Origin of the sequence: Lysinibacillus sp. FSL W7-1291 (assembly GCF_038593415.1) — a bacterium.
In the GTDB taxonomy this organism is placed as follows: Bacteria; Bacillota; Bacilli; order Bacillales_A; family Planococcaceae; genus Lysinibacillus; species Lysinibacillus fusiformis_D.
In genome coordinates, this window is sequence record NZ_CP151994.1 from 519041 (window position 1) to 1441786 (window position 922746).

At 37.5% G+C, this 922746-nt stretch carries 877 protein-coding genes, 5 pseudogenes, 5 riboswitches and 2 other annotated features (2 of these 889 only partly in view); of the genes and pseudogenes, 713 read left to right on the forward strand and 169 right to left on the reverse strand.

The window, feature by feature from the left end; all coding sequences use genetic code 11:
* Positions 1 to 852: the 3' end of a collagen binding domain-containing protein gene (locus NST76_RS02445; protein WP_342544579.1), read on the forward strand. 4338 nt of this gene lie to the left of the window's left edge; 852 of the gene's 5190 nt are visible here — the last part of the coding sequence; the start codon falls outside the window, past its left edge; the stop codon is at positions 850 to 852.
* A 52-nt stretch (positions 853 to 904) separates the two neighbouring features.
* On the opposite strand, the gene NST76_RS02450 is transcribed toward NST76_RS02445, so the two are convergent.
* Both NST76_RS02450 and NST76_RS02455 read right to left on the reverse strand, forming a co-directional pair.
* Positions 905 to 1561, reverse strand: coding sequence for a class A sortase (locus tag NST76_RS02450; RefSeq protein ID WP_342504145.1), 657 nt, complete (start codon positions 1559 to 1561; stop codon positions 905 to 907).
* A 91-nt stretch (positions 1562 to 1652) separates the two neighbouring features.
* Complete coding sequence (locus NST76_RS02455; protein WP_004231516.1) at positions 1653 to 1838, reverse strand: 2-hydroxymuconate tautomerase; 186 nt, start codon at positions 1836 to 1838, stop codon at positions 1653 to 1655.
* Positions 1839 to 2002: 164 nt separating this feature from the next.
* On the opposite strand from NST76_RS02455, the gene NST76_RS02460 reads away from it, so the two are divergent.
* Entirely contained in the window at positions 2003 to 2521 is a 519-nt protein-coding gene (locus NST76_RS02460) for a YwhD family protein (protein ID WP_036121521.1), read from the forward strand.
* A gap of 343 nt (positions 2522 to 2864) precedes the next feature.
* On the opposite strand, the gene NST76_RS02465 is transcribed toward NST76_RS02460, so the two are convergent.
* Positions 2865 to 4937, reverse strand: a complete 2073-nt coding sequence (locus NST76_RS02465; RefSeq protein WP_271912331.1) for a transglycosylase domain-containing protein — start codon at positions 4935 to 4937, stop codon at positions 2865 to 2867.
* A gap of 318 nt (positions 4938 to 5255) precedes the next feature.
* Here NST76_RS02465 and speB point away from each other — a divergent pair, with 318 nt between their 5' ends.
* The 21 genes from speB to NST76_RS02570 all read left to right on the forward strand — a co-directional run bounded on the left by speB (position 5256) and on the right by NST76_RS02570 (position 32031).
* Positions 5256 to 6128: an agmatinase gene (speB, locus tag NST76_RS02470; RefSeq protein WP_342544580.1), complete on the forward strand. Its 873-nt coding sequence runs from the start codon at positions 5256 to 5258 to the stop codon at positions 6126 to 6128.
* Positions 6129 to 6375: 247 nt separating this feature from the next.
* Positions 6376 to 6651, forward strand: a complete 276-nt coding sequence (locus tag NST76_RS02475; protein ID WP_271912332.1) for a hypothetical protein — start codon at positions 6376 to 6378, stop codon at positions 6649 to 6651.
* A 24-nt stretch (positions 6652 to 6675) separates the two neighbouring features.
* Complete coding sequence (yidC, locus tag NST76_RS02480; protein WP_089933031.1) at positions 6676 to 7308, forward strand: membrane protein insertase YidC; 633 nt, start codon at positions 6676 to 6678, stop codon at positions 7306 to 7308.
* 159 nt (positions 7309 to 7467) lie between these two features.
* Positions 7468 to 7899 (forward strand): DUF1934 domain-containing protein, encoded by a 432-nt coding sequence (locus tag NST76_RS02485; RefSeq protein ID WP_342535322.1) that lies wholly within the window; start codon positions 7468 to 7470, stop codon positions 7897 to 7899.
* Entirely contained in the window at positions 7899 to 9566 is a 1668-nt protein-coding gene (gene argS / locus NST76_RS02490) for an arginine--tRNA ligase (RefSeq protein ID WP_089933028.1), read from the forward strand. Before NST76_RS02485 ends, argS begins: the two co-directional genes overlap by 1 nt.
* Before the next feature lie 248 nt (positions 9567 to 9814).
* Positions 9815 to 10204, forward strand: coding sequence for a MerR family transcriptional regulator (locus tag NST76_RS02495; RefSeq protein ID WP_036121497.1), 390 nt, complete (start codon positions 9815 to 9817; stop codon positions 10202 to 10204).
* Positions 10197 to 11699 carry a long-chain-fatty-acid--CoA ligase gene (locus tag NST76_RS02500; RefSeq protein ID WP_036121494.1) on the forward strand — a complete coding sequence of 501 codons (1503 nt, stop codon included), beginning with the start codon at positions 10197 to 10199 and terminating at the stop codon, positions 11697 to 11699. The genes NST76_RS02495 and NST76_RS02500 overlap by 8 nt, the downstream gene beginning before the upstream one ends.
* A gap of 1 nt (position 11700) precedes the next feature.
* On the forward strand, positions 11701 to 13368 hold the full coding sequence (locus NST76_RS02505) for an acyl-CoA dehydrogenase family protein (RefSeq protein ID WP_249645818.1): 1668 nt from the start codon (positions 11701 to 11703) through the stop codon (positions 13366 to 13368).
* Positions 13369 to 13425: 57 nt separating this feature from the next.
* A riboswitch (cobalamin riboswitch) is annotated at positions 13426 to 13608 on the forward strand.
* 144 nt (positions 13609 to 13752) lie between these two features.
* Positions 13753 to 14724, forward strand: coding sequence for an ABC transporter substrate-binding protein (locus NST76_RS02510; protein ID WP_089933021.1), 972 nt, complete (start codon positions 13753 to 13755; stop codon positions 14722 to 14724).
* Positions 14721 to 15722 (forward strand): iron ABC transporter permease, encoded by a 1002-nt coding sequence (locus NST76_RS02515; protein WP_058844294.1) that lies wholly within the window; start codon positions 14721 to 14723, stop codon positions 15720 to 15722. The genes NST76_RS02510 and NST76_RS02515 overlap by 4 nt, the downstream gene beginning before the upstream one ends.
* Positions 15719 to 17179 (forward strand): adenosylcobinamide amidohydrolase, encoded by a 1461-nt coding sequence (locus NST76_RS02520; RefSeq protein WP_089933018.1) that lies wholly within the window; start codon positions 15719 to 15721, stop codon positions 17177 to 17179. The genes NST76_RS02515 and NST76_RS02520 overlap by 4 nt, the downstream gene beginning before the upstream one ends.
* 12 nt (positions 17180 to 17191) lie before the next feature.
* Complete coding sequence (locus NST76_RS02525; protein ID WP_036121468.1) at positions 17192 to 17755, forward strand: cob(I)yrinic acid a,c-diamide adenosyltransferase; 564 nt, start codon at positions 17192 to 17194, stop codon at positions 17753 to 17755.
* Positions 17756 to 18025: 270 nt separating this feature from the next.
* Positions 18026 to 20260 (forward strand): heterodisulfide reductase-related iron-sulfur binding cluster, encoded by a 2235-nt coding sequence (locus NST76_RS02530; RefSeq protein ID WP_342544581.1) that lies wholly within the window; start codon positions 18026 to 18028, stop codon positions 20258 to 20260.
* Between the two features lie 199 nt (positions 20261 to 20459).
* The gene (locus NST76_RS02535; RefSeq protein ID WP_342544583.1) at positions 20460 to 21665 is read left to right on the forward strand and encodes an acetyl-CoA C-acetyltransferase; all 1206 of its coding nucleotides are present in this window, start codon (positions 20460 to 20462) and stop codon (positions 21663 to 21665) included.
* A complete protein-coding gene (locus NST76_RS02540; RefSeq protein WP_036121460.1) occupies positions 21665 to 22516 on the forward strand; it encodes a 3-hydroxybutyryl-CoA dehydrogenase in 852 nt (283 codons plus the stop codon). Before NST76_RS02535 ends, NST76_RS02540 begins: the two co-directional genes overlap by 1 nt.
* 58 nt (positions 22517 to 22574) lie before the next feature.
* On the forward strand, positions 22575 to 23711 hold the full coding sequence (locus tag NST76_RS02545; protein WP_058844291.1) for an acyl-CoA dehydrogenase: 1137 nt from the start codon (positions 22575 to 22577) through the stop codon (positions 23709 to 23711).
* 167 nt (positions 23712 to 23878) lie between these two features.
* Positions 23879 to 25015, forward strand: coding sequence for an acyl-CoA dehydrogenase (locus NST76_RS02550; protein ID WP_036121450.1), 1137 nt, complete (start codon positions 23879 to 23881; stop codon positions 25013 to 25015).
* A gap of 3 nt (positions 25016 to 25018) precedes the next feature.
* A complete protein-coding gene (locus tag NST76_RS02555; protein ID WP_036121448.1) occupies positions 25019 to 25651 on the forward strand; it encodes a TetR/AcrR family transcriptional regulator in 633 nt (210 codons plus the stop codon).
* Between the two features lie 93 nt (positions 25652 to 25744).
* Positions 25745 to 28993: a fused isobutyryl-CoA mutase/GTPase IcmF gene (gene icmF, locus NST76_RS02560; RefSeq protein WP_271912339.1), complete on the forward strand. Its 3249-nt coding sequence runs from the start codon at positions 25745 to 25747 to the stop codon at positions 28991 to 28993.
* A gap of 461 nt (positions 28994 to 29454) precedes the next feature.
* Complete coding sequence (rpoE, locus tag NST76_RS02565) at positions 29455 to 29997, forward strand: DNA-directed RNA polymerase subunit delta (protein WP_058844289.1); 543 nt, start codon at positions 29455 to 29457, stop codon at positions 29995 to 29997.
* Positions 29998 to 30438: 441 nt separating this feature from the next.
* The gene (locus NST76_RS02570) at positions 30439 to 32031 is read left to right on the forward strand and encodes a CTP synthase (protein ID WP_036121444.1); all 1593 of its coding nucleotides are present in this window, start codon (positions 30439 to 30441) and stop codon (positions 32029 to 32031) included.
* Positions 32032 to 32082: 51 nt separating this feature from the next.
* On the opposite strand, the gene NST76_RS02575 is transcribed toward NST76_RS02570, so the two are convergent.
* Positions 32083 to 32613 (reverse strand): DUF2529 family protein, encoded by a 531-nt coding sequence (locus tag NST76_RS02575; protein WP_058844288.1) that lies wholly within the window; start codon positions 32611 to 32613, stop codon positions 32083 to 32085.
* 155 nt (positions 32614 to 32768) lie between these two features.
* Here NST76_RS02575 and NST76_RS02580 point away from each other — a divergent pair, with 155 nt between their 5' ends.
* The 50 genes from NST76_RS02580 (at position 32769) to NST76_RS02825 (ending at position 81183) form a co-directional block, all read left to right on the forward strand.
* The gene (locus tag NST76_RS02580; protein ID WP_036121440.1) at positions 32769 to 33128 is read left to right on the forward strand and encodes a response regulator; all 360 of its coding nucleotides are present in this window, start codon (positions 32769 to 32771) and stop codon (positions 33126 to 33128) included.
* Between the two features lie 679 nt (positions 33129 to 33807).
* Entirely contained in the window at positions 33808 to 34662 is an 855-nt protein-coding gene (locus NST76_RS02585; protein WP_036121426.1) for a class II fructose-bisphosphate aldolase, read from the forward strand.
* 150 nt (positions 34663 to 34812) lie between these two features.
* On the forward strand, positions 34813 to 35463 hold the full coding sequence (gene fsa, locus NST76_RS02590; RefSeq protein ID WP_036121423.1) for a fructose-6-phosphate aldolase: 651 nt from the start codon (positions 34813 to 34815) through the stop codon (positions 35461 to 35463).
* A gap of 63 nt (positions 35464 to 35526) precedes the next feature.
* Positions 35527 to 36813: a UDP-N-acetylglucosamine 1-carboxyvinyltransferase gene (locus NST76_RS02595; RefSeq protein ID WP_036121421.1), complete on the forward strand. Its 1287-nt coding sequence runs from the start codon at positions 35527 to 35529 to the stop codon at positions 36811 to 36813.
* A gap of 94 nt (positions 36814 to 36907) precedes the next feature.
* Positions 36908 to 37864 carry a class II fructose-bisphosphatase gene (glpX, locus tag NST76_RS02600; RefSeq protein ID WP_036121428.1) on the forward strand — a complete coding sequence of 319 codons (957 nt, stop codon included), beginning with the start codon at positions 36908 to 36910 and terminating at the stop codon, positions 37862 to 37864.
* Positions 37865 to 38090: 226 nt separating this feature from the next.
* Entirely contained in the window at positions 38091 to 39374 is a 1284-nt protein-coding gene (gene rho / locus NST76_RS02605) for a transcription termination factor Rho (RefSeq protein WP_036121419.1), read from the forward strand.
* A 371-nt stretch (positions 39375 to 39745) separates the two neighbouring features.
* Positions 39746 to 41029 (forward strand): hypothetical protein, encoded by a 1284-nt coding sequence (locus NST76_RS02610; RefSeq protein WP_139149516.1) that lies wholly within the window; start codon positions 39746 to 39748, stop codon positions 41027 to 41029.
* 14 nt (positions 41030 to 41043) lie between these two features.
* Entirely contained in the window at positions 41044 to 41856 is an 813-nt protein-coding gene (locus NST76_RS02615; RefSeq protein ID WP_058843791.1) for a zinc ribbon domain-containing protein, read from the forward strand.
* A 348-nt stretch (positions 41857 to 42204) separates the two neighbouring features.
* On the forward strand, positions 42205 to 44106 hold the full coding sequence (locus tag NST76_RS02620) for a helix-turn-helix domain-containing protein (protein ID WP_058843792.1): 1902 nt from the start codon (positions 42205 to 42207) through the stop codon (positions 44104 to 44106).
* An 87-nt stretch (positions 44107 to 44193) separates the two neighbouring features.
* Positions 44194 to 45918 (forward strand): ABC transporter ATP-binding protein, encoded by a 1725-nt coding sequence (locus NST76_RS02625; protein WP_036123690.1) that lies wholly within the window; start codon positions 44194 to 44196, stop codon positions 45916 to 45918.
* A gap of 38 nt (positions 45919 to 45956) precedes the next feature.
* Positions 45957 to 46751: an ABC transporter ATP-binding protein gene (locus NST76_RS02630; RefSeq protein WP_036123689.1), complete on the forward strand. Its 795-nt coding sequence runs from the start codon at positions 45957 to 45959 to the stop codon at positions 46749 to 46751.
* 33 nt (positions 46752 to 46784) lie between these two features.
* On the forward strand, positions 46785 to 47837 hold the full coding sequence (locus NST76_RS02635; protein ID WP_036123687.1) for an iron ABC transporter permease: 1053 nt from the start codon (positions 46785 to 46787) through the stop codon (positions 47835 to 47837).
* Complete coding sequence (locus NST76_RS02640; RefSeq protein ID WP_036123683.1) at positions 47834 to 48868, forward strand: iron ABC transporter permease; 1035 nt, start codon at positions 47834 to 47836, stop codon at positions 48866 to 48868. Before NST76_RS02635 ends, NST76_RS02640 begins: the two co-directional genes overlap by 4 nt.
* A gap of 122 nt (positions 48869 to 48990) precedes the next feature.
* A complete protein-coding gene (locus NST76_RS02645; protein WP_036123680.1) occupies positions 48991 to 50040 on the forward strand; it encodes an NAD(P)/FAD-dependent oxidoreductase in 1050 nt (349 codons plus the stop codon).
* Positions 50041 to 50239: 199 nt separating this feature from the next.
* On the forward strand, positions 50240 to 50443 hold the full coding sequence (rpmE, locus tag NST76_RS02650) for a 50S ribosomal protein L31 (protein ID WP_004269457.1): 204 nt from the start codon (positions 50240 to 50242) through the stop codon (positions 50441 to 50443).
* A gap of 116 nt (positions 50444 to 50559) precedes the next feature.
* Positions 50560 to 51132: a thymidine kinase gene (locus NST76_RS02655; RefSeq protein WP_036123677.1), complete on the forward strand. Its 573-nt coding sequence runs from the start codon at positions 50560 to 50562 to the stop codon at positions 51130 to 51132.
* 152 nt (positions 51133 to 51284) lie between these two features.
* Positions 51285 to 52361, forward strand: coding sequence for a peptide chain release factor 1 (gene prfA, locus NST76_RS02660; RefSeq protein ID WP_036123674.1), 1077 nt, complete (start codon positions 51285 to 51287; stop codon positions 52359 to 52361).
* The gene (prmC, locus tag NST76_RS02665) at positions 52348 to 53208 is read left to right on the forward strand and encodes a peptide chain release factor N(5)-glutamine methyltransferase (RefSeq protein ID WP_271912348.1); all 861 of its coding nucleotides are present in this window, start codon (positions 52348 to 52350) and stop codon (positions 53206 to 53208) included. The genes prfA and prmC overlap by 14 nt, the downstream gene beginning before the upstream one ends.
* Before the next feature lie 44 nt (positions 53209 to 53252).
* On the forward strand, positions 53253 to 53843 hold the full coding sequence (locus tag NST76_RS02670) for a stage II sporulation protein R (protein ID WP_271912349.1): 591 nt from the start codon (positions 53253 to 53255) through the stop codon (positions 53841 to 53843).
* Positions 53844 to 53944: 101 nt separating this feature from the next.
* On the forward strand, positions 53945 to 54979 hold the full coding sequence (locus tag NST76_RS02675) for an L-threonylcarbamoyladenylate synthase (protein WP_036123693.1): 1035 nt from the start codon (positions 53945 to 53947) through the stop codon (positions 54977 to 54979).
* A gap of 172 nt (positions 54980 to 55151) precedes the next feature.
* Entirely contained in the window at positions 55152 to 55649 is a 498-nt protein-coding gene (locus NST76_RS02680; RefSeq protein WP_036123667.1) for a manganese efflux pump, read from the forward strand.
* A gap of 22 nt (positions 55650 to 55671) precedes the next feature.
* Positions 55672 to 56112, forward strand: a complete 441-nt coding sequence (locus NST76_RS02685) for a low molecular weight protein arginine phosphatase (protein WP_089933002.1) — start codon at positions 55672 to 55674, stop codon at positions 56110 to 56112.
* Positions 56113 to 56120: 8 nt separating this feature from the next.
* Positions 56121 to 57404, forward strand: a complete 1284-nt coding sequence (locus tag NST76_RS02690; protein WP_058843798.1) for a HAMP domain-containing methyl-accepting chemotaxis protein — start codon at positions 56121 to 56123, stop codon at positions 57402 to 57404.
* A 357-nt stretch (positions 57405 to 57761) separates the two neighbouring features.
* Complete coding sequence (rpiB, locus tag NST76_RS02695; RefSeq protein WP_036123645.1) at positions 57762 to 58199, forward strand: ribose 5-phosphate isomerase B; 438 nt, start codon at positions 57762 to 57764, stop codon at positions 58197 to 58199.
* Between the two features lie 86 nt (positions 58200 to 58285).
* Positions 58286 to 58828 (forward strand): TIGR01440 family protein, encoded by a 543-nt coding sequence (locus NST76_RS02700; RefSeq protein WP_101966466.1) that lies wholly within the window; start codon positions 58286 to 58288, stop codon positions 58826 to 58828.
* A gap of 58 nt (positions 58829 to 58886) precedes the next feature.
* Positions 58887 to 60128: a serine hydroxymethyltransferase gene (gene glyA / locus NST76_RS02705; RefSeq protein WP_036123640.1), complete on the forward strand. Its 1242-nt coding sequence runs from the start codon at positions 58887 to 58889 to the stop codon at positions 60126 to 60128.
* Between the two features lie 284 nt (positions 60129 to 60412).
* A complete protein-coding gene (locus NST76_RS02710; RefSeq protein ID WP_058843802.1) occupies positions 60413 to 62572 on the forward strand; it encodes an EAL domain-containing protein in 2160 nt (719 codons plus the stop codon).
* A gap of 124 nt (positions 62573 to 62696) precedes the next feature.
* Positions 62697 to 63326, forward strand: a complete 630-nt coding sequence (upp, locus tag NST76_RS02715; RefSeq protein ID WP_004269470.1) for a uracil phosphoribosyltransferase — start codon at positions 62697 to 62699, stop codon at positions 63324 to 63326.
* A 147-nt stretch (positions 63327 to 63473) separates the two neighbouring features.
* Complete coding sequence (gene wecB, locus NST76_RS02720) at positions 63474 to 64595, forward strand: UDP-N-acetylglucosamine 2-epimerase (non-hydrolyzing) (RefSeq protein WP_036123633.1); 1122 nt, start codon at positions 63474 to 63476, stop codon at positions 64593 to 64595.
* A gap of 536 nt (positions 64596 to 65131) precedes the next feature.
* Positions 65132 to 65503, forward strand: coding sequence for an ATP synthase subunit I (locus NST76_RS02725; RefSeq protein ID WP_036123631.1), 372 nt, complete (start codon positions 65132 to 65134; stop codon positions 65501 to 65503).
* A 36-nt stretch (positions 65504 to 65539) separates the two neighbouring features.
* The gene (gene atpB / locus NST76_RS02730; protein ID WP_058843803.1) at positions 65540 to 66250 is read left to right on the forward strand and encodes a F0F1 ATP synthase subunit A; all 711 of its coding nucleotides are present in this window, start codon (positions 65540 to 65542) and stop codon (positions 66248 to 66250) included.
* Positions 66251 to 66315: 65 nt separating this feature from the next.
* Positions 66316 to 66540, forward strand: a complete 225-nt coding sequence (gene atpE / locus NST76_RS02735) for a F0F1 ATP synthase subunit C (RefSeq protein ID WP_004269474.1) — start codon at positions 66316 to 66318, stop codon at positions 66538 to 66540.
* 173 nt (positions 66541 to 66713) lie between these two features.
* Entirely contained in the window at positions 66714 to 67238 is a 525-nt protein-coding gene (gene atpF / locus NST76_RS02740) for a F0F1 ATP synthase subunit B (RefSeq protein WP_089932992.1), read from the forward strand.
* Positions 67235 to 67771, forward strand: a complete 537-nt coding sequence (locus tag NST76_RS02745) for a F0F1 ATP synthase subunit delta (protein WP_036123623.1) — start codon at positions 67235 to 67237, stop codon at positions 67769 to 67771. The genes atpF and NST76_RS02745 overlap by 4 nt, the downstream gene beginning before the upstream one ends.
* Positions 67772 to 67799: 28 nt before the next feature.
* Positions 67800 to 69308, forward strand: a complete 1509-nt coding sequence (gene atpA, locus NST76_RS02750) for a F0F1 ATP synthase subunit alpha (protein ID WP_036123620.1) — start codon at positions 67800 to 67802, stop codon at positions 69306 to 69308.
* A 47-nt stretch (positions 69309 to 69355) separates the two neighbouring features.
* Positions 69356 to 70213, forward strand: coding sequence for an ATP synthase F1 subunit gamma (atpG, locus tag NST76_RS02755; RefSeq protein ID WP_036123615.1), 858 nt, complete (start codon positions 69356 to 69358; stop codon positions 70211 to 70213).
* 49 nt (positions 70214 to 70262) lie between these two features.
* Positions 70263 to 71678 carry a F0F1 ATP synthase subunit beta gene (gene atpD, locus NST76_RS02760; RefSeq protein WP_089932989.1) on the forward strand — a complete coding sequence of 472 codons (1416 nt, stop codon included), beginning with the start codon at positions 70263 to 70265 and terminating at the stop codon, positions 71676 to 71678.
* 24 nt (positions 71679 to 71702) lie between these two features.
* A complete protein-coding gene (locus NST76_RS02765; RefSeq protein ID WP_036123609.1) occupies positions 71703 to 72110 on the forward strand; it encodes a F0F1 ATP synthase subunit epsilon in 408 nt (135 codons plus the stop codon).
* A gap of 69 nt (positions 72111 to 72179) precedes the next feature.
* Positions 72180 to 72419 carry a DUF1146 family protein gene (locus tag NST76_RS02770; protein ID WP_036123606.1) on the forward strand — a complete coding sequence of 80 codons (240 nt, stop codon included), beginning with the start codon at positions 72180 to 72182 and terminating at the stop codon, positions 72417 to 72419.
* Between the two features lie 484 nt (positions 72420 to 72903).
* Complete coding sequence (gene murA, locus NST76_RS02775; RefSeq protein ID WP_036123602.1) at positions 72904 to 74223, forward strand: UDP-N-acetylglucosamine 1-carboxyvinyltransferase; 1320 nt, start codon at positions 72904 to 72906, stop codon at positions 74221 to 74223.
* 118 nt (positions 74224 to 74341) lie between these two features.
* Entirely contained in the window at positions 74342 to 75244 is a 903-nt protein-coding gene (gene spoIID / locus NST76_RS02780; RefSeq protein ID WP_342544590.1) for a stage II sporulation protein D, read from the forward strand.
* Between the two features lie 37 nt (positions 75245 to 75281).
* The gene (locus NST76_RS02785) at positions 75282 to 75959 is read left to right on the forward strand and encodes a M23 family metallopeptidase (RefSeq protein WP_036123599.1); all 678 of its coding nucleotides are present in this window, start codon (positions 75282 to 75284) and stop codon (positions 75957 to 75959) included.
* Positions 75960 to 76115: 156 nt separating this feature from the next.
* Positions 76116 to 76376: a sporulation transcriptional regulator SpoIIID gene (locus tag NST76_RS02790; protein ID WP_025114760.1), complete on the forward strand. Its 261-nt coding sequence runs from the start codon at positions 76116 to 76118 to the stop codon at positions 76374 to 76376.
* 209 nt (positions 76377 to 76585) lie between these two features.
* Entirely contained in the window at positions 76586 to 77581 is a 996-nt protein-coding gene (locus tag NST76_RS02795; RefSeq protein WP_036123595.1) for a rod shape-determining protein, read from the forward strand.
* A 21-nt stretch (positions 77582 to 77602) separates the two neighbouring features.
* Positions 77603 to 78436: a flagellar hook-basal body protein gene (locus NST76_RS02800; RefSeq protein WP_058843804.1), complete on the forward strand. Its 834-nt coding sequence runs from the start codon at positions 77603 to 77605 to the stop codon at positions 78434 to 78436.
* A gap of 25 nt (positions 78437 to 78461) precedes the next feature.
* A complete protein-coding gene (locus NST76_RS02805) occupies positions 78462 to 79301 on the forward strand; it encodes a flagellar hook-basal body protein (RefSeq protein WP_101966465.1) in 840 nt (279 codons plus the stop codon).
* Positions 79302 to 79348: 47 nt separating this feature from the next.
* Complete coding sequence (locus NST76_RS02810; protein WP_036124463.1) at positions 79349 to 79633, forward strand: DNA-directed RNA polymerase subunit beta; 285 nt, start codon at positions 79349 to 79351, stop codon at positions 79631 to 79633.
* Positions 79634 to 79688: 55 nt separating this feature from the next.
* Positions 79689 to 80132, forward strand: a complete 444-nt coding sequence (fabZ, locus tag NST76_RS02815) for a 3-hydroxyacyl-ACP dehydratase FabZ (protein WP_036124465.1) — start codon at positions 79689 to 79691, stop codon at positions 80130 to 80132.
* Positions 80133 to 80279: 147 nt separating this feature from the next.
* Entirely contained in the window at positions 80280 to 80663 is a 384-nt protein-coding gene (locus tag NST76_RS02820; protein WP_036124467.1) for a hypothetical protein, read from the forward strand.
* Positions 80664 to 80772: 109 nt separating this feature from the next.
* On the forward strand, positions 80773 to 81183 hold the full coding sequence (locus NST76_RS02825) for a hypothetical protein (RefSeq protein ID WP_036124468.1): 411 nt from the start codon (positions 80773 to 80775) through the stop codon (positions 81181 to 81183).
* A 361-nt stretch (positions 81184 to 81544) separates the two neighbouring features.
* Here NST76_RS02825 and NST76_RS02830 read toward each other — a convergent pair whose 3' ends face one another.
* Both NST76_RS02830 and NST76_RS02835 read right to left on the reverse strand, forming a co-directional pair.
* The gene (locus NST76_RS02830) at positions 81545 to 82510 is read right to left on the reverse strand and encodes an NERD domain-containing protein (protein ID WP_342544593.1); all 966 of its coding nucleotides are present in this window, start codon (positions 82508 to 82510) and stop codon (positions 81545 to 81547) included.
* Positions 82511 to 82590: 80 nt separating this feature from the next.
* Positions 82591 to 83016 (reverse strand): YwpF family protein, encoded by a 426-nt coding sequence (locus NST76_RS02835; protein WP_036124472.1) that lies wholly within the window; start codon positions 83014 to 83016, stop codon positions 82591 to 82593.
* 297 nt (positions 83017 to 83313) lie between these two features.
* Between NST76_RS02835 and ssb the strand changes: the two genes are divergently transcribed.
* On the forward strand, positions 83314 to 83712 hold the full coding sequence (ssb, locus tag NST76_RS02840; RefSeq protein ID WP_342544595.1) for a single-stranded DNA-binding protein: 399 nt from the start codon (positions 83314 to 83316) through the stop codon (positions 83710 to 83712).
* Between the two features lie 248 nt (positions 83713 to 83960).
* Here ssb and NST76_RS02845 read toward each other — a convergent pair whose 3' ends face one another.
* On the reverse strand, positions 83961 to 86723 hold the full coding sequence (locus NST76_RS02845) for a DEAD/DEAH box helicase (RefSeq protein ID WP_342544596.1): 2763 nt from the start codon (positions 86721 to 86723) through the stop codon (positions 83961 to 83963).
* The gene (locus NST76_RS02850) at positions 86720 to 88294 is read right to left on the reverse strand and encodes a hypothetical protein (protein ID WP_036124323.1); all 1575 of its coding nucleotides are present in this window, start codon (positions 88292 to 88294) and stop codon (positions 86720 to 86722) included. Before NST76_RS02850 ends, NST76_RS02845 begins: the two co-directional genes overlap by 4 nt.
* A gap of 205 nt (positions 88295 to 88499) precedes the next feature.
* Between NST76_RS02850 and NST76_RS02855 the strand changes: the two genes are divergently transcribed.
* Positions 88500 to 88976: a transcriptional regulator gene (locus tag NST76_RS02855; protein WP_036124322.1), complete on the forward strand. Its 477-nt coding sequence runs from the start codon at positions 88500 to 88502 to the stop codon at positions 88974 to 88976.
* Between the two features lie 364 nt (positions 88977 to 89340).
* Positions 89341 to 90171 carry a flagellin gene (locus NST76_RS02860; RefSeq protein WP_036124319.1) on the forward strand — a complete coding sequence of 277 codons (831 nt, stop codon included), beginning with the start codon at positions 89341 to 89343 and terminating at the stop codon, positions 90169 to 90171.
* A 40-nt stretch (positions 90172 to 90211) separates the two neighbouring features.
* On the opposite strand, the gene csaB is transcribed toward NST76_RS02860, so the two are convergent.
* The 5 genes from csaB to NST76_RS02885 all read right to left on the reverse strand — a co-directional run bounded on the left by csaB (position 90212) and on the right by NST76_RS02885 (position 97733).
* On the reverse strand, positions 90212 to 91291 hold the full coding sequence (csaB, locus tag NST76_RS02865) for a polysaccharide pyruvyl transferase CsaB (RefSeq protein ID WP_342544598.1): 1080 nt from the start codon (positions 91289 to 91291) through the stop codon (positions 90212 to 90214).
* On the reverse strand, positions 91291 to 93204 hold the full coding sequence (locus NST76_RS02870) for a DUF5693 family protein (protein WP_089932974.1): 1914 nt from the start codon (positions 93202 to 93204) through the stop codon (positions 91291 to 91293). Before NST76_RS02870 ends, csaB begins: the two co-directional genes overlap by 1 nt.
* A gap of 20 nt (positions 93205 to 93224) precedes the next feature.
* Positions 93225 to 94781, reverse strand: a complete 1557-nt coding sequence (locus tag NST76_RS02875; RefSeq protein WP_101966460.1) for a polysaccharide biosynthesis protein — start codon at positions 94779 to 94781, stop codon at positions 93225 to 93227.
* The gene (locus NST76_RS02880; protein ID WP_231745119.1) at positions 94778 to 95518 is read right to left on the reverse strand and encodes a WecB/TagA/CpsF family glycosyltransferase; all 741 of its coding nucleotides are present in this window, start codon (positions 95516 to 95518) and stop codon (positions 94778 to 94780) included. Before NST76_RS02880 ends, NST76_RS02875 begins: the two co-directional genes overlap by 4 nt.
* Positions 95519 to 95882: 364 nt before the next feature.
* Positions 95883 to 97733: an S-layer homology domain-containing protein gene (locus NST76_RS02885; RefSeq protein WP_342544601.1), complete on the reverse strand. Its 1851-nt coding sequence runs from the start codon at positions 97731 to 97733 to the stop codon at positions 95883 to 95885.
* 629 nt (positions 97734 to 98362) lie between these two features.
* Here NST76_RS02885 and NST76_RS02890 point away from each other — a divergent pair.
* From NST76_RS02890 to NST76_RS02910, 5 genes are all read left to right on the forward strand, one after another.
* Positions 98363 to 101890 (forward strand): S-layer homology domain-containing protein, encoded by a 3528-nt coding sequence (locus NST76_RS02890; protein WP_342544602.1) that lies wholly within the window; start codon positions 98363 to 98365, stop codon positions 101888 to 101890.
* Between the two features lie 452 nt (positions 101891 to 102342).
* The gene (locus NST76_RS02895; RefSeq protein WP_342544603.1) at positions 102343 to 102906 is read left to right on the forward strand and encodes a helix-turn-helix domain-containing protein; all 564 of its coding nucleotides are present in this window, start codon (positions 102343 to 102345) and stop codon (positions 102904 to 102906) included.
* Positions 102792 to 103733: an IS3 family transposase gene (locus NST76_RS02900; RefSeq protein WP_342545234.1), complete on the forward strand. Its 942-nt coding sequence runs from the start codon at positions 102792 to 102794 to the stop codon at positions 103731 to 103733. The genes NST76_RS02895 and NST76_RS02900 overlap by 115 nt, the downstream gene beginning before the upstream one ends.
* A gap of 514 nt (positions 103734 to 104247) precedes the next feature.
* Positions 104248 to 106140 (forward strand): stalk domain-containing protein, encoded by a 1893-nt coding sequence (locus tag NST76_RS02905; protein ID WP_058845003.1) that lies wholly within the window; start codon positions 104248 to 104250, stop codon positions 106138 to 106140.
* A gap of 60 nt (positions 106141 to 106200) precedes the next feature.
* Positions 106201 to 108702, forward strand: a complete 2502-nt coding sequence (locus NST76_RS02910; protein ID WP_342545235.1) for an S-layer homology domain-containing protein — start codon at positions 106201 to 106203, stop codon at positions 108700 to 108702.
* 744 nt (positions 108703 to 109446) lie between these two features.
* Here NST76_RS02910 and NST76_RS02915 read toward each other — a convergent pair.
* Positions 109447 to 110706 (reverse strand): HlyD family secretion protein, encoded by a 1260-nt coding sequence (locus NST76_RS02915; protein WP_342544606.1) that lies wholly within the window; start codon positions 110704 to 110706, stop codon positions 109447 to 109449.
* Entirely contained in the window at positions 110703 to 111380 is a 678-nt protein-coding gene (locus tag NST76_RS02920) for a hypothetical protein (RefSeq protein WP_342544608.1), read from the reverse strand. Before NST76_RS02920 ends, NST76_RS02915 begins: the two co-directional genes overlap by 4 nt.
* 594 nt (positions 111381 to 111974) lie before the next feature.
* On the opposite strand from NST76_RS02920, the gene NST76_RS02925 reads away from it, so the two are divergent.
* The 4 genes from NST76_RS02925 to NST76_RS02940 all read left to right on the forward strand — a co-directional run bounded on the left by NST76_RS02925 (position 111975) and on the right by NST76_RS02940 (position 120526).
* Complete coding sequence (locus NST76_RS02925) at positions 111975 to 115985, forward strand: cell wall-binding protein (protein ID WP_342545237.1); 4011 nt, start codon at positions 111975 to 111977, stop codon at positions 115983 to 115985.
* A gap of 193 nt (positions 115986 to 116178) precedes the next feature.
* Positions 116179 to 117246 carry an S-layer homology domain-containing protein gene (locus tag NST76_RS02930; RefSeq protein ID WP_342544609.1) on the forward strand — a complete coding sequence of 356 codons (1068 nt, stop codon included), beginning with the start codon at positions 116179 to 116181 and terminating at the stop codon, positions 117244 to 117246.
* Positions 117247 to 117467: 221 nt separating this feature from the next.
* The gene (locus NST76_RS02935; protein ID WP_036124282.1) at positions 117468 to 118379 is read left to right on the forward strand and encodes a C40 family peptidase; all 912 of its coding nucleotides are present in this window, start codon (positions 117468 to 117470) and stop codon (positions 118377 to 118379) included.
* 233 nt (positions 118380 to 118612) lie between these two features.
* A complete protein-coding gene (locus NST76_RS02940; protein WP_342544610.1) occupies positions 118613 to 120526 on the forward strand; it encodes an N-acetylmuramoyl-L-alanine amidase in 1914 nt (637 codons plus the stop codon).
* Positions 120527 to 120662: 136 nt separating this feature from the next.
* Here NST76_RS02940 and NST76_RS02945 read toward each other — a convergent pair whose 3' ends face one another.
* Positions 120663 to 122636 (reverse strand): S-layer homology domain-containing protein, encoded by a 1974-nt coding sequence (locus tag NST76_RS02945; protein ID WP_271912385.1) that lies wholly within the window; start codon positions 122634 to 122636, stop codon positions 120663 to 120665.
* Positions 122637 to 122899: 263 nt separating this feature from the next.
* A complete protein-coding gene (gene pruA / locus NST76_RS02950; RefSeq protein ID WP_036119871.1) occupies positions 122900 to 124444 on the reverse strand; it encodes an L-glutamate gamma-semialdehyde dehydrogenase in 1545 nt (514 codons plus the stop codon).
* Positions 124445 to 124624: 180 nt separating this feature from the next.
* Here pruA and NST76_RS02955 point away from each other — a divergent pair, with 180 nt between their 5' ends.
* Positions 124625 to 125962: a helix-turn-helix domain-containing protein gene (locus NST76_RS02955; protein WP_036121141.1), complete on the forward strand. Its 1338-nt coding sequence runs from the start codon at positions 124625 to 124627 to the stop codon at positions 125960 to 125962.
* A 137-nt stretch (positions 125963 to 126099) separates the two neighbouring features.
* Here NST76_RS02955 and NST76_RS02960 read toward each other — a convergent pair whose 3' ends face one another.
* Complete coding sequence (locus NST76_RS02960; protein WP_058843863.1) at positions 126100 to 127074, reverse strand: proline dehydrogenase family protein; 975 nt, start codon at positions 127072 to 127074, stop codon at positions 126100 to 126102.
* Between the two features lie 543 nt (positions 127075 to 127617).
* Between NST76_RS02960 and NST76_RS02965 the strand changes: the two genes are divergently transcribed.
* Complete coding sequence (locus NST76_RS02965; protein WP_342504118.1) at positions 127618 to 128217, forward strand: helix-turn-helix domain-containing protein; 600 nt, start codon at positions 127618 to 127620, stop codon at positions 128215 to 128217.
* Between the two features lie 45 nt (positions 128218 to 128262).
* Here the strand turns inward: NST76_RS02965 and NST76_RS02970 are convergent, their stop codons facing one another.
* Together NST76_RS02970 and brnQ are read right to left on the reverse strand one after the other, a co-directional pair.
* Positions 128263 to 129630, reverse strand: a complete 1368-nt coding sequence (locus NST76_RS02970; protein ID WP_340812561.1) for a S41 family peptidase — start codon at positions 129628 to 129630, stop codon at positions 128263 to 128265.
* A gap of 189 nt (positions 129631 to 129819) precedes the next feature.
* Complete coding sequence (gene brnQ / locus NST76_RS02975; protein WP_340812562.1) at positions 129820 to 131151, reverse strand: branched-chain amino acid transport system II carrier protein; 1332 nt, start codon at positions 131149 to 131151, stop codon at positions 129820 to 129822.
* 250 nt (positions 131152 to 131401) lie between these two features.
* Here brnQ and NST76_RS02980 point away from each other — a divergent pair, with 250 nt between their 5' ends.
* A complete protein-coding gene (locus NST76_RS02980; RefSeq protein WP_036121127.1) occupies positions 131402 to 132295 on the forward strand; it encodes a C40 family peptidase in 894 nt (297 codons plus the stop codon).
* A gap of 87 nt (positions 132296 to 132382) precedes the next feature.
* Here NST76_RS02980 and NST76_RS02985 read toward each other — a convergent pair whose 3' ends face one another.
* Positions 132383 to 133279 (reverse strand): accessory Sec system S-layer assembly protein, encoded by an 897-nt coding sequence (locus tag NST76_RS02985; protein ID WP_036121124.1) that lies wholly within the window; start codon positions 133277 to 133279, stop codon positions 132383 to 132385.
* Positions 133279 to 135642, reverse strand: coding sequence for an accessory Sec system translocase SecA2 (secA2, locus tag NST76_RS02990; protein WP_036121120.1), 2364 nt, complete (start codon positions 135640 to 135642; stop codon positions 133279 to 133281). The genes NST76_RS02985 and secA2 overlap by 1 nt, the downstream gene beginning before the upstream one ends.
* A gap of 225 nt (positions 135643 to 135867) precedes the next feature.
* Here secA2 and NST76_RS02995 point away from each other — a divergent pair, with 225 nt between their 5' ends.
* Positions 135868 to 136935 carry an MraY family glycosyltransferase gene (locus tag NST76_RS02995; protein WP_036121117.1) on the forward strand — a complete coding sequence of 356 codons (1068 nt, stop codon included), beginning with the start codon at positions 135868 to 135870 and terminating at the stop codon, positions 136933 to 136935.
* Between the two features lie 296 nt (positions 136936 to 137231).
* A pseudogene (locus tag NST76_RS03000) lies at positions 137232 to 137543 on the forward strand (transposase); the annotation flags it as partial.
* A 184-nt stretch (positions 137544 to 137727) separates the two neighbouring features.
* Here the strand turns inward: NST76_RS03000 and NST76_RS03005 are convergent.
* Complete coding sequence (locus NST76_RS03005) at positions 137728 to 138783, reverse strand: LCP family protein (RefSeq protein WP_058843858.1); 1056 nt, start codon at positions 138781 to 138783, stop codon at positions 137728 to 137730.
* A gap of 148 nt (positions 138784 to 138931) precedes the next feature.
* The gene (locus NST76_RS03010) at positions 138932 to 139567 is read right to left on the reverse strand and encodes a YigZ family protein (protein ID WP_036121111.1); all 636 of its coding nucleotides are present in this window, start codon (positions 139565 to 139567) and stop codon (positions 138932 to 138934) included.
* A 165-nt stretch (positions 139568 to 139732) separates the two neighbouring features.
* On the opposite strand from NST76_RS03010, the gene NST76_RS03015 reads away from it, so the two are divergent.
* The 41 genes from NST76_RS03015 (at position 139733) to prfB (ending at position 178682) form a co-directional block, all read left to right on the forward strand.
* A complete protein-coding gene (locus NST76_RS03015) occupies positions 139733 to 140881 on the forward strand; it encodes a sensor histidine kinase (protein WP_036121108.1) in 1149 nt (382 codons plus the stop codon).
* 34 nt (positions 140882 to 140915) lie between these two features.
* Positions 140916 to 141590, forward strand: coding sequence for a response regulator transcription factor (locus NST76_RS03020; RefSeq protein WP_036121104.1), 675 nt, complete (start codon positions 140916 to 140918; stop codon positions 141588 to 141590).
* A gap of 294 nt (positions 141591 to 141884) precedes the next feature.
* Positions 141885 to 142436 carry a DUF3225 domain-containing protein gene (locus NST76_RS03025; RefSeq protein ID WP_036121101.1) on the forward strand — a complete coding sequence of 184 codons (552 nt, stop codon included), beginning with the start codon at positions 141885 to 141887 and terminating at the stop codon, positions 142434 to 142436.
* Between the two features lie 227 nt (positions 142437 to 142663).
* The gene (locus tag NST76_RS03030; RefSeq protein ID WP_058843856.1) at positions 142664 to 143506 is read left to right on the forward strand and encodes a DegV family protein; all 843 of its coding nucleotides are present in this window, start codon (positions 142664 to 142666) and stop codon (positions 143504 to 143506) included.
* A 62-nt stretch (positions 143507 to 143568) separates the two neighbouring features.
* Entirely contained in the window at positions 143569 to 144936 is a 1368-nt protein-coding gene (locus tag NST76_RS03035; protein ID WP_271912389.1) for a DEAD/DEAH box helicase, read from the forward strand.
* Entirely contained in the window at positions 144933 to 145523 is a 591-nt protein-coding gene (locus NST76_RS03040) for a ComF family protein (protein ID WP_271912390.1), read from the forward strand. The genes NST76_RS03035 and NST76_RS03040 overlap by 4 nt, the downstream gene beginning before the upstream one ends.
* A gap of 79 nt (positions 145524 to 145602) precedes the next feature.
* Positions 145603 to 146016, forward strand: a complete 414-nt coding sequence (locus NST76_RS03045; RefSeq protein ID WP_271912391.1) for a TIGR03826 family flagellar region protein — start codon at positions 145603 to 145605, stop codon at positions 146014 to 146016.
* A 121-nt stretch (positions 146017 to 146137) separates the two neighbouring features.
* On the forward strand, positions 146138 to 146398 hold the full coding sequence (gene flgM / locus NST76_RS03050; protein ID WP_036121087.1) for a flagellar biosynthesis anti-sigma factor FlgM: 261 nt from the start codon (positions 146138 to 146140) through the stop codon (positions 146396 to 146398).
* 27 nt (positions 146399 to 146425) lie between these two features.
* Positions 146426 to 146926, forward strand: a complete 501-nt coding sequence (locus tag NST76_RS03055; protein WP_058843853.1) for a flagellar protein FlgN — start codon at positions 146426 to 146428, stop codon at positions 146924 to 146926.
* A gap of 14 nt (positions 146927 to 146940) precedes the next feature.
* On the forward strand, positions 146941 to 148533 hold the full coding sequence (gene flgK / locus NST76_RS03060) for a flagellar hook-associated protein FlgK (protein ID WP_330493572.1): 1593 nt from the start codon (positions 146941 to 146943) through the stop codon (positions 148531 to 148533).
* Positions 148534 to 148594: 61 nt separating this feature from the next.
* Positions 148595 to 149497, forward strand: coding sequence for a flagellar hook-associated protein FlgL (gene flgL, locus NST76_RS03065; protein ID WP_089934776.1), 903 nt, complete (start codon positions 148595 to 148597; stop codon positions 149495 to 149497).
* Positions 149498 to 149557: 60 nt separating this feature from the next.
* Entirely contained in the window at positions 149558 to 150121 is a 564-nt protein-coding gene (locus NST76_RS03070) for a DUF6470 family protein (protein WP_036121075.1), read from the forward strand.
* Between the two features lie 14 nt (positions 150122 to 150135).
* Positions 150136 to 150579, forward strand: a complete 444-nt coding sequence (gene fliW / locus NST76_RS03075) for a flagellar assembly protein FliW (RefSeq protein WP_271912394.1) — start codon at positions 150136 to 150138, stop codon at positions 150577 to 150579.
* A complete protein-coding gene (csrA, locus tag NST76_RS03080; protein WP_089934782.1) occupies positions 150579 to 150797 on the forward strand; it encodes a carbon storage regulator CsrA in 219 nt (72 codons plus the stop codon). The genes fliW and csrA overlap by 1 nt, the downstream gene beginning before the upstream one ends.
* A 187-nt stretch (positions 150798 to 150984) precedes the next feature.
* Positions 150985 to 151794: a flagellin gene (locus NST76_RS03085; RefSeq protein ID WP_342504113.1), complete on the forward strand. Its 810-nt coding sequence runs from the start codon at positions 150985 to 150987 to the stop codon at positions 151792 to 151794.
* A gap of 194 nt (positions 151795 to 151988) precedes the next feature.
* Positions 151989 to 153674: a 6-hydroxymethylpterin diphosphokinase MptE-like protein gene (locus NST76_RS03090; RefSeq protein WP_342544613.1), complete on the forward strand. Its 1686-nt coding sequence runs from the start codon at positions 151989 to 151991 to the stop codon at positions 153672 to 153674.
* A gap of 1 nt (position 153675) precedes the next feature.
* Positions 153676 to 153999 (forward strand): hypothetical protein, encoded by a 324-nt coding sequence (locus tag NST76_RS03095; protein WP_089934787.1) that lies wholly within the window; start codon positions 153676 to 153678, stop codon positions 153997 to 153999.
* Between the two features lie 258 nt (positions 154000 to 154257).
* Entirely contained in the window at positions 154258 to 155235 is a 978-nt protein-coding gene (gene pseB / locus NST76_RS03100; RefSeq protein WP_271912397.1) for a UDP-N-acetylglucosamine 4,6-dehydratase (inverting), read from the forward strand.
* A complete protein-coding gene (locus tag NST76_RS03105) occupies positions 155235 to 156305 on the forward strand; it encodes an FkbM family methyltransferase (protein WP_340809943.1) in 1071 nt (356 codons plus the stop codon). The genes pseB and NST76_RS03105 overlap by 1 nt, the downstream gene beginning before the upstream one ends.
* A gap of 17 nt (positions 156306 to 156322) precedes the next feature.
* On the forward strand, positions 156323 to 156886 hold the full coding sequence (pseH, locus tag NST76_RS03110; RefSeq protein ID WP_271912399.1) for a UDP-4-amino-4,6-dideoxy-N-acetyl-beta-L-altrosamine N-acetyltransferase: 564 nt from the start codon (positions 156323 to 156325) through the stop codon (positions 156884 to 156886).
* Positions 156879 to 157118 carry an acyl carrier protein gene (locus tag NST76_RS03115; RefSeq protein ID WP_271912400.1) on the forward strand — a complete coding sequence of 80 codons (240 nt, stop codon included), beginning with the start codon at positions 156879 to 156881 and terminating at the stop codon, positions 157116 to 157118. Before pseH ends, NST76_RS03115 begins: the two co-directional genes overlap by 8 nt.
* A 17-nt stretch (positions 157119 to 157135) precedes the next feature.
* Entirely contained in the window at positions 157136 to 157891 is a 756-nt protein-coding gene (locus NST76_RS03120; RefSeq protein ID WP_089934796.1) for an SDR family oxidoreductase, read from the forward strand.
* Positions 157884 to 158714 (forward strand): transketolase, encoded by an 831-nt coding sequence (locus NST76_RS03125; protein WP_089934797.1) that lies wholly within the window; start codon positions 157884 to 157886, stop codon positions 158712 to 158714. The genes NST76_RS03120 and NST76_RS03125 overlap by 8 nt, the downstream gene beginning before the upstream one ends.
* A complete protein-coding gene (locus NST76_RS03130) occupies positions 158707 to 159678 on the forward strand; it encodes a transketolase C-terminal domain-containing protein (RefSeq protein WP_089934798.1) in 972 nt (323 codons plus the stop codon). Before NST76_RS03125 ends, NST76_RS03130 begins: the two co-directional genes overlap by 8 nt.
* 58 nt (positions 159679 to 159736) lie before the next feature.
* A complete protein-coding gene (locus tag NST76_RS03135; RefSeq protein WP_089934803.1) occupies positions 159737 to 161071 on the forward strand; it encodes an AMP-binding protein in 1335 nt (444 codons plus the stop codon).
* On the forward strand, positions 161068 to 162129 hold the full coding sequence (locus NST76_RS03140) for an acyl-protein synthetase (protein WP_089934807.1): 1062 nt from the start codon (positions 161068 to 161070) through the stop codon (positions 162127 to 162129). Before NST76_RS03135 ends, NST76_RS03140 begins: the two co-directional genes overlap by 4 nt.
* Positions 162126 to 163298 (forward strand): acyl-CoA reductase, encoded by a 1173-nt coding sequence (locus NST76_RS03145; RefSeq protein WP_342544616.1) that lies wholly within the window; start codon positions 162126 to 162128, stop codon positions 163296 to 163298. Before NST76_RS03140 ends, NST76_RS03145 begins: the two co-directional genes overlap by 4 nt.
* A 15-nt stretch (positions 163299 to 163313) precedes the next feature.
* Positions 163314 to 164036: a glycosyltransferase family protein gene (locus tag NST76_RS03150; RefSeq protein WP_101966440.1), complete on the forward strand. Its 723-nt coding sequence runs from the start codon at positions 163314 to 163316 to the stop codon at positions 164034 to 164036.
* Positions 164036 to 164995 (forward strand): UDP-2,4-diacetamido-2,4,6-trideoxy-beta-L-altropyranose hydrolase, encoded by a 960-nt coding sequence (gene pseG, locus NST76_RS03155; protein ID WP_089934813.1) that lies wholly within the window; start codon positions 164036 to 164038, stop codon positions 164993 to 164995. Before NST76_RS03150 ends, pseG begins: the two co-directional genes overlap by 1 nt.
* The gene (pseI, locus tag NST76_RS03160) at positions 164992 to 166038 is read left to right on the forward strand and encodes a pseudaminic acid synthase (RefSeq protein ID WP_271912403.1); all 1047 of its coding nucleotides are present in this window, start codon (positions 164992 to 164994) and stop codon (positions 166036 to 166038) included. Before pseG ends, pseI begins: the two co-directional genes overlap by 4 nt.
* On the forward strand, positions 166035 to 167165 hold the full coding sequence (gene pseC / locus NST76_RS03165; protein ID WP_271912405.1) for a UDP-4-amino-4,6-dideoxy-N-acetyl-beta-L-altrosamine transaminase: 1131 nt from the start codon (positions 166035 to 166037) through the stop codon (positions 167163 to 167165). The genes pseI and pseC overlap by 4 nt, the downstream gene beginning before the upstream one ends.
* A gap of 194 nt (positions 167166 to 167359) precedes the next feature.
* Entirely contained in the window at positions 167360 to 168580 is a 1221-nt protein-coding gene (gene fliB, locus NST76_RS03170) for a flagellin lysine-N-methylase (RefSeq protein ID WP_271912407.1), read from the forward strand.
* Between the two features lie 200 nt (positions 168581 to 168780).
* Entirely contained in the window at positions 168781 to 169170 is a 390-nt protein-coding gene (flaG, locus tag NST76_RS03175; RefSeq protein WP_089934818.1) for a flagellar protein FlaG, read from the forward strand.
* A gap of 21 nt (positions 169171 to 169191) precedes the next feature.
* Positions 169192 to 171684: a flagellar filament capping protein FliD gene (gene fliD / locus NST76_RS03180; protein ID WP_271912410.1), complete on the forward strand. Its 2493-nt coding sequence runs from the start codon at positions 169192 to 169194 to the stop codon at positions 171682 to 171684.
* Positions 171685 to 171711: 27 nt separating this feature from the next.
* Positions 171712 to 172071: a flagellar protein FliT gene (locus NST76_RS03185; RefSeq protein WP_271912412.1), complete on the forward strand. Its 360-nt coding sequence runs from the start codon at positions 171712 to 171714 to the stop codon at positions 172069 to 172071.
* A gap of 208 nt (positions 172072 to 172279) precedes the next feature.
* Entirely contained in the window at positions 172280 to 172690 is a 411-nt protein-coding gene (gene fliS / locus NST76_RS03190; RefSeq protein ID WP_141904756.1) for a flagellar export chaperone FliS, read from the forward strand.
* A 195-nt stretch (positions 172691 to 172885) separates the two neighbouring features.
* The gene (locus NST76_RS03195) at positions 172886 to 173266 is read left to right on the forward strand and encodes a PilZ domain-containing protein (protein WP_342544618.1); all 381 of its coding nucleotides are present in this window, start codon (positions 172886 to 172888) and stop codon (positions 173264 to 173266) included.
* Between the two features lie 99 nt (positions 173267 to 173365).
* Positions 173366 to 173917, forward strand: coding sequence for a ribosome-associated translation inhibitor RaiA (raiA, locus tag NST76_RS03200; RefSeq protein ID WP_036121000.1), 552 nt, complete (start codon positions 173366 to 173368; stop codon positions 173915 to 173917).
* Between the two features lie 142 nt (positions 173918 to 174059).
* Positions 174060 to 176570 carry a preprotein translocase subunit SecA gene (gene secA, locus NST76_RS03205; RefSeq protein ID WP_036120997.1) on the forward strand — a complete coding sequence of 837 codons (2511 nt, stop codon included), beginning with the start codon at positions 174060 to 174062 and terminating at the stop codon, positions 176568 to 176570.
* 343 nt (positions 176571 to 176913) lie between these two features.
* Positions 176914 to 177456 (forward strand): competence protein ComK, encoded by a 543-nt coding sequence (locus NST76_RS03210; RefSeq protein ID WP_036120994.1) that lies wholly within the window; start codon positions 176914 to 176916, stop codon positions 177454 to 177456.
* Positions 177457 to 177580: 124 nt separating this feature from the next.
* A protein-coding gene (prfB, locus tag NST76_RS03215) for a peptide chain release factor 2 (protein WP_101966489.1) occupies positions 177581 to 178682 on the forward strand; the annotation gives its coding sequence in 2 pieces (ribosomal slippage) (positions 177581 to 177652 and positions 177654 to 178682; 1101 coding nt in all).
* 41 nt (positions 178683 to 178723) lie between these two features.
* Here the strand turns inward: prfB and NST76_RS03220 are convergent.
* Entirely contained in the window at positions 178724 to 179233 is a 510-nt protein-coding gene (locus NST76_RS03220) for a competence protein ComK (protein ID WP_036120991.1), read from the reverse strand.
* Between the two features lie 226 nt (positions 179234 to 179459).
* Here NST76_RS03220 and NST76_RS03225 point away from each other — a divergent pair, with 226 nt between their 5' ends.
* From NST76_RS03225 to NST76_RS03280, 12 genes are all read left to right on the forward strand, one after another.
* Complete coding sequence (locus NST76_RS03225; RefSeq protein WP_036120988.1) at positions 179460 to 179708, forward strand: IDEAL domain-containing protein; 249 nt, start codon at positions 179460 to 179462, stop codon at positions 179706 to 179708.
* Between the two features lie 460 nt (positions 179709 to 180168).
* Positions 180169 to 182148, forward strand: coding sequence for an excinuclease ABC subunit UvrB (gene uvrB / locus NST76_RS03230; protein WP_342544620.1), 1980 nt, complete (start codon positions 180169 to 180171; stop codon positions 182146 to 182148).
* A 7-nt stretch (positions 182149 to 182155) separates the two neighbouring features.
* Positions 182156 to 185023: an excinuclease ABC subunit UvrA gene (gene uvrA, locus NST76_RS03235; protein WP_101966437.1), complete on the forward strand. Its 2868-nt coding sequence runs from the start codon at positions 182156 to 182158 to the stop codon at positions 185021 to 185023.
* Positions 185024 to 185111: 88 nt separating this feature from the next.
* The gene (locus NST76_RS03240) at positions 185112 to 186302 is read left to right on the forward strand and encodes a DUF4097 family beta strand repeat-containing protein (protein ID WP_036120976.1); all 1191 of its coding nucleotides are present in this window, start codon (positions 185112 to 185114) and stop codon (positions 186300 to 186302) included.
* A gap of 242 nt (positions 186303 to 186544) precedes the next feature.
* Positions 186545 to 187231, forward strand: coding sequence for a cell division ATP-binding protein FtsE (ftsE, locus tag NST76_RS03245; RefSeq protein ID WP_036120973.1), 687 nt, complete (start codon positions 186545 to 186547; stop codon positions 187229 to 187231).
* A complete protein-coding gene (ftsX, locus tag NST76_RS03250; RefSeq protein WP_036120971.1) occupies positions 187221 to 188105 on the forward strand; it encodes a permease-like cell division protein FtsX in 885 nt (294 codons plus the stop codon). The genes ftsE and ftsX overlap by 11 nt, the downstream gene beginning before the upstream one ends.
* Positions 188106 to 188159: 54 nt before the next feature.
* A complete protein-coding gene (locus tag NST76_RS03255) occupies positions 188160 to 189467 on the forward strand; it encodes a M23 family metallopeptidase (RefSeq protein WP_249646027.1) in 1308 nt (435 codons plus the stop codon).
* 260 nt (positions 189468 to 189727) lie between these two features.
* Positions 189728 to 190360 carry a hypothetical protein gene (locus tag NST76_RS03260; RefSeq protein WP_036128484.1) on the forward strand — a complete coding sequence of 211 codons (633 nt, stop codon included), beginning with the start codon at positions 189728 to 189730 and terminating at the stop codon, positions 190358 to 190360.
* Positions 190357 to 190944 (forward strand): redoxin domain-containing protein, encoded by a 588-nt coding sequence (locus NST76_RS03265; protein WP_036128486.1) that lies wholly within the window; start codon positions 190357 to 190359, stop codon positions 190942 to 190944. Before NST76_RS03260 ends, NST76_RS03265 begins: the two co-directional genes overlap by 4 nt.
* A 323-nt stretch (positions 190945 to 191267) precedes the next feature.
* Positions 191268 to 192710, forward strand: a complete 1443-nt coding sequence (locus NST76_RS03270; protein ID WP_089934825.1) for a S41 family peptidase — start codon at positions 191268 to 191270, stop codon at positions 192708 to 192710.
* Between the two features lie 122 nt (positions 192711 to 192832).
* Positions 192833 to 194014, forward strand: a complete 1182-nt coding sequence (locus NST76_RS03275; RefSeq protein WP_036120958.1) for a PDZ domain-containing protein — start codon at positions 192833 to 192835, stop codon at positions 194012 to 194014.
* Positions 194014 to 194235, forward strand: coding sequence for a DUF2198 family protein (locus tag NST76_RS03280; RefSeq protein WP_036120955.1), 222 nt, complete (start codon positions 194014 to 194016; stop codon positions 194233 to 194235). Before NST76_RS03275 ends, NST76_RS03280 begins: the two co-directional genes overlap by 1 nt.
* Positions 194236 to 194268: 33 nt before the next feature.
* Here the strand turns inward: NST76_RS03280 and NST76_RS03285 are convergent, their stop codons facing one another.
* Both NST76_RS03285 and NST76_RS03290 read right to left on the reverse strand, forming a co-directional pair.
* On the reverse strand, positions 194269 to 194595 hold the full coding sequence (locus tag NST76_RS03285; RefSeq protein ID WP_036120943.1) for an AzlD domain-containing protein: 327 nt from the start codon (positions 194593 to 194595) through the stop codon (positions 194269 to 194271).
* Positions 194592 to 195326: an AzlC family ABC transporter permease gene (locus NST76_RS03290; RefSeq protein WP_051891627.1), complete on the reverse strand. Its 735-nt coding sequence runs from the start codon at positions 195324 to 195326 to the stop codon at positions 194592 to 194594. The genes NST76_RS03285 and NST76_RS03290 overlap by 4 nt, the downstream gene beginning before the upstream one ends.
* A gap of 123 nt (positions 195327 to 195449) precedes the next feature.
* Here NST76_RS03290 and NST76_RS03295 point away from each other — a divergent pair, with 123 nt between their 5' ends.
* From NST76_RS03295 to NST76_RS03330, 8 genes are all read left to right on the forward strand, one after another.
* A complete protein-coding gene (locus NST76_RS03295; RefSeq protein ID WP_036120940.1) occupies positions 195450 to 196001 on the forward strand; it encodes an XRE family transcriptional regulator in 552 nt (183 codons plus the stop codon).
* 11 nt (positions 196002 to 196012) lie between these two features.
* Positions 196013 to 196651 carry a TVP38/TMEM64 family protein gene (locus NST76_RS03300; RefSeq protein WP_170829911.1) on the forward strand — a complete coding sequence of 213 codons (639 nt, stop codon included), beginning with the start codon at positions 196013 to 196015 and terminating at the stop codon, positions 196649 to 196651.
* A 236-nt stretch (positions 196652 to 196887) separates the two neighbouring features.
* The gene (gene addB / locus NST76_RS03305) at positions 196888 to 200397 is read left to right on the forward strand and encodes a helicase-exonuclease AddAB subunit AddB (RefSeq protein ID WP_342544624.1); all 3510 of its coding nucleotides are present in this window, start codon (positions 196888 to 196890) and stop codon (positions 200395 to 200397) included.
* Between the two features lies 1 nt (position 200398).
* Positions 200399 to 204118, forward strand: coding sequence for a helicase-exonuclease AddAB subunit AddA (gene addA, locus NST76_RS03310; protein ID WP_342544626.1), 3720 nt, complete (start codon positions 200399 to 200401; stop codon positions 204116 to 204118).
* Positions 204119 to 204197: 79 nt separating this feature from the next.
* Positions 204198 to 205364: a DUF418 domain-containing protein gene (locus tag NST76_RS03315; protein WP_058843815.1), complete on the forward strand. Its 1167-nt coding sequence runs from the start codon at positions 204198 to 204200 to the stop codon at positions 205362 to 205364.
* 124 nt (positions 205365 to 205488) lie between these two features.
* Positions 205489 to 206391, forward strand: a complete 903-nt coding sequence (locus tag NST76_RS03320; protein ID WP_342544627.1) for a fumarylacetoacetate hydrolase family protein — start codon at positions 205489 to 205491, stop codon at positions 206389 to 206391.
* 180 nt (positions 206392 to 206571) lie between these two features.
* Complete coding sequence (locus tag NST76_RS03325) at positions 206572 to 206937, forward strand: YisL family protein (protein WP_036120921.1); 366 nt, start codon at positions 206572 to 206574, stop codon at positions 206935 to 206937.
* A gap of 132 nt (positions 206938 to 207069) precedes the next feature.
* On the forward strand, positions 207070 to 208599 hold the full coding sequence (locus NST76_RS03330; protein ID WP_230593788.1) for an alpha-amylase family glycosyl hydrolase: 1530 nt from the start codon (positions 207070 to 207072) through the stop codon (positions 208597 to 208599).
* Between the two features lie 44 nt (positions 208600 to 208643).
* On the opposite strand, the gene NST76_RS03335 is transcribed toward NST76_RS03330, so the two are convergent.
* Both NST76_RS03335 and NST76_RS03340 read right to left on the reverse strand, forming a co-directional pair.
* Entirely contained in the window at positions 208644 to 209501 is an 858-nt protein-coding gene (locus NST76_RS03335; RefSeq protein WP_036120917.1) for a DegV family protein, read from the reverse strand.
* Positions 209502 to 209644: 143 nt separating this feature from the next.
* The gene (locus tag NST76_RS03340; protein ID WP_036120914.1) at positions 209645 to 210454 is read right to left on the reverse strand and encodes a Cof-type HAD-IIB family hydrolase; all 810 of its coding nucleotides are present in this window, start codon (positions 210452 to 210454) and stop codon (positions 209645 to 209647) included.
* A 121-nt stretch (positions 210455 to 210575) separates the two neighbouring features.
* Here NST76_RS03340 and NST76_RS03345 point away from each other — a divergent pair, with 121 nt between their 5' ends.
* Positions 210576 to 211340, forward strand: a complete 765-nt coding sequence (locus NST76_RS03345) for a prolyl oligopeptidase family serine peptidase (protein WP_058843813.1) — start codon at positions 210576 to 210578, stop codon at positions 211338 to 211340.
* 53 nt (positions 211341 to 211393) lie between these two features.
* On the forward strand, positions 211394 to 211702 hold the full coding sequence (locus NST76_RS03350; RefSeq protein WP_036120908.1) for a metal-sulfur cluster assembly factor: 309 nt from the start codon (positions 211394 to 211396) through the stop codon (positions 211700 to 211702).
* A gap of 625 nt (positions 211703 to 212327) precedes the next feature.
* Here NST76_RS03350 and NST76_RS03355 read toward each other — a convergent pair.
* The gene (locus NST76_RS03355; protein ID WP_036126671.1) at positions 212328 to 213014 is read right to left on the reverse strand and encodes a Crp/Fnr family transcriptional regulator; all 687 of its coding nucleotides are present in this window, start codon (positions 213012 to 213014) and stop codon (positions 212328 to 212330) included.
* A 269-nt stretch (positions 213015 to 213283) separates the two neighbouring features.
* Here NST76_RS03355 and NST76_RS03360 point away from each other — a divergent pair, with 269 nt between their 5' ends.
* The gene (locus NST76_RS03360; RefSeq protein WP_271912423.1) at positions 213284 to 215410 is read left to right on the forward strand and encodes an AAA family ATPase; all 2127 of its coding nucleotides are present in this window, start codon (positions 213284 to 213286) and stop codon (positions 215408 to 215410) included.
* 49 nt (positions 215411 to 215459) lie between these two features.
* Here NST76_RS03360 and NST76_RS03365 read toward each other — a convergent pair whose 3' ends face one another.
* The gene (locus tag NST76_RS03365) at positions 215460 to 215654 is read right to left on the reverse strand and encodes a YjzD family protein (RefSeq protein ID WP_004227469.1); all 195 of its coding nucleotides are present in this window, start codon (positions 215652 to 215654) and stop codon (positions 215460 to 215462) included.
* Between the two features lie 577 nt (positions 215655 to 216231).
* Here NST76_RS03365 and NST76_RS03370 point away from each other — a divergent pair.
* The 3 genes from NST76_RS03370 to NST76_RS03380 all read left to right on the forward strand — a co-directional run bounded on the left by NST76_RS03370 (position 216232) and on the right by NST76_RS03380 (position 218769).
* Positions 216232 to 217170, forward strand: a complete 939-nt coding sequence (locus NST76_RS03370; RefSeq protein WP_089934871.1) for a beta-ketoacyl-ACP synthase III — start codon at positions 216232 to 216234, stop codon at positions 217168 to 217170.
* 30 nt (positions 217171 to 217200) lie between these two features.
* Positions 217201 to 218442 (forward strand): beta-ketoacyl-ACP synthase II, encoded by a 1242-nt coding sequence (gene fabF / locus NST76_RS03375; protein ID WP_340812596.1) that lies wholly within the window; start codon positions 217201 to 217203, stop codon positions 218440 to 218442.
* 105 nt (positions 218443 to 218547) lie between these two features.
* Positions 218548 to 218769 carry a hypothetical protein gene (locus tag NST76_RS03380; protein ID WP_036126664.1) on the forward strand — a complete coding sequence of 74 codons (222 nt, stop codon included), beginning with the start codon at positions 218548 to 218550 and terminating at the stop codon, positions 218767 to 218769.
* 1 nt (position 218770) lies between these two features.
* Here NST76_RS03380 and trpS read toward each other — a convergent pair whose 3' ends face one another.
* Entirely contained in the window at positions 218771 to 219760 is a 990-nt protein-coding gene (trpS, locus tag NST76_RS03385; RefSeq protein ID WP_036126679.1) for a tryptophan--tRNA ligase, read from the reverse strand.
* A 115-nt stretch (positions 219761 to 219875) separates the two neighbouring features.
* Positions 219876 to 220098 (reverse strand) — a binding site (T-box leader).
* A 490-nt stretch (positions 220099 to 220588) separates the two neighbouring features.
* On the opposite strand from trpS, the gene spxA reads away from it, so the two are divergent.
* The 4 genes from spxA to pepF all read left to right on the forward strand — a co-directional run bounded on the left by spxA (position 220589) and on the right by pepF (position 225335).
* Positions 220589 to 220984, forward strand: coding sequence for a transcriptional regulator SpxA (gene spxA / locus NST76_RS03390; RefSeq protein WP_025116803.1), 396 nt, complete (start codon positions 220589 to 220591; stop codon positions 220982 to 220984).
* A gap of 434 nt (positions 220985 to 221418) precedes the next feature.
* Positions 221419 to 222087 (forward strand): adaptor protein MecA, encoded by a 669-nt coding sequence (mecA, locus tag NST76_RS03395; RefSeq protein WP_036126663.1) that lies wholly within the window; start codon positions 221419 to 221421, stop codon positions 222085 to 222087.
* Positions 222088 to 222344: 257 nt separating this feature from the next.
* Positions 222345 to 223466, forward strand: coding sequence for a competence protein CoiA family protein (locus NST76_RS03400; protein ID WP_342544630.1), 1122 nt, complete (start codon positions 222345 to 222347; stop codon positions 223464 to 223466).
* Positions 223467 to 223517: 51 nt separating this feature from the next.
* Positions 223518 to 225335 (forward strand): oligoendopeptidase F, encoded by a 1818-nt coding sequence (gene pepF, locus NST76_RS03405; protein ID WP_342535343.1) that lies wholly within the window; start codon positions 223518 to 223520, stop codon positions 225333 to 225335.
* Positions 225336 to 226190: 855 nt separating this feature from the next.
* Here pepF and NST76_RS03410 read toward each other — a convergent pair.
* The 4 genes from NST76_RS03410 to NST76_RS03425 all read right to left on the reverse strand — a co-directional run bounded on the left by NST76_RS03410 (position 226191) and on the right by NST76_RS03425 (position 229258).
* Positions 226191 to 227003: a DsbA family protein gene (locus tag NST76_RS03410; protein WP_036126658.1), complete on the reverse strand. Its 813-nt coding sequence runs from the start codon at positions 227001 to 227003 to the stop codon at positions 226191 to 226193.
* A complete protein-coding gene (locus NST76_RS03415; RefSeq protein WP_004227447.1) occupies positions 226996 to 227403 on the reverse strand; it encodes a hemoglobin in 408 nt (135 codons plus the stop codon). The genes NST76_RS03410 and NST76_RS03415 overlap by 8 nt, the downstream gene beginning before the upstream one ends.
* Positions 227404 to 227859: 456 nt before the next feature.
* Entirely contained in the window at positions 227860 to 228642 is a 783-nt protein-coding gene (locus NST76_RS03420) for a lytic transglycosylase domain-containing protein (protein WP_036126656.1), read from the reverse strand.
* A gap of 28 nt (positions 228643 to 228670) precedes the next feature.
* Positions 228671 to 229258 carry a CYTH domain-containing protein gene (locus NST76_RS03425; protein WP_036126653.1) on the reverse strand — a complete coding sequence of 196 codons (588 nt, stop codon included), beginning with the start codon at positions 229256 to 229258 and terminating at the stop codon, positions 228671 to 228673.
* A gap of 126 nt (positions 229259 to 229384) precedes the next feature.
* On the opposite strand from NST76_RS03425, the gene NST76_RS03430 reads away from it, so the two are divergent.
* From NST76_RS03430 to NST76_RS03455, 6 genes are all read left to right on the forward strand, one after another.
* A complete protein-coding gene (locus NST76_RS03430; RefSeq protein WP_036126652.1) occupies positions 229385 to 229768 on the forward strand; it encodes a hypothetical protein in 384 nt (127 codons plus the stop codon).
* Between the two features lie 56 nt (positions 229769 to 229824).
* Entirely contained in the window at positions 229825 to 230496 is a 672-nt protein-coding gene (locus NST76_RS03435; RefSeq protein WP_036126650.1) for a GTP pyrophosphokinase family protein, read from the forward strand.
* Complete coding sequence (locus NST76_RS03440) at positions 230493 to 231287, forward strand: NAD kinase (protein WP_036126648.1); 795 nt, start codon at positions 230493 to 230495, stop codon at positions 231285 to 231287. The genes NST76_RS03435 and NST76_RS03440 overlap by 4 nt, the downstream gene beginning before the upstream one ends.
* Position 231288: 1 nt before the next feature.
* On the forward strand, positions 231289 to 232185 hold the full coding sequence (locus NST76_RS03445) for an RluA family pseudouridine synthase (RefSeq protein ID WP_036126675.1): 897 nt from the start codon (positions 231289 to 231291) through the stop codon (positions 232183 to 232185).
* Positions 232186 to 232482: 297 nt separating this feature from the next.
* Positions 232483 to 233859 (forward strand): magnesium transporter, encoded by a 1377-nt coding sequence (gene mgtE / locus NST76_RS03450; RefSeq protein ID WP_036126643.1) that lies wholly within the window; start codon positions 232483 to 232485, stop codon positions 233857 to 233859.
* A 53-nt stretch (positions 233860 to 233912) separates the two neighbouring features.
* Complete coding sequence (locus tag NST76_RS03455; protein ID WP_230593938.1) at positions 233913 to 234314, forward strand: hypothetical protein; 402 nt, start codon at positions 233913 to 233915, stop codon at positions 234312 to 234314.
* 65 nt (positions 234315 to 234379) lie between these two features.
* Here NST76_RS03455 and NST76_RS03460 read toward each other — a convergent pair whose 3' ends face one another.
* Positions 234380 to 234904, reverse strand: coding sequence for a CotY/CotZ family spore coat protein (locus NST76_RS03460; RefSeq protein ID WP_008174263.1), 525 nt, complete (start codon positions 234902 to 234904; stop codon positions 234380 to 234382).
* 135 nt (positions 234905 to 235039) lie between these two features.
* On the opposite strand from NST76_RS03460, the gene NST76_RS03465 reads away from it, so the two are divergent.
* The 6 genes from NST76_RS03465 to NST76_RS03490 all read left to right on the forward strand — a co-directional run bounded on the left by NST76_RS03465 (position 235040) and on the right by NST76_RS03490 (position 237880).
* Positions 235040 to 235444, forward strand: coding sequence for a YhcN/YlaJ family sporulation lipoprotein (locus NST76_RS03465; RefSeq protein WP_230593937.1), 405 nt, complete (start codon positions 235040 to 235042; stop codon positions 235442 to 235444).
* Positions 235445 to 235900, forward strand: a complete 456-nt coding sequence (spoVAC, locus tag NST76_RS03470; RefSeq protein WP_036126638.1) for a stage V sporulation protein AC — start codon at positions 235445 to 235447, stop codon at positions 235898 to 235900.
* Complete coding sequence (locus tag NST76_RS03475) at positions 235894 to 236889, forward strand: stage V sporulation protein AD (protein ID WP_036126636.1); 996 nt, start codon at positions 235894 to 235896, stop codon at positions 236887 to 236889. Before spoVAC ends, NST76_RS03475 begins: the two co-directional genes overlap by 7 nt.
* 16 nt (positions 236890 to 236905) lie before the next feature.
* Positions 236906 to 237265: a stage V sporulation protein AE gene (gene spoVAE, locus NST76_RS03480; RefSeq protein ID WP_170829916.1), complete on the forward strand. Its 360-nt coding sequence runs from the start codon at positions 236906 to 236908 to the stop codon at positions 237263 to 237265.
* Positions 237266 to 237330: 65 nt separating this feature from the next.
* Complete coding sequence (locus NST76_RS03485; RefSeq protein ID WP_080717135.1) at positions 237331 to 237504, forward strand: YjcZ family sporulation protein; 174 nt, start codon at positions 237331 to 237333, stop codon at positions 237502 to 237504.
* Positions 237505 to 237631: 127 nt separating this feature from the next.
* Positions 237632 to 237880, forward strand: coding sequence for a stage VI sporulation protein F (locus NST76_RS03490; protein ID WP_036126630.1), 249 nt, complete (start codon positions 237632 to 237634; stop codon positions 237878 to 237880).
* 126 nt (positions 237881 to 238006) lie between these two features.
* Here the strand turns inward: NST76_RS03490 and NST76_RS03495 are convergent, their stop codons facing one another.
* The 3 genes from NST76_RS03495 to NST76_RS03505 all read right to left on the reverse strand — a co-directional run bounded on the left by NST76_RS03495 (position 238007) and on the right by NST76_RS03505 (position 239757).
* Positions 238007 to 238435 (reverse strand): GNAT family N-acetyltransferase, encoded by a 429-nt coding sequence (locus NST76_RS03495; RefSeq protein ID WP_058844599.1) that lies wholly within the window; start codon positions 238433 to 238435, stop codon positions 238007 to 238009.
* Between the two features lie 3 nt (positions 238436 to 238438).
* Positions 238439 to 238954, reverse strand: a complete 516-nt coding sequence (locus NST76_RS03500; RefSeq protein WP_036126625.1) for a YjcG family protein — start codon at positions 238952 to 238954, stop codon at positions 238439 to 238441.
* A gap of 83 nt (positions 238955 to 239037) precedes the next feature.
* Positions 239038 to 239757 carry an alpha/beta hydrolase-fold protein gene (locus NST76_RS03505; protein ID WP_058844600.1) on the reverse strand — a complete coding sequence of 240 codons (720 nt, stop codon included), beginning with the start codon at positions 239755 to 239757 and terminating at the stop codon, positions 239038 to 239040.
* Between the two features lie 113 nt (positions 239758 to 239870).
* On the opposite strand from NST76_RS03505, the gene NST76_RS03510 reads away from it, so the two are divergent.
* A complete protein-coding gene (locus NST76_RS03510) occupies positions 239871 to 240452 on the forward strand; it encodes a phosphatidylglycerophosphatase A (protein ID WP_036126573.1) in 582 nt (193 codons plus the stop codon).
* Between the two features lie 632 nt (positions 240453 to 241084).
* On the opposite strand, the gene NST76_RS03515 is transcribed toward NST76_RS03510, so the two are convergent.
* The 3 genes from NST76_RS03515 to NST76_RS03525 are packed head-to-tail and all read right to left on the reverse strand — an operon-like array spanning position 241085 to position 245849.
* The gene (locus NST76_RS03515) at positions 241085 to 242896 is read right to left on the reverse strand and encodes an ABC transporter substrate-binding protein (protein WP_036126570.1); all 1812 of its coding nucleotides are present in this window, start codon (positions 242894 to 242896) and stop codon (positions 241085 to 241087) included.
* 12 nt (positions 242897 to 242908) lie between these two features.
* Complete coding sequence (locus tag NST76_RS03520) at positions 242909 to 244405, reverse strand: ABC transporter permease (RefSeq protein WP_342544633.1); 1497 nt, start codon at positions 244403 to 244405, stop codon at positions 242909 to 242911.
* A gap of 13 nt (positions 244406 to 244418) precedes the next feature.
* Entirely contained in the window at positions 244419 to 245849 is a 1431-nt protein-coding gene (locus tag NST76_RS03525; RefSeq protein ID WP_342535345.1) for an ABC transporter permease, read from the reverse strand.
* 121 nt (positions 245850 to 245970) lie between these two features.
* On the opposite strand from NST76_RS03525, the gene NST76_RS03530 reads away from it, so the two are divergent.
* The 14 genes and pseudogenes from NST76_RS03530 (at position 245971) to NST76_RS03595 (ending at position 261869) form a co-directional block, all read left to right on the forward strand.
* Positions 245971 to 247710 (forward strand): ABC transporter ATP-binding protein, encoded by a 1740-nt coding sequence (locus NST76_RS03530; protein ID WP_342504101.1) that lies wholly within the window; start codon positions 245971 to 245973, stop codon positions 247708 to 247710.
* 133 nt (positions 247711 to 247843) lie between these two features.
* Complete coding sequence (locus tag NST76_RS03535) at positions 247844 to 248464, forward strand: thermonuclease family protein (RefSeq protein ID WP_340809962.1); 621 nt, start codon at positions 247844 to 247846, stop codon at positions 248462 to 248464.
* Between the two features lie 720 nt (positions 248465 to 249184).
* A pseudogene (locus tag NST76_RS03540) lies at positions 249185 to 249433 on the forward strand (ATP-binding cassette domain-containing protein); the annotation flags it as partial.
* Between the two features lie 1051 nt (positions 249434 to 250484).
* The gene (locus tag NST76_RS03545) at positions 250485 to 251636 is read left to right on the forward strand and encodes a Gfo/Idh/MocA family oxidoreductase (RefSeq protein WP_271912430.1); all 1152 of its coding nucleotides are present in this window, start codon (positions 250485 to 250487) and stop codon (positions 251634 to 251636) included.
* Between the two features lie 18 nt (positions 251637 to 251654).
* Complete coding sequence (locus tag NST76_RS03550) at positions 251655 to 252647, forward strand: ABC transporter permease subunit (RefSeq protein ID WP_342535346.1); 993 nt, start codon at positions 251655 to 251657, stop codon at positions 252645 to 252647.
* A 13-nt stretch (positions 252648 to 252660) separates the two neighbouring features.
* Positions 252661 to 253539, forward strand: a complete 879-nt coding sequence (locus NST76_RS03555; protein WP_036126512.1) for a carbohydrate ABC transporter permease — start codon at positions 252661 to 252663, stop codon at positions 253537 to 253539.
* A 19-nt stretch (positions 253540 to 253558) separates the two neighbouring features.
* The gene (locus NST76_RS03560; RefSeq protein ID WP_082673726.1) at positions 253559 to 255175 is read left to right on the forward strand and encodes an extracellular solute-binding protein; all 1617 of its coding nucleotides are present in this window, start codon (positions 253559 to 253561) and stop codon (positions 255173 to 255175) included.
* 197 nt (positions 255176 to 255372) lie between these two features.
* Positions 255373 to 256044, forward strand: coding sequence for a DUF624 domain-containing protein (locus NST76_RS03565; RefSeq protein WP_058844173.1), 672 nt, complete (start codon positions 255373 to 255375; stop codon positions 256042 to 256044).
* Positions 256041 to 257219 (forward strand): N-acetylglucosamine-6-phosphate deacetylase, encoded by a 1179-nt coding sequence (gene nagA / locus NST76_RS03570; RefSeq protein WP_089931848.1) that lies wholly within the window; start codon positions 256041 to 256043, stop codon positions 257217 to 257219. Before NST76_RS03565 ends, nagA begins: the two co-directional genes overlap by 4 nt.
* Positions 257220 to 257288: 69 nt before the next feature.
* Positions 257289 to 258020: a GntR family transcriptional regulator gene (locus tag NST76_RS03575; RefSeq protein WP_058844171.1), complete on the forward strand. Its 732-nt coding sequence runs from the start codon at positions 257289 to 257291 to the stop codon at positions 258018 to 258020.
* Between the two features lie 69 nt (positions 258021 to 258089).
* Positions 258090 to 258932: a class II fructose-bisphosphate aldolase gene (locus NST76_RS03580; RefSeq protein WP_342544635.1), complete on the forward strand. Its 843-nt coding sequence runs from the start codon at positions 258090 to 258092 to the stop codon at positions 258930 to 258932.
* Complete coding sequence (pfkB, locus tag NST76_RS03585) at positions 258929 to 259867, forward strand: 1-phosphofructokinase (protein WP_271912436.1); 939 nt, start codon at positions 258929 to 258931, stop codon at positions 259865 to 259867. The genes NST76_RS03580 and pfkB overlap by 4 nt, the downstream gene beginning before the upstream one ends.
* Before the next feature lie 10 nt (positions 259868 to 259877).
* Complete coding sequence (locus NST76_RS03590; protein WP_230593934.1) at positions 259878 to 260894, forward strand: SIS domain-containing protein; 1017 nt, start codon at positions 259878 to 259880, stop codon at positions 260892 to 260894.
* Positions 260895 to 260993: 99 nt separating this feature from the next.
* Positions 260994 to 261869 (forward strand): ROK family protein, encoded by an 876-nt coding sequence (locus NST76_RS03595; protein WP_089931850.1) that lies wholly within the window; start codon positions 260994 to 260996, stop codon positions 261867 to 261869.
* Positions 261870 to 262356: 487 nt separating this feature from the next.
* Here NST76_RS03595 and ugpC read toward each other — a convergent pair whose 3' ends face one another.
* The 3 genes from ugpC to NST76_RS03610 form a co-directional block, all read right to left on the reverse strand.
* Positions 262357 to 263454, reverse strand: coding sequence for a sn-glycerol-3-phosphate ABC transporter ATP-binding protein UgpC (gene ugpC / locus NST76_RS03600; protein ID WP_089931852.1), 1098 nt, complete (start codon positions 263452 to 263454; stop codon positions 262357 to 262359).
* 82 nt (positions 263455 to 263536) lie between these two features.
* Positions 263537 to 264442, reverse strand: coding sequence for a helix-turn-helix domain-containing protein (locus NST76_RS03605; protein ID WP_036126495.1), 906 nt, complete (start codon positions 264440 to 264442; stop codon positions 263537 to 263539).
* Positions 264443 to 264745: 303 nt separating this feature from the next.
* Positions 264746 to 265621 carry a glycine betaine ABC transporter substrate-binding protein gene (locus NST76_RS03610; RefSeq protein ID WP_342544636.1) on the reverse strand — a complete coding sequence of 292 codons (876 nt, stop codon included), beginning with the start codon at positions 265619 to 265621 and terminating at the stop codon, positions 264746 to 264748.
* A 226-nt stretch (positions 265622 to 265847) separates the two neighbouring features.
* On the opposite strand from NST76_RS03610, the gene NST76_RS03615 reads away from it, so the two are divergent.
* The 16 genes from NST76_RS03615 to ssuE all read left to right on the forward strand — a co-directional run bounded on the left by NST76_RS03615 (position 265848) and on the right by ssuE (position 283109).
* Positions 265848 to 266420, forward strand: a complete 573-nt coding sequence (locus NST76_RS03615) for a manganese efflux pump (RefSeq protein WP_036126492.1) — start codon at positions 265848 to 265850, stop codon at positions 266418 to 266420.
* A 410-nt stretch (positions 266421 to 266830) separates the two neighbouring features.
* Positions 266831 to 267304, forward strand: a complete 474-nt coding sequence (gene tnpA / locus NST76_RS03620; protein WP_036129052.1) for an IS200/IS605 family transposase — start codon at positions 266831 to 266833, stop codon at positions 267302 to 267304.
* 314 nt (positions 267305 to 267618) lie between these two features.
* Positions 267619 to 268230, forward strand: coding sequence for a heme uptake protein IsdC (gene isdC / locus NST76_RS03625; protein WP_342535351.1), 612 nt, complete (start codon positions 267619 to 267621; stop codon positions 268228 to 268230).
* Complete coding sequence (locus tag NST76_RS03630; protein ID WP_271912440.1) at positions 268231 to 269655, forward strand: NEAT domain-containing protein; 1425 nt, start codon at positions 268231 to 268233, stop codon at positions 269653 to 269655. It abuts the gene before it with no gap.
* Positions 269656 to 269737: 82 nt separating this feature from the next.
* Positions 269738 to 271030 carry an NEAT domain-containing protein gene (locus NST76_RS03635; protein WP_342544638.1) on the forward strand — a complete coding sequence of 431 codons (1293 nt, stop codon included), beginning with the start codon at positions 269738 to 269740 and terminating at the stop codon, positions 271028 to 271030.
* Positions 271031 to 271045: 15 nt separating this feature from the next.
* A complete protein-coding gene (gene isdE / locus NST76_RS03640) occupies positions 271046 to 271954 on the forward strand; it encodes a heme ABC transporter substrate-binding protein IsdE (protein ID WP_340809973.1) in 909 nt (302 codons plus the stop codon).
* A 95-nt stretch (positions 271955 to 272049) separates the two neighbouring features.
* The gene (locus tag NST76_RS03645) at positions 272050 to 273015 is read left to right on the forward strand and encodes an iron ABC transporter permease (RefSeq protein ID WP_036126481.1); all 966 of its coding nucleotides are present in this window, start codon (positions 272050 to 272052) and stop codon (positions 273013 to 273015) included.
* Positions 273016 to 273021: 6 nt separating this feature from the next.
* Positions 273022 to 273792, forward strand: coding sequence for an ABC transporter ATP-binding protein (locus NST76_RS03650; protein WP_058844162.1), 771 nt, complete (start codon positions 273022 to 273024; stop codon positions 273790 to 273792).
* A 12-nt stretch (positions 273793 to 273804) separates the two neighbouring features.
* Positions 273805 to 274587 (forward strand): class B sortase, encoded by a 783-nt coding sequence (gene srtB / locus NST76_RS03655; protein WP_036126477.1) that lies wholly within the window; start codon positions 273805 to 273807, stop codon positions 274585 to 274587.
* A 411-nt stretch (positions 274588 to 274998) separates the two neighbouring features.
* Entirely contained in the window at positions 274999 to 275526 is a 528-nt protein-coding gene (locus NST76_RS03660; RefSeq protein ID WP_036126475.1) for a YceI family protein, read from the forward strand.
* 185 nt (positions 275527 to 275711) lie between these two features.
* A complete protein-coding gene (locus NST76_RS03665) occupies positions 275712 to 276653 on the forward strand; it encodes an NAD-dependent epimerase/dehydratase family protein (protein WP_036126473.1) in 942 nt (313 codons plus the stop codon).
* Positions 276654 to 276758: 105 nt separating this feature from the next.
* The gene (locus NST76_RS03670; protein WP_058844161.1) at positions 276759 to 278036 is read left to right on the forward strand and encodes an ATP-binding protein; all 1278 of its coding nucleotides are present in this window, start codon (positions 276759 to 276761) and stop codon (positions 278034 to 278036) included.
* Complete coding sequence (locus NST76_RS03675) at positions 278033 to 278608, forward strand: RloB family protein (protein WP_036126467.1); 576 nt, start codon at positions 278033 to 278035, stop codon at positions 278606 to 278608. Before NST76_RS03670 ends, NST76_RS03675 begins: the two co-directional genes overlap by 4 nt.
* A 127-nt stretch (positions 278609 to 278735) precedes the next feature.
* The gene (locus tag NST76_RS03680) at positions 278736 to 280817 is read left to right on the forward strand and encodes a catalase (protein ID WP_186436191.1); all 2082 of its coding nucleotides are present in this window, start codon (positions 278736 to 278738) and stop codon (positions 280815 to 280817) included.
* Between the two features lie 252 nt (positions 280818 to 281069).
* On the forward strand, positions 281070 to 282410 hold the full coding sequence (gene lpdA, locus NST76_RS03685) for a dihydrolipoyl dehydrogenase (RefSeq protein WP_342544639.1): 1341 nt from the start codon (positions 281070 to 281072) through the stop codon (positions 282408 to 282410).
* Positions 282411 to 282575: 165 nt separating this feature from the next.
* Entirely contained in the window at positions 282576 to 283109 is a 534-nt protein-coding gene (gene ssuE, locus NST76_RS03690; protein ID WP_036125935.1) for an NADPH-dependent FMN reductase, read from the forward strand.
* A gap of 44 nt (positions 283110 to 283153) precedes the next feature.
* On the opposite strand, the gene NST76_RS03695 is transcribed toward ssuE, so the two are convergent.
* Complete coding sequence (locus tag NST76_RS03695) at positions 283154 to 283309, reverse strand: hypothetical protein (protein ID WP_186436192.1); 156 nt, start codon at positions 283307 to 283309, stop codon at positions 283154 to 283156.
* A 209-nt stretch (positions 283310 to 283518) separates the two neighbouring features.
* Here NST76_RS03695 and NST76_RS03700 point away from each other — a divergent pair, with 209 nt between their 5' ends.
* From NST76_RS03700 to NST76_RS03730, 7 genes are all read left to right on the forward strand, one after another.
* Positions 283519 to 284907, forward strand: a complete 1389-nt coding sequence (locus NST76_RS03700) for an aldehyde dehydrogenase (RefSeq protein ID WP_058845184.1) — start codon at positions 283519 to 283521, stop codon at positions 284905 to 284907.
* Positions 284908 to 285210: 303 nt separating this feature from the next.
* Positions 285211 to 286677, forward strand: a complete 1467-nt coding sequence (locus tag NST76_RS03705) for a UDP-N-acetylmuramoyl-L-alanyl-D-glutamate--2,6-diaminopimelate ligase (protein ID WP_036125930.1) — start codon at positions 285211 to 285213, stop codon at positions 286675 to 286677.
* Positions 286678 to 286811: 134 nt separating this feature from the next.
* On the forward strand, positions 286812 to 288389 hold the full coding sequence (locus tag NST76_RS03710) for a peptide chain release factor 3 (protein ID WP_058845183.1): 1578 nt from the start codon (positions 286812 to 286814) through the stop codon (positions 288387 to 288389).
* 181 nt (positions 288390 to 288570) lie between these two features.
* Positions 288571 to 291624, forward strand: coding sequence for an efflux RND transporter permease subunit (locus NST76_RS03715; protein ID WP_342544641.1), 3054 nt, complete (start codon positions 288571 to 288573; stop codon positions 291622 to 291624).
* Between the two features lie 20 nt (positions 291625 to 291644).
* A complete protein-coding gene (locus NST76_RS03720) occupies positions 291645 to 292730 on the forward strand; it encodes an SDR family oxidoreductase (RefSeq protein ID WP_058845181.1) in 1086 nt (361 codons plus the stop codon).
* A gap of 319 nt (positions 292731 to 293049) precedes the next feature.
* Positions 293050 to 293811 (forward strand): TerC family protein, encoded by a 762-nt coding sequence (locus NST76_RS03725; RefSeq protein ID WP_058845180.1) that lies wholly within the window; start codon positions 293050 to 293052, stop codon positions 293809 to 293811.
* Between the two features lie 108 nt (positions 293812 to 293919).
* Complete coding sequence (locus NST76_RS03730) at positions 293920 to 295275, forward strand: potassium transporter TrkG (RefSeq protein ID WP_036125865.1); 1356 nt, start codon at positions 293920 to 293922, stop codon at positions 295273 to 295275.
* Between the two features lie 980 nt (positions 295276 to 296255).
* On the opposite strand, the gene NST76_RS03735 is transcribed toward NST76_RS03730, so the two are convergent.
* On the reverse strand, positions 296256 to 297995 hold the full coding sequence (locus tag NST76_RS03735) for a radical SAM protein (RefSeq protein WP_036125863.1): 1740 nt from the start codon (positions 297993 to 297995) through the stop codon (positions 296256 to 296258).
* A gap of 310 nt (positions 297996 to 298305) precedes the next feature.
* Between NST76_RS03735 and NST76_RS03740 the strand changes: the two genes are divergently transcribed.
* Positions 298306 to 299673 (forward strand): ATP-binding protein, encoded by a 1368-nt coding sequence (locus tag NST76_RS03740; RefSeq protein WP_244504793.1) that lies wholly within the window; start codon positions 298306 to 298308, stop codon positions 299671 to 299673.
* Between the two features lie 120 nt (positions 299674 to 299793).
* A complete protein-coding gene (locus NST76_RS03745) occupies positions 299794 to 300240 on the forward strand; it encodes a MarR family transcriptional regulator (protein ID WP_036125858.1) in 447 nt (148 codons plus the stop codon).
* A gap of 85 nt (positions 300241 to 300325) precedes the next feature.
* On the opposite strand, the gene NST76_RS03750 is transcribed toward NST76_RS03745, so the two are convergent.
* The 3 genes from NST76_RS03750 to NST76_RS03760 form a co-directional block, all read right to left on the reverse strand.
* On the reverse strand, positions 300326 to 301015 hold the full coding sequence (locus NST76_RS03750) for a hypothetical protein (RefSeq protein ID WP_058845178.1): 690 nt from the start codon (positions 301013 to 301015) through the stop codon (positions 300326 to 300328).
* A gap of 61 nt (positions 301016 to 301076) precedes the next feature.
* Complete coding sequence (locus NST76_RS03755; RefSeq protein ID WP_036125844.1) at positions 301077 to 301694, reverse strand: CPBP family intramembrane glutamic endopeptidase; 618 nt, start codon at positions 301692 to 301694, stop codon at positions 301077 to 301079.
* A 79-nt stretch (positions 301695 to 301773) separates the two neighbouring features.
* Complete coding sequence (locus NST76_RS03760; RefSeq protein ID WP_004224583.1) at positions 301774 to 301962, reverse strand: DUF2187 family protein; 189 nt, start codon at positions 301960 to 301962, stop codon at positions 301774 to 301776.
* 123 nt (positions 301963 to 302085) lie between these two features.
* Here NST76_RS03760 and NST76_RS03765 point away from each other — a divergent pair, with 123 nt between their 5' ends.
* The 3 genes from NST76_RS03765 (at position 302086) to NST76_RS03775 (ending at position 303712) form a co-directional block, all read left to right on the forward strand.
* Positions 302086 to 302274, forward strand: a complete 189-nt coding sequence (locus NST76_RS03765) for a hypothetical protein (protein ID WP_036125841.1) — start codon at positions 302086 to 302088, stop codon at positions 302272 to 302274.
* A gap of 94 nt (positions 302275 to 302368) precedes the next feature.
* Positions 302369 to 302545 (forward strand): aspartyl-phosphate phosphatase Spo0E family protein, encoded by a 177-nt coding sequence (locus NST76_RS03770; RefSeq protein ID WP_080717115.1) that lies wholly within the window; start codon positions 302369 to 302371, stop codon positions 302543 to 302545.
* 300 nt (positions 302546 to 302845) lie between these two features.
* Positions 302846 to 303712 (forward strand): NAD(P)-dependent oxidoreductase, encoded by an 867-nt coding sequence (locus NST76_RS03775; protein ID WP_342544643.1) that lies wholly within the window; start codon positions 302846 to 302848, stop codon positions 303710 to 303712.
* A 60-nt stretch (positions 303713 to 303772) separates the two neighbouring features.
* Here NST76_RS03775 and NST76_RS03780 read toward each other — a convergent pair whose 3' ends face one another.
* Positions 303773 to 304165 carry a DoxX family protein gene (locus NST76_RS03780; RefSeq protein WP_036125836.1) on the reverse strand — a complete coding sequence of 131 codons (393 nt, stop codon included), beginning with the start codon at positions 304163 to 304165 and terminating at the stop codon, positions 303773 to 303775.
* 155 nt (positions 304166 to 304320) lie between these two features.
* Here NST76_RS03780 and NST76_RS03785 point away from each other — a divergent pair, with 155 nt between their 5' ends.
* The 6 genes from NST76_RS03785 (at position 304321) to NST76_RS03810 (ending at position 313475) form a co-directional block, all read left to right on the forward strand.
* Positions 304321 to 304641, forward strand: coding sequence for a helix-turn-helix domain-containing protein (locus NST76_RS03785; RefSeq protein ID WP_036125834.1), 321 nt, complete (start codon positions 304321 to 304323; stop codon positions 304639 to 304641).
* Positions 304642 to 305294: 653 nt separating this feature from the next.
* Positions 305295 to 306617: an MFS transporter gene (locus NST76_RS03790; protein ID WP_058843413.1), complete on the forward strand. Its 1323-nt coding sequence runs from the start codon at positions 305295 to 305297 to the stop codon at positions 306615 to 306617.
* 65 nt (positions 306618 to 306682) lie between these two features.
* Entirely contained in the window at positions 306683 to 307585 is a 903-nt protein-coding gene (locus NST76_RS03795) for a chemotaxis protein (protein ID WP_036125743.1), read from the forward strand.
* Between the two features lie 153 nt (positions 307586 to 307738).
* A complete protein-coding gene (locus NST76_RS03800) occupies positions 307739 to 309286 on the forward strand; it encodes a Ppx/GppA family phosphatase (protein WP_342544645.1) in 1548 nt (515 codons plus the stop codon).
* Positions 309283 to 311439, forward strand: a complete 2157-nt coding sequence (locus NST76_RS03805; protein ID WP_141904829.1) for an RNA degradosome polyphosphate kinase — start codon at positions 309283 to 309285, stop codon at positions 311437 to 311439. The genes NST76_RS03800 and NST76_RS03805 overlap by 4 nt, the downstream gene beginning before the upstream one ends.
* 29 nt (positions 311440 to 311468) lie before the next feature.
* Positions 311469 to 313475, forward strand: a complete 2007-nt coding sequence (locus NST76_RS03810) for a bifunctional diguanylate cyclase/phosphodiesterase (protein WP_342544647.1) — start codon at positions 311469 to 311471, stop codon at positions 313473 to 313475.
* 48 nt (positions 313476 to 313523) lie between these two features.
* Here NST76_RS03810 and NST76_RS03815 read toward each other — a convergent pair whose 3' ends face one another.
* Entirely contained in the window at positions 313524 to 314135 is a 612-nt protein-coding gene (locus tag NST76_RS03815; protein ID WP_342544648.1) for a TetR/AcrR family transcriptional regulator, read from the reverse strand.
* A gap of 236 nt (positions 314136 to 314371) precedes the next feature.
* On the opposite strand from NST76_RS03815, the gene NST76_RS03820 reads away from it, so the two are divergent.
* From NST76_RS03820 to NST76_RS03895, 16 genes are all read left to right on the forward strand, one after another.
* Positions 314372 to 315265 carry an NAD(P)-dependent oxidoreductase gene (locus NST76_RS03820; RefSeq protein WP_058843416.1) on the forward strand — a complete coding sequence of 298 codons (894 nt, stop codon included), beginning with the start codon at positions 314372 to 314374 and terminating at the stop codon, positions 315263 to 315265.
* 16 nt (positions 315266 to 315281) lie between these two features.
* Positions 315282 to 316802 (forward strand): CoA-acylating methylmalonate-semialdehyde dehydrogenase, encoded by a 1521-nt coding sequence (locus NST76_RS03825; RefSeq protein WP_340812609.1) that lies wholly within the window; start codon positions 315282 to 315284, stop codon positions 316800 to 316802.
* Positions 316803 to 316864: 62 nt separating this feature from the next.
* Positions 316865 to 317626 (forward strand): 3-hydroxybutyrate dehydrogenase, encoded by a 762-nt coding sequence (locus NST76_RS03830; RefSeq protein ID WP_342544650.1) that lies wholly within the window; start codon positions 316865 to 316867, stop codon positions 317624 to 317626.
* A 16-nt stretch (positions 317627 to 317642) separates the two neighbouring features.
* A complete protein-coding gene (locus NST76_RS03835) occupies positions 317643 to 318827 on the forward strand; it encodes an iron-containing alcohol dehydrogenase (protein WP_342544651.1) in 1185 nt (394 codons plus the stop codon).
* Between the two features lie 154 nt (positions 318828 to 318981).
* Positions 318982 to 319749: a 2,4-dienoyl-CoA reductase gene (fadH, locus tag NST76_RS03840; RefSeq protein WP_058843419.1), complete on the forward strand. Its 768-nt coding sequence runs from the start codon at positions 318982 to 318984 to the stop codon at positions 319747 to 319749.
* Positions 319750 to 319812: 63 nt separating this feature from the next.
* Positions 319813 to 320052 (forward strand): hypothetical protein, encoded by a 240-nt coding sequence (locus NST76_RS03845; RefSeq protein ID WP_036125717.1) that lies wholly within the window; start codon positions 319813 to 319815, stop codon positions 320050 to 320052.
* A gap of 197 nt (positions 320053 to 320249) precedes the next feature.
* Positions 320250 to 320690, forward strand: coding sequence for a cyclic-di-AMP-binding protein CbpB (cbpB, locus tag NST76_RS03850; protein ID WP_036125716.1), 441 nt, complete (start codon positions 320250 to 320252; stop codon positions 320688 to 320690).
* A 68-nt stretch (positions 320691 to 320758) separates the two neighbouring features.
* Positions 320759 to 321646 (forward strand): LysR family transcriptional regulator, encoded by an 888-nt coding sequence (locus tag NST76_RS03855; protein WP_036125714.1) that lies wholly within the window; start codon positions 320759 to 320761, stop codon positions 321644 to 321646.
* A 173-nt stretch (positions 321647 to 321819) separates the two neighbouring features.
* Complete coding sequence (locus NST76_RS03860; protein WP_036125712.1) at positions 321820 to 324210, forward strand: hypothetical protein; 2391 nt, start codon at positions 321820 to 321822, stop codon at positions 324208 to 324210.
* Positions 324210 to 325145, forward strand: a complete 936-nt coding sequence (locus tag NST76_RS03865; RefSeq protein ID WP_036125709.1) for an ABC transporter ATP-binding protein — start codon at positions 324210 to 324212, stop codon at positions 325143 to 325145. Before NST76_RS03860 ends, NST76_RS03865 begins: the two co-directional genes overlap by 1 nt.
* Positions 325142 to 325987 (forward strand): ABC transporter permease, encoded by an 846-nt coding sequence (locus NST76_RS03870; RefSeq protein ID WP_036125707.1) that lies wholly within the window; start codon positions 325142 to 325144, stop codon positions 325985 to 325987. Before NST76_RS03865 ends, NST76_RS03870 begins: the two co-directional genes overlap by 4 nt.
* Positions 325988 to 325999: 12 nt before the next feature.
* Positions 326000 to 327385, forward strand: coding sequence for a hypothetical protein (locus NST76_RS03875; protein WP_342544652.1), 1386 nt, complete (start codon positions 326000 to 326002; stop codon positions 327383 to 327385).
* A gap of 11 nt (positions 327386 to 327396) precedes the next feature.
* Positions 327397 to 328392, forward strand: a complete 996-nt coding sequence (locus tag NST76_RS03880; RefSeq protein WP_036125553.1) for a MoxR family ATPase — start codon at positions 327397 to 327399, stop codon at positions 328390 to 328392.
* On the forward strand, positions 328389 to 329264 hold the full coding sequence (locus NST76_RS03885; RefSeq protein ID WP_342535359.1) for a DUF58 domain-containing protein: 876 nt from the start codon (positions 328389 to 328391) through the stop codon (positions 329262 to 329264). The genes NST76_RS03880 and NST76_RS03885 overlap by 4 nt, the downstream gene beginning before the upstream one ends.
* An 11-nt stretch (positions 329265 to 329275) precedes the next feature.
* Positions 329276 to 331021 carry a BatA and WFA domain-containing protein gene (locus NST76_RS03890; protein WP_340809988.1) on the forward strand — a complete coding sequence of 582 codons (1746 nt, stop codon included), beginning with the start codon at positions 329276 to 329278 and terminating at the stop codon, positions 331019 to 331021.
* A complete protein-coding gene (locus NST76_RS03895; RefSeq protein WP_342535360.1) occupies positions 331005 to 333602 on the forward strand; it encodes a VWA domain-containing protein in 2598 nt (865 codons plus the stop codon). Before NST76_RS03890 ends, NST76_RS03895 begins: the two co-directional genes overlap by 17 nt.
* A 244-nt stretch (positions 333603 to 333846) precedes the next feature.
* Here NST76_RS03895 and thiW read toward each other — a convergent pair whose 3' ends face one another.
* The 7 genes from thiW to NST76_RS03930 form a co-directional block, all read right to left on the reverse strand.
* Complete coding sequence (gene thiW / locus NST76_RS03900) at positions 333847 to 334347, reverse strand: energy coupling factor transporter S component ThiW (RefSeq protein WP_036125547.1); 501 nt, start codon at positions 334345 to 334347, stop codon at positions 333847 to 333849.
* 91 nt (positions 334348 to 334438) lie between these two features.
* Positions 334439 to 334546: riboswitch (TPP riboswitch) on the reverse strand.
* A gap of 66 nt (positions 334547 to 334612) precedes the next feature.
* A complete protein-coding gene (locus NST76_RS03905; RefSeq protein WP_036125545.1) occupies positions 334613 to 335809 on the reverse strand; it encodes a tetracycline resistance MFS efflux pump in 1197 nt (398 codons plus the stop codon).
* Between the two features lie 228 nt (positions 335810 to 336037).
* Complete coding sequence (locus NST76_RS03910) at positions 336038 to 337111, reverse strand: ABC transporter substrate-binding protein (protein ID WP_101966414.1); 1074 nt, start codon at positions 337109 to 337111, stop codon at positions 336038 to 336040.
* On the reverse strand, positions 337108 to 337905 hold the full coding sequence (locus NST76_RS03915) for an ABC transporter permease (protein WP_036125540.1): 798 nt from the start codon (positions 337903 to 337905) through the stop codon (positions 337108 to 337110). The genes NST76_RS03910 and NST76_RS03915 overlap by 4 nt, the downstream gene beginning before the upstream one ends.
* Positions 337902 to 338711, reverse strand: a complete 810-nt coding sequence (locus NST76_RS03920) for an ABC transporter permease (protein ID WP_058843427.1) — start codon at positions 338709 to 338711, stop codon at positions 337902 to 337904. Before NST76_RS03920 ends, NST76_RS03915 begins: the two co-directional genes overlap by 4 nt.
* On the reverse strand, positions 338701 to 339807 hold the full coding sequence (locus NST76_RS03925) for an ABC transporter ATP-binding protein (RefSeq protein WP_036125536.1): 1107 nt from the start codon (positions 339805 to 339807) through the stop codon (positions 338701 to 338703). The genes NST76_RS03920 and NST76_RS03925 overlap by 11 nt, the downstream gene beginning before the upstream one ends.
* Before the next feature lie 17 nt (positions 339808 to 339824).
* On the reverse strand, positions 339825 to 340367 hold the full coding sequence (locus tag NST76_RS03930) for an XRE family transcriptional regulator (RefSeq protein WP_036125534.1): 543 nt from the start codon (positions 340365 to 340367) through the stop codon (positions 339825 to 339827).
* 406 nt (positions 340368 to 340773) lie between these two features.
* On the opposite strand from NST76_RS03930, the gene NST76_RS03935 reads away from it, so the two are divergent.
* The 7 genes from NST76_RS03935 (at position 340774) to NST76_RS03965 (ending at position 345507) form a co-directional block, all read left to right on the forward strand.
* A complete protein-coding gene (locus NST76_RS03935) occupies positions 340774 to 341316 on the forward strand; it encodes a peroxiredoxin (protein WP_342544653.1) in 543 nt (180 codons plus the stop codon).
* 148 nt (positions 341317 to 341464) lie between these two features.
* The gene (locus NST76_RS03940) at positions 341465 to 341920 is read left to right on the forward strand and encodes a TlpA disulfide reductase family protein (protein ID WP_036125531.1); all 456 of its coding nucleotides are present in this window, start codon (positions 341465 to 341467) and stop codon (positions 341918 to 341920) included.
* 141 nt (positions 341921 to 342061) lie between these two features.
* Positions 342062 to 342724: a TrkA family potassium uptake protein gene (locus NST76_RS03945; protein ID WP_004224679.1), complete on the forward strand. Its 663-nt coding sequence runs from the start codon at positions 342062 to 342064 to the stop codon at positions 342722 to 342724.
* A gap of 6 nt (positions 342725 to 342730) precedes the next feature.
* Complete coding sequence (locus NST76_RS03950) at positions 342731 to 343210, forward strand: hypothetical protein (protein WP_340809997.1); 480 nt, start codon at positions 342731 to 342733, stop codon at positions 343208 to 343210.
* A gap of 131 nt (positions 343211 to 343341) precedes the next feature.
* On the forward strand, positions 343342 to 343845 hold the full coding sequence (locus tag NST76_RS03955; RefSeq protein WP_340809998.1) for a GNAT family N-acetyltransferase: 504 nt from the start codon (positions 343342 to 343344) through the stop codon (positions 343843 to 343845).
* A gap of 162 nt (positions 343846 to 344007) precedes the next feature.
* Positions 344008 to 344502 (forward strand): GNAT family N-acetyltransferase, encoded by a 495-nt coding sequence (locus NST76_RS03960; RefSeq protein ID WP_058843512.1) that lies wholly within the window; start codon positions 344008 to 344010, stop codon positions 344500 to 344502.
* A gap of 24 nt (positions 344503 to 344526) precedes the next feature.
* Positions 344527 to 345507 carry a S66 peptidase family protein gene (locus NST76_RS03965; protein ID WP_330493434.1) on the forward strand — a complete coding sequence of 327 codons (981 nt, stop codon included), beginning with the start codon at positions 344527 to 344529 and terminating at the stop codon, positions 345505 to 345507.
* A gap of 36 nt (positions 345508 to 345543) precedes the next feature.
* Here the strand turns inward: NST76_RS03965 and NST76_RS03970 are convergent.
* The 3 genes and pseudogenes from NST76_RS03970 to NST76_RS03980 form a co-directional block, all read right to left on the reverse strand.
* Positions 345544 to 346082, reverse strand: a pseudogene (locus tag NST76_RS03970) (GNAT family protein).
* Between the two features lie 119 nt (positions 346083 to 346201).
* A complete protein-coding gene (locus NST76_RS03975; RefSeq protein WP_036125515.1) occupies positions 346202 to 346405 on the reverse strand; it encodes a hypothetical protein in 204 nt (67 codons plus the stop codon).
* A gap of 75 nt (positions 346406 to 346480) precedes the next feature.
* The gene (locus NST76_RS03980; RefSeq protein WP_342544654.1) at positions 346481 to 347704 is read right to left on the reverse strand and encodes an MFS transporter; all 1224 of its coding nucleotides are present in this window, start codon (positions 347702 to 347704) and stop codon (positions 346481 to 346483) included.
* Between the two features lie 592 nt (positions 347705 to 348296).
* Here NST76_RS03980 and NST76_RS03985 point away from each other — a divergent pair.
* Positions 348297 to 349865 (forward strand): family 10 glycosylhydrolase, encoded by a 1569-nt coding sequence (locus tag NST76_RS03985; protein WP_036125511.1) that lies wholly within the window; start codon positions 348297 to 348299, stop codon positions 349863 to 349865.
* Between the two features lie 61 nt (positions 349866 to 349926).
* Here NST76_RS03985 and NST76_RS03990 read toward each other — a convergent pair whose 3' ends face one another.
* Complete coding sequence (locus tag NST76_RS03990; protein WP_058843430.1) at positions 349927 to 353016, reverse strand: efflux RND transporter permease subunit; 3090 nt, start codon at positions 353014 to 353016, stop codon at positions 349927 to 349929.
* Positions 353017 to 353115: 99 nt separating this feature from the next.
* Here NST76_RS03990 and NST76_RS03995 point away from each other — a divergent pair, with 99 nt between their 5' ends.
* Positions 353116 to 353949 (forward strand): TetR/AcrR family transcriptional regulator, encoded by an 834-nt coding sequence (locus NST76_RS03995; RefSeq protein WP_036125506.1) that lies wholly within the window; start codon positions 353116 to 353118, stop codon positions 353947 to 353949.
* A 48-nt stretch (positions 353950 to 353997) separates the two neighbouring features.
* Here the strand turns inward: NST76_RS03995 and NST76_RS04000 are convergent, their stop codons facing one another.
* The 3 genes from NST76_RS04000 to NST76_RS04010 all read right to left on the reverse strand — a co-directional run bounded on the left by NST76_RS04000 (position 353998) and on the right by NST76_RS04010 (position 356954).
* Positions 353998 to 354774, reverse strand: a complete 777-nt coding sequence (locus tag NST76_RS04000) for a protein kinase (RefSeq protein ID WP_342544656.1) — start codon at positions 354772 to 354774, stop codon at positions 353998 to 354000.
* A gap of 297 nt (positions 354775 to 355071) precedes the next feature.
* Positions 355072 to 356739: a ribonuclease J gene (locus NST76_RS04005; RefSeq protein ID WP_036125500.1), complete on the reverse strand. Its 1668-nt coding sequence runs from the start codon at positions 356737 to 356739 to the stop codon at positions 355072 to 355074.
* Between the two features lie 5 nt (positions 356740 to 356744).
* The gene (locus NST76_RS04010) at positions 356745 to 356954 is read right to left on the reverse strand and encodes a DNA-directed RNA polymerase subunit epsilon (protein ID WP_012293082.1); all 210 of its coding nucleotides are present in this window, start codon (positions 356952 to 356954) and stop codon (positions 356745 to 356747) included.
* Between the two features lie 446 nt (positions 356955 to 357400).
* Between NST76_RS04010 and NST76_RS04015 the strand changes: the two genes are divergently transcribed.
* The gene (locus NST76_RS04015; RefSeq protein ID WP_058843513.1) at positions 357401 to 358171 is read left to right on the forward strand and encodes a Cof-type HAD-IIB family hydrolase; all 771 of its coding nucleotides are present in this window, start codon (positions 357401 to 357403) and stop codon (positions 358169 to 358171) included.
* A 42-nt stretch (positions 358172 to 358213) separates the two neighbouring features.
* On the opposite strand, the gene NST76_RS04020 is transcribed toward NST76_RS04015, so the two are convergent.
* The gene (locus tag NST76_RS04020; protein WP_342535362.1) at positions 358214 to 358987 is read right to left on the reverse strand and encodes a DeoR/GlpR family DNA-binding transcription regulator; all 774 of its coding nucleotides are present in this window, start codon (positions 358985 to 358987) and stop codon (positions 358214 to 358216) included.
* A 145-nt stretch (positions 358988 to 359132) separates the two neighbouring features.
* On the opposite strand from NST76_RS04020, the gene NST76_RS04025 reads away from it, so the two are divergent.
* Genes NST76_RS04025 through phnX form a run of 5 tightly spaced genes read left to right on the forward strand, consistent with a single transcriptional unit; the run spans position 359133 to position 364390 of the window.
* Positions 359133 to 359885 (forward strand): ABC transporter ATP-binding protein, encoded by a 753-nt coding sequence (locus NST76_RS04025; protein ID WP_058843433.1) that lies wholly within the window; start codon positions 359133 to 359135, stop codon positions 359883 to 359885.
* Positions 359878 to 361509: an ABC transporter permease subunit gene (locus NST76_RS04030; protein ID WP_342544658.1), complete on the forward strand. Its 1632-nt coding sequence runs from the start codon at positions 359878 to 359880 to the stop codon at positions 361507 to 361509. Before NST76_RS04025 ends, NST76_RS04030 begins: the two co-directional genes overlap by 8 nt.
* A complete protein-coding gene (locus NST76_RS04035; RefSeq protein ID WP_089931911.1) occupies positions 361506 to 362492 on the forward strand; it encodes an extracellular solute-binding protein in 987 nt (328 codons plus the stop codon). Before NST76_RS04030 ends, NST76_RS04035 begins: the two co-directional genes overlap by 4 nt.
* A gap of 13 nt (positions 362493 to 362505) precedes the next feature.
* Complete coding sequence (locus tag NST76_RS04040) at positions 362506 to 363606, forward strand: 2-aminoethylphosphonate--pyruvate transaminase (protein ID WP_058843436.1); 1101 nt, start codon at positions 362506 to 362508, stop codon at positions 363604 to 363606.
* The gene (gene phnX / locus NST76_RS04045; RefSeq protein ID WP_036125486.1) at positions 363596 to 364390 is read left to right on the forward strand and encodes a phosphonoacetaldehyde hydrolase; all 795 of its coding nucleotides are present in this window, start codon (positions 363596 to 363598) and stop codon (positions 364388 to 364390) included. Before NST76_RS04040 ends, phnX begins: the two co-directional genes overlap by 11 nt.
* Before the next feature lie 45 nt (positions 364391 to 364435).
* On the opposite strand, the gene def (NST76_RS04050) is transcribed toward phnX, so the two are convergent.
* Positions 364436 to 364993 (reverse strand): peptide deformylase, encoded by a 558-nt coding sequence (gene def / locus NST76_RS04050; protein ID WP_036125484.1) that lies wholly within the window; start codon positions 364991 to 364993, stop codon positions 364436 to 364438.
* Between the two features lie 394 nt (positions 364994 to 365387).
* Here def (NST76_RS04050) and pdhA point away from each other — a divergent pair, with 394 nt between their 5' ends.
* The 15 genes from pdhA (at position 365388) to NST76_RS04125 (ending at position 380067) form a co-directional block, all read left to right on the forward strand.
* Positions 365388 to 366503: a pyruvate dehydrogenase (acetyl-transferring) E1 component subunit alpha gene (gene pdhA, locus NST76_RS04055; RefSeq protein ID WP_058843438.1), complete on the forward strand. Its 1116-nt coding sequence runs from the start codon at positions 365388 to 365390 to the stop codon at positions 366501 to 366503.
* 3 nt (positions 366504 to 366506) lie between these two features.
* A complete protein-coding gene (locus NST76_RS04060; protein ID WP_036125477.1) occupies positions 366507 to 367484 on the forward strand; it encodes an alpha-ketoacid dehydrogenase subunit beta in 978 nt (325 codons plus the stop codon).
* A gap of 47 nt (positions 367485 to 367531) precedes the next feature.
* The gene (locus NST76_RS04065) at positions 367532 to 368869 is read left to right on the forward strand and encodes a dihydrolipoamide acetyltransferase family protein (RefSeq protein WP_089931913.1); all 1338 of its coding nucleotides are present in this window, start codon (positions 367532 to 367534) and stop codon (positions 368867 to 368869) included.
* Between the two features lie 4 nt (positions 368870 to 368873).
* Positions 368874 to 370289, forward strand: coding sequence for a dihydrolipoyl dehydrogenase (gene lpdA / locus NST76_RS04070; RefSeq protein WP_036125472.1), 1416 nt, complete (start codon positions 368874 to 368876; stop codon positions 370287 to 370289).
* A 221-nt stretch (positions 370290 to 370510) separates the two neighbouring features.
* The gene (locus tag NST76_RS04075) at positions 370511 to 371398 is read left to right on the forward strand and encodes a LysR family transcriptional regulator (RefSeq protein ID WP_051891703.1); all 888 of its coding nucleotides are present in this window, start codon (positions 370511 to 370513) and stop codon (positions 371396 to 371398) included.
* Between the two features lie 405 nt (positions 371399 to 371803).
* A complete protein-coding gene (locus NST76_RS04080) occupies positions 371804 to 372430 on the forward strand; it encodes a hypothetical protein (protein WP_089931916.1) in 627 nt (208 codons plus the stop codon).
* On the forward strand, positions 372430 to 373038 hold the full coding sequence (locus tag NST76_RS04085; RefSeq protein ID WP_058843442.1) for a hypothetical protein: 609 nt from the start codon (positions 372430 to 372432) through the stop codon (positions 373036 to 373038). Before NST76_RS04080 ends, NST76_RS04085 begins: the two co-directional genes overlap by 1 nt.
* Positions 373039 to 373236: 198 nt before the next feature.
* A complete protein-coding gene (locus NST76_RS04090; RefSeq protein WP_340810006.1) occupies positions 373237 to 373869 on the forward strand; it encodes a hypothetical protein in 633 nt (210 codons plus the stop codon).
* On the forward strand, positions 373866 to 374468 hold the full coding sequence (locus NST76_RS04095; protein WP_036125464.1) for a hypothetical protein: 603 nt from the start codon (positions 373866 to 373868) through the stop codon (positions 374466 to 374468). The genes NST76_RS04090 and NST76_RS04095 overlap by 4 nt, the downstream gene beginning before the upstream one ends.
* Positions 374465 to 375613 carry an ABC transporter substrate-binding protein gene (locus tag NST76_RS04100; RefSeq protein WP_058843443.1) on the forward strand — a complete coding sequence of 383 codons (1149 nt, stop codon included), beginning with the start codon at positions 374465 to 374467 and terminating at the stop codon, positions 375611 to 375613. Before NST76_RS04095 ends, NST76_RS04100 begins: the two co-directional genes overlap by 4 nt.
* Positions 375614 to 375627: 14 nt before the next feature.
* On the forward strand, positions 375628 to 376629 hold the full coding sequence (locus NST76_RS04105) for an iron ABC transporter permease (RefSeq protein ID WP_036125460.1): 1002 nt from the start codon (positions 375628 to 375630) through the stop codon (positions 376627 to 376629).
* Complete coding sequence (locus NST76_RS04110; RefSeq protein ID WP_330493438.1) at positions 376626 to 377438, forward strand: ABC transporter ATP-binding protein; 813 nt, start codon at positions 376626 to 376628, stop codon at positions 377436 to 377438. The genes NST76_RS04105 and NST76_RS04110 overlap by 4 nt, the downstream gene beginning before the upstream one ends.
* A gap of 535 nt (positions 377439 to 377973) precedes the next feature.
* Positions 377974 to 378756, forward strand: coding sequence for an SDR family oxidoreductase (locus NST76_RS04115; protein ID WP_058843445.1), 783 nt, complete (start codon positions 377974 to 377976; stop codon positions 378754 to 378756).
* Positions 378757 to 378950: 194 nt separating this feature from the next.
* Positions 378951 to 379397 carry a CidA/LrgA family protein gene (locus NST76_RS04120; protein ID WP_338652803.1) on the forward strand — a complete coding sequence of 149 codons (447 nt, stop codon included), beginning with the start codon at positions 378951 to 378953 and terminating at the stop codon, positions 379395 to 379397.
* A complete protein-coding gene (locus NST76_RS04125) occupies positions 379390 to 380067 on the forward strand; it encodes an LrgB family protein (protein WP_342544660.1) in 678 nt (225 codons plus the stop codon). The genes NST76_RS04120 and NST76_RS04125 overlap by 8 nt, the downstream gene beginning before the upstream one ends.
* A gap of 59 nt (positions 380068 to 380126) precedes the next feature.
* Here NST76_RS04125 and NST76_RS04130 read toward each other — a convergent pair whose 3' ends face one another.
* Both NST76_RS04130 and NST76_RS04135 read right to left on the reverse strand, forming a co-directional pair.
* Entirely contained in the window at positions 380127 to 380723 is a 597-nt protein-coding gene (locus NST76_RS04130) for a class I SAM-dependent methyltransferase (RefSeq protein WP_342544661.1), read from the reverse strand.
* A gap of 286 nt (positions 380724 to 381009) precedes the next feature.
* Positions 381010 to 382479 (reverse strand): aminotransferase class I/II-fold pyridoxal phosphate-dependent enzyme, encoded by a 1470-nt coding sequence (locus NST76_RS04135; RefSeq protein WP_058843449.1) that lies wholly within the window; start codon positions 382477 to 382479, stop codon positions 381010 to 381012.
* A gap of 143 nt (positions 382480 to 382622) precedes the next feature.
* On the opposite strand from NST76_RS04135, the gene NST76_RS04140 reads away from it, so the two are divergent.
* Positions 382623 to 383582, forward strand: a complete 960-nt coding sequence (locus NST76_RS04140) for a nitronate monooxygenase family protein (RefSeq protein ID WP_058843450.1) — start codon at positions 382623 to 382625, stop codon at positions 383580 to 383582.
* A 20-nt stretch (positions 383583 to 383602) separates the two neighbouring features.
* Positions 383603 to 383890, forward strand: coding sequence for a UPF0223 family protein (locus NST76_RS04145; RefSeq protein WP_036125382.1), 288 nt, complete (start codon positions 383603 to 383605; stop codon positions 383888 to 383890).
* A gap of 111 nt (positions 383891 to 384001) precedes the next feature.
* Here NST76_RS04145 and NST76_RS04150 read toward each other — a convergent pair whose 3' ends face one another.
* Positions 384002 to 384628, reverse strand: coding sequence for a DUF1054 domain-containing protein (locus NST76_RS04150; protein ID WP_058843451.1), 627 nt, complete (start codon positions 384626 to 384628; stop codon positions 384002 to 384004).
* Between the two features lie 127 nt (positions 384629 to 384755).
* Between NST76_RS04150 and NST76_RS04155 the strand changes: the two genes are divergently transcribed.
* Together NST76_RS04155 and NST76_RS04160 are read left to right on the forward strand one after the other, a co-directional pair.
* The gene (locus tag NST76_RS04155; RefSeq protein ID WP_036125378.1) at positions 384756 to 384953 is read left to right on the forward strand and encodes a hypothetical protein; all 198 of its coding nucleotides are present in this window, start codon (positions 384756 to 384758) and stop codon (positions 384951 to 384953) included.
* A gap of 209 nt (positions 384954 to 385162) precedes the next feature.
* Positions 385163 to 385957, forward strand: a complete 795-nt coding sequence (locus tag NST76_RS04160) for an inositol monophosphatase family protein (RefSeq protein ID WP_036125376.1) — start codon at positions 385163 to 385165, stop codon at positions 385955 to 385957.
* Positions 385958 to 386064: 107 nt separating this feature from the next.
* On the opposite strand, the gene NST76_RS04165 is transcribed toward NST76_RS04160, so the two are convergent.
* Positions 386065 to 386250, reverse strand: a complete 186-nt coding sequence (locus tag NST76_RS04165; RefSeq protein ID WP_036125374.1) for a DUF5325 family protein — start codon at positions 386248 to 386250, stop codon at positions 386065 to 386067.
* A 138-nt stretch (positions 386251 to 386388) separates the two neighbouring features.
* On the opposite strand from NST76_RS04165, the gene typA reads away from it, so the two are divergent.
* From typA to NST76_RS04190, 5 genes are all read left to right on the forward strand, one after another.
* Positions 386389 to 388233, forward strand: a complete 1845-nt coding sequence (typA, locus tag NST76_RS04170; protein WP_036125372.1) for a translational GTPase TypA — start codon at positions 386389 to 386391, stop codon at positions 388231 to 388233.
* A 30-nt stretch (positions 388234 to 388263) separates the two neighbouring features.
* Complete coding sequence (locus NST76_RS04175) at positions 388264 to 388662, forward strand: YlaH-like family protein (RefSeq protein WP_036125369.1); 399 nt, start codon at positions 388264 to 388266, stop codon at positions 388660 to 388662.
* Between the two features lie 238 nt (positions 388663 to 388900).
* Entirely contained in the window at positions 388901 to 389893 is a 993-nt protein-coding gene (locus NST76_RS04180; protein ID WP_058843452.1) for an ABC transporter substrate-binding protein, read from the forward strand.
* 1 nt (position 389894) lies between these two features.
* The gene (locus tag NST76_RS04185; protein WP_036125365.1) at positions 389895 to 390662 is read left to right on the forward strand and encodes an ABC transporter ATP-binding protein; all 768 of its coding nucleotides are present in this window, start codon (positions 389895 to 389897) and stop codon (positions 390660 to 390662) included.
* The gene (locus NST76_RS04190) at positions 390655 to 391449 is read left to right on the forward strand and encodes an ABC transporter permease (RefSeq protein ID WP_036125362.1); all 795 of its coding nucleotides are present in this window, start codon (positions 390655 to 390657) and stop codon (positions 391447 to 391449) included. The genes NST76_RS04185 and NST76_RS04190 overlap by 8 nt, the downstream gene beginning before the upstream one ends.
* A gap of 91 nt (positions 391450 to 391540) precedes the next feature.
* Here the strand turns inward: NST76_RS04190 and NST76_RS04195 are convergent.
* The 3 genes and pseudogenes from NST76_RS04195 to NST76_RS04205 form a co-directional block, all read right to left on the reverse strand.
* Positions 391541 to 391747: pseudogene (locus tag NST76_RS04195) on the reverse strand (IS5/IS1182 family transposase); the annotation flags it as partial.
* A 482-nt stretch (positions 391748 to 392229) separates the two neighbouring features.
* Positions 392230 to 392433 (reverse strand): YlaI family protein, encoded by a 204-nt coding sequence (locus tag NST76_RS04200; RefSeq protein WP_036125360.1) that lies wholly within the window; start codon positions 392431 to 392433, stop codon positions 392230 to 392232.
* Between the two features lie 11 nt (positions 392434 to 392444).
* Positions 392445 to 392945 (reverse strand): hypothetical protein, encoded by a 501-nt coding sequence (locus NST76_RS04205; RefSeq protein WP_036125357.1) that lies wholly within the window; start codon positions 392943 to 392945, stop codon positions 392445 to 392447.
* 182 nt (positions 392946 to 393127) lie between these two features.
* On the opposite strand from NST76_RS04205, the gene NST76_RS04210 reads away from it, so the two are divergent.
* From NST76_RS04210 to NST76_RS04230, 5 genes are all read left to right on the forward strand, one after another.
* Positions 393128 to 393409: a YlaN family protein gene (locus NST76_RS04210; RefSeq protein WP_036125355.1), complete on the forward strand. Its 282-nt coding sequence runs from the start codon at positions 393128 to 393130 to the stop codon at positions 393407 to 393409.
* 60 nt (positions 393410 to 393469) lie between these two features.
* Positions 393470 to 394651 carry an FtsW/RodA/SpoVE family cell cycle protein gene (locus NST76_RS04215; protein WP_101966399.1) on the forward strand — a complete coding sequence of 394 codons (1182 nt, stop codon included), beginning with the start codon at positions 393470 to 393472 and terminating at the stop codon, positions 394649 to 394651.
* A 12-nt stretch (positions 394652 to 394663) separates the two neighbouring features.
* Positions 394664 to 398098 carry a pyruvate carboxylase gene (gene pyc / locus NST76_RS04220; RefSeq protein WP_101966398.1) on the forward strand — a complete coding sequence of 1145 codons (3435 nt, stop codon included), beginning with the start codon at positions 394664 to 394666 and terminating at the stop codon, positions 398096 to 398098.
* A gap of 131 nt (positions 398099 to 398229) precedes the next feature.
* On the forward strand, positions 398230 to 398850 hold the full coding sequence (locus NST76_RS04225; RefSeq protein ID WP_036125348.1) for a TetR/AcrR family transcriptional regulator: 621 nt from the start codon (positions 398230 to 398232) through the stop codon (positions 398848 to 398850).
* A complete protein-coding gene (locus NST76_RS04230) occupies positions 398843 to 399031 on the forward strand; it encodes a hypothetical protein (protein WP_036125343.1) in 189 nt (62 codons plus the stop codon). The genes NST76_RS04225 and NST76_RS04230 overlap by 8 nt, the downstream gene beginning before the upstream one ends.
* Before the next feature lie 54 nt (positions 399032 to 399085).
* Here NST76_RS04230 and NST76_RS04235 read toward each other — a convergent pair whose 3' ends face one another.
* Positions 399086 to 400009: a heme A synthase gene (locus tag NST76_RS04235; protein ID WP_058843455.1), complete on the reverse strand. Its 924-nt coding sequence runs from the start codon at positions 400007 to 400009 to the stop codon at positions 399086 to 399088.
* A 336-nt stretch (positions 400010 to 400345) separates the two neighbouring features.
* Here NST76_RS04235 and cyoE point away from each other — a divergent pair, with 336 nt between their 5' ends.
* The 7 genes from cyoE to NST76_RS04270 all read left to right on the forward strand — a co-directional run bounded on the left by cyoE (position 400346) and on the right by NST76_RS04270 (position 406952).
* Positions 400346 to 401263, forward strand: coding sequence for a heme o synthase (gene cyoE / locus NST76_RS04240; protein WP_036125331.1), 918 nt, complete (start codon positions 400346 to 400348; stop codon positions 401261 to 401263).
* A gap of 99 nt (positions 401264 to 401362) precedes the next feature.
* The gene (coxB, locus tag NST76_RS04245; RefSeq protein ID WP_036125330.1) at positions 401363 to 402451 is read left to right on the forward strand and encodes a cytochrome c oxidase subunit II; all 1089 of its coding nucleotides are present in this window, start codon (positions 401363 to 401365) and stop codon (positions 402449 to 402451) included.
* Positions 402452 to 402491: 40 nt separating this feature from the next.
* On the forward strand, positions 402492 to 404375 hold the full coding sequence (gene ctaD / locus NST76_RS04250) for a cytochrome c oxidase subunit I (protein ID WP_036125328.1): 1884 nt from the start codon (positions 402492 to 402494) through the stop codon (positions 404373 to 404375).
* On the forward strand, positions 404375 to 405001 hold the full coding sequence (locus tag NST76_RS04255) for a cytochrome c oxidase subunit 3 (RefSeq protein ID WP_036125326.1): 627 nt from the start codon (positions 404375 to 404377) through the stop codon (positions 404999 to 405001). Before ctaD ends, NST76_RS04255 begins: the two co-directional genes overlap by 1 nt.
* Positions 405001 to 405345: a cytochrome C oxidase subunit IV family protein gene (locus NST76_RS04260; protein WP_036125323.1), complete on the forward strand. Its 345-nt coding sequence runs from the start codon at positions 405001 to 405003 to the stop codon at positions 405343 to 405345. The genes NST76_RS04255 and NST76_RS04260 overlap by 1 nt, the downstream gene beginning before the upstream one ends.
* A gap of 181 nt (positions 405346 to 405526) precedes the next feature.
* Positions 405527 to 406450 (forward strand): cytochrome c oxidase assembly factor CtaG, encoded by a 924-nt coding sequence (gene ctaG / locus NST76_RS04265; RefSeq protein ID WP_036125321.1) that lies wholly within the window; start codon positions 405527 to 405529, stop codon positions 406448 to 406450.
* 40 nt (positions 406451 to 406490) lie between these two features.
* Positions 406491 to 406952 (forward strand): DUF420 domain-containing protein, encoded by a 462-nt coding sequence (locus NST76_RS04270; protein WP_036125319.1) that lies wholly within the window; start codon positions 406491 to 406493, stop codon positions 406950 to 406952.
* A gap of 18 nt (positions 406953 to 406970) precedes the next feature.
* On the opposite strand, the gene ytvI is transcribed toward NST76_RS04270, so the two are convergent.
* Together ytvI and NST76_RS04280 are read right to left on the reverse strand one after the other, a co-directional pair.
* Positions 406971 to 408029: a sporulation integral membrane protein YtvI gene (ytvI, locus tag NST76_RS04275; RefSeq protein WP_080717108.1), complete on the reverse strand. Its 1059-nt coding sequence runs from the start codon at positions 408027 to 408029 to the stop codon at positions 406971 to 406973.
* 147 nt (positions 408030 to 408176) lie between these two features.
* On the reverse strand, positions 408177 to 408578 hold the full coding sequence (locus NST76_RS04280; RefSeq protein ID WP_051891699.1) for a YugN family protein: 402 nt from the start codon (positions 408576 to 408578) through the stop codon (positions 408177 to 408179).
* A 147-nt stretch (positions 408579 to 408725) separates the two neighbouring features.
* Here NST76_RS04280 and NST76_RS04285 point away from each other — a divergent pair, with 147 nt between their 5' ends.
* Both NST76_RS04285 and NST76_RS04290 read left to right on the forward strand, forming a co-directional pair.
* Positions 408726 to 409913, forward strand: coding sequence for a CAP-associated domain-containing protein (locus NST76_RS04285; RefSeq protein WP_036125317.1), 1188 nt, complete (start codon positions 408726 to 408728; stop codon positions 409911 to 409913).
* A 150-nt stretch (positions 409914 to 410063) separates the two neighbouring features.
* Complete coding sequence (locus NST76_RS04290; RefSeq protein ID WP_036125315.1) at positions 410064 to 411536, forward strand: UDP-N-acetylmuramoyl-L-alanyl-D-glutamate--2,6-diaminopimelate ligase; 1473 nt, start codon at positions 410064 to 410066, stop codon at positions 411534 to 411536.
* Here NST76_RS04290 and NST76_RS04295 read toward each other — a convergent pair.
* Complete coding sequence (locus tag NST76_RS04295) at positions 411517 to 412014, reverse strand: PaaI family thioesterase (protein ID WP_340812628.1); 498 nt, start codon at positions 412012 to 412014, stop codon at positions 411517 to 411519. The genes NST76_RS04290 and NST76_RS04295 overlap by 20 nt on opposite strands.
* Before the next feature lie 90 nt (positions 412015 to 412104).
* Between NST76_RS04295 and NST76_RS04300 the strand changes: the two genes are divergently transcribed.
* Positions 412105 to 412551: a YlbF family regulator gene (locus NST76_RS04300; protein WP_036125306.1), complete on the forward strand. Its 447-nt coding sequence runs from the start codon at positions 412105 to 412107 to the stop codon at positions 412549 to 412551.
* A 521-nt stretch (positions 412552 to 413072) separates the two neighbouring features.
* Here NST76_RS04300 and NST76_RS04305 read toward each other — a convergent pair.
* Positions 413073 to 413987 (reverse strand): glycerophosphodiester phosphodiesterase, encoded by a 915-nt coding sequence (locus NST76_RS04305; RefSeq protein WP_340810022.1) that lies wholly within the window; start codon positions 413985 to 413987, stop codon positions 413073 to 413075.
* 327 nt (positions 413988 to 414314) lie between these two features.
* Here NST76_RS04305 and NST76_RS04310 point away from each other — a divergent pair, with 327 nt between their 5' ends.
* The gene (locus tag NST76_RS04310; RefSeq protein WP_036125303.1) at positions 414315 to 414587 is read left to right on the forward strand and encodes a YlbG family protein; all 273 of its coding nucleotides are present in this window, start codon (positions 414315 to 414317) and stop codon (positions 414585 to 414587) included.
* A gap of 2 nt (positions 414588 to 414589) precedes the next feature.
* Here NST76_RS04310 and NST76_RS04315 read toward each other — a convergent pair whose 3' ends face one another.
* Positions 414590 to 414979, reverse strand: a complete 390-nt coding sequence (locus NST76_RS04315; protein ID WP_036125301.1) for a hypothetical protein — start codon at positions 414977 to 414979, stop codon at positions 414590 to 414592.
* Positions 414980 to 415035: 56 nt separating this feature from the next.
* Here NST76_RS04315 and NST76_RS04320 point away from each other — a divergent pair, with 56 nt between their 5' ends.
* The 3 genes from NST76_RS04320 (at position 415036) to coaD (ending at position 417589) form a co-directional block, all read left to right on the forward strand.
* Positions 415036 to 416457, forward strand: coding sequence for a hypothetical protein (locus NST76_RS04320; RefSeq protein ID WP_036125299.1), 1422 nt, complete (start codon positions 415036 to 415038; stop codon positions 416455 to 416457).
* Positions 416458 to 416529: 72 nt separating this feature from the next.
* Entirely contained in the window at positions 416530 to 417096 is a 567-nt protein-coding gene (gene rsmD, locus NST76_RS04325; RefSeq protein WP_058843462.1) for a 16S rRNA (guanine(966)-N(2))-methyltransferase RsmD, read from the forward strand.
* 1 nt (position 417097) lies between these two features.
* Positions 417098 to 417589: a pantetheine-phosphate adenylyltransferase gene (gene coaD, locus NST76_RS04330; protein ID WP_036125293.1), complete on the forward strand. Its 492-nt coding sequence runs from the start codon at positions 417098 to 417100 to the stop codon at positions 417587 to 417589.
* Between the two features lie 57 nt (positions 417590 to 417646).
* On the opposite strand, the gene NST76_RS04335 is transcribed toward coaD, so the two are convergent.
* Positions 417647 to 418546 (reverse strand): hypothetical protein, encoded by a 900-nt coding sequence (locus NST76_RS04335; RefSeq protein WP_230593889.1) that lies wholly within the window; start codon positions 418544 to 418546, stop codon positions 417647 to 417649.
* 118 nt (positions 418547 to 418664) lie between these two features.
* Here NST76_RS04335 and NST76_RS04340 point away from each other — a divergent pair, with 118 nt between their 5' ends.
* Positions 418665 to 419711 carry a SepM family pheromone-processing serine protease gene (locus NST76_RS04340; protein WP_036125288.1) on the forward strand — a complete coding sequence of 349 codons (1047 nt, stop codon included), beginning with the start codon at positions 418665 to 418667 and terminating at the stop codon, positions 419709 to 419711.
* Between the two features lie 51 nt (positions 419712 to 419762).
* Here the strand turns inward: NST76_RS04340 and NST76_RS04345 are convergent, their stop codons facing one another.
* A complete protein-coding gene (locus tag NST76_RS04345; RefSeq protein ID WP_342544667.1) occupies positions 419763 to 420974 on the reverse strand; it encodes a nucleotidyltransferase in 1212 nt (403 codons plus the stop codon).
* Positions 420975 to 421141: 167 nt separating this feature from the next.
* Between NST76_RS04345 and NST76_RS04350 the strand changes: the two genes are divergently transcribed.
* The 31 genes from NST76_RS04350 to ileS all read left to right on the forward strand — a co-directional run bounded on the left by NST76_RS04350 (position 421142) and on the right by ileS (position 451370).
* Positions 421142 to 421675, forward strand: coding sequence for a YceD family protein (locus NST76_RS04350; RefSeq protein WP_036125282.1), 534 nt, complete (start codon positions 421142 to 421144; stop codon positions 421673 to 421675).
* 24 nt (positions 421676 to 421699) lie between these two features.
* Positions 421700 to 421873: a 50S ribosomal protein L32 gene (gene rpmF, locus NST76_RS04355; RefSeq protein ID WP_010858320.1), complete on the forward strand. Its 174-nt coding sequence runs from the start codon at positions 421700 to 421702 to the stop codon at positions 421871 to 421873.
* Between the two features lie 163 nt (positions 421874 to 422036).
* On the forward strand, positions 422037 to 422804 hold the full coding sequence (locus tag NST76_RS04360) for an enoyl-CoA hydratase/isomerase family protein (RefSeq protein WP_058843463.1): 768 nt from the start codon (positions 422037 to 422039) through the stop codon (positions 422802 to 422804).
* A gap of 110 nt (positions 422805 to 422914) precedes the next feature.
* Complete coding sequence (locus NST76_RS04365; protein WP_036125273.1) at positions 422915 to 423292, forward strand: transcriptional regulator; 378 nt, start codon at positions 422915 to 422917, stop codon at positions 423290 to 423292.
* Positions 423293 to 423504: 212 nt separating this feature from the next.
* Complete coding sequence (locus tag NST76_RS04370; protein WP_340812630.1) at positions 423505 to 424407, forward strand: 2-dehydropantoate 2-reductase; 903 nt, start codon at positions 423505 to 423507, stop codon at positions 424405 to 424407.
* The gene (locus NST76_RS04375; protein WP_036125267.1) at positions 424404 to 424799 is read left to right on the forward strand and encodes a DUF3397 domain-containing protein; all 396 of its coding nucleotides are present in this window, start codon (positions 424404 to 424406) and stop codon (positions 424797 to 424799) included. The genes NST76_RS04370 and NST76_RS04375 overlap by 4 nt, the downstream gene beginning before the upstream one ends.
* A gap of 271 nt (positions 424800 to 425070) precedes the next feature.
* Positions 425071 to 426687 carry a bacillithiol biosynthesis cysteine-adding enzyme BshC gene (bshC, locus tag NST76_RS04380; protein WP_342544669.1) on the forward strand — a complete coding sequence of 539 codons (1617 nt, stop codon included), beginning with the start codon at positions 425071 to 425073 and terminating at the stop codon, positions 426685 to 426687.
* Positions 426688 to 426940: 253 nt separating this feature from the next.
* Entirely contained in the window at positions 426941 to 427372 is a 432-nt protein-coding gene (gene mraZ, locus NST76_RS04385) for a division/cell wall cluster transcriptional repressor MraZ (protein WP_036125263.1), read from the forward strand.
* Between the two features lie 61 nt (positions 427373 to 427433).
* Complete coding sequence (gene rsmH / locus NST76_RS04390) at positions 427434 to 428384, forward strand: 16S rRNA (cytosine(1402)-N(4))-methyltransferase RsmH (protein ID WP_036125261.1); 951 nt, start codon at positions 427434 to 427436, stop codon at positions 428382 to 428384.
* A complete protein-coding gene (locus tag NST76_RS04395) occupies positions 428385 to 428756 on the forward strand; it encodes a cell division protein (protein WP_036125259.1) in 372 nt (123 codons plus the stop codon).
* Entirely contained in the window at positions 428753 to 430975 is a 2223-nt protein-coding gene (locus NST76_RS04400) for a penicillin-binding protein (protein WP_051891697.1), read from the forward strand. Before NST76_RS04395 ends, NST76_RS04400 begins: the two co-directional genes overlap by 4 nt.
* Before the next feature lie 57 nt (positions 430976 to 431032).
* A complete protein-coding gene (locus tag NST76_RS04405; protein ID WP_036125256.1) occupies positions 431033 to 432949 on the forward strand; it encodes a stage V sporulation protein D in 1917 nt (638 codons plus the stop codon).
* Between the two features lie 125 nt (positions 432950 to 433074).
* Positions 433075 to 434046 (forward strand): phospho-N-acetylmuramoyl-pentapeptide-transferase, encoded by a 972-nt coding sequence (mraY, locus tag NST76_RS04410; RefSeq protein ID WP_340812633.1) that lies wholly within the window; start codon positions 433075 to 433077, stop codon positions 434044 to 434046.
* Positions 434046 to 435395, forward strand: coding sequence for a UDP-N-acetylmuramoyl-L-alanine--D-glutamate ligase (gene murD, locus NST76_RS04415; RefSeq protein ID WP_036125250.1), 1350 nt, complete (start codon positions 434046 to 434048; stop codon positions 435393 to 435395). The genes mraY and murD overlap by 1 nt, the downstream gene beginning before the upstream one ends.
* A gap of 40 nt (positions 435396 to 435435) precedes the next feature.
* Positions 435436 to 436515: a putative lipid II flippase FtsW gene (gene ftsW / locus NST76_RS04420; RefSeq protein ID WP_089931941.1), complete on the forward strand. Its 1080-nt coding sequence runs from the start codon at positions 435436 to 435438 to the stop codon at positions 436513 to 436515.
* A 20-nt stretch (positions 436516 to 436535) separates the two neighbouring features.
* A complete protein-coding gene (locus tag NST76_RS04425) occupies positions 436536 to 437366 on the forward strand; it encodes a cell division protein FtsQ/DivIB (protein ID WP_036125245.1) in 831 nt (276 codons plus the stop codon).
* Positions 437347 to 438072 carry a DUF881 domain-containing protein gene (locus tag NST76_RS04430; protein ID WP_036125243.1) on the forward strand — a complete coding sequence of 242 codons (726 nt, stop codon included), beginning with the start codon at positions 437347 to 437349 and terminating at the stop codon, positions 438070 to 438072. Before NST76_RS04425 ends, NST76_RS04430 begins: the two co-directional genes overlap by 20 nt.
* Before the next feature lie 121 nt (positions 438073 to 438193).
* On the forward strand, positions 438194 to 438913 hold the full coding sequence (locus NST76_RS04435) for a DUF881 domain-containing protein (RefSeq protein WP_036125239.1): 720 nt from the start codon (positions 438194 to 438196) through the stop codon (positions 438911 to 438913).
* Between the two features lie 3 nt (positions 438914 to 438916).
* Complete coding sequence (locus NST76_RS04440; protein WP_036125237.1) at positions 438917 to 439288, forward strand: small basic family protein; 372 nt, start codon at positions 438917 to 438919, stop codon at positions 439286 to 439288.
* A 95-nt stretch (positions 439289 to 439383) separates the two neighbouring features.
* Complete coding sequence (ftsA, locus tag NST76_RS04445) at positions 439384 to 440667, forward strand: cell division protein FtsA (protein ID WP_036125235.1); 1284 nt, start codon at positions 439384 to 439386, stop codon at positions 440665 to 440667.
* A 53-nt stretch (positions 440668 to 440720) separates the two neighbouring features.
* Positions 440721 to 441878: a cell division protein FtsZ gene (gene ftsZ / locus NST76_RS04450; protein WP_058843469.1), complete on the forward strand. Its 1158-nt coding sequence runs from the start codon at positions 440721 to 440723 to the stop codon at positions 441876 to 441878.
* A 191-nt stretch (positions 441879 to 442069) separates the two neighbouring features.
* The gene (locus NST76_RS04455) at positions 442070 to 442903 is read left to right on the forward strand and encodes a sigma-E processing peptidase SpoIIGA (RefSeq protein WP_036125177.1); all 834 of its coding nucleotides are present in this window, start codon (positions 442070 to 442072) and stop codon (positions 442901 to 442903) included.
* Positions 442904 to 442916: 13 nt separating this feature from the next.
* Positions 442917 to 443624 carry an RNA polymerase sporulation sigma factor SigE gene (gene sigE, locus NST76_RS04460; RefSeq protein WP_009373518.1) on the forward strand — a complete coding sequence of 236 codons (708 nt, stop codon included), beginning with the start codon at positions 442917 to 442919 and terminating at the stop codon, positions 443622 to 443624.
* Positions 443625 to 443738: 114 nt separating this feature from the next.
* Positions 443739 to 444512, forward strand: coding sequence for an RNA polymerase sporulation sigma factor SigG (sigG, locus tag NST76_RS04465; protein WP_004227313.1), 774 nt, complete (start codon positions 443739 to 443741; stop codon positions 444510 to 444512).
* 128 nt (positions 444513 to 444640) lie between these two features.
* Positions 444641 to 444883: a YlmC/YmxH family sporulation protein gene (locus NST76_RS04470; protein WP_230593885.1), complete on the forward strand. Its 243-nt coding sequence runs from the start codon at positions 444641 to 444643 to the stop codon at positions 444881 to 444883.
* A 117-nt stretch (positions 444884 to 445000) separates the two neighbouring features.
* The gene (locus NST76_RS04475) at positions 445001 to 445705 is read left to right on the forward strand and encodes a YggS family pyridoxal phosphate-dependent enzyme (RefSeq protein ID WP_036125178.1); all 705 of its coding nucleotides are present in this window, start codon (positions 445001 to 445003) and stop codon (positions 445703 to 445705) included.
* Complete coding sequence (locus tag NST76_RS04480) at positions 445689 to 446186, forward strand: cell division protein SepF (protein WP_036125175.1); 498 nt, start codon at positions 445689 to 445691, stop codon at positions 446184 to 446186. Before NST76_RS04475 ends, NST76_RS04480 begins: the two co-directional genes overlap by 17 nt.
* A gap of 20 nt (positions 446187 to 446206) precedes the next feature.
* On the forward strand, positions 446207 to 446488 hold the full coding sequence (locus tag NST76_RS04485; protein WP_058843470.1) for a YggT family protein: 282 nt from the start codon (positions 446207 to 446209) through the stop codon (positions 446486 to 446488).
* Positions 446489 to 446761: 273 nt separating this feature from the next.
* Positions 446762 to 447550 (forward strand): RNA-binding protein, encoded by a 789-nt coding sequence (locus tag NST76_RS04490; protein WP_058843471.1) that lies wholly within the window; start codon positions 446762 to 446764, stop codon positions 447548 to 447550.
* 95 nt (positions 447551 to 447645) lie between these two features.
* Positions 447646 to 448170, forward strand: a complete 525-nt coding sequence (locus NST76_RS04495; protein ID WP_036125171.1) for a DivIVA domain-containing protein — start codon at positions 447646 to 447648, stop codon at positions 448168 to 448170.
* Positions 448171 to 448266: 96 nt separating this feature from the next.
* Positions 448267 to 448490: a binding site (T-box leader), on the forward strand.
* A gap of 111 nt (positions 448491 to 448601) precedes the next feature.
* Complete coding sequence (gene ileS, locus NST76_RS04500; RefSeq protein ID WP_036125168.1) at positions 448602 to 451370, forward strand: isoleucine--tRNA ligase; 2769 nt, start codon at positions 448602 to 448604, stop codon at positions 451368 to 451370.
* A 104-nt stretch (positions 451371 to 451474) separates the two neighbouring features.
* On the opposite strand, the gene NST76_RS04505 is transcribed toward ileS, so the two are convergent.
* Positions 451475 to 452671: an AraC family transcriptional regulator gene (locus tag NST76_RS04505; RefSeq protein ID WP_036125166.1), complete on the reverse strand. Its 1197-nt coding sequence runs from the start codon at positions 452669 to 452671 to the stop codon at positions 451475 to 451477.
* Positions 452672 to 452874: 203 nt separating this feature from the next.
* Here NST76_RS04505 and NST76_RS04510 point away from each other — a divergent pair, with 203 nt between their 5' ends.
* The 14 genes from NST76_RS04510 to pyrE all read left to right on the forward strand — a co-directional run bounded on the left by NST76_RS04510 (position 452875) and on the right by pyrE (position 468134).
* Complete coding sequence (locus NST76_RS04510; protein ID WP_036125161.1) at positions 452875 to 453210, forward strand: hypothetical protein; 336 nt, start codon at positions 452875 to 452877, stop codon at positions 453208 to 453210.
* 24 nt (positions 453211 to 453234) lie between these two features.
* Entirely contained in the window at positions 453235 to 454803 is a 1569-nt protein-coding gene (locus tag NST76_RS04515) for a cation acetate symporter (protein ID WP_342544671.1), read from the forward strand.
* Between the two features lie 167 nt (positions 454804 to 454970).
* On the forward strand, positions 454971 to 455450 hold the full coding sequence (gene lspA, locus NST76_RS04520) for a signal peptidase II (RefSeq protein WP_036125155.1): 480 nt from the start codon (positions 454971 to 454973) through the stop codon (positions 455448 to 455450).
* Complete coding sequence (locus tag NST76_RS04525; protein WP_036125153.1) at positions 455447 to 456358, forward strand: RluA family pseudouridine synthase; 912 nt, start codon at positions 455447 to 455449, stop codon at positions 456356 to 456358. The genes lspA and NST76_RS04525 overlap by 4 nt, the downstream gene beginning before the upstream one ends.
* A 240-nt stretch (positions 456359 to 456598) precedes the next feature.
* A complete protein-coding gene (pyrR, locus tag NST76_RS04530) occupies positions 456599 to 457144 on the forward strand; it encodes a bifunctional pyr operon transcriptional regulator/uracil phosphoribosyltransferase PyrR (RefSeq protein WP_089931954.1) in 546 nt (181 codons plus the stop codon).
* A gap of 17 nt (positions 457145 to 457161) precedes the next feature.
* Complete coding sequence (locus NST76_RS04535) at positions 457162 to 458472, forward strand: solute carrier family 23 protein (protein WP_342544672.1); 1311 nt, start codon at positions 457162 to 457164, stop codon at positions 458470 to 458472.
* Positions 458473 to 458666: 194 nt separating this feature from the next.
* Positions 458667 to 459545, forward strand: coding sequence for an aspartate carbamoyltransferase catalytic subunit (locus NST76_RS04540; protein WP_271913535.1), 879 nt, complete (start codon positions 458667 to 458669; stop codon positions 459543 to 459545).
* Position 459546: 1 nt separating this feature from the next.
* Positions 459547 to 460824 (forward strand): dihydroorotase, encoded by a 1278-nt coding sequence (locus NST76_RS04545; protein WP_340812635.1) that lies wholly within the window; start codon positions 459547 to 459549, stop codon positions 460822 to 460824.
* Entirely contained in the window at positions 460824 to 461924 is a 1101-nt protein-coding gene (gene carA, locus NST76_RS04550; protein WP_271912489.1) for a glutamine-hydrolyzing carbamoyl-phosphate synthase small subunit, read from the forward strand. Before NST76_RS04545 ends, carA begins: the two co-directional genes overlap by 1 nt.
* Positions 461917 to 465114, forward strand: a complete 3198-nt coding sequence (gene carB / locus NST76_RS04555; protein WP_342544674.1) for a carbamoyl-phosphate synthase large subunit — start codon at positions 461917 to 461919, stop codon at positions 465112 to 465114. Before carA ends, carB begins: the two co-directional genes overlap by 8 nt.
* A gap of 1 nt (position 465115) precedes the next feature.
* Positions 465116 to 465889, forward strand: coding sequence for a dihydroorotate dehydrogenase electron transfer subunit (locus NST76_RS04560; protein ID WP_036125045.1), 774 nt, complete (start codon positions 465116 to 465118; stop codon positions 465887 to 465889).
* Positions 465886 to 466797 carry a dihydroorotate dehydrogenase gene (locus NST76_RS04565; protein WP_036125043.1) on the forward strand — a complete coding sequence of 304 codons (912 nt, stop codon included), beginning with the start codon at positions 465886 to 465888 and terminating at the stop codon, positions 466795 to 466797. Before NST76_RS04560 ends, NST76_RS04565 begins: the two co-directional genes overlap by 4 nt.
* Positions 466797 to 467501 (forward strand): orotidine-5'-phosphate decarboxylase, encoded by a 705-nt coding sequence (gene pyrF, locus NST76_RS04570; RefSeq protein ID WP_342544676.1) that lies wholly within the window; start codon positions 466797 to 466799, stop codon positions 467499 to 467501. The genes NST76_RS04565 and pyrF overlap by 1 nt, the downstream gene beginning before the upstream one ends.
* A gap of 3 nt (positions 467502 to 467504) precedes the next feature.
* Positions 467505 to 468134, forward strand: a complete 630-nt coding sequence (gene pyrE, locus NST76_RS04575) for an orotate phosphoribosyltransferase (RefSeq protein ID WP_036125070.1) — start codon at positions 467505 to 467507, stop codon at positions 468132 to 468134.
* A 73-nt stretch (positions 468135 to 468207) separates the two neighbouring features.
* On the opposite strand, the gene NST76_RS04580 is transcribed toward pyrE, so the two are convergent.
* Entirely contained in the window at positions 468208 to 468996 is a 789-nt protein-coding gene (locus tag NST76_RS04580; protein WP_036125068.1) for an MBL fold metallo-hydrolase, read from the reverse strand.
* A 736-nt stretch (positions 468997 to 469732) separates the two neighbouring features.
* On the opposite strand from NST76_RS04580, the gene NST76_RS04585 reads away from it, so the two are divergent.
* The 5 genes from NST76_RS04585 to NST76_RS04605 are packed head-to-tail and all read left to right on the forward strand — an operon-like array spanning position 469733 to position 475421.
* Positions 469733 to 470746 (forward strand): ABC transporter ATP-binding protein, encoded by a 1014-nt coding sequence (locus NST76_RS04585; RefSeq protein ID WP_089931966.1) that lies wholly within the window; start codon positions 469733 to 469735, stop codon positions 470744 to 470746.
* The gene (locus tag NST76_RS04590; protein WP_089931969.1) at positions 470743 to 471678 is read left to right on the forward strand and encodes an ATP-binding cassette domain-containing protein; all 936 of its coding nucleotides are present in this window, start codon (positions 470743 to 470745) and stop codon (positions 471676 to 471678) included. The genes NST76_RS04585 and NST76_RS04590 overlap by 4 nt, the downstream gene beginning before the upstream one ends.
* A 1-nt stretch (position 471679) precedes the next feature.
* Positions 471680 to 472642 (forward strand): oligopeptide ABC transporter permease, encoded by a 963-nt coding sequence (gene opp4B, locus NST76_RS04595; protein WP_089931972.1) that lies wholly within the window; start codon positions 471680 to 471682, stop codon positions 472640 to 472642.
* Positions 472643 to 472677: 35 nt separating this feature from the next.
* Positions 472678 to 473577, forward strand: coding sequence for an ABC transporter permease (locus tag NST76_RS04600; RefSeq protein WP_036125031.1), 900 nt, complete (start codon positions 472678 to 472680; stop codon positions 473575 to 473577).
* A gap of 17 nt (positions 473578 to 473594) precedes the next feature.
* Positions 473595 to 475421: an oligopeptide ABC transporter substrate-binding protein gene (locus tag NST76_RS04605; protein WP_342544677.1), complete on the forward strand. Its 1827-nt coding sequence runs from the start codon at positions 473595 to 473597 to the stop codon at positions 475419 to 475421.
* A gap of 175 nt (positions 475422 to 475596) precedes the next feature.
* Here the strand turns inward: NST76_RS04605 and NST76_RS04610 are convergent, their stop codons facing one another.
* The 7 genes from NST76_RS04610 to NST76_RS04640 form a co-directional block, all read right to left on the reverse strand.
* Positions 475597 to 476523 (reverse strand): ATP-binding cassette domain-containing protein, encoded by a 927-nt coding sequence (locus tag NST76_RS04610; protein WP_036125026.1) that lies wholly within the window; start codon positions 476521 to 476523, stop codon positions 475597 to 475599.
* Entirely contained in the window at positions 476516 to 477571 is a 1056-nt protein-coding gene (locus NST76_RS04615; RefSeq protein ID WP_058843482.1) for an ABC transporter ATP-binding protein, read from the reverse strand. Before NST76_RS04615 ends, NST76_RS04610 begins: the two co-directional genes overlap by 8 nt.
* A 13-nt stretch (positions 477572 to 477584) precedes the next feature.
* Positions 477585 to 478505: an ABC transporter permease gene (locus NST76_RS04620; protein ID WP_036125023.1), complete on the reverse strand. Its 921-nt coding sequence runs from the start codon at positions 478503 to 478505 to the stop codon at positions 477585 to 477587.
* Positions 478505 to 479434: an ABC transporter permease gene (locus NST76_RS04625; RefSeq protein WP_036125020.1), complete on the reverse strand. Its 930-nt coding sequence runs from the start codon at positions 479432 to 479434 to the stop codon at positions 478505 to 478507. The genes NST76_RS04620 and NST76_RS04625 overlap by 1 nt, the downstream gene beginning before the upstream one ends.
* A 128-nt stretch (positions 479435 to 479562) precedes the next feature.
* The gene (locus NST76_RS04630) at positions 479563 to 481218 is read right to left on the reverse strand and encodes a peptide ABC transporter substrate-binding protein (protein ID WP_342544680.1); all 1656 of its coding nucleotides are present in this window, start codon (positions 481216 to 481218) and stop codon (positions 479563 to 479565) included.
* A 909-nt stretch (positions 481219 to 482127) separates the two neighbouring features.
* The gene (locus NST76_RS04635) at positions 482128 to 483813 is read right to left on the reverse strand and encodes a HAMP domain-containing methyl-accepting chemotaxis protein (RefSeq protein WP_342544681.1); all 1686 of its coding nucleotides are present in this window, start codon (positions 483811 to 483813) and stop codon (positions 482128 to 482130) included.
* A gap of 247 nt (positions 483814 to 484060) precedes the next feature.
* The gene (locus tag NST76_RS04640) at positions 484061 to 485755 is read right to left on the reverse strand and encodes an NFACT RNA binding domain-containing protein (protein ID WP_036125010.1); all 1695 of its coding nucleotides are present in this window, start codon (positions 485753 to 485755) and stop codon (positions 484061 to 484063) included.
* Positions 485756 to 486016: 261 nt separating this feature from the next.
* Here NST76_RS04640 and NST76_RS04645 point away from each other — a divergent pair, with 261 nt between their 5' ends.
* From NST76_RS04645 to spoVM, 15 genes are all read left to right on the forward strand, one after another.
* Entirely contained in the window at positions 486017 to 486892 is an 876-nt protein-coding gene (locus NST76_RS04645) for a YicC/YloC family endoribonuclease (protein ID WP_036125007.1), read from the forward strand.
* Positions 486893 to 486935: 43 nt separating this feature from the next.
* Positions 486936 to 487553: a guanylate kinase gene (gene gmk / locus NST76_RS04650; protein WP_036125005.1), complete on the forward strand. Its 618-nt coding sequence runs from the start codon at positions 486936 to 486938 to the stop codon at positions 487551 to 487553.
* 4 nt (positions 487554 to 487557) lie between these two features.
* Positions 487558 to 487785, forward strand: coding sequence for a DNA-directed RNA polymerase subunit omega (rpoZ, locus tag NST76_RS04655; RefSeq protein WP_036125003.1), 228 nt, complete (start codon positions 487558 to 487560; stop codon positions 487783 to 487785).
* 125 nt (positions 487786 to 487910) lie between these two features.
* Positions 487911 to 488915: a bifunctional phosphopantothenoylcysteine decarboxylase/phosphopantothenate--cysteine ligase CoaBC gene (coaBC, locus tag NST76_RS04660; RefSeq protein ID WP_271912496.1), complete on the forward strand. Its 1005-nt coding sequence runs from the start codon at positions 487911 to 487913 to the stop codon at positions 488913 to 488915.
* A complete protein-coding gene (gene priA / locus NST76_RS04665; RefSeq protein ID WP_036124935.1) occupies positions 488912 to 491323 on the forward strand; it encodes a primosomal protein N' in 2412 nt (803 codons plus the stop codon). The genes coaBC and priA overlap by 4 nt, the downstream gene beginning before the upstream one ends.
* 86 nt (positions 491324 to 491409) lie before the next feature.
* On the forward strand, positions 491410 to 491904 hold the full coding sequence (gene def / locus NST76_RS04670) for a peptide deformylase (RefSeq protein ID WP_036124934.1): 495 nt from the start codon (positions 491410 to 491412) through the stop codon (positions 491902 to 491904).
* Between the two features lies 1 nt (position 491905).
* Positions 491906 to 492847 (forward strand): methionyl-tRNA formyltransferase, encoded by a 942-nt coding sequence (gene fmt, locus NST76_RS04675; protein ID WP_036124932.1) that lies wholly within the window; start codon positions 491906 to 491908, stop codon positions 492845 to 492847.
* Positions 492844 to 494205, forward strand: coding sequence for a 16S rRNA (cytosine(967)-C(5))-methyltransferase RsmB (gene rsmB / locus NST76_RS04680; protein WP_036124929.1), 1362 nt, complete (start codon positions 492844 to 492846; stop codon positions 494203 to 494205). Before fmt ends, rsmB begins: the two co-directional genes overlap by 4 nt.
* A complete protein-coding gene (gene rlmN / locus NST76_RS04685; RefSeq protein ID WP_036124927.1) occupies positions 494205 to 495347 on the forward strand; it encodes a 23S rRNA (adenine(2503)-C(2))-methyltransferase RlmN in 1143 nt (380 codons plus the stop codon). The genes rsmB and rlmN overlap by 1 nt, the downstream gene beginning before the upstream one ends.
* Before the next feature lie 6 nt (positions 495348 to 495353).
* On the forward strand, positions 495354 to 496103 hold the full coding sequence (locus NST76_RS04690; protein WP_058843486.1) for a Stp1/IreP family PP2C-type Ser/Thr phosphatase: 750 nt from the start codon (positions 495354 to 495356) through the stop codon (positions 496101 to 496103).
* 2 nt (positions 496104 to 496105) lie between these two features.
* Positions 496106 to 498091, forward strand: coding sequence for a Stk1 family PASTA domain-containing Ser/Thr kinase (pknB, locus tag NST76_RS04695; protein ID WP_036124923.1), 1986 nt, complete (start codon positions 496106 to 496108; stop codon positions 498089 to 498091).
* 11 nt (positions 498092 to 498102) lie between these two features.
* Positions 498103 to 498987, forward strand: a complete 885-nt coding sequence (gene rsgA, locus NST76_RS04700; protein WP_036124921.1) for a ribosome small subunit-dependent GTPase A — start codon at positions 498103 to 498105, stop codon at positions 498985 to 498987.
* Positions 498988 to 498989: 2 nt separating this feature from the next.
* Positions 498990 to 499658, forward strand: a complete 669-nt coding sequence (rpe, locus tag NST76_RS04705; RefSeq protein WP_089931982.1) for a ribulose-phosphate 3-epimerase — start codon at positions 498990 to 498992, stop codon at positions 499656 to 499658.
* Positions 499655 to 500305 (forward strand): thiamine diphosphokinase, encoded by a 651-nt coding sequence (locus tag NST76_RS04710; RefSeq protein WP_089931984.1) that lies wholly within the window; start codon positions 499655 to 499657, stop codon positions 500303 to 500305. Before rpe ends, NST76_RS04710 begins: the two co-directional genes overlap by 4 nt.
* An 18-nt stretch (positions 500306 to 500323) precedes the next feature.
* Positions 500324 to 500425, forward strand: coding sequence for a stage V sporulation protein SpoVM (gene spoVM, locus NST76_RS04715; RefSeq protein ID WP_099805045.1), 102 nt, complete (start codon positions 500324 to 500326; stop codon positions 500423 to 500425).
* A 96-nt stretch (positions 500426 to 500521) separates the two neighbouring features.
* On the opposite strand, the gene rpmB is transcribed toward spoVM, so the two are convergent.
* Both rpmB and NST76_RS04725 read right to left on the reverse strand, forming a co-directional pair.
* The gene (gene rpmB, locus NST76_RS04720; RefSeq protein WP_004227417.1) at positions 500522 to 500710 is read right to left on the reverse strand and encodes a 50S ribosomal protein L28; all 189 of its coding nucleotides are present in this window, start codon (positions 500708 to 500710) and stop codon (positions 500522 to 500524) included.
* A gap of 185 nt (positions 500711 to 500895) precedes the next feature.
* On the reverse strand, positions 500896 to 501639 hold the full coding sequence (locus tag NST76_RS04725) for an IclR family transcriptional regulator (protein ID WP_058843516.1): 744 nt from the start codon (positions 501637 to 501639) through the stop codon (positions 500896 to 500898).
* Positions 501640 to 501906: 267 nt separating this feature from the next.
* On the opposite strand from NST76_RS04725, the gene NST76_RS04730 reads away from it, so the two are divergent.
* From NST76_RS04730 to NST76_RS05240, 103 genes are all read left to right on the forward strand, one after another.
* Positions 501907 to 502779, forward strand: a complete 873-nt coding sequence (locus tag NST76_RS04730) for an arginine deiminase family protein (protein ID WP_089931986.1) — start codon at positions 501907 to 501909, stop codon at positions 502777 to 502779.
* A gap of 14 nt (positions 502780 to 502793) precedes the next feature.
* Entirely contained in the window at positions 502794 to 503555 is a 762-nt protein-coding gene (locus NST76_RS04735; RefSeq protein ID WP_342544682.1) for an arginine deiminase family protein, read from the forward strand.
* A 101-nt stretch (positions 503556 to 503656) separates the two neighbouring features.
* Positions 503657 to 505078 (forward strand): amino acid permease, encoded by a 1422-nt coding sequence (locus tag NST76_RS04740; protein WP_342544683.1) that lies wholly within the window; start codon positions 503657 to 503659, stop codon positions 505076 to 505078.
* 38 nt (positions 505079 to 505116) lie between these two features.
* Positions 505117 to 506721: a M20/M25/M40 family metallo-hydrolase gene (locus tag NST76_RS04745; protein WP_036124820.1), complete on the forward strand. Its 1605-nt coding sequence runs from the start codon at positions 505117 to 505119 to the stop codon at positions 506719 to 506721.
* A gap of 171 nt (positions 506722 to 506892) precedes the next feature.
* A complete protein-coding gene (locus NST76_RS04750) occupies positions 506893 to 508098 on the forward strand; it encodes a diguanylate cyclase (protein WP_058843491.1) in 1206 nt (401 codons plus the stop codon).
* 108 nt (positions 508099 to 508206) lie between these two features.
* Positions 508207 to 508566, forward strand: a complete 360-nt coding sequence (locus NST76_RS04755) for an Asp23/Gls24 family envelope stress response protein (protein ID WP_004269431.1) — start codon at positions 508207 to 508209, stop codon at positions 508564 to 508566.
* An 18-nt stretch (positions 508567 to 508584) separates the two neighbouring features.
* The gene (locus NST76_RS04760) at positions 508585 to 510234 is read left to right on the forward strand and encodes a DAK2 domain-containing protein (protein WP_058843492.1); all 1650 of its coding nucleotides are present in this window, start codon (positions 508585 to 508587) and stop codon (positions 510232 to 510234) included.
* 351 nt (positions 510235 to 510585) lie between these two features.
* Entirely contained in the window at positions 510586 to 511248 is a 663-nt protein-coding gene (gene sdaAB / locus NST76_RS04765) for an L-serine ammonia-lyase, iron-sulfur-dependent subunit beta (RefSeq protein ID WP_036124814.1), read from the forward strand.
* Between the two features lie 14 nt (positions 511249 to 511262).
* Positions 511263 to 512171 carry an L-serine ammonia-lyase, iron-sulfur-dependent, subunit alpha gene (gene sdaAA / locus NST76_RS04770; protein ID WP_058843493.1) on the forward strand — a complete coding sequence of 303 codons (909 nt, stop codon included), beginning with the start codon at positions 511263 to 511265 and terminating at the stop codon, positions 512169 to 512171.
* 165 nt (positions 512172 to 512336) lie between these two features.
* On the forward strand, positions 512337 to 513488 hold the full coding sequence (locus NST76_RS04775; RefSeq protein WP_058843494.1) for an amidohydrolase: 1152 nt from the start codon (positions 512337 to 512339) through the stop codon (positions 513486 to 513488).
* A 143-nt stretch (positions 513489 to 513631) separates the two neighbouring features.
* A complete protein-coding gene (gene recG / locus NST76_RS04780) occupies positions 513632 to 515677 on the forward strand; it encodes an ATP-dependent DNA helicase RecG (RefSeq protein ID WP_036124807.1) in 2046 nt (681 codons plus the stop codon).
* Between the two features lie 131 nt (positions 515678 to 515808).
* Entirely contained in the window at positions 515809 to 516381 is a 573-nt protein-coding gene (gene fapR / locus NST76_RS04785; protein ID WP_036124838.1) for a transcription factor FapR, read from the forward strand.
* 2 nt (positions 516382 to 516383) lie between these two features.
* Complete coding sequence (gene plsX / locus NST76_RS04790; protein ID WP_058843495.1) at positions 516384 to 517376, forward strand: phosphate acyltransferase PlsX; 993 nt, start codon at positions 516384 to 516386, stop codon at positions 517374 to 517376.
* 18 nt (positions 517377 to 517394) lie between these two features.
* The gene (fabD, locus tag NST76_RS04795) at positions 517395 to 518348 is read left to right on the forward strand and encodes an ACP S-malonyltransferase (protein ID WP_058843496.1); all 954 of its coding nucleotides are present in this window, start codon (positions 517395 to 517397) and stop codon (positions 518346 to 518348) included.
* Positions 518341 to 519087: a 3-oxoacyl-[acyl-carrier-protein] reductase gene (fabG, locus tag NST76_RS04800; protein WP_058843497.1), complete on the forward strand. Its 747-nt coding sequence runs from the start codon at positions 518341 to 518343 to the stop codon at positions 519085 to 519087. The genes fabD and fabG overlap by 8 nt, the downstream gene beginning before the upstream one ends.
* A gap of 58 nt (positions 519088 to 519145) precedes the next feature.
* On the forward strand, positions 519146 to 519382 hold the full coding sequence (gene acpP / locus NST76_RS04805; protein WP_036124798.1) for an acyl carrier protein: 237 nt from the start codon (positions 519146 to 519148) through the stop codon (positions 519380 to 519382).
* A 441-nt stretch (positions 519383 to 519823) separates the two neighbouring features.
* On the forward strand, positions 519824 to 520588 hold the full coding sequence (gene rnc, locus NST76_RS04810) for a ribonuclease III (RefSeq protein WP_036124796.1): 765 nt from the start codon (positions 519824 to 519826) through the stop codon (positions 520586 to 520588).
* A 3-nt stretch (positions 520589 to 520591) separates the two neighbouring features.
* Positions 520592 to 524173: a chromosome segregation protein SMC gene (smc, locus tag NST76_RS04815; RefSeq protein ID WP_058843498.1), complete on the forward strand. Its 3582-nt coding sequence runs from the start codon at positions 520592 to 520594 to the stop codon at positions 524171 to 524173.
* Positions 524170 to 525462, forward strand: coding sequence for a signal recognition particle-docking protein FtsY (gene ftsY, locus NST76_RS04820; protein WP_036124791.1), 1293 nt, complete (start codon positions 524170 to 524172; stop codon positions 525460 to 525462). The genes smc and ftsY overlap by 4 nt, the downstream gene beginning before the upstream one ends.
* Positions 525463 to 525663: 201 nt before the next feature.
* A complete protein-coding gene (locus NST76_RS04825; RefSeq protein WP_036124788.1) occupies positions 525664 to 525999 on the forward strand; it encodes a putative DNA-binding protein in 336 nt (111 codons plus the stop codon).
* 12 nt (positions 526000 to 526011) lie between these two features.
* The gene (gene ffh, locus NST76_RS04830) at positions 526012 to 527370 is read left to right on the forward strand and encodes a signal recognition particle protein (protein ID WP_036124787.1); all 1359 of its coding nucleotides are present in this window, start codon (positions 526012 to 526014) and stop codon (positions 527368 to 527370) included.
* A 94-nt stretch (positions 527371 to 527464) separates the two neighbouring features.
* Complete coding sequence (gene rpsP / locus NST76_RS04835; protein WP_004269411.1) at positions 527465 to 527737, forward strand: 30S ribosomal protein S16; 273 nt, start codon at positions 527465 to 527467, stop codon at positions 527735 to 527737.
* A gap of 15 nt (positions 527738 to 527752) precedes the next feature.
* Positions 527753 to 527986 (forward strand): KH domain-containing protein, encoded by a 234-nt coding sequence (locus NST76_RS04840; RefSeq protein ID WP_004269410.1) that lies wholly within the window; start codon positions 527753 to 527755, stop codon positions 527984 to 527986.
* A 386-nt stretch (positions 527987 to 528372) separates the two neighbouring features.
* Complete coding sequence (gene rimM, locus NST76_RS04845; protein ID WP_036124784.1) at positions 528373 to 528888, forward strand: ribosome maturation factor RimM; 516 nt, start codon at positions 528373 to 528375, stop codon at positions 528886 to 528888.
* Positions 528888 to 529625: a tRNA (guanosine(37)-N1)-methyltransferase TrmD gene (trmD, locus tag NST76_RS04850; protein ID WP_036124836.1), complete on the forward strand. Its 738-nt coding sequence runs from the start codon at positions 528888 to 528890 to the stop codon at positions 529623 to 529625. Before rimM ends, trmD begins: the two co-directional genes overlap by 1 nt.
* Before the next feature lie 116 nt (positions 529626 to 529741).
* Positions 529742 to 530086, forward strand: a complete 345-nt coding sequence (gene rplS / locus NST76_RS04855; protein WP_036124783.1) for a 50S ribosomal protein L19 — start codon at positions 529742 to 529744, stop codon at positions 530084 to 530086.
* Between the two features lie 105 nt (positions 530087 to 530191).
* Complete coding sequence (lepB, locus tag NST76_RS04860) at positions 530192 to 530755, forward strand: signal peptidase I (protein ID WP_036124779.1); 564 nt, start codon at positions 530192 to 530194, stop codon at positions 530753 to 530755.
* A gap of 57 nt (positions 530756 to 530812) precedes the next feature.
* On the forward strand, positions 530813 to 531688 hold the full coding sequence (ylqF, locus tag NST76_RS04865) for a ribosome biogenesis GTPase YlqF (protein WP_036124777.1): 876 nt from the start codon (positions 530813 to 530815) through the stop codon (positions 531686 to 531688).
* Between the two features lie 165 nt (positions 531689 to 531853).
* Positions 531854 to 532615: a ribonuclease HII gene (locus NST76_RS04870; RefSeq protein WP_036124775.1), complete on the forward strand. Its 762-nt coding sequence runs from the start codon at positions 531854 to 531856 to the stop codon at positions 532613 to 532615.
* Positions 532616 to 532669: 54 nt separating this feature from the next.
* Positions 532670 to 534559 carry a hypothetical protein gene (locus NST76_RS04875; protein WP_036124772.1) on the forward strand — a complete coding sequence of 630 codons (1890 nt, stop codon included), beginning with the start codon at positions 532670 to 532672 and terminating at the stop codon, positions 534557 to 534559.
* Positions 534556 to 534858, forward strand: coding sequence for an EscU/YscU/HrcU family type III secretion system export apparatus switch protein (locus tag NST76_RS04880; protein ID WP_058843501.1), 303 nt, complete (start codon positions 534556 to 534558; stop codon positions 534856 to 534858). Before NST76_RS04875 ends, NST76_RS04880 begins: the two co-directional genes overlap by 4 nt.
* 161 nt (positions 534859 to 535019) lie before the next feature.
* Positions 535020 to 536180 carry an ADP-forming succinate--CoA ligase subunit beta gene (sucC, locus tag NST76_RS04885; RefSeq protein WP_036124767.1) on the forward strand — a complete coding sequence of 387 codons (1161 nt, stop codon included), beginning with the start codon at positions 535020 to 535022 and terminating at the stop codon, positions 536178 to 536180.
* Between the two features lie 19 nt (positions 536181 to 536199).
* The gene (gene sucD, locus NST76_RS04890) at positions 536200 to 537102 is read left to right on the forward strand and encodes a succinate--CoA ligase subunit alpha (RefSeq protein WP_054610302.1); all 903 of its coding nucleotides are present in this window, start codon (positions 536200 to 536202) and stop codon (positions 537100 to 537102) included.
* A gap of 193 nt (positions 537103 to 537295) precedes the next feature.
* Complete coding sequence (gene dprA / locus NST76_RS04895; RefSeq protein WP_036124762.1) at positions 537296 to 538192, forward strand: DNA-processing protein DprA; 897 nt, start codon at positions 537296 to 537298, stop codon at positions 538190 to 538192.
* 92 nt (positions 538193 to 538284) lie between these two features.
* Positions 538285 to 540363 (forward strand): type I DNA topoisomerase, encoded by a 2079-nt coding sequence (gene topA, locus NST76_RS04900; protein WP_036124760.1) that lies wholly within the window; start codon positions 538285 to 538287, stop codon positions 540361 to 540363.
* A gap of 19 nt (positions 540364 to 540382) precedes the next feature.
* Positions 540383 to 541696 (forward strand): FADH(2)-oxidizing methylenetetrahydrofolate--tRNA-(uracil(54)-C(5))-methyltransferase TrmFO, encoded by a 1314-nt coding sequence (trmFO, locus tag NST76_RS04905; RefSeq protein WP_058843502.1) that lies wholly within the window; start codon positions 540383 to 540385, stop codon positions 541694 to 541696.
* 287 nt (positions 541697 to 541983) lie between these two features.
* A complete protein-coding gene (gene xerC / locus NST76_RS04910) occupies positions 541984 to 542883 on the forward strand; it encodes a tyrosine recombinase XerC (RefSeq protein WP_036124756.1) in 900 nt (299 codons plus the stop codon).
* A gap of 21 nt (positions 542884 to 542904) precedes the next feature.
* Positions 542905 to 543450 (forward strand): ATP-dependent protease subunit HslV, encoded by a 546-nt coding sequence (gene hslV, locus NST76_RS04915; protein WP_036124754.1) that lies wholly within the window; start codon positions 542905 to 542907, stop codon positions 543448 to 543450.
* Entirely contained in the window at positions 543450 to 544850 is a 1401-nt protein-coding gene (gene hslU / locus NST76_RS04920) for an ATP-dependent protease ATPase subunit HslU (protein WP_036124752.1), read from the forward strand. Before hslV ends, hslU begins: the two co-directional genes overlap by 1 nt.
* Before the next feature lie 87 nt (positions 544851 to 544937).
* Positions 544938 to 545717 (forward strand): GTP-sensing pleiotropic transcriptional regulator CodY, encoded by a 780-nt coding sequence (codY, locus tag NST76_RS04925; protein WP_004229266.1) that lies wholly within the window; start codon positions 544938 to 544940, stop codon positions 545715 to 545717.
* Positions 545718 to 546309: 592 nt separating this feature from the next.
* Positions 546310 to 546702: a flagellar basal body rod protein FlgB gene (flgB, locus tag NST76_RS04930; RefSeq protein ID WP_036124750.1), complete on the forward strand. Its 393-nt coding sequence runs from the start codon at positions 546310 to 546312 to the stop codon at positions 546700 to 546702.
* A 3-nt stretch (positions 546703 to 546705) separates the two neighbouring features.
* A complete protein-coding gene (flgC, locus tag NST76_RS04935) occupies positions 546706 to 547167 on the forward strand; it encodes a flagellar basal body rod protein FlgC (protein WP_036124747.1) in 462 nt (153 codons plus the stop codon).
* A 23-nt stretch (positions 547168 to 547190) separates the two neighbouring features.
* Positions 547191 to 547496: a flagellar hook-basal body complex protein FliE gene (gene fliE, locus NST76_RS04940; RefSeq protein ID WP_036124744.1), complete on the forward strand. Its 306-nt coding sequence runs from the start codon at positions 547191 to 547193 to the stop codon at positions 547494 to 547496.
* 120 nt (positions 547497 to 547616) lie between these two features.
* A complete protein-coding gene (gene fliF / locus NST76_RS04945) occupies positions 547617 to 549209 on the forward strand; it encodes a flagellar basal-body MS-ring/collar protein FliF (RefSeq protein WP_036124742.1) in 1593 nt (530 codons plus the stop codon).
* Positions 549210 to 549224: 15 nt separating this feature from the next.
* Positions 549225 to 550238 (forward strand): flagellar motor switch protein FliG, encoded by a 1014-nt coding sequence (fliG, locus tag NST76_RS04950; protein ID WP_036124740.1) that lies wholly within the window; start codon positions 549225 to 549227, stop codon positions 550236 to 550238.
* Complete coding sequence (fliH, locus tag NST76_RS04955) at positions 550231 to 551019, forward strand: flagellar assembly protein FliH (RefSeq protein WP_342544687.1); 789 nt, start codon at positions 550231 to 550233, stop codon at positions 551017 to 551019. Before fliG ends, fliH begins: the two co-directional genes overlap by 8 nt.
* A 5-nt stretch (positions 551020 to 551024) precedes the next feature.
* Positions 551025 to 552350 (forward strand): flagellar protein export ATPase FliI, encoded by a 1326-nt coding sequence (gene fliI / locus NST76_RS04960; protein ID WP_036124834.1) that lies wholly within the window; start codon positions 551025 to 551027, stop codon positions 552348 to 552350.
* Positions 552351 to 552800, forward strand: coding sequence for a flagellar export protein FliJ (gene fliJ / locus NST76_RS04965; RefSeq protein WP_036124736.1), 450 nt, complete (start codon positions 552351 to 552353; stop codon positions 552798 to 552800).
* Positions 552801 to 552804: 4 nt separating this feature from the next.
* Entirely contained in the window at positions 552805 to 553413 is a 609-nt protein-coding gene (locus NST76_RS04970; protein ID WP_342544689.1) for a hypothetical protein, read from the forward strand.
* Positions 553414 to 553439: 26 nt separating this feature from the next.
* Entirely contained in the window at positions 553440 to 554705 is a 1266-nt protein-coding gene (locus tag NST76_RS04975; protein ID WP_340833812.1) for a flagellar hook-length control protein FliK, read from the forward strand.
* A gap of 2 nt (positions 554706 to 554707) precedes the next feature.
* On the forward strand, positions 554708 to 555397 hold the full coding sequence (gene flgD / locus NST76_RS04980) for a flagellar hook assembly protein FlgD (RefSeq protein WP_036124730.1): 690 nt from the start codon (positions 554708 to 554710) through the stop codon (positions 555395 to 555397).
* 15 nt (positions 555398 to 555412) lie between these two features.
* A complete protein-coding gene (locus NST76_RS04985) occupies positions 555413 to 555781 on the forward strand; it encodes a TIGR02530 family flagellar biosynthesis protein (protein ID WP_058843517.1) in 369 nt (122 codons plus the stop codon).
* Between the two features lie 86 nt (positions 555782 to 555867).
* Entirely contained in the window at positions 555868 to 556836 is a 969-nt protein-coding gene (flgG, locus tag NST76_RS04990; protein WP_036124729.1) for a flagellar basal body rod protein FlgG, read from the forward strand.
* Positions 556837 to 556937: 101 nt separating this feature from the next.
* A complete protein-coding gene (locus NST76_RS04995; RefSeq protein WP_036124831.1) occupies positions 556938 to 557159 on the forward strand; it encodes a flagellar FlbD family protein in 222 nt (73 codons plus the stop codon).
* Complete coding sequence (gene fliL / locus NST76_RS05000) at positions 557149 to 557577, forward strand: flagellar basal body-associated protein FliL (RefSeq protein WP_036124726.1); 429 nt, start codon at positions 557149 to 557151, stop codon at positions 557575 to 557577. Before NST76_RS04995 ends, fliL begins: the two co-directional genes overlap by 11 nt.
* 31 nt (positions 557578 to 557608) lie before the next feature.
* Entirely contained in the window at positions 557609 to 558604 is a 996-nt protein-coding gene (gene fliM / locus NST76_RS05005) for a flagellar motor switch protein FliM (protein ID WP_036124724.1), read from the forward strand.
* A complete protein-coding gene (gene fliY / locus NST76_RS05010; RefSeq protein WP_058843505.1) occupies positions 558597 to 559820 on the forward strand; it encodes a flagellar motor switch phosphatase FliY in 1224 nt (407 codons plus the stop codon). The genes fliM and fliY overlap by 8 nt, the downstream gene beginning before the upstream one ends.
* A gap of 21 nt (positions 559821 to 559841) precedes the next feature.
* On the forward strand, positions 559842 to 560204 hold the full coding sequence (locus NST76_RS05015; RefSeq protein WP_004269288.1) for a response regulator: 363 nt from the start codon (positions 559842 to 559844) through the stop codon (positions 560202 to 560204).
* Positions 560205 to 560214: 10 nt separating this feature from the next.
* On the forward strand, positions 560215 to 560889 hold the full coding sequence (locus NST76_RS05020) for a flagellar biosynthetic protein FliO (RefSeq protein WP_230593865.1): 675 nt from the start codon (positions 560215 to 560217) through the stop codon (positions 560887 to 560889).
* Positions 560886 to 561551, forward strand: a complete 666-nt coding sequence (fliP, locus tag NST76_RS05025; RefSeq protein ID WP_036124231.1) for a flagellar type III secretion system pore protein FliP — start codon at positions 560886 to 560888, stop codon at positions 561549 to 561551. The genes NST76_RS05020 and fliP overlap by 4 nt, the downstream gene beginning before the upstream one ends.
* Positions 561552 to 561564: 13 nt before the next feature.
* Positions 561565 to 561834 (forward strand): flagellar biosynthesis protein FliQ, encoded by a 270-nt coding sequence (fliQ, locus tag NST76_RS05030; RefSeq protein ID WP_036124229.1) that lies wholly within the window; start codon positions 561565 to 561567, stop codon positions 561832 to 561834.
* A gap of 4 nt (positions 561835 to 561838) precedes the next feature.
* The gene (fliR, locus tag NST76_RS05035) at positions 561839 to 562612 is read left to right on the forward strand and encodes a flagellar biosynthetic protein FliR (protein ID WP_342544692.1); all 774 of its coding nucleotides are present in this window, start codon (positions 561839 to 561841) and stop codon (positions 562610 to 562612) included.
* Between the two features lies 1 nt (position 562613).
* The gene (gene flhB / locus NST76_RS05040; RefSeq protein ID WP_036124225.1) at positions 562614 to 563702 is read left to right on the forward strand and encodes a flagellar biosynthesis protein FlhB; all 1089 of its coding nucleotides are present in this window, start codon (positions 562614 to 562616) and stop codon (positions 563700 to 563702) included.
* Between the two features lie 24 nt (positions 563703 to 563726).
* Positions 563727 to 565760, forward strand: a complete 2034-nt coding sequence (flhA, locus tag NST76_RS05045; RefSeq protein WP_036124222.1) for a flagellar biosynthesis protein FlhA — start codon at positions 563727 to 563729, stop codon at positions 565758 to 565760.
* A complete protein-coding gene (gene flhF, locus NST76_RS05050) occupies positions 565757 to 566947 on the forward strand; it encodes a flagellar biosynthesis protein FlhF (RefSeq protein ID WP_058843506.1) in 1191 nt (396 codons plus the stop codon). The genes flhA and flhF overlap by 4 nt, the downstream gene beginning before the upstream one ends.
* Complete coding sequence (locus NST76_RS05055; RefSeq protein ID WP_058843507.1) at positions 566944 to 567819, forward strand: MinD/ParA family protein; 876 nt, start codon at positions 566944 to 566946, stop codon at positions 567817 to 567819. Before flhF ends, NST76_RS05055 begins: the two co-directional genes overlap by 4 nt.
* Positions 567820 to 568974, forward strand: a complete 1155-nt coding sequence (locus NST76_RS05060) for a chemotaxis response regulator protein-glutamate methylesterase (protein WP_082673691.1) — start codon at positions 567820 to 567822, stop codon at positions 568972 to 568974. It abuts the gene before it with no gap.
* A gap of 15 nt (positions 568975 to 568989) precedes the next feature.
* The gene (locus NST76_RS05065; RefSeq protein WP_036124212.1) at positions 568990 to 571053 is read left to right on the forward strand and encodes a chemotaxis protein CheA; all 2064 of its coding nucleotides are present in this window, start codon (positions 568990 to 568992) and stop codon (positions 571051 to 571053) included.
* A 27-nt stretch (positions 571054 to 571080) separates the two neighbouring features.
* On the forward strand, positions 571081 to 571527 hold the full coding sequence (locus tag NST76_RS05070; protein ID WP_036124209.1) for a chemotaxis protein CheW: 447 nt from the start codon (positions 571081 to 571083) through the stop codon (positions 571525 to 571527).
* Positions 571528 to 571536: 9 nt separating this feature from the next.
* Entirely contained in the window at positions 571537 to 572169 is a 633-nt protein-coding gene (locus tag NST76_RS05075) for a chemotaxis protein CheC (protein WP_036124206.1), read from the forward strand.
* 2 nt (positions 572170 to 572171) lie between these two features.
* Positions 572172 to 572675 (forward strand): chemotaxis protein CheD, encoded by a 504-nt coding sequence (locus tag NST76_RS05080; RefSeq protein ID WP_036124234.1) that lies wholly within the window; start codon positions 572172 to 572174, stop codon positions 572673 to 572675.
* On the forward strand, positions 572675 to 573046 hold the full coding sequence (locus NST76_RS05085) for a hypothetical protein (protein WP_036124203.1): 372 nt from the start codon (positions 572675 to 572677) through the stop codon (positions 573044 to 573046). Before NST76_RS05080 ends, NST76_RS05085 begins: the two co-directional genes overlap by 1 nt.
* A gap of 686 nt (positions 573047 to 573732) precedes the next feature.
* Positions 573733 to 574503: a FliA/WhiG family RNA polymerase sigma factor gene (locus NST76_RS05090; protein WP_036124200.1), complete on the forward strand. Its 771-nt coding sequence runs from the start codon at positions 573733 to 573735 to the stop codon at positions 574501 to 574503.
* A 23-nt stretch (positions 574504 to 574526) separates the two neighbouring features.
* On the forward strand, positions 574527 to 574835 hold the full coding sequence (locus NST76_RS05095) for a hypothetical protein (RefSeq protein ID WP_036124197.1): 309 nt from the start codon (positions 574527 to 574529) through the stop codon (positions 574833 to 574835).
* 9 nt (positions 574836 to 574844) lie between these two features.
* On the forward strand, positions 574845 to 575429 hold the full coding sequence (locus tag NST76_RS05100) for a hypothetical protein (RefSeq protein WP_036124194.1): 585 nt from the start codon (positions 574845 to 574847) through the stop codon (positions 575427 to 575429).
* 156 nt (positions 575430 to 575585) lie between these two features.
* Positions 575586 to 576305: a 30S ribosomal protein S2 gene (rpsB, locus tag NST76_RS05105; RefSeq protein ID WP_004269262.1), complete on the forward strand. Its 720-nt coding sequence runs from the start codon at positions 575586 to 575588 to the stop codon at positions 576303 to 576305.
* Positions 576306 to 576404: 99 nt separating this feature from the next.
* Complete coding sequence (gene tsf, locus NST76_RS05110; RefSeq protein ID WP_036124190.1) at positions 576405 to 577292, forward strand: translation elongation factor Ts; 888 nt, start codon at positions 576405 to 576407, stop codon at positions 577290 to 577292.
* Between the two features lie 213 nt (positions 577293 to 577505).
* Positions 577506 to 578231, forward strand: coding sequence for a UMP kinase (gene pyrH, locus NST76_RS05115; RefSeq protein WP_342544694.1), 726 nt, complete (start codon positions 577506 to 577508; stop codon positions 578229 to 578231).
* The gene (gene frr, locus NST76_RS05120; RefSeq protein ID WP_036124184.1) at positions 578231 to 578788 is read left to right on the forward strand and encodes a ribosome recycling factor; all 558 of its coding nucleotides are present in this window, start codon (positions 578231 to 578233) and stop codon (positions 578786 to 578788) included. Before pyrH ends, frr begins: the two co-directional genes overlap by 1 nt.
* A 311-nt stretch (positions 578789 to 579099) precedes the next feature.
* Positions 579100 to 579894: an isoprenyl transferase gene (locus NST76_RS05125; RefSeq protein WP_036124181.1), complete on the forward strand. Its 795-nt coding sequence runs from the start codon at positions 579100 to 579102 to the stop codon at positions 579892 to 579894.
* On the forward strand, positions 579891 to 580691 hold the full coding sequence (locus NST76_RS05130; RefSeq protein ID WP_036124178.1) for a phosphatidate cytidylyltransferase: 801 nt from the start codon (positions 579891 to 579893) through the stop codon (positions 580689 to 580691). The genes NST76_RS05125 and NST76_RS05130 overlap by 4 nt, the downstream gene beginning before the upstream one ends.
* Before the next feature lie 63 nt (positions 580692 to 580754).
* Positions 580755 to 581900, forward strand: coding sequence for a 1-deoxy-D-xylulose-5-phosphate reductoisomerase (gene dxr, locus NST76_RS05135; RefSeq protein WP_058843508.1), 1146 nt, complete (start codon positions 580755 to 580757; stop codon positions 581898 to 581900).
* A 46-nt stretch (positions 581901 to 581946) separates the two neighbouring features.
* A complete protein-coding gene (rseP, locus tag NST76_RS05140) occupies positions 581947 to 583209 on the forward strand; it encodes an RIP metalloprotease RseP (RefSeq protein ID WP_141903475.1) in 1263 nt (420 codons plus the stop codon).
* 131 nt (positions 583210 to 583340) lie between these two features.
* Positions 583341 to 585047, forward strand: coding sequence for a proline--tRNA ligase (locus NST76_RS05145; RefSeq protein WP_058843510.1), 1707 nt, complete (start codon positions 583341 to 583343; stop codon positions 585045 to 585047).
* Positions 585048 to 585316: 269 nt separating this feature from the next.
* A complete protein-coding gene (locus tag NST76_RS05150) occupies positions 585317 to 589648 on the forward strand; it encodes a PolC-type DNA polymerase III (RefSeq protein WP_089932000.1) in 4332 nt (1443 codons plus the stop codon).
* A gap of 334 nt (positions 589649 to 589982) precedes the next feature.
* Complete coding sequence (rimP, locus tag NST76_RS05155) at positions 589983 to 590459, forward strand: ribosome maturation factor RimP (protein WP_036121405.1); 477 nt, start codon at positions 589983 to 589985, stop codon at positions 590457 to 590459.
* Positions 590460 to 590483: 24 nt separating this feature from the next.
* Positions 590484 to 591623: a transcription termination factor NusA gene (gene nusA, locus NST76_RS05160; protein WP_058843511.1), complete on the forward strand. Its 1140-nt coding sequence runs from the start codon at positions 590484 to 590486 to the stop codon at positions 591621 to 591623.
* A gap of 136 nt (positions 591624 to 591759) precedes the next feature.
* The gene (locus tag NST76_RS05165; RefSeq protein WP_036121399.1) at positions 591760 to 592038 is read left to right on the forward strand and encodes a YlxR family protein; all 279 of its coding nucleotides are present in this window, start codon (positions 591760 to 591762) and stop codon (positions 592036 to 592038) included.
* Complete coding sequence (locus NST76_RS05170) at positions 592035 to 592343, forward strand: YlxQ family RNA-binding protein (protein ID WP_036121397.1); 309 nt, start codon at positions 592035 to 592037, stop codon at positions 592341 to 592343. Before NST76_RS05165 ends, NST76_RS05170 begins: the two co-directional genes overlap by 4 nt.
* 14 nt (positions 592344 to 592357) lie before the next feature.
* Positions 592358 to 594649: a translation initiation factor IF-2 gene (gene infB, locus NST76_RS05175; RefSeq protein WP_089932001.1), complete on the forward strand. Its 2292-nt coding sequence runs from the start codon at positions 592358 to 592360 to the stop codon at positions 594647 to 594649.
* Complete coding sequence (locus NST76_RS05180) at positions 594649 to 594927, forward strand: DUF503 domain-containing protein (RefSeq protein WP_036121391.1); 279 nt, start codon at positions 594649 to 594651, stop codon at positions 594925 to 594927. The genes infB and NST76_RS05180 overlap by 1 nt, the downstream gene beginning before the upstream one ends.
* A gap of 78 nt (positions 594928 to 595005) precedes the next feature.
* Positions 595006 to 595347: a 30S ribosome-binding factor RbfA gene (gene rbfA / locus NST76_RS05185; RefSeq protein ID WP_036121387.1), complete on the forward strand. Its 342-nt coding sequence runs from the start codon at positions 595006 to 595008 to the stop codon at positions 595345 to 595347.
* A 111-nt stretch (positions 595348 to 595458) separates the two neighbouring features.
* The gene (truB, locus tag NST76_RS05190; RefSeq protein WP_036121383.1) at positions 595459 to 596370 is read left to right on the forward strand and encodes a tRNA pseudouridine(55) synthase TruB; all 912 of its coding nucleotides are present in this window, start codon (positions 595459 to 595461) and stop codon (positions 596368 to 596370) included.
* 12 nt (positions 596371 to 596382) lie between these two features.
* Positions 596383 to 597330 (forward strand): riboflavin biosynthesis protein RibF, encoded by a 948-nt coding sequence (gene ribF, locus NST76_RS05195; RefSeq protein ID WP_036121380.1) that lies wholly within the window; start codon positions 596383 to 596385, stop codon positions 597328 to 597330.
* A gap of 173 nt (positions 597331 to 597503) precedes the next feature.
* Positions 597504 to 597773 carry a 30S ribosomal protein S15 gene (gene rpsO / locus NST76_RS05200; RefSeq protein WP_036121378.1) on the forward strand — a complete coding sequence of 90 codons (270 nt, stop codon included), beginning with the start codon at positions 597504 to 597506 and terminating at the stop codon, positions 597771 to 597773.
* Between the two features lie 458 nt (positions 597774 to 598231).
* Complete coding sequence (locus NST76_RS05205; RefSeq protein ID WP_036121376.1) at positions 598232 to 598747, forward strand: DoxX family protein; 516 nt, start codon at positions 598232 to 598234, stop codon at positions 598745 to 598747.
* Positions 598748 to 599131: 384 nt separating this feature from the next.
* A complete protein-coding gene (gene pnp / locus NST76_RS05210; protein WP_342544697.1) occupies positions 599132 to 601246 on the forward strand; it encodes a polyribonucleotide nucleotidyltransferase in 2115 nt (704 codons plus the stop codon).
* 91 nt (positions 601247 to 601337) lie between these two features.
* The gene (locus tag NST76_RS05215; protein ID WP_141903482.1) at positions 601338 to 602561 is read left to right on the forward strand and encodes a pitrilysin family protein; all 1224 of its coding nucleotides are present in this window, start codon (positions 601338 to 601340) and stop codon (positions 602559 to 602561) included.
* Positions 602562 to 603084: 523 nt separating this feature from the next.
* Positions 603085 to 603270, forward strand: coding sequence for a hypothetical protein (locus NST76_RS05220; protein ID WP_197412998.1), 186 nt, complete (start codon positions 603085 to 603087; stop codon positions 603268 to 603270).
* A gap of 73 nt (positions 603271 to 603343) precedes the next feature.
* The gene (locus NST76_RS05225) at positions 603344 to 604339 is read left to right on the forward strand and encodes an ABC transporter substrate-binding protein (protein WP_089932005.1); all 996 of its coding nucleotides are present in this window, start codon (positions 603344 to 603346) and stop codon (positions 604337 to 604339) included.
* Positions 604340 to 604356: 17 nt separating this feature from the next.
* Complete coding sequence (locus NST76_RS05230; RefSeq protein WP_036121351.1) at positions 604357 to 605349, forward strand: iron ABC transporter permease; 993 nt, start codon at positions 604357 to 604359, stop codon at positions 605347 to 605349.
* On the forward strand, positions 605349 to 606131 hold the full coding sequence (locus tag NST76_RS05235; RefSeq protein ID WP_036121348.1) for an ABC transporter ATP-binding protein: 783 nt from the start codon (positions 605349 to 605351) through the stop codon (positions 606129 to 606131). Before NST76_RS05230 ends, NST76_RS05235 begins: the two co-directional genes overlap by 1 nt.
* Positions 606132 to 606142: 11 nt before the next feature.
* A complete protein-coding gene (locus NST76_RS05240; protein WP_036121345.1) occupies positions 606143 to 606637 on the forward strand; it encodes a pyridoxamine 5'-phosphate oxidase family protein in 495 nt (164 codons plus the stop codon).
* Between the two features lie 215 nt (positions 606638 to 606852).
* Here NST76_RS05240 and NST76_RS05245 read toward each other — a convergent pair whose 3' ends face one another.
* Entirely contained in the window at positions 606853 to 607365 is a 513-nt protein-coding gene (locus tag NST76_RS05245; RefSeq protein WP_342544698.1) for an ATP-binding cassette domain-containing protein, read from the reverse strand.
* Positions 607366 to 607506: 141 nt separating this feature from the next.
* Positions 607507 to 607870: pseudogene (locus NST76_RS05250) on the reverse strand (GntR family transcriptional regulator).
* 141 nt (positions 607871 to 608011) lie between these two features.
* On the opposite strand from NST76_RS05250, the gene NST76_RS05255 reads away from it, so the two are divergent.
* The 59 genes from NST76_RS05255 to NST76_RS05545 all read left to right on the forward strand — a co-directional run bounded on the left by NST76_RS05255 (position 608012) and on the right by NST76_RS05545 (position 672629).
* The gene (locus tag NST76_RS05255) at positions 608012 to 608275 is read left to right on the forward strand and encodes a sporulation protein, YlmC/YmxH family (RefSeq protein WP_036121342.1); all 264 of its coding nucleotides are present in this window, start codon (positions 608012 to 608014) and stop codon (positions 608273 to 608275) included.
* A 9-nt stretch (positions 608276 to 608284) separates the two neighbouring features.
* A complete protein-coding gene (locus tag NST76_RS05260) occupies positions 608285 to 609064 on the forward strand; it encodes an NAD(P)-dependent oxidoreductase (RefSeq protein ID WP_036121339.1) in 780 nt (259 codons plus the stop codon).
* Complete coding sequence (locus NST76_RS05265; protein WP_036121336.1) at positions 609058 to 609648, forward strand: dipicolinate synthase subunit B; 591 nt, start codon at positions 609058 to 609060, stop codon at positions 609646 to 609648. Before NST76_RS05260 ends, NST76_RS05265 begins: the two co-directional genes overlap by 7 nt.
* A gap of 82 nt (positions 609649 to 609730) precedes the next feature.
* Positions 609731 to 610768, forward strand: coding sequence for an aspartate-semialdehyde dehydrogenase (locus NST76_RS05270; protein ID WP_058843933.1), 1038 nt, complete (start codon positions 609731 to 609733; stop codon positions 610766 to 610768).
* Between the two features lie 13 nt (positions 610769 to 610781).
* A complete protein-coding gene (gene dapA / locus NST76_RS05275; protein WP_036121331.1) occupies positions 610782 to 611681 on the forward strand; it encodes a 4-hydroxy-tetrahydrodipicolinate synthase in 900 nt (299 codons plus the stop codon).
* A 266-nt stretch (positions 611682 to 611947) separates the two neighbouring features.
* Complete coding sequence (locus NST76_RS05280) at positions 611948 to 613615, forward strand: ribonuclease J (RefSeq protein WP_058843931.1); 1668 nt, start codon at positions 611948 to 611950, stop codon at positions 613613 to 613615.
* A gap of 153 nt (positions 613616 to 613768) precedes the next feature.
* On the forward strand, positions 613769 to 616057 hold the full coding sequence (locus NST76_RS05285) for a DNA translocase FtsK (protein ID WP_036121326.1): 2289 nt from the start codon (positions 613769 to 613771) through the stop codon (positions 616055 to 616057).
* A 200-nt stretch (positions 616058 to 616257) separates the two neighbouring features.
* Positions 616258 to 616986, forward strand: a complete 729-nt coding sequence (locus NST76_RS05290) for a GntR family transcriptional regulator (RefSeq protein ID WP_036121324.1) — start codon at positions 616258 to 616260, stop codon at positions 616984 to 616986.
* A 54-nt stretch (positions 616987 to 617040) separates the two neighbouring features.
* Positions 617041 to 618123, forward strand: coding sequence for a BMP family protein (locus NST76_RS05295; protein ID WP_058843929.1), 1083 nt, complete (start codon positions 617041 to 617043; stop codon positions 618121 to 618123).
* 357 nt (positions 618124 to 618480) lie between these two features.
* Positions 618481 to 620028 (forward strand): ABC transporter ATP-binding protein, encoded by a 1548-nt coding sequence (locus NST76_RS05300; protein ID WP_342544700.1) that lies wholly within the window; start codon positions 618481 to 618483, stop codon positions 620026 to 620028.
* The gene (locus NST76_RS05305; RefSeq protein ID WP_340810064.1) at positions 620028 to 621074 is read left to right on the forward strand and encodes an ABC transporter permease; all 1047 of its coding nucleotides are present in this window, start codon (positions 620028 to 620030) and stop codon (positions 621072 to 621074) included. The genes NST76_RS05300 and NST76_RS05305 overlap by 1 nt, the downstream gene beginning before the upstream one ends.
* Position 621075: 1 nt before the next feature.
* On the forward strand, positions 621076 to 622035 hold the full coding sequence (locus tag NST76_RS05310) for an ABC transporter permease (protein ID WP_036121312.1): 960 nt from the start codon (positions 621076 to 621078) through the stop codon (positions 622033 to 622035).
* 175 nt (positions 622036 to 622210) lie between these two features.
* A complete protein-coding gene (locus tag NST76_RS05315) occupies positions 622211 to 623482 on the forward strand; it encodes a pitrilysin family protein (protein ID WP_342544702.1) in 1272 nt (423 codons plus the stop codon).
* Complete coding sequence (locus tag NST76_RS05320; RefSeq protein ID WP_058843926.1) at positions 623479 to 624780, forward strand: pitrilysin family protein; 1302 nt, start codon at positions 623479 to 623481, stop codon at positions 624778 to 624780. The genes NST76_RS05315 and NST76_RS05320 overlap by 4 nt, the downstream gene beginning before the upstream one ends.
* Positions 624777 to 625505, forward strand: coding sequence for an SDR family oxidoreductase (locus NST76_RS05325; protein ID WP_036121304.1), 729 nt, complete (start codon positions 624777 to 624779; stop codon positions 625503 to 625505). The genes NST76_RS05320 and NST76_RS05325 overlap by 4 nt, the downstream gene beginning before the upstream one ends.
* 43 nt (positions 625506 to 625548) lie before the next feature.
* Complete coding sequence (locus NST76_RS05330; protein WP_004224939.1) at positions 625549 to 625806, forward strand: DUF3243 domain-containing protein; 258 nt, start codon at positions 625549 to 625551, stop codon at positions 625804 to 625806.
* Between the two features lie 217 nt (positions 625807 to 626023).
* Positions 626024 to 626809: a DUF3388 domain-containing protein gene (locus NST76_RS05335; protein WP_008178931.1), complete on the forward strand. Its 786-nt coding sequence runs from the start codon at positions 626024 to 626026 to the stop codon at positions 626807 to 626809.
* A gap of 16 nt (positions 626810 to 626825) precedes the next feature.
* Positions 626826 to 627755 carry a RodZ domain-containing protein gene (locus NST76_RS05340; protein WP_170829781.1) on the forward strand — a complete coding sequence of 310 codons (930 nt, stop codon included), beginning with the start codon at positions 626826 to 626828 and terminating at the stop codon, positions 627753 to 627755.
* Positions 627756 to 627802: 47 nt separating this feature from the next.
* Positions 627803 to 628381 carry a CDP-diacylglycerol--glycerol-3-phosphate 3-phosphatidyltransferase gene (gene pgsA, locus NST76_RS05345; RefSeq protein WP_036121302.1) on the forward strand — a complete coding sequence of 193 codons (579 nt, stop codon included), beginning with the start codon at positions 627803 to 627805 and terminating at the stop codon, positions 628379 to 628381.
* Positions 628382 to 628398: 17 nt separating this feature from the next.
* The gene (locus NST76_RS05350; RefSeq protein WP_058843925.1) at positions 628399 to 629658 is read left to right on the forward strand and encodes a competence/damage-inducible protein A; all 1260 of its coding nucleotides are present in this window, start codon (positions 628399 to 628401) and stop codon (positions 629656 to 629658) included.
* A gap of 158 nt (positions 629659 to 629816) precedes the next feature.
* A complete protein-coding gene (gene recA, locus NST76_RS05355) occupies positions 629817 to 630881 on the forward strand; it encodes a recombinase RecA (RefSeq protein WP_036121272.1) in 1065 nt (354 codons plus the stop codon).
* Between the two features lie 560 nt (positions 630882 to 631441).
* A complete protein-coding gene (gene rny / locus NST76_RS05360; protein WP_036121270.1) occupies positions 631442 to 633001 on the forward strand; it encodes a ribonuclease Y in 1560 nt (519 codons plus the stop codon).
* 131 nt (positions 633002 to 633132) lie between these two features.
* Positions 633133 to 633915: a CpsB/CapC family capsule biosynthesis tyrosine phosphatase gene (locus NST76_RS05365; RefSeq protein ID WP_249646035.1), complete on the forward strand. Its 783-nt coding sequence runs from the start codon at positions 633133 to 633135 to the stop codon at positions 633913 to 633915.
* A 20-nt stretch (positions 633916 to 633935) separates the two neighbouring features.
* Positions 633936 to 635093 carry an O-antigen ligase family protein gene (locus tag NST76_RS05370; RefSeq protein WP_101966486.1) on the forward strand — a complete coding sequence of 386 codons (1158 nt, stop codon included), beginning with the start codon at positions 633936 to 633938 and terminating at the stop codon, positions 635091 to 635093.
* A gap of 68 nt (positions 635094 to 635161) precedes the next feature.
* Positions 635162 to 635878 carry a Wzz/FepE/Etk N-terminal domain-containing protein gene (locus NST76_RS05375; protein WP_340810068.1) on the forward strand — a complete coding sequence of 239 codons (717 nt, stop codon included), beginning with the start codon at positions 635162 to 635164 and terminating at the stop codon, positions 635876 to 635878.
* Positions 635878 to 636576, forward strand: coding sequence for a CpsD/CapB family tyrosine-protein kinase (locus NST76_RS05380; protein ID WP_036121265.1), 699 nt, complete (start codon positions 635878 to 635880; stop codon positions 636574 to 636576). Before NST76_RS05375 ends, NST76_RS05380 begins: the two co-directional genes overlap by 1 nt.
* Before the next feature lie 15 nt (positions 636577 to 636591).
* Complete coding sequence (locus NST76_RS05385; RefSeq protein WP_342544703.1) at positions 636592 to 637671, forward strand: glycosyltransferase; 1080 nt, start codon at positions 636592 to 636594, stop codon at positions 637669 to 637671.
* Complete coding sequence (locus tag NST76_RS05390; RefSeq protein ID WP_230593791.1) at positions 637628 to 638827, forward strand: glycosyltransferase; 1200 nt, start codon at positions 637628 to 637630, stop codon at positions 638825 to 638827. The genes NST76_RS05385 and NST76_RS05390 overlap by 44 nt, the downstream gene beginning before the upstream one ends.
* A 19-nt stretch (positions 638828 to 638846) precedes the next feature.
* Positions 638847 to 640376 carry an oligosaccharide flippase family protein gene (locus NST76_RS05395; protein ID WP_089932019.1) on the forward strand — a complete coding sequence of 510 codons (1530 nt, stop codon included), beginning with the start codon at positions 638847 to 638849 and terminating at the stop codon, positions 640374 to 640376.
* Positions 640358 to 641368, forward strand: a complete 1011-nt coding sequence (locus NST76_RS05400) for a glycosyltransferase family 2 protein (RefSeq protein ID WP_342544704.1) — start codon at positions 640358 to 640360, stop codon at positions 641366 to 641368. Before NST76_RS05395 ends, NST76_RS05400 begins: the two co-directional genes overlap by 19 nt.
* Before the next feature lie 402 nt (positions 641369 to 641770).
* Positions 641771 to 642568 carry a TIGR00282 family metallophosphoesterase gene (locus NST76_RS05405; protein WP_342544705.1) on the forward strand — a complete coding sequence of 266 codons (798 nt, stop codon included), beginning with the start codon at positions 641771 to 641773 and terminating at the stop codon, positions 642566 to 642568.
* A gap of 178 nt (positions 642569 to 642746) precedes the next feature.
* Positions 642747 to 643013: a stage V sporulation protein S gene (locus NST76_RS05410; RefSeq protein ID WP_004224903.1), complete on the forward strand. Its 267-nt coding sequence runs from the start codon at positions 642747 to 642749 to the stop codon at positions 643011 to 643013.
* Positions 643014 to 643275: 262 nt separating this feature from the next.
* Positions 643276 to 645015 (forward strand): 2-oxoacid:acceptor oxidoreductase subunit alpha, encoded by a 1740-nt coding sequence (locus NST76_RS05415; protein WP_342544707.1) that lies wholly within the window; start codon positions 643276 to 643278, stop codon positions 645013 to 645015.
* A complete protein-coding gene (locus NST76_RS05420) occupies positions 645015 to 645881 on the forward strand; it encodes a 2-oxoacid:ferredoxin oxidoreductase subunit beta (RefSeq protein WP_058843921.1) in 867 nt (288 codons plus the stop codon). Before NST76_RS05415 ends, NST76_RS05420 begins: the two co-directional genes overlap by 1 nt.
* A gap of 171 nt (positions 645882 to 646052) precedes the next feature.
* Positions 646053 to 646760, forward strand: coding sequence for a lantibiotic protection ABC transporter ATP-binding protein (locus tag NST76_RS05425; protein ID WP_036121278.1), 708 nt, complete (start codon positions 646053 to 646055; stop codon positions 646758 to 646760).
* Position 646761: 1 nt separating this feature from the next.
* Entirely contained in the window at positions 646762 to 647490 is a 729-nt protein-coding gene (locus tag NST76_RS05430; RefSeq protein WP_036121245.1) for a lantibiotic immunity ABC transporter MutE/EpiE family permease subunit, read from the forward strand.
* Between the two features lie 3 nt (positions 647491 to 647493).
* On the forward strand, positions 647494 to 648249 hold the full coding sequence (locus NST76_RS05435; RefSeq protein WP_342544708.1) for a lantibiotic immunity ABC transporter MutG family permease subunit: 756 nt from the start codon (positions 647494 to 647496) through the stop codon (positions 648247 to 648249).
* A gap of 10 nt (positions 648250 to 648259) precedes the next feature.
* Positions 648260 to 648919: a response regulator transcription factor gene (locus NST76_RS05440; protein ID WP_342544710.1), complete on the forward strand. Its 660-nt coding sequence runs from the start codon at positions 648260 to 648262 to the stop codon at positions 648917 to 648919.
* A complete protein-coding gene (locus tag NST76_RS05445; protein WP_342544712.1) occupies positions 648910 to 650283 on the forward strand; it encodes a HAMP domain-containing sensor histidine kinase in 1374 nt (457 codons plus the stop codon). The genes NST76_RS05440 and NST76_RS05445 overlap by 10 nt, the downstream gene beginning before the upstream one ends.
* A gap of 199 nt (positions 650284 to 650482) precedes the next feature.
* Complete coding sequence (locus NST76_RS05450) at positions 650483 to 650860, forward strand: 2-oxoglutarate ferredoxin oxidoreductase subunit beta (RefSeq protein WP_230593789.1); 378 nt, start codon at positions 650483 to 650485, stop codon at positions 650858 to 650860.
* A gap of 241 nt (positions 650861 to 651101) precedes the next feature.
* Positions 651102 to 652190 (forward strand): extracellular solute-binding protein, encoded by a 1089-nt coding sequence (locus NST76_RS05455; protein ID WP_342544714.1) that lies wholly within the window; start codon positions 651102 to 651104, stop codon positions 652188 to 652190.
* A complete protein-coding gene (locus NST76_RS05460; protein ID WP_058843915.1) occupies positions 652180 to 653016 on the forward strand; it encodes an alkaline phosphatase family protein in 837 nt (278 codons plus the stop codon). The genes NST76_RS05455 and NST76_RS05460 overlap by 11 nt, the downstream gene beginning before the upstream one ends.
* Before the next feature lie 72 nt (positions 653017 to 653088).
* Positions 653089 to 653934 carry an ABC transporter permease subunit gene (locus NST76_RS05465; protein ID WP_170829782.1) on the forward strand — a complete coding sequence of 282 codons (846 nt, stop codon included), beginning with the start codon at positions 653089 to 653091 and terminating at the stop codon, positions 653932 to 653934.
* Entirely contained in the window at positions 653931 to 654716 is a 786-nt protein-coding gene (locus NST76_RS05470) for an ABC transporter permease subunit (protein ID WP_342544716.1), read from the forward strand. The genes NST76_RS05465 and NST76_RS05470 overlap by 4 nt, the downstream gene beginning before the upstream one ends.
* On the forward strand, positions 654713 to 655714 hold the full coding sequence (locus NST76_RS05475; RefSeq protein ID WP_271912541.1) for an ABC transporter ATP-binding protein: 1002 nt from the start codon (positions 654713 to 654715) through the stop codon (positions 655712 to 655714). The genes NST76_RS05470 and NST76_RS05475 overlap by 4 nt, the downstream gene beginning before the upstream one ends.
* Complete coding sequence (locus NST76_RS05480; RefSeq protein ID WP_036121221.1) at positions 655711 to 656493, forward strand: DeoR/GlpR family DNA-binding transcription regulator; 783 nt, start codon at positions 655711 to 655713, stop codon at positions 656491 to 656493. The genes NST76_RS05475 and NST76_RS05480 overlap by 4 nt, the downstream gene beginning before the upstream one ends.
* Positions 656493 to 657506, forward strand: coding sequence for a histidinol phosphate phosphatase domain-containing protein (locus NST76_RS05485; RefSeq protein WP_089932031.1), 1014 nt, complete (start codon positions 656493 to 656495; stop codon positions 657504 to 657506). Before NST76_RS05480 ends, NST76_RS05485 begins: the two co-directional genes overlap by 1 nt.
* A gap of 589 nt (positions 657507 to 658095) precedes the next feature.
* On the forward strand, positions 658096 to 659364 hold the full coding sequence (locus NST76_RS05490) for an ATP-grasp domain-containing protein (protein ID WP_036121207.1): 1269 nt from the start codon (positions 658096 to 658098) through the stop codon (positions 659362 to 659364).
* A 203-nt stretch (positions 659365 to 659567) separates the two neighbouring features.
* On the forward strand, positions 659568 to 661112 hold the full coding sequence (gene miaB, locus NST76_RS05495; RefSeq protein WP_036121204.1) for a tRNA (N6-isopentenyl adenosine(37)-C2)-methylthiotransferase MiaB: 1545 nt from the start codon (positions 659568 to 659570) through the stop codon (positions 661110 to 661112).
* Positions 661113 to 661550 (forward strand): RicAFT regulatory complex protein RicA family protein, encoded by a 438-nt coding sequence (locus NST76_RS05500; RefSeq protein ID WP_058844648.1) that lies wholly within the window; start codon positions 661113 to 661115, stop codon positions 661548 to 661550.
* A 135-nt stretch (positions 661551 to 661685) separates the two neighbouring features.
* Positions 661686 to 662333: an outer spore coat protein CotE gene (gene cotE, locus NST76_RS05505; RefSeq protein WP_170829783.1), complete on the forward strand. Its 648-nt coding sequence runs from the start codon at positions 661686 to 661688 to the stop codon at positions 662331 to 662333.
* Between the two features lie 128 nt (positions 662334 to 662461).
* Positions 662462 to 665032, forward strand: a complete 2571-nt coding sequence (gene mutS, locus NST76_RS05510) for a DNA mismatch repair protein MutS (protein WP_342544718.1) — start codon at positions 662462 to 662464, stop codon at positions 665030 to 665032.
* A gap of 19 nt (positions 665033 to 665051) precedes the next feature.
* A complete protein-coding gene (gene mutL / locus NST76_RS05515; RefSeq protein WP_101966384.1) occupies positions 665052 to 666914 on the forward strand; it encodes a DNA mismatch repair endonuclease MutL in 1863 nt (620 codons plus the stop codon).
* A 19-nt stretch (positions 666915 to 666933) separates the two neighbouring features.
* A complete protein-coding gene (gene glpK / locus NST76_RS05520) occupies positions 666934 to 668427 on the forward strand; it encodes a glycerol kinase GlpK (RefSeq protein ID WP_342544720.1) in 1494 nt (497 codons plus the stop codon).
* Between the two features lie 18 nt (positions 668428 to 668445).
* Positions 668446 to 670092 carry a glycerol-3-phosphate dehydrogenase/oxidase gene (locus NST76_RS05525; RefSeq protein ID WP_036124680.1) on the forward strand — a complete coding sequence of 549 codons (1647 nt, stop codon included), beginning with the start codon at positions 668446 to 668448 and terminating at the stop codon, positions 670090 to 670092.
* Positions 670093 to 670095: 3 nt separating this feature from the next.
* The gene (locus NST76_RS05530) at positions 670096 to 671013 is read left to right on the forward strand and encodes an alpha/beta hydrolase (protein ID WP_141903518.1); all 918 of its coding nucleotides are present in this window, start codon (positions 670096 to 670098) and stop codon (positions 671011 to 671013) included.
* On the forward strand, positions 671000 to 671902 hold the full coding sequence (gene miaA, locus NST76_RS05535) for a tRNA (adenosine(37)-N6)-dimethylallyltransferase MiaA (protein WP_036124676.1): 903 nt from the start codon (positions 671000 to 671002) through the stop codon (positions 671900 to 671902). Before NST76_RS05530 ends, miaA begins: the two co-directional genes overlap by 14 nt.
* Before the next feature lie 97 nt (positions 671903 to 671999).
* Positions 672000 to 672230, forward strand: a complete 231-nt coding sequence (gene hfq / locus NST76_RS05540) for an RNA chaperone Hfq (protein ID WP_036124674.1) — start codon at positions 672000 to 672002, stop codon at positions 672228 to 672230.
* A 96-nt stretch (positions 672231 to 672326) separates the two neighbouring features.
* The gene (locus tag NST76_RS05545; RefSeq protein WP_036124673.1) at positions 672327 to 672629 is read left to right on the forward strand and encodes a rhodanese-like domain-containing protein; all 303 of its coding nucleotides are present in this window, start codon (positions 672327 to 672329) and stop codon (positions 672627 to 672629) included.
* Positions 672630 to 673171: 542 nt separating this feature from the next.
* On the opposite strand, the gene NST76_RS05550 is transcribed toward NST76_RS05545, so the two are convergent.
* Positions 673172 to 673567, reverse strand: coding sequence for a hypothetical protein (locus NST76_RS05550; protein WP_036128186.1), 396 nt, complete (start codon positions 673565 to 673567; stop codon positions 673172 to 673174).
* A gap of 288 nt (positions 673568 to 673855) precedes the next feature.
* Here NST76_RS05550 and NST76_RS05555 point away from each other — a divergent pair, with 288 nt between their 5' ends.
* Complete coding sequence (locus NST76_RS05555) at positions 673856 to 674710, forward strand: DMT family transporter (RefSeq protein ID WP_342535396.1); 855 nt, start codon at positions 673856 to 673858, stop codon at positions 674708 to 674710.
* A 72-nt stretch (positions 674711 to 674782) separates the two neighbouring features.
* A riboswitch (cobalamin riboswitch) is annotated at positions 674783 to 674959 on the forward strand.
* Positions 674960 to 675052: 93 nt separating this feature from the next.
* Positions 675053 to 676108, forward strand: a complete 1056-nt coding sequence (gene cobT / locus NST76_RS05560; protein WP_101966382.1) for a nicotinate-nucleotide--dimethylbenzimidazole phosphoribosyltransferase — start codon at positions 675053 to 675055, stop codon at positions 676106 to 676108.
* Between the two features lie 74 nt (positions 676109 to 676182).
* On the opposite strand, the gene NST76_RS05565 is transcribed toward cobT, so the two are convergent.
* The gene (locus NST76_RS05565; protein ID WP_101966381.1) at positions 676183 to 676788 is read right to left on the reverse strand and encodes a trimeric intracellular cation channel family protein; all 606 of its coding nucleotides are present in this window, start codon (positions 676786 to 676788) and stop codon (positions 676183 to 676185) included.
* Positions 676789 to 677137: 349 nt separating this feature from the next.
* Between NST76_RS05565 and NST76_RS05570 the strand changes: the two genes are divergently transcribed.
* From NST76_RS05570 to glnA (NST76_RS05580), 3 genes are all read left to right on the forward strand, one after another.
* Positions 677138 to 678391, forward strand: coding sequence for a methionine gamma-lyase family protein (locus NST76_RS05570; protein WP_036128177.1), 1254 nt, complete (start codon positions 677138 to 677140; stop codon positions 678389 to 678391).
* Between the two features lie 154 nt (positions 678392 to 678545).
* The gene (locus NST76_RS05575; protein WP_036128174.1) at positions 678546 to 678920 is read left to right on the forward strand and encodes a MerR family transcriptional regulator; all 375 of its coding nucleotides are present in this window, start codon (positions 678546 to 678548) and stop codon (positions 678918 to 678920) included.
* A 55-nt stretch (positions 678921 to 678975) separates the two neighbouring features.
* Positions 678976 to 680310: a type I glutamate--ammonia ligase gene (gene glnA / locus NST76_RS05580; protein ID WP_036128172.1), complete on the forward strand. Its 1335-nt coding sequence runs from the start codon at positions 678976 to 678978 to the stop codon at positions 680308 to 680310.
* 107 nt (positions 680311 to 680417) lie between these two features.
* Here glnA (NST76_RS05580) and NST76_RS05585 read toward each other — a convergent pair whose 3' ends face one another.
* A complete protein-coding gene (locus tag NST76_RS05585; RefSeq protein ID WP_036128170.1) occupies positions 680418 to 680726 on the reverse strand; it encodes a CotD family spore coat protein in 309 nt (102 codons plus the stop codon).
* 467 nt (positions 680727 to 681193) lie between these two features.
* Here NST76_RS05585 and NST76_RS05590 point away from each other — a divergent pair, with 467 nt between their 5' ends.
* From NST76_RS05590 to NST76_RS05615, 6 genes are all read left to right on the forward strand, one after another.
* Positions 681194 to 682201, forward strand: coding sequence for an iron-siderophore ABC transporter substrate-binding protein (locus NST76_RS05590; RefSeq protein WP_342535397.1), 1008 nt, complete (start codon positions 681194 to 681196; stop codon positions 682199 to 682201).
* 133 nt (positions 682202 to 682334) lie between these two features.
* Positions 682335 to 683351: an iron ABC transporter permease gene (locus NST76_RS05595; RefSeq protein WP_036128167.1), complete on the forward strand. Its 1017-nt coding sequence runs from the start codon at positions 682335 to 682337 to the stop codon at positions 683349 to 683351.
* Positions 683344 to 684384, forward strand: a complete 1041-nt coding sequence (locus NST76_RS05600; protein WP_271912550.1) for an iron ABC transporter permease — start codon at positions 683344 to 683346, stop codon at positions 684382 to 684384. The genes NST76_RS05595 and NST76_RS05600 overlap by 8 nt, the downstream gene beginning before the upstream one ends.
* A 48-nt stretch (positions 684385 to 684432) precedes the next feature.
* Positions 684433 to 685278 (forward strand): ABC transporter ATP-binding protein, encoded by an 846-nt coding sequence (locus NST76_RS05605; RefSeq protein ID WP_058843946.1) that lies wholly within the window; start codon positions 684433 to 684435, stop codon positions 685276 to 685278.
* Positions 685256 to 686026, forward strand: a complete 771-nt coding sequence (locus NST76_RS05610; RefSeq protein WP_342544723.1) for an IucA/IucC family C-terminal-domain containing protein — start codon at positions 685256 to 685258, stop codon at positions 686024 to 686026. Before NST76_RS05605 ends, NST76_RS05610 begins: the two co-directional genes overlap by 23 nt.
* A 968-nt stretch (positions 686027 to 686994) precedes the next feature.
* Positions 686995 to 688350, forward strand: coding sequence for a YjiH family protein (locus tag NST76_RS05615; protein ID WP_101966378.1), 1356 nt, complete (start codon positions 686995 to 686997; stop codon positions 688348 to 688350).
* A 247-nt stretch (positions 688351 to 688597) separates the two neighbouring features.
* Here the strand turns inward: NST76_RS05615 and NST76_RS05620 are convergent, their stop codons facing one another.
* Positions 688598 to 689587: an acyltransferase family protein gene (locus tag NST76_RS05620; protein ID WP_342544724.1), complete on the reverse strand. Its 990-nt coding sequence runs from the start codon at positions 689585 to 689587 to the stop codon at positions 688598 to 688600.
* A 237-nt stretch (positions 689588 to 689824) separates the two neighbouring features.
* Between NST76_RS05620 and NST76_RS05625 the strand changes: the two genes are divergently transcribed.
* Together NST76_RS05625 and NST76_RS05630 are read left to right on the forward strand one after the other, a co-directional pair.
* Positions 689825 to 690076, forward strand: a complete 252-nt coding sequence (locus NST76_RS05625) for a phage holin (RefSeq protein ID WP_016991985.1) — start codon at positions 689825 to 689827, stop codon at positions 690074 to 690076.
* Positions 690077 to 690157: 81 nt separating this feature from the next.
* Complete coding sequence (locus NST76_RS05630; protein ID WP_101966376.1) at positions 690158 to 692239, forward strand: DUF2339 domain-containing protein; 2082 nt, start codon at positions 690158 to 690160, stop codon at positions 692237 to 692239.
* A 38-nt stretch (positions 692240 to 692277) separates the two neighbouring features.
* Here the strand turns inward: NST76_RS05630 and NST76_RS05635 are convergent, their stop codons facing one another.
* The 3 genes from NST76_RS05635 to NST76_RS05645 are packed head-to-tail and all read right to left on the reverse strand — an operon-like array spanning position 692278 to position 694697.
* Positions 692278 to 693819 (reverse strand): hypothetical protein, encoded by a 1542-nt coding sequence (locus NST76_RS05635; protein ID WP_330493474.1) that lies wholly within the window; start codon positions 693817 to 693819, stop codon positions 692278 to 692280.
* Complete coding sequence (locus NST76_RS05640) at positions 693788 to 694246, reverse strand: type II secretion system protein (protein WP_180957770.1); 459 nt, start codon at positions 694244 to 694246, stop codon at positions 693788 to 693790. The genes NST76_RS05635 and NST76_RS05640 overlap by 32 nt, the downstream gene beginning before the upstream one ends.
* A gap of 4 nt (positions 694247 to 694250) precedes the next feature.
* Positions 694251 to 694697, reverse strand: a complete 447-nt coding sequence (locus NST76_RS05645; protein ID WP_058843953.1) for a prepilin-type N-terminal cleavage/methylation domain-containing protein — start codon at positions 694695 to 694697, stop codon at positions 694251 to 694253.
* Between the two features lie 311 nt (positions 694698 to 695008).
* Here NST76_RS05645 and NST76_RS05650 point away from each other — a divergent pair, with 311 nt between their 5' ends.
* From NST76_RS05650 to NST76_RS05695, 10 genes are all read left to right on the forward strand, one after another.
* On the forward strand, positions 695009 to 696340 hold the full coding sequence (locus NST76_RS05650) for a G5 domain-containing protein (protein WP_036128109.1): 1332 nt from the start codon (positions 695009 to 695011) through the stop codon (positions 696338 to 696340).
* A 17-nt stretch (positions 696341 to 696357) separates the two neighbouring features.
* Complete coding sequence (locus NST76_RS05655) at positions 696358 to 698028, forward strand: ATPase, T2SS/T4P/T4SS family (RefSeq protein WP_244504801.1); 1671 nt, start codon at positions 696358 to 696360, stop codon at positions 698026 to 698028.
* Positions 698029 to 698039: 11 nt separating this feature from the next.
* Positions 698040 to 699086 (forward strand): type IV pilus twitching motility protein PilT, encoded by a 1047-nt coding sequence (locus tag NST76_RS05660; RefSeq protein ID WP_089932048.1) that lies wholly within the window; start codon positions 698040 to 698042, stop codon positions 699084 to 699086.
* On the forward strand, positions 699083 to 700288 hold the full coding sequence (locus NST76_RS05665; RefSeq protein ID WP_330493475.1) for a type II secretion system F family protein: 1206 nt from the start codon (positions 699083 to 699085) through the stop codon (positions 700286 to 700288). Before NST76_RS05660 ends, NST76_RS05665 begins: the two co-directional genes overlap by 4 nt.
* A gap of 87 nt (positions 700289 to 700375) precedes the next feature.
* Entirely contained in the window at positions 700376 to 700861 is a 486-nt protein-coding gene (locus tag NST76_RS05670) for a prepilin-type N-terminal cleavage/methylation domain-containing protein (protein ID WP_036128097.1), read from the forward strand.
* A 112-nt stretch (positions 700862 to 700973) separates the two neighbouring features.
* Positions 700974 to 701948 (forward strand): pilus assembly protein PilM, encoded by a 975-nt coding sequence (pilM, locus tag NST76_RS05675; protein ID WP_330493476.1) that lies wholly within the window; start codon positions 700974 to 700976, stop codon positions 701946 to 701948.
* Entirely contained in the window at positions 701948 to 702541 is a 594-nt protein-coding gene (locus NST76_RS05680; protein ID WP_036128090.1) for a PilN domain-containing protein, read from the forward strand. Before pilM ends, NST76_RS05680 begins: the two co-directional genes overlap by 1 nt.
* Positions 702538 to 703227: a hypothetical protein gene (locus NST76_RS05685; protein ID WP_089932054.1), complete on the forward strand. Its 690-nt coding sequence runs from the start codon at positions 702538 to 702540 to the stop codon at positions 703225 to 703227. The genes NST76_RS05680 and NST76_RS05685 overlap by 4 nt, the downstream gene beginning before the upstream one ends.
* A 67-nt stretch (positions 703228 to 703294) precedes the next feature.
* Positions 703295 to 704047 (forward strand): A24 family peptidase, encoded by a 753-nt coding sequence (locus NST76_RS05690; protein WP_036128085.1) that lies wholly within the window; start codon positions 703295 to 703297, stop codon positions 704045 to 704047.
* Between the two features lie 33 nt (positions 704048 to 704080).
* Positions 704081 to 704803 carry a gamma-glutamyl-gamma-aminobutyrate hydrolase family protein gene (locus NST76_RS05695; RefSeq protein WP_036128080.1) on the forward strand — a complete coding sequence of 241 codons (723 nt, stop codon included), beginning with the start codon at positions 704081 to 704083 and terminating at the stop codon, positions 704801 to 704803.
* Positions 704804 to 704913: 110 nt separating this feature from the next.
* Here the strand turns inward: NST76_RS05695 and lexA are convergent, their stop codons facing one another.
* Positions 704914 to 705531, reverse strand: a complete 618-nt coding sequence (gene lexA, locus NST76_RS05700; RefSeq protein ID WP_004232118.1) for a transcriptional repressor LexA — start codon at positions 705529 to 705531, stop codon at positions 704914 to 704916.
* Positions 705532 to 705697: 166 nt separating this feature from the next.
* On the opposite strand from lexA, the gene NST76_RS05705 reads away from it, so the two are divergent.
* Positions 705698 to 706012, forward strand: a complete 315-nt coding sequence (locus NST76_RS05705; protein WP_036128077.1) for a LysM peptidoglycan-binding domain-containing protein — start codon at positions 705698 to 705700, stop codon at positions 706010 to 706012.
* Positions 706009 to 706674 (forward strand): recombinase family protein, encoded by a 666-nt coding sequence (locus NST76_RS05710; RefSeq protein WP_036128073.1) that lies wholly within the window; start codon positions 706009 to 706011, stop codon positions 706672 to 706674. Before NST76_RS05705 ends, NST76_RS05710 begins: the two co-directional genes overlap by 4 nt.
* A 38-nt stretch (positions 706675 to 706712) precedes the next feature.
* On the opposite strand, the gene def (NST76_RS05715) is transcribed toward NST76_RS05710, so the two are convergent.
* The gene (gene def / locus NST76_RS05715; protein ID WP_271912563.1) at positions 706713 to 707288 is read right to left on the reverse strand and encodes a peptide deformylase; all 576 of its coding nucleotides are present in this window, start codon (positions 707286 to 707288) and stop codon (positions 706713 to 706715) included.
* 268 nt (positions 707289 to 707556) lie between these two features.
* Positions 707557 to 708078, reverse strand: coding sequence for a GNAT family protein (locus tag NST76_RS05720; protein ID WP_058843964.1), 522 nt, complete (start codon positions 708076 to 708078; stop codon positions 707557 to 707559).
* A gap of 186 nt (positions 708079 to 708264) precedes the next feature.
* Here NST76_RS05720 and NST76_RS05725 point away from each other — a divergent pair, with 186 nt between their 5' ends.
* The 3 genes from NST76_RS05725 to NST76_RS05735 all read left to right on the forward strand — a co-directional run bounded on the left by NST76_RS05725 (position 708265) and on the right by NST76_RS05735 (position 710870).
* Positions 708265 to 708498, forward strand: coding sequence for a DUF896 domain-containing protein (locus tag NST76_RS05725; protein WP_036128062.1), 234 nt, complete (start codon positions 708265 to 708267; stop codon positions 708496 to 708498).
* 124 nt (positions 708499 to 708622) lie between these two features.
* Entirely contained in the window at positions 708623 to 710617 is a 1995-nt protein-coding gene (tkt, locus tag NST76_RS05730) for a transketolase (RefSeq protein WP_058843965.1), read from the forward strand.
* 94 nt (positions 710618 to 710711) lie between these two features.
* Positions 710712 to 710870 carry a hypothetical protein gene (locus NST76_RS05735; protein ID WP_342544729.1) on the forward strand — a complete coding sequence of 53 codons (159 nt, stop codon included), beginning with the start codon at positions 710712 to 710714 and terminating at the stop codon, positions 710868 to 710870.
* A 39-nt stretch (positions 710871 to 710909) separates the two neighbouring features.
* Here the strand turns inward: NST76_RS05735 and NST76_RS05740 are convergent, their stop codons facing one another.
* The 5 genes from NST76_RS05740 to NST76_RS05760 form a co-directional block, all read right to left on the reverse strand.
* Positions 710910 to 711542, reverse strand: coding sequence for a response regulator transcription factor (locus NST76_RS05740; RefSeq protein WP_036128056.1), 633 nt, complete (start codon positions 711540 to 711542; stop codon positions 710910 to 710912).
* Complete coding sequence (locus tag NST76_RS05745; protein ID WP_036128054.1) at positions 711517 to 712557, reverse strand: sensor histidine kinase; 1041 nt, start codon at positions 712555 to 712557, stop codon at positions 711517 to 711519. The genes NST76_RS05740 and NST76_RS05745 overlap by 26 nt, the downstream gene beginning before the upstream one ends.
* Positions 712554 to 713237 (reverse strand): cell wall-active antibiotics response protein LiaF, encoded by a 684-nt coding sequence (gene liaF, locus NST76_RS05750; protein WP_342544733.1) that lies wholly within the window; start codon positions 713235 to 713237, stop codon positions 712554 to 712556. The genes NST76_RS05745 and liaF overlap by 4 nt, the downstream gene beginning before the upstream one ends.
* Positions 713238 to 713349: 112 nt before the next feature.
* Positions 713350 to 713988 (reverse strand): PspA/IM30 family protein, encoded by a 639-nt coding sequence (locus tag NST76_RS05755; RefSeq protein WP_036128047.1) that lies wholly within the window; start codon positions 713986 to 713988, stop codon positions 713350 to 713352.
* Positions 713989 to 714004: 16 nt separating this feature from the next.
* Positions 714005 to 714361 (reverse strand): hypothetical protein, encoded by a 357-nt coding sequence (locus NST76_RS05760; protein ID WP_036128044.1) that lies wholly within the window; start codon positions 714359 to 714361, stop codon positions 714005 to 714007.
* Between the two features lie 306 nt (positions 714362 to 714667).
* On the opposite strand from NST76_RS05760, the gene sirA reads away from it, so the two are divergent.
* The 5 genes from sirA to NST76_RS05785 all read left to right on the forward strand — a co-directional run bounded on the left by sirA (position 714668) and on the right by NST76_RS05785 (position 717893).
* Entirely contained in the window at positions 714668 to 715126 is a 459-nt protein-coding gene (sirA, locus tag NST76_RS05765) for a sporulation inhibitor of replication protein SirA (protein WP_170829784.1), read from the forward strand.
* Between the two features lie 98 nt (positions 715127 to 715224).
* Entirely contained in the window at positions 715225 to 715443 is a 219-nt protein-coding gene (locus NST76_RS05770) for a YneF family protein (RefSeq protein ID WP_004232154.1), read from the forward strand.
* A gap of 146 nt (positions 715444 to 715589) precedes the next feature.
* The gene (locus tag NST76_RS05775; protein WP_058843967.1) at positions 715590 to 716060 is read left to right on the forward strand and encodes an S-ribosylhomocysteine lyase; all 471 of its coding nucleotides are present in this window, start codon (positions 715590 to 715592) and stop codon (positions 716058 to 716060) included.
* A gap of 487 nt (positions 716061 to 716547) precedes the next feature.
* On the forward strand, positions 716548 to 717054 hold the full coding sequence (locus NST76_RS05780; RefSeq protein ID WP_180957841.1) for a helix-turn-helix domain-containing protein: 507 nt from the start codon (positions 716548 to 716550) through the stop codon (positions 717052 to 717054).
* Positions 717039 to 717893: an IS3 family transposase gene (locus NST76_RS05785; protein WP_145991300.1), complete on the forward strand. Its 855-nt coding sequence runs from the start codon at positions 717039 to 717041 to the stop codon at positions 717891 to 717893. Before NST76_RS05780 ends, NST76_RS05785 begins: the two co-directional genes overlap by 16 nt.
* Before the next feature lie 176 nt (positions 717894 to 718069).
* On the opposite strand, the gene NST76_RS05790 is transcribed toward NST76_RS05785, so the two are convergent.
* Positions 718070 to 719041: an alpha/beta hydrolase gene (locus NST76_RS05790; RefSeq protein WP_036127977.1), complete on the reverse strand. Its 972-nt coding sequence runs from the start codon at positions 719039 to 719041 to the stop codon at positions 718070 to 718072.
* 207 nt (positions 719042 to 719248) lie between these two features.
* Here NST76_RS05790 and NST76_RS05795 point away from each other — a divergent pair, with 207 nt between their 5' ends.
* From NST76_RS05795 to NST76_RS05805, 3 genes are all read left to right on the forward strand, one after another.
* Entirely contained in the window at positions 719249 to 720433 is a 1185-nt protein-coding gene (locus NST76_RS05795; protein WP_080717167.1) for an acetyl-CoA C-acetyltransferase, read from the forward strand.
* Between the two features lie 22 nt (positions 720434 to 720455).
* Positions 720456 to 720722, forward strand: a complete 267-nt coding sequence (locus NST76_RS05800) for a YqkE family protein (RefSeq protein ID WP_036127968.1) — start codon at positions 720456 to 720458, stop codon at positions 720720 to 720722.
* A gap of 179 nt (positions 720723 to 720901) precedes the next feature.
* A complete protein-coding gene (locus tag NST76_RS05805) occupies positions 720902 to 721408 on the forward strand; it encodes a GNAT family N-acetyltransferase (protein ID WP_058843266.1) in 507 nt (168 codons plus the stop codon).
* 421 nt (positions 721409 to 721829) lie between these two features.
* On the opposite strand, the gene NST76_RS05810 is transcribed toward NST76_RS05805, so the two are convergent.
* Both NST76_RS05810 and NST76_RS05815 read right to left on the reverse strand, forming a co-directional pair.
* Positions 721830 to 722309 carry a VanZ family protein gene (locus NST76_RS05810; protein ID WP_036127962.1) on the reverse strand — a complete coding sequence of 160 codons (480 nt, stop codon included), beginning with the start codon at positions 722307 to 722309 and terminating at the stop codon, positions 721830 to 721832.
* Positions 722306 to 723205 (reverse strand): aldo/keto reductase, encoded by a 900-nt coding sequence (locus NST76_RS05815; protein WP_036127959.1) that lies wholly within the window; start codon positions 723203 to 723205, stop codon positions 722306 to 722308. The genes NST76_RS05810 and NST76_RS05815 overlap by 4 nt, the downstream gene beginning before the upstream one ends.
* Before the next feature lie 76 nt (positions 723206 to 723281).
* Here NST76_RS05815 and NST76_RS05820 point away from each other — a divergent pair, with 76 nt between their 5' ends.
* The 12 genes from NST76_RS05820 to NST76_RS05875 all read left to right on the forward strand — a co-directional run bounded on the left by NST76_RS05820 (position 723282) and on the right by NST76_RS05875 (position 734122).
* Positions 723282 to 723839: an NUDIX hydrolase gene (locus tag NST76_RS05820; protein ID WP_058843269.1), complete on the forward strand. Its 558-nt coding sequence runs from the start codon at positions 723282 to 723284 to the stop codon at positions 723837 to 723839.
* 53 nt (positions 723840 to 723892) lie between these two features.
* Positions 723893 to 724405, forward strand: a complete 513-nt coding sequence (locus tag NST76_RS05825) for a hypothetical protein (protein WP_036127953.1) — start codon at positions 723893 to 723895, stop codon at positions 724403 to 724405.
* Positions 724406 to 724526: 121 nt separating this feature from the next.
* Positions 724527 to 724991 carry a Fur family transcriptional regulator gene (locus NST76_RS05830; protein WP_004232171.1) on the forward strand — a complete coding sequence of 155 codons (465 nt, stop codon included), beginning with the start codon at positions 724527 to 724529 and terminating at the stop codon, positions 724989 to 724991.
* 288 nt (positions 724992 to 725279) lie between these two features.
* Positions 725280 to 726182: a site-specific tyrosine recombinase XerD gene (xerD, locus tag NST76_RS05835; RefSeq protein ID WP_036127949.1), complete on the forward strand. Its 903-nt coding sequence runs from the start codon at positions 725280 to 725282 to the stop codon at positions 726180 to 726182.
* A gap of 100 nt (positions 726183 to 726282) precedes the next feature.
* On the forward strand, positions 726283 to 727464 hold the full coding sequence (gene deoB / locus NST76_RS05840) for a phosphopentomutase (RefSeq protein WP_271912586.1): 1182 nt from the start codon (positions 726283 to 726285) through the stop codon (positions 727462 to 727464).
* 13 nt (positions 727465 to 727477) lie between these two features.
* Positions 727478 to 728728 (forward strand): thymidine phosphorylase, encoded by a 1251-nt coding sequence (locus NST76_RS05845; protein ID WP_036127942.1) that lies wholly within the window; start codon positions 727478 to 727480, stop codon positions 728726 to 728728.
* Positions 728729 to 728968: 240 nt separating this feature from the next.
* The gene (gene spoIIAA, locus NST76_RS05850) at positions 728969 to 729322 is read left to right on the forward strand and encodes an anti-sigma F factor antagonist (RefSeq protein WP_036127938.1); all 354 of its coding nucleotides are present in this window, start codon (positions 728969 to 728971) and stop codon (positions 729320 to 729322) included.
* Entirely contained in the window at positions 729315 to 729755 is a 441-nt protein-coding gene (gene spoIIAB, locus NST76_RS05855) for an anti-sigma F factor (RefSeq protein WP_036127935.1), read from the forward strand. Before spoIIAA ends, spoIIAB begins: the two co-directional genes overlap by 8 nt.
* Before the next feature lie 10 nt (positions 729756 to 729765).
* Positions 729766 to 730557, forward strand: coding sequence for an RNA polymerase sporulation sigma factor SigF (gene sigF / locus NST76_RS05860; RefSeq protein ID WP_036127932.1), 792 nt, complete (start codon positions 729766 to 729768; stop codon positions 730555 to 730557).
* Positions 730558 to 730572: 15 nt separating this feature from the next.
* A complete protein-coding gene (locus tag NST76_RS05865; RefSeq protein WP_036127928.1) occupies positions 730573 to 732021 on the forward strand; it encodes a spore germination protein in 1449 nt (482 codons plus the stop codon).
* 210 nt (positions 732022 to 732231) lie between these two features.
* Positions 732232 to 733551, forward strand: a complete 1320-nt coding sequence (gene lysA, locus NST76_RS05870) for a diaminopimelate decarboxylase (RefSeq protein ID WP_036127923.1) — start codon at positions 732232 to 732234, stop codon at positions 733549 to 733551.
* Between the two features lie 199 nt (positions 733552 to 733750).
* Positions 733751 to 734122 (forward strand): GNAT family N-acetyltransferase, encoded by a 372-nt coding sequence (locus NST76_RS05875; protein WP_036127920.1) that lies wholly within the window; start codon positions 733751 to 733753, stop codon positions 734120 to 734122.
* Here NST76_RS05875 and NST76_RS05880 read toward each other — a convergent pair.
* Positions 734119 to 734625, reverse strand: a complete 507-nt coding sequence (locus NST76_RS05880; RefSeq protein WP_036127917.1) for a DUF309 domain-containing protein — start codon at positions 734623 to 734625, stop codon at positions 734119 to 734121. The genes NST76_RS05875 and NST76_RS05880 overlap by 4 nt on opposite strands.
* Before the next feature lie 55 nt (positions 734626 to 734680).
* Here NST76_RS05880 and NST76_RS05885 point away from each other — a divergent pair, with 55 nt between their 5' ends.
* The 15 genes from NST76_RS05885 to NST76_RS05955 all read left to right on the forward strand — a co-directional run bounded on the left by NST76_RS05885 (position 734681) and on the right by NST76_RS05955 (position 751150).
* The gene (locus NST76_RS05885; RefSeq protein ID WP_058843273.1) at positions 734681 to 735460 is read left to right on the forward strand and encodes a segregation/condensation protein A; all 780 of its coding nucleotides are present in this window, start codon (positions 734681 to 734683) and stop codon (positions 735458 to 735460) included.
* Positions 735432 to 736025: an SMC-Scp complex subunit ScpB gene (scpB, locus tag NST76_RS05890; protein WP_036127911.1), complete on the forward strand. Its 594-nt coding sequence runs from the start codon at positions 735432 to 735434 to the stop codon at positions 736023 to 736025. The genes NST76_RS05885 and scpB overlap by 29 nt, the downstream gene beginning before the upstream one ends.
* 77 nt (positions 736026 to 736102) lie before the next feature.
* Positions 736103 to 737173 (forward strand): serine hydrolase, encoded by a 1071-nt coding sequence (locus NST76_RS05895; protein ID WP_058843274.1) that lies wholly within the window; start codon positions 736103 to 736105, stop codon positions 737171 to 737173.
* Between the two features lie 546 nt (positions 737174 to 737719).
* Complete coding sequence (locus NST76_RS05900; protein WP_036127908.1) at positions 737720 to 738451, forward strand: pseudouridine synthase; 732 nt, start codon at positions 737720 to 737722, stop codon at positions 738449 to 738451.
* 334 nt (positions 738452 to 738785) lie between these two features.
* Positions 738786 to 739319 (forward strand): thiol-disulfide oxidoreductase ResA, encoded by a 534-nt coding sequence (gene resA / locus NST76_RS05905; RefSeq protein WP_036127905.1) that lies wholly within the window; start codon positions 738786 to 738788, stop codon positions 739317 to 739319.
* 13 nt (positions 739320 to 739332) lie between these two features.
* Positions 739333 to 741009, forward strand: coding sequence for a cytochrome c biogenesis protein ResB (locus tag NST76_RS05910; RefSeq protein ID WP_036127902.1), 1677 nt, complete (start codon positions 739333 to 739335; stop codon positions 741007 to 741009).
* A complete protein-coding gene (ccsB, locus tag NST76_RS05915; RefSeq protein WP_036127900.1) occupies positions 741006 to 742187 on the forward strand; it encodes a c-type cytochrome biogenesis protein CcsB in 1182 nt (393 codons plus the stop codon). Before NST76_RS05910 ends, ccsB begins: the two co-directional genes overlap by 4 nt.
* A gap of 115 nt (positions 742188 to 742302) precedes the next feature.
* Positions 742303 to 743019, forward strand: a complete 717-nt coding sequence (locus NST76_RS05920) for a response regulator transcription factor (RefSeq protein ID WP_004232215.1) — start codon at positions 742303 to 742305, stop codon at positions 743017 to 743019.
* Positions 743012 to 744787 (forward strand): ATP-binding protein, encoded by a 1776-nt coding sequence (locus NST76_RS05925; protein ID WP_058843275.1) that lies wholly within the window; start codon positions 743012 to 743014, stop codon positions 744785 to 744787. Before NST76_RS05920 ends, NST76_RS05925 begins: the two co-directional genes overlap by 8 nt.
* A 57-nt stretch (positions 744788 to 744844) precedes the next feature.
* The gene (gene sigX / locus NST76_RS05930; RefSeq protein WP_080717168.1) at positions 744845 to 745399 is read left to right on the forward strand and encodes an RNA polymerase sigma factor SigX; all 555 of its coding nucleotides are present in this window, start codon (positions 744845 to 744847) and stop codon (positions 745397 to 745399) included.
* Positions 745396 to 746676: a hypothetical protein gene (locus tag NST76_RS05935; protein ID WP_058843276.1), complete on the forward strand. Its 1281-nt coding sequence runs from the start codon at positions 745396 to 745398 to the stop codon at positions 746674 to 746676. Before sigX ends, NST76_RS05935 begins: the two co-directional genes overlap by 4 nt.
* 156 nt (positions 746677 to 746832) lie before the next feature.
* Positions 746833 to 747020, forward strand: a riboswitch (FMN riboswitch).
* 219 nt (positions 747021 to 747239) lie between these two features.
* Positions 747240 to 747827 carry an ECF transporter S component gene (locus tag NST76_RS05940; RefSeq protein WP_058843277.1) on the forward strand — a complete coding sequence of 196 codons (588 nt, stop codon included), beginning with the start codon at positions 747240 to 747242 and terminating at the stop codon, positions 747825 to 747827.
* 185 nt (positions 747828 to 748012) lie between these two features.
* Positions 748013 to 749359 carry a sodium-dependent transporter gene (locus NST76_RS05945; protein ID WP_340833830.1) on the forward strand — a complete coding sequence of 449 codons (1347 nt, stop codon included), beginning with the start codon at positions 748013 to 748015 and terminating at the stop codon, positions 749357 to 749359.
* Positions 749360 to 749548: 189 nt separating this feature from the next.
* Positions 749549 to 750883 carry a type I glutamate--ammonia ligase gene (gene glnA / locus NST76_RS05950; protein ID WP_141903558.1) on the forward strand — a complete coding sequence of 445 codons (1335 nt, stop codon included), beginning with the start codon at positions 749549 to 749551 and terminating at the stop codon, positions 750881 to 750883.
* Between the two features lie 81 nt (positions 750884 to 750964).
* Positions 750965 to 751150 carry a sporulation protein Cse60 gene (locus NST76_RS05955; RefSeq protein WP_036127831.1) on the forward strand — a complete coding sequence of 62 codons (186 nt, stop codon included), beginning with the start codon at positions 750965 to 750967 and terminating at the stop codon, positions 751148 to 751150.
* A gap of 44 nt (positions 751151 to 751194) precedes the next feature.
* Here the strand turns inward: NST76_RS05955 and NST76_RS05960 are convergent, their stop codons facing one another.
* Positions 751195 to 751581, reverse strand: coding sequence for an NUDIX hydrolase (locus NST76_RS05960; protein WP_230593962.1), 387 nt, complete (start codon positions 751579 to 751581; stop codon positions 751195 to 751197).
* A gap of 202 nt (positions 751582 to 751783) precedes the next feature.
* Between NST76_RS05960 and NST76_RS05965 the strand changes: the two genes are divergently transcribed.
* The 3 genes from NST76_RS05965 to NST76_RS05975 all read left to right on the forward strand — a co-directional run bounded on the left by NST76_RS05965 (position 751784) and on the right by NST76_RS05975 (position 754297).
* Entirely contained in the window at positions 751784 to 752647 is an 864-nt protein-coding gene (locus tag NST76_RS05965; RefSeq protein ID WP_036127825.1) for an AraC family transcriptional regulator, read from the forward strand.
* A gap of 157 nt (positions 752648 to 752804) precedes the next feature.
* Positions 752805 to 753308 carry a pyridoxamine 5'-phosphate oxidase family protein gene (locus NST76_RS05970; protein WP_342544739.1) on the forward strand — a complete coding sequence of 168 codons (504 nt, stop codon included), beginning with the start codon at positions 752805 to 752807 and terminating at the stop codon, positions 753306 to 753308.
* Between the two features lie 308 nt (positions 753309 to 753616).
* The gene (locus NST76_RS05975) at positions 753617 to 754297 is read left to right on the forward strand and encodes a GNAT family N-acetyltransferase (RefSeq protein ID WP_342545241.1); all 681 of its coding nucleotides are present in this window, start codon (positions 753617 to 753619) and stop codon (positions 754295 to 754297) included.
* Between the two features lie 36 nt (positions 754298 to 754333).
* Here NST76_RS05975 and NST76_RS05980 read toward each other — a convergent pair whose 3' ends face one another.
* Positions 754334 to 754597, reverse strand: a complete 264-nt coding sequence (locus NST76_RS05980) for a Parvovirus coat protein VP1-like protein (RefSeq protein WP_080717165.1) — start codon at positions 754595 to 754597, stop codon at positions 754334 to 754336.
* 180 nt (positions 754598 to 754777) lie between these two features.
* Here NST76_RS05980 and NST76_RS05985 point away from each other — a divergent pair, with 180 nt between their 5' ends.
* From NST76_RS05985 to NST76_RS05995, 3 genes are all read left to right on the forward strand, one after another.
* Positions 754778 to 755827, forward strand: a complete 1050-nt coding sequence (locus NST76_RS05985) for a DUF418 domain-containing protein (protein ID WP_089932082.1) — start codon at positions 754778 to 754780, stop codon at positions 755825 to 755827.
* Between the two features lie 134 nt (positions 755828 to 755961).
* Complete coding sequence (locus NST76_RS05990) at positions 755962 to 756591, forward strand: hypothetical protein (protein ID WP_089932084.1); 630 nt, start codon at positions 755962 to 755964, stop codon at positions 756589 to 756591.
* A gap of 23 nt (positions 756592 to 756614) precedes the next feature.
* A complete protein-coding gene (locus tag NST76_RS05995) occupies positions 756615 to 757868 on the forward strand; it encodes a glutathionylspermidine synthase family protein (protein ID WP_089932086.1) in 1254 nt (417 codons plus the stop codon).
* 181 nt (positions 757869 to 758049) lie between these two features.
* On the opposite strand, the gene NST76_RS06000 is transcribed toward NST76_RS05995, so the two are convergent.
* On the reverse strand, positions 758050 to 758523 hold the full coding sequence (locus tag NST76_RS06000; protein WP_036127760.1) for a YbaK/EbsC family protein: 474 nt from the start codon (positions 758521 to 758523) through the stop codon (positions 758050 to 758052).
* 241 nt (positions 758524 to 758764) lie between these two features.
* Between NST76_RS06000 and NST76_RS06005 the strand changes: the two genes are divergently transcribed.
* The 3 genes from NST76_RS06005 to NST76_RS06015 all read left to right on the forward strand — a co-directional run bounded on the left by NST76_RS06005 (position 758765) and on the right by NST76_RS06015 (position 760821).
* Positions 758765 to 759913 (forward strand): substrate-binding domain-containing protein, encoded by a 1149-nt coding sequence (locus tag NST76_RS06005; protein ID WP_271912614.1) that lies wholly within the window; start codon positions 758765 to 758767, stop codon positions 759911 to 759913.
* A gap of 31 nt (positions 759914 to 759944) precedes the next feature.
* A riboswitch (guanidine-I (ykkC/yxkD leader) is annotated at positions 759945 to 760041 on the forward strand.
* A gap of 124 nt (positions 760042 to 760165) precedes the next feature.
* The gene (locus tag NST76_RS06010; protein ID WP_036127755.1) at positions 760166 to 760507 is read left to right on the forward strand and encodes a multidrug efflux SMR transporter; all 342 of its coding nucleotides are present in this window, start codon (positions 760166 to 760168) and stop codon (positions 760505 to 760507) included.
* The gene (locus tag NST76_RS06015; RefSeq protein WP_036127751.1) at positions 760507 to 760821 is read left to right on the forward strand and encodes a multidrug efflux SMR transporter; all 315 of its coding nucleotides are present in this window, start codon (positions 760507 to 760509) and stop codon (positions 760819 to 760821) included. Before NST76_RS06010 ends, NST76_RS06015 begins: the two co-directional genes overlap by 1 nt.
* A gap of 46 nt (positions 760822 to 760867) precedes the next feature.
* On the opposite strand, the gene NST76_RS06020 is transcribed toward NST76_RS06015, so the two are convergent.
* From NST76_RS06020 to NST76_RS06035, 4 genes are all read right to left on the reverse strand, one after another.
* Positions 760868 to 761752, reverse strand: coding sequence for a glycine betaine ABC transporter substrate-binding protein (locus NST76_RS06020; protein ID WP_342544740.1), 885 nt, complete (start codon positions 761750 to 761752; stop codon positions 760868 to 760870).
* Between the two features lie 86 nt (positions 761753 to 761838).
* Positions 761839 to 762693: a proline/glycine betaine ABC transporter permease gene (locus NST76_RS06025; RefSeq protein ID WP_342544742.1), complete on the reverse strand. Its 855-nt coding sequence runs from the start codon at positions 762691 to 762693 to the stop codon at positions 761839 to 761841.
* Entirely contained in the window at positions 762686 to 763885 is a 1200-nt protein-coding gene (locus NST76_RS06030) for a glycine betaine/L-proline ABC transporter ATP-binding protein (RefSeq protein WP_036127743.1), read from the reverse strand. Before NST76_RS06030 ends, NST76_RS06025 begins: the two co-directional genes overlap by 8 nt.
* Before the next feature lie 158 nt (positions 763886 to 764043).
* Positions 764044 to 764679: a TrkA C-terminal domain-containing protein gene (locus NST76_RS06035; RefSeq protein WP_036127739.1), complete on the reverse strand. Its 636-nt coding sequence runs from the start codon at positions 764677 to 764679 to the stop codon at positions 764044 to 764046.
* Between the two features lie 269 nt (positions 764680 to 764948).
* Here NST76_RS06035 and NST76_RS06040 point away from each other — a divergent pair, with 269 nt between their 5' ends.
* The 4 genes from NST76_RS06040 to NST76_RS06055 are packed head-to-tail and all read left to right on the forward strand — an operon-like array spanning position 764949 to position 768470.
* Complete coding sequence (locus NST76_RS06040) at positions 764949 to 765680, forward strand: GTP cyclohydrolase II (RefSeq protein ID WP_089932088.1); 732 nt, start codon at positions 764949 to 764951, stop codon at positions 765678 to 765680.
* A gap of 15 nt (positions 765681 to 765695) precedes the next feature.
* The gene (ribD, locus tag NST76_RS06045; RefSeq protein ID WP_271913547.1) at positions 765696 to 766808 is read left to right on the forward strand and encodes a bifunctional diaminohydroxyphosphoribosylaminopyrimidine deaminase/5-amino-6-(5-phosphoribosylamino)uracil reductase RibD; all 1113 of its coding nucleotides are present in this window, start codon (positions 765696 to 765698) and stop codon (positions 766806 to 766808) included.
* Positions 766805 to 767890 (forward strand): FAD-dependent oxidoreductase, encoded by a 1086-nt coding sequence (locus NST76_RS06050; RefSeq protein WP_036127728.1) that lies wholly within the window; start codon positions 766805 to 766807, stop codon positions 767888 to 767890. The genes ribD and NST76_RS06050 overlap by 4 nt, the downstream gene beginning before the upstream one ends.
* 16 nt (positions 767891 to 767906) lie before the next feature.
* Positions 767907 to 768470, forward strand: a complete 564-nt coding sequence (locus NST76_RS06055) for a nucleotidase (protein ID WP_036127725.1) — start codon at positions 767907 to 767909, stop codon at positions 768468 to 768470.
* Between the two features lie 47 nt (positions 768471 to 768517).
* Here NST76_RS06055 and solA read toward each other — a convergent pair whose 3' ends face one another.
* The 4 genes from solA to NST76_RS06075 form a co-directional block, all read right to left on the reverse strand.
* Positions 768518 to 769633, reverse strand: a complete 1116-nt coding sequence (gene solA, locus NST76_RS06060) for an N-methyl-L-tryptophan oxidase (protein WP_036127723.1) — start codon at positions 769631 to 769633, stop codon at positions 768518 to 768520.
* A 128-nt stretch (positions 769634 to 769761) separates the two neighbouring features.
* The gene (locus NST76_RS06065) at positions 769762 to 771111 is read right to left on the reverse strand and encodes a solute carrier family 23 protein (RefSeq protein WP_036127721.1); all 1350 of its coding nucleotides are present in this window, start codon (positions 771109 to 771111) and stop codon (positions 769762 to 769764) included.
* A gap of 48 nt (positions 771112 to 771159) precedes the next feature.
* Positions 771160 to 772527: a guanine deaminase gene (gene guaD / locus NST76_RS06070; RefSeq protein ID WP_340810124.1), complete on the reverse strand. Its 1368-nt coding sequence runs from the start codon at positions 772525 to 772527 to the stop codon at positions 771160 to 771162.
* A 191-nt stretch (positions 772528 to 772718) separates the two neighbouring features.
* Positions 772719 to 773609: a LysR family transcriptional regulator gene (locus NST76_RS06075; RefSeq protein WP_036127713.1), complete on the reverse strand. Its 891-nt coding sequence runs from the start codon at positions 773607 to 773609 to the stop codon at positions 772719 to 772721.
* A 116-nt stretch (positions 773610 to 773725) separates the two neighbouring features.
* Between NST76_RS06075 and NST76_RS06080 the strand changes: the two genes are divergently transcribed.
* The 3 genes from NST76_RS06080 to NST76_RS06090 all read left to right on the forward strand — a co-directional run bounded on the left by NST76_RS06080 (position 773726) and on the right by NST76_RS06090 (position 776366).
* Positions 773726 to 774910 carry a YbfB/YjiJ family MFS transporter gene (locus NST76_RS06080; RefSeq protein WP_036127709.1) on the forward strand — a complete coding sequence of 395 codons (1185 nt, stop codon included), beginning with the start codon at positions 773726 to 773728 and terminating at the stop codon, positions 774908 to 774910.
* A gap of 185 nt (positions 774911 to 775095) precedes the next feature.
* Positions 775096 to 775836: a class I SAM-dependent methyltransferase gene (locus NST76_RS06085; RefSeq protein ID WP_036127705.1), complete on the forward strand. Its 741-nt coding sequence runs from the start codon at positions 775096 to 775098 to the stop codon at positions 775834 to 775836.
* A 14-nt stretch (positions 775837 to 775850) separates the two neighbouring features.
* Positions 775851 to 776366, forward strand: coding sequence for a DUF6886 family protein (locus tag NST76_RS06090; protein ID WP_036127702.1), 516 nt, complete (start codon positions 775851 to 775853; stop codon positions 776364 to 776366).
* A 515-nt stretch (positions 776367 to 776881) separates the two neighbouring features.
* On the opposite strand, the gene NST76_RS06095 is transcribed toward NST76_RS06090, so the two are convergent.
* The 5 genes from NST76_RS06095 to NST76_RS06115 form a co-directional block, all read right to left on the reverse strand.
* Positions 776882 to 777682 (reverse strand): ABC transporter ATP-binding protein, encoded by an 801-nt coding sequence (locus tag NST76_RS06095; protein ID WP_036127699.1) that lies wholly within the window; start codon positions 777680 to 777682, stop codon positions 776882 to 776884.
* Positions 777682 to 778713 carry an iron chelate uptake ABC transporter family permease subunit gene (locus NST76_RS06100; RefSeq protein ID WP_036127696.1) on the reverse strand — a complete coding sequence of 344 codons (1032 nt, stop codon included), beginning with the start codon at positions 778711 to 778713 and terminating at the stop codon, positions 777682 to 777684. Before NST76_RS06100 ends, NST76_RS06095 begins: the two co-directional genes overlap by 1 nt.
* On the reverse strand, positions 778710 to 779744 hold the full coding sequence (locus tag NST76_RS06105; protein ID WP_170829786.1) for an iron ABC transporter permease: 1035 nt from the start codon (positions 779742 to 779744) through the stop codon (positions 778710 to 778712). Before NST76_RS06105 ends, NST76_RS06100 begins: the two co-directional genes overlap by 4 nt.
* A gap of 1 nt (position 779745) precedes the next feature.
* A complete protein-coding gene (locus NST76_RS06110) occupies positions 779746 to 780807 on the reverse strand; it encodes an iron-siderophore ABC transporter substrate-binding protein (RefSeq protein ID WP_036127692.1) in 1062 nt (353 codons plus the stop codon).
* Positions 780808 to 781132: 325 nt separating this feature from the next.
* Positions 781133 to 781618 carry an 8-oxo-dGTP diphosphatase gene (locus tag NST76_RS06115; RefSeq protein ID WP_036127689.1) on the reverse strand — a complete coding sequence of 162 codons (486 nt, stop codon included), beginning with the start codon at positions 781616 to 781618 and terminating at the stop codon, positions 781133 to 781135.
* A gap of 129 nt (positions 781619 to 781747) precedes the next feature.
* Between NST76_RS06115 and NST76_RS06120 the strand changes: the two genes are divergently transcribed.
* Both NST76_RS06120 and NST76_RS06125 read left to right on the forward strand, forming a co-directional pair.
* Positions 781748 to 782194, forward strand: coding sequence for a DUF523 domain-containing protein (locus tag NST76_RS06120; RefSeq protein WP_036127686.1), 447 nt, complete (start codon positions 781748 to 781750; stop codon positions 782192 to 782194).
* Between the two features lie 69 nt (positions 782195 to 782263).
* The gene (locus tag NST76_RS06125) at positions 782264 to 782998 is read left to right on the forward strand and encodes a DUF4184 family protein (protein ID WP_036127684.1); all 735 of its coding nucleotides are present in this window, start codon (positions 782264 to 782266) and stop codon (positions 782996 to 782998) included.
* Positions 782999 to 783048: 50 nt separating this feature from the next.
* On the opposite strand, the gene NST76_RS06130 is transcribed toward NST76_RS06125, so the two are convergent.
* The 4 genes from NST76_RS06130 to NST76_RS06145 all read right to left on the reverse strand — a co-directional run bounded on the left by NST76_RS06130 (position 783049) and on the right by NST76_RS06145 (position 786496).
* Positions 783049 to 783756 carry a hypothetical protein gene (locus NST76_RS06130; protein WP_036127682.1) on the reverse strand — a complete coding sequence of 236 codons (708 nt, stop codon included), beginning with the start codon at positions 783754 to 783756 and terminating at the stop codon, positions 783049 to 783051.
* Positions 783749 to 784621 (reverse strand): ABC transporter ATP-binding protein, encoded by an 873-nt coding sequence (locus NST76_RS06135; protein ID WP_036127678.1) that lies wholly within the window; start codon positions 784619 to 784621, stop codon positions 783749 to 783751. Before NST76_RS06135 ends, NST76_RS06130 begins: the two co-directional genes overlap by 8 nt.
* Positions 784622 to 784754: 133 nt before the next feature.
* Positions 784755 to 785771 carry an ABC transporter permease gene (locus tag NST76_RS06140; protein ID WP_036127675.1) on the reverse strand — a complete coding sequence of 339 codons (1017 nt, stop codon included), beginning with the start codon at positions 785769 to 785771 and terminating at the stop codon, positions 784755 to 784757.
* Complete coding sequence (locus NST76_RS06145; RefSeq protein ID WP_036127672.1) at positions 785768 to 786496, reverse strand: ABC transporter ATP-binding protein; 729 nt, start codon at positions 786494 to 786496, stop codon at positions 785768 to 785770. Before NST76_RS06145 ends, NST76_RS06140 begins: the two co-directional genes overlap by 4 nt.
* A gap of 116 nt (positions 786497 to 786612) precedes the next feature.
* Between NST76_RS06145 and NST76_RS06150 the strand changes: the two genes are divergently transcribed.
* Positions 786613 to 787209, forward strand: a complete 597-nt coding sequence (locus NST76_RS06150) for a TetR/AcrR family transcriptional regulator C-terminal domain-containing protein (protein WP_036127669.1) — start codon at positions 786613 to 786615, stop codon at positions 787207 to 787209.
* Positions 787210 to 787658: 449 nt separating this feature from the next.
* Here the strand turns inward: NST76_RS06150 and NST76_RS06155 are convergent, their stop codons facing one another.
* The 3 genes from NST76_RS06155 to NST76_RS06165 all read right to left on the reverse strand — a co-directional run bounded on the left by NST76_RS06155 (position 787659) and on the right by NST76_RS06165 (position 789978).
* Positions 787659 to 788558: a hypothetical protein gene (locus tag NST76_RS06155; RefSeq protein ID WP_036127666.1), complete on the reverse strand. Its 900-nt coding sequence runs from the start codon at positions 788556 to 788558 to the stop codon at positions 787659 to 787661.
* A 472-nt stretch (positions 788559 to 789030) separates the two neighbouring features.
* A complete protein-coding gene (locus NST76_RS06160; RefSeq protein ID WP_036127663.1) occupies positions 789031 to 789531 on the reverse strand; it encodes an ImmA/IrrE family metallo-endopeptidase in 501 nt (166 codons plus the stop codon).
* Between the two features lie 90 nt (positions 789532 to 789621).
* The gene (locus NST76_RS06165) at positions 789622 to 789978 is read right to left on the reverse strand and encodes a helix-turn-helix transcriptional regulator (RefSeq protein ID WP_036127660.1); all 357 of its coding nucleotides are present in this window, start codon (positions 789976 to 789978) and stop codon (positions 789622 to 789624) included.
* Positions 789979 to 790133: 155 nt separating this feature from the next.
* On the opposite strand from NST76_RS06165, the gene NST76_RS06170 reads away from it, so the two are divergent.
* The 21 genes from NST76_RS06170 (at position 790134) to NST76_RS06270 (ending at position 806333) form a co-directional block, all read left to right on the forward strand.
* Positions 790134 to 790382 carry a helix-turn-helix transcriptional regulator gene (locus tag NST76_RS06170; protein WP_101966368.1) on the forward strand — a complete coding sequence of 83 codons (249 nt, stop codon included), beginning with the start codon at positions 790134 to 790136 and terminating at the stop codon, positions 790380 to 790382.
* Between the two features lie 23 nt (positions 790383 to 790405).
* Complete coding sequence (locus tag NST76_RS06175; RefSeq protein ID WP_036127657.1) at positions 790406 to 791170, forward strand: phage antirepressor; 765 nt, start codon at positions 790406 to 790408, stop codon at positions 791168 to 791170.
* A 249-nt stretch (positions 791171 to 791419) separates the two neighbouring features.
* Positions 791420 to 792454, forward strand: a complete 1035-nt coding sequence (locus NST76_RS06180; protein ID WP_340810135.1) for a DnaD domain protein — start codon at positions 791420 to 791422, stop codon at positions 792452 to 792454.
* 204 nt (positions 792455 to 792658) lie between these two features.
* On the forward strand, positions 792659 to 793078 hold the full coding sequence (locus tag NST76_RS06185; protein ID WP_231744966.1) for a hypothetical protein: 420 nt from the start codon (positions 792659 to 792661) through the stop codon (positions 793076 to 793078).
* Between the two features lie 725 nt (positions 793079 to 793803).
* Positions 793804 to 794262 carry a DUF6838 family protein gene (locus NST76_RS06190; protein WP_141905587.1) on the forward strand — a complete coding sequence of 153 codons (459 nt, stop codon included), beginning with the start codon at positions 793804 to 793806 and terminating at the stop codon, positions 794260 to 794262.
* Positions 794234 to 794455: a hypothetical protein gene (locus NST76_RS06195; protein WP_080717164.1), complete on the forward strand. Its 222-nt coding sequence runs from the start codon at positions 794234 to 794236 to the stop codon at positions 794453 to 794455. The genes NST76_RS06190 and NST76_RS06195 overlap by 29 nt, the downstream gene beginning before the upstream one ends.
* A 1-nt stretch (position 794456) precedes the next feature.
* Positions 794457 to 795779 (forward strand): phage tail sheath family protein, encoded by a 1323-nt coding sequence (locus tag NST76_RS06200; protein ID WP_036127649.1) that lies wholly within the window; start codon positions 794457 to 794459, stop codon positions 795777 to 795779.
* 15 nt (positions 795780 to 795794) lie between these two features.
* Entirely contained in the window at positions 795795 to 796310 is a 516-nt protein-coding gene (locus NST76_RS06205; RefSeq protein WP_080717163.1) for a phage tail tube protein, read from the forward strand.
* Between the two features lie 62 nt (positions 796311 to 796372).
* A complete protein-coding gene (locus tag NST76_RS06210) occupies positions 796373 to 796807 on the forward strand; it encodes a hypothetical protein (protein WP_036127646.1) in 435 nt (144 codons plus the stop codon).
* Between the two features lie 493 nt (positions 796808 to 797300).
* Positions 797301 to 799223 carry a phage tail tape measure protein gene (locus tag NST76_RS06215; RefSeq protein ID WP_342544745.1) on the forward strand — a complete coding sequence of 641 codons (1923 nt, stop codon included), beginning with the start codon at positions 797301 to 797303 and terminating at the stop codon, positions 799221 to 799223.
* Positions 799216 to 799899, forward strand: coding sequence for a LysM domain-containing protein (locus NST76_RS06220; protein WP_101966365.1), 684 nt, complete (start codon positions 799216 to 799218; stop codon positions 799897 to 799899). Before NST76_RS06215 ends, NST76_RS06220 begins: the two co-directional genes overlap by 8 nt.
* Positions 799892 to 800854: a hydrolase gene (locus tag NST76_RS06225; RefSeq protein WP_342544746.1), complete on the forward strand. Its 963-nt coding sequence runs from the start codon at positions 799892 to 799894 to the stop codon at positions 800852 to 800854. Before NST76_RS06220 ends, NST76_RS06225 begins: the two co-directional genes overlap by 8 nt.
* Position 800855: 1 nt before the next feature.
* The gene (locus tag NST76_RS06230) at positions 800856 to 801170 is read left to right on the forward strand and encodes a DUF2577 domain-containing protein (protein ID WP_036127387.1); all 315 of its coding nucleotides are present in this window, start codon (positions 800856 to 800858) and stop codon (positions 801168 to 801170) included.
* Positions 801170 to 801574 (forward strand): DUF2634 domain-containing protein, encoded by a 405-nt coding sequence (locus tag NST76_RS06235; protein ID WP_342544748.1) that lies wholly within the window; start codon positions 801170 to 801172, stop codon positions 801572 to 801574. The genes NST76_RS06230 and NST76_RS06235 overlap by 1 nt, the downstream gene beginning before the upstream one ends.
* Entirely contained in the window at positions 801574 to 802659 is a 1086-nt protein-coding gene (locus tag NST76_RS06240) for a baseplate J/gp47 family protein (protein WP_342544749.1), read from the forward strand. The genes NST76_RS06235 and NST76_RS06240 overlap by 1 nt, the downstream gene beginning before the upstream one ends.
* Positions 802652 to 803200, forward strand: coding sequence for a putative phage tail protein (locus tag NST76_RS06245; protein WP_036127374.1), 549 nt, complete (start codon positions 802652 to 802654; stop codon positions 803198 to 803200). The genes NST76_RS06240 and NST76_RS06245 overlap by 8 nt, the downstream gene beginning before the upstream one ends.
* The gene (locus tag NST76_RS06250; protein WP_342544751.1) at positions 803200 to 804597 is read left to right on the forward strand and encodes a hypothetical protein; all 1398 of its coding nucleotides are present in this window, start codon (positions 803200 to 803202) and stop codon (positions 804595 to 804597) included. Before NST76_RS06245 ends, NST76_RS06250 begins: the two co-directional genes overlap by 1 nt.
* A gap of 11 nt (positions 804598 to 804608) precedes the next feature.
* Positions 804609 to 804983 carry a hypothetical protein gene (locus tag NST76_RS06255; protein ID WP_036125443.1) on the forward strand — a complete coding sequence of 125 codons (375 nt, stop codon included), beginning with the start codon at positions 804609 to 804611 and terminating at the stop codon, positions 804981 to 804983.
* Between the two features lies 1 nt (position 804984).
* Positions 804985 to 805137 carry a hypothetical protein gene (locus NST76_RS06260; protein ID WP_155273203.1) on the forward strand — a complete coding sequence of 51 codons (153 nt, stop codon included), beginning with the start codon at positions 804985 to 804987 and terminating at the stop codon, positions 805135 to 805137.
* Between the two features lie 129 nt (positions 805138 to 805266).
* Complete coding sequence (locus NST76_RS06265; protein ID WP_058843309.1) at positions 805267 to 805674, forward strand: phage holin family protein; 408 nt, start codon at positions 805267 to 805269, stop codon at positions 805672 to 805674.
* Positions 805671 to 806333: a M15 family metallopeptidase gene (locus tag NST76_RS06270; protein WP_101966361.1), complete on the forward strand. Its 663-nt coding sequence runs from the start codon at positions 805671 to 805673 to the stop codon at positions 806331 to 806333. The genes NST76_RS06265 and NST76_RS06270 overlap by 4 nt, the downstream gene beginning before the upstream one ends.
* Before the next feature lie 316 nt (positions 806334 to 806649).
* Here the strand turns inward: NST76_RS06270 and NST76_RS06275 are convergent, their stop codons facing one another.
* Positions 806650 to 807207, reverse strand: a complete 558-nt coding sequence (locus NST76_RS06275; protein WP_036127293.1) for a hypothetical protein — start codon at positions 807205 to 807207, stop codon at positions 806650 to 806652.
* A gap of 296 nt (positions 807208 to 807503) precedes the next feature.
* Here NST76_RS06275 and NST76_RS06280 point away from each other — a divergent pair, with 296 nt between their 5' ends.
* From NST76_RS06280 to NST76_RS06295, 4 genes are read left to right on the forward strand one after another with little or no spacing between them, the layout of a single operon-like run.
* The gene (locus tag NST76_RS06280; protein WP_036127285.1) at positions 807504 to 808076 is read left to right on the forward strand and encodes an rRNA adenine N-6-methyltransferase family protein; all 573 of its coding nucleotides are present in this window, start codon (positions 807504 to 807506) and stop codon (positions 808074 to 808076) included.
* Entirely contained in the window at positions 808076 to 808663 is a 588-nt protein-coding gene (locus tag NST76_RS06285; protein WP_101966360.1) for a DedA family protein, read from the forward strand. Before NST76_RS06280 ends, NST76_RS06285 begins: the two co-directional genes overlap by 1 nt.
* Positions 808664 to 808716: 53 nt before the next feature.
* A complete protein-coding gene (locus NST76_RS06290; protein ID WP_101966359.1) occupies positions 808717 to 809418 on the forward strand; it encodes a response regulator transcription factor in 702 nt (233 codons plus the stop codon).
* The gene (locus NST76_RS06295; protein ID WP_330493536.1) at positions 809411 to 810919 is read left to right on the forward strand and encodes a HAMP domain-containing sensor histidine kinase; all 1509 of its coding nucleotides are present in this window, start codon (positions 809411 to 809413) and stop codon (positions 810917 to 810919) included. Before NST76_RS06290 ends, NST76_RS06295 begins: the two co-directional genes overlap by 8 nt.
* Here the strand turns inward: NST76_RS06295 and NST76_RS06300 are convergent.
* The gene (locus NST76_RS06300) at positions 810914 to 811231 is read right to left on the reverse strand and encodes a hypothetical protein (RefSeq protein ID WP_036127276.1); all 318 of its coding nucleotides are present in this window, start codon (positions 811229 to 811231) and stop codon (positions 810914 to 810916) included. The genes NST76_RS06295 and NST76_RS06300 overlap by 6 nt on opposite strands.
* A 219-nt stretch (positions 811232 to 811450) precedes the next feature.
* Complete coding sequence (locus NST76_RS06305; protein WP_058843311.1) at positions 811451 to 812344, reverse strand: LysR family transcriptional regulator; 894 nt, start codon at positions 812342 to 812344, stop codon at positions 811451 to 811453.
* A 100-nt stretch (positions 812345 to 812444) separates the two neighbouring features.
* Between NST76_RS06305 and NST76_RS06310 the strand changes: the two genes are divergently transcribed.
* Positions 812445 to 813626: a YbfB/YjiJ family MFS transporter gene (locus NST76_RS06310; RefSeq protein WP_342544755.1), complete on the forward strand. Its 1182-nt coding sequence runs from the start codon at positions 812445 to 812447 to the stop codon at positions 813624 to 813626.
* 42 nt (positions 813627 to 813668) lie between these two features.
* On the opposite strand, the gene NST76_RS06315 is transcribed toward NST76_RS06310, so the two are convergent.
* From NST76_RS06315 to NST76_RS06325, 3 genes are all read right to left on the reverse strand, one after another.
* Complete coding sequence (locus tag NST76_RS06315) at positions 813669 to 814529, reverse strand: YitT family protein (protein WP_036127272.1); 861 nt, start codon at positions 814527 to 814529, stop codon at positions 813669 to 813671.
* Positions 814530 to 814561: 32 nt separating this feature from the next.
* Positions 814562 to 815101 (reverse strand): helix-turn-helix domain-containing protein, encoded by a 540-nt coding sequence (locus tag NST76_RS06320; protein WP_036127271.1) that lies wholly within the window; start codon positions 815099 to 815101, stop codon positions 814562 to 814564.
* A 160-nt stretch (positions 815102 to 815261) separates the two neighbouring features.
* A complete protein-coding gene (locus NST76_RS06325; protein WP_139149502.1) occupies positions 815262 to 815459 on the reverse strand; it encodes a hypothetical protein in 198 nt (65 codons plus the stop codon).
* A 537-nt stretch (positions 815460 to 815996) separates the two neighbouring features.
* Between NST76_RS06325 and NST76_RS06330 the strand changes: the two genes are divergently transcribed.
* Positions 815997 to 816800 carry a geobacillin-26 family protein gene (locus tag NST76_RS06330; protein WP_089932117.1) on the forward strand — a complete coding sequence of 268 codons (804 nt, stop codon included), beginning with the start codon at positions 815997 to 815999 and terminating at the stop codon, positions 816798 to 816800.
* 247 nt (positions 816801 to 817047) lie between these two features.
* Here NST76_RS06330 and NST76_RS06335 read toward each other — a convergent pair whose 3' ends face one another.
* From NST76_RS06335 to NST76_RS06345, 3 genes are all read right to left on the reverse strand, one after another.
* On the reverse strand, positions 817048 to 817221 hold the full coding sequence (locus tag NST76_RS06335) for a hypothetical protein (RefSeq protein ID WP_342545317.1): 174 nt from the start codon (positions 817219 to 817221) through the stop codon (positions 817048 to 817050).
* Positions 817205 to 818626: a recombinase family protein gene (locus NST76_RS06340; protein ID WP_342544757.1), complete on the reverse strand. Its 1422-nt coding sequence runs from the start codon at positions 818624 to 818626 to the stop codon at positions 817205 to 817207. The genes NST76_RS06335 and NST76_RS06340 overlap by 17 nt, the downstream gene beginning before the upstream one ends.
* Before the next feature lie 84 nt (positions 818627 to 818710).
* Complete coding sequence (locus NST76_RS06345) at positions 818711 to 819325, reverse strand: XRE family transcriptional regulator (protein ID WP_342544758.1); 615 nt, start codon at positions 819323 to 819325, stop codon at positions 818711 to 818713.
* Between the two features lie 163 nt (positions 819326 to 819488).
* Here NST76_RS06345 and NST76_RS06350 point away from each other — a divergent pair, with 163 nt between their 5' ends.
* From NST76_RS06350 to NST76_RS06375, 6 genes are all read left to right on the forward strand, one after another.
* The gene (locus tag NST76_RS06350; protein ID WP_313871589.1) at positions 819489 to 819728 is read left to right on the forward strand and encodes a helix-turn-helix transcriptional regulator; all 240 of its coding nucleotides are present in this window, start codon (positions 819489 to 819491) and stop codon (positions 819726 to 819728) included.
* A gap of 197 nt (positions 819729 to 819925) precedes the next feature.
* Positions 819926 to 820075, forward strand: coding sequence for a hypothetical protein (locus tag NST76_RS06355; RefSeq protein ID WP_342544759.1), 150 nt, complete (start codon positions 819926 to 819928; stop codon positions 820073 to 820075).
* Between the two features lie 48 nt (positions 820076 to 820123).
* Entirely contained in the window at positions 820124 to 820261 is a 138-nt protein-coding gene (locus tag NST76_RS06360) for a hypothetical protein (protein ID WP_342544760.1), read from the forward strand.
* Positions 820258 to 820488, forward strand: coding sequence for a DUF6877 family protein (locus NST76_RS06365; protein WP_342544761.1), 231 nt, complete (start codon positions 820258 to 820260; stop codon positions 820486 to 820488). The genes NST76_RS06360 and NST76_RS06365 overlap by 4 nt, the downstream gene beginning before the upstream one ends.
* Before the next feature lie 6 nt (positions 820489 to 820494).
* Positions 820495 to 820761: a hypothetical protein gene (locus NST76_RS06370; protein WP_342544762.1), complete on the forward strand. Its 267-nt coding sequence runs from the start codon at positions 820495 to 820497 to the stop codon at positions 820759 to 820761.
* 5 nt (positions 820762 to 820766) lie between these two features.
* Positions 820767 to 820982: a hypothetical protein gene (locus NST76_RS06375; RefSeq protein ID WP_342544764.1), complete on the forward strand. Its 216-nt coding sequence runs from the start codon at positions 820767 to 820769 to the stop codon at positions 820980 to 820982.
* Here NST76_RS06375 and NST76_RS06380 read toward each other — a convergent pair.
* On the reverse strand, positions 820962 to 821171 hold the full coding sequence (locus NST76_RS06380; protein WP_342544766.1) for a hypothetical protein: 210 nt from the start codon (positions 821169 to 821171) through the stop codon (positions 820962 to 820964). The genes NST76_RS06375 and NST76_RS06380 overlap by 21 nt on opposite strands.
* 63 nt (positions 821172 to 821234) lie before the next feature.
* On the opposite strand from NST76_RS06380, the gene NST76_RS06385 reads away from it, so the two are divergent.
* From NST76_RS06385 to NST76_RS06420, 8 genes are all read left to right on the forward strand, one after another.
* On the forward strand, positions 821235 to 821492 hold the full coding sequence (locus tag NST76_RS06385; RefSeq protein ID WP_342544767.1) for an AbrB/MazE/SpoVT family DNA-binding domain-containing protein: 258 nt from the start codon (positions 821235 to 821237) through the stop codon (positions 821490 to 821492).
* 222 nt (positions 821493 to 821714) lie between these two features.
* Positions 821715 to 822011 carry a VRR-NUC domain-containing protein gene (locus NST76_RS06390; RefSeq protein ID WP_342544768.1) on the forward strand — a complete coding sequence of 99 codons (297 nt, stop codon included), beginning with the start codon at positions 821715 to 821717 and terminating at the stop codon, positions 822009 to 822011.
* Complete coding sequence (locus tag NST76_RS06395) at positions 821953 to 823215, forward strand: DEAD/DEAH box helicase (RefSeq protein ID WP_342544769.1); 1263 nt, start codon at positions 821953 to 821955, stop codon at positions 823213 to 823215. The genes NST76_RS06390 and NST76_RS06395 overlap by 59 nt, the downstream gene beginning before the upstream one ends.
* On the forward strand, positions 823216 to 824127 hold the full coding sequence (locus NST76_RS06400) for a YqaJ viral recombinase family protein (RefSeq protein ID WP_342544770.1): 912 nt from the start codon (positions 823216 to 823218) through the stop codon (positions 824125 to 824127).
* A 2-nt stretch (positions 824128 to 824129) separates the two neighbouring features.
* A complete protein-coding gene (locus tag NST76_RS06405; protein ID WP_342544771.1) occupies positions 824130 to 825131 on the forward strand; it encodes an AAA family ATPase in 1002 nt (333 codons plus the stop codon).
* The gene (locus tag NST76_RS06410; protein ID WP_342544772.1) at positions 825128 to 825925 is read left to right on the forward strand and encodes a zinc-finger-containing protein; all 798 of its coding nucleotides are present in this window, start codon (positions 825128 to 825130) and stop codon (positions 825923 to 825925) included. Before NST76_RS06405 ends, NST76_RS06410 begins: the two co-directional genes overlap by 4 nt.
* Position 825926: 1 nt before the next feature.
* Entirely contained in the window at positions 825927 to 827645 is a 1719-nt protein-coding gene (locus tag NST76_RS06415) for a DNA polymerase B (RefSeq protein WP_342544773.1), read from the forward strand.
* A gap of 14 nt (positions 827646 to 827659) precedes the next feature.
* Positions 827660 to 828091, forward strand: coding sequence for a hypothetical protein (locus tag NST76_RS06420; protein ID WP_342544774.1), 432 nt, complete (start codon positions 827660 to 827662; stop codon positions 828089 to 828091).
* A 46-nt stretch (positions 828092 to 828137) separates the two neighbouring features.
* On the opposite strand, the gene NST76_RS06425 is transcribed toward NST76_RS06420, so the two are convergent.
* Positions 828138 to 828977: a hypothetical protein gene (locus tag NST76_RS06425; protein WP_342544777.1), complete on the reverse strand. Its 840-nt coding sequence runs from the start codon at positions 828975 to 828977 to the stop codon at positions 828138 to 828140.
* An 83-nt stretch (positions 828978 to 829060) separates the two neighbouring features.
* Here NST76_RS06425 and NST76_RS06430 point away from each other — a divergent pair, with 83 nt between their 5' ends.
* From NST76_RS06430 to NST76_RS06555, 26 genes are all read left to right on the forward strand, one after another.
* On the forward strand, positions 829061 to 830962 hold the full coding sequence (locus NST76_RS06430; protein ID WP_342544779.1) for a phage/plasmid primase, P4 family: 1902 nt from the start codon (positions 829061 to 829063) through the stop codon (positions 830960 to 830962).
* 350 nt (positions 830963 to 831312) lie between these two features.
* Positions 831313 to 831711 carry a hypothetical protein gene (locus tag NST76_RS06435; RefSeq protein WP_342544780.1) on the forward strand — a complete coding sequence of 133 codons (399 nt, stop codon included), beginning with the start codon at positions 831313 to 831315 and terminating at the stop codon, positions 831709 to 831711.
* A 238-nt stretch (positions 831712 to 831949) separates the two neighbouring features.
* Entirely contained in the window at positions 831950 to 832762 is an 813-nt protein-coding gene (locus tag NST76_RS06440) for a hypothetical protein (protein WP_342544781.1), read from the forward strand.
* Positions 832763 to 832849: 87 nt separating this feature from the next.
* Positions 832850 to 833251, forward strand: a complete 402-nt coding sequence (locus NST76_RS06445; protein ID WP_342544783.1) for a hypothetical protein — start codon at positions 832850 to 832852, stop codon at positions 833249 to 833251.
* A gap of 81 nt (positions 833252 to 833332) precedes the next feature.
* Entirely contained in the window at positions 833333 to 833575 is a 243-nt protein-coding gene (locus NST76_RS06450) for a hypothetical protein (protein WP_342544784.1), read from the forward strand.
* A 1-nt stretch (position 833576) separates the two neighbouring features.
* A complete protein-coding gene (locus NST76_RS06455; RefSeq protein ID WP_342544785.1) occupies positions 833577 to 833894 on the forward strand; it encodes a hypothetical protein in 318 nt (105 codons plus the stop codon).
* Positions 833884 to 834264: an HNH endonuclease gene (locus NST76_RS06460; RefSeq protein WP_342544786.1), complete on the forward strand. Its 381-nt coding sequence runs from the start codon at positions 833884 to 833886 to the stop codon at positions 834262 to 834264. The genes NST76_RS06455 and NST76_RS06460 overlap by 11 nt, the downstream gene beginning before the upstream one ends.
* Positions 834265 to 834392: 128 nt before the next feature.
* Positions 834393 to 834911, forward strand: coding sequence for a phage terminase small subunit P27 family (locus tag NST76_RS06465; protein WP_342544787.1), 519 nt, complete (start codon positions 834393 to 834395; stop codon positions 834909 to 834911).
* Positions 834908 to 836611 carry a terminase TerL endonuclease subunit gene (locus NST76_RS06470; RefSeq protein WP_342544789.1) on the forward strand — a complete coding sequence of 568 codons (1704 nt, stop codon included), beginning with the start codon at positions 834908 to 834910 and terminating at the stop codon, positions 836609 to 836611. Before NST76_RS06465 ends, NST76_RS06470 begins: the two co-directional genes overlap by 4 nt.
* Before the next feature lie 51 nt (positions 836612 to 836662).
* Positions 836663 to 837853 (forward strand): phage portal protein, encoded by a 1191-nt coding sequence (locus NST76_RS06475; RefSeq protein WP_342545242.1) that lies wholly within the window; start codon positions 836663 to 836665, stop codon positions 837851 to 837853.
* A 25-nt stretch (positions 837854 to 837878) separates the two neighbouring features.
* Positions 837879 to 838592, forward strand: a complete 714-nt coding sequence (locus NST76_RS06480; RefSeq protein ID WP_342545243.1) for a head maturation protease, ClpP-related — start codon at positions 837879 to 837881, stop codon at positions 838590 to 838592.
* 69 nt (positions 838593 to 838661) lie between these two features.
* Positions 838662 to 839858, forward strand: a complete 1197-nt coding sequence (locus tag NST76_RS06485; RefSeq protein ID WP_342545245.1) for a phage major capsid protein — start codon at positions 838662 to 838664, stop codon at positions 839856 to 839858.
* A gap of 41 nt (positions 839859 to 839899) precedes the next feature.
* Complete coding sequence (locus NST76_RS06490; protein WP_342544790.1) at positions 839900 to 840133, forward strand: hypothetical protein; 234 nt, start codon at positions 839900 to 839902, stop codon at positions 840131 to 840133.
* On the forward strand, positions 840133 to 840465 hold the full coding sequence (locus tag NST76_RS06495; protein ID WP_342544791.1) for a head-tail connector protein: 333 nt from the start codon (positions 840133 to 840135) through the stop codon (positions 840463 to 840465). The genes NST76_RS06490 and NST76_RS06495 overlap by 1 nt, the downstream gene beginning before the upstream one ends.
* Positions 840443 to 840778, forward strand: coding sequence for a phage head closure protein (locus NST76_RS06500; protein WP_342544792.1), 336 nt, complete (start codon positions 840443 to 840445; stop codon positions 840776 to 840778). Before NST76_RS06495 ends, NST76_RS06500 begins: the two co-directional genes overlap by 23 nt.
* Positions 840779 to 841198 (forward strand): HK97-gp10 family putative phage morphogenesis protein, encoded by a 420-nt coding sequence (locus NST76_RS06505; protein WP_342544793.1) that lies wholly within the window; start codon positions 840779 to 840781, stop codon positions 841196 to 841198. It abuts the gene before it with no gap.
* On the forward strand, positions 841195 to 841539 hold the full coding sequence (locus tag NST76_RS06510; RefSeq protein WP_342544795.1) for a hypothetical protein: 345 nt from the start codon (positions 841195 to 841197) through the stop codon (positions 841537 to 841539). Before NST76_RS06505 ends, NST76_RS06510 begins: the two co-directional genes overlap by 4 nt.
* 19 nt (positions 841540 to 841558) lie before the next feature.
* Positions 841559 to 842143 (forward strand): major tail protein, encoded by a 585-nt coding sequence (locus tag NST76_RS06515; RefSeq protein WP_342544796.1) that lies wholly within the window; start codon positions 841559 to 841561, stop codon positions 842141 to 842143.
* A 78-nt stretch (positions 842144 to 842221) separates the two neighbouring features.
* On the forward strand, positions 842222 to 842530 hold the full coding sequence (locus NST76_RS06520; protein ID WP_342544798.1) for a hypothetical protein: 309 nt from the start codon (positions 842222 to 842224) through the stop codon (positions 842528 to 842530).
* A 204-nt stretch (positions 842531 to 842734) separates the two neighbouring features.
* On the forward strand, positions 842735 to 847438 hold the full coding sequence (locus tag NST76_RS06525; protein WP_342544800.1) for a phage tail tape measure protein: 4704 nt from the start codon (positions 842735 to 842737) through the stop codon (positions 847436 to 847438).
* A gap of 11 nt (positions 847439 to 847449) precedes the next feature.
* Positions 847450 to 848340 (forward strand): phage tail family protein, encoded by an 891-nt coding sequence (locus NST76_RS06530; protein ID WP_342544801.1) that lies wholly within the window; start codon positions 847450 to 847452, stop codon positions 848338 to 848340.
* Positions 848341 to 848342: 2 nt separating this feature from the next.
* Complete coding sequence (locus tag NST76_RS06535; protein ID WP_342544802.1) at positions 848343 to 849455, forward strand: siphovirus ReqiPepy6 Gp37-like family protein; 1113 nt, start codon at positions 848343 to 848345, stop codon at positions 849453 to 849455.
* On the forward strand, positions 849455 to 850978 hold the full coding sequence (locus tag NST76_RS06540; RefSeq protein ID WP_342544805.1) for a hypothetical protein: 1524 nt from the start codon (positions 849455 to 849457) through the stop codon (positions 850976 to 850978). Before NST76_RS06535 ends, NST76_RS06540 begins: the two co-directional genes overlap by 1 nt.
* Before the next feature lie 21 nt (positions 850979 to 850999).
* Positions 851000 to 851314 (forward strand): hypothetical protein, encoded by a 315-nt coding sequence (locus NST76_RS06545; RefSeq protein ID WP_342544806.1) that lies wholly within the window; start codon positions 851000 to 851002, stop codon positions 851312 to 851314.
* Positions 851315 to 851520: 206 nt separating this feature from the next.
* Positions 851521 to 851928: a phage holin family protein gene (locus NST76_RS06550; RefSeq protein WP_342544807.1), complete on the forward strand. Its 408-nt coding sequence runs from the start codon at positions 851521 to 851523 to the stop codon at positions 851926 to 851928.
* On the forward strand, positions 851925 to 852596 hold the full coding sequence (locus NST76_RS06555) for a M15 family metallopeptidase (protein WP_342544808.1): 672 nt from the start codon (positions 851925 to 851927) through the stop codon (positions 852594 to 852596). Before NST76_RS06550 ends, NST76_RS06555 begins: the two co-directional genes overlap by 4 nt.
* Before the next feature lie 38 nt (positions 852597 to 852634).
* Here the strand turns inward: NST76_RS06555 and NST76_RS06560 are convergent, their stop codons facing one another.
* Entirely contained in the window at positions 852635 to 853150 is a 516-nt protein-coding gene (locus NST76_RS06560) for a hypothetical protein (protein WP_249645839.1), read from the reverse strand.
* Between the two features lie 106 nt (positions 853151 to 853256).
* On the reverse strand, positions 853257 to 853460 hold the full coding sequence (locus NST76_RS06565) for a hypothetical protein (protein WP_249645838.1): 204 nt from the start codon (positions 853458 to 853460) through the stop codon (positions 853257 to 853259).
* 172 nt (positions 853461 to 853632) lie between these two features.
* Between NST76_RS06565 and NST76_RS06570 the strand changes: the two genes are divergently transcribed.
* A complete protein-coding gene (locus NST76_RS06570) occupies positions 853633 to 854898 on the forward strand; it encodes a UV damage repair protein UvrX (RefSeq protein ID WP_342544812.1) in 1266 nt (421 codons plus the stop codon).
* Between the two features lie 90 nt (positions 854899 to 854988).
* On the opposite strand, the gene NST76_RS06575 is transcribed toward NST76_RS06570, so the two are convergent.
* The 3 genes from NST76_RS06575 to NST76_RS06585 all read right to left on the reverse strand — a co-directional run bounded on the left by NST76_RS06575 (position 854989) and on the right by NST76_RS06585 (position 856021).
* A complete protein-coding gene (locus NST76_RS06575; protein ID WP_342544813.1) occupies positions 854989 to 855303 on the reverse strand; it encodes a hypothetical protein in 315 nt (104 codons plus the stop codon).
* Between the two features lie 24 nt (positions 855304 to 855327).
* Positions 855328 to 855735: a hypothetical protein gene (locus NST76_RS06580; protein WP_342544814.1), complete on the reverse strand. Its 408-nt coding sequence runs from the start codon at positions 855733 to 855735 to the stop codon at positions 855328 to 855330.
* 88 nt (positions 855736 to 855823) lie between these two features.
* Positions 855824 to 856021, reverse strand: coding sequence for a helix-turn-helix transcriptional regulator (locus tag NST76_RS06585; protein WP_340809465.1), 198 nt, complete (start codon positions 856019 to 856021; stop codon positions 855824 to 855826).
* Positions 856022 to 856189: 168 nt separating this feature from the next.
* Here NST76_RS06585 and NST76_RS06590 point away from each other — a divergent pair, with 168 nt between their 5' ends.
* From NST76_RS06590 to NST76_RS06600, 3 genes are all read left to right on the forward strand, one after another.
* The gene (locus tag NST76_RS06590) at positions 856190 to 856405 is read left to right on the forward strand and encodes a hypothetical protein (RefSeq protein WP_342544815.1); all 216 of its coding nucleotides are present in this window, start codon (positions 856190 to 856192) and stop codon (positions 856403 to 856405) included.
* Positions 856406 to 856438: 33 nt separating this feature from the next.
* Complete coding sequence (locus NST76_RS06595) at positions 856439 to 857323, forward strand: helix-turn-helix domain-containing protein (protein ID WP_342544816.1); 885 nt, start codon at positions 856439 to 856441, stop codon at positions 857321 to 857323.
* A 165-nt stretch (positions 857324 to 857488) separates the two neighbouring features.
* The gene (locus NST76_RS06600) at positions 857489 to 859165 is read left to right on the forward strand and encodes a cold shock domain-containing protein (protein WP_342442927.1); all 1677 of its coding nucleotides are present in this window, start codon (positions 857489 to 857491) and stop codon (positions 859163 to 859165) included.
* A gap of 274 nt (positions 859166 to 859439) precedes the next feature.
* Here the strand turns inward: NST76_RS06600 and NST76_RS06605 are convergent, their stop codons facing one another.
* A complete protein-coding gene (locus tag NST76_RS06605; RefSeq protein WP_342544818.1) occupies positions 859440 to 860717 on the reverse strand; it encodes a hypothetical protein in 1278 nt (425 codons plus the stop codon).
* A 501-nt stretch (positions 860718 to 861218) separates the two neighbouring features.
* On the opposite strand from NST76_RS06605, the gene NST76_RS06610 reads away from it, so the two are divergent.
* Positions 861219 to 861857, forward strand: a complete 639-nt coding sequence (locus NST76_RS06610; RefSeq protein WP_058843316.1) for a GntR family transcriptional regulator — start codon at positions 861219 to 861221, stop codon at positions 861855 to 861857.
* A 19-nt stretch (positions 861858 to 861876) separates the two neighbouring features.
* Positions 861877 to 862926 carry a 2,3-butanediol dehydrogenase gene (locus tag NST76_RS06615; RefSeq protein ID WP_036127229.1) on the forward strand — a complete coding sequence of 350 codons (1050 nt, stop codon included), beginning with the start codon at positions 861877 to 861879 and terminating at the stop codon, positions 862924 to 862926.
* A 250-nt stretch (positions 862927 to 863176) separates the two neighbouring features.
* Here NST76_RS06615 and yiaA read toward each other — a convergent pair whose 3' ends face one another.
* Together yiaA and NST76_RS06625 are read right to left on the reverse strand one after the other, a co-directional pair.
* Entirely contained in the window at positions 863177 to 863647 is a 471-nt protein-coding gene (gene yiaA, locus NST76_RS06620) for an inner membrane protein YiaA (protein WP_036127227.1), read from the reverse strand.
* 584 nt (positions 863648 to 864231) lie between these two features.
* Entirely contained in the window at positions 864232 to 865650 is a 1419-nt protein-coding gene (locus NST76_RS06625) for a PLP-dependent aminotransferase family protein (protein WP_342544821.1), read from the reverse strand.
* Between the two features lie 113 nt (positions 865651 to 865763).
* Between NST76_RS06625 and NST76_RS06630 the strand changes: the two genes are divergently transcribed.
* From NST76_RS06630 to NST76_RS06650, 5 genes are all read left to right on the forward strand, one after another.
* Positions 865764 to 866687: an EamA family transporter gene (locus tag NST76_RS06630; protein ID WP_342544822.1), complete on the forward strand. Its 924-nt coding sequence runs from the start codon at positions 865764 to 865766 to the stop codon at positions 866685 to 866687.
* A 76-nt stretch (positions 866688 to 866763) separates the two neighbouring features.
* A complete protein-coding gene (locus tag NST76_RS06635; RefSeq protein ID WP_342544824.1) occupies positions 866764 to 867417 on the forward strand; it encodes an MBL fold metallo-hydrolase in 654 nt (217 codons plus the stop codon).
* A 166-nt stretch (positions 867418 to 867583) separates the two neighbouring features.
* Positions 867584 to 867793 (forward strand): hypothetical protein, encoded by a 210-nt coding sequence (locus NST76_RS06640; RefSeq protein ID WP_058843320.1) that lies wholly within the window; start codon positions 867584 to 867586, stop codon positions 867791 to 867793.
* Positions 867794 to 868226: 433 nt separating this feature from the next.
* Positions 868227 to 869162 (forward strand): DMT family transporter, encoded by a 936-nt coding sequence (locus NST76_RS06645; RefSeq protein ID WP_271912657.1) that lies wholly within the window; start codon positions 868227 to 868229, stop codon positions 869160 to 869162.
* A gap of 292 nt (positions 869163 to 869454) precedes the next feature.
* Positions 869455 to 870396, forward strand: a complete 942-nt coding sequence (locus tag NST76_RS06650) for an alpha/beta hydrolase (protein ID WP_342544825.1) — start codon at positions 869455 to 869457, stop codon at positions 870394 to 870396.
* A 414-nt stretch (positions 870397 to 870810) separates the two neighbouring features.
* On the opposite strand, the gene NST76_RS06655 is transcribed toward NST76_RS06650, so the two are convergent.
* The gene (locus NST76_RS06655; RefSeq protein ID WP_058843323.1) at positions 870811 to 871431 is read right to left on the reverse strand and encodes a flavin reductase family protein; all 621 of its coding nucleotides are present in this window, start codon (positions 871429 to 871431) and stop codon (positions 870811 to 870813) included.
* 250 nt (positions 871432 to 871681) lie between these two features.
* On the opposite strand from NST76_RS06655, the gene NST76_RS06660 reads away from it, so the two are divergent.
* From NST76_RS06660 to NST76_RS06685, 6 genes are all read left to right on the forward strand, one after another.
* A complete protein-coding gene (locus tag NST76_RS06660; RefSeq protein WP_257982862.1) occupies positions 871682 to 872296 on the forward strand; it encodes a TetR/AcrR family transcriptional regulator in 615 nt (204 codons plus the stop codon).
* A 15-nt stretch (positions 872297 to 872311) separates the two neighbouring features.
* Positions 872312 to 873001, forward strand: coding sequence for an ABC transporter ATP-binding protein (locus NST76_RS06665; protein ID WP_058843325.1), 690 nt, complete (start codon positions 872312 to 872314; stop codon positions 872999 to 873001).
* On the forward strand, positions 872994 to 874724 hold the full coding sequence (locus NST76_RS06670) for an ABC transporter permease (RefSeq protein WP_340810165.1): 1731 nt from the start codon (positions 872994 to 872996) through the stop codon (positions 874722 to 874724). The genes NST76_RS06665 and NST76_RS06670 overlap by 8 nt, the downstream gene beginning before the upstream one ends.
* Positions 874725 to 875228: 504 nt before the next feature.
* Positions 875229 to 876827: a sensor histidine kinase gene (locus NST76_RS06675; RefSeq protein WP_036124914.1), complete on the forward strand. Its 1599-nt coding sequence runs from the start codon at positions 875229 to 875231 to the stop codon at positions 876825 to 876827.
* A gap of 13 nt (positions 876828 to 876840) precedes the next feature.
* Positions 876841 to 877515: a response regulator gene (locus NST76_RS06680; protein ID WP_058843327.1), complete on the forward strand. Its 675-nt coding sequence runs from the start codon at positions 876841 to 876843 to the stop codon at positions 877513 to 877515.
* A gap of 35 nt (positions 877516 to 877550) precedes the next feature.
* A complete protein-coding gene (locus tag NST76_RS06685; protein ID WP_036124911.1) occupies positions 877551 to 878525 on the forward strand; it encodes a tripartite tricarboxylate transporter substrate-binding protein in 975 nt (324 codons plus the stop codon).
* Positions 878526 to 878573: 48 nt separating this feature from the next.
* On the opposite strand, the gene NST76_RS06690 is transcribed toward NST76_RS06685, so the two are convergent.
* The 7 genes from NST76_RS06690 to NST76_RS06720 form a co-directional block, all read right to left on the reverse strand.
* Positions 878574 to 879362 (reverse strand): ABC transporter ATP-binding protein, encoded by a 789-nt coding sequence (locus NST76_RS06690; RefSeq protein WP_058843328.1) that lies wholly within the window; start codon positions 879360 to 879362, stop codon positions 878574 to 878576.
* 15 nt (positions 879363 to 879377) lie between these two features.
* The gene (locus NST76_RS06695) at positions 879378 to 880391 is read right to left on the reverse strand and encodes an iron ABC transporter permease (protein WP_058843329.1); all 1014 of its coding nucleotides are present in this window, start codon (positions 880389 to 880391) and stop codon (positions 879378 to 879380) included.
* Positions 880388 to 881392, reverse strand: coding sequence for an iron ABC transporter permease (locus NST76_RS06700; protein WP_058843330.1), 1005 nt, complete (start codon positions 881390 to 881392; stop codon positions 880388 to 880390). Before NST76_RS06700 ends, NST76_RS06695 begins: the two co-directional genes overlap by 4 nt.
* Before the next feature lie 87 nt (positions 881393 to 881479).
* Complete coding sequence (locus tag NST76_RS06705; RefSeq protein ID WP_058843331.1) at positions 881480 to 882457, reverse strand: Fe(3+) dicitrate ABC transporter substrate-binding protein; 978 nt, start codon at positions 882455 to 882457, stop codon at positions 881480 to 881482.
* A 377-nt stretch (positions 882458 to 882834) separates the two neighbouring features.
* Positions 882835 to 883962, reverse strand: a complete 1128-nt coding sequence (locus NST76_RS06710) for a Ger(x)C family spore germination protein (protein WP_058843332.1) — start codon at positions 883960 to 883962, stop codon at positions 882835 to 882837.
* A gap of 29 nt (positions 883963 to 883991) precedes the next feature.
* The gene (locus NST76_RS06715; RefSeq protein ID WP_089932134.1) at positions 883992 to 885392 is read right to left on the reverse strand and encodes a spore germination protein; all 1401 of its coding nucleotides are present in this window, start codon (positions 885390 to 885392) and stop codon (positions 883992 to 883994) included.
* Positions 885385 to 886449 (reverse strand): GerAB/ArcD/ProY family transporter, encoded by a 1065-nt coding sequence (locus tag NST76_RS06720; RefSeq protein WP_330493508.1) that lies wholly within the window; start codon positions 886447 to 886449, stop codon positions 885385 to 885387. Before NST76_RS06720 ends, NST76_RS06715 begins: the two co-directional genes overlap by 8 nt.
* A 376-nt stretch (positions 886450 to 886825) precedes the next feature.
* Here NST76_RS06720 and NST76_RS06725 point away from each other — a divergent pair, with 376 nt between their 5' ends.
* From NST76_RS06725 to NST76_RS06805, 17 genes are all read left to right on the forward strand, one after another.
* Entirely contained in the window at positions 886826 to 887515 is a 690-nt protein-coding gene (locus tag NST76_RS06725) for a response regulator transcription factor (protein WP_157492958.1), read from the forward strand.
* Positions 887516 to 887953: 438 nt separating this feature from the next.
* Positions 887954 to 889447, forward strand: coding sequence for a helix-turn-helix domain-containing protein (locus tag NST76_RS06730; RefSeq protein WP_058843336.1), 1494 nt, complete (start codon positions 887954 to 887956; stop codon positions 889445 to 889447).
* A 422-nt stretch (positions 889448 to 889869) separates the two neighbouring features.
* Complete coding sequence (locus NST76_RS06735) at positions 889870 to 891582, forward strand: methyl-accepting chemotaxis protein (protein WP_080717152.1); 1713 nt, start codon at positions 889870 to 889872, stop codon at positions 891580 to 891582.
* Between the two features lie 577 nt (positions 891583 to 892159).
* Positions 892160 to 892954 carry a nicotianamine synthase family protein gene (locus NST76_RS06740; RefSeq protein ID WP_231744971.1) on the forward strand — a complete coding sequence of 265 codons (795 nt, stop codon included), beginning with the start codon at positions 892160 to 892162 and terminating at the stop codon, positions 892952 to 892954.
* Positions 892955 to 892977: 23 nt separating this feature from the next.
* Positions 892978 to 894309, forward strand: coding sequence for an opine metallophore biosynthesis dehydrogenase (locus NST76_RS06745; RefSeq protein WP_342544829.1), 1332 nt, complete (start codon positions 892978 to 892980; stop codon positions 894307 to 894309).
* Positions 894310 to 894732: 423 nt separating this feature from the next.
* Complete coding sequence (locus tag NST76_RS06750) at positions 894733 to 895560, forward strand: AraC family transcriptional regulator (protein ID WP_036127185.1); 828 nt, start codon at positions 894733 to 894735, stop codon at positions 895558 to 895560.
* Between the two features lie 83 nt (positions 895561 to 895643).
* Positions 895644 to 896627 (forward strand): iron-siderophore ABC transporter substrate-binding protein, encoded by a 984-nt coding sequence (locus tag NST76_RS06755; protein WP_036127182.1) that lies wholly within the window; start codon positions 895644 to 895646, stop codon positions 896625 to 896627.
* 67 nt (positions 896628 to 896694) lie between these two features.
* Positions 896695 to 897033, forward strand: coding sequence for a cupin domain-containing protein (locus NST76_RS06760; RefSeq protein ID WP_036127180.1), 339 nt, complete (start codon positions 896695 to 896697; stop codon positions 897031 to 897033).
* 479 nt (positions 897034 to 897512) lie between these two features.
* Positions 897513 to 898019 (forward strand): tail fiber protein, encoded by a 507-nt coding sequence (locus NST76_RS06765; RefSeq protein WP_036127178.1) that lies wholly within the window; start codon positions 897513 to 897515, stop codon positions 898017 to 898019.
* 17 nt (positions 898020 to 898036) lie between these two features.
* Positions 898037 to 898537, forward strand: coding sequence for a tail fiber protein (locus NST76_RS06770; RefSeq protein ID WP_058843341.1), 501 nt, complete (start codon positions 898037 to 898039; stop codon positions 898535 to 898537).
* 21 nt (positions 898538 to 898558) lie between these two features.
* Positions 898559 to 899083, forward strand: coding sequence for a tail fiber protein (locus tag NST76_RS06775; RefSeq protein ID WP_058843342.1), 525 nt, complete (start codon positions 898559 to 898561; stop codon positions 899081 to 899083).
* Positions 899084 to 899134: 51 nt separating this feature from the next.
* Entirely contained in the window at positions 899135 to 903715 is a 4581-nt protein-coding gene (locus tag NST76_RS06780) for an S-layer homology domain-containing protein (RefSeq protein WP_342544832.1), read from the forward strand.
* A gap of 471 nt (positions 903716 to 904186) precedes the next feature.
* Positions 904187 to 904879, forward strand: a complete 693-nt coding sequence (isdC, locus tag NST76_RS06785) for a heme uptake protein IsdC (protein ID WP_082673684.1) — start codon at positions 904187 to 904189, stop codon at positions 904877 to 904879.
* Positions 904880 to 904951: 72 nt separating this feature from the next.
* Positions 904952 to 905875 carry a heme ABC transporter substrate-binding protein IsdE gene (gene isdE, locus NST76_RS06790; protein ID WP_330493514.1) on the forward strand — a complete coding sequence of 308 codons (924 nt, stop codon included), beginning with the start codon at positions 904952 to 904954 and terminating at the stop codon, positions 905873 to 905875.
* A gap of 21 nt (positions 905876 to 905896) precedes the next feature.
* On the forward strand, positions 905897 to 906865 hold the full coding sequence (locus tag NST76_RS06795) for an iron ABC transporter permease (protein WP_036127110.1): 969 nt from the start codon (positions 905897 to 905899) through the stop codon (positions 906863 to 906865).
* A gap of 15 nt (positions 906866 to 906880) precedes the next feature.
* Entirely contained in the window at positions 906881 to 907651 is a 771-nt protein-coding gene (locus NST76_RS06800) for an ABC transporter ATP-binding protein (RefSeq protein WP_058843346.1), read from the forward strand.
* 379 nt (positions 907652 to 908030) lie between these two features.
* Positions 908031 to 911135, forward strand: coding sequence for an NEAT domain-containing protein (locus tag NST76_RS06805; RefSeq protein ID WP_342544835.1), 3105 nt, complete (start codon positions 908031 to 908033; stop codon positions 911133 to 911135).
* A gap of 582 nt (positions 911136 to 911717) precedes the next feature.
* On the opposite strand, the gene NST76_RS06810 is transcribed toward NST76_RS06805, so the two are convergent.
* Positions 911718 to 912044 (reverse strand): antibiotic biosynthesis monooxygenase, encoded by a 327-nt coding sequence (locus tag NST76_RS06810; RefSeq protein WP_036127104.1) that lies wholly within the window; start codon positions 912042 to 912044, stop codon positions 911718 to 911720.
* 221 nt (positions 912045 to 912265) lie between these two features.
* On the opposite strand from NST76_RS06810, the gene NST76_RS06815 reads away from it, so the two are divergent.
* The 5 genes from NST76_RS06815 (at position 912266) to NST76_RS06835 (ending at position 919560) form a co-directional block, all read left to right on the forward strand.
* The gene (locus NST76_RS06815) at positions 912266 to 913237 is read left to right on the forward strand and encodes an ABC transporter substrate-binding protein (protein WP_340810181.1); all 972 of its coding nucleotides are present in this window, start codon (positions 912266 to 912268) and stop codon (positions 913235 to 913237) included.
* A 21-nt stretch (positions 913238 to 913258) separates the two neighbouring features.
* Positions 913259 to 914287, forward strand: coding sequence for an iron ABC transporter permease (locus tag NST76_RS06820; RefSeq protein ID WP_036127100.1), 1029 nt, complete (start codon positions 913259 to 913261; stop codon positions 914285 to 914287).
* Positions 914288 to 914291: 4 nt separating this feature from the next.
* The gene (locus NST76_RS06825) at positions 914292 to 915062 is read left to right on the forward strand and encodes an ABC transporter ATP-binding protein (protein WP_271913550.1); all 771 of its coding nucleotides are present in this window, start codon (positions 914292 to 914294) and stop codon (positions 915060 to 915062) included.
* A 118-nt stretch (positions 915063 to 915180) separates the two neighbouring features.
* Positions 915181 to 916089 carry a ferrochelatase gene (locus tag NST76_RS06830; RefSeq protein WP_271912685.1) on the forward strand — a complete coding sequence of 303 codons (909 nt, stop codon included), beginning with the start codon at positions 915181 to 915183 and terminating at the stop codon, positions 916087 to 916089.
* A gap of 984 nt (positions 916090 to 917073) precedes the next feature.
* The gene (locus NST76_RS06835; protein WP_342544836.1) at positions 917074 to 919560 is read left to right on the forward strand and encodes an S-layer homology domain-containing protein; all 2487 of its coding nucleotides are present in this window, start codon (positions 917074 to 917076) and stop codon (positions 919558 to 919560) included.
* Positions 919561 to 919635: 75 nt separating this feature from the next.
* Here NST76_RS06835 and NST76_RS06840 read toward each other — a convergent pair whose 3' ends face one another.
* Together NST76_RS06840 and NST76_RS06845 are read right to left on the reverse strand one after the other, a co-directional pair.
* Positions 919636 to 920763 (reverse strand): acyltransferase, encoded by a 1128-nt coding sequence (locus NST76_RS06840; protein WP_342544837.1) that lies wholly within the window; start codon positions 920761 to 920763, stop codon positions 919636 to 919638.
* Positions 920764 to 921072: 309 nt separating this feature from the next.
* The gene (locus tag NST76_RS06845; RefSeq protein ID WP_340812680.1) at positions 921073 to 922065 is read right to left on the reverse strand and encodes an acryloyl-CoA reductase; all 993 of its coding nucleotides are present in this window, start codon (positions 922063 to 922065) and stop codon (positions 921073 to 921075) included.
* 332 nt (positions 922066 to 922397) lie between these two features.
* Between NST76_RS06845 and NST76_RS06850 the strand changes: the two genes are divergently transcribed.
* On the forward strand, positions 922398 to 922746 hold the 5' portion of the coding sequence (locus NST76_RS06850) for a TetR/AcrR family transcriptional regulator (RefSeq protein WP_036127086.1). It continues 239 nt past the right edge of the window; only the first 349 of its 588 coding nucleotides appear in the window; its start codon is at positions 922398 to 922400; its stop codon lies off the right edge, out of view.

The following is a 922746-nucleotide window of genomic DNA, read 5'->3' on the forward strand; positions in this document are numbered from 1 at the left end:
AACTTCACATTAACAATCAACAATATGTATGGTCAGCCACGTGAAGGTGTGAAAGTTACGTTTACAGATGAAAATGGTAAAGCGGTAGAAGAGAATGGGTTAATAGAATTTGTTACAGATAGCAAAGGGCAAATTAAGATTAACCACTCATTGATCAAACCAGGTAAATATATAGTTAGGGAGAATGGTAATACCATTATTGGGACAGTTACAGTAGGTAATACATGTGAGGCTAAAATACAGCCGACACCACCTACAACAGATCCAGGACAACCAGTAGAGCCAAACAATCCAAACCCAGATCCAACTAAACCAGTAGATCCAACTAACCCAAATCCAGATCCAACTAAACCAGAAGATCCAAACAATCCAAACCCAGATCCAACTAAACCAGTAGATCCAAATAATCCAAATCCAGATCCAACTAAACCGGTAGATCCAAATAAGCCGAACACAGATTCAAATAAACCAGTGGATCCAAGTAAGCCAACGACAGATCCTAACAAACCAACGACCCCTGATAATGGTGGTACATCAGTACAAAATGTGATTGATCAAGGGAAGCAATTACCACCATATCATCCATCTAACGCTACAAAAGATACGTTAGATGCCTATAAAGATTTCCTTAATAGATATAGTAAGCTATCTAAAGACCAACAGGCAGAGGTAGCCCAAGCGATTGATATTAATCAAATCAAGGCAGACACAGCACGCTTAGAAGCGCTGCTAAGAGCACAAGGTAAATTACCACAAACAGATGGAGCAAATCAAACAGCTCTTGTCTTTGTTGGTTTACTACTTGTAGCTGGGGCAGTATGGTTTATGCGCCGCCGTGAAACAGAGGTATAATAAGAAAAAGCGTCATCCTTTTTAGGATGGCGCTTTTTGCGTATTGCTTGCATCAAAAGGTTCCTTTGGCATTTTCTAACGAGTAGCTTTGAACAAAATCTGCTTGTAATGCCAGTCGTTTAGAACCTTTTTCTGCACATGTAATCAATGTTAGTGTAGTTTGATTGGGAATATCGTCAATGATATAAACATCAGTTGCAGCAATGATTTTTTTCGTTGTTAATTTATACTCATAGACATCTTTCATATCCGTGATATAGATGATACCGCCAATTTGTGCTTGATAGAGTGGGCTGAATAAAATATCTTTTTCCTCAAAGTAGTGACCAGCCAATGCATAGTTCCCTTGACCGAGCTGTTGGTTGGGTTTCATCGTACCTGCTCCAATAGCAAGTACAGAATGGCCGACACCTTTTAAAATTGGTAGCTGCATATGTACACTTGGAACAGCAATACTGCCGATAACAGGCATATTACTAGCTTTTACTTGTGCTTGGAGTACCTCAGCGATAGATAATGATTGAACGGCTTCAAACTCAAAATCAGCTGCTGCTTTTTTGTTTTTTTCAATGTCTTTAACGCTGTAGTCAGTTGTATTTAATTGGTCACTCAAATGAGCGATAATAGCATGTTGAATCGGATTAATAAATATTAATAATAGGCCAAAAAGTAACACGCAAACGAGCAAGGTCAGTCTAAATTTATTCATTTTGTATAACACATCCTAGTTATTGAAATAACGGAACGATGATTGTCAGTTTAAAAATGGGTAGAGCTAAGATGCTCTACCCATCTTCATCTTATTTATCACTAAAACGAACGCCTGCAACCCCATAATGGTTTTTTGACATTTCTTCGATAAAAACTGTTACATTTTCTGCAGGTGCATTAACTGTACGCGAAACGGCCTCTGTTACTTCCTTTACAAGGGCGCGTTTTTGCTCCTCTGTACGACCTTCAAGCATTTTCACTGTTACGTATGGCATAATATTGCCTCCTTTATAGAATAATGTTGTATAGTTAGTTTATAAGAAAGTATAAACTTCTTACTTGCGTTGAGGCATAAGTGCGCGTTAGAAATAGTGTGTTATACGACAAAATATACGCGATATGCTTTCCTTTATAATAGCAGAATGGAGGATATTTAAGTATGGCAAATGAAGAAAAACCAAAACAAAAAATGGGTTTTACCATTATAAAAAACGATCCAACAGATGGACATAAAGGGTTTGGAATTGGTTCACTTTCATTAGAGAATGTATCGCCTGTTATGATTGATGTAGAAGAGGGGACAGCTACTGTTGAAATTGGTGCCATGCATGCACGAAGTGATGTTGAGCGAGGTATTAAATTTACGATGGACCGTGCTGATTCAGAAGGTGGGAAATCCTATTGGTTAGTGTGGGTGACGGTAGACCATAAAGAAGATGGACCCTATTATGCGGGTGTAACAGCTTGTGAAATGGTCGTTAACCGTGAAAAAAGACGTGGCTATAAAATTCTAGCTGACCATGTGAACAAAATGGATAAATCCATGAAGCGTCAGATTATTGTAGAGCATATGGATGCACCGTCTAAAAAAGTGTTGGCTACTTTCCTAGAGCAACTTAATCCAGATTTGTGGGGACGTAGTGATGAGCAACTGCGTCAAGACTTATTTGTCGAATAGACCAATAATGATTGAACAATCTGTGACATTTTGCGATCGCTTTCGATATTAGGTTGAAAGTGGGTTTGAAACAAAGTACACTTGAGGCAGAGCTTACATTTTAGTAAGCTAGGACACTTGGTATCGCGAATATGATGAGCGCTATGCGGCATTTGAATAACCCAAACCCAAGCCAAATGCCCCATGATGCTCATACTTCGCGTACCATAAAAAAAGAAAAGCTTTCTGTTCCCACGGACACGTCTCCGGGGAAGAGAAAGCTTTTCTTATTTATTCGTCTATTAGTTACTTTGTCGAGAGCCTTCATAACATAGAACGAGAGCTGTTCAAAAAGGTTTCCGCATTATTGTTTATTTTTATCATCACCTTTAAAAAGTGAGAATGGCAGCATGTTCCAAAATTCTCCCCATGTATCACTGTCGAGAATATCGAAGTTTGTACATTTTTCAGTTGGTACATCCTTAGCTTCTACATAAACAAGACGTTGTTTTGGACAAGCATCAGTAGCGAGTTTACCTGTTTCGATATCAATGACAACGCCCTCTACACCTTTAGGTTTTTTGAAATCCTCATTTTTCGTTCCTTTGTTGACGCTCTCCATAAAGTCAATCCAAATTTGCTTAGTGGCAGCAGTATCTTCCTTCGTTGTAAGGTTTTTACCCTGATCATAGCCGTTCCACACACCAGCAGTTAGACTTGGTGTAAAACCAATTAGCCATTGGTCACTATTGGTAGAACCTGATTTAGCCGCATAGGTGTGTGTCATGCGGGAACGAATACTAATGCCTGTAGCAGGAGAATAATCACTGAAAACCGGGTCAAAAATACCTGTCATCATCTCAGTTAAAATGTATGCATTTTCTTTTGAAATGGCCGTTTCCGCCTTGCTTGAAACATCTTTATTTTCATAAATAACGTCTCCATGAGCATTTTTTATGGACACAATGGTTGTTGGAATGGTTTGCTGTCCCTGAGATGCTAAAATATTATAAGCATTCGTCATCTCATATAATGTCGTTTCAATTGTACCGAGTGCGATAGATAAATTATCTTTAGCACCAATCCCTACACTAAAACGGTTTGCCATATCATGAAATTCCTTGAAGCCAATGTCCTCTAACGTTTTTACGGCGTAAATATTGTCTGAGATCGCAATCGCTTGAGCCATCGTCATATCATGATCTGCAAACTGACCATTGACATTTTTAGGTGCATAAGTGCCACGCCCATTATCATAGGTAAAGGTTGTTTCACCAACATCTAAAAATGTAAGCGGTGTGTAACCATTTTCTAGTGCCGCTGCATATAAAATCGGCTTGATAGTAGAGCCTGGTTGACGTTTAGCCTGTGTGACACGGTTAAATGAACTTACTGAATAGTCACGACCTCCAACTAATGCAGTGACAGCACCTGATTTCGATTCCATACTAACGAATGCTGTTTGAAGATCATTGGCAGGCATGTTTTTTACTACTGCTTCTTCAGCGGCTTTCTGGTGTTCCAGATTAAGCGTTGTTTGAATTGTCCAGCCACCTTCGCTAATATCGAGATTTTTTGACTTTAAAATTTCGCTAGCCTCTTGCCATGCCACATCAAGGAAATAAGGGGCGACAGATTTTGTGGCAACCCAGCTATCATTTTTTAAGACAAGCTGTTCATTTTCAGCTCGTGTTTTTTCTTCTTGTGTAATGGCACCTTGATCCGCCATTAGTTTTAAAATTACGTTTTGGCGATTCGTAGCCTTTTCTAAATTGGCAATAGGTGAATAGATACTTGGTCCCTTTGGTACGCCTGTTAGCATTGCAGCTTCCGCAAGTGTTAAATCAGCGGCAGATTTACCGAAGTAAAATCGACTGGCTGCTTCTACTCCATACATGCCGTGTCCATAGTATACCGTATTTAAATAGCCCTCTAATATTTCGTCCTTGTCATAAAAAACTTCTAATCTATAAGCATACAGGGCTTCATTTAATTTACGTGTCCAAGATTTTTCATGGGAAAGATAAAGATTACGTGCATATTGTTGCGTAATGGTACTAGCCCCTTGGACTTTTCCGCCCGCCTTAATATCCACTAAAATGGCACCAGCAATACGTGAATAATCAAAACCACCATGTTTATAAAAATCTTTATCCTCAACAGCAACTACTGCTTCTTTTAAATAAGGTGACATCTCATCAAGACCAACCCAATAACGTCGTTGATTTGTAAAGTGATCTCCAATTTGGTTCTCATTTTCATCTAAGAAGATGGAAGCTTTCGGTACGGTTAAAGGCGGTGCACCAGCCACTTGAACATAGATGCGTAGAGCGACAAATGCTACGACAATTGCAGATGCAAAGGCGACAAAAAGAGTAAGGGATTTCCGTGTGCGCTTTACACGCTTTTGCTTTCGATGATAGCTTTTTCGTTTCATCCGACTTCACCTCGTTTTCTTACAACTTCTAATTTTAGCTTTAGTATGTGTTTGAACACTCATCTTTAATCGAAATTCTAACTAAAAACTATTGCACTTTATTCAAAAACATCTATACTTTTTTTGTACTACTTGAAATGCGAGCATTCGACAGAAAAATCACACCTTGTAGATTTTAATCGAAATTTGCTAGATGTTCCAATAATGTATACGAGGACGAAAGGATACAGGTTTCATTACAATCCTGTAAGCCATAATAGAAGAAGTTGAAGAGAATTGATAATCAATACAATTTGTTAATGATACGGAGGGCAAGCAATGAGATTTGATGAAGCTTATTCAGGAAATGTTTTTATAAAAAGTCATCCTACCTATGAGGATGCACAAGCCGTTATTTATGGCATGCCAATGGACTGGACAGTAAGTTACCGTCCAGGATCACGTTTCGGTCCACAGCGTATCCGTGAGGTATCGATCGGTCTTGAAGAGTATAGCCCATATCTAGATCGCGAGCTTGAGGAAGTAAAGTACTTTGATGCTGGTGATATTCCACTACCTTTCGGGAATGCACAGCGCTCATTAGATGAAATCGAAAAATTTATTGAAACATTATTAGCAGATGGCAAGATTCCTGTCGGTATGGGTGGGGAGCATTTAGTGTCTTGGCCAGTTATGAAGGCTGTCTCTGCTAAATATGATGATCTTGCCATCATTCATTTTGATGCACATACCGATTTACGTGTGGAATATGAGGGAGAACCACTTTCTCACTCAACACCAATTCGTAAAATTGCGGAACATATTGGACCGAAAAATGTTTATTCTTTCGGCATTCGTTCAGGCATGAAAGAAGAATTTGAATGGGCAAAGGAAAACGGCATGCACATTTCAAAATTTGAAGTGCTTGAGCCGTTAAATGAGGTTTTACCAACATTAGCTGGGCGCAATGTGTATGTAACGATTGATATTGACGTTTTAGATCCAGCACACGCTCCAGGCACTGGTACAGTAGATTGTGGTGGTATTACATCAAAAGAATTACTAGCTTCCATCCACGCGATAGCAGCTAGTGGTGTAAATGTTGTAGGCTTTGATCTAGTAGAAGTCGCACCTATCTATGATTCATCAGAAATGACGGCAAACACAGCTTCTAAATTATTACGAGAAATGATTTTAGGCTGGGTAAAATAAGTAAGGCATTGAAAACAGATTGATTGGATGGGGTTAGCTATAGGCTTGCCCCATTTTGTATTTTCTATTGAAATGAAGAATAGCTATACGTCATAAATTTGAAACTTATTTTACGTAGTTGCGTAGATAAGTTAAGTAATAGTTTCTATTTTATAGAAGAGAGAAAAATTGATGAAACAACTGTCATCTATTGGTCAGTAGAATGTATGGTTCTTTAATTTAATTAGTGATAGGAAGGAGGAGTATTATGATTTGGTCACTTCTCATCAATGATTTATTCATTATTGTCAGTACAATGGAATACTTTTGGCTATTAGCTTCTTTGGTTTTAACTGTGCTAAGTGTTCATTTGCATCTGTATCTGGTTAATAAAATAACAGTTCAAGAAGTAAAGGACGAAGCGTTTGAAGTTGACTATAATATCACGAATACTTGGACTCCACCTATGCTAACGTGGTTTGTTCTATGTATTAGGACGTCGGAAAACAGTGAGGAAGAAAGTGTATCTCCTAGTTTCATGTAAACTTTTAAACTAGGAGGAATATTATTGTTAACCTTTTTAGCACAACCGATTATTTACTTTATTCATTTCATCCATTCATTTACAGGTAGCTATGCAGTGAGTGTCATTGGCATTACGATTGCAGTAAGATTAATTCTAATGCCGCTATTTATTCAATCTGCAAAACATCAAAAGCGCTCGAAAGAACTAATGTCAGCCATTAAGCCTGAACTAGATGCGCTTACCACTAAATATAAGAACAGTCAAAATGAATCTGAAAAAATAATAGTACAACAAAAAATGCAAGCATTAACGTCAGATTCATTGAAAAGTTCTTTATTAGGCTGTTTACCTATTATTGTTCAATTGCCTGTATTATTTTCACTGTATTACGCGATTAAGTTAGATACCGTCATCGCAAGTGAAAATTTCCTATGGATGAATTTAGGTACGATAGATATTGGCATTTCGATTATTGCTTGTTTGATTTATTTGATGCAAAGTGTTTTCTTCTTAGAGAAAAGCCAACCACTTAATATGAAGATTATGGTGTTCATTAATCCAATCATGATCCTCATTTTTAGTTTGTTCAATCCAGCGATTATCCCTATCTATTGGACAGTTAGTGCTATATTATTAATAGTTCAACAATTAATCATTAAAAAATGGTATAGATAAAATGAAACTTCTCTCTTTCGATTATGTAAAGAGAGGAGTTTTTATTTATTCTCCATCTATATTTGTGAGATGCTTTACATGACTTCTATCTTGAAAAAACAGGAGTATTCATCCTATAATAAAAAGGTTATAGTAAAAGACTAAAAGGGAGCGTCCATTATGGCGAACGAAATAAGATCGCAAGTGAACATTAAGCTCATTTCTACAATTCGTCCAAGTGATGGAGAGTCCGAAAGTTATGAAATGTGGCTCAAAGGGCAGCTACTTAAAAAAGCAGGAAGCTTATATTTGAAATATGATGAGGTGCAGGAGGATAAAACTATCCGCACAACAATGAAGTTAGGACATGAGAAAGCGCTAATTATGCGTGCTGGCTCGGTCAATATGCGCTTACCACTTAACATAATTGAGCAACAAAAAGGGCATTATGAGAGTGAGTTTGGTTCCATGCCACTCATTATTGACACGAAAAAAATGACCTTTACGAAACAGGCATTAAGCGGAGATTTCCATGTACAGTACGATTTACTAATGGGTGGGCAATCCGTTGGCAACTATACATTAGATATTACATTTACGGAGGTACAATGATGAACGCAGTAGAACAAGTACAACAGGCTATAAAAGCAGCAATAGCTCAGGCTGTTGAAAAGGCAGGCTTAGTTGAGGCTGGTACAGAATTATCGATTCACTTGGAATCACCAAAGGATAAAGCAAATGGGGACTATGCAACAAACATTGCAATGCAATTAACGAAATTAGCTAAAAAACCACCTCGTGCTATTGCGGAAGCTATTTTAGAAAATCTTGAAACAGCAGGTACAGATATTGAAAAGATCGACATTGCTGGTCCTGGCTTCATGAATATCACAGTACGTAAAGATTTCCTAACTGGGGTAATTACACAGGCTCTTGAACAAGGTACTGACTACGGCCGTTCAAATGCTGGTGCTGGGGAAAAGATTCAAGTGGAGTTTGTTTCAGCAAATCCTACAGGAGACCTTCATCTAGGACATGCACGTGGAGCTTCTGTTGGAGATTCATTATGTAATGTATTAGATCTGGCTGGTTACAGCGTCTCTCGTGAATATTATATTAATGATGCGGGCAATCAAATTAATAACCTAGCTTACTCATTAGAAGCACGCTATAAACAAGCACTAGGTATGGAAGCGGAGATGCCAGAAGACGGCTATCATGGGCAAGATATTATTGATATTGCGGGTAAATTAGCGGAGGAGCATGGTGAAACTATTTTAGCAAAATCAGAGGATGAACGTTTTGCATTCTTCCGTCAACACGGTTTAGCCTTAGAATTAGATAAATTAAAAACAGACTTAGCAAACTTCCGCGTGAACTTTGATGTCTGGTATTCTGAAACGTCTCTATATGAAAACGGTAAAATCGAAGTAGCGTTAGATAAATTAAAATCAAATGGTCATGTCTTTGAAGAAGATGGTGCTACTTGGTTCCGCTCTACAACATTTGGTGATGATAAAGACCGTGTGTTAATTAAAAATGATGGTTCGTTCACATACTTAACGCCAGATATTGCTTACCACGAAGACAAAATTGTCCGTGGTTTCGATAAATTAATCAATATTTGGGGAGCTGACCACCACGGTTATATTCCACGTATGAAAGCAGCTATTCAGGCCCTTGGCTATGATCGTGATACATTAGAAGTAGAAGTTATTCAAATGGTTCAGCTTTATAAAAACGGTGAAAAATTCAAAATGTCTAAACGGACAGGGAACGCGGTAACAATGCGTGAGCTTGTAGAAGAGGTTGGCCTTGATGCAGTACGATACTTCTTCGTGAAAACTGCAGGCGATTCTCATATGGACTTTGACCTTGATCTTGCTGTATCACAATCCAATGAAAACCCAGTGTACTATGCACAATATGCACATGCTCGTATTTCATCTATTTTACGCTCGGCAAATGAGCAAGGATTTGCTGCAGCAACAGATCATCTTAATCTGTTAACAGCAGAAAAAGAAATTGATTTACTGAAAAAGATTGGCGATTTCCCGAGAGTGGTAGCAGAAGCGGCGAAACACCGTACACCACACCGAATCGCTAACTATATTCAAGAGACAGCAGCAACATTCCATAGCTTCTACAATGCAGAAAAAGTATTGGATGCTTCCAACAAGGAGTTAACAGAGGCTCGTTTAGCATTAATTACAGCTGTACGCACAACAATTGCTAATGCACTACGTTTAATCGGCGTATCTGCACCAGAAAAAATGTAATACTTTTTAAGCCCCTAACATGACGAATGTTAGGGGTTTTTTAGTGGCTAGAAGGCCAAAAATGGGCGATAACATTCTAAAAGTGGTTGATAAAACAGTAAATGTGAAAGATAAAAAGGCACAAGGAACGGATAGCACTAAAAATTAGCTGTTTCAAACTTAATTTTTCTGTTAATTTCGAAAATTTTGTTGAAGTTTACGTCAACGTCAATGATATACTGTTGACAATAAGGAAAGGGGAGATGATTTTGAAGACGATTCAGGAGGTAGCAAAGGAATTCAATGTGTCTACTCGCACAATTCGTTATTATGAGGAACTTGGTCTTCTTCGTCCCGATCGCTCATCTACCAATCAACGAACCTTTTCAAAAAAAGAATTGGCGAAGCTCAAGCTTATTTTCAGAGGCAAGCGTTACGGGTTCTCACTGGAGGAAATCAAAGAGATGGTTTTACTTTTTGATTTTGATCGCTCAGGTATTCAGCAATTAGAGCGAACAGTAGAGTATGGAGAACAAAAAATTCAAGAGATTGAGAGTAAAATTGCTGAGCTGACGCAAATGAAACAGGAATTACAGCAAATGCAAGGCATGTTTAGTGAAAAATTAGCTACTTTAAAGGGAGAGATGCATGATGAATAGTTCCAGTTTGTTAGCACGAAATGCCCGTAAGTATCCAAAAAATGAAGCCATTATTTGTCATGGCAGAAGAGTGACCTATCGTGATTTAGATGAACAAGTAACACGTTTTAGTCATGCTTTGCTAGAGCAAGGAGTAAGTCAGGATGATAAGGTTTTAATCTTTATGCCGAACGTTTTAGAGTTTGTTGTAAGCTATTTTGCTATTCAGCGTATCGGGGCAATCGTTGTTCCAGTCAATGCGAAATTTACATTGCAGGAAGTAGAGTATGTGGCACAGCATGCCGAAGCGAAGGCGATTGTTGTTCATGAGGCGATTTTTGCCGCAGTGGAACAACTAGCTGCTGTACCATTAAAAATTAAAACCGGCCAAGAAAAAGCAGGTTGGCAGCATTACGAAACAATGCTTCAAAATGCGAGCACACAAACAATTGATTGCCAGCTACAAGAAGATGACCCTTCGACTATTTTGTATACATCTGGTACGACAGGAAAACCAAAGGGTGTGTTATTTAGCTACCGTAATATTTTAACAGTGGCACAAATGATTGCTGTTGAAATGGAAGTGAAACCTGAAAGCCGTATATTGCTCATGATGCCATTAACTCATTCAGCACCATTGCATTTATTTTTAATGGCGGGCGTATTTGTAGGGTCAACAAGCGTATTAACACCAACCTTTACACCAGACCTTTTTATCGATGCCATTGAGCAGGAAAAAACGACGCATTTCTTTGGAGCGCCTGTTGCTTATTTATTAACGGCTCAGATGCCGAGGCTACAAACGGCTGATTTGTCTTCCATGAAGTGGTGGGTATATGGTGGAGCACCATTATCTCAAAATGAGGTTCGCTTCATTCAACAGGCATTCCGAACAACTAATTTAACCTGTGTTTATGGATTAACAGAGGCGGGTCCGAGTGGCTCACTGTTATTTGGCAAGGAGCATGAAACGAAGGCTGGGAGTATTGGCCAACGGGCGCCACTTGGCACAGAGCTTCGTATTGTCAATGACAATGGAGAAGATGTAAATGTGGGCGAAGTAGGAGAAATTGTCTTATTTGGTGAGGGTAATATGCTTGGCTACTTCAAGGATGAAATAGCAACCAAGGCTGCTTACATTGATGGGTGGTTAAAAACAGGAGATCTGGCTCGGATGGATGAGGACGGCTTTATTTGGATTGTGGATCGCAAAAAAGATGTCATTATTTCAGGTGGTGTCAATATTTATCCGAAGGAAATTGAAGATTGCCTATTAAGCTTTGAAGGGATATTTGAAGTTGCTGTCATTGGTATACCACATCCGCAATGGGGGGAAACCGTGAAGGCTGTATATGCTACGAAACAAGACATAGATGAGGATGCATTGAAAGCTTATTTAGAGGAACGGCTTGCGAAGTATAAACTACCACGTATTTTCGAAAAAGTGGAAGCGCTACCACGCAATGCTTCAGGCAAAATTTTAAAACAATCCTTGAAAGGACAAGAGGTGAGATAGCATGAAGGTTTTACAGCAGGAAGAAATGCGTGCAACAAACTTTTTTACAGAGGAAGAAACGCTTCAAAAAGTGTTAGAAATGATGTTAGATAAAGAGTTTTTGTCTTATGCACACAGAGAACTGACAGATTTCGGTGAGTTATGTGCAGGTGATATTGACGTAAGGGCAAAACATACTGATCGGCAGGGAGAGCCCCGCCTTGAACGGTATAATGCTTATGGAGAAGAGGTATCAGAGGTTTGGGTGAATGACGGTTACAAAAAAACAATTGAAGAGACATATAATACGGGAATTGTTGGCTACGTGCACAAAGAAATTCCACAGTTAGGTCACAAAGGGAATTATGTCTATAGCTTTGCACAAGGTTATTTACTATCTCATGCAGAGCCCGGTTTTTATTGTCCCGTGACTTTGACGATGGCTACGGCTTATCTATTAGATCATTATGCTGATGAGGATGTAAAGCAGCGTTTCTTGCCACATGTTTGTGCAACAGGAGAGACGGAGCTATACGAAGGAGCAACATTTTTAACAGAACGTCAAGGAGGGTCAGACGTTGGGGCGAATGTTGTGGAGGCCAGAAAAGTAGGCAATGAGTACCGTCTCTATGGAGAAAAATACTTCGCATCCAATGCAGGTATGTGTGGCGTAGCAATGGTGTTGGCACGTTTAGAAGGCGCACAAGCAGGCTCTAAAGGGTTAACGTTATTTGCAGTTCCATGGAATAATGAAGATGGTACGGCTAATCATCTTCGTATTCGTCGATTGAAAGATAAATTAGGCGTTCGAGCAGTCCCATCGGGCGAGGTAGAGTTTGATGGTGCCCTTGCTTATATTGTAGGGGAACAAAATAAAGGGATTTATTACATGCTAGAAGCACTAAATCTTTCAAGAATTTGTAATGCAGTCGCATCGATTGGTATTATGCGTCGAGGCTTTTTAGAGGCAAAGCATTATGTGACCAATCGATATGCATTTGGCAAGCCCTTAACACAATACCCAATGATCCAGGATACATTAGGGAAGTTTGCTGCTAAGCTGCATGTGGAAGTAGCGACAGTATTTGATCTTATTCAATTATACGATAAAGTGACAAGTGGGCAGGGAACACAACAAGATCTCATTATGAATCGTTTATATATTGCCATTATGAAAAAGGAAACGGCAGAGCAAGCCGTTCATTATGCTAGTGAAGCGATTGAATTACATGGTGGTAATGGCTATATTGAAGACTTTGTAACACCACGCTTACTAAGGGATGCACAAGTATTGACGGTATGGGAGGGAACGGCAAATATTTTGGCTTTAGAACTTATTCGTTTAGTGGATAAATTCCATGCACATGAACTGTTTGTCCGTGAAATGGAGACAAGGCTAGAGAAGCTAGCGGATAGTCCACTAGTGCAAATTGTGGAAGAGCAGTTGGTAAATCTTGCGGCTACATTACAAATTTTTAGCGCTTTAGATGAAGCAACTAAAACTTTTGAAGCCAAAGATATAGCGAAAAAGATGGCCCATCTTTATGAAAGTGTTGTAGCGGTGGAATGGGCACTAAAATTTGGCGGGAAGTACGAAAAGCTAGCGGATATCTATTTAGAGCAAACGTGGTCATTGCGACAAATAGGTGCACAAATGAAAACCGTACAATATTTTTCTGAAATTGTATAATTGCCAAGGAGTCGTCTGGAATGGAGGCGACTTCTTTTATTTTCATGTATAATGAAATCAACTGAATATTATAAAGGTTCTTTACTTAAGTAAAGTGAAAAGGGAAGTCGGTGTAATTCCGATGCGGTCCCGCCACTGTAAGTGTGAGTTTTTTCAAATAATGCCACTGAAGATTTCGGGAAGGCTTGAAAAACGCAATAAGCACGAGCCAGGAGACCTGCCTTTATAGTATAGACATGACAGCCTACGAGGATAGGGTGGTGGATTTTGTATCAGTTTTTTGGTGCGATTTTGACCCCTCATCATTCGAAGGTGAGGGGTCTTATTTTGATGGAGAAAATATTTCTAACCAATTGACGCACGGATCAACAAAGGAGGATTCATATGAAGAAATTTTGGAAAATAGGATTATCAGCATTTTTAGCAGTAGGTTTGTTAGCAGCATGCGGGCAAGAAGCCAAAAATGACAAGCCAGTAGCTACGGAGCAGCAAACACAGCAAGAGACTCCACAGGTGGATGAAGCAACATTCCCAATGACCATAACAGATGCCATTGGCAAGGATGTTACACTTGAAGCACCGCCTGAAAAAATTGTTTCTCTTATTCCAAGTAACACAGAGATATTATTTGAACTTGGTTTAAATGATGAAATAGTTGGGGTGACAGACAATGATGATTATCCACCAGAAGTCGCTGAAAAGGATAAAGTTGGGGGCATGGAGTACAATATTGAAAAAATTATTGCCTTAAAGCCAGATATCGTGTTTTCGCATGAATCTAGCATGTCCCTTTCAGAAGCGGCGATTGAACAGCTTGAGTCAGCAGGTTTGAAAGTATTTGTTGTAAAAAATGCACAAGACTTTAATGAAACTTACACAACGATTGAGCTGCTTGGTCGTGCAACAGGGAAATTACCAGAGGCTGAAAAAATTATTGCTAATATGAAGGAAAAAGTGGAAGATGTTCTGACAAAAGTAAAGGATGTCGAACCCAAAAAAGTGCTAGTCGAAGCATCGGATGAACCTACTATTTATACGGCGGGTAATGGCACATTTATGAATGCTATGCTGGACATGATTCATGCAGAAAACGTAGCGGCAGATGCGAAGGATTGGTATGAAATTAGTTCAGAACAAATTATTGCGAAAAACCCAGATGTCATCGTTGTGACATATCATTATGTACCAGATATTTTAACAAAAATACCACAACGTGCTGGTTTCGATACTGTTAATGCCGTGAAAAATAAGGCAATCGTTCAAGTAGATGAAAGCACAACAAGTCGTCAAGGTCCCCGTTTAGGAGAAGGTCTTGAAGAATTAGCAAAAGCTATTTATCCAGAGGTATTTAAGTGAAAAAAATAGCACTAGCCTATGTACTAACATGTACGCTTCTTGTCATTAGTATCTGGTGTGGCGTAGCGATAGGCTCAGTTCATATTCCGTTAGAAGTTTTATGGAATCAAGCAGTTGATGAAACAGCTGCTAATATCTTTTGGAAAATCCGTCTGCCACGCGTGTTGTTAGCGGGACTAGTGGGAGCTTCTTTGGCCATTGCTGGAGCAGCTTTCCAAGGGTTGTTAAAAAACCCATTGGCAGATCCATATACATTAGGCGTCTCGTCGGGGGCATCTGTTGGTGCTGTTATTACGATCTTTTTTAGTATATCTATACCGGTCGTAGGCTTGTATGCCCTACCCACTTTTAGTATGATAGGCGCAATCATCACGATGGTAGTGGTCATGAGCTTCGCTAGAATGGTAGACCGTTCATTGAAGATGGAAACGTTAATTTTAACAGGTGTTATTTTTAGCTCATTTCTAGGTTCTCTCATTTCATTAATGATCGCTTTATCTGGAGAAGAGCTACGCCAAGTAATTGGCTGGTTACTAGGTTCTGTGTCAATGCGTGGATGGCCATATGTCCAAATGATCACGCCATTTGTTATTGTTGGTTCCATTATGCTTTGGACGCAAAGACGAGAGCTAAATGTTTTGTTATATGGTGAAGAGCGCGCGAAGCATTTAGGTGTCAATGTGAAACGTAGTAAGTATTTGATTTTAGCGGGTGGCTCCATGTTAACGGGAGCTGCTGTAGCGGTTTCTGGCACAATTGGCTTTGTAGGATTAGTTGTACCGCATATGACAAGGATGATTTGGGGTTCCGACCACCGCCATTTATTGCCATTATCGTTTTTCAATGGCGCAACTTTACTCATTGTTTGCGATTTAGTAGCACGAACAATTATTGTGCCAAGAGAGCTACCTATTGGTGTTATTACGGCGTTTATTGGTGCACCTGTTTTCTCCTATATTTTTTATAAGCAACGAAGAAGTAAGGGGGTACGGGCATGATTATTGTCGAACATCTATCGGGTGGTTATGAAGATGTACCAATCGTCAAGGACATTAGTTTTACTGTGGAAAAAGGGAAAATTCTAGGTATTCTAGGACCGAATGGTAGTGGGAAATCCACATTATTAAAGGTAATGAGTGGGATATTACCAGCTACTGCTGGAACAATCACAATTGATGGACAAAATATCCTTTCTTATAATGCCCGTGCTTTGGCGCAAAAGATGGCTGTACTACCACAGCTTCATGCAAATGCTTTCTCAAACAGTGTAAGGGAGGCCATTTCACTAGGGCGCTACCCCCATCAAACAGGTTTTTTCTCAAGTTGGTCTGAACAGGATGAACAGGCTGTTCAGCATGCCATGCTGCAAACAGGTGTGAAACGCTATGAGCACACCCCGTTAGAATTTTTATCGGGTGGTGAACAACAAAGAGTATTTGTTGCCCAGGCATTAGCGCAAACAGCAGAAATTCTACTGCTGGATGAGCCAACCAATCATCTAGACATTGCACATCAACGGCAAATCTTAGATATGGTCAGGAAGGAAGCTGTGGAGTGTGGTTTAACGGTTGTTATGGTACTACATGATATGAATTTAGCCTCTCTCTATTGTGATGAATTATTGCTTATGGAGGGTGGGCAAATGAGAGCACTTGGAGCACCGCATGAAGTATTGATTGCCTCCCAAATTGAAGAAGTTTATCAAGCACGAGTGGCTACATATGCCCATCCCGAAATACCAAAACCTCAAATTACAATGATGCCCGCAACAACTGGTTACCAGCAGCGAGCTGTCATCAAAAAAGAACATTTTATGATAACGGAACACTATATTCAACTTCAATCAGAGATTCCGTTAAAAACAGTGTCCTCTGCTGTTCATAACCCAGGTATTGGCTGGCATAATTGCTTATTAAATCGCTCTGTACCTGGCGATTATGTGATAAGTGATGTAAAAAGAGAAGTTAGTGAATTTTTGCAAAGAGAAAATTTTCCCCCTACAAGTACTGTTGTGATGCTGACAGCAGTGCCAACAGCTCTTGTCGCCATCAATGAATTTTCAGCGCCTTTTGGCAGTATGATAGTAGCTGTAACAGCTGGTGTGGGCAATGCGGTTGATGTATCACGTGTACACGAAAGACAGGATGATCCATATATTGGTACTATCAATACATGGATCATAATCAATGGCTGTTTATCGGAGGAGGCATTTTTCCAGGCACTGATGACAGCTACAGAGGCGAAAACAAAAGCTTTGCAATCAGAAGATATTCGTGACGAGCGTAGTGGAACTATTGCTACAGGAACTGCTACAGATAGTCTGTTAATTGCAGCAACTCAAAAAGGGGAAGAAATGCTGTATGGTGGCCCGATTACGGAAGTTGGTAAAATGATTGCCAAGGGTGTTTATGAAACAACAGTTCAGGCCATCAGAAATTATAAAAATCAGTTTTAGGAGATGAGAGAAATGAAGCTTTACACGAAAACAGGCGATACGGGGAAAACAAGTCTAATTGGCGGACGCGTTGATAAAGATAGCTTACGTGTTGAAACATACGGGGCGATTGATGAATTAAACTCTTTTATCGGGAAGGCAGTAAGTGAATTAGATCAAGCACTTTTTAAGGATATTTTAACAGATCTTGAAACAATTCAGCATGAACTATTCGATGCTGGTGGTGACCTTGCCAATGTGATGAAAGAACGCCACTATAAATTAACAGAGCAACCGATTGAAGTGCTGGAAGCTCGTATAGATGCTTTATCAGATGAGGCACCACCATTACAACGTTTTATTTTACCAGGTGGCGCACCAGCAGCTGCAACTTTACACATTGCTCGTACAGTTGCACGACGAGCAGAGCGTGAAATGGTGACACTTATGAAAGAAGTGGAGGACGTGCCGAAAGTTGTACAAAAATATTTAAATCGATTATCAGATTATTTATTTGCAGCCGCACGTGTTGTAAATGCTCGATTAAACGTAGCGGATATTGAATACATTCGCAGTGGCAATGTCTTCAAAAAATAAACTTGTTATGTGGATGTCGCAGCTTTTATTAATTAAATTTAAAAAAAGAAAAGTAAAAAAATGCTACTTTGAATAAATTTCAGGGTGGCTTTTTTTCTTGTAAAGTGTAAGAATATAAAATTATCAGAAATATTTCCGTTTTATGTTGACTGAATGCTCACTCATTTATTAGAATAGGAATATATTGATATAGTGACGCACATTTCTGTATGAACTAGCAAATTTGCCGCAAAGAGAGAAAATTACGACAAACTAAAGGGGGGACCAACCATGAGTCCATTATTAATTGCTAACATAGTCTTAACAGTCGTGGTTGTGCTTTATGCAGTAGGATTGTTCTTCTATCTGTTGAAAACACGCTATAAGTATGTGCAATTGGGGAAAAAGGTTGAGTTTGATGAAAGTGTTAAAGAGCGACTACGCTATATTATGGTCAATGTATTTGGTCAAAACAAGCTATTAAAGGATCCAAAGAGTGGATTAATTCACGTGATGTTTTTCTATGGATTTTTGATGGTTCAGTTAGGGGCCATTGATTTAATTTGGAAAGGACTAGCACCAGGATCACATCTGCCATTAGGTATTTTCTATGGTGTCTTTACATTCTTCCAAGAGCTTGTAGTTTTAATGATTTTAGTTGCGGTAGTGTGGGCATTTTACCGCCGCTATGTAGAAAAGCTAGTACGTCTAAAAAGAGGATGGAAAAACGGTCTTGTATTAATTTTCATTGGTGGCTTAATGGTCTCAACATTAATCGCTAATGGTATGGGATTAATCTGGCATGGTGAGGGGTTAACTTATACGGAGCCTGTTGCTTCAAGCATTGCTGCTATATTTGGCTTCCTACCTGCATCAGTAGCTGCTGGAGTGTTTTATGTTATGTGGTGGGCACATCTTTTAATTCTATTAACATTCCTTGTGTATGTACCACAATCTAAGCATTTCCATTTAATTGTTAGCCCACTGAATGTTTACATGAATCGTTTAGATCGTGTGGGTACATTAACGCCTATCGATTTTGAGGCATTAGAAGAAGCAGGAGAAAATGCTGAAAGTGAAGAGGATATGCCTTCAATTGGAGTTGGACGCATACAAGACTTCACACAAAAGCAAATGCTCGATCTGTATTCTTGTGTGGAATGTGGACGTTGTACCAATATGTGTCCTGCAACTGGAACAGGAAAAATGCTGTCTCCAATGGATTTAATCGTGAAATTGCGTGATCATTTAACATTTACTGGTGCTGTTGTAACAAAGCAAAAGCCTTGGGTTCCTTATCAATTTTTTGCCAATACCAAGGGTAATCAGCTTGCGATGGCTGCTGGTGCTGAAGGCGCAGTAATTGAAGATATTTACAGCCCATCTTTAATTGGCGATGTGATTACAGAAGAAGAAATTTGGGCTTGTACGACTTGTCGAAACTGTGAGGATCAATGTCCAGTAATGAATGAGCATGTTGATAAAATCATCGACCTACGTCGCTATCTAACAATGACGGAAGGAAAAGTTAATCCTGATGCACAACGTGCCATGACAAATATCGAACGACAAGGGAATCCTTGGGGCTTAAACCGTAAAGAAAAAGAGAATTGGCGTGATCTTGATCCAACAATCCATATTCCAACAGTAAAAGAGTTAAAAAAATCTGGCGAAGAAATGGAATATCTATTCTGGGTTGGTTCGATGGGGGCATTCGATAATCGCTCTCAAAAAATTGCTTTAGCTTTCTGTCGTCTATTAAACGAAGCTGGTGTGAAGTTTGCGATCTTAGGAAATAAAGAGAAAAACTCTGGGGACACACCTCGTCGTTTAGGAAATGAATTTTTATTCCAAGAATTAGCTACAGCAAATATTGATGAGTTTGAGAAAAATGATGTGAAGAAAATAGTGACAATCGACCCTCATGCTTACAATATCTTTAAAAATGAATACCAAGACTTTGGCTGGAATGGCGAAGTGTATCATCATACTGAAATACTAAATCAGTTGATTGAGGAAAATCGTCTGGCACTCAATTATGAAGTTCATGAAACAATTGTTTTCCACGATTCCTGTTACTTAGGCCGTTACAATGATGTTTATGATGCGCCGAGAGAAATTCTACGTGGTATCCCGGGTGTGAAGCTTGTGGAAATGGAACGAAATCGCGAAACTGCTATGTGCTGTGGTGCAGGTGGTGGCTTAATGTGGATGGAAGAGCATGTTGGTAATCGCATTAATGTAGCTCGTACAGAGCAAGCTCTTGCTACTAATGCATCCGTTATTTCATCTGGCTGTCCTTATTGCTTAACAATGCTGGAGGATGGTACAAAGGCAAAAGAAGTGGAAGACTCTATTGGCACATTCGATGTAGCAGAATTACTAGAGCGTTCAGTGTTCGGTGAAAAAGTGAAGGCTGTTGATCCTTCATCTGAGGAAGCTGAAGAAGAAACATTAGAAGCAGTGGTAGCATCCGTAGAAAATGTTCAACAGGACGAGAATACGGAATTGAACGCAGAAAAATGATCGCTATTGTAGAAATATTTTAGTTATCTGAAAAATATAAATTGCACAATAAAAAATTGTTTTGTAGAATAAGATTAAATGGAAATGGGAGTTGCAACTAACAAGCTCCCATTTTTCATCGATAGAAGTCGAGCGAGCGTTCAGTCAATGAAATGCTATACTACTTCATCGAGTACGTAAAACAAAAGGGGTGTTTTACTTGAATAGAGCTGTCATTTTAGCAGGAGCAAGAACTGCATTTGGTAAATTTGGAGGTTCATTATCAACATTACATGCAAGTGATCTAGGGGCAATTGCAATAAAAGGTGCGCTAGAGAAAGCAAATATTGCATCTGACGAAGTAGATGAGGTTATTTTGGGCTCTGTTTTACAAGGGGGACAGGGGCAAATACCTTCGAGGCAAGCTGCGATAAAAGCCAATTTACCAACAGCGGTAAAAACAGAAACAATCAATAAAGTTTGTGCATCAGGGATGCGTGCAGTGACATTAGCAGATCAATTGATTCGATTAGGGGACGAAGAAGTGATTATTGCTGGTGGAATGGAGTCTATGTCCAATGCTCCGTACTATCTGTTAAATGGTCGAAATGGCTTGCGTATGGGAGATTCCACAATGGTGGATGGCATGCTTTATGACGGTTTAACATGTGCTTTCGATAAAGCGAGACCGCATATGGGGAGCTATGGTAATGCAACAGCTAAGGAATTCTCGCTCAGTCGTGAGGAACAGGATGCTTGGTCTGTTCGCAGTCATGAGCGCGCACTAGAGGCAATTGAACAAGGTTACTTTGCTGAAGAAATCGTACAAGTGGAGATTCCACAACGTAAAGGACAACCACTGGTCGTCGATACAGATGAAGCACCAAGAGCAGGTACAACGTTGGAGGTACTAGCAAAACTGAAACCAGCCTTTGACAAGGATGGCACGATCACAGCAGGTAATGCACCTGGCGTTAACGATGGTGCATGTGCCCTCGTGGTTATGAGTGAGGAACGTGCCACACGTGAAGGAAGAGAGCCATTAGCAATAATTTTAGGTCATGAAGAGCTTGCCATTGAGCCAGAAAACTTCCCACAAACACCAGGTCTTGTTATTAATAAATTGCTGAAAAAGACCAATAAATCATTGGCAGATATTGATTTGATCGAAATCAATGAGGCCTTTGCAGCAGTCGCTTTGGTCAGCAAGCAGTTAGCTGATTTAGATGCTGAAAAGGTGAATGTTAATGGCGGTGCGGTTGCTTTAGGTCATCCTATTGGAGCATCTGGTGCACGTATTATTTTAACGCTTGCACAAGAATTGAAGCGTCGTGGTGGAGGCATCGGTATTGCTGCAATTTGTTCAGGTGGGGGTCAAGGTGATGCGATTATGATTGAAGTACCAAAAACAGGGGGACTGAACTAATGGGAATTCAAAAGGTAATGGTCATTGGTGCAGGGCAAATGGGCTCTGGCATTGCACAAGTTTGTGCACAAGCAGGCTATGATGTGAAATTGAATGATATCAAACAAGAGTTCTTCGAGCGTGGAATAGGAGTTATTACAAAAAATTTATCACGTGATGTAGAAAAGGGCCGTAAAACGGAGGATGACAAAGCGGCTGTTTTAGGTCGAATTAGTATGTCACTAGATTTACAGGATGCTAGTGATGTAGATATTATCATCGAGGCAGCTGTAGAGAATATGGACATTAAGCAATCCATCTTTAAGCAACTTGATGGCATTGCACCAGCACATGCCATTTTAGCTACGAATACATCTTCGTTGCCTATTACTGAAATTGCAGCGGTAACAAATCGACCAGAGCAAGTAATTGGTATGCATTTTATGAACCCAGTGCCAGTAATGAAGCTTGTTGAAATCATTAGAGGTTTAGCAACTACGGATGAAGTATACAAAGCTGTTGAAGCGATGACAGTCAAGTTAGCGAAAACACCAGTAGAAGTGAATGACTTCCCAGGATTTATTTCAAACCGTATTTTGCTACCAATGATTAATGAAGCAATTTATGCGCTTTATGAAGGTGTAGCTACGAAGGAAGCAATTGACGATGTGATGAAGCTAGGTATGAACCATCCGATGGGACCATTAACATTAGCAGACTTCATTGGCTTAGATACTTGCCTTTACATCATGGAAATTTTACATGAGGGTCTAGGAGATAGTAAATATCGCCCTTGTCCATTGCTTCGTAAATACGTTGCAGCTGGCTGGCTAGGAAAGAAATCAGGAAGAGGCTTTTACGTTTACGAATAATCCTATGGGGATGGGGTTATGTAGATGTTGCGGACAACTTAGAGGGGTGACATTATAGATGCAATTGCAATTTACAGATGAGCAAATGATGATGCGCGATATGGTTCGTCAATTTGCTCAGGAAAAAATTCAACCATGGGTAGGGCGGATGGAAGCAGGAGAATTTCCACGTGAGCTTCTACAACAAATGGGTGAACTTGGCTTAATGGGGATTACGACACCAGAAGACTTAGGTGGCTCTGGTATGGATTTTACATCGTATATTATTGCGATTAATGAATTGTCAAAAGTAAGCGCTGTAATGGGGGTTATTTTATCAGTGCATACTTCGGTTGGAACAAATCCGATCATTTACTTTGGAAATGAGGAACAAAAGAAGCGTTATGTACCAAAGCTTGCAGCCGGGGAATATTTAGGCGCATTTTGTTTAACAGAGCCAGGTGCAGGCTCTGACGCAGGTTCTCTACAGTCAAAGGCAGTACGAGATGGCGATGAATATGTGATTAACGGCTCTAAAGTTTTTATTACAAATGGCGGAGAGGCTGATGTATATATCGTATTCGCCTCAACCAACCCTGCTGAAAAAACACGAGGTATTTCAGCTTTTATTGTTGAAAAAGGAACACCAGGTTTAATCATTGGTAAAGATGAACAAAAGATGGGTTTACATGGCTCACGCACTGTTCAACTGACATTCGATAATTGCCGCATCCCAACCGACAACCTTTTAGGGGAAGAGGGTGAAGGCTTCAAAATTGCGATGGCGAATTTAGATGTAGGGCGAATCGGTATTGCAGCACAGGCATTGGGGATTGCTGAAGCAGCACTAGAGGCGGCTACTACTTATGCAAAAGAGCGTGAGCAATTCGGAAAACCGATTGCTGCTCAACAAGGAGTTGGCTTTACACTCGCTGATATGGCAACAGCTGTTGAATCGGCAAAACTATTAGTGTATCGTGCAGCAGATTTACGTGCAAAAGGTTTACCGTGTGGAGCAGAAGCTTCAATGGCCAAACTTTTCGCATCACGAACAGCTGTACAAACGTCAATAGAAGCGGTTCAAGTTTTTGGCGGCTACGGCTACACAGAGGACTATCCAGTAGAGCGATATTTCCGTGATGCAAAGGTCACGGAAATCTATGAAGGTACAAGTGAAATTCAAAAACTAGTTATTAGTAAACATTTACTGAAATAAAGCCTGATGATAGGCTATTCTCTTAGGGATGACTTATTAAAGTGGAGTAAAGAACTCATCAAGAATGGAAACTCGCTCCAATGCTCCAATATGATTGACAATCGCTGAACCCAGAACAACACACAGGTAACATAGAACAGAGTCTAATTAAAAAGGGGAAATGGACAATGAACTTTCAGTTAACAGAAGAGCATGAACAATTACGTGAAATGATTCGTGATTTTGCTATAAATGAAGTGGCACCAACAGCTGCTGAACGTGACGAGAATGAAGAATTTGACCGTGCAATTTTCGATAAAATGGCGGAGCTTGGGTTAACTGGTATTCCGTGGCCAGAGGAATATGGTGGAGCTGGGTTTGACTACCTTGCATATGTCATTGCTGTTGAAGAATTATCACGTGTCTGTGCCTCCACTGGGGTAACATTATCAGCACATACTTCACTGGCAGGATGGCCACTGTACAAGTTCGGTACAGAAGAACAAAAACAAAAATACCTTCGTCCAATGGCAGAAGGAAAACATATTGGTGCGTATGGTTTAACAGAACCAGGTTCAGGATCTGATGCGGGTGGCATGAAAACATATGCTAAACGTGATGGCGATGATTATATTTTAAATGGCTCAAAAATCTTTATTACAAACGGCGGAGTGGCAGATACATATATTGTGTTTGCAGTAACAGATCCAGAAGCTAAACACGGTACATCAGCATTTATCGTGGAAGCTGGATTTAAAGGTTTCTCTGTAGGGAAGAAAGAAAAGAAATTAGGAATTCGTTCATCTCCTACAACCGAAATCATTTTCGACAACTGCCGTGTTCCAAAAGAAAATCTGCTAGGAGCTGAAGGGGAAGGTTTTAAAATTGCTATGACGACACTAGATGGTGGACGTAATGGTATTGCTGCTCAAGCTGTAGGAATTGCACAAGGAGCGCTGGATGCAGCAGTTGACTATGCCAAAGAACGTGTGCAATTTGGTAAACCAATCTCTGCTAACCAAGGTGTATCTTTTAAATTAGCAGACATGGCAACTCAAATTGAAGCTTCTCGACTTCTTACATACCAAGCGGCTTGGTTAGAGTCTAATAACCTACCATATGGTAAGGCTTCTGCAATGGCGAAATTAATGGCTGGCGATACAGCAATGAGTGTAACGACAGAGGCGGTTCAAGTATTTGGTGGCTATGGTTATACAAAGGATTATCCAGTAGAGCGCTTTATGCGTGATGCGAAAATTACTCAAATTTACGAAGGTACGCAGGAGATTCAACGTCTTGTAATCTCGCGTATGCTAACGAAATAATTGATGACAGAAAAAGATAAAAGGCCCCAAGTACAGTCAACTGTAAAAGATGAAAATTTAATCGCCATTCGTCGTGAACAAATGATTCAAGGAGCTATTAAGCTATTTAAAGAAAAAGGCTTTCATCGTGCCACGACGAGAGAAATCGCAAAAGCTGCAGGCTTTAGTATTGGTACTTTATACGAGTACATCCGTACTAAAGAAGACGTTCTTTATCTTGTTTGTGATAGTATCTATCATCATGCAATGGAGCGGCTTTCAAGTTACGAGATTAAAGCTGGAACAATTGATGAGTTAAAAGAAATGATTCGAGAATATTTCGTGCAAATTGATAGCATGGTTGATGAGCTAACAATCATGTATCAAGAAACAAAATCATTGTCAAAAGAAGCACAACGCTATGTCTTTAGTAAAGAGTTTGAAATGGTTGCCACTTTTGAACGCTTGCTACAGCGCTGTGTGCAGTCTGGGGAACTAACAATGACAGACAAGCAAATCCATTTAGCAGCCAATAACTTAGTTGTCTCAGGACAAAGTTGGGCGTTCCGCAAATGGGCATTACATCGTCAACATTCAATTGATGAGTTCATCGACATGCAAATCACCTTGTTCATTTCAGGCATAAAGGGGTTCTAATATTTCGTAAGGGGTTTGTCGGCAATTGCATACATCGACATTGCAATTGTCGGCTTTTTTCAATTCATTAAGGGGAGAGAGTGGGGATTTCATATGACAAAGGTAGAAGTATATCGTCCAAAAAATCACGTACGTTTTGTGACAGCATCAAGTCTTTTTGATGGACATGATGCTTCGGTCAATATAATGCGACGCATATTACAATCGAGCGGTGTAGAAGTAATCCATTTAGGGCATAACCGTTCTGTCGAAGAAGTCGTGAATGCCGCGATTCAAGAAGATGCACAAGGTATTGCAGTTTCTTCTTATCAAGGCGGGCATATGGAATACTTTAAATATATGTATGATTTGCTGCGTGAAAAAGGGGCACCGCATATTAAAATTTATGGCGGTGGTGGTGGGGTTATTTTACCTCGTGAAATTAAAGAGCTTCATGCGTATGGCATTGCAGGCATTTTCTCACCAGAGGATGGCCGTGTTTTAGGGCTACAAGGGATGATTAATGAGCAAATTAAAGGAACGGACTTTCCAACTGCAACAGGCAACTATTTAGATAAATTAGAGGCTTTAACGACAGAAACGCCTGAAATTTTAGCCAATCTAATTACAGCAGCTGAGTCAAATGAGGATGAAGCTACGAAAGAGATGTTAATTGAGGCACGAAAGCGTTCAAAAGGTACACCTGTCATGGGGATTACAGGAACAGGTGGCGCAGGGAAATCTTCATTAACGGATGAGCTGATTCGCCGTTTCCTGAAAGAATTCCCAGATAAACGTGTAGCCATTCTTTCAGTCGATCCAACAAAGCAAAAAACAGGTGGAGCATTACTTGGCGATAGAATTCGCATGAACGCCATCTTCAATAACCGCGTTTATATGCGTAGTTTAGCAACACGAGGCTCTCGCACTGAATTATCTGCATCTATTGGTGATGTAATAGATGTAGTACGTGTAGCGGGCTATGATTTAATCATCGTCGAAACAAGTGGTATTGGTCAAGGTGATGCCGAAATCACAAGGTATACAGATCTTTCCATGTATGTTATGACAAGTGAATTTGGTGCACCTACACAGCTTGAGAAAATTGATATGATTGATTTTGCAGATGTCATTGCGATCAATAAGTTTGAGCGTAAAGGCTCGGAGGATGCGCTACGTCAAGTACAAAAACAATACCAACGATCTCGTGAGCTATGGGAAGAATCACTTGATAGTATGCCTGTTTATGGAACAATTGCTAGCCAGTTTAATGACAAAGGGACCAATGCATTATTCGCAGCTTTAGTTCATATTATTAACGAAAAAACAGGCTACAATTGGGAAACAAGCTATGAGCAATTTGCTAAGACGCAAAAGCAAGATGTCATTATTCCAAACGATCGTCGTTATTATTTACGTGAAATTACTGACACGGTTCGTGGCTATCATAAAAAATCAGAACAGCAGGTGGGATTTGCTCGCCGTCTGTTCCAATTAGAAGGTGCTATTACGGCAGTTAAGGAAAAAGCACCAGAGGATGCACTTATAGCATCGCTTTCTTCTTTAGCACAAGGTGTCAGAGATGAATTATCAGCAGAATCCAAGCGTATATTGGATAATTGGCAAACTTTAAAAGAAGCTTATGCTGGTGATGAGTTTGTGACGAAGGTTCGAGACAAAGAAATTCGCACTATTTTAAAAACAACAAGTCTTTCTGGTACAAAAATTCCTAAAGTAGCATTGCCGAAATTTGAGGACTACGGTGAAATATTACGCTGGGTGTACAAAGAGAATGTTCCTGGTGAGTTTCCTTATACAGCAGGTGTTTTCCAATTCAAACGTGAGGGAGAAGATCCGAAGCGTCAATTTGCTGGTGAAGGAACACCTGAACGTACAAATAAACGCTTCCACTATTTATCGAAGGATGACGATGCGAAACGTTTATCTACAGCCTTTGATTCTGTAACTCTCTATGGGGAAGATCCAGATTACCGTCCAGATATTTATGGTAAGGTCGGGGAATCGGGTGTATCGATCTGTACATTAGAGGATATGAAAAAGCTTTATGCAGGCTTTGATTTATGTGCACCGTCTACATCTGTATCTATGACCATTAATGGTCCAGCGCCTATTATTTTAGCGATGTTCATGAATACGGCGATCGATCAACAAGTTAAATTGCGCGAACAAGAGCTAGGACGGACTTTGACAGTAGAAGAGTTTACCGAGACACGTGAAAACACATTGCAGGTTGTACGTGGTACAGTACAAGCTGATATTTTAAAAGAAGATCAAGGACAGAACACATGTATTTTCTCGACAGAGTTTGCTTTACGTATGATGGGTGATATTCAGCAATACTTTATTGATCATAAGGTGCGTAACTACTATTCCGTTTCTATTTCGGGTTACCATATTGCAGAAGCTGGGGCAAATCCTATTTCCCAATTAGCTTTCACCTTAGCAAATGGCTTTACGTATGTAGAGTATTATTTAAGTCGTGGCATGAATATTAACGACTTTGCACCAAATCTATCGTTCTTCTTCTCGAATGGACTTGATCCAGAGTATACAGTAATTGGACGTGTTGCTCGTCGTATTTGGGCCATTGTAATGCGTGATAAATATGGTGCCAATGAACGTGCGCAAAAGCTAAAATATCATATTCAAACATCTGGTCGTAGTCTACATGCGCAAGAGATTGATTTTAATGATATTCGTACAACATTACAAGCATTGATGGCATTACAAGATAACTGTAACTCATTGCATACAAATGCCTATGATGAAGCTATTACAACACCTACAGAGGAATCTGTACGTCGTGCCATGGCTATCCAAATGATTATTACGAAAGAGCATGGCTTGGCAAAAAACGAAAATCCTCTGCAAGGTGCATTTGTTATAGAAGAATTGACAGATCTTGTAGAAGAAGCGGTCCTAGAGGAATTTGATCGTATTAATGATCGTGGTGGTGTTTTAGGTGCAATGGAAACGCAATATCAACGAGGTAAAATTCAAGAGGAGTCCATGTACTATGAAATGTTAAAGCATTCAGGGGAGCTACCAATCATTGGTGTCAATACGTACCTGAATCCAAATCCACCTTCAGACGCTGCTATCGATAATATGGAAATTGCTCGTGCATCCACAGAAGAGAAGGAAACGCAAATTCGCAATTTACAAGCATTCTGGAAGACGCATGAAGAAGAAAGTGAAGCTGCAATCGCACGTTTACAAGAAGTTGCTGTTAACAATGGTAATATTTTTGCTGAGCTTATGGAATCAGTAAAAGTAGCAAGCTTAGGACAAATTACAAAAGCTTTATATGAAGTTGGCGGACAATATCGTCGAAATATGTAATTGTAGACATTCAAAACTGCTTTTTTTCTAACATTTTTTTCTAATTTATGTAACAAGCTTCTCTAGTTTCTAGTGTCTAGTCTTAAGATTAGGCACTTCTTTTTATTTTCGTTATAATAGAAATGTAAAAAAAGGGGAGGCGCAGTAGGGATGAAATCATTTATTCACTACATAATTATATTAGCTTTAGTATTGGTAGCCATTTTCCTGTATAATAAGCAAATTGGCGCTATTCCTTTACTACTATTATCTGTTTATTTGTTTTATCTTGGAATAAAAAAAATGCGTAATATAAAAAACAGTAATTGAAGCTAGCAAAGGGGCTAAAACTTTGTATATAATGGGTATTATGCTTATGTATAGAAAGTACCTTTTGCGTGGCCTTTTTTGCTGCGCTTGGAAAATAAAGCACCATGTAATTTTAAAACGTCCATTGTGATGAGGGAAAGGAAGTGCACGAATTGAATTTTCGTGAAATGACAAAGGAACAATTAACGGAAGAATCGTTAATTAACTTAGCTTATGCAATTTTAAATGAAAAACGTGCCTCAGTGTCTTTTAATGATTTACTAAAATTAATTCAAGAGCTTGTGGGCTATAGTGATGCAGAAATGAAATCCCGTCTGTTACAATTTTATACAGATATTAATATTGATGGCCGCTTCTTATATAATCAAGAAGCAGGATGGGGCCTACGTGAATGGTTTAAAGTAGAGCAAATTGAAGAAGAAACAGCACCTTCTGTTAAGACTCAAAAGAAAAAATCTAAAGCTGCCTTTGATGATGAAGATCTTGATGAGGATGTAGATTTAGAAGAAGAAGATATCGACTTTGACGAAGACTTCGAAGAGTTTGTTGATGAAGAAGATATTGAAGAAGAGGACGAAGAAAAAGAAGAAATCGATTTTGACGATGAAGAAATCGAAGATATTGATGAAGAAATTGATGAAGACTTTATTGATGAAGAGGAAGAAGAGTTCGACGAAGAAGAGGAAGAAAACTAATACAGTACTCTTAGAATTTTCTTTCTATTAGGCATGGAGTAAAAAATCTTGACTTCTATCACGGTTCCGTTTAATCTTTTACTTGGGCTCCTTAAAAGAAGGAGAAAGACCGTGTATATAATACGCTCCCCCTGCAAACCTATGCAGGAGGAGCGTTTTTTTGTTTTTAACTATATTCAGTTCTCCCATACGTTCATCCAGAAATGAATATAAAAGTTTGGATTTATTCATGATGTATAGTAAACGGTGACTGGATAAATGTTAGAGTTTTAAGGTTTAAAGGAAAGTGGAAAAGAGATAGAACCGATTACAGCTTCGAATCGACTACATTTTTTGTAGACATTCTCGGCTTTTCTTTTTTTAGGGTATTAGAATATAAAGGATTCTGTTCCCCCCTAAGCGAGCTAGTAATTTTAGAACATCATAAGGAGGAATTTATTCATGACGAAGTATATTTTTGTAACAGGTGGGGTTGTATCATCACTTGGAAAAGGGATTGTTGCAGCATCTCTAGGTCGTTTATTAAAGAACCGTGGTTTAGAAGTTACGATTCAAAAGTTTGACCCATATATCAATATTGACCCAGGTACAATGAGCCCTTATCAACATGGTGAGGTTTTTGTAACAGATGATGGTGCTGAGGCTGATTTAGACTTAGGACATTATGAACGTTTCATTGACATTAACCTAGGGAAACATTCTACAGTAACTTCAGGTCGCGTTTACCAATCTGTATTACAGAAAGAACGTCGTGGTGATTATAATGGTGGAACAGTACAAGTAATTCCTCATATTACAAACGAAATTAAAGACCGTATCCAACGTGCTGGTCGTGAAACTAATGCAGACGTTGTTATTACAGAGGTTGGTGGGACAGTAGGGGATATTGAATCATTGCCATTCCTTGAAGCGATTCGCCAAATGAAAACAAATTTAGGTCATGACAATGTGATGTATATTCACTGTACACTTATACCTTATATTAAAGCAGCTGGTGAATTGAAAACAAAGCCTACTCAGCATTCTGTTAAAGAATTACGCTCTTTAGGTATCCAGCCAAATATTATCGTCGTACGTACAGAACAAGAAGTACCACAAGATATGAAAGAGAAATTAGCATTATTCTGTGATGTGCAACCACATGAAATTATTGAATCTCGTGATGCAGAGCATTTATATGAAGTGCCATTAAACCTGCATGCACAAGATATTGATGATATCGTTCTTGATCATTTTGGCATTGAAGCACCAGAGGCAGATATGGAAGAATGGCGCGAGCTGGTAGACAAAGTGAAGAACTTACCAAATAAAAGAAAAGTAGCATTAGTAGGGAAATATGTGGAACTACAAGATGCTTACATTTCAGTAGTTGAGGCATTAAAGCATGCGGGCTACGCATTTAACTCTGATATTGAAATTGACTGGATTAATGCAGAACATGTCAATGCAGATAACGTTGCTTCACTATTAAAAGGTGCAGATGCCATTTTAGTACCAGGCGGTTTTGGTGATCGTGGTGTTGAAGGGAAAATTTTAGCGACACAATATGCGCGTGAAAATGATGTACCGTTCCTTGGTATTTGCTTAGGTATGCAATTAGCAACAATAGAATTTGCTCGTAATGTCCTTGGTTTAAAAGGTGCACATTCTACAGAGCTTGATGCAAATACAGAGTACCCAATTATCGACTTCTTACCAGATCAAAATGATAGTGTAGATATTGGCGGTACATTACGTTTAGGATTATACCCATGTAAATTGAAAGATGGTTCAAAGGCAAGCAATGCATACGGTAAAGAGCTTGTTTATGAGCGTCACCGTCACCGCTATGAGTTTAACAATGAATATCGTGAGGCAATGGAAGCAGCAGGTCTTGTCTTCTCAGGTACAAGCCCTGATGGCAAATTGGTTGAAATTATTGAGCTACCAGGTAACAACTTCTTTGTAGCATGTCAATTCCACCCAGAGCTAGTTTCACGTCCAAATCGTCCACAACCATTGTTCCGTGATTTTATCGGAGCAACATTTAAATAATCAAAAAGAGTTGTCTCTCTATTAATGAGACAACTCTTTTTAAATGAATGTTTATAGTTCTTCTTCATCAATACCAAGCATTTCATCATAAGCAATTTTCACTGCTTCATATACAAAAAGTCCAGCAATTGCATGTGGTACAACGATTCTTTGCCCTAAATCATTAGGCAATAAACCACCTTTAACGCGTGTAGAAACATACGTATAGGCCAAATCTGCAAGAGGATTTTCCGTATTCGCTACTTCACTCGCAACAGCAGCGAAAGGAATAAACCGTTTATTTAAGTCTTGAGCTAAAGCCAGTGCCTCCTCATCGTGCGCACTGCGTGTAAAAATGCAAACACGATCAGCTTCAGTTAAGCTTGTACTCAAAGTCCAAGGAGCTAATTTGCTAAATGGTTCAACTGCTTGAGATGCATTGGATTCAATAACTTGCATTTCACCAAAGCAAGCGAAATACACATGACCTTCTCCAATGGCTGCTTGTGCAAGGAGTCTTGCTGTTTCCTCAATAGCCTCCTCTTCATTTTGTGTTATTCTTTGTAATAATCCACTTAATTGTGTTGTTAGAATTTTTGACATGTTCCCACCTCTAACCATATTATAGGGGCGGAAAAGGTAGAAAGCAAAAGCAGATAATTTATAATACTAGAAGGTATTAAGCTGAAAAAGGAGAATTATACATAATAAAGAAAGTTTTTGTGTAAGAATAAAACTAAAAAAGGGCGGAATGAAATGTGAAACGATTACTAATTGTCGATGATCAGCAGGGAATTCGTTTACTTTTAAATGAAGTGTTGAAAAAGGAAGGTTATCTTACATATTTAGCGGCTAATGGTTCAGAGGCATTAAAATATGCAGATGAGCAACAGATGGATTGTGTTTTACTGGATATGAAGATTCCAGGGATGGACGGTATTGAAATCTTGAAACGCTTAAAAGAAAAATTTCCGAAGTTACCTGTATTTATGATGACAGCATATGGCGAATTGGATGTAGTGCAAGAAGCTTTAGAATTAGGAGCTATTCGTTACTTTACAAAACCATTTGATATTTTTGAGGTGCGAGATGAAGTAAATAAGGCTTTACAGGTGTAAAAAACAGACAGTGGACACACGGTCTGTTTTTTATGTTTATTTTGAAAGAAGCGACAGGGTATTGCCTTCAATTTCAGTGTGTTGCACTATGCTGTCGTGTAGAAAATAAGAGCCTCTGCATTTCAGGTGCAAGCCTCTGTTGAGTTACACTCCACAACGGCAGACACTGTCGCTACGTTATACTGCGGCTATCGTGTAGAAAATAAGAGCCCCTGCATTTCAGGTGCAAGCCTTCGTTGAGTTGCACTCCACAACGGCAGACACTGTCGCTACGTTACACTGCGCTATCGTGTAGAAAATAAGAGCCCCTGCTTTTCAGGTGCAAGCCTCTGTTGCGTTGCCCTCCACAACGGCAGACACTGTCGCTACGTTACACTGCGCTATCGTGTAGAAAATAATAGCCCCTGCTTTTCAGGTTCAAGCGCCGCCGTTACGTTGCACTACACTTTGGCGACACTGCCGCTACGTTGCCCTCCGCTTTCGTGTAGAAAATAATAGCCCCTGCTTTTCAGGTGCAAGCCTTCGTTGAGTTGCACTCCACAACGGCAGACACTGCCGCTACGTTACACTGCGCTTTCGTGTAGAAAATAATAGCCCCTGCTTTTCAGGGGCTATTATTTTTGCTATGATTGAGGGGCATGTTTATGTAAAGAATAGTCCTATGAGGAGGATTTTTAGTATGGCATTAGTATCTATGAAAGAGATGTTAATTAAAGCAAAAGCAGAAGGTTATGCGGTTGGTCAATTCAACATTAATAACCTTGAATGGACTCAAGCAATTTTACAAGCAGCTGAAGAAGAAAAATCTCCAGTGATTCTTGGTGTTTCTGAAGGTGCAGGTAAATATATGGGCGGATTTATTTCCGTTGTTCATATGGTAAAAGGTTTAATGGAATCTTACGGTATTACAGTTCCTGTAGCGATTCATCTTGACCATGGTTCTAGCTTTGCAAAATGTAAAGAGGCAATTGATGCAGGCTTTACTTCAGTGATGATTGATGCATCACATCACTCATTTGAGGAAAATGTAAAAATTACTTCAGAAGTAGTAGAATACGCACATGCTAAAGGCGTTTCTGTGGAAGCAGAATTAGGAACAGTTGGTGGAGATGAAGATGGCGTAATCGGTGGTATTATTTATGCTAATCCAGAAGAATGCCGCAAAATGGTTGAACTGACAGACATCGATTGCTTAGCACCAGCACTTGGCTCTGTACATGGTCCTTACAAAGGAGAGCCAAACTTAGGCTTTAAAGAAATGGAAGAAATCTCTAAATTAGCGGATCTTCCACTTGTCTTACATGGTGGTACAGGTATCCCAACAAAGGATATTCAACGTTCCATTTCATTAGGTACAGCTAAAATCAACGTCAATACTGAAAATCAAATTGAAGCAACAAAAGTAATCCGTGAAATTCTAGACAACGACAAAGTTGTTTACGATCCACGTAAATTCCTTGGTCCAGCACGTGAAGCCATTAAGGCAACGGTTATTGGTAAAATTCGTGAATTTGGTAGTGCACAAAAAGCATAATTTTTGCATTTAATATGTTACAAAAGCATAGTTAAATACACATACTAAGAGAAGTGTTGATGCTTTCAATCGACCTTCTCTTGTTTTTGAAATAATGAAATTTTGGAAAATATTTAATAATATAAGAAAAATGATCAGGAGGAAATAAAAATGAAATTTTTCATTGATACAGCAAACTTTGAAGAGATTAAAGAGGCACATGCATGGGGTATTTTATCAGGGGTTACAACAAACCCATCATTAGTGGCTAAAGAAGAGAATGTTTCTTTCCATGATCGTCTTCGTGAAATAGCTGAGCTTGTTGATGGCTCTGTAAGCGGAGAAGTTATTGCACTTGATGCGGAAGGTATGATTAAAGAAGGTTTGGAATTAGCTGCGATTGCTCCAAACATAACAGTAAAGTTACCAATGACACCAGCTGGATTAGAGGCATGTCGTTTCTTTGCAAACAAAGGTATTAAAACAAACGTGACATTAATCTTTAGTGCGAACCAAGCATTAATGGCTGCGCGTGCAGGTGCTACATACGTATCACCATTTATCGGCCGTTTAGATGACATTGGTCAAAATGGTGTCGAGCTAATTGAAACAATAGCAGATATTTTTACCATTCATAATATCGATACGCAAATTATTGCTGCTTCTGTTCGTCATCCTCAGCATGTTACAGCAGCAGCATTAGCTGGCGCACATATTTCAACTACACCGTTTAAAGTATTAAAGCAACTTTTCAACCATCCATTAACGGAAAAAGGAATTGAAGGATTTTTAACGGATTGGAATACGAGAAAAGGCGAATAATAAGATTATAAAGTGAGCCAATTGCAAAAAATACTACTTTCCAATCATGAGGGAGAACGCAAAATGGATGTTTATAAAATTACTGGCGAAAATCGTCTACGAGGTACAATTAAAGTTAGTGGTGCAAAAAATAGTGCAGTCGCCTTAATTCCTGCATCAATTTTGGCGAACTCTCCAGTGACTATTGGGGGGATACCCGAAATTTCAGATGCTTGGACGTTAAAGGCTTTATTAGAGGAAATTGGTGGAGAAGTTTCATTTGAGGATGGCACAATGACAATTGATCCTACAGATATGATTGCATTGCCTTTACCAAATGGAAACGTGAAAAAGTTACGCGCTTCTTATTATTTAATGGGTGCTATGCTTGGACGTTTTAAGAAAGCAGTCATAGGGTTACCTGGAGGCTGCTTTTTAGGACCACGACCAATTGACCAACATATAAAAGGCTTTGAGGCATTGGGAGCTAAAATTACCAATGAACATGGAGCCATCTATTTACGTGCAGATGAATTGATTGGGGCAAAAATTTATTTAGATGTAGCAAGTGTTGGGGCAACGATTAATATTATGTTAGCAGCAGTGCTTGCAAAGGGACGGACTGTCATTGAAAATGCCGCAAAGGAGCCTGAAATCATCGATGTAGCGACACTTCTGACGAATATGGGGGCCAATATTAAAGGTGCAGGTACAAGTGTCATCCGTATTGAAGGTGTAGAAGAGCTACATGGTACCGAGCATACGATTATACCAGATCGCATTGAAGCATCTACATTTTTGATAATGGCTGCAGCAGTTGGTGATGGTATTACCATTGATAACGTTATTCCACTGCATTTAGAAGCGATTATCGCAAAGCTTCGTGAAATGGGTGTGAAAATCGAAATTGGTGAAGAAAGTATTTATGTACCAAAAACAGATCTCTCGACATTACAGGCAGTGGATGTCAAAACGCTGGTATACCCCGGATTCCCAACGGACATTCAGCAGCCACTTGCGGTGTTAATGTCACAGGCATTCGGTTCTTCTAAAGTAACAGATACTATTTATACAGCTCGATTTAAACATATTGATGAGCTTCGTCGTATGAATGCAGATGCTCGTGTAGAAGGAAATACAGCTATTATTAAAGGGCCGAGTAAATTACATGGCTCAACGGTAACAGCTACAGATCTTCGCGCGGGTGCAGCTTTAGTTTTAGCTGGTCTCTTAGCTGAAGGCGAAACAGAGGTTCAGGATATCTATCATATTGAACGTGGCTATAGCTCACTTATTGAGAAATTACGTGATTTAGGCGCTGATATTCGACGTGAAACAATCATGGCACGTGTAGCTGAGACAAAGGAATAATGAGAGCTAAAAGTTTTCAGCCAATTATGTTACAATAGAGGTAATTTGAATGTTTTGGCATAAAAAGATGCCGATAACGGGAGGCAAAGCAACAATGGAACGTAGTTTATCGATGGAAGTAGTACGAGTAACAGAAGCAGCAGCAATCGCATCCGGGAAATGGATGGGACGCGGTTTGAAAATTGAAGCAGATGATGCAGCAACAACAGCGATGCGCAAAATGTTCGATACAATTCCAATGCATGCTACAGTAGTAATTGGTGAAGGTGAAATGGATGAAGCACCAATGCTTTATATTGGTGAAGAACTTGGTTTACGAAATGGTGGTCCAAAAGTAGATATCGCAGTGGATCCTTTAGAAGGTACAAATATTGTGGCAAAAGGTACGAACGGTGCCATGACAGTACTTGCTATTGCAGATAAAGGCAATTTGTTAAATGCGCCAGACATGTACATGGAGAAAATTGCTGTAGGGCCAGAAGCGGCTGGAAAAGTGGATATAAATGCTTCTGTCACTTATAACTTATTACAAGTAGCAAAGGCTAAAAATAAAGATATTTCTGATGTAGTTGCTACTCTTTTAGATCGACCTCGCCATCAAGCAATTGTTGATGAAATTCGTGAAGCTGGCGCACGTATTAAGTTTATCCAAGATGGCGATGTTGGCGCAGCAATCAACACCGCTTTTGATGAAACGGGTATTGATATTATGTTTGGAACAGGTGGCGCTCCAGAGGGTGTTATTTCGGCAGTGGCCTTAAAATGCCTCGGTGGGGACTTCCAAGCAAAACTAGTACCAGAGGATGAAGAGCAATTAGAACGCTGCACAAAAATGGGTGTAGATGTTGAGAAAGTGCTTTATTTAGATGACCTAGTAAAAGGCGATGATGCTATTTTTGCAGCAACTGCTGTAACAGATTGCGAGCTTTTAAAGGGTGTTCAATATAAAGGTGCTTATGCCCTAACACACTCAGTAGTTATGCGAGCTAAATCCGGTACGGTTCGCTTTGTAGAAGGCCGTCACGCTCTTGAGAAAAAACCTAGATATTAATGATATTTTCTTCTAAAATATACCTAGTACATCTATTGTGCTAGGTACCTTCTTCTTAAATTAACCATCCCATATTTTAAGGCAATGTTTAGTTGTATGGTAGAAAGTGTATCAGTAGTTATTATTAAACTCAGGCTACCATATAAGCATTAACAGAGCCTATCGAAAACTTCAATGATAACCCCAATAATTGTATTATATTTTGAAAAAGACTGGAGTTGTGCATATGTCTACATTGACAATCGCTCAATTAGAAAACATGACGTTAAAAGAGCTTTACGCCCTCGCACGCCAATATAAAATTTCATATTATAGCAAGCTAACGAAAAAAGAATTAATATTTGCTATTTTGAAAACGCGTTCAGAGCAAGAGGGCTATTTCTTTATGGAAGGCGTATTAGAAATTGTTTCGCAAGAGGGCTTTGGCTTCCTACGACCAATAAACTACTCACCAAGTAAAGAAGATATTTATATTTCTGCATCTCAAATCCGTCGCTTTGACCTACGTAATGGGGACAAGGTGTCTGGGAAGGTGCGACCACCGAAGGAAAATGAACGCTATTACGGCCTTTTACAAGTAGATGCTGTCAATGGCGAAGATCCTGAAGTAGCAAAGGAACGTGTGCATTTCCCTGCATTAACACCTTTATATCCTGATCGACAAATTAAGCTTGAAACAACACAGCGCAATTTATCAACACGTATAATGGATTTAGTGGCTCCTGTAGGTTTTGGTCAGCGTGGTTTAATCGTTGCACCACCAAAGGCAGGGAAAACATCTTTATTAAAAGAAATTGCAAACGCTATTACAACCAATCATCCAGAAGCTGAATTAATTGTCTTGCTGATTGATGAACGTCCTGAGGAAGTGACAGATATTGAACGTTCTGTAAATGCAGATGTTGTCAGCTCAACATTTGATGAAGTACCAGAGAATCACGTGAAAGTGGCAGAAATTGTATTAGAACGTGCACGCCGTTTAGTTGAACATAAGCGTGATGTTATCATTTTAATGGACTCTATCACGCGTTTAGCACGTGCTTTTAACTTAGTCATTCCGCCAAGTGGACGTACACTTTCAGGTGGTATTGATCCTGCTGCTTTCCATAGACCAAAACGTTTCTTTGGTTCAGCTCGTAATATTGAAGAAGGCGGTAGCTTAACAATTTTAGCAACAGCTTTAGTCGATACAGGCTCTCGTATGGATGAAGTCATCTATGAAGAATTTAAAGGTACAGGTAACTTAGAGCTTCATCTGGACCGTCAGTTGGCGGAGCGCCGTATTTTCCCTGCGCTTGATATTCGCCGCTCAGGTACACGTAAAGAAGAGCTTCTTCTTGAGCCAGAACAGCTTGAAAAACTATGGGCGATCCGTAAAACATTTTCAGATGCGCCTGATTTTGCAGAGCGCTTCCTGAAAAAGCTGCGCACGACAAAATCAAATGAAGAATTTTTTGAGAAATTGAACGAAGATATGAAAAAAGCCACAAAAGGTAAGGGGCTACTTTAACTTAAAATTTAGTTAGCTCTTCATATTGCTGATTATAATCTTCAGAAAAGAATCACCATTAACTAAAATTAGTTGATGGTGATTTTTTGTAATATAAAAAGGAAAATATTGTATGATTGTATAATCATTTTCCTAATACTATTTTACTGATAAAGGGAGCTAGAAACTAAATGTATCAAAATAGAAACTATGAAATTTGAATTAAAAAACTACAATTTACCATAAATGTATTGTATAATTATGTTATTATACATAAGGAATGGTGATTTTTAATGAGATTTTGCATAAGTTGTGGTGAAAAAAATAGTGAAGAAGTATTGTATTGTACAAATTGTGGTAATAGTCTTAGCGATGTACAAGATAAAACATCTATGAAAATTGAACCAAAACTAAGTGCTCAAAAGAAGCATCGTAAAAAAATGACTAAAAAACAGAAATGGATATTTTCTATCTCAAGTGTCCTACTATTAGTTCTTGCTATTACACATTTCGTTTTAAGTAGCATTTATGAGCCAACTAAGCAGATTAGTGCGATGAATGATGCGTATAATAATCAAGATAAAGATGCTTTCTTTCAAGAGTTTGAAGTTAAAGAGGGCACTGTAGCAGATGCTCAAAATTTTTATGCGATTGTTAAAGAGTACGGTTGGACAAATTTGAGAAATCAACTTACATATGAAGTAGAACGTATTATGAATAATGAAAATCCAGATATTATATACAATGGGGGTGAATTTATTTCTGTACATAGTAAACCTATTTTATTTGGGTTGTATGACAGGGTTGAATTCATCATTATTCCGACTGAAGTGTTTATTTATGCACCTTTTAAAAATATGACTTTACAGTTTGGGGATAAGGAAATTGTCAGTAAGAGTGATGAGGAAAATGTAGGATTTGGTCACTATATTCCAGGAGAGTATGCTTGGTCTTATAGTTATGAAGGTGGTTATATACCTTTAGCAGACGAAGGAAAACTAATGCTTGAAGCACAAGCAGACAATATTGCACAAATTGATGTAGACTGGGGTTTCCAAACAGTATCTGTAGACTCCGATTTAGAGGATGCGATTTTATATGTAAATGGAAAATCGACTGAAAAAAAAGTAAGTGAATTAAGAGAGCTTTATCCTGCGAAACTAAATAGTAAAATAGAAGTTTATGCACAAAGTCAAGATAAGGATGGTAAAACGGTAAAGTCAGATGTATTGCCACTAGATAGTGATACTATTTATTTACCATTTGAACATATTCGAACGGAACAAAAATTAGCAGAACATGAAGATATCATAAGGGATATTTATAAAAATTTCCGCTCAGACTATTCCTCTGCTATTCGATACACAAATTTTGATTACATAGGTGATTATTTCAGAGAAGGAAGTAAAATAAAAAAAGATTATGCGAAATTTGTAACGGATCATGATAATATTCCTGGCTATAACTATGAATTTTTGTTAAATGAAATAATATCATTTAATACATTATCAGATAAACAATTTGAGTTACAGTCATATGAAACTTTTAATTATTCTTCAGATAAAGAAGGTTCTATTAACTATGAACGTAAAAAGAAATATATTTTCTCATTTGAAAATGGAAAATACTTTATTGATGAAATTGTGGATTTAGATACGAAAAAGACAAAATTATAGTGAGGTATGTGTAGATGAAAAATTGTTTAACATGTGGACATTCGCAGGAGGATGGAAAATTCTGTGGGAAATGCGGGACTCCACTAGAAAGCGCTGCTCTTGAACAAGCAGCAACAATAAATAATATGACGGATTATCAAAATCAGCCGCAGCCACAAGCCGGACAGGCTGCTCAGGAAACTTCGCACAGTAGTGATCAAATTGAATTATTAAAAAAACAATCTAAATTATACTTTAATCATTTTCTAGAACAATTAAAAAAACCATCTGCAGATTTTAATGTAGAAATAGCTTGGAAAAATAATCTTACTAGTATGATTATCTATGTTTTAATTACGGCTTTATCTGTATTTTTATTAATAAAAAGTTTCACTTCACGGACGTTTGGGCTTTTCGAAAGTTATGGACCTTCTATAATTCAAGTGATTCTATATGTGTCATTATTTCTAATTTTACTAATGGCGATAAACGTATTAGCCATATTCTTAACTTCAAAATTATTTTCTGAAAACCTCAGTTTTACAAATGTGATTAGTAAAATAGGAAGTTACTACGCTCTTCCTATTGCAGTTACGATTTTAAGTATTTTATTTGGCTTGTTGAAATCTTATACATATTCCATGATTATGTTATATATTGGATTTGTGTTAGCTATCGGGATCATACCTATTTTTGTTATGGTTAAATTATTGAGTAATACATCTAAAATTATTGATAATTTCTATAGTTTTATTTTTTATCTAGTTGTAACAGCTATCTTAACTTCAATTATCTTCTCTTTTATTATTGACTCAACAATAGGGGACTATTTAAGTTTTTTAATATAAGAAATTAATAGCTTCAAAGAAAATTATTGAAGAGAAGACAGTTCACAAATACGTATCCATATGGCACTAACACATGGACAAGTTATTTTATCAAAAAGAAGCAACCTTCTAGTATTGTTGTCTTGTTCTGCAACGAAGGACCCTCATTCATATTAGACGTTAAAATTTGGCGTCTGGATGATCCTTTGAATAAAAAGAGGCTTTAAAAACAATTGTTTGTTTAATACCTGCCAAGTTCGCGCTTGGCAGGTATTTTTGTATATGTTTTATTTTATAAATGTATATTGAAATTGATAATCATTATCAATATAATGAGGCTATAAAGTATGTTTATTGAAGGAGACGAAGATGAATTATGACGCTTATATGCTTCTTTGGCAAAATGCATTTATCCAGTTGAAGCAAATCGATTACATAAATAAATCAGATGTTCATGTGTCAAAGGTTTTAACATATAGCTCGTTTCTTATTGTCACAGGAGGTGGTGCACAGGTTGTCATTGATGATCAACCCTATCACGTGCAGCGCTTCAGTATTTTTCATATAGGAAAATCTCAATGCCTTCAGATTACAGCACAACAGAGTGTTAGCTACTTTCTCATTAGCTATAAGGGGGATGTCATGTACAAAGATGCTTTTATGCAACATTTGCACATGCATTATCAACCATTTCAAACACATTTTTCATGTGTACCCGCTAATCCGATCGTCATTCACAGTATCCTTCAAGATATGTACAGTAAATGGCAATCTGGTTCCATTCAGGAGCATTTATCTGTAAGGGCCTCCTTCTATGAGCTTGTCTATCATGTCTTTCGAGAATTAGCGGAAGGGCAAGGTAAACCACATGAGATGGATAAGGCAGAAGCTGCACGATTGTTTATTAAGCAACACATTCATCAACCACTATCTATACAGACATTAGCAGATATGCTTCAGATTAGTACACGGCATTTATTACGCATCTTTAAAGCGCGTTATGAAATAGGTCCACAAATTTATTTACAGCAATTGAGAATAGAGCAAGCTAAGCAGTATTTATTAACCAATCAATATGGCATTAAAGAAATTGCCATTTCTCTTGGTTTTGAAGATGAATATTATTTTAGTCGTGCTTTTAAAAAAGCAACAAATATGGCTCCAAGTAGCTTTAGGCTGAAATATACAGCTAGTATGTCCGAAATTGCCATTACAAATGAGAATCATTTTCAATACAATAATAATCAGCTCGCGCAAGCAAAACGATTTGAGAATGGAGAAAATGAAATCATGATGAGAAAGATGATTCAGCATATAAAGCTACCTTTTTTACTAAGCCTGATTGTTTTACTGGCAGCATGTAATGAAGATACGAGCCAATCTAAGGTTGACGAACAAACTTTGTCTGATACGGCAGTGACTAGAACCGTAACAGATGATAGTGGACGCGAAGTTGAAATTCCAGTGAAGGCAGAGAGAATCGTAACCGATTGGTATCTTGGGCAAATTTTAGCGTTAGATGTTGTACCAGTTGGAGGCGTAACGGCTAACCTTGATTATGCAGCTTTCTTAAAGCAACACTATAAGGATGGGGAAATTACGAATATTGGTACAGATGGTAAGGTATCATTAGAAAAAGTTTTAGAGTTAAAGCCAGACCTGATTATTACTTGGAATGTGGAAGATGTAGCGAAATATGAAAAAATTGCCCCGACAATTGTCTTCGCTGAAGATGCTCATCAATCAGCAATGGAGGAGATTGAGGCAATGGGAAATTACTTAGGAAGACAAGCAGAGGCTGAAAAATTTACAAAAGAATTTGAAGACCGTATAGCAAAAGCTAAGGAAAAAATCATGGATGTGATTCCAGAAGGATCCACATTTACTATTTATGAAATGTTTGAAAAAAATGCAACGATTGTAGGGCAATCAAGTGTATCAGGCGGTAGAGCACTCTATCAAATTTTGGGCATGAAACCTCAAGAAAAGGTGCAGGAGATTTTTGATACAAAGGAAGCAAGTAATGGACGTTATGAGATTTCCTATGAAGTAGTAGGTGATTATGTAGGTGACTATAACTTCATGATTAATTTCTTTAACAAAGATGGCCAGTTGCCAGCAACGTGGACAAATTTAGATGTCGTTAAAAATAATCAAGTATTAGAGCTTCCATCTGAATATTATTTTGCTTCTGATCCGCTTTCTGGCTTACACCAAGCTGAAGAATTAGCTGACAAAATAGTTGATTTTACGAAGGCTCAGCAACAATAACTGTGAAAACATGTGAGCTATCTGTATGTAGAATCAGATAGCTCATTTATTAGATACGAAAATGACATTACCATAGGAGGTTGCAACATGTTATTAAGGCGCTTTTTTTCATATTATAAACCCTATAAAGGTTTATTCATTTTAGATTTTAGCTGTGCGATATTAGTGGCACTAATCGAGCTGGCATTTCCACTTGTTTTAAATAAAGTAATTGATGATATTCTGCCAGATGGGGAATTAAAATGGATTCTTATGGCAAGTTTATTGCTGTTTGGTCTATATATTTTCAATTCTATTCTTCACTTTATCGTATCGTACTGGGGGCATATGCTAGGGATTAATATTGAAACAGATATGAGGAAGGAATCCTTTAGCCATGTGCAAAAACTATCTTTCCGATATTTTGATAACAATAAAACAGGGCATCTTGTTTCTCGATTAACGAACGATTTAATGGATATTGGTGAACTTGCTCACCATGGTCCAGAGGATATTTTTATTGCGGCAATGACGATTATTGGGACGTTTGGGGTTATGTACTATATTGATCCAACCTTTACAATTCTTATTTTCTTACTTGTACCGATCATTTTAATTTTAACGATTATTTTTGGGAAGTTAATGTCCAAAGCATTCCGTCAAATGTTCGGAGATATCGCAGATTTCAATGCGCGAGTTGAAAATAATGTAAGTGGTATTCGTGTGGTACAGGCTTTCACAAATGAAGATCATGAGATTAAACGCTTTAAAGTAAATAATGAACGATTCCGTATGACAAAGCTGTTCTCCTATAAAGTAATGGCTTGGAATGAGGCTATTTCAGGCATACTCACTAAAGTATTATCACTCTTTACTTTATTTGTAGGAGCGTATTTTGTTTTAAATGGACATATAACAAATGGAGATTTTATCGCATTTATTTTACTATCAGGTATTCTTTTAGGCCCAATTAACAAAATTAATATGTTTATAGAAAGCTATCCGAAAGGTATGGCAGGATTTAGACGCTATATCGAATTTTTAGAAACGGAACCTGAAATTGCGGATCGTCCAGAGGCAAAAATGGTTGATGAAATTAATGGCGAAATTACTTTCTCCGATGTATCGTTTGGCTATGCTGCCAATAACCGTGCCCTACATCATATTAATTTAAAAGTAAATCCTGGCGAAACCGTTGCCTTGGTAGGTCCATCTGGTGCAGGGAAATCAACAATCTGTAGTTTATTGCCACGTTTTTATGAAGTCAATGAAGGATCCATTAGTATTGATGGTATGGATATACGCGATTTTAAACTGCATTCCTTACGTTCGCATATTGGGATTGTCCAGCAGGATGTCTTTTTATTCGATGGTACCATTCGTGAAAATATTGCCTATGGTGATTTAAATGCCAGTGAAGAAGATATTTGGTATGCAGCACAACGAGCGCAACTGACGGATGTCATCAATGCTCTACCTGAAGGTATGGATACATTAATTGGTGAGCGTGGTGTGAAATTATCAGGTGGTCAAAAGCAAAGATTATCCATTGCCCGTATTTTCTTGAAAAACCCAAAAATCTTAATACTAGATGAAGCAACATCTGCATTGGATACAGAAACTGAACAAGCTATCCAACAGGCATTAAATGAACTTTCCATTGGACGTACTACATTAGTGATTGCTCACCGATTAGCAACAATTAAGGATGCAGACAGAATTGTCGTTGTGTCGAAAAAGGGCATCATTGAAGAAGGTACACACGAGCAATTAATGGAACGCCAAAATGCTTACTATGGCTTGTATACAGCTCAATTTGGTTTACAAATGTAAGAGTGGAACGCATTCTCAAAAATGAAAGGAAGTTAAAGATGTCAGTACTCGAAATAGATCATGTTGCGATTGGTTATTCTTCAGCGCTCATCGTCAACGATTTAAGTGTGGAGATTCCTAAAGGGCAAATCTCCACAATCATCGGCCCAAATGGTTGTGGCAAGTCTACTTTATTAAAGGCTGTTGCCCGTGTATTACGAACACAAAATGGAGCTGTCTATTTAGATGGCAAGGCGATACATCAATTAAAAACGAAAGATGTGGCCAAAAGAATGGCTATTTTACCTCAAACAGCAACAGCACCCGGAGGATTAACGGTTTTTGAATTGGTATCATATGGTCGCTTTCCTCACCAAGTTGGGTTTGGTTCCTTGCAAAAGGAAGACTACGAATATATCCACTGGGCGATTGATGTAACGGGGCTAAGAGAATTTAGTGATCGACCAATTGAAGCATTATCAGGTGGCCAGCGTCAGAGAGTATGGATTGCTATGGCATTGGCGCAAGGCACGGATATTTTAGTACTGGATGAACCAACAACTTATTTAGATTTAGCGCACCAGCTAGATATATTATTGCTACTGCAAAAACTAAATAAGGAAGAAGGACGAACAATTATCATGGTCTTGCATGATTTAAATCATGCGTCACGATTCTCCCACTTCATAATGGCTATGAGAGACGGCGATTTAATGGTGAACGGTAGTCCAAAAGAAGTGATGACAAAGGAAAATCTACAAAAAGTATTTAATATCGATGCAGAAATGGCTGTTTGTCCATATAGTAAAAATCCAATCTGCCTATCTTATCAGTTGTACGACATGAAGGAATAAAAGTTTAATTGAAAGTTATGAGGAGGAAGTAAAATGACTACGTCGACAGGAGTAGGAGAGCTCAACGATTTAGAGGAGCTACAGAAACGATCTCATCCGATCCGTGGAGTAGTGGCTTTAATCGTAGGAGTAATTGGATTAATATTTGCCATTGGCTTATCGATTTCTTTTGGAGCAGCAGATATTTCATTGGGTACTGTTTGGACAGCAGTTACCCATTTTTCACCAGAATTAACAACACATCAAATTATCCATGATATTCGCTTACCTCGAGTACTTGGAGCAGCATTAGTAGGTGCAAGCTTTGCAGTAGCGGGTGCTATTATGCAGGGGATGACACGTAACCCATTAGCAGACTCGGGGCTACTTGGTCTGAACTCTGGAGCGGCCTTTATGTTAGCATTGTGCTTTGCCTTCTTCCCTGGTCTGCCTTACATGTATTTAATTTTATGGTCCTTTGTAGGCGCAGGTCTTGGCGTAGCCATTGTTTATGGTATTGGCTCACTGTCAAAAGGTGGCTTAACACCGATGCGGCTAGTTCTAGCAGGTGCAGCTGTTAGTGCATTGCTTGGAGCGTTAGGAGAAGGGATTGCACTTTATTATCGTATTGGACAAGACCTAGCATTTTGGTATGCTGGCGGTGTTTCAGGTACAAAATGGAGTCATCTACAAATATTATCCCCATGGATCTTTATTGCGATGATAGGAGCGCTTATCCTATCACGTTCAATCACTGTACTGAGCTTAGGTGAGGAAATTGCAGTTGGACTTGGGCAACGTACAGCAGTTGTAAAAGTATGGGGAATGATCATTGTTTTAGTTTTAGCAGGTGCAGCCGTGTCTGTTGTCGGTGCGGTTGGTTTTGTAGGGTTAATTATCCCTCATTTAACGAGATACATAGTTGGACATGATTATCGCTGGATTATCTCTTGTTCTATAGTATATGGGGCATTGCTTGTTGTGTTAGCTGATTTAGTAGCACGTATTATCAATCCACCTTATGAAACACCGATTGGCGCACTAATTGCCTTTATCGGTGTACCATTCTTCCTTTATTTAGCACGTAAAGGAGGGAAAGAACTATGAGTAACAGCTATTTAACACCGAGTCAGCTTAAGGCGAAAAGAAAAAATTTCTCCATCCTTGTTACACTCATTGTGTTAATCATTATTACCTTTATTATTAGTATGAATACTGGCGTTATTAAACTGACGCCAATGGAAGTTCTGCGCACACTTTTTGGTCAAGGTGATGCACAACAGCAACTTATATTATTTGAGTTCAGACTTCCTAGAATTGTGATTGCTGTGTTAGTAGGTATGGGCTTAGCGGTTTCAGGCGCTATTTTACAGGGCATTTCCAAAAATGCTTTAGCGGATCCAGGAATCTTAGGGATTAATGCTGGGGCAGGACTTGCTGTCATGCTCTATGTATCATTTTTCCCAACTACGAAAGCAGCACCTGTTTATTTACTGCCAGTACTGGCTTTTGTAGGGGCAGGTTTGACAGCTGTTCTGATTTATTCACTTTCTTATAGACGACATGAAGGTATTACACCAATGCGTTTAATTTTAACAGGGGTAGCTGTAGCAGCAGGGATTAGCTCGGCTATGATTGTGCTAACACTACGCCTATCACCAGAAAATTATCAATTTGTAGCGACATGGCTAGCAGGTAGCATTTGGGGCTCGAATTGGCGATTTGTGCTGTCGCTGTTACCATGGTTAATTATCTTATTGCCTTTTGTTTATGCAAAATCACGGGTATTAAACGTACTAAATCTAGGCGAATTAACAGCTGTAGGGCTAGGTGCCTCTATTGAAAAAGAGCGCCGTTGGTTATTGGCTGCTGCTGTTGGTTTAGCTGGAGCTAGTGTTTCTGTAAGTGGAGGCATTGGTTTCGTGGGTCTTGTTGCACCACATTTAGCTCGACAACTTGTTGGCGCTAAACATCAGTTTTTACTGCCAACTGCAGCTCTGTTAGGAGGATTTTTAGTGTTGATGGCAGATACAATCGGTCGTTCTATATTAGAGCCTTCAGAAATTCCAGCGGGGATTGTGGTTGCTGTTTTAGGAGCACCTTATTTCTTATATTTATTGGCGCGATTGAAAGAGTAACTATAGTTTGTGGATGGTGTGTGAATAGTATGATCCTCGTCGGAAAGAATAGACAGGCAGTAGCTTAACACAACCTCAAAACTGTATGATCGAATCGAGACAGAAGGGGATGGAGAACGGAAATGTCAGAAGAACTATATGATGTAACGATTGTTGGTGGTGGTCCAGCTGGGCTTTATACTGCCTTTTATAGTGGGATGCGAGATTTAAAAACGAAAATTATTGAATACAGCTCACAGCTTGGCGGTCGTATGTTAATTTATCCTGAAAAAATGATTTGGGATGTCGGCGGAGTAACACCTATTTTAGGGGGACAGCTGATTAAACAACTTGTTGAGCAAGCTAAAACATTCGATCCTACAATTGTTTTAAATCAAAAGGTGGAAAAATTAGAAAAGCAACAGGATGGAACATTTATGTTGACATCTTCTACAGGTGAGAAGCATTTTTCGAAAACAGTTATTTTAGCAGTGGGGTATGGTGTTCTTTCTATGCAAAAGCTTGAAATAGAAGGAGCAGACCGATTTGAAGTAACAAATTTACATTATACAGTACAGGAACTAGAGATTTTCCGACACAAGCATGTGTTAATTTCAGGTGGTGGTAATTCTGCAGTTGATTGGGCAAATGAGCTAGAGCCAATTGCTGCAAGTGTTACAGTCGTTCATCGCCGAGATGATTTTGGCGGCCATGAAAAAAATGTCTTGCGCATGAAAGAATCCTCAGTTCGTGTAAAAACGCCATATGAGGTTGTTCAATTGCATGGTGACGGTGATTTAATTCAGTATGTGTCCATAGTCAATAAAGAGACAGGTGAAAGTGAACGAGTAGAGGTAGATGCTGTCATTGTCAACCATGGTTTGAAATGTGATTATGGTGCACTTGAAGAATGGGGATTAAACATCCAAGATGAAGTAGCGATTGTCAATGAGAAGCGTGAAACGAACATTGAAGGTGTCTATGGAGCGGGTGATTTTATTGATCATCCTAGTAAAGTAAGATTAATAGCAGGTGCATTTACGGATGGAATACTAGCATTAAATAGTGCCAAGCTATATTTGGAGCCAGATGCACCGAAAGTAGCCTATGTGTCATCACATAATATTCGCTTCAAAGAACGAAACGAGCAAATTGGGTTAGTAGACAATGATTATCGCGAAGTTCGTGGATAAGAAAGATGAAAGGTTCGTTTTTAATATTTTTTACTTGAAAATAATAAAATGACTATGCTATACTTCAAAAGTATGCAACGTGTACATATGTAGCTGACCCTTTCGACGCAAATTTTGTAGTCGACATATTCGGGCTATGTAAGGTACAGTTCGATAATACTCTGTTCCAGATGGTTCAGGGCGAGAGGAGAAAACGAATATGAAACAAGGAATTCATCCAGACTACAAAGAAGCAACAGTAACTTGCTCTTGTGGGAACACTTTCAAAACTGGTTCAGTAAAAGAAAACATCGTTGTCGAGTTCTGCAACGAATGTCACCCATTCTACACTGGCCGTCAAAAATTCGCGTCTGCTGATGGTCGCGTGGATCGTTTCAACAAAAAATACGGTCTTAAAAACTAATGTTAGTTTAATACCTGCCAAGCATGCGCTTGGCAGGTATTTTTTTCAGTAAATAATACACGTTGATGCAATACCTTTCAAAATCCACATTGACATAGAGAAAGGGAGAAGACAGAATGGCACAGCTATATTTTAAACATGGTGCAATGAATAGTGGAAAATCAATAGAAATTCTAAAAGTTGCCCATAATTATGAAGAACAACAAAAGCCTGTGATGATGTTTACTTCAGGTTTAGATACACGTGATGAGGTTGGCTTTGTTTCCAGTCGAGTAGGTTTACGCCAACAAGCCATCCCTGTTTATGAGGATACAAATATTTTTGAACTAGTGGAATCCAATACTGTCAAGCCATACTGTGTGCTTGTGGATGAAGTTCAATTTTTAAAAAAAGCACATGTTTTACAACTTGCTAACATTGTGGATAAATTGGACATCCCCGTGATGGGCTTTGGCTTAAAAAATGATTTTCAAAATGAGCTATTTGAAGGTAGCCAATACATGCTTACATATGCAGATAAAATTGAGGAAATGAAAACAATTTGCTGGTTCTGTCATAAAAAAGCAACAATGAATTTACGAGTAGATGAAAGTGGAAAGCCAGTCTACACAGGTGATCAAATTCAAATTGGTGGTAATGACTCGTATTATCCGGTTTGTCGAAAATGTCACGCACAGCCACCACTTTAAAGCCAATAGACAGGTGGATACGCTAAGAAAAAGTAGCATACATGCGAAATTTTTCTTATACTAAGTAGTGGAAATAAACATTGTAATTACTGAATAAAAGCTTCTTTGTCAAAAAGGAGCATACCTTAAAAAACTAAATAGAGGTGAAATCCATGTTTGATCGATTACAAGCAGTGGAGGATCGTTATGAAAGGCTAACAGAGCTTTTGAGCGATCCGGATATTGTGAATGATAGTAAGAAATTACGTGAATATTCTAAGGAACAATCAGATATCCAAGAAACAGTGGATACTTATCGTGAATATAAAAGTGTTAAAGAGCAGATAGTAGATACTCGTGAAATGTTAGATAGTGAAAAAGATCCTGATATGCATGAGATGGTAAAGGAAGAATTTAACCTATTAAAAGCACAGCAGGAAGAGCTAGAAGAACGTCTACGCATTTTATTAATTCCTAAAGATCCTAATGATAATAAAAACGTTATCATGGAAATTCGTGGAGCAGCTGGTGGTGACGAGGCCAATATTTTTGCGGGTGATTTATTCCGTATGTACTCTCGCTATGCGGAAACACAAGGCTGGAAAATTGATATTATGGAAGCTACACCAAACCCAATGGGCGGCTATAAAGAAGTAATCTTTATGATTAACGGACAAGGAGCCTATTCAAAATTCAAATTCGAAAATGGTGCACACCGCGTACAACGTGTCCCTGCTACCGAATCTCAAGGTCGTATTCATACATCGACGGCAACAGTTGCGTGTTTACCTGAAGTGGAGGAAGTAGATGTTGAAATCCATGAAAAGGATATTCGTGTAGATACATTTGCCTCTTCAGGTGCTGGTGGTCAATCTGTAAATACAACGATGTCTGCTGTTCGTATGACCCATTTACCAACAGGTGTTGTGGTTTCGATGCAGGATGAACGCTCACAAATTAAAAATCGTGAAAAAGCCATGAAAATTCTACGTGCTCGTGTTGCTGATATGTATATGCAAGAAGCACAAAAAGAAATTGATGCTACACGTAAATCTGCTGTAGGCTCAGGCGATCGCTCCGAGCGAATTCGCACATACAATTATCCACAAAACCGTGTAACAGATCACCGTATAGGTTTAACGATTCAAAAACTAGATCAAATCGTCGAAGGAAGACTAGGCGAGATTATCGATGCCCTTATTTTAGAAGAACAAGCATCGAAGTTAGAGCGATTAAATGATGACTTATAAAAATGTGATGGAGGCCCTAGAGTGGGCTTCTTCTTTTTTAGTGGATAATGGTCGTGAGCAAACAGCAGCACGTATCGTCATGCAACATGTACTTGGTACAAGTTATTCAGAAGTTATGTTGCACTTACAGGATGAATTAACAGCAGCACAGCAAGTGAAATTTAAAGCGCTCATAGAAGAACATGTCAATGGCCGCCCTGTACAATATTGTGTTGGAAGTGAAGAATTTTATGGCCGCTCCTTCCTAGTCGATGAATCTGTCTTAATTCCTCGGCCAGAAACAGAGGAGCTAGTACTTGGTACAATCAATCGCCTGCCTAAACTTTTTTCACAACAAACCCTGAAGTTGGCTGATATCGGTACAGGCAGTGGAGCTATTGCTATTTCGATGAAACTGGAATGTTCAGCGCTAACTGTTATAGCCACTGATTTATCACAGGATGCACTAGCGACGGCGCAAAAAAATGCTCAACGATTAGAGGCTGATATTGATTTTAGGTTGGGCGATTTAACAGCGCCACTTGCAGGAGAAAAATTGGATGTTGTCTTATCAAACCCACCGTATATTGCCTTTGATGAGGCACAGGAAATGTCGAATGTTGTACTAGAGCATGAGCCACATAGTGCACTATTTGCTGAGGAAGATGGTCTGATTTTGTATAGAAAATTAGCTGAGCAACTACCAGCCTACATGAATAAACCAGCATTGATTGGGTTAGAAATCGGTTATACACAAGGTGAGCAAGTAGCCAAATTCTTTCAAGATAGTTTTCCACATGCGACAGTTTCAATAGAAAAAGATATTAACGGTAAGCCTCGAATGATTTTTTGTGAGATTCATGTATAAAGTTTCTTAATCTTGCCAACAATGTTGAGCAAGGAGGGATTTATATGTTAAATGAATACAAGATTATTAGATTACCTAAACAAAATATCTTTCTAGCTTTTGCTAGACTAGTATTAATCGCGATTGCTTTACAATTATGTATTTTATATATTCCATCATTAGTAGGCTTTGCCAAGGAAGCTACCAATGATGAGCAAGAAAACGATTTTCGTATACGTGTTATTGCGAACAGTAATACGACACAAGATCAGCTAGAGAAAGAGCAGCTTGTCCAAGAATTAAAGCCATACTTTATGCAAGTAGCCACTGCTGGCAATGTAGGGAGTGAGCAAATTCTTTCGCTAAAACAACAAATTGAAACAGAATTGAGCGAAAATTATCCACAGATGGATACACAGATTGTCATTGGGGATAACTTATTTCCACCAAAAAGACAAGGTGCTATACTCTATCCACAAAATGTGTATCACTCGATTGTTGTGAAGATTGGTGATGCACGTGGGGATAACTGGTGGTGCAGTATCTTTCCATCTATTTGTGAGCCTGAAAAAGAAGAAGTAAAAGAAGAAGTAAAAGAAGAAAAAGAGCAAGTAACATTCTTTATATGGGAATGGATTAAAGGACTTTTTGAATGAATTGTGCACAAATTCAGACAACTTATACACATTTTTTCGTAAGTTATAAACATTATGTGGATAATTCAGTAAAAACCAATAATTGAAGGTAGGTTTTAATGATGGAAACCGTTTGCAAGGTTGTGGACAGTAATGTGAATAGTCAGATTAATTATACACAAGCTGTGGATATCTTAAATGCGGGAGAGGTAGTAGCATTTCCGACAGAAACGGTTTATGGCTTAGGAGCAGTGGCCACAAATGATTTGGCAGTGAAAAAGATATTTGAAGCAAAAGGCCGACCTTCAGATAATCCTTTAATTGTCCATGTGGGGACAAAAGAGGAAGTAGCCATTTATATCGATCAAATTTCTGAAGTAGCCAAACAGTGCATGGATTTCTTTTGGCCCGGCCCCTTAACGCTTGTAATGCCAGCAAAGCCAAATGTTTTAGCACAAAGTGTCACAGCTGGGTTATCAACAGTGGGCATTCGAATGCCGAATCATCCAGTAGCACTTGCATTGCTACAGCAGCTTCAAAAACCGCTTGCTGCACCAAGTGCCAATCGTAGCGGTAAACCAAGCCCTACAGAGGCAGTCCATGTATTAGATGATTTGGGAGGATACATACCTTATATTTTGGATGGAGGTTCTACAGGCATTGGGCTTGAATCTACTGTGTTAGATGTGACACATGAACCTCCAGTAATTTTACGTCCGGGTGGCATTACAAAGGAAATGCTTGAGGCGAAGATAGGTCCCGTTATTCAACCAACCAATATAGAGCAGAAGCTAGAAACAACGCCTAAAGCACCAGGCATGAAATATACACATTATGCTCCAAATGCTCCTGTGTATTTAATAGATTGTCATTATGAGAAAGTCAGCGAGGCTGTTCAGCGAATGCAGCGAGAAGGACATGTAGTAGCATTGCTTGCACCAGTGAATTTTGAAGATATCAAAGCTGATTTTTACTTCTCAATTGGTGAAGCTGGAAGTAAACAAGAAATGGGTGCGAACTTATACAATGCACTTAGAGCATGTGATAAAACCGCCGCTACCATTATATTAGCAACAACAACCTCAACAGAAGGTGTAGGAGCAGCTATCATGAATAGACTTGAAAAGGCCTCTGGAGGCAAATGGTATTCATTATAAATGAATATAGTTCAGGTACATTAGCGACAAAAGACATTGATATAAATCATGTCTTTTGTCCTTTTTGTTTATCATTACAAAATATAAAAGAAAAACTATTGTGGACAATTATGATAATAATGTATTTTCGAGCATAAAATGATAAAATATTAGGGAGAGAAGGAGTGCGTTCTTGCAGGGAATTCTTGCAGGTATACTAACGTCTGTTGATGTGATTGGTCTATATGTCTTACTGCCAAATGTTAGATATCGCTTATTTTTGTCATTATGGACAGCAGCATTGCATATGCTTTTCCCGTTGTTAGGCTTTGAGCTAGGAAGCTATTTAGTTCGATTTCTATTAGAATGGGGACAATGGATTTCAAGTATTTTATTATTTTGTATTGGTATGCATTTACTATTATTCTCTCATCGAGATGAAAAAGTAACAATATCACCTGTAATTTTGGCTGTGACTGCAAGCCTAGATACCTTTTCAGTTAGTGTTTCTTTTGGTATGCTTAACTTAGAAAAAACTATTTTTATCATGAGTGCAGGCTTGAGCGCTCTAATTTGCGCTTATGGTTCATTAGTCATTGCCCGTAGAAGCCAAGTATTTTTTGGCAATAAAATTCAAATAGCTGCTGGCGTTATATTTATTATCATGAGCATTCTAGCTATTCAACAATAAATGAAATTGGAGAGTGATAAGTGTGAAAATATTATTTGTTTGTACAGGCAATACTTGTCGCAGTCCGATGGCAGAAGTTATTTTAAAACATAAACAAATCAACAATGTAGAGGTGCGCTCAGCAGGTATTTATGCCATGCCAAATGCACAAATGTCAGCACATGCACAACTAGTGTTAAATGAAGCGCAAATGTCACATCAGCATTTTGCAACGCAATTATCAATGACAGAAATGGCATGGGCAGACTTAATTTTAACGATGACGACTGCTCACAAAGACGCCGTGATTTCAAATTATCCAGAAGCTGAACATAAAGTATTTACCTTGAAAGAATATACAAATGAGGGCAGTCTGGAAAATGTAGTAGATCCTTATGGTGGCAATAAAGCAATATATGAAGCAACATTTGCAGAATTAAAGGAATTAGTTGATCAATTAATACAAAAACTTGAAAAGAATTGAGGGGCCCTATGAAAAAACAATTTGGTTTACGGCTTAAATTGGTATTATTTGTTAGTGTACTTGCGCTTATCACCTACAGTGTCAGTTTTATATTCATTGAGTTTTTACAACCTACTTTCTTCCCAGACACGAATCGAATGGTTTTTGAGGTAATTACCTACGCATTAGGTATTATATGGTCAGGTATATTAGCGGCGTTGTTAAGCGTGATCTTAATCAAACCTTTACAGCAGCTCGAACATTCAGCAATCCTTGTAGCTGAGGGGAAAATTGGACAGGATGTGCAAATGCCTAAAACAAATGATGAAATTCGATCCGTTGCTGAGGCGTTCCAACAAATGGTGTTAAATCTGCGTCAAATGGTGGAAAGTATCGATCAAAACTTTCAGCAAACAAATCAATCAATTATTCAGCTATCTGATGAGGCGGGAGTGGCAACTAGAAAGGCAGAAGGAATTGCCTCTACTGTGAAGCATATATCTGCAGGAGCAGAAGCATCTGCAACAGCTGTACAAGACACTGCCGAAGCTATTGAAGATGTGCGAGCTCTTGCAACAGAAGTAAATAGTAGAGCAGAAGCATCAGCATCACAATCAAAAGAGATTCTACATAATTTATCGACAACAACAAAGGCCATCGAAATATTAGTGAATAGTATTCAGCAAATTGCTACAGGTAATAATGAGGCACTAAAAAGTATTCATGCACTTGAAGAAAATGCTGGCCAAGTAGAACGGATTATTAGCTTAGTCGGTGACATTGCGGCACAAACAAATTTACTGGCATTAAATGCCTCGATTGAAGCAGCACGAGCAGGAGAGCATGGAAAGGGCTTCGCAGTGGTAGCTGAGGAAGTTCGCGGTTTGGCTGATGAAAGTGCGAAAGCTGTCCAAGGTATTACAGCTTTAATTCAGTCCATGCAGCAAAATGTAGAGGTGGTTGTTAAACAAATGAATGAACAAGTAGCATTTGCGACGAAGGAAGCTGATCGCGTTTCTGAAACAACGACAGCCGTTGAAGGTATGGCTTCCAACGTACATGAAATGGCAACAGCAATTGTTGAAATTTCCTCGTTAATTGAACAGCAAATGCATAATATTGAAACGACAGCTCGCCAATCACAAGAAGTTGCAGCCATTGCTGAAGAAACGTCAGCAGGTGCACAGGAAGTTCGTAGCGCCGCTGAGGAGCAAGCTTATGCTATCGAGCAGGTAGAGCATTTGGCTCAAAGTTTGAAAAAGCAATCGGAAGCATTGCATAAGATGATTCAACAATTTGATAGACAAGCATAGTTCTAAAGGCTATACATAAATGCGACGTAAAATCGGATTTATGTATAGCCTTTTTTATTAGAGAGCGTCCATCTTAAGATCACACTCTGTCAAAGTATTTATGTCCATCGTAAGTGAAAAGCTAAAAAAACTTCAGAAGATGGAATATTACAACAAAGGACCTTTATCCGAACTTATTAACATGATATTCACATTATCCACAGAAAAACGGGTTTAAAAGTGAATATTTTTATGTTAATATACAATAAATGTTCGTCTTTCAGGAGAAATCAGCATAAAAAAACAAGAAAAATCATGTTATTCTTCAGAAAGAAGTGGTACACTAAGGGTGACTATAATTCGAAAAGAGGGAACCCAGTGAGAATAGCAATTTCTTCTGATCACGGAGGCAACAACTTACGTCGTGAGATTATGCAGCTATTAGATGAACTTCATATTAGCTACGAAGATTTTGGTCCACAATCTGCGGATTCAGTAGACTATCCTGATTATGCAAAACCTGTTTCTGAAGGTGTTGCTAATGGAGAATTTGATAAAGGTATTTTAATTTGTGGCACAGGAATTGGTATGTCCATTGCTGCTAATAAGGTGAAGGGCATTCGTTGTGCATTAGTGCATGATGTATTCAGTGCCAAGGCAACACGTTGCCATAATGACTCAAATATTATAGCCATGGGTGAACGTGTCATTGGTCCAGGCCTTGCACGTGAAATCGTCCAAACTTGGCTAGAAACAGAGTTTGAAGGTGGTCGTCATACACGCCGCATAGAAAAAATTGCTGAGCTAGAGCAATAATTGTTTCATGATTCCATATATGGCATTCGTCAAGGATGTCCTATATGGCATGATTTTAATGGATATAGATGAAGGAGCTGAGCTTAATGGTAGTAAAACAAATACGAACGCATTTGACTCAGTTACTCAGTGAGTTTGAAGAGCAGGTAACGTTACGACCTCATACAATTTTTGTTGTAGGGTGCTCTACATCTGAAGTGATTGGTCAGAAAATTGGCACAGCAGGGGCATTGGAAATAGCTGAAGCCATTTATGAGCCGTTACAAGAATTTGCATCGAAACATCAATTACATTTAGCATTCCAAGGCTGTGAGCATATTAACCGCGCTATTACTATGGAGGCATCGACGGCTGAACGATTTGGCTATGATGAAGTAGCAGTAGTTCCAGTACGTACAGCAGGTGGATCGATGTCTGCTTATGCCTATACACAATTTGCTAATCCAGTGGTTGTTGAAACAATACAGGCACATGCAGGTATTGATATTGGACAAACATTAATTGGTATGCATTTGAAAGCAGTAGCTGTTCCCGTTCGAACATCAGTGAAAATGGTGGGAGAAGCGATTGTTACGGTTGCAACAACACGTCCAAAGCTAATTGGCGGAGAACGTGCAATATATAAATAAGTACCCTTATTATAAGTGGTATAGATAATTAACGATACTTTAGGAGGCTTTTTCAAACATGGCATATGAAAAATTAGCAGTACAAGACAAAGCAGTATTAGACGGAATTCTTGCAGAAAAAAAACGTCAACAAGCAAATATTGAATTGATTGCATCTGAAAACTTTGTTTCCGAAGCGGTTATGGAAGCACAAGGATCAGTACTGACAAATAAATACGCTGAAGGCTATCCAGGTAAACGCTACTACGGTGGTTGTGAACATGTAGACGTAGTAGAAAATATTGCACGTGATCGCGTGAAAGAAATTTTTGGAGCAGAATATGCTAATGTACAACCACACTCTGGTGCACAAGCAAACATGGCTGTTTACCATACAATTTTAGAACCAGGTGACACAGTTCTTGGTATGAACCTTTCTCATGGTGGTCACTTAACACATGGATCTCCAGTAAACTTCTCTGGTATCCTATATAACTTTGTGGAATATGGTGTAACGAAAGAAAATCAAGTAATCGATTATGAAGATGTACGTCAAAAAGCATTAGAACATAAACCAAAACTGATCGTTGCTGGTGCTTCTGCCTACCCACGTGAAATTGACTTCTCTAAATTCCGTGAAATCGCAGACGAAGTGGGTGCATACTTCATGGTGGATATGGCACACATTGCTGGTCTTGTAGCTGCTGGTGAACATCAATCACCAGTGCCGTATGCTGATTTTGTTACATCAACAACGCATAAAACATTACGTGGACCACGTGGTGGTTTAATTCTTGCTTCAAAAGAATGGGAGCAAAAATTAAATAAATCTGTATTTCCAGGAATTCAAGGTGGTCCATTAATGCATGTCATTGCTGCAAAAGCTGTAGCATTTGGCGAAGTATTACAACCAGAATTTAAAGACTATGCAAAGCAAATTAAAGCGAATGCCAAAGCTTTAGCAGAAGTACTAATTGCTGAAGGTGTTGAAATCGTTTCTGGTGGTACAGATAACCACTTATTACTGTTAAATGTAAAATCACTTGGTTTAACAGGTAAAGTAGCAGAGCATGCACTAGATGAAGTAGGTATTACAACGAATAAAAACACAATTCCTTACGATACAGAATCGCCATTTGTTACTTCTGGTATTCGTATCGGTACGCCAGCTGTTACTTCTCGCGGCTTTAAAGAAGAGGATATGAAAGAAGTTGGAGCAATTATTGCTGCGGTTCTTAAAAATCCTGAAGATGAAGCAGTTAAAGCAGAAGCAAAAGATCGTGTAAAAGCATTAACAGATAGACACCCATTATACGCATAATAGAAATGAGAGGGCTGTGTTTAAAGTACATTTGTTACTTTAAATACAGCCTTTTATTTTGTGAATTTAGGACTAAACTATAAAAAACATATTTTTTCTGAAAAAATAGAATAATCATCTTGTTTTTGAATAAATTTACATAAAATAGATAAGTAGGGTTTTATTATAATAGTTTAAGGACAGATAATGTCCTAGAAAAGAAGTTTTTTTTCATAAAGGTGAAAATTTATTTGAATTTTATGTACAATGGAAATGGGATGAAGTGATAGAGATGGAGGGATTGGATGGTCACTAAATCATTAGACATAGAAAATGATGTTTTATTAAGTAGCATTCGTAAATTAGGGGATAATTCGAAAGAAAGCTACGTTATTTTTGATGCGACAAATCATCATGGCATACTAGCGTGTAATGATTCATTTTGTATGCTTACAAATGCTTCGCGTTCACAAATCCTAAATACTGATTATTTTTCATGGCTCTCTATAGATGAAAAAAAGACAACCATAAAAATGATAAAAGAAAAAATACATAACGGCATAATGGTCCAGGCAAAGCTCTATCATAATGGCATTAATAAATCGCCCTTTTGGGCAGAGATACAAGCATTACCATTTTGCAATGAGGCTAATCGTACGAAATATGTTTTAGTGCTTGTGAAGGATGTAACGTATTACCGTACTGAAGACTTCCTAATGAGATTAGAAAATGATATGTACAAGGCCATCGAGCGAGATAGCACTCTTGAACAAAAGATGAAAATTATTTGCCGTGGACTGGATGATTTTTTTACGCCGAATATTGCAAGTATGGTTCTAGTAAAAACAGAGTCCAATCAATTACAAGTTTTCACAGGTAATGATCCGGAGGAAAGTGTGCCAAGGTGCTGTGAAAACAATGCATTTTTTATTGAAGTAATGCAATCAGGAAATGCTAGGCTCGTGGAAAATTTAGATGAAGTAAATATCCCTGAGGAACATAAACAATATGCTACATTATCTGAAAAGCCGTATGGATGGTTTGTACCTATACGCAATCAACAACGGCAAGTGATAGGGTTATTTTCGATCTATTTTCAAAAAACACGAAGCGACCAAATGTCTTTTAAAAATATGCTTCAAAAAATGGGGTCACTTGTTGCGTTGGCTGTTACCTATGCTCGAACTCAAAAAAAAATTTGGGATTTAGCCTACACGGATATTACAACGGGTCTACCTAATCGTCATAGCTTTGTTAATTCGATTGAAAAAGAAGTGGAGCATGGTTTAAGCGGTTTTATCAAAATATTAAAACCAAGTGAATTTCATCAAGTGGTGGAACTTTACGGGCGTGAGGTTGGAGATGAGCTTTTAAGGCAACTCGCTAAAAGATTGGAGCAAGACAAGCCAGAAGATAATGAATATGTTGCTAGATTTACAAGCTCTAGTCTTATTATGTCTACGTTGGCACACAATGAAAATTTACAGGAGTATGATAAGCGGATAAAGGAAACAATTCGTCAGCCCTTTATTATAGGGGGAAAGCAAATCTATATCACGCTAAAAACAGGAATCGCTTCCTATAATAATGACACAAAAATCATTGATGCGATTCGCTTTGCTGATAATGCTCTTTCCTTTGCAATTGATAGACCAGGTACACATACTGAAATTTTTACAACAGAAAAAAATGATGTGCTTATACAGAAAATGACGGTTTTAAATCATTTATCACAAGCAATCAAAAATAAAGAAATTACAGTCCATTTACAGCCTAAGGTAGACTTACGTAATGGTGAAATACACAGTATTGAGGCACTGGCACGGTGGATTTCTCCAAAACTAGGCTTTGTGTCACCAGCCATCTTCATTCCAGTAGCTGAGAGTACCGGGAAGGTTCTGGAAATAGATGTTCTTGTTTTAGAGACTGTGCTTTCATGGCTTTCAGAACGTCAACGGCTAGGAAAGAAATTAGTGAAAATTGCAGTTAATATCTCACCTGATCATTTTTACTATACGCATTTCGTTCAGGATACACTGAAACTTGTTCAAAAATATAATATTGACCCTAGCTATATTATTTTAGAGGTGACTGAAAATATTGGTTTAGTAGACTTTCAATCTGCCTTTAAAATTATTCAAGAATTAAAAAGCTATGGTTTTAAAACATCAGTAGATGATTTTGGAACAGGTTTTTCATCATTAAGCTATCTACAACAGCTACCCTTCACTGAATTAAAGATTGATCGTAGCTTTATTAATGCGATTGAAGATGCGGCAACGCTTGCGATTGTACGCTCCATTATTCAGTTGGCATTAAACTTAGGGATGATTTCAGTTGCAGAGGGCATTGAAACGGAAGAGCAGGTAGAAATTTTACGTGCACTAGGCTGTACAGTAGGACAAGGCTATTTTTATTATAAGCCAATGCCCATTGAACAAGTAGATAAAATTCTTGATCAATAGCTTATTTTTGACAAATATAAAATAACAAAAGGAGTCGTCCTAAATTAATTTTTGAGGCGACTCCTTTTTTCTGTTATACTAGTTGAGATAAAAATGAAATCCGAACGGTGAGGAGAGAATCCCTTTGAGCAAAGTCTATGTATTTGATCATCCACTAATCCAACACAAATTAACTTATATTCGCGACAAGAACACAGGAACAAAAGAATTTCGTGAGCTAGTAGACGAAGTAGCAACACTTATGGCGTTTGAAATCACACGTGATATGCCAGTAGAAGAAATTGAAATTGAAACACCTGTAACAATTGCCAAAACAAAAGTACTTTCTGGTAAAAAGCTTGCGATTGTACCAATTCTACGTGCAGGTATCGGTATGGTAGATGGCGTATTAAAGCTTATCCCAGCGGCTAAAGTTGGTCATATTGGTCTTTATCGTGATCCTGAAACGTTAAAACCAGTTGAATATTATGCAAAACTTCCAGCAGATGTGGAAGAGCGTGATTTCATCATTGTAGATCCAATGCTTGCAACTGGTGGTTCAGCAGTGGAAGCCATCCACTCACTGAAAAAACGTGGAGCTAAAAACATTAAATTCATGTGCTTAATCGCTGCACCAGAGGGTGTAAAAGCTATTCAAGAAGAACATTCTGATGTAGATATTTATATTGCTGCACTCGATGAAAAATTAAACGATCATGGCTATATTGTACCTGGTTTAGGTGATGCCGGAGACCGTCTATTCGGTACAAAATAAAAATCAATACATGTAATTTCCTCATTTAGGAAACTAATAACTTGTGAAAGCGTCCTTCAAATTGAAGGGCGTTTCCTAGTATGTGTAGGCAAGTACGTCTATTGATGACCATTTCATACAATAACAAAAAGGACGGTGCAGATCGTTTTGATAAAAAAATGGAAAGTAATGACGATTTTTGGTACAAGACCAGAAGCAATTAAAATGGCTCCTCTCGTTTTGGAGTTACAAAAGTATCCTGAGCAAATAGAATCTATTGTAACCGTAACAGCACAGCATCGCCAAATGCTCGACCAAGTATTAGAGACATTTAACATAACACCAAACTATGATTTAAATATAATGAAGGATCGTCAAACATTAATTGATGTAACGACAAACGCATTACAAGGCTTAGATAAAGTAATGAAAGAAGCACAACCAGATATCGTTTTGGTACATGGTGATACAGCAACAACCTTCATTGCGAGCTTGGCGGCATTCTATAACCAAATTGCTATAGGGCATGTGGAAGCGGGCTTACGTACATGGAACAAGTATTCACCATATCCAGAGGAAATGAATCGTCAGCTAACAGGTGTGATGGCAGATTTACATTTTGCTCCAACGGAAGTATCTAAAAAGAACCTGCTAGATGAAAATAAAAATCCAGACACGATTTTTGTGACAGGAAATACAGCCATTGACGCATTAGCAACAACGGTCAGTGAGCACTACACACACCCTGTATTAGATAAGATTGGCGAAGATCGCATGATTTTATTAACGGCACATCGTCGTGAAAATCTGGGTGAACCAATGCGCCATATGTTCAAAGCGATTACGAGAATATTAACAGAGCATGAGGATGTTCAAGTTGTATATCCAGTGCATATGAATCCAGCTGTTAGAGAAATTGCGAATGAAATCTTAGGAGACAATGAACGTGTACATTTAATAGAGCCTCTTGAAGTGTTTGATTTCCATAATTTTGCGGCAAATTCATATATGATTTTAACGGACTCAGGTGGCGTACAAGAAGAAGCACCTTCATTAGGGAAACCAGTGCTTGTTCTAAGAGATACGACAGAACGTCCAGAAGGTATTGAAGCTGGCACATTAAAGCTAGCAGGAACGGAAGAAGAAACAATCTATGCCTTAGCAAAGGAATTACTAACAGATAAAAATGCGTACGAAGTAATGGCGAAAGCATCGAATCCATATGGAGATGGGCATGCATCGAAGCGTATTGTTGAGGCACTGCTAGAATTTTTACAAAGAACTAATTAATGTACTATATTTAATTCGGAAAAATAAGTCTAATGTACCTATTGAAATGGGTAAGCTAATTTACGAGCATAATCATGTCGTAAATTAGCTTTTTTTTCGTGTGAGAAGGTTGGGAACTTTTGAAACTATGAAATTTCATACACAAATTTGTCAACAATTTGACAAGAGTATATAGGCTGTGAAGTTTTTCTCCTTTACCAATTGACTTCAAATATCACCTATTGTATGCTTACAAAGGGTAAGAATGATAAGGGTTTCAGTTCATAAATAGGACGTTGAAACACTTGTTATATCAACTTTCTACTAAATTGACAGTTCAAAATAAAACTGTCGATTTGCAACGTTTTGTGCGTTTCGGTTTTTACCGAGTCGGTAAGGGGTGTAAGTTATTTTTGGGCATTTACACCTGTAATTGAAATGACTCTCCCATTACTATTCCGCTGTGAGTAGTGTCTTTCACTGCTCTTTTCTGATTTCACATAGTGGTCAGCAAACGTTTTCATTACTCGAAAAAATGATTCAGGAGATTATAACCAATGCTAGATTTGCATCACATTTTTGCTGTGCAGAAGAGGGCGTTATTTTTTTTGCTTGCACTCTGCGCATTAGGCTGGGGGTTTACTCCCTATCAAACTGTTTTTGCGGGCATCGCAATAGGTGCATTTTTTGGTACGTATAATTTTTGGATTCTAGTTCGCCGTATGGAGAAGTTTGACAGATCCATTAGTGAAGGGAAGAAGATAGGCTCACTTGGTACAGCGCTTCGCTTTGGATCAGGTGTTGCGGCAGTCGCAATAGCCATTTCGTTGCCAAACTATTTTCACTTAATTAGCACGGTTATAGGGCTAATGATTCCGTACGTTTTTCTCTTTGTCGAGAGAATTGTGTCACATGTAAGGAACCGCTAATGTGCTTTAAATTAGAAAGAGAGGTGAAAAATAACAATGAATCATGAAGCTCCGTTACTAGAAGTCGGTTTTTTAACATTTAATAAATCGACAGTTATGATGTTACTGGTTGCAGCAATTATCGTATTTTTAATTGCCTTTATTTCAACTAGAAGCCTAAAGTTAAAACCTACTGGTATGCAAAACTTTATGGAATGGATTATGGATTTCGTTAAGAATATTATTAAAAGCAACATGGACTGGAAAACTGGTGGTCGATTCCACGTTCTAGCCATTACGCTAATTATGTTTATCGCAGTATCTAACTTACTAGGTCTTCCATTCTCTATCGTCTATGATCATCAGCTATGGTGGAAATCACCAACAGCTGACCCTACAGTTACGATGACATTGGCAGCAATGATTTTAGTCTTAACGCAATACTATGGTGTTAAAATGAAGGGTACAGGTCATTATGTTGGTACATTCTTCAAACCAATGTCATTCATGTTCCCGCTGAAAATAGTAGAAGAATTTGCAAACACATTAACATTAGGTTTACGTCTTTACGGTAACATTTACGCGGGTGAGATTTTACTTGGCTTACTTGCAGGTTTAGCATCATCAGGTGCTGTGGGATTCATCGGGGCAATCGTTCCTATGATGGCATGGCAAGGTTTCTCAATTTTCATCGGCTTTATCCAAGCCTTTATCTTCACAATGTTAACAATGGTTTACATGGCTCATAAAGTGAGCGATGACCATTAATATAAAGCATATATCCTATGCTTGAATCACAAAAAAACAAACAATTCCAAGGAGGAAATTTTCAAATGACAGGTTCATTAGGTTTATTAGCAGCAGCAATCGCAATCGGTTTAGGTGCACTTGGTGCAGGTATTGGTAACGGTCTTATCGTATCAAAAACAGTAGAAGGTATCGCTCGTCAACCAGAAGCTCGTGGCGTTCTTCAAACTACAATGTTCATCGGGGTTGCATTAGTTGAAGCCCTACCGATCATCGCAGTAGTAGTAGCATTCATCGTAATGAACAAATAATTCAGTTGAACACTGAATTTTACTAGTGGCGAAGCAGGATTCACCAGATGAAACTTCGCCCTTCATTTTGGAACGGATAAAAGCTATGTGTAGATATAGCTTTTTAAAATAGGTAGTTTTTTTAATCATTAAATTATGTTGAAGTTAAAGCTCTTGAAGGGAGTGAAACAATCGTGTTTTTAGATTATCTTGTACTAGGTGCTGGCACTGGTGGAGGTTTTAACAATGGTGACATCATCTCAACATTGGTTATCTTCATAGTGTTAATGTTATTACTTAAGAAATTCGCTTGGGGTCCACTTATGGGCATCATGCAGCAACGTGAAGAATTAGTAGCGAGTGAAATCGAAGCAGCTGAAAAAGCGCGCAAAGAATCGCACCAATTTTTAGAAGAACAAAAGAGCCTTCTTAAAGAAGCTCGTACGGAAGCACAATCGATTGTTGAAGGCGCTAAGAAACAAGGCGAACTACAAAAAGAAGAAATTCTTACTGTAGCGCGCAATGAAGCAAACCGCTTAAAAGAATCGGCTTTACGTGAAATTGAGTCTGAAAAAGAAAAAGCTATTGCAGCAGTACGTGATGAAGTCGTTTCATTATCTGTACTTGCAGCATCTAAAGTCCTTAGCAAAGAGATTTCTGAGGCAGACAACCGTGCTCTAATTGAAGAGACGATTGCGAAGGCAGGCGAAGCTCGATGAGTAATTCAACTGTAGCAAAACGTTACGCTCAAGCGCTTTTTGAATTAGCGCAACAAAAAAACAATCTTACTGAAGTTGGAGCAGACTTAAACGAACTAACAAAAGTAATGAAAGAATCTCCTGATTTTTTAACGCTTTTAAGTGCGCCTAAGTTCTCCATCGAACGTAAAAAACAAATGGTAGCTGAAATCTTCACTGGTGCAACACCAGAAGTTTTACACACGGTTCAACTTCTAGTTGAGAAAAAACGTGTAAACGAGATTAAGCTAATTGCCAATGCATATGCTGAGCTTGCTGCACAAGCACAAGGTATGGCAGATGCAACAGTATTTTCAACACGTGCACTTTCTGCAGAAGAAAGCGCTAATATTTCGACAGCATTTGCGAAACTTGTTGGAAAACAATCATTAAACATTACAAACGAAATCGATCCAACTTTACTTGGTGGTATTCGTGTTCAAATCGGTAACCATATTTATGACAGCTCAGTAGTTAACAAACTAGAGCGTCTAAAACGTGAATTAATCGGTTAATAATTTAGAAATGTGAGAGGTGACATACATGGGCATCAAGGCTGAAGAAATCAGCAGTCTGATTAAACAACAGATTGAGAATTATGAATCTGAACTTAAAGTAAGCGAAGTTGGTACAGTTATCCGTATTGGTGACGGTATCGCTCTTGCTCATGGCCTCGACAACGCCATGGCTGGAGAGCTTTTAGAGTTCTCTAACGGTGTTATGGGTATGGCTCAAAACCTAGAAGAAGGTAACGTTGGTATCGTAATCTTAGGTCCATACACTGACATCAAAGAAGGCGATGAAGTTCGTCGTACAGGTCGTATCATGGAAGTACCAGTTGGTGAAGAACTGATTGGTCGTGTTGTAAACCCACTTGGTCAACCAGTGGATGGACAAGGTCCTATCAACGCTACAAAATCTCGTCCAATCGAAAGCCCAGCTTTCGGTGTAATGGCTCGTAAATCAGTACACGAACCACTACAAACGGGTATTAAAGCGATTGACGCATTAGTGCCAATCGGTCGTGGTCAACGTGAGTTAATCATCGGTGACCGTCAAGTAGGTAAAACATCTGTAGCAATCGATACAATCTTAAACCAAAACGGTGAAAACATGATTTGTATCTATGTTGCAATCGGTCAAAAAGAATCTACTGTACGTGGTGTTGTTGAGACTTTACGTAAACATGGTGCTTTAGATTATACAATCGTTGTAACTGCAGCAGCATCTCAACCTGCTCCATTATTATACTTAGCACCATTTGCTGGTGTTTCTATGGCAGAAGAATTCATGTTACAAGGTAAACACGTTTTAATCGTGTATGATGATCTTTCTAAACAAGCATCAGCTTACCGTGAACTTTCACTTCTTCTACGCCGTCCTCCAGGTCGTGAAGCATACCCTGGTGATGTATTCTACTTACACAGCCGCTTACTTGAACGTGCTGCGAAGTTAAATGAAACTTACAACTGTGGTTCTATCACAGCTCTTCCATTCGTAGAGACACAAGCTGGGGATATCTCTGCATACATCCCAACTAACGTAATCTCAATTACTGATGGTCAAATCTTCTTACAATCTGACTTATTCAACTCAGGTGTACGTCCAGCGATCAACGCAGGTCTTTCAGTATCACGTGTAGGTGGATCAGCTCAAATTAAAGCAATGAAAAAAGTTGCGGGTACACTACGTCTTGACTTAGCTGCATTCCGTGAGCTTGAATCATTTGCTCAATTCGGTTCAGATTTAGATAAAATTACACTTGCTAAACTTGAACGTGGTAAACGTACGGTTGAAGTGCTTAAACAAGACCTAAACAAACCACTTAAAGTTGAAAAACAAGTTGCTATCCTATATGCATTAACTAAAGGTCATTTAGATGATATCCCAGTACAAGATATCGTTCGTTTCGAAAACGAATTCTTAAGCTGGTTAGATTCAAACCACACTAACGTTCTAGATCATGTTCGTACTACAAAAGAGCTTGCTCCGGATGCGGATTATGAAGCAGCAATCAATGCATTCAAGAAAACATTCGCTAAATCAGAATAAGTTCTAGCTAGTCACTTGATTAAAAAACAAAAGGTGGTGAAATACCAGTGGTAAACTTACGCGAAATAAAAGGTCGTATTAATTCAACAAAGAGTACGAAACAAATTACGAAAGCGATGCAGATGGTTTCTTCTTCAAAGTTACGTCGTGCAGAGCAAAATGCTAAAGCTTACGTTCCTTATATGGAAAAAATCCAAGACGTAGTAGGCGCGATTGCAGCAGGTACAAAAGACAGTGGACACCCAATGTTAACTGCTCGTCCTGTAAAGAAAACAGCTTACTTAGTCATTGGTTCTGACCGTGGTCTAGCAGGTGCTTACAACTCAAGTATCCTACGTCAAGTACAACGTACAATTAACGAGCGTCATAAATCAAAAGACGAATACGTTATTTTAGCAGTAGGTCGTGTTGTTCGTGATTACTTTGTGAAACGTGATCATAATGTCATCAGCAGTGTTGTTGCTCTTCCTGACCAACCAACATTCGCTGATATTAAAGAAATCGCTCGTAATGCTGTTGGTATGTTCATTGACGGTACGTATGATGAGCTTTATATGTACTATAATCACTTTGTCAGCGCAATTGCTAACGAAGTGACAGAGAAAAAACTTCTTCCATTAACAGATATCGCACCTGTAAACAGTAAAGCTTCTTATGAATTCGAACCATCTGGCGAAGCAATTCTTGAAGTATTACTTCCACAATACGCGGAAAGCTTAGTTTATGGCGCATTATTGGATGGAAAAGCAAGTGAACATGCTTCTCGTATGACTGCTATGAAAAATGCAACTGATAATGCATCTGATCTTATTGCAGATCTTTCATTGCAATATAACCGTGCACGTCAAGCAGCGATTACACAAGAAATTACAGAAATCGTTGGTGGAGCTGCAGCCTTAGAATAGGCTCAGCTCACCAATGTCGTATAAGAATACGATAGGAGGGTACACAGTAATGAATAAAGGACATGTTATTCAAGTAATGGGTCCAGTTGTCGACGTAAAATTCGAAAACGGCCAATTACCAGCAATCTATAACTCATTAACAGTTAAGATTGAACGTCCTAATGAAGAACCAACAACTCTTGCATTAGAAGTTGCACTTCATTTAGGCGATGATTCTGTTCGTACAATTGCAATGTCATCTACTGATGGCTTACAACGTGGAGCAGAAGTAACAGACTTAGGAAAAGCTATCTCAGTACCAGTTGGTGAAGTGACACTAGGTCGTGTATTCAACGTACTTGGAGAAGTAATTGACTTAGGTGAAGAGATTCCAGCAGATGCTCGTCGTGATTCAATTCACCGCGAAGCTCCATCTTTCGATGAACTTTCAACTACAGTTGAAATTCTTGAAACAGGTATCAAAGTAGTAGACTTATTAGCACCTTATATTAAAGGTGGTAAGATCGGTCTATTCGGTGGTGCTGGTGTAGGTAAAACAGTATTAATCCAAGAATTAATTAATAACATCGCACAAGAGCACTCAGGTATCTCTGTATTTGCTGGTGTAGGTGAGCGTACTCGTGAAGGGAACGACTTATTCTTCGAGATGAGCGATTCAGGCGTTATCAAGCAAACAGCGATGGTATTCGGTCAAATGAACGAGCCTCCTGGTGCACGTATGCGTGTAGCTTTAACTGGTCTTACAATGGCGGAATACTTCCGTGATGAGCAAGGCGCTGACGTACTTTTATTCATCGACAATATCTTCCGTTTCACACAAGCAGGTTCAGAGGTTTCTGCCCTATTAGGTCGTATGCCTTCTGCGGTAGGTTACCAACCAACACTTGCAACTGAAATGGGTAAACTACAAGAACGTATCACATCTACGAACAAAGGATCTGTAACTTCTATCCAAGCGATTTATGTACCAGCCGATGACTATACTGACCCGGCTCCAGCTACAACTTTCGCCCACTTAGATGCAACTACTAACCTTGAGCGTAAATTATCAGAAATGGGTATCTACCCTGCGGTTGACCCATTAGCTTCGACTTCTCGTGCATTATCACCTGAAATCGTAGGCGCTGAGCACTACGCAATTGCTACTGGTGTACAACGTACAATCCAACGTTACCGTGAATTACAAGATATCATTGCAATCTTAGGTATGGATGAGTTATCTGATGAAGACAAACAAACAGTAGAACGTGCTCGTCGTATTCAATTCTTCTTATCACAAAACTTCCACGTAGCGGAACAATTCACTGGTCAAAAAGGTTCTTATGTACCTGTAAAAGAAACTGTTCGTTCATTCAAGGAAATCCTTGATGGCAAATGGGATCACCTTCCAGAAGATGCTTTCCGTCTAGTTGGTTCTATTGATGAAGTAGTTGAAAAAGCGAAAAGCATGGGCGTAGAGGTTTAATACTAGGGACGAGGAGGAAAAAATATGAAGACAGTTCAAGTCAATATTGTCACTCCCGACGGCCCAGTATACGATTCTGAAGTATCAATGGTAATCGCTAAAACAACTTCAGGAGAAATCGGTGTTCTTGCAGGCCATATTCCAATGGTTGCTCCACTTGCAATTGGTGCAGTGAAGCTGAAAAAAGAAAACGGTTCGACTGATATAGTTGCTGTAAGCGGTGGTTTCATTGAAGTTCGTCCAGAAAAGATCTCAATTTTAGCGCCTTCTGCTGAAATTGCTGAAAACATCGATGTTCAACGTGCTAAAGAAGCCGTTAAACGCGCTGAAGGACGTCTTCAAAGTAAACAAGACGACATTGATTTCAAACGTGCTGACCTAGCATTAAAACGTGCGTTGAATCGTATCAACGTTCATGAGGGTAATATCTAATTCATTTTTAACGGGCAGATATAGTATCTGCCCGTTTTTTAAGGTGAAGTAAATTGAAGGAGGGGTAGCATGGAACTGTATGAAGCGATAGGACAAGAAGCATTACTGGGCATTTTATCTCATCTGTTTTTTATTGCTATTACTTTTTACGCATTACAAGCTTTTATGGTGGAGAAACTATTTAAGAAGAATCGAGTATTTCAAATTCAACTTATTTATATTTTACTCAGTATTACGATAGGCTCAGCAGTATCTAATTTCTTTCTCCAAATATCTAGCTGGTCAGGCAAACTTCCCTATTTATTTTAAAGCACTCGTTGTTAAATACTATAAGATTTATGCACCTACATGCTTCAAAGGACTTTATAATACCATTTGTGTGGCCCTTTGAACTATGTATAAAAATCTTCCGTACCAGTTTTGCCTTGGCATCATTACAGCTTACGATGCGTCTGTTATTGGTAAGACGCACGCTAACAAAATATGTACATGATGCATTCATATAGTAAAGGGAATATTTTACTGAATGAAGATAAAATAGGTTTTTTGTGCATATATCTTTGGGTATGTATTGAAAGTGAACGGGTTATTGGTCATTCACAAAAAAAAAATGACAGCGTACAATAAATAAATAGCAAAATATCTAATAATGCCTTAAAATAGTGATTTGGACGCTTGAACGAGCGTTAGAAAAGTTGTACTATAGAGTTGTTTGTTTACTGATTATGACATTATACTTCTTTTTAAAATAAAAATTCGATAGGTTAATAGATTGAATTCGGAGGGACATAGGGTGGATAAAATAATAGTGACTGGCGGCCAAAAACTACAGGGAAAAGTACGTGTAGAGGGCGCAAAAAATGCAGTGTTACCAATCCTTGCGGCAGCTTTACTTGCTTCAAAAGGAGAAAATGTAATTAAAGAAGTCCCTAATTTAGCAGACGTCTTTACAATAAACGAAGTACTTAAAAGTTTAAACGCAGCAGTTACATATATACCTGAAGATAATGCCGTATATATAGATGCAACTAAAGAACTTTCAAGTGAAGCTCAATTTGAATTTGTTAGTAAAATGCGTGCATCTATTTTAGTGATGGGTTCTCTACTTGCTCGTAATGGATATGCTCGCGTGGCACTACCAGGAGGCTGTGCAATCGGTTCTCGTCCAATTGAGTTACACTTAAAGGGCTTCGAAGCTATGGGTGCAAAAATTTCATTTGGTCACGGATATGTAGAGGCAAAAACGGAAGGTCGTTTAAAAGGGGCTAATGTGTATTTAGATTTCCCTAGTGTTGGTGCTACTGAAAATATTATGACAGCCGCATCTTTAGCAGAAGGGACAACTGTAATTGAAAATGCTGCGAAGGAGCCCGAAATTGTCGATCTTGCAAACTTCATCAATAGCATGGGCGGTCGTGTAATTGGTGCTGGTACAAATACAATACGTATCGAAGGAGTCGATACATTATATGGAGTAGAGCACCATATTATTCCCGATCGTATTGAGGCTGGTACATTTATGGTGGCAGCAGCTATTACGAAGGGTGATGTAGTCATTGAAAATGCTGTTCCTGAGCATATGACAGCTTTAATAGCTAAGATGCGTGAAATGGGTGTAGAGATTACTGAACTGGATGAGGGAATCCGTGTACGTGCTCCTCATACATTAAAAGCTGTTGATATTAAAACAATGCCACATCCAGGCTTCCCAACAGATATGCAATCACAAATGATGGCATTAATGTTAACTGCGGAAGGTACGAGTATTATTACAGAAACGGTATTTGAAAATCGTTTTATGCATGTTGAGGAATTCCGTCGCATGAATGCTGGTGCTAAAATAGAAGGACGTTCTGTGTTTATCGAGGGGCCGGTTAATCTTCAGGGAGCTGAAGTAATGGCAACGGATTTACGAGCTGCGGCTGCCCTAATTTTAGCAGGTCTTGTATCTGAAGGAATAACACGTGTGACGAAGCTTCATCATTTAGACCGTGGTTATGTTGATTTCCATGGCAAGCTAGCATCGCTTGGTGCCAACATTGAACGTATTACTGAACTTACTGAAGAAGTAGTGACAGTTGAAGACACAATAATTGAATTACCTACAAACTAAATGGATTTCTCAACCCTTTGCTTTTGGAGCAGAGGGTTTTTTGTTTGCTCATAACTTTAAGAGATCTAGCATATTATTCCTTATGAAAAAATGGATGATTAGTATAGGTGTCATTTGTTTGATTGGAGTATTATACATGCTTCCTGTTATAGGGCTTAGTGAAAGACGAGAGGCTGTCAAACCTCCAACTAGTGATGAGAATGCCTGTGAAATATTTATAGAAGTGGAGGGACAAGAGGAAAAAATCCCTTTGGAAACGTATATTACAGGTGTTGTTGCAGCGGAAATGCCTGTTTCTTTTAAAAAGGAGGCATTGAAAGCCCAAGCGATTGCAGCACGCACATATGCACTGAAAACGACAAATTACGGTAAAACTGCAATTGCTCCAACTGTGGCAAGGCAAGTTTTTTATGATGAGGAGCAAAGAAAGGCGAATTGGGCTAGCAATTTCCTGGGAAATGAAAAGAAAATTGTCGAAGCAATCGATGAAACGAAAGGACAAGTTCTTCTTTATAATAAGGAACTAATTACAGCCATGTTTCACTCGACAAGCAATGGTAAAACAGAAAGTGCCTTTGGCTATAGTGGGAATGATATTCCATATTTGAAAAGTGTTGCAAGTATCTCAGATCAAGCATCACCGAAGTTTGAGGCTCAGCAAGAATGGACATTAGCACAATGGAATAAGTTGTGGCCTGTACAGTGGCAAGCTAGTGATTTTAATCGTATCCAGCTATTTTACAATGAGTCAGGGCGAGTAGAGCGTTTACAGTTAGGGAGCAATGTCTGGACTGGTAGAGAGGTTAGAACACTTCTTGGCATACCATCAACTGATTTTACAATTGTCTATGACGCGAAGACAAGAAAGGTCCATGTGACAACCCAAGGTTATGGTCATGGCGTGGGCATGAGTCAATATGGCGCTGAGGCAATGGCAAACGAAGGGAAAACGGCTGCCGAAATTTTACACTATTATTATCAAGATATTGAAATAAAAAAAATAGATGCATGTTTAAAATAACTTCTAGTTGTTCACACTGCAACTAGAGGTGATGAAAATGAGAGAGGATAAAAACAATAAAACTTCTCAAAACCAAAATCCAAATCAAAAGGAAAATGGTCAATTACAAAAGAAACCTTGGTTTTGGCCAGCAGTTTACACAGGTGGTGCACTAGTTCTAGCAGGATTGTTATTTGGTTACAATAGTCTCGTATCAAAAGTAGAAGAGGCTCCTTTACCAGATTTAGCGGAAGTTGATCCAGGTCCTGTAGTAGAAACAAATGCACGTACTGAAAACATGAAGTACCCATTCAAAGAAGAGAGTCTTAGTAAAGTACAAGTTTTACAAGAGTTCTACGAGTTAGAGGCAAATGAAGAGTCCCGTGAAAATGCACTAATGGTATTTAATCAAACATTTACAACGTCTTCTGGTATCTCTATCGCTATGAATGGTGAAGAATTTGAAGTACTAGCTGCTATGAGTGGTAAAGTACTAGAGGTAAAACTAGACGCATTTACAGGCAATAAGATTGTAATTGAGCATCCAAACGGTATGCAAACACATTATAGCTCTGTAAAGGATATCGCTGTTAAAGAAGGCGATGAGGTTACACAAGGTCAGGCATTAGGAAAAGCAACTGATAACGAGTGGAATCAAGCGGCTGGCGTCCACATGCATTTCGAAGTTCTTGAAGACGGAAAATATATTAATCCGAAAAAATTACTAGCTTTTTAATTCGAAAAGCTAGTAACGCATAAAAAGTCAGCATTTTATCAGGAAAATGCAAAAAATGTTCTGAATAGCTTTGTCCTTACATAAGGTGAAGAAATGCGCAAATGTGCATCTGATTGCCAAAGCATTTTGTGAAATTGTGTGGAAAGGACGAAGAAAGTGCATGAGCACATTCGGAAGCGCTGCATACGCCTCGGTGAATTACTGATTGAGACGCGTGAGACTGTGCGTGTCCTCGCGAAAATGACTGGTTATTCAAAAAGTACGGTGCACAAGGATTTAACAGAGCGATTACCAACAATTCATGAAGGATTAGCTGACCAAGTGAAAGAAATACTCGCCTACCATAAGGCCGTACGTCATATTCGTGGAGGAGAAGCAACGAAAAACAAGTGGAAAGAGAGAGCGAGTCAAGACTGATTCGTTCTTTTTTATTGTCTTGGAAATGTATTTATGACGAATTCTATGGAATAGTAATTCTATATTATAGCCGTTCATAACCTGAAAAGAAAACAGTCTCATTCACTAAATTTAGGTGAAATTACCAATAGAATATGATAAAATATTCTAGATAAAGAGATAAAATGAACGTTATGTAGTTGGAACTGGCGGGAAGGAGAAATTATAGAATGTTTTCGAAAGATATTGGCATTGACTTAGGAACTGCGAACGTATTAATCCACGTTAAAGGTAAAGGAATCGTCCTAAATGAACCATCTGTGGTGGCGATTGACAAAAAGACAAACAAAGTATTAGCGGTAGGGGAAGAAGCTCGCCAAATGGTAGGGAGAACGCCAGGTAATATTACAGCAATTCGCCCACTAAGAGATGGAGTCATTGCAGATTTTGATGTGACAGAGGCGATGTTAAGACATTTCATCAATAAATTAAATGTAAAAGGATTTTTGGCGAAGCCACGAATTTTAATTTGCTGTCCAACGAACATCACAAGTGTTGAGCAAAAAGCAATCCGTGAAGCCGCAGAAAAATCTGGCGGTAAAAAAGTATATTTAGAGGAAGAACCAAAAGTAGCTGCTATCGGTGCAGGCATGGATATCTTCCAACCAAGTGGTAATATGGTAGTCGATATAGGTGGCGGAACAACAGATATCGCAGTTCTATCAATGGGTGATATTGTAACAAGTGAATCCATTAAAGTAGCAGGAGATGTGTTTGATAACGACATTTTGCAATATATTAAAAAAGAATATAAATTGCTAATTGGTGAACGTACAGCAGAAGCAATCAAGATGACAATTGGTACAGTTTTCAAAGGTAGCCGCAACGATACAATGGATATTCGTGGTCGTGACATGGTAACAGGTTTACCACGTACTATTACAATTCATTCCGAGGAAATTGAACGAGCATTGCACGAGTCTGTAGCGATGATTGTCCAATCAGCAAAAAATGTCTTAGAAAAAACACCACCTGAGCTATCAGCCGATATCATTGACCGTGGCGTTATTATTACGGGTGGCGGTGCACTATTACATGGAATGGATCAGCTATTAATAGAAGAGTTAAAGGTACCTGTCTTCGTTGCAGAGAGACCTATGGATTGTGTAGCAATTGGTACGGGAATAATGCTAGAAAACATTGATCGTGTGCCAGCATCCTTATAAAAATAAAATGAGGTGATTTCTTTGTTTAAAGGGTTTTATACAGTTGCAACAGGTATGATCACGCAACAAAGAAGAACAGAATTACTAACAAATAATTTATCAAATGCGAATACACCAGGATTTAAAGCAGATCAATCAACTATTCGCTCATTTCCAGACATGCTAATGTCTAGTATTGGTAAAACAAATGCTCCCGCCAATCAACAAGCAGGCGCTGAATATATGAGTCAAGTAGGAGCTTTAAATACAGGAACATATTTACAAGAAACATTGCCAAATTACATACAAGGCCAAATCTATAGCACTGATTTTACAACAGATATGGCGCTAATTGATGGAAACTTACCACAAAACGAAGATGGGATTACGGGGTCAATTTTCTTCCGTCTAGAACATCCAGCTGGTGGTGAGGCCTATACACGTAATGGTAATTTCACATTAGATGGTCAAGGCTATTTAGTAAACGGGCAGGGTCTATACGTACTCAATGATGCAGGACAACGTATCCAGCTTCCAAACGATGATTTTCGCCTCGATGAAAATGGAGCCATTTTTGTAAACGATCAGCAAGTAGCACGAGTTGGCGTATCATATGCTGCTAATCCGAACATGCTACGTAAACAGGATAATGGTCTTATTCGTACAGAAAATGGTGAGAACTTACCAACAGCCTATGGTGCGAATGGCGTTTCCTTTACGCTACGTCAAAACTTTTTAGAAGGTTCAAACGTAGATTCTGGTCGCACAATGACAGATTTAATGACAGCCTACCGAGCATTCGAAGCAAATCAAAAAGTATTACAAGCTTATGATCGCAGCATGGAAAAGGCAGTGAATGAAATCGGGAAAATCTAACGGGCGAACAGGAGGCGTTTTATAAATGCTACGTACAATGATGACAGCAACGAACACGATGGGTCAATTACAAAATAAACTAGATACAATTAGTAATAATATTGCTAATAGTAGTACAACCGGTTATAAAACGAAGGAAGCATCCTTCAATGAACTACTTTATCAGCAATTTAACAATGATAAGCAGGACCGAGCTGAACGTCAAACACCAGTTGGTATTCGTTATGGATCTGGTGCCATGCTTGGACAAATTAAATCCAATGAAAAGCAAGGCTCATTACAAACAACGAATCGAGATTTAGACTTTGCTTTCACAAAAGCAAAACAATATTTCAATATTTTAATGCCAAATGGTGAAAATGGAACTGAAACAGTGTATACTCGACAAGGTGACTTTTATTTATCTCCGTTGAATAACGGAACAGTAATGCTCGTAACGGCAGAGGGTTATCCCGTAGCCAATGCAGCAGGACAAGCTATTACATTACCAGATACTGTTCAAAAGTTTGCCGTTCGAGATGGTGGTGTTTTAGAAGCATCTTATCCAAATGGTGATATCATTCGTACGGATTTAGCTGTAACAGAATTCCAAAAACCACAATTAATGGAACATATTTCTGGTTCTTATGTTGGTTTACCAGACAATCTAGCTGAACTTGGCTTTACACAAGCGGAAGTTTTGACAGAGCTTGTGGGTGCGAACCGTCAGCAAATTGGCATGCAAAGTGGTACACTAGAAATGTCCAATGTAAATCTCTCAAAGGAAATGACAGAACTAATACAAACTCAACGTTCTTATCAGTTCAATGCAAGGGCGGTTACATTAGCAGATCAAATGCTAGGACTAATTAACGGCATTCGATAAAAAGTCATCCAAAAACACATAGTTAGGAATGAAGAGGAGTACAATCTATGACAAACGATTCACGTCGACGTTCTGTGCCGACACAAGAAACCGATACGCAACCAGAAAAGAAAGAACGCCGCTCAAATGGAGAGCAACGCGAGGTTCGCTGGGTGCAAATCCGACTGATTCCGATTTGGTTACGCATTGTAATTGTTCTCGTCTTAGTCGTTGCTGCCGCAGCATTAGGCGCAATGTTTGGCTTCAGTGTGATTGGAGAAGGCAATGCTATGGATATTTTTAAAAGGGACACATGGCAGCATATATTTGATATTATGAACGGTAAAGAATAGCAATATTCTTTACCTTACTTTGTGTATACATACTTAATTTCGAGGGGGAAATTACATGTTAACAGCAGAACAAATTCAAGCAATTTTACCACATCGCTATCCTTTTTTATTCGTTGATCGCATTGTTGAATTAGATGAAGGTAAACGCGCAGTAGGTTTAAAAAATGTTTCGATCAATGAAGACTTCTTTAATGGACACTTCCCAGGCTATCCTGTAATGCCAGGTGTATTAATTGTAGAGGCATTAGCACAAGTGGGTGGAGTCGCTTTATTAAATGCAGAAGAATTCAAGGGACGTTTAGCCTTTTTAACAGGTGTGGATAATTGTCGTTTCAAGCGTCAAGTAGTTCCTGGCGACCAACTTAAATTGGAAGTAGAATTTGTTAAACTTCGTGGCGCAATGGGTAAAGGTCATGGTATAGCGACTGTAGATGGAGAACTTGTATGTGAAGCCGATATTCTATTTGCGATTGGACCTGAACAGCCTAAACAAGCCTAATTTGCATTTGTAGACCAAAAGATATAAAATAGATAAAGTCAAGTTAAAAGTTGATTAGTAGGTTCTTAAATTGCAGTGACGAAAAAGCGTTTGGGAATTGAAATAGATGTAATTTTTAGGTTTTACAAACGTAGGAGGATTATTAAGATGTATAAGGAATTGTCTTCAGGTATTAAAATTAGCATTACTCGTTCGATTTCGACATCTTTTGAAGCATACTTAGCAAGTATTGGTTGGGATGAAGAGCGTTTTTCTATGGAAGACTTCATTGCAAGCTGGCAGACTTATTTTCAGGAGAATGCCGCATGGATCGAAAAAATCCCTGCTGATATATTGTTGAGTGCACAGTTTCATGAAGAGATGGCACAAAAAATCGATGAGGTCATTGCTAAAATTTTAAATGAAGAACCAACAGCGCAGCAGATCGAAACAATCGAGGCATTGCAAAAAGAGCTAGGCACAAACTATAGCTATGACTGTAAAGCAGAAGCAGCATACATTGAACAAGTATTAAAAGAAAAACAAAAATAGTTTGTACAAATATCGGATAGTTCCCTCCTTTCCCGGGCAATCTATGTAGGATCACAAATACACACGATGTATTTGCTGACATAGTACCCAAGAAAGGAGGTTTTTTACTATGTGGAAAATGTCATTTTTAACCATTATTCTTGCAACTGTATTCCTTGGAGGATGTAACTGGGGAAATAATGCAGTCGAAGATCACCCTGTTCGAGACGTCGAAAATGACGTTCGTCGTGGTGTAGACAATGTGGAAGATGCATTAGACCCGAATAATCGTGACGATGCATACGATCGCAACGTAGATGGTACTAACCGAGGTACTGTTAACGAAAATACAACATTGCCTGAAGCGACAACACCTGGATCAAATGCCGATATCAACAGTACAAACGGCTATGACAACGTACCAAATGCTAATGGTGTAAACGGTGTTGAACGTAATGACAACGTAAACAATAATAATGATATTGTCGACGATAAAGTCAAAGACACTGAAAAGTACCGTGATGGTATGAACAACCGATAACATAAAAAAGAGTGTTTCCTAAATGGAAAACACTCTTTTTTGATAAAAAGCAGCGAATACTCGCGGAAGAAAGGTGAATACTCGCGGAAGAAAGGTGAATACTCGCGGAAGAAAGGTGAATACTCGCGGAAGAAAGGTGAATACTCGCGGAAGAAAGGTAAATACTCGCGGAAGAAAGGTAAATACTCGCGGAAGAAAGGTAAATACTCGCGGAAGAAAGGTAAATACTCGCGGAAGGAAGGTGAATACTCGCGGAAGAAAGAGTGAATACTCGCGGAAGGAGAGTGAATACTCGCGAAAGTGAAGTGTATGCCCATGAGCGTTGCAAATACTCTCGCCAGTGAAGCGAGCCAATCAACCCTCAAAAAAATCTCTTCATGTAATCCAATAAATTTTCAGGTAAATGGTAAACACGATTTTTATAGGTTCCGGTATAAGGGAACTGAAATTTCTGAAGCAATCGTGTAGCTGTATCGATAGAATCAATTTTGAAAAATTTACGTAACTGTTGATTAGTAATAGAATGGCTAACCAATAGTTGATAATCGAGCATGGCTTCTGCAAAAATTTCTATACTCTGATAATGACAAAATGAACATTTCCAAATGCCCCGATAGAAATACATATTATGTTGATAGGAACATTTAGGACAAAGCACACCATGCCGAAATCGTGATGGGGCAATCGAAGTTTGAATGTGAGGGATCGTTTGTTTGGAGAGAAGCCCTTGAACCAGTAGAGCTAATTGATCATCTGTTAGCATTTTTTGAGGATGCTTTTTAAAAAGTGACTGGAGATGTTGATGAAGACCTGACACATGAAAAATAGGGAGCACTTTAGAAGGATTAACGATGATCGCTGAAGGGTTTGCTATAACAACGGCACCTTCAATGGGGAGTGAGTAAGAAAGACTTTTAAGAAAACGCATATGACGCTCAGTTTGGGTAAACGCATTTGGAAATCCTTCTACTGTGCCATCTGCCTTTGTGCGTGTACATTGATGTGTGAGTTGATTAAATTCTAGTCGACCATGAATATTTTTAATTTCTAAAACGAAGATAAATTGAGGGCAAATAAAGAGTGTATCAAGCTGATGCATATGTTGAGCAGTGTTCTTGAGACACAAATTATGTAATACGAAAAAAGTATTTGGACATAGTAATTCATGCCATTCGCGGTCCACTTTTTGTTCACCGGCAAAACCTGCATCCAGTCGGCGATATTGTTCCTGATAATAGTGAAACTCAACATCATTCTTTAAAAGCCTCCTCATCACAGCCTCAAGCCATAATAATTTTAAAGGCTTCTCTCTAATAGCAATAACCAAATATAACGCTCCTTTTTAAATAGTATTGTACTGAAAAAAGGCAGCTTGTCCAATAAAAAAACGATGCAAAATTCGCATCGCTAATCATTTTTTAATTTTGGTCGCTGCTTCATATCTTTCGTAAAGCGCTCCAGTAAATCCTCTAGGGATACACCCTCAGCAAGTAGCTCGGAAAGCAATTGTTCAGCATATTTAGAGCGTTTAATTTTGAGTGTTCCTTTTAGTAGTACTGAAACATGATCACCAATTTCTTGAACTGTATGTACGATTACCTGAAAAGGAGCGGGTTCATTATCTGGAAATGAAATAACTGCACGGACATTGCAGACTGTAGCATTTACTAAGAGCTCATCAAAGGTTGAGCGATATTGTTTTTCCATAAACAATTCTAGTATCCAAGATTGATGGCTGTTCTCCTGATTAATAATAATGCCATCGACTAAAGGGAATGGTTGTACGCCATCTTTCGTGACAAGGTCAAAGGAAAGCATTTTAAATGTTTTCATTATGTATATTCCTCCTAAGTCTGTCATTCTTTTATTATAACACATGAAGTAGTGACTGTTTGTTATGTGCACCTGTGACGATATTTCAAAACCTGCGAAAATGCTGATTTCATGAAATAGCATTTGCCATTACAGTCCAAAGCATTCAGCTAGAAAATTAAAAAAAATTAGCAAATTAAAAATGCTAATTTACCCAATTTATGCTGCAAAAAAGAAGGAAATTTATAATATCGGATTTTGCTAATGCGGATATCCTTTTGTAAGATGAAAGCAATCCAACAGAAAGGTGGTGAACGAATGAATCAAGTCGGACTGGTCGGAAGGTTTACGAAAGATCCGGTGTTACGTTACTTATCTGGAAATCGTGTACAGACTCATTTTTCATTGGCCATTAACCGCAATTTTAAAAACAATCGTGGAGAAGTAGATGCAGACTTTATTTTCTGTACAGCTTGGGGAAGGCTGGCAGAACATATCGTCAAATATTGCGGTAAAGGCTCTTTAATCGGTGTAAATGGTCGTATTCAAACAAGATCATTTGTAAATGAAGAAAACACTAAGATTTTTATGACAGAGGTGGTCGTAGAAGATATACGATTTTATCATCTCAAACAAAGGAATAGTGACGAAACGGCTATTGTACCGCCACAGCCACCGAATGAACAGGAAGACTTAAAAGATTTTGTTTTACCATAGACAAGCTATTTACATACGGAGCAAGAGAAATATCGTTGTCTGATCCGCCATTCTCCTTATATTTCTTGCACCGTAGCAACAGAAAGGAATGATGTATACACATATTAAAAAGACATTGCTGAAGACCGCACAGCAATGGCTGTTTTGACACAACTAAATAAGAATGTTTGAAGTAAGTAGGGATAAGAAGTAACGAGGTTCCACTAAAAGAGCGCCAAGAACAATGTAGCTCTTGGCGCATCTAATTACTATATGTCCAATGTTATTAGATCACGAAGTTCTTGATCTTCTAACTCGGTCAACCACTGGCTTGATTGAATGAGTTCTTCGGATAATGCAGATTTCTGCACCAGCATTTTATCAATTTTTTCTTCAATTGTACCGATCGTTACAAATTTATGGACCTGCACAAATTGTGTCTGCCCAATGCGATAAGCACGATCAGTTGCTTGATTTTCGACAGCGGGGTTCCACCAGCGATCTGCATGTAAAACATGATTAGCAGCTGTTAAATTAAGACCTGTTCCACCTGCTTTTAAGGAAAGAATAAATATAGGGAAGTCTCCTGCCTGAAAAGCCTCTACTAAGCGGTCACGCTGCTGCTTAGGCATAGCACCAGTTAAAAACGGTGCATCCACATTGTATAGTTCACTTAAACAATGCTGTAGCAATTGCCCCATTCCGATATACTGTGTAAAGATAAGGCATTGTTCGCCATTGTCCACAATCTCTGCTGCCATTTGTACAATGCGCTCTAGCTTAGTCGAACGTGCAAGCATTGTTTCGGCATCCTCGAAAGATTCCTTTAAATATAAGGCAGGATGATTACATAGTTGCTTTAACTTACTAAGCATCTTTAAAACACGTCCCTTTTTTTGAAAACCTGTTAACTGCTCTAGCTGATCGAGTGTCTCTAAAATATATCCTTCATAGAGAGAAGCTTGCTCGGCTGTTAATGGACAGTATTCGTTCGATTCTAGCTTATCTGGTAAGTTAAGCTGTAAATGTGGATCACGCTTTGTACGACGCAATAAGAAAGGTTGAATTTTAGCTCGTAACTTCTGCTTATGTGATTCAGACTCGTCTCGTTCAATAGGCAAAATAAATTCTTCATTGAAGCGACCAAAGCTACCTAAATAACCCTTATGAATGAAATCAAAAATAGCCCATAGCTCAGATAAGCGGTTTTCTACAGGTGTTCCTGTAAGGGCAATATGATGGTCTCCTAACAATTTACGAATGGCTTTTGATTGTAAGGTCTGCATGTTTTTTATATTTTGAGCTTCATCGAGCACAACAGTTGCCCATTCTATATTCTGTAAAAATTCAGTATCCTGTGACACAGTACCATAGGTTGATAAAATAACATGTGGTTTTTCGGCAGTCACTAGCTCTTTAAAATCCTCATCCTTAGCTCGATTTGTCTGATAATGCGTATGCACAATCAGTGAAGGGGCAAATCGAGCGAGTTCTTTTTGCCAGTTACCGAGGACTGAGGTTGGACAAATAATAATGGTTGGCTTCGTATAATCAGCTGCTGTCTCATAAATATGAAGTAAATAGGTGATTAGTTGCACCGTTTTCCCAAGTCCCATATCATCGGCTAGACATGCACCAAAACCTTGTTCGCGCATAAAGATTAACCATTCAAAGCCCTCTTGTTGGTAAGGACGTAATTCGGTTTGTAAGGATAAAGGAATCGGTACTGCTGGCAAGCCCTTCTTCTCCAAAAGCTGCTCCATATATGATTTTAATGATTGTTGTATTTCCAGTGCGAAAATTGGATCATCTCTTAGCGCATCATCGGCATCTTCTTCGAGAGGAGCAGACAAGTCTTCGGGTAATTCTCTAAACAACAATTCTCGAACAGTCCAACTTTCATCTTCTGCCTGCTGCATTAGTTCACGCATTTCGTGCATCCAATTGGCATCGACTCGGAACCATTCCGTACCTATACGAATAAATTCACGTTTCTCATCCACCAGCTTTTTAAATTGCTCAGCTGAAATCGTTTGCCCATTCATAGAAAATTGCCATTTAAACGTTAAAATATCATCTAATCCTGCTACCTTCTTTGTGGAGACATTGTTAGTTGTTACACGTACACGTAATTTGGATTGTTTTAAATCTTTTAGCCATGCAGGGAGTACAACATCAAAACCAAGTGCCTGTAATCTGGCGAGATCCTCACGTAAAAAAGACCGTACTTCTGAGTCCTCCAATGTCACACGAATAAAGGTATCACTTCTGATATCGTCATTGGATAGAAGATTCACAATTTGTTGTTGCTGTTGTTCAATTTCAGTGGCGAACATTCGCCATTTCGTAGGAAGCGCCTCTTCAATTGGTAAGGATTGCTTACGAATAGCAGGAGTCCAGTAGTTTTTTGTCGTAGCCGTGCTGAGCACTGTTTCTAATAACCAGACATCGGCTTCATCTTCTGGCTCACTTAACCGTAAAGAAACTGAAACTGCACCGGCTTGACGAGCCTGATCCAATGGCCAGCCACCACGTAAGAAAAAGGGTAGAAGTTTTGGTAAATCAGCTAGTATTAGACCAACCTGTGAAAGCTTTTGCTGAACAGCTATTTCTAATAATGCTGTATCGACGTGAGCAATAGGAAAAGTTAGCGAAGAAAAATCTTCCGCAATGACAGCGTGTGACCAAAGTGAGGGCTCCTGCCAGTATTCCTGTAACGCCAGTACTTTTCCGAGCCATTCCTTACTTTCATCATTTGCACCAAGCCAATTAATAAAGGGATGTTGGAAGCTTGATGAAAAAATATCAAGTAATTCAGCAGTAGAAACCTCAATCGTGAAATCAGTCCGACTGGTTAATAAGCCATAGACATTTGCTTCATAGGTAAAGAATAATGAAGAAATTAATGTATCGGCGTCGATTGTCGTACCATTTGCAGTAAAACCCTGCAACGTAAAATATCCTTCCCGCGCTACATCAATACGAAGTTGTTGAGTTTGGGAAAAGGCGGAAGGAGCATTTATTGTCATCATACTAAGTTTCCTTTCTCAATTTCTTCTTGTAACGCACGTAATCGTTTATATTCTGCACGAATGGTTTGCATATATGTTTCAAAATAAGCTGTTTTGCCAGCTCGTTTTGCGGCACTACGCATACTTTTCCAAATACGCACAGCTTGCTTATAATTCATACGTGATTTTTGTGAAATTTCAGCCATTGCATAGACATGGTATAAAGGTAAAACAGTAGCTGGTTCAATCTGTAAGACGTCCTTTAATCCACACATTTCTAAATAGGATAGAGATGAAGGATTTAATTGATGGAGAGCAGCCCATTCACGGTAACGTCCTTTTTTAATTAAAAACGATGAAAATGGCTGAAGCCCATACACACCAAATGCACTGTATAACATTGCTTCCTCTTCCTCAGTAAGCTGTATGTCATCAAATAAAAGCTGAAATTGCCTTACGTACTGGGCTCTTTGAACGACTGGTACGACTTCCTGTAGGAAGGCTTCAGTCAAAGGTAATATAGCTCGTAAAATGACAGCTAATGAATAGGACTCACCAGCACGTTGAGCAAAAGTAGCCAGTTCAAATAAATCCTGCATTTGCGGTAAATCAATCTGTGCCAAATTTTCGAGCAGCAGATCCTCCTTTTGTAATAACACATAAAATAATAGCTTTAATGATTGCAAAGAAATTTCTTCCGAACGGTTTTCTAGATTATTTAAATAAGTTAATTCCTGCTCGCGTCGAGGCTTCTCATAAAAAAGCACTGCCCAAAGCAGCATATATAGACGAAGTCGATGGGCAAACAGCCCTTGTCGTTCTAATAAAAATTCCCTTACTAGCTCTTGAATGGCATCATAAAAAGGATCAGTCGCAAAAAGACGTGACCGATTCGTTAACTCAGTAAGAATGCTTTCAAAGGATTGCATGCTTTGATCGATAAAGTATTTCATATATGGAGAATCTAATGAATGCCCAGCTGTTGCATTTAAATGCCGCCATATAGTATTTAAAATAGCTAATTCCATATAGAGCTTATAAAGGGGCTGCCATTCACGTTCAAAGGGCATATGTCGGCGAAGACGCTCCAATGCATCTGTTCTTACAGCAGAAAGCCCATAGCCCTCTAATACTCGGCCAGATGGTAATAAGCGCTTCATTACTTCATCAACCATCATCGACCAGCTTTGTGGTCTACGTTCTTCTGCTAAGGTTTTTAGCTGGACCGATTTTTGAGCACGCCAAGTACTCGACCAATTTTGCACGGAGTCAAAGTATTGGTAGAGAGCGAGTAAAGCACCTACTTGATGTCGACACCATTTAGGTTGTGGACAGTTACAATGTAGCTCTTCCTTGTAAAAATCAATTTCAACAGAAGCGGGTCTGACATCCTGAACACTTGCATATAATATAGAACTTGTTCCATTAAAACGTTCAAAAACAATGGATTTATTTCTTACAGAAAAGACAGCACGACGCACTAGTTCTTCATCTTCCGTAGAGGAAGGATGTAGCCCTTGTTCAGCTTCTTTTAATTTAGTCAGCACAAATACTTGATGTTCTTTAGCTATTTGCGATATAGACAATGCCATAACCTCACTCCTTTCATCATGTATGGCTATGTTTAACATTGTTAATTGTAAGAATGAAAAAAAGACTGTCCTTCCATTATACGATTAAAATGCAGTAATGATAAGCTGAATGATCAGAAAGAAAAAAATGAATTCAAAGATAGTTAACAAGCCAATTGATTTGTGTTAAAATCTGAATAATCAGATAACTAAGGAGGGATGAAGGATGATGCAAGTTCAATACATGAAGCCGTTTTACACAAAAGTTACTGGAGACAAATTACGTCTCGTATTTGCTTATCAATATTTCTCTATTTTAAAAGAGAATGAGATTTTCCATTTCATTCCTATAGAAGGTAAAGAGATGATTATCAACATGAAGACACAGCAAATTGAAAATTTATCTGAGGTTTTTGTTTTCCAAAAAGGAAATCGTTTTATCAGATTACCACTTTATCAACTACTGCTTATTACGAATGTTCATGAGCATCTAGCACCAATACTTGAAAGCGCAACACCGAAGAAACAAATTCCACTTGTTTCATCTGTGACGGTTGGCGAAATCGATCAGCTTATCGCAGAACTAGAGGAGAAAAATTTTGATTATTTAATTGATCAAACATTATTGGAGAACGATAAAGAACTCTTTTTCGAACTGCTACAGCAAAAGAGCCATCAACTTGGAGGTTTAACAATTGAATAGATGGAATGCCCAGTAAGCACCTACTTTTCAGAAATGATAAGCAGGTGCTTTTACTAAAATTTGGCATGTACCTCCAGAAGGAGAAGAATTGTATTCCAGCACAAGCTACGATAGGAGAACACCTTCATTAAACGTCTGCTACTATTATATTGCCACAAAGCTGAATGAGCGACTTGCAAGTCAGCTAATCATCATCGCTCATAATGGCTATAGGTTCACTAAAAAATCTGGACACCACTAAGCTGAAAGGAGTCATGTACCTATAAATTGTTAATAATGCATAAAAAATTAGCAACGATTCCCATAATGGTGATTAATAGAATAGAGAATAGGCCGATATACATATTAAGAAGGTGGTGAAAGCATGCTTGGTAAGTGGTCAGCTACGGGGATGTCGATCCTGAATAATATGAATCGGCATCAAAGTGCGATGAGTAAAGCTATGCTACGCATTTCGTCGGGGTATCGAATCAATAGTGCAGCGGATGATCCAGCTGGATTGGCGATTTCTGAAAAAATGCGTTCTCAAATTCGGGGATTGAATATGGCGGCTAAAAATATACAGGACGGCATTTCTCTCGTGCAGACAGCAGAGGGGGCACTGAATGAGACACATGCGATGATTCAGCGCATGCGTGAATTAGCAGTGGAGGCAGCCAATGACACATTAACCGATGATGATCGTGAAAAATTAGAGCTGGAGTTCCAAGAATTAAAGAAGGAAATTCAGCGCCTCTCTACGGATACAGAATTTAATACGAAGACATTACTCAATGGAGATCATGAGACAAATAGCATTAAAATTCAAGCAGGGGCCAATGCAGGGCAGCATATAGAATTATTTATCAATGGTATGGGCTCTGAAGCACTTGGTTTGAAGGATGTGTCCATTGCTACTCGAGAGGATGCAGATAAAGCCATCTCTTCAATGGATGAGGCTTTAAAACGTGTATCTAATGAGCGTTCTCGTCTAGGAGCGTACCAAAACCGTTTGGAACATGCTTATAATGCTAATGTTAACACCGCAGAAAATTTACAAGCGGCAGAGTCTCGTATTCGAGATGCAGATATCGCTAAAGAGATGATGAATATGGTGAAGGCTCAAATTTTGATGCAGGCCAGTCAATATGTCTTAGCTATGCATATGCAGCAAGCACAGTCTGTTTTAAAATTATTAGAAATCGGAAAAAAATGATGAATTTCAATATTAATTGAAATTCATCATTTTTTCATGTTTATTGTGAAAAAACCTCAATGGCTAATTTCGCCGTTGCTGTTGCTTCATTTTGTAAGGGTATGATAGCCTGACGCATATTTTCTTGAACCGTCGTAAATGATTCAAGGATTGTGACGGCTTGTTCAAACAATGTCACACCGTTCCAATCATCTGCTTCGACATGACCAATAACTGGTTGACTGACAATGTCAGCAAACGCATCGATTTTTGGATCGTACGAGATGGCGATAAAAGGAGTCGCATAGATTGCAGAAAAAATGAGAGAATGTAGTCGCATCCCAATTAATAATTGAGATTGTCCAATTACTGCGATTTTCTCCTCTATGGATAAATCGGCTGGCGCAATCAAACTTTTCTCCTTCATTAGTGCAGCTACTTCCTGTGATGTTTTTAAATCATGCTCACCATGCATAGGTAAGAAGACAATTTGCTCACCTTGACGTACTAATTCGTCTAGGCTATGCGCAATTTTTTCTTTGTACGCTATGGCGGATGGCCAGTCACGCACACTTACAGAGATATAGCTATCTGCTGATAATGTGACACTTTCGAGCCATTCACTATGAAAGTCACTACCGTTAAGTCCCATAACGGGGTCTGGCACAAGCTTAGCCTCTTTTCGTACACCAATCTCTGTTAGAAGAGCTTGAGAGGCTTTATCTCGGACTGTAATTTGCTCTACCTTATTAAAGACAGAGCAAACAATGAATTTACTTAGAGAGTGATTAATCGGGCCCATGCCTTGGGCGTAAACAAATACTGGTTTTTTCAACCATTTTGCTATTTGGATAACGCCCGCATAGTAAGGAATGGTTTTCATTCCTGTTTGATCCTGCATAAGGCTACCGCCACCGCTGATAAGTCCATCTGCCCTTTTAAGCAATTGGCGTATTTCTTTCATTTTCCAACGATTCACGGCTTTGACACCGTATGTTTGCTCAGTAGCTGCTGGATTATTGGATAATACCGTGATTTCTATATCATGCTGCCACTTTTTTAGAGAGTGGATAATGGAGAGCAGGATGGCATCATCGCCAACATTATCAAATCCATAATAGCCAGATAAAACAACGTGCATTATGACCACCTCGCGATTGCCTTAGAAACCCAACGATAACCAATTTTGAAGATGAGGATAAACACTAATCCTACTACAAGGCCAAGAGATACGCTGTATAGTGTACGCAAGACAGAAACAGCTACTGGAATGTGTAGGTGGGTAAATGTATTGACGATGGATAGGAATCCGATAACACCTGGTACAAGTAGGATACTACCCCATTTGCGATTAATCCCCATTACATATAACGCTAAAATAAAGAATGGGAAACCAATTAAAAATTCCTTCGTCCTTGGTCGAACATACAATGTATTTTCGAGCCATTGTCTAAAGGCTAATTCCATATCACTGACAGAGCCAGAGTTACCTGTACGGCTAATGTAAAATAAACCGATACCTGCGACAACCACTAGTAATAGCACATGCCAATATTTTAGTTCTTTGTTTAACAATGTGACGGTATTCGATAAAGATTTTTTGATGTTTTGCTCAGCTAGTCGGTTGATCTCAATTACAGTAAATAATAATACACCCATAATTGGAATGAGATAAACAAGCTTAACCCCTTTAAATACGGCAAATCCTGTCATAAAGGCATTACCATTTAATAAGCCAATGACAATGATAATCCCAATAAGGCTAATGGCTACGGCCTTCACATATTGCACCAAGATTTTAGACATTTTCGTAGAGCCTTGCGCTGATTTGATGACTGCATAGGTTGGTGCAAGGACTGCAATAATTAGTGCAAATGCTTGTAAGAATAGAGTACTTTTTAGAATAAAGTACGCAATAGCTAGTAACGCCATAAAGCCAGCTGCCGCTATACGAAGAGGCACCCATTTTACTAACTCTGAAACGATAAAGATAAATAAAATACCTGCTAATAATACGGTTGCTGTGACCCATGCTGGAACGGCAACTTTATCAAATAGCTTTGGTTCACCTGGTTGGAAATGATCGGGCATTGTCTCATGAACACCATTTAAGTATTCAATCGTGTCTTCTATATTATCTTTGGCATTGCCTGTTGTTTTAATATGATAGAAGATGGAGCGAATATTACGCTCTTTGACAGCTCGTGTTGTACGGTCAATACTTGCATTTAACTTTAATTTTGTTTCTCTGTTGACATTGATACTATGCAAACGAATCATATGATAATCCGTCATTTGAGCGATTTTACTTTCGCCTTTGAGCGGGTTGCTTTCAATTGTGTAGAAGTAATAGCCAGCATCACTTAATTTTTCAACTAATTGATTGCCATCTTCTTGTCCAAATCCAATGGCTTCATCGCCTTGGCCAAGCAAACGACCAGCAGAAGCATCTTTTAACGCTAGTAATTGATTTACTATTTTTTCATTAGCTACTTCATTATCTGCATTTTCCACTTTAAAGATGTGGGCTAGTTCATGCTTACTAATCATATCAATCGCAGGCTGATCGTAGCCAATTGGTGTTTTTAAATCAAAATTGTGGTTAGAAGCAGGGAGGAAATAAAAAGCTTCTTCTCCTATTTGTACTTCCTCTGGTTCCATGCTTTCCATGATAAGCTTCTGATAGCTTTCATTTTCAGGCACTCGAATATAATAGCCACCCTTAGTGATATCAATAGCATCTTTATAAGGTGTAAATAATAATTGCGCTGCTAATTCGCTTTCTTTATAAACCGTAATTAAGTTTTGTTTTTCCATTTCCTTTAATGTTAAAGGCTCTAGACTTACCGTATTCAGTCCAGCATCCTTTAAGGAGGAAAGGATTTCATCCATTGTTAAATCGCTATTTTTTTCTGCGGTTTGTATTTCATGATAGGGAATGACAATTTCATAAGCATTATTCGATTGCTCTGCATTCCACCTCATCATCATACCTGTGGAGGAAACGATGAGTAAAAGAACAATGATTCCCCAAAGCCATTTCTGTTTCGACATAAGTGTCCTACCTCTCTTAATTATGAAAATCTTTTTCCGATAACAGGGATTTTCTTTAAATCTTGTTTATGGATTGCTTTCATCATCCATAGAAGAAGGAAATAAAGAGCTCCTCCCACTATGATTGCAACAGTTAGATAACCCATCGCCAACATTCGAGACCAATGTGTAAAATCAAGCCAAAGCGTTGGTAAACCAACGGCTGCCCCCATTACAATGGAAGACACAATCATTTTTACCGTATCTTTTCCAAGAACAGTGAAGCGAATCATACGATAAATAAAGACAGAATTCACAATAAATAACACTAAGTACACCAACAATGTTGCATATGCAGCACCATCTAAACCGAATTCTTGAATAAAGAAGATGTTCGCAAACACCTTAAGGACAACTCCACTCAAAATAATGATGGCTCCTGTTTTGGCAGCGTTCATGCCCTGTAAAATACCTGTTCCAAGTAATGTCAGGGATGTAAAGACCGAGCTAAGGTTAATGATGGCTAACATTAAGCTTCCCTCTAAGTCTTTGAAAAGAGCTAGATTTAAAGGCAAGGTTAAGGCTAGCAACCCGATAGCAGCTGGCCAAGAAATAAGATGTGTCATACGATGTGTTCGTTCAATAATACTGCGTGTTTCATTCAATTTACGTTCTGCTAGCTTCGTTGTAATCAGCGGCACAAGTGGTAAGATAATTGAAGAAGCGAAAACCGTTGTGATTTGAACTAATGTCAGTCCTCGACCATAAATCCCGTAAAGGAAGCTAATCTCACTTGCATCTGCTCCAGCATTTCTTAAGCCATATGTGACCGTGAAGGAGTCAACGAAATTAAAAAGTGCCATTGTTACAGAACCAATTGCAATGGGTATGGAGATTTTTAAAATGGTTTTACTGTATGTGGAAAAATCCTTACTAGAATATTTCTCCTTGCTCGTCACTTTTACCGAAGAACGGAAATATTTAAAGAGTAAATAGAAAAGTGATCCAAGTGCACCTAATACAGAACCTGCCATAATACCACCAGCTACGATATCATTGGAATAATCCATCGCAACTAAGAAATACGCAACAATTAAAATTAAAGCGACACGTACTAATTGCTCAATCACTTGTGAGATGGCAGTAGGTCGCATATCCCCAAAGCCTTGGAAAAATCCTCGATAGACAGCCATATAGGGAGCAACGAGTAGTGTTAGGGCTACAATGATTAATGCAATCTCCGTTGAAGGGCCACCAAGTGCATTCGCTATCTGCTCTGAAAAGCCGTAAATGATTGTAAAACTAATGACGCCAAAGGATAATGCAAGGATTCTTGCAGTCACATAAATTTTCTTAATTTTGGCAGTATCCATACTCGTCCTAGCTTCCGCAATCAGCTTAGAAATAGCGATAGGGATACCAGCAACGGATAAATACAGTGCCACCATATAGACAGGATAAACAAGACTAAAGATACCGAGTACTTCATCACCAGCAATATTTTGCAGCGGTATACGGAAAATACTACCGATTACTTTAGAAAGTAATGTTGCAATTGTTAAGATAAGTGTACTTTTGACAAAGGTTGACTGACTCATTTTGTTTTGCCCTGACCTTTAAGCTTTAATGCAAAAACCTTTAAAGCAAAGCGAGGGAGAACGAGCATTCTGCCAAAACGACTTGGCTGACGCAGCACTCGGTAGAGCCACTCCAAGTTTAACTTTTGCCAAATGACTGGAGCACGCTTTACAGTGCCAGCGATCACATCGAAGGAACCACCTACACCGATAAATACACCCTTTGAAAACTTATCCAGATTTTCTGTAATCCATTTTTCCTGTCTTGGTACACCTAATGCTACAAACACGAGATCAGGCTGTAATGTCGCGATTTCATTTGCAAAATCATTATTATTCCAGTCGAAGTAACCATCATGATAGCCAACGATATCAACATTTGGGTAGTTTTTATGAATATTCGCAACCGTCTTTTCGATTGTTTCTTTTTGTGCACCTAATAAATAAATTTTAAAACGCTTCTGCTGACCTACTTCCAGCAGTCGTACCATCGTATCATAGCCTGTTACACGCTCTGGCAGTGATTCACCAAGGATTTGTGCAGCTTTAACGACACCAATGCCATCCGCACAAATGTAGGTCGCCTGCTGTAAATAATTCATTACAGTGGCATTTTCGTTTGCCTGCATAACAACTTCTGGATTGGCTGTTACAACGAAAGTCTTTTCTTGCTGTTCAATACGATGAACGAGTAAATCAACAAACCCTTGCTGATTAATATGTAAAAAGGGTACGCCCATAATTGTTACATGCCTCATATAGTGTTCAAACCTTTCTGTAATTCCTTTTTCACTGCAATCTATCATACCATAAAAGCAATATTGACAGGAAATTTTCGTATAGGGGTTTAGTCGTTATGGAAGAGGGTATATCTCAGACAAGGGAATGAAAGCGGAAAGGGATGTCGATAGTCATAGTCGAGTAGCGCCTATTACTTAGCATGATCGATGAAACAGCTGAATAAGCATAAAATTGTACTAAATTTTAGGAGAATTTTTTCATAATCCTAACATATAATTTCGAGTTTCTTCTATTATATAGCGATCAAATAGTAGGACAAAAATGAACAATAAAAAGAGTGCGCAGCAATGTCGCACTCTTTTTTAGATGATCGCAATTGAATCATTTTTTTACAATATAATCACCATGCACCCAGCCAGTTTTGCCGTTGTAGATTACCTGATACCAAGCACCATTTTTTATGAACTCACCTTTGTCATCGACTTCACCAATAATAAAGCCATTCGGTTTCACTGTTCCTAAAATAGCGCTTGTAGTGGAAGGTTCACTTCTGACATTGAGCGTGATATTCATGTTAACAATCTGTAGACCATTTTCAAGCATGACATAATCATCAAATACCCAGCCTTCTTGTCCATTAACACTTACTTTGAACCAGCCACCATTTTCGCCAAGGACTTTAAAGGATGTATCCTTTGGTAAATTCGTAATGATTGAAGCATTATCAGTTGTAGTCGGGTACGTTCTCATATTGAGATTAATCGTAACCTTGCCTGTGGCTCCAGCTAACCCTAAATCCAACGCATATTGCTTCGTTGGGCTTGGTAATGATGGCGCGGAAGACTGACTTTGATAAGCAGGTACATCAAACACCAAATTAGTTGTTGTATGAGCACCAATTAATTCGTAGATGTCATAAATCTTTTTCGCTTGAATGACTGCCCACATCACATGCGTAGCATATTGGTGAACGGTTGGATTTTCAGGATTCCAACGCATTTTATATAGTGTGTCTTGCCCCTTGCTAATATACTGATCCTTTACAAATTGAGCACCACCAATAATAGCATCCTCAACAGTAAACCAACCATTTGCATAGGCACGCTCAGCCCCATATTTATTAGCATCTGCATCAATAGCACCAATACCATAAGCATTGTAAGTTTTCTTAATCGCTGTTAATTTTTCACGATTTTCTGCGGTCGCCATCATCGGTTTACCATTAGTATCTAAACCAACGTCGATACCTTTAATAAGTGATGAGCCACCATTGGCTGTTTCATGTAAGGCATGGGATACCAAATAAATGGCATTGACATTGTTATCGACACCCGCTTTTATAAAGGCATCAGCTGTATTCGCTAAGCTTCCTTTATTCGCAAGTACCTTATCATTCAGTTCCTTTGCACTAAGGTTATTCACCACAGTAGATAATTTTAAAAATTGATAATAAGATGGGCTATCCTGCATAAAGCTTTTTGGGTGCACATAGTATGACACTAGTGCCTCGCTAGCCGTGAAAATGCCTGCACCATCGACCTTTGGATTATTCTTCGCCTGATTACGTACCACCGTTGAGTAATCGTGTGAGTAGTTCGTCGTAGTGTATTGCTTACCACCTGTTTCAGGTGCTTCCAAATGGATTAAACGATAGAGCACAGTAGCTGCCTCGGCACGAGTTGTTTGGGCAAGAGGTGCAAATTGATTATTAGGCTTCCCGACAAGTAGTCCTGTCGTGACGACAGCTTGTACATCTGCATAGGCCCATTTGGCAATACGAGCATTATCACTAAACGTAATAGGGGAGGAAGTTGTGTTGATGTTTTGATAATGGAGAGCCCTTTTTAACATAGCCGCCATTTCCTGACGGTTAATATGATCATTTGGGTTGAACTTACCTTGCTCATCACCTTTGATCAGTCCGTGATAGCTTGCCTGTTCGATGACCCCGTAATACCAGTCGCCCTTCTTAACATCTGAGAAGGTTGCATTACTAGAAGCAGCTGGCAGATTAAGTGTTCTAACTAGAAATGCAGCAAACTCAGCACGAGTAACAGCATCATTCGGACGATAATTGCCGAATTCATCACCTTTCATTAAATCGTTGGTAATAAGATAGTTCATTTCATGGTAGGCCCAGTGCTTCGAAAGATCTTCTGCTGAAGCGGAAGTAGGTGCCAGATATAACATTCCGGCAAGCACGGCCCCGTAAAGAGGAAATTTACGTTTCATTTTTTTAGCTCCCTTCAATAGCTGATGATGTTCTATCAAACTATCAAAAGTGTAGCATAAAAATAGCCAATCTATCATTACAACATGAGGACAGATAGAGACTGCTTTTCATTAATATAGTAGAAACTCTTGAAAAGTCTGGATTTTACAGAAAAGTACAAACAGTATTACTGTAGCTTTACAATTATTACTAAATTATTACGGGAGTCTTTAATTTTTGACAATTTAGTAACCATTCTAGAAAACACTTGGTTATTAAGGAGAGTCAGGTATAATAGGTAACGGAACTATATGTTACCAATCCAAATAAGGGGATAAATAGATGGGAGATTTTAAGTTTCTATAAAATACCACACTAGGTATGGTAAAAAAATCTTCTATAACTAAATTTATGTCCCAGTGCTTGAATTATGGAAAAAAGAGTGTTATATTATTGTAGAAAGTGAATAAGCTTACTAGAATGGTATTCTACTACTCTTTTTCTAGTAACTTTACTAAGAAAATTTGCTTTAGTTTTGAATTATTCAGGAAAGCTATAATACATAAATTTAGGCAACTAATTATGGTGGTACTATAGTTTTCATTGGAATAATATCAATTTTTAGGAATATTAGGGAGGAATACAAATAATGGCAAAGCAAAACAAAGGCCGTAAGTTTTTCGCGGCATCTGCAACAGCTGCATTAGTTGCATCAGCAATCGTTCCTGTAGCATCTGCAGCACAATTAAATGATTTCGATAAAGTTTCAGGGTACGCTAAAGAGGCAGTTCAAGCTTTAGTTGACAGTGGTGTAATTCAAGGAGATGCTAACGGCAACTTCAACCCAACTAGCACAATCACTCGTGCACAAGCTGCAACAATCTTCGCAAATGCTCTAGAATTAGAAGCTGAAGGTTCTGTAGACTTCAAAGACGTAAAAGCTGACGCTTGGTACTACGATGCAATCGCTGCAACTGTAGAATACGGAATCTTTGAAGGTGTAAGCGCAACTGAATTTGCTCCTAACAAACAATTAACTCGTTCAGAAGCAGCTAAAATTCTTGTTGAAGCTTTCGAATTAGAAGGTGAAGCAGATCTAGGTCAATTCGCTGACGCTTCAACTGTTAAATCATGGGCTAAACCTTACCTTGAAATCGCAGTAGCAAACGGCGTTATCAAAGGTTCTGAAGCAAATGGTAAAACAAACTTAAACCCAAATGCTTCAATTACTCGCCAAGACTTCGCAGTTGTATTCTCACGTACACTTGATACTGTAGATGCAACTCCAAAAGTTGACAAAATCGAAGTAGTTGACGCTAAAACTTTAAACGTTACTTTAACTGATGGTACTAAAGAAACTGTTACTTTAGAAAAAGCTCTAGAGCCTAACAAAGAAACAGAAGTTACTTTCAAAATCAAAGACGTTGAGTACACAGCTAAAGTTACTTATGTTGTAACTACAGCTACTGCAGTTAAATCTGTATCTGCAACTAACCTTAAAGAAGTAGTAGTTGAATTCGACGGCACTGTTGATAAAGAAACTGCTGAAGATGCAGCTAACTACGCTTTAAAATCAGGTAAAACAATTAAATCTGTATCTTTAGCTGCTGATAATAAAACAGCTACTGTTACACTTACTGATAAACTTAACAACAACAAAGCTGATGCTATTAGCATTTCAAATGTAAAAGCTGGCGATAAAGAAATCAATGTGAAAAATGTTGAATTTACAGCAGTAGATAATAAAATTCCAGAAGTTACTGAAGTTAAATCTTTAGGAACAAAAGCTGTAAAAGTTACATTATCTGAGCCTGTTGAGAATTTAAGTTCTACAAACTTCACATTAGACGGAAAAGCGTACTTCGGAAATGTTGTTATGGGTGCTGGTAATAAAACAGTTATCTTAACACCTTACAGCACTTCTGCACTTTCTGTTGGCGATCATAAGCTTACTGTTTCTGGTGCAAAAGACTTTGCTGGTTTTGTTTCATTAAATTCAACACATGAATTTAAAGTTGTTGAAGATAAAGAAGCACCAACAGTAACTGAAGCTACTGCAACACTTGAAACTGTTACATTAACATTCTCAGAAGATATTGATATGGATACTGTAAAAGCTTCAAATGTTTATTGGAAATCTGGTGATTCTAAGAAAGAAGCATCTGAATTCGAACGTATTGCCGATAATAAATACAAATTCGTATTCAAAGGCGCAGATAAAACTCTTCCAACTGGAAAAGTAGATGTGTATGTAGAAGATGTTAAAGATTACTCTGATAACAAAATTGCTAAAGATACAAAAGTTACTGTAACTCCTGAAATCGATCAAACTCGTCCAGAAGTAAGAAAAGTAACTGCTCTTGATGAAAAAACTATCAAAGTTACATTCTCTAAAACTGTAGATCCAGAGACTGCAGTAAAATCAGGCAACTACACAATTAAAGACAAAGATGACAAAGTAGTTTCTGTTGATAAAGTAACTGTTGATTCAAAAGATTCTAAATCTGTAATTATTGACCTATACTCAAAAGTAAGTGTTGGTGAAAATACAATTACAGTTAAGAATGTTAAAGATGCTACAAAACTTAACAACACAATGCTAGATTATACTGGTAAATTCACAAGATCAGATAAAGAAGGTCCAGATTATGAAGCTGTAATCAATGCTGATGCAAAAGCTAAACGTGTTGTTTTAAAATTCGACAAAAAAATGGATGCAGCATCTTTAGCTGACTATTCAAACTACCTAGTAAAAATCAATGATACTTTACAAACATTATCAGAAGATGTTGCTACACTTTCAGTTTCAAACGATGCTACAGTAGTAACTATTACTTTTGCAGAGACAATTAAAGGTGACGATGTTGTATTTGCTTCTGGTAAACCAAATTCTGGATCTGGTAAAGTAAATGTAAATGAATTACAAGTTATGGGAGTAAAAGATACTTCTGGTAACTTGCATAAGAAATTTAATGGTTCAGCAAATAAAATTACTTTAACATCAGCATCAACGCCATTAACACTTGCTCAGATTGACACAGATTATTCTGCAGATTACAAAGCAGAATTAGTTGATAGAAAAACTGTAAAAGTTAAATTCTCTACAGTTATTAACTCAGCAGCTGCAAATGCATTTACTTCTGAATCACATAAAATTGATTCTATTCAAGTGAATGGTACTTCAACTGTTACAGTTAAATTCAAAGATGAAATTAACACAAACGCTTCTGGTTTAGATTTAAAAGTTAATTTATCTAAATTAGTTGATATTGCAGGAAATGAAAGTACAAATAATACTCCAATTGCAATTACAGCTGGTATTAACTTATTAGATTCTGTTGCACCAGTTGTTGTAGGAGAGCCTGTTGTTGATAAAGAAACAATCACTTTCACTTTCTCAGAAAACTTAACTAGTGGTTCTATTGGAGAAGTTTTAAGCACAGACTTTACTGTAACTCGTGTATCTGATAATAAAGATTTAGCAATTAAAGATTACAGTGTTGCTATTGAGAATAATAACCAAGTGGTTATTACACTTAGTGACAACCGTGAATTTGCAACTGCTTATAAAGTTACAGCAAAAAATGCTAAATTAATCACTGATAATAATGGTCCGAAGAAAAATGCAATTGCTGATTTCAGTAAAACAACAGCTACTAAAGTTGAAACTAAATCAACTATCGATGGTAACGCTGCTACTGAAGCACTTAAAGCATTAAACAAAGGTATTGATGAAGGTAACGCTACTTTAGTGCAATATACTGCAGTAGGAATTACAGGAGTTACAGCTTCTAACTTAGCGGCTGTTAATACAGCAGTTAAGGTTGGTAAAACAAAAGACTTAACAAAAGCTGAAATCCAAACAGCAGTTGATAATCATTTAGCAGCAGTTGTACTTGCTGATTTAAATACTGCTAAAGCGGCGGTTGAAGGTGCTACTTATACTACTCTAGTAGCTGCTGATACAAATGTTACAGCAGCAGCAAAAGTAAAAGCAGTAGTAGAGGCTTTACCAGCAGTTAGCTCTAAATCATTTACAGCTGAGGTAACAGAGGTTAACTTCACTGCAGCAACAGCTGGAACAACTGATGGTGAATATCAATTTACTGTTAAATTAACAGCAACTGATACTCAAAATGTAACTACATCAACTGTGACTGTAGTAATTCCACAATAATTTGCCTGAGATATCAGACTCTAAAACAGTTCATATGAATAACGTGCACTAGGTGCACAAACTGTTCTTACAATTAATTGCAATTTTAGAATGTGAAAGTGCTCTACATAGCTTCGGCTTTGTAGAGCTTTTCTTTTTCACCACAAACAAAGCTGGTTACAAACATATATTATTTCCTTGAATGAGCACTAAAACCCAATTTCGGTATTAGTGCTCGTTCAAGGAGTGAATTACATGGAAGAAAATCAAAGGAAAGTACCTATGACACGTATTCAGTTAGTTGTTATTGTACTTGAATGAAAAGGCTCTCAACTATTTGATGTAATATGAGTTCGCCAGAAGAATCCTTGATTTCCATTTGTTAGGTGATCTGAAAAATAAAAAAAGTAGCTAATTTGGTCCTGCACCCCTAAAGTTAGAGTCAAAAATCTAAACTTTAGGGGTGTTTTTATATGGCGAAATACAGCGAAGAATTCAAAATACATGTGGTTAATGAATACATGAAAGGCCCCTTAGGTTATAAATTATTAGCGAAAAAACATGACATACCAAATCATTCGCAAATAAAGCGGTGGGTACGTGCCTTCAAAGAATTTGGAGAAGTTGGATTACGTAGAAAAGTAACAAAACAGGCTTACTCTGTTCAATTCAAGCTCGATGTATTACACTTTATGAAACAAACAGGTGCTTCTTATCAAGATACAGCGATTGAATTTAACATGAATAATCCAGGGTTAATAGCGAACTGGAACAGTAAATTTTTGAAGGAAGGTATAGAAGGCCTGCAAGAAAAAGCGAAGGGACGGCCACTTATGTCTACTAATCCTAAAAATAAACCTGTCAAACAACCAAACACATTGTCTCGTGAAGAACAGCTAGAACGTGAAAATGAGCTTCTCCGATTAGAGATTGCGTACTTAAAAAAGTTAGACGCTTTCGAGGCGAATCCGGATGCCTTCCTCGAAAAGCACAAGCAGCGTTGGCATTCGAACTCAAAAAAGAAGGGTTCCGATTGAAAGATGTATTGAAAATCGTTGAGATCCCAGAAGCAACGTATCATTACCATATTCAACAGTTAAAAAATGAAGATCCCAATCAAGAATGGAAAACGTTGATTTTAGCGCTATTTGAGAAGCATGAAGGTAGATATGGTTATCGCCGAATCCATGCAGAATTAAAAGCGCAAGGATACGTCATCAATCACAAAAAAGTACAGCGAATCATGAAGGAATTGGGCTTAAAGTGTGTGAAATTCATTCGTAAATCTCGTTATAAATCGTACAAGGGCAAGGTGGGCAAAGTCGCAAATAATCGATTAAACCGCCGTTTCAATACGCCAAACACTTTACAAAAACTGGTGACAGACGTAACAGAATTCAAGTGTACCGAAGATGAAAAACTTTATTTAAGTCCAATTATGGATCTCTATAATGGCGAAATTATTGGGTTTAGTATGTCTAAACGCCCAACATTGGATTTCGTATTAGAATCGCTACATCAAGTTCTGCCAATTATTCAGAACCAAGCTACATATCGTGCAACAATTCATTCGGATCAAGGCTGGCATTATCAATATAATTCATGGGTGAAAACATTACGGCAAAACAAGGTTTTCCAAAGCATGTATCGCAAAGCGACATGTGCAGACAATGCGGCGATGGAAAACTTCTTTGGCATACTCAAACAAGAGATGTATTACGGTGAAGTATTAATCCCGTTTGAAGAATTGAAGGAAAAAATCGAACGATATATCGACTACTATAACAATGAACGTATTAAACAAAAATTGGCTGGCATGAGTCCAGTAAAATACCGAACTCTAGCCAGCCAATTAGCTGCATAATAAAAACTCTAACTTTAAGGGGTCACTACCTTTATCTTTGAATAGATTAGCTACTTTTATTTTTAACTTACATTTAAAGTGGATTGTTCTTTTTGGATAGCCTTAATAGACTCTGTTCTCCATACTTCATTTTCTATGGTGATTATCCAAAAGTTATGTAACTTTTTTTTATAAAACAAGTCTAATTAAGAAAATATAACTTTACTGGGAGTTCTAATAGTAATGAAGTTACTTATCAAATATTATGCACATATAATTTGATAAAAAGCTGACTTCATTACCTTTAAAATACAGTACGATGGGGGTTATACATAAGGATTTATCAAGTAGCAATGAGTTTGATAGAAAATGTTCATGGAGATTTGGAAATAGCCTTTTCTTTCTATGAAGCTTTTGAAGGAGAGGGGTTAGCACTCTAGTACCGAATTCAACTCTTTTCGATAAAAATCCCACATTTTAGGGTTTTTTCGTGTTAAGATGTTAAAGACTATGGAATGTGAAAAAGGAGATTAGCATGTTTAAGAAACTTAGGAATACATGTATTGTATCGGCAGTTGCTTTGGCTACCATTTTGCCTGGACAAGCATCTGCAACAGCTATTAGTAAAGATGGAATTCAGATAAAAAACAATGTTTCGATTACGATTAATGGAGAGACGATTAGTGTCAATGACCCTATCTTAAATAAATCGGATTTCTTATTATTACCGATGCGTGCATTATATGAAGCGATTGGTGCGAATGTGGAGTGGAATAAGGATACATTGACAGCGTCAGCTACTCGAAATGGTAAGCTTGTCGATTTAACGATTGACTCTATGAACGCATTAGTAGATGGGGAAGAGGTGGCGATGGATGTCGCACCGTTTATGTATAAGGACCGAACTTATATGCCATTACGCTTTGTCAGTGAAAACTTTGATGGCACTGTGAATTGGGACCCCGATACTCAAAGTGTAGATATTACGTTATCTGATGAAACACCAGAGCAACCTCAAGAAAACCCATATATTTTACATATTAATAATCATCGCATTGTGATGAAAGATCCAATTGTGATGAAGCAATCAAGATCCTACATCCCAGCGAATTATATATATGAATACCTTGATGATTCAACAGGCATGTGGCTACCAGATAACTCTTTTGAATTACAAATAGCTGGCATGAGCTTTGTTTTTAAGGATAACAGTAATCAAGTTTTAGTGAATAATGAAGTTGTCACTTTAGAAGAGGTTCCTTTTGTTCAAAAAGGGAAGATGTACGTTCCTATTACCTTTGTAGTGAATGCATTAGGCGGAAACTTGCGTTATATAAGTGAAAAACGAGAAATGTATTTATATGTCTATCATTATATGTATACAAGCTCTTTCCTTGAAAAATCATTTGGCTCAACAGCTTATCCAGAAGCCGTTCCTTCTGCTCGTTTAGAGGGAGATCGTGATTTATTTATTAGTGACAACCCAGAAACTTTAACACGTAAATTAGTTCCTAAATCTAATGCTACGCTTGCACAATACGATGTGAATGCAACAGCAGCAACGAATAAGCACCGTATCTTTGGTTGGCATTATAACACATTAGGGACAGATGTGAAGCTTGGAATTACGGTTCAAAATAAATCTACTACAGAGAGTATTAAGGTAACAGAATCGAAGGGCATTAACCAAAAAACTGGGAACAGCTGGGTAGGCCACGATATTGGTTTAACAATTGCTGATGCTGTTTTAAATAACAAGCTTCAAAGATCAACAAGTAAAGGTACTGTGATTGAACCAGGAGAAACAAAGGTTATTGAAACATACGATTTAGAATACGACTATATCATTGGTTTTTTACATGATCTAGATATCCAAGCGGCTAACGGTGGAAAGCCAGAGTATACAATTCGTACAGTGCTTACAAAGGATAATAGTGACTTAAGAACGATTCAATCAGAGCAGGTTGCTGTTGATGAATATGCTAAACATCCAAGGGGTGCTTGGCCAAGTGCTACAATTCTAGCAGAGCTACCAGCCTATACAGTAGATTCTCCAGAGGTAGGCTATAACATTTCTAACGGTCGTACAGACCATTTACAAACGGCTGAAAATTCCTTCTCCCAAATCAATGGAGCAGTAGGGAATCCAGGTCATTTTGGCATGAACTATAAGGTGTCGATTCCAGTGGTGAATTCATCTGGCACATCAAAAACGATTAAGATGAAATTAGCTGGTCGTGGTGGTTTATATAGTGGTGCTATTAAGGTCAATGGCAAAGTATATTTAGTGCCTTCTTTACGAGTAGGAACAGAATATGTTGAACTGCCAGAGTACACAATTGATGGTTCATCAGGAACAATTGAATTAGAACTAATGCATGCTGGTGGTGTCAATCTTCCAGTAGCTATCTATGTAGGAACAAAATAAAAAAGTCACTGGCACGGGTCATGTGACATGAGATCGTGCCATACTTTGAATATATTCGGAGTGAAGAAATTGGCAAGAAAACTAGTAACAATTATTGTAGCCCTATTTGTGCTTATACTAACAGTTAGCCCAATCGATGGACAAGCAGCTGGTTTAGGGAATAAAGTCAGTGAAGTTAAAACGGAGGTTTCACCACAGGTAACACATACACAGCAAAGCTATACTTCAGGTTCTATTCGTGAGTTTGTAAATGTTTTAGATGTAAATTTAAATAATACATATACAAAATTAGAAATCGGTATGCCCAATCCTATTAATTCATTAAAAACAACATCAGCGATGGCAAAGCAAAATACGTATGATGGACATCGTGTTGTGGGAGCTGTCAATGCTTCTTACTTTTTAGGTAATGGTATGCCCGCGAACTTGTTAGCGGAAAAAAATGAAATAGTGAACTATGGTATTTTAGGAGATACGTATGATAGCCCAACACAAAAACCAGTTGCGTTTGGTTTATCAAAATCAGGGAAAGCGATAGCAGATTATTATACAACAAATCTAACGTTCCAAGTGAATGGCAAAAGCTATCCTATTGATCTCATTAATAGTGAACGAGGAACGAATAAAACAGTTTTATATACACCTGAAAAAAGAACGACAGGTACGAATACATGGGGTGTAGAATTAGTGGTGACAAGTGCTAGCCAAGATACAAATGTCTTGCATTTTGGCGATCAGTTTTCAGGCACAGTTTCGCATGTAACAGCCTATGGGGCAGAAGGTAACTCATCTGTACCAGCGGATGGCTTTGTTATTTCTGTTCAAAATAAAGAGTTAGCTGCTGAATTAAGTACAATTACTTCAGGCACGAATGTGGATGTAAGCTTATCCATTGATCAAAAATGGATGGATGCTCAATTCATTTTAGCTGCTGGACCAATGCTAGTGCGAAACGGCAAAGTAGATATTTCGATGCCGACGAATTCTGGTTTTGCTTCAACACGTAGTCCACGTACAGCAGTTGCAGTGGATGCCACTGGTACGAAGGTTTCTCTTGTAACAATTGATGGTCGCATAAGCGGTCACAGTAATGGTGTTAATTTATCAGATTTAGCTTCTCATTTAATTTCAATGGGCGCTTCTTCGGCTATTAACTTAGATGGAGGCGGCTCTACAGCGATGGTCGTGCGTAATCCAGGTGGCTATTTCGCCAACCTAGTGAACAGACCATCAGAGGGCAGTGAGCGTCGTGTATCAGCCATTTTGCAGGTTGTGAATACAGCACCACCAGGACAAGCAAAATCGATTACATTAAGTAGTGTCAGTCAAGTAATGAAAGGTTCGTCTGTAGATATGCAGGTAGCAAGTGCCTATGATCAATACTTGAATCCGATGACGATCAACCCAGCCAATATGAAATGGACTGTGGAAGGAAATATCGGGAAAATGGATGGGGCAACCTTTACTGCTACACAAAAAGGTGAAGGGAAAATTATCGCAGAATATGAAGGAATCCGTACGTCTACACCTGTAAAAGTAATAGACTTAGCAGAAAAACCTATCGTACTAGATAGCTTCGATAATGCGTCAACTTGGACAACTGAAGTGGCAAAAGCCAATGCTTCATTAGCAAACTCTAAAGAGTATGCTAGACAGGGAACTGCTAGCTTACAATTAAACTATGATTTTACGACAGCAGGCACAGGCACAAAAGCGGCCTATATGGTTGCTAAGACACCAATTGCTATGACAGGTCAGCCTAAAAACATCGGTCTTTGGGTATTTGGTGATGGCGGTAAGCATTGGCTAAGAGGTGTAGTTGTTGATGGTTCTGGCGCTAAGCATACGATTGATTTCACAAGTCAGGGCGGTTTAGACTGGAATGGCTGGAAGTACGTTACGGCGAATATTCCGAGTGATTTAGCGCAGCCATTGAAATTTGAACGATTATATGTTGCTCAACCAACAGCGTCTCTTCAAAAGAAAGGGCAGCTATACTTCGATCAATTACAGGCTGTCTATAAAGATAATCATGAGGAATTAATTTATACAGATGTTGCAAAAGGACATTGGGCATTTTCTGAAATCCAAAGCCTAAACAATAAATCGCTTATTAAAGGGTATGCCAATGGAACATTTAAGCCAGAAGCATCGATTACTCGTGCAGAGGCAGCGACAATCATTGCTAGAGCTTTAAATCTAACAACGACGAAGGATTCAAGCTTTAAAGATGTGAGTAAAGGTCACTATGCTTACAGTGCCATTGCTGCCGTAGAGCAGGCTGGTATTATTAAAGGGCAAGAAGCAGGGAAGTTTAATCCAAATGGACAGCTTTCACGTGCAGAAATGGCTGCGATTTTAACAAGAGCGTATAAATTAACAGGTACAAGTAAGGTAAGCTTCACAGATGTTAAATCAACACATTGGGCATATAGCAATATCCAAGCACTTGTGGCGAATAATTTAACTGGAGGTTTCCCAGACAATACATTTAGACCAGATGCACAAATTACACGTGCTCAATTTGCAAGCTTCTTAAATAGATGCTTATCATTAAAATAATATTGATGAATGAGGCTGGGACAGAACTCATTTTATTGAGAAAAAGCAAAAAAATGAATGTTATTTTTGTGATTTATTAAAGTATATGTGTTCTAATAACGCAAAAAAATGTTAGACCAAACTTGTAAATGGTCTAACATTTTTTCTTTTGTCCCAGCCTCATTCCGTGTTGTTGAAAAAAGATAATGTCAAAGGAAAAAAAGCAACTTTGCAAGGTGAGGGGTTGATTTCCGTTCCGCCAGCGTCTCATCTGTGATGCTAAATCCCCTAGGAGTGACGCTGGCTCCACTCCAATCAACCATTTGGCAAAAGTGGATTTTATTTCTCTTTCATACGAGCCGTCACGATCAAAATCGCTCCTTATTTGTCTGATGAGAGAAAAGATAGCTCCTTATTTTCAACGTGAAGAAGTGGTGAGTGACAACACCCCTCCAGAAAGAGTAGTGAATACTTTCACTTTATTTGCCTTTGCTAAAAAGAAACATTTTTATGGATTGGAGTGGAAGGCTACTTGACTCCCGTGGGATAGCGAGACAGGTGAGCTTCTAAACGGAGCGGTAGCGGAGGAAGCGGCTCGGCGCTCGTCCACAGGAAAGCAAGTAGCCTGCAACGGAAATCCATTTCTACCTTTCAATTGACTGTTTTGTTTTTCAACACTATGGAATCCCCTGTAGCTACTACAGGGGATTCGTTCGTAGCAAAAAAATCCGCTTAGCTCATAAGAGAGCGAAGCGGATTTTTTATTTAGAATACAATGTATTTCACATATTGTTTCCAAGTTAAATCTTTAAAATGGCTCCATTGTATTTTCTCAACAGGCAATGTGCGGAAGGTATAGGCTGCAATATTACGTTTCTCATTAGAGAGCATTGGCGTGCCTTCCTCTACATAGTCCATAAAAATAGCGGATTTCGCTGTGTTAAATTGCACATTGATATCGATCAGCTGGATTTTGCCCTCCTGATTGATAATATAAAGCTTTTTATTTCCTTTTTTAGTCGTCGCTAGCCACGATTTATCGACTTTGTAAGAATCGAATGCTTCATTGACAATAATGGATGCCTTGCCTGTAGTTGAAAATGGGATGTCCTCTAATGGAGCATCTTGCTGTAACGTTACTTCATAATTTGTTGGCTGTGGTAAAGCTGCTGTTTTGGCTAGCTCATTTGCCCAAAATGTATGATCATCTGTAGCGATCATTTGTTTTTCTAAAACCACACCTGATAAGGCATCTTTAACATGTTTGACTTTAAAATCAACGGTTTGGCCTTCCTGTACCTTTTGCCATTCCTTTTCTGATAAATAGGCATACATTGCTTTTTCATTAGAATAGATTTCAAACGTTACTGTACCAGCTTCTTCTTTAATGGCAGATACGATACCGTCAATAGGGCTGACAATGCCTTGACGAGATTGAATTTGTGTAATTTGTGCTTCAATTAGCGCAATTTGACGATTTGTTTCGGCAATATGTCGATTTAACAGTGCAACGGCTGTCGATGCTGAATTTTGTTGAGCAAGCTCTAATTTTAGCGTAACAGATAGTTTATCATTGATTTGGTCCGTATTAATCGAGCTTTTCGGATTAGAGCCATCTCCATATTCATCCTCAATTTGGTCGAGTGCATCCTGTAAATCACTTAATTCTGTTTCATAGGCAGTACGTTCTGATTCAAGCTTTGTTATCTCTTCATCTACCTCATCAGTTTGATAGGTAGCAAGCAAATCATTCATCATCACTTCCTGACCACGCTTTACATTCACAGCCGATAAGGTAGTTGCATCAGCCGTAATGGTAAACGTTTCAGCAGGTGCTACAATCGTTTCTTTATTGACACGCTCAGTATTTGTGCCGATATAAGCTTTTTGAAACTCGTTGATAAAGTAGGATCGTGTGATGTTGCTATCATTCTTGAAGACTAAATAAGCATTTATACCGATTACTAGCATCGCCAACACAATGGTCATACTTGTCCATGGTCTTGCTTTGATAAATGCCATCATCCTAACCCCCTAGCAATCCATTCTTTTATTGGTAGCACACTAATCATCCCAACAAATAAGGCCATAAATAGTTGAACACCAATCAATTTGACTACTAATATTTTTCTACTAGCTGCTTCCTCCCATTTAGATAGGAATAGATACTGCACCATAATGATTAGAACGGTCGTTACTGTTAATTGGTTGATGCTAAATAAGACGAAATCTGTTTCAATCACCTGTAGGGCAGCTGGAGCTAATGAGAAGAACGAAAACATTGTTGTATAGCCTACTGCGTAGAAAACAGCAAAGAGAATTGCTTTTTCGATTAATAAGAAGGCAACAACATAAAGCTGGACTTTTTTAATCCAAGAGTAAGGAATGTCCGTTAATAGATGTAATAGATAGGTAACCCCATAGTAATGGAAGCAAAAATAGACGATTGCCCATAATACAGCACCGAGCATGGAAAGTACGCGTGCTACAAAATAATCATTTTGTTGATCCATTGCGAATAGGGTCGTTAAATTTTCCGTCCCCATTCCCCAATATTCGCGTACAGCATACAACAGGATAAATAAAATAAACACTGATAATACGCGTTTCTTATATCCGATGACCTCACCTTCCTCTACTATGTTTGTAAAGTAGGTAGGATTTTTTAAGCTATGCCAGAACTTATAATGGTAAAACATAAACAGCGTCCTTTCTTCCAAAATAGGATTTCAAAGTTGTAGTATACACCTTGTAAAAAGATTATGACATATGAAATTAGCTGTTTTTTTTCATTAATTTCGTAGAAAAAAACATATGCCGTCATTACATGTCGGTTGATGTAAACATCACATAAATCTATTGTATAGTATAATTGAAATAACTTCCTGTTTTTCTAGCTAGTAAATTTGAAAAATTATTTTTGATACTCATAATTTTGTAAATATACTAGAATGTCTTGAAAACATGATATTTATACCGATACTAAAGTAATGATTATCAATTACACTTTGCTGTAATTACGTCCGGATTTTTTCGAGCTTGCTCGAAACGTTTTTTTTCAAAATCTGTGACATCCGCCAGAGGTATTGGGGCTACATGATGCTGGTCACACACCTTCATTACTACAAGACGCACCACATTTAGACGGTGTTCCCTTATTTCGGTGGGCATTTAATTAATCGATGAAAAAAGTAAAACAAGAATTTAACTCTGTCTAGTGGAAGGGGATAAATTCTGAATCAAGATAATTGAAAATGAACATAATCATTTTCCCATACATAAAAGATGAAAGGGTGGTTCGATTGAATCGAAAATTGACAGCAGGGGTCATAACAAGTCTTTTACTTGCACCTACGGCTATAGCGAATGCACAGGAAAATGATGCGCAAACTCGTGTGACACCACAGACAGAGCAAGTTGGCTATGCCAACGTGGTAGCAGCTGCTACGACAAGAGAGCAGCTCATTGCAGAATTTGGTAAGTTATCTGAAATTTCTTCAGGTGATGAGATGGTGATTGCAGAAGGAAATCTCATTGTTGTACAAAATTCTGGAGATTTTAATGCTGATGAAAAAGCAATTATAAAAGCGAAGTATGAATATGTAGTAAAACATCGCGAGCTATTAACAAAGCTTAAAGGAATGGGCAATAAAGTTAATGGAATTTTGTATTCAAGTAAAACGTTTTTTGAAGAAGTTGAAGCTGTAAATGACGAATATGTTAAATTTTTAGGAGAAAAAGAACCAACAGATACAACATCCTATCTATATGTACAAGCTCAATTTAAACAGGCCGTTGATACAGCGCTTATAAATAACGCAAGTAGTATTGCTCCTACTATGCGTAACTCGGTGTTGCAATATGGTTATGATAAGGCAGCACGTGATGCGTATTTTGGCAAAAAAGGACTGGACGTTGGAAAACTATCAAAATTAGGTAAGGATGTAGAAGCTACTGAATTGATTGCTAGCGAGCTAGTGGATTTAGTTAATTTATTGGAGAGTTCTGCAAATTTTGAAGATATTTCGACTGCACTAAACAGTTTTACAACTGGATATAATACCTTAACTGCAGATCAAAAGAAGGTGGTTGAAGCTTATAATCCAAACGATGCTTCCGTAACGCCCTTCAAAAAATATAAGGACGCTCTAACGAGTCAGTCTGCTGTAGAAAAAGTTATTTTAAGTATTAATCAGCTGAAAGCAAAACAATCATCTGAATTCACATCAGCAACAAATTTCATTAGTGCGGTATCGTCTGTTGAAAAAGCATATAACAGCCTTGATACGGCATCAAAAAATTTGGTGACAAACGCTTCTATACTTGAAGAGTATAAAAAAGCGGCTGAAATTTCCAAGCGAATTTCAGCACTACGTGTATCAAGTGATGCTGCTTATCGTACAGAAGTAGCTTCAATTAAAGATATTTATGATAATCAATTAACCCTAGAAAAGGGATATATAAAGAATGCGGCTGATTTTGAAATAGCGGTCGCGAATATTGCTTCTGCACAACAGATTGAAGGACTCATCTTGGCAATTGCAGGTGCTTCAGATAAAGTACAAGCAATTAAAGATGCTCGAACTGCTTATGATGCTCCTCCAGCACCATCTGGAACAACAATCAATGCGGCAAATGTCAAAAAAATTGTTAATAATCTAGCAGAGTTAACGAAGTGGGAAAAGGTTTATAACGCGTCTTTAACTGTGGATAAATTAATCGATAGTATTGATCCAACAGCTTCTACTTTTGAAAGCAAGACATTAGCTGCACAGGCTGCTTTCGATAAGCTTGGAGAAAGTGAAAAGACGTTAGTTCAAGGCACAAATAAACTAACTCTGTTTTTCAAATATGCGGATGTATCGAAAAAAGTGAATGCACTGAATTCTTCTGTGTCTGACTACAACGCACAGCTTGAAACATTGAAAACTGCAGTTGCTGCTTTAGATGCTTCGGGCAGTGAATATGCAGCAGCGCTTGATAATATCAAAGATAAACTCAATGAAAAATTAACAGCTCTTACAAACGAAGCATCAGCAGTAACAGATGTTATGAGCAAGATAGACAGTTTAAATACATCATCTAATCTCGTACAGGATATGCTAGATGCTCGTTCAGCTTATAATGCTCTACCATCAGCAGCAAAAAGTCGTGTAACGAACATTAAAGTTTTAACAGATTTTGAAAAATCACATAAAGCTGTTGTGAATGTCATCTCACTCTTTGAAAAACTTGATCCATCTTCTAAAAGCTATATTTCCAAAGCGAAGTCAGCTTTTACTGCTTATGCAAAGCTAGATGACAATAATAAAGTATATGTAAAAAATTACAAGGATTTAAAAGATATAGTACCAGTTGTAGATGTCATTGTTCAAATTACTGCTTTAAATCCTTCTAAAAAAACGTATAAAGTGGATGTAACAAAAGCAACGGAGACATACGCAGCATTAGCAGATGCAACACTTCAAGGGAAGGTTGTCAATTATGCTGACCTAATAAAAGCACAGGGGTATATCGATACAGCCAAAAACTTTGATGCCCGTGTCGCAGCATTGGCGAATGAGAATCCTGACACATTTGTCAAAAAGGTAGCCGACCTAGCTGCAGAATATAAGACGATGGATAAAAATGTGAAAAAGCTGGTGGAAGAGTACAAAACGTTAAGTGCGTATGAAAAAAACAATAAGGCTGTAGTAAAGGTTATTCAAATGATTGATGCCTTAAATCCAACAAGTAAGGATTATACGAAAAAGGTACTTGCTGCTCGCAAAGCCTATAATGCACTTGATACAGTATCTCAAAAACGAGTGACGAACTATGATAATCTGACAGCAGTTGAGGATGTAGCTTCTTTGATTGGTCTTATTGCTTCATTAAAGCCAACGAGTAAAACATTCTATCAGGATATGAAAACAGCTCGTGAGCTTTATGATTCACTACCTGAAGCGAAACAACAAGCTATCATCAACTATGATGCTCTGGTGGCAGCAGAAAATGAACAGGGCTTAGCGCAGAGCGTGATTGAGCTTATTAATTTAACAGAAGAACAAGATGCAGACTATTTAACGAAGCTGATGAATGCACGAATAGCCTATGATAAGCTGTCATCGAATCAAAAGAAATTAGTGACAAATATTAAAGATTTAACAACACGTGAAAAAGCGGTTAAACCGATTTTAAGTGTGATGGTTCAAATTAATGAGCTAGATCCAGAAGCACAAAACTTTGTTAGTAAGTTTAACGCCGCACGTAAGGCCTATGACAAACTATCAAAGGATCAGAAGAAATATATTGATAATATTGATATACTCTTAAAATTTGAGCCCGTTTCCAATGTGATGGAATTGATTAGCAAACTAAAATCTTCTAATAGTACATTCCTTCAGGATACATCACGAGCCCGTTCATTGTACGATGCACTGCCTGCTGATTTGCAGCAATATGTGACAAACTATTATTTATTGCAAGCAGCTGAGTCTAGTATTTTAGGTGCTGGGAATGTAATGCAGATGATCAATGACTTACCATCTATTGATCCAAAGCAATATGTGAAACGTATTCAAGAGATTCGTGCGGCTTATAATGCTTTACCAAAGGATCAGCAGCGAGCTGTACAAAATTACAGAGTGCTACAAGATCAAGAGAAGCTAATTAAGCCTGTTATTAGTGTGGTAGAGGATATTGACCGACTATTAACAGCCAAAGATATGAACAGCCAGTATCAAAAGATTTTAAAAGCTTATGATAAGCTCAATGCCGATCAAAGACGCTATGTCTATAACGACCAGCTATTGCTGTCATTAGACAACGTGATAAAAGTTTATAATAGCATTGCTAACTTGAACCCGAAGGATAAGTTCTACTTTGGTATGATCGAAGCGGTGCGTAGAGAGTATGATAGCTTGAATACAATAGATAAACAGCGTATTTCCAACTACTCTATTTTATTAGAGGCAGAGAAAAGCATGGCTGATGTCAAGAAAGTGGTTGAGTTAATAGCGGGACTTTCACCAAGCTCGCCAACCTATATTGAAGATGTGGCTAATGCAGTTGCTGCTTATAAAGCGCTGGATTCAAAAGTACGAGGACAAGTCATCAATGAGGATGTATTAAAGCAGGCTGAAAAAGATGTGGCAGCTGTTTTGAAAGTTGTCCAAGCCATTGGCGGCATTGATCCAGAAAGCTCATCCTTCGAGAAAAAAGTATTAGCTGCTCAAAAAGATTATAGTAATTTATCGATTGAGCAACAGGGGTTAGTTTATAATTTCCGCATTTTAGAAGAATATCTAAAAATGATACAATAGTCTGACGAAAAAGGAGTTTCCCCAATGAAGATTGCGGGAAAACTCCTTTTATAACGAGAAAATAATGGATCTACTTATAAATTTCCAAAAAAGTGAAACTATATCAGATGAAATTCGTATCTTATAATGTGCTTACTTATTTTTATTGCATCATGGATACATATTCATTTGACAGAGTGAGGAGGTAGCCCTGTTGAAAAAAATACTTTGTATAGTGGTCCTTTCAATAGCTGCAACCATAGGAAGTTTAACTAATTCAAGTCAGGTAGAAGCTGCATCTGCAAAAGCTGTAGATGTGACTAGTTCATATTGGGCAAATGCTTCCATTCAACATATGCTCACTAAACAATATATGACTACATATAACGATCATACATTTAAGCCTGAGCAAGCTATTACGAGGGCTGAGGCTGCCGCTACCATTGCTCGTTCTCTCCAGGTAAATGTAGACATTGCGAATTCCGCAAAATTTAAGGATGTTCCTGCAACACATCCATATTACAAGGAAATTTGTCAGCTCGTTCAGCTAGGTGTTATTCAAAAAGGTGATGAATTTCATCCAGAAGAGCCTTTGAAGCGAATGCAGGTAGCGAAAATGCTAACACTTGCCTATCAGTTTAAGGTAGATAGCAAAAACAACAGCCAGTTTGCAGATATTGCTAGCACACATTGGGCAAAAGATTATATCGAATCCTTAGCAGATATAGGCATTGTTAGTGGAGTGGATACGAAACATTTTGCACCGGACCAATTCGTGACGCGTGCACAGTTTGCTGTTTTTGTTGAGCGCAGCATAAATTTTCAGCAAAAGATAAAGCAGCTGGAAGTAGCCTATGATTATTTAGCGAAGCAATATATCCCAACAAAAAACCTTTCTACAGAATGGTCTAAAAAGGTCATCGAATTAATTAATGTGGAAAGAAAAAAGAATAAGCTAGAAACGGTTGTCTATGATCCAGAGCTGACACAAATCGCGATTATCAAAGCACAGGACATGGTGAATCGCCATTATTTTGAACATGTTTCTCCATTTTATGGTGCACCTTGGGATTTAGCGACATTATTTGATTACGATTACACAAGCTTTGGCGAGAATATTGCCAGAAATATAAAAACACCTGAAATTGCTGTAAAGGCGTGGATGGCTTCCCCTAGTCATCGAGAGAATATTTTAAAAGAACATTATACAAATACAGGTGTTGCGATAGCACAGGACATCAAAGGAAATTACTATTGGGTTCAAATGTTCTCTAGTCAATAAGTTGTTGTGTAACAAAGAGTCTCTAATATTACAGGAATGTTACGAAAGATCCAAAATACGATAAAAAAATTTCCTTTTGAACGCTGGAAATACCACCAAACGTTGGTATTACAGCGTTTTTTTGCTGTCTAAAACCGTTACACAATTGAAAAATAACAATCGCTTTTTTTGTGATAGTCTATGTATAGGCAAAAAAGTTTTGAGAGGGGTATAACAAAAGTATGAATAAGAAATGGTTATTACCGATTTTTGCATCTTTTATGTTATTTTCAACAGCTCATATAAACACTGCTGAGGCAGCGACTAAAGCAGATGTAACTGATACAGCTTCTAAATACGTAGGTATTCCATATAAATACGGCGGTACAACAACAAGTGGTTTTGATTGCTCTGGCTTTACTTCTAAAGTATTTTCAGATTTAGGCATTCAATTAAATCGCACATCTGGCTCACAGTATCAACAAGGTACTGCAGTAGCGAAAAGCGATTTGCAAGTTGGCGATTTACTATTTTTCAATACAAGTGGTAGTGGTATTTCACATGTGGCTATATACATAGGTGACGGTAAAATGATCCACTCTCAAACTGGTCAAGGCGTAAGTTATTCAAGTGTGAATGATCCATATTATTGGAGTTCTCGTTATGTAGGTGCTAAACGCGTTGCGACATTTGATACACAACAGCAAGCAGAAGTTAAACAAGCAGCAATTGACTTTTCAGTATATGCTTCTCGCGCAGAGGTAGCTGTCCAAATTGCGAAAGCTTTGAACTTAGATACATCTGATACAAATGCTGGTTTTGTAGACGTAAAACCATCCAATGCCCATGCAGGTGCAATCGCAGCTGTGGCAAAACTAGGCATCTTTGAAGGCGATGCGAATGGTAAATTCAACCCGTCTTCGCCAATTACACGCGCACAAATTGCTAAAGTATTAGTGGTAGCATTTGGCCTTGAAAACAATGGTGGAAGTGTAGCATTTAGCGATGTACCTCAAAATAGCTGGGCTAATGGATATATTTCGACTTTAGCATCAAATGGTATTACAAATGGCGATGGAGAAGGTAGCTTCGGTTCAGATGAGTTACTTAAAATCGACCAACTAAAAGTATTTATCAAACGAATTCAACAATAAGTTCATAAAGTTAACACTTTAATTGTGTTATAGATTGCAAGAATTGATCTTTTGAATAGCGTATAATGGAAGAAGGGTTTGCAATCGCAGACTCTTCTATTTTTATGATAATTTTGTAGGAAAGGGTGTGACTTGGAAAATTAAATTTTAACAGTTCTATTGTCTGATGCATTATTTAGCTAATTTTGTTAAAATGGACACGTTAAGAGAACAAGAAGGGAGGAAATAAGACATTGAACATCAAAAAAATTAGTCTTATCTTGTGCGTCTTATTGATTTCGGCTTCTATGTTTACGATACATAGTGCAAGTGTCAGTGCAGCTACCAATTCAAATATAACATTTGAAGATGTCACTAAAACACACCCAGCCTATGAAGAAATCAATTATTTAGTAAGTTTAGGTGTTATTCAAGGATACTTTGTCAATGGTAAAAGAGTATTTGGCCCAAATAACAATGTAACAAGAGGACAAGCTGCTAAGATGGTTGTAGTTGCTTCAGGTAACAAACCATTAGTTGTTAATAAATCAAGCTTTTCAGATGTTACAGTAGGCACTGAAATGTCAGGTTACATAGAACGTGCTGTCCAATTAGGATTTTTCGACAAAAATATAAAAGGTGAATTCCTACCAAATAAGCCTCTAACTCGTGGAGAAATGAGTTATGTATTAACAAAGGCATTCAATTTAGATACTAGTGAGTATGAGGGAATTGACTCACCATTTACGGACGTAGCGATTACACATGAATATGTGAAATACATTAATACCATCTATTATAATGGTATTACGAACGGAACGGGTGATAAGTATTTACCAAATAGTACTGTAACACGTTCACAATTTTCTTTATTCGTTGCACGTGCAAAAAGTGAAAAATATCGCTTAGAATTACCTGTAAAAGGTGTACAAGTGCCAGATACATCACAAGTGATTGGCTTAGTAAAAGTTACTACAGAGGGGTTAAACATCCGTAAATCAAAGGATTCCTCTTCTAGTACTAACATCGTAGGTAAAGTCAATACAGGCGGTAAATTATCAGTATATGCAGTTGAAGGCAATTGGTTAAAGGTAACTTATAAAGGTGCATTTGCCTATGTTTTTAAGCAATACACTGAATTTTTAGATGCAGATGGCAATGAGCTAGGAGCAGTCGAAAAAGAAGTTACGACAAATGGTGCTGTAAACTTATATGTGAAGCCAACATCTTCCGCAAAAGTAATTTCATCAGTTAAAGCCAACGAAAAACTACCAGTTTACAAAACAATAGGTGGCTATTATTTAACACAAGTAAATGGTTTGCCAGGTTATATTGTAGCAAACAGTACTACGGATGCTACTGGAGAAGTAAAACCTAATCCGGATCCAACACCACCACCAGCTTCTGGAGATGTATTAGGTAAGGTAACGGTTGCTAACCTAAATGTGCGTAGTCAAGGTAACTCAACTTCGCCAGTGCTATTTAAGCTGAACAAGGGAGAGTATGTCCAAGTTAATAGCATTAATGGTTATTGGGCAGAAATCACCTATAATGGTCAAACAGGATATGTTCATAAATCCTATTTAAAACTATTAAATCAAACAGCTAAGCCTTTACAAAATCGTATTATCATCCTAGACCCAGGTCACGGTGGTAAAGATCCAGGTACTGTAAAAGGTTCTGTTTCTGAAAAAAGCATTACATTAAAAGTCAGCACACAAGTTAAGCAATTACTAGAGAATGCTGGTGCAAAAGTTTATATGACACGTACTGGTGATACGTATCCATCATTACAAGATCGTGTAGATTTTACACAAGCAAACTATGGTGAGATTTTCGTTAGTATCCATGTTAACTCTGCTGCCAATGCGTCAGCACAGGGTACTGAAACATATTATGCAATATCTACAGGAGATATGTATCAAGAGGACATCGATTTAGCTACATTTGTGAATAACCAAATTGTTAACAATTTAAATATGAAAAACCGTGGTGTGAAGCAAGAGCAATACTACGTCATTCGTAACATGGTGATTCCATCTATTTTAGTGGAGCTAGGATTCTTAACGAATACAGAGGATCACAATAAAATGACGAATGATCAATACGTTAAATTATTTGCAGAATCTATTTACAATGGTATTTTGCAATATTACAAGAAACAATAATAGTTGAAGAACGATTCCAAAGGGGTGCTATCTTTTGGGATCGTTTTTCTTACTTTATACATACCCGCATTCGAAAAATACAAACAAATCTATAAAAAAATGGCTGCCTCGTTCCTTAGGAGGCAGCCATTTACTATTATTTCACGGTATTGATGAATTTAATATAATCCTTACTAATATAGGCAGGTTCAGTGGGTAATTTATCTGAAACAACTTGATACCAACCATTTGCTCCTGTATCTGTGACAATGACGGGCATATTACTTTTGCTAAATGTGAACAATGGACTTTGACTTGTTGATGCGTCTGCACGAACATTTAGACCAGCTGTTGTAGTTAGGGCAATTTTATAAGGGTTATTTGCATCTTTAAAGCCTAAAGCCTTTTCTGCACGATAGTAGTGTCCAGCAATTTTAGCGCCCCAGAATGGATCTGAAGCGTATTTTACATTGAAACCGATAGCCTTAGAACCGACCACTGCACCATTCGTATAACGTCCTCCTGGTGTAATATAATTTGGCTGTAAGAACCTTTCAACAAGCTCATTAATGTTTGCACCAACACTATCAAACTTTTTGTTTAATGGGTTTGTGTCATAGACATATAAACCAAATAGATTGTTCAAGTTTTGCGCGTGATCACTCATACCATAAGCGCTCTCATGCTGTGCTAGAGATAAAATAAGCATAGCATTAATATGGGCATTTGCTTCTACTTCCTTTAACACAGAGCCTAAGCCAATTAATTTACTTTTTGTTGTTGCATCCTTATAAATGGTAGCACCTGAGCTTTCAACTTCCGCTAATTTTTGCAAAATATATTGATCTAGCTCTTCTGCTGTATATTGAGTTGTCGCACGAGCGGGTAGGAATTGATAGTAATTATAGCCTTCTCCTTTTGAAGAACCATTGGCATTTGTAAAATTAATGCCATCCCAGCTAAAGTATTTTTCGCCTTGCTTCATAAAGCTAGGAGCCTTACCGTACACGTAACTAGAGGAATACTTATTCGTTTTATAATCATATAGGGTATGCTTGATTTCACCATTTTCATTTGAATAGAAAGAACGTCCCTTCACTAATGCAGAAGGAATTAAGCTAACGTCAGCCTGTTTTAAATAGCCTACATGACCAGCTAAGCGTACTTTTACTTGTGTGGCATCACTGCCTAGATACTCCATTTCTGTATTACCAGCAACAGCGATTTGATCCTTAATTGTTTCAGAGTTCAGTGCAACGTAATTATTCGTTACAACATAACCCGAAGTCATTTTTATAATTTTATTATTTTGAGTAATCACTAACGAATTACTTGTCATCGCTTTTTCAGCTGCTTCAAAGGTAGGAAGGCTTTGCTTGTCTACTAGATTGCCATTTGAAATTTCTTTGATGATATATGCTGTAGTATTACCGTTATTCCCAGTATTTTCGTTGTTACCAGCGTTTCCATTATTATTGCCATTATTCTCTGAGTTTCCGTTGTTTTCGTTATTCTCAGTATCCATTTGATCGGCAAGAAGAATTAAACGTAGAATGAATGTTGAAGCTTCACCGATAGTGGCATTGTCTCTAGGTAAAAACATGCCATTAGAGCTTCCTTTAATCAGTCCTAATTGTGCACCAATGGCAATATCCTGACGGAAATCTTTAAAAATAGTGGCATTGTCTTTAAACGTAATAGAAGAAGTACCTTTTGGTATTTTTAAATAATCCACCGCTCTAATTAGCATAACTGCCATATGCTCTCTTGAAATGCGTGCGTCAGGCTTAAAAGAGCCATCCGTATACCCTGTGATAATTCCAGCAGTAGCGGCAAGCTTAATTTCATTTGCATATAAATAGGTGTCTGAGACATCTGTAAACGTCATGTCGCTTTTTGTACCTAAATCTAAAGCTTTTGCTATGTATGTGGCAAATTCACCGCGTGTAACCGTGTCATTTGGACGATAGCTGCCGTTTGCATCTTTAATCAATGCATCTTTAGAGATTAAATAACGCAAGCCACTTTCGTGCATATGGCCTGATAGCTCATCAGCATTGGCCGATTGTGGTTGCCAAATGACTACACTAATAAGCATCATAAGCAACATAAAAATTGATCGTTTTTTCATAGTTTTACCCTCCTAAACTGATATCATTTTAACAAAGTTATACAATCAAGTTAAGGGTCAAATGTTAGAAATATCATAAAATATGCCAACGAATTCTAGGAAATAAGTAGGCTTTTCGTTTTTGTAGAAAGATTTTGTATGGAATAAGGGAGGGGGAGTGAATCAAAATTCATATGAGTTTCTTCTATTATATAGTGGTTTTCTGTTTAGCCCAAAAAATAATGCCGCCCATTGTTTGGAATGGACGGCATTTTTGAAAAATATTAAAGCATTTCTGAAGTTGTTTTTGCTTGCATATGCAGTTGTAGGTAGTCTGGTCCACCTGCTTTTGAGTCTGTACCTGACATGTTGAAACCACCAAATGGTTGGTAGCCAACGATGGCACCTGTACAGCCACGGTTGAAGTAAAGGTTTCCTACATGGAATTCTTCACGTGCTTTTTCTAAGTTCACACGGTTTTTCGTGATGACTGCACCTGTTAAACCGTATTCTGTATCGTTCGCAATTTCAATAGCGTGATCGAAATCTTTTGCTTTTGCGATCGCTACCACTGGCCCGAAGATTTCTTCTTTCATAATACGTGCAGAAGGTTCTACGTCTGCGAACACAGTTGGCTGTACAAAGTAACCAACTGAATCATCTGCTGTACCACCAGCCACTAGACGACCTTCGCCTTTACCGATTTCGATGTATTCCGTAATTTTGTTGAATGCCGCTTGGTCAATAACTGTTGCCATGAAGTTGCTGAAATCTGTTGGATCTCCAACTGTTAAAGCATTTGTTAATTCTTCTACACGATTAACAACTTGCTCATATACATCTTCTACGATGACTGCACGAGAACAGGCTGAACATTTTTGACCTGAGAAGCCAAATGCTGATTTGACGATTGATTGTGCAGCTAATTCTAAGTCTGCTTCTTTATCAACTACGATTGTATCTTTACCGCCCATTTCAGCGATGACACGTTTAATCCAAATTTGACCATCATTTAATACAGAAGCACGTTGGTTGATACGTAAACCAACATCACGTGAACCTGTGAAGCTGATGAAGCGTGTTTTTGGATGATCGACTAAGTAGTCGCCTACTTCAGCACCAGAACCTGGTACGAAGTTCACGGCACCTGCTGGAAGACCTGCTTCTTCTAATACTTCGATAAATTTATACGCCACTACTGGTGTTGTAGAAGCTGGTTTTAATAAGACTGTGTTCCCTGTTACTAAAGCGGCCACTGTTGTACCAGCCATGATAGCAAATGGGAAGTTCCAAGGAGAAATAACGATACCGATTCCTAATGGAATATAGTCATAACGGTTGTATTCGCCTGGACGGCTTTCTACTGGTTGACCGCCTTTAATGCGTAGCATTTGGCGACCATAGTATTCCAAGAAGTCGATTGCTTCCGCTGTATCTGCATCTGCCTCTGCCCAAGGTTTCCCTGCTTCTTTTGTTAGTAATGCAGAGAATTCATGTTTACGACGACGAATAATAGCTGCTGCTTTGAACAAAACGTCAGCACGAATCGCAGGGTCAACTTTTTTCCATGTTTTGAATGTTTCATCCGCTGCTTGCATCGCTTTTTCAGCTAACTCTTTGCTTGCTTTTGACACACGGCCGATCACTTCTGTTTTCTTTGCAGGATTGTACGAAACAATTTTATCTTCTGTTGTAATGCGCTCGCCACCAATAATTAGTGGGTAGTCTTGACCTAAGTAACCTTCAACTTTATTTAAAGCCTCCACATAAGCATTGTAGTTTGCCTCTTGTGAAAAATCTGTGAATGGTTCGTGTTTGTATGGAATCATGTCAGTTTCCTCCCCATGGATAAGTGATGCCAAATGATTATGCACCTTTTAAGATTGTGATAATTATATAATGCAATATAATTTGGCATTTATCAACTCAAATCTTAAAATTTTTTCAATTTTTGCATCTGTTTTTCGTATTGGTGTTAGAATAAGCTTAATGGAATACAGGAGGACAAGATGGATAATAATGTACTACAAAGTATTTATAAATATGTCATTGAAAAAGGTGATATGGGAATTTGCGTCGTAGATACGGATGGCAAGTTGCTCATATATAATAAAAAAATGAGGGAATTAGAGGGTGTTAACGAAGATGAGTTTGAGGAAAGGCGAGCCTTAGAGATTATTGATTTTGAGATTGAAAAAAGTGATATTTATAAGGTCCTCAGCTCTGAAACACCCATTTACAATATCAAAAAAACGTATTGGAATAAAAAAAATCAAGAAGTGACCTATATAAGCAATATTTATCCGTTGCACTATGAAGGTGCTTTAGTGGGGGCTGTGGAATTTGCGCGAGATATTACACAGCTTGAATATATGATGTATCAGCCATTAAGAAGATATGGCGCACCATTGACATTTGATATTATCACCGCTGTATCACCAGTCATGAAGGATGTTATTGAAAAAGCAAAGATTGTAGCGCTAAGTAGAATGCCTGTTGTCTTAATAGGGGAATCAGGTACAGGCATTGATATGGTGGCTGAGGGAATTCATCATGATCTAAAGGTTCAAAATGATATGTTTATTGCTTTAATTTGCCGTCGAGACGAAAAAACGGTTTTAAAGCAATTTGAAAAATATATTATTGAAAAGGAAAAAATCACTTTTTTTGCAGAGCGTATCGAATATTTATCGCTTGAAGCACAGGAAAAGATTGTTGAGCTTTTTAATAATCACCCAAATCATCAGCATGTTCTAATCGCTAGTGTTGGCAAAGACCCAATTGATTTAATTCAAAAGCAAGAGCTATCTAAAAAGCTGTATCGACTTTTTTCTGGCATCACAATATATGTACCACCTTTACGAGAAAGAAAAGAGGATATCATGCCCTTTATCGATGACTATTTCAAACGGCATCGTGATAGCTTTGGCTCATCGATTCAAGGGCTTTCAGAGGAAGTGCGTGAAACCTTTTTAAAATATGATTGGCCAGGTAATCTAAAGGAATTGGAAGTTCTATTGGATGAAATTACGTCGTTGATTACCAATGAAATGATTGTGGAGTCACATATGTTGCCTGTCCATTTCAAATGGAAAATCCAAAGCTCATGTGAGGAAACGGAAAAAGAAGTATCTACGAGTGACTTGTTTGTAATTAAAAATCAGCAGGATATCCGACCGTTAGACGTCTACATGAAAGAGGTAGAGGAGTACTATATTTCGAAGGCGTTAGATTTTCATCAGGGGAATATTTCTAAAACTGCTGCGGCATTGGGGATTCGTCGTCAAAGCTTACAATATCGCGTTAAAAACTATAAGCTCAATAAAAAAAGCGAAAACATTGATTAACGATGTTTTCGCTTTTATTGTTGATTTGATGGATAGAATCACTAAATTGATGGATAGAGCTATCTAACTGATGGATAGACTCCCAAAAGTGACGGATAGAACTATCTAACTGATGGATAGCATCTAGCTTGTAATGATTATTTTCCTTTTTTTGAAAGGCGACCAAGAGCAAATGCCGCAGCTCCTAAGCCGATTGCCATATTTGTTTTTTTATTAAACACTTGTTTTGTCACAAGTGCCACATTTTGTGGGCGTTCTGCTAAACGGCGCATAAAGTAACCGTACCAATCGTTACCAAATGGTAGGTATGTGCAGAAGTTATAGCCTTCACGTGCAAGATCTAGCTGCATTTCTTTACGGAAACCATATAGCATTTGGAATTCGAATTTTTCATTTGGAATATTATGTTGTTTCACAAATTGTTTTACATGGTTAATAACATTATGGTCATGTGTAGCAATCGAAGTAAATTTACCATGTAATAAATGATACTCGATTAGTTTTAAATAGTTGCGATCAATATCACCTTTTGATTGATATGCTACATTTTCTGGCTCTTTGTAGGCACCTTTAACGATTCGTAATCGGAAGTTTTTGTATTTCTCAATATTTTCTTCTGACTCGAAGAAGTAAGCTTGAATAACTGTACCTACGTTATCAAACTCTTTGTGTAGTTCCTCTAATAATTCAAAAGAGCTGTGTAAGCGTTCGTAGTTTTCCATATCGAAATTTACGAAAATGTTATATTGATGTGCCAGAGCCACGATTTCTTTTAAGTTTTCGTAGCAAAATGCATAATCAATATCTAAACCTAATTGAGAAGGTTTAAGGGAGATGTGAGCATCAAGCTTTTCATCATGAATAGCTTGAACAACAGCTAAAATATTATTTTTTGCAGCTGTTGCTTCTGATTTTTCGTAGACGAATTCGCCTAGATTATCGACTGTACATGAAATATTAGCATTGTTTAATTCTCTAATCGATTGCACAACTTCAGGTAAGCTTGTTCCAGCAACTACACTTTGAGCACCCATTTTTAGACCATATTTTTGTGCAGCGCTATTTAATAATTTGTTTTCTGATAAGTAAATGAAAAAATCACGTAATACCATCATATGCCTCCAAAATTGAAAATTTTAAATTCTTGGCGATTATAACACTTTTTTTGAAAAGTAAAATGGCTAGATTTTTAGAAAAATTTTTTTGAAGAAGCGATAAGGGGAGAAAACTATTGTATTGATTGACTTTTGAAAGTGAAAAAAACAAATAAAAAAATTTTTTTCAATAAAAGGGACTTTTCAAAATAATAGTTTTGAATTATGTTGAAAGGTATGTGTATTACACAAAGCATGTAATTGTTAAGGGAATTTTCTGATATTTAATCAAGGTGCTCAATTGATTTTTGAGTCCTTTTGGTATTTTAATATAATGTTAAAAGTAATTATCTTTAGAAGAAATTCTAAGATAATTACTTTTTTATTTCCATTATAAATATCATATTAATAGTAGTTCATAGTAAAAAAAAAGTGGGTGTATTATAATAGAATGGTGTATAATCATGGATAAAATATGTACAATTTGTGAAGATATAGTTACTTTTGATTTGTAATACTGAAGGCAATATGACTACTTTAAACTAAGATAAGGTGGAAAGTATGGCAAGAGGCAGAAAATTTAATTCAAATGGAGAGCGAAGCAAACAAATCTTACTTGAAAAAGCGATAGAGCTATTTTCTGATAAAGGTTATTATCAGACAAAAATTAGTGACATTGTAAAGGCTGCCAATGTAACACAGCCTACTTTTTATCTGTATTTTAAAAGCAAGGATGCCCTTTATAATGATTTAAATATACAATTCCAAAGTGGATTTTTGGAAGCGCTGGAAAGTCAATCAACTGAAATTGTTGAAAACGGCTTAAAAGGATTTGTCACGCTGTTAGAGCAAAAGTTATTAAACTTGTTCGTTTATATTACGGAAAATCCCAAATTGACAAAAATCGGTTTTATCGAATCAGAGCAATCCCATATAGTGAAAAAACAACTGACACAGCAAATTATCCACCTAATTTATCTTCATGATTGCGACAAAGATTTGCAGATGTATAGTGTGGATATGAAAATAATGATAGACAGCTTAGTCGGATCAATGGAGCGACTCATCATAATTTATTTATTAGAGCAAAAAAGATTACCTGCTGATCTGGCAAATGATATTATACAATTATATTTTTGGAAAACAAAAAAAACGATATAAAAAATCCTCTCAACGATAAAATGTCTATCGATGAGAGGAATTTTTTTACTGGTTTATTTTTATATGCTGATAGTAGCCTTTTTGACCCTTGCTATTTGCATGAATAAGTAGCATATATTCTTGATCTGCTACTAAAGGTTTTGCTGGGGTAACGACAAGTGTTTGCCCTTCAACTTTAGCAGTTATAGATACTTCATTTGCCCCTAAAGCAACTAGTTGAACGTGATCTTTAGCAATTTGTGAAGAAAGAACTGCAGGGATTTTCACACTTACTTTTTCTTTTGTTGCATTACTCTTTGCAGTAGATAACTTTCTATATTTTGGATACTGTTCCTTTAGAGCATCAAAATGTGCTTGGAAAATAGGAGCTGATGTTGTTTGTATATTTGGCTTAACCCCTACTTCGTGAATAATCTGACTAGCAGGTCCTGTAAATTTACCGACTGTTAGCTTTAAATAACTTCCATCATGTAAGGTATAAAAGCCTTGCATAGCACCTTTTCCATAGGTTGTTTCACCATATAATATAGCCGCCTTTTGGTCTTTTAGTGAGGCGGAAAGCATTTCAGAAGCACTAGCACTATAGCGATTCACGAGAATACGAGTATTTTTTGGAAATTTTGTATTTTGGTGAACTGCTGGTATTGTGTAGGAGGCGTGTGCTTCCTCTAATAAATAGGCGATTTTAGCAGATGGGAATAATCCTGTCATTTCTTCCGCTGTTGTCACGTAACCCCCACCATTATTTTGTAAATCCAATATGAACGATGTTGCACCACGTTGTTTTAAGTCAATAAGCGCTTTTTTGACAAGCTGTGCGCCATCTTCAGAAAAGGAAGCCAACGAAATATAGCCAACATGCCCAAACAGTAATTCAGATTGTACATTTGGTAATGTGAATTTTTTTCGTGTAATAGTTTTAGTCGTTGTTGTTTCATTATTATGCTTGATTGTAACCTTCACTTGGGTCCCTTCATTACCGATTAAGAGGGAAGAGGTTTCTTGTGTAGAGCGACCAATAATAGATTCACCATTAACGGCAATGATGATATCTCCAGCCTTAATATCAGCTTCAAAGGCGCCGCTACCTTCAATTACTTGTAAAATATGAATCCCATCTTCGTGTTCTTCAATTATAACACCAATCCCAATTGTTGATAGGTTAATGCTATTCATATAATCCTCAAATTCTTGCTTTGTAAAATAAGTGGAATATGGATCAAGCATCTCCATGATTTCTGAGATGGACGTGGCTTTCTCTAAGTTTCCATCGATTGTTCCAACATAAGTATTTTTAATGATCTCCTTAATTTCCTTCATAAGCTGTTGATCATTACTTGCAGCATGAGTAGCCGTGAAAGGAATTAGAAAGAAGGCTAGAACAAATACAAACGACCACATTAATTTTTTCATTGGACACCTCTTTTCTAGAACTCGAAAAAGGAATGCACCATGCTCATTAGGTGTTTAATGGATGGATACATTTTACAATTGAGTATCTATTTTTTATTATACATGAGCTGTAGGAATTGTGGGGGGATTAAATAAGATAAAAGAATCTGCTTGTTATGAACAGCAAGCAGATTCCAATAAATTATTTTTTTATTTCGCTGAGGCGTTATTAGTTAGCTTATGAATCATAATGCCAATAAATGCGCCAACTATGGCTGGTAAAAGCCATCCTAAATTTTGCTCATACAGAGGCAATGCTTTTAGCATGTTTTCATACGGCGCGATTTCTACCTTCATTTCTTTTAAGCCACCGTAAAGGCTAACAAGGAAAGTTGGAATGAGCGCTAAAATATAAACAATTTGTCCACCTTTAAAGAAATGGTCCGCTAATGATAATACCATCAATACCATCGCCAGTGGATAAATGATTAACAGTACAGGTAAAGATGCACTAATAATTGTTGAAAGACCAACATTTGTAATAGCTGCACTAATAATAGTGAAGACAATCAAAAATGTCTTGTACGAGATTTTTGGGAAGAGCTTGTGGAAATATTGGGCATTAGCAGTTAATAAACCGACAGCCGTTGATATACAAGCTAGTAAAATAGTAGCAGACAAAATAATACTTCCAAGACTACCAAAAAGCACTTCCGCTGATTTTGCAATAATATCTCCGCCATTGGCAGAGGCACCAATTGCAGTAATACTTGTATTCCCGATATGACCGAGTGAGATATAAACAAAAGATAAACCTATAGCTGCAACCACACCAGCAAAAATCGTCGTATTAACTTGCTTTTTCTTATCTGTCATGCCCATATCACGTAAAGCTTGTAAAATAACGATACCGAAAACAAGTGCACTTAGAACATCCATTGTTAAGTACCCTTGTACAAAGCCTTCAGCAAAAGGAGAGCTAATATATTTTCCTGCTGCTTCCCCTGGTTCTCCCATTGGAGAGATAAAGCTTTTGACAGCGAGCAATAAAATAACTAGAAGCAGGGCAGGTGTTAAGATTTTTCCTACTCGATCGACAAGCTTCGAAGGGTTAATAGAGAGATAAAGAATTAGGGCGAAAAATAAAATAGATGTGATTAAAAGCGGCGCCCAATGCCCCTTCATCGCTTCAGGAAGGAACGGTGCAATCCCTATTTCATAGGACACAGATCCAGTTCGCGGTACAGCGAAGAACGGTCCAATGGCTAAATAAACAATGGATGTAAAGATTACGCCAAAAGCAGGGCTAACACGATTGGCAAGCAGCTGTAAATCGCCTCCTGCTTTGGCGACAGCAACGATAGCTAATAGTGGTAAACCGACACCTGTTATTAAGAAACCGATCATAGCAACTGTGATATTTTCACCTGCTTGTTGACCTAATAACGGTGGAAAAATAATATTCCCAGCACCCAAGAATAAGGCAAATAATAGCAATCCTACTGCTAAATTTCCTTTGATGAAATGCAAGATGTTTTTCATAAGTATAAAAACTCCTTTAAGATTGAAAAGATAAAACTTTCTAAAAATTTTAAATACAGAAGTGTATGTTATCATAGGAACAAGAATCTGGCAATGAATATATTATTGCAATATAGTCGGATTTTGTCGTATTCTATAGGATTACTAAAATGTTTGAAAAATAGTCAGTATTTCCGATTTTTCATGAAGCAGTTATCTAGTATGATAGACACACAAGGAAATATTCTAGCACGAACGGAGGCAATTTGGTATGCAAAAGACAAAAAAATGGAGAATTCTTGTTTTAAGTACTATCGCAACTTCATTTTTAGCACTACAAACAGCAGAAGCAGCAACTTACACCGTACAAAAAGGCGATACTTTATCCAAAATCGCGCAACATCATCAAGTTACGATTGAGGATATTATGAAGTGGAATAATCTATCGAAAGATACGATTTTTGTAGCTCAAAAGCTTGAAATTCAAAAGCAAACAACGAGTGAGGGGACAAAACCTTCAACCCCATCAACATCTGTCAAACCTACTGCTGGCTCTCATACAGTGGCGAAAGGTGACACATTATCAAAAATTGCAAAGCAATATAATGTGTCAATTAAAGATATACAGGAATGGAACAAGCTTGAGAAAGACATAATTTACATTGGACAAGTATTAAAGATTTCTTCAGGAGCCGTGAAACCCGGGGGCGAATCTATACATAATAATGTGACTTCAGATACGGGCACACCATCCAAAGTGACAGATAAAGATCCTACAGCAAATGGACAAGCTATTTATAAAAAAACAGTTGAAGTGGCAAATACATTGGTTGGGACACCCTACCTATACGGTGGTAATACGCCAGTGGGTCTTGACTGCAGTGGATTTATTTTCTATGCCTTTAATCAAGGCGGATTAAAAATAGGAAGAACAAGTAGTGAGGGGTATTTTAATGGCAACACAACACTTGTGGAAAACCCAGTACCAGGAGATCTAGTTTTCTTTGAAAATACATATAAAGAAGGTATTTCTCATATGGGCATTTATATTGGGGATAATAAATTCATCCACGCGGGCACAGATGGCGTAGAAATTTCAGATGTTACTTACACTTACTGGTCTTCTAAACTAGTAGCTTATAAACGTTTTGATAGTGTGAAATAAAAAAGGAGTGATTTTTGCTTACGCAGAAATCACTTTTTATATGACATAAACAAACCCCCTTCTTAACGAAAGAAGGGGGTTTTGATGTTATTGTGTAACACGCGCTGTCCAACGGGAGAGATCAGCATCATTTGCATCAACAAGCTCTGCTGGGAAAACAAATGTCCAAGGCTTAGTTGAGTTTGGTTGTACAGTTAAGATTGGGTCCATTTTAAATGAGCCTTTGGCAATTTGTTTGCCTGTTGCATCAATAATTTCTAATGGCAATTGTTCAAGATTAATTGCTTTATTGTGGCCATTGCGGATAAAGATCGATACATTTAAATTACCATTTTCAGCTAGCTTTGCCTGTAAACCTGTGAAGTTTACCTCTGTTTCGCCTAGCTCTGGTAATGTTTTAACGATTTTTTCAAGCTCCTCTTTTTGAGCTGCTGGTAATTGCTTTTCCCAAGATGGATCAAGCTCTAATTGGTGTCCGCGAAGGGAAACAAGGTTAAAGGCAATTTTCCAGCCTTCTTCAGGAACCTCATCAACTTTGATGGTAGACTTGTCAAATTCGAATACCCATGGACGAGCACTTTCTGCTGGAATTGTGCCAAGTGCTTTAAAATCGAATTTTTTAGATGCTACAAGCTCATCATTTTTATCCATAATGAATAGTTCGATTTCACCTAGCTCAATCGCTTGTGGTAAAGATGAACGGAAAAATGCACGTACTAACCATTTTCCACCACGACCTTCTTCAATACTAATAGAAGATAGAGATAATTGATTTGGTTTCAATGGTTCTAGCTCATTAGCAAGGAAGTTAAAGATATATTTTTGCTCCTGAGGTACGTCCCATTCTGGATGGAAAGAAAGCTTTGTTTCAACATCACGGTTTTCACCTTTATTTGTAGAAACAGTACCTAGCAAGTCTTTTGAGTCAATTGTGTTTTCTTGAACGATTTTGTCTGATTTTTTAAAGAATGAAAATAAGCCCATTATTGTTCCTCCTGCTGTGCTTCAATTGTTTTCATGAAGCTTGTAATTTCTATAATGATTGAACGACGTAGTTCTTGGAAATTTTTACCGAACAATTCCAGTCCTTCACGTTGGTAAATTCGCATCGGATCTTCTTGTTGATAATGACGTAAGCCTATTCCTTCTTTTAAATGCGCCATGGCTTCCAAATGTCTTACCCAGCCACTATCGATGTAGCTAAGCATAACTTGAGGGATAGCTTGAAGTATTTGCTCATTTTCAGAGAATTTTTCGATTTTATTAAGTAGTTCTAGTTCAGATGGTTCGATATCTGCTAGTATCTGTTTAATTCTTCCGACCTCACGATCGATTGTAACAGGCGTAATGAATAGTGAGTTTAATGTTTGCTCCATACGATCATAATCCCATTCGATAGAAGAAACATCTTCTGGTGCAGCATCACGAACAGCAAAATCAACTGTTTCACGTAGCATTTTTTTTAGCTCGCCCATTAAGTCTTCACCAGCTAAAATTTTGTCACGTAATCCATAAAGAACCGTGCGTTGATCATTAATAACATCATCTAGTTTTAAGTTGTATTCACGCATGCCGTATTGAGAACCTTCCACAATGCGCTGCGTACGATCTATAAGCTCCTGCACCTCTTTGTTTTGAATAATGCCATTTTCATCTGTGACCATTTTTGCAGAGAATTTTTCAACTTCTTCTTTTGCGTAACGACGGAACATATCATCTTCAATAGAGAGAATGAAGCGGCTTTCGCCTATGTCTCCTTGACGACCTGAACGACCACGTAACTGATTATCTACACGTCGACTTTCATGCTTTTCTGTACCCATTACATATAAACCACCAAGATCATGCACTTCTTCCCCTAGCACGATATCTGTACCACGACCAGCCATATTTGTTGCTACAGTAATACGACCTTTTTGACCTGCTTGTGAAATAAGCTCTACTTCTTGCTCTACGGTTTTTGCATTGAGTAATTGGAAAGTTAATTTTTCTTTTTTTAGATAATCAGCAACCGTTTCGGACTGTAAGATTGATGTTGTACCAATGAGAATTGGTTGACCTTTTTCATGACGTTTTTTAGTCTCAGCTGCAACATATTTATATTTTGCCTCTTGGGTGCTAAAAATAATATCAGGCTGATCGACACGTTGACGTGGACGGTTGGTTGGAATTTGCACAACTTCCATACCGTACACTTCTCGAATTTCCTTTTCCTGTGTTTTCGCTGTACCCGTCATCCCAGAAAGTCTCGGATACATACGGAAATAGTTTTGAATTGTAATTTGCGCCATTGATTTATTTTCATCCGTGATGGTAACGCCCTCTTTGGCTTCAATTGCTTGATGTAAGCCATCAGAGAGTGAGCGACCTTCTAAAATACGGCCAGTAAACATATCAACAAGCTCAATTTTGTCGTTTTTAACGATGTAATCTACATCACGTTTAAACATGACGTGTGCACGAACTGCTTGAATCACATAATGGAAAAGTGTTTGATGTTCTAAATCATACAGATTATCAATATTGAAGGCAGCCTCAACCTTTTCAATACCTTTGTCTGTTAAGGAAGTAGCTTTTGTTTCTTCATCAAAATCATAATCTTCCTCGACTTTGAAACGTTTGGCTAGCATGGCAGCAATTTGATGTAATTCGTTATTCGATGCCATTTTACCTGCGATAATGAGAGGTGTTTTGGCCTCATCAATCAGGACACTATCTACTTCATCAATAATGGCAAAGTGATATGGTCGTTGAACCTTATCTGCCAAGCTATGGGCCATATTATCACGTAAGTAATCGAAACCGAATTCAGTTCCAACACCGTATGTAATATCTGCGTTGTAAGCTAATTTTTTTTCATCTTGCTCCATCATCGGTACATTTAAACCAACAGTTAAGCCAAGGAACCGATGGATTTGACCAACTAACTCATAGTCTCGTTTTGCAAGGTAATCATTTACTGTGATAACGTGAACGCCTTTACCTTCTAATGCTCGTACATAAGAGGGAAGGGAAGCAACGAGTGTTTTACCTTCACCTGTAGGCATTTCAGCGATATTGCCTTCAGTCAATACAAGACCACCGATAAGCTGTACATCAAAATGACGCATACCTAATACACGCTTTGAGGCTTCGCGTACAACTGCAAAGGCGTCCGGGATGATTGATGTAATAGGCTCACCTTGTTCTAATTGATTTTTGAAAATAAAAGTCATTTCTCTTAATTCAGCATCTGACTTGTTAACATACGTTTCTTCAAGATTATTAATTTGATCTACTATTTTATAGTAGCGCTTTAATTGACGAGCACTAGTTTGCTCTTTGTTACTTTTGAAAATTGAGAACATGAAATATACGCTCCTTTAAAGTTGTCTACATGCTAGACACTTCATTATTTTATCAAATTTTGCGAATGGTGACTACAATTGACTGTATAGGAATCTATGAATGCTAAAATGTACAAAATATTTGTGAAATCGTGGAAAATGTTTAGAAAAAGTATATTTCAATGCTTGTTCATGCTATAATCAATTTGGATTTCAATGTAGATTATTTATTTGAGGAGGAGAGACATGCTTTACGTGTCTTTAATAGCAGCGTTCGTTGCATCCATTTTGTTAACTCCATTAGTGAAACGTTTAGCGTTTAGAATAGGTGCTGTTGATGCACCAAACTACCGAAAAGTACATGCTCGAATTATGCCAAGACTTGGCGGCTTAGCCATTTTCCTTGCGTTTATAATTGGTGTGACGATTTTATATTCATTTTTAATCCATACTAAACATGGTAGTCCCGAATCTTTGTTAGCAATCATTATAGGTGCTTGTATTATCGTTGCCACTGGTGTTATTGACGATATGCGTGAGATTTCTGCCAAGGCAAAGATGATTGGTCAGCTAGGTGCCGCACTAATTGTTGTTTTTGTAGGTGGAATTCAAATTGAAATGGTTAATTTACCATTCTTAGGTACATTAGACTTTGGTTTACTAAGTATCCCATTAACAATTATTTGGATTGTTGGGGTTACAAATGCTATTAATTTAATTGATGGCTTAGATGGCCTAGCTGCAGGTGTTTCTACAATTGCACTCATTACATTAGCAATCATGGCGTTTATTATGAGCAATATGTTTGTTTTAGCGCTAGCAGCCATTTTAGCTGTAGCTTCACTTGGTTTCTTATTTTATAATTTCCACCCAGCGAAAATTTTTATGGGTGATACAGGGGCATTGTTCCTCGGATTTATGATTTCCGTGTTGGCATTACTTGGTTTTAAAAATGTTGCATTCGTAGCTTTAATCATCCCAATTATTATTCTTGGTGTACCGATTTCTGATACATTCTTTGCGATTGTTCGTCGTGTACGCATGAAGAAGAAATGGTCTGACCCAGATAAATCTCACTTACACCATCGTTTACTGGATATGGGCTTTACACATCGTCAAACTGTATTAATTATTTATGGCATCGCGATGATGTTTGGATTAGCAGCGATCATCTTCTCTATGGCAAAATTATGGGGAGCTATTTTACTTGTAGCTGTTATTTTAACAGCCATTGAAATCTTTGTTGAGGTCATTGGGCTAGCAGGTAAAAACTATAGACCATTATTAAACTTTGTACGGATTTTCAGTAAATAAAACGAAAGCAATCATACATTTTGTATGATTGCTCAGACTGTAGATAAACTCAATTTTTTTGAGTTTATCTACAGTCTTTTTTTAATTAAAACCGTTGATTGATGCTAAGGGCGGGGGCGAGCTGCTTCCCTCGCTTTGTTATTGCCACTACTTCGCACCAATCAGCTTCTACATAAAATACTTCATCGTGAACGATTAGAGATGTTAACGATCGATTAATAAGTACCTAAGAAGCATTTAGTACGAAAATGAAAGAAATCGCAACGAATATGGCGTATTGCCAATATAACCATGCATCACAATGTACAGAAAATAACTCATTCAACACCATATTTGGGAATTATATTTAGAGGAAGCTGAACATTTACGACATTCCTATGACAGCAAACAAATTTATGCAAAGCGCAAAGAGACGATTGAATGTGTCTTTGCGGACGCGAAGCAAAAGCATGGATTGTGATGGAAAACCTTAAGAGATCTAAAAACATTGTTCATGCAGGTGAGGCTTACTTTTGCTGCCAAAGAAACTGGCTACTTGGATGTATAGCTTAAAAGAGCGCTTCTCAATGTCTTTCTTATTGATAAGCATAAATAGCAACTTTGAGTGAACTATTACTGACGGACATTACCATTAGAATGTATAGGAAATAGAAAGGGAGGAAAGCTAAAATAGGCTTGTTTAACTAGTTCATGACAGGGTAAATGAAAAGAGCAGTTTAATCTTTGGGGAAGTAATATAAAAAGCCCCTAGACAAGATGGCTTGTCTAGGGGCTTTGGAAAGTCATTACTGGTTATTCAATGGCTGAATTATCATCGCTTGCAGCACTGTCTGTTCCTGAAGTATTGCCACTTGTTAGGCTTGATGAACTTTCATTTCGTCCAAGATGGTTATTGAAGATTTCCTTCACTTCATCTACAGAATCCTGATTTAACTGATAATAATAAATACCAGTAGACATGTCATCTGTACCATCCAATGTTAAAGAGTCGATACGTGGAGCACCTTTTGATAAATAAGATATGAAGGATTTCATTTCAGTGAATGTCATATCTGTTTTCATGTTATCACCAAGGGCTTTAATGACATCATCATACTTTGTGATGGAACCAACAGAAGCAACTTTTTTGATAATAGCTGAAAGAATTTCTTGTTGACGTTTACCACGCTCAATATCACTATCTTGCTTACGTGTTCTTGCAAGGGCAAGAGCCTCACTACCGTTTAAATGCTGTAAGCCTGGCTGTAAATTGATTGTGAATTTATCAAATTCATCTAATTCGTGTAAAGCATAAGGTACCTCTGCTTCAATACCACCGAGTGCATCGACAACGTCAATGAAGGCATTGAAGTTCATACGCACATAATAGTCGATTGGAATGTCAAATAGTTGTTCTACTGTTTCGATAGTAGTAAGTGTTCCACCCATTGCATGAGCATGAGTAATTTTATCTTTATAACCGACCTTAGGAATATAAACGTAAGAATCACGAGGAATACTTAACATTTTAATTGTATGTGTTTTGTTATTTAACGTAGCTAAAATAAGTGCATCGGAACGTGAGTTTTCAGAACCCTGTCCACGATTATCACTATCATCAACCCCGACAAATAAAATAGATACATTATCATGTACTGGCTCTACTTTTTCTTCTCGCTGAGTAGAAACCTGTCGACCTTCTAATTCCTCGTATGCTGAGTTTGCAGCATGCTCTACCTGTTTTGTAAGGTAAACACCATAAGCCGTTACACAAATCACCAAGCTGGCAACTAATAGTAGTGTAACTTTTATAATTAAGGAAGCTTTAGAAGATCTTTTTTTGTACGGTTTAACAGATCTTTTTTTCATATTAGATATATTCTCCTCTAATTATTGGGAATAATAATGCGATAAAGCTAAATTTTATTCAATTACAATAAAGCAAACGAATGGTCAATAAAAATAGCCTAACAAAAAAATTATACTATGCATATTTAGTTTCGACAATTAAAACTATTTATTTGACAATAAATTCTATAAATTGAGCATCTTCGAATGTAATGGATGCTTGTCCATTTGTGATTTCTGTAATCCAATTTCGGAACTGCTCTTCTTCCTCTTTTAACACAGAAGTAATGATTTCGACACCCTCTAAATACCGTATTTCCTCTAAAGAGTAAGATGAACCTCTTATTTCATTTTCGACTTTCCCTAGCCATGTGTAATCAATGGCTACCTTCATGAAATGATGGAGTTTACGTTCAACTACTTGTGCAGCAATGAGACCCTCTGTTGTCGCTTTCCCGTAAGCACGAATGAGACCACCGCCACCGAGCTTAATACCTCCAAAATAGCGAGTAACTACGACGACCGTATCTTTTAAGCCTTGTTTTTTTAAGACCTCTAACATAGGGACGCCAGCCGTACCACTAGGTTCCCCGTCATCATTCGCTTTTTGAATATGATCATGCTCACCAATAATATAGGCTGAGCAGTTATGTGTTGCATTATGATGCATTTTTTTTATACGATCTATAAAGGAAATTGCATCCTCTTCCGTTTCTGCACGTTCTATATAAGTGAGAAAGCGGGATTTGGAAATAACAATTTCGCTTTCACCATATCCTTTTACTGTTAAATAGTTTTCTCTCATCCGTATCAATCTCCTTTTAATTAGAGTTCTATTCTATAATTTTCGTGTAGAAAAAGCATTAAATTTTAGCATGGTAATGCTATAATGGGTGTAGACTATGGAATATATGAAATTGGTCTATTAAAATAGTGAGTAATCATAAGACATTAGACTGGGGAGTATACTATGTTTTCAAATGATACCTTCGATTTAAAGTCGCTTGATGACATTTTCAATCGAATGTTAGATACAATCATGAGCTCAAAGGATGACATCTTTATTATAAGTGAACAAAGCCGAAGAAGCTTTGAAGATATGCAAAAAGAGCTGGAAATTGTTCGAAAACAAATATCAATTGTAATTGATGAAGGCGATGCTCTGGAAAAAAGTACGCAGCTTGCTAAGCAAAGACTTGTATTAGTAAGTAAAGCTTTTGATAATTATACCGAAGAACAAGTTAGAGAAGCATATGAAACTGCACATGATTTCCAGGTAAAGCTCTCCGTTATTAGAACGCAAGAAAAACAGCTACGCGATAAAAGAGATGATCTAGAGAGAAGATTAAGAGGATTACTCGATACGATTGAACGTGCTGATCATATTGTCAATCAGGTAAATGTCATTTTGAATTACTTAACTTCAGATTTAAAAAATGTTGGTTTAGCGCTTGAACAAGCAAAAATGAAGCAAGATTTTGGGATACGTATTATTGCAGCTCAAGAAGAAGAGCGTAAGCGTTTATCAAGAGAGATTCATGATGGACCTGCTCAAATGCTTGCAAATGTACTAATGCGCACTGATTTAATAGATAGAACGTATCGTGAAAAGGGTATTGAAAATGCATTGGCTGAAATTGCTGATTTAAAGAAAACGGTGCGAAATGCTTTATCTGAGGTGCGACGTATTATTTATGATCTACGACCAATGGCACTTGATGATTTGGGAATTGTTCCGACATTAAAGAAGTATTTATCGACAGTAACTGAATATAATCCAGGTGTTGAAGTTCATTTCCAATCGAGAAGTACAGAAAAACGTATACCTTCAAATTATGAGGTATCCATTTTCCGATTAGTGCAGGAATGCGTAACAAATGCCATGAAGCATGGAAAATGTAAAGACATTTGGGTAAAGCTTGAGTGGTTAAAAGAAGCTGTCAATATCGTTGTGAAAGATGATGGCATTGGCTTTGATCCACAAGTAGTGAAAGACCATTCCTTTGGGATTTTAGGAATGAAAGAACGTATTGAAATTTTAAATGGTACAATCACGATTACTAGTGAAATCAATCGAGGGACAACGGTTTTATTTAAAATACCGTTAGAAGTAGAGTGATGCAATGTTGCAGAAATTTAGGGGGTAAAGACAAATGACAAAGATTATAATTGTAGACGATCACCAGCTATTCCGCGAAGGAGTAAAACGCATTTTAGATTTTGAAGATACGTTTGATGTAGTAGCTGAAGGTGATGATGGTACTGACGTGGTTACGTTATATGCTGAAAACGAACCAGATGTTGTATTAATGGATATTAACATGCCAGGTAAAAATGGAGTAGAAGCAACGTCAGAGTTAATCAATGATTTTCCTGATGCGAAAGTGATTATGCTGTCGATCCATGATGATGAAACATATGTGACACATGCATTAAAATCAGGTGCTCTTGGCTATATGTTAAAAGAGATGGATGCTGATGAAATCGTTGAAGCGATCAAAGTCGTTGCTAATGGTGGATCTTATTTACATCCAAAAGTAACAAAAAACCTAGTAGCTGAGTTCAAACGCCTATCTGAACACGAAAATAAAGGGAACTTCCACCAAACAGAAATTCGTCGTCCATTCCATTTATTAACTAAACGTGAATGTGAAGTATTACAGCTATTAACAGATGGTCAATCAAACCGTACAATTGGTGAGACATTGTTTATCTCTGAAAAAACGGTTAAAAACCACGTTTCAAGTATTCTACAAAAAATGAATGTTAATGACCGTACACAAGCTGTTGTAACAGCCATTAAAAATGGTTGGGTGGAAGTACGATAAGTGCTAAAACTGTTTTTAAAGGCTACTTTCTATTGAAGTAGTTTTTAAAACAGTTTTTTATTGTTTTTTGGTAATTATTTATAAAGGTTTACGAAATCATGAAGAGGCTATTCACAATTTTGTAACATTGCTAAACGGGACTGTTTATACGTATAAACATGAAAACTAACAGAACGTGCAACATTTTACAAGCAAATGCGTCATAAGAAAGATGTAGCACCTAAATGTTGAAAAAGCACAACAAAATTCCTACTACAGCATTTATATGCTACAATATGCGCGGGAGGTTTTTTGATGTTAAAGAAAAGTTTTCTAGCAGTGTTAATCTTATTCGTATTAACTTTAACTGCATGTGGTAATAAAGAAGAGAAGATGAGTGACGAGGATCGAGAAAAAGTAATAGAAGATGGTACAGTAGGCTTTGAGATGATGGGTGGTAACGTGGAAAAAGCTGAAAATGTGCCAGCAGCAGATGAAAAGGCAATTTTAGCATCTTTCGATGAGTATATTGCTGCATTAAATGCTGAAGAAATCGAGCGTTATATGAAGACAATCTCGAAAAATCCAAAGGGTTTTAAATACGATGAAGAAAAAACATATGCAACAGAAGTATTCGATCAATTTGATATTAAGCGTGATGTAGAAAACGTAACGATTGCTAAATATGAACCAGAAGAGGCTCAGGTATTTGCCAACATGAAAATGCACTCTCTTCAGATTGAGACAAATGTTGAACACGAAAGTGCAGGACGTCAAGTAACAGTCTTTGTGAAGGAAGACGATGATTGGAAGGTTACAAGTGTCTTTTATATTGGTGATGACTCACAGTCTAGTACAGGCAACTAACAGGAGCTATCTTCATTCAATATAAGAATTGAGTGAAGATACGCCTACTATACATAGAAAATGAATGCGAAATGAATAACGAAAACGTGAATCTCACGTTCGTCATTCATTTTACATTCATTTCTTTTTGTTTTCATTCCGTATCCTGTGCGACAGCGAACAAACAACAACAATTGCACCAAGAAGAAATAGATTGTAAACTAAGAATCATAGGAGAGTGGACATGGATGAGGACGGCAATCGTAACAGATAGTACTGCATATCTTTCAGCTGAGGAACGTGCACGCTTAAACATTCACATGATACCTTTAAGTGTTAATATCTCAGGTGAACTATTTGCAGAAGAAGTAGACATCACAGCATCTGAGTTTTACGATAAGGTGCGTGGAGCAAAAGAATTCCCAAAAACAACACAGCCTCCAATCGGAGAATTTGTTGCTCTCTTTGACGAGCTAGCGAAGGATTATGACGAGGTTATTTCGATCCATTTATCAAGTGGTATTAGTGGAACATATCAAGGGGCAGTACAGGCAGGTGAAATGGTAGAAGGCATAAAAGTGCATGCCTTTGACAGTGAAATTTCCTGTGCGGTTCAGGGCTTTTATGTTTTAAAAGCTGCTGAAATGGCGAAAGAGGGCCATTCAGCGCAAGACATACTGGCGGCATTAGCGGACATGCAGCAGTATATCCGTGCTTACTTCATTGTAGACGACTTAGCTCATTTACAACGTGGTGGGCGTTTGTCTTCTGCGGCAGCCTTGATCGGCGGCTTATTACAAGTAAAGCCTGTTCTACATTTTGTAGACAAGGTGATTGTGCCTTTTGAAAAAATCCGAACACGTAAAAAAGCATTAAAACGTGTAGAGGAATTGCTAGCAGAGGATGCGAGAAAGTATGAAGCTATGGACGCTGTTGTCATACACGGCAATTGCCAAGCAGAAGCACAAGAATGGCTAGAGCAATTAGCAGAAGCGTACCCGAACGTAAGTTTTAAATTAAGCTATTTCGGCCCTGTCATTGGCACACATTTAGGTGAAGGATCGATGGGCTTAGGCTGGACAAAAAAATAAAATTTCTATGAGAAGGTCTCTACAGCAAAGTAGAGGCTTTTTTCTATGGAGGGAGAGAAATTATGAAATATAAAGGTTGGCTGTTACCACCAGCATTACGTGATTTCCATGAAGGTCGCATTTGGTTAAAAAATCATTCTCCATATTCATCAGCACATATTGATAACGCAATCGAGCGAAAATATTTTAATTTAATAGAAGGAATTCAAATGAAGCCAGTTATTCGTTGCAATCGCTGCCACAATACAAACCCGCAATTATTCACTCTATTTGATTGCTCAAAATGCCAGCAACAATGTTTATATTGTCGGCATTGTATCAAAATGGGGAGGGTGAGCAGCTGTACGAATTTGATGGTTTGGATTGGTCCTAAAGCCATTAAGACGTACAAGCATTTATTCAAATGGGCAGGGCAATTCACGGAACTTCAACAACAGGCTGCAAATGAAACTTTAGCAAGTGTGACAGCAAAGCGTTCGCATTTAATTCATGCAGTGTGTGGTGCTGGAAAAACCGAGCTGCTTTTTCCAACGGTTTATGATGCGCTAAAGCGAGGGCTACGTGTTTGTATTGCAACACCACGCACAGATGTAGTGTTGGAATTGACGCCACGCTTCCAGCAAGTATTCCCTGAAACTATTATTCATGCATTATACGGTGGTGTCTTACAACAACATGGCTATGCCCAGATGGTTATAGCAACGACCCATCAGCTTTACCGATTTGACAAGGCTTTTGATGTTATCATTGTCGATGAAGCAGATGCTTTTCCTTATACATTTGATGAAACCCTACAAAGAGCAGTAGGAAAGGCTAAAAAAGAACATGCTCCTATTGTATTTGTTACAGCAACCCCATCACCATCATTACTACATGCCTTTCAGCAAGAAAGCTACTCCTTTATTCCAAAACGCTATCACAATCATCCATTGCCAGTTCCTCAAGTGCGTGCTTTATGGGGCTATGATAAAAGCTTCCAGCGAGGTACAATCCCCAAAAGGTTAAAAAAATGGACAGAGGAACGTCTTAGCCAAAAGCAGCCATTTTTAATCTTCTTTCCAACAATCGCCTTAATGAATAGAGCAGAACCCCTTTTTCAGTTGCTAGATGAAAAGATAGTAGCTGTGCATGCAGCAGATTCGGAGCGAAAGGAAAAGGTGCTGAAGCTAAGAAATAAAGAAGTTCCAGGCTTATTAACTACAACTATATTAGAAAGAGGCATTACAATTAGCAATGTACAGGTGGCAGTAATCGGAGCAGAGTCATTGATTTTTACTGCCAGCGCTCTTATTCAAATTGCGGGTCGTGTTGGGCGGGATAGACAATTTCCTGCTGGTGAGGTCTTGTTCTTTCATCACGGCATCACAATAGAGATGGATGAGGCATGTGCAAAAATTGCTTTATATAATAGAAAAGGATTTCCCCAATGAATAAAATAGAATCGCATTGCTTAATTTGCTCGCAGCCGTTGACATCAACCATATCCTGGAAAATTCTGTTAACAAAGCAGTTTTCACCGACTATATGTGATAGGTGTGCTGCTCGCTTTGAACATTCACAGTCAGCTACAGCACTCTATCAGTATAATGACGCGATGAAAGATTACTTACATCAGTTTAAATTTCTTCAGGATGTAGCTCTTGCAAAAGTATTTCGACAGGAGCTTTATGCTCGATTTAGAAAAGAGAAAGCGATGATTCTACCAATTCCCATGCATCCCCTCAAGCAACAGGAGCGTACCTTCTCACACACAGAGGAACTATTAAAGGCAGCTTTTATTCCGTACATTCAGCTATTAGAAAAGACAACAACAGAGACACAAAGCTCCAAAAATAGAGAGCAGCGCATACATGTAGCACCTCTTTTTCGTGTAAAGGTAGGCTCACAAGTAGAGCATAAAGATTACCTTCTTTTTGACGATATTAAAACTACAGGAACAACCATTCAGCATGCCGCAGATGTGCTAATGCAGGCGGGTGCTAAAAATGTCCAATACTTCACATTAATTGAAGGATGAATTTTCCAACGTATTATGTATAATAGATGATGGGTATAGCATTCGTAGATAAGATTTCTTGAAAGAGGAGGAAAAGCAGATGGCTGAGGTTCGTAATTGTCCAAAGTGTAATGAATTTTTTAATTATACAGGGGTCCGAGAAGTATGTCATAAGTGTGCACAATCAGAGGAAGAGCTTTATCAAATCGTTTATCGCTTCCTTCGTAAACGTGAGAACCGTGCAGCAACAGTTGAGCGTATCGTAGAAGCAACTGGAGCAGAAGAGGAGCTATTGTATAAATGGGTTCGTAAAGGCCGCTTGCAGCCAGCCATGTTCCCTAACCTTGGTTATCCATGTGATAACTGTGGTCACCTGACAACCATAGGTAAGCTTTGTACAAAATGTCAAGATGAATTAAAGGCTGACTTACGTACATTTGAAGCAGCTAAGGAATTCCGCGACAGTGTAGAGCAACGCGATCGTGTAACCTATCACGCAGAGCGAAAACGCTAATAACGGGAAGTGTGTTAATTTTAAACAAAATTAGCACACTTTTTTATATGTGAAAACTTAACATTATGTGAGACAATCCGAAATAATAGGAAGATAAGATTTTTAGATGGGGGGTTTCAAAATGAAAATTACATCTTATGGAATTAATGCAGTAAACGCCTATAAAAACCAAGTACGTAACGTTAAATCAGATACAAACAAAGCATCTTTTGCTGATAAAATTGAGATTTCGAAAGCTGCTCAAGATATGAAAAGCGTATCAACATACAGTACAGAGCGAGCTGACCGCGTACAACAGCTGAAAAAAGACATTGATTCTGGTGAATACAAAGTAGATGCTCGCAAAGTAGCAGAGGATATGCTGAAATATTATCGTTTCTAGGGAACAGCAGAAAGGGTGTATAGCGATATGTCTGTAGAAGCGATTAATTCTACATTAACGATGCTAGAAAGAATGCATAAAAGTTTACTTGAACTAGCCTTGAAAAAAACAGAAATCATTAAAGCTGGTGATATCGAAGCTCTAGACCAATTGCTCAAGGATGAGCAGGCACACATAGCGGCCATCGATAAGCTCGAGCAACAGCGTCAGAAACAGGTAACGGACTACCTCGAAGCAAAGGGACTTGCTTCATCTGACAAAACGACTGTCGCAGATGTCATCGAGGCTGCTGACCAACAAGCTGACAAAGCAACCTTATCAGTAGTTCGCGATCGTTTACTGCAAATTATCACTGACCTACGAAAACAAAATGACTTAAATCAAAAACTTGTTTTCCAATCACTACAAATCGTCAACCTAACATTAGATGCTGTAAGACCTCGCACAGAGCAAATGAACTACTCTAGCAACGAGGTTCATGGCACAAATAACATAGCTAAAAAATCATATTTCGATTCACAAGCCTAAAAGGAGGAAGAAAAATGCGCTCAACATTTATGGGCCTAGAAGCAAGTAAACGCGGCCTCTTCGTACAACAAACAGCTTTATACACAACAGGACATAATATTTCCAATGCCAACACATTAGGTTACTCACGCCAACGAGTAAACATGCAGGCGACACCAGGTTTTCCAACAGCCGGCTTAAACCAACCAACTTATCCAGGACATCTTGGTACTGGGGTTGAAGCAAGTTCAATCCAACGTATTCGTAGTGAATTTATTGATCGCCAATATCGTCAAGAGACGAATAAGTTAGGTTATTGGGAATCTAGAACAAATGCCATTTCTCAAATGGAAGATGTTATGAATGAACCTTCGGAATTCGGTTTAGATAAAGCTTTCGAACAGTTTTGGAAGGGACTTGAAGATGTGGGGACGAAGCCTGCAGATGGTGCTTCACGTAAAGTAGCCATTAGTCGTGCGGAGCACTTAGCTGATTCTTTAAATTACCTTGATAAACAGTTAAAAATGATTCAGGGTAATCTTGGAAATGAACTTAATGTTTCGACAACTCAAATTAATACTATCCTTAAACAAATTGCTGCCGTTAATAAGCAAATTCAAGAGGTTGAACCTAGTGGGCATGTACCAAATGATTTATATGATGTGCGTGATACTCTAGTTGATAAACTAAATGAGTATATTCCAGTATCGATTGAACGTATTCCTTCTGGTGGTTTAGCATCAGAGGTTGCAGAAGGAAGCTTAAAAATTACTTTTAAAGGTAATGACGGTGTTATCAGAGATTTAGTAAACGGTAAAGATTTCGCTCAATTTACAGCGATGGGTACAAACGGCACGAAGGTGACTGGCGATGAAATTACAAATTCTTTCTCTGAACTACAATTAACAGGATTGGAATCTTTAGATGCGCATGAAGCGGGTGCTGTCACTAGTGCACAAACGGCAATTAAACAGCAAGACTTTGAAGCATCAAAAGGAAAATTACTTTCACTAATTAATTCGTATGGTTATCAAAGTGCGGGTGGCGATATTAAAGGATACTACACAGAAACTTTACAAAAATTAGATCAATTAGCCAATGCATTTATTAAAGAATTCAATGCGCAACATGCAAAAGGTTATACCCTTGAAGAAAAAGATGCGAATGGAAACATCATAAATCCTTCGAAACCAGGCGGCGTCTTCTTTGAAGGAACTGGTGCTGGTGGAATCAAGGTTAATGAAGATATCTTAAAAAATCCTAACCTTTTAGCAGCATCTTCTGACCCAACAGAAGAAGGAAATGGTAAGAATGCTTACGAACTTGCCAATATGCAACATAAATTATATGCAGATATAGATAATGCAAGCTTACAATCATTCTATCAAGCGATTGTTGGAAAAGTTGGTGTAGATGGTGAAGAGGCATTACGTATAGCTGCGACTTCTGAATCCCAACTTCTGATGGTATCTAATAGTCGCGATGCTGTAAGTGCGGTTTCTTTAGATGAAGAAATGACAAATATGATTACTTTCCAACAAGCGTATAATGCAAATGCACGTATGATTACGGTTGTCGATGAAACATTGGATAAAATTATTAACGGTATGGGCCGAGTTGGTTTATAACAATAGAATCAAGTAAATAATGACCAATTTATCAACCTACAAGAAGGAGGCTTTTTACAAAATGCGTGTAACACAATCAATGCTATCAAATAACATGCTACGAAATTTAAATAACAGCTATGGTAAAATGTCTAAGCTACAGGACCAAATAAATTCAGGTTCAAAAATTACTCGTCCATCCGATGATCCAGTTATTGCAGTAAAGGGTATGGGCTATCGTCGAGATTTAGCTAAGGTAGAGCAATACACTCGTAACACGATTACGGCAAGTAGCTGGTTGGATTCGACAGATGAATCTCTTAACCAGGTTGGTGAGCAAATGAAGCGAGTTCGTGAACTTGTTATTCAAGCTGCCACTGATTCAAATACATCAGAGGATCGTGACAAAATAAAAAAAGAAATTGACCAAATTCGCCAACAATTACAGGATGTAGGAAATACGAATATTGGTGGCAGTTACATATTTAGTGGAACTAGAACTAACGAGCCTTTATTTATTGGTGGAGTCATAAATCCGAATACTAATCAAGAAGGTGTAAAAATAGAAATTTATGATGGTATCCAGCTTTCTGTAAATACCCCAGGGAAAGATTTATTTAATAATATAGATGATATGATGGGGAAAATTTCGGATTTATTAGGCGACCCAACAAAAACAGGTGAAGAAATTGCTAGCATGCTTGGCGGGGTATCCTCAGCTACTACAAATGATGATATTACAGCCATGCATAATAAAGTTTTAGAAGCACAGGCAGATATCGGTGCACGGCAAAACCGTGTAGAAATGATGGAAAATCGACTAGGTATACGTGAGGTTAACGTCACAAAACAACTCAGGGATAATGAGTCTGTCGACTATGCAAAGGCCATTACTGAAATGGTGACACATGAATCTATTCATCAGGCTGCACTTTCAGTAGGTTCTAAAATCATTCAACAAACATTAGTGGATTTTATCCGTTAATATAATTTAGGCGTTTGGACACTTTGTTCAAACGCTTTTCTTGAAAGGAGAGCTAGTATTGTGAGGCTACCACAAATACAAATTCGTACAATCGATGCCAAAATTGATCTTCATATTGGTAAACCACAGCAGCATATTGAACAGCCAAAGGCGACACAGCGTATTGAACAACCAGCCGCTATTTTAGATATAAATACAACGAGAAGTGTTTTGAAAATTGACTCCTCACAGGCAAGAAGAGACATAGGAATGATTGGTCCTTTAGAATCAAGTGCAAATTACGCAGAAAAAGGAAAACAAGAGGCAATAAAAGGAATGGCACGCAGAGCACAAGAGGGACGTCAAATGATGGAGAACGCTGGAAAAGATCAAGGACGGGCAATAGTTCAAAATATAGCTAAACAAAACCACGGTCCACACCGTGTACAATTTAATGTCAAATTTGTACCATCCGTAGGATCAGTCAAAATTAATTACACACCAGGTACAACGGATGTCAATATTCAACGAAGAGAACCAGTAATTGACGCTAAAGTGAACAAACCTATACACGAATACACACCAGGAAAAGTAACTGGTACAATGATACAAAGACCAGATGTTGACATCGATGTCATCATTTAAAGGAGAGTTTATAAATGAAAATTGCTACTAAATTTTTAGGAGAAGTAGAAATTGGTGAACAAGATATCCTTACATTTGAGCATGGTTTACTAGGATTAGAAGAGGAGAAAAAATTTGTTTTGTTACCGATTGATGCAGACCTTCCACTTGCATTATTACAATCTGTTCAGAATAAAGAAATTGGTTTTGTCGTAGCCTACCCTTTTGCATTCAAACAAGATTATAGCTTTGATATTAGCGAAGAAGATCGTGAGCAATTACAAATTGAAAAGCAAGAAGATGTTCTTCCATATGCTATTGTAACATTAAAAGAAGCATTTCAAGACTCTACGATTAACTTGCTGGCACCTGTTATTTTAAATATAGAAAAAAAACGCGGTAAGCAAATCGTTCTTCAAGACAATAAAGCCTTTCCATTACGTTATCCAATGCTACCATTGGAAGGAAGTGCGAAATAATGCTAGTTCTTTCACGAAAAAAAGATGAGTCAATTATGATAGGTGATCAAGTTGAAATAAAAATATTGGCAGTTGAGGGTGACCAAATCAAACTGGGGATTGTTGCACCGAAAACGGTGAAAGTACATCGATCAGAAGTTTTTGAAGCAATCCAAGCGGAAAATAAAGAAGCCCTTTCTGTAACATCAAACTTTTTAGAGCAATTGAAGAAAAAATAATAAGAGATATATGTTTATTTTGAAATAATTACATAAAAAATAAAAAAACTTTCTAAAAAACTATTAAACATTTCCAACTAATTACGATATATAGTTTGTAAGGGGCAGGAAGTACATACATACTACCTAATCCGAAATTCCACACGGATGTGGAATAACACACTAAAAATTCAAGGAGGAATTCCAAATGAGAATTCAACACAACATTTCAGCTTTAAACACACACCGTAACCTTACTTTCAACAACACTCAAGCTTCTAAAAACCTTGAGAAACTATCTTCAGGTTACAAAGTAAACCGTGCGGGCGATGACGCTGCTGGTTTAGCAATCTCTGAAAAAATGCGCGGACAAATCCGTGGTCTTGATATGGCTACTAAAAACGCTCAAGACTCAATCTCTTTAATCCAAACTGCTGAGGGTGCTCTTAACGAAACTCACGCAATCCTACAACGTATGCGTGAATTAGCAGTACAATCTGCAAACGATACAAACGTAACTGCAGACCGTGGAGCGCTTGACAAAGAAGTTACAGCATTAAAATCAGAAATCGACCGTATCGCTAAAAACACAGAGTTCAATACTCAAAAATTATTAGATGGTACATTCTCTGGTAAAAAATTCCATATCGGTGCTAATGATGGCCAATCTATTACATTAAAAATCGGAACAATGGGTACAGCTGGTTTAAAAATTACTGGTAAAATTGATTCTCAAACAGCTGCTGACAAAGCAATTAAAAACTTCAACGAAGCTTTAGAATTAGTTTCTTCTCAACGTTCTGATTTAGGTGCTGTTCAAAACCGTTTAGAGCACACAATCAACAACTTAGGTGCTACATCTGAAAACTTAACAGCTGCTGAATCACGTATCCGTGATACAGACATGGCTAAAGAAATGATGGGCTTCACTAAGAACAACATCTTAATGCAAGCTGCTCAATCTATGTTAGCTCAAGCTAACCAACAACCACAAGGTGTACTTCAATTATTACAATAATTGATTAACTTTTAGCCTAAAATATTAAAAGCTTGAACGAAATTTCGTTCAAGCTTTTTTTAATAAAAAATTTAAAAATCCTTTTTTATACCGATATAATCAAAGAAGTAAGACACTTTTCTGTAAAACAAATATGATTTAATAACCCTTTTTTAAAAGAGAGCCTCACCAAGGTTAACCAAGGAGACGACTTTATGGAAGATTTAGATATAATTTATTTACAAACAAAAAATGATAAGCCAAATGCAAAAGTAAATGGGTATTTTTTACATAGTAATTACAATCCTGAAGCAGAAGCTGATAAATACATAGATAAGAACTATAAAGAAGGATATTTAAATATACTGTTTGGCTATGGACTAGGGTACATAGCTAATGCTATTGCAAAAAAGTATGGAAACACTGATATTTTAGTGTATGACCCTTTATTTAGTAGTTTAAATATTGAGGGTAAAGATAAAATTGAAGGCGTTTTTTCTGATTTACAGGACTTTTATATGCGTTCAGAAGATTATATAGCTGATTTTGATCGTAAAGTCAATATACTGCTCTCACCTAATTATGACAAAATTTTTGACAAGGAATATAAAGAATTTCTAGACTTTATTCGTCATATACAAATTGAAGATATTGTGAATGAAAATACAATAAGATTTTTTGGCGATTTATGGCAGGAAAATTACATTATGAATTTATATTATGTTCATAAAGATCAGAGTTTAAAGGAACTTTACAATAAATATGATTGCCCAGTAATTTTAGCTTCGGGAGGTCCTTCATTAACAAAACAGTTACCACTGTTAAAAAAATTGAAAGATAAATGTTTGATAATTAGTGCAGGATCTACCATCAACTCTCTACTGGCAGCAGAAATTACACCTGACTATGTAGTAACAATGGATGGAGGAGAAAGTAATTATTTACACTTTAAAAACATTAAAAATAATGCTTTCGATTTGATTTATGGTTTAGGGAATGCATGGAAAATAGAACGAGATTTTAAAGGAAACCGCTATAGTTTTTGTTTTTATGGAGAAGATAGTATACAAAAACGTATTAAAGAAGGGCTAGGTAAGGATTTACCAATGCTATCAACTGGTGGTACAGTTGCTATAACTGCATTAGAAATAGCAAGTAAAATTAGTACAGGACCAATCGCAATTATTGGACAAGATTTAGCTTATACGAACAATAAATCCCATGCAGAAAATAATAATCATTATAGTGAGTTAACTGATGAATTTTTCAAGAAAGACATGACTTTTGAAGTAGAAGGATACTACGGGGAACCTGTAAAAACGAATCACCAATTTAACAGTATGAGGAAGAGTATAGAAAAATTATATATAATGTTGCACAAACAACATAAAATTTATAATTGTACCGAAGGTGGCGTAAAAATTAACGGTATCCCACAATTAGATTTTGCAACATTTTGTGAAAACTATATGTATCAGACAAATAATATTTCAAAATTGGAACTTAAAAATGAAATAGATAATAGCGTTGTCAATTATAAGCAATTTATGAGTCAAGAAATAGAAGTCTATTTAAAAATAAAAAAATTACTAGTAGAAGCGATTCAACTGTTAAAAGAAGAAAAAAATAATACGGTATTTTCAGCTAGTACATTAAAAAAACTAGATAAAATCGATTCTAAATTGAAAGAATATTATCCACTAGTAATTATGGAAAGAATCATTGACCCGATTACTATGGATGTGATGAGAATGACTATAGATAATAAACATTTAGAGACAGTAGAAAAATTTAAACAAATTCATAAACAAAATATGTATCTTTATGAAAATATTTTAGAGGCAACAGAAAAATCTTTAAAATATACAAGAATAGCATTAGAAGAATTCGGGGGTTGTTAAAATGGACAAAATAGAGATTGTAGATGAATATTACAAATATATAGCTAAAATTCCAGCAGGGTTACAATATATTGCTGATAGTTTAAGATCTGGCAATGTTCCGACAGCTTTAAATGAAATATTGAATTTTTCAGAGGGAATTACTTGGATAAAACAAATGGAAGAAATACTAACGGATCAAGGGGTTAATACAAATTTAAATAAACAACAATTAGAAGAGTATTTAAACCTTATAAATGAAGGTTTAGAAAAACAAGATTTTGTCCTTGTAGCTGATATTTTTGAATATGAAATGTTGCCATATTTTGAACAAATTATAGCTTGAAATTAATATCAATTAAGAGATAGTTAAAATAAGAACACTTTTTGAATGTATATTCTAATTCAAAGAGTGTTTTTTCGTCTATCTATTAAAATGAACATTTGCTAAGGAGGAAATGTGTAGAGTAAAAAGGAAAAAGTGAAATATGTACAAATAAAAAGTGGATATTGCATTAAAAATTATATTTATTTTTCAAAAGTAGAAATACGTTAAAATTATCCGATATAATATTTATATGATACATAGTAAGGGGAAATACTAATGAGTGTTTTAAAAGATAAAGTGGTATTAGTAACAGGCGGTACAGGCTCTTTTGGTAAAAAATTCATCAGGAAAGCACTTACATTAGGTGTAAAAAAAATTATCGTTTTTAGTCGCGATGAGTTAAAGCAATATGAAATGAAGCAAGAGTTCCAAGATGAACGAATCCGATTCTTTATTGGTGATGTGCGGGATAAAGACCGATTATATCGTGCCTTTGATGGTGTGGATATTGTCATTCATGCAGCTGCTATGAAGCATGTTGATGCATGTGAATATAATCCTTTTGAGGCGGTAAAGACAAATATTCATGGAGCTCAAAATATTATTGAGGCAGCTATCGACCGTGGTGTAGAAAAGGTAATTGCGCTTTCAACGGATAAGGCATGTAGCCCTGTGAATTTATATGGTGCGACAAAATTAGCATCTGATAAATTATTCGTTGCTGCCAATGCTTATGTAGGAGAAAAGAAAACAAGATTTGCAGTTGTACGCTATGGCAATGTAGTAGGAAGTCGCGGTAGCGTAGTACCATTCTTTAAAAAGATTAAAGATACAGGTAAATTACCTATTACAGATGAGCGTATGACCCGTTTCTGGATTACCCTCGATCAAGGGGTACAATTCGTATTAGATAATTTGGAACGAATGTACGGTGGGGAAATCTTTGTGCCGAAAATTCCAAGTATGAAAGTTACAGATTTAGCAAAAGCGATTGCTCCTGAATGCGAAATGGAAGTTATTGGAATTCGCCCTGGTGAAAAACTTCATGAAGCAATGATTATGGAAGATGATGCTCGGCATACATTAGAGTTTGATACATATTATGTCATTCAACCTGAATTTTCTTGGTGGTATGCTGATAAGTTTGAAGGCGGTATTCCTCTACCAGACGGCTTTGCTTATACAAGTGATAATAATAAAGAATGGTTAAATGTTAAAGATCTAGTGAGAATGATAGGAGAAAAAGACATATAATGAATACTGAACCTCGGTATACAGTTGTTTATGGTATAGGTTACGCAGCAAAAGTTTTAATAAACTATTTGGATTGGTTTGAGAATATCCAAGTGGATTATGTCTTTGTAAGTCCAGGGCATAAGAAAGAACAGAAATATTGTTATCATAGTAAAAGTGGAAAAATGAGAAGTGTACCTATAGTTGAACTTAATGAAATAAGTTTACTAAAAGATAATGTTGATATTTATTTAACTGTAGTTTCCCATAATGAAGAAGTATTTAGTTCTCTTATGAAAACGGGTTATAAAAATATTGTAAATATACAGTCTATAGAGAACTATGAAGATCCATTTTTTGAAGAATATTTTAAAAAATTCAACATCGACCTTTCGAAAGAAATAATTGATTTTAATGGTATTCAAATATATAACCCTATACTATTTAATAGTGATTTAAAAGGTGCTTTTTTTGAAACAGTAGGGGATGAATTATCACCTAGCATTTTAAACGATTTTTCATTAGTAGTAGATGGTGTTTATGAGTTTGAAGATGTTCACCTCGAAGAAGGAGATTATATAATCGATGCCGGTGCAAATATAGGGTTATACTCTTGTTACGCAGCTAGTATGGGGTGCACAGTATATGCTTGTGAGCCAGGGAAAAAATCACTCGAGATATTAGAAAAGCAAAAAAAGATATATGACAATATTCAAATAATACCGTATGGTTTATCAGACCATCAAGGGTACATGGATTTATTTGAATCAGACACAGGAGTACTAGACTCTTTTTATATGAATCGTGGAAATGATCAAATAAGATCAGTTCCTATTGATACAATAGATAATTTGGTTGAAAAAAAGATGATTAAGAAAGTAGATTATATTAAGGCTGATATCGAAGGTGCAGAACGATATATGCTTATAGGGGCTCAAAAAACTTTAAAAGAAATGGAGCCAAAATTATCAATATGTACGTATCATTTCCCAGAAGATGCGCAAATTCTCGAAAAAATAATAAAAGATGCTAACCCAAAATATGTAGTTAAGCATAATTGGAGAAAACTATATGCGTATGTTCCAAAATGAATTAGTGGTGAATAATAATGAGTATGGAATTTAAATTATTAGATGAAGATAGTTTAGATTTAGTAATGAAATGGCGCACTAGTGAACACGTAACTAAATTTATGTATACGGATATCGAGCCTGATTTAAACAAGCAAAGAAAATGGTTTGAAAAGATAAACAAAGATTATACTCAATTAAATTGGGTTATCGTTTATAAAGATAGCCCTATAGGTTTAATTTCATTAAATAATATTGATTACATACATGAGAAAGCCAGTTCAGGCTTTTATATTGGTGAATTAGAATATTCTATTGTTTCAAGCCGTATCCTGCCTTATTTTCTAAATTTTTATTTCTTCGAAATGAAGTTTAACAAATTAGTAATTGAAGTTCTCTCTATAAATGAATCTATGTTGAAAATGGACTATCATTATGGATTTAGAAAAGTAGGTACGTTAACTCAGCATATAAAAAAAGATGGCGTATATTATGATGTAGAAGTTCTGGAAATCTTAAAAGATACGTGGATTAACAACTATCAAAAATATCATAAATTAAGGGCTCCATTCGAATTGAGAGGAAAAAATAGCAATGAATAATTTAAACAAGTATAACAATGTTTTTAAAGAGTGTTTTAATATTAACGAGGACCAATTAAATGAAACGTTAGTATATAACTCAATAGAAGAGTGGGATTCTGTAGGGCATATGGCAATGATTGCTGAATTAGAAGATGTGTTTGATATTATGCTTGAAACAGATGATGTGATTGAGTTTAGCTCATATACGATTGGTATAGAAATTTTAAAAAAATATGATGTTGAAGTATAAAGTAGGAGGTAGTTAGTATGCTTTTAAGCGGAAAAGTAGCGGTTATAACAGGATGTAATCGGGGAATTGGAAAAGCCATTACAACTGTATTTGCTAAACAGGGCGCTAATATAATTGCATGTGCTCGAAAAAGTACTGTGGAATTTGAAAGCTACTTAACTAATCTTCAAAACGAGACAGGTGTTCTAATAACACCTGTCTATTTTGATATTAGTAAGGAAGATGAAGTTAAATTAGCCATAAAAGAAATAAGAAATCTGTTCTCTACGATTGATATATTAGTTAATAATGCTGGGATAGCTGGGGATACAATTTATCAAATGACTACAATGGAAACACTTGAAGAAAAAATGAAAGTGAACTTTTATGGCCCTTTTTTATTGACTCAATATATTACGAAATTAATGAGAAAAAGTACAGCGGCATCTATTGTAAATATTACATCTATTGCAGCCGATGATAGTTACAAAGGGATGATTTCCTATACGGCAAGTAAGGCTGCATTTAACGCCTTTACTAAAACAATAGCGAATGAACTAGGTAATGTTAATATAAGGGTAAATGCTATTGCTCCAGGTTTTACAGAAACCGATATGGTATCAAATGCAATCACAAATAAAGAATTTTTGACACAACTACAAAGTCATTTAGCTTTAAAACGTTTAGCTAGACCTGAGGAAATTGCAAATAGTGTGTTATTTTTGGCATCTGATTTGTCATCCTATATTACTGGACAAATATTACGGGTAGATGGGGGACTTTTTAATGATTAATGCAAGCTTAGTAGAAAAATTAAAGAAACAAGCTAGTCATATGAGAATAAATGCTTTGAAATTAGCAAATGCTTCAGGGAATAATGCTGCTCACGTAGGCCCGGGCTTATCCATTATTGAAATTTTAGCTGTTTTGTACGGTCACACTATGAATATTAATAGTAAAAATTCTTTAGACGAAGGTAGAGACCGTTTTATTTTAAGTAAAGAACATGGGGTATTAGCTTACTATACTGCTTTATATGAGAATGGAATTATTACAGAGGAAGATTTAGCTAGTTTTATGAATACAGGTAGTGCCTTTTTAGGTCATCCAGTAATGAATCGTAAAAAAGGTATTGAATTTACAAGTGGTAGTTTAGGAATGGGCTTATCATTGGCTATCGGTGTTGCGATGGGATTAAAACGTAAGCAATTATCAAGTCATGTTTATGTATTATTAGGTGATGGTGAGAGTAACGAAGGGTCGATTTGGGAAGGGTTTTTATCTGCTCCACATTTTAAATTAGATAATTTAACAGTCATTATTGACCGGAATGGTATTCAGTTAGGTGGTAAAACGAACGATATTTTACCAATGAATCATTTGGAGAAAGTACTAGAAGAGATGGGCTGGGCTGTCTCCACTGTAGATGGGCATGATATTGAGGCATTAATAAGTGTATTTGATAGTGTTTCTCATAAACCTAGAGTAATAATAGCTAATACTATTAAAGGCAAAGGTGTTTCTTTTATGGAGCACAATATTGATTGGCATCATGCTGTGCTAACGGATAAATTATTTAACGAAGCGATAGAAGAGCAGGTGAAAGAAAATGAATAATACATTAAAAAATCATAAAATGTTAGCACGTTTAGGTCAACGAGGCACATTTGGAATGGTCATGTTAGAGAAGGCCAAAAAAAAGGAAGATTTATTGGTGATAACAGCAGATGTATCTATTCCAGCAGGCTTAGATCGTTATAGAAAGCAACATTCTGACAAATTTATTGATGTAGGAATTGCTGAACAAAATATGATTGGTATAGCCGCTGGTTTAGCCAGTGAAGGTTTTGATGTTTATACAACAACATATGCTCCATTCCATACGCTAAGATGTTTAGAACAAATTCGAATGGATATTGGTGAAATGAAACATCCAGTAAGAATGGTAGGATTATCTAGTGGTGTAGTATTAGGTATGATAGGTAATATGCATTGTAGTTTTGAAGATATAGCTGTTATTCGTGCTATCCCTAACATAGCAATTATTTCACCTGCAGATTCTTTTGAATTAGTAAAAGTATTAGAGGCTCTGGAAAGTTATCCCAATCCAGTATATCTTCGATTGACTAGTGGAGCGCCCTCTCCAATTATTTATAAAGAGGATTATAATTTTGAAATCGGAAAAACTATCTCAGTGAAAAATGGCGAAGATATCGCGATATTTGCTACGGGTTCCATTATAAGTGAGGCAATAAAAGCTGCAGAATTATTAGAATTAGAAGGCATTAATACTGAAGTAATTAATGTCCATACTATCAGACCTTTAGATAATGAAGGTATAAAAATGGTTATTAAAGATAAAAAGCTTCTTGTAAGTATGGAAGAGCATGTAATTGCTGGAGGGCTAGGTAGTGCCATATCCGAAGCAATAGCTATGGAGGTTAAAAAGCCTCCTCACTTAATGATAGGATTACCTAGTGATTATAGCAGAGCAGGAATATATGAAGAGATGCTAGACTATTACGGATTAACTGCTAATAAAGTTGCTAAAAGTATAAAGGAAACATTAAATAATATTTAATTATTTATTGGTGTGGTAGATGCTATCACACCTTTTCCTATAAAGAAGGAGCGAGCTTATGGAACTTTTTAATTTAGAGAGTAGTGATGTGGCGATTATTACAAATGAACAAACATATGCTTTTAGTGAAATTCCTAAAATTGAATTTCGTAGTACAAGCAAAGAGTTAATATTGATACTATGCCAAAACACAATAGATATTTTAGCTACTTATATTTCAGCTATGAATAGCAAGCATGCGGTTATGCTGATTAATGAAGGTATTAATCATGAATTACTAGCAAACATTATAAAAACATATCAGCCGAAATGGATTATTGGATTAAAGAGCCATGAAGGGTATGAAATAAATGAAAATCAATTAATAAGAACAAAAGAAATAGTAACCAATATTCATCCTGACCTTGCAATTTTATTAAGTACTTCAGGTACAACTGGTAGCCAAAAGTTTGTTCGTCTTTCCTATGACAATATTAGGGTAAATGCTGAATCTATTATAGAGTATCTAAAAATTAATCAAAATGAACGAGCAGTTATGAATCTACCACTTTCTTATTCATATGGCATGTCGATTGTGAATAGTCACCTTTTAGCAGGTGCTTCAATTTTATTGACTGATGAAAGCGTGATGGAGAAGTCATTTTGGGAACTTGTGAAAAAACATAAAGCAACTTCAATTGCAGGTGTTCCATTTACATATCAAATGTTACAGCGTATAGGCTTTACAAAAATGGAGTTACCTTATTTAAAGACAATGACACAAGCTGGGGGACGATTAAATGAAAAGCTTGTAAAGCATTTTGCAGAATATGCAAAAGAACAAAATAAGAGATTTTACATAATGTATGGTCAAACTGAAGCTGCACCACGTATTTCATATATTCCTTATGAAAAAGTATTAGAGAAGTCTAGCACAATTGGTATTGCTATTCCTGGTGGCAAACTTTCTATAGATGTAGAAACCGAGGAGTTAATTTATATGGGTGCTAATGTCATGATGGGGTACGCTGAGAATTTATCAGACTTAGCAAATGGCTATGAACTTAATGGGGTACTATATACTGGCGATACAGCAATCATTGATGAAGATGGATACTTTACAATTACAGGACGAATGAAGCGTTTTATTAAGTTATTTGGTTTGCGCATTAATTTAGATGATGTGGAGAAGAAACTTGAAGAAGAACTACAAATACCTTTAGCTTGTACTGGATCTGACGATAAATTAATTGTAGCTATTGAACAAGCTGATTATGTTGAAAAAGTAAAAGAAGCGATTGAACATTTATATAAGCTTCACAAAACGGCATTTAAAGTCAAGGTGATTGATGAAATTCCACGTTTTGTAAGTGGAAAAACCGATTATATGAAGCTAAAGGAGAGCTGTTTATGACGGTCCCTTATCATTTAGTACAGGCCGAGAAAGAAATTGAACTAGTAGTTAAATTAAATGAACTAACTAGATGGCACACTGAAAATTGTCATGAATATAAATCAATGCTAGAAAAAAGCAATGCATTACTAGAAGCAAGTTGTTTAGAAGAAGTACCATTTTTACCTGTGCAGTTGTTTAAGCTAATGAATTTAAAATCGGTTTCTCAAGAGAACGTTGTAAAAGTGCTAACATCAAGTGGGACAACGGGACAGCAAGTATCTAAAATTTACCTCGATAAAGAGACATCGATTGCACAGACAAAAGCACTTGTAGAAGTGATGAAACCTATTTTAGGTAATAGACGTTTGCCAATGATTCTGTTAGATACGAAATCTGTGCTAAAGGATCGAAAATCATTTAGTGCACGTGGAGCGGGAATTTTAGGGTTCTCTAATTTCGGTCGCAAACACTTTTATGCTTTAAATGATGATATGACATTGGATGTTGAAGGTTTACAAGCGTATTTAAAAGAATACGAAGGACAACGTATATTACTGTTTGGTTTTACATTTATGATATGGCAGTACGTTTATAAAGAAATAAGAGATAAAGGTTTAAATATTAATTTTGGTGATAGTGTACTTATTCACGGAGGTGGATGGAAAAAGCTTAAGGATGAGGCGGTTGATGCTTTGACTTTTAATCATCTTCTTAGTAAGCAATTAGGCATTCAAGAAGTACATAACTATTATGGCATGGTTGAACAGGTCGGTTCAATTTTTGTAGAGTGTAATGAAGGACATTTACATGCACCGAGCTATGCTGATGTGATTATTCGTAATCCGATTACGTTTAATGTTTTACCTGTAGGACAACAAGGTTTAATTCAGGTAGTGAGTGAATTACCAAAAAGTTATCCGGGTCATTCTTTATTGACAGAAGATTTAGGAACAATTCATGGTATTGATGATTGTCCATGTGGATGGAAAGGAAAGTATTTTAGTGTAGTTGGACGTATCCCGAAGGCAGAATTACGCGGTTGTAGTGATACTTTTCAAGGAGGTGTGCGTTTGTGAAAATATTTTGGCCAAAGAATGGGAATTTTGATAATGTACTATGCAACTTGAATAATCAAAAATTGAATCAACCTTTTGCTGAAGAAGTAATTGCTTTTACACAAAGTTTATCGAAGCGTTTTGTACGGATGCGATACATGCCTGAAGTTGTAGCACTTGGTTACTGGCTTCGAAAATCAAATATTAAGCAAATGCAAGCAGAGTTTGAAAAGGCTACTAAGGGAAAAGTAGTTCGTGGGCGAGGTACAGCTTTTCATATCGCTCCTTCAAATGTTGATACTATTTTCGTTTATTCATGGATGCTGTCACTTCTTGCAGGGAATCGCAATATCATTCGTATTTCAAGTAAAACGGAAATAAATGAGTTATTACAAGTGATTTTAGAAGAGTTACCTAATTATAAATCGTTAGCGGAACAAATAATAATTTGTACATATGGTCATGATGAGAGTGCAACAGAAATGCTCAGTCTAACATGTCATACACGTGTTATTTGGGGAGGGGATGAAACGGTAAAAGCCATTCGTAAAATTCCCCTTGCACCACTAGCAAATGAATTAGCATTTCCAGACAGATTCTCATTAGCCATATTAAACTCCGAAAAAGTTATGTTATTAGATGATGAGGCACTAGATGCATTACTTGAGCAATTTTATAACGATGTGTTTTGGTTTGACCAAATGGCATGTTCATCACCAAGACTTATCGTTTGGATAGGTGAGAAAATAGAATCTTTTTGGACGGCATTTGAACGTAAAATCCAGAAAAAGCAACATGAGTTATTAGCAGCAACGCAAGTATTGAAATATTCGACAAGTTTACAATTAGCCGCGGAAAATTATGTAGAAAAAGTAGTACCTATAACGAACTTTTCACGTATAAAGCTAAATGATGTGCCAAGAGGTGTACGTGAAAAGCATTGCGGTGGTGGCTTGTTTTATGAGTATGAAGTTGAAAACTTAATAGACTTAGAACAAATTATAATCGATAAAGATCAAACAATTGCATACTTTGGTTTTGAGAAACCTGAGTTAAAGGAATTAGTAGAATCAATTTCTACACGAGGGATAGATCGAATTGTCCCAATCGGGCAAGCGCTAAATTTTGATGGTGTTTGGGATGGACAAAGTTTCTTAACATCGTTTACGAGGGAAGTAATAATTTTATAAATGGAGAGTTTAACTATGAAAACAATTGTAATTATCCAAGCAAGAATGGGCTCCTCTCGTTTGCCAGGGAAAATTTTAAAACCGCTTGGAGATGTAGATGTTTTAAGGTACGATATCACGCGCTGTCGTGCTATCAAAGGTGTTAATGAAGTTATTGTTGCGACAAGTACTTTAAAACAGGATGATGCAATTGCAAATTGGTGTGAACAGCAACAAGTTGCATATTTCAGAGGTTCTGAGGGAGATGTATTAGATCGCTATGTTCAATGTGCAAAGCAATACAAACCTGATTATGTGATGCGTGTAACATCGGATTGTCCATTTGTTGACTATGAAATGGCAAGTGATATTGTAGAATTAATTCTAAAAGAACGTAAAGATATCGTGTTAATTGACGGGCAATTACCTCGAGGATTAGCGGTAGAACTTATTTCATATGAAGCACTTTTATATATTCATAAAGTAGGGCTAGAATCTCGACATCGTGAGCATGTTACTTATTACGCCTATGAATTTGCTGAAGAATTTGAATCAGTTACATATAAAGCGCCAGCAAATCGTATTGCGCCAGAACTACGCATTACGCTAGATACAATCGAAGACTATAAACTGATTTATGAGGTGGCAAAGCATTTCAACAACCCATTAATTTCAAGTAAAGATGTGATTCAATTTTTAAAAGATAATCCTGAAGTTGCAAAACTAAATGCTCATATCGAGCAAAAGCCGGTGATTTAATGAAAGTCATTATTCGTACAGATGCATCTATTGAAATCGGTAGTGGTCATGTTATGCGTTGTTTGACAGTTGCAAAAAATTTGCGTGTGAATGGATGTGAAGTAATCTTTTGGATGCAAGATTTACCTGGAAATCTAATTGATTACGTAATCAGTGAAGGTTTTGGAAATATTTTTGAAGCAGAGCAAGCAGACATATATATCATTGATCATTATGGGATTGATAAAGAGTGGGAGTGCAAAATACGTGTATTTACAAAAAAAATTGTGGTAATTGATGATTTAGCGAACCGTAAGCATGATTGCGAGTTGCTTCTGGACCCTAATGTATTGCCAAATTTTGAATCACGATATGACGATTTAGTGTCTGATGCATGTATAAAGCTATTAGGTCCAAAATATTTAATTATGCGTGATGAGTTTATTGATGCAAGACGGCTATTGCGCAAGAGGAATGAACAAATTGAAAATTTACTCATTTTTATGGGCGGTTCGGATCCAACGAATGAGACGATGAAAATTTTGGAGGCACTTGAAGAATTTCAGTTTAAACATATTGATGTAGTTGTTGGAAATGGTAATGTTTTTAAGGAACAAATTCGGGAGATTTGTGAAGAGCGTGGGTATGACTATCACTGTCAAATTAATTATATGGCAAAGTTAATGCAACAGGCTGATTTTGCTATTGGTGCGGGGGGAAGTACAACATGGGAACGTTGTTATGTTGGACTACCTTCATCGAGTACTATTGTAGCTAATAATCAGAAAGAAGGGACAGAATTTGTTGCAGAACTTGGCATAGTTATTAATCTGGGATGGCATAAAGACGTGACATCGGAAACTTATAAACAGTTATTAAAAAATTTACAGATTAAAGATTTAAGTGAAAAAGGGCTTATTCTAACTCAAAATGAGCAACCAAATGAGTGGGTTTATAAAATATTGGAGTTGATAAAATGATTAAAATAGGAAATAGAGAAATTGGTCGTCATACGAAGCCATTTATTATTGCAGAAATGTCAGGTAACCATAATCAATCATTGGAAAGAGCATTACATTTAGTAGAGCTAGCCGCAGAAGCAGGTGTTGACGCTCTGAAATTACAAACATATACACCTGATACAATTACATTAGACGTTCATACAGGTGAGTTTTTCATCCAAGAAGATGGAAATCTCTGGAGAGGTAATTCTTTATATAATTTATATAAAGAGGCTTATACACCTTGGGAATGGCATAAGGAGATTTTTGCAAAAGCACAAGAACTTGGTCTCCTTGCTTTTAGTTCTCCATTTGATGAGACAGCAGTGGATTTCTTGGAAACATTGAATGTACCAGCATATAAAATTGCCTCATTTGAAAATGTAGATATCCCATTAATTAAAAAAGTTGCGCGAACAGGAAAACCAATGATTATTTCCACAGGTATGGCGACTGCTGCTGAACTAGATGAAGCAGTTCGTGCTGCTCGCGAAGAAGGTAATAATCAAATCATATTACTGAAATGCACTAGTACATATCCTGCTACACCTGCTAATTCAAATTTAGTAACTATACCACATTTGAAAGAAATGTTTAGTACAGAAGTAGGTTTATCAGATCATACAATGGGGGTTGGTGTATCGGTTACTGCAGTGGCACTTGGAGCAACGGTAATTGAAAAGCATTTTACAACATCTCGGGCTGAAGGAGGGGTTGATTCTGCATTTTCAATGGAACCACATGAATTAAAAATGTTAGTGGAAGAAACGGAGCGTGCATGGCAAAGTTTAGGGAATGTGAGTTATGGACCAACAAATGCGGAGAAGGAATCAGCAAAATTCCGACGTTCTTTATATATAGGCTCAGATTTAAAAGCTGGTGATATTTTAACAGAACAAAATGTTCGCAACGTTCGACCAGGCCTTGGTTTGCCAACGAAGTACTATGATTTAGTGATTGGTAAATCGATTAAGCGTGATGTAAAAAAAGGAACTCCATTAAGTTGGGATTTATTACTATGATTGATTCACCTCGATTTATCTCATATGGCAGTCAAAGTATAGATGAAGATGATATTCAAGCAGTTATTGAAACATTGCGTTCACCAAACTTAACTCAAGGACCGAAAATTGCACAGTTTGAGCAAGCTGTGGCAGCTTATGTTGGTTCAAAATATGCAGTAGCATTCTGCAATGGAACAGCAGCTTTACATGGTGCTTGTTATGCTGCTGGAATTGATGAAGGGGATGAGGTCATTACGTCTCCTATTACCTTTGCTGCAAGTGCAAACTGTGTACGCTATGTTGGCGGAACAGTTGTTTTTGCGGACATCGATGAACGTACTTATAATATTAACCCTGAACAAATACGTTCTAAAATTACATCAAAAACAAAGGCAATTATTCCAGTGGATTTTACAGGACAACCTGTTGATATAGATGTCATTATGGATATCGCAAGGAAGCATGAACTCGTCGTAATTGAAGATGGTGCTCATTCATTTGGTGCTAGTTATAAAGGGCGAAAGGTTGGAACACAGGCGGATATGACAATGTTTAGTTTTCACCCTGTAAAGCCTGTGACAACAGCAGAAGGTGGCATAGTTGTTACAAATAACGAAAATTATTATAAAAAACTAGTAAAGTTCAGAAGTCATGGAATTGAGCCAACAGCTTATGCTGAAGAACAAGGTGACTGGTATTATGAAATGACAGAATTAGGTTATAATTTTCGTATGACAGATTTACAGGCAGCCCTTGGTGTTTCACAAATGAAGAAACTTGATTATTTTATTAAGCGGAGACAAGAAATTGCTGCAAAGTACAATGAAGCATTAGGAAATGTGACTGGAATTACAATACCGAAGCAACTAGAGGATACTGAATCTGGCTGGCATTTGTACATGATTCAATTAGATGAAGCAAATCGGAAACAAGTATTTAATGCTATGCGAGCTGCAAATATTGGTGTCCATGTTCATTACATACCTGTTTATTGGCATCCGTATTATCAAAAGCTTGGTTATGAGCAAGGACTATGCCCAGTAGCAGAGGAATGGTATAAAAAAGCGTTAACATTGCCTATACATCCTCGTTTAACTGATGAAGATATTAACTATATAGTGAGTATATTAAAAGAATACATTTGATGAGGAAGTATTCTTTTAATATGAAGTTTATCATTTATATTAACTGTAGTTGAATAGAGTGAGAACAATTAATAGAAGATACCACTATCTATTTTTAAAACTATCAATAAATTATTCAAAAAAGAAAAGTAAGCATATGTTCAGATTAAAAAAATAATGTATATTAATATTAAATTATAAAAAGGGTGTAGGAAATGAGACCTATTTTAGTTCCTGAATATATAGAAGATTTTAGTTGTATAGGTAGTGCTTGTGAAGATACTTGTTGTGCTGGTTGGAATATAACAGTTGAAAAGAAAACATATCAAGCGTATCGTAAAGTGCGTCAGCCGGAGATGGCAGAAAAACTATTAAAATATGTAAAACGAAATCGTAAAGGTCATGATGACTCTAATTATGCAAAGTTCATTTTAGATGATAATAAAAACTGTCATATGATGTTAGAGGACGGGTTATGTAGTATTCATAAAGAATTAGGAGAAGAGTTTTTATGTAATACTTGTGCTGTTTATCCTCGATTCCTTACAAGTGTAGGGAATGTAACAGAAAAAAGTTTAACATTGTCTTGCCCAGAGGCAGCACGAATTGTTCTATTACGTAAAGATGGAATCGGTTTTATAGAGACAGAAGAACCAAAAAATACGCGTGGACTAATAAATAAGGACCTAAAATTAGAAAAACACCCTCATTTTTGGGATTTGCGTATTTTTACAATTCAGCTTCTTCAAAGTCGCCAACAACCTATTGAGATTCGTTTAATTATTTTAGGGCTATTCATACAAAAAATTGAACAATTAAAACCGAATGAATTGGAACAAGAATTACAAATGATAATGCAAGATTATCTAAATCGTTTAGATAACGATGAATATATTAAATCGTTAGAAGATATTAAGGGTAATTTAAATTTTCAATTGAATTTAGCACGTGCATTAATTCGCCTTCGTATTACAAGTGGTATTGCTTCAGAAAAATATATCACTATTCTTCATCAATTAATAGAAGGCTTAGCTTTGGAAGAGGATGAAGAAAAAGAATTACGTGATATGGAAGCAACAGTATTGAAATACAAAGAATCCTATACTAATATATATGAACCATTTATTAAAGAAAATGAATATATGTTTGAAAATTACATGGTGAACTATGTATTTAAAAATCTATTTCCCTATGATTGTAAGACATTCTTTGAAAGTTATATGATGCTTGTTGTCAATTTTACGTTAATTAAGTTGCATCTAATTGGTATGGCCGCTAAACAACAACAATTAACACAAGAAATGTTTATTGAATGTGTACAACAGCTTGCGAAGGTGATTGAACATACCCCATCTTATTTGCTAGATGTTCGTGAGGGTATGATGAATTTAGGTTATACAACAATGGGGCATATGTTTGTCATGATTAGTAAGTAGAGCTACCGTAATTTTTTATAAATGCTTTTTATAATAGTTAAAGATTCAAAGAAGCCCCTTATTCAGGTAAATATCATCTGAATAAGGGGTTTTTTTGAGAAAGGTATCATCTAAAGTAGTTTGCTGTAAAAAGGTGAAACATTTCTAAAAACTTCCGATACTAGATATAAGAATACGAAATGTTTGGGAGGTTACATATTATGCGTATTGCAGCTCAAGGACAATCTACAGATGTGGGAACTGCAACGTCATCAACATCTTCTAAGAAAGCTATTATAGAAGAAACTACGATGACTACTATTAAATCTCAGTTAATAACGCAATCACAAGGAGAAAAAATACCAGTTGCTGAGGGTCAAGAGGTATCTAAAGAAAAGTTGCAAAATGTAGTAGATACTGTGAATGAATTTTTGCAAATCAATCATAATGCTTCTAAATTTGTGTTACATGACGGTTTAGATCGTTATTTTGTACAAGTTGTTGATACCCAAACAGAAGAAGTCGTAAAAGAGATCCCTCCAAAAAAACTTTTAGACGCATATTATGAGATGCAAAAGTTATTAGGGATGATTGTGGACGAAAAAATATAAGAATATTTAGGAGGAAATATAATGGTAAATAGAATCGGCGGTTTAGCTTCAGGAATGGATATAGATTCAATAGTAAAAAAATTAATGAATGCGGAAAGAGCACCTTTAAACAAGTTATATCAAAAGAAACAAACGTACGAGTGGCAACGTGACGCATATCGAAGTGTTAATACAAAGCTAAAAACATTTGATACTTATATATCAGATAATCTAGTACTAAAAAGTCTTATTTCTAAAACGGCAGCTAGTTCTAATTCTAACTTAGTATCTGCAACTGCAACAGGAAGTGCTTCAGGAACACTGTCAATCGAGGGTGTTTCCCAATTAGCTACAGCAGCTCGTAAAGTTGGTGATCAAGTTAATGCTGTAGGAACTACGAAAATGTCCGATTTAGGAGCAACAGGAACTATAGAATTTAAAGCCATTCAAACCAACGGTCAATTAGCGAGTGAGGCAACAAAGATTGAAATTACTTCTGATATGACAGTTGATCAATTTATTAGTAAAGTGAATTCTAGTAATGCAGGAATTAGTGCTGTATTTGAAAATGGTCGATTCTCCTTTACTGCCAAAAACACTGGTGATGTTAAAGGTGATGATGAAATCAAAGTTGTAGGTGGTTTAGATATTTTCAACAAGTTAGGGTTTGCTGATCCTAATAAAGTTCAAAATACAGAAGGAAAAAATGCTATTTTCACTGTGAATGGTATAGCAACAGAAAGAACAACAAATACGTTTACGATTTCGGGTTATAATGTAACGTTAAAAGATACATTCAACGGCCTCCAAACGATTGCAGATAAATATAAAGCTGCTGTGGAAGAATTAAAAAATGCTACTACTAATTTAGCAAATAAACAAGCAAATCTTACTACAAAACAAAATGCTTATGGTGCTAGTGATATTAATAGCTATACAGCTAACCATGAAACTGCTTATAAAAATGCTTTTGGTAATACTTTATCTTTGTCACAACAAGTGCAATATAACAAACTTGGAAATAATGCGTGGAGAAATTTATCAACTGATGAAATAAATTACATTAAAAACCAATCATCTGCACAAGGTATTAAAGATAATCTAGATGGAAGCTCTTTAAGTGATGAAAGCAAAGCGAAATTAAAGGATTTATCTAATGATGTGTTAGATGTTTTATTTTCAAACAAAGATCAGCTTACAGATTTTAAAGCTCAAGCAGAGTACGAAAAGTATGGTGCAAAATTAAAAGATTTTGATCAAAATGCCATCGATGCATTAAAACGTTTCTCATATGACAGTAATGATTCAATTGATAAAATTCATAAAGATATAGATGATAATCCTGAATTTACAAAAGAAGTAAAAGATGCGTTAAAATCTTTAAGTAAAGATGATTTAACTAATTTAATAGCAACAGATTCAGCAACTTTAAAAACTTATCAAGAAAAAGCTCAAGCTGAGGATTTAAAACAAAAGTATAATCAATTTGGAGATGCGTTAATTAAAGGTTTGCAAGATGGATCTAAAAAGGTTGAGGATTTAACAGAAAAACAAAAAGAGGTTTGGAATAGCTTATCCCCAGAAGAAAAAGGTCAATTCTATGATTTGGCGGATCAGAATATTAAACGTTCAGAGTATTTAACTGCCGATGCTGAAGAGAAAGCAGCTCAAACTCGTTTAACAGAAGCAACTAATACCGAAAAGGCAGCAACAGCAGATGCAAATGCGGCAGGTATTTTAAAGGATGATGGTAGTGGTGGTAAAATCGTTGACGAAGATAAAGTAAATGCTGCTCAAAAAGCACAAGCAGTCACAATGACTTCCACAACAGATGTTGATGACATCATGGCTAAAATTAAGGAGTTTATCACTACTTATAACGGTTTTATCAAAGATTTAAATGATCAAACAAAAGAAACTAAATATCGTGATTATACGCCATTGACTAGTGAGCAAAGAGAAGACATGTCAGAAAATGAGATTAAGCTTTGGGAAGAAAAAGCGAAGAGTGGGTTATTAAGAGGTGATACTCTTATTCGTGAAGGGCTTTCGGGTATGCGTTCTTTAGTATATCAATCAAATCCTGGTATTGATTCAAAATATAATACCCTTTTCAGTATTGGGATTACAACATCAAAAAACTATAATGATGGCGGTACATTAGAAATTGATGAAACAAAATTACGAAAAGTATTAGAAGAAGATCCTGATGCAGTTGAAAAACTCTTTAAAAATAGTGAAGGTAAAAAAGATGATGTAGTAGATGGAAAAACAGTCGATACACGAGGTTATTTAGAAAAACTACGTGAATCGATGAAAACTTTTGAAATTACTATTGAAAAAAAAGCTGGACGTTCTACGATGACAGACGCTCAATATGCAATCGGAAATAACCTAATGGATACAGAAAGTCGAATTAGTACTTGGAAGAGAAAACTAGAGGATATAGAATCTCGCTATTGGAAGCAATTCACAGCAATGGAGCAAGCAATAAATAAAGCAAATCAACAATCCAGCATGTTCATGCAAGGCTGAGGCTTCTAATTAAGGTAGGAGAATAATATGCATCAAACAGATCAACTATTGCAAGTGTCAGCCAATTTATTTAAGCATTTAGGTGACATTCCAAATGGTGAAGAGCGTGACGAATACATCAACACAATCAATAGCATGTTGGACAAGCGTGAAACGATTATTAAAGGCTTGAAACAAGAAGGTTTTCATTTCAATGAACAAAATCGTATTCATCGTACACTGTTGGAACTAGATAATGGTATTAAAAAAAGATTAGCAGCTGTTATGGATGCAGTTAAGCAAGATATGGCAAACCTACAAAAAACGAAAAAAAGTGAACAGCAATATTTCAACCCTTACTCCAATGTTCGTGTGATGGACGGGATGTATTACGATAAAAAGAATTGACATTTTATCTTCATTTAGTGTGGTGGAAGCCGCAAGCTGAATGAAGATAAAGCTCCGGCGGACGTCAAGAATTTTAAAAGGATGAATTATGATCACACAATTCAAAATCCCGACACAATTACGCTTGGGCGTTATTGATCAAATAGCTTTTCTTCGTAAAATGGTTTAAACTAGTAAATAAGTAACCTTTCAAAGGAGTTGTCCTTTATTGGCAGCAAATTTAACAGCACAAAATGCGTATAAACAAAATAGTGTGACTACAGCTTCTCCTGGCGAATTGACGTTAATGCTTTATAATGGATGTTTAAAATTCTTGCATAAGGCGAAACAAGCTATTCAAGAGAAAAATGTCCAAGAAAAAAATACAAATCTTATAAAGGCACAGGCGATCATTGCCGAGCTAATGTCTACACTCAATATGGATATTGAGATTTCGAAACAAATGCTACCTCTTTACGAATATATGAATCATCGTTTAGTAGAGGCAAACATTCAAAATGATGTAGCGATTATTGAAGAAGTAGAAGGATTGGTGACGGAATTCCGCGATACGTGGAAGGAAGTTATTCGCATTACTCGACAACAGCAATTTGGTCAGGGAAACAGCGGACAAATTTAGACAAAATTAGAGACCATCATCAAAAGATGGTCTCTTTTCTATATGACAGGAATAATAACTAGAAATTAACACTAAATAGTCATAAATTAGGCTATTTGACGGTAAAATATGTTACTTATTCCCTCTAGCTGTATGAAGGGCATCGTGTCATAATCAAAGCAATATAAATGTTTAACATAGTACTGGGGTGGGAATATGATTTTTAAGCGTCAAGAAGGTTTCCGATTTAAATTTGAGGAGCCTGTTCAAATAACTTTTGCTGTTTATGAAAATGGGAGAGTTAATCATGGGCAGACGGCTATGGCTGAATTGCTGGATATTAGTCCGCGTGGGTTGAAGATGTATACGGAAGTGGATTTAGGCGTGAATCCTCCACCATTGGATATCCATTTTGTGCTTGATACACAAGAGGTGCGGGCTTATGGTGAAGTTATTTGGAGCCGTCCGTTTGGTAGCGGCAAGCAATATGGCATTTATTTCAATGATCAGGCACGAGTAGAAGATTTGATTGTAGAAGAATTAAAGTTGCGACGTAAAAAGGAAGCGGCAGAAGCAAAAAAGCAAAGCAACCATTAATTTTATAAAAATTTTTTGTAAAAAAAAGAATTATTTTAGAGGAATTTCACACACTTGTGTAGAAATAGATAGTATAGCAGTTATAAAGGAGGAGTTTACATGTTAAACTTTAACATTCGTGGTGAAAATATTGAGGTAACTCCAGCTATTCGTGAGTATGTTGAGAATAAAATCGAAAAAGTTGAACGTTATTTTAACGAAGATGTTAACGCCAATGCTAACGTAAATTTAAAGGTTTATAATGACAAGCAAACAAAAGTGGAAGTCACAGTTCCGATGAAGAACTTAACTCTTCGTGCTGAAGAGCGTCATAATGACATGTATGCTGCGGTTGATCTAATCGTTGATAAATTAGAGCGTCAAATTCGTAAGCATAAAACAAAAGTAAACCGTAAATTCCGTGAGCGAGAAGGTGCAGGCCTTTATTTTGCTACTACACAAGCAGCCGCTGATGCTACTACAGAGGAAGAGGAATACTCAATTGTACGTACAAAGCAATTTGATTTAAAACCGATGGATCAAGAAGAGGCTGTTTTACAAATGAATATGTTAGGGCATGATTTCTATGTCTTTACAGATGCTGAATCTAATGGCACAAATATTGTGTATAAACGTAAAGACGGTAAATATGGCTTAATCGAAACAACTTAAAACTTCATGATGACAAAGGCTCTCGCGATGGCGAGAGTCTTTTTTGTATGACTTTCTTCTGCAAGTAGGGTGACTGTTTGCATGAAACTGTTACACAATGGTAAAATGGAAGTTGAATCTATATAGGAAGTGAAAAACATTCATGGCAAACCTATTAAATAAATTATTTGATTTCAATAAACGTGAGTTAAAAAAATTAGAAAAAATCGCTGACCAAGTAGAGGGATTTGCTTCTCAAATGGAACAGCTTTCAGATGAACAATTACAAGCAAAAACAGAAGAGTTTAAAAAGCGTTATGCTGATGGAGAGCATTTAGAGTCGATTCGTGCAGAGGCTTTTGCTGTTTGTCGCGAAGCATCTAAACGTGTTTTAGAGATGTATCCTTTCCGTGTTCAAATCATGGGGGCTGCTTCACTGGATGAAGGTAATATTTCAGAGATGAAAACAGGTGAAGGTAAAACATTAACAGCTACTATGGCGGTTTATTTAAACGCGATTACTGGTAAAGGTGTACATGTTGTAACAGTCAATGAATATTTGGCTAGTCGTGATGCTGCTGAGATGGGACAGCTGTATAATTTCTTAGGTCTTACAGTAGGTTTAAATTTAAATAGCCTGTCAAAAGAAGAGAAGCGTGCGGCATATGAAGCGGATATTACTTATAGTACAAACAATGAATTAGGATTTGACTATTTACGTGACAATATGGTGCTTTATAAAGAAGAGCGTGTTCAACGACCGCTTCATTATGCTGTAATCGATGAGGTGGACTCTATTTTAATTGATGAGGCTCGTACGCCATTAATTATTTCGGGTCAAGCTGGGAAATCAGCACAGTTGTACAAACAGTCTAATGCTTTTGTACGCATGTTAAGTGCAGATACAGATTACACATACGAAGAGTCGACAAAAGGTGTTACATTAACAGATGCAGGTGTAGAAAAGGCAGAAAAAGCATTTGGGATCGACAATTTGTTTGATTTAACACATGTACGCTTAAATCATGCCATTAACCAATCGTTAAAGGCACATGTGAGTATGCATAATGATGTTGACTATGTTGTCCAAGAGGGCGAAATTGTAATTGTTGACGGCTTTACGGGCCGTTTAATGAAGGGCCGTCGATATTCTGATGGACTTCACCAAGCAATTGAAGCCAAAGAGGGCGTTGACATTCAAAATGAATCAATGACAATGGCTACCATTACGTTCCAAAACTATTTCCGTATGTACCAAAAGCTTGCGGGTATGACAGGTACAGCGAAAACAGAGGAAGAAGAGTTCCGAAATATTTACAACATGAGCGTTATTGCGATTCCAACGAATAAACCAATAGCTCGTGATGACCGTCCAGATTTAATTTTTGCTTCGATGGAAGGAAAATATAAAGCGGTGGCGGCCGATATTGCTGAGCGTCATAAGGCAGGACAACCTGTGCTTGTTGGTACAGTTGCGATTGAAACATCTGAAATTATTTCGCAGTTACTTGATAAACATAAAATTCCTCATAATGTCTTGAATGCGAAAAACCATGAACGCGAGGCAGAAATTATTGCAAATGCCGGTACTAAGGGCGCAGTAACGATTGCGACAAACATGGCGGGTCGTGGTACAGATATTAAACCAGGTGAAGGTGTACTAGAAATTGGTGGTTTAGCGGTCATCGGGACAGAGCGACATGAATCACGTCGTATCGATAACCAGCTTCGTGGACGTTCTGGTCGTCAAGGGAATCCAGGGGTTACGCAGTTCTATCTATCCCTAGAAGATGATTTAATGCGTCGTTTTGGCTCTGATAATATGAAGTCGATGATGATGCGCTTAGGCATGGATGATTCTCAGCCATTGCAATCAAAAGTTGTGTCGAGAGCTGTAGAATCAGCGCAGAAACGTGTCGAAGGTAATAACTTTGATGCACGTAAACGTTTATTACAATATGACGATGTGCTACGTCAGCAACGTGAGATTATTTATAAAGAGCGTTATGATGTATTGGAAACAGAGAATATGCGTGTACTCGTAGAGTCTATGATTCAAGAGACAATCGATAATGTTGTTGGTCTGTATACTCAGGGTGAGCAGAAAGATTGGAACTTAAAAGCAATTGAAGATTTTGTAGCGGCTAATCTGTTAGAAGAGGGTCAGCTTAAAGTAGCAGATTTCCAAGGCAAGTCTGCTGAAGACATTAATCAGTTGGTTTCGGATGCTGTTCATGCTCGTTATGATGAAAAAGAGGCAGAACTGACACCAGAGCGTATGCGTGAGTTTGAAAAGGTAATTTTATTACGTTCTATTGATACGAAATGGATTGATCATATCGATGCGATGGACCAACTTCGTCAAGGTATCCATCTACGTGCATATGGACAAAATGATCCACTTCGAGAATATCAACAAGAAGGCTTTGCTATGTTTGAGGATATGGTTGCGTCTATTCGTGAGGATGTTGCGAAATATGCAATGAAGGCAGAAATTCGCAGTAATCTTGAGCGTGAAGAGGTGGCGAAGGGCCAAGCGGTTAATCCGAAGGAAGAAGGCGGCTCAGCTCCGAAAAAACAACCTGTGCGTAAGTCTGAAAATATTGGTCGTAATGATTTATGCCCATGTGGAAGCGGCAAGAAATTTAAAAACTGTCATGGTGCAGGTCAATAATATATTAGTGAAAAAAATCATTTTAACTACATGTTGAAATGGTTTTTTTCTTTTGACATTATACTGTTTTAGGAAGAAATTTAGGAATAAAAGTCAGAATTTATAGACAATTGAAAAATATGGGTATACAATAGCTGTAATATTAGGATTTTAGTTCAGGGAAGCTCCCGTTATTATCCTAAATAAGAAGGTGCTATGAAGACTTAGACCTAGAAAGGGAAGGGGTGCTATGCATGATAATAAAGCAATTTTACGAGTCACAAACATCTGGAATGTACGAATATTGGTATATCCCTTTTTATTTTAATTGAAAAAACATAAAGTGTATAAAGGAGGACTATAGGTGCATAAAAAAGATATTATGAATAGTGAAACGATGATGTATATGCCTGTGTATGATTCCTTTGGAAATTTATGTACGCGGGTAATTGAGAAAAATAATGAATATCTATCGAAATTAGCACCAACGAAGTTAATGGACTATAACCTTCGTTATTTTGGTTCGAGTTTAAGAGGGGCATTTGATGGCTCGAAAATGATTTTAGGAAAGCTTAATAAAAATCCAATTGTAGTGGATGAACGATGTAATATTTTATGGTTTCCAAGTAAGTCTCCTCTACAACCTGAATGTATCTGGTTCGCCGTTCATCATATTGATGAATATATCGCTGTGGATAAAAAGAGAGCAAAAATAACTTTTACGAATGGCAAAGAACTGGTAGTGGATGTCAGTGTTAAAGCGTTAGAATATCGTATTCAGAGAGCCTATTTATTAAAATATAGGTTAGAAAAACGAACAAAGCATTTGCTCGTTCAGTATGACCGTGTAAAGGTTTTTCAGCGTCTCGCTCTTAATATGCTAGAGGACGAGACACAGGATCATTGATTACTCCGAGAAAACAACTGCTAGATAGTATGTTTTCCTTTGTAAAAACGTTATAATGAAAAGATACGGAGCTTTGTGAGTGCAATGTTAGCTCCATTACTAACGTTCGGAGGATTTAACAATGATTGAATTAGCAGATGTACGCAATGTGTTAGACACTACAGCCAAAAAACTGGCGGACTTCAGGGGGTCTCTTTGACTTAGAAAACAAAGAGGCACGCATTCAGGAGCTAGATGAAATGATGCTAGAGCCTGGCTTTTGGGATGATCAGCAAGGGGCACAGGTGACCATCAATGAAGGCAATGGCTTAAAAGCAATCGTCAATGAATATAAAGATTTAGTGGAAACCCATGAAAATTTAGATATGACACTGGAGCTTTTACAGGAAGAGCCAGATGAAGAGTTACAGGAAGAACTAGGCAAAGAGCTAGCAGAATTCCAGCAAAAAATGGGGGATTTTGAGCTGCAATTGCTGTTAAGTGGTCCATATGATCAAAACAATGCCATTTTAGAGCTACACCCTGGTGCCGGTGGAACGGAATCTCAGGACTGGGGTTCTATGCTGTTACGTATGTATACAAGATGGGCGGAGAAACGTGGATTTAAAGTGGAGACTGTGGACTATCTTCCTGGTGATGAAGCAGGGATTAAATCGGTAACATTGTCGATTAAAGGTCACAATGCTTTCGGTTATTTACAGGCTGAAAAAGGCGTGCATCGTCTAGTGCGTATCTCACCATTCGATTCGTCAGGCCGTCGTCATACATCATTTGTTTCTTGTGATGTTATGCCAGAGTTCGACGAAAATATTGAAATCGACATTCGCACAGAGGATTTAAAAATTGATACGTATCGTGCTACAGGTGCGGGTGGTCAGCATATTAATACGACAGATTCAGCAGTTCGTATTACACATATTCCGACTGGTACTGTTGTACAGTGTCAAGCAGAGCGTTCACAGATTAAAAACCGTGAAAAAGCGATGACGATGCTAAAAGGGAAATTATATCAATTAGAGTTAGATAAGCAGCAAGCGCAACTAGATGAAATACGTGGTGAGCAAAAGGAAATCGGCTGGGGCTCACAAATTCGTTCGTATGTATTCCACCCATACTCTATGGTGAAGGATCACCGTACGAATGAAGAAACAGGTAATGTTGGTGCAGTGATGGACGGCGATTTAGATCCGTTTATTAATGCCTATTTACGCTCGAAAATTGGCTAATACACAAATCCCCCAAGAGGTGTCCTTGGGGGATTTTCTAGTTAAAAGGGAGGGTGATATGGCGCATCTTGGCTAAGCTGCTTGCGCTCGTTCATGTAATATTTATAGAGCATCGATGCATTCAAAAACTGTTTACTAATCGAGGCATATTGAATAGGTAGTTCAATTGTTTTACCATTTTTTAATGTGACAACACATCCCGTCTGACTTGGTGTAATATTGATAATCGCGTGAAGTCCAATCCATATATTATGAATGGAGTTCGGGGAGTAGGTTGGTAGAAAAATACAGGGATAGCCGTAGTCAAAGGCCACGACGATTGGTAGCTTGTGTTGATTGCCGAAGAAACGTTTAGCCGATAGTTTTGCAGCTTCATAGGTTGAACCTAATGAGATACAAGATTTTCGAAGCACATGCATCGGTTTACGCGTGACGATCAGTTCATTGTGCTTATCGATAACATGAGTGAAAACCTTGGAGTTGTGCTGAATAGGTTGAAGCAAGTAAGTGTTGAATGAAATTAAGTAGCTATTGACAAAATTGCTAGTCATATAGAGAGAGCCTCCTTTTTCTGTTGATAATGGTAGTGTAGAACAAAAGGGGAGTTTCAAAAAATAGACAAAGTAGCTGAAAACCCTTCAGAAAAGAATGAAATGCTTAGAGAATTCACTGCAAATGTCACGAGATTAATAGCTAATCCAAGTTATTTTCGATTCGTAAGCATTGCAATTTAATTTCAATTTTCATATAATTTAGAAAAGGATCGAGGTGAGATCGTTGGATAAATATTATTCGTACACAGATTTTCTAAAAGCCGTGGGTCAGTCGAAAAAAGTTGATGAGGCAGAGAAATTATTAAACGAGATTTATTTAGATTTATTTTTAAATCGTATCCAGCGTATGCATCGTCAAGAGCAGCTCATGGTTCTGATAGACAGAGTACTCGATGAAAAAGATGAAAACGCATTTTACCAATACGCAGCCGAACTACATTCCTTGCAGCAAACAGAGGATGAATCATACTAAACGAACCCGCTCTCCATGTCTAGTGGAGAGCGGGATTTTTTTGATTGAAGGAGGGCTGCTCGTTCAAAAAGTGAGAGTCTTCGCTTATAAAAGAGGGAGAGTTGCTCAGAAAGTAAGAACTCCTGCTCAGGAGTAAATCCGCTCTCAAAGCAAGAGCCCTGGCTCATAAAAGAATGCAACCCACGCCAAAAATCTGTTACCCCACTCACAAAAGCAGAAGCCCTCTACTGAAAATATTATGACTTCTACTCAAGAATCGAAATCTATTGAATAGATTAAGCTTGAAAACGTGTTGAAGCGGCTATTATGAGAGTAATAAGTATTCTTCGCTTCACGGTTATTCATTTAAATTTTAGGGATAAAAAATTTTTTACAAACATTCGTTCGTTAAATGTTCGAAATTTTAATATTGCTATGCTAAAATATATGTACAAATTGGAAGGAAAGGACGGGGACATGTGTGCAAACATTTGATTTACAAGCGCCATATCAGCCTAACGGGGATCAGCCACAGGCAATTGCGGAATTAGTGGAGGGTGTGAAAGCGGGCAAGCGTCATCAAACATTACTTGGTGCTACGGGAACAGGTAAAACGTTTACCATTTCTAATGTCATCCAGCAAATTAAAAAACCAACACTCATTATGGCACATAATAAAACACTAGCTGGCCAGTTATATAGTGAGTTTAAAGAGTTCTTCCCGAATAACGCTGTTGAATATTTTGTCAGCTACTATGATTACTACCAACCAGAAGCCTATGTACCGCAGACAGATACCTATATAGAAAAAGATTCCAGCATTAACGATGAAATTGATAAGCTGCGTCACTCTGCTACTTCTGCATTATTTGAGCGTGATGATGTCATCATTATTGCATCTGTGTCCTGTATTTATGGTTTAGGTTCTCCTGAAGAATATCGAGAAATGGTTGTATCAATTCGCACAGGTATGGAAATTGAACGTAATCAGCTACTGCGCAAACTTGTAGATGTTCAATACGAGCGTAATGATGTCAGTTTTACTCGGGGAACATTTCGGGTACGTGGAGATGTAGTGGAAATTTTCCCAGCCTCACGTGACGAGCATTGTATTCGAGTGGAGTTTTTCGGTGATGAAATCGATCGTATTCGAGAGGTGGATGCCTTAACTGGAGAAATTTTATCGGATCGAGAGCATGTTGCTATATTCCCGGCATCCCACTTCGTTACACGAGAAGAGAAAATGCGAAAAGCGATTGAAAACATTGAAAAAGAATTAGAGGAACGTCTTGCGTTGCTACGTGCAGAGGATAAATTACTGGAGGCACAGCGCCTAGAGCAACGGACACGTTATGATTTAGAAATGATGCGTGAAATGGGCTTTTGCTCAGGGATTGAAAACTATTCACGCCATTTAACATTGCGTGGAGCAGGTGCCACTCCATATACATTGCTAGATTACTTCCCAGATGACTTTTTGCTTGTAGTAGATGAAAGTCACGTAACACTTCCTCAGGTTCGTGGTATGTACAATGGTGACCAAGCTCGTAAAGGTGTACTCGTAGAACATGGTTTCCGTTTGCCATCAGCACTTGATAACCGTCCACTACGTTTTGAAGAATACGAAAGCCGAGTGCATCAGGCCATTTATGTATCAGCCACACCAGGCCCTTATGAGCTGGAGCATACGCCGGAAATGGTTGAGCAAATTATTCGACCTACTGGATTATTGGATCCGTTAATTGAAGTGCGACCTATTGAAGGGCAAATCGATAATTTAATTGATGAAATTCAAGATCGAATTGCTCAAAATGAACGGGTTTTAGTGACAACATTAACGAAGAAAATGTCAGAAGATTTAACGGCCTACTTGAAAGAAATGGGCTTAAAGGTCGAGTACCTACATTCCGAAATTAAAACGCTAGAACGTATTGAGATTATTCGTGAGCTACGTAAAGGAACGTACGATGTACTCATCGGTATTAATCTCTTGCGTGAAGGGCTTGATATTCCTGAGGTGTCACTTGTAGCGATTCTTGATGCTGATAAAGAAGGATTTTTACGTTCAGAACGTTCATTAATTCAAACGATTGGTCGTGCTGCACGTAATGCAAATGGTCATGTCATTATGTATGCGGACCATGTAACAGATTCGATGAAAAAGGCAATTGATGAAACACAACGTCGTCGTGCATTGCAAATGGCTTACAACGAGGAGCATGGCATAACGCCTCAAACCATTATCAAGAAAATCCCAGATGTAATTCGTGCGACACAAGTGGCAGAAGAAGAAGAATCCTATGTGACAAAGGCTACGAAAGGCAAAAAGCTGACAAAGGAGGAAAGAGAACAGCTTTTGGCTTCCTTAGAGGTCGAAATGAAGGAAGCAGCAAAAGCGCTTGATTTTGAACGTGCGGCTGAGTTGCGAGATACAATATTTGAATTGAAGGTAGAAGGGTGAATGACTTGTGAAAAATACTGAAATTGTCGTGCAAGGTGCACGTGCTCATAATTTAAAAAATATCAATGTCACAATTCCACGTGACCAATTAGTCGTATTAACAGGTTTATCAGGCTCAGGAAAATCTTCTCTAGCATTTGACACAATTTATGCGGAGGGCCAACGTCGTTATGTTGAGTCCCTTTCTGCCTATGCCCGTCAATTTTTAGGACAAATGGATAAGCCAGATGTCGATGCAATAGAAGGATTATCGCCTGCTATTTCCATTGACCAAAAAACAACGAGTCGTAATCCACGTTCTACGGTTGGTACGGTAACGGAAATCTATGATTACTTACGATTACTTTATGCACGCATTGGTAAACCGATCTGTCCAAATCATGGCATAGAAATCACTTCCCAAACGATTGAGCAGATGGTAGACCGTTTATTATCATATCCAGAAAGAACAAAAATGCAGCTTCTTGCGCCGATGGTTTCTGGACGCAAGGGAACCCATGTTAAACTGCTAGAGGATTTAAAAAAGCAAGGGTTTGTTCGTGTGCGAATTGATGGGGAATTACGGGATTTAGATGATGCGATTGATCTTGATAAAAATAAAAAGCACTCGATTGAAGTAGTAGTGGACCGTGTTGTTATGAAGGAAGGTATTGCCTCACGTTTGAGTGACTCCTTAGAAACAGCTTTACGTTTGGCTGATGGTCGTGTACTTGTTGATGTGATGGAGTATGAAGAATTATTATTTAGTGAACATCATGCTTGCCCGATATGTGGTTTTTCTATAGGCGAGCTAGAGCCTCGTATGTTTTCATTTAATAGCCCGTTTGGTGCTTGCACAAGCTGCGATGGCTTAGGCTCAACACAGGAAGTGGATTTAGATTTAGTCGTTCCAGATTGGGATCGTTCCTTGTTAGAGCATGCTATTGCTCCATGGGAACCGACTAGTTCACAGTACTATCCACAATTATTAAAAGCGGTGTGTGATCACTACGATATCCCAATGGACGTGCCTGTGAAGGATTTACCAAAGGAAAAGATGGATAAGGTTTTATATGGCTCAGGAAAAGACAAAATTCACTTCCATTATGAAAATGAGTTTGGCAATGTGCGAGACCAAATGATTGAATTTGAAGGTGTTGTGCGCAATGTGGAACGCCGTTTTAAAGAAACAACATCCGATTATGTTCGTGAGCAAATGGAAAAATATATGGCACAGCAGCCATGTCCGTCCTGTAAAGGTTATCGTTTAAAGCCTGAGACGTTAGCTGTGAAAGTAGCAGATAAGCATATTGGTGAAGTCACACAATATTCGATTCAGGAAGCGGACACATTTTTCAAAGAGTTGGATTTAACTGAAAAGGATATGCAAATTGCTCGACTGGTTTTACGAGAAATTGAAGAACGATTGGGCTTCCTTGTCAACGTAGGTTTAGATTATTTGACATTGAGTCGTGCAGCAGGGACATTATCAGGCGGAGAGGCGCAACGTATTCGGCTCGCTACACAAATCGGCTCACGTTTAACAGGAGTTCTCTATATTTTAGATGAGCCTTCTATTGGTTTGCATCAACGTGATAATGATCGTTTAATTAACACGCTGCAAAATATGCGTGATATCGGCAATACGTTAATTGTGGTAGAGCATGATGAAGATACGATGTTGGCAGCCGATTATCTTATTGATGTGGGACCTGGAGCAGGTGTTCATGGCGGTCAAATTGTGGCAGCAGGCACACCACAGGAAGTTATGAAGAATGAAAACTCTCTAACAGGGCAATATTTAAGTGGTAAAAAATTCATTCCATTACCAGTGGAAAGACGTCAACCAAATGGTCGTAAGCTGTCCATTAAAGGCGCTAAGGAAAATAATTTACGTAACGTCAAAGTGGATGTGCCACTGGGTTTATTTGTAGCGGTGACAGGTGTGTCAGGCTCTGGGAAATCGACACTGATAAATGAAATTTTATATAAATCATTGGCACAGAAGCTGAATCGTTCAAAGGTTAAGCCTGGAGAACATAAAGAAGTGACGGGCCTAGATGAGCTTGAAAAAGTAATCGATATTGACCAATCACCAATTGGTCGTACGCCTCGTTCAAACCCAGCAACGTATACAGGTGTCTTTGATGATATTCGTGATGTTTTTGCGGCAACAAATGAAGCAAAGGTACGAGGCTATAAAAAAGGTCGCTTTAGCTTTAATGTTAAAGGTGGACGCTGTGAAGCATGTCGAGGAGATGGCATTATTAAAATCGAAATGCACTTCCTTCCAGATGTTTATGTTCCATGTGAGGTATGTCATGGCAAACGTTATAATCGTGAAACACTTGAAGTGAAGTATAAAGATAAGAGTATTGCAGATATTCTTGATATGACGATTGAAAATGCAGTAGTGTTTTTCGAAAATATTCCTAAAATCCAGCGTAAACTACAAACAATTGTCGATGTGGGCTTGGGCTATATGAAATTGGGACAACCAGCTACCACTTTATCGGGTGGTGAGGCACAGCGCGTAAAGCTAGCCTCTGAGTTACACCGACGATCTACAGGGAAATCCTTCTATATTTTGGATGAGCCAACGACAGGTTTACATGCCGATGATATTGCTCGATTGCTAGTCGTGTTGCAGCGGCTTGTTGAAAATGGGGACTCTGTATTAGTCATTGAGCATAATTTAGACGTTATTAAAACCGCTGATTATATCATCGACTTAGGGCCAGAAGGTGGAGATAAAGGTGGCACTATCGTTGCAACAGGTACACCAGAAGAGGTAGTAAAAGTCGCTGGCTCTTACACAGGGAAATACTTAAAACCTATCCTGGAACGTGATCGTCTGCGAATGGATGCATTGCTAGTAGAAGCGTCTCAATCTTAACAGACCCAATTTATTCAATTTTGCAGTGAAACTTTTCATATGATGAATCGTATAAATAGTATAACGAACTGAGGGAGGCTATTTATTTATGCAAAATGAACGTCAACGAATTTTAGAACTTGTAGAAAAAGGAACGATTTCGGCACAAGAGGCGATTACATTACTAGAAGCATTAGAGCAACCTGGCAAGTCTACTCAAAATGTTATGGATGATGTGTCAAAAGAGGCGCAATCCTTTTCAACTGAAAAAGAAGAGTCACTATTTGAAGAAAAATCAAAAGATGGTGACAAGAAAAAAGATGATTTTATGAAATATTTCCAAGATGAAATGCAAGATTTTCGTAAGGATTTAACGCAAATCGGTTCTCTTTTTATGGATATGATGAATACCGCTGTTAAAAAGGTAAAGGAATTTGATGTAGCATCTCCATTTGGAGATAAAATTGAATTTACACATACAGAAGAAGTGGCAGCTGCTAACGTAGACAATGTTATTGTTGAATTGCCAAATGGTAATTTCTCATTGGAAGCCAGTGAAGGAGATACGATTCAGGTAGTTTGTAAGGTGAAAGCACCGCTGATGAATGAGAGCGAGGAAGAAACACGCAATCACTTTTTAGAGCAATTTGTTGTAAAAGAGGATGAGCGTTCACTTCGCATTTTAAGCCAATTAAAGCTTGTTCAAGTCAATGTAAAGGTGCAAGTACCTAAGGATAAACTTGAAAAATTATCTGTTCGTCTCATGAATGGTAGTGCGTCACTACAGGATATAGAATTTGAAGAATTAAAAGTTAAAACATTGAACGGAGCTATTAAAGGCACTAAGTTTAATTTTGGAAAAGCGGAAGTGGACTCTTCTAATGGTTCCATTGAATTAACGAATGTTCGTGGTAAGGATTTAGAGGCCGAAACATTGAATGGACGTGTCTATTTAGATGGTGCTTTGGATGAGGTAGAGGCGAAGTCTGTCAATGGACATGTAGTGGTAACAACTTGTTCCACAAATTCATCTAAAATAAAAGCTCAAACAGTTGCTGGAGCGGTGGAAATATATGTCCCACGTACCATTTCATTAAGTGGTAAAGTTGTGACGAATTTCGGGAAAGTAGATGTAGGCATTCAGGATGTTTCTAAAATGGAGTCACAGGACCAATTCCTATCCAAAGTAGTACGCTTTGATAAAGAAGTTGAAAGTGCAAATCGCTTATTTATCGAAGGCGAATCGAAAACTGGCGCCGTTTTAGTGCGCTACACAACAACGGACGAACAACAAATGTAACATGGGAAGCATTCAGGCGAAAGCTTGAATGCTTCTTGCGATTTCAAACAGTATTCGACTTGGTTTATCGTCGATTGCTGTTTTTATTTTTGTCATTTTTTTAATGATAATGGCAATGAAAGAACGAAATAGAAGGAACTGGCACGTATTGAAATGAAACTGTAATAAAAAAACAGAAATAGAGTGCTATAATAGTAAAAGAAATACCTCTTACATAGATGAGAGTTTTAGGTGGTTTAATCATGATAGAAATGAAAAATGTGACAAAGAAGTACCCAAACGGTGTAGTTGCGACAAATGGTATTTCCGTTAATATAAAGCAAGGCGAATTTGTGTATGTAGTTGGTCCAAGTGGAGCAGGTAAATCTACATTTATTAAATTGATGTATCGTGAAGAAAAGGCAACATCAGGGCAAATTATAGTCAATGGTATTGATTTAGCAACATTAAAAAATAAGAAGGTCCCTTTTTTGCGCCGTCAACTTGGCGTAGTTTTCCAGGATTTCAAATTACTACCTCGTTTGAATGTTTATGAGAATGTAGCATTTGCACTTGAAGTAATTGAGGAAAATCCAGATGAAATCCGACGTCGTGTGATGGAAGTATTAGAACTGGTGGGATTAAAGCATAAAGCAAGAATGTTCCCGAATGAGCTTTCAGGTGGGGAACAGCAACGAGTGTCGATTGCACGCTCAATCGTCAATGTTCCTAAAGTGGTGATTGCAGATGAACCAACAGGGAACCTCGATCCTGAAACATCGTGGGAAATCATGAATTTATTTGAGGAAATTAATGCTCGAGGGACAACCATTGTGATGGCGACCCATAACCGTGAAATTGTCAATACGATTCGTCGTCGTGTTATCGCAATTGAAGGCGGTTTAATTGTCCGTGATGAACACGGAGGTGAATACGGCTATGAAATTTAATACAGTAAAGCGCCACTTCCGGGAAAGTGTGAAATCACTTGGCCGAAATAGCTGGATGACCATTGCGTCTGTCAGTGCCGTAACAGTTACGCTTATACTAGTAGGCGTTTTTGCGCTTATTATGATGAATTTAAATAAAGTAGCGACTGATTTAGAAAACGATGTTGAGATTAAAGTTTTAATTGATGAGACAGCAGATGAAGCTGCAGAAAAAGCACTCGTCGAAAAAGTCAAAAAATTGCCTGGTGTGTCAGAGATGACCTATTCCACTAAGGAAGATGAGTTAACTAAGTTAGTAAAAGATTTTGGTGATGATTTTAAGCTATTTGAACAAAGCAACCCTTTACGTAATGTAATCTATGTAAAAGCTGCTGATCCCCAGCAAACAGCTAAAATTGCAAAAGCGATAGATAAATATGAGTATACGTATGACGTTATGTATGGCGAAGGAAAAGTTGAAAAACTATTTAACTTCTTAAATATTAGTCGTAATGTAGGCATCGTACTTATTTTAGGGTTATTATTCACGGCGATTTTCTTAATTTCGAATACAATTCGTATTACTATTATTGCTCGTAGAGATGAAATTGAAATTATGAAACTTGTAGGGGCTACGAATTCATTCGTACGTATCCCATTCCTATTGGAAGGTATGTGGCTCGGAATTTTAGGTTCGATTATTCCGATTGCGGTTGTCACAACCCTTTACCACAATGTATATAAAATTATTGCACCACGTTTACAAGGTGAGCTAATTCAATTACTTGATTTTTCTCCACTTGTGTATCAGGTGAGCGGTCTCCTGTTACTCATTGGCGTGCTTATCGGTGTTTGGGGAAGCTTTATGTCAGTGCGTAAGTTTTTAAAAATTTAGTCACAACGGATATTTGTGAAGAAGAAAAAGAATAGTCGAAGGGGAGTTCAATCGGTGAAAAGTAAGGCGAAAAAAACATTGAAAACACTTGCAGCAGCATCTGCTCTATTTCTTTTTATCCAAACTCCATCAGCATATGCAACAAGTTTATCGGATTTAAAAGAAGAAAAGAAACAAATCGAAACAAAGAAATATGATTTAAATTCATCCATTAGTAATAAGTCAAATGCCATCACGGCTAATCAAGAAAAGCAACAAAAAATCTTAGATCAAATTCAAGCATTGAACGCTGAAATCGACAAAACCAATAGTAATATTAAAAATGTTCAAGCAGATATTCATACAACAAATGAAGAAATAAAAAAATTAGAAGCTTCCATTAAAGAACTTCTGCATAAAATTGAAGAGCGAGATTTATTATTACAAGAACGTGCACGTGCGATTCAAGCTGGTGGCTCGGTAAGCTATTTAGATGTTTTGCTTGGATCTAATAGCTTTGTAGACTTCATTGATCGCTTCTCTGCAGTTAATGCACTATTAGAAGCGGATCGTCAAATTATTCAAGATCAAAAAGATGATAAACAACAGTTAGAAGAGCAAAAGCAAAGTGTAGAAGAAAAACGTCAAAAATTGGAAGGCAAGAAAGCTGAGCTTGAACAATTAAAGGCATCTTTAGATAGCCAAAAAGCTGAGAAAAATAAACTAGTTGACCAATTAGAAAAAGAGCAAGAAAAGCTCAAATCTGAAAAAGTATTACTTGAAAAAGAGTACTCAGAAGCATTAGAAGTAAGCCAAGAATTACAAGATCAAATCATTGCTGAGCAAAAACGTTTAGCTGAAATTGCTCGCCAACAAGAAGCAAAACGTAAAGCAGCTGCTGCGGCGGCAGCGGCTGCAGCAGCCAACAATGGTGGTGGTTCATCAGGTGGTACTGTGAACGCGCCTCAATCAAATGGTACTTGGATTAAACCAACAAACGGCCGTCTAACATCACCTTATGGCTGGCGTAATATTGGAGCAGGCCCTGAATTCCATTACGGTGTGGACCTTGCAAATGCAACAGGAACACCGATTTGGGCAGCGGCGGATGGTGTAGTTTCTTATGCAGCACCACTTAGTTCTTATGGTAATGTTGTCATTTTAACGCACTCAGTTGATGGACAAATTTATACAACAGTATATGCCCATTTAAGTGCATTTAATGTTAGTGTAGGACAAGAAGTAACACAAGGTCAGCAAATTGCAGCAATGGGTAGTACAGGTCGCTCTACTGGCCCTCACTTACACTTTGAAGTGCATATTGGTCCTTGGCGAGGACAAGCTGTGGGCAGTGTAAACCCACTAAAATATATTCCATTGTAAAATAGAACAGCTATACATTAGAGAATTCTAGTGTATAGCTTTTTTTATTTCATCTATATCTTTAGAAGATAAGAACTCCCTCCTCTATGAGTAACGGCTATTATAAGATTTTATTTAATGTTATGATGAATATATACATAGTGGGGTATTTTTAACAGATGTTAATTTCTGAAGATTTTCTGAACACAGTGTGAAATATTCTTATTTTAAAAGGGTTCTATGCTATGCTGTATCTAACTTTCGGAGGAGGATTTGTTGGAGTGATTAATACAGAGTGGTACTCGATTCGAGCACTAACTTTACCAGCTACTGCAGTGGCTTTACTCATTACATTTTTTATAGTGTGGCTCATATTACGCGTGCAATTTTCAAAAAAATGGTCTGAAGTATATGCTGATGCGATTTTTACATTTCTCATTGTTTGGAAACTAAGCCTACTTGTGACTGATTTCAAAGCTGTTGTGAATAATCCAATGTCATTACTTTATTTCAATGGCGGTACAATAGGTGTTTATCTCGGCGTCATCGTAGTGTCCTTACAAATATGGAGAAAGCGGCACAATCTTCAGTTTGAAAAACAAGATATTATCCCTTGTAGCTGGGCTATTATTTTAACGCAATCTATTTACCAAATGATTGTCGTGCTACTCAATGACAACACTACATCGAGTGAAATCATTACATTAGTTGTGCTAAGTGTATTAACCATCATCATATTATGGAAACTAGCAGCGATGAAACAAGCTTTATTATTGTATACAGTTGGCTATTTGATCGTAGCTCTCTTCCAAACCCTTGGTATATGGCAAACAACTGTGGGTGTGAGTGTAGTACTACTTTGTTTGGGATTAGCCATTCAATATGAACGAATCAATGTGGGAGGTAAAGAATGAAAAAAAATATTGGGCTACTGATCGTTGTGCTATTAGTGATTGCGATGATTGGTACATATGTGAGACAACAAATTAACGAAGAACGTGCTATTGAAAAGTCTGCTCTTGGTAAGGATATGGAGGAGCTAGAAACGGGCTTAAAAAAAGGGGATATACCGCCTGATTTCACCTTAACAAGCTTAGACGGAGAAGATATCACATTAAGTGATTTGCGTGGAAAAAAGGTTGTACTAAATTTCTGGGCGACATGGTGCCCACCTTGTAAGGCGGAAATGCCGCATATGCAAAGCTTCTACGATGAGTATGCTAAAGAGAAAAACGTTGAAATTATAGCTGTCAATTTAACAAGTGCAGAACGGGATGTGACTGCCGATGCCAAAGTAGACACAGTGATGACATTTAGAGATAGCTTTGAGCTAACATTCCCCATTTTATTGGACCCAGACAATGACGCTGGCTTAGATTATCAAATCATCACCATTCCAACCACTTATTTTATTGATTCCAACGGCTATATCCAACGCGCCATCAGAGGACCAATGGATGTAGATATGTTAAATGATTATGTAGATGCACTAGATTAATTCATAAAAAATCTGTTCGTTTTCTATAGTAGAAACGAGCAGATTTTTTATTTTTATAAGAATTAAGGAAATACTCGCGGAGTCAGAGGAAATACTCGCGGAGTCAGAGGAAATACTCGCGGAGTCAGAGGAAATACTCGCGGAGTCAGAGGAAATACTCGCGGAGCCAGAGGGAATACTCGCGAAGGCAGGGAAAATACTCTCGAAGCAACAACCAACACCCATGAGAAAAGTGAAATATTCTCTCTTCATAAATTTGAAAGGTAATCTTGTATGTTTGAAAAAATAGAGTCATACAGTAAAAGAGACGGAGGAGGGAAGAATTGCGCAAATTAACGGCCGGTGTCGGAGTCCTGCTTAGTAGTTTGGTGGTAGGTAGTGGTATTTACTTTGATTGGTTTTCTAGTGACGATAAAAAGGAGCTTGTTACGGAGGTTGATACAATTGGTGAAGCCATGACACTTATTGAAGAAAAATCAGTCTACAGCACAAAAAAGGATGCATTAGTGGAGGGGGCTCTTCGCGGTATGGCTGATGCCATTAAGGATCCATATAGTACGTATTACTCCCAGGAAGAGGCCGAGCAACATCGGCAAATGCTGGCTGAGGAAAGGGTAGGTATTGGGATTGAACTAGCAGAAAATAAAGGGAAGTTTATTGTTGTGTCTCCAGTTCGTTCTTCACCTGCTGAGAAAGCTGGTATGCGTTCACTCGATGAAATTGTACAAGTTGATGGAGTGCGTGTAGATGGGAAAACGATGAGTGAATTAATGCATTTAATTCAAGGTGAAAAAGGGTCGAAGGTAACTATTGTTGTCTACCGTCCGAGTGAGGATAAACATATTAAGATGACAATGGAACGTGCTGCAATCTCTAATAAAACGGTATCGAGTGAGGTTATAAAAGTAGAAGACACAACCATTGGCTATGTGGCTATCTCATTGTTTGGGGAAAAAACGGCCAATGAATGGGTTGCTGAAACGAGTAAATTGCTTCGTAAAGATGTTGAAGGTATTGTGATTGATGTACGTGATAATCCAGGTGGTTATTTACATAGCGTCGCAGCGCTACTGAGCACGGTATTGGACAATGGCAAGGTATTTGCATATATGCAAAATGCGGAAGGTGCTATGGAACCATTGAAAACGCAAACGAAAGGCTTTGATGAAAAATATGTAGCAACGATGAACAAAATCCCAATCGTTGTCTTACAAAATCAAGGTAGTGCTTCAGCGAGTGAAGTATTGAGTGGTGCTTTAAAAGGCTGGGGACGTGCTTCACTGATTGGTGTCAAGAGTTTTGGGAAAGGGACTGTGCAGGAATCTTGGGAGCTATCAAATGGTGGAGAGCTGAAATTATCAACTAATAAATGGCTGACACCAAAACGCGAATGGATTCATGGGCAAGGCATTGAAGCAAGTTTAGTAATTGAGCAAAATGAATTATTTGCTTTTCAACTACATCCACTAACAGGTAAATTTAAAGTCGGTGATATGAGTGAGGAGATCGCCTATTCACAAACTGCCTTACAGAAACTAGGCTATCAAATAGATCGTTTAGATGGCTATATGGATGAAACGACTGCAGAGGCCGTCAACCTTTATCGCAAACAGAAAAAATTAAAATTAGCAGAAGATGAATTTTATATGGATACAACTTTCTTCAATAGCTTAAATGAGACATTAAAAAATTATAAAGCAGATCGTCAAAATGACCAGCAATTCCAGATGGCCACTAGCTTTTTACTGCACACTATTGAACAATAAACCTACCTGACAGAACAAAAATAACATAATACAAAGCTTTCGATGAGTTTGTACTACGCAAGAGTGTAGTCGTTTGATACAATAAATTCATAGTATTCAAGATAGAAATGGCGGGTGTTCGTATGGTTAGTGAGATTTTAATAGAAATTGTAACAGCGATTGGCCGCTTTTTACTCAACCCATTACTGTATATAGTCATAATATTTGCTATTTTTTTAGGATATCGTCGTGTAAAACAGGAGCGTAAATATTTTAATAGACGTATTATTTGGGGCTGGACAGAGTTAATCGGACAATGGAAAGATGGATGGCTTTATGCACTGCTCATTTCTCTTATCAGTATTGTCGCAGGGCTTACTGTACCAAAAGAATTTTTAATCATTTTAATAGTAATTTCTATAGTAGCGCTAGTCCTGTACCTTATTAATGCACTATCGCCCATTGTGACAATGGGTATTGCAACACTTGTGATATGGGCCATGTCCTATTACAATTGGACATTTACTTGGTGGATATTTTCCTTGGAGGGGAGCAATTTAGAGGATGGCGCAATTGTTACGATTACCATTTTGGCAGGCCTTTGTGTTATCGCAGAGGGGCTATTAATCCGTCGTGCTGCTATGAAGGTATCAACGCCTTCCATAGAGAAAACAAAGCGGGGTATGCAGGCTATTGTCTATCGCACAAAAAATGTATGGGTATTACCTATTTTCTTTGTTATGCCTGGTGATGCTATATCGGCTGTATTGCCATATTGGCCACTGTTTACGATAGGTGATAGTAGCTTTGCACTTGTTTTATTCCCTCTTATCATTGGCTTTGCTAAGCTATCAAGAAAGGAATTACCAGTCATAAAATTACCTAAAATAGGGCGATCTGTCTTATTGCTTGGAGAGCTTATTTTAATAGGTGGCTTAGCTGCTTATTTTGAGCCGATGATCGGTTTCATCGTACTTGGTGTTGGGGCAATTATACGTATCATCATCTCTATCTACTTTGCACAGCAGGATAAAACAGATCATTATGCCGTTGCACCAAGTACAAAGGGTGCCATTATCGCAGCTGTTCTTCCTGATTCGCCAGCAGAAAAAATGGGCTTGCTTGCAGGGGAATGTATTCGTAAAGTAAATGGAAAATCTATTTTTACAGAGAATGAGCTATACGAGGCATTGCAATTAAATGCAGCACACTGTCGTCTAGAAGTGTTGGACCGCAACAATGAAATTCGTTTAACACAGCATGTGATTTACAGCAATGATCATTACCGTATTGGTTTATTACTAGCTGAGCCGAGGGAAATATAATGGATGTTTTTGGAAAAATGATATTAGCGCTATTTATACCAGCGATCCTTGTCTTATTGTTTACAAGAATTACCTATAATCGCTATGTTGCGCTGTTATTAGCGATTGCACTTATCGCAGCTTCTGTTTATGCAGGCTATACATCTTCGCCTATTATTTATGTGATGGATGCATTTTCATTAACCGTAGGCTTTTGGTTAGCTAGTAAAATGAAGAAATAAAAAGGTCAGTCCTCTCAAAGGGGATTGACCTTTTTACATGAAAAATCGAACAGCTGCCATAATGATTACGCCTGCAATGACAGTAATCGATAAACTTTTTGTGATAAGTGCAATAATAAGAGTTGGCACAAATGTAACAAAGACGGGCCAATCAAGAGTCACTACTTTCCCACTTTCAGTATCGAATAAGTTTTCAATTACAAGAGCACTTAAGATACAAACAGGTATAAAGCTGAGCCACTTGAGTGCAACATCAGGGAGTGTTACACTACGTACAAAAATAAATGGAATGACACGCGGCAGCCATGTAACAAGTGCACAGCCAATAATAAGCCAGACCATATAAGAAGTTGTTGTCATTTATCTGTCACCACCCCAATTGTTGCGACAATGACTGTTGCTAGAAGCACAGCTACATGTGAAGGCACTAGATAAGAAAGGCCATACATAATAACTGTCATATAGCCGATTAACTTGATATAATGCATGATTTTGCTTTTGCCAACACTGCTCAATTGCAGTACTAACAATGCAACAAACATGGCAATTAAAGCAAAATCTAGGCCCCATTTTTCGGGATTTGCTACCCATTGTCCTAAAAAGGCACCTGCAACACAGGAGAGAATCCAAAAAATGTAGGCTGTGATGTTAAGCCCATCCATCCATTTGCCGTATAATTTGCCTGTTTGCATTTGCTTTGTTACTGCGACACCAAAGGTTTCATCCGTTAATAATGTACCGAAACCAACATTTCTAAGCATAGAGTAGCGCGTAAAATGAGGTGCTAATGTTAAACTCATTAATAAATGGCGTAGATTAACTACAAAAATGGTTACAATGATAGCAGAGGCAGGGCTGCTTGTTAAAAGAAGTGCACAAAAAATAAATTGTGCAGATCCTGCATAAATAAGTATCGTTAACAGGGCAATTTCAAGGACAGATAATCCAGAAGCGGAACCTACAACACCGAATGCAAGTCCTATACTAATATAACCGAGTAAAGTAGGTACGCAATCTTTGACGCCCTGTAGAAAGCTGTCGTTGGAAGGGCTTATGGAATCATCATGATGAAGCTCTGTTGTACTTGTCATAAATAGGCCATCCTTTCTTAATCATTTCCATGTATACTATTGATGGAATTGTTTGATAGTTCTTGATGTTTATTAAAGTATACATATGTCTGATAAAATAAACAATAGAAATTGGTGATTAAAATGGAACAAATGAGTCGAAATTTAGCATTTCAATTAAAGAAAATTAGACAGCAGCGTCATCTAAGTCTAGATGACGTAGCTAAAGCGACAGGTGTTAGTAAAGCACAGCTTGCACAAATTGAAAAGGGTGAGGCTAATCCGACTGTTTCAACAATTTGGAAAATCGCAGCTGGTATGCGCATATCATTCTCTTCATTATTACAGCCACCAACCGCTCATTACATGCGTTATAGCAGTAAGGATGTGCCGCATGTGGATGAAGATGAGGGACGTTATCGTGTCTACTCCATTATTCCGTATAATCCTGAGCGAGGCTGGGAATTTTATAAGGTTGAAATGGAGCCAGGCGCAATTAGTAAGAGTGAAGCTCATACAGAAGGGGTAGAGGAAACTGTAATGGTCATCAAAGGACAAGCAGTTATTTCTGCTGGGGATATGCATGAATTACTGGATGAAGGGGATACACTAGTATTCTCAGGGCATCAACCCCATGAATATCGCAATACTTCGGAAGGGCTAACAATTTTTCATTTAATTTTACAGTATAAATAGAGGTGTCGATGTTGAGTGAATGGTTTACTGTAGAAAATATTGAACAGGTTGCGGCACAATATCGAACATTTGGCCCAATCATTGGTTTACTGCTACCATTTTTAGAAGCGTTTTTACCTTTTCTGCCATTAGTCGTATTTGTTGTAGCGAATGCAAGTGCATTTGGCTTATGGTTAGGGTTCTTATTATCATGGTTAGGCTCTGTAGCGGGCTCCTATGCTGTCTTCTTGCTTGTTCGCCATTTTGGCAAGCATCCAAGATTACGATTTTTAACAGGCAGTAAAAAAGTTCAGAAACTTATTAAATGGGTGGATATGAATGGCATCAGCCCTCTTTTTGTCCTCCTCTGTTTCCCTTTTACACCATCTGTTATTGTCAATATTGTAGCAGGGTTATCCCATATTCATAAAAAGTTTTACTTAGTCGTTTTATTGGCTGGGAAGTTCGTGATGATTTTAGGCATGAGTGTGTTGGGCTATGACTTAAAATCGTTATTGACAAGCCCCGTCAGATTGGTCATTGCTGCTGTAGCCATCGTAATTTTATGGTGGGTCGGTAAGCTGATAGAGAAGCGCTTGAACGCTCGTGTGGAAAGAGATTTGAAGCAAGCGCGAAAATTGACGAAAAATCAGGATCATCATGCTCGCTAACCAATTGTTTGTAGCCTCTTTAATTTTTAAAGAGGCTGTTTTTTTGTGTCATTATCTTCTCACATGAAGGTTGATAGATAGTATTTACTAGTTTTTTTCGATAGAATTTAAGATAGACGATTAAAGTTAGGTACGTTAACTAACTAGCAAAGGAAATGCTCAAAAAGCGTATCAAATAATCAAATCATCAAAAGATTCACCCAAAATGGGCAAGTCAATGAGGAGGGGGAAAGAATATGTCATTGCGTATTGTTTCAGGACGTTCAGGAACAGGAAAATCCGCATTTATTCATCAGGAGATCATTGAACAGCTTAAAACGGAGCCATTGGGACATCCGATTTTCATAATTGTCCCCGACCAGATGTCTTATTCTACAGAATATGAGTTGACGAATAAGCATGGTTTACAAGGCTTGATCCGTGCACAAGTGATGACGTTTAAGCGTTTAGCGTGGCTGGTTTTACAGGAAACTGGCGGGATTGCTCGCAAAGAAGTGAATGGCTATGGCTATCGAATGCTCATTCGTAAACTTTTAGAGGAACAAAAAAGTGAGTTTTCCTTATTTCGACAAGCAGCAGGAAAACGTGGCTTTACGGAGGAGATTGAAACACTTTTAAAAGAATTTAGCCGCTATAGCGTCAATAGCTCAGTCTTAGCAGAGGTAACGGAATCATTAAAGGCAATTGATGCTCCAAATACCTTACAGGCTAAAGCAAATGATTTACATGTAGTGTTACAGGCCTTAGAGGAACGACTAGGCACGACATATGTCGACAGTGAGGGCTATTATCCAATTTTAACAGAGCAATTGAAGTATGCTGATACGATGAAGCAAGCAACCATTTATATTGATGGATTTACCGCCTTCACTGTACGGGAGTTAGAATTAGTACGTGAGTTGTTAAAAGTAACTAAACAAGTAACAATTGTTCTTCCGTTTGATCATTCAGATGAAGCGTTTGATGAACAGGCACTATTCCATGAGGCGGCTTTAACAAATCAACGGTTGCATGACATCGCAAATGAAGAGGGCATCGATGTTGATGCACCATTACATTTTTACAATACTAAAAGGTTCCATTCTGAAGATTTGCAGCATGTGGAGGCTAAATTTACTGATTTGGTGCCTAAAACGAAAAAATCTTCTGGAGATGTGATGGTACTTGAAGCGTCTAATCGTCGAGCCGAAGTACATGCGATTGCCCGGGAAATAACAAAGCTGACAAGAGAAGACGGTTATCGTTATCAGGATATAGTTCTTTTATATAGACAAGCAGAGCTATATGATCCACTTATTACAAGTATTTTCCAACAATATGAAATTCCTATTTTTACAAATACAAAAAAGACGATGTTACATCATCCACTAATCGAGCTAAGTCGTTCTGCACTAGAGGTCATGACGTCTACTTGGAAGTACGAACCTGTTTTCCGTAGTGTGAAAACAGATTTATATTTCCCATTACATGCTGAGCTAACCATCTGGCGTGAGCGAGCAGATCGATTAGAAAACTATTGCTTGGCACAAGGCATCTATGGAGAACGGTGGTTTGAGGAGGCACGTTGGTTTTATAAAAAGTATCGTGGATTAGAATTCCATTCGCGTGTTCAAACAGATGAGGAACGTGCTATGCAGGCGGAAATCGAGGCTATTCGAGATGAAATTCGTCTACCGTTAAAGAATTTACAAGATAAGCTTGATAGTGCGAAAACGGGTAGAGATATTGCGACTGCATTATTTGAGCTAGTGGAGTCATTACAGGTTTATGATAAGCTTCAAGCAATGAAAGATCGTGAGCTAGAGCGAGGTGACGCATTAGCAGCGAGTGAACATGAGCAAGCTTGGAACGAATGGATTGGTGTTCTTGACCAATTCGTCTATATGTTTGGGGAGCAAGAAATGACTTTGGAGGAAGCAGCTAAAATTCTTGATGAAGGGTTTGATACGCTAGAATTTTCTCGCATTCCGCCGACCTTAGATGAGGTCATGGTCGCTACTGTTGATTTAGCCAGATTGTCTAATATCAAAGTTACTTTTGTAGTGGGTATGAATGATGGTGTTTATCCAACTCGAATGGAATATGAGGGTTTATTGTCAGATACAGAGCGAGAATGGTTTAGCCAAATTGGCTACGAGCTTGCACCAACCTCCACCAATCGTTTATTACAGGAAAATTACTTATTCTACCGTGCTATTACAACACCATCTGACAAGTTGTATATGACATATCCTACGGCAGATGAAGAGGGCAAGGCACTGCTATCCTCTCTTTATATTAAGAAAATGATTGGCAATGATAAAACAGCTGGTCTATTAAGTGAAGTTGTCATTGAGCGAGTGGTGATGGATCCCATTGAATTACTTAACGGAGATGTTTTACCCTATTTACGCCACCCTCGTACGGCTTTAGCGCATCTGATGGTGCAGTTACGTCAAGCTGAGCATAGCCGTGAACTAGCACCAGAATGGCTAGCATTACAAAAATTTTATAAACAAGATCCGTATTGGGCACTCATTTTTGAGCGTGTCCTCTATCCGATTACCCATAAAAATGAAGCTGAGCCACTTGAAACATATATTACACAGGAATTATATGGTCAGAAGTTAACATCAAGTGTGTCACGAATCGAGAAATACTTTAGATGTCCATTTTCTCATTTCACTACGTATGGTCTACGTTTAGAAGAACGTGCTGAATACCGACTTGAAACCTTTGCGATGGGTGATTTATTCCACGAGGCATTAAAGTGGATTACAGAAGAAACACATCGCCAGCAGTTATCATGGATTCGTTTAACAACACAGCAAATTAAACAATTAGCACGACAAGCAGTAGAGCAAATTGTGCCTGTCTTTTCACATCAAATTTTATTGTCGAGTGCTCGTTATCGCTATATTCAGCGTAAGCTTATTCGCATTGTTGAGCGCACAATGACTGCACTGACACAGCATGCTAATGTATCCCACTTCAAGCCTATTGCTATTGAGGCGTCGTTTGGTCCAGGGCAGCATGAACAGCTACCACCGCTTGAAATTGATTTGACTAGCGGCAAGAAAATGTTTATGCGAGGACGTATTGATAGAGTGGATAGTGCAACAATCGATGATCGTTCTTATTTGCGGGTTGTCGACTATAAATCATCAGCTCGAGATCTGGACTTAAATGAGGTTTATTATGGATTGTCCTTACAAGTCCTTACGTATTTAGATGTAGCAATGGAAAATAGCTCTTATTGGCTACCTGGTCAAACTGAACCAGCTGGAGTACTGTATGTCCATGTCCATAATCCAATGTTAAAGCTAGATAAGGATTTAACAGATAGTGAAATAGAGGAAGATCGATTAAAGCAATATAAAATGAAGGGCCTACTGTCAGAAAATGCTGAGGCGATTTTATCGATGGACGAGCAATTAGAAGAAAGTAGTGGGTACTCAAAAATTATTCCTGTATATATGAAAAAGGATGGGACACCGTCTGAATCACAATCACGCATTGTTCCTGTCAATGATATGAAAAAGTTACAACATTTCGTTCGACGTAAACATCAGGAAGCAGGGAATGGCATTTTATCTGGTGATACAGCCATTAGCCCCTATAAATTAAAAGCCAAAACAGCATGTGATTACTGTCAATTCGCCGCGGTTTGTCAATTTGATCCTTCAGATGGTAAACAAAGCTATCGTCAGTTGGCGCAAGCGAAGCCGAATGACATTGTTGATAAAATTCGGAAGGAGATGGAGTAGCATGGCACAAACAATTCCTATTAAGCCAGCAGATGTCACGTGGACAGATGATCAATGGAAGGCGATTTATGCTAGTGGTCAAGACACACTTGTTTCAGCCGCGGCAGGGTCTGGGAAAACAGCAGTACTGATTAATCGGATGATTGAAAAAGTCATTGCTACCGAGAATCCTATCAATGTAGATGAACTATTGGTAGTGACCTTTACGAATGCTTCAGCTGCTGAAATGCGCCATCGTATGTCAGAGGCATTAGAAAAGGCAATCGCAGAAAATCCAACATCTAATCACTTAAGACGCCAGCTTAGCCTTGTCAATAAAGCGCAAATTTCCACGTTGCACTCGTTCTGTTTAGCCATTGTGAAGCAATATGCATACTTGCTTGATATAGATCCAGGCTTTCGTATCGCCAATGAAGCAGAAATCGCTTTATTAAGAGATGATGTATTAACGGATGTTCTAGAAGACGCCTATGATGCTGAGGATGAGGCTCAAGTACAGGCTATTTATCGCCTTGTTGATAGCTTTACTTCGGATCGTGATGATCAAGCAATCGAAACGCTGATTAGTAAACTATATGATACGTCACGTGTACATGCAGAGCCTCAAAAATGGCTATGGAGTCTTCCTCAAGTATACGAGTTAGCAGAGGATGTAACGATTGATGATCTAGAGCCTTCTCAATATGTTAAATTGACCGTTCGCCATAGTTTGGAAGAAGCCTTCGTGTTAATTTCAGAAATGCGGGCGATTACATTACAGCCAGACGGACCGGCTCCTTATGCTGAAACGGCAGAAGTTGATTTTGCCATGATTCAAGAAGGGATTCGAATTAGCCAAAACGGTACATGGCAGGAGCTATTTGATTTTTTTGCGATGGTCAAATGGTCTACGTTAAAACGAGTATCCAAAGATGCATTAGTAGATGTAGAGTTACAGGAGCTTGCGAAGAAAAAAAGAGAAGCAGCTAAAAAAATAATGAATAAAATCAAAGAAACGTATTTTGTTCGTACACCTGCACGCCTACTTGAAGAAATACGATTAATGGCGCCAATAATTGCCACATTAGTAGACCTGACTGCTACTTTTAGTGAACAATTCCGCCTAGCTAAGCTAGAACGGGGAATCATTGATTTTTCAGATTTAGAGCATTATGCGTTACAAATTTTGACAGTAGAAATAGATGGTGAACTTCAGCCTTCGCCAGTTGCATTAGATATGAAAAAACGTTTTAAAGAAGTACTTGTGGATGAATATCAGGATACGAATATGCTACAGGAAACCATTTTACAGCTTGTCAAAATAGGTGAAGAGAGTAATGGCAACCTGTTTATGGTTGGAGACGTAAAGCAAAGTATTTATCGCTTCCGATTAGCTGAACCGAAGCTCTTTATGCGAAAATATAGTGATTTTTTGGAGATGCCTGATGTAACGGGAATGCGAATTGATTTAAATGCTAATTTCCGTAGTCGCAAAGAAGTGTTGAATGCTACAAACTACGTATTTGCACAAATTATGGGAGAGCGTGTTGGTGAGATTCTTTATGATGACAATGCATCATTAAAGCCAGCAGCACCTTATGATGAAAAAGAAATACCTGTTGAGCTTGTAGTGATGCATCCGCCACAGGATGAGGAAGCAACAGAAGAGCTTGAGGAAATGGGCAATGAAGCTACTACAGAGCTAGAAGAATTGAAAAAATCACAATATGAGGCGCGCTTTATCATCGATCGTATACGACTGATGATGGAAGATGGGACAACTGTTTATGATACGAAAACGAAGTCTGAGCGACCATTAAAGTATAGTGATATTGTGATTTTAATGCGCTCCATGACATGGTCGACAGATTTAGTGGAGGAATTTAAACTGGCTGGGATTCCACTCTACGCTGAGTCATCTAAAGGCTATTTTGATGCGCTTGAAGTGATGATTATGTTAAATGTCTTGAAGGTAGTCGATAATCCCTATCAGGATATTCCACTAGCTTCTGTACTGCGTGCACCGTTTGTTGGTTTAACGGAAAATGAGTTGGCAAAAATTCGTTTAGCCGATCAGAAGGTACCGTTCTATGATGCTTTACGTCAATTTATTCGTAGCGAAGGGCATGGCGTGCAATCAACTACATTTGAAAAGCTTCAACGCTTTATGCTGGCCTTCGAAAACTGGCGAGATTTAGCACGTCGTGGATCATTATCCGATTTAATTTGGAGGATTTATTTAGATACGCATTATTATGAAATGGTTGGTGCAATGCCAAATGGTAAGCAGCGTCAGGCGAATTTACGCATCTTACATGACCGTGCATTAATGTATGAAAAAACGGCCTTTCGTGGACTATTCCGCTTTCTCCGCTTTATTGATCGAATGCGTACGCGTGGGGATGATTTAGGTACTGCAAAATCAATTGGCGAAAAGGATGATGTTGTGCGTCTTGTGACGATTCACTCCTCAAAGGGACTAGAGTATCCAGTAGTCTTTGTTGCAGGAATGGGACGCCCGTTTAACAAAATGGATTTTCATCAACCTTATTTATTCGACCAAGATTTTGGACTCGCTGTCAAGGCTATTGACCCAGAAAATCGCATCACATATACATCTTTACCGTTTTTAGCGTTACAAGAAAAAAAAGAGCTGGAAATGCGTGCAGAAGAAATGCGTGTTTTATATGTTGCCATGACTCGTGCGAAGGAACGTCTAATTTTAGTGGGCTCTGTGAAGAATTGGGAGAAAACACGTGACAACTGGCAGGATGCACAAAGTTTACCGATAGATGCGCCGCTACAGGAATATTTGCGAGCAAGAGCTAATAGCTATTTGGATTGGGTAGGACCAGCGGTGGCAAGGCATGCAGACTTTACTACAGTTGCTACCACTTCTTATAAGGCGTTAGAAGATCATTCACGCTGGTCGGTACAAGCGATCAACACAAGCCATTATTCATATGAAATACATGCGATGGATGAAGAAGTACAACAATGGCTCACGATGCCAGAGGACGAGGCATTACTAGATGAAATTACGTCACGCTTTCAAGCGCAGTACGCCTACCAAAGGTCTACAAAAAAACGTTCTAAAACGTCTGTTAGTGAGATTAAGCGCTTAGAAAACTTACAGCGCCAGGCGGAACCTGAATTTTACTTTGCCACACCTGCCAAGCAAAAAGCTACTTCCATTGCACCTCGACCAGCCTTTTTACAGGAACAACAGCTAACAGGTGCTGAAATTGGAACAGCTGTGCATACAGTGATGCAGCATGTCCCACAGTATGGCTTTGTTGAAATCCAAGATGTGAAGGATTTTGTAGAGGATTTAGTGGCGAGACAATTGTTAACTGAGGCAGAGGGAAAAATGGTTCCACTAGCGAAGATTTTTCATTTTTTTGAGACAGAAATAGGGCAGCGGTTCAAAAAGGCAAAGCAAATACGGAGGGAAATGCCCTTTACCATTAGTAGAGTTGATGAAGATGGCGATGCTCAAATTGTACAAGGGATCATTGACTGCTTATTTGAAGATGAATATGGCGATTGGGTCTTGCTAGATTATAAAACTGACCGTATCCTGCCACATTTTGCACAGGAGCCTGCCCTGACAAAGGAAATACGAAATCGTTATGCTGTACAGCTTCGTGTTTATAGTGAGGCCATTGAATCAATTTTACACATCAATGTGAGCGATAAAGTATTATATTTATTCGATAATGAACAGGCCGTACAGGCATAAAGAACTTGTTATGGCAAAGCAGGGCAAGCCTTTTTTGCCTTGCTTGCACCATAGCATTTAGTCAAGAGGAGGCTATTTCGTGGAGTCAAAACCGACCATGTTGCAGGAACGAATGGCAACATTAGATATTTTACGAGGCATTAGCTTGGTAGGTATTTTACTTGTAAATATGTATACCTTTTATTTGCCAATGCCGCATATTGATTTGGCATCGTGGTTTACAACACCATCTGATATTGTTTGGCAAAAAAATATAGACATATATGTGCAGGGAAGCTTTTACCCATTATTTGCAATGCTATTTGGTTATGGGCTTGCCATGCAGTGGCAAAAAGCACAGAGCCGTGAACAAAATTTTTACACACTAGGTCTTCGCAGACTGTCTGTATTGTTTGTTTTTGGTTTTCTACATGCTGTGCTGATTTGGTGGGGCGATATATTAATGATGTACGCGTTCTGTGGCGTTTTTTTAGTGCTATTCCTACGCTTTAGTCCTATTTGGTTAGTAGCTAGTGCATTTATTATTAACGGTTTAATGCAAGTTTTTATGTTATTCGTTGTAGGAATTATGCTTTTTAATACCAAGGTAGATGATTATTTAGACATCGTATCTGTAGAGAAGGCTATTACGGCTTATGGTACAGGCAATTGGGTAGATGCCTTTATGCAACGCTTAACAGATTTATCGACGCAGGCAGGCATAGGGATGTGGTTTGCAGCACTGTTCACTATTTTACCTTATATGTTAATAGGTGCTGCAGCGTCAAAATGGCGTCTAGTAGAACGAGCTAAAGAATTGAAATGGCTCTGGCTGACATTAGCGATCACGGGGTTGGTCATTGGTATCGGTGTTAAAAGTTTACCAATTATGTTTACAAGAACATATTTACTAGATTATTTAAAGGTATACATAGGTGGTCCAATTTTAGCAGTAGGGTATATCGGGGTCATTGTGTTACTTTGCTTAGTGCCAATTGTACCGAAGTTACTTAGTCCTTTTGCTAAAATTGGTCGTATGTCCTTAACGATGTATATTCTTCAATCTATTATAGGTACTTGTTTATTCTACCAATTTGGCTTTGGCTGGTACGGTAAAGTCACTGTGGAAACAGGGGTATTAATTGCTATCGGCATTATTGTTGTGCAAATGATCCTAGCTGAAGTTTGGTTATCTAAGTGGAAACAAGGACCATTAGAGGCGATATGGCGTAAATTAACGTATAAGCAAAACGTGGAATCACGTTAATATATGCCTCTTCACATGCATAATTTATGAAGATAGTACAACTTATAAAATTATTGTCGCAAAAGTAAGGCAATTTCTATCATATTGTTGTATTATGTAGAAAAAAGAAGGAGCTCTTAAAATCATGAAAATTTTATCATTCAAATTAGGTGGACATGTAAGCTTTGGACCAAAAGTAAAAAAAGAAGAAGCGGTATGGGATGTACTCGCTATTCAAAATGAACTTCAAGTTCTCCCTTCTTTTTCAAGTTCAATTGTGGATGGCATTGCTTTAGGCTTTGATTTCGTTGAACAGATTCGTAAATTAGTAGAAGCAGCAGAAAAATCAGATTGTGCCGATAGTTTTAAACGTGAATTTACAGATATCGAGTGGCTTTCACCAATTCCGCGTACACCCAAAAATATTATGTGTATCGGTAAAAACTATGATGAACATGCCAAAGAAATGGGTGCAGAAGCAGCACCAACAGATTTAATGGTATTTACAAAATCACCAACTGCTATTGCAGCGGATGGACAAACAATTTCCATTCATGCTGACCTTTCTTCCAAAATGGACTATGAAGGTGAGCTAGCGATTGTTATTGGAAAACGTGGTAAAAATATTCCTAAAAATTTAGCATTTGATTATGTATTTGGTTATACAATTGCTAATGATATATCAGCTCGTGATTTACAAGACAAGCATAAACAATTTTTCTTAGGTAAAAGCTTGGAAGGTACTTGCCCTCTTGGACCATACCTTGTGACAAAGGATGAAATTCCAAATCCACAAGACTTAACAGTGGTGACAAAGGTCAATGATGAAGTACGCCAAAACGGTTCTACGAAGGATATGATGTTCTCTGTTGAAACCTTAGTATCTATTCTATCTCAACATGTAACATTAGAGCCAGGAGATGTTATTTTAACAGGTACGCCTGCAGGAGTTGGAAAAGGGATGAACCCGCCACAGTTCTTAAAGGCTGGGGATACAGTAAAAGTATCTATTCAAGGCATTGGTACATTAGTCAACCATTTTGAATAATGACGATAACCATCCGCGTGAGTCTTTACTCCGCGGATTTTTTCTTTCTACACTCGATAGGCTGTGAGATGTCGAGCTATAATTGATGTAAATTATGTGAACACTGTTGTAATGTTTGAAACCCTTTCCATCGCATGGTAGGATAGAGTTTGATAGAAAAATGAATGAGGTGGGACAAACATGAGTTTTTTAACTAGCCAAACGCATTTGCATATTACTACGTGGGTTATTGCTATTGTTATCTTTTTAATCGCTGCACTAATGGGCAAGCAATCAAAGGGCTTACATATGGCTTTACGTCTATTCTACGTATTAATTATCATCACAGGTGGGGCATTATTCTTTAAATATCAGGCTGGAGACCCGATGATGTACGGACTGAAATTTTTATTCGGTATTTTAGTAATTGGTATGATGGAAATGGTATTAGTGCGTCAAAAGAAAAACAAACCAACAGGGATGTTTTGGGCATTATTCGCAGTATTCCTATTTATCACGCTGTTCTTAGGCTTTAAGCTACCATTAAACATTAATTTCCTAGCATAATAATTTCTTAAAGGTCGTGAAGTATTTGCTTCACGGCTTTTATTTTGCTAAAAGGGTGAATACGAGAGAACTGACACCTTTTTGCCCTAATTCATTTCGCATTTTCGTAAAATCTTTTGAAAAGATAGCGACGTGACAGTGTTATTTGGTAAAATGACGATGGATTGGTTTGAAAGAGAGGGAATAACAGTGAAATTTAAGAAATGGATAAGTGCGACGGCTGCATCACTTTTATTAGCAACTTCATTCGTAAGTACTACACCAGTAGCGCATGCGGATGAAAAAGCGACAACATCGATAGCAGAAGAAAGCATCTTTGATTTACTCGTTGACCGTTTCTTTAATGGTTCGGGCACAAACGATTTTGATACAAATACGAAAGACCCTTCGAAATTTGCAGGAGGCGATTTTACAGGTCTGCAAGATAAGCTAAAATTTATTGGTGAGATGGGTTTTACAATTGTTTCTATTGGTCCTATTTTTTCTACAGAGAAATATGATGGATCACTACTTACAAGCTACACGACAATCGAACGTCATTTTGGAACAACAGAAGAATTCCAAAGTGTTGTAGAAGCCTATAAAGCTAAAAATATGTCCATCATGGTGGATTTCCCGCTCAATAATGTGAGTCCAAATCATGAATGGGCAAAGGACTCATCAAAAGCTGACTGGATTGCTTCTACGAATAATGGACAAGTACAATGGGATTTATCGAACAAAGCTGTGCAAGAGGCGCTCATTCAATCAGCCACTGAATTTGTTTCTACATATGATGTTGGTGGTATTCGTTTAACGAATATTGCAGAGGCTGATATAGCGTTTGTCAATGCGATGATTGCAGCATTAAAAGAGACAAAAGCATCTCTTTACGTGATTGCTAATGAAGAAAGTGATGCTGATTTTGATGCAACCTTCTCACCAGCAACAGCGGATATTTATCGTAATATTTTTAAAAACGTGGATATGGATTCGTCTAAATTAATGGAGCCTTTTACAGGAGAGAAGCCGACACAGATTATGGTGGATTCACTTGAAACCCATCGTTTTACATTCGATTCTGCGACTGAAAATATGTTTCCGCCTACACGCTTAAAAATGGCGATGGGTGCTTTATTTATGCTTCCTGGGATTCCCGTTGTGCAATATGGTACAGAAATCGCCATGAATGGGGAAGCAAAACCAGATACACATCAGTTGTATAACTTTAAAACTGATGAAGAATTGATTGATTATATTAAAAATGTTCAATCCTTACGTAATCAATCTGCAACTTTACGTAAAGGTGATTTTGAAGTAATTACAAATGACAATGGCCTACTTGTCTTCACACGTACCTCTGACGAAGAAAAGTGGGTAATTATGGTGAATAATACAGGCAAAACGCAACGTGTGGACTTAACACCAGCGCAACTTGGTGAAGGGAAAATGCTGAACGGAATTTTACATGAGGAAAAAGTTCGTATAAATGAAAAAGAGGTTTATCCTGTTATTTTAGACCGAGAAATGGTTGAGATTTATCAGGTTCGCAATGATGAAGGCTTAAACATGCCCTACATGGTTGCCCTTGGTTTAGTGTGGGTAATCTTTATCGGCTTTGTTGTTATCATCATTAAACGAGGAAAAGTTCGCCGTCAAGAACAAGACGTCCAACAACCATAGCACAACGAAAAAGCATGCTAGGAGCAATCCTAACATGCTTTTTATTAGCCTTGATAGCTTTTGTTCGTAAAGAAGATTGCAATAGTGCCTGGTCCTACATGTGAACCGATTGCAGAGCCAATCATAGTAATTTGAACAGCTTGAGGAGAAAAACGTTCCTGAATAGAAGCCTTTACTTCATTGGCAAAGGCCACATCATCACTATGACTAATACCAACAATTTTATCCGTAAAGCTTCCGCCACGCTCCTGCATTAAATCTAACATACGATTAAGTGCTTTTTTACGACCACGTGACTTTTCAATAGGTATCAGCTTGCCTTCCTCTACATTTAAAATAGGCTTAATGCTCAGAAGACCACCTAAAAAGGCACTGGCCTTGGATACACGACCACCTTTGGCAAGGTAATCTAAATCTTCTACTGTAAATAAATGCTCCATCTGAGGTGCATATGCACTCATTTTAGAGGCCATATCCTCTAAGGATACCCCTATATTTCGAAGGCGAACTGCTTCCTCTACAACTAGACCATGTCCTAGTGAAGCGCATTTAGAGTCGATAATGACTAATTTTAATGAAGGATATTGCTCTAATACTTGATTGCGAATCATTTGAGCAGTACTATATGTGCCGGATAATTCCGATGAAAAGGCAATATAGATGCCTTCTTCTTCATTTTTAGCTAGTTCCTCAAAGTGCTTTAAAAACAGCTCAGGTGACACTTGTGATGTTTTGGGTTGAGCACCTTGGCGGATGGCATCGTAAATCTCTTTGGAATCAATCGTAATGACATCTTCATATTCTTTGTTGTTCAATTGCACTCGTAAAGGGAGTAACACGACATCATTTTCTTCATAGTAAGACTTCGGTAGATCGCATCCACTATCCGTAAAAATCTTCATTCTCTTGTCCCCCTAATTTCAACTTACTCATCAAGTATTTTTAACTTTATTCAGTCGGTACTCACTTAAGATAAATGGAAGGGGTACCACTGAATAAAGTTAAACTGGTAAAAATGGAATGTTAACTTGAACTTACTACTTAACTATGATAATTTCAAGCGTTCAATGAGGATTTTTGCGATTCCATCATCATTATTTGTTGCTGTAATTTCATTGGCAATGTTTTTAAGACTTGGAATACCGTTCCCCATCGCTACACCAAGTCCAGCATATTCGATCATTTCTAAATCATTGTCTTCATCACCAAACGCGATGATACGCTCACGTGGAATACCTAAATCTTTTGCCACATGCGCAATACCCACAGCTTTATTTAAGCCGCGACGTACAATTTCAATAATATGAAGTGGCGCGCCCCATCGACGATGCTCAATAACTTCTGCGTGCACCGCCTGTAAATGATCACGTATAATGACCGAATTCGCTTCATTTGCTTGAATTAATAAACTTGTGGGATTTTCTAAGAGATGTGTGTATAAATCCCCAAGTGTGATTTTGGGATTACCCATATTAAAAATATTTAAGATACGATCGTCCTCTGTGTGTACATAAATATCATCTTTTACCTCAGCGATAATATTTTCATACTCGTAACTATTGATGGATCCAACAACATCATGTACAACACTTAAATCAATCGGTGTGTGCATATGTTGCCAAGATACATTTTTGGGATGATGTACATATGCGCCATTAAAATTGACAATGGGTGTAGTGAGCCCAAGCTCATGATAATAAAGATCACTTGCACGGTATGGACGCCCCGTTGCAATCATCACTTGATGCCCTAATTCCTTAGCCTGCAATAATGTTTTTTTCGTTTTTGCTGAGATTTGTTGTTGGTCTGTTAATAAAGTACCATCTAAGTCTAGTACGATTAAATGCGGTTTCATAGCTCGTTGCCCCTTTCCTATAGTTTGAATAGTATCTCTTTGTCTTTCATTCGTCAAAATTTTGTCACAGTGAAAAAAGTTTGCTAACATAAAGATGAGACAATAGTTGGGAGTGACAAAAATGTTTGTAGAAAAAGAAGTGTGGGGAAATATTCCTTTATTACATATACATACAGACAAGATGAATGAAGAAACCCCAGTAGTGATTTTTTTGCATGGCTTTATGAGCGCGAAAGAACATAACTTACACTATGCATACCAATTGGTGCATAAGGGGGTGCGTGTCCTATTACCGGATGCAAAATTTCATGGTGACCGTAGCGAAGGCCTTACAGAAATACAAATGAACTTGAAATTTTGGGATATTGTTTTAAATTCTATTCATGAAGTGCAACAATTATATGATGAATTAAGGAATAAAAATTTATTGGCCAGTCATAATATTGGCATAGCAGGTACTTCAATGGGCGGCATCGTGACCTCCGGCTGTTTAAAACTTTATGATTGGATAAAAACAGCGTCAATATGTATGGGTGCACCAGGTTTTATTAAATTAGGTGAATATCAATTGCAGCAATTTGCAAAAAGCGGTATCAATTGGCCGATGTCAGAGGAAGATGTCCGAAAAGTCAATGAGCTCTTAGCTAAATATGATGTTAGTTTAACGCCAGAAAAATTCGCAGGTCGTCCGGTTTTCTTTTGGCATGGAGAATTAGATAAAACAGTACCTTTCCATGAAACGTATAAATTTTATGAGACATTACGGGAATACTATCAAGCAAGCCCTGAATATTTAAAGTTTATGGTGAACAAAAAGGCAGGACATGCAGTTCCACGTGACGGTATGCTAGCAGCAACAGACTGGCTTGCACAGCATTTGGCATAACAGGATGCATCTGCTATGATAAGGTTAACACTATGATGGAAGGAGAAATACGAATGGATCAAGATATGAAAGATAGCATGTTTGGTGCTTTAGAAAATGTAATTGACCCTGAGCTTGGGATTGATATCGTCAACTTAGGTTTAGTATATGATGTAGATTTAGATGATGAAGGTGTAGCAACTGTTACGATGACATTAACATCGATGGGATGCCCACTTGGGCCAGTTATTGTGGATCAGGTGAATACGGCATTAGGGGAACTTCCAGAAGTGAAAAGTACAAATGTTAACATTGTATGGAATCCACCTTGGTCAAAAGACAAAATGTCACGCTATGCAAAAATGGCATTAGGCGTACGCTAAAATTGCAACATTAAAAATCCCTGCTTATTTTATAGGCAGGGATTTCATGTTGTTGAAAAAAGATGATGTTCATAGTAGAAAAAGAACCTTTAGCAAGGCGAGGGGTTGATTTCCGTTCCGCCAGCGTCCTTTCCAGGGGGCGTCCGATGAGCCGCTTCACTCACTGCGTTCGCTCCAGAGTCTCAACTGTGACGCTAAATCCCCTAGGAGTGACGCTGGCTCCACTCCAATCAACCATTCTGCAAAAATGTCTTTTTCTTATCTTTCATACGAGCCGTATTTGTATGATTAGAGAAAGGATAGCCTCTTATTGTCAATGTGGAGAAGTGATGAGTGACAACACCCTCCATAAAGAGTAATGAATACCTTCACTTTATTTGAAGATCTTTGCTAAAAAGAAATATTTTTATGGGTTGGAGTGGAAGGCTACTTGACTCCCGTGGGATAGCGAGACAGGCGAGCCCCTGCACGGAGGAAGCGGCTCGGCGCTCGCCCACAGGAAAGCAAGTAGCCTGCAACGGAAATCCATTTTCACCTTTCACAAAAATGCTATGGATGGTTTTGTTTTTCAACACGATAAAATCCCTGCTATATTTTATAGGCAGGGATTTCGTTTGTAACGAAATTAATCGATACGGCATATTTGTAATGGACAATTTTCACAAGCAATTTCATTTTTTAAAAATTGTAAATCATGAATTGTAATAAAGCCTTTATCAAAAGTGATAATATCGTGTTTTTTTAAATCATTCAACATACGATTAATCATTTCACGACTTGTTGCACACAAATTCGCAATTTCCGTATTTGTTAGCTGGAAATCAATAAAAATTGAGCCATTTTCTAAAGGTTTACCATACGTATTGGAAAGCCGAATGAGCGTTGAAAATAAAGCACCTTTTTTACCATTTAACACTAAATCACGCAAACGACTTTGATGCTTTAAGTTTTCTGTTTGCAACCACTTTATATATTCCACCATAACAGTAGGCTGATCTTCTAGTAAATGCTCCAATGATTTACGACTTAACACATACATCGTAGAAGGCTCTAATACCTTTGCAGTCATGGAATTATAGACTAGGTTACAAAATAATGACCCCTCTCCAATTATACTGTCAGGACCACAAATACGAATAGTTAATTCCTTGCCAGTTTCGGTTTCTTGGCTTATCGAAATCACACCAGATTGGATGTAATAAATTTCTTTTGCCCGTTCACCCTCTAGAAAAATTTTATTTCCTTTATTCACTTTGATAAAAACACCATGCTTTTGAAATAGATCCTTCATTTTTTCAAACATATTATCCATTAAAACCATATCTCCAACACATCGCTTTCTTTTTGTAATAAACGGCAATTATTACAAAAGGATAGTGGATTTTTCGATACTAAAACATAGAAACATATCATTATTATAACGTAAATTTCCATAATCCGTGAAAAAATTTTAGTGCGATTTCTTTGCGAAGCAATGTCGATTGATGTAAAATAAAGTTAGTCAAAAAAGGTCAAACTTTTTAAAAGAACAAGAATGGGTATAACAATGATAAGAAACATGATGGTAAAGGAGTGCTAGCTATGCAATTTCAACAAACAGATAACAAAAAACCACTAGAGCAATTTGGACGAAATTTGATTGAAGAAGTTAAAAACGGCAAAATGGACCCAGTTATCGGGCGTGATGAGGAAATTCGAAATGTCATTCGTATTTTAACACGCAAAACGAAAAATAATCCTGTATTAATTGGTGAACCAGGAGTTGGTAAAACAGCGATTGTTGAGGGTTTAGCACAGCGTATTGTGAAAGGCGATGTGCCAGAGGGCTTGAAAGAATGTGTGTTATATGAGCTAGATATGAGTGCTTTAATCGCAGGGGCAAGCTATCGTGGCCAATTTGAAGAGCGCTTAAAAGGTGTGTTAAAAGAGGTGAAAGACTCAGAAGGACAAATCATTTTATTTATTGATGAAATTCATACCATCGTCGGCGCAGGCAAAACAGACGGTGCTATGGATGCAGGGAATATGCTCAAGCCTATGCTTGCACGCGGTGAACTACATTGTATTGGTGCTACAACACTAGATGAGTATCGTATGTACATTGAAAAAGATCCTGCTTTAGAGCGACGATTCCAGCAAGTTCTTGTACGTGAGCCTTCGATTGAGGATACGGTTTCCATTTTACGGGGCTTAAAAGAACGCTTTGAATTACATCATGCAGTACGAATTCATGACAGAGCAATTGTTGCGGCAGCAGAACTGTCCAACCGATATATTACAGAGCGATTTTTACCTGATAAGGCAATTGATTTAATTGATGAGGCTTGTGCGATGATTCGTACAGAAATTGATTCGATGCCACAGGAATTAGACGCAGTGACACGTCGCATTATGCAGCTTGAGATTGAAGAACAGGCATTACGTAAGGAAAAGGACGAAGCAAGTAAAAAACGTCTAGAGCAATTGCGTGAGGAATTAACAAAATTAAAAGAATCCTCAGAGGGCATGCGCCAACAATGGGAAGCAGAAAAAGAAATGTTACACGACATTCAGAAAAAACGGGAAACATTAGATAAATACCGTCGTGATTTAGATGAAGCAGAAAGTAAATATGATTTAAATAAAGCTGCGGAATTACGCCATGGCAAAATCCCAACATTAGAAAAGGAAATTCAGGAACTCGAAAAACAGTTAGAAAATGGGGCAGAATCCCGCATTTTACGTGAAGAAGTAACGGCAGATGAAATTGCTGCGATCGTTTCCCGCTGGACAGGAATTCCTGTAACAAAATTAGTAGAAGGAGAGCGTGAAAAACTTCTACGATTAAAGGATACATTACATGAAAGAGTAGTCGGTCAAGACACAGCAGTACAATTAGTAACAGAAGCTGTATGGCGTGCACGTGCAGGTATTAAAGATCCACATCGTCCGATTGGGAGCTTTTTATTCTTAGGTCCAACAGGTGTTGGTAAAACTGAGCTTGCTAAGGCACTTGCTGCGCAGTTATTTGATGCAGAAGATCACTTTATTCGAATTGATATGAGTGAATACATGGAGAAACATAGTGTGTCTCGTCTCGTTGGTGCTCCTCCAGGCTATGTAGGTTATGAGGAGGGCGGACAATTAACAGAGGCTGTACGCCGAAATCCATATTCCGTGGTCCTCCTAGATGAAATTGAAAAAGCACATCCAGATGTGGCGAATATTTTATTACAAATTTTAGATGATGGCCGCATTACAGATAGTCAGGGACGTATGGTGAATTTTACAAATACAGTGGTCATTCTAACATCCAATATTGGCTCTAGTTATTTAATGGAGGCAAAAGAAGGCGATAATGCTGTTGAAGACTTAGTGATGACGGCCCTACGCCAACATTTTAAACCAGAATTATTAAACCGTATGGATGACATTATCTTTTTCCATGCTTTATCTACAAAGCATTTTACTGCGATTGCTTGGAAGTACGTGGAGCAACTGATTAAACGTGTGGCAGAACAGGAAATTACTTTATCTGTCGAGCAAGAGGTTATTGACTGGGTAGTACAGCAAGGAGCGGATGCTCAGTTTGGAGCGAGACCATTAAAACGCTTTGTACAACGACATATCGAAACAGCAGTAGCTAGAGAACTGCTTCGTGGTGAGGTTTTACCAGGAGAAACTTTGCATGTGAAAATGCGTGATGGTCAATGTGTTGTGGAAAAATAACAGAAAAAACCTGTTCGGCAATGTGCTGAACAGGTTTTTTCTAGATAAATTAATGATGGTCTGCAGCTTCTGGTGTAGGGTCGTTTGGAATGATTGCTCCAATAATAAAGATTAGAATGGAGAATACAACAGAAACGATTGCCCCTGTTTTAAAATCAAATGGTACACCAAGTACAGAGCTGACTACGTAGTTTAACATAGAAACTAGTAGGAATGACCATATGAACGTTACGATATATTGCATTAATTTCACCTCAACCGAACTTTTTTCATTATAAGGTTTTACTCATATTCATTATCATATCATAACATAAATCGAAAAAAAAAGAACCTTTTATGTGAAACATGGCGAATTTGTCACAACAAATACAAGGATCTGGATTTTATATTCAACGGCCTATCGTAGCATTTGATTTGCAGAAGGTATGCTGATGTTTAATGATAGGAAGTTAGTGTGTGCTTTGTAATGAAGAGGAGTCAGGGAATTAGTCTCGATTAGGGTTTTTGCTCGTAACGAGTGCAGAAGCGCTCTAATTATAGTAGGAACTTGGCTCAGAGCTAGTAGATAGTGCTCCTAAGTAAGACACTCCGTTCATAAAAAGGTGGACAGTACTATGACGTAGAAGTTCACCCGCTCAAAAACGACGATAATGCCAAAACTCTCACCTAACCTAATAAAGAGTCAGCCCTCACCAAAAATAAAATCTCCGCCACGTCCAAAACACATTAATTTTAAATCACCTTGCGTCCTTCCTTTCGTATGCGTTATAATTATGACCAGTTACTAATAATTGATAGTAAGAAAGCTGAGGGGTTGCTATATGAACGCTGGTATTATAGGAATTGGCAAATATGTTCCTGAGAAGGTCGTTACAAATTTTGATTTGGAAAAAATAATGGATACTTCAGATGAATGGATTCGAACTCGAACAGGCATTGAAGAACGTCATTTTGCGGCAGAGGATCAGGAAACTTCAGATTTAGCAGTAGCAGCTGCTAAAGAAGCTATTGCAAAAGCGGGTATTACGCCAGAGGAAATTGGTTTAATACTTGTAGCAACTGTCACACAGGATCAAACTTTTCCAAGTGTAGCATGTATGGTTCAGGAACAAATCGGAGCAGTGAATGCGGCGGCGATGGATCAAGCAGCGGCATGTGCAGGATTTATATATAGCTTAGTGACAGCGAAGCACTTTGTAGAGGCAAATACTTATAAATATGTCTTAGTAGTAGGTGTAGAAAAGCTGTCGAAAGTCATCGATTGGAAGGATCGTAATACAGCTGTTTTATTCGGTGATGGTGCTAGTGCAGCCATTGTTGGGCCAGTATCTGAAGGCAGAGGTATTGTATCATTTGAACTTGGTGCTGATGGTACAGGCGGTAAAAACCTTTATTTAACACAGCAAGACACAATTACAATGAATGGTCGTGAAGTGTTTAAGTTTGCTGTACGTCAAATGGGTGAATCGGCTGTTAATGTGTTAGAGAAAGCAGGATTAACAAAAGAAGACGTAGATTTTTTAGTGCCGCATCAGGCAAATATACGAATTATGGAATCTGCTCGTGAGCGATTAGAGCTACCACCTGAAAAAATGTCAAAAACGATTCATAAATATGGAAATACTTCAGCAGCATCTATTGGTATTTCCTTGGTAGATGAGCTCGAAGCAGGTAAGATTAAAGAGGATGACTTATTAGTCCTCGTTGGTTTTGGTGGCGGCTTAACATGGGGTGCCGTAGCCATGAGATGGGGAAAATAAGAAGGAAAAATGCTTGAGGGGAGTAAGACAATGAGTAAACGACGAGTAGTAATTACAGGAATTGGCGCAGTTACACCACTAGGAAATAGCATCGAAGAAACATGGGCTAACATCAAGGCTGGTAAATCTGGCATTGGTGAGCTGACACGATTGAATAAAGAACTTTTTGCAGCAAAAATCGCAGCAGAAGTGAAGGATTTCGATATTGAAAAATATATTGATCGTAAAGAAGCACGTAAAATGGATCGTTTTACGCACTACGCGTTAGCCGCTTCCATTATGGCAATGGAAGATTCACAATTAACAATTGATGAAGAGCTAGCTCCACGTGCAGGTGTATGGATTGGCTCTGGTATCGGCGGTATGGAAACTTATGAACAACAATTTTTAACATTCCAAGAGCGTGGCGCAAGACGTGTCAGCCCATTCTTCATTCCAATGATGATTCCTGATATGGCTTCAGGGCAAGTATCTATTCACGTTGGTGCAAAAGGTATTAACTCATGTTCTGTAACGGCGTGTGCTTCGGGAACAAACTCCATTGGCGATGCCTTTAAAGTAATTGAACGTGGGGATGCAGATGTGATGATTTCAGGTGGTGCTGAATCACCAATCGTTACAATGGCTGTGGCAGGCTTCTGTGCAAATACAGCTTTATCATTAAATCCAGACCCACAAGCCGCATGCCGTCCATTTGATAAAAACCGCGATGGTTTTATTATCGGAGAAGGCGCTGGTATCGTTATTCTAGAAGAGTATGAACATGCAAAAGCTCGTGGCGCTAAAATCTATGCTGAAGTTTTAGGTTATGGTGCAACAGGTGATGCGCATCACATTACGGCTCCAGCTCCAGAGGGTGAGGGGGCAGCACGTGCAATGACGCAAGCATTGACAGATGGTGGAGTTGATCCATCACAAGTTGATTATATTAATGCACATGGTACTAGCACACCTTACAATGATTTATTTGAAACACAAGCTGTTAAAACTGCTTTTGGTGATCATGCGTATAAGCTTGCTATGAGCTCCACAAAGTCTATGACGGGTCACTTATTAGGAGCAGCTGGTGGTGTGGAAGCGATTTTCACAGCCTTAGCCTTAAAAGAAGGCATTTTACCTCCAACAATTAATTTAGTAGATCCAGATCCAGAATGTGATTTAGATTATGTTCCAAACGAAGCGAGAGAAGCAAACATTCAATATGCGATGAGTAATTCTCTTGGTTTTGGTGGTCACAATGCCAGTCTTCTATTCAAAAAATATGAAGCATAATATATAAACTTAAAAAACGTCAGCCAAATTTAAACGGCTGACGTCTTTTTTTATAGTTTTGTGAATAAATGATAAGTAAGAAGAAATAGAAAGGATGCCTCTACTGTGTTTCGTCTCTTTTTATTTTTAGTAAGCTATGGCTTAATGATCCTCTCTGTAGGGAATCTCATATTGTATTTAAATTATCGAACATTAGGTTATTCCTGGAAGGTTGTTTTCAAATTTATTTTTCAAACAACAGAATTTTATATGGCGGTAGGAGCCTGCATTATCATTTGTGCTGTTGTGCTTGATTTAGGCTTTGATCGCTCCACAGACAAGCCATAAATTAGCGACGTGTGCGGCCGAGACCCATTGCATCTTCCATGCGTTTTAATGTAGCACTGGCAATCGCATTCGCCTTTTCAGCACCTTCATCTAAGATGACATCTAATTCAGAGGATTCTACTAAATGATAGAATTTTTCTTGAATTGGTGTTAGATGTTCGATAACAGCTGTTGCAACACCTTGCTTGAATCCACCATAACCAATTCCCTCATATTTTTTGACTAAATCTTCAATGGCTATACCAGAAATAGCCGATTCGATTGTCAATAAATTCGAGACACCTGGTTTATTTTCTACATCAAATGCAACAATACCATCAGAATCCGTAACCGCTGATTTAATTTTTTTCTCAATGTCCTTTGCCGTATCTAGCAAACGGATTGTCGCTTTCGTATTAGGGTCAGATTTACTCATTTTCTTTGTTGGCTCTTGTAAGGATTTAATACGAGCGCCTGCTTTTGGTAATTGAATTTCTGGAATTGTTAAAACGTCACCAAAGCGTTTATTAAAACGTTCTGCAAGGTCACGAGTTAGCTCGATATGCTGCTTCTGATCATCGCCGACAGGGACAATGTTTGTGTTGTAAAGTAGAATGTCTGCAGCCATTAACGGTGGATATGTTAAAAGAGCAGCAGAAACGCTTTCTTTACCATGTGATTTATCTTTAAATTGTGTCATACGTTCTAGCTCCCCGATAGACGCAACACATTGTAACATCCATCCTGCCTGAGCATGCGCTGGCACCTCTGATTGAATGAATAACGTAGATTTTTTAGGGTCGATGCCAGTAGCAATATAGGTAGCTGCCAGCTTACGAATGCTTTCACGTAATTCTTTAGGATCTTGGGCAACCGTGATCGCATGCTGATCAACGATACAATAAATAGCATTCCCTTCGTCTTGTAGTGCAGGAAATTGCTTGAATGCTCCTAAATAGTTCCCTAAAGTAACGATTCCTGTAGGCTGTACGCCTGAAAAAATAGTTGTCATTAAAAGTTCCTCCTCGAATTCAAATTCCGTGATGGTTGTCAGCGGCATTTACTCACTTTTCCACCTCACGATAAAGACAAAAAAACATCATGCGTCCTCATTAGATTTTTTCTAATGAAGGGACGAATGATGTTTTGAATCCGCGGTACCACCCAGCTTGCCTAAAAGGCCACTCAGCTTCGTAACGTGAAGGGACGAGCTCTGCTAATAGCTTCTAACAGCGTTCACAAAGCTAACTCGGAAGTCCATTCCACATGTCTCCACGATCTGTTTGCAGCAACCACAGACTCTCTAAACGTGAAATGAACATATGTACTACTCTTCGTCAGCGTTTTTCTCAATTTAAATTATTCAAATTGATTTGATTGCAAAGAATTATATTATAAAGATTCCATTGTGTAAAGTCAGACTTTTGACGGTGGTTTTTTTCGAGAAAAAATTATATGCTTTTTTTGTTGTGTAATTTTGTTATAAATATAAAATTTTTTATTAAAATTGTGTTTAGGTGTACACGTCAAATTGACAATTTTCTCGTTTAATCTTTTTAAATGAGAACAACTAAGATACATGCTTGGATGTATAAAATGCACTGAAAGTGGGAATGTTAGTAGTAGCACATAAGATAGAAGGAAATACGCTTTATTAAAAGCTGTATAAAGAGACAGAATAATTTGTGATGGGTTCAGTCTTTTTTTATTGGAACTATATTCAAATACAGCTGAGTGCTGTATAATGGTACTGTGTATTTTACTTTACATTAATTCTAATTTAACACTTTGGTTCTGGTTTATAGATAATGATTACAAAATGAAAGGATGTGTCAGAATGATCGTAACCCTATTTACATCACCAAGTTGTACCTCTTGTCGTAAAGCGAAAGCTTGGTTAGAGGAGCACGAAATTCCATATACAGAACGTAATATATTTTCTGAGCCACTAAGTATTAGTGAAATTAAAAAAATTTTACGTATGACAGAAGACGGGACAGATGAAATCATTTCTACTCGTTCAAAAATATTTCAAAAATTAAATGTGGATGTTGAAAGTTTACCACTACAACGTTTATATGAATTAATTCAGGAGTATCCTGGTTTATTACGCCGACCAATTATTTTGGACGAAAAACGTCTACAAGTCGGCTATAATGAAGATGAAATTCGTCGCTTCCTACCTCGAAAAGTTCGAGCATATCAGCTTCAAGAAGCGCAACGAATGGTGAATTAAACCTACTCATTTTGAATAATATATATTGTAGATGTTACAAATGTGGAATGCATGTTGTGACATCTATTTTTTTATGTTTTACTTATGTAAAACCTTCTATATGAAGTATAATAATTGATAGGGAAAAGTCATATATTTCCGTAAAAGTATGTTAAACTTGATTTAAGTTAAATAGTTTACTACAATTTCAATAATTCAAATATCTTCTGTGAAACGGTGTATATCCTTTTCATTTTATGACAGAACAGCATACAATAGAGTTAGAGACAACTGTGAACAAAAAAAATCATGTTTGCGGTTCCTCGATGGTTTTACTGAGTGTGGTCAAAGGTTGAAAAACAAATGCAGTATGAAGGTTAAAAACAAAGAATAAAAGCATACTAATGAAACAAAACTGTTTTTCAGCATATGACAGTGAAGGGAGATGAGGTCTAGTGGACATCGAACGTGTAAATGAAAATACACTCAAGCTCTTTATTACGTATAATGATATAGAGGATCGCGGCTATAGTCGTGAAGAAATTTGGTACAATCGAGCAAAGGGTGAGCAACTTTTTTGGGATATGATTGATGAAGTAAACACGGAGGATTACTTTGATGTAGAGGGTCCGATTTGGATTCACATCAATGCATCTGAAGTAGGCTTAGAAATCATTGTCACACGTGCACATATTTTAAAAGACGGTGAAACATTAGATGGTCATTCGAGTTTTGATGAACACAAAGAAATGTTTGCACCATTCGATGAAGTTGGAGAAGATCTTCTTAGCCAGCTAACTCAACTTGGTGACATGGATGAGTCAGAGTTATTTATGGATACAGACATTTATGTTTATAAATTTAAAGATATTGATGAGTTAATCCCTGTCGCAAAACGAATGACAGACGAATTAGTGGATTCCTCATTATTCAAATATGAAGATTGGTACTATTTAGTTGTTGATTTCGGGAACGCAGATGAGGATTTAAATCGTCATGATCGAAATGCGGTCATCAAGGAATTTTTAACACCATCCAATTTAACCATTCACCGTCTAGAGGAGTACGGTGAAAAGATTATGGAATTTAATTGCTTTGAAACAGTTCGAAAATACTTTGCATAAGCATTAAAATACCTCATTTTTTAGACTGTAGTAAAACTCGTAAATTTATTGAGTTTTGCTACAGTCCTTTTTTTGCATTCCTATTTAAGCTATCATCGGTTAATTGACCAGCGTTGTACAGGCCTCTCTGCTCATGCTGTGAAATCTGCTGAATGAAGATATATGAGACGGCATTTTTAAAATTTCAAGAAATAATTGCTTAATTTTTGTGAGGGCAAACCAACTCCATTATAGTTGACTAAAAAGGAGTTGATTAAATGCTGGTAGCTTATAACAACAAACAGCAGCTATTTCTCCCATATCAATATACGAGGAAAGCTTTACAACGATATAGGCGACAAATGAAATTTTTTTGTCCTCAATGTCTAGAACCAGTTCAATTGAAAGTAGGTCAACATAATATTCCCCATTTTTCACACTTCGCCAAAAAGCATTGTCCACAATTGTTCGCTGAAGGTGAATCTAAACTTCATCTCCAAGGTAAAATGCAATTATTTGAATGGCTCACAAAGCATGGATATCAAGTGGAGCTAGAGCCATTTTTAAAGCAGCTTGCTCAACGCCCGGATTTGCTCATTACAATAAATGATCGTCACTATGCAATTGAATTTCAATGTAGCACAATCTCCCATGAAAAATGGCAACAACGTACAGCTGGCTACGAAAAAAACGATATACAAGTAATTTGGCTTTTTCAAACGCCTCAAAGTAAAGATGCAATCAACGGCATCAGCAAAATTACCATTTCCCCATTGCTGCAAAAAGCGTTTATGACAACTACATCAGGTGTACCTTATTTAATGACGTATAACGCTAGGACGGCCCATTTTACTTATTGGACGAATCTTCTTCATGTACATGGGCATACTTTCATAGGTAAAGTTCAGACAATACCAGTCAATCAACAACACTTTCCTTTTTATATACCGAAGCAAATTACTCAAGAAGAATTTCAACAGTATTGGCAACTTTATAAACAAGCATGTAGGCAATTTGTATCTGCGCGTCTTTTATATAGTAAAAAGGGGGCGCAAGATTTATTTTTACGAAATTGCTATGAATTAAACTTTGCGTTAACTGCTATGCCTTCCTACATTGGAATTCCAGTGAAGGGTGGAGAAGCTATCTCCTTGTTTACTAGTGAATGGCAAACGATGCTGCTGCATTTTAGTAAACAATTAGGTCGACAGCCCTTTATGTTAACGAAGCAGGAGATTCACCATTTTTTAAGTAAGCATCAACTAGAAGTGACAACACAGGCGGTAAGTGCTGTCCTGTATTATGGACAGCTCCTTAAGCATATGACTCAAGAAGAGCAGTCGCTAGATATTTGTGAGCATGTATATGTACATTTATTTGCAATTGCCACAATATATTGAGAAAATATGAGAGTAAAAGGAAAAAAGCACATATAAAGGGGGCTGGCATACATGGCTAGTAACAGTAATCAGATTTTGGTTAGAAATGAAGTACCCGCAGAATTAACATGGCGCTTAGAGGATATCTTTGCAACAGATAAAGCTTGGGAAGAGGAATTGAAGGAAGTTGCAGAGCTTGCTAAACAAGCACCGAGCTATGCAGGTACTTTAAATAATGGGGCAGAGGCATTATTAACAGCTTTACAATATCATGATCATCTATATGAGCGTGCGATGAAGCTCTACACATATGCCCATATGCGCTATGATCAAGATACAACAAATAGCTTTTATCAAGATATGAACAGTCGCATTCAAACATTGGCAACTAGTATCTCAGCTGGTCTTTCATATTTAACACCAGAGATTTTAGCTTTAAGTGAAGAAACAATTGAAGACTACTTAGCAGAAAATCAAGACCTACAATTATATAAGCAATCTTTAAAAGAAATTACAATGGCACGTCCACATGTATTACCAGCTGAGCAGGAGGCATTGCTAGCGCAAATGTCTGAGGTAACGGGTACAGCTTCTAATACATTCAGTATGTTAAACAATGCGGACATGGTTTTCCCTTATGTGAAAAATGAAGAGGGAGAGGAAGTACAACTTACACATGGTAACTATATTAAGTTTTTAGAGAGCAAAGATCGCTCAGTGCGTGAAGGTGCATTTAAAGCTATGTACGAAGCATATGGCAAGTTTAAAAATACGTTCTCGGCAACGCTAACGGGTAATGTGAAGAAGCATAATGTGAGTGCTCGTATTCGTCATTATGATTCTGCACGCCATGCAGCCATGTCTAATAATTTCATTCCGGAAAATGTGTATGATCAATTAGTTGAAACAATTCATAAGTATTTACCAGCTATGCAGCGTTATATTTCGTTACGTAAGCAATTATTAGGTGTAGACGAATTGCATATGTGGGATTTATTTGCACCACTTGTTAAAGAAGTGGAAATGAAAGTCACTTATGATGAAGCGAAAGATATTTTAGTGAAAGCACTAGCTCCATTAGGCGAGGAATATCAAAGCATCGTCCAAAGTGGATTGGATAACCGTTGGGTTGATGTATTAGAGAATAAAGGGAAACGTAGTGGAGCCTACTCATCAGGCGCGTATGGTACGAATCCGTATATTTTAATGAATTGGCAAGACAATGTGAATAATCTATTTACATTAGCGCATGAATTTGGCCATAGTGTTCACAGCTATTATTCACGTAACAATCAGCCATTCGTTTATGGAGATTATTCTATTTTTGTCGCAGAGGTTGCTTCAACATGTAATGAAGAGTTATTAAATGACTATTTACTAAAAACAATTGATGACCCTCAACAAAAAATTTACTTATTAAATCATTGGTTAGATGGTTTCAGAAGTACGGTATTCAGACAAACAATGTTTGCAGAGTTTGAACATCTTATTCATCAAATGGATAAGAACGGTGAGTCATTAACAGCTGATCGTTTAACTGAAGTTTATTATGAACTAAACAAAAAATACTTCGGCGATGATATGATTGTAGATGAGGAAATTGGCTTAGAATGGGCTCGTATTCCACACTTCTACTATAATTACTATGTTTATCAATATGCGACTGGTAAATCAGCCGCTACAGCATTGAGTAAACAAATTTTAGAGGAGGGGGCACCAGCTGTAGAACGTTATATTAATAACTTCTTAAAAGCTGGATGCTCTGATTTCCCAATAGAAGTATTAAAGGCAGCAGGTGTTGATATGAACGTTGCTAAGCCGATTGAAGATGCATGTAAAGTATTTGAAGAGCGTTTAAATGAATTAGAAAAATTATTGTTGAATAACTAATTAAAAGGGCGGTGGGAATATTCCTACTGCTCTTTTTTATGTATTGTCCATGTTATTTCAAATGAAAGAATAATGATTTTTTTTGATTTCTAAATAGTTTAAAAGTGTGCATCTTGGAAAAATACTGTTTGTAATCGCTTTCTATTTGACAAATTTGTGAATCTAGTATTGGTTGCATTGCTAAATATATTATTCCATGATAGAGTAATTCTTGTGAAATAAATCACAAAACAAACATACACCCCTTTGTTTGAACGTGAACATTTCTCCCATCCCCTTTGTGAAAAAGAAGCGTCTCTATCGGTCGAGGATAGAGGCGCTTCTTTGTATTTGGCTTTATCTAACAAAATATCCATAGAATTTATGTGAAAGGTGAAAATGGATTACCGTTGCAGGCTACTTGCTTTTCTGTGGGCGAGCGCAAAGCCGCTTCCGCCTCGCTATCCCATGGGAGTCAAGCCTTCCGCTTCAACAGATAAAAATATTTCTCTTTAGCAATGGTTTTCAAATAAAGGGAAGGTGTTCACTACTCATTTTATGGAGGAGCGGTACGCATCATTTCTCCACATTGAAAATAAGAGCCAATCCTTCCTCTAATTATGCTCGTATGAAAGATAAGGAAAAGACACTTTTGCCACATGGTGATTGGAGTGGAGCCAGCGTCACAACTGATACCTTGGGACGAACGCAGTGGGTGAAGTGACTCATTGGACGCCCCCTGGAATGGACGCTGGTGGTACGGAAATCTATCCCAGGCTTTGTGAAAAAGTGTATTACTGCTATTGACATGATCTTTTTTCAACAACATGAAAAGGACTCCATCATGAAAGATTGGAGTCCCTGTCATTTATTGTATTATTTAAGACGCCATAACGTAGCGTGAGTTGTCTGGATTCGTTCGATTTTTTGTTGTAGCATGCGTTTCTTTAATTCACGCTCTGCTGCTTGCTCTGTAAATGAATAGATAAAAGCTATTTCATTTGTAGAAAGTGTATGGAATTTAGAAAATAAGTCCTCTATTGATGGTAATGGCTGACGGACAAGCTGTTCGTTCAGCATTTCTTGTAAAATATGTTCATAAACTTCATAGGAATAGCTACCGCTGACTTTTAGTCCTTCATCTTCAATACATTCATTGAAAAACACGATACTAGGGACTTCGTCAACTTCCATTTCACGTTTAATATATAAATCGCATTGGAAAGCTCGTGCTGCTTCCTTTGAGCCAAAGTCGACAGTGAATTCATTCATGTCTAGTTGAACATCCTCTGCAATTTTTAAAAGCGTTGCATAGGAGTTTACATCTTGGTGGTTTAGTAATACATATTCTTGTAGTTTCGACAAATAGCGTGCACCTGCACGTTTTCCCTGTAGTTCGGCTGCTTTAATAGCAATTGAAGGTAAGACAGGGTGGTTAATATCAAGTTCGACTCCCGAGATACAACCTTTGACACGTTTACTTAAGCAATTTAAAGAAGTAAGCTCTGTGCTTAAAACAAAGCGCCACGTGAAATAGTGGTTGTATTCAAGCTGTAATTTACGAAGAGTTGCTTGCATACTGAAAGCTTCAGGGCAAAGTGGATCTACGAAAATATACAATTCAATAGGCTTGTTGGCAGTAGAAATCGTCGGCGTTGGCTCTTGCAGCAACATTTGAATATTATTCACGTAACAATTCCCCCTCATCGTCATTTGGCGTATTAACCATGTGATGAGCTGTTAATACTAAACGTTGATAATAAGTTTCACGGAACTTCCCTTCCAAACCTACCTCATCCATTGCTTCTGACATACACTCTAGCCAAGCTTGAGCACGGTCAGGTGTAATCGGAAAATTCATGTGACGTGCACGCATCATTGGATGTCCATGTTCCTCAGTAAAGAGATTTGGTCCACCTAAATACTGTGTTTGAAATTGAATTTGCTTACGGGCTGTCTCTGTTAAATCCTTTGGAAAGATTGGAATAAGATCAGGATGCTGAGCCACTCTTTTATAGAACGCGTGAATGAGTTCTGACAGTTTTTCAGCTCCCAGCTCCTCATAAGGAACAGTGTATTTTCGACTCATAGGTTATATGCTCCTTTAATTCTTCTTTATATCTTAAAGTATCATTTTATCGCATTCAGCAAGTGTTCAAACGACTGCTGAATCTAGAACACCGTCAAAAAGCGCTACGCATGTGGCAATGAAAGTGTTGCCACAAAGCCCTCCGGCAGATGTCACAGGTTTATAAAGAGACCTGTACATTAACCGTTGTCACAGGACGTGACTTTCTTAGGCTAACTTCTACTTTTCTGCTCGGAAAAATCTAGACACATCGTTAGCGGCAATTAAGCCGAAGCGTTATTGATATACTTGTCATCCTCAAAATGTGAATTTCTTGTGACTACCTTCATTCTATCAACGTCTTTTCGTTAACACAAACAAAGAGCTCTTTCGAATTGTTGTTCGCTAAAATAGCACAAATTTCACCACAATGGGTGAAATTTGTTGGAAAAAGCATGGATAAAAGGAAAGATGCGATTACACTGTGTAGTAATTCATCACTTTTTTGACATAATTCTGTGTTTCTTTGAAAGGAGGAATCCCTCCATATTTCGTAACGCGAGACGCGCCAGCATTGTAGGCTGCTAAAGCTAGTGTAGGGTCATTATTAAATTTATCTAGCATTTGACGCAAATATTTTGCCCCAGCCATAATGTTTTGCTCTGGGTCAAAAGCGTTTGTCACGCCTAAATATTGTGCTGTTGTGGGCATTAATTGCATTAAGCCCTGCGCTCCTGCATGACTCACTACAGTTGGATTAAAATTAGATTCTTGCTTGATGACAGCCGCAATAAGCTTTTCGGGTACCTGATAAGTAGCGGCAGCTTTTTCGATAATAGCGGCATATTGATTGGCTCCTGTTAGTGAATTGGCGTACGCTGTAGAGCCTATAACATCATCTGAAACATAAGAATCAAGCTTTGTGCCAGTATAGTTGTTTGCTAAAGCTTGTTTGACAGATTCAGGGATAAACACAGCATTAGAGCCTTGATAAAGCAATGATTCGAGTGAGCTACCTTCTGAATTATTGGCTAACATTGTCAGCTGATTGACGAAATCTGAATGATTTGCTGTTCCAGAAGCAAACAAGCTAGACAATTTGGCATTGCTTGCTGTCGATGCTTCTCCTAATAATTCATTAATCATGTCAGAAAAAATAGAATTATTGTCTGTCAGATTGTTTGTTGATGCATTTTCGGTAGCTCCAAGTGTTTGCAATGCTTGAATTTCTAGTAAAGATTTTAGTGATTGAATATCCAAGGAGTCAGTCACCTTCCTTTTTATACTATTATGAATTTTGTGCTTGTAGAGCTTTCATAAAGCGGGCTATTTTTTTATCTGTAGCCTGTTTTTTAATTCCGTATTGCTGTAAAAATTCGTCGAAAATTGTATTTCCTTTTATTGCATCTTTTGCTTCATATTCTACCTCATAATCGTCGCACTGCAAATAGTAAGAATGGTCAAAAACAAGAAGCCCCTCTTTATAAGGAATTTCGACACGATCTGTAGTGAGTGAGCCAAATACTTGTAATTGTTCTAAAGGAATACTGTGGCTGGCTAATTTTTTTGCTACTTCTTGAGCAAAAAAGCCTTTACCATCAAGCATTTGCTGTGCCTGTACTGCAGTTAATTCATCTGTTGTTTCAAGATGAGCATGCTCGGTATTTTTCTCTTTGAGTGTACATTCGTAATAATCACCAATTTGTCTAATTCGCAGCCCGCTTTGCAGTTGACGAATGGCCTGTGTAGGCGTGTCAAAATAATGATTTACTTGTCGATGAATAGCATTTTGGCTAATGTGGAAGTCTTGTAACAATTGCTCGTATTGTTGTTTTGTTAATAGATTTTTAAACTCAATTTCAATTTCTTGTGTCATTTATATTCACCTATTTAATTTTTTATTTTTCATTCGTTGTTTCGCTTGATTTAGTATTTACACACTGCAACTATTTACCCTGTGTGATAAAATAAGAGGAAGAGTACAACGAAAAGGGGAACCGCAGTGCGTAAAATTTATACAATAGAAACATCGAATTTTGAACAAGATCAACTTCATTTTAGTTTAAACGACAATGAAGTAAATTTACAGTTAAAACCTGCTGGACAACTCATTGCAGATTCAGATGAGTTTGCATTTATTTATTTACTTGATGCAGGCGAAGACTATCATTACTTGCGTTTTCCACCGAGTAGTTGGGAGAATCTTGTACATATTTTACAAAAAAAGAAAGATCCAATACTACGAATAGGTGAAGAAGAGATTGAGCTGACAAATTTCTACGATGAATTGGAAATGCTCGTGTATAATATTGAAGGAAATTACAATTACGGGGCAGAATTTGTCCAAACCGTGGAACAACACTTTCAGGCAATTCTTGCTGAATAGAAAGACAAAACGAACAGACGGTGGTGTTCGATACCGAATGTCGGGAGGTTTTTACAATGGGACAATGGGAAATATTTTTAAGTCCTTATAAACAAGCAGTAGACGAGTTAAAAGTAAAATTAAAAGGCATGCGTTCGCAATTTGGTATTGTTAATGCCAATTCACCAATTGAATTTGTAACAGGACGTGTTAAGCCTTTAGCAAGTATATATGATAAAACATTAGAAAAAGGATTAGCTTTTGAGCCCTCTAAACAACTTGGTGATGAACTTGGTGATATCGCCGGGCTTCGGATTATGTGTCAATTTGTTGATGATATCGCAACGGTAACAGAGCTTATTCGTCAGCGTAAAGATATGCGTGTAGTGGAAGAACGCGATTATATTACACATAATAAGCCAAGTGGTTACCGCTCCTACCATATGATCGTGGAATATCCTGTTGAAACGATTCAAGGAAAAAAAGTAGTGTTAGCCGAAATCCAAATTCGAACACTAGCCATGAATTTCTGGGCATCTATTGAGCACTCTTTAAATTATAAATATAAGGGCATGTTCCCAGAGGAAATTAAAAATCGTTTACAAAGTGCAGCAGAGGCAGCATTTCGATTGGATGAGGAAATGTCATTGATTCGTAGTGAAATTCAAGAGGCACAGGCCTACTTTAGCGAATACAAAGAAGCATCGAATCCTAATTTACTAACAGAGAAGGAGCGTGACGCCCAATGAAATTTTCGATTCAATCACGTAGAGATGCACAATCTAACGAGCTAATGGAGCTAGCTAAAACTTATTTACAGGATTTTGGCTTAACTTATGATGAGGAAACACCAGAAATCGTTGTTTCTATTGGAGGAGACGGCACGCTTTTGCATGCCTTTCATCGATATTCTCATTTGTTAGACCAAGTAGCATTCGTTGGTATTCATACGGGGCATTTAGGGTTTTATGCGGATTGGAAGCCATCTGAATTAGAAAAATTAGTTTTATCCATTGCTAAAAAAGACTTTAATGTTGTGGAGTATCCACTTTTAGAAGTAAAAGTAGAGCATCACAATGCCGATTCGAATACGTACCTAGCGTTAAATGAAGCAACAATCAAATCGCCAGATGTAACACTTGTTATGGATGTCGAGCTGAACGGCAATCAATTTGAGCGTTTCCGTGGAGATGGTCTATGTGTATCAACGCCTTCTGGTAGTACGGCTTATAATAAAGCACTTGGTGGGGCAATTATCCATCCTACATTAGCGGCACTACAAGTCACTGAAATTGCATCCATTAATAATCGTGTTTTCAGAACAGTAGGATCACCATTAATATTACCAGCACACCATCATTGTGTGTTACGTCCGGTAAATGAACAGAACTTTAATATGACCGTCGATCACTTGCAAATTACACAAGGTGATGTCAAGGCTATTGCATTTAATGTAGCAAATGAAAAAGTACGTTTTGCCCGTTTCCGACCATTCCCATTTTGGGAGCGCGTGCATGAATCTTTCGTCGCTAATGAATAATATGGATACAAGGTTTACATTGCACTTTGTGGCTGATAAAGAGGGGCAATTATTACGAGAAGCCCTTCAGGAATGGCGTATATCCAAGAAAGCCTTAACCGCCATTAAGTTTGATGGTGGCTTATTAACAGTCAATGGTGTTGAACGTAATGTGAGACATGTCCTTCAAGAGGGTGACTATGTGGGAGTGACATTTCCTCCTGAGGAAAGAAGTGACGGTCTTGCTATTGAGCATGGTGATTTAACCATCGTATTTGAGGATGATGCAATCTTAGTGCTTGATAAACCAGCTCACCAGAGTACAATTCCCTCAAGAGAGCATCCAACCAAAAGCATTGCAAATTTAGTTTGTGGCTATTTTGAGCAACAAGGATTAGCTTCCACAGCCCACATAGTCACAAGGTTAGATCGAGATACATCAGGCTTACTCTGTATTGCCAAGCATGCACACATTCATCATTTAACAGGGCTTGCTCAGCGTAGTAGAAACATTTCAAGGCAATATGAGGCGATTGTGCATGGCCATGTCGAACAAAATTTTCAATCCATTGTGGCTCCTATAGGGCGTAAAGTGACGAGTATTATTGAAAGAGAAGTACGAGAAGATGGGCAATATGCACATACAGATGTAACCGTGCTAAAGCGGTTTTTACTTGATGCTGAACCAGTGACATATGTACGATTGCAATTGCATACAGGACGTACACATCAAATTCGCGTACACATGGCGTACCTTGGGCATCCACTTGTTGGGGATGACCTTTATGGTGGAAGCCGTCATTTGATTGATCGACAAGCACTACACTGTGTCTCCTTAAGTATGGAGCATCCACTGACTGGTAGGCCATTACACTTTACAAGTATGTTAAATGAAGACATGCAGAGATTATTGAAGTAGTCTTTGACTGATAGAAAGGAGATGTTCGCACAAACGGGCATCTCCTTATCATTTTTGATGTAATAACAGTGTATAGGAAGTATCTTTACACCGACTTTATAAAATTAATGTATAGTAAAATAGAAATCGTCATGATTTTACGCTTAAAATCAAATTTTATAAAAATCTGTACACCGACTCTGATGGATAACTTAAAAAAGGGTTTGCAGAAAAGGTATAATACACTCTATTATATAGAAGGTAGATTTACGGCATTGCCCGTAAAGATGATTGAAAGCTCGGAAGGAGGGGACAAGCATGATAGAGGAAAGAAATGAAAAGGATGATGTGCAATTTGATGAGGCACATCTACGAGGAATGCTCGAAGCACATAATATTGATGCATTCCGTGATGAGTTTTTAGAACTTCATCCATATGATCAGGCAACGTTTTACGAAAAGGTGGAACCTGATATAAGGAAGATCATCTATTCGTTCTTGTCTCCGACAGAAATGGCTGATATTTTTCAGGCAATCGATATCGAAGATGATGAATATAAAGCGTACCTAGCTGAAATGGATCCTTCATATGGGGCAGAAATGCTTTCGCATATGTATGCTGATGATGCGGCAGATGTCTTAAATGAGCTGGATTTGGCACAGCGTGAAAGCTATTTGGAAATGATGGATGAGGAAACGGCTGAAGAAATTAATGAGCTATTAAGCTACGATGAATATACAGCCGGTTCTATTATGACAACTGAATACGTTGCTATACCAGAAAATTCAACAGTGCGTTCAGCAATGGCCATTTTGCGTAAAGAAGCACCAGATGCAGAGACTGTTTATTATATTTTCGTGGTGGATGAAGAACACCGTTTGACAGGTGTTATATCACTACGAGATTTAATCATTGCTGACGAGGATACACGTATTCGATCCATTATGAATGAACGTGTTGTGATGGTACATGCAAATGATGACCAAGAGGAAGTCGCACAAATTATGAAGGACTATAATTTTTTAGCGACACCTGTTATTGATGATAAAGGGGAACTGCTCGGTATTATCACGGTCGATGATATTATTGATGTTATTGATGAAGAGGCTTCTGAGGATTACTCAAAATTAGCCGGTATTTCGGATATGGATAAGTTTGATGTAACACCTTTCCAAGCAGCTAAAAAACGTTTACCTTGGTTAGTGGTACTACTGTTTTTAGGTATGCTGACAGCCAATTTAATGGGGCAATTTGAAGATACTTTAGATAAGGTAGCCTTACTAGCTGTCTTTATTCCACTTATTTCAGGAACATCAGGGAATAGTGGAACACAAGCATTAGCCGTGGCGATCAGAGGTATTGCAACAGGAGACGTGGAAGAACATAGTAAATTCAAGTTACTACTACGTGAAGCAGGTACAGGCTTAATGTCAGGCGTTGTTTGTGGATTAATCGTTATTGGCATTGTTTATTTCTGGAAACATGAACTTGTTTTAGGAATGTTAGTAGGAGCAGCACTTTGTGGTTCTATTTTAGTCGCGACATTAGCGGGTTCCTTTATTCCGTTGTTAATGCATCGACTAAAAATAGACCCTGCTGTGGCATCAGGACCTTTTATTACAACTTTAAATGATATAACAAGTATTTTAATTTACTTAGGATTAGCGACAGTTTTTTTAAGTCAAATAGGCTAAGAACCAATTTACTTACTTTCGCATATTGTATGGAAAAAAGGGAAGTGAGTAAAGTGGATCGAGAGCCACGCTTGTTTATAAAATCACCATCATATTTTTTAAATATTTCTAAGGCGTTACATGAACTTGATTTGGATGAAAGTACATCCGTATATGTAAGGGACAACATTTTCGATGAGCAAACAGTTGATGGGAAAGAAGATATCGTAGAAGATGTACAAATAGATCCGTACTTACTAAAACAACTTCAATTTTTAGAAAAGCCATTTCGTCAGAGGGCCTATCAGCCATTATTAGTTTGCTTAAAAGATGGTAGAAAATTAACTGGAACTGCCTCAGAAGTACAGAGTGATTCTTTAATGCTAACGTCATTAGAATTAAAAACACAGGAAATCATTCATTTTGAAGAGATACAACAAATACTGTGGCGTGGAAGAAAATTGCCAACATTATAAAAAAAGTGTACAGCAGAGGATGCTGTACACTTTTTTTTATGTGTGTGTGTCAAAGGTGAAAGAAATTAATCACAAATCCCTAAGTCAACATCAGCGATACATTGTACAGCGCAGAAACAAGATAAATCTACAGTAATACAGCTATCTGTTGAGTTCCAGTCATCTACTTTACAGATTTTCTTCATGTTTACGCAACAGCCGTCACGACTTAATAAGTCTACTGTACTTTCACTAGAGTCAAATGTACATAATGGCTCTAAAACACGTAAAGTTGCACAGCACTCATCAAACATATCTTCTACACGGAAGAATACGGATGTACAAATACAAGGATCTGCTGTTGGAGAGTTAAAGAATGCTTTGAAAGGAGTACCATCTTTTGTAATTAACATGAATACACGTGTATCTGCTTGAGAGCGTGCAGGACTAACAATTCCGCCTAGTGGTTCTAAGAAACAGTTCGCTGTACATGGAGAACACTCATCTCGCACCGCTTGATTTTGAATATCTAAAATAGCGCGAACTACGTCACAAACGCAGCCTGCTGAATGGATTGGTCCAATAGGATTTGTTGGCTTACCACAACCCATATTGTCACCTCCTTTCCTTGTTACTACTTCTACAATATGTACTTTTGAAAAATGGACTCGGGCTTTCGTATATATCTTCGAATGAATAGTTTTTTTATGTGTGGAGAAACTGTAAAGAAAAGGAGGGGAAAACATTTGAGGCTACTAGGAATGACATTACCTCTCTTAGTCGTTTTATCGCTGTTAAATGGTTGTGCTGAAAAAGAAAAATTTATTGTCTATGGGTCGCCACAAAATGAAAGTGAAGTCGAAGCCCTTATAAAAGAAGAAGACTATGTTGAACGATCAACGGTTATCCAATATGACGATAGTATGCTTGTTGCAGTACAAATCAAACCATGGGAAAAGTGGAAAAAGACTAAGCTAGAGAAAAAATTGCAAAAGAAATTTGATGAGAAATATCCAAACAAAGATGTATTTGTCTCAGCTGATTATAAAATTTTTTATGAAGCCAATAAAATAAAAAAGGATCAGATTGAAGATAATAAATTGAGCGATAAAATTACAAAACTAAAAGAGCTTGCAAAGGAGCAGACATAAATGGAAAAAGAACAATACCAACAGTTAGAGCAATATGTTACACCAAAGCCCCCTTATTTAAAGAATATAGCTAAGGCATTCTTTGTTGGTGGACTGATTTGTGCAATTGGTCAAGCTGTGTCCCTTTTTTATATTATTTTTTTCAATTTTACGGAAGCAACAGCAGGAAATCCAACTGTTGCCACAATGGTATTCTTTGCCATGATTTTAACAGGCTTGGGCCTTTATAAAAAAATTGGTCAATTTGCTGGAGCAGGCTCAGCAGTTCCAGTAACAGGCTTTGGTAATGCCGTTATTTCTGCGGCTATCGAACATCGGTCAGAAGGGTTGGTACTGGGCGTCGGTGGCAATTTATTTAAATTGGCAGGGTCAGTTGTATTATTTGGAGTAGTATCTGCATTTTTCGTTGCTCTCATTAAATATATCCTTGTGACGATAGGAGTGGTTTCATGGTAATCGTTTTTCAATCGAAACCATCTCTTTTAGCTGGTGGAGTAGTAGCTGGCCCATTGGAGAATCGCAGTATTTTTAGTCAGTATTTTGACTCGGTCTATGATGATGAACGATGGCAGATGAAAACAAATGAACAGGGGCATCGCAAAATGATCGAAGAGGCCTGTGAATTTGCTATGAAAAAATTGGGCATACAAAACGGAGATATTGATTATTTAATGGGTGGGGATTTGGTTAATCAAATGACACCGACCAATTTTGCAGCTAGAGATTTAGAAATCCCCTTTATTGGATTATTTTCGGCTTGTGCAACATCTGTATCCTCTGCCATTATTGCATGCCTATTAACAGAGTTAGGTGTGGCTAATTTTTCATTAGCTGGTGCCTCAAGTCAGCATAATTCCATTGAACGTCAATTTCGTTATCCCATCAATTATGGTGCTCAAAAACCTCAAACTGCACAATGGACTGTGACAGCTGCAGGCTATGCCCTTATTGGAAAGCATCGTGAGGAGTATCCTTCTATAGAAGCAGCAACGATAGGCAAGTCAGTTGACTATGGCATGGATGATCCTTTCCATATGGGTGCAGCGATGGCACCAGCCGCCTTTCAAACGATTCAATCTCACCTACAGCAAAGAAACCAAAAAATTTATCATTATGATTTAATTTTAACGGGTGATTTAGGTCAGCTTGGATTAAAGCTGTTGAAAGGAATGCTTGTGGAAAATGGTGTGAAGAATGAAGAGCTAACGTTATTACGTGATGCAGGTGCCGAATTTTATGGACAGGATGAAGCATTCCAATCTGGTGCAAGTGGAGCAGGCTGTTCGGCGGCTGTTTTTTTTAGTTATGTTATTCAACAAATGCGCGCAGGGAGTTATAAACGAGTATTACTTGTGGCAACAGGGGCATTATTATCGCCGCTATCCTATCAACAAGGCGAGACGATTCCATGTACGGCACATGCGATAGAAATTACAATGAAATGAGGCAAAAACCATGGTTATGACATTTGTATTTGCATTTATTATTGGAGGCATTATTTGCGTCATAGGCCAATTATTAATGGATGTTGGCAATTTAACACCGGGACACACACTAAGTACGTTGGTTGTCCTCGGTGCCGTATTGGATGGTATGGGTTTATATGAGCCACTAATCAATTTTGCTGGAGCAGGAGCTACAGTACCCATTACATCCTTCGGGAATTCATTAACTCATGGGGCATTGGCGGAAGCAGAAAAGCATGGACTTGTTGGCGTATTAACAGGCATGTTCGAAGTAACAAGCTCAGGGATCAGTGCTGCTATCGTATTTGGCTTTATCGGTGCATTAATTTTTAAACCAAAAGGAAATATTGACTAGACGAATACCCCTCCCATTTTTACAACCGAAACATATTATAGGTTGTAGAAGGGAGGGGTGCTTTTATGGGATATCAAGGCTGGTCCTCACAACCTTATGGAAATAATGTTGGTGGGTGGAACAATAGCTATTGCGGAGGTTACTCTGGAGGCGGCAACAACTATGGCTATGGTTCTACGTTTGTTCTAATTGTTGTCCTATTCATTCTATTAATTATTGTTGGCGCTACTTACATCTAATTTGATGAACATAAAGGCTTTAGCTTCTATTTAGGACTATCTAAATAAGGTTAAGGCCTCCACCATTTGCGAAATGTTTCGTGCAAGACGCAAGGTCAATTTGAGTTTTAATGATAGGAGGGAAAACATGCATCGCTCGTTTTTTAATTCGATTGAGCAAAAAACAGGTGTATCGATGGATGAAATCTTCGCATTAGCCAATGCCATTCAACATGCGGATTTTACCAGTGAAAAACAAGTAAGAAAAATTGTAAGACGTGTAGCTAAAATTTCTAACAGATCGATTACGCAAGAGTTGGAAGATAAACTTGTACAATCTATTATTCAAGATGGCGCATCACTAGATTTAGATAAAATCACTAGAATGATGAAGTAGCGTATGGCATATCTACTTGGCAATGTAGCTTGTTACGATGGAGTAGATAAATGGTGGCAAGCGAATTCGTGTCTATTTAAAAAGGGTGTTACGACAATGCGCAATGCATATCGTAACACCCTTTGATTACATTTTTTTCTTCATAGCACGATGTGGAATACCTGCATCCATAAACTCAGGAGAGGTAACTGTAAATCCAAGCTTTTCGTAGAAGGGAATGGCATAGCTTTGTGCATGCAATTTTAATATTTCCTTGTTGATAGAAATGGCATGCTTCTCCATTTCCTTCATCATTAAAGCTCCTAATTTTTTGCCACGCTGAGATTGTAAAATACAAACACGTTCAATTTTAGCTGTTGTGCCGTCAATACTACGTAAACGTGCTGCTCCTACTGGTTCAACGTTATCATACATAATGAAATGTGTTGCAGTGGCATCCTCAGCATCACATTCTAGATGAAGCGGAACACCCTGCTCTTCAACAAATACCTTTTGCCGAATAGCAAAGGCATCATCGTGTTCTTGCTTTGTTTCAACAATTTTCACCTGATACAAGAATCACTCAGCTCCAGACAAACGGAATGTTTCATATGTTGTCCATGAGCCATCTTCTAATTGATATAAAAGATGGATGCGATCAATTGTATCCTTTTCATCAACGCCAGTCATGCGTAATTGTCCAAAGATATCGTCATGCTCAGAAGCTGACATTTTTTGAGCGATTGTAATATGAGGAACAAATACATGTTTCATTTCCCCATGAGGGATGTTGTCTTGAAGTTCATGTTGGAATGCTACTAATTGTTCAGTTGGTTCAATGCGGAAGTAAATCGCATTTGTTGTAGGGAAAAACGAACTTATGCGAGATGCATGAATGTTTAAAGGTGCATATTTAGCAGCAAGTTCATCCAATTGCTTGACGATGGTTTGAATTTCTTCTTCAGATGCATCGAAGCTGTCCTTTAACGTCATATGCGGTGTAATCTTTGCATAATGAGGATCATAACGTTTGCGATAAGTGTTTGCTAAATCTTGCAATTTTTTTGATGGAAATGCCACAATACCGTACTTCATAGTCCATTACCTCCCGAAAATAAACAATTTTTCTATTTAAGTATAACAGAAATTTCAATTTTCGTAATTTGAATCACCCAATATTAATTGAAATTTTCAATTAAAGCACGTCGAAGGTCTGGTTTCCAATATTTCCATGTATGATTGCCTTCGAACTCGTCATAAAATGTAGTGAACCCTTTACTAATCATGAGCTCATGTAATTGACGGTTAGGTGTTAAAAAGTCTTTGATGGTTTTATCCATTGTCACTACCTGATCTTCGCCCTTACCTACTATATGGTAGATAGAAATCGCGCCAGGATCTTTAAATTTTTCAACAGCCTGTAAGACATCCTCATCAACATATGGTGATTGTAAAATGACTTTGCCAAAGATGCTTGGGTACTTTAGGGCAGCCATTAAGGAAGCAGTGGCAGCCATAGAGTCTCCAATGACGCCACGACTCATACCCATTTGGTAAGTGGCATATTCATTGTCTAAATAGGGTACTAGCTCATGAGCTAAAAAGCGTAGATAGGCTTCGTGTTGCTCACCGCTTGGAATATATTTATGACGTCGATCTTTAATATCTTTGTAAGGAACAAATGCTATAATTAAATTTTCGATTTCATAGTCATCAATCAGTTCATCAGCTAGCTTTGTAATGCCGCCGAGTTGGAAATAATCTTTACCGTCTGATGCGATTAAAATATTGTATTTATAAAGTGGAGAATAATTTGCAGGAACATAAATATAGAGCTGTAATTCTTCCTGTAATGCTTCACTATAAAATGTTAAATCCTGTACTGTTCCCTTATCCAATGATGACACTCCTTCTTGTGTTTGTAACAAAATTGTACCATATTACGAAAGTAAAGGTATAATAGGTTGGGCTAGCTTTATACTAGCAATAAAAATCGAAATGAGGGTTAATTATGCATAATAAAAGTATTCGTGTGCACTCTGACGAAGTAGCAAAGGCAGCTCAAGCCGCGTTAATTCGTAGAGGTGTAGCGATAGAGGATATCGCAAAAATTGTTTACGAAATGCAAAAAACCTATAATGAAGGTTTAACACTGGAGCATTGTGTTCATTCTGTTGAACGTGTTTTACGTAAGCGAGAAGTACAGCATGCTTTATTAGTAGGAATTGAATTAGATGAACTAGCAGAGAAAAAATTATTATCTTCACCACTGCAACAAATTATCGAATCGGATGAGGGGTTATTTGGTGTAGACGAAACAATCGCACTAGGATCTGTTTTTACATATGGCAGTATCGCCGTTACCACTTTTGGTCATTTAGACAAGCAAAAAATAGGGATTATTAAAAAACTCGATACAGAACCTGGACATCATGTCAACACATTCTTAGATGATTTAGTTGGCAGTATAGCAGCTTCAGCGGCTTCACGTATTGCACACCGCATGCGTGATCTAGAAGAGGAAGGCGAAACATTTGCTGATATCGAGCCTGAAGAGCTAGGACCAAAACCAAAATCACATAATGAAATATAAAATGAGTTTCTACTATTAAAAATGAGCCTTCTCAATTTTGAGAAGGCTTTCATGTTGTTGAAAAAAGATCATGTCAAAGGCAGAAAAAGCAAATTTGCAAGGTAAGAGGTTGATTTCTGTTCCGCCAGCGCCCTTTCCAGGGGGCGTCCGATGAGCCGCTTCACTCACTTACGCTCGCTCCAGGGTCTCATCTGTGATGCTAAATCCCCTAGGAGTGACGCTGGCTCCACTCCAATCAACCATTCTGCAAAGTGTCTTTACTTTTTTTCATAGTAATATAGCGATTAAATAGCCCATTATTTTTAGAGGGAATAAGCTCTTATTTTCAATGTGGGGAAGTGATGTGTGACAACACCTCTCCATAAAGAGTAGTGAAGACCTTCGCCTTATTTGAAAACCTTTGCTAAAAAGGTAATACTCTTGTAGGTTGGAGTGGAGGCTACTTGACTCCCGTGGGATAACGAGACAGGCGAGCCTCTAAACGGAGCGATAGCGGAGGAAGCGGCTCGGGGCGCTCGCCCACAGGAAAGCAAGTAGCCTGCAACGGAAATCCATTTCTACCTTCCAATTGACTGTTTTGTTTTTCAACACTAAGTGAGCCTTCTCAAATTTTGAGAAGGCTCAAATTAGTATTACTTATTATCGTTATATGCTTTTACAAATTCTTTTACTTTCTCGCTATCTGCCTCCAGTTTTAAACCAGTATCGATTAATGGAGATACTGTGGATACAGCTGGTTTTTTATTGCCTTGGTAATAGCTAATGAATTCGTCTTGGTTAATGGAGTATAGGATTGCTTTACGTAAATCTGCTGAATCAGAAACTGCACGTCCAGACGTATTCATTTGTAAGTAAGACACAGCATTACTATCTGCCGTATTTAATGTTAATTTAGCGTCTGATTTCACAATATCCAACTTCGTTTCTGGAACTGTTTGAAGAACATGTATTTCACCATTACGTAATGCAGATAGTGCACTATCAACATCAGAGATAAATCGAACATTAATTTTGGCGATTTTTGGTTCATATTCGCTACCTGCACGGTAAGCAGGGTTTTTCACGAATTGTGCTTCATAATCATTTTTCTTCACTAAAATGTAAGGACCACTTGCATATAGCTGATTGTTAAATGTTGCTGAACCTTCTGTTATAGTAGCTTGATCACCATAGGCAATGTCTTTATCAGGATCATAGCTAGCCACGTCATACGTATTAATGCTTGTTACTTGTTTTTCAGATACGATACCACCAGATTGGTGTGCTAAATAATTTAATACTTGTGGGAATGGAGTTGGCGTTGTAATTTTAACAACTTGGTATGCACCTGCTGCATTATGAACAGCACCTTTTTCCTTTGTTAATTGTGCTATTGAAGCAGGTAGGTTTTGTGATAATGCATCTAACACTGATTGCTCAGAGCCTGCTACTTTTTTGCTTTGTAATTCAGCTAAATCAGAAACAATTTCCACTGTTTCTATATTTTCATGAATGCTATAAGTACGATGATCTGGTACTGAATTAGCATCTTTTGCACGATTTAATGAGAAGACAACATCTTCAGCTGACACTAATTCACCTGTATCAACTGCTGCACCATCTTTCACAGCTGCAAAGTGGATATCATCACGTAAAATGAAGTAATATTCTTGATTACCTTCAGCCATTACATGGTTATAAGATAATGAACCATCTGAAACAACTTCATCTGTATCTGTTAAGTTAACAAGACGAACGTACATATTCGTGTTTAATGTATTGATGGAACCATCATTCCCTTTGATTGGGTCAAGTGAAGTAAGGGAGTTGATTGTTTGGTGTAAGATTAAAGGTTCTGTTGCATTTTTAGCCGCATCATTAAATTCAATTTTTTCCCAAACCTGTGCACGAGATTTTGGTAAAAGGACCGTTTTAGGATTTACTAATTCAGAGTAGATCCCTTGATATTTATTGGAAATATATAAAGGCGCAATATAAGCTTGATCGAATACTAGTAATTGCTCTAAATCTTTATATTTAGCTGCTGCTTCTTCACCAGTCAATGTGCTTGCTTCATCGATTAGTGCATCTAATTTTGAATCTGCAACAACACTGTAGTCACCGCCTGTTTTAAATAGACCACGTACAGCATAGTCAGGGTTCCCAGTTACTGTCGTCCAGCTTGAAAGAGCAAGATCATAGTTACCCGCTTCTTTTTGAGCAGAGAATGAACCGTAATCTGGTTGAATATTTAGTTTTACATCAAAACCATTTTTCACCAATTGGTCGCGTACAATATTCATATCTTCTTCAGCAGACGCCATTCCTAATACTTCAATGGCCACTTTGCCATTGCTCTTGTTATTATCTTTTGAATCTTTACTGCCTTCTACGTCAGTTTTTGTTTGTACACAGCCAGCTAAAGCTAGTACTGCAACGAATAAAAATACAAGTAATTTCTTCATAGTTACCTCCAATTAATTTGTTTTTGGATCTAAAGCATCTCGTAAACCATCTCCTAAGAAGTTAAAGGAGAGGACAAGAAGCATAATACAAAGACCTGGGAAAATCGCGACATATGAATGTGTCTCCAGGTACGTACTACCAACTTTTAAAATATTGCCCCATTCGGGAATATGTGGCTCAATACCAAGCCCTAAAAAACTTAAACTACTTGTTGAAATAACAGCTCCCCCAATCGTTAAGGTTGCTTTCACAATCATTGGTGCTAATGAATTGGGAACAATATGCTTGAAAATAATAGCAGCATCAGATGCACCTAAAGCTCTAGCTGATTCCACAAATTCAAAATTAGCAAGCTGCATAACATTAGCCCGCATTGTACGAGCATAGGTTGGAATTGCCCCAACACTAAGCGCAATAATGAGGTTCACTGTATTAGCACCAAAGGCAGCGATAATAGCAATAGCTAACAAAATGCCAGGGATAGCATATAAAACATCAAGGCTTCGCATGATGATATTATCAGTGGATTTTCCATAATAGCCTGACAAAGCGCCTAATGTCCCTCCCACAACTGCTGGAATAATCGTTGAGAAAAATCCGACGATTAACGATATTTGTGCACCAAATACAATGCGAGAAAATAAATCTCGTCCGTAATTATCTGTGCCTAGCGGATAGTCCAATGATGGTGTTTGCAGTAACGCACCATAGTTATTTTCTGTAGCAAAATCATAGTCAAAAGTCCAAGAGCTTGTGACGGACAATGAGAACATGAAAATAATGAAGAATAAGCCGAATACAGCCATCGTATTACGTAAAATCTTTTCCCATATTTTTTGCCACTTTTCTATAGAAGACGGATTTGCCTTTCGAGCCTTTTGAATCAGGCTATAGCCTAGTAATGTCGCAAATAGATTACCAGTGAAAGTTGCAAATAGTAATAAAACGCCGGGAATAATCATCCATTTAGGTGCCTCAGTAGCTGTCACATACTTCGTACATAAAATGGCCATCACGATATAAAATAGCGCTAGTACTAAGAAAACACCCATCGCCAGTAAAAAGGTATCCGTTACATATGGTTTAAATATATTCAATGCTGCAATACCAATGATGAATAATTGTGTAATAAAGGCATAGGCTGCAAAAGTATATTCTGCAGATTTTCTTTTCGACACAAGCATAAATGCAAAGGATGTTGAAAAAATATTGCCTGACAATATAGTGATTAACAATGGATAGCCCAGCACTCGAGTGCTTTTTTGAATGTCACCGTGCTTTGCTAAGTCCTTTTTAATTCGTAAATTGATGAAAGCAACATATGCCGTGGTAATAGCATAAATAACAAAAAAGAGTATAATAACTGGTCGCCAGTTATTGGTAGAAAAATTATAGCTATAGGCTAGAAACAAGAAAGAAAACAATAAGGAAAAGACAAAAGTGAAATGAGAATTGACATATTCCTGTGTAATCTTCAAGAGTAGTTTGACATGTAAGATGTTTTTCACAGGTGATCCTCCTTTAAGACTTCTTCATTTTCGAGCGAATGCGTGGATCAAAAAAGGCATACATGATATCAATCAATAAATTGACAATTGAAATAGTAATGGCAATATAAACAACGCCTCCAAGAATGGCCGGAATATCAGGGATAAATTGTTTATCGACGATATAGCTACCAATCCCACTAATGTTGAATACCTTTTCTGTTACAGATGCGCCTCCCAACATACCCCCAAAAAGAAGTCCAATCACCGTAATAATTGGAATCATGGCATTACGAATGGCATGTTTTGAAATGACTTTAAATTCATTTAAGCCTTTTGCTTTTGCTGTAATAATGTAATCCTCATGAATCACCTCAAGCATACTCGACCTTGTCATCCTAGCGATGGATGCTGTAATGGATGTTCCCAAGACGATAATGGGCATGATGAGCGATAACCAATTGTGAGGATTATAGGTCGCTGGAAACCATTGAAGCTTTAAAGCAAACGTTAAAATAAAAATTAAACCTTGCCAAAAGCTTGGGATGGATAAACCGATTAAAGCAATGAACATAAATGTATAATCCAAATATGAATTTGGACGAACAGCTGAAATAATACCGACTGGAATAGCAATGGCGATAGCCATTAACAATGACAATACGGCTATTTCAAGTGTGACAGGAAATTTTGTCGCAATGCTGTGGGTAATATCTTCTTTACCTGCAAAGGATGTTCCTAAATCAAATGTAAATAGGCCAGATAGTGCGTTCCAAAGCTGCGATAAATAAGGCTGATCTAAACCGTGAATACGATTAAAATTCGCAATCTGCTCGGGTGTTGCTTCAACTCCGAGTAGGTTTCTTGCTGGGTCAAATGGTGATAAATACAAAATAGTAAACACCAATGTAGCTACACCAACAATGACAATGAAGCTTTGTAAAAGACGTTCAATAATAAATTGTAGGAACGGATTCGCAAATAAGATAAGTACTACATAAAATAAAACAGCTGGTAGAAAGGTAAGAGCGACAAAGCGTTTGTTTGTTAGTAGCTGATTAAAAAACTGGTTATACGTTAGTTGTTGTATGCCCTCTTTTTGTAAATCTTGATCCACTTGCTGTTGTAGTTTATTTTGAGCTAATTGCTTGGCTGTTGTTTGAATTTGTGACTGTAATACAGTCTCTTTAAAAAAGGTAGCTTTTGCTATTTCTTGTTGTTCAAAGTCCTTTTGCCAGTGAGCAACCAAAGCCTTCTCTAGGTAGTACTGACTACGTAATGCAAAAGCCTGATCATAATTGTTTGAATGTTTTCTTTTCCGATAGATAAAGTATGTAAAGGGATGAACTAAAATACTTAAGAAAAAAAGAATCAAATGGTAAGGCTTTTGATGCATTAGTTTTTGATAAACCGTAGAAAAGAAAATAAATTCCTTAGGTTTTAAATGATTTTTTGAAGTAACCATGCATTTCCTCCAAACGTAAATAAAATATTCAGCATCATATTGTATAATTCCTATCAGTATTGTAAAGTATGGATTATACTTGTAAGTAAGTCAATCACAAATTTTAAAAAGGATGGGTCGAATGAATGAAAAGCTTTTAGAAATCAATAATCTTCGCGTGTCCTTTATCACAGGGGAGACAGAATTCGAAGCTGTTAAGGACGTTAGCTTCCATCTAAATAAAGGTGAAACACTCGGAATTGTAGGAGAGTCTGGAAGTGGAAAAAGTGTAACGGCTCGTTCCATTATGCGTTTATTACCATCGCCGCCTTCATTTCTGAAATCTGGCACTATTGTGTTTAAAGGCCAAGAACTCACGGAATTAAGTGAAAAACAAATGGAAGGGATTCGTGGACAAGATATTAGTATGATCTTTCAGGATCCGATGACATCAACAAACCCTACCATTCGAATAGGAGATCAAGTGGCTGAAAGTTTAATCAAGCATCAGGCCATGTCAAAAACAGAGGCCTACCAACAAACAATTGAATTATTAAAACTGGTTGGTATTCAAGATGCTGAAGAAAGATATCGACAATACCCTCACGAATTCTCAGGTGGTATGCGCCAACGTGTGATGATTGCCATGGCACTTGCTTGTAACCCATCCCTGCTTATTGCGGATGAGCCAACAACAGCACTTGATGTAACGATTCAAGCGCAAATACTGAAATTGATGCGTGATATGCAGAAGAAAATGGGGACGTCTATTGTTTTAATTACACATGACTTAGGCGTAGTTGCAGGTATGTGTGATCGTATCATCGTCATGAAAGAAGGAGAAATTGTTGAACAGGGCACAACGGAAGAGATTTTTGCGAATGCTCAGCATCCGTATACCCAAAAATTATTGAATGCGCTACCAAAGTTGCATGAGAAAAAGCAGCCAAAAGAAATAGCCAATATTCAGTCAGGTATCGATCGTCATAAGCCATTGATTGAGGTGACACATCTGTCGAAGGAATTTTCACTAGGTCGTGGTCAAACGCTAAAAGCAGTCAATGATTTATCCTTCCATATATATCCTGGTGAAACATTGGGCTTGGTTGGTGAATCAGGCTCAGGAAAATCTACTACAGGTCGAACGATTCTTCAGCTTCATCAGCCTACAAATGGAGAGGTTTTATATCAAGGCATACCCGTAACAAGACTAACGAAAAAGCAGTTAAAGGCAATGCGTCGTCATATGCAAATAATTTTCCAAGATCCTTATTCATCGTTAAATCCTCGAAAAAAAATCTTAGATATTATTGGAGAAGCTCTTGATATTCATGGTCTAGTGAAGACACATGAAGAGAGACGACTACGAGTAGAGGAATTGCTTGAGCTTGTTGGTTTAAGGAAAGAACATGCTATGCGTTATCCTCATGAATTTTCAGGGGGGCAACGTCAGCGAATTGGGATTGCTAGAGCATTAGCAGTCGAGCCAAACTTTATTGTTTGTGATGAACCTTTATCAGCACTGGATGTTTCTATTCAAAAGCAGATTGTAGATTTATTAAAGGAATTACAGCAAAAACTTGGTTTAACATATTTATTTATTGCCCATGATCTGTCAATGGTGAAACATATTAGTGATCGTGTTGCGGTCATGTATGGTGGGAAAATTGTTGAATTGGCAGAAAGTGAAGAACTATATACTAATCCACAGCATCCTTATACCCGTGCATTATTACGCTCAATACCTATTCCAGATCCTGCAATAGAGAAGAAGAAATATAATGATGCCGAATATATCGAAGATAAAAAAGTACGCTATGAAGTAGAAAATAGTCAGCTAGTAGAGGTTTCTCCTAACCATTGGGTAGCTGTGACAATGTGATAGCTTGAATGTAGTAGCTTGATATTTTACAATAGAAACATCGTGCAACTTTTTGTTTTCCTAATGATGAGTTGCACAACTTATACCAAGCGTAGGTATAAGCAAAGATGATTAGTTGTGAGGGGCCTACTACATGAAAATGCAAGATATAAAAACATTAATAACAAGTGGTACGATTATTCTGGCTGTAGCATTGTACATGATATTTGGCAGATCACCTGCCGAAGATCAAGATACTAAAACAGTGACAGATCAGCAAGGTACTATTTCAATTGAACAAGTGGAAGAAAAAACAGGAAATAAACGCTTTGAGCTAGACTATATTAAAGCATATGATGGAGATACGATTCAGGCGACAATTAATGGTGAGAAACGAAAAATTCGTCTGTTAATGGTGGATACACCTGAAATGAATTACAACAAAGGCGATGCCCAGCCATATGCTGAACAAGCAAAAGATTACACGATTAATTTATTGGAAAAGGCTAAAAAAATTGAAGCAATCTATGATGTTGGACCAGAAACAGACAATTATGATCGCCTTCTAGCCTATGTTTTTGTAGATGATGTATTATTGCAGGAATCTTTATTAAAGGAAGGTCTTGCAGTTGTACGTTATATTCATAAGCCAAACAACACATTTGAAGATGCATTTAGAGCTATTCAACAAAAAACACAGGATGCAAAATTAAATATTTGGTCACATGATGACTACTTCCAAAATGATGGTTTCCACCCTGAAGTAGTTCAATAAACTAAAAATCCCTTTACTATACGCCTTTTAAAGGGCAATTTCAAAAAAGCTACTGTCTGTATTCTACAGGCAGTAGCTTATGTTGTTGAAAAAAGGTAATGTCAACGGCATAATAAGCAATTTTTTAAGGCGAGGGGTTGATTTCCGCTCCGCCAGCGTCCTTTCCAGGGGGCGTCCGATGAGCCGCTTCACTCACTGCGTTTCGCTCCAGGGTCTCATCTGTGACGCTAAATCCCCTAGGAGTGACGCTGGCTCCACTCCAATCAACCATTCTGCAAAAGTGTCTTTTCCTGAACAAAATAGCCCATTATTTATATTATAAGAGAGGATAGCCTCTTACTTTCAATGTGGAGAAGTGATGTGTGACAACACCCCACCATAAAAGAGTAGTGAATACCTTCACTTTTTTGCTAAAAAGTGAACATTTTTATTTTATGGATTGGAGTGGAAGGCTACTTGACTCCCGTGGGAATAGCGAGATAGGCGAGCCCCTGCACGGAGGAAGCGGCTCGCCGCTCGCCCACAGGAAAGCAAGTAGCCTGCAACGGAAATCCTTTTTCACCTTTCACATAAATTCTATGGATGGTTTTGTTTTTCAACACTATGAGCTACTGTCTGTATTCTACAGGCAGTAGCTTTTTTAATCTAATTCTCTTAAAATCACCAAACCTAATTTTAGCATAATAAGATGTTGGGGTTTTCGTTAGTAGATGTATCCCAAAACAACTAGTTGGATTTGGTCGCTTTCCTTACTCAAAGGGAAGATTAACTAAAGAAGATGAGATGATTATTTCTAAATATATCGATTTCTTAGACTTAACTGATTTAGAGAATAGATATTTAGATGAACTTTCTGGTGGTCAAAGACAAAGGACATATGTAGCGATGGTTTTGTGTCAAGAAACTGAATATGTACTATTGGACGAGCCATTGAACAACCTTGATGTTGCTCGTTCTGTTCAAATCGTTTGCAGTAGCAACTGTCTGTTTTCCGTTCTAGCTTTTAAAATAATTTGTGTTAGTCTGCACACACTATACTACAATAAAGGGATACAGTTTCAGCAACAATTGTTGATGGTCTTCCAATAATATCGAGCAATAGAAACAATGATGAGCCTAGTAACCTTATTTATATTCATTGGAGCAACAATAGTTTATAAAAGTAATTGAGGGTAGATCGTTACTGATTGAACTTTGCTAATAAATATAGTATTTGTTAGCATGAAAAAAGAAGTTAAACAAATTATAAGATTATTGTTGACAAGTTAAATGAAAATGATTATCATTATCATATAAAGAATATTCCTTGACTACAATACAGTGTAGAAAGGATGAACTTTAGCTACTTTTCTCCAGAAGTTTGCTAGTTCATGATTACGCTCCTGAAACCCCCCTCATTTTTTGGGAACGTGAAAATCTCAGACGACTCACCTATTATAGGTGAGTCGTTTTTTTATGTTTTGAGCATAAAAAACAGTCTGTGATAGTAACTCAACAAGCTGTCTCTCATTATTTTTATATAAAAGATACTGCAAAATTAATACTTCAAGCACTAATAAAATATATGAACTAGGTGGTCTACTGAGCCCATATAGTTTTAATTTTCAGGTACTATTTGATATTAGTCAAAATTGGATTATTAAAAACCAAAATATAGAGAGCATCGTTTACATATAGATGATTCATTTCGAAATTTGTTTATTTTTAGAAAAATATTTTAAGAAAATAGAGTAGTAGATTGAGCTATTGAAGAAGTGATATATTTTCTGAATTTTCGGATAGGTCAACTCATATACGTTTTATTTAATTTATACTAGCGAACAAAACCTAGGGTATTGACATATTAAGTGTTAGAATTATATATTTATTCCAGTTGAATTTTTGGAATATTCATTACATTTTTTTACTTTAACTTGTACCTACAACGTGTTGACGTGTAGTGGTGTTGTTATGAATAGTTTAATTTGATTTGTAAACGTTTACGAAATACAGGGGAGCAAGGATAAGAGGGGGAATTACAATGAAAAAAATACGAATTGGTGTAATTGGAGCCGGTTTAAGAGGGGGCTTAGCACAATACTGGCATAAACCTACTGGAGAATCAGAAATAGTAGCATTAGCTGATATCTCTCAAGAACGTTTAGAAAAATTTCAGGAAAAATTCGATACACCATTATTTTTAACAAAGGATTATAAGGAATTATTAACAAGAGATGATATCGACGCAATTGCGGTTTTATCACCAGATTATCTGCATGAAGAACATATTATTACTTGCTTAAGTGCAGGCAAGCATGTATATGCTGAAAAACCATTAGCCATTACTGTGGAAGGGTGCGATCGAATATTAGATGCATGGAAAAAGTCAGGAAAGCATCTAATGGTTGGCTTTAATATGCGTTATATGAGTATGTATCAAACGATGAAAGGCTTAATTGACTCAGGAGCTATTGGAGAATTAAAGGCTATATGGGTACGTCATTTTGTTGGATTCGGCGGTTACTTCTACTACCACGATTGGCATGGTAATTCAAAAAATACAACATCTCTGCTACTTCAAAAAGGCTCACATGATTTAGATGTCATTCATTGGATTTCTGGGAAATATGCAACGAAAGTCTCTGCATTTGGTAGCTTAGATTATTATGGTGGAAATCAGCCAAATACGTTAACGTGTCCGACATGTGACCAGAAAAAAACTTGTCCAGAATATGTTGAACATACATTTACGGAATGTGCATTCCGTGAAGAAATTGATGTAGAGGATAATAATATGGTCATTATGGAATTGGAAGGTGGCATAAAAGCTTCTTACTTACAATGTCACTTCACACCAGACTATTCACGAAATTATACATTCATAGGTACGAAAGGGCGTATCGAAAATGATGATATCAATAATAAAATTTATTTAAAAACACGAAAATCAAATTCTTGGGAAGAACTTAGTGATGTTGTTTACGAAATGAAGCCTGAGGAAGGAAGCCATGGTGGGGCTGATCCAAAAATTGCCCAAGATTTTGTAGAACTCATTCTCTACAATAAAGAACCTTTAACAACGCCATTTGCAGGACGAATGAGTGTTGCGGTGGGCTGCGCAGCAACAGAGTCTATTCGTAACGGAGGCAAGGTTATGGAGATCATACAGGAATCTACCATTCTGCAACATTGATAAATTGGGGGTGTAATTATGACGCTTTTAGATAAAACAACTGTTGAGGACAAAACATCTAAAACACAACGTTTTTTCAAAAAGCAATCAAAAGTAAAGAAAAATCACTTGGTAGAGTGGAAAAAATCTATCAAAAAAAATTGGGAGCTTTATTTATTACTAGCTCCTGTCATACTTTACTTTTTGGTTTTTCATTACTATCCACTATATGGGGTGCAAATTGCCTTTAAGGATTTCATTGCTACAAAGGGAATTATGGGAAGTCCGTGGGTAGGGTTTAAGCATTTCGAACGTTTTTTTGATAGTTATTATTTTTGGCGCTTAATAAAAAATACGATAGGGATTGGTGTATTCACTTTACTTATATCTTTCCCAATACCAATCATTATTGCATTGCTATTAAATGAAGTGAAAAGTCTTCGTTTAAAAAAATTTGTACAGACAGTTATTTATGCCCCACATTTTCTATCAACAGTAGTCGTTGTGGGTATGCTGTTACTATTCTTAAAGTCTGATGGGATGATTAATCAAATAATTTTGTTATTTGGGGGTACACCAATTGATTTTATTTCAGAACCAGCATGGTTTAAATCAATATACGTACTATCTGATGTTTGGCAAACGATGGGATGGAGCTCCATCATATATATTGCCGCTTTAGCAGCCGTAGATCCAGCACAGCATGAGGCGGCAATGATAGATGGGGCATCAAAATTCCAAAGAATTATTCATATTAATATTCCTGCGATTATGCCGACTATTGTCATTTTATTTATCTTAAATGTAGGATCTGTCATGGCAATTGGATTTGAGAAGGTATTTTTAATGCAAAATGATTTAAATATGTCGGCATCGGATGTTATATCAACTTTCGTTTATCGTAGCGGGATTTTAGAAGCGCAATATAGCTTTTCAGCAGCTGTTGGCTTATTCAACTCTATCATTAATTTTATCCTCCTTATTATGGTTAATAAAATAGCTAAAAAAGTGAGTGATACAAGTTTATGGTAAAGGAGAGATTGACATGAAAGAATCAAAGGGCGATCGTGCGTTTACACTCTTTAATTATATTTTTTTAACAATTGTAGCAGTTGTTGTTTTGTATCCACTTATTTTTGTTTTAAGTGCTTCCCTTAGTAATCCGGAGTACGTAATCTCGGGGGATATATGGCTATGGCCAAAGGAATTTACGGTGGAGGCCTACCAAAAGGTATTCCAAAATCCAGATATTATGAATGGATTTATCAACACTTTGAAATACACATTCTTTGGAACATTACTAAATATCGTGATGACAATTTGTGCAGCCTACCCTCTTTCTCGTAGACATTTAAAAGGAAAAGGCTTTATTATGGCATTTATGGTTTTCACCATGTTTTTCAGTGGAGGACTAATTCCTACATATTTATTAATTCGTGATTTGGGCATGATTAATACTTTTTGGGTCATGATTATTCCGAACGCGGTAGCTGTATGGAATATCATTATTATGCGGACATTTTTCCAGTCCATTCCATATGAGCTAGAGGAATCTGCCATGATTGATGGCGCAGGGAACTTCCGTATTTTGTGGAGTATTGTTCTACCACTATCATTACCAGTTATGGCAGTCATGGTTTTATTTTACGCTGTAGGACATTGGAACTCTTATTTCCAAGCATTGATTTACTTGCAAGACCAAGATAAGTTTCCACTACAACTTATTCTGAGGCAAATATTAATTCAAGGACAAGCTGACGATATGATTAAAGCGACGTCAGAAAGCTTTTTAGCTCAAAAACTTAGCGTTGAAGGGTTAAAGTACGCAGTTTTAATCGTTGCTAACCTACCAATGTTAATGCTTTATCCATTCTTACAAAGATATTTTGTAAAAGGTGTCATGATTGGTTCATTAAAAGGTTAAAGAATAGGGGCGATTTTAAATGAAAGTGAAAAAAAAGCGTGTTTACGGTTTAGTAACAAGCCTGATGTTAGCTGCAAGTTTGCTAGGAGCATGTTCAGATAATAAAGATAATGGTGGAGAAAAAAGCGGTAATCTAGATCATTTGAATGCAACGGATATGCCTATTACAAAAGAGAAAATTGAAGTAGACGGTTTTGCAGCAAAGTTTTTTGCATCACAAGATTGGAACAATCTAATGTTATGGGAAGAATACGAGAAAATGTCTAACATCCATATTAATTGGACAACTGTTCAGACTGAAGTATTAGCGGACAAAAAGAACTTACTTTTAGCTGCTGGAAATTATCCAGAAATATTTTTTGCATCAGCATTTTCAAAAACTGATTTAATCAAGTATGGACAACAAGGTGTATTCTTACCGTTGAATGATTATATTGATCAATATGCTCCAAATTTTAAAAAACTATTAGAAGAATATCCATCTGTAAAACAAGGTGTGACGATGGCAGATGGCAATATTTATGGCTTCCCAACAATTTACGATCCGAAGTTTTCATCACTTCGCGTCGGAGCTCCATGGATTAACCAGAAATGGCTTGATAATCTAGGTTTACAATCACCTGAAACAACAGAAGACTTGTATAACGTGCTGAAAGCATTTAAAGAGAATGATCCTAATGGCAATGGTTTACAAGATGAACAAGGCTGGGGAACTGGCTATGGTATTGAACAAATTATTTCTTATTTAAGAGGTTCATTTGGCTTGAACAAACAAGGAACGATGAATCTGAATTTAGACTTTAAAAAAGGAACTGAAGAATTCCGTTTCGTGCCAACGACAGACGAATATAAACAATTACTTGAGTTTTTAAATAAACTTTACAAAGAAGGTTTAATCAATAAAGATGTATTTACGACAGAGCCTCAGAAATTTGCGGCAGAAGCAGCTAAAGGGACGTTTGGTATGCTTAGTGAAGTAGACCCGAAAGAGTTATATAAAATAGATGGTTATACTGGTGCACAAGTTTTAGAAGGACCGAATGGGGATAGACAATTTACTGCGATGACTAATGGTCTTGGTAATTTAGGCATGTTTGTTTTAACAGATAAAGCGAAAAATCCTGAAGCGATGGTTCGTTGGATTGATCATTTATATGGTGATGAAGGAGCTAAAATGTTCTTTATGGGCTTTGAAGGTGTCACTTATGAAGAAAATGCGGATGGTACTATTCAATATGTAGAAAATATTACGAATAACCCAGATGGCAAAAACTTAGATCAAGCGATAAGTGATTATTTAACATGGCCAGGCGGCTATTACCCTGGGATTGTAACGAAAAAGTACTTCCAAGGTGCAGAGGCTAAGGAAAATTCTATTAACAATGCTAACCAAGTAATGCCATATGCATTGAAAGATGATGAAATTATTCCAGGATTGAATTACACAGTAGAAGAAAATGATCGAGTGTCAGCCGTTTTAACAGACATTCAAACGTATGTAAATGAAATGACGGCAAGTTTTATTACAGGTAAAGAAAGCTTCGATAAATGGAATGATTATAAGAAAACAATTGAGAAGATGGGCTTACAAGAATATTTGGAAGTAGCACAAGGGGCATATGACCGATCAAAATAATTAGATTTAGATTTCCTTCAAGCTTAATAAGAAGGAGAAGGTCACATAAGCTAAATAGTCACTTTTGATTCCAAGCTTATGTGACCCTCATTCTATAAACCTTCTTTCTAATGACGTGTCTAGTTAGAGAAACCAACTCTTCACACTTAAAATGAAGCATGCACGATATATAGTTGTATGTGAATCGTAGGGAGGTAATGTACTTGGAATTTGAAGGGTGGAAAAGTAAATTATACTGGATTGTAGAGTGGATCACATTGTTAGCAGTGCTACAGATATTATGGACAGGCTTAACTTTGCTTGGACTTGTTTTATTTGGACTATCCCCAGCAACTGTTGCAATGTTTACTACTTTACGTAAAAGATTACTAGGAGAAGATGACTTAAAAAGATTAGTAAAAATATATTGGAATACATATAAAGTCGAATTTATTCCATCTAATAAAATAGGTATTATCTTACTGGGTTTAGGCTACTTTTTAATCATTAATTTTCAGATTATTATAACATTTAATGGCATACTTGGTTTACTTTTGCTAACAATGTTCATCACAATTAGTATGCTATTCGGTATTATTCTAGTGAATATATTTCAACTATATGCCCATTATAATTTACCATCATTACGTTACTTTGCTGCTTCCATCATATTTAGTATTGCGTATCCATTACAGATGATTAGCAGCATTATAGGGCTTGCCATACTATATAAAATTTATAGTTGGATTCCTGGCTTATTACCATTCTTCGGTGTTAGCTTAACTGCATTATTTTTAACTTGGATGTCATCTCATATATTTAAGAAAGAAATTGAAGCAGAGGAACAAACGAATCTACCACAGTATTCTGGTGGAGGGATAACCTCATGAATAAAATATGGATTATTAATGCTAATATCGTTTTGGAAAATCAAATTTTAAATAACGGATTTCTAGAAATGTCGGGAGGGAAAATTACAGTAATTGATCAAATGGATAATTGTCCTTCACTAGCTTCGATAGAGAATGTAATAGACTGTCAGCTAAAAGGTTATATAATCCCTGGAATGATCGATATCCATGTACATGGTGCTTTAGGACATGATTTTATGGATGCTGATCAAATTTGTTATTCGAAAATGGCGAAGTATTTAGCTAGTGAAGGCATAACAGCTTTTTTAGCAACAACGATGACAGCTCCTATGTCAGAGATTGAAGCTACTATTGAGGAACTTTCTTCTTATTATAAAAACCAACCTACAGCAGTAGCTGAAATGTTAGGAATTCATTTAGAAGGTCCATTTATTAATGGGGCAAAAAAAGGAGCCCAACCAGAAGAGTATATCTTAAAGCCAAATGTTCAACAATTTAATGATTTATACGATAAGTCTCAACAATCCATTCGTCTTGTCACATTTGCACCTGAGGAAGATAGCAATTTCGAATTACTAAAAGAATTGACTAGTAAGGGAATTATTGCATCTATTGGTCATTCTGACGCTGACTATCATACGGCAATCCATGCATTAAAAGCTGGTATCACTCATGCAACACATCTATTTAATGGTATGAGTGGACTTCATCATCGTGATCCAGGTGTTGTTGGAGCAGTGCTTTTAGCTGAAGATGTGTATGTTGAGGTAATTCCAGATAATATTCATTTCCATAAAGATTTACTACCAATGGTTTACAAAATGACGGGCTTAGATCGTTTATTAGTCATTACAGATGGTATACGTGCAAAGGGGATGCCAGATGGTATGTATAGTTTAGGTGGAAATGAAGTAGAAGTAATCAATAATCAATGTATTCAACGTAAAACAGGATCCTTAGCTGGAAGTGTGTTGAATATGAATACAGCAAGGAAAAACATAGAAGAGTGGCTTACACTTTCAATCGTTGAACAAATGCGTCTTGTTTCTTTGAATCAAGCAGTACATTTAGGGTTCGATAAGCGAAAAGGGTCTATTGCACTAGGAAAAGATGCAGATGTTGTTTGGTTGAATGAAGAAGGAGAAGTGGAGAAAACTTTTTGCTTAGGGAATCTTGCCTTTGAGAAGGGTTGATATATCAATAGGCATCTTTTTATATAGATGGTATATTGATTACAAAACCTAGAGAAGGAAGGAAAAAAGATGCATTTGTTAGATCAATCCAGTGTAATCCCATTGTATCACCAATTGAAACAAATATTATTTGCAAAAATACAATCAGGTGAATGGAAGCCAGGAGATAAAATTGACTCAGAAAACCAATTAATGGAAATGTTTCGAGTTAGTCGAAATACAGTAAAAAAGGCAATTGAGGAATTAGTAAAGGAAGAGAAATTATATCGTATACAAGGGAAAGGGACCTTCGTTTCGAAACCTAGACTTGAACAATCGCTTGGAGGATTTTATAGTTTTAGTCGCATGATTCAAGAAAAAGGTTTAAATCCAAGAGATGAAGTGCTAGAAATACAGAAGGTTTATCCCTCAACAAAGGTTAGGTCCAATTTAGCATTAGAGGAAAATGAGCAAGTAGTAGAAATGAAGCGTTTACGATTTGCAGATAATGAGCCTATTATTTTGGAATCATCATTTTTACCTTTAAGTATTATTAAGGATAGTGAAATATTAAAAGAAGTAACTACTTCCTCTTTATACAGCTTATTAGAACAACGGTTTAACATTATTGTTGTAAGGGCGCGAGAAGCTTTTGAACCAGTCCTTATTAATAAAGATGAAGCGCCTTTATTGAAAACAGATGCTGGAAAACCAGCTTTATTACTAGAACGAACTGCGTTTGATACTTCAGGAAAACCAGTTGAATTCTGTATTTCGATTGTAAGAGGGGATCGTTGCCGATTTTATACAGAATTAAACTAATTGAGTAATTCCCTCTATTTTTTTACGTTATAGATTATACCAACAACCCATTGAGGGAGGAATTCTATTATGCCATTAGTGACAACTAAAGTTATGTTAGAAGATGCTTATAAAAATAATTATGCAATCGGTGCTTTTGGAGCACATAATTTGGAAATTATAAAAGCAGTAATTGCTGGTGCAGAAAAAGTAGGTGCACCTGTCATTTTGCAGACAACTTCAAGCACTTATAAATATGTTGAGATGCCTTATATGATTGCACTTGCAAAAACAGCAGCTGAACAGGCAAAAGTACCGGTGGCATTACATCTGGATCATGGTGAATCTTATAAGATTGTTATGGAATGTTTACGGGCAGGCTATACCTCTGTGATGATTGATGGTTCCTCCTTACCTTTTGAGGAAAATATCTTATTAGTAAAAAAAGTAGTAGAAGCTGCAAATGCGTTAAATGTGCCTGTTGAAGCAGAGCTTGGGACAATTGGTGGTGTCGAAGATCGTTTAAGTGTCCATGAGGATAATGCATTCTTTACTGAACCCAAGCAGGCTGAACATTTTGTAAAGGTTACAGGAATCCAGTCATTTGCTCCAGCTTTTGGTACAGCGCATGGTAAGTATAAACAAAAGCCAAAATTACAATTTGATCTTTTACAAGAAATTCATTGTTCTACAAATGTGCCCTTAGTCATGCACGGAGCATCTGGAGTGTCAGAAGAGGATGTGCGTAAATCTTTGAATTATGGCATTGCAAAAGTGAATTTTTCTACTGAGCTGAAGGATTTATTTGCTGAGCAATTAAGAGCTTATTTTAAGGATAATCCAACTGAAAATGATCCAAGAAAGTATTTCCTTCCAGCACGTGAATCTTTAATTAAGTTAGTAGAGCAAAAGATTGAGATGTTACAAAAATGATTACTACATTAACCTTAAACGCAGCCATTGACCAAGTATATGAGGTAGGTTCTTTAATGGTTGGTCAAACCAATCGTGTATCGCAGAAGTCACAACAAGGTGGAGGGAAAGGTGTTAATGTAGCTCGTGTTATCGTGGCACTTGGTGGCGATGTAATTATTGGCGGTTTCGTTGGTGGATTAAATGGTAGTAGAATAACGGAACTTTTACGTGAAGAAAATTTACAAACAGAGTTCATACAAATACAGGAAGAAAACCGAATTTGTTTAACCGTTATTAATCAGCAAAAGAAGGAAATGACAGAGCTTTTAGAGACAGGACCAACCATTTATGAATATGAATGGAATAAAATGTTAAATTGGATTGAGGCACAAGCCGAATATGCTAGCTATTTTGTGTTGTCAGGAAGCCTACCTAAAGGTATCCCAAAAACGGCCTATGCGGAGATTATTCATAGATTAAAGCAAAAAGGGATTCGAGTTGCACTTGATACAAGTGGTGATGCGTTGAAACATGGTATTAAGGCAATACCCTCTATCATTAAACCTAATGAGGATGAAATGACTCAATTGATTGGTAAGCCAGTTCTAGCTCAGAAAGACTTAGTTCAAGCTGGTGTAAAATTACAAGAATTAGGGATTGAACATGTGTGTTTTTCATTGGGCGAGCAAGGGGCTTTATTCGTTAATTCGTTAGGGGTTTACAAAGTGAATGCACCACGGATAAATGTTGTTAATACAGTTGGAAGTGGTGATGCCTTTTTAGGTGGACTTATTTATAAGCTCTCACAGGGTGCAGACCCTACAGAGGCATATAAATGGGCTGTTGCATGTGGCTCAGCGAATGCAGAAAATAAAGAGATTGCAAAAGTACAAAAAGTGACTGTTGAAAGTCTCTTAGCCGAGATACAAATAACTAAAATTAAAGAGAAGTAGGGATTTGTTTATGTACACTTACAATGAGATTATGGCACAAGGACAAAAGTTAGAAAAAACAAAAGACATTGTTCAATCAATTGCATTCAATAAAAGTGCTGTAGATGTCGTTCTTTTCACGGGGTGTGGAACATCATTTTATTTAGCGATTGCTGCAGCACGTTATTATCAAGCTGTAACTGGAGAGTTTGCTATTGCTGTACCAGCATCTGAGTTGTTTTTACACACAGAAACGTATATTTTAAAAAATAAAAAGTATCTTATCATTGGCATTTCACGTTCGGGGACAACTTCGGAAATCATTATGTCTTTAGAACATTTGAATGATGCGGAAAATATACGTACTATGGCAGTGACATGTAATGGGGACACACCTATGGCTAAATTAACTGATGAATTGATTGCTTTAAATGATATATCAGAAAAAAGTGTGGTAATGACTCAATCATTTTCTAATATGCTATATGCTCTCCAATTATATGCAGCGAAAATTAGTGGACGAACGGATATGATGAAACAGTTAGAGAAAATTCCTAGACTTGTTCATTCGGCATTAGGCAATGGAAAGCAATTAACACAGGTGACAGAAGATGTCTCAAAAAAGCGTTTTATCTTTTTAGGGTCTGGTGCTTATAATGGGTTGGCTAAAGAAGCGACATTAAAGCTAAAGGAAATGACGCAAACGGAATGTGAAAGTTACTCCAATTTAGAATTCCGTCACGGCCCTATCTCTATTGTCGATAAGGAAACGGTTGTTATTTTATTTACACAAAATGAAACGAAGGAATATGATCACGCATTAGTGAAAGATATTCAAAAGCTGGGAGGTTTCGTTGTTGTCATCGGTATAGCTTCAGAAGAATTAGAAGCAGATTTAATTCTCAAGTTATCAGAAGAAGTAGATGATTTAAATCGACTTGTTGAAGCTATTCCTTATTTCCAACTATTGGCTTATCAAAATGCAATATTTAAAGGTTGTGATCCTGATAAGCCACGTAATTTAACGCAAGTCGTAAATCTTTCATAACATAAGCAGATGCAATGAAGAATAGACATATATATAACCTTTACTTTCTGAGAATTGCGAATTCGAGTAGATCATGTGGCGAAAACTGGTGGTGGAAAGATGCGTTATATTTTAGTAGCAGATGTTGGCGGAACAAAATTAGCAACGGCTTTATTCAATCAACAGCAACAGTTGTTAATCAAAAAAGAGGTACCAAGTGATGTTACAAATAGAGAAACTTTATTCCATTGTTTAATTAATAGTTTTGAAAAGCTATGTATAGAGCAAGAAGTCTCTATTAATGAGATCTCTAAGGTATGTATTGGTGTACCTGGTATTGTGGATGTTCAAAAAGGTCTAGCAGTTTATCAAAATAATATACCGTGGAGTAACTTTCCGATTTCTGAGCGTTTAATTGAATTTTTTCCATATGCACAAATATTGATGGATAACGATGTTAACATGGCAACCTGGGGAGAATACAATGCTAGAGGGTTCTGCAAAGAAGTGATGGTATATGTAACATTAAGCACCGGATTATCTTGTTGTACAGTTGTAAATGGCGAATTTATAAGAGGAACAGGATTAGCTGGTGAAATAGGTTTTAATATCGTTGGTAATGATGGAGAAACATTGGAAGAAAGTGTGTCAGGACCTGCTATAGAAAAGTTAGGAAGAGCGTTACTGGGGAATTCGGAAATTCGATTAAAAGATATGATGGAGCTCTATTACAAGGGAGACCTCATCATGGATAAGCTTTTGCAGCAATTAATCTACTGCATGGAAAAACAATTGCATCAAATGATTTTGATGCTTGACCCACATTGCATAGTGTTAGGTGGCGGCTTTTTTAATCACCATCCGAAAATCATAGAGCAGATTAAAGAGGTGATTCAGCAACGTTTGTTAAACACACCTTTTGAAGGGAAAGAGCAAATTATAGGCAGTAGTATTCGTAAAGGTGAGGCGGGACTGTACGGTGCAGCAATGAAATAAAAAGAGCAATCGTTTTTATACTTAATATTATAAATCTCTACTCCAAAATAGCGGTACCGTTAGGAAAATAGGGATTTACATCGATAAAAAAAATCCAACTTCCTTATAGATTCTATTGAGAAATTTTTGACATGAAATGTTTCATTTCTACAAGACGGAGGTAATAGTTGAAAACCTCATATAAAATAGTTGAGATAGCTTAGTGGCGAAATGACAGTGTATTTTTCCATCTAGCTATCTTTTTTGGTTATTTTGCTTTGTTTTATATAAAGTAATAGCAAAATAACATCCACCAAGTAAAATACGATTGTTGGATGCAGAAACACTGATGATCTTCTAAAATCGAATCAGATCAGTGAAGTTGGTTGAATCTAAAGTCAATCAATAATCGAGTATGGACTATGAGTGGGAGGTAAAAAAAGCGGGAAACAGACTCTTTGCCTGAATCCCTTTCTATGAGGATTAATATTTGCAGTACTTTTTGCTTCTAACGAATGCGTTTCTCTGTTTCTAAGTCAAAGAAATGTGCCCGAGACATATCAAATTGTAGGTGTGCAACTTGGCCTTGTGTAATTTTTGTATCAGAGTTAACACGTGCAATATAAGGCTGTCCATTTAACTGGGCATGTAACATCAGCTCAGCACCTGTTAATTCTGATACTTCAATATTTGCCTCGATGGACGAGAAGAAAGGCTCAGAAATGACAGAAGAATTTTCATAAATATGCTCAGGACGAATGCCAAGAATCAGCTCTTTTTGTAAGTAGCCTTGGTCTAATAATAATTTTGATTTTTCTGCTGGAATAGTTAATGAAATAGGACCGATCTGAATTCCTTCTTCATGGAAAACCCCTTTAAAAAAGTTCATGGATGGAGAGCCTATAAAACCGCCAACAAATTTATTTTCAGGTAAGCCATATACTTCTTCAGGTGTACCAATTTGTTGAACAATACCGTCCTTCATGACAACAAGACGCGTTGCCATTGTCATTGCTTCAGTTTGGTCATGTGTTACATAAATTGTCGTTGTTTTTAAGCGCTGATGAAGCTTGGTAATTTCTGCACGCATTTGTACGCGTAGTTTTGCATCTAAATTGGACAAAGGCTCGTCCATTAAGAAAATATGTGCATCTCGGACGATTGCTCGACCAAGGGCAACCCGTTGTCTCTGACCACCCGATAAAGCTTTAGGCTTGCGATCCAAATATTTTTCTAAATCAAGAATGGCGGCTGCATTGTGGACACGTTCTTTAATTTGTTGTTTTGAAAATTTTCGAAGCTTTAAGCCAAATGCCATGTTGTCGTATACCGTCATATGAGGGTATAGTGCATAGTTTTGAAAAACCATCGCAATATCACGTTCCTTTGAAGGCACATCGTTCATTCTCTTGTTATCAATAAAAAAATCGCCTTCCGAGATTTCCTCTAAGCCAGCTATCATACGTAAGGTGGTTGATTTCCCACAACCTGATGGACCAACAAGTACAACAAACTCTCTATCCTGAACAGTTAGATTAAAATCAGATACAGCCGTTACACCGCCATCGTATATTTTATAAATATTATTAAGTATGATTTTCTCCATATTTAATCCCCTTTGTTCTTTTTTACAGTTTAAATAAAGTGAGGAAGAAAACCAATGTCTAAAATGCATAATTTTCAGTTAACTATTTTTGTGCATTTTGTAAAAATGACCAAAGATAACTAGCAAAGTAAACAAGTATTGCACCATCTAAATTTTTTATGTTAATATTTGTGATTTCCTGGAATTTTGATAAACGATAGGTTAATGTATTACGATGCATGTGCAACTTCTTAGATGTCAACGAAATATTTAAACCACATTCATAAAAAGTTTTAACAGTTTCAAGTAATTCTCTATCAGACTTTAAAGGTATAATAATTTGCTCTTCTAAAAATTTTAGAATAGAAGTAGGCAATTGTTGTGTTAGTAAAATAGGGAATATCGTTTGAAATGAATAATAAGGTTCAGCAAATCTTAAATGTAAACATTCCTTGAACCATTGTGCTTCTCTTTGGAATTTATATGGAAATTTCTTATCTATTTCATAAAATTCTCCAAGATATAATTGGATTCTGACATAAAAATCTGCTTCAATTGTACGAATAAGTGCAATAAAATCTTCTTTCTCATTCATAGAAAGACTCTTAGGTTCAATGAGTAAAAATTGATTTGTAGTAACTTGAATTAATATCGTATCTTCCTGAAAAAAATTATAAAGAGCTTCTTTTAAAGCCTCTAAAGGAGGGTTTTCATTTATAAAAGTAATTTGAATAACTCGAGCTTTATTAAAGGATAAATTGGATGGTATATCACCATTTGAATAGATAAATTCATACCAAGTATCCGATGCCTGAAATAGTGAAGAGGTAGCTTCAGTATAAAAAACAGTAAGCCATTGGTAGTCTCGCTGTGAAACCTCATGCTTTGAGATGGAAAACCATTCTTTTGTTTGGTGATGGTAGAAAATATAAGAGTCATATGATAGCTGAGTTGGCTTTGTTCGATAATAACGATATGAAGGAAACAATGCTTTGAGATTTAAGTTCATTAAATATTCCTCTTCTTTCGATATATAGTAAAAAATATAAAAAGCGCTAAATGAACTATTACTAGTAATAATAAGTGCTAGGATAAAAAAAGTTAATAAGTATAGCTTTGATTCATGGAGCATCACCCCAAAGGATTTATTTTTCATTTATCTATGTAGATAGAGTGCTTTATGTGAAATTAGTGGCTTTACTTCATTTAATTGTAAAAGAAAAAAGACTGTAGGCAAACTCTCAAATTTTTTGAGTTTGTCTACAGTCTGAATCCAATGACTAATGATGAGTAATTGGATCTTTTGTAGTTGTTATGCTTTTACATCTTTTGTCCAATCCGCGACTTTGTCTTGGTTGTTTTCAATCCATTTTTTTGCTGCTTCTGTGGCACTCATACCTTCCATAATATCGAACATCACACTTTCTATATCTTCGGAAGTCCAATGGAAATGATCAAGGACACGATAGGCATCGGGATCATCTTCTTTCAAGCCATTACGAGCAAATGTGCCAATATATTCTTCTGTCCCATATAAACCTTTTGGGTCATCTAAATATTTTAAATCGTATGCATTAAATATCCAGTGCGGTGACCACCCTGTAATGATAATTTCTTCATTATTAGTAATGGCTTGACTAAGGGCGGCTGTCATTGCACCTGCAGAAGAAGTAAGTACATTCCAGCCTTCTAGATTGTTATATTCCTTATAGGCATTTTCTGTCGTAGCCATCATATTAGCCCCAGGTTCAATGCCTGTAATTGTTTTATTGGCTTCGATGGTTAAGTCTTCGATTGAATCGACATCCATATAGCTTGGAACAACTAAGCCAATTTTAGCACCAGTTAGATTTTCACCTAAATTCTCTATTTTATCTTTGTATTTCTCTACTTGCGGAGCATGTGTTTGCGGTAACCAAGCAGATACCATACCGTCTACCTCTCCGTTTGCAAGTGCCTCCCACATAATGCCATTGTCGAGTGGCGTTAATGTTACCTCATATCCTAAATCCTCTAAAACTTGTCCTACTACGTGAGTAGAAGCTACTTCAGTATCCCATTCAACATAGGCTAGGTTGATTGTCTTTCGATCTTCTTTTTTAGATCCTGCATCTGCTGAACTACATGCAGTTAAAACGAGTAGACATAGTAAAGAAAAACCTATTTTCCATAATTTTAGATGTCTCATAAATTTCCCCTCTCTAGCAATTCTTATATTCTTGCGAAAATTAAAAAATCAATAAGTAACAACTTAATTTTAATGACAAGTTGTTACTTTTGTCAAATGGATGTTGTACAAATCATGAGGGGAATCATGGGATTAGCCGTGCAGTCTATATTGGGCTGCCCAAAAATCTTTCTATTGATCACATATGATAGGTGAAAATGGAAACGGTGATTTGAGGAGGCTTAGTATGCATTGGATTACCATTATTTTAATAGGAATTGCAGCGAATTTAGATAATTTGGGAATCGGCCTAGCTTATGGCGTCAAACAAGTTAAAATTCCGATTTTATCCAATGCTGTGATTGCTGTCATGTCAATGATTGTCACATACATCGCAGTAACAGCAGGCAGCACAGTTGTTGCGTATATTTCACCGCATACTGCCAATTTATTAGGCAGCTTGTTGTTGTGTATTATTGGGCTCTGGACTTTAATGTCCAATAATTTTTCTAAACAACAGATAGCTGGCAACCCTGAGTTATTTGATGAAGATAAAAACTTAGTGATTTCAACGAGAGAGGCAATGGCACTCGGCTTCGTTTTATCAGCGAACTGTTTAGCAGGGGGCATTGCTATTGGGGCAAACGGCATTTCGGCCCTTTGGACGGTCATATCGATTGGTGTGTTTTCGTTTATTACAGTGGGAGTGGGGAGTCAATGTGGCTCTTTACTATCAAAAACGTATATTGGTAAGCATTCAACTGCGATCTCAGGATGGCTGCTAATTATGATTGGCATTTTCGAGATTTTTGCTAAATAACATATGAAAACAATGGGTAACCTCCACACCATATGTAGATGGAGTATTTAATGTAGAAGTTGATTGGAACGAAGAGCAGCGACTCCAGCGGGAAAAGCGGGATGGACTGAACGGATGTTTTTTCTATGAAAGCGAAGCGACAGTAACGAAGCAAGGGAAGAAGCTCGACCCCGCCCACGGAAAGCGTCCGCTCGTAGTGGAAATCAACGGCATTACTTTATTTCATCGAGTTTGTCTACAGCTTGAGAATATAACCATATTTTGGTTATATTCTTTTTATTGTGTGCTTTGAAAACCCCCTGCTATGCAGGGGGTTCCAAAAGCTTTTAGCTATGGACAATAAAAAAACTCCAAACGTACAATAAAGTCAGGTCTAGTCAACCGACTTCGTACGAAAGGAGCCACCATAAATGGATAATAAAAGTTTAGCACATACAACGTGGAATTGTAAGTATCATATCGTCTTTGCGCCAAAGTATAGAAGGCAGATTATTTATGGTCAAATTAAAGCAGATGTTGGAAGAATATTGCGCCAATTATGTGAAAGAAAAGATGTAGAAATCATAGAGGCAACAGCCTGTCCTGACCATATTCATATGTTGGTAAGTATTCCTCCGAAATTGAGTGTATCTGCGTTCATGGGTTATTTAAAAGGGAAGAGTAGTCTAATGATTTTCGACCGACATGCAAATTTAAAGTATAAATACGGTAATCGTCAATTCTGGTGTCGAGGATACTATGTGGACACAGTCGGCCGAAATAAGAAAAAGATACAAGAGTATATAAAAAATCAATTACAAGAAGATATCCTGCAAGATCAAATGACGATGAAAGAATTCATTGACCCATTCACAGGAGAAGAAATCAAGAGAAAGAAAAAATAAGTAAGCCGCTTTAGCGGTTTGTGTGAAAACGGAGTGCGGTTGGCAGACCATTCAGAATGTCTTTAGACATGGGCCAGTACCCCAGCGTTTCACGCGCAGAGCAAACCACCAGTTATACTGGTGGTTCTGATTAGGAGGAAAATTTGACATATTGAGGACGAATTTGGTTTAACGGTTGACATACACTGGTATCAACGATTATTCTTGGGAGTAGAATCGTAATTGAGAATAATTTTCGTTTAGGTGAAAGTGCTTTCATGAGGATATTTTTTCAATTATGATGTTTTACTATGACCAAGGGAGGCGTGCAATACATGAAGAAAATGCTCATGTTGATCATGCTTGTTAGTATTATTGTCGTTAACTTAGGGTTGACACAAGCATCTGCTCAACTGGCTGATGGCACACATTCGATAAAATATCAGGTCAATAAACCTGACAGTAACTCTGCATCCATTGCCAACGATTATTTTGTAAAACCAGCAAATGTAACAGTGAAAAATGGTACTGCTACAGTACAAATTACTTTAAAAAGCAGTGCGTGGATTACGAAATTTCAACCACCTGGTGGAGCAACTGTTGTGAGTGAAGATAAAGCAACAGATACTCGCACTGTACAATTCACAGTTAATGATTTATCAAAACCAGTAGTAACAGCTATGAAAATTGATATTGATGATATTAATTATCACCATGAATACAGTGTATCGCTTGTATTTGATGCCGTATCGACTGCTAGCCCAGCTGCTACAACGCAACAAGCAACACAAAATGAATCAAAGTCACCCCAAGCATCTACTACAGAAAGTCAAGTGCCGAACCCACAGACAGGTGACGCAACACCTTATCTATTAATTGTTGCTTTAGTGGGATCAGCATTTTTACTTTATAAAAAAAAATACCAAACAAAAACGGAGGGTCAATAAATGACTAAAAAACGTCAATCTCGCGCAACTAAAATAGTACTAGCTTCATTGCTAGCGGCATCTCTTTCAGTCCCATCTTTTGCATCGGCAGCAGAGGTAGTAACTACAAATACTGAAGTGAAGGCAGAAGCAACAAAAGCTGACAAAACGGCAGCAGTTATCAATTTCCAAATCTTCAAACCTGGTACAACAGAAGCACAACCTGCTATTAGCTCTCATCTAGTACCACAGGGTTCAATCGTTGAAAAAGATGGAAAATTTGAAGCGAATTTAACGATTACAGCTAAATCAGCACCAATGATTGCAGGTCTACAAACAAAGCAAGGTGATAAATTTGTAGATGCTACAGAAGTGAAAAATAGTGATGGCACAATTACATACAGTTTCCCTGTTGTTGTTGATGAAGTAAAATCAGCAAAAATCCATGTGGTTGTTCCTTCTGCAAATATGGACAAATGGTATGATTTTGATTTAAAAGCAGTGAAAGAAGTAAAAGAAGAAGTAAAAGTGGATGAAGTAGCTGTTACTGTTTACAAAAATGGTACAACAGAAGAATCTATGATGAAACAATATATTGCACCGAAAGTAGGCGTTTCTGCTAAAGACGGTAAAAATATTGTGACAATGACATTCCCTCAAGGCCAATATGTACATGGTTTTACTGTAGAGGGGAAAGAAGCAACACTAGTGAAACAAGATGATGCTACAAATGCACGCACATACTCATTTGAAGTAGCAGATTTAAAGAAACTTGTGAATGCTCAATTACACATCGTTGTTAATGAACCAGCACAAGGTGTGAAGTATGACTCGAATCATACAGTACAATTTAGTTTTGCTGTCGAAGGTGCAGTAAAGCCAGTTATAAATCCATTTAAAGATATTAGTAAAGATGCGAATAAAGAAGCCATCCTATCACTTTACAGCTTAGGAATTGTTAAAGGACAAGACAACTTTAATCCAAACAATAACATTACACGTTCTCAATTTGCCTTAATGGTGGCACGTGCATTGAACGTCTCTTCTACAAAAGATGCAGGATTTAAAGATACAGGTAAGCTTAGTGCAGAAGCTGTTCAAGCTATAAATGCATTAGCGGAAGCTGGGATTGTTAAAAAAGCAACAAACTTTAATCCAAATGACACATTAACTCGTCAACAAGCAGCTGTGATGATTTACCGCACAGTAACACATGTAGCAGGTAAAGAAATGAACTTTGGCGACCCAAGTCTTTCTTACTATGCTGATGGGGCAAAAGTGAAAGATGAAGAAGCGAAAAAGGCCTTTGCACTTCTATATGCAGGTAAAGTGATGACTGGTTCACCTACTGCAGATGGTAAAACAGTTATTGATGCAAATAGCCCATTAAAACGTTCACATATGGCAAAAATTTTAAATGGTTCATTGCAATACATCAACAAATAATGATCTTCACAGCAACTTCCTTTCTCATATTGATGGGGAAGGAAGTTCCTGTGCTTTTAAAGAAATGGGAGGCTATGATGCAATGATTCTAAAAAAAAATAACCTTTGCATAGTGGCTGTTTGTACAATTTTATTAATCTTTTTTTCTCCATTCATTTTTCTAGAAGCAGAAGCAGAGGAATCTGTTATTGCAGATGGTAGTTATCAAGTTGAACTAAGTTTTTCTCCAATCGAAGGCTTTGAAGGAAGTATTTTCAAACAAGTAGCAACACTCGCAGTTAAGGATGGGCAATATCAATTAACGATGAAACTTGAAGAACTCAATCCTATAAGAGATATACATATCGAGCAGCAAGGCAATGAGCTTTCTTTTACACTAGATAAAATAGAAAATTTAGTTCAGTTTGATGTTTTAGCCTTACAACAACCAATTGTCCTAAAGGGCAATATAGAGCTTGCAACAGAAGAACAATATGCTTCGTTTTCCCAAGAGCTTCGCCTCAAAGTGCAGACACTGTCACCAAATATTCCACAAGGTGAAGGTAGTGAAGAAGTGGCTGAGGGAATAAATTCAGAAGGAACAATGGGCCAGGAATGGTCATTGAATTATGAGTTAATGGTAGATGGTAAACAAGAGCCCTCTATTATGAATAGCTATGTGAATCCAGTGGCAAAGGTGATCGAAAAAGATGGTAGATACTACGCACAAATGACGATTTTACAATCAGCTTGGATCATAGGATTAACGGTAGATTATAAAGGACAGCAAGTTGAACCTAAACTACTTTCACTTTTAGATAATGTACGAATCGTGGAATTTGAGGTTGAAGATTTAACACAACCATTACGATTGTGGGTGAAGGTCGATATTCCTGATATTTCTTATCATCATCAATATTTTGTTCAATTAGTATTTGATCCAGCACAGGTTGCAAAGATTTTAGATAAACCTTCAGAAGAAGTATCCTCCGAACCCAAAGACAGTGATAAAACAGCAGAAGTAGTAGGAAAAGAGCAAGTGCAAAAGCAAGTGCAAACGCCGTCGGAACAAAACAATGTGAAGAAGGAAGCGAACTCGGCTACATCGACAGTACCCACTACCCAATCGATGCTTGTTGTACCACAGGAAGAAAAACTAGCATTTGATCGGACACTGGATGAATCAGTGGACGAAGCAGAGGAAGAGGCAGCAGAGGAAAACAAAAAAGAAGAGGTTGCCATTGATAAGGTAGTGAACCATTCTACGGCAAAGCAGCAGATCGAGCCGCTAAACATTGTAAAAATTATGTTGCTAATCGCTATTTGCCTTGTATCAGGTTGGTTACTCATTCGCCGTATTAAAAAAGCCAAAAAAGATCGTACTGAGCAGAAATAAGTAGGAGATGACATAATGAAAAAGGATTGGAAAATTGGGATACTGTTAATGACATTACTATCACTGCTTCTTGCTGCTTGTAGTGGCAGTGACAAACCAGCAACAAAGGATAAAACAGTTGCAGTAAGTGAACAAGTAGCTGAAGAGAGTGAGCAACGAATCATTGCTGGAACAGTTGTAGTGGCAGATATTCTAGATAAGTTGGAGCTTGACGCAATCGCAGTACCAGAAACGGAAAAGCAATTAGCCAAACGTTTTGAGGATTTGCCGACCATTGGTAATGCAATGGAGCCTGATATGGAAATTGTGAAATCATTGAATCCGACAGAAGTATTATCGGTATCGACTTTAGAGTACGATTTACAGGATAAGTTTAAACAGTTGAATATTCCTGTAGACTTTTTAAATTTACAAAGTGTTGATGCGATGTTAACGGAAATTAAAACACTTGGTGAACGCTATGATCGTGTAGCACAAGCTGAGGAATTAGTGCAGGATTTACAGAAAAATATGGAAGCTGTTCAAGGTGTTGCTGCGAATAAAGAGGGGCCTCGTGTCTTAATTTTACTTGGCATTCCAGGAAGCTATTTAGTCGCAACTGAAAACTCTTATGCAGGGGATCTTGTTAAACGAGCAGGAGGAATCAATGTCATGGAAGGGCAAGATGCTGAGTATTTATCTTCAAATACGGAGCATTTACATAGCAGTAATCCTGATATTATTTTACGCTTATCACATGGTATGCCTGATGAGGTTGTGAAAATGTTTGATGAGGAATTTAAAACAAATGATATTTGGAAACATTTCGATGCAGTGAAAAACGGTAAAGTGTATGATTTAGAGGAAGAATTATTCGGGACGACAGCCTCCTTACAGGTACCTCAAGCTTTAGGACAACTGATGGAAATCTTCTATCGTAAATAGTAACTAGAATTGTCGCTCGTATGATGTATTACTACTCGTCATAGAGCGTTTTTCTTATCCTGAGAGAATATAAACATAAAAAAAGGAAATCCAATATGACAAAAAGAATCGTCAGTTTTTTAATTGTAACTGTTTTATTACTAGTGACAATCGTTTATTCAGCTACAACAGGTAGTATAAAAATGGGCTTTTTCGAGTTTATAGGGGCATTATTTGAGGAAGGGAATAGCCAAATGGAGGCTATACGAGATTTAAGGTTTCCACGTATCATTGTGGCATTATTTGCAGGTGCAGCACTTTCAGTCTCTGGGGTGCTTTTACAATCCGTGATGCGTAATCCTTTGGCTGATGCTGGTGTCATTGGGATATCTTCTGGTGCAGCATTTGTACAGCTCTCTATCATTGCCTTTTTCCCAGCATTATTTTTTATGACACCTGTCTTAGCATTTATGGGTGGTGCATTGGCTTGTTCACTCGTATTTGCACTTTCGTGGAAATCCGGCTTGAGTCCACTTAAATTGATCTTAGTGGGGATTGCCATTAACGCCATGTTTACAGGATTAACAGAGGCACTTATTAGCTTAGGTGGTTCCTTGAATACGTCAGCTTCCAGTGTAATCGGTTCTAATTTAACGATGCGTACATGGAAAGATGTCTCTACGATTGTGACCTATGGGACAATCGGATTAATTGGCGCATTTGCATTATATAGTTGGTGTAATTTGCTTATATTACAAGATAAAACAGTCAAAAGTTTAGGGTTTCAAGTAGCACGGGCACGCTTACTGATTGCCGCTGTCGCTGTTCTATTAGCGGCTGTTTCAGTTGTTGTGGCTGGAGTTATTTCGTTTGTGGGGCTATTAGTACCTCATATTGCACGCAGATTGGTTGGGCATGACCATCTTGTGCTTATTCCTTTTACAGCACTTGCTGGTGCCTTATTAATTTTAGTAGCAGACACGATTGGCCGGACAATTATTGCACCTATTGAAATTCCAGCCTCTACCATTATGGCAATCATAGGTGGTCCATTCTTAATATTCTTATTACGAAAAGAGTGACGAAACATGGATATACAAGACATCATTGTATCGCATGATAATACACGTAACCATTTAAATGGTGTTTCAACAACGATTGTCCAAGGGAAAATTACGACAATCATTGGCCCAAATGGCTGTGGGAAATCTACATTATTAAGTGTTATCTCTCGCCTTCATTCACCTAAATCAGGGACTGTCTCGTTAGAAAATAAAGATTTACTGCACTATAAGCCGAAAGAATTTGCTAAAAAACTGGCCATTGTGTATCAACAAAATGACATACCGAGAGATTTAACGATTGAAAAACTAGTTGGGTTTGGTCGTTTGCCACACCAAACAATGCTAAAAAAGAATCACGATGAGGACTCAAAAGCCATTGAATGGGCACTTGCCTGTACAAATTTACAGCATAAAGCTACAACAAGTTTAGAGGCGTTATCAGGTGGAGAGCGGCAGCGAGTGTGGATTGCTATGGCATTAGCACAACAGTCAGAAATATTATGTTTAGATGAGCCTACAACCTATTTGGATATATACTATCAAATAGAATTGCTAGAGCTGGTGAAAACATTAAACGAGCAGCATGGTTTAACGATTATCATGGTACTACATGATATTAATCAAGCCATTCGCTATAGCGACCATATTATTTTGATGAAGGAAGGTCAAATTTTTGCAGAGGGTGCGCCACGTGATGTGATTACGAAAGATATGATTAAAGAAGTGTATGGAGTGGATGCAATCTTTAATGAAGATAAACAGCTTGGCTACTATATGATGCCAATGGGAATATAAGAAGGTAATCCGATGAAGAAGAAAGTATCCAAGTTGCTAACACTGCTATATTTAGGCATATTTTTATTTTCTGTTTTTTCACTTGCAAAGTATCTATATACGTACTACGAAACGTCAAAATCATTAAAAGAAGTACAGGATATTTATCAGGCCACATTAGCAGCTAATGAAGAACAGCCAGCAGAACAAATCGAGGAGACAGAAACAACAAATGATGTATCAGCATTCACTATACGACCACAGTTCCTTGATTTATTGGCGATTAATCCTCAAATTATTGGGTGGATTTCAGTAGACGGAACAAAGCTGAATAATCCAATTTTACAAGCTGACAATAATGACTATTATTTAAATCATAACTTTAAAAATAAGGAGAGTCGTGCAGGCAGTGTTTTTATGGATTATCGAAATCAAATACTAGACATGAACAAAAATACGATTTTATATGGTCATGCCATGAAGAACGAGACGATGTTCGGTAGTTTAAAAAATTACTTAAAGCAAGACTATGCAGATGAGCATCCCATCCTATATCTTGATACCTTATATGAGGGCTATGATATTGAGGTTTTTGCTGCATATGAGACGACGATTGATTTCTATTATATTGAGACCGACTTTGCCAACAATGAAGCTTACCAAAACTTTATAGAGGAGATACAACAGCGATCTTCTATTCAGATGAATGTCGATCTAAGTCCAGACGATAAAATTTTGACGTTATCTACTTGTAAGGATGCGGTTTTAAGTGACGACCATCGCTTTGTCGTGCAAGGCAAGTTAGTCAAGCGTTGAGGGGAAGAAATGTAAAGGGTGAACCTTTAAGCTTGTTGGCAAGAATAGCTCCAACCTTGATTTTTCACAGCGAGTTGGAGCTTGCCTTCATCTCATTGTCACCTCTTCATATTTAAACCTTCATAAAAGCTTATATCAGTAGACAGAATGATCTCTACTGTCTGAAAGGATGTACCGATAATTTGGATATCCTTTTTTATTTTTAAAATTACTTGACGTAACTTTATTATTAATATATAGTAAGTTACATAAAGTAATTGATTGCTTTTCGTAATCATAATGTTTAACCAATCGAGTAACTACAAATGTTTATCCAATTCTGTTTTGGGTAACATAAATACTGTAGTTGCTTCATATTTTAAAATATATCTCGAAATCGAGATATAATCAACTTATTTGGAGGAATTTATAATGGCAAAATGGAACATTGATTTAGGACACTCAGCAGTAAACTTTCAAGTAAAACACATGATGGTATCAAAAGTTAAAGGCGTATTTGATAGCTATTCAGCTGATATTGAAGCGACAGACCTTGCAGACTTAACAACTGCTAACATTAACTTTACAATTGATCCAGCGAGTATTAATACACGTAGTGAAGATCGTGATAATCATTTAAAAGCAGAAGATTTCTTTGATGCTGAAAAATATCCAACAATTACATTTAAATCGACAAACATTGCTAAAAAAGCAGGAGATGAATATGCAGTAACTGGTGATTTAACAATTAAAGGCGTGACAAAGTCCGTAACGTTTGATACAGAATTCAATGGAAAAGGTACAAATCCATGGGGACAAGAAGTATATGGTTTTGAAGCTGAAACAACAATCAATCGTGAAGACTTTGGCCTAACTTGGAACGCAGCGTTAGAAACGGGTGGGGTTCTTGTTGGAAAAGATATTAAAGTAACTGTTGAATTAGAAATAAACCCAGCTTAAAAATAGATGATAGAGCATGCTTGAAGTAATTTTCAAGCATGCTTTTTATATAGAAAAATATAGACGTTTTTTAGTTAATCATTCTAGTAATGCTATTCTGTTAGAAATTACCATCAAATAAGTTTCTTGCATATTTTTAGTAATTACTGCATATAAATCATCATATTGTTTTTGGGGGCGATAGGATGAATGTATTAGTGACAGGTGGCTATGGTTTTATTGGCAGTGCCGTAGGTAGGCGTTTTTTCGAAGAAGGTGCAACAATTTATATTATTGATAATTTAAGTACGGGTCATTTACGAAATGTTGACTTTGAGCATAAATCCTATCTTTTAAATGTAGAGGATGAGGTTTGTGAGCATCTTTTTAAAGAAATACATTTTGATGTAGTCATCCATTGTGCGGCACAAACGAGCGTACAACAATCCATCCAAGAGCCAGTAAAGGATATTTTGACAAATATCGTTGGGCTAAGCCAAATGCTTTTTTTAGCTTCTAAGTATAATGTACAGCATTTTGTTTTTGCTTCGTCAGCATCGGTGTATGGAGATAGTCATTATCCGCCATTAGAAGAAACAGATGTCTGTGAACCGATATCTATGTATGGACTCAATAAGAGCATTGGGGAAACCTACTGTGAGAAATGGCATAAAGATTATCGTTTACCTATTCTCATCTACAGATTTGCTAATGTTTTTGGTCCAAGGCAACAAATGCAGGGCGAAGCAGCAGTGATCCCAAGTATGCTAAAAAGCAGTATGGCAGGCAAACCTTTTACGATTTATGGTGACGGTGAACAAACACGAGATTTCATTTATGTCGATGATATTGCAGATGCTATTTACGCTGGTGTATCTGCCCGTTTGCAAGGCACGTATAATGTATCCACAAATGAAGCTTGGTCTATTCACCAAGTCATCTTACTGCTGCAACATTTAAATCACCCACTTGAAATTCAATATGCCCCTGCACGTGAAGGAGATATCGAACATTCATTTTTAAATAACGACAAATTAGCCAAGGCCATTGGCTGGAGGCCAAAAACTTCTTTTGCAGAAGGAATCGAACGTACATTGCATGCATTACAAAATGAAAAACTAGCAGAAATTCAACAAAATAGTGGCTAAAGGGCATTTAAATTATGTAGGCATATTACATCGTGTAATATGTCTTTTTCTATGTCTATAGTATAATAATTCATTAAAGAAATGGTTGTGGACGGAGGCTTATTGATGCTTGTAGATTTTAGAGTGAAAAATTGTTTAAGTTATAAAGATGATACGTTATTTTCAATGGTAGCGGGCAGCCGTCTGCGAAAATGGAAGGATACTCATACCATTCAATTTGATTCACTTCGACTTGTGAAAAGTGCATTTATTTTTGGACCAAATGGTAGTGGGAAATCCAATCTTTTTACGGCTATTAAAGTATTACGTACTTTGCTTTTTAATTTTGAAAATTTAAATAATGTTAAGCAGTTACGTTTACCCTATCAACCGTTTAAGTTAGGAAGACAGCAGGGCACACCAACAGAGTTTATGATATCGCTTTTTTTAGATGGTGCTCTTTATGATTATGAAATACAGTACAATGCTTCTCAAGTTCTCTATGAGCGTCTTGTGAAGACGAACAAGTTGCAAAAAGAAGAGCTGTTTGTCAGACAATGGGATGGTACACAATATTCATATGAAACAGCTCAAACGAGTGCACAGGAGCTGACAAAATATACACGTAACAATACGGCCTTTTTGTCTGTCTTGCATGTTTTTAATGATTCAGATGCTTTAAAGATATTCGATTGGTTTTTACATAAAATTCTATTTCTTGATGAAGCAAATCGGTTATCAAGTCATCCTCTAATTCGTAAACTTGAAGAGAAGCCCTTTAAAAAAGAAGTGATCAAACTCCTTAAAATTGCAGACCTATCCATTCAAGATGTCACGGCCAGACGTGTGGAACGTCGAGAGAAAAATACAATTGGTTATGAGTATGAATCGTCTGAGGTGATTCAAGAAGTAGATATTGACCTACATTACTTATCATTTGATGAAGCAGGTGCACCGATAGGAACGGAAACGATTAATTGGACAATGGATTCGAAAGGCACAGTACGAATGCTACATTTAGCATGCGTGATGGTGGATGCTTATAATAAAGGAAAAACGATTTTTATAGACGAATTCGATACGGCATTCCATGTGTCGATTTGTGAGTTTTTAATGGCCATTATGAACAGCAAACGCAATCGAAATAATCAATTTATCGTGACAAGTCATGAAATAGAATTGCTAGATCAGCCATTGCGTTCAGATCAAATTTGGTTTGTTAATAAAAGCTTTAAAAATGAATCAGAGCTTTACTCTTTATTTGATTTTGCAGATTTACAAAAGAAGCGTGGAGATCTTTCTTATGCGAAACGCTATATAAAAGGTGAGTTTGGTGCAATGCCTGTTATCAATGAGTATTTATCTGAACAATATTTAGAAGAAGCGGAGGTATCTGAGCCTTGAGAGTACGTCAACAAGGGAGCCGAACACTGCGTAAAACGATTTTAATTTATTGTGAAGGTGAGACAGAACGTATTTATTTTGAACAAATGCGTATATTAAAGCGCTCTAAAATGGTTAGTGTCAAAATAAAAAACGTTAAACGTTCAGCTATTAAGCTTGCTCAACATGCTTATCGAGATTCCAGCTATCAATATTTTGATGAGGTTTGGATTGTTTTTGATAAGGATGACTTAACCGAAAAGCAATTAGAGGAAGTCAATCAATTTTGCGAGGAAAAAAATATTCGCATTGCCTATACCAATGAAGCATTTGAATTGTGGCTACTCCTGCATTTTGAGGAAGTCGACAGTTCAGAAAAGTATCCTCGTGCTGTCTTGAATGACAAGATGGAACAGCATCTTGGCGTAAGTCGTTATTTCCGTCACAAGGCAGATGAATCCATTATTGCCCCCATCGCATTACGACATGAGGTAGCGATTAAAAATTGTACAGACATGATGGCTCTTCGAAAGACGGAGAGCCGCGACAACCCTTACTGTAACATACATGAAATGATACGATACATATTTTAAGCGTGAGTAGGTTTTCTATTTCCAAATAGAGACCTGCTTTTTTATTTTTACACAATGCATTGTCGAAATGAAAGCATGTTTATTTTTCCAAAACATATAGTGTATATGGAGCGAAAGTAGTAAATAGATGAAAGGGGATTGTGTGGATAACTCAAAGTCGAATCAACGCAAAAATCTAGAGGAGAATGCCAAGGATCAGCAACTAGAGCCATTCCGTGTCGAGAATGAAGGCACGAGAATGACAACCAATCAGGGGCTAAGGGTGTCCAATGATGAGGATTCGCTTAAGGCAGGCGTTCGTGGGCCAACAATTATGGAGGATTTTCATCTTAGAGAAAAAATTACCCATTTTGATCATGAACGTATTCCAGAGCGCGTCGTACATGCCAGAGGTTTTGCAGCACATGGCGAGTTTGAATTGTATGAATCCATGGCAGAGTATACGAAGGCGAAATTTTTGCAGGATCCGAAAAAGAAAACACCTGTGTTTGTCAGGTTTTCAACAGTGGTAGGGAGCTTAGGATCGATGGACACAGCTCGTGATGTACGCGGATTTGCAACGAAATTTTATACGGATGAAGGAAATTATGATTTAGTCGGTAATAATATTCCTGTCTTTTTTATTCAGGATGCCATTAAGTTTCCCGATTTAATTCATGCCGTAAAGCCTGAGCCACACAATGATATGCCACAAGCAGCCTCTGCACACGATACTTTTTGGGATTTTGTAGCCAATAATCAGGAAATTGCGCATATGGTGATGTGGGTGATGTCTGACCGTGCCATTCCGCGAAGCTTTCGTATGATGGAAGGTTTCGGCGTGCATACATTCCGCTTCGTCAATGACAAGGGAAGATCGAGATTTGTCAAATTCCATTGGAAGCCTGTACTCGGTGTACATTCTCTCGTTTGGGATGAAGCCCAGATAATTGCTGGGAAGGACCCCGATTTTCAGCGACGGGATTTATGGGAAGCCATCGAAATTGGCGATTATCCAGAGTTTGAGTTAGCTGTCCAAATTCTTGAACCTGAAGATGAATTTAAATTTGATTTTGATATTTTAGATGCGACAAAGCTTTGGCCAGAGGAAATAGTGCCAGTGAAGAAGATTGGCAAAATGACCTTAAATCGTAATGTGGATAATGTTTTTGCTGAAACAGAGCAAGTTGCCTTCCACCCAGGTAGCGTTGTACCAGGCATAGACTTTACGAATGATCCTCTGTTACAGGGACGATTATTTTCATACTTAGACACACAGCTAATCCGTCTAGGTGGACCAAACTTTGCAGAAATTCCCATTAATCGACCGGTTTGCCCAGTGCATAATAATCAGCGGAATGGCTTTAGTCGACAGACCATTAATTTAGGGAGAGTGAGTTATCATAAAAATTCGCTGGCTAATAATACACCCGCCACTTCTACTGCAAGGGAAGGGGGATATGTTCATTATGAAGAAAAGGTTGAGGGACGCATCACAAGAGCGCGCAGTAAATCCTTTGATGATCATTTTTCACAAGCACGACTCTTTTGGAACAGCATGTCCCCACCTGAAAAACAACATATTATAGAGGCATTTAGCTTCGAGGTAGGAAAAGTGAAGAGTAAATCAGTTCGTCAGCAAGTTGTGGATATGTTTGTCCATGTAGATAAAGTAATGGCTACAACAGTGGCAGACAATGTTGGTGTTAATCGCCCTACAGGAGAGCAGTCCAAGGTCACAGCCTCCTCACCAGCACTTAGTCAAGCCAATACCATTAAATTGCCTTATACACTTAAGGTCGGAGTCTTAATTGGCGATGGCTTTGATGCAAATGAGGTCGGTGAAGTATTGAAATATTTAACAAGGCAAGGTGTACGCTACAGCATTATCTCCGATCGACTAGGTGTTGTGACAGGGAATAATGGGGTTCAATTAACGGCTACTGACACATTTATCACAACTGATGCTGTATTATTCGACTCGTTATATGTTGTTGGGGTAAAGGCAAGCAATCAGGCGAAATTCAATACTTATATCGTCAATTATATCAATGAAGCATATCGTCACTTTAAGCCGATCGGATTTGCTGCTACTGGCACAACTTTCTTCAATATGTCCAATGCAAACGTAGGCCCTGGCATTGTGTTAGCAACAGGTAACAAGGATTTCGCTAAAAAGTTCGTAGCAGCCATTGCCCAGCAACGATTTTGGCAACGAAATATCTATTAAATAGATCGGTGAGTAGCGAACACTTTCAGAACGAAGAGAAATACTCGCGGAACGAAGAGAAATACTCGCGGAACGGAGAGAAATACTCGCGGAACGAAGAGAAATACTCGCGGAACGAGAAGTGAAATACTCGCAAAAGGTAAGTAAATATTGTGCATGTCAAAAGGCCTTTCATTGAATGAGAGGCTTTTCCTCTGTCTGTCATTGCATTCAAATTTTGCGAATGATATGGTGGTACATGAGGTGAAAATTATGGAAAAATTTGATATTGCTATCATTGGAGCGGGACCAGGTGGCTATGTGGCTGCCATACATGCAGCGAAACATGGCAAAAAGGTTGCTCTCATCGAACGGGATAAGCTAGGGGGAGCCTGTTATAATGTTGGCTGCATTCCTTCAAAAATTTTATTGGAGCATAGTAAGCTTGTACAGGAAATTAAACGAGGGACGAGCTGGGGAATTGAAGTGTCTCAAGTGGAAATTCATTTTCCTCGATTGATGCAGCGAAAAGATACAATTATTCAAGAGCTGTTAAACAATATTGAGCACTATATTGTCAGCAATCAGATTACTTTATATCGTGGTGAGGCCTCTGTCGCAAAGGATTTAACGATTACAATTGGGAATGAGACGATAATGGCTACAGATATTATTTTAGCGACAGGCAGTAAACCATTTGTCCCCCCATTTGAGGGTTTAGCAACTTCGACCTATTTTACAACGGATACATTTTTTGATATAGACGAGTTACCAGCTCAATTAACCATTATTGGGGGTGGGGTAATTGCAGTTGAAATGGCCTTTAGTTTAGCGCCACTTGGTACAAAGGTAACGTTACTGAATCATAGTGAGGACATATTACAAACGGAAGAGGCTGAAGCAAGACCGCTGATTCGAGAAAAAATGAAAAAACTTAATATCGAGCTTGTGACAGATTTCAAGTTTGAAAAGTTTGAAGGCAATAGCATCCATACATCTAAAGGTGCTTATACATATGAAAATCTCTTATTTGCAACTGGTCGTCGTCCCAATACAGAAATCGCTCAGCAATTAGGCTTAACTTTAGATGGTCGATTAATTGCAGTGGATGAACATTTACAGACAAGTCAGCCACATGTTTATGCCATAGGCGACTTAGTAGATGGTTATCAGCTAGCGCATTCTGCCAGTGCTGAAGGCATTTACGTTGTCGATTATATTGTGGGCAAACAGCCAACATCAATTGACCAAAATTCAATTCCTCGTTGCGTTTATACACATCCGGAAATTGCTACATTTGGTTTATTAGAGGAGCAGGTCACAATACCTTACACCGTGACCAAAATGCCACTACAGACAAATCCTAAGGCATTAATGGAGGGGAATACAGAAGGCTTTGTGAAGTTAATTACAGCAGAGGAAAGTGGTCAAATTTTAGGTGCATGTGTTGTAGCCGATGGTGCCACAGAAATGCTTAATGCTATATTGGCAACAAAAAATGCAGGTGGTACAGCCCAATCACTTGCGCAGATGATCTTCCCACATCCAACGGTGTCGGAGCATATTGGAGATGCCGCAAAGGCTGTTTTTGGGAAAGCAATTCACCAATCATAAAAAAGCTATTGACATTCAGAGAATTTATGTTAGATTAATTTTATAAGAATACTTGGTATTAGAGTTGACTAGGCAACTAGAGGCTTCTATTTTACAAAACGGTAATCCGCCTGATTGTAAAATAGAAGCCTTTTTTAATGACAATGATTAAAAGGAGTGGGAAAAATGACAAAAGCAGTTATTTTGAATGGGAGCAATTCGAAAAATTCTAGAGTTACAGCCATTCATGAAAAGGTGGAAAATCATTTTATTGCGCGAGGAATAGAGGTACATTCCAATTATGTACATGAACTACCAGCTACCGATTTACTCACTGCCAATTTTGCCAGTAAGGAAATCCAAGCAGAAAATGCGCATGTTGAGCAAGCTGATTTTATTGTCATACTAACCCCTATTTATAAAGCTTCCTATACAGGTATTTTGAAGACCTACTTGGATTTACTGCCTCAAAAAGCCTTGCTTGGGAAGATCGTACTTCCTATTGCTGTAGGAGGTTCAATCGGTCATTTATTGGCATTAGAATATGCATTAAAGCCAGTTTTAGCTGTGCTTGGAGCAACATCAATTACCCATTCTGTTTATATTGTGGATAAACAAATTATTCGCCTTGAGGAAGGTGGCTTTGCGATTGAAGAAGAGGCTAGCAGCAGATTGGAAGCGGTGTTAGAACAATTACAGAAAGTGTTAATCGTTAATTAACGTGGTAAAAGCGCATTATAGGGGCATCCTATAATGCGCTTTCTTTAATTGATTTCAACATTTTCTTCATTCTCCATAGGTATTGTAGAGAGATATAAAAAAGCTTCATCTTGCAATAGCAATAATTTTTCTTCACAAATTCCGTGTGATAATGGTCCAGAAAATATGGACTCCCACCATGTCCCAGTTGTTGTTGTCATTCATCTACGCCCCCATTTCAGTTTTAATATGTAGTTGTATATTTCCCGAGATAAAAAAACTAAAACATTTCATTTTCACATAAAGCCATTTCACCCCCGATGCAGAAAGAGGATTTTTGCCCTCCGATGTTGTATCGTATAGACAATGATAGTTTGTTTCAAAATGAAAAAACTATGTATGGCATTTTAAAAAAAGGGGTGCTTTATTGATGAATTTTACGTCACAAGATGTGGAAAATATGATTACAGAGCAGCGTCAATTTTATTTTTCTCGTGCAACAAAAAGTGTAAAGTTTCGAAAAGAACAATTAAAAAAGTTAAAAACTTCCATTTTAAAATACGAAAAAGACATCTTGAATGCGCTGTATTTAGATCTTCGTAAAAGCGAATTTGAAGCATATGCAACTGAAATTGGCATTGTTTTAGATAGTATTTCATATATGGTAAAGCATGTAGAAGAATGGATGGAGCCAGAAGCAGTTAAAACACCGATACAATATCAAATGGGCAAAAGCTTCATTGTTCGTGAACCCTATGGTGTCACATTAATTATTGGACCGTTTAATTATCCATTTCAACTAGTTATGGAACCATTAATTGGTGCCATTGTTGGAGGGAACACAGCAATTGTCAAGCCGTCAGAAGCGTCTGTCCATACAGCAGCTATTGTGAAAAAAATAATTGAAGAAACGTTTCATTCCTCCTATGTACGTGTGGTAGAAGGTGAAAAAGAAGAAGTAACAGCTCTTATTCATGCGTCCTTTGATTACATTTTCTTTACAGGCAGTGTAGCTGTTGGAAAAGTGATAGCAAAGGCAGCAGCAGAACGTTTGACACCAATTGCTTTAGAGCTTGGTGGAAAAAGTCCAGCGATTGTCGATCAAACTGCAAACTTAGAAGTAGCAGCAAAGCGGATTGTATGGGGTAAATTTACAAATACTGGGCAAACATGTGTGGCCCCCGATTATTTACTTGTTCATAAAGATGTTTATGACCGTTTTATGAAAATCTTAAAAGAAACGATCCGATCGTTTTATGGCAAAAATCCTTTAAAAAGCCCTGATTACGGACGTATTGTGAATTTGAGACAATTCGATCGTTTACAACAAATTATCAAGGAAGAACGAGATGCCATTACATTTGGCGGCCGAATTGATCGTGATGATTTATATGTTGAGCCAACAATCATCGAGTATGTAAAATGGACAAGCCCATCTATGCAGGAAGAACTCTTTGGTCCTATTTTACCTGTTATGATGTATAATGAGTTACCACTGGCGATTCATCAAATTCGTCAATTACCAAAGCCTTTGGCGGCATATTTCTTCTCAGAACATGAAAAGGCCATACAATACTTTTTGGAGGAATTACCCTTCGGTGGTGGATGTATAAACGATACCATCACCCATGTTGGAAATTTACATTTACCATTTGGTGGTGTTGGACCATCTGGTGTGAAAGCGTACCATGGCAAAGCAAGCTTTGAAAACTTTACACATCCTAAATCCATTTTAAAGAAGTCCTCTAAGCTTGAGACAAATGTATTGTTCCCACCATATAAACAAAAAGTGAAAATTGTGCGGTCCATTATGAAATAGAAATTAGAAGGGAGATATCTTAGGATGTCTCCCTTGAAAAATAACCTCTTTGTCCTCAAAAAATCTTCCTAATTATGTCGAAAATCGTCGATTTGTGATTATAAATGAAAATTTCGAAGAAAACATAATTATTTCTTTAAATGAAAGCGTTTTCGTTGAAAAAACACATCTGAGGCATTTTATTTATCATGAAATAAGTAGTAAAATAAGTTCAATAGAACGTGGGGGTATTCATCTTGTCGTTTTTTGTCGAGTAATCAAAAATGATGATATGAGTGTAGAGATTGATTGGAGGACTATGAAATGTATGCAGAGGAATTGTTAAGCGCATTACCTTTGAAAAAAATAATTGGCGTGTTGCCAGATCAAGTTAGTGATATTGTAATTGACTCAAGAAGTGTGCAACCAAATAGCATGTTTGTTTGTATCAAAGGTTACACAGTGGATGGGCATGATTATGCGCAAAAGGCAGTGGATGGTGGCGCAACAATCGTTGTAACAGAACGTCAATTACCGTTAGGAGAGACAATTGCACAAGTGATTGTCAGAGATACAGATCGTGCGGTAGGCTTATTAGCCGCAAAGTTTTTTGATTATCCTTCTAAGGATATAACGATGATTGGAGTAACTGGAACGAATGGTAAAACATCCGTAACAGGAATTATTCAAAATATCATGCATGGTATGGGCGAAAAATCCGCTTTATCCGGCACAATCGGTTTTAATTTAAATGGTATTTTATATGAATCTGCCAATACAACGAGTGATGCTTTATCGACACAACAAATGATTTTCCGAGCAAAAATGGAAGGTTGTCGTTTAATGACGATGGAAGTTTCATCACATGGCTTAGCACTTGGACGTTTAGCAGGTGTTGATTATGATATCGCTATTTTCACAAATCTAACACATGATCATCTTGATTTCCATGGTACGATGGAGGAATATGGCCATGCAAAAGGCTTATTATTTTCCCAACTTGGACAAGATTTAGAAAAGAGCAAATTTGTTGTCTTAAATGCTGATGATGCTTGGTCAGAGCGCTATGCCGCAATGACACCATTTCCAGTGTGGACATATGGTTTAAAAAATGAAAAGGCCGATTTCCGTGCCATTAACTGTGAATATCACGACTATATGACTTTGTTTGATGTGGAAATGCCAGAAGGGATTTATCGTGTAAAAATGAATTTGCTTGGTGAATTTAATATTTACAATGTGTTGGCAGCTATGATTGCATTTTACGGTCGTGGGTATTCTATGGAGTCCATTATTGAGCAAATAGAGCAACTACCGCCAGTTAAAGGTCGTATGGAGAAAGTTTGTTCAGATTTACCTGTACAAATTTTTATTGATTATGCCCATACACCAGATGCAATTGAAAAAGCGATTGAAGCGGCACAGCCTTATAAAAAGGGTAAGCTGATTTTCTTAGTTGGAACAGGTGGCAATCGTGATAAATCGAAACGTCCTGCGATGGCTGAAAAAGCGTCTGCTGCAGAATATGTCATTTTGACGACAGATGATCCACGCTATGAGGACTATGATAGCATTACGGGCGATCTTGCCAAAGGGATGCTTCATGACCATTATGCTTGTATCGGGGATCGGGCAGAGGCAGTACGTCATGCCATTGAGGTTGCCGAACCAGGAGATATGATTATTTTTGCTGGTAAAGGTCATGAGGATTATCAAATTATTGAAGATACAAAATTTCCACATAGTGATGCAGAAATTGCAATAGAAGCTGGCCGATTAAAATTTGTTTAATGAAAGATTAAATGTTAGGAAACCCTTTTAGTTGAACTAAAGGGTTTTCTTTTTTGAGATTTCATGTAAAAAGGTTGTACGAAAGGCAAGTCTTCTTTTATTATTATTAAGTATGAAAAAAGGAGAATGACGAGATGAATTCAAATTTAGAAAAAGATATACTATCACGTCGTACTTTTGCCATTATCAGTCACCCTGATGCTGGGAAAACGACGATTACAGAAAAGCTTTTACTATTTGGTGGTGCCATTCGTGACGCAGGGACAGTAAAAGGGAAAAAAACAGGTAAGTATGCAACGTCTGACTGGATGGAAATTGAAAAGCAACGTGGGATTTCGGTTACTTCATCCGTAATGCAATTTGATTATAATGGTTCTCGTGTGAATATTTTGGATACCCCTGGTCACCAAGATTTCTCTGAGGACACATATCGTACATTAATGGCTGTGGATAGTGCTGTCATGGTAGTGGATGCTGCCAAAGGGATCGAGGCCCAAACATTAAAGCTATTTAAAGTTTGTAAAATGCGTGGTATCCCTATTTTTACATTTATCAACAAATTGGATCGTCAAGGGAAAGAGCCACTTGAGTTAATAGAAGAGCTTGAAGAAGTACTTGGCATAAACGCTTATCCTATGAACTGGCCAATCGGTATGGGGAAAGAGTTCCTTGGTATTTACGATCGTTATAATAAACGTATTGAGCAATTCCGCACAGATGAAGCTGAACGATTCTTACCAATTGACGACAATGGAGAGCTTGCTGTGGAGCATCCAATGAAAGTTACTTCTTATTATTCACAAGCAATGGATGATGTTTTACTGCTAGATGAAGCTGGAAATGCCTATTCTGAGGAAAAAATTCGTCGTGGAGAATTAACACCTGTATTTTTTGGTTCAGCATTAACAAACTTTGGTGTGCAAACGTTCCTTGAAACCTATTTACAATTTGCACCGACACCTCAGCCTAGAATTACCGAAGATGAGCAATTTATTGATCCTGTTGAACATGATGAGTTTTCAGGTTTCATTTTCAAAATTCAAGCCAATATGAATCCTGCCCACCGTGACCGCATTGCCTTTGTACGCATTGTTTCTGGTAAATTTGAGCGCGGAATGAATATGACATTAGCTCGTACAGGTAAGTCATTTAAAGTGACTCAATCTACACAATTCCTTGCAGATGATCGTGAGACCGTAGATGAAGCGGTTGCGGGAGATATTATTGGGTTATATGATACAGGAACTTACCAAATTGGGGACACTGTTGTAGGTGGCAAGAAAACATTCCAATTTGAAAAATTACCGCAGTTTACACCAGAGCTATTCGTACGTGTAACAGCGAAAAACGTAATGAAATCAAAGCAATTCCATAAAGGGATTTTACAATTGGTACAAGAGGGTGCTATTCAATATTATAAAACGCTGCATACAGAGGAAGTCATTCTTGGTGCAGTTGGTCAATTACAATTTGAAGTGTTTGAGCATCGTATGAAAAATGAATACAATGTGGAAGTAAGAATGGAGCCAATCGGTTCTAAAATTGCACGATGGATTGAAAACGAAGAGGATGTTAAAGAGTCCATGTCTTCTGGTCGATCTATGTTAGTGAAAGACCGCTTTGATAATCTTGTTTTCCTATTTGAAAATGAGTTTGCCATGCGCTGGTTTGCTGATAAAAACGAAAACATTAAACTTTATAGCCTTCTATAATTACCAAACACGAATCGACAATTTTGCGATTCGTGTTTTTTTGCAAGGAAAATTGACACTGTTTGTAGAATATAGACAGTATTAGGAAATATATTGCACGACGAACTAATTGAAGGGGGCTTAGCTCATTTATAAATCGGCTATCCTAGAAAGGAAGAGGTAGAAAAAGGAGTTTGTTTATATGAATATTAGTCATTTTTCCATTAAAAGACCCGTCTTTACAATTGTTACGATGCTTTTTGTCATCCTGTTAGGCGGTGTTTCCTTATTAAAAATACCGATTACGTTAATTCCAGAGTTAAATCCCCCCATAGGTGTTGTTGTCACTTCTTATCCTGGGGCAAGTCCAACAGAGGTGAATGAGAAGATAACGAAACCATTAGAGGCTACACTTGCCACCTTACCTGGCATAAAAAAACTACAGTCAACCTCACAAGAAGGCTCTAATTTAATTATGCTTGAGTTTAATTGGTCCACGAATATGGAAGATATCCAACTCGATATTTTACAGCGAATTGATATGACACCGCTGCCAAATGATGCGGGCAAGCCTAGTTTTTTAAAGTTTGATCCGTCTCAATTTCCCATTATTCAACTATCATTACGTGCAGAAAATAATGATGTAGATGTACGTTTATTAGCAGAGGACTTAGAAAAAGAACTGCGACGGACAGAGGGTGTTGCAAGTGTAAATGTTTCTGGCAAGTTGATCGAGGAAGTTCAAATAATATTAGACGAAGCAAAGCTAGTGGAAAAAGGCTTAACACAAGCAGACATTATACAAATTATCCAAGCGAATAATGTATCTCTCCCTGGTGAACCTGTTTCAACAGATGATGGTAAGCTGTTAACAACACGTATTGTAAGTACATTATCGTCACCTGAAAGTATTGCAAGTTTGATCGTTTCAGTGAACCCGTTAACAGGTGAAGCGCTAATTGTGAGCGATCTTGCAACCGTAGAGAGGACAGAGCAACAATCTATTACGACAACTCGTGCCAATGAGCATCCAGCAGTCCTTATGTCCGTTTTACAGGAATCTGGCGCGAATACAGCAGAAGTTTCCAAAGCGTTTCAGCAAACATTAGATGAACTACTAAAGAAAGAGCAATATAAGGGAATAACGGCAGACATTCTTGTCGATCAAGGTAATTATGTAGATTTAGCCATTCATAACATTGGCTCTTCTTTAATTTTAGGTGGATTATTTGCGATGTTCATCCTATTTGTTTTTTTACGTAGTGTAAAGAGTCCAATCATTATTGGTATTGCTATTCCTTATTCGGTTATTGTGACATTTGTGTTGATGTTTTTTGCGGATTTTACCCTTAACATCATGACACTAGGTGCTCTTGCACTGGGTATCGGTATGCTAGTGGATAATGCCATTGTTGTTATTGAAAATATCGAAAGACATTTAGGGCTAGAAAAGGATCCTATCACTGCAGCGCAGGAAGGAACTAAGGAGGTTGCACTTGCTATTACAGCTTCCACGTTAACTACTATAGCCGTATTCATTCCTGTTATGTTTATCGAAGGATTGATTGGACAAATATTTACAGAATTCGCCCTAACGATTTCGTTCAGCCTAATCGCTTCTCTAGTAGTTGCGCTTACTGTCGTCCCAATGCTAGCAAGTCGTCTTTTAAAAATGAAAAATACCAATTTTTATGAGCAGCGCAGTAGCTCTAAATTTTACAACCATTATAAATCCTCTATTGTATGGGTATTACGGCATCGACTGCTAATTCTAATTTTCACGGTGATGTGCTTTGGTTTATCCTTATTTGGGCTGACTAGAATTGGTACAGAATTTTTACCACCTACCGATGAAGGATTCACATCTATAAGTGTCAATCTTGAAAAAGGTGTCGCTGTATCGGAAACAGAAAAGGTAGTGAAGCATATTGAGGAGCGCTTGAAGCAGGAAAAAGATGTGGATGTTTATGTTAGCTTAATTGGGGGTACGCAACAATCGCAAGCGCGTGGACAAACGAGCGCCAATCAAGCTGAAATGTATGTCAAACTAGTACCATTAGCAGAAAGGCAACGTTCCATTTTTGAATTTGTGGAAGAGCTAGAGCAAGATATAAAGGGAGAGCTTGGAGAGCAAGCTGATATTACATTTAATGTATCAACAGCAACGGGTTCGTCACCACATACATTAACGTTCCGATTAACAGACTCAGATGAACAAAGGCTACAGCACACTGTTAAAAAAGTGCAGCAAGAGCTACAAGCGATTCAAGAAGTAACAAAGGTTTCAACGGATCTAGACCAGACTGTGCCAGAGATTCAAATTGAAGTTGATCGAGAAAAAGCAAAAGACTACGGTTTTATCCCAGCACAAATTGCTCAAACCGTGAACCAAATGACAAAAGGACAATTAACGTCTCAACTACTTACTGAGGACGGCGCTGTATTACCCGTTTATACGGGTTTTGGACAGGTATTTAATACGAGTATAGATGCGCTAAAAGCCATGCAGCTTCGTTCTCCAGCAGGATTGTTTGTGAAATTAGAGGATGTTGCTACTGTATCTATACAAGAGGGACCCGTGTCCATTCGTCGTTCTGATCAGGCAGCAGCAGTAGCCTTTTTTGTAGATTATGAAACAAAGGAATCATTGGGCGGCATTTCGGCAAAAGTAGATAAAGCATTGACCCAAGTTCATTTACCGCCTGCTACTCAAATTGTTTTTAGTGGGGATCGAGAGCTTTATGATAGTGCAATTGACGATATGCTATTAGCAGTTATGCTAGCAATCGTACTAGTTTATATTGTAATGGCTGCGCAATTTGAGTCATTTAAATATCCGTTTGTCATCATGTTTACAGTCCCATTAATGATCATCGGTGTGGCGATTGCTATGTTCGCAACACATACTTTAATCGGTGTGACGTCTGTCATCGGTATTTTAGTGCTTGTAGGGATTGTCGTGAACAATGGCATTGTGCTTGTCGATTATATTAACCAGCTAAAGGCGAAGGGCATGTCTGCTTATGAAGCTATTTTACTGGCTAGCCAAGATCGTCTTCGACCGATTTTAATGACGGCATTAACGACTATTTTAGGACTGTTTCCACTAGCGCTTGGTATTGGTGAAGGAACAGAGATGAACCAACCGATGGGGATTGCGGTTATTGGAGGCCTTGTAACCTCGACATTGCTAACATTGTATATTGTACCGATTATCTATAGTTTAGTGGATAAAGAAACAAGAAAGATGCGCTAGATTTCAAGGGGGAATAGGAGATGAACGTTCATTTTTTTACTGGATTTCCTGGTTTCATTTCAAGTCAACTCATTCGGACATTATTCCAAAAGAGACAGACACAACAAGTTATTGCGATTGTGTTGGCAGGTGAAACCATTAAGGCAGAGCAGGAAAAAAGCAAAATAATAGAAGCTTTCCCTGACTGTTCAATTCATATTGTAGAAGGCGATATTACGCTGCCAAATCTGGGTTTAGACGATCAAATAATCAGTGGAATTGTACCAAAAATAGAAGTGCTTTGGCATTTAGCCGCTATTTATGATTTAGCGGTACCACGTGATCTTGCATGGAAAGTGAATGTCCATGGTACAACAATGGTCAATGATTTTGTGCGCACCTTACCGAATTTAAAACGCTATATGTATTTTAGTACAGCCTATGTGGCAGGCACACGTGAAGGGATACTGCGTGAAAATGAACTCATTCGGCCTCCAGCATTTAAAAACTACTATGAGGAAACAAAATATGAGGCCGAGCTTCGAGTTGAAGATTTAAAATCAGAAATACCACTTACGATTATTAGACCTGGGATAGTGCGAGGGCATTCAATGACAGGTGAAACCATTAAATTTGATGGACCTTACTTCTTTTTAAATTTAGTAGAACGAATAAAGGGTTTACCCTTTATTCCATACATCGGCCGATCGACATCAACGATTAATGTCGTGCCCGTTGATTATATTTTAAATGCCTCAGTTTTTGTAGTGAATGAACAAGGTGCAGAAGGCAAGACACTTCATTTAACAGATCCCAATCCTCACCCTGTACAGGAAGTATACCGTACTATGGTGAAATTAATAACGAATGTCTATCCAAAGGGACGTTTCCCATTTATATTAGCAAAGCTATCGTTACAAGTTCCTTTTATTCGAAAAAAACTTGGAGTTGAACAAGAAACGCTGGATTACTTAACATGGAATGCCACATTTGACACAGCTGAAGCACAGCAAATTTTACAAAAAGGTGGTATTACATGCCCTGATTTTATACAGACGATGCCAAAAATGATTGCCTTTTATTTAGCACATAAGGAAGAGAAGAGCTATCAAATTCAGATTAAGTAAAAACAATATAGATATTTTTGTCAGTTGTAAATGATAGTGCTATAATGATGGAAAGAAGATACCTTCGACAATTTGTCAAAGGGGAGTAGCTAACAGGAATGATATGTCCTGGTTTCACATTCGTCAAGACATGGTTATGACCATCGGGTGTGATAGTGAATGGCTCTATACGTAATGACGTGTAGATTGATGTACCATAAAAGAAATAGGTACGAATTTACTTAGCGAGACCTTTGCCTGAATTAGGGCAGAGGCTTTTTTCTTTTGTACTTTAGATAAAATGGTCGTTTTAGGGATAGAGCTTAGAGGAGGCACTAGAATGGAAGCAATTATATTACAATACGGCTGGGTGTTAATTGTCCTTGTTGTATTAGAAGGATTACTTGCAGCTGATAATGCGGTAGTGATGGCTGTGATGGTCAAGCATTTACCACAGGAACAGCAAAAAAAGGCGTTATTTTATGGACTATTTGGAGCACTGATTTTCAGATTTTCCGCCTTATTTGTTATTACAGTATTGGTAAACTATTGGCAAATCCAAGCAGTCGGTGCGGCCTACCTATTGTTTATGTCTGCGAAAAATATATATGATTTGCGTAAACATAAAGATGATGAAGAGGAAACAGCTGAAAGAGCAGAGAAAAAGGGTTCTGGATTCTGGTTAACGGTTCTTAAGGTTGAAGCAGCAGATATTGCATTTGCTATTGATTCGATGCTGGCAGCCGTTGCGATCGCTGTAACTTTGCCTCACTTAGGAAATTTTGATATTGGTGGCATCAATGGAGGACAATTTATTGTCATGCTTCTTGGTGGATTTATCGGTGTCATTATGATGCGTTTTGCAGCACAATGGTTTGTTAAAGTATTGAACGATTATCCTTCACTTGAAACGGCAGCATTTCTTATCGTTGGTTGGGTCGGTGTGAAGCTCGTTATCTTAACATTAGCTCATGAAAAAGTAGGGATATTACCTGTAGAGTTTCCTCATTCAACTGCCTGGGAATTAACATTCTGGATAGTCTTACTAGGCATTGCATTTGTGGGCTACCTAGTGGGAGTTCGTCATAAAAAAAATAATTAGTATCTAAATGGGAGGAATAGTTGTTACTATTTCTCTTTCTTTTTTTATGTATCTTTTCTATACTATTATCTATCTAGTTGGGCATCATATGTGGGAGGAGTTGTTAAAGTGCCTTGGAAAAAATCATCAAATAGACTTGTCACACCATTTCAGGTACTTGTTTCTTATTACTTTATAGCTATAGCGATTTCCTTCCTGTTATTACGACTTCCAGGCGTTCATCAAGAGGGCGTAAGAATTTCCTTTTTAGACAGCTTGTTTACAGCAGTAAGTGCAGTTAGTGTCACGGGCTTAACAACGATTACTATTTCGGAAACCTATACAACCTTTGGGCTTGTGATGATTCTTGTTATTTTACAGTTAGGGGCCATTGGTATTATGTCACTTGGTACCTTTGTGTGGCTGCTAGTAGGGAAAAAAATTGGGATGCGTGAGCGTCAATTAATTATGATTGACCATAACCAGTATAATTTGTCCGGTGTTGTGAAACTAATTCGTGAAATCATAAAGATTTTATTTGGCATTGAAGTTGCGGGTACGATTATTTTAACGCTACATTTCACCAATTATTTTGATACATTAGAAGAAGCCTTTTTACATGGGATATTTGCTTCCATCTCTGCTACAACAAATGGTGGTTTCGATATAACTGGAATGAGCTTACTGCCATTTCATGATGATTACTTTGTACAAATGGTTACAATGGTACTGATCGTGTTAGGTGCTATCGGCTTCCCAGTATTAATCGAATTAAAAACGTTCTTGCTCAATCGACGTGAGAATTTTCGTTTTAGTTTATTTACTAAAATTACTACATCCACATACGCTATTTTATTTGTTGTAGGTGCACTTGTCATTTTACTTCTTGAATCTTTCCATTCCTTCAAGGAAATGTCCTGGCACGAGGCGCTATTTTCGGCGATGTTCCATTCAGTATCAACAAGATCGGCTGGATTGACAACATACGATGTTACGACATTTAGTGAAGCAACAGATATATTTATGAGTTTCCTTATGTTCATCGGTTCTTCGCCAAGCTCAGTTGGTGGAGGGATTCGCACAACTACTTTTGCCTTAGCTATTTTATTCTTAATTACTTTTGCTAGGGGAAGAGAAGATATTCAAGTATTTGGGCGAGAAATTCATTTAATAGATGTCTTTCGCTCATTCGTTGTTATTTTATTAGCATTTTTTATGGTGTTAATTGCTACACTTATCTTACTCATCACAGAGCCACAAGCATCACTGATTCAGATCATTTTTGAAATCACTTCAGCGTTCGGTACTTGTGGTATGTCGTTAGGAATCACCGAGGACTTATCTGTCATTGGTAAAATCATTATCATTATTTTAATGTTTATCGGTCGAGTAGGGTTAATTTCCTTCCTTTACACACTTGGTGGTGGGGGTAGAGGGAAAAAATCAAGCTTCCATTATCCAAAGGAACGCGTAATCATTGGGTAATTATACAGAAACGATGGTATATAAGGGCTTTGTAAGGGACAATCATTAGATTGCCCTTTTTTGCCCCCGAAAGTTCAATTTTCTAGATAATCACTGAATTTTTTGAGGGGACTTCTTTCATGTTCAGTGGTTACATGTAAATAGCTATTTGCAGTTATCTCTCTATTTTTGTGAGCAAGAATGGTACTAACATATCTACATCAGCTTCTTACTTCATAACTGAGAGTGTGTATGCATCTTGAAATACTCATGCTAACTAGGGAGCATAACACATTACTATTAATATGATTCTAAAAAAATAATTACCCTATTTTGACCAATCAATACTAATATATAGTTTCTAAATATTGGTATCTTATAATAGTTTAAAGTAAAAGATTATTTTATGAATAAAACGAATTTACTGGTAAATATTATAAGTATAGTAAATGACTTTCTTCTATTATATATAGATAAAAAGAAGTAATTTGTCGAAAGTTGTCATTACAGGTGTATATACATAAGGGAATACCCTTTGTTCGCGTCCCCTATCAAAAGTTAATTTTAAGGAATTAAAAAGTAATTGCCTTAATATAGGTAGTTCAAATACAATAAAAAACACATAAAAAGGCTACACGAATAAATGCGTAATAATGGGGAATGTTTTAGAAGAAAATGATACTTAATAAAGAACATTCCTGCGTATTTTTCATTAAAAAAGGTGAAAAATACGAAATTGTCATACAATTTTCAAAAAATTTAAAATTGTTTTTCCCGCATTTTTAAAATTTTTGTGGGTATTATTTACAAAATAGAACTAGCTTGTCTTTAAGGCATTTGCCCTAAACTTTTGGAGGGAGGCTATGAATACTTGACTAACTCATTTAGTTAGTCGAAGAAAGTACATATACAGTCATGTTATTTTTGTGAAAAGGATTTAAGAATTGTTTAAGAAAGAAAAAAACTAGTCCTGACTGTTAGCACAGAACTAGCTTTTATTATTAACTAGAGTGGATAGATGCAAAATATGGTTGCTGACCGTGACGGAAATAGGTTAACAGATAGCCATTTTTTTGTACAATTTTGCCATTTAGGAAATTGTGATAGTCAAGGCCATGAGGGATAATCAGTGTATGCTTAAACAACTCTTTCTCAGATAGCTTAAAGCTAGCAAATTCCTCGCCAGCGATAGTAGGATCTTCGCGTAATGCTTGATAAAGGGCTTTTTGTTGCTCTTCTGTTGGGCGTTCATTCCACCACAGCTTACGTGGTTGGAACTGCTGTGCCATTAGATAATCAAGCTGCATGAGACTCTGGATAATATTTAAATTCACGCCCTCCACAGTTTCCAAAAACATTAATAAACGGCGGAATAAATCTTCCAACTGATGGCCAATACGAGACCAACCTTTTGTTTCCCAATACGTCCCAAAGTTTTGGAAAAAATCAAATGGTGTGTCAAAGACCTCAGTAACTAAGTATTCAATCGTATGATCCATCCGATGGTCATTCCAATACTTCTCAAGAACATCCTCTGCATGTTTAATGCGTACGATATCATCAAAGGTTAGCACATTATTTGAAAAGATTTCGTAAGGAGAGACATCCACATAGGTATAACCAAACTTTTCCGCTTCTAATCGAAGGCCTGTACCACGTAAAAGCTTTAAAAATCCTAGCTGTAACTCTTCTGGTCTCATCGCAAAAACGTCATTAAACGTTTGACGGAAGCTTGCGTAATCTTCCTCTGGTAGACCAGCAATTAAATCTAAATGTTGATCTATTTTTCCGCCATCCTTCACCATTGTTACCGTTCGTTTTAGCTTTTCAAAGTTTTGACGACGTTTCACGAGTGTATTGGTTAAATCGTTTGTAGATTGTACGCCAATTTCGAAACGGAACAAACCTTTTGGTGCATTGTCATTTAAGAATTGAATCACCTCAGGGCGCATAATATCTGCAGTAATCTCAAATTGGAATACAACACCAGGTTTATGTTCATCAATTAAAAACTGGAACATTTCCATTGCATAGCTACGGCTAATATTGAAGGTACGATCCACGAATTTAATTGTCCGAGCTCCGTTATCCATTAAAAAACGAATATCTTCTTTTATTTTTTCACGGTTAAAGTATCGTACACCTACTTCAATAGAAGATAAACAAAATTGGCAACTAAATGGGCAGCCTCTACTTGTTTCGATATACTGAATGCGTTTACCTAAATGGGGAAGATCCTCCTCAAAGCGGAATGGACTTGGTAATTCACGCAAATCAATTTTAGGTGGCATAGCGTGAATTTTGACTTTTCCATCCTCTAAATAACAAATGCCTGGAACATCCTCTAACAAAATTTCACCGTGGAAATAGCGTAATAATTGTTTGAAAGAAGTTTCTCCTTCGCCCATGACAATAAAATCTACCTCGGGTATTTGACGTAACCAATGATGAGAATCGTAAGAAACCTCAGGACCTCCTAGCAAAATTTTAACATTTGGACAGACAGTCTTTAACATTTTTATAACGTGAATGGTTTCTTCTATATTCCAGATGTAGCAACTAAATCCAACAATATCAGGTTTTTTTTGGAATAAATCTGATACAATATTAAAAGCAGGATCCTTAATAGTGTACTCTGCTATAATTGGATTAAATTCTGGTAAAGCGGCGCCTTTAAGATAGCGCAATGCTAAATTTGTGTGAATATACTTTGCATTTAAAGTAGTTAAAATAGTATTCATGCAATAATCTTCCTTTCAACATCTTATTGTATCAGTCAAGTATCTGACATACAATATAATTCTTTTTACCTATTTATTTTGTGAACGGTTCGTGAAATAATTTAAAATACTTAAATTTACTAAATTTTGTAATAATAGAATCGTGCTGTCATAAAGTATAGTAAAGGCTCAAAATTCGATTTAGAGGTTTTTTACTCTTTTGAAAGGTTCGGTGAGAAAGTTGAAGCAAAATGATATTAATCAATGTTTTGGAAATCTTATGAAAAGTACTTCGTCACCAACACTTATACTCAATAAAGCAGGGAAAATTTTGAACGTTAATGAGGCTGCTATTAAACGTTTTAATCTTAATTTAACGTATATTGGCTATTTAGCTATGGACGAGCCATCTAATTTTAAATGGACTAAATTCGTCAAACAATTACAAAATGATTTACGTTCAGAAGAAATTTTTAATATTCGTACAACTGGAAACGACTATGAAATGCTGTCTTTTAAATGTTTTTATGATCCTAATACAGAAGAAATTGTTGCGCAAATTTCTACACTAAATGATGATGTTGCTCATAAATTATACATGAGTCAGGCGCATGAAAGATCACAATCTTTTAATGCATACGATTATTTACCTTATGCTGTTATTGTAAGTGATGCTAGCGGTATTATTCTTGGGCTTAATAAGTATGCGGAAATGTTTCTGAAAGTTGAAAATTCGCAGTTGCTCCATAAAGCACATCAACATATATTCGATTCATTTACATTGAAAAAGGGACAAATTACATCATACCTGTCTAAGCTGATGGGTGACAAGCATGCAAGTATTCATGTAGTCGATGAAACACAAGTAAGCAGAACTTGCTATTATGAAATTTCCAGTATTTTCGATGAATACAATAATATTATTGTCACGGTTATCAATGATGAAACAGAGAAAAAACAACTTCAGCATAAAGTCGAGCATCAGCAAGCATTAAATGTTGTGGGACAGATGGCTGCAAGTATTGCGCATGAAATTCGTAACCCATTAACTTCTTTAAAGGGATTTACTGAATTATTAAAGTTAAATGCTGATGATGAATCACGCATGTATCTCTCTGTTATTGACAGTGAGCTTCAACGGATGGAACAAATTTTATCCGAGCTTTTAGTGTTGTCTAAGCCAACGACGATGAAAGTTGAATTATTAGAACTGGATCATATTGTAAAGCAAGTCATTGAGTTTATGCTACCAGATGCACTCATGAAAAATATTATGATTCAGTACATTTCTCCTTCTAACCAAATTTATATCGGTGGCAACGAGAATCGCTTAAAGCAGGTGTTAATGAACCTAATTAAAAATGCAATGGAATCCATGAATAATGGTGGCACGATTACAGTTGAAATGGCGACAAATGACTGTGCGATTGTCGAGCTTATGATTAAAGATGAAGGGGTTGGCATGGACAGCACGACACTTCAAAACCTATTCCAGCCTTTTTACACGACAAAATCAACAGGGACAGGACTGGGCCTTGCTTTCGTGAAAAAGGTGATTGAAGAACATGATGGGGTAATAGGCGTTAATAGTGAACTACAGAAGGGGACATGCTTCCATCTGCAGTTCCCAATTTACACATTTAATCAACTTGATACATTGGAAGTATCCTCAAAAGATTCTGCTTATTTAGTAACGTAAATAGAGTAAAAATGGTGAGATAATTCACAATAAAACCTTCTAAATCATATAATGCTTTTGACAATGCTTTTCTAATATCGCTATAATGTCATATAAAGAGCGAAGTGAGAGGAAAAGAATATGAAGTCAGAAGATCTAAAACAATCTTTAAAATTATATATTGTACTATCGCGTGCATTGAAAGCGATCAATGAGACAACACATCAATTATTTCAGGATAATGGTTTAAACCCAACTGAATTTGCTGTTCTAGAGCTTCTTTACCATAAAGGGAGACAACCTTTACAGCAAATAGGCAATAAAATTTTGCTCGCTAGTGGGTCTATTACGTATGTCATTGATAAGCTTGAAAAGAGAGGCTATTTATTACGTGTTTCTTGTCCTTCAGATCGTCGTGTGACATATGCAGAAATCACTGGAGAAGGTGAAGCCTTTATGGCAGAGCTATTCCCAAAACACGAGCAGCATTTGCATGAATTAATGAGTGTGCTATCACCGCAAGAAAAGGAACAAGCAATTACGTTATTAAAGAAAATAGGCCTTTCTATTAAGGATTTATCTTATTAAAAAAGTTGTCTCATTGATTTGAGACAACTTTTTTATAATGGAAATAAAAGGACGATAGACAATGTCTATCGTCCTTATTGTCTTACTATTTTTTAGAGATAGTGGCTGCCATATTAAGCATAGCATCTGTTAAATCTTGTTTATCGTTATCGTGAATTGTTAATTTTGTAATGAGGCCATCTTTTTCAAAAACAACCCCAATAACTTTCTCTGTGTCAAAGTCTACGACATAACCCTCGATATGTTGAACATTTTTAAATGCTGCTAATTCTTCAGTAGTTAAAGCTACTGTTTCGCCTACAGCATTCATATAATCTTGCATAGTTGTTTTCACTTCATCAAAGCTTGATTGTGATGCTTCAATTGTTTCAATACGCATAAACACTTCGTCATCATCATTAGATACTAACATATCTTTACCTGGTTCTTCCTGTGTCATTGTAAATCCTGGAAGCTGTTGTAGCTTGTAGGTTTGATTGACACTTTCAGACTGAGTGGCTGTTTCCGTTTTATTTTCGCCTTTTTGTACGTATTTCACATCTTGTTGTGGCTGTTTAGAAGTATCCTCTGTATTTGTATCATCTGATGCAGGAGTTTCCTCTTCTTCTTGTGATTCGCCTGCAGTTTCATCTCCAGATGGTTTTTGATCAACACCAGTATTGGATGGCTCATTCTGTTGAGCATCTGAATCCCCTGTTTTATCAGAGGTATTACAACCTACAACTAATACGGCTGTTAGTACTAATGCAAGAATTGAAAATAATTTTTTTTGCATAAAAAACCCTCCTTTTCTAAATTAAACGTTTGTAAAGATAAAATGTTTCCAAAATTAAATGTTATGATGTTAAAGGCAACACTAAAAATAATAATAGTACAAAAACGACATGAGCTACAATAACAAGTGGCATACTTTTTTTCCACTCATAGATGAAGCCCCAAATAATACTTGCCAAAAGTACAGCTATAACACCAAGTATAAAACCACTTAGAGCAATTGATATCGCACACAGTATGGCAGTTACTATAACAGCCAACGATGGACGCATAAAGCGTTTTAACTGCTGTTGGATATAACCACGCCAAAATAGTTCTTCACCTATGGCAACGATGAATACGAGTAAAACATAGTGCCAAATATTTTGTGGTCCATAGTTTGTTAAAAACTTTTGAACGGATTGTACTAAATTATTATTAATATATGGAGCGAGCCAGTAACCAAAGCGAATGATACCATATGTGATGGTACCGTATCCAATACCAAAGAGTAAAAATTGCCATGTAGGTAATTTATCTTCAATGGAGCCAGCTAAGATGGCGATGGCAATACATACTAATAAAGTAAATGCATACATGTACCAAAATACTGCTTGGTTAGCAAAGGTAAAAGCAAGCATGCCATAAACGAATAATAAAGAAAGGAGAAATAGTAGTGTTTGTTTCGAATTTGTTAGCATATTCGACCTCCATACTTTAATTTTATCAAAAAAATAGCCCCTTATCATCTATAAAGACAAATAGGGACTATTCGGACTATTAAGCTTCATTAGTATATAAAATTTTATAACGTTTATGATTGACGACCGTTTTCTCTTCAATCTCAAGGGAATCAAAATTCTCCATATATGTTAAATTAACAATCACCGAATTTTCATTTACCTTTTCGACAATACCTTGTAGACCATTTTTAAACTCGATAATATTTCCAACTTCAGCTATTTTCACAGACAGTCAGCTCCTTCATCGACTAATAATATACAGTTTGCATGAAAATTTGGGAAACGTAAAGCTTTTTTTAAATAATTCATAATTTATTACACAAAAGATGAAAAGAGAGGTATAAAATAAATGGAAAAATACGAAAATATGCTTAAACAATTACAAAACGGGGAAATAGAAAGTATTGAAATTCAAAAGGAAGATTTTTATGAATTTCGCGAAATACTTGTAAAGCATCCTTTATTTAAACATTATAGGGGTGAGGCCAAACAAAATGGACGGATTATATATACTTATACTGAACTTCCGAGAAGTTAAAATTTGTCGAACATTGTCGTAAGTTAATGCTGTAAGAAATAAAATATAAATGTATAATAATGGTATGATTATTTGTGTGTGGAGGGTTGTATGAATGGTCAATCTACTCTTGAAACAAATGGAACAAACTCGTGAGATGATGATTCGCTCAGGTGTAGAAAACGGGTTACAAAATGCAAAAACCATTCAACTGAGTCGCAGATTAGATCAGTTAATGAACACTTATTATAGACAGATGGCATTTGAGGAAGAAAAAGACCAAGAAAACTAAAAAGATTGTTCCAGTATTCAGAGTAAAAACATTTTAACATATATGTTTAAAATGCATTTCAATGGGGAATAACTTACTATGAACACAGCAACATTCTCATTTCCCCCTTTAGAGCAGTGATCCCCCAATCACTTGCTCTCTTTTTTTTCGCTTATTCGGTATATATGTCATACATAAAAAGTTTAGTACAAGTTATGGGAAGAGTTTGAATTATGTGTTTCCTTCACCTAAACTGAAAAGATACAGAGTTTGGATTCTCACAGAGAGTGCAGATATTCTAAAATAAAGGAGCATGTACATATGACGAAGAAACGTATAGCATTTATTGGCACTGGTGTGATGGGTGCTAGCATCATTAAACATTTAATAAAAAATGGGCATGAAGTAACTGTGTTTACGCGGACAAAGGAAAAAGCAGAACCTCTTGTGGCATTGGGAGCGTCTTGGGCAAGTTCGCCAGCAGCAGCATTTAAAAATCGTGACATTGCCTTCACAATGGTTGGATATCCTTCAGATGTTGAGGAAGTATATTTTGGGCAAAATGGTCTTTTCCAAACAGCAGAGCAAGGTAACGTTGTCGTTGATATGACGACTTCAGAGCCTTCCTTGGCAAAGAGAATTTATGAGCACGCCCTTTCAATGGGTGTAGAGGCTTTAGATGCTCCTGTTTCAGGTGGTGATATAGGAGCACAAAATGGTACATTGTCCATTATGATTGGTGGCGATCAAGCTACCTATGATAAGGTATTGCCAATTATGAAGCATTTTGGGGGAAATATTGTTTATCAAGGTGAAGCGGGTGCTGGGCAACATGCAAAGATGTGCAACCAAATTGTCATTGCTTCAGGTATGATTGGAGTGTGCGAATCACTAGCATATGGTTTAAAGGCAGGTTTAGATTTACCGACGGTATTACAATCAATTGCATCAGGGGCAGCTGGCTCATGGTCTTTAAGCAATTTAGCTCCACGCATGATACAAGGGGATTTTGCTCCAGGCTTTTATGTTAAACATTTTGTCAAAGATATGAAAATTGCTTTAGATGAATCCAAAAAAATGGGTATCTCTTTACCAGGGCTTTCATTAGCATATGACATGTATGAGAAATTGATTGAAGAGGGCTATGGTGATAATGGTACACAAGTTCTTCTAAAGTATTATAAATAGTGGCGTGAATAGGAAACCTGAAGTCTCTTTATTTCTTGGGAGACTTCAGGTTTTTTAGTACTACTCTTTACCAAAAAGTTGAGAATCTAAAGAGAAGTTAGATGCTCCTGCTAAAGCAAAATAAAGAGCTATAGCCCCTAAAGCTAAATCTAATTCATAACCAGCCAATCCATCAGCTCCGATAAAGCCAATGCTTAGTTTTGCTGTAAAGATAGCAACGATCATTGTAATCGTTAGTAAAGCGCCAAAGATTCTAGTGGCTAAACCTAAAATAATGGCAATTCCGCCTACTAATTCAATAATCGCAACGATATACGCCATAAATCCTGGTATACCTAGACTATCAAAGAAGTCAGCTGTGTAGCTGATTCCACCTTGAAACTTTTGAAAACCATGTACGGCAAAAATAATGCCAAGAACGACACGTAAAATAGTTGAACCAATCATTTGCATAATAAAATAACTCCTTTTCTTTAACTTACATTTTGTAACCTAGTTTATTTTTAAAAATAACTTTTGTCAAGTAACTTAATGTATTTTTAGAATTGGTTTTTTAGAAAAAGTGCTATACTGTTAAATAGGAACTAACAACAATGGAGGCTAGTAGATTGGATCAAAAAAATATTTGTCCACGATTTGAAAAAGCACTCATGATATTAAATCATCGATGGAATACTTTGCTAATTTATCAGTTGCTCGATGGTCCACAACGTTATTCAACCATTAAAAATCAGTTGAATATTAGCAGTCGTGTTTTAACAGAACGATTAAAGGAGTTAGAGACAGAGCAAATCGTGTTACGTACAGTAATTCCTTCTACACCAGTTGTCATTGAGTATGAGCTTACGGAAAAGGGCTATGCTATTGCGCCAGTGCTAAAAGCAATTGAACAATGGTCTTCTGACTGGGTGACACTAAATGAAAAATGATAAAAAGGTATTCAAGTGAGGGGCTTGAATACCTTTTTATCGTGTTGAAAAACAAACAATCAATAGAATTTGTGAAAGGTGAAAATGGATTTCCGTTGCAGGCTACTTGTTTTCCTGTGGGCGAGCGCCGAGCCGCTTCCTCCGCTACCGCTCCGTTTAGAGGCTCGCTTGTCTCGCTATCCTACGGGAGTCAAGTAGCCTTCCACTCCAATCCATAAAAATGTTTCTTGTTAGCAAAGGTTTTCCAATAAAGTGAAGGGTATTCACTACTCTTTATGGTGGGGTGTTGTCACTCATCACTTCTCCACATTGTAAATAAGAGCCTATCCTCTCTCTAATAATATAAATAAAGGGCTATTTTGTTCAGGAAAAGACACTGGAGCGAACGCAGTGAGCGCAGCGGCTCATCGGACGCCCCCTGGAAAGGACGCTGGCGGAACGGAAATCACCTCCCCTCACCTTGTCAAAAGGTCTTTTTTGATTTACACGGAAAACGATGGAAAATGAGTGTTCATTTATCGGTCATTTGGCAGTTATTTTTCAATGAAATTGCTGTTATATTGTAAATAATATTAATTTTCTTTAAAAAAAGATATTTTTTATTACAGAGAGAGGTTAATTGATTATTATAGAAAATAGAGGGGAGGTTTTATATGAAGAAAGGTACAGCAATCGATGTACAGCATCGAAGTCAGTTAGCCATTTATTTATCATTGCCAATACTTTCATGGGCATTTTATGATTTTGCGAATACAATTTTTTCTTCAAATATAAATACAATTTTTTTCCCGTTTTACATGGATGAAGTGCTGGGTACGAATGAAGTCATGCAACAAGTAGCAAGCACCTTTATATCCTACGCCAATGCGATTGCAAGCTTGTTGCTCGTTATCTTTTCACCGCTTTTTGGAGTTTGGATTGATAACACTGGCTACAAAAAGAGGTTTATCGTATGGTTTGCATCTATTTCCATTCTTTTTACATTTATGATGGGGATCTTTGCAAATGTACAATCGACAACCAACTACTCAGGTGTCCCTCTTAGTTTATTTTTAGTAGTTGCAAGCTTTGTCATTGCAAAATTTTTCTTTAATTCAAGTCTAGTATTCTACGACTCTATGATGGGTGATTTAGGAACAAAAGAAGAGATGCCATTAATCTCAGGGTATGGAGTTGCAATTGGTTATTTGGGCACACTTTTCGGATTACTTGTATATTTATATGTCGGTAACAGCGATTTTCACCGAGCGTTTATTCCAACAGCTATCTTGTATTTATTATTTTCATTGCCATTATTTTTAATTAATAAAGATACACCTATTCCAAAAGCGCAGCGCAAGTCCATAAAGTTTTTAGACGGCTATAAAGAAATCATTCAAACTTTTAAGGATATGAAGCAATATAAGGCCATTTTTACGTTCATGATTGCTTATTTCTTTTTAAATGATGCCATTGCTACGACGATCGCCATGATGGCTGTTTATGCTACGGCAATTGTTGGATTTAGTTCTGGTCAGTTTATCGTTCTTTATTTGGTCTCTACGGTATCAACAATCATTGGTTCTCTTGCATTTGGCTATATAACGAAATCCATAGGAGCTAAACGTGCCATTACGATAGTTGCGCTCATTATGATTATCGCTTTAGTGTTCGCTGTTTTTGCCTCAGCACAATGGATGTTCTGGCTAGCAGGTAGTCTATTTGGGATATCCCTTGGATCCATGTGGGTGACATCTAGGACCTATATTATTGAATTATCACCGTATGAGAAACGCGGGCAGTTTTTCGGCTTATTTGCCTTTTCAGGTAAAGTATCATCGATTATCGGTCCAGCCGTATATGGAACAGTGACATTATGGATGAAGGATTATGGCACCCTTGCTAGTCGTGTCGCGTTATCAACATTAATAGTGATGACAGTAATCGGCCTATTGGTACATCTAAAAGTTAATGATAAAAATGGAAATAGCAAGTAGGAGAAATGTATTGCCTATGATACAATTGAATTATAAATAGATGTAGAGAAAGGAGCGGGATTGCATTGGAACATAAAGGAATATTATTAGAAAGTGGCACAAATGAGCTAGAAATCGTTGAATTTGAAGTAGCAAACAATAAATTCGGCATCAATGTCATTAAAGTGAAAGAAATTATTCAACCGATACCAGTAACATTTATCCCACACGCGCACCCGCATGTAGAAGGAATTATTCAATTACGAGGTGAAGTATTACCGGTTGTAGATATGCTGCGAGTATTAGGAATTCAAGGTGCGGAGCGTAATCCTCAACAAAAATATATTGTGGCTGAATTCAATAAGCAACGTGTTGTTTTCCATGTAGATAATGTGACACAAATTCATCGTATTTCATGGAATCAAATTGAAAAGCCATCTGATATGTATCAAGGTGGGACATCACAAGTAATTGGCGTAATTAAACAAAATGAACAAATGATTCTATTGCTAGATTTCGAAAGAATTATGGTGGATATCAATCCTGAATCAGGAATTAGTGTGGAATCTGTTAAAAAGCTTGGTAAACGTGAACGTTCTGGAAAGCGTATTTTAATTGCAGAAGATTCACCATTATTACGCAAATTATTATTCGATACAATGAGCGAAGCTGGTTATGACAATGTAGAATTCTTTGAAAATGGTCGCGATGCTTATGAATACTTAGAAGGAATTGCGAATAGTGGTAGCGATATCGCAGAACATATTCAATTAGTGGTAACTGATATTGAGATGCCACAAATGGATGGTCATCATTTGACACGAAAAATCAAAGAGCACCCTGATCTTCAAAAGCTTCCTGTCATCATTTTCTCAAGTCTCATTACAGACGATCTTCGCCATAAAGGGGATCAAGTAGGAGCAGAAGATCAAATTAGTAAGCCAGAAATTGCAGAGCTCATTTTACGTGTTGACCAACTTATTCTGTAATGGTAATGACTTACAAGATACTTCACAATTTTAATAATGGGTATCCTAAAAGTAAAAATAAATGAAAGAAAAGTCGGATGCCTTAAAAGGGTGCCGACTTTTTTGTATAGGTCCACATTTTATGAACAAAATAGGCTTGGAGGATGTGATGATTTGAATGAACTAAAAACAGCCATTATTGATATCGGCTCCAATACCATTCGATTAGTATTATATCAGTATGATAATGAAGAGGGGCTTTGTGAGCTAGGAAATATTAAAACGGTAGCACGTTTGCGTACATATATATTGCCTTCAGGAGAAATGTCTGAAGAAGGTATTCAAGTGTTATCAGAAACTTTATTCACATTCAAAGCGATGCTAGAGGATTTTGAAATAACTGATGTCAAAGCAGCTGCAACTGCTGCTATCCGACAAGCCACTAATCGAGATCAAATTATAGAGGAAATGAAAAAACGAACTGGTATCCAAATTGAGCTTTTATCAGAAGAAGAAGAAGCCTATTTTGGCTATGTTGCAGTTGCCTATTCCATGGGTACAAAATCGGCCGTAACAATTGATATTGGTGGTGGAAGTACCGAAATTACGCTCTTTGAAAATAAAGAAATTCAGCAATCACATAGTTTTCCATTTGGGACAGTTTCTTTAAAGCAACGATTTGTAAAAGGTGACATTATGAATAGTAGTGAAAAAGTGGAACTCATTGCCTTTATTAAAGAGCAATTTCAAACACTCCCTTGGATACAAAATGTCGCATTACCTATTATCGCAATTGGTGGTAGTGCGCGGAATATTGTACAAATTCATCAGCAAAAGCATGACTATCCAATTGCAAGTGTGCATGGCTACGAAATGTCTAAGGCAGATTTGGATGATTTAAGCTCATTTTTAGGTCAACTAAGCTTTCAGGAATTGAAACAATTAGATGGGCTTTCATCGGATCGCGCAGATATTATTGTACCTGCATTAGAGGTATTTAGAGTGTTAATGGAGGCGGTTGGTAGTGGGACATTCCAACTGACAAAGAGAGGTTTACGTGAGGGACTCATTTTTCAACGGATTTTGCAAACAGATGCACAGGCCTTTGATAAATACAATGTATTTGAAGGGAATGCAAGAAGATTAGCACGTCAGTATGGTCGAACTGAAATGGAAGTTGATTATTTAATGAATTTAGCAGACCAATTGTATCGTGAATGCTGTCATTTAGGTTATTTGCAATATCATCCAGAAGATTTGCATTTATTGTCGAAAGCGGCCAAGGTTTTTAATATTGGAGAGTATATTGAATTAAGCTCTTCCAGCCAACATACTTTTTATTTAATCGCAAATCAATCCATTGATGGTTTAAATCATTTAGAACGAGTAAAACTAGCACTTCTTGCATCCTATAAAAATAAAGATTATTTTGAACGATTTGCCGCTCCGTTTGCAACATGGATGGATCGTGAGGAATATCGCAAATTACGAGATTTTGGAGCGTTATTAAAATTTGTCTATGCGTTAAATGTGTCAAAGCGCAATGTTGTTCATGCCATTGAGATGCGCACAGAAGAGGATTATGTACAACTGGATATTTATGTGAAAAAGAATGCAGCTGCTGAAAAGTATCAAGCCAATCGCCATAGAAAACATTTAGAACGAGCATTAAAAATCCCAATGAGGATCAATTTTATTGAAGAAGGGTGGAACAATGGATGACAACTGAAGTAACGAAAAACGAGCTACATGAGGAAGACTTTTCAGAAAAACATAGTCGGTTATTAGAGGAGATTGCCAAGCCTCAGTACTATAATAATCGGGAATTGAGCTGGCTTGCCTTTAATGAACGAGTATTAGAGGAAGCGGAGGATATCAATAATCCTCTGCTAGAGCGTTTGAAATTTTTAGCTATATTTAGCTCAAATTTAGATGAATTTTTTATGGTGCGTGTTGCAGGGCTACAAGATCAAGTTCGAGCTGGCTTTCATAAACCTGAAAATAAATCTGGATTAACACCAAAGGAGCAGTTGGCGAAAATTGCAGAGCGTACACAAGCATTAGTTCGTCGACAGACAGAAGTTTATCGTCATTTAATTTATGATTTGCTTCCACAGCATAATGTACATATTGCAGATATGAAAGATTTAAACAGTGCACAAAAAGCATTTATCAATGAGATGTTTGCGGAAACAATCTTCCCAGTTTTAACCCCTGTAGCAGTAGACGCGTATCGTCCTTTCCCAACATTATTTGGTAAGACATTGAATTTACTCGTACTGTTAGAGCAGGATGAGACAGAAGTTGAAAGTCGGGAAAAAGTAGCCATCGTACAAGTCCCTTCTGTCCTAGACCGTTATATAAAAGTACCATCCGAAGAAGGGAAAACAATTGTTGTTTTATTGGAGGACGTGATTGTAGCGCATATTGAAAAGCTATTTTATGGCTATAGTGTAAAATCAGCACAAGCTTTCCGTCTAACAAGAAATGCAGATTTAACGATCCATGAAGAGGGGGCTCGCGATCTGCTAGTTGAAATTGAAAAGGAACTAAAAAAACGAAAATGGGGCGTAGGGAGCCGTTTAGAAGTTCGAGTTGGAGAAATGAATGAGGAAGTACTTCAATATTTATTAGATGAATTTGAAATTGAAGAAACAGATGTGTTCCATATTGATGGGCCTTTGGATTTAACCTTTATGTTCTCTTTTGTTAAAGGTATTTCTGTTGGTCGCGAGCATCTAGAATATGAAAGCTTTATTCCACAGCCACCTTTAGATTTACAATCAGATGAAAATATTTTTGAAAAAGCTCTACAACAAGATATATTTTTCCATCATCCATATGAATCGTTTGCTCCAATTGTTGATTTTATTGCAGAGGCAGCGGTTAACCCAAATATATTAGCAATCAAGCAAACATTATATCGAGTAAGTGGCAATTCACCAATTATACAAGCATTAAAACTTGCGGCTGAAAATGGCAAACAAGTAACAGTGCTAGTTGAACTAAAGGCTCGTTTCGATGAAGAAAACAATGTACACTGGGCAAAACAATTAGAACAAGCAGGCTGTCTTGTGATTTATGGCATGAATAATTTAAAAACGCACTCTAAAATAACACTAGTTGTTAGTCGTCGTAACGGTAAAATTGAGCGTTTTGTGCATCTTGGGACAGGAAATTATAATGATGCTACTGCAAAAATTTATACGGATATGGGCATAATAACTACAGATAAAGAGTTTGGCATTGATGCGACAAACTTCTTTAACTACTTAAGCGGCTATACAGAAAAGCCTACCTTTAATCATTTAGTCGTGGCACCATTTGATATTCGAGATGAATTTATTCGTTTAATGGATGAAGAAATTGCTTGTCATAAAAAACATGGTAATGGTTTTATTAGGGCAAAAATGAACTCACTGACAGACAAAGACTTAATGATGAAGCTTTATGAAGCATCCATTGCAGGTGTAAAAGTGGAACTCATTATACGTGGTATTTGCTGTATTAGACCAGGTATTCCTGGTATAAGTGAAAACATTACAGTGACAAGTATTGTTGGCCGTTTCCTAGAACATTCTCGTATCTATTGGTTCCATCATAATGGAGAAAATAAAGTCTATTTATCGTCAGCAGATATGATGACACGCAATATGATTAAACGTGTAGAAATATTGTTCCCTGTATATGCAAGTGAAGCAAAAACTCGTATTATTGACATAATGAATGCACAATTAATGGATACTGCGAAAGCACGTATTCAAGACTCGAATGGTAAATACCATTACAAAGAGTTTGATCGTAGCGAAGATCCGTTAAATAGCCAGGAAGTTTTCTTAAAGGATGCATTAAAGCCTACGCTAGACGAAGAATAGAGCAAACACGCTACTTAGTGAGGGATAGAATGAAAAAATATAGAGAGAGTGTAGCGCCATTTGCAGATTATCAGCAGCTCATCCAACTGAATCCATTTGATGCAGTTGTCTGTTTGAAAAAAGTGGATACGGCCGTGTTTGAGGTTGTTGAATTTAATGATAAGCTATCTTTATTGCTTGAGTTACAAGATAGCTCAGCCAAGAACGCGGAGCATTTTTTTTCAGAGCCATGCTGGCTGCAATTGTCGGAACTGCTAAATCAAGATGTCAATCAACAACATGTCCTAACATTAGGTACTGATCTTCAAAAAAAAACATTTGTGATTCATGTACAGCACTTAGCTAATTCTATGGTTGCTATGATCCTTCGTGCAACACAAAGTGAAATAGCGCCATATTTACAATTTGTGGAGCAACATGTGAGCCCAGTGTTAACGACAGATATACAAGGTCGTATTATCCATCAGAACGTTGCTGCTACCTCTGTCTTATCTAGAGAGCAGCACAGCCTAATAGGACTAGATATTTTTTCATTATTAGAAAGTAGATATAGCAATGAATTTAAATTATTATTTGCCAAAACCATTGAAGGTTCAGCTTTTGGCATGCCTAGGTGTTTATTAAAGGGCCAATTGCTAAGTAAAGAGCCTTTTTATTTAAGAACACATCCAACTTATTATAATGGTGAGGTAATAGGGGTACATTTATTTGTCAAAGAAGCCAATTCATTTATGAATGATCATGAGGCATTTTATTACCTAGCGCTGATGGACGAATTAACAGGTATTTGGAACCGAAAGGCTTTTAAAGAACACTGGCTGCACCATTTAAATGATAAAAAGCAAGAACACAAGCAAGCTGCTCTAATTTTGGTTGATATTGATCGCTTTAAAAAATTTAATGAATCTCTTGGCGAGAGCAAGGGTGACGAGCTTATGCGTATGTTTAGTCATAGGCTTCGTGAGCTTTGTTACTCAAAATGCTCCCTTTATCGCTATAACAGTGATGAGTTTATCTTTGTGCTAAAAGATGTAACCATCCAAAAAATTGAGCATACCGCGAATGCAATCTTGGATGTTCTAAAACAGCCGTTTATGATAGATGGACAGGAATATTTTATTAGCGTGTCGATTGGCATTTCGCTTAGTCCAGCAGATGGAAGAGATTTAGAGACACTTGTACGGAAAGCTGATAAGGCTTTATTTTCTGCTAAAGAGCATGGCCGATCACATTACCGTTACTATCGTGAAGATATGACAGCTGTCTTTCCAAATGAAGCATTAATGGAGGCACATTTACGTCGTGCCATTGAATTTAATGAGCTGAGTCTCCATCTACAGCCACAAATGGATTTAGCAAACAATAGCATCAATAGCTTTGAAGCATTACTGCGGTGGAATAATCGTAAATTTGGTTTTGTGTCACCTGCACAGTTTATTCCGATTGCTGAGGCTTCAGGCTTAATAATCGAAATAGGTGATTGGATTATTGATGAGGTTTGTCGTTACCAAAGAGAATGGCAATCGAAAGGCTATCGTCCTGTACGGATAGCCGTTAATATTTCACCTAAGCAGTTTAGAAAAGAAAATTTCGCTCGAAAAATTAAAGCGGCTTTGAAGAAATATAGTGTACCACCCGAATTATTAGAGGTGGAGATAACCGAAAGTTCTATGACAAACGTTCATGAAACTTACTCGATTTTGACCGAGTTGAAGCAATTAGGCGTGTATGTGTCAGTGGATGATTTTGGGACAGGCTATTCCTCATTAAGCTATCTTAAGCGCTATCCAATTGATATCATTAAAATCGATCAGTCATTTATTGCAGATATTGCAAAAGATGACAAAAACGAAGCCATTATTAAGGCAATTATTTCGATGTCTCATAATTTAGGATTAGAGGTCATTGCTGAAGGAATTGAAGAGGCTTCACAAGTTGATTTTCTTAAACGTCATCGCTGTCAAAAAGGACAGGGCTATTTATATAATAAACCATTACCAGTGGAAACAATTGTTCAACAATATTTTGTTAGCTAATCAACGAGTAGCACTTTCATCGCCTAAAATGGGTGAAGTGCTACTTTTTTATTTATGGCTTTTAAGACCATCCAAGACAATAGTTGTGAATTGGGCCATTTCGGAAGCCAAATCGAAATCCTCACTATGAATTAACCAATCATAAACATTGGCACGCATACAGCGCCGAATAATTGCTTGTATGTTAGGAGCAGATACATCTTGTCTGAATTCCCCCTGTCGAATTCCTTCCTCAATATATGTATTCATAATTTGAAAGATTTTACGTTGTGGATTGATTAAGTAGTGATCTTGTTCTACTTGGTTTGTCATGGCAGCTGTATACACTGTGCGCAATAAATCTTTTCCTACAACTTTCGTTAAATAGTTCATTTGTTGTTGATAGACAAATAAAATTTTTTCACTTGCTGATAATGAAGGATCAATATTTTTTTCTACAGTGCTATAAAATTGATCCAGCTCCATAAATTTTTCTAATATAACATCATATTTGGATGGGAAATGTGTATAAAAGGTCCCTTTCGAAACATAGCAGGCTTTTGTAATTTGTTCAACAGAGACATGTTCAAAACCATACTTGTTAAATAAATCTAACGAGGTTTTTAATAATTTTTCCCGTGTTTCTAATGCCTTTTTCTGTCTGCTCGTTAATGATTCCATCGTAGCTTATTACCTCCAAAGTAAAGTATTGTAAAATATTTTTTGTAAAAATATTCTGAAAATATATTTTTTTTAATTGACGAGATGGAATTATTTTGATTATGATTTAATTGACCGCAGTCACTGACTATGGTCAACAAAAGTATCTCGTTATTAATGTTACGACAAAAAATAGGCGTTGGCTAGTGTATCATGCAGCTTGTCTGCTGAATTTTCAAAGATTGGGGGAAGTTTAAATGAAGGAGAAATTAGGTTTTATTGGCTTAGGCAATATGGGGTTACCGATGTCTATCAATTTATTAAAGGCAAATTATCAAGTGTATGGCTTTGATACAAATGCAAAGGCCATGGAGCAATTTAGAGCAGCGGGTGGCATTGGTGTGGAAACAGCAAAGGAAGTTGCACAGCAATGTGATGTGGTGATGACCAGCTTACCGACTCCTCAGGTAGTAGAAATGGTGTATCAATCAGAACAAGGAATCATTCATCATGCGAAAAAGGGATGCTTACTCATTGATTTTAGTACAGTTAATCCCGAATTGAACGATTCATTATATAAAGAAGCAAAAGCCTTAGGGTTACGATATTTAGGAGCACCTGTAAGTGGGGGAGTAATTGGAGCAGTAAATGCTACTCTAACAATTATGGTTGGTGGCGACAAGGAAGATTATGAAAGTGCTGCAAAAATATTCGGAATAGTCGGTAAAAATAGTTACCATCTAGGAATTTCGTCAAGTGTAGGTACACGTATTAAATTATTAAATAATTTAATGATTGGATTTTATACAGAGGCCGTCGCTGAAACAATCGTACTTGGTGAAAAGATGGGCATTCATGCTGATGTGCTGTATGAAGTGTTAAGTAATAGCTATGGTCAAAGCCGTATTTATGAACGCAATTATGTGGAATATATGAAAAACGATAATTATGAGCCAGGCTTTTCGACAAATCTACTATTAAAGGATTTAAAGCTAGCGAAGGAAATGGCTGACGAAGCAGGCGTATCGCTGCGAATCGGGGAAAAGTTGGTGGATTTGTATAGTGAAATTGCTCAGCAAGGCTATGGTGAAAACGATATGTCTGCTGCTTATTTAAGTTTAAAAGAAACTGCTAAAATAGAACAATTTTAAGAGGAGGAAAAGAAAAATGACAACAGCACAAGAAATTCAAACATTAACACATTTTATTGGCGGACATTTAGTGGAAGGAAAAAGCGGCCGTTATGGTTCAGTATTCAATCCTACAACAGGTGATGTCATTGCAAAAGTACCACTTGCCACAATAGCAGAAACACGGGAGGCAATTGAGCAAGCACAAGCGGCATTTCCTAAATGGCGTGACACATCTGTGGCAAAGCGAGCAGAAATTGTCTTAAGGTTTCGAAACCTTATTACAGAAAATATGGAGGAGCTACTGCAAATTATTTGTACAGAAAGCGGAAAGACGCTTGAAGATGCTAAAGGAGAAATCACCCGAGGACTTGAATCTGTTGACTTAGCTATCGGTGCCCCACACTTAATGAAAGGGGAATACTCTGTTAATGTTGGCGGGCAAATTAATGCCTATTCTGCAAAATATCCATTAGGAGTAGTGGCGGCCATCTCGCCATTTAACTTCCCAATTATGGTGCCTTTAGCACAAACAAGTATGGCTATTGCTGTAGGGAATGCTGTTGTGTTAAAAGCATCAGAACGTGTGCCAATGACTGCATTGTTTGTTAGTGAGCTGTGGAAAAAAGCTGGGTTGCCCGATGGTATTTGGACAGTGATAAATGGTGATAAGGATGCCGTTAATGAACTTTTGGAAAACCCAACTGTGCAAGCCATTTCATTTGTTGGCTCAACACCGGTGGCGAAGTATATTTATGAAACAGGCTCAAAGTATGGAAAACGTGTCACTGCCCTTGGTGGTGGTAAAAACAATATGGTTGTGATGCCAGATGCAGACCTTGAACAGGTAGCAAATGCCTTTATTGGTGCAGCATATGGTGCAGCCTCTCAGCGTTGTATGGCAATATCTACGATTATGCCTGTAGGGAAAGAGACAGCAGACCGTCTAGTGGCGATTCTTAAAAAGAAAATCACTAATCTGAAGGTAGGTCCATATACAGACCCTGATGCAGATTTTGGCCCTGTCATTTCTCAACAATCAAAAGAGGCGATTCTTGCTGCAATTGAGCGGGGAGAAACTGAGGGAGCATCGGTGATTTGTGATGGCCGTGAACTTGATATTGTCAAAGAATCTAAAGGCTTCTATGTAGGACCTACATTATTAGATCATGTAAAGCCAGGGATGGAAATTTATGAGCAAGAGGTATTTGGACCTGCTCGTAATGTTGTACGTGTAGATTCACTGGAGGAGGCTATTTCACTTATTAATAAACATGAGCTAGGCAATGGTGTCACAATCTTTACGAATGACGGGTTAGCAGCTCGTCAATTTACGACTGAAATAGATGTTGGCATGGTAGGTGTCAATGTACCAATTCCAATTCCAGTTGGCTACCATAATTTTGCTGGTTTTAAAGGCTCTCGTTTTGGTGAAGGGCATATGTTTGGTCCAGATCAGGCACGATTCTTTACAAAAACTAAGACAATTTCAGAGCGTTGGATGGCAGGTAATGCCTCTACAGCATCTACATTTGCATTCCCAAGTAATAACGACTAATACAAACAAAGAGCTGTAGATTCTTACAGCTCTTTTTCTTAAAAAAGGAGAGGGAATGGTGTATGCAAGGAAAAACAGTTTTCATTACAGGGGCTGCTCGTGGCATTGGTCTTGCCATCGCCCAAGCATTTGCTAGGGAAGGAGCAAATGTAGTAATTACGGATAAAAATGAACAGCTTTTAAAGGAAGCGGTTGCTCAAAACCCTTCTTTAACGATATATACATGTGATGTGACAGAAGAACAAGCTATACGAGAGGCTATTGCATTTACGATTGAAAAATTTTCAACAATAGACATTTTAATTAATAATGCAGGATTTCAACATGTCTCATTGATTGAAGACTTTAAAACGGAGATTTTTGAGGCTATGCAAAAGGTCATGGTCGTTGCACCATTTGTGGCGATGAAATATGCATTACCACATATGAAGAACAATCAATTTGGTCGCATTATCAATATGGCCTCCATCAATGGGGTTATCGGGTTTGCCGGTAAGGCTGGTTACAACGCAGCAAAGCACGGTGTTATTGGGTTAACAAAAGTGGCAGCCCTGGAAGTAGCAAATGATGGGATTACAGTTAATGCCATTTGTCCAGGTTATGTGGATACAGAATTAGTGCACAATCAATTTAGCGATTTAGCGAAGACTCGAGGTATTCAAATAGAGGAAGTACTAGAACAGGTGCTTTATCCACTTGTACCGCAAAAACGGCTGTTGGATGTCTCTGAAATTACAGGGCTAGCTTTATATTTAGCAAGCGATATAGCAAAGGGGATAACTGGTCAGGCGATTCTTTTAGATGGTGGTTATACGGCTCAATAGCTTAGGAGGGTGAAATATGATTCAAACGAAAACAATCTTTACCGTTCATTCACCAGGAACCATTGTATATGGGCGTGATTCTTTTAAGGAAGTAGGGGACTATGCCAAAGCATTAGGCTCTAAGGCATTAATCGTTAGTGATCCAATCATGGATCGCTTAGGTTTTGTTAAGCAGTGTCATACCTTGTTAAAAATCCAAGGGATAGAGGTTGTTTCATACTTAGGAGTGACAACTGAGCCGGATGATACGTATGTAGCCGAGGGACTACAGCTGCTGCAGAAACACCACTGTGATGTCATTATATCTGTTGGTGGAGGAAGCTGTATTGATACGGCAAAAGCGATTGCGGTAGTAGCTACAAATGGTGGCTACATAGGAGATTATATGAAAATGGCCAAAGTTGCAGCGCATGCACCAATACCGCATATAGCCATACCAACCACAGCGGGGACAGGCTCTGAGGCCACAGATGCAACTGTTATTACGAATACAAAAACGGCTGTAAAAATGATGATTAAACAGCCAGCTTTTATGCCAACTGTTGCAATAGTCGATCCTGTTTTAACTATAACATCACCGCCTGCGATTACAGCAGCAACGGGAATTGATGCTTTAAGTCATGCTATTGAAAGCTATTTATCACGCTTAGCGCATCCATATTCGAATGTTCTTGCATTATCTGCCATGGAATTAATCGTCAATAATATACTTAAAGTTTATGAGCAAGGAGATGATGTGGATGCGAGGGAAGCGATGTCATTAGGCTCCATGCAGGCAGGGCTGTCATTTTCAAATGCTTCTGTTGCCTTAGTTCATGGAATGTCGCGTCCAATCGGTGCACTCTTCCATGTTCCACATGGCATCTCCAATGCGATGCTTTTACCAGCTGTATTGGACTATTCAAAAGAAGCTTGTATAGATCGTCTAGCGGATTTAGGACAGTTTTTTAATAAAACAAAAGAGTCGTATTCACAAGAGGAGCTAGCACAATTAGCCATTACGTCCATTAAGGTAATGTGTAGGCATATGAAGATTGGCAATTTAAAACATTGGGGAATAGAAGAACAAGCTTTTTACAATGCTATCCCTAAAATGGCTGAGGATGCTCTTGCAAGTGGCAGTCCTAGCAATAATCCGAAGATACCCACAAAAGAAGAATTAATGGAACTATATAAAATTGCCTATACGTATGAGTTTTAATGATTGTGAGAGTTATTCAAACTGCTGAATAGCTCTCTTTTTTTGAAAAAACAGAAAATATTCTAGTAATCTATAGAATTAATATGACATATTCGAGAAAATATAGTAAAATTCTAATGAATCATCATTCATTTTTTACTAAGGGGGAAATGGAATGTTACAGGGGAAAACGATTATTATTACGGGTGGATCAAGTGGTATGGGGCTTTATATGGCAAAGCAATTCGTCACTGAAGGTGCTAATGTTGTCATAACAGGGCGTGACGAAGAACGATTAGCAGAGGCTAAAAAATTTATTGCTGAGGCGGGTCCCTCTATTGAGACGTTTCAAATGGATGTGCGTGTACCTGAGCATGCAGAGGCCATGCTCGCATTTGCTATTGATAAATTCGGTCAGGTGGATGGGCTAGTAAATAATGCGGCAGGTAATTTTATTGTACGAGCTGAGGATCTATCTCCGAATGGGTGGAAGGCTGTTGTGGATATTGTGTTAAATGGTACATTTTTCTGTTCTTCAGTAATTGGGAATTATTGGATTAAAAATAATATAAAAGGATCTATTTTAAATATGGTGGCTACTTATGCTTGGAATGCTGGAGCTGGTGTTGTTCACTCAGCTGCAGCAAAAGCTGGTGTATTATCACTGACGAGAACGTTGGCTGTCGAGTGGGGAAAACAGTATGGTATTCGTGTTAATGCGATTGCACCTGGCCCAATTGAACGAACAGGTGGGGCAGATAAGCTTTGGGAATCCGAAGCAGCAGCAGCTCGTACGCTAGATTCAGTTCCATTAGGTCGTATAGGAACACCAGAAGAAATTGCTGATTTAGCTACGTTTATGATGTCTAACAAGGCAAGCTATATGAATGGAGAATGTGTAACACTGGATGGTGGGCAATGGCTCAATCAATATCCATTCTAAAAATATTTGCATAACAGTGAGCTGGGTTGACGCATACTAAGGGTAAAGAAAGGAGTGATACCTATGGGTATGTGGTTAATTCCAGCTATTATTGCCATTGTGATCATTTCTGCAATTTCGTTTGTGTCTACGCTGAAAATTGCAAAAATGACCTCTGAACGGAAATCTGAAAATGATACACCGATTTCAGAAACAGTCGAAGAGTATGCCACGATGTTGAACCCAATTGTTTGGGTCTATGCGATTTTTTTGCTTTTTTTAGGGATTATGATTTTTTATTACTGGAGTAAGGCTGGTTATTAGATAGAAACCATCTTCATTCAGTTAAGTAGAAACTTGACTGAATGAAGATATACTTAGCTTTTGTAGGATAGACCAAAATAATTCATTGTTCATGAAAACTCTTCCCGACCTGGTCATGGTCATACATAGAAAAGTTATGATATGATGAAAGAGAAGGACTGTTCTCCACAGCGAGAACAGAAAAGGAGAAGAAGTTCATGATTTCAACTAACAGCAAAGACTTATTAGCAATGCCAATTAGTGAATTTATTATTTCCTCTGAAAAAGTTGCGCATGTACAAAGTGGAAATAGTGCAGAACATGCACTCCTTGTACTAACGCGTACAGGGTACTCGTCCATACCTGTATTAGATTTGAAATATCGACTTCAAGGTTTACTTAGCATGAAAATGATTACCGAATCGATTCTTGGTCTTGAGCATATTGAATACGAAAAGCTACCTGATATTAAAGTTGACTCTATAATGGACAAAGAAATTGCCGTATTGAAGTTGACGGATACGTTCCAGCGAGCTTTAGATTTAGTCATTAACCACGCCTTTTTATGTGTAGTAGACGAAGACGGTACATTTGCAGGGATCTTAACAAGACGTGTTATTTTGAAGCAATTGAAAAAATATATTTATCAAAAAGAGTAGTAGCTTAAGAGGGAACTCAGATGAAAATCATGAGGCCCTCTTTGCTTGTAGTGGAGGTTTAAAGATTGATGGCAACAGAGGCAGAAGTATTAAAAATTTTAGCTGAAGAACGCAATATGCGGAAAGCAGCAGAGCGTCTATTCTTATCCCAACCGGCCCTTTCTCAACGATTACAAACGATTGAAAAGGACTGGGGTGCACAGTTATTTATTCGCTCACAAAAGGGGCTAACTGCAACTCCCGCTGGAGAACAGGTGATTGCGTATGCGAAGGAAATGCTAGCTAAAAAAGAAGAGATTTTTGAAACCATTCAATCCTTAACAACAAAGGTCAACGGGACATTAAAAATTGCCTGTGCATCCATTGTTGGTCAAAACTGGCTACCTAAAATTTTAAAGGATTTTGTGTCAAAATATCCTGAAGCTAAAATATCACTGATGACGGGCTGGAGCTCTGAAATTGTCAAGGCACTCTATGAGGGCGAGGCACATGTAGGCATTGTACGTGGCCAAGTTGACTGGAAGGGAGAAAAGATTCACCTTTTCAGAGATACTCTTTATTTAGTGGACAAAGAAGTTAAGACCATTGAAGATGTGTTGAAGACAGACCGTCCATTTATACAATATAAAAGTGATTCTAACTACTATCAAGAAATTCAACAATGGTGGCAACAGCATTTTGCATCAAATCCTAGAAAACAAATTTTAGTGGATCAAATTGAGATTTGTAAGCAAATGGCCTTAAATGGCATCGGCTATGCTATTTTACCTTCCATTACTTTAAATGACCACGATGCCATTCATAAAATCCCGCTGTCCAATGATGAAAAGGAATTTGGGCTTACGCGAGATACTTGGTTAATTGGCTATGAATCCTCCTTTGAATTGAGACAGGTAGAGGCTTTTGTTGAAGTAGTGCAGGATCATGCACGTTGTTTGTTTGATTATACAAAATAGCCAAAAAGGCAATTCCAAGTCATGTCGGAATTGCCTTTTTGTATTCATTATTAAATCGCTTATTTCTTAAGAGTTTATGAATATTCATGAAGATATCATAAGAAATGGAACAAAATGCAATTTAAATCGTATAATTATGTAACCATCTATTTACATAAAAAGGAGTTGAGCTTTTGAAAAAGACAAAAATGACGGCACTGACCTTATTAGTCATGCTTGTAATTAGCTTTTTATTGCCTTCTACACAGGCAAGTGCTGCTGCTACATTAGAGGTCAAAGCAACAGCGGGTATTTCAGGTAAAGCTAAATATCAATCAGTGGTGCCACTACAAGTAACAGTAAAAAATAATGGTGCAGATTTTTCTGGAGATATGGCCATTAATTCTGCCAATTCTTATGAGGCTGCATCAGCAATCGTCGTTCCAATCGATATAGCAGCAGGAGAAGAAAAGACATTTACTTTCTATCAGGATGGGTTAGCTGACTATAGTTATTCGGACGCAGATTTATTTGCCTTTTATGAGGGAAGCATTGAGAAAGGAAAAAAGGTTGCCTATAAAGGAACTAAACGCCTACAATCTAATTTTTTAGATCCTTCAGCAACGTTTATTTATACATTAACAGATAAAAGTGATCGACTATCGGCCTTTTTACGTTTATCAACATTTGTTGTTCAAAGCAGTGTCGAAGTATTTAATATTAATCAATTAAAAGATTATACATTCCCAGAAGATTCACAGGGACTTGCTATGGCCAATGTCATTGTAGTGGATGAAGTGGCGATAGCCGATTTAACACAAAAACAACAAGAGTCCTTACTAAAATGGGTACAAGATGGCGGTACATTACTCTTAGGGGCTGCTGACCAAATTGATGCCACTGCAGGTATTTTGAAAGAGTATTTACCATTATCATTATCACAAGAGATGACTTCTATTTCTGCAGAGGCATTAACTAAATTATCGGGTGGAGGCATTTTTACACAGCCTATTTCGGTTTACTCGTCTACTAGTAGTGAAGGAAGTTTACCAGTACTAACAGAAAATAATACAGTGTTAGCAGCAAAGAAAAAAATTGGTAGTGGAGAAATTATTCAAACAGCTTTCTCTTTAGGTGATCAACCGCTTGCATCAATGGACGGCTATGCTGCCCTTATAGCTAAAATGATTGATATTCAGAACATTTCGCAGCAAGGGATGATGAGACAGGGGCAATCATCACTCGACCAAATTTCTTATGAGCTTCGTAACATTAATGAATTATTTCCATCCTTTGAAGTATCAGTAAGCTATATGCTAATTGTCATTATTCTTTATATTTTAATTATCGGGCCACTGCTTTACGTTGTTCTTAAAAAAATGGACAAGCGTGAGCATGCATGGTGGATCATTCCATCGATTTCAATTGTCCTTTCAATTGTTCTCTTTATTGTTGGAGCCAAGGATCGTATTGTTCAGCCACAAGTTCAACAATCTGCATTCTATAAAGTAAACGAAGATAGTAGTGTAAATGGTTATTATGTAGAGTCGATTCTAACAAATCGTAGTGGGGATTTTGTGGTCAATGCTGATCAAAATACGACTGCCATTGCTTTGAGAAATTACAATAATTTCACAGGGACGATGGGAGCTTTGCATGAATCTTCTTATATAAAAGAAAATGCTAACGGTTCGACGTTAACATTACGCGACTTAAGCTACTGGTCTGTGCAATCCTTTGGTGGAAAAACGTCAGCTCAAAATATGGGCAAGATGGATATTGATATAACATTGAAAAATGAAAAGCTAACAGGAACGGTTAAAAATAATTTCCCATTCACATTAAAAGATGTCACATTAATTTCTGGTGTGAAAGAAGTGAAGCTAGGGGATATTGAAGCGAATGGAACGTTACAGGTTAATAAGGAACTGAAAACAACGGTTCTTCAAAAACCATCGATATTCAATAATTATAATTATAGTTACCCATCGAAGAAGGATGAGGTAGACCCAATGCGTATTGAAAGAATGAAATCATTAGCATTACCGCTTGTAGAAAATGATAACCAGCCAATACTCACAGCTTGGACAGATCAAGCCCTTGTAGGAGTTGAACTAGAAACAAGTGCTAATATGTCACCGATTACTACGCTTGTTCAACCGTTTAAAGGAAAAGTGGAGCTATCAGGTCCATTTACAATGAAGCGTAATAACTTCACTTATACATTAGTACCACTTTCAGCAAGTGGACACTATGAAAAAATTGATGAATTGAACAATTGGTACCTATCTGATGGTTTATACGAAGTCACAATGGCAATGCCAGATCAATTTATGGATGCTGTTCAATCACTTAATGAGCTCACAGTTTCCAATAAGGATGTTGCACGTATGCAGATAGCGATCTGGAATAATGAAACTAACGTATATGAACCACTGGTAGATACAAAGCAAGTGTTTACGGATAAAATTTCAAAGTACTTTAATCAAGATGGAGAACTGCGAATGGAAATAAAATATGGTCCTGATCCATCTGGAGAACAAACGAAATTACCAGATATAGAGCTGAAAGGAGTGGCAAAATAATGATAGAAATTCGTGACTTAACGAAACGATATGGCTCCTTTACAGCATTAGATCATTTAAACTTGTCCTTAGAAGAAGGCGTTGTATTTGGATTTGTTGGTGCTAACGGGGCAGGGAAATCTACAACATTCTCTATTTTAGCCACACTATTGTCGCCAACTTCTGGTGATGCCTTGATCAATGGCAAAAGTGTTGTGAAGGAACCGAAGGAAGTGCGCAAGCAAATTGGCTATATGCCTGATTTCTTTGGTGTCTATGACCAGCTAAAAGTAGATGAATATTTAGATTTTTATGGTGCGAGCTACGGTATTCAGCTAGCAGAGCGTCAAGTGTTAATTCCACAACTATTAGAGCTAGTGAATTTAACAAACAAACGCTATGAATATGTGGATTTATTATCACGGGGGATGAAGCAACGCTTATGTTTAGCCCGTGCCCTTATCCACGATCCCAAGGTATTGATTTTGGATGAGCCTGCATCAGGTTTAGATCCACGAGCTCGTGTGGAAATGCGAGACATTTTACGGAATTTAAAATCCATGGGGAAAACCATTTTAATTTCCTCGCATATTTTGCCAGAGCTTGCTGAGATGTGTGATGAAATCGGCGTCATTGATAATGGCAAGCTAATTGCACATGGCAATGTAGCTGCGATTCAAGCACAACTACAGGGAGAAAAGCGTATTGTGATGAAAGTGACAGATCGACTCGATGCAGTACGTGCATTTTTAGAGGAAGATCCCCATATTTCTTCTATTGATGTCATCGACAATCGCTTAGAAATAGCCTTTAATTACCGTGGAACAGACGCAGAGCAAGTGTCATTATTAAAAAAGGCAATGCTTGCCGATTTACCGATTTATGCATTAAGTGAGGAAGAGAAAGATTTAGAGGATGTCTTTATGGCAATCACGAAGGGAGCGGACAATCAATGATGGAAAGATTCTATAATCCGGTACTCGTAAAAGAATTGAAGTTGCGCTTCCGTTCTTTTAAAAGCTTCTCAGGGTTAATGTTTTACTTAGCAGTACTGTGTATTTTCATTGCAGGATTTTTATTGCTTACGACTGAATTTACTGGCAGGGGCTTCTTTAGACCAGAAACAAGCTTTATGATGTTTGCTGTGCTAACCATTTTACAAATGGCATTAGTTCTTTTCATTACTCCAAGTTTAACTGCAGGTGCCATCAGTAGTGAACGTGAGAAGCAAACTTTAAATATTTTACTAACAACAACACAAAGTTCTACACAAATTGTTATTGGAAAATTATTATCCTCTGTAGCATTTCTAGTATTGATGCTGGTAGCAGGATTACCACTATATAGCTTAGTATTTCTATTCGGTGGTGTATCACCTTCACAGCTTATTTCTATATTTTTATTTTATTTAGTTACTGTAGTAGCAATAGGTAGTATTGGTGTGATGTTTTCAACAATTACAAAGAGAACCATTGTGGCCATGATTGCAACATATGGATCGATTATTTTTTTAGGTGGTATTACAGCATTCTTCTTCTTTTTAACAATGGCCTTTCATCAAATGGGTAATGCCATTGGTACAAGTACCTCCTTTATGACTTATTTTTGGGCGTCTATCAATCCAGGTGCCTTGATGTTGACGCTTATTTCACCAGAGATGGGTGATGCGTTAGCTGAGCTTTCTGGTATAGAACTACCTGTATGGATTATGTATTTAATTGCTTATGTATTGATTATTGTACTTTGTTTAACGATTGCAATTAAAAAATTACGTGCCAACATGAAAAGTAACCGATGAGGAGGAATTGGTATGGAGCGTCGTAAGCAGTTACGAAAATATATTCAGCGTGCAAAGTCGAGCTTAACTCTTGAAAGAAGTATTCCCATTGCACAGTACGGTTTGTTTTTGGCATTGCTTTCGAGTGCTTCTCTCGTTTTAATTTCCCGACTATTTGTTTGGCCATATTATCGTCAAATAGCATTAGGTGCATTCATTACTGTTATGGCTGCAACTACTGTTTACATATGGTGGAAACGTGTCAACGAAAGAGAGGCTTTGCATACTCTGGATCATTATTTTTCTCATAATGAGTTAGTGACAGCATTATCGTTTAAAGATGATCAGGACCCTCTTGTCCAATCTTTATTATCTAAAGCCATACAAAATGTTGAAAAAGCTTTTGCTGACTTTAAGGCTCGAAAGAAACATCTGTTTCGTCCAAAGGCATTTATCGGATTATTCGTCACAACAGTTGTACTAGCCATTCTTTATATGTTTCCAGCAGCGACGCAAATAGAAGCAATCGAGGTTGAAAAAGAGCAAGCTGTTATCGAAGATATGAAAAAGGAAGTTGCTGAACTAGAGAAAAAAGCACAAACAAAAGAAGTTAAGGAGCAATTGCAAGAGCTTCAAAATACTTTAAAAGAGGCTGAAACGGCAGAAGAGGCTTTACGGGAAGTTGTGAAAAAGCAAAAGGAACTAGCCCTAAAGGAACAGCAATTAAAGGATAAACAAACGGCTAGTCAAGATGGGGCAGAAGAAGAACAAAGCTTATCGAAGGAAGAGGTTGAGCAGCTAAAAGAGCTTGCTCAAATGCAGCAAGAGCTAACAGAAAATGCAAATGCTACTCAAACGGCTATGAGCAAGCTTGGTAAGCCAGCAAGTAATTCCTTACAAAATGCTATTGCTAGTGCCAATCAAAATGCAAGCAGTAACAAACAAAACAATCAACAGTCTTCTGGCAATGCCCAACCTAGCAATCAGCAAAGCCAAGCAAGTCAGTCTGGTCAAAATAATGCTCAAAGTGGTTCCAAACAACAAGGACAGGGGCAAGGGCAAGGACAGGGACAAGGGCAAGGACAGGGACAGGGACAGGGACAAGGACAGGGACAAGGACAGGGGCAAGGACAAGGGCAAGGAGCAGGAAGTGGCCAAGGCGGTCGAAATTTATTAACGACACCTAATCGAGTTGGCGGATCAAGTGAGACATCAGTAGATGGTGGAGCGTTAGGAGATGGTTCTCACGTATCTGAGCAACAGGGAAATGGGCCAATAACAAAGGGCTCCATTCGACCATATGAAGAAGTAATTGGCTCCTATAAAGACAGTTATTTAGAAAGCTCAGAGCGTTTACAATTACCAAAGGATTTACAAAATGTCGTGCAATCTTATTTCACGTCAATTGAGTCGCAGTAGGAGGAAAAGAAATGGCATTTACAGAGCAACAGTATGTAGAGATGAGCGCGAAATTACACCAAGTAAAAGAAGAAATTCATCGCTTCATTGTTGGACAGGAAGAAGCAATTGATTATACGTTGTATGCAGTTCTAGCAGATGGTCATGCCTTATTAGAAGGTTTACCAGGATTAGGGAAAACAATGTTAATCCGTACAATTTCTGAAGTACTAGATTTGTCGTTTTCGCGTATTCAATTTACACCCGATCTTATGCCTGCTGATATAACAGGGACAAGTATGATTGAACGGACGCCTGATGGCAAGCAACAATTTACATTTCAACCTGGGCCAATCTTTAGTCAAATGGTGTTAGCCGACGAAATTAACCGGGCAACACCGAAAACACAAAGTGCCTTGTTGGAAGCAATGGGAGAAAAAACGGTGACGATTTTGGGAGATACGAAAAAAATGGCGAAACCATTTTTCGTGTTAGCGACTCAAAATCCTATTGAAATGGAAGGAACCTATCCATTACCTGAAGCACAAATGGACCGTTTCCTTTGTAAAATTCTTGTACCGTATCCTGAAAAAAGTGAACTTATGGAAATTATGAAGCGAACGACAGGTGCGCAGGAAATTGGTTTACAGAAGATGATGAATACTGAGGGTCTTATGGAAGCTCAGCAAATGGTGAAAGAAGTAATGGTTGCCGATGAGATGCTGGAATTTGCCACAGATCTAGTGGTGGCTACGCATCCTGAAAGACCAGATGCTCTGGATGAAGTTAAACAATATGCTATGTATGGCAGTGGTCCACGTGGTTTGCAAAGCTTAATAAAACTAGCAAAGGCTAGAGCACTTATGAACGGACGTTTCCATGTTTCTGTAGCTGATATAAAATCTGTTGCAAAACCCGTTTTACGTCACCGAATGCTGTTGAATTATGAAGGGGAGGCTTCAGGGAAAACAGCTGATGATGTAATTGATGTTATTTTAGAAAAAGTTCAACAAGGTGTTAGCAAGTGACAGCAAAATACTTATTGCCCGAAGACTGGTTAGCAAAAATCAGTCGCTTTCAAGTAGCGACGGCCTCCAAACTACGCGGGCAGCATAAGGGCTCGCACCGTTCACAACGCTTCGGGGCTTCTCTCGATTTCTCAGATTTTAGAGAATACCATTTAGGTGATGATGTACGCCAAGTAGATTGGAACGTTTTTGCTCGAACAGATAAATACTTTATCAAGAGATTTTTAGACGAGCAAGAGATGCGTGTACACATTTTACTCGATACTACTAAATCAATGGGGGAGAGCGCTAAGTGGCTATTTGCTCGTCAAATTGTGGCCTCCCTCGGCTTAATGGTGCTCGGTCGTGATGATCGTTTGTCTTTTTCGTTTGTCCAAGATGAAGTGAAACCACCGTTTCGACGAAAGGGAGCCATGTATCGTCGAGCTTTTTTACAAGTAGTAACAGATATAGAGGAAGCGAATTATGCCAATCGATTTGCACAGGGTGCACTAAAAGCTATGCCTAAGGATAGTACCGTACTCTTCATTATTACAGATGGGTTAGAGCCAATTGAGGAATGGGAGCAGCTGTTAAAAAGACTACCACGCTATGCTGGGGATGTTCGCATTTTGCAAATTGTTACGCAAGAAGAGTTATCACCAAATTATTTGGGGGATGTCCGCCTTCTTGATCGTGAAACAGGCAATGATGTCAATGTGACGATGTCTACTAAAGTATTAGATACCTATCATGCAAGACGATTATTACATGAAGAAGAATTTGAAGCCATTTGCCGTCGCTTTGGCGTTCGAAAATTACAATTGAAAGTGGAAGATGGACTGCAACATGCGGTCTTTCAACAATTATTAAAAGCACATTGGATTAGGTGAGGTGAGCCGTATTGGGCTTTAGTCAAATTATATTTAGCTGGACGGCCATCATCCCGGTCATTGTCCTACTCTATTATTTCTTTCGTAAAAAATATACTGATCAAACTGTCTCTTCGACTCTATTTTGGTCTGAAATTATGCAGGAAACCCGTGTATCACCTTATTTAAAGCATTTACAAAAAAATGCCTTACTATATTTACAGCTGCTAGCATTACTGCTACTTGTATTGGCGCTGATGAATCCATATGTGAAAAAATCAACTATTGTGGGTGCGCAAACGATATTTATTGTTGATACATCAGCCACGATGCTAGCAGGAAAAGATTCATCAACCTTTGACACACATAAGCAAGAAATGTTGACATTGATGGAAGAGTTGAATGGGCGACCTGTTACATTGATTACAACAGGTGCCGCTCCAAAAGCCGTTTTGCAGCAAGAAACAAATATGAATGACATTGAAAAAGCGATTAAAGATTTACAAGTATCCTATGAAACGGCTGAAATGACGAAGGCACTGGATGTTGCACAGGCATTTGTGGGTGATACACCGACTTCTATCTATGTTTTTACAGATACGCTTGATAAAAAGCAATTACCAATGGATAAAGATTCAGTGAAATGGCTAGTTAGAGGTGCTGCGAAAGACTTAATAAATATCGCCATTACACGCTTTGCTGCAACGACAGATGGTCAGGTTACGATGGCACTTGTACAGCTCCATAATGATACAACTGCTGAACAAAAGGTGACATTAGCGATACAAAATGCAGAGGGTGAAGAGCTGGTAGCAGAACGTGTCGTTGTGCCTCCAAATGAAGCCATTACGAAAACCTTCAAAGATTTACCCTTAGCAAAATCGATGACAGCTATTATTGATGCAAACGATGATTATGCCGTAGACAATCAACAAACCGTCTTACTACAAACGACTACTTCAAAAATTGTTGTTGATCAGGGTATGCATCAGTTGATACAAAAAGGTTTTCAAAGTGTCAGTAGCGGCGTGAAAATCGTTCCGTCTTTACAAGTAGCTGACAATCAGGATGCAACTGTCATCACAAACCAAACAGCCTTATTGGAGAAGATGGAGAAACCGCTAGTATTATTTGGACGTGATGATGCCGAAAAAGTGGAAGCAAGTGGTACAGTAAGTGCTAAAAGTGATGCATTATTTGCTTTTAGCGAACTAAAGGATATTTATGTTAGTGCTATTTATCCTGGATTTTCGGATTATGAAACCATTGCTTCTGTAGGAGATGAGCCGTTTATCCAACGCTCTCCTAAAGGAGATATCGTTGTTTTAGCGGATATTGCTGATACAGATTGGCCATTGCATCCATCATTCCCGCTATTTTTATGGAGTACTGAGCAACAGTTAACAGAATCAGTCGGTTCACTTGGTATTTTCACACCGAATGAACAGCGTGCAGTAGCCTTAGCGCAAGGAGACTGGAGTGTTTATTCGCAAGAAGATGAGTTTCTTTCTTCTATTACACAGGGCATGTTAATTGCACCAAAACAACCAGGTATTTATATGGTACGTTCAAATAATGAAGAAAAACAATTTATTGTGCAATTGCAAGCCCAGGAACGTGTTATTGAACAAGGAACAAGCTATACATTAGGCGACATTTCAGACAATGGGAAGGAAGAGGTATCGATGGCCTCCTTCGTACCTTGGTTAATTGTAATAGTTTTAATTTTGCTTGTTGCAGAGTGGGAGGTGCAACGACGTCGTGGATTTACGAATTGATACGCCATTAGTATTGTTGCTATTACTTCCATTGTTCTTGTATTTTGGATGGACTTATTTTCGAGAACGGCAGCGACTAAAAAAGAGTCATATTGTTGTGCTTGCTATTCGCATAGTAGCGATATGCTGTTTAGTTTTGGCACTTGCAGGGCCGTATTTATTATTACCGATAAAAGAAGAACAGATCGTGTATTTACTAGACCGATCTGCGTCTATGAATGGTACAGAAGATGAGATGGTTCAGTTTATACAGGAGAGCCTACAATCTAAAAAAGAACCCCAACTTGCAGGGATCTATTCTTTTTCTTCCACTTTACAAACAGAAGCCATTTTGTCTAAAGAATTAAAGGATGTACCGAAGCTTACAGAAATCAAAGCAACAGATCAAACGAATATTGAACAAAGTCTACAGCTTGCAACAGGCATTGTTGATCCTAAAAAAGCGACTCGCCTTGTATTATTAACAGATGGTAATGAGACAAAAGGAGATGCTTTAGAATTTGTCTCCAGATTGAAAGGTGCCAATATTAGTGTGGACGTTGTACCTTTTAGTCTACCAGTTGTCCATGATGTGTCGCTCAAAAGCTTTGTCTCTCCTCAGGTTGCTTATGTAGGAGAGCAGCAACAATTAGTAACAGAAATTCATGCAACAGCAGCAGGGCAAGGGGAGCTGTTATTATATGAAAATGATGAACTAATTCATCGCGAGGCAGTTGAGCTGACGGAAGGTACAAATGTGTTTACCTATAAACACGCAGCAACAGCTGAAGGACTTGTAAAATACGAAGCAGTTATTCAAGTTGGGCAGGATGCTATTTTTGAAAACAATAAATTAACAAGTGTCACAATGGTACAAAGTGAACCCCATTTACTCATCGTCAATGGCTATGAAACAGCTTCACCTATCGCGGCAGCACTTGGTAGTCAATCCATTGCCTATGATGTTGTCGATCCTAAAAGCCTACCAAATGAACTGTCCAGCTATTTACAATATAATGCGATCATTTTTGACAATGTGCCTGGTCATTTAGTTGGTGAGGCGAAAATGAGTGTGATTGAGCAAGCAGTCAAAAACTTTGGGGTTGGTTTCACGATGGTTGGTGGAGAAAATAGTTTTGGTTTAGGAGGCTATTTTAAAACGCCAATTGAAACGTTATTGCCTGTGGAGATGGAAATTAAGGGCAAGGAGCAATTACCTTCATTAGGGCTAGTCATAGTGCTGGATCGTTCTGGCAGTATGCATGGCTCAAAGCTGGAGCTAGCTAAGGAAGCAGCGGCACGTTCTGTTGAAATGCTACGAGATGAGGATACATTAGGCTTTATCGCCTTCGATGATCGTCCTTGGGAAATCATAGAAACCGCACCTCTTAAAAGTAAAGAAGAGGCAGTGGATACCATTCTATCAGTAACACCAGGAGGCGGGACAGAAATCTATAGTTCATTAGCTAAAGCCTATGAAAATCTCGCCGATTTAAAGCTTCAACGTAAACATATTATTCTTTTAACCGATGGGCAATCACAGTCTGGGAATTATGAGGATTTAATTGCTGAGGGAAAAGAAAATGGTATCACTTTATCAACAGTAGCGATTGGACAAGATGCTGATGCTAACTTACTCGAAGCACTTAGTGATATGGGTAGTGGACGGTTCTATGATGTCATTGATGAACAAACCATTCCTTCTATTTTATCTCGTGAAACAGCTATGATTTCTCGTACCTATATTGAGGATAATCCGTTTTATCCAGCAATTTATAATGCCGCAGGATGGAATTCGCTATTTGCCAATGGCGTCCCTCAAATGAATGCTTATATTGGAACGACAGCTAAGCAAGGGACAACCGTAATTGCAGAAAGTGAGAAGGAAGATCCTGTGTTAGCACAATGGCAATATGGACTCGGTAAAACATTTGCTTTTACATCCGATTCAACGGGTAAATGGACAGGAGATTGGGCAAGATGGCAGGACTGGGGAACATTTTGGCAGACGCTTATTTCACAAATGTTGCCAAGCTATAATGATGTTGCCTATGATGTGAGATTAGAAGCTGATGGCTCCTTTATGATTACAGACCCTACAAATGAAGCCGCATTTTTAGACATTGTAGCGGTTAATGAAGCAGGGGAGGAGTTAGAAACTCAGTTAGAAACCATTTCAGCCTCCCAAATTCGAGCTGTTGTACAGGCCGAACCTGGATTGATTTTCTTCCGTATAGCGGATGAGCAGCAGGCCATTTATCAGGCAGGCCTAAGTGTTCCTTATAGTGCTGAGTATGAACTGCTCCCTGTTAATGAAAAACTGGTTGAAGAGTTAACAAATCAAACAGGGGGAGCCGTTTTAAAAGAACCACAAGATGTGTTCCGTGACTTTACAACCAAAGGAGCGGATCGACAAAACATTGCTACATGGCTTCTTTTAGCAAGTATGCTTCTATTCTTTATGGATATTACCATAAGACGTTTTGGTTGGAGTTTCCTAACAAAAACGAATAAAAAAGAGCAGCCAATTGAGGAGAAACCTGTACAAGCAGAAGACACGAACGTAGCCCAGCTATTAAAGGGTATGAAAAAACGATCATAATAAAGTGAAGGCAGTGCAAAATCATTCCATTTTGCACTGCTTTTTTAAATGCTTTGAGGTTTTAAAAAATGGTGGTTTCCGCTAGGAAAGGGGTGCAAAGGTGATTGACACAGTGCAGCCTTCGAAAAGTGCTTCTCGGGGGAGAGAGACGCTCATAAAGAAACGAACCCCGCTCAAAGACTAGAAAAGAAATCTTCTCGCACATCTTAAAGGATTTCCAAAATCAAAAAGCACTCAGCACCACTCAATAAAGCGAAGAATTAAAGCTCTTTACTAGTACCGATTTTCGCAAAGTGCTAGCTACCATAACACCTAAGATGGCCCCGATGGTACTTGATGTTAAAAAGGCTGGCATGAAGAATAATGCGGCTACGGATGTCTCCATAAGCAATTTTGCATAGGGTACGGCAATAAGTGAAGCTAAAATACCAGTGCCAAAAACTTCGCCGAATCCTGCTAGCCATGATTTTCTACTGTATTTGTAGGCAAGGGCCGCACACAATGCTCCAATGACGCTACCAGGAATCGCTAAAAGAGAGCCTGTACCAGTAAAGATACGAATGATGGCTGTCACAAAGGCAACTAGAACTGTTGGCACGGGTCCTAGTATAATAGCTCCTATTACGTTAACAGCATGCTGAACGGGGTAGGCGCGTGCGATGCCTGTTGGTATGGATACAAAGGTAGATCCTGCTACAGCAATCGCTACTAATAAAGCCATGATTGTCATTTTACGAATTGACATAAGGTTCACTCCTCTTGAATAAAATCATGAGGGAAATTAAAAGGCCGCTTCCTTTAAACAATAGGAAGCGGCCTTGCATAGACAATGATAGTAGCAAGTAGCGCCACTTCCCTCCGCTAGTATGAACTAGATCAGGTTCAAAGGGTCCGTACATCATCATATACGTCTCAGCCTTTTAAAGGCTCCCCTAGTGGTAAATATCATTCAATTTTATTAACCAACATTACTGTAACATAATGTTAAAAATAGTCAATGATTTTTCTGACTATTTCGTATCAGGATGCATTAGATGAGGTGCTTTTTTCAATGTCCAGATGAGTGCAAGGAAGAAGCAGGCTAATAATATGATAGATCCGAAAATATATGGACTGTTCATATTCCAGTCAAATAGTAAACCTGCTAAGGCTGGTCCAATCATATTGCCAAGGCTCATGTAAGCATTATTCAAGCCCGCAGCAAACCCTTGTTCTTTCTCTGCAAGCTTTGAAATTAGTGTATTTACAGCAGGACGAATTAGTGTTGTTGCTGTAGAGAAAATAGTTGCTACAACTAATATAAGAGCGAAGCCAGATACAAACAATATTAAGAAAATAGCAACAGATGCAATAAATAAATTGACTAACACAACTTTCATTTCACCAAAGCGATTAAAAAGTGGTGTAATCACAAACATTTGTACAACTACCCCAAAAGCACCACCGACAACTAAAATAATCGCAATATCTACGGGTGTGTAATTAAACTTTTCTGTCACAAATAATGACAAGGTTGTTTGGAAGTTGGCAATTCCGAACGAGAACACGAGCATGATAATGAGCATAACGAAATAAGGCATATGTATGGAACGAGCCATTTGCTTCGCCAGATTTTCTTGCTTTTGCTTGTCATGTGAAGTGTTTGGTTTAGTAGATGGTAATAAAAAGTAAGATAAAACAGATGCAAGTATGGCAGCAACTCCTGCCGTGAAAAATGGAAAATGTAAACTAACCTTTGCTAAGAAACCACCTATTCCTGGCCCTATCATAAAGCCCAGTGACATAGCAGCACCTAACATACTCATACCTTTTCCACGTTCCTCGTAGGTAGTAACGTCAGCTACAAATGCCATAATAGGAGGTGCAACAAATGCGGAACCTAGACCGCCTAAAAAGCGTGCTAAAAATAGCATCCAGACGTCTGTGGCTAGGCCAAAACCGATTTGTGCAAGACCTGTCACAATAAGACCGAAAATAATTAAATTTTTCCGACCATACTGATCCGAAAGATTCCCAGCAATTGGAGAAAATACGAATTGAGCTAAGGCGAACGTTGCAATTAGCATACCTAGAACTTGTCCTGCTGCACCAAAAATTTTTAAATACTCTGGCATGACAGGAATAATAATTCCAATACTCCCCATTGCGATAAACATATTAAACATTAAAATATATAAAGCCGCCTTATTGGACTTCTGCTGGGTCATCGAATGAACCCCCTTTTTATAATCAAATATACTAAAGTCTATCATAAGATATCCTATCATCATATCGGTTGAAAGTCTGAAATGAAACATACCTGCTAGTGCAGCAATACCAATCCACGATGTAGAAAAGAATAAACAGACAATAGGTGAGGTGCTGCCAGAAGCAGGAAGATAATAGAAAAAGGTCTATCGACAAAATAAAAATTCATCGATAGACCTTTATATGCTTTAACGAATACTCATTTTAAATTCTAAAAACAATTCATTATATTTCCCTAAATAGTCTGGTCCTAAATTTTTGTAAACTTCTAATGTATCGCGTTGTTCTTCAGAAGGATAGTAGCGTTCATCAGAAACAACTTCTTCATCCATTAAGTCCATAGCAGCTATATTAGGCGTAGAGTAGCCTACATAATCGGCATTTTGTGCACCCGATTCAGCACTTAGCATGAAATTGATAAAGGCATGGGCACCGTCGATATTTTTCGATGTTTTAGGGATGACCATATTATCGAACCATAAATTCGAGCCTTCCTCAGGTACAGCAAAGTCTAGCTCCTCATTTTCATACATCATATCTGCTGCTTGCCCAGACCAAGTAAGGGCTACAGTGGCCTCATTGTTGATCATTAATGGTGTAATTTCATCTCCAATGATGGCTTTTACATTTGGTGCAAGTGTGATTAATTTATCAGTAGCCTTACGTAGTTCCTGATTATCTAGTGAATTCAAGGAATATCCGAGACTGTTTAAGCCCATTCCAATGACTTCACGAGCACCATCCACTAAAAAGACTTTTCGTTTTAAGGATGGATCCCATAAATCATCCCAAGAAGAGAAATCTAAATCTCCCACAAGGCTTGGATTGTAGACAATGCCTACTGTTCCCCAGAAATAAGGGACCGAATATTTATTGTCATCATCGAATGGTAAATCTAAAAAGTAAGGATCGATATTTTTAAAATTAGGGATTTTTGTTTTATCTAAAGGAATCAATAAATTTTCTTCCTTCATTTTTTCTATCATATATTCAGATGGAACGGCAATATCATATGCTGTTCCACCTTGTTGAATTTTGGTCATCATCGCTTCATTGGAATCAAATGTCTCGTAGATGACATGAATGCCTGTTTCTTTTTCAAATTGTTTCAACAAGTCAGGATCAATATATTCTCCCCAGTTAAAGATTGTTAACGTGTCTTTTCCACTTTTACCGCCGCCTACACTTAAGGCGTCAGCCGCATAGAATAAAAGGGCTGAAACAACAAGGATGGCGATGGTAGCTTGAATTAATGACTTCATCGTTGTCCCTCCATTCTTTTACTCGTACGACTTGTAATGAAATAATAACCAACAACGACTAACACCGTAACAAAGAATACCAAACCAGAAATAGCATTAACCGTTAAAGAAATACCTGCACGGGCCATGGAGTAGATTTCTACAGATAATGTGCTGAAGCCATTACCCGTTACGAAAAATGTCACGGCAAAATCATCTAAAGAATACGTAAGGGCAAGGAAGAAGCCCGCAAAAATCCCTGGTTGAATATAAGGAAGAATGACACGCATCATAATATCCTTTTTCGTAGCCCCTAGATCTAATGCTGCATCGATTAAGGATTTATTCATTTCTAGTAGTTTAGGTAAAACCATTAGAACAACAATCGGTACACTAAATGCGACATGGGCTAACAAGACAGACGCAAAGCCAAGCTTAATGCCAACCATTGTAAATAAAATTAAGAAGCTAGCACCAATAATAACGTCTGGGCTGACGATTAAGACATTGTTTAAGGATAGTAAAGTATTGCGCATTTTTGAATCCTTGACAGTCACAATACCGATTGCACCTAGTGTGCCAATAATAGTAGAAATCAAAGCAGAAAGTAATGCCACGATTACAGTATTAATTAATATAACAAGAAGACGTGAATCTTCAAAAACAGCTTTATAATGCTCTAAAGTAAAGGATTCAAAGTGATTCATGGAGCCGCCACTATTGAACGAGTAAAAGATTAAATAGAAGATGGGAGCATACAGAACGATAAAAACAATCGTTAAATAGACTTTAGCTGATGCAGATAGTTTGTTCATCGTACGCGACCTCCTTTATCTTTTTGTCCCGTAATGAGCATAATAATTACCATGAATAAAATTAAGAACACAGCAATAGTAGAACCCATCCCCCAATTTTGTGTTACAAGAAATTGCTGTTCAATCGCTGTACCAAGGGTGATGACGCGATTTCCGGCAATTAAGCGTGTAATCATAAACAGGGATAGCGCTGGAATAAAGACAACTTGAATTCCAGATTTAACGCCATCCATTGTTAATGGTAAAACGACACGGCGAAAAGTTGTAAAAGCAGAGGCACCTAAATCGCGTGCTGCATAAATAAGTGTTGGGTTTAATCGATCTAAGGAGTTGAAGATCGGTAAAATCATAAACGGAATAAAAATATAGACCGATACAAAGACAAAGCTAATATCCGTAAAGAGCATTTGCTTAGGATCGAAGCCAAATACTTCAATAAATGCATTAATTGGTCCATACAATCCAAAAATGCCGATAAAGGCATATGTTTTTAACAATAGATTAATCCAAGAAGGAATAATGATGAGCAGAAGCCAAAGCTGTTTATGCTTTGTCTTCGTTAAGAAATAAGCAGTTGGGTATGAAATTAATAAAGTAAAGAATGTAATTAAAAAGGCATACCAAAACGAGCTCAATGTCATCTTTAAGTAAACAGAAGTAAAGAACGCTTTATAGTTATCGAGCGTGAAATTGCCATGTAAATCAAGTAGGGAATAATAAACAACGAGGGCAATCGGCGCGATAACGAAAAAGGCAATCCATAACACATATGGAAATAACGCTGATTTCGATGTCTTAGTTTGCATCTTCATCGTCTCCATACGATTCTAATCGTTTATCGAACTCTTCCTCAGTTTCATTTAAGCGCATTACGTGAATAGCCTCAGGATCAAAGCCTAAGCCAATTTCTGTCCCTACTTCTGCTTTTTTCAATGAATGGACTAGCCATTCATTGCCATCCTTATCGTACGTCGATAATTCATAATGTACGCCTCGGAATAATTGTGTATCCACTTTCACCACAAGTTTCCCTTTATCGATAGTTGTCATTTCTAAATCTTCTGGTCGAATAACAATATCAATTTTTTCATTTGGTTTCATCCCTTGGTCGACACATTCAAAAATTTTGCCAGCAAATTCAACTTTGAAATCTTCAATCATCACACCTGGTACAATATTAGATTCACCAATAAAGTCAGCCACGAAGCGGTTAATCGGTTCATCATAAATATCCACTGGCGTACCTGATTGTTGAATTTGTCCTTCACTTAAAACAAAAATCTCATCACTCATAGCAAGTGCTTCTTCTTGATCATGTGTAACAAAGACAAAGGTTTTGCCAAGACGTTGCTGTAATTCACGCAATTCATACTGCATTTCAGTACGTAGCTTTAAGTCTAATGCGGAAAGTGGCTCATCCAGTAAAATGACTTCAGGGTCATTAACAATGGCACGCGCAATCGCCACACGCTGACGCTGCCCACCAGACATTTCAGAGATTTCACGGTTGCTGTAGCCTGCCAAATTGACAAATTTTAATGCCTCAGCCACACGTTCCTTTATTTCATTTTCAGGCAGCTTTTTAATGCGTAGTCCAAATGCGACATTTTCGAAAACATTTAAATGAGGAAATAGCGCATAATCTTGAAAAACAGTATTGACCTGACGTTCATTTGCAGGTACTGCATTAATTTTTTTATCGTGGAAAAATATATCTCCAGTCGTTGGTTCTGTGAAACCAGCAATAATTCGTAAAATGGTTGTTTTTCCACAACCAGATGGACCAAGGAGTGTATAAAATTTACCTTTTTCAAGCTCCAAGTTGATATTCTTTAAGACGACGGTACCGTCACTATAAGACTTTGAAACATTTTCAAAGCGGATAATGGAATTCGTTGTCATTGATGCGCCTCCTTAAGCTATAAATAAGAATCTGTTGCAACGAGTAAAATTTTAGTTTCATCTGCATGTGCATTGAAAATTTGATGATGATCTGTCGCGTCAAAATAAAGAGCATTGCCCTCACTTGCAATATACTGTTCATTCCCTAAAACAAGACGAATACGTCCTTTGACAACATAAATAAATGTTTCTGAGAGCGACGGCTCAAATTGCTTGAATTCGCCATCAGCAGCAAAGGTTAAGAAAATGGGTTCCATCTCTTTTTCGTTAGATGTAGGGATTAGCCATTGAATTTCATAATTTTTTTCTTCATCTGTATAGATAGATTGGTCTTCTTCTGTATAGACAACCTTTTGTTCAGGTGAGTCATCATCAAAAAAATCTTTAGGTGTTGAACCTAACACTTCCAAAATAGAAAATAATGTTTCAATAGAAGGTGAGTTTAAATCACGTTCTAATTGGGAGATATAACCTTTACTTAAATCTGTACGTTCTCCAAGTTCCTCTTGGGTAAGACCTTTTTTTAAACGAAGCGCTTTAATTTTTGCTCCTATTTGCATCTTTTCCCTCCTAGAAGAAGTTTAGCAATCATAAACTTTTGAAATACGAAGTTTACTTTAACGAAACTTTTAGTTTACTAAAACCATTACAATTATACATAATAATTTTTTTTTTGCAATCATTTTTCGTGAAAAAAATAGCTATAAAATGTTAAAAAAACAGGCATAAAGAAAATGGAGAAAAATTTTGTATAGGGTAGAATATTTTTGTTAAAAATAGTGAATAAATAGGCTGTAGCAGTCATTTCATTTGTGGATTTGACGATTTCTTGTCATGCCACTTCAAACGTACAAACGAGCGGAGTTTACTTGTTTGAAAAACTGCGGTTACTCTGCTATCGTAGAAGATGAGTTCGCTTGTGCGAATGGAATATATAAACTACATATTTATTCGGAGGGATTTATTATGGCAGAACGCATGGTAGGTAAACAAGCACCTGACTTTACAATGGAAGCAGTACTTTCAGACAAATCATTTGGTAAAGTATCATTAGAAGATATTAAAGCACAAGACAAATGGACAGTTCTTTTCTTCTATCCAATGGATTTCACATTTGTATGTCCAACTGAAATCACTGCGATGAGTGATCGTTATGACGAGTTCGAAGACTTAGATGCAGAAGTAATCGGTGTTTCTACAGACACAATCCACACTCACTTAGCATGGATTAACACAGACCGCACTCAAAATGGTCTTGGTGAATTAAAATACCCATTAGCTGCAGATACAAGCCACCAAGTTTCGAAAGAATATGGTGTTTTAATTGAAGAAGAAGGTATCGCATTACGTGGTCTATTCATCATCAACCCAGAAGGCGAATTAAAATACCAAACAGTATTCGATAACAACATCGGCCGTGATGTTGATGAAACGTTACGTGTACTTCAAGCACTTCAAACTGGTGGTCTTTGCCCAGCAAACTGGCGTCCAGGTCAAGCAACTCTATAATCTAAATAGAGTCGAGTCATTATGGAACAAATTAAGAGTCCCCACGACAAGTTTGTGGGGACTTTTAACTGAATTTTTGTTTTTGAGAAGGGTTTTCAATTGTTATCGAACTAGTTGAAAACAACCTATATATTAGAGGAGGATTTTTATGAAACTTCGTGAACAAATGCCTGAGCTAGTAGGTGCAACGACTTGGTTAAATGGGGAAGTAACAAAAGCTGAATTAGTAGGCGAGAAACCAACATTAATCCACTTTTGGTCAGTAAGCTGTCATTTATGTAAAGAAGCAATGCCGGACGTCAACAATTTCCGTGATCAATTTAAAGATGAATTAAATGTTGTAGCAGTACATATGCCGCGTTCTGAGGCAGACACTGATTTAGATACAATCAAAGCAGTAGCAGCAGAACATGATATTGTGCAACCAATCTTTGTAGATAGTGAAATGAAACTAACAGATGCTTTTGAAAACCAATATGTACCAGCATATTTTGTGTTTGATAAAGATGGTCAGCTGCGTCATATGCAAGCTGGAGGAAGTGGCATGAAAATGCTAGAAAAGCGTGTCAATCGCGTGCTAGATGAGATGCGTAACGCTGAATAATAAAAAGAAGTTTAGACGGGGATCAAGATCCTCGTCTTTTTTGTTATCCAACATTGACGAATAGACTCTTGTTTTAACAATACATATGATAAAGAATAAGCTACAATGATGGTATAGTAGTTTTCGGAGGGATTTTTTATGATGAAAAAAGAGTTTGCGGTCATAGGGCTTGGACGTTTTGGAGGAAGTATTGTTCGTGAATTAATGAGTCAGGGTGCACAGGTGATGGCAATTGACCATTCTTCAGAGCGTGTAGATGAATTTGCCTCCATTGCTACCCAGGCTGTCATTGCAGATTCAACTGATGAATCGGTACTGAATTCATTAGGTATCCGTAATTTTGAGCATGTTATTGTAGCAATTGGTGAAGATATTCAGGCGAGTATATTAACAACGATTATTTTAAAGGAAATTGGTGTTGAGCAAATTACAGTAAAGGCTCAAAATGACTATCATGAAAAAGTTTTACGTAAAATTGGTGCAGATTTTGTCGTCCATCCTGAGCGAGATATGGGGATTCGTATTGCTAATAATATGTTATCTAATACAGTGCTAGATTATTTAGAGCTTTCGGATGAACATTCAATTATGGAGTTAAAGGCAAATGACGCGATTGCAGGATACTCCATTATGGATTTAGATATTCGAGCAAAATATGGCATTAACATTGTAGGAATCAAGCGTGGAGCTGATATTATCGTGTCTCCACAAGCAAGTGATAAGATTTTACTAGGAGATATTATGCTTGTGATAGGTGCTGACGTTGATATAAATCGCTTTGTTAAAAAGGCATTGAATGGGTAATGGCAAATGACTAAACGAAGATGGAGACTTGTTATTTTTGCCGCTGTTTTACTAATTGGTGCTTTTATCATGCAATATCGAGAAAAAAATGAAGATGAGGCAATCTCCTTAATTTTAGATCATGCCACAGAAATCGATGCAATTGAATTATTGCAAGGGGACCAATCTTTATTGCAAGCTACAGGAGATGAAGCAAAAGACTTTATAGAGAAACATCCATTAAGTCATGTAAGAGATCTTTCTAAAAAGGAAAGAACAATTTTTGAAGAAGAGCCAGCTTATCATATTGTTTATAAAATGAAAGAAAAGCCTCTTTATGAGGTGGAAATTTTAAAGGTAGCCATTCATTCTGAGCTTGATGAAGAATTGCAACAAATGGTCTTCACCGTTGGCGATACACAATATTTGGTTTATTGGGCCAATGAGAAAAAAGCCCTCGAACAATCAAGCAATACACAACGGTTACTCGAACAATTCGGACAATAACGCAAGTAGTGATTCAGCAATAAGGGCTGGTCACTACTTTTTTTATAAAAGTGGAAAGTAATATTTGGAAAAAATGTTTGATTTCTGTCTGATGGTTGAATTACACTTTGCATAAAGAAGGAGGTAGAAAAATGCAGTTTATAACAAGTAACTGTGTGATAGAGCCATTACAACCAGAACATTACAAAGCTATACATATGCTTTACTCTAATGGACAAGTTAGAACCTATCTTGGAGGTGTGCCACAGGACAGCTATATAGAGGCATCCTTTAAAGGCATGCTAGCAGCACCATTTCCTAATACATATTTATATATATCATTAAAGACGACAGGTGAATTTATTGGTCTTGTTTCTATCGATGAATACCATGATAAAGAGTTATATGAGCTTTCCTATCAATTTTTACCACAGTATTGGGGAAAGGGGCTAGCTTTTGAAGTCCTTACAGAGGTGATGGAGGAGGGCCTGAATTATTTAGATATATCATCGATTGTGGCAGAAACACAAACTGCTAATAAGGCATCTTGTCACTTACTCGAAAAGTTAGGTATGCACAAAGTACAGGTGTTAGAAAGGTTTGGTCATGAACAAGCCCTGTACGAAATAAGGAAAAATCATAAAGGGTCAAAATAAATTATTGCACGATCAGCAGGTGGATTTTCGCGGCAAATCCCTTCATTTATCGCTAACTATATTTTGCATCAAATGAACGAATCAAAATATGTTTTACTCAGCATGCCATCATTAAGAACGAATAATGCAGATTACTATAATTTAAAGAGAGAGGAACTTTACATGCTAATACGAGAAGCAACACGCAAGGATAGTACACAGATTATAGCTGTTATGACAAATGCAGAGGCATCCAATCTTATGCTATTTGGCCCAGGTGAGCGAAAATTAGAGCCCGAGCAATTTGGAAGCTATATTGAAAAGCTATATCATAGCCACCATTCAGCTTTATTCGTGGCGGAAATGGAACAAAAGATTGTTGCTTATTTAATTTTACAGGGCAATGAACCATCTAGAATTGCTCACCGTGCTTATCTTGTAATAGGCATACATAGTGACTATCGAGGAAGGAAAATAGGGACGGCATTATTTAATCATGTAGAGGATTGGGCAAAAGTTAATGGTATCCATCGTTTAGAGTTAACCGTTATGGAAAATAATGAGGCTGGAATTGCTTTATATAAGAAAATGGGATTTGACATAGAGGGAATAAAGCGAAATTCCTTATATGTAGATGGTCAATATATCAATGAATATTATATGTCAAAGCTATTATAATTTGATAGGGAGAGGAATGTACGTATGACGACACAGATCAATATCGGCATTTATTCACCATCCTCACCAGCAACGGTGACGGCGTTGAAACGTTATGAACGTGCCAAATTGTTTCTAGAAGAGAAAAACCTTCAAATCGTAACAGGTTCTCTTACTGGCAAATCAGATTATTATCGCTCTGGTTCACCAAAGGAACGTGCGGAAGAATTAAATGAATTACTACGCAATCCAGATGTGGATATCATTATGTCTACAATCGGAGGGACAAATGCCAATAGTATGCTACCCTACATTGATTATGAGGCGTTTCGTCAACAGCCCAAAATAGTCGTAGGTTATTCGGATGCAACAGCCATTTTACTTGCTCTTTATGCAAAGACAGGTATAGCAACTTTTTATGGTCCAGCGTTTGTCCCTTCTTTTGGCGAGTTTGAACCATTAGTAAATGACACCTTCAAGTTTTTTGAGGATTATTTCTTTAAACCGCAAGCACTACCTTATGAAATGCCAATGCCCTCTTACTGGTCAGATGAACCAGTTAACTGGCTCGAGAAGACGGTTGATAAAAAGCTCAAGAAAAATGAATGGTTAACGATTCAGGAAGGGGTTGTAGAAGGTAGGTTAATTGGCGGCAATGTAAATGCAATGTATGGTTTTATTGGCACGCCTTATTTCCCTGAAATTTTGGAAGGTGACATTTTATTAGTGGAGGACTGCTTAAAAAATGCTGCTATTGTTGAAAAGAATTTTGCTATGCTGAAATTGCATGGTGTCTTTAATAAAGTAAGGGGCATTATTTTGGGCAAACATGAATGCTATGATGATTTAGGAACGGGCAGACAACCCTATGATATTCTACTTGAACAGTTGGATGGAATAGAGATACCTCTATTAGCAGAGGTGGATATTTGCCATACACATCCTATGCATCCAATAGCGATAGGGAAACGAGTAAAGCTAGATGCAACAGCTAAAAAGATATATTGTGTAGAAAAATGGTTGTAATGATAAAGTCTTGCATATGGAGCAAGGCTTTGTTTGCTAAAGATTTCTATAATCATCATCAGTGATGACGTACATTTTCACATTTTGGTATTTTCCTTTAACAAACATACTTTTGCGTAAAATTCCTTCAAATTGCATGCCTGATTTCTCCATAACCTTTTAAGAGGCTATATTTTCTTCAAAACATCGCGCTTGAATACGTACTAAATTTATTTCCTTAAAGCCAAAGTCAATCAGTTTTTTTGTTGCTTCTGTAGTGAATCCTTTATTCCAATAATCCTCCGAAAGTACATAACCAATTTCTGCATATTGATGTGTGTTGCTAATCGTAACAAAATCGATTGTACCAATTAGTGTACTTCGATGCCCAAAAGTAGGAGATTACCTTGCTGATAGCCATTTAATATTCGTTTTAAAAAAGCTTTAGTATCCTCTAAACTTGTATGGGCCTGCCACGTCACATAGCGTGCCACATTTTCGCGAGAAGTGTAATCATACATCGCCTCTAAATCTAGTGGAGCAATAGGTCTTAAAAGTAGCCTTTCCGTTTTCAAAATAGGTATTGCATGTTTCATTTATTTCCCTCTTTAAATTACTATATGAAAAAGTCGACCCAATTTCTTAATACATTGGGTCGACTTTTTATCTTAATATCCTTAAGAGCTGTCTGGTGAAAAATCCTACTAGCTTCACTTTATGGATAACGTTTAGCAGTAGCTGAGGAATCCTTTGTGTTGGATTTATGTTGTTCGTCTTTCACTTTTTCATTCAGTTCTTCAACAGGTATTGGATCGACTGTTTTCATATCCTCGTGTTGATCGAAAATGCTTTTTTTATCTGTATCCAGTACATCAGGGTTGTTTGTATAACGAGTTTTCGCTTGTTTTTTTTCAGTCATTCATTATCACCTCTTACTATAAGCTTTCACTTTTTTACTAGAGTTTAAACATATTAGTTTTAGGTGATATGTGGACTAATCGTTTGTTGGCTTACCAGCAGCTAACAAGACTTTACTTCCAAGTAAGAAAAATCCTTGAATGAAAAGTAATATTCCTGTCCCTATTAGTAGCCATTCGATGGCAATTATATCAGCTATTGGACCAAAAATAAGCATACCTAAAGGCATCATAGAGGTAGAAATCATGCTAAGAATACCAAATACTCGCCCCATATAATCACTTTCTACTTTTTCTTGTAATAACACCGTTGCGGGTGTATTAAAGATTGGCATAGCTATTCCTGTAACAGCCATTATCACGAGATACAGCCAAAAAACAGGAATAATTCCAAGAGCCATTGTACAAAGACCAAATAATAAAGCAGATAATGTCATGGTATGCACTTTATTTTTAAAGCCACCCCATGTCGCGATGGCGATACCACCGATTAACATACCAATGGCAAAGGCCATTTCGATAGCAGTCAAACGCCATACATCATCGCCAAAGCTACGTGTAACTTGCAAAGGTGTTAAAAAGGCAGCAGGTGCAGCGAGCAACATGAAAAAGGCAAAGAACAAGAATAATTGTTTTAAGAAAGCATGCTCTTTAATGTAGATGAAGCCTTGTTTCATATCACTAAAATAGCTTGTTGTCTGTGGCTGATTCGCTTTGGCATGTGCAGGAATATGCAGAAATAATAAGAAGATGGTGATGGCAATAGCAGCTGTCGTCACATCAATAAAGAAAATGGATTCGATTGAAGCCATCGTTAATAATGCCCCACTTGCCATGGGTGCAAGAATCATGATAAAAGCTTGAATACTGCTGTTTATCCCATTAACCTTCATTAAATGCTCTTCAGGCACAAATTGAGGTAAAATAGCGCCTACAGCAGGTGTTTGAATACCTGCACCAACTGCACGTACCGCTGATAAAACAAATAATAGCCAGAGCTCATCATAGCCAGTTAAAAATAAAATAGCTAAAATTAACGTGGATAAGGCAATCATGCCATCTGCCAAAATAATAAGCCATTTACGATTGTAGCGATCTGCCCAAACACCAGCAATTGGTGCTAAGAAGAAGGTCGGTACAAAACCGCAAATAATCGCAATGGTCATCATGATGCCTGATTGCGTTGTAAGTGTGATATACCATGTAATGGCATATTGCACTAGAGCAGAGCCAAAAAGTGAAATGGTTTGACTGCTTAAAAAAAGTATCGTATTGCGTTTCCAATGATCCAAATTCGTCATCCCTTTCTAACAGTAGTGCCTGTGTGGAAAGTTGAAAGACAACAAAAAAGAGGGGGTGTTGCAGTCCCCTCTCTTCCTGTATTCCTAAAACAGACTAGACTAATCCCATTTCCCTTGCACAGCAGGCAAAGTGTACACATATTTAGTTAATAATGTGAAATCGTAGTCTGATTGAAGCTGTCATTAGGAATACCCTCCGTTCTATATAAGTTGTGTTGATTGTAGCATAAAGTTTATCTGCGCGTAAAGAACGAATCAAACACCTTAACATTTTAGGACCAGAGCTAATAACAAGGGAAATGATAGTAAAATAACAAATTGCCGAGAAAAGCATTTCACCGCTCTCTTGGCTGTTTTTTTGTTTTGATTATACAGATTTTAGAATCAACTAAAGTATTTGATAAAATGAATGACAACAAAAAGTATCATTTAATAGTGCTATTAATTTATAGATTTTAAGCTGCTTCTTCTTAAATAGACGGAAATACTTATGACCGCATTATTTCATTCATCCAGTGAAGTATCTTTGGAGACGTGCATTTAGCGAGAACCTATCATATACTAAAATAGAAAAATAGCAAATGGAGGAAATATGAGAAAGAATAATAGTAAATGGAAACTTATCACTTTTGTCGCGATGATTTTTGTGTTATGCCTATCGACAATTCCTGAAAAGACAGCGATGGCAAGCACGACACAGCCGAAAAGGGAAATGCGGGCTGTCTGGATTTCAACGGTTCTTAATATTGATATGAAAGCGGGTATGACTAAGGAGCAGTATACAGCTTGGACACGCCAAACATTGGATCAATTAAAAGCCAGCAAATTGAATACAGTTATTTATCAAGTAAGGCCAACAAATGATGCAATGTATGCGTCTGAGCTAGCGCCATGGTCATCCTACATAACAGGGAAAAAGCAAGGTACAAATCCTGGTTACGATCCTCTTGCAATTATGGTAGAGGAAGCACATAAACGAGGGATGGAGCTGCATGCCTGGATGAATCCTTATCGTGTAACAATGTCTGGACAAAAACTAACAGACCTTGCTGCCGATAATGTGGCAAGAACCCATCCAAACTGGGTTGTCAAATATGGCAAACAATATTATTTAAATCCTGGTTTACCAGAAGTACAAGACTATTTAGTGGAAACAGTAAGAGAGCTAGTAGCCAATTACGATATTGATGCAGTCCATATGGATGATTATTTTTATCCATATAAAATTGCAAATGAAGTCTTTCCAGATCAAGCAGCTTTTAAAAAATATGGTGGTTCCTTTAAAAAGGTGGAAGATTGGCGACGAGATAATGTCAACCAACTTGTAGAAAATCTATACACAGCCATTAAAGATACAAAACCATATGTTCAATTTGGTATTTCTCCATTTGGCGTATGGCGCAATAAATCACTGGACAAAACAGGAAGCGATACGCGAGCTGGTGTCAATAATTACGATGATTTATATGCAGACGTCAGAACATGGATTCAAAATGGCACGATTGATTACATTACACCACAAATTTATTGGTCAAGAACATTAGCTGTTGCGAAATATGGGACATTGCTAGATTGGTGGAGCCATGAGGTACAAACATATGCAAAAACACACCCTGTTCATCTATACATTGGACTTGCTGATTACAAGGTTGGCAATGACAGTGATGCAGCATGGAAAAACAAAATGGAATTACCAAGTCAAATACTAGCGAATCGTTCGGAAAAGGTAGCAGCCAAAGGGCAAATGCACTTCTCCTTAAAAAGTATTCAAAACAATAAACTGGGCTATGCAACGATTGTTAATCAACAACTATATAATTATACAGCACTGACACCAGGTACAACTTGGGATGATGACACTAGGCCGAATAAGCCGACTTTTGTACAAGTGACAAAGGGAGCGACTGGTCGCAAAATTGACATTATAGACGAAAATGAAACACAACCACGCAAGTATGTCATTTATCGTTTTGCAGGGAACAAAGAGGGTTCTTATAATGATCCTCAAAATATAGTGGATGTTGTTTATAATATGGATGGCATCACTGAATTTGTGGACAAGACAGCTCTTGCTAAGCAAAGCTACACATACGGCATTACGGCTGTATCTGCTGCAGGTGTGGAAAGCAAGGAAGTTTTTGTGGTGAAAGATAATCAGTAAATAGCTTATGATAAAAAAACAGCTACTCATGCAATATAACTGCATGAGTAGCTGTTTTTTATTAATTTTCTTCAATATCTTTACGGTTTTTCTTTAACATTTTAGACAGCATTTCATAGACAATTGGTACAACAACTAATGTTAATAGTGTTGAAGATAGTAAACCACCAATTACAGTAATAGCTAAGTCTTTCGAAATTAAACCACTGCCACCAGAACCAAGTGCCATTGGAATCATTGCCCCGATTGTGGCAATGGCTGTCATTAGGATTGGACGTAAACGTGTTGCCCCTGCTTCGAGGATCGCTTCACGCATGGCAAGACCATCATGTTCCATATGAATGATACGGTCGACTAATACGATGGCATTGGTTACGACGATACCAATCAACATCAACAGACCCATCATTACAGATACAGAAATAGTTTGACCTGTAACGAATAAACCAATAAATGCTCCAATTACGGCGAATGGTAGGGAGAATAGAATAGCGAATGGAGCTAAACCTTCTCCAAATGTTACTACTAAGATGAAGTAAACAATGGCAATTGCTGCTAACATAGCAATACCAAGCTTAGTGAATGTTTCTTGCATATCGGCAGCAACACCCGCAACCCCAGTTGTAACACCTTTTGGTAAATCTAATTTATCAATTTTCTTATCAGCAGCAGATGTGGCTTTTGAAATATCGTCTCCGATAATCGTACCAGATACAGTTGCAAAGTATTCACCTTTTGAACGAGATAACGAGTTAAGTGTCGTACCTTCCTCGACATCAACTAATTCACCGATTGTCATGGTTGTGCCTAAAGCCGTTTTAATTTCAGTAGCTAAGACATCATCTAAGGAAGTAGCAGCTGCTTTAGCATCACGTTGAACGATCACATCAATATCTTTACCATCATTTTTAACGGTAGTTAATACTTCTTTTGTTGTATTCGAATTTAATGCCATCACGATTTGAGCTGTTGTTAAACCATATTGTAGGACATTTTTTTGTTCTACTTTTAGTACATGCTCTACGTATGGATCTTCGTTATCAGATTTAATATCTTCTAAGCCATCCACTTCTTTTAGGACACCTTCTACTTGTTTCACAGCATCTCGAAGTTTATCTAAGTCATCACTATATAATGTGTAGCTGACTTCGTTTGAAGACATAGACATAGAAGAGAAGTTTTGAGACTTCCATTCTCCTGATTGACCGATATTGAATACATAGTCTTCTACTTCTTCACGAGCTTTAGGGAAGTCTTCCATATCTGGATCAAAGATAAGGTACATTAAGGCACCACCAGCGCCTCCACCCATCATCATTGCTGATGGATCAACATTATTTGCATCCGTTATGGAAACTTGTAAAATATTAACGTCTTTACGCTTCATTAATTCTTTTTCTACTTTTTCAACATTCGCTGCCGTTTCATCAGCTAGCTCTCCAGTTGAAGGAGTATACGTTAAGTACATTACTTTTTCTTCTTGTGATCCCATGAAACTAAAGCCAATAAGTGGTGTTAATGCAAGAGAACCAGCAAGTAGGGCAATCGCAATGATAGAAGTAATAATTTTGTGATTTAATGTTTTTTCTAAAATACCTCTGTACCAAGTAGCAAGTTTCCCAACTTCTTTATGTTGGCTTTCTGTTTTCTCACCGTATAATTTTTTACGGAATAAGAAGTGAGATAATGCAGGTACGATGGTGATAGCTACTAATAATGATGCACCTAGTGCAAATGTCATTGTTAGGGCGAATGGCATGAATAATTCGCCTACCATACCACCTACGAAAATTAGTGGGGCAAATACCGCTACCGTTACTAATGTAGACGAAAGAATTGGTTTAAACATTTCAATCGTTGCTTCACGAATAAGGGCACGACCCGTAAGTTTTTCTTGTTTTAAGTGAATGCGTCGATAAATATTTTCAACAACTACGATCGAGTCATCGATCACACGCCCAATTGCGACGGTAATCGCTCCAAGTGTCATAATGTTGAGTGTGATATCCATCCAGTTTAATAGCAGTAATGCCATGAAGACAGAAACTGGGATAGAAATAATTGAAATAATAGTTGATTTGAAATCGCGTAGGAATAGTAAAATGATTAAGACTGCAATAGCGCCACCAAATACTGCTTTTTCGATCATTGTAAATACAGAATCTTCAATTGGGGCTCCTTGGTCAAGGGAAATATCTACATTTAAGCCGTCTAATCGTTTTTCTTCATCTTTAATAAGGTCTTTTACTGCATTAACAACTGTTACCGTATTCGCATCCTGACCTTTCACGATTTGAATGGCGATGGCATCTTGCCCATTTGTACGTGAAACAGATTGTACTTTACCTTCTACTTCAATTTTTGCAATATCACCTAGACGAACGAAAGGTGAAGGATTTGTAGCTGAAGGTGTAACTGGAATTAATAAATCTTTTAGCTCATCAACAGATTGTACTTTACCATCTACTGAAACAGCCTGTTCGCCAACAGTAAACTGATATAAACCAAGTGACAGTGACATATCACTTGCCTGAATCATTTGTTTAACTGTATCCTCCGTTAAACCAAGTGCAGCCATTTTTTCTTCATCATATTTAAATGATACTTGTTCAATGTGCTGACCTGTGATGGTCGCAGAGGCAACACCATCAATTTTTTCGATTTTCGGAAGTAACACGTCTTCTACTGTAGAAGTTAAGTCTACAATATCTTCCTTAGAGCTACTTACAGATAAAGCAACTACTGGCATCATGTTCATGCTAATCGCCATAATAGTAGGCTCTTGAGCACCTTCAGGTAGTTTAAGATTATCTAAAGCTGCTTCTAATTGACGTTTCTTCTCATCCATATCAATTCCGTAGTCGTATTCTACTTGAACTTGTGCTACGTTGGAAGAGGATGTTGAGTAAACAGCTTTCACATCTTCTAAGCTTTCTATGGATTTTTCAAATGGAATGGAAAGCTCATTCATTACTTGTTCAGGCGTTGCGCCAGGATATACTCCCATGACAATTAAATATGGGATTGAAATATCGGGTATTGATTCCATTTTCATTCTTGTACCGGAATAAATACCAGAGACAGTGATGATAATTGTTAGTAACCAAACTGCCAATTTGTTTTTTAATACGAAATTAACTAAACCTTTCACCTTCACACCTACCCTTTATTGACTATCTAAATTCAATTATTTATACTAATGACTAATCGGTCATTTGTCAACGAAATGCATTAGGAGAGATTTAAAAATATGTTAAAAAAGCAATTAATTATGGAGAAAGCGATAGAGCTATTTTCTGAACAGGGTTTTGAAGCTACGTCAGTTCAACAAATTACAGAACGCTGTGGAATTTCTAAAGGTGCATTTTATTTATCCTTCAAAACAAAAGATGAGCTCGTTATTTCAATGGTGGATTACTATTTACAGCAGTTCATTACAGATATTGACCAAGTAGTCAGAGGAACCTATAGTAAAGAAACCGTATTGGTTGAATTTTATAAAAGCATCTTTCAAGCATTCAAAGCACATTCTACATCTGCTCGTGTGTTCTTTAACGAAAAGGTCTTTCTAACAAAAAAAGAGCTATTTCATAAAATAACAGCGTATGAAGCAGAAATGTCGAAATCAATCATCTATATGCTTGAACAACTTTATCAGGATAAATTACAAGAAACGAAATATGATGTGATGTATTGTATAAAAGGATTTATGAAGAGTTATGCTGAGCTTTTTATTTTTTCAGATATGCCACTAGATTTAGAGCAATTGGCAAAATCTTTAGCAGAGAAGACAGATATTATTGCACACCATACAACCATTCCTTTTATTACAGCAGATCTTGTGCCATTTATTGCAAAACCTTGTGAACAAGATGTTTCAAAAGATGCTTTACTACAATTATTGGAGCAAAATATTGATCCTACTGAGGATCCTATTGTAAAAGAATCCCTTATGCTATTGAGACAAGAAATAGAAAATCCTACTTACAGTAAAGCCATCATTAAAGGGCTAATAGAAAATCTACGTCAAGACACAGCCTATCATTGGATTGCTTATGTAAGCGCAAAATACTTTAATATTTAAACTACTGGATAGAATTGTTCACGTTATGTAGGTGAACAATTCTATTTTTTAGTGGGTGAGTGAGGGGACAGATTGCCAAGCCTCTAATGCACTATTAAAAGGGTCTTGAATCCATAATAGCCGTTCAAGAAAATCTTTGACTTCGATCGGTAATTTCAATTCTTGCTGCCAGGCTTGCTCTTTTCGTTTGCTTGGCTTGTAGTCTGAGTACAGTAAAAATAATAAAAAATGACCGACAAAATATAAATCGCTAATATGATTTTCTGCCCGTTTAGGATTTTCAATAGCAGAGAGGTCGATGTGCTTCTGATAAGTGGTAGCGAGACCAAAGTCAATAATATGCAATTGTTGATGGACTAGCAATATATTAGGAATACGTAAATCGCGATGAACAATACCATGATTGTGTAATTCAATAATTTGTTCTAAAAGTTGCTTTGTAATGGCAAGTGATTGAACAACTGTAAACTTGGCACCATCCTCAAAAATCAGTTGTTCAAAAGTTTGCCCATTGACATAGTCCATAATAAAAAATGGACTTTCTTGAATCGTTCCTGTTGAATGGATGGTAGGAACATAGGGCAGTGAAACTTGTTGGAGTATGTGTATTTCTTGTTTAAATTTTTGGATGGTTTTCTTGTGGTGACGGTGTTTGGGACGCAAGCATTTTAAGACAAATAGCTTTGATGAACAATCCTCAATCAAATATGCACGACCATATGCACCATAGCCAAGCAATTTTTTAAAAGAGAAGTTGGGATGTTTGGCAATGTAATGTGCTACAGCCTGATCGAAGCCTTTTTCGGATAGTCGCTTCCACCACATTAACTGCTAAAGAAACTCATTGAGCTGAAAAGACTACGTGAGCTTTTACGAGAGCCACGTTTATAATGCTTATGACCATAATAATTATGTCGTTTAGAATACTTGCGACGGCTACTTGATGAAGAATAACGACGTTTGGATTTACCATTGAGCAAGGAATGAAGAATTTTATCTAGCATAAAAAACGCTCCTTTAGATGTTGTTATAACTATATACGTAAAAATAAAAAAGGAGGTTTCAATATTTCAAAAATAAAAAAGAAGCTATGTAAACTTTACATAGCTTCTTCACAAGAGGTTAAACCTCCATAATAATCGGTAGAATCATTGGTCGACGTTTTGTCTTTTCGAATAGATACGGCCCTAAAACATCAGTTATTTCATTTTTCAATTCTGTCCATTGAGGTGTTTTGCCTTGAATCGTTGCATTCAGATGACGATTTAGCATTTTCTGTGCCTCGTTAATCATCGTACCTGATTCACGCATATAGACAAAGCCACGTGAAATGATGTCAGGACCTGAAACGATTTTTTGGTTTTCCATATCTACACTAACTACTACAATGACCAGACCTTCTTCAGAAAGGATGCGACGATCACGTAATACGATATTGCCGATGTCGCCAATACCATTACCATCAATATAAACATCTCCAGAAGGGATACGACCGGCAACATGCGCTTCATTGGCACTTAATGCCAACACATCACCGTTTTCCATCACAAATGTATTGTCGAGTGGAACATCGCAATCTTCTGCTAGATGTGTATGCATTTTTAACATACGGAATTCACCATGGATAGGCATAAAGAATTTAGGCTTCATTAAACGAAGCATCAGTTTTTGTTCTTCTTGTGAGCCGTGACCAGATGTATGGATATTGTTTAAAGCGCCGTGAATGACTTCTGCACCTGCGCGGAACAATAAATTGATAATTTTATTAACACTCACAGTATTACCTGGTACTGGGGAAGAAGAAAAGATAACCGTATCGCCAGGTTGTATTTGAATCTGACGGTGCGTACCATTGGCAATGCGTGATAGGGCTGCCATTGGTTCACCTTGAGAGCCTGTACATAAAATCATCACTTCGTTTGCAGGAAGTCGGTTGATACTTTGAGCATCGATAAATGTATCCTTTGGAGCGGTAATATAGCCAAGCTCACGACCAATGGTAATAGCATTGTCCATGGAGCGACCAAAGACAGCAATTTTTCTTCCGTATTTTATGGCAGCATCTGTGGCTTGCTGTAATCGGTGAATATTTGACGCAAATGTAGCAAAAATAATACGACTATCCACTTTACGGAAAATCTCATCGATACTCTTTCCAACTGTACGCTCTGACATTGTGAAATTAGGCTTTTCAGCGTTGGTACTATCTGATAGTAAGCAAAGCACGCCATCACGTCCAATTTCAGCCATCTTCGTTAAGTTGGCTGGCTCACCCACTGGTGTAAAATCAAATTTAAAGTCACCTGTGTGAACGATATTACCAGGTGGTGTTTTCACAACAACACCATATGCATCAGGGATACTGTGTGTTGTTCTAAAGAAGCTCACAGATGTTTTTCTAAATTTAATAACATCCTCTTCTTTAATTTCGATTAGCTTTGTTGTACGTAGCAAGCCATGTTCTTCTAATTTATTACGTAATAAGCCAAGTGCAAGCTTACCACCATAGACAGGGACATTTACTTGACGTAAAAGGTAGGGAATACCACCGATATGGTCCTCGTGTCCATGTGTAATAAACAGTCCTTTAATTTTGTCGACATTACGTACTAAGTACGTATAATCAGGAATAACATAGTCAATGCCGAGTAAATCATCTTCTGGAAATTTAATGCCAGCGTCAATTAAAATGATTTCATCTTGAAATTGAACGCCGTAAGTGTTTTTGCCGATTTCGCCCAGTCCGCCGAGCGCGAAAACAGCTGCTTGGTCATTTTTAACAAACTTCATGTTTGTTAAATTTCCTCCAAGACGAAGTTCGGGCTTGCTTGTTCGTACTCTAAATAGTTACCTTCAAGCAGTTGAACGAACTCGATGTTGTAGTTACGGTCTTTTAGCTTTTGACGTACTTCGCGTTCTGAAGCAGCTTCAAGGTATAGACTTTTAGTGTTTTCGCGAACTGGAATCTCATTTGCATTTTCTTGATAATAAACTTTGTAAATCATAGTTTGCTCTCCTTTAATTGCGTACAATTTTCTTGCACCTTTGACTACTACCACACACGTGCTACAAGAAAACAACGAATTTCCTTCATAAAGCCTTCATAAAGAAATGTACGTTTGTAATTCTTGTATCTCAAAGCTTCAGCTGTGCACTATGTTTTAAATTTATATAGGAAGTAGTGAGACAGTGGTTGCGTATAGCCAAATAAATGCATTTCCTTTATATTATCACGCAGTTCCTCTAAAATAAAGAAAAGCCCTTCAAATAATGAAGGGCAAATGTTAGGCAATTGATTTTTTTCCGAGTACGCCACGAAGTTGCTTCAACAATTTCCGTTTTAGTTTCTTCAGCATGGCACATCACTCCTTAGGATCATTATAATAAAAATTATTGTCTATGTAAAGTCATTTACCTTGAAAGGATGCTATTTATGGAAATGGTTAATAAAATGAACAAAATTTTGTTTTTTGATGTAGATGGTACGCTTTATAACAGTGAAAAAAAATTACCTGCATCTGCAAAAGAGGCGCTTTTGGCAGCACGTCGAAATGGCTATGAACTGGCAATTGCAACAGGACGAGCTCCGTTTATGATTGAGTCACTACTAGAAGAATTAGAAATTGATACGTATGTTACTTTCAATGGACAATATGTTGTATACAAGGGTGAAGTTGTCTATACAAATGGCATTGAAAAGGAAGAACTAGCAAAAATCATTGCCTTTGGTGAGGCTCGTAATGAACCAGTAGTATTTTTAGATGATAAACGTATGATTGCCTCTATTAAAGATCATCATATGGTAGCTGAGAGCTTAGATACACTGAAATATCCATATCCAGCATTAGACTCTTCTTATTATATGCAGAACAATGTATATCAAACACTTATTTTTATGGAAGAAAAAGATGAATCTTTATATTGTGAGACATTCCCAAATGTTCAATTCATACGATGGCATCGCTATTCTTGTGATATTTTACCAAAAGGTGGCTCAAAGGCTGCTGGTATCGAAAAGGTGCTAGAAAGAATGGGCATCACTTTACAAGATGCTTTTGCTTTTGGAGATGGTATAAACGATATTGAAATGCTGCAAGCTGTTGGGACAAGTGTTGCCATGGGGAATGGTCATGAGAGAGTGAAGGCGGTGGCACATCATATTGCCGACCATGTAGATGAGGATGGTCTTGCAAAAATCATGCGCAAGCTAGCAATTATATAAAAAAACAACTAGTTGGAAAAATTTCAACTAGTTGTTTTTTTATTATGACTGGTTTTCCTCAATGTTGACGACTTTTATTTGAATGCTTTTATCGGAAAAATGCTGAATCGTCTTTTTAGAAAGTGCATTGTCTGTGATAATGACATCTATGTCAGTCAAAGGACAAACTTGAATCGCTACATCCTTATTAAATTTGGAGGAATCTGTAGCAACGTAAACTGTTTGGGAGATAGAGATAATTTGTTTTCTAGTAATTGCCTCATCCAAACTAAAATCAGAAATACCTTTTTCAATGGAAACGCCACTAGCACATATAAACGCTTTATTGATATTCAAATGTTCAAAGCGGAATAAAAACTCATTCGATGTCACTGATTTTTCGGAATGACGAACTTTACCACCGATTAGTATAACCTCAATATTAGAGCCGATTAGATCAAATGCTATAGGTAGTGAGTTTGTTACTACTGTTAATTTTTCCTTGTTCAATAAAAAGGGGGTCATTTGATAGGTAGTGGTTCCACTATCGACAAAAATACACTCCCCATTTTCCACGAGTGAGGCACAAGCTTTGGCAATGGCGATTTTCTCTGCTAACTGCTCATGAAGTCTTTGATCGATTATTCCCTCAACAGGCTCAATATATTTAATACCCCCATAAAACTTTTCAATTTTCTTATCATGCATCAGCTGTTGGACATCGCGGCGAATTGTTTCCATCGAAACATTAAATTCTTTTGTGAGTGTTACTAACTTAACAACCTTATGTTGTCTTACATACTGCAAAATTTGATGTTGTCTTTCTATCATATACATGTTATCACCTCTACTAGATATTTACTCAAAATAATCATAACTTTGTCAACACTTAGTCAGAATTTACTCAACATTTACACAAAAATGCATTTTCCTTTACAAATGGTCACTATACTAAAGCTAAGAACTGAGAGAGGTGACCAATTTGTTAGAGCTAAAAAATATCGCAAAAAGCTATAAAAATAAGAAAGTTTTAGTAGATATCAATGTAACCATCGAATCAGGTGAAATCATTTCGTTACTAGGGCCAAGTGGTTGTGGTAAAACTACCTTGCTCAATATCATCTTAGGGCTTGTAGATCAAACGGCTGGACAGCTTGTCTACAATGGACAAGATATATCCAAGCAGTCGATGCAAGAAAGAGGGTTTAATATTGTGTTTCAGGATTTTGCGTTATTTCCTCATTTAAATGCATACGACAATATCGTTTATGGTTTGAAAAATAAGAACGTGCAAATGTCCAAAGAGGAGATACAAGAATATATCGATTTTTTAGAGCTAACACCTCATCTGCAGAAAAAGATTCACGAATTATCTGGTGGGCAAAAACAACGAGTTTCCATTGCGAGGACACTTGTGATGCAGCCTAAAATACTATTGTTAGATGAGCCACTAAGTGCATTAGATGGCGTCATTAAGGAATCCATCAAGGAGCGTATTAAATCTATTGCCCGTGAATTTAAATTGACAACCATTATCGTGACACATGATCCAGAAGAAGCCCTCACATTATCTGATAAAGTCATGATTATTAATGAGGGAACAGTTGCTCAATTTGGTACGCCTCATGAAATAGTAACAGCACCAAAAAATCAATTTATTGAGGACTTTATTTTAAGGCAGCTTCATATTAAGCGACATAACATCTATCAATTGTTTGGAGAAACATATGCTTAAAACGAATAAAATGATGAAATTGATTTTTCTACCGATTCTTATTTTTTTCCTATTCTTTTTAATTGTGCCATTACTTTATATGTTTTGGCAGTCTTTCAAAATAGGAAATGTGGTGACCATTCAAAATTATATAGATGCTTTACAAAATATCGAAATTCGAGAAGCCTTTATCAATAGCTTTAAAGTTTCTTTTGTAGCCTCAGTGATTACAACCATTTTAGCTTTTTTATTGGCCTATGCTGTTCATTTTACAACGATGCATCGCCATGCGAAAAAGCTTGTGCAAATAGGCATTACTTTGCCCATGCTTCTGCCAACCATCACCTATGGTTTTGTGCTGATTTATACATTTGGTAATCAAGGAATTCTAACGAAATTAGTGGGGCAACCCCTTTTTACAATTTATGGGTACAACGGTTTGGTGCTTGGTTACGTTTTATACACATTGCCAGTCGCTTTTATTTTAATGCAAAACTCCATGCAATATATCGACAAACGATTTTTACTGGTGTCCATTTTAATGCATGATCATTCACTTCGTCGCTTTTATCATACTGTATTCCGTCCAATGTTAGGTACGATTGGTGGTGCTTTTATTTTAACGTTTATTTTAAGCTTCACAGACTTTGGTATACCCGCATCTGTTGGTGGAAATTACACAGTGATTGCCACTGAACTCTATCAAGCGATGTTAGGCTCCATTGTCCATTTTGAGCGTGGCGCAGTGATATCAGTGTTAATGCTAGTACCTGCCGTACTTGGTGTTGCCCTATTAACAATTTTAGAGCGTTTCAATTTTCACTATAAACAAGGTGGGCGAAGTGACCTTGTAAAGCATCGTCTGCGTGACACGTTGTTTACTATTTATTCAATTGTCTGTGTGACGATCGTATTCATCATTTTTGCAACGATGTTTATTGTGCCTTTTACGAAAGGCTATCCATATAACTTCAGCTTTACATTAGAGCATGTTCAAAATGTACTAGCAGAGAAGGATTTAATAAAGGTATATGTCAATTCTCTTATCGTGGCAGTATTAACGGCTATATTAGGCGTGGTCATTACATTTCTGTCAGCGCTACTCAATGTTCGGACACCGTTAAAAGGAAGAAAAAGCTTAGATGTAGCCTCCATGATTACAAATACAGTACCAGGAATGGTGCTTGGATTGTCCTACTTGTTTTTCTTTAATGGAAGTTCATTAAAAGGTACATTTTTCATCATTGTTGCATGTAATATTGTTCATTTTTTTACGACACCTTATTTAATGGCGAAAAATTCATTACAAAAGATGGACCCTACATGGGAAGTGACAGCTGAGCTATTAAAGGATTCTTGGTTAAAAACCGTTAGACGAATTATTTTGCCGAATATTAGACCAACGATTTATCAAATGTTTAGTTACTTTTTTTTAAATGCTATGGTCACGGTTAGTGGTGTTATTTTCCTTGTCAGCACGAAGACAATGTTTGTCTCAACACGCATCAAAGAGCTTCAGCATTTCGCAAAGTACACCGATATTTTTGTACTATCGATATTTATTTTATGTACAAACCTCATTGTGAAATTAGGTTGTGATTATATAACAGCACATAAAGAAAAAGCGGAGGAGATATCAAAATGAACAAGTCAACAAGCATGATGTTAGGGACAATTAGTGCAGCGGCGGTTGTTTTAGCTGCGTGTGGAGGGGCAACAGCTGATTCCAAAGAGCAAGTCATTATTTATTCAAATGCTGATGATGAAGCAATTGAAGTAATGGAATCCACATTAGATGATAAGGGCTATCAAGGTAAGTATTTAATCCAATCATTCGGTACTTCTGAGTTAGGTGGCAAAATGATGGCAGAAGGGACAGATATTGAAGCAGATGTTGTCACGATGGCTTCCTATTTTATAGAAAGTGCTCAAACCTCTAAAGCCATGTTTGTAGATATTTCTTCGGACTTAAAGCCGCTTGATGGAGGAGTTACATATGCACTGCCAATTTTAGGCAATATTGGCTCCATCTTTATTAATACAGAAATATTGCAACAAAAAGGGCTAGCAATACCGAAATCGATTAAGGATTTGACAGACCCTGCTTACAAGGAATTAGTATCCTTCCCAAATATTATGGATTCCTCAACAGGCTGGCTTTTAGTACAAGCCATTATAAAGGAATATGGTGACGACGAAGGACAAAAGGTGTTAGCTGATTTAATTAAAAATGCTGGCCCACATATTGAAAGCTCAGGTTCTGGCCCTATCAAAAAGGTGAAAACTGGTGAGGTTGCTGCAGGCTTTGGTTTACGTATTCAAGCAATTGATGCTAAAAACGAAGGATTGCCGATTGAATATATTGACCCGACAGAAGGAAACTTCACTTTAACGGAATCTGTGGCTGTTATGGATAAAGAAGGTGATGAAGCTTTAGCTAAAGAAATGGCAAAGGTGATCGCAACGGAGGCTCGCAGTAGTTTATTGGAGCAGTATCCTGTAGCTCTATATGAAGGGGAACAGGTAAAGGATGAGTATGTTCCAACTTATTTTAAAAAATGGGATACAACATTAACGGTTGATTTATTAGAAAAACATCAAGCCTTCTTTAAAGAAGCGCAGCGATAAGGAGTTATAGCAGATGAGTAACTATAAATTATTGACACCAGGACCATTGACAACAACTGAAGCGGTAAAACAGGAAATGTTAAAAGATCGTTGTACATGGGATGACGACTATAAAAATGTGACACAAGTGATTCGCAAGCAACTTTTAGCGTTAGCTCATGTCGAGGAGCCTGAATATACCACGGTGCTTATGCAAGGAAGTGGAAGCTTTGTCGTAGAGTCTGTACTAACAACTGCGATTGGTGATAACGATAAAGTACTAATTCTAACAAATGGTGCTTATGGTGAGCGAATTGTTGAAATGGCTAACGTTTTAAAGTTACAACATGTTGTTTATAGTGTCCCTTACGATGAACAGCCATCCTCATTAGAAGTTCAAGCTTTTCTTGAAAAAGATGCAAGTATTACACATGTAGCCGTAGTGCATTGTGAGACAACTACTGGTATTTTAAATCCAATAAAGGAAATAGGAGAAGTTGTTCATTTATTCGATAAAACGTTTATCGTGGATGCGATGAGTAGCTTTGGTGGTGTACCGATGGATGTATCCAATTTGCATATTGATTTTTGCATTAGTAGTGCCAATAAATGTATTCAAGGTGTGCCAGGTTTTGGATTTGTTATCGCGAACACAAAAGCTTTAGAAAAATGTAAAGGACAAGCCCGTAGCGTAGCATTAGACTTGTATAGCCAATGGGAAGTGATGAAGCAAGATGGAAAGTGGCGTTTCACATCACCTACTCATGTAGTGGCAGCTTTTGCGAAGGCGCTTGAGGAGTTAATCGATGAAGGTGGAATCGATGCCCGCCATAAGCGCTATGCGCATAATAATCATATACTTCGCTCTCGTTTGTCAGTGCTTGGGTTTGAAGCGTACGTTTCAAAAGAGCTTCAATCACCTATTATTACAACATTTTTATTCCCACACAACGAGTTTACTTTTGAGCATTTTTATCAGGAAATGAAAAAAGCGGGTTTTGTCATCTATCCTGGTAAGTTGACTGATGTGGATACATTCCGTATTGGCAATATTGGTGATATTCATGAGGAAGATATGCTGACGTTATGTGAGGTCATAGAAAATTATATGGTGGTGAAAACGAATGAAAATTGAAACGGTTATTTTGGATTGGGCAGGGACAGCAGTAGATTTTGGTTGCTTTGCCCCTGTAAATGTTTTTTTAACGATTTTTGAAGATGCAGGTGTCACAGTTACACTGGAAGAGGCTCGTAAACCAATGGGTATGCTGAAAATTGACCATATCCGTACGATGCTAGAAATGCCAAGAATTGCTGATGAATGGCAACGTGTGCATGGACAAGCCTTTACAGAAGAAAATGTAAGTGCATTATACAAGCAGTTCGAAACAAAGTTAATGGAATCGTTGGCAACTTATACAGATCCTATCCAGCATGTGAAAGCGACCGTACAGCAATTGAGAGAAGCGGGAATTCGAATTGGCTCAACGACAGGCTATACTGATTCCATGATGGAAGTAGTGACAAGACATGCAGCTGACAAGGGTTATCAACCTGATTTTCTCGTAACACCTACACAGGTAGGGGATAAAGGACGACCATACCCATTCATGATTTTTAAAAATATGGAGGCATTAGGGTCAAAAGCAACAAAGCAAGTTGTGAAGGTTGGCGATACAACCTCAGATATAATGGAGGCCTTGAATGCAGGTGTTTGGGCTGTTGGTGTTATTATTGGAAGTTCAGAAATGGGACTTTCTGAAGCAGAGTTCCAAGCATTAACTGCTGAAGAACAACAGCAAGTGATAGCGAAAACGAAATGCATTTTTGAAGAAACTGGCGCTCATTATACGATTGAAACTATGGCAGAGCTACCTGCGTTAATTGAAACGATTAATGAACGTATAACTAGAATATAAACAAAACAAACCTCGGCAGATGTGGATAACTGCCGAGGTTTGTTTTTAGTCTCGCTCATATGGGATTGAATCTGGTATTTCGGCAAATGGATTTTTTTCATTAATTCGGTCATAAAACATAACACCATTCAGATGGTCTAATTCATGCTGAAATGCAATAGCCGGCAATCCTTTAAGGCGCATCTTTTTCTCTTCACCATCAATTGTTTTAAATTTTACTGTGATGCGTGCATGACGTGGCACATACCCAGGAATATTACGATCAACAGAAAGACATCCTTCTCCTGCTGATAGGTATGTGTTTTCGACAGAGTGGCTAACGATCTTTGGATTAATGGCCACAAAGCTTAATTGTTCGCCAGCCTCATCTTTTAAATGAAGGGCAAACATACGCTGTAAGCAATTTACCTGATTGGCAGCTAAGCCAATGCCACTACGCAAATTATATTTTTCGGCCATTTCAGGATCTTGGCTGTTGATTAAATATTGAAGCATATCCTCTGCAAGCTTTCTTGTTTCATCAGTTAAAGGGAATTTAACTTCCTCTGCTTTTGTGCGTAAAGTCGGATGACCTTCGCGGATAATATCATCCATTAAAATCATATAGTAATCTTCCTTTCAACTTTGTAGTGCCTTATTAATAAGTATACATCACGTCTTAAAACAATCACATGAAAAAAGACCTTATTTGAATATACTCAAAAAATTTTTCTAATGCTATTAGATTTTCGAGAATGGGGTATTCTACTAGGGGAAAAGCTGTGAGAAAACGTATGAGCTGTACGGTGTAAATAAGGTGTTGTAATACAGAGTTTGAATATTACTGATACAGTATAGGACAGCAATGTTTGATTGTTATTCTAGAAAAAATCTTTGTATAGAGCAGTAATAGATGATTGACCGACAGTATTTTATTCAGTATACTGAATTTCAAGAATAAGTTGTACTAGTTAAAAAGGTGATTTATTTTAATACAGCTGAAAGGGAGATGTGACAAATGAGCAAGAAAAACAATAATATTTTTGATGCTAAACAAACGCTAACTGAAATCGAAGATAAGTTTGAAATGTTTCAAATTTTGAATGAAGAAGGCGAAATTATAAATAAAGAGGCAGATCCACAATTATCAGATGAGGAACTAGTTGAACTAATGACACGTATGGTTTATACACGTATTTTAGATCAACGTTCAATCTCACTAAACCGTCAAGGTCGTTTAGGCTTCTACGCGCCGACTGCTGGTCAAGAAGCTTCGCAACTTGCTTCTCATTTTGCGTTAGAACAAGAAGATTGGATTTTACCAGGTTACCGTGATGTACCACAAATTGTATGGCATGGCCTACCTTTAGATAAAGCGTTTTTATTCTCTCGTGGACATTTTATGGGGAACCAAGTACCTGAGGGTGTAAATGTTCTAGCACCACAAATTATTATCGGTGCTCAATATATCCAAGCAGCAGGTGTTGCACTAGGTATACAAAAGCGTGGGAAAAAAGCTGTTGCAGTAACTTATACTGGTGACGGTGGTTCTTCTCAAGGCGATTTCTATGAAGGAATTAACTTTGCAGGTGCGTTTAAATCACCAGCAATCTTCATCGTACAAAATAACCAATATGCAATTTCAACACCTCGTGAATTGCAAACAGCTGCTAAAACAATTGCACAAAAAGGTGTGGCAGCTGGTTTACCAAGTATTTTAGTAGATGGAATGGATGCGCTTGCAGTTTATGTAGCAACGCGTGATGCACGTGAGCGCGCAGTTAATGGTGAAGGTCCAACATTAATTGAAACAATGTGTTACCGTTATGGTCCTCATACAATGGCTGGGGATGACCCAACACGTTACCGTACATCTGATACAGATAATGAATGGGCACAAAAAGATCCACTTGTTCGCTTCCGTAAATACCTAGAAGCAAAAGGTTTATGGGATGAAAAGAAAGAAGAAGCAGTAATCGAACGTGCAAAAGAAGAAATTAAAGAAGCAATTAAAAAAGCAGATGCTGCTCCAAAACAAAAAGTAACAGAATTAATGGAAAACATGTATAAAGGCGAAATGCCATCTAATTTAAAAGAACAGTATGAAATCTATAAAGAGAAGGAGTCGAAATAACCTATGGCACAAATGACGATGATTCAAGCAATTACAGATGCACTTCGCACAGAATTAAAGAATGATGAAAACGTTCTTGTATTCGGGGAAGATGTAGGTGTCAACGGTGGGGTATTCCGCGCGACAGAAGGCCTACAAAAAGAATTTGGGGTTGATCGCGTTTTTGATACACCATTAGCAGAATCAGGTATTGGTGGCTTAGCAATCGGTCTTTCTCTTCAAGGATTCCGTCCAGTTCCTGAAATTCAATTCTTCGGTTTCGTTTATGAAGTAATGGATTCAATCAGTGGTCAATTAGCACGTATGAGCTACCGTAGTGGCGGGGTATATAATGCACCAGTAACAATCCGTTCACCATTTGGTGGTGGTGTGCACACACCTGAAATGCACTCTGATAGCTTAGAAAGCTTAATGACAGCACAACCAGGATTAACAGTTGTTGTTCCATCAACACCATATGATGCAAAAGGTTTACTTATTTCATCTATCCGTAATGACAACCCAGTTATTTTCTTAGAGCATTTAAAACTATACCGTTCATTCCGTGAAGAAGTACCTGAAGAAGCATACGAAATTCCACTAGGAAAAGCAGATGTAAAACGTGAAGGTACTGATTTAACAATTGTGGCTTACGGTTTAATGGTTCATGAAAGCTTAAAGGCTGCTGAAGAACTAGAAAAAGAAGGACATTCTGTAGAGGTCATTGATCTACGTACAATTCAACCGATCGATGTGGAAACAATTATCGCATCAGTTGAAAAAACAGGTCGTGCAATCGTTGTCCAAGAAGCTCAAAAACAAGCAGGTATCGCTGCAAACGTAGTAGCAGAAATTACAGAGCGCGCAATTTTAAGCTTAGAAGCTCCTGTTCTTCGTGTGGCTGCACCAGATACTGTGTACCCATTCCCACAAGCTGAAGGTGTTTGGTTACCAAACTACAAAGATGTAATGGAAACAGCGAAAAAAGTTTTAACATTCTAATAAAGCTTCTAAACTTGAACAACAGTAACTAGAAAGGATGGGTACACATGGCATTTGAATTCAGATTACCGGATATTGGCGAGGGAATTCACGAAGGCGAAATCGTGAAATGGTTCGTTAAAGCTGGAGATACAGTAAAAGAAGACGATATTCTTTGTGAAGTCCAAAATGATAAAGCGGTAGTAGAAATTCCTTCACCAGTTGAAGGAACAGTTGAGGAAGTTTTAGTAGGAGAAGGAACAGTTGCTGTAGTTGGCGATGTCCTAATCCGTTTGGATGCACCTGGCTATGAGGACTTAAAGCTAAAAGGTGATCATCATGCTGAAGAAAAAACAGAAGCACAAGTTCAGGCAACTGCAGAGTCTGGTCAGGACGTAGAGAAAGCTCCTGCTAAAGAGGAAAAGGCACCAGAAAAAGCTCCTGAAAAAGCGGAGACAGTGATTGATGAAACAAAACGTGTGATTGCAATGCCTTCTGTACGTAAATTTGCACGTGATAAAGATGTTAACATCCGTGAAGTGAAGGGTACAGGTAAAAATGGTCGAATCTTAAAAGAAGATATTGAAAACTTCTTAAAAGGTGGTGGCTCTGTAGAGGCTGATACGGCAACTGTTGAATCAGTTGATGCAACAGTTCAGCAAGAGGCAGCAGCTCCAGCAGCACCTGTAGTTCTTGAAGGGGAATTCCCAGAGACTCGTGAGAAAATGTCTGGTATTCGAAAAGCGATTGCAAAAGCAATGGTACACTCGAAACAAACAGCTCCGCATGTTACACTTATGGATGAAGTCGATGTAACAGCTCTTGTAGCACATCGTAAAAAATTCAAAGATATCGCTGCTGAAAAAGGTGTCAAATTAACATATTTACCATATGTAGTAAAAGCACTTATTTCAACTTTACGCGAGTTCCCTGAATTTAACCGCTCATTAGATGATGCAACGCAAGAAATTATTCAAAAGCATTACTATAATATTGGTATTGCTGCTGATACTGAAAGAGGCCTATTAGTACCCGTTATTAAGCATGCAGATCGCAAATCTGTATTTGCAGTGTCTAATGAAATCAATGAGTTAGCGACGAAAGCCCGTGAAGGCAAGCTTGCGCCACATGAAATGAAAGGTGCTTCTATGTCCATTACGAATATTGGCTCTGCGGGAGGACAATGGTTCACGCCAGTAATTAATCATCCTGAAGTAGCTATACTAGGTATTGGTCGAATTTCAGAAAAACCTGTAATAAAAAATGGTGAAATTGTAGCCGCACCTGTGTTAGCATTATCATTGAGCTTTGATCATCGTATGATCGATGGAGCCACTGCACAAAATGCTTTAAATCACTTAAAGCGTTTGTTAAGTGAGCCAGAATTATTATTAATGGAGGCGTAACAAAATGGTAGTAGGAGATTTCCCAATCGAAACAGATACTCTTGTCATTGGTTCAGGTCCTGGAGGATATGTAGCAGCAATTCGTGCAGCTCAAACTGGCCAAAAAGTAACAATCGTTGAAAAAAATGTACTTGGTGGTGTGTGCTTAAACGTAGGTTGTATCCCATCAAAGGCATTAATTTCAGTAGGTCACCGTTTTGAGCAAGCTAAACATTCAGATGACATGGGAATCATCGCTTCTGATGTGAAATTAGACTTCTCAAAAGCACAAGCATTTAAAGACAGCGTTGTTAAAAAATTAACAGGCGGTGTTGAAGGCTTACTTAAAGGTAACAAAGTTGAAATTGTACAAGGTGAAGCTTATTTCGTTGACGCTAACTCAGTGCGTATCATCAATGGTGAATCTGCTCAAACTTACACATTTAACAATGTCATTATTGCAACAGGTTCTCGTCCAGTTGAAATTCCAACATTCAAATTCTCTGATCGCGTACTAAACTCTACTGGAGCACTTTCTTTACAAGAAGTTCCTGGTAAATTAGTTGTTATCGGTGGCGGATATATTGGTACAGAGCTAGGTTCAGCATACGCAAACCTAGGTTCACAAGTTACAATTATTGAAGGCGGAAAAGATATTTTAGCTGGCTTCGAAAAACAAATGACGCAAATCGTGAAAAAAGGCCTTAAAAAGAAAGGCGTTGAAATGGAAGTTAACGCATCTGCAAAAGGCGTTGAAGAAACTGAAAACGGCGTAGTAGTAACTTATGAAGTTGGTGGAGAAGAGAAGAAAGTTGAAGCTGACTATGTATTAGTAACTGTGGGTCGTCGTCCAAATACAGATGAAATGGGCCTTGCTGAAATCGGTGTTGAATTCGGTGAACGCGGTCTAATCAATGTTGACAAACAATGTCGTACAAATATTTCAAACATCTATGCAATTGGTGATATCGTTGCAGGTCCTCAGCTTGCACATAAAGCTTCTTACGAAGGTAAAGTTGCTGCTGAAGCGATTGCTGGTGAAAAATCAGTTGTTGATTATCTTGCTGTACCGGCTGTATGTTTCACAGATCCAGAAATGGCGACAGTTGGTTACAACGAAGAACAAGCGAAAGCAGAAGGCATTGAATACACTGCAGCGAAGTTCCCATTCGCAGCAAACGGCCGTGCGCTTGCATTAAACCAATCAGAAGGTTTCGTGAAGCTTGTTGCTCGTAAAGAAGATGGCTTATTAATCGGTGCTCAAATCGTAGGTGCTGGTGCATCTGATATGATCGCTGAGATGGGCTTAGCGATTGAAGGCGGCATGACTGCTGAAGATATCGCTTTAACAATTCATGCTCACCCAACATTAGGTGAAATTACAATGGAAACTGCTGAAGTATTACTTGGCAACCCAATCCACATTGTAGCGAAAAAATAATTTGAATAAAGGAGTGTAGAAAAAGCGGATGTTCATTCGCTTATCTACACTCCTTTTTTATTTACAATTGTTTTCTTAAATGCAGCTTGTCGTTGAATAAAATAAATAAAAGGTAATAACTTGAAGATGTGGCCCTATGGATATTAAATTTTACTTTATGCATAAAAAATAGTATTATAATTGATAATAATTATCAATTAAAAATGAAGGAATGGGTTACGATGAATGAGCGCTACCGAACATTTATTTTATTAGCACAATACAAATCATTTACTGAAACAGCGAAGCAGATGTTTTGTTCCCAACCAACAGTTTCTCAGCATATTCAGCAATTGGAAAGTGAATTAGGCTGCCAGCTGATCTCACGGAAAAAACGACAAATCGAGTTAACTACACAAGGCGAAATGGTGTTGGCTTATGCGCAGAAGATGCAGGAAATGGACCAACAATTGCGAATAGCAGTAAAGCAGACACAACAGGAAAATATCAAATTATATATAAGTCACTATATTGCAGATAGCTTTTTTGACGAGCTATTTGATAAAAATAATAGCACATATAAACAATATCCATATGAAATTAATAGCTATTGCTATGAAGATTTAAAAAGTAGTTTAGTAGAAAACCATGCCAAATTTGCTGTGATGCCGATTTATGATGCTGATAAGATTGTTCACGAGTCATTTGATATCGATATTTTATTTGAGGAAGAATTAGTATTAGTGATGACAAATGATCATCCTTTAGCAAGTCGTCAAATCATTTATACAAGAGATTTGAAAAACTTATCGATGCTATTGTCCCAAAGTTCTTATTTGAATCAGCATATTAAACAAGCTTTACATCAGAAGGCAGTACCTGTTTATTATATACAGATGACTAATTTTGAAATTATTAAGAAGGCTGTGCAGCAGGGTATGGGCGTATCCTTTTTACCTTATAAATCAATAGAGGATAGTCTAGATAAATTAACGTTTAAATATGTGAAAGGTCTATCTATTAAACGAAAAAATGGTATTGTATTTAACCGTAACCAAATTTTAAATGAGCAAGAACAAGCATTTTGTGAACGTATAAAGAAGAAATTGAAGATAGAGTCTATCAGGTAAGCTAAACTTATAATGGTAAATAAATCCTTTATAGTGTTTCTTCTATTATATTTATTAAAATATTTTCTAATTTAATCCAAGCAATATACGAAGCTTTTATTTACTGATTCGTAATTGTTTGGGTTTTTTTATCTTAATTGAGCATCTATTCCAGCAGTATGGTAGCACTTGGAGGAATTTATATAGCTTTTTTGCGATGACTTCCAAGAATCATTTTTGATAGAATATCATCCTTCATTTGTAGGTTTATAGCATTCTATAAGAAAATGTAATAGTACAATAGGAGATTTTTATAATTCGAGAAAAACGGATAAGTGGACAGCGAAAATTAAAATCTTACACCTTACATGATATTGATAATCGTTATCAATGGTGATATAGTTCGAAATGCAAGGAGGTATGAAGATGTCAAAAGACTATATTGTTGTTCATCCATGTAATATTTTTTCTCAAGGCAAAGCAGATGAAAATTTTGAAATTGTAGATATGTATGATTTACCGAATATTGAGCTGTCTTCTTATAAATGTATGATAATTTTAGGGTTTGTCGATCAAGAATTTTTGCAAGAAAAGAAGCAAATTATCGCAGATTTTTTGGCAAGTAAAAAGATTGTATGCTTCTTCGGTAACTTAGTCACAAATTGGTTGCCAGGACAGCAGGCATTTATTGCAAAGGAAATTCGAAATCATTGGGATTATGACATCTCAATTGCGAAACAACACAGAATTTTTGCAGGTGTAAAGGAAGAAGATATGACAATAAATAAAGGTGTGAAAGGATTTTTTGCTCGTGGACATCATCCAGCACCTACAGATGCGGAAATTTTATTAACCTTGCCAGACGGTGAGCCTGTGACATTTATTGACCGAAGCTCAACAAATGGGACTATTTTTATGCATGCAGGTAATAATCTTTTAACTATTGGAGGCATGACACCGTCATCATCAAAAACAACCAGTCGTATTCCTACACAGCTAATGCAATGGGTACAAGAAGAATACATGTATTTAGCGGAAAGGAGTGTCAAGTAGTGCGTAAAATAGCTGTTATGTATAGTGGTAGTTCACAACATTGGCGTACATATAAGACATCTGAATTCGCTCAGTATATTGATCAATTGATTCCAGTGCGTCAGTTAGAGGAAGAAAATTTAGATGCCTTTGATGTATTAATCATCCCTTCTCAATCTCATACAGGGTTATTAGATAAAAATATTCAAAAGATCTATGATTTTGCGAATACAGGTAAAGTAGTGGTCACATTTGGCCCTCAGCACAGAGATTGGTTGCCAATGCATAATTGGGAATCTAGGCCAACTAATTTTTGGTGGTGGCTAGAGCCTAATGCTGATAGTGGCTTGCGTTTAATAGAGGCAACGCATGATTTATTTAAGAATTACCTTACATTGGAGGATGCAACTTGGCATCAACATGGTGTGTACTGGCCAAGTGAGGGCTGTGAAGTTTTAGTATCGACAGATGATGGTGGGGCCGTCTTATATATTGATCGAGTGAACACAAATGGGATTTGGGTCAATACAACATTGGATCCAGATTATCATTTTGGATCTTATTTTATGCCGGCAACAGAACGCTTCTTACGAGGATTTTTACCTTGGCTAAAGAAAGGGCAAATATAAGGAATGCTAAGTGCGCAAAATGATTACTAATAGCTCTATTTGAGACGCAAGTGTTAGTAGTATGTTGGTTCAAGGTTTTGACAGGAAAGCTTGCCGTACATAGTGTAGAAAAATAAGCTTGTGGTATTAAATTAATTATTTTGGAATTTGCTCGTCATTGGTACGGAAATTTTTTGATAAAAGAAAGTAGGAGAACTAGTGGAACCTATTGCTTATGTTGGCATTGATATTCAGTTTACTCGATTAACGGCTGAGGATCGTGAACGTGGCTTAGTATTTTTATATTTATATGATTTACCCTATGTTGATTTAACTGCCTATGCAGGAATAATTATCACAAATCATGTAGAAGAGCAATTTCTACTAGAACATAAAATGATTTTAGATGAATATTTGCTACATGGTGGTGTTATCTTTTCACTGACAGAAATATCATTGCCATGGTTAGCAAATGTAGCTAATTGGAAACGCTCTCCTATTCCATTGAAAGATCGCGAAATCATGATTGAACAAGCTAATTGTTCTTTATTTAAAGGGATAGAGCCTTATGATATTAATTATCGAAAAGGTGTACGGGGCTTCTTTTCTCGTGGCTATTTTGAAGAATTACCAGCACATGCGGAAGTGTTAATTACAGATCAAAGTGGTGTACCGATACTTTATGTTGATCGACACTCAACAAATGGCACCATTTTTGCAGGGGCAGGTACCGATATTTACAAGGTATTTATGCATGAAGAAAATACATCGAAAAAGCTTAGTATGCAAATGCTAGATTGTATTCGTGAGGAAGCTAACCGCAATTATGCAAGTGGAGGTATGGGCAAATGATAGGGATTGTGACGAATGGCTTACCATTTCAAAATCGCTTTTTTGCAGAGCAAGAATTTCATTATTTATATGATGAAGTGCTACATATTCGCCACTTTCATCAATATGATTTAACAAAGTATGACACACTTATTTTATCTTGTCGCTTAGATATCCGTTCTTTAAAGCGGTATCAGTCACAATTACTGAAATTTGTTAATGCTGGCAAAAGACTGATTATTTTTGGTGAAATATTGGATTGCTGGTTTCCGACAATTGATTGGGAAGATTCTGAGGTCAATTTTAGTTGGTGGGTGAGAGATGGCGGTGATTTACCGATGAAAATGCAAAATAATGTGCATCCACTTTTTAAATACGTGACATTGCATGATATGAAATGGCATTATCACGGTTCTTTTTTACCACCACAAGGAGCGCAATCGTTATTAGATATTCCAAATGGACGATCGTTATTTTATGTAGATAATGTGAGTTTTAATGGAGAACTAGTTGTCACTACACTTGATCCGATGTTTCATATTGGACTAGGTTTTATTGATCAATCAAAGCCGTTTTTACATGGGATGGCAAAATGGTTAAGAGAGGAAGAAAAACATTGAAGAAGTATGGACTTGTCGCTGCTGTAGCACTAACAATGTTGCTGGCAGCTTGTAATAATAACAACGAAGAGACGCAAAATAATACTAAGCCTCAGGTGGAGCAACAATCATCAGAGTTACAAACGACAAAGGAAGAGAAGCTTGTAGTTGACCAATTAGGACGTGAAGTAACAGTACCAAATTCGATTGAGCGTGTTGTAATGGGAGGCATTCTTCCATACTTCTCTACTTGGTATGTAGCAACAAATTCTACAAAAGAAATTGCTGGTATGCATCCAAATTCGTATAATGCAGCAAAACATTCGATGCTAGCAAAAATGTCTCCAGATGTTTTAAAGGCTGATACTTCGTTTATTCAGAATGGTGAAGTCAATGTGGAAGAATTAATGAAAGTAAATCCACAATTATATATAGAGATTGCAACAGATGAGAAATCAATCCATAAAGTATCAGAGGCAGGTATTCCTGTGGTTGCGCTCAAGGCAATTGACGCAGCTGCGGCAGAGCCATTAGCTACCTTTAATAGCTGGTTAGAAATAACAAGCCAAATAACAGGCACAACAGAACGTGCTAATCGCTTCCTAGAGGAAGGCAAAAAAGTACAAGCTCAATTAGATGAAAAGTTAAAAACGATTGAAGAAAAAGATAAGCCTCGCGCGATGATGTTGTTTAGACATAATGAAAAGTCGATTACAATTGGAGGGAAAAACTTCTTTGGTAATCAATGGCTCAATGCGACGGGAGCCATTGATGTAGCTGAAAATGATATCCAAGGACAAAAAGAAGTCAATATGGAACAGGTATATACTTGGAATCCAGATATTATTTTTATTACCAATTTTACAGAGACACAGCCAGCTGATTTGCTTGAAAATAAGATAGCTGGGCAGGATTGGAGTCAGGTGAAGGCAGTTCAGGAGGGTAAAGTGTATAAGATTCCATTAGGCATTTATCGTTGGTTCCCACCTAGTGGAGACGCACCTTTAATGTTAAAGTGGCTTGCACAAAAAAATCACCCAGCGCTATTTGATTATAAAATAGAGGATGAGATTAAAGCATATTATAAAGATTTTTATGAATACGATGTGACAGATGAAGATATTCAAGCTATTTTAAATCCGTCTTCAGAAGCAGCTAAATATTAAGGGATGATTGGTAAATGCAAAACTGGAAAAAGATTATTTTATGGCTCCTCCCCTTGGTGATTGCCGTTATTTCTCTTGGTGTAGGACGCTTTGAGGTTGGTATCGAGCAGCTATTAAAGATTCTTGCTTCACAGATTTTCCCTATAGAGCCGACATGGACAGAGATGGAAGAAACGGTTATTATCAATATTCGCTTGCCACGTATTCTTCTCGCATTGTTAATTGGTGGAGGTTTAGCAATTGCAGGTGCTAGCTTCCAAGGAATGTTTGGTAATCCGCTAGTATCACCAGATATTTTAGGTGTTTCGGCGGGAGCTGGCTTTGGTGCTTCTCTTGGGATATTATTGTTTGGGCAAAATTTTGCCACACAGATAATGGCATTGCTTTTTGGATTAGGTGCCATCGGCTTTACGTTTTTAATTGCTGGCGCACGCAAAAATGCTCCTATTTTTATGTTTGTCTTAGCAGGTGTTATTACATCGGCACTGTTTAATGCGCTTATTTCGTTAACTAAATTTGTAGCTGACCCAGAGGAAAAGCTACCTGCGATTACCTATTGGTTGATGGGTAGCTTAGGAACGGTTACTTATAAAGATTTATATATAGGTGGACCACTGATTATTATCGGTATGTTAATACTTTATTTCCTAAGATGGCGATTAAATATTTTAACCCTCCCAGAGGATGAGGCAAAATCAATGGGAATTTCTGTAGTGCCTTTGAAATGGATGATTATATTTGGTGCCACTTTGATTACTGCGGTGTCTGTTGCGGTTGCAGGAATTGTTGGCTGGGTGGGTTTGATTATTCCACATGTTGCTCGTATGCTTGTTGGAAACAATAATCAGCATGTATTACCAATGTCGATTGCTATTGGAAGCGTCTATTTGTTAGTAATTGATAATTTAGCACGTTCTATAACAGCAACAGAAATACCTTTATCGATTTTAACAGCGATTATTGGTGCACCATTCTTTGCTTATTTACTGCGTAAATCTGGAGGTGGATGGGCGTGATAATTGAAGTGAAAAATGGCAATTTTTATTATGAAAAGCATCGTAAGAAATCCCAAAATCTTTATGTAAACAATATTAATTTTACACTGGAACCAGGACAAATTATGGCCATCCTTGGTCCTAATGGAGCTGGAAAGACAACGATGCTCAAATGTATTACAGGGTTACTAGAGTGGAAGCAGGGAGAAACCTATATAGATGACAAGCCATTGTCTACTGTCAAGCGTAAGGAGCTTTGGCAACGTATTGGCTATGTACCGCAAGCTCATAAAATGGTATTTGGTTTTACAATAGAAGAGCTTGTTGTGATGGGAAGAGCCCCTTTTATTAGTACATTGGCCCAACCATCAAAAAAAGATTTAGAAGCGGCGCATTTGGCATTAGATACAATTGGTATCGTCCATTTAGCAAAAAAATCATGCAATGAGGTAAGTGGCGGCGAGCTACAGCTGGCTTTAATAGCTCGCACACTAGTTGCCGATCCAGAAATACTTATTTTAGATGAACCAGAGTCACATTTGGATATTCAAAAACAAATTACTATTTTACAAACAATCAAGCAATTAGCGAGAGAACGTGGCATTTCTTGTATTATTAACACGCATTATCCTAATCATGCCTTTTATTTAGCTGATCGGGTCCTGATGACGGCAAAGGATAAGGGTGTTGTATATGGCGCTGTACGTGAAATAATGACGGAGGAAAGAATGCAGTCGTTTTTTGGTATCGAGCTAAAAAAAATACTGTATGAAGAAGAGAATTATGTGGTAGAAACAATGGTTCCACGTGCATTAGGTGCAGAAAAATAAGGAGTGCCGCTGGCTTGACTCCAATCAACCATTCTGCAAAAGTGTCTTTTCCTCTTTCATACTAGCCGTTGGGGACTAAATAACCCTTTATTTGTCTTATTAGAGAGAGGATAGACCCTTATTTTCAAGATGGAGAAGTGATGAGTGACAACACCCCTCCATAAAATGATTAGTGGAAATCTTTGCTAAAAAGATAACCTTTTTATGGATTGGAAGGCTACTTGACTCCGATGGGATAGCGAGACAGGCGAGCCCACAGGAAAGCAAGTAGCCGGAAATCCATTTTCACCTTTCACAAACATTCTATGGATAGTTTTGTTTTTCCACACTATGTAGCATGTAGTTGTCTTCCCAACTACATGCTTTTTAGCTATTTTACTGTATTAGCTTGGTGCGTGAGTCGGCTACATTGATAATCAGGTAGTGGTATTGCCTTCAAATATTATTTCTATTATTTGCAAGCTCCTTTAATTATTCTGAATAATCGATAAATGGTATAATGATAGCATTGTAGAAAGTAAGGGAGGATTTCATAGTGGAGCTTAATTTAACTGGGAAAGTAGCAATTATTACAGGATCGAGTAAAGGAATTGGTTATTATACGGCCATGCAACTTGTCAAAGAGGGGGCTCATGTTGTACTTTGCGCACGTGGAGAAAAACAGCTACAGGTGGCGGCTGGATGTATTAAAAATGAAACGGATGTGGATGTTTTAATTGTTCCAGCTGATGTTACAAAGGAAAAGGATTGTAAGTATTTAATTGAGCGTACAGTAGAACATTTTGGACGCATTGATATTCTCATTAATAATGCAGGTACGGCTTCAGCGAATCCCTTTGAGTCAGTGAGTAGTGAGCTGTGGCAAGCAGATTTAGATTTAAAAGTATTTGGGGCTATACATTGCTCCAAATATGCTGCACCATATATGCGTAAGGCTGGTGCAGGTGCAATCGTTAATGTGACAGCGGTGATGGCTAAGACACCTCCAGCAAGCTCGCTTCCTACTACAGTTAGCCGCGCTGCGGGACTTGCTTTGACAAAAGCGATGAGCAAGGATTTAGGGAAGGATAATATTCGCGTAAATTCTGTATGTATTGGGCTTATTCGCAGTGATCAAATTGAAAAGAATTGGAAAAAGGAAGAACCTAATTTATCTTGGGAAGAATATTCTCGTATGGTAGGGAAAACTATTCCACTTGGACGTGTAGGTGATACGCAAGAAGCCGCTAACGTCATCACATTTTTAGTTTCTGATGCAGCAAGTTATGTTACAGGGACTTCAGTGAATATTGATGGTGGCTCTGGTCACGCATTATAAATAGGATAATCTTTTTTAGGAAAATAATTTTAATGATGTCTCATTAAATTATGATGAGACAACCCCTATATTTCTCTTAATTAAAAGAAGAAAGCCATCCGCTTTCTTTTTTTATATTATTTTCCTAAAATTATAATAGACAGAAAATTCTTGCAGATGTAGAATGAACGATATAGGGGGTGAAAAGTGGCGAAATGTTGAACGAAAATTTTGCTGCGCTGTTGTTACGAGTTGTTCGTATCATTGCTCAAATTGGCATACTGACAATTTTTTATTACATGGGGGTGGGAATAGTAACATATTTACACATACCTCTTCCGGGAAGTGTTATTGGATTACTGTTATTAGCACTTTCACTCATTTTTAAAATCATTAAGGTGGAATATATTCAAGACGGTGCAAGTTTTTTAATTGGTATGTTAACATTGTTTTTCATACCAGCAACGGTAGGGGTTATTGATTATCCAGAACTCATGTCAGTCACTGGCCTGTTGATTATTTTAGCCGTTATTGCTAGTACATTAATCTCTATTTATGTCACGGGTTTACTGACACAAATCATTGAGAAAAAAGAATTGGCGAAAAAAGAAGGTACGGAAACCACTGTTGATGAAGGGAAGGGAGAGTTAACGGTTGATTGAAGCAATTGTTGTCCTAAGTACCGTCATTATGTTTGTATTGTTCACAAAGCTTTATCAGCGATTTCCACATCCCATCATGATCCCCTTGGTCACTACTACAGTGGTCAGTGTGATGATTTTACTTATATTCGATATTCCATATGCAACATATATGAGAGGTGGAGAATGGCTTCAGAAAATGCTTGGACCAGCAGTTGTCGCACTTGCCTATCCTCTCTATAATCAACGAGCTATTATTATAAAATATAAGTATTCTATTTTATCAGGACTTTTCATCGGTATGATTACAGGCTTAATGACAATTTTTGTATTACTAAAATGGATTGGTGTAAAGTCTAGCTGGATGCTGACGGCCTTACCTAAATCATTAACCACGCCTGTTGGGATGCAGGTAAGCGAAACGATTGGAGGTATCCCGCCTCTAACTGCTGTTTTTGTGATGATTGCAGGGTTTGTAGGGGCTATTATTGGACCATTCGTTATTAAATATGGCAAAATCAACTCTGCCGTTAGTAGAGGTGTGGCTGTAGGCAGTGCCTCACATGGTGTAGGTCTTGTAAAATTAAGAGAATATGGGGAACAGGAATTATCAGTTGGTTCATTATCGATGGGCTTAACGGCTGTTATTGGGGCATTTTTCTGTCCTTTATTTGTTTATTTATTTTTATAATCCAATTGTCGCTTTGTGCAAAAAAAGAGTTGTCTCAAAAACTATTTGAGACAACCTCTTTAGCTTTTTTCAATAATCAATTGAATCGTATGGGCTAGCCCAGTGTGTAGCATTCCTTCATGTCGAATTTGCTCACCTGTAAAAAAGTGGATAATTTTATATACTTGACACCATTGGAGGACATCTAAAGGGTTATATAAAAAGTCGAGTTGCTGTGGACCACCTGAAGCATAAGGGAGCTGATAAATGGAATATAACTCCATCATAATTCGCCCTCCTGGTTTGACTGAATCGATAATCTTTTGTATGACCGTTTGTTGTTGCTTTGCTGGAAAATGTCCAAATACCATAATGGCCGCATCATATTTATTAACGGGAAGCTCATCCAGCAGTAAATCGGCTAGCTTAGTTTGAACTGTCACTTGATGCTTCAGTGCTAATTGTTCAGTTTTTTGAAGACCACTCTGTGCATAATCATAGGCAGTAACCGTATGTCCAGCTGTGGCTAAAAAAACAGCATTACGTCCTTCACCCTCTGCATAGGTGGCGATATTAGGGTAATCTTTCAAATAATATACATAATCTTTAATAAAGGCATTAGGTTGTTCGCCATAAACGTATTCTGCTCCTTGAAAACGTTGATCCCAAGTATTCATTTAGTTCACTCCCTTTTTTATATTGTAAATAATATAGATTGCTTATTCTAATTTTTAGCTTATTTAGTTGAAAGCTTGAAAAAGCAACTAGTCGTTATGAAAAGGCAAATAATCAATTCTCAAGTAATATTCAAGTACCATCTATATATGTAATTAATAATGATTGGGACAGGTAAAGAGAAATTTCTAAAGCAGCAATGATATCCAAGCATAGCAAAGCTCACTTGAATGTTTTAGAGATAATGAAAAAGCTAGCTCTTCACAATGAAGAACTAGCTTTTAATTTTTAAAAAATAGGTTTTCGTTCTTTTATTACCCGAATTGTTTTCAATGTTGTATCCTCGGGTCCTTGTACTGGTAAACCTGCTTCAATATTCATTTGAATATAATGAATATTTTCTTGTGTAATTATTTCCCCGGGAATAAAAATCGGAATTCCAGGAGGATAGACCATAATAAATTCTGCACAAATACAGTTATCCGCTTCTGCAAGAGGAACGACTTCTGTATCGGCATAAAAGGCATCACGTGGTGACATAGCAAGAGCTGGGATTTCTGGTACATTCACTACAGCTTCTGTGATAGCCGCTTCAGAATCGAATGCTTTTGACATACGAGTGAGTGCATTTACTAAAAGATTAATTTCTTTTTTCGTATCTCCCAATGTCACTAAACATAAAATATTGTAAAGGTCAGACAGTTCCACTTCAATATTGGCATTATATCGTAACCATTCCTCAGCTCTATGACCAGAAATACCTAAATCTTTTACACTAATAAGCAGTTTTAATGGGTCCATATCATAGGTCGCCGATGAATGTAATTTTTCCTTACCTGCACACTTTAAGTGCGCTATTTGATTGATGCGTTTACGCGCATCTTTTGCTAAACGCAATGCATCGTCGATTAAATCATATCCATGAATGGCTAGCTGGCGACGAGCTGTGTCAAGCGAAGCGAGTAATGGATATGAAGTCGATGTCGTTGTTAGCATGGAAAAGACAGCTTGTACACGTTTCGCTGAAACAAGACCTTCACGGACATTTAAAATGGAAGTTTGCGTCATGGAGCCACCGAGCTTGTGTACACTTGTTGCTGCCATATCTGCACCTGCCTCCATTGCTGAATACGGTAGGTCATCATGGAATTTTATGTGTACACCATGTGCTTCGTCTACGACTACTGGAATCTGACGATCATGAGCGATTTCGACAATGCGCTTTAAATCAGCTGTAAAGCCAAAATAAGTTGGATTAATAACAAGTACAGCTTTTGTGTCTGGATAAGCATTCAACGCTTTTTCGACAGCTTCAGGCGATATGCCATGAGAAATTCCATATTCACTGTCGACTTCTGGGTGAATAAAAATTGGAATTGCACCAGCGAATACAATCGCCGACATAATAGATTTATGAACATTCCGTGGCACTAGAATCTTATCACCTGGGCCGACGACGGTCAGAATCATCGTCATGATGGCGCCACTAGTACCTTGGACGGAAAAGAATGTATGATCAGCACCAAAGGCTTCAGCTGCAAGGCTTTGTGCTTCTTTAATAGCACCCTTTGGTGAATGTAAATCGTCTAGTGGAGCAATATTAATTAAATCAATTGATAAAACGTTGTCGCCGACGAATTCTCGGAAAGCAGGGTCCATCCCTTGCCCTTTCTTATGGCCTGGAATATGGAATTGAATTGGATGTCTGTTCCGATGTTTAAGTAATACGTCGAACAATGGAGTCTCTAGTTGTGACAACGCAGGTACCACCTCACTTTATAATATCTAAGAAAACAAATGAATTATAGCACCTAACGACACGAAAAAATAGACTTTTCATAAAAATAAAAGGTTTTTTTCAGGATAAAGAGAAATTAGTATCGAACGAAAGGGGAGGTACTATGAATTGGAATACACGTGTGACGGAGCTTTTGCAGGTTAAATACCCCATTATTCAAGGAGGGTTAGCCTATTTAGCATATGCTGATTTAGCGGCAGCTGTATCGAATGCTGGCGGTCTAGGGCAAATAACAGCCATGAGCTTACGAGATCCTAATTTATTACGAGCAGAGATCCAGAAAGTCCGAACATTAACAGATAAACCGTTTGGCGTAAATTTTGCGATTGGTCTGCATGGTATAGGCTTTGAGGAGATGGTGCGCGTTGCAGTTGAGGAAGAAGTACCAGTTATTACGATGACTGGAGGAAACCCAGCACCTATTTTTGAGTTGCTAAAAGGAACAGCTATCAAAAAATTGGTACTTGTAGCTGCTCGTAGACAAGCCCAAAAAGCTGAACAACTAGGAGCAGATGCTGTGATGGTTGTTGGTCAAGAGGGGGGAGGTCATCTTGGGCGAGATGACGTTGGCACAATGGTGCTAGTTCCTCAAGTGGTTGATAGTGTGAAAATTCCAATCATTGCTTCTGGAGGCATTGGTGATGGGCGTGGTTGGCTAGCTGCACACGCATTGGGAGCTGAAGGTATTGAAATGGGCACACGCTTTATTGCCACAAAAGAATGTGTCGATGCATCAGAGGCTTATAAAGAGGCTCTGCTTGCTAGTACGGAGGCTGATACGACGATTATTAAGCGTTCTATCGGCGCGCCAGCACGAGCTTTACGTAATGAATTTACGACAAAGATTTTAGAAATTGAGGAAAAAACACCAACATATGAGGCTTTAAAAGACTATATCAGTGGTTCAGCCAATAAGCGTTTTATTTACGATGGCAATCAAAATGAAGGCTTTGGCTGGGCTGGTCAAGTGACGGGAATGATTCACGATATCCCAACCGTAGCGGAACTTATTAATCGAATGGTTGCAGAAGCTGAAAGTATCCGGTTAAAATGGGGGCAATAACATAAAGGTGGTTTTGTCGAATGGAATATTCTTATCCGTTTTCAACTGATTGGTCCACAGAGGAAATTGTGGATGTCGTTCAATTCTTTGAAGGAATTGAGAAAGCTTATGAAAAGGGCATCAAGCGTGAAGTCATGCTGGCTAAATATCGTCGCTTTAAAGAGATTGTTCCATCTCAAGCAGAGGAAAAAACAATTTTTCGAGAATTCGAAGAGGCAAGTGGCTATATTAGCTATCCTGTCGTCAAACAAACCAAGGAAGCCGAAGATGGGATGCTTATAAAAATTGTCCCTAAAAACGGTCGATAAAAAATGGATGTGAGCACAACTCACATCCATTTTTTAATTTTTTGTGTTAAAAAACGACATTTTGCATAAACTACATCAATAAAAATCATCATTAAATGAATCTAAGTAAAACTATTTTCCAACAATGACGTTGTAAAGAGGAAGTAAGCGATTAAATGTTTCCTCTGTTAATTGTTGTAACTCGCTAGCTGTTAGCTTTGTCGCTTGCTCTTTTGGAATGTGACGACCAACCAAGAACTCACCTTTTTTGACATCTCGTAGTCGTATAAGCAATGCTTCAAGCTTGTCTTCTTTTGCCTCTTCGAGAGAAATGGCCTCAGGGGACATATGATCACCTGACACAATAAAATCAGTAGGAAGTTGCTCCAATAAAGATTTATGGGCAAGTAAACGCTCAGCCATAACATTTTTTTGCGGTGCTTCATAAATAATAGCTAAGACGATGAATAAATGTGTGTGCCATAGACCAATCTGAAAGTGAGGCAATGATTTATAACCTCTTTTATAGGGAGCGAAGGCAACCCAACTATCCTTTGGTGGGTTAACAGTTCTTCGAGCATGTTTGGCAACATGAGGGAAGAATTCTTCACCTAGTTGGCTAGAGAAATAAGCAGAAAAATCCTCTCCTAGTTGATTGAATTTTGGACGTACAAGGGAAGTTAAAGCATCCATTCTTTGTTCTAAACCGTCTATTGTAAAAACATTAAAGTCTTTGTTTGTCCACTTTATTTTTGGCAATTTTATTTTACTCCTTTCGTTTTATAAGGTTTATTTTACGCTGATTTTGGGAAAAAATCTTATAACAAGAACTTTATCGAAATAAAAAAGTTTTTGTAAAAAAAATTAAAAAAAGGAAGTGTTTTTTATGAAACCTATCGTAAAAATTATACGTAAAGTTGACATTGAAAAGCAATATGAACACATTTTACAATTAGAATTAGATTATGAATTAGCATCACTCTTTGAGGCGATGAATGAAAAAAATGATATTGAAATTGAAAAAAGTAAAAAACGTCTGGCTGAAATACAGATGGAACTTGAAAGCTTGCACGCCTATGCGTAATCAAAATTTAATACCTATTTAAAAAATCACTTGCTGAATATTCCGACAGCAGGTGATTTTTATTGTGACAAAGGGTAAAATAGAAATTATATCAAATGGCAGTCCTTTGTTTTTTTATAGTCGAAACAAATGGTTAAGTGATGGAAAAGGTATGAGGAGCATAAAGAGAGCGAGAGAGCCTTTTCTTATATTCGAAGGGTGGGTTTTGAGTGCATTTACAACAAATTGATGAATTTGCAAAAAGTATCATTTTTGAAGCTGGAAGACGTATTCGAGAGGCTTTTTCGTATAATCTAGTTATTGAGACAAAATCAGGTGCAAATGATCTCGTTACCAATATTGACCGAGAGACCGAATTATTTTTTATCGAGCAAATTAAAGCTTTTGATCCAACCCATAAAATTTTAGGGGAAGAAGGAATGGGCGAAAAGGTCGAATCATTAGATGGTGTTGTCTGGATTATTGATCCGATTGATGGCACGATGAACTTCGTCAAACAACATCGTCATTTTATGATTTCTATCGGTATTTTTGTAAATGGTGTTGGAAAGTTAGGGTACATATTTGATGTCATGCGAGAGGATTTATTTAATGCCATTGAAGGTCAAGGGGCATGGTATAATGATTCACCATTGCGTAAACTACAGTCTGTCTCAATGGAGGAGTCGGTCATTGGCATTAATGCACATTGGGTGGCACCCAATCGACATATCCACCATGAAAAGGTGATAGAAATGGTTCGCAAAGTGCGTGGTACACGATCCTACGGGTCAGCGGCAATGGAAATTGCATTTGTTGTTAGTGGCAAACTAGATGCATATGTCTCCATGCGACTAGCACCATGGGATATTGCAGGCGGAACCATCATTGCTCAGGAGGTTGGGGCAGTTGCAACAAATTTACATGGAGAAGGCTTTGATTTCCTCCATCAAGATACTTTTATCATCGCCAATCCTTCTATCCATAAAGAATTATTAGAAAAATATATTGTGCCGTACGATTAAATAAAAAGGAGCCGTCTAGTAACTAGACAGCTCCTTTTCATGTTGATTGCTTATTTTTTCAGTGGGTTTTCAACCAGCTAAATTAACATCTGCCAAGGCATACTTGATTAAAGTAAGCCTTGTGTACGTAGTTTACGCTTCATTTTAAAGGCTGTCATGAAAATGACACAAGTTGCCACAATACCTGCTATTGCACCAAATACACTACTAGCCGCAACAGAATAGCCGATAGAGCACATTGCTAGTACAGCTGCTAATGCATAGATAGCCATTACGATTTTTGCACGATTCATAGCCTAGCCTCCTATATAAAAAATTTGTAAATCAAATATATTTTTTAGAATGATGGAAATTCTAATAAGGACATTTCTATCCTTCTTGTGCTATAATATCACAGTTAAACATTCGAAAAAAGAATATGGAGTGGAATAATGACAAACTTACGTCAAGATCTTCGCAATATCGCAATTATCGCCCACGTTGACCATGGTAAAACTACCTTAGTCGACCAATTACTAAAACAATCAGGTACATTCCGTTCAAACGAACGTGTTGAAGAACGTGCAATGGACTCTAATGATATTGAACGCGAACGTGGTATTACGATTTTAGCTAAAAATACAGCAGTAAACTATGAAGGAACTCGTATCAACATCCTTGATACGCCTGGACACGCTGACTTCGGTGGTGAGGTAGAACGTATTTTAAAAATGGTAGACGGCGTTTTACTAGTTGTCGATGCGTATGAAGGTTGTATGCCTCAAACACGTTTCGTACTGAAAAAAGCATTAGAACAACGCTTAACACCAATCGTTGTTGTTAATAAAGTAGACAAAGATTCAGCTCGTCCACTAGAAGTAGTGGATGAAGTGCTTGAATTATTTATCGAGTTAGGTGCAGATGACGATCAATTAGATTTCCCTGTTGTCTATGCTTCAGGTGTAAATGGTACAGCTTCTTTGGACGCAGATCCATCTAAACAAGAAGAAAATATGAAATGTCTATTCGAAAAAGTGATCGAGGCTATTCCAGCACCAGTGGATAACTCAGAAGATCCATTACAATTCCAAGTAGCTCTACTTGACTATAATGACTTCGTTGGACGTATCGGAATTGGTCGTGTATTCCGTGGAACAATTTCTGTAGGTCAACAAGTTGCACTGATGAAATTAGACGGTACAGTGAAAAACTTCCGTGTAACGAAAATCTTTGGTTTCTTCGGTTTAAAACGTGAAGAAGTAGAGACAGCAAAAGCTGGTGATTTAATCGCCGTTTCAGGTATGGAAGATATCAACGTTGGTGAAACAGTTTGTCCTGTTGAACACCAAGAAGCGCTTACACCATTACGTATTGATGAGCCGACTTTACAAATGACATTTTTAGTAAACAATTCGCCATTCGCAGGTCGTGAAGGGAAATGGGTTACTTCTCGTAAAGTAGAAGAGCGTTTACGTGCTCAATTACAAACGGACGTATCTTTACGTGTTGAAGATACTGATTCTCCAGATGCTTGGACAGTTTCAGGTCGTGGTGAGCTTCATCTATCAATTCTTATTGAAAATATGCGTCGTGAAGGTTTCGAATTACAAGTATCTAAACCGCAAGTAATCGTGCGTGAAATCGACGGTGTAAAATGTGAGCCATTCGAACGTGTTCAAATCGATGTACCAGAAGAAAATGTTGGTTCAATTATTGAATCAATTGGTGCACGTAAAGGTGAAATGCTTGATATGGTGAACAACGGCAGTGGTCAAGTTCGTTTAACGTTCTTAGTACCAGCTCGTGGTTTAATTGGTTATACTACTGAATTCATGTCGATGACAAAAGGTTTCGGTATCATCAACCATACGTTTGATTGCTACCAACCATTACTACCAGGTAAAATTGGTGGACGTCACCAAGGTGTACTAGTTTCAATGGAAACTGGTAAATCAACAACTTATGGGATGATGCAAATTGAAGACCGTGGTACACTGTTCTTGGAGCCAGGTACAGATATTTACGAAGGTATGATCGTTGGAGAAAATACTCGTGACGCTGATATCACTGTAAACATCACAAAAATGAAACAAAAAACAAACATCCGTTCAGCAAATAAAGACCAAACGAATGTTATTAAAAAACCACGTATTTTATCTTTAGAAGAAGCGCTTGAATACCTAGGTGATGACGAGTACTTAGAAATCACACCAGAATCTATTCGTCTGCGTAAAAAAATTCTTGATAAAAATGAACGTGAGAAAGCAGCGAAAAAATTACGTAACGCAGAACAATAATTTTCCGCTGACATGAAAGGAAGAGGAGTCTTGGATATTAAGTCCGCTTTATTGGGTGAACTAAATGTTATTCAAGTTGCTGCACAGACAAGTTCCGATGAAACAACAAGAGTTTATGGAAGAATGGCGGGTATAACTAGATTTTTATACGAAAATTTACCAAGCTATGAAATTGCAGGCTATGTTGTATTTCTTCTTGTATTTGCACTTTCTGCCATTGTCTATAAGTTAGGCTTTGCCAAGAAATTAAAACTATCTCAAAACATTATTATTTATGCGTTCCTATTTTTAGGTTGTATCATGCTAACGTTTTTCGCCCTATTCTTGCCAATGATTGAGGGTCTGATTGTAGCAGCCTTAATTTTAATCGTATATAAAACAAGATTATGGCGTGAAAAAAGAGAAGAGCAACAAGCTACCAATCAGTAACAAGTATGTATTTTATAATAAGAATTTTTATACAGTCTTAGCGATTATTACGCTAAGGCTGTTTTCTTTTGTATCAATTCTCGAGCTTGTTCGAAAAGTGCCTTCTCAAAAAAATTATTTGATGTACCTGACGCTAAATAATTGCTAAATCAAAATAAATTGGTAGGCACCGAAATCTTCTAATGTGAATAAGTTAATGTCGATAGGCTTATTTTCATCACATCAAGGAGGAAAGGGAATGCGTGGGCTTACAAAAGGTTTGCTATTAGGTGTCATTGCTTTGTTACTCCTTTCTTTGACAGCATGTAATAAAGCAGAGCTAGAAAAAGTCAAAGTAGGAGAAGTAACTCGTTCAATTTTTTATGCGCCACAATATGTAGCACTTGAGAAAGGATTCTTCGAGGAGGAGGGTCTTTCTGTTGAGCTACAAACGATTGCAGGTGGCGATAAAACTATGACGGCGTTACTGTCAGACGGGATTGATATTGCTTTAGTTGGATCAGAGACATCTATTTATGTCACTTTACAAGGTGCTAATGATCCCATTCAAAATTTTGCACAGTTAACACAAACTGACGGTACTTTTTTAGTAGCAAGAGATAAAATGAATAATTTTTCGTGGGATCAATTAAAGGGCTCAACATTTTTGGGGCAACGTAAAGGCGGTATGCCTCAAATGGCAGGAGAATTTGTGTTGAAAAAACATGGCATTGACCCTGTAGATGATTTAACACTTATTCAAAATATTGATTTTGCCAATATTGCTACTGCTTTTGCCTCAGGTACTGGTGACTATGTACAATTATTTGAACCAACTGCGAGCGTCTTTGAGAAAGAGGGGAAAGGCTATATCGTAGCTTCGTTTGGAACGGAGTCTGGCAATCTTCCTTACACGTCTTTTATGGCAAAAAGTAGTTATTTAAAGGATGAAGCGAAAACGGTTCAGGCTTTTACAAATGCATTGCAACGAGCACAGGATTTTGTACAAAATGAGAGTTCAGCAGAAGTAGCAAAAATGATTCAGCCATATTTTGAAAATGTCGATATAGCGATCATTGAAACCGTGATTGAGCGTTACAAAGCGCAGGGCTCTTATGCTACTGACCCAGTTCTCGATGAAGGAGAGTGGGATAACTTGCAAACAATTATGGAGGAAGCAGGTGAACTTCCTCAACGAGTGGAATATGACAAACTTGTGAATACAACCTTTGCCAAAAAGGCTGCTGAGTAATATGGAATTTTTACAGCTGGAGAACATTCACCATAGTTATTTTTCAAACACACAGGCAAAGGAAGTATTACGTGATATTAGTCTAGCGATTCGTGAAGGAGAATTTGTATCCTTTATTGGACCGAGTGGCTGTGGGAAAACAACATTATTATCAATTATTGCAGGATTATTTCCTGCAACTGAAGGCAAGGTCTATATAGATGGTGAAGAGCTATCAGCACATAATCAATCTAGTATTGGCTATATGCTTCAGCAAGATTATTTATTTCCGTGGAAGACCATTGAGGAAAATGTAACAATCGGTTTGAAAATTATGGAACGAAGCAATAAAACACATAAAGTGACAGCCAATGCACTGTTGCAGGAAATTGGCTTACCACATGTCGGGAATAATTATCCACGAGAATTATCAGGAGGTATGCGACAGCGTGTGGCTCTTGCTCGCACATTAGCCGTAAACCCAAAAATATTATTATTAGATGAACCATTCTCCGCTTTGGATTATCAGTCGAAATTAAAGCTTGAGGATTTAGTTGTGGAGACCTTAAAAACGTATAAAAAGACGGCTATTCTTGTAACACATGATATTGGCGAGGCTATCGCGATGAGTGAGCGTGTCTTTCTATTTTCAGCCAATCCAGGGGCATTGCACAGAGTGTTTGAAATACCTGATGCTCTTCGTGAGCTGTCACCCTTTGATGTAAGACAGCATCCAGCCTATACAGATGTTTTCCAAACCATTTGGAAGGAGCTGGAGAGTCTTGGATAACACATTATTTAAACAATATCAGCAATTACTAAAAAAAGAAAAACGCTTTGTACGGTTATATCAGCTTATCATTCTACTGCTATTCTTTGGTGGGTGGGAGCTTCTTTCAAGACTAGAGTGGATTGATCGTTTAATATTTAGCTCACCGACACATGTTTGGCATACATTTATTGAAAAAGTAAGTGATGGTACATTAACATTACATGTTGGTGTGACATTAATGGAGACGGTGATTGGTTTTATTGCTGGTACTTTACTTGGAACATTAATCGCTATAGTATTGTGGTGGTCTCCGCTACTATCAAAGGTTCTCGACCCTTATTTAGTAATTTTAAATGCGATGCCAAAAGTTGCGCTCGGCCCTATTTTGATCGTTGCGCTCGGACCAGGCTATTTTTCCATTATCGCCATGGGTGCATTGATTTCCATCATTATTACAACCATCGTTGTGTATACAGCTTTCAAAGGTGTTGATCCAAATTATAGTAAGGTCTTACAAACATTTGGGGCAACTAGATGGCAAATCTTTCGTGAAGTAATTTTGCCAGCTTCATTTCCTACGATTATTTCAACTTTGAAAGTTAATGTTGGCTTATCATGGGTAGGGGTGATTGTAGGTGAATTTTTAGTAGCTTCAAAAGGGCTTGGTTATTTAATTATTTATGGTTTCCAAGTATTTAATTTTAACCTTGTGCTCATGTCACTTCTGATCATTGCGTTTTTTGCGACCATTATGTATCAAGTAGTTGAATTGGTTGAAAAAATAATTATTAAAAATAACGGATAAAAGAGGTTCTCTATAGTTGAGGTACTTCTCAGACTGTTGACAAAAGGAATCGAGTGTGAACTTCTCGATTCCTTTTGTCATTTTTGATACCTTTTTTTCCATTCGCAAAGACATGCTTCAAGGTTCCTCTGCGCTTTGCATAGATTTGTTTAATATTATAAGGATGTTGTAAATATTCAACTTCCGCTACCACGATTCCCCAATAGGACGTTGAATGAGTTTCTGATGATTATTACTTTTTGTTCATTGTAATAAGGCTTAGGCGAGGGCACTTAATACAAATCAAAGGATTTGGTTTATTTGGGTAATATTCCACATTGAATGCGGTTTCTTTCATAGTTTGGGCATGGAGCCAATGCCAAAGATAAATAGAATAAATGGAAGAAAACATACTTGGACGTCCATAAGCTGAAGAGAGTTTTTCTACTAAGTTAAACGACAATCGATAGCAGCCTCTAGTATTCATACTAAGTAAACTTTGGGTATTAATGGATCAATCGCTAATTGTTCACGTTTATTGGTTTGCTTCATGGATTATCACCACAAAGGTTTACTTTTCATCAATACATGTAGATGGAGTACTTTATGTAAAAGTTGATTGGAACGAATGGCAGTGACTCCGCCCACGAAAAGCGTCCGCCTGTAGTGGAAATCAACGGCTTTACTTTGTTTATTGTAAAAGAAAAAAGACTGAAGGCAAACGCTCGATTTTTTTGAGTTTGTCTTCAGTCTGAGAGGTGTCTTTATAGTTGAGGCACTTCTTTTTAATCTGTCATTTAGTTAAAATTCTTTATCCATTTGAGGTGAAGTACGATAAAAACGAAAATTGCCCGTTTCTATTCGTGCAAACGTATTTTCTTTAATACGATCATGACAAATTGTACACATATACGTATGAATTGGACGATTACGTAACTTCTTTGCTAAAGGCAGATTATCATCTAAATTATCAATCGTATCGCAAATAACGCATTTTACGCGCATTGCATTCCCTCCTATTCAGCGCGAATGGCTGATATGTTTTTAATAGGATTGTCAATATTTGAACCATCTTTTAATAATACATGGATTGGGCCATCTTCTAAAAGAGGCTTGCCGTCTTGGCTATATTTTAATATTAGTGTTGAAGCTTCTTCAATTGTGAATGGGAATTCTTGTCCATCTTTGCATTCTAAAACGATTTTTGTCGCTTCAGGTTTAATTTCAGCATTCTTCAAGAAATGACTTAATTGGATACCAAAAGTACCTGTTTCCATTCCTTTACGGTCAAATTTACGCTCTGATTTTAATGTAGGTGGGAATGTGGCCCCCTCCATAATTTCACGAGACCAGTGAGCACCAACCTCACGCATATATTTGATGTCAGAATCTTCCTCAATGTTTTGTGTCGTAAAGTAAGTGTTTAAATCTAATTTACGATCGTCGAATATCCATACAGTGGGATCTAATGTTAGTTGGTATGAGACGGCACCTGTAATAGGAATTATTGTTTCCATAATAGAAATCCTCCTTAAATCTTGTATATCCATGACATAGTATAACGCTAATGCCTAGAGATAATAAAGAAATATAAACCGAATTCTCTATTTTCCAATGAAGACACTTGCATTTTTAACGACTAGAAGATAAACTTTATTAAGATAGAATCGAAGAAATATCAGATAATGGGGGCGTCCTCATGGATACGAAATCACAAACTTCTTTTCAAGAGAAGGCTTTGGAGCTATTAGTTGCTGATGCAGACAAGATTGCTCGCCTTATTCGAGTACAAATGGATCATTTAACAATGCCACAATGCCCTTTATATGAGGAAGTATTAGATACACAAATGTTCGGCCTATCACGTGAAATCGATTTTGCTGTGAAGCTTGGACTGATTGAACGTGATAAAGGCAAAGAAATTCTCGATTCACTCGAGAAGGAACTGTCTGTGTTGCACGACGCGTATACAGACAAATAAAAAGAAAAACTCAAACGCTTCTTTGCGCTTTGAGTTTTTTTACTAGAACGAGGTTTTCTAATGAGACAATACTTAAAAAGATATGCACAAAATTTTGATTACCCCTTATTTTTTACGGTCCTATTATTAAGTTTATTTGGGTTAATAATGATTTACAGTTCAAGTATGATGGTAGCGATTGCGCAAAAAGAGCAAGCACCTGATTTTTTTTATCAAAAACAAGTTACCAATTTATTGGTGGCATTTATTGGTTTTATAGTGGCAGCCTTTTTCCCCTACAAGCATTATGCGAATAAGAACATTATGTTATTACTAACGATCATACTAGCGGTGTTATTCACATGGTTAAAATTGTTTGGTCACGGGGCAGATCAAGTAGGCTCTCAGAGTTGGATTGCTATTCCAGGATTAGGGAATTTTCAACCTTCGGAATATGCGAAACTATTTATTATTTTATATTTTGCAGCTGCTTTTTATAGAAAAGCGCAAAAACATACGTTTGAAAAGCTACAACCAACTGAAATTTTTTATCCCATTTTCCTATGGATTTTAGTGGTTGCTGGGGTAGCTTTCGAAACAGACTTAGGAGCAGTTATTATTCTGTGTGGAATAGCTGTATCTGTAGTAGCTTCAAGTGGCATTCCCTTTAAAACATTTTGGAAGTTCTTTGGTGTATTAGTAGCCTTCGGTACAGCAATCCTTGGTATCCTTTTGCTATTCAAGGGGGAACTACTAACTGATAACCGTAAAGGACGGATTCTATCTTATTTAAATCCGTTTGAATATGAGAGTGGTAGTGGTCACCAAGTGGTGAATAGTTATTATGCCATTGGCGGAGGTGGCTTAGAAGGACGTGGTCTTGGTCAATCGATTCAAAAATTAGGGTACTTACCTGAACCACAAACAGATTTTATAATGGCGATTATAATGGAGGAATTGGGAATATGGGGAGTTTTAATTGTCTTAGGTGGTTTAGGATTTATTGTATATAAAGGTTTTTCCATTGCATTACGAACAAAAGATCCGTTGGCACGCATGATTGCAGCTGGTATTGCGAGTTGGATAGGCTGGCAATCGTTTATTAATCTTGGGGGGATAACCGGGTTAATCCCGTTAACCGGTGTAACGTTACCTTTTATAAGCTATGGCGGTACATCTATAATCATTCTATCTTTAGCGATGGGAATATTAATCAATGTTTCTATGTTTGAAAAGGTAGAGAGGAAAAAAACACAATCATAAAGGGGGATATCTATGGAATCAATCAACAAAATTCTCGTAGCTAATCGAGGAGAAATTGCAATTCGTATTTTCCGTGCCTGTACGGAGCTGAATATCCAAACCGTTGCCATCTATTCAAGGGAAGATAGTGGTGCCTTTCATCGCTTTAAAGCAGATGAAGCTTATTTAGTGGGAGCTGGCAAGAAACCAATTGATGCCTATTTAGATATTGAAGGTATTATTGCCATCGCAAAAGATGCAGATGTTGATGCGATTCATCCAGGGTATGGTTTTTTATCAGAAAACGTGGAATTTGCACGTCGCTGTGAAGAAGAGGGGATTGTCTTTATTGGACCAACTTCTCAGCATTTAGATATGTTTGGGGATAAGGTCAAAGCACGTTCGCAAGCTATTGCGGCTGAGATTCCTGTTATTCCTGGTACAGATGGTCCTGTAGCCGATCTAGCAGAGGTAGAGGCATTTGCTAACGATTATGGCTTTCCAGTTATGATTAAAGCGGCACTTGGCGGTGGTGGGCGTGGGATGCGTCTTGTGCATACACCAGAGGAGCTTGCTTCTTCTTATGAAAGGGCAAAATCAGAGGCAAAGGCTGCTTTTGGATCTGATGAGGTGTATGTTGAAAAGGCCATCATCAAACCAAAACATATTGAAGTACAAATTATTGGCGATCAGCAGGGCAATATTGTGCATTTATATGAACGTGATTGCTCGATTCAACGTCGTCATCAAAAAGTGGTTGAGATTGCGCCATCCCATTCGATTTCACAAGAGTTAAGAAATCGTATTTGTGATGCTGCGGTGAAATTAATGAAGAATGTCTCGTACATAAATGCAGGGACAGTGGAATTTTTAGTTGCAGGAGAAGATTTTTATTTCATCGAGGTGAACCCTCGCATTCAAGTAGAACATACGATTACAGAAATGATTACAGGTGTCGATATTGTCCATGCCCAAATTAAGGTGGCAGCAGGCTATGGTCTACACAGTGAAGAAATTCATATGCCGAAGCAAGAGGATATGCCAATGATTGGCTATGCTATTCAGGCTCGTGTGACAACGGAAGACCCTGCTAATGACTTTATGCCGGATACAGGAAAATTAATGGTTTACCGTTCAAGTGGCGGTTTCGGTGTGCGTTTAGATGCAGGGAATGGATTCCAAGGTGCTGTCGTTACACCATACTATGATTCTTTACTAGTGAAAATCTCAACATCAGGCATGAACTTTAAAGAAGCTGCTGCGAAAATGGATCGTAATTTAAAAGAATTCCGTATTCGTGGTGTCAAAACAAATATCCCGTTTTTAAATAATGTCGTCACACATGAAAAATTTTTATCAGGTGCTTTTGATACAAGCTTTATTGATACAACACCAGAGTTATTTGAATTCCCTGTTCGAAAGGACCGAGGAACTAAGCTGCTAAGCTATATTGGGAATGTTACATTAAACGGCTTCCCTGGAGTAGAGAAAAAATCTAAGCCCATTTTTGTGCGACCGAACATACCTAAAATCGATCCACTTATTGTGCCACCAGCAGGTACAAAGCAAATTTTAGACACACAAGGGGCAGATGGCTTAGTACAATGGATTTTAGCACAGGATGATGTACTGCTAACAGATACAACATTCCGTGATGCTCATCAATCCCTGCTCGCTACACGTGTTCGATCACAGGATATGTATCAAATTGCTGATGCAACAGCTCGTATGATGCATCAACTATTCTCGCTGGAAATGTGGGGTGGAGCAACATTTGATGTAGCCTATCGTTTCTTGAAAGAAGACCCGTGGGAGCGTTTAGCCAAACTACGTGAGCAAGTGCCAAATGTGTTATTCCAAATGTTATTGCGTGGAGCCAATGCTGTTGGTTATACGAACTATCCTGACAATTTAATCCGTGAATTTATCGCCGAATCGGCAGCATCAGGCATTGATGTCTTCCGCATTTTTGATAGCTTGAACTGGATTAAAGGCATGGAAGTAGCTATTGATGCAGCGCGTCAATCTGGAAAAATTGCGGAAGCGGCGGTTTGCTACACAGGAGATATTCTGGACGACAGTCGTGCCAAATATTCGGTGCAATATTATAAAGATATGGCGAAAGAGCTTGAAGCAGCAGGTGCCCATATTTTAGCGATTAAAGATATGGCTGGTTTATTGAAGCCAGAAGCAGCTTATCGTTTAATTTCCGAGTTAAAAGAGACGACAAGTCTGCCAATCCACTTGCATACACATGACACAAGTGGTAACGGGATTTATCTATATGCGAAAGCCATTGAAGCAGGAGTAGATATCATTGATACAGCTCTTGGCTCTATGGCTGGCTTAACATCTCAGCCAAGTGCAAACTCTTTGTACTATGCGATGAAGGGCGGTAAACGCGAGGTACGTGCGGATATAGATGCTTTAGAGAAATTATCGTACTACTGGGAAGATGTACGTAAATACTATAAAGATTTTGAAAGTGGTATGATCAGCCCACATTCTGAAATTTATGTGCATGAGATGCCTGGTGGACAATATAGTAACTTACAGCAGCAAGCAAAAGCAGTGGGTCTTGGCGATCGTTGGGAAGAAGTAAAACATATGTATTCCCGTGTAAATCTACTATTTGGTGATATTGTTAAAGTAACACCATCTTCCAAAGTGGTAGGCGACATGGCACTTTTCATGGTGCAAAATGATTTAGATGAAAACACAGTGCTAACTCGAGGGCAAACGATTGATTTCCCAGATTCTGTTATTGAATTCTTCCAAGGCTATCTTGGACAGCCACATGGCGGATTCCCAGAGGCACTACAGCAGGTTGTGCTCAAAGACCGCCAAGCAATTACAGTTCGTCCAGGAGAGTTATTAGAGCCTATTCAGTTTGAACAATTAGAGACTGTACTGGAGGATAAGTTAAATCGTCCTGTTACGAAAAAGGATGTATTAGCCTATGCACTCTATCCAAAAGTCTTTGAAGAGTATGCGAAAACGGAAGAATCCTTCGGCAATATTTCGGTTCTAGACACACCTACATTCCTATATGGCTTAAAGCTAGGGGAAATTATTGAAGTCGAAATCGAAAAAGGAAAAACGTTAATTATTAAACTTGTTTCCATTGGTGAACCTCAGCACAATGGGACGCGTGTTCTGTACTTCGAGTTAAACGGACAATCTCGTGAATTGGTTATTCAAGATATGACCGTAGAGGTAGATGGTAATCTAGCTTTAAAAGCAGATCCAAGCAATCCAAATCAAATTGGTGCTACAATGCCAGGTACTGTGTTAAAAGTCGTTGTTTCCAAAGGTAGTCCAGTTAAACGCGGTGACCACCTATTAATCACAGAAGCAATGAAAATGGAAACAACCGTTCAAGCACCGAAAGACGGCGTTGTGAAAGAGGTTTATGCAAGTGCAGGGGATGCCATTTCAACAGGGGATTTATTGATTGAAATTGAATAAATAATCATGAAAAAGGTTATGAGATGCTATTTGAGCATCTACATAACCTTTTTCATTGTATTTAAATATTAAATCCTTTAAAATTTGATTAAGTAATCAAAAAAATAATTAATTAATCAGAAGGAGGATCTATGGATAGCCATAAAAACACGTTTATTCAGGAAGCTAGAAAGCAACAAATTATTGCAGCAACTATAACGACACTAGATGATATTGGTTATATCAAGGCAAGTTTAGCACAAATTGCTAAACGGGCTACTATCAGTACAGCATTAATTTCATACCATTTTGCAGATCGTCAAGATTTGATCGACCAAAGCCTGCAAGCGTTACTTGAACAATCCGCAACATTTATTTTGACAAAAACATATGCTGCCGATGATCCAGCTACACAATTGGCAAATTTCATAGAGGCAAGTATTGCTTATCAAGCGACACATCCGAAGGAGAATGCGGCATTATTAGAAATTATATTCAATGCTCGTACAGCTGAGGATGTTCCTTATTATAAAATTTCGGATGATGGTGAAGATCCTTTATTGAAGGCTTTATGTAAAATATTAGAGGATGGTAAAGAACAGGGGACATTTACTGTTGACTCTGTCCAGGTGATGGCAAAAGTGATTCAAGGTGCTATTGGTGAATATATGCTAATAGGGGGACCGATTTCGGTTGAGGCAGAGGAATATAGTCAAGAAGTAATTAAGATTATGTGGACAGCAATGAAAGTAGAGGGACATAAAAATGCTTAAAGCACTATTTAATTGGATGTTTGTCATTGGTTTAATTCTATTAGGAGGTCGTCTTGTAACGGTTATTTGTCGATATTTCGATATTCCTTTTACAACATTTTTTAAAGACTATGCGCTAGTATCTATGATTATTTTAATTGTAGGAATTATAGGAACGGAGACCTTGAAGAAACAAAAATAAGAATCATAGAAAAAAGATTCGTCACATAATAGGTGGCGAATCTTTTTTGATAGCCTATTTCTTTTTTTCATTATAATTACTACGAGCAACTAACATGATCATGTAGCATAATAGACCGAATAAAAGGGAAATGAATAATGAATGCAGTAAAGCGACTGTTAAATTCAGTCTAGTGAGGACTACTAACATACCAGCAACCACTTGTAAAACTACTATAGTAAAGGCAATAACCCATCCATAGTAAATAACACGTTGATTTTTATATTCTTTCACAGCGTGCCAAGTTATGTATGCAATCCAAATGAAAATAATAAGAACAGCTAGTCGATGTCCCATTTGCACCCACTCGTACATGTTATTCGGTAGTGCGAAAGGTGTTTCATTATAGCAAAATGGCCAGTCAGGACAAATTAAGCTCGAATCTGTATGACGAACCAACGCCCCTGTATAAACAACTAAATAAGAATAAATTGTGACAGCAATTGTATGCCAACGTAACTTTTTACCAATAAATACGTTATCGGCATCAAATTTTCGATCGACCTCAAATACAATCATAGAAAGAAGAAGAACCGCAGCAAAGGAAATAAGAGAAATTCCAAAATGAAGTGCAAGGATGAAATCACCTTGTCCCCATAATACTTGAGCTGCTCCAATAAGAGCTTGCGCGATTAAGAAAAACATCGCTAAGAAACCTAATAGCTTTACTTCACGAATATGTCCGAGTTTACGCCATGTCCAAATGGTTAACACAAGAATTGAAATAGATACGACTCCAGTTACAAGACGATGTGAAAATTCAATCAGGACTTCTGGTGTAATCTCCTTTGGAATAAGAGATCCATTACAATCAGGCCAGTTTCGACCACAGCCTAAGCCACTATCTGTTTTGGTAACGAGAGCTCCACCTAGTAATATAAGGAGCATCCCTACTGTAGCGGCAACAGCAAACCACTTTAAATACCTGTTGTGTTGCATAAAATGAGTCACCTACTTTATCTATCAACATTACAAGAGCGTAATGTTTCTGCTACTAGATAATATCGAAAATACGTATAAAAAACAACTTGTAAAGAGAAGGGAGTAATAGATGTCGAATCCATTTCACAAATTGTTCATAATTTCGTGCTTTAACCTTCACAATTCATTTTAGAAAATGTTTTACTATAGATATGTTGTTTTTATTTATATTTCTAGACAAAACTAATTTTTACAACTTCATCTAAATTTCACTTAATGTCTAGAAATCAATCGCAAATTTCGCTATAGTTATTGTTAGCGGAATATGCTTACAAAAATGAAAGGAGAGGTATTATGTCAAACGGTCGTACACTGGCGGCTACTAGAAATACTGGCCCAGAAACAACATCTGTTGTAAAAGATTTCTTAGCACTAATAAAAATTGGCATCGTTAACTCGAATCTTGTCACAACGTTTACAGGGATGTGGCTGGCTTTTCAGTTTACTAGTAGACATTTCTTGCAAGAGCTTGATGTTATATTCTACACCATGCTGGGTGCGGCATTAATCATTGGTGGCTCAGGTGCAATGAATAACTTCATTGATCAGGATATTGATCCTATCATGAAAAGAACAAAAGCAAGACCGACAGTGACTGGCAGATTCAAGCCGAATTTTGTATTGACCATTGCCCTCTCATTTTTAATTGTAGGTGAAATTTTGTTATTTGCGGCATCGTTTGCAGCCGGCATGTGGGGACTAGCAGGAATATTTGCTTATGTCGTTCTGTATTCAATGTGGTCAAAGAGGAAGCATGTTAGTAACACGGTTGTAGGAAGTATTTCAGGGGCTATACCTCCAGTTATTGGATTTGCAGCGGTTGAACCTGCTTTAGGTCTAGGAGCACTTGCCTTATTTCTTATTATGTTTGCATGGCAGCCACCACATTTCTATGCGCTTGCTATGAAACGTACGGAGGAATATCGTGCAGCTAAAATACCAATGCTACCTGTAGTAAAGGGATTTAAACGTACAAAGTACTCAATGTTATTCTGGATTCTTTTATTATTACCGTTACCTTTCCTTTTACCAGAGCTTGGAATTGGCTTTTTAACTCTTGCCACTGCATTGAATTTGGGTTGGTTAATACTAGCTCTGAAAGGCTTTACAACAAAAGATGATATGAAGTGGGCAAATAAAATGTTTATTTATTCGTTGAATCATATGACCATACTATTTGTAGCCATCATAATATTTGCGCTGTTTAGCTAAAGTTAGGAATTCTTTCTTTTTTTTAAGAATTCATATAGACAGAACTAATGTCCTAGGAACACATGAAAATACAACAAAGAAAGAGGGGTTTAATTAAGCATGATGAAAGGGCTTAAAAAATGGCGTCTTTTTTCACTTCTAGCAGTGATGATGGTTTTCCTTTCAGGTTGTGGTGAAGATTATCTTTCTACACTAAAACCATCTGGAGAAGTAGGTAAACAACAATTAAATTTATTACTGTTAACTACTATAATTATGACGCTAGTAGTAGTAATCGTATCCGTTATTTATTTACTTGCATTCCTAAAATACCGTCGTTCACGCGTTGGTGAAAATGTTATCCCTAAGCAAGTAGAGGGTAGTCACACATTAGAAGTGATTTGGACAGTTATACCGATTATTTTATTATTAATTATCGCTGTACCAGTTGTTACAACTACTTATAAATTTGCAGATGTTGCTGCAATGGATGAGGTAGATGAAGAAGGGAATAAAACTGCCCTAACGATCAATGTAACAGCAAAATTATACTGGTGGGAATTCGAATACCCTAACCAAGGTATCGTAACGGCTCAAGAGCTAGTAGTACCAACAGGTGAAAAGGTTTACTTTAATTTAAAAGCTGCCGATGTTAAGCACTCATTCTGGATTCCTGCTGTAGGCGGTAAAATGGATACAAACGTAGAAAACTTAAACAAATTCTACTTAGTATTTGATAAAGAATCTAAAGATCTTAAAGATGGCGTATTTTATGGAAAATGTGCTGAATTATGTGGACCTTCACATGCATTAATGGACTTTAAAGTAAAAGCATTAAGCCCAGATGCATTTGACGCATGGGTTGATGCAATGAAAGCAACAGAAGGACAAATTGCTGACAAAGCTTCAACAGATCTTGGTGAAGCAACTTTTGCTAACAGCTGCTTAGGCTGTCACGCTATCTCAGGTTCAGGAGCAGGCGGTACACCAGGTCCAAACTTAACTACGTTTGGTGACCGTAACCGTGTTGCTGGTTTCTTAGAACACAATGAAGAAAACTTAAAAGCTTGGATTAAAAACCCAGAAGAATTTAAACCAGGTAACTTAATGATGAACGCTGAAGGCACTGCGCCTATTTACGGTGATTTATCTGATGAAGAAATTGAAGCTCTTGCAACTTATATCATGAGCTTATCAGTTGAAAAATAAATTTCGTTCTATGTAACAAATTTTGAGGGAGGTAAAAGTTGTGAGCTCATACACACAGAAAAAGGGCTTTGGAGCAACTGTCTGGGATTACATTACTACTGTTGACCATAAAAAGTTAGCAGTCATGTATTTATTAGCCGGCACATTGTTCTTCGCTATCGCTGGTTTTGAAGCGTTATTAATGCGTATTCAGTTAATGAAACCAAATAACGATTTCGTGTCAGCTGGTTTTTTCAATGAATTATTAACAATGCACGGAACAACAATGTTATTCCTAGCTGCTACTCCATTACTATTCGCATTTATGAACATGCTTGTACCATTACAAATTGGTGCGCGTGACGTTGCATTCCCGTTCCTTAACTCTTTAGGGTTCTGGTTATTCTTCCTAGGTGCTGTATTCCTTCACCTGTCATTCTTTATGGGTGGCGCTCCTGATGCGGGCTGGACTTCTTATGCATCATTATCTTTATATTCTCCAGGACATGGTATTGACTTCTATGTTCTTGGTTTACAAATTTCAGGGGCAGGTACATTAATTTCAGGTCTTAACTTCATCGTTACGATCATTACAATGCGTGCTCCTGGTATGACATTCATGCGTATGCCATTATTCACATGGACAGCTCTTGTATCAAGTGCATTAATTTTATTCGCATTCCCTCCATTAACAATTGGTTTATTAATGATGTTATTCGACCGTATGTTCGGTGGTAACTTCTTTGACCATACAATGGGTGGTAACACAGTAATTTGGGAGCACTTATTCTGGATCTTCGGACACCCAGAGGTTTATATCTTAGTATTACCGGCGTTCGGTTTATTCTCTGAGATTATTCCAGCGTTCTCTCGTAAACGTTTATTCGGATACTCTTCAATGGTATTCGCAACAATTTTAATTGGTTTCCTAGGGTTCATGGTTTGGGCTCACCATATGTTTACAGTTGGTCTTGGGCCAACAGCAAACGCAATCTTCGCTGTTGCAACAATGGCAATCGCGGTTCCAACAGGTATGAAAGTATTCAACTGGATCTTAACTATTTGGGGCGGATCTATTAAAGTTACAACACCAATGCTTTATGCACTTGGTTTCATCCCGTCATTCGTTGCGGGTGGTGTTACAGGGGTAATGCAAGCATCTGCACCTCTTGACTATCAATTACACGATTCTTACTTTATCGTTGCTCACTTCCACTACGTAATCGTTGGTGGTATCGTTACAGCATTATTTGGTTCAGCGCACTTCTACTGGCCAATTTTCTTCAACCGTATGTTAAACGAAACGCTTGGTAAAATTACTTTCTGGGTATTCTTTATTGGATTCCATTTAACGTTCTTCGTTCAACACTTCTTAGGTTTAATGGGTATGCCACGTCGTGTATTCACTTACATGGAAGGTCAAGGTTGGGATCAGTTCAACTATATCTCTACAATCGGTGCATTAATGATGGGTGTAGGGGTTATCTTAATGGTAATCAACTGCTTAATGTCTATTAAAGGCAAGCCAGCAGGTCGCGACCCATGGGGCGATGGACGTACTTTAGAATGGTCAATTCCACAACCAATTCCATTCTACAACTTCCGTCAAACGCCACTTGTACGTGGTTTAGATCCATGGTGGATTGAAAAACAAGAAGGTAATAAAGAAGTGACATTTGCTGAGCCAATCGGTGATATTCATATGCCAAATAACTCAGCGATTCCATTCGTTATTTCATTAGGTATGTTTATTGCAGCATTCGGTGCACTTTACAATCCAGATGCAGATAAACCATGGTCTATCTATGTATTAATCATTGGTTTAGCTATTACATTTGGGGCGATGATTGTTCGTTCAGTTAAAGACGATCATGGTTTCCACTTACACAAAGAAGAAATTCTTGAAATTGAAGAACATCTTTACGGCAAAGGAGGAAATAAATAATGGATTTCAATACTAAATTTACTCCTCATACTTGGCCAGATCATCCTGAACAAGCTACGATGGAAGGTAAAAATAAAGTCGTTGGTTTCTGGATTTTCCTTGCCTGTGAAGTTGTACTTTTCGCAAGTTTATTCGCTACTTATTTAGCGCTTAAGAACAAAGGGCCAGCTGGCATGGAGTTCACAACTCAAGGTTTATTTGAATTACCATTAGCATTTGCTATGACGATGTTATTATTAACATCATCACTAACTTCTGTTTATGCAATTTACCATATGCGTAACTTTAACTTTAAAGGGATGCAAACTTGGTTAGCCATTACTTTAGCTTTAGGTCTTGGATTCTTAGCACTTGAAATCTATGAATTCCAACACTATGTGCACCTTGGTTTTACATTTAACCAATCTGCATTCGCAACTGCGTTCTATTCTTTAGTTGGTACACACGGTTTCCACGTAACTTTAGGACTTGTATGGATTGCAACTTTAATGATCCGTAATGCGAAACGTGGTTTAAACTTGTACAATGCACCTAAATTTTTCGTAGCTGCTTTATATTGGCACTTTATTGACGTTGTTTGGGTATTTATCTTTACAGTAGTTTACTTGATGGGAGTGATCGGATAATGTCTTCACACGATACACCTATAGTTGCTAAGTCACAGGCACAGTATGAGTATGATCGTCATCATAATGCCGTTCATATGCGTAAACAAGTAATCAACTTTGCGATCATGATTTTCTTTACGTTTATCGCATTCGCAGTAGTTGCAGCTGATTTTTCTAAATACTTAATCATGCCATTCGTATTATTATTGGCTGGTGTTCAAGTTGTACTTCAGCTTTATTCTTTCATGCACTTAGAGGACAAAAAAACACACTTTGGTGGTGTTATTGGCTTCTTCATGTGGATGGGGATGTTAATCGCATTTACATTCTTCTTAGCATTTTTAACAATCATTTGGTGGTAATCACCAAAAGAGCACGTTCGTTAATTGTACGAACGTGCTTTTTCTTATGTTTTAAAGTTGTGAAGGTTTCAAAAAGAGACAAACACTGTTAAACTTAACATTTGTTCACCTTTCGTTCATTGCAGTATAGCTGTAAGCGTTTTATAATAGGAGTACTGAAGTTTAAAGGAGTGCGTTCTATATGCCACTTAGTATATTTGGTTTCCAAGCATTGTGGAGTCCCTATTTAATAGGAGTTCTTGTTTTTATAACGATTATCTATTTTTTAGTCACAGTAAAGTGGCGTAATGATTTTAAAGTAAGTGAACCTCTGAAAAAGGGAGAAGCCATTTATTTCGTGTTAGCCATGATTACTATTTATATCATTAAAGGTTCTCCAGTTGATTTAATGGCTCACATTATGTTTACCATGCATATGGTTCAAATGGCGATCTTATTATTGCTTGTTCCGATTTTCTTAATTAAAGGAATCCCTTGGTGGGTTTGGAAAGTTGCGATTGAAGCACCGGTTGTTAGAACGTTGTTTAAAGTACTGACATTACCAGTTGTTGCAGTCTTTGTGTTTATTGGTCTATTTTCCTTCTATCATTTGCCTTCAGTATTAGATTACATTAAATTAAATGAAACATTACATGGTACCTATACATTTGTATTATTTCTTTCAGCTATTTTTATGTACTGGCCTTTAATTCAAAATATGCCTAATAGTGCTAAAATGAAGCCTTTGCATAAATTAGCCTATATTATTGCAAATGCTGTGTTAATTACACCTGCTTGTGGATTAATCATTTTTGCTCCTAATGCAATGTATGAGACATATACAAATGGTGATGCCTGGTTAAAAGCAATGGAGCTGTGTGTACCAGCCTCTACATTATCAGGCTTATCATTATCAGGACCAGAGCTGTTTACAGACATGAAACCTGTTGCAGACCAGCAATTAGGTGGCGTATTAATGAAAATCTTACAAGAGCTTATTTTTGGTGTATTAATTGGGACAATCTTTACGAGATGGTATCGTTCTGAACAAAAAGATCCAGATAAAATTACGGCTGATGCATTAGCTGCACACCAAAAAAAATGGGAAAGTCAACAGCAACATTAATTGTAATATAGAAATTTACTTTGTATAAGGGGTTTTGACAATGGAATTGCAAATTTTGCCTACTATTAGTACATCGTTTATCGTCATTAGTGCTGTACTAGTAGCGATAGGATGGGGCTTAATTATAAAAAGAAATGTAGAGGGGCATAAGAAAGTAATGCTTGCTGCAGGTGTTGCGGCACTTATATTCTTTATTATCTATGCATCCCGTACAATCTTTATTGGAAATACGGCTTTTGGCGGTGGAGAACATTTAAAACCATATTATACGTTCTTTTTGATTTTCCATATTATTTTGGCGACATCTGGAGCCGTGTTTGGTATCGTTAGCATTATTTCGGGTTTGAAAACAAATATTAAGTTACACAGACGTATTGGACCAATCACAAGTATTATTTGGTTCTTTGTTGCCATCACTGGTGTACTTGTTTATTTATTGCTATATATTTTATTTGAACCAGGTGAAACAACATCCGTTATTAAAGCCATTTTAGGGTTTTAAAAAAAATCTCCCTCTTTATTATTGTAAAGGTGGGAGATTTTTTGTAGTTGGTTGAAATATAGAAAGTATCACTACAACAAGTAAAGGGCCTATTAATATCCCAAGAAAACCAAATATTTTAAAGCCGATAAACATGGCAATGAAGGTATTTAAGGAGGAAAGGCCAATTTTATCACCAATAATTTTTGGTTCAATCATTCTGCGGACTAGAAATTGCCCCACATTTAGTAACGTTAGAACGACAGCATATATATAGTCGCCTGCAAATACTTGATAAATGGCCCATGGGACTAAAAGGATAAATGAATCGAGAAAAGGGATAAAATCTAATACAACGAGTGATAAAGCTAACAGTATGGGAAATGGCGTTTTTAAATAATAAAATGCTGCGAAGGATATCGCAAAGATACTAGCACCAACAAGCAATTGTGCTTTTAAAAAGCCGAATAAGGCTAGTTTAACGCGCTGCCCAATAAAAATGATTTTTTGATGATAGTGAAAAGGAAAGGGCATTAATAATTTCCGATTAATGGCTGGCAAATCTAAGAGCAACATATACAAGACAATCCAATAAACAAAAACATCAAATAAAAGGGAGGGGATATATGTTAGTAAAGTAGACAATACATTCACATTTGTTAAGGATATGGCGAATTTTTCTATAGAGGCTAAAGCATTTTCAATCATGAATTGAATTTGTAAAACGAGTTCTACAGGTAAATGATAGGTGTAGTTACTGAGCTTGGATTGCATTTGAATCCATAAGGCCGATAGTTGATTAAGGTACTCAGGAATATCGATGATAAAAGAAGAAAATTGTTTCCAGCTTATATAGAGTATAAGTGTACATAATAATAAAGAGATACTGAGAAAAAATAAAAAAAAGATGAAAACAACTATTTTACGTTTTTTTCGAAACCGTTTGCACATTCGAACAATAATCGGTTCTAAAAGTAACGCGGTTAAGTAGGCAAGGAGGATTGGTAACGATATAGAAATGAACCAGAGAAGCAGAAGCCCAATCGCTATGACGATTATGGGATGCCGAAAAAAAGGACGATTAAAAAAAGATAACATTTTTCTCACCTACATCCATGTAATAGATATAGGTAGTATGAGGAGAAAAAATTTTTTTACTCAAAATAAAAAAAGACTGGACCACCAGTCTTTTCATAAAATGAAGCTACTTACGCTATACTTGCTGTCACTTTAGTTTAATAAAGATTAGCGTGCGTTAACAGGTTCGAAGTTATTTTTATTTGTTGGCTCAATTGAGAATTGATCTAATTCTAATTTAACCTTTTTTAAGATTTCTTCACATTTTGTTACAAGATGTGCTGGGTAAACTTCATCATCCCCATATTCAACACCATGTGGGTAATAGTATTTACCTAGGGCTGGTTTCATTAACGTAAGGATGGCATCGTGTGCACCTACATCACCAGAAATGGCATATGCGAATACGCGTAGGTAATAGCGACCTTCACGAGTATCGAAACGTTTATCGAATGTCATACGTTCGTAATCCCAACCGCCATCACATTCTAAACCATGCTTTTTCATAATGCTGACAATTAGTTCTTGATCAGCTGTTAAATTTTCAAGGTTAGTATTTTCAAAATACATGTATAGTCCTCCTTTAGGTTCTCGTACAAAGTATACGCTCATTTTTATAATAGAGCATATTCGACATTGTTGCAATGACAACATTGTGTCAACCCAATTACAATTGATATAATAACTTACAATAATGGTGATGAAAAGGAGTCCTGTATGAAAGCTTTATTCCGCATTTTAATGGTTTGTGGCGCAATTGCATTAATTGGCTTTATGTTTTTCAATACCCCGCAGGAAAATGAGCCGTTAGAAGGACCAAATACCAATTCTAATATAATCCCTCAAACACAACTAAAGCAACAGTCTGCTGTAGGAGCAATGACACGACCTCAAACAGGCATATCAACTTTGGTAGGAAAAGGCATTCAAACCGTTTTAGAGCAATATGGGGAACCAACGAGAAAAGAACCGTCTTCATTTGGCTATCAATGGTGGGTCTACAATAAAGATGTTGCTACGTTTTTTATGATTGGTGTTGAAAATAATATTGTAACGCAAGTTTACATAGCTGGACAAGAAATCGATGCATTTCCTTTTAAAGTTGGACAAAAACGCGATGAAATATACCGTATGACGATTATTGATTATGAGGTAGCGGCCACTGTGGGAGAAAATATTTTCATTTTCTCGATGAGTGAAGAAGATATGCAAACAAGGTTGCTTGTCAAATTTGATGGCCTTTATGCACAGCTTTATATAGATAGGGAGACAAGTGAGCTACAGGGAATACGTTATACAGACAGTGAAACACTTGTCCTTCATCAACCATATGAAATGAGTTATCAAGGTGAACTAGTGAGACGTACGCCACCGTCTTCATTTTTGCAGCAAGAAATCGATGTAGCTAGCGCCAAACAGCTTGATGATCTCTTAAATGTTACGAGGGTACATCATGAATTACCACCTTTAGCAATGGATGAATCATTAGAAGAAGCTGCAAAAATGCATAGTGAAGATATGAAGGTGCAAAATTTCTTATCACATGAGTCTCCAACTAATGGAGATTTAAAAAAGAGATTACAGGCACATGACATCGACTATAGTGCAGCGAATGAAAATCTTGCCACTGCTTATTTTGATGCGATAGAAGCTATGCATGGTTGGACAAATTCGCCTGAACATAGGAAGGTGTTATTGGATGATCGATATACACGCGTTGGTTCCGGTGCTTTCGTAGATTATTATACGCAAATCTATATAGAGCCTACTGCACAGACGATGGATAGTGAAGAGCAAGATAGAAAAAAACAAGATATTGAAGAACAGGATAACGAAGAACAGAGAAATAAAGAACCAGATAGTGAGGACCCTGTAGAGAATACAGAGCAATCCTCCTCATCCTAACAACAGAATATCAGTTTGAAGACAAGCTCGAATAGCCGAGCTTGTCTTTATTTTTTTATAAGGTAGTACTTTCACTGTGGGCTTCTACATTTTTCGTCACACCGTTACAAACGCCGTCATATGATAGAGAACGGAAAGGGGGAATGAGGCTTGCAACTAGCTGAGTTATTAAAAGATTGGCCATGTAGTGTGACAGGAGGATCCATTCGAACAGAAATTACAGGCGTAGAAGATTATGCACAGGCCGTACAACCCGGCGACATTTTTATTGTACGAAAGGGCAAAAAAACATCAGGAAGTCGTTTTGTTAAAGAAGCGTTGGCACGGGGGGCTGCTGCCATTGTTTCGGAAGAAAGTATTTCTTTGCCGATTATGGATAAAGAAATTCCTTTTGTGTGGGTTCCGAATACAGCATTATTTTTATCGTATGCGAGTGCGAAGCTTGCTGCTTTTCCAGCAGAGGCTTTAACGGTTATTGCCATTACCGGTACAAATGGAAAGACCACGGTGAGCCATTTTGTTAGTCAGCTTCTAAATGCCTTACATAAAAAAGCAGCAGTTATTGGAACGGTTGGCTTTTTCATCAATGGCGAGAAACAACAAACGGCTTACGAGCAACTAACAACATTGCAGGCCAAAGAATTGCATCCGATATTAAAGCAATGTGTACGAAAAGGGGTTACACATGTTGTGCTAGAAGCTTCTTCAATGGGCTTACAGCAGCATAGACTCGACCATTGCGATATTGACTGTGGTGTATTTTTAAATCTATCAGAAGACCATTTAGAAGATCATGGTGGTTTAGAAGCATATAAACGTGCAAAAAAAAGATTAGCCGATTTATCCAAAAAGTTAGTATTAAATGGAGATGATAACTTTTGTCGTTCTGTAGGGATTTATGATAAGAAAAAATCCTGTTCATTTGGCTTTGATAATCACAACGATCTACATATTCAAATTGTCAGTGAAACAGTTGGAAAAACCGTACTTTGCTTACAAACAACAGCGAGTGAGCATATTGTGGAAATTCCTTTTGTCGGAAAATATCATGTACAAAATACTATTGCTGCCTTAATGGCTATATGGCGCCTAGGTGTCCCGATGGAAGATCTAGTTGGTCATATGTGGTCCTTAAAACTACCAGAAGGACGACTTGAGAAGATTGATAATCCTTTGGGTATAGAGGTTTATGTAGATTATGCGCATACAGCAGAAGCCTTACAAGCCGTTTTACAAACCTTTAATCGTTCCAAAACAATTTACCTTGTTTTTAGTTGTGGTGGAAATCGTGATAAGGCGAAGCGCTTCGCCATGGGAGCGGTAGCAAGTAAATACGCGGACGTTATTTATTTAACAACAGATAATCCACGAGATGAAGATCCAATCGTGATAAATGAAAGCATTATTGCAGGCTTTACAGAGCAACAATATTATGAAATTTACTTAGATCGGAAGCTTGCTATCCATCAAGCGTTAGCAAAGGCGAAAAAGGGCGATATTGTCCTTGTGGCCGGAAAAGGGCATGAACAAACACAGCAAATTAAAAATCAAAAATTGCCTTTTTCCGATCAACAATGCATCAAAGATTATTTTGCCAGTCTCATTACAGACGACGCTGAATAACAAAGAAAGATCCTGTAGCAATAGCCAGCTTGCGACCTGTCTCATCTTCGATATCACATTCCATGACGAGTGTTTGACGTCCTTTATGAACAAAACGACCGCGTGCAATCAATTCTTTATTCGTTGTTGTGGCAATATACGATAGATTCATATTCGTTGTAACCACATTATATCCCTCTGGTACAGAGCGTGAAGCAAGTCCGCCCATAGCTGCATCGGCAATTGTCGCAATAATGCCACCATGAGGCACCTTAATTGTATTATGAATAACTGGTGTAATAGGGATACGAACCTCACTAATTTCAGGCTCAAATTTACCTACCATATGTAGGGCAGCATTAAGATAACGACGATGAATGCCTTGCTGCTTCTCTCTTAGCCCATTTAAAAGATGTAATAAAACTTCTTCATCTTCCTCAGTACTTTCTTGTAAAATTTCAGCTAGTAATTGTTCTATCTGTCCTTTAGATTTTGTCATTAATTGGCAAACCTCTTTCATTAAAAGTATCAATAATGTAAAATTACCATAAAATCTGTTATGATGGGAAAGAGATTGGGGGAATTAAAAATGATGATGACCTCTGACTGGGTACTCATTTTGGATGAGACCGAAGCGCTTTGTGAGATGATTCTTTCCTCAGAACCTGCGATTGCGCTACAGCAAGCGTATGATGCAGTCTATAGTGATGCACAAATTGTAGAAGCTATTTACGCATTTAATCGCATGAAAGAGCAGTACGAAGATGTACAACGTTTCGGAAAATATCATCCAGACTACCATACAATCATGAAGTCAATTCGCCAACAGAAAAGGGCACTTGACTTGAATGAAAAAGTTTCAGCTTTAAAAATTGCTGAAAACGATTTTCAGGATTTACTCGATGAGATTAGCCTATTAATAGGTAAAACAGTCTCTGAAGCTGTAAAAGTTCCTGTTAGTAACCCATTCTTTGCATCTGGTTCATCTTGCGGAGGAGGATGTGGCTCGGGCGGCTCATGCTCTTGCTCAGCATAAAATACGATGTGTATGTTACACATCTCTTCTAGACTGTAGACAACTCCAAGTATTCACAGGAGGTTGTTTACAGTCTTTTTTCAATTGATAGGAGGAAACATACTTGAATGGCTGTCATCCCTGGTGACAGGATAGGAAAAAAGTTGTTTAGGCTGCTAAAAAGGTTCTAAATCAAGTAGCTTTATTGGATGGCCTTACAAATATCCTTTTATATTATAGTCTAGTTGGATCCGTGGTATGCAAGGTCAAAAGGATTGGATACTCGATTTGAGGATTATTAAGATTTAGAGGCTTTCCTCAGATTTAAGACAGGGAGTTGGCCCATTTTTAAGGAGCTATCGTGGGAACCATGACGAGTTAGTAACGGTTTCTGGGGAAGAAAACGAATACAGTAATTCTTCAATATATTATTGCTCATGAAATCCATCAGATTAGACAAGCCCATATCTGCTCATTATATAGGTAGAACATTCAAATGAAGGGAAGGCACGTAACTAGTGTCCTTCCCCTTTATGTTCGTATCATGATAACGACTCTTGTTCCTGTAATAATTCAGCAGCTATATCAGGGCGATCTGTAATGATCCCCTTGGCGCCATTATGGATTAATTTTTTCATCGTGTCGATATCATTGATTGTCCAATAGTGGACAGGTATGTTGAGATGATTCAAAAATTGAATAAATTTAGGTGAATCTAATGCGATAACGCCTGATTTAGGTGGGATTTGGAAAACATCAACTTTCGGATGATATAAGTGCCCAAATTGACTTGAGAAGGAGGCAAATGCTTTTCTCACATCTGATTCACCGGCACCAAGTGCTACTTGATTTTGGGCATATAAATTAAAACGATCGATTTGCTCACCATAGAAGCTTGTCACAACGACACGCTGTTCAGCGCCTAGCTCTTCGATTAAGCGCCAAAGTTTAGAAGGCATCAAACTTCCCTCATAAGTATCTGGAGCATCTTTAATATCAATATTGATGAGCATATTTGGATAAGTTTCAAGTAGCTCTCGTAATGTCACTACATTAATTTTTTCCTCTCGATATGGAAAAGCGTCATCCAAATCTTCAAATTGATAGCCGTGATTTAAGGCATTGATTTCTGCTAAGGTCATATCGGCAATGAGACCATAGCCATCCGTTGTACGATCAACTGTATCATCATGGAAAACAATGATTTCCTCGTCTTTTGTTAAACGGATATCAATTTCAAAGCCATCGACTCCTAACTGTGCTGCTTTTTCAAATGCGATCATTGTATGCTCAGGTGCTAAAAGAGCCCCGCCACGATGCGCCAGAATGATGGGGCGATCAAATTGCAATGCTTGTTTGCCTTCACGTTGCTGTGGTTTAGAAATAGCTTTACTACCTGCCCAAGCCGCTGCACTTGCCGCAGCAATAGCAAGGGCAATTTTTGTTTTCTTACCCATATTCGTCCTCCTTAACAATTATCTTCATATAAAAAGTAATGGTGAATTCATTGTCAGTATTGATAATTAAAGTACCTACTAAAACTAATAGCTAGTAGAAGTGAATGATGCTTTTTTCATGCTGATATATGCAAAAGCAAAAAAATACGGAGCTATTACGCGGAGGCGTAAATGTTCCATGAAAACAACTAATTCATATCTCTACGATGTTTCTCGCAGTATGCTTTTCCATTATAACGGAAAATTGAGCTTTCTGTCAGCTAAACTCTGTTGCTATCATTTTCCGGTCTATGGTATTCTTTTATGTAAGAAATGAGGGAATCCAATATGAACGAACGACAAGGGCTAATCGTTTACGTCCATCAATTAAAACATGCTAAATCTCTTCGGAAATATGGTCATGTTCTTTATATTTCAAGAAGGCAAAAATACGTAGTGCTTTACTGTAATCGTGAGGACATTGATATGATGACAACAAAACTACAACGCCTTCCATTTGTGAAAGACGTTGTGGAGTCTTATCGTCCATTTGTGAAAACTGAATATGAAAATGCAAAACCAGATAAAGCAAAGGAATATGACTACAAAGTAGGTCTATAATCTTACGTCAATGCAGGTATATAGTTATTTAGTCTTAATATACCGATTAAGTATTGATAAAATAGTTTTGATTCCGAAAATATAGATGAGTGCTTTATTTCTACAACAACTGCTTTCCGATCGAGTTGTTCTATTTGTGCTTCAAACATTTTTTGTCGCATTGTAGGTTGTTCTTCATTATATGGGATGCCTTCTCGGCAAATATAGATAGGCATGAACTTACTTTCACCAACTGGTTTGAGAGCTACAGCTAATGAGATCACCTTTTTATCTTCTTTTGTAGATGTTAGTATAAAGGCTTGATGAAAGCGTTCCTGATTTGTTTTGATAATTTCGAGTAACTCGTAAACATCACCATAGCCTTCTCCTAATTCTATAAATTGTTGTGGCATAATAATTGCACATCCTTTCCAATACTCATAGTATCATGCTGCGGGAGGTCAAGCACATGAAATTTGCATTAAGCTTTTTTTCTATTTTAGCACTAATTATTACAGGAACGATATTTTTCCAGTATCATGCTTATTCATCTGATTTAGAAACAGGCATAGGGGATTTTCATTACTCTCAAGAAATAGAGATTGTCTATCGTGAAAATAGCTTAGATATTCGCCAACATTTCAAAAATTTACCAAATCAAAAGGTGAAAATTAAATGGCCAGAAAAAGCGACAAATCCTAGTTGTTTTATCGAGAGCGAAAATAGCTGTGATCGTTTATCAGATGAGGTCTCTTATTTTGCCAAAGGGGAAACGAAATCACAATCTGTGTCATACATAATTCCAATTGAGGGCGGCTTAAAAAATAAGATGCTCCTTCAAAATGTTTTTGCTACACTAATAAATGGTGAAGCATCGTATTCAATTGTTCATATTTCTACAGATAGTAAAGTGAATGGACAGTGGATTACAGGTTTACCTTTAGTAGGGCAACAACAACTGTCTCTTGTGAATTACACAATGTTTAAAGGAAACGGTACCGTTCAAGATCTTTATTGGCAAGCAGGTAAACTTAAAGTACAAGAGCAAACACCGATTTTATCTATCTATGCACAGCAGTCAATTCCTAATGATTTCCTAAAATCATTAGAAAGCTTGCAGTTTTTGAATGATGAGCATATTGCTATTATTCAAGAAAAAAGTCCGGTAACAGCTCATGATGAAAGATTGTTATTTTTACCAACACTTACTGCACAAGCCGTTGAGCAGGAAGTGATTTTATCACAAATCAAATCACAATTTAAATTTGTAGATTCTCCAGAATGGTTGCCTGAAGTTGTGGCATCCTATTTAGTAAACGATTCAATTGGTGGAGACAAAACAAAGAAAATGGTTAAGACATTAAATGACTATATGACAGATAGTCAACAGCAAGCTTGGCAGGAAAAGCTGAAAAACCTTGGGGAAGAACCGCTTTCGCCTGATACATTGGACAAGTATTTATCACAAGCGTTAGATGCGAAAACATCTTATTTTACATTAAACGCAGCTCAGAAAGATGGAACATATCCGCTCTTATTTGAGGATGCTCGTGATGTGTATGTGGATGATGTATTAAAAGAAGACGTTCATGTTATTCTATATGAGGGTCAAGTGTTGTATACGGCAGATACGTTATTGCCTTATCTTGGCTATTCGGCTGAGGAAGGGAAGAATGGCTATTACGTAAATAGCGAGCATCGCACATTCCGATTCCCGAAAGAGCCTGGTTTCTATGTATTTAATCAGCGGAGATATGCAACAATTTCAGAGCCAATTATTAAAATTGCTGATCATTATTATGTGGAAGAAGCTTGGTTGCAACGTTTATTCCTAGTTGAACTACAAAAGAAGGACGAGCGAATTCAAGTATTAACACAAGAACAACAATAACTTTTGCAGCGGAGGGTCATCCTTTCGCTGCAAAAATACTTTATATGGATGAAAGTACGGTGATATGCTGTTATGAGAGTTGTAGCAGGAGAGCGCAAAGGAATGCCGCTAAAAGCAATAGCTGGAAATACGACAAGACCTACAACGGACAAAGTGAAGGAATCGATTTTTAATATTATAGGTCCGTTTTTTGATGGAGGAATCGCGCTTGACCTGTTTGCAGGAAGCGGTGGCTTGGGCATTGAATCACTAAGTCGTGGGGCAGAGCAAGCAATCTTTATTGAAAAAGATGCAAAAGCATTCCAAGTGCTACAAGAAAATATAAAAAAATGTCGTTATGAAGAAGATACAGAGCTTTTTCGTATTGATGCAAAGCGTGCTGTGAAAGCGCTGTTAAAACGTGATCTTACGTTTAAATATGTCTTTTTAGATCCACCTTACCATCAACAGGAATACTATGATTTAGTTCAGATTCTTGTGGACAATGATAAAGTTCAACGAGATGGTATTATATTATGTGAACATGCGAAAGAGGTACAATTGCCTCGAAATTTTGGTGAGTTTGTGTTAACAAGACAAGAAACATATGGCGGAACAATTATTTCTGTTTATCGCTGTACAGAGGAAGAGGGAGAATAAGTTGTCTGAGAAAATTGCTGTAGTTCCAGGAAGTTTTGACCCTGTCACATTCGGCCATCTTGATATTATCAAACGTGCGGCAGATGTGTTTGACATCGTATATGTAGCAGTATTAAACAATTCAGCAAAGAATCCGTTGTTTTCTGTAGAGGAACGCATGGCCTTAATGGCTGAAGTAACAAAAGCATTACCGAATGTCCGTATAGAAAGCTCTTCAGGTCTTTTAATAGACTATGCTAAAGAAAAAAAGGCGAAGGCCATTGTACGTGGTTTACGAGCTGTTTCAGACTTTGAATATGAAATGCAAATTACCTCTATGAACCGTTTTCTAGATGAAACAATTGAAACATTTTTCATTATGACGAAAAACCAATATTCATTCCTAAGTTCCAGTATAGTAAAAGAGGTTGCGAAATACGGTAGCGATGTTAGTGAGCTAGTTCCTACTTGTGTCGTAAAGGCTTTACAAGATAAATATGATTTTGCGCAATAATTATGCAGAGGATGTCAAAGCAAAGTGACATCCTCTTTTTGGTACATAGAGCGATCATTATTTCAGAAAAAATAGAGCATAAATAGTCGGAACAATGATTATGCTAAGGAGGCGGAATTTGATATAGGGTCTGACAGAAAGTTTTGCTGATTTTGCGATAACGAAGATTTGTAAGTGAATACTAATACTTTGCATCGTTAATAAAATGACAACTAGTAAGGTGATATGTGGAAGATCTGGGAAGGCTGTAACGGTCATTTTAAGACCATTCGTCACCTCAAGAATAGCTGCAAGAGAAAGTTCAATCGTATAGGGAAGTTTAGGGATTAGTTGATCTAGCCCCTGTTGGACAATGGTCTGAATGGTTGTGAAAAAGATGATGGTTGTACCAACTAACAGAATTGTTGGAGCTGTTTCTTTAATACTTTCTGAAAATGGTGCACTATACAGTGGTGTGTTGTGTACGGAAATAGTGGGTGGGTCAGTTTTGCGAAATAAGTAGTAGCCAATTACTAAGCAACAAATATTAAACGTATGTAGTAAACATAAAAACAACCATCCAAACGTATTACTGTGTAGTAAATCAAGACTTACAAAACCTAAAACGAACAGTGGACTTGGTGCATGACAAACAGCTAGTAGAAAATTTGCCTCTTTGGGGTGTAATTGACCACTATTTTTTAAATAAACAATGGTTGTTGCCCCTGTTGGATAGCCTCCAAGTGCGCTAATAATGTAGGCTTGTACGTATAATGAGGCCCTTTTCGTTTTAGTACGCATAGGGGCAGTTAAACGCAGAAGCCATTGTGTTAATACTAGATACGGCAATAAATACGGAAAAAGTGCTTCCATGAAAAGGTTAACGCCTAAATCAGTACCACTATGAGCGGTTTGTGGGAATAACAAGAGTAAGAGAATTAGAATTACGCAGAGCACTATTTGAATTGTAGCAAACATGTTATCAACTCGTTTCAACTTTTTGTCATTCACATAGGCAAATGCTAAAATCAATATATGTGAGAAAGGCAAAAACATGAACGTATGGTTTTGCAAGCGTCCTAGGAGGTGTTTTCAAGTGAAGAAAAAAATTGGTATTTATGCAGTGTTAATAGTCGTGATTTGTTTTATGATGTTATACCGACTAGACGCGTATATTATGAAACCTGGAAGTGCATATGATGTCAGTAAATTCGTGACGGTAGATAGCAAAGAGGCTGATAGTGTGGGGTCTTTAAGCTTAATGACTGTCGCGATGCAGCAAGCCACCCCATTTTCGTATTTGTGGGCTAAAGTTCAAAAATATCAAAAGCTAATGGATATTGAACAAGTACGCAATCCTTTAGAGGATGATGAGGAATATAATATTCGACAGTTAAAATTAATGTCTGATTCCCAATTTAATGCGAAATATGTAGCTTTCCAAAGAGCAGGATTAGAGACTAAAGTTCATTTTAACGGTGTATTTATATTAAATGTGTTAGATGGAGGAGCGTCTGATGGCATTTTAAAAGCTGGGGATGAAATTATCGAGGTTGACGGTCAAAAAATAACTAGCCAGCAAATGCTTGTTGACCTTTTAAAACCTAAACAGCTTGGAGATAAGGTAACAATACAATTTATACGTAATGAAGAGCAAAAACAGGAGACGATTACCTTACAGGAGATTCCGAATACACAGGAACATAGAGCAGGGTTAGGTATTTCTTATACGGAAAGTAAATCGATTGAAACAATGCCAAAAGTGACGATGAAAACAGAGGATATTGGAGGGCCCTCTGCTGGCTTGATGTTTACACTTGAAATATTGGACCAGCTTCTTGATGAAGATTTAACAAAGGGTTATGCTATTGCTGGTACGGGTGAAATGTTAGTAGATGGATCGGTTGGTAGAATTGGCGGGATTGATTATAAGGTCATTGCCGCTGATCGGGACGACATGGAAATCTTCTTCGCGCCCGATGATGAAATTTCTCAAGAAATGAAAGCGAAATACCCAGAGCTAGAATCTAACTATTCGACGGCTGTTAAAACGGCCAAAGAGATCAAAACTAAAATGAAAATCGTTCCGGTGAAAACGGTTGACGATGCCATTAGCTATTTAAAGCAACTACAGCCGAAATAATAGAGCGAAAAAGGGATGCTAGAATTTTACTAGCATCCCTTTTGATAGCCATTAACAACGGATAGGGGGTGTTTGATAATCTTTGGGAAGAGTCCAATCCTTTGTGCCTTGTTCGATACTTAAATTGTATAGCTCTGCTGCATGTATATCTATTGCTAACATTGCATCATTGGTAGCTGCCACTCGGCTAATTAAAGGTAATTGGATATCCTTTTTTTGCTTACCTAAATAAGCTTGCCCCACCGAGCTCATACCTAATAGCCGAATATAAGAGGGTGCTTCGAAACTTTGAAGCTGCTCTTTTGTAAACCCCGTGTATATATGTGTTATCATGCGTTGAAGGCGGGTCCATGTATAACGTTTAGATTTAATTTTTTCCATAAAGCTATTGAAGGAGGAGCTAGTTTTGGCTGCTTTCACAATAGCATTTTCAATTCCCTCTGTTACTTCTGCATAACGAGTCAGTTCTGAAGGCGTGTGTCTGATGATGGTAAACTGTAATAACGGCCAAAATGCTTCCCAGCTTGCAAATTGACTATACTGTTTATGCCAGTCTGTTAAATAACTATAAGTAGTCTCAGGAACAACATTTTGCACACTCAGTAAAGAATTTGTAGACGCAAGTGCTTTACGTATACCAGTGGCACTTGCAATCGATGTGTCTTCCTTTAATGCATCATGGTATCCTGCAGCTACGCGAGAAATAGTTAGTGGTTTGATGTGACTGTTAAGTGATTTCGCTGCTTCAAGATAATGAAAGCCTAGTATATTATTTGGCTGTGCGAGATCAATGTATGGAGCAGGGAACTTCTGAGAAAGCTGTTCATAGGCATAATGTAGGCTTTTCGGATAGCTTGCACCTGTTTTAAGGCTGTCTTTAATAAGCATGTCATATTCTGCACGGTTGTGGTCTATCAACTCATATGTGTTTAAAAAGGGTTGTATCGAGCCGTCTTCACTTCCGAAGGCAAATGAGTCACAGCCAACGGCGCTTAATAGGGAAATGGCACCTTTTGCGAAATCTGTGGCTGGTGCTGTACTATAGACGTAGGGCAGCTCAATAACAATATCTACACCACCAGCAAGTGCCATTTTAGTACGTGTCCATTTATCTACCATGGCTGGCTCTCCACGTTGTAAAAATGTGCCGCTCATAACAGCGATAACAAGTTCCGCCTGTGCTACTTTTTTAGCCTGTTTTAAATGATAAGCATGTCCGTTGTGAAAAGGATTATATTCAACGACAATTCCAACTGCTTGCATGCTTTTCCCCCTTATAATTTGTGTCATTATTTGAAACTGTTAGGAGCAAATACACTTCTCATAGTATTTAATTATAAGTGGGTTTTTAAGTGGTGACAAGAAATTATCTTGACATCTATTTTTACACATTATATAATCAACATTGTTGTCTCGAGGTGATTAAACGAATGAAATGGTCAATTCATCAATTATCTAAATACCGCCAAAACGGGATGCCAATCGATGCCTTTGTCCAGCTGGACGAAGTGATGGAGCGAAACCAGGATATTCGAGCAATTTCGCCCGTTCATGTAAAAGGGCTATGTACTTTTGGTGCATCGCAAATGACATGTCAGTTAACTGTGACAGCAACGTTAACACTGCCATGTGCTCGCACGTGGGAGGATGTTGAGTTTCCAATTGAAGTCGAAACAGTTGAAATTTTTAGCTGGATTGATGAAGATAAACGAGGAGACGATGACGGAGACATTCACTATATAGAAGGTGAAGTCATCGACATGAAACCAATTCTCGAGGAATTAGTATTGCTTGAGGTACCAATGCAAGTGTTCAAGGAAGATTCTGAAGGACAAGTGCAGGGCGGTAAAAACTGGTCTTATGCAACAGATGAAGACGTAAAGCTACACAAAAAAGCTGACGAACAAAAAGTGGATCCAAGACTAGCTTCTTTAGCTAAGTATTTTGATCAAACAGACGAATAGACGATCTGTAAGGAGGTGCCATCAATGGCTGTACCATTTAGAAGAACTTCTAAAACTGCAAAAAGAAAGCGTCGTACGCATTTCAAATTATCTGTACCTGGTATGGTAGCTTGCCCTAACTGTGGTGAGGCAAAATTATCACACCGTGTTTGCAAAGCTTGCGGACAATACAAAGGTAAAGAAGTAGTAAGCAAATAATACAGTGTTTGCTCACTTAAAAGGCTAGTAGAGAGACCATGGCTCTTTACTAGCCTTTTTGTTAGCTTAAAAAGACGGAATATTTCGTTGATTATGAAGTTCTTTACAATAGTAAAATAATTGTGTGATACAATTTATTCACAGGAATAAAGGGGGTAACAGTATGTCTTACACAATTGATAATCATGATGGCATTATGACATTTACCATTAACCGTGAAGAGAAGCGGAATGCTGTCAATGATGAGGTTATGAATGGTCTTCAAGAAGTCATTACATATATTCGTCAGCATGAAGATGTGCGTTTTTTGGTAGTGACAGGTGCAGGCGATAAATCATTTTGCTCAGGAGGGGATTTATCTGAGTTTCATTCACTGGAAACAGAGGATGAGGCATTTGGTATGTTAAGTAAGATGGGGAAAATATTATACGATCTTGCTACGTTACCTGTGCCCACTATAGCGCTTATAAATGGTACTGCTGTTGGCGGCGGCTGTGAAATTGCAACAGCTTGTGATTTCCGTTTAGTGGCAAGTCACGCGAAATGTGGCTTTATTCAAGGTACATTAGCCATTACAAGTGGATGGGGTGGCGGTACATATTTATTTGAACGAGGTTTACGCCATGATCGCGCGATGAAGATGCTAGTAGATGCAAAGCCGTATCCTGCACAACTACTATATGAAATTGGATGGGCGATGCGTGTATTTGAAGGCTCAAAAGAAGAGGCTTTAAATGATTTTATTGAACATATGCGAAAAATTCATCCTGCTGTTCATAAAGCCTATAAGGAAATTGAACTTCGGAAGTGGCGTGAACGCAATATGTATGAGCGTGTGATGGAGGAAGTTCGTACTTGCGCGAAGCTGTGGGAAAGTGAAGCGCATCACCAAGCAGTTAATAATTTCTTGACCAAGAAGAATAATAAGTAATGTATAAAGGCAGTGATGAGAGGGAAACATCATCACTGTCTTTTTTCATGCAATGATTCTATTTTGCCCACTTGTGCATATAGTAGTAAAAAATGCGAGGGTGATAGATTATGGAATTGAAAAAAAGAAAAGATCAATGGACAAAGGAAGACGATGAAAGACTAGCAGAAATTGTGTTGCATAATGTGCAAAATGGCAAAACACAGCTAGAAGCCTTTGAAATGGCGGCTGTAGAATTGGGTCGTACAAAGCAAGCTTGTGGCTTCCGCTGGAATAAAACATTGCGTGGTCAATATAGTCAGTCACTATTAGCTGTTCGAAATCAGCCCCAACAATCTATGCGAAGTCACTTGAAATTGGCATTGACAAGTTTTGACGAATTAACGGAGGCTTATCAAACGCTTGAGATGAAGCATCGTGAATTGCAAAATGAGCATGATAAGTTAGTGAAATGGCTACAACAGGGCTACTCATTGATGAAAGATTAAAGTTCTAAGTATGATGACTACATTATTTTTCTTTCCTGGCGATAAAACCCTTTCAGTGTATCGTCAACAATCGGTCTATCCTGTATAATAAAAGAACCTGCATAGAAGGTGCCTTAGAAGTAATCTGAGGCACCTTATTCTTATAGTTTTATTTTGGTTTAGCAATTGTTTTTTTGTGCCGAAAACATTCAAACGAAGGAGGGGTGGAGAAGATGGACGTAGCGGTAATTGGTGCAGGAGCGGTAGGTCAACTAACAGCGAGCTTTTTAGCGGAATCGGGTATGTCAGTAACGTTGGTTGCAAGGAGGCAGGAACAGGTCAATGAACTAAATACAAAGCAGTTAACACGTATCAATGTTGATGGTACCAAAACTGTGCAAAATGTTGTTTCTACTACAGATTTGGCCACTCTACCACCACAAGATTTACTTGTGATTGCTGTTAAATATGGTCATTTGCAAAAGCTCTACAAACAATTTGCTGCATTATCGAGTGATATGCCATTGCTTTTTATGCAAAACGGCTTAGCGCATTTCGAGGAGGCACTCACCTTACCACAAAAAAATATTGCCTTTTGTTCAATTTCTTTTGGTGCTCAAATGATGGGGCAAGCAACAGTTCAACATAGAGGGGTGGGACACTGTAAACTTGCGGTAGAAAGAGGGGATCAACGGATCTTTCAAAAGCTATTACAATTACAAAATTCTTTGTTTCCTGTTGAGCTGGTTCGTAATGCTGAGCAAATGCTTTTTGAAAAAGCAGTGCTAAATAGCTTAATTAATCCATTATCAGCTGTATTGAAAGTGAAGAACGGTGAGTTGGTAACGAATCAACAGGCGTTTTTACTTATGGAAACTATTTATAAAGAGCTTACAGAAGCTTTTGAAGCTATTGAACAGACTATACCTTTTACTGATGTGGTAGACTTATGTAGGAAAACGGCCAAGAATACATCATCTATGCTTACAGATCGTCTACAGGGTCGAAAGAGTGAAATTGAAACAATTGTTGGTGTCATTCTAAACAAAGCTTTGGCTAACGGTCATAATTTACCTACTTTGCGTACTTTATATCACCAAGTACTTGCAATAGAGGAGAGCGGTGAACGAAGTTGAAAGACTTTTTACATATACTGATTAGTATCATCATTTTTTGTCCAATTGTTCTTTTTGTCATTGTTTATCTTGTTGGCAGAAAGGTTAAAATTCGCGGCACACATGCTTTTGGAGCAGCATCTGATGTGACGACATTGTGCTTGTTTTTTTCTGTTCCATTAGCTATTGGGGTGCTGTGGCGCGTGAATGTAGGAGCACTTTTAGTCATGCTTGCGATAATGATGGCTATGATTTTTACATATATTGATTGGAGAACTAAAAAGGAAATAGAAGTAAAGCCGTTACTAAAGAAAATTTGGCGTTTTTTATTTTTAATACTTAGTACAGCCTATGTAGTGATCTGGATAGTGGGGGTTATTCAATCCATTGTAGAATATTTACAGGTTGTCTAAGCATTTTCTTTTCATGTTGAAGCTATAAGCGTTAAAATAATAGCATCAAAATTAGTTATAAAAAAATCATTCTTTATGAATGGGAATATTGATTAAATTCATAGATCTTAGTGCTATAAGCATAGTTTAGTCATCTTGTGCTGTTGCTAGCTTATGTAATGATGAAAGATGGGCTAAAAACATTTAAGACATCATGTGCATAGTATGAATGGAATTAATTTCTCATTATGGAGTAAGAAAATGATTTAGTGAGTAGAGGAGTTTATGTTAAATGAAACTGGAGTCTATCCAAGTACCTATAAAAAATCATGTGCTAGCAGATTACTGGTCGCCAAATACCGCCATTCATCAATTTTTTGAGTATGAGTATAATGATCAAGCTTTTGAGGAAAGAGCGAAGCATTTAGCACAACATGCTCGAGACCAAAAAGAATTAACAGCCATCATTCGTCAATTTATGGAGCCGCTTGGGCTTTCTAACAAGGCGAATGAACATTTAGAACAACTAGAGCAAGGAGCTATGGTGGTAGTCGGTGGACAACAAGCAGGTATCTTAACTGGCCCTCTTTACTCCGTTCATAAAGCTATTTCAGTGATAGCATTAGCGAAAGAGCAAAGTGCTAAGCTTCAACAGCCTGTCATTCCTGTTTTTTGGATAGCTGGAGAGGATCACGACTTAGAAGAGATTAATCACACTTATACAGTACATGGAGAATTACTAAAAAAGCGTGCGTATAGTGAGCGCTCTAGACGTAAAACGATGGCTTCTGCAACAGTTCTAAATAAAGAGTTGATGACGCAATTGATTAATACAATTGTTCGGGATATTGGTGAGACAGAGTATACGGAAGCGTTGATGAAGCAACTAGTAGACGCGCTGAACGAAAGTGAAACATTTACAGACTTCTTTGCCTGTTTGATGAATCAACTATTCAAAGAGGAAGGTCTGCTGTTAATTGATGCAGCCAACTTCCAATTCCGTCAATTTGAAAGCAAATATTTTGCGCAAATTATCCACTACAATGAAGAAATTGCTAGAATAGTAACGGAACAGGAAGAGGAACTGGAGCGTGCTGGCTATGGTAAGCCTATTTTGGAGACATATGAAGCGGCCAATTTATTTTATGTAGAGGATGGAGAACGTCATCTTTTAGAAAGAAAAAATGAGCTATTTGTTAATTTAGCGGCAAATCTCAAATTTACACAGGATGAGCTGTTGGCAATTGCTGACAAGCATCCTGAACGTTTAAGTAATAATGTAGTGACTCGTCCGTTAATGCAGGAGATGACACTGCCTGTGTTGGCATTTGTTGGTGGCCCAGGTGAATTGGCTTATTGGGCAACACTGAAAAATGCATTTTCAGCATTAGATTTACAAATGCCGATTTTTGCGCCTCGTCTTCATATCACAATTGTTACACGTCACGCAGAGCAATTATTACGTGAGCATCAACTAACTGTGACGGATGTATGGGAAGGCAAAGCATTGCAGTTAAAAGAACGTTTTATTGCAGACGTGCAGGACAGTGAAGCAAAACGACAAATACAAGCTATGCAGCAGATAGTAACAGAAAAATATGAGGAGCTAGCTTCCTATTTAGAAAAACAGCATTTGCATTTAGAAAAGATCCTTGTGAAAAACCAAGAAAATCATGAGAAGCAATTTGATTATCTACAGCAAAAAATTGAACAAACTGTACTAAGCAAGCATGAAGCGACGATTCGTAAATTTATGACGCTGCAACATGAATTGTATCCAAATGATGGTTTCCAAGAGAGAATCTATAATCCATACCAATATATCAATGAGTTTGGACCTATGCTAATTACCGAAATGCTGAAACAAAATTACAGCATTGGTAAGCACCACTATTTACTCTATTTATAAATAATGAAATAAGTTCTTTTTACCTAATTATTCGTTTACCTCCATATGGATTTGGTGAATAATGTCGAGAAAAATAGTATATAAAGAGCTATCCTACTAAGGGTAGCTCTTTTCTTATGTCCTTTAGCATATATCGAAAAAAATCCTAAAGGCCAAATTGCATATTAAGTGATAAAATGTCAAGTTTTTTTTAAAAAAAGTGGAGGAAAGTGGGGGGATGTGGTACATTATTTAATAAAGTGGGGTGAGTAGTATGTTCATGGGAGAATATCAACACTCCGTTGATGCAAAAGGGCGAATAATCGTACCGGCAAAATTTCGTGAAGCTTTAGGCGAAACGTTTGTTGTCACAAGAGGTCTCGATAACTGTCTATTTGGCTATCCTATGAATGAATGGCGAAAACTCGAAGAAAAATTAAAAGGTTTACCAATGACCAAAAAAGATACCCGAGCATTTGCAAGGTTTTTCTTTTCTGGAGCAACAGAGGTAGAAATAGACAAGCAAGGGCGTATCAATATCCCAACTACTCTCATGCAACATGCACATCTTGTAAAAGAGTGTGTGGTGTTAGGGGTTTCAAATCGAATTGAGATTTGGGCAAAAGATGCTTGGGAAGCTTACTTTAGTGAGTCTGAACAATCTTTTAATGAAATTGCAGAAAATATGATTGGCTTTGATTTTTAACTTTTATAGGTATTACAACGCGATAGTTGTATGAGGTTAAGGCCTGAAAGGAGCGTGTGGTATGTTCGATCATACAACCGTGTTATTAAAAGAAACTGTTGATGGGTTGAACATCGATCCTGATGGTGTATATGTGGACTGTACGCTAGGTGGTGCAGGTCACAGTGAATATTTAGTACAACAATTATCAGATAAAGGTCGTTTGATTTGCTTTGACCAAGATACGACGGCCATTGAAAATGCGAAAATTCGATTAGCGCCCTATATTGAGCGTGTTACATTTATTCATTCGAATTTCCGTTATTTAAAAGAGGAACTAGTAGCTCATGGTTTCGAGCAGGTTGATGGCATTTTGTATGACTTAGGCGTATCTTCTCCACAATTAGATACACCTGAACGAGGCTTTAGCTATCACCATGATGCACCACTTGATATGCGTATGGATCAAACAGCAACGCTGACAGCATTTGATGTTGTCAATCATTGGGCATATGAAGATCTCGTTCGGATATTTTTCCGTTATGGGGAAGAAAAGTTTTCAAAGCAAGTGGCTCGTAAAATCGAAGAAGCTCGTAAAGTAGCTCCAATTGAAACAACTGGTCACCTTGTAGAATTAATTAAAGAGGGTATTCCAGCAGCGGCACGCCGAAAAGGTGGACATCCAGCAAAGCGCATTTTCCAAGCAATACGAATTGCTGTCAATGATGAGCTAGGCGCAGCAGAGGATTCATTAGTCGATGCGATTGATATGATTAACGTAGGGGGGCGCATTAGTGTCATTACGTTCCATTCATTGGAGGACCGCCTATGTAAGACAATCTTTAAGGAAGCGTCATCATTACCGGAATTACCACCAAACTTACCTGTAATTCCTGATGACATGAAGCCAACTTTAAAGCTGATTACACGAAAGCCAATTATTCCTTCTGATGAAGAATTGGCAGTCAATAATCGTGCACGTTCAGCGAAGCTTAGAGTGGTGGAGAAAATTAACGACAAAGGGCGTGAGTAAATGGCAGCAGTTCGTGTAAGGCAACAGCACCAACATCAACAAGTGCAACAACCGATAACACCACCTAGTCCACAACCCACTATCATACGTCGTAAAAAACCGAACCAGAAGTTTGAAAAGACAATGCTACTTGCTTTAGTTGGCATTATTATAGTTTTAGGAGTAATAGTGTTAAATAAACAAGCAGCTATTCAAACAACAAGTATAGACATTCAAAACATTGAATCAGAAGCAGAAGAGATTGCGAAACAGAATGTTGACTTGACGGTTCGTGTGAGTGAACTTTCTACATACGAAAACATATGGAAAAAAGCGAAAGAACTCGGTTTAACTCAAAATGAGAAAAATGTAAAGGTAGTGCCGGGAGAATGAAAAAAAAGAGATTTCGATTCCAATGGGGAGCCTTTCTATTATTAATTTTTTATGGAGGGCTCTTTTTTCTATTATTTACAAGAATGGTGACGATTCAGGCGACAGGGGAAGTAGAAGGACAAGAGCTTGCAGCGAGAGCCGCAGCGAAGTATGGTAAAGAAAGTGTACTTACAGCAAATCGTGGGAAGATTTATGATCAAAATGGGCAAGTAATTGCGGAAGATACATTAAGTTACCGCATAATTGCCATTGTAAGCGAAAAGGCTACGACAGATCCTAAGAAACCAAGACATGTAGTAGATTCTGAAAAAACGGCCGAGGTTTTGGCTAAGTATATTCCAGCAATGAAGGACAATGAAGAAGAGATTGTTAAAAAACTGAACAATCGATATAGAAGTGATGGCGAGCCTTTATACCAAGTTGAGTTTGGCAGCGCTGGACGAGGCATTAGTCACGAAGTCATGAGTAAAATAAAGGATGAAAAATTACCAGGAATCCTATTTGTCAGTGACTTAAAACGTTATTATCCAAATGGTGTATTTGCCTCCCATTTAATAGGCTATGCACTGAAAAAGGATAATGAAGATGGAACAGTTACAACAAAGGGAGAAATGGGCCTAGAGTATACGTACGATAAAGAGCTAACAGGCGTCAATGGCAAGATTAAATATGAGACGGATGCATTCCATTACTTACTCCCAAATAGCGAGAAAATGGTGACACCTGCCAAAAACGGGAATGACATTTATTTAACGCTCGATAAAACAATCCAAAGCTTTTTAGAGGAAGCAATGACAAAGGTTGAACAGGAATATAATCCTGAATCTATGACAGCGGTCGTAGCAGATCCGAAAACAGGGAAAATTTTAGCGATGTCTCAGCGTCCTACGTTCAACCCTGAAACACGTGAAAGTCAAAATATGAAGTGGTTGAATGAGGTGATTGAGGAGACAATCGAGCCTGGATCAACGATGAAAACATTCACGCTTGCTTCAGCTATTGATACAGGAAAATGGACACCGAATGAATGGTTTATGTCAGGATCATATACAGTATTTGACCGTACGATTCGAGATCACAATAGATATGGTTGGGGACCGATTACTTATTTAGAAGGGTTCCAACGATCTGCCAATACGGGTATGGCCCATTTATTAACGAAGATTGGTGATGATGTCTTTATTGAATATCTGGACCGCTTTGGTTTTGGTCATAAAACAGGTATTGATTTACCGAATGAAGCGGCAGGTACTATTTTATCGAAGTATCCTATTCAACGAGTGACAACAACTTACGGCCAAGGTTCTACAGTAACGCCTATTCAGTTAATCCAAGCGATGACAGCAATTGCGAATGATGGAAAAATGATGCAGCCATATGTTATTGATCGTATTGTCGACTCATCAACTGGAAAAGTTATTCAAAAGCATGAGCCCGTGGAAAAAGGACAACCAATTAAAGCTGATACAGCGAAACAAGTACGAGAAATCCTTGCTTCAACGTTAACCTCAGAAAAAGGTACGGCGAAGGATTTTATACTGGAGGATTATGAGGTTGCTGGGAAAACGGGGACTGCCCAAATTCCAAAAGCTAGTGGTGGATATCTTTCAAACCAATACCTCTATTCATTCTTAGGCTTGGCTCCTGTAGACGATCCACAGTTAATTGTCTATGTCTCAGTGAAAAAACCTAAGTTGAGCAACGAGCTTGGATCTGTACCAGTGTCAAAAGTATTTAACCCAGTTATGTTAAATAGCTTAAAGCATCTTAACATCAATCCAGATGATGTACAGCATGTCAATAAAGTTAGTATACAAGATTATACAGGTCAAAGTGCTGAAGCGGTGGAGGTAGAATTAGCGAATGATGGTTTACAGCCAATCATTGTTGGCGCTGGTGGTAAAATTATTGAACAATATCCAACGAACACTCAAAAACTTGTAAAAGGTAGTTTTATATTTTTAAAGACAGATGGCGAAATAACATTGCCAGACTTTACGAATTGGTCATTACGCAATTTACTTGTTTTTAAATCTATGACAGGGCTAGAGATGGAAATTTTCGGTGAAGGCTTTGTAGCGAGTCAAAGTGTATCCGCAGGAACTATCATCACTGATAGTTCACCGATTGTTGTCAAGCTCAAAACACCTGCAGAAAGCTTTGTGCAAGATGTTGAAGCCCCCGCTGAGGGTGAAGTTGAAGAAATAGAGGATGAATAATACTGAATAGAAGTCCACTTTATTTCATACGTTGTAAAAAACAAGGTGTGATGTCGAATGAAGTGGATTTCTATCCATTCTAAAAAGCGTTTACGTATTTTATATGTGTTGTTTATGTGTGTGGCTGTGGCAATTATTGTAAGACTGCTCTTTTTGCAAGTATTAGATCAAAAAGAACTGACAACGAAGGCAGAGGAGAATTGGGACCGAGAAATTCCATTTGCAAATGAACGTGGGCATATTACAGATCGAGATGGTGAAAGCATCGTAACCAATAAGCTAGCTCCAACCTTGTATTTCATGCCTTCACAAAGTAAGGATATTGAAGGGGCTGCAGAAAAAATTGCGCAAGTTCTGGAAGTAGACAAAGAGAAGCTACTAGAGAAAATGCAGAAAAAAGCCTATTTAGTGAAGTTAGCGCCGGAAGGGAAAAATATACCCTATGAAAAAGCGGTGGAATTACAAGGTATGCAAATTGAAGGATTATACAGTGGTGTGGACTATTCTAGGGATTATCCTTACGGCACACTCTTATCTCGATTTTTAGGCTTTACTGGCTATGATGCTCAAGGCTTAGCTGGGATTGAATATGAATATGATAAATTATTGCAGGCTAATTCTTCTGCGATTCGCCTCTTTACAGATGCAAAAGGTAATAATTTACCAAATGTTTCGAGTGCATGGAAAGCGGGAGAGGATGGTGCAACGATTGAGTTAACCATCGATGTCGATGTCCAGCAGGTTGTTGAGCGTGAATTGTCACAAGCTATGAAGCGCTATGAAGCTGACCAAGCATTGGCTATTGCTATGAATCCAAATAATGGTGAAATTTTGGCATTAGCCTCCTATCCGACTTTCCATCCAGCTGAATATCAATTAGTAGAGCCTGCGATTTATAATCGAAATTTACCTGTATGGATGACATACGAGCCTGGTTCAACTTTTAAAATTATTACCTTGAGTGCAGCCTTGGAAGAAAATTTAGTGGATTTAGAACATGATACTTTTTATGACCCAGGCTATACAATGGTTGCTGGTGCAAGGCTTCGCTGTTGGAAGCGTGAGGGGCATGGGCATGAAACATTTTTAGAGGTAGTTGAAAACTCCTGTAACCCAGGTTTTATAGAATTAGGACAGCGGTTAGGTAATGAGCGGTTGTTGCAATATATTAAAGATTTTGGTTTTGGTCAAAAGACAGGATCTAATATTGCTGGTGAAGCTTCAGGGATTTTATTTTCTAAGGAAGCCTTTGGACCTGTTGAGCAGGCCACCACTTCATTTGGGCAAGGGGTAGCCGTGACACCTATTCAACAAGTGCAGGCAGTAGCTGCTGCAATCAATGGAGGCAAGCTCTATACGCCATATGTTGTGAAAAAGGTATTTAATCCGAATACAGGGGAAGTTATACAAGAGACGGAGCCAGTTGTTAAAAATCAGGTGATTCGTGAGGAGACATCTGCCAAAGTACGAGGCGCATTAGAATCGGTAGTGGCGAATGGTTCAGGTCGACAAGCCTTTCGTGATGGCTTACGAATTGGCGGTAAAACAGGAACCGCACAAAAGGTTGAAAATGGTCGTTATAAAAGTGGAGAATATATCGTATCATTTATAGGCTTTGCGCCTGCAGACAATCCGCAAATTGTCGTCTATGTAGCTGTTGACAATCCGAAAAAGACAACACAGTTTGGCGGTGTTGTAGCAGCACCGATTGTTGGGCAAATTATTGAGGATGTTGCACCTTTTGTAGGTATTGAAAAATCGAAGGAACAGCTTGAAAAGGATTATCGTTATGGTGATCCAATTACTGTAAAGGTACCGAATTTTATTGGTCAAACAAAAGATGATATTGCCAAGCAATTTTATCCATTCCGCATAGAATGGCATGGGGAAGGGACCAAAATTGGTAACCAATTACCTGAAGTGGATAGTGTTATCAAACAAGATGGTACCATTCATTTATATTTGGAGAACTAAAATAACTTTACCTTTAAAAAATGGGAAAGAACCACTATTATTATGAAGGGTAGTAATAAATAAATGAAAGTTTATGCTTTTTTCTTAAAGAAGAAAGTGAAACAAGATTTAAAGGAGATTTTTCAATGAAACTCGCAACAACACTTACCATTTTAGCTCTTGCTTTTATAGTAACAGTTATCCTGGCACCAATTAGTATTCCACTTCTTCGTCGTCTAAAGTTTGGGCAAAGTATTCGTGAAGAAGGACCAAAATCACATATGAAAAAAGCTGGTACACCAACAATGGGAGGAATCATTTTTTTAATATCTATCGTCCTTACAACTGTTGGTGTAGGTAGCTTTTTAGATTTATTAACGACACAAACCGTAGTACTTTTATTAGTATTAGCAGGGTTTGGTTTAATAGGTTTATTGGATGATGGTTTAAAAGTTGTATTTAAAAGAAATTTAGGTTTAACTTCTCTTCAGAAGTTGATTGGTCAAATTGTTATTGCTATTCTTGCTTATTTCCTGCTGTATGTAGCATCATTTGATACAACGCTCGCTATTCCGTTTACTGAGTGGACAATAGATCTTGGGGTATTCTATGTAGCCTTTTTAATTTTCTGGCTAGTAGGCTTCTCCAATGCCGTAAATTTGACGGATGGTTTAGACGGGCTAGTGGCAGGCACTGCTTCAATTGCCTTTGCAGCATTTGGCGTTATTGCGCTCTTCCAAAATCAAGCGGATATTGCACTATTTACATTTGCTGTAACAGGTGCTTTATTAGGATTTTTATTATTTAATGCCAATCCTGCCAAGGTATTTATGGGAGATACGGGTTCGTTAGCATTAGGTGGGGCATTAGCGATGGTATCTGTGCTAGTAAAGGAAGAATTCTTGCTTTTGCTAGTTGGTTTAGTGTTTGTTATCGAAACATTATCCGTTATTTTACAGGTAGGTAGCTTTAAGCTTCGCAAAAAGCGTATTTTTAAAATGAGTCCTATCCACCATCACTTTGAATTATCAGGTTGGTCAGAATGGAAAGTCGTGCTTGTCTTCTGGTCAACTGCTCTAGCAGTAGCATTGATTGCAGTCTTATCGGAGGCGTTCTAATGAAAAACTATACAGATTTACAACATAAAAAAGTACTTGTGTTAGGTCTAGCAAAGAGTGGTGTAGCCGCTGCTGAAATTTTACATGAGCTTGGCGCCTTTGTAACCGTCAATGATTCCAAACCATTTGATGAAAGTCCAGATGCACAAGGTTTATTACAAAAGGGGATTACAGTGATTTGTGGTCGTCATCCTGAAGATTTACTAGATGAAGGCTTTGAATTAGTAGTCAAAAATCCTGGGATACCATATAGCAATCGAATTGTGGCTGATGCCCTTCGTCGTGAAATACCTGTCTGGACAGAGATTGAGCTTGCTTATTTAATTAGCGATGCGCCATTTATTGGTATAACAGGATCAAATGGCAAAACCACAACGACAACTTTAATTTTTGATATGTTAAATAGTGGGAGTAAAAATCCTCTAATTGCGGGGAATATTGGGACAGTAGCCTGTGGTGTCGCAAAAGAAGCTAATAAAGATGACATCATTGTAACTGAGTTGTCTTCATTCCAATTGATGGGAATAAAAACGTTTAAGCCAAAAATCGCTATTTTAACAAATCTTTATGATGCACATCTTGATTATCATGGGACATTTGACAATTATGCTGGAGCAAAGTTTGGTGTGACACGTAATCAAGATGATAGTGATTATTTTATTTATAATGCGGATCAACCGATTGTTGTTGGATATGCAGCACAATCGAATGCTCAAAAAGTCCCATTCAGTTCAAAGGGACGTACTACAAGCGGCATTAGTGCAGATGAGACAACGATTTATTGGCAAGGTGAGCCATATATGGAGCGTGCTCATATCGCCCTGCCTGGCAAGCATAATTTAGAAAACATCCTAGCAGCCGTTGCAGCTTGTATTTTAGTTGGCTGTGACAAGGCGAAGATGGAAGAGGTGTTAGCGACTTTTGGTGGCGTTCGTCACCGTACACAATTCGTTCGCGAATGGAATGGTCGAAAGATTTACAATGATTCTAAGGCAACCAACTGCTTAGCAACAAAGAGTGCTTTAGATGCTTTCCAAGCACCTATTATTTTACTCGCAGGTGGCTTAGATCGTGGACATTCTTTTGAAGAACTTCGCCCTTGTATGCAGCATGTAAAAGGTGTTGTTGCATTTGGAGAAACAGGCTTACGCTTTGTAGAATTTGCAAAGTCGTGTGGTGTCCAACAGACAGTCATTGCCCAAAATGTAGAAGACGCTGTACACTATGCAGCACCGATGTCGGCAGAGGGAGATATTATCTTACTATCTCCAGCATGTGCAAGCTGGGATCAATATGACAGCTTTGAAATACGCGGAGATGTTTTTATTGATGCTGTAATGAAGCTGTAATGAGCCTGTAACTATTTTAGAATATACTTGACTTGGAAGGATGGCATTACTGAGAGGTAAAGAAAGTTACTTATTGCTCGTCACAACTTTGATGCTATCAATAATCGGCATTGTTTTCGTCTATTCTGCAGGTACCTACTGGAGTGCCGTTCATTATAGTGGAAAAATGCCGTTTTATATGAAGCAAAGCATATACTTTGTGGTAGCCATTGTCGTATTTTTAATCACGATTCGATTAAATATTTTGAGAGAGCAGTCCTTTTGGAAAATGGCCTATATATTTTCGTTAATTTTACTTGTTCTCGTACTAATTCCAGGTATTGGGCTTGTGAGAAATGGCTCGCAAAGCTGGATTGGTTTAGGTCCATTAACAATTCAGCCAGCAGAGCTAACGAAAATTACAGTCATTGTGTACTTGAGTCATATATTAGCACAACATAAAACAGGAAAACCGATTGTTAATTGGCGCCATGGGGCGATTCTTCTACTACCCGTTGCCCTTATTATGTTGCAGCCTGATTTCGGCTCAGTATTTATTCTTGTTGTCTCTGTGTTTTTATTATTTTTTGTCGCTGGCTATCCTCTAAAACTGTACGCCATGATTATGCTAGTTGGTGTTGCTGGATTGGTAGGGCTCATTGCGACAGCACCGTATCGTCTAAAGCGTATAGAAGCATTTCTTGATCCATGGGCAGATCCCTTAGTAAGTGGGTTCCAAGCAGTGCAATCCTTAATGGCAATTGGTCCAGCAGGGATATTCGGTCATGGTTTTGGTCAAAGTCGCCAAAAATTCCTTTATTTACCTGAACCGCAAAATGATTTTATTTACGCGATTATTTTAGAAGAAGTCGGATTAATTGGTGGCCTTGTCATTTTAGCGCTCTTTGTACTGACAATTTATGCAGGCTATAAATTTGCTGTACAGGCTAAAAATCGAACATCCTATTATGCGATTATCGGGCTTGTTACGATGTTGATGGTGCAAGCATTTCTAAATATAGCTGTCGTAATAGGTTTAGTGCCAGTAACGGGTGTTACATTGCCCTTTATTAGCTACGGAGGTACATCTTTAGTAACAATGTGGTTAATAATAGGTATTATTTATCAATTAGCGAAATAAATATAAAGGAGGAGTACTTTTTGGAGAAAGTAATCGATATAGAAGATCGCATACCTACGCTTAAAAAGCGACGAAAAAAGCGTACTAACCGGAAATTTATAGTGCTAATATTACTTTTCTTTATTGTGTTAGCAGTACTCCTTTATTTTCAATCTCCATATAGCAATATCAAGAAAATCACAGTTCATGGTGCTAAGCTAGCGAATGACGAATATTATTTGGAGACAAGTACCCTTGTTCCAGGTAAATCAATGTGGGGTTTCAAAGTGGAAGATGTTGAGCAGATTTTATTAAAGGATAAATGGGTAAAAGAAGCACATGTTAAACGTAACTGGCTACAAGGCGTTACAATTGAAATAAAAGAATGGAAAAAGGTTGCGTACTTAGCTGGAGACGGCACCTACTATCCTTTGCTAGAAAACGGCAAACGCTTTGAACAAACTGGTAATGATACACCAATTGATGCACCTGTTTTTATCGGGATAACCGGTGAAAAAACCATTAATAAGCTTGTTGAGCAGCTAGCGCAATTAAAGCCGGAAGTTTTGGCTTTAATTTCTCAAGTTAACACGAATAGTAATGATGCGAATCCAAATGCGGTCAAGCTTTATATGAATGATGGCTATGAAGTACGTGCTGTGATTCAGACGCTGGCGGAAAAGTTAGATTACTACCCCTCGATCGTTGCGCAAATTGCCAACTTAGAAAAAGGTGTGATCGATTTAGAGGTCGGTTCATACTATCGTCCTTTTAATGAGGAGTACAACAAGATAAGTATTGACTTGGAAGCAAGTGCAGATGGGGAAATGGTTAACCAGGAAGTGACGGAAGATGAACAACAAGAAGAATAGCAAAGGGAGTTTTTTTTCTAGAAAACAATTTGAATTACTAATTGTTTGTGTAACAACAGGATTTATCATAGGCTATTCATACAACCAAGCAAAAGACAATCGGGAAGCAGGCACTATTAATTCAGAGCTTTTTGAGCAAGAGGACTCTTATCGTGAGGAGTTAATCACTCAACAAGAACGCAATAAAGAGCTTACAGAAGAGCTAAATAATTTACAAGAACAGATTCGAAAGTATGAAAAATCATTTGCTTCAAATGAAAAGGATTATAAGAAGCTTGTTGAACAAGCAGAGGATTTACGTTTATTACTTGGTGAACTAAAAAGTGAGGGAAAAGGCATACGTGTAACTCTTCAAGATGGAGACTATGATCCGAAATCTTTGAATCCAAATGATTATATCGTTCATGAAAGCCATGTTTTTAAATTGTTGAACGAACTGAAAATTTCAGGTGCTCAAGCCATTGCTATCAATGGACAACGTGTTATGGCTAATTCCTATATTCGCTGTAATGGACCAGTGATAACAATTGATGGGACACAGCACCCAGCGCCATTTGTGATAGAAGCAGTAGGTGATTCAGAAACTTTAATGGCTTCTTTAAATTTAAATGGTGGTGTGGTGGATCAGCTATTAAATGACAATATTATCGTGTCATTGGAAGAAAATCAAAAGCTGACAATGCCAAAAGTAAAAGTAGAGAGTTAAGGACAAGCTTTATTGATCCTACTTAAAGTCTAACTTAGCCTCCAGATAAATAGACGATTGTAGTATTTACAATTCAAATATGAATTCTGCGGGGCATGCGATACGTCTAGGAGGGGCTATTTTGAAAAGAAATATGTACACCCGAATAACGATCGTGCTATTTATTATCGGTTTGATGATAGCGGTACAATACAATACCATACAAAAACCAGCTGAGCGAGATACACGAGATATTTGGGCAATAAGAGAGGAATTAGCACAAGAAAAACAAAGACATTCCGCATTACTGGCAGAAATTCGCTCACTTCATGAAGTAGTGGATCGCTATGAGCAATCTGAGAAAGTAAATCAGCAAGCAGCTTTAAATGAAACATTAAATCGTTTAAAGCTACAGGCAGGATTAACAGAAGTTATGGGGGCAGGCGTCATACTACATGTTGAACCTGCACCAGAATTAATTGAAATGGGGTATGAAATTAAAGAAATTTCACCCGATTTATTAACTCAGTTATTAAATACGCTTTTTAAAAATGATGCTACGAGTGTTTCCATCGATGGCAACCGTGTTGTACAAACAACAGCCATTCGGGATATAAATGGTAAGACAACAGTGAATAGTATACCATTGTCTTCCCCTACTTTCGAGGTTCATGTTGGGACAAGCAATTATAAAGCAGCACAAAAATTGTATAATTCACTACAAGCCTCAACATTTGTAGACTCATTTTATTTAGATAATTTTAATTTAGTGATTGAAGAGCCAACTGAGCAGTTACAAATTCCAGCATTTGATCAGCCATTGACAAATGATTATTTAGCAGAGGTAAAAAAAGGAGATTAATATATGTGGCTACCATTTTTAGGTTTGCTATTTGGACTTGCCCTTGGCTTGTTAACAAATATACAAATCCCCTCTATGTATGAAAATTATCTGTCAATAGCTGTTTTAGCAGCTTTAGATACATTATTTGGTGGTATTCGCGCGCAATTACAGCAAGTTTACGACGATAAAGTATTTGTATCAGGATTCTTTTTTAATATAGTTCTAGCAGCGGGTTTAGCCTTTATAGGCGTGAACTTAGGGATTGATTTGTATTTAGCAGCCATTTTCGCTTTTGGAGTACGTTTGTTCCAAAATATAGCAATAATTAGGCGTATATTACTAACCCGCTTAGATGAAAAACGTCACAAGAGAAAAAGAACTTCCATAGAATGAGAGAAAAATTGACCAAAATACTCGATTTGCTTAGACATTATGCCAAATTTACAATAGAATGAAAATAAGAGCATTTTTCAAGGAGGTGCAGCGAATTGAATCAGCAAGATTTATACATTTCACTTGATATTGGGTCCTCCTCTATCAAGGTATTAATAGGTGAAATGAGTGACGGGCAATTACATGTAATTGGCGTCGGAAATGTAAAATCGAATGGCGTTCGAAAAGGTGCAATTGTTGATATTGATGCAACAGTACAATCTATTCGAAAAGCAGTAGAACAAGCCGAACGAATGACAGGTTATCAAATTCATGAAGTCGTTTTAGGCGTTCCAGCTAACCAGACGATGTTACAGCTAGTTAAAGGTGTTGTCGCTGTGAATAGTGAAAATAGAGAAATTACAGATGATGATTTAGACAGAGTGGTAGAATCTGCACAAGTCATGTCGATACCTCCTGAACGTGAATTAGTTAACATCATTCCAAGACAGTTTATTGTAGACAACCTTGATGAAATTAAAGATCCTCGTGGTATGATTGGCATCCGCCTTGAGATGGATGCAACAATGATAACGACTTCCAAAACGCTTCTACACAACGTTCTTCGCTGTGTAGAACGAGCTGGTTTAAGTATACGAGAAATATATTTGCAGCCATTAGCATCAGGCTACTTTGCATTAACTGAAGATGAAAAAAACCAAGGGACTGCCTTTATAGACTTAGGAGGCGGATCTACAACAATCACGGTATTTGAAGAGGGTTTGTTAACGCATACGGGTGTCATACCAGTTGGTGGTGATCATATAACGAAAGATATTTCAATCGTTTTAAAAACACCAACAGAACAAGCAGAGCAGATCAAACACCAATTTGGACATGCCTTTTATGACGATGCATCTGATGATGAAGTCTTTGAAGTGCCTGTTGTAGGTACAGATTCAACTGATCAGTACAGTCAGCGTTATATTTCAGAAATTATTGGCGCTAGATTAGAAGAATTATTGGAGTTAGTGATTGATGAGTTGGCGCGTTTAGGTGTTCGAGATTTACCAGGTGGCGTTGTTTTAACCGGTGGCGTTGCAAAGCTTGAAGGAATAGCCCAATTGGCACGTCAAATTCTACAAACGCGTGTAAGAATCTATACACCCGATTATATTGGCGTTAGAGAGCCTTCATTTGCGACGGCAGTTGGACTTATTCGTTACGCCTATTTAGAAGATGATTTTTACGGTAAGAGTACGAATACGCAACCTGTTGAATATGCAGCTGTAGGGGCTCAACCAGCTATAAATAAAAAGCAAGAGTATTCTACACCTTCAGAACCAAAAGAAAGCGTAATCGGGAAAGCAAAAAAATTATTTGATAAGTTTTTTGATTAACTAGAATGCGTAATGAATGATACAGAGTCGAGTTACCGTGGGAGGAAAAAGAGATGTTAGAATTTGATACAAGTGTTGATGAACTTGCAGTAATAAAGGTCATAGGTGTTGGTGGCGGCGGTAACAACGCGGTCAATCGAATGATAGAACATGGTGTACAAGGCGTTGACTTTATCGCAGTGAACACAGATGCACAGGCATTAAACTTATCCAAAGCGGAAATAAAGCTACAAATTGGTGCTAAATTAACGCGTGGACTAGGTGCAGGTGCAAATCCTGAAGTAGGAAAAAAAGCTGCTGAAGAGAGCAGAGAACAGCTAGAAGAAGTTCTTCGTGGGGCAGATATGGTATTTGTGACAGCCGGTATGGGTGGCGGAACAGGTACTGGTGCAGCCCCAGTTATTGCACAAATTGCACGTGAATTGGGAGCCCTTACAGTAGGGGTTGTCACACGCCCATTTACGTTTGAAGGACGTAAGCGCCAAACACAAGCAATCGGTGGAATTGGTGGCATGAAGGAATCAGTAGATACACTGATTGTGATTCCGAACGATAAGCTTTTACAAATTGTTGATAAATCAACACCAATGTTAGAAGCCTTCAGAGAAGCTGATAATGTTTTACGTCAGGGTGTACAAGGTATTTCGGATTTAATTGCAACACCTGGTCTTATTAACTTAGACTTTGCTGACGTGAAAACAATTATGTCTAACAAAGGTTCAGCATTAATGGGCATTGGTATCGCAACAGGCGAAAATAGAGCTTCTGAAGCTGCGAAGAAAGCAATTTCAAGTCCATTGCTTGAATCGTCAATTGATGGTGCTAAAGGTGTCCTTATGAACATTACAGGTGGTTCAAATCTAAGTTTATTTGAAGTACAAGAAGCGGCAGATATCGTAGCTTCTGCGTCAGATGAAGAAGTAAATATGATTTTCGGTTCTGTTATTAATGAAAATCTTAAAGATGAGATCATTGTTACAGTTATTGCGACTGGCTTCACTGAAGAAGCACTACAGCAACAACGTAATACAGCAAAACCGTCACTCAACATAAACAGACAATCTGCTCCACAACAACAGGCGCCGATTCGTGAACAACGACAAGAAACGCATGTTCAACAAGAGCAGCCACGTCAAAATCAGCAACATTATGCACAGGATGACATGCTTGAAGTACCTGCATTTTTACGTAACCGCAAAAATCGCGGATAAAACAAGCATAAATCTTCTAGAAAGCTCGTATTCTACTTAGGTAGGGTACGAGCTTTTTATATTGCATAACATGTTGTTCAAATGTGTAAGGAAACCATGTATTTTGTCAAAACATTTTCAGGAAATGATGCGATTGTTTGACAATATTTGTGGGAATAACGTGCTAACTTTGTAAGTAGGAGGCGGCTGTTATGTATGGAGAATGGCTGGTGCTCATTAATACGCTTTTTAATCTAGCAATACTCACGTTTACGGCAAGAGTAACAGGGGTCTTGGTGAAGAATTCAAGATTATTAATGAGTTCAATTTGTAGTAGTTTTGTAGCTGTCATTGGCGGTCAAATGCTGTGGACGACGATTCTTAGTTTTATATTGCTAATTGGTATAGCATTTCACTTCAAGATTCGAAGTTTTCAGAAGCAAGGTCCTATTGTATTAACAGCAACAATCGTTATTGGCGGTTTATTAACAGCTCTACAACCTTTTTTGAAAAATCTTTCTGTTACCCATTTTATTATGATTTGCTTTTTACTTGCAGTTTTAAATCTTATTGCATTCTACAAGCAATGGGGTTTTGTAAAGCTAGAACGCTTAAGTGGTCAATTTGTTTTTGATACAACTTTAAAAATTTTTGGGGCAACCATACCACTTTCTGCTTTTGTGGATACAGGTAATCAAGCTATTGAGCCATTATCAGGAAAGCCGGTTCATTTTGTTTCCTATACAGCTTTACGGCCACATTTACCTTCAGCGTTCCGTCAATCATTAATAGAATGGCAAGAAACAGATCCGTACAATGTATCCATGTTTTCAGAAGATTATCAGCGTTATATACGATTTATTCATGTTAATACGGTACAGCAGCAAACCGTAGTGCTTGGTTTTCGTTTTGATGAGTGGCATATAAAGGGGGAGCCCTCACAAGTGAAAACGAATGAATATATCGTTTTAACCAAGAAAGCTAAAAATTTTCCACATAGCACAGCAGCAATTTTACATTTTTCAGCGCTTTCAAATAACTCATAGAGGGGGAGAACTATTGCTTCTTAGGCTACTTGCTAGCTTGAAAAAATTATGGAGTAAGTTTCGGAGTCGTGAAACGTACTATATAGGGGGAAATGATTCATTGCCAGTGCCATTAAGTCGAGAAGAAGAAGTTACAGTCATTGCATCCTTTATGAACGGTGATTTACGTGCTAGAGACACACTAATTGAACGTAATTTACGTCTTGTTGTATATATTGCAAGACGTTTTGATAACACAGGCACGCCAATAGAAGATTTAATCAGCATAGGTTCGATTGGTTTAATTAAGGCGATTGAAACGTTCAATACTGATAAAAATATTAAGCTTGCAACATATGCATCACGTTGCATTGAAAACGAAATTTTAATGCATTTACGAAAAACAAGTCGTATGAAGGGTGAAGTTTCACTAGATGAACCACTAAATTCTGATGCAGATGGAAATGAATTATTACTGTCAGATATTTTAGGAACAGAAGAGCATATTATTCTTGATAATGTTGAGAAGAAAATTGAACGTCAGCATATGTTCCATGCGATTAATTTATTAGGTGCGCGAGAGCGGTATATTATGGAATGTCGTTTTGGTCTCAATGGAAAAGTTGAAATGACTCAAAAAGAAGTGGCAGATCATTTAGGCATATCGCAATCATATATTTCCCGATTAGAAAAGAAAATTATTCAAGATTTACGTGAAAATTTAAATCAACCGATTTCGTAGAAAGGGAAATTTAACCTGCCTAAAATTGGTCGCAGCTTTTGTGCATATTCTTGTTTCTCTCGGACAAACTGATGTCACGGTTTAGTCAGAGAATAACATCCGGAGGAATCGAATATGCGAACAAAAGTAGATCTTTGCGGCTTAGATACATCGACTTTGCCAATTTTAAAGCACGAGGAAATGAAGGAACTCTTCATCCGTTTACAAGCTGGAGAAACTGAGATTAGAGAAGAGCTTGTCATGTGCAATTTAAGGTTAGTGCTTAGTATTGTCGGTAGATTTGCCTATCGGGGTGAACAGGCAGATGATTTATTTCAAGTGGGCTGTATTGGGCTCATGAAAGCCATTGATCATTTTGATTTAAAGCATAATGTAAGATTTTCGACATATGCTGTACCAATGATTATTGGTGAAATTCGTCGCCATCTGCGTGATCATCATGCATTGCGTGTATCGCGCTCTCTAAGAGATATAGCTTATAAGGCAATGCAGGCAAAAGAGCAATGGATAACCGATAATTTGCGTGAACCAACGATTGAAGAAATTGCTGAGATGATTGACATGAAAAAAGAAGATGTTTTATTCGCTTTAGATGCCATTCAAGATCCAGTTTCATTACAGGAGCCCATTTATTCAGACGGTGGAGACGCTGTTTATATGATGGACCAATTACGTGATGATGATGTATCAGAGGATCAATGGGTTGCCTACGTGTCGGTAAAGGAAAGCTTGCAAAAGCTAGATGAACGTCAGCAAATGATCGTTGCAAAACGTTTCTATTATGGCGAAACGCAAACGGAAATCGCGAAGGAATTGGGGATATCCCAAGCACAAATTTCACGTCTTGAAAAAAATGCTATTGAAACAATGCAAAAAGATTACAAATAAAAAAATGCGCATCGGATTATTCGGTGCGCATTTTATCTTCATTCAATGAACAAGTGATACATAAATATAAAGTAACAGCTAAGTTTGATGATAGAAATGAATGTACAAAAATAAAGAATAGAGGAGGTATGTCATTGCGTTTTTCATTATTACAGCAAAAAGAAGTGATTGAAGCAGGAAATGGGCGATTTATAGGTTTTGTAATAGATGCTGAAGTCTCAAAAGAAACGGGCTATGTGACAGCATTTTTGATTGCAGAGCCTCGTAAATATCTTGGTTTTTTTAAAGGGGAAGAGTCTGTAAGAAAAGTGTATATGAAAGATGTGCTTGTCGTTGGCAAGGATGTTATTTTAGTTAAAGCACTTTCCTAAGACTATGTTAATAAAATTGTGGTGAATGTAAACTGACATAGGTCAGGCTATTCATTGATAAATCAAGCATTGCTTGTTACAATAAAAGAAACTATTGTTGTAAAGTTGGGAAAAACAGTGACAAAAATCTTAACAAATTTAAACAAACTACATGATTTAATAACAGCAGCAGAAAAAAAAGGCAATCGTCAGGGTGATAAAGTCCAAATAATTGCCGTAACGAAAGAAGTTTCTGTTGAAAGAACACAAGAAGCAATTGATGCAGGACTCTCTCATTTAGGAGAAAATAGACCTGAAGGCCTGCAACGTAAAATTGCAGAGATTCATGCTGATGTACATTGGCATTATATCGGGTCACTTCAAACACGTAAAGTAAAACAAGTCATTAACAGCATTGATTATTTACACTCCTTAGATCGTTTGAGTCTGGCAGAAGAAATTGAAAAAAGAGCAGATCGGCCAGTTAAATGTTTTGTACAAGTAAATGTTTCGGGTGAAGAATCAAAACATGGCTTAAGTATCGAAGAAGTTTTGCCTTTTGTAGAAGCGTTAAAGAGTTTTACAAAGATTCAAGTTGTAGGTTTAATGACCATGGCACCAAATACAGAAGACGAAGCAATCATTCGCTCTGTTTTCAAGCAATTAAAACAATGTCAACAGCAAATAGCCGAGCAAGGATTCGCACACGCACCTTGTACCGAGTTATCAATGGGCATGTCTAATGACTTTGAAATTGCGGTAGAGGAAGGGGCTACTTTTGTTCGAGTCGGAACGGCTCTTGTTGGAAATGAAAGAGGGGAACAGGATGAGCATGAAAAATAAAATTAAAAACTTCTTTTACCTTGAAGAAGAACTAGAAGAAGAAATCACGCAAGCTCCTATTCAGCAGCAACAGCCCATACAACAACAGCAACCGATTCATTCCGTAAAGCCTAAAAAAACGATTAAAGAGCGTAGGGCGCCTATTCAAGAAATTATGCCGCAAAGTTCAGCAACGCCTAACAACATTGTAAGCTTGCAGGCAGCTATGAGCTCTAAGGGAGCAAAAGTTGTTTTAATTGAGCCTAGAGTTTATGCAGAAGCACAAGATATCGCGGAGCATTTAAAAAATAAGCGTGCTGCAATTGTCAATTTACAACGTATTGAACGAGAGCAAGGTAAACGCATTATTGATTTTTTAAGTGGTACAGTCTATGCACTTGCCGGGGATATCCAACGTATCGGTAAAGATATCTTCCTTTGTACGCCAGATAATGTAGAAGTGACTGGTGAAATTACAAACTTTATTTTAGACGATAATTAATAGCGAGGATTGTAGTTTATATGACTTTTTTTATAATACTTGGTTATGTATCATTAGCATTTAGAATCTATTCATTTATGCTAATTGGCTATATTTTAATGTCTTGGGTGCCTGCCGCTCAAAATTCAGCCATTGGACGTATGCTTGAAAAAGTGTGTGAGCCGTATTTAGGGATTTTCAGAAAGTTCATTCCACCACTTGGAATGATTGATATTTCACCAATTGTGGCTATCTTCATGTTGAATTTTATTGAACGAGGGCTTGTTATAGTCATCCAGAAAATATTTCTTATGTTCGTTTAGCAGTAAATCCTCACTCTTAGGTGGGGATTTTTTATTTAGCAATGTTTTTGTACGGAAAGAGCAACGGTGGTTCAAAAAAATAGAGGGTGATAAAGGTTTATTTAACGGGTGTTCAAATATCCTTGTATAATGAGACTGCCCCAGTGGAAAAAAGAGCTTTTCAAGTAAATGTAAAAAAATTATACTCAATGATGCAAAGACGTCATAACTTGGAAATACTATGTTCATCCAGCCCACCAAGCATATAGAACTAGTGAAAGAGGAGACAACGAGATGGAACACTTAATTCAGCATTTTCGAAAAGATGAACAACCGTTTATTGAACAAGTAATAAGTTGGCAGCGTGAGGTAGAGGATCGCTATGCACCTAAGCTAACAGATTTTCTTGATCCCAGACAGCGTTTTATCGTGACATCTATTATCGGACAGGACGACACATTGAAAACGGCATGTGCAGGGTTATTTGACGGGGCAGAGAGACAGCGTATGCTTATTTATCCTGCTTACTATGAAGTTATGGAGGAAGACTTTCAGCTGACAGTATTTACAATTCACTATCCTATGAAATTTGTCCAGCTCCGGCATCCAGATGTGTTAGGGGCCTTGTTATCATTAGGCTTGAATCGTGGTAAATTTGGTGATATACGTGTCAATGAGCAGCAGGTGCAATTTGTAGTAGCACAAGAGGTAGCAGATTATGTTCGTTTGCATTTAACGGGTATTGGTAAAGTCAAGGTACATGTTGAATCTTTAAAGCAAGACGAGCCACTTCTCTTCAATGAGGATGAGTGGTTTGAGGAATCTCATACTGTTTCATCCATGCGTTTAGATGTGATTATCGCTACCATTTTAAATGTGTCACGTCAAAAGGCACAAGCTTTGATTACTGGGAATAAAGTACGTGTCAATTGGACAGAGCGAGATACAGTTGCCTTTGAATTACAAGAAGGGGATATTTTATCGATACGAGGGAGCGGTCGTGTGAAAATTATTATGACAGAAGGCCGTACAAAAAAGGATAAAATCCGTCTGCAAATCGGTCGATTGGCCCAAAAAAGCTGAAAGTGAAGTAAATTTCATTAATTTTTACTGCTAAGTTGTCGGAACAATTGTATAATAGAAATTACGAATGTACATGTAAAGGAGAGAAGGATTGTATGCCATTATCACCTATTGATATACATAATAAGGAGTTTACAAAAGCTTTCAGAGGTTATGCTGAAGATGAAGTAAATGAATTTTTAGACCAAATCATTAAAGACTACGAAATTTTGTTACGTGAAAAAAAAGAGGTTGATAAGCAATTAGAGATGGCCTTAGAACAGGCGAGGCATTTTAGCTCCTTAGAAGAAACTTTGCAGAAGTCCATTGTTGTTGCACAAGAAGCGGCTGATGAAGTGCGAAGAAATTCACAAAAAGAGGCTAAACTCATTGTAAAAGAGGCTGAGAAAAATGCTGATCGAATTGTCAATGATGCTTTAACAAAAGCTCGTAAGGTGACGATTGAAATTGATGAGCTTAAAAAACAATCTAAAGTATTCCGTAATCGTTTCAAGATGCTTGTTGAGGCACAGCTTGATTTGCTTAATGCTGATGACTGGGATCATTTGCTTCAATATGATATTGATTTAACAGAAATTCAAGCATCTGTTGAGGAAGCACAAGAATCTGAAGAGATGTAACTTTTCTTTTTAATGGTTGCACTCGACAAATGAAACTTGACGCCATTGTTTGAATTTCATATACTTTGTAATAGTAATTATTTTGAAAAGATATGCATACAGGCAGAGACGAAGACAGTATTTGTTAGGCGTAGTTAAGCGATTTGGGGACAGTGAGAGCCCAAACATGCAACTAACATTGAACATCACTTCTGAGCTAAATAGCTGAAAAAAGTAGGTTATTTCGTGATGCACGACGTTAACGTGCTTGAAAGAGGTAGTGCAATATTTTTGTGCTACAAGTAGGGTGGTACCGCGAGTAGAAGCTTCTCGTCCCTTAGTGGGATTGAGGGCTTTTTTTATTTGTTCACGAATTGTTTGAGTTGCGTTTGCCAATAACTGTCCTAGAAGTAATTGTCTATATGCTTGGGTAAAATAAAGGAGGAATTTTAATGGTTGAATACAAAGATACGTTATTAATGCCAAAAACAGATTTCCCAATGCGTGGGAATCTACCGGCGAATGAGCCAAAAACGCAAGAAAAATGGAATGACATGGATATTAACAAATTACAGATGGAACGTACTGCCGATCGTCCAGAATATGTTCTACATGATGGTCCTCCCTATGCAAATGGTGATATCCACATCGGCCATGCCTTAAATAAAGTATTGAAGGATATGATTACACGTCATCGTTCAATGACTGGCTACCATGTGAATTATATTCCAGGCTGGGATACGCACGGTCTACCAATTGAACAAGCACTGACAAACAAAGGTGTAAAGCGTAAAGAAATGTCAGTAGCAGCATTCCGCCAACTTTGTGAAGAGTATGCATATGAGCAAATTGATAATCAACGTGCCCAATTCCGTCGTCTAGGCATTCGTGGTGATTGGGAAAACCCTTATATTACATTAAAGCCTGAATTTGAAGCACGTCAAATTGAAGTGTTCGGTAAAATGGCTGAAAAGGGTTACATTTATAAAGGCTTAAAACCAGTTTATTGGTCACCATCTTCTGAGTCTGCTTTAGCAGAAGCTGAAATTGAATATAAGGACATCAAATCACCATCAATCTATGTTAGCTTTGCTATTAAAGATGCGAAAGGCATTGTACCAGCAGATGCTAAATTTATTATTTGGACAACAACACCTTGGACATTACCAGCAAACTTAGGCATTTCTTTAAATCCTGAATTTATGTATGTTGTAGTTGCTGTAGCTAATAAAAAATTCATCATTGCCAAAGAATTATTAACATCAGTAGCGAATGCCCTTGGATGGGAAGACTATGAGGTTGTTCAAGAAGTAAAAGGGGAAGCACTTGATCGTCTTGTAGCGCAGCATCCATTTTATGATCGTGAATCTCTTATTATGGTAGGAGAACACGTAACTGCTGAAGCGGGTACAGGTTGTGTTCATACAGCTCCTGGACACGGGGAAGACGATTATCATATTGGTAAACAATATGGTTTAGGCATTCTTAGCCCTCTTGATAATAGCGGCTGTTATACAGATGAAGCACCTGGTTTTGAAGGCGTGTTTTATAATGATGCCAACAAACTTGTAACAGAAAAACTAAAAGAAGTAGATGCATTAGAAAAACTTGACTTCTTTACGCACTCTTATCCACATGACTGGCGTACGAAAAAACCTGTTATTTATCGTGCGACACCACAATGGTTTGCCTCTGTTGAAGCATTCCGTGGTGAGTTGTTAGAAGCTGTAAAAGCTACAGCATTTACACCAGCTTGGGGAGAAACTCGTCTTTATAATATGATTCGTGATCGTGGAGATTGGGTTATTTCACGTCAACGTGCTTGGGGTGTGCCGATTCCAATTTTCTACGCGGAAAACGGAGAGCCAATTATTACACCTGAAACAATTAGCCATATCTCAGCATTATTCCGTGAGCATGGATCCAATATTTGGTTCCAAAAAACAGCAAAAGAATTATTACCAGAGGGCTTTACACATCCAGGTAGCCCGAACGGCGAATTCACAAAAGAAAATGATATTATGGACGTCTGGTTCGATTCAGGTTCATCCCACCAAGGTGTACTTGTAGAGCGCGGCATGAAATATCCAGCTGATTTATACTTAGAAGGCTCTGACCAGCATCGTGGTTGGTTTAACTCATCTCTTATTACATCTGTTGCTATTAATGGCTATGCACCATATAAAGGACTATTAACACATGGTTTTGTTCTTGATGGTGAAGGACGTAAAATGAGTAAATCATTAGGAAATGTGATCATTCCACAAAAAGTAATGGATCAGTATGGAGCAGATATTCTTCGTCTATGGGTTGCTTCTGTTGACTATACAGCGGATGTACGAATTTCGATGGATATGTTAAAGCAAGTATCAGAGGTGTACCGTAAAATTCGTAATACATTTCGTTTCTTACATGGCAATATCGCTGATTTCGATCCAAAGAAAGATCGTGTTGCCTATGCAGAGCTTCGTGAGATGGATCAATATGTCTATATGCGTTTACAGGATGTCTTACAAACTGTTCGTGCAGCATATGATCGTTATGATTTCGCTGCTGTTTATCACATCGTCAATAATTTTGTCGCAGTCGAGTTATCTTCATTCTATTTAGATATTGCAAAAGATGTTGTCTATATCGAAGGTCACGACAATAAAGATCGTCGAGCGATGCAAACAGTTATTTACGATACATTAATGACATTGGTTAAAATCATGACACCAATCATCCCTCATACAACAGATGAAATGTGGTCTTATCTACATGCCCAAGGTATTGTAGAGGAAGTTTCTGTTCAATTAACGGACTTCCCAGAGGTAGATGTTCAAGAGAATTTTGAAAGCCTACGTACAAAATGGGAAAATATTATTGATGTACGTGACGATATCTTAAAAGCATTAGAGGAAGCTCGTAATGCTAAAACAATAGGTAAATCACTAGAAGCAAAAGTAACAGTATATGCCAAAGAGGATGTTGTAGCCTTATTGAATGATGTGAACATTGACTTTGCACAGCTTTCAATCGTTTCTGCTTTTGAAGTAGCTACTATTGATGAGGCGCCTGCTGAAGCTTTAGCACTTGAGCATGTATCCATTGTAGTTGAGAAGGCAACAGGGGAGAAATGTGAGCGTTGCTGGTCAATTTCTGAAACAATTGGTGCAAATGAGGCACATCCTACAGTTTGTGCGCGCTGTGCAGAAGTTGTAGAAAAATATTACGTTTAACGGAAATGAATAATAAGAATCTGCATTTCTATTGTAGATCATACGCAAGTCTCCTTGATGGGGGCTTGCTTTTTTTCATGGAGGTTTTGCAGATTCTTGTTAGATTATTTAAATAAAATTTCTGTCGTATTGCGATAGTCCGTTGGAGAGATTCCTACATATTTTTTAAAGGTTAAACTATAGTAATTAGGTGTATTAAAGCCACAGGTGGAGGAGATCTTTTCTACGGTATAGTCGTACTTCCGTAGAAAGGGTAAGCTCTTGATGAGGCGTGTAAAGGCGACATAGTCAACGAAATTACGACCAGTCTCTTTTTTAAATAGCCTGCTAAAATGTGTGGGACTAAAGCTTATATATTTTGCAACATCACGAACGGTCAATTGCTCATCATAATGTTCTTCAATATAATGAATGGCCTTTTGAAGCTGCACATGCTTTGTTAAATCTTCATAATATCTGATATGAATATTATCTATAGGTGGTTTTCTACGTGCTTTTCGTGCTTGACTATAGGACTCCTTTACGTGCATTGCGTCCTGAAACACTCCTCCAACCCCCATGAAAAGATGGATACAATAGTCCTTTTTAAGTGTCTCGATGACCTCCAATAGACATGATTCGCCTACTGTCCAATGTTTAAAAGAGTTATACTCAGTCGGAATTCTCATGAGAAGTAATAAGTAGCGTTCGAAATGTAAAAAAGATAAGGGTGCTTTATTGGCAAAATGCTGACGAAAAACATTTGTAATGTTACTGCTTGCGTCATGAGGAATAGCATCACTATCGATATAGCCCTGAATTAAGAACACAATATTAGGAATACAATTTGTTGATAAAAATGATGCAGATTGAATGATTTCTTGTTCATTATCAATTTCGCCACGTATAAGACGTTTCAAAAATGCTTCTCTGAACGGAGAGGTATGATGCTGGGACACTTGTTGTGATAGCTCAAGCATTGTGAGTGTACTTGCTTTCTTGTCCTGATAGGATGTGTACAGTTTTTTTACGATTCGTAAAAATTTTGATTTCTGTAATGGTTTTATGAGAAGTGCAGGTAAAACTAATTCAATTGCTATACCAGTCGAGTAGGTGAGGTGTTCTGTAACAATTGGGACAATTATACTATTAGGATAATTTCTTTTTAATCGATTAATCTTCACCCAATCAAATAACCGATTGACCTCATAGACAATAATGACCTCATCTTCTCGCTTAGGCACTTTACACTCCTCCAAAGCATTTGGTAAAACCTCTTTTAACCATTCACTCATTTGCTGTTTATCAAATGAGCTTTCCATATACCATACCACCTTTAAAATGCTACCAGCCTCCTACGAATGAAAAGATAAAAATATTTTAACTTAAAATAGCAATTATTTGTACTAATACAGCAAAATTTTATATCTATATTGTGGTTGAAATAGAATAAAATAATTGTAGTGCATAATAATTTGAAATTTCAGATAATTATTCGCTGATATGACAAAGGGGGAGTTAGCTTATGGCGGAAGTAGGCAGTCATGATTATGACTACGTGGAGGCAGGAACAATTGATGTGAAAGATCTACCGCCTCTAGATGCAACAACAAATAAAATTATGAAGGATGAATTTACAACAGGTTTAGGCTTAACGGTATTTTACTTTATTTTGATTTTTAGTATTCCTGTTATGAATTGGTTTGCTCCAGCATTTGCATTCAAGAAAATATGGGGCGGTATGACAGTCACATGGTTTGTGACAACGATTGTCATGATGGCTATGGCTTTTATTATTGCGTATGTGCATACGGCCATGTATGAGAAGCGTTTAAAAAAATACGATATAGCAAATAAGTAGGTGAAACAAAGGGGGAAGTGTTGAATGATGGAAGCTCTTTTAGAACCAAAGATGTTAATGACCGTTGCGTTAATGGGAACGATTGTCTACATTACGTATTTAACCAAGAGAAATGCAACAGCTTCGGATTTCTTTGTAGGTGGCCGAAGCTTTGGATGGTTTACAAATGGTTCTGCCATTGGCGGAGATTATTTAAGTGCAGCAACATTTCTTGGAATAGCTGGTTTAACATTTCAACTAGGTTATGATGGTGCTTATTATGCTTTTTGTTTCTCTATTGGATTAACATTATTAGCTATTTTCGTAGCGGGCCCTTTAAGAAGATTTGGTGCATTTACGGTTGCTGATTTTTTAGGTTATCGTTTTCATAGTAGCAGGGCTCGACTCGTAGCGGTTGCAGTCGTTTTAGCCATCTCAGGCTTTTATGCGGCTCCTCAATTACTAGGTGCTGCTCAAATATTAAGTATGTTTTTTGGTACTTCCTATGAATTTGGCATTATCTTTACATGTGTTGTCATGGTTTTTTATGTAGGGATAGGTGGAATGAAAGGTACGACAATCAACCAAGCTTTGGAGCTGTGGATTCGCCTTGGCGCATTTATTGTGATGTTAATTGCTGCAGTTTATGGTGGTTTGCATTACGATAAAATTTTAGCTGCCATCCATTCATTCAGTGGCCCTATTACAGGAACTTCTCCGTATGCCTTAGATGGTAATGATGTGAATTTTGATGGTGCCGCTTGGACAGGCACAGGCTTTTATTTCCCAACATTTTGGCAAACTATTAGTATGACCATTGGTTTAGCCTTAGGGACAATTGGGCTTCCCCATATATTATTACGCTTTTATACAAACCCAAGTGCTAAAGCAGCGCGTAAATCTGCGCTCATGGCTATTGGCATTGCTAGTACGTTTTTCTTATTAGCTGTTTATTTAGGTGTTGTAGGCCGATCTATTTTCATTTCGGGAACAGCTAGTGAGGAGGTGATGCGTGATTTAGTATTAGGTGGGAATAACATGGTCATTCCGACGACAGCCCTTGCGCTAGGTGGTAAATGGTTACTTGGTTTAGTAATTGCAGGTGCATTTGCAGCTATTTTCTCTAATCTTTCAGGGCTATTTATTACAAGCTCTGGCGCATTAGCCCATGATTTATATGCCAATATTATGAAAAAGGATATAACACAAAAACAACGTGTGGTTGCTGGTAAAGTGGCCATTGTATTATTAGGGATTTTATATGGAGCACTTGGTTTACTTGTCAAGGATGCATCCATCGGTCATTTAGTGGCGCTCGCCTTTACGGTTGCAGCAAGTACATTCACGCCAATCTTTATTCTCGGTATTTGGTGGAGGGGCATCACAGAGAAGGGTGCCATTGCAGGATTGCTCATTGGTCTTGGCGTGTCAATGTGGATGATCTTTTTACCAGGAACATTACCAAGTTTCTTGCAGTTTAAAATACCAGGTATTGTGACAGTACCGGTTGGCTTCTTATCTGTTATTATCGTGTCACTACTAGATCGTAAAGTTCCGGCTGATGTCAATGATTTCATGAAGCGAGTGCATTCGAAAGAATCTGAAACCGTTTAACTCAACAAGTCAGAGCTATTTCTATTGCTTAAAAAGTAAATAGAAATAGCTTTTTTATATTCTTGAAGGAGATTGGGCATCCGCCATCTTTTGATGTGATATTAGTTATTGTGATGGGTGCTGTTATGGTAGAATAGGTAAGATGTTGAGTGAACGGAGGAATGACTGTGTATAAATATTATGGATTGGCTGCTTTTGTCGTTTTATTAGATCAATGGACAAAATGGCTAATTGTGAAAAATATGGAGTATGCTGAACGCATTGCTGTGTGGGACCCATGGTTTGGCATTTTATCTCATCGTAATAGAGGTGCAGCATGGGGGATGCTAGAAGGGCAAATGTGGTTATTTAGTATCGTGACAGTTGCTGTCATTTGTGCCATTCTCTACTTTTATCATAAAGAGGCAAAAGGAAAGCCCGTTTTTCAAGTGGGTTTAATGCTATTACTTGGTGGCGCATTAGGAAACTTTATCGATCGTCTTTTTAGAGGAGAAGTGGTCGATTTTGTTGATGTTTTAATTCCAATTATTAATTATGACTTCCCTATTTTTAATGTGGCAGATGCTGCATTAACTATAGCTGTCGTTGTACTAATGATTGGTTTGATTATGGAAGATAAAAAAGAAAAGAAACAGGTGAAACAATGACGCAAGTAACATATACAATCGAAGAACAGCAGCAAGGAGAGCGCATTGATAAAGCACTTTCAAGCTTACAATCAGAGTGGTCACGTACACAAATTGGGAACTGGGTTAATGATGGGATTATCAAAGTGAATGGCGATGCTGTAAAAGCAAAATATAAAGTAAAAGCTGGTGATGTCATCTTGATTGATGTACCAGAAGTAGAAATTCTAGATGTAATAGCCGAAAAATTAGATTTGGATATTGTTTATGAGGATGCAGATGTCCTTGTTGTCAATAAACCAAAGGGGATGGTCGTTCATCCAGCACCAGGCCATATGTCCGGTACACTGGTAAATGGTTTAATGTATCAATGTAAGGATTTATCCGGTATTAATGGTGTGATGCGACCTGGTATTGTCCATCGTATTGATAAAGATACGTCAGGTCTATTAATGGTGGCTAAAAATGATACAGCCCATGAATCGTTAGTGAATCAGTTAGTGAATAAAACGGTGACACGTAAATATATTGCCCTTGTACACGGTCATATCGCACATGATAAGGGGACAATTGATGCACCGATTGGTCGCGATCAAAAGGATCGTCAAAAACAGGCAGTCGTTGATAACGGTAAACATGCGGTGACACACTTCCAAGTTGTGGAGCGTTTTGGTGATTATACACTAGTAGAATGTCGTTTAGAAACGGGACGTACACACCAAATTCGTGTGCATATGAATTATATCGGCTTCCCACTAGTGGGAGATCCAAAATATGGTCCGAAAAAGACAATAGACTTTGGTGGACAAGTTTTGCATGCTGCAACTTTAGGATTTGATCATCCTTCTTCTGGTGAATATTTGGAGTTTGAAACACCACTTCCAGTTGATTATGAGCAATTATTAAATGATTTACGAAATAGGCATTGACGAATAAGAAAAGAAAGTCTATACTAACCACAGTGAATGAACAACATAACTAAATATTCACCTTTAATAGCAGTCCAGAGAGGCTGAGAAGGGACATGTGATAGTGTTGCAAAAATTTGTGCTGCAAATTTTTCGACATGCTTTTTTCGACACGTATACAACCCCTCTCAGGCTATTCGCCTCGAGAGGTTTTTTTATGGACACATGGCTGACACTAGAGTAGAGAGAGGAGGAACGGATATGGCACAAAATGAATTATTAGATGGCCCATCAATGACAAGGGCACTCACACGTATTGCCCATGAAATTATTGAACGCAACAAAGGAATCGATGAATGTATTTTAGTTGGCATTAAAACAAGAGGTGCCTTTCTAGCCAAACGTTTGGCACAACGAATTGAAAAAATTGAAGGTAAACCTATTCGTACAGGGGAAATTGATATTACGCTATACAGAGATGATTTAACAACCAAACATGAAAACGAACAAGCACATGTAGAACAAGTTGATATTGAGTATGTAGTGAAAAATCAAAAGATCATTTTAGTAGACGATGTACTTTATACAGGACGAACAGTACGTGCAGCACTGGATGCTGTAATGGATTTGGGGAGACCTGCTCAAATTCAACTAGCCGTGCTAGTGGATAGAGGGCATCGAGAGTTGCCAATTAGAGCAGACTATGTAGGGAAGAATGTTCCGACTTCTGGCTCTGAGCGCATCATTGTCAACTTACAAGAAGTAGATGGAGAAGATTGCGTCATTATTTATAAAGAAGACGAATAATAAAGTGAGGAAACAATATGTCAAATGCAGTTTTAGATATTAAGGATAAACCAACTCCACTTCAGCTTGTGACATTAAGTTTCCAGCATATGTTTGCGATGTTTGGATCAACAATTTTAGTGCCACAGTTAGTAGGACTTAGTCCAGCGATTGCTCTTTTAACAAGCGGGATTGCTACATTATTCTTCCTATTAATTACGAAATTTCAAGTACCAGCCTATCTAGGGTCGTCCTTCGCCTTTATAGCACCAATCATACTTGCGGCAGGCGGTTTAAATGATGATGGCTCGAGTGTCCACCCAGGCAATGCCATGATCGGTGCGATGGCTGTCGGGATTACGTATGGAATTGTATCCTTAATCATTTGGAAAAGTGGTTATAAGTGGATTATGAAAATTTTGCCGCCAATCGTGGTAGGTCCAGTTATTATGGTAATTGGACTTGGACTATCTGGTACAGCTGTGAATATGGCCATGAACGTCAATGGAGAGTATAGCTTTTTACACTTCTCAGCTGCTTTAGTTACGGTCTTTACAGCGATTATCTTTACGATTTTCTTTAAAGGAATTTTAAGCACTATGCCAATTTTGATGGGCTTAATCGTAGGGTATATTTACTCCATGATCGTAGACATCGTAGATTATACACCAATTGCCCAAGCAAAATTCTTCGAAATGCCTGATTTCTTAATACCAGGTGTGCATTATGAGTTTGAAATAACAACAAAAATTCTACTTATCATGGTACCAATCGTGATTGTAACAATTTCGGAACATATTGGTCACCAGCTAGTATTAGGAAAAGTAGTAGATCGAGATTATATTAAAGAGCCAGGGTTGCACCGTTCCCTATTAGGAGACGGACTTGGAACATTTGTGAGTGCTATAATCGGGGGGCCTCCGAAAACAACTTACGGTGAAAATATTGGTGTACTAGCTATTACTCGAGTGTACAGTATTTACGTTATTGCAGGTGCAGCAGTGGTTGCCATCTTACTATCATTCTTCGGGAAAGCAATGGCAGTGATTGCAACGATTCCAACCGCAGTACTTGGGGGAGTGTCCATCTTACTCTTCGGAATAATCGCAGCAAGTGGCCTACGTATGCTAGTAGATAATCATATTGATTTTGGTAATAGCCGTAACCTAGTTATTGCCTCAGTCATATTAGTCATTGGTATTGGCGGTGCCAAGTTTGTTATCTCTGAATCATTAAGTGTTGAAGGGATGGCGCTAGCCGCGATTATCGGTGTGCTATTGAATGCGATTCTACCAGGTAAGAAAGAAGCAGATATACCTGTACAATACAATCAAAATAAAGATTCATAGTAGTACCTTTTAATGAATTGTCCAGAGAGGCAAAAAAAGGGAAGTTGTGGACAGGCTGAAGTAGGATGTATGTCTTGCTGTAGTTTGTCACGCCTCCTTATGCCTCGTTGATGACATCAACGGGGCTTTTACTTTATATACAGAGAACGTCATACATAGACGTTCACGATTCACAACCTAATGGAGGTCACATGATGAAGAACTTATTATCGATGGAACATTTAACAACAGAAGAGATTAACCAAATCCTAGATCTTGCGCAAGCATTTGAAAATGGTGAAACATCATCGTTATCTCGCCCGTACAAAGTGGCCAATCTATTCTTTGAACCAAGTACTCGTACAAAAACAAGCTTTGAAATGGCAGAATACAAAATTGGCTGTCATGTTATCCCTTTCGATGCAGGGTTTTCGAGTGTTACGAAAGGGGAAACGATGTATGATACTGTCAAAACGTTAGAAATGATTGGTTTAGATGCTGTCATCATTCGAGCTTCAGAAGATGAATATTACAATGAGCTGCTGGGTGGTATTAATGTAGCGATTATTAATGCAGGGGACGGTGCTGGGCAACATCCTTCACAATCCTTATTGGATCTTTATACCATCAAAAAAGAGTTTGGCTGTTTCGAAGGGTTGAATGTCACAATTGCAGGAGATATCTCTCATAGTCGAGTAGCCAAATCAAATGCAACAGCATTACAAAATTTAGGGGCAAATGTTCATTTCCTTTGCCCAGAAGAATGGTCTGGCGGTTTTGAAGCGCATCATTCATGGGATAATCTGATCGAAATAAGTGATGTCATTATGTTACTACGTGTGCAACATGAACGTCATAAAGTAAATAAAAGCTTCTCAAAGGAAGGTTACCATCAAGAGTTTGGTTTAACAATTGAACGAGAAAAGCAAATGAAAGAATCCGCCATTATTATGCATCCAGCACCCGTAAATCGTGATGTTGAAATTGCTTCTGAGTTAGTAGAGTGTGATCGCTCTCGAATTTTTGAACAGGTGCGGAACGGTGTTTACACACGGATGGCTATTATGGAAACCATTTTAAAGGGGAGAGAATAACATGACAAAGGTACTTCAAAATGTACAAATGCTAGATGAACAAGGTGAATTGAAGACAGTCAATATTGCAATGGCAGACGGAAAGATTACGGCTATTGGTCAGGATGTGGCTGTAGCAGGTGCAGAACTGATTGAAGGACATGGTTTAATCGTGGCACCAGGCTTTATCGATGTTCATACACATTTACGAGAGCCAGGATTTGAGCATAAAGAAACCATTGCTACAGGCTCCGCCTCAGCAGCAAAGGGTGGCTTTACGACAATTTGTGCGATGCCTAATACAAAGCCAGTACCTGATTCGGTTGACAACATGCAGCTCATCAATGGGCTCATTAAGGACAGCGCTGTTATTCGAGTACTCCCATATGGTTCCCTAACAAAGGATATATCGGGCGAGGTTCGAACAAATATTGAAGAATTAAAATCACATGGAGCCGTAGCGTTCTCTGATGATGGTGTAGGCATTCAGCTAGCCTCAACGATGTATGAGCAAATGAAAGATGCGGCTCAGCACGATATGGTTGTTGTAGCACATTGTGAGGATAACTCATTAATCTATGATGGTGTGATGCATGAAGGAAAGCGTAATAAAGAGCTTGGGCTTCCAGGGATACCTTCCATTTGTGAATCAGTACAAATTGCACGAGATGTACTACTAGCAGAAGCGGCAGGGGCACGCTACCATGTTTGTCACGTTTCTACGAAGGAATCGGTGCGTGCAGTAAGAGATGCGAAGGCAGCAGGTATTCGTGTCACAGCAGAAGTTTGTCCACATCATTTATTACTAGAAGAGATGGATATACCATCTGACGATGCGAATTGGAAAATGAATCCACCATTACGCGCAGCTGATGATAAGGATTCTCTACATGCAGCACTACTTGATGGCACAATCGACTGCATCGCAACAGATCATGCACCACATACAGTAGAAGAAAAATGCTGCGGTATGGTTGGCGCACCATTTGGTATCGTCGGTTTCGAAACAGCTTTTCCATTGCTTTATACACAATTTGTTGAAACAGGAAAATGGACTTTAAAGCAATTAATTGATTGGATGACAGTGAGAGCAGCTGAGATTTTTGATCTGCCATATGGCACATTAGCAGTAGGCGCTTCAGCGGATATGATTTTAATTGATATTCAAAAAGAACAAACAATTGATGCAGATGGCTTTGTATCAAAAGGTCGTAATACACCATTCAACGGCTGGGTGGCAAAGGGTTGGCCAGTACTAACGATTTTTGAAGGCAATATCGTATATCAGGAGGCAGAGTAATGAAAAAACGTTTACTAGTTTTAGAAGATGGCACAGTATTTACAGGTACAGCATTTGGTAGCGAGCGCGCTTCACAAGGTGAGGTTGTATTTACAACAGGGATGACAGGTTATCAGGAAACGATTTCAGATCCTTCATTCTATGGACAAATTGTTACATTGACATATCCTTTAGTTGGTAATTACGGCATTAACCGTGATGACTTTGAATCGATTACGCCAGCCATTCGTGGATTCGTTGTGCGTGAATTGGCTAAAAAACCTTCAAACTTCCGCTGTGATTTAACTTTAGATGACTATTTGACAGCAAAGGATATCCCAGGAATTGAAGGCATTGATACGCGAAAATTAACACGTATCATACGCAGTAAAGGATCGGTTAAAGCGATTTTGACGGCTGCTGATGAAGAAGTAAATGTGGATGAAATTGTAGCACAATTACAAGTGACACCAGCCATTACACACCATGTCCGTGAAGTATCTCCAAAAGCTGCTTATCCATCTCCTGGTCGTGGTAAACGAGTTGTCTTAATTGATTATGGTATGAAGCACGGAATCCTACGCGAATTAAACAAACGTGATTGTGATGTGTTGGTAGTACCTTATAATACACCAGCTGAGGAAATTTTAGCTTGGCATCCAGATGGTATCATGCTATCCAATGGACCAGGGAATCCTGAAGATGTTCAGGAAGGTATTGAAACAGTACGTAACTTAATAGGAAAAGTGCCAATGTTCGGTATTTGTTTAGGACACCAAATCTTTTCATTAGCTAGTGGAGCAAAAGCCTTCAAACTACCGTTTGGACACCGCGGTGGTAACCACCCAGTCAAAGACTTACGCACAGGACGTACAGATTTAACATCTCAGAACCATGGCTATGCTATCGACATCGATTCATTAAAAGAAACGGATTTAGAATTAACACATATCGCATTAAATGATGGAACATGTGAAGGTGTGCGTCATAAGAAATATCCGATTTTCACAGTGCAATATCACCCAGAAGCATCACCAGGACCAGAGGATTCAAACCACTTATTTGATGAATTCATCGAAATGATGGAAGTAGAAGCAGGGAAGGGGAAACAACATGCCTAAACGTACAGATATTGAAACTATTTTAGTAATTGGCTCAGGCCCAATCGTTATCGGACAAGCAGCAGAATTTGACTATGCAGGTACACAAGCTTGTCTTTCATTAAAAGAAGAAGGCTACCGTGTTATTTTAATCAACTCAAACCCTGCCACAATCATGACAGATACAGAAATTGCGGACAAAGTATATATCGAGCCAATTTCTCTTGATTTTGTCTCTCGTATTTTACGTAAAGAGCGTCCAGATGCGATTTTACCAACACTTGGCGGTCAAACAGGTTTAAATATGGCGATCGAGTTAGACAAATCAGGTATTTTAGACGAGCTTGGTATTGAAATTCTTGGTACAAAACTAGATGCTATCCATAAAGCAGAAGATCGTGATTTATTCCGTAATTTAATGTATGAGCTAGGTGCTCCAGTTCCTGAGTCTGATATTATTCATAACTTAGATGAAGCGAAAAGATTTGTTGCGAAAATTGGATACCCTGTAATTGTTCGACCAGCCTTTACACTTGGCGGTACAGGGGGCGGGATTTGCTACAACGATCAAGATTTAGAAGAGATTGTGACATCGGGTTTAAAATATTCACCCGTAACACAATGTTTATTAGAAAAATCGATTGCTGGCTATAAAGAGATTGAATATGAAGTAATGCGTGATGCGGCTAACAATGCCATTGTTGTATGTAACATGGAAAACGTTGACCCAGTAGGAATCCATACAGGTGACTCAATCGTTGTAGCACCAACGCAAACACTATCAGATCGTGAAAACCAAATGCTACGTAATATTTCGCTAGATATTATTCGTGCACTTAAAATAGAGGGTGGCTGCAACGTCCAGCTAGCACTTGATCCATATAGCTTTAATTACTATGTGATTGAAGTAAACCCACGCGTATCGCGTTCATCTGCACTAGCATCTAAAGCAACAGGTTATCCAATTGCTAAGCTAGCAGCTAAAATTGCAGTTGGTTTAACATTAGATGAAATTAAAAACCCTGTAACAGGATCAACATATGCTTGTTTTGAACCTGCACTTGATTATATCGTAGCTAAAATTCCTCGCTGGCCATTCGATAAATTCGAATCAGCTAAACGTAATCTTGGTACGCAAATGAAAGCTACTGGTGAAGTAATGGCATTAGGTCGCACATTTGAGGAAGCTATGTTAAAAGCGGTTCGTTCTCTTGAGACCGGTCAAGTACATTTAGAGTTAAAGCATGCTGAGGAAAATTCAGATTCTTGGATTGAAAAACGTATCCGCAAAGCTGGAGATGAGCGACTATTCTTTATCGGTGAAGCTTTACGTCGAGGTGTAACAATTGAACAAATTCATGAATGGTCAGCGATTGATCTATTCTTCTTAAATAAGTTTAAAAATATCGTGGATATGGAACAAACACTTGCTGACCATAAAAATGATAAAGATGTCCTACGTACAGCAAAACGTTTAGGCTTTGCAGATAAGAAGGTTGCTGAGCTTTGGGAAACAACACCAGAAGCCATTTATGCTTATCGTAAAGAACATGGCATTATTCCAGTCTATAAAATGGTTGATACATGTGCAGCGGAATTCGAATCGGAAACACCATATTTCTATGGCACATATGAAGAAGAAAATGAATCTATTAAGTCAGAAAAACCTTCTGTTGTGGTACTTGGATCAGGCCCAATCCGCATCGGCCAAGGGGTAGAATTCGATTATGCAACAGTACACTCAGTATGGGCGATTCAAGAGGCTGGCTATGAGGCAATTATTATCAACTCCAACCCAGAGACAGTATCAACAGACTTCTCTGTTTCTGATAAGCTCTACTTCGAGCCATTAACAATTGAGGATGTTATGCATATTATCGATTTAGAACAACCAATTGGTGTTGTTGTTCAATTCGGTGGTCAAACAGCCATTAACCTGGCCGATAAATTAGCAGCAAATGGTGTAAAAATCTTAGGTACATCTTTAGAAGATACTGACCGTGCAGAAAACCGCGATAAGTTCGAGCAGGCTTTACGTGAATTAAACATTCCGCAGCCGCTAGGGGAAACAGCCGTTTCTACAGAGGAGGCTCTTGCCATTAGTGAGCGTCTAGGCTTCCCAGTACTTGTTCGTCCATCGTATGTACTTGGTGGACGTGCAATGGAAATTGTCTACAATCAAGATGAATTACAGCACTATATGGAAAATGCAGTGGAGGCATCTCCAGATCATCCTGTTTTAGTAGACCGTTACTTAACAGGACAGGAAATCGAAGTAGATGCTATCTGTGACGGCGAAAATGTTCTAATTCCAGGAATTATGGAACATATTGAGCGTGCAGGGGTTCACTCTGGAGACTCAATCTCTGTCTATCCACCACAAAAATTAACACAGGTACAAAAGGATACATTAGTTGATTATACAACTCGTCTCGCGAAGGGCCTAGGCATCGTTGGCTTAATGAATATCCAATACGTAATTTCACAGGGCGAAGTATTTGTGATTGAGGTAAACCCACGTTCATCACGTACAGTACCATTCTTAAGTAAAATTACAAATATTCCAATGGCTAATATTGCAACGAAAGCAATCCTTGGAAAATCTATTGTAGAGCAGGGCTACCCAACAGGTTTAGCGCCTGAACAAAAGGGTGTATTTGTAAAAGTACCAGTGTTCTCATTCGCAAAATTACGTCGTGTAGACATTACATTAGGACCTGAAATGAAATCCACTGGTGAGGTAATGGGGAAAGATGCAACATTAGAAAAAGCCCTTTATAAAGGTTTAGTTGCAGCAGGTATGGAAATTCGTACAGAAGGTACAGTATTGTTTACTGTATCTGATAAAGATAAGGAAGAAGCGATTGCATTAGCAAAACGTTTCTCTACGGTAGGGTATCGCATTGTAGCTACTGAAGGTACAGCAAAAGCATTTGAAGAAGCAGGAGTACGTACAGATATTGTTGGCAAGATTGGTGCGAAAGGACAAACATTGATTGACCTTATCCAAAATGGTGAAGCTCAGCTTGTTGTCAATACATTAACTAAAGGGAAGCAGCCAGCTCGTGATGGCTTCCGAATCCGTCGTGAGTCTGTAGAAAATGGCGTACCTTGTCTAACATCTTTAGATACAGCAGAAGCAATGGTTCGTGTTATCGAATCCATGACATTTACAGCAGAACAAATGCCAAAAGCGGAGGTAGTACACTAATATGATACGTCAAGAGAAAATGACGGTCGTCTCTCAAAAGCAAATTGCGACAAACATTTTCGAACTGACACTTCATGGTGAACTGGTTCAGGAGATGACTCCTGGCCAGTTTGTCCATGTAAAGGTGTCAGATTCATTGGAGCCGCTTTTACGTCGACCAATTAGTATTGCAAATATTGATAAAGAAAACAATGAGTTTACTATGATTTATCGTGCTGAAGGGCGTGGTACGAAAGTGCTGGCGACGAATCGAGAAGGTCAACAAGTCAACGTGCTTGGTCCAATAGGTAATGGTTTCCCAGTAGATGCGGTACAAGAGGGAGGCACTGCACTATTAGTTGGCGGTGGAATTGGTGTACCACCTTTACATGAATTATCCAAACAATTGAATGCTCGTGGTGTGAAAACCATCCATGTCCTAGGCTTCCAAACAGAGGATGTCTGCTTTTATGAGGATGAATTTAGTGCACTTGGTGAAACACATTATGTGACTGTGGATGGCTCGAAAGGTACAAAAGGCTTTGTAACAACTGTATTAGAGTCAAGTGCCCCAAAGTTTGATGTATTTTATTCCTGTGGGCCATTACCGATGTTAAAAGCATTAGAGGGCTTTTATCCTGAAAAAGTGGGTTATTTATCATTTGAAGAACGTATGGGCTGTGGTATTGGAGCTTGCTTTGCATGTGTATGTAAAACAACTGATGAAGTTGAAAAAGACTATGTTAAAGTATGCTCTGATGGTCCAGTTTTCCCGAAAGGAACGGTGGCACTATGAGTCGTTTAACCATTCAAATACCAGGCTTAGCGTTAAAAAATCCAATTATGCCAGCTTCGGGTTGCTTTGGCTTTGGCCGTGAATATGCACAGCTTTATGATTTGTCAAAACTAGGTGCTATCATGATTAAGGCAACAACGGTCGAAACACGTGCCGGTAACCCAACGCCACGTGTTGCTGAAACAGCGGCGGGGATGTTAAATGCAATTGGTTTACAAAATCCAGGCATTGAAAAAGTGATGAATGAAGAATTGACATTTTTAGAGAGCTATGATGTGCCAATTATCGCTAATGTTGCTGGTACTGAAACGGCAGATTATGTGGAAGTAGCGCGTCGTATTTCAGCAGCATCAAATGTCAAAGCATTGGAACTGAATATTTCTTGCCCTAACGTGAAGTGTGGTGGCATCCAGTTTGGGACAGACCCAGCAACAGCACGTCAGCTTGTTGAGGCTGTCAAGGCTGTGTCTGAAGTGCCAGTCTATGTGAAGCTATCACCAAACGTGACAAATATTGTGGATATTGCTTTAGCTGTTGAAGCAGGTGGAGCAGATGGTATTACGATGATAAATACATTGGTAGGTATGCGTTTAGATGAGCGTACAGGAAAGCCTGTCATTGCTAATGGAACAGGTGGACTATCAGGTCCTGCTGTTAAACCTGTAGCAATCCGAATGGTTTATGAGGTGTACAAAGCTGTCAATATTCCGATAATTGGTATGGGTGGTGTAACAGAAGCACAGGATGTCATTGATTTTATGTCTGCAGGTGCTTCAGCTGTAGCAGTAGGAACAGCAAACTTTGTTGACCACTTTGTCTGTCCAAACATCATTGAAGAATTACCAGCAAAGCTTGATGCATTAGGTGTAGAACATATAACAGAGATTATCGGAAGGAGCCATCGCTGATGAATACGAAACCAATATTAGCACTAGATTTTCCAGGAGAAAAAGAAGTGTTTGATTTTCTAAAACAGTTCAATGAGCCTCTTTTCGTGAAAATTGGTATGGAATTATATATGCAAGAAGGGCCTGACATTGTTCGAAAAGTAAAGGATTTAGGTCATGATATTTTCCTTGATTTAAAATTACATGATATCCCGAATACAGTAGGCTCGGCGATGAAGGGTCTAGCAAAACTAGGGGTAGATTTAGTCAATGTGCATGCTGCTGGGGGACTTCCTATGATGGAGGCAGCACTAGAAGGACTTGAAGCGGGTACACCTACTGGCAAAGAACGTCCAGCATTAATAGCCGTTACACAATTAACATCAACAACAGAAGAACAAATGCAAGCAGAACAACAAATTGCTCTATCTTTACAAGAGTCTGTCTTACATTATGCAAGTCTTACAAAACAAGCAGGTTTACAAGGTGTAGTTTGCTCTGTACATGAGGCGAAGGCAATTGCAGAAGTGTGTGGAGATGATTTTCTACGTGTAACACCTGGAATTCGTCTAGCAGGCGGTGCTGCACACGATCAAAAGCGTATTGCCACACCAGATGGCGCAAAGCGTGACGGTTCATCACTCATCGTTGTTGGGCGTGCCGTAACTGGTGCACAGGATCCAGTAGCTGCATATAAAATCGTAAGTGAATTATGGGAGGCATAAATGATGACATTACAAAATGAAATTGCACACGCTATGTTAAAAGTGGGTGCTGTAGAATTAAATCCAACTGAATTATTTACATGGGCGTCTGGTATTAAATCTCCTATTTACTGTGATACTCGTTTAACAATCTCAGACCCAGTTATTCGTAAACAATTAGCAAATGGCTTAGCAGCTGTTATCAAAGAGAATTTTGGTGCAACAGAAATCGTAGCAGGAACAGCTACAGCGGGTATCCCACACGCAGCATGGGTAAGTGATATTTTAGAATTACCGATGGTTTATGTACGATCAAAAGCAAAAGAGCATGGTCGTGGTAATCAAATCGAAGGAAAATACGCAGCAGGTCAAAAAGTAGTTGTTGTGGAGGATATCGTTTCCACAGGCGGTTCTTCGATTACAGCAGTAGAAGCATTGCGTGCAGCTGGCTGTGAAGTATTAGGCGTAGTTTGTGTCTACACCTATAATCTTCCACGCGCTGAGCAAGCATTTGATGAGGCTGGCATTCAGTATGTATCGTTAACAAACTTCGATTATTTAATTGAAGCAGCAAACGAATCAGGTGCTATTAAAGAAGAAGATATTCCATTTTTAAAAGAGTGGCATGCGAAATTAAAGGCTGGAGAGTTATAATGAAAAGCTGTTCTATAGGTTATTTGACCTGTAGAACAGCTTTTTTCTTTCTATTTAAATAGGATGAGGGTATTTAAAATTGAATACTAAAACCATTAAAACGATGAATACCTGTCCCAAAACGTACTAGATTATTCTCACGAAGTGTCATAATTGCCCGTTTCACCTCCAATAAAATAGAAGGATCAAGACCTAATGTGTGATGTGAACCAAAAATTTTCGTAAGCGAAGGTAAGTTAGCTATTTTTTCTAAAGATTGAACTAAATCCTCGGGGGAAGTAGTTGGAAAAAATGCATAAATAGGTGCTTGATCATAGAGTAAGTCCCCTGTAAACAAATAACCATATTTATGATCCAAAATAGCAATATGGCCAGGCGAATGCCCGGGTGTGTGGAGAATTGATAATTTTCGGTTCCCCATATCTATAACATCCCCATCTTCTAAAAATCCAGAAGGCTGTCCCTGAAAAGGCTTGTAATTCGATGGATTAAACGTTTTAGGTGTAGGTAATGTAATATTACGTCCAATATCCTTTCTAATCTGTTCGATAGATAATTTAGGGATACCATTGATTAACCAATCAACTTCATCCTTATGAACATAAATATCATCAAATGCTCCATGGCTACCAATATGATCCCAGTGGACATGTGTTGTCATCACAGAAATGGGCAAAGAGGTTAATTGTTTACTAATCCTTTGAATATTATCAATGCCAAGACCTGTATCAATGAGAACAGCCCGTTTTTCTCCAAGCAATAAAAAGGAATGTACTTTTTCCCAATGACCATATTCACTTATAGCATATGTTTCATTATTGATTTCTTCTACTGTAAACCATTCATCATTAATTTTTGCCATCACAGACAACCTTTCCTTATGTTAATAATTTAATAAAACTTTGTCATTGGAAATTTTAACATAAAAACATGTAATTTCCTTTAAAAATATTCTAAATAGTATTTCTATATCGAAAATTGGAGAAAAAATCGGCAATCAGAAATAATTAAGAAGTATGGTAGATAGCTATAAACTAATAGCTATAAATTATTTTTTTAAAGTAATTTGAAATATTAGCACTTCAACGTCCAAAATTATTTATTGAAAACAAAAATGTGTGAAATATAACTTTTTCATAAAAAGTATTTTTTTTACTTTTCGCTTTAAAATACTGAATTAATTGAATTTTTAAGCATTTTATTTGCGCGAATAAATATAATGTGAAATATCATTAATTATATTTATATAATATTAATTTGTGAGAATTGTAACTTTGTAAAGAAAAAGTAAAATAATTCTTAACTTTAAATACTGAAATTACTATTTTTTTAAGGAAGAGGTATGGTGGAAATTTATATTTTGGTTTGTAATAATTTGAAAAAGGTACTTGCGTTTATACATGTTTTCTAGCTAAAATAATAGCACGGTTTAATTTTCAGATAATTCTATCAGCGGCTTACGCGTTTAAAGCGAAAAAATTATTAAAATTATACTAGCTATAATGAAAAAGAGAGGGGAAGAGAGAAAAATTAAATATGATTCTGATATAAAGTATCATTTGTATTTTCAGAATATTGAATAATAGAGGAGAGATTGTTTGAATACAGCAAAAGACTTATTAACAATTACAAATTTGTCTACAAGTTTTCGCATTAAAGATACATACCACGCTGCTGTAGATGATGTCTCACTTTCCCTTAAAAAAAATGAGGTATTAGCAATAGTTGGAGAATCTGGTTGTGGTAAAAGTACATTAGCGACTACTATTGTAGGCTTGCACAATGAAGTAAATACAAAGGTTTCTGGTGATATTTTTTATAATAATCAAAATTTAGCTCAATTGAATGACCAACAATTTAATAACTTACGTGGTAATGACATAGGATTTATCTTTCAGGACCCACTTTCAGCACTTAACCCTTTAATGAGAATTAACGAACAAATAGAAGAAGGGTTAATTTATCATACTAAGCTTTCAAAACAACAGCGAAGTGAAAGAGTATTAGAACTACTAAATCAAGTTGGGATTGCGAATCCAAAACGTGTCGCTAGACAATTTCCGCACCAGTTATCTGGTGGTATGCGTCAGCGTGTTATGATTGCAATTGCCTTATCATGTAAGCCTGCTATATTAATTGCTGATGAACCGACAACTGCTTTAGATGTGACAATTCAGGCCCAAATTTTGGACCTATTAAAAACATTACAGACTGAAACGGAGACAGGTATTATTCTCATTACGCATGATTTGGGTGTTGTAGCGGAGATGGCTGATCGAGTTGTAGTTATGTATGCAGGGGAAGTAGTGGAAGAGGCTCCAGTTCGGGAATTATTCAATAATCCAAGACATCCATACACTCGCTCGCTACTAAATTCAATTCCACAAACACATAGCGAAAATGAAAGACTCGAGGTCATTCAAGGGATGGTACCATCTCTAATAAATTTACCTCGAGAAGGTTGTCGTTTTTCAGGAAGAATTCCGTGGATTGATGCATCTTCACACGAAACAAAACCTCAATTACATGAAATTGCACCAGGACATTTTGTGAGATGTACCTGCTGGAAACACTTTCATTTTGAAGGTGAAGAAGGGGGCGGGGCTATATGAGCTTTATGCAGATTAAGGATTTAAATGTTCACTATCCAATACGTGGTGGATTTTTTAATACTATTGTCGATCGAGTATATGCGGTGGACGGCGTGACGATGGAGTTTGAAAAAGGGAAAACCTATGGATTAGTAGGTGAATCAGGATCCGGTAAATCGACTACTGGAAAAGCGATCATTGGCTTAGAAAAAATCACCTCTGGTCAAATTTTTTATGAGGGCGAAAATGTCACAAATCAACGAAGACAGCGTGATTCAGCCTATAACAAAGATATTCAAATGATTTTCCAAGACTCTCATTCAAGTATGAATCCTAGGAAACGTGTTCTTGATATTCTTGCAGAACCCATTCGAAATTTCATGAAGCTTAGTGATCAAGAGGAACGCAAACGTATTAAAGAGCTACTAGCTATTGTTGGGATGTCAGAGGATGTCTTACTCAAATATCCACATGAATTTTCGGGAGGACAAAAGCAGCGTCTTGGCATTGCGCGAGCGGTTGCATGTAACCCTAAAATGATCATTGCGGATGAGCCTGTTTCTGCGCTAGATTTATCTGTACAGGCACAGGTCTTAAATTTTATGAAAGATATCCAAAATGAATACGGTCTTACTTACTTATTCATTTCCCACGATTTAGGTGTTGTTAAACATATGTGTGATCATATTTCTATTATGTATAAAGGCCGCTTTGTGGAAACTGGTACAAGACATGATATTTATAAGAATCCACAGCATATTTACACGAATCGGCTTTTATCAGCCATTCCGAATATCGAACCAGAGACTAGGGATGAGCGCAAATTGATTCGACAAAAAGTAGAAGAGAATTATCAACAAGAGCAACATAAATATTATGATGAGCATGGAAAAGTCTATCCACTGAAATCCATTTCAAACACACATATGGTTGCAATGTCGGGAGGAATGTGAAATGTGGAAAACAATTGTTAGAAGAGTAATTTTAATGATTCCTCAAATGTTTGTATTAAGCTTAATCATTTTTATCCTAGCAAAACAAATGCCAGGTGATCCTTTTACGGGGTTAATTACTCCAGAGACGGATCCTGCAAGAATTGAGGAACTAAGAATTCAAGCGGGTTACTATGACCCTTGGTATGTACAATATTACCATTGGGTAATCAATGCCTTTCAGGGTGATTTTGGACAAAGCTATACATATAAACTTGCAGTGTCCACATTGATTGGCGAGCGTGCATTAAACACATTCTGGCTCGCTCTACTTAGTACCATTCTCGTTTATTTAATAGCTATTCCATTAGGAATGATAGCTGGACGTAAACAGGATACTTTGTACGATAAGTCGATTACTCTGTATAGCTTTATAAGCTATGCAATACCGACCTTTGTATTGGGTTTAATCTTCTTATATATCTTTGGATACCGTTTAATGTGGTTCCCAACGAGCGGAACAGTCGATGTAGGTGTAGAGCCTGGAACACTCGAGTATTATTGGAATCGCTTGTATCATTTAATATTACCTGCAATGACGTATGCAATTTTAGCTACAACGACGATTATTCAATACTTACGTTCAGAAATTATCGATGCCAAGACACAGGATTATGTTAAAACAGCACGTAGTAAAGGTGTACCGATGAAAAAAATCTATAGAAGACATATTTTCCGTAACTCCTTATTACCAATTGCAGCCTTCCTTGGCTTTACAATTACAGGTTTATTAGGCGGCTCGATATTCATAGAGACAATTTTTGGCTTCCCGGGCATGGGGCAATTATTCATCCATTCCGTAACAAGTCGCGATTATAGTGTTATTACAGCTCTTGTTATGCTTTATGGCTTCTTAGCGTTATTAGGTAGTCTATTGTCAGATATAATTATGAGCATTGTTGATCCACGTATCCGCATAGACTAACAGCTAAATTGAACGCATAAGGAGAGGTGAATAAAATGGATCAAAAAAATGATGTAGTGAAAGTTGAAAGTACTCCACCAACAGGAATTCAAGTGGTTATACGTGAATTTAGAAAAGATAAATTAGCATTATTTTCATTTATAGGAATAACATTACTTATAATTGCGATATTAATTATGTCCTTTTTTATGAACCAGGATGAAATATTACGAATTAAATTATTAGAGCGTTTTACAGAGCCTGGCGTTAATGGATATATCCTTGGGGCTGATGAAGCTGGGCGTGATATGTATGGACAGCTTATTATCGGTGCGAAAAATTCTATTTTAATTGCAATTGCTATCACTCTTATTGCAAATGCTTTAGGGATCGCACTAGGTATAATAATGGGCTACTATGGTGGCTTTATTGATAATTTATTTATGCGTATCATTGATTTTCTTATGACATTACCGACATTAATGATTATCATTGTATTAGTTACAATTATTCCTAAATATGGTGTTTTAGAGTTAATTTTGATTTTAAGTGCCTTTCAATGGATAGGTACTGCACGTCTTGTTCGAAGTAAAGCTTTATCTGAAGGACGACGAGATTATGTAAGTGCCTCCAAAACAATGGGGACTAGTGATTTTGCCATTATGTTTAAAGGGATACTACCAAATTTAAGTTCGTTGCTAATAGTAGAGTTAACGTTGAACTTTGCAGGGAATGTGGGTATTGAAACAGGTCTATCATTTTTAGGCTTTGGTTTACCTCCTTCTACACCTAGCTTAGGGACATTAGTAAGCTATGCAACAAACCCGATAGTATTATCTACAAAATGGTGGATTTGGTTGCCCGCATCATTATTAATTTTAGTTTTGATGCTTGGTATAAATTATGTTGGTCAAGCGCTAAGACGTGCGGCTGACGCAAAACAACGATTAGGATAAAAGGGGAGGATTTACACATGAAGAAGAATTGGTTATTCCTATCCGTACTTTTTGCATTCATGCTAATTTTAGCAGCCTGCAATGGTGGTGGAGGCAGTGGGTCTGAAAAAGGCTCAGAAACTGATAATACAGAAAAGTCAGGTGAAACAGAAAAATCCGGTGAATCTGAGGCAACAAATGATTCGTTACTTCCAATGGAGGTAACAAATGAAGGAGAAGCAATTCAAGGTGGTACTTTACGCGTAGGACTTGTAACAAGCTCTCCATTCCAAGGGATTTTCAACTGGGAGCTATACGAAGATGCTTATGATTCAGAAATTTTAGCATTTGCTTCAAATGTACTTTTTGAACAAGATGGCAACTTTATTGTTACAGACAAAGGTATTGCAAAATTAGATGTTGATGTTGATGCAAAAACAGCAACTGTCACAATTCAAGGTGATTACAAATGGTCAGATGGCACACCTTTAACAGCTGATGATTTAATTTTCCCATATGAGCTAATTGGTCATCCAGATTATACAGGTGTTCGCTATGATGATGATTTCAAAAATATTGTTGGCGCAGAAGAATACCATAATGGGCAAGCAGATACAATTTCTGGTATTACAAAAGTCGATGAAAAAAGCATTAAAATTCAGCTTAAAAAAGTATCACCAGCTATTTACTCCATTGGCGATGGTTTATGGGCGTATGCAGAGCCTAAACATCAATTAGAATCTATTCCAGTGAAAGATTTACTTGCTTCAGATGCAGTACGTAAAAATCCAGTTACACTTGGTGCATTTAAAATTGATAAAGTCGTAAATGGTGAGTCTGTACAGTTTGTAGCAAACGAACATTATTTTAAAGGTAAACCGAAAGTTGATAAAGTTGTACTTGAGGTTGTACCACCAACTTCAATTGGCGAAGCATTACGTACTGGAAAATATGATCTTGCAACATCATATCCAACTAATCAGTACGATAGCATTAAGGATCTACAAAACTTAGCATTATTAGGTCGACCAGAATTATCATATTCTTATATCGGCTTTAAATTAGGAAAATATGATACAACTAATAAAGTAAACGTATTTGATGAAAAGTCAAAAATGAATAGTGTTGAATTGCGTCAAGCTGTTGCTTATGCAATGGATGTTGAAGGTGTTGCAGAAAAATTCTATCAAGGATTACGTGAGCGCGGAAATTCTTTAATTCCACCAGTATTTGCATCATATTATGATTCAACATTAGAAGGCTATAATTATGACCCAGAAAAAGCAAAAGAATTATTAGATAAAGCAGGTTTTAAAGATGTTGATGGTGATGGTATTCGTGAAGATAAAGATGGTAAAAAATTCTCTATTCGCTTAGCTTCAATGGCTGGTTCAGAAACAGATGAAGCAATTGTTGAATATTTCCGTCAAAACTGGAAAGAAGTAGGGTTAGATGTACAATTAACTACTGGTCGTCTTATCGAATTCAATGCTTTCTATGATAAAGTTCAAGCAGATGATCCAGAAATCGATATGTACCAAGCTGCATGGGGAACTGGAACAAATCCATCTCCTAAAGGTTTATATGGTGAAGGTGCTGAATTTAACTTTAGCCGTTATGTATCTCCTGAATTAACAAAATTATTAGACGCTATTGACTCAGAAGAAGCTATGGATCAAGATACACGTACAAAAGCATTCAGAGCATGGCAAGAATATATGAGTGAAAAAGCAATGGTAGTACCGACTTTCTTCCGTACAGAAGTTATTCCTGTTAATAAGCGCGTGAAAAATTACAATGTGGAATATGGAAATTCTACAGAACTGCAAGATATTGAATTAACAGCAGATGCTCCAATAAAATAATTGGTATCGAAGAAGCAGTCTTTCTTGATAGAAGAAAGACTGTTTTTTTCAAAAAGTATAAACGCACTTTGCTTAAAATAAGGTAAAAGGGGTAAAGACATCTACACCTAGGAGAAAAGCGGAGAGCAAAAAATCCATCCACTGGAAACCTCCAATGGATGGATGTAATTAGTTTTTATCGATTAGCAACCCAAGTTTTTACTAAATCAGCAGTACCATAAACATAATGTTGGTCGCCTACTTCATGATAGGCTGCACTTTGGTCAACCTCTGTATGCTTGTACTGAATACGTTGACGGCGCTTCTCTGACATCGGATCAGGAAGTGGGATAGCTGATAATAAAGACTTTGTATACGGATGAACAGGATGATTGTAAATATCATCTGCTTTACCGATTTCCATGATTTTTCCACGGTACATTACAGCAATTCGATCACTGATGTATTTGACCATGGAAAGGTCATGGGCAATGAAAAGATATGTTAAGCCACGTTCTTTTTGTAACTCTTTTAATAAGTTAACAACTTGTGCTTGGATTGATACGTCAAGCGCAGAAATTGGCTCATCCGCAATGATGAATTTAGGATCTAGGCTTAATGCACGAGCGATCCCAATACGTTGACGTTGACCACCAGAAAATTCATGTGCATAACGATTCGCGTGCTCTTTGTTTAAACCAACAGCTTCAAGTAACTCTTGGATTTTCGCACGACGTACCTTTTTATCCTTGTAAAGGCCATGGATATCAAAGGCTTCACCAATGATTTCACCAGCTGTCATACGAGGATTTAAAGAAGCATAAGGATCCTGGAAAATCATTTGCATTTGACGGTTAAATTTCTTTAACTCAGTTTTAGATTTTTTTCCTTGGACATTCTCACCATCGAAAACAATCTCGCCACCTGTAATATCATATAATCGAATGATTGAACGACCAGTTGTTGATTTACCACAACCTGATTCACCCACAAGACCAAGTGTTTCGCCTTCATAAACATCGAAGCTAATACCATCTACAGCTTTGATCGGATTACTTGGTGAACCAAAATACTGCTTTAAATTTTTGATTTCAAGAATTTTTTTCGCACCAGCTTTAGTCATTTTCTTGTGCCTCCTTTGCTAAATACCCTTCAATACGTTTAGCAACTGCTTCAGGAAGAGGAATCTTTGGTGCATCAGGATGCAATAACCACGTTTTTGCAAAATGCGTTTCACTCACTTGGAACATTGGTGGTTCTTGTTCATAATCAATGGCCATTGCGAACTCGTTACGTGCTGCAAATGCATCCCCTTTAGGTGGGTTCGTAAGATCTGGTGGTGAACCAGGAATCGTGCGCAATAACTCATCCGTATCATTATCTAGATCAGGCATAGAACCTAGTAGACCCCATGTGTATGGGTGTTTCGGATTATAGAAAATATCATTAACAGTACCATACTCCACGATTTGTCCAGCGTACATTACGGCTACACGATCTGCAATGTTTGCCACAACACCTAAATCGTGTGTAATGAAAATGATAGATGTTTTTGAGTTTTTCTGGATTTCTTTCATTAGCTCTAAAATCTGTGCTTGAATTGTTACGTCTAGGGCTGTTGTTGGCTCATCGGCAATCAATAGCTTCGGATCAGCCGCAAGGGCGATGGCAATAACAACACGTTGACGCATACCACCTGAAAATTCATGTGGATATTGGTTATAGCGTTTTTCAGGGAAGGGGATACCTACCTGTGTTAAAAGTTCAATTGCACGTTTTTTGGCATCAGCTTTGGAAACTTTTTTATGTTGCAAAATTACCTCAGTTATTTGACGTCCGACCTTCATAGTTGGATTCAAACTTGTCATTGGATCTTGGAAAATCATAGCAATTTCATTTCCGCGTACTTTTGACATTTCTTTATCCGTTAACGGAACTAAATCACGACCATTAAATAAAATTTGTCCTGACTCATAAATACCGGGTGGCTGTGGAATTAGTTTCATTAACGCATTACTCGTAACACTTTTACCAGAACCAGATTCTCCTACTATAGCGAGTGTTTCACCCTCTTTTAAATCAAAGTTAACACCACGTACAGCACGGACAAGCCCTGCATAAGTTTTAAAGTTAATTTTTAAATCTTTTACTTCTAGAATTGTTTTACTCATTTCGGCCACCTCCTTATTTACGTAGTTTTGGATCTAGTGCATCACGTAAGCCGTCACCAACTGCGTTAAACGCAAAGATTGTTAGTGAGATAAATACCGCTGGGAAAATCAAGCGCCATGGAGCATTGGCAATGGCTTTATTTCCGTCAGAGGCCATTGTACCCCAAGAAGCTGTTGGAGCAGGAACTCCAAGACCAAGATAACTTAGGAATGATTCAGTGAAAATAGCAGATGGAATTGTTAAAGTCATCGTAACTAAAATAGCACCAAGAGCATTCGGAACTAAGTGTTTAATGATTAAATGGCCTGTACTAGCACCTAATGTACGAGCTGCAAGAACATATTCTTGGTTTTTAATAGATAATACTTCACCACGTACAATACGTGCCATGTTAATCCATCCAGTGATAGACAGGGCAATAATCATTGGGAATAGACCTGGTTGCATAACAACTAAAAGTACGATTACTACTAAAAGGTAAGGTACAGCTGTTAAAACGTCAGCAATACGCATCATAATGTTATCAACACGACCGCCTGCTAAACCTGAAATACTTCCCCAGATAACACCGATAATTAAGTCAATAATCGCCGCTGCAATTCCGATAAATAGGGAAATACGAGCTCCTTCCCAAATACGAACGAAAATATCACGACCTAGATCATCTGTTCCAAACCAAAATTGTGCAGATGGAGGTGCATTGTAAACACCTAGTTGATCACTTGATTTATACTGAGAAAGCATTGGTACGAAAATAGCCATTAAAATAACAATGATTAAAATAATTATCCCAATGATGGCCATTTTGTTATGAGAGAAACGGAGAAATACTTCTTTCCAAAAGGAAACTGATTTATCAGCTAATTTTTCCGTTGCTTCATGATTGCCACCAACAATTTTGAACTTATCTTTTTCAATTTGCTGCTGTGTCATTATTTTTTCGCTCCTTTCAGTTTAATACGCGGATCAATCACACTATATAGTATATCAACGATTAATACCGCAAATAAAAGGATGATGGAATAGAACACAGTCGTACCCATAATGACTGTATAGTCACGGTTTGTAATACTTTGTACAAAGTGTTTTCCAAGTCCAGGAATAGCGAAAATTTGTTCAACAATGAAACTACCTGTTACCACACCAGCTGTTAATGGGCCTAGGTATGTTACAACTGGTAAAAGAGCATTTCGTAATGTATGGCGGAAAACAACTGTCCATTTTCCAATTCCTTTGGCACGAGCCATTTTTACATAATCACTATTGTTTTGCTCAAGCATACTTGAACGTGTTAATTTTGCGATAAAGCCCATATGTGAAAATGCAATCGCAAGGGCAGGTAAAATGCTGTAACCGAAGCCTTTCCAGCCACTAACTGGGAACAACCCTAATTTAAAGGATAAGAAATACTGCATTAAACCCGCTAAAATAAATGAAGGTACTGAAATACCTAGCACCGCAAAGGACGTTGCCAAATAATCCGGGAACTTATTATGGTATAGCGCGGAAACTACGCCAATTAAAACTCCAAATCCAACTGCTAATAGCATAGCTTCAATCCCTAATGTTAAAGACACAGGGAAACTTTCAGAAATCATATCATTTGTAGAACGCGCTTTATACTTCATTGACTCACCGAAATTGAAAGAGGCCGTATCGATTAAATAATCTTTATATTGAATATACCAAGGGTTATTTAATCCATACGTTTCGTTTAACTTCTCCTCGATTTGAGGTGGAAAATTACGTTCACTCGCAAATGGACTACCAGGAGCGAGACGCATTAAGAAAAACGTAACCGTTACGATGACGAAAAGCGCGAGAAGTATATACATCAGCCTTTTCAAAATATATTTAATCACATAAAACTCCTCCTTCTATTTGTCAATTGTCAGACAAATATATGCCTTCGTATTTTAAAAAGAGCTGACTCGAGCCTAAGAGACTACGAGGCAGCTCTCTTTTTATAGAGCTTAATTAAACAATAGAATTATTCAGTAATTTTAACATCTTTAAGTTGAATGATACCGATTCTATCTGGAGACATATTTTGTACTTTATCATCTTTAACATATAAGTTAGTGTAGTAATAAATTGGTCCAACTGGGAATTCAGTCATAGCAATTGCTTCAGCTTGTTTTAAGATTTCAGAACGCTTTGCAGTGTCTATTTCTGAAATAGATTGTTTTAATAAATCTTTATATTGAGCGTTTTCCCAACCAGTATCGTTATTACCGTTGGCAGCAGTATCGTACATTTCTAAGAATGTATAAGCATCGTTGTAGTCAGCAATCCATCCCATACGACCAACTTGATAGTCTAATTGGTTAAGTTTTTCTAAATATACTTGCCATTCAGAGTTATCAAGGTTTACTGAAATTCCAAGGTTTTTGCTCCAACCTTCTTGGATAAATTGAGCGATAGCAGCATGTCCTTCACTTGTATTAAATGAAAGGTTGATACTGATTTCTTTTGGATCAGAAATACCAAGCTCTTTCATTCCAGCTTCAAGTGCAGCTTTTGCTCCTTCAATATCATTGTCTTTATAATAACCACGGTCTTCTTCAAAACCAGAAATTGCAGATGGAACCATACCTAGAGCAGGCTTTTGTTCACCTTTAGTAACGTTATCGATTAAGCTTTGGCGATCAATTGCTAATGTTAAAGCTTTACGAATGTTAGCGTTTCCAGTAATTTTATCTTTTGTATTAAATTTGTACCAATAAATAGCTGCATAATCCTCAATTTGTAATGAGCCATCAGTTTTGAAACCATCAATTGCATCAAGTGCTACTGTTTGGTATGGAGAACCTAAGTAGTCAATTTCTCCATTTTTAAACATTGTTACTGCCGTAGCTTCATTCTCAACCATGCCTATATTAACTGTTTCAAGGTCTACATTTGCAGCATCCCAGTAATCAGTATTTTTCTTAAGAACTATTGAGTCACTGTGTTTCCAAGTATCTAAAACGAAAGGTCCGTTTGTTACATAGTTTTCACCAGCATCAGTGTACCATTCATCATTACCTTCAACTACTTTTTGGTTAACAGGTGCGTACGTTTTGAAAGCAGTTAATTCTAAGAAGTAAGCAGTCGGATTTGCTAATGTAACTACTAAAGTTTTATCATCTTCAGCTTTAATTGCTACATCATCAACAGCACCTTCACCAAGATTGTAAGCTTCAGCACCTTTAATTGGGTAGAATACAGAAGCATATTCCGATAGATTTTCAGGATTTAAAGCCCATTTCCAAGCATATTCGAAGTCACCAGCAACTACTGGATCTCCGTTTGTCCATTTTGCATCACGTAAATGGAAAGTGTAAGTAAGACCATCTTCACTTACGTCCCATTTCTCAGCCATTGCTGGAGTTGATTTACCTTCTTTGTCTGTACGTGTTAAACCTTCAAAAATGTTAATTAATACTGCGCTAGATGTAGAATCCGTCGCAAGTTGTGGATGTAAAGATGGTGGTTCAGAAGCTACAACTAGGTTTAAGTCTTTAGAAGCTGTCCCAGATGAACCAGAATCTTTTCCATCGTCTTTAGATTTTTCAGACGAATCTCCACCGAAGCCACATGCAGCAAGTACTAAAGAAAATACTGCAAGAACTGTTAATAATAAAAACTTTTTGTTTTTATTCATGTGAATCCCCCTTATACAATTTTTAAGCCTTTTGTGAAGCTCCTATTTAATATACCAAAAAAATCATTGTGCACAAAATAAAAAAGATTCAAATTTATATAGTATTATCTGACATTTAATAGAGTGATAAATTTTTCTGATTTATCACTCTAATGGAATAGAGTGTTTATATGATAATATTTTGATAATTATCTATTTTGAATATCAAAAATAAATCAAAAATAAAAAAATGATTTACTATACCGAAAATTCCTATTTTTTTGATAATATTATCGATATTTGAAAAATGAATCAAAAGTCATGGATGTAATACCTTGAGGGATTTGTATAGATTTGTAGAAAATCTGTGTAAAACTAAGTGAATTAGTTTCTTTTGGAGGTAATTTCTTGTAATTTATGATCGCGAAACATGATTATTTTTATCTATTAATGATATATAAGAAACTTGTTTTGTAATTTTCTAGGATTAACCAATTGTGGATAGGAACAAGAAAAAATAGAGCAAATCTATGAAAAAAGGTACCCATTCTAAGGAAATTTTGGGTTTAACGAGAAGTGAATGATGATAATTATATTTTTTTGAAATAATTTACTAGCTAACTGACTATACATGCATATATGCAATGCTAACCTATTTTATTCATCCATTAATTAATGCAAGTATTGCTTGATTTTTGACCATATTCTCCCAAAACAGCCAACTATGTCAATGATGTTTTTTTAAGGATGTCATTTGTCTTGCTGACAAGGATTGATTATGCAAATAATTACTAAAAATCTGATTTTTAATTGATTGAAACCGCCTTCATTAGCTTTTCAGAAAGATATGCTTCTGGATTCATGAGGATAATATGTATGAAAATTACAAAAACAGCGCTCTCATATATATGAAATGCACTGTTTTTTAAGTTAAAGTTTGAAATGATTGATTTGATTCTGTAAATCTAAGGACTTTTCACTTAGATCAGAGGCAACTTGATTTATTTGTTGCATCGTAATAGATTGCTCCTTGCTTGCTGTAGCTACGATTTGAGTATTGTCTGAGCTAGTTGAAGCACCATGAGCAATTTCTGCAACAGAGGCGGCTACTTGTTCGGCACTGGCTGAAATTTCTTCAGAAGTAGCTGATATATCTTCTATTTGATCTGTCATCGTATTAATCGCTTTTACGATTGATTCAAATGCTTGCCCTGCATGTCCAATGGTTTTTACACCCTCTGTGACAGAGTGAAGCCCATCGAAAACTGCTTTTTCTACATTATGTGTATCTTCCTGAATTTCCTGTGTTAATGTAACAATTTGATTGGCTGATTGCTTGGACTCTTCAGCTAGCTTGCGAACCTCATCTGCAACAACGGCAAATCCTTTCCCATGCTCTCCAGCACGTGCCGCTTCAATCGCTGCATTAAGTGCCAATAAATTCGTTTGATCGGTAATGGCTGTAATGACAGCTGTGATTTGACTAATCTCTTCGGATTGTTTGCTCAACTTTTGAACAAGGGTATTGATTACTTGTGTTGATTCATGAATTACATTCATTTGTTGTTGAGCTTCTTCTACTGTGTTATTGCCATTTGTCGCTAATTCAGATGTTGTAACAGCATTATGATGTAGTTGTTGAGTTGCTTCCGCTATACGTTGAACACCTACTGCCGTTTCATCCATAGCATGTGCGCTTTCGTTGGCTGCAACTGTAGCGGCTACAGCTGCATTAGCTGTTTCATTTATACGCATTGTAATCTCGTCTGCAGAGGTAGTGATTTCTTCAGTTGAGGCAGAAAGTTCTTCTACGGAAGCTGTTAAATGCTCTGCATTATTTTGAATATGGGTTAATAAATTTTTTATATTTCCCTTCATTTCATTAAAAGCTGTCGATAGCTGACCAATTTCATCCTTTGAATAGTGAGTAAGATTTTCATGAAACAATTCACCGCTGGCAATATGGTTAGCTGCTTGAACTACCGATTTTAAAGGACGAGAAATAGTGCGTTGTATGTAGAATATTAGGAAAACACCTAGGGCAATACCAATAATAATTGCAATGACAGAAATAATTTGAGAGTTGGATACTGCCTGTTTCGATTCTTTTGTCACCGTGTCAAGCTGTTGTTTTTGATAGTTCCCAATTTTATCTGATATGTCCTGTATATTTCTATTGGCTTGCTGTACGTCACCATTGACCTTTTGCAAAGCTCCTTCAAGATTACCAGCTTCAAATAGTGCCAGTGCTTCGGTCGCCGACTTGTTAAAAGCATCATTATATGTAGCTAACTCGTTTGCATATGTTTCCATTTCAGCTGAATCCGCTTTTTCCGTTATTGCTTCTACATGCTTATCTAGCATACTTGCATATTTTGTAAAACTCTCTTTATTTGCTGGATTGTCTTCAATGATAATGGCACGAATGAAAAGTCCTTGCATGGCCATTTCAAATTGAATATCATCTGCTAACTCTACAAGAGCGACATGTCCTTCTAATGCATTTTCAATCTTTTTTTCAATGTTTGAAAATAGCAGGAACATAATCATTAATGAAATGATTAGCGTGAGAATAATTGTAAAGAAACCAAAGCTTAATTTTTTACCTACAGACATGTGGATACGCCCTTTCTGATGCTATTCAAGTTTTATATTTAAATATTGCTTTTCTGAAAGGGAGAAGTCAATAACTGATGGGAGAAACAGTTCAGATTATTCATATGTTTTTTTAATGTTATTATAATAAGGAAGATTGTCTGTAAAAAACAATGAAGATATGGCTGTTTTCATCGTTTTATAGTACGGATTACGTGTTTGTACTATAAAAAAGAAGAAACCGAGATGTTTTGTCTCGGTTTCTATCTTATGACTGTTTTTTTAACTGTAAAATGACAGCCTCATCAGGGTCAATATACAGTGTTTTCTGTTCAAAGTAAATGACAAAACCCGGTTTAGCCCCATTTGGTTTCTTGACCTGTCGAATTTCTGTGTAATCCACTGGCACAGAAGAAGATTCTCTAGCTTTAGAAAAATAAGCGGCTAATGTGGCAGCTTCTCGTAATGTTGTGTCGTCTGGTTCACTTGAATGGATGACAACGTGAGATCCTGGAATATCCTTTGTGTGCAACCAAATATCTGTGCGTTTTGCTATTTTAAACGTCAACATATCATTTTGCTTATTGTTTTTTCCAACAGAGATCGATACTCCTGTAGATGAAACATAGCGCTCTGGTTCTGGCTTTACTTGTTTTTTCTTTTTCTTGGCATGACGTAGTTTTAAGTAGCCTTGCTCTGCCAGCTCTTCGCGAATTTCCTCAATATCCCCTGGAGAAGCTTGCTGTACTTGTTGTGCCAGCATTTCAAAGTAGGCAATTTCTTCTGTCGTTTTTTCAAGCTGCTCTTGAACCATAACCAAGGCGTTTTTTGCCTTTGTATATTTTGTGTAATAGCTTTGCGCATTTTCAATCGGTGTTTTACGTTCACTTACTGGAATCGTAATCACTTCGCCTGTTTCACTATAGTAGTTTGTTACCGTTACCTCTTTGACACCTTTTTCAAAGGCATAAATATTTGCCATTAATAGCTCACCATAAAGCTGAAATTGATCAAGCTTGGAGGCACGCTCGTAGTCCTTCGTCAGCTTTTTCGTTTTTAAGGATAGTTTATCAATTTCATTTTGTAGCCAGCGCTCTAAATCACCTGCTTGTTGTTTCACACGGTCTCGTTCTGCACGTGCAAAAAATACGCGGTCGAGAAGCTCGTGAACATTAGGGTAGACAGTTACTTCTCCCTGCAAATGACTCAACTCAATAGGTGAGAAATACGTTTTGTTATTAGAAAGTACATACATTGGCTTCATACCACCGTTTGCAAAGGATGTCATAAATTCCTTGAAACAGGCTGGTGCATTAGATGCTGTTGTCATGCGGTACAATAATTCTTCAGCGTGAAGAGGCGAAAAACCGGCTAACTGTGTTACGATCTCTTTGGTCGTTTTTGCTTCAGCGAAAAACATTGTTAGCTCTTCATCTGTAACCGTTAATGGGTTCCATTTATTTTGTGTGGGTGGTGCAATATACGGTTGACCTGGTAACACAGTTCGGAAGCTATTTACGGATGGAGGTAAATGCTTTAAGCTATCAATAATTTTCCCCTGTTCTTGATCAATCAACAGTAGATTGCTATGTCTACCCATGATTTCAGCGTGTATTTCCCTTACAATAGGATCGCCAATTTCATTTTTACTGTGAATTTCTACTATTATAATACGATCAAAATCATGTTGTTTTATGGATGAAATAAAACCACCCTCTAAATGTTTACGCAAAAGCATACAAAACATGGGAGGCTCTGCTGGATTTTCAATCGTATGCTCCGTAAGATGGACACGTGCATAAGAAGAGTGGATGGAGAACAGTAGTTTTTGATTTTTTCCGTTTGCCCGCACATGTAACACAACTTCTTGTGCATTAGGTTGATGTATTTTTGTAATCCGACCAGTGACAAGCTGTTGTAGGTCGGCCGTTACTGAATAAGTAAATAAGCCATCAAATGCCATATGAATTCCTCTTTCCAACGATATCAAGCATCTTGGTACTTTCGTATTTTTTTCATGGTGTAGTTGCTTTCGCTATCTGTCAGCTCCGACAAATACACAATTTGTATGTTTATCATAGCATTTTTTAGGTGAATATTAAAATATAGCTTCAATTGTGGTAGAATTAGCTTTTATTCTAACCAATTTTTTTGGGAGAGTCGTCATAATCGACAGAGCTTATGTTATAATAATCCCAGTATGCAAAGAAAGGTGTGACGAACCTTGGTGCGTAGTATGACTGGTTTTGGCAGAGGTGTCACAACAACTAGAGACTTTCAATTAACCGTGGAAATGCGCTCGGTCAACCATCGTTTTTTAGAAATTAACGCAAAATTTCCGAAAGAATGGCTTGAAGCAGAAATTTTTGCAAAGAAACTAATTTCACAAGCTTTGTCACGCGGCAAAATTGATGTGATGGTATATGTGAAAGACTTAGAGAACGTAGAGCAATCTATTGAAATTAATTGGTCATTAATTGAAGCGTATCGTAAGGCAAAAGAGCAATTAGCAAGTAAAGTACCACTTGAAGAAAAATGGACGATGCAAGAGCTTTTATCGCTAGAACAGGCACTTGTACAGCAAAAGCCACAGCTTACACCAGAGGATTTGCTAAGTGCTGTTGAACAAGCGATTTCACAAGCAATTAAACAGCTCGTACAAATGCGGGAACGTGAAGGGCAAGAATTACAAGAAGTTGTTGTACAATATAAAGAACAGTTGATGGAACAAGTGAATCAGATTCGTTTGTGCTCTTCTCTTGCTGTTGAAAAATATCGTACACGATTAATAGAACGAATTGCTGAAGTCGCAGATGGCACATTGCTAGATGATCGTTTACTAGCAGAAGTAGCGATTTTTGCAGAACGCGTAGACATCTCCGAAGAATTAGACAGACTAGATAGTCACTTTAATCAGCTGGAGGAAACATTACTTGAAACCATTTCAGTTGGACGTAAATTAGATTTTTTAATGCAGGAAATACATCGCGAAATTAATACGATTGGTTCAAAAAATCAATCTACAGAAGCAGCGGTTGCTGTTGTTCAGGCGAAAACAATTTTAGAAAAGATGCGTGAACAAGTGCAAAACATCGAATAACTTGCACGTGTCTGTTATAAATTAAGGGAGATATAGAGAATAAATGATAAAAGAACGTGGATTATTAATTGTTCTGTCTGGCCCATCTGGTGTAGGTAAAGGGACAGTGCGAAAAGAATTATTTTCTCAGCCGAATACGAATTATGAGTATTCCATCTCGATGACAACACGAAATCCTCGCGAAGGGGAAGTAGATGGTGTAGACTATTTTTTCAAGACACGTGAAGCATTTGAAACGTTAATTGAACAAGGTGGCTTATTAGAGCACGCTGAATTTGTTGGTAACTATTATGGAACACCACTAGCCTATGTGAATGAAACACTGGATGCAGGTCGTGATGTATTTTTAGAAATCGAAGTGCAGGGTGCAGCACAAATTCGTAAAAAAGCACCAGATGCCTTATTTATTTTTTTGGCCCCTCCAAGTTTAACGGAATTAAAAGACCGTTTAGTTGGGCGTGGGACGGAAACAGAGGATATCATTGCGAAACGCATAGCTACTGCAAGTGAAGAGCTTGAAATGATGAGCTTGTATGATTATGTTGTGGAGAATGATGAAGTGACGAATGCCTGTGATCGTATAAATGCGATTATTAAAGCCGAGCATTGTCGTAGAGAACGTGTTGAAAAAAGATATTTGTCAATGTTGAGAGGAGAATAAAACAATGTTATACCCATCAGTGGACGCTTTAAAAAAAGAAATCGATTCAAAATATTCATTAGTGAGCCTTGCTTCTAAACGTGCTCGCCAAATGCAAGAAGAGCAAGATACAGAACGTTTACACAAGTATGTTTCTCATAAATACGTAGGAAGAGCACTTGAAGAAGTAGCGGCAGGTGTACTTACGAAGGTATCACAGGATGAGTCCGCTGTGTACGAAGACGAAATTTAACATACATGTAACGTAGTTGGGTTACATGCATGCTAGTTCGCAGTAGATTTTGATTATACAGAATGCCGAGAGCTCCCAGGGAATCCTTCTTTGGGAGCTTATCATTTGAAAGGACGACACCTAGCATGAATAAAAATATTTTACTATGTGTTTCAGGCGGAATTGCAGTATATAAGGCTGTTGCGCTCGTTAGCAAGCTATCACAAGCAGGGGCCAATGTAAAAGTTATGATGACAGCTTCTGCTAGACAGTTTGTGAATCCATTAAGTTTTCAAGTGATGTCCAAAAATGACGTTTATTTTGACACGTTTGATGAAAAAGATTCAAGTGTGATTGCCCATATCGATTTAGCAGATTGGGCTGATTTGATTTTAGTGGCTCCCGCTACGGCCAATATGATTGGCAAATTAGCCAATGGTATTGCTGATGATATGGTCACAACAACCTTGCTTGCTACTACAGCCCCTGTCTGGATTGCACCAGCTATGAATGTACACATGTATGACCATCCAGCGGTAAAACGAAATTTAGATCGGCTATCAGCTGATGGATACCAATTCATTGAGCCTTCAGAGGGGTTTTTAGCATGTGGCTATGTCGGGAAGGGACGTTTAGAGGAACCTGAAAAAATAACGGCCCTAGTAAAGGCTTTTTTTTCAGGACAATCCAAACCATTAAAAGGTAAAACCGTAATTGTGACAGCAGGTGCGTTGCAAGTACCATTAGATGAAAAGCATATGATTAGCCCACAGGCAAGTGGCATTATTGGACGAGCATTAGCGAATGAGGCAAGGATACGTGGGGCACATGTGATTGAAATTGAAAATAGCAATTTGTATGATGTTATTCAACAACTGGAAGCCTATAAAATCCAATATCCCCAAGCATTTTTTATACATGCAGCGAATGTACCAACCATCGACGAAACGCCGATTATTTCTGTAGAAGGAACGAATGCAATCACTTTCGGACAGCAAGTGCAAGGTAAACCAATGATCAATATACTTTCTGATAGCTGGATTGATTTTAGTGAAAATGCTCAGCTTAATGGACAATTTTTGGCTACGACAAATCCCCAGCTTTTTGCACAGACACTCTGGTCTCATATTACAAAGGATGAGGTGCAATGAGCTTTTTAATAGCAGAGGTCATTGTAGACGTCTCTACCTACCATGTAGACCGTCCCTTTGATTATCAAGTACCTCTCGAATGGGTAAACGTAATAGAATTAGGCTGTCGTGTGAAAGTGCCATTTGGTCCAAGAAATGTTTTAGGCTTTATCGTTGGCTTGAAAAAGGAAACAGATGTACCACTGAATAAATTAAAGGCTATCACTCAAATTTTAGACATGGAGCCGGTCCTGACAGAAGAAATGCTGCTAATGGCGAAATGGTTAAAGAACAACACGATTTGCTATGAAATAGATGCCTTGCAAGTGATGTTACCATCTGCACTTCGGGCTAAGTATGAAAAAATAATTAAATTACAACAGTCTCAAAGTCTACCAGAAGAAGTACAGTACATTTTTGGTAAACGCCAACAAGCTAACTTTAAAGAATTTGAGCGAGCAGGTTTACTTCCTTTATTAAAGCAGTTGGTTGCAGAGAGCATTGTTTCAATTGAGAATGTTGTGAAGCAGCAGGGCAATGTAAAAGAAATCCGAATGGTTCAAATTACAGAAGACCAGCAACTTGTAGAACAGGCTTTGGAACAGTCAAAAAGAGCCGTTAAACAACGTCTATTACTACAATGGATGTGTCAACATCTAGGAGAAATTTTATCACCCCAGCACATTTGTGAGGAAACAGGAGTCTCGATATCGGTATTAGAGGCAGTAATTGAAAAAGGAGCTGCCCAGTTTATTCAAGAGGAAGTTTTTCGTGATCCATTTACGAAGAAAGTTTCTCGTACACAGGCCTTACAATTAACAGAGGAGCAGAGGGGTGCTCTTCAAGCTATTACTACAGCTATAGAGCAGCAACAAGCGCAAACATTTTTGCTACATGGTGTAACAGGGAGCGGTAAGACAGAGGTTTATTTACAGGCTATTCAAAAGGTGCTAGATGAAGGGAAAGAAGCCATTATGTTGGTACCTGAAATCTCTTTAACACCTCAAATGACTGAGCGATTCCGCAGTCGCTTTGGTGAGATGGTTGCTGTTATGCATAGTGGATTATCTGTTGGAGAGAAGTATGATGAATGGCGTAAAATTCAACAAGGTAAAGTGAAAGTAGTAGTTGGTGCTCGTTCCGCTATTTTTGCACCCTTTACGAATATTGGTCTTATTATCTTGGATGAGGAACATGAATCAACGTATAAGCAAGAAGACTCGCCGCGTTATCATGCAAGAGATGTCGCCATATGGAGGAGCGAATTTTATAAATGTCCTATTATTTTGGGTAGTGCAACACCAGCTCTAGAGTCATTTGCCAGAGCTAAAAAGGGCGTATATACGCTACTCTCATTAACGCAACGTGCTTTACACCAAGCATTGCCGACTGTTTTTATTGCAGATATGCGTGAAGAGCTTCGTCAAGGAAATCGTTCGATGTTCTCAGACTCTCTTGCTGAGGCGATTCGTATAAGACTTGAGAAAAAAGAACAGATGGTGCTGTTTTTAAATCGTCGTGGTTATTCATCGTTTGTTCTATGTAGGGATTGTGGTACGGTTGTACAATGTCCAAATTGCGACATTTCCTTAACCTATCATCGGACAACGGAGAAATTAAAATGCCATTATTGCGGTTACGAGGAATCTGTTCCTAAAATATGTCCACAATGTCAAAGCGATCATATTCGTTACTTTGGTACAGGTACACAAAAAGTCGAGGAAGAACTTTTTAAACTATTTCCTGAGGCAAGAGTGTTACGTATGGATGTAGATACCACGAAGCATAAAGGGGCACATGAAGAAATCTTAGATACATTTGGAGCTGGACATGCAGATATTTTACTGGGGACGCAAATGATCGCAAAGGGTCTTGATTTTCCTAATATTACTCTTGTCGGTGTACTAAGTGCTGATACATCCTTGCATTTACCTGATTATCGTGCAGCAGAGCGCACATTTCAGCTACTAACACAGGTAAGTGGAAGGGCAGGACGACATGATAAGCCAGGGGAAGTAATTATTCAGACGTATACCCCTGAGCATTATGCAATTGAGCTAGCCAAAACGCAGGAGTATGAACCATTTTATGAACGAGAGATGTTTTTACGTCGTCGCTCCAGCTATCCACCTTATTATTTTGTAGCCCTTATTCAATTATCTCATGAAGATGTCATGATGGCTGCTGAATATGCTGGACGAGTGGCAGATTGGCTACGAGGAAATTTATCGAATCAAGTAGCCATTATAGGACCAACAACGGCAAGTATTGCTCGTCTCCAAAATAGATATCGTTATCAATGTTTGATAAAATATAAAATTGAACCAAATCTAATTCCAGTGTTACAGCGACTGCTTGCCATGTATCGAGCAGAATGGATTAAACAAGGAATATTAATGACGGTAGATTTAGATCCGTCTACTATATAGTGAAATTAACAGCAAGATTTTTTTACAATAGTAAAATGAACAATCAGCTATTGCACTAGCTTGAATACAGAAATGAGGAAATGAGAATGGCTATAAAAAAAGTAATCGAAAACCCAGCAAAAGTACTATCAACACCATGTGCAGAAGTGACAGAAATTAATGATGGAATCATTGCATTACTAGATGATTTATATGACACAATGGTGGAATATGATGGCGTTGGTATTGCAGCGCCACAAATAGATGTAGGCTTACGCGTAGCAATTGTAGAACTAGGTGAGGAACGCGATATTTTAGAAATGATTAATCCAACGGTTATTGAAACAGATGGAGCGGAAATAGATATTGAAGGTTGCTTGAGCTTTCCAGGGTTATATGGTGAAGTAGAACGTCCTAACTATGTTAAAATTGAAGCTTGTGATCGTGAAGGACGTGTATATGAATTAGAAGCAGGAGGCTTTGATGCCCGTGCCATCTTACATGAAATTGATCATTTAGACGGCGTGCTGTTTGATTCGAAAATCAAGCGTATTATTACAGCAGAAGAACTTGAAGAACTGTACGCAGAAGAGGAGGAATAAAATGACGTCTATAATTTTTATGGGGACACCTGACTTCTCAGCACCTATTTTGCGTATGCTACATGATGAAGGATACGATATTAAAGCAGTTGTGACACAGCCAGATCGTCCAGTTGGGCGAAAGCGTGTATTGACACCACCACCTGTGAAGGCTGCAGCTTTGGAACTTGGCTTACCAATTATTCAACCAGAAAAATTGCGCGGCTCTGAAGAGTTACAACAAATTCTTGCTCTACAGCCAGATTTAGTGATAACAGCAGCTTTTGGACAAATACTACCAAAGGAGCTATTAGATGCTCCTGCTTTTGGCTGCATTAATGTTCATGCCTCACTACTTCCAAAATACCGTGGAGGCGCTCCTATTCATCAAGCTATTATAGATGGCGAGAAAGAGACTGGGGTAACCATTATGTATATGGCAGAAAAGCTTGATGCTGGAGATATTATCTCTCAAAGAGCGATTCCTATTGAAGAAAACGACTATACAGGTGGCCTTTTTGAAAAGCTAAGCATAGTGGGTTGTGAGCTCCTAAAAGAGACACTTCCTTCTATTATAAATGGTACAAATAGCCGAACAGTCCAAGATGAAGCACTTGTTACCTTCGCCAGCAATATTTCGAGAGAGCAAGAACGCATCGATTGGACAAACGATGCTGCTACTTTATACAATCAAGTACGTGGTCTTCATCCGTGGCCGGTTGCTTATACAACTTTTGAGGATGGTAATTTTAAAGTATGGTGGGCAGCTATTGGTAAATGCAAGCATGAGACGAATCCAGGTACAGTTGTAGCGATTGAGAAAGATCATTTTGAAGTAGCAGCTGGCAACGGTACAACTTTAGCATTATATGACGTGCAGCCAGCTGGCAAGAAGCGTATGACCGCAGAGGAGTATTTACGTGGTACAGGTTCTAAATTACAGATTGGGGACCAATTTAAATGAGTAAAAAAAGTGTAGTGATTTGGGATGGAAATGTGCGAGATGCTGCATTATCTATTCTATTAGCAGTTGATAAAAACCAAGCATATAGCAACTTATTGCTAAACGAAACAATTAAACGACATAAAATTGAGGCGAAAGATCGTGCCTTATTAACTGAAATTACGTATGGAACTTTACAGCATAAAATGACGCTTGATTTTTATTTAGAGCCTTTTATTCGTGGGTCAGTCGATCATTGGGTACGTTGGTTATTAAGAATATCGTTGTATCAAATTCATTATTTAACTCGTATCCCACCACATGCTGCTGTAAATGAAGCAGTGGAAATTGCCAAGCGTAGAGGGCATCGTGGTATTGCTTCGACGGTGAATGGGATTTTAAGATCGGTGTTACGTAGCGGCGTTCCTTCTACAGAGGATATAGCAGATCCAATGGAGCGACTTGCTATTGAAACAAGCCATCCCGAGTGGTTAGTGCAACGATTTGTAGCAAACTATGGTTTAGAGCTAGCAACAGCAATGTTGCATGAAAACAATGTGCCAGCTATGCAAACAGTGCGTGTGAATACAACAAAAACAACGGTTAAACAGGCTATTGCTGAACTAGAGGAAGAAGGATTAACAGTACAGCAAAGTGATTTAATGCCTGAATGTTTACGTGTAACCAATGGTCAACCTGCACGTACAAAAGTATTTAAAGAAGGTCACATTACTATCCAAGATGAAAGTTCAATGATACCTGCTAAAGTGTTAAATCCATCTCCTGGCATGCGTGTCCTTGATATGTGTGCAGCCCCGGGTGGAAAAACAACACATTTAGCCGAAATAATGAAAAATGAAGGATCTATTTTAGCGACAGACCTTCATCCACATAAATTAGATTTAATCGACCATAATACAGAACGTCTAGGGCTTGATATTGTTGAAACAGCCCCAATTGATGGACGGAAAGCGCCAGAATTTTTACAAGCAGCGTCTTTTGATGCTATTTTAGTTGATGCACCATGTAGTGGGCTAGGGGTTATGCGACGTAAGCCCGATATTAAATATACAAAGCGAGAAGAAGATTTAGAAAATCTACAAAAAATCCAATTAGCTTTACTTGAGGCAGCAACTAAAGTATTGAAAACAGATGGAAAGCTTGTGTACAGTACTTGTACAGTCGATCTACAAGAAAATGAAGGCACAGTTCATGCCTTTTTAACAGCACATCCAGAAATGGAAGCAATACAACTAGAGTCTTTACCAACAAAATTAGCGGAAAAGCAAGCTAATGGCATGCTTCAAGTCTTTCCACAAGACTTTGGCAGTGACGGTTTCTTCGTTGCCGCCTTTCGTAAAAAAGGAGAATCCAACTAATGGTGGATCAAGAGAAATTTAATGAACGTATTAACGATTTAGTTGATGAAGCGGAAGACAAGCCCGTCCGACGTGTCAAGAAAGAAAAACCAAATTTAAAAGAATCTATTTATTCTTTACAGCCATATCAGTTAGAAGAATGGTTAACAGAAAACGGTGAAAAACCTTTCCGTGCTACTCAAATTTTTGACTGGCTGTATAATAAACGTGTAAAGACATTTGAAGAAATGTCGAACCTTTCAAAGGGATTGCGTGATAAGTTAACAGCCAATTTTGCGTTAACAACACTATCAACCATTATTAAGCAAGAATCTAAAGATGGTACCATTAAATTTTTATTTCAATTGCAAGATGGCTATTCAATCGAAACCGTATTAATGCGCCATGAATATGGCAACTCTGTTTGTGTAACAACACAAGTAGGATGTCGAATCGGCTGTACATTTTGTGCTTCCACTTTAGGTGGTTTGAAGCGACATCTACTAGCAGGAGAAATCGTGGAGCAAGTTGTCAAAGTGCAGCAGACTTTAGATGAAGTGGGCGAGCGAGTATCGCATATTGTCATTATGGGTATTGGCGAACCTTTCGATAACTATGATGCGATGATGAACTTCTTAAAAGTAATCAACCATGAAAAAGGGTTAAATATCGGTGCACGTCATATTACTGTATCAACATCAGGGATTGTTCCAAAAATTTATCAGTTTGCAGATGAACAATTACAAATTAACTTCGCCGTGTCACTACACGCACCAAACCAAGAGGCACGTCAAAAGCTAATGCCAATTGCTCGTGCATACAAATTGGATGAATTAATGGAGGCTGTTCGTTACTATACTAAAAAAACAGGGCGACGAGTGAGTTTTGAGTATGGATTGATGTCTGGTGAAAATGATTCAGTGGAAATTGCAGAGGAGTTATCGGCATTAATTAAAGGAATTAAATGTCACGTTAACTTGATTCCTGTCAACTACGTACCAGAACGTGATTATGTTCGTACGTCTCGTAGTCAAATTTTTGCTTTTGAAAAAACCTTAAAGAAAAATGGGATTAACGTAACGATCCGCCGAGAGCAAGGCTCAGATATCGCAGCTGCGTGTGGTCAATTACGTGCTCAAGAGAGATCTGAAGAAACGAGGTGACCAGTGTTGGAATACACAGTCGAAAGTGATATTGGTTTAAAACGATCAATTAATGAAGACCGTGCTGCATTTTTTAAACGTCCTGACGGGCTTGCACTAGCACTTGTGGCGGACGGCATGGGTGGTCATAATGCTGGTGATGTAGCAAGTGATATGGCAATTAAACAGATGGAATCCTTTTTTTTACAGGCAGACGCACATCATTTTGTATCAACAACATCAAAAAAAGAATGGTTATTGCACACAGTTAAGCAATTGAATAAAACGATATATGACTATTCTTTATCACATGAAGACTGTAAAGGAATGGGCACGACGTTTATTGCGGTGTTAATAGAAGAGTATCATTGCTTCATTGCACATGTTGGGGATAGTCGTGTGTATTATTTCTTTGAAGATGGTGCACAACAAATAACAAGAGATCATTCATATGTAAATGTACTGGTAGAAAATGGCGAAATAAGTGAAGAAGAAGCTTTGACACACCCAAAGAAAAATTTCATTTTAAAAGCTGTTGGAACAGAGGAAACGCTAGAGCCAGACTTTTATGAAGTAGATTTAGCATCAGAATCGTATTTACTCATTTGTTCAGATGGCTTAAGCAATAAACTCACTGTCTATGAAATGGCTTCAATTATAACGTATCCAGATGCCATTGAAGAAAAAGGACGTAAGCTTGTAGAATTGGCAAATGCCAGCGGGGGAGAAGACAATATCTCCCTCGTGCTACTAACAAAAAAGGATGAGGAGGTGTAAGAATGCTTGTAGGTAAAAGAATTAGTGACCGTTATAAAATTTTGCAGCTCATTGGTGGCGGAGGTATGTCCAATGTTTATTTAGCGCACGATATGATATTAAACCGTGATGTAGCCATAAAAATATTACGCTATGATTTTTCCAATGAGGATGAATTACATCGACGTTTTCAACGTGAGGCACTGTCTGCTACAAGTCTTACACATCCAAATATTGTTAGTGTTTATGATGTAGGGGACGATGGCGATCTACATTATATCGTGATGGAATATGTTCAAGGAAAAACGTTAAAGCAGTACATACAAGAATTTGCACCAATTTCTCCTGCTAGAAGTGTGCATATTATGAAACAATTAACGTCTGCCATTGCAAATGCCCATGAAAATCATATTATCCACCGTGATATTAAGCCGCAAAATATTTTAATGGATGCGGAGGGTAATGTAAAAATAACTGATTTTGGTATTGCCATGACGTTAAGTGCTACATCGTTTACACAAACGAATTCAGTGTTAGGTACGGTGCATTATTTATCACCTGAGCAAGCCCGAGGCGGGACGGCTACTAATAAATCAGATATTTATGCACTTGGCATTGTGCTATATGAATTATTAACAGGTGAATTACCATTTTCTGGAGAATCAGCAGTTTCCATTGCACTCAAGCATTTACAAACAGAAACACCTTCTGTTCGTGCTTTTGATGCAACCATTCCTCAAAGTTTGGAAAATGTGGTGCTGAAGGCTACGGCTAAAGATGCTTCCCATCGTTATAATACAGTGGAAGAAATATATGATGATTTGGAAACAGTCTTATCACCAACACGAGTAAACGAACCAAAATTTGTCATACCTGTTGATAATGATACGACGAAAGCTATACCAATTATTAAAGAGCCTGTTCATAAAAAAGGCGAAGATTTAACCCAAACGAGAGTTATGGAACCGATTATGGAAGTGAAAACACCATCTCAAGCAAAGCCTAAAAAAACTGTTGAAAAACCAGCTCCTGTTAAGGGAAAGAAGAAAAATTGGCCAAAGTATGTTGCTGGATTATTGATTGCTGTGATTGTCATCTTCCTATTCTTTTTATTTGCAACAGATTCGTTTAGCCCGAAAAAAATTTCTGTACCTGATGTAACAAATTTAACTGTGGAAGAAGCTACAAAAAAATTAGAAGCAGAGGGGTTTGTTGTTGGTGAGGAGCATCAGGAGCGGAACCATGAGGAAATTGAGAAAGGTAAGATCATTGAAACAGATCCAGCAAAAAATGCATTGCGTGCAAAAGGCACAGAGATTGATTTAATCGTCAGCTTAGGTGTGGAAATGACGACTGTAGATAATTATGTTGGACAGAATTATAGTCAAGTGGAAGCTTTAATAAAAGGAAAGTATAAAGAAGTACTAAAAGAGGATGTCCCTTCTAATGAACCAGAAGGAAGAATCATTGAGCAAAGTATACCCCCAAATACTGAAGTTGTTGCGAAGGAAGAAACAATTACGTTTAAAGTAAGCCAAGGGGTTAGAATGATAAGGCTTGAAAACCTCAATAATTATACAAAAGCGGATATGGATGACTATGTGAGGAGAGTTGGCCTTAATTGGCGTATTTCACGTGAAGAATATCATGAGTCGATTCCTGCGGGCAGTGTGATATCACAATTGACAAAAGCGGGTACTATGGTGGAAGAAGGTTCCTTCATATCCGTTGTGATCAGTAAAGGACCAGCGAAAAAGCCTGATAAACCACTGGTCATACCTGTAGTCATTGAGTATAAACCTACAGAAGAGGGTATAGCTCAAAACATTCGCATTGAAATTCAAGATAAAAATCATACATTTTCTGAACCAGTAGAGTTTCCAATTTTAGATGATACACCTTACAATATACAGCTTGTTATTGAAGAAGGCAAAGATGCAAGTTATAGAATTATCCGTGACTCAGAAATAATCTTAGAAGACAAAGTTAAATATGAGGATGTCAATTAAGGAGGAATTGGATGGCGCAAGGCCAAATAAGAAAAGCATTAAGCGGTTATTATTATGTTTATGATGGTCATCAACTTATTCAATGTCGAGGACGTGGGGTCTTTCGCAATCGCGGAGAATCCCCGCTTGTTGGTGATATTGTAGAATATTCAACGGAAACAGAAGGATCGGATGGTACCATTCAAAAGATTTTGGAGCGTCAAAATGAATTAGTTCGTCCGCCAATTGCCAATATTGATCAAGGTATTTTAGTATTTTCCGTAAAAGAACCTAATTTCAATACCATTTTATTGGATCGCTTTTTAGTTGTTTTAGAATCATTCCATGTACATCCTATTATTTGTTTAACAAAAATGGATTTGCTGGAAAATGATAAACGTGAGGAATTACAGCAATATATCGTCGATTATCAAAACATGGGCTATACGGTTTTACAAACCTATAAAGATGAGGAAGAATTAGTTGAACGCCTACAGCCTATTTTAAAAGGAAAAACCACTGTATTAGCAGGTCAATCTGGTGTTGGAAAATCAACTTTGCTGAATACACTAATTCCTGAATTAAACTTAAAAACAGGCATCATTTCGCAAAGCTTAGGGCGAGGAAAACATACTACTCGTCATGTCGAGCTTATTGAGGTCTGTGATGGTTTATTGGCAGATACTCCTGGATTCAGTTCTTTTGATTTTGATGAAATTGATAAAGAGGAATTAGGCGCATGTTTTCCTGAAATGGTCAGAGTGGCGGATGATTGTAAATTTAGAGGCTGTTTACACTTGAAAGAACCAAAATGTGCAGTAAAGGCAGCAGTAGAAACGGGAGAAATTCGTGACTACCGCTACAAGCATTATGAACAATTTATGCAAGAAATTATGGATCGAAAGCCGAGGTATTAATGATGATACAAATAGCACCATCAATTTTAGCAGCAAATTTTGCAAAATTAGGGGAAGAAGTAAAAGAAGTAGAGCAAGCAGGTGCAACACTGATTCATATTGATGTCATGGATGGTCACTTTGTACCGAATATTTCATTTGGCTCAATCGTATTGGATGCTATCCGTCCATTAACGAATTTACCGTTAGATGTACATTTAATGATTGAAAATCCAGATCAGTATATTGAACAATTTGCAAAAGCTGGTGCAGATTATATTACAGTGCATGTTGAAGCATGTCGTCATTTACACCGAACAATACAATTAATTCGTTCGTATGGTGTAAAGGCTGGCGTAGTATTAAATCCACATACATCAATAGAGTCGATTCAACACATTTTAGAAGATATCGATATGGTATTGTTGATGACTGTTAATCCAGGCTTCGGTGGACAAAAATTTATTCATTCTGTTGTACCTAAAATTGAAGCATTATCGGCAATTATTAAAGAGCGGGGTCTAGAGATTGCCATTGAAATTGATGGTGGTATTACTGCTGAAACGATTGTTCCATGTGCACAGGCTGGAGCGACGATTTTTGTGGCAGGATCAGCTATTTATAGTAAAGAAGATCGAACAGCTGCACTCCAAGAGATTTTAGCGGCTGGTGAGGCAGCGATTAAGAGATGACGATAGTCGTTGTTTGTGCAGGTGGTCCAAAACAAGAGCTTTGCTCATTTTCATCGTTTCAACAACAGGATGTAGTATTTATTGGAGCAGATCGTGGTGCTTTATATTTACTGGAGCATGGGATTACCCCTCATGCCATTGTTGGTGATTTTGATTCCTTAACAGATGAGGAATATCAATTTGTGATGGCACAAACCAATGACCAACAACGTTTTCAGGAAGAGAAAAATGAAACAGACACGGATTTAGCTTTGCTTAAAGCCTATACTTATGCACCTCAAGAAATTGTCCTAACAGGTGTTACAGGTGGGCGCTTAGATCATTATGAGGCAGCGGTTCGTTCCATTTATCGACTCCAAAAAGAGCATCCTCAAATTGAGCTGAAGATTATTAATCATGCAAATATGTTGCAATTTTTATTACCTGGTACGCATACTATTTTTGCAGATGATCGATACCGATACTTGTCTTTTTTTGCTCATGAGGAACCGATTCAAAATGTGACATTACGGCAAGTAAAATATGAAACAACGAATGAGGAAATCTCTTTAGGAACATCACGATTTACAAGTAATGAAATAATAGGAACTTCAGGGTCTATATCTTTCTCGCATGGCATATGTTTAATGATAAGAAGCATAGATTAGCGTAAGGGGGAGAGAGTCCTGAAAGTATATACGTTCCAGCTGCCGAAATTCGTGAGTAGTATCACGCGTACGTGTATTAACCTATTTAAAAAAGATAAGAAAGTAAAAAAATCCGACTAATGTTAGTCGGATTTTTTACGTTAAGTATATTGAATACTGTAAAAAGAAAAAAATCGATTTGCGCCCAATGCGAAATCGATTTTTTAGAAGCGGCGATTAAACGCGCTCGATTTTACCTGATTTTAATGCACGAGCAGAAACCCATACACGTTTTGGTTTACCGTCAACTAAGATACGAACTTTTTGAAGGTTAGCACCCCAAGTACGTTTGTTAGCGTTCATAGCGTGGGAACGGTTGTTACCAGTACGAGCTTTACGTCCAGTGATTACACATTGTTTTGGCATGTTGTATTCCCTCCTTACTGTTGATGCTGAAAGATTATTATTTCAGTTCGGTATTTCACATACCATAATAATTTAACATACGATGGCGTTCAGTGCAATAGTTTTCACATATCCTTTCAAGAAAAAAACCTTTACAGGCAAAAATCAGTTAGTAAAAGAAGGGAAACTTAAGAAAAGAAGTATTACTACCCTTTTCCACGATAACCAAGTTTTGTCGATACACGTTTACCAGTATCAACTAAGCGCTCAATTAATGTATTAATATGATCTTGAGAGACATTAAAATTCACAAAGCCGATGCTCACTGCACCTATCACTTCACCAAAACCATCTTGTACAGATACCGCAATGGAGGAAGTACCAGCAGTTCGTTCTCCATGACTTATTGCATAGCCCTGCTGTCGGATGTTTTGAAGTTGTCCTTCTAATTCAGCAATTTCGTCTTTCGTTATTAGCTGTTCCAAAATTTCTTTTGACTGAGTGTCAGGCATAGAAGCAAGAATGGCTTTATTGGCTGCGCCAATATGCATAGGTATGCGAATGCCAAGTTGGTCATAAATACGAATCGGATTTGCAGCACTGTCTATTCTTTCTATAATAATTGTATCTAAACCAGCAGGCTTACTTAAATAGACACTTTCTTCAACTTCTCTTGCTAAGCGTTCTAATTCAGGCCTAATTTTACTAATATAATCCATCGTGTCATATACCTGTAAGCCAAGTTCCATCCATATTGTTCCGAGGCGATAATGCTTAGTCTGCTCATCCTGTTCAATCATACCTTGTTTAATCATGGCTTTTAAAATTCTATGTAAAGTACTTAGTGGTAAATCGCATTTTGTAGAAAGCTCTGAAATAGACAAGCTACGGTCATTTGCTTCAGATGCTAAAACCTTCGCAATCGTCATAGCTCGCTCTAATAATTGCATTTGCCCCACCTCCCTTCCTCCTATTTTATTTTTATTCTCCAATTACGTCTAGTTCCAATATTTTCGAGCGAATAGATGTCTATACAAAGATGTGTAAAATGAATCCTCGTACAATTGTTTTTCAATGGATAAATCAAATTTAGATTAAAGGAAAAATAAAAAGTTTTCTAAATATATTGACAGTATAGCATAAAACGAATATATTTTTCATATAAACTTTCCTCTTAACGGAAACGTTTTCCACTACACGGAAAAGGGGTGAAGGGAATGCATTATTGTTCATCAATGTATGCACCTTTGAAACACGTTATAGTAAAACATCCGAAAGATGCTTTCCGAAGCCAGGCACATCTTAGCGATGAATGGAAAACATTTAACTATTTATCTGAGCCTAACTATGAAGAAGCGCTAAGAGAATATGCTGAATTTATTAGGATTCTTGAAAAGTATGTTGATACGATTGATTATTTGCCTGCTAATGATGAAGTAGGGTTAGATTCGCTTTATGCACATGATCCAGTTAAATTCACACCAAATGGCGCCATTATACTGAAATCTGGCAAAAAATTGAGACAGCCAGAAGCAGCAGTATATAAGGCCTTTTTACAGGAGAAAGGTATTCCAATCATTGGGGAACTAACAGGAGAGGCGGTATCAGATGGTGGAGATCTTGTTTGGTTAGATGATCGAACACTCGTTGTAGGTAGAGGTTATCGTACAAATGATGAAGCTATCCATCAATTAAAGGAAATGACAGCGGATATGGTGGATGAGTTTATTGTTGTGCAGCTACCCCATGACTTAGGTGAAGCTGAGTGTTTACATTTAATGTCTTTCATAAGTATGGTAGATCGAGATTTAGCTGTTGTACATTCACGTTTAATGCCAGTATTTTTCCGACAACTGCTTATCGAGCGAGGTATCCAATTAATAGAAGTACCGAAGGATGAGTATGATGCACTGGGCTGTAATGTCTTGGCGCTTGCACCAAGAGTGTGCGTTATTCCTGAAGGGAACAAAGTAACAAAACAACAGCTACTTGATGCTAGTGCAACAGTGTTTGAATATAAAGGTGATGAAATTACTGTTAAAGGAACAGGTGGGCCAACATGCCTAACTTGTCCAGTAGTAAGAGGATAAAGGAGACGAAAATTATGTTTAAAAATGTTATTGTTAAAAATCCAGGAAATAGTTTTGTAAACGGTTTAACAACTAGTGATTTAGGTAAACCCATTTTAGAAAAATTGTTTGAACAGCATGAAAAGTATATAGATGCTTTGAAAAAATGTGGCGTTGAGGTTACACAATTACCAGCAAATGAAGCATTCCCAGATTCAACATTTGTAGAAGATACGGCAGTATTAACATCTGAATTTGCTATTATCTCAAACCCTGGAGCAGCTGCTCGTAATCGTGAAATCGAAGATATTGAACCAGCAGTGAAACCATTCTTTGAAAAAATTTACTATATTAAAGGCTCTGGAACGCTTGATGGTGGAGATGTATTACAAGCAGAGAAGAAATTTTACATAGGGATCTCAGACCGTACAAATGAAGAAGGCGCACAGCAATTTAAAAAAATTGTTGAGCAAGAAGGCTATGAAGCGACTATTATTCCATTAAAAGAGTTCTTCCATTTAAAAACAGGGGTTGCCTATGTTGGGGATAATCGTATGGTGGTAGCTGGTGAGTTTGTCGATCACCCTGCATTTGAATCTTATGATAAAATCGTGATTCCTAAAGAAGATGAATATTCTGCTAACTGTATTCAAGTAAATGATTATATTATTATTCCAGCTGGCTACCCAGAAACAAATCGTAAATTACAAAATCTTGGCTATCAAACTATTGAACTTGAGATGTCTGAGTTTAGAAAACACGATGGTGGCTTAAGTTGTTTATCATTACGTTTTTAAGACATGCTAACATTGCCCAATCAATTTAAAAGGGAAAATTGATTGGGTACTTTTATTCTTTGATTATCTGAATATTTACACTATATGGGAAGTAGGGATGGATGTTGAATAAAGGGGATCAGCTTCACAACAATCAATTAAATCGATCGATGAAAAGCCGTCACTTATTAATGCTTTCACTTGGGGGTGTTATTGGAACGGGCTTATTTTTAAATGTTGGCTATACCATTAATCAAGCAGGACCAGGTGGTGCTCTAATTGGTTACTTGTTTGGTGGCCTAATTTTGTTTATGGTCATGAACTGTCTTGGGGAATTGGCTGTTTATATGCCAGTTACAGGCTCCTTCCAAACATACGCTACACGTTTCATTAGTCCTTCAGCTGGTTTTTCATTAGGCTGGATGTATTTTGTCGGGTCTGCCGCCACAGCTGGTGTTGAATTTACAGCTGCTGGGATTTTAATGCAACATTGGTTTCCAACTGTACCAATATGGATTTGGTGTGCTGTGTTTATGGTTCTTTTATTTGTCTTAAATGCTTTAACAACAAAGGGCTTCGCTGAAGCAGAGTTCTGGTTTGCTAGTATCAAAGTTGTTGCAGTCATAGCATTTATCATTATAGGTGGTGCGGCCATTTTCGGATTAATTCCATTAGCAGATCGTCCAACGCCACATCTGACAAATTTAGCACCTACTGGTTTATTCCCAGCAGGTATTTCTATTATTTTTGTCACAATGATGAATGTTATTTTCTCTTATCAGGGATCAGAGCTTGTTGGTATTGCAGCAGGTGAAACCGAGAACCCTGAAAAAAATATTCCAAGAGCGATTCGTACTATTCTTTTTAGAATTATAGTCTTTTATATTGCCTCCATTATTGTATTATCGGCGATATTCCCAGCATCAGAGCTTGGTCTTGTAGAGAGTCCATTTGTAACGTTGATGAATATAGCAGGTGTTCCATATGCAGCTAGTATCATGAATTTTGTTATATTAACGGCTATTTTATCAGTCGGCAATTCATGTCTGTATGCGTCAACACGTTTATTATTCTCTATGTCACAAGAGGGAATGGCACCTAAGTTATTTGGTCGATTGACTAAAAATAAAGTGCCTTTAAATGCGCTCATTTTTACAATGGCTTTCTCACTATTATCCTTATTAACAAGTGTAATGGAAGCTGATGCAGTATTTGTGTTACTCATGTCGGTGGCCGGAATCTCTGTCACAATCTCATGGGTGGGGATTTGTGCTTCTCAACTAATGTTCCGCTATCGTTATGTAAAGTCTGGAGGAAATTTGGCTGATTTAAAATTTAAAACACCTCTATTTCCTTTAATACCTGTATTTTGTATTATCTTTTGTGTATTTATTTTAGTATTTTTAGCGTTTGATCCAACGCAAAGAATCGGTTTACTGTACGGGATTGGCTTCTTTATTGCCTGTATGATTTTTTATCAATTGAAATTAAAAAATGCAACAACGACAGATAGTAAAAGTGAAGAGTCACTAGAAATTCGTTAACCAAAAATTTAACGAATTGAGGCTAAAGGAGAGTTTGTATGAATAATTATATGTGGAATACACCTGAAAAACTGCGAGCATTGCTATGTGAAATTGTCAGTTGGGAAAGCAGGACATTGACAAAGGGTGAAAATGACTTTGCCTATAAATTAAAAGATAAATTGTTAACGCTTCCATATTTTGAAAAACATCCAGAGCTTATTGAATTACATGATGCAGGGCTTGGAAGAAATGCTGTTACGGCATTTTATAAGCACCCAACAGCAACAGAAACAGTGGTGTTAATCAGTCACTTCGATACAGTGCATACGGAGGAATATGGAGAACTAGAGCCACTAGCTTTTTATCCAGAGGAATTAACAAAAAAACTGATGGAGTCTAAATACAAAGAAGATTTACCAGAAGCGGCTAGAATTGATTTGGAGTCAGGTAATTATTTATTTGGTCGTGGCACAATGGATATGAAAATGGGACTTGCTTTACATATGCAGCTCATTGAAAAGGCAAGCTTTGAACAATGGCCAATTAATTTGATTTTAACTACTGTACCTGATGAGGAAGTAAACTCTGCTGGAATGCGAGCTGCTGTTGTGGAGCTTGTGAGACTTCGTGAACAACATGGGCTAACCTATAAATTATTTTTAAATAGTGAACCTTCCTTTTCGCAAGGGCCATCTGATACAAATGAATATATCTATTCAGGTACTATAGGGAAAATAATGCCAGCTGCTTTATTTTATGGCAAAGAGACGCATGTTGGCGAACCTTTAAAGGGCATGACCGCTAACTTTATTGCTTCTTATATGACACAGTACATGGAGTGGAATCCTCTTTTCCGTGAAACAGATTTGGGAGAAAGTACGCCACTGCCAGTTTCTTTACAATTAAAAGATTTAAAAATGGAGTATTCTACACAAACACCATATCGTGCGGCTGCACTGTACAATGTATTTTTATTAAAACGTACAGCTGCAGAAGTAATGGCTATCTTTGAACAAGTGGCATTACAAGCCATGGCTGCTTGTAATGAGCAATACCAAAAAGTTTGCACCCGAGAAAAAGTACAAGGGGTAGGGAATGTACAGGTTTTGCGATATGAGGCATTGTTGGAGCATGCTATCCATAAATTGGGTGAGGAGGAAGTGCGAACGATCAAACAGCAAGTTCTTCAGCATCACGCATGGGACGATCGTGAAAAATCTATACGTATTGTTGATCAGCTCATGATTCGTTGTCAGGAATTAGCACCAGCAACAGTTTTGCTATATGCACCACCTTATTATCCAGCAATTAATTCATCCAATCATCCACTTGTTATTCAATCGATTGAATTGATGAAGAAAACGGCTCAAACATTTGCTATTGAGGTGGAGCAGATTCATTATTTTAACGGGATTTGTGATTTAAGTTATGTTAACTACACAGATGATTCAAACGAGTGGTTAGCATTCGAACGTAACACACCTGTATGGGGAGATACGTATAGTATTCCGTTTAAAGAAATGTCTGCATTACAGGGGCCTGTATTAAATGTCGGTCCCTTTGGCAAAGATGCACACCAAAAAACAGAAAGACTGCATGTGGATAGTGCCTTTAAAGAAATGCCTGTTATGATCGACAAGCTTATTAAAAGTCTTTTTTAGTCAAATAAATTTTAAAATATTGAACTGAATATAATATAAACAAAGTTGATGCTATAAAAGTATCAACTTTTTTATTTATCAAAAAAATTTCGACCTACTTGTATTTTTCATTCTTTAGACGATACATATAGAACATTATATAACTGAAAGCGGACAATAGGAGCGAGTATTATGAAAAATCAAGAAAAAATAGCTTTTTCTATTCGCAAAGAAATGGTTCAGTCGAATTTAAAAGGGATGAGAACAGTTGCTTGGTCACTTATGTATGTATCGGCTATTATTTCCCTTATTCATTATGGAGAGGTTTTCTTTGTCAAAGCAGAAAGAGCCATGGTCCCCGTCTATATTGCCATTCATATCGCCATGTTTTATATAGATATAGCCGTATTGTTATTTGTTAGGGAAAAACGAATTCACATTACCTCTGTTAATATACAGAAGTATGAACACCTAGTTGTTATTTATATTTACACGATTATGCTATTGATTACGGCAATTTCGGTAATGGATGTTTATTTCTTTCATCATGCAGCATTATATGAGGTGATTTTAATCATTATTTGTACGGTATTTGCATTACCTTTACGAAAAATTAGTTGGATTATTTTACTTTCTGCACCAGCAATTATTGCGAGTACATATTTGAGTGTTGGCATGTCCAGTGAGAATATTAAAGTCATATTACCGATGTCTCTTTTAATTCCGATTGGTATCATAATTCAATATCAGACCTACAAGGTTCGAAAACAAATAACTACGCAGCATATTTTATTGGATGAAGAAATGATCAAAACGAAACAATTATCAGAGCTGCTAGCTGTTAAAAATAAAGCATTAGCAGAGCAAGCACTAAAAGATCCTTTAACGAATCTGCCAAATCGACGAGCATTTAATCAGCAATTGACTAAAATAGGACATCAGCTTCATCAACCACAAACATTAACGGTAATGATGATTGATATTGATTATTTTAAAAAGTTTAATGATTACTATGGACATATACAGGGTGACGCGGTCATTGTTAAAGTAGCCTCCTTATTGGCGGAAATTGCAGAGAAGTATCAGGCGTTTGTTGCTCGTTGGGGTGGAGAAGAATTTATTATGATTAGTCAGCATACTGAGAAGTTTGCTGAGCCTATATGTGAAGAAATTTTAAAGGAAGTGCGTGACTTAAAGATTCCACATAGGCAATCAGATATTGTTCAATACGTAACGGTTAGTATTGGAATGTGTCATGCTAACCTGACAATGTATGAGCATTTACAAACATGCTGTGATATTGCTGACCAAGCGTTATATTTAGCTAAGCAGAACGGACGAAATAACTATTTTCGTAAAATGGCAATTTTTGACGGAAAGGAAAATGCGTCTATTTGAAGTCAGAAAACGTTGCTATAAAGCCTTTCTATACTGCCTTAGGTTGCTTAAATTATAACGAAAGTGTTACAATATACTTTAGTCAAAAAGAGCCAAGGAGGCATTCCTATGTCAATTGAATTAAACAATGAATTCGGCCAAATTGATATTTCAACAGATGTACTTGCACAAATTGCTGGTGGTGCTGCTGTAGAATGCTACGGTATTGTTGGCATGGCATCTAAACATCAAATTCGTGATGGTCTAACTGATATTTTACGTAAAGAAAACTTCGCAAAAGGTGTTGTTATTCGACAACAGGACGACGATTTACATATAGATATGTACATTATTGTTAGTTACGGGACAAAAATTTCGGAAGTTGCTTACCAAGTGCAATCGAAAGTGAAATATACAGTAGATAAAACATTAGGTATGAGCGTAAAATCTGTCAATATCTTTGTACAGGGCGTTCGTGTAGCGAATTAAGAGGAGGAACTAAATCGAATGCAGTCTTTAGACGGTATAAAGTTTGCTGAAATGGTACAAATGGGTGCGCATCATCTATACCAAAATGCAAATTATGTAGATTCATTAAATGTATTCCCAGTACCGGACGGTGATACAGGGACTAATATGAACTTATCGATGACATCTGGCGCAAAGGAAACAGAACTTGCCGCTTCAGAACATATTGGTAAAACAGCACAGGCATTATCAAAAGGTCTTTTAATGGGTGCGCGCGGAAATTCAGGCGTTATTCTATCGCAATTATTCCGAGGCTTTGGGAAGTTTATTGAAAAAGAAGCAACCATTGATGCAAAAGGCTTTGCAGCGGCTTTCCAAGCGGGTGTTGATACAGCTTATAAAGCTGTTATGAAACCTGTAGAAGGAACTATTTTAACAGTAGCACGTGAGGCGGCAAAAAAAGGTGTAGAAGTGGCAGAAACTGAAACCGATATCATTGCCGTGATGGAAGCTTTTACAGCAGAAGCAAAGGCTTCATTAGATCGCACACCTGAATTGCTACCTGTTTTAAAAGAGGTCGGTGTTGTGGATAGTGGTGGTCAGGGCTTACTATTTGTGTATGAAGGGTTTCTAGCCTCTTTAAAAGGTGAGCCTCTTCCAGAGAAAAATGATGCGACCTTAGATGATTTAATCAATGCAGAGCATCATAGAGTACAGGATTTCATGAATACTGAAGATATTGAATTTGGCTATTGTACTGAAATAATGGTGCGTTTAGAAGAAGGGAAAGAACCTTTCGATGAGGAGCATTTCCGTAATGAATTAAATCCTTTGGGGGATTCTTTGCTTGTGATCTCCGATGAAGAAATTGCGAAAGTTCATATCCATTCTGAGCAACCAGGTTCTGTTTTATCAATCGGACAAAAATACGGTAGTCTTATTAAAATAAAAGTTGATAATATGCGTGAGCAGCATTCAGCGATTGTTGGTGAGGAGCATAAAGCACCAACGACTGCCAAAAAAGTAGAAAAACATCCGTATGCTATCGTAACGATTGCGATGGGTGAGGGTGTGGCAGAATTATTGCGCTCTATCGGTGCTTCATATGTCATTGAAGGTGGTCAAACAATGAACCCTTCAACTGAAGATATCGTTAAAGCCGTACAAGAAATCGGTGCAGAAAAAGTATTAATCTTACCGAATAATAAAAATATCGTTATGGCAGCAGAGCAAGCGGTTGAACTATTAGAGATTGACGCAGCGGTTGTTCCTACGAAGACGATTCCACAAGGGATGGCAGCGATTTTAGCGTTTAACCCTGAAGCAGCTGTTGATCTAAATAAAAAGACAATGTCCGATGCATTTGCTAATGTGAAGACAGGTCAAGTAACCTATGCAGTGCGTGATACATCTATTGATGGTGTGGAAATCCGTAAAGATGATTTTATGGCATTAGCAGAAGGTAAAATTGTCCTTTCTACACCAGCATTAAAGGATGCAGCAGAAAAGGTAATCACAGATTTAGTCGATGAAGATGCTGAGATAGTTACAGTGATCTATGGCGAAGATACAACTGAACAGGCTGCTTCAGCATTAGCAGCTTTCATTGAAGAGAACTATCCAGATGTAGAAGTTGAATTATTTGATGGTAAACAAGGGTTATATCCATATATTATTTCAGTAGAATAATTACATGCTACTTTGCTATTCCGTAAAGAAAGCAGTGCACAAAACGTGTACTGCTTTTGTTTATGCTACAAAGAAGAGGATGTATAATATTTAGTAAAAACGTGCTAAATATGAACAGCTAGATGTACGTGTCCAGAGGATAAAAAATTTGGAATTATTGGAATATCAACTGTTTTATTGATGTGTATATATGGTGTGGACAAAAAATAAACCTATATAGTTACTATAAATTATAGTAGTGGTAATTTTCTGAAAGTTGATAAATTAAATGCTTTACTTTTATAGTAGCTATCAAGCATGATATAAGTAAAAATAAATATTATTATATGAATAGAATAGAGGGGTGTTTGTATGAAGTTTACTTCAGTATTTGATATTATTGGACCAGTCATGATTGGGCCTTCCTCCTCTCATACGGCAGGTGCAGCTCGCATTGGGCGTGTTGCAAGGGATTTATTTGGTAGACAACCTAAATGGGCAAAAATTCATTTATATGGATCATTTGCTGAAACGTATAGAGGACATGGTACAGATGTTGCGATAGTGGGGGGCCTATTAGATTACGATACATTTGATGACCGTATTAAAATAGCATTTGAAGAGGCCGAAAAAGTGGGATTAGAATATGAATTTATTCCCGAAACGGCTAATACGGAGCATCCCAATACAGCTCGGCTTGTCATTGGAGACGATGAAGGGGAAATGTCTGTAGTTGGTATTTCGATTGGTGGCGGAAAAATTGAAATCAGTGAAGTCAATGGTTTTAAGCTACGTTTAACAGGTGGTATGCCAGCAATTCTTGTTGTGCATGATGATCGTGCTGGCTGTATTGCCAATGTAGCCAATTGTTTAGCAATGCATGAAGTCAATATTGGGCATATGGAAGTTTCACGTATAGAACGTGGTTTAACAGCTCTAATGGTGATTGAAATTGATCAAAACATTGAAGATAAGGTGCTACAGCAAATATCTTTAATTCCACATATTACAAAGGTCTCTAAAATTAATAACTAAGGGGGTGTCCCAAAATGGACGTTTTATTTCATAATGTTCGTGAGCTTGTAGAACGAGCAGAGCAAGAAGAAAAATTAATATCAGAAATCATGATCGAACAGGAAATATTGATTACTGGCAGAACGCGAGAAGAAATCATCCAACAAATGGATCGAAATCTAACCGTGATGGAAGAAGCCATTGAACGAGGATTACAAGGTGTGCAATCAGTAACAGGTTTAACTGGTGGGGACGCCGTATTGCTTCAAAATTATATTGCGCAAGGAAAATCACTATCAGGTGATTTATTATTAGATGCTGTAAGCAAAGCCGTTGCAACAAATGAAGTAAATGCAGCGATGGGAACAATATGTGCAACGCCGACAGCGGGTTCTGCAGGTGTTGTACCAGGAACGCTTTTTGCAGTGAAAAATAAATTAAATCCAACTCGTGAGCAAATGATCCGTTATTTATTTACGTCAGGAGCTTTTGGGTTTGTGGTTGCGAATAACGCTTCCATTTCAGGTGCTGCTGGTGGTTGTCAGGCAGAAGTTGGTTCTGCTGCAGGAATGGCTGCTGCTGCCATTGTTGAAATGGCTGGAGGTACGCCACAGCAATGTTCGGAAGCATTTGCCATTACCTTAAAAAATATGCTTGGTCTTGTCTGTGATCCAGTAGCAGGTCTTGTTGAAGTACCATGTGTCAAACGTAATGCCATGGGTGCATCTAACTCGCTAGTAGCGGCAGATATGGCACTTGCAGGTGTAACAAGTCGTATTCCCTGTGATGAAGTAATTGGCGCTATGTATCGCATTGGGCAATCCATGAGTCCGAATCTGAAAGAGACTGCACGAGGCGGTCTAGCGGCAACACCAACAGGAAAGGCTATTAGTAAAGCTATACTTGAAAATGGTGGCCTACAAAGTATTAAAGCTCTTCAATAAAACTGGTGAAACATGCTATCTAAAAAGGTAGCATGTTTTTATATTGGTTTAGTTGCGAATGATTTTAGTATAATAAAATAAGCACCCATTTTGTAAGGGGGGGCTTTATCAGACGCTCCATTCCTTTGTAGGAACGCTCAAGGTAAATTAAAAGGAGTTTTTTTAGTGGAAATAACTAATCTACCATTTTTAACAAAACAAGCTATAGAGGATCGTCGTTATCTTCATCAATATCCAGAGCTTTCTGGACAAGAATTTGAAACAAGTCAATTTATTCGTAAACGATTAGAGCAGCTTCAAATTGAAATATTAGAGTATGATCCTCCTAGCGTAGTGGCTATGATTCAAGGAACAAAAGATACGAAGACAATTGCCTTACGAGCAGATATAGATGCCTTACCAATTGTTGAAGAAGGTGATAAGCCCTATATCTCTCAAAAGCCAGGTGTGGCACATATGTGTGGTCATGATGGGCATACAGCGATTTTATTGGCAGTAGCACAATGGATAGCGATGAATAAGGAAAAAATCGAGCCAAATATTATGCTTATTTTCCAATCAGCTGAGGAAATCACACCAAGTGGAGCAGATTTTTTAATTCAAAATGGTGTTTTAGAAGGTGTCGATGCTATTTTCGGTATTCATTTATGGCAAGGTTTAGAAAAAGGGAAAATTGGCTTAACACATGGGCCAATGATGGCTTCGGTCGATGATTTTGAAATTGAAATTCAAGGTCATGGTGGACATGGTTCAATGCCACATGAAACGATTGATCCCATTTATATTGCGAGCCATTTAATGCAAGCCTTTCAGAGTATCATTAGCCGAACAATCAATCCTATTGAGGCTGGCGTTATTACAGTAGGAAATATTCAAGCAGGAACAACGTATAACATTATTCCAGAGACAGCAAAATTAATAGGAACTATTAGGGCATTAACTCCTGAAACAGTAGCTACCATTCAAACGAAGATGGTAAGTTTAACAGAAGGGATTTGCCATGCTTTTGGGGCGAAAGGGACAATCGATTTTATTATAGGGACGCCTCCCCTTATCAATGATCCTCAGCAATCACGCTTCGTAGAATCTATCGTTTGTGAAAATTTTGGGCAGGATGTATTCGAGCTTGTTGATCCAGTAATGGGGGGCGAGGATTTTTCATATTATCTAAAGCATAGGCCAGGTGCATTTATTTTTGTTGGGATGGGTGGCGAAAAAAGCCAATATCCACATCATCATCCAAAATTTGATTTAGATGAAGATGTCTTTCCTGATGCCATTAAGCTTTTTATTGACATGATTTTGCAATATAAATGACAGACGTTTATAACCCTATCATGCATTGATGGGGTTTTTGCTTATGTGTAGAGGCTGCGAATTAATATATGATACATTAGATAGAGGAAGCTAGGATGGTTACATAAAGAGTACCACTTGAATGAAGGGAGTTGTGGGATAGGATGACTGAATTATTTAGCCATGTCAATGAAGTGAAAGGCATCGGGAAAGAAACAGCAGCACATCTTGAATCACTAGGCATCAATACAGTAGCTGATTTATTATGGACGTTCCCACATCGACATGAAGATTTTCGTTTAAAAGATTTAGCGCAAACACCACATAACGAACGCGTTACAGTTGAGTGCAAGGTAGAACGTGAGCCTACGATATTATTTTTAGGTCGTAATAAATCAAGACTTCAAGTAACAGTTTTGGCAGGACGTCACTTAGTAAAAGTTGTATTTTTCAATCAAGGCTATTTAAAGCAAAAGCTTGTACCGGGTTCCATTATTACCGTGACGGGGAAATGGGATCGTGGTAGACAAGTAATCAATGGTACAACTGTCACATTTGGGCCAAAAACAGATCAAGTAGACTTTGAGCCAGTGTATAGTCTGAAAGGTTTGATTCCACAAAAAAGATTTCGTAAATATATGCGACAAGTGTTAGATGATTTTGGTGCAGAGCTACCAGAGGCGATTCCATATTATTTACAGGAGTCCTATAAGCTTGTTCCGATACGAGAGGGCTTGGAGGGTATCCATTTTCCGCTGGATGCTGGGCATGCTAAACAAGCAAGAAGACGCTTTGCTTATGAGGAGCTATTAAACTTCCAATTGCGTATACAGGCATTACGTAAAACGCGGAAAGAGAGTGAGCGTGGCACAATCATTCAGTTTGATGTGCATAAACTACGAGCATTTATTGCTTCATTGCCCTATGAATTAACAAATGCTCAAAAACGAGTGGTTAATGAAATTTGTAAAGATTTGAAGGAACCACATCGAATGAATCGTTTGCTGCAAGGCGACGTAGGTTCTGGGAAAACAGTAGTAGCGGCAATCGGTTTATATGCAGCTGTGACAGCGGGCTTTCAAGGAGCCTTAATGGCACCAACTGAAATTTTAGCGGAACAGCACTTGGAGAACTTAAAAGAATGGTTTCAACCCTTTGATGTTCGTGTTGCTTTGTTATCTGGGTCAACTAAAACAAAGGAGCGACGTGGGATTTTAGCAGATTTGGCAAATGGTGATCTTGACATTGTCATTGGCACACATGCGTTAATTCAGCCAGATGTTATATTTCAAAAGCTAGGTTTTGTCATCACAGATGAGCAGCATCGCTTTGGTGTGGAACAACGTCGAATTTTGCGTGATAAAGGGGAGAATCCAGATGTCCTCTTTATGACAGCTACTCCTATACCGCGTACACTTGCTATTACTGCATTTGGGGAAATGGATGTATCGATAATTGATGAAATGCCAGCGGGCCGTAAACAGATTGAAACGCATTGGATGAAAAAAGAGCAACTCGGCTCTGTGATGTCCAAGCTAGAATTGGAGCTAGCGGCTGGAAGACAAGCTTATGCTATTTGTCCACTTATTGAGGAATCTGATAAGCTTGATGTTCAAAATGCTGTAGAAATTTATGAGCAACTAGCCACTTATTTTAAAGATCGTTATCAGGTCGGTTTAATGCATGGACGTTTATCAGCCGATGAAAAAGATGCGGTGATGCGCGATTTTAGTGAAGGAACAATTCAGCTTTTAGTTTCTACAACAGTTGTGGAGGTAGGTGTTAATGTACCGAATGCTACCTTTATGATTGTCTATGATGCTGAGCGTTTTGGCCTAGCGCAATTGCACCAGCTCCGAGGGCGTGTCGGGCGTGGTGAGCACCAGTCATACTGTATTTTACTTGCTGATCCTAAGTCTGATGAAGGGAAAGAGCGTATGCAGTCGATGACGGAAACGAATGATGGTTTCCGTTTAGCTGAAAAAGATTTAGAATTAAGGGGACCAGGGGACTTTTTTGGTAGAAAGCAAAGTGGTTTGCCAGATTTTAAAGTAGCTGATTTAGTACATGATTATCGTATACTCGAGACCGCAAGAAAAGATGCAACAGAGATGCTTGAAACAAAAGCGTTTTGGCAGGATGATGACTATCAATACTTGCGTAAAATGCTAGAAGAGTCGGGTGTATTACAGGGAGAGCGCTTCGATTAGTATTGAGGGCTTATGAGCATAGGAGAATGTGAGTACTTGATTTCAAAACAAGTCTTGCATTCTTTTTTTATACTCTATATACTGATATTAGTACCAAGTGCTAATAACAACTCAAAAGGTGGCGAATGATGTTGAGACGAACGAAAAAAGAGCGACAGCGACTACTATCTGAAACGATAGCTGAAAATCCATTCGTCACAGATGAACAGCTAGCAACACAGTTTCAGGTAAGTGTCCAAACAATTCGTTTAGATCGTATGGAGTTATCTATACCAGAATTACGAGAGCGAATTAAAGATGTTGCTTCTAAAAACTATGAAAATGAAGTAAAATCTCTACCGATTGATGAAGTCATCGGAGAAATTGTAGATATTGAATTAGATAATCGAGCACTATCGATTTTTGATGTACAAGAAGAGCATGTTTTTCAGCGCAATGGCATCGCACGTGGACATCATTTGTTTGCACAAGCAAACTCATTAGCGGTCGCAGTAATTGATGACGAACTAGCATTAACCGTACATTCCAATATTACATTTGTGAAACCTGTGCGTGCTGGAAATCGTGTTATTACAAAAGCGATTGTTATCGGACGAGATGATCTTAATCATCGTACAAAAGTCGAGGTAACATCTACCGTAAATGGTGAAACCGTTTTTGTTGGTGAATTTGATATGTACCGCACGAAAGGTAAAGGTGAGTAACAATGAAATTAGCGCTTGATGGAATGGGTGGAGACAATGCACCAAAATCAGTTGTTGAAGGTGCACTCTTAGCATTAGAGCAAATCCCAAATTTAGAAATCCAATTATATGGTCAGCAAGATAAGCTTGAGCCATTTTTAAAACAACATGATCGATTAACAATCATACATTGTGAGGAAATAGTAGAAGGAACGGATGACCCTGCACGTGCTGTTCGTCGAAAAAAGGATTCTTCAATGGCTCGCATGATGGAATCGGTGGAAGAAGGTAGAGCTGATGCTTGCCTATCTGCTGGGAATACCGGAGCGTTAATGGCAGGGGGCTTATTTAAAGTTGGCCGAATTGAGGGGATAGCCCGTCCAGCTTTGGCTACAACATTACCGACATTGGATGGTAAAGGCTTCTTAATGCTTGATTTAGGAGCAAATGCAGATGCACGACCAGAGCACTTAGTGCAATATGCGATTATGGGTGATATTTATGCTAAAAAGGTTGGAGGCTTACAAAAACCACGAATTGGCCTATTAAATATCGGTACTGAGGAAAAAAAGGGTAATGAATTAACGAAAGCTGCCTTCGAATTATTGAAGGAAGCTGATTTGAATTTTATTGGTAATGTAGAAGCGCGTGATTTGCTTGAAGGAGTAGCGGATGTTGTTGTAACAGATGGCTTTACAGGCAATATGGTGTTGAAGTCTATTGAAGGGACGGCTGGCGCTTTATTTTCAATGTTAAAAGAGGCATTTATGTCATCAACGAAAACGAAAATTTCAGCAGCACTCATGAAAAATAATTTACGTGACTTAAAAAATAAAATGGACTACACAGAGTATGGTGGTGCAGGGTTGTTTGGCTTACAAGCACCTGTAATTAAAGCGCATGGCTCATCGAATGCAAAAGCAATTTTTAGTGCGATTCGACAAGCTAATACGATGGTAGAGCATGCTGTTATTTCGACGATTACTGATACAGTACGTCACTTAGAAATTGATTAAACAAAGGGGATTATTCAAATGACGAAAATAGCATTTATTTTTCCAGGACAAGGTTCGCAAGTAGTAGGGATGGGTCAAGAGTTTGTTGAAAATGCAGCAGACAGTAAAGCATTTTATGATCGTGCAGATCAAGCTCTACAATTTGAATTATCTAAGTTAATGTTAGAAGGTCCAGCTGAGGAGTTAACACTGACATACCACGCTCAGCCAGCACTTCTTACTACGGGTGTAATGGTAGCTGAAAAGCTGCGTGCAGCAGGAATTCAGCCACACTATGCTGCGGGTCATTCGCTTGGAGAATATGGTGCATTGGTTTTAGCAGGCGTAATGTCATTTGATGATGCCGTGTCTATCGTGCATAAACGTGGTCTTTATATGAATGAAGCTGTACCAGCAGGACAAGGAGCGATGGCAGCGATTCTAGGGATGGAATTAGAGGCATTGAACGCAGTTACAGAGCTGGTTTCAGCAGCGGGTGATTCTGTGCAGGTAGCCAATGTGAATTGTCCAGGACAAATTGTTATCTCAGGCACTAAAGAAGGTGTAGATAAAGCGATTATTGCTGCAAAAGAAGCAGGGGCAAAGCGCGCAATACCTTTAGTTGTGAGCGGTCCATTTCATTCTGAATTGATGCGACCATCCTCAGAAAAACTGCAAGCAGCATTAGCAGAGATTACTTTATCTGCACCTGAAATCCCTGTTATCGGCAATGTAATGGCGAAGGAATTAAAGGATGTACCAGCGATTCAGCAGGAGCTAGTTGAACAGGTATATAGTGCAGTGCAATGGGAAGCATCTATGCGTGAAATGATTGCACAAGGTGTCGATGTCTTTATCGAATGTGGACCTGGCAAAGTATTAAGCGGTCTCTTGAAAAAAATTGATCGTTCAGTTGCTGCTTATTGTGTCTATGATGAAGCATCATTAGAAGCGGTTTTAGAAGCGTCGAAGGAGTGGTCAATCAATGCGTAAATTAGAAGGTAAAGTAGCTGTTGTAACAGGAGCTTCAAGAGGGATTGGACGTGCTATTGCTGTAAAGCTTGCTGAGGAAGGTGCTAAGGTTGTAGTAAACTATAGTGGCTCACAGGCAAAAGCGGAAGAAGTCGTTGAGATGATTCAAGCAAACGGTGGGGAAGCCATTGCGGTGCAAGCTAGCGTTTCACAGACGGAAGAAGTAACCGCATTAATGGATGCCGCTGTGAAAACATTTGGTTCTCTTGATATTTTAGTGAATAATGCAGGTATTACTAGAGATAACCTGTTAATGCGTATGAAGGAAGACGAATGGGACGATGTATTAAATACGAATCTTAAAGGGGTTTTCCTTTGTACAAAGGCGGTAACACGTCAAATGATGAAGCAACGTGCAGGTCGTATTATTAATATTTCTTCCATCGTTGGTGTAGCGGGTAATGCTGGTCAAGCAAACTATGTTGCGGCTAAAGCAGGTGTTATTGGACTCACAAAAACGACGGCAAAAGAATTAGCTTCACGCAATATTTTAGTTAATGCGATTGCGCCAGGCTTTATTGAAACAGAAATGACAGAGCAACTACCAGAAGATATTAAAAAAGGTATGCTTACGCAGATCCCTCTTGCGAAACTTGGACAGCCAGAGGATATTGCCAAGGCAGTAGCTTTCCTTGCTTCCGATGATGCTAACTATATGACAGGGCAAACGCTTCATATAGATGGTGGTATGGTAATGTAATTTCGATTAGGCATATACGCTGATTTTTTGTATAATCATTTGAGGGGAGGTGAATCATTTGTCTACAGTATTAGAACGTGTAACAAAAGTAATCGTGGACCGTTTAGGTGTTGAAGAAAGCGAAGTAACACTTGAAGCTTCTTTCCGTGATGATTTAGGTGCTGACTCATTAGACGTAGTTGAACTTGTAATGGAACTTGAAGACGAGTTTGATATGGAAATTTCTGATGAAGATGCTGAAAAAATCTCAACAGTAGGTTCTGCAATTTCATACATCGAAAGTAAATTAAACTAATTTCGTTAAAACTTTATTTAGCGAAAATGGATCACCTTTATAGATGTGATGGTCATCATAATACACAATGGTATTTATGATAGCATGAATAAAGTAGAAATAGTTTGTCTGCTTTGACTTGATAGAAGAAGCAGCTTCAATGAACAAAGATGTATTCAAAGGGGACGAAATAGATCGATTTTCGATCTATTGACGTCCCTTTTTCATGTTAAAAATCGGGGGCATAATGTCTAAAATTTTTTTGAGCTGACGACTGGAGTTAACCAAAAATCATCCCACAAGCATTCAACTTTCATTTTAGAGGAGATCATTTTCTATGAATAAGATAAATTTTCGAAAAAATTTCCAAAACATTGTGTTTAAGCCGAAATACTTTTGCATAAACGCCTTGAAAAAGGTACACTAAAACGGTAGAAACTATTAGGAAGGCAGATTTGTTCAATGGCTATGAAAAGAAAAGGAACTATGCAGAAATCTGGCGTACTTCCTGAAAAAGTACGCAACCAATTCGAGCTGTTACAGCATGAATTAAATATCACTTTTATTAATAAAAATTTATTGTATCAAGCATTCACGCATTCATCTTATGTGAATGAGCATCGCCGTAAGCTATTTACGGATAATGAGCGTCTTGAATTTTTAGGAGACGCAGTACTTGAACTATCTGTTTCTAAATATCTTTTTGAGAAATACCCAAATATGAGCGAGGGTGAGTTAACAAAGTTAAGAGCTTCTATCGTTTGTGAGCCATCACTAGTTATTTTTGCGAATGAATTAGGCTTTGGACGCTTCGTGTTACTTGGAAAAGGTGAGGAATTAACAGGTGGTCGGGAACGCCCAGCGCTACTTGCAGATGTGTTTGAATCATTTGTAGGTGCACTCTATCTAGATCAAGAATTACAAACGGTCGTGTCGTTTTTAGAGCGTATCGTGTTCCCAAAAGTAGAAGTAGGTGCTTTTTCGCATGTGATGGATTTTAAAAGTCAATTGCAAGAAATGGTACAACAAACCAATAATGGACTTCTTCATTACGAAATAATCGATGAAAAAGGCCCAGCACATAACCGTACCTTTGTATCAAGCGTATTATTGAACGGGCAAGAGCTTGGTATTGGTCGTGGAAAATCAAAAAAAGAAGCCGAGCAGCAAGCTGCACAATGTGCAATGCGAATGATGCGTGAAGAAGCTGCAAAAGAGGAGGCTTAATAGATGTTCCTAAAACGACTAGAAGTGATTGGCTTTAAATCCTTTGCGGAGCGCATTGGAATTGATTTTGTACCCGGTGTTACAGCGGTTGTTGGACCAAATGGCAGTGGAAAAAGTAATGTCACAGATGCGATTCGTTGGGTACTTGGGGAGCAATCGGCAAAGTCGTTACGTGGAGCAAAGATGGAAGATGTTATTTTTGCTGGCAGTGACTCTCGTAAGCCACTCAACTTTGCAGAGGTAACACTTATATTAGACAATACTGACGAGCAACTTGCTTTTTCTTATACAGAAGTCAGCGTAACAAGACGCGTATACCGTTCAGGTGATAGTGAATATTTATTAAATAACCAACAGTGTCGCCTGAAGGATATTACGGACTTGTTTATGGATTCAGGGCTTGGGAAAGAGGCATTTTCAATTATTTCTCAAGGCCGTGTTGATGAAATCTTAAATAGCCGCCCTGACGACCGTCGTTCGATTTTTGAAGAGGCAGCTGGCGTTTTAAAGTATAAAATAAGAAAGAAAAAAGCAGAGCATAAGCTTGTAGAGACAGATGAGAATTTGTATCGTGTATTAGATATACTCCATGAATTAGACAACCGATTAGAGCCGCTTGAAATGCAGGCTTCTAGTGCGAGAGACTATGTCCAAATGTCTACCGAGCTAAAAGATTTTGATATTGCCATTCTTGTGCATGATTTTAAAAATTGTGCACAATCTTTGCATGCACTAAAAGCTGAATTTACCGAGCTGTCTGCAACTGAGCAACAACAAGCTCAAAATATTGCAACAATCGATATACAAACAACCAATATTCGCAAGTTATTAAAAGAACTTGATGATTATTTGGATGTTTCACAGGCTGATCTTGTCAATGCCACAATGGAGGTAGAGCGTTGGGATGGTCGTAAAGCACTAATGGCTGAAAAACGACAAAATGCTTCCAATCAACTACTGCAGCTGAATGCGACATTACAAGAAGCAAAAGAAGAAGTAGACGTACTGCTTGTACAAGAACAGGAGAAAAAAGAAGCATTTTCAGAGAAACAGCAAGCACTCTCCATACTCAAGCAGAGCATTAAACAGTTAGAACAGTCATTAAATCGTTCTGTTACGGAAATTGAACAAGAAATTGAAGAACAAAAAAATCGATATATTGATTCATTGAATGAAGAAGCAACTATTAAGAATGAATTGAAAAATATCGATCAGCAATTAGCGCAACAAAAGGCTATGGCAGCAAGAATGTCCAATCAAACTGATGAAATTGGACAAGAGCTTACGCAAATTGTTGCTGAGAAAGAAAAGCTAGTCGCTGAACACACTTCCACAACAAATGATTTGCAAGCTAAGCTTGAACAATATGAGTCGCTGCAAGTTCAGTTAAAAAATACAAATTCTTCCTTTGCTGAGAAACAGGATATGCTGTATAAAGCTTATCAGCATCAGCAGCAATTAAAGGCGAGAAAAGATACATTAGCTGAATTGGAAGCCGATTTTTCAGGATTTTTCCAAGGAGTTAAAGAAGTTTTGCTTGCTCGTGATAAAGGTGAATTACAAGGAATTGAGGGGGCTGTCGCTGAATTACTACAAGTTGAGGGGAAATACTCTCAAGCGATAGAAACAGCTTTAGGTGCAGCCTCTCAGCATATTGTCACAACGAATGAACGACATGCACAGCAAGCCATTCATTGGTTAAAGCAAAAACGAGCTGGACGAGCTACTTTTTTACCAAAAACCGTGATGAAGTCACGTAAAATTAATCCAGCTACGATCCAATTAGCGATAGAGCATCCAGCTTTTATTCAAATAGCAGATGCGCTTGTGACATTTAATGAAGATAATCGTACAATTGTTGAAAATCTTTTAGGGCATGTCATTGTGGCAGCAAATCTGGAAGGGGCCAGTCAAATCGCTCGATTATGTGGTTTCCGATACCGAGTGGTCACACTTGATGGAGATATTGTCAATGCAGGGGGTTCTTTAACGGGTGGTGCTATGAAACAGCAATCCTCACTCTTTACAAGAAAAGCCGAATTAGATGATTTAATCCTCAAGCTAGAGTCATTACAGGATTCCATTTATAGTGCTGAACAGGCTGTAGCAACCGAAAAAGACAAGCTTGCAACACTTCGAGATCAAGTAGAACAGTTAAAGCTTGAAGGAGAGCAATTACGAAAAGATGAGATGCAACAGGCTGGTCGTATCCGCGAGTTAGAGGTTGTTGAAAAAAGCTTATCAGCCCGAGTATCTTTTACTTCAACTGAAACTCAAGATGTAAAAACACGTGAGGAAGCATTGTTATCACAAAAGCAAGAGGCAATGGAGCGATTAAACGCACTCGCCGATGAGCTTGTCGAAATCAATGATACTGTCGAGCAATTAAGTAAGGTAAAGCTACAAGGTGAGACAGAGAAGGACGTATTACGAGAGCAACTAGCGGAAAAACGTTCACAATTAGCAGTAATGCAAGAACAAATGTCGCAAGTTCAAATTTCCACTGCTGAGCTAGCACTACAATTGAACAAAGCTCAACAAAAAGTTGAAAATATTTCTCAGGAAATATTATGGCTTCAATCCGATGAATCGACAAATCATTTAAGTGATGAAGAGGTTGAGGAGCAGGTAATCACATGGAAAGCGAGAAGAGATGCCTTACAAGAGACTATTTCTCGAAAGAAAGAGGAGAAGGTAGGGCAACAACAAGAACTCACAACATTAGAAGAACAACTGAAAGAAATGCAACGTATACATAAAGGATACCTTGAAGCAATACGTGCAAATGAGTTGAAACAAAGCCGTTTAGAATTTGAAATGGATAATTTCAAAGAACAACTCGAAGAAAACTATCAGTTAACATTTGAAGAGGCAGAGGAAGAAGCTCTTTCGATAGAAGACGAAGAGTTCGTACGACGCCGTGTGAAACTGTTGAAAAAATCCATTGAAGAGCTTGGTCCTGTTAATTTAGGGGCGATTGAGGAATATGAACGAGTACTTGAACGTCATACATTCTTAACTGAACAACGAGAGGATTTACTTGCTGCACAGGAAACATTGCATGAAGCCATTAAAGAAATGGATGAAGAAATGACATTGCGCTTTAGTGAAACGTTCTATGCAATACGAGAACAATTTAAACTTGTTTTCCGTGAATTGTTTGGCGGTGGGCAAGCGGATTTAGTGTTAATTGATCCGCAAAATTTACTAGAAACAGGCATTGAAATAGTGGCACAACCTCCAGGGAAAAAACTACAAAATTTAAGTTTGCTTTCTGGTGGTGAGCGAGCACTGACAGCAATTGCCTTATTATTCTCTATCCTAAATATACGACCTGTACCATTCTGTATTCTCGACGAAGTAGAGGCGGCTTTGGATGAGGCTAATGTTGTGCGCTATAGCCAGTATCTAAAAAGATTTAGCCGTGACACACAATTCATTGTTATTACACATCGTAAAGGGACGATGGAGGGAGCTGATGTCTTGTATGGTATAACAATGCAAGAATCGGGTGTATCAAAACTCGTATCAGTAAAATTAGAAGATGAACCCGTACTTGCGGAGCAAAGGAGCGAACAAGCATGAGTTTTTTTAAGCGTTTAAAAGATAAATTAATGGGAAATCCAGCCGAGGAAGAAAAACTAGAGGCGCTTGACAATGAGCAGGATGCTGATCTTCAAGAGCTAGATCTAGATGAAGCAAACGAAACGGCTGCTATTGAGACTGTTGATGTAGAAGTGGTTGAGCAAATAGAAGAATCTCCAGAGATGGAAATTGTGAAAGAAGCAGCAGTAGAACCTTCAACTGAAATAGAAAAAGAACAACCAGAAATACAGCCAGAAGTACAAGATCTGGAAGTACAAGAGCTAGCAGTTATTGAGGATACACCAGTAGAGGAGAAAAAGCCTTCTGCTTGGTCGATTACACAAAAATTCAAGGCTGGTCTTGAAAAAACACGTAATTCCTTTACTTCTAAAGTGAACGACCTTGTTGCGCGTTATCGTAAAGTGGATGAGGATTTCTTTGAAGAATTAGAGGATTTATTATTACAAGCTGATGTCGGCTTTGAAACAGTTATGGAGCTAATGGATAAACTGCGTTTCGAAGTACAACGTAAAAATATAAAAGATACGAACGGTATCCAAGCCGTGATTTCTGAGAAGCTTGTAGAAATTTATGAGCAAGGTGAAGAAGATTTAATTGATCTAAATATGCAGCCAGATGGTGAGCTGACAGTTATTCTATTTGTCGGAGTAAATGGCGTTGGAAAAACGACAACGATCGGCAAACTAGCGCATCGCTTAAAAACACAAGGGAAAACCGTTGTTTTAGCTGCTGGTGATACGTTCCGTGCTGGTGCGATAGATCAATTACAAGTATGGGGAGATCGTGTCGGTTGTGAAGTTATCAAACAATCTGAGGGCTCTGATCCAGCGGCAGTCATGTATGATGCGATTCGTGCAGCCAAAAATAGAAAAGCCGATGTATTAATTTGCGATACAGCTGGTCGCTTGCAAAACAAAGTGAACTTAATGAATGAACTTGAAAAGGTACATCGTGTCATTTCACGTGAAATTCCAAATGCGCCACATGAAGTATTATTAGCATTAGATGCCACAACAGGCCAAAATGCACTTGTGCAAGCACAAACATTTAAAGAAGCAACGAATGTAACAGGTATTGTCTTAACGAAGCTAGACGGTACAGCTAAGGGCGGGATTGTGCTTGCTATTCGCAATAAGCTGCACATTCCTGTGAAATTTGTTGGTCTTGGTGAGAAAATGGATGATCTACAGCCATTTGATGCTGAACGATATGTTTATGGTTTATTTGCTGATGGTTTGGATAAAGAATTAGAAAATAATGAAGATTAACAGCGAACATCGCTGAGTAATTTTATAAAACGCTCGACTGTGTATAGGTGAATTGACTTGTTTAAAAGAGTAATACTTGCTAAAGGCGTAAAATATGCCTGCAAGCAGACATTTAAGCTTTTAGACAAGGAGATTACCTTGACACAGACGGGCGCTTTTCGTTATGATACAAATGACTAATAGCGGGAGGAGAAACATTCGATGCTACTTGAAAAAACAACACGCATGAACTTTCTCTTCGACTTTTATCAAGCATTATTAACAGATAAGCAAAGAAGTTATATGGAACTATACTATTTGGATGATAACTCTCTAGGAGAAATCGCTGAATCGTATGGAGTTTCACGCCAAGCTGTTTACGATAATATTCGTCGAACAGAAGCGATGCTTGAGGAATATGAAGAAAAATTATGTTTACTTGAAAAATTTCAACAACGTACCCAAATGCTGTCACAGCTTACAATGGGGATTACAGAGAAAAGTATGACAGATGAACAGCAGTTAGCACTTATTGAACAGCTGAAAGAATGGGATTAGGAGGCGAAAGCAATGGCTTTTGAAGGATTAGCGGAACGACTCCAAGGAACGATCCAAAAGATTAAAGGCAAAGGGAAAGTATCAGAGCAAGACGTTAAAGAAATGATGCGAGAAGTCCGATTTGCTTTAATCGAAGCGGATGTTAACTTAAAAGTAGTCAAAGAGTTTGTGAAAAAGGTAAGTGAGCGTGCTGTCGGTGTTGAAGTTATGCAAAGCTTAACACCAGGGCAGCAAGTTATTAAAATCGTACAAGATGAATTAACGGAATTAATGGGTGGCGAACAAAGCCCTATTAAGTTTAATACAAAGCCGCCAACAGTCATTATGATGGTCGGTTTACAAGGTGCGGGTAAAACGACGACTACAGGAAAACTGGCAAATGTCTTACGGAAAAAATTTAATCGTAAGCCATTACTAGTTGCCGCAGACGTTTATCGCCCAGCAGCCGTTCAACAGCTACAAACATTAGGTAAACAGTTATCATTACCTGTTTTTGCTTTAGGAACCGAGGTATCTCCAGTAGAAATTGCTCGTCAAGCAATCGAATTGGCAAAGGAAGAGCATCATGATGTGGTGATTATCGATACGGCTGGTCGTCTTCATATCGATGAAGATTTAATGCAGGAATTAAAAGATATTCGTGCATTAAAAGAGCCAGATGAGGTATTCCTTGTTGTCGATGCTATGACAGGTCAGGATGCTGTCAATGTGGCAGAAAGCTTTAATGAGGCCATTGGTATTACAGGCGTTGTTTTAACAAAACTTGATGGTGATACTCGTGGTGGTGCTGCATTATCCATTCGTTCTGTAACGCAGAAACCGATTAAGTTTGTCGGTATGGGTGAGAAAATGGATGCGCTAGAGCCTTTCCATCCAGAGCGTATGGCGTCTCGTATATTAGGTATGGGAGATGTTCTGTCGCTGATCGAAAAGGCGCAAGCAAATGTAGATGAAGCAAAAGCCAAAGAATTAGAAGAAAAATTCAAGTCCCAAACCTTTACATTTGATGATTTCGTTGAACAATTACAACAAGTCAAAAAAATGGGACCACTTGATGAAATTTTAAAAATGCTCCCAGGTGCAAACAAAATCAAAGGCTTGGATAATGTAAAAGTAGATGATAAACAAATGGGGCGTGTAGAGGCCATTATTTACTCGATGACGCCTGCTGAAAAGACCAACCCAGAAATCATAAATGGTAGCCGTAAAAAGCGTATTGCTAAAGGCTCTGGGACATCTATTCAAGAGGTGAATCGTCTCATTAAGCAATTCGATGAAATGAAAAAAATGATGAAGCAAATGACTGGAATGGCAAGTGGTAAAGGCAAGAAAAAAATGAAATTACCAGGCTTTGATTCATTGTTTAAATAATAATTTTTAGGTGTTAAGAAAAAACACTTTACAAACAACCTAAACATTGATAATATACTATCTTGTGTGAAACTTATTCGGAGGTGCTATTAAAATGGCAGTTAAAATTCGCTTAAAACGTATGGGAGCTAAAAAATCTCCTTTCTATCGTATCGTAGTTGCAGACGCTCGTTCACCACGTGACGGTCGTCAAATCGAAACAGTTGGTACTTACAACCCACTAACTCAACCAGCTACTGTAAACATTGATGAAGAGAAAGCTCTTAAATGGTTAGCTGACGGTGCAAAACCATCAGATACAGTGCGTAACCTGTTCTCAGAACAAGGTATCATGGAAAAATTCCATAACCAAAAATTCAGTAAATAATCGGGGGCGACGTCTTTGAAGCAGCTGATTGAAGCAATCGTTTTACCGTTAGTCGATTATCCAGAAGAAGTTCGTATTGAGACGGATGAAAATGCAAATCGAATTGTTTATAAACTTTTTGTTCATCCAGAGGATCGAGGGAAAGTCATAGGCAAGCAAGGGCGAGTAGCGAAAGCGATTCGTACAATTGTTTATTCAGCGGCAGGTAGTCACCATCAAAAGAAGACCTACGTCGATATATTGGATTAATAGAAAAGATTTTCACGCTCTTGCAACAAGTACAAATGAGTCCTGATAGGTGTGTTTACATGTCGCTTAGGAGTTCAAAGTGGCTTTTAGCATGAAACGTAAAATCTGGACAAAGAAGGAGGGAGCTTGTAGGTTCCTTCCTTTTTTTATCTTGTTTTAACAGCAGCATGTATCTAGTACTTCTGTTTAAGCAGAACAGAAAACTGTTATAACGATTACAGCTAAAGGGTATTGCTTATATTAATAATGACAAGACAAATCAGTCTTAGCTAAAACGACATTCTTCCAAGCACATCTGTAAGCGGTGATAAATGAGCGAACGGTAGCTATTTATTGGGTGAGCAGGATGCTTTATGGAGAGAAGTTTTTTACGAGGTGAAAGTTGAATGGAATGGTTTAATGTAGGTCGTATTGTCAATACACACGGTATTCGTGGTGAGATACGTGTATTATCGACAACAGACTTTGAAGAAGAGCGTTTTGCAGTAGGAAATAAACTTGCTGCCTTTAAAAAAGACGATAAGAAGCCAACCTGGGTAACGATTGGTTCGGTGCGTCGTCATAAAAACTTTATTCTTTTAACTTTTGAAGGCATGAACAATATCAACTTGGTTGAGCCGTTTAAAGAAGGCATGCTGAAAGTAACAAAAGATCAAATGACAGATGATCTACTTGCAGAAAATGAATTCTTTTTCCATGAAATAATAGGCTGCACAGTTATTTCTGAAGAGGGCGAAACAATTGGTGTTGTGGCAGATATCCTGCAAACAGGAGCAAACGATGTATGGGTAGTTAAAGGCTCGAAGAAAGAGCATTATATCCCTTATATCGAAGATATCGTAAAAGATATTGATGTTGTAGATAAAAAAATTATCATCCATGTAATGGAAGGCTTATTATGATGAACATTCATGTATTAAGCCTGTTCCCTGATATGTTCTCAGGCGTTTTTGGTGCATCTATTTTAAAGAAAGCGCAAGAAAAAGGTGCTGTAAAGCTAGAGGTCACGGATATTCGTACATTTTCAGGGAACAAACACAAGCAAGTCGATGACTATCCATATGGTGGTGGTGCGGGTATGGTTTTAAAGCCTGAACCTATGTTTAGTGCAGTGGAGGCCATCACTGCTGGCAAACAACCACGTATCATTTTAATGTGTCCTCAAGGTGAACGATTCACCCAGAAAAAAGCAGAAGAGCTAGCACAAGAAACGGAGTTAGTGTTCTTATGTGGTCATTATGAAGGCTATGATGAGCGTATACGTCAGCACCTCGTGACAGACGAGATTTCCATTGGCGATTTCGTGTTAACAGGTGGGGAATTAGGCGCTATGACTGTTATTGATAGCGTAGTTCGATTGTTGCCTGGTGTCTTAGGGCAAGAGAATTCGCATATCCAGGATTCTTTTTCAACGGGTCTACTTGAGCATCCACATTATACACGACCTGCGGAGTTTCGTGGGATGAAGGTACCTGATGTTTTAGTATCGGGGAATCACGCTAGAATCGAGCAATGGCGAGAGGAACAATCGCTGAAAAGAACTTTTGAGCGCCGTCCTGACTTATTGGAGCATTATCCATTAACAGACAAGCAAAAATTGTATCTAGAAAAACTAAAAAACAATCATCAAGATGCTTGATTGCCTGCTCTATTTATGATAACATCTAATCTGTACTTCTATGTGAAGTGCTGAATTACGGTGTTCCGCTGTGGCATAGATTGCGTGCAAGAGCATCTGTCTAAGGAGAGAAAACAATGTCAAACATTATTACAGAAATTACAAAAGCTCAGCTTCGCACTGATCTACCAACTTTCCGTCCTGGTGATACTGTTAAGGTACACGTGAAAGTAGTAGAGGGTACTCGTGAACGTATCCAACTTTTCGAAGGTGTAGTAATTAAACGTCGTGGTGGCGGTATTAGCGAAACTTTCACAGTTCGTAAAATTTCTTACGGTGTAGGTGTTGAGCGTACATTCCCTGTACACACACCAAAAATCGCTAACTTAGAAGTTGTACGTCGTGGTAAAGTACGTCGTGCTAAACTTTACTACCTACGTAACCTACGTGGTAAAGCTGCTCGTATTAAAGAAATTCGATAATTATGACTTAAAAGTGAGGGGCTTGTGTTCAAGCCCCTTTTCTTTTTGCTTGTCATCTTTATTCACTATCATCTAAAATAGTGTTAGACAAGGGGGCAATTCTCAATGGAAAAACAAGTGAAAGAAAAGAATGAATTATGGGAATGGACAAAAGCACTATTAATTGCATTTGCGATTGCTGCAGTGATTCGATATTTTTTATTTACACCTATTGCAGTTGATGGAGAGTCCATGATGCCAACCCTTGAAGATGGCGACCGGATGATTGTGAATAAGATTGGTTATAAAATAGGTGAACCAAAGCGTTTTGATATCGTTGTATTTCATGCACCTGAACAAAAAAATTACATAAAGCGTGTAATAGGACTGCCAGGAGATACGCTGGAATATAAGGACGATCAATTATATATTAATGGTGAACCAATAGATGAGCCCTATTTAGATGCATATAAAGCGCAAATTGCTGGGGGGACCCTAACAGAAGACTTTACCTTAAAAGATATTGATGTTTCCGTGGATACTATTCCAGAAGGATATGTTTTTGTCATGGGGGATAACCGTCGAAATAGTAAAGATAGTCGTCATATTGGCCTTGTTGAACAAAAGGAAATTATTGGTAATACAAGTTTGATTTTCTGGCCATTTAGTGACATAAAAATTGTAAAGTAATGCAAGAAAGGGAGAGCTTAATCACTCCCTTTTTCTTTTAGTTTAGGAGGTATAGCTATGACAATACAATGGTTTCCAGGGCATATGGCGAAAGCCCGACGTGAAGTAACGGAAAAATTAAAGCTTGTCGATATTATATTTGAATTAATAGATGCACGTTTACCGCTATCCTCACGTAATCCGATGATCGACGAAGTGATTAACCAAAAACCACGTCTTTTAATTTTAAATAAAGCGGATATGGCAGATGAGCAAGAAACACGTAAATGGGTAGAATATTTTGCACAACGTGGTCATAAAGCCGTAGCCATAAACTCACTTGAGGGTAAGGGCTTACAGCAAGTAACAAAAGCGGCGCAAGAAATTTTAAAAGAGAAATTTGATCGCATGAAGGCGCGAGGTATGAAACCTAGAGCTATTCGTGCCATGATTGTTGGAATACCTAACGTAGGGAAATCCACACTGATTAATCGCTTGGCGAAAAAAAATATCGCTAAAACCGGAAATACACCAGGTGTAACAAAAGCACAGCAATGGATTAAAGTTGGTAAAGAGCTAGAGCTACTGGATACACCAGGTATTTTATGGCCAAAATTTGAAGATCAAGAAGTAGGCTTTAAATTAGCTTTAACTGGTGCGATTAAGGATACCATCACAAATATGGAAGATTTAGCTGTCTATGGCTTGCGTTTCTTATCCGATCATTATCCAAAGCGTATGGAGGAACGTTATGGTTTCGAATTTATCCATGAGGAGCTAGTGGATACTTTTGATCATATTGGCAAGCTACGCCGTGTATTTGGACCTGGCGGAGAAATTGATTATGATCAAGTAGCACAGCTGATTGTTCGAGATATACGCGGCTTACAATTAGGCAAACTGACCTTTGATTTTGTTGATGAACAGCTAAAAAAAGAGGCTGAACAATTATAAGTATTGAAACTGTCACATGTTCTTTTGTGACAGTTTTTCTTTTAGGAATGAATTTTCTTACCGATAATGACTATAGAGAGGAAAATAGTTTTCAAATGAAAGAGACTACATAAAAAACTGAACATGATATAGTTTTATTGAGTAGAAGCAAGAAGGAGCACTTAAATGAAAACCATTAAAGAAATTAACACTGCATTGAAAGGTGCAGAAGAATGGCAAGATTGGATGATAGAAATAGCAACGGATGAAAGAACAGGTGTACAGAAGGCGTGGCATACTTGGCAAAAACGACAAGATAAAAAACGTCAATTACTGCAAGAACATCAAGCGAAAGTAGCATTTGATTTAAGCTATGGGAGTATCGATACATTGGTTGCGGGTGTAGATGAAGCAGGACGTGGACCATTAGCGGGACCTGTTGTGACAGCAGCTGTTATTTTACCTACAAATTGTGAGGCCCTTGTTGGTCTGAATGATTCAAAGCAATTATCAAAGGAGAAACGAAACGCCTTTGCAACGTTAATTAAAGAGCATGCCATTAGTTATTTTGTTCATTTCCAATCCGCTCAGCAAATCGATGCACTGAATATATACGAGGCAACCAAACAATCTATGAAAGTAAGTGTAGAATCATTGGCGACAAAGCCTGATGTAGTTTTAGTAGATGCTATGACATTACCCATTTCGATTCCTCAGGATTCAATTATCAAAGGGGATGCCAAGAGCTTAGCAATCGCAGCTGCCTCCATTCTAGCTAAAACAGCCCGAGACGATTATATGGAGCAACTAGACAAAGAATTTCCTATGTATGGCTTTGGGCAACATGCAGGCTATGGGACAAAGCAACATTTAAATGCATTGGAAGAATATGGACCAACAATTCACCATCGTAAATCATTTGAACCGATAAAATCAATGATTCAATAAAGCTACAGAATGGAACAATGACACGAGGGAGTAATTGATGAAAGGAGTATGTATATGTCAGCCACATCATTTAATCCGATTCAACTACAACAAAATGCCATGACTTCAGCAAATCAGCCACTTGCTTTAAAGCAGGGACAAGTATTTCACGGTACCATTAAGCAATTATATCCAGATCAAATGGCAGAAATACAAGTAGGTAATCAAAAATTTATAGCGAAACTTGAAGTACCGTTAAAGACGGGTGATGCCCATTTCTTTCAGGTAACAGGAACAAATCCACAAACCGAATTAAAAGTGGTTACAGGACCAATGGCACAAGCATCTTCTCCAAATCAACAAATCAATCAGCTACTAGAATCCATGAATTTGCCTAAAACAGCAGAGATGCAGCAATTGCTAGGACATTTTATGAAGGAACAGTTACCTATTTCAAAAGAGCAATTAATGCAGGCAGAAATGTGGCTAAAGGCATTACCAGAGGGCATTTCAAAAGCGGATGCACTACAGGTCATTCAAAAAATGATAGAGCTTAAAATGCCAATGACGAATGATGTTTTTCAAGCCTTACTAAGTGGACAAAAAACATCTGGTATGGCGATGACTATGGATAATTTTGCACAGCTTTTAGCAAGGGATACTACTTTATCTGAAGTGCTTAAGCAAAATTTGATGCAGCAGGTACAAGCGATTGCTAAACCTTTTGAAATAGAAACAGGCAGTCTGATTTTAGCTAGAGCGATACAGAGCTTAACAAATGATGCTGCTGCGATGAGTGAAAAAATGCAAGCCTTAACAATTTTAAAGGAAGCAGGCATACTGCCACAACAAGCAACATGGCAAAACTGGACGAATATCAATGACCCTAAAGCGGCACAACCAATGCAGCAGGCTGGCCAAGTTGTACAAACGATCCTTGCATCAAAGCCTGAAAATGTAAGTCAGCTAATTGAACAGTTGAAATCATGGACAGCCAACCAAAATTTCTTAACAAATGAACAAAAACTACAGCTCAATCAGTTAATGGATCGTTTTAATCAATTACCAGTATCGAAGCAAACATTAGAAATTTTTGCTAAACAAATGCAGGAGCAGTTAATAAAAGCGTTTGCTCAAAATACTGCTGATCGTTTATTTACACAGGATGCTAATGCATTGTCTAGCAAGGAACATTTGCTATCTCTTATAAGGCAAGAAGCGACGACTCCATTACAAAATGAAGCACTGATGCGTAACCTTGTTAAAACTAGTGTTGAATCACCGCAACCGATGATTCAACAAATAGTGACACAAGCTGATGCACTTGTACAAAATTCGGTGGATAGTAAGGCGATGCAGCATGCTCTTAAAACGGTGTTAAAAAATTTAGGGATTAGCTATGAGGCGACATTGGGGAACAAATCAGCAGATATACAAATGATTACCCATCAATTAAAGCCACAGCTCCACACATTATTGCAGGAAAGTAATATTACACCACAATTGAGAGAAGCGGCAGAAATGTTGATGACGCGTATGAATGGTATGCAGCTATCTTCAGGAGAAAATGGCCATCAACATCAGCTCATTATGCAAGTCCCGCTTGAATTTTTCGGCAAAAAGATGGATGCAACATTACAGTGGAATGGTCGCATGAAGGAAGATGGCAAAATTGATGCCAATTATGCACGCGTATTATTTTATTTACAGATGGCATCCATGCAAGAAACGGTAATTGATATGCAGGTTCAAAATAGAGTAGTTACAGTAACGATATTTAATGAAAATTCGGATATTCAGCCACTTGCGGAGCCATTAAAGGCTGCCTTGAAAATGGGATTGGCAGAAAAGGATTATCAACTATCAGGTGTTTTTATTAAACAATTTGACAAGGGGCAAACAGAAAAAGGAAGTACTGTAGTAGAACAGCGAGAGGAGCAGAGTGGGGTGGATATCCGCGTATGAGCGAAGAAAAATTTACTCGAAAAGAAGCAATTGCACTTACCTATAAACTTGGACAAATGGATAGTCCGACTGTTGTAGCAAAGGGAAAAGGGAAAATTGCCGAGAATATTTTGGCACGTGCAAATGAGCATAATGTGCCGATTTATGAGGATCCTAACCTTGTGCAGTTGCTTGGTCAATTAGATTTAAACGAGTCTATTCCAGAAGAATTATATCAGGCGGTTTCGGAGGTTTTTGCTTTTATTTATCGTTTAGATCAACAACATGCGAAAAAATACAGAAAAAACGAAGTATTCTGACTGTTTTGCAAGCTGTTTTAGTACACAAAATAGAAAAAAGCGTCATAATAAGAGAGAAAATTCGAACTAAAGACAAAGTGTAGACTTTATCAGAATGTTTCGTTAGAATAGTCTATGTTAGTAAAACAATTCTATGCAAATGTTTGATGGGAGGATGTATTATGAATATCCATGAATATCAAGGGAAAGAGATTCTGAGAAAATATGGTGTAGCAGTACCAAACGGAAAAGTTGCTTTTTCCCCTGATGAAGCAGTAAAAGTAGCGAAAGAACTTGGCTCAAACGTAACAGTTGTCAAGGCGCAAATTCATGCAGGTGGTCGCGGTAAAGCAGGCGGTGTAAAAATCGCTAAAAATCTTGACGAGGTGCGCACATACGCAAAAGAGTTATTAGGGAAAATTTTAGTGACTCATCAAACAGGTCCAGAAGGAAAAGAAGTAAAACGTTTGTATATTGAAGAGGGTTCTGATATCCAAAAAGAATACTATTTAAGTCTAGTATTAGACCGTGCCACATCTCGTGTTACGATGATGGGATCTGAAGAAGGCGGTATGGATATTGAAGAAGTTGCGGAAACAAATCCGGAAAAAATCTTCAAAGAAGTAGTAGATCCTGTAGTTGGATTAACAAGCTTCCAAGCACGTCGTATGGCGTTTAATATGAATATTCCAGCAAACCTTGTGGGGAAAGCTGTTAAATTAATGTTAGGCTTATATCAAGCATTTATCGACAAAGATGCATCAATTGTAGAAATTAATCCACTTGTAGTAACTGGACAAGGTGATGTAGTGGCATTAGATGCTAAATTCAATTTTGATGCCAATGCATTATATAGACATAAGGATATTGTCGAATTACGCGATTTCGACGAGGAAGATCCAAAAGAAATCGAAGCATCCAAATATGATTTAAGCTATATTTCATTAGAGGGTAACATTGGCTGTATGGTTAATGGTGCTGGTCTTGCTATGGCAACTATGGATACAATTAGCTATTATGGCGGTAGCCCTGCTAACTTCCTAGATGTAGGGGGCGGTGCAACAGCTGAAAAAGTAACAGAGGCTTTCAAAATTATCCTTTCTGATTCAAACGTAAAAGGCATTTTCGTAAACATTTTTGGCGGAATTATGAAGTGTAACATTATCGCTGAGGGTGTTGTAACGGCTGCTAAAGAAATCGGTTTAGCTGTGCCATTAGTTGTACGTTTAGAAGGTACAAATGTAGAACTTGGAAAAGAAATTTTAAATGCGTCTGGTTTAAACATCGTTGCAGCGGATTCAATGGCTGACGGTGCACAAAAAATTGTGGGACTAGTAGGCTAAGGAAGGCAGGGAGAGAACAATGGCTGTATTTATTAACAAAGATACGAAGGTAATTGTACAAGGGATCACGGGCGAAACAGCTCTTTTCCATACGAAGCAAATGCTTGAGTATGGCACAAAAATCGTAGCAGGTGTAACACCAGGTAAAGGTGGACTTGAGATCGAGGGAGTTCCTGTTTTCAATACAGTAGCAGAAGCTGTAGCTGCAACAGGTGCTACAACTTCAGTTATCTATGTACCTGCACCATTTGCGGCAGATGCAATTTTAGAAGCTGTTGATGCTGAATTAGAATTAACGATCTGTATCACAGAGCACATTCCTGTCCTTGATATGGTGAAAGTTAAACGTTATATGGAAGGTAAAAAGACTCGCTTAGTAGGTCCAAACTGTCCAGGTGTTATTACAGCTGATGAATGTAAAATTGGTATCATGCCAGGTTACATTCATACAAAAGGCCATGTAGGAGTAGTTTCTCGTTCTGGTACATTAACATATGAAGCAGTACACCAATTAACGCAAGCTGGTATTGGTCAAACAACAGCTGTAGGTATCGGTGGAGACCCTGTCAACGGTACAAACTTCATTGATGTTCTTGAAGCGTTTAATAATGATCCAGAAACTTACGCAGTAGTTATGATTGGTGAAATCGGCGGTACGGCTGAAGAAGAAGCAGCTGAATGGATTAAAGCAAATATGACAAAACCTGTTGTAGGCTTTATTGGTGGACAAACTGCCCCTCCAGGAAAACGTATGGGTCACGCTGGTGCGATCATTTCTGGTGGTAAAGGAACAGCAGCTGAGAAAATTAAAGCAATGAACGCTGCTGGTATCGAAGTTGCAGAAACACCTTCTGTCATTGGTGAAACATTGATTAAAGTAATTAAAGAAAAAGGGCTATACGAAAAGTGTAAAACCCATTAAAATGGAAGATGTAGCTATTGCGGCTACATCTTTTTCATTATTTACACGCTGCTATCATATTTCATGAAACAAATTCCTACTTACTTATGAAAAAAACGACAATTTTATGGCAGATGTATAAATAATGATGAAAAGTTGTGTTGCATTATCATGCGGTCATTTAATTTCTTCTATTATAAAGGAGGTTTATTGAATGATCCTTGCAGTAGATACACAGAGATTACTAGCTTTGCATTATATATACCCGTTACCTCTTCAGAAACTTCAACAATTATTGTCCCCGGTAAATATGTTAAGCTCTTTTGAAGACATTCATCATGATGAGATAGCGAAAATTCTACAAATATCGGCACAAAAAGCATATCAGCTCTCTCAAAGTTTTCGACAAATTATGATAAAACCTTTTGGTGCTGCGTATGCACAAGCCAATATTTTCCCCATACCGTTTTATCATCCATATTTCCCGGCGCAATTATTTGAAATATCCAATCCACCTACTGTATTGTATGTGAAAGGTCAGTATTCTTTGTTAACAAATAACAAACAGATAGCTATTATAGGCTCTAGGAAGGCTACAGCGTATTCTAAGAGGGCAATGGACCTCATAGTACCGCCTCTTGTTCAAAGTGGTTATACGGTCGTTAGTGGGCTTGCTAGAGGTGCTGATACAATGGCACATAGAGCAACAATTGATATGGGTGGTCACACAATTGCTGTACTTGGACATGGTTTTAATTATCTCTATCCAGCAGAAAATCAGATTCTTGCTAAACAAATGGCAGAGCACCAGCTATTAATAACGGAATATCCCCCTCATATGAAGCCTGAAAAATGGCATTTCCCGATGCGTAACCGAATCATTAGTGGTTTATCCCGAGCTTTAGTTGTGACAGAGGCTGCCCTAAAAAGTGGTACGCTTATTACGACAGAGCTCGCATTAGAGCAGGGGAAAGATGTATTTGTGGTGCCTGGACCTATTGATGCGACACAATCTAAGGGGACCAATCAATTACTTTTAGAAGGTGCAATTCCAGTCATGAATGGTCATCAAATCGTTGAAACACTGGAGCTCTTTTCTAACAAAAATTGAAAAAAAGTTGCATTATCTTAAAATCTGTTATACATTTTGCAACAGGTAACTTAAAAAAATTAGTAATAGACCTCGCTAAGGGGGAGACATAGATGGCGGATTATTTAGTGATTGTAGAATCACCAGCAAAAGCAAAAACGATTGAACGATATTTAGGAAAGAAATATAAAGTAAAAGCGTCGGTTGGACACGTACGAGATCTTCCACGTAGCCAAATGGGTGTTAGTGCAGAAAATAACTTTGAACCTAAGTATATTACGATACGCGGTAAAGGACCTGTTTTACAGGAATTAAAATCTGCGGCTAAAAAAGTGAAGAAAGTATATCTAGCGGCCGATCCAGACCGCGAGGGAGAAGCGATTGCTTGGCACCTTGCGACTGCGCTAAATATTGATATTCACTCGGATTGTCGTGTGGTATTTAACGAAATTACCAAAGATGCGATAATAGATTCCTTTAAAAACCCACGTCCAATCAATATGGATTTAGTAGATGCACAACAAACAAGACGTATTCTGGATCGACTTGTTGGCTATAACATTAGTCCGATACTGTGGAAAAAAGTGAAAAAAGGTTTATCTGCAGGTCGTGTACAATCTGTAGCGCTACGTATGATCATTGATCGTGAAAATGAAATTAAAAACTTTAAACCAGAAGAGTATTGGACAATTGAAGGAACGTTTGAAAAAGGTAAAAAAACATTTGATGCGCTTTACTATGGAAATGGTAAAGAAAAAATTAAATTAACAAATGAGGCACAAGTAAAGGCAATATTAAAAGATGTAAAAGGAACAAACTTTGATGTTGTCAATGTTACGAAAAAAGAACGCAAGCGTAATGCTGCACCAGCCTTTACAACATCTTCCTTACAGCAGGAGGCAGCAAGAAAATTAAATTTCCGAGCTAAGAAAACGATGATGCTAGCTCAGCAATTATATGAAGGTATTGATATTGGGAAAAAAGAGGGAACAGTCGGGTTAATCACCTATATGCGTACCGATTCCACACGTATTTCAGATACGGCAAAAGCAGAAGCGGTTACTTATATTGAAGGAAAATATGGCAAAGAATTTATTGCAACAGATATAAAACAAACCAAGAAGGCTTCGAATGCACAGGATGCTCATGAGGCGATCCGTCCAACGAGTACAATGAGAACACCAGAAGAATTAAAAGCAGTTCTTAGTCGTGATCAGTTACGTTTATATCGTTTAATTTGGGAGCGCTTTATCGCGAGCCAAATGGCACCAGCAGTTCTTGATACAGTAGCTGTAGATCTTCAAAATGGTGATGTACTATTTCGTGCAAACGGCTCACAAGTTAAATTCGCAGGCTTTATGAAACTATATATCGAAGGTACTGACGATCAAACAGAGGAGACGACAAAGCTTTTACCTGAGATGGCAATTGGTGATCAAGTAAAATCGCTCGAAATTGAGCCTAAACAACATTTTACACAGCCACCACCACGTTATTCAGAGGCGCGACTTGTTAAAACTATGGAAGAACTAGGCATTGGGCGCCCATCCACATACGCACCGACCCTCGATACAATTCAGCGCCGTGGCTATGTTGTATTAGATGCTAAACGCTTTATGCCAACAGAGCTAGGTGAAATTGTACATCAACTCGTACTAGAATTTTTCCCAGATATCATAAACATCGAATTTACAGCACAAATGGAACAAGATTTAGATGATATTGAAGAAGGCAACCGTCAATGGAAAAGTGTTGTGGAAGAGTTTTATACAGATTTTGAAGTGCATGTAAAACATGCAGATGAAGCTATGGAAAAAGTTGTGATTAAAGATGAGCCTGCTGGAGAGGATTGCGAACTTTGTGGATCTCCTATGGTCTTTAAACTGGGTCGCTATGGTAAATTTATGGCTTGCTCAAACTTCCCAGATTGTAGAAATACAAAAGCTATTATGAAACCAATTGGTGTAAAATGTCCTTCCTGTGAAACAGGCGAAATTGTGGAGCGAAAAAGTAAAACAAAACGTCTATTCTATGGTTGCAATCAGTATCCAGAATGTGAATTTGTATCATGGGACAAGCCAATTAGTAGACCATGTCCAAAATGTAATGCATTATTAGTAGAGAAAAAGATAAAAAAAGGTGTGCAAATTCAATGTACGAAATGTGACTATGAAGAAGCACCAACTCAATGATAGGAAGATGGTAAGAAACATGACTGAACAAGTAGTAAATGTAATAGGAGCAGGTCTTGCTGGTAGTGAAGCTGCATGGCAAATTGCAAAGCGTGGGGTAAAAGTAAGACTTTATGAAATGCGTCCAGTAAAGCAAACTCCGGCACATCATACTGATAAATTTGCAGAGCTTGTTTGTTCTAACTCATTGCGTGCAAATGGTTTAACAAATGCTGTAGGCGTTATTAAAGAAGAGATGCGTACGCTAGATTCGGTTATCTTAAAGGCAGCAGATCAGTGTTCAGTACCAGCTGGAGGTGCATTGGCGGTAGACCGTCATGAATTTGCGGGCTATGTGACAGAGACTGTGAAAAACCATCCACTTGTGGAGGTCATTCATGAAGAAGTCACAGAGATTCCTGAAGGTATAACAGTTATTGCTACAGGTCCACTAACATCAAAAGCTTTAGCTGAAAAAATTCAAGGTTTAACTGGCTTGGATTATTTATACTTCTACGATGCAGCAGCACCTATTATCGAAAAAGATAGCATAGATATGGATAAAGTTTATTTGAAATCTCGTTACGATAAAGGAGAAGCGGCTTATTTAAACTGTCCTATGACAAAGGAAGAATTTGATCGTTTCCGTCAAGCCTTGATCGAAGCAGAAGTTGTGCCATTGAAGGAATTTGAAAAAGAAATTTACTTTGAGGGTTGTATGCCGATTGAAGTTATGGCAGCTCGCGGAGAGAAAACCATGTTATTTGGACCGATGAAACCAGTTGGTCTTGAAGATCCAAAAACAGGAAAACGTCCGTATGCGGTTGTGCAACTTCGTCAAGATGATGCTGCTGGTACCCTTTACAACATTGTAGGCTTCCAAACTCATTTAAAATGGGGTCCACAAAAGGAAGTGCTACAGCTAATTCCAGGGTTAGAGAATGTAGAAATTGTACGTTATGGCGTCATGCACCGAAATACATTCATTAATTCACCAAAAGTTTTAGAAAAAACATATCAGCTTCGTGAGCATAAGAATATTTTCTTTGCAGGTCAAATGACGGGTGTAGAAGGATATGTTGAATCAGCAGGAAGTGGATTAATTGCAGGAATTAATGCAGCTCGTTTAGCACTTGGACAAGAGCCTATTATTTTCCCATTCGAAACGGCATTAGGCAGTATGGCGCGTTATATAACAGAAGCACAGTCGAAAAACTTCCAGCCGATGAACGTTAACTTCGGTATATTCCCTGAATTACCACCTGGTCGTCGTTCAAAACCAGAACGTGCGGAAATGCATGCAACACGCGCAATAAGCTCAATTCGCAATTTTGTGAATTCACAAACAATTTAATTGCAAAAAGCCTCTAAAAGTTGATATACTCTTAGAGGCTTTTTCTTTTTGTAGACAAAATGCTTAATTAGACGTATTTTATTATTTTGTATGAAGATTTTCTCAATTTATAACTAATTACACTTGCTATATTATGAAGATAGGTTTAGTGTCAGTATGTATGTTTATTAATGAAATGAAAAACGATACAAACTTGTAAGAGATGACAAAGAAATATTTATCCGTTATATTACAAGTGTCAGTCATTTGAGAAAATTATTAATAAATCATTGGTGGTGAATCTTTCCATGTTAGTTTCGTCCCAAGATGCACTCGAACAGTTCATGCTTTACATCCAAGTTGAAAAGAACTTCTCTGTTCATACAGTGCGAGAATATGAATCAGACCTGCTAGATTTTTTAACCTTTTTACAAAGAGAGGGCATCGATGATTTAGCGAGTGTTGAATATATACATGCACGTCTTTATGTAACAAAGTTGTACGATGAGAAAAGAGCAAGGGCCTCTATTTCTAGGAAAATTTCCTCGATACGCTCCTTTTTTCGCTTTCTAAATAGACAGTACGGATTAGATGACGGAGCATTTCGTTCTCTTTATCATCCAAAAAAAGAATCACGTTTACCCAATTTTTTCTACGAAGAAGAATTGAAGCAGCTATTTGATGCGAATACTGGTGATGATTTGAAATCATTGAGAAATATAGCTATATTAGAGCTGTTGTATGCGACAGGTATTCGTGTAAGTGAACTGACTTCAATCCAAGTAGGGGATGTAGATTTTCATTATTCGATTATACGGGTAATGGGAAAAGGTCGAAAAGAACGAATTATTCCATTTGGTCAATTTGCGAGTTTAGCAATGCAGGACTACATAGAGCAAGCTCGTCCACGATTGATGAAAAAAACTAGTCACCAGCAGTTGTTTGTCAATATGCGTGGTGGGGAACTTACTCCTCGAGGGGTACGTCATATTTTAAACGAAATGATTGACAAGGCCTCACTCCATACGAAAATTTACCCACACATGCTTCGCCATACTTTTGCCACACATTTATTGAATAATGGCGCAGATTTGCGGACAGTGCAGGAGTTATTAGGTCACTCACATTTATCTTCTACACAAGTTTACACACATGTAACAAAAGAGCATCTTCGTCAAACATATATGAATGCCCATCCAAGGGCATAATAGAGCTAAGGAGGAAGGCAGATGGGACAAATTCATGCGACAACGATATTTGCAGTTCATCATAACGGAGGCTGTGCCATGGCTGGTGATGGTCAAGTAACATTGGGAAATGCAGTTGTGATGAAGGGAACAGCAAAAAAGGTCAGACGTCTGTTTAATGGGCAGGTCCTTGCAGGTTTTGCAGGTTCCGTCGCTGATGCATTTACACTTTTTGAGATGTTTGAAGGCAAACTAAATGAGTATAATGGTAATTTACAGCGTGCAGCAGTGGAAGTAGCAAAGCAGTGGCGCGGTGATAAAATGCTTCGCCAGTTAGAAGCGATGTTATTAGTAATGGATAAAACGACATTGCTACTCGTTTCAGGTACAGGGGAAGTCATTGAACCGGATGATGGCATTTTGGCTATTGGTTCTGGTGGAAATTATGCATTATCTGCAGGTAGAGCATTGAAAAAATATGCAGGTGAAACAATGACTGCTCGTGAAATTGCTGAGGCGGCATTAGAAACAGCTGCTGAAATCTGTGTATTTACGAATCATAATATTATCGTGGAGGCGCTGAACTAATGACGCAAAAAAATTTAACGCCAAGACAAATTACTGAGCATTTAGATCGTTATATTGTTGGGCAGAATGAAGCTAAGCGCGCTGTAGCCATTGCGTTACGTAATCGCTATCGTCGTTCGTTGTTACATGAGGATATGAAGGATGAAGTTATTCCTAAAAATATATTAATGATTGGACCAACAGGTGTCGGAAAAACGGAAATTGCCAGAAGAATTGCTAAGCTTACAAATGCTCCTTTTGTGAAAGTTGAAGCGACAAAGTTTACTGAGGTAGGTTATGTAGGGCGTGATGTTGAGTCAATGGTACGTGACTTAGTAGAAGCCTCACATCGTCTAGTAAAGGAAGAAATGATGGAGTCTGTTAAGGAACAAGCAGAAGAATTAGCAAATGAAGCGATTGTGAAACTTTTGGTGCCTTCTTTACGTAAGAAACAGGCGATGCAAAATCCGTTTGAAATGCTATTTGGTGGTAAAGAGCAACCAACGACTGATGATTCTTCAACAGATGAGGTTGAAGTACGCTCTAAGCGTGCACAAATTGCGATTGATTTACGTAACGGTAAATTAGAAAATGAGTGGGTTACTGTGGAGGTAACAGAACAAAATCCATCTATTTTTGATGCGTTACAAGGAACGGGAATGGATATGTCTGCGAATAGTGGCATGCAGGATATGTTATCCAGTTTGATGCCGAAGAAACAGAAAAAACGTCGTGTACAAGTGAAGGACGCCCGTCGTATTTTAACAGTTGAAGAAGCGAATAAGCTGATAGATGCAGATGAAGTGGCACAAGAGGCTATTACTAGAGCTGAGCAAACAGGTATCATTTTTATTGATGAAATCGATAAAATTGCTAGTAAAGAAGGCAATTCTTCAGCAAATGTCTCACGTGAAGGTGTCCAACGAGATATTTTACCAATCGTTGAAGGTTCAACTGTTACAACGAAATACGGTGCGGTGAAAACGGATTATATGCTGTTTGTAGCTGCTGGTGCATTCCATATGTCGAAGCCGTCAGATTTAATTCCTGAATTGCAAGGACGCTTTCCAATTCGTGTAGAGCTTGAAAAATTAACAAAACAGGATTTTGTACGTATTTTACAAGAACCAGACCAATCACTTATTTTGCAATATAAGGCATTGTTAGAAACGGAAGGCGTGGAAATTCATTTCACAACAGATGCTATTGAACGAATTGCTGAAATTGCTACTGAGGTTAATCAGGAAACTGACAATATCGGAGCTCGTCGATTACACACGATATTAGAACGTTTACTTGAAGAACTATCGTTTGAAGCTTCTGAAATTGCACCAGCAAGTATCCCGATCAATGCTGCGTATGTAGATCAAAAACTTGCGGGTATAGTAAAAAACAAAGATTTGTCACAGTTTATATTGTAAGAAAAAGCTAATTAGTATCATTCAATAATAAAAACCTTTAGAATATTTAATAAATACTCTTCGGATTATTTATAGGAGGAACATATAATGAATTTATTAGAAAAAACACGTAAAATTAACTCGATGCTTCAAGCATCTGCTGGTAAACCAGTAAACTTTAAGGAAATGGCTGATACATTAGGCGATATTATTGATAGTAATGTCTATATTTTAAGTCGCAAAGGGAAATTATTAGGTATTTCAATTCACCAACAAATTGAAAATGAGCGTATGAAAAAAATGTTCGAAGAGAGACAGTTCCCAGAAGAATACACACATAGCTTGTTTACGATCTCTGAAACATCATCAAATTTAGATATTAACAACGAACATACTGCTTTCCCAGTTGAAAACAAAGATTTATTCCAAAACGCTTTAACAACAATTGTACCGATTGTTGGTGGTGGAGAACGTTTAGGTACATTAATCCTTGCTCGTTTATCTTCACAATTTGAAGATGATGATCTAATTTTAGCAGAGTATGGTGCGACAGTAGTTGGTATGGAAATTTTACGTGAAAAATCAGAAGAAATTGAAGAAGAAGCTCGTAGCAAAGCTGTCGTACAAATGGCTATTAATTCACTTTCATACAGTGAGTTAGAAGCAATTGAGCATATCTTCGAAGAACTTGATGGCAATGAAGGCTTACTAGTTGCTTCTAAGATTGCTGACCGTGTGGGTATTACGCGTTCAGTGATTGTCAACGCATTACGTAAACTTGAATCTGCTGGTGTCATTGAATCTCGCTCTTTAGGTATGAAAGGTACTTATATTAAAGTGCTAAACGATAAATTCTTAAATGCTTTAGCAGAAATTAAAATGAAATAAATACTTCTTTAAGAAGATTCTGAAAGCGTCTAGGGTAAAACTAGGCGCTTTTTTTTGTGTATTAGCCCGTGAGGGAGAAGATTTTTGTGCTTATTTTTTTGCCATAAGTACAAAAATGCTGATTATTGTAGGTTCTTATTTCTTTCTTCCTAATGCTGTTCAAAAAATCGTCACTACCTTTAGCATATAAAAATGTAATGTGTGTTACTTTAGAAGAATGGTGAAAAACTTGTTCAAATATGTGTCACATTCATAGGCAAAATATGCTTGTGTTGATTGAACTAGTAAAATGGGACCTTTATTTAGTCAATATTTATAAGGCGATAAAGCTCAGAAAAAGGCATATTTAATACAAAAACCGTAAACACTGTCGAAATGGTGTAAAATAACTAGATGTCTAATAACCTTTGATAAACCTTAGAGACATAAGGGATGCAGAAGTTTTGTCATGGTTATACATTAGAAAAAATAGGGCGGATAGACTATTAAAAAGTGACAAAAGACAATAGACACTAGGTATCATCTTAATTACAATTGTATTATTGGATAAATTAACAAGTACATAAATTGAAATAAAATGAGGTGAACAGTTTTGAATTTATTTGGTGGAACTATTAGTAGCCTGGAAAACGGACTTTCCTATGCAACTTTGAATCATAAAACAATCGCAAACAATATTGCGAATGTCGATACGCCTAATTATAAGGCGAAAAATGTTAGTTTTAAGGATATGTTGGTAGAACAGCAAAGTATGTCTATTTCCGCATATCGTACTGACAGCAGACATTATGATTTCACAATTCGACAATCTACGCCTGGCGTTAATAATGTTGAGAACTTGCGATATAGAAATAATGGCAATGCTGTAGATATGGATGCTGAGCAGGCAAAATTAGCAGAGAATCAAATTTATTACAATGCTTTAATTGACCGTGTTAATGGAAAATTAAACACATTGAATACCGTTATAAAGGGAGGTAAGTAATAGATGTCTATATTTCATGGGATGAATACCACTGCCTCTGCTTTAACAGCGCAACGATTACGAATGGATGTTATTTCTTCCAATATGGCAAATGTCGATACGACTCGTGCTCGTCAAGTGAATGGGGAATGGGAACCGTATCGACGTAAGTCTGTGACGTTCGCAGCACAAGAAGGACAATTCTCGAAATTTCTGAATGTAGCCCTTGGTAAAAATGCGAAAAGTGGTGTTGGCAATGGTGTGAAAGTTTCTCGAATTTCAGAAGATCAAGAAACACCTTTCAAACTTGTTTATGACCCAACTCATCCAGATGCAAATGCAGATGGTTATGTGAATATGCCAAATGTGGATCCATTGAAAGAGATGGTAGATTTAATGTCAGCAACACGTTCCTATGAGGCGAATATAACTGTATTTAACGCAAATAAATCCATGCTAACAAAGGCTTTAGAGATTGGTAAATAAATAAGTAGAAAGGAAGATACATAATGACTATTTCGTCCGTTTCGCTAATGACACCTACTCAGGTTGTAAATGAAACAAATAAACTCAATACAACACCTTATGAAGCGCAACAAAGCTTCGCGAACTCGTTAAAAGAAGCAATAGCCAAAGTAAATGATCAGCAAATAACTTCTGATAAATTTACTCAAAAGCTAATTAAAGGTGAAGATGTGGAGTTGCATGAAGTGATGATTGCTTCACAAAAGGCGAGCATTACATTAAACGCAACAATTGAAGTTCGCAATAAGGTGATTGAAGCTTACCAAGAAATAATGCGAATGAGTGTTTAATTTTATTGTCTAGATAAGGAAACTCTTTTCAAACTAGATTAATAACCACTACTATAGTGGACTCATTATGTTCGCAAATTATTGATGGCTAGGTTATTCACTATAACCGGAGGATTCATAATGAATGAACGATTGACGAAAATAAAAAACGACACCAGTCAATTTTGGACAAGTCGAAGTAAAAAGCAAAAAATAGTTATGATTGGCTCCGTGGTAGGCGTCATCGCACTTGCAGCCATCGTGACGTTTTTTGCTTCGAAAACTACATATGTTCCACTTTATAAAGATTTATCAACAAGAGAAATTGGACAAGTAAAGGAAGCACTAGATTCCCAAGGTGTGAACTATGAAATTGCTCCAGGTGGAACATCTATTTTAGTGCCAGAAGAGCAAGTTGACTCCTTGTTAGTACAATTAGCTTCAGAGGGCTATCCGCAAACAGGTACAATTGATTACTCATTTGCTAATAGTTCAGGATTTGGTATGACAGATAATGAATTTAACCTCTTAAAAAAAGCAGCAACTGAAACTGAAATTGCTAAGCTTTTTAAAAATTTAGAGGGTGTAAAAGATGCCAAAGTAATGATTACAGTTCCTGAAGAAGGGGTATTCGTAACGGATGTGCAAGGCGAGGCAACGGCATCTATTGTTTTAAATACAGACCCTGGCTATAAATTTACAGAACAGCAAATTACTACTATGTACAATTTGGTGTCAAAAAGTATTCCCAATTTAAAAACTGAAAACATCGTAATCTCTAATCAATTCTCAGAGTACTTTGATTTGAATGCTGCTACTACTGATGGTACTTCCACAGCGACAGCCGAAGGTCAATTACAAATGAAGAAATTAGTAGAACGTGATCTACAGCGTCAAGTGCAAAATATGCTAGGAACGTTGATGGGACAAGATAAAGTGATGGTTTCTGTTACAACGGATATTGACTTCAAGAAAGAAAATCGTGAAGAAAACCTTGTGACACCTGTTGATGAAGAAAATATGGAAGGTATCGCAATTAGTGCTCAACGAATTACAGAGCAGTATTCTGGTACAGGCGCAGCAGCTGCAGGAACACCTGAAGCTGAAACAACTACAGATAACTTCACAACGTATAACGAAGGTGCAACAGGGAATGGTGACTATGAACGTACAGAGGAAACGATCAATAATGACGTGAATCGTATACGTAAAGATATCCAAGAAGCTCCTTATAAAGTTCAAGATATTGGAATTCAAGTCATTGTTGAACCACCAACAGCGACAGATGCAGCGTCATTACCAGATGGTGTTCGTGAAGATATCGAGAAAATTTTAAGTACAATAGTTCGTACAACAATTTCCAAAGATGTGGCAGCAGAACTTACACAAGAGCAAATTGACGAGAAAGTAGCTGTTTCAGTACAACCTTTATATGGTAAGGCGACAGAGGTCGCTGATGAAAAACCAGTTATCCCATGGTGGGTTTGGGTCATTGGCGGTATCTTATTAGCTGTTATTTTATTACTAGCATTCTTTATTATCCGTTCTCGTAAGCGTGCGCAGGAAGAAGAAGAGCTAAGTATCCTAGAAGAACAAGAAGAATTAATGATTGATGATATTAATGAAGAAATTGAAACGGAAGCTACAATGCGTCGTAAGCAGCTTGAAAAAATGGCTAAAGAAAAGCCAGACGATTTTGCAAAGTTACTGCGTAGTTGGATTGCGGAAGACTAACTAGGAGGTTCGGCTGTGTCCAAGAAAGATAAGGAATTAACCGGAAAACAAAAGGCCGCACTCTTGTTAATTTCATTAGGGCCTGAGGTTTCAGCTTCTGTCTATAAACACTTAACAGAGGAAGAAATTGAACGTTTAACATTAGAAATTTCAAGTGTTAAAAAAGTAGAATCAAATGTCAAAGAAGAGATTATTGAAGAATTTCACAATATCGCACTAGCGCAAGACTATATCACACAAGGTGGTATTGGCTACGCGAAAACAGTATTAGAAAAAGCGCTTGGTGTTGAACAAGCGCAAACGATTATTAATCGTCTAACATCTTCTCTACAAGTGCGTCCGTTTGATTTTGCTAGAAGAGCTGATCCAGCACAAATTTTTAACTTTATTCAAAATGAACATCCACAAACAATTGCCCTGATTCTCTCTTATTTAGAGGCGGGGCAAGCGGGTGTTATTTTATCTTCACTACCACAGGAAGTACAGGCGGATATTGCTAAACGTATAGCAGTAATGGAATCGACTTCTCCAGAAGTAATTAGTGAAATTGAATCTGTATTAGAGCGTAAATTATCGTCAACAGTTACACAGGATTACACTGAAACAGGTGGTATCGATGCTGTCGTAGAAGTGTTAAATGGCGTAGATCGACAAACAGAAAAAACAATTCTCGATGCACTCGAAATACAGGATCCAGAACTTGCAGAGGAAATCAAAAAACGTATGTTTGTGTTCGAAGATATCGTTACACTCGACAATCGTTCCATTCAACGTGTTATTCGTGACTGTGAAAACGAAGACTTACTGCTTTCAATGAAGGTATCAAGTGAAGAAGTAAAAGATATTATTTTCCGCAATATGTCACAGCGTATGGCTGATACATTTAAAGAAGAAATGGAAATTATGGGACCTGTACGATTACGTGACGTAGAGGAGGCGCAATCTCGAATTGTTGCTGTTATTCGTCGTCTAGAGGATGCTGGAGAGATTATTATTGCTCGCGGTGGAGGAGATGACGTCATTGTCTAGAATCATCCGTTCTATTTACACCCAGTCTGATAGCGATAGTATTAAAGAAATCCAAATCCGAGATATGTTTGAACCGATTGAAGTAGACCAACATGAAGTCTCATCACAGCATCAATTAACATTGGATGAAATAATGGCAGAGCGAGATCGTTTACTTGCAGAAGCTAGAGCTACTTTGCAAGCAGAACGTGAGATGTTTGAACAAGAAAAGCAATTACACTTCCAAGAAATTGAACACTTAAAGTTAAGCTGGGAAGAAGAGAGACCGAATCGAGTGCAAGAGGCGTATGATGAGGGGTTTGGGCAAGGCTATGAAGATGGTATGAACAAAGCCTCTGAAGCAATGGCCCAGTCACTTCAAACTGCGAATGAAGTTATGATTCAAGCGAAACAAAATGCACAAAAATATATTGAAGATCAAGAAGCGGTCATTTTAGAGTTAGGCTTAACTGTAGCAGAACGAATTATTGGCACCTCACTAGAGCAAGATAACGAACTGTTTGTGTCAATTGTGCGTCGAGGGTTGAAAGAAGCAAGGGAAATGAAAGAAATTAAAATTTATGTTTCCCCAACATACTACGCTTTAATTACCACTAATCGAGATGAATTAGCAGAAATGTTCCCGATGGATGTACCATTTATGATTTTTGTGAATGAAGATTTAGACAATGAAACAGATTGCTATATTGAAACAAATCATGGTCGCATTATGGTTAGTATTGATGAGCAATTGAATGAGCTTAGATTAAAGCTACATGAAATATTAGAGAGTAAGGAATGATCTTGATGAAAACGGCTCAATTAATCGAACATATTCCTCATATACCTACTTTTAAAAAGTTTGGTAGAGTAACTAGAGTTGTCGGCTTGATGATTGAGTCGCAAGGTCCAGATAGTTCCATAGGTGATGTCTGTAAAATTCATGTGGAAACTGTAAACAATGGTCACCAAATCATTTTAGCAGAGGTTGTTGGTTTTAAAGATGAGATAGTTGTCTTAATGCCATTCACCTCTTTACGTGAAATATCTATTGGCTGTCTTGTTGAAGGGACTGGTGCCCCTCTAGAAGTAAAAGTGGGCCCTGAGTTAATAGGAAAAGTATTGGATTCTATGGGGAATCCAATCGATGGCACCTTATTACCGAAAGGGTTAATGACCGTCCCTACTGAGCAAGATCCACCGAACCCACTGACTCGTCCACCAATTGACGAAAGACTCGAAGTAGGGGTGAAGGCGATTGATGGCATGCTAACAGTTGGTAATGGTCAACGTGTTGGTATTTTCGCTGGTTCTGGGGTCGGAAAAAGTACGTTACTAGGTATGATTGCTAGAAACACGCAAGCAGATTTAAATGTCATTGCGCTCATAGGAGAACGTGGTCGTGAGGTTCGTGAATTTATCGAACGTGATTTAGGCGCGGAAGGTTTAAGTCGCTCCATTGTTGTTGCAGCCACGTCAGATCAACCAGCATTAATGCGGATTAAAGGAGCTTTTACAGCGACAGCGATTGCCGAATATTTTAGAAATCGAGGCTTAAATGTCATGCTGATGATGGACTCCGTTACACGTGTAGCCATGGCACAACGTGAAATTGGACTTGCCACGGGAGAACCACCGGCACAAAAAGGGTATACGCCTTCTGTATTTGCGATATTACCTAAATTATTAGAACGTACTGGTACTAATGAAAAGGGCTCAATCACAGCATTCTATACCGTTTTAGTTGATGGTGATGATATGAATGAACCAATAGCTGATACTGTGCGAGGGATATTAGATGGCCATATTGTATTGGATCGAAATCTAGCCAATAAAGGTCAATATCCAGCCATCAATGTTTTAAAAAGCGTAAGCCGTTTGATGAATCATGTTGCAGAGCCAGCGCATAAAAAAGCTGCTGAACGATTAAGGGAACTCTACTATACATATGACAAATCTGAGGATTTGATCAATATTGGAGCTTACAAAAGAGGAACTTCTAAAGAGATTGATGAGGCCATTCATTATGAACCGCTCATTACGCATTATCTTAAACAAGGCTATTTAGACAAAGTAACATTAGAAGAAAGTGTCAATGAGTTAATAACATTATCGAACGGTGGTGCGAAATAGATGGTCAGTTATGTGTATCGTTTTGAAAAAGTGTTAACAATTCGTGAGCAAGAAAAAAACGAAACCGAAATGGCTTATAAAGAATCTGTCCGTTCTTTTGAAGAAATAGCAACAAGATTATATGAATTACTTAAAAAGAAAGAAGACTTAATCGCATTTCAGCAGGAGCGTTTAACGATTGGCTCATCTATTGACGAAATTCATCATTATAGTCGTTTTATAGATAGTCTTGAGAAAACAATTGCAGATGTACAACAGAAAGTGATACAAGCTCGTGCGAAGATGAATTGGCACGAGGAAAAATTATTAGAAAAAAACTTGGAAGTACGTAAATTTGAAAAAATGAGAGAAAAAGATTTGAAGCTATTCCAGCAAGAGCAAGATCGTATAGAAAGCCTTTTTCTAGATGAAATTTCATTACAAACGTATAACAAGAGAGAAATCAGGTGATTTCATGGCAAAAAAAGACAATCGATTGACAGCGGAGTTAGTAGAAGTGCAGTCAAAGAAAAAAACAGGGGGCTATCTAAAGTTTTTTACTTGGATTGTACTACCGATTATGTTTGTAGTAGCGGTTTTACTTGTTGTGGCAACGTTAATGAATACGAATGTCTTTGATTTAGGGAAAAAGGCAATAGGAAGTTTACCCTTTGTCCCATCAGAAGAGCAACAAGCTAAAGATGCTGCCATTAATAACGACTCTAAATTAGTTAATTTACAGGCAGAGATACAAGAAAAAGAAGCTGAAATTACACAGCTACAAAAAAAGCTTGATACAACAACAACTGAAAAAGAGAAGTTAGTGATAGAAAAAGAACAGTTGCAATTTGAAATTGAAAAATTGAATCGACAACAAGATGATGTAAAGCGTGACTTTAATGATATCTTATCAACGTTCGATAAGATGTCTCCGAAAGCTGCAGCACCAGTATTAATCAATATGAGTGATGCGGAGGCGCTACGAATTTTAACGAATTTAAAGCCTGATAAGTTAGCAGCCATATTAGAGAAAATGGATGCCAAAGATGCAGCAAAATATACGGAGTTAATGGCTAAACAATAAGATAAATGAAAGGAGGTGAAAGAACAATGGATGTAGCAATGATGCAAATGATCACTAAGTCTGTACCTAATAAAGCAGCAAAATCTTCAACCGTTAATAGTCCTGAAGGTAAGGTCAATGGAACTCCGAATAAAGAAAATGTATCGAATTTCGGGTCTGTTTTTAGTAAAATGATGTCGTCTTCAACGCAAACAAACCAATCTTCGCAGTCAACTGCAACAAAGGAGCTAGCCGATTTACAAGCGGTTTTAAATGCTGATTCAATGGAGGAATTACTAGATTTACTAGGAATCCCTCATGATGATGGGTTATTAATGCTTCAGCTTGGCGAAGACAATAAAGCAGTGGCAATGGATGAAATGCTTAATTTAGAAAATATACTAAATGCATTAGGTATTGATGAAGAGCAACTTCAAAAAATAGTCCAACAGCTGCTAGGAGAAGAGAAGAAAGCTAGTGATGTTTGGGAGCTACTATCACTAGTAGATGCCCAAGCACCGATACTGCAGGCGCAAATAGGAGCTGCTTTACAAGGTGAAGGACAAGTAACACCAAAAGACGCTACACAACTGCTTCAAGTATTGAAGCTAGCACAATTAGTCGGACAGAAAACGGACTTAACAACTTCACAAGAAAACTTATTAACAACGGTTAAGAGTCTATTAACATCATTACAAACGCAAGTAGAAACTACACAACTAACAACAACCAAAACAACTGGAGCATTGCCATTACAAGGCTTTCAGCAAGTAGTTCAGCAAGTACAAGTGACGAAGCAGAGTGAGACAAGCACAAATGACATGGTTACACCGCAAACAGTTCAAACAAAACCGGATACATTCCATGTCACATTACCAACTGCCAAACCTGCGCAGTCTGAGGCTTTGTTAAAAGAAATGCAGGCTATTATGAATAGAGCACAAATTTCAAATGCACAAGGGATCACACGTTTAACGATTAAATTGTACCCAGAAAATCTTGGGACAGTTCGTATTGAACTTGTACAAAATGATGGCGTACTGACAGCTCGTTTACTAGCTTCTACAGCTCATGGACGTGAATTACTTGATAGTCAAGCACATCAGCTAAAACAAGCTTTTGTTCAACAAAACATTCAAGTAGATCGTCTTGATATAGCACAATCACTACAAGATGCAGATCGCCAGCAACGCGATCAAAGCTTCTTCAATAATTTCTTTAAGCAGCAACAGGATGAAGAGCAAGAACATAAAAATGAAGATGAAGATGAAGGACTATCCTTTGATGACTATTTAATCAATGAGGAGGTGTAATAATGGCAGATGCAACAAAAAATGTAAGCAATACATCCATAACGGATGATTTGTATTACTCGAATTATAAAAAACCAACGAAACAAACAGGTAATAGTGAGCTTGGCAAAGATGCCTTTCTACAACTTTTAATTACACAATTACAGCATCAGGACCCTACAAATCCTATGGATGACCGAGAATTCATTTCTCAAATGGCACAGTTTTCTTCTTTAGAACAAATGCAAAACATGACAAAGACAATGGAGTCATTATTGGCATCACAGCAACAAACACAGATGATGAATTATGCATCCTTTGTTGGTAAAGAAGTGAAATGGCATGAAATTACAGATAAAACAGATGAAAAAGGGGATCCTGTTGTAAATGAAGGAACAGGTGTAATTGAATCCTTGAAATTTGTAGATGGTAGTGTTGTATTCAAATTAACAGATGGAAAAGAAATAACGCCTGGTAATATTTCAGGAATACTAGGTGGCTCTGGAACAAATACAGATGGCGGTAATACTGTACCAGAATCTCCGCTTGTACAGGCAAGTAAACTGATTGGTAAAAATGTTACGTATAAGGATGGCGACCAAGAATTACAAGGTCGAATTGTCTCTGTTTCAAATAAAGATGGCGTTATCTATTACGTATTAGATAATGATAAAAAACTAACAGATAAAGATTTTACAGTAATTAGCGAATAAAGGTGGAGAAGAATGATGGATAAATTTTCAATTCATCGTGTACCCTTGCATCCATCTATTCGCACAATACAACCTAAGCCAATTCAATCGCAGCAATCCTTTAAAGCTCATTTACAGGAGGCTGCAAAGCAAGAACTAAAGGTGAGCAAACATGCGCATGAACGGATCATTGAACGTAAAATTGACATCTCTGAACAAGAATGGCAGGTAGTATCGGATAAGGTATTTGAAGCACACTCAAAAGGTGTCAAACAACCATTAGTCTTGATGGATCAAGCAGCTTTAATTGTCAGTGCTAAAAATGCTACTGTCATTACAGCAATGGATCGCACGGAGGCAAAGCAACAGTTATTTACAAATATTGATGGCACGATTGTGCTGTAAAGGCTGGACCTTCTTATGTAAGGAAGCCTTGGTGATGCTGATTGATAGAGGCACACCTATAAAAAACGAAGGGAGAACGAAAACTTATGTTACGTTCTATGTATTCAGGTATTTCAGGTCTTAAAAACTTCCAAACGAAGCTAGATGTTATTGGTAACAACATCGCAAATGTTAATACTGTTGGCTTTAAAAAGGGGCGTGTTCTTTTTAAAGACTTAATGTCTCAAACACAAGCTGGTGCATCTGCAGCAACAGCTACACGAGGTGGTGTTAACCCACAACAAGTTGGTTTGGGTTCTCAATTAGCTGCTATTGATACAATACATGGTGGCGGCTCATTACAAGGTACTGGGCGTGGACTTGACTTAGGGATTGAAGGAGATGGCTTCTTCATGGTAGCTGACGCAAATGGAGCTCCAGACCCAGATAGTGGTTTTATTGGCGAAGAAGGTTTCAATAATACCCTATTTACTCGTAATGGTGTTTTCTATATGGATAGCAATGGCTATATAGTAAATGCTGATGGTAAATATCTAGTAGGAGTATCTGCTGGAGAAGAAATTGTTATGGAAACTGATGACGATGGTATCAATCCAGATGAAGCACCAGTCGCTTCTGGAGATGAAGGTGCTAACTTATTTGATGATGATGGTGTACTAGACCCAGACGATGGTGAGGTAGGGCCAATCCGTATCCCAACGACTGCTAAAGAAATTAGCATCGGAGCTAATGGTACGATTGAATATGTGGACCTAAACGGTGATCGCAAATGGGCAGGACAGCTAATTATGGCTAAATTCCCGAATGCGGGTGGTCTTTCTAAGGTTGGAGGAAACTATTACCAACAAACAGCAAACTCTGGTGCTGCCTATGCACAAGTAGCCACTGTTGCAGGGATGGGTAAAGTAGTACCTGGCACAGTAGAAATGTCCAATGTAGACTTATCGGAAGAATTTACAGAGATGATTGTGGCTCAACGAGGTTTCCAAGCGAATACTCGTATTATTACAACATCAGATGAAGTGTTACAAGAGCTAGTAAACTTAAAACGATAATGATTATATAGTTCTTTAATTCATAACAGGTGTTTGATAAAACATATTTTCATATGAGGGAGGGTCGGGCCGGCTCTCACGCTAGACCCGGCCCTATTTCAATGATCGAACTAACACGTCTTAATGGCAAAGCATTTACATTAAATGCTTTATACATAGAAACAGTCGAATCGTTTCCAGATACGACTATTACTTTAACAACTGGAACAAAAGTAATTGTTTTAGAGAGTGAAGATGAGGTGCGACAAAAGGTAACTGCCTTTTATAATAATATACAAATTTTATCCAACCCGCATCTACGAGGTGAAAAAGATGAAGAATAATAAAATGTTAACAATGATTATTATTTTGCTAGTAGCAGTCATACTGATTGGCGTTATTTTATTTGTATTGCTTACACAATTTAATAAGCCAACAGGAGCTGTTGAGCCATCCATTGATGAGATTGTAGAATCCTCTGTGGAGGTACCTGAAATCACGACGAATCTTGCAGATAACAGAGTTGTACGCTTGTCATTAAAAATTCAAACGACAAGTAAAGATGCTGCTACAGAATTAACAAAGCGTGTTTTCCAAGTGCAAAATATTGCCATTCAAGAGCTTTCTGAAATGGAGCAAAAGGATTTAGAGGGTAAGCAAGGGAAACAAATTTTCCAAAAATCATTAAAAACAAGGTTAAATGAATTGATGCAAGAGGGAGAAGTTCAGGAAGTATATTTTACCTCCTTCATCACTCAATAAAACAGAAACTGCTTGAAATGGAGGTGGGCAAATGGCAGGAGATGTGTTATCTCAATCCGAGATAGATGCGCTGCTTTCCGCTATATCAACTGGGGAAATGTCAGCTGACGATATAAAAAAGGAGGACGAGGGACGCAAGGTTAAAGTTTATGACTTTAAACGAGCACTTCGATTCTCAAAAGATCAAATCCGAAGTTTGACCCGAATACACGAAAACTTTGCACGACTATTGACAACCTTCTTTTCTGCACAGCTTAGAAGCTATGTACAGATTACGGTTGCATCGGTAGACCAAATACCATTTGAAGAGTTTGTACGTTCGATTCCGAATATGACACTCATTAATGTGTTTGAAGTGCCACCATTAGATGGTAATATATTGATGGAAATAAATCCGAACATTGCCTATTCCATGTTAGATCGTCTAATGGGCGGTAGTGGGGCAAGTCATAGTAATGTAGATAACTTAACAGAAATTGAAACAAAGATTATGACAAACCTTTTTGAACGCTCATTCGACAATTTACGCGAGGCATGGGAAAATGTTGCAGAAATTGATCCAATATTAGTGGAGCTTGAAGTAAATCCACAATTTTTACAAATGATCTCACCAAATGAAACAGTGGTCGTAATTTCGTTAAATACGATTATTGGTGAGACAAGCGGTATGATTAACATCTGTATCCCGCATGTTGTGTTGGAGCCAATTGTTCCAAATCTATCTGTTCGCTACTGGATGCAGACAAATACAAAAGAGATGTCTCCAGAGCAAACAAAAATGCTGGAAACACGTGTGAAACAAGCACAATTACCACTTTCAGTTGAACTGGGTCTGTCGGACATTACCATTGAGGATTTCCTTACAATGCAAATTGGTGATGTTATACAATTAGATCAAAAAATCGAAGATCCATTAATACTGAAAGTTGGAACATTGCCAAAATTCACGGTTCAACCAGGTAAGCAAGGCAAAAAATTAGCAATCCAGATTATCGACCCTTTGAAAGGAGGAGACGAAGATGAGTGATGAAATGCTCTCCCAAGAAGAAATTGAAGCGTTATTAAGGGGCGAGACGTTGGAAGATAAAAACAGCGACACTGCAGCTTCTTCAAATGATGAGACTAATGATTTAAGAGTTGAGGATTACCTTGATTCGTTTGCACAAGATGCATTAGGTGAGGTAGGTAACATTTCTTTCGGAAGTTCTGCTACAGCACTTTCTGCGTTATTAGGTCAAAAAGTAGATATTACTACTCCAAGTATTTCCATGATAAACCGAAATAAATTAGAAGAGGAGTTTCCTCATCCTTATGTGGCTGTACAAGTGGAATATACGATTGGTTTAACAGGTATGAATTTACTTGTTATTAAACAATCGGATGCAGCCATTATTGCTGATTTAATGTTAGGTGGCGATGGTTTAAATCCGAAGCCAGACTTAGGTGAAATTCAACTAAGTGCTGTTCAAGAGGCTATGAACCAAATGATGGGTTCAGCGGCAACATCAATGTCGACTGTATTTAATAAAAAAGTGGATATTTCTCCACCGACTATTGATTTAATGAATATTTCACAAGATGAAGGCCGTGACAATATTCCAGAAGACGATTTATTAGTTAAAGTATCCTTTAGACTACGCATTGGTAATTTAATTGATTCAAATTTAATGCAATTATTACCGCTTAAATTTAGTCAAAACATTGTAAAATCTCTTTTAGGTGAAACAGAGTCTATTGAAGAACCAGTAGCTGCAACGATTGCCCCTGAGGCACCATCAATTGCAGCGCCACCAGTTCAACAACAAGCACCTGTAACACCACCACCTGCACAACCAGTATATCAACAGCAGACAGCACCAACGCAGCAACCTATTTATCAAGAGCAACCACAGTTTACGCAACCAGCAAGACCTGCACAACCTGTGAATGTGCAACAAGCACAGTTTGCTAGCTTTGATCCAAATGTAATCTCTCAATCTGAAGCTAGAAATTTAAATATGCTACTTGATATTCCATTGCAAGTTACTGTAGAGTTAGGACGTACGAAACGTTCTGTTAAAGAGATTTTAGAACTATCGAGTGGTTCAATTATTGAGCTAGACAAATTAGCGGGGGAGCCTGTTGATATTTTAGTCAATAGTCGTTTAATCGCTAAAGGTGAAGTCGTTGTTATTGATGAAAACTTTGGTGTCCGTATTACAGATGTTTTAAGTCAAGCAGAGCGTTTAAATAATTTAAGATAGTTTCAATTGGAGGAGTTAACCATGTCTAAAAGAATTTTAATTGTAGACGACGCTGCATTTATGCGCATGATGATCAAGGATATTTTATCAAAAAATGGATTTGAAGTTGTTGGAGAGGCAGCAGATGGCTTACAGGCTGTTGAAAAGTACAATGAATTAAAACCCGATTTAGTAACAATGGATATCACAATGCCTGAGATGGACGGTATTGCGGCTCTTAAAGCGATTAAGGGAACAGATCCAAGTGCAACTGTAATTATGTGTTCAGCCATGGGACAACAAGCAATGGTAATCGATGCAATTCAAGCTGGCGCGAAAGACTTTATCGTGAAGCCTTTCCAAGCAGATCGTGTAATTGAAGCGATTCAAAAAGCACTGGGATGATTGTATGAGAATGTTAAAATCATTTCGTTTCACGATGATTTTCGCATTTCTTGTATCCTTCCTGTTTTTGTACCCGACACCAACTTCTGTTTATGCGGATGCTGATACGAATAGTGTCACTGATTGCATTGAAAACCCAGAAGCTTGTAATGGAGATACTACCGATCCAGCTGCTAAACAAGAAATAAATGTATCAGCAGCTGGAGATATATCTGCATGGGAATACATAAAAATGGTTTTGGCGCTTATTTTTGTTGTAGCTTTATTTTATGGATTGATGAAGTTTTTAAATAAACGAAATTTAAACTTCCAACGTAATCAAATGGTACAAAATTTAGGCGGTTTATCGTTAGGTGCTCAAAAGTCAGTTCAGCTTTTACAAGTAGGTAAATCATTGTATTTAGTAGGGGTTGGAGAAGATGTGCAACTGTTACGTGAAATTACTGATCCTGAAGAAGTTGAAGCATTGCTAGCACTCTATAACGAAAGGCAAGAACTTGCAACAACATCACCGTATATTGCAGAAGTACTTTCTAAGTTTAAGAAAAAAGAGCAAGTGAGTATGCACAATGAACAAAAGCAAGATTCATTTGGCAAACTATTTGAAAAAAAGATATCTGAAATAAAACAGGAGCGTAGTGATGAGATAGAGAGATGGAAGCAAAAGGAGAAGGATGATAAATGAATGATTTAATCAATGTTTTTTCCAATAGCGATCCAACCAACGTCTCTACATCTGTTAAGCTCCTACTGTTACTAACGGTTTTATCTCTTGCACCGAGTATCTTAATATTAATGACATCTTTCGCTAGAATTGTCATTGTCTTATCCTTTGTGCGGACGGCATTAGCGACACAGCAAATGCCACCAAATCAAGTGATTGTTGGTCTAGCACTATTTTTAACGTTCTTTATTATGGCACCAACTTTTCAAGAGGTGAATAAAGAGGCATTACAGCCGTTATTTGCTGAAGAAATTGGTTTAGAAGAAGCATATGATCGTGCTAGTGCACCATTTAAAGAGTTTATGAGTAAGCATACAAGGCAAAAAGACCTTGAATTATTTTTATCTTATAATCAAGCAGAAAAACCAGCATCAGTGGAGGAAATCCCACTAACAATGCTCGTCCCAGCATTTGCTTTAAGTGAAATAAAAACAGCATTTCAAATTGGTTTTATGATTTTTATACCATTCCTTGTCATCGATATGATTGTTGCGAGTACTTTAATGTCGATGGGGATGATGATGTTACCACCAGTAATGATTTCCTTGCCATTTAAAATCTTATTATTTGTTCTGGTCGATGGCTGGTATCTAGTCATGAAATCGTTACTACAAAGTTTTTAGGGGATGATACAGTATGACAGGTGAATTGGTTATTTCCATAGCAGAACGTGCCATTATGATTATCCTTCTAACAAGCGGTCCGCTATTATTAGTTGCTTTAATCACTGGTTTAGCGGTAAGTATCTTTCAAGCAACAACTTCGATACAAGAGCAAACATTAGCATTTGTACCCAAAATTGTCGCTGTCCTAGTGGCCATCGTATTCTTTGGCCCATGGATGTTATCTCAAGTTACTAGCTATGCGAGAGACATATTCGAGAATTTAACACGTTATATAGGGTGAGTCCATGAATGAATTAATTCCACATTTAACGGTTTTCTTATTAGTACTTGTGCGTGTTTCAGCATTTTTTGTTACGGTCCCCTTTTTTTCATATAAGACCATTCCGCCACAAGTCAAAATTACTCTCGCACTGGTATTAGCTTGGATGATGTACTATACAATTGATGTTGAGCCATTGGTCTTCAATGATGAATACATATTATTAGTGATGAAAGAAGCACTTGTTGGACTATTGCTTGGTCTTATGGGCTACATCATCATGTCTGCAATACAAATTGCAGGAAGCTTTATTGATTTTCAAATGGGATTTGCCATTGCCAATATTATTGATCCACAAACAGGTGCGCAAAGCCCATTAATTGGTCAGTTCTTTAATATGCTAGCACTTCTTTTTTTATTAGCGATTGATGGCCATCATATGATTCTGAATGGAATTTACTATAGCTATCAATTTTTACCGATGGATCAATTTCCAAGCTTTGCTAGTGAAAGCTTACCGAAATTTATTATGACGACTTTCACAGCCGTTTTCGCGATAGCATTTCAGATGGCTGCTCCTGTTGTGGCGACCTTATTTTTAGTCGATTTAGCTTTAGGAATAACAGCAAAAACAGTACCGCAATTAAATATTTTTGTGGTCGGTTTTCCGATTAAAATCGGAGTTAGTTTTTTAGTAATGTTTACAATGATGGCTGTGATGATTCAAGTTATTCAAAAGCTCATTACGATTATGATCTACGGTATACGGGATTTAATGGCCATTTTAGGTGGTGGATGATATGAAGCTACTACTAAGTTTAGATATCCAGTTTTTTGCAGGTGAAAAAACAGAAAAGGCAACCCCTAAAAAACGTCAGGATGCTCGAAAAAAAGGGCAAGTTGTAAAGAGTCAAGATATTTCTAGTGCCATTGTCATGCTTATGGTATTTATCTTTTTATTTTTCTTTGCTGGCTCCTTGCGTGATGAATTATTAGCTTTTTTTAGACAAACATTTATTCATAACATACGCATCGAAAAATTAACGATTGATAGTGTGATGCGCTTATTTACAGAAACATTGATACAGATGGCTTTTATTATTGTGCCTATCATGGCGATTGCTTTTGTTGGAGCTCTTGCGGGTAATTTCCTGCAGTTTGGCTTTTTATTTACATTAGAGCCAATGAAATTTGATTTAAAAAAGATGGATCCTATTAAAGGGTTAAAAAAAATATTTTCTGTTAAGGCCATTGTTGAACTGCTGAAGTCGGTCTTAAAGATTGGCTTTATAGGAAGTGTCACAACAATTATTATTTGGACAAACCTACCAGAAGTTTTGGCTTTATCTTTTAAAAGTCCATGGATGACGCTCATTACAGTAGGGAAGCTTGTTGGCATAATGGGTATAGCCGCATCTTTAGTTTTACTTTGTGTATCCGTTCTGGACTGGATGTATCAAAAACATGAGTATGAAAAAAATCTTAAAATGTCTAAGCAAGATATTAAAGATGAATATAAAAATAGTGAGGGTGACCCGCTGATTAAATCCAAAATCAAACAACGTCAACGCGAAATGGCGATGCGTCGTATGATGTCAGAGGTGCCGAATGCAGATGTTGTTATCACCAACCCTACTCACTATGCGATTGCCCTCAAATACGATGAGGACAATATGGATGCCCCACGTATCGTTGCGAAGGGGACAGACTTTGTCGCCCAAAAAATTAAGCTGATTGCCAAAGAGCATGATGTCATAATGGTTGAAAATAGACCTTTAGCACGTGCGATGTATGATCAGGTAGAAATTGGTGATCAAGTACCAGAGGAATTTTTTAAGGCAGTAGCAGAAATACTCGCTTATGTTTACCGTATTAAGCGAAAAATTTAAAGCTTTTAAGTAGGAGGGACACAAATGAAAGTTCGCGATATTGGGGTTTTAGGTGCGGTTATTTTAATCGTTGCGATGCTCATCATCCCTCTTCCTCCGTGGATGTTAAGTTTCTTAATTGTCATTAATATTACATTAGGATTAATTGTACTGCTAACAGCAATGAGTATGAAGGAAGCATTGGACTTTTCTATCTTCCCATCGGTCATTTTACTGTTAACCTTGTTCCGATTAGGACTAAGTGTTTCCACAACCCGTGCTATTTTAGCAAATGGCGATGCAGGTTCAGTTGTTGAAACCTTTGGTGACTTCGTAGTTGGCGGGAATGTTCTTGTTGGTTTAGTTGTCTTCTTAATTCTAGTGTTAATTCAGTTTATTGTAATTACAAAGGGCGCGGAGCGTGTAGCTGAAGTAGCAGCACGTTTCACACTCGATGCAATGCCTGGTAAACAAATGAGTATTGATGCTGACTTAAATGCAGGGGTCATTTCCGAAAAAGAAGCACGTGAACGACGTGAAAAGGTATCGGGAGAAGCAGACTTCTATGGAGCGATGGATGGTGCCACAAAATTCGTAAAAGGGGATGCCATTGCCTCAATGGTAATGGTTATTATCAACCTATTATTTGGGATCATTATCGGGGTAGTGCAAATGGGTCTTCCGTTTGCAGAAGCAGCAACTCATTTTTCTAAACTAACAGTTGGAGATGGTATTGTATCCCAAATCCCGGCTTTACTTATTTCAACAGCTACAGGGATTGTTGTAACCCGTGCCTCTTCAAAAGGAAGTCTTGGCCAGGATATAACAGGACAATTATTTGCTCAGGCAAAGCTTCTTTATGTAGCTGGTGGAACGATTATCTTACTTGGATTATTTACACCAATTCCAGATTGGATAACGATTCCAATTGGTGCGTCACTCATTACAGGAGCATATATGATGGGGCGTAAGAAGCCAGAGGATGAAGAGGAATTACTTGAAATTGAGGAAGAAGTGGCAACAGATGGCATGAAGAGCCCTGAAAATGTTGTGAATTTATTAAATGTGGACCCGATCGAATTTGAATTTGGTTATGGATTAATACCTTTAGTAGATGCTACACAAGGTGGGGATTTATTAGATCGTGTTATTATGATTCGACGACAGCTAGCATTAGAATTAGGTATCGTCATCCCAGTTGTTCGTATTCGAGATAATATTCAGCTGCAACCAAATGAATATCGTATTAAAATAAAAGGGAATGAAATGGCACGAGGCGAGCTCTTATTAGATCATTATTTAGCGATGAGCCCTGGTGATGATGACTCTATTGAAGGAATTGATACTGTGGAGCCATCATTTGGACTACCAGCGAAATGGATTACGGAGCAAGTGAAAGAAGATGCCGAAATGTATGGTTACACAGTTGTTGATCCACCAAGTGTGGTGTCAACACACTTAACAGAAATCATTCGAGCAAATGCACATGAGTTACTAGGACGCCAAGAGACGAAGCAGTTAATCGATCACTTACGCGAAACACATCCTATTTTAGTCGAAGAATTAACACCGACTCCTTTGTCTACTGGAGAAATCCAAAAGGTACTTGGCAAGCTTCTTCGAGAAAATGTGTCTGTACGTAACTTACCTATAATTTTTGAGACATTAGCAGACTATGCAAAATTAACGAGTGATACAGATATTTTAACGGAGTATGTCCGTCAAGCATTAGCACGTCAAATTACTGCACAATATGTTGGAGATAGTTCAGCATTAAAGGTGATTACGGTGTCAGGTAAAGTAGAAAAAATGATTGCTGATAGTATTCAACAAACGGATCACGGAAATTATTTAGCAATGGATCCTCAAGATTCTCAAACCGTTTTAGAGACTATTGCAGCAGAAGTAGAGCGTGTTTCCTTTATGGAGCAATCCGCTATCATTTTATGCTCTCCAGCAGTTCGTATGTATTTACGACAATTGACGGAGCGTTATTTCCCTCAAATTCCAGTTCTCTCTTATAATGAGCTGGATGCTTCAGTTGAAATTCAAAGTGTTGGGGTGGTGAATGTTCAATGAAAATGAAAAAATATTATGCATCATCCATACCAGAGGCGATGAAGCAAGTGCGGGCAGAATTAGGTGAGGACGCAGTCATTTTAAATTCAAAAGTAGTCATCACAAAGAAATTTTTCGGTATGATTAAAAAGAAAAGTTTTGAAGTGGTCGCGGGAGTTGATGTTATGGAGCCAAGTTATGTGGCTCCAGCACCAGCTGTACTACCTGTAGAAACAAAAGAAAATGCAAGGTTACAAGAGATTACAAATGCTATTCAAGCAAAAGTCCATCAAGAGCCAACACCACATGTTGCAGCAGTGCATGAGGATACTAGCATCTCTGAAGAATTGAGGAAGGAAATTGCAGATTTAAAATCTTTAATGCAATCGATGCATAAAAAGACCACCCAAGCTCAATATCCCGATGAACTCTTCCCCTTCATTGAATACTTAAGACAGCAAGAGCTAAGTGAAGAGCTCATCACAACGATAGGTGATGAGCTTTTTATGCATTTCAAAGAAGCGTCAGAAATAAATTTTTCACAATGTAAATTAATAACGAAAAATTTACTACGTAAGCAGCTAGAGGCCCTTCCTGTCGGAGGATTGTCCTATGAAAGAAAGTATATAAATGTTTTAGGCCCAACAGGAGTTGGAAAGACTACAACGATTGCTAAAATGGCAGCGCGAGCTGTGTTAGAAAAAAAGAAAAAAGTCGGCTTTATTACGACCGATACGTATCGAATTGCTGCCATAGAACAGCTAAAAACATATGCAGGTCTTTTACAGGCTCCAGTTGAAATTGCTTATAATGCGACCGATTTCGAGCAAGCAATCCAAAGTTTATCCCATTTAGATTTGGTGTTTATTGATACAGCAGGTCGCAATTATAAAGAGGTCAAGTATGTGGATGATCTCCAACGTCTCATTAAGTTCGATGATCAAGCAGAGTCTTACTTAGTCCTTGCTATGACAACGAAAGAAAAGGATATGGAGAACATTGTAGACCAATTTAAGCAATTACCAATTGAAAAATTCATTTTCACAAAAATTGATGAAACAAATTCTATTGGCACAATGATCAATTTAATGATTAAATATAATAAAGGACTTGCTTACTATACGAATGGTCAAGAAGTACCAGAAGATATTGAGGAAGCTGATTTAGAAGCAGTACTTAATTTGTTTTTTCAAGGTGAAGAAAAATGAGAGACCAAGCTGAAACATTACGCTTGAAAATGATGAGGCAGCAGGGCGAACTAGGTAGAGCCATCGCAGTTGTCAGTGGCAAAGGTGGAGTAGGTAAAAGTAACTTCACCATGAATTTTGCTATAACCTTGGCCCAAAAGGGAAAAAGAGTTGCCATTGTAGATATGGATATTGGGATGGGGAATATTCATATTTTAATTGGGAAAAATGCTTCTTATAGTTTGAAAGACTATTTAGAAGGAAATAAATTACTAGATGAGGTAATATTTGAAGGACCTTATGATCTAAAGTATATTTCAGGTGGGTCTGGTATGACGAGCGTTCTAGATTGGTCACAAAGTATGTTTGAGCGATTGATTCATGCCTTTGAACAGCTTCAAAAAAACTATGATTATATTTTATTTGATATGGGGGCTGGTGCGACAAATTGGTCATTAGACTTACTGACATCCATTGATGAAATTATTGTCATTTCAACAGCGGAGCCTACTTCTATAACAGATGCGTACTCCATGATGAAATATATTCATGTACGTGATCCAGAGAAGGAGTTTTACATTCTTTGTAACCGTGCTTTTAGCAAAGAAGAAGGAATTGAAACGAATGAACGTTTAAAAATAACGATGAAACGTTTTTTAGACAAAGAAATAACCATTCTAGGTTCATTACCTGAAGATCCAGTTGTGCGTAAGGCTGTGCGTGAGCAAGTACCATTCTCGCTTGCTTATCCAGACGCACTAATATCAAAGACATTACAACTTATAGTCGTTCGTTTTATGGAACATCGTGCAGAGGAAATACACGCACATGAACAAACAGCTAAAAAATTTTTATCGAAACTCAGAAGTATTTTCTCGAAAGGGCGTGATTAATTGGACTTTTTACATAAAAGCAAGCTATTAGTTGTGGATGATTCTGCTTTTATGAGAAAGCTAATTAGTGACTTTTTTGTTGGCAACTCTAAGGTGGAAGTAGTTGGAACGGCACGAAATGGAAAAGATGCGATCAAAAAAATACAGTCGTTGAAGCCAACAGTTGTGACAATGGATATTGAGATGCCTGAAATGAATGGGCTCGATGCTTTAAAAGAAATTATGATTCAATGTCCAGTTCCTGTAATAATGCTCTCGAGTACCACTCAACGTGGGACAGAAAATGCAATAGCAGCAATTGAGAGTGGCGCAGTAGATTTTGTCGCAAAGCCAAGCGGAACCATTTCTCTTGATTTACATAAAATCCAAAATGAGCTTGTTCACAAAGTAGAGCAAGCGGCAATGGTGCCGATTTCCAAACTGAAAAAACCTTCTGGTAGTAAAAAACAACAAGAACCAGTGACAAGAGCGAGTACCGTAGTAAAGGAGCCACAACAGCATGGACGAACACCAACTCTTATGAATGTTGCTGCTAGCAATGTAGCTACATCAAAGCCACTGGTAGAATGGAGTAAAGTTGGAAAGAAAATGGTGTTAATTGGTACATCAACCGGAGGACCTCGTGCACTTCAGGAGGTCATTACTAAAATTCCTAAGTCCATACAAGCACCTATATTAATTGTTCAGCATATGCCAGCTGGATTTACTAAATCACTTGCTACTCGTCTGGATCAGCTAAGTGAAATTGCTGTAAAAGAAGCGGAACAGGGCGATATATTGCAAAATGGAGTAGCTTATATTGCACCGGGTGGTTATCATTTAAAGCTGAGAAAAGTAGGAACGACTTTTGGCATTGTTCTTGATAATCAGGAAGCACCGAGATCAGGCCATCGCCCTTCTGTAGATGTAATGTTTGAAGATGTTAGTCAATATAAGGATTTTGATAAAGTGGCAGTCATTATGACTGGTATGGGCCATGATGGTTCTAATGGACTGAAAGCATTGAAAAAAAGTGGTAATGTCATAGCTATTGCAGAATCAGCCGAAACTTGCATTGTATATGGTATGCCAAAAGCAGCAGTAGAAACGCAACTTGTTGATGAAGTTGCAGATGTAGATGATATTGCACAAACAATAATGAAATATTTGCCTTAAAAGGGGTGTCCTCTTATGGAAGTCAATCAATATTTAGAGATGTTTATCGAAGAAAGTAAAGAGCATTTACAAGCATGTAGTGAACATTTATTAGAATTAGAGAAGAATCCAGATGATTTGGCCATTGTTGGGGAAATATTCCGCTCTGCCCACACGTTAAAAGGTATGTCTGCCACAATGGGCTTTGAAGATTTAGCGGATTTGACACATAAAATGGAGAATGTTTTAGATGCTATTCGTAATGAGAAAATCCATGTCACACCTGAAATACTAGATGTTGTCTTTGAATCTGTTGATCATCTAGAAGAAATGGTGATGGATATTGCGAACGGTGGAGATGGTAAACGTGATGTTTCATCAACTGTTGCTCAACTGAAGCGCATTGAATTAGGTGAGGAAGCAGTACCAGAAGTGGTAGCAACAGTGGCACCAGCAGTCGTTGCAAGTGTTTTAGAATATGATAGCTTTGAACAAACAGTTATTACACAATCATCTGAACAAGGCTTCAATGCATTTGAAATTGCAGTTACATTACGTGAGGATTGCCTATTAAAGGCTGCACGTGTATTTATGGTGTTTGAAATTTTAGAAAAAGATGGAGATGTCATTAAGTCCAGTCCATCTGTTGAAAAGCTTGAAGATGAACAGTTTGATCAACAATTCTATGTTGCTTTTGTGACAAAAGAAACAGCCGAAGATATGCAGAAAAAAATAATGAAGGTTTCAGAGGTTGATGAAGTCGTTGTGACAACAATTGACCTGAAGAAATTTAGTGAAAAACAATATGAAGCCCATCAGGAAGTAGCAGCAACAGCAGTGGTAGAAGCAGAACCAACACCAGCAGCTACGCCTGCGAAAGCTGAACCTGTTGCGGCACCAGCCAAAGCAGCAGCACCAGCTAAAGCTGATAAAGCTCATGCACCTGTAGGGAATAAAACGATTCGTGTAAATATTGAACGTCTTGATATTTTAATGAACTTGTTTGAAGAGCTTGTCATTGATCGTGGTCGACTACAATCGATCGCTACAGAAGTGAATCATGGTGAGTTAAATGAAACAGTAGAGCGCATGAGTCGTGTGATGGGTGATCTACAAACAATTATTTTAACGATGCGTATGGTACCAGTGGAAACAGTATTCAACCGATTCCCAAAAATGATTCGTCAGCTATCGCGTGACTTAAATAAAAAGATCAACCTAGAAATCATCGGTGCAGAAACCGAGTTAGATCGTACGGTTATAGATGAAATTGGGGATCCACTAGTTCACTTAATCCGTAATTCTGTGGATCATGGGATTGAGAATCCGACGGCTCGTCGTGCAAAAGGTAAGCCAGAAGAAGGAACAGTTGTCCTACGTGCGTATCATAGTGGAAACTATGTCTTTATTGAAATTGAAGATGACGGCGCGGGCATTAATCGTGAAAAAGTACTAGCGAAAGCTATTTCAAAAGGCATTGTGACACAAGAACAATCATATTCAATGTCTGATAAACAGATTAATGAGCTTATTTTAGCTTCAGGCTTCTCAACTGCCGATGTCATTTCTGATGTTTCTGGTCGTGGGGTAGGTTTAGATGTTGTGAAAACAACGATTGAATCACTTGGTGGTAATATTTCAATTGAATCTACACAGGATGTTGGATCTATCTTCTCGATTCAATTACCACTGACATTATCGATTATTTCAGTCATGCTGGTGGAGATTGAAAAAGAAATTTATGCAATTCCACTATCTTCTATTATTGAAACATCTATTATCCGTTCATCAGAGATTATGAATGCGCATAATCAAAAAGTAATCGACTTCCGTGGCAAGGTTGTTCCATTGGTATTCTTAGAGGAAATCTTTGAGGTTCCTCGTAAAGAGTCACAAGATGAAGAATTCCATTCAGTTGTAATTGTTCGCAAAGGTGAAAAACTTGCTGGTCTAGTAGTGGATTCTTTCATTGGACAACAAGAGATTGTCTTGAAGTCATTAGGAAATTACTTAACAAATATCTTTGCCATTTCAGGTGCAACGATTTTAGGTAATGGTAAAGTAGCCTTAATTGTAGATTGTAACGCACTAATTAAATAAGGTGAATGAATAAGAGAGGTGTAAAGTATGACAAACGCAGTGGAACAAGAAAGTATTAAAGTAATTGTCTTTCAGCTAGCAGATAAAGAATATGCAATTCCCGTGTCCCATGTACAAGGAATTGAAAAATTAATGCATATTACGCGTGTACCGAAAACCGTGAAATATGTGAAAGGTGTAATCAATCTACGAGGTGTTGTTACACCAATAGTCGATTTACGTGAACGCTTTGAACTACCTGTTTCTGAACATGAAGAAACAACACGCATTATCATTATTTCATTAGAAGATATGGAAGTAGGTTTTGTTGTAGATTCAGCGAACGATGTTATTGATATTCCAGCAAGTGCAATTGAACCGCAACCAGAGGTCGTTGGCTCACTTGAAGAAGAATTTATTTCAGGTGTTGCCAAAGTAGAGAAACGATTATTAATCTTGTTACATTTAGAAAAAGTATTAAATCCACTAAAGTAGGGATCGATAATGACATTTAATCAAAAGATTACATCGCTACATTTAGATGTATTAAAGGAAATTGGAAATATTGGTGCTGCGCATGCCGCGACAGCACTTTCCAATTTACTTGGGAAAAAAATTGATATGCGCGTTCCAAAGGTAGAAATGGTGTCCTTTAACGAAATGATGGAACTGGCTGGCGGATCTGAAAACGTTGTAGTTGGTATTTACCTTCGTATTGAAGGAGATGCTGAAGGAAGTATGTTCTTTATTTTACCTATCGAGCAAGCAAATCGCTTTATCCGTCGTCTTATTTTTGATGATACATTTGACTTTAAAAAGCAACCAGTTTCAGAGCTAGGCTTATCAGCTATGCAAGAAATGGGCAATATTTTATCGGGCTCCTATTTATCTGCCTTATCGGACTTTACCAATTTGAAAATTTACCCAACAGTACCTGGTCTAAGTGTAGATATGTTTGGCGCTATTATCAGTATTGGTTTAATCGAATTATCACATGTAAGTGATAATGTTATTGTGATAAATACATCCATTTTTGAAGAAGGTGTAGAAGACCACGAAACGGTGAGAGGTCATTTCTTCCTGCTTCCCGATCCCGACTCATTCGATGCAATTTTTAAAGCATTAGGAGTTTCATGATGATGTTAAGCAGCAGTAGTGGACAAGTAATTAAAGTGGGAATTGCACAAATGGATGTAGTAAAGTTACCTAACACCATTCGAACTTCTGGTCTTGGTTCTTGTGTGGGCGTTATTTTATATGATGAGTCAAAAAAAATTGCTGGTTTAATCCATGTGATGTTACCAGATTCAAGCTTAGGTAGAGCTGAGTCAATCAATGTGGCAAAATTTGCAGATTCAGGTATTGCAGCAATGATAGATTTATTAAAATTAGAAGGCGTTCAAAAATTTAAACTAAAGGCAAAAATTGCAGGGGGGGCGCAGATGTTTCAATTTACATCTGACAAAGATACGATGCGTATCGGTCCCCGCAATGTAGAAGCAGTTAAACATGAGTTAAAGAGACATGGAGTACCTTTAGTGGCCGAGGATACTGGTGGAAATAGTGGTAGAACGATTGAATTTAATCCTGCAACGTCGATATTACATATTCGAACAGTTAACCAAGGAGTGAGCGAAATCTAATGTTTGGTTCTATTTTTTACAATCTATGGGGAGCATTAATTGCTTTTTCAATTTATTTTTTCAGTACATTTCAAAAACCATCTACTCCCCTTCGCATCATCATCAGCGCTTTTGTTGTAGCAATTATCGTCTTTATCGCTATGTATATAGTACGTTTTTTAATTGCTTACATCATGTTTACGCCAGAGGCTAATGAAGAAGTGGATGAAGATGGTCTAACAGATCATGAACTTGATGCTACTGATGGCGCAAAGCAAGAAGCTCCAGCAGTTAATTCAACGGTTGAATTCCAAGATGAAAATTCCGAGGAAATTGCTCAAGTAGTACGAACGATGATGAATCGAGAAGAAGAGCAACAAGTGAATGCGTAAAAATGAGTCGCGAATAGCGGCTCTTTTTTTATTGGGCATTTGAAGGCTTTATTATACGAGAAACTCAAAAGCTCAGGCTAGCTTATTAGCGCACTTTATTACAGGAGGAAAACCACCGCTTAATGAAGCAGATAAGCAAAAATGGTCAAAAGGAGGGGGAGGGCGAACATGGTATTAGTAATGGGCTGAAGCAATCGCTCGTAGATCTCAATATTCAATGGAAAAATTATTTCTAGCTCTATAGCACGTTTTTGAAACGACAATTGGTGCATTGTGGATGCAATGTAGGTATTATAACCTTTTTGTTCAATGTCATAGTTATGATGCACCTTAGCATCGAATTAAATAGCGTCCTAAATTATAAGTTTAATTCTGTAGACAAATTTTAGAACTGTATCCAACTGTTCATCATAACAAGGGTACAGTTTTTCTATGAGATTAAAAAATTAAGGAATATATTAGAGAGTAAGAGAAACAAATGAAATTATAGTCGATTCTTGTTATAATATAGGAAAGATGGCAACTGCTTATCGAGTTTTTAACTATTCGAAGCTCACGTCTAGATTAGCTTTAATGTGGATTTTTTACAAAGATTAACCGAAAAATCCTGTTGAATGATTAATTTTATGAGCGCAAATAGTCAGTGGCAAACGGGCGCGTAAAGCGTTTTTAGAGAGGTGGATTTCATGACACAACCAATTCTGAACGATGAGCAAAAACTATGGAATCGCTGGATTCATGAGCGTGATCCAGATGCTGGTGATTTACTTATAAAAAAATATATTTCTTTAGTATCTTACCATGTCCAACGTATTGGTGCGGGTTTGCCAAAGAGCGTATCACGAGACGATTTAACGAGTTTAGGCATGGTAGGGCTTTTTGATGCATTAAATAAATTTGATATTAACAGAGATTTAAAATTCGATACATATGCTTCGTTTAGAGTAAGAGGCGCTATCATTGATGGTTTACGTAAGGAAGACTGGTTACCGCGTTCAGCGCGTGAAAAAGCCAAAAAATTAGATGCTCAAATTGAACAATTAGAGCAAAAATATATGCGTCATGTAACACCTGAGGAACTTGCGGAGCATATGGAAGTATCTGTTGAAGATGTGTATCAGACAGTGCAAGAGCATTTTTTTTCAAATGTTCTTTCCATTAATGAGCAACAGGATCAAGAGGAAGCGGACGGTAAGTCATTTGTCATCCGAGATGATACGACAAAAACACCTGAGCAAACTGTTATTAAATCGGAGTTATTAGGTGACTTAGCTGAGAATATTCAAAAGCTCAATGAAAAAGAACAGCTTGTACTTAGTTTATTTTACACAGAGGAATTAACTTTGACTGAAATTGGTGAAATGCTTGAACTGTCAACATCACGTATTTCACAGATTCATTCAAAAGCGCTATTAAAGCTACGAAAGCTATTATCAAGTGAAATGATTAATGCGTAAATATCCTTGAGGGAGAGATTCCAATGAGTTTAAAAGGTGTCGAATTACAAATTGCTATTCCAAAAACATTTGAAGCGGGGAAAATGGCAGATCAGGCACAGCAACAAGCATTAGCCCAACAGGCACACGCAAATGAAGCATTAAAAAAAGAAGTAGAGCGCAAGCAAAAAATTGTCAATACAACAGAAGGTATGGATGAAATTAGTGAGGATGAGGATGCAGGTGGCGAATATTTAACAGGTATTCATAAAAAGAAGAAAAAGAAGCAGGGTCAACAAGAAAAACAGGCACAACATCCGTTTAAAGGGAATTTCGTGGATTTTAGTGGATAGGAGTTTACAATGACAACCATACTAATAGCGTTACTATTCTTTTTACAGCTACTTTCATTTTACTTCCTTATTATTTTAAATACAAAGCTAGCAAAATTTAAGGATTTAGAAAAGAAGCAAGAACGTTTAATGAGGGAAATGGACGATACGATTACGGCTTATTTAGCAGAAATGAAAGATGAAAATGACCGTCTTATTAAAGAGTTACAAAATGTCAAACAGCCCGAAATAGCGGCGAGTAGCTTGCAGCAAATAGAACAAAGTGTGACACCAATGGAACAGTCGTCTTCGGATTTAACCCAAGGGACTAAAAGTGATAGTTCGCTAAGTTTAGATAAAGATTCTCGTATCTACGTACCTAAAAAAATTGTAGCAAATGCTTATTCACGTCAGCAACATACTGGTGCAAAAAAGGCACAAGCAGTGCCATCTCCAAAAGAGGAGATGGCAAGTCTACCTGAAAAAGAAAAAATGCTGACGGTGGAACAGCAAGCGCTAGAATTAACAAAGCAGGGAAAATCGGTAGAGGAGATAGCGAAACAACTGCAAAAGGGGAAAACAGAAATCGAGCTTTTACTGAAATTTCATCACTAAATTGTTGCGAATCAATCAAAGCTATGATATAGTTGCAAATGGTGTTATTACTACACACGCATTTTGATGTAGTAAGTGGTGCTCTAAGCTTAGGGTAGCTTGTTGCAGATGATAAATGCGGAGGATAAAAACCAAACATACTAGGAGGAAATTCACATGTCAGTAATTTCTATGAAACAATTACTTGAAGCTGGTGTACATTTCGGTCACCAAACTCGTCGTTGGAACCCAAAAATGAAGAAATATATCTTCGTTGAACGTAACGGGATCTACATCATCGACTTACAAAAAACGGTTAAAAAATTAGAGGAAGCTTATGACTTCATGCGTCAAGTTGGTCAAGACGGTGGTAAAGTTCTTTTCGTTGGTACGAAAAAACAAGCACAAGAAGCGATCAAAGATGAAGCTGAACGTTCAGGCAACTACTACATCAACCAACGCTGGTTAGGTGGTACTCTTACAAACTTCGGTACAATTCAAAAACGTGTTGCACGTATGAAACAAATCGAAAAAATGGAAGAAGAAGGAACTTTCGAAGTTCTTCCTAAAAAAGAAGTAATCCAACTTAAAAAAGAACACGAACGTCTAATCAAATTCCTAGGCGGTATCCGTGATATGCACGATCTTCCAGACGTAATGTTCGTGGTTGACCCACGTAAAGAGCGCATTGCTGTTGCAGAAGCTCGTAAATTAAACATCCCTCTAGTAGGTATTGTTGATACTAACTGTGATCCAGATGAAATCGACTACGTAATCCCTGCTAACGATGATGCTATTCGTGCTGTTAAACTTTTAACTGCTAAAATGGCTGACGCTTTAATCGAGTCAAAACAAGGTGAAGAAGAAGCTCCAGCTGTAGAAGCTGCTGCTGAGTAATTCACGTTTACAAAAAGGTGATAAGTGGCTCAAAACCCTTATCACCTTTTTTAGAACCTATCATTAAATAGTTCAACCAATTTGAGGAGGAAACACTAAATGGCAAACATTACTGCACAATTAGTAAAAGAATTACGCGAAAAAACTGGCGCTGGTATGATGGATTGTAAAAAAGCGTTAGTAGAAACTGATGGTAACCTAGAAGCTGCAATCGACTTCCTACGTGAAAAAGGTCTTTCGTCAGCTGCTAAAAAAGCTGACCGTATCGCTGCAGAAGGTACAACTTACATTTTAGAACAAGGTAACGAAGCGATTATCGTGGAAGTAAACGCTGAAACTGACTTCGTTGCGAAAAACGACAAATTCCAAGTATTAGTTTCTTCTTTAGCAGAGCAATTACTTGCTGCTAAACCAGCTTCAGTTGAAGCCGCTTTAGAGCTTACAAATGCTGAAGGTGTAAAAATTGAAGATCAAATTTCAACAGCTGTTGCAACAATTGGTGAAAAAATTACACTTCGTCGTTTCGAAATTAAATCAAAATCTGATGCAGATGCATTCGGTGCTTACTTACACATGGGCGGCCGTATTGGTGTATTAGTGACTTTAGAAGGTTCTACTGATGCAGCAGCAGCTAAAGATGTTGCGATGCACATTGCAGCAATCAACCCAACATATGTTTCTCGCGATGAAGTTTCTGCTGAAGAAGTTGAACGTGAGCGTAAAGTATTAACAGAGCAAGCTCTTAACGAAGGTAAACCAGAAAACATCGTTGCGAAAATGGTTGAAGGCCGTCTTGGTAAATATTTCGAAGACGTTTGCTTGCTTGATCAAACATTTGTTAAAAACTCAGATCAAAAAGTACGTGATTTCGTAGCTTCAACTGGTGGTTCAGTAAACGGCTTTGTACGTTACGCTGTTGGTGAAGGTATCGAAAAACGTGAAGATAACTTTGCAGAAGAAGTAATGAGCCAAGTTAAAGGTAACTAATTTCGCTTGCATTTGATTCTAATCAAATAATATCTAGATTATCTAGACTAAAATGGGGAACACAACATAGCGTGTTCCCTATTTTTCCGAAATGAACGAAAAACGGATATAATTTTCTATTCTGCCTTATTCACAACTAGCAATTATTGTTAGATATACTATAATGGAAAAGGGAATAGAAAGGTTTTAAATAAAGTCTTACGGAGGTTTACAATGAGTGTACCGCAATATAAACGAGTAGTTATTAAACTAAGTGGTGAAGCGTTAGCTGGAGAAGCGGGCTTCGGTTTATCACCAAAAATAATCAAGTCTGTTGCAGAAGAAGTAAAAGAAGTAGTAGATCTTGATATAGAAGTTGCTGTTGTTGTAGGTGGCGGTAATATATGGCGTGGTAAAATAGGTAGTGAAATGGGAATGGATCGTGCTGCAGCCGATTATATGGGCATGTTAGCAACCGTTATGAACTCACTAGCTTTACAAGATGCTCTTGAAAAATTAGGTATTGAAACACGCGTTCAATCTTCTATTGTGATGACTCAAGTAGCGGAGCCATACATTCGTCGTAAAGCAGTTAGACATCTAGAGAAAAAACGTGTCGTTATCTTTGCAGCAGGGACAGGTAATCCGTTCTTCTCTACTGATACTACTGCCGCATTACGCGCAGCAGAAATTGACGCAGATGCGATTTTAATGGCTAAAAATAATGTCGATGGCGTTTATTCGGCAGATCCAAAAGTGGATGAAACAGCCATTAAATATGATACACTCACATACTTAGAAGTTATCCAACAAGGCTTACAAGTAATGGATTCAACGGCTTCCACTTTATGTATGGATAACGATATCCCGCTAATTGTTTTCTCAATTACGGAGCCAGGTAACATTAAACGTGCTGTACAAGGCGAAAAAATCGGAACAGTTGTTAGGAGGAACGTATAATGGCTAAACAAGTCTTAGAACAAGCAAAAGAAAAAATGAACAAAACAATCACAGCTTTCTCACGTGAACTATCATCTATTCGTGCGGGTCGTGCGAACGCATCTTTATTGGATCGTATCATGGTAGACTACTATGGGGCACCAACACCAATTAACCAACTTGCAGGTGTTTCTGTACCAGAAGCTCGCTTACTAGTCATTACACCTTACGATAAAACAATTTTAGGTGATATTGAAAAAGCAATTATGAAATCAGATATCGGGATTACACCAACAAATGATGGTTCGATCATTCGTTTAATGATTCCAGCGCTAACAGAAGATCGTCGTAAGGATCTAGTAAAGCAAGTGAAAAAAGAAGCAGAAGACGCAAAAATTGCTGTACGTAACGTTCGTCGCGATGCAAACGATGATTTGAAAAAACTTGAAAAAGCTGGCGAAATCACAGAAGACGATCTACGTGGCTATGGTGACGATATTCAAAAATTAACAGATGAATTCATTGTGAAAGTAGATCAAGTAGCGAAAGATAAAGAAAAAGAAATTTTAGAGGTGTAAACAAGACGTTTTACATGTCTATGATGGAACTTTTTGATGAGATGAAGGCGTCCTATACATAACAGGACGTCTTTTCGCTTTATTGTTCATAATCAATTGCTTTGTCATATAAAGAGCATACATGAAATGCGAAAAGATCATTAATAACAACATCATCGATTTTCTAACAAACTTATTCTTTATTATGTGTATAGTTCTAAAATAAGCTAGTACATACATAGTCAATTTAGAGGGAAAAAAAAGACAAAAAGCGCTTTTGTTTGTTATGATAGGTTAGTATACGTCCGATTAGTTGTAGTGGGGGAGTTAGCATGTTTAAAAAGCTATTAGGAAAACAAATAAATATGGATACACTATCATTGGAGGAGCGTGTGGCCCTAACTAAAAGCGAGCCGATTCCTGCCCATGTAGCGATTATTATGGACGGAAATGGACGTTGGGCGAAAAAACGTGCTATGCCACGAGTTGCTGGTCATCATGAAGGAATGAAGACCGTACGTAAAGTAACTAGGTTTGCGTCGGATTTAGGAATTAAAGTTTTAACCGTATATGCATTTTCCACAGAAAATTGGAAGCGACCAAAACCAGAGGTTGATTTTCTTATGCGTCTACCTGTTGAATTTTTAGGTTCTTTCTTACCAGAAATGATGCAGCGTAATGTACGTGTCGAAATGATTGGCGATCCATCCTTATTACCTGCTCATACGCAAAAGGCGTTGTATGAGGCAATGGAAGAAACAAAGCATAATACAGGGCTTGTCTTAAATTTTGCGCTGAACTATGGGAGTCGTTCTGAAATGGTCAATGCCATGAAAACGATGCTGCAAAAAGTGCAGGACGGTCAATTAACGATGCAAGACATAACAGAAGAATGCTTAACGTCTCATTTAATGACGGCCCATTTGCCTGAACCAGATCTTCTAATTCGTACAAGTGGTGAAGTACGATTAAGTAACTTTATGTTATGGCAGCTCGCCTATACAGAATTTTGGTTTACAGATACATTGTGGCCAGATTTTAGTGAGGAAAGCTTACTGGAAGCGGTGGAAAATTATCAGAAGCGTAATCGCCGTTACGGTGGGTTGAAGGGAGAAGAAACAACTTGAAACAACGAATTATCACGGCAATAATTGCAGCAGCACTTTTTATTCCGTTCGTTATTTATGGCAAAGTACCATTTACCATACTTGTGCTTGCAATGGCTATTGTCGGTTTTTATGAAATCTTAAAAATGAAAGGGATTTCCATTTTTTCTGTGCCTGGTTTTCTAGGGTTAATAACATTAGTATTACTTGTTATACCGAAAGATTGGAGTGAAAAAGTTGTAGAGACAATAGGCTATTCATCCAATTTAATGGTTGTTTATGGTCTAATGATGTTACTGCTGATTTACGTGGTCCTTGTAAAAAATAAAATAACCTTTGACGAAGTGGGCTTTATTTTATTGGGTGCATTTTATGTGGGGTTAGGATTCCATTATTTAATTGAAACAAGAAATGTTGGATTAGAGTATGTTGTCTATTGTTTATTAGTTGTTTGGACAACAGATTCAGGTGCCTATTTTGTAGGAAGAAAATTAGGAAAGAATAAGTTATGGCCTGAAATCTCACCGAAGAAAACGATTGAAGGTTTTCTAGGCGGAATTGTCATTGCGGTTATTTTTGCAGTTGGTATGCAACTCATTTACCCATTTGCAAATGGTTATATATCACTTGTTTTTGTCACGATTTTTGCCTCTATTATTGGACAAATGGGAGATTTGGTAGAATCAGCTATCAAACGTCATTTTGATGTAAAAGATTCGGGCAATATTTTACCAGGGCATGGCGGAATTTTAGATCGCTTCGATAGTCTATTATTTGTCGTGCCTCTCCTTCATTTTTTACATTTGTTTGGTAATTAATCTGTATATTAAAAGACATCTTGCTAAATCATTTGCTTAGATAGAAAAAGGGGACAATTTGTTGTGAAAAAAATTAGTTTATTAGGTGCAACGGGTTCAATCGGTTGGCAAACCTACGATATTTTAAAAGAACAACGTGATGCGTTTCAATTAGTGGCTTTTTCTTCAGGGAAAAACATTGAGAAAACACGAGAAATGATTGAAACATTAAAACCCGAGCTAGTTTCTGTGCAGCTAGAAGAGGATGCACGAGACCTTGCGAAAGATTATCCTGAAATCCAATTTACATTTGGGGCGAAAGGTCTTGTAGAAGTTGCTACACATCCAGACTCAACTGTACTCGTCAATGCTGTGCTAGGCAGTGTTGGTCTGGAATCAACATTAGCAGCTATTCGCATGGGCAAAACGATTGCCATTGCTAACAAGGAAACACTTGTTACAGCTGGTCATTTAGTCATGGCAGAAGCCAAAAAACATAAGGCCACGATTTTACCTGTTGATAGCGAGCACTCAGCCATCTTCCAATCAATGAATGGCGAAAATCCCAAAAATATTGAGCGTTTAATTATTACAGCTTCAGGTGGTAGCTTCCGTGATAAAACACGTGACCAATTACAACATGTGACGGTCGCAGATGCATTGAATCACCCGAACTGGTCTATGGGCGCAAAAATTACGATAGACTCCGCAACAATGATGAATAAAGGATTAGAAGTCATTGAAGCACATGTTTTATTTGATATGCCATATGATAAAATAGATGTACTTTTGCATAGAGAAAGTATTATTCACTCTCTTGTTGAGTATCATGATACTAGTGTGATTGCTCAGCTAGGCACGCCAGATATGCGCGTACCGATTCAATATGCTTTAAGCTATCCTGATCGTATACCATTACATAATGGTCAGCGACTAAATTTAGCGCAAATTGGACAACTACATTTTCAAGATATGGACTTTGAGCGTTATCCGGCTTTGCGTTTAGCATATGAGGCTGGTCGTACAGGTGGTACCATTTTGACAGCGATGAATGCAGCAAATGAAGCGGCAGTTGCAGCCTTTTTACAAGGGAAAATTACATTCCTTGAAATTGATGAGACGATTGAACGAGTAATGCATGCACATCAAAACATTGCAGTACCAGATTTACAAACGATTTTACATGTGGACAGTGAGACAAGAAAAATAGTGTTAGACATGGTAAAATAACGAAAGTACTGTATCGTTAACTAATCGCTATTAAAGGTGGGATATTATGCAAACAGCCATTGCATTTATTTTAATATTTGGGATGCTCGTCTTCTTCCATGAACTTGGACATTTCTTATTTGCTAAACGTGCAGGTATTTTAGTGCGTGAATTTGCTATTGGAATGGGTCCCAAAATTTATGGGAAAACGCATGGAGAAACAATGTATACTATTCGATTATTGCCTATCGGTGGGTATGTTCGTATGGCCGGCGAGGATATGGATGGCACTGAACTACAGCCAGGCTATCGAATAGGGCTAATTGTCGATGAAGATAATGTTGTGAAAAAAATTATTTTCAATCAAAGTAATAAGCAGCTACCAGATTTATTATTTTTAGAAGTTGAGCGTGCTGATTTAGAGAAGAATTTATTTGTAGAAGGCTATGATGAAGAAGAACGTCTAGTTCGTTATGACGTAGCAAGAGATTGTGTTCTTGTGGAAAATGGTCGTGAATTGGTCATTGCACCACATGATCGTCAATTTAATGCAAAAACAGTTGGTCAACGTGCGATGACAATCTTTGCAGGTCCTTTGTTTAACTTTATTCTTGCGTTTGTGATTTACTTGGTAATTGGGTTAATCCACGGTGTCCCAACATACGAGCCGATTATCACTGAAGTAGTAGAAAATGATCCAGCTGCACAGGCAGGAATGCTTGCGGGAGATAGAGTAACAGCCATTGACGGACAAGCCGTTGAAAAATGGCAGGATTTAGCCGCTATTGTTCAAGATCATCCAAACGAAGAAATTACAGTGACTGTGGAACGTGATGGACAATCTATGAACTTAAATATGACTGTGAAAGAAATCCAGCAGGATGGCGAAAAATATGGTCAAATTGGTGTGCGCTATGACAGTCCGAGAGAATTTAATCCATTAAAAGCTGTAGTTTATGGAGCACAAGAAACCTATAATATGACCATGAAAATATTTGAGCTTCTTGGTATGTTGATTACTGGTAAGTTCACAATAGATGCGCTTTCTGGACCTGTTGGCATTTATAAAGCAACAGAGCAAGTAGCCCAGTATGGTATTATGAACTTAATGAATTGGGCCGCAATGTTAAGTATTAACTTAGGAATTATGAACCTACTTCCATTACCAGCACTTGATGGTGGTCGTTTATTATTCTTTGGTTTTGAAGCTTTACGTGGTAAACCAATCGATCGTCAAAAAGAGGGAATTGTCCATTTCGTAGGAATTGTCCTACTGATGATTTTAATGGTTGTCGTGACATGGAACGATATTCAACGATTCTTCTTTTAAACCAATGACAGTTAAATGAAATTTCATTTTCTAGCTTTGAGCGCAATTACTATGAAACATTGCGCTCAAAGCTAAATTTGTTTATGCTATTGAGAGTATAAACTTATCTATTAAAAAAGGTGGAACACTGAATGAAGCAAAGTAAAACATTTATCCCAACATTACGTGAAGTACCTGCGGATGCTGAGGTAAAATCACATAAGCAATTATTACGAGCAGGGTTTATTCGTCAAAATACAAGTGGGGTATACTCGTATTTACCGCTTGCAAAACGTGTCTTAACAAAAATTGAAACAATTATCCGTGAAGAAATGGAAGCCATCAACTCTATTGAGCTTCTAATGCCTTCTTTACAATCTGCTGAGCTTTGGCAGGAATCAGGTCGCTGGGAAAAATACGGACCAGAATTAATGCGCCTAAAAGACCGTCACAACCGTGATTTTGCATTAGGACCAACTCATGAAGAAGTGATTACAACTTTAGTACGTGATGAAATTAAATCCTATAAAAAATTGCCGTTAACATTGTATCAAATTCAAACTAAATTCCGTGATGAAAAGCGCCCTCGCTTCGGCTTACTACGAGGAAGAGAATTTATAATGAAGGATGCTTATTCTTTCCATGCATCACGTGAAAGTTTAGATGAAACATATGAAGATATGTATCGTGCGTATTCAAATATTTTTTCCCGCCTTGGCTTAAACTACCGCGCTGTCATTGCAGATGCAGGTTCGATTGGCGGTAAAGGTACACATGAATTTATGGTGCTATCTGAAATTGGGGAAGATACGATTGCCTACTCAGATACTTCTGACTATGCAGCAAATATCGAAATGGCTGAAGTCATTGCGGATTATCAACCATCAGATGACGCTTTAAAAGAAGTTGAAAAAGTGGCAACACCAGAGCAAAAAACAATTGAAGAAGTATCAGCGTTCTTAAATGTAGAGCCAGCCAGTGTGATCAAATCTTTAGTGTTTGATGTAGACGGGGAGCTTGTGGTTGTCCTTGCACGTGGGGATCATGAAATTAATGATATCAAGCTGAAAAATGCACTTGATGCAGGTTCTGTGGAGCTGGCTAGTGAAGCAGCAATCCGTGAATTATTAGGCTGTGGCGTTGGTTCAATTGGGCCAGTGAAATTACCAGTAGACGTAAAGGTAGTAGCGGACCAAGCTATCAAATCTATCCGTAATGGTATTGCAGGTGCAAATGTAGATGGATTCCATTTAGTGAATGTCAACCCAGAGCGTGATTTTGCTGTGAATGACTACTTAGATATTCGTTTTATTAAAGAGGGAGATCCTTCCCCAGACGGACAAGGGTTTATTAAATTCGCAGAAGGTATCGAAGTTGGTCATATTTTCAAATTAGGTACTACATACTCTGCTAAAATGAATGGTACTTTCTTAGATGAGCAAGGGAAGGCTCAACCGTTTATTATGGGCTGTTACGGTATTGGGGTATCTCGTATTCTAGCTGCCGTGGCTGAGCACTTCCAAGATGATAATGGATTTACTTGGCCAATACAATTAGCACCATATGATATTCATGTTGTGCCAGTTAACACGAAAGATGAGGCGCAAGTGGCATTAGCAGATGAACTTTACGGTTTATTAAAATCATATCGTTATGATGTACTTTTAGATGATCGTGCCGAGCGTGCAGGTGTAAAATTTGCAGACGCTGATTTAATTGGTTTACCTGTGCGTGTAACGGTTGGTAAAAAAGCATCTGAAGGTATGGTAGAAGTGAAATTCCGTCAAACTGGTGAAACATTTGAATGGAAAAAAGAAGAGGTCATTGATCGCCTTAACGAATTTTTCCGTAAAAACTAATGGCTTGTTAAGAGATCGGTTATAATTGGAAGTTAATGCTTTTGATAGAGGCTTTCGTAAAATTTTGATAAGATAGAGATAAATAATTCGCGACACTTCTGCGGGACAGTGAGCCAAGCAAGAAACAACAGATGGTAAAACTCTGTTAAGCTTGAAGAGCGCCCGCAGTGAGGGAGCGAATTTTTTTCTTGAATTCTCTCGTGTCTTTGAGACGAATTAGAAGAGGAGGCTTAACAACCTACCTCTTTCTGAAAGTAGGTGTCGTTAGATTGGAACAGCAACAAGAGGCAAGAATGAGACTTCGAATGCTCTTGCAACAATTAGAATTAACAGATGATGTGTACATGTCATTTTTTGAGGAAGGTGAATTATCACGCCTAACAGTCCATAAAAAGGTTAGACTTTGGCATTTCACCATTAAATTACAAGATATACTGCCGTTTCCGTTATATCAGCTTTTCCGTACACATTTAACGGAGAAATTTTCAGCAATTGCACAAATTAATACTACCTTTGAAACGGTAGAGAAAAATGTGACAGAGGAACTGGTGCAAGCTTACTGGTTAAGTGTTGTGGAACAAATTGATGAGATGGCACCGACGCTTAAAAGCTGTCTCATCTCTCAAGTGCCAATGTGGAATGGCCAAAAAATTACTTTGTCCTGCATGCAGGAAATGGAATTTATGATGCTGAAAACAAAGTATGCTGACAAGCTTTCCGAAAGCTATGGTCAATTCGGCTTCCCCCATATGGTAATCGACTTTGTACTACAAGAAGAGACGGAAGAAATGATCGCGGCACAAGAGGCGTTTATGGAGCAGAAACGTATGGAAGAAGTGGCCCTAGCGCAGCAAGCGATGCAAGATTTCCAAAAACGTGAGCAAGAGAAAAAGGATAACCCGGCATTGGCGAATCTTGGTGACCGTCCATTCCAGCTTGGAATGCATATTAAAGATGATGAAATAGTGGAAATTAAACGGATTGTCGAGGAAGAACGCCGTGTCATTATTGAAGGGTTTGTTTTTGATACGGAGATTAAAGAGCTAAAAAGTGGACGCTCCTTATTACAAATTAAAATTACCGACTATACAGATTCCATCATCGTTAAAATGTTCTCTCGTGATAATGATGATGCAGAATTAATGCAGCATCTGAAAAAGGGCATGTGGGTTAAAGTGCGAGGCTCTGTTCAAACGGATACATTCATCCGTGATTTAATTGTCATGGCGAATGATATTAATGAAATCAAAAAAGAAACACGACAAGATTTAGCACCAGAGGGCGAAAAACGTGTTGAGTTACATTTGCACACACCGATGAGCCAAATGGACGCAGTTACACCTGTTGACCGGCTTGTTGCACAGGCCGCAAAATGGGGGCATCCAGCAATAGCTATTACGGATCATGCTGTTGTGCAATCCTTCCCTGAAGCATATGCAGCAGGAAAAAAACATGGGATCAAGGTCATTTATGGTCTAGAAGCAAATTTAGTAGATGATGGTGTACCGATTGCCTATGCTCCTGAACATCGTTTATTAGCAGACACAACGTATGTTGTCTTTGACGTAGAAACAACAGGGCTATCTACGGCTTACGATACGATTATTGAATTGGCCGCAGTAAAAATTAAAGACGGGCATGTCATAGATAAATACGAAAGCTTTGCCAATCCACATCATCCACTTTCGGCTACTACCATTGAACTAACAGGAATTACAGATGATATGGTTCGAAATGCACCTGAAGTGGAGCAAGTGATTAAAGAATTTCATGCCTTTATTGGTGACGCAATAGTTGTTGCTCATAACGCATCATTTGATATAGGTTTCTTATATACAGGCTATAAGAAATTTGGCCTTGAAGGAACAACCCATCCGGTCATTGATACATTAGAGCTTGCAAGATTGCTTTATCCTACTATGAAAAATCATCGTTTAAACACACTGTGTAAAAAATTCAATATTGAATTAACACAACATCACCGAGCGATTTACGATACAGAGGCGACAGGCTATCTACTATTACATTTATTAAAAGATGCAGATGAGCTAGCGATTAATTACCATGACGACTTCAATAAGCATATTGGTGGTGGCGATGCCTATAAAAAAGGTCGACCAATGCATTGTACGATTTTAGCCGTTGATAATGTGGGCTTAAAAAACTTATTTAAAATCGTCTCACATTCTCATACGAAAACATTCTATCGTGTTCCTCGAGTGACACGGGCTGTACTCGAGCAGTATCGCGAAGGTTTATTAGTAGGTTCAGGCTGCAGTAATGGTGAACTCTTCGAAACGATGATGAATAAGTCACCTGAGGAAGCAGAGCAAGTTGCTCGATTCTATGATTATATCGAGGTACAACCGAAAGCTGTGTATGCGCCACTAATTGAACGCAATGTTGTACGTGATGAATGGACGTTAGAGGATATTATTCGTAAGCTTGTTAAGCTTGGGAAGAAGATAGATAAACCTGTTGTTGCCACTGGAAATGTCCACTATTTAGATCCAACAGATGCCATGTTTAGGCAAATACTTATTGGTTCACAGGGTGGAGCTAATATTTTAAATCGATCCAAGCTACCTGAGGTTCATTTTAGAACAACGGATGAAATGCTCAAGGAATTTGATTTTTTAGGACCAGATCTTGCAAAAGAAGTGGTTGTAACGAATGCGCAAAAAATTGCAGAGAGTATTGGTGATGTAAAACCGATTAAGGATGACCTCTATACACCAAAAATTGAAGGCTCCGATGATGAGGTAACCAATTTAACGTACGAAATGGCCCATCGTATTTATGGTGAGGAGTTACCAGAAATCGTGAAAGCTCGAATTGAAAAAGAATTAAAATCGATTTTGGGACACGGCTTTGGTGTTATTTATTTAATTTCAGCCAAACTGGTGAAAAAGTCATTAGCTGATGGCTATTTAGTTGGTTCACGTGGTTCGGTTGGTTCTTCATTAGTCGCAACCTTCATGGAAATTACAGAGGTTAACCCATTACCTCCTCATTATATTTGTCCTAATTGTAAGCATTCTGAGTTTTTTGATGATGGTTCGGTCAGCTCAGGCTTTGACTTGCCAAATAAAGACTGTACGGAATGCGGCACACCTTATAAAAAAGATGGACAAGATATACCATTTGAAACCTTCCTTGGTTTTAAAGGTGACAAGGTACCCGATATCGATTTGAATTTTTCTGGTGAATACCAACCACAAGCTCATAACTATACGAAGGTGCTATTTGGAGAGGATTATGTTTATCGTGCTGGAACTATTGGTACAGTGGCAGAGAAAACAGCATATGGCTATGTAAAGGGCTATGCAAATGATCATAATTTACATTTCCGAGGTGCGGAAGTCGACCGTTTAGTGCAAGGCTGTACAGGAGTAAAACGTACATCTGGGCAACACCCTGGGGGAATTATCGTTGTACCTGATTACATGGATATTTATGACTTTTCTCCAGTGCAGTTCCCTGCAGATGCACAGGATGCAGAATGGCGGACAACCCATTTTGACTTCCACTCTATTCATGACAATATTTTAAAGCTTGATATACTTGGACACGATGATCCGACGGTTATCAGGATGTTGCAGGATTTATCTGGAATAGATCCAAAAACAATCCCAACCGATGATCCTGTCGTAATGAAAATTTTTAGTTCTCCAGAAACGTTAGGAGTCACAGAAAAGCAGATTGGCTGTAAGACAGGAACATTGGGTATCCCGGAATTTGGTACACGTTTCGTACGTCAAATGCTTGAAGATACAAAGCCTTCCACATTCTCAGAGCTTGTCCAAATTTCTGGACTTTCCCACGGAACCGACGTATGGCTAGGCAACGCACAGGAATTAATTCAAAACGGTACATGTGTGCTGAAAGAAGTAATTGGTTGTCGTGATGATATTATGGTGTATTTAATTTATCAAGGTCTAGAACCATCACTGGCCTTTAAAATCATGGAGTCTGTACGTAAAGGGAAAGGCTTATCTGAGGAGTTTGAAGCTGAGATGCTCGCCAATAAAGTCCCAGGCTGGTATATCGAATCTTGTAAAAAGATAAAATATATGTTCCCGAAAGCCCATGCGGCAGCATATGTGCTAATGGCTGTACGTATTGCTTGGTTCAAGGTACATTTCCCAATCCTCTATTACGCAGCGTATTTCACAGTTCGTGCAGATGACTTTGATTTAATTGCGATGGTTCAAGGGTCGCAAATGATTCGAGCACGTATTGATGAAATCAATATGAAAGGTTTAGATGCATCCACTAAAGAGAAGAACTTATTAACGGTGATGGAGCTTGCATTGGAAATGTGTGAACGAGGCATGAGTTTCCAGAAAGTTGACTTATACCGTTCTCAAGCAAGTGAATTTGTCATTGATGGCAATTCATTAATTCCTCCGTTCGATGCGATTCCAGGACTTGGAACCAACGTTGCCAAAACGATTGTAGCCGCTCGGGAAGAGGGAGAGTTTTTATCCAAGGAAGATTTACAGCAACGTGGGCGTGTATCGAAAACACTTATCGAATACATGGACCAACTTGGTTGCTTAGAAGGCATGCCTGATGCCAATCAGTTATCACTTTTTTAGTAAGTGATTTGTGTCGTGGCGAAAGGTCACTGTAGAATTTCAAAATCCTGACACAATATGGTTAACTGTCATGAAGGAAATTTGCATTGTGCCGAGAACTGTGCTATCCTTATGGTAATAATTTGTTGATATTTTTCCAGCAAAAGAGTGGGGCATACCCGCTCTTTTCTGTTGTTATACCGTAGCAAAACAAATTTTGACTAACAGCAGGTAAGACCGTAAAATTTCACCAAAGCAACTGGTGGAATTTCTGTTTTATTATGATTCATTACTGCATTAACTTACAGTGATGAACAATTCATACGCTAGAATTTGATAAATACAGGAGGCAACAATGAGCAAAGTACCATCTTTAATTGAAGAGCTCGCTAAACCAATTGTGGATGAGTTAAATCTTGAGCTAGTGGATATTGAGTACGTCAAAGAAGGACGTAACTGGTTTTTACGTGTTTATGTCGATACGCCTGAGGGTGACATTGACATTGACCAATGTGCTCAAGTTAGTGAACGACTAAGCCTGTTATTGGATGAAAAAGATCCAATTACACAAAACTATTATTTAGAAGTTTCTTCACCTGGAGCAGAGCGCCCCTTAAAAAAAGATACGGATTTTGAAAAAGCAATTGGCAAATTTATTTATGTAAAAACCTATGAACCCATTAAGGACATGAAGGAATTCCAAGGCTACTTAACGTCATACGATGAACATACATTAGTGGTGGAAGTACGTATTAAAACACGTAAAATGACAGTAACAATTGAACAAGAAAAAATCGCATTGGCACGACTTGCCATTGATTTTTCAGCATAATGCATATTTAGGAGTGAAAACAAAATGAGTAGTGATTTGTTAGATGCGTTGAATGCGCTAGAAGAACAAAAAGGAATTTCAAGAGATGTGTTAATTGAAGCCATTGAAGCGGCATTAGTTACAGCTTACAAACGCAACTTTAATCAAGCACAAAATGTTCGAGTGGACTTAAATTTAGATAAGGGCTCTATTCGTGTATTTTCACGTAAAGATGTTGTGGAAGAGGTAGAAGATGATCGTTTGCAAATTTCTTTAGAAGATGCAAAAGTCATTAATCCAGCTTATCAGCTAGAAGATATCGTGGAACAGGAAGTAACACCACGCAACTTCGGACGTATTGCCGCACAAACAGCAAAACAAGTTGTCACACAACGTGTACGTGAAGCGGAGCGAGGATTAATCTATGAGCAATATGTAGACCGTGAAGATGATATCGTAACAGGTGTCGTGGAACGTTTGGATGCTCGAAATATCTATGTAGGTTTAGGGAAAGTAGAAGCTGCATTGCCAATTAATGAACAAATTCAAGGCGAATCTTATCATCCACATGATCGTATCAAAGTATATATTACAAAGGTTGAGCGTACGACACGTGGACCACAAGTGATTGTGTCTCGTACACATCCTGGTTTATTACGTCGATTATTTGAGATGGAAGTACCTGAAATTTATGAAGGTATTGTAGAAATTAAATCAATTGCTCGTGAAGCTGGAGATCGCTCTAAAATTTCTGTCCATGCACATAATGAAGAAGTAGATCCAGTAGGTTCATGTGTTGGAGCTAAAGGTGCTCGTGTACAAACGATTGTCAATGAACTAAATGGTGAAAAAATTGATATTGTAGAATGGTCTGAAGATCCAATTGTATTCGTAGCCAATGCATTAAGCCCATCGAAAGTATTAGATGTTCAAGTGAACGAGGAAGAAAAATCAACTACGGTTGTCGTACCAGACTATCAATTATCATTAGCAATTGGTAAACGTGGGCAAAATGCACGTCTAGCTGCAAAGCTTACTGGTTGGAAAATTGATATTAAGAGTGAAACAGATGCTCGTGAATTAGGTATTTATCCTTCTGCTACAAGCACTTTCATCCCTGCTGAAGATGAAGAAAGTGATTTTGATGACGTGGCAGTTGACTTATATCAAGACGACGAAGAATAAGTAAGAAAGCCCGTGTGACGAGTTAGCTGACAGTATTCAGTGGGCCCCCTACGCCGACTGAATACTGTCAGAGCGTCAAGTAGAGCATGACTTGTCCACCTCTTACGACAAGCTTCAGAGAGGAATGGTGATTCTTATGGCTGTAAACAAAAAGGTACCTCTTCGTAAATGTGTAGCAACTGGAGAAATGCTACCAAAGAAAGAGATGGTACGTGTTGTTCGTTCAAAAGAGGGCGAAGTAAGTGTAGATATCTCCGGAAAAAAGCCTGGGCGTGGTGCATATGTATCTAAATCAGAGAATGCAATCGACATCGCGCGCAAAAAAAATGTATTAGGGCACCAGCTTGATGTTAAAATTCCTGAAGAAATTTATGAGGAACTTATTTTGCTGATTCGTAGGGAGTCAATTTTATGATAAATCAAGCAATATTTAATTTGCTTGGGATCGCAGCAAGAGCACGTAAAGTGATTTCAGGAGAAGAGTTAGTAGTAAAGGAAGTTCGGAATGGCAATGCTAAGCTAGTATTGCTTGCAAACGATGCCTCTAAAAACTCTAGTAAGAAAATTCAAGATAAGTGCACGTACTACAACGTTGAGTATCATGTAATTGGAGATCGCTACGATCTAGGACATGCTACAGGTAAGGAGGCCCGAGTGGCTTTAGCTATTACCGATAAAGGTTTTGCACGTAAATTGTCTAGTCTACTCAACGAAAACTAATCGGGGGTGAGCAGATGACCAAAATCAGAGTTCATGAATATGCGAAGCAAGTGAATAAAACGAGTAAAGAGGTTATTGAAGCACTAAGTAAATTAAATGTGAGTGTAACAAACCATATGTCGATGTTGGAAAAAGATATTGTGGCAAAGTTAAACCAATCATTTAAAGCAACACCTGAGAAAAATGTAGCAGCAAAAAAACCCATTCAAAATATGGGGCAAAGACCTCAATCGAATGGACAGCAAAAACCACAGCATTCGGTGAAAATGCAAGAAGGACAAAGGCAGCAATCTGCTACTTCTAAGCCTAAAGCAAACAATCAGCAACACACACAGCAAAACTCAAATTCGTCTAACGAAAAATCTAAGAATACAAAAGGTAATCAAAATAGAAATATGACACAAAATAATAATAATAACAATAATAATAATAATCGTAGAGGTGGCGGTGGTTACAACCAACGTCCAAAACCAGGCATTCATGGAGGCAAACGTCGCCATCCAAAAACGCATCAACCGTCTATACCAGTAAAACAAAAGGAACTGCCAGAAAAAATTACTTTTGTTGAATCATTATCAGTAGCGGAATTAGCAAAAAAATTACACCGTGAGCCATCTGAAATCATTAAGAAATTATTTATGCTTGGTGTAATGGCAACAATTAACCAAGAATTAGATAAGGATGCAATTGAATTAATCTGCGCAGACTACGGTGTAGAAGTGGAAGAAGAAATTCGTGTAGATATTACGGATTTAGAAACACACTTCGAGCAAATAGAAGAAGTGAACGAAGCAGTATTATCAGAACGTCCACCAGTTGTAACAATCATGGGTCACGTTGACCACGGTAAAACAACATTATTGGATTCTATTCGTAATACGAAAGTGACAGCAGGAGAAGCCGGTGGTATCACACAACATATTGGGGCATACCAAGTAACGGAAGGCGACAAGAAAATTACTTTCCTTGATACACCAGGACACGCTGCTTTCACAACAATGCGAGCACGTGGAGCAAAAGTAACTGACTTAACCATTTTAGTAGTTGCTGCTGACGATGGTGTCATGCCGCAAACAGTAGAAGCGATTAATCACGCTAAAGCAGCCGAAGTACCAATTATTGTAGCTGTGAATAAAATGGATAAACCATCAGCAAATCCTGATCGTGTCATGCAAGAATTAACAGAGCATGGCTTAGTTCCTGAAGCATGGGGCGGCGAAACAATTTTCGTACCGATTTCTGCATTAAAAGGTGAAGGCATTGATACATTGTTAGAAATGATTTTACTTGTAGCCGAGGTTGGTGAGCTTAAAGCGAACCCAGATCGTTTAGCGCTTGGTACAGTTATTGAAGCACAGCTTGATAAAGGACGTGGCTCTGTTGCTACGCTATTAGTACAAGATGGAACATTAAAAGTAGGAGATCCAATTGTTGTAGGTCATACGTATGGTCGTGTACGTGCGATGGTGAATGACAAAGGTCGTCGTGTAAAAGAAGCTGGCCCATCGACACCAGTAGAAATTACAGGTTTAAACGATGTACCTCAAGCTGGTGACCGCTTCGTAGTCTTTGAAGACGAGAAAACAGCACGCCAAGTTGGTGAAACTCGTGCCATGTCAGCAATTCAAGCACAGCGTTCAGAAAAACAACGTGTTACGTTGGATAACTTATTTGAACAAATGAGCCAAGGCGAAATGAAAGAGCTTAACTTAATTGTGAAAGCTGACGTTCAAGGTACTGTTGAAGCAATGGCTGCCTCATTAATGAAAATTGATGTAGAAGGCGTAAATGTGAAAATTATTCACACAGGTGCGGGTGCTATTACAGAATCTGATATTTCTCTTGCAGCAGCTTCCAATGCGATTGTTATTGGATTTAACGTACGTCCAGATGTTAACGCAAAACGTGCTGCAGAAGAAGAGGGTGTAGATATTCGCTTACACCGCATCATCTATAAAGTAATTGAAGAGATTGAACAAGCGATGAAAGGTATGCTTGATCCTGAGTTTGAAGAAAAAATTATTGGTCAAGCAGAAGTTCGTCAAACAATTAAAGTATCAAAAGTTGGTACAATTGCTGGTTCATATATAACAGAAGGAAAAGTAACGCGTGATTCAGGTGTACGTGTAATCCGCGATAATGTGGTTATATTTGAAGGTGAGCTAGATACGCTTAAACGCTTCAAAGATGAAGTGAAAGAAGTAGCAAGAGGATACGAATGTGGTATTACGATTACAAACTTCAACGATATTAGAGAAGGCGATATTATTGAAGCCTATATTATGGAAGAAGTTAAACGCGTCTAATGATCGTTTATGCAGAGGTTGAATTCATCATTCAAACTGCCCATTCGTTAAAGGAAAAACGCGCTGTCTTACAGCGTATGATTACCCGCACAAAGCAGAAATTTAATGTTTCTATTGCGGAAATTGACCATCAAAATGTATGGCAGCGTACGAAATTAGGACTTGTTGCTGTTTCTTCATCAAAAGATGCAGCTGAACGGGAAATAAATCATGCGCTCCATTATTTGCAGTCAAATCCATCATGGGAACAGCTTGATGTGTGGCGAGATTATTTATAAGCAATAGTAGATAGCTGTAAGCTTGATACAGCAATGAAATGCACAGCTATCTGTACATCGAAATAGAGGTGACAAATTATGTCTCTACGTTCAAACCGTGTTGCTGAGCAAATGAAAAAAGAGCTTGGCGATATTATTGGCCGTAAAATAAAAGATCCGCGTGTTGGTTTTGTGACTGTTACAGGTGTTGATGTAACGGGTGATTTACAGCAAGCGACAATTTATATTACATCTTTAGGCAATGAGCGTGAACGTGAAGAAACGCTTAAAGCTTTAGTAAAAGCTTCTGGCTTCATTCGATCAGAAATCGGATCACGCATTCGTTTACGACGTACACCAGAACTACTCTTTGAATTTGATTCATCGATTGAATATGGTAACCGTATTGATTCATTGTTAAGAGGTTTACACAAAGAATAAGCTAAAAAAGTCTGCCACATGCATGTTAATGCAGGCAGACTTTTATCTTTATGGAAAAAGATTATGTCAATACGTAGTCGATGATAGAGAAGGTAACTGGGAGGCACTAATATGAACGGTATTTTACCACTTTGGAAAGAAAGAGGCATGACGAGCCATGATTGTGTCTTTAAATTACGGAAAATTTTGCGCACAAAAAAAGTTGGGCATACAGGGACACTAGACCCGGGAGTAGAGGGTGTGCTACCTATTTGTATTGGCCAAGCAACGCGTATTGCTGAATATTTAACCGATGCAGGAAAGGTCTATGAAGCTATCATTTCAATCGGCCGTACTACAACAACAGAGGATGCAGAAGGCGAAACGGTTGCGCAAGATCAGACCACAAAAAGCTTTTCTCGTGAGCAGCTGTTAGAGGTGTTAGCTACATTAACAGGTGTTATTGAACAAACGCCACCAATGTTTTCAGCGGTAAAAGTAAATGGAAAACGTCTCTATGAGTATGCCAGAAAAGGCGAAACGGTTGAAAGACCAACACGTCAAGTAACGATTTATGCTTTAGAGCTGCTTGATGAGATTGAACAATATGAGGGGCAAGAGATTACATTTCCGGTTCGTATTGCTTGCAGTAAAGGGACCTATATTCGTACACTAGCTGTGCAAATTGGTGAAGCTCTTGGCTATCCTGCACATATGAAGGAGCTCGTACGCACAGCCTCAGGCACCTTTACTCGTGATAACTGCTTTACATTAGCGCAGGTTGCTGAGCTAATGGATGCAGAGCAAGCAGCTACCTGTATTTTACCTGTCGAGTATGCATTAGCAGACTATCCATATATTGAGATTACTGCCGCCAATGAAAAAGAAATTTTCAATGGACAAGTGCTTCCAGCAGATGCATTATTAAAGAGTCATGATAAAATTGTGTTTGGAATCAATGGAAAGGCAGTGGCGGTTTATCAGGCTCACCCTACGAAGGATGGTTTGATGAAGCCACACAAGATGTTTCCGACGATAGAGTAGGAGGATTTTTCAATGGAGGTCATTCATTTAAAATACCCACATCAATTACAGCAACGAGAAAGCATGCAGCCATATTCGCTTGCTCTTGGCTTTTTCGATGGTGTACATAGAGGGCATCAGGCAGTTATCAAGACAGCGAAGGAAGAGGGAAATAAGCGGCAAATTCCGACTGCAGTGATGACATTTGATCCACATCCTTCATTAGTTCTTGGTGGACGTAATGAAAAAGTTTTTTATATTACACTCTTACAACAGAAATTACAGCTCTTTGAAGAACAGGGTGTGGATACGGTGTTTGTTGTCCATTTCACCTCTGATTTTGCTAAGCTTTCACCAGCAGCATTTATTGATACTTTTATTCGTGGATTAAATATTCAACATGTTACAGCTGGCTTTGATTATTCGTTTGGGGCATTCGGAAAAGGAACTATGGACGATATGCGTGCATTAAGTAATGGTGAGTATGGTGTAACCATTGTGGAGAAGAAAACAGACGATGTTGAGAAAATCAGCTCTACCCGTATCCGGAAGCTACTACAAGAGGGCGATATGGAAGAAGCTACAACACTATTAGGCAGACCATTTGAAATCAATGGGATTGTTGTACACGGTGATAAACGCGGACGTACTATTGGCTTCCCTACAGCAAATGTCCAAGCTTTAGAAGGCACTTTCATTCCAGCAAGTGGTGTTTATGCTGTTCGTTTACTCGTGCAAAATAACTGGTATGATGGTGTTTGTAATGTGGGCTACAAACCAACTTTCAAAGATCCAAATGATAAGCAATTATCGATTGAGGTCCATATTTTAAACTTTGATAAAAATATTTATGGTGAAGAAGTACATGTAGCTTGGTACAAACGGATTCGAAGCGAACGAAAATTCGATGGGATTGAGGCGTTGAAAGCGCAAATCGAAAAGGATAAACAAGAAGCTATCCGATACTTTAACGATTTGTAAGCGTCACAGCATGATGAGATGACAACATTCAAGCCGACGTTTTACTTGCTTGATCAAATGATTTATGGTAACATTCATAAGTGCATAAATGCTTAACCTTAGCTCGGTATATCGATGACTCCAACGTTTACTGTGCTAATGGGGATTCATTATATTTTAGGAGGTCCATTCAAATGGCTATTACAAAAGAACGTAAAAACGAAATTATCGCTGAGTACCGTACTCACGAAAGTGACACTGGTTCACCAGAAGTACAAGTTGCAGTATTAACAGAGGAAATCAACGCTCTAAATGCTCACTTACGTACACACAAAAAAGATTTCCACTCTGAGCGTGGTCTTCTTAAAATGGTAGGTCGTCGTCGTCACTTATTAAAATATCTTCGTGAAACAGACGTACAACGTTACCGTGAACTAATCAACCGTTTAGGCTTACGTCGCTAATTCAAAGCGCAAGTATAGCTGTATTAGACTGTAGACAAATTTTAGTTTGTCTACAGTCTTTTTTTATGGTTGAAACTTGCGACATATATGCAGCGTATTGTTCATAATGCAGGTTTATTCTCGTCTATTATTTTATGTTGTTCAACAATAAGCCATAACTTTATTACACAACGATGAACGAATCATCAAAACAATTTAGTATGGTTGAAAAGGATGGTATATTCTAATCACATTTCGCAACCAAATTCAAAAACTATGCGATAGTCTATCTTTGTTGCTGCTCAATGCATTGAACGAATTGAATAGTGGTTGTTTTTTCGTTTACGAATGAATAGTCATTTATAAAATGTTCACAATCTACGAAGGACAACAGGGTGCAAGTGTGGAGAATAGCTGATCTCTATAGATTTATTGAAGACCGTTGTGAAAAGTAAAAAATAGAGAGTAGGGATTGGTTAATGTTTAATACATTTTTAAGAGAGAATAACATTGTTGCTGCTATTCTAACAGCCGTGCGTATTTACTTGGGCTGGCATTGGCTGACAGCAGGTTGGAGTAAATTGACGAATGGATTTGATGCCTCAGGGTTTTTAACATTTGCATCAGAGAATCCTGTCATGAGTGGAGAAAAAGTGGTATATCCTACATATGTAAAATTTATAGAGTCATTTGCCTTGCCAAATGCTGAAATATTTAATGTGGTCATTCCTTGGGGAGAATTCCTTGTCGGTCTTGGCTTAATACTAGGGTGCTTAACTACATATGCAGCATTTTTTGGAATGGTTATGAATTTTGCCTTCTTGCTAGCTGGTACGATTTCTAGTAATCCATTTGATATTCTACTGGCGATCTTTATCGTTGTGGCAGGCTATAATGCTGGAAAATTTGGGCTTGATCGCTTCGTAATGCCTATCATAAGCAAAAAAATGAAGCTAGAAAAAAATACAATGCACTCCATGACGAAAACTACATAACTTACGATTTCATAAAATCAAATACCCTGTAGCAAATCGTTACAGAGTATGATTGATAGTACCTCTATTTTTGTTTTAGCTTTACTTGCTATGTGACTTTCTTTATACTGATAAGATGTTGTATGATGAGCGCAATGTTATCATAAATTGATATTTAAGCTTGTACCTTTTGGTAGGAATCCATTGAAAATCCGTATACCAATGTAAAAAATGCTTTTTCAATAAAATATAGAAATAAATCTTAAATAAATTGGCAATAACTGAATTTAAATGTATGATTATTTCATGAAATATTATTTAGCATAGAACAAGCATTTTTGGTACACTTACTATTAGTACATACAGACGAAGTAAGTGTTTTTATAATAGAGAGGGGTTCATTGAATGAACGAAAAGAAAGTCTATTCCTATGAATGGGCTGGCCGTCCACTTGTAATTGAAGTTGGACAGTTAGCAAAACAAGCAAACGGAGCCGCATTAGTACGCTATGGCGATACTTCTGTACTTGCCACAGCAACAATGTCAAAATCACCAAAACCACTTGATTTCTTCCCATTAACAGTTAACTATGAAGAACGTCTATATGCTGCAGGTAAAATTCCTGGCGGCTTTATTAAGCGTGAAGGGCGTCCATCTGAAAAGGCGATTTTAGCAAGCCGTTTAATCGACCGTCCAATTCGTCCGATGTTCCCAGATGGTTTCCGTAACGAGGTACAAGTCATTTCGATGGTTATGTCCAATGATCCTGACTGTACATCTGAAATGGCAGCGATGGTAGGTTCATCATTAGCGTTAGCTATTTCTGATATTCCATTTGATGGACCAATAGCTGGTGTACAAGTAGGTTATATTGACGGAGAATTCATCGTTAACCCGACAGTGGAGCAATCGAAACACTCAACAATTCATTTATCTGTAGCAGGCAACAAAGATGCCATCAACATGGTTGAAGCGGGCGCACTTGAAGTGCCAGAAGAAATCATGTTAGAAGCTATTATGTTTGGTCATGAAGAAATCAAAAAAATCATTGCTTTCCAAGAACAAATTGTGGCAGAGGTAGGTAAAGAAAAGTTACCAGTGACATTATTTGAGATTGACGAAGCGATTCAAGCCGATATAAAAGCAACTTGTGAGACTGATATGCATGATGCGATTCAAACTGCGGAGAAGCATGCGCGTGATGAGGCCATTCAAGCTGTAAAAGATCGTGTTATCGCTTCCTATGAAGAGCAAGAAGCCGACGATGAAACAATGAAACAAGTGTATAACATTCTTGATAAAATGGTAAAAGAAGAAGTGCGTCGTCAAATCACGGAAGATAAGATTCGTCCAGATGGTCGTAAGCTCGACGAAATTCGACCACTTTCTTCTGAAACAGGCTTATTACAACGTACACACGGTTCTGGTCTATTTACACGTGGACAAACACAAGCCCTATCTATTTGTACACTAGGGGCGCTAGGTGATGTACAAATTATTGATGGCTTAGGTGTTGAAGAATCAAAACGCTTTATGCACCATTACAATTTCCCTCAATTCTCTGTAGGGGAAACAGGTCCAATCCGTGGTCCAGGCCGTCGTGAAATTGGTCATGGTGCGTTAGGTGAGCGTGCACTTGAAGCTGTTATTCCAGATGAATCGGCATTCCCATATACAATTCGTTGTGTATCTGAAGTACTTGAATCAAACGGATCCACTTCACAAGCTTCTATCTGTGCATCTACATTAGCCATGATGGATGCAGGTGTACCATTAAAAGCACCAGTTGCAGGTATTGCAATGGGTCTTATCAAAAAAGGCGAGCACTATTCCATTTTAACGGATATTCAAGGGATGGAAGACCATTTAGGTGATATGGACTTTAAAGTTGCTGGTACAGCTAAGGGTGTAACAGCACTACAAATGGATATTAAAATCGACGGTTTATCTCGCAATATTTTAGAAGAAGCACTGACACAAGCGAAAGTTGGTCGTATGCATATTCTAGAGTCAATGCTTGCAACACTTGCTGAACCTCGTGAAAAATTGTCTGAATTTGCACCAAAAATTGTCATCGTGAAAATTAACCCAGATAAAATTCGTGATGTGATTGGACCTGGTGGTAAACAAATTAACAAAATTATTGAAGAGACAGGCGTTAAGATTGATACAGAACAAGATGGTACAATCTACATTTCTTCTGCAAATGAGGAAATGAATGCACGTGCAAAACAAATTATTGAAGATATCGTACGGGAAGCAAAAGTAGGGGAATATTACTTATCGACTGTGAAACGTATTGAAAAATTCGGTGCATTTTGTGAGATCTTCCCAGGAAAAGATGGTTTGCTACACATTTCCGAAATTCAAGAGGAACGTACAAAGCAAGTGGAAGATGTCTTAAAACTTGGCGATCAATTACTTGTGAAGGTTATTGAAATTGACAAGCAAGGTCGTGTGAATTTATCTCGTAAAGTAGTAATACAAGAGGAAAAAGAACGCGCTGAACAAGAAAAATAATAATGATTCCAAAGGCTGCGTATGATTGCGCAGCCTTTTTAAATAGTAGCAAAAAGACTAGTAGAGAATTTTTATAATTGGGGGAGATTTTTTGGTTCAAGTACATACATGTCAAAATGGTGTTCGGCTAGTATCAGAGCATATAGATCATGTGAGGTCTGTTGCATTAGGTATTTTTGTGAATGCAGGTTCTCGCTATGAGCTACCAGAAGAAAATGGCATCACACATTTTATTGAACATATGTTGTTTAAAGGAACAACAACTCGCTCAGCCCGTCAAATTGCTGAAGAATTTGATCGAATTGGCGGAGAGTTAAATGCCTTCACATCGAAAGAAAATACATGTTATTATGCAAAAGTTTTAGATCATCATGCAGAGCTTGCTGTCACAATACTAGCAGATATGTTTTTTCATTCTACGTTTGCGGAAGAAGAATTAGAAAAAGAGCGACAAGTGGTATTAGAAGAAATATTAATGAGTGAAGATGCGCCTGATGATGATGTTCATGAAAAACTGTGGAGTGTCATGTATCCGAATGATGCACTTGGTCGTCCGATATTAGGAACTGCTGAGACATTAAAGACTTTTACAGCTGACGCCATACGACATTATATGGACAAACATTATGGTCCAGAATCTGTTGTTATATCCATTGCAGGGAATATTTCAGCTCAGCTTATGCAAACGATTGAAGATTTATTTGGACACTACCAACCTTCTCCACAAGCGATTGCGCCTGTACTGACAAATCCTGCATTTTATCCAGGAGAAATGACGAAAATTCGTGATACCGAGCAAGCACATCTTGCGATTTCATATCCAGCAATTGGTGTGAAAGATCCAGATATGTATAGTTTTATTGCACTGAATAGTATTATTGGGGGCAATATGAGTTCTCGATTATTTCAAGAAGTACGAGAGGAACGTGGGTTAGCTTATTCTATCTTTTCCTACCAATCCTGTTATGCCGATGTTGGCGCGTTTACGATTTATGGTAGTACTAGTCGCCAGCAATTAGCTCAGCTTCAGCATACCATTGATGCTACTTTACTGGACATTGTCGCTGGTGGCATCACAGCAGAAGAGCTTGATAATGCAAAAGAGCAGCTGAAAGGTAGCTTTGTCCTTGGTTTAGAAGGCACGGGGGCCCGTATGAATCGCAATGGGACAAGTGAGCTGGTGCATCGTAAGCATCGTACTGTAGACGAGGTACTTGCATCTATAGATGCTGTATCCATGGAGTCAGTAGATCGACTAATTGCCAAAATTTTAAAAGCCGAACCAGCTATCTCGATTATTGGTCCAAGCGAATAAAAGAGCTTAAAATGATACTAATTATCCAAGTTATAACAATTTATTCATTATAGTAAAAAGGAGAACTTTGAATATTTCCAAGGTTCTCCTTTTAGTGTTGAAAAACAAAACAGTCAATTGAAAGGTAGAAATGGATTTCCGTTGCAGGCTACTTGCTTTCCTATGGGCGAGCGCGAGCGCCTCGAGCCGCCTCCTCCGCTATCACTCCGTTTAGAGGCTCGCCTGTCTCGTTATCCCACGGGAGTCAAGTAGCCTCCACTCCAACCTACAAAAGTGTTACCTTTTTAGCAAAGGTTTTCAAATAAAGCGAAGGTCTTCACTACTCTTTATGGAGAGGTGTTGTCACACATCACTTCCCCACATTGAAAATAAGAGCTTATTCCCTCTAAAAATAATGGGCTATTTAATCGCTATATTACTATGAAAAAAAGTAAAGACACTTTGCAGAATGGTTGATTGGAGTGGAGCCAGCGTCACTCCTAGGGGATTTAGCGTTACAGATGAGACCATGGAGCGCACGTAAGTGAGTGAAGCGGCTCATCGGACGCCCCCTGGAAAGGACGCTGGCGGAACGGAAATCACCCCCTCCCCTTGCAAAGTTGCTTTTTCTGCCTTTGACATGATCTTTTTTCAACAACATGAGGAGAACTTTGAATATTTTCAAAGTTCTCCTTTTTTAATGTTTATTTTCTTCTCAATTAAGCATTGAAATTCTCAATTAACTTTGATAGTATGAATGATATTGAAAATCATTCGCATTTAAATTGGAGGATATTTATCTTATGAAAAAATGGCTTGCTGTCAGTACCCTTACATTATCACTAGCGCTAGCTGGTTGTGCAGATCAGGAAGAAAAGAGTACTGACAAAGAAATAAAAGAAGAAGCAACAACACAACAAGAAACAGCAGATACAGCTGATGTGCAAGAGGATGCATTTCAAGATGGTGTCGATGAGGAAGCATTCCAAAAGGTATTAGCAAGCTTCCCAACAACAGCACCAGAAAAAATTGTCACGACATCTGTGCCTTTAACAGAAATGTTACATCTTTTGGACATCACACCAGTAGGAGTGCCAACATCGACAAACCCTATCCCAGCAGACTTTGATTCTATTACAAAAATCGGCTCGCCAATGTCGCCCGATTTAGAGGTTATTTCAAGCTTACAAACAGACTTAATCCTTGGGGCATCATCATTACAAAGCTCACTTGATCAAGCACTACAGGGAATGAATTTACCGACAGCTTATTTACCAACGGATTCATATGAAGACTTAAAATTAAGCTTTAAAGTGCTCGGTACGTACTTTGGTAAAGAAGAAAAAATGAATGAGGTTTTACAAAATCTTGTAGCAAAAGAAAAAGAATTGGAAGAGAAAGCACAAGGAAAAGAATTACCATCTGTGATGCTTGTCATCGGTACATCTGATTCCTTTATGGTAATGAACGACCAATCCTACTTAGGAAGCTTAGTAGAACGATTAGGTGCAGACAATATTGCGAAATCGGTACTAAAAGCAGAATCAACGTATTCGCCAATGAATTTAGAAGATATTGTTGTAGCTGATCCGGACATCGTTTTTGTTTTAGCATCAGGTGATCATGGAGCAAATGAAGATAAATTTAAACAAGAGATTAAAAAGAATAGTGCATGGCAACAATTATCAGCCTATAAAAATGACAAAATCTATATGCTTGATTATAGTACATTCGGTGTCACATCCATTACAAATGCTGAGAAAGCACTAACAACAATTGCAGATTATTTTTATAAATAAGTTCGTGAGGTAGAGGTATGATTCATACAGCAAGAAGTCGCATGATTATTATCACGACCTTTGTGGTAACGATTTTAGCAGCCATTGTAGCGATCGGGTTAGGCAGTGTTCATATTTCCGTACCTGATATTTTATCTACCCTGATCAATGGACGTGATCAAGAGGGTGTTTATACAACCATCATCTGGGATATTCGCCTACCGCGCGTGCTGCTGGCATTAATTATTGGTGCTAGTATCGCCATTTCGGGTGCCTTATTGCAGGCAGTTATGGGCAATCCATTAGCCGATCCTGGGTTAACAGGGGTAACGAGTGGGGCAGCGGCCTTTGTGTTACTTATTCTTTTAGCTAATCCAGAGCTAACGCATTTGATTCCGCTTGCAGCTTTTGTTGGTGGCTTAATTGCAGCAGCCATAGTATATGCTCTTGCATGGAGACGTACAGGCATTACACCCATCACCATTATTTTATCAGGGGTAGCCGTAAATGCATTGTGTGGTGGAGTCATTGGATTCTTATCCATTCTTTACAGTGATCGTTTACCATCAGCTGTGCAATGGATGAATGGTAGTCTTGCAGCAAAAGGAAATGCATCACTGCATATGATTTATGTGTATGCCATTATCGGCTGGATTCTATCCATTTTTGCCATTCGAAAAGCTAATATTATTCGTTTAGGCGATCAGGTCGCAACCAATTTAGGAGAAAGTGTGACCCGTATTCGTATTATGTTGTCTATTTTAGCTGTTTTTCTAGCAGCAATTTCGGTTGCAGCAGTTGGCATGATTGGCTTTGTTGGATTAATCGTCCCGCATATGGCTAGGCTACTAGTTGGCTCCGATTATAAGTACATGTTGCCTATGAGTATGGCTATGGGAGCTATTGTCTTATTGATTGCCGATACGGGTGGACGGACATTATTTGCACCACTTGATATTCCAGCAGGTATTTTAATGGCTGTTCTCGGTGGACCTTACTTCTTATATTTAATGAGAAAGAGGGCGTTCTAATGTTAACAATTGATCAGCTATCCATCAGCTATGAACAAAAGGAAGTTGTCCATAATTTTTCATTTGAAGTGAAACAGGGCGAAATTTTATCCATTATTGGACCGAATGGCTCCGGTAAGTCAACGATTTTAAAGGCGATCGCACGGATGCAGCCGTATCATGCAGGAACCATCCTATTTGATGGTGTAAATATGCGTCAATTATCCTCAAAGGAAATCGCACGCAAAATGTGTATGCTGAGTCAACAAAATCAAGCACCGAGCGATATTTCCGTCAAAAATTTAGTCGCCTATGGTCGTTATCCACATAAAAAATGGTTTGAGCGTCTCAATGCAGAGGACGAGGCCATAATTGATTGGGCATTGGAAAAAACCTACCTCTCACATTATAAAGAAAAGCCTATTGCCGCTTTATCTGGTGGGGAGGCGCAACGTGCGTGGATTGCAATGGCATTGGCACAACGGCCCCAAGTGCTATTATTGGATGAGCCCACGACCTTCTTAGATATTGCCCATCAGCATGAAGTGCTAGAATTAGTGCGAGAGCTTAATCGTGATATGGGCATGACTGTTGTGATGGTGCTCCATGATTTAAACCAAGCCTCTAGCTATAGCAATCAAATCGTTGTTGTAAAGGACGGCTTACGAGCACAAATGGGTACACCGGATGAGGTCATGACGGAGCAAATGATCCAACAAATTTATCGTATGGAAGCAGAAATTCAATATGTCACATGGGATAATGCCCCACGGATTCAATTAAAAAATACGGTCAAAGTATAGGAGGAAACAGCATGCCAAAAGCAATTGATATTGAACAAGTAAAACAAAACTATGAAGCATTTATTCAAGGTAAAAAAAATTGTGTATTAAGCTTTGTAGATGGGGAAGGCAAGCCTTTTAGTAGTACAACGCCTTTTATACGTTTGAATGGGAAATTTTATGTGTATATTAGTCGTATTGCCGAACATTACCAGTTAATGGAGCAGTCAGAAGTAGTCGATTTAATTTGTGTAGCAGATGAAGCTGTGACAGCCAATCCATTTGCCACAGAGCGAGCACGCTGGCAATGTCAGCCTAAAAATTTAGGAAATGAAGGTCATGAGGAGATTTTTGCTGCCTTCGATCAACTATTTAATGCAAAAATGATGGAAATGTTACGTTCACTCGATTTCTCATTATTTGAATTAACACCTCTAGACGGACGCTATGTAGTTGGGTTTGGCAAAGCCTTTACGATTGATATTGCCAATGACACATTAATCCATGTTGTAATTGATAAAAAATAGGTTGCCAATGGGCAGCCTATTTTTTGATGGTGATTAGCAAATTTCTCGCGTCGTATATAAATGAAGCCATTTAAGGTTTTTCAAGCCTGAAAGCCTCATTTCCTTCATGTTTAAGTGCTAAAGCCTCGATTCCAAACGCTCCCTGACGTCTTCTCACAATCGCATGCTCTGGCAAATCCCTTACTTCCTCACTATTCCCTTTGAAAATCCCATAATCATAAGAGGGCATCCTTACTTTCGCTCAATAAAATTTCACCTTTATGAATCAACTTAATATAGTCAGCATTTTTTTCTAAATCGCTTGTAATATAGGAAGAAAATAAAATGCTATGTGTTTCATCCTGCATCAATGCTAAAAATAAATCCAAAATTTCAGCCCGAATGATAGGATCGAATCCACTTGTTGGTTCATCTAAAATCAATAATTTTGGATGATGTGACAATGCTAATGCAATTGACAGCTTCATCCTCATACCTCTTGATAGTTCCTTGATCTTCTTCCTCTTTGGGACATTAAATTGAGCTAATCGTTCAAAATAATAGCCTGAATCCCACGTTTGGAATACTTTTCTCATGATTTTGTCGAGCTGCGTCGTATTTAGCGTTTCTGGTACGTGTAAATCGTCAAATACGACTCCGCTGTCGTTTTTTATCGATAGTTCATGTTCGACATGATCTTTATTAAAAAGCAATATTTCGCCATATTCTTTTTTTAGTAAGTTCAGCATGCATTTAATGGTTGTGGATTTTCCAGCTCCATTTTCTCAGATAAAGCCTACACGGTTCCTTGAGGGACTGAAAAGCTTACATCTTTTAAAGAAAAGCCTTCAAAGACCTTATGTAAATCATGAATCTCAATGGCATTCCTCTTAATTGTCCACCTCTACTATTAAAGATAGGAGTTCCTGCAATTTTTCATTAGAAAGACCGGCTGCTTTCGCTATTTTTACGGCCTTTTGCAAATGCTCCTCAAGCTGTCGCAGAAGTTCCTTGCGTAGAAAATCTTGATTGCGCTCTGTAACAAAGCTCCCTTTGCCTGCAACTGTTTTGATGAAGCCGTCTCGCTCTATATCGGTGTATGCACGTTTGGTCGTCATGACACTGACCTTTAAATCCTTTGCTAGAGCACGGATAGATGATAGTGCATCACCTGCATGTAATTTATTCGCTAGAATGCCCTCTTTGAGCTGTATCGTGAGGTTTATCACTGGCATTACTTAAATGGATATGCACAAATCCTCACCCGTTATAACGGTGTATATACACTATGTACAGATGTCGATGGAAATGCAACACATTCCTACTTTTGGTAGGGGGCACGATTTGCAAAAACTCGCATATATTGAGGTAATGGCACAAGGAGGGAGATGAGGCATGCTACTATCTGAGATGGTGGATAAGGAGTTAATTCAAATTGAGGGTGGCGTACATTTTGGCATCTTGGCACATACAGAATGCCTATTAGATGTGCAAACAGGGAAAATACATGGCTTTGAAATTGTGAAAGATAAACTACCATTCCAAAAAAAGAAAATGAAAGTTAGTGAAATGATACCTTGGCACGAAATTATCTTAATTGGTGAAGATCGGATTTTATTTAATAAAACATCTTCAGTACAGTCAGAATATTTACAGTGAGGTGAGCTTTTGGAAAACGAAAAATGGCTTGTTATCGGTGAGGACTCACGATTAAAGGAATTAGCGACAATGCTAAGAAGTCCATCGAGAACAGTGTTTTATAAAAGAACGACCGTTTGGAACGAGGAGTTAAATAAACTGGTTTTAGAATACCAACCAAATAAAATTATCCTACCAATTCTTCCATTAAAAATAGAAGTTGAGCAGCTCTATGGAATATCACAAGTTAAATTTTATACAGGCCGATTAACGATGCATTGGAAGCAATTACTAGAGAAAAATGAATCCATTTGCTATTTGCAGCAAGAATCGTTTATATGGCAAAATGCTCGGTTAACAGCGGAGGGATTTATCGCCACGTTTTACGGACTCGAGCAAAAATGTATTTACGGACAAAATTTTACAATCGCAGGCTTTGGACGCATCGCCAAAATGCTCGCCTCTTTACTAGTTAAGATGGGGGCGAACGTCCACATTGTTGCACGTTCTGTTGTACAAGTGAGCGAGGCAAAAGCATATGGCTATAAAGCTACGAATTTAGATGATCGTCGATGGTCTATTACGGATGATATTTTCATCAATACAATTCCAGCAAAATGGATTACAGAATCATTTATAGAGCATGTTCCAGCAGTTTTATATGATTTGGCCTCAGAGCCAGGCTGTTTAGATATAGATGCGGAGCAATTACAAACATATGTACTATTGCCATCATTGCCTGGGAAATACTTTGCACATGACGCTGCTACAATCTTGTGCAAGGCAATAGAGGAGGAAGAAGATTGTTAACGGGGAAACGAATTGGGCTAGGTATTACAGCCTCACATTGTACGTATGAAGATGTCATACCTAAAATTCAAAATTTTATTGATGTCGGAGCAACGGTTGTGCCAATTATTACTCACTCCGTTTTACATGCAGCTACTCGCTTTGGTACTGGAGATGAGTGGATTGCCAAAATAGAAGCATTAACAGGAGAAAAGGTTATTTCTTCTATAAAAGAGGCGGAACCATTTGGTCCATCCAATCCATTAGATGCAATGGTGATTGCGCCAATGACGGGCAATAGCATAAGTAAGTTTGCGAATGCAGCAACAGATAGTCCCGTATTAATGGCAGCGAAGGCAACATTGCGTAATGGATCACCTGTTGTATTAGGTATTTCAACAAATGATGCACTTGGTTTAAATGGTATAAACATTATGAAGCTGTTGAATGCCAAAAATATTTATTTTATTCCTTTTGGTCAGGATGCCCCCCTCTCCAAACCGAATTCTTTAATTGCTGATTTTGATCAAATGGTGGATACTGTTCATGCAGCAATTACGCAGAAAAAGCAATTACAACCGCTGTTGATACAATATTTCAAATAAATCATAGATTACACACAATTTTCAGTATTTTTGTGATACAATAGCACACATTATGGAACATGTATTCAAGGAGAGATGACAGATGACAAAGCAGTTAACAGTTGCGGTTGTTGGGGCAACAGGAGCAGTAGGTTCGAAAATGATGGAGCAATTAATTAAACGTAAATTTCCGATTGGGCATATTAAATTTCTAGCCTCTGCTCGTTCAGCGGGAAAATCAATCGAATTTAATGGTCAAACATATACAATTGAAGAAGCGACACCTGAAGCTTTCGAAGGCGTCAATGTCGCTTTATTCTCAGCTGGTGGGTCAGTATCAGCTGTGCTTGCACCAGAGGCAGCTAAGCGTGGTGCAGTAGTTATTGATAATACGAGCCATTTCCGTATGGATCCAGAGGTACCGCTTGTCGTACCTGAAGTGAATCGAGGCGACTTAGCGAAGCATAAAGGGATTATTGCGAATCCGAACTGCTCTACAATTCAAATGGTGGCTGCACTTGAGCCAATTCGTAAAGCATTTGGTTTAACGAAAGTAATCGTTTCAACATATCAAGCCGTTTCAGGAGCGGGTATTTCTGCTATTCAAGAATTAAAGGCACAGAGCGCAAATTGGGAAGCAGGTAAAGATGTAGAAGCAACTATTTTGCCGTCTGGTAGTGATAAACGTCATTACCCAATAGCACGCAATGTCATTCCACAAATCGATAAATTCACAGATAATGGATTTACATACGAAGAAATGAAAATGATTAATGAGACGAAAAAAATCATGCATGCACCAGAGCTCAAAGTAGCTGCTACTTGCGTTCGTGTTCCAGTCGTTTCAGGTCACTCTGAATCTGTTTATATTGAGGTAGAGAAAGAAGCGTCAATCCAAGAAATTTTTGACGTATTACGCAATGCACCAGGTGTAGTATTACAAGATGATATTGCAACACAAACTTACCCAATGCCTATTTATGCAGAAGGGGAAGACGCTACTTTTGTAGGACGTATCCGTCAAGATTTAGACAACAATAAAGGATTCCATCTATGGATCGTTTCTGACAATTTATTAAAAGGCGCCGCATTAAACTCTATCCAAATTGCAGAAGCAATGCTTGAGGATAACTTACTATAAGAGGGGTGTAAGGATGAATTTAGGTCGAATTGGGACGGCTATGATTACGCCGTTCAAAGATGATGGCACGATTAATTATCCAGAACTAGAACGTATTATTAATCATTTGATAGACAACGGTACAGACTGTATCGTTGCCTGTGGTACGACTTCTGAAAACCCAACAATGTCTACTGAGGAAAAAATCGAAGTTGTGCGCTTTACAGTGGAGAAAGTAGCAGGGCGCGTACCCGTTATTGCAGGTACAGGGGACAATGAAACAGCCTACTCGATAGCGATGACTCATAAAGCAGAAGAAAATGGAGCAGACGGTATTATGCTTGTAGCTCCATACTATAATAAGCCGAATCAACGTGGGATTTTCGCTCACTTTGAAACCATCGCTAAACAAACAAGTCTACCTGTTATGCTCTATAATGTCCCTGGGCGTACAGGTGTCAATGTTGCCTATGAAACTTCTGTTGCTTTAAGCAAGATTCCAAACATTGCTTGGATTAAAGAAGCGAGCGGTAACTTAGATCAGATGGGAGATGTTATAGAGAACATTGATCCAGATGATGACTTCTTAGTGTATAGTGGGGATGATGGTTTAACATTACCGTTAATGGCCATAGGCGGAGCAGGCGTTATTTCTGTAGCAGCCCATGTTGTAGGCAATGATATGCAATTAATGATTAAAGCGTTTGAAGAAGGAAATCATAAGCTAGCAGCCAAAATTCACCGAGCATTATTACCTTTAGTACGTGCGCTGTTCGCTCAACCGAACCCATCGCCTATTAAATATGCGATGACAAAGTTAGGCTTTGATACACTCAATGTACGTCTGCCAATGATGGAAATGACAGATAAAGAAAAAGAGAACTTTGACCGAATTTGGGATACGTACCAAGAAAAAGCGAAAAATTTTCGATAATGAGCAACGAGGCTGATAACTCTATCGGCCTCGTTTTTGTATGCTATAAACATCCATTCATCACTTTTCATCCTTAAAAATACTTGATTGACTCTATTCGTACAAGGTATCCAATATTTGTTTTTCCATCTACTAGCAATCAGCAAATCATAAGAAAATCTATTTCCTACGTGAAACATGTATTTTTAATTTGTGCAAAAGCTTTGCAAACCGTATAATAAATGTTAAGTGGTTGCTGTTCGGGATATTTTTTAGGAGGAAATAAATTGACAAAAAAGAAAAATGAATTGATTCGTATCATCCCTCTTGGGGGTGTAGGCGAAATTGGGAAAGCAATGTACGTAGTAGAAATTGATGAAGAGCTATTTGTAGTGGATAGCGGCTTAATGTTCCCAGAAGATGAGATGCTAGGTATAGATATCGTGATTCCTGACATTACGTACTTAGAAGAAAATAAAGAACGTGTGAAAGGTATTTTCTTAACACATGGTCATGAAGATGCGATCGGCTCTATTGCCTATGTTTTACAAAAAATAAAGGCACCTGTGTACGGATCGAAATTAACCATTGCATTAGCAAAGGAACATTTAAAAGAATTACCTGCACCACATCAGGTGAAATTTTTCGAAGTAACAAACCGTAGTCGTATGAATTTTAACTCAACGTATGTAACATTCTTCCACACAACACATAGTATTCCCGATTCGTTAGGGGTAGTGTTCCATACATCTGAAGGCGCGATTGTTCATACAGGAGAGTTTAAATTCGATCAGTCAGCGACAGGTAAATTTAAACCTGATTTAGCAAAAATGGCACAGTTAGGGGAAGACGGCGTCTTTATTCTATTATCTGAGTCTTGCGAAGCTGAACGACCAGGCTATACGACATCGGAAATTGTGATTGAAGAGCAATTATCAAAAACATTCCACTCAGCACCAGGTCGTATTTTAGTAGCTGTCTATGCATCGAATTTTATTCGTATTCAGCAAGTTTTTGCCCAAGCCCAAAAATCATTCCGTAAAGTTGTGATTGTTGGTAAGCCATTGGAAAAAGCTGTTGATTTAGGTGTACAGCTTGGTTATTTAACAGTTGAAGAAGAGACAATTATTCCAATTTCAGAAATGCAAAAATATCAAGATGATGAAATTATCATTATTACAACTGGCAATAGAGGAGAGCCTCTAGATGCATTAGAAAAAATTGTCCGTAAGCACCATCGTGACATTAAAATTAAACAAGGTGATACGGTGTTAATTACATTTACACCTTCTCCTGGTATGGAAGTACAAATGGCTAATACGATGAACTCTATGTCAAAAGCAGGCGCTGAAATTTTGACTTCTAGTAAAAATGTCCACGTATCAGGACATGGTAGTCAGGAAGATTTGAAGCTGATGCTGAATTTAATGCAGCCAAAGTATTTTATTCCTGTTCAAGGTGAATATCGTATGCTCATTGCTCACTCGAAGTTAGCGCAACAGCTCGGTATGCAAAAATCACAAATCTTTATCGCCGATAAAGGGGATATCGTAGAATACAAAAATAATAAAATGCGCATGAGTGGTCGTGTACAAGCTGGTAACGTATTAATTGACGGTATCGGTGTAGGCGATGTAGGAAATATTGTACTTCGTGATCGTAAATTATTATCGCAGGATGGTATTTTCATTGTAGTCGTGACATTAAATCGAGCACAAAAGAAAATTGCCTCTGGCCCAGAAATTTTATCACGAGGCTTTGTCTATGTACGAGAATCAGAGGAATTAATGATTGAGGCATCTGACATTGCAAAAAATGTGATTGAAAAATATGTTGGGAAAGATACATTTGAATGGACGAATATTAAACAAGAAATTCGAGATACACTCAATACGTATTTATTCCAAAAAACAAAACGTCGTCCAATGATTATTCCAATTATTATGGAATATTAATTGAACGAGCTCATCGTAAAGGTTTTGAGGAAAAAGTAGATGAAAAGGATTTTCTCCCAATTGCGGTGGAAAATCCTTTTTTTGAAATATTCGAGTTCTACATGTTATGATTCGCTACATATATAAAATGGATCGCAGAAGAAGGTGAAATAGATGGCAGTTAGTAAAAGAAAAAAAGTGACCAAAAGTAAAGCGACAACTGAAAAAAAAGATATGCATCCGCTTATGTATGAAATTTTAGGACTGCTTTTAATTGCATTAGCAGTCATTATGATTTTTGAATTTGGCATGATTGGTCGGATTCTAGAAAACATCGCAATGTTCCTTTTAGGTAATTTACATTTTGCTGTTCCATTTATGCTTATATTTGTTGCATTGTTAATGATGATTGGTCGTAAAAAAGTCAGTATGAAGGATCGATTAATACTTGGCATGGTACTCATTATTATGAGCTTAACGATTTTTAGTCATGGCATATTATTTGAACAGTTATCAAAATCAGGTGGTCTATTATCTGATTCTGTGCTACGTGAATCGTGGCGAATATTAATCAATACCGATGGCATTATTCATCGCAGCAATGCTCTGGGCGGTGGGATGATTGGCGCCCTTTTATTTAGTGGGCTTCATGTATTATTTGAAGCCTCGGGTGCAAAAGTTGTTGCTTGGGTAATCTTCTTTATTGGGCTCATACTTGTCACTGGCAAAGCATTAGTCCCATATTTAGCAGAAAAAACACCAGATCTATTTGGCAAATGGAAAAAAAAGCATCATGATAAAAAGAAAAACACACCGAAAAAACCAAACAATCGCCGCTCAAGGGTAGAAAGTGGAGATGAGGTTGCGGCTGTAAATCAAATTACGGATGTGCCTGAACAAGAGGAGGAAATACCTCATGAGCCGATTATCTCTGCTTTTACGCAAAATGTCTCGCAGGAAAGAGCTGTGTATGATACGCCTGTGATGGAAAATGAAGTAGAAGAAGCAGCGGATGAGGTTCATATTCAAGGTACAGATGCAGTGGAAAATGCAGACTATCAGCTACCATCTTATAACCTATTACAACTACCACCTCAACATGATCAAAGTGGTGAATATTCAGTTATCCAAGCGAATGCCAAAAAGCTTGAGCAAACATTACAAAGCTTTGGTGTAAAAGCAAAGGTAACACAAGTGCATTTAGGACCAGCTGTCACAAAATATGAAATCTTGCCAGATATAGGTGTGAAAGTAAGTAAAATTGTCAATCTGCAAGATGACCTTGCGTTAGCACTAGCGGCTAAAGATATTCGGATGGAAGCCCCAATCCCTGGAAAATCGGCGATAGGTATTGAAGTACCTAATAGCGAAGTAGCCATTGTAACGCTTCGAGAGGTATTAGAATCGAAGGATGGTGCGAAACCAGAAGCATTATTACAAGTAGCCTTCGGGCGTGATATTACAGGACAAGCTGTACTAGCCGAACTCAATAAAATGCCACATTTACTTGTAGCTGGTTCAACAGGCAGTGGGAAAAGTGTTTGTATAAATGGCATCGTTGTATCCATACTAATGCGTACAAAACCGCATGAAGTAAAACTTATGATGATCGACCCAAAAATGGTGGAGCTCAACGTTTATAATGGCATTCCTCATTTATTGGCTCCTGTCGTAACAGATGCACGTAAAGCTTCGCAAGCACTGAAAAAAGTGGTATCTGAAATGGAACGTCGCTATGACTTGTTCTCTCATACAGGTACACGAAATATTGAGGGCTACAATGCACATGTTCAAAAAGTGAATGAACAAACAGAGGAAAAAAATCCAAAGCTACCTTATATTGTAGTCATCGTGGATGAGTTAGCAGATTTGATGATGGTCGCATCAAGTGATGTTGAGGATTCTATTACACGATTAGCTCAAATGGCACGTGCAGCAGGAATTCATTTAATTATTGCAACACAACGACCAAGTGTAGACGTTTTGACAGGTGTTATTAAAGCGAATATTCCATCGAGAATTGCTTTTGCCGTTTCGTCAGCCATCGATTCAAGAACGATTTTAGATATGGGTGGAGCTGAGCGCCTACTTGGACGGGGTGATATGTTATTTTTACCTGCGGGCGCTTCCAAACCGAAACGGGTGCAAGGTGCCTTTTTATCGGATCAAGAAGTAGAGGCAGTCGTTCATTTTGTTATAGAACAGCAAAAAGCGCAGTATCAGGAGGAGATGATTCCTACCGAAGAAGAAACCATTTTAGAGGAAACGGATGAATTATATGATGAAGCTGTCCAATTAGTTGTCAATATGCAAACAGCATCCGTTTCCATGCTGCAACGTCGCTTCCGTATCGGCTATTCTAGGGCCGCACGTATTGTCGATCAAATGGAGCAACGTGGGGTTGTAGGGCCACCAGAGGGCAGTAAGCCTCGTCAAGTACTTGTTCACCAATATGATAACTAAGCAAAAAAGCTAGATGTCAAAATGGTGAGAACTACTGTATATTTGTCCAAATATTTGCAAAGAAAATGAAGAAAGAATGAATTCTATAACAGATTTTATTCAAAACTGTTTATTTCATTCTGCAAAAATGTTATATTTATGAACGATTAGTAGGAATGTTGTACATCAGATGTCTGATCTCTGATTTGGTGGTGATATATGTGACTATTAAAGCAGATCATCGTCATCTCTATCTTCAAGTTATCGATCGTTTAAAATCTGACATTGAGGCTGGCATTTTTAAAGAAAATGAAAAGCTGCCTTCAGAGTTTGAATTATCGAAATCACTAGGAGTCAGTCGAGCTACTCTTAGAGAAGCTCTTCGACTGTTGGAAGAGGAAAATGTGATTGTGCGCCGACATGGGGTTGGGACTTTTGTCAATCCTAAGCCGTTGTTTACATCAGGCATCGAGCATCTATCGAGCATTTCTTCTATGATCGAAACAGCAGGTATGGAGCCGGGTTCCCGTTTTTTAAAGGCAACTGAGCACACACCTTCTGAAGAAGATTTAAAACGCTTCCAATGTGATGGCGACGATAAAATACTCACGATTGAACGTGTCAGAACAGCGGATGGTGAGCCAGTAGTTTACTGCATAGACAGGCTACCCGCAAGCTTCCTGCCAACTGACTTTGTCGAAAAAAAAGAAGTTTCACTGTTCTCTGCTTTAGAGCAATCAGGCAAAATTCATGTAGCCTATGCTGTAACTTATATTGATCCAATTGGGTATCATGAACAAGCCTCACCGATTTTAAATTGCGGACGTGAAACAGCTCTTTTAGTGTTAAAGCAGTTGCATTACGATGACCATGATCAAGTAGTGCTCTATTCAAAAAATTATTTCCGAGCTGATAAATTCAGCTTCCATGTAGTTCGTAAACGGGTGTAGAACATTTCTAAATTTTTTTCCTGCTAATTACAATACCTTTGGGGGGTTAATTAAATGAAAAAACGTAAATTTGGTTTAGTATTAACATCAGTATTAGCGGCAAGTGCTATTTTAGGTGCTTGTGGTACGAAAGACGACGAAAAACCTGCAAAAGACAATGACAATGCTTCAGGCGGCGACAAAACAGAAGAAACTTTCTCAGTAGCAATGGTTACTGATGTAGGTGGCGTTGATGACAAATCATTCAACCAATCTGCATGGGAAGGTGTACAAGCTTACGGTAAAGAGCACGGCTTATCAAAAGGTGATGGTTTTGATTACCTACAATCAAAATCAGATGCAGACTATGATTCAAATTTAAATGCATTATTACGTCGTGACTTCAATTTAATTTTCGGTATTGGCTATATGATGGAAGATGCAATGGCTGCAATTTCTGAGGAAAATCCAGATGGCCAATTTGCAATCATTGATGCTGAAGTAAAAGCAGATAACGTAGTATCAGTAATGTTCAAAGAGCAAGAAGGTGCTTTCTTAGCGGGTGTAGCGGCAGCGAAAATGTCTAAATCAGGTAAAATCGGCTTCGTAGGTGGCGTAGATATCCCAGTTATTAATCGCTTTGAAGCTGGATTCCTTGAAGGAGCAAAAGCTGTAAACCCAGATATCATCATCGAAGATAAATACACAGGTGCATTTGATAAAGCGGATGTTGGTAAAATTACAGCAAGCGGTATGTTCTCATCAGGTGTTGATGTAATCTTCCACGCTGCTGGTGCAACTGGTAACGGTGTATTCTCTGAAGCAAAAGAACGTAAGAAAAAAGATCCAGAGGCAAACATTTGGGTAATTGGTGTAGATGCTGACCAATACGAAGAAGGTAAAGTAGACGATAAAACAAACGTAACATTAACTTCAATGTTAAAAGGTGTTAATACAGCAGTAGTAGATATTTCAAATAGAGCAAAAAATGGTGATTTCCCAGGCGGAGAAACACTTACTTATGGTTTAGCTGAAGACGGTGTTAAACTTGCAGATTCACGCGGTGCGATTCCAGAAGATGTACAAAAAGTAATTGATGAATATAAAGAGAAGATTGCTAAGGGTGAAATCAAAGTTCCAGAAAAAGTGGAAAAATAATTCAACTCTTGATCATCATAAGGGACTTTTAGAAGGACCTTATGATGATTTTTCAATCTATCGTTATATTTAGATTATTCGCAATACTCTATTTAACTAGATTTATAGGAATCTTATAGAGGTAAATCATGATGGTAATAAGTTAATAGAAGAAAGGTTTCTAACGATGACCTTTCCTGTATTAATTTAGCAAAACAACTACCTCTATAGGTAGGTTTAGATCAAGCAATAATTCTAGCCTCTGGTAGAAATCGACTACTGGACGTATGGCTTATCTGTACCATCAATCATGTAGCAGCAGATACTATACGCTAAGGCAAAAATACTTAATAAGTGCCTATTAAGGGAGTGACAATTTTGGAATATGTGATTGAGATGCTTGGAATCCGTAAAGAATTCGGGAGTTTCGTGGCGAATAATAACATCACCCTCCAACTGAAACAAGGCGAAATCCATGCATTGCTTGGTGAAAATGGTGCAGGTAAATCGACTTTGATGAACGTCCTTTTTGGTTTATATCAACCAGAGGGTGGCGAAATTCGCGTTCGTGGGAAGGCTGTAAAAATTACAAACCCGAATGTTGCCAATGATTTAGGAATTGGCATGGTGCATCAGCACTTTATGTTGGTAGAAAACTTTACGGTTACAGAAAACATTATTTTAGGCACGGAGCCTACTAAAATGGGGATTGTCAATATAAAAGATGCGGCGAAGAAAGTACACGCACTTTCTGAAAAATATGGATTGGATGTTGATCCAAATGCCAAAATCGAAGACATCACAGTTGGTATGCAACAACGTGTTGAAATATTAAAAACATTGTATCGTGGTGCCGAAATTTTAATTTTTGATGAACCTACGGCTTCATTAACACCACAAGAGATTACAGAATTAATTCAAATTATGCGTCGACTGATTGCAGAAGGTAAATCTATTATTTTAATTACGCATAAGCTAAAGGAAATTATGGAAGTTTCAGATCGTGTGACGATTATCCGTAAAGGAGAAGGGATTGGCACTGTTGTAACCGCTGCCACAAATCCTGATCAATTGGCTGAAATGATGGTTGGCCGTCAAGTTGAATTTAAAACAGAAAAAACGGACGCAAACCCAACTGAAGAAGTGCTATCAATTGAAAAGTTGGTAGTAACGGATTACCGAGATATTGATAAGGTAAAAGGTTTGAACTTAAATGTTCGCAGAGGTGAAATCGTAGGTATAGCTGGTATCGATGGTAACGGTCAGTCCGAATTAATCGAAGCCATTACAGGACTACGTAAAATCAAAAGTGGGACAGTTAAGTTAAATGGCAAAGATATTACCAATATGAAGCCTCGTAAAATTACAGAGGAAGGCGTCGGTCATATCCCACAAGACCGTCATAAGCATGGTTTAGTGTTAGATTTCCCGATTGGTCATAATATTGCACTGCAAACGTATTACCAATCTCCAATTGCAAAGGGCTTTGTCATGGATTATAAAAAAGTGTCGGAGAAAGCTAATCAAATCATTGAAGAGTATGATGTGCGTACAGGTAATGGTGAAATGACACCGGCTCGTGCATTATCTGGAGGTAACCAACAAAAAGCTATTATCGGTCGTGAAATCGACCGAAATCCAGATTTATTAATTGCTGCTCTACCAACACGTGGACTTGACGTAGGGGCTATTGAATTCATTCACTCTCGTCTCATTGAGCAACGTGATAAAGGAAAAGCCGTTCTGTTAATCTCATTTGAATTAGATGAGGTCATGAATGTATCGGATCGTATTGCTGTTATTTATGATGGACAAATAGTAGATGAGTTAAATCCAAAAGAAACAACAGAACAAGAGCTAGGCTTACTTATGGCAGGGCAAAGTAAAAAAAATAATAAGCATGATGCGAAGGAGGGGAACGACTAATGTCAAATCGTGTCATTAATCTACTCGTTCCTATCATCTCTATCATTATCGGTTTAATTGTAGGGGCTATCGTTATGGTAGTCAGTGGCTATGACCCAGTAGAAGGTTATATTGCTCTTTGGACAGGTATTTTTGGAGATTCATATTCAATTGGGAACACAATTCGTCAAATAACACCTTATATTTTGGCAGGTCTTGCAGTAGCATTTGCATTCCGCACAGGACTGTTCAATATTGGGGTTGAGGGTCAGCTGATTTTAGGTTGGCTAGCAGCAGCTTGGGTAGGATACGCATTTGAGCTACCTAAAGTTATTCACTTACCATTGGCATTACTTGCTGCTGCAGCTGCAGGTGCATTTTGGGCCTTTATTGCAGGTTTCTTAAAAGCGAAATTTAAAGTCCATGAAGTTATTGCGACAATTATGCTCAACTATACTGCGCTTTATATTGCCAACGCAGTGATTAAAAAATTGTCCGATGGAAGCTTTAAAACAGAACGTATCCATGAATCAGCTTCTTTACGTTCTCCGTTTTTAAGAGAGCTTACAGACAATTCAAGTCTTCACTATGGGATCATTGTTGCACTATTAATGGTAGTAGTTATGTGGTTCATTTTAGAAAAAACAACACGTGGATACGAGCTAAAAGCAGTAGGCTTTAACAAAAATGCTGCCGATTATGCAGGTATGAGTGTTAATAAAAATATTATTTTAGCGATGACGATTTCAGGAATGTTTGCAGGTCTTGGTGGTGCGATGGAAGCTTTAGGTACATTCCAAAACGCATCTATTAAACCTGGCTTTACAGGAATCGGTTTTGACGGTATCGCCGTTGCGCTACTTGGTGCGAATACACCACTTGGGGTAGTGTTTGGAGCATCACTATTCGGTTCATTAAAATATGGTGCATTAAATATGCCAAATGCTGCGGGTATTCCAGAAGAAATCGTATCAATTATCATCGCATTGATTATCTTCTTCGTTGCATCAGGCTACATTATTCGAATAGGCTTGCAAAAGCTGAGCAAGAAAAAGGAGGGACAATAACATGAGCTTTTTAGAAATGTTATATTTCATCATCCCTTCAGCGATTCTTTATGCAACACCTTTGATTTTTACTGCTATCGGTGGAGTATTCTCTGAACGCTCTGGTGTAGTCAACATCGGGCTAGAAGGCTTAATGATTGTTGGTGCTTTTGTTGGTATTTTTGTCAATTTAGAATTCGCTTCGTCATTAGGTGTGGCAACGATTTGGGTAGCGATGTTAGCAGCTATGATTATTGGTGGGATTTTCTCTCTTTTCCATGCTGTTGCTTCGATCTCTTTCCGTGCCGATCAAACAGTTTCAGGTGTAGCCATTAACTTACTTGGCTTAGCTGCTACAGTTTTCTTAGTTAAAATGATTTATGATAAAGGTCAAACGGATATGATTACACGTCCAATCGACCGTTTCGGTATTCCTTATTTAGAGGATATTCCATTCTTTGGTCCTTTATTGTTCCATGATGTTTACAGCACATCTATTTTAGCATTTGCGGTAGCCATTGGTGCTTGGTTTATTATCTATAAAACACCATTCGGCTTGCGTTTACGTGCTGTGGGTGAGCACCCAATGGCAGCAGATACAATGGGGATTAATGTTAATAAAATGCGCTATATTGCCGTTGTTATTTCTGGGGCATTAGGTGGTCTTGGTGGTGCAGTCTATGCACAAACAATTACACATGACTTTTCGCATGCAACAATTGCTGGACAAGGTTTCATGGCCATTGCCGCTATGATTTTCGGGAAATGGCATCCAATTGGTGCATTAGGAGCAGCCTTATTCTTCGGTTTAGCGCAAACTTTAAGTATTGCAGGAAGTCAAATTCCATTCATCGAGAATGTACCAGCCGTTTATCTGCAAATTTTACCATACGTCTTAACAATCCTTGCTTTAGCAGGCTTTATTGGTAAAGCGAATGCTCCAAAAGCAAGTGGACAGCCTTATATTAAAGGTAAACGTTAAGAAAAATGAATCAAAAAGACTGAGTGAACGATGCTCAGTCTTTTTTTACATATGAAATTGGTGCATTTTTTAATTTTTCCCATACATACTTTGGATTCTTTTTGCAATTATAGACAATAGACATGTATAGTATGTGTAGTACATCGTTATATTAAGAAGGATAGGAGGGTTTCATATGTTTAAAACAATACCTTTTGCAAAAGGTGTCAATTTGCATATCCGACAAACAACCCAATTTAAAACCGTAAATTTTTCGATTAAATGGAGAAGAGCATTAACTGCAAAAAGTGCATCGGAACGTACAGTGTTAACCAATGTACTACAGCATAGTAATGCTAAATATAAAACAACTGCTGCTTTCCGTAGCTTTTTAGATGATTTATATGGTACTGTTTTATATTTTGATACATCAAAACGAGGTAATGAACATACGGTGCTAATGAATGTGGAGACTGTGAATGATCATTATCTAGCAAATACAAGTGTCTTAAACGACGTACTTGGTTTATTGCACACAGCTATTTTTGAGCCTAATTTAGAAAACGGTGTCTTTAAGGAATCGATTGTAGAACGGGAGAAGAAAACAGTCATTCAACGGATTGAATCTATTTTTGATGATAAATCTCGTTTTGCTCAGTTCCGTTTACAACAAATCTTGAGACCAAACGAGCCTGCATCGATTTCGGCTAATGGTAGCGTAGAAGAAATTCAAAAAATTACGCCTGCTTCTTTATTTGAGGCATACCAATCCATGCTCGCTAACGATAAAATAGATATTTATGTTGCTGGAGACATTAATGAAGAGGAACTTGTAGCGAAATTAAAAAAAGCGCTACCATTTAATGATCGCACACCAGAGGAAGTGCCAGCAGTATTACCACAACAGCATCCTGGCAATGATTACGTAAGAGAACAGCATGAAATGAAACAAGGTAAGCTTCATATTGGCTTTAGCACGCCTATTCGATTTGGAGATGCTGATTTTGCTAAAATGCAGATTTTTAATGGCATTTTTGGAGGCTATCCTCATGCTAAATTATTTATGAATGTGCGTGAGAAAGAGAGTCTTGCTTATTACGCATCAAGCTCCTATGCATCGCATTACGGTCTTCTGTTTGTTGTTTCTGGGATTGAAGCTAAAAATGAAGAAAAAGCATTGTCTTTAATTAAAGAACAACTTGCTGTCATGCAGGCTGGAGACATTACAGATTTAGAGCTGGAGCAAACAAAGGCTATGCTGACAAATCAGCTAAAAGAGTCCTTGGATTCTGCGCGTGGACAAATTGAAATTTTTGACCAATATAAAGATTTACCTGAGGAATTCTCTGTTGAAGCCTGGGCAAATAAGTGGAAAGCTGTAACAAAGGAAGACGTTGTTGCAATGGCTAAGCAAGTGCAGCTTGAAGCGGTCTATTTCTTATGTGGAAAGGAGCAAGCCGCACAATGAAAACAATTGAATTTAAACAACTAGATGAAACACTTTACTATGAAAAACTAGACAATGGCTTAGATGTATATATTTTACCAAAAAAGGGCTTTTCCAAAACATTTGTAACATTTACAACAAAGTACGGCTCTGTTGATCGTACGTTTGTACCAATCGGTGAAACGGAAAGTATTACAGTGCCAGATGGTATTGCACACTTTTTAGAGCATAAAATGTTCGAAAAAGAAGATGGTGATGTTTTTCAAAAATTTAGCGAATATGGTGCTTCGGCGAATGCCTTTACGTCGTTCACACGCACAGCTTATTTATTTTCATCTACTGACAATATATATAAGAGCACAGAAACTTTATTGAATTTTGTGCAAGAGCCATACTTTACAGAAGCTACTGTCAACAAAGAAAAAGGAATTATTGGGCAAGAAATTACGATGTATGATGATCAACCAGACTGGCGTCTATATTTTGGTACGATTGAAAATATGTATCATCAACATCCTGTAAAAATTGATATAGCAGGAACGATTGAATCGATTGACGGCATTACAGCAGAGCATTTATATACGTGCTACAATACGTTTTATCATCCTTCAAATATGTTATTATTTGTCATTGGCGCTGTAGAGCCAGAGGAAATGATGACTTTTATTCGTGACAATCAAGGTAAAAAAGAGTTCCCAGAGCCAACACCAATTCAACGTTTCTTTGATACAGAACCAACAGACGTAGCGATTAAAGAACGTACATTAAATATGGATGTACAAAAGCCGAAAATTTATGTTGGTTTGAAAGCAAAGGATACGAATTTATCAGGACAGGATATGTTAAAGCATGAGCTGTCTGTTCAAATCGCGCTTGAACTTATTTTTGGCCGTACATCTAATTTTTATGAACGTGTCTATGAAGAAGGTTTAATCGATGAGACATATGCATTTGATTTTACGTTAGAAAATGGCTTTGGTTTTGCCATGATTGGTTCGGATTCAGCAGAGCCTGATAAATTGGCCCAAGCGATAAAAGAAGAATTAGTGAAATATGAGGGGAATAGCCAATTGGATAGTGCTGGTTTGGAACGTATAAAACGTAAAAAAATTGGCTTCTTCCTACGAGCATTAAATTCGATTGAGTTCATCGCAAACCAATTTACACGTTATTCCTTTAATGATATGAATTTGTTTGATGTGGTACCAGTTCTTGAAACATTAACAATAGAGGATTTACACAAAGCCTTTACTTCTATTCAAGGAGAATCCCAACAAACAGTCTTTAAAATTTTGCCAAGCAAGCAGGGAGCACAGTGAAAAAATTTGCCCTTGTTTTAGGCGCATCAGGTGAGATTGGTCGTGCCATTTGTCAAAGTCTTGCAGAAGATGGATGGTCCATCTATGTGCATTATTCGAATAATAAAAATGCGGCACATAAATTATGTGATTCGCTTTCTAAAACCTTCCCTGCACAAGAGTTTATGCTTGTGCAGGGGGATTTTTCTATTTTAACAGGAGCGGAAATGGTAGCCGCGCAAATTTTTAATGTGCAGGCCATTGTCTTTGCAAATGGGCAGGCACATTATTCGCTGCTCGAAGATACAACAGTGGAGGATATGGATGCTTTATGGCGTGTCCACGTTCAAAATCCAATGCGACTGACAGCTTTACTATCTGAGAAACTGCGTAAGCATGAGGTGAGCTATGTATTATTCATTGGCTCCATTTGGGGAGAGGCTGGCTCAGCGGGTGAGGCACTTTATGCAACCGTTAAGGGAGCACAACATGCTTTTGTCAAATCCTATGCAAAAGAAGCGGCACTATCCCGTATTCGAGTAAATGCTGTTGCTCCAGGGTTTATAAATACGTCAATGAACAGCCATTTAAATCAAGAAGAACTTAATTATATTTTAGAAGATATTCCTTTAGGTACCATTGGTCAGACAAAGGATGTAGCTGAAATGGTACGTTTTTATTTGTCTGGTAAAGCAGATTATGTGACAGGACAAATCATACGATTAAATGGCGGTTGGTACATATAATATTCTTTTTTGCACATACTACATGTGTAAAGGAGGAGGAAATATGACCATTTTAGAAAACTGGCAAAAATGGACATCGTTTTTAGGACAAAACGTTATGCAAGCTGAATCGAGTGGTATGCCGAAGAAAATGATTCAAACGGCTGCTGTCCAAATTGGGGAATATTTAGCGACAAATGTCGATCCTAAAAACGAACAAGAGCGAGTGCTGTCGGATTTATGGGGCGTTGCCTCTGAAGATGAGAAGCATGCATTAGCGAATTGTGTCATTAAGCTTGTACAAAATAAGCATGTGCAGTAAATAAAAGAGGAGAGCCAATCTCCTCTTTTTTCTATATAAAAAAGCTATTTATCTACGAAAAAGGGAACGTATGTAAGCCTAATCTACATGCATCAAAAAAAATTAGTAAATAACGCCGTAATTCCATGTATTCTAACTTTCCATTACATAAAAAATCAGCTATGATGGAACTTATAAAGGATTTTTTACGTTAACTAATAGGAAGGGAACGAGTGTGTTGAGCGATTGGTACTTTGAATATGAAATTCAGGTGAATCGCCCTGGATTATTAGGAGATATTGCTTCACTTTTAGGGATGCTTCGTGTCAATATTATATCAATAAATGGTGTCGATGAGGACCGACGTGGTATGTTAGTGCATACAGACAATGATGAGGCGATTGAACGTTTTCGTACAATTGTTTCGACAATGGAACATATTAACGTAACCAAATTTCGACAACCAAAACTTCGTGACCGCCTAGCTATTCGGCATGGTCGTTATATTCCTCGAGATGCAGACGAAAAAAACACTTTCCACTTCGTAAGAGACGAACTTGGTATTTTAGTCGATTTTATGGCAGAGCTTTTTAAAAAAGAAGGACATAAGCTAATTGGTATTCGTGGTATGCCACGCGTTGGAAAAACTGAATCCATTGTAGCTGCAAGTGTTTGTGCCAATAAAAAATGGATTTTCTTATCGTCTACAATGATTAAACAAACTGTTCGTAATAAACTTGTGGGAGACGAATTTAGTCGTAACAATATTTTTATTTTAGATGGTATTGTGACTCGGCGTTCATCTGATGAGCGACATTTGCAATTAGTGCGTGAAATGATGAATATGCCTTGCATTAAAGTTGTTGAGCATCCAGATATGTTTGTGCAGCATTCAGAATATAAAATAGAGGATTTTGATTATATCATTGAATTACGTCATCACACGGATGAAGAAATTACTTATGAAATAATGGAAAAAAATCACATGTCCGAATCCGATTCATTTGGAGGATTTAATTTTTAATTTGATGTTAAAGTAGGTGTTATTAGTGGCAGAATTAGGTACTCGACTGAAAGAGGCGAGACTGTCTAAAGGCTACAGCTTAGACGATTTACAAGAAATAACGAAAATTCAAAAGCGTTATTTAGTAGGAATTGAAGAAGGCAATTATTCCATTATGCCTGGTTCGTTTTATGTACGAGCTTTTATTAAGCAGTATGCAGAAGCTGTTGGTTTGAACGCAGAGGAAATTTTAGAGACTTATAAAAAAGAACTACCGAGTACTCCAAATGACCAAGTAAGTCAATCGATGACGAATAGTCCAAGTAGAAGAAAAGTTACGAAAGGCCCTTCGAATAAAATGATGGAGGCTATGCCAAAAATCATTGTAGCTTTATTTATCGTTGTAATCATTGTGGCCATATGGATACTATGGCAATCTAAAAATAGTTCAGGGACAAGCGAAGTAGAAAATACTACTCCTGAAATGGAATATGATACTAATATTCAACCAATTGATAGTGAAAAGGATAAAAAAGACAAAGAAAATAAAGATGCACAGAAAAAAGATAAAGAAGATACAAACTCTACAGAGGAAACACCAACTGATGAAGATCAAACTGATCAAACAGAAGAGATGAAGCAAACAATTTCCGCGGGGACGGTTGAGGCGGATGGGGCGACGACTTCTTATACCTTAACAGGTACAGATACAATGAAAATTAAAATCGAAGTATCAGGTCCTACATTTGTGGGTATTCGCAACCAACAGCAACAAGAATTATTAACGGACACACGTGTCTATAATGCTGGAGAAGTAGTTGAGTTTGATGCTACAACACAAAACTATGTACGTGTCCGTCTTGGTAATTCAACGCAGGCTAAAATCTATATTAATGACGAACTTCTACCGTATGCACAGCAGATTGTAACGCAAAATATCGTCATCAATTTCAATAAAGAACAGTAGTCATCAGGTGATGGCTACTTTCTTTCATCATGAAAGGTGTTAGAAAAATGAACATTCCAAATAAAATTACCATCTCTCGAATTTTGCTTATTCCATTTTTTGTCATTGTGATGATGTTTGATTTCGGCTGGGGAACTTTGACACTATTTGGCGCTGAGATGCCGATCCACCATTTTATAGGTGCACTTATTTTTATCTTTGCTTCAACAACAGATTGGGTGGATGGTTATTATGCACGTAAGTATAATCTTGTGACAACATTTGGGAAATTTTTAGATCCCTTAGCTGATAAATTACTGGTTTCAGCAGCCTTCATTTTAATGGTAGAACTTGATATGGCACCTGCCTGGGTAATCATCATTATTATTAGCCGTGAATTTGCCGTAACTGGCTTACGTTTGATTTTGGCAGGTGAGGGAGAAGTTGTTGCTGCTAATCAGCTCGGTAAAATCAAAACTTGGGCACAAATTGTAGCGATTGCAGCTGCTCTTTTACACAATACAATCTTTACACTGTTTGGTATTCCATTTGATACGATCATGCTCTATATTGCATTGTTCTTTACGCTTTGGTCTGGGTGGGATTATTTCTATCTAAATCGACGTGTTTTACTTGAGTCTAAATAAGAAAGGTCTTGTGAATCATGAATGCTGAAATTCTTGCGGTTGGCTCAGAACTATTATTAGGTCAAATTACGAATACAAATGCGAGATTTATCTCAAGTCAATTATCCGAGCTTGGTATCAACGTTTTTTATCATACGGTAGTAGGCGATAATACGAAACGTTTAGAACAGGCTATTGAAGTGGCGGAGACTCGTGCCGATTTAATTATTTTTTCGGGAGGACTTGGACCTACGAAAGATGATTTAACGAAGGAAACGATTGCTCGTCATCTTGGTGTTTCGCTTGAGTCTGATGATGTAGCATTAACGTATATTGAGCAATTTTTTGCCAAACGAGGACGTCCAATGACGGAGAATAATCGGAAACAGGCATTAATTTTAGCTGGCAGTGAAGTGCTAGCCAACCACCATGGAATGGCGCCAGGTATGATTTTCACAAAAAATGACCGCACCTATATTTTACTTCCAGGACCACCAAAAGAGCTGGAACCTATGTTTCAATTTGAAGCGAAACCAAAGCTTGCTGCGATGCTTAATGATGGAGGGATCATTGCATCACATGTGATGCGTTTCTATGGGATTGGTGAAGCAGAGCTTGAAGTACGAGTTCAAGATATTCTAGATGCCCAAACAAATCCTACAGTTGCCCCACTTGCCTCTGATGGAGAAGTAACATTACGTGTTACAGCTAAAGCGGCTACAGAGCAGGAAGCTCAACAGCTTATAGCTACAAAGGTTGCTGAGATACAGGCACTTGTGGGAGATTATCAATATGGTGTAGATGACGACTCTCTTGCCTCTAAAACGGTAGAAATGCTACTTGATAATCAGTTAACCATTGCTGCCGCAGAAAGTTTAACAGCTGGGTTATTTCAATCTGAGCTTGCGGAAATTCCTGGGGTAGGCAATGCACTGATTGGTGGCGTTGTTACCTATGCTGCTGATGCAAAGATAAAACAGCTTGGCATTTCAAAAGAATTAATTGATACACATGGTGTAGTTAGCAGTGAGTGTGCGGCGGCAATGGCAAGTGCTGTTCGCGAAAAGTTTGCTACTAATATTGGAATTGGTCTTACAGGAGAGGCTGGTCCGACAGCGCATGATCACCAGCCAGTAGGTACGGTTTGGATTGGTATTGCTATCAATGATGAGGAGCCACTTACTTATTTACTGCATTTATCAGGCATGCGAAATACAAATCGACTACGTGCGGTGAAATTTACATGTCATTATTTAATGCAGCTTTTAGAAGAACGCGGTTATACAAAACGATATTAAATAGAGTGAAATAGAAATTTGGGTAGAGGAAAACTATCCAAATTTTTATTTTGAAGAAAAATCGAATAAATGTTCGCTTTTTTCTTGCGCGTTTTCTTAAAAACAAGTATAGTAGAGATAGATAAAAACAGTGAACAGTTTTCGAAGGAGGAAAATGAATGAGTGATCGTAAAGCAGCCTTAGAACAGGCTCTAAAACAAATTGAAAAGAATTTTGGTAAAGGTTCCATCATGAAACTTGGTGAAAGAACCGATTTAGAAATTGCGACATCTTCAAGTGGTTCGCTAGCACTTGATGCAGCATTAGGCGTAGGTGGTTATCCACGTGGACGTATTATCGAAGTATATGGTCCTGAATCATCTGGTAAAACAACAGTTGCTCTACATGCTATTGCAGAAGTGCAGGCAACAGGTGGACAAGCAGCATTTATCGATGCAGAGCATGCATTAGACCCAATCTATGCACAAAAATTAGGTGTTAATATTGATGAGCTATTATTATCACAGCCAGATACAGGGGAGCAAGCACTTGAAATTGCAGAAGCATTAGTGCGTAGTGGTGCTATTGATATTATTGTTATTGACTCTGTCGCTGCCTTAGTGCCAAAAGCAGAAATTGAAGGCGATATGGGTGACTCTCATGTCGGCTTACAAGCACGTTTGATGTCTCAAGCATTACGTAAGCTTTCAGGTTCGATTAATAAATCAAAAACGATTGCTATTTTCATTAACCAAATTCGTGAAAAAATTGGTGTCATGTTCGGAAACCCAGAAACAACACCAGGTGGACGTGCGCTGAAATTCTATAGCTCTGTCCGTTTAGAAGTGCGTCGTGCAGAAGCAATTAAACAAGGTAATGATATTGTTGGTAACCGTACAAAAATTAAAATTGTTAAAAATAAAGTAGCGCCACCTTTCCGTACAGCTGAGGTAGATATTATGTATGGAGAAGGAATTTCTAAAGAAGGCGAAACAGTTGATTTAGGTGTAGAATTAGATATTGTGCAAAAAAGTGGTTCTTGGTATGCATATGGTGACGAACGCCTAGGTCAAGGTCGAGAAAATGCTAAACAGTATTTAAAAGAAAATGTCGCTGTTTTAGAAGAAATCGCTAATAAAATTCGAGCTTCTTATGGTATCGCGGCTTCTTCTTATACAATTGCGGCACATGATGAAGAAGAGATGGATGACGAATTAATGTTGCTTCTTGAAGAAGAAAAATAAACGATTGCATTGTTCCCGCTTTATTTAAGGGGACAATGCATTTTTTTGTCTATAATCTTCAATTTTTACACATAATAAGAGAGAGGCTCTAAGCCTTAGACGTGTTATTTCTAATGTACTGTTTTTATGGTAATTGTTTTGAAGGTGAATTTTTTTCTAGTGTAAAAGTAATAGGGAAAAAATTCACTGAATGGATAGGACTTACTTTTTTTTATCCGATGGGGCGAGCAGACGCCTGACTAACCTTGACAGAGTTTGAGGCTAGCTATACAATTAAATATGTATAATTTCTGAATTATGACTTTAAATAGGCAGTACATTTTGTCTTCATTTAGCAAATGTTTATAGTGAAATGGACATTACACTTTTTAAGATTTCCTTGTTATGGGTGGTTGTTGTTCCTTTTCAATAGATGTCTAAACACCTACTGAATGAAGCGAAAGCTTTGGCTAATAAAACGGATTTTGCACAAGTAAAATCTAGCACATTTTTGCCAAAGTGACATAGATGTATGCGCCGACTGAAACTGTAATACCCAAATAGCAAGAGGAGGTGTTCATATGGATGGAATTACTATCATCTCCGCTTTGCTTGGACTCATCGTTGGTGCCGCTGTTAGCTATATCTACATGAAAAAAGTGAATGACTCAAAAATCACTGGTGCTAAACATGTCGCTGAAACAATCGTTGAAGAAGGAAAACGAGAAGCGGAGGCAATGAAGAAAGAAGCACTACTTGAAGCCAAAGATGAAACTCACAAATTTCGTACTGAAGCCGAAAATGACATTCGTGAACGTCGTTTAGAACTTCAAAAACAAGAGAACCGTTTATTGCAAAGAGAAGAGAATCTTGATCGCAAGGATGATGCTCTAAATAAGAGAGAAGCAAGCTTAGAGCGTAAAGAACAAGCTCTAGCTGAAAGACAACAGCATATTGAACAGATGGAGAGCAAAGTGGATGAGCTCGTTGCATCACAGAAAACAGAGTTAGAACGTATTTCTGCTTTAACTAGAGAAGAAGCTAAATCAATTATCCTCAATGAAGTAGAAAAAGAACTGACAACTGATATAGCTGTGATGACGAAGGAAGCTGAAACACGTGCAAAAGAAGACTCAGATAAAAAAGCACGTGAAATTTTATCATTAGCACTACAACGCTTTGCTGCAGATCACGTAGCAGAAACAACTGTCTCTGTTGTGAACTTGCCGAATGATGAAATGAAAGGTCGTATTATTGGTCGAGAAGGCCGTAATATCCGTACTTTGGAAACGTTAACAGGCATTGATTTAATTATTGATGATACGCCAGAAGCCGTTATTTTATCAGGCTTTGACCCAATTCGTCGTGAAACGGCTCGACTTGCACTTGAAAAACTTGTACAAGATGGTCGCATTCATCCAGCTCGCATTGAGGAAATGGTGGAAAAAGCTCGTCGTGAAGTGGATGAACAAATTCGCGAAACAGGTGAGCAAACTACATTTGAAATTGGTATTCATAACTTACATCCGGATTTAATGAAAATTTTAGGCCGCATGAAATATCGTACAAGCTATGGACAAAACGTCCTAAAACATTCAATTGAAGTCGCACATTTAGCAGGATTACTTGCTGCTGAACTTGGTGAAGATGTAGCATTAGCTCGTCGCGCAGGTTTATTACATGATATTGGGAAAGCAATTGACCATGAAGTTGAAGGTAGCCACGTTGAAATCGGTGTGGAATTAGCAACGAAATATAAGGAACATCCAGTCGTTATTAACAGTATTGCTTCGCATCATGGTGATACAGAAGCAACATCTGTCATTGCGGTATTAGTCGCAGCAGCTGATGCATTATCAGCAGCTCGTCCAGGAGCACGTAGTGAAACACTTGAAAACTATATCCGCAGACTTGAAAAGTTAGAGGAAATTTCAGAAAGCTATGATGGCGTAGAAAAATCTTATGCAATTCAAGCTGGACGCGAAATTCGAATTATTGTACAACCTGAAAAAATTGATGATTTAGCCTCCCATCGTCTTGCGCGAGATATCCGCAAACGTATTGAGGAAGAATTAGACTATCCAGGTCATATTAAAGTAACAGTCATTCGCGAAACACGTGCTGTGGAGTACGCGAAATAATATTGAAAGTTAGAGGTTTCTTTAGATTCATATCTAGAGAGCCTCTTTTTTACTTTCAGTAGAGTCATGTTTAAGGAGCTCTTATCATAAAAAAGAACAAGGCTATATTTTGATTAACGATGAAAGATGTGATGATCCTGATTGATCTCCATGCACATGTATTATACGGTGTAGATGATGGACCCCAAAATGAAAGAGATTCCTTGAATATGTTAAGGCAAGCTGCTAAAGAAGGAATTACAGAAATCATTTGTACATCCCATGCCATGCACCCACAATATCATGTCCCATATAAAAAAGTCGAAGAGCGAGTCAAGAGTTTACAACAATTGTTACAGCATGAGCAAATACCAATTACACTCCATACTGGCCACGAAATACGCTTACATGATGAGCTTCCTACACTACTTCAGCAACAACAGCTCCATACATTAGCAAAGTCCAACTATATTTTATTGGAACTTCCTTCTAGCACTATCCCCGCCTATACGGTAGAAATGATAAGACAATTAAAAATAGCGGGTTATAAACCCATTTTGGCCCATCCTGAACGAAATATGGCTATTAGAGAAAATCCAAAAAGGCTGAATGCCCTCATTCAACAAGGGGTGTTTACACAATTGACGGCGGGTAGTTTAACCGGATTGTATGGTAAGGAAGTACAGCGATTATCACTTGCTTTAGTGAGGGCCAATTACATTCATATGATAGGCTCTGATGCCCACGATCTACGCACAAGATGCTTTTATTATCAAGCAGCACTGCAATATCTGGAGAGAAAGAAAGAGGGAGATTCGATCAATCGCCTCTTAACGAATAATGCAAGCATTTTAGCAAATAAGCCAATTTTGCCACTCGAATTGGATGATATGGCTTTAAGGAAACGATGGTATTTCTTTCATATGTCTTTGTAGGATTTGAGCGTGACAATCACATGAAAATATTCTACACATTAATGTTTAGCACACTTATTTTTATGAGTCTCATGCAGCCAGTCGCTGGTATTTATCATAAATTATCTTTAGTAATCGGCTTGTTCATCATAGTGATATCTGTACTCCTGCATAAAAAAATACATATTCACAATGTACAAGCCTGTGTTTTCTTTAGTCTGTATACATTTTTTTGTGTCATAGCAGCAGGTATGAATCAGGACATGATTTTATTGAAAAACAGTTTACAATTGATGTGCCTGTTTATAGCTGTTTCTATTTTTTTTAATGATCTTGTGAAAGCACAAGTATTAGAAATCGTGTTAAATAGTGTGTTAATCGCCTATATCCCATTTTTAATGCTATGTTTTCAGCAAGCACATTATATGTTTGAAGCTTTTGCTGGTGTATTTGAAAATCCAAATACAATGGGGTTTTCTATGATTGGTTTAGTGATAGTAGTATTAATGAAACTGTATAACGTGACAATACAGATGTTACATGGGCAACAAAAGGTAAAATACATGCTGTCTTTTATACTTTATACGGTCGTCTATTTAATTAGTTTGTATGTTATTTTGCTATCAAATGCGCGTACATCATTATTAACCGTTGCTCTTGCCACAGTTGTTGTCATGGTTTGGATTGTTAAAAGCATGAACAAAACCTTCCTGCCCTTCATAAAGTTGGTCACATTGTTTACATGTTTAGGTGTAGTTGTAGTAATGGTGATGATGAAAATGGACATGATGCAAGAGGCGGTACAAAGTATTCTATTAAAAATGGAGAAAAAATCTACGAACATAACAGATGGTCGCCTTGAAATTTGGCAATATGTTTTTGAGCATTTTCATTTTTGGGGACACGGTGTTGAATCATTGTGGTCTATAGGTGTTTCCCATGCACATAATACATTGATTAATATTTTACAGGAGGCAGGCTTGCTGGCACTGGTTAGCTACTGTTTGTTTCTTTTTGCCATTGCCAAGGGTTATCGTCAGATGAATGAACAGCTTATCGTTTTTACAGCCTTGGTCGTGGTTGCCGTATTAGGGGTTTCTACATTTGAAATACTTTATTTTAATATGCTTCATCTCCTTGTATTTGTTGTAAGTGGAAGTATGAGGGATAGGGGCAAAAGCGCGACTTTGTCCGAATAACCAGTAGGCTTGTTTAATATACTTTATTAATATTGTGCACGATTTGCCTATTAGGAGGGGATCCATTTGTGAATGAAGAAATGACAATACAAAGTCTCATAAAAGTATTGCTAAAACGCTGGTTCTTCATCCTCATGCTCATGATTCTATCTATGGGCATCGCTATATTGATAAGTTATTATATTCAAACGCCGATATATGAAGCGGAAACGCAATTATTGGTCAATCAAAAAAGCTATGAAAATCAGCAACTAGTAGGTGCACAAAATGTTGATACGGATCTGCGACTCATTAATACGTACAATGTGATTATTAAAAGTCCTGTTATTTTAGCGAAGGTTATTGATGTACTGTCACTTGATACGACACCAGATGAATTAATGAAGCAAATTGAGGTTTCAAGCGCCAATAATTCCCAGGTGGTGAATATTCGCGTACAGGATAAAGATGAAGAGAATGCAGTGAAAATCGCCAATTCAATTGCCGAAGTGTTTAAAGAGGAAATTCCTGTCTTGATGCATGTAGACAATATTAATATTCTTTTTGTTGCCCAAAGCAGTGAGCAGCCAGTACCAGTAAAGCCAAATAAAATGCTGAATCTTATTATAGCTGCTATTTGCGGCTTCGCTTTGGCTATTGTGTTAGCGTATTTTTTAGAAACGATTGATAGGACCATTAAAACAGAGCAAGATATCGAGGAGATTTTATCATTACCAGTGATTGGGGTCGTCAGTAATATCGAATTACAGACGAGAAAAAAACTGAGGGTCAGGGGGCCATCCTAATGTTTTTTAAGAGAAAAACAAAGAAAATACCAATGGCTCGAAAGCTGATCACCGTTTCCGATATGTCGTCGATTCCATCAGAGCAATATCGAACAATTCGCGCAAATATTAAGTTTTCACAGCCTAATCGAGATGTGAAGACGATTTTAGTAACCTCTTCCATTGCTGGCGAGGGAAAATCTACAAATGCGGCGAATATTGGTGTGGTATTTTCGCAAGAGGGTAAAAGCGTGCTGATTGTAGATGCTGATATGCGTAAACCTACTTTGCACCATACGTTCTATCTAGACAATATTTTAGGGCTTTCCTCAGTATTATCACGGCAATCTGCACTACAAGAGGTGATTCAAGAAACTTTCGTCGAAGGAGTAGATATCATTTCGAGTGGGCCAATTCCTCCCAATCCGACAGAGTTATTAGCTTCAGAAACGATGACCTCCCTTCTGGCTGAAGTGAAAAATATATACGATATCATTATTTTGGACGCACCACCGTTACTTTTTTTATCGGACGCACAAATTTTATCGAATAAATGTGATGGCACCCTTTTAATTGTCAATACAGGGGCGGTTGGGCAAGCAGACGTTATCAAATCGAAGTCAATCTTAACAGTTTCTAAGGCTAATATTTTAGGTGTTATCTTGAATAACTATAAGATCAAGGGCAATACGTACGAGCATTATTATGGCAAAGAATAAGGATGGAAAATAGCTTTGAAAAAAATTCTGCATATTATTCCAACAACAGATTTCGGCGGTATTACATCGATGGTTGTCGACATTTGGACGAATACGAATAAATCAATGTACCATTTTGATTTTCTATCGTTTAATAAAGGGCAATACCATGAGACATTAGTTCAACAGGGCTCCAAGATATTTTACGAAACATACATTACCCAGCAAGGACCACTTGCTTATATGAGGAAACTTTATCGAATCCTAAAGCAGCAACAATATGACGCAGTTCACGATCATACAGGCTATCGAGCGATCTTTACATTGCTGGCAGCTCGTTTAGCGGGTGTTCAATGCCGTGTTTTACACAGCCATACGAATGTTGCTGAGGAGTGGAACAATAAGATTATGTTAGCATTGTTGAAAAGACTAAGTGTTTACAATGCAACGAAATTGGTGGCATGTAGTCAAAAGGCGGGGGAATTTTGCTTTAGTAAAAGGCCTTTTGAAGTAATAGCAAACCCAATTGAACTTCAAAAAGTAAAATGTATATCATTTGAAGAGAGAAAAAAATGGAGAGAAGAACTAGGGATAAAAGATGATGAATTAGTGTTAGGGCATATTGGACGCTTTGTACCAGTGAAAAATCATTCTTTTTTAATTGAACTCTCCGTCTATTTAAAACAGCGGGGTATCCCTTTTCAACTATTTTTGATAGGGGATGGGCCTTTAGAGCAAGAAATTCACCAGCTCGTCCAACAAAAAAATGTAGAGGACTGTGTACGATTTTTAGGACAGCGTGCAGATATACTCACGCTCCTTCAACTCTTTGATAAATTTCTCCTGCCATCACACTTTGAGGGCTTTGGGATTGTCCTTTTAGAGGCACAAGTTTGCGGGACACCTGCTATTGTTTCTTCCTCTTTACCGAGAGAAATAGATTTACATATTGGTTTAGTGCATTATCTAGATCTACATGGAGAGATTGATAGTTGGCTTCAGGCCATTGTAACTCAGAATGGTCAAGTGGATCACCAAATGATTCATGACCATATCAAAATGAAAGGACTTGATGCACAAGCGATTGCAAGCAAATTATGCACGCTCTACATATAACGAAACTACATCGAAGGATGAGACTATTCAAAAGAAGATTAAAATTACGCATATCATCACGACCATTGGCCTTGGTGGAGCAGAGGCCATGCTTTATCGTCTCTTAGAAAACATGGATCGGGATAGTTATGAGGTAGAAGTCATCTGTTTAACGGAGATGGGAACGTATGGTGAGTTAATAAAAAAGCAATTAAATATTAAGGTAACGATATGCGATCTGCGTAGCAATCGTGTCAACGCATTTATGAATTGCTATCGTTTATGTCAAGAAAGCGACATTATTCAAACATGGATGTATCATGCTAATTTACTAGGATATATCCTAGCGATATTGCTAAAAAAGAAATTAATTTGGGGAATTCACCATAGTAATCTCAATAAACAAGATAATAAACGCCGGACAATTTTTATTGCCAAGCTTTGTGCAAAATTGTCAAAACGTGTAGATGCTATTATTTCATGTGGACCAAAAGTAAAAGAAATCCATGAAGCGATTGGCTACAGTGGTAAGCAGCATCGTGTCATTGTTAATGGCATCAACACAGATCAATATCAGCCAAGCACGAAGAGGCAATATTTTGTAGAACAATTTGACATCATCAATCAACCCATTTTATTGCATGTTGGCAGATGGGACCCATTAAAGGATTATGAAAATTTGATGGCTAGTGTAAAAAAGCTAAGGCAGCAACGGCAAGATTTTTATTTGTTTTTAGTAGGCTTTGAAATTGATGATGCCAATAGGGATTTACTACAACTGATTGAGTCGGCCCAGTTAGAGGAAGTGACGTTCTTATTAGGCAGTAGAGAGGATATTCCACAATTAATGGCAGCAGCTGATGTATTCGTTTTATCCTCAGTAGGAGAGGGGCTACCGAATGTGCTAGTGGAGGCATTGGCAAGCGGCACATGCTGTGTCACAACGAATGTTGGAGATTGTGCTTATTTGGTCGGGAATAGTGGTGAGGTTGTAGCTGCCAAGGATGCAGAGGCTTTAGCAAGTGGAATTAATACGGCTTTAAATTACAGTTCACGGCAATATGCACAAAAAGCGAGCCTTGGTCGTGAACATGTGTTAGCAAATTTTCAAATTCAACAGGTTGTTGCGCAATATCAATCATTATATCCAGCAATTCTAAAGGAAAGTCCATCCTAACTAATAGAAAGGTGTGCTCATGAAAGAAATAAAGATTGGAGCCATTCTTTCTTATATAACAATCGGCTGTACAATGCTCTCTTCACTCATTTTCACACCTATTATGATATCACTCCTTGGTCAGAAAGAATTTGGTCTATATTCCTTAATGATTGTACTTGTAGGTTATCTCTCCATTTTAGATTTGGGGTTAGGTAATGCTATTGTACGCTATATTGCTAGAAATCGAGCAGCAGCAGATCCAACATTAGAAGCAGCATTAAATGGATTTTTTCTGAAATTATTTGTTGGTATCGGCTGTCTTACTTTATTGATAGGATTTTTCTTATTTTCCCATGTGGATATTATTTTTGGGCAAAGCTTATCTGGGGAACAATTAGAAAAGGCAAGGCTAATGGGCTTTATAATGACGATTAGTTTAGCAATGCAATTTCCGTTAGGTGTCTTTACTTCCATCTTACAAGCATATGAAAAATTTATTTTTATTAAATTAACGACATTATTACAGGTGATTGTGCAGCCCCTGACAATGTTGTTTTTTCTTTTACAGGGAACAGATGCGGTGACATTGATCTATATTATTGCTATTTACAACATACTTTTTTTACTGTTAGATGCCATTTATTGCATGAAGGTACTGTCCATCCAATTCACATTTAGTCTCCAAAATACAACTCTCATAAAGGAAATTTTCATCTATTCATTTTTTATTTTTATTACTGTGATTGTTGATAAAATTTATTGGCAAACAGATCAAGTGTTATTAGGCATATTTAAGGGGACCGAGGATGTTGCCATCTATGCAGTAGCGATTCAAATTGTGTTGATCTTTATGTCACTGGCTTTAGCGATTAGCGGATTGTTTTTACCTCGTATTTCTATGCTAGTGACAAAAGAAGATGGCTTAGTAGAAATAAATCAGCTATTCGTAAAAGTTGGCGCGATTCAATTTTTAGTTGTGGGCTATATATTAGGGGGCTTTTTTCTTTTTGGTCAAGAGTTTCTAGTATTATGGCTAGGTCAAGAGTTTATTGCCATTTATGCGATTGTCCTCATTATTATGGTGCCGTTTAGTATTGATCTCATACAAAATCTAGGTCTTAATGTGTTGAAGGCAAAAAATTTGTTTAAATTTAGAACCATTTTATTAATCATTGTTGCCGTTGCAAATATTTTTGTATCAATACCGGCTATTTACTTTTATGGCAAAATCGGTACCGCGATTGTTACAGCTTGTTCATTATTTATTGGAAATGTAGTGATTATGAATATGTATTACCACAAGAAAATTGGCTTGGATATCTTTAGGTTTTGGCGAACTATTGGCAGGCTAGTACTGGCCTTTGTTGTTGCTATTTGCTGTAGTGAACTTTTATGGGAACTAACAAACCCTTCAGTTACTTGGCTATCTATTAGCCTATCTATTTTTTACTACACGCTACTGGCAGGTATCAGTCTATTTTGTATTGCTTTGACGAAAAAACAAAAATCAAAGTGGCTAGAGCTTTTTCGTAAAGGAGGCGCAATATTTTGGCGTCCAAAATCTTAGTGAGCGTTATTGTACCTGTTTACAATGCTGAGCCCTATTTGGAGAAATGTTTAACAAGCATTTGTCAGCAAACATTAAAGGATATTGAGATAATTGTCATTAATGATGGCAGTGAAGATCAATCATTAACGATCTTACAAAAGTTTGCACAAATTGATGCACGTATGACCATTTTTACGAATGCCAATAGTGGTGTTAGTAAAGCAAGAAATGTTGGAATACACCATGCCAACGGTCAATATGTTACCTTTGTTGATGCAGATGATTGGCTAGAGCTAACGATGCTTGAAGAATTGTATCAAGCATGTAAGCTGACAGGCTCTGCTATTGCAAAATGTGATTTATTTTGGCAAGCAGCGGAGGGCAGCAGGTCGTTATATTATCCATCCAACAGCTACTGTACTTACAGTGCCATTGGTTGTTTACACAAATTATTTACTGAAATAGGGGAAACACATTTTGGTTTTGCCAGCTGTAAATTGTATAAAAAATCCTTTTTAGATTTCCATAGGCTACGGTTTGATGAAGCGATGAGCTTTGCAGAGGATACAGTGTTTCTGACAAGGGCTGTCATACAAAATCAGTCCATCTGTTATGTTCCAAGACAGCTTTATTATTATAATGTGGCGAATGAAAGCTCTTTAACAAAAAAAGCCATGGTCCATTTACGACACAATTATGATGTATTGTATAAAAAGCTTTTGAAGGAATTACAGGATGGCGAGGTTTATGCGGAAGTGAAAAATAGCTTTTTGAATTACCAATTGGAGGGGCTATTGATTATTCTTCATCAAAGTGCTACTGCACAAGAGATGAAGTATGAGATTCAATCCTTTTTAAAGGCTTATCCAGACGTATTAAAGGTTAAGTTAATGAAACGAAAGATGAAACAAATTATTTTTTTAAAGCTTATCAAAAACAATTGGCTTACACTATCTTCAACACTAATTTATATAAATGTGAAAAAGCATCAAGTGATTTCGCGTTGTTAGATTGATCTTGATTTAGCCGATGTTTGAAATGAAGGCGCCAACTGAAATAGGGGAACACCAAAAGGGGCAATAACAGTGTGACCAATATCATGTTGCCTCAAAGCTACTGGCGGAGGTCATTGATATGGAAGAAAGCCTGCACGATGCAGGTTAGTTAATTGTTGTCACAGGTCGTGACGGTCTTAGGTTAACTTCTACTTGTTAGCTCGAAAAAATCTGGAAGCATTGTTTATCTGCGCAAAGGCGAAGTATCAGCGGCAATTACGCCGAGACGCAATTGATATTTTATTTTGCGTAATCCTCCTCCTAGCGTTACAATTAATGATGGTATTCAGGTGCGAAGTTAAAGTCTCTAAAGCATAATGATTTAGAGGCGTAATGGAAAGAAAGAGTGGTTAAAAAATGAAGGTTTTGTTTATTGGCGATATTGTAGGTTCAATTGGTCGAGATGCGGTGGAAAAATATTTACCTCGCTTAAAAAAGAAATATAATCCAGACGTTGTCATTGCCAATGGTGAAAATGCTGCGGCAGGACGTGGCATTACTCATAATATTTATAATAGCCTGCTACAAATAGGTGTAGATGTAATTACAATGGGTAATCACACATGGGACAATAAAGATATTTTCGATTTTATCGATGATGCGGATTATTTAATTCGTCCAGCTAACTTTTCAAGTGAGGCACCTGGTAAAGGTATGGTGCAAATTTCTAAAAACGGTGTGACATTATCTGTCATTAATTTACATGGTCGTGTATTTTTACCTCCTCATGAGGACCCATTCGAAATGGCAGATAAGCTAATAGAGGAAGCCCGTCAAACGTCACCACTTGTTTTCGTAGATTTTCATGCGGAAGCGACTAGTGAAAAGATTGCCCTTGGCTGGCATTTAGATGGCAAGGCTTCTGCGGTTGTGGGGACACATACACATGTACAAACGGCCGATGCAAGAATTTACCCGAACGGCACAGCCTATATCACGGATGTAGGTATGACAGGTCCATATGATGAGGTTTTAGGCATGACGAAGGATAGTGTCATTTATAAATTCCAAACAAATATGCCATCCCGTTTTGAAGTACCGAAAAAAGGACGAGAGGTTTTAAGTGGTTTCTTTGTAGAGATGGATGATCGAACAGGGAAAGCTACTGCCTGTGAACGAATTTATATAAATGAAGATTATCCGTTTCAAGGATAAATAAGTCGAAGTATGTTGGTTTACGACTCTTTTGCTGTGGATACAGGTTTATTTGTGAAACTAGTCTATTTCCGTTTTGCGGAGCATAAAATGTGCTACGGACAATAACTTGAGGTCCAAAAAGGGGGACATGAGTTGTTGAGCGTAAACACTATTCGCGAAACGGGGAGGAATAATTGTGGATTCATTAAAAGTATCATCACGCTCTAATCCAAATTCAGTTGCAGGTGCATTAGTCGCGGTAATCAGAGAAAAAGGGCAGGCAGAAATGCAAGCAGTTGGGGCAGGTGCACTTAACCAAGCCGTAAAAGCAGTGGCCATTGCACGCGGATTTGTAGCGCCAAGTGGCACAGATTTAATTTGCGCACCGGCGTTTGCCGATATTTTAATTGCTGGTGAAGAACGTACAGCCTTGAAGCTGCTCGTGGAAAAACGTATTCGATAAAAAAGTAATGAACTAAAATGCCTTGTCACATAATAACGTGGCAAGGCATTTTTTCGTTTTCCTGTTTACATATGATACATGTCACTTGAAATAGAGGTGTGATTTTGCTTGGATTTGAAAATTACAACTTTATGAACAGGATTTTCAGTCAAAGGTCTGATTTTCGCCTAAATCGTTGAGAAACAATAGTGCAGAAGGTTTCTTCGTGTTAAACTTATGAAGGAAAAATAATAGTACACATTGGATTTAAGGAGTTGTTGACATGTTACATCAGCTTTCATGGAAAGTCGGTGGGCAACAGGGTGAAGGGATTGAGAGTACAGGTGAAATTTTCTCAATGGCAATGAATCGTCTAGGCTATTTCCTATACGGTTATCGTCACTTCTCTTCTCGAATTAAAGGTGGCCATACGAATAATAAAATTACAGTTCGTCCAACAGAAGTGCGTGCAATTGCGGATGATTTAGATATTTTAGTGGCATTCGATCAGGAAACAATCGATGTCAATTATAAAGAGCTCACAGAAAACGGTGTTATTTTAGCGGATGCAAAATTTGACCCGGTCAAACCAGAAGATTCAAAGGCGCCATTATTTGCTGTTCCATTTACAGAAATAGCAGCAGAGCTTGGTACATCGTTAATGAAAAACATGGTAGCCATCGGAGCAACAGCATCATTGCTTAACCTAGAGGATGCAGTGTTCCAAAATGTTGTTGATGATATTTTTGGGAAAAAGGGCGAAGAGGTCGTTCAAAAAAATATGGAAGCCATTACACGTGGTCGTCAAATTATGAATGAGCTTTTGGGTGAACGTGTAGGCCAATGGGAACTTGCACCTGCAGACGGCAAACGTCGTATGTTTATGATTGGTAACGATGCAGTGGCACTTGGTGCATTAGCTGCTGGGACACGCTTTATGGCAGCATACCCAATTACGCCAGCTTCTGAAATTATGGAATACTTAATTAAGAAGCTACCGAAATTCGGTGGGACAGTTATCCAAACGGAGGATGAGATTGCTGCGGCAACAATGGCAATCGGAGCTAACTTTGGTGGTGTACGTTCCTTTACTGCTTCAGCAGGCCCTGGTCTTTCATTGATGATGGAGGCAATTGGTCTTTCCGGTATGACAGAGCAACCATTAGTAGTAGTAGACACGCAACGTGGAGGCCCTTCAACTGGACTACCAACAAAGCAAGAACAATCGGACTTAATGGCTATGCTTTACGGAACACATGGAGAAATCCCTAAAGTAGTCATTGCGCCTTCAACAATGGAGGAAGCATTTTTTGATACAATCCAAGCATTTAATATTGCAGAGGAATTGCAATTACCAGTTATTTTAATGACAGATTTACAATTGTCTCTAGGGAAACAATCGGTAGAACCGTTTGATTACGATAAAATTGAAATTCGTCGAGGTAAAATTGTGATTGATGACCTTGATGAGGCTGTCGATAAAGCCTACTTCAAACGCTATGAAGATACTGAAGATGGGATTTCACCTCGTGTTTTACCAGGTACATTGCATGGTATTCACCACGTTACAGGTGTTGAACATGATGAAACAGGGAAGCCATCTGAGGCAACGGGCAATCGTCAAACACAAATGGATAAACGCTTCCGTAAATTAGAGAGTTTGAAATTTGATAACCCTGTCTTTGTCAATGCACCACATGAGGAAGCGGATATCTTATTAGTAGGCTTTAACTCAACAAGAGGAGCTATCGAGGAAGTGCAAGAACGACTTAATGCGCAAGGAATGAAAGTGAATCATGCGCATATTCGTTTAATTCACCCATTCCCATCTGCGGAAATGGCACCTCTTGTAGCACAAGCGAAAAAAGTGATCGTTGTAGAAAATAACTATACGGGTCAATTGGCTAATATTATGAAGATGAATATTGGTGGTCACGATAAAATCGCGACAATCACTAAATATAATGGTACGCCATTCTTGCCAGGTGAATTAGAAAATCGTGTGAAGGAGTTGACTCTCTAATGGCAACATTTAAGGATTTTCGTAATACAGTGAAACCAAACTGGTGCCCAGGTTGTGGAGACTTCTCTGTACAAGCAGCTATTCAACGTGCTGCAGCAAATGTCGGAATTGAGCCAAATGAACTTGCTGTGATTTCAGGAATTGGTTGTTCAGGACGTATTTCGGGCTATATTAATTCTTATGGATTCCATGGTATTCATGGTCGTGCACTACCGATTGCACAAGGATTAAAAATGGCCAATCGTGATCTACATGTCATCGCTTCTGGTGGTGATGGTGATGGATTTGCTATCGGTATGGGGCATACAATTCATGCTATCCGTCGTAATATTGATATTACGTATATTGTAATGGATAACCAAATTTATGGTTTAACAAAAGGTCAAACATCGCCACGTTCTGCTGCTGGATTTATTACAAAATCTACACCAGGTGGAGCGATTGAACCATCATTGAAACCATTAGAGGTAGCATTAACAAGTGGTGCAACATTTGTTGCACAAGGCTTCTCTACTGATATTAAAGAGTTAACAGCTTTAATCGAAGCTGGTATCAACCATAAAGGCTTCTCATTTATCAATGTCTTTTCACCTTGTGTAACGTATAACAAAGTGAACACATACGATTGGTTTAAAGAGAACTTAACAAAACTAGCGGATGTAGAAGGCTATGATCACAATGATCGTGGTATGGCAATGCGTACAGTGATGGAGCATGAGGGCTTAGTAACAGGTGTTATTTATCATGATACGGAAACAACATCGTATCAAGAAAAAGTACCTGGCTACTCAGAGCTACCATTAACAGATATCGATATTAAAATGAGCGAAAATGATTTCAATGATTTAGTAAAAGAATTTATGTAAAAATGATAGAATCAAAGCATTTGGAATGAGGACATTCCAAATGCTTTTTTTATGCTTTAGTAAGGAATCGCGAGTAAAAGCCTAGCTACCACGAGTATTTGATATTGAATCCTTATAAAATCCTTATAATTGTTTTTTATACTAAGGTCATCGAAAGGATGATGACTAATGATGAAAGATTTAATATTGAAGATAGAAAATCTTAATAAGTCGTTTAAAGGGCAAAAAATTGTGGATAATGTATCGTTAGAAATCCAACGTAATACAGTCTACGGTTTACTTGGACCAAACGGAGCGGGGAAATCCACAACATTAAAAATGATGACAGGTATGTTACGACCAAATGCCGGAAATATCATTTTTAATGGACATACATGGACACGAAATGATTTACAGGACATCGGCGTGTTAATTGAAACACCTCCCTTGTATGACAATTTAACAGCAACGGAAAATTTACAAGTTCGCACGATAGCGTTAGGTCTACCGCAAAGTCGTATTGAAGAAGTATTAAAAATTGTAGATTTAACGAATACAGGAAAAAAACGGGCGGGGCAGTTTTCCTTAGGTATGAAGCAACGATTAGGTATAGCGATTGCGCTGCTAAACAAGCCAAAGCTGTTAATTTTAGATGAACCTACAAATGGACTGGATCCGATTGGTATACAGGAGCTTCGTCAGCTTATTCGCTCATTTCCAGAGCAAGGTATCACCGTTATTTTATCTAGTCATATTTTGTCTGAGGTGGAACAGGTCGTGGATGACATTGGCATTATTGCTGATGGCAAGCTTGGCTATCAGGGACCGGCACCACAAGGTCAGGAATTAGAATCACTGTTTATGCAGGTTGTAGCTACCAATAGAAAGGTAGGTTACTAGCATGATAGCCATAATGAAAGCGGAAAAATTAAAATGGAAGCGAACATTTATTGCCAAACTACTTTGGCTTACGCCCCTTGTGACCTTACTGATAAGTGCCGTGCTGATGGGTGGCGTGTATTTTCAAACAGGTGCTTATAACTGGTGGTATACTATGCTGCTGCCAGGTGCACTGACGATTTGCTGTGCCTTAGTGGTCGAAAAGGATAAAAAAATAAAATACCATAGTATTCTTGCTTTACCACTGGATCTTAAAAAGATTTGGCTAGGAAAAATAGTATCATTAAGCATATGGCTTCTTGTGATTACGATTATTTTCTTTGGGGGAATCACGGCTGGGGGCAGGCTATTCGGTCATAGTTTACCAATAGCGAGCAGTTTACTAAGTACTTTTGTTATTTTCCTGACGTTTTTGTGGCAAATACCTTTATGTCTTTTCCTAGCAGCTAAATTAGGCACCTATTTAACCATCTTACTCAATGTAGTAGCCAATATCTTAGGGATTGTTGCCTTTGCGGATGGGGAACTATGGTATTACTATCCATTTGCAATTGGTGCACGTTTATTATGTTCAACACTTGGCATATTACCAAACGGTCTACCAGTACCACAAGGCAGTCCTTTATTGGATAAAGGCGTTATACTTCCGGGCTTACTGATAGCACTAGCTTGGTTTATGATGATTAGCTTTCTTACTGCGAAGTGGTTCCAAAAAAGGGAGGCGAACTAGCGGATGGACATGTTACGATTATTGAGAGTGGAATGCCTTAAAACAAAACGAACACCTTTTTTGCTGACACATATACTTGTCCCCCTTGCTATTTCTGGGCTATTTCTAGCCTACTACTCCTATTCGCCATGGGATTTTCAAGGAAAAGTAACTGCCTATTTTCAGGGGTTAGCTTGTGGGCTACCGATTATTATAGGATTAGTATGTGCTATGGCATCTGAGCAAGAAGCAAACGCTGGTCGTTTCCAAGGCATGCTAGCTACAACAAACATAAAAATAAAGGCATACATGAGCAAGCTCATCTTATTATTATTGTTTAGCTTTGGAGCCATCTTTCTATCTATAGCTATTTTTAGTTTTGGCTTTAGAGAATTATTACATGAAGTAGATTTGAGCTATTCATTTTATAGTATGGCTGCTTGTATTCTATTCGGCAGTCATGTGATTTTCTATATGTTACATTTATTTGTAAGCCTCCAATTTGGTAAAGGCGCTTCCATTGGTTTAGGTATTGTAGAAGCGCTGTTGGTCGCCCTATTGCTTACAGGCTTAGGGGATCGTATTTGGCCCTTTTTACCTTATGGATGGAGCGGTCATTTTGTTTCATTATGGATTTTAACATCGATGGGAACAGATTTAACATTGCTCGAAACAAGTATTCAAACTGGCATAATGGCGTGCTTAGGGGGTATCCTATTGACTTTTGCGCTGTCTTGTTTATGGTTTTGGAGATGGGAAGGTAGAGCATCTGAAAATTAGAGGGTGAATTATGGCAAATATATTAGTAGTGGATGATGAAGTAGATATTTTAATGTTGATAAAAAATGCACTTTATAAAGATAATCACTTAGTAACCATTGTGTCCAAACCGACAGAAGTAGGAAAGATGGATTTAGGTTCCTTTGATTTAATTTTGCTTGATGTGATGATGCCTATTTTGGATGGCTTTACATTGTGTGGGCAAATTCGGCATGCTGTAGATTGTCCGATTCTTTTTCTTACAGCTAAATCCTTAGAAGAAGATGTGATGTATGGTTTAGGCTTAGGTGCAGATGATTATTTGATTAAACCATTTGGTATTGGAGAGCTACGGGCAAGGGTGAATGCGCATATCCGACGGGAAAGCAGAGAGAAGCGGAACATCCTTTATAGTGATAAAGTTCATTTCAATCTTTCTGGTAAAGAACTGTTTGTTCAGAATGAGCGCGTCCTGCTAACTAAAAGTGAGTATGAAATATGTGAATTTTTAGCACGGCATCGTGGGCAAGTTTTCTCAAAAGAACAGATATACGAATCAATTTTTGGATTTGATGGCAAAAGTGACAGTACAGCGATAACAGAACATGTCAAAAATATTCGGTCAAAGCTACATGCGTTTGACATAGATGTCATTGATACGGTTTGGGGGATCGGCTATAAATGGAGATGATAAAACCGAGGAAAGGAACACACCTTCATACATTTTTCCTGAGATACTTATTCTTTCTTTGCTTAAGTATCATTTTATTAGGGGCACTATTAATCGGTTTATTCATGTTTGCTTTTTCAGCTACTATTATTTTGCCAGCCAATTATGCTGAAACACAAATCACTTTAGCGAAAGACCGTATTGCTACAAGCAGTGAGGTCACAGATGATATGATTCCTGATCTTGTAGACTACGCAGTGATTTCTAATAAGGGGGAATTTCTTTCTGGTACTTTAACAGAAAAAGAGGCTTTCCATGCATGGCGTTTAAAGCAAAAGGGAGAGACGAAAAGTAATGTTCGATTTTATGCATTTGTTGAGCGAGAACAGGAAGTGTGTATTTTACGCTATGGTTTAGCCCCTGAGTATCGCTCACCTGTTATGAGAAAATATTTACCTAATCCCCAATTAACGGCTTTACTATTGTTTATTATAGGCGTTATCGTACAGGCAACGGTGCTTGCTGTGCATTTCGGCAGAAGACTTAAACGAAAAATGTTGGGCCTACAAGAAGCCATTGAAAAAATCCAACATCAAAATTTAGATTTTCATATAAAACCATCTGGGATTCGAGAAATTGATGATATTGCACTTTCCTTTGAGCAGATGAAGGAGGCATTAAATACTTCATTGACACAACAATGGCAGGCAGAAAGAGCACGCAGAGAACAAATTTCTGCACTTGCTCATGATTTGAAAACACCTCTTACGATTATTAGAGGAAATGCGGAACTTTTATTGGATACTGTTCAAGATGAAGTACAAAAAGAATACAACACTTATATATTAAAAAATACGCTAGAAATTGAAAAATTCACAAAGCAATTAATGGATATATCCAATATGGAGCAAAGTGTTGGTGGTGTAAAAACAACTGTAGTGCTGGCTTCATTTATTCAACAGCTAGAACAGCAAATGAAGGCGCTTGCTTTAGAAAAAAATCTTGAAGTTAGTGTAGAAAAGGATAAACTGCCTGATGCCTTTATGATAGAGGAGGAGCTTTTTTATCGGGCTTTATTAAATTTGATCGTTAATGCTATAGAGCACACGCCACATAATAGCAAAGTCACTTTATCTGTTCAGGGAGAGGCCGATATAATTCATTTTACTGTGATGGATAGTGGGGCTGGTTTTTCATCGCAAGATTTAAAGAGAGCCACAAAGCAATTTTATCGGGGAGATCCAAGTAGAAATGCAGCAGACCATCATGGCATGGGGCTTTATATTGCCGAGTCCATCATTCAAAAACATGGTGGAACACTAACGTTGGCTAATGATTCAATAACGGGAGGAGGAAAAGTGATAATCACTATTGCGACGTCTTAATTATAAGATGTCTTTTTTTATTGTTAGCGATCAATCGCGAGTAAAAGTACTGCTACCGTGAGTAAAGACACTGCAATCACGAGTATTCAATGTACAATCGTGAGTAAAAACACAATTAAAGGTTTCATGTAAAAATTGTAGGGGGCGGTGCGGGCAATGTTCTTTTAAAAAATGCTACAATAAAAGAAAAAAAGAGGCGATGCACGTGAATAACGTCATTGATTTTATTGCAAAGAAAAAGGAACGTGAAGATCGAAAGCGTGCTCAGGATTTAGAGCGTTATGTAGCTACACAGTGTAATTTTCAGCAACCTGAAAATATTGATGCTCTTGTAGATGACAAACTGATTGAAGTGAAGGATCATACGTTGTTTCTGGGCTTTCTATCTATTTTAAAAGATGAGCAAATCGAGCCGCTCACGATTTTTCAAGATGTCTTTACGTTAGAACCTTCTCGTTTTGAGATGTCCTACAATATGAGATGGTGGTCAGTTGTGCAACTGGCGTTTACATTTTTAACAATTTTAAAGGAAAATGAGCCGCATACATATGCAGATTTTTTAGGTCTCTCCAAATAATCTAGGTATGTGTACGTCTGGTAAAGCCAACGTACACATACAAAACTAGATTTCTTCTTCATCTCCTCCATTCAGCTTTACAATGCTCCTTCACTTATTAAGTATTTTCATAGATATTTATAATTTCTCAATAATTTTTACTAAATATTTTTAAGACCTCCATACTTGCTTAATGTTTGTTTTATACCATTAGGGTTGTAAGCAAATAAAAATAAACCAAAACAAATGGAGGGTCCAACACATGGCAATTCAAAAATTGTGGAAAAAAGGTCTAATCGGTGCATTAGCCATTTCCATGTTGGCAGCTTGTTCTGACAGTTCATCTAGTGCAAATGAGGTAAACAAGGATTTATCGCTTGAAGAAATTACAGAAAAAGCAAAGGAAGAGGGCACTGTTAACTCTGTTGGTATGCCAGATACATGGGCGAACTGGGTGGAAACTTGGGAAGAGCTAGGAACCGAATATAGCATCAAACACAAGGATACGGATATGTCGAGTGCTGAGGAGTTAGCGAAGTTTGAAGCAGAGAAAGATGATGCGACAGCCGATATTGGGGATGTTGGAATTGCTTTTGGACCAATCGCTAAGGACAAGGGCTTAACATTACCATATAAAACTTCCTACTGGGATGAAATACCGGATTGGGCAAAAGACGATGAAGGAAACTGGATTGTTGGCTATACTGGAACAATTTCATTTTTAACAGATACAAATAATGTAAAGAATGCCCCGACCTCATGGGAGGATCTGGAAAATGGGGATTATACAGTCAGTATTGGAGATGCATTAACAGCTAACCAAGCGCAGTTTGCTATTTTAGCAGCAGCTATGGCCTTTGGTGGAGATGAATCAAACATCCAGCCAGGCGTTGATTTCTTTGCTGAATTAGCGAAACAAGGTCGTTTACAGGGGGATCCATCAGTAGCGAACTTAGAAAAAGGTGAAATCGATGTAGCGATTTTATGGGATTTTAATGCATTAGGCTATCGTCACCAAATCGATGAGGAGCGCTTCGATGTAGTGATACCAAAGGAAGGATCTGTTACTTCTGGTTATGCAACAATTATTAATAAATATGCCAAAAACCCTCATGCTGCCATGCTAGCACGTGAATACATTCTATCTGACGCTGGTCAAGAAAATTTAGCAAAAGGCTATGCGCGTCCGATTCGAGACAACGTAGAACTTCCACAAGATGTAAAGGATTTATTATTACCAGCAGATATGTATACGAATGCACAGCCAGTAAAAGATCAAAAGAAATGGGAAGAAACAACAAAGCAAATCCCTCAACTCTATCAAGAGCAGGTGTTAATCCATGCAAAATAACAAAGTGGTTCTTATTGTCATCGATGCATTGCGCTTTGATACAGCCTGTACACATATGGGATTCTTGCACCATTTAGTGGAGCGTCAGGTGGCTGCTCGCTATAAGATTTGCGCAGAGGTGCCATCATTATCAAGGCCATTATATGAGACGATTTTAACGGGGACACCCCCTATTGTTCATGGCGTTACTAGCAATATGACGGTACGCTTATCGACGCAGAAAAGTGTCTTTCATGTCGCGAAGGAGCATGGTTTATCCACGGCAGCCTCCGCCTATTATTGGGTGAGTGAGCTTTATAATAGAGCACCATTTAACTATATGGAGGACAGGCTACAGCTTGATACGCAATTACCGATTGACAATGGCTTGTTCTATTTTGAGGATCATTATCCAGATAGTCATGTATTTGCTGATGCAGCTTGGTTAATGGATCAAAAGCAGCCTGATTTCCTTTATATTCATCCTATGAATGTTGATGATGATGGTCACAAATTTACGGCGGATTCTGCACAATACCGCAATCGTGTGTTAGCGATGGATGCCCTGCTCTCATTATTTATTCCAAAGTGTATGGCACAGGGCTATGAGGTAATTGTGACGGCTGACCATGGTATGACAAGTGATGGTAATCATGGTGGAACAACGCATGAGGATCGTCATGTCCCACTGTTTGTCATTTCGGATTCCGTCAAGGCTGGTATAAAAGAAGGGATTATTTCGCAATTACAAATTGCACCACTGTGTTGTCATTTATTAAATATGGAGCCTGCGGATGATATGGTGCCCCTTTTGCTAGAAGGTGTGTATACAGCAAAAGAGGTATAGCTAAGAATAGTCGCTCCTTTTAGGTTGGAGCGACTACTATCCTTCTTGAGCCGCAAGTAATTATAGAAAGAAGTGGTTGTGTTGATATCGAAGCGGCAGTCCATTGCCTGGCTTTCGCCTTTTCTTGTACTACTCTTATTATTTTTCCTAGTGCCTTTACTGTATATGCTTATTACGAGCTTTCAAAATAGTGAGGGCTTTACATTAACGCAATACGAGTCCATTTTTACGAACGACTATATATTGCAAGGCTTTAAAAATAGTATTACATTGTCTGTTGTATCGGCTGTTATTGCATTAGTAGTCACATTGTTCGCTGTTTATGCCATGATGAAGTTGACTGAGCCAGTACGGGAGAAAATTTTAATACTAACGAACTTAACATCCAATTTTTCAGGTATTCCGTTAGCATTTGCTTTTATCGTTTTACTTGGTAATAGTGGTCTATTTACATTGTTATTTGAAAAATGGGACATTGATGCTTTGACATCCTTTTCTCTTTATAGCTGGGGCGGTTTATTACTTATTTATATTTACTTCCAGCTGCCATTATCGCTTATGTTGTTATATCCCATTTATGATGGGATTCAGCAACAGTGGAAGGAGGCAGCAGCTTTATTAGGAGCGTCTAGTTGGCAATTTTGGCTGAAGATTGGTTTACCAGTTATGTTACCTGGGATTGTAGGAACGTTTAGTGTGTTATTCGCTAATGCAATGGGAGCGTATGCCTCTGCCTATGCTCTAACAAGCAGTAATTATAATTTAGTGGCCATTCGTATAGGTTCCTTAATAAAAGGTGATATTTTTGCTCAGCCAGAGCTAGCTAGTGCCATTGCTGTTATATTAGCAGTGACAATGGTGACAGCCATGCTAATTAGTGAGTGGAGTATCTCTAAAACAAGGAGGAAAGTAAAATGAAAAAGCGAGGCTTGGCTGATTTCTTTTTCCTCCTGTTAGTGGGGTATTTACTATTGCCAGTATTGGCAACGACGCTTTATGCATTTGCATCGAAATGGAATAAAACAATATTACCAGAAGGACTTACATTAAAATGGCTTGCCACATTGTTTCAGGATACCGATTTTATCCAGGCATTTGGCCGTTCTGTGTTATTAGCAAGTGGTGCGGTTAGTATTGCACTCCTTGTCATTGTGCCAGCCATTTTCGTTATTGTTTTGTATTTTCCTACATACGAAAAATGGATACAGATAGCAGTGGTCATGGTCTATTCTTTCCCTGCAATCATTTTAGCTGTAGGGCTCATTCGAGTGTATAGCCAAATAGGTATACCAATGATATTCGTTGTTCTAGGAGCCTATGTGGTGGGGATTCTTCCTTATATCTATCAAGGAACAAGAAATAGTTTAAGAAATATAGATGCAAGGCAGCTACTTGATGCGGCCCAATTGCTTGGTGCATCAAAAAGGCAGGCTTTCACAAAAATTCTACTACCTACCGTTTATCCAGGCTTATTTGCAGGTGCTTTGTTATCATTCTCCGTCTTATTTGGTGAATTTGTTTTGATTAACCTTGTGGTTGGTTCTCGCTTTGAAACAGTTCAAATTTACTTAATGAAAAAGCTTAGCACAAGTGGACATATTGCAAGTGCAGTTGTTTTTATCTATATCGTGCTAATGGGTCTATTAACATTTGTCATTGCCATTGTAACAAAACGATCGAAAGGTGCTATAAATCTATGAGTTATCTTATTATTGAAGGGCTTCATAAAAAATACGGACAAGCAACGGTTTTAAGCAATATTCAGATGAATATCCAAAAGGGTGAATTTATTACATTGTTAGGTCCTAGTGGCTGTGGTAAGAGCACCATTTTGCGCATTGTGGCAGGCTTAACAGATGCATCGTCTGGTAAAATTACAATTGAAGGAAAAGATATGAGTGGCGTACAGCCAAAGGATCGTCAAGTGGGCATGGTCTTTCAATCCTATGCACTCTTTCCTAATATGACTGTGCAAGAAAATGTTGCCTTTGGTTTGCGCATGCAAAAAGTCAATGCGGCAGACATCGAGCAGCGTGTTCAAGAAATGCTAGCCCTCGTTCATCTAAGTGAGAAAGCCAATGCTTACCCGAACGAATTATCGGGGGGGCAACAGCAGCGTGTTGCTCTGGCACGTGCGTTAATCGTCCGTCCTAAGGTGCTGCTATTAGATGAACCCCTTAGTGCACTCGATGCTCAAATTCGCAAGAAGCTACAAGCAGATTTACGAGCTATTCAACGTAAGCTCAATATGACAATGATTTTGGTAACGCACGATCAGGAAGAGGCTATGGCCGTTTCAGACAGAATATTTGTCATGAATAATGGGAGCATTGCTCAAAACGGTACACCAACAGAGATTTATACAAGACCGAATAATGAATTTATTGCAAACTTTATTGGGCATTATAATGTCTTTACACGCGAGACTTTAGAAAACATGCTTGGAGAATCTTTAGTCGAGCAAGCCTCTAAATTTGCCATTCGACCAGAAGCACTGCATCTCAATCAACGAGAAGGAGATATGTGTCTAGTAGGAATCGCTAAACAATCATTAATGAGTGGCAATATTATTCGTACTACATTTGATGGTGAAACGGTGTTTACAATGGAACAACTACATCAACAAGGCTATTCGATTGAAATGGGCAAATCCTATAACTGTTATGTCGCAAAAGAAGATGTGATTGCACTATCATGACGTACGCCAAACTTGAAAGATTTGATTTTATATTAAAGCAATTAGAGAGAGACGGGAAAATCATTGTTGCCAATATTGCCGATGCCCTTCAGGTAGCACCAGAAACAATTCGCCGAGATTTTGATGAATTAGAGCAGCAGCATTTATTATCAAGAGTCCATGGTGGGGCTATTAAATATACGAACGTGCGCAACGAGCCTGTATTTTTACGCAAGCTGCAAATGCAAAAAGAGGCAAAGCGCCAAATTGCTCGTATGGCAGCAAAACGTATTTGTGATGGTGATACCATTGCAATTGATACAGGTACGACAACGGTCCATATGGCCGATTTTTTACTAGCGGTTGATGATATAACGGTTGTAACGAACTCGATTGCAGCAGCAATACAATTTAATTTAGCCATAGAAGAACGACGTATGACAGGCAAGGTCATATTACTAGGAGGCACTGCGAATCCAAAACAATCTTCAGTTGCAGGTGCTATGACTTTAGAGATGCTTGATAATATGAATTTTGATAAGACATTTTTATCGTGCGGTGGCATTAGTGAGGGCATTGTTTATGATTACGATTTGGATGAATCCCTTATTTCTAAGAAGATGCTCAAGCATAGTAAAGTGAGTTATTTATTAGCCGATGCAACCAAAATAAATGGCAAATCATTTTTTCAAATTTGTCATCTTGATGAATGTACAGAAATTCTTTGTGAAAGTACTTGTCCATTAGAATGGCAAGCCTATGAGGAAAAATGGACGGTATGTAATGGAGGGAAAAGCTGATGACAATTGATTATCATGTACATTTAGAAGAGGGACCTTATTCATTTCGCTGGCTAGAGCGTACATCACAGGCACTGGAGTTTTTCCAGCATGAGGATGAGGCGAAAAAAGGCTCCAAGCAACAAATGTCCTGTCAAGTACAGCGGTTAGTACAGCGAGTACAAAAGGGGTGTTATAGTGAGGAATGGTTGGATTTATATCTCGAACAGGCCAAGCAGCTTGGCTTGCGTGAGGTAGGCATTGTTGATCATTTATATCGTTTTCAAGAAACGCGTGCCTATTTCGAACGCTTTATGAGGTTGGATGATAGTGAGATTGGTCAAGTACAGCGCTATTGGCTAGATCGCGTGATGACAGAGAATATAGATGCCTTTGTGTCGACCATTCAGCAGGCGAAGGAAAAATGGCATCAACATGGCATTACTTTGAGACTGGGTATAGAGGCAGATTATTTTATTGGAGGGGAAGAGCAATTAGCTGCTTTATTAGCTGGTTATCCTTGGGATTATGTGATTGGTTCTGTCCATTTTGTTGACGGCTGGGGCTTTGATAATCCTCAAACACAACATCTTTTTGAGCAAATGGATCAGTCTGCTTTACAACAAAGTTATGAGCAATTTTTTAAGGTTGTCGAGCAAATGATTCATTCCAATATGTTTGATTTTGTTGCACATTTAGATAATTTTAAAGTATTTAATTATCAGGTGGAGAATCATGCTTTTCTTGATGCCTGGTATAAACGGATTGCCCAGGCCCTAACGACAACTCAAACTGCCACTGAAATCAATGCTGGGCTGTATTATCGTTACCCTGTAAAGGAAATGTGCCCAGGCCCTCGTTTTTTACAAACCTTACTTGACCATGGAGTGGCTTTTACTATATCCTCTGATGCGCATTTCCCTGATGATCTAGGTAAATATACAAGTGCTAATACCGAGCTACTAAAAAATCACGGTGTTCAAGCTATTGTTGCTTTTGAGCAGCGAGTCAAAAAAATGATAGCATTAACGTGATGGAAAAAAGGTGATGTCAACAGCAGAAACAGCCATTTTGAAAGGCGAGGGGTTGATTTCCGTTCTGCCAGCGTCCTTTCCAGGGGGCGTCCGACGAGCTGCTTCACTCACTCCGTTCGCTCCAATGTCTCAACTGTGACGCTAATCCCCTAGGAGTGACGTTGGCTCCGCTCCAATCAACCATTCTGCAAAAGTGTCTTTTCCTGAACAAAATAGCCCATTATTTATATTATAAGAGAGGATAGCCTCTTATTTTCAATGTGGAGAAGTGATGTGTGACAACACCCCTCCATAAAGAGTAGTGAATACCTTCACTTGAACCTTTGCAAAAAAAGTTAACATTTTTATGGAGTGGAAGGCTACTTGACTCCCGTGGGATAGCGAGACAGGCGAGCCGACAGGAAAGTAAGTAATCTGCAACGGAAATCCATTTTCACCTTTCACAAAAATTCTATGGATAGTTTTGTTTTTCAACACTATGAAAAGGCACTAAAGTTACATAATAGTGCCTTTTCATTCTGTTACATAAGTATAATGTAGCTGGCATACAAATGATTAAATTCATTTTTATAATGTGAGGCGAGTCAAATTGACATGTATAAAAGAACAACCCTTTTTACCTATTATTATACAATCGGGTCAGTATGCCTACGGGGTTGCCCGCTCTTTTTATGAAGCGTATCGTATCAAGAGTCTTGTTATTGAGCCCACTGTAAAAGGGGCAACAATGCGTTCACTCTTTTTGGGAGGCTCACAGGGAATTGCTACGCAAAATAGTAGCATTCTGGATTTTCACTATGTAGAGCGTCTAGATGACCCTGCCCATTTTGTACAAGCTTTAATCGAGGTTGCCATGCAGTGCCAACAGAATAAATTGATTTTAATCGTTTGTGACTGCTATTATGCAGAGCTTATCATTGAAAATAAAGAACGGCTTGAAACATATTTTATTTTACCTTATATAGATCAAGCTTTACTAAAGAAGGTGCAAACGAAGGAAAAATTTTATCAGCTTTGTGATCAGTATAAGTTAAACTACCCCAAAACCATGATCATAACTAATGAGCATCACGCAGTCAGCGAACTCCCTTTCCAGTATCCCATTATCATTAAACCTTCCAATGCAGTGACATATACGCACTGTTCATTTCCCGAAAAGAAAAAAATATTTCTTGCAAATAATGCCAGTGAGATGCAATACATTATTCGCAGTATTTATCGTTCAAGCTATGAAGATTCCTTGATTGTTCAAGAATTTATTCCAGGTGATGATTCTTCTATTCGTGTACTAGATGTATTTGTAGGAAGAGATCATAAAGTCAAATTGATGTGTGTCAGCAATAAACTGCTTGAAGATCCTTCTCCGCAAAATAAAGGTATTTCTTTAGCTGTTATGACAGACTACGATGAACAGCTAATGGATTCCATTCGATACTTTTTAGAGGACATTGGCTATACAGGTTTTGCTAATTTTGATATGAAATATGATGCTCGAGACGGGATCTATAAGCTATTTGAAATGAATTTGCGAGCAGGGGCTTCCAGCTACTATGTGACGGCGAGCGGTCATAATTTAATGCAGTATATGGTGGATGATTATTTGCTTGGCGTTTATCATGAACGAACGTATGTCCAAACTAAGCATCTATGGTCACTACTTCCGCTAAAAACTTTATTTAAACACATGAACAATGAAAAATTAAAATTAGAAGCAAAGCGATTAGTGAAAGAAGGACAATACACAGATGCATTACTGTATAAAGAAGATATGAATATTAAACGTTGGATGAAGCTGAAATTGTATAATCAGTACTTACATGTAAAGTACAGCAAGTATTTTAATGAAAGCGATGGTTAGCATATGTAAACGAAAGGATAGCGCTTCAAAACTGAAGGATAGAACGCTAAAGCTGATGGATAATTACTCCTATCATCATGTAATTAAGTCGAAACCACGACATTTGAGGCGCAAACCTTGTAGGAAGTATCAACTATTCAGTATAATAATAAAATGGGAATTCAAGTGCATGGATTTCGTTTGAAAGGAGTTACCTGATTGCGATGAATGAGGAACAACGCTTAGCTAATCAACAGGTCAATCAACCAAAAAAAGAAGACAAGCCTGAAAAGGATTATAGTAAATATTTTGAGAAGGTCTTTACAGCACCTTCCTTAAAAGATGCTAAAAAACGTGGCAAAGAAGATGTCAAGTATCATAAGGATTTTAGCATTGCAGAAGAGTTCGCAGAAATGGGCAAAGATCGCACCTTCTATATTCGTACTTATGGCTGCCAAATGAATGAGCATGACACAGAAGTGATGGCCGGGATTTTTATGCAGCTTGGTTACACACCAACAGAGATGATTGAAGAGGCTGACGTTGTCTTGCTGAATACATGTGCTATTCGTGAAAATGCAGAAAACAAAGTATTTGGAGAACTGGGTTTCCTGCTGAAATATAAACGAAAAAACCCTGAGATGCTTATCGGGGTTTGTGGCTGTATGTCGCAAGAGGAATCTGTTGTTAATAAAATTTTAAGAAGCTATCCACACGTCGATATGGTATTTGGTACGCACAATATTCACCGTTTACCAAACATTTTAAAAGAAGCCTATATGTCGAAGGAAATGGTGATTGAGGTTTGGTCTAAAGAAGGCGATGTCATTGAAAATCTGCCGAAAAAACGCCTTGGCTCCATTAAGGCTTGGGTTAATATTATGTATGGTTGCGATAAATTCTGTACGTATTGTATCGTTCCATATACTCGTGGTAAAGAGCGCAGTCGTCGTCCAGAGGAAATCATTGCCGAAGTTCGTGAGTTAGCGGCTGCGGGCTATAAAGAAATTATGCTGCTGGGACAAAATGTCAACGCTTACGGGAAGGATTTTGAGGATATCGACTATCGTCTTGGCGATTTAATGGATGAATTAAGAAAGATCGATATTCCACGTATCCGTTTTACTACGAGTCATCCGCGTGATTTTGATGATCATTTAATCGAAATCCTTGCAAAGCGTGGCAACTTAGTGGAGCATATCCATTTACCAGTTCAATCTGGCTCGAATGACGTCCTAAAAATTATGGCGCGTAAATACACACGTGAGCATTTCCTTGGTTTAGTAGACAGAATTAAAGCCGCAATACCTGAAGTAACACTAACAACAGATATTATCGTTGGCTATCCGAATGAAACAGAGGAGCAATTTGAGGAAACATTGTCCTTATATCGTGAAGTTGGCTTTGAGGCTGCATTTACGTATATTTATTCTCCTCGTGAAGGAACACCAGCTGCCAAAATGGTCGACAATGTACCTGAAGAGGTGAAAAAAGAGCGTCTTCAACGTTTAAATGAAGTGGTGGGTGAATACTCACGCAAAGCATTAGAACGGTTAAATGGTGAGGTTGTCGAAGTATTAGTTGAAGGTACAAGTAAACGACGAGACGATGTGCTAGCGGGCTATACGCGGAAAAATCGTTTAGTTAACTTTAAAGCACCAGCAGAAGTAATTGGTCAATTAGTAAAAGTAAAAATAATAGAGACTACATCTTATTCACTTACGGGTGAATTTGTGGAAGTCGTAAAAAATGAAAAGGTGGAAGCGTAAATGACACAAGTGTTATATACAAAAGAAGATTTAATTAAAAAATCACATGAAATTGCACATATGATTGCAAATACACCAGAGGTTGAATTTTTCAAAAAGGCAGAAGCACAGATTAATGAAAATCAACAAGTACGTGAACGTATTGCAAGCTTAAAAAGCTTACAAAAACAGGCGGTTAATTTCCAACACTTAGGGAAAGAAAAAGCATTAAAAATGATTGAAGATAAAATTGCTAAAATCGAAGAAGAAATTAATGCTATTCCAGTTGTGCAACAATTTAAAGAATCACAAGGCGATGTCAATGATTTATTGCAACTGGTATCGAATACCATCGCAAATAATGTTACAAATGAAATTGTTCGCTCAACTGGTGGCGATGTTCTTCGTGGTGAAACGGGTTCATACGTAGAAAATACTCAGCCAGGTAGCTGCTCTTAATAAATCCTCGAAATCAAAGCTCGAATGACAGCATTCGAGCTTTTTTCATGTCTTCTTCTATTGAAGCATTCCCATGCTATAGCAGACCTCTCACGGAAAAAGATTTGGACGATACTTTTCATTCTCTAAAAATATATGTTCACCCAATGGGCGCTACCTGCATATGATGGAGTGAAAAGAGTCGAAGGAGGAATTGCGCTGAAACGTTTACGACAAATCGTGACGAAAGCAGTAGTTGCCAAAGGGAAGAAGAGAACGGAAGAACGTGTAACATTATCACCAACAAATAAACCGACAAGTATTTTAGGATGCTGGGTAATCAATCATACTTGCTCTGCGAAAAGAGTCGGGAAATTTGTAGAAGTAACTGGGAAATTTGATGTCAATGTGTGGTATGCCTATAGTAACCATTCGAAAACAGCTGTGTTTTCCGAAACGGTTCACTATAAAGACAAAGTGAAGCTTCATTATCGTGAAGGTGAAATTAGCGTTGGTGATGATGTTCGTGTACGTGTGATACAAGAACCAAATTGTATTGAAGCGATTATCTCTCCATGTGGTACGAAGTTTGAAATTGTTGTAGAACGTGAAGTAGTTGTCGAAGTAATGGGTGAAACAACAATTTGTATTAGTGTCCATCCATTAGACTATGAAGAAGATTGGAGCTTTAATGATGAAAGTTCTTCATCCTCCTCATCAAGCTCCAGCTCATCTTCCAGCTCTGATGGAGAAAGCAGGTATGTGTTAGAGTCTTCATCGTTTCCTGATGAACGACCAAGATAAGTCTAAAAAACATCATTTTTTGATACATGCGAAATGCTAGCATCTTAAAAAAGGTGAAGGAAGCGTTTCGCATGTATCTTTTGTTATAATAAAAATATCTATATGGTAAGAGCGAGGTAAATAATTATATGACAACATATACACCAATGATGCAACAGTATCTACAGGTAAAGGAAGACTACAAAGATGCCTTTTTATTTTTTAGATTAGGTGACTTTTATGAAATGTTTTTTGAGGATGCCATCAATGCCTCACAAATTTTAGAGATTACATTAACGAGCCGAGATGCAGGCGCAAAAGAGCGAATACCAATGTGTGGTGTGCCGCATCATTCGGCTAAAAATTATATTGAAACACTTGTGCAAAAGGGCTATAAAGTGGCGATTTGTGAACAAACAGAAGATCCAAAGCAAGCAAAAGGTGTGGTCAAACGTGAAGTGGTTCAGCTTATCACACCCGGAACCATTATGGAAGGTAAGGCGCTTGACGGTAAAACCAACCACTTTATTGGGGCAGCAGAGCAATTAGATGACACGACATTTGGCTATGCCTATTTAGATTTATCGACAGGTGAAGCAGTGGCTTCTTCTATTGAAGGCGATGGAAAAGCCCTCTTAATGCAAATGCAGGCTTATGGTATTCGAGAGCTTATTGTAACGGATAGTTTACAGCTACTATTAGCAGAGCACGCCGTTCATGCTGGGATTGTGCTATCAGTTGAAGTGGATGAAATGCCTATGGACAAAGCAGCAAGCTATTTAGAAGCCGTACCTCAGCCATTACAAGTTGCCTGTCTTCGTTTGTTAGCGTATATCGATCAAACACAAATGCGCTCTTTATCGCATATTCAAGCTTTCACGTTTAATGAAATTAAAAATTATTTACGCATTGATTCTAGCTCCAAACGAAACTTAGAGTTGATTCAATCGATTCGTGGTGGAGACCAAAAAGGAACACTTTTATGGCTATTAGATGATACCGTGACAGCAATGGGTGGGCGAAAATTAAAACAATGGCTACATCAGCCGCTGGCTACTCGTACAGCGATTGAGGACAGGATGGCGATTGTCACGGATTTATTGGAAGAATATTTTGTGCGCACTGAGTTACAAGCTTCCTTAAAACAAGTCTATGATTTAGAGCGTTTGGCTGGTCGTGTTGCGTTTGGCAATGTAGGCGGACGTGATTTAGCCCAATTACGTGATTCATTGCGCCAAGTGCCAGCTATTCAGCAGCAGCTGATGGGGGCAAATAAAGAGACGTTACAGCAATTAGGTGTAGCACTTGATACATGCACAGATGTCGAGGCTTTATTAGCAATGGCGATCACTGATAATCCGCCTATTACCATTAAAGAAGGGGATGTCATCCGTGATGGCTACAATGAGCGTTTAGACGAACTACGCTATGCTGCTCGCAACGGTAAAGATTGGATTGCCCAACTTGAACAAGAAGAGCGAATGAAAACAGGCATTAAAAATTTAAAAATAGGCTATAATCGAATTTTTGGTTACTATATTGAAATTACAAAATCGAATATTCATTTAGCTGACTTAACACGCTATGAGCGCAAACAAACGTTGGCGAATGCAGAGCGCTATATTACACACGAACTAAAAGAAAAAGAAGCATTAATTTTAAATGCAGAGGAAGAAAGCTTAACATTAGAGTACAATCTGTTTGTGGAAATTCGAGAGGCATTAAAGGCATATATCCCACGTGTACAAGCACTTGCAGCAAGTATTAGTGAGCTAGATGTTTTACTAAGCTTTGCAAGTGTTTCAGAAAAATATCGTTTTACAAAACCAGAATTTCATGGTGGACGTGCGCTCGAAATTATAGAGGGACGACATCCAGTTGTTGAAAAAATGTTAAATAAGCAAATGTATGTACCAAATGATTGTGTGCTAGAAGAGCAGCATAATATGATGCTTATTACAGGGCCGAATATGTCTGGTAAAAGTACTTATATGCGCCAAGTAGCCTTAATTGTTGTTATGGCGCAAATGGGCTGTTATGTACCTGCTGAAAAGGCGAAACTGCCTATTACCGATCAAATTTTTACGCGCATTGGAGCGGCTGATGATTTAGCAGCAGGACAATCCACATTTATGGTAGAAATGCTTGAATCACAACATGCTATTATGCATGCAACAAAAAATAGCTTGATGCTATTTGATGAAATCGGACGTGGCACATCGACTTATGACGGCATGAGTTTGGCACAATCGATGATGGAATATATTCATGATAAAATCGGTGCAAATACATTATTTTCTACGCATTATCATGAATTAACGGCACTGGAAAAGGATTTACCTCGCTTACAAAATGTCCATGTATCGGCTACGGAAAAAAATGGAACGGTTGTGTTCTTGCATAAGGTGAAAAAAGGAGCCGCTGATAAATCCTATGGTATTCATGTAGCACAGCTCGCACAATTGCCAGAAGAAATTTTAGCGAGAGCGCGTGTTTTACTGGAGAATTTTGAGGCTGGGAAAGAAGTAGTTGCTGAAACACAAGTAATGGCTGAACAACCCGTGCAAATGTCTTTGTTTGCAGAGGAAGAGCCGATTTCACCAGCCGAGGCAGAGGTGCTAAAAAAATTAGAAAAAGTCAATATTTTAGGCACTTCACCTATGCAGGCAATGAATATTTTATATGAGCTACAGCAAGAGCTAATCAACGTAAAAAAATAGATAAAGGAGTGATACGTTAGTGGGAAACATACAAATTATGGACGAGTGGCTATCCAATAAAATCGCAGCAGGAGAGGTAGTAGAAAGACCAGCTTCTGTTGTCAAAGAGCTAGTGGAAAATGCCATTGATGCGGGGAGTACGTCCATTGATGTTTTTTTACTAGAAGCGGGTCTCACTTCCATTCAAGTAATAGATAATGGTAATGGTATGGATGAAGAGGATGCATTGATGTCATTCTCTCGCCATGCTACTAGTAAAATTCATCAGGAACATGATTTATTCCGCATTCGTACACTTGGTTTCCGTGGGGAAGCATTGGCATCCATTGCTTCTGTTTCTAAAATGACGCTGATAACATCAAATGGTGAATCTGGAACGCATTTAGAGCTTGAAGGTGGACATATCCTAACACATAAGCCTGGCCCTTTGCGTAAAGGTACGGATTTAACGGTATCTCAGCTATTTTTTAACACGCCCGCACGCTTAAAATATATGAAAACTATTCAAACTGAACTTGGGCATACGATAGACCTAATGAATCGCCTAGCACTTAGCAATCCACAAATTGCATTCAGATTACTGCATAATGGTCAACAATTATTGCAAACCAATGGGCGAGGAGATGTGCAACAAGTACTGGCCGCTATTTACGGTGTACATAATGCCAAGAAGATGGTGCCGTTCCAAGGCGAATCATATGATTATCGAATTTCTGGCTTTGTGTCCTTGCCTGAGGTGACACGTGCTTCCAAAAATTATATGTCTCTGTTTGTTAATGGTCGCTGGGTCAAGCATTATTTAGTGCAAAAAGTGGTTGTGGATGCCTACCATACGTATTTACCCATCGAACGCTATCCGATAGTTGTCCTTTATATAGAGGGAGATCCTTATTTAACAGATGTCAATGTGCATCCTGCGAAACATCAAATTCGTTTAAGTAAAGAGCCAGAGCTTTTGAAATTAATCGAGGAAACCATCCGTGAAAAAATACGCAGCGTTATTCGCGTACCTCAGATGGAGAAGAAAGAAAAAAGTGTCAAACCTACTAATGAGCAACTTAATATTTGGAAGCCTGCTCCCAAAATAGATGTAGAGAAGATGCATGCAATTGTTGAGAAACTATATGATGTCCAAACCATTCAAGAGAGCAATCGTGAACAGTTGGTCGTGCCAGAGCCTGTACCTACTATGATAGAGGATAGCTGGCAGCCCGATCTGCGATTGGAGACTGAGACAGTTGAACAAGTAAGCAGTGTAGAACAACAAGAAGTAATTGAGAATGAGTCTACGAAAGAGCCATTTCCTGAACTAGAAGTAGTTGGGCAAATCCATGGCACATACATTGTTGCACAAATGGAAGATGGTTTTTATTTAATTGATCAACATGCTGCACAAGAACGCATTAAATATGAATTTTTCCGTGAAAAGGTCGGTCAAGTCAATCCGCATGAACGTCAAGCATTATTGCTTCCACTAACTTTCCACTATGCGGCCGATGAAGCACTTATTTTACGAGAATACAAGCATGAGCTAGAAGCTGTAGGTGTATTTTTAGAGGAATTTGGTCAGTCATCTTTTGTTGTACGTGAGCACCCAAGTTGGTTCCCACAAGGGGAAGAGCAGGAAATCATTGAGGATTTAATTGAACAGGTGCTAACAACGAAAAAGGCCGATGTCAAAAAATTACGTGAAGCAGCGGCGATTATGATGAGCTGTAAAAAATCGATCAAAGCCAATCATTATTTAACAAAAGAACAAATGGAAACATTACTACGAGATTTACGTAATGCAGATAATCCATTTACATGCCCTCATGGACGTCCAGTGCTTATTCATTTTACATCGTATGAAGTGGAAAAAATGTTCAAACGGGTTATGTAGAGACAAGGGGGAAGTTGGGATGGGCGAATTTATTTTAGCGATTGATCAAGGAACGACAAGTTCAAGGGCTATTTTATTTAATAAAAAAGGTGAAATTGTTCATGTCGCACAAAAAGAATTTCAGCAAATTTTTCCGAAGGCTGGCTGGGTAGAGCATAATGCAAATGAAATTTGGGGTTCTATTCTAGCCGTTATTGCGGCGGTCTTAACCGAAAGTGGGCACGAAGCAAGTGAGGTACATGCCATTGGCATTACCAATCAACGCGAAACGACAGTTGTATGGGATAAAAAGACAGGTCAGCCCATTTACAATGCGATTGTCTGGCAATCGCGCCAAACACAGGACATTGTGAATACCTTAAAAGATCAAGGCCATGAAGAGCTTTTTCAGCAAAAAACAGGGCTACGCCTAGATGCTTATTTTTCTGCAACAAAAATTAAATGGATTTTAGACAATGTGGATGGCGCACGCGCAATGGCAAACAATGGAGATTTGCTATTTGGGACGATTGATTCTTGGATTGTTTGGCGATTATCAAAAGGAAAGGCTCATGTAACCGACTATTCAAATGCAGCTCGAACATTGCTTTACAATATTCATGAATTGCAATGGGATGATGAGCTTTGTCAGCTTTTAGCTATTCCAATGTCAATGTTACCTGAAGTGAAAAATTCATCTGAAATATACACGGAAACAGCACCAAGTATTTTCTTTGGTGAAAAAATTCCGATTGCAGGGATTGCAGGTGATCAACAAGCCGCTCTTTTTGGTCAAACTTGCTTTACAAAAGGAATGGCTAAAAACACTTACGGTACTGGCTGTTTTATGCTATTAAATACAGGCCAGCAAGCAGTGACCTCTGAAAATGGTTTACTGACGACTATTGCTTGGGGGATAGATGGAAAAGTGACCTATGCATTAGAAGGTAGTGTTTTTGTAGCAGGGTCAGCAATCCAATGGCTACGAGATGGGCTACGTATGATTCGTACTGCTGAGGATTCCGAAACCTATGCTAAAAAGGTGAAGAACACGGATGGTGTCTACATTGTCCCTGCCTTTGTTGGTCTAGGAACTCCTTATTGGGATACAGATGCTCGTGGTGCCATTTTTGGCTTAACACGAGGAACATCAAAAGAGCATTTCATCCGGGCAACACTTGAATCATTAGCCTATCAAACAAAGGATGTACTGGATGCAATGGAAGAAGCAGCGGGTACCCCGATTGAAGTACTCCGTGTCGATGGTGGGGCTGTTAAAAATCATTTATTAATGCAGTTCCAAAGTGATGTTTTACAGCTACAAGTTGAGCTAGCACAGCTTAATGAATCAACAGCACTAGGTGCAGCCTATTTAGCAGGTCTTGCCACAAACTTTTGGCCAAACCAAGAGACCTTATCTGCATTATGGATGAGTGGCCAAACCTACCAACCACAAATGGAGGACGAGCAAGCCACAGCTCTTTATACTGGCTGGCAAAAGGCTGTAGAGGCCACACGAATTTTTAAATCATAGCTATTGGGGGAGAAAGGTATGTTTTCATTTGAGCATCGTCCAAAAATTTTATATTATCTAGAGCACTATAGCTTTGACGTATTAGTCATTGGTGGTGGTATTACAGGTGCAGGAATTGCATTAGATGCCGCATCAAGAGGCCTTTCTGTCGCATTAATTGACATGCAGGATTTTTCAGCTGGTACGTCGAGCCGTTCAACCAAGCTGATTCACGGTGGCCTACGTTATTTAAAGCAATTTGATGTGGGTGTCGTAGCGGAAGTGGGGCGTGAACGTGAAATCGTTTATGATAATGCGGTTCATGTCACAACGCCTGAAAAAATGCTATTACCTTTATATAAGAAGGGCTCACTTAGTCCGTTTACAACATCTATAGCATTAAAGGTTTATGACCGCTTGGCGGGTGTCAAAAAACATGAACGTAGAACAATGTTAAACGTCCAAGAAACCCTAGCATTAGAACCTTTACTTAATGAAGATGGACTTGTGGGTGGAGGGTATTATGTTGAATATCGTACGGATGATGCACGTCTGACGATTGAAGTATTGAAAAAGGCTGCAGAATATGGAGCATTGTGTCTCAATTATGCAGAGATGACGGAATTTATCTACAAAAAGAAAAAGCTTGTTGGCATTAAAGTGAAGGATCATGTTACGGGAACAATACTCGATGTACATGCAGCACAAATTGTCAATGCTACAGGCCCTTGGGTAGATGACGTACGACACAAGGATAAAGTAACAGATAACAAGCAATTACGTCTGACAAAAGGCGTTCATATTGTCCTCAACCAAAAGGATTTTCCACTGAAGCAAGCTGTTTATTTTGATATTCCTGATGGACGTATGGCTTTTGCAATTCCGCGAGATGACAAAACCTATATAGGGACAACGGATACAGTCTTTGAGGGAAATCTTGTACACCCTGTTGCTACACAGCAAGATGTAGATTATTTAATTGAGGCTGCTAAAAAAGTCTTTCCAACTGCTACTATTACAAGAGAAACGATTGAATCATCCTGGGCAGGAGTACGCCCGCTCATTTATGAAAAAGGAAAGGACCCTTCTGAAATTTCAAGGAAAGATGAAATATGGACAGCGCCAAGTGGTTTAATGACAATCGCTGGCGGTAAGCTCACAGGCTATCGTCAAATGGCTGAAACAATTGTCGATAAAATTGTAAAAGCTCGTCGCTATAAGCATGCAAGTGCTTGTTTAACACGTGAGCTCTCACTGTCTGGTGCAAAAGGAATCAACGCGATTAATTTCCCTGACTATATGGCTTATAAAGCACGAGAAGGTGTACAATACGGCTTAAATTATGATGAAGCCAAACAGCTTGTACAAAAGTATGGCACAAATGTAGATGGATTATTTAATCGTGTTAAATTTTTACATGAACATGGCAGTACAATGCCTCTAGCTTTACACGCTATGCTACTGTATGGCATGGAAGAGGAAATGGTCTATACACCGAGCGACTTCTTTATTCGTCGTACAGGCTTGCTTTACTTTGATATTGAGGCCGTCAAGCTTTATAAGCAGCAAGTAATTCAAGTGATGCAACAACACTTGAATTATACGGAGGAACAGAAACACAAGTATATGGCTGAATTAGAGCAAGCCATTAAGGATGCAACAAATTTTGTGAAAAAAGGGGAGTAAGGGATGGAGCGTTATATTCAAATGTCGGATGGACATTTTGTCTTTACTCGAACATTGGAGCCCACAACGCCATGTATTGGTCATATTCACATTTTGCATGGTATGGCAGAGCACAGTGGTCGCTATTTAACATTTGCTAAAACACTCAATACGGCAGGCTATGTAGTGACGATGCACGATCATCGTGGTCACGGTGAAACGGCAGCCTATAATGGCACGTTAGGTTTTTTTGCTGAAAAGAACGGCTTTGAGCGTGTGGTAAAAGATGCCCATGAAGTGGTCACGCAATTACATGCGCCTTACGCAAATGTACCATTCATTATTTTTGGTCATAGTATGGGGTCATTCATTACTAGACGATATATTCAACTGTATGGTGAACAAGTAGACAATGTTATTCTCTGTGGTACGGGAAATGTGACAGCCCTGCATGCTGTTGGAAATATCGTAGCCAAGGTATTAGCTAAGGGGCTAGGGAAAGAAACTGAAAGTAAGTTGCTAAATCAATTGAGTTTTGGTAGCTTTAATAAACAGTTTCCAAATCCAAAGACGGCCTATGACTGGCTATGTTCTGTCCAACAAGAGGTGCAGAAGTATATAGATGACCCATATTGTGGCTTTATTCCAACCAATCAATTTTTTGTCGATTTAACAACAGGCTTTGCAACACTTAATCGTAAAAAAGAATTAGCAAAAATGAGAAAAAATCTTCCTATTCTCTTGATAAGCGGAAGTAAAGACCCGGTTGGCGAACAGGGGCTGGGCGTTTACACAGTTGCTGAACAATTGGCAACAGTAGGAGTAAAAGATGTAACGGTTTATTTATTTGAGGACAAACGGCATGAAATTTTAAATGAAGACAATCAAGAAGCGGTCTTTCAAGTATTATTACGGTGGTTAGAAAAATATGATAGAAACTAAATTACAGCAGGCAGAGGTCGTAGCGATTGTAGGACCAACTGCCTCTGGTAAAACAGCTTTAAGCATTGAACTGGCGAAAAAATATAACGGTGAAGTCATTAATGGCGACTCCATGCAAATTTATAAAGGACTCGATATTGGGACTGCTAAAATTAAGGAAGAAGAGATGGAGGGCGTACCACACCATCTACTCAGTTTTTTAGAGCCGACAGAATCTTTTTCAGTAGCGGATTATCAAAAATTAGTCCGAGCAAAAATTGCAGAAATCCAATCTCGACAAAAATTACCCATTATAGTAGGTGGCTCAGGCTTATATGTACAAGCGGTCCTCTATGATTTCCAATTTACTGATGAGAAAGTTGATGAGGAAGCACGAAAAGCCTACTATGATGAATTAGCAAAGCTTGGCCCTGAGGCAATGCATGATAAATTAAAACAACTAGACCCTCAAACAGCGGAGACGATTCATCCAAACAATACGCGTCGTGTCATTCGTGCATTAGAAATGCTGGAATTAAGCGGTGTATCCAAAGCAGCTGAAGCACAAAACCGAGGGGAAGTACCTCTCTATAAGCATGTCATTTTGGGGTTAGGTCAAAATATGACCCGTGAAGTGCTTTATGACCGCATTAACCGTCGTGTTGATTTAATGATGGACAATGGCCTTTTAGAAGAAGTCAAAGGTTTATGGCAGCAAAATATTCGAAATGTGCAGTCCATACAAGCAATTGGCTATAAGGAATTGTATGATTATTTGGATGACAAATGTACCCTCGAAGAAGCTATTGATAGCTTAAAACAAAATTCACGCCGCTATGCAAAAAGACAACTTACCTATTTTCGCAATAAAATGGATGTCCATTTTATTACGACGGATGAACAATTATAATAATTAAGAAAAATTTCTAAAAATTACTAATTGATAAATTGGTAGAACATGCTACTATAGGAGTGAAGAGGTAGAAAGTTAGTGGGGAGGCTATTTGATGAAATCAATCAACTTGCAAGATACGTTCTTGAACCAACTACGTAAAAACAGTGTTTTTGTAACTGTATTTCTGTTAAATGGATTTCAGTTAAAAGGGACTGTGAAATCATATGACAATTTTACAGTTTTATTAATGGATGCTGAAAATAAGCAGCACCTAATCTACAAGCACGCCATTTCTACATTCGTTCCAGCAAAACAAATAGAGTTTTTAGAGACAGAAGGATAAAAAATTGTTAAACAGCTTGTGTTCACCACACTGGCTGTTTTTTTTGTTACAAGCTATAATGTAAGTGGAATTTGAAATTTTGGAGGAAAAAAGTTCATGAAATCAATGGAAACAACACAATTACTAGAACGATTAGATGCAAATGAGGACCTATATATTATTGATGTACGTGAAGAGGATGAAGTAGCACACGGCATGATTCCTGGTGCCAAGCACATTGCCCTTGGGACAATCCCGGAACGTTTAGAGGAATTAGACGTAGAAAAGCCATATATTGTTGTTTGTAAGGCTGGTGCTCGTTCTGCTAATGCATGTGCTTATTTAGAAGCGCAAGGATTTGATGTAACAAATCTTGAAGGCGGCATGCTAGCTTACGATGGAGAATTAGAATTTAAATAAATGACATAATGAAAAATAAAACCATCCATAGCATTTTTGTGACAGGTGAAAATGGATTTCCGTTGCAGGCTACTTGCTTTCCTGGTAGCGAGCGCCGAGCCGCTTCCTCTGCTACCGCTCCGTTTAGAGGCTCGCCTGTCTCACTATCCCACGGGAGTCAAGTAGCCTTCCATTCCAATGCATAAAAATGGTACCTTTTTAGCAAAGGTGTTCACTACTCTTTATGGAGGGGTGTTGTTACTTACCACTTCTTCACATTGAAAATAAAGGGCTATCCTTTCTCTCATCAGACAAATAATGGGCTATTTTGTTCACTACGGTTCGTATGAAAGAGAAGGAAAAGCCACTTTTACATATGGTTGATTGGAGTGGAGCCTGTGTCACTCCTAGGGGATTTAGCGTCACAGAGGGGACCTTGGAGCGAACGCAGTGAGTGAAGCGGCTCATCATCGGACGCCCCCTGAAAGGACGCTGGAACGGAAATCAACCTCTCGCTTTTCAAAGTGGCTGTTTCTATCATTGACATCACCTTTTTTATATACTTATTTTCGGAGTGTGTTCATGATGAGGCTGAAATTTTTTTCAAAGTTAATATACGGATTCACATTTTTTTGCCCACGAACCTTTAAAGCATAACTGGAAAAATTTAAACCAGCACCATATATTTGTAAAGCACCATTCGCAAGATCCCCCTTTTGAAGAAGTTCAAGACCATCTTTTAAGAAATTTTCACTCTCATCGAAGTGACATTCCGTCATGTATTTATCCCCGCTATAATATAACTTCAAATTTTCGATGATTATATTCGCTGTTTCGTTACTTATACTAGCATCGACATTCATTAATAACTGATTGATTGGTTTCACTAACTGAGCGTAGTGACTATCATAATTTTCACAAGTCTCCGCAATGGCATTTCTCAATTCTCTTGCATTCATCCTAACTCCTCCTCAAAGAAAATTTATGACCTACCTTACATTGTACATACTCATAATAGTATGAAGGGATTAGTGATCCCTTTCTTTATAAAACTTACTCTTTAATTTTCAGAAATATGTTACAATTAAGTAGGTGAAGGAGGGATTTTGTATGTTTCGTTCAATAGCACCCCCAACAATGTCTTTACAGTAGAATCTACTGTTTAGGCATACAATAACAGTTTGCTCATTTTCAATAGATTCTACTGTATAGGTTAATACTTTATACGTAGAAAGTAGGAATTTGTAATGAGCGGAAAATTAGCATTTGTATTATCCATGATTATTTTTGGAGCAGTTGGTGTTTTTGCCAAGTATATTCCGTTAACTTCAAGTGAAATTGCTTTTTGGATGAGTTTAATAGGTGCTTGTTTTTTAGTAGTGATTTTTATTTATAAAAAGGGGAATTTTTCGAAATTAGAGATTATAAAAAATAAGTGGAAATTAATACTTTCTAGTATCGCCTTGTGTGGGAACTGGATTTTTTTATTTCAGGCTTATAAAGCAACAACGATTGCCAATGCTGCATTGAGTTATTATTTTGCACCAGTACTCGTTATCTGCTTATCTCCAATTATTTTAAAAGAGAAGCTAGTTGGCAGAAAAATAATGTATGTCTGTGTGGCTCTTATCGGACTATATTTGATTGTCCAAAGTCAAGGCACTGGGGACAGTGAGCATTTTATAGGCATTGTCTACGGTCTTATCGCGGCATGCTTTTACACAGCGCTAACATTGACAAATAAATTTATATGCGGCTTAAAGGAACCAGAAAATACAATGATTCAACTTTCTTTAGCAGCATTTTTCCTTAGCTTCTATCTACTTGGAACTACAGGATTTCAGGTCATGAAAATCAGTTTTGAGTCAGTCCTATTCTTAATTACATTAGGCATTGTCCATGCAGGGGTTGGATTTTTATTGTTCTTTTTAGGCATGTCACAGTTAAAAGGACAAAGTATAGCCATTCTTAGCTATATTGATCCACTGACATCATTAGTAATTTCCACGATGATTATAGGTGAAAAAATGACGCTTCTACAAATAATAGGAGCGGTCCTATTATTAGGCTCAACATTGCTAAGCGAAATAGAAAAAGAATAGGTAACCGAAGAAATGGTACAAGGCGAGTATTCTAATATTGACAGAAAAAATACGCTGTCGTAGATTATAAATAGTTTAATAAAAGCATTAGGTGCCCAATAGGGAGAATAGGGAATAAAGTGAAAAACTTTAGCGGACCCGCCACTGTATAAGGGAGTGTCATCGTAAATGCCACTAGCGAATCGCTGGGAAGGCACGATGATATGTTGAGCTTGAGCCAGGAGACCTGCCTACTTGCTTCGGAAGTATATAGATGATGGAAAAGTCTGTAGTTTATTTGTCATGACAATAAACTACAGACTTTTTATTTTGTCTTCATGTAGAACGAGAGGAGAAACAATAATGCAATTATTACAAGACACGATTCAAAATATCCAAGAGGCTGATATGAATAGTATGGACCAAGCTAGAAAGCGAATTGATGCGCTTTGTAAGCCCCCAGGTAGCTTGGGGAAACTAGAATCACTTGCCGTACAGCTTTCAGGCATAACAGGACAATTATATCCAATGGTCGATAAAAAAGTGATGATTGTCTGTGCAGCAGATCATGGCGTTTGTGAGGAAGGCATAACAACGAATCCACAAGATGTTACGGTCTTTCAAACATTAAATTTTCCTAAGGGAGGTACAGGCGTTTGTGCGATTGCGGGCATTACCAATGCAAAGGTAGTAACAGTAGATGTTGGGGTAAAAGAAGATATTCCGCTTGATGCAGGTGTTATCATTCATAAAATTAAACATGGCACAGATAACATGGCACAGGGCCCTGCTATGTCAAGAGAAGAGGCTATTCAATCCATTGAAGTGGGGATTCATGTGGCAACAGATGAAATCACAAAAGGAGCCAACCTACTTGGAACAGGTGAAATGGGCATTGGTAATACAACGCCGAGCACTGCCATATTAGCTGCTTTGACTGGCTATGACCCTATTGAAATAACAGGGTTTGGCGCAGGAGTTGGTCAAGGAGGGATTGCTCATAAAGCAGCAGTAATTGAAAAAGCAATTACTCTCAACAACCCCAATCCTAACGATATCATTGATGTTCTAGCTAAAGTTGGAGGGCTAGAGATAGGGGCTATGGCTGGTATCATGCTGGCTGCCGCAAGTCACCGAAAACCTGTTATTATTGATGGTTTTATTTCGACTATTGCTGCGCTTATTGCTTATCAAATTGAACCGAAAGTAAAAGACTTTATCATACCTTCCCATGCTTCAGAGGAACCAGGGGCTAAAATTGCCGCATCATTACTTGGTGTAGAGCCAATGCTGCATATGAACATGCGATTAGGCGAAGGCTCTGGTGCTGCTCTAGCCTTTCCTCTTTTAGATGCCGCTTGTTCTATGATGAAAAATATGGTGACATTAGAAGAAGCCATGAATCTTTTGGCTAAATAGTTACTGAATAACAAATAAGCGCAAATAGTTAATGAACTCTTTGCGCTTATTCATTTTTTTATCAATTACAGTATCTATGCCCGATTCAACTTACGCAAAGGCAAACGCCACTTCATCATATAGGAAAGAATGCGTAATGCTGTAATCACTGCAAATAATACATAAAGGAAAATGTCTCCAGTCAAAACTTCAAATCCGATAACAAGCCCTGCGAGAGCAGCCCAAACACCATAGACTTCATCACGGAGAACTAGCGGCTTCCGTCTAGCTAATAAATCTCGCACAATACCACCACCTGAACCTGTTAAAACAGCAGCTACAACGACTGCGCTAATTGGCATATCTAGCTTCACTGCATAGAGTGCACCTTGAATAGCGAATGCGGATAAGCCAATGGCATCTGTGAAGTTGCCCCAACGATGCCAATGCTGAATCAGATGATGCGGGAAGATAAAAAATATCGTAATCGCAGCTAGTGCAATTTGAAACATCATATCCTGTCCCCATAAGGTTGTGACAGGCAGTCCGATGAGTAAATTTCGAATAGCTCCTCCACCAAAAGCAGTGACAATACCGAGTATATATACACCGAATAAATCGTATTCTTCTTCCATGGCAATGATTGCCCCAGAAATAGCAAAGGCAATTGTTCCAATAATACTAAAAACCTCCCAAGCCATCCCTTTCACCCCTTCTATCAATAAATGAACTTCTTTTTTAAAAGTTAAAAGACTTTTTTTGACGTAACAGAATCTATGAATTTAATAGCCAAAATCAGTCATTACATACGCTTCTTGAAGTAAGTCCGCACATTAGCTTAGCGTAAAATTCGCTTAGAAACAATAGGCAAGTTTTGCAGGGGTTCATACAAATTGATAAGATGTTATTGAAATAAAGAAAAACATTCGTCAAAAGCGTTGATATACCAGTAGTTATTTAGGGAATTCTAGAATGAGTGAAGTCAATTTAGAGAGTCGATAGATCTTACTGATTGAAATGCGGGACAATTGTGAAATGGAGAAGAAAAGAATGACGTTTACATCTAATTTATCAGCACAAACGCTATCCTTAGCGTCAAAAATAGAGGAGCAAGTTCGACCCTATCATGCAAAGGTAGAAGAAATGGCGTTTTATAATCAACAGAAGGTGCTAGCAGCATTTCGCAAGCATCAAGTAAGTGACTATCATTTACATCCATCCAATGGCTATGGCTATGACGATGAGGGACGCGATAATTTAGAGCGTGTTTATGCGGAAGTTTTTGGGGCGGAGGCTGCCATTGTACGACCACAAATTATTTCAGGAACACATGCAATCACGCTTAGTCTATTCGGTGTCCTTCGTCCTGGTGATGAGCTGCTTTATATTTCTGGTCAGCCATATGACACATTGCAATCCATTGTCGATGGTGGTAACAAAGATACCGGTTCACTGAAAGATTATAAAATAGGCTATCGACATGTGGATTTAGTGGAAAATAAAGCAATTGATTGGGTAGGTGTAGAAGCAGCCATTACTACGCAAACAAAAATGATTGCCATTCAACGTTCGAAAGGCTATGCGACACGTCCATCCTTTACGATTGCAGAAATTGCTGATATGTGCGCAAAGGTGCGCAAATTAGCCCCACATGCCGTTATTTTTGTAGATAACTGCTATGGTGAGTTCGTAGAGGCGAAGGAACCAACAGAGGTTGGTGCTGATTTAATGGCAGGCTCACTCATTAAAAACCCTGGTGGAGGATTGGCGAAAATTGGTGGCTATATTGCTGGCCGTGCAGATTTAGTAGAGAAATGTGCGTATCGTATGACATCTCCAGGTATTGGGGCAGAGGCAGGGGCAACATTAAATACATTAGGAGATTTTTATCAAGGATTTTTCCTAGCCCCACATGTCGTATCACAAGCCTTAAAAGGTGCGATCTTTACAGCAGCTATGCTGGAGGAAATCGGAATGAGCACTTCTCCAAGCTATGATGCAAATCGTACGGATTTAATCCAATCCGTTTCCTTCCAAACTGCACAGCAGATGATTGCCTTCTGTCGTGAAATACAAGCCAATTCTCCAATAAATGCCCATTATGCTCCAGAACCAGCTTATATGCCTGGTTATGAAGATGATGTCATTATGGCTGCGGGAACATTTATTCAAGGCTCCAGCATTGAGCTGACAGCAGATGGTCCAATCCGTCCACCATATACAGCCTTTATCCAGGGTGGACTAACATATGAACATGTTAAATTTGCTATTTGTAGTGCTGTTCAAGCCATTCAAAAAAAGTAATATGAAAATAAATAAACCTTAAATTTGAATAGTTTTTTACAATTTTCTATCGGATTGAAAAAAATAACGCCTTACATGTTAGGAAACCTCACATGGTTGGTTGACAGTGAAAAAATTTCGTTATATGATAAGCGGGTATTGGAGGAGGACTTAAATGAGTCGTGAAATTAGACGAACTATGCCGTTATTATCAATGAGTATTGTGATGCAATTAACTGAACTCTCGGCACGACAAATTCGTTATTATGAAGAACACCATTTAATTGAGCCGCACCGAACAGAAGGCAATCGTCGAATGTTTTCATTAAATGACGTCGACACATTGCTTGAAATTAAAGACTACTTAGAGCAGGGTATGAATATGGCGAAGATTAAAAAATTATTTGCTAAAAAGAAAGATCCTGTTGCTACAGATGAACAAGATTTAAGTGATTCAGAATTACGCCAAATCATGCGCGAAGAAATGCGTCAAGCTCAGCGCATGCAAAAATCATCCATCCGACGAGGGGATTTATCTCGATTCTATTAATAAATAGGGTAGGGTAAACATAAAAGCTAGACAAATTATAGGAGTGTGGAAAACTGTGGGTAAATACACAAAAGAGGACATTAAACGTCTCATCGAAGAAAAAAACGTAAGCTTTATTCGTTTACAATTTACAGATATTCTTGGCACAATCAAAAATGTTGAGATTCCTGTAAGTCAATTAGACAAAGCATTAGAAAACAAAATGATGTTTGATGGCTCATCTATTGAAGGTTTCGTTCGAATCGAAGAATCTGATATGTATTTATATCCTGATCTTGATACTTTCGTAGTATTCCCTTGGACTTCTGAAAAAGGGAAAGTGGCACGTCTCATTTGTGACGTATACACTGCGAAAGGCGAACCATTTGCTGGTGACCCACGTAACAACCTAAAACGTATTCTTAAAAAAATGGAAGATATGGGCTTCTCAAGCTTCAATTTAGGGCCTGAGCCAGAATTCTTCTTATTCAAATTAGATGCAAAAGGCGAACCAACGTTAGAAGTAAATGACCATGGTGGTTACTTCGACTTAGCTCCAACAGATCTTGGTGAAAACTGCCGCCGTGATATCGTATTAGAGCTAGAAGAAATGGGCTTTGAAATTGAAGCATCTCACCATGAAGTAGCTCCAGGACAACACGAAATTGACTTTAAATATGCCGATGCTGTTACAGCTTGTGATAACATTCAAACTTTCAAATTAGTTGTTAAAACAATTGCACGTAAACATGGCTTGCACGCTACATTTATGCCAAAACCATTATTTGGTGAAGCAGGCTCTGGTATGCACTTTAACGTGTCACTATTTAAAGGTAAAGAAAATGCATTCTATGATGAAGCTACAGAATTAGGTCTTTCTGAAACAGCTATGCAATTCATGGCGGGTGTTCTTGCACATGTACAAGGTTTCACAGCTGTAACAAATCCAACAGTAAACTCTTATAAACGTCTAGTACCTGGTTATGAAGCACCATGTTATGTAGCATGGTCTGCGCAAAACCGTTCACCACTAATTCGTATCCCATCAGCACGTGGACTTTCAACTCGTGTAGAAGTACGTTCTGTGGACCCTTCAGCAAACCCATATTTAGCAATGGCTGTTATTTTAGAGGCAGGTCTTGAAGGTATTCGTCAAAACTTAACGCCACCAGCAGCTATTAATCGCAATATCTATGTGATGTCGGAAGAAGAGCGTCAAGCTAATGGTATTGAAAACTTACCAGCAGCACTTGATGATGCTTTAACATTACTTGCTAAAGATAAAGTAGCGCAAGCAGCTTTAGGTGAGCATATTTACGCAAACTTTAAAGAAGCAAAAGAAATCGAGTTCGATATGTACCGTACAACCGTTCATCAATGGGAACGCGATCAATATTTAAAAATGTACTAAGAATTAATAAAAATAAAAAAACGAGTGCCTCTTCACTTGGAAGGTACTCGTTTTTTTGTCTATAGTTCCAGAACATGATAGGGCAGCATGGCACCCCATCGTTATTGTTAACGGCCCATATGTTTACGATGGTGTGGCATATGACAAGGGTTAGGTGGCATACCGCACATTGTATGTGTTTCACAGCATTCATTAACAACAGACTCTGTGCATGGGAAATAGTATTGATGATCAATCATATGTTTATTTACTGTTGTGACATGTGCTGGTTGTACATGTGGAACAACCGTATGGATATAATTTGTGCGAACATATTGCTCTGGTGGTAAAAATTGTGGTGGATCAAATTGCGTTGGCATTGTTTGTGGCGGACAGCAGTGTGGACCTTTTGCCGGATGGCGTCTTCGTTGAAACATGTTATTACCTCCTGTTTTGATAAGTTGTAGTTCATTATTAAGATATGAGATATACGTCGATAGGGTCTATTTATTTGCCTATTATTGAATAGGTAAATCTAACAAGTCGCTGAAATGGTAGAAAATCTATAGCTGGTTAGATACATATTGGGTGAAAGAAGCAGCTACTGAAAGCCTCTCCCAACATCAAAATGACATTGCTTAGAGCTATTGTTTTAAATAAATGCCATGAATTTTAGTCAATTATCTATTACACCTCAGCATCATTGCGACGAAATTTTCATAATAAATACAAAAATCCTACACCTTCTAAACTATATGGGAGGGAGCTGTAGGCTAATCAAGATAAAAAATTATTAAAAAAGTATGTTTTTTGAAAAAAAAGATATTGTCAATAAAACGGTCGTACAGTATACTCTTTAATTGATAATGAATATCATTATTGATTATATTTTAGGAGGAAATGTATGTCGAAATTATCACTACGCAATAAAAATGTTTCTATTCTTTTTGCGCTATTCTTAACATTCTCACTTTTATTGGTGGGATGTGGAGATAAAGCATCGAACGGTAGTAGTTCACAAGAAAATGACAAAGCAGAAGAAAGTAACACAGAAGAATCTTCTAGCCGTGAGATTACACATGCTATGGGCACTACCACAATTGAAGGTACACCTACAAAAATCGTTACGCTATACCAAGGGGCTACAGATGTAGCAGTAGCGATGGGCATTAAACCAGTGGGGGCAGTAGAATCTTGGGCTGAAGCACCTTTTTATAATTATTTGAAAAAAGATTTAGATGGCGTTGCGATTGTTGGACAAGAAACGCAACCTAATCTTGAAGAAATTGCAAAACTTAAACCAGATTTAATCATTGCATCGAAAGTGCGTCATGAGGAAATTTATGATCAGTTATCACAAATTGCACCGACAGTTGCTCATGAAACGGTTTTTGATTTCAAGGGAACAGCTGAAATGATGGGTCAAGCAATGGATCAGGAAGAAAAGGTGAAAGAGTTACTAGGAGATTGGGATACACGAGTTGCTGATTTCCAAACAAAAATTCAAGAGAAGCTTGGCGATAAATGGCCATTCCATGTTTCTGTTGTTAACTTCAGAGCAGACCATGCACGTATTTATGTAACAGGATATGCAGGTTCTATATTGTCAGAGCTTGGCTTCCAAGGTCCTAAAAATTTAACAGATGACTCATTGGAAATCGTGAAGCTAACGGATAAAGAAAGTATTACACAAATGAATGCCGATGTTATTTATATGTTTATGGAAAATGATGACGCAGTCAAGAAAAATTATGAAGAGTGGACAAACCATCCACTATGGAAAGAGCTTGATGCTGTGAAGGCAAATCAAGTTTATCAAGTAGATGAAATTAATTGGAATCTAGCTGGTGGACTTATTAGTGCTAATTTAATGCTAGACGATATTTATGACAAGTTTGAATTAGAAAAATAGTAAAAGAGACTAGGGCTGTTGAAAGTGTTATAGAATACTTGAATGACAGCCCTCTCATTATAGGGATTGGACATATTAGAAACCTACAATCCCTTTCATAAGATAAATTGTGGATCAAGAAAGTTGGCGTAAAATGAGAATTATTCTTTCCAGTACCTCGATGAAACAAGTAGGCTTATTCATCAGTTGTTTGATCCTTTTGCTGGCATTTTTAATCAGCATAGCTATTGGTCAAACGTCCATACCCTTCTCGTCAATCTATGATGCCATTTTTCATTTTGATGCTGCTAATAAGGAGCATGTTATTATTCGGACATCGAGATTTACAAGAGCTGTGATCGCTACAGTAGTTGGCGCAAGTCTTGCCATCGCGGGAGCATTAATGCGGGCATTAACAAGAAATCCTTTAGCAGCTCCTGATATTTTAGGGATTAATGCAGGGGCGATATTTTTTATTGTTAGTGCCATTACTCTTTTTTCCATCAATTCTTTAATGAGCTATATGTGGATTGCCTTTTTAGGTGCAGGTGCTGCGGGAGCTATGGTATTTTTCCTAGGGTCATTAGGAAGAGATGGTTTAACACCGATTAAAATAGTATTAGCTGGTGCAGCGATTACAGCTCTATTTGTCTCGTTTACGCAAGGGCTTTTAGTGATTGATGAACAAGGCTTACAAAGTGTTCTTTTTTGGTTAGCGGGATCTGTATCAGGTCGTAGCATTGACATGCTTATACCAGTTTTACCGTTTATTTTAGTGGTCACAGTTGTGGCAATAGGTATGGGTCGTTCTATAAATATTTTACAATCAGGTGATGATATTGCAAAAGGCTTAGGACAACGAACTATGATTACGAAAATCACACTCGGTCTCATTATTATCATTCTTGCAGGTAGTTCAGTTGCTGTAGCAGGTTCAATTGGCTTTATTGGTTTGATTGTCCCTCATATTGCGATTCAGCTTGTTGGTACGGATTATCGTTGGATTATTCCGTACAGTGCAGTATTAGGAGCAATATTGCTGCTGTTAGCTGATATGGCTGCGAGATATGTGATCATGCCATTAGAAATGCCAATTGGTGTAATGACTGCCTTTATCGGAGCTCCTTTCTTTATTTATATTGCACGAAAGGGGTTAGCGAAAAATGTCTAATTATAGGACAGTTCGAACGAAATCTGAACGTATATCTTTTCAAATAGCCAAAAGAACTAGTTGGATTTTACTATTATTAAGCTTATTATTAGTCATCATCACAGTCCTTGGTTTATCTGCAGGTAGTGAATTTATCCATCCTATCACAGTGGTGAGGGAATTATTGGGCTATGGTAATGGAGAGTACGATTTTGTCTTACATACATTAAGGCTCCCACGTGTATTGATGGCATTATTAGTTGGTGCAGCGCTAGGAGTTGCTGGTTTAATTTTACAAGGGATTATCCGTAATCCACTTGCTGCTCCAGATATTATCGGTGTAACGAGTGGTGCATCCATGGGGGCGATTATTTTTATCGTGTACTTTATGGGGTCAGTCAGCATTCAATTTTTACCGTTAGCTGCTATTTTAGGTGCTGGCATTGTTTCCTTTATCATTTACCTACTGTCATGGAGAAAAGGCGTCACACCTATTCGTATGGTGCTTATTGGTATTGGGATTTCAGCGTTAGCAAAGGCCGTTGTGACGATGCTGCTTGTGATCAGTAATGTAGCTGCAACAACGAAGGCCTATTTATGGCTGACAGGTAGTTTGTATGGGGCTAATATGCAGGATGTCTATTTGCTTTTACCATGGGTTGCTCTGTTATTGCCACTAACGTTTATTTTGGCAAGAACAGTAAATGTGAAGGAATTAGGAGATGAAATTGCGATAGGGCTAGGGGTAAAGGTTCAAGTGTACCGTTTACTTTTTTTACTCATTAGTGTGATGCTAGCTGGCTCTGCGGTTGCATTTGCTGGTGGAATTGCCTTTGTTGGATTAGTAGCCCCTCATATGAGTAGAATGCTTGTAGGGCGTTCCTTTGCTGGATTGATACCTGTGACTGCTATAATCGGTGGGATGATTGTTATCGTAGCCGACATCGTAGCACGCACTGCTTTTTTACCAAAGGATTTACCAACAGGTGTCTTTACGGCTGCAATTGGGGCACCATTCTTTATTTATTTACTATTTAGAACGCGCAATCAATAAAGCTACAGGAAATAACAGTTAAAAGCGTGAGAAGAAGGTGACGGGATTTTGAAAAATGTTTTAGAAGCACAAGATTTACATGTAAGTTATGGTGAAAATCTTATTTTGGAGGATTTGAATCTTCAAATACCAAAAGGGAAAATAACAGTACTAGTAGGTGCTAATGGTTGTGGAAAATCAACGCTACTACGAACGTTTGCACGATTACAAAAACCAAAGTCGGGTGAAATTTTCTTAGAAGATGATTCACTAGATACGATTTCAACGAAAGAGGTGGCTAAACGGTTAGCCATTCTCCCACAGGGACCTGTTGCGCCAGAAGGACTAACCGTTCAACAATTGGTAAAACAAGGTCGTTATCCACATCAGAGCTGGTTAAAGCAATGGTCTACTGAAGATGAAAAAATTGTGAACAATGCGCTTGAGGTAACACAGATGACAGAATTTGCAGATCGACCAGTAGATGCATTATCAGGTGGTCAGCGTCAACGTGTATGGATAGCCATGACATTGGCTCAAAAAACAGATCTTATCTTACTAGATGAACCTACGACTTATTTAGATATGGCCCATCAAGTAGAAATTTTAGATTTACTATTTGATTTAAATGAAAATGAAGGGCGTACAGTCGTGATGGTCTTACACGATTTAAACTTAGCCTGCCGCTATGCCCATCACATTGTAGCTGTGCGAAATAAACAGGTGTATGCGCAAGGTAAGCCAGAGGAAGTGGTAACACCTGAGCTTGTACAAGCTGTCTTTCGTATGGACTGTACGATTATGAGAGACCCTCTATTTGGTACGCCTTTATGTGTTCCGCATGGCAAGGGACGAACAGTTCAGGTGGAGAAATTAGAGGAGGTAGGGTCAGTTGAGCTTACAACTGTCAGCTGAAGAAAAAGCAGTACTATTACGTGATTATCGATTGACAATTGAGCCAGCGGTAGATGCTGCTTACTCTCTACTAGCCCAAAATTTATTAGACACTGAACAAGCTTTAGCCTATTTACAAAAAATAGCACCTTTCTTTCATTCCACATCTACATTAGTTACAGCATCGTTATTTGCAAAGCGCTATAGCGTCTTAACAATGGCTTCAGCATTCTATGCTATGTCAAGATATGATAAGGGGCTATATGTTGGTATCGACAATATTTGGGTGGAAGCAGAAGATCATGCGAAACCATGGCTTCCAAACATTCGCTTAATCGATGACTCAGTGTCAGTGCCAACACAAGATCGTGAAGCATGGCGTGATGAGGTTCTCCAAGGAATCTTTGCAGGTAATCTAGCGAAAGTGTGGCAGTCATTAACAAAAATAAGTAAAATCCCAAAAGCAATCTTATGGGAAAATACAGCTATTTATGTCAATTGGCTATATGAAACAAAAATAAGCGAAAGGGCCAGTGAGCAAGAAAAGGCTCGTCTACAAGAAGACTATCACTATATTGTCAATCAAGCGCCAGGTTCTCTTTTTGGCGAAAGGAAAAATCCTTTGACAAATTATTGTGGTCCCAAAGTGACAATCAAGGAATCAGAGCAACCAATACGCTTGAGAAAAACATGTTGTTTCTATTATCACACCTCTGATGAAGCAAATGACTTTTGTATCTCTTGTCCCAAAATCAAAAGACTTGGCTAACCTCATGAAGCATTGACAATTCCACAAAGTGAATAAACAGTCGTGGGGTTTATTCACTTTCATGTTGGTGAAAAAAGATGATGTCAATAGCAGAAAAAGAACCTTTAGCAAGGCGAGCGAGTGATTTCCGTTCCGCCAGCGTCCTTTCCAGGGGGCGTCCGATGAGCCGCTTCACTCACTGCGTTCCGCTCTAGGGTCTTATCTGTGACGCTGGCTCCCCTCCAATCAACCATGTGCAAAAGTGTCTTTTCCCTCTATCTTTCATACTAGTCGAAGCGATCAAAATAGCCCATTATTTGTATAATTAAAGAATAGAGGTTCTTATTTTCATTGTAGAGAAGTGATGAGTGACAACAGCTCTTCATAAAGAGTAGTGAATACCCTTCACTTTATTTGAAGACCTTTGCTAAAAAGGTACCATTTTTATGGATTGGAGTGGAAAGCAAGTAGCCTGCAACGGAAATCCATTTTCACCTGTCACAAAAATGCTATGGATGGTTTTGTTTTTTAACACTATGCAAAGAGGCGGAAAAGTTATTATCTATTTTCGCTATTTTCGAAATAATCTAGTTTCTTCCCAGCCTCGTTTCCTTCCTATTAAAATTTCTGTTTATTATAATATAATATTGATATACTAGTTTTAAAGAAAAAAACTATACTAATGATGTATAAAAATTCAGAAAATTGTAGAGTTGAACCATATGTGTTGTTGCGTTTACAATAGTTTTATAACACGATTATGTTATAAAAACATGAATAGAGTCATTGTTTTTCTATTTAAAGCTCAAAACTTCATTGTTTTTGTAATAGTACTATAACAGAAAGAGGAGGGAGGTATTGAATGAACACTACATGTTTAGCTCATAGAATATTACAGCAAACGAAGTATAGTGAAAGATAAAATAGGGGAATGCATCATACATAGTTACAAGTTTAAGCAATACTAAGAAATGAGGTTTCAGTCAAAAATGAAAAAGTATTCTGTTAGTACATATATTTATTTCATCATTCCTTCTTTAATTGGTATTTTTCTATTTATGACCCCTGTATTAACGGATGAGGGCTGGAAAGTACCGATTGCTATTTTAGCAAATATTTTAGCAGGTGTAGTGGCTCCAGTCATTAGTTATTTTACGATTATTATGTTTGCAATTTCCGCGTTTGGCGCACTTATAGCTAAATGGATTCCTCGAAAAAATATGAAAGAACCTAGTATTTTAGATACATTGTTTTATGTCAATTGGTTTTGGACGATTACTCGCTTTTTAGGTTTAACTTTTGCTTCGATGGTTGTCTTTCAATTTGGACCTTCTGCCATCAACAATGAAAATACAGGTGGGCTATTGATGGATCCAAACGGTGGACTTGTGACGTTTTTATTTACCATTTTTTTATTCGCAGGTTTCCTTTTACCATTTTTAACAAACTTCGGTTTGCTTGAGTTTTTCGGTACAATGATGGTGAGAATCATGAGACCTCTTTTTAAAAGCCCAGGGCGTTCTTCGATTGATGCTCTTACGTCATGGGTCGGTGATGGAACGATTGGAGTGTTAATGACGAGTAAGCAATACGAGATGGGGAATTATACTAAAAAAGAAGCAGCGATTATTGCTACTAGCTTCTCTGTTGTCTCCATCACCTTCTGTATCGTAGTATTGGATACAGTCCACTTGGCACGCTATTTTATTCCTTATTATTTAACAGTAGTACTTTGCGGTGTTGTACTAGCGATTATTATGCCTCGAATTTATCCTCTTGCACAAAAGGAAGATACGTATATCGATGGTACTCCAGTAGACTATTCGCGTGAGGAATTGCCAGAGGGCTATAATTCTGTGTCGCATGGCTTAGAAAATGCACTTGCTATTGCTCATGCAAATCGTGATCCGCGCCAATTTTTAAAAGATGGTTCTAGAAATGTTATTGATTTATGGGTTGGCGTTGCTCCTATTGTTATGGCTTTTGGTACAATTGCCTTAATGCTTGCTGAATTTACCAGTATCTTTGTGATTTTAGGAAAACCATTTGAGCCGATCCTAACTGTACTAGGCTTACCTGAAGCGGCAGAAGCGGCTCAAACGATGGTCGTAGGCTTTGCCGATATGTTTCTGCCTTCTATTTTAGGTGCAGGGATCGAATCAGATGTTACTAGATTTGTCATTGCTGTTGTTTCTGTATCACAGCTAATTTATATGTCTGAAGTTGGTGGACTTATTTTAGGAACAAAAATTCCATTGAAATTTTTCGATTTAGTCGTTTTATTTATATTACGTACGCTTATTTCCCTACCAATCGCTGCATTGGTTGGTCACATGCTCTTTTAATGAAAATGCCAAGTCTAGATCGACTTGGCATTTTTCATGAGATAATGATAACTGCCTTTTTTACGTATACATAAATAGATATAATGAGATACAAATTTGGAAAAAGTAATTTAAAACACAAGGAATAGATGCACTTCAATCAAAGAATAAGGAACAACCATTCATAAAAAGAATCAAATAAACAACAGAAACATCCTATTCCTATACAAAATAAGGTTTCTAAAAAGCCTTCTCAATTATGAGAGGGCTATTTTTGATGAGACTTTCCAATCAGATAAGCACTAAAAGGGATAAATGAAATGATTTTGATGAGCAGCATACAGACAAGTAAACTGGATAGAAAAAGAGAAATGACTTGAAGAGCAGTAGTGGGTAGTAATGCGCTATAGGGAGCTAAATATTCTTGAATTAGCCAGTGAATTAAAAAGATCCCAAAGGAATAGCGACTTAAAATAGGGATAAAAGGGAGCTTAGGCAAAACCTGTGCAAACGCCAGTATGCAAAACGCCATCGCCAACACGAATAGCATAATATCAATTCTTCTTGATGTAATCTGTTGGGCACCTAAATAATAATTTATATATAAAATAGCCATTGCAAGTATGACAGCTATAATTGTGAAATATTTATATTGGACGAGGTAGTGCGCGATTTTTTCATAATGACTGCCGATAATATAGGCTAGTGCAAAATATGGGAGCCAGCCGACAAAGAGCAGGCGCATAAAATGTTCATTTTGTATGAAATAATCTATATTGGCATTTGCTAGTGTCATATAGAAAATGCCAAGTAAGAACATAATGGGCGTAAACCAGAGGCTGGATACCTGATATTTCTTGCCAATATAGAAGAGAATATAGAGTTGAAAAATAGTCATGACAAACCAACCCGAAAAATCACCTAAAATAATATGGCGATATAATGCCTCCAAAAAGCTTTCATCATAATGAAGAGCTGCGTTGGCTGCATATAACATGCCTGCAGCTATAAACGGAATAACAATAAACTGAAAACGACGTCCTATAAAATGGGGAGGTAGCTGATGTTGGTAGCGTTTAGCTAAAATTAAAATGGATAATAAGATAAAAGTGGGTGTAGCGAAACATAATAATAATCGAAAAAACTGATAGTAGGGTTGATCCATATAGCCATTTATACTTTCAATATTGGTCGTTGCATGTAATAACACAATACTCAGGCAAGCTACTACCCTTAAGACGTTCCACTCATACACCATCTTCATCACCCTCATTTTCAGTAAATTGTTAGGTATTTCGTTACCGAATGCAACCTAACTATATATATGAACATGTCTAGCGTGATAAAACCTGCCTTACTTGCTATGGCTGAAAATAGTTTATGCCGCAAAATATTATTAAAAAATCCTAGTAACATGGCGAGAGCTCCATTTTTGCATATGTGTCACATAACCACTATGCATATACTGTGGCAAGAGGGGGGGAGGTGAGCTTTTATGAGAATTAATTGGAAGGTTCGTCTTCAACATATTCCATTTCTACTAGGGCTATTTTCATTGTTACTCTTACTCGCACAACAAGTTGCAGCGATTTTTGGCTATGATTTCACAGGGGTAATGAGTGAGCAAATGTCATCTATTTTAAATACAGTTTTATCCATTCTTGTATTAATGGGTGTTATTGTGGATCCAACGACACGAGGCACCAGTGATAGTGAGCGTGCCTTAATGTATAGGAGACCGAGATAAATTAAACAAAAAGTGTAATTTTACAATAAGGATAAATATGTTATACTGTTAGAAAATTGATAAAGTGGGGAGGATGATTGAATGTCTCTTGAATTGGAGCGAAGAATTGCTAAGCTCGAAGAGGAAATGGCAGATTTACGTCAGGAGTTGTCTTCGTTAAAAGGTACACAAAGTACCGAAAAAATAAATACTCTTGATGCCAGACAGTCGATGATCAAGCAATCAGAACCAATAAAACCAAAACCAGCACTGGAGTCGAAGCCTGTCCCGACTAAAGTAACGGAAAAAGAAGTGCAACCGCAGCCATCGATGGAGGAGCGTGTTATGTGGGCACTGCCAAAAGTATTCATGGTTATTTTAGTAATGGGCGTACTTTGGGGCCTAAAACTTGTTAGTGATTATGGTTATTTATCGAATGGCGTGAAAATCATCCTTGCCTATGCATTATCGGTAGGTTTGGCGGTTATAGCCTATGTACTAGAACGTAGAAAAGTAGGCTCATCTGCTATAACGATTTCCTTATATGGCGGGGCATTTATTGTCGGTATTTTAACAACTGCCGCGAGTGCCATTTTATATGAAATCATTGGTCTTACTCCAGCACTAGGCATTACACTTCTTTATATTGGCTATGGTATTGCCATTAGTTATTGGAAGAAAAATGAAGCACTTACCGTTTTTGTAGCCTTTACATCGTTATTGCTACCTTATTTATTAGAATATATGGATTTTAATGCGGTCATTATCTTGCTTTTTGTCGTGATATTATTTGCTTCATTGCAATGGGTCATTTATCAGCACAAGCAAAAGCTAGCTCTCTATATTGCTACATTCTTCTCGGTGCTAGCGGTGAGCGTAGTAGCGTTTATGAATATTGATAAGCAAGTTATCTTCGCATTTGGTTTATTGGTGATTCTATCAATATTTTACGTAATTTGGTGTTTAATGTATAACGCACAATCCAAATGGAAGCCTCTTCATATAGGGCTTCAATTTTCCTTAGGCTCATTTAGTTTATTGCTGATGAATCTTATTATTCGTTCACTTCCGCATGGAGAAATGCTGCTCCTTGTCCTAATGGCTTTATTTGGAGCGGTGGCGTTATATAGCTATCGCCAAAAATGGCAGGAAGTATTGGATAGCGCTGTTACACTCGCATTTATCACCCTATGTAATACGATACTTTTAATGAATATACCAAATAAAGTGGATGATTTACTTTATCCGATGATTGCTTTTGCTGGCGTGATGATGAGTTTGCGACTACGGGCAAGTATGATGAAGGTCGTTTCTTCATTTGTTCTTATCATCACATTCATTTTAAATTTCATCTTTCATGAACCAAAACCATTTTTCAGCATAGATCATTTAAGCTTGTTCATGCCAATTATTTATTTCGTTATTATTTACTTATATGCAAGACGTCCAAAAGAGACACTTACGACATTTGAAAAGGTCATGAAGGATCTGTATGTGATTGATATTTTAGCAGTGGCCACAACTGGCTATTTCTTAGCCTATATTGGCAAACTAGATACCGTTTATTTTGCAGCAACAAATGGCATTCCATATATGATGTGTATCGTATTAGCTGCCTTATTTACTGGCTCTCTATTTGTAGAGGAAACCTATAAAGGTCGTGCTTTAACACCAGTTCTCGGCTCATTTTTCCTATTATTCTTCTTGATGATCAGCACCAAGCCGACCATGATGGAAAGCTTAAATATTATAACTAGATTGGTATATATGGCAGTCATTGTCGCCATCATCGTAGATATTCTAGTAAAAGGGTTTATTTATCGATTGTATGAGGTGCGTCTGGGGAAATATGTAGATGCTATTGTAAGCACTGGTATCGTGCTCACGATGATTTCAATATGGGGGCTGATCCATCAATTTACGTTTAACAACGTCCTTGATTGGAAGCTAAGCATCGCACTGACAACCATTACATTATTTTTGACGGCAAGCGTTTCCCTATGGATAAGCTCCACACATCAATTAAAAACACTGCGCTCAACAGGTTTTATTCTGTTAGTCATGGCGTTTATTAAGCTAATTTTCTTTGACTTATCTGCCCTTGATTTATTAATTAGAGCTATTCTATTTATAACGATTGGTGGTATTGGCATGCTACTATCGGGTAGGTTGTTGAAGAAATAAAGAAGAAGAGATTCCAATGCATTTTGGAATCTCTTTTTCTATTGTTCTACTAATTCATTTTCTTTTATTAAAGTGATAGGATCGCCAATTTCTGTATGTCCTGAAGAAGGTGGTTGGATTGTGCCTTCTGTAAATGTAACGGAGGTACCTCCATTAGCTAGTAAATTATCAGAAATAATAGCTCCTTTAATGTGAGCGCCGCCTTCTAAAATGACAGAAGCATTTGGTGCAATAATATGTTGACCATTTGAGTTTGAACCACCATTAAAAGTAACCTTAGTTGCTCCTGCATATATATTCCCCGTTAATCCTATCCCCCCTGTGAATGTTAAATTGGCTTGCTTAGAATAAAGAGAGGCAGCGCTTTGTGTTTCTCCTGCAATTGTGATAGCTGATGCTCCGTTATAATATAAATTTATTTGATTAGCATTACCGTTCCTGTTTAAAGATCCTTTTAGATTAAAAGTATTATTAATATATACATTTAACTTTCCTGTTCCTACAATTTTAATATGCCCCTGTAGTATATTAAAATCTTCGATATATAAATTTTTATCTGTATCTCCTACATTTATAGTTAACGTATTATTTTGATCTACTTTGAACTGTTTGAAATGTGTATCACCATTTAACTGTAAAGTATAGTTATTAGTCATCCAATTATCAGCTAAAAAATGTCCATTATTAATAATGAAGGTTTTGTTGTGTGGATCTTTGATGACTTCTTGATTTGGAGGAACAGGTAATTTTGATAATTGTTGCATTTTCTCTAATGGAAATAAAGGCAGGATACTTGAACCAGGATATTTCCTACTTTGCGTAAGTTTTCTTGATAAATCTCCCATCCAAGATGGATATTGGAAATGATCACTTGAAGCACCTACAGTACCAGAAATAGATGAACCACCATCCAATGAAATTATACCGATGTCAGTAGCTACATCTCCCTTTATGGATGCCCCACCTGTTAGCTTAATATTGCCTTTAGTTTGTACTGCAAATTCAGGGGTAGCAGTATTTAAATTTTCCTCATCATCCCCACCATTATTATTAGTTGTTTCGGCATCAAGAACAAAGTCTACACTTTGCTGTAGTTCTCTTTTTTGTGAAGGCGATTCCCCATATGTACCGATAGAAGTTATCCAATATCGAAGATTCGTATCTAAATCCTGTTTTAGGGTAATCCTGGCAATAGGTTGCATTCCTAGTTGTTCTTCAAAATTATTTATAATGTTTTCGTTATTTAATAGTGGTTCTATTATGCTTTTAATATTCTCTTCATATAATTCTACAAATTTTTCATACTTTTTCTGTTGAATTGGTAAACGATCGTATTCTGCTTTTGCACTTTGATAAGCTTCATTCGCTTTTTCTAATAAAATTGCTTTTTCATAATTTACACCTGCCTCAGCAATGTAATAAATGGATTGATCTTCTCGCTCATGTTTAGAGAGTTTTAAGGAATTTGAAGATACAGCAAGTAAACCTAGACCTAAAATCGTCACTAATACAATGGTTAAAAAAACTAATAAAAATGAAAAGCCTTCATCATTTAGTAGACTTTTTTTCATCTTTTGCACCGTCACCACTCCTAAAAGATAGTTGTGTAGAGATTGTGTGTTCGTTAATACTTTCAATATTAATGGAAATAGAGTCGCCAATACTTGTTAAGGAAAATGAGTGTATATGAGTTGCAATAACCTCGTTGTTACGAGTAATCGTATTTTTTTCAGCATCAAAGATATATGTGTATTGAATAGAACCATCTCTGTTTTTAAATGTTGAATTATTAGGATCATACGTAATGGTTTTTCTCATATCTTTCGTAATGAGCTTTAAAACATAAGACAACTCGGATAGCTGTTCATTATTTTCAAGTTGTTTTTTATTAGTTTCTTTGCTAGACGAAAGTATACTAAAAAGAATTGTTGAAACAATGCTTAAAATTAAGATAACAGCAAGTACTTCCACGAGTGTAAAACCTCTGTTATTTTTTATGAACCACATGTATTCACTTCCTACTATATATATTTTCCATCTTGCTTTTGAGTACATCGTTCTCATAAACTTCGATAACAATAGTATCTAGATATTCATATTGACAATGGCGCTTAATGGTTAGAATAAACCGTCTATCTTCCATCTGTTTTTCATAGCTCCAAATAGTTGAAAATTTACTATTTTTACTACAACTAATATATTGAGGATTTTCTGTACTTGTATAGAGTAATTGTCTAGCTAGTTGTTCTTCTGTTCTGCCTTTGATTTCTCTAAATATATTTTCCATTTCATTTTGAGCAAGATAGGTAGAATCTACGATTGTGCTAGAAGTTTTGGAAGTTTTGTTAGATTGAATAAATAATCCGAAAAATGAAAGCAATATTATTGTAATTAGAATTAAAGAAGCAACGACTTCAATTAATGAAAAGCCACCTTCATTTTTAAAATTTTTTTGCAATAATATCGCCCCTTATAAGTTTTTTGTGTCAAAAGAACCAAATGGTTATTTAGTGAATTATGTATTATGAAAAGAGTAGTTCAAAAAGAGTGATTCTAATCGACTAGTAATAAAGTATTCATAACGATAATATAACATTATATAAGAGATAAACTAGTCTAAATCGTGAAATTTTTATATATTTTGAAGGGGTTATTTAAAATAAATTAGGTTTTTAGTAGTGTAATGTAGTAGTAAATATAGTATTCTAGTATCTGGATGAGCATAAAGTTGCAAACCAATAAATTACGATGTTTAAGGGGGATTGACAGATGAAAAAAATTATAACCATTACTGTATTATTGATTGGAATATTTATACTAGCTGTAGTCTGTCTACCTAATTTTATAATAAATGGGAAAGTTTTTGCTAGTGATGAGACAAAAAGTTCAACAATTGGAGGTATAAAAGTCGGGGGTGTTAATAGTGCAAATTTATTACCAACTGTGGAAAAAGCAATTAAAGACTGGCAGCAAACAGAAATAAATGTTAAAAGTACTAATATCTCTAAGACCATTGACCCGAAACAATTAATTTTTGATACTACTACAGCCATATCACAGTTTGAACTGCTGACAAAAAAACCATGGTATGCCTTTTGGAAAAATGAAAAAATTGTACATATCCCCATTCCTGTAACTGCCAGCGACACTGTTATTCAGGAACTAGATGAAATGGGCATTTTGGATACTGATAAAACGCTTCAAAAAATAATAGTACAAGCAAGTTATTTGAAAGAACATGAGGTTGAAGCAGTAATCAATGCTGCTGCTTTGCAAATGCAAGAAAGGATTGCCTTTCAAATTGCGGATGTACCGACAGATAGTCAAGGGGTTGCAAAACTAATCCCTTTATTAAATGACGTCACACTTGTACCGAACCAGTCATTCTCCTTGCTTTCACTTTTAGGGGAACAGGCTGGAGCTGCGAATGATACAGGTTTAGATTTTGTAGCTTCCATCCTCTATAGTGTAATTCTTCAGACAGAGTATGAAGTTCTAGAAAGACATTCTCAACAAACAAAGCCCAACTATTTACAACTGGGGATTGAAGCGGATGTCAATGCTGCATTAGCGAAAGACTTACAATTTATTAATCGTTCTCATCAGCTTGGCAAAATGCAAGCTACAATTGAGGGCAATCAATTAAAAATAGAAATATTTACAGCAGTAAAAGACAAAGATATAACGGTTCGTATCAGTAAAGATAAAATCGTTAAGCCACGAACTATTTACCGTTATTCAGAAGATTTAAAGGCTGGTCAAGAGCGTGTGGAACAAGAGGGGAAAGAAGGGGTGAGAGTTGAAGTTTATCGTTCCATTGTAGAGAACGGTGCAATGGAAGAACAGTTTATTAGCAGAGATTACTATGCGCCTCAAAATCGGATTGTGACACGTTCATCGCAGGAGCCTATTACAGTCACTCCACCAACAAAAAACGCAGGGCAAAGTATAGCAGATCCTGATTTAGAGATAGATTTAGATGGCAACGGCTTACCTGATATAAAACCTTCAACACCTGAAGAATCTGAGCAAGAAGATGGACCAGAAATTGTCTATGGTTATTATGACAAGGGCGGTAATTTTGTACAAACAAGTCCATAATGATTGGAGGTATTTTTATGGCGATGAAGCCAGGTCGTAAACGTTTAGGGGATTTACTTGTTGAATCAGGCGTTATTACAGCAGAACAGCTAGAGTATGCACTGACTACTAAGTTGAAAAATGAGAAACTAGGTGATTTTCTCATTAAAGAAAACGTCTTAACGGAGCAACAACTCATTGAAGTTTTAGAATTTCAGCTAGGTATCCCTCATATTAGCTTAAATCAATTTTCAATCAGCCCTGAATTATTGCAATTAATTCCTGCTGAGTTGGCAAAGCGGACAAATATTATGCCTATCCGCAAAGAGAAAAATAAATTGTTTATTGCGATGGAAGACCCGATGGATTATTTTGCTATCGAAGAAGTCCGTATGACGACAGGCTGTCAGATTGAAACAAGCATTGCTGCAAAAGATGATCTATATCGTACAATTACCAAATATTATGATTTGCAGGAGTCGATGGATGCTGCAATGTTAGATTTAGCGGCAACTAGTACTGAAACGCAAGACGAGATTGAGAATGAAGATTCACCCATTGTTCGTTTAGTAAATCAAATTATTGCCAATGGTGTAGCACAAAGAGCCAGTGATATTCATTTTGATCCACAAGAAACAGAGCTACGTGTGCGCTACAGAGTAGATGGAGTACTTCGTACAGAGAGGTCATTGCCCAAGCATATGCAAAACGTAGTATTGGCTCGGATTAAAATAATGGGCAATTTAAATATTACAGAAAATCGTATTCCACAAGATGGGCGTATAAAAACGAATGTCAATTTTAGGCCAGTTGATATACGATTAGCCACATTACCGACTGTCTTTGGAGAAAAAGTTGTTATGCGTATTTTAGATTTAACCAATTCGTCCAATGATATTGAGAAATTAGGCTTTAGTGCTACGAATGAAGTACTATTCAGGAAAATGATAAGCCGTCCCAACGGCATGATGCTTATTACTGGACCTACGGGTTCTGGTAAATCCTCTACGTTATATGCAGCTCTTTCGCATTTAAATGAGGAAGGCGTCAACATTATTACGGTTGAGGATCCTGTGGAATACCAATTAGATGGCATCAATCAGATCCAAGTAAAGGAAGAGGTTGGCTTAACGTTTGCGGTAGGGTTACGTTCGATTTTACGACAGGACCCTGACATTGTGATGGTAGGGGAAGTTCGTGATCTTGAAACAGCGCAAATTGCTATACGTGCTTCACTTACAGGACATTTAGTGTTAAGTACGCTGCATACTAATAGTGCAGTAGAATCCATCTCACGTTTACATGATATGGGCATTGAACCATTTCTACTATCTTCCTCACTTGTAGGCATTATGGCTCAACGACTTGTACGTAAAGTTTGTCGTGATTGTGCTGAACCATATGTATTCACCTCACGTGAATTAGAAATACTAGAGGAAAATGGGCTGGAAGGTGTTACCCAAGGTAAAAGGGGGCGTGGTTGTCCTGCATGTAATCATACAGGCTATCGAGGACGTATGGCGATTCATGAAATCCTTCCAGTGGATCGAAAAGTGAAGGACATGATTTTAAATCGAGAAGGTGATTTGGTTCTTCGGGATTATATGAATGACAAAGGCTATCACACCCTATTAGTAGATGGACTATTAAAGGTTGTAGCAGGTCAAACAACAACATCAGAAATTTTACGTGTTGCAAGTGTAGATTAGGGGTGATAAAAATGACATCTTATTCAATCGTTGAATTATTAACACGTGCGTTTGAAGAAAAAGCATCGGATCTTCATTTAACAAAAGGTATTCCGCCAGTATATCGTATTCATGGGCAGTTGGAACATTACGGTGCAGATCCATTAGATTCTGAAGAATTAAAGGGAATGGTAAATGCCATTCTTCCTGTACATAAACAACAGGAGTTTGAGGAAAAGGGAGAAACTGACTTTAACTTTTCATTGCCTGGGAAATGTCGATTCCGTGTAAATGCCTATCATCAGCGAAATGAAGTGACAATAGCGGCTCGTTTAATTGAAGCTAAAATTCCTTCTATTGAAGCACTTAATATGCCACAAGTGTTATATAAGCTTGCGGAAAAACCACAAGGTTTAATTTTAGTAACTGGTCCAACAGGCTCAGGTAAATCAACTACATTAGCAGCAATGATTGATTATATCAACGAGACAAGATCAAAACATATTATTACGTTAGAGGATCCAATTGAATACTTGCATACTCATAAAAAGTCTATCATCAATCAGCGTGAGGTTGGTGTCGATACAATGAGTTTTGCGAATGGTTTACGAGCATCATTGCGTCAAGACCCAGATATTATTTTAGTTGGGGAGATGCGAGATTATGAAACGATTTCAACGGCTATCACGGCTGCTGAAACAGGGCATTTAGTAATGGCAACACTTCATACAAGTAGTGCACCAACTACAATCGACCGTATTATTGATGTATTTCCACCGCATCAGCAAAGTCAAATTCGAGTACAGCTTGCGAATGTACTGCAAGGTATTGTTTCACAGCGTTTATTTATTCGTAAAGATGTAAAAGGGCGCATTGCTGCGACAGAAATTTTAGTACAAGCTCCTGCCATTTCGAATTTAATTCGCAATGAAAAAATTCACCAAATTCCAAGCGTAATGCAGACAAGTAAAGCATTGGGCATGCACACATTAGAATCTTCGATGCAGCACCTGATTACCACAGGTAAGATCTCGCTAGAAGATGCACGGCCATACATGAACGCTGGTGATTATAGTTGACTGTATTTCGTTTTAGTGGTCGCACCAAAACAGGAGCACCTAAAAAGGGCATTATTGAAGCCCCAAATAAAAAAATTGCTATGGAGAAGCTTCGTGCACAAGGAATAAATGCGCGAGAGCTTCAAGAATCAAATAGCATTTTACATAAGGACATTGCCATTGGTACAAAAGTGAAGCACCAAGAGTTTGTTATTTATTGTCGGCAGTATGCGACATTAATTCGTGCTGGTGTCCCTGTCGTTGAAGCGACGCGTATTTTGGGTGAGCAAACACGGAATAAACCACTAAAGCGAGCATTGATGCAAGTTGAAGAGGATATTCGGAGTGGGATGGCATTTTCAGATGCAGCAGGCAAACATACCAAAGTGTTTCCCTTGCTTTTTGTCAATATGATGCGTGCTGGAGAGGCTACTGGTAACGTTGACGACACATTAGATCGTCTGGCAAGCACACTAGAAAAGCAATATAACATCAAGAAAAAAATTCAATCGGCAATGACCTATCCAGCAATATTATCCCTTTTAACGCTGGTGGTTGGCATGTTTTTAATGGTTTTTATTGTGCCTACCTTTATGGATGCATTTAAAGATATGGACTTAGAAATGCCGCTAATTACAGTTATTGTTGTTGGTATAAGTGATTGGCTGATTCAGTTTTGGTATCTCGTGATTTTAGGGCTATTAGTGTTAGTAGTGGGATCACGTTATTTTTATAAAAATAATAAAGAGTTTCATTATACGGTTAATGTTTTGTTACTCCGCATGCCTATCTTTGGCCAACTTTTACAAAAAGATATTATAGCGAGAATGACGAGAACTCTATCTACTCTTTTTAGTAGCTCGGTGCCGATTTTACAAGCCCTAACGATTGTTGAAAAAGTCGGAGGTAATCCAGTTATGGGAAAAGTAGTGCTGGAGGCCCGCGATAATTTAGAAAAGGGTGGCACATTATCAGAGCCACTTGAAAAAAGCTGGCTATTTCCACCTCTTGTTACACAAATGACAGCAATTGGTGAGAAAACAGGCTCCTTGGATTACATGCTTGAAAAAATTGCTGATTTTTACGAGGAAGAAGTAAACCGTGCCGTCGATACAATGAAGTCACTTATCGAACCTTTAATGATTATAGTACTTGCTCTTGTTGTAGGAGTAATTGTTGCGGCTATATTCTTACCAATGTTCCAACTATATGAAAATATGTAATTTTTAATTATATAAAACTTATTTAGAAATTGAATTAGAAGACCGTGTTTTCACACTTCATATAAAACTACTAAGGAGGAATTCTCTATGTTTAAAAAATGGAAAAATAAAAAACTATTGAAAAATGAGAAGGGTTTAACATTAGTTGAACTTTTAGCTGTAATTGTTATTTTAGCAATTATCGCAGCAATCGCTGTGCCTGCAATTGGTAATATTATTAATAAGTCAAAGGACCGTGCTATTTTAGCAGAAGCATCAAATATTCTATCTGGTGCTAAGATTGCTTATATTGATGGCGCTTGTAAAGGAGACAGCTCAGATAATGAGTGTGTGAAAGATGAATTAGAAGCGTTTGTAGATGGTATTGAGCTAGGAAGCAATGATAAAGTAACGTATAACGAAAGTGAAAAAAAATGGTCAATTTCATATGGTAGATTTGAAGAGATTAAAACAGAGAGTCTCAAAGTTAGCTCAACTGCAGGTGCAATAACAATATTTGAAGAAGAACTTAATAAACTATTAAAAAGTGCAGGAGTAGATAAGAAAAAAACAGAAAATACTAAAACTCAATAATCAGTCCTCCCAACCCATTCAGAAACGATAATTTTCTTGCGTTTCTGGCTGGGGAATGGATGACTAATTGATAAAATCATTTATACTGAATAGGAAAAGGAGGTCTTTTCACATGTTTAAGAGAAAGAGAAAGTCGCATGTATCGATTGAACTGAAGGATTATGTGCTACGTGCGATTGTGGCGAAAGGACCTGAGCCTAGTCAATGGCATGGCTATGAATATCCTTTACCAGCTGATATTGTTGAAAATGGAGCAATCATAGATGAGGTGGCTCTTTTTGAAATTATTAAAGAACAGGTTGTGAAGTGGACAGGAAAAAAACAGGCTGTTCGTATGTTTGTGCCTGATACAACTGTTTTATTAAAAAGTTTCGAGCATCCTAAAGATGTTAAACCTCAGGAATTACGAGGATATGCTGAAATGGAGTTGGGCCATTCTATTCATTTACCTTTTCAGGACCCGTTAATTGATGTTTATGATCCCGATGCGGAGGACGGTAAAGCGATATTATTTGCAGCACCTTCAGAGGAAATTACGAAAATAGTAGGAATGCTGTTAGATGTCTCCTTGGACCCTGAAGCTGCCGATATTCGTGCCTTATGCAATATACGTTTGTTAGAACATATGTCAATGTTAGTGCCTAATAAAACATATTTAATTGCTGATTGGTCTATCAATGAACTTTCCATTAGTATCTTTTCAAACGGACAGGTTGAGTTTTTGCGTTATCAATCGATTGAAACAGATATGGCACAATGGCAGGGCAAAAAAGTCGATGAATTTAGCTACCAATTTCTCTACAATGGTGAAACCGAAGATTACCAGATGGTCGTCATGGATCAGGTTTTAGAAATTGATCGGATGATGAATTTCTTTAAGTTTTCTTTACATAAAGGGGAAAAAACAGTAGATGAAATCATAATACTTGGTGATAACCCGTTACTCAAATCAATAGGAACCTTATTATCTTCTAATTTAGAGACACCTTTGATGATTGTTGATGGAGCAAAAATTGAAAAGTTCTTTCCTTATTTTAAAAAAGAATTTTCAACATTGCTAGGCTTAGCTTTGAAGGAGGTTCATTAATGGTTCCAGATATAAACCTCTTACCACAGCTTGAAAAACGGTCTACTTCACCAAAGCTTTTTTATAGCTTGATAATTGTCATAGTGGGTCTAATAGTAGCTTATTTACTATTTATATTTTTTACAGCTAAAAGTGATTTGTCACGTTTATCTGCTGAGGAAAAGACATTAACGACACAGCTTGAACAATTACAGCAAGAGTTAGATGTAAGACAAAGTGTTGATCAGGGATCATTGGAGGAATCTGTTGCCTATATTCAAGGTGTTTCTTATCCTGTAACCCCATTAATTGATGAAACGAAAACTTTACTACCAACTCAAACGTACTTGCGTAGCTACGTTTTTGGGGAAAATACAGTTACTATTGAAGTGGATTTTGAAACGATGACCGATATATCGAAATATGTAGAGCGACTTTTAATGAGTAGTTTTTTTACAGACGCACAAATTAATACAGTGTCAAACTTTGATATAGAGCTTGGCGAACAGAAGGAATTAACGCCTGAACAAAAATTTAAAGAAGTACCACGTTATTCAGTGTCCATTACGGCGACAATCGACTTTATGTATTTAGCTGGAGGACGACGCTCATGAATAAATTAACGAGTAGTAAAAATTCATCTATTATCTTGTTATTGACTTTAATCGTTTCTATTTTATTTGCGCTTTATTATTATTTATTATTACCAAGATTAAATGAAGTAGAAGCAAAAGAGAGTCATGTATCACAGATACAGCAAGAGATTTCTAGTGTAAAAGAACAATTAGCTCAATTAGACAAGGAGCAGGGTCAGCCGACTATCAATGTTTTAGCGTTAAGACAGAAGCTACCTACAACAAGAGCTGTTGAAAAGATCATACTAGATTTAGCTGAGATTGAGGAAGTGACAGGAACACGCATAAAGTCATTAACAGTTCAAAATGATGATGCGGCTGTTTCGCAATCAGATGTATCGCAAGACCTTAATCTGTTGGAGCAAGCTGAAGAAGAGGTTAATGGTGAGCAGGATAACAAGATTACGAGTTCACCGATTTCATCTATTTCAAAGGATTCCTTACCATCGAATTTAAAGTTGATTACTTTTATATTAGAGGTTGGGGCGCTTGATTTTAATTCTCTAGAGAGCTTTTTACAGGAAATTGAACAATTACAGCGTGTGATGAAAACGGATACTATCGAATTCAAATTGCCTGGAGAGCAGGATCAATTAGAAAAAGATACGGATCTTACTTTACAAGCTACCGTCCAGGTGACGACGTTCTATTACGAAGGAGAGTAATAATTGCATTGATAGGCGTTCCATACTGCATCTGTATGGGCGCCTATTAGTTTAGGAGGACAGAAAATTGGAAATGGCTTATACAATCTTTCTATTTTTATTTGGGCTTGTCTTTGGCTCTTTTTATAATGTGGTAGGCTTACGTGTGCCACAGAAGGAGTCGATTGTACAACCTCCTTCACATTGTACTAAATGTCAAAGGCAACTGACGGCGCTTGATTTAGTGCCAGTTTTATCTTATGTGTTTTTTGGGGGGAAATGTCGGAGCTGTGGTAATAAAATAGCTTGGATTTATCCAGTAATGGAATTATTAACAGGATTATTGTTTGCCTTTGCATATTGGCAGCTTGGTTGGAGCATAGAGTTTATAGTAGCCCTATTTTTTATTTCATTATTAGTCATCATTGTTGTTTCTGATATAGCCTATATGCTGATTCCGAATAAGGTGCTTTTATTCTTTTTACCCTTCCTTATTATTGGACGAGTATTGTCGCCATTAACACCCTGGTGGGACTGTGCTGTAGGTGCAGTCGTTGGTTTCGGCATATTATATAGTATTGCTGTGATATCAAACGGGGGCATGGGTGGAGGCGATATTAAATTATTCTTTTTAATTGGACTTGTTCTTGGTACAATGCATACACTGTTAACATTATTTATAGCTGCAGTTATCGGCATGATTGTCGGGCTTGTCGTGTTAACGAAGAACAAGCAGGGGAGAAAAACACCTATTCCTTTTGGACCTTCTATTGCATTAGCCGCTATCATTGTCTATTTTTATGGGGATTCATTAATCGATTGGTATTTAGGTTTTTGGTAATTGTTCAATCTTCAAGCATATGGAGGGAAGCAAGTGAAACCGATTATTGGCATTACAGCCTTTGTGGAAGATGATTTATCCTCTCGATTAAATGCTGCTTACAGTAAAAGTATCATTGATGCAGGTGGGATTCCGCTTATTATTCCACTTGGCGTAGAGGAGGATGCCACACAAATTCTATCCCTTACAGATGGTTTATTGTTATCTGGAGGCTATGACGTGCATCCATTTCTGTATGGGGCAGAGCCTGCACCAAAACTAGGGAAAATTCATCCAGCAAGAGATACGGTAGAGTTAGCATTAATTGAAGCGGCATTCACACGAAAGATGCCTATTTTGGGTATTTGCCGAGGCATTCAAATACTAAATGTAGCACTAGGTGGTACTTTATTTCAGGATATTGATAGTGACCATTTTAGTACTAAGCTGCTCAAGCATGTACAGCAATCTGCTCGAGCTGTAGCTACTCATTATGTACAAATTATGGAGGAGAATTTATTAGCGACCATTTTACAACAAGAGAAAATAGCGGTAAATTCATTTCATCATCAGGCAGTTAATGTATTAGCAGAGAAATTAAAAGTAGCAGCAAAATCGAGTGATGGCATTATCGAAGCAGTTGTTCATGAAGAGTTGCCATTTTGCTTGGCTGTTCAGTGGCATCCCGAGGAACTAGCTATAGCAGGAGATGAGCCTGCACAAAAATTATTTTCAGCCTTTGTTGAAGCTAGCTTAAAATTCAAAAAGGAAGCGTAGCAGGGGGACTGTACAAAGAATCCAACCATATATGGATTCTTTTTTTGCGTAAAAAAGAGGATACATGCTCTTAGAAGGAACACATAATCCTCAAAACCTACTTTAAATGATTAATGTACACGACGATATAGTCCTACAACTTGTCCTAAAATAGAAACTTGATCGACGATAATAGGCTCCATAGATGAGTTTTCAGGCTGTAAACGGAAATGATTTTTTTCCTTGAAGAAACGTTTGACCGTTGCTTCATCCTCTGCTGTCATGGCTACAACAATATCTCCGTTATTAGCTGTTGCCTTTTGCTTCACAATAACTAAATCGCCGTCTAAAATTCCTGCTTCAATCATAGATTCCCCCATAATCTCTAGCATGAATAACTGATCCTCGCTTGTGCCATACGTATCTGGTAATGGGAAATATTCTTCAATGTTTTCAATAGCAGTAATTGGGGAACCAGCAGTTACCTTCCCCACAAGTGGTACATGAATGACTTGCTGCTTTTGAATAGACTCTTCAGGCTCTAAAATTTCAATTGCACGTGGCTTTGTTGGATCTCGACGAATAAAGCCCTTTTGTTCTAATCGAGCTAAATGACCATGAACAGTTGAACTTGAAGCAAGTCCGACTGCTTCCCCGATTTCACGTACTGATGGTGGATATCCCTTAGCTCGTACCTCTTCTTTAATAAAAGCCAAAATGTCCTCTTGTCTTTTCGAAACTTTTTTCATGAGTGCTCACCTCTTTTTTCTAATATCATTCTTCTTATTTGATAGTATAACAGAATGCGAACATGTATGCAAACATAGGTTCGAAAAGTGTTTGACAAAAACGTTTGTTCGCTTTATTATGAGAACATACATTCCGAACAAACATTCTAGAAAAGGGGTTGTAACTATGACATGGTTAAAGAAAAATACACATATCTCCATTTTATTAGGAGCTTGTCTATTATTTGCAGGATACCTTTACATCACTGATCCAGGAGATGTTAATTACGCAGAAATTCAAATTGAACATGGGGATAGCTTGTGGTCGTTAGCAGAGCAATACCGTGGTAAGATGAGTACAGATGATTGGATTAAGCTGGTCAAAACAGAAAATGAATTAGCAGATATTAAAATTGTGGCAGGAAAGTCTCTAGTTATTCCTGTATTGGGTGATCAAGCCAATCCCATCCATACTATCGAAATTGCGAGAACTGAACAATGATGAATAAACAAATGTCGGCTGTTGTCTATTGCCGTGTAAGTACTGAAAAAGAAACACAAAGCTCCTCATTAGAGCGCCAACAGGAAGAGTTGCTGCGCTACGCTAGAGAGCAAGGCTATGAGGTAAAGGGTGTATTTAAGGATAAGCATAGCGGCTATGATGTGGAACGCGATGGCTTGCTTGAAATGCTTGATTTCATTAAAGAAAAGGGAATTAATGCCCTTTTTGTACAAGATGAAACACGATTAGGACGTGGGAACGCAAGGATGGCTGTGTTGCATTTATTGCAAAAATCAGCAACAGATGTTTTTTCCATGCGCGATGCAGGACCCGTTCAACTAAATGAAATGGACACGATGCTGCTTGAGATTTTAGCAATCGTGGAGGAGTATCAACGAAGAATCCATAATGCTAAAATACGTCGAGGCATGCGACGCGCTGTAGAAAATGGCTATCGTCCTGAAAATAATTTATCGAACCGAGGGAATCCCTATGGGCAGGAGCGAAAGGATCTACCTGTAGATGAAATTGTCAAGCTACGCAAACGTGGATTTACCTTTGAGGAAATTTCGATCACGCTTCGAGGGTTGGGCTTTGAAGTAAGTAAAGCGACTGTTCATCGTCGCTTCCAAGAACATCAAGAAAGATTAGCAGGCAAATAATATCGCCTGCTAATCTTTTTTATTCACAGTAAAAAATGCTATTGATAGGAAGCCAAACTGTCGATGATGATGTTAGTAGGTAGTTGAAAAGGATACTCTTTATTTATTCGATCATAAAACATTATGCCATTTAAATGATCGATTTCATGTTGGACAACGATCGCCCCATAGCCCTGAAACGGCAGGATGAATTCTTGACCATCAATGTCATATGCTCTGACCTTAATACGCTCGTATCTTGGCACAAAACCATGGACAGGTCGATTAACCGACAGGCAGCCTTCTCCATCAGGTAAATAAATCATATTGAGGGAATGACTTATGATTTTGGGATTGATAAACACCATTTCATTATGATCAAATAGTACAGCAAACATTCGTTTGTCTACACCTATTTGATTTGCAGACAACCCAGTTCCAGGGCGAAGCTTATATTTTTTTGCTAGCGTTGGATCTTGGCTGTTTTTGAGATATTGCAGCATAGCTAATAAAGTATTTCGATCCTCTTGGTTTAAGGGTGTCGTCACTTCTTCGGTTTGTTTTCGTAATAATACCGAGTCTTCTTTCACAAAATCTTTCATGGTAATGATCGAATCAGGAAGAAATTTAGTCATACATAAACACCTCATCAATACGGCTATTGAGGACTTTAGCCATCTTCAAAGCTAATGGCTCGTACTTATCATTTTCAATACAATTAATTGTCTGTCTAACAACACCGCATTCTTTCGTAAGTATAGCTTTGGTTATCCCTAATTTGTTTCTCAACATTTTGATCATACTCCTCAGGTTTATCCCTCCGTTTTGTCTGAAGTGTTAGCCATTTATTTTATACTCTTTTTACTGAATGACCAAATGTTGTTACTATGTAACACGGTCATTTTATAGAGTTCTATGCCATTCTTCTTGCAAGATTGCGTAATAGTATTCATCCCACCAATTGTCACCATGCGGTATACATTTTTTAAAAAATCCTTCACGCCGCATACCGATCTTTTCCATCACTCGGTAAGAAGCTATATTTTCGGGTTGGCATGTTGCTATTATTCTATGAAGCTTCAATTTGGAAAATCCATAATCTAATAGGGCTTGAGCAGCTTCTGATGCATAGCCATGTTGCTGATAAGCAGGATTCAATACCCATCCAATTTCATAGGTATGTTCGCCAAAGCATCGATGAAAAACTAAATGACCAATAACTTCTGGTTGATCGCGTAAAGTAATGGCAAAATGCTTAGCTTGATCCGCGCTATTTTCTGTTATAAATTTTTGGACTTGTTCTTCAGTTAAAACTCCTTCAGGCATATAATGCATCACCGTTTCATCAGACATATAGCTATAAACAGCCTGCCAATCTTGGGCTTCAAATTTTCGGATAAGTAATCGCTGTGTTGTGATGTTCATTTAATTTCCTCCAATAAATATAAATTTTTTCCTTTTATTATTAGTTATACACGACTAACATCTGGAAGTCATGTAAATTATGGCTAAGAAGTGTTATTAAGGGTTGGTATAACTGCATTTTAAGGGAAAGCATGCTATACTTTGCATACTGAAGTCATTAAGCTAGGTATTGAAAGGTGTGTAACAATGTTATCAAAGGAAAAAATTAACCGAATTAATGAACTTTCTGCTAAGGCCAAAAGTGGTCAATTAACAGAAGCAGAGGCTAAGGAGCGAACAGCACTTCGCAAGGAGTACTTAGATACGTTTAGAGCGACTATGCGAGATACGATTGAAAATGTAAAAGTGGTAGATGCAGAAGGTAATGATGTGACACCAGAGAAAGTAAGACAAGCTAAAAAAAATAAATTTCTAAATTAATGTGACACAATTCAATAAAGTATGTATGAAAACGCAATTAGTATAACAAAAGCATTGTTTTCTAAAGCAATGTTGACTAAACTGTAAAAGAACAATATAGGACGAGAAAGGATGTCACAATATAATGACTCAACACGCGGATCTTTTAGCAATTAATGCTATTCGAACTTTGTCAATCGACGCTATCGAAAAAGCAAATTCTGGTCACCCAGGTTTACCAATGGGGGCGGCGCCAATGGCTTATACGCTATGGACAAAACAATTACGCCATAATCCAGCAAATCCAAAATGGTATAACCGTGATCGTTTTGTACTATCAGCTGGTCATGGTTCTATGCTTCTGTACAGCTTACTTCATCTTGGAGGCTATGGTTTACCAATGGAAGAAATTCAAAACTTCCGCCAATGGGATTCATTAACACCAGGACATCCTGAATACGGTCATACAGTAGGTGTAGAGGCAACAACTGGTCCACTTGGTCAAGGGATTGCTATGACAGTTGGTATGGCAATGGCTGAGCGTCATTTAGCGGCTACTTACAATAAACCTGGTCATGATATCGTTGACCACTACACATTTGCCCTTTGTGGTGATGGTGACTTAATGGAAGGTGTAGCAGCTGAAGCTATTTCATTGGCTGGTCACTTAAAACTTGAAAAATTAATCGTACTTTACGATTCTAATGATATTTCTTTAGACGGTGACTTAGAAAAGTCATTCTCAGAAAACGTACAAAAACGCTTTGAATCTTATGGCTGGAATTACTTAAAAGTGGCTGATGGTACAGATGTAGATGCCATTAATGCCACAATTGAAGAAGCGAAAAAATCAACTGGCAAACCAACATTAATTGAAGTAAAAACAGTGATTGGTTTTGGTTCTCCAAATAAATCTGGTAAAGCAGATTCACATGGTGCGCCACTTGGTACAGATGAAGTTGTCTTAACGAAAGCTGCGTATGAATGGGCACACGAGCCATTCCAAATTCCTGCTGAAGTGTATGATACATTTAATGCTGCTGCTGAAATACAAGGTGCACAATCTGAGGAAGCTTGGAATGCTAAATTTGCTGCATATAAAGAAGAGTTCCCAGAGTTAGCGGCTCAATTTGAAAAAGCGATGAATGGTGAATTACCAGAGGACTTTGCGTCAGAGCTACCAGTATATGAGGCAGGTAAATCTGTAGCAACACGTTCTTCTTCTGGTGACGCGATTAATGCCATTGCGAAGAAAACTCCTTCATTCTTTGGTGGTTCCGCTGACCTTGCTGGCTCCAATAAAACAACGATGAAGGGTGCAGGCGATTTCTCTGCAGACGATTATGCTGGTCGCAACATCTGGTTTGGTGTTCGTGAATTTGCAATGGGTGCTGCGATGAACGGTATGGCTCTTCATGGTGGTTTAAATGTATTTGGCGGTACGTTCTTCGTATTCTCTGATTATGTTCGTCCAGCAGTTCGTCTTTCTGCATTAATGGGGCTTCCTGTAACATATGTATTTACACATGACTCTATTGCAGTAGGGGAAGATGGTCCAACACATGAACCAATCGAACACCTTGCATCACTACGTGCGATGCCAAATCTATCTGTTATTCGTCCTGCGGATGCAAATGAATCAGCGGTAGCTTGGGAGCTTGCCGTAGCATCAGAAAAAACGCCAACTGTTTTAGTATTATCTCGTCAAAACTTACCTGTCCTTGACGCTTCTATTGAAACAGTTCGTGATGGTGTTACGAAGGGTGCTTACACAGTATCTCCTGCTACAAAAGAAGTAGCAGATGCTATTTTAATCGCAACAGGCTCTGAGGTTTCACTTGCTGTTGAAGCACAGAAAGCATTAAAAGCAGAAGGTGTGGATGTGGCAGTTGTTTCCATGCCGTCTATGGATCGCTTTGAAAAACAAGACGCAGCTTATAAAGAATCTGTCCTACCAAAAGCTGTGACAAAACGTCTTGCGATTGAAATGGGTGCATCATTTGGCTGGCATAAATATACTGGCTTTGAAGGTGACGTTCTTGCAATCGACAAGTTCGGTGCATCAGCTCCAGGTGAATTAGTAATGGAAAAATACGGATTCACTGTAGAAAATGTCGTAGCGAAAGTAAAAGCACTATAATTTATATTAAAATACCGCAACACTCAGCGAACTTAAACATCGACTGAGTGTTGCGGTACTTTTTTATTATGATAAAAATGAGATTATTGCAGAGGTGCTGCATCATTTTGCCAAGTATCCAAAGGAACAATTTATCATGATCGGGGCTCGTGAAAATGATTTTGATGCTATCGGCGTGACATATGGTTATGGATCACGACAAGAATTAGAAAAGGTATATTGTGGATCTAATCAAGTATCTCTAAATACATGAAAAAACTGCATGCTGACATGCAGTTTTTTATGTAGGTGTTTATTTAGCAAGGCCATTTTGAAAAGCATAGACAACAGCCTGTGTACGATCTTGCACTTCGAGCTTTGCTAAAATATTGCTAACATGTGTTTTTACGGTCTTTAAGGCAATGTATAGTTCGTCAGCGATTTCCTGATTGGCTTTACCCTTTGCCATGAGCAATAATACTTCCATTTCACGGTCAGTGAGCTGTTCGTAAAGGGGCGTATTATTACCATGGCGCATACGGTGCATCATTTTGGATGTGACTTCTGGCTCTAATACTGTTTCGCCACCTATGGTTTTACGAATAGCATCGGCAATTTGTTTAGCATTAGAAGTTTTTAAAATATAGCTTACCGCACCAGCCTCTAAAGCAGGGTAGACTTTATCGTCATCTAAAAAACTAGTCACCATCATGATTTTTGCCTCTGGCCATGCCGTTAAAATTTCCGCTGTTGCCTCTGCTCCTGTCATGATGGGCATGACATTATCCATTAAAATAATATCAGGTCTTAGGGCAAGGGCACGCTCCACAGCCTCTTTGCCGTTTTCAGCCTCACCTACAACTGTAATATCTGGTTGTGCTGAAAGATAGGCTGAAACGCCAATCCGTACCATTTCATGATCATCCACTATGAGCACTTGTATCATCGACATGAACCTCCTCCTTCTGTAGCGGAATTTTAACCTCCACAATCGTTCCTTCTTCAGGCACGGACACAATTTTGTATGTGCAGCCAATTTCAACAGCTCGTTCAGCTATATTTTGTAAGCCGTACGAAGTTGATTTATCGGCCTCCACATCAAAGCCTAACCCATTATCCTGAATTCGTAAAATGGCTAAGTCATCTCGTGCAACAAGCAGTAACTCCACTTCACTTGCTTTGGCATGACGGAGCGTGTTAGAGAGGGCTTCCTGTGCAATACGGAATAAATGGTCTTCTTCTGCTTTTGTTAAGGCCATTTCCTCTAGCTCATATTCAATATGGAAATAAACTTTTTGTTGAAGTTCAATAATCAATTCCTCTAAGCCTTGTGCTAGCGTTTTATTGTGTAGAGCTACAGGTCGTAAGTGGAGCAGCAATGCGCGCATTTCTAGCTGTGCCTGCTGAACAATCTTTTCCACCTGTTTTAAGCTAGTAGCATTTTCGTCATTTTCAGTTAATGCTGAGAGTAACATAGAAGCCGCAAATAATTGCTGTGATACGGAATCATGCAATTCCCTAGCAAGTCGTTGGCGTTCAGCAATAATACGCTCCTGAATAATTTTATCATTTGCTTCTGCCCGTTCATTGGAGAGTCGCTGTAAGCTTTTTCGCTGTGTATCGATTAATTCACTTGTTTGAACTATTGCCTTTTTTAATGATTTCGGAAGTGCTTGTTTTTTAGGGAAAATAAAATCAGGCTCGATTAATTGCTTCACAATGCGTGTTGCTTGAGCTTCTCGTGCCCGAGCAGTCATGCTGATCCAGCTAGCAAACAGGAAGCTAAGTACAAACAGGCTAACTACGATGATGCCTCCTAGCGGAATATTATCGTAAGTCTGCTGCCACAATGGCTCCCATGTTTTTTCATCCGGATTGCCCCATACCGCCACAAGCAGACCGAAAACAGCACTCATTAAAATGAAAAATAGCGTAAACAATCTTGAGATAAAGGCAATCATTTTCGTAGCACCTCCAAATGTCCCAGCCAGGTTGCGACATGAATAATTAAAACGCGTTTAGCATCCTCAGGGTTGCCGTCAGCGAAAGTAATACTTTCATTTAAGATGCGTTGTGGCCCCTTATGTAAGCAGATAAGCTCACCAAATAACGTCGTATACTGTAAACGGAAAGGGATTTCATAGGGAATATAGATTTGAACTTTCCCGATCCCTTGGCGAATTGTAATGAGACTAGTGCCAGCAGGTAAAATTGTTTGTGTTGTATCAATCGTAATATCTCCTGCAAGGCGTTGAATTTGTACATCTTGCCATTTGTACGCTTCTGTAGGTGCTGGCATTGTGCCAATCAAGTCATTTTTAGTTGTAGGAAGCTTTTCAAAAAGCTCTGCACCGACTACCTTTGGTTCGTTTTCTCGTTGTAGGTATTGATAAAGCATATATAAGAGCATGATGACGACGAATAAACGTAGGCTCCACATGGTAAACAAAGCAATAGCAATGAAGAAAATTCCTGTCCATTTAAAAAAACGAACTTTTTTGGAAAAACTTAAATAAAGAAGTACTGCCCCAATCAATAAACAGAAGGCTCCGCCATTATTAAAAATAGTAAGCTCTACAAAGACGAGTAAAAAGAAGCATAGTACCCAAAACGTGAGCTTATTTGTTGTGAAATTTTGCAAGAGGGTCACCCTTCCTTCTACTAATAGTATAAGAGAGGGAATGGGACCCTCTATTTTTAAACGTGAAAGAATGCGCCTTATAAAGTTGGCGCATTGCTTTCATTATAACATGTTATTTATTTTCAATTAGCAGTGGTGAGTGATCTTCTGCTGCTTTTTTTTCTAATTCTGCCAGTCTTGCCTCGAAAGTTGTTACCTCATGATCTTTATCGATTTGGTAAGCTAATTTATCGATATAGGCTTCTAAATCTTCAAAATTTGTTTTATTGTTTTTGGCAATCATGCCGTCCATTTGATGGTGAGCACGTGTTACATTTTCTTTTCCCATCAGCTGTAATTGACGTACTTTCATATCTTTAATTTTATGCTTCATTGTTTCGAATTTACGCTCTAGCTCGAAGTATTCACGTGTACTCGATTCAATGCTCGCTTGTAGTGTATGATTACGAGCTGTGTAAGCCGTTACTTCATCTGTAGCGAAATCAATTAAATCCTGTTCACCACTAGTTGTTGCCAATGTTAGTTGGGCTTCACGTTTAGCTAGTAATTCAGCATTTTGCTTATATTCTTGCTCTAGCTTTTCTTTTAATTGCCCTTGTCGTTCTAATAATTTACCTGTTTGTTCTGTTTGTTTTTCTGCCTCGCGAATGTATTGATTTAACATTGCAATCGGATTTTTTTGTTCCTTTTTATCAAATATTTGATGTAAGTCTGCCTCTACTGTATATCTAAAACGTTGAAATAAATTCATTTAATTTCGCTCCTTTTTATTTTGTTAAGTTTGACCATTCTTTTTCAAAGTTTGTAAACGGATCTTCTTCTTTTTTCCCTTCGATTGTAGGGATTTTTACATCTTCGCCATTCCATTTTTTATAGATGACATAGATAATAGCGATAGCTGCAAGACCGATCATTGCTGGAATGTTAGACACTGCTGATAGAACACCGATTAGACCAACTGTAAACCAGAAAATTTTACCGAATGTTGATTTGCTTGCCATGTAGAAATGCATGCCTAGTGCTACAAATAATCCAGAGAATAGTAAACCTGCCAGTGGTCCTATTAAGGCAAGTGCAACACATGCTGCGATGACGCCTCCAGTTAATAAAAGAAATTTTTTCATTTGTTTTAGCTCCTTTCGTTTGTACCTTTATGTTACCTCTATACAAGATTGTCTAAAACGGACTCGAAATTGATTTTGATCTAGGTCTTGAGGCTGAGAACCATCTAAGCTGTAACGAAAGTGGGTTTTTGGCGTATAAAACGAGCTGCTTTTTCTTGTTTTTGGAAAATAACTATTTTGTTTTATCAAAAAATACCATTTGTCATAAAGTCATTTATAGATGCGAAACTAGAATTTTTTCGACAAAAATAGAAGATAGATCCTTCCTTCGTTTGACAAATTAACAAGGTTGGATGAGCTATACTTATGGAAAAGAAACTGAGCGAAGGAGGATTTCTGGTGAGAACCTATTCTATATATAAGATAAAAGAAGAGCATTTAACATTTATTTTTGGCAGAGAGCGTAAGTTGTTAGAGATGATGCAAGGCTGTGAAGACGCCAACGAGAAATCCTTAAAAGAGCTTGCATATATATGTGAATCTGTTCGTTTTGAAGAAATTGCAGCGATGTTGGAACATCAACTTGATTCCAAATATGCACATTTAGAAAGAGCCCGCAATGCTTTGTTTTTAGAACATCCGATAAAAGGCAAAATGGCTATTTATTTGGTCGATCGTAAAATTTGTGTTTATTGTGAAGGTTCGCGAATGCTAGATTTAGATTTATTTCAAATGCTTGCCAAAATGAGTGAACGGTTTATTGCTTTTAATAAACAGGATAATGAGTGTGGGTGGTTAAAGCCGATGAAGTATACAATGCACTAGGAAAATTCACTACAATATATAGTAACACGCTATCATTTGGTGTATAATGGTGCGTGGAGAGTTTTTCTCGGTATATTGTAGTGGAGGAGGTTGGTTGTATGCCTACATGGGGCTGGATTATTATCGTAATTATCGCATTAGCAGCGGGAGCGGCACTTGGTTTCTATTTCGCTCGTCAAGCTATGATGAAATATTTAAAAGAAAACCCACCTATTAATGAGCAAATGATTCGTATGATGATGGCACAAATGGGTCGTACGCCGTCTGAAAAGCAAGTACGTCAAATGATGGCACAAATGAATAAATTCCAAAAGTAATCGGAATGATGAGAGCAACTAGTTCAAACTTAACTAGTTGTTTTTTTTTATATTTTTTACAGTATTTAAAAAATTCTTGAAAATCATATAATTCTATCGGGAAACTATGTATAATAGAATTACCATACGGAAAGGGGTTATGTATTATGCAAAAAGAAAAGACAAATGTAGAAAGCTTTGATCTGGATCATACAAAAGTAAAGGCACCTTATGTTCGTTTAGCTGGTGTTAAAACGGGTCAAAATGGCGACGAAGTGTACAAATATGATATTCGCTTTAAACAGCCAAATAAAGAGCATATGGATATGCCTGCCTTACATTCTTTAGAGCATTTATCTGCTGACATTATTCGTAACTACTCTGATCACATTGTTGATTTTAGTCCAATGGGTTGCCAAACAGGCTTCTATGTATCACTGATTAATCATAATGATTATGAGGAATTATTAACTATTTTAGAGAAAACATTTATTGATGTGACAAAAGCAACAGCTGTTCCTGCATGCAATGAGGTGCAGTGTGGCTGGGCTGCTAGCCATAGCTTGGAAGGTGCACAATCATTAGCTGAAGAATTTTTAGCAAAACGAGATGAATGGCATATCGTTTTTGGAGAATAATCATTTATAAAACCTTGCGGAGATAATTCCGCAAGGTTTTCTTAGTGTTGAAAAACAAAACAGTCAATTGGAAGGTAGAAATGGATTTCCCTTGCAGGCTACTTGCTTTCCTGTGGGCGAGCGTCCCGAGCCGCTTCCTCCGCTATCGCTCCGTTTAGAGGCTCGCCTGTCTCGTTATCCCATGGGAGTCAAGTAGCCTCCACTCCAACCTACAAGAGTATTACCTTTTTAGCAAAGGTTTTCAAATAAGGCGAAGGTCTTCACTACTCTTTATGGAGAAGTGTTGTCACACATCACTTCCCCACATTAAAAATAAGAGCTTATTCCCTCTAAAAATAATGGGCTATTTAATCGCTATATTACTATGAAAAAAGTAAAGACACTTTGCAGAATGGTTGATTGGAGTGGAGCCAGCGTCACTCCTAGGGGATTAGTGAGCTGCACCCAAAATATTGGACTTAAAAATCTACTATAGGGGGTGCAGGTAGTGATTTCTGATGAACAAAAATTAGCCGCAGTTCTAGCTTACTTTGAAGAAAAAGAAAGTACGTATCAGATTGCCAATCGATTACAGAGGGATCGACAGTACATTCGATTATGGATTGAATTATATCGCTATCATGGCATCGAAGGAATTATTCGTCCTCAAGGGTTCACGAATTACGAAGATTCTTTTAAAATAAAAGTAATTCAACACCTGATAGAGACGGGCGATTCGCTCCTTCAGACCGCTGCGAAGTTTAATATTCCTTCCCGTGAAACCATTCGGAGATGGAAAAAACAATGGATGTCAACGGCTGGTGAGGTGCTCTATCAAGTAGAAAAGGAGCGCCAATCAATGCCAAAAAAACAACCACCTTCGTCCGATTTAAATGGAAAAACAACGGATGAGTTAAAAGCGGAAATTGAGTATTTACGGATGGAAAATGCCTATTTAAAAAAGTTGAAAGCCTTAGTTCAAGAAAAGGATGCCTTCAAATCCAAGAAAAAGTAAGAGCTGTCTATGAGCTAAGGTTGGATTTTCCTCTTCAAGCTCTATTAAAAGTCGCGAAACTTAAGAAAAGTACGTATTATTATCATCTCCAAAAATGGGTAAAACCAGATAAATATCAGGCGATCAAAGAACGAATTCAGACGCTTTTTCATTACCATAAGGGGCGTTATGGCTATCGTCGTATTTGTTTAGCCCTCCGAAATGAAGGGTTTTTCATCAACCATAAAACAGTCCAACGATTGATGCAAGAATTGGGCTTAAAAGGGACGGTACGCCCTAAAAAATACCGTTCGTATAAAGGGACAGTCGGCTATGTCGCAGAGAATGTCATCCAACGTGATTTTGAAGCCACTGCACCCAATCAGAAATGGGTAACCGATGTAACGGAGTTTAAAATAAACGGTCAAAAAATCTATATATCCGCTGTATTAGATTTATTCAATCGAGAAATCGTTGGGTATGAGGTATCAAAATCACCTAATTTTGAGTTAGTTCAACAGTCTTTTAAGAAGGCGTTTACGTATACAAAGTTATCGAAAAAGAGTGGCTTAATCGTCCATTCTGATCAAGGATGGTTATATCAAATACCACGTTTTAAAGCGTTATTGGCAACACATGAAATCAAGCAAAGTATGTCACGGAAAGGAAATTGTTTAGATAATGCCGTGATAGAAAGCTTTTTTGGCATTATGAAATCAGAATTTCTATACGCAACAACGTTTAAGAACTACGAAGCATTCAAAAAAGCGTTAGTAGACTATATCCACTACTACAATCATGAACGGATAAAAATAAAACTCAACGGAAAAAGTCCAGTTGAGTTTCGAAGAGTTTCTTAAAAGTTCAAATTTTTGGGGTCAGTTCATAGCGTCACAGATGAGACCCTGGAGCGAGCGTAAGTGAGTGAAGCGGCTCATCGGACGCCCCCTGGAAAGGGCGCTGGCGGAACGGAAATCAACCTCTCACCTTGCAAAGTTGCTTTTTCTGCCTTTGACATGATCTTTTTTCATGTGTGCTAAAAATGGAATGGAATGACATTGGAGGAGGAAGACTCGGGATTGATTTTTTGGTAAATAAAACTTTCTAAAAAATCATGAATTAAATCCTCATATTCATCCATATTTTCATTAAAGGACTGTGCATGTGCCCCAGTGTCAAAAAGTTTTAATTTTTTGGGACCTGCTTTTTTATTGTAGAGATCTAGTGACATCGACGCTGGAATAAATGTATCAGGAATACTGTGAATAAAGAGTACTGGTTTTTCAATATGTGTCACGGCTTCAGCAGGTGTTACACTTTTGAAGGAGTAGCCATCTCTGAGGCGGACAAAGAAATCGGCAAAGCGAATGGGAATAATGGAGCCATATTTAAATTCGGTTTTGGCGATTTGCTTCAACAACATGGAAAAATCGGAGAACGCACAGTCTGAAATATAGAAATCAGCACCATCTTCCACTGTTCCAGCATAAAGTAGCATAGTTGCTGCCCCCATGGATTCACCGTGAATCCCAAGGATAGCGTCTTCACCAATCATGGCTTTCACTGTCTTTACTACTGCATCAAGATCATTTTTTTCATAGTAGCCATAACTCGTTGTTTTGCCCCCAGATTCACCATGACGACGATGGTCAAAAATAACTGAATTATAGCCAAGTCTTTCAAATAATCGAGCATATTTTACGGAATTTATTTTATTTTCAGTGACACCGTGACAAATGATGATGGTGTTATTAGTTTGCAAAGGCTGAAACATAATGCCTCGAATTGAGTAGCCATTAGGAGAATCAATATTGAGTTCACATTTCAAGTTATTATTGTACCAAGCTTCATCAAAGCGCTTGGCAGTCGTTTCTCGTTCTCGAACAAACTCCGGGTCTTTTTGTTGGATATACATTAATTTATTGGAAAGCGCGAAGCCGAACAGACCTGTTGCAGCTGCGGCTAGCGTTGTTGTAATACCAGAGAATAAAAGCATCTTCTTTTTCATCATAAAACACCTCCACATGCTGTTTCTTATTTGTAATGTTCCCAACTAAGATTGTTTAAAACACGTCAACATTTTACAATATCTTTGGCAAAACTGCGATTATTTCTATTATCGAAAATCGTCAAAATATTTGTTAAAATATACATATCTGCTAGTAGCATATGCATGCAGTGTTGATTTTTGAACGGGGAAAAGGGGAGAATGATTATGACAAACGAGGTAGTAATCGTGAGTGCTGTGCGTACAGCGATAGGCTCATTTCAGGGGACATTAAAAGACGTACCAGCGACAACGTTAGGTAGCATTGTCATTAAAGAGGCGTTAGCACGTGCAGGTGTAGCAGGAGAACAAGTAGATGAGGTCATTATGGGGAATGTCTTAGCGGCAGGGCTTGGACAAAACCCAGCTCGTCAAGCGGCAATTAAAGCGGGGTTACCTCACGAGGTATCAGCATTAACAATTAATAAAGTATGTGGATCGGGTTTAAAGGCTGTTCATTTAGCCACACAGGCGATTATAGCGGGAGATGCTGAGATTGTTGTTGCGGGGGGCTTTGAAAATATGAGCCAAGCACCTTACGTCTTAAAAAATGCACGAGAAGGCTTCCGAATGGGTGATCAAAAGGTAGTAGATACAATGATTCAGGATGGCCTATGGTGTGCTTTTAATGATTATCATATGGGGATTACCGCTGAAAATTTATGTGATATGTATCAAATTTCTCGAGAAGAGCAGGATGCTTTTGCGGCTCGTTCTCAGCAACGTGCAGAGGCAGCGATTGCAGTTGGCAAGTTTGAAAATGAAATCGTGGCTGTCGAGATTCCACAGCGTAAGGGAGAGCCACTTCTTTTCAATAAAGATGAATTTCCACGAGCAGGTGTGACAGCGGAGTCCTTAGCTAAGCTACGACCAGCATTTAAAAAGGATGGCTCCGTTACCGCAGCGAACGCATCGGGTATTAATGATGGTGCAGCAGCAGTTGTGGTGATGTCAAAGGAAAAAGCACAAAAGCTAGGCATTCAACCAATGGCGATTATTACAGCGAATGCCAGCGCAGGTGTCGATCCAGCTATTATGGGGACAGGTCCTGTAAAAGCTGTCCAAAAAGCACTAACAAAAGCAGAGACAACTTTAGACGATATCGATTTAATTGAAGCAAATGAAGCATTTGCAGCACAATCAATTGCTGTAGATCGTGAATTAAGCTTTAATCATGATAAACTAAATGTGAACGGGGGTGCTATTGCTCTTGGTCATCCAATCGGTGCAAGTGGTGCTCGTATTTTAGTGACGCTATTGCATGAAATGGAAAAGCGTGACGCAAAAACGGGCTTAGCCACATTATGTATCGGTGGAGGACAAGGCGTAGCAACTGTTGTAAAGCGCCCTTGATATCAATAAGAAGGTGAATGTAATGGGAAAGAAACGAAAACAGCAGCAACGCACTGACAATAGCATGACAGCTAGCCTACCTAAGCAAGAGGCGGTCACATTAGCGGATCAGCTTGGCGGCGATGTGCTCGCAAAATTAAAAGCGGCGAAGCAAGATTTAACTGCTAAAGAGCAGGCGGCAGAGGAAGAACGTCAAGCAAAATTAGCGTTTGAACGCAAACAACGTGAAAAAAATAAATCGTTTGAAGAATTACTAAACGAATACGGCGATAAAGGCTCTAAATTTTAAAAATAAAGCAGTGAATTCACACAGGTGGGTTCACTGTTTTGTCTTTTACAGCATTTAAATTATGTCGTTATAGTCGATATACAAAGAGAGATTTTTGAATTTAATGGAACGGGAGACGCTGCCAATAACATATACCTAATTGTAGTTTAGTATCAATTAAATTATGTTAGGAGAACAACATGGTAGAATTACAGACAGAAAGAATAAGATTAATTCCTTTAAACGCCAAGTATCTAAAATTACTAATAGAGCATGAGAAACAAATGGCCAAGCAGTTGTCATTAAGTATGGGTGAGGGGCATTTAGATTGCGAGCTTAAACAAGCATTGTATTTTAGACTTTCCAAAGTCGTAGAAGATGAGCAAAACTATCTTTGGCATACGAACTGGTTACTTGTGTTAAAAGAGAAAAATTGTGCTGTTGGTGGCATAATGCTAAAAGGTATGCCAAATGACCAAGAGGAAGTTGTGATTGGGTATTATACTTTTCCTCCTTATCAGGGGCAGGGCTATATGACAGAATCAATCATAGCTCTTCAAAACTGGTTACTTCATCAGCTAAATGTAAAATACGTTATTGCAGATACCGAAAAAGATAATGTGGCATCCCATCGAGTTTTAGAAAAAGCAGGAGCTGCCTTGTATAAAGAAACAAACTCCCTCTATTTTTGGAGATTCCAACTTTAAAAAAATGGCTAAGACAAAAGACTATGATTGTGCCTTTTGTCTTTATTCTGGTTAAAAATGGTAATGTCACAAAAAAGATTTTTTAGCAAGGCGAGTAGTTCCGTTCCGCCAGCGTCCTTTTCAGGGGGCGTCCGATGATCTGCTTCCCTCACTTACGTTCGCTCCAGGGTCTTCTCTGTGACGCTGGCTCCACTCCACATTAACCATTCTGTAAAAGTGTCAGTAGCAGTAGTGAATAAAATATTTCTATTTTTAGAGAGTGGGACGCGATTAATCACCACTACCATCAATAAAGTAGTGAACACCTTCATTTTATTTGTGAAACCTTTGTAAAAAAGAGAACTCTTTTGTAGAGCGGCAAACCTTTTTTTACTTTAAATTCTATGGATATTTTGTTATTCAACACAATGAAGACAAAAGGCTACGGTAATGCCTTTTGTCTTTTATTTTTAAGTATTTTTCTCAGTGCAACAACGATACTCACAAAAACAATGGCTCCAGCTGTATCGACCAAGACATCTTGGAAGCTCATTGTGCGACCTGGTGTAAAGCTTTGACGAAATTCGTCAATGATAGCAATTGTAGCTGTTCCTGCAATGGCAATACTTGCTGCAAAATGTCTTTTTCCCCAAGCAAAATACAGACCAAGTGCAATGCATCCAAACCCAATAAAATGTGTCAATTTACGAATTAAAAACTCTACAAATGGAAAATAACCACGTTCTTCAACGGAAACGATGGTTCCCCAATAGGGAATTTTTAAAACAGATAGTTGTTTTTCAAAAGGTTTATTGGCAAGTAGATCTTCTAATTCTGGTAGGATACTCTGTTGCTCATAGGTCATACTAGAGGAGATTACTAATATGACAAGACAGATGATGAAGACCAGCCATTTTTTCATCGGTGTTCTTGATACTGCTCATTTTTAGTCAGTTTATTGGCTGCATTAAAATCTGTGATTACGTTGATTTTTTCATAGGCAGCTAGCGTTTGAGCTAGCTGTTGTTGTGAGCTTGCCCCAATTACCGTTGAAGCGATCGTAGGCTCTTTCAAATTAAAGGCGATGGCCAGCGCATGTAAATCATCATATTGTAAAGCTAAGTCTGTTAACGATGCTGTTAATTCCTCTGCCGTATAGCCGTTAAAACCATTGACCTGTTGTAGACGTTGTTGCCAGCTATTTGTTAATAAGCCTTTTGCCACTGTGCCACGTGTTACAACAGATGCACCTTGATTTGCAATAAACTCAAACCATTCTTCAGGGCGACGATCTAGAGCACTATATTGCATCATAACGCTTTTAGCTGAGCTTGCAGGTAAAAATCGCTGCAATACATTTGGACGAATAGAAGAAATGCCATATTCACGAATGAGCCCTTCTTTTTTAAGTCCTTCAAATGTGTCAATAATTCCATCCCAATCATCTTCGATTGTGCCGCCATGTAATTGATAGACATCAATATAGTCTGTACCTAGTCGTCGTAAGCTAGCATAGGCAGCTTCTTTAATATAGTCTGGGGATGCGTCCCAATGCCAACCATCGACGCCTTCTGTCCAACGGTTTCCTACCTTTGTTGCTAGGATGACATCATGACGACGTTTACCTAACGTTGTACCAATGATTTCTTCGTTTGCACCAAAATCATATAAATCCGCTGTGTCGATATAATTAATCCCGGCATCTAATGCCATATCGACAATGGCAGCTGCTTGCTTTTTATCTGTCGAAAGAGACATGCCTCCTAAACTAATCTCTGAAATAAACAATTCACTTATGCCAAGCTGTCTTTTTTTCATATGATCGTCCTCCTTCGATTTCTCTACTTGTAATGGTACAATGAACATATCTGAAGAACAAGCGAGGTTATCGTCAGTGAAAAAGTTTGAGGAAAAAACAACGACAACAACACCAATCTATGATGGAAGAATAATAAAACTACAAATTGATGAGGTAACTTTACCAAATGGACAGGTTGCGAAACGTGAAATCATAAAGCATCCCGGTGCCGTAGCAGTTATTGCCGTTACGGACGAGGGGAAACTAGTGTTGGTAGAACAATATCGTAAAGCGCTTGAACGTTCAATCGTTGAAATTCCGGCAGGGAAGCTGGAACCTGGTGAGGAGCCAGTGGTGACAGCACGTCGTGAATTAGAGGAAGAGACAGGCTATGGAGCGCATAAACTGACTTTTTTACAAACATTTGCAACATCACCAGGCTTTGCGGATGAAGTTATTCATTTGTTTGTAGCGAGGGAATTATATACAATAGATAATAAAGCAGATTTAGATGAGGATGAATTTGTCGAATTATTAGAAGTTTCGTTGGAAGAAGCACAAATAATGGTGGCAGATCAGCGTATATATGATGCTAAAACGGCATTTGCAGTACTCTGGCTGGCTGCCAATTTAGAAAATAATCTTTTAGCATAATAGAGACGGACGAGCATAAGCTGTACAAACCTTGATAGAAAAGGAGCATGTTTATGTCTCGTACGGTGTCTATTTTTTATCACGCTTCCATCATTGCAGTAAGTTTTGTTTGCGGCGTTATTTTCTTTCATATTATTGGTGGACCGAAAGCGGAACCATTTATATTATTTATAGAGCCTCGTTTAGCAGATGGGGACAGGCACTCCATTTTTCGTTTAGTACTGCCTGTCACTATTTCTATAGGTCTTGTATTATTACTAGCAACACATAGCGTATTAAAAGTTTTAGTGCGTGTGACAGTAGCCATACGTGCCACTTTTTTTGGCTTTAGTTCTGTTTTTTTATTACAAAAACTTGAAGCTTTTTGGCTTTATACGATTTGGTGGTTTCCATTTCAGCTCATCTATTGTATATTGTTGCTAGTCCTATGCAATTTACTTGTACCCGCTTGGTCCAAGCGAAAAATCGGGAAACAAGTATCTGGTCGAACAATTTTGTTGAATTTTATCGCATTTTTCATCATAATAGTTGCTGAGTTTATTGTTATTGCTTATGTGTTAAAATGAAGGATTGAATGGACAGAAATTGTGATCAGATAAAAAATAGAAGCATGTTAGAAATCTATTCACTATCTTGTAATAGGATTTACTCCTTTGGTATAATGGAAAGAGTTTAGGGGGGCGTCACATGGAGAGCCGAATTGATCGTATAAAAAAACAGCTGCATAGTGCTAGTTACAAGCTGACGCCGCAGCGAGAAGCGACAGTTGCTGTCTTGCTTGAGCACGAAGAGGACCACCTAAGTGCTGAGGATGTTTATCTTTTAGTAAAAGAAAAAGCACCAGAGATTGGTCTAGCTACTGTTTATAGAACGTTAGAATTATTAACTGAGCTCAAAATTGTCGACAAAATCAACTTTGGCGATGGCGTATCGCGCTATGACCTACGCCAAGAGGGAGCTGCCCATTTCCACCATCATCTTGTTTGTATCGAATGTGGTGCTGTTGATGAAATTCAAGAAGATTTACTTGAAGATGTGGAAGCCGTTGTTGAAAAACGTTGGAACTTTATTATAAAAGATCACCGACTAACTTTCCACGGCATATGCTGGCGCTGTCATGATAAAAACGACGAATCGAATGAAGAAAAATAACAAAAAGCTGTCTGTTTTAATCTTAAGTATAGATTGAATCGGGCAGTTTTTTGTTTTTTTGAGGCAGCAAATGTTTTTGTTCCGAAAGCGAAGTGTAAGAACAGAAGTCTCCTCGGACGAGCTTAATGAAAGAGTTATTAATAACTTGGACACATTTAAGTAGGGTGGCCTTGGATTAATTATAATGTAACGATAATATGGTTGGATTATGTCGAATAGAGGGGGCTTTAGCACATTTCTTAAGGCCATGATAAAATAGAGAATAATTGACAGTGAGGGGGCGTTATGATGAATGAATTTCAATATGCAGTAGAAGACTATATCCATTTTATTCAGGTGGAAAGGCAGTTATCTGTTAATACATTAGCATCCTATCGCCGTGATTTAGAAAGCTATGTGCATTTTTTGCAGGAAGCAGAGGGGATGGCTGATTTTAGCCGTGTGGAACGAACAACTATTTTGCGGCATTTAGAGCAATTGCGAGCACAGGGGAAGACAAGCCGTACCGTTGCCCGTCATATTTCTTCTATCCGGAGCTTCCATCAATTTTTACTGCGAGAAAAGCGTGCAGAAACAGATCCGACTGTTCATTTAGAAATGCCAACTATTGAGCAAAAGCTACCGAATATCCTATCTATCGAAGAAATCGAAGCGTTACTAACAGCTCCGAATCGAAGTAAGCCACAAGGTATACGTGATCTTGCCATGCTAGAGTTACTATATGGATCTGGCATGCGCATCAGTGAACTCATTGCACTGGATTTAGCCGATATTCATTTAACGATGGGCTTTGTCCGTGTCTTTGGGAAGGGTGGGAAGGAACGAATTATTCCACTTGGCAAAAATGCCCTTTCGGCGATTAATGCCTATTTAAACGGTGCTCGTGGTCAGTTGCAAGGAAAGCACCCAAAAACAGATGCGTTTTTTATTAATCAAAGAGGGAAACGTTTAACAAGGCAGGGTTGTTGGAAATTAATGAAGGAGCATGCTTTAAAGGCAGGCATCCAACATGAATTAACCCCACATACATTGCGTCACTCCTTTGCAACTCATTTGGTCGAAAATGGCGCTGATTTACGAGCGGTGCAGGAAATGCTTGGTCATGCAGATATTTCTACAACGCAGATTTATACACATATTAGTAAAACAAGATTATCTGAGGTCTATAAGCAATTCCATCCACGTGCTTAAAACTCTTCAATTAAGTAAAAATTATTTTAGTCGGATGTCTGACCTTTATTTTTCGCATTTTTTTGGTAAAATAGAGTCATGAGATTAGGAGGCAACCATTATGAATAAACCGTTTAACAAAATCCATGTTGTTGTCATGGACTCAGTAGGTATAGGTGAAGCGCCAGACGCAGCAAATTTTGGTGATGTTGGTGCACATACATTAGGACATATCGCTGAAAAAATGAATGGGCTTACAATGCCAGTGATGGAGTCCTTTGGTTTAGCAAATATTGAATCATTGCAAGGTATGCACGCGGCTACAGAGCCAAAAGCATACTACGGTAAAATGCAAGAAGCATCTGTCGGCAAAGACACGATGACAGGCCATTGGGAAATCATGGGGTTAAATATCGATAAACCATTTAAGGTGTATCCAGAAGGATTTCCAGCGGAGCTTATTGCTGAGTTAGAGCAACGTACAGGTCGTAAAGTACTGTGCAATCAACCAGCAAGCGGTACACAAGTGATTGAAGATTTCGGTAAGGAACATATGGAAACAGGTGCGATTATTGTTTATACATCAGCCGATCCTGTTTTACAGATTGCTGCTCACGAGGAAATCATTCCATTAGAAGAATTATATAAAATTTGCGAAATGGCGCGTGAATTAACATTACAGCCTGAATATTTAGTAGGACGTGTCATTGCAAGACCATTTGTTGGTACGCCAGGCAACTTCACACGTACTGCCAATCGACATGACTACGCATTGAAGCCATTTGGTCGTACAACAATGAATGTTTTAAAGGACGCAGGATTAGATGTCATTGCCATTGGAAAAATCTCAGATATATTCAATGGTGAAGGTGTCACTGATTCGGTACGCACAAAAAATAATATGGATGGTATGGATCAATTTGCAGAGGTTGTCCGCCGTGATTTTCGTGGGATGAGCTTCTTAAATTTAGTGGACTTTGACGCCAACTTTGGTCATCGTCGTGATCCATTAGGCTATGGACAGGCACTACAAGAATTTGATGCACGCCTACCAGAAATTACAGAAGCGATGTCAGAGGATGATTTATTAATCATTACTGCCGATCACGGAAATGATCCAACCTTCCATGGGACAGATCATACACGTGAATATGTACCGTTAATTGTCTATTCACCACGTTTCAATGGTGGAGCAGAACTAGCTTTGCGTGAAACTTTTGCGGATATTGCAGCGACAGTTGCTGAAAACTTTAATGTAGAAGCACCACCATTCGGCAAAAGTTTCTTACATGATTTGAAATAAGGGGGTTTTTCGTATGAATATGGTTCAATTGTTTGAAAAGAAAAAACAAGGAATAGAGCTATCTCAAGCTGAAATTCAGTATTTTGTTGAAGGCTATACGACGGGTTCCATTCCAGATTATCAAGCAAGTTCACTTTTAATGGCCATACGCTTACTAGGTATGTCTGATGATGAAACATTTTATTTAACAAAGGCCATGATCGAATCAGGGGATGTTATTGATTTAACGTCTATTGATGGCTTTAAAATCGATAAACATTCTACAGGAGGAGTTGGTGACAAGGTCACACTTGTTGTCACACCAATTATCGCTTCTTTAGGAATCCCTGTGGCGAAATTTAGCGGTAAGGGTTTAGGCATTACAGGTGGAACAATCGATAAACTTGAATCCATTGAAGGCTTCAAAACAGAGCTTTCATCACAGGAGTTTATTGACAATGTCAATCAGCATAAAATTGCAGTTGCCGGACAAACAGGGAATCTTGTACCAGCCGACAAAAAATTATATGCATTACGTGATGTGACAGGTACTGTCGATTCTATTCCATTAATCGCTGCGTCGATTATGAGTAAAAAAATTGCAAGTGGCGCAGACGGTATTGTACTTGACGTAAAATGCGGCTCAGGTGCGTTTATGAAGACGCAAGAAGAAGCACAGATTTTAGCGGATACAATGACGGCCATTGGAGAAAAACTTGGGCGTAAAGTTGTCGCACATATTAGTGATATGGATAATCCTTTAGGAAAAATGATTGGCAATAAACTTGAAGTTGTAGAGGCGTATGCCTTATTAAGTGGACGCTTGGAAGAAACGCATGAAGATTTGTTGGATGAATGTATTGTTATTTCTTCCTTAATGTACCAAGTTGCCGCTGGCGTGAATGAAGCGGAAGCGACCGCTGCGGTTAAGCGCGTGCTTGCTGATGGTTCTGCTGCTGCAAAATTTGAGGAGTTCATTGTTGCACAAGGTGGTGTAGTTTCTGATATTGTCCAAAATGAAACCGCTCATAAAGTAGCGGTGACAGCTGTTGCAGAGGGCACTGTGGAAACCATTAATGCGTTATTAGTAGGTGAAGCGAGTGTCAGTCTAGGTGCTGGACGATTAACGAAGGAATCGGTACTTGATTATGATGCAGGCATCCAGCTGATTGCTAAAAAAGGTGACCATGTCAATCATGGCGACACGATTGCTTATTTATATGCCAATCAACCAATTGTTGAAGAGACAATCAATAAAATACAGCAAGCATATACAATTGCATAAAGATTCGTTAGCGAGGGCTCTCACTTTAAGTGAGCTCTCGCTTTTTTTGCGTTCTAAGGATCGTTAAACTTTAGCTAGCAATGGCGTTTAGAAAATGTAGATTTATCCCATACTGCACTTAACCTAAAAAGCTATAAGTATGTCGATTAGACACTATTTCGGAAGACTTTGCACTAGTTCTGTCAGCCGCAAGGATTCATTGCATTGAATGTGGAATTGCACGAGGAGGAGGCGATGTTCATGCATTATCAATTAGAAATGGTCACAAGAGAGACTGTCGTTATACGTTTGTTTGGGGAGCTCGATCACCATGCAGTAGAACAAATTCGAGCGAAAATTTCTACAGCAATTTTTCAAGGCACTGTGACGACCATCATTTGGAACTTAGAAGGGCTTTCCTTTATGGATAGTTCAGGCGTTGGCTTAGTGCTTGGTCGAATGCGTGAGTTAGAAGCAGTTGCTGGGCGAACTATTTTATTGAATCCATCGCCAACAATGCGAAAAGTATTTCAATTTTCAGGATTAGGGCCATGGATGATGGATGCAACAGAGGAACAAGCGATTGATCGCGTAAGGGGGATTGTAAATGGATAACGAAATGACATTAACATTTTTAGCACTTAGTGAAAATGAAGCCTTAGCCCGTGTGGCTGTTACAGGTTTTATTGCACAATTAGACCCAACTATTGATGAGCTATCAGAGTTTAAAACAGTTGTCTCTGAAGCGGTTTCCAATGCCATTATTCATGGCTATGAAGAAAATGGTAAGGGTGTTGTTACAGTTCATGCAAAACGTGAGGATGACATTGTAACGGTATCTGTCATGGATAAAGGAATAGGAATTGAGGACGTTAGTCGAGCAATGGAGCCATTATTTACAACGAAAAGTGCGATGGAGCGTTCGGGTATGGGCTTCACCATTATGGATAGCTTTTCAGATCAGCTAACAGTAATGTCTAAATGGCAAGAAGGAACAACTGTAACGTTTACGAAGAAATTTTACACAGTTCGCACAGCGGTAATGTGAGGTTGAGACAGTGAAGCCGCTAGAACAGTCGTCCGATAAGCTATTGTCTCAGGAGGAAATGCGTGATTTAATTGCACGCGCACAGCAGGGCGATCATGAGGCTCGTAAACGAATGGTAGAAGGCAATACGAGACTTGTGTGGTCCATTGTTCAACGTTTTACAACGAGAGGTGTTGAGCTTGAGGATTTATTCCAGATTGGCTGCATAGGGCTGATGAAATCTGTAGATAAATTCGATTTAACCTATGATGTGAAGTTTTCAACCTATGCAGTCCCTATGATCATTGGTGAAATTCAACGCTTTTTAAGGGATGATGGCATGGTGAAGGTGAGTCGCTCTATTCGTGAGCTAAATTTTAAAATTCGTCATGCTACAGATGAATTTATTAAGAAAAATGAACATCCACCAACCATTCAAGAACTTGCTCAGGTACTTGGTGTGACAACGGAGGAAATTGTCACAGCATCCGATGCGCTGAGAGATCCAGCATCTCTTCATGAGCAATTGTATGAAAGTGAAGGGGATTCCATTACATTGATGGACCAAATGAAAGATGAAAAATCTGAGCAACCATTTGATTATATCCCATTGAAGGAAGTACTCACGAGACTTGAACCGAGAGAGCAGTCTATTATTTATTTACGCTATTTTTCAGATTGCACGCAAACAGAAATTGCGAATAGGTTAGGGATATCACAAGTACAAGTGTCTCGTTTAGAGAAAAAAATCCTTGCCCAGCTGAAAAGTTGGATGGCTACAAGCGCTACCGTGGAGCAGGAAGCTATAAAAAAAGACATCTAAGAAAATGGTGACAGCATGACAAATAAATTATTTAACAGCTTAGAAGAAGCCGAAGATTTTCTTATTGAACATTTTGGTGACGGCGAATCATTTGACGTTGGTATTAAACACTTATTTGTCAAGGATTTGCCGGTCCTTTGTGCATATATTAGCGGGCTTGTGGACGGAGAAGCTTTAACACAGTTACTCTCTAGCATGCTTCCAAATGAAGACATTGACATTGATGTGGAGGATGAGAAGGAATATTTTGAGTCCTATTTTAATTTCCATGGGCGTTCAGAGGAAACAGAGCGTAAAGCCTATTTATTAGCCATGTTAAGTGGACAAGTCACCTTTATTACTAAAAGTGGCTATTGCTACGTTGCAGAGCTGAGAAATTATCCAGGACGTTCTCCAGAAGAGCCAGATAATGAAAAGGTAATTCGTGGTTCGCGGGATGGCTTTACAGAAGGAATTTCTCAAAATACGGCTTTAATACGTAGGCGAATTCGCAATAGTAATTTACGTTTCGAGCTACATAAAATATCCAAAATCGGCCAAACCGACGTGGCGATCGCGTTTATGAAGGATATTGCCAATGAAGATATGCTCGAAAATTTACGACAGCGCCTTGGACAAATTAATCACGATGGCTTGACGATGGCCGATAAATCATTAGAAGAATGGCTTTTTAAGCAAAAATTCCATCCAGTGCCATTTGTACGCTATACGGAACGACCTGATATTGCAGCAGCGCATCTGCTTGAAGGGCATATAGCGATATTGGTCGATACCTCTCCATCCGTGATTTTAGTACCTGTTACTATATTTCATTTATTACAGCATGCGGAGGAATATCGACAGGCACCAACAGTTGGTACGTTTGTGCGATTTATGAGGTATTTTGGTTCTGTCATGGGTTTACTTTTATTACCATTGTGGTATGTGTTTGCTACAAATGAATCCTTACTGCCGGATGCCTTATCCTTTTTAGGCACCGAAGAGAAATCGCATGTACCATTATTATTGCAAATATTGATTGCAGATATAGGTATTGAATTTTTAAGGATGGCCGCCATTCATACTCCGTCACCATTATCGACTGCGATGGGATTGGTTGCGGGGGTAATCATTGGTCAAATTGCTATTGATGTAGGATTATTTTCTGCGGAGGTAGTTCTTTATACAGCAGTAGCAGCTATTCTTATTTTTATTATTCCATCATATGAACTCAGTATCTCGATCAAAATTTTTAGGTTGCTGTTATTAATTATAACGGGTCTCTGGGGTGTCAATGGCTTATTTATTGGCTTATTTTTATTGTTTACGTATTTATGTTCATTACGACCTATGCAGGCACCTTATTTATGGCCGCTTGTTCCATTCTTCCCAACGGCAATGCTTCGTGTCATCATTCGTTTCCCAATGACTTCGGATGCATTAAGACCTTATGTAGTCGCTTCCAAACAGCGAAAAAGATCATAGGAGCCGTTGCACTCGTTTTTTTCATGTGATAAAGTTCACATATAGTATTTTGTGATTTTTGCAAAAATTATTTTCATTCAAGAAAAAGTAGGGTATATACATTTTTCTTTTAATATTTTTATGGAAATAATTACTTGATGGGATGCCACGAAAGTCCCTACAAAGTGTGAAAATAACAAGATGGAACGATGTGAAAAGGGAGAGATGCACATGCATTTATATGGAACACAAGCGATTTCTGAAGATGGTCATTTAACAATTGGACAGGTAGACACACTAGAGCTAGCAAAAGAGTATGGTACACCACTTTTCGTGTATGATACTGCACTTATTCGTAAGCGTGCACGCGGCTTTATCGATACGTTTAAAAAATTAGGCGTAAAAGCAGAAGTAGCTTATGCTTCAAAAGCATTTGCATGTGTAGCGGTGTATCAATTAGCAGCAGAAGAAAATTTATCCTTGGATGTTGTATCTGGTGGGGAGTTATTTACTGCCTTAAAGGCAGGCTTCCCAGCAGAGCGCATTCATTTCCATGGTAATAATAAAAGCATTGCTGAAATAGAGCTAGCTTTTGACTCCAAGATTGGATGTATGGTTGTAGATAATTTCTATGAAATACAGCTTTTAAAAGAAATTTCGGAGCGCCGTCAGCAAAAAATGCGTATTTTATTACGTGTTACACCAGGTGTGGAAGCACATACGCATGATTTCATCACGACAGGTCAAGCAGATTCAAAATTCGGCTTTGACTTAAACAATGGTCAAGCGGATGAAGCATTCCAACAAACATTTAACCATGAATTCCTAGAGCTACTTGGCTTACATTGTCATATTGGCTCACAAATTTTTGATACTGCTGGCTTTGGCTTAGCTGGAGAAAAATTGATTGACAAAATTTCTGATTGGAACAAGACTCACGAATTTACGTGTACTGTGTTAAACTTAGGTGGGGGCTTTGGTATTCGTTATACTGAAGAAGATGCACCGCTGGAACCACAAGTTTATGTAGAGGATATGATAACAGTTGTGAAAAATAAAGCAACTGTGCTTGGACTGAAGATGCCAGAAATTTGGATTGAACCAGGTCGATCACTTGTAGGTGATGCAGGAACATCTCTTTATACAATCGGTTCACAAAAAACAGTGCCAGATGTGCGCAAATATATTGCGGTTGATGGTGGGATGAGTGATAACATCCGCCCAGCATTATACGATGCTAAGTATGAGGCAGTCATTGCAAGTAAAGCGAATGAGCCGAAAAATGAACTCTATACAGTGGCTGGTAAACTATGTGAATCTGGCGATAAATTAATTATTGATGCGAAACTACAAGATGCTGCTTCAGGCGATGTGTTAGCCATATTCTGTACAGGTGCGTATGGTTATTCGATGGCTAGTAACTATAACCGTGTGCCAAGACCTGCTGTTGTATTTGTAGAAAATGGACAGCATCAACTAGCTATTCGCCGCGAAAGTTATGAAGATATTGTGCAAAACGATCTCCCGCTAACTTTAAAAAAGGGTGAGTAAATTTGAGGAAAAATAAGTGGGTATTACTAGCGTCCATTTCAACTTTTATTTTGTTGTGGGGCGTTGTCTATTGGGTGTTGGCGTCTAAAGGTATTCTCGGACCTGGTTCGTAAGACAGAAATTGGCTTGCGGTAAAAGTACAAATCGTGTAGGATAGTCAAAGATTATGTACAGCTAGAAAAAGAGGGAATAGACAAATATGTTAATTCGATATAAGAAAGCTTTAGAGAAAATAGCAATGGGGCTACTTTCATTTATGCCTAATGAAAAAGACGTAAAAAAGCTTACAGAGACCATCCACTCCTATGAAAATGACGATAATTGGGTTTTATATTTATGGAAAAAGAATGATGAATATGTTGGCATTGTTGGGCTTGTCATTGATGAGCATAATACAGCTACCATCCAGCATGTATCGGTGATCCCTTCCTATAGGGGTGAAGGCGTAGCAACGGAAATGCTTCAAGAAGTGGCAGAACTTGGCCAATATGAAAGTGTACGTGCTACCGATGCAACACGGAGCTTGGTTCAAAAATGTATCCATTGTAAAGATGAAAAAGCAGACGATTAACAGCGTCTGCTTTTTCTTTGTTTGCTTTCTTGCCGCTCTGCAAGAATATGTGAGCGATCTCGTAGCATATGTTTATGAAGAAGATAGTTTGAACTACTAGAAGGCAAGAGCTGTATACGTGCAATCGTTAACTCCAGCAAATTGGGAGAGAGAGGGAGCTGGATAGCTTGAAAGGAATTGCCCGTTTTCAACGAAATAAGGGTCGTTGTTACTTGTGTTAGGAGTTGCTGATAATCGATTTCTTGGAAAAAAATATGGCCTTCATTTTCTTGGAAATTATGAAGTGCCTTTTCTAAAATTCGTATAGCGCCAGTATTGTTACCACGTCGCCAATGATAGAAACCTGTTGCAAGCTGCACATAGCCAACAAGCGGATGCATTTTATCACCAGGTGCAATTTCCTTCCAATATTCCTCCAGTACTTCATGGCATTCAAAAAAATCTTGATTGCCATTAAAATAAGCACAGTAATCTATAAATAAAGTATGATGCTGTGGATGCATTTTGGACTCCTTTCCACTATACTAAAAGAACATAGAATCTCAGGGTGGTAAAATAATGTCTTATGAAGTAAAATTAGAAGCCTTTTCAGGGCCTCTTGATTTATTATTGCATTTAATTCACAGATTGGAAATTGATATCTATGATATCCCAATGGCTGAAATTACACAACAATATATCGACCATATACATGCAATGCAAGTACTGGAATTAAATGAAGCAAGTGAATATTTAGTAATGGCAGCAACATTGCTGGCAATTAAAAGCCGCATGCTATTGCCGATTCATGAAGGTGAAATGGAAGACGCAGAATTAGAAGTGGACGGCCCTGACCCTCGTGAAGAACTGGTGCAACGCTTAATTGAATATAAAAAATATAAGGAAGCAGCCAGTAATTTGCAAGAGCTTGAAACGGACCGATCACAAGTATTTACAAGGCCTCCAGCTGATTTAACAGGGTTGGCCTCGGATGAACAAATGGCTTTGTTTGATTTAAATGTGAACATCTATGATATGCTTGGAGCATTTCAAAAATTGATGCGTCGCAAAAAATTAAAGAAACCACTAAAAACGACAGTAGCGAGGCAGGAAAGATCAGTAAAAGATCAAATGCGTTCTGTTGTTGATTCTTTACGTTTAACAGGTGGACGTGCATCATTTTTCGAGCTTTTTCCCTATGAAGATAAGCCGACACTTATTCTGACGTTTGTTTCCCTTCTAGAACTGATGAAACGTCAGGTCGTCGTCGTAGAACAAGATGGTAACTTTGAAGAATTAACGGTTACCTTGCAGAAGGAGGAATGGGAAGATGACGAAAACTTTGATGTTACAGAGTAGAATTGAAGCCTTATTATTCGTTGTTGGAGATGATGGCTTAACGATTAAACAGCTATCGCAACTTTTAGGAGAACAGGAAGAGCTGATTGTTCAGGCGATGAGTGCATTGAGAGAAGCCTTTGACGAAGATGTAGCAAGAGGCATTACTGTGAAGGAAATTGCAGGCGTTTATCAGCTCATTACAAAATCTGAGTTTGCTGATACGATTCAAAGATTAGTAGAGAATCCAACGGCACAATCCCTATCCCAAGCCTCCTTGGAGGTGCTGGCGATAGTGGCTTACAAACAGCCCATTACACGTGTAGCAATAGAAGATTTGCGCGGTGTAAAGTGTGAACGACCAATTCAAACATTAGTGTCACGAGGATTAATTAAAGAGGTAGGGCGTTCAGAAGGAACTGGACGTGCCATACTATATGGAACGACAAAAGAATTTTTACATTATTTTGGCTTAAATACTATTGAAGAAATGCCGCCTCTACCTGAAGAGGATCTTGTTGAAACAGAACAAGAAACAGATTTATTTATGACAAAGTTCCAAGAGACATTTAGCAGTGCAAAATAATGATTAGGTATAATGCGTAGCCTTCAACATAAATATGAATCTATATTTTCCTATCACATTAAATAAGGAGTGGCTCGTTGCTTCGGTTATTTCGTTTAACACTGTTCATGCTCATGATATTAATGGTAATGCTTCCTCAAACTAGCTTTGCCAGAGGGGGAAGTGGCTATGCTGTCTTAGATGGTGCTACAGGCCGCGTTTTAATAGGGTCTAATAGCGATGAACGCTTACCTATTGCTAGCCTAACAAAAATTTGGACAGCACTTGTTGCAATCGAAAATAGTGACCTGCAAGATGAAGTTGTGATATCACCGAATGCCGCTATGGCTGAGGGGAGTTCTATTTATTTACAGGCTGGCGAAACAGTAACAGTCGAAACGTTATTGTACGGTTTAATGCTGCGTTCAGGCAATGATGCTGCGACCGCTTTAGCAGAACACGTAGGGGGTTCTGTGGAGGGCTTTGTCAAATTAATGAATGAAAGAGCTGTGATTGCAGGTCTGACTAACACGGTTTTTATGAACCCTTCTGGTCTTCATCATGATGAGCATTTATCGTCAGCAAGAGATACTGCTGAGATGTTAAGACTTGCTTTGCAAAATAAAACATTTGAGAAAATTGCTTCAACGATTCTTTATCGGGCGAATACGGTAAACGGAATGCTTTGGGAAAATAAACACCGATTATTAAGAGAAGGTTCAGGGATGGCTGCACATATAGATGATGAAACGGAGCAGCCTGTTAGTTCTTTAAAATCAGCGACTGGCACTGCGTTCGCTGGAAAAACCGGCTTTACAAAGGTTGCTGGACGTACACTAGCAACAGCCTTTCAAAAGGACGGGCAAATCTGCATTGTTGTCACTTTAAATGAATCCGATGATTGGAATGTACATCGAGGTTTATCGAATAGAGTATGGCAAGACTATAGCCTTGAAACCGTAGTGAAGAAGGGCAAATACAACGTCAACAAAAAGTTAGCTATTCGATTAGAAGAGCCCGTTCGCCTACAATTAAATAAAGAAGAAAAAGAGCAGGTGCGGCAAGTTTTACATGTATCAAGAAAACGTCAAGAAGCTGTCTTGTCGATCTTTATTGGTGAAGAGCGTATTTATGCAACTCCAGTAAAAGTTGAATCAGCAGATCGTTAAAAACGATTTGCTGATTTTTTTAGTATGGAATCTCTGCGAAATGATGGAGGTATATTGCATAAACAGCCAAGTGATTCAGTGCAATATGCTTTTATTTTGAGCCGTTCTTTCGTGCTCCTATAATCTGCATTACTAGACAACTAACTGCTTGGAAGAAAGGTGAGTAAATCAATATAGAAAAAGCTGACGTAACAATACATGCTAAAATTTTTTTGTGCTACAAGATGTTTTAACAATTGAGCAAACACTAACAAAATGATAGCTTTCTTGTCTGTTAAAATAAAGATTTTTAAGTCGATTCGCTTTTTTGCCAAATGAGTATACTGGTTATGAGGAACGTAAAATGTAGGTGCAAATGATAAGAAATTTGTGAATGAGAAATAATTTGGAATACTCAATTAAAAAATGTGAAATTTGTTTTTCTTTAATAATGCTTAAAAGTATGACATAATTTTCACAGATTAGCGGGAAAGATAACCCTATTCATTAGAGCGAAATCGAATGATGACGAAAGTGTCAATGTGAAAGAAAACTAGAGGTGAAAAAATGGAAAGATTACAAAAGGTCATTGCCTATGCAGGAGTTGCTTCAAGGCGCAAGGCAGAGCAATTGATAGTAGAAGGCAAAGTAAAAGTTAATGGTGTAGTTGTTCGTGAGTTAGGAACGAAGGTTTCTAATTCTGATACAATTGAAGTAGAAGGTGTGAAATTGGAAAAGGAAGATAAGGTATATTATTTACTTTACAAACCACGTGGAACAATTTCGGCTGTGACGGATGATAAAGGACGCAAAACTGTCACAGATTTATTTCACCATATTCCGCAACGTATTTTCCCAGTTGGTCGTCTTGATTATGATACATCTGGATTATTGTTATTGACAAATGATGGGGAATTCTCCTATATGTTGACACATCCGAAGTTTAAAATTGATAAAACCTATATCGCGCGTGTCAAAGGTATTCCAACAATTGAAGGGCTTAAAAAACTTCAAAGAGGGATTAAATTAGAGGATGGGAAAACAGCTCCAGCTAAGGTTAGTATGACATCCTTTGACGAAAAAGCAGGCAAAGCAATTTGTGAAATTACGATTCATGAAGGACGCAATCGCCAAGTTCGTCGTATGTTTGAAGCCATTGGGACACCTGTTGTCAAATTAAAACGTGAACGCTTTGCATTCTTAGATTTATTCGGCCTTACACCAGGAGAATACCGTGAATTATCAAAGCATGAAGTCAAGCAATTACGTGTTTTAGCGGAGACTGGAAAGCTTGATTAAAGAACATTTGCCAAAAGAAAGTAGATACCACAATAGGTATTATTTGGGTGTTTACACTTTCTTTATGGTGAATTCGTTCATAAATCATTCATAATTAATAGCTAAGTGTTTTTGTATCATTTTGCTATAATAGGTGAGAATAGTACACCTAGTAACAGTTTGTTCAAAAGAACTGTTACACATACAATCTGGTATTGTTGACGTCAATTTGAAAGAAGTTTTTACATAATTAAAGACGTATATAAAATGAAAAAGTTCATTGGGTCTGCATTAGGTAAAAGCTTCGCGTTTACAAACTTTACGCTAAGCCGTAATTGATAGGGGGTTTATTAACTTGGAGAAAAAGAAAAAGCGTCTCGTACTGCGAACGGTCATCTTAGCACTGCTAGCGTTGGCAATCGGGTACACAGTATATGGAACAGCGACAAAGGAAAAAGTAGAGTTAGTGGCAGTAGGCTCTGAAGCACCTGACTTCACGTTAGTAGATTTAAACGGTGAAAAACATAAATTGTCGGATTATAAAGGACAAGGGGTATTTTTAAACTTCTGGGGAACTTGGTGTAAGCCTTGTGAGAAGGAAATGCCTGCGATGGACAATCAGTATCAAGAATTTAAAGATCAAGGTGTACAAACTTTAGCGGTCAATATCGCTCAAACTGATTTTGAAGTGCAGAATTTTGTTGATCGGTATGGTTTATCATTCCCAGTAGTGATCGACAAAACGAAAAGTGTTATGACTGCTTATAATGTAGGTCAATTACCTGCTACAGTATTAATTGATCCTGAAGGCAAAGTGACTAAGATTATTACAGGTGAAATGACGGAGGAAAATATCGCTTCGTACATGGAATTAGTGAAGCCGGAATAAGGAGTATATGACGATGGAAAAAATCATTTGTGCTTGCGGTCATAGTAACCCATACGGCACGAAGCTTTGTGAGAAATGTGGTCGTCCTTTAACCGAAGAAGAACAGCAAAATAAAGTAGTTGATATGCGCTACGATGGTATGGCCATTCGCTCTAAAACATATAACAAGTCATTTATTGATAAAATATGGAATTTCTTCTCAAGTGTTAAAGTCGGTATATCCTTAATTATTATCACATTAATTGCTGCTTCAATCGGAACATTACTACCACAAGAGTTTTACGTGAAAGCTTCTGATTTGGAGAAGGGAGCTTATTACGCAGACGTTTATGGTACATTCGGTAAAATTTATTATACGTTAGGCCTTTCAGATTTATATAGCTCGTGGTGGTTCCAAATTTTAGTTGGTATGCTTGCTGTATCCATTATTGTGGCAAGTCTTGACCGGGGAATACCACTTTATAAATCATTGAAGAATCAACGTGTGAAAAGACATGAAAGCTTTATGAAGCGTCAGCGCATTGTTGCAGAAGGACAAGTGACAGCAGGCGCAGAGGAAACGCTTGATAAAGTGGCACAAAAAATGTCTGAGATGAGATATTCTGTTCGTCGAGATGGTAGCGCTCTCTTAGCTGAAAAAGGACGCTTTTCTCGTTACGGTCCGTACATAAACCATGTCGGTCTCATTATCTTTTTAGGTGGGGTCATGCTACGTCTGGTGCCAGGTTTCTATGTTGATGAATCAATCTGGGTACGTGAGGGCGAGACACGTGCGATTACTGGCATGGACGGTTATTTCATTGAAAACAATGATTTTGTTTTAGAGACACATGATAATGAACCACAGGGTGAGCAAGTAAAGCAGGGTGTAAATGTTGTTGCGAAAAATTTCCAAACAGATATTACACTATATAAGCAGCCTAAAGATGCTTTGCCAGGTGACACAGATAATCTAGAAAAAGTAAAAGACTATTCCATTCGTGTAAACCATCCTTTAAAGGAAGATGGCTTTGCGCTTTACCAAATGGATTATCGTTTAAATGAATTAAAGCAAATGAATTTCGAATTAATCAATAAAACGACTGAACAATCACTTGGTAAGGTGGAAATTGATTTAACAAATCCAAAAAAGGAATATGATTTAGGTAATGGTTCTTCCGTTCAAATTCTTGTTTATACACCAGATTTTGATGGATTTGAAAATGGTGAGCCACAAACAAAAACATCCATTCCAAATAACCCAGCATTCTTATTTAAAATGACAACACCAGAAACACCTGAAGGCGAAGTGAGCTTTGTTGAAATTATGCAACCTCCTTTAGAGCCACTTGGTGAAAATAAATACAGAATGAAATTTGCAGCAGCAGAAATGCGTGATATGTCAGGTATTACAGTACGTAAAGATCGTACAATTCCTATCTTATTTGTTGGGGGCGTCATCTTTATGATTGGTGTTGTTATTGGTTCTTACTGGAATCACAGACGTTTATGGATTCAAGTGGAACCAGATGGCCGTGTGTTAATGGCTGCCCATGTTAACAAAAATATGTTCAGCATGAAAAAGGATTTAGATGCTGTTACAACATTTGCTGCATTGCCTCCGTATCAAGATCAGTTAGAGAAAGATGAGGCTGGCGAAGAGTCCACGAATGGTGGCATTAAAGAAAAGGAAGGTGACAACACCTTATGAGTTTGATTGACATAAGTGGAAACCTATTATTTGTAGCTTTTATTGCTTATCTAGTTGCGACATTATTATTTGGTGGTTCAATTAAGCAAGCAAATGCTACTGGTAAAAATACTGGCAAATGGGGCAAACTTGCCATTGTGGTAACCATTATTGGTTTCTTATCACAGCTAGGCTATTTTATTACGCGTTGGATCTATACAGGACATGCACCAGTAAGTAATATGTTTGAATTTACGACTGCCTTTGGTATGTTCATTGTTGGCGCGTTTATTTTAATTTATTTTATTTATCGTTTGACTGCACTTGGGCTAGTTGCATTGCCTGTTGCATTATTAATCATCTCCTATGCAGCAATGTTCCCGAAAGAAGTAAGTCCGTTAGTACCATCGTTACAAAGTCATTGGCTAACGATTCACGTTATCACAGCAGCATTAGGACAATCTATTTTAGCCATTAGTGCTGTAGCAGGGCTCATTTATTTATTAAAAGTAGTCGATTTAACAAAGCCTTCTAAACAACGTTTTTGGTTAGAAGCCGTGATGTACTGTCTTGTAGTAGTGGTTGGTTTTGTCGCAGTGACATCTACATTCGGTGCTATGGATTATGAGTCTAGCTATAATTATGTGGATAAAGAAGGAACTACTCGTAAAATTATTTACAATTTACCGCCAATTTTCGGTATGAATGAGTATGAAGCAGTTGAAGAACATGGCATGTCACCGCTAGTAGAAATGCCTGCATTAATTAATGCCAAAAAATTAACAACTGTTTTTTGGTCATTATTGGTAGGGTCAATCTTGTATTTATTAATTCGTTTAATTGCTCGTCGTCGAATTAGTGCCATTTTCCAACCACTTGTTAAACGCGTTAATTTGCAATTATTAGATGAAGTTGGTTATCGTTCGGTGCTGATAGGATTCCCTGTATTTACCCTAGGTGCTTTAATTTTTGCGATGATTTGGGCACAAATTGCTTGGAGTCGTTTCTGGGGTTGGGATCCAAAAGAAGTATGGGCTCTTATTACATGGTTATTCTACGCAGCATTCCTACATTTACGTCTATCAAAAGGCTGGGAAGGTCGAAAATCTGCTTGGTTGGCATTAATTGGTTTCGGAATTATTTTATTTAACCTAATTGCTGTTAACTTAATTCTTGCAGGTTTACACTCTTACGCATAACTTGTAAAATAACAAGCCTTTTCGCTGTGGCGAAGAGGCTTTCTTTTCTTTTCAATATGTGTCACACCATGTACAATAGAAGTTAGAGAAAGATTGGAAGAGAGGGATCGTGAAAGTGTCAGAAAATATTTCAGTATTAGTAGTAGACGATGAGGATCGTATTCGCCGATTATTAAAAATGTACCTAGAGCGAGAAGGATACCTTGTTGACGAGGCAGAAAATGGTGAACAAGCGATCGAAAAATCTTTAGAAAAAGAGTATCACTGTATTTTACTTGATATTATGATGCCTGAAAAAGACGGGCTAGAAGTGTGTGCGGAAATTCGAGAACGCGCAGCAACGCCGATTATTTTATTAACTGCAAAGGGCGAGGAAGCGAATCGTGTACAAGGCTTTGAGCTTGGCGCAGATGACTATATTGTAAAGCCATTTAGTCCTCGTGAGGTTGTGTTACGTGTGAAGGCTATTTTACGTCGTTCACAGGCTTTCTCACCAACGACAAATGCCTCTTCTTCAAAAGATTTAGTAGTGTTCCAGCATTTAATGATCGATCATGATGCACACCGTGTAACGGCAGAGGGCATTGAGGTTAATTTAACACCGAAAGAGTATGAATTACTATACTTCTTAGCAAAATCGCCAGACAAAGTATTTGACCGTGAACAATTACTAAAAGAGGTTTGGCATTATGACTTCTTTGGTGATTTACGTACAGTTGACACACACGTAAAACGTTTACGTGAAAAGCTCAACCGAGTTTCTGAAAACGCTGCTAAAATGATTGTGACGGTTTGGGGCGTTGGATACAAATTTGAGGTTGTCAATGAATAGAATATGGAATAGTGTTGTCGGGAAGCTATGGGTAACCATATTGCTTCTCGTTTCATTTGTATTATTTGTTTTCACGGTATTGATGCTTGAATTTCTTCAAAACTATCATATGCAGCAAGCCGAAATATCTTTACGGCAAACAGCTGCAACAGTAGCAAGTATAGTGGATGACAATGAAACAGCGGAATCTACTTCGGAATTATTAAAAGATATCTTACCTACAGGAACCAATGCATTAATTGCAATCAATCATGTTGAAGTATCCTTTGCCATGCAGGAGGGTGTCAACAAAAAAGAAATACAAGAGACCATTTTAGCCAATAAATCGTTTCGAGAAGTATTTCAATCAGATGAACCTATTACGAAAGAAATGATGATGCCTTCTTCGACAGATCAAGAAAAAATGGAATCTTATGTCGTGCTAGGTTTCCCATTAAATGTTGAAAATGCAGTACACGGAGCTGTCTTCATCTATCAAAGCCCAGATGCACTACATAAAACCTCTAAGGAAACAACGAAAATTGTTTTTTTGGCGGCTTTCATTGCATTCGTGTTGACGACATTCTTCGCGTTTTTCCTTTCCTCACGTATTACGTCACCACTTAGAAAAATGCGAGAGTTGGCTTTTGAAATTGCGAAGGGTAATTTTGAAGCGAAAATGCCAACAACTCAAAATGATGAAATTGGTCAACTTGCTGTTGCCTTCAATCAAATGGGCCGTCAATTAAAGCATAACTTAGAGGTCATCAATCAAGAAAATGAACAACTTTCAAATATTTTGACATCTATGACAGATGCAGTTATTACATTTAATCGTGACCTTACAATATTATTAAGTAATCCACCAGCTGAACGACTTATGCAAAAATGGTTCGTCAATAAAGGCTCACAAAGTGCTAAACCTATTCCTCCAGAGCTGTATCATATGCTTGATCATGTGCTAATGTTTGAGGATAAACTAGAAGAGGAAATTGAAATGGATGGTAACTACTATACATTTACTATTAGCCCTCTTTATAGTGGTGACATGATACGTGGCGCTGTGGCTGTTATTCGTGATATGACTGAGCAACATCGCTTAGAAAAACTACGATCCGATTTTATCGCCAATGTCTCTCATGAGCTACGGACACCAATTGCCATGCTGCAAGGATATTCTGAAGCATTAATGGATGATGATTTTATTCAGGATCAGGAAGAACGTAATGAGATTACTAAAATCATTTATGATGAATCGAAGCGGATGGGGCGTCTTGTAACAGATTTATTAGATTTAGCACGCATGGAATCGGGACATATGACGCTGTATAAAGATGAATTACCGATTAATTCTACATTCGAACGTATTACTCAAAAATTTGCACAGGTTGCAAAGGAAAAACACGTTCGTCTATTGTTTGAAAGTGAATTTAATGACGATGCCATGATTAATATCGATGAGGATCGTATTGAACAAGTGCTCACAAATCTAGTAGATAATGCACTTAGACATACGGATGAAGGAGCAGTCACTGTAAAAGTTGAGCAGGAACCAACATTCGCTAAAATATCTGTTCAAGATACAGGGCACGGCATTCCTCATGACGACTTACCTTATGTCTTTGAACGTTTTTATAAAGCAGATAAGGCACGCACCCGTTCAAAAGGTGGTACGGGTCTCGGCTTAGCCATTGCAAGAAATATTGTGAAGGCACACTCAGGTAATATTATGGTAGACAGTGTGCTGAAAGAAGGTACGACCTTCACGTTTTATTTACCGTTCGATTAATAACATGTATTGCTATTAATTGGCTGTAACTTTCACGAATGTAAGACGACAAATATTATAGAACGGGGGTGGAGTGCTTTGAATGACTCCGTGTTCCATCGACTATACGATGCATATCACCAAGACGTGTTCCAGTTTTTAATATATTTAGTAAAAAACCGTACATTGGCTGAAGATTTAGCACATGAAGTTTATGTACGAGTATTGCGCTCATATGATCAATTTGCAGGTAATAGTAGTGAGAAAACATGGCTTTTTGCTATTGCCAAAAATGTAGCGATTGATCATTTTAGAAAGCAGGCTGTACGCCAGAAGCATTCACTTGATTTCTTTGACTGGGAAACGGAACAGCTCCATTCAACCACACCATCACCGGAAGATATGCTACAGGCCAGTGATGAATTTATGCAAGTAGCGTCAGCACTGGAAAACTGTACAGGCGACCAAAAAATGGTCATTATTATGCGCTATTTTCAGGATTTATCGATTGCAGAAACTGCTCAAATATTAGATTGGACAGAAGCTAAGGTAAAAACGACCCAGCATCGAGCCATAAAATTTTTAAGGCAACAGCTACAGCCGATTAGAGAACAGGAGGCGAAACGGCAATGACGCATAAGCCATTTGATGATGAGCAGCTTGAACATGTATTGAACAATGCCCCTAAGCTTTCTGATCACCGTTCAAAAGAGGACATATTAAATCGGTTAATGGCAGATGCTCGCTTGCAGGATAACAGTTACCTTCAAGAAGCGATACAACAACCAAAAGAGGATGAACAAAAGCAAAGCAATTCCTCCATCCAAGAAGAACGAACAACACGATCTAAGCTTCGTAAAATGCCAATTTTTATGAGCATTGCAGCAGTTTTTGCGTTAACGATACTTGTAGGCTCAATGGTCATGAATAATGATGTTGGACATAAAGATCAAGCTAGTACTGCCGATACGGCTACCTATTCTACTTTACAGGAAGATCTTTCTCCAAAGGAGGCTGCTACGCAAGACGAAGCACTCCAATCTCCTATCGTAGCAGAGCATGAGCGCATGTTATCTTTACGGTCATCTGTCTATGAGGAAGATGTGAAAGATGCTGTCGTTTTCCGTATTGGCTTAGCAGGGCGAGATGCGGAAAGTGTACCAATGACGTATGTGATACCAAATGAGCGAGTAGCAACGGATTTTGGAACAGAAAAACCTTCTACTTTACAGATGTATGAAAAATACGCGCCTCAAATAGATGAGAAAGCTAAAGGATTTACTGATTACCATCCTTACAAAGGTGAGCTGAAGGAGAAGGACGATAAGCTTGTCCATGTGCTACCAAAGGACAATAGCTATGATGTTGCTTCTGCTACTGTCAATGAGTACAAAGGAACTTTGGAGGATACATTCTCTGATTCTGAATATACAGAAGTTGAGATTCAAAATGAAGATGGAACACCTTATGAGTTTTCTCAAGAAGGTGAGCCAAGTCCACCTATGTCATTAACGAACGCCAAGCATTATAATTATTATATATATCAAGATGGTACAGGTGCAGAATATTTATCACCAGATTTCCGTCAAACATTTGCAAATGTCACAGAGGCGCTCACACTGATGAAAAATAAAAATGATGATGTCTATGTGTCCGTTGTTCCTGAAAACGTATCATATACGGTGACAGAGGAAGCAGAGGGCGTAGTCGTTACATTTGATCTTCCGCTTGATTTAACATCAATGGAACCGATTCGTGCCACACAACTGATTGAGGCCATGATGTTAACGGCTGCTAGCTTTGACCAACAATTACGCCTAAATAATGTTGTCCAAGAAAGCTGGGAGGGCTTTGATTTAAAAATGTTTTTACCAAAGCCTGTAGGGCCAAATAAGCAATATATGCCTTAGTCAAAGAAAATAACAATAAGAAATGGAGCATTCCTGTTCGGTGAGGATGCTCCATTTTTTTTACAATGCATACAAGTCTAATAGGTTTTTTGAGCAGAACTATTTACTTTTTGTTGATAATTCTTTATAGTAAAACTGTAGTATAAAATAATAGTGATTCATCTTCGGGGCAGGGTGAAAATCCCGACCGGCGGTAATAGAGTGCTAAACCGTTAATGTTTATTCATTAACTCGAATGGTTTAGGCAAAACTCTTTAGCCCGCGACCTGTGCAAATTTATTTGCATGGCTGACTTGGTGAAATTCCAAGGCCGACAGTTACAGTCTGGATGGGAGAAGATGGAGGTACGATCGTCATTCATTGTTATGAAATGAACTATGACCGAGCGCTTTTTTTGTATGGCTTTTAAAATAGTGCTCAAAAAATAGTTTAGATTGACGCTTATTCGTCATGCCTTTCTCCCTTGTGCTTTTTAATGCATAAGGGTTTTTTCATGCTAACAATTGAAAGATCGTCACCTTTCTTCTTGCGAGATTGAATCAGCAAAGAGGAGAGAGTTTTCTATGAAGAAAAATGTTAAACTTCAATCGTTTATTACGATTGGTATGCTGAGCAGTATTTCGTTTTTATTAATGCTTTTTAATTTCCCAATACCGCCGTTCCCAGCATTTTTGGAAGTGGACTTTAGTGATATGCCTGCATTAATAGCGGCCATCACAATGGGACCTGTAGCTGGTATTTTAGTAGAATTATTTAAAAATGTGTTGGATTGGATTTTCTCGGGTACGCCAACAGGTGTGCCAGTAGGGCATATTGCCAACTTTACAACAGGCATTTTATTTATTTTGCCAGTTAGCTTTATTTTTAATCGTTTTAAAACGACTGCTGGTCTTGTTGGAGGTTTAGCGACAGGAACAGTCGTGATGGCAGTAGGAATGAGCGTTTTGAACTATGTTGTATTTTTACCGATGTACACATATTTCCTTGGTATGGAACCTGTTGTAGGTGACTCCCTTTATAAAATGATCGTCGCTGGAATTTTACCATTTAATATTGTAAAAGGTATTTTATTAACAGCTATTATGGCGTTTTTATTTACTACAATGCGCAAATGGATCGACCGCCAGCGCTCTATGTATATAGCAAAATAATGGACCATAAACCTCGAGTAGTTAGCTCGAGGTTTTTTTGTGGGAAGAAGTGATGGGACGAATAAAATTAGAAAAAAGTAGTAGAAAATGTTCGTGCTCTAGTGCTTTATTATTATAATCTAGTCGAAGAACACATTTTCATGTAGAATAGAGGGGAGTTTAGAAAGTTTGAGGAGTTTGAAGAGATGAGTGAAAAAAAGGGACAGTGGTCTAGTAAATTAGGATTTATTTTAGCATCAGCGGGTGCTGCGATTGGACTAGGAGCAATTTGGAAGCTACCGTATGTAACGGGGCAAAGTGGTGGAGGTGCATTCTTCCTAATCTTTGTGTTATTTACGTTATTAATAGGGTTGCCAATGCTATTGTCCGAGTATGTTTTAGGGCGTGGTACACAATCGGAGGCGGTAACCGCGTATAAAAAGGTTGCTCCGACAAAAACGGGATGGGCTTGGATTGGCCGAATGGGTGTGCTAGGTTGTTTTTTATTATTAACATTTTATAGTGTTGTTGGAGGTTGGATCTTTATTTACAGCGGGCTAGGTGTTGCTGGCGCTGTGATAGATCCTGCGATTGATCCAGCTGCACTATTTGGAAAAATTATAGGTACACCATGGATTACGCTAGTAGGTTTAGCTTTGTTTACATTAGCTAACGTACTCGTTATTTCATTAGGTGTACAAAATGGTATTGAAAAGGCGAATAAATGGATGATGCCGTTACTCTTTGTGATGTTCATTGTTCTGGTTGTGCGTGCTGTTACATTAGATGGCGCAATGGAGGGAGTGAAATTCTTCTTATGGCCTGATTTCTCAAATATTACTGGTAGGGCATTATTAGAAGCGTTAGGACAATCATTCTTTGGATTAGCTGTAGGATTTTCTTGTCTTGTTACATATAGTTCCTATCTAAAAAAAGATGTCAGCCTTCCGAATTCAGCAGGTTCTGTTGTGCTCTTAACCGTGCTTGTATCATTTTTAGCGGGTTTAGCAATCTTCCCTGTTGTGTTTGCCTTTGATTTAGAGCCAGCCGCGGGACCGGGCTTGTTGTTCATGGTGCTGCCGACAGCTTTTAGTCAAATGCCGTTTGGAGAATTATTTTTAGCGATGTTTTTATTGCTATTTTTATTTGCTACATTAACGTCATCATTTAGTTTATATGAGATTATCGTAGCGGCATTTATGGAACATAGTCAGAAATCTCGTCCGATGTGGACGCTTTTACTTGGTGTAGTCGTATTGATTGCGGCTATTCCAGCGGCACTTTCTTCTAGTGTTTTATCGGATGTAACCATTTTTGAGAAAAGTATTTTTGATGCCACTGATTTTTTAGTGTCGAATATAATGCTGCCATTAGGAAATTTATTCATTGCGATTTTTATTGCCCACATAGTGGATAAGGAATTTGTAAGGAAAGAACTGTTAATGGGTAGTCACTTAGGACAGGGCTATTATGCAACATATCGTATGTTAATGTTAGTCGTTGTACCGATCGTTATTCTAGTTGTGTTCATTAATATGCTATTACAATATTAAAATAAAAAAAGTGTATCCATTGTGGAAATGGATACACTTTTTTTATGCATCGAAAATCAAGATAAATATATTCTAAAAAAACTATGTTATAAAACCTAACATATCTATTGCGTGAATTTCAATTTTCATGTATTTTAAGAACAGTTATAAAAACGTATGTTAACTAAATTTACATTGGAGTGGTGAAGAATGAAACATTACACAAAAGAAGATATTATACGCCGAGTAAAGGAAGAAAATGTGAAATTTATTCGCCTACAATTTACAGATATATTAGGAACAATCAAAAATGTGGAAGTCCCTGTCAGTCAGTTAGAAAAAGCATTAGATAATAAAGTCATGTTTGATGGTTCATCCATTGAAGGTTTTGTGCGTATAGAGGAATCTGATATGTATTTAAAGCCTGACTTTGATACATTCGTGATTTTTCCTTGGACTGCTGAGAAAGGCAAGGTGGCTCGTTTTATTTGTGATATTGCCAGACCAGATGGAACGCCGTTTGAAGGAGATCCGCGCTCCAATTTGAAACGCGTTTTAAAGGAAATGGAGGAGTTAGGCTTTACTTCCTTTAATTTAGGGCCAGAGCCAGAGTTCTTCTTATTCAAACTGGATGATAAGGGGCATCCAACACTAGAGTTAAATGATAGTGGAGGCTACTTCGATTTAGCACCGACAGATTTGGGAGAGAATTGTCGTCGTGATATCGTTTTAGAGTTAGAGGGAATGGGCTTTGAAATTGAAGCCTCCCATCATGAAGTCGCACCTGGTCAGCATGAAATTGATTTTAAGTATGCTAGTGCTATTGAGGCATGTGATAACATACAAACGTTTAAGTTAGTCGTAAAAACCATTGCTGCACAGCATGGTCTCCATGCAACATTTATGCCGAAGCCATTATTCGGTGTAAACGGCTCAGGAATGCATTTTAATTTATCATTATTCGAAGGTGATAAAAATGCCTTCTATGATGAACATGCAGACTTACAATTAAGTGCAACGGCACGTAGTTTTATGGCAGGGATTATAAAGCATGTACACGGCTTTACCGCTATTACGAATCCACTTGTTAATTCCTATAAACGGCTAGTGCCTGGCTATGAGGCTCCTTGTTATGTCGCGTGGTCTGCTCAAAACCGTTCACCACTAATTCGTATTCCAGCAGCTCGTGGACTATCTACTCGAATTGAATTGCGTTCAGTTGATCCAGCTGCAAATCCATACTTAGCAATGGCTGTTATTTTAGCATCTGGACTTGATGGTATACGGAAAGATTTAACGCCACCTGCAGCAGTAGATCGTAATATTTATAAAATGACAGCAGGAGAGCGAGAGTTGAACGGAATTGATAGCTTACCTTCCTCATTAGAATATGCGTTGATTGAATTAGAGATGGATACCATTGTTCGTAATGCACTAGGCGATCATATTTATGATAAGTTTACAGCCGCCAAAGAAATTGAGTGGAATAAATATCGCACACGCGTCCACAACTGGGAACGTGAGGAGTATTTAACGATGTACTAAAAAGCGTTGGAGCTGTTTTGGCTCCAACACTTTTACATTTCCTTTCTTTTCATCTATTATTAGAGAAAAGGAGTGTGGGCAATGACACAAACGACCCAGGTTGTGACCATTCAAAACAATGATATTGTGCAATTTGAACATGACATTAACCGGGCTTTAGTAGATTTAAGAAGCTTTTTAATACTTGATATCAAATACAATACGCTCTATATTGGCGAACAGACAGTCATCCATTCTGCTTTAATTATTTATCAACAAAACGATTAGCAATATGTACTTGAGATGAGTCATGTCATTAAGACGTGACTTTTTTATTGAAATAAAGATAAAAGAAAGGCACGATCTTCTGGAAAAGTTAATGACAATTGGGCCACTTCATTTTTTGATTGCCAAGCAATGTCATAAATTAATTCGTCAGGATCATGAATCATCATTTGTCCGTCAATCATAACTGTTTCAAAGTAATGAACTTCCACAGCTTCATTCTGCTTACAATAAATTTCTTTTAGAATAGCCACTATATAGCCCGTTTCTTCATAAACCTCTCGAATACAGCAAGCCTTAAAATCTTCCGCTGCTTCTTTACCACCTGATGGAACAGCCCACGTTTTTTCTTCTTCCACCGTTCCTTGTAAAACCATTAATAATTGATTGTTATCGTTCAAACAAATAGCAGCAGCACCTTGCCATTTTCCCAAGAGAAAAACCTCCATTTCATTTCTATTTATACTTAATTTACCTATTAAAGAACGTAGTTGTAAATATGTGTAGGGTGGAGGGTGAAAATAAGTAGGGAGAATCGTCAGGGAAATACTTCCCTTTTAACCTGTCCAAAGTTAGCATAAAAAGACAGGTTATACAGCAATATCTATTTTATGATGGAATCAAGGAGTGAAAGCAATGAGTTGGATTGAGTCGATTCAAAAGGCCATTAATTTTATGGAGGATCATTTATTAGAGGACATTACGATTGAACAGATTGCACAGGAGGTTAATTCATCTGTCTTTCATTTTCAACGCACGTTTGCAATTTTGACGGATATGTCCATTGCAGATTATCTGCGACGAAGAAGATTGACATTAGCTGCACAAGAATTAATAGGCACGGAACAAAAAATAATCGATCTCGCCTACAAATATGGCTATGAAACTCCTGAAGCTTTTACAAAAGCGTTTCGTAAGCAGCACCATATAACGCCTAGTGAAGCAAGAAAGAAACAAGGGCCATTACAATCATACAATTGCCTGGTCATCCAGGTAAGCTTGAAGGGAGCAGAACCAATGAAGTATAAAATCGTAGAAAAAGAAAAGTTTCAAATTGTTGGAGTGAAAAGAACGTACAACTGTCAAGACGGGGAGAACACACGAGAAATTCCTCTATTTTGGCAAGAGGTAAATCAAAGTGGCTTCGACCATCAACTATACCAATTAAATAATGGCAATATCAATGGAGTACTAGGTGTTTGTGTACCAAATACAAACCAAGGACAAAAGGGTTTCATTGATTACTGGATTGCTACAGATCATGTAGGGGAAGTAGGAGAAGATCTATTAACAATGGAAGTACCTGCCTCCAAATGGGTTGTCTTTGAAGTACATGGCCCTATGCCAGATGCGATGCAAAATACGTGGAAGCAAATTTATTCAGAGTGGTTCCCGTCCAATCCATACGAACCAGCAGGAACAGCGGAACTTGAAGTTTATCCTGAAGAGGATGCCTATAGTCCTGACTCCTATTCTGAAATTTGGATTCCAATTAAATAACAAGAAAGCCGAGAATGCATGGATTAAGCATTCTTGGCTTTTATTATTCAAAAGAAAATTTATCCTTTTTTTAGGTGTGTTAAAGATGTAAAATATATGTATGTTTAAAATAAACGATTGAGTTAATCGTGATATATTTTCATGAGGGGGTTAAAGTATGATGAGAGGTACGATTCAAAACAAGCGTGTAGAAATTTCACAAGAGGAAGCACAGCATTTCTTAAAAGTAGGGCAAGTAGCACATGTTGCAACGGTTGATGAGGAAGGTTTTCCATACGTTATTCCGTTTGTCTATGTATATGAGGGAGAAGATAAACTATATTTGCATATTGGTAATATTCGAGAAAGCCATTTTTGGTCAAATATTAAACAAAATCCTAAAATCTGTATCGAAGTGAGTGAGATGGGCGATTTACATCCAGGGAAAAAATATGCCTGTCAATCTGCACTTGTGTATCAAAGCGTGGTGTTGTTTGGACAGGTCGTACACATTGAGGAGGAGTCGAAGAAAGAATGGTTCTTTGATGCACTGCTTGAGAAGTATGGCAATCCTGCATGGACATTTGAAAAGGAAGGCTATCCGATTCTGCCTAAAATTGAGTTGTTTGAAGTACAAATAGAGAAGTTAACAGGGAAAATTAATCACGGCATGTATCACTAAATGAAGAAGCTAAGAATGGTCGAATTCTATCATTCTTAGCTTTTAAATTTGATTTCGCTAAAGCGTATAGTTAGCCAGCAAAGTAAAATTTAATTTTTTCCAGCCTCCAAGATTTTCGTGATATTGGATGCAAAATATGGCTATCTGCGCATCATTCAGTCCCTTTAACTAAATTTATCTATTATTATAAGAGAATAGAAATAACAGGAGGAGGTAGCATGATGAAAGTTATAGAGGCTCATTACCCGATTATTAAACAAACCATTAAAAGAGCCCCGACATTTGTGTATAGTATACTAGATTAATTAATAGAAGGTACGGTCTATACAGACACAGAGAATTTACAAACATTATTATTTCAAACAAAATCAGGAATCTATTTTGTAGCTGGCGATTCAATTCATACGGTACTTGACGATCAGCTTGTCTGTTGTTTTCAACAGTCTATAGAGCAAAAGAAACGTTTTACCTTATTTTCTTATTCAGAACAGTGGAATATTAAAATTGAACAACTGCTAAATGACCAACTTCGAAAATTAGAGCGCTATACCTTTACTTTCGATGAAAGTTTGTATGATTCTAGAGAGGAGCGGGAAGTACCCAATTTTGAGGTTATGCCTATTACTCGTCATCATATAAAAAATGCACAGGCGTTTACCTATGCTTACTACGATGAATATTGGGATTCAACAGCTAATTTCCTTGAAAATGGTTTTGGCTATTGCTTAGTGCAGCAAGAGCAAATCGTTAGTGAAGCTGTCTCTATTTTTAAATCAAATGATTTTGCAGAAATTGATATTATGACAGATTCGAATTTTAGGGGGCAAGGATTGGCCGGCAGGATTGCCCACATTTTTATCGATCATTGTCTTGCCAACCAGCTAAAGCCTTGCTGGGATTGTGATGTGTCAAATACCGCATCTATTTATCTAGGCACAAAGCTTGGTTTTACGACTCCGCAAAAATATGCTATTTATACAAAAAAGTAGCCCACGCTGTTTGCAAAAACATCGTGAGCGTCATTGTTAAAAAAATCGATGACGTAATTCGAAAACGCGATAAAACAAACGGGCATCTCTAGCCATTTTATGATTTGCATCCATATGGGGGCGGAGGCATTGTTGAAACAATTCATCACAGAACTTTGTGCTACCATGGCGTGCATAGCATTCATCATGCAATTTACAGCAACTATCCACAGCATTCGTAGGCTCACCTGGTCCTGAGCAACCAGGTCCACAGTATCGATAACCAGGATAACAAAAACCGAGCTTGCGATTTCTATTCATCTGTTAAACCTCTCTTTACGATGTTTTTACTATAAAATATGAAACATTTTTTTGAAGAAGCGGATGAAAAACTATAAGACTATTTTTGATTTGTAAGGTTCCTGTAAGCTTAAAAAAAAATAGCTGTAAGGATGGGGAGTTATGCTAGCTATAGCATAAAAGATAAGGAGTTAATTCAACATGAATCCATCTGTTACACAAAAGGAACGTATCGTTTCCTTAGACATTATTCGAGGATTAGCGTTATTCGGTATTTTATTTATTAATGTAGGTGCCTATGTGGTCCTCATGGAGGGAGGACCTATGCCTGATATGAGTGGTATCAATGGCATCATTGATTCACTTATTGATATTTTCATTGAAAAGAAATTCTTCTCTATCTTTTCATTTCTGTTTGGCGTTGGCTTTTATATTTTTGCTTCACGTGCAGAAGCTCGTGGGGATAAACCAAGAAAGCGTTTTGCTAGACGTTTATTGGCCCTATTATTGATTGGCATTATTCATATTTTTCTATTTTGGGGTTCCATCTTAGCCATTTATGCGGTGATTGGATTTTTATTGCTACCATTTTACTCTGTCAAGATTTCAACTATTAGTAAATGGTTATTTACCATCATTTCACTTCATATTCTTGTTATCCTAGGTCAAATGTATATGCCAAATAATGCTGTTTTATCAGCTATTTATGGCTTATTAGGCAATGATGCCGTAGCGATTTTTATCATGTTTTTAAGTGGTTTTTTAGTTGCAAAAGCTGGTTGGGTTGGCCATATTAGTGAGCATGCTCAAAAAATAAAAAGAGTGCTTTATAGTACATGTCCATTCTTTATTGGATTTTCTCTATGGATTTGGTTCGCATCACAAGCAGATGACCAACAAATCCAATCAATTATTGGCTTAGGAGTTGTGCCAACAACCTATTTTTATTTAAGCTGTTTATTTTTACTATTAGAAAATAAACAAATAGCGAAGCTGCTTCAACCAATTGGACGTGTAGGACAAATGGCGTTTACAAACTATTTGGCACAAAGCTTTATTGGGACGGCTATCATTTCGTTAATGGGCTTACAAGTCGTTTCACCATCAGAAATAGTAATCATCGCGAGCATTACTTTTATCATTCAAATTATTTTTAGTGTGATTTGGTTTAAATTCTTTTCAATTGGACCATTCGAAAAGCTATGGCGATTTATGACTTACGGCAAAAAAACTGTGACAAAGCAATCATAAAACTCTGGAAATCCCAAACATGCATACGGTTTGGGATTTTTTTGTTAAAATTAATTGTATGTTTTTGTAAAAGTGAAACCTATCATGATAGACAATCGTAAACTAGAGAACAGAAATAAAGGAGCGTTTATAATATGGCAAAGCAAATGAAAAAATATATGGCTGTGACAACGGCATCTTTTATGGCTGTCCAATTAGCAGCATGTGGCAATAGCGAAACACAGACAGTAGCTTCTTCTACGTCTACCCCAGTAACGGAAGATCAAGGTCAAGGAAACACAAATGAAGAGATAGTAAGTGTTTATAATAGTGAAATGGCAGATGCCTGTGATGAATGGCAAGAAGGGGACGATGGTTCCTATGAATGCCTTGATGAAAATTCTCCTTACTATGCACAGCATTTCTTTAATGGGCTTATGTATGCAACTGCTGGAGCAATGATTGGAAGTGCTATTTATAAAAGTCGTAATTTAAAAAATGGCACAGATCGAAATGAGCAAAATGGTGGCGGTTCTGCAGTACCGCGATCGACACAAAGTGGTAATGCAAATAATAAATCTACAAATGGTATTACAAACAGTTCAAAAAATAAGGCTGGTACAACTTCAAATGGTTCAAATACTTATTCGAGTGGACAACGCTCTTATTCAACAGACAGTTCATCAAGAAACACGAACTCCTATTCTAATAGCTCCTCCTCCAGCACAGGAAAATCTGGTTTTGGTTCAGGTGGAGCATCCCGTGGCGGCTCGTCCTCCTCATAAAGTGTGGAAAGGGAGCAAATAACATGATGAATCATACACAACAACGGCAAGCGTTCTATTCAAAATTCCCAGACTTTTTTCCTGACTTTGAGGATTTAGAGTATGCGTTATATGATGTCTTAGAATTGCCAAAGCAGCAGATCGATCAACTTCACTACGCAACACAAATACTTTGGCGCATCTTTTTAAAAGTAGGGAAACAATTTAAGCATTTGTCGATTGATCAACTTTTAGCGTTAGGGATTCGCCCTGAAATGATACCGTATATTCAATTAGACTATTTACAACAGCAATCTGTTTTGGCGCGATTTGACTTTGTTTGTACAGAGGAGGGCCACATTAAATGTCTAGAGTTGAATGGAGAAACACCGTTCCTTGTACAAGAAACCTTCGAGATAAATGAGGCACTTTGTCAGCATCTTGGCTATAACAATCCAAATGATACAATAGCCTTACAAAAAACATTGTCAGGTGCGCTTTTTGCTGCCATGCAATATTTACATAATGTTAAAAAGCCAAAGGTTGTCATCACGGGTAAAGCAGCCAAAGAGGATTATGAGGAGTATTGCCAGGTACAGTTTATTAAGCGCTGTATTCCTTTTGATATTGAGTATGTACCTATCCAGGATCTCATCATATTTACTAGTGATACACCACATATAGTACAAGGTCTTTATACACCTGCAATGGAGAAAATCGATATATTATTTCGACCTGCACATCCTGTAGAGTTTTTAATGGATGATGTAGCATCAGATGGTGATCGCATTGGGCTGCATTTGTTAGAACTTGTCAAAAAACGACAGTTAGCTATCATTAATCCGCCTGCTGCTTATGTATTACAATCGAAAATCTTATTGTGGTTAATATGGGAGCGGAGAAACGATCCTTTACTCTTTACCGCTGAGGAACGGGTAGCTATTCAGCAATATATGCTACCAACCTATCTTTCAGCTGAGCCGTTTATTCGTAATAATCTTCCTTATGTGAAGAAGCCTGTTTATTCTCGGGAAGGAAATACAGTAGAAATTTACGCAGCAAGTGGGCAGAAAATAAATGCCTCCACATCCACACATTATGATGATAATTTGTTTATTTTCCAACAGTATGTGGAGATGCCTAGCATGACAATTCAATTAAAAGAAGGATATCAGACTAAAAAATGGCTAATAGGTTCATTTGTTGCTGACAATCGAGCATGTGGTTTAAGCTGTCGTGTCGGTAATCAAATAACAGAATGGGATTCACATTGGCTAGCTGTGGGTTATAGGGACTAACAAATCTAGTTTTGTAGAAGGAGGCTGGGACAAAAGAAAAAATGTTAGACCATTTACAAGTTTGGTCTAACATTTTTTTGCGTTATTAGAACACATATACTTTAATAAATTACAAAAATAACATTCATTTTTTGCTTTTTCTCAATAAAATGAGTTATGTCCCAGCCTCATCGTTTAGTCCTTATTCATTCCAGCCTTTACAGACATCAATCCATTCTTTATAGGGGGCATACGTTTCGAGTTCTGAAATCGTTACCTCAATGGCTGAATTGCTGCTACCACATGCAGGAAAAACAGTGGTAAAACGTCTCAAAGATTCATCTAAATAAATGGCTACACCTTCGTTCACACCAAAAGGGCAAACACCTCCGATATCATGACCAATCATCGTCTCCACATCGTCCTTGGATAGCATCTTTGCCTTTGTACCAAACATTGCTTTATATTTTGCATTATCGATTTTAGCATCCCCTGCAGCAACAATTAATACCGCGCCATCATTCACAAGAAAAGATAATGATTTTGCGATGCGTTCGGGCTCACAGCCAAGGGCCTGCGCTGCTAATTCAACAGTCGCTGAGCTTTCTTCCAGCTCTTGTATTTTGTGCTCAACATGCCATTTTGCTAAATGACTACGTACTTTTTCAATCGCCATATGTACACTCCTCCTACTTTTATCAATGACGCATGGTGTCCTGATTCATTCGAGCTTGTTCTTCAAAAGCTCCTCTCCCTTTAAAGAGGGACTTTTCCGTTTTTTTGTAAAAACAAAAGAAGTCGTTAAATCAAGATAAATTTAATTTTAGCATAATTTTCAGAATATATAGTTGTGAATGCTCTATCTTTCAAGTATGCTAACTATAGTGAGTGTAAAATTACACTAAAAGGGGGTTCCAATGTTAAAGTTTATACAAATCGTATCTGTGTTGATTGGTTTATCAGTAGTGACATTAATGGTTGCATTGATTATCACACTGAATGGCAGCATTCATTTGATACAGTTAGTTTGGACAGTACCTGTTTGTTTATTTGTCCTGTTTATTTGTAGTGTATTTAAATGGACCAACACCAAAAGACGAAGAGGATGGTTATTTGGAGTAATGGGTATTGCCTTATTAATAGCTTCCATCAAACCAATCCAACATTATTATAAAATGAGCATTCCTACTGTTGATGCGGAAATTGATGTATCTGCCTATCAGCCATTTACGCTGGGCAATAAAGTGATAAAGCCTGACACAAAAGCATCCTTACAATTGACCGAGTCATTACCAAGATTAGATGGTGCAACAGCCATGTATCCTTTGTATGCGGCTTTTGTAGAGGCTACTTATCCCAAAGGTGACTATCAGCCAGATACTAGTAGAGTTCAAGTAAGCCGAACACCTGAAGCCTATCAAAATTTAATAGCAGGAGATGTGGATCTTATCTTTGCAGCAGCACCGTCCACCTCACAAGAGTGGCAAGCAGAAAAGGAAGGTCTTACATTTGACATGACACCAATTGGACGTGAAGCATTTGTCTTCTTCGTGCATCATAAAAACAGTGTGGATAATGTAACGCTTGAGCAGGTGAAGAAAATATACGCTGGTGAAATAACCAATTGGCACGAGGTCGGTGGGGAGAATGAGCCAATCCGTGCTTTCCAACGCCCAGCAGATAGTGGAAGTCAAACAACATTAGAAAAATTGATGGGCAATACGCCAATTATGGCGGCGCCTTCTGAAGATATTGTGTCGGGAATGGGAGGAATCATTCGTGAAGTGTCGCAATATCGAAATTATAAAAACGCAATGGGCTTTACGTTTAGATATTATTCTACAGAGATGGTAGGTAATCAAAAAATCAAATTACTATCCATTGACGGAGTAGCCCCAACAAAAGAAACGATTCAAAATGATACATATCCTTTAGTTGCTGAATTTTATGCCATCACAGCCGGAACAGAAAATCAAAATACGCAGAAACTTATTGAATGGATACTTTCTGAGGAAGGGCAAGCGATAGTTGAAAGGGTCGGCTATGTACCAGTGGAAAATTATTAAAAGGTTTGCTATACTAAGAGCAACAATCGAATGAAAAGTTTTCTAGGGTTCCGTAGCTTTTGCTAGTCTGGTCCGAGAGAAAACCACAAATTAATTTTGTGACACGGAAGGATAAAAGCCTGGGAGATACTGTTTAATGACAGTTTCTTCAGGCTTTTTGTTTGGCTAAAATCATGTTATTTGGCGAAAGCTGAGGAAGGTGCTTTATCAATCAGTTAATCGACCGTGTCTCATAAAATGGAGGGATTTAGGATGAATAAACAATGGATCAGTGTCATTATAGCGGCTTGCTTTGAAGTAGGCTGGGTCATTGGTTTAAAGCATGCAACGAGTGTGCTGGAATGGATTGGGACAGTTATTGCTATATTTATTAGTTTTTATTTACTCATAAAAGCGGGGGAGCATTTACCTGTTGGTACGGTATACGCTGTCTTTGTTGGATTAGGGACAGCAGGGACTGTTTGTGCGGATAGCTTGTTGTTTGGGGAGCCGTGGAAATTAGCCAAAATAATATGTATTGTTGTTTTACTTGCAGGAGTTGTGGGCTTAAAGCTTGTAACGGGAGAGCCGAAGGAACAAGAGGTGAATGAATAATGGCATGGATGGCATTAGTTATGGCAGGGTTATGTGAGATGATGGGCGTATATATGATTAGTAAATATAATAAAACAAAGACTATAAAAAATTTAGGGCTGCTGATTTTTGCATTTACCTTAAGTTTTGCGGGTCTTGCTTATGCGATGGAAACATTACCAATGGGTACTGCCTATGCTATTTGGACAGGAATTGGAGCAGCTGGGGGAGCACTACTGGGTATGTTATTTTTTAATGAATCAAAGGACTGGAGACGAATGGTTTGCATTGTACTTGTTTTAGGAGCAGCCATTATGTTGAAGCTATTGTCGTAAGAAAAAATGCACTTCCCCTTGTAAAAGTGGAAGTGCATTTTTTATATTATTTTTTTACGTCTTTTGTCCATTCTGCTACTTTATCTGGATTAGCTTCCACCCATTCTTTTGCAGCCTCTTTTGGATCTTTGCCATCCATTACTTCAAGCATGACACTTTCTAAATCCTCTGCAGTCCAGTGGAAGTTATCAAGCACCGAGTATACATCTGGTAAATCTTCTTTTAAGCCTTTACGAGCGAATGTATTAATTGTTTCTTCGCCACCATATACACCTTTTGGATCTTCTAAGTATTTAAGATCATATTTCGCAAATTTCCAGTGTGGTGACCAACCAGTTACAATGATTTCTTCTTTATTTTTTAACGCTTTTGCCAATGAAGTTGTCATGGCACCAGAAGAAGATGTAATAAAGTTCCAATCTGCTAAATTATCATATTCTCCTAAAGCTTTTTCTGTAGCAGCAGTAATACCAGCACCAGGCTCGATACCTGTAATAGTATGATCAGCTTCATTTGTTAAATCTTCAATAGAATTTACATTCATATAACTTGGGACAACTAAGCCAATTTTTGCACCAGCAAGGTTTTCGCCAAGCTCATCTAAATTAGCTTTATATTTCTCATATTGTGAGGCGTGTGTATGTGGTAACCATGCCGCTACCATTCCATCAGCCTCTCCTTTTGAAACAGCCTCCCACATAATCGCATTATCCAAAGGAGTTAATGCTACATCATAGCCTAAATCTTCGAGTACTTGACCCACGACATTCGTTGAGGCGATTTCTGTATCCCATTCAACATAGGCTAAGTTGACCTCCTTAGAATCACTGTTTTTACCAGAGTTTGACCCTGTGTCGCCTCCACTACATGCAGCAAGCATGAGGCCTAGACCTAGAGCCATTCCTAACTTAGATAGTGTTTTCAGTTTCATCGAATCTCCCTTTCTATTCATCGTTTTGTATCAAACTGCCGACACCCATCGCTTGATGGCTGCAGGCGAGAAAGATTAACTATATTCTATACAGCTTTCTTTTTATTGAAGCTTTGTGTTAAACGGTCAATGATAATCGCAAAAATAACTAAGCCTAAGCCTGCAACGAAGCCATTCCCAACTTGTGTACGCTGTAAGGCTGTTAATACTTCACGTCCTAGACCTGGAGCCCCAATCATAGAGGCGATAACTACCATAGAAAGTGATAGCATAACGGTTTGGTTAATTCCTGCCATAATCGTTGATTTCGCAAGAGGAATTTCTACTTTAAATAGTTTTTGACTAGCCTTACTACCATAAGAGTCTGCGGCTTCTACTAATTCCTTTGGTACCTGACGAATACCTAGGTTTGTCATACGTACAGTTGGGGGTAAAGCAAAAATAACAGAAGCAAAGACACCAGGCACAATCCCGATACCGAAGAAGGCAACTGCTGGGATTAGGTACACAAAGCCCGGCATTGTTTGCATGAAATCGAGTATTGGTTTAATAATGTTTTCAGCTATTGTTGATTTGGACATTAGAATACCAAGTGGAATACCGATGATGATGGATATAATACTTGAAAAGATTACAAGCGTGGTTGTCTCCATAAGGTGAGTCCATAATCCTTGGTTATAGATAAACAGCAAGCCTATTAATGAAAATGCGGCAAGCCCGAATTTTTTACCAGCTACAAAGAAGGCAAATATCACGACAAGTAATATAAGAATAATGGCTGGGATACTAATTAGTAAATCAGTGACCTGATTCATGAGTAGTTTTCCAAATTGTTGAATCGTGTTAAAGAACCCTGAAAAATTACTCGTCAACCAGTCCATAGCTGATTCAACCCACGTAGCTAGTGGAATTGTTGGAATATTATCTAAAAAATTATTCATGTGCTTCGGCCTCCTCATCGCTCGTTGACAGTGCTTGGATGACAACGCCTCTAATCAGAACACCCAGTAAGCGGTCATCTTTGACAACTGCAATAGGAGTAGGTGAATTATAGATCATTCCTAAAATATCCTGTAAAAGCATATCTGGCGGAACAGTTAACACCTCTGATTGCACAATAGAATGGACTGTTTGTTCATGTTTTTTAGCTGCAGCCAGTGCATCATCAGCTGTAATAAAGCCTTTTAAATGTCTATTTTTATCAACAGCCATTAATAAACTGACAGCCTCTTGACGCATACGTTTAAGCGCTACTTTAGGACCGTCAAGGTCTACATTGACATAAACAGGACGCACCATAACGTTTTCTGCTGTTAATACTTTCGAACGGTCCACATCTTCCACGAATGTTTTGACATAGTCATTGGCTGGATTGGTTAATATTTCTTCTCCTGTACCAATCTGAATGATTGAACCATCCTTCATAATGGCGATGCGATCCCCAATACGTAATGCTTCATTTAAATCATGTGTAATGAATAAAATAGTTTTCTTCAATTTTTGTTGTAGATCAAGTAGCTCATCTTGCATTTCTTTACGGATCAATGGATCCAGTGCAGAAAAAGCTTCATCCATTAATAGTATTTCAGGATCGTTGGCAAGGGCACGTGCTAACCCAACACGCTGCTGCATACCACCTGATAATTGACTTGGGTATTGATCTTTGTATGCGAGTAATCCAGCATTTTCGAGAGCCTGTTCCGCTTTTGCTTGGCGTTCTTGCTTTGAAATACCTCGAACTTCAAGGCCATATTCGGTATTTTGAAGTAATGTGCGATGGGGGAATAAACCGAAGTTTTGAAAAACCATACTCATTTTATTTCTTCTGACAGTCCGTAGACTTTCTTTTCCCATAGTAGAAATATTTTCTCCATCGATATATATATTTCCGCTCGTTGGTTCAATAAGGCGGTTTAAGAGCCGTATAAGTGTTGATTTACCACTTCCTGACAGTCCCATGATCACGAAGATTTCTCCTTCGTTGACCGTAAAGCTTGCATCGTATACACCAACAGTCGCACCTGTTTCTTTTAAGATATCAGTTTTACTTTTTTGCTGTTTAACGAGTTCTAGTGCTTGGGGAATATGTTTACCAAACACTTTTGATACGTGTTCTATTTTAATTTTTTCCATAGAAGCACTCCTTTCGTAGATTATTACTATGTGAGGATAATGATACCCAAAAATAAACAAGTAACAACCTTACTGTAACAAAGGGTTGTTACTTTTGTCAAATCGACTAATAAGAAAAAAACCGTTTAAACGCTGTTATATCAGCGTTTAAACGGTTTTTAATTTGGATATAAAAAGCTTTGAACTCTGGCGAAGCTTTCATCATTTCCGACAAAATAAATAATGTCACCTTCCTCAAATGAGACATAAGGACCAGGGGATAGTAATAATTCATTGCCACGTCGTATACCAACAATGGTGCTTGATGTATTTTGCCAAAAATTTAAGGTTTGTACAGTTTGATGAATGCATGGACTATCAGCTGTCATTTCTAATTGATAAGGAATGAATGGATTGACCGAACGGTAATGCTCAGTGCGGCTAATGAGCTGCTTTGCCTTGTCTTGTAAATTAATTAATTCATGATGCTGCTTTTGAATACTCGTCAATAGTTCATTTTGTATTTCGTGAATGGATTGAACATCATGAAACTGTCTGACGAATTGTGCTGCTTTTTCATACGATTTAATAATTACGCCGCTACCTTTAGAAGCCTCAACAATTTCTAAGTCTTGTAACACGGCAATGGCTCTTCTCGCAGTCTCTGCTGAAACATTGTATTGACTTGCAAGAGAGGATCTTGCGTATATTTTATCGCCAATGCGGTATTTTCTTTCTACGATCTTAGAGGCAAGGTCGATGGCTATTTGTTGATATTTTGGCTGCTTTACTTGAACATTTTTTTCTAAGTTCATTTTAAACTTCCTTTCGTCATTACAGTACCACAGCTTATTATAGACTAGCCTGCACAGAAAAAATAGCACCTCCATAAGCTAGTGGTATATGATGAAAAAGTAATGCTAAAATTTTGGTATCTATCATTTATATTAAAAGAATAATAGCTGTTGTTTGACACTTTTTAGTTATTATTATAAACTAAGTTACGTTATGTAAGTGATGTAAAAATACATGTGCTCAGTTGGCGAATTCAGCCAACTGTTTCTATAGAAGGTTGGAGATTAATATGACAATTACGACTAAAGTTATGGACTTAGTGAAGGATAAAATGACAATCGTGAAGCATACAAATACAGAAAATATTTGTCTAGTTGGCCCAGTGAATTTACCTGTAAAACAAGGCGATTTTTCTGCATCATTTCAATGGTATAACTGGCTAACAGTTGATGCAAATTTAACGAAAGAGGAAATTATTGATGGTTTAGCAAATGCCAATTTAGCATTTTTGCAACAATCATCTGTGCTGGTGTATGGTGATTTTACCCATTCCGAGGATGCTTTAATCCGAATGCATAGTATTTGTCACACTGGTGACATCTTTGGCAGTCAGCGCTGTGATTGTGGCTACCAGTTGCATGAATCCATGAAAATGATCGCAGAGCACGGCTGTGGCGCTATATTTTATTTAGCCGATCATGAAGGTCGTGGCATAGGGTTATTCTCTAAATCTCTTGCTTATTTATTACAAGAGGAAGGGCTAGATACAGTAGAAGCAAATCATGCACTCGGCTTCCCAGATGATACTCGCTCATATGACGAGGCACTTGCCGTATTAGCTACTCTACGCACAAAACCTGTCACACTTATTACAAATAATCCGAAGAAATTGGCTGCTTTACAGGCTCGCGGTATGGCTGCCGAAGGGCATGTTCCATTATGGGGCGGTTTGACAGAGACAAATCGTTTTTATTTAGAAACAAAAGTTGAAAAATCTGGACATATGCGCGAAAAACAATAGGTGGAGGTTGTGATGATGGCAAATGTTGATGAAAAGTATATGCAACTAGCACTCGATTTAGCAGCGAGTGCCAAAGGAAATACGAACCCTAATCCACTTGTTGGGGCTGTGATCGTGAAGAATGGCGTAATTGTAGGCACAGGCTTACACAGAAAAGCAGGTGAACCACATGCTGAAGTGCATGCTTTTCGTATGGCTGGAGAGCATGCACAAGATGCTACATTATATGTAACGTTAGAGCCTTGTTCGCATTATGGGAAGACACCACCTTGTGCGAAGCTAGTGAAGGAATCTGGTGTAAGTCGAGTTGTGGTAGCCATGCAAGACCCAAACCCAGCTGTAGCAGGGCAAGGCATTCAATTGCTACGGGATGCGGGTATAGTAGTTGAGGTGGGAGTTTTGGAGCAACAAGCTCGCCGTGTTAATGAACGTTTCATCCACAATATGCTGACACAACGCCCATTTGTTATTTCCAAATTTGCTATGACTTTAGATGGGAAAATTGCCACACATACAGGGCATTCTAAATGGGTAACTGGCGAGGCTGCACGTGAGGATGTTCACTATATTCGCCATGAAGTAGACGGCATTTTAGTCGGTGTGGGTACAGTCATTGCTGACAATCCTACTTTAACAACAAGATTAAAAGAAGGATACGGAAAAAATCCAACACGTATTATTATGGATAGTTCTCTACGCACACCCGATTATGCAAATGTGTTAAATACGGAGGAAGCACATACGATTCTTGTATGTAGTGAGGACGTAAGCCAAGAAAAAATGAAGCGATTTACAGACAAAGGTGTGACGGTTTTACCAGTACGTAAAAATGAATATGGACTTCAGCTTGATGATATGCTTGAAAAGCTTTATACACATGGCATTACGGATATTTTGCTCGAAGGAGGAAGTAAAATAAATGCTTCTTTTTTACAGCAAGAAGCGATCGACAAATATGTGGTGTATATAGCGCCTAAAGTTCTCGGTGGGAATCTATCATTAACACCGTTTGCTGGTTATAGTCCTTCTCAAATGAATGAGGCATGGAATGTTGAATGGACTTCATTTGATAAGGTAGGCGAGGATTTGCGTATTATTGCTTATCCAAAGCAAGGTGAAGAAAAGTGAACTATCAAGCAGATGTTTGTATAGTAGGGGCAGGACCAGCTGGCGCACTGTTAGCCTACTTACTAGCCAAAAAAGGGCTAACAGTAATCCTACTTGAGCAAAACGCAGCACTTGGTCAGTCATTTCGAGGCGAGCACTTAAATGAAGAGGGCGAGGCTGTTTTAAAAAATCATCATCTTTTTGAGGCAGTTGAGTCACACGGTATATTACGAATGGAGAAGCTGGAGTATTACGCAGATGGTAACGCCTTTAAAACGATTTTTCCTGATGAAGCAGTAGGTCATTTAGGCATACATGTCCCACAAGCTCATTTATTAAAGGGAATTTTACAAAATACACGGCCGTTTCCCAACTTTACATGCTTGCTACATACAAAGGTAACAAAGCTCATCGTAGACACTTCTGGTCATTATAGAGGAGTTATAGCAATAAAAAATGGAAACACTATCAAAATTGATAGCCAATTAATTATTGGTGCAGATGGTCGCTATTCTACCATCCGTAAGGAAGCACATATTGATGTTCAGAAACAGAAACATGGCTTTGATTTACTATGGGCTAAAATTCCTGCACCTTCAAATTGGGAACCTTCTATAAAAATGGCACTAATCGATGATAAGCAGCTGTCATTGTTTACGCAAGTTGGTGGTTATATTCAAATAGGCTGGAATATCGAACAGGGTAGTTTCCCTCAGCTGCGCAAACAAGCTTTTACTCCTTTTATCCAGCAGCTTACAACACAATTTCCACTATTAGCTAATACAGTACAAGAGCATATTCAGTCTTGGAAAGACTTTGTGTTATTAGATGTTTTTAGTAGTCACTGTGACTGTTGGGGTACCCAGGGCATTGTATTGTTAGGTGATGCTGTCCATACGATGACACCAACTGGGGCATTTGGATTAAATAGTGCTCTAAAAGATGCCGATTGTTTGGCATCTTTGCTAAATAAAGACACGTTAGCACAATTTAATGTACAAGATTTTCAACAAATGCGTAAGCAAGCCATTGAGGAAGTATTAGCAAAACAAATTGAAAAAGAGCAAACATTTGCTTCTAACTTTATAAATAAGGCTTCTTGAAAGGGCGAACAACTAGATGAAATTTGGCTTTGATATAGATGACACTTTAATTGATTTACGAGCACACGCTTTTTTACTCTATAATAAAAAACTAGGTAAAAATGTTTCCTTTAAAACCTTTCAAGCCTTACAACGTGTAGAAATACATGAGCCTTTTGGTTTAACAGACGAAGAAGGTTATGCAATGTGGAATAGTACAATGGAGGAGATTTATTTTACGGACTGTCCTTCTTTTGAGGGGGCAATAAAAACGCTCCAAGCTCTAGCGGCGCAAGGGCATGATATTTACTATATTACATCTCGTCCCAAACAATACTGTACACAAACAAAAGCATGGATGGAGGCGCAAGGTTTTCCAATAACGGACGGTCATTTTTTCTGTGGAATGCAGGATGCAGAAAAAGTCAATATTATAAAAGAGCTTGCGTTAGATGTTTATGTAGATGATAAACCAACAGTGCTGGAAACACTTCATGATGTGACAACTAAGGTGATTTTAAAAAATCAATCCTATAACCAGCATGTGAATCTTCCACGTTTATATGATTGGCAAGAGTTTCAAGTGCTGATACAAAAATAAAAGATTGGTACAACGATTATGCGTTCGTTGTACCAATCTTTATTTTTTTAAAATCGATTCAACTTAAAGGTTGATAAATCCTGTTTACTTTTGCCATCTACAATTAATTCCGCTAGTACTTCCCCTACAGCGCTACTAAATTTAAAGCCATGGCCCGAAAAACCTGCAGCAATAATAATATTTTGATGTTTAGGCAAAAAGTCAATTATAAAATCTTCATCAGGAGTCATCGAATACTTGCATGTTTTGCCGTATTTTATTGCACCATGCTTGGGCATAAACTGATGAATGAAATTTTGTAAATCAACAAGATCTGCATCATCAAATGGGCGCAAAGGAGTATTTGGATTGATCACTTCGCCACCATCATGTCGCCCAAGTTTTAATCCTGCTCCATCAATACTAGGAAAGCCGTAGTAGGTTGAATCTGCAAATTCAAAGCAATAGGCTGGGAAATTTTCATCACGATAAAGCTCCTCATCTGCCTCAAACCATGCAAACGTTTTACGTGTTGGGGTAACTGGGATGGTTACGCCCATCGTTTGTAGTAACTCGGTTGCCCATGCACCAGCCGTCACTATTAAGTGCTTTGCTTTGTAAAGGTTATGTACAGTTTGCACCTGTACAATTTCTCCAGCTTGAATAGCAAGTACTTTTTCATTCGTCTGTAAGCTTGCACCAGCCTCTAACGCCAATTTTTGATATGCTCGAATACATGCTTCTACCCGAAGGACGCCTGCTGTCGGCTCAAAGCAAGCCACTAAATCTTCTGGCAAGAATAGCCCTGGCCATTTGTTCATCGCTTCCGCTGCTGAATAATGTTCGAGTGCTAAATCATAGAGTGCTGAGCTTGCCTTGACATTCTGAATAAAGTCACAGGTTGGTTCTCCAATATTGACTACGCCAGTTTGTAAAAATAAGTTCTCATTGGCTAAAGACTCTAGCTCTTGCCAAAGCTCACCAGCTCTTTTTACAAAAGGTACATAGCTAGCCCCTTCACCATAAGCAAAGCGAATGATTCTTGTATCTCCATGATGACTACCTTCTTCATGCGGGGGAGTAAAGGCATCTAGCATAAGAACTTTGTTACCTTTCTTTGCTAAATAATAACCAGCCGCCATCCCCATGGAGCCAGCACCAACTATTATGACATCATATACCATTCTGAATCCCTACTTTTTTGCTCTAGTATAACAGATTAGCAGGGAAGGAAACAGAAATTTTAGAAAATAAATAGGCACAACACCTGCAATCCAAATGGACTAGAGGTGCTATGCATTGTAGATACTTGCTATTTTGAGCTTGGTAGAATTTTATTAAGGAAAATCGCTACTAGCGCAGCGGTTGCGATAGGCGATCCAAATAAATATTGAACGGTTGTAGGTAGTGAATAAAGGAAATCATCAGGCAATAATGTCAGAGCTAACGTTAAAATGACAGGAATCGCAATGACATACATTTCCTTTTCGCCAATATGTTCATTTTTCATCACCTGTAATCCGCTGATGGCAATAATGCCACAGACGATGACAAATACACCACCAATGACTGCTGAAGGAATGGCTGAAATAAGTGCCGCTAATTTACCAGAGAAGCCGAAGATGATAAACCAAATACCTGCTGCTATAAATACTCGACGGCTCGCAATCCCTGTAATTGAGATAACACCTGCATTTGTAGAGTAACCCGTCACAGGTGTAGAGCCTAGTAATGAAGCAATAAAACAGCCAATGCCTTCACCAATAACGCCTCGATTAATTTGTTGATCTGTTAATGGTTTGTCGATGACATTGCTAATGGCAAACCATGTTCCTGTTGTTTCCGCCATTAAGACAATATAAATAATGACCATTGTGATAATGGCTGAGATATTAAAGCTAAAGCCGAAATCTGCAAATGGAATTTGCGGCATACTAAACCATTTTGCTTGTGATACAGGAGATAAATCTAAAACACCCATCCTATTTGCCGCAATACTGCCGCCGATTAAGGCAATGATGACAGATGCAATACGGAATAGACGCCCTTTTTGGTGGAAGACTGTCCCTAACATGACACAAATGATTAATACAATGGCTGAAATCAAAGCTAAATAGATGTTCTGATTAATGGATGCACCTGCTCCATTAAAAATATTATCACTTAAACCGACAGGCATTAAGGAAAGACCGACAACAAAGATAATCGTACCGCCAACAATCGGTGGAATAAATGTTTGAACAATTTTATTGAAAATGCCTGTATAGCCTAAAATAATGACGCAAATAGCACCGATTAAGCTGGCACCTAGCACAGTGCTCCAGCCTAAATCACCACTGCCACTTGCCGCATAGATTCCAACAATAGCCCCTAGTGGAACATAGGAAGGGCCTTGTGCCATCGGTAATTTCATACAAAAATGGGTTTGTACAATAGTCGCAATTCCTGCCGCAATAAAGGTGGATTGAATTAATGCACCTGCCTGCCCTGTTTGTAGACCAATGAGCATGGCAATTAAAAATGGCACAACGTAAACATCCATGGCCATGACATGCTGTAAACCTAATAGAGCTGATTGGCTGAACGAGATTTTTTCATCTGGTAATACGGTTAATTGTGTTTTTCTTGTTTCGTTTGTTCGTTTACTATGTTGCGTTTTCACGAAGTTGTACACCTCAAAATGATAGATTTTTAATGAATAAGAGAATGACTAGTCTCTCGCATGAACTTTACTTCCTTGCACCCATACCTCACGGATATTTTCTGGGCGTACAAGATACATTATTTTTTGGAATATATCGAGTAAATCTTCCTTTTGATCAAAAATTGGAAGCTTAGCAGTAGGGATTTTTGTATCTATAATTTGTACATCCCATGTATAGTTTTCTTGTAAACGCCCAATTGGAAGGCTTAAGCTTTCACCACCACCAGCAGTGGCTAGATAGAAGGCTTCATTAATGGTAATACGTGAATTTGGCACACCTCGTTTTTCAGCTGCAAGGGTTGTATCGACACCATCCTCTAACATTCTTGATGACATAACAGCTTGTCTTGCATTATCAAAAAGACTTGGAGAAAATCCCCCTGAAACATCTGAGCCTAATCCAATATCAATGCCCATTGCATGGAAGCGGGCGATTGGAATCACACTGTTAGCAAAATAGGCATTAGAGATTGGACAATGACCAATGGCAGTGCCTGTTTCAGCAAATAATTGAGCATCATCATCACTTAAAAAGTTACAATGAGCCATAACCGATTTATCACCTAATAAACCAAAATCATGTAAGGCTACTGCATCATTCTTATTAAATCTCTCTCTGACATAACCATGCTCCCAGTCACTTTCGCTACAGTGAGATTGAATATGAGTATCGTATTTCGCTGCTAAATCACCTAAGCCTATTAAGGCATCATCTGTACAACTTGGAATAAAGCGAGGTGTGACCACGGGGTAAACACCTTGTTTAGTTGTTTTCGCTAATTCTTTTACCGCTAAAATAAACTCTTCTGTATCAGCTAATGCGGTTTGTGTGTTTGCATCTCGATAAAAATCGGGATTTTGCTCAGGATCATCCATGACCACTTTTCCGACAAGGCCACGTTGGCCCTTTTCAGCACAGATTTTAGCTAACAGTATGCTAGCTTCTTTATGAACTGTCGCAAAATATAAGGATGTTGTTGTGCCATTGGCAAGCAGCGTGCTCACTAAATCCTCGTAAACCTCTTGTGCAAACGTTAAATCCGAAAATTTTGATTCGATTGGGAACGTATAAGTGTTTAGCCAGTCATAAAGTGGAATGTCTAAGGCTGTACCCGATTGTGCCCATTGTGGTGCATGAACGTGCAAGTCAACAAATCCTGGTAAGAAATATTGACCTTCAGCTAATGGATGGAAATTAGGTTGATGTTGATATGTAGTTAATAGTTGTTGGTAATCAGTACGTTCTGGACCGACTGCTTTATCAATCATGCCGTCAGCATTTATGAAAAACAAATAATCTTTTAAAATTTGAACTTCAGTAGCAGATTTACTAGTAAAAGCTGTCCCTTTGAAAATATACGTATATTCAGTCATAAAAACCACCTTAATGTTCGTTTATAGATAATAACACGGATTATTATAGGCTATACAAACGATGAAGTCTATAAAAAAACGAATATTAATGAGTTTGTGAAAGAAAAAAAGAAGCTGTCCAACTACATTTTTACAGCTTTGACAAGCATTGATGGATGAGAAGAAGGCACATGTTTTAGCGTGCCTTCTTTTTATAGAATGGATTCATTGATGATATGAAGAAAGTTATGAAAGGAGGGGGAATGGTGCTGTTCATTTTTTCGTGTACAAAGATAGATAGGACGTTGAATATCAATATCCTTAATAAAAACACGGGCAACTTGTTGCTGCTGGATAAAGCTAGAAGCTGCTATGGACGGAGCTAGCATTGTTCCGAAACCTGCTGCAATAGCATGGATCGATTCATTAATTCCATCTAGTTGCAGTCCTACTTTCGGTGGGGGAATTTTATGCACTTTACATAAAGCATTTAAATATTCTTTTGTGGAACTCCCGTCTTCCCTTGTCACAAAGGGCTGTTCCATAAGTTCTGCGAGGGAAATCGTTTGACCTGCTAATGGATGACTGTATGGTACGATAAACCAATAATCTAAATTCATCAGAAATTGATAATTAATATCAGGATGATGGCCATCTTCTTTAACGATAAAGGCTAAGTCAGCTTTATAATGCAATAATTCCTCAATGACTTGCTGTGAATTAGCCGTTTTTAAATGGAGATTTGTTGCTGGATAAATTTGTTTAAAATGAGCCAACCATTTGGGCAGTAAAAAATGGGAAGGCACATGCGTCGAGGCAATTTGTAATTCCTCATTGCCTGTATATTTCAGTTGTTCAATTTTATATTCAATATCGATTTCTAAATCAAATAATCGCTGTGCCTGTTTATATAAAAACGTGCCATTTGGTGTTAATGCAATGCCTCTCCCTTTGGATTCTATCAGGGTCAAACCTAGCTCTTTTTCTAAATTTCGTATTTGAATGGTGACAGCAGGCTGACTAATCATAAGCGTTTGTGCCGCTTTGGAAACACTATTGTGCTCAGCCACCTTTGTAAATAGCCGTAAAGCGTGTAAATTCATATGCAAGCACCTTTCATTAATTTTTTTTATGATTTTATATACATTATATATTAGATTTATTAATTTACGCTCTGTATCCTTATAATTACAGTAGGAAAAAGGGGAGGGGGATAAAAATGACTCGACAGCATATGGGGGTTGTCTTTGGAGGAATTTTATTACTAGTTGTCGCAATGGGAATTAGTCGATTTGCATTTACACCGATTTTGCCATTTATGCGTCATGATGTAGGATTTTCGTTAGAGGTGGCTGGATTTTTGGCTTCAAGCAATTATATTGGCTATTTCATTGGCGCATTATGGGCAGGATTTATTCATCGTCGACGTAAAAATATTTTATTGGCAAGTGTCGTTTTCAATGTTCTATCGGTGGGATTAATGGGCTTGCTAGAGGTGTATTCTGTATGGCTAGTTCTCCGTTTAATCGCAGGCATTACAGGTGGGCTTATTTTTGTTTTAACGTCTAGCATTATGATGGATTATTTGGCGAGACATTCATTATCGCGATGGTCTGGCTATGTATTTAGTGGCATTGGTTTGGGAATTGCTATTTCTGGCTTATGTGTTCCTACAATAGAAGCGAAATTTGCTTGGGAGGGAACATGGCTAGGTTTAGGTATGCTATCAGCTATCTTTTTACTCATTACCTTTATTCTGTGGAGAAATTTAGAGGTTCAAGACAGCATAAAAGTGATGAAAACGCTCGATACCAAAATGACAAGAGGCTTTATGCCATGGCTGATTCTATCCTATGGCTTAGAGGGATTAGGCTATATTATTACAGGTACTTTTTTGGTTGATATTATTCATAATATCCCTTCTCTCCAAGCTTACTCCTCTTACAGCTGGGTTATTGTGGGACTTGCAGCTATTCCATCAGCACCTGTTTGGACGGTCTTATTGGAGAAGTTTTCAGCGATAAAAATTTTGTTTGTGGCATACATACTTCAAGTGATTGGCATCCTATTACCCGTATTTTCACAAACTGTATGGAGCGTATTGTTAGCATCATTTTTATTTGGTCTGACCTTTGTAGGAATTGTCACGTTAACTACTTCCTATGCACGACAGCTTTTTCCGACACAGAGCGGTTTTGTTGTATCTTTATTAACAACCTTTTATGCTTTTGGACAAATTATCGGACCGATCGTCGCAGGAAAGCTGGTTGAAGTTTATAGTAGCTATAAAGCAGCACTTGTATTTGCTGGTGTCATCGTGTTTCTTGCATTGCTCGTTATGGTAATTGGTAGATGGCTAACTGTAAAAAAAGAAGCTGCTGCAGAACATACAATTTCTATATAGCGCATAAAAGCCAGAAATCCTATTTGGATTTCTGGCTTTATCATTTACTTAAAGAAGCCGTGCCTCTATCTACATGATATTAAAAAATATAATAAAAGTCTATATATTTTTTTCTTTATATGGAAAAATAGATAAGTGCACAAAGGACGTAACGTTACGATTCTACATTGAAATGGGGACTTTATATGAACACAGAACAAGCTATTCAACGTTGGAATCAATATGCAGAGCGGTATACAGCTACCTACGATGAGCAGGGTGACAATCATCGTGTAGTACTGTTAAATCCCACCATCTTTTCTTTACTGGAAGGGCTAGATGGAAAGCATGTATTAGATGCAGGATGTGGAGAAGGATATTTAAGTAGGTTACTAGCGAAGAAAGGGGCAAGCGTAACGGCTGTTGATTTTTCACAAAAAATGCTGGATATTGCTATGGAAAGAACACAACAGCAGGAAGCTATTCAATTTTTACACGGGAACTGTGAAAATTTAGCGTTTCTAGCAGATGAGCAATTTGATGGTATTGTGTCAAATATGGTTCTTCAAGATTTAGAGGACTACAAGGCTGCATTGCATGAAATGTATCGTCTTTTGAAACCTAATAGCATTTTTATTTTTTCAATTCTGCATCCATGTTTTGTGACACCAAATAGTGGATGGATAAGACATGAGCAGCTAGATCAACAGTATTGGAAAATCCAGCGTTATTTTTATGAAGGGGTTTACCAACAACTAGATGCTGACCCCTCAATTGTGCTGTATCACCGTACATTAACAAGCTATGTGCAAGCCATTATTCAAAGTGGCTTTACCATTGAAGCTATTGTAGAGCCAAAGCCATCACAAGACATGCTAGAGAAGTATCCTCAATTTGAGGAAGATTTGCATTGTGCAGATTTTATCGTCTTTAAACTTAGAAAATAAAGGAGAGTGAATCCATGCGTTTATTTCATGTCAGTGAGAACCCTACTATTACGATGTTTCATCCTCGACTACCTGAGCGAGCAGATTTAGATGCAACCAAAGGGCTTGTATGGGCCATCAATGAGAGATGCTTGCCAAATTATTTAACGCCGAGAGATTGTCCTCGTGTTTGCTTTCATGCAGGGGTACAAACAACAGAGCAAGATAGAGGGCATTATTTAGCACAAGCTTCTCATGTAGTGGTCATTGAAAACAAATGGTTTGAAGTATTGAAGAATACGAGACTTTACCTATATGAGTTTGATAGTAATGGATTCACATTACTGGATGATAATGCAGGTTATTATACAAGTGAATTAATACAAATGCCCATTAATGTCTCTGAGGTTAACGATATAGCTAAAGCATTATTGGAACGGAGTGTTGAATTGCGAATAGTGGATCGCTTGTGGGATATCCATGACGAAATCCAGTATACAAGCTTAAATTGGTCGATGTGCAGGATGCGCTTTGCACAGCCAAGACACTAAAGAACAAGCCTCGTCATGCTGCTAGTGCATGGACGAGGCTTGTTTGTCTATTAATTAGATAAAGGTATACAGCTAATTACGAGAAGCAGGGTGATATTCATTGAACCCTACCATCTATTCTTTGGTGGAAGAGCCAGATGGAAAGCATGTATTAGATGCAGGATGTGGAGAAAGATATTTAAAGTACTACTCTAACAAATTTTCAATCTCGTCTTCCAGTACGATCAAAATGAGGTAGTTTTAAAGGGTTTAGGTATATCGTTCATAGTGGTGTTCACTACTGAATGAAAAAGGAAAAGATACTTTTGCAGAATGGTTGATTGAAGTGGAATCAGTACCACTCCTAGGGGATTTAACGTCACAGACGAGACACTAGAGCGAACGCAGTAAGTGAAGCGGCTCAACGGACGCCCCCTGGAAAGGATGCTGGCGGAATGGACATTAGCCCCTCGCCTTGCTAAAAGGTCTTTTTCTGCTAGTAACATGATCCTTTTTCAACAACATTCCCTTTATAACTAGACAGCATGATAACGGCCAACAGGAACAATTAAAGGTGTTTTAGAAACAGGGTCTTCAATAACCATGCTATCTAAGTCAAATGTATCTTTAATTAACTCACTTGTCACAATATCTTTTGGCGAACCTTCTGCAAGTAAACGACCATTTTTTAATGCGAATAAGTAGTCCGCATAACGGGCAGAAAGATTAATGTCATGTAATACCATGACAATGGTTGTACCATATTTTTTATTTAAATCTGTTAGTAAATCTAAAATTTCAACTTGATATGTAATATCTAAAAATGTTGTTGGCTCATCTAAAAATAAAATATCAGTTTGTTGCGCTAATGCCATAGCAATCCACACACGTTGACGCTGACCACCTGAAAGTTCATCGATATTGCGGTCAGCAAACTCTGTAATGTTCATCATTTCAAGAGCTTCTGCAACTGCCTCATAATCTTGTTTGGACCAACCTTTAAATAATGTTTGATGAGGAAATCGACCACGGCCAACTAAATCAGCAACAGTAATTCCTTCAGGAACGATAGGGGACTGAGGTAAAAGTCCTAACACACGAGCTAATTGTTTTGGTGGCATTTGATGAATGGATTTGCCATCTAGCATGGCATGACCACCAGTTGGCTTAATCAGGCGTGCCATTGTTTTTAATAATGTAGATTTTCCGCAACCATTCGCACCAATAATAATGCTAATTTTATTACTTGGAATAGCAATGCTGACATTTTCTAAAATCGTCTTTTGCTCGTAACCAGATGTTATATGTTCAGCCTGAAGCGTATGTGTTGGTTTCATCATATATCTCCCTTTCGATTGATTCGAATTAACAAGTAAATTAAGTAAGGTGCACCAATGATTCCTGTAATAACACCTACTGGATATCTAGCTGTAAATGCGAATTGACCAATTAAATCAGCAGCCAATACTAAAATAACACCAATTAGACCAGCTGGAAGTATATTTGAAAACCCGACACCAACTAATTTTTTGGCAATTGGTCCAGCAAGGAATGCAACAAAGGCAATCGGTCCTGTAGTTGCTGTAGCAAGTGCAATGATTAATACAGAACAAAGCATTAAAATGATTCTTGTTTTGTTTGTGTCTACACCTAGAGAGGTGGATGTTTGTTCACCAAGCTCAAGCATTTCTAAATGCTTCCCGAAAAATAACAGTACAGGTGTAAATACAATGACGATTATCATTAATGGATAGAGTGACTCCATTTTCGCACCATTTAAGCTCCCACTCAACCATCTCATGGCACTTGGAATATCATGTGTATTGCCAATTAGCATTAAATAAGAGATGAATGCATTTAGCATTGCTTGAATACCAATCCCGATTAATATTAATTTGCCAATTGAAAAAGAAGAGCCTCTTGATAAAGCATAAATAATTAGGACAGTAGCTAAACCGCCAATAATTGAAGCGATGGATACAACGATATTACTTGCTTGCAGGACAATAATACAAAATACAGCAGCAGCACTTGAACCAGCTGTAATACCAATAACATTTGGATTTGCTAAAGGATTGCGCAACATAGTTTGGAAAATATAACCTCCAACACCAAATGCAAAGCCAGCAAATGTACCAGCTAACATGCGTGGTAATCGAATTGTGCCTACAGCGAAAGAGGCACCTTGTACATGTTGGCCAAGGAGAACACGGATAACATCTTCAACAGGATAAATCGTGTTACCAAGCATTAGCATTGTGCAACACAGTATTATGGAAATAACAGTCAGTACAGAAGTTATTATGACAAAGCGTCTTTTTCTTCGTTGTCTGCCTTTCATTATGGATATCAATGTTTCATTCATCATAACGCACGCATTTTCGCTTTCATCGTAATTAAAATCAAGATAGGGGCACCAATAAAGGCTGTTAAAATACCCACCTCTAGCTCACCAGGACTGCCGAGAAGTCGACCACAAACATCTGAAAACGTTAAAATAATTGCTCCTGTTAAGGCAGACATAGGAAGGATAAAGCGTATATCAGGTCCTATAATAAGGCGGACAACATGAGTTGCTAATAAACCGATAAAACCAATAGGTCCTGCTAGAGCGGTAGCAGCCCCACATAAAAGAACTCCACCTAGTGCTGCAAACATACGTAGTGTACCAGTACGAACACCTAAACCAGTTGCCACTTCATCCCCGAGTGCTAAAGCATTTAGTGCTGGAGCAGTGAAGAGGGCAATCAATAGGCCTACAACTAAAAATGGAATAAATAGCTGAATAGCGTCCCAGCTTCCAGCTCCTACACTACCAACTTGCCAAAATCGAAATTGATCCATTACATTTGTACGCGGAATCATAACCGCAACGACTAATGAAGATAAAATGGCACTTGTAGCAGCCCCTGCAAGTACAAGCTTTAATGGTGTAGCACCACTTGCACCCATAGAGCCTATTCCAAATACAAAAATAGCAGTGATAATGGCACCCGCTATTGCTAACCATATATATTGATTGGCTGAACTAATGTTTAAAAAGGCGATACCACAAACGACAAAAAGTGATGCCCCTGTGTTTACCCCCAAAATACTTGGATCTGCAATTGGATTACGTGTAACGGCTTGCATTAGTGCCCCAGAAACGCCTAATGCCGCACCACACAGTAAACTAAAAATTGTTCGGACGATTCGTTTTCGAACAACAACGGCTTCATGTGACTGAACATCAGGATGGAACAAGCCATCCATTAGTCCAGTCCAGCCAATTGTACGAGAACCGAATAGTAGCGAAGCAATTACACATAACGCAAGAAAAATGATAAGAAAAAGCAAAACTTTAGCGAAATTTTTAGGGATAAATAACTGCTTCTGTTCGGTAGCTTGTATCTTATTCATATTACTTTATATTTTTTGCTACGTCTGAGATTAATGATAAATAGTCATCAATTGTATAGGCAATTGATAGTGGGCTAGGGGTACCAGCAGCTGCAAGTGGCGTATTATCACCAATAACAACAACATTCCCATTTTGAATAGCAGGTACTTTCCCTAAAATTGGGTCAGCTTGTAAAGCTGGTAAAGTTGTTTCATCTCCGTAAGCAATAAAGATTTCTACATCAGCTAAAGCATCTGCATTTTCAGCGCTTAATTCAATATAGAAGCTGCTATCATCCGAAATTTGTTTTGTAACGCTTTCAGGATATTCCATACCTAATTCCATTAAGAATTCACCGCGTGGATCTGCAGGTGTATAAACATAGAATTTTGATAAATCTGTTGGAGTAAACATAGCGAATGCAGCTTTTTTACCTTTAATAGCAGCATGTTCATTCACTTTATCTTGGATCAATTTTTCAGTGTCTTTGATTAATTGTTGACCTTGTGCTTCCATACCCATACCTTGAGCGTTTAATGTAACTTGGTCACGCCAAGAAGTTACCCAAGGAGTTTCTTTATAGGCTACAACAGGTGCGATTTGACTTAATGTCTCATACTCTTCTTGCGTAATACCAGAGTATGCAGCAAGAATGACATCTGGGTTAGAGTCAGCAATGGCTTCGAAGTCTAAACCGTCAGTATCTTGATAAATATTCGGATTTTCTTCACCAAGCTCTTTTAATTTTTCAGCAGTCCAAGGAAGCATACCACTACCATCTTGTACACCATAGTTAGCTGCAGAGAAACCAACTGGCACTACACCAAGTGATAGTGCAACGTCATGGTTAGACCAAGCAATTGTTGCTACACGCTCAGGCTTTTTCTCAATAACAGTTTCACCAAAAGCGTGTTTAATTGTAATCGGATATTGCTGTTCATCAGTAGTTTCTGATGTATTGTCTTTTGTTTGTTCTTCTTTTTTAGCAGTGTCTTTATTAGATGAATCAGAACATGCTGCTAAAGCTAAAACCATTAATGATAAAAGCATTACTATGAACATAGAATTTTTAATTTTTGACATTTTTTTTACCTCACTTTATTTTAAAAAATGATAATGATAATCCTTATCATTCAGAGAAAAATATTACGCTAATTTCAGTAAAAGTCAACAAATATTTTTGCATTTTTGATGTTTTTTTGCTTTATCACAATTATACGATATTCGGTATAAAAACTGAGCTAGAAAAAAGCGGAAATGCCCCGCACTTCTTGGTTGAGAATTCTTAAACTATTATCCTTAATTACACATCCCTAAATTGGTATATGTAACGAATTTTTCCTAGAAGAGACGTTTAGAAAGCAAGCCCCGTCCTACACTTATTGCATGGACGAGGCTTCCTTGTCTATTAGACTGTAGATGTTTGTTCGATTGGTGTGGAAGAAATATGAACTAATTGTTTGTCTTGATAAGTGAAGATGTAATCATAATTAGTTGCCTCATTGAGCATTGTTGGTAAATAATGTTTTAAATCTGCAATGCCAACATTTTCAGGGTGGAAAATCCAAGTAAGGTCCTTCCAATCAAGAATACCCTCTGCAACTTTTATAGGTGTTATATATGTAAAAGATTCAGGTAGTTCTGCTATAAAAGCATACATACAGCCATAGTTAACAACACCATCTGTCCATGTGATTTTTCCTTTATAAGTAATTTCTTCAACCGTAATACCTGTTTCTTCTTTAATTTCTCGTATAGCACCTGCTAATGGCGTTTCGTCCTGTTCAATTTTACCACCTACACCATTCCAGGCTCCCATCCATGCTGGGTAATTTCTATTCAATAAAAGAATTTGTTCACCCTTCTTTAGAAAACAAATTGTAAATTCAGCCAAAATTGTTTCTCCTTTTCTATTTAGTCGTTACTAAAAATATTGTATCAAAGAAATCATTCTATCACGTCAAAATTGCATCCTGTATGCGTGTTATAGTTAATAAAGATAGTTGAAGGAGTGAGAATCGCTGTGATATTAATAAGTGCTTGTTTAGCAGGGTTAAGTGTTCGTTATAATGGCACCAACAGTTTAGATGAAAAAATACAAAGGCTTATGTTAGAAAATAAAGCGATTACTGTTTGCCCAGAGCTGATGGGCGGTTTTTCAACCCCTCGGGAGCCTGCTGAAATTGTGGGAGGCAATGGAGGGGATGTACTTGATGGCAAAGCAACCGTTATTGAAAGGACTGGGCGTGATGTCACAGAGCTGTATTTAAAAGGAGCCTATGCGACTTTACAAAAAGCACTTGAAGTAGACGCCTCTCTGGTCGTTTTAAAGGAGTATAGTCCATCTTGTGGTAGTGCAATGATTTATAATGGGGCGTTCAATGGTACTAAATTATTGGGTGAAGGGGTAACTACAGCATTACTACGAAGGTATGGGATTGAGGTTCTATTAGAAGAGCAATTTTTATGAAAGGTCGGTTTTAACGAGAGAGTAACCTTTGTCAGTTAGAAACGTCTGAACTGGTGGGAGGTGGCTTATATGCCATTAACATTCGCACATCCAGCCGCAATTTTACCTTTTTCAAGACGAAGTAAGTACATCCATTTTTCAGCACTTGTACTAGGAAGTATGGCACCTGATTTTGAGTATTTTTTTAGAGGTAGACCAATAGGTGAGATAGGTCATAGCTTAACGGGATTTTTCATTTTTAATTTACCTCTTATTATTGTGATTTACATCATTTATTGTAAGTATGTTCGGCAGCATGTAGTTCATCATTTACCAGTATGTTTACAGGATACAGCTAACCAAACAACTTCCAGGAGTAAACGACTCAATGTCATTGTCTTTGGTTATTCAGCGTTTTTGGGTATGCTCACACATGTCATTTGGGATTCCTTTACACATAAAAATGGATTTATGGTTTCGCATCTATCTATTTTATCAGAAACAATGCCCATTTTCGGTTTTCAATTCCCCCTTTATAAATACTTACAGCATGGCAGTACTTTAGTAGGCATTACGTTGATTATCGGTTATGTCTATGTTAGAGCAGCCCATCAATCAACGAATTCATTGCTCACTATTCATCCTAAACAAAAATTATTTTTCTGGATACAGGTACTTGGATTAGCAATCTTCTATGTATGTTGCTGGTCTATTATAGATGGGGTATCAGTTAGCAATTATGGTGTATGGGTGGTCCGTATGATTGATTCATTTTTCTGTAGCTTGCTAACCATTTGTTTATTGAAAACATATTGGCAAAAATAAATAATAACGAGCATGACAGGACTTCCTTTAAGTGGGAGTCCTTTTGTTCGTTACCTCCTTTTCAGTTTGGATAAAAAGAAAAATACATAGATAACGAAGCTAGCATAAACTAGTATCCAGATGAACTGCCAATAGAACTTACTAGGGATGGATTTTATTTGATCGCCAACAGTCATTATTTCTAAAGAAAGATGGAGTGGTGGTAGAACCAAAATAAGACCTTTCATTTGCGGGATTGAATCTTTTAACGTTGCGACTACCAAGGTTAATAATAAGACGCTAATGACTCCCCACCAAGTGTTTTGTTTATTTTTGACAAGCTCTCTTGTAAAGATAGCAGAGAGAGCAATCCCCAAAATCGCTAAGCTAACATGAGAGAGAAATCCAAGAAATAGGTGTGTAAAGCTTGGTTCCTCGGCAAAAGCATGGATAGCTGTGGGATAAATAACAGAAACCATACTTAAGCTAAAAGCAATCAAAATGGCAATTATAAACAGGCTGAAATGATAAGATGTCGCACCATTTGCATGTAATATCGTTATCATTTTTTGCCCTTCATCCTCTGAATGAAATAGTGTGACGGTAAACCAGCCCATCAGGAAAAAGAGGATTATAGAGGTAAATGAAAAGCTATCTAATATAGGGTTTGGGACGAATGTGTAGTTAACAACAAGACATAAAATAAAAATAGAAAAAGGTGGAATATACTGATAGGTTCTCAAATAATTTTGTAACTGATATCGGCCTAAACTAATCATGTTGTATGAACTTCTCCTTATCATTGATCGGTATGAGTTGTTTAATAGAAGCGTTTTTATCAAGTAGCTGTTGTAAAAGATGGTCAGTACGCTGTGCTTGGATATGGACAATCACTTCATAAAAACCATTCGCTAATGGTGATTGCTGCTGTATTTCCGTTACATGTAATAGATCTTTTATGTATGTAATATTCGAAATTTCAAAAATTAATTGATTGTAGGTTGTAGGAGTAACAGATAAATCCGTTTGCATCACTTCTTTATGGTGAATCATTAGAATCGTATCAACGACATGCTCCAGTAGCTTTGTTTCGTGACAGGATAAGATAATCGTCATCCCTTGTTGTTTGAGCGTCTTCAGTGTTTCTTCCAAATCATTCTGTGTTTGCAAATCCAGCCCTGATAAAGGTTCATCTAATATTAACAAGTCCGTTTCGTTGAGCATAGCCTGCATAATCATTATTTTTTGTTTCATACCTTTAGAAAAATGGGTCATTCTAGTATCCTGTACATCTTCCAGATGAAATAGTATTAATAAATCATTTATTCTCGATAAAAGTTTTTGTTTAGCCATCCCACGGATTCGCCCCATATGCTGAAGATATTCCTTGGGGGTAAATAGAATAGTGGAAGGGGCAACCTCTGGTACATAGCCAATGTTTAAAGCTTGTTTAGAAGACATAAAGGAACCATTGTCTGGCGTAATAAGCCCAGCAATCATTTTTAAGAGCGTGCTTTTGCCAGATCCGTTTTTTCCAACAATAGCAATTATTTGATTGTCGTAGATGGTAAAGGAGACATTTTCTAAAATGGAAGTACCTCTGTATTGCTTAGTGATGTTTCGTGCGTCGAGCAATATGTTCATCAATCTGCACCTACTTATACTGAAATTCATTCATTTCATTGTAAATGATTTGTAGTATGTATGGCAAAAGAAACCATTTTTATTGAAAAACAGTAAGGAGCTGTTGATGATGAACAGAACCTTACTGTATTTTTTACAGCGACCGATATTTTTTTAAACTAATGATATTTAAGGTAATAAATACTACAGCGAAACAAGCAAGAATACTGAGATTAATTATAATATCATTGAAGGAATAACCTTTATACATAACCCCATTTAATGCGTCCGCTGCGTAGTAAAGTGGCATGATACGTCCAATATTTTGAAGCCATTCCGCCATACTATCAAGCGGAAAAATGCCTGAAAAGAATACTTGTGGAACAATAACAAGCGGAATAAATTGCATCATTTGGAATTCTGAAGCGGCAAAGCTTGAAAGCAGGGCACCTAAGGATAACGATACAAGGGCAATCATCATATTAATGAGTAAGACAAGCCAAATGGAGCCTACATGGACAATATCAAGCACATAGATGCCAAACAGTACGATAATAATTGTTTGTAGGAAGGCAAATAAACCATAACCGACCATATAGCCTGCTACAATTTCTGAGCGTTTGATAGGTGTTGCAAGTAAACGTTCCAATGTCCCAGATGTTCGTTCCTTTAACAAGGCAATCCCTGTAATTAAAAAGACAAAGAAAAATACGAAGAAGCCAATGAGCATGGGACTAAATATATCAAAAATGGCCGTATCCTTATCACCATAAACATAGTCTGTTTCTAAACTACCTATGGAGTCTTGAGAAGTCTGTAAAAGTTGAGCAAGCTGCATTGTTAAAGCTTTTGACTGGGAAGGATCATCATTTAATAAAGTTAACTTTAGTTCGTTTTGCTCTATTGCTAGCCATCCATCATACTCTTTGTCCTGTAGCTGTTTTTTCGAAAAATCATCGTCTTCAATAATTGTAAAATCTGTCTCTTTCAATTTGTCAATCAATGGTGTGGGACCATTAGAGACGACAAGTGTGACAGAAGCCTCGTTACTATTGAAAATAAAATACATTAATGACAAGACAAGAAGTGGGGCTAAAAATAATAAAGCAAGTGTCCGCTTATCTCGTTTCATTTGTTGTATGATTCTTGTGACGATAGCACCCATTCTCATTGTACGTCACCTCCAGCCTTTAAAAACACTTCATCAAAATCTTTTGCCTGATAAAAGGCTTTTAATGCCTGTGGTGTCCCTTGTGCAATAATATGCCCGCTTCTGAGCATAGCTAATTGATCGCATCTTTCCGCTTCATCCATCGCATGTGTCGTCACTAAAATCGTTTTATGTTCGTGTTCTTTTAAACGAATAAGTTCTTGCCAAATTTCCTTTTTTAAAACAGGATCAATGCCAACCGTTGGCTCATCTAAAATCAATACCTTAGGATTTTGAATAAGGGCAATGGCAAGGGACAGCCGACGTTTCATACCTCCAGAATAATTCATCACTTTAAGCTGTAAGTCATCGGTCAAACGAACAAGGCTTGCGGCATAGGCTACACGCTCCATTTGCTCCGCCTTCGATAATGAATAAAGCTTGGCAAAAAAATGTAGATTTTCTTCACCAGTTAAATCCGTATAAAGTGCATCTGACTGTGCCATATAGCCGATATCATTCAATAATTGCTTATGTGGAACAGCTAAATCTAATACTTCAATAGTGCCATTATCAGGCTTTAGCATGCCCATAATCATTTTAATTAGCGTTGTTTTTCCACAGCCTGACGGACCAAGTAAGCCCATCAATTGTCCCTTGGGAATATCTAAGGTAAGGGGGGCAATAACTTGCTTATGTTGAAATCTTTTTTCAAGGGTTTTAATAGAGATTGCATGGTTTCCCATATGGATCTCACTCCTTCACTGAACACTATGTTGATTTGATAAAAATTTTACGGTAGCATGTGAACAAATACAATCAACAGTTTGCCTGTAAGTGTTAAGTAACTGGAGGGAAGTTTGTGTCTGTACATGAAAAGATGAATTTTGAAACAAAGCAAGCCATTAAAAAGGTTTTTATCCAGCAAGTAGAGGAGGTCGGCTTTGAACGTGTGACCGTCAAAAATTTAGCGTTAGCGGCCCAAATCAATCGTGGAACGTTTTATTTACATTATACGGATAAATATGACGTAATGGAGGATTTGCAACAGGAGCTATTAATGGAATTAGAACGCTATGTCAAACATGTTCAACCAGTGGAAGCATTCCAAACATTAAAAATGGGTCAATTCTATCAACCCTTTATTAAAGTGATAACATGTATAAAAGAGCATGCAACAGCCTTTCGTATGTTATTAGGAGAGCAAGGAAGTCCTGCTTTTACACAAAAGATGAAAACTATCTTTGGCAATCATATTTTGGACAGATTATCAGTGATTCGTGAGGAAGTAAAGGATCCGGAATTTCAGCAATACTTACAAGCCTTTATCGCATCTGCCATTCTGGGTGTAATTCAGGAGTGGCTTGACAAAGGCAATGAAAATTTAACGGTAGAAGAAATGGTCGCCCTCCATTTTCGATTATTACGATTTTTAGGAAATGTAGTAGCCAATAGTTAACGGCACTGTAGCGGTTGGGGATGATAATTGTCAATCTCGTTTAACGAAAAAATGACTAGCTAAACTATCGCAAAGTACACCAATTAGAAAATGACTGCCAAGCATCCACCGGTAAGAGCAATCTAGTTGAATTTTATTTGAACCGAACAATGTATAGATTGCCCCCTATTATTAAGTGCTTCAATGTGATAAAAGATATTAAAAATTCCAGCACGATAGGCATAGCAAGTTTTAAAGCCTTACTGCTACAACAAAAGTAGACCGAAATTTTGCAACAATAGCCTTGTTATGTTTAGCTCATAAGAAAACAACATTTCGAAGATTGTCACCAAGGTAGTAATAGTAAGGAGTATAAATAGCTAGCGCATTATGCGCATATAAAAAAGAACATGACGATGAGCCTTTTAGCTAGTCTCACGCATGTTCTGCTGATAACCCTTTGTTCAAATTTATTTGTCATAATAATCGTTCAATGCCACTTCCAAGCGTTCTTCTAAATGCTGAGAAATATAGCTTAGCACAAATTGCTCCTTATCCATCTCAATTTGAGCTGACTTGAACATTTTAGTGAAAAAACTTACTTTATGCTTCTCTGAAAAAAGCCGTAATGCTTCCGTTCGCAAAGTAGATACAATCTCATTTTCTATATGACGCTCTCTAATCTTCTGCACAATATCCTTCACACTGTTTTCTTGTAGCTCTGAAATTTGCTGTTGGAGATGTTCATTTTCTTGTTTCAATTCTACTGTTTCTTTTTGAATTTCCTCTACTTGAAGAGCGGAGTCTGCGGATAATCGCTGAATATTTTGAGCAAGAAAATCCTGATTGATGTTTACTTGTAATGTTCCTTGCTCTTCATCTGGCAAAATTTGAAAGAGGCCAGTTTGGATCATCTGCTGTAGGACGTTTCCAAGCACATCAATTTTATGTGATAAATCATCAGAATCCATAGTCGTTGCGGTAATTTGATGTTTCAGCAACTGACCATTATCATCAATGCCTAGCAATAATTTTATCCCCCTCACACGATACTCATCCTTCAATAATAAAATCATTCTTAGCCTTACTATAGCAGGTAGGTTTAAACGAATATTACCATTCACGTTCGGCGATGTATTGTCAAAAATGTATTGTTCAAATGGTTTTAAATAGTAGCGAAGCATAGCGTCTGTAATATCAAACCAGCCCGCGACTTCTGCTATTGTATAGTGTTTGGATTCATCGATATCTGTTAAATAAGCATCCTGATAAAGATTCTCCTCTAAAGGCGTATGTTGTAGTGCAACAAACAATGGGTCATCTTGCACAATTCCAAGTACCATTTCTTTTGCATCATTTACTTTAAGCATCCTTTCACACCCCACTTTATTTTTCCCCATGACTAATTGTTCTCTATATAGGTTTCTATTCGTTTGGCAGCAATTGTATGCCTATTTTATGTAGGAAATAATCATTAGAACAATGTACCTTTTAATCTTTTATGACTCTTGAGGAAAATATTAGTCATAAATGGAGATACATTAAAATAGAGGGGGAGGGGATACTCATTTAATACGTACCACGTTTTGTACCCTGAAATCCAATAAATCATTTCAGTAAAAGTGATGATGTTCGATATGTAGTTGCTAAAGAAAATACAGTGTTTTAATTACTAAGCCATTAAGGTTAGGACCAAGCAAATTATGGATACAAAAATTCCTCTTCACCATTTAGGAAGCAATCACCGATTATTACTATGGGTAACTTTAAGTTCATTTGCATCTCATGAACAGGTATCTAAGTGAAATTGCTAATATTGGAAAATTTCATCAGCATTTCCTTTTAGTACATTTTCGCTGCTTTTGCATCTAATTCATGCATAAATTTATTGTTTTTATATTGTTCTAATCTTTTATAAGCGAAATCCCATTCAACATTGAATAGCTCTTGAATTAGTTGAATGGCTTTATCCTCGCTTTCCGGTAAGGTAATTTTATTCAACATAAATGTTGGTACACATGCTTGTACCATAAAATTATTAGCTTTCCACTCTTGATACTCAATCCACGAGTAGGGCATCTTTTCCTGACTGCCACTATGAAATAAAACATGACACAGTTCATGACAAAAATCTTGCCACAATTGTTTAGGGGACAGATTTTGATCTAAAAAAATATAAGCCTGATCACCTAAAAATAGGACTTGACTGGGATTATCCCAGAAATATACTAGAATGCCTAACTTGTAGGCTATTTCATTTACATCTAGTTGATGTGGTAACAAAATTTCTAATTTAGTATAAAGATTTTCTATAAAATCTTCGGTGTATGTAGTATATGACATAAAACCATCCCCAAATTCCTTGTAATGAAACGTATGTTCTTATTTGATTTATAATAAAAGCCCACTTCTAGGAAGAAGGGCTAAAAAATATTATTTCTTTTCATGTTTGATAATCTCCCAAATGTCTCGTAAACGGCGAACAGTTTCTTCATCTGACTTAGGAAGTTCTTTATAAAAGACCTGCAATTCTGGATCATTAGCAAATGCTTGGAAAGCAGCCTCATCTTTATCAAAAGGTTGTTTTTCATCTGTTTCACATAATATATACGCTACGCTTACATCGTATTTTTCTGCTAACTTTTGAAGGCTTCCTATGGAAATTTCATTGCGGCCTTGTTCATAATACCCGTATGCACTTTCAGAAATATTTAAGAATTTGGCAACATCTGCTTGTGTTAATTTAGCTTCTTTTCTTAACTCTTTAAGCCTTTGCGGTACGTTAGACATGATTACACCTCACTTAAATATGTAACCTAATTATACAACAATTTGTTGGGTTTGTAGTTAAATAAAAATAAAAAAACAACAAAAAATCTAGTTTTGGTTTGACAGACAACTTTTTGTTGGGTAATATAAAACCATAAAAAGTTGGGGGTGTGGTTTTGGAAACAACAAATCGTCGGTTAATACTTATTGATGCTAGAAAACAAAAAAATTGGTTGCAAAAAGATGTAGTGGAAAAACTTGATATTGAACTCGGTATCACTATTAGTGAAAGCTATTATGGAATGATTGAACAGGGAGTACGCACACCGTCCTTAGATGTAGCATTAGCAATTTCTGACCTATTTGAAATGGCACCATCAAAAATTTTTTTGAAAAATAAAACAACATTTTGTTGTGTTTGGTAAGAAACTAATCTGGAGGTTCTTATATGAATCGATTGCAAACTTTTAACTTTCATAATCAAAACGTTCGAATTGTTGAATTAAATAACGAGCCTTGGTTTGTAGCCGCGGATGTTTGTAGAGTATTAGCACTAACTAATCCTACTGTAGCAATTAACCGTTTAGAAAATGATGAACGGTCGAAGTTCAACTTAGGGCGTCAGGGTGAAACAAACATTGTCAATGAATCTGGACTTTATGAACTAATATTCGCAAGTCGTAAACCAACGGCAAGAGCATTTAAAAAATGGGTTAAATCAGAAGTTTTACCCTCAGTTAGAAAGGATGGTGGCTATATCACTACTATCGAAAACGATGATGATGCATCAATTATGGCTAAAGCTTTATTAATTGCCAGTAAAAAAATCAAAAATAACGAGAAAAATATGGTTGAGCAGCGATTGTTGATTGATTCACAAAAAACAAAAGTGTTATTTGCAGATGCAATACAAGCTAGTGAAACAAGCATTCTTATTGGAGAGTTCGCCAAAATCTTAAAGCAAAATGGTATAGATGTTGGACAAAAGCGTCTATTCAAATGGCTAAGAGAAAATGGCTATTTAATCAAGCGTAAAGGATCAGCTTACAATTCACCAACACAAAAATCAATGCAACTGGGTTTGTTCGAAATTAAAGAAACACCTATTCATCATAACAGTGGGGAAATCAGTATTAGTAAAACATCTAAAATCACTAGTAAAGGACAGGCTTACTTTATTAATAAGTTTTTGGGCAAGGTAGTGACAATATGATTAGTACAATAGTGAACGAATCGATGGTGATTCGAAATTTTTTCATCATGACTAAAGAAAGAATAGAAGGCAACTCAAATAACTTTACTAGAGTCACTCTTCATCCCAAAGTACGTTTTGTTGATTTAGCACAATTAAAAACAATTGTCCCCTTCGAACCTGATTTCAAATAACTTTTTAAACGATCCACTAGTTAGACAACATCAGTGTCAACCACATAGTAAAAAGAACACATTAGGGGGAGAGAAAATGGCTAAATACAGACATGTACACACAACTTTTTGGGATGACGGCTTTGTATTAGATCTTACACCAGAGGAGAAATATTTCTATCTGTATTTGATGACAAACAATAATACAACACAATGTGGTATTTACGAATTACCTTACAGAGTAATAGAAATGCATACAGGTTATAACCGTGAAACAGTAAAGAAACTATTACAAAGGTTCTTTGAATACGGAAAAATTACTTACAACGAATTAACGAAAGAAATCATGCTAATTAACTGGGCAAAATACAACTTTATAAATTCGCCTAAAGTTAAAAAATGTATCGAAAAAGAGCTGTTTGCAGTAAAACATACCCCATTTGTTAAGAGCTATGTTACCTCATTGGAACAGTTAGGATACAGTCTCGATACCGTATCAATACTGTTAGAAGTACAGGATGAGCAGAAAGAACTTAATCCTAGTAATGACAATGGTTCGATACCGTATCAATACCCTATCGATACACCTTCTAAAGTGTGTGGGGAAGAAAAACAAAAAGAAAAACAAAAAGAAAAACAAAAAGAAAAACAAAAACAAACAGCAGATAGTGAAATAGTCAGTCAGTCGACAGTCACTGAGGAACAATTAATTTTCTTAACTAAATTCTATGATGAAAACATTCAAAGAGCATCTAGTTATATTTGCGAGTGCATAGAACGCATGGCAAGTGAAAATAATCCAGCACTTGTTTATGAAGCCATGAAAATAACGGCACTACATCAACCAAACATACCAATGCAGTATACAGAACAAATTTTAGCAAACTGGAGAAAGTCTTTTATTAAGAATGTTGAGCAATTAAAGGCCAAGGAAGAAAGGGAGAAAAAAAATAGACAGCAATCTAGCCGATATTCTTATCAAAAGTCTAACAGTCGTACAGAGATAGTGCCAGAGTGGTTCGCCAATCGTAATGATAAAGACGAGTCATCAATTCCATCTGCTGAGTCTAATAACAACACGATAGATTTTGAAGCTGAAAGACAAAAGGTTTTAGAAATGCTTGGTAAATAGGAGTGTATGAGCAATGACTAAAAATCAGATTGCATGATCGTATGTTTTGGTGTTCAAGGATGAAAGAGCATTTAAAAAACAAAACGTATATTGAGGGTGTGCGTTTGACATTTATTTAGCACAATGTAAAAACATTTGTTATAACGGCCAGTGGTGGAATGCTAGAGCAGAGAGAATTGAAAAGATACATAGGAGGGCATAACTATGATAAAAGAGAAAATACAACTAAATCGTTACCAACTAGATAAGGCAATTAAAAAGTACAATGACAATATGTGCAAGTACATGAGAATGAAGGATGAACTAGATTCATTAACAGCTGTAGCATCTACAGCAAAGTATGGCTTTGAGGCAGCAATGCCAAAAGCTATTGGAAGAACAAGCGACCCAGTGCATGCTCATGTTCAAATGAGAGCTTTACGCGAGGAGCGCATGAACAAGATTAAAGATGAGCTACTATTAGTTCAAAATTTAGCTGACAAGGTAACTGGCGACCTTGAACAGGAAGTACTTTTCTGGTTACTAGAAGGCATGCCATTCCGCTGGATTGGTGCAAATCTTAATATGAGTCATACTAGCGTACAACGTGTGCGAGAAAGAGTTTTAGATATGATGCTGAAGTAACCAAAGGGTTACTTCTTTTTTGTGAACCTTTAAATATTTTACTAGGGGTTTTATTGGGCTAACAGAAATGAAGAGCTATTATTTTGTTATATACTTTTTTCATTTAGACGACAGTATAGTATCAGCTATTTTATTCTAGTATTCATTTAAGCGTGATTGATAATATTTCATTTTACTTGCCAAATGTTCCAAGTGTGACAAAAGTTCCAAACGTTCCAAACATATCATTTTAAGTAATAGATAATGTAAACTTGGAAGTAGGACGACGGGTTAAGGATTTCACCTTTTGGAATTTATAAAACAATAAATGACCAAGGCGACAGACCGTCGACCAATCAATGTCCCATAAACTTGTTTGAGGCATAAAAAGGAGTGGTTTTCAGTTGAAAAATTTGTAGGATAGAACTAAATGGGCAAGAGTAGCAGCTATAGCAATCCCATCACTCCAAGAAGCACAAAACGTATTCCAAGCAACCATTTGAAAAGGAGGCTATGTGGAATGGCTAATGTTCAAGTAAAAGTTAAAACGACGCTTTCCTATTCGGTATAAGGAAGGGCGTTTTTTAGTTGGAGATGAATAAAGGATTGACGGTTCAATGTTAGAACGATTTGATGAGCTGAAAAAACTACTTAATGAACTACCAAAACGTTTGAAAGTGAGTGATTCGATGTATTTAATTCTATATTCATATGTTTACTAACTAACTTGTTGAAGGAGGCTTTTGATGGAAATTTATGATATTCAAAACGCTTTATCTAGTAAGCTCCACGAAGCTTTCGGAGCGGAATATAAAAAATATATTGATGAATTACCGCAGGAGTTTAATACGCCTGCTTTTTTAATTCAATTTTTGAGCTTAGAGCATATCCGACAAATAGGTGGTCGATGGAAAGTAACAGCACATTTTAACGTGAAGTATTTCCCTAAAAATGGCATACCTGAGGCGTCTAATATGACTTTAAAGGTTCAACAAGCAATCAAAGAAATAACATTGTTAAATGGTTCACTACTGCTTGGTACCGGAGCAACTAGCGAAGTTATTGAAGGCATTGGTAATAATTTTATTCATTTTAATTTCTTCTTACAAGAAATTGAAGAGAAAGCTTTTATGGGGTCATTAGATCATAATATTAACAAAGAAGAGGTGGTTTCAGTTGGCGAAAGCAATTCAGAAGAAGGTTGAGTCGATGGAAAGCAAAAACGTTGAAAAGGTAATTAGTTCGAATTTACCGAAATTTACAAAAGAGCAACTTTCAAAAAGTCAAAAATATAAAGATCGCCGTGATGCACTCAATGCATTGTTAGAAAAAGAAAAAACTTATTCATTCGCTCAAGTGGATGAAATACTGAAGAAATTCGATAAGGGAGGTAATTAATATGGCGTTAGGTGGAGGAGTATTTTTATCACAAAACAAAGTATTACCAGGGAAATATCACAATTTTATTAGCGCTACTCGTGCATTTGTAAATCTAAGCAATCGCGGTTACGTTGGTTTGCCAATTGCACTTGACTGGGGCGTAGATGGCGAAGTATTTGCTGTAACACAAGAGGATTTACGAAAGAATTCTCGCAAAATTTTTGGTTATGAATATATGGACTCAAAAATGAAAGGTATCCGTGATGTATTTAAAAATGCTATCACGGTTTATTTTTACAAACTTGCTGTGGATGCAGAAGCGGCTACAAATGATTTTGCAACAGCTAAGTACAAAGGTGCACGAGGGAATGATATTACGATTGTCATTCAGGCAAATGTCGATGAGCCATCGAAATTCGATGTTAAAACATTGCTAGCTAATGTGTTAGTAGACGAACAAATGGCGGTAGCTACTGCTACAGAACTAATCGCTAATGATTTTGTTGTGTTTAAAACGAATGCAACTTTAGCTGTTACAGCTGGTACCGCATTAGCTGGAGGTTCCAATGGCTTAGCTATTACTGGTGGGGCACATCAAGAGGCACTAGATGCTTTAGAAGCATATGGTTTCAATACTCTTGGCTGCTTGTCTTCAGAAAGTTCAATTAAATCGTTATATATTGAGTATACAAAGCGTATTCGTGACCAAATCGGTGGTAAATTCCAACTTGTAGGTCATAAACTTGGCAGTACTAACCATGAAGGGATTATTGACGTACAAAACGATACTAATGGACCAGAAGAAGAAGTGTTTGGTGCAGTATATTGGGTATCTGGTGCTCAGGCTGGAGTAGCTGTCAATAAGTCAAATACTAATAAAAAATACGAAGGTGAATTTACAGTTGATATGTCTGAAACAAAGACACAGTCACAACTCACAACGTTATTAAAGGCTGGCAAATATTTATTACATCGTGTTGGGGATGAAATTCGTGTACTTGAAGATGTGAATACCTTTACATCGTTTTCAGATGAGAAAAACGAGGACTTCAGTTTGAATCAAGTCATTCGTGTGCTTGATCAGCTTGCAATTGATACAGCTCAATTGTTTAACACTCATTATTTAGGTCAGGTGCCAAATGATCAAGATGGTCGAATTTCTTTATGGAATGACATTGGTAGTCTTCGAATGGAAATGCAACGTATTAGAGCTATTCAAAATTACAACAAAGATGAACTAACCGTGGCACAAGGTAATTCAAAGAAAGCTGTTGTCGTAAATGAAGTCGTGATTCCTACGGTTGCGATGTCACAACTTTACATCACGACAACAGTAGCATAAGGGGAGGGCAAACAGATGAAATCAAACAAAACATTAATTCCAATGAATCTACAGTATTTTGCGGATGCTACTATGCATGCTCGCAATGCCATTCATGGCGCTCAAGGCCGAGCATACGTGACGGTTGAAGGCAGTCGTTACTTATTTGCTCAATTAATTAATTTAGAAGCCCGTATGGATAAAACTAAAACGCAAGTTCCTATTATGGGGCGTGTAGCTAAGGGTAACAAAGCTACTGGCGCGGAGTATACAGGCAGCGCTACATTCCACTTTAATACTTCAATATTCCGTAAGTTATTAAAGCGTTACAAAGACACTGGGGAGGATATTTATTTTGATATCCAAGTGACTAACGAAGATGGCTCAGCGTCGGTAGGCCGTCAAACAACCATTCTAATTGATTGTAATATGGATGGAGGGATCATCGCTGCATTAGATGCAGATGCGGAGTACTTAGAAGACTCTATAGATTTCACTTTCGAGGATTGGGATATGCCAGAAGAATTTACAACTTTACAAGAAATGCTATAAGACGAGAGCTCATTATATATGGGCTCTTTTAAATATAAATAAAAAGGATATGGTGATTAATTATGTCAAACTTAACTGCATTTTTTGCACACAATAAAAAGCAAAATGAAAACATTAAGCATGCTATTTCAAAGAAATTCGTGGATGAACATGGCGATCCAATTGAATGGGAGTTCGCGCCAATTTCGCCAGAACGGGACGAGGAATTAAAATCTGAATCTACTAAGCGTTCTATGATCATGCAAGGAAAGCGTAAGGGGCAGTATAATACTGATTTTGATCATTTTAAATACCAACGTTTATTAACTGTAGAATCAATTGTATATCCTAATTTAAACGATAAAGAGCTACAGGATTCTTATGGTGTAATGGGGGCAGATGCTTTACTTGGAAAGATGCTGACAATCGGTGAGATTGCAGATGCCTCAGCGGTAGCACAGGAAGTCAATGGGTATCAAGCTGAGCTAGAAGATATGGTTGAAGAAATAAAAAACTAATAGACGACGGTGATGGTGAGGCTAATATAATGCACTGGTGGGTGCACAAAATGCGTCGCCTTCCGTCTGAATATGTGTCACTATCCTTGGCAGATAAAGCTTGTATTATAGCGTCTCTAAGGATCAAAATCGAAGAAGATAAGAAGCAAGAACGAGAGGCAAAACGAGGGTCTAGAAAAGGTAGAAAGCGTTAGGAAGTAGCTTGTTAACCTAAATGGCTATCGTTAAGCTAGCTGTTTTATATGTTTCTTTAAAAGATATGATATAAAAAAGGGACATTTATTTATTTGAATTCTGTCTGTTTTCAATTAAAAGGGTGGAAAGTTACTTTGGAGTCTTGTGAATTTAACCATGCAGGATAATGTAGTTGGAAACAACAGAAAATATATAAATTTACTAAGAAATAGAGAAAGTTAAAGTACAAATTATTAAACAATAGCCATAAAAAGCATCCTTTGAGTAGGATGCTTTTTTAATAAAGAGGTGAGAGTTCATGGCTACAATCCGTACGGCAATTCAAATTGAAGATCGTTTAAGTAAACCAATTAAAGTCATGCATAAAATGGTTTCCAGGATGGTCAATCAGTTGGAAGCTATGCATGCTGCTTCTAGGCAAATGATAGATACCTCTAGTGTTCAACTAGCTCAGAAAGAATTAGCTAGAGCTGCTGAGCAATTTAATAGAGTTGAAAAGGAAATTCGTAATGCTGATCATGCTCAACAAAGTTTTAGCAACAACATTAGGGATGGTACTACAGCAGTTGGTGGATTATTAACTAAAATCAAGGAGATAGCAGGGAAATATTTAGATTTTCAAGTAGTTGGGAGAGTACTCTTGTCCAATGAAAATAACACCACATCTGGGTTAAATGTAATCAACAATGGTTTACAAACAACCGAGCAACCTTTAACACAAGCAATGGGAAGTGGAAACCTTCAAGGCCAGGATTTAAATAACGTATTTCAGTCTACGTCAAATGGTATCCAAAATACTACGAATTACCTTAATGCTTTCATTGAGAAATTACGAGAAATAGCAAGTAGTGGTGAAATTTCTATGGCCAAGATAAGGAATGCTGTACTTGGTTTGGCTTTTGAGGGAATATTTGATGGGATTGTAAAAAGCGATCTTTTTAAGGAGCTCGTGCAAAATGCAGCTATTGCTATGGAGAAATTATCTTCAATTGCCTCGAGTACATTGAATTTTTTTATACCCGATGGAAGTTTAAAGGATAGTTGGTCGTTTATAGTTCCTATAATAAGTACTGTTGCAGCGGCAATGTTGGTATACGAGTCCGCTTTACTACTAGTTAAAGCAGCCGAAATAGCGAGTACGATTTGGACTGGTTTAAGAACGCTTGCAATTGGACTATTAACAGCAACTACATGGACGAGTGTGTCTGCAACATCAGCCGCAACGGCCGCAGCATGGGGCTTAAATGCAGCGATAGCAGCCAATCCAATATTTATTTTAGTAATAGCCATTGTAATTCTTATTGGTCTTTTCTATTTAGCGGTAGCCGCTTTCAATTATTTTGCTGGGACCTCGGTTAGTGCTACAGGAATAATAGCTGGGGCTTTCATGGTGTTAGGATCATGGATTTATAATAGAGTAGCCTATATGTGGAATTTGTGGGCCTCTTTTGTGGAATTCTTTGTAAATGTATGGAAAAATCCGATGTATTCGGTCAAGAAATTATTTTATAATCTAGCAACCAATATGTTAGATTTAATTATTTCAATGATTAGTGGATGGGATGGATTTGCTACAAGCTTTGTTAATGCTATTGTTGACGCAGTTAACTTTGCGATACGAGCTTGGAATTGGTTTGTGAAGCTATTACCAGAGAATATTTCATCTTCTGTAGGTTTAAAAGTGGGCACAGAGTATAGTCACCGAGAGTCCATTACAAGTGATCTAAAAGGTCTTAGAGGAGTTTTGGATAACTGGATTGGCGAAGCTCCTGATGATTATTGGGAAGCGCCGAAAATGGAATTTAAGGATCTTGGTAAGTCTTGGGATAAAGGCTACAATTGGGGAGCCAATCTATTTAAATCGGGTGAAGAAAAAAACGACAGTAATAAAGAAGATAAGATGAAAAATGACATTAATAATGCGCTAGCGTTAGGTGACAAACTCGATAAAGGTAATGAGCTAGGTAAGAAAACAGCAGACAATACCGAAAAAGCAACTGAGGGTATTAAAATAATGAATGAGGATTTAAAGTATCTCCGTGATATAGCTGAACGTGAAGCGATTAATCGTTATACAACGGCAGAAATCAAAGTAGATATGAAAAATGAAAACCGTATCAACAGTGAATTAGATATTGATGGCATTATTGATAGATTTGGTCAACGTGTTGAAGAAGTTTCAGGAATGCTAGCAGAAGGAGGTTCAATTAAAGATGTATAATTTTTTTCTAGATGGTTTACAGTTTCCTATTGCGCCTTCTGAACTAGCTCTAAAGATTAATGGTAGAAACGAAACTATGGTGTTAATGAATGAAGGAGAAGTAAATGTAATAAAGAGAACAGGGCTAACGGATATTGAGTTTGAGGTACTACTCCCAAACGTCAAATATCCATTTGCTGTTTATCCGAACGGTTTCCAACCAGCCACATTTTACCTAAAGAAATTAAAAGATTTGATGCTAGGTGAAAAGCCATTTCGATTCATTGTGAATCGTATGTTGCCTAACGGTAATCTCCTTTTTGACACCGATATGACCGTGTCACTTGAGAATTATGAGATATCGGAATCAGCCGAAGAAGGCTTCGATGTCAGTGTGAAAATTAAATTAAAACAATATCAAAATTATGGGAATAAAAAGATTATCTTGAAAACCTCTACAAAAGCCAAAAATGCAACAGGTACTACAAAGACAGCATCGAAAGCTGTAGTAGAGCAAAAAAGGCCAACTACAGGCAAAGAAACCCCTAAAACACATACGGTTAAATCAGGTGAAACATTGTGGGCCATTGCTAAGAAGTACTTAGGTGATGGCTCTAAATACACTGAGTTAGCAAAAATTAATAATATTAGTAATCCAAACATGATTAAAGCAGGGCAGGTGATAAAGCTTGGCTAAATCACAATTGTATATATCGAGTAAAGGGCAACTTTATGAATGTGCTGTTGAAGATGGGATTCAGTGGGAAACGAATCGCAAAGGTACTCCAGGAAAGCTAACGTTCAACGTACTTAAAGATGATGTGCTCAACTTCCACGAGGGTGATGCAGTCCGTTTCGAATATGACGGACACAAGGTTTTCTATGGTTTTGTTTTTATCAAAAAACGTTCAAATAACAGAATCATTACGGTTACTTGTTACGATCAGCTCCGCTACTTTAAAAATAAAGATACGTATAGGTATGAGAATAAAACAGCTGCTCAAGTACTTCAAATGATTGCAAAGGACTTTAAATTAAAGACAGGCACTATAGACAATACAAAATACGTTATTCCTTCTATGGTTGAGGATAATCAAGAACTGTTCACTGTCATGGATAATGCCTTGGCTGAAACGACTCTTAATACTCAAAGGCTATTTGTGCTCTATGATGACTTTGGAGCTTTGAATTTACGTGAAGCTAAGACACTTCAAACAGATTTACTGATAGATGAAGAATCAGGTGAATCATTTGAGTACACCTCATCCATTGATGAAAACACGTACAATAAAATCAAGTTAGAACGTGAGAATAAAGAGACTGGTGAACGTGATACTTACATTGTCCAAGACGATAGCAGGATAACTGAGTGGGGTGTACTTCAGTTAACAGATAAGTTCGAGGAAGGTGAAAACGGCAAAGCTAAAGCTGCAAGCATGCTCAAGTTCTATAACCGTAAATCACGAAAATTACACATTAATAAGGTGTTTGGTAATCCAATTGTGCGTGGAGGAAGTCAGGTAGCAGTGCTGTTGTATGTTGGTGACGTATCAGTAGCCAATTTCATGATGGTAGAAAGTGTTAAGCATACCTTCAAGGAATCTAATCATCGTATGGATTTAACGTTGATTGGCGGTGATTTCATTGCGTAGTATGGAGGATATTTTAAAAGAAATTCAGAAACTTGTTCTGGGCGTTCTCAATGCACAGAAGCTTGCTACGGTTATTTACGGCAATGTAATAAGTGTAGGTCCTTTAGAGGTTCAAATCGATCAAAAATTGACTTTAAAAGAAAAACAATTGAAGCTCACCCGTGCTGTTATGGATTATGAAGTAGAGATGAGTGTGAATGGTGGAGCAAAGCAGAAAGCTAAAGTCTTTAACGGCTTAATAACAGGTGACAAAGTGACGATGATTCGCGTGCATGGTGGTCAACAATATTTAATTATAGATAAAGAGGTGATTTGATGATTCCACAGGTCATAAATGATGGACTGGCATTCGATTTTGAGGAAGAAATTGAACCTTCTAATACTTTTAAAATAAATAACGAATTAGATCGCTGTTATGGCACCGTTGATGAACTAGAGGCCTTGAAACAAGCGATTTTTTTAATGCTCAATATCGAACGATACAATCATTTAATTTACAGCTGGAACACAGGCTTTGAAACTAATGATTTAATTGGGCAACCAACTGTCTATGTTGTTAGCGAAGTAAAACGACGCATCCAAGAGGCCTTACTACAGGATGATCGCATTACAGAAGTGGATACTTTTGAAGTAACAACAAATAAAAATAAAGTGCATATTCAATACACAGCACATACCATATTTGGTGAAATCACATCAGAGAAAGAGGTGGATTATTGATGGCAGTAGCCTTTGATTTAAATACTTCCTATGAGGATTTATTAGTTCAGAAACTATCCAATGTACCAACGCAGGATAAACGAGAGACATCGTTGATTTATCAGGCAACAGCAGCCAATACAGCTGAGACAGCTCAAATACTTTTTACATTGCTAAACTACGAAAACCAAATGTTCGCAGATACGGCCTCACGAGAAAATTTAGTAAGGCGTGCAGCTGAACGAGGGCTTAGTCCAACCCCTGCAACGAAAGCTATTCGAAAAGGAGTTTTCAATATTGATGTTCCGTTAGGCGCACGATTTTCACAGGAAGAATACAACTACGTAGCCCTTGAAAAAATTGAAAAAGGTGTTTTTAAGATGGAGTGTGAGACAGAGGGTGAAGTTGGGAATTTCGAGACAGGACAGCTTATACCGATTGATTACATTGCAGGTCTTGAGACGGCACAGTTAACGGACTTGTTGATTCCAGGAGAGAACGAAGAAGATACAGAGGCTTTTAGGGCACGTTACTTCAATAGCTTTGAAAGTATTTCGTTTGGTGGGAATCGCGCTGATTACAAAGAGCGAGTTGGAAACATACCTGGGGTTGGAGGTGCACGCATCTATCGAGCGAAGTATGGAGGCGGCACTGTTGGTGTTACAATCATTGATTCTACTTTTTCGAAGCCATCCACTGAATTAGTGGGGTTAGTACAACATCTAATGGATCCGTTAGATGCGCAAGGTGATGGAGTCGGGCTTGCTCCTATTGATCATATCGTTACTATCTCGGCTGTCAATGAAGCGAGAGTGAATATAGGTACAACAATAACGCTTCAATCTGGATGGTCTTTTGAAGATGTAGAGAATGCTATCCAAGAAGAAATCGATGGATACTTTGAGGAGCTTGCGGAATTTTGGGCATCTGCAGTTACTAAACAAGAAGATGAAACAGGGTTGATTATCCGAATAAGTCAAATTGAAACACGTATTCTTGGTATTAATGGAGTCATCGACATAGCCAACACAACATTAAATGGCAAGGCAAGCAACCTTGAACTTGATAGAGAAGCTATACCGAAAAGGGGGACTATAAGTGGCTAGAAAAGTGGATGTTTTAAGCTATTTTCCCCCTATCCTCCATGAAATCAAGGAACTTCAAAAGATTGCATCACTTGAAAATCCATCACTAGAGCGTATATGGGAACTGACTGAATCATTGTTAGGTAATCAATTTATCTTAACCCTAGATGAACGCGGTGCCGATCGTTATGAGAGAATGCTTGGTTTAGTTACTGGTGAATCCGAAACACTCGAAACACGTCGTTTCCGTATTTTATCAAGATATCAAGAACAAGCGCCCTATAGTTTTCCAGTTCTGAAACAGCTACTTGATAGCTTGCTAGGAGAGGGAAAATACGAGCTTACTCGCAGTACATCTGAAAAGTGGGTACGTGTAAAGCTAGAGTTAACGGTGTCTCGTGAATTTGAAATTGTCGAGGTATTACTTGAGCGAGTAACGCCTCAAAACATGTTGGTCTATGTGGAAATCAGATACATCCAACATAGTGCACTGGCGCGCTTTACACATGCTCAACTGGCTGCCTATACACATAAACAACTGAGAGAGGAAGTGTTATCGTAATGTCTACTGACACTGCTAATTATGGTTTTACAAAGGATAATGAAGATGATTTTTATAATGTAAATGTTGTTAACGCCAATCTTGATAAGATCGATACAGAAATGAAACGTATTGAAGATGAATCAAAGAGCTTTAACGAACAAGTAACTGATAACACTAATGCTATTGCCAACGCAAATACGAAGCTCGATACCCATATTGTCGATTATGTGAAGCATCCAGGCTACGGGGTGACTACTTTTAGTAGCCCAACCTATTCGGTCACATTGTCCCCCGCACCGACTCAATATGTTGACGGTATGGGGATAGTTTTGAGACTCAATGCCGATCAAATAGCGGGTAATGCGGCAATCAATGTTAACAATCTAGGTGCGAAAAACATCATAAGTTCGAAAGGTTTTTCTGTTAAAAACCTAAAGAAAGATGCAATTTACAGCTTTCGCTATAGCGCAGCGAAGGGGGCTTTTATCTTACAGGGTGAAGGGGGGGAGTATGGGAATGCTACAGAGAATGACGTAGCGACAGGTAAAACATTCGGGACAGACGAAGGGCTAAAGACAGGTGCGGCTACTATAAGCAAGTTGCCGCCATTCATGCCTAATAAGCAGAAGGTTTATACATCGGGTGAATTAAGATCGTGGAACCACTTAAGCTCACCTGTTTATGCCCGTGATGGACTCTTTGCTATTTCAGCAACTAACACACCCGATAACGTATATGCTGTTAAGGTTTTTAGGCTATATAATGGCGGTTATTCCTCAATCCTAGACTCTAGCGTATACCCATTCTTAAACGCTACGGTGTTCCGCGATAGTTGGCACTACGACAATGCCGCGTGGACGTTGTATAGTGGTTCACTGTCAACAGGCATTAGCATATGGCAAATCACATCAACAGCTATGAATCACGCAGGTACTGTAACCGCGGCAAAGGCTTGCGGTAGTTCGGTTTCGGGTATTATGTATGACGGCTTCTTATACACAATAGAGCGCCAAGCTGGAATCACATACCTGCATAAAATGAACGCACCTCTCGCGGGGAACCCAGGCGGTCTTGTGCAGTCATTCAGCGTGCCGTTAGATGCGTATACTAGCACTATTAACGTATCTTATACATGGCGTGTGCAATTAATAGACGGCTATGTAATGTTCACGCGGACAGACTACGGAGAGGTTAGAATATATGATCTGAAACTCACACTAGTTAAAACGATTACTGCTAACTATGGCACAGGTCAAGACGCTATATTAATAGACGCTAATATCATGGGATTGCTTTCGTCGACGATAGTGTACGATAGAAATAATGGAGTATTAGGTTTTAAAAACACAGGATTACAGCCATATTACGCTAACATACACACATATCCATACAACTGGATAACATCAAATGGCTAGGAGGAAAACACATGGACAACATCTATTTAAAAATCACTAATAATTTAGAGGAAGTCGTAGGCAATGCTACTACATATACGTATGGTGGCATCGACATGAGTAAATCAGTCGGCAGTTTTATTGACGACAAGAAAACGCCAAAGGTCGGGTATGTGATCTATAACGGCACACGCGAGTCCTTAGAGGGCACAAGTACAATTGAAATCACAAAAGAAGAATATCAAACAGCGTATGATGCTTATAGTGCTGTCATTGGTGAGGAACAGTCTCAAGGTGGGCCCCTCCAAGAACGCATTATAGAGCTTGAGCGTCAAAATGCAGAATTGAGAGTATCACAAGCAGATCAAGATGAATTAATCATGACAGCGTTACTAGGAGGAAACTAATATGTCGAGTGCTGTATACAATCTATTCTTACGTAATTGGTGTAATTGCAGAGCAACAGAAGAACAAATTGATTTAGCAGTTACAAAGGAGTTATTAACCGAAGAAGAGGCTATCAAAATTAAAGCCACTGAACAAAATAACGAAAACAAGTAAACGCAGCATAAGCTAGCGTTATTTTTTATGCTATGAGAGCAATCGAGATGGGCAAACGGTACATTGTACTGAACCTCGATGCTTCTCATGGCTTTTTTTTACACTAAAAAAGGCAAAGGACGTAGATAAATGGAACAATCAATTAAATTTTTACTTAGCACAGTAGGTGGAGTAGTATCGTGGTTCGTAGGTGGATGGGGTTTATTGATGACAGCATTGTTAATATTGAATGTAATTGATTTTTTATCAGGCATGGCAGCAAATTGGGGGACGATTAATAGTAAGAGGGGTTATCAAGGCATCATCAAAAAAGGCATGATGTGGGTTTGGATCGTGGTAGCCAATCTAATTTATTTAGTGCTACAAGATCAAGGGTTTTCAATTGGACAGATTATTCCTGATGCAGTTGTATTATTGTTCATTTTGAACGAGCTTGTTAGCTTAGGAGAAAATTCAGCCAAGCTTGGGGTGGACATGCCTGCACCAGTTAAGAAAGCTTTAGAAATCTTCAATACGAAGGAGGAGAAGACAAAATGAGTACAAGTGTAACAACATGTCGTGATTTAAGGGAATTAACAGTAGCTGCACAAACAGCCTGTCGATTACTCTTTCAGGAGTGTTGTAAAGCAGGTATTGATTTTATATTCGTCACAGAAACATATCGCAGCCAAGCTCGCCAAAATTATCTATATGAACAAGGAAGAACAAGACCAGGGCAAGTAGTTACCTGGACGCGTAATAGTAATCATACATCACGTAGAGCATGGGATATTGCTGTAGCACCGCCACGAAATCTATATGATATTTCTACTCTATTGAAGGTGGGGACAATAGCTAAAAAGCTAGGTATCACTTGGGGAGGCTCTTGGCCAGCAGGGCAATACGATGCACCTCATTTTGAAATTCCTACAACATGGCAAATGCCTAATGGCTATAAATTAGAAGGACAAGTAGTAGTGCCAACGAGTAGCGCTGGAAAGGTTCAGCTTATTGTAGAGGATACACTAAAACAAAAGGAGGAAGATTTAATGCGATTTACAAACGAGACAACTAAAGCCGCAGTACGTGACTACATTAAACAAGCAGTAGATAAAAAGCTTATTGAAAAGTCACATCTAGAAAAATTTGATGCCGGTACATTGACTGACGGTGATTTTGCAGGAATAAAAATCATTATTTCACAACGTAGTAACTAAAGTATAAAAGACCAAGATAGCTTAATTGCTTTCTTGGCCATATAACTAGTTTTTATATCTGCTATACTTGTTCCCCCTCTTACTATTAGATATTTCATAGTAGAATTTCTTGTAGTAATCATAGAGTGTTGTTTTCTTCTAAGATAATTGTTTTTTATCATACGTATCCTAGTATCGTACATAATTTTAATTAAACTATTTTTTATATCTCCCTCAGAATTAGAGGAGTTATTTGAAAGTCACCAAAATAAATTAAAAGCTACAGGACTTTTCATTGTGGAATTCATATTTGAAAAGCCGATTTTACTTAAAAACACTATGTACTATAGTAATATGAAGCTATCTTTTTCAAGTCAGATGCTGGGAAATTAGCTAAATCAATCTTGTCCATATCCGTCTTTTTAATGACCGTGGTCATTGCAGACCCAGTAGTAGGATTACCATAATCATCTTTGAAGTGATCTTGCCAATTGATGTGGATATTACCCATATCCTCTACATCCTTTAAAATTTTAAGTAATTTAACTGTATTTTGTTGAGCATCATTTAGCTTTTTCTTTTTTGTTATGGAATTATCAATCATCAGCTTTAAATAATAGGTATTTCCCATGCTTTCAACCCTAATATCTCGATCGCGACCATCAGTTGTAGTAGTTCCAAATAAATCAGCAGCTATCTTGGCAATACGTTCCTCTAGAGGGATATTTGTATCATTTGCAGCTTTCATATCAATAACGATGACATCATTTTTCTTCTTTAATTCCTTTTCAGAAGTTTTCTGATCGTCACCAATCATTGTAGTTCCAATAGCACCAATTACAATGAATGTGATGATTAAAATAAACCACCATTTTTTATAAAAAGGTTTATTCATAAATGTTGTCTCCTTACATAATTCGTTATTCTATTAAATTATATCAATAATGGAAGGTGTTGTCAGCTGTCACTCCATATAGATATTTGTCAAAAATTACGCATCTCAAAGAATGAGTGATTTTTTTATATGAACCTACAAATATTTCATACAAAGATGTAACCATTATGGAATTGATATCAACCAAATATTGTAAAACCTTAAGAAAAAGTTAAGAATTCTCCTTGCAAATCTTTAAGAAATGCTCTTTATAGTTAGAACCATCAACAATGAAAGCAAAGCGAGGAGAAAACGACATGCAGCTCATTACCTTCCTAACTGAATTTATCAAACATCCGAAAACAATTGGAGCAATATCACCTAGCTCCAAAAAGTTGGCTCATAAAATGGTACAACCCATTTGTTTTGAAACGGCTCAATGCATTGTCGAGCTTGGACCAGGGATGGGTTCCTTTACTACAGAGCTTGTGAAAAGAAAGCAGCCAGCTACATTGCTTATTCTCATTGAACATAATGCGATTTTTTGTGAAAAGCTACGTCATCAATTTGCACATGAAGCCAATGTTGTGGTAGTCAATGGCTCAGCAGAAAACTTAAGGCAGTTTATGGACGAACTCCATATAGAAAAAATTGATTATGTCATTTCTGGGCTGCCATTTACCTCTTTAAAGTCTGATGTATCATGTTGTATTTTAAGCAATGTGAAGGATTGTTTACGCAATGGAAAATTTATAACATTCCAATATTCACTTGTGAAAAAAGCATTCTTTCAATCATATTTTGAGGATATTTCTCATGAAAAAGTATGGATGAATATGCCGCCAGCATATGTACTAAGCTGTAAACTTGGTCATACGAGGGCTAGTTAATGGAGCTACAGGATCTTTTAGGATTCATTGAACAATATGGCTATTTTGCTTTGTTTTTTAGTTTATGGTTAGGCATTATAGGGATGCCGCTACCAGATGAGATGATTGTGATGAGTGGTGGCTTTTTATCTTCGTTAGAAAAAATGGTCGTATGGAAATCCTTTTTACTGACCTATCTAGGTGTTATTTCGGGGCTTTCACTAGGGTATTTCCTTGGTAAAATCTTTGGACATCGAGTGCTCGACAAACTTATCAAAAAGAACAAGGCAAAATACCTTGTAAAATCAAAGGAATTACTAAATAAATATGGTCGCTTTGCATTAGTTCTGAGCTATTTTATTCCGATTGTTCGACATATCTTGCCGTACTTGGTGGGGATGAATAATATGCCCTTTAAAACGTATGCCTTGTTTTCCTATACAACAGGCTTTGTTTGGACATTGATGTATTTTACACTTGGTTTATTATTTGGCAGTCAAATGGAAGTTATTTCGATGCTGGCTACTAAATATGGTATTTATTTTGGAATTATCAGCGTAATCATCAGCAGTTTTTATTATTTTTATATACGAAAATTAAAAAAATAGTTAAAATGAGGAAACGTTATAATGGACAAATATTTGATTATTGGTGGGGTTAGATGAGTAAAGAAACCATTTTAATTGTAGATGATGAAAAAGAGATACGGAATCTTATTGCTATTTATTTAAAAAATGAAGGCTATCATGTGCTAGAGGCTTGTGATGGGGAAGAAGGCTTGCAGCTATTAAAGAAGCATCAGGTGCACTTAATTGTACTGGATTTAATGATGCCTAAAGTGGATGGTACTGAAATGTGTATGAAGGTAAGAGAAATTGCGGAAATGCCTATTATTATGCTGACAGCAAAATCTCAGGATATGGACAAGATTGTTGGCTTAACAATAGGCGCTGATGACTATGTGACAAAGCCCTTTAATCCGTTAGAGTTAATTGCCCGCATTAAATCACAGCTTCGTCGCTATCTGAAAATGAATGGCATGAATAGCAGCAATAATGAAGAGCTGGAAATCGGTGATTTACGTATTAATACTGCGACACATGAGGTTTTTGTCAATAATGAAAAAGTCAAGTTAACACCAAGAGAGTTTGCGATTTTAGAATTGCTTGTCCGTAATCCAGGCATCGTGATGAGTGCAGAGCAAATTTATGAAAGGGTCTGGAAAGAGGAGGCTTTTCAATCAGAAAATACAGTGATGGTCCATATACGTAAAATTCGAGAGCGAATTGAAACAAATCCAAGAAATCCTCAATATATCAAAACAGTATGGGGAGTAGGATATAAAGTTGAAAAAGATCTTTAGGTTTTTATGTAAGCTCATAGGGCTCTTCAAACATATCGGTACGAAGATAAAAAACAATATCCAGCGTAGCATTCGAATTCAACTATTTACAACGTTTATCCTATGTGCGCTGGGCAGCTTTTTGGTGTCACGTGCAGTCCTCCCATTGTTTGAGAATATCAATGAGACCGTGATGGTGGATTATAGTGCCAGTATGCAGATGATGTATTATCAGGCACAGGATACAGCAGAATTAGCGATCCAAGAAAATAGTGTTAATGTGTTAAAGCAATGGATTGACCAAGAAAATGACAAGGTGGACAGTGCCCAGAATGCTTTACAAATTATTGTGACAGATGAGGGCGGGAAGATTTTATATAAAACCAAGCAGGTCAAAGAGCAAGAAATTGATCTGCATGAAGAAATAAGAAATGTCATGGATTTTGCAATCAATCAACCGTTTAACCATACGTATCCAGGTGCGATAGAAACATCACGAGAGGCATTTACCACGTTAGTGCCGCTAACCCTGCAAGATAAAAATTATTATTTCTTCGTGAGTGGGCTTCCACAAGGTGAAGCGATAACTAGTACAAGCGAAGGGCCCATACCTTTTTTCATTGGGGTTATTTTGTTTATCGTATCTTTTTTCTATAGTACCAAGCGTAAAATGAATCAAATTGAGGCATTGGCAGAGGGGGTTATGGTCATCGCAAAAGGAAATTTAGCTTATCGTATTGAGAAAAAAGGACAAGATGAAATTGCATTACTAACCGATAATATTAACCAAATGGCGGAAGAAATTATGACAAGCATCGAAATGGAGCGAAAAATCGAGCAACAAAAAAATGAGCTTATTACAAATGTTTCACATGACCTGAGAACACCTCTTACCTCTATTATGGGTTATTTACGTTTATTAAGCGAAGAGAAGTATGAGACGAAAGAGCAGTATGACGAATATTTGAAAATAGCTTTTTCTAAATCTGAGCAATTGAAAAATTTAATTGATGATTTATTTGAGTATACCAAGCTAACGAATGATAAAAATACAATAGTACGACAACAGGTTTGTGTGAATGAGCTACTCGATCAACTAATGGAGGAATTAGTACCCTTAGCAGAGGAAAAACAACGGATTTTTATGAAACATTTCTCAGAGGAAAAAATTTTTGCGGCGCTTGATTCGGAAAAAATTGTTCGTGTGTTTGATAATTTACTCATCAATGCTATTAATTATAGCGCTGATGATGGAAAAATTATGGTTTCTCTTGAAGGGCAAGACGATCATATGCGTATCTGCGTGGCAAATCAAAGTGATGCCTTTACAACGGAGGAGCTTGATAGTTTATTCGAGAGATTTTATAAAAAGGATCAAGCGAGAACAAATGTTACAGAAGGTTCGGGACTTGGGTTAGCGATTGCCAAAAGCATCGTAGAGCTTCATGGAGGAACGATTCACGCTAAATATAAAAATGAGACATTGTATTTTATTATTACATTGCCATTAGCAGCTTCATAAGTTCAATTGCAGTGGAAGAATGTAAATAGCATGCTGTCTGTGTTTATGATGACCTAGCATTTCCTGCATGGTTGCTAGGAGAGCTGTGTCCTTGATGAAGAGTTGAATTTCTGTTTGCTTGTATTGTTTTTGAAAGTCAAAAATATAGTCTGTAATGATTTGTAAGTTATAGTGGTTTTGAATCTCTACCTCGACGAAAAACGGCAGTGTTAACTCTGGCAGTTTTGTGCTCCCTCCACGACGAATCCAGACCGCTTCCTGCACATAGTAGCGGATAGGTAATTGTCGATTACTAGCGATAAAAATATCCATAAAAAGCTCCCTTCAGTATGTAATTACAGCCTAAAGGAAATGTATTCAGTCGTCAAAAGAAAACATAAGCTGCTCAGCCAAGGATTATGTGCTGAACAGCTTTTTAGTAGAAGGTGGATAGTAAAGGATAGCGTTACTAAAGTGGTGGATAGCGTTATCAAAGTGATGGATAGCAATACCAAAGTGATGGATAGCAATACCAAAGTGATAGAAAGCATTTCAAAACTTTTGGCTAGTATTCTCGCAACGTTGGTAAGCATCAAGAGATTCTAAAAAATACTGTAGTATAGGAGACTGTACATCATCCTTACGATAAATAAACCACGTAGGAATTTGTGCTTGCTTGTTCGTGATCGCATGCAGTGCCAATGCTTGTGTGGCACTATATTTTTCCGCGATGGCACGAGGAAGTAAGGTAAAACCTAATCCCGCAGCAACACAGCCTAAGATTCCATCAAGTGTTCCAAACTCCATTCGATTTTGTGGGCGTACACCATCCTCATGTAACCAATGATCTAAAATAGCCCGATAGGAACAGCCATGACGGAATGTAATTACAGTGCTACTCGCTAAATCTCGCAGCTGCTTAATTGGTTTATGCTTGCTAGATGTGACAATAACAAGCTCCTCGTAGACAAACTCCTTTACCAATAGATTTTCTTTATAAACAGGTCCAGTGACAAATGCACCATCTAATTCATAATTTTCTAACCGGTCAATATTATCCTGTGAAGGGCTTGTCAAAATGGTAATATCCACCTGTTCATGAGCTTGATGAAATATGGTTAATAACGCTGGTAAGTGTAGTGCTGCAGTCGTTTCCATTGATCCAATTCGTAATACACCTTTTGGTTCTCCTGTATCCTGAACAATCTCAAAGGATTTTTCATAGAGGTGAAGCATTTTTAAGACTAGCTCGTAAAATTGTTCTCCTTTCGGTGTAAGCTGTATTCCACGATGTCCACGATAAAAAAATGTTGTGCTATACAGCGTCTCAAGACTTTGAATTTTCATAGAGATGTTGGATTGCGTGTAATTAAGTGCTGTGGCAGCTTTAGAAAAACTACCTGTTTGGACGACTGTCCGAAAGATCGTTAAATCATTAATATTCATAGATCCTCCAACTATCAGTTTTTTTGATACCTATTATAACGAATTGAGTCTATTTGTGATATCTGGATATTTGTTATAGTAAATTGGAAGGAGTGATTCTATGCACAAGCAAACGATTCAATATGTAATTGGTGGGATTTTTACATTGGTAATCGCCATGGGCATCGCTCGTTTCTCCTATACAGTTATTTTACCGTATATGCAAGAAACATTTGAATTTAGCCGTGCAACAGCAGGATATTTAGCCACAAGCAATTATTTAGGCTATTTAGTAGGAGCATTGGTGGCAGGGCGTTTACCTATAGCAAATAAACGCATTCCTTTTTTACAGCTAGCACTCGTTATTAGCATTTTAACTACTGCCTTCATGGGCATTACGAATGCAATCCTTATATGGTACATACTGCGGTTTATCTCAGGTGTAATGAGTGCCTTTATTTTTGTCGTCATTGCGAGCCTTGTCCTTGATCAGTTAGCTAGCAGTCGTAACATGCATCTATCAGGACTTTTCTATAGTGGGGTAGGGACAGGTATTGCTTTAAGTGCCATCATTGTTTCACCAATACATGCCATTTTTCAATGGAATGGAACTTGGATTGCTTTAGCTCTGTTTTGTGTCATATTGTTTGTGCTGATTATAAGATTCATCAAACCGATCCCACCGTATGAACAACACTTAGTAAGTCAAGCCATTGCGCCTCAGAAAGCTCCACCGAAGACGTGGCTAAAATGGTTAATCATAGCTTATAGCCTTGAGGGGCTTGGCTATATTGTCACAGGTACCTTTATTGTGTCGATTGCACAGGAGTCAACAAGCTTTCATGGAGATGCAGCTTTTGTATGGTTTGTAGTGGGCGTTGCGGCGATTCCTTCATGTATTGTATGGTCGAAGCTAGCACAGCATTATGGCTATGTAAGAACATTACTGATCTCTATGCTATTGCAAGCATTTGGTATCGTGTTACCTGCATTTACAACGAATACGCTTACCCTTTATGCCAGTGCCTTTACTTTTGGTGCAACCTTTATGGGCATTACAACAGTTAGCACAACATTAGCAAGACATATTGTACCGATAAACAGTCATCAAATTATAGGCTATTTAACTGCTGGTTATGCATTTGGCCAAATGATTGGCCCATCCATAGCAGGGACAATGGCGAATATGACGAATAGCTATCAGTATGCATTGATAGGCGCTGCAGCCGTAGTAGTGCTTGGGGCTCTATGTTTAATTGGTGGAGTAAAATATGATAGGACGACTGCTCCCATAAGTGAATAAAAAAAGTAAGTAAGACCTATCTGTGTCTTACTTACTTTTACATTAATGGATATCTCGTTTCTTAAAGTTCCCACCACGAACTTCTGAAACATCAGAAATGACAACAAAAGCACCTTCATCGATATCCTTTATAATTGAAACTAATTTATTTTCTTCCATACGGTTAATGACACAGTTTAAAATTTCCGTTGGTTCGTTAGAGAAACCACCACGTCCATGTGTATAAGTAACACCACGTCCTAGACGAGCTTGGATCGCGTCCCCAATTTCCTCAGATTTTGCACTAACCACACGAACTTCTTTTGATTTCTCTAAACCAACTTGGATAATATCAATAACATTTTTTGCAATATAATATGTTAAAGCTGAGTATAAAGCACTCTCTAAGCCAAAGATAAAGCTTGCCCCTAAGAAAATAAAGGCGTTGATAAATAAGATAATATCGCCGACTGAAAATGGAATTTTACGTGATAATAGTACAGCTAAAACTTCAGAACCATCTAAAGCACCACCGTTACGTAATACAATCCCGATACCCACACCGAGCAGCATACCACCAGATAAGACAATCAGTAAGGGATCATTTGGGCCTAAAATGGTTTTAACATCATGTAAAAGCACCGTAGAAATGGATAATGCTGCGATACCAGCACTACTCATTAATGCAAAGGTTTTTCCAACTTGCTTATAACCGATATAAATGAACGGAATATTTAAGACAAAGAGCAGTATGCCTAACGGGATTCCGAAGAGGTGAGCCCCCATAATACTTAGACCCGTTACACCGCCGTCAATGACAGCATTTGGAATTAATACAGCTTCTAGTCCATAAGCGGCAATCACTGCTCCAATAATAATCATAATTAATTTTCGTATATTTTCTAGTGACTTTCCTTTTTTCATAAATCTTCTCCATTTCTTTACGTCAATAGTACTTAAGGTTTTGGAATAATATTTATCGCAATTGTTTTAGTCTCAGAACCTTTATTTGAGTCGGCCATATTATAGTATTTAGTGAGTAAATTGTTAAGATCATGTTCGAAGCTTACAAATTGATCAGTAGTTAAGGTTAAATCATGTAAAGAAAAAGTAGCTAAGTCGCTTTCACTTTCTTTTTCTTCAAGTGAGGATAAATAATGTTGATATTTAGACAGTAATGTTAATTGATAATAGGACATATACGTTAATTTTTGCTTCTTCGTTAGTTTTCGCCAATCCTCCTCGCTAAATTTTGCCGCATGTTCATTTAAGGCATAAAATTTTTCTGTAACTGAACGGATTTTTCGCTCTCTAACAATTTTGATGATGTTTTCGTCCATAAGGATTTGAATGTGGCGATATAAAGTAGCTTGTGGCACATCCTTAATGATTGTAATCATCTCTAAAGTACTTAAGCCTTCCTTTTTCATATGCAACAGAGCTTGTAAAATCTTCATTCTCACAGGATGTATTAAGACATCTGCTTTGCTGTGCATCAATTCTCCTCCTTCTAAAAATGAGATGGCTTTAAGGAAAGAAAGTAATATTATCAAAATGAGAACGTTATCAAATATAATATATTTTTTTTAAGATGTACAGTCAAATGGCAAGTGAATTTTCCTCTTTTATAGAAGGAACAGGAAATAATTCATTGTATCACTCTCTACTAAGATGGTAGATTAAAAACATAGCAACTATCGCAACAAGCCCAATGACCACAGATATTAAATTTCGTCTTGTCAGCTCAAATGGGCTCACATTACAAATGGCAGCGGCTGGAATTAATGCCCAAGGAATCAATGTTCCGCCACCGATATAAAACATATTAGGACATTCTAATTGAAACCGCGTCATTATTATTACTCTGAGCTGTTTCCAATTTAGACATATTAAGTAGGTCAAGTCCATGAAAGTTTTTTAAATTATTAAGGTATAATGTTTAAAATAAGGATATAATTAACAAATTAGTGTTATGGAGAGTAGGAAAATAAAGTATCTGAGAATTATCTCTTTTTGCTCTTTATAATCAAGACTTTAATAATAAAAAGAATGGAGTGATATTGTAATGTCATGGTTAGCAATTGTCGGATTTTTTTTACTCTTTATAATATTTATAACTTGCAGTATATACTTATTACTTAAAAATAAAAAGGAAAAAAATGTGCATAATAATATATTAGCTTTTATTTTTTTATTAGTAGGGATATGTCTATTAATATTAAATTTATTATTTTTGCTCGATTAATAATTAGAATAACATTCCCTAAAACTATATATATAACCAATTATATAGTAATATGGAAATATAGGGGAAATTAATAAAGGATAGGAGAGTGAGGGAGATGTGAGGAATTTAACTATTCCCTAAATAACTTGAATGGAGAATAAAAAATGAAAAAAATTATTAAAAGTTTAATTTTTGTGATTACTGCTGTTCTTATATTTTCAAATTTCGCTCCAATTCTAGCAAACGCTAACGAAATGGAAAAGAATAACTTCCTATCTTCGTCAAAAAAATTAATTGATAATTCGGACTTTAATTCAGAATTAGGTATGGTTGATAAGGAAGCAATTGAATACCTTGATAGTCTTCAAATAAATGTAATTGAAGATAATGAGAATTTTAGAATAGTAGAGTCAATTGAAAATGGCAAACCAATGGTCGCAATATTTGATAAAAATTCGAATGTTTTAACAACTCAAATTAAGGGTGATGATTCATCCAAATTAGTAATAGATTTGAATGAACTTGCAGCTTTAGAAGAGTCATTGAAAGAATCGATATCTGGAGATATTAGCGCTTTCGCATCTTCGATGAAACAAGATACTTTCACAAACTATGAATATACTATTGAATTTACTTCACCTGAATCATGGCAATTACGCAGACCAAATCCTGATAATCCAATAAACTGGTTGTATAAAGATGTAAAGAAAACAACTGGTAACGCAACTAACCTAGAAAAGTTTAAAAATGCTGTTAACGATTTAAATGATTATGAATGGAAGTATATTGGTGCAGCATCTGGAGCTGGCATATTAGCTATAGCTGCGCTAATAGTTGGTGCTATAAATGGAGGTGCAGGGATTGCAGTCGGATTAGCTGCAGCTGGAGTAACTGGTGCTGCTTACAATTATGCAATATCAATGAATAGAGCAGCAAAAGACGCTCATTATTATTACTTCCAAGTTTAAGATTATACGTATCACTAAAGGCCATCTGTCTGGAATTTTTTAGATAGATGGCTAATTTGTATGTTAATAAAATTACTTTGAAACGAGCAATCTATAGAGCTCGTTTTTTCTGTGTACACTTGCCATGTTTGAATTTTTAATAGTACATGCAATAAATTGACTCGAGGAAAAAGGACTACCGATATAGTCCTGTACCCCAAAAGTTAGATTTTTGACTCTAACTTTTGGGGACATCAAGGAGCCTTATTTAAATCAAAAACACCGCAACTATCGTCGTCGCAACAAGCCCAATGACCACAGGGATTAAGTTTCGTCTTGCTAGCTCAAATGGGCTCACATTACAAATGGCAGCGGCTGGAATTAATGCCCAAGGAATCAATGTACCACCACCAACGAAAGACAAATTATTTAGCTGAAACAATTATGATTTCTCTTGCTTGCTTAGTACTATGATATTCATCTTTTGTGTCAACTACCAGTTGATTAAATAGCGAATTCATTATTTTTTTACGTTCTTGGGCATTTGCATCCACCCATAACATTTCAATGTTTTCGATAATGAATTTAAAATTAGCATTATTATGTTTATCACTTTGCTGGATATTGTCTAATTCACGCTGTAATTCTTTTTGTTTAGCACGCAACTCATCAGTAGAGGTTATAAGCTCCTCGATACTTATCACATCAACCTCGTACATACTTTTCTTTTTTTGCATTAATTTATCAATAGCTCCTAAGTCAGATTTTAATATTTCAAGCCGATTAGTAGGATATGATTGTTGTGGCTCGTTAGATGCAATTTGACCGATTAGTTCATCAAATTTAGCGAATACTGCTTTGACTAAATTATCTTCTAAAATGATATGACTCGAGCAACTTTTTCCAGCCTTTTTTCCTGAGCAGCGATATGTTTTTTTATTACCTGATTTATGCCCAGACATTGAATGCCCACACCTTGCGCATTTTAAAATAGATGAAAAATAATAATTGCTCGTTTCTCGTTTTCCTCCAAATGTTCTTCGTTTATCCAATATGTCTTGTAGTGCCCAAAACTCTTCTCTTGATATTATTCTATCGTGATTACCTTCGTATAAGTTTTGCTCACGAGGAGGTTTTTTATATTCTTTGAGGTTCTCGCTGAAAGTCAAATAACCTGCGTAAACAGGATTGTTTGCTATATCTCTTATTGAATCAACATGCCAGTCACTACCTTTTCTTGTTTGGTAGCCTTTAATAGACAATTGTTTTGCAATCGTGTAAAAACCAAGTGTCTTAGATAACTCAAATACTTCTTTTACAACTTCAAATTCAGCTTCGTTAACAACTAACTGTTTATCTACTATTTTGTATCCGTATGGCGGAGTACCACCTTTCCATAGTCCTAGCTTAATTTTCTTTTCCATCCCCATTCTCACACGTTCTGCGGTGTTTTCACGTTCCCATTGCGCTATAGCTGCCACTAGTGTAATGAATAAACGCCCCATAGCATTGGTTGTATCATAAACTTCTGTTGCACTTTTAAATTTACATTCGTATTTGTCTAATTCTTGTAAGATTGAGTAAAGATCTACAACAGACCTTGTTAATCTGTCTAATCGATAGACCAATACAACGTCAATGCCACCATTTTTTACAACATCCATCATTTCTTTAAAATTTGGACGGTTTAAATCTTTTGCGGAGTAACCATCATCTATGAATTGTTTTACTAATTCCCAACCTTGGGAAACACAATATGCTTCTAACTTTTCAATTTGTGCAGCAATAGAATAACCATGTTTGGCCTGTTCGTCTGTACTAACACGGACGTAAATTACACATTTCATAAGAGCCTCCTTTTATAAAAGATATAAGAAAAGAGCTAGACAAATGAGTCTGCTCTTTTACTTTTTAATGCTTAGCGCTAAGTATTAAAGATCTTGTGTGTAACGTACTGCTTTTCCAATAATTCTAGCTGGGTTGTTTTCATCAACCAAAATTGGATCATGTTTTGGGTTATCGGGCATTAGGAAGATCGAGCTTCCTTGCTTCTTTACTCGCTTCAACGTCATTTCTGTATCACCATTCACGAGCACCGCAGCGATCTCCCCATACTCTACTTCGGGTTGCTCTCTTATTAATACATAGGAATTGTTAGGGATAGTTGGTTCCATACTATTGCCCTTCGTTTTTAAATAAAATAGATTCCCTTTAGGCAGAATTTCCTCAGGTTCATATCTATACCCATCGTGATTTTCAATTGCTGTGATAGGATCGCCACATGCGATAACGCCTAAGATTGGTATTTTCACAAAGTTAGGTTGTACAGGTATTAGGTTTGATGGTATATCTTCTACATCAAAGAAATGAGAGATAGGAACATTAAATAATTCTGACATTATTGTTAGTTTATCCATCATAGGTTTATTTGCATCTCTCTCCCAAGCTGATACAGCAGTAGAAACTACATCGAGCTTTTTGGCTAATTCGCTTTGTGTAAACCCTTTTTCTTTCCTCAACTTCTTTATTTTTTGTCCAACACTCAAAATATTTCCACCTCCTTTAGTTTCATTATACAGATACTCTGTATTTTTGTACAGTAAAACTGAAACTTTTGATTCATTTCGATTATAAAATACAGCAAATCTGTTTTTTAAACTTGAAACTACAGAAATTCTGTAGTAATCTAATTGCAGGAGGTGAGATATTATGCGATACACTTTAGAACAAGCTAGAATTTTAGCAGGTTTAACTCAACTCGAAATGGCTAAAAAAATGAAAATGTCAGAAAAAACGTATATTCAGTATGAAAAGTATCGACGTATTTTCCGCATGGACCAAGCTTACGATTTTGTTAAGCATGTGAATGTTCCATTTGACAGTATTATTTTTTTTGCTGGTCAAGTACAGAAATTCTGTAGTTTTAATGAATTATCTTGCTCTGTTTAATCGAACAATTAATGACAGCGTTGTACCGTGCCAATGACGGTATGGATTTTTAATCATGAGGAAGCGTTAAAGTTTATCAGCCTATGGCGCCCATCCACATCATTACAGATGGAAATAGACCAATGCAATAGCCAATTGGTTTTTGGATAAAATCAGACAAGCCCTTTCGACATATTCTGATAAAAAGGAGGGTGAACATGGAAGGCTTCAAAATTACGGAGGAAAAAGTTCGCAAATTACTACCAATTGTAGAGGCTATTTGGTCTCGGAAGTACGGGGTGGACTTGAAGCTAACTAATTTAACAGTTGGAGGAATCACGGTTTATAAAAACGATTGCGCAAAATAGCGCAGTCTAATGAATTTTTGTACAAGCATTGGGAAAGGGTGATACCAAATGAGAACAACCAATTTAGAGTGGCGAGCTGAAAAGTCTGCTGATTGCAGAAGCGAAAAATTGCGTGAGGCAATTGTGAAAACAGTTGCTATGTGGTCAGCTAGATGGGCTCATATGAAGGCAGGTGAAACCAAATGAACATCAAAACTGTCCCAGTTTCATTAGTTGGCCAAGCATTAACAAGTGGTATTACTCCAATGTATGATTTACACCAAATTGCTAGCAAGTTACCTATAGCTGTCCTATTAGATATTAATCAGCGCATAGGTGACTGGCTAGCAAGTGGTGGTAAAGAAACAGATCCATACATTAGGCAGCAAGTGGCTTATGCTCAGAAGGTTTATCAGGCTTTGAAGAGGAGGTGAATTCGGGTGAAACTTCAACCAGCAAGTGAAATGAAAAAGGTTACAAACGAAGCAACTGCAAAATTTGAGAAGAATTCATTAGCAAGCGAATATTTCAAAGACCTAGTTAAAGGTATTGAATCAAAAGCAGAACAAGGTAGCTGTAAATTTGCTTACATTTATCAAGGTGACGAACCACGTATGCTAGGAGTTTTTTCAAAAGAGTTAAAGAAAGCTGGCTATACAATTTTGGACAATAAGGGCGTTACTGGTTTCACGGTAAATTGGGGGTGAATAGTGTGGAAGACAATAAAAAACCCTCACAGGTTGCTGGAACAACGAGTGAGGATATAAATAGTATTACGGTTCAAGTATCTAGTTCAACACTAGCTCCAATATATGAAAGCATTAGTATTGCAGAAGAAATATTAGATTTTTCAAAAGCTAATGGATGGAGCAAAGAACAATTATTATTGGCAATTAACATTTTCCAATCACTTGAACATTTTAGTTAGTTTTTCTAATTCTTTCTTGATGTCTTTTATAGATTGATTATTATCAAAATTTATTGTGACATCACAACCTGAACATTTTTTTGAACCATTTTTCTTAAAAAGCTCACTTGCATCTAAAGTTATTTTTTTCTCACATTCTGGGCAATTGAAATCTACTTTTTGCCCCTTAAATAATTTTGCAATATCCATATGTATCACCTACCTTTCTACCAATAGTTTAACAGAAAGGAAATATAAGGAGGAGGAAATCAAATGAAATCAACAGGTATTGTTCGTAAAGTCGATGATTTAGGACGTGTGGTACTTCCAAAAGAGTTACGCCGCACATTAGGTATCGAGGAAAAGGATCCAGTAGAAATATTTATCGATGGGGATCAAATTATCCTTCAAAAATATCAACCAAATATAGAAAAAGATGAAGTTGTTGCATCACTTAAGAAAATGGCGGTAAGTGCTAAAAATCCAAATGTGCTTGAGACAATTGATCGTGCAATTAAATTAATTCGGTAGGTGAAGAAAATGAGCGATTGTTTATTAGAAGTCCTGGGCGATTACTTTGTAGCTAACAATCTAGTAAACAAAGGTTGGGAGTTTCATGAGTTTGTAGCCGAATGGCAAAGAGGAACTATCGTGATGGCAAAAAAATAGAGCCTATACCGCTGCAACGGTTCAGGCTCCAATCAAAATAATTATCTGAAATCAGTATATCAAATCGGGAGGGTGTTTCCTAGCATGACGAGAAAACCACTCGAAAAAACAATTGAAAATCAAATAAAAAAATGGCTCGAATCACAAGGTTATTGGTGGATGAAGGTACACGGTGACATGTTTCAAAAGTCGGGTGTACCAGACATCCTAGCTTGTATCAATGGAAAGTTTATTGGCATTGAAGTAAAGCGACCAGGTGGTGTTGTGAGTGAGCTCCAAAAATACCATATCGAAAAAATACAAGCTGCAGGAGGTGTAGCATTTGTCGCATACAGTGTCGAAGATGTCCGAATTAATCTCGACCGATTCCATGTTATATGAGTACCAAAAAGATGTGTTGCAGAAAGCAAAAGCCAATTATTTATATGCACTTGATACTGGCACAGGAAAAACTATTTTATCTATCCACCATTATTTACTTCATAGCAATGGCGAGCCCCTTTTGATTGTGGCACCACCACAAAAGATAAAAGAAGGTGGATGGGATAGGGATATTCAAACGGTCGCTAATTATTACGGCATTGAAATTAGTTACGATCTTTTGTCTTATGGCAAGTTATTTGCTGATTGGAAGAAATACAAAGGCTGGTTTGTCATATTCGATGAATGCCATTATGTGAAAACATCTACTTCACAACGAGGTAAGGCAGCAAAGAACTTAGTTAAAGCCAGTACGTATTTTTTACTCTTATCTGCCACACCGTCAAGCAATGGGTGGGGCGATACAATAAACTATTTCATCATGTTTAATTTGGCACAAAGTAAAACGCAATTTGAGCGTGAATTTGGCATATTTGACACGCTTTATCTTGGTCAACGCCGAGTAAATAAGATTGTTGGTTGGAACCGTGAAAATATACTCAAGCAAATGTATCAATCCTTTAGTGTGAAGCTATCGAAAGATGATTGTTTGGATTTACCACCAATGGTGGTTGAAGATGTATTTTTCAAGCGATCCACTGAGTATTTGAGGTTAAAGAAAGACCGAATTTTAGAGGTTGATGGGGAAAAAGTTGTCTATGACACTTATCCAAAACTTGCACAGGGATTGCGATTCTATGCCAATCAAAAGAACAAGCTCGAATATATTGAAATGCTCGCTGAGAGTACAAATGAAAACATCATTATTTTCTATAACTTTAAAGCTGAAAAAGAAACATTGCTTTTATTAATGGGCAAATTAAAGAAAAAAGTGTTCGAGGTGAGTGGCCAACGATCAGAATTGCCTGCACGTAATACATGGCCAAAGTTAAAGGGGAGTGTAACGCTTGTTCAGTACCAAGCTGGTGCTGCAGGCATTGAATTACAATACGCAAACCTTGTTGTTTTCTATACACCTACTTATAGTTTGCAAGATTATGAGCAGTCATTAGGTCGAGCATATCGCAATGGCCAGGATAAAAAAGTTACAGTCTATCATTTCATTACCAAACATACGATTGAGGAAATGATATACGGTGCTTTGAAAACAAAGAAAGACTTCACGGACGATCTTTTTGTGAAGTATATGGAGGGAAAAAAATAAATGTTTCAAACAGACGATAAAAATGTCACTGAAAATCGCCGCGCTTTTGTAGGTGGTTCGGATGTTCCTATAATTTTAGGTTTAAGCAAATACAAAACACAGTTTGAGCTTGCAAAAGAGAAACTGGGTTTAGTACCGACTGTATTTGAAGGAAATGAATATACCGTTTATGGCCAAACAATGGAGCCACAAATTCGTGACTACATTAATTTAATCAACGAAACAAACTTTCAACCAGACACAGTGATAAACAAAGAGCTTTGTATACGCGGTAACTGTGATGGTGCAGACAAAACGGAATTATTGTTACTTGAAATTAAAACGCATGGTAAAAAGCCAACAATGGAAGTTTACAAAGCGCAAATGCAACTCTACATGTACGTATTTGATTTACCTGCAGGATGGTTGGCTTTATATGAGCGTCCAGACAATTTCGATGCAGAATTTGATCCAGAGCTTTTAAAAATTGAAGTCATCCATTTTGACGAAGCATATGCAAATCAAATCTTACAAGCTATTGAGTTGTTCTGGAAACGTTGTGAAGCTTTAAAACAACAACCTGAAATGTCCGAAGCTGATTTTTATTCTATTACCTTAGAAGAAAAAAATGAGATTGCTATTGTAGCCAGTGAAGTTGAAAAATTTGAGGTCCAAATACAAGCCTTTAAAGAAACCGAAGCGCAATATAAGGCTATGAAAGACAAGCTATATCAACTAATGATGGACCACAAAGTGAAATCATTTGAAACGGACCAATGCACAATTACTTTGGTTCTTCCTACTGAATCAGTCTCAATAGACTCAAAAGCTTTACGTGAATCACATCCACGAATTGTGAAAAGGTTTGAAAAAGTTACGCCTAAAAAGGGCTATACAAAAATCTCTATGAAAAAAACGAAGGAGGCTAAATAACAATGGCACTACCACCAAACAAACCAAAGAAAACAATTGAAATACCACGTAATTATTTCATCTGGGGACCAACTATGAATGGTAAATCTTATCTAGCAAGTGAGTTTCCTAATCCGGTCATTTTCAATACAGATGGGAACGCTGCTCAAATTGAAACACCATCAGTTGATTTAAAAAATGAACGCGATCCAAAGACTGGTGCAATTAAGGTGTCTGTAGTTGAGCAAATGTTAGGGCTCATTAAAGACCTTGAAAAAGGCGGTCACGGCTTTGAAACGGTGGTTATCGATGTAATCGATGATTTAGTTACACTCATTGAACAAGCAATCTGTGAAGAAAATGGTGTTGATTATGTTGGTGATGTGCCATACGGCAAAGGTTGGGGTCTACGCAAAACATTCATTACCTCAATTGTGGTCCGTCTTAAAGCCCTACCGATGAATGTAATTTACATTAGTCGTTATGCAACAAAATTAGAGGGCACATTAGAAAAGTCAATCCCATCATTAGGAGATAAGGATCTAAATGTTGTAAATGGTAACTGTGACCTGAACATCATGTGTCAAAAAATCGGTAAAAAATATCTTCGCCGTGTTGTGGACCGCCGTAAAAATTATCAACGTGATTGGATTGAGGACGAGCGTATTTTAAAGATCTTAGATTCTGTAATCGGTGCATTTGATAAAGGTTCAGCTAGTGAACCACAAACTGAAAATAAAGATGAACGGCAAACCCAACCTGTTGAGCAAAAGAAAACATTAACTGAAATCGCCGAAGAAGTGTCAGTGGAGCTAGACGATGGTTCTATTGCTACTGTAGTGGCTGAAAAAGATAAGGATGTGGTTTCATCAGAAGACAATGAATCAAATGGCGCTGATCCTGGTATCGCACAATACGTGGAGGACAACCCACCACCGGCCAATGAACCGAACACAACGGTAAAAGCACCACGAACAGCGAAACCAGGTGCACCAAGAGCACCGCGAGCTCCACGTACAAAATGATTTGTCCATATTGCCAAGAACAAGCTGAGTTTATCAGTTCGAAAGATTTTTATGGCACGGATTATCGCGCCAACTTATATGTATGTAGGCCATGTGATGCCAGGGTAGGCACACACGGTCGAGGAAAAACACCACTTGGAACAATGGCAAATGCTGAATTAAGAGAACTACGTAAATTGTGCCATGCACGATTTGATGTACGTTGGAAGTTCGGGAAAGTTAGTCGCTCGAAAGCTTATATGCAGTTAGCCGATATGATGGGATTAACACGAGAAACGGCACATATCGGTATGTTTGATAAAGAACAGTGTAAAAAATTATTATCTTTACTACCAAAGGAGACGAAGAATATGAGTAACTTAGCAGCTATGGCTCAAAAATTATTAGCAGAGGGATTTGATCCAAAAACATCACCGGTGGATGATCACGAGGCGCTACCAGAGGGTGGATATGATGTTGTACTTTCAGAGGTGCAATGGCGTGTAAATGATAAAGGAACAGAATGGTTACAACTTGATCTTGAACTTTTGAATGAAGGTTATGAAAATCGTAAATTCTTTGGAATGATCTTCTTCACTGAAAAAATGATGGCACGTGCATTAAAACAAACGATGAAATGTGCATATGCACTAAACATCGAATTGGACCCTTCTGTTTTTGGTTCACCTGAGACTGATTTAGTCAATGCATTTAAAGAAGCGCTGGGTACCCAATGCGAAATGGATATTAAGCATTCTAAATCTAAAAATGGCACATTCGTTAACTTCTCATTAAGTCAACCGGAGCCATTCTAATATGTTTAAAGTGTATGATTTCGAGGTTTTCCCCAATGATTGGATGTGCGTCATCTTAAATCCAGCCAACAATAGAATCATACGCATACACAACGATAAAGAGCGCCTACAAAGCGCTCTTTCTTCAAAAGATATTCTAGTTGGCTTTAATAATTATCATTATGACGACATCATTTTATGGGCTATTTTAACCGACCAGGATCCATATGAGATTAGTCAACAAATTATAGGTGGTTCATTTAAGCGAAAAGTAAATTGTGGTTTTCTTACATTGGACGTAAAGCAAGAGTTAATAAATAAATCACTTTCATTAAAAGAAGCTATGGCCAACTTAGGCATGAATATTATTGAAACACCTATTGATTTTGACCAAAAGGAATTAACACCAGAGGAAGTTCAAACGATCCTTGATTACTGTGAAAACGATGTAAAAGCAACCAGTGAAGCCTTTCAAAAACGCGAAGATTATTTTGCTTCCAAATTTGAAATTATTGAATCGTTTAAATTACATCCATCTGATGTGAAAAAGACGCGTGCGAATTTAGCTTCTACAGTATTAAAGGCTTTTAAAATGAAGGACCATAAGCGTGATCGATTAAAGCTTAGTTATGATAAGAGACTCAAAATTGATGAATTGCCCAAATCAGTTGTCGATTTCTATAACAATATCCACATGTCCTACTTGGAGGGTGGAGCAGTGACTGATTTAGAAAAGCGACAATTTGAATATAAGATTGCAGGATTAACACACACGTATGGTTTTGGTGGTTTGCATGCAGCGAAAGAAAACTATTTAGGTGAAGGCTACTTTTTACACATCGATGCAAAATCTTATTTTCCCACATTAAAGATTAACAATGGATTTATCAGTAGAGCAGCTAAGATGCCTGAACGGTATGAAAAAATATACCAGGATCGATTAAAGTATCAAGCTGCAGGGGTATCAAAAGAGGAAATATATAAGATATTACTTAATGCTGCAGTAGGTGCTTGCAAGTCAGAGTTCAATGCGCTATTTGATCCGCAACAATTTAACAACATCGTAGTAAATGGCCAATTAATTCTTACGCATTTGATTGTGTTATTAGAGCCTTTTATAGAGCTCATTCAATCAAATACAGACGGCTTAATTGTTAAATATGAGGACAAGTCATTTCGGCCGTTTATCGATGAGATTATTAATCGATTTAGTAAACACTATGAAATAACTTTCAAAGTAAATGAGATTAATAAAATCGCTCAACGTGATGCTAATAATTATTGTGTACGCTATTCTGATGGGAAAATCGTAGCAAAAGGTATCATGAAAAACTTTGAAGGTGGTACCTGGGAACGGAATAGCTTATCTATTATCGATACAGCCCTGGTCAATTACTACATGCATGATATACCCATTCAAAAAACGGTCATTAATATGTTCAAGAAAGATTTAACGGCTTTCCAATTGGTGGCTAAACAAGGAAAATTCGAGGGTTTGACTTGTGAGGTATTTGAGGATGGCCAAATGAAAATGAAACAGCTGCAGAAAGTAAATCGTATTTTTGCAACGAATGACCCAAAGCGTGGTGGTGTTTATAAAGTACGTGATGAAAAATACCAAAAGGTTTCTAATAGTCCGGAGCAAGCTATTGTATGGAATGGTCCACTTGATCAATTTGAGAAACGTAAAATCGATTTGAATTGGTATGTAAAAATGATTCAAAAACAATTATTTGTATAGGAGAGTGTTTTCAAATGACAACAGAAACAGTACAAACAGTACAAACAAAAGACATTGAAATTAATGTGCTTTTTAAGAAAATGCAAAAGGATGATAAAAAAGAAGTTTTAATGTTTCATATTTTATCAGATGAAACGAAACATGCTGCTGAATTATTAAGGTTAACAGGTAAAATGACCATTTTAACAATTTCAGATGATGAGGGACCATATGAGCCCATTCAAGCTGAATTTGTGAACTTGCAGCGTGACAATAAAAAGACTGTGCTCAAATTTAATGTTGCAACAGAAGATGTAGACCGAGTAAACGCTATTTATCCAGCTGCAGGCACAAACATTTCTCTATTGATACAAGCTCAACAAATGAGCATTGATGATCTAGAAAGTGAACAACATGAAGGGATTCCTTATGAGGTTGGTTCAGATGGTACGGTAGAGGTTAATTAAAAAAAGTGTCTCACAAAGATTTATAAATGCAAGACACTATACTTATTTATTTTTTTTCTACAACTCTGTTACTTTTAAATACCATATCAAGATCATTAAGCAATTTATAAATATATGTTTTAGTTTCTTGATTTAAAGTTATCCCATATTTCTCAAGATGACTTTGGAAAGAATAATAAGAAAGAAGTTCGGTAATCTCATCATCAACTTCATTGTAATCAATATAAATTTGAACAGCTTCATTTATTTTTTTCCTATATTCGGGACTTATAAAAGGATCTGGATTTATTGAATTCTTTTTGATTGAATTTACTTCCCGCCTTACGCTTGAAATCTCATCAAGTATAAGTTGCTGTACATCAGAAACAGGAGTTTGATGTAATGCCGGAACTTTAAATTCTCCAAAATTACCAAGAAAAGTTGAGTATGATGGATCACTATTTGACTTTTTGTAGGTCTGACTAACCGCATTAGCTAATTCAGCCTGGAACTTAACTATTCTGTTAAATCGTAAGTCACTTGGGTACGTTAAATGTTCAATTAGACCAGTATCGAAAATAAAATCAGTTTTATCATCTTTTATAATAATTGTAGGCTTATCAAATGTTAGTCTCATACCTAATTCAAAAAGTACATTGGGATTTCTGCCACTAATGTCACAAATAACAATGTCTGCATTGTATAGGTTCTGAACAATACGTTTATGTATAACGTCAATTTCTCCATCAGAATTACTTACAATATCTGTTTTAAATTTAAATTCACTAACTTGTAACACTGCTTGGGTAATGATGCTTTTAACTTCTAACCAATGTTCCGCAGTGTAATCGAACATAGGAGCTATTGGCATAATAAGGCCACACTGTAATTCTGGATTTTTTTCCATTCTATTTCACCTCTAAGAAATATTGTAATAGAGTTCTAAGCTAAATTAAAGTTATAAATGGAAAAGAAAGGAGGTGCTAAGGTTTGAAGTCTACTATAAAGCCATTGCGCTATATCGAGCTAGAAGAAAAGAAGCCTAAACACTCATTCGACATATTTTCTACGGACCACAAAAATTATAAAGATGCTGGTGTCATTTTAACAAAAGATATAGTGGTCGTGGATTTTGATACACGCTCAGATGCAGCTGAATATATCTATTCTGTATATCCATCCTTACGTGTTGAAACGAATCGAGGTTTTCACCTTTGGTATAAACGCCCAAAGGCCGAGGGAATGACTACACCCATTAAAAACTACACAGATAAAACAACGGTTGCCGGATTAAAGGTCGATTACAAAACGGGTACTCGCTCACAAGCTACGATAAAGCAAAATGGCAAACTTCGACCAATGGAAAATGCTCACTATCTTGAAGATGTGAGCAGTTTACCGGAGCTTCCTTTGCTCTTGTATCCTTCTAAATTAAAACATAATTTACTGGGCATTAAAGAAGGGCAAGGGCGCAATAGTGCAATATATAGTCATTTGCTCACCACTTTAGAGCAATACGGCACCGATATGATCGATAATGAAACGCTGCAAGTACTAGCAACTTTTATCAATACAAAAGTATTTGCTGAGTCCATGGATGATGACGAGCTTAATAACACAATAAAATCCGTGTTAGATAAAAAGCCAGCACCTAGTTCGCAGCAATGGCTAAATTCAAAGGATATGGTCATGACGAGTGAAGTTTTGGCCAAACGTTTAGACCTTCATTATTACAACAATCAAATTTATTTTAAGCAGCTGGACCGTTATATTACCGATTCCAATAAGCTGCTAAGAGAGATAGACAAGCATATAAAATTAAAGCCAGCCCAGCATAAGCAGTTGATGGAACTATTTAAAATTAAATCGAATGTAGTAGAGGACAATGATTTTGTTATCCAGCTACCTAATGGCGTGATTATCGATGACGGTGAGCCCATCATTATCGATGCTGGCTTTACACCGTATTTTTTAGATGTTCAATACGATGATGACGCCTATGACGAGAATGTGGATCAATTTTTAGATTTCTTTACATGTAATCGAAAAGATTTACGGATGGTGATTGAAGAAATGTTTGGCCATATTTTAATGACAAAAGGCTTCCCGCATAAAGTTTTCTTTTATAAGTCGGAAAAAGGGAACAACGGTAAATCAACCTTATTAAAAATGCTTACAGCATTCACGAATGGCCTGGAAACGAACGTGCCATTAGATAAATTCGATGATGATACAGCCGTATATGGGATGTCCGGTAAATTAATGAACATTGCTGATGACATTGACGCGTCATACCTAGACAAGTCGGCCAATTTTAAAACATTGGCATCGGGAGATCCGGTTATGTTGCGTCCAATTTATTCAATCCCTATTACCATACGGTCGAAAGCGACGCTCATTTTTACTTGTAACAAGATGCCACAATTTAAAGATAAGTCCGGTGGTATTGGTAGGCGCTTAGTTGTCATTCCTTGTGATGCTGAGGTTAAAGTGATCGATGAAAATTTAGACGAAAAACTCTCGAGTGATGCAGCAAAGTCTTACATACTAAAATTAGCACTCGAAGGAATTAAGAGAATACGCAAAAACGGCAATAAACTGTCTGATTCAACCACAATTGAACAGCAAACAATTGAATATTTCATTCAATCTGATAGTGCTCTTTCATTTTTGCATCAATATAGTGATGAGATCGATGGAAAGAGGACTAGGGACGTATACGCAATGTATGTGGCCTACTGTGAAGAAGAAGGGCACAAACCAGCTGGAAGTACCGAATTCGGTCGTAGAATGAAGAAAGAGGGCTGGGAATCAAAAGTAGTAAAAGTTATGGGGAATCCTGTTCGAGTATATAAAAAGGTTACGGATGAGGTAACAGATGAAGGGATATAACTGTAACCCTATCAAATGTCTATTTATCAAGGGTTTAAGAATACTTTTATGTGAATGAGGGTTACAGATAAAAAAATACATCTGTAACCGTTACAAACCCTTATTATATATATATTTATATTAATATTATTTCTTTAGTTACAGATAAATAATAGATATAAGTATATAAAAAATAAATAAAAAGAAAAAAGAAAGAAATAAAAAAATATATAAAGGAAAATCGCTAAATAATCTGTATATCTGTAACCATGTAGCTTTAAACATTGATATATCAACATTTTAAGGGTTACAAACATCCTGTAACAGCATGTAACCATATCTGTAACCTTTATTGAAAGTAGGTGTTGCACATGTACGAATGGTTAAAGGACTATCGAAAGCTTGAGGAACAAATAACTTACCTTGAATACAATCTTAGTAAAACTAAACGTGAGTTAAGACGTTGGGAAAATGTAAATGATTTAGGTAAGTACAAGCTAGAAGCCAAATCATTAGGTGCAAATGTAGAAGTAAAAATCGAAGCAATCGAATATGAATTGGCTCATAAATTAAATGATCTTCATGATTTGAAAAACCTTATTAGCACATTCGATGGGCTTGAATATAAAATACTTTATCGTAAGCATGTGGAAGGTAAGACGCTTGAAACAATTGCAAGTGAATTAAATTACAGTACAAACTATATTAAGATGAAACACGCTAACATTATGCGTATGATGCAATACGCTGAAAAAGTATCATCTAAGTAATGTATTAAAATAGTACCTTACTATGTAGTGGCTGAATCTATTGAAAATCCATTATATGATAGTAGTATCAAAAAGCGTACGGCAATACGCTGACAAAAATAAACATTACGAAATAAGCACGTTGCTTGTACGTGTATGTCGGAAACAAGTAATTGAGACTACTTAGGTGGTCTCTATTATTTTTACAAAAAAATTGGTAATATTCTTTTGGAAGTTATTTCTGGAAGGAGTATTAGTTTTGAAAGCACTACTAAATTTATTATCTTGGTTATATGGTATTTTTGTAGTAATTGCATTATCTGTATTAGTATATTTAATCGGTTATACATTTTTAGTAAAAGTTAATATTAGTCCTGAGATTGCAACAATACTAGGTGGCTTATTAAGTCTGGTAGGTGGATTTGCTGGGGCTATGGGGGCCTACATGGTAGCAAGACATCAGGTCAATCAAGAAAAAGTACTAAAAAAAATCAATCTATTGTCAGCAGAATTGCCTATTTATGTTGGCTTAAGTTTAGAATTTAAAAAAGTTGTTTTAAGTTTAAAAAACTTTGAAGACAATAGGAACAACAGTTGGAAATTTAAACTAAATGATGAGTTCTTTGAGGGATTAAAAATAGGGTTTAAAATAATTAAATGGGATAGATGGATTGATACAAAAAAAATAAGTGATTCCATCTTACTAAACCAAATATTATTTTTTGAGGAAAGTTTTAAGGAAATCTCAGAAGTAATGGAATACGATATTAAAAAGAATAGACAAAAAGTCATATCATTGCTTCTAGAAGAAAATCATGATGAAGCAAAATCACTCACAAGAGATATTGAATGGTACAAAACTCAAAAAAAATTCTATTATTATGAAATGAAATACTGTTTACAAAAAGCAGAAAAAATACAGAACGTCGTTTCAGATAAAATCTCAATAATTGAAAAACTTGTTGAAGGAGAAATTAAGATTGAAGATTATCATTTTTTTTCCTCTACTAGTGAATTTAAAATTATAAGAAAAGATGGGGAGACTGAGGCAGTTAAAGTCACACTTGCTTAAGATGTTATTTTCTAATATTTAGTATTCTTTGTAATGACAATCTGTTCCATTTATCCTATGATATAGGTAGATGGGAGGTGATTAGTTATGATGCCTTATACCAAAAATATAAAATGTGAAAATTGTCCAAATGAATTTCTTGCTGTAGGAAGTGATGACCCAACAGTCTCAATGTCTACAAGTCCTGATGGTGCAATTGCACATACTATAAACAATAGACTTCATTTATCAACAGATGGTCTAGAACAAGAGATTGTGTTCGAGGTTAATTGCCCTGTGTGTGGTTTTCATTGTTCAGACTCATTAGTCAGACCAAGACCAGTTAGTGAGAATGATGCAATTGTAAGACAACAAGAAGTAGTGGAGTTATTAAAACAACAGTTGGAGGCTGAATCTTTAACTGAAATCGATGAAATACAAATCAAGAAATTAGAAGACAGAATTGCAATATTACGAGAAGAAATAAAATTAATTGAAAGCATTTTATAAGTATATATACATAAGAGGTCACATCAATTACGATGTGGCTTTTTATTATGCAATTAACTATGAATGGTGGAGGGATGAACAATGGAACTTACAAAAGCTGAAAAGATTGTATTAGTATCAATGGTTACTGATTGTATAGGTGTCGAAGCGCTTATCGAACTATGTGGAAAAGAAACTGTTAGTAAACTTGATACACTGGCGATTGATTTGGCAGGTAATACAACTCCAAATGAAATGAATGAGATTGGTCCAAGTGTTGTAAAGAAATTAGTTGATAGCATCTTAGAAGATGAATTACCAACACGATTAGAAGGCGGTGAATAATATGGAACCAATTTATACTAAGTGTAACAAGTCATGCGGCCATAGGTTCTACGTCAAACACTTCAAGTTAGACAAACTGGATAACAAGATTGAAAAGACATACTTCACCTGTCCTAACTGTGGACGTGAGTATGTCTGTTTTTATACAGATGAATCAACGCGTAAGCTACAGGCAAAGATGCGTGAGCTACACCGCAAGATGAAATGGGCTGATGGCCATAAGCTAGACCAGCTAAAGCAGGACGAGGCAAAGCTGAAGGACACCATAGCGCAGGGCATGAGAAGGGTTAAGCAAGAGGTAGAGCAGCATGAACAGTAAACCTCTACGACCATGCAACAAGCCAGGATGTCCAAACCTAACACGCGAAGGATATTGTGAACAACATAAAACAACCAAGGCTGACAACAACCGGTACTATGACAAGTACAATCGCAACAAGAAGCACGATCAATTTTATCATTCGTCATCATGGATTAAATGTCGTGACTACATCAAGATTCGCGACAACGGATTGTGCCAGCATTGCCTAAATGAAAAGCGAATCACAGTCGGAGTTCTTGTGGACCACATCGTGCCACTAACTGCTGATTGGTCCAAGCGATTGGATGAAAACAATTTACAATTGCTTTGTCAATCTTGTCATAACAAGAAGACGAACGAGGACACACAGAAGTACGGTAAGAAATAGGGTATCCCCCTCCATTCAGTTCTCATAGGACAGGGGGCCCTACACCGGCTGACCGATTTCCTCGCAGAAAAACCCGTTTTTGAATATTTTTTCTGGAAGGCTAAGGAAAATGAAAGTGAGGTGATAGTATGGCAGGTCGAAATAAGCAGCCATTGCAAGTGATTCTAGGGAATGGACGTTCTAAACATTTAACCAAGGATGATATAAAAAAGCGTCAAAAACATGAAGAAAAGATGCGTGGACCCTCTGAAAACATTGAAATTCCATCGTATTTAACAGCAGCACAAAAGAAGGAATTTGTAGAGATTGCTGAAAAGCTTGTAGCGCTTGAAATTTTCAGCGAGCTTGATGTTGATTCTTTAGCGAGGTATCTGGACTCGAAGCATCAGTACTTACAACTGGTGAAGGACATACGAAAAATCAAACCAACAGAGACAGTTGAGCAGGAAAACGGCAAGAAAATTACGATTGCGAATGAGGATTATCCAAAGTTGCAACGAACCAAAAATACATTGTTTAATGAATGTCGTTCTGCAGCTACTGATCTTGGGCTTACTATTACATCTCGTTTGAAATTAGTCATTCCTTCCCCTTCAACTGTGGAAGGCAAAACCGAGGCCCAGAAGCGATTTGGTGATAGATTATGAATTGGGTTTTAGAACGGGTCTTTAACTACTGTGATGATATTCTAAGTGGGGAAATTAAGGCTAGTATTAAACACAAATGGGCGGTTCAACGCTTTATAAAAGATTATGAGGATTGTCAAAATGATGACAGTCCTTTTTATTTTGATGAAGAAGTGGCCGAGGATTTCTATTGGTGGGCCAATGAGTTTGAACACGTTGAAGGTGTATTAGCTGGTGAAAAGGTTCAATTTAATGACTTTCAACTCTTTATATCTGTAAATATCTTCTGTTTCAAAAAGAAGCGGAACGGAGCTCGTCGTTTCCGTAAGGTTTACATTCAGCTTGCTCGTAAAAATGCTAAGTCTCAGTTTTTAGCGATAGTTGGTTCATACATCGCTTTCCTTGGAGATGAGAAACAGCGTATGTATATTGCTGGATGGCAGAAAGATCAATCAGATGAAGTGTATATTGCTGTTCGAGATGGGATAAATTCCAGTGAGCTGTTGGATGGTAGGTGGAAAGAAGCATATGGCAAAATTGAAGTCTTCAACAATGGGTCCGTCATCGTTCCGTTATCCCGTGAAACACGGAAAACAGGGGATGGTAAAAATCCATCAGTAGGAATTGTAGATGAGTACCACAACCATCTAACATCTGAAATTTACGATGTTTTATTATCAGGGATGGTTGCTCGTAAAGAACCACTAATGTTTGTTATCACCACAGCAGGATTTGATTTAAGTAGGCCGTGTTTTGTTGAATACGAATATGTTTCACGCATATTGAATCCTGATGATGATACAGAAAACGATGATTACTTTGGTATCATTTGCGAGCTTGATCCAGGGGATGACATAAAGGATGAAAGTAATTGGATAAAAGCGAACCCTATAGTAGCTACTTATGAAGAAGGTTTAGCATCCATTCGATCAGATTTAAAAACAGCGCTTGATGTTCCGGAAAAAATGAGGTCGTTCTTAACAAAGACTATGAATATATGGGTGGACATGAAAGAAGGGGGCTACATTCCTGCGAATAAGTGGAAGGCAGGACAAATAGAAGCCTTTGAGGTGAGTGGCCGTGATGTTTATATAGGAGTCGATTTATCTAAGAAGATTGACTTAACTTCGGTGGGTTATGTTTTCCCTACAAATTATGGCTACCACGTTGGACAACACTCATTTTTGCCTGAGGAAGCGTTAGCGGAGCGTAGAGCGAAGGATAAAGTGCCATATGATGTATGGATAGAAGAAGGTTGGATGGATGTTACACCAGGTGCCGTAGTTGACTATAGCTTTGTAGAACAATGGATTTTAGATTTCATCAATAACAATGAATTGAATGTAATTCTATTTTGTTACGATCCATACGGAGCCACACAGTTTGCTCAAAATATGGCTAACTATGGGTTAACCATTGTGGAGGTCCGGCAAGGGTTCCCTACATTATCTGAGCCAACAAAAGAGTTCAGAGATTATGTATATCAGAACAATGAACAACAAAAAAGAGTTACTCATGTAGGAGATAAAGTACTGGCTTGGGCTATAGGGAATGCTATTGCTGAAATGGCAGCTAATGAAAGTATTAAACTATCAAAATCAAAGTCCAGAGAACGAATCGATCCTATTGCAGCAGTAATTACAGCATTTGTACAAGCAAGATTTTCAACAAATGAAAGTGGAGATGGCAATATCAGCTTCATATCTATTCATGATTTATAAGGGGGAGGTGAGAAATTGAGATTATGGCAACGTACTAAGAGAGCAGCGTATATGGCTTATGCGGGTTGGCAAGGTGCGACATGGGATTTTAACAATTGGATTGGACGAACCTTTTGGGGCATCAATAACAGTCAATTAGCAACAAATGAAACGATTTTTAGTGTTATTAGTCGACTGGCTAATACAATTTCAGCATTACCTATTAAATTACATCAAAATTACGATGTGATTCAAAATGATATTTCAGATGTACTCATAAATGAACCAAACCAAAATATGAGTAGCTTTGATCTATTAAACGCTTTAGAAGTAAGTAGAAATGAAACAGGTAATGGGTACGCGATTATTTTACGTGATATACGGCTACGACCGAATGAAATTGTTCCACTGGATCCATCATGTGTTACTGAATTTATCAATAAAGATGACGGATTGTTGTGGTACCAAGTCCAAGGAGAGCGGGGGACGATGTTTGTAGCAAATACAGATATGGTACACGTTAAGCATATTCGAGGACCTGCTCGTATTAGAGGTTTATCGCCGTTGAAAGTATTGGCCAATACAATCAAGTACGACAAGGCAGTTCAAGAGTTTTCACTTTCTGAAATGGAGAAAAAGGAATCATTTATTTTGAAGTATGCGGCTAACTTGGATAAAGACAAAAGAGCTGCAGTAATAGCTGATTTTAGACGTTTTTATCAAGAAAATGGTGGCATTTTAATGCAAGAGCCAGGTGTTGAAATCACCGAAATGAAAAAACAATATTTTGCATCAGATACATTGGCATCAGAGCGGATTACACGCTCAAGGGTAGCCAATGTTTTTAATGTACCTGTGTCCTTCCTTAATGATGTGGAAGGTGGCACAATAGCTTCAAACGAACAACTAATGATTCAGTTTGTAAACATGACTCTTTTGCCGATTGTACGCCAATATGAACATGAATTTAATCGAAAATTACTTACGAAAGCTGACCGAAAGCAAGGTATGTACTTCAAATTTAACCTTGGTGGCCTTTTACGAGGCGATACAACAGCACGTACAAATTTCTATCAAGCGATGTTACGAAGTGGAGCTATGAAGCCTGATGAAGTCCGTATGCTAGAAGATTTGGCACCAATGGGTGGCAAGGCAAATGTGCTTTGGATTTCTGGAGACTTATATCCACAAGAAATGGATCCTGTATTGCGGAAGTCCTCTACTGCTGCATCAACTGTGGAAGGAGGTGGGAAAAGTGACTAAAAAACAATTACAAAGTTTTTTTCAAATGAAGGCGTCCGGTGATGGTAAATCTGCTGACGTTTTTATTTATGGCGAGATTACAAAATGGGCATGGGAAGAATATGGCGAAGTATCGTCTGTAACTTTTAAAAATGAACTTGATAAATTAGGTGATGTTGAAACGATTCACCTTTACATCAACAGTGATGGTGGTAGCGTGTTCGAAGGTGTAACAATCTACAACATGTTAAAGCGTCATGAAGCTAGAATTATTGTTCACATAGATGCATTAGCTGCTTCCATTGCTTCTGTAATTGCAATGGCAGGTGATGAAATCAGGATGCCGTCTAACTCTATGCTTATGGTACACAATGCATGGAGTTATGCAGTAGGGAATGCAGAAAAATTACGTAAAGCAGCAGATGATTTAGACCGTATCAATCAGTCCGCGATGATTGCTTATAAAGATAAAGCTGGAGATAAGTTGGAAGATACTACTTTGAAAGAACTTCTAGATAATGAAACTTGGCTTTCAGCTGAAAAAGCGTTTGAGCATGGCTTGTGCGATGTTGTGGAAGAAGCAAATGAAATGGTTGCAAGTGTTAGTGAAAAGGCGAAGAAACGTTACATCAATGTTCCTCAACAATTACTCCAACAATCTAATTGTAAATCTGTAATGTCTGCTGAAGAAAAGGCTTTACGTGAAAAAATTCTTGCGGATTCGAAGGCGAATTTAACTTATTTAAACACAATACTATAAAATTTCAGGAGGTTTTCACTTATGAAAACACAAACAAAAAAGTTTTTAAAATCATTAGAACAAAAAAATATGATGAAAATGCTTTTACCTCTTAACATTCAATTTTTCTCAGGGAATAAAACCATTTATGAATTGAAGCAAGCAATGGCTACAATCGGCCAACAATTAGCTAAAACAGAGGAAGATTTAGCTACAAAGGCTATGGATCCATCTGCGTCACTGGATGATATTAAAGCAGCCCAAACTTCCAAGGCTGATTTACAGGCTCGTTTTGACGTGATTAAGCAACAACACGATCAACTAGAAGCTGAACAAGCTGCAAAATTTGCGCAACAAAAAAACTTAGGCAGTATCGAAGATCCAAAGCAAAAACGCGCCGAGGCATTCGCTTCATTGGTTCGTTCAACGGTCCGCAATCAACCAATTGATCATGAAGTGTATGCAGCATTAGGTGATAATACGAACCCAGTAACTGGTGGTGAAAAATTCTTACCTAAAACAGTTGCACAAGAAATCATTACTGAACCAATGGTTAAGAATCCAATGCGTGAGCTAATTACAGTTACGAACATTGTCAACCTTGAAATCCCTAAACTGGCGTACACAATCGATGATGACAATTTCATCGCAGATACTGAGACAGCTAAGGAATTAAAGCTAGAAGGTTCAACAGTGACATTTGGTCGCTTTAAATCAAAAGTATTTGCAGGCGTCTCTGAAACGGTTCTTGCAGGTACACATACAAATTTAGTATCTCACGTAGAAAATTCACTACGTTCTGGTTTAGCTGCAAAGGAGAAGAAAGTACAATTTGCAACTACACCAAAAGCTGGTGAAGAACACATGAGTTTCTATCAAACAGGTACAAATGCGATTAAGAAAGTAAGCGGAGAAAATCTGTATAAAGCAATTAAAGCAGCGATTGCTGATTTACATGAGGATTACCGTGAGAATGCAAAAATTGTTATGACTTTTGCTGATTACTCAACAATTATTGAAACACTAGCAAATGGGAATGCAACACTTTATGCAGCACAACCAGAACAAATTTTAGGTAAGCCAGTAGTATTTGTGGATGCAGCCACAAAACCGATTGTTGGTGACTTCTCTTATGCTCACTTAAACTATGATCTCAATGTTTTATACGAAACTGATAAAGATGTTAAAACAGGTGTAAATGCCTTTGTATTAACAGCGTGGTTTGATCACCGTATTAAATTAAAATCTGCTTTCCGTATTGCTGATGTAGTCCCTACTCCTGACTGATGGAATAGGGATTTTTAATTTATTGAAAGAAGGTGAATTAAGTGTATAAAGTAATTAATCGTTTCAAAGAAAAAAATCATGACGGCCATATTTATGAGGTAGGGGACAACTATCCTGCCAATGGTAAAAAGCTTGTTAAAGCACGCGCAGAGGCTTTGACGGAAGTCCATGAAGAATATGGGGTAGCATTCCTAAAAGCTGTTGAAGAGCCTAAGAAAGCTCCTACAAAGCAAGCGCCTAAACTACCTTCCACAGATGAAAAGAGTGATGCTTAATGCAATTACTGGATGAGCTTAAAGAATATTTACGGATTGATGGGAATGACGAGGATCGTTCCCTTTCTACTATTCTGCAATCATCCATTTTTTATTTGGAGAATGCAGGGGTTAAACAGCCAGACGATTATTATTTGACTGTGGAGGGCAAAGATGTTTTTGCCTTACATCGTTTAGCTATTATGACGCTCGCTACACACTTTTATGAGAATCGTATAGCTATTACGCCTTCCACAATTAAAACAGCTCAACAACCTATCCCATACGGCTTACAGTCGATAATTTTACAGATAAAGTGGGTGAATCCTGATGAACTATCGCAACAACAATAACGCAGGTCGTATGAACAAGCGCGCTACATTCTTAAATCCACCAGGTACGATAACTAATGGATGGCCTAGTGATGAATGGACTAAACAAGTAACGGTATGGGCGGAATTGAAGACTGCAAAAGGTTACAGATTATTTAGTTCTGATGCTACACAATGGCAAGGGAAATGTGTTATTGGTATACGGTACCGAAAGGATATTACAGAAGATATGCGGGTTGAAGTAGCTGGTAAAACATACGAAATGGATTCGCCACCTGTGAATGATAATGGGGATAATCAGTGGCTCACAATCTTTTTAAAAGAGGTGGTTTAGATGAATTTTGAAATACAAGGTATGGACGCTTTAATGCAAAATTTAATGAATTTGCAATTAGAAGAAGCAGAAGAAAATAAAGCACTTAATGCAGGTGCAAAAGTAGTCAAAGAAGCTGTTGAGAAAGAAGTGCCAGTAGGAAAATCCAAAAATAAGAAAAATAAATTGAAAAATAATATTAAAATAAAACGAGCAAAAGATGGGGAAGCCAAAGTGCACACAGCTAAAGCCTACCACGGCCATATCTTAGAAGGTGGGCGAAGCGCTGGAAGTAAATATGTTACGAAAAAAGGTAAACGTCAGAAAGTAACATGGGGACCAATTGCACCAAATCCATTCTTTACACGGGGATTTGAATTAAGCAAACCAGGTGCATTAAATGCTATTGCTGATGAGATAAAGAAGGCAAAAAATCTATGATTGATATTTCTGCACATATTACAAGTATTTTGGCACCACTTAATTTAGATGTGTATTTCAACAGTGTTCCAACTGGATCAACCATACCAAATCAATACGTTACATTCTTAGAAATTAATTCAAAACCAGCACTCGAAGCATCAGATCAGGAATATGAGACTGAAAGACTTATCCAAGTCAACGTTTGGTCGAAACCCAATTACTATCAACTTGTGGAGGACATCAAGCGATTGATGGAATCTGCTGGTTATGAACGCACATTTGAATACGATGCACCAAAACAAGAAGGCGATTCCTACTTTAACAAAGTGTTGCGATTCGTCTTTTTTGATGAATATTAAATAATAGGAGGTCATGAAAATGGCAGCTACAACGGTAAATGAAAAACCACAAAAAATTAGTTTGAAACGGATCCATTATGCATTAATGACAGATGAACAAACAGAAACTTGGGGAGATGTTAAAACATTAACAATGCCAATCTCTTTAAATCTCACACCTAACTTCTCAGAAGCATCTTTAGATGCCGGGGACCGTGTGGTGGATCAAGAGGCACAAATGGATTCTATTACAATTGCAGGCGAGACTGCTGATTTGCCAACAGAGGTATTAATTGATTGGTATGGTCACAAGAAATCTGCAGAAGGTGGTATTATCACCAACTCAAATGATTCACCAAATGCTATTGCGATTGGCTTTGAATCAGGATCTAAACTTGTGTGGTTCTACAAAGCAAAATTAAAACCCGGTGAGGAATCCAACGCTACTCGTAAAAAAGGTGAAACAAACTACAAAGTATACCCATTCGCAGGTGAAGCTTTACCTTTAATTGATGGCATCATCAAACATACAGTAGATACGCGTGATTCAGGTGTAACAGATACTCCCGAAACGTTCTTCTCTACTGTAACAAAACCTACTGAACCAACAGTACCAACACCTTAAACTGAAGTCCTTTTATAGGGCTTCTTTTCTTTTAATCAAAACTAAAAATAAGTGACTAACGAAAAGGATGGATGAAATATGCAAATCAAATTACGAATCGATGGACAAGAAAAAACATTTACAAATGACTTTGTAAAGGCACGTGTTTTCAGAAATGCCCTGAAAATGAATGAAAAAATGCGTGAAGAAGACGCACAAGTTTCTGCGGAAACTTTTGACGGAATGATTGGATTTGTCGTAAATGTTTTTGATAATCAATTCACTGTGGATGACGTATGGGACGGCTTAGAGGCAGGGGTATTACAAGACGAAATTATGCGTGTATTCAACAGTGTACTTAATATTGGAGGTCTGCAGACGGCTTCCACAACAACTGAGGGAAAGTAAGTGGCCTAACAGCCTATCAAAATATTAAAAAGTTCTATCGTGAGCTATTAAAAGCAGGATACAAACTGCATGAAATTGATGAAATGGATATACATTTCTGGTTTGAACTATCAAATGAAGATGATGAGGAAATAGAGGAAGTCACAGCCGACGACATTGATTGGTTGTGATTTTTATTTTTGCCAAAAAAGGCGGTGAGAATATATGGCAAGCATAGGAAGTTTAGAAGTCAGTCTTAGTTTAAATGCAGCGAATTTCAATGGTACTGTAGCACAGGTAAACCGAAACATGAGAGCGATGGGAAGTGAATTACAGGCTATTCGGGCAAGAGGCTCACAATATGAAAATTCATTGACTGGTCTTTCTCAAAAACAAAATGTACTATCACGATCATTCGATGCTGCATCAATTAAGCTGCAGGAACAGCGAAGAAGATATGATGAACTCGTAGCATCTGGCACTGCATCGTCAGCTCAAATTGAACGACAAGCCAATGCGGTTAACCAAGCACAAACTCAATACAATCGCCTAGAACGTGAATTAGCAGAGGTTACAAATCAATTACGTATCCAGTCGTCGCAGTGGACACAAGTCGGTCAACGTATGCAAGAAGTCGGCAGTAAACTATCTGCTGTAGGCGACGGGATGATGAAGGTTGGTAAGAAATTATCAATGTATGTTACAGCACCAATCTCTGCAATGGGTGTTGGAGCATTTAAAGCAGCCGTTGATTTTGAATCAGCCTTTGCTGGTGTGCGAAAAACTGTAGATGCTACTGAATCAGAATTTCAGCAATTTTCTGGTGAGATTCGGAATATGTCGAAAGAAATCCCTGCAGCTGCTACTGAGATTGCAAGGGTAGCGGAGGCCGCTGGACAGTTAGGTATTAAAAATGATGCCATCATAGGCTTTACAAGAACCATGACAGATATGGGTGTTGCTACAAATATGTCTGCTGACGAAGCAGCTACTGCACTTGCACGGTTTGCAAACATCACTAAAATGTCACAACAGGACTTTGACAGACTAGGGTCTACAGTTGTTGGATTAGGAAATAACTTCGCGACAACAGAATCCGAGATTATAGAAATGTCATTACGTCTAGCAGGAGCCGGAGCGCAAATTGGTATGTCTGAAGCTGACATTCTAGGTCTTGCTACTGCACTTAGTTCTGTAGGTATTCAAGCAGAAATGGGTGGTTCTGCACTATCTCGTGTAATGGTACGTATGCAAGTAGCTGCAACAACAGGGCTTGGTAAAACGGAAGAACTGTCTAGAAAAACAGGCATGTCTTTACGTGAGTTACAAATGCTTGCGGCTAATAACAGCATGGATTTCACATCCCTAGCGGATTCATTAGGCATGACCAATAAGGAAATGAAAAACATTGTTAATGCTGGTGTGGACTTAGAGAATTTCGCGAAAGTTGCTGGCATGACAAGTAAAGACTTCAAGGAAGCATTCGAAAAGGATGCAGTAGGTGCAATCGGATCATTCATAAATGGACTTGGTAATGCAGAACAAGCGGGCGAATCAGCCATCAATATGCTTCAAGAGATGGGTATCACGGAGATTCTTCTACGAGACTCATTACTACGTGCTGGGAATGCTAACGAACTATTCGCAAGCTCAATCGATATTGCCAATAAAGCATGGGGCGAAAATGTAGCTCTAGCAAATGAAGCTGAACAACGATACAAAACAACTGAATCGCAACTAATTATCCTGAAAAATAAACTAGTCGACTTAGGGATTACCCTTGGTAATATACTAATTCCTTTTGTATTAAAAATGGTTGAATTAGTTGAACCATGGATTGAGAAATTTGCAAATCTATCTGAAAAAACTCAAAAGACCATTCTTATACTTGGTGGATTAGCTGCAGCTATTGGTCCTGTACTCGTTGTTGGTGGAGCTTTAATTTCAAGTATCGGCACAATTGTCAGTGCAGTCGGTGGGCTGTCCGTTGCTATAGGCGCTGCTGGCGGAGCAACAACGGCATTTGGTGCATCATTAGCTTTAATAACAGGTCCTGTCGGTTGGGCAATAGGCGGAATCGCATTGTTAACAGCTGGCGGAGTTGCATTATATAAAAACTGGGACACAATTGTTGAAAAGAACCCTCAATTATTAGCTGCATTTGCTGCTATTGCCCCTCCAGTTGTTTTAGCTGTGGGTGCAATTAAGACGATGCAAGAGGCAATGAGCCCTGCAGTAGAACAAGTTGATTTGTTTGCAGATGGAGTATCAGAAGGCACTAAAAAAGCACTAGGAGGATACTTAGAACTATCGGATGGAGTTTCGAAAACATTATCTGAGGTTTATATTACTTCTACAAGAATGACGGAAGAAATAGCAGCTGGTATGGCAGAGAAATACGCTGAAATGAATACAAAGATTGTGGAAGGCATGAAGGCAAGGCATCAAGAGGAATTATCTGAATTAGAAAGTTTCTTTATGAATTCATCTGCTCTTTCTTCAGCGGAAGAGGAAAAGATACTAGCAAATCGTCAAGCACGCAATGAAAAAGAAATTGAACAACAAAATTTTATGTTTCAACGTATTAAAGAAATTACTGAACAAGCAGCTGCTGAAAATCGACAACTCACTGAACGTGAGCACGAAATTATTAATAACTACAATCAAATGATGAAAGAAAATGCAGTAAGGACTTTTTCTGAAAGTGAACTAGAACAAAAAGTCATCATGGAGCGAATGAAAGAAAATGCATCAATAGCATCTGCTGAACAAGCAGCAGAGGTTGTAAAAAATGCTATCAAACAAAAAGATGAAGTCGTTAAAGAGGCTAATGAAACCTATGACAAATCACTTGCTAAAATCATTCAAATGCGTGATGAAACAGGAGAGATTACAGCTGAACAAGCTGAAAAAATGATTGCAGAGGCTACTAAAGCAAAAGATCAGACGATTTCTCTTGCAGAAGAACAACACCAAAAAATTGTAGAAACAGCACAAAAACAAGCGGATGAACATGTCGGAAAAGTAAACTGGGAAACTGGGGAAGTTGTTTCGAAGTGGGACATAATGAAATCAACTGTTGGTAGAAAAGCAAGAGAAATAGTTGAAGATACAAAAAATAAATGGGAAGAAGCTAAGAAAGATACAGCAGAAAAATGGGAAGCTATAAAATCATGGCCTGGTAAAAAACTTGACGAAATGAAAACGGCTGTTGATTCCAAAATGACAGAAGTAAAAACGAAAATTACCACAAAATGGAATGAAGCAGAAAATTTCTTGAAAAAAGTAGACTTAATTCAGGTCGGTAAAGATATTATAAACGGTCTAGTCAAAGGCATTGACAGTATGGGTGATGCTGTATGGAAAAAAGTTGAGGGTATTGCTGATGGCATTACTTCAACTGCTAAGAGAGTCTTGGGTATCAAATCGCCATCGCGTGTATTCAAACAAATTGGTTTATGGACGGGCGAAGGCCTAGTGATTGGGTTAAATGAGTCCAGTCCAAAGGTCAATCAAGCCATGTCTAATATTGGTGATGGTATTCTGAACGTATCTAAAAACTATCAAAAAGAATACACAAATTTGATCGATGAATTTAATCGAAAAAATGAAGATAAAAACGATAAGACTTTAGAAAAAATCTACAAGATCAGAAACAATGCTGCCAAAAAGAAACGTGCTTTAACTCAAAAAGAACTACAGGACATTGCACTTTTAGAGGCATCTTATAGGGATAACAAGCTTAAAGCTGACCAAGATTTCAATAAAAAGTACAAAGCACTTGTTGAAAAGTCTGAGAAGGAATATTTAGAAGTAATTAAAAATTTCATTGCTGATAAAAAATCCTTAGAGGAAATGTCTTTAATCGAAGAAGCAGCCATTTGGGAGCAATCAATAGAGTTATTTGCAGAAGGGTCGAAAGAACGTATCTCAGCTCAAAAGGAATATCAAAAAGCTGTTGAGACGATTAATAAAGAGATTGTTGCTATTAACAAAGACTACCAAGGGCAAATGCAAAAGATCAATGATGATTTGATTAAGCAAGAAAATGACCTGACTAAAGCATATCAAGATGAATTCAATAAACGCCAATCTTCCTTGATGTCATTCGCTGGACTATTTGATGAATTCAAAGTTGAAATTAAAAATAGCGGAGCAGAGTTACTTAGCAATTTACAATCACAAGTTGACGGTTTTAAACAGTGGCAAGATGAGTTTGCAAAGCTTGCATCACGAAACATAGATGCTGATCTGTTGGCAGAATTAAGTGACTTAGGGGTTAAGGCTCTTCCAGAACTAATGGCCCTTAATCAACTTACAGATGAACAATTAACTCAATATAGTGCACTGTATCAAGAAAAAGCAGCATTAGCTAGAGAACAAACTGAAGCTGAACTGGCGGGTATGAAAGAAGATACTGACAAGCAAATTCTTGCTTTACGTGAAGCTGCTATAAAACAGCTAAATATCTTAAAAGCTGAATGGGGCTACAAAATTAAAGAGCTCACAAGCACTACAGCAACCGAATTATCGTCATTGCAACAAATTGGTGTAGATGCCGGACAAGGGTTATTGAATGGTCTAGCAAGTATGGAAGGACCACTGATTTCAAAAGCACAGCAAATCGCTAATTCGATTGCGAGTACCATTCAACAAGCGTTAGATATTCATAGTCCTTCGCGCGTTATGCGAGGATTTGGGGTCAATATTGGCGAAGGGCTAATTGTCGGCATGGATGACATGGTGAACAAAGTTGCAGATGCTTCAAGACGATTAGCTTCATCTGTGGAGGACAATGCACCACTTTCTAGTAATAGGGGCAATATTGATAACTCAAAACACTTTAAACCATCTGTGGTCATCCACACTAATGATTCAGGAGCTAGAGAGATGGAACGTACATTACGTCGTATGCAATTTGGATTTTAGGAGGTGACGACTTGATAATTAAAGACATGACAATCACTAATAATCGTGGCGATTCGATAGTTTTCGGTCGTCACTTTTTTATTCGCGAAGATTTTGCTATTAGTGGGTTAGGAGCAAACGTTCATATGTCCGAATCAACTTCTGACGGTGCTCATTACCAATCTACAACGCTTTCTACCCGTGATATTGATGTGCCGTTTTATATAAAGAAATTGAATACAGAGAATTGGTGGATTGAAGAGAAACGACATGAGGCCTATAAAGTGTTTAATCCAAAGTTTAATCCGATGAGAATTGACTTTACGACAAAAGCTGGTGAATCTCTCTATGTTACAGCGAATTTAACAGCAGCACCATTGTTTCCTAAAGGATTTGAAAACGACAATAACAGATGGTCTACAGGTCTACTACAATTTGTTGCTACTGATCCATTTATCTATGAAGCAAAGTCAAGAAAAGTAGATATTGCCTTGTGGGTGTCTAATCTTGAATTTCCTCTAGAAGTTGTGGAGGAAGGCATCGAGGTTGGCTATCGAAGTCCATCTCTTATTGTGAATGTGCTAAATGAAGGTAGTGAGTCAACAGGGATGTCTATTCGCTTCTCCGCACTATCTGAAGTGGTCAATCCTAAATTACTTAACGTGAACACTTATGAAGCATTTAACCTCAATTTTAGGATGCTACCAGGTGATGTAATAGAGGTTTCTACTTACAAAGGAAGACGAAAAATTACTTTGATTAGAAATAATGTAAAGACTAATATTTTTAACAACTTGGATTTCATGTCCTCCACATTCTTGCAGCTAGAGCCAGGTGACAATTTATTACGATACGATGCAAAGAGTGGCTTAGATTTTTTAGAAGTATCGATTGAATTTACGCCAAAAAGGATTGGGGTGTAAGGATGATAGAGTTATATGTTTTTAATTTACAGTTTGAACTTGTTGGTGAAATTAGTGCATATAAGTCACTTGTAATTGAACGTAATTATGACAAGGTAAGCCAGTTAATTTTACGTATTGCAAGCTCACCAGGAGTGATTGAACTACTAAAGCATGACAATATTTTAACTACGCAAGACAATCCTAATTATGGCTATATAATTGAGCACTTTGATTACACAGATGAGGCCGAAACAGAAATAGAAATCCATGCTTATTCATTAAATTACATGCTCTCCTGGAGATCAATTGAAATACAGCAACGTTACCATGGTAACGTAGAGGACCTAATTAAATACTTTGTCACGATGAATGCTATCACTCCCAACAATCCTAATCGCATTATTCCTAATTTAAGGCTTGCTGCAAACAGTGGAATAAACATTGAGGATGAGTCGACAAAAACTGGTGGAGAAGTTATTGGACATGTCTTTGATATATGCAATAAACATGAAATTAGCATGGATATTTTACTAAATCATTTAGATAAAAAGTTTGATTTCGTTACATGGCAAGGAGTTGACCGAAGCACTCAACAAACAAACAATCCACACGTTATTTTTAGCAAAGAATACGACAATATCATTAACCAAAAGTACGTTCATAATAAAGTAGATTATAGGACAACTGCTATTGTTGCTGGCGAAGGTGAAGGAATTGAACGTACACATGTAGTAACCAACGACCACCTAAAAGGGTTCAATAGGCGCGAATTATATGTAGATGCGCGTGACCTACAAAGTGAGTATTCGGATGATAATGACAAAAAAAAAACTATGTCTCCTGCTGAATACGAAGAGGCCCTTCAAAAACGCGGAGATGAAAAATTATCAGATTTCCAGATCATCGAAACGTTTGAAAGTGAAGTAGATATGTATAGTCAATTTACGTACAACATTGATTATAAGCTTGGTGATCGAGTAAGTGTACGAAATGACGAGATACAACGCATTTTGCATCCACGTGTTATTTCAGCCACTCTAACAAGCAATAAGGAAGGAATAACACTTAGTATTAACTTTGGTAGCAATATCCCAACTATCTACGAAAAGATAAAAAAGAAGGTGAATAAGTAATGACGATATATAGTGGTATTTTCAACAGTGTCAACGGTGATCGTAAATACAATGCATGGTGGTTTGCGAAATATTTCGCTACCTTTATAGGTAATGGTGTTTTTCCTAATCCATCCTCAAATCTTCAAGTAGCTGCATATCAGAATATGAAAGTAGTCGTTAAACCAGGAAGTGGCTGGATTGACGGCTATTTTATTTTTAGTGATGGAGATCATGTGTTGTCATTAGATGTTGCGGATGGTGTTTTAAAGCGTATTGACCGGGTTGTCATGCGTCTTAATCATTTAACTAGGAAAATAGAAATCGTAGTCAAAAAAGGTACATTTGCAAGTAATCCAGTTGCACCAACACTACAACGTGATGCAGACGCTTATGAGCTAGCCCTTGCAGATGTACTAGTCAACAATGGGGCTACTCAAATAACTCAAGCTAATATTACTGACCAGCGGTTAAATAGTACTCTGTGCGGAATTGTACATGGAACAGTCAATCAAGTAGATACCACTACAATATTTAATCAGTATCAAGCGTGGTTCAATGATATAAAAGGCAGCATTGCTGGTGAATTAGACATTTGGCAAGATGCTCAAGAACAAGAATTTTTAATCTGGTTTGATTCAATAAAGGATATTTTAGATGGAGATGTTGCTGGTAATTTAGCATCTCGAATAGCGAGTTTAGAGCAAGGGCTTGATAATCATATAGCTGATGTTTCACATATAAAGTGGATTGAAACCATAGGTGGCACAGCAAATGTATTAACGGCAACCATTGATGGTCTTACAAGCTATAAAAACGGCTTAGCTGTTTCATTTCCAGTTAACTCAAATAGTACCGCAGCAATGACATTAAATATAAATGGATTAGGTGCAATACCAATCAAAAATTCGAATGGTATTGCAGTAAGCAATTTAAAAGCGAATGGAGTATATACTGTACGTTATCGTGCAGGGGCTTTTATCTTACAGGGTGAAGGTGGTGAGTATGGTAATGTTACAGCAAACGATGTACGACAAGGCAAGACGTTTGGTTCACCCGATGGAGTGAAGTCAGGTGCATTGAATTTATCTCAATTGATTCCTGGTAACATCAAGAACGGTGTAACTATTGATGGTGTAACAGGTAATCTTATTGGTTCGCCAACACCTAGTGTTGGAGACGCGCCTGTTTTAGCCGCAGTAGGTTATACAGTGCAATACACAAGCGATTTTAAAAAAATCAAAGAAATTATATGTAATTTCAGTGGCAGAGTCAGAATTACATTTGATCTGTATGGCTCAGGAACTGGAAAAGGTTATGAACATGTCTATGGTCAAATATATATCAATAGCGTACCAAAAGGTATTATAAGAAACAATAATAATAGTTCAGGTACTTTCTATTCAGAGGATTTTGATATAAATAATGGGGATCGAGTACAATTATACGCCCATGGGAGAACAAATCCAGATACGTGGGCAACTAGTGATGTACTTGCTATCTGTTTCGCTTCAAATCCGTTAGGTACAGTCGTTCAAGTATAACAAGTAAAAGGAGTGCATAGTATGTTTTATTTAGAATACGATGATGACACAAAATTAGTGATTAAAATTCATGAAATAGAGCCAGAGTCAGTGGTTGAAGGACATTCAATTGCTAAGAGTGATAGTTTCGATATCGGTATGGAACTTGAATTTATTATTACTGTTGATAGAGTAGACCAAGATGGAAACGTTACTGCATCATCTACAACAAAGCAGATTGTACCAGCTTATCAATTATTGAAGAAAATTGATGAATTAGAAAAAGAGAATCAAGCACTAAAAGGTAGTGTAGCCGATCTGTGGGAAACAATTTTAGTTGCAGGAGGTAATGCATAATGGAGATAGTATTTCTACCAAAATTACGGGGGTATCTGTTTTTAATTAGTATGAGTAGAATTACAATTGAGGATGTTCCAGAACCATATAAGCAAGCAATATCAGACGAACGGTAAACGCAGCATAAGCTAGCGTTATTTTTTATGCTTTTAAATTGCTTCTCATGGCTTTTTATTTTCACTAAAAAGGGCAAAGGACGTGGATAAATGGAACAATCATTTAAATTTTTACTTAGCACAGTAGGCGGAGTAGTGTCGTGGCTTGTAGGCGGTTGGGGCTTACTAATGACGGTGCTGTTAATTTTGAACGCTATCGACTTTCTATCAGGTATGGCAGCTAACTGGGGAACGATTAATAGCAAGCGCGGTTATCAAGGCATCATCAAAAAAGGCATGATGTGGGTTTGGATCGTGGTAGCTAATCTAATTTATTTAGTGCTGCAAGATCAAGGATTTACAATCGGACAGATAATTCCTGATGCAGTTGTTTTAATGTTCATCTTAAACGAATTGGTGAGCTTAGGAGAAAATTCAGCAAAACTTGGTGTGGACATGCCTGCGCCAGTTAAAAAAGCTTTAGAAATCTTCAATACGAAGGAGGAAAATGCAAAATGAGCACAAGCGTAACAACAACATGTCGAGATTTAAGCGAATTAACAGCAACCGCACAAACAGCCTGCCGACTACTCTTTCAAGAATGTTACAAGGCAGGCGTTGACTTTATATTCATCACAGAGACATACCGCAGCCAAGCTCGCCAAAATTACTTATATGAGCAAGGACGAACAAGACCAGGGCAAGTAGTCACTTGGACACGAAATAGTAATCATAAATCACGTAGAGCTTGGGATATTGCTGTAGCACCGCCGCGAAATTTATATGATATTTCTACCCTTTCAAAAGTTGGTGCCATCGCTAAAAAGCTAGGAATCACTTGGGGAGGCTATTGGCCGGTAGGTCAGTATGATGCGCCTCATTTTGAAATACCGACGACGTGGAAGATGCCTAATGGCTATAAATTAGAAGGACAAGTAGTAGTGCCGACAAGTAGTGCTGTAAAGGTACAACTTATTGTAGAAGGTACTCAAAAACCAACAGAAAAGGATGATGACACAATGAAATTCACAAACGAGACAACTAAAGCTGCTGTACGCGACTACCTCAAACAAGCAGTTGATAAAAAGCTAATTGATAAATCACACTTGGAAAAATTCGACGCTGGTACGTTAACTGGCGGAGATTTTGAAGGATTGAAAATTATCATTGCACAACGTATCGCTTAACAGCAGAAGCCTGTTACCTTAATTGGCAATGAGATTTTTTAACCACTTAATTGAATAACGGTTAAAGAACGGCTGGCGTAACCTGTGATTGGCGAATCTGATCCAGCACTAACTCCCACTATATCTCCCGCCGATAATGAAGCCTGAACAATGTAGGTTGAACTACTTCTATTTAGCACATTAAAGAAAGCTATTCCGTCTACAAAAATAGGTTGCCCATTAACTGTAATATTAACAGTGAAATACGGTTGATTTGGATCAGGTAATGCTGTTGCTTGTGCATTTATTGAAATAGTAATCTGATATACACCATTGTTTTGCACTACTAATTCATTGCCAGATGGACTTACTGTTACATTAGATAAAGGGCCAACTTCATGGAATGTAACTGGCGTCACTCCAGGTGGTAAAAGATCTAATGTATCTCCTCGCAGAGACCCATAACCTAATACGCCAGGAGTGACAGGTGCAACAGGCCCAGGAATAGCAACAATTTTAGGGAAGTAGTTCGCCTCACTTTTACAACAGCTTGTCTGTATATGTTTACTTAACACGTCTAGATTCCTCCTCTATGGTTTGTTTAGTATTATATTCTGATCTCTTAAAGTGATTTGGATTAATATCCATAAAATACAAACCGAAATAAATAGACCAAGACAGCTAAATGCCGTCTTGGTCTATTTTCATTTCTAATAATACTTGTTTACGTTCTAACATTAATTCCATGAACTCGTCTAAATCTTCCTCTAAGGCGTGGTTTCTTATAAAGCTACGTGCTCCAGATCGTGCGCTAAGGTATTTAGCACGTTCTTTATTCTTCGCTTGCCAACGCTTATTCGCCTCAGTCTGCGGATTCTTCTTCATTAAATCCTCCTTTTTTAATATAATACGATGATCTTTAAAAGGAAGTGCCTGGATTTTTCCATAATTTACATTTGATGAAACGCAAACGTTTGTTCTAATATGTATACAAACAAACGTTCTTACTTAGAATAAGTAAATAAAAAATTACGAGACGCAATGGGAGGAAACTACGATGAGAGAAAACTACGAAGGAATGCCAGATAGACCTATCATTTGCATCGATATGAAAAGTTTCTATGCCAGCTGTATCGCCATGCTCGAAGGGTTAGACATTTTAAAAGACCCAATAGCAGTCGTTGGTAACTTTAATCAACCTGGTAGTGTAGTACTTGCAGCATCCCCAGTAATGAAAGAACAATTCAAAATAAAAACAGGCAACAGACGTTACGAAATACCAAAGCACCCAGATATTAAGTTATTTGAGCCAAAAATGAGTTTCTTTATTCAAATGTCTATGACCATTACACAACTAATTGCTAATTATGTACCTGTGAATGCCATACATGTTTACAGTATAGATGAGAGTTTTGTGGATTTAACAGGGACAGAGAAGCTATGGGGTTCACCTGAGGAAACAGCTAAGGAAATACAGCAAGCCATACTTGACCAATTTAATGTACCTAGTGCTGTAGGTATGGGACCAAATATGTTGATGGCCAAATTAGCGCTTGATATTGAGGCAAAGAAAACTGGATTTGCTAAATGGACATATGAAGATATTCCCCAGAAGCTTTGGCCTGTTCGACCCCTTTCTGAAATGTGGGGAATCGGTAAGCAGATGGAGGCAAAGTTAAATGCAATGGGTATTCAAACGGTCGGTGGTTTAGCGAATGCTGATTTAGATGAATTAGAAAAGAAATTTGGCATAATGGGCAATCAACTCTATTACCACGCATGGGGAATAGATCTATCCAAATTAGGGGAGCCGTTAATAGCAAATGGAGCGTTAAGTTTTGGGAAGGGCCAAATGCTGATGAGGGATTATCACACACGTAAAGAAATCTCTGTAGTGCTCCTCGAAATGTGCGAAGATGTCATGAAACGTGCGAGGGATGCTGGATTTGTTGGGCGTACTATCAGTTTAGGCTTATCATACAGTCACAATGCAATGACTAAAGGGTTTCATCGTTCAAGGACTATCTCAAATCCGACAAATGAAACACTCGAAATATATAAAGTCTGCATTGAATTACTCGATGAACATTTTGCTGGTGAACCAGCTCGGCAACTATCTGTCCGTATATCCAACTTAGATCGAGAGCAAAGTATCCAATTAGATTTATTCGATGATCGAAAACCGCAACGGCAGCTGATTGGTCCAACGATGGACGCAATACGCAATCGTTTTGGTGCTACAGCTTTATTACGTGCTGTTTCGTTTACAGATGCAGGTACAGCTATCAGCCGTGATCGATTAGTTGGTGGGCATTTAGCATAAGTTGAATACTTCAATCATTTAAGTAATGAACAGGTGCTCGAATGAGGCCTGTTTTTTGTTCAAAAAAAGCCACTCGATTGAGTGACTGATTTATTGTGTTTCTCCATTAACATTAACTTGAGTTGCGTTCATAGCTCCTGTCATTCCTACTACATTACTGACACCTAAATCAGATGCAGCATATCCATCACCTGATAATGGTCCTAATGCTTCCACAGTATCACCTATACTCACATCAATTTCATATGGAGGGAAAACAGGAAGTACATAACCGTGGTCATTCTTAATTAATAGTGCGTTTTCCATATTTCCGAATAAGCCTTCTAATGATTTAACACCAACTACTTCACCTTCGAAATAATACTCCATACCTTTGAATTTCGATTCTGTTTTATCATAAAGCATTGCTCCAGGCTTTGCAGGATTTAATTATGCATTTTTTTCACGTATTGTCAAAGTGCTAGGTTTACTTGGCTCCGTTGCGGGTTTTGTATCTTCTTTTTGATTATCTTTTGTTGCCTGTGGTTGTTTCTGTGAGTTTTCAGTATTAACAGTTTGTTCTTTGTTCATTGTATCATCTGATGTATTTGTGGAGCTTTCTTCTTCTGATTTTGCCACTGTTTCTACTACATCAATTTTCTCCTCTTCAGGCACTTCAAACGTGAACATAAAAACTGTAAAAGAAACGATCATTACTACTAGTGAAGCACCAGCAAACATTAATTGCTTTTTACCTTTTGATTTGTTTTTTCTACCAAAGTGAATAGTAGCAATGAATACAAAAATAAAAATAGCGATTGCACTTAGTCCAGACAAAATAAAAAATAAAGTATCCATTTAATCGTTCATCCTCCTTACATTCCATTTTAGGTAACTATATGGAAAATGTATATACAAAAAACAGACAACCTTATTTAGTTATCTGTTAATCCCATTCCAGTATGTCGTCAAAGCTTTTTATTTCTAATGTTTTACAAATGGTTTCTAGATGCGCTTTGTTAATCGTGTCTCTTCGATTGTTAACAATTTCACTGATAGCAGCTTGGCGAATGCCTGTCATTTCAGCCAATTTTGATTGTGTGAGTCCTCGTTCTTCCATTACTTCTTTTAGTTTTATCCGCATTGTAAACCACCCTTCGCTAATTGATCTCTTATTCAAAATATATCAGAATATACGTTTATACGCAATATCAAATAAAAGTATAAATTCATATTGACTATACGAATATTCGTATAATATACTGTTATTAGTAATTACGAATAAACGTATATACGTAATGGAGGTGTTGGTATGGATATTTACGTAATCCATCTAAGTACAAAAAACGGAAACAAAAGCAAAGGTACTGCAATGCTAGTGGACACAGGTTATAAAAAATTAGAACGTGCTCAAAGTGTTTTGATGAATATTGGATTTGAAATGGTTGATGAAACTAATTTCAAAAAGACGACGGAAACAGGTAGTGAGCAAAAGGCTCAAATTGTTAAAGTTCATTTTTATGACTAAGCAAGTTTGGAATAGAAAGTGAGGTGAATAACGTTGGCATTCGAATACTTAGCACAATACATAACATTCAATTCAGTAGCAGATATGGATAAGAGTGTGGAGGACCACATGGCAGTTCACTATTACGAATTAACAGAATCAGAAAGAGCAATCATTTACAAACTTGCATCACACAGCTTAGAACACACAGGTGTATGCCACTTGAAAGCAAGTACTATTGCTACAGCATTAGAGATAAGCACAAAGACGGTTTATCGATCAATGAAGAAACTAACAGAGTTAGGCATCATCGAAAAAGTACCAAGTACTAAACTGAACGGCATTAAAGGGGCTAGTATTTATCGCATTTTACCTTATGTCCCATCGAGCGTGTCCCAACGAGAAACAGCTCAGGCCAGCAGTAATGACGCGGTTTCTGAGGATTTTACAGAAAACCAATCATCTAAATCTTTTAATCATTTATCTTTTAAAACAAGCACTTTACAAGAAATATATAATAATGCTCACGCTGAAAAAAAAGCTCATAAGGAATGGATGAATGAGTATCAAGCTATGCTATTTGATTTCATGAATAGCTTGCCATTAACAGACAACTTGAAAGATGAATTGCACAAGGTTGTAATAGCTGCACAAGTAAATTCTGTGGATGAATTTATAAAAGCTAAGAACGTGCTATTTAAAATTGCTATGGATATTAAAGAAGGTATTTTAACAGTCACAAGCACATTACGAGCCGTATTCACAGGAGCATATAACAAGGCTGTAGAGCGTTCAAGTATGAAGCTTAATAAATCATCATCTATAGAAGAAAAAGCAGATAGAGAGCGCCCAGTACCTTTCTATAATTGGCTGAATGAGCGTGATAGTCATCACCAATCAATTAGTAGACCGACTTTGGATAATTGGTTGGTATGGTGATTTTTATACCCACTTGTAACTCGATATGATGTCTAATGAAATAGGGTGTTTTTATTAAAAACATTATATAGAACTTATCCTAATAGAAATTAAAATGTGTAAAAAAAATATATAATGTATAATTAAGGGAATGGTAGAAAAAATATATGTTAGAGGTGTTCATAAATGAATAATATTAAACTAGATGACCCTAAATTATTTGGTAATTTAGCAGCTGAAGATGAAGACATAGACTTGTTAGATTCTTATTTTGTAGATAAATCTGTTTATGATTATTTTAGAAGTGAGGATAAATTATGGATTGTTAGAGCAAAAAAAGGTATGGGAAAGTCAGCACTTTTAAAAAAAGTTGCTTATGAAAAAGTTAATGCTAACCAAGATGATATAGTTATACAAATTAAAGGTTCAGATCTAATAAAAAATAATTTTCCTCAAACCTTGGATGTTCAACAATTAATTTATATTTGGCAGAGTGCCATTTGTAGTAGAATAACTGCTGAAATAGGGAAAAATTTATCTCTAGCTCTTACAGATGATACCATAACTATGGTAGAGAACTCAGAACTAGAAGGCTTTAAAGAAAAAAATATAATTGGTTGCCTAGTTGAAAGGTTAAAACGAAAGGTTGGAAAAATAGAGTTAGACAAACCTAAAATGGAAAATCCACTGGCTCTTCTAGAAAGATATCAACAGAAAAAAGATCGAAGGGTTTGGTTTTTTATTGATGATATTGATGCAACTTTTAATAATTCACAAGAAGAAACTAAACGATTATCAAGTTTTTTTACTGCATGTAGATATTTAATTCAAGAAGTTAATGGATTATTTATTAGAGCTTCTATTCGTACAGACGTATGGACTGTAATTGCTGATGAGGATGAGGCGCTAGATAAAGTAGATCAACCTCAATACATGATGGATTTAAGTTGGTCTGAAGATGAAGTTGAGAATATAATTGCAAATAGGATAAAAAGCTATATTATAGCCCATGTTAAAAATCATAACAAATATGGGTACATAAAAAATAATTTTGATGATCCTAGAAAAATTGAATATATTATGAATGAAATTTTCAAGCCAATATTGCCATGGGGAAAAGGTAAAAGAAAACCAGCTGTAGTTATATATACATTATCAAACAGAAGACCTAGATGGGCTATACACCTTTGCTCTTTCGCTGGCAAAGCTGCAATTAAGAAAGGGAAAGATAAAATTGGTATATATGAACTAAAAGCGAATTTAGAGGAATATGGAAAAAGGAGAATTACAGATATTGTTAGAGAACATCAACACCAAAGCCCGAATATCAGAGAGTTTATTAATATCTTTGCAAAAAAGCAAGTTCGATATACAACAGAAGAGTTATTAGATTTAATAAAAAATAATATTATTTCGAAAATGCAACCTTCTATTGAAGGTGTTATTGGAGACCCCAATGAAATGGATATAGCTTATTTTCTTTTTAGGATGGGGTTCATTACTGCTAGAGAAGAGTTAACAAATGATGAATATAAACATCATCATTTTGAAGATGATCACACTCTTCTTAACTCTCAAATTGATCCTGACAAAGGGTTCACTTGGGAGATACACCCTAGTTTTAGAGATGCTTTAAAAATATCTGATATTAAATCAAACCAAAAAATCGGGAAAGTTACCAATTTCTATAATGATAAAGGGTATGGATTCTTAGAAACAGAAAAGGAAAAGAGCATATTCGTTCATTATTCTGAAATAAATAAAAGAGGATATAAATCATTGAGTATGGGGGAAAATGTTAGTTTCACTATAATAAGTACTCCTAAAGGGTTACAAGCTAAAAATGTAAAGATATTAAATTGAAAATTTGAATTCTCTCATAAACTTTGTGTTCAGATACAAATAGGTTGACATTATGTGTAAAATAGTGCTAAACGAGTTATATGCTTGCATAGATAATAAAGTACTATAAAAAGAGGCTGGGACATAACTCGATTATATTGAAAAACAATAAAAATGTATATTATTTTTTTACTTCAAGTAGTTAAATACGCCTTCCTAAATCAAAAAAATGTTAGAACAATTATATCTTGGTCTAACATTTTTTCTTTTTGTCCCAGCCTCTAATTAATTTGTTTTACACGGGCAGTGGTGTTCCGCCACCAACCCAAATAGCTGTGATTTGTCCTAAAGCAGTTAACGTTGCGGTTCCTTCACCAAGGGCATTGCCGAACAGACTGCCGACAGAGCCAGCTAGGGAAATTCCCGAAAAGCCTGAGCCATCTAACCCTGTAATAGCGCCAACCACTGCTAAAGTGACCACGGCAATTTCCTTTGTTAAAGGTACTACCGCAGCAAGACCAACACCAAGATCATTGACAATTCCATGTGAGGTAGCGGGTAAATGGTCACCGAGAATTTGTGTAAAGCCAGCATCTCCAAGATAGAAAAAGGCGGCAATAGGGATGACAGGTCCAAACACTTTAAAGCCGAATTGGAATCCTTGAATCAAATAGCTTGTCGTCTTTTCGAGCCCCTCAGCTTTGTGAGTAACAACACTAAGCAAAAGTAAGATGAAGACAGAGGTTCCTCCGATTAAAGCTGTTGCATCGCCGCCTTGCAATTTAAAGACAGCCATTGCAATGACATCTAAGACGAAAGCAATGGGAATGAGTACAGCAAAAAATCGTCTTTGCCCGACAGACAGTAAATTTTCCACAATTTCATGTCTATCTTCACCAGCTTCACCGACAGTATTCAAAAGTAAGGTTCCTCGTTTCATATCTCGTCGTAAGAAAAAATAAGCAACAATTGTCGTTACAATCCCCATTGTAATGACGAGTGGAATACTAGCTGAAACGACATCACCAACAGGAATTCCAGCTGCATCAGCCGTTAGTTTTGGAGCCCCTTGTATGACAAAATCACTTGATAACGCAATACCGTGCCCAAATAAGTTCATCGCCATGGCAACGCCAAGTGCTGGGAGGCCAGCCCGAATCGCAACAGGTAATAGCACCGCCCCTAACAGTGCCACTGCAGGAGATGGCCAGAAAAACCATGAGATAAACATCATTAATAGACCAATCGTCCAATAGGCGAGTGCTGGTGTTTTAATAATCTTCGTGAAAGGTGCAACCATAACCTCATTAATCCCAGAAATCATCATCACTCGACTCATGGCAACAATAATCGAAATAATAAGAATCGTTGATAGCAGCTCTGTAATAGCATAAATAAAGCTGTTAAACACACCACTTATGGACGAAGTGAAATCGCCAGTCGCAACAATCGCTAGCATAAAGATGCCTACTACACAAATGAGGGTGGTATCGCGACGTTTAACCATAAATCCGATGATGAGTACAATAAAAACAACATAAATCCAATGGAGAGCTGTGAATTCAATCCCCATACGTTTCCCCCTCAATATTCTGATTCTATAGAATATGAAGAGAAAAAAAGATGGTGATGATTTTGAAAAATTTTGACCTAGGTGAAATGCTGTGTGAATTGAAAATAGAAATAATTAACTAATAATGATGGAAAATTAAGTTAGTAATGAAGTGCTCAAATTGTAAGGAGAACTTTAAGCAATCTAAACTATAGGATTTTCGAGTGTCGTTATCTACATCTTTGCAAACTATCTCAAACGCCTCTTATTATAAACAAGTAATCAACTTAACAACCACTTTCTTAGCAAATTAAAGGGCCTCTTAAAAGATGCTTGATGTTATACAATAGTGGCCGAAAACTACAGCTCAAACAAGATAATTGAAAGAAATGGATTTTTATATTAAAATACTTTTATAGATTATCGATAATCTATAATCCATAATATATAACACCTATAGCTAATCACCCTATACACTAAACTATGTTAAAATAAAGGATATAAATTTAATGGAGTGGTTTGATGGGGTTTGATGAAAGTTCAATTTCAAAAAAAACAATTGCTGAACAAATAGCTGAACGATTATTATTTCGCATATTTTCTGGTTATTATGAACAAGGTCAGCGCTTAATCGAAGCGGAAATTGCAAAAGAGTTACAAGTAAGTCATGCACCTGTCCGTGAGGCTCTTTATCTTTTACAAAAAGATGGTGTAGTCGAAAAAGTACAACATAAAGGTGTAAGAGTTAAGACTATATCGGATCAGGAATTGAAGGATTATTTGGAAGCGCTTTATTACCTATTGGATTCTGCACTTACAAAGTGTGAACCTAAATGGAATGCCGATTTGCAAAATGAACTATTACTTCGTTTTGAAGCGATGAAACAAAGAAAGTCTGCTGAAAATATTTATGAATATGTTGTTTCGTTTGCGCACTTGTTACAATTGTTTTTTGATGTTACAGGAAATATTGCGATGCTACGATTCTTTAAAGAAACCATATTTGTTACAAATGTAGCTGCACAAACAAAATGGAAAATGGATCTAGTTGAATCCTACCATCTGTCCATCAACACGTTTATCAGGTGTATAGAAGTGTCGGATTTTAATCATGCACGAGTGGCTATTAAAGATGTTATTTTATGGTACCAATTTAAATAATTTTATGGGGGTAACATAAATGAAAGCTGCAGTTTGGCATAATGTGAAAGATATTAGAGTCGAAGAGGTTGAATTACGAGCTTTAAGAGAAGAAGAAGTGAAAGTAAAAGTAGCATGGGCTGGTATTTGTGGAAGTGATTTGCATGAATACGAAGAAGGTCCAGTTTTTGTACCAGTTGATGTAAAAGCTGAATTAACAGGTGAAGTTGCCCCGCTTACAATGGGTCATGAATTTGCTGGGATTATCGAAGAAGTTGGCTCTAAGGTTACGGACTTAAAGGCAGGAGACCGAGTTGTCATCAATCCTACATTAACTTATAGAAACAAACATGAAGATGTCGATCGATATGATGGATTTAATTTCATCGGACTACATGGAAACGGTGGATTTGCGGAATATGTCAATGTCCCTGTAACAAATGTACACCGTTTAGCAGATAACTTAACATTAAAAGATGGTGCACTAGTAGAACCAATGGCTGTTGCTGTACAAGCTGTCAAAGATGCTGGGGTTACATTAGGAGATTCTGTAGCCGTATTTGGGGCTGGACCAATTGGATTGTTAACAGTAATCGCTGCAAAAGCATCGGGTGCAAGTAAAGTTATCGTATTAGATTTATCCGATGATCGATTAGAAAAGGCAAAAGAATTAGGTGCAACCCATGCCATTAACTCTGGTAAAGAAAATCCTGTACAAGCCGTTCGATCGATTGTAGCAGGTGGGGTTGATGTATCCTTTGAAGTTGCGGGAGTAGCTCCTACCTTTAAACAAGCAATTGATGTTACAAAACCACGCGGTAACATGATGATCGTTTCGATTTTTGCAAGACCAATCGAATGGAATCCAATGCAGCTTACAAACACAGGTGTTAATGTACTGTCATCAATTGTTTATACACCGTCAATTTTCCAAAGAACAATTGATGCAATGAGCTCTGGTCAATTAAATCCACAGGGTATCATCACAAGTCAAATTGAATTAGATGACATTGTTGATAAAGGATTCAAAACGTTAACAAACGACAAATCACAATCTAAAATTTTAGTCGCGATAAGTGGAGAAAATTAATAACATGGATAGATTAAAATAAATCTATCCTAACAAAGGGAGTATGGCTTATTATAGTCATGCTCTTTTCTTATAGCCTGTTTGATGATTCAAAACTGTTTTTCAAAGGATTTGCTGAACTTCATTGAGGGGAAGAGGGGCGTTGCAGCTTAAGAAAGCGTTTATACTCGATATTTTTGAAATATAATAAGAGAAGAAAAATGACAAAAAGAATCGAGAATGAATTTCACGATTCTTTTTGTCATATAGTTTAATTTCTTTCTCTTGCCCTCTGTGTGTCTCTAATATTTTTTTGAACTGTTATGGAGGCAAATAAACTAAGGACAAATGACATACCATAGAATCCTTTTTCGCTTAAAACAATACTTCCAGCATTATATAAACCAATACCCATTAATAAAATAGATACAATAAGTGCAATCCAACTAATACCATAATAAATAGTAGTAACTGGTATTCCCTCATCTTTATCTCTTACTGATTTTTGTAAAGATACTGCTGAATAGAGCCCGAATACTAAAACAGCTAAGTAATATCCTTTTTCGTTTAGTTGCATCGTTGCGTTAAATAGGCCTATAAGATAAGCAGTAACACCTACGAACAGTGCTGCCCAGGAAGCACCCTTGAAAGCAGCAGTCGGTTCTCCCTCTTTCCTTTCTACTTTTATTTTCGGATCAGGCTGTTTTCCCTTATCTAATGATGTCTCATTTTGATTAGACAATATCTTTCTCCTCCTTCTATCTCTGTATCAAAACATTCTTATTCTACAGGGATGTGATGAGAACAGAAATTTCTCTAAAACTGGCTTTTCAGTAATAAAGCAACCCCCTTTGAAGGAAGCGGCTTTATACTTGACCGTTATTTTGCTGCACTATAGATAGTCAATGTGGCTTCATCAAATTTAAAGGGACGATTATTGTTCCTTGGTAAATTTGCGCTTTACCCCGAGACAATTTTTTCTGTCCTTTGTTGCAATTCCTTTTTAGGGGCAGGAATCTGTTGTACCGATAAGAACTAGGTGTATAACTTTTTTTCATTTTATTCAAATAGACAGCTGAATATGTTAGGTAGATGTGGCTGCCTATTGTTGCTTTGCCCACTGTTATTGACGAACAATGAACGAAATAATTTAAATGGTTGATAATAGATAATGCATAAATAAAGCTGTGTAAAACCTGACTTATGGTTGAAATTAAATTGGTCAGTTGCAACAATTGTATTTAAATGCTAATAAAAGGCTTTTAAAGAAAATTTAAAAGCCTAGGCCCATTTGAAAGTGAGTAGCTGGTTTCAAAAAAGTACCCCTCACGTAGAAAGAGATTGCGCCACTGCAACCAACCTTTTTACTCCTTCCCTTAGTTGTTTTTCATTTGCATAAGAATAGCTTAAACGTACCCAGGATGATAGTTGTTTTAATGGATCACAAATTTGACCCGGTACAAAGGATATAGATTGTTCAATACTTTTAGATAGTAATAATTCAGTTGGAACATTATCTGGGAGCTGCACCCATAAATTCAGACCACCTTTTGGGCTAGCCCATCGCCAACCTGTTACAGCTAGCTCTTCTTCCATGATTTCCTTTCGAATCTGTAGGGCGATCCTAATTTTCTCCAAATGCTGTTGCAATCTTAGGGATGAAAAGTAATGGAGAAAAATTTTTTGATTGAGAAGTGGTGAGCCATTATCAGCCAATGATTTTTCTATTAGGAGTGAGTTCATTAATGATGATTGACAAATCACAGTCGCAATTCTCAAGCCAGGAGAGATATATTTGCAAAAGCTTCGGATATAAATGACTGTTCCAGCACTATCGTACGTGTAAATGGGTGGTGGTGGGGCTTGATCAAAATAGATGTCGTGATAGGCATCGTCTTCAATTAATAGAAATCGATATTGTTCAGCTAGTTCTACTAATTTTTTGCGCTGCTCGACAGAAACAGTATAACCAGTCGGGTTATGGAATGTGGGGTTGAGATAAAATAGGCGCGGCTTGTATTGTTTAATATAGTATTCAACCTGTTCTAAATCGTAGCCCTCTGGATGGATATCAACCGTTACAATCTGTGCTCCTTGTGCTCTAAAAATATCAATCGCAGCACTGTAGCTTGGACGTTCAAATAAAACGACGTCTCTTGGTTTAATAAAAGCTTGAGCGATTAAGTGAATCGCTTGCTGTGAGCCAGAAGTGATTAACAGATTATCTGCACTCAAATGAGTTTTATACTGGTTGATAAAATAGTGAGTGAGTGTTTCACGCAGCTCTAGATCACCTTGTACAGTTGAGTAGGTGGCAAGTACTTTAGGATAAAGATCAAACACTTCCTTCACATAATCTGAAAAATAATGATTAGGCAAAAGATTTGGATCAATCAACGCCTGAGAAAAATGATAGGAAACAGAGGGTTGATGGATTTCGGATAAATGATTTTTTTTTACGTATGCAGAAACAATGGGATTGTCCTGATCTAGATATTCAAGATTTTTCGTTACAGTTGATTGGACATAATAGCCTGCTTTATCTTTTACATAAACTTTGTCATGCTGTTTTAGTAATTGATAAGCTTTTAATACCGTTAATCGATGAACATTCATTTCAGATGCTAATTGTCGGACGGAGGGAATCTTGTCATGTTCTTTCCATTCTTTACGTTCTATACGGTGCAGTACATAATCGTAAACTTTGTTAAAAAGATAATCTTCATTTTGATTTGCTTTGCCCATATTGATTCCTCCTTTTCAAAACGATTGTACCACGAACCTATCTAATCTGTTCTATCTCTTTTAATCTGTTCTATTGTCTTTCTTTTATGATAGAAAAAGAGGAGGAGGTTTATATGGTACTTATTAATTATTTTTTCATGTGTTTGATTTTTGGAACGACTTTTTTAGCGATTAAAATTGGTGTTGAAGCAGGAATGCCTCCGTTTTTATCAGCTGGTCTCCGTTTTTTTATTGCCGGTTTACTGTTATTTAGTTTTATGGTTTGGAGAGAAAGAACGACAATACGGGTGTTATTTCGTAAAGAGATGTTTTTTACAGGAGTGGGCTTAACCTTTGGGACGTTTGCCACATTATATTGGGCAGAACAGTATGTGACATCAGGGATTGCAGCTGTCTTATCTGCTACAGGTCCAATGATGATCATTATTATACAGACATTCCTATTGAAGCAAAAAGGAAATCGAAAATCATTTATTGGTTGTGTTGTCGGAGTCGTTGGTGTTACGTTCTTGATCTTACCTAGCTTTTCAATTGAGATTAGTCCCTTCTGGATGGTTGGTTGTTTTGCCATAATACTAGGGGAAGTTTTTTATGCATCTGGAACCATTTATACGAAGCATGTCATCCGAAAATTTGAAACGACATCTCCAATTGCTTTAAATGCAGCGCAAATGATGCATGGTGGGATTTTATTAATCGTTTTGTCACTTTTTACTGAGAACATTCAGCTTCATTATCTTTTAAGCCCAGCTTCAATTGGCTCTCTTCTTTATTTAATTATTTTTGGTTCAATGATCGGCCATAGCATTTATTATTGGCTTGTTTCCCGAACGAATCCTGTTTTTCCTTCTACATGGCTGTATATCTCACCAGTCATTGCCGTTACATTAGGTGTGACCCTCTATCATGAATATATTTCTTGGCTAACAGGCATAGGTACTCTGACGATTATTGCTGGAACGGTTCTAATCAATTTCGAAACATTGAGGGAGTTGCTTTGGCGCAATAGGACTATGCTTCAGGATGTGAAAAATTAATATAACTTGAATAAGAGAGGTAAGAAATTCTATTATTCTACATTGATTAAATCTAATTTAAAAGGAGAATGAAGCTATGAAAATTTCTAAGGGAGTAGAGATTCTGGATCTTGAATTTAATGGGAACATCATTCATCCAACACTTTTATGGGATCAGGAAATGGCTGTTTTAATAGACACTGGATTCCCAGGTCAAATGGAAGATTTGCGCGTAGCAATGGATAAGGTAGGCGTGTCGTTCGATAACCTAAAGGTTGTGATTTTGACACATCAGGATATAGATCATATAGGCAGCCTCCCGGAAATAGTGCGAAATTGTGGAAGTAATATAAAAGTCTATGCGCACGAACTAGATAAGCCTTATATCCAGGGGGATTTACCACTTTTGAAAGACGCGCACATAGCGAATCCACCCAAGGGGAAAGTGGATGTAGCCTTGAAAGACGGTCAAGAACTACCGTATTGTGGCGGAATTCGAGTGATCCATACTCCAGGGCACACGCCTGGCCATATCAGCTTATATTTAAAGCAAAGTAAAACACTTGTTGCCGGAGATTCGATGTATAGTGTAAACGGTACACTGGGGGGAATTCATGTTCCAACTACTTTGGATATAAAGGTCGCTCGACAATCTTTGAAGAAATATTTAGACTTCGACATTGAATCTGTAGTTTGTTACCACGGAGGATTATGTAACGTAAATATTAAAGAGCAGATTCAAAAATTTTAAAAATAATGATCTCTTTTTTTGAGGAACTACTGCTAAGTGTAAATGGAAGTCTGTTTTATTGTTAGCCAGCTCATGTTATAATGAAGAGCTTAAGATGATTAAGACCTTTTTATAACGGATGCCAAGAAAAGCCTCCGCAAAATGAAAAATATGGAGGTGTAAGAGAATGAATAAGCGTTGGACGATTAGTGAAATTCAAAAGTTTGTTGAGAACAATTCAGAAAGTAAGTTGCTAACGACTGAATATCATGGTTTTTCTCAAAAGTTATTATTTAAATGTGCATGTGGAAGTAACTTTGAAAAAACATTTACGAAATTTAAAAATAAACATCAACGAAAATGTGATGTATGCCAACCGCCAAAAGAGTCACGCTAAATGTATTGCCAATTTTTACTAAAGAGAAATAGACTTTTTCTATGTGACTGATAGAAGAAAATGTTGATTAAAATCACTTTACTCTTATAGGTAAGGTGATTTTTTTGCCTAGGATTACTACTGAAAAAGATGGTAAAGTAACATACTTAAGCAAATACAGAATAAAACATCACCAATTTAACCTTCTGTATTAATGAAATATCATGGATAGAAGCCAAACCCTTGATACATCTGGGTTTGGCTTTTTTAATATTTCCAAAATTTTTCTTTTTTCACTGAAAAACTCGGTTTGTAAACCATTATTGCCGAAAAAAAGATTGTAAAATAACAATCAGTGATTTATATTGGAGATTATGATTTTTTTTCAAAATCTCAAAATCATAATCGAAATTTAATTTATATACAAGTTTTAAGAGGGAAGTGAATTAGCAAAATGTATCTTTATCCCCTATTAGTCATTATTGCAGCTAGTAGTTTTGGAATCGTTTCAACTATCATAAAACTGGCAATGCGTAGTGGCTTTTCGGTATCCGAGGCAGTGACAAGTCAATTTTTTGTTGGCTTCTGTATAGCAGTATGTATCTGCTTAGTTACAAACAGGTCAAAATTTAGCTTTAAAGGTGTTAAAATCCTTTTATTTGCAGGTATCTTAACTGGGTTAACAAATATTTTATATGGTCATTCTTTGAACTTTTTGCCAGCTTCCTTGGCAGTAGTACTACTGTTTCAATTTACATGGATCGGTATGTTGATCTCTTGTATTACAAAACGGCAATTTCCAAGCAGAATTGAATTAATCTCTTTAATTATATTGGTAGCTGGAACCATACCAGCTGCTGGAATAATTGATGTTGATTTATCCCAAATACCTTTGCAGGGATGGTTATGGGGATTAGCAGCTGCTCTTTGTTACTCTTTATTTTTATATGTGAACGGTAAGGCAACTGCAAGTATGACAACCTCTAACCGTTTAGTATTGGTTTCTTTCTTTGCTTTTATGATTACGGCGGCTTTTCAGTCTCCAGAAATTATTTGGAATGGTACTTTGTTTAATGAGGGGCTTTGGATTTATGGATTGGCATTAGGGTTATTTGGCATGATTATCCCCGTTTTCTTATTCACTATTGCAGTTCCTAAAGTTGGATTAGGTATGTCCTCTATATTGAGTGCTGTTGAATTGCCAATCGCCGTGATGGTATCTGTTATCCTATTAAGCGAAACGGTTACCATTTTGCAAATAGCAGGTATCGTCACGATCGTTGTCGGTATAAGCTTACCAACATTGCTAGATAAAGATGGATTGTTAAGTAGCGTCAAAACTAAGTACAAAAAATCCAGCAAAGAAGTAGCGAAAGGGTCTTCGATTTGAAGATCCTTTTTTCATGACAATCAAGCAATGTGATAACAATTCGGTTTTCTGATACGAATTTAACGTCCTCCTTAGTAGATTCAATTACACCTTTTATGCAACGCTGTAAATTTTTTTGTTCATACTCCGTTCATATTGTTGTCATAAGCAGTACACCTTCGTTGTATAAGCTATCCTTAACGGTTTATGAAAGTAGCCGGAATCCACTTAGAGATAACGAAAGGGAGGTGTGGCACGAGAGCAATGGAGAAAACGGTGATCGCTTACCGTTCTATACTATCGTGCAAACATAATGAAAAAAATGATCCTCATTTTAAGTAAATTAATAGCAGTTTTTGCTGTAGCCATCATACTTTTTTTAGCGATTGTTTTCCTAGTGAATATTGTCTGCTCTAAAATAGAGCAAGGAAAAATAGAAACTTATGGGCAGTCTGTAGCAGTGGACGGGAAAACGATGAATGTCTTCATTCAAGGAGAAGGCGAAGAAACCGTTGTGCTTTTACCTGGTTATGGAACAGCGGCACCAGCACTTGATTTTAAATTTCTAGTAGATGAATTATCTCCATTTTACAAAGTGGTTGTCATCGAGCCTTTTGGTTATGGGTTAAGTGATCTAACTGAAAAAGAACGTAGCACAGAGAATATTGTTAGTGAAATACATGAAGCTTTACAGCGTCTTCATATTGAACGTTATATTCTGATGGGACACTCCATTTCAGGCCTTTATGGATTGGATTATGTGAACAAATATCCAGAAGAGGTGAGTGCATTTGTCGGGCTTGATAGCAGTGTTCCAACGATAAGCGAGAAAAAGATTGATTCTTCTATAATAAGAACTATAAAACTACTTAAAAAATCGGGTTTAGCGAGATTGCAAGTAAAGCTAGGGGATGACCCATACGCCGTACTACCATATGATGATAAAACAAAAGAACAATTGAGAATTCTTAAACACAAAAACATGTATAACCCAAGCCAGTTAAATGAAGCTGAAATGATGTATGAAAATTTTAAAGCAGCTGAAAATAGATCCTTCCCAAAAAATCTCCCTGTGATTTTCTTTATACAAGAAAATCATCCATTAACTGACAGATGGATACCAGAGCATAAAAAACAAATAGAAGATTCTATAAATGGGAAAGTGATGACATTTGAAGGGGATCATTATTTATATCGTACCAAAGCAAAAGAAATCGTTGAAGGCTTCAGAGAATTTATGAAGGAAGTACAGTGAAGGTACTGAGAAAGATCCTTTATTTTATCTTATATTGATGGTCAGTAAGCGCCTTTCTCGATTGGGGAAATAAGGATGAGCCAACTAAGTGCCTCCGACCAAGTGTAATATATTTGTTGTAGTTAATTATTTTGTGCGTATGAACAGCCAGTATCTATTTTGAAGCCAATTAAATAAAGTTCTTGAAACGAATAACCAGGCGCTCATATGAGTACCTGGCCTTTTTTATGCAGTATTAGAAGTGTTCAAAAAGGTTCTGAAAGGTGTAACGATAACGCTGAAACCATCATCAGGAGGCTCATGGCAAAAATCATGGGGAACAGCTCTGTAATGACATAAATAGCGCTAACCAACTACTTACTTAATAGAGTATGGGTTTACTTTTATACTGTATCTAGTACAACTTGATTATGTTTAGATCTCTGAACGGAAGTTGTTACCTAGCTTGCTTCCCAGACCAAAATAATGCCGAAAATTATAAATAAGTGGGCTCCATTTATTTGGATCAATATGATTTTCTTCAATAATAATTTCCTCATGAGCATGTACATGTATCGTTTGTGTCTCAACAATTGCAAAAGTAGGAGAATAATCTGGGATACGAATATGTTTTACCTTTGCCTCGATTTGAATGGGACACTCCATAATCCGAGTAGGAATGACCGTTGTAGAATTAATAGGTGTGAATCCACAAATATCAAATTTCTCTTTTCTATATGTAAAACCAATTTGTTTCTTAAAATCTGGAACTGGTTTTTTTCCTGTGTAAGGAGCTAACTGCTCCACATTTTCCCATAGAGAGGGGTCAGGAATATTAATGACACATTCAGGATGTCGTTCTAAATTTTCTATTGCTTTTCCACCAAGGCCAATACCTAAGACAATACAGTCTCCTAATGCCCAAGAAGATGACAAAGGGCTAATATTCACTGTTCCATCCTCATTTAATGTACTCAGTAAAATTACAGGAAATCCATAATATAAAATTTTAGGATTTATCATTTTTGTATTTGGTATTTGCTTTATTATTGTCATTTTAAGTTCCTCCTACTAAATATTTTCGCTGTCATAACTCATTGTAAAATATAAAGATTTCGATAAGCATCGAAGTGTTGATTACAAAATAATTACTTCAACAAAAGAATATGGAGGAAAGGTAAAGTTTAAAGTTCTTCATTTCATCTCCTTGATATTTCTACATTTTTTATGCCAAGTTCCTTGACTTCATAAGAAAAATATGGAAATATATAAATAAACCGTTGGTCGGTTTATTTATAGGAGGTTTATGATGGCAAGGACAAATAAAAACTATGAACATAAAAAAAACGACATTTTAATTCGAATTTGGGAGGTTCTTCTGCAATATGGTTATGAAAAAATGACACTTCCGATAATCATAAAGGAATTGGGCATATCAAGAGGAGCCTTTTATCATTATTTTCAGTCAAAAGAAGAATGTGTAGATGAAGCTGTTAAATTGTTTGTTGAAAATGCGGTAGTGGAAATAAAGACGATGGATAATAAGACATTATCCGCAGATGTAAGACTTAAAATGGCAGTTCAAAATAGTATTTCTCTTTTTCATCAAAATAAAGAGCAAGATCGAATGATGAATCAACCTGAAAATGCTGTATTCCATCAAAAACTGATGATAGGTCTAACTAAATATCTTGCTCCGTATTTTGCAGAAATCATTGAACAGGGAGTGGAGGAAAAAATTTTTTACACAAATTATCCCTTAGAAATAGCTGAAATGTTATTGACACTATCAAATTTTTATTTAGATAAAGATTTATTTCATTGGGATCCAGAAACCATTCCATATAAAATAACAGCCTATGAAGAATTGATCAATAAAGGTTTAGGAACAACTGATAATATTGGCTTTTTTACTAACTAAAAAGGAGATTGGTAAATGGAAGCTGTTTTAAAATTACAAAATATAAGCAAAAAATTTAATGATTTTGATACAGTTTTACAAGAAATTAACCTTTCATTTTTTGCCCATACGTTTAATGTGATACTCGGACAAAGTGGTTGTGGGAAATCAACACTCATCAATATCATGTCAGGACTAATGAAGCCAACAAGAGGAAATGTTTATTATAAAGATTTAGATATTTCTCATGCGGAACAAAAAGAGATGATTCAATTCAGACGCTATAATTTCAGTAATATTTTCCAAGACTATTTACTATTGTCGGAATTAACGGTACGGGAGAATATTGAATTAGGGAAAACAGGGAATGCTCAAGATTTAGAATTCCGTGAACTTATAGCAAGGCTAGGGATCGAAACATTAGCAGATCGATTTCCCAATGAATTATCTGGTGGTCAGCAACAACGAGTTTCTATCGCACGTGCAATGATTAAAAATCCTGAAATTTTGTTTTGTGATGAAGCAACAGGAGCATTGGATGAGCATAACAGCAAACAAGTTGTGGACTATTTAAAGGAATTAAATAAAACCTATGGTACACTCATTATTTTTTCTACACATAACCTCAAAATTTCCACAGTGGCAGACCGTATTATTGTCATGAAGGACGGTCTTATTGAGGACGATTATTTAAATACTTCTCCACGGAGATTCTATAATGAGTAGTGTGTTTAAACAAATTTTTAAGAGTTTACTATGTGAAAAAGCGACTATGTCTGTGTTATTTTTTCTGAGCTGTTTAGGCTCATTTATGTACTTTTTTGTTCAAGTATCTATAGATGGGAATCTAAAACATTTGGCTTACAATAAAGCAAATGGGATATTAATTAATAGCTCGCAAAAAGAGCTATTGATTGCATTGCATTCTAATCAAATTTTAGCAGCTACTTTTTTAATCATTTTTTCTGTAATTGCAGCCTTTGCATTTTATATGTTTTTTTTAAAATATTACCGTAATCATCTGAAAGAAATTGGTTGCTATAAGGCTTTCGGATGTTCAAATAAACAAATAATCGCAGTTATGTTTTTCATTAATAGTAGTCTTTCTTTTATTGCCTTTATAGTAGGCTTCATATTGGGATGGGTTTGCTCAGATGTATTATTACAATTATATCGTTCATCTTTTGATATTGAATCACTTCAAAAGGGAATTTTCCCTTCAAATTTAGCAATAGGTTTCCTATTTATTGTTGTATTATCGGGAATAATGGCAATAGTGCCGTACTATAAGTTTTTAAAATTTGATATTTCCTCATTATTACGTAATTTCCCTGAAGAACACCAAAATAAATGGATTGTTTTCATTAGCAATAAACTATCCAATGCAGTTCCAATCAAATATCGGCGCTCATTTCGCATAGCTTTACGTAAGCCATTTGCAGTGTCTTTACTATTCCTGTCAGTAGGCTGTTTTACAGTTTTATGGATTATGAGCATGTCACTTCATTTCAGCAGTCAATATATTTATGAAACCCAGACACTTGGTAAGTCCTATAAACACGATATTCAGTTTGAAGATTATCAGCCGTATCATCCGCTAGGAGAAGGTAGCACTTTCTATTTAAGAAGTAATGTGAAGATTTCATGGAAAGGAGATGAAATTAATCAACAAGCAATTGGATTTCATAAAAAAACAAATTTGTTTCAATTTTATACATTAGATCACAAGGAGCTTTTCTTACCTAAAGAAAAAGAGGTGTATATAAATGAAGCTTTATCTGAACTCTATGGAATACGACAAAATGATTATATTGAAGTAAATATTAAACATAAAATCTATAAACTAAAAGTTGCTGCTATTGTGGGAAATGCAGAGAATAAGACTATTTATCTTTCAGAACCGCAATTAGCAAGTATGTTATCCATAAAAGAGTCAAGCTATAACGGAATACTTTCAAACACTGTTCCTAAACAGTATGAGAATAAATCAATAATAACAGAAAAGGAACGTTTAGCTTATTTACAAAAAAATAATGTTTCAAATAAAATAAGTGCAGTGATAAATCAACTATTAGGATGTATGATTGGCTGTTTGCTTCTTTATCTTGTCATACTGCTAAATTTTCAAGATTGCACAAGAAATATTCTTATTTTAAATATGTTAGGGTATTCTGCAAAGTCCATTAACAAAATGTTAATCAGTATTTATAAACCTCTTTTAAATGTGGCATTTATCATTATGGTTTCATTAAGTGTTATAGTTTGTCAGTTCATACAAAAAAGCCTCTCGATAAAAACGGGTGATTATATACCGTTTCAAACGAATTTGTTTATAATTGGCGGTATATGGTTGTTGCTAAATCTACTTTATCATCTTATCCACTGTAGATTTAATAATAAAATTGAAAAAATTCAAAATGCAGAACAGACTAAAAAATACATCCTTTAACACCAACATAAGTAAAATGATGTGACTATTAAGGAGATAGCAAACGAAGATGTTTTGAATGTAAAGAAATGCACTTCAAGGAACAGTGCATGGTAGTTGAAGATGCTGTTTGTTTTATCTTTCGTACGAGGGAAACTAAGGAATACAACATTAATTTTATGAGCAGGGTAAATCATATTACTATGTGAATAACTTCTTCTACTGGTAGAAATCTAAAGAGAATTCAATCACCATTTGATTATGAACGGTGGGGATTATTTAATGCTTATACAGTAAGCAATTTCGAAAGAATGGATGACAGAAATGAGCGAACTAACTGTATCATCTTTGTTTAAATGTGAGCATTCACCATATCCTAAGGGGTGCTTGAAAAGATGTATAAAATAGTGGTTGTAAAGTACAATAAGATGGGATACTCATAAGCTAAATTTCATTACGTGAGTTATCTACTATTTTCTTCATTCAATATAATTCTGTCTCTCTAATTTAGAAGGGTTAAATACGATGTTTAAAAATAAAAGGATTACATTAAAAACGAAAATACTAGGGTTAATTAGTTCCCTTATACTTCTCATTATTACGCTGCTTGCAAGTGTCTTTGCTTATTTACAAGCAGTAGATACTAGAAATCAAGTAGAACAATTAGCATTACAAGCGGCAAAATCGATTTCACTTATGCCTGAATTAAGAGATGCAATTGAACAAGAGGACTTGGAAACTCAATTTCGTCCTATCGCTGAGCAAGTGATAGATCAGGTAAACGCAGCAAATATTATCATTGAAAATCGTGATAAGATCATTTATTCTCATGTAGAAAATGATATTGAGGAAAGTGGTTTAGATGATACCAATGATCTAGCACTGCTATTTGGAGGCTCAAATATTTTTGAAGTTGAGCGAAGCAGTGGCTCCGTTATTATTGGGAAAGTGCCAATAATGGCCGACTATGGTGATTTCCAGCGCATAATTGGAGTCGTTTCGGTAGAGTTTTTGGAAACAGACATTTATCGAAATATTATTAGTAGAATTAAGACCATTGTCATTGCCTCTATTGTGATACTAATGCTCGGTATCATAGGTGGTATTTTTCTAACAAAAAGTATTAGAAAGGATACCTTAGGTTTAGAACCACACGAGATTTCATCGCTATACCTAGAAAGAAGCGCAATTCTTTTGTCTATTAAAGAAGGAATTCTTGCGATTGATCAAAATGGATTGTTAACATTAATCAATCATTCGGCTAAGAAAATGATGAATCTTAATGAAGAAAGATTAATTGGTCAGCATATCAATGACGTTCTTAAGAATTCAAAAATTGAAGAGGTTTTGCAAACAGGAAAAATGATGCACAATGTTGAGATTCTCTTGAATGATATCGTTTTTATCTTTAACGTTATTCCTATTATAAAAAACAATCAAATTATGGGGGCTGTATCTAGTTTCCGTGATAAGACTGAATTAAAGAATTTAATCAATACTATATCAGAGGTTAGGGCTTATTCAGAAGGCTTACGAGCGCAAACCCACGAATACACCAATAAATTATATTTAATATCTGGTTTGCTCCAATTAGAACGATATAAGGATGCTTTTGATTTTATTCAAAAGGAGTCAATCACCTATCAACATAGAAATCAAATATTATTTAATCAAATTCATGATGCTAATGTGCAAGCAATTTTGTTAGGGAAACTAGGGAAAGCTTCTGAAAAGAAAATAACATTAGAAATTGATCCTGATAGTCATGTCGATCCTTTGCCAAGCAATATTGAGGTAACAGATATTATTACAATTATCGGAAATCTCATTGATAATGCCTTTGATGCGGTCGCTAATCAACAAAGTAAGAAGGTATTGTTTTCAATTACTGGCTTTGGTAATGACATCATAATAGAAGTAACAGACAACGGAAAAGGGCTGTCTGAGGAACAAATAGATACCATATTCACTTTGGGCTATTCTTCTAAAGGGGAGAATAGGGGGTATGGCTTATTCAATGTTAAACGAATTGTGGAGTCATTAAGGGGCACAATTGAAGTGCATAATGATAAGAGTGGAGGAGCCATTTTTACAGTATACCTGCCAAAAAGGGCTTTCATATGAGGAGAGAAGTAAAGTGATAAAAGTTGTGATTGCAGAGGATGACTTTCGAATTGCACAAATACAAGAGGGATTTTTGAAGAGAGTATCTGATGTAAGCTTGGTTGGGAAGGCGTTAAATGCTAAAGAAACATTGAACCTGCTTGAGCAAGAAGAAGTTGATTTACTTCTATTAGATATTTATATGCCCGATGAGCTTGGAACTGATTTACTTCAGAAAATAAGGGGAGACTATCCAAATGTAGATATTATTATGGTTACGGCAGCAACTGAAAAAGCTATGCTAGAAAAGGCTATGCGTTTTGGCGTTTTCCACTATCTTTTAAAGCCGGTAACAATGGAAAAGTTTATTGAAATCATCGAGGAATATAAAAGGAAAAAAGAGCTCTTTAATAGTAGGGATGAAATCGATCAGTCAATTATTGATAGTTTCTTTGGCACTTCTGTCCAAACTGTGATGAATCAAAAGGACCTTCCTTCAGGGGTGGATCGTTTAACCTTGCAAAAAGTCAAAGAAATAATGTTTGAGCTTAAAGGTGGCGTTTCAATTGAGGAAATGGGGGAAAAGATGGGGGCATCTAGAACAACGGCAAGAAGATACCTAGAGTATTTGGTTTCAATCAACGTCTGTACAGCTAAACATGATTATGGAATTGTCGGAAGACCTGAAAGGAAGTATTACCTAATATGACAAAACACTGTAAATTTATGATAAAGGTCTAACGAATGAAGAAGAAACAACTCATGTTATTCCTACTGTTCATGATAATTCTCTTTACTTGCTCTACAAATGAATTTAAAATCGAGGAACCAATCACAAAAGAGGTAACGATTATTGCACCTAGCTCAATTGGTGGGGGATGGGATGTAACAGCTAGGGCTATGCAAGATATATTGATAAGTGAAAATTTGATGAATCAGAATATTTCTGTTATTAATAAAGTCGGTGTTGGCGGGGAATTAGGCTGGAAATATACAAAGGATCAAACAGATTCAGTAATAGCCATTAATTCAAGTCTACTTATCACTAATTATTTATTGGGTCAAAGTAAATTAACGTATAAAGACTTTACACCAATTGCCACCTTAGCGACTGAATGGGAAGTTACCATTGTTTCAAAAGGTTCGAAAATATCCAGTGCTAAACAGTTAATGGACGATCTCAAGAAAGATCCGCATGCTTATAAAATCGGTGTTTCCCCAAGGCTTGGAAATGATGATCAACTTTCCTTTGTATTAGCTAGTCAACAGGTTGGGCTGAAAACGGAACAGCTCGACTTTTATGTTTATGAAAATAGTGAACAAGTGGTGGAGGCATTATTAAAAAAACAAATCGATGTTGCCACGATGTCTTTATCAGAGGCGAAAAAATATGCTGAATCAAATCAAATAAAATTACTAGTGATTTCTTCTGAAAAAAGATTAAAGGAGTTACCAGAGGTTCCGACATGGGCTGAGCAAGGAATTGATTTAGTTTTTGAACATTGGCGTGGAGTGATGGGGCCTCCGAACATGTCAAATGCTGAAATTGAATTTTGGGATGCAACAATCGAAAAAATGGTGAAGACTGAGAAATGGAAGAAAACGCTTCAAATGTATATGTGGAATGATTTTTATAAAAATAGAAGAGAAACGATTATTTTTCTAGAAAATCAAAGTAGGATGTATGAACAATTAATGGGTATTCATATGGATTCGTAAATAAAGGGGCCGCTACATCTTAAAAGTAGCGGTCCCTTGTACTTAGTACTAGCTTAATGATAAGCCGATAGGAATACACAGTGGTGTTTGATCAACAGGATTTTCAATAATATAGCAATCAAGTCCAAATGCTTCTCTAATCATGCTTTTGGTAAATACTTTTTCAGGCGGCCCCTCTTGAAAAATTTTTCCTTTAACAATGCTAATAAGGTGGTCAGCATATTGTGCTGCCTGATTTAAATCATGTAAAACCATAACAATTGTTCGACCATGAGTTACGTTTAAATTGCGTAACAATTCTAGTATTTCAATTTGATGAGCCAAATCTAAATAGGTTGTTGGTTCATCTAATAATAAAAGATCTGTGTCTTGTGCTAAAGCCATTGAAATCCAAGCCCTTTGCCTTTGCCCTCCAGATAGCTCATCCAATGTACGATCTACAAAATCGGTCATTTTGGTGGCCATTAACGCACGGTTTACAATCGCATCATCTTCCAGCGTTTGTCTAGACAATAAACCTTTATGTGGATGTCTACCATAATAACAAAGATCTTTAACAGTTATATCTTCCGGAGCTTCTGGACCTTGAGGTAAAATAGCCAATTTCTTTGCAATTTCTTTAGAAGATTGCTGATGAATGGCTTTTCCATCTAAATAGACTATTCCTTCTTGAGGTGTTAATAATCTAGCTAAGGAGCGCAAAATAGTTGATTTGCCGCAACCATTCGACCCAATAATAACACTAATCTTACCTTCAGGAATGACTAAATTTATATCATCAAGGATTTGAGTTGATCCATAGGACAGTGAAAGATGCTCGGCTGATAATGTTGTCATAAATGTTCACCTTTCTTATGCTTTTTTTCGTTCAGCACGTAATAAATATAAAAAATATGGTGCACCAATCACTGCTGTAATGATACCAGCAGGTATTTCTATTGGAGGAAATAGACCTCTACCTAGGCTATCAGCGACTAAGAGAAGGATAGCACCGAAGAGCGCAGAAGCAGGAAGTAAAACGTTAAATTTAGATCCTACAATTCTTCTGGCAATATGAGGAGCGATTAAACCAATAAATCCGATAGAACCTACTGTGGCAACACATACGCCAATTAAAATAACGGAAACGCTTAGTAAAATATATCGCAAAAATTTTGAGCGTTCTCCAAGACCTGTAGCTATATCATCACCAAGGCTCAAAATATCTAATTTAGCAGTTAATCCAAATAGTATTGGGATAAGAATGAGGCATGGCAGCAAAAGATACACTTGGTCCCATCCTCTTGCCCAAAGACTTCCAGTCAACCATAAAAGAGTCATGCTTACATCATCTGGAAACTTAATCATTAAATATTCTATCCCTGCTTGACATATTGCTCCTAAAGCTATTCCCACTAAAGCCAACGTATTTGGCTGAGCACCTTTTTTATAAACAAACAGCATTAGAATGGCAGCAATGATAGCTGCTCCAATAAAAGCTGAAAGGGGAAGAAAAATAATAGGTGACGTTGGGAATAGAACAATGATGATAACGGCTGCTAAACCAGCCCCTTTCGTAACGCCGATTACATCTGGAGAGGCTAATGGATTACGGAGAATTCCTTGCAAAATTGCTCCAGCTGTTGCTAGTCCAGCTCCTACGATGATAGCGATTATAATACGGGGAATACGATAATTGTTTAGTATAAATCTTTGACTTTGTGTTCCTTCCCCAATTAAATTGTGAATGATTTCTGATGGTGTAATGTAAATAGCTCCTAAACCTAGACTTACTATTGATAAAATGAAGATGATGATTAAAAGCACAGGGAGAATAAGCTTAGGATGAAAATATTGTTTTTGCCTAAACTGTTGTCTATTATTCATTGTTTAATATGCCTTCCTTTCCTTGCTAAATAAAGGAAGAATGGTGCCCCAATGATTGCTGTAACTATTCCAACTGGCGATTCAAAAGGGTAAGCGATAAATCGAGCGAGAATATCTGCGTAAACTAAAAGTATAGCCCCAAAAAGTGCAGAGAATGGAATGATTCTTTGATAATCTCCTCCTAGCACTCTCCTAACAATATGAGGAACAATTAATCCTACAAAGCCTATTGGACCTGCGACAGCTACAGAAGAGCCAGCCAAAATAATGACCAGTATGCCAGCTAGAATACGGATGCGATTTACTTGTTGTCCGAGACCTTGGGCAGTGCTTTCTCCTAGGACAAGTATAGAAATAGATCGAGAAAGTAATAAGGCAATGAATAGCCCAGAAATAGACCATGGAAGAATGATCATAATATGTGTCCACGATTTTCCATTAATTGACCCCACTAGCCAATACAGAACATCCTTTGCCTGCTCACTAAAAATAATGATTCCTTGAGTTAAAGAGGACAAAAGAAAATGTACGGCCATTCCGGCTAACGCCAGTTTTACATGAGTCATTCCCCCTCCGGAAGCAAAGGAATAGACTGTTATTCCTCCTATTGCTGCCCCGATAAAAGCAGAGAAAACAAGCGATGGGGAAGAGAGAGAAGGAAAGAGGGCGAAAGCAGTGACAATAAACAATGAAGCACCTGCATTCACACCAAATACTTGTGGGGAAGCTAATGAATTTCGAGTAATCGCCTGCATAAGAGCACCTGCTACGGCTAAATTAGCACCAACTAATGCTCCGATGATAGCTCGGGGCAATCGAAGGGTCTGAATAATTAATTGATCTTTTGATGGATTGGTTTCGAAGAAGGACTTCAAAACCATTAATAGATCGACATCTGCTACCCCTACAGAGACACTAATGATAATTCCTAAAATTAATAAAACGATTGCAGTTATTGCTGTACTATATATTTTTACTTTACCTTTAACTATAGATTCCATTAACTACAACACACTTTCTTACAAAAGATAAGACTTACTAGAAAGAGAAGTAAGTAGAATAGCTTACTTACTCCTCTTTTATTTATTTTATTTTTCATTCAGCTTTGTTAATGTGTCTTTAGCAATTGCTTCTGCTGAAATAATGCCTCGGAATCTTGTCCATAAATCTCTATCAACACTATAAATCTGTTCATTTTTTACTGCTTTTAAGTCTTTCCAAAGTGGATTTTCCTTCCATTCATCAGTAAGCAGTTTGCCTTCATTATTAGCTAAAAGTAGTACATCTGGATTGATTTCTACAAGTTGTTCCAGACTCATTTCAACATAAGGTTGTTCGTTCTGAATGGCCACCTTCAGACCTAATTGTTCAAGCAATTCTCCATCATAAGAAGAAGTAGTATGTGCTTGAAATGATGTATCTCGTACAACCGCAGGTAAAACAGTTAGATTCGAATCATGGCTTAGCTTTGAATTAATTTCGTTTATAATTTGTTTATGTTCATTTAATCTCTTTTCAGCAGCTTCCTTTTGATCTAATGTTTCTGCAATTGTTTTAAAAGAGTCCAAATTATCCTGGTATGTCGATTCACGACTTTTTAAGACAATTGTAGGAGCTATTTGCTGCAAATCTTTGTAAATAGCACTGTGTCGTTCAGCATCTGCAATGATTAAATCTGGCTGTAAAGAGCTAATAACCTCTAAGTTAGGCTGTTCACGAGTCCCTACAGATGTATAATCTATGTCACGACCAACAAGCTTGGCAATCATATCCTTTTTATTATCATCCGCAATTCCTATAGGCTTGATTCCTAAAGTATTTAAAGAATCAACAAAAGATAGCTCTAGAGTAACTATCTTTTGAGGAGTGTTAGTAATAATAGTTTCTCCCATCTCGTGTTTAATTGTTCTACTATTAGATTCTTTTGCTTCCGTAGAAGTTTGTTCCTTTTTCTCTGTTTCTGTATTTTTTTGAGTAGCATTGCATCCAGTTAAAACCATCATGACTGTTAATAGGAGCAATAGCGTTATACCACTCAATTTCCCTAACTTAGTAAATCCTTGCATTAGTCTAATCATTCCTCTCTGGTAATATAAATGAAAATGATAATCATTAACAGGGATTATAATAGAATGTTCAATGCGGAGGGTCAATATAAAGAAAGTTATGTGACATAAAATTAATAGGAGTAAAAAGTTCATTTTGAACATTTTGTTCATAGCGGGTGACTAAGTTGAATATTCGCTTCGATAACATCGGGAAAGTGAGGGGAATAAACAGATATTTTATTTTCACCACCTACATACTTCCTTTAAATTCATACGAATAGATACGATTTTTTTGACATACAAAAATCCCCTTTAAGTTTCAACGTATTGTAGTTTTTTTACGTTCTAATGAAAGGGGATAATATCATGTCCTCAACAGGGTGAAGGTGATCTTTTTATTTTTTAGCTCCTTCATCCTTTATGAAAACATTTATATTAAATTTTTTAATTGAATTTTCAGTAATGGAGTTTAATTCATCTACAGTCCATGATTGGGGCTTGAAACGATAAGCTTTTTCTGAGAAATTGAAGACATCAGTGTTTATTTCCAGCCCTTTATTAAATGTACTTTGAAACTGTGATAAAATAATATTTTTAATATCATTTTCAATTGTTTCTTTTCCAATATTTTTTGGATTTTCTCTGATAGAAGCTTTTATTTCTAAATTAAGTATATATTTAGGAATCGAATTATCCACAATTTCTATATGATAATCTATATTATCAATAAACATCGAAACAGACTTATCCTTTATTGATAATTTCATGTTTTTAAAATCCTTATTAAACCAATCTAACCCTGATAGTTCTTCTTCCTTTATCCAGCCATTGAATTTTTGATGTGAAAGAAAATAGGCACCACTTATTTTTAATATATCTTTAGATGTATTATCCTCCATCCAATAATCTTCACTAATCTGTATGGAAGGAACCATTATTGATCCAACTGGTTCATAATATCTTTTAATCATGTCTTGTACAGTACTGGTGGAGATGAACGAATTAAAGAATAATTGTTCATTTGGATCATAAGGAAATGTTAAGATAGGTGGTTTATAAAAGAGACCATGTACATTCATTATCTCTTTAATATCATCATCTTCAAATCCATAGGCTAAAGTATTGTAACGTAAATAGTAATCCCTACTAAAAAAATCAAAAAATTCATCTAAATGTCCATCCAATATATTTTTGGAAATAAAGAAAGTTTGTATATGTCCATAATACAAAGGGTTAACCGAATTCTTTTCTATATCATCGATTGCTCCCTGTATTGTTTCACCTTCTCCATGTCCAACAACAATTGGAGCAGGCTCAGATGAAATGCCAGGATCTGAGCCCGCAACATTTGTAAATCCGAAAGCTTGAAAATATAAATGATACGCATCATTAGAATAATCTATACCAAGAGCGGTAATATAAACTTCACTTTGTATTTCCTTCGTGCCTAAACAACCGCCTAGCATAAATAATAAAGGAAAAATGAATGTTATTTTGAATATGCAAGTATAGTAATGGGACAATTATAATCTCCCTTCTGCTGAAAAAGCAGTCAGTCTTTTATTTTAATTCTAAATGGCATTTTTAAAAAACCTTTAATAAGATTGGGTATACTTACTTTGTAAAATGTAGAAAGGTAAGGATGCCCGAAACTTTCTAATGATGAGATATATGTTAAGAAAAATAAGACGCTTAAAACAAAGCCATACATTCCAAAAAAGGAGGCAATTACTAATGTAGCAACTCTTATTAAAAATACATTTCCTAGTATATTTTGATTAATTAATGTATAGCTAGATATAACAGTAAGTGCTCCAATTACTAATGTTGATGGTGATGTAAATCCTGCTCTTATGGCAGCATCACCAACTATTAAGCCTCCTAAAACTGCAACTGTTTGACCTACAGCTTTAGGTAAACGTATGCCCGCTTCTCGAAAGAGGTCAAAAAAAACGAGCATAATAAGAATTTCGAACGAAGAAGAGACGGGTAGTCCAATTTTAGATGCAGATATTGAAACTAGTAAGGGAAAGGGTAACTGGTTAAGTTGATGGACAGTTAATGCAATCCAAAACCCAGGTAAAAATATACTTGTTAATAAAGAGGTAATCCTTAAAATTCGTGAAAAACTCACAAATAAAAAATTAGTTTGATCATCTTCCGGGGCTTTCAAAATAAGTAGTAAATTTGCGGGTCCAATTAAACAGCTTGGACTTCCATCTACCAATATGACAAAACGGCCCTTATTGAGAGAACTTACTACAAAATCGGGTCTTCCTGAATAATCAAGGAGAGGGAAGAGGGTCAACTTATCATAAAGTAATTCTTCAATATGATAACTACTTGCAATATTATCTACTTTTATTTTATTTAGTTTGTTTTGTACATTCTTTAAAGTGGTCTGATCAATATTGTTCTCAATGTAGAGCAATAAAACTTTTGTTTTACTTATATCACCAATTGTAAACTGGTCACTTGATAAATTTTTACTTTTTAATCTCATTCTTATTAAAGAAAAATTGGTATCTATATTTTCAATAAACCCGTCTCTGGGTCCTCTTAATGAGACTTCCATATTTGATTCTTCAATGGATCGTTCAGGTAGTTTAGCTAAATTGGTTGAATATAAGCTGTTTGATGGAACATGAAAAAAATATAAAAAACCTGAGAAAATTTTGCTATTTATTTCATCTGTCTTCGTTCTGAACTCTTTTCTCTCCTGTACTTCTAAATAGCGATTTATAATTTCGACATCGTGTAAATGGCCTTGTTCAGCCAAAAATCTAATATTTGGTAATAATGAATTCAAAAAAAGTACACTATCAATTAAACTATGGCAATAGATAAATATAACTTCATGTTTTTCGTTATTAAACATATAGAATTTACTACTTACCGTTATATCTGATTGGTGACTTAATTCTTTATAAAAAAAATCCCTATTTTCAGTCAAGATTATGAACTCCCTTTTGCTTTTTTTCTAATACGTAGAAAACAGTCATAAATAAGAATAAAAATACAAAAATAGAAAGGAGATAAGTGCTTTTTATAAATGACAAAAAATCAGAAACAGACCAAGGAATTAATAATCCTATTGTTAAACATAGATAACAAATGAATAATATTAATTTTCGGTTTTTAAAAAAGGAAGATACAATATACATAAATAAGCATATGCGAATAAAAGCCACTGATAATATTTGGAGAACAGATAAAGAATCCAATCTTGTAAAGTACTTACCAAATGATAAAACCCTCCATTGCTCGTTTAGAGGAAAGAGCATTTTCTGGGTTATATAAATGCCGAATTCAGATATAGTAGTCGCAATGGAAATAAAAACCAATATGACAAATACAATAGAAAAAACGAGTATTCCTTTTCTTTTCATTCTCTCTTTTACATAACCATTTAAAACAATTAAAATAAAACCCATTTCTAAAATACCAATACATATGTATAATATTCCCCATAAAATGGACGGAGTATTACTTGTATATACTGGTAACAATAGTTCATATTCATTGTTCATTGAGTTCCCTAAGTTGAGGAGTACAAACAAAAAAATGTAGAGTGAACAAATAATTATGGACTGGATAGCTATGGTTTTGATCCCTTTTAAGGAACCATAAAAGCATAATAATATAAATAAAATAACTGTTATAAAATATGGATAATCAGAGTTAAAACTTTCATCTGCCCAAATAATTGTAAACTTGAGTGAGACGAAAGTGGATGAAATAAAATAAACTATATATGAAGTAATGATGAATAAATAGAGTGGTCTGCTAGTCTGGACAGATGTTAATTCAAGAAATGAAGTATTATTTGTTGTAATTCTAGAAATAAACAAGGCAAAAAAGAATATTGGGATTACACTAGCTAATGCACTTATCCATGCTTCACGTTCGACCACTGTGAAAATTGTGGGAATTAAAACGAAATGTGCTAAAAAACTAACTGATAAGAATAACAAACAATATACATGTATTGGTTGTAAAACTTTGTTCATTTTATCTTAAACCCCCTCCTAACAATACTCCCCATGTTTGTTGTCATCTAATCTAAATAGACTTCTTTTTATTATTAACACACATGAACCCCGTTATAGCTCTAGCTCAAAATTTCACTCTCTTCATGGAAGTTAAAATGAGGCATTGCATAAATAATTAATCTAACAATGATGCTACTAATTATCAAAGCAAGTTAAAAAACTATCAAAAGTAGATTTTGATTTATTTTATATAACTGCTAAGATTTAACTAAATTAAAGCCTTTTTTAACAGTGCGAAACTGAGAAAAGGTTTATAAATTATAAAAAAATTACATAGATTATAAAATTTAATGAATATTTTTATGATTTAAATGAAAAGGGGGACTTTTTCAATTTGCTTAAGAAGAATATGATCATTTTAGAAAACAATCTTTATTTGAAAATGGGTTTAGTGAAAATACTGGAAAGTGATTACAATATTTATTCAGACATTGACTTATCAAAAAATCTTTATGATTTAATGAAACATTACAAGCCAGATATTATTGTCATTAATGATCTAAGTAAAAATAACCTAAAACATGTAAAACGGATTCGATCCGAATATCCTAATACATATGTTGTTATTCTTACTTCAATTATTTTAGAGGACGAGATTCATGAGGCTTTGTTAGCTGGCGTCTCAGGTTATGTTTTATATAATATAAAATCAAAAGAATTAAGAAAGGCAATAGATTTAATTTCCGAAGGTGAATACTACTTTAATAGTTCGACAATGACCATTTTTATAAAAAGTTATTTAAAACTTTTTGATTCGAAGGAAATCATATCTCATCTTTTTACAAAGCGTGAATATGTCATTTTGCTCATGCTTGCAGAAGGTAAAAATATACAAGAGATTAGTCAAACACTCAATATCTCGGAAAAATCGATTAATATAAATATTAATAAAATTTATAATAAATTATCAGTGAAGACTCGTATTCAAGCAATAGATAAAGCAGTTAAAAACAGGTGGATTCCTTATAATTTAGCTATATCTAATTTATATGTAAATTATAATAAAAAACGTACATTACTATAATAAAAGAAATCCGAATATTATTTATATTCGGATAATTTTGTTTTATTGGGGAATACTCCCTTTTAAGCAGCTAGCTCATTTTCTTTTAACTGATTTGTATCTACATAAAGCCTTTGACACCAAAATCGTTAATTGCCATAACGAAATTTCTTATATTACAAATACTTCTTTTTTCTTATATCTAATTATCAAATTATGCTTCATTTGAAACAAATGTTGATTTTGAAGACATGTGAATAGATGTTATGGTATTTGTTAATTAGAGATAAAGAGGTACCTAACATAGGTATTTTTGATTATTTCGAATGAATTTAATAGGGATTCTTTGCTCGATAGGTTTTAAAAAAAGTGCAATAAACCATAATGTAGTTACCAGTTCTATATATGCGTATTTTCGGCGTATTGATAGACAAATTAGTAAGAAATAGAGGTGAGAGTATGTACAATTTTTTAGATCGTTTCACTTTACAAAAGGTGCAATTATTAGATCATATCCATAATGAAAAACGTTTCTTTTCTAGTCAGGAGTTGGCTAAAAAAATGGATTTATCTGAAAGAACCATCTTAAAAATAGTAACAGAACTCTCAGGTGATTTACAAAAATTTGATGAAGCTACTTTTTTAAAAGAAATTAAACATAAGCAATTTAAATTAGATTGTAAAGATTATTTTTCAATTAAAGCAATAGAAAGATATTACTTACAAAATTCTTTAGCATATAAAATCTTTAATGATATTTTCTACAATAAATTAGTCGATTTTAATATGTTTATTATAGAGAATTTTACAAGTCAAGCTTCTATATATCGCCAAATTAATAAGATTAAACCTTTATTAAAAGAATTTCAATTAAAATATACATCTCAGGATTTTATTACACTTGAAGGATCTGAAAAACAATTTCGCTATTTCTATTATTTATTCTATTGGAATTCATGTTGGGGAGAAATTTGGCCTTTCACAGGAATATCTAGAGAAGAAATATTAGAAGTAATTAAGGGGTATAATCGAGAACTTCCAATATCTGTTTTATATTTGCTGGCGATTTGCTTAATACGAGCTAAAATGGGTTTTGTCATAGAAGAAGACGCAGCATATACAAGATACACAGAACATCATTATCAATATGAAAAGTTTTCACAAACATTTAGTTCTTTATTTAAAAAATTCACAGCCCTTAATGATGAAGCAATAGAAAAAGAGATAAAGTTTTCATTTTCATTTCTAGAATCTCAACATCGTTATGAGAAAAATGAAAGTACAATAAGTTTAATGATGAATTTTGCTCAATACCATAATCAAGAATTATTTGTGCAAGCTACTTTGTATTGGATGGAGAAATTCAGGGAGTTTTTTTCTATTACTTTAGATATAGAGGAATATGGCGTATTGTTTGTAAACTTACTTAACCTTCATTATTATACGTTGAATTTTTCTGGTCCTGCATTTCTATTTAAAGAGGATCTTTATAAAAAGAGATTTGATAGTCATGCCACTATACAAATTGAAATTATGAATCAATTTTATGATTATCTCTTAGAGAATGAAGCATTTTATAAGATTTTTGAACGTAGGGAGCTTTTAATTGGTAGATATCATCGATTACTAAAACAATCAATCGACGTACTTAAAAGAAGCACAATAAAGGTAAAAATATACTCTGTGATAAATGATGTTCCTTATTTATTTGATAAGGTCAAACGCGTTTTTTCGCATGTTGATTATTGCACAAAAGATGAAGAAGCCGAATTGATAATCACTGATCGCCTATACTTAAATATTGCTAAAGATAAAGAAGATATTTTTGTGTGGAATTCTATACCTGAAAGGGAGGATTTTTTCAGACTAGGTAAAAGACTTCAAAAAATTTATTTTACTAAAGAACAACAGCCAGACCAACTACTTTTAAAAACATTATTAAGTCAAGTATAGAGTGGGAGAATTTAATTGATCTTGAGAAAAGGATACTGGGATAAAAATTATTGGATTATTTGGAATATTGAATTTAAAAATGATAGAAGGAGAATATAAAACTAAGTTATACATGATGAAAAATATTATTGATATAAATCTATTATCATTGATTTTAAAATACATACTTTTTTGTTGGGTTTGATGTTTTCTTGAAAATTACTGAAGGAAAGGATACTAGACTCATAGATGATAAAAAGTTAGACAGAGCAGACTATACATCAGAGGTTAGAATGCTACCGTGCTATATAAAATAGTTTGGATAATAGAGACACGAACCAATGATAAAGTAAGACAAACTTATTACCTATTGTTATTAAATGAATAACCAGTAAAACAAACAAATTTTCGTTTACTACATTTTCAAATCAGAGGGGATAATTATGATGTTACGCAATCTTTCCACAATGAAAAAATTATTAATCTTAATGTTAATATCCATATCTACAGTTGGTATTATTCAAGTGGTTGGGTATAACACGATGAAATCTTTAAAAAATAATATAGAGGATATATTTAAGGACCGCTTAGAACCAGGGATTATATTGACTGATTACAGGCTAAATAATCGTATTATTTTAACAGATATGTATAGATCCTTCCTTTATACTGATGAAAAAACGATAGAATTAATCAATAATGAGGTGAACAAAGCTTTTGAAGATAATGAAATGAATCTTCAATTACTTAATGACACCAACTTGAAGTCAGATGAAGCAGAAATTATAAGTGAACTGGTGGAACAATATCCAATTTTTAAAGAGACTATGGAGCAAGTATTCCAACTGAGTCTTGCTAATAAGAATGAGGAAGCGTTAAACCTCTATTATTCTATAGGTGAGCCTGAGTATAATAGTATTTTATCAAAAGGTTTAAAGTTAACAGAACTGAATAGAGATTATGCAAGCTCTTTATATAAAGATAGTGTAGACCAAGTAGATAAAAATACTAGAAATACAATGATCATTTCAGTGGTATTAAGCATACTGTATGTTGTAATTGGGTTTATTGGTGTTCGAAAATATATAACTGCTCCAATAGAAAAAATAAAAACTGCTGTTCAACGAGCAGAAGCGGGAGAATTAAATTTTAGTGTAGATTATAATTCTAAGGATGAATTTGGGATATTATCTACCTCACTTAATCGTATGATTGCTCAATTACGAGATTTAATTGGTCAGGTAAAGCAATCGTCTGAACATATGGTAGCGTTTTCTACAGAACTCACGGCAAGTACAGAACAAACAAATTCAGCTAGCGAGCATATTGCGACTGTTACGTTAGATATTGCAAGCGGATCAGAGCATCAAGTTAGAACGATAATAGAAACAGAAGATATTGTTACACAAATGGTACAAGATGTCCAAACAATTGAAAGTAATTCAACTAGCGTATCAGAGGCAGCTATCCACGCAGAACAAATATCAGTGGATGGGAATGAAATCATTAAAAACGCTGTTCAACAAATGGACAAAATCCAAACTTCTATCGATAATCTAAATAATGTGATCTTTGGTTTAGGTGATCGCTCTTCAGAGATTGGACAAATCGTAGAAGTTATAACAAGTATTGCTGAACAGACTAACTTACTAGCATTAAATGCAGCGATTGAAGCGGCAAGAGCAGGGGAAAATGGTAAAGGTTTTGCTGTTGTTTCAGAAGAAGTTCGAAAATTAGCTGAAGAATCCTCTTTATCCGCACAGAGAATTTCTGTGTTAATTGATGGAATTCAAACGGAAACGAATAGAGCAGTAGAATCAATGCAGTTCACAACAAATGAAGTGGTTATAGGTATGAATAGTGTGAACACCGCAGGAGAAGCCTTCAAAAAAATTCAACATGCTACCAAACAAGTATCTGTTCAAGTTCAGGGGATTTCTACTTCGGTAGAACATATGGCTATAGAAATGAATAATATGACTGATTCGATGAAGCAAATCAATGGAATCGCCCAAAGTTCTGCAGAAGGAACACAAAATATTTCTGCAGCTACAGAGGAACAGCTAGCCTCAATGGAAGAAATTACAGCATCTACTTTTACACTTTCTAAAATGGCAGAAGAATTACAAAATAAAACAAATATGTTCAAAGTATGACGTGTATGATTTATTTGAAATTCTTAGGCAAAGATAAAATGGTTTGATAAACAGACATTATGAACTATAAGCCAATAAATTAGTATTAAATGTTACTATAGTATTTCACACGAAATGTATTTACATTTAACTATTTAACGCTCGACCAGGAACTCATATAACAAGTGAGTTTCTGGTCTTTTTTATGTGGAATCATAAGAATTAGACAGATTCCTCATCAATGATATAAATCCATATGTTTAAGATTTTATATGCATATGAAGATGCAAGCGTACCTCTTACAAAAAATATAACAGCTTTAGCACAAGTGTCTTCTAATATATACGGTTATGATTTTGCATTGGATCGACTATCAATCCATTAGTTGCTACAAGGATTTAAGATGGGGTAAACCTTTCATTGCTATTACTATTTACAACTTCGCGGCTTTCTATATTTGGGGGATACAATGAATCCCTCAATTTTTTACTAATTATTGAGGACGTTAAATTATTTACATAACCAAGGAAGTGTTGAAATAGTATTAAAAGTGTATGCATATATTGAACTTTAATCCTCAAATATAGGAGTGGGGCAAGTGAAGGATATAGAGTTGTTTTTAAAGAAATTACATTACTTTGATAATAAATTTAAGTTATTTATTTATCAAAACAAGGATCATCTACTAGTTGATTATTTAGAGTTGTGTGCGTTAATTGATGAGTATTCTTCTTTTATTATAAATCATGACAATGAAACACAATGGAATAATTTAGGGCGGTCAATTGAAATAGTATCATTAGTTCAAAATCTACGAAAGAACTCTTCTGTTTGTGTCCAAATCATGGAAAAATACCGGGCTTTATTATTAAGTCATGAAGAAAAGGAGATGACGGATTACTTTCGTAATATAGGAGACTGTATTGGCAAGGAATTCGGAGGTTTTCAAGTTACTAGTCAATCGAAGGTGCTTTTAATAGGATCTGGGTCTTTTCCTATAACATTATTAATGGTTGCGGAACAAACAGGAGCAGACGTTTTTGGAATTGATATTGATGATGAGGCGATTCAGTTGGGGAAACATGTAGTAAATAAATTAGGAAGTCATTTATCCATTCAAATTGACAAGAAGACAGTAGAAGAGCTCGCAGTTATGGAACAGATTAGTCATATTATATTTAGTTCAACTGTAAGCAGGAAATATGACATATTAGACCAATTATATGATGTAACAAATAAAGATGTGCTGATTGCTATGCGTTATGGAAATGGGTTAAAGTCTCTTTTTAATTATCCAATGCAGAAGGTAAACAAAAATAAATGGCATACAATAGAAGAAATTATCCACCCTCAACATGTCTTTGATGTTGTTTTATATCAAAAGGTACAATGATTTTAATAGGTGAGGAGAAGACTATGTCTTATTTTAATAAAGTATTACTGTTAGGAACAGGGCCTACAGTAATTCAATTAGCTGTGAATTTCAAAAATTATTGTAATAGTAAAGTAGCTATTGCAGGTCGAGAATCTTTACGCTCCAACATTTTCTTTGACACGATCGTTCAGCAACAACTTGCACTCAAAGTATTTATTCAAAATACACAACATCAGGCTGTTGCGGGAAAATGTACGATTGATGCGTTTTTTAAGGGTTATCATAAAATATCTGGAAATTGGGATACCGTAGTTCTTTGTGTTACTACAGACTCTTATCTTTCAGTATTAGCACAAATTGATACGAAAGTGTTGAAGCAGGCTAGCTGCTATATATTAATGTCACCTACATTTGGTTCTAGTCATTTAATAGCAAATTTCCTAAAGAATCTAACTCCTCAGGCAGAGATCATTAGTTTTTCAACATATTATGGGGATACTAGATGGATAGATGGAATACCATCAAATGAAGTATTGACAACAGGAGTGAAGAAAACAGTTTATGTAGGTTCAACTTACTCAAAATCATATAGACTGGATAAATTATCTGAATTATTTCATCATTTAGGGATTCATTTAAAAAAATTAGCTTCTCCCCTTGAGGCAGAAACAAGAAATATTTCTTTATACGTACATCCTCCCTTATTTATGAATGATTTTTCATTAAAGGCAATATTTGATGAGGATAGTATAACAAAGTATGTGTATAAGCTTTATCCTGAGGGTCCTATTACTTATACAATAATTCGGCATCTATTAAATTATTGGAAAGAAATGATGGAAATTGTGAAACACTTCGATATTCAACCTCTCAATCTATTAAAATTTATGGTAGACGATAATTATCCATTGCAGCCAGCAAGTATAGACGGACAAGAAATAGAGAATTTTAATAAACTCGAATCTATACATCAAGAATATCTGCTCTATATTCGTTATGCATCCTTATTAATTGATCCATTTTCTATACCAAATAAAGAAGGAAGATACTTTGATTTTTCTGCCGTTCCTTTTAGAGGTATTTATAAAAATCTTGATGGAGAATGGGATATTCCTAGAATGCCAAAAGAGGACTATTTCCGTATGAAAATCATTCAAGGGATTGCGCATGCCCTGAAATTGAAAAGCCCGACGCTTGATTATTTTGTACAAACTTATGAAGAAAAACTACAACAAGTTGTGGCTTCATCTAAGCATAAAATCTTTTCTGATGCCTTTCAAATAAAATCTTTTTCACAAGAAATAGAGATGATTTGTAAGGAGTTAATTTTGAGTAAGAAAACAAAAGAAGGAGAAGAAGAATATATAAAATGATAAAAAGCTATTAAGTTTACAATAAGGTTTAACAAAAAAGCCACTATAGCGGTGTGCGAAAACTAAGGGCAATTAGCGGACCTTTCAAAATTCTTTAGACATGGCTCAGTTTCCGAGTTTTTCATGCGTAGTGCAAGCCACCAATTAGTAGATGGGTGGTTCTATTTCAAATTGACAATGATAATCATTATCGATAAGGTGGGGATAGACGAAAGTCATCATGCCCACCTTTTCGCATTTCAGGGGCTAAACATGATCAGTAATTTGGCTGAGATGACTCAACCCGCCGATTGATTATGGAATCCTTAAAATCAGTTCTCGATGCCACTGAAACTTACTTTGAGCAGTAGCTTGTTGAGGGGTCCATGCTATTTGTTGTCAAAAGCCATTACTAGTAAACAATTTTGAAACGAGGTATGCAATTTGAAAATCGATGTGAATCAGTTAGCAGAACATTTAGCACATATTCCTTTCCAAGTAGAAGGAATATATCGATATACGAGTTATTTAGGTGTGCCGTACGCTGATTATACAGATTCCTTTCCTGGATTTATTTTTCCACTTACAGGGAAAATACAATTTCAATTTAATGGCACGCCTTATATCTTTTCACCAGGAAAAGTTGTGCATGGTGGTGCAAAAATGAAACTAGATCAAAAAAATTTTGATAATGCGAACTGGGAATATATTCTTGTTTTATACCGAATATGTAACTCAGAAATACAAGAGTCCAGTTTTTCTCATCAGCATTTTGAATTATCGACTGGACAATCTCCTCGTCTTATTGAATTACTTATGCGTCTTTGGCATGTGTATAATCAGCGCGGAGGTATTTCAATGTTTCAGACCGAAATGCTGTTTCGCGATGTACTGAATGAAGCCTTATTATGTGTTGCTAATAGGCAAAATAGCTGTGAATCACATACTTTATTCGAACGGGTATCTTCTTATATTCATGAATACTATCATCAAAGCCTTACAATCCCCTTGCTTGCAGAACAATATAACGTGAATCGAAATCGACTTTCTTATGTATTTAGAAAACATGCAGGTATGGGACCAGCAGAATATTTATTAAAATATCGTATCAACATGGCGCAAAAAATGCTTTTTACAAGTGATGCGCCTGTACAATATATTGCGCAAACTGTTGGAATTGCTGATCCCTTTTATTTTAGTAGAGTGTTTAAGAAACAATTTGGTCTTTCTCCTACTGAATATCGAGAGAAGTTCATCAATAATCCATGCTAATTTCAACAAGCATCCATTCAAATCCGAAAATTCCTTTACTATACTAATAGCGTATCAAAGATAATTTGTTGGAGGAATTTCGGATGCACAAGATCAAAGGACTATTATTCTCAACGCTATTATTAGCAGGCATACTAGCAGGTTGCAATGAAACATCAGTTGAAAAGAAAGGCGTAGCTACAGAAGACACTTCTACCTCTGCGGTTAATGCAGATGCAACTCATTGGCCAAGAACCATTAAGGATGCTTTGGGTAAAGAAATTGTTATCGAGAAAAAACCAGAAAAAATAGTTTCCCTATGGTATTTTTATCCTGAAATACTAGTTGCATTAGGTGAGCCGCCTACAGCTTCTACTGACAAAGAGTATCTATCTTCTTTATCTTATTTAAATGGAAAGCTAGATTCAACTGAAGAATTAGGAGATAAATTGTCTCCTAGTATTGAAAAAATTTTATCGACTGAGCCTGATTATATTTTAGCAACGGAACATCATGAAAAATTATATGAGTCACTAGAAAAAGTTGCGCCAGTCATTACGCTGAAATCTAAGGACATCTATGATGACTGGCAATATGGCCTTCGTACAGTAGCCGAGATTATTGGAAAGGAAGACGAAGCGGAAAAAGTAATTGATAAAATGATGCAAGAAATTACAATTGGTCGTGAAGCATTAAAGTCGATTCAAGGAGAGTCAGTAGCACTTGTGTTGTCTTGGGATGGAAAAACTTTTAATGTTCTAGGTGAAGAAAATCCTGTATATATTCTTGCGTTTGATAAAGAAAAGGGATTGGGGCTTACACCAGATATCACATTTAAAGGAAAAAATAATCAGTTTACTGCATTCGAAGGAATTTCAACAATTCAAGCAGACCATATTTTCCTTATAGGTGACATTACAAAAAAGGAAACATTAATGAGTGAATTACAACAAAGTAATGTATGGAATAATATGAACGCCGTAAAAAAAGGGAATATTCATTTAATGGATACTTCCGCTATTACTGGTGGTCCATTAGCTATTGAATACGCTTTGCAAAATATAACAAATGCCCTGCAAAAACAATAAAACGAAGAATTTAATTCGAGAAACAAACAGTGTTAAGAAGGTCAATAGATGATAAGGAGAGATGGTTATGCCCTACCAAGTTATAAATATAAAAGAAAATTTGTCTCAAATAAATGAGCTCTGGTCTCCGAAAGTTGTAGGTGAAATAAACGACTTTCAATTCAAACTAATTAAGATTGATGGAGATTTTATATGGCACGAGCATCAAGGTGCAGATAAGGTATTTATTGTGCTAGAAGGAGAAATGTTCATTGCTTTTCGTGATGGCCAGGTAAAAATTTCTAAGGGAGAGATGTTTATTGTTCCGGGAGGAGCAGAGCAAAAGCCTTTCGCTGAAAAGGAATGCCATATTATGTTGGTTGAGCCTAAAGTTGCTGTAAACACTGGCGGTATTGAGTCTAAATAAACGGCATCAAACTCTACAGAGGAACTAATGTTTGTCATTAGTCCGAATTCAATATTTGAGAAAAGGGTTCACGGCTAACTGAATGGGCAGTAAATGGATTAAATTGCTGTATCGCAAATCGTAGAATTAACCTCTAGATAAATAAGTAGGACAAGAGGCAACATACAATGAAGGAGACCGTTCGTGTTAATTAAACGGTCTTCTTTTTGTTTTTCTTATATTTATACTTCACTTCATTACATGTGGTCTATCTTCTGGATTCTGATTACCTACCTTTGCTACAGCATATGCAATAGTAAAATGAGATTGTTTATTTGATTTCTTTCTATTGATTTTAATGAGTAGCTAAAATTGAAAAGATTGAAATTCATTCTAGGTAAAATATATTATTTTCATTTAATGCCATTTTTTTAACCTGATTTTAACCTTTCTACATTAATTTAGTGTAAGAGATACATCATTAAAGGAAGGTGTTTTAAATGGATCCATATGTTGGAGAAATTCGAATGTTTGCAGGTAATTATGCTCCAGATGGCTGGGCATTGTGCAATGGGCAACTCATATCCATTGCAGAAAATGAAGTACTTTATTCCTTAATTGGTACAACTTATGGCGGGAATGGACAAACGACATTCGCGTTACCAAATTTTCAAAGTAGAGTAGTTGTCCATCAAGGACAGAATCAAGCAACTGGTACGAACTATGTGATAGGTCAAATAGGAGGGGTGGAAACTGTCACTTTAAACACTTCACAGCTTCCAGCTCATACGCATCAAGTAAATGCTTTCTCACTTGAAGGTACAACACTGAGTCCTGAAAAAGCTGTTTGGGCAAAAAATATACAATATTCAACACAACCAGCAAATAGCACAATGAATGCAACAGTCGTTTCAAGTGTTGGAGGAAATACTCCTCATGACAATGTAATGCCGTTTCTGACAATTAGTTTTATTATCGCTCTTTACGGTATATACCCATCATTTTGATTAGGAGGAATGAAAAGATGAGTGAGCCATATGTAGGTGAAATCAGATTATTTAGCTTTGGAAGGGTCCCAAGAGGATGGGCATTATGCGATGGTCGAGTTTTGCCAATTAATACAAACCAAGCCCTATATTCCATATTGGGAACAACTTATGGTGGCGATGGCAGAACGACATTTGCATTGCCTGATTTAAGGGGGAGAGTTCCCGTTCATGTAGGTAACGGTGTCTCACTAGGACAAAAGGCGGGAGAAGAGACACATGTATTAACTATAAACGAAATGCCAGCTCATACACATGCAGTCAACGGTAGCTCGGACAGTGCTACGGTGAAAGCGGCTGCGGGTAATGTATGGGGGGCATCCACTAATAATATCTATTCTGATAATCAACTGAATACTTATATGAACACACAAGCATTATCAACATCAGGAAGTTCACTGCCCCATCAAAATATGCAGCCTTACAGTGTGGCAAATTATTGTATGGCTCTAGTAGGAATTTATCCATCAAGAAATTAAGAAAAAAGGAGATGCAGGAAAATGTCAGAAGCCTATATTGGAGAAATCAGAATATTTGGCGGTAATTTCGCACCAAAAGATTGGGCTTTATGTAATGGTCAGCTCTTATCAATTACTTCCAATACAGCATTATTTGCCATTTTAGGTGCAAATTATGGAGGAGATGGAAGGACCACCTTTGCTTTACCGAATCTAAATGGTAGGGCAGCGCTTCATCAAGGAACAGGAGCTGGATTAACATCGAGGAGTGTTGGAGCATCAGGGGGTGAAGCTACTGTTACGCTATTAACAACTCAAATGCCTAGTCATCATCATATAGCTGCTTGTAACAATGTTCAAACTTCAAATAATGACCCAACTGGAGCAATATGGACAGAGCAACAGGGAAGAGGCTCTGTCCCTGTCTATGCGACACAAGTAAATACACAAATGAGTTTATTGGCAATAGATGTAGTGGGTGGGAATCAACCACATAATAATATGCAACCATATCTTGGGTTGAACTTTATCATTTGCTTAGCTGGAGAATGGCCTCCAAGGAGTTAAGAATGAATGAAATGAAGGATGTGAAACAATTATAAAGGAGTAGTGTAGAGAATGGGGAAAAAGATAATAGCCATAACCTTGTGTTTTATGTTAGTAGTTTATAGTCAATTGACAGTCATATTGTTTGTTGCCCCTTTAAAAGCAGAGGCGGCTAATTGTGGAACGTCTAATTATCCAACTTGTGTTCAAGATTTAACACAAGCAAATTGGCTAAGTGATACAACGAACGGATTTGAAGTGTCTGGCATTGTAGGGAATGATGGTATTCATTTATTCACGTATAGTAATGATGCACAATTTCCAGCTGGCTATTATTTTAATGCAGATGAATATTCAACACCAAAATCGATTAGAATTTCTGCAGGTGAAAGTTTTTCAGGTGGTGTCTTTGATTTAAAAACGTTAAAGATTAATACTATCAATTCACATGCCGAAAATGATGCCTTGTCTCTGACGATTCAAGGGTATGATGAAGTAGGAAATCCAAAAGGAAATCCAGTTATTTTTAAGACAATTGCCAAGCATGACCCTATTTATGATATACCTATTAATATTGAGGGTATTAACTCTTTTATCATTACTGCAAGTGTGCAATTTATCAATACTGTACAGGCGGGGTTGTGGGATTTAACGTTTACGGAATTTACGATAGATATACCAAATAATAACCCTCCCAATAACCCACCGACATCTAGTAATGGAACCGTAAATGTAAATGAGGGGCAAGTGTATACATTTGATAGTACTTCCTTCACTTTTAATGATGCAGATGCTGGAGATACTTTGAAACAGATTCAAATCTCTACAATTCCTAATAGCGGACAACTTTTTCTCGATAACAATAATAATCAGCAATTTGAGGCAGGGGAAGCTATTGCAAATGGTGAGACAATAAGTAAAGCTGACTTAGATGTAGGTAAATTCAAATATATGACGGAAAATGGCTCTTCTGCATCTTTTACATTTAAGGTAAGTGACGGTATTGACTATAGCACTGTCTATACAATGAATCTAGTCGTCAATGCACGTCCTTCCGTGACCATTCCAACAACTATATCTAGCCCAACAAATAGCAATCCAATTTCTATAACGATTGTTTTCAGTGAGCCAGTGACTGGTTTAGCGGCTGGAGATATAACTGTTACAAATGGAACTATTCTATCTATCACAGGAAGTGGTGCCACATATACTGCCCAAATATCACCAAGTGTGGATGGAGCAGTGAAAATTAAAATTCCTGAAAATGTAGTTGCTAATAGCAGTGGCGCATTGAATAAAGCATCTGCGGAATATCAAATAATCTATGATAGTACACCACCTACGAATATTGAACTCAGTAATACTACTATAGAAGAAAAGAAGCCCATTGGTACAACTGTTGGAACAATGACGGCAACAGACTCAGGAAGTGCACAAACTTTTACGTATTCACTGCAATCTGGGGATATAAGCTTCTTTACAATTGATGGAAATGTATTAAAGACAAATGCCCCGTTTGCCTATGATACGAAAAATAGTTATAAGATTACGATAAGAGTAACAGATGCTGCTGGTAATACGTTTGATAAGGAATTTACAATTCAGATTATTAAAAATCATGCCCCAACAGGCACTATTATGATTAATGGTGGAGCAGGCTATACAAATACTACTAATGTTACTTTAACAATGACTGCAAGTGATTTAGAAGGAGAAGCGATAGAAATGCGCTTGTCAAATGATGGTACTACTTGGTCCGGTTGGGAGCCGCGTTTATCTTCAAGAAATTGGACATTGTCACCTGGTGAAGGTAGTAAAACCGTTTATATGCAACTAAGGGATACTGGTGGCAATATATCGAATACATTATCAAATACAATTGTATTAGATACGACCCCTCCTACCATAACAGGAGTGACAAATAACGGTGTTTATAATACAGACGTAACAATTAGTTTCAGTGAAGGAACAGCGACATTAAATGGTGCTCTCTTTACAAGTGGAAGCATTGTAAGTACATCTGGAAATTATACTTTGGTAGCAACAGATAACGCAGGTAATACAACAACAGTTTCATTTGTGATTGATAAAACGATGCCACAAGCTGTAGAGGTGACGATTAAGTCGAATAATCATGATCCGACAAAGGCCAAGATAGGGGATACTATTACATTAACAATTAAGACAGATAAAAGTATTCAAGCACCTACAGTTAAGATTGCAGGAAAAGCCGCAACTGTCAATGGAGCTGCAACAAACTGGCAAGCAACATATATGGTAACAAATGGAGATATGGAGGGGACAACACCCTTTACCATAAATTTCAAAGATTTACTAGGCACTCCAGCAACAGAGGTCACTGATGTAACTGATGGAAGCTATGTCATAGTTGATAGTAGGAAGCCAACTGTTCAGCAGGTGACAATGGCATCTAATAATGCCAATCCATTAGTCGCGAAGGTAGATGATATTATCACAATAGATTTTGTGACAAGTGAGGATATTCAATCACCCAATGTAACGATTCTCGGACAAACAGCCATCATAACCGATAAAGGTGATGGAGATGCTAAAACTTGGCAAGCAAGCTATACACTGAAATCTGGGGACACAGAGGGACCAATTAGCTTTGCAATTGATTATCGGGATTTAATGGGGCATGAAGGCATACAAGTAACGGAGGTTTCTTCAGGATCAATTGTGATATTTGATAAAAAATCTCCAGAAGTAACAGCTTATTTCCCAATACATCAAGCAATGGATGTACAGTTTACAGAAAATCTCGTATTAACATTTAATGAAAAGGTTTTACCTGTAACGAATAGAAATATTGTCATTCGTAATAGTTCAGACAATCAAGTTGTTGAAACAATTGAAGTTACGCAAGCAAACGTCTCTATTATTAATGAATCCGTGACAATTAATCCTACATTAGAATTAACCCAAAATACAGCTTACAGTATTCAAATTGATGCAGGTGCCTTTACTGATTTAGCGGGTAATGTGTATGAAGGTATTACTGATAATACTACCTGGAATTTTACAACGGGCGCACTGCCAACATATACAGTTACGTATGACGGTAACGGAGCTGAAGGAGGTAAAGTGCCAATTGATTCGAAGCAGTATATTGCTCACGAATTAATTAAAGTTATAGGCAATACAGGTAATTTAATGAAAGTCGGCTATACATTAATAGGATGGAATACAAGGTCTGATGGAAAAGGTGTTACTTACAAAGAGGGGCAAACCATTCAAATGGGGAAAGTGAATTTGATGTTGTATGCTGTATGGACAAAAAACATTGTACCGGGAGATGGAGGATCGTCCACTCCAAGTCCAGCACCTGAACCAGGTCTGCCAAGTAATCAAGTAAAGGTGAATGTTGTAGATCCGAATAAGCCAAACGAGGTTCTTCTTCAAACAGTGTTAACACGTCTATATATCAACGGTGAGATACAAGATACGGTAGCGTTTTCAATTGCCAATGCACAAGAGTTTCTTCGGAAATTAGTGAAGCTGGAAGAAAAACAATCTCGAATTGTCATACCAAATATGGAACCATCTGCAAGTGAAACAAAGGTGATACTTGCTAAAGAGGCAGCTAAACTATTAGTAGAAGGAAAATCTAGCTTTGGGATAGATATGAGGAATGTTAAAATCGAAATTCCATATAATTCAATGTCAGATTTCAACGAGGATATTTATTTCCGAATTGTACCGATTAAGAGTACAATCTCACAGGAAGATATTGAAGAGCGTGAAAGGGCATTGGGATTAACAAAAGGTACGAAAGTGAAAGTTATCAGCCAACCATTAACAATTGAAACGAACTTGCAAAATCGTCAAGTGTCATTGCTACTACCACTGCCAAAGAACCTGACATCCGTGCAAGAAAGAAATATAAGGGTTTATGTAGAACATAGTAATGGTACATCGGAATTATTGTCTGGAAGATTGGTAGAATTCAATAAAGGGCAGACAGGTATCATTTTTGATGTACAGCATTTCTCTACTTTTTCTTTAGTACATTTAGAACAAAAAGAGCTAGAGAGAACATCCGTCCCTTACATCCAAGGCTATGAAGATGGTACTTTCCGTCCGAATGAAAGTGTTACACGTTCACAAATGGCCGCAATGTTGGCAAGAAGTTTGAGTAATAATAATGTACCAGAAGTAACTGGAACTTTTTATAGAGATACAGCTCATTCATGGGCTAAACATGATATTGAGTATATCCGTACACAAGGAATCATGGAGGGACGACAAGATCATTCTTTTGGCCCCAATGATGAAATAACAAGAGCTCAAATGGCAGTTATTGCTATGCGTTGGCTTAATAAGCAATGCTCAGAGGAGACGACTGCTACTCCTTATTGCAATCTAAAGATAGGTGATAAGAAATACCATGATGTAGCTTCTACGCATTGGGCTGCCCAGGCAATAGAGGCTATTAGTGAGATGGAGATCATGGTAGGTTCTGGAAATGGACAATTTAGCCCAGATGAAAAGCTAACACGTGCCCAAGCAGTAAAGGTATTAAATCGAATTTTTAATCGTCCAATACCAACTTTAGATTCAGAACCAATCTTCAAGGATATACCAAAAGAACATTGGGCCTTTTTTGAAATTCAAGCAGCTACAATGAAATAAAAACATAATGAACTTTTTAACGGATTTGGAATTGCATAACTTCCAAATCCGTTTCTTTATTATTGATTTTTTATAACTGATAAAAGACTCCATATTCGATTCATCTAATTCTAGTAACACTGCACGAATTAAAAGCACATTCCTTAATCGAGCTACAGCAGGAGATGACCCGAAAAAACAAGAGATAATCAATTTTAAAATATGTCAATGGAAGTTTTATTTTGAGACACCACTTTTTTCATAAAAATAGAGATTTTTTTCTTATCAATCTGTTTTCATTGCTTCATAGACTTTTTGATTCTTACTTAACTTTTAAAATTGTTTAGGAAAAATAATCTATTTTGTATTAGTATTGACAAATTAATGTATACATAATATCATTCAATTAGTGATAATGATTATCATTATCATAATTAATATGTCGAACACGCAGAATAATAAAAAGGGATATTTTCTAATATCCCTTTTTATATGCATAGTGTTGATAATGATTATCAATTGAAAGGGGGTTTTACTATCAAAAGGTTAATTTCAGTAATGTTAGTCGCATTTTTAACAATTTTCGTTACACCTAATTTAAATGCTTCTGCTGCGCTTGCAGATGGGAAATATACAATCAATTACCAAGTGAATAAACCAGATTCTTCATCTGCTTCGATGGCAAATGATTACTTTTTGAAGCCTGCAACAATTATTGTTCAGAATGGTACTTCAGTTGTACAAATGAAGATGAAAAAAAGTGCGTGGATAACGAAATTTCAATCAAGTACAGGCGGTAATAAAGTCGTCAGCGAAAATAAGGCAGAGGATACACGTATCGTCCAATTTGCATTACCTGCTTATACATCGAAAACTGCTGTTACGATGAAGGTGGACATTGATGACTTAAATTATCATCATGAATATACAGTAGATTTTGTATGGGATGCGGCATCATTGAAAAACGAAGATGGTAGTGCAGTAGCAGCTACAACAGTACAAAATAACTCTAACACGACTAAAAAAACAGATAATACTGGTAAAACAGATATTTCGTCAGTTAAAGAAAAAGAAGTAAATCCACAAACAAGTGATGCTTTTCCAATAGGTATACTTTTATTGTTCTGTGTCAGTGGATTTATCCTATTTAATTTTAAAAAACGCATGAAGGAAGAAATCCATTGAAATATTTCGGAAGCACCCTCATCTACTTCACTCAGGTAGGAGTAGGGTGCTTTTTAAAAGGAGTGAATGGACATGATAAAAGAAACAAAAGTAAATAGTAGAAAGTTACATATGGTGGTGCTATGTATTATTTTTGTCGTTCTTTCAGCATGTACTAATTCAATTAAGGAAAATGAAAATAAGGTAAAAGAAAAAAAGGATGAAAATAAGACAACTGTTCAAGATGAAAATCGAATTATTCCAACGACAGTTGCAGTTGCTCATATTTTAGATGCACTAAATTTAGATGCCGTCGCTATTCCTACGACGATATATGATTTACCTAAACGATATGAGGGTTTACCCGAGGTTGGTAGTCCGATGTCACCTGATATGGAAATTGTAAAATCCTTGAATCCAACAGAGGTTTTCTCAGTGACTACGTTGGAGGCAGATTTGAAAAAGACATTTGATGAAGTTGGTATTAATGCTTCATATGTGAATTTACAGAGTATTGATAGTATGAAAGCTGCTATTTTAGAAATTGGAGAAAAATATAAACGGACAGAAGAGGCCACGAAGCTAGTGACGGAGCTAGAAGGAAAGATTACAGCCATTTCAATGAAGGCAGAATTAAATGAATCACCAAAGGTGCTGATTTTATTAGGCATTCCAGGTAGCTATTTGGTGGCAACAGAAAATTCATATATTGGAGACTTAGTGAGATTGGCTGGAGGTCAAAATGTGATGAGCGGGCAAGAACCGGAATATTTACCGTCTAATACGGAATTTTTACAACAAAGCAATCCAGATATTATTATTCGTCTGGCACATGGTCTGCCTGAACAAGTTGTGGAAATGTTTAATGAGGAATTTACTACGAATGATATTTGGAAGCATTTTGACGCAGTAAAAAATGGACGTGTTTATGATTTAGATGAACCGTTATTTGGCACAACAGCAACGCTTGCAGTACCTCAAGCGCTAGAAGAATTAATTAACATTATGTATCCATAATGAGAAATGTAGAGGACTGAGATGAATAAAAAAATAAGTAGTTTTTTAGTTGTAAGTCTATTACTTTTAGTCGTTATTATATATTCAGCCATTACTGGCTCTATTAAAATGGATACGATGGAGTTTATTAGGGCTCTTTTTGGGGAAGAAAACTCAAATTACACAGTCATTAAAGATTTACGATTTCCACGGATTATTGTTGCTTTATTTGCAGGAGCATCATTATCCATTTCCGGCGTATTATTGCAGGCAGTTATGCGTAATCCATTAGCCGATGCAGGTGTAATTGGCATCTCAGCGGGAGCATCATTTGTACAATTATTAATCATTACATTATTTCCAATGATGTTTTTCTTTACGCCATTATTAGCTTTTTTTGGAGGAGCCTTTGCTTGCTTTTTAGTATTTATGTTGTCCTGGAAATCAGGATTAAATCCTTTGAAAATAATTTTAGTGGGTATTGCGATTAATGCGATGTTTACGGGTCTAACAGAAGCCTTTGTTACGCTATGTAGCTATATGAATGTGATGGTTGGCGGTGTAGGTGGCTCTAATTTATCGATGCGAACTTGGAGTGATGTACGTTTAATTTCATTTTACGGTTTGATTGGTTTACTAGCTGCTCTTCTAATAGCCTCTTGGTGCAATTTATTGGCTTTACAAGATAAAACGGCCAAGAGTCTAGGCTTTAATGTAACACGTGCACGACTATTTATTGCAGCGATAGCGGTATTACTAGCGGCTATTTCAACTGCTACAGCTGGTGTTATTGCATTTGTCGGTTTATTAGTACCGCATATTTCAAGAAGGTTAGTAGGATCAGATCATAAATGGTTAATACCATTCTCGGCATTAGCTGGTGCCCTGCTAATTTTAACTGCCGATACATTAGGTAGAATATTAGTTGCGCCACTGGAAATACCAGCATCCACAATCATGGCGATAATCGGTGGACCATTTTTAATCTTCTTAATTCGAAAAGATAAATAAAGAGAGGTGAGTGTATTGAACGTTTCTCAAATTAAACTATCTTATGATCAGAAGCAAAATCATTTAGATGGGGTTACGACAACTATTGAAAAGGGAAAAATCACGACGATTATTGGCCCGAATGGTTGTGGAAAAACAACATTATTAAGTGTTATTTCACGTAATAATATGCCGCAACAAGGATCAGTAACGTTAGAACAGAAGGATATAATGACATACAAGGCCAAGGAATTTGCGAAAAAACTAGCCATTGTTTATCAGCAAAATTCAGTGCCGCAAGATATCACGATTGAAAAACTAGTTGCTTATGGACGGGTACCCCATCAACAATTAATGAAAAGAAATGTTGAAGAAGATGAGGCGGCAGTCAATTGGGCACTGTCAGCAACAAATTTAACACAGAAACGTACATGTAAATTGGATGCATTATCGGGTGGTGAACGTCAACGTGTTTGGATTGCCATGGCACTTGCTCAAAAATCATCCATTCTTTGTTTAGATGAGCCAACAACATATTTAGATATTTTTTATCAAATAGAATTAATGGAGTTAGTGAAGAAATTGAACAAAGAACATGCTCTAACAATTGTGATGGTGTTGCATGATATTAATCAAGCAATAAAATATAGCGATCATATTATTTTGATGAAAGACGGTAAAATATTATGCGAAGGTGCACCTATAGAAACCGTAACAGCAGAACGGATGAAAGAAGTGTATGGTGTAGAAGTGATTATTCAAACGCATGAAAGTGTTGGTACATATATGATTCCATTAAGCATTTAGGAAAATTATATGAGACAGATTAGCAGCTTCTTAGAGTTAATGAAGGTAAATTTTTAATCCTTTTAAATTTACAGTAAATATTTCAATGACAGTATGTTATTTAGCATTATTTACACAAAATAAAATAAAAAACATATTTTAACTTTCTTGACAATAATAGTTTGTGAGTTATAATTGGTGAGAATGAGAATCATAATCAATTAAAAAGGTAGATTTACTCACTAACATCCATGTAATTAATAGATGTTTTTCTTTTAATTTTAATTGAGAATGGGAATCATTTGGGTTTGTGGTAGTACTAGTTAAATTGTTTATACAAAAGGAGGTAATAACGCTTAGGATAGGTTGAAATAATTAAAAAACTCAGGAGGTTAGAGTATTGAAGAAATTTTTACAATATGTAGCAATGATAGTGTTGATGTTAGGTGCAGTATTACCTGGCTTGGGAATGGAAGTAAAGGCGGAAGAGAATACCGGATCTAGCTGCGTAGCTGACTATTCGGCAAATATCAAAATGCTCAACGAACAGCAAACAGCAGATTCAATGATGAATAGCTATGTTCAAAAGGAAGCTACTGTTCAACAAAAAGATGGTCAATTTACAGTAGACATTACTGTGCCACAAGCATATACAGCGTGGTACCAGGATTTTAAAGTAGAATCTGGCGGAGAATTAAAAAAAGCTATTGAAAAAACAACAGACACTAATGGTAACGATATTTACACATTCGTAGTCGATCAATATGAGCAAACAATAAAGGCATGGGTTGATGTTTATATTCCAATGCTATCGTATGATCATGACTATATAGTGTATTTAAAAATTGCTGATGTTACGGAAGTTAATCGTGTATGTGATGAAGCAACAGAACAACCAGAAGATAACAAAGATGAAATTATTACAAAAAACGTTCCTTTCACATTTTTAACAAATAATAAAACATATGATACGTATTTTAAAAGTTATATTAATTATGCTGATTTAGCGACAATTGGTGAAGAAAAATATGCCTATATTAAACTAACAGGTCACACATATGCATTTACGACACTAAAAGTAGGCAGTGAAAACGGAGAAGACGTAAAAATCGTAAGCTCTGAAGGAGAAGGCAATTCATTAGTACGTGTTATAAAGGTAAAATTAGATGCTGATTTAAAGGCTACAGTGATTATGTCAGGTGACAAGTATCCAGCAACACCGTTTACGTTTGATTTTGCACCGATAAAAGAACAAATTGTATATTTACCTGAGCATTTCAACTCGAACAATCAAGTAATTGAGTTTGGACTGACACCTGTTAGCTCTGGTGCACCTGCTCATACAATAATCGCATCCCTTTTAGGACAAGCATATGCTACAAAAACAGCAGACAATAAAATTGCTGTAACAATTAATTTAGTTGTAAATGGTACAACGAAGGGCTTTTCTGTAAAACAAGGAAATAAAATGATTGCAGAATGGACAGCAGGGGACACGAAAAATGTCATTAAATTTACAGTAGATTCATTAGAAAATTTAGCATTCACGTCAACAACTGAGCGAAATGGGAATGCATCCACAATGAGTACGACAGTTGAAAAAGTACTATTAACGGGTGAGATTGCTAAGCAAGAGGAGAATAGTTCGGAAGGAAATACCAACGGCAGTGAATCAGGTTCTGGGGAGAACAATAATAATTCAAATACCGGTGGCAATAACAATTCTAACACTGAAAACAATGAACAATCAACTAATGGGCTGTATACAGTGAACTTTACGTTCTTAAATGAATCAGGTACGGGTAGCTCTATTATGAACACATATGTTGATAATCAAGCATATGTAGTGAAAAATGGCTCTTCCTATCAAGTTCAATTAACACTAAAAAATAGTTCATGGATTACTGGATTTACAGTGAATGGTGCAACACCTAGTACAATTAGCGATACAAATGATGTACGAGTAGTGCAATTTACAGTATCGAATTTAGCTACTCTTCAAAATGCGTGGGTAAAAGTCGATATTGCGGATCTTAACTATCATCATGACTATAATATTCTATTAAAATTTGAAGAAGCGTCACTTTCAAAGATTAATGATAGTACAACATTCCCAAGTACAGGTGGTTCAACTAATAGTGGTTCAACAAATGGTAGTTCAACTAATAGCGGAACAAATACAAGTACTACAGGGAACTTTAGTCAAGAGGGAGTAGTTAAATTTGAATTTGCAAACAATACAAAAGAGATAGCTGTCTTCCTACAAAAAGCAAAAACAGTATTTGAAAATAACAAATATAAAGTTATGCTTTCATTAAATATTGAAAATAACTTACAAAATTTTATTGTCAAACAAAACGGTAAAGAAATTGCAAAATGGTCGAATAAAGTAGCTTCATTAGTACCGATTGCAACTGCAAAAACAACAACACTTTCATTTGAAATTGCTACACTAGATAATCTTGTTTTTGAAGCAATAACGGCGGATAAGACGATTTCCACAAATGTATCAGCAACGACAACAAAGACAAATGAAAAGAATACTCGTCAGTCCATTACGTATAAAATGGTGGCTGATCCAAACGGTAATATGGCTGATTTTATTACAAACTATTTAGCACCATACTTCACGAAAGCTGAATTAGTAACACTTGACGGTAAACGTTATATTGAAATGACACTAATTGGTAAAGCTTATGGTTTTGAAACACTTGCTTATATTGATGAAAATGGTAAGCAACAAAAAATCGAAGTGATAAGTTCTACAGGCGAAAAAATGGATCAAGTACGTGTTGTACGTTTACCATTAATTCAAGATCGCAATGGCGTAACGAAAATATTTGTAGATTCAGGTAGTTTAGGTTATGGGGCGTACACATTATTCTTTACGTTTGATGTGCCAACTTTAGAGGAAGAAACAACAAACTCTAATAATACAGAGAAAACGGATAATATTAAAAATCCTTTTACAGATATTGGTAATATATTCAGCAAAGATGAAATTTTAGCTTTATACGCTGCTGGAATTTCAACAGGTACAACAGCTACAACATTTAGTCCAAATAAAAATATAACTCGTGCACAATTTGCAGTAATGGTCGCTCGAGCTTTAAATATTCAATCTGCTAAAGCAACCGCGTTTAAAGATGTTAAAGGTCAGTGGTTTGAAAATGAAGTACAAGCACTTGCAGAGGTAGGTATTGTAACAGGTGTAAATGCCACAACATTTAACCCAACAGCAAATATTACACGTCAGCAAGCAGCGGCAATGATTTTACGCATGCTTGAATATAAAGGCTATAAAGTAACGGTTGATAAAAATGCCTTATCCTACAAAGATGCTAATCAAGTAGTTGACTACTCAAAGCAAGCCGTATCGGAATTACAGGCACTAGACATTATGACAGGGTCTAATGGCTATTTAAATCCAGAAAGTAATTTAACACGTGCTCAAATGGCGAAGGTTTTAAAACGATCACTAGAATTAGTCAATTTAATTGATTAATAATTAAAGCAAGATACTATTACTATCCCATAAACTCCTCTAACAGTTGGATGAGGTGACTATATCATGTGCTTCTATGAGGTTTTCAGCTTGAGCTATTGCCGAAGGGGGTCGCCTCATCCAATAAAAAAATGCAATTCAAGTAGAAATTGAATTGCATTTTTTAAACATTTATACATCCGATTTTTTTTGTTTGCCTAAAACAAGCATTTACTTTTCTAGGCTAATCTTATAGTGAAGACATGCGAATGTTAAGGGAAGCGTTCTAAACATAAAATTTGGCCAATATTAACTGCAAAAGTAGAAATACGGTGATTTATTTTGAAAATAGTTCATAAAAACTGTTGTCTTAGAAGAAGGATCCACAATAAATTATTGTGGAGGTTTTATAAAATAATTTAAAAAACGTTCTTAAACGATGCGAGTTTGAAATGCCAGGCTGTAAACTCGATGAAAAACGTCTAAGAACGTATAGTTATTATTCTTGTATTTTTACTGATATGTGTAATGTTAATCTTACAGATGGAAGAGGGAGCTGGCACATCTTTATCCTTTTAAGAAATCCTTGTACAGAAATTGCTGCTACTTTACTAAAGTTGCAGCAATTTCTGAAATAACAACCCGGTTACCCATTATTGGGGAAGACTCATTGTTTTCTTTGTTACCAATCTCTTCACGACGGTGTAAATTTTTAAAGTCATCTGATTCGCGCCATGCTTTGAATTGCTCGACTGTATCCCAGAACATCATAACGTTCATTTCATCGTGATCTTCTGGTTCAGAGCAAACGTTCACTTCAACTTTATTAAACCCTTCCCAGTTCAATAAATTTTTATCAGATATAAATAATGGTGCCATTTTATGAGCAAAACCTTTTTTTACTAAAAAACGGTTAGTTACTGTAATCATCTATTATATTGACCCCTTTATGACGTTTTTAATTGATATTGATTTTCATTATCAATTAAAACATACATTAATTGGCTATGCAATAAAAAATTTTAAAAAATAACATTAAAAACGTTTGTTGACAATTATTTTTATTTCAAATAGAATCATAAACAACTATATGAGAATGATTATCAATTTCAATTTGGTTTTTTTAAAAAAAGAAAGGGTTGGTAGTTACCATGAAGAAGTTTAAATTTCTATTAGTAGGTGCGTTAGCATTAGTATTAACAGCATGTGGAGAGGAAAGTAAACCAGCAGATGTGGGTGCTTCAACAGATAAAATAGAAATGGAACAACAAGTTGAAACAGGGGGGGCGGTAACATTAATAGATGACCTTGGAAATAAGCATGAATTTGAAGCAATACCGAGTTCAGTTGCTACATTAAATCCAGGAATGATGAATATTTTGCTTGCATTAGGTGCAAACGTTACTGGTCGACCAACGATTACATCTGATATGAAGGCAGAAGTAAAAGCTATTCAAGAGATAGGTAACCCACATGAACCATCATTTGAGCAAATTGCTGCATTGAATGCGGAAATACTTATTGTGCCACTTAGCTTCCAGCAGTTCGCTAAAACGGTAGAAGCTACAGGTACGAAAATTGTGTACTCAAATATGAATTCAGTAGATGATATAAAAAAGACGATTACAAAATATGGAGCATTATTTAATAACACAGCAAAAGCGGAGAAGTTAGTTGGACAAATTGATGAGGAAATTGCAAAAGGCTCAACAAAATCAACGTTAGATGCTCTCATTGTTTACGGTGCACCAGGTACATATTTAGCCGCGCTTGATAATTCACTATACGGAGATATTTTAAATAAGGCAGGTGGTAAAAATATAGCAGCTGATTTACCAGCGACAGATAAGTTTCCAACATACGCAACATTAAGTGTTGAGAAAATTGTTGAACGTAACCCAAAAATAATTATGCTAATTACGCACGCCAATCCAGCAACAGTAAAAGAAGGTTTTGAAAAACAATTGAAAGAAAATGCAGCGTGGAAAAACTTAGATGCAGTAAAGAATAAACAGATTATTATTTTACCAGCAGAATTGTTTGATAATCCTGGTACACAAGTTGTAGAAGCTATTGACTATATGCGCGGGCTTTTAAAGACAGCTGAAGAAGCAGTTAAATAATTTTATTGTGGGGAAATAACGATGATAGCAGAAGCGGAAAAATATGCACACCCACTTGCTAAAAAACGAAAAATAGCGCTAATTGTGTTACCTATACTATTAATCATTGTGAGTATTGGCAGCCTTATGATAGGACAAGTTTCGTTTTCAGTAAGTGAAGTGTTTAATGGAATTTTTAGTTCAGAAGATACTATGGCACGACGAATTGTTTGGGAAATCCGAATGCCCCGTATACTAACGGGTATGATTATTGGTGTTTGCTTGGCTATTGCGGGTTCGATTTTACAAGGAGTCATGCAAAATCCATTAGCCGATCCAGGAGTTATTGGAATTACTTCTGGCGCTGGAATGATGGCTGTAGCGGTTATGGTTGTATTTCCTGGCTATATTATTTACTTACCTATAGCAGCTTTTTTAGGTGCTTTTGTAGCGGCAATGATTGTGTATTCATTATCGGTGAAAAAAGGTGGCACATCCCCAATGCGAATTATTTTAGTTGGGGTAGCCATCAATGCACTTTGTGGTGCAGGAACAAATGCATTAATGATTCTTTATAGTGATCGTGTACAATCTGTATTGCCGTGGTTGTCAGGCGGTTTAACGGGTGTTGGTTGGATGCAATTAGAGATGATTGTCTACTATGTCCTTGTAGCTATTATATTATCAATTTATGCGATTAAACATATTCGTATAATGCGTCTAGGCGATGAAATGGCAAGTCTTTTAGGACACAATGTTGAACGCAGTCGATTTTTTTTAATTGTATTAAGTACGTTACTAGCAGGGATTGCAGTAAGTGTTGCTGGTTTAATTGGTTTTGTAGGTTTGGTAGTACCACATATTTTACGATTAATTATCGGTGGAGATCATAAGTATTTAATACCTACTTCTGCATTGGCTGGTGGCTTACTTGTTGTTTTCGCAGATACAATTGCGAGAACTGTATTTGATCCTATTGAATTTCCTGTTGGCATTTTACTAGCATTTATCGGAGGGCCATATTTCCTGTATTTAATTCATAGAAAGGGGAATTCCATTGCTACGAACTGAGCATATCAATTACCAACATGAGTTCACCAACTTCCAGTTAGATGATATTTCCTTGACAATCAATGAAGGAGAAGTTGTTAGTTTAATAGGACCAAATGGCTCGGGAAAATCAACTTTATTACGTGTAATTTCACGTCTTTTAAAGCCGAATAGTGGGGCAGTATATTTAGATGAGCGGAATATTCATGAAATGAAGTCTAAAGAAGTGGCTAAAACATTAACGATGCTCCCACAAATGAATAATCATCAATTAGATTTAACGGTGCGTGAGTTAGTTGAATTTGGGCGTCATCCGCATAGTGGAGGGAAAACGTCGCTGTCAAAAGAGGATATAAAAATTGTCGATTGGGCAATTGATGTAACTGGATTGAATCACATGCAAAATCGGGTACTACCTTCGATGTCTGGAGGAGAACGCCAACGTGCTTGGATTGCAATGACTGTAGCACAGCATCCCAAAGTTTTGCTATTAGATGAACCAACAACATATCTAGATATTGCTCATCAATTAGAAGTGATGGAGCTTGTAAAAGAGTTAAATCATAAATACAATATGACCGTTATCATGGTGTTGCATGATATTAACCAAGCCGCACAAAATAGCCAACGTCTAATTGTATTAAAAAATGGGAAAATTCATTATGATGATTCACCCCATTGTGTAATATGTAAAGAAATGTTTCAATCCATTTTTGAAATTGATGCTGAAATTTATATGCAGCATGGAAATCCTGTCTTTACCCCAGTAAAATTGTGTTCAAGTTCTTGTAAATGAACGTATTTTTTCTATGGTCACAAGATGCTTCTGTTAGAAATAGTAATTTGAAATTTATGAAGCATCTGTAGCACATATAAAATTAACTTATTCCATTGAAGTAAAGGAGTTTATAAAAATGATTGGTATAATTTATTACGCTTATGGCGCACCAAAATCTTTAGACGATGTTACACCTTATTTTTCACATATTATGAATGGTAAAACGCCACCACCTCATGTGATTGAAAATATTACAGCGCAATTTAAAAAATTAGGTGGTGTTGATCCGTTAGCAGCCAATACGAGCCGTATTGCTAAAGGGCTGGAACATGCTTTACAGCAACGCTTAGCCCAGCCTGTAAAAGTATATAATGCTTACAAACATACAGAACCTTACATTCCAGATGTTGTTAACACGATGCTTGAAGATGGTATCTCAACTTTTATTACGCTACCTGTAAATCCGATTATGTCTTCAGGTGCTGCTGCGTTTCATGATGAAGTAAGTGCATTGCTAGCTTCTCATGATGTTACTATTATAAGTGGTCAAAATTGGCATTTAAATACAGAATTACTTGCTGTTTATAAAGATCGTGTTCATCGTGCCTATGAATGGATTCCCACTGAAAAACGAGTGCACACTCATGTTTTATATACCGTGCATAGTCAGCCGATTAATCCTGAACGAAATGAACTGTATGTACGCCAATTCTCCGAATTAGCAGAGGCCATCTCAAAAGCTGCTCAAATTGATAACTGGCATATTACCTATCGAAGTAGTCATGGCAAAGGTGACTGGCTTGCTCCAGATGTAAAGGAAAAGATTAAAACATTACATGCAGAAGGTGCTCAAGGTTTTGTCACATGTGAACTCCTTTCACTTTCTGCGGATATTGAATCCTATTTTGAAATCGGAAGTGAATGTCAAAAAATTTGTGAAGAACTTCAAGTTGATTTTGCCCAAGCGGAATTTCCAGGTGACAGCTACGATACCATTCAAGCATTAGCTACCATTGTTGAATCATTTATTCCAGCGGCACAATAATAAAGGCTCAATTATTTACAACACCGAAGCGCTCCCACGGATGTAGTGGTTTAGCCAAGGCGACAACATACCTTAGTTTAATGGAGTTTCTTGTATTATAACGCCAAATTTTATGACTATAATGTAACTGACGAACAACTAAAAGACGCTTTAAATCCACCGTCTGAAGCAGCAAAATATTAGTGAAGATGAAGTTACTCACTGGAGCAAAATTGCTGGTCGTCAAACTGCTTTAAAGGATGAACATTGTGTAATAGTCGTTCGCCCTGTCATTATAAATAAGAAGATATAGCCATCTGATACCGATATTGAATTGGTGTCAGATGGCTTTATTGTTTTAAAATTAGAAAAGCAGCGGATACAGTTTAAGCACACTTCTATTACTGTTCCTTGCTCCGTTTTTAAATAATATTGCTAAAAAATGCGAGATAGTTAGTTGATGATAGAAAATAGCTTTTAAATATTTTTGTGAATAAAGTTTAGGGGACTGGGGCTAATATTCATTTAATCGATTTAGACAAAATAATTTTAGCAATCAACTAATTATTAACCTAGAATTTAACACTGATAGAGCTTTAATTTTGTTCAGCTATTATATTAAGAAAGTAATAAAACAAATGTAAATGAAAAAGAACTGATTACATATAATCCCTTTAAGTAGGTGAACTTTATGCCTATTCTATCTATTTTTCTATATTATAGAAATTTTCTATGAAAAGATTACCTATATAACCAATCTAGTAGTAAAATTACCTTATTTTTAGCGTTTATTTATTGGTAATCTAGTTATATTATTGTCTTGTAAAGCAAATTACAGTTTGATTGGGATATTTAATCTTGGTAAATTTAGAAGTTTGCTTTCCCTATAATTGGTTGTAATTATTATTTGCGAGAACAATTTATACATATTTTAACAATTGAATAGCGCGATAATATTGTTCTCACAGAATAATATAATTTATTAGAATTCTGGAGGAATATACTATGAAGAAACAAAACAAAGGTCGTAAATTTTTCGCAACTACTGCAACAGCAGCACTTGTAGCATCAGCAATCGTACCAGTAGCATCGGCTGCCGAATTTAATGATGCAGATAGCATTTCATCTTGGGCAAAAGAAGCTGTACAATTTTTAACTGACAAAGGCTACATCCAAGGTGATGAAAAAGGGAACTTCAACCCAGCTGGTACGCTTACTCGTGCAGAAGCTGCTGAAATTTTATCAAAAGCTTTAGATTTAAAAGCTACAGGAACAGAAGATTTTTCAGATGTTGATGAAAATGACTGGTTCTATAATGCAGTACTTGCAACTTCACCAGAATTATTTGATGGTATGGGTAATGGCAGATTTGAACCTAAAGCTCAATTAACAAGAGAACAAGCTGCGAAAGTTATCGTACAAGGCTACCAATTAACAGGTAAAGCAGACCTTAGCCAATTCGCAGATGCTTCGAAGGCTTCTAAATGGGCTGTATCTTACTTAGAAACGGCTGTTGACAACGGCGTAATCAATGGTAAAGGTTCATTATTAGCACCACAAGATAAAATCAGCCGTGAAGAATTCGCTACTATGGTAAAACGTACAATTGATGCAACTGTGAAAGAGGTAACACCAGCTGTAGCATCTGTAAAAGGGTTAAATGCAAAAGAGCTTGAAGTAAAATTCAACACAGCTGTTGATGCAAAAGATGCGGCAATCACAACGAAGTATGCTATTGAAGGCGTAGCTATCACAAGTGCAGTAGTGGCTGAAGACGGCATGTCTGTTACTTTAACGACTGATAAGGAGTTAAAATTAACTAACGGAAAAGTGACTGTAAAACCAGTCAAAACAAAAGCAGATGCTAAAGTTTTAACTGAAGAATTTAACAATTTATTAACTTTTGCAGATACAACACCTGTTAGTGTGAATACTGTAGAAGCAAAAGGTACTACAGCAGTGATCACTTTCGATGAGCTTGTACAAAATGAAGGAACAGTAAGCTTAAATGGTACTGAACTGTCAAAAGATCGCTATACTTTATCTGGTAAAAAATTAACAATTACTGGATTGACAGCTGAGCAAACTTATAAAGTAGATATTGTTGGTGCCACTGATTTCGCGAATAATATCGCGAATCCTATCGCTGTGAACTTCACAGTTGCTAAAGCAGATGTAGATAATTCAAAACCAACTGTTTCAACAGCTGTAAACGGTACAGAAATTACGTTTGATTTCTCAGAAGAATTAATGAAACAAAAATTTGTTGTAGATGCTGATGCTTCAGTTGAAGGGTATGCGAAAGTAACTGTAGGATCAACTGTTTTCTACTTAAAAGATGCTGATTTGAAAGATGTAGCTGATAAAACTGTATTCACGATTGATGCGAAAGCAGTGTTAGGTTCATCAACATTTATTAATACAAATATTAAAGTAGAAGGACAAAAAGATGTAGCTGGAAATGCTGGAGACGCATTTGAGTTCAATGCTATTCTAACTAAGGATACAACGCCTGCTACACTTGTCTCTGCTTCTACAAAAATGTTAGTAGCTGATGATGTGAAGGTAACTACAGATGTAGATGCTTTATACCTTACTTTTAGTGAGCCTGTCAAAGTAGATGGTATTTTAACAATTAAAACTCAGAACGGTATTGCTTACACTGCTGGAAAAGAAATAGCGGTAAAAGACGTTAAAGGTACTGGTTACGATGTAGATGGTAATGGCAAAATTGAGGGTGCAGAGAAAAACACAGTTAAAGTTGACATTGATTTAGATAGCAATTCAACATACACATTTGAATTATCTGCTGGAGCAGTGAAAGATTTATCTAAAAACGTGACTGCAGAGACGATTACATTTAATGTTACAACTGGAACGTTCGAAGCTACACCTGAAACGCCTACAGATTCATTAGTATTTGGAGCTACACCAGTTGTTGTAATAAATAACAATGTATTCACTGTTGAATATGCTACAGATGTGACTGCTACAGCAACAAATGCTGCTAACTACACACTTGGCGGAAAAGAGCTACCTGCTGGAACTCAACTTCAATTTGTAGATGGTACTAAAAAAGTACGATTCACTTTACCTGAAGGTTCTATTACTGCTAATGGTAATTATGTACTTGAAGCTAAAAATGTAGTTGATACAAAAGGAAATACACTTAAAAATGGGAAAGCTACAACTCAAGTAACACTGAAAGAAAATATTGTCCCTGTAGCTTCTCAAGTAACAGTAGTAGATAATAAAACATTTATCGTAGACTTCTCTGAAAGTATTGTAAATGAAGCTACACCAACAGGTTTAACAGTGAAAATTGCTGGCTCTACTGTGAAAATTACTGCTGCTGTTGTAGAAAACGGTAAACTTAAAGTGACAACTAAAGATCAATATGCTTTAACAGATAGCATTGTAGTAGAATTCAAATCAACTAACTTAGCTGATGTGAATAACAATAAAGTAAAAGACGGTTCTATTTCAAAATAATTCAACCTGTCAATTATAAGAAGCCCTGTAGAGATATCTCTACAGGGTTTTTAGTTTTATGATAATCTATGAATTTTATTTATAAGGGAACTTTTGCGGAATAGGCCCAAAAGCAATCCAATGGTATTTGAAAAATCTGCCCATTAACAGCACAATCATCCATGTAATAAATAGAGCAAAGATAAAGCCGCCAGCACTCCATAGGTGATAGAGGACACTATTGCCGCCAGTACTAATTTGTCTGTAAAGGAAAAGGAAAAATGGATGCAATAGATAGACGCCAAATGATACTACTCCTAAGTTTATGAAACCGTTGACCCATGCATGGTTCCATTTATTATAGATCCAATAAGAAAGCTGTAATAAGACGATACAGGCTGTTAAAGATTGGAGCTGAAAAACTAGTTCAAATATGGTGCTGTTCACTAAATAGGTTTGTGACGAAAAAACATAGTAATATAAATAAACATTATAGATAGTAGATAATAGCCCTACACACCATATAAAAAGGAGGGGGATAGGAAAATTTCCTTTTTTTAATTGAAGCCATCCTTTATATTTTTCAAAATAAATACCTAAAAATGCACCAGCTAAAAAATAGCAAATATAAGAGAAAGAAATACTCCCTCTATAGGGATACTGCCAAAACTCTGCATTTAATAGAATAAAGGCCCATTGAAGAACGAAGCCAATCCAAATTAGATGAGGAGATAGGGCTGGCTTTTTCTTTAAAACATATAAGAATAAAGGGAATATAAGATAGAACTGTACAATGATAAAAATATAATATAAATGAGTGTACGCTTTTCCTATTAATAGTTTTTTGAGAAATTCAACACTAAATAAAGCATGCCATGTGGATACTAAATCATGTGTCACATAAAATTGCATGGCTGTATAATAAAAAATAGAAAAAAAGAAATAAGGGATGAGAATTTGTGTCACTCTTTTTTTATAGAAACGAATGATAAGCTCTTTCGTTAGTTCTTTTTGTATATAGTTGTAAAATAAAACGAATCCGCTTAAGAAAATAAAAACAGGAACAGCGAATTTGGGAAAAATATTGAGAAATACATATAGTGGATAAAATTTTGATTCATTAGATAATGCTGTAACTGGTGTACTAGTAGAATGGATGAGGAGTACAGCAAGAATGGCTAATGCACGTGTAATATTTAATTCATTGATATGTGCTCGCTTCATATGATCATCTCCAAAAGTTGATTATAGTTTTCAGTTCCCAAAATGCTGCCTACATACTCTATGGGTATGCTTGTTAATGTTAAATTAGACAAACATTATCGTCTGAATTTGTTTAAAGTGAGCAAGTGGGTCGTTCATGAATTACTATAAATGGCCATTATGTCAGGGAGATGTCAGCCAAAAAAAAGCTACCACGCTTTATATGCGTAGTAGCCTTTGTATCATTGATGATGACTATCAATATTTTCTGGGAAATAAAAAGGGGAATGAGATAGTATATCAAACCTTTTTAAATTTAAATCGAATAGCTTATAAAGTAACAAGAATTCTTCCTCTTGCTTGGCCTCTCAGTAAAAGAGGTAAAACATTTGGAAGTTGCGGTAGTGTGACCTCTTGCTGAATGAAATTGCCAAGGTTTGCTGGTTTAAAATCTGTCGCAAGGCGCTGCCAGATGTTTAAGCGAATATCCATTGGACAATAAACAGAATCAATTCCAAGTAAATTTACCCCTCTTAAAATGAAGGGGAAGACACTTGTAGGAAGCTGTGTGCCTGCAGTTAAACCACTAATCGCAACAGCACCTCCGTATTGAATTTGACTTAATAAAGAGGCGAGTGGCTCTCCGCCAACAGAATCAACAGCAGCCGCCCATTTTTGTTTACCTAATGCTCTAATCTTCCCATCATAAACTTCTTCCCGAGTAACGATTGAAGTAGCCCCAAGATTATTTAAAAAGTCCTGTTCAGCTTTTTTTCCTGTGCTTGCTTCTACTTGATAACCAAGTGTTGAAAGAATAGAGACCGCAAAACTACCGACACCACCTGTTGCGCCAGTAACAAGAATTTTTCCTTTTTCAGGGTTAATGCCATTGTCCTCTAATTTTTTGATAGACAATGCAGCCGTAAATCCTGCAGTACCAATTACCATTGCTTCCTTGAGTGAAAGCCCTTTTGGAAGTGGCACAATCCATTTAGCAGGGATACGAGCATATTCACTAAAACCACCAAAATGGGAGACCCCTATTTCATAGCTAGTCGCAATGACCTCATCACCTTCGTTAAAGCGAGGGTCTTCAGAGGAAACAACGACTCCAGCTAAATCAATACCAGGAACAAAAGGATAGGAAGTAACGATTTTACCATCAGGAATAGAAGCAAGACTATCTTTATAATTAATGCTTGAATAATGAATCTTAATTAATACCTCACCTTGTGGTAGGTCTGCTAATGTCAATTCGTTTACTTTAACTGTAAATTCTTCCTCTTGATTGACAACTAATGCTTTAAAACTTCCTATTGTCATAGTAAACATCCCCTTATCATTTAATTCCAATAAACAGTAACAAAATTATTCTGACCGGTCAATATAAAATTGGAGTTTACCTATTCTTCCTGTATAATAGCTTTAACTTGATTCAGTATATGTTTTTGTATTGTTATGTACAGAAATCCCTCTCATTTATAATGGGAGATAGCCGTTGAATCCTCATAAAGCCGCCAGCGGATGTCACAGTTTTTTGAAATGAGCTTTCGAGCAAAATCAAAAAAATCTGGATGCATTGTTTCTTCGCGTACAAGCGAAGCGTCAGCGGCAATTACACTGAGGCGTAATTGATTAAATCACCGGAGGCATCTATGAAAAAGAAAGAGGAAGAACGTAAAAAACAAATTATGAAAGCAGCCTTTAATGCTGTTTCAAAGTTAGGTTATGATAAAGTTACACTACAAGACATAGCCGATCATGCCAATGTTTCAAAAGGGGTAGTTCACTACTACTTTACAAGTAAACAAAATATATTATTGGCATTACTGGAATCCACTACGAGCAAAATCTATAGTGTTGAAATACAAGAAATAGGCAAATATCAAACAGCTATAGAAAAGCTTCAAGCCTACTTAAACGCTGTTTTTGTGTCACCCCAAGATAATAAAAAGTTTTACAGAGTCTATTTAGATTTTTTAGCCAAGGCAAACGGCAATGAGG

What these genes read in the sequence shown, in the direction of transcription:
- NST76_RS03415 (WP_004227447.1), bottom strand. Translation starts at nt 227,403, where the DNA reads ATGAGTCGAAAATACACTGTTCCTTATGAGGAGCTGGGAGCTGAAAAA.
- rsgA (WP_036124921.1), top strand. Translation starts at nt 498,103, where the DNA reads ATGGCGCAAGGCCAAATAAGAAAAGCATTAAGCGGTTATTATTATGTT.
- NST76_RS06465 (WP_342544787.1), top strand. Translation starts at nt 834,393, where the DNA reads ATGGCAGGTCGAAATAAGCAGCCATTGCAAGTGATTCTAGGGAATGGA.
- NST76_RS04165 (WP_036125374.1), bottom strand. Translation starts at nt 386,250, where the DNA reads ATGAATCGTGCAAAAATCGTAATGGCTATCTATGCATTAGCAGCTGTA.
- NST76_RS05295 (WP_058843929.1), top strand. Translation starts at nt 617,041, where the DNA reads ATGAAAAAACGTAAATTTGGTTTAGTATTAACATCAGTATTAGCGGCA.
- NST76_RS06300 (WP_036127276.1), bottom strand. Translation starts at nt 811,231, where the DNA reads ATGGATATTTTTATCGCTAGTAATCGACAATTACCTATCCGCTACTAT.
- atpE (WP_004269474.1), top strand. Translation starts at nt 66,316, where the DNA reads ATGACAGGTTCATTAGGTTTATTAGCAGCAGCAATCGCAATCGGTTTA.
- NST76_RS06435 (WP_342544780.1), top strand. Translation starts at nt 831,313, where the DNA reads ATGTACGAATGGTTAAAGGACTATCGAAAGCTTGAGGAACAAATAACT.
- NST76_RS04580 (WP_036125068.1), bottom strand. Translation starts at nt 468,996, where the DNA reads ATGGCAAAAATTAATGATGAATGGTTTACAGTAGAAGAAATCAATAAT.
- lpdA (WP_342544639.1), top strand. Translation starts at nt 281,070, where the DNA reads ATGGAAAAATTTGATATTGCTATCATTGGAGCGGGACCAGGTGGCTAT.
- NST76_RS03460 (WP_008174263.1), bottom strand. Translation starts at nt 234,904, where the DNA reads ATGGGTTGTGGTAAGCCAACAAATCCTATTGGACCAATCCATTCAGCA.
- NST76_RS05845 (WP_036127942.1), top strand. Translation starts at nt 727,478, where the DNA reads ATGAATATGGTTCAATTGTTTGAAAAGAAAAAACAAGGAATAGAGCTA.
- rpmB (WP_004227417.1), bottom strand. Translation starts at nt 500,710, where the DNA reads ATGCCAAAACAATGTGTAATCACTGGACGTAAAGCTCGTACTGGTAAC.
- NST76_RS05395 (WP_089932019.1), top strand. Translation starts at nt 638,847, where the DNA reads ATGAAAGAAATAAAGATTGGAGCCATTCTTTCTTATATAACAATCGGC.
- NST76_RS04480 (WP_036125175.1), top strand. Translation starts at nt 445,689, where the DNA reads ATGAGCATGAAAAATAAAATTAAAAACTTCTTTTACCTTGAAGAAGAA.
- NST76_RS06165 (WP_036127660.1), bottom strand. Translation starts at nt 789,978, where the DNA reads ATGTCTAACGTACCGCAAAGGCTTAAAGAGTTAAGAAAAGAAGCTAAA.
- rho (WP_036121419.1), top strand. Translation starts at nt 38,091, where the DNA reads ATGTCTACATTGACAATCGCTCAATTAGAAAACATGACGTTAAAAGAG.
- NST76_RS06330 (WP_089932117.1), top strand. Translation starts at nt 815,997, where the DNA reads ATGAAAAAAATTATTAAAAGTTTAATTTTTGTGATTACTGCTGTTCTT.
- NST76_RS06130 (WP_036127682.1), bottom strand. Translation starts at nt 783,756, where the DNA reads ATGATTAGTTTAGGCCGATATCAGTTACAAAATTATTTGAGAACCTAT.
- hslU (WP_036124752.1), top strand. Translation starts at nt 543,450, where the DNA reads ATGACGCAAAAAAATTTAACGCCAAGACAAATTACTGAGCATTTAGAT.
- isdE (WP_340809973.1), top strand. Translation starts at nt 271,046, where the DNA reads ATGAAAAAGGATTGGAAAATTGGGATACTGTTAATGACATTACTATCA.
- NST76_RS04540 (WP_271913535.1), top strand. Translation starts at nt 458,667, where the DNA reads ATGAAGAACTTATTATCGATGGAACATTTAACAACAGAAGAGATTAAC.
- NST76_RS02845 (WP_342544596.1), bottom strand. Translation starts at nt 86,723, where the DNA reads ATGATGACAATAAATGCTCCTTCCGCCTTTTCCCAAACTCAACAACTT.
- NST76_RS04525 (WP_036125153.1), top strand. Translation starts at nt 455,447, where the DNA reads ATGACGCAAGTAACATATACAATCGAAGAACAGCAGCAAGGAGAGCGC.
- NST76_RS06075 (WP_036127713.1), bottom strand. Translation starts at nt 773,609, where the DNA reads ATGAATTTACACGCTTTACGGCTATTTACAAAGGTGGCTGAGCACAAT.
- NST76_RS05600 (WP_271912550.1), top strand. Translation starts at nt 683,344, where the DNA reads ATGTCTAATTATAGGACAGTTCGAACGAAATCTGAACGTATATCTTTT.
- ftsY (WP_036124791.1), top strand. Translation starts at nt 524,170, where the DNA reads ATGAGTTTTTTTAAGCGTTTAAAAGATAAATTAATGGGAAATCCAGCC.
- NST76_RS06090 (WP_036127702.1), top strand. Translation starts at nt 775,851, where the DNA reads ATGCGTTTATTTCATGTCAGTGAGAACCCTACTATTACGATGTTTCAT.
- NST76_RS02645 (WP_036123680.1), top strand. Translation starts at nt 48,991, where the DNA reads ATGTCAGAAGAACTATATGATGTAACGATTGTTGGTGGTGGTCCAGCT.
- NST76_RS03140 (WP_089934807.1), top strand. Translation starts at nt 161,068, where the DNA reads ATGACGGTCCCTTATCATTTAGTACAGGCCGAGAAAGAAATTGAACTA.
- NST76_RS05480 (WP_036121221.1), top strand. Translation starts at nt 655,711, where the DNA reads ATGACGTACGCCAAACTTGAAAGATTTGATTTTATATTAAAGCAATTA.
- NST76_RS03855 (WP_036125714.1), top strand. Translation starts at nt 320,759, where the DNA reads ATGGCAACAGAGGCAGAAGTATTAAAAATTTTAGCTGAAGAACGCAAT.
- NST76_RS05865 (WP_036127928.1), top strand. Translation starts at nt 730,573, where the DNA reads ATGACAAATAAATTATTTAACAGCTTAGAAGAAGCCGAAGATTTTCTT.
- NST76_RS04145 (WP_036125382.1), top strand. Translation starts at nt 383,603, where the DNA reads ATGGAATATTCTTATCCGTTTTCAACTGATTGGTCCACAGAGGAAATT.
- NST76_RS02880 (WP_231745119.1), bottom strand. Translation starts at nt 95,518, where the DNA reads ATGAGGCATGTAACAATTATGGGCGTACCCTTTTTACATATTAATCAG.
- flgG (WP_036124729.1), top strand. Translation starts at nt 555,868, where the DNA reads ATGTTACGTTCTATGTATTCAGGTATTTCAGGTCTTAAAAACTTCCAA.
- NST76_RS05315 (WP_342544702.1), top strand. Translation starts at nt 622,211, where the DNA reads ATGTTTAAAACAATACCTTTTGCAAAAGGTGTCAATTTGCATATCCGA.
- flhB (WP_036124225.1), top strand. Translation starts at nt 562,614, where the DNA reads ATGAAGCTACTACTAAGTTTAGATATCCAGTTTTTTGCAGGTGAAAAA.
- NST76_RS06010 (WP_036127755.1), top strand. Translation starts at nt 760,166, where the DNA reads ATGAATAAACAATGGATCAGTGTCATTATAGCGGCTTGCTTTGAAGTA.
- NST76_RS05055 (WP_058843507.1), top strand. Translation starts at nt 566,944, where the DNA reads ATGAGAGACCAAGCTGAAACATTACGCTTGAAAATGATGAGGCAGCAG.
- NST76_RS06420 (WP_342544774.1), top strand. Translation starts at nt 827,660, where the DNA reads ATGACAACAGAAACAGTACAAACAGTACAAACAAAAGACATTGAAATT.
- NST76_RS04725 (WP_058843516.1), bottom strand. Translation starts at nt 501,639, where the DNA reads ATGCAATTATTAGAGCGAGCTATGACGATTGCGAAGGTTTTAGCATCT.
- NST76_RS06205 (WP_080717163.1), top strand. Translation starts at nt 795,795, where the DNA reads ATGAAATCAAACAAAACATTAATTCCAATGAATCTACAGTATTTTGCG.
- NST76_RS03025 (WP_036121101.1), top strand. Translation starts at nt 141,885, where the DNA reads ATGTTAAAGAAAAGTTTTCTAGCAGTGTTAATCTTATTCGTATTAACT.
- NST76_RS03005 (WP_058843858.1), bottom strand. Translation starts at nt 138,783, where the DNA reads ATGAAAAAAAGATCTGTTAAACCGTACAAAAAAAGATCTTCTAAAGCT.
- NST76_RS02595 (WP_036121421.1), top strand. Translation starts at nt 35,527, where the DNA reads ATGGATGTTTATAAAATTACTGGCGAAAATCGTCTACGAGGTACAATT.
- NST76_RS06055 (WP_036127725.1), top strand. Translation starts at nt 767,907, where the DNA reads ATGAAATTTGGCTTTGATATAGATGACACTTTAATTGATTTACGAGCA.
- NST76_RS05685 (WP_089932054.1), top strand. Translation starts at nt 702,538, where the DNA reads ATGAATAAATTAACGAGTAGTAAAAATTCATCTATTATCTTGTTATTG.
- NST76_RS05500 (WP_058844648.1), top strand. Translation starts at nt 661,113, where the DNA reads ATGACACAAGTGTTATATACAAAAGAAGATTTAATTAAAAAATCACAT.
- NST76_RS06035 (WP_036127739.1), bottom strand. Translation starts at nt 764,679, where the DNA reads ATGAACTTAGAAAAAAATGTTCAAGTAAAGCAGCCAAAATATCAACAA.
- NST76_RS05550 (WP_036128186.1), bottom strand. Translation starts at nt 673,567, where the DNA reads ATGAATGCAAGAGAATTGAGAAATGCCATTGCGGAGACTTGTGAAAAT.
- NST76_RS05725 (WP_036128062.1), top strand. Translation starts at nt 708,265, where the DNA reads ATGTTATCAAAGGAAAAAATTAACCGAATTAATGAACTTTCTGCTAAG.
- NST76_RS03725 (WP_058845180.1), top strand. Translation starts at nt 293,050, where the DNA reads ATGGAAGCAATTATATTACAATACGGCTGGGTGTTAATTGTCCTTGTT.
- NST76_RS03195 (WP_342544618.1), top strand. Translation starts at nt 172,886, where the DNA reads ATGATTTTTAAGCGTCAAGAAGGTTTCCGATTTAAATTTGAGGAGCCT.
- NST76_RS03610 (WP_342544636.1), bottom strand. Translation starts at nt 265,621, where the DNA reads ATGAGACATCTAAAATTATGGAAAATAGGTTTTTCTTTACTATGTCTA.
- NST76_RS02905 (WP_058845003.1), top strand. Translation starts at nt 104,248, where the DNA reads ATGTTTAAGAAACTTAGGAATACATGTATTGTATCGGCAGTTGCTTTG.
- NST76_RS02625 (WP_036123690.1), top strand. Translation starts at nt 44,194, where the DNA reads ATGTTATTAAGGCGCTTTTTTTCATATTATAAACCCTATAAAGGTTTA.
- NST76_RS05240 (WP_036121345.1), top strand. Translation starts at nt 606,143, where the DNA reads ATGCCAAAAGCAATTGATATTGAACAAGTAAAACAAAACTATGAAGCA.
- NST76_RS05350 (WP_058843925.1), top strand. Translation starts at nt 628,399, where the DNA reads ATGAATGCTGAAATTCTTGCGGTTGGCTCAGAACTATTATTAGGTCAA.
- NST76_RS04185 (WP_036125365.1), top strand. Translation starts at nt 389,895, where the DNA reads ATGGAATTTTTACAGCTGGAGAACATTCACCATAGTTATTTTTCAAAC.
- NST76_RS05625 (WP_016991985.1), top strand. Translation starts at nt 689,825, where the DNA reads ATGAGAATTAATTGGAAGGTTCGTCTTCAACATATTCCATTTCTACTA.
- NST76_RS06460 (WP_342544786.1), top strand. Translation starts at nt 833,884, where the DNA reads ATGAACAGTAAACCTCTACGACCATGCAACAAGCCAGGATGTCCAAAC.
- NST76_RS05880 (WP_036127917.1), bottom strand. Translation starts at nt 734,625, where the DNA reads ATGCATCCACAGCATCATACTTTATTTATAGATTACTGTGCTTATTTT.
- NST76_RS02585 (WP_036121426.1), top strand. Translation starts at nt 33,808, where the DNA reads ATGGCATTAGTATCTATGAAAGAGATGTTAATTAAAGCAAAAGCAGAA.
- NST76_RS06705 (WP_058843331.1), bottom strand. Translation starts at nt 882,457, where the DNA reads ATGCAAGGATTTACTAAGTTAGGGAAATTGAGTGGTATAACGCTATTG.
- NST76_RS03805 (WP_141904829.1), top strand. Translation starts at nt 309,283, where the DNA reads ATGACAACTGAAGTAACGAAAAACGAGCTACATGAGGAAGACTTTTCA.
- NST76_RS05070 (WP_036124209.1), top strand. Translation starts at nt 571,081, where the DNA reads ATGACAAACGCAGTGGAACAAGAAAGTATTAAAGTAATTGTCTTTCAG.
- ytvI (WP_080717108.1), bottom strand. Translation starts at nt 408,029, where the DNA reads ATGTTATCTTTTTTTAATCGTCCTTTTTTTCGGCATCCCATAATCGTC.
- NST76_RS05815 (WP_036127959.1), bottom strand. Translation starts at nt 723,205, where the DNA reads ATGAAAAAAAGACAGCTTGGCATAAGTGAATTGTTTATTTCAGAGATT.
- NST76_RS02610 (WP_139149516.1), top strand. Translation starts at nt 39,746, where the DNA reads ATGAAAATTGAACCAAAACTAAGTGCTCAAAAGAAGCATCGTAAAAAA.
- fliP (WP_036124231.1), top strand. Translation starts at nt 560,886, where the DNA reads ATGAATGATTTAATCAATGTTTTTTCCAATAGCGATCCAACCAACGTC.
- NST76_RS06360 (WP_342544760.1), top strand. Translation starts at nt 820,124, where the DNA reads ATGAGAACAACCAATTTAGAGTGGCGAGCTGAAAAGTCTGCTGATTGC.
- NST76_RS05455 (WP_342544714.1), top strand. Translation starts at nt 651,102, where the DNA reads ATGGCAATTCAAAAATTGTGGAAAAAAGGTCTAATCGGTGCATTAGCC.
- NST76_RS04020 (WP_342535362.1), bottom strand. Translation starts at nt 358,987, where the DNA reads ATGTATATGATAGAAAGACAACATCAAATTTTGCAGTATGTAAGACAA.
- NST76_RS02455 (WP_004231516.1), bottom strand. Translation starts at nt 1,838, where the DNA reads ATGCCATACGTAACAGTGAAAATGCTTGAAGGTCGTACAGAGGAGCAA.
- typA (WP_036125372.1), top strand. Translation starts at nt 386,389, where the DNA reads ATGACAAACTTACGTCAAGATCTTCGCAATATCGCAATTATCGCCCAC.
- carB (WP_342544674.1), top strand. Translation starts at nt 461,917, where the DNA reads ATGCCTAAACGTACAGATATTGAAACTATTTTAGTAATTGGCTCAGGC.
- NST76_RS04215 (WP_101966399.1), top strand. Translation starts at nt 393,470, where the DNA reads ATGAGACAATACTTAAAAAGATATGCACAAAATTTTGATTACCCCTTA.
- pilM (WP_330493476.1), top strand. Translation starts at nt 700,974, where the DNA reads ATGTTTAAGAGAAAGAGAAAGTCGCATGTATCGATTGAACTGAAGGAT.
- secA (WP_036120997.1), top strand. Translation starts at nt 174,060, where the DNA reads ATGGCAAACCTATTAAATAAATTATTTGATTTCAATAAACGTGAGTTA.
- NST76_RS05595 (WP_036128167.1), top strand. Translation starts at nt 682,335, where the DNA reads ATGAGAATTATTCTTTCCAGTACCTCGATGAAACAAGTAGGCTTATTC.
- NST76_RS04335 (WP_230593889.1), bottom strand. Translation starts at nt 418,546, where the DNA reads ATGTTTGCTACAATTCAAATAGTGCTCTGCGTAATTCTAATTCTCTTA.
- NST76_RS06655 (WP_058843323.1), bottom strand. Translation starts at nt 871,431, where the DNA reads ATGACAATAATAAAGCAAATACCAAATACAAAAATGATAAATCCTAAA.
- rimM (WP_036124784.1), top strand. Translation starts at nt 528,373, where the DNA reads ATGGAATGGTTTAATGTAGGTCGTATTGTCAATACACACGGTATTCGT.
- NST76_RS05630 (WP_101966376.1), top strand. Translation starts at nt 690,158, where the DNA reads ATGTCTCTTGAATTGGAGCGAAGAATTGCTAAGCTCGAAGAGGAAATG.
- NST76_RS03915 (WP_036125540.1), bottom strand. Translation starts at nt 337,905, where the DNA reads ATGAACAAACTATCTGCATCAGCTAAAGTCTATTTAACGATTGTTTTT.
- NST76_RS05270 (WP_058843933.1), top strand. Translation starts at nt 609,731, where the DNA reads ATGACAAAGCAGTTAACAGTTGCGGTTGTTGGGGCAACAGGAGCAGTA.
- NST76_RS06550 (WP_342544807.1), top strand. Translation starts at nt 851,521, where the DNA reads ATGGAACAATCATTTAAATTTTTACTTAGCACAGTAGGCGGAGTAGTG.
- NST76_RS06625 (WP_342544821.1), bottom strand. Translation starts at nt 865,650, where the DNA reads ATGGGCAAAGCAAATCAAAATGAAGATTATCTTTTTAACAAAGTTTAC.
- NST76_RS03825 (WP_340812609.1), top strand. Translation starts at nt 315,282, where the DNA reads ATGACAACAGCACAAGAAATTCAAACATTAACACATTTTATTGGCGGA.
- NST76_RS02825 (WP_036124468.1), top strand. Translation starts at nt 80,773, where the DNA reads ATGTGGAAAATGTCATTTTTAACCATTATTCTTGCAACTGTATTCCTT.
- NST76_RS06155 (WP_036127666.1), bottom strand. Translation starts at nt 788,558, where the DNA reads ATGCTTAAAGTAAATGATGCAAAAGAAATGGTACTTGGAATTGTGCAA.
- rpmF (WP_010858320.1), top strand. Translation starts at nt 421,700, where the DNA reads ATGGCTGTACCATTTAGAAGAACTTCTAAAACTGCAAAAAGAAAGCGT.
- NST76_RS05460 (WP_058843915.1), top strand. Translation starts at nt 652,180, where the DNA reads ATGCAAAATAACAAAGTGGTTCTTATTGTCATCGATGCATTGCGCTTT.
- NST76_RS03945 (WP_004224679.1), top strand. Translation starts at nt 342,062, where the DNA reads ATGAAAAAAGAGTTTGCGGTCATAGGGCTTGGACGTTTTGGAGGAAGT.
- NST76_RS02675 (WP_036123693.1), top strand. Translation starts at nt 53,945, where the DNA reads ATGGAAACCGTTTGCAAGGTTGTGGACAGTAATGTGAATAGTCAGATT.
- flgK (WP_330493572.1), top strand. Translation starts at nt 146,941, where the DNA reads ATGCGCTCAACATTTATGGGCCTAGAAGCAAGTAAACGCGGCCTCTTC.
- NST76_RS04205 (WP_036125357.1), bottom strand. Translation starts at nt 392,945, where the DNA reads ATGGAAACAATAATTCCTATTACAGGTGCCGTCTCATACCAACTAACA.
- NST76_RS03710 (WP_058845183.1), top strand. Translation starts at nt 286,812, where the DNA reads ATGAATTCAAATTTAGAAAAAGATATACTATCACGTCGTACTTTTGCC.
- NST76_RS06240 (WP_342544749.1), top strand. Translation starts at nt 801,574, where the DNA reads ATGGCAGTAGCCTTTGATTTAAATACTTCCTATGAGGATTTATTAGTT.
- NST76_RS04040 (WP_058843436.1), top strand. Translation starts at nt 362,506, where the DNA reads ATGAGTAACTATAAATTATTGACACCAGGACCATTGACAACAACTGAA.
- NST76_RS04590 (WP_089931969.1), top strand. Translation starts at nt 470,743, where the DNA reads ATGAGCTTTATGCAGATTAAGGATTTAAATGTTCACTATCCAATACGT.
- NST76_RS02570 (WP_036121444.1), top strand. Translation starts at nt 30,439, where the DNA reads ATGACGAAGTATATTTTTGTAACAGGTGGGGTTGTATCATCACTTGGA.
- NST76_RS05620 (WP_342544724.1), bottom strand. Translation starts at nt 689,587, where the DNA reads ATGGTGTATGAGTGGAACGTCTTAAGGGTAGTAGCTTGCCTGAGTATT.
- NST76_RS06730 (WP_058843336.1), top strand. Translation starts at nt 887,954, where the DNA reads ATGTACAATTTTTTAGATCGTTTCACTTTACAAAAGGTGCAATTATTA.
- NST76_RS03880 (WP_036125553.1), top strand. Translation starts at nt 327,397, where the DNA reads ATGGCATTTACAGAGCAACAGTATGTAGAGATGAGCGCGAAATTACAC.
- NST76_RS03975 (WP_036125515.1), bottom strand. Translation starts at nt 346,405, where the DNA reads ATGACTGAAAAAAAACAAGCGAAAACTCGTTATACAAACAACCCTGAT.
- carA (WP_271912489.1), top strand. Translation starts at nt 460,824, where the DNA reads ATGAAAAAACGTTTACTAGTTTTAGAAGATGGCACAGTATTTACAGGT.
- NST76_RS02995 (WP_036121117.1), top strand. Translation starts at nt 135,868, where the DNA reads ATGCTTTACGTGTCTTTAATAGCAGCGTTCGTTGCATCCATTTTGTTA.
- NST76_RS05320 (WP_058843926.1), top strand. Translation starts at nt 623,479, where the DNA reads ATGAAAACAATTGAATTTAAACAACTAGATGAAACACTTTACTATGAA.
- ftsZ (WP_058843469.1), top strand. Translation starts at nt 440,721, where the DNA reads ATGTTAGAATTTGATACAAGTGTTGATGAACTTGCAGTAATAAAGGTC.
- NST76_RS05770 (WP_004232154.1), top strand. Translation starts at nt 715,225, where the DNA reads ATGCCTACATGGGGCTGGATTATTATCGTAATTATCGCATTAGCAGCG.
- NST76_RS03370 (WP_089934871.1), top strand. Translation starts at nt 216,232, where the DNA reads ATGAACGCTGGTATTATAGGAATTGGCAAATATGTTCCTGAGAAGGTC.
- glyA (WP_036123640.1), top strand. Translation starts at nt 58,887, where the DNA reads ATGGCATATGAAAAATTAGCAGTACAAGACAAAGCAGTATTAGACGGA.
- NST76_RS05245 (WP_342544698.1), bottom strand. Translation starts at nt 607,365, where the DNA reads ATGCTGAACTTACTAAAAAAAGAATATGGCGAAATATTGCTTTTTAAT.
- NST76_RS05330 (WP_004224939.1), top strand. Translation starts at nt 625,549, where the DNA reads ATGACCATTTTAGAAAACTGGCAAAAATGGACATCGTTTTTAGGACAA.
- atpA (WP_036123620.1), top strand. Translation starts at nt 67,800, where the DNA reads ATGGGCATCAAGGCTGAAGAAATCAGCAGTCTGATTAAACAACAGATT.
- NST76_RS06185 (WP_231744966.1), top strand. Translation starts at nt 792,659, where the DNA reads ATGATAAAAGAGAAAATACAACTAAATCGTTACCAACTAGATAAGGCA.
- NST76_RS04615 (WP_058843482.1), bottom strand. Translation starts at nt 477,571, where the DNA reads ATGAGTAAAACAATTCTAGAAGTAAAAGATTTAAAAATTAACTTTAAA.
- NST76_RS06280 (WP_036127285.1), top strand. Translation starts at nt 807,504, where the DNA reads ATGCAGCTCATTACCTTCCTAACTGAATTTATCAAACATCCGAAAACA.
- NST76_RS05235 (WP_036121348.1), top strand. Translation starts at nt 605,349, where the DNA reads ATGTTAACAATTGATCAGCTATCCATCAGCTATGAACAAAAGGAAGTT.
- prfA (WP_036123674.1), top strand. Translation starts at nt 51,285, where the DNA reads ATGTTTGATCGATTACAAGCAGTGGAGGATCGTTATGAAAGGCTAACA.
- NST76_RS03940 (WP_036125531.1), top strand. Translation starts at nt 341,465, where the DNA reads ATGAAACTTCGTGAACAAATGCCTGAGCTAGTAGGTGCAACGACTTGG.
- NST76_RS03750 (WP_058845178.1), bottom strand. Translation starts at nt 301,015, where the DNA reads ATGCAAAAAAAATTATTTTCAATTCTTGCATTAGTACTAACAGCCGTA.
- NST76_RS06355 (WP_342544759.1), top strand. Translation starts at nt 819,926, where the DNA reads ATGGAAGGCTTCAAAATTACGGAGGAAAAAGTTCGCAAATTACTACCA.
- NST76_RS05885 (WP_058843273.1), top strand. Translation starts at nt 734,681, where the DNA reads ATGTCTTATGAAGTAAAATTAGAAGCCTTTTCAGGGCCTCTTGATTTA.
- NST76_RS04605 (WP_342544677.1), top strand. Translation starts at nt 473,595, where the DNA reads ATGAAGAAGAATTGGTTATTCCTATCCGTACTTTTTGCATTCATGCTA.
- NST76_RS03665 (WP_036126473.1), top strand. Translation starts at nt 275,712, where the DNA reads ATGAATGTATTAGTGACAGGTGGCTATGGTTTTATTGGCAGTGCCGTA.
- NST76_RS06775 (WP_058843342.1), top strand. Translation starts at nt 898,559, where the DNA reads ATGTCAGAAGCCTATATTGGAGAAATCAGAATATTTGGCGGTAATTTC.
- NST76_RS02970 (WP_340812561.1), bottom strand. Translation starts at nt 129,630, where the DNA reads ATGAAAAAATTAATGTGGTCGTTTGTATTTGTTCTAGCCTTCTTTCTA.
- NST76_RS05020 (WP_230593865.1), top strand. Translation starts at nt 560,215, where the DNA reads ATGTTAAAATCATTTCGTTTCACGATGATTTTCGCATTTCTTGTATCC.
- NST76_RS03700 (WP_058845184.1), top strand. Translation starts at nt 283,519, where the DNA reads ATGAATTTTACGTCACAAGATGTGGAAAATATGATTACAGAGCAGCGT.
- spoIIAB (WP_036127935.1), top strand. Translation starts at nt 729,315, where the DNA reads ATGGATAACGAAATGACATTAACATTTTTAGCACTTAGTGAAAATGAA.
- NST76_RS06305 (WP_058843311.1), bottom strand. Translation starts at nt 812,344, where the DNA reads ATGAATATTAATGATTTAACGATCTTTCGGACAGTCGTCCAAACAGGT.
- NST76_RS06005 (WP_271912614.1), top strand. Translation starts at nt 758,765, where the DNA reads ATGTTAAAGTTTATACAAATCGTATCTGTGTTGATTGGTTTATCAGTA.
- NST76_RS03350 (WP_036120908.1), top strand. Translation starts at nt 211,394, where the DNA reads ATGGATCAAGATATGAAAGATAGCATGTTTGGTGCTTTAGAAAATGTA.
- ftsW (WP_089931941.1), top strand. Translation starts at nt 435,436, where the DNA reads ATGGCATTACTGAGAGGTAAAGAAAGTTACTTATTGCTCGTCACAACT.
- NST76_RS05090 (WP_036124200.1), top strand. Translation starts at nt 573,733, where the DNA reads ATGACACAACCAATTCTGAACGATGAGCAAAAACTATGGAATCGCTGG.
- NST76_RS06780 (WP_342544832.1), top strand. Translation starts at nt 899,135, where the DNA reads ATGGGGAAAAAGATAATAGCCATAACCTTGTGTTTTATGTTAGTAGTT.
- NST76_RS02885 (WP_342544601.1), bottom strand. Translation starts at nt 97,733, where the DNA reads ATGAAACGTAAATTTCCTCTTTACGGGGCCGTGCTTGCCGGAATGTTA.
- NST76_RS02630 (WP_036123689.1), top strand. Translation starts at nt 45,957, where the DNA reads ATGTCAGTACTCGAAATAGATCATGTTGCGATTGGTTATTCTTCAGCG.
- NST76_RS04710 (WP_089931984.1), top strand. Translation starts at nt 499,655, where the DNA reads ATGACGATAGTCGTTGTTTGTGCAGGTGGTCCAAAACAAGAGCTTTGC.
- NST76_RS06220 (WP_101966365.1), top strand. Translation starts at nt 799,216, where the DNA reads ATGTATAATTTTTTTCTAGATGGTTTACAGTTTCCTATTGCGCCTTCT.
- NST76_RS05170 (WP_036121397.1), top strand. Translation starts at nt 592,035, where the DNA reads ATGATAAATCAAGCAATATTTAATTTGCTTGGGATCGCAGCAAGAGCA.
- NST76_RS04200 (WP_036125360.1), bottom strand. Translation starts at nt 392,433, where the DNA reads ATGCGCGTAAAATGCGTTATTTGCGATACGATTGATAATTTAGATGAT.
- ribF (WP_036121380.1), top strand. Translation starts at nt 596,383, where the DNA reads ATGGAGGTCATTCATTTAAAATACCCACATCAATTACAGCAACGAGAA.
- NST76_RS03045 (WP_271912391.1), top strand. Translation starts at nt 145,603, where the DNA reads ATGGCTGAGGTTCGTAATTGTCCAAAGTGTAATGAATTTTTTAATTAT.
- NST76_RS02700 (WP_101966466.1), top strand. Translation starts at nt 58,286, where the DNA reads ATGGTAGTAAAACAAATACGAACGCATTTGACTCAGTTACTCAGTGAG.
- NST76_RS06350 (WP_313871589.1), top strand. Translation starts at nt 819,489, where the DNA reads ATGCGATACACTTTAGAACAAGCTAGAATTTTAGCAGGTTTAACTCAA.
- atpB (WP_058843803.1), top strand. Translation starts at nt 65,540, where the DNA reads ATGAATCATGAAGCTCCGTTACTAGAAGTCGGTTTTTTAACATTTAAT.
- ugpC (WP_089931852.1), bottom strand. Translation starts at nt 263,454, where the DNA reads ATGGAGAAAATCATACTTAATAATATTTATAAAATATACGATGGCGGT.
- NST76_RS04630 (WP_342544680.1), bottom strand. Translation starts at nt 481,218, where the DNA reads ATGAATAAAAACAAAAAGTTTTTATTATTAACAGTTCTTGCAGTATTT.
- NST76_RS05440 (WP_342544710.1), top strand. Translation starts at nt 648,260, where the DNA reads ATGGCAAATATATTAGTAGTGGATGATGAAGTAGATATTTTAATGTTG.
- NST76_RS06495 (WP_342544791.1), top strand. Translation starts at nt 840,133, where the DNA reads ATGCAATTACTGGATGAGCTTAAAGAATATTTACGGATTGATGGGAAT.
- NST76_RS02875 (WP_101966460.1), bottom strand. Translation starts at nt 94,781, where the DNA reads ATGAGTCAGTCAACCTTTGTCAAAAGTACACTTATCTTAACAATTGCA.
- pepF (WP_342535343.1), top strand. Translation starts at nt 223,518, where the DNA reads ATGGCTAGTAACAGTAATCAGATTTTGGTTAGAAATGAAGTACCCGCA.
- NST76_RS03955 (WP_340809998.1), top strand. Translation starts at nt 343,342, where the DNA reads ATGCAGTTTATAACAAGTAACTGTGTGATAGAGCCATTACAACCAGAA.
- thiW (WP_036125547.1), bottom strand. Translation starts at nt 334,347, where the DNA reads ATGTCAATTCGTAAAATGACAATCATGGCTTTATTAGTAGCGATTGCT.
- pfkB (WP_271912436.1), top strand. Translation starts at nt 258,929, where the DNA reads ATGATTACTACATTAACCTTAAACGCAGCCATTGACCAAGTATATGAG.
- NST76_RS04750 (WP_058843491.1), top strand. Translation starts at nt 506,893, where the DNA reads ATGAAAAATCAAGAAAAAATAGCTTTTTCTATTCGCAAAGAAATGGTT.
- guaD (WP_340810124.1), bottom strand. Translation starts at nt 772,527, where the DNA reads ATGACTGAATATACGTATATTTTCAAAGGGACAGCTTTTACTAGTAAA.
- NST76_RS04510 (WP_036125161.1), top strand. Translation starts at nt 452,875, where the DNA reads ATGGCGGAAGTAGGCAGTCATGATTATGACTACGTGGAGGCAGGAACA.
- NST76_RS05405 (WP_342544705.1), top strand. Translation starts at nt 641,771, where the DNA reads ATGAAGGTTTTGTTTATTGGCGATATTGTAGGTTCAATTGGTCGAGAT.
- NST76_RS02615 (WP_058843791.1), top strand. Translation starts at nt 41,044, where the DNA reads ATGAAAAATTGTTTAACATGTGGACATTCGCAGGAGGATGGAAAATTC.
- NST76_RS04620 (WP_036125023.1), bottom strand. Translation starts at nt 478,505, where the DNA reads ATGACACAGCAGCAAATTGAAAAAGATAAGTTCAAAATTGTTGGTGGC.
- plsX (WP_058843495.1), top strand. Translation starts at nt 516,384, where the DNA reads ATGAAATTAGCGCTTGATGGAATGGGTGGAGACAATGCACCAAAATCA.
- NST76_RS03925 (WP_036125536.1), bottom strand. Translation starts at nt 339,807, where the DNA reads ATGACAACGAATTCCATTATCCGCTTTGAAAATGTTTCAAAGTCTTAT.
- NST76_RS04180 (WP_058843452.1), top strand. Translation starts at nt 388,901, where the DNA reads ATGCGTGGGCTTACAAAAGGTTTGCTATTAGGTGTCATTGCTTTGTTA.
- NST76_RS03615 (WP_036126492.1), top strand. Translation starts at nt 265,848, where the DNA reads ATGCATTGGATTACCATTATTTTAATAGGAATTGCAGCGAATTTAGAT.
- NST76_RS03660 (WP_036126475.1), top strand. Translation starts at nt 274,999, where the DNA reads ATGGCAAAATGGAACATTGATTTAGGACACTCAGCAGTAAACTTTCAA.
- xerC (WP_036124756.1), top strand. Translation starts at nt 541,984, where the DNA reads ATGTTAGTTTCGTCCCAAGATGCACTCGAACAGTTCATGCTTTACATC.
- truB (WP_036121383.1), top strand. Translation starts at nt 595,459, where the DNA reads ATGAACGGTATTTTACCACTTTGGAAAGAAAGAGGCATGACGAGCCAT.
- NST76_RS06590 (WP_342544815.1), top strand. Translation starts at nt 856,190, where the DNA reads ATGGATATTTACGTAATCCATCTAAGTACAAAAAACGGAAACAAAAGC.
- NST76_RS02725 (WP_036123631.1), top strand. Translation starts at nt 65,132, where the DNA reads ATGCTAGATTTGCATCACATTTTTGCTGTGCAGAAGAGGGCGTTATTT.
- NST76_RS03590 (WP_230593934.1), top strand. Translation starts at nt 259,878, where the DNA reads ATGTACACTTACAATGAGATTATGGCACAAGGACAAAAGTTAGAAAAA.
- pseB (WP_271912397.1), top strand. Translation starts at nt 154,258, where the DNA reads ATGAGTGTTTTAAAAGATAAAGTGGTATTAGTAACAGGCGGTACAGGC.
- NST76_RS02520 (WP_089933018.1), top strand. Translation starts at nt 15,719, where the DNA reads ATGATTATTGTCGAACATCTATCGGGTGGTTATGAAGATGTACCAATC.
- bshC (WP_342544669.1), top strand. Translation starts at nt 425,071, where the DNA reads ATGAAACTGGAGTCTATCCAAGTACCTATAAAAAATCATGTGCTAGCA.
- NST76_RS06320 (WP_036127271.1), bottom strand. Translation starts at nt 815,101, where the DNA reads ATGCACAGCAAAGCAGATGTCTTAATACATCCTGTGAGAATGAAGATT.
- NST76_RS04075 (WP_051891703.1), top strand. Translation starts at nt 370,511, where the DNA reads ATGAATGAGCGCTACCGAACATTTATTTTATTAGCACAATACAAATCA.
- NST76_RS05570 (WP_036128177.1), top strand. Translation starts at nt 677,138, where the DNA reads ATGACGTTTACATCTAATTTATCAGCACAAACGCTATCCTTAGCGTCA.
- NST76_RS05555 (WP_342535396.1), top strand. Translation starts at nt 673,856, where the DNA reads ATGAGCGGAAAATTAGCATTTGTATTATCCATGATTATTTTTGGAGCA.
- NST76_RS04350 (WP_036125282.1), top strand. Translation starts at nt 421,142, where the DNA reads ATGAAATGGTCAATTCATCAATTATCTAAATACCGCCAAAACGGGATG.
- NST76_RS06365 (WP_342544761.1), top strand. Translation starts at nt 820,258, where the DNA reads ATGAACATCAAAACTGTCCCAGTTTCATTAGTTGGCCAAGCATTAACA.
- pruA (WP_036119871.1), bottom strand. Translation starts at nt 124,444, where the DNA reads ATGATTCCATACAAACACGAACCATTCACAGATTTTTCACAAGAGGCA.
- NST76_RS06615 (WP_036127229.1), top strand. Translation starts at nt 861,877, where the DNA reads ATGAAAGCTGCAGTTTGGCATAATGTGAAAGATATTAGAGTCGAAGAG.
- NST76_RS05650 (WP_036128109.1), top strand. Translation starts at nt 695,009, where the DNA reads ATGAAAAAAATTATAACCATTACTGTATTATTGATTGGAATATTTATA.
- NST76_RS03320 (WP_342544627.1), top strand. Translation starts at nt 205,489, where the DNA reads ATGAAAATTTTATCATTCAAATTAGGTGGACATGTAAGCTTTGGACCA.
- NST76_RS03490 (WP_036126630.1), top strand. Translation starts at nt 237,632, where the DNA reads ATGCATCGCTCGTTTTTTAATTCGATTGAGCAAAAAACAGGTGTATCG.
- NST76_RS04405 (WP_036125256.1), top strand. Translation starts at nt 431,033, where the DNA reads ATGAAGTGGATTTCTATCCATTCTAAAAAGCGTTTACGTATTTTATAT.
- NST76_RS03780 (WP_036125836.1), bottom strand. Translation starts at nt 304,165, where the DNA reads ATGCAAATGATTGGTTCAACTATTTTACGTGTCGTTCTTGGCATTATT.
- NST76_RS06275 (WP_036127293.1), bottom strand. Translation starts at nt 807,207, where the DNA reads ATGAATAAACCTTTTTATAAAAAATGGTGGTTTATTTTAATCATCACA.
- NST76_RS03435 (WP_036126650.1), top strand. Translation starts at nt 229,825, where the DNA reads ATGGGACAATGGGAAATATTTTTAAGTCCTTATAAACAAGCAGTAGAC.
- NST76_RS03775 (WP_342544643.1), top strand. Translation starts at nt 302,846, where the DNA reads ATGACGAAGAAACGTATAGCATTTATTGGCACTGGTGTGATGGGTGCT.
- NST76_RS05810 (WP_036127962.1), bottom strand. Translation starts at nt 722,309, where the DNA reads ATGAAAAAATGGCTGGTCTTCATCATCTGTCTTGTCATATTAGTAATC.
- NST76_RS04235 (WP_058843455.1), bottom strand. Translation starts at nt 400,009, where the DNA reads ATGCAACACAACAGGTATTTAAAGTGGTTTGCTGTTGCCGCTACAGTA.
- NST76_RS05680 (WP_036128090.1), top strand. Translation starts at nt 701,948, where the DNA reads ATGGTTCCAGATATAAACCTCTTACCACAGCTTGAAAAACGGTCTACT.
- NST76_RS04635 (WP_342544681.1), bottom strand. Translation starts at nt 483,813, where the DNA reads ATGTCTGTAGGTAAAAAATTAAGCTTTGGTTTCTTTACAATTATTCTC.
- NST76_RS06650 (WP_342544825.1), top strand. Translation starts at nt 869,455, where the DNA reads ATGAAAAAAATGATCCTCATTTTAAGTAAATTAATAGCAGTTTTTGCT.
- rseP (WP_141903475.1), top strand. Translation starts at nt 581,947, where the DNA reads ATGCAAACAGCCATTGCATTTATTTTAATATTTGGGATGCTCGTCTTC.
- NST76_RS04365 (WP_036125273.1), top strand. Translation starts at nt 422,915, where the DNA reads ATGGAATTGAAAAAAAGAAAAGATCAATGGACAAAGGAAGACGATGAA.
- NST76_RS06340 (WP_342544757.1), bottom strand. Translation starts at nt 818,626, where the DNA reads ATGAAATGTGTAATTTACGTCCGTGTTAGTACAGACGAACAGGCCAAA.
- spoIIAA (WP_036127938.1), top strand. Translation starts at nt 728,969, where the DNA reads ATGCATTATCAATTAGAAATGGTCACAAGAGAGACTGTCGTTATACGT.
- lysA (WP_036127923.1), top strand. Translation starts at nt 732,232, where the DNA reads ATGCATTTATATGGAACACAAGCGATTTCTGAAGATGGTCATTTAACA.
- NST76_RS03340 (WP_036120914.1), bottom strand. Translation starts at nt 210,454, where the DNA reads ATGAAACCGCATTTAATCGTACTAGACTTAGATGGTACTTTATTAACA.
- NST76_RS03345 (WP_058843813.1), top strand. Translation starts at nt 210,576, where the DNA reads ATGTTTGTAGAAAAAGAAGTGTGGGGAAATATTCCTTTATTACATATA.
- frr (WP_036124184.1), top strand. Translation starts at nt 578,231, where the DNA reads ATGGCTAAACAAGTCTTAGAACAAGCAAAAGAAAAAATGAACAAAACA.
- NST76_RS03485 (WP_080717135.1), top strand. Translation starts at nt 237,331, where the DNA reads ATGGGATATCAAGGCTGGTCCTCACAACCTTATGGAAATAATGTTGGT.
- NST76_RS03560 (WP_082673726.1), top strand. Translation starts at nt 253,559, where the DNA reads ATGAAAGTGAAAAAAAAGCGTGTTTACGGTTTAGTAACAAGCCTGATG.
- NST76_RS06140 (WP_036127675.1), bottom strand. Translation starts at nt 785,771, where the DNA reads ATGAGAATGGGTGCTATCGTCACAAGAATCATACAACAAATGAAACGA.
- NST76_RS03575 (WP_058844171.1), top strand. Translation starts at nt 257,289, where the DNA reads ATGCATTTGTTAGATCAATCCAGTGTAATCCCATTGTATCACCAATTG.
- NST76_RS04545 (WP_340812635.1), top strand. Translation starts at nt 459,547, where the DNA reads ATGACAAAGGTACTTCAAAATGTACAAATGCTAGATGAACAAGGTGAA.
- NST76_RS06585 (WP_340809465.1), bottom strand. Translation starts at nt 856,021, where the DNA reads ATGCGGATAAAACTAAAAGAAGTAATGGAAGAACGAGGACTCACACAA.
- NST76_RS06110 (WP_036127692.1), bottom strand. Translation starts at nt 780,807, where the DNA reads ATGTCAAAAATTAAAAATTCTATGTTCATAGTAATGCTTTTATCATTA.
- NST76_RS03680 (WP_186436191.1), top strand. Translation starts at nt 278,736, where the DNA reads ATGAAAGGGGATTGTGTGGATAACTCAAAGTCGAATCAACGCAAAAAT.
- tnpA (WP_036129052.1), top strand. Translation starts at nt 266,831, where the DNA reads ATGGATAATAAAAGTTTAGCACATACAACGTGGAATTGTAAGTATCAT.
- lexA (WP_004232118.1), bottom strand. Translation starts at nt 705,531, where the DNA reads ATGAAAAAAGTTTCGAAAAGACAAGAGGACATTTTGGCTTTTATTAAA.
- NST76_RS04305 (WP_340810022.1), bottom strand. Translation starts at nt 413,987, where the DNA reads ATGGGTAAGAAAACAAAAATTGCCCTTGCTATTGCTGCGGCAAGTGCA.
- NST76_RS04120 (WP_338652803.1), top strand. Translation starts at nt 378,951, where the DNA reads ATGTTGAACGAAAATTTTGCTGCGCTGTTGTTACGAGTTGTTCGTATC.
- NST76_RS05970 (WP_342544739.1), top strand. Translation starts at nt 752,805, where the DNA reads ATGATGAGAGGTACGATTCAAAACAAGCGTGTAGAAATTTCACAAGAG.
- NST76_RS04345 (WP_342544667.1), bottom strand. Translation starts at nt 420,974, where the DNA reads ATGCAAGCAGTTGGAATTGTCGTTGAATATAATCCTTTTCACAACGGA.
- NST76_RS02785 (WP_036123599.1), top strand. Translation starts at nt 75,282, where the DNA reads ATGAGAGAGGATAAAAACAATAAAACTTCTCAAAACCAAAATCCAAAT.
- NST76_RS04370 (WP_340812630.1), top strand. Translation starts at nt 423,505, where the DNA reads ATGGACGTAGCGGTAATTGGTGCAGGAGCGGTAGGTCAACTAACAGCG.
- NST76_RS05945 (WP_340833830.1), top strand. Translation starts at nt 748,013, where the DNA reads ATGAGTGAAAAAAAGGGACAGTGGTCTAGTAAATTAGGATTTATTTTA.
- isdC (WP_082673684.1), top strand. Translation starts at nt 904,187, where the DNA reads ATGCATAGTGTTGATAATGATTATCAATTGAAAGGGGGTTTTACTATC.
- fliQ (WP_036124229.1), top strand. Translation starts at nt 561,565, where the DNA reads ATGACAGGTGAATTGGTTATTTCCATAGCAGAACGTGCCATTATGATT.
- murD (WP_036125250.1), top strand. Translation starts at nt 434,046, where the DNA reads ATGAAAAACTATACAGATTTACAACATAAAAAAGTACTTGTGTTAGGT.
- NST76_RS03015 (WP_036121108.1), top strand. Translation starts at nt 139,733, where the DNA reads ATGTTTTCAAATGATACCTTCGATTTAAAGTCGCTTGATGACATTTTC.
- NST76_RS03295 (WP_036120940.1), top strand. Translation starts at nt 195,450, where the DNA reads ATGGAACAAATGAGTCGAAATTTAGCATTTCAATTAAAGAAAATTAGA.
- NST76_RS04225 (WP_036125348.1), top strand. Translation starts at nt 398,230, where the DNA reads ATGGATAGCCATAAAAACACGTTTATTCAGGAAGCTAGAAAGCAACAA.
- NST76_RS06720 (WP_330493508.1), bottom strand. Translation starts at nt 886,449, where the DNA reads ATGAACAAAGTTTTACAACCAATACATGTATATTGTTTGTTATTCTTA.
- fabF (WP_340812596.1), top strand. Translation starts at nt 217,201, where the DNA reads ATGAGTAAACGACGAGTAGTAATTACAGGAATTGGCGCAGTTACACCA.
- sdaAB (WP_036124814.1), top strand. Translation starts at nt 510,586, where the DNA reads ATGAAGTTTACTTCAGTATTTGATATTATTGGACCAGTCATGATTGGG.
- NST76_RS02965 (WP_342504118.1), top strand. Translation starts at nt 127,618, where the DNA reads ATGGCAAGAGGCAGAAAATTTAATTCAAATGGAGAGCGAAGCAAACAA.
- NST76_RS05310 (WP_036121312.1), top strand. Translation starts at nt 621,076, where the DNA reads ATGAGCTTTTTAGAAATGTTATATTTCATCATCCCTTCAGCGATTCTT.
- NST76_RS03400 (WP_342544630.1), top strand. Translation starts at nt 222,345, where the DNA reads ATGCTGGTAGCTTATAACAACAAACAGCAGCTATTTCTCCCATATCAA.
- NST76_RS03920 (WP_058843427.1), bottom strand. Translation starts at nt 338,711, where the DNA reads ATGCAAACTAAGACATCGAAATCAGCGTTATTTCCATATGTGTTATGG.
- NST76_RS04490 (WP_058843471.1), top strand. Translation starts at nt 446,762, where the DNA reads ATGGAACACTTAATTCAGCATTTTCGAAAAGATGAACAACCGTTTATT.
- rpe (WP_089931982.1), top strand. Translation starts at nt 498,990, where the DNA reads ATGATACAAATAGCACCATCAATTTTAGCAGCAAATTTTGCAAAATTA.
- NST76_RS05205 (WP_036121376.1), top strand. Translation starts at nt 598,232, where the DNA reads ATGTTTAATACATTTTTAAGAGAGAATAACATTGTTGCTGCTATTCTA.
- NST76_RS03695 (WP_186436192.1), bottom strand. Translation starts at nt 283,309, where the DNA reads ATGACAACAACAACTGGGACATGGTGGGAGTCCATATTTTCTGGACCA.
- NST76_RS04870 (WP_036124775.1), top strand. Translation starts at nt 531,854, where the DNA reads ATGAAAACCATTAAAGAAATTAACACTGCATTGAAAGGTGCAGAAGAA.
- NST76_RS02540 (WP_036121460.1), top strand. Translation starts at nt 21,665, where the DNA reads ATGGGAATTCAAAAGGTAATGGTCATTGGTGCAGGGCAAATGGGCTCT.
- NST76_RS05980 (WP_080717165.1), bottom strand. Translation starts at nt 754,597, where the DNA reads ATGAATAGAAATCGCAAGCTCGGTTTTTGTTATCCTGGTTATCGATAC.
- hslV (WP_036124754.1), top strand. Translation starts at nt 542,905, where the DNA reads ATGGGACAAATTCATGCGACAACGATATTTGCAGTTCATCATAACGGA.
- NST76_RS04270 (WP_036125319.1), top strand. Translation starts at nt 406,491, where the DNA reads ATGGAATTGCAAATTTTGCCTACTATTAGTACATCGTTTATCGTCATT.
- NST76_RS04495 (WP_036125171.1), top strand. Translation starts at nt 447,646, where the DNA reads ATGCCATTATCACCTATTGATATACATAATAAGGAGTTTACAAAAGCT.
- addA (WP_342544626.1), top strand. Translation starts at nt 200,399, where the DNA reads ATGGCACAAACAATTCCTATTAAGCCAGCAGATGTCACGTGGACAGAT.
- NST76_RS04430 (WP_036125243.1), top strand. Translation starts at nt 437,347, where the DNA reads ATGAACAACAAGAAGAATAGCAAAGGGAGTTTTTTTTCTAGAAAACAA.
- NST76_RS05080 (WP_036124234.1), top strand. Translation starts at nt 572,172, where the DNA reads ATGTTAAGCAGCAGTAGTGGACAAGTAATTAAAGTGGGAATTGCACAA.
- fsa (WP_036121423.1), top strand. Translation starts at nt 34,813, where the DNA reads ATGAAATTTTTCATTGATACAGCAAACTTTGAAGAGATTAAAGAGGCA.
- spoVAC (WP_036126638.1), top strand. Translation starts at nt 235,445, where the DNA reads ATGGAAAAAGAACAATACCAACAGTTAGAGCAATATGTTACACCAAAG.
- NST76_RS05585 (WP_036128170.1), bottom strand. Translation starts at nt 680,726, where the DNA reads ATGTTTCAACGAAGACGCCATCCGGCAAAAGGTCCACACTGCTGTCCG.
- ctaG (WP_036125321.1), top strand. Translation starts at nt 405,527, where the DNA reads ATGCCACTTAGTATATTTGGTTTCCAAGCATTGTGGAGTCCCTATTTA.
- NST76_RS06845 (WP_340812680.1), bottom strand. Translation starts at nt 922,065, where the DNA reads ATGACAATAGGAAGTTTTAAAGCATTAGTTGTCAATCAAGAGGAAGAA.
- NST76_RS05125 (WP_036124181.1), top strand. Translation starts at nt 579,100, where the DNA reads ATGTTTAAAAAGCTATTAGGAAAACAAATAAATATGGATACACTATCA.
- dprA (WP_036124762.1), top strand. Translation starts at nt 537,296, where the DNA reads ATGATCCTTGCAGTAGATACACAGAGATTACTAGCTTTGCATTATATA.
- NST76_RS02805 (WP_101966465.1), top strand. Translation starts at nt 78,462, where the DNA reads ATGCTACGTACAATGATGACAGCAACGAACACGATGGGTCAATTACAA.
- NST76_RS06470 (WP_342544789.1), top strand. Translation starts at nt 834,908, where the DNA reads ATGAATTGGGTTTTAGAACGGGTCTTTAACTACTGTGATGATATTCTA.
- NST76_RS06020 (WP_342544740.1), bottom strand. Translation starts at nt 761,752, where the DNA reads ATGAAACTGAAAACACTATCTAAGTTAGGAATGGCTCTAGGTCTAGGC.
- rsmB (WP_036124929.1), top strand. Translation starts at nt 492,844, where the DNA reads ATGAGTAAAAAAAGTGTAGTGATTTGGGATGGAAATGTGCGAGATGCT.
- NST76_RS05530 (WP_141903518.1), top strand. Translation starts at nt 670,096, where the DNA reads ATGGAGCGTTATATTCAAATGTCGGATGGACATTTTGTCTTTACTCGA.
- NST76_RS06600 (WP_342442927.1), top strand. Translation starts at nt 857,489, where the DNA reads ATGAATAATATTAAACTAGATGACCCTAAATTATTTGGTAATTTAGCA.
- NST76_RS06210 (WP_036127646.1), top strand. Translation starts at nt 796,373, where the DNA reads ATGTCAAACTTAACTGCATTTTTTGCACACAATAAAAAGCAAAATGAA.
- NST76_RS02505 (WP_249645818.1), top strand. Translation starts at nt 11,701, where the DNA reads ATGAAGGTTTTACAGCAGGAAGAAATGCGTGCAACAAACTTTTTTACA.
- NST76_RS02835 (WP_036124472.1), bottom strand. Translation starts at nt 83,016, where the DNA reads ATGAAAACATTTAAAATGCTTTCCTTTGACCTTGTCACGAAAGATGGC.
- NST76_RS02475 (WP_271912332.1), top strand. Translation starts at nt 6,376, where the DNA reads ATGATTTGGTCACTTCTCATCAATGATTTATTCATTATTGTCAGTACA.
- cotE (WP_170829783.1), top strand. Translation starts at nt 661,686, where the DNA reads ATGTTCACCCAATGGGCGCTACCTGCATATGATGGAGTGAAAAGAGTC.
- fliL (WP_036124726.1), top strand. Translation starts at nt 557,149, where the DNA reads ATGAAGAATAATAAAATGTTAACAATGATTATTATTTTGCTAGTAGCA.
- NST76_RS06250 (WP_342544751.1), top strand. Translation starts at nt 803,200, where the DNA reads ATGTCTACTGACACTGCTAATTATGGTTTTACAAAGGATAATGAAGAT.
- NST76_RS05285 (WP_036121326.1), top strand. Translation starts at nt 613,769, where the DNA reads ATGGCAGTTAGTAAAAGAAAAAAAGTGACCAAAAGTAAAGCGACAACT.
- isdC (WP_342535351.1), top strand. Translation starts at nt 267,619, where the DNA reads ATGAAGAAAATGCTCATGTTGATCATGCTTGTTAGTATTATTGTCGTT.
- ssb (WP_342544595.1), top strand. Translation starts at nt 83,314, where the DNA reads ATGAATCAAGTCGGACTGGTCGGAAGGTTTACGAAAGATCCGGTGTTA.
- NST76_RS03440 (WP_036126648.1), top strand. Translation starts at nt 230,493, where the DNA reads ATGAAATTTTCGATTCAATCACGTAGAGATGCACAATCTAACGAGCTA.
- NST76_RS02620 (WP_058843792.1), top strand. Translation starts at nt 42,205, where the DNA reads ATGAATTATGACGCTTATATGCTTCTTTGGCAAAATGCATTTATCCAG.
- NST76_RS06310 (WP_342544755.1), top strand. Translation starts at nt 812,445, where the DNA reads ATGCACAAGCAAACGATTCAATATGTAATTGGTGGGATTTTTACATTG.
- NST76_RS04400 (WP_051891697.1), top strand. Translation starts at nt 428,753, where the DNA reads ATGAAAAAAAAGAGATTTCGATTCCAATGGGGAGCCTTTCTATTATTA.
- NST76_RS03365 (WP_004227469.1), bottom strand. Translation starts at nt 215,654, where the DNA reads ATGCAATATATCGTAACGTTCATATGGTCATTCCTACTAGTTTCTATG.
- NST76_RS06820 (WP_036127100.1), top strand. Translation starts at nt 913,259, where the DNA reads ATGATAGCAGAAGCGGAAAAATATGCACACCCACTTGCTAAAAAACGA.
- NST76_RS03290 (WP_051891627.1), bottom strand. Translation starts at nt 195,326, where the DNA reads ATGACAAGTACAACAGAGCTTCATCATGATGATTCCATAAGCCCTTCC.
- NST76_RS03550 (WP_342535346.1), top strand. Translation starts at nt 251,655, where the DNA reads ATGACGCTTTTAGATAAAACAACTGTTGAGGACAAAACATCTAAAACA.
- NST76_RS06755 (WP_036127182.1), top strand. Translation starts at nt 895,644, where the DNA reads ATGCACAAGATCAAAGGACTATTATTCTCAACGCTATTATTAGCAGGC.
- NST76_RS02525 (WP_036121468.1), top strand. Translation starts at nt 17,192, where the DNA reads ATGAAGCTTTACACGAAAACAGGCGATACGGGGAAAACAAGTCTAATT.
- NST76_RS04610 (WP_036125026.1), bottom strand. Translation starts at nt 476,523, where the DNA reads ATGACTAAAGCTGGTGCGAAAAAAATTCTTGAAATCAAAAATTTAAAG.
- NST76_RS03765 (WP_036125841.1), top strand. Translation starts at nt 302,086, where the DNA reads ATGGAAAAATACGAAAATATGCTTAAACAATTACAAAACGGGGAAATA.
- NST76_RS06285 (WP_101966360.1), top strand. Translation starts at nt 808,076, where the DNA reads ATGGAGCTACAGGATCTTTTAGGATTCATTGAACAATATGGCTATTTT.
- NST76_RS03020 (WP_036121104.1), top strand. Translation starts at nt 140,916, where the DNA reads ATGACAAAGATTATAATTGTAGACGATCACCAGCTATTCCGCGAAGGA.
- NST76_RS02985 (WP_036121124.1), bottom strand. Translation starts at nt 133,279, where the DNA reads ATGGGCTTATTTTCATTCTTTAAAAAATCAGACAAAATCGTTCAAGAA.
- secA2 (WP_036121120.1), bottom strand. Translation starts at nt 135,642, where the DNA reads ATGTTCTCAATTTTCAAAAGTAACAAAGAGCAAACTAGTGCTCGTCAA.
- NST76_RS05670 (WP_036128097.1), top strand. Translation starts at nt 700,376, where the DNA reads ATGTTTAAAAAATGGAAAAATAAAAAACTATTGAAAAATGAGAAGGGT.
- NST76_RS04730 (WP_089931986.1), top strand. Translation starts at nt 501,907, where the DNA reads ATGCATTATTGTTCATCAATGTATGCACCTTTGAAACACGTTATAGTA.
- NST76_RS06135 (WP_036127678.1), bottom strand. Translation starts at nt 784,621, where the DNA reads ATGAACATATTGCTCGACGCACGAAACATCACTAAGCAATACAGAGGT.
- NST76_RS05450 (WP_230593789.1), top strand. Translation starts at nt 650,483, where the DNA reads ATGCACGTGAATAACGTCATTGATTTTATTGCAAAGAAAAAGGAACGT.
- NST76_RS02810 (WP_036124463.1), top strand. Translation starts at nt 79,349, where the DNA reads ATGACAAACGATTCACGTCGACGTTCTGTGCCGACACAAGAAACCGAT.
- NST76_RS03735 (WP_036125863.1), bottom strand. Translation starts at nt 297,995, where the DNA reads ATGAATACTATTTTAACTACTTTAAATGCAAAGTATATTCACACAAAT.
- NST76_RS03985 (WP_036125511.1), top strand. Translation starts at nt 348,297, where the DNA reads ATGAGAAAGAATAATAGTAAATGGAAACTTATCACTTTTGTCGCGATG.
- NST76_RS06760 (WP_036127180.1), top strand. Translation starts at nt 896,695, where the DNA reads ATGCCCTACCAAGTTATAAATATAAAAGAAAATTTGTCTCAAATAAAT.
- fliJ (WP_036124736.1), top strand. Translation starts at nt 552,351, where the DNA reads ATGGTCAGTTATGTGTATCGTTTTGAAAAAGTGTTAACAATTCGTGAG.
- rbfA (WP_036121387.1), top strand. Translation starts at nt 595,006, where the DNA reads ATGTCTCTACGTTCAAACCGTGTTGCTGAGCAAATGAAAAAAGAGCTT.
- NST76_RS03810 (WP_342544647.1), top strand. Translation starts at nt 311,469, where the DNA reads ATGAAAAAATATAGAGAGAGTGTAGCGCCATTTGCAGATTATCAGCAG.
- NST76_RS06580 (WP_342544814.1), bottom strand. Translation starts at nt 855,735, where the DNA reads ATGGATACTTTATTTTTTATTTTGTCTGGACTAAGTGCAATCGCTATT.
- lpdA (WP_036125472.1), top strand. Translation starts at nt 368,874, where the DNA reads ATGGTAGTAGGAGATTTCCCAATCGAAACAGATACTCTTGTCATTGGT.
- NST76_RS03220 (WP_036120991.1), bottom strand. Translation starts at nt 179,233, where the DNA reads ATGACTAGCAATTTTGTCAATAGCTACTTAATTTCATTCAACACTTAC.
- fliI (WP_036124834.1), top strand. Translation starts at nt 551,025, where the DNA reads ATGAAAACGGCTCAATTAATCGAACATATTCCTCATATACCTACTTTT.
- flaG (WP_089934818.1), top strand. Translation starts at nt 168,781, where the DNA reads ATGCGTATTGCAGCTCAAGGACAATCTACAGATGTGGGAACTGCAACG.
- rpsO (WP_036121378.1), top strand. Translation starts at nt 597,504, where the DNA reads ATGGCTATTACAAAAGAACGTAAAAACGAAATTATCGCTGAGTACCGT.
- NST76_RS06000 (WP_036127760.1), bottom strand. Translation starts at nt 758,523, where the DNA reads ATGGCGATTGAAAAAGTACGTAGTCATTTAGCAAAATGGCATGTTGAG.
- glnA (WP_141903558.1), top strand. Translation starts at nt 749,549, where the DNA reads ATGAAACATTACACAAAAGAAGATATTATACGCCGAGTAAAGGAAGAA.
- NST76_RS06080 (WP_036127709.1), top strand. Translation starts at nt 773,726, where the DNA reads ATGACTCGACAGCATATGGGGGTTGTCTTTGGAGGAATTTTATTACTA.
- NST76_RS03930 (WP_036125534.1), bottom strand. Translation starts at nt 340,367, where the DNA reads ATGCAAATAGGAGCAAAAATTAAAGCGCTTCGTTTAAAAAAAGGTCTT.
- coxB (WP_036125330.1), top strand. Translation starts at nt 401,363, where the DNA reads ATGATGAAAGGGCTTAAAAAATGGCGTCTTTTTTCACTTCTAGCAGTG.
- glpK (WP_342544720.1), top strand. Translation starts at nt 666,934, where the DNA reads ATGGGCGAATTTATTTTAGCGATTGATCAAGGAACGACAAGTTCAAGG.
- NST76_RS03980 (WP_342544654.1), bottom strand. Translation starts at nt 347,704, where the DNA reads ATGACGAATTTGGATCATTGGAAACGCAATACGATACTTTTTTTAAGC.
- NST76_RS03445 (WP_036126675.1), top strand. Translation starts at nt 231,289, where the DNA reads ATGGATACAAGGTTTACATTGCACTTTGTGGCTGATAAAGAGGGGCAA.
- NST76_RS03755 (WP_036125844.1), bottom strand. Translation starts at nt 301,694, where the DNA reads ATGCTAACAAATTCGAAACAAACACTACTATTTCTCCTTTCTTTATTA.
- NST76_RS04065 (WP_089931913.1), top strand. Translation starts at nt 367,532, where the DNA reads ATGGCATTTGAATTCAGATTACCGGATATTGGCGAGGGAATTCACGAA.
- NST76_RS03240 (WP_036120976.1), top strand. Translation starts at nt 185,112, where the DNA reads ATGCAAAATGAACGTCAACGAATTTTAGAACTTGTAGAAAAAGGAACG.
- NST76_RS03085 (WP_342504113.1), top strand. Translation starts at nt 150,985, where the DNA reads ATGAGAATTCAACACAACATTTCAGCTTTAAACACACACCGTAACCTT.
- topA (WP_036124760.1), top strand. Translation starts at nt 538,285, where the DNA reads ATGGCGGATTATTTAGTGATTGTAGAATCACCAGCAAAAGCAAAAACG.
- rnc (WP_036124796.1), top strand. Translation starts at nt 519,824, where the DNA reads ATGGCTATGAAAAGAAAAGGAACTATGCAGAAATCTGGCGTACTTCCT.
- NST76_RS05805 (WP_058843266.1), top strand. Translation starts at nt 720,902, where the DNA reads ATGGTAGAATTACAGACAGAAAGAATAAGATTAATTCCTTTAAACGCC.
- NST76_RS06645 (WP_271912657.1), top strand. Translation starts at nt 868,227, where the DNA reads ATGTATCTTTATCCCCTATTAGTCATTATTGCAGCTAGTAGTTTTGGA.
- NST76_RS03580 (WP_342544635.1), top strand. Translation starts at nt 258,090, where the DNA reads ATGCCATTAGTGACAACTAAAGTTATGTTAGAAGATGCTTATAAAAAT.
- NST76_RS06765 (WP_036127178.1), top strand. Translation starts at nt 897,513, where the DNA reads ATGGATCCATATGTTGGAGAAATTCGAATGTTTGCAGGTAATTATGCT.
- NST76_RS05165 (WP_036121399.1), top strand. Translation starts at nt 591,760, where the DNA reads ATGGCTGTAAACAAAAAGGTACCTCTTCGTAAATGTGTAGCAACTGGA.
- NST76_RS05380 (WP_036121265.1), top strand. Translation starts at nt 635,878, where the DNA reads ATGTTTTTTAAGAGAAAAACAAAGAAAATACCAATGGCTCGAAAGCTG.
- pyrH (WP_342544694.1), top strand. Translation starts at nt 577,506, where the DNA reads ATGAGTGTACCGCAATATAAACGAGTAGTTATTAAACTAAGTGGTGAA.
- NST76_RS06525 (WP_342544800.1), top strand. Translation starts at nt 842,735, where the DNA reads ATGGCAAGCATAGGAAGTTTAGAAGTCAGTCTTAGTTTAAATGCAGCG.
- NST76_RS05425 (WP_036121278.1), top strand. Translation starts at nt 646,053, where the DNA reads ATGAAAGATTTAATATTGAAGATAGAAAATCTTAATAAGTCGTTTAAA.
- fmt (WP_036124932.1), top strand. Translation starts at nt 491,906, where the DNA reads ATGACGTCTATAATTTTTATGGGGACACCTGACTTCTCAGCACCTATT.
- NST76_RS05415 (WP_342544707.1), top strand. Translation starts at nt 643,276, where the DNA reads ATGTTACATCAGCTTTCATGGAAAGTCGGTGGGCAACAGGGTGAAGGG.
- NST76_RS06535 (WP_342544802.1), top strand. Translation starts at nt 848,343, where the DNA reads ATGATAGAGTTATATGTTTTTAATTTACAGTTTGAACTTGTTGGTGAA.
- NST76_RS06145 (WP_036127672.1), bottom strand. Translation starts at nt 786,496, where the DNA reads ATGGGAAACCATGCAATCTCTATTAAAACCCTTGAAAAAAGATTTCAA.
- sigG (WP_004227313.1), top strand. Translation starts at nt 443,739, where the DNA reads ATGCGAACAAAAGTAGATCTTTGCGGCTTAGATACATCGACTTTGCCA.
- NST76_RS03965 (WP_330493434.1), top strand. Translation starts at nt 344,527, where the DNA reads ATGACGACACAGATCAATATCGGCATTTATTCACCATCCTCACCAGCA.
- rpsP (WP_004269411.1), top strand. Translation starts at nt 527,465, where the DNA reads ATGGCAGTTAAAATTCGCTTAAAACGTATGGGAGCTAAAAAATCTCCT.
- hfq (WP_036124674.1), top strand. Translation starts at nt 672,000, where the DNA reads ATGAAATCAATCAACTTGCAAGATACGTTCTTGAACCAACTACGTAAA.
- NST76_RS03130 (WP_089934798.1), top strand. Translation starts at nt 158,707, where the DNA reads ATGAATAATACATTAAAAAATCATAAAATGTTAGCACGTTTAGGTCAA.
- NST76_RS06405 (WP_342544771.1), top strand. Translation starts at nt 824,130, where the DNA reads ATGGCACTACCACCAAACAAACCAAAGAAAACAATTGAAATACCACGT.
- NST76_RS05180 (WP_036121391.1), top strand. Translation starts at nt 594,649, where the DNA reads ATGATCGTTTATGCAGAGGTTGAATTCATCATTCAAACTGCCCATTCG.
- gmk (WP_036125005.1), top strand. Translation starts at nt 486,936, where the DNA reads ATGATAAAAGAACGTGGATTATTAATTGTTCTGTCTGGCCCATCTGGT.
- NST76_RS03565 (WP_058844173.1), top strand. Translation starts at nt 255,373, where the DNA reads ATGTACTTGGAATTTGAAGGGTGGAAAAGTAAATTATACTGGATTGTA.
- NST76_RS06520 (WP_342544798.1), top strand. Translation starts at nt 842,222, where the DNA reads ATGCAAATCAAATTACGAATCGATGGACAAGAAAAAACATTTACAAAT.
- NST76_RS03530 (WP_342504101.1), top strand. Translation starts at nt 245,971, where the DNA reads ATGAATGAAAAGCTTTTAGAAATCAATAATCTTCGCGTGTCCTTTATC.
- NST76_RS03335 (WP_036120917.1), bottom strand. Translation starts at nt 209,501, where the DNA reads ATGAAGATTTTTACGGATAGTGGATGCGATCTACCGAAGTCTTACTAT.
- isdE (WP_330493514.1), top strand. Translation starts at nt 904,952, where the DNA reads ATGATAAAAGAAACAAAAGTAAATAGTAGAAAGTTACATATGGTGGTG.
- NST76_RS06030 (WP_036127743.1), bottom strand. Translation starts at nt 763,885, where the DNA reads ATGGAAAAAATTAAAATAGAACACGTATCAAAAGTGTTTGGTAAACAT.
- NST76_RS03935 (WP_342544653.1), top strand. Translation starts at nt 340,774, where the DNA reads ATGGCAGAACGCATGGTAGGTAAACAAGCACCTGACTTTACAATGGAA.
- NST76_RS03820 (WP_058843416.1), top strand. Translation starts at nt 314,372, where the DNA reads ATGAAGGAGAAATTAGGTTTTATTGGCTTAGGCAATATGGGGTTACCG.
- NST76_RS02955 (WP_036121141.1), top strand. Translation starts at nt 124,625, where the DNA reads ATGGATAATAATGTACTACAAAGTATTTATAAATATGTCATTGAAAAA.
- rlmN (WP_036124927.1), top strand. Translation starts at nt 494,205, where the DNA reads ATGGTGGATCAAGAGAAATTTAATGAACGTATTAACGATTTAGTTGAT.
- NST76_RS03630 (WP_271912440.1), top strand. Translation starts at nt 268,231, where the DNA reads ATGACTAAAAAACGTCAATCTCGCGCAACTAAAATAGTACTAGCTTCA.
- NST76_RS04440 (WP_036125237.1), top strand. Translation starts at nt 438,917, where the DNA reads ATGTGGCTACCATTTTTAGGTTTGCTATTTGGACTTGCCCTTGGCTTG.
- recA (WP_036121272.1), top strand. Translation starts at nt 629,817, where the DNA reads ATGAGTGATCGTAAAGCAGCCTTAGAACAGGCTCTAAAACAAATTGAA.
- NST76_RS02670 (WP_271912349.1), top strand. Translation starts at nt 53,253, where the DNA reads ATGTTAAATGAATACAAGATTATTAGATTACCTAAACAAAATATCTTT.
- NST76_RS05660 (WP_089932048.1), top strand. Translation starts at nt 698,040, where the DNA reads ATGACATCTTATTCAATCGTTGAATTATTAACACGTGCGTTTGAAGAA.
- NST76_RS04255 (WP_036125326.1), top strand. Translation starts at nt 404,375, where the DNA reads ATGGATTTCAATACTAAATTTACTCCTCATACTTGGCCAGATCATCCT.
- NST76_RS02935 (WP_036124282.1), top strand. Translation starts at nt 117,468, where the DNA reads ATGAATAAGAAATGGTTATTACCGATTTTTGCATCTTTTATGTTATTT.
- brnQ (WP_340812562.1), bottom strand. Translation starts at nt 131,151, where the DNA reads ATGAAAAACATCTTGCATTTCATCAAAGGAAATTTAGCAGTAGGATTG.
- NST76_RS06545 (WP_342544806.1), top strand. Translation starts at nt 851,000, where the DNA reads ATGTTTTATTTAGAATACGATGATGACACAAAATTAGTGATTAAAATT.
- NST76_RS02500 (WP_036121494.1), top strand. Translation starts at nt 10,197, where the DNA reads ATGAATAGTTCCAGTTTGTTAGCACGAAATGCCCGTAAGTATCCAAAA.
- NST76_RS06660 (WP_257982862.1), top strand. Translation starts at nt 871,682, where the DNA reads ATGATGGCAAGGACAAATAAAAACTATGAACATAAAAAAAACGACATT.
- mutS (WP_342544718.1), top strand. Translation starts at nt 662,462, where the DNA reads ATGACAACATATACACCAATGATGCAACAGTATCTACAGGTAAAGGAA.
- NST76_RS06425 (WP_342544777.1), bottom strand. Translation starts at nt 828,977, where the DNA reads ATGGAAAAAAATCCAGAATTACAGTGTGGCCTTATTATGCCAATAGCT.
- NST76_RS04640 (WP_036125010.1), bottom strand. Translation starts at nt 485,755, where the DNA reads ATGGCATTTGATGGCTTATTTACTTATTCAGTAACGGCCGACCTACAA.
- NST76_RS02870 (WP_089932974.1), bottom strand. Translation starts at nt 93,204, where the DNA reads ATGTCGAAACAGAAATGGCTTTGGGGAATCATTGTTCTTTTACTCATC.
- NST76_RS04455 (WP_036125177.1), top strand. Translation starts at nt 442,070, where the DNA reads ATGTATGGAGAATGGCTGGTGCTCATTAATACGCTTTTTAATCTAGCA.
- NST76_RS02980 (WP_036121127.1), top strand. Translation starts at nt 131,402, where the DNA reads ATGCAAAAGACAAAAAAATGGAGAATTCTTGTTTTAAGTACTATCGCA.
- NST76_RS03650 (WP_058844162.1), top strand. Translation starts at nt 273,022, where the DNA reads ATGGATATACAAGACATCATTGTATCGCATGATAATACACGTAACCAT.
- NST76_RS06510 (WP_342544795.1), top strand. Translation starts at nt 841,195, where the DNA reads ATGATTGATATTTCTGCACATATTACAAGTATTTTGGCACCACTTAAT.
- NST76_RS05825 (WP_036127953.1), top strand. Translation starts at nt 723,893, where the DNA reads ATGTCTCGTACGGTGTCTATTTTTTATCACGCTTCCATCATTGCAGTA.
- ileS (WP_036125168.1), top strand. Translation starts at nt 448,602, where the DNA reads ATGGTTGAATACAAAGATACGTTATTAATGCCAAAAACAGATTTCCCA.
- NST76_RS06700 (WP_058843330.1), bottom strand. Translation starts at nt 881,392, where the DNA reads ATGGAATCTATAGTTAAAGGTAAAGTAAAAATATATAGTACAGCAATA.
- NST76_RS03515 (WP_036126570.1), bottom strand. Translation starts at nt 242,896, where the DNA reads ATGAAGAAATTACTTGTATTTTTATTCGTTGCAGTACTAGCTTTAGCT.
- NST76_RS04975 (WP_340833812.1), top strand. Translation starts at nt 553,440, where the DNA reads ATGGATGTAGCAATGATGCAAATGATCACTAAGTCTGTACCTAATAAA.
- NST76_RS03910 (WP_101966414.1), bottom strand. Translation starts at nt 337,111, where the DNA reads ATGAAGTCATTAATTCAAGCTACCATCGCCATCCTTGTTGTTTCAGCC.
- fliD (WP_271912410.1), top strand. Translation starts at nt 169,192, where the DNA reads ATGGTAAATAGAATCGGCGGTTTAGCTTCAGGAATGGATATAGATTCA.
- NST76_RS02860 (WP_036124319.1), top strand. Translation starts at nt 89,341, where the DNA reads ATGCTTGGTAAGTGGTCAGCTACGGGGATGTCGATCCTGAATAATATG.
- pseI (WP_271912403.1), top strand. Translation starts at nt 164,992, where the DNA reads ATGATTAAAATAGGAAATAGAGAAATTGGTCGTCATACGAAGCCATTT.
- NST76_RS04560 (WP_036125045.1), top strand. Translation starts at nt 465,116, where the DNA reads ATGATACGTCAAGAGAAAATGACGGTCGTCTCTCAAAAGCAAATTGCG.
- NST76_RS03265 (WP_036128486.1), top strand. Translation starts at nt 190,357, where the DNA reads ATGAAAAAAAATATTGGGCTACTGATCGTTGTGCTATTAGTGATTGCG.
- NST76_RS03325 (WP_036120921.1), top strand. Translation starts at nt 206,572, where the DNA reads ATGAGTTTTTTAACTAGCCAAACGCATTTGCATATTACTACGTGGGTT.
- pyrE (WP_036125070.1), top strand. Translation starts at nt 467,505, where the DNA reads ATGACATTACAAAATGAAATTGCACACGCTATGTTAAAAGTGGGTGCT.
- mgtE (WP_036126643.1), top strand. Translation starts at nt 232,483, where the DNA reads ATGATAGAGGAAAGAAATGAAAAGGATGATGTGCAATTTGATGAGGCA.
- NST76_RS05390 (WP_230593791.1), top strand. Translation starts at nt 637,628, where the DNA reads ATGCACAAGCGATTGCAAGCAAATTATGCACGCTCTACATATAACGAA.
- NST76_RS06175 (WP_036127657.1), top strand. Translation starts at nt 790,406, where the DNA reads ATGAATCGATTGCAAACTTTTAACTTTCATAATCAAAACGTTCGAATT.
- NST76_RS06095 (WP_036127699.1), bottom strand. Translation starts at nt 777,682, where the DNA reads ATGAAACCAACACATACGCTTCAGGCTGAACATATAACATCTGGTTAC.
- NST76_RS05740 (WP_036128056.1), bottom strand. Translation starts at nt 711,542, where the DNA reads ATGATACAAGTGCTCATAGTGGATGATCATGAAATGGTACGGATTGGC.
- NST76_RS04010 (WP_012293082.1), bottom strand. Translation starts at nt 356,954, where the DNA reads ATGATTTACAAAGTTTATTATCAAGAAAATGCAAATGAGATTCCAGTT.
- ssuE (WP_036125935.1), top strand. Translation starts at nt 282,576, where the DNA reads ATGACAAAAGCAGTTATTTTGAATGGGAGCAATTCGAAAAATTCTAGA.
- NST76_RS03705 (WP_036125930.1), top strand. Translation starts at nt 285,211, where the DNA reads ATGTATGCAGAGGAATTGTTAAGCGCATTACCTTTGAAAAAAATAATT.
- NST76_RS03500 (WP_036126625.1), bottom strand. Translation starts at nt 238,954, where the DNA reads ATGAAGTACGGTATTGTGGCATTTCCATCAAAAAAATTGCAAGATTTA.
- rpmE (WP_004269457.1), top strand. Translation starts at nt 50,240, where the DNA reads ATGAAACAAGGAATTCATCCAGACTACAAAGAAGCAACAGTAACTTGC.
- NST76_RS05225 (WP_089932005.1), top strand. Translation starts at nt 603,344, where the DNA reads ATGAAAAAATGGCTTGCTGTCAGTACCCTTACATTATCACTAGCGCTA.
- NST76_RS06610 (WP_058843316.1), top strand. Translation starts at nt 861,219, where the DNA reads ATGGGGTTTGATGAAAGTTCAATTTCAAAAAAAACAATTGCTGAACAA.
- sucD (WP_054610302.1), top strand. Translation starts at nt 536,200, where the DNA reads ATGGCTGTATTTATTAACAAAGATACGAAGGTAATTGTACAAGGGATC.
- NST76_RS03035 (WP_271912389.1), top strand. Translation starts at nt 143,569, where the DNA reads ATGAAATATAAAGGTTGGCTGTTACCACCAGCATTACGTGATTTCCAT.
- NST76_RS04080 (WP_089931916.1), top strand. Translation starts at nt 371,804, where the DNA reads ATGTCAAAAGACTATATTGTTGTTCATCCATGTAATATTTTTTCTCAA.
- sirA (WP_170829784.1), top strand. Translation starts at nt 714,668, where the DNA reads ATGGAAAAGAAACTGAGCGAAGGAGGATTTCTGGTGAGAACCTATTCT.
- NST76_RS04015 (WP_058843513.1), top strand. Translation starts at nt 357,401, where the DNA reads ATGAACAAAATTTTGTTTTTTGATGTAGATGGTACGCTTTATAACAGT.
- NST76_RS02920 (WP_342544608.1), bottom strand. Translation starts at nt 111,380, where the DNA reads ATGTTTTACCATTATAAGTTCTGGCATAGCTTAAAAAATCCTACCTAC.
- ftsE (WP_036120973.1), top strand. Translation starts at nt 186,545, where the DNA reads ATGATAGAAATGAAAAATGTGACAAAGAAGTACCCAAACGGTGTAGTT.
- phnX (WP_036125486.1), top strand. Translation starts at nt 363,596, where the DNA reads ATGAAAATTGAAACGGTTATTTTGGATTGGGCAGGGACAGCAGTAGAT.
- NST76_RS06665 (WP_058843325.1), top strand. Translation starts at nt 872,312, where the DNA reads ATGGAAGCTGTTTTAAAATTACAAAATATAAGCAAAAAATTTAATGAT.
- glpX (WP_036121428.1), top strand. Translation starts at nt 36,908, where the DNA reads ATGGAACGTAGTTTATCGATGGAAGTAGTACGAGTAACAGAAGCAGCA.
- NST76_RS02795 (WP_036123595.1), top strand. Translation starts at nt 76,586, where the DNA reads ATGTTTTCGAAAGATATTGGCATTGACTTAGGAACTGCGAACGTATTA.
- NST76_RS03055 (WP_058843853.1), top strand. Translation starts at nt 146,426, where the DNA reads ATGTCTGTAGAAGCGATTAATTCTACATTAACGATGCTAGAAAGAATG.
- NST76_RS04230 (WP_036125343.1), top strand. Translation starts at nt 398,843, where the DNA reads ATGCTTAAAGCACTATTTAATTGGATGTTTGTCATTGGTTTAATTCTA.
- nagA (WP_089931848.1), top strand. Translation starts at nt 256,041, where the DNA reads ATGAATAAAATATGGATTATTAATGCTAATATCGTTTTGGAAAATCAA.
- NST76_RS05995 (WP_089932086.1), top strand. Translation starts at nt 756,615, where the DNA reads ATGATGAATCATACACAACAACGGCAAGCGTTCTATTCAAAATTCCCA.
- NST76_RS04755 (WP_004269431.1), top strand. Translation starts at nt 508,207, where the DNA reads ATGTCAATTGAATTAAACAATGAATTCGGCCAAATTGATATTTCAACA.
- miaA (WP_036124676.1), top strand. Translation starts at nt 671,000, where the DNA reads ATGATAGAAACTAAATTACAGCAGGCAGAGGTCGTAGCGATTGTAGGA.
- NST76_RS04565 (WP_036125043.1), top strand. Translation starts at nt 465,886, where the DNA reads ATGAGTCGTTTAACCATTCAAATACCAGGCTTAGCGTTAAAAAATCCA.
- opp4B (WP_089931972.1), top strand. Translation starts at nt 471,680, where the DNA reads ATGTGGAAAACAATTGTTAGAAGAGTAATTTTAATGATTCCTCAAATG.
- NST76_RS05590 (WP_342535397.1), top strand. Translation starts at nt 681,194, where the DNA reads ATGTCGAAATTATCACTACGCAATAAAAATGTTTCTATTCTTTTTGCG.
- NST76_RS05925 (WP_058843275.1), top strand. Translation starts at nt 743,012, where the DNA reads ATGAATAGAATATGGAATAGTGTTGTCGGGAAGCTATGGGTAACCATA.
- NST76_RS06265 (WP_058843309.1), top strand. Translation starts at nt 805,267, where the DNA reads ATGGAACAATCAATTAAATTTTTACTTAGCACAGTAGGTGGAGTAGTA.
- NST76_RS06455 (WP_342544785.1), top strand. Translation starts at nt 833,577, where the DNA reads ATGGAACCAATTTATACTAAGTGTAACAAGTCATGCGGCCATAGGTTC.
- NST76_RS06835 (WP_342544836.1), top strand. Translation starts at nt 917,074, where the DNA reads ATGAAGAAACAAAACAAAGGTCGTAAATTTTTCGCAACTACTGCAACA.
- NST76_RS06445 (WP_342544783.1), top strand. Translation starts at nt 832,850, where the DNA reads ATGATGCCTTATACCAAAAATATAAAATGTGAAAATTGTCCAAATGAA.
- NST76_RS06840 (WP_342544837.1), bottom strand. Translation starts at nt 920,763, where the DNA reads ATGAAGCGAGCACATATCAATGAATTAAATATTACACGTGCATTAGCC.
- NST76_RS02635 (WP_036123687.1), top strand. Translation starts at nt 46,785, where the DNA reads ATGACTACGTCGACAGGAGTAGGAGAGCTCAACGATTTAGAGGAGCTA.
- NST76_RS04740 (WP_342544683.1), top strand. Translation starts at nt 503,657, where the DNA reads ATGTTGAATAAAGGGGATCAGCTTCACAACAATCAATTAAATCGATCG.
- NST76_RS03790 (WP_058843413.1), top strand. Translation starts at nt 305,295, where the DNA reads ATGAAGAAAGGTACAGCAATCGATGTACAGCATCGAAGTCAGTTAGCC.
- NST76_RS03905 (WP_036125545.1), bottom strand. Translation starts at nt 335,809, where the DNA reads ATGACCCAGCAGAAGTCCAATAAGGCGGCTTTATATATTTTAATGTTT.
- priA (WP_036124935.1), top strand. Translation starts at nt 488,912, where the DNA reads ATGAGCTTTTTAATAGCAGAGGTCATTGTAGACGTCTCTACCTACCAT.
- NST76_RS03745 (WP_036125858.1), top strand. Translation starts at nt 299,794, where the DNA reads ATGAAGTCAGAAGATCTAAAACAATCTTTAAAATTATATATTGTACTA.
- NST76_RS05710 (WP_036128073.1), top strand. Translation starts at nt 706,009, where the DNA reads ATGATGAATAAACAAATGTCGGCTGTTGTCTATTGCCGTGTAAGTACT.
- sucC (WP_036124767.1), top strand. Translation starts at nt 535,020, where the DNA reads ATGAATATCCATGAATATCAAGGGAAAGAGATTCTGAGAAAATATGGT.
- NST76_RS02555 (WP_036121448.1), top strand. Translation starts at nt 25,019, where the DNA reads ATGACAGAAAAAGATAAAAGGCCCCAAGTACAGTCAACTGTAAAAGAT.
- NST76_RS04155 (WP_036125378.1), top strand. Translation starts at nt 384,756, where the DNA reads ATGAAACCTATCGTAAAAATTATACGTAAAGTTGACATTGAAAAGCAA.
- NST76_RS03555 (WP_036126512.1), top strand. Translation starts at nt 252,661, where the DNA reads ATGAAAGAATCAAAGGGCGATCGTGCGTTTACACTCTTTAATTATATT.
- NST76_RS05075 (WP_036124206.1), top strand. Translation starts at nt 571,537, where the DNA reads ATGACATTTAATCAAAAGATTACATCGCTACATTTAGATGTATTAAAG.
- NST76_RS05085 (WP_036124203.1), top strand. Translation starts at nt 572,675, where the DNA reads ATGTTTGGTTCTATTTTTTACAATCTATGGGGAGCATTAATTGCTTTT.
- NST76_RS03120 (WP_089934796.1), top strand. Translation starts at nt 157,136, where the DNA reads ATGCTTTTAAGCGGAAAAGTAGCGGTTATAACAGGATGTAATCGGGGA.
- solA (WP_036127723.1), bottom strand. Translation starts at nt 769,633, where the DNA reads ATGGTATATGATGTCATAATAGTTGGTGCTGGCTCCATGGGGATGGCG.
- rplS (WP_036124783.1), top strand. Translation starts at nt 529,742, where the DNA reads ATGTCAAACATTATTACAGAAATTACAAAAGCTCAGCTTCGCACTGAT.
- NST76_RS05830 (WP_004232171.1), top strand. Translation starts at nt 724,527, where the DNA reads ATGGAGAGCCGAATTGATCGTATAAAAAAACAGCTGCATAGTGCTAGT.
- NST76_RS05790 (WP_036127977.1), bottom strand. Translation starts at nt 719,041, where the DNA reads ATGAAAAAGAAGATGCTTTTATTCTCTGGTATTACAACAACGCTAGCC.
- NST76_RS05940 (WP_058843277.1), top strand. Translation starts at nt 747,240, where the DNA reads ATGAAGAAAAATGTTAAACTTCAATCGTTTATTACGATTGGTATGCTG.
- fabZ (WP_036124465.1), top strand. Translation starts at nt 79,689, where the DNA reads ATGTTAACAGCAGAACAAATTCAAGCAATTTTACCACATCGCTATCCT.
- smc (WP_058843498.1), top strand. Translation starts at nt 520,592, where the DNA reads ATGTTCCTAAAACGACTAGAAGTGATTGGCTTTAAATCCTTTGCGGAG.
- csaB (WP_342544598.1), bottom strand. Translation starts at nt 91,291, where the DNA reads ATGCACGTTGTTTTATCTGGCTATTATGGATTTGATAATGTTGGCGAT.
- NST76_RS02655 (WP_036123677.1), top strand. Translation starts at nt 50,560, where the DNA reads ATGGCACAGCTATATTTTAAACATGGTGCAATGAATAGTGGAAAATCA.
- NST76_RS05955 (WP_036127831.1), top strand. Translation starts at nt 750,965, where the DNA reads ATGACACAAACGACCCAGGTTGTGACCATTCAAAACAATGATATTGTG.
- NST76_RS05800 (WP_036127968.1), top strand. Translation starts at nt 720,456, where the DNA reads ATGGGAAAGAAACGAAAACAGCAGCAACGCACTGACAATAGCATGACA.
- fliW (WP_271912394.1), top strand. Translation starts at nt 150,136, where the DNA reads ATGAAAATTGCTACTAAATTTTTAGGAGAAGTAGAAATTGGTGAACAA.
- NST76_RS04360 (WP_058843463.1), top strand. Translation starts at nt 422,037, where the DNA reads ATGTCTTACACAATTGATAATCATGATGGCATTATGACATTTACCATT.
- NST76_RS04875 (WP_036124772.1), top strand. Translation starts at nt 532,670, where the DNA reads ATGTCAGCCACATCATTTAATCCGATTCAACTACAACAAAATGCCATG.
- NST76_RS06125 (WP_036127684.1), top strand. Translation starts at nt 782,264, where the DNA reads ATGCCATTAACATTCGCACATCCAGCCGCAATTTTACCTTTTTCAAGA.
- NST76_RS06770 (WP_058843341.1), top strand. Translation starts at nt 898,037, where the DNA reads ATGAGTGAGCCATATGTAGGTGAAATCAGATTATTTAGCTTTGGAAGG.
- NST76_RS03995 (WP_036125506.1), top strand. Translation starts at nt 353,116, where the DNA reads ATGTTAAAAAAGCAATTAATTATGGAGAAAGCGATAGAGCTATTTTCT.
- NST76_RS06675 (WP_036124914.1), top strand. Translation starts at nt 875,229, where the DNA reads ATGTTTAAAAATAAAAGGATTACATTAAAAACGAAAATACTAGGGTTA.
- NST76_RS05470 (WP_342544716.1), top strand. Translation starts at nt 653,931, where the DNA reads ATGAAAAAGCGAGGCTTGGCTGATTTCTTTTTCCTCCTGTTAGTGGGG.
- NST76_RS03535 (WP_340809962.1), top strand. Translation starts at nt 247,844, where the DNA reads ATGAAAATGCAAGATATAAAAACATTAATAACAAGTGGTACGATTATT.
- NST76_RS03865 (WP_036125709.1), top strand. Translation starts at nt 324,210, where the DNA reads ATGATAGAAATTCGTGACTTAACGAAACGATATGGCTCCTTTACAGCA.
- NST76_RS05760 (WP_036128044.1), bottom strand. Translation starts at nt 714,361, where the DNA reads ATGAAAAAATTTCTTTTATTAACTGGAGGCGTCATCGCAGCATGTGTT.
- NST76_RS06015 (WP_036127751.1), top strand. Translation starts at nt 760,507, where the DNA reads ATGGCATGGATGGCATTAGTTATGGCAGGGTTATGTGAGATGATGGGC.
- flgM (WP_036121087.1), top strand. Translation starts at nt 146,138, where the DNA reads ATGAAAATTACATCTTATGGAATTAATGCAGTAAACGCCTATAAAAAC.
- NST76_RS03595 (WP_089931850.1), top strand. Translation starts at nt 260,994, where the DNA reads ATGCGTTATATTTTAGTAGCAGATGTTGGCGGAACAAAATTAGCAACG.
- NST76_RS06260 (WP_155273203.1), top strand. Translation starts at nt 804,985, where the DNA reads ATGTCGAGTGCTGTATACAATCTATTCTTACGTAATTGGTGTAATTGC.
- NST76_RS04310 (WP_036125303.1), top strand. Translation starts at nt 414,315, where the DNA reads ATGAACGAACGACAAGGGCTAATCGTTTACGTCCATCAATTAAAACAT.
- flhF (WP_058843506.1), top strand. Translation starts at nt 565,757, where the DNA reads ATGAAAATGAAAAAATATTATGCATCATCCATACCAGAGGCGATGAAG.
- NST76_RS05565 (WP_101966381.1), bottom strand. Translation starts at nt 676,788, where the DNA reads ATGGCTTGGGAGGTTTTTAGTATTATTGGAACAATTGCCTTTGCTATT.
- NST76_RS06410 (WP_342544772.1), top strand. Translation starts at nt 825,128, where the DNA reads ATGATTTGTCCATATTGCCAAGAACAAGCTGAGTTTATCAGTTCGAAA.
- NST76_RS06105 (WP_170829786.1), bottom strand. Translation starts at nt 779,744, where the DNA reads ATGAATAAGATACAAGCTACCGAACAGAAGCAGTTATTTATCCCTAAA.
- def (WP_036124934.1), top strand. Translation starts at nt 491,410, where the DNA reads ATGGCTATAAAAAAAGTAATCGAAAACCCAGCAAAAGTACTATCAACA.
- NST76_RS02895 (WP_342544603.1), top strand. Translation starts at nt 102,343, where the DNA reads ATGGCGAAATACAGCGAAGAATTCAAAATACATGTGGTTAATGAATAC.
- NST76_RS06190 (WP_141905587.1), top strand. Translation starts at nt 793,804, where the DNA reads ATGGAAATTTATGATATTCAAAACGCTTTATCTAGTAAGCTCCACGAA.
- NST76_RS04320 (WP_036125299.1), top strand. Translation starts at nt 415,036, where the DNA reads ATGAAATTTGCATTAAGCTTTTTTTCTATTTTAGCACTAATTATTACA.
- pseC (WP_271912405.1), top strand. Translation starts at nt 166,035, where the DNA reads ATGATTGATTCACCTCGATTTATCTCATATGGCAGTCAAAGTATAGAT.
- NST76_RS05775 (WP_058843967.1), top strand. Translation starts at nt 715,590, where the DNA reads ATGCAAAAAGAAAAGACAAATGTAGAAAGCTTTGATCTGGATCATACA.
- NST76_RS05435 (WP_342544708.1), top strand. Translation starts at nt 647,494, where the DNA reads ATGGACATGTTACGATTATTGAGAGTGGAATGCCTTAAAACAAAACGA.
- NST76_RS05525 (WP_036124680.1), top strand. Translation starts at nt 668,446, where the DNA reads ATGTTTTCATTTGAGCATCGTCCAAAAATTTTATATTATCTAGAGCAC.
- pnp (WP_342544697.1), top strand. Translation starts at nt 599,132, where the DNA reads ATGAACGAAAAGAAAGTCTATTCCTATGAATGGGCTGGCCGTCCACTT.
- NST76_RS06685 (WP_036124911.1), top strand. Translation starts at nt 877,551, where the DNA reads ATGAAGAAGAAACAACTCATGTTATTCCTACTGTTCATGATAATTCTC.
- NST76_RS04505 (WP_036125166.1), bottom strand. Translation starts at nt 452,671, where the DNA reads ATGGAAAGCTCATTTGATAAACAGCAAATGAGTGAATGGTTAAAAGAG.
- NST76_RS06540 (WP_342544805.1), top strand. Translation starts at nt 849,455, where the DNA reads ATGACGATATATAGTGGTATTTTCAACAGTGTCAACGGTGATCGTAAA.
- cobT (WP_101966382.1), top strand. Translation starts at nt 675,053, where the DNA reads ATGCAATTATTACAAGACACGATTCAAAATATCCAAGAGGCTGATATG.
- NST76_RS03030 (WP_058843856.1), top strand. Translation starts at nt 142,664, where the DNA reads ATGAGGACGGCAATCGTAACAGATAGTACTGCATATCTTTCAGCTGAG.
- fadH (WP_058843419.1), top strand. Translation starts at nt 318,982, where the DNA reads ATGTTACAGGGGAAAACGATTATTATTACGGGTGGATCAAGTGGTATG.
- mraZ (WP_036125263.1), top strand. Translation starts at nt 426,941, where the DNA reads ATGTTCATGGGAGAATATCAACACTCCGTTGATGCAAAAGGGCGAATA.
- NST76_RS03425 (WP_036126653.1), bottom strand. Translation starts at nt 229,258, where the DNA reads ATGACACAAGAAATTGAAATTGAGTTTAAAAATCTATTAACAAAACAA.
- pdhA (WP_058843438.1), top strand. Translation starts at nt 365,388, where the DNA reads ATGAGCAAGAAAAACAATAATATTTTTGATGCTAAACAAACGCTAACT.
- NST76_RS04140 (WP_058843450.1), top strand. Translation starts at nt 382,623, where the DNA reads ATGAATTGGAATACACGTGTGACGGAGCTTTTGCAGGTTAAATACCCC.
- NST76_RS04880 (WP_058843501.1), top strand. Translation starts at nt 534,556, where the DNA reads ATGAGCGAAGAAAAATTTACTCGAAAAGAAGCAATTGCACTTACCTAT.
- fabG (WP_058843497.1), top strand. Translation starts at nt 518,341, where the DNA reads ATGCGTAAATTAGAAGGTAAAGTAGCTGTTGTAACAGGAGCTTCAAGA.
- infB (WP_089932001.1), top strand. Translation starts at nt 592,358, where the DNA reads ATGACCAAAATCAGAGTTCATGAATATGCGAAGCAAGTGAATAAAACG.
- NST76_RS06270 (WP_101966361.1), top strand. Translation starts at nt 805,671, where the DNA reads ATGAGTACAAGTGTAACAACATGTCGTGATTTAAGGGAATTAACAGTA.
- fliF (WP_036124742.1), top strand. Translation starts at nt 547,617, where the DNA reads ATGAATGAACGATTGACGAAAATAAAAAACGACACCAGTCAATTTTGG.
- NST76_RS02960 (WP_058843863.1), bottom strand. Translation starts at nt 127,074, where the DNA reads ATGGTATTACGTGATTTTTTCATTTACTTATCAGAAAACAAATTATTA.
- NST76_RS05990 (WP_089932084.1), top strand. Translation starts at nt 755,962, where the DNA reads ATGGCAAAGCAAATGAAAAAATATATGGCTGTGACAACGGCATCTTTT.
- NST76_RS05985 (WP_089932082.1), top strand. Translation starts at nt 754,778, where the DNA reads ATGAATCCATCTGTTACACAAAAGGAACGTATCGTTTCCTTAGACATT.
- NST76_RS05545 (WP_036124673.1), top strand. Translation starts at nt 672,327, where the DNA reads ATGAAATCAATGGAAACAACACAATTACTAGAACGATTAGATGCAAAT.
- cbpB (WP_036125716.1), top strand. Translation starts at nt 320,250, where the DNA reads ATGATTTCAACTAACAGCAAAGACTTATTAGCAATGCCAATTAGTGAA.
- NST76_RS05935 (WP_058843276.1), top strand. Translation starts at nt 745,396, where the DNA reads ATGACGCATAAGCCATTTGATGATGAGCAGCTTGAACATGTATTGAAC.
- NST76_RS05095 (WP_036124197.1), top strand. Translation starts at nt 574,527, where the DNA reads ATGAGTTTAAAAGGTGTCGAATTACAAATTGCTATTCCAAAAACATTT.
- fabD (WP_058843496.1), top strand. Translation starts at nt 517,395, where the DNA reads ATGACGAAAATAGCATTTATTTTTCCAGGACAAGGTTCGCAAGTAGTA.
- NST76_RS03355 (WP_036126671.1), bottom strand. Translation starts at nt 213,014, where the DNA reads ATGGATAATATGTTTGAAAAAATGAAGGATCTATTTCAAAAGCATGGT.
- flgL (WP_089934776.1), top strand. Translation starts at nt 148,595, where the DNA reads ATGCGTGTAACACAATCAATGCTATCAAATAACATGCTACGAAATTTA.
- NST76_RS04825 (WP_036124788.1), top strand. Translation starts at nt 525,664, where the DNA reads ATGCTACTTGAAAAAACAACACGCATGAACTTTCTCTTCGACTTTTAT.
- NST76_RS06630 (WP_342544822.1), top strand. Translation starts at nt 865,764, where the DNA reads ATGGTACTTATTAATTATTTTTTCATGTGTTTGATTTTTGGAACGACT.
- NST76_RS04280 (WP_051891699.1), bottom strand. Translation starts at nt 408,578, where the DNA reads ATGTATTTTGAAAATACTAACCTTGAAAATTTAACAGCTGATCAAGAA.
- scpB (WP_036127911.1), top strand. Translation starts at nt 735,432, where the DNA reads ATGACGAAAACTTTGATGTTACAGAGTAGAATTGAAGCCTTATTATTC.
- NST76_RS03280 (WP_036120955.1), top strand. Translation starts at nt 194,014, where the DNA reads ATGGATGTTTTTGGAAAAATGATATTAGCGCTATTTATACCAGCGATC.
- trpS (WP_036126679.1), bottom strand. Translation starts at nt 219,760, where the DNA reads ATGACAACTATTTTTTCAGGCGTACAGCCTACAGGAATCGTTACTTTA.
- NST76_RS04260 (WP_036125323.1), top strand. Translation starts at nt 405,001, where the DNA reads ATGTCTTCACACGATACACCTATAGTTGCTAAGTCACAGGCACAGTAT.
- NST76_RS06555 (WP_342544808.1), top strand. Translation starts at nt 851,925, where the DNA reads ATGAGCACAAGCGTAACAACAACATGTCGAGATTTAAGCGAATTAACA.
- NST76_RS02765 (WP_036123609.1), top strand. Translation starts at nt 71,703, where the DNA reads ATGAAGACAGTTCAAGTCAATATTGTCACTCCCGACGGCCCAGTATAC.
- NST76_RS06290 (WP_101966359.1), top strand. Translation starts at nt 808,717, where the DNA reads ATGAGTAAAGAAACCATTTTAATTGTAGATGATGAAAAAGAGATACGG.
- NST76_RS04210 (WP_036125355.1), top strand. Translation starts at nt 393,128, where the DNA reads ATGGATACGAAATCACAAACTTCTTTTCAAGAGAAGGCTTTGGAGCTA.
- NST76_RS05015 (WP_004269288.1), top strand. Translation starts at nt 559,842, where the DNA reads ATGTCTAAAAGAATTTTAATTGTAGACGACGCTGCATTTATGCGCATG.
- NST76_RS02550 (WP_036121450.1), top strand. Translation starts at nt 23,879, where the DNA reads ATGAACTTTCAGTTAACAGAAGAGCATGAACAATTACGTGAAATGATT.
- NST76_RS02450 (WP_342504145.1), bottom strand. Translation starts at nt 1,561, where the DNA reads ATGAATAAATTTAGACTGACCTTGCTCGTTTGCGTGTTACTTTTTGGC.
- NST76_RS04995 (WP_036124831.1), top strand. Translation starts at nt 556,938, where the DNA reads ATGATCGAACTAACACGTCTTAATGGCAAAGCATTTACATTAAATGCT.
- NST76_RS04095 (WP_036125464.1), top strand. Translation starts at nt 373,866, where the DNA reads ATGATAGGGATTGTGACGAATGGCTTACCATTTCAAAATCGCTTTTTT.
- NST76_RS03845 (WP_036125717.1), top strand. Translation starts at nt 319,813, where the DNA reads ATGGGTATGTGGTTAATTCCAGCTATTATTGCCATTGTGATCATTTCT.
- NST76_RS02510 (WP_089933021.1), top strand. Translation starts at nt 13,753, where the DNA reads ATGAAGAAATTTTGGAAAATAGGATTATCAGCATTTTTAGCAGTAGGT.
- fliR (WP_342544692.1), top strand. Translation starts at nt 561,839, where the DNA reads ATGAATGAATTAATTCCACATTTAACGGTTTTCTTATTAGTACTTGTG.
- NST76_RS05065 (WP_036124212.1), top strand. Translation starts at nt 568,990, where the DNA reads ATGGAAGTCAATCAATATTTAGAGATGTTTATCGAAGAAAGTAAAGAG.
- NST76_RS03105 (WP_340809943.1), top strand. Translation starts at nt 155,235, where the DNA reads ATGAATACTGAACCTCGGTATACAGTTGTTTATGGTATAGGTTACGCA.
- NST76_RS06515 (WP_342544796.1), top strand. Translation starts at nt 841,559, where the DNA reads ATGGCAGCTACAACGGTAAATGAAAAACCACAAAAAATTAGTTTGAAA.
- NST76_RS02855 (WP_036124322.1), top strand. Translation starts at nt 88,500, where the DNA reads ATGATGCAAGTTCAATACATGAAGCCGTTTTACACAAAAGTTACTGGA.
- NST76_RS04760 (WP_058843492.1), top strand. Translation starts at nt 508,585, where the DNA reads ATGCAGTCTTTAGACGGTATAAAGTTTGCTGAAATGGTACAAATGGGT.
- csrA (WP_089934782.1), top strand. Translation starts at nt 150,579, where the DNA reads ATGCTAGTTCTTTCACGAAAAAAAGATGAGTCAATTATGATAGGTGAT.
- NST76_RS05230 (WP_036121351.1), top strand. Translation starts at nt 604,357, where the DNA reads ATGATTCATACAGCAAGAAGTCGCATGATTATTATCACGACCTTTGTG.
- NST76_RS03125 (WP_089934797.1), top strand. Translation starts at nt 157,884, where the DNA reads ATGATTAATGCAAGCTTAGTAGAAAAATTAAAGAAACAAGCTAGTCAT.
- trmD (WP_036124836.1), top strand. Translation starts at nt 528,888, where the DNA reads ATGAACATTCATGTATTAAGCCTGTTCCCTGATATGTTCTCAGGCGTT.
- rimP (WP_036121405.1), top strand. Translation starts at nt 589,983, where the DNA reads ATGAGCAAAGTACCATCTTTAATTGAAGAGCTCGCTAAACCAATTGTG.
- nusA (WP_058843511.1), top strand. Translation starts at nt 590,484, where the DNA reads ATGAGTAGTGATTTGTTAGATGCGTTGAATGCGCTAGAAGAACAAAAA.
- NST76_RS02915 (WP_342544606.1), bottom strand. Translation starts at nt 110,706, where the DNA reads ATGATGGCATTTATCAAAGCAAGACCATGGACAAGTATGACCATTGTG.
- NST76_RS05575 (WP_036128174.1), top strand. Translation starts at nt 678,546, where the DNA reads ATGAGTCGTGAAATTAGACGAACTATGCCGTTATTATCAATGAGTATT.
- NST76_RS03720 (WP_058845181.1), top strand. Translation starts at nt 291,645, where the DNA reads ATGAACGTTCATTTTTTTACTGGATTTCCTGGTTTCATTTCAAGTCAA.
- NST76_RS06160 (WP_036127663.1), bottom strand. Translation starts at nt 789,531, where the DNA reads ATGTCATATACTACATACACCGAAGATTTTATAGAAAATCTTTATACT.
- NST76_RS05910 (WP_036127902.1), top strand. Translation starts at nt 739,333, where the DNA reads ATGGAAAAAATCATTTGTGCTTGCGGTCATAGTAACCCATACGGCACG.
- NST76_RS06315 (WP_036127272.1), bottom strand. Translation starts at nt 814,529, where the DNA reads ATGAAAAAAGGAAAGTCACTAGAAAATATACGAAAATTAATTATGATT.
- sdaAA (WP_058843493.1), top strand. Translation starts at nt 511,263, where the DNA reads ATGGACGTTTTATTTCATAATGTTCGTGAGCTTGTAGAACGAGCAGAG.
- NST76_RS03095 (WP_089934787.1), top strand. Translation starts at nt 153,676, where the DNA reads ATGGACAAAATAGAGATTGTAGATGAATATTACAAATATATAGCTAAA.
- NST76_RS02710 (WP_058843802.1), top strand. Translation starts at nt 60,413, where the DNA reads ATGGTCACTAAATCATTAGACATAGAAAATGATGTTTTATTAAGTAGC.
- NST76_RS03770 (WP_080717115.1), top strand. Translation starts at nt 302,369, where the DNA reads ATGGTCAATCTACTCTTGAAACAAATGGAACAAACTCGTGAGATGATG.
- NST76_RS04060 (WP_036125477.1), top strand. Translation starts at nt 366,507, where the DNA reads ATGGCACAAATGACGATGATTCAAGCAATTACAGATGCACTTCGCACA.
- NST76_RS06810 (WP_036127104.1), bottom strand. Translation starts at nt 912,044, where the DNA reads ATGATTACAGTAACTAACCGTTTTTTAGTAAAAAAAGGTTTTGCTCAT.
- NST76_RS05655 (WP_244504801.1), top strand. Translation starts at nt 696,358, where the DNA reads ATGGCGATGAAGCCAGGTCGTAAACGTTTAGGGGATTTACTTGTTGAA.
- ccsB (WP_036127900.1), top strand. Translation starts at nt 741,006, where the DNA reads ATGAGTTTGATTGACATAAGTGGAAACCTATTATTTGTAGCTTTTATT.
- lepB (WP_036124779.1), top strand. Translation starts at nt 530,192, where the DNA reads ATGGAAAAACAAGTGAAAGAAAAGAATGAATTATGGGAATGGACAAAA.
- NST76_RS06230 (WP_036127387.1), top strand. Translation starts at nt 800,856, where the DNA reads ATGGAGGATATTTTAAAAGAAATTCAGAAACTTGTTCTGGGCGTTCTC.
- NST76_RS03135 (WP_089934803.1), top strand. Translation starts at nt 159,737, where the DNA reads ATGGAACTTTTTAATTTAGAGAGTAGTGATGTGGCGATTATTACAAAT.
- tkt (WP_058843965.1), top strand. Translation starts at nt 708,623, where the DNA reads ATGACTCAACACGCGGATCTTTTAGCAATTAATGCTATTCGAACTTTG.
- cyoE (WP_036125331.1), top strand. Translation starts at nt 400,346, where the DNA reads ATGTCAAACGGTCGTACACTGGCGGCTACTAGAAATACTGGCCCAGAA.
- NST76_RS06415 (WP_342544773.1), top strand. Translation starts at nt 825,927, where the DNA reads ATGTTTAAAGTGTATGATTTCGAGGTTTTCCCCAATGATTGGATGTGC.
- NST76_RS06670 (WP_340810165.1), top strand. Translation starts at nt 872,994, where the DNA reads ATGAGTAGTGTGTTTAAACAAATTTTTAAGAGTTTACTATGTGAAAAA.
- NST76_RS02465 (WP_271912331.1), bottom strand. Translation starts at nt 4,937, where the DNA reads ATGAAACGAAAAAGCTATCATCGAAAGCAAAAGCGTGTAAAGCGCACA.
- NST76_RS06475 (WP_342545242.1), top strand. Translation starts at nt 836,663, where the DNA reads ATGGCTTATGCGGGTTGGCAAGGTGCGACATGGGATTTTAACAATTGG.
- NST76_RS02945 (WP_271912385.1), bottom strand. Translation starts at nt 122,636, where the DNA reads ATGAAAAAACGATCAATTTTTATGTTGCTTATGATGCTTATTAGTGTA.
- NST76_RS03115 (WP_271912400.1), top strand. Translation starts at nt 156,879, where the DNA reads ATGAATAATTTAAACAAGTATAACAATGTTTTTAAAGAGTGTTTTAAT.
- NST76_RS03815 (WP_342544648.1), bottom strand. Translation starts at nt 314,135, where the DNA reads ATGGAATCATTAACGAGCAGACAGAAAAAGGCATTAGAAACACGGGAA.
- NST76_RS03040 (WP_271912390.1), top strand. Translation starts at nt 144,933, where the DNA reads ATGAATAAAATAGAATCGCATTGCTTAATTTGCTCGCAGCCGTTGACA.
- NST76_RS04970 (WP_342544689.1), top strand. Translation starts at nt 552,805, where the DNA reads ATGGCAAAAAAAGACAATCGATTGACAGCGGAGTTAGTAGAAGTGCAG.
- dapA (WP_036121331.1), top strand. Translation starts at nt 610,782, where the DNA reads ATGAATTTAGGTCGAATTGGGACGGCTATGATTACGCCGTTCAAAGAT.
- NST76_RS04470 (WP_230593885.1), top strand. Translation starts at nt 444,641, where the DNA reads ATGTCATTGCGTTTTTCATTATTACAGCAAAAAGAAGTGATTGAAGCA.
- NST76_RS06795 (WP_036127110.1), top strand. Translation starts at nt 905,897, where the DNA reads ATGAATAAAAAAATAAGTAGTTTTTTAGTTGTAAGTCTATTACTTTTA.
- fliE (WP_036124744.1), top strand. Translation starts at nt 547,191, where the DNA reads ATGACTATTTCGTCCGTTTCGCTAATGACACCTACTCAGGTTGTAAAT.
- NST76_RS06255 (WP_036125443.1), top strand. Translation starts at nt 804,609, where the DNA reads ATGGACAACATCTATTTAAAAATCACTAATAATTTAGAGGAAGTCGTA.
- NST76_RS06180 (WP_340810135.1), top strand. Translation starts at nt 791,420, where the DNA reads ATGGCTAAATACAGACATGTACACACAACTTTTTGGGATGACGGCTTT.
- ffh (WP_036124787.1), top strand. Translation starts at nt 526,012, where the DNA reads ATGGCTTTTGAAGGATTAGCGGAACGACTCCAAGGAACGATCCAAAAG.
- flgD (WP_036124730.1), top strand. Translation starts at nt 554,708, where the DNA reads ATGGCAGATGCAACAAAAAATGTAAGCAATACATCCATAACGGATGAT.
- NST76_RS03715 (WP_342544641.1), top strand. Translation starts at nt 288,571, where the DNA reads ATGAATATTAGTCATTTTTCCATTAAAAGACCCGTCTTTACAATTGTT.
- NST76_RS05255 (WP_036121342.1), top strand. Translation starts at nt 608,012, where the DNA reads ATGCTACTATCTGAGATGGTGGATAAGGAGTTAATTCAAATTGAGGGT.
- ftsX (WP_036120971.1), top strand. Translation starts at nt 187,221, where the DNA reads ATGAAATTTAATACAGTAAAGCGCCACTTCCGGGAAAGTGTGAAATCA.
- mraY (WP_340812633.1), top strand. Translation starts at nt 433,075, where the DNA reads ATGAAACTCGCAACAACACTTACCATTTTAGCTCTTGCTTTTATAGTA.
- NST76_RS06085 (WP_036127705.1), top strand. Translation starts at nt 775,096, where the DNA reads ATGAACACAGAACAAGCTATTCAACGTTGGAATCAATATGCAGAGCGG.
- NST76_RS04130 (WP_342544661.1), bottom strand. Translation starts at nt 380,723, where the DNA reads ATGAATACTTGGGATCAACGTTTTCAAGGAGCAGAATACGTTTATGGC.
- NST76_RS06735 (WP_080717152.1), top strand. Translation starts at nt 889,870, where the DNA reads ATGATGTTACGCAATCTTTCCACAATGAAAAAATTATTAATCTTAATG.
- NST76_RS04105 (WP_036125460.1), top strand. Translation starts at nt 375,628, where the DNA reads ATGCAAAACTGGAAAAAGATTATTTTATGGCTCCTCCCCTTGGTGATT.
- NST76_RS03475 (WP_036126636.1), top strand. Translation starts at nt 235,894, where the DNA reads ATGGTAATCGTTTTTCAATCGAAACCATCTCTTTTAGCTGGTGGAGTA.
- NST76_RS02545 (WP_058844291.1), top strand. Translation starts at nt 22,575, where the DNA reads ATGCAATTGCAATTTACAGATGAGCAAATGATGATGCGCGATATGGTT.
- NST76_RS03670 (WP_058844161.1), top strand. Translation starts at nt 276,759, where the DNA reads ATGCTTGTAGATTTTAGAGTGAAAAATTGTTTAAGTTATAAAGATGAT.
- rpsB (WP_004269262.1), top strand. Translation starts at nt 575,586, where the DNA reads ATGTCAGTAATTTCTATGAAACAATTACTTGAAGCTGGTGTACATTTC.
- NST76_RS03645 (WP_036126481.1), top strand. Translation starts at nt 272,050, where the DNA reads ATGACAAAAAGAATCGTCAGTTTTTTAATTGTAACTGTTTTATTACTA.
- addB (WP_342544624.1), top strand. Translation starts at nt 196,888, where the DNA reads ATGTCATTGCGTATTGTTTCAGGACGTTCAGGAACAGGAAAATCCGCA.
- NST76_RS04735 (WP_342544682.1), top strand. Translation starts at nt 502,794, where the DNA reads ATGTTTAAAAATGTTATTGTTAAAAATCCAGGAAATAGTTTTGTAAAC.
- NST76_RS06605 (WP_342544818.1), bottom strand. Translation starts at nt 860,717, where the DNA reads ATGGGGATTGAATTCACAGCTCTCCATTGGATTTATGTTGTTTTTATT.
- rpoZ (WP_036125003.1), top strand. Translation starts at nt 487,558, where the DNA reads ATGTTATACCCATCAGTGGACGCTTTAAAAAAAGAAATCGATTCAAAA.
- NST76_RS05305 (WP_340810064.1), top strand. Translation starts at nt 620,028, where the DNA reads ATGTCAAATCGTGTCATTAATCTACTCGTTCCTATCATCTCTATCATT.
- NST76_RS04285 (WP_036125317.1), top strand. Translation starts at nt 408,726, where the DNA reads ATGAAAGCTTTATTCCGCATTTTAATGGTTTGTGGCGCAATTGCATTA.
- NST76_RS03875 (WP_342544652.1), top strand. Translation starts at nt 326,000, where the DNA reads ATGGAGCGTCGTAAGCAGTTACGAAAATATATTCAGCGTGCAAAGTCG.
- NST76_RS06100 (WP_036127696.1), bottom strand. Translation starts at nt 778,713, where the DNA reads ATGATGAATGAAACATTGATATCCATAATGAAAGGCAGACAACGAAGA.
- NST76_RS06390 (WP_342544768.1), top strand. Translation starts at nt 821,715, where the DNA reads ATGACGAGAAAACCACTCGAAAAAACAATTGAAAATCAAATAAAAAAA.
- NST76_RS03275 (WP_036120958.1), top strand. Translation starts at nt 192,833, where the DNA reads ATGGTTAGTGAGATTTTAATAGAAATTGTAACAGCGATTGGCCGCTTT.
- NST76_RS02640 (WP_036123683.1), top strand. Translation starts at nt 47,834, where the DNA reads ATGAGTAACAGCTATTTAACACCGAGTCAGCTTAAGGCGAAAAGAAAA.
- NST76_RS02820 (WP_036124467.1), top strand. Translation starts at nt 80,280, where the DNA reads ATGTATAAGGAATTGTCTTCAGGTATTAAAATTAGCATTACTCGTTCG.
- NST76_RS03525 (WP_342535345.1), bottom strand. Translation starts at nt 245,849, where the DNA reads ATGGTTACTTCAAAAAATCATTTAAAACCTAAGGAATTTATTTTCTTT.
- NST76_RS03605 (WP_036126495.1), bottom strand. Translation starts at nt 264,442, where the DNA reads ATGAACTTAAATCTCAAAGCATTGTTTCCTTCATATCGTTATTATCGA.
- fliB (WP_271912407.1), top strand. Translation starts at nt 167,360, where the DNA reads ATGAGACCTATTTTAGTTCCTGAATATATAGAAGATTTTAGTTGTATA.
- NST76_RS03635 (WP_342544638.1), top strand. Translation starts at nt 269,738, where the DNA reads ATGATTCTAAAAAAAAATAACCTTTGCATAGTGGCTGTTTGTACAATT.
- atpD (WP_089932989.1), top strand. Translation starts at nt 70,263, where the DNA reads ATGAATAAAGGACATGTTATTCAAGTAATGGGTCCAGTTGTCGACGTA.
- NST76_RS04295 (WP_340812628.1), bottom strand. Translation starts at nt 412,014, where the DNA reads ATGACAAAATCTAAAGGACAGATAGAACAATTACTAGCTGAAATTTTA.
- NST76_RS06635 (WP_342544824.1), top strand. Translation starts at nt 866,764, where the DNA reads ATGAAAATTTCTAAGGGAGTAGAGATTCTGGATCTTGAATTTAATGGG.
- recG (WP_036124807.1), top strand. Translation starts at nt 513,632, where the DNA reads ATGACTGAATTATTTAGCCATGTCAATGAAGTGAAAGGCATCGGGAAA.
- flgC (WP_036124747.1), top strand. Translation starts at nt 546,706, where the DNA reads ATGTCTATATTTCATGGGATGAATACCACTGCCTCTGCTTTAACAGCG.
- NST76_RS02460 (WP_036121521.1), top strand. Translation starts at nt 2,003, where the DNA reads ATGGCAAATGAAGAAAAACCAAAACAAAAAATGGGTTTTACCATTATA.
- deoB (WP_271912586.1), top strand. Translation starts at nt 726,283, where the DNA reads ATGAATAAACCGTTTAACAAAATCCATGTTGTTGTCATGGACTCAGTA.
- NST76_RS06500 (WP_342544792.1), top strand. Translation starts at nt 840,443, where the DNA reads ATGAACTATCGCAACAACAATAACGCAGGTCGTATGAACAAGCGCGCT.
- NST76_RS05705 (WP_036128077.1), top strand. Translation starts at nt 705,698, where the DNA reads ATGACATGGTTAAAGAAAAATACACATATCTCCATTTTATTAGGAGCT.
- NST76_RS06815 (WP_340810181.1), top strand. Translation starts at nt 912,266, where the DNA reads ATGAAGAAGTTTAAATTTCTATTAGTAGGTGCGTTAGCATTAGTATTA.
- NST76_RS03545 (WP_271912430.1), top strand. Translation starts at nt 250,485, where the DNA reads ATGAAAAAAATACGAATTGGTGTAATTGGAGCCGGTTTAAGAGGGGGC.
- NST76_RS04005 (WP_036125500.1), bottom strand. Translation starts at nt 356,739, where the DNA reads ATGAAGTTTGTTAAAAATGACCAAGCAGCTGTTTTCGCGCTCGGCGGA.
- NST76_RS04600 (WP_036125031.1), top strand. Translation starts at nt 472,678, where the DNA reads ATGGATCAAAAAAATGATGTAGTGAAAGTTGAAAGTACTCCACCAACA.
- NST76_RS02745 (WP_036123623.1), top strand. Translation starts at nt 67,235, where the DNA reads ATGAGTAATTCAACTGTAGCAAAACGTTACGCTCAAGCGCTTTTTGAA.
- ribD (WP_271913547.1), top strand. Translation starts at nt 765,696, where the DNA reads ATGGCAAATGTTGATGAAAAGTATATGCAACTAGCACTCGATTTAGCA.
- NST76_RS05370 (WP_101966486.1), top strand. Translation starts at nt 633,936, where the DNA reads ATGAAAATATTCTACACATTAATGTTTAGCACACTTATTTTTATGAGT.
- spoVAE (WP_170829916.1), top strand. Translation starts at nt 236,906, where the DNA reads ATGACATTTGTATTTGCATTTATTATTGGAGGCATTATTTGCGTCATA.
- NST76_RS06040 (WP_089932088.1), top strand. Translation starts at nt 764,949, where the DNA reads ATGACAATTACGACTAAAGTTATGGACTTAGTGAAGGATAAAATGACA.
- NST76_RS05420 (WP_058843921.1), top strand. Translation starts at nt 645,015, where the DNA reads ATGGCAACATTTAAGGATTTTCGTAATACAGTGAAACCAAACTGGTGC.
- xerD (WP_036127949.1), top strand. Translation starts at nt 725,280, where the DNA reads ATGAATGAATTTCAATATGCAGTAGAAGACTATATCCATTTTATTCAG.
- argS (WP_089933028.1), top strand. Translation starts at nt 7,899, where the DNA reads ATGAACGCAGTAGAACAAGTACAACAGGCTATAAAAGCAGCAATAGCT.
- fliY (WP_058843505.1), top strand. Translation starts at nt 558,597, where the DNA reads ATGAGTGATGAAATGCTCTCCCAAGAAGAAATTGAAGCGTTATTAAGG.
- NST76_RS06565 (WP_249645838.1), bottom strand. Translation starts at nt 853,460, where the DNA reads ATGAAGAAGAATCCGCAGACTGAGGCGAATAAGCGTTGGCAAGCGAAG.
- def (WP_271912563.1), bottom strand. Translation starts at nt 707,288, where the DNA reads ATGACTAAATTTCTTCCTGATTCGATCATTACCATGAAAGATTTTGTG.
- NST76_RS06695 (WP_058843329.1), bottom strand. Translation starts at nt 880,391, where the DNA reads ATGAATAATAGACAACAGTTTAGGCAAAAACAATATTTTCATCCTAAG.
- NST76_RS02575 (WP_058844288.1), bottom strand. Translation starts at nt 32,613, where the DNA reads ATGTCAAAAATTCTAACAACACAATTAAGTGGATTATTACAAAGAATA.
- raiA (WP_036121000.1), top strand. Translation starts at nt 173,366, where the DNA reads ATGTTAAACTTTAACATTCGTGGTGAAAATATTGAGGTAACTCCAGCT.
- NST76_RS03835 (WP_342544651.1), top strand. Translation starts at nt 317,643, where the DNA reads ATGATTCAAACGAAAACAATCTTTACCGTTCATTCACCAGGAACCATT.
- NST76_RS04485 (WP_058843470.1), top strand. Translation starts at nt 446,207, where the DNA reads ATGACTTTTTTTATAATACTTGGTTATGTATCATTAGCATTTAGAATC.
- NST76_RS05755 (WP_036128047.1), bottom strand. Translation starts at nt 713,988, where the DNA reads ATGAATTTATTTCAACGTTTTAGATATACAGTAGAGGCAGACTTACAT.
- pseG (WP_089934813.1), top strand. Translation starts at nt 164,036, where the DNA reads ATGAAAGTCATTATTCGTACAGATGCATCTATTGAAATCGGTAGTGGT.
- NST76_RS06235 (WP_342544748.1), top strand. Translation starts at nt 801,170, where the DNA reads ATGATTCCACAGGTCATAAATGATGGACTGGCATTCGATTTTGAGGAA.
- NST76_RS04745 (WP_036124820.1), top strand. Translation starts at nt 505,117, where the DNA reads ATGAATAATTATATGTGGAATACACCTGAAAAACTGCGAGCATTGCTA.
- NST76_RS05900 (WP_036127908.1), top strand. Translation starts at nt 737,720, where the DNA reads ATGGAAAGATTACAAAAGGTCATTGCCTATGCAGGAGTTGCTTCAAGG.
- NST76_RS03150 (WP_101966440.1), top strand. Translation starts at nt 163,314, where the DNA reads ATGAAAACAATTGTAATTATCCAAGCAAGAATGGGCTCCTCTCGTTTG.
- pyrF (WP_342544676.1), top strand. Translation starts at nt 466,797, where the DNA reads ATGAATACGAAACCAATATTAGCACTAGATTTTCCAGGAGAAAAAGAA.
- NST76_RS06745 (WP_342544829.1), top strand. Translation starts at nt 892,978, where the DNA reads ATGTCTTATTTTAATAAAGTATTACTGTTAGGAACAGGGCCTACAGTA.
- NST76_RS02770 (WP_036123606.1), top strand. Translation starts at nt 72,180, where the DNA reads ATGGAACTGTATGAAGCGATAGGACAAGAAGCATTACTGGGCATTTTA.
- NST76_RS06485 (WP_342545245.1), top strand. Translation starts at nt 838,662, where the DNA reads ATGATGAAAATGCTTTTACCTCTTAACATTCAATTTTTCTCAGGGAAT.
- NST76_RS03090 (WP_342544613.1), top strand. Translation starts at nt 151,989, where the DNA reads ATGGAAGATTTAGATATAATTTATTTACAAACAAAAAATGATAAGCCA.
- icmF (WP_271912339.1), top strand. Translation starts at nt 25,745, where the DNA reads ATGACAAAGGTAGAAGTATATCGTCCAAAAAATCACGTACGTTTTGTG.
- NST76_RS06830 (WP_271912685.1), top strand. Translation starts at nt 915,181, where the DNA reads ATGATTGGTATAATTTATTACGCTTATGGCGCACCAAAATCTTTAGAC.
- speB (WP_342544580.1), top strand. Translation starts at nt 5,256, where the DNA reads ATGAGATTTGATGAAGCTTATTCAGGAAATGTTTTTATAAAAAGTCAT.
- NST76_RS06480 (WP_342545243.1), top strand. Translation starts at nt 837,879, where the DNA reads ATGAAGGCGTCCGGTGATGGTAAATCTGCTGACGTTTTTATTTATGGC.
- NST76_RS06575 (WP_342544813.1), bottom strand. Translation starts at nt 855,303, where the DNA reads ATGCTTTATGATAAAACAGAATCGAAATTCAAAGGTATGGAGTATTAT.
- NST76_RS05145 (WP_058843510.1), top strand. Translation starts at nt 583,341, where the DNA reads ATGAAGCAAAGTAAAACATTTATCCCAACATTACGTGAAGTACCTGCG.
- NST76_RS06380 (WP_342544766.1), bottom strand. Translation starts at nt 821,171, where the DNA reads ATGGATATTGCAAAATTATTTAAGGGGCAAAAAGTAGATTTCAATTGC.
- NST76_RS04000 (WP_342544656.1), bottom strand. Translation starts at nt 354,774, where the DNA reads ATGTGGTGGAAGCGACTATCCGAAAAAGGCTTCGATCAGGCTGTAGCA.
- NST76_RS06400 (WP_342544770.1), top strand. Translation starts at nt 823,216, where the DNA reads ATGTTTCAAACAGACGATAAAAATGTCACTGAAAATCGCCGCGCTTTT.
- NST76_RS03285 (WP_036120943.1), bottom strand. Translation starts at nt 194,595, where the DNA reads ATGACAACAACTTCTTATATGGTCTGGCTTATTATTGGCTGTGCACTT.
- NST76_RS05875 (WP_036127920.1), top strand. Translation starts at nt 733,751, where the DNA reads ATGTTAATTCGATATAAGAAAGCTTTAGAGAAAATAGCAATGGGGCTA.
- NST76_RS05475 (WP_271912541.1), top strand. Translation starts at nt 654,713, where the DNA reads ATGAGTTATCTTATTATTGAAGGGCTTCATAAAAAATACGGACAAGCA.
- NST76_RS06025 (WP_342544742.1), bottom strand. Translation starts at nt 762,693, where the DNA reads ATGAATAATTTTTTAGATAATATTCCAACAATTCCACTAGCTACGTGG.
- NST76_RS06505 (WP_342544793.1), top strand. Translation starts at nt 840,779, where the DNA reads ATGAATTTTGAAATACAAGGTATGGACGCTTTAATGCAAAATTTAATG.
- NST76_RS05485 (WP_089932031.1), top strand. Translation starts at nt 656,493, where the DNA reads ATGACAATTGATTATCATGTACATTTAGAAGAGGGACCTTATTCATTT.
- flhA (WP_036124222.1), top strand. Translation starts at nt 563,727, where the DNA reads ATGAAAGTTCGCGATATTGGGGTTTTAGGTGCGGTTATTTTAATCGTT.
- pgsA (WP_036121302.1), top strand. Translation starts at nt 627,803, where the DNA reads ATGAACATTCCAAATAAAATTACCATCTCTCGAATTTTGCTTATTCCA.
- NST76_RS03510 (WP_036126573.1), top strand. Translation starts at nt 239,871, where the DNA reads ATGCATAATAAAAGTATTCGTGTGCACTCTGACGAAGTAGCAAAGGCA.
- NST76_RS06200 (WP_036127649.1), top strand. Translation starts at nt 794,457, where the DNA reads ATGGCGTTAGGTGGAGGAGTATTTTTATCACAAAACAAAGTATTACCA.
- rny (WP_036121270.1), top strand. Translation starts at nt 631,442, where the DNA reads ATGGATGGAATTACTATCATCTCCGCTTTGCTTGGACTCATCGTTGGT.
- miaB (WP_036121204.1), top strand. Translation starts at nt 659,568, where the DNA reads ATGAATGAGGAACAACGCTTAGCTAATCAACAGGTCAATCAACCAAAA.
- rsmH (WP_036125261.1), top strand. Translation starts at nt 427,434, where the DNA reads ATGTTCGATCATACAACCGTGTTATTAAAAGAAACTGTTGATGGGTTG.
- NST76_RS04985 (WP_058843517.1), top strand. Translation starts at nt 555,413, where the DNA reads ATGGATAAATTTTCAATTCATCGTGTACCCTTGCATCCATCTATTCGC.
- rsmD (WP_058843462.1), top strand. Translation starts at nt 416,530, where the DNA reads ATGAGAGTTGTAGCAGGAGAGCGCAAAGGAATGCCGCTAAAAGCAATA.
- NST76_RS06450 (WP_342544784.1), top strand. Translation starts at nt 833,333, where the DNA reads ATGGAACTTACAAAAGCTGAAAAGATTGTATTAGTATCAATGGTTACT.
- pyrR (WP_089931954.1), top strand. Translation starts at nt 456,599, where the DNA reads ATGGCACAAAATGAATTATTAGATGGCCCATCAATGACAAGGGCACTC.
- srtB (WP_036126477.1), top strand. Translation starts at nt 273,805, where the DNA reads ATGAAGAAGAAAGTATCCAAGTTGCTAACACTGCTATATTTAGGCATA.
- NST76_RS02530 (WP_342544581.1), top strand. Translation starts at nt 18,026, where the DNA reads ATGAGTCCATTATTAATTGCTAACATAGTCTTAACAGTCGTGGTTGTG.
- NST76_RS05365 (WP_249646035.1), top strand. Translation starts at nt 633,133, where the DNA reads ATGATCCTGATTGATCTCCATGCACATGTATTATACGGTGTAGATGAT.
- NST76_RS03010 (WP_036121111.1), bottom strand. Translation starts at nt 139,567, where the DNA reads ATGAGAGAAAACTATTTAACAGTAAAAGGATATGGTGAAAGCGAAATT.
- NST76_RS05430 (WP_036121245.1), top strand. Translation starts at nt 646,762, where the DNA reads ATGATAGCCATAATGAAAGCGGAAAAATTAAAATGGAAGCGAACATTT.
- NST76_RS06215 (WP_342544745.1), top strand. Translation starts at nt 797,301, where the DNA reads ATGGCTACAATCCGTACGGCAATTCAAATTGAAGATCGTTTAAGTAAA.
- NST76_RS05615 (WP_101966378.1), top strand. Translation starts at nt 686,995, where the DNA reads ATGAAAAAGTATTCTGTTAGTACATATATTTATTTCATCATTCCTTCT.
- NST76_RS04395 (WP_036125259.1), top strand. Translation starts at nt 428,385, where the DNA reads ATGGCAGCAGTTCGTGTAAGGCAACAGCACCAACATCAACAAGTGCAA.
- NST76_RS06640 (WP_058843320.1), top strand. Translation starts at nt 867,584, where the DNA reads ATGAATAAGCGTTGGACGATTAGTGAAATTCAAAAGTTTGTTGAGAAC.
- NST76_RS03360 (WP_271912423.1), top strand. Translation starts at nt 213,284, where the DNA reads ATGCAATTTCAACAAACAGATAACAAAAAACCACTAGAGCAATTTGGA.
- NST76_RS06325 (WP_139149502.1), bottom strand. Translation starts at nt 815,459, where the DNA reads ATGACGCGGTTTCAATTAGAATGTCCTAATATGTTTTATATCGGTGGC.
- NST76_RS03830 (WP_342544650.1), top strand. Translation starts at nt 316,865, where the DNA reads ATGCAAGGAAAAACAGTTTTCATTACAGGGGCTGCTCGTGGCATTGGT.
- coaBC (WP_271912496.1), top strand. Translation starts at nt 487,911, where the DNA reads ATGAATAAAAATATTTTACTATGTGTTTCAGGCGGAATTGCAGTATAT.
- NST76_RS03950 (WP_340809997.1), top strand. Translation starts at nt 342,731, where the DNA reads ATGACTAAACGAAGATGGAGACTTGTTATTTTTGCCGCTGTTTTACTA.
- NST76_RS05720 (WP_058843964.1), bottom strand. Translation starts at nt 708,078, where the DNA reads ATGAACATCACAACACAGCGATTACTTATCCGAAAATTTGAAGCCCAA.
- NST76_RS03960 (WP_058843512.1), top strand. Translation starts at nt 344,008, where the DNA reads ATGCTAATACGAGAAGCAACACGCAAGGATAGTACACAGATTATAGCT.
- NST76_RS04535 (WP_342544672.1), top strand. Translation starts at nt 457,162, where the DNA reads ATGTCAAATGCAGTTTTAGATATTAAGGATAAACCAACTCCACTTCAG.
- NST76_RS04300 (WP_036125306.1), top strand. Translation starts at nt 412,105, where the DNA reads ATGATGATGACCTCTGACTGGGTACTCATTTTGGATGAGACCGAAGCG.
- NST76_RS06690 (WP_058843328.1), bottom strand. Translation starts at nt 879,362, where the DNA reads ATGACAACATTATCAGCCGAGCATCTTTCACTGTCCTATGGATCAACT.
- tsf (WP_036124190.1), top strand. Translation starts at nt 576,405, where the DNA reads ATGGCAAACATTACTGCACAATTAGTAAAAGAATTACGCGAAAAAACT.
- NST76_RS03870 (WP_036125707.1), top strand. Translation starts at nt 325,142, where the DNA reads ATGATGGAAAGATTCTATAATCCGGTACTCGTAAAAGAATTGAAGTTG.
- ylqF (WP_036124777.1), top strand. Translation starts at nt 530,813, where the DNA reads ATGACAATACAATGGTTTCCAGGGCATATGGCGAAAGCCCGACGTGAA.
- NST76_RS02890 (WP_342544602.1), top strand. Translation starts at nt 98,363, where the DNA reads ATGGCAAAGCAAAACAAAGGCCGTAAGTTTTTCGCGGCATCTGCAACA.
- trmFO (WP_058843502.1), top strand. Translation starts at nt 540,383, where the DNA reads ATGACTGAACAAGTAGTAAATGTAATAGGAGCAGGTCTTGCTGGTAGT.
- codY (WP_004229266.1), top strand. Translation starts at nt 544,938, where the DNA reads ATGAATTTATTAGAAAAAACACGTAAAATTAACTCGATGCTTCAAGCA.
- NST76_RS02690 (WP_058843798.1), top strand. Translation starts at nt 56,121, where the DNA reads ATGAAAAAACAATTTGGTTTACGGCTTAAATTGGTATTATTTGTTAGT.
- NST76_RS05640 (WP_180957770.1), bottom strand. Translation starts at nt 694,246, where the DNA reads ATGTGGTTCATAAAAAATAACAGAGGTTTTACACTCGTGGAAGTACTT.
- pyc (WP_101966398.1), top strand. Translation starts at nt 394,664, where the DNA reads ATGGAATCAATCAACAAAATTCTCGTAGCTAATCGAGGAGAAATTGCA.
- NST76_RS04030 (WP_342544658.1), top strand. Translation starts at nt 359,878, where the DNA reads ATGCTTAAAACGAATAAAATGATGAAATTGATTTTTCTACCGATTCTT.
- NST76_RS06570 (WP_342544812.1), top strand. Translation starts at nt 853,633, where the DNA reads ATGAGAGAAAACTACGAAGGAATGCCAGATAGACCTATCATTTGCATC.
- prmC (WP_271912348.1), top strand. Translation starts at nt 52,348, where the DNA reads ATGATGACTTATAAAAATGTGATGGAGGCCCTAGAGTGGGCTTCTTCT.
- NST76_RS02485 (WP_342535322.1), top strand. Translation starts at nt 7,468, where the DNA reads ATGGCGAACGAAATAAGATCGCAAGTGAACATTAAGCTCATTTCTACA.
- def (WP_036125484.1), bottom strand. Translation starts at nt 364,993, where the DNA reads ATGATTTTAATGGATGATATTATCCGCGAAGGTCATCCGACTTTACGC.
- NST76_RS05445 (WP_342544712.1), top strand. Translation starts at nt 648,910, where the DNA reads ATGGAGATGATAAAACCGAGGAAAGGAACACACCTTCATACATTTTTC.
- fliM (WP_036124724.1), top strand. Translation starts at nt 557,609, where the DNA reads ATGGCAGGAGATGTGTTATCTCAATCCGAGATAGATGCGCTGCTTTCC.
- NST76_RS05965 (WP_036127825.1), top strand. Translation starts at nt 751,784, where the DNA reads ATGAGTTGGATTGAGTCGATTCAAAAGGCCATTAATTTTATGGAGGAT.
- NST76_RS05745 (WP_036128054.1), bottom strand. Translation starts at nt 712,557, where the DNA reads ATGATTGCCTTTATCTCAAGATTGTTTACGCTATTTTTCATTTTAATG.
- pseH (WP_271912399.1), top strand. Translation starts at nt 156,323, where the DNA reads ATGAGTATGGAATTTAAATTATTAGATGAAGATAGTTTAGATTTAGTA.
- NST76_RS06385 (WP_342544767.1), top strand. Translation starts at nt 821,235, where the DNA reads ATGAAATCAACAGGTATTGTTCGTAAAGTCGATGATTTAGGACGTGTG.
- NST76_RS05795 (WP_080717167.1), top strand. Translation starts at nt 719,249, where the DNA reads ATGACAAACGAGGTAGTAATCGTGAGTGCTGTGCGTACAGCGATAGGC.
- pknB (WP_036124923.1), top strand. Translation starts at nt 496,106, where the DNA reads ATGCTTGTAGGTAAAAGAATTAGTGACCGTTATAAAATTTTGCAGCTC.
- NST76_RS04515 (WP_342544671.1), top strand. Translation starts at nt 453,235, where the DNA reads ATGATGGAAGCTCTTTTAGAACCAAAGATGTTAATGACCGTTGCGTTA.
- NST76_RS05100 (WP_036124194.1), top strand. Translation starts at nt 574,845, where the DNA reads ATGACAACCATACTAATAGCGTTACTATTCTTTTTACAGCTACTTTCA.
- NST76_RS03185 (WP_271912412.1), top strand. Translation starts at nt 171,712, where the DNA reads ATGCATCAAACAGATCAACTATTGCAAGTGTCAGCCAATTTATTTAAG.
- NST76_RS04035 (WP_089931911.1), top strand. Translation starts at nt 361,506, where the DNA reads ATGAACAAGTCAACAAGCATGATGTTAGGGACAATTAGTGCAGCGGCG.
- NST76_RS02850 (WP_036124323.1), bottom strand. Translation starts at nt 88,294, where the DNA reads ATGGCATTGTCTATATCGCAAATAGCTAAAGAACATCAAGTATTTGTG.
- NST76_RS04315 (WP_036125301.1), bottom strand. Translation starts at nt 414,979, where the DNA reads ATGCCACAACAATTTATAGAATTAGGAGAAGGCTATGGTGATGTTTAC.